This window comes from Anabaena sp. PCC 7938, from assembly GCF_049315035.1.
Taxonomy (GTDB): Bacteria; Cyanobacteriota; Cyanobacteriia; order Cyanobacteriales; family Nostocaceae; genus Anabaena; species Anabaena cylindrica.
The window spans coordinates 984,559-1,907,304 of the sequence record NZ_CP186034.1 but is presented as its reverse complement, the minus strand read 5'-3'; the positions used below and the strand labels follow the sequence as shown (position 1 = coordinate 1,907,304).

General features: G+C 39.2%; 795 protein-coding genes, 8 tRNA genes, 25 pseudogenes, 1 CRISPR repeat array and 1 other annotated feature (1 of these 830 only partly in view). Of the genes and pseudogenes, 390 read left to right on the top strand and 438 right to left on the bottom strand.

Annotation, left to right across the window (positions count from 1 at the left end; translation table 11 throughout):
• Positions 1-1,279 carry the 5' portion of a D-alanyl-D-alanine carboxypeptidase/D-alanyl-D-alanine endopeptidase gene (gene dacB, locus ACOWPH_RS08905; RefSeq protein WP_015215039.1) on the bottom strand. Its footprint begins 191 nt before the window's first position, so 1,279 of the gene's 1,470 nt are visible here — the first part of the coding sequence; it begins with the start codon at positions 1,277-1,279; its stop codon lies off the left edge, out of view.
• A gap of 703 nt (positions 1,280-1,982) precedes the next feature.
• A complete protein-coding gene (locus ACOWPH_RS08900) occupies positions 1,983-2,144 on the bottom strand; it encodes a hypothetical protein (RefSeq protein WP_015215038.1) in 162 nt (53 codons plus the stop codon).
• A gap of 2 nt (positions 2,145-2,146) precedes the next feature.
• Between ACOWPH_RS08900 and ACOWPH_RS08895 the strand changes: the two are divergent.
• Positions 2,147-2,454, top strand: a pseudogene (locus tag ACOWPH_RS08895) (RNA recognition motif domain-containing protein).
• A 129-nt stretch (positions 2,455-2,583) separates the two neighbouring features.
• Positions 2,584-2,778, top strand: coding sequence for a 30S ribosomal protein S21 (gene rpsU, locus ACOWPH_RS08890; RefSeq protein ID WP_013192888.1), 195 nt, complete (start codon positions 2,584-2,586; stop codon positions 2,776-2,778).
• A gap of 195 nt (positions 2,779-2,973) precedes the next feature.
• Here the strand turns inward: rpsU (ACOWPH_RS08890) and ACOWPH_RS08885 are convergent, their stop codons facing one another.
• From ACOWPH_RS08885 to ACOWPH_RS08875, 3 genes are all read right to left on the bottom strand, one after another.
• The gene (locus tag ACOWPH_RS08885; protein ID WP_015215036.1) at positions 2,974-3,861 is read right to left on the bottom strand and encodes a hypothetical protein; all 888 of its coding nucleotides are present in this window, start codon (positions 3,859-3,861) and stop codon (positions 2,974-2,976) included.
• Positions 3,862-3,970: 109 nt separating this feature from the next.
• Positions 3,971-4,480: a hypothetical protein gene (locus tag ACOWPH_RS08880; RefSeq protein ID WP_015215035.1), complete on the bottom strand. Its 510-nt coding sequence runs from the start codon at positions 4,478-4,480 to the stop codon at positions 3,971-3,973.
• 196 nt (positions 4,481-4,676) lie between these two features.
• Complete coding sequence (locus ACOWPH_RS08875) at positions 4,677-5,330, bottom strand: class I SAM-dependent methyltransferase (RefSeq protein WP_015215034.1); 654 nt, start codon at positions 5,328-5,330, stop codon at positions 4,677-4,679.
• Between the two features lie 146 nt (positions 5,331-5,476).
• Here ACOWPH_RS08875 and ACOWPH_RS08870 point away from each other — a divergent pair, with 146 nt between their 5' ends.
• Positions 5,477-7,096 carry an ArnT family glycosyltransferase gene (locus tag ACOWPH_RS08870; RefSeq protein WP_015215033.1) on the top strand — a complete coding sequence of 540 codons (1,620 nt, stop codon included), beginning with the start codon at positions 5,477-5,479 and terminating at the stop codon, positions 7,094-7,096.
• Between the two features lie 138 nt (positions 7,097-7,234).
• Here ACOWPH_RS08870 and ACOWPH_RS08865 read toward each other — a convergent pair whose 3' ends face one another.
• Positions 7,235-8,029: a hypothetical protein gene (locus tag ACOWPH_RS08865; protein WP_015215032.1), complete on the bottom strand. Its 795-nt coding sequence runs from the start codon at positions 8,027-8,029 to the stop codon at positions 7,235-7,237.
• Positions 8,030-8,217: 188 nt separating this feature from the next.
• Between ACOWPH_RS08865 and ACOWPH_RS08860 the strand changes: the two genes are divergently transcribed.
• Genes ACOWPH_RS08860 through ACOWPH_RS08850 form a run of 3 tightly spaced genes read left to right on the top strand, consistent with a single transcriptional unit; the run spans position 8,218 to position 9,864 of the window.
• Complete coding sequence (locus tag ACOWPH_RS08860) at positions 8,218-8,442, top strand: hypothetical protein (RefSeq protein ID WP_015215031.1); 225 nt, start codon at positions 8,218-8,220, stop codon at positions 8,440-8,442.
• A gap of 56 nt (positions 8,443-8,498) precedes the next feature.
• Positions 8,499-8,834, top strand: a complete 336-nt coding sequence (gene petJ, locus ACOWPH_RS08855; RefSeq protein ID WP_015215030.1) for a cytochrome c6 PetJ — start codon at positions 8,499-8,501, stop codon at positions 8,832-8,834.
• 10 nt (positions 8,835-8,844) lie between these two features.
• Entirely contained in the window at positions 8,845-9,864 is a 1,020-nt protein-coding gene (locus ACOWPH_RS08850) for an aldo/keto reductase (RefSeq protein WP_015215029.1), read from the top strand.
• Between the two features lie 79 nt (positions 9,865-9,943).
• Here ACOWPH_RS08850 and ACOWPH_RS08845 read toward each other — a convergent pair whose 3' ends face one another.
• Both ACOWPH_RS08845 and ACOWPH_RS08840 read right to left on the bottom strand, forming a co-directional pair.
• Entirely contained in the window at positions 9,944-12,157 is a 2,214-nt protein-coding gene (locus ACOWPH_RS08845; RefSeq protein WP_015215028.1) for a Z1 domain-containing protein, read from the bottom strand.
• 10 nt (positions 12,158-12,167) lie between these two features.
• Entirely contained in the window at positions 12,168-12,629 is a 462-nt protein-coding gene (locus ACOWPH_RS08840; RefSeq protein WP_015215027.1) for a hypothetical protein, read from the bottom strand.
• A gap of 117 nt (positions 12,630-12,746) precedes the next feature.
• On the opposite strand from ACOWPH_RS08840, the gene ACOWPH_RS08835 reads away from it, so the two are divergent.
• Positions 12,747-13,193 (top strand): VOC family protein, encoded by a 447-nt coding sequence (locus tag ACOWPH_RS08835; protein ID WP_015215026.1) that lies wholly within the window; start codon positions 12,747-12,749, stop codon positions 13,191-13,193.
• Positions 13,194-13,201: 8 nt separating this feature from the next.
• Entirely contained in the window at positions 13,202-13,495 is a 294-nt protein-coding gene (locus ACOWPH_RS08830; protein WP_015215025.1) for a hypothetical protein, read from the top strand.
• Positions 13,496-13,523: 28 nt separating this feature from the next.
• On the opposite strand, the gene ACOWPH_RS08825 is transcribed toward ACOWPH_RS08830, so the two are convergent.
• From ACOWPH_RS08825 to acs, 4 genes are all read right to left on the bottom strand, one after another.
• Positions 13,524-13,721, bottom strand: coding sequence for a hypothetical protein (locus tag ACOWPH_RS08825; protein WP_015215024.1), 198 nt, complete (start codon positions 13,719-13,721; stop codon positions 13,524-13,526).
• Positions 13,718-14,308 carry a DUF4365 domain-containing protein gene (locus tag ACOWPH_RS08820; RefSeq protein WP_015215023.1) on the bottom strand — a complete coding sequence of 197 codons (591 nt, stop codon included), beginning with the start codon at positions 14,306-14,308 and terminating at the stop codon, positions 13,718-13,720. Before ACOWPH_RS08820 ends, ACOWPH_RS08825 begins: the two co-directional genes overlap by 4 nt.
• A 4-nt stretch (positions 14,309-14,312) precedes the next feature.
• Positions 14,313-14,798 carry a DUF4365 domain-containing protein gene (locus tag ACOWPH_RS08815; protein WP_015215022.1) on the bottom strand — a complete coding sequence of 162 codons (486 nt, stop codon included), beginning with the start codon at positions 14,796-14,798 and terminating at the stop codon, positions 14,313-14,315.
• 115 nt (positions 14,799-14,913) lie between these two features.
• Complete coding sequence (gene acs / locus ACOWPH_RS08810; RefSeq protein ID WP_015215021.1) at positions 14,914-16,884, bottom strand: acetate--CoA ligase; 1,971 nt, start codon at positions 16,882-16,884, stop codon at positions 14,914-14,916.
• A gap of 22 nt (positions 16,885-16,906) precedes the next feature.
• Between acs and ACOWPH_RS08805 the strand changes: the two genes are divergently transcribed.
• Both ACOWPH_RS08805 and ACOWPH_RS08800 read left to right on the top strand, forming a co-directional pair.
• Positions 16,907-17,038 (top strand): hypothetical protein, encoded by a 132-nt coding sequence (locus ACOWPH_RS08805; protein WP_277882366.1) that lies wholly within the window; start codon positions 16,907-16,909, stop codon positions 17,036-17,038.
• Between the two features lie 237 nt (positions 17,039-17,275).
• Positions 17,276-17,818, top strand: a complete 543-nt coding sequence (locus ACOWPH_RS08800) for an REP-associated tyrosine transposase (RefSeq protein WP_015215019.1) — start codon at positions 17,276-17,278, stop codon at positions 17,816-17,818.
• A gap of 374 nt (positions 17,819-18,192) precedes the next feature.
• On the opposite strand, the gene ACOWPH_RS08795 is transcribed toward ACOWPH_RS08800, so the two are convergent.
• A complete protein-coding gene (locus ACOWPH_RS08795) occupies positions 18,193-18,492 on the bottom strand; it encodes a pentapeptide repeat-containing protein (protein ID WP_368082233.1) in 300 nt (99 codons plus the stop codon).
• 694 nt (positions 18,493-19,186) lie between these two features.
• The gene (locus ACOWPH_RS08790; protein WP_171815794.1) at positions 19,187-19,336 is read right to left on the bottom strand and encodes a hypothetical protein; all 150 of its coding nucleotides are present in this window, start codon (positions 19,334-19,336) and stop codon (positions 19,187-19,189) included.
• 37 nt (positions 19,337-19,373) lie between these two features.
• Between ACOWPH_RS08790 and ACOWPH_RS08785 the strand changes: the two genes are divergently transcribed.
• Together ACOWPH_RS08785 and ACOWPH_RS08780 are read left to right on the top strand one after the other, a co-directional pair.
• Positions 19,374-19,688 carry a type II toxin-antitoxin system Phd/YefM family antitoxin gene (locus ACOWPH_RS08785; protein ID WP_015215018.1) on the top strand — a complete coding sequence of 105 codons (315 nt, stop codon included), beginning with the start codon at positions 19,374-19,376 and terminating at the stop codon, positions 19,686-19,688.
• 97 nt (positions 19,689-19,785) lie between these two features.
• Positions 19,786-20,007: pseudogene (locus ACOWPH_RS08780) on the top strand (type II toxin-antitoxin system RelE/ParE family toxin); the annotation flags it as partial.
• Positions 20,008-20,373: 366 nt separating this feature from the next.
• On the opposite strand, the gene ACOWPH_RS08775 reads toward ACOWPH_RS08780, so the two are convergent.
• Complete coding sequence (locus ACOWPH_RS08775; protein WP_242043074.1) at positions 20,374-20,817, bottom strand: pentapeptide repeat-containing protein; 444 nt, start codon at positions 20,815-20,817, stop codon at positions 20,374-20,376.
• Between the two features lie 639 nt (positions 20,818-21,456).
• Between ACOWPH_RS08775 and ACOWPH_RS08770 the strand changes: the two genes are divergently transcribed.
• The 3 genes from ACOWPH_RS08770 to ACOWPH_RS08760 all read left to right on the top strand — a co-directional run bounded on the left by ACOWPH_RS08770 (position 21,457) and on the right by ACOWPH_RS08760 (position 24,302).
• The gene (locus ACOWPH_RS08770; protein WP_042465029.1) at positions 21,457-22,884 is read left to right on the top strand and encodes a PKD domain-containing protein; all 1,428 of its coding nucleotides are present in this window, start codon (positions 21,457-21,459) and stop codon (positions 22,882-22,884) included.
• Between the two features lie 229 nt (positions 22,885-23,113).
• Positions 23,114-23,806, top strand: a complete 693-nt coding sequence (locus ACOWPH_RS08765) for a hypothetical protein (protein WP_015215016.1) — start codon at positions 23,114-23,116, stop codon at positions 23,804-23,806.
• A 67-nt stretch (positions 23,807-23,873) separates the two neighbouring features.
• On the top strand, positions 23,874-24,302 hold the full coding sequence (locus ACOWPH_RS08760) for a hypothetical protein (protein ID WP_015215015.1): 429 nt from the start codon (positions 23,874-23,876) through the stop codon (positions 24,300-24,302).
• A 440-nt stretch (positions 24,303-24,742) separates the two neighbouring features.
• Here the strand turns inward: ACOWPH_RS08760 and ACOWPH_RS08755 are convergent, their stop codons facing one another.
• A complete protein-coding gene (locus tag ACOWPH_RS08755) occupies positions 24,743-25,177 on the bottom strand; it encodes a hypothetical protein (protein ID WP_015215014.1) in 435 nt (144 codons plus the stop codon).
• 358 nt (positions 25,178-25,535) lie between these two features.
• Here ACOWPH_RS08755 and ACOWPH_RS08750 point away from each other — a divergent pair, with 358 nt between their 5' ends.
• Positions 25,536-26,258, top strand: a complete 723-nt coding sequence (locus tag ACOWPH_RS08750; RefSeq protein WP_015215013.1) for a TerC family protein — start codon at positions 25,536-25,538, stop codon at positions 26,256-26,258.
• 83 nt (positions 26,259-26,341) lie between these two features.
• Here the strand turns inward: ACOWPH_RS08750 and ndk are convergent, their stop codons facing one another.
• Positions 26,342-26,791 carry a nucleoside-diphosphate kinase gene (gene ndk, locus ACOWPH_RS08745; protein ID WP_015215012.1) on the bottom strand — a complete coding sequence of 150 codons (450 nt, stop codon included), beginning with the start codon at positions 26,789-26,791 and terminating at the stop codon, positions 26,342-26,344.
• A gap of 204 nt (positions 26,792-26,995) precedes the next feature.
• Positions 26,996-27,319, bottom strand: a complete 324-nt coding sequence (locus ACOWPH_RS08740) for a hypothetical protein (RefSeq protein ID WP_422665712.1) — start codon at positions 27,317-27,319, stop codon at positions 26,996-26,998.
• A gap of 83 nt (positions 27,320-27,402) precedes the next feature.
• On the opposite strand from ACOWPH_RS08740, the gene speA reads away from it, so the two are divergent.
• Positions 27,403-29,415 (top strand): biosynthetic arginine decarboxylase, encoded by a 2,013-nt coding sequence (speA, locus tag ACOWPH_RS08735; protein WP_015215011.1) that lies wholly within the window; start codon positions 27,403-27,405, stop codon positions 29,413-29,415.
• A 92-nt stretch (positions 29,416-29,507) separates the two neighbouring features.
• Here speA and ACOWPH_RS08730 read toward each other — a convergent pair whose 3' ends face one another.
• The 3 genes from ACOWPH_RS08730 to ACOWPH_RS08720 all read right to left on the bottom strand — a co-directional run bounded on the left by ACOWPH_RS08730 (position 29,508) and on the right by ACOWPH_RS08720 (position 32,796).
• Positions 29,508-30,677: a sugar phosphate nucleotidyltransferase gene (locus ACOWPH_RS08730; RefSeq protein ID WP_015215010.1), complete on the bottom strand. Its 1,170-nt coding sequence runs from the start codon at positions 30,675-30,677 to the stop codon at positions 29,508-29,510.
• 156 nt (positions 30,678-30,833) lie between these two features.
• A complete protein-coding gene (locus tag ACOWPH_RS08725; RefSeq protein WP_015215009.1) occupies positions 30,834-31,649 on the bottom strand; it encodes a segregation/condensation protein A in 816 nt (271 codons plus the stop codon).
• 49 nt (positions 31,650-31,698) lie between these two features.
• A complete protein-coding gene (locus ACOWPH_RS08720) occupies positions 31,699-32,796 on the bottom strand; it encodes an AI-2E family transporter (protein WP_015215008.1) in 1,098 nt (365 codons plus the stop codon).
• A gap of 177 nt (positions 32,797-32,973) precedes the next feature.
• On the opposite strand from ACOWPH_RS08720, the gene pdxH reads away from it, so the two are divergent.
• Complete coding sequence (pdxH, locus tag ACOWPH_RS08715; protein WP_015215007.1) at positions 32,974-33,618, top strand: pyridoxamine 5'-phosphate oxidase; 645 nt, start codon at positions 32,974-32,976, stop codon at positions 33,616-33,618.
• Between the two features lie 36 nt (positions 33,619-33,654).
• On the opposite strand, the gene ACOWPH_RS08710 is transcribed toward pdxH, so the two are convergent.
• The 7 genes from ACOWPH_RS08710 to ACOWPH_RS08680 form a co-directional block, all read right to left on the bottom strand.
• A complete protein-coding gene (locus tag ACOWPH_RS08710) occupies positions 33,655-34,419 on the bottom strand; it encodes a Uma2 family endonuclease (RefSeq protein WP_015215006.1) in 765 nt (254 codons plus the stop codon).
• Positions 34,420-34,787: 368 nt separating this feature from the next.
• Positions 34,788-35,549, bottom strand: coding sequence for a DUF3153 domain-containing protein (locus ACOWPH_RS08705; RefSeq protein ID WP_015215005.1), 762 nt, complete (start codon positions 35,547-35,549; stop codon positions 34,788-34,790).
• 43 nt (positions 35,550-35,592) lie between these two features.
• Positions 35,593-36,111 (bottom strand): tetratricopeptide repeat protein, encoded by a 519-nt coding sequence (locus ACOWPH_RS08700; protein ID WP_015215004.1) that lies wholly within the window; start codon positions 36,109-36,111, stop codon positions 35,593-35,595.
• 112 nt (positions 36,112-36,223) lie between these two features.
• On the bottom strand, positions 36,224-37,114 hold the full coding sequence (argB, locus tag ACOWPH_RS08695; RefSeq protein ID WP_015215003.1) for an acetylglutamate kinase: 891 nt from the start codon (positions 37,112-37,114) through the stop codon (positions 36,224-36,226).
• A gap of 135 nt (positions 37,115-37,249) precedes the next feature.
• Positions 37,250-37,804 carry a shikimate kinase gene (locus ACOWPH_RS08690; RefSeq protein WP_015215002.1) on the bottom strand — a complete coding sequence of 185 codons (555 nt, stop codon included), beginning with the start codon at positions 37,802-37,804 and terminating at the stop codon, positions 37,250-37,252.
• A 47-nt stretch (positions 37,805-37,851) separates the two neighbouring features.
• Positions 37,852-38,175, bottom strand: a complete 324-nt coding sequence (locus tag ACOWPH_RS08685) for a hypothetical protein (protein ID WP_422665711.1) — start codon at positions 38,173-38,175, stop codon at positions 37,852-37,854.
• Positions 38,147-39,373: an NB-ARC domain-containing protein gene (locus tag ACOWPH_RS08680; RefSeq protein WP_422665710.1), complete on the bottom strand. Its 1,227-nt coding sequence runs from the start codon at positions 39,371-39,373 to the stop codon at positions 38,147-38,149. The genes ACOWPH_RS08685 and ACOWPH_RS08680 overlap by 29 nt, the downstream gene beginning before the upstream one ends.
• 395 nt (positions 39,374-39,768) lie before the next feature.
• Between ACOWPH_RS08680 and ACOWPH_RS08675 the strand changes: the two genes are divergently transcribed.
• On the top strand, positions 39,769-39,972 hold the full coding sequence (locus ACOWPH_RS08675) for a hypothetical protein (protein WP_015215000.1): 204 nt from the start codon (positions 39,769-39,771) through the stop codon (positions 39,970-39,972).
• Between the two features lie 7 nt (positions 39,973-39,979).
• On the opposite strand, the gene ACOWPH_RS08670 is transcribed toward ACOWPH_RS08675, so the two are convergent.
• The 3 genes from ACOWPH_RS08670 to ACOWPH_RS08660 all read right to left on the bottom strand — a co-directional run bounded on the left by ACOWPH_RS08670 (position 39,980) and on the right by ACOWPH_RS08660 (position 43,713).
• Complete coding sequence (locus tag ACOWPH_RS08670; protein WP_015214999.1) at positions 39,980-40,648, bottom strand: hypothetical protein; 669 nt, start codon at positions 40,646-40,648, stop codon at positions 39,980-39,982.
• A 78-nt stretch (positions 40,649-40,726) separates the two neighbouring features.
• Positions 40,727-41,347 (bottom strand): flavin prenyltransferase UbiX, encoded by a 621-nt coding sequence (locus ACOWPH_RS08665; RefSeq protein ID WP_015214998.1) that lies wholly within the window; start codon positions 41,345-41,347, stop codon positions 40,727-40,729.
• A gap of 17 nt (positions 41,348-41,364) precedes the next feature.
• Positions 41,365-43,713 carry a ribonuclease R family protein gene (locus tag ACOWPH_RS08660; RefSeq protein ID WP_015214997.1) on the bottom strand — a complete coding sequence of 783 codons (2,349 nt, stop codon included), beginning with the start codon at positions 43,711-43,713 and terminating at the stop codon, positions 41,365-41,367.
• 869 nt (positions 43,714-44,582) lie between these two features.
• Here ACOWPH_RS08660 and ACOWPH_RS08655 point away from each other — a divergent pair.
• The gene (locus ACOWPH_RS08655) at positions 44,583-45,413 is read left to right on the top strand and encodes a hypothetical protein (RefSeq protein WP_042466003.1); all 831 of its coding nucleotides are present in this window, start codon (positions 44,583-44,585) and stop codon (positions 45,411-45,413) included.
• Positions 45,414-45,689: 276 nt separating this feature from the next.
• Here ACOWPH_RS08655 and clpP read toward each other — a convergent pair whose 3' ends face one another.
• Entirely contained in the window at positions 45,690-46,295 is a 606-nt protein-coding gene (gene clpP, locus ACOWPH_RS08650) for an ATP-dependent Clp endopeptidase proteolytic subunit ClpP (RefSeq protein WP_015214995.1), read from the bottom strand.
• Positions 46,296-46,806: 511 nt separating this feature from the next.
• Here clpP and ACOWPH_RS08645 point away from each other — a divergent pair.
• Complete coding sequence (locus tag ACOWPH_RS08645; RefSeq protein WP_015214994.1) at positions 46,807-46,962, top strand: hypothetical protein; 156 nt, start codon at positions 46,807-46,809, stop codon at positions 46,960-46,962.
• Positions 46,963-47,084: 122 nt separating this feature from the next.
• A complete protein-coding gene (locus ACOWPH_RS08640; protein WP_015214993.1) occupies positions 47,085-49,166 on the top strand; it encodes a thioredoxin domain-containing protein in 2,082 nt (693 codons plus the stop codon).
• A 57-nt stretch (positions 49,167-49,223) separates the two neighbouring features.
• On the opposite strand, the gene ACOWPH_RS08635 is transcribed toward ACOWPH_RS08640, so the two are convergent.
• On the bottom strand, positions 49,224-49,745 hold the full coding sequence (locus ACOWPH_RS08635; protein WP_015214992.1) for a DUF29 family protein: 522 nt from the start codon (positions 49,743-49,745) through the stop codon (positions 49,224-49,226).
• Between the two features lie 105 nt (positions 49,746-49,850).
• On the opposite strand from ACOWPH_RS08635, the gene ACOWPH_RS08630 reads away from it, so the two are divergent.
• A complete protein-coding gene (locus ACOWPH_RS08630) occupies positions 49,851-50,435 on the top strand; it encodes a molybdenum cofactor guanylyltransferase (protein WP_015214991.1) in 585 nt (194 codons plus the stop codon).
• Between the two features lie 100 nt (positions 50,436-50,535).
• Positions 50,536-51,420, top strand: a complete 885-nt coding sequence (locus ACOWPH_RS08625; protein WP_015214990.1) for an ABC transporter substrate-binding protein — start codon at positions 50,536-50,538, stop codon at positions 51,418-51,420.
• A 104-nt stretch (positions 51,421-51,524) separates the two neighbouring features.
• On the opposite strand, the gene ACOWPH_RS08620 is transcribed toward ACOWPH_RS08625, so the two are convergent.
• From ACOWPH_RS08620 to ACOWPH_RS08590, 7 genes are all read right to left on the bottom strand, one after another.
• Positions 51,525-52,487 carry an FTR1 family iron permease gene (locus ACOWPH_RS08620; protein ID WP_015214989.1) on the bottom strand — a complete coding sequence of 321 codons (963 nt, stop codon included), beginning with the start codon at positions 52,485-52,487 and terminating at the stop codon, positions 51,525-51,527.
• 65 nt (positions 52,488-52,552) lie between these two features.
• Complete coding sequence (locus tag ACOWPH_RS08615; protein WP_015214988.1) at positions 52,553-52,987, bottom strand: ferritin-like domain-containing protein; 435 nt, start codon at positions 52,985-52,987, stop codon at positions 52,553-52,555.
• A 180-nt stretch (positions 52,988-53,167) separates the two neighbouring features.
• Positions 53,168-54,196, bottom strand: coding sequence for a helix-hairpin-helix domain-containing protein (locus tag ACOWPH_RS08610; RefSeq protein ID WP_015214987.1), 1,029 nt, complete (start codon positions 54,194-54,196; stop codon positions 53,168-53,170).
• 191 nt (positions 54,197-54,387) lie between these two features.
• Positions 54,388-54,714 (bottom strand): WD40 repeat domain-containing protein, encoded by a 327-nt coding sequence (locus ACOWPH_RS08605; RefSeq protein WP_085930379.1) that lies wholly within the window; start codon positions 54,712-54,714, stop codon positions 54,388-54,390.
• A gap of 3 nt (positions 54,715-54,717) precedes the next feature.
• Entirely contained in the window at positions 54,718-55,380 is a 663-nt protein-coding gene (locus ACOWPH_RS08600) for a WD40 repeat domain-containing protein (RefSeq protein ID WP_052334523.1), read from the bottom strand.
• Between the two features lie 50 nt (positions 55,381-55,430).
• On the bottom strand, positions 55,431-55,961 hold the full coding sequence (locus ACOWPH_RS08595) for a ferric reductase-like transmembrane domain-containing protein (protein WP_015214986.1): 531 nt from the start codon (positions 55,959-55,961) through the stop codon (positions 55,431-55,433).
• A 246-nt stretch (positions 55,962-56,207) separates the two neighbouring features.
• The gene (locus tag ACOWPH_RS08590) at positions 56,208-57,233 is read right to left on the bottom strand and encodes a multicopper oxidase domain-containing protein (RefSeq protein WP_015214985.1); all 1,026 of its coding nucleotides are present in this window, start codon (positions 57,231-57,233) and stop codon (positions 56,208-56,210) included.
• A gap of 290 nt (positions 57,234-57,523) precedes the next feature.
• Here ACOWPH_RS08590 and ACOWPH_RS08585 point away from each other — a divergent pair, with 290 nt between their 5' ends.
• From ACOWPH_RS08585 to ACOWPH_RS08535, 11 genes are all read left to right on the top strand, one after another.
• Positions 57,524-57,715 carry a CbtB domain-containing protein gene (locus ACOWPH_RS08585; RefSeq protein ID WP_015214984.1) on the top strand — a complete coding sequence of 64 codons (192 nt, stop codon included), beginning with the start codon at positions 57,524-57,526 and terminating at the stop codon, positions 57,713-57,715.
• A 517-nt stretch (positions 57,716-58,232) separates the two neighbouring features.
• Positions 58,233-59,399, top strand: a complete 1,167-nt coding sequence (locus ACOWPH_RS08580) for a hypothetical protein (RefSeq protein ID WP_015214983.1) — start codon at positions 58,233-58,235, stop codon at positions 59,397-59,399.
• A 116-nt stretch (positions 59,400-59,515) separates the two neighbouring features.
• Positions 59,516-59,878, top strand: coding sequence for a hypothetical protein (locus tag ACOWPH_RS08575; RefSeq protein ID WP_015214982.1), 363 nt, complete (start codon positions 59,516-59,518; stop codon positions 59,876-59,878).
• Between the two features lie 5 nt (positions 59,879-59,883).
• Complete coding sequence (locus ACOWPH_RS08570; RefSeq protein WP_015214981.1) at positions 59,884-60,297, top strand: HNH endonuclease; 414 nt, start codon at positions 59,884-59,886, stop codon at positions 60,295-60,297.
• A 49-nt stretch (positions 60,298-60,346) separates the two neighbouring features.
• Entirely contained in the window at positions 60,347-60,484 is a 138-nt protein-coding gene (locus tag ACOWPH_RS08565; RefSeq protein WP_311381424.1) for a Txe/YoeB family addiction module toxin, read from the top strand.
• A gap of 451 nt (positions 60,485-60,935) precedes the next feature.
• Positions 60,936-61,859: an energy-coupling factor ABC transporter permease gene (locus ACOWPH_RS08560; protein ID WP_015214980.1), complete on the top strand. Its 924-nt coding sequence runs from the start codon at positions 60,936-60,938 to the stop codon at positions 61,857-61,859.
• Complete coding sequence (locus ACOWPH_RS08555; protein ID WP_015214979.1) at positions 61,852-62,520, top strand: energy-coupling factor transporter transmembrane component T family protein; 669 nt, start codon at positions 61,852-61,854, stop codon at positions 62,518-62,520. The genes ACOWPH_RS08560 and ACOWPH_RS08555 overlap by 8 nt, the downstream gene beginning before the upstream one ends.
• 42 nt (positions 62,521-62,562) lie before the next feature.
• Positions 62,563-63,327: an energy-coupling factor ABC transporter ATP-binding protein gene (locus ACOWPH_RS08550; RefSeq protein ID WP_015214978.1), complete on the top strand. Its 765-nt coding sequence runs from the start codon at positions 62,563-62,565 to the stop codon at positions 63,325-63,327.
• Positions 63,328-63,749: 422 nt separating this feature from the next.
• Positions 63,750-64,223: a hypothetical protein gene (locus tag ACOWPH_RS08545; RefSeq protein ID WP_015214977.1), complete on the top strand. Its 474-nt coding sequence runs from the start codon at positions 63,750-63,752 to the stop codon at positions 64,221-64,223.
• 137 nt (positions 64,224-64,360) lie between these two features.
• On the top strand, positions 64,361-65,017 hold the full coding sequence (locus ACOWPH_RS08540) for a DUF1361 domain-containing protein (protein WP_015214976.1): 657 nt from the start codon (positions 64,361-64,363) through the stop codon (positions 65,015-65,017).
• A 152-nt stretch (positions 65,018-65,169) separates the two neighbouring features.
• Complete coding sequence (locus tag ACOWPH_RS08535; RefSeq protein ID WP_015214975.1) at positions 65,170-66,333, top strand: hypothetical protein; 1,164 nt, start codon at positions 65,170-65,172, stop codon at positions 66,331-66,333.
• A 157-nt stretch (positions 66,334-66,490) separates the two neighbouring features.
• On the opposite strand, the gene ACOWPH_RS08530 is transcribed toward ACOWPH_RS08535, so the two are convergent.
• The 4 genes from ACOWPH_RS08530 to ACOWPH_RS08515 all read right to left on the bottom strand — a co-directional run bounded on the left by ACOWPH_RS08530 (position 66,491) and on the right by ACOWPH_RS08515 (position 67,770).
• A complete protein-coding gene (locus ACOWPH_RS08530) occupies positions 66,491-66,823 on the bottom strand; it encodes a DUF5615 family PIN-like protein (RefSeq protein ID WP_015214974.1) in 333 nt (110 codons plus the stop codon).
• Positions 66,820-67,044, bottom strand: a complete 225-nt coding sequence (locus tag ACOWPH_RS08525; protein WP_015214973.1) for a DUF433 domain-containing protein — start codon at positions 67,042-67,044, stop codon at positions 66,820-66,822. Before ACOWPH_RS08525 ends, ACOWPH_RS08530 begins: the two co-directional genes overlap by 4 nt.
• A 121-nt stretch (positions 67,045-67,165) precedes the next feature.
• On the bottom strand, positions 67,166-67,462 hold the full coding sequence (locus ACOWPH_RS08520; RefSeq protein ID WP_015214972.1) for a helix-turn-helix domain-containing protein: 297 nt from the start codon (positions 67,460-67,462) through the stop codon (positions 67,166-67,168).
• 14 nt (positions 67,463-67,476) lie between these two features.
• Positions 67,477-67,770: a type II toxin-antitoxin system HigB family toxin gene (locus tag ACOWPH_RS08515; protein WP_015214971.1), complete on the bottom strand. Its 294-nt coding sequence runs from the start codon at positions 67,768-67,770 to the stop codon at positions 67,477-67,479.
• A gap of 200 nt (positions 67,771-67,970) precedes the next feature.
• Between ACOWPH_RS08515 and ACOWPH_RS08510 the strand changes: the two genes are divergently transcribed.
• The gene (locus ACOWPH_RS08510) at positions 67,971-68,222 is read left to right on the top strand and encodes a hypothetical protein (RefSeq protein WP_015214970.1); all 252 of its coding nucleotides are present in this window, start codon (positions 67,971-67,973) and stop codon (positions 68,220-68,222) included.
• A gap of 35 nt (positions 68,223-68,257) precedes the next feature.
• On the opposite strand, the gene ACOWPH_RS08505 is transcribed toward ACOWPH_RS08510, so the two are convergent.
• The 5 genes from ACOWPH_RS08505 to ACOWPH_RS08485 form a co-directional block, all read right to left on the bottom strand.
• Positions 68,258-70,804: an NACHT domain-containing protein gene (locus ACOWPH_RS08505; RefSeq protein WP_015214969.1), complete on the bottom strand. Its 2,547-nt coding sequence runs from the start codon at positions 70,802-70,804 to the stop codon at positions 68,258-68,260.
• A 3-nt stretch (positions 70,805-70,807) separates the two neighbouring features.
• Positions 70,808-71,005, bottom strand: coding sequence for a hypothetical protein (locus ACOWPH_RS08500; RefSeq protein ID WP_015214968.1), 198 nt, complete (start codon positions 71,003-71,005; stop codon positions 70,808-70,810).
• Positions 71,006-71,011: 6 nt separating this feature from the next.
• Positions 71,012-71,200 carry a hypothetical protein gene (locus ACOWPH_RS08495; protein ID WP_015214967.1) on the bottom strand — a complete coding sequence of 63 codons (189 nt, stop codon included), beginning with the start codon at positions 71,198-71,200 and terminating at the stop codon, positions 71,012-71,014.
• Between the two features lie 108 nt (positions 71,201-71,308).
• Positions 71,309-71,584, bottom strand: coding sequence for a lipopolysaccharide assembly protein LapA domain-containing protein (locus ACOWPH_RS08490; RefSeq protein ID WP_015214966.1), 276 nt, complete (start codon positions 71,582-71,584; stop codon positions 71,309-71,311).
• A gap of 75 nt (positions 71,585-71,659) precedes the next feature.
• Positions 71,660-73,087 carry a phosphoglucomutase/phosphomannomutase family protein gene (locus ACOWPH_RS08485; RefSeq protein WP_015214965.1) on the bottom strand — a complete coding sequence of 476 codons (1,428 nt, stop codon included), beginning with the start codon at positions 73,085-73,087 and terminating at the stop codon, positions 71,660-71,662.
• A 104-nt stretch (positions 73,088-73,191) separates the two neighbouring features.
• Here ACOWPH_RS08485 and ACOWPH_RS08480 point away from each other — a divergent pair, with 104 nt between their 5' ends.
• Positions 73,192-74,046: a PD-(D/E)XK nuclease family protein gene (locus ACOWPH_RS08480; RefSeq protein WP_015214964.1), complete on the top strand. Its 855-nt coding sequence runs from the start codon at positions 73,192-73,194 to the stop codon at positions 74,044-74,046.
• 24 nt (positions 74,047-74,070) lie between these two features.
• Here the strand turns inward: ACOWPH_RS08480 and ACOWPH_RS08475 are convergent, their stop codons facing one another.
• Together ACOWPH_RS08475 and ACOWPH_RS08470 are read right to left on the bottom strand one after the other, a co-directional pair.
• A complete protein-coding gene (locus ACOWPH_RS08475) occupies positions 74,071-75,432 on the bottom strand; it encodes a hypothetical protein (protein WP_015214963.1) in 1,362 nt (453 codons plus the stop codon).
• Between the two features lie 334 nt (positions 75,433-75,766).
• On the bottom strand, positions 75,767-77,437 hold the full coding sequence (locus ACOWPH_RS08470) for a transglutaminase domain-containing protein (protein WP_015214962.1): 1,671 nt from the start codon (positions 77,435-77,437) through the stop codon (positions 75,767-75,769).
• 204 nt (positions 77,438-77,641) lie between these two features.
• On the opposite strand from ACOWPH_RS08470, the gene ACOWPH_RS08465 reads away from it, so the two are divergent.
• The 3 genes from ACOWPH_RS08465 to ACOWPH_RS08455 all read left to right on the top strand — a co-directional run bounded on the left by ACOWPH_RS08465 (position 77,642) and on the right by ACOWPH_RS08455 (position 82,451).
• Positions 77,642-80,500, top strand: coding sequence for a cation-translocating P-type ATPase (locus tag ACOWPH_RS08465; RefSeq protein ID WP_015214961.1), 2,859 nt, complete (start codon positions 77,642-77,644; stop codon positions 80,498-80,500).
• A gap of 85 nt (positions 80,501-80,585) precedes the next feature.
• The gene (gene recF, locus ACOWPH_RS08460; RefSeq protein WP_015214960.1) at positions 80,586-81,707 is read left to right on the top strand and encodes a DNA replication/repair protein RecF; all 1,122 of its coding nucleotides are present in this window, start codon (positions 80,586-80,588) and stop codon (positions 81,705-81,707) included.
• Positions 81,708-81,815: 108 nt separating this feature from the next.
• Positions 81,816-82,451 (top strand): hypothetical protein, encoded by a 636-nt coding sequence (locus ACOWPH_RS08455; RefSeq protein ID WP_015214959.1) that lies wholly within the window; start codon positions 81,816-81,818, stop codon positions 82,449-82,451.
• Between the two features lie 229 nt (positions 82,452-82,680).
• On the opposite strand, the gene ACOWPH_RS08450 is transcribed toward ACOWPH_RS08455, so the two are convergent.
• Positions 82,681-83,166 carry an MgtC/SapB family protein gene (locus ACOWPH_RS08450; RefSeq protein WP_015214958.1) on the bottom strand — a complete coding sequence of 162 codons (486 nt, stop codon included), beginning with the start codon at positions 83,164-83,166 and terminating at the stop codon, positions 82,681-82,683.
• A gap of 143 nt (positions 83,167-83,309) precedes the next feature.
• Between ACOWPH_RS08450 and ACOWPH_RS08445 the strand changes: the two genes are divergently transcribed.
• Positions 83,310-85,700 (top strand): putative PEP-binding protein, encoded by a 2,391-nt coding sequence (locus ACOWPH_RS08445; RefSeq protein ID WP_015214957.1) that lies wholly within the window; start codon positions 83,310-83,312, stop codon positions 85,698-85,700.
• A 52-nt stretch (positions 85,701-85,752) separates the two neighbouring features.
• Here ACOWPH_RS08445 and ACOWPH_RS08440 read toward each other — a convergent pair whose 3' ends face one another.
• The 3 genes from ACOWPH_RS08440 to ACOWPH_RS08430 are packed head-to-tail and all read right to left on the bottom strand — an operon-like array spanning position 85,753 to position 87,889.
• A complete protein-coding gene (locus ACOWPH_RS08440) occupies positions 85,753-86,919 on the bottom strand; it encodes a pyridoxal phosphate-dependent aminotransferase (RefSeq protein WP_015214956.1) in 1,167 nt (388 codons plus the stop codon).
• Between the two features lie 5 nt (positions 86,920-86,924).
• Positions 86,925-87,263: a carbon dioxide-concentrating mechanism protein CcmK gene (locus ACOWPH_RS08435; protein ID WP_015214955.1), complete on the bottom strand. Its 339-nt coding sequence runs from the start codon at positions 87,261-87,263 to the stop codon at positions 86,925-86,927.
• A gap of 23 nt (positions 87,264-87,286) precedes the next feature.
• Entirely contained in the window at positions 87,287-87,889 is a 603-nt protein-coding gene (locus ACOWPH_RS08430) for a DUF3318 domain-containing protein (RefSeq protein ID WP_042465020.1), read from the bottom strand.
• A 75-nt stretch (positions 87,890-87,964) separates the two neighbouring features.
• Here ACOWPH_RS08430 and ACOWPH_RS08425 point away from each other — a divergent pair, with 75 nt between their 5' ends.
• Entirely contained in the window at positions 87,965-88,201 is a 237-nt protein-coding gene (locus ACOWPH_RS08425; protein WP_015214953.1) for a hypothetical protein, read from the top strand.
• Between the two features lie 88 nt (positions 88,202-88,289).
• Here the strand turns inward: ACOWPH_RS08425 and ACOWPH_RS08420 are convergent.
• Both ACOWPH_RS08420 and ACOWPH_RS08415 read right to left on the bottom strand, forming a co-directional pair.
• A tRNA-Pro gene (locus ACOWPH_RS08420) sits at positions 88,290-88,363 on the bottom strand.
• 93 nt (positions 88,364-88,456) lie between these two features.
• Entirely contained in the window at positions 88,457-92,794 is a 4,338-nt protein-coding gene (locus ACOWPH_RS08415; RefSeq protein WP_015214952.1) for a PAS domain S-box protein, read from the bottom strand.
• Between the two features lie 214 nt (positions 92,795-93,008).
• On the opposite strand from ACOWPH_RS08415, the gene lipA reads away from it, so the two are divergent.
• The 5 genes and pseudogenes from lipA to ACOWPH_RS08390 all read left to right on the top strand — a co-directional run bounded on the left by lipA (position 93,009) and on the right by ACOWPH_RS08390 (position 97,338).
• Positions 93,009-93,878 carry a lipoyl synthase gene (gene lipA, locus ACOWPH_RS08410; RefSeq protein WP_015214951.1) on the top strand — a complete coding sequence of 290 codons (870 nt, stop codon included), beginning with the start codon at positions 93,009-93,011 and terminating at the stop codon, positions 93,876-93,878.
• Positions 93,879-93,934: 56 nt separating this feature from the next.
• Positions 93,935-94,900, top strand: coding sequence for an NAD(P)H-dependent glycerol-3-phosphate dehydrogenase (locus ACOWPH_RS08405; RefSeq protein ID WP_015214950.1), 966 nt, complete (start codon positions 93,935-93,937; stop codon positions 94,898-94,900).
• 471 nt (positions 94,901-95,371) lie between these two features.
• Positions 95,372-96,623 (top strand): annotated as a pseudogene (gene sigC, locus ACOWPH_RS08400) (RNA polymerase sigma factor SigC).
• A gap of 24 nt (positions 96,624-96,647) precedes the next feature.
• The gene (locus tag ACOWPH_RS08395) at positions 96,648-96,809 is read left to right on the top strand and encodes an alpha/beta hydrolase (protein ID WP_096713141.1); all 162 of its coding nucleotides are present in this window, start codon (positions 96,648-96,650) and stop codon (positions 96,807-96,809) included.
• A 73-nt stretch (positions 96,810-96,882) separates the two neighbouring features.
• Positions 96,883-97,338, top strand: coding sequence for a Fur family transcriptional regulator (locus ACOWPH_RS08390; RefSeq protein WP_015214948.1), 456 nt, complete (start codon positions 96,883-96,885; stop codon positions 97,336-97,338).
• Between the two features lie 111 nt (positions 97,339-97,449).
• On the opposite strand, the gene ACOWPH_RS08385 is transcribed toward ACOWPH_RS08390, so the two are convergent.
• Both ACOWPH_RS08385 and cobN read right to left on the bottom strand, forming a co-directional pair.
• Complete coding sequence (locus ACOWPH_RS08385; RefSeq protein WP_015214947.1) at positions 97,450-98,550, bottom strand: peptidoglycan-binding domain-containing protein; 1,101 nt, start codon at positions 98,548-98,550, stop codon at positions 97,450-97,452.
• Between the two features lie 21 nt (positions 98,551-98,571).
• Positions 98,572-102,561: a cobaltochelatase subunit CobN gene (cobN, locus tag ACOWPH_RS08380; RefSeq protein ID WP_015214946.1), complete on the bottom strand. Its 3,990-nt coding sequence runs from the start codon at positions 102,559-102,561 to the stop codon at positions 98,572-98,574.
• A gap of 116 nt (positions 102,562-102,677) precedes the next feature.
• On the opposite strand from cobN, the gene ACOWPH_RS08375 reads away from it, so the two are divergent.
• The 4 genes from ACOWPH_RS08375 to ACOWPH_RS08360 all read left to right on the top strand — a co-directional run bounded on the left by ACOWPH_RS08375 (position 102,678) and on the right by ACOWPH_RS08360 (position 108,037).
• Positions 102,678-104,606, top strand: coding sequence for a GAF domain-containing sensor histidine kinase (locus tag ACOWPH_RS08375; protein WP_015214945.1), 1,929 nt, complete (start codon positions 102,678-102,680; stop codon positions 104,604-104,606).
• Between the two features lie 230 nt (positions 104,607-104,836).
• Positions 104,837-105,511, top strand: coding sequence for an N-acetylmannosamine-6-phosphate 2-epimerase (locus ACOWPH_RS08370; protein WP_015214944.1), 675 nt, complete (start codon positions 104,837-104,839; stop codon positions 105,509-105,511).
• A gap of 136 nt (positions 105,512-105,647) precedes the next feature.
• A complete protein-coding gene (locus tag ACOWPH_RS08365; RefSeq protein WP_015214943.1) occupies positions 105,648-106,739 on the top strand; it encodes a cysteine synthase family protein in 1,092 nt (363 codons plus the stop codon).
• Complete coding sequence (locus ACOWPH_RS08360) at positions 106,736-108,037, top strand: hypothetical protein (RefSeq protein ID WP_015214942.1); 1,302 nt, start codon at positions 106,736-106,738, stop codon at positions 108,035-108,037. Before ACOWPH_RS08365 ends, ACOWPH_RS08360 begins: the two co-directional genes overlap by 4 nt.
• On the opposite strand, the gene rppB is transcribed toward ACOWPH_RS08360, so the two are convergent.
• From rppB to ACOWPH_RS08345, 3 genes are read right to left on the bottom strand one after another with little or no spacing between them, the layout of a single operon-like run.
• Positions 107,997-109,316, bottom strand: coding sequence for a two-component system sensor histidine kinase RppB (gene rppB, locus ACOWPH_RS08355; RefSeq protein WP_015214941.1), 1,320 nt, complete (start codon positions 109,314-109,316; stop codon positions 107,997-107,999). The two genes, ACOWPH_RS08360 and rppB, sit on opposite strands and share 41 nt — an antisense overlap.
• On the bottom strand, positions 109,316-110,002 hold the full coding sequence (gene rppA, locus ACOWPH_RS08350; protein WP_015214940.1) for a two-component system response regulator RppA: 687 nt from the start codon (positions 110,000-110,002) through the stop codon (positions 109,316-109,318). Before rppA ends, rppB begins: the two co-directional genes overlap by 1 nt.
• A gap of 44 nt (positions 110,003-110,046) precedes the next feature.
• A complete protein-coding gene (locus ACOWPH_RS08345) occupies positions 110,047-110,973 on the bottom strand; it encodes a hypothetical protein (RefSeq protein WP_015214939.1) in 927 nt (308 codons plus the stop codon).
• Between the two features lie 91 nt (positions 110,974-111,064).
• On the opposite strand from ACOWPH_RS08345, the gene ACOWPH_RS08340 reads away from it, so the two are divergent.
• From ACOWPH_RS08340 to ACOWPH_RS08310, 7 genes are all read left to right on the top strand, one after another.
• A complete protein-coding gene (locus ACOWPH_RS08340; protein WP_015214938.1) occupies positions 111,065-111,973 on the top strand; it encodes a metallophosphoesterase in 909 nt (302 codons plus the stop codon).
• A gap of 173 nt (positions 111,974-112,146) precedes the next feature.
• Positions 112,147-113,487, top strand: coding sequence for an AAA family ATPase (locus tag ACOWPH_RS08335; RefSeq protein WP_015214937.1), 1,341 nt, complete (start codon positions 112,147-112,149; stop codon positions 113,485-113,487).
• The gene (locus ACOWPH_RS08330; RefSeq protein ID WP_015214936.1) at positions 113,484-114,125 is read left to right on the top strand and encodes a retron system putative HNH endonuclease; all 642 of its coding nucleotides are present in this window, start codon (positions 113,484-113,486) and stop codon (positions 114,123-114,125) included. Before ACOWPH_RS08335 ends, ACOWPH_RS08330 begins: the two co-directional genes overlap by 4 nt.
• 18 nt (positions 114,126-114,143) lie before the next feature.
• A complete protein-coding gene (locus ACOWPH_RS08325; protein ID WP_015214935.1) occupies positions 114,144-114,431 on the top strand; it encodes an antibiotic biosynthesis monooxygenase family protein in 288 nt (95 codons plus the stop codon).
• Between the two features lie 189 nt (positions 114,432-114,620).
• On the top strand, positions 114,621-115,196 hold the full coding sequence (locus ACOWPH_RS08320; protein ID WP_015214934.1) for a hypothetical protein: 576 nt from the start codon (positions 114,621-114,623) through the stop codon (positions 115,194-115,196).
• Between the two features lie 134 nt (positions 115,197-115,330).
• Positions 115,331-117,112 (top strand): SWIM zinc finger family protein, encoded by a 1,782-nt coding sequence (locus ACOWPH_RS08315; protein ID WP_015214933.1) that lies wholly within the window; start codon positions 115,331-115,333, stop codon positions 117,110-117,112.
• A 159-nt stretch (positions 117,113-117,271) separates the two neighbouring features.
• The gene (locus tag ACOWPH_RS08310) at positions 117,272-118,861 is read left to right on the top strand and encodes a B12-binding domain-containing radical SAM protein (RefSeq protein ID WP_015214932.1); all 1,590 of its coding nucleotides are present in this window, start codon (positions 117,272-117,274) and stop codon (positions 118,859-118,861) included.
• Between the two features lie 55 nt (positions 118,862-118,916).
• Here the strand turns inward: ACOWPH_RS08310 and ACOWPH_RS08305 are convergent, their stop codons facing one another.
• From ACOWPH_RS08305 to ACOWPH_RS08280, 6 genes and pseudogenes are all read right to left on the bottom strand, one after another.
• Positions 118,917-123,083, bottom strand: coding sequence for an ExeM/NucH family extracellular endonuclease (locus ACOWPH_RS08305; RefSeq protein ID WP_015214931.1), 4,167 nt, complete (start codon positions 123,081-123,083; stop codon positions 118,917-118,919).
• A gap of 621 nt (positions 123,084-123,704) precedes the next feature.
• The gene (locus ACOWPH_RS08300) at positions 123,705-124,184 is read right to left on the bottom strand and encodes a Uma2 family endonuclease (protein ID WP_015214930.1); all 480 of its coding nucleotides are present in this window, start codon (positions 124,182-124,184) and stop codon (positions 123,705-123,707) included.
• 115 nt (positions 124,185-124,299) lie between these two features.
• A complete protein-coding gene (locus tag ACOWPH_RS08295; protein WP_015214929.1) occupies positions 124,300-126,816 on the bottom strand; it encodes a DUF3769 domain-containing protein in 2,517 nt (838 codons plus the stop codon).
• A 206-nt stretch (positions 126,817-127,022) separates the two neighbouring features.
• A complete protein-coding gene (locus tag ACOWPH_RS08290) occupies positions 127,023-127,139 on the bottom strand; it encodes a photosystem II reaction center protein I (RefSeq protein ID WP_015209277.1) in 117 nt (38 codons plus the stop codon).
• A gap of 322 nt (positions 127,140-127,461) precedes the next feature.
• Positions 127,462-127,713 (bottom strand): annotated as a pseudogene (locus ACOWPH_RS08285) (acyltransferase); the annotation flags it as partial.
• A 432-nt stretch (positions 127,714-128,145) separates the two neighbouring features.
• Positions 128,146-128,469 (bottom strand): hypothetical protein, encoded by a 324-nt coding sequence (locus ACOWPH_RS08280; protein WP_015214928.1) that lies wholly within the window; start codon positions 128,467-128,469, stop codon positions 128,146-128,148.
• A 254-nt stretch (positions 128,470-128,723) separates the two neighbouring features.
• Between ACOWPH_RS08280 and ACOWPH_RS08275 the strand changes: the two genes are divergently transcribed.
• From ACOWPH_RS08275 to ACOWPH_RS08245, 7 genes and pseudogenes are all read left to right on the top strand, one after another.
• On the top strand, positions 128,724-128,978 hold the full coding sequence (locus tag ACOWPH_RS08275) for a TIGR03643 family protein (RefSeq protein WP_015214927.1): 255 nt from the start codon (positions 128,724-128,726) through the stop codon (positions 128,976-128,978).
• An 807-nt stretch (positions 128,979-129,785) separates the two neighbouring features.
• Complete coding sequence (locus ACOWPH_RS08270) at positions 129,786-131,489, top strand: Mu transposase C-terminal domain-containing protein (RefSeq protein ID WP_150111014.1); 1,704 nt, start codon at positions 129,786-129,788, stop codon at positions 131,487-131,489.
• Positions 131,490-131,492: 3 nt separating this feature from the next.
• Entirely contained in the window at positions 131,493-131,837 is a 345-nt protein-coding gene (locus tag ACOWPH_RS08265) for a hypothetical protein (RefSeq protein ID WP_242043068.1), read from the top strand.
• On the top strand, positions 131,762-132,187 hold the full coding sequence (locus tag ACOWPH_RS08260; RefSeq protein WP_244887703.1) for a TniB family NTP-binding protein: 426 nt from the start codon (positions 131,762-131,764) through the stop codon (positions 132,185-132,187). Before ACOWPH_RS08265 ends, ACOWPH_RS08260 begins: the two co-directional genes overlap by 76 nt.
• Before the next feature lie 60 nt (positions 132,188-132,247).
• Positions 132,248-133,915, top strand: a pseudogene (locus tag ACOWPH_RS08255) (IS1634 family transposase).
• Positions 133,916-134,207: 292 nt separating this feature from the next.
• Complete coding sequence (locus ACOWPH_RS08250) at positions 134,208-134,435, top strand: hypothetical protein (RefSeq protein WP_042465017.1); 228 nt, start codon at positions 134,208-134,210, stop codon at positions 134,433-134,435.
• Positions 134,435-134,938, top strand: a complete 504-nt coding sequence (locus tag ACOWPH_RS08245) for a TniQ family protein (protein ID WP_015214925.1) — start codon at positions 134,435-134,437, stop codon at positions 134,936-134,938. The genes ACOWPH_RS08250 and ACOWPH_RS08245 overlap by 1 nt, the downstream gene beginning before the upstream one ends.
• Before the next feature lie 177 nt (positions 134,939-135,115).
• Here ACOWPH_RS08245 and ACOWPH_RS08240 read toward each other — a convergent pair.
• From ACOWPH_RS08240 to ACOWPH_RS08190, 11 genes and pseudogenes are all read right to left on the bottom strand, one after another.
• Positions 135,116-135,424, bottom strand: a pseudogene (locus tag ACOWPH_RS08240) (M48 family metallopeptidase); the annotation flags it as partial.
• 307 nt (positions 135,425-135,731) lie between these two features.
• Entirely contained in the window at positions 135,732-136,034 is a 303-nt protein-coding gene (locus tag ACOWPH_RS08235) for a hypothetical protein (RefSeq protein ID WP_422665679.1), read from the bottom strand.
• A gap of 198 nt (positions 136,035-136,232) precedes the next feature.
• Entirely contained in the window at positions 136,233-136,550 is a 318-nt protein-coding gene (locus tag ACOWPH_RS08230; RefSeq protein ID WP_422665709.1) for a hypothetical protein, read from the bottom strand.
• 189 nt (positions 136,551-136,739) lie between these two features.
• Positions 136,740-137,168: a YgjP-like metallopeptidase domain-containing protein gene (locus tag ACOWPH_RS08225; RefSeq protein ID WP_052334522.1), complete on the bottom strand. Its 429-nt coding sequence runs from the start codon at positions 137,166-137,168 to the stop codon at positions 136,740-136,742.
• The gene (locus tag ACOWPH_RS08220) at positions 137,165-140,464 is read right to left on the bottom strand and encodes a type I restriction endonuclease subunit R (protein WP_015214924.1); all 3,300 of its coding nucleotides are present in this window, start codon (positions 140,462-140,464) and stop codon (positions 137,165-137,167) included. Before ACOWPH_RS08220 ends, ACOWPH_RS08225 begins: the two co-directional genes overlap by 4 nt.
• Positions 140,465-140,487: 23 nt before the next feature.
• Positions 140,488-141,546, bottom strand: a complete 1,059-nt coding sequence (darG, locus tag ACOWPH_RS08215) for a type II toxin-antitoxin system antitoxin DNA ADP-ribosyl glycohydrolase DarG (protein WP_042465015.1) — start codon at positions 141,544-141,546, stop codon at positions 140,488-140,490.
• Between the two features lie 54 nt (positions 141,547-141,600).
• Positions 141,601-142,236, bottom strand: a complete 636-nt coding sequence (darT, locus tag ACOWPH_RS08210) for a type II toxin-antitoxin system toxin DNA ADP-ribosyl transferase DarT (protein WP_015214922.1) — start codon at positions 142,234-142,236, stop codon at positions 141,601-141,603.
• A 4-nt stretch (positions 142,237-142,240) separates the two neighbouring features.
• Positions 142,241-143,131, bottom strand: a complete 891-nt coding sequence (locus ACOWPH_RS08205; RefSeq protein ID WP_422665708.1) for a restriction endonuclease subunit S — start codon at positions 143,129-143,131, stop codon at positions 142,241-142,243.
• Between the two features lie 40 nt (positions 143,132-143,171).
• On the bottom strand, positions 143,172-143,570 hold the full coding sequence (locus tag ACOWPH_RS08200) for a hypothetical protein (protein WP_422665707.1): 399 nt from the start codon (positions 143,568-143,570) through the stop codon (positions 143,172-143,174).
• Positions 143,560-146,157 (bottom strand): annotated as a pseudogene (locus ACOWPH_RS08195) (N-6 DNA methylase). Before ACOWPH_RS08195 ends, ACOWPH_RS08200 begins: the two are co-directional and overlap by 11 nt.
• A 96-nt stretch (positions 146,158-146,253) precedes the next feature.
• Positions 146,254-146,682 carry a MerR family transcriptional regulator gene (locus ACOWPH_RS08190; protein ID WP_015214920.1) on the bottom strand — a complete coding sequence of 143 codons (429 nt, stop codon included), beginning with the start codon at positions 146,680-146,682 and terminating at the stop codon, positions 146,254-146,256.
• Between the two features lie 67 nt (positions 146,683-146,749).
• Between ACOWPH_RS08190 and cas12k the strand changes: the two genes are divergently transcribed.
• Positions 146,750-148,657, top strand: coding sequence for a type V CRISPR-associated protein Cas12k (gene cas12k, locus ACOWPH_RS08185; protein ID WP_015214919.1), 1,908 nt, complete (start codon positions 146,750-146,752; stop codon positions 148,655-148,657).
• 464 nt (positions 148,658-149,121) lie between these two features.
• Positions 149,122-149,966: direct repeats of the CRISPR family, unit length 37 nt; unit sequence GTTTCAACACCCCTCCCGGAGTGGGGCGGGTTGAAAG.
• Between the two features lie 231 nt (positions 149,967-150,197).
• Here the strand turns inward: cas12k and ACOWPH_RS08180 are convergent.
• Positions 150,198-150,269: transfer RNA gene (locus tag ACOWPH_RS08180), tRNA-Thr, on the bottom strand.
• Between the two features lie 33 nt (positions 150,270-150,302).
• Here ACOWPH_RS08180 and ACOWPH_RS08175 point away from each other — a divergent pair.
• A complete protein-coding gene (locus ACOWPH_RS08175) occupies positions 150,303-150,572 on the top strand; it encodes a DUF3493 domain-containing protein (protein ID WP_015214918.1) in 270 nt (89 codons plus the stop codon).
• Positions 150,573-150,650: 78 nt separating this feature from the next.
• On the opposite strand, the gene ACOWPH_RS08170 is transcribed toward ACOWPH_RS08175, so the two are convergent.
• From ACOWPH_RS08170 to ACOWPH_RS08135, 8 genes are all read right to left on the bottom strand, one after another.
• A complete protein-coding gene (locus tag ACOWPH_RS08170) occupies positions 150,651-152,279 on the bottom strand; it encodes a DUF1565 domain-containing protein (protein WP_015214917.1) in 1,629 nt (542 codons plus the stop codon).
• A gap of 318 nt (positions 152,280-152,597) precedes the next feature.
• Positions 152,598-152,795 (bottom strand): hypothetical protein, encoded by a 198-nt coding sequence (locus ACOWPH_RS08165; protein WP_015214916.1) that lies wholly within the window; start codon positions 152,793-152,795, stop codon positions 152,598-152,600.
• 575 nt (positions 152,796-153,370) lie between these two features.
• Positions 153,371-156,505, bottom strand: a complete 3,135-nt coding sequence (gene infB, locus ACOWPH_RS08160; protein WP_015214915.1) for a translation initiation factor IF-2 — start codon at positions 156,503-156,505, stop codon at positions 153,371-153,373.
• A gap of 138 nt (positions 156,506-156,643) precedes the next feature.
• A complete protein-coding gene (locus tag ACOWPH_RS08155) occupies positions 156,644-156,844 on the bottom strand; it encodes a hypothetical protein (RefSeq protein ID WP_171815790.1) in 201 nt (66 codons plus the stop codon).
• 151 nt (positions 156,845-156,995) lie between these two features.
• On the bottom strand, positions 156,996-157,268 hold the full coding sequence (locus ACOWPH_RS08150; protein WP_015214913.1) for a YlxR family protein: 273 nt from the start codon (positions 157,266-157,268) through the stop codon (positions 156,996-156,998).
• 90 nt (positions 157,269-157,358) lie between these two features.
• A complete protein-coding gene (gene nusA, locus ACOWPH_RS08145) occupies positions 157,359-158,636 on the bottom strand; it encodes a transcription termination factor NusA (RefSeq protein ID WP_015214912.1) in 1,278 nt (425 codons plus the stop codon).
• Between the two features lie 119 nt (positions 158,637-158,755).
• The gene (gene rimP / locus ACOWPH_RS08140; RefSeq protein ID WP_015214911.1) at positions 158,756-159,217 is read right to left on the bottom strand and encodes a ribosome maturation factor RimP; all 462 of its coding nucleotides are present in this window, start codon (positions 159,215-159,217) and stop codon (positions 158,756-158,758) included.
• Between the two features lie 184 nt (positions 159,218-159,401).
• On the bottom strand, positions 159,402-160,847 hold the full coding sequence (locus ACOWPH_RS08135) for a hypothetical protein (protein WP_015214910.1): 1,446 nt from the start codon (positions 160,845-160,847) through the stop codon (positions 159,402-159,404).
• Positions 160,848-161,102: 255 nt separating this feature from the next.
• Between ACOWPH_RS08135 and ACOWPH_RS08130 the strand changes: the two are divergent.
• From ACOWPH_RS08130 to ACOWPH_RS08120, 3 genes and pseudogenes are all read left to right on the top strand, one after another.
• Positions 161,103-161,678 (top strand): annotated as a pseudogene (locus ACOWPH_RS08130) (peptidoglycan-binding protein); the annotation flags it as partial.
• 403 nt (positions 161,679-162,081) lie between these two features.
• The gene (rfbB, locus tag ACOWPH_RS08125) at positions 162,082-163,170 is read left to right on the top strand and encodes a dTDP-glucose 4,6-dehydratase (RefSeq protein WP_015214908.1); all 1,089 of its coding nucleotides are present in this window, start codon (positions 162,082-162,084) and stop codon (positions 163,168-163,170) included.
• Between the two features lie 12 nt (positions 163,171-163,182).
• Positions 163,183-163,359 (top strand): annotated as a pseudogene (locus ACOWPH_RS08120) (dTDP-4-dehydrorhamnose 3,5-epimerase family protein); the annotation flags it as partial.
• 319 nt (positions 163,360-163,678) lie between these two features.
• On the opposite strand, the gene radA reads toward ACOWPH_RS08120, so the two are convergent.
• Positions 163,679-165,253, bottom strand: a complete 1,575-nt coding sequence (gene radA / locus ACOWPH_RS08115; RefSeq protein WP_015214907.1) for a DNA repair protein RadA — start codon at positions 165,251-165,253, stop codon at positions 163,679-163,681.
• 169 nt (positions 165,254-165,422) lie between these two features.
• Between radA and rpaB the strand changes: the two genes are divergently transcribed.
• The 3 genes from rpaB (at position 165,423) to ACOWPH_RS08100 (ending at position 167,449) form a co-directional block, all read left to right on the top strand.
• Complete coding sequence (rpaB, locus tag ACOWPH_RS08110; RefSeq protein WP_015214906.1) at positions 165,423-166,151, top strand: response regulator transcription factor RpaB; 729 nt, start codon at positions 165,423-165,425, stop codon at positions 166,149-166,151.
• Positions 166,152-166,250: 99 nt separating this feature from the next.
• On the top strand, positions 166,251-166,892 hold the full coding sequence (locus ACOWPH_RS08105; protein ID WP_015214905.1) for a cofactor assembly of complex C subunit B: 642 nt from the start codon (positions 166,251-166,253) through the stop codon (positions 166,890-166,892).
• A gap of 35 nt (positions 166,893-166,927) precedes the next feature.
• Complete coding sequence (locus ACOWPH_RS08100; protein WP_015214904.1) at positions 166,928-167,449, top strand: DUF456 domain-containing protein; 522 nt, start codon at positions 166,928-166,930, stop codon at positions 167,447-167,449.
• Between the two features lie 275 nt (positions 167,450-167,724).
• Here ACOWPH_RS08100 and ACOWPH_RS08095 read toward each other — a convergent pair whose 3' ends face one another.
• A complete protein-coding gene (locus ACOWPH_RS08095; protein WP_244887765.1) occupies positions 167,725-168,294 on the bottom strand; it encodes a Uma2 family endonuclease in 570 nt (189 codons plus the stop codon).
• Positions 168,295-168,650: 356 nt separating this feature from the next.
• Between ACOWPH_RS08095 and sbcC the strand changes: the two genes are divergently transcribed.
• On the top strand, positions 168,651-171,674 hold the full coding sequence (gene sbcC / locus ACOWPH_RS08090; protein WP_015214902.1) for an exonuclease subunit SbcC: 3,024 nt from the start codon (positions 168,651-168,653) through the stop codon (positions 171,672-171,674).
• 328 nt (positions 171,675-172,002) lie between these two features.
• Entirely contained in the window at positions 172,003-173,922 is a 1,920-nt protein-coding gene (locus ACOWPH_RS08085; RefSeq protein ID WP_015214901.1) for a putative bifunctional diguanylate cyclase/phosphodiesterase, read from the top strand.
• A gap of 34 nt (positions 173,923-173,956) precedes the next feature.
• On the opposite strand, the gene ACOWPH_RS08080 is transcribed toward ACOWPH_RS08085, so the two are convergent.
• Both ACOWPH_RS08080 and ACOWPH_RS08075 read right to left on the bottom strand, forming a co-directional pair.
• Complete coding sequence (locus tag ACOWPH_RS08080) at positions 173,957-174,427, bottom strand: SH3 domain-containing protein (RefSeq protein WP_015214900.1); 471 nt, start codon at positions 174,425-174,427, stop codon at positions 173,957-173,959.
• A 97-nt stretch (positions 174,428-174,524) separates the two neighbouring features.
• Complete coding sequence (locus ACOWPH_RS08075; protein WP_015214899.1) at positions 174,525-176,036, bottom strand: AAA family ATPase; 1,512 nt, start codon at positions 176,034-176,036, stop codon at positions 174,525-174,527.
• 346 nt (positions 176,037-176,382) lie between these two features.
• On the opposite strand from ACOWPH_RS08075, the gene ACOWPH_RS08070 reads away from it, so the two are divergent.
• The gene (locus tag ACOWPH_RS08070; RefSeq protein ID WP_015214898.1) at positions 176,383-178,092 is read left to right on the top strand and encodes a calcium-binding protein; all 1,710 of its coding nucleotides are present in this window, start codon (positions 176,383-176,385) and stop codon (positions 178,090-178,092) included.
• A gap of 218 nt (positions 178,093-178,310) precedes the next feature.
• Here ACOWPH_RS08070 and ACOWPH_RS08065 read toward each other — a convergent pair whose 3' ends face one another.
• The 3 genes from ACOWPH_RS08065 to ACOWPH_RS08055 form a co-directional block, all read right to left on the bottom strand.
• Entirely contained in the window at positions 178,311-178,556 is a 246-nt protein-coding gene (locus tag ACOWPH_RS08065; RefSeq protein WP_015214897.1) for an AbrB/MazE/SpoVT family DNA-binding domain-containing protein, read from the bottom strand.
• Positions 178,557-178,721: 165 nt separating this feature from the next.
• Positions 178,722-179,699, bottom strand: a complete 978-nt coding sequence (locus ACOWPH_RS08060) for a Bpu10I family restriction endonuclease (RefSeq protein WP_015214896.1) — start codon at positions 179,697-179,699, stop codon at positions 178,722-178,724.
• The gene (locus ACOWPH_RS08055) at positions 179,672-180,910 is read right to left on the bottom strand and encodes a DNA cytosine methyltransferase (RefSeq protein WP_015214895.1); all 1,239 of its coding nucleotides are present in this window, start codon (positions 180,908-180,910) and stop codon (positions 179,672-179,674) included. Before ACOWPH_RS08055 ends, ACOWPH_RS08060 begins: the two co-directional genes overlap by 28 nt.
• Before the next feature lie 121 nt (positions 180,911-181,031).
• On the opposite strand from ACOWPH_RS08055, the gene ACOWPH_RS08050 reads away from it, so the two are divergent.
• From ACOWPH_RS08050 to ACOWPH_RS08035, 4 genes are all read left to right on the top strand, one after another.
• Complete coding sequence (locus ACOWPH_RS08050) at positions 181,032-181,196, top strand: hypothetical protein (RefSeq protein WP_015214894.1); 165 nt, start codon at positions 181,032-181,034, stop codon at positions 181,194-181,196.
• Positions 181,197-181,232: 36 nt separating this feature from the next.
• Positions 181,233-181,472: a hypothetical protein gene (locus tag ACOWPH_RS08045; protein ID WP_015214893.1), complete on the top strand. Its 240-nt coding sequence runs from the start codon at positions 181,233-181,235 to the stop codon at positions 181,470-181,472.
• Positions 181,459-181,803 carry a type II toxin-antitoxin system PemK/MazF family toxin gene (locus ACOWPH_RS08040; protein ID WP_015214892.1) on the top strand — a complete coding sequence of 115 codons (345 nt, stop codon included), beginning with the start codon at positions 181,459-181,461 and terminating at the stop codon, positions 181,801-181,803. Before ACOWPH_RS08045 ends, ACOWPH_RS08040 begins: the two co-directional genes overlap by 14 nt.
• Before the next feature lie 62 nt (positions 181,804-181,865).
• Positions 181,866-182,048: a hypothetical protein gene (locus tag ACOWPH_RS08035; RefSeq protein ID WP_015214891.1), complete on the top strand. Its 183-nt coding sequence runs from the start codon at positions 181,866-181,868 to the stop codon at positions 182,046-182,048.
• 92 nt (positions 182,049-182,140) lie between these two features.
• Here the strand turns inward: ACOWPH_RS08035 and ACOWPH_RS08030 are convergent, their stop codons facing one another.
• The 7 genes from ACOWPH_RS08030 to ACOWPH_RS08000 form a co-directional block, all read right to left on the bottom strand.
• Entirely contained in the window at positions 182,141-182,644 is a 504-nt protein-coding gene (locus ACOWPH_RS08030) for a YceD family protein (RefSeq protein WP_015214890.1), read from the bottom strand.
• 73 nt (positions 182,645-182,717) lie between these two features.
• Positions 182,718-183,257, bottom strand: coding sequence for a protein jag (locus ACOWPH_RS08025; protein ID WP_015214889.1), 540 nt, complete (start codon positions 183,255-183,257; stop codon positions 182,718-182,720).
• Between the two features lie 2 nt (positions 183,258-183,259).
• Positions 183,260-184,417 carry a membrane protein insertase YidC gene (gene yidC, locus ACOWPH_RS08020; protein ID WP_015214888.1) on the bottom strand — a complete coding sequence of 386 codons (1,158 nt, stop codon included), beginning with the start codon at positions 184,415-184,417 and terminating at the stop codon, positions 183,260-183,262.
• 185 nt (positions 184,418-184,602) lie between these two features.
• Positions 184,603-184,989, bottom strand: a complete 387-nt coding sequence (locus tag ACOWPH_RS08015) for a PH domain-containing protein (protein ID WP_015214887.1) — start codon at positions 184,987-184,989, stop codon at positions 184,603-184,605.
• Positions 184,976-185,398, bottom strand: a complete 423-nt coding sequence (gene rnpA, locus ACOWPH_RS08010) for a ribonuclease P protein component (protein ID WP_015214886.1) — start codon at positions 185,396-185,398, stop codon at positions 184,976-184,978. Before rnpA ends, ACOWPH_RS08015 begins: the two co-directional genes overlap by 14 nt.
• Before the next feature lie 26 nt (positions 185,399-185,424).
• Positions 185,425-185,559 carry a 50S ribosomal protein L34 gene (rpmH, locus tag ACOWPH_RS08005; RefSeq protein ID WP_015209090.1) on the bottom strand — a complete coding sequence of 45 codons (135 nt, stop codon included), beginning with the start codon at positions 185,557-185,559 and terminating at the stop codon, positions 185,425-185,427.
• 152 nt (positions 185,560-185,711) lie between these two features.
• A complete protein-coding gene (locus ACOWPH_RS08000; protein WP_015214885.1) occupies positions 185,712-186,224 on the bottom strand; it encodes a DUF2808 domain-containing protein in 513 nt (170 codons plus the stop codon).
• Between the two features lie 728 nt (positions 186,225-186,952).
• On the opposite strand from ACOWPH_RS08000, the gene ACOWPH_RS07995 reads away from it, so the two are divergent.
• The 3 genes from ACOWPH_RS07995 to ACOWPH_RS07985 are packed head-to-tail and all read left to right on the top strand — an operon-like array spanning position 186,953 to position 189,860.
• Positions 186,953-188,107 (top strand): Re/Si-specific NAD(P)(+) transhydrogenase subunit alpha, encoded by a 1,155-nt coding sequence (locus ACOWPH_RS07995; protein WP_015214884.1) that lies wholly within the window; start codon positions 186,953-186,955, stop codon positions 188,105-188,107.
• Positions 188,108-188,166: 59 nt separating this feature from the next.
• On the top strand, positions 188,167-188,460 hold the full coding sequence (locus ACOWPH_RS07990) for an NAD(P) transhydrogenase subunit alpha (protein WP_015214883.1): 294 nt from the start codon (positions 188,167-188,169) through the stop codon (positions 188,458-188,460).
• Positions 188,457-189,860 (top strand): NAD(P)(+) transhydrogenase (Re/Si-specific) subunit beta, encoded by a 1,404-nt coding sequence (locus ACOWPH_RS07985; RefSeq protein ID WP_015214882.1) that lies wholly within the window; start codon positions 188,457-188,459, stop codon positions 189,858-189,860. The genes ACOWPH_RS07990 and ACOWPH_RS07985 overlap by 4 nt, the downstream gene beginning before the upstream one ends.
• Positions 189,861-189,968: 108 nt before the next feature.
• Here ACOWPH_RS07985 and ACOWPH_RS07980 read toward each other — a convergent pair whose 3' ends face one another.
• On the bottom strand, positions 189,969-190,886 hold the full coding sequence (locus tag ACOWPH_RS07980; RefSeq protein WP_015214881.1) for an endonuclease NucS domain-containing protein: 918 nt from the start codon (positions 190,884-190,886) through the stop codon (positions 189,969-189,971).
• A gap of 119 nt (positions 190,887-191,005) precedes the next feature.
• Between ACOWPH_RS07980 and ACOWPH_RS07975 the strand changes: the two genes are divergently transcribed.
• Positions 191,006-191,752 (top strand): hypothetical protein, encoded by a 747-nt coding sequence (locus ACOWPH_RS07975; protein ID WP_015214880.1) that lies wholly within the window; start codon positions 191,006-191,008, stop codon positions 191,750-191,752.
• Between the two features lie 359 nt (positions 191,753-192,111).
• Here ACOWPH_RS07975 and ACOWPH_RS07970 read toward each other — a convergent pair whose 3' ends face one another.
• The 6 genes from ACOWPH_RS07970 to ACOWPH_RS07945 form a co-directional block, all read right to left on the bottom strand.
• The gene (locus tag ACOWPH_RS07970) at positions 192,112-192,462 is read right to left on the bottom strand and encodes a type II toxin-antitoxin system PemK/MazF family toxin (RefSeq protein WP_015214879.1); all 351 of its coding nucleotides are present in this window, start codon (positions 192,460-192,462) and stop codon (positions 192,112-192,114) included.
• Between the two features lie 17 nt (positions 192,463-192,479).
• Complete coding sequence (locus ACOWPH_RS07965) at positions 192,480-192,722, bottom strand: hypothetical protein (RefSeq protein ID WP_015214878.1); 243 nt, start codon at positions 192,720-192,722, stop codon at positions 192,480-192,482.
• Between the two features lie 176 nt (positions 192,723-192,898).
• Positions 192,899-193,300, bottom strand: a complete 402-nt coding sequence (gene vapC, locus ACOWPH_RS07960; protein ID WP_015214877.1) for a type II toxin-antitoxin system tRNA(fMet)-specific endonuclease VapC — start codon at positions 193,298-193,300, stop codon at positions 192,899-192,901.
• 12 nt (positions 193,301-193,312) lie between these two features.
• Positions 193,313-193,612, bottom strand: coding sequence for a hypothetical protein (locus ACOWPH_RS07955; RefSeq protein ID WP_015214876.1), 300 nt, complete (start codon positions 193,610-193,612; stop codon positions 193,313-193,315).
• A gap of 20 nt (positions 193,613-193,632) precedes the next feature.
• On the bottom strand, positions 193,633-193,872 hold the full coding sequence (locus ACOWPH_RS07950; RefSeq protein ID WP_015214875.1) for a hypothetical protein: 240 nt from the start codon (positions 193,870-193,872) through the stop codon (positions 193,633-193,635).
• Between the two features lie 6 nt (positions 193,873-193,878).
• Positions 193,879-194,190 carry a hypothetical protein gene (locus ACOWPH_RS07945; protein ID WP_015214874.1) on the bottom strand — a complete coding sequence of 104 codons (312 nt, stop codon included), beginning with the start codon at positions 194,188-194,190 and terminating at the stop codon, positions 193,879-193,881.
• A gap of 149 nt (positions 194,191-194,339) precedes the next feature.
• On the opposite strand from ACOWPH_RS07945, the gene ACOWPH_RS07940 reads away from it, so the two are divergent.
• Entirely contained in the window at positions 194,340-194,591 is a 252-nt protein-coding gene (locus ACOWPH_RS07940) for a type II toxin-antitoxin system Phd/YefM family antitoxin (RefSeq protein ID WP_015214873.1), read from the top strand.
• Positions 194,584-194,859 (top strand): type II toxin-antitoxin system RelE family toxin, encoded by a 276-nt coding sequence (locus ACOWPH_RS07935; RefSeq protein ID WP_015214872.1) that lies wholly within the window; start codon positions 194,584-194,586, stop codon positions 194,857-194,859. Before ACOWPH_RS07940 ends, ACOWPH_RS07935 begins: the two co-directional genes overlap by 8 nt.
• Positions 194,860-195,235: 376 nt before the next feature.
• Here ACOWPH_RS07935 and ACOWPH_RS07930 read toward each other — a convergent pair whose 3' ends face one another.
• Positions 195,236-195,598 carry a DUF5615 family PIN-like protein gene (locus tag ACOWPH_RS07930; RefSeq protein WP_015214871.1) on the bottom strand — a complete coding sequence of 121 codons (363 nt, stop codon included), beginning with the start codon at positions 195,596-195,598 and terminating at the stop codon, positions 195,236-195,238.
• A gap of 29 nt (positions 195,599-195,627) precedes the next feature.
• Entirely contained in the window at positions 195,628-195,858 is a 231-nt protein-coding gene (locus ACOWPH_RS07925) for a DUF433 domain-containing protein (protein WP_015214870.1), read from the bottom strand.
• A gap of 53 nt (positions 195,859-195,911) precedes the next feature.
• Between ACOWPH_RS07925 and ACOWPH_RS07920 the strand changes: the two are divergent.
• Positions 195,912-196,118, top strand: a pseudogene (locus ACOWPH_RS07920) (type II toxin-antitoxin system RelE family toxin); the annotation flags it as partial.
• A gap of 39 nt (positions 196,119-196,157) precedes the next feature.
• On the opposite strand, the gene ACOWPH_RS07915 reads toward ACOWPH_RS07920, so the two are convergent.
• The 5 genes from ACOWPH_RS07915 to ACOWPH_RS07895 form a co-directional block, all read right to left on the bottom strand.
• Positions 196,158-196,313: a hypothetical protein gene (locus ACOWPH_RS07915; RefSeq protein ID WP_015214869.1), complete on the bottom strand. Its 156-nt coding sequence runs from the start codon at positions 196,311-196,313 to the stop codon at positions 196,158-196,160.
• A gap of 144 nt (positions 196,314-196,457) precedes the next feature.
• Entirely contained in the window at positions 196,458-198,251 is a 1,794-nt protein-coding gene (locus ACOWPH_RS07910) for a WD40 repeat domain-containing protein (protein WP_015214868.1), read from the bottom strand.
• 531 nt (positions 198,252-198,782) lie between these two features.
• Positions 198,783-200,351: an NAD(P)H-quinone oxidoreductase subunit 4 gene (locus ACOWPH_RS07905; RefSeq protein WP_171815825.1), complete on the bottom strand. Its 1,569-nt coding sequence runs from the start codon at positions 200,349-200,351 to the stop codon at positions 198,783-198,785.
• Positions 200,352-200,674: 323 nt separating this feature from the next.
• Positions 200,675-202,381, bottom strand: coding sequence for a glycosyltransferase family 39 protein (locus ACOWPH_RS07900; protein ID WP_015214866.1), 1,707 nt, complete (start codon positions 202,379-202,381; stop codon positions 200,675-200,677).
• A 26-nt stretch (positions 202,382-202,407) separates the two neighbouring features.
• Positions 202,408-204,099, bottom strand: a complete 1,692-nt coding sequence (locus ACOWPH_RS07895; protein WP_015214865.1) for an LA_3751/LA_3752 family putative glycosyltransferase — start codon at positions 204,097-204,099, stop codon at positions 202,408-202,410.
• Between the two features lie 278 nt (positions 204,100-204,377).
• Here ACOWPH_RS07895 and cofH point away from each other — a divergent pair, with 278 nt between their 5' ends.
• The 3 genes from cofH (at position 204,378) to ACOWPH_RS07880 (ending at position 207,930) form a co-directional block, all read left to right on the top strand.
• A complete protein-coding gene (gene cofH / locus ACOWPH_RS07890) occupies positions 204,378-205,520 on the top strand; it encodes a 7,8-didemethyl-8-hydroxy-5-deazariboflavin synthase subunit CofH (RefSeq protein ID WP_015214864.1) in 1,143 nt (380 codons plus the stop codon).
• Positions 205,521-205,755: 235 nt separating this feature from the next.
• On the top strand, positions 205,756-206,157 hold the full coding sequence (psb27, locus tag ACOWPH_RS07885; protein ID WP_042465993.1) for a photosystem II protein Psb27: 402 nt from the start codon (positions 205,756-205,758) through the stop codon (positions 206,155-206,157).
• Between the two features lie 267 nt (positions 206,158-206,424).
• Entirely contained in the window at positions 206,425-207,930 is a 1,506-nt protein-coding gene (locus ACOWPH_RS07880; protein ID WP_042464999.1) for a family 10 glycosylhydrolase, read from the top strand.
• 1 nt (position 207,931) lies between these two features.
• On the opposite strand, the gene ACOWPH_RS07875 is transcribed toward ACOWPH_RS07880, so the two are convergent.
• Positions 207,932-208,684, bottom strand: a complete 753-nt coding sequence (locus ACOWPH_RS07875) for an alpha/beta hydrolase (RefSeq protein WP_422665706.1) — start codon at positions 208,682-208,684, stop codon at positions 207,932-207,934.
• Complete coding sequence (locus tag ACOWPH_RS07870) at positions 208,629-208,895, bottom strand: hypothetical protein (RefSeq protein WP_422665705.1); 267 nt, start codon at positions 208,893-208,895, stop codon at positions 208,629-208,631. The genes ACOWPH_RS07875 and ACOWPH_RS07870 overlap by 56 nt, the downstream gene beginning before the upstream one ends.
• 225 nt (positions 208,896-209,120) lie before the next feature.
• Between ACOWPH_RS07870 and ACOWPH_RS07865 the strand changes: the two genes are divergently transcribed.
• The 4 genes from ACOWPH_RS07865 to ACOWPH_RS07850 all read left to right on the top strand — a co-directional run bounded on the left by ACOWPH_RS07865 (position 209,121) and on the right by ACOWPH_RS07850 (position 213,061).
• Positions 209,121-210,131 (top strand): AAA family ATPase, encoded by a 1,011-nt coding sequence (locus ACOWPH_RS07865; RefSeq protein ID WP_015214860.1) that lies wholly within the window; start codon positions 209,121-209,123, stop codon positions 210,129-210,131.
• Between the two features lie 19 nt (positions 210,132-210,150).
• Complete coding sequence (locus ACOWPH_RS07860; RefSeq protein WP_242043163.1) at positions 210,151-211,533, top strand: S8 family peptidase; 1,383 nt, start codon at positions 210,151-210,153, stop codon at positions 211,531-211,533.
• A gap of 25 nt (positions 211,534-211,558) precedes the next feature.
• The gene (locus tag ACOWPH_RS07855) at positions 211,559-212,377 is read left to right on the top strand and encodes a hypothetical protein (RefSeq protein ID WP_244887746.1); all 819 of its coding nucleotides are present in this window, start codon (positions 211,559-211,561) and stop codon (positions 212,375-212,377) included.
• Between the two features lie 120 nt (positions 212,378-212,497).
• Positions 212,498-213,061 carry a hypothetical protein gene (locus ACOWPH_RS07850; protein WP_015214859.1) on the top strand — a complete coding sequence of 188 codons (564 nt, stop codon included), beginning with the start codon at positions 212,498-212,500 and terminating at the stop codon, positions 213,059-213,061.
• 20 nt (positions 213,062-213,081) lie between these two features.
• On the opposite strand, the gene ACOWPH_RS07845 is transcribed toward ACOWPH_RS07850, so the two are convergent.
• A complete protein-coding gene (locus tag ACOWPH_RS07845; protein ID WP_015214858.1) occupies positions 213,082-214,209 on the bottom strand; it encodes a sensor domain-containing diguanylate cyclase in 1,128 nt (375 codons plus the stop codon).
• A gap of 478 nt (positions 214,210-214,687) precedes the next feature.
• Positions 214,688-217,609 carry a DNA polymerase I gene (gene polA, locus ACOWPH_RS07840; RefSeq protein ID WP_015214857.1) on the bottom strand — a complete coding sequence of 974 codons (2,922 nt, stop codon included), beginning with the start codon at positions 217,607-217,609 and terminating at the stop codon, positions 214,688-214,690.
• Between the two features lie 63 nt (positions 217,610-217,672).
• On the opposite strand from polA, the gene ACOWPH_RS07835 reads away from it, so the two are divergent.
• Complete coding sequence (locus ACOWPH_RS07835; protein ID WP_015214856.1) at positions 217,673-218,548, top strand: Cof-type HAD-IIB family hydrolase; 876 nt, start codon at positions 217,673-217,675, stop codon at positions 218,546-218,548.
• Positions 218,549-218,717: 169 nt separating this feature from the next.
• Here ACOWPH_RS07835 and ACOWPH_RS07830 read toward each other — a convergent pair whose 3' ends face one another.
• Positions 218,718-219,635, bottom strand: coding sequence for a DALR anticodon-binding domain-containing protein (locus ACOWPH_RS07830; protein ID WP_015214855.1), 918 nt, complete (start codon positions 219,633-219,635; stop codon positions 218,718-218,720).
• Positions 219,636-219,945: 310 nt separating this feature from the next.
• On the opposite strand from ACOWPH_RS07830, the gene ACOWPH_RS07825 reads away from it, so the two are divergent.
• Complete coding sequence (locus ACOWPH_RS07825) at positions 219,946-220,665, top strand: Crp/Fnr family transcriptional regulator (protein ID WP_013189801.1); 720 nt, start codon at positions 219,946-219,948, stop codon at positions 220,663-220,665.
• A gap of 73 nt (positions 220,666-220,738) precedes the next feature.
• On the opposite strand, the gene ACOWPH_RS07820 is transcribed toward ACOWPH_RS07825, so the two are convergent.
• The 7 genes from ACOWPH_RS07820 to ACOWPH_RS07790 all read right to left on the bottom strand — a co-directional run bounded on the left by ACOWPH_RS07820 (position 220,739) and on the right by ACOWPH_RS07790 (position 227,409).
• Complete coding sequence (locus ACOWPH_RS07820; protein WP_015214854.1) at positions 220,739-221,809, bottom strand: PstS family phosphate ABC transporter substrate-binding protein; 1,071 nt, start codon at positions 221,807-221,809, stop codon at positions 220,739-220,741.
• Between the two features lie 103 nt (positions 221,810-221,912).
• On the bottom strand, positions 221,913-222,500 hold the full coding sequence (locus ACOWPH_RS07815) for a nitroreductase family protein (RefSeq protein ID WP_015214853.1): 588 nt from the start codon (positions 222,498-222,500) through the stop codon (positions 221,913-221,915).
• A gap of 112 nt (positions 222,501-222,612) precedes the next feature.
• The gene (locus tag ACOWPH_RS07810; RefSeq protein WP_311381496.1) at positions 222,613-223,086 is read right to left on the bottom strand and encodes an ABC transporter substrate-binding protein; all 474 of its coding nucleotides are present in this window, start codon (positions 223,084-223,086) and stop codon (positions 222,613-222,615) included.
• Positions 223,073-223,663, bottom strand: a complete 591-nt coding sequence (locus tag ACOWPH_RS07805; RefSeq protein WP_311381497.1) for an ABC transporter substrate-binding protein — start codon at positions 223,661-223,663, stop codon at positions 223,073-223,075. The genes ACOWPH_RS07810 and ACOWPH_RS07805 overlap by 14 nt, the downstream gene beginning before the upstream one ends.
• A gap of 84 nt (positions 223,664-223,747) precedes the next feature.
• Entirely contained in the window at positions 223,748-224,803 is a 1,056-nt protein-coding gene (locus tag ACOWPH_RS07800) for a PstS family phosphate ABC transporter substrate-binding protein (RefSeq protein WP_015214852.1), read from the bottom strand.
• 35 nt (positions 224,804-224,838) lie between these two features.
• Positions 224,839-226,218 carry a serine/threonine-protein kinase gene (locus tag ACOWPH_RS07795; RefSeq protein WP_015214851.1) on the bottom strand — a complete coding sequence of 460 codons (1,380 nt, stop codon included), beginning with the start codon at positions 226,216-226,218 and terminating at the stop codon, positions 224,839-224,841.
• Between the two features lie 177 nt (positions 226,219-226,395).
• Positions 226,396-227,409, bottom strand: a complete 1,014-nt coding sequence (locus ACOWPH_RS07790; RefSeq protein WP_015214850.1) for a LysR family transcriptional regulator — start codon at positions 227,407-227,409, stop codon at positions 226,396-226,398.
• Between the two features lie 313 nt (positions 227,410-227,722).
• On the opposite strand from ACOWPH_RS07790, the gene ACOWPH_RS07785 reads away from it, so the two are divergent.
• The 3 genes from ACOWPH_RS07785 to ACOWPH_RS07775 all read left to right on the top strand — a co-directional run bounded on the left by ACOWPH_RS07785 (position 227,723) and on the right by ACOWPH_RS07775 (position 231,541).
• Positions 227,723-228,439 carry an NnrU family protein gene (locus ACOWPH_RS07785; RefSeq protein ID WP_015214849.1) on the top strand — a complete coding sequence of 239 codons (717 nt, stop codon included), beginning with the start codon at positions 227,723-227,725 and terminating at the stop codon, positions 228,437-228,439.
• 372 nt (positions 228,440-228,811) lie between these two features.
• The gene (locus ACOWPH_RS07780) at positions 228,812-229,198 is read left to right on the top strand and encodes a thioredoxin family protein (protein WP_015214848.1); all 387 of its coding nucleotides are present in this window, start codon (positions 228,812-228,814) and stop codon (positions 229,196-229,198) included.
• A 261-nt stretch (positions 229,199-229,459) separates the two neighbouring features.
• Positions 229,460-231,541 (top strand): NAD(P)H-quinone oxidoreductase subunit 5, encoded by a 2,082-nt coding sequence (locus ACOWPH_RS07775; protein ID WP_015214847.1) that lies wholly within the window; start codon positions 229,460-229,462, stop codon positions 231,539-231,541.
• 87 nt (positions 231,542-231,628) lie between these two features.
• On the opposite strand, the gene ACOWPH_RS07770 is transcribed toward ACOWPH_RS07775, so the two are convergent.
• Positions 231,629-233,233, bottom strand: a complete 1,605-nt coding sequence (locus tag ACOWPH_RS07770; RefSeq protein WP_015214846.1) for a glycosyltransferase family 39 protein — start codon at positions 233,231-233,233, stop codon at positions 231,629-231,631.
• Positions 233,234-233,547: 314 nt separating this feature from the next.
• On the opposite strand from ACOWPH_RS07770, the gene ACOWPH_RS07765 reads away from it, so the two are divergent.
• Positions 233,548-234,789, top strand: a complete 1,242-nt coding sequence (locus ACOWPH_RS07765) for a glycosyltransferase (RefSeq protein ID WP_015214845.1) — start codon at positions 233,548-233,550, stop codon at positions 234,787-234,789.
• A 5-nt stretch (positions 234,790-234,794) separates the two neighbouring features.
• On the opposite strand, the gene ACOWPH_RS07760 is transcribed toward ACOWPH_RS07765, so the two are convergent.
• Positions 234,795-235,349 (bottom strand): 3'-5' exonuclease, encoded by a 555-nt coding sequence (locus ACOWPH_RS07760; RefSeq protein WP_015214844.1) that lies wholly within the window; start codon positions 235,347-235,349, stop codon positions 234,795-234,797.
• A gap of 3 nt (positions 235,350-235,352) precedes the next feature.
• On the bottom strand, positions 235,353-235,784 hold the full coding sequence (locus ACOWPH_RS07755; RefSeq protein ID WP_015214843.1) for a hypothetical protein: 432 nt from the start codon (positions 235,782-235,784) through the stop codon (positions 235,353-235,355).
• A gap of 101 nt (positions 235,785-235,885) precedes the next feature.
• Here ACOWPH_RS07755 and petN point away from each other — a divergent pair, with 101 nt between their 5' ends.
• The 4 genes from petN to ACOWPH_RS07735 all read left to right on the top strand — a co-directional run bounded on the left by petN (position 235,886) and on the right by ACOWPH_RS07735 (position 239,112).
• Positions 235,886-235,972, top strand: a complete 87-nt coding sequence (gene petN / locus ACOWPH_RS07750; RefSeq protein WP_013189847.1) for a cytochrome b6-f complex subunit PetN — start codon at positions 235,886-235,888, stop codon at positions 235,970-235,972.
• A 7-nt stretch (positions 235,973-235,979) separates the two neighbouring features.
• The gene (locus ACOWPH_RS07745; protein ID WP_085930368.1) at positions 235,980-236,141 is read left to right on the top strand and encodes a hypothetical protein; all 162 of its coding nucleotides are present in this window, start codon (positions 235,980-235,982) and stop codon (positions 236,139-236,141) included.
• A 380-nt stretch (positions 236,142-236,521) separates the two neighbouring features.
• On the top strand, positions 236,522-238,609 hold the full coding sequence (locus ACOWPH_RS07740; RefSeq protein ID WP_015214842.1) for a GAF domain-containing sensor histidine kinase: 2,088 nt from the start codon (positions 236,522-236,524) through the stop codon (positions 238,607-238,609).
• 293 nt (positions 238,610-238,902) lie between these two features.
• Positions 238,903-239,112 (top strand): hypothetical protein, encoded by a 210-nt coding sequence (locus ACOWPH_RS07735; RefSeq protein ID WP_015214841.1) that lies wholly within the window; start codon positions 238,903-238,905, stop codon positions 239,110-239,112.
• 114 nt (positions 239,113-239,226) lie between these two features.
• On the opposite strand, the gene ftsH is transcribed toward ACOWPH_RS07735, so the two are convergent.
• Both ftsH and ACOWPH_RS07725 read right to left on the bottom strand, forming a co-directional pair.
• The gene (gene ftsH, locus ACOWPH_RS07730; protein ID WP_015214840.1) at positions 239,227-241,161 is read right to left on the bottom strand and encodes an ATP-dependent zinc metalloprotease FtsH; all 1,935 of its coding nucleotides are present in this window, start codon (positions 241,159-241,161) and stop codon (positions 239,227-239,229) included.
• Positions 241,162-241,240: 79 nt separating this feature from the next.
• A complete protein-coding gene (locus ACOWPH_RS07725) occupies positions 241,241-241,909 on the bottom strand; it encodes a DUF1614 domain-containing protein (RefSeq protein ID WP_015214839.1) in 669 nt (222 codons plus the stop codon).
• Between the two features lie 797 nt (positions 241,910-242,706).
• On the opposite strand from ACOWPH_RS07725, the gene ACOWPH_RS07720 reads away from it, so the two are divergent.
• Positions 242,707-243,822, top strand: coding sequence for an AI-2E family transporter (locus tag ACOWPH_RS07720; protein ID WP_015214838.1), 1,116 nt, complete (start codon positions 242,707-242,709; stop codon positions 243,820-243,822).
• 387 nt (positions 243,823-244,209) lie between these two features.
• Here the strand turns inward: ACOWPH_RS07720 and ACOWPH_RS07715 are convergent, their stop codons facing one another.
• The 3 genes from ACOWPH_RS07715 to ACOWPH_RS07705 form a co-directional block, all read right to left on the bottom strand.
• On the bottom strand, positions 244,210-244,926 hold the full coding sequence (locus ACOWPH_RS07715) for a DevA family ABC transporter ATP-binding protein (protein ID WP_015214837.1): 717 nt from the start codon (positions 244,924-244,926) through the stop codon (positions 244,210-244,212).
• A gap of 96 nt (positions 244,927-245,022) precedes the next feature.
• Positions 245,023-246,204 (bottom strand): ABC transporter permease DevC, encoded by a 1,182-nt coding sequence (gene devC, locus ACOWPH_RS07710; RefSeq protein WP_015214836.1) that lies wholly within the window; start codon positions 246,202-246,204, stop codon positions 245,023-245,025.
• On the bottom strand, positions 246,201-247,490 hold the full coding sequence (locus ACOWPH_RS07705; protein ID WP_015214835.1) for an ABC exporter membrane fusion protein: 1,290 nt from the start codon (positions 247,488-247,490) through the stop codon (positions 246,201-246,203). The genes devC and ACOWPH_RS07705 overlap by 4 nt, the downstream gene beginning before the upstream one ends.
• A gap of 123 nt (positions 247,491-247,613) precedes the next feature.
• On the opposite strand from ACOWPH_RS07705, the gene ACOWPH_RS07700 reads away from it, so the two are divergent.
• From ACOWPH_RS07700 to ACOWPH_RS07680, 5 genes are all read left to right on the top strand, one after another.
• Positions 247,614-248,510 (top strand): TetR/AcrR family transcriptional regulator, encoded by an 897-nt coding sequence (locus ACOWPH_RS07700; protein WP_015214834.1) that lies wholly within the window; start codon positions 247,614-247,616, stop codon positions 248,508-248,510.
• Between the two features lie 192 nt (positions 248,511-248,702).
• The gene (locus ACOWPH_RS07695) at positions 248,703-249,164 is read left to right on the top strand and encodes a DUF29 domain-containing protein (RefSeq protein WP_015214833.1); all 462 of its coding nucleotides are present in this window, start codon (positions 248,703-248,705) and stop codon (positions 249,162-249,164) included.
• Between the two features lie 291 nt (positions 249,165-249,455).
• Positions 249,456-249,890 (top strand): lactoylglutathione lyase, encoded by a 435-nt coding sequence (gene gloA, locus ACOWPH_RS07690; protein WP_015214832.1) that lies wholly within the window; start codon positions 249,456-249,458, stop codon positions 249,888-249,890.
• Positions 249,891-250,204: 314 nt separating this feature from the next.
• Positions 250,205-252,889: an ATP-dependent chaperone ClpB gene (gene clpB / locus ACOWPH_RS07685; RefSeq protein WP_015214831.1), complete on the top strand. Its 2,685-nt coding sequence runs from the start codon at positions 250,205-250,207 to the stop codon at positions 252,887-252,889.
• An 81-nt stretch (positions 252,890-252,970) separates the two neighbouring features.
• A complete protein-coding gene (locus ACOWPH_RS07680) occupies positions 252,971-253,546 on the top strand; it encodes a Uma2 family endonuclease (protein ID WP_015214830.1) in 576 nt (191 codons plus the stop codon).
• Positions 253,547-253,599: 53 nt separating this feature from the next.
• Here the strand turns inward: ACOWPH_RS07680 and ACOWPH_RS07675 are convergent, their stop codons facing one another.
• The 6 genes from ACOWPH_RS07675 to ACOWPH_RS07650 all read right to left on the bottom strand — a co-directional run bounded on the left by ACOWPH_RS07675 (position 253,600) and on the right by ACOWPH_RS07650 (position 259,287).
• Entirely contained in the window at positions 253,600-253,848 is a 249-nt protein-coding gene (locus tag ACOWPH_RS07675; protein WP_015214829.1) for a hypothetical protein, read from the bottom strand.
• Positions 253,849-255,042: 1,194 nt separating this feature from the next.
• The gene (locus ACOWPH_RS07670) at positions 255,043-257,820 is read right to left on the bottom strand and encodes a tetratricopeptide repeat protein (RefSeq protein WP_015214828.1); all 2,778 of its coding nucleotides are present in this window, start codon (positions 257,818-257,820) and stop codon (positions 255,043-255,045) included.
• Positions 257,821-257,989: 169 nt separating this feature from the next.
• The gene (locus ACOWPH_RS07665; protein WP_015214827.1) at positions 257,990-258,421 is read right to left on the bottom strand and encodes a DUF29 family protein; all 432 of its coding nucleotides are present in this window, start codon (positions 258,419-258,421) and stop codon (positions 257,990-257,992) included.
• A 26-nt stretch (positions 258,422-258,447) separates the two neighbouring features.
• A complete protein-coding gene (locus ACOWPH_RS07660) occupies positions 258,448-258,708 on the bottom strand; it encodes a type II toxin-antitoxin system HicB family antitoxin (RefSeq protein ID WP_015214826.1) in 261 nt (86 codons plus the stop codon).
• Positions 258,705-258,890, bottom strand: a complete 186-nt coding sequence (locus ACOWPH_RS07655) for a type II toxin-antitoxin system HicA family toxin (RefSeq protein WP_042464992.1) — start codon at positions 258,888-258,890, stop codon at positions 258,705-258,707. Before ACOWPH_RS07655 ends, ACOWPH_RS07660 begins: the two co-directional genes overlap by 4 nt.
• Positions 258,891-258,897: 7 nt before the next feature.
• Entirely contained in the window at positions 258,898-259,287 is a 390-nt protein-coding gene (locus ACOWPH_RS07650; protein ID WP_015214824.1) for a hypothetical protein, read from the bottom strand.
• A 231-nt stretch (positions 259,288-259,518) separates the two neighbouring features.
• On the opposite strand from ACOWPH_RS07650, the gene htpG reads away from it, so the two are divergent.
• On the top strand, positions 259,519-261,489 hold the full coding sequence (gene htpG, locus ACOWPH_RS07645) for a molecular chaperone HtpG (protein WP_015214823.1): 1,971 nt from the start codon (positions 259,519-259,521) through the stop codon (positions 261,487-261,489).
• 201 nt (positions 261,490-261,690) lie between these two features.
• Here the strand turns inward: htpG and ACOWPH_RS07640 are convergent, their stop codons facing one another.
• Positions 261,691-262,545 carry a M48 family metallopeptidase gene (locus ACOWPH_RS07640; RefSeq protein WP_015214822.1) on the bottom strand — a complete coding sequence of 285 codons (855 nt, stop codon included), beginning with the start codon at positions 262,543-262,545 and terminating at the stop codon, positions 261,691-261,693.
• Positions 262,546-262,843: 298 nt separating this feature from the next.
• Between ACOWPH_RS07640 and ACOWPH_RS07635 the strand changes: the two genes are divergently transcribed.
• On the top strand, positions 262,844-263,377 hold the full coding sequence (locus ACOWPH_RS07635) for a DUF4330 domain-containing protein (RefSeq protein ID WP_015214821.1): 534 nt from the start codon (positions 262,844-262,846) through the stop codon (positions 263,375-263,377).
• A gap of 150 nt (positions 263,378-263,527) precedes the next feature.
• Here ACOWPH_RS07635 and ACOWPH_RS07630 read toward each other — a convergent pair whose 3' ends face one another.
• Entirely contained in the window at positions 263,528-264,466 is a 939-nt protein-coding gene (locus ACOWPH_RS07630; RefSeq protein ID WP_015214820.1) for an alpha/beta fold hydrolase, read from the bottom strand.
• 505 nt (positions 264,467-264,971) lie between these two features.
• On the opposite strand from ACOWPH_RS07630, the gene ACOWPH_RS07625 reads away from it, so the two are divergent.
• Together ACOWPH_RS07625 and ACOWPH_RS07620 are read left to right on the top strand one after the other, a co-directional pair.
• Positions 264,972-265,574: a hypothetical protein gene (locus ACOWPH_RS07625; RefSeq protein WP_150111012.1), complete on the top strand. Its 603-nt coding sequence runs from the start codon at positions 264,972-264,974 to the stop codon at positions 265,572-265,574.
• A gap of 271 nt (positions 265,575-265,845) precedes the next feature.
• Entirely contained in the window at positions 265,846-266,601 is a 756-nt protein-coding gene (locus tag ACOWPH_RS07620; protein WP_015214818.1) for a hypothetical protein, read from the top strand.
• Between the two features lie 140 nt (positions 266,602-266,741).
• Here the strand turns inward: ACOWPH_RS07620 and ACOWPH_RS07615 are convergent, their stop codons facing one another.
• From ACOWPH_RS07615 to ACOWPH_RS07580, 8 genes are all read right to left on the bottom strand, one after another.
• Entirely contained in the window at positions 266,742-267,359 is a 618-nt protein-coding gene (locus ACOWPH_RS07615) for a hypothetical protein (RefSeq protein WP_015214817.1), read from the bottom strand.
• 1,120 nt (positions 267,360-268,479) lie between these two features.
• Positions 268,480-268,860, bottom strand: coding sequence for an HNH endonuclease (locus tag ACOWPH_RS07610; protein WP_422665704.1), 381 nt, complete (start codon positions 268,858-268,860; stop codon positions 268,480-268,482).
• Between the two features lie 79 nt (positions 268,861-268,939).
• Positions 268,940-269,134 (bottom strand): group II intron maturase-specific domain-containing protein, encoded by a 195-nt coding sequence (locus ACOWPH_RS07605; protein ID WP_422665703.1) that lies wholly within the window; start codon positions 269,132-269,134, stop codon positions 268,940-268,942.
• Positions 269,070-270,164: a reverse transcriptase domain-containing protein gene (locus ACOWPH_RS07600; RefSeq protein WP_422665702.1), complete on the bottom strand. Its 1,095-nt coding sequence runs from the start codon at positions 270,162-270,164 to the stop codon at positions 269,070-269,072. The genes ACOWPH_RS07605 and ACOWPH_RS07600 overlap by 65 nt, the downstream gene beginning before the upstream one ends.
• A gap of 680 nt (positions 270,165-270,844) precedes the next feature.
• Complete coding sequence (locus ACOWPH_RS07595; protein ID WP_015214815.1) at positions 270,845-271,522, bottom strand: hypothetical protein; 678 nt, start codon at positions 271,520-271,522, stop codon at positions 270,845-270,847.
• Positions 271,523-271,685: 163 nt separating this feature from the next.
• Positions 271,686-272,432 (bottom strand): cell division ATP-binding protein FtsE, encoded by a 747-nt coding sequence (gene ftsE, locus ACOWPH_RS07590; RefSeq protein WP_015214814.1) that lies wholly within the window; start codon positions 272,430-272,432, stop codon positions 271,686-271,688.
• Between the two features lie 94 nt (positions 272,433-272,526).
• On the bottom strand, positions 272,527-273,291 hold the full coding sequence (locus tag ACOWPH_RS07585) for a WecB/TagA/CpsF family glycosyltransferase (RefSeq protein WP_015214813.1): 765 nt from the start codon (positions 273,289-273,291) through the stop codon (positions 272,527-272,529).
• A 241-nt stretch (positions 273,292-273,532) separates the two neighbouring features.
• Positions 273,533-273,712 (bottom strand): DUF2237 family protein, encoded by a 180-nt coding sequence (locus ACOWPH_RS07580; protein ID WP_242043139.1) that lies wholly within the window; start codon positions 273,710-273,712, stop codon positions 273,533-273,535.
• Positions 273,713-273,805: 93 nt separating this feature from the next.
• Between ACOWPH_RS07580 and arfB the strand changes: the two genes are divergently transcribed.
• Positions 273,806-274,219 (top strand): alternative ribosome rescue aminoacyl-tRNA hydrolase ArfB, encoded by a 414-nt coding sequence (arfB, locus tag ACOWPH_RS07575; RefSeq protein ID WP_015214812.1) that lies wholly within the window; start codon positions 273,806-273,808, stop codon positions 274,217-274,219.
• Positions 274,220-274,459: 240 nt separating this feature from the next.
• Here the strand turns inward: arfB and ACOWPH_RS07570 are convergent, their stop codons facing one another.
• Positions 274,460-274,993: an orange carotenoid protein N-terminal domain-containing protein gene (locus ACOWPH_RS07570; RefSeq protein WP_015214811.1), complete on the bottom strand. Its 534-nt coding sequence runs from the start codon at positions 274,991-274,993 to the stop codon at positions 274,460-274,462.
• 216 nt (positions 274,994-275,209) lie between these two features.
• Here ACOWPH_RS07570 and ACOWPH_RS07565 point away from each other — a divergent pair, with 216 nt between their 5' ends.
• A complete protein-coding gene (locus ACOWPH_RS07565) occupies positions 275,210-275,587 on the top strand; it encodes a hypothetical protein (RefSeq protein ID WP_015214810.1) in 378 nt (125 codons plus the stop codon).
• A gap of 358 nt (positions 275,588-275,945) precedes the next feature.
• Here the strand turns inward: ACOWPH_RS07565 and ACOWPH_RS07560 are convergent, their stop codons facing one another.
• Positions 275,946-276,584 (bottom strand): HAD-IA family hydrolase, encoded by a 639-nt coding sequence (locus ACOWPH_RS07560; protein ID WP_015214809.1) that lies wholly within the window; start codon positions 276,582-276,584, stop codon positions 275,946-275,948.
• Entirely contained in the window at positions 276,559-277,530 is a 972-nt protein-coding gene (gene queG, locus ACOWPH_RS07555; protein WP_015214808.1) for a tRNA epoxyqueuosine(34) reductase QueG, read from the bottom strand. The genes ACOWPH_RS07560 and queG overlap by 26 nt, the downstream gene beginning before the upstream one ends.
• Positions 277,531-278,036: 506 nt before the next feature.
• Between queG and ACOWPH_RS07550 the strand changes: the two genes are divergently transcribed.
• A complete protein-coding gene (locus ACOWPH_RS07550; protein ID WP_015214807.1) occupies positions 278,037-278,459 on the top strand; it encodes a nuclear transport factor 2 family protein in 423 nt (140 codons plus the stop codon).
• Between the two features lie 176 nt (positions 278,460-278,635).
• Here ACOWPH_RS07550 and ACOWPH_RS07545 read toward each other — a convergent pair whose 3' ends face one another.
• The 3 genes from ACOWPH_RS07545 to ACOWPH_RS07535 are packed head-to-tail and all read right to left on the bottom strand — an operon-like array spanning position 278,636 to position 281,501.
• The gene (locus ACOWPH_RS07545) at positions 278,636-279,055 is read right to left on the bottom strand and encodes an ATP-binding protein (RefSeq protein ID WP_015214806.1); all 420 of its coding nucleotides are present in this window, start codon (positions 279,053-279,055) and stop codon (positions 278,636-278,638) included.
• Between the two features lie 3 nt (positions 279,056-279,058).
• Positions 279,059-280,732: a SpoIIE family protein phosphatase gene (locus ACOWPH_RS07540; protein ID WP_042464988.1), complete on the bottom strand. Its 1,674-nt coding sequence runs from the start codon at positions 280,730-280,732 to the stop codon at positions 279,059-279,061.
• A gap of 49 nt (positions 280,733-280,781) precedes the next feature.
• Positions 280,782-281,501: a response regulator gene (locus ACOWPH_RS07535; protein ID WP_015214804.1), complete on the bottom strand. Its 720-nt coding sequence runs from the start codon at positions 281,499-281,501 to the stop codon at positions 280,782-280,784.
• A gap of 972 nt (positions 281,502-282,473) precedes the next feature.
• Here ACOWPH_RS07535 and ACOWPH_RS07530 point away from each other — a divergent pair.
• Complete coding sequence (locus tag ACOWPH_RS07530; protein ID WP_015214803.1) at positions 282,474-284,627, top strand: hybrid sensor histidine kinase/response regulator; 2,154 nt, start codon at positions 282,474-282,476, stop codon at positions 284,625-284,627.
• Between the two features lie 76 nt (positions 284,628-284,703).
• On the opposite strand, the gene ACOWPH_RS07525 is transcribed toward ACOWPH_RS07530, so the two are convergent.
• The 9 genes from ACOWPH_RS07525 to ACOWPH_RS07485 all read right to left on the bottom strand — a co-directional run bounded on the left by ACOWPH_RS07525 (position 284,704) and on the right by ACOWPH_RS07485 (position 295,506).
• A complete protein-coding gene (locus ACOWPH_RS07525) occupies positions 284,704-285,471 on the bottom strand; it encodes an ABC transporter ATP-binding protein (RefSeq protein ID WP_015214802.1) in 768 nt (255 codons plus the stop codon).
• A 62-nt stretch (positions 285,472-285,533) separates the two neighbouring features.
• On the bottom strand, positions 285,534-286,751 hold the full coding sequence (locus ACOWPH_RS07520) for an ABC transporter permease (protein WP_015214801.1): 1,218 nt from the start codon (positions 286,749-286,751) through the stop codon (positions 285,534-285,536).
• Positions 286,748-288,220, bottom strand: coding sequence for an efflux RND transporter periplasmic adaptor subunit (locus tag ACOWPH_RS07515; RefSeq protein ID WP_015214800.1), 1,473 nt, complete (start codon positions 288,218-288,220; stop codon positions 286,748-286,750). Before ACOWPH_RS07515 ends, ACOWPH_RS07520 begins: the two co-directional genes overlap by 4 nt.
• Positions 288,221-288,392: 172 nt before the next feature.
• Entirely contained in the window at positions 288,393-289,349 is a 957-nt protein-coding gene (locus ACOWPH_RS07510) for a CPBP family intramembrane glutamic endopeptidase (RefSeq protein ID WP_015214799.1), read from the bottom strand.
• Positions 289,350-289,514: 165 nt separating this feature from the next.
• A complete protein-coding gene (locus ACOWPH_RS07505) occupies positions 289,515-290,108 on the bottom strand; it encodes a TetR/AcrR family transcriptional regulator (protein ID WP_015214798.1) in 594 nt (197 codons plus the stop codon).
• Between the two features lie 332 nt (positions 290,109-290,440).
• Entirely contained in the window at positions 290,441-291,793 is a 1,353-nt protein-coding gene (locus tag ACOWPH_RS07500; protein WP_015214797.1) for a TolC family protein, read from the bottom strand.
• 12 nt (positions 291,794-291,805) lie between these two features.
• The gene (locus ACOWPH_RS07495; RefSeq protein WP_015214796.1) at positions 291,806-292,477 is read right to left on the bottom strand and encodes an ABC transporter ATP-binding protein; all 672 of its coding nucleotides are present in this window, start codon (positions 292,475-292,477) and stop codon (positions 291,806-291,808) included.
• A gap of 102 nt (positions 292,478-292,579) precedes the next feature.
• Positions 292,580-293,857: an ABC transporter permease gene (locus tag ACOWPH_RS07490; RefSeq protein WP_015214795.1), complete on the bottom strand. Its 1,278-nt coding sequence runs from the start codon at positions 293,855-293,857 to the stop codon at positions 292,580-292,582.
• Positions 293,858-293,937: 80 nt separating this feature from the next.
• Positions 293,938-295,506, bottom strand: a complete 1,569-nt coding sequence (locus tag ACOWPH_RS07485; protein WP_015214794.1) for an efflux RND transporter periplasmic adaptor subunit — start codon at positions 295,504-295,506, stop codon at positions 293,938-293,940.
• Between the two features lie 486 nt (positions 295,507-295,992).
• Between ACOWPH_RS07485 and ACOWPH_RS07480 the strand changes: the two genes are divergently transcribed.
• A complete protein-coding gene (locus ACOWPH_RS07480) occupies positions 295,993-296,874 on the top strand; it encodes a tetratricopeptide repeat protein (protein ID WP_042465989.1) in 882 nt (293 codons plus the stop codon).
• Between the two features lie 600 nt (positions 296,875-297,474).
• Here the strand turns inward: ACOWPH_RS07480 and ACOWPH_RS07475 are convergent.
• The gene (locus ACOWPH_RS07475) at positions 297,475-297,879 is read right to left on the bottom strand and encodes a response regulator (RefSeq protein ID WP_015214792.1); all 405 of its coding nucleotides are present in this window, start codon (positions 297,877-297,879) and stop codon (positions 297,475-297,477) included.
• Positions 297,880-298,108: 229 nt separating this feature from the next.
• Here ACOWPH_RS07475 and gyrA point away from each other — a divergent pair, with 229 nt between their 5' ends.
• Positions 298,109-300,628 carry a DNA gyrase subunit A gene (gene gyrA / locus ACOWPH_RS07470; RefSeq protein ID WP_015214791.1) on the top strand — a complete coding sequence of 840 codons (2,520 nt, stop codon included), beginning with the start codon at positions 298,109-298,111 and terminating at the stop codon, positions 300,626-300,628.
• Between the two features lie 233 nt (positions 300,629-300,861).
• On the top strand, positions 300,862-301,041 hold the full coding sequence (locus tag ACOWPH_RS07465; RefSeq protein ID WP_015214790.1) for a chlorophyll a/b-binding protein: 180 nt from the start codon (positions 300,862-300,864) through the stop codon (positions 301,039-301,041).
• Between the two features lie 121 nt (positions 301,042-301,162).
• Here ACOWPH_RS07465 and rpoD read toward each other — a convergent pair whose 3' ends face one another.
• The 4 genes and pseudogenes from rpoD to ACOWPH_RS07445 all read right to left on the bottom strand — a co-directional run.
• Positions 301,163-302,341 carry an RNA polymerase sigma factor RpoD gene (gene rpoD, locus ACOWPH_RS07460; protein WP_015214789.1) on the bottom strand — a complete coding sequence of 393 codons (1,179 nt, stop codon included), beginning with the start codon at positions 302,339-302,341 and terminating at the stop codon, positions 301,163-301,165.
• Between the two features lie 200 nt (positions 302,342-302,541).
• Positions 302,542-302,691: a hypothetical protein gene (locus ACOWPH_RS07455; RefSeq protein WP_250855250.1), complete on the bottom strand. Its 150-nt coding sequence runs from the start codon at positions 302,689-302,691 to the stop codon at positions 302,542-302,544.
• A gap of 1,010 nt (positions 302,692-303,701) precedes the next feature.
• On the bottom strand, positions 303,702-305,753 hold the full coding sequence (locus ACOWPH_RS07450; RefSeq protein WP_422665739.1) for an LAGLIDADG family homing endonuclease: 2,052 nt from the start codon (positions 305,751-305,753) through the stop codon (positions 303,702-303,704).
• A 21-nt stretch (positions 305,754-305,774) separates the two neighbouring features.
• A pseudogene (locus tag ACOWPH_RS07445) lies at positions 305,775-307,295 on the bottom strand (DNA gyrase subunit B); the annotation flags it as partial.
• A gap of 178 nt (positions 307,296-307,473) precedes the next feature.
• Here ACOWPH_RS07445 and miaA point away from each other — a divergent pair.
• Positions 307,474-308,364, top strand: a complete 891-nt coding sequence (gene miaA / locus ACOWPH_RS07440; RefSeq protein ID WP_015214787.1) for a tRNA (adenosine(37)-N6)-dimethylallyltransferase MiaA — start codon at positions 307,474-307,476, stop codon at positions 308,362-308,364.
• 88 nt (positions 308,365-308,452) lie between these two features.
• On the opposite strand, the gene ACOWPH_RS07435 is transcribed toward miaA, so the two are convergent.
• Together ACOWPH_RS07435 and ACOWPH_RS07430 are read right to left on the bottom strand one after the other, a co-directional pair.
• Positions 308,453-308,854 (bottom strand): helix-turn-helix domain-containing protein, encoded by a 402-nt coding sequence (locus tag ACOWPH_RS07435; RefSeq protein ID WP_015214786.1) that lies wholly within the window; start codon positions 308,852-308,854, stop codon positions 308,453-308,455.
• Positions 308,838-309,137, bottom strand: coding sequence for a type II toxin-antitoxin system HigB family toxin (locus tag ACOWPH_RS07430; protein ID WP_015214785.1), 300 nt, complete (start codon positions 309,135-309,137; stop codon positions 308,838-308,840). Before ACOWPH_RS07430 ends, ACOWPH_RS07435 begins: the two co-directional genes overlap by 17 nt.
• Positions 309,138-309,683: 546 nt before the next feature.
• Between ACOWPH_RS07430 and ACOWPH_RS07425 the strand changes: the two genes are divergently transcribed.
• Positions 309,684-310,307 (top strand): TMEM165/GDT1 family protein, encoded by a 624-nt coding sequence (locus tag ACOWPH_RS07425; protein WP_015214784.1) that lies wholly within the window; start codon positions 309,684-309,686, stop codon positions 310,305-310,307.
• Positions 310,308-310,417: 110 nt separating this feature from the next.
• Here ACOWPH_RS07425 and ACOWPH_RS07420 read toward each other — a convergent pair whose 3' ends face one another.
• Complete coding sequence (locus ACOWPH_RS07420; protein ID WP_042465988.1) at positions 310,418-311,329, bottom strand: tetratricopeptide repeat protein; 912 nt, start codon at positions 311,327-311,329, stop codon at positions 310,418-310,420.
• Between the two features lie 380 nt (positions 311,330-311,709).
• Between ACOWPH_RS07420 and ACOWPH_RS07415 the strand changes: the two genes are divergently transcribed.
• The gene (locus ACOWPH_RS07415) at positions 311,710-312,750 is read left to right on the top strand and encodes a hypothetical protein (RefSeq protein WP_015214782.1); all 1,041 of its coding nucleotides are present in this window, start codon (positions 311,710-311,712) and stop codon (positions 312,748-312,750) included.
• A gap of 58 nt (positions 312,751-312,808) precedes the next feature.
• On the opposite strand, the gene ACOWPH_RS07410 is transcribed toward ACOWPH_RS07415, so the two are convergent.
• The 3 genes from ACOWPH_RS07410 to ACOWPH_RS07400 form a co-directional block, all read right to left on the bottom strand.
• Entirely contained in the window at positions 312,809-313,978 is a 1,170-nt protein-coding gene (locus ACOWPH_RS07410) for a homocysteine biosynthesis protein (protein WP_015214781.1), read from the bottom strand.
• Between the two features lie 276 nt (positions 313,979-314,254).
• Positions 314,255-315,787 (bottom strand): bifunctional ADP-dependent NAD(P)H-hydrate dehydratase/NAD(P)H-hydrate epimerase, encoded by a 1,533-nt coding sequence (locus ACOWPH_RS07405; RefSeq protein WP_015214780.1) that lies wholly within the window; start codon positions 315,785-315,787, stop codon positions 314,255-314,257.
• A gap of 62 nt (positions 315,788-315,849) precedes the next feature.
• The gene (locus ACOWPH_RS07400) at positions 315,850-316,659 is read right to left on the bottom strand and encodes a hypothetical protein (RefSeq protein WP_015214779.1); all 810 of its coding nucleotides are present in this window, start codon (positions 316,657-316,659) and stop codon (positions 315,850-315,852) included.
• 272 nt (positions 316,660-316,931) lie between these two features.
• On the opposite strand from ACOWPH_RS07400, the gene mnmA reads away from it, so the two are divergent.
• Both mnmA and ACOWPH_RS07390 read left to right on the top strand, forming a co-directional pair.
• Complete coding sequence (gene mnmA / locus ACOWPH_RS07395) at positions 316,932-317,984, top strand: tRNA 2-thiouridine(34) synthase MnmA (RefSeq protein ID WP_015214778.1); 1,053 nt, start codon at positions 316,932-316,934, stop codon at positions 317,982-317,984.
• A 148-nt stretch (positions 317,985-318,132) separates the two neighbouring features.
• Positions 318,133-318,735, top strand: a complete 603-nt coding sequence (locus tag ACOWPH_RS07390; RefSeq protein ID WP_015214777.1) for a Uma2 family endonuclease — start codon at positions 318,133-318,135, stop codon at positions 318,733-318,735.
• A gap of 137 nt (positions 318,736-318,872) precedes the next feature.
• Here the strand turns inward: ACOWPH_RS07390 and ACOWPH_RS07385 are convergent, their stop codons facing one another.
• Genes ACOWPH_RS07385 through ACOWPH_RS07375 form a run of 3 tightly spaced genes read right to left on the bottom strand, consistent with a single transcriptional unit; the run spans position 318,873 to position 320,640 of the window.
• On the bottom strand, positions 318,873-319,964 hold the full coding sequence (locus tag ACOWPH_RS07385; RefSeq protein ID WP_042464980.1) for an HNH endonuclease: 1,092 nt from the start codon (positions 319,962-319,964) through the stop codon (positions 318,873-318,875).
• Positions 319,965-319,980: 16 nt separating this feature from the next.
• On the bottom strand, positions 319,981-320,172 hold the full coding sequence (locus ACOWPH_RS07380; protein ID WP_042464978.1) for a type II toxin-antitoxin system RelE/ParE family toxin: 192 nt from the start codon (positions 320,170-320,172) through the stop codon (positions 319,981-319,983).
• 18 nt (positions 320,173-320,190) lie between these two features.
• Entirely contained in the window at positions 320,191-320,640 is a 450-nt protein-coding gene (locus ACOWPH_RS07375) for a Panacea domain-containing protein (protein WP_015214775.1), read from the bottom strand.
• Positions 320,641-320,769: 129 nt separating this feature from the next.
• Between ACOWPH_RS07375 and ACOWPH_RS07370 the strand changes: the two genes are divergently transcribed.
• The 3 genes from ACOWPH_RS07370 (at position 320,770) to ACOWPH_RS07360 (ending at position 324,807) form a co-directional block, all read left to right on the top strand.
• Positions 320,770-321,162, top strand: a complete 393-nt coding sequence (locus ACOWPH_RS07370; protein ID WP_015214774.1) for a hypothetical protein — start codon at positions 320,770-320,772, stop codon at positions 321,160-321,162.
• A 178-nt stretch (positions 321,163-321,340) separates the two neighbouring features.
• Positions 321,341-322,522: a sulfate adenylyltransferase gene (sat, locus tag ACOWPH_RS07365; protein WP_015214773.1), complete on the top strand. Its 1,182-nt coding sequence runs from the start codon at positions 321,341-321,343 to the stop codon at positions 322,520-322,522.
• A gap of 101 nt (positions 322,523-322,623) precedes the next feature.
• Positions 322,624-324,807: a caspase family protein gene (locus ACOWPH_RS07360; RefSeq protein WP_015214772.1), complete on the top strand. Its 2,184-nt coding sequence runs from the start codon at positions 322,624-322,626 to the stop codon at positions 324,805-324,807.
• Positions 324,808-325,057: 250 nt separating this feature from the next.
• Here ACOWPH_RS07360 and ACOWPH_RS07355 read toward each other — a convergent pair whose 3' ends face one another.
• On the bottom strand, positions 325,058-325,930 hold the full coding sequence (locus ACOWPH_RS07355) for an S-methyl-5'-thioadenosine phosphorylase (RefSeq protein WP_015214771.1): 873 nt from the start codon (positions 325,928-325,930) through the stop codon (positions 325,058-325,060).
• 354 nt (positions 325,931-326,284) lie between these two features.
• Here ACOWPH_RS07355 and ACOWPH_RS07350 point away from each other — a divergent pair, with 354 nt between their 5' ends.
• The gene (locus ACOWPH_RS07350) at positions 326,285-326,488 is read left to right on the top strand and encodes a hypothetical protein (protein WP_015214770.1); all 204 of its coding nucleotides are present in this window, start codon (positions 326,285-326,287) and stop codon (positions 326,486-326,488) included.
• A 229-nt stretch (positions 326,489-326,717) separates the two neighbouring features.
• Here ACOWPH_RS07350 and ACOWPH_RS07345 read toward each other — a convergent pair whose 3' ends face one another.
• The 9 genes from ACOWPH_RS07345 to ACOWPH_RS07305 form a co-directional block, all read right to left on the bottom strand.
• Positions 326,718-327,470, bottom strand: coding sequence for an LEVG family PEP-CTERM protein (locus ACOWPH_RS07345; protein ID WP_015214769.1), 753 nt, complete (start codon positions 327,468-327,470; stop codon positions 326,718-326,720).
• 450 nt (positions 327,471-327,920) lie between these two features.
• Positions 327,921-328,583, bottom strand: a complete 663-nt coding sequence (gene nblB, locus ACOWPH_RS07340; RefSeq protein ID WP_015214768.1) for a phycobilisome degradation protein NblB — start codon at positions 328,581-328,583, stop codon at positions 327,921-327,923.
• A 73-nt stretch (positions 328,584-328,656) separates the two neighbouring features.
• Positions 328,657-329,115 (bottom strand): CBS domain-containing protein, encoded by a 459-nt coding sequence (locus ACOWPH_RS07335; RefSeq protein WP_015214767.1) that lies wholly within the window; start codon positions 329,113-329,115, stop codon positions 328,657-328,659.
• A gap of 866 nt (positions 329,116-329,981) precedes the next feature.
• Entirely contained in the window at positions 329,982-330,713 is a 732-nt protein-coding gene (locus ACOWPH_RS07330) for a Uma2 family endonuclease (protein WP_015214766.1), read from the bottom strand.
• Between the two features lie 257 nt (positions 330,714-330,970).
• On the bottom strand, positions 330,971-331,384 hold the full coding sequence (gene mutT / locus ACOWPH_RS07325; RefSeq protein ID WP_015214765.1) for an 8-oxo-dGTP diphosphatase MutT: 414 nt from the start codon (positions 331,382-331,384) through the stop codon (positions 330,971-330,973).
• A 212-nt stretch (positions 331,385-331,596) separates the two neighbouring features.
• Positions 331,597-331,938, bottom strand: a complete 342-nt coding sequence (locus ACOWPH_RS07320; RefSeq protein ID WP_015214764.1) for a DUF760 domain-containing protein — start codon at positions 331,936-331,938, stop codon at positions 331,597-331,599.
• Positions 331,939-332,182: 244 nt separating this feature from the next.
• On the bottom strand, positions 332,183-333,139 hold the full coding sequence (locus ACOWPH_RS07315; protein WP_015214763.1) for an RNA polymerase sigma factor, RpoD/SigA family: 957 nt from the start codon (positions 333,137-333,139) through the stop codon (positions 332,183-332,185).
• Positions 333,140-333,711: 572 nt separating this feature from the next.
• Positions 333,712-337,008, bottom strand: coding sequence for a carbamoyl-phosphate synthase large subunit (gene carB, locus ACOWPH_RS07310; protein WP_015214762.1), 3,297 nt, complete (start codon positions 337,006-337,008; stop codon positions 333,712-333,714).
• 473 nt (positions 337,009-337,481) lie between these two features.
• Positions 337,482-338,036 carry a Dps family protein gene (locus tag ACOWPH_RS07305; protein WP_015214761.1) on the bottom strand — a complete coding sequence of 185 codons (555 nt, stop codon included), beginning with the start codon at positions 338,034-338,036 and terminating at the stop codon, positions 337,482-337,484.
• A 385-nt stretch (positions 338,037-338,421) separates the two neighbouring features.
• On the opposite strand from ACOWPH_RS07305, the gene ACOWPH_RS07300 reads away from it, so the two are divergent.
• Complete coding sequence (locus ACOWPH_RS07300; RefSeq protein ID WP_042465986.1) at positions 338,422-338,679, top strand: Asr1405/Asl0597 family protein; 258 nt, start codon at positions 338,422-338,424, stop codon at positions 338,677-338,679.
• Between the two features lie 40 nt (positions 338,680-338,719).
• Positions 338,720-339,385 (top strand): (2Fe-2S) ferredoxin domain-containing protein, encoded by a 666-nt coding sequence (locus ACOWPH_RS07295; RefSeq protein WP_015214759.1) that lies wholly within the window; start codon positions 338,720-338,722, stop codon positions 339,383-339,385.
• 219 nt (positions 339,386-339,604) lie between these two features.
• Here the strand turns inward: ACOWPH_RS07295 and phnE are convergent, their stop codons facing one another.
• From phnE to metH, 4 genes are all read right to left on the bottom strand, one after another.
• Positions 339,605-340,399: a phosphonate ABC transporter, permease protein PhnE gene (gene phnE / locus ACOWPH_RS07290; RefSeq protein ID WP_015214758.1), complete on the bottom strand. Its 795-nt coding sequence runs from the start codon at positions 340,397-340,399 to the stop codon at positions 339,605-339,607.
• Between the two features lie 19 nt (positions 340,400-340,418).
• On the bottom strand, positions 340,419-341,150 hold the full coding sequence (locus ACOWPH_RS07285) for a phosphonate ABC transporter ATP-binding protein (protein WP_015214757.1): 732 nt from the start codon (positions 341,148-341,150) through the stop codon (positions 340,419-340,421).
• 87 nt (positions 341,151-341,237) lie between these two features.
• Positions 341,238-342,227 (bottom strand): phosphate/phosphite/phosphonate ABC transporter substrate-binding protein, encoded by a 990-nt coding sequence (locus ACOWPH_RS07280; protein WP_015214756.1) that lies wholly within the window; start codon positions 342,225-342,227, stop codon positions 341,238-341,240.
• A 532-nt stretch (positions 342,228-342,759) separates the two neighbouring features.
• Positions 342,760-346,290 (bottom strand): methionine synthase, encoded by a 3,531-nt coding sequence (gene metH / locus ACOWPH_RS07275; protein ID WP_015214755.1) that lies wholly within the window; start codon positions 346,288-346,290, stop codon positions 342,760-342,762.
• Between the two features lie 383 nt (positions 346,291-346,673).
• Here metH and ACOWPH_RS07270 point away from each other — a divergent pair, with 383 nt between their 5' ends.
• Both ACOWPH_RS07270 and ACOWPH_RS07265 read left to right on the top strand, forming a co-directional pair.
• Positions 346,674-347,561, top strand: coding sequence for a peptidoglycan recognition protein family protein (locus tag ACOWPH_RS07270; RefSeq protein ID WP_015214754.1), 888 nt, complete (start codon positions 346,674-346,676; stop codon positions 347,559-347,561).
• A gap of 381 nt (positions 347,562-347,942) precedes the next feature.
• Entirely contained in the window at positions 347,943-348,959 is a 1,017-nt protein-coding gene (locus ACOWPH_RS07265) for a choice-of-anchor A family protein (RefSeq protein ID WP_015214753.1), read from the top strand.
• Between the two features lie 222 nt (positions 348,960-349,181).
• Here ACOWPH_RS07265 and ACOWPH_RS07260 read toward each other — a convergent pair whose 3' ends face one another.
• The 3 genes from ACOWPH_RS07260 to ribBA form a co-directional block, all read right to left on the bottom strand.
• Positions 349,182-349,850 (bottom strand): RloB family protein, encoded by a 669-nt coding sequence (locus ACOWPH_RS07260; RefSeq protein ID WP_015214752.1) that lies wholly within the window; start codon positions 349,848-349,850, stop codon positions 349,182-349,184.
• 4 nt (positions 349,851-349,854) lie between these two features.
• The gene (locus ACOWPH_RS07255; RefSeq protein ID WP_015214751.1) at positions 349,855-351,171 is read right to left on the bottom strand and encodes an AAA family ATPase; all 1,317 of its coding nucleotides are present in this window, start codon (positions 351,169-351,171) and stop codon (positions 349,855-349,857) included.
• Between the two features lie 245 nt (positions 351,172-351,416).
• Positions 351,417-353,090: a bifunctional 3,4-dihydroxy-2-butanone-4-phosphate synthase/GTP cyclohydrolase II gene (ribBA, locus tag ACOWPH_RS07250; protein ID WP_015214750.1), complete on the bottom strand. Its 1,674-nt coding sequence runs from the start codon at positions 353,088-353,090 to the stop codon at positions 351,417-351,419.
• 257 nt (positions 353,091-353,347) lie between these two features.
• Here ribBA and argC point away from each other — a divergent pair, with 257 nt between their 5' ends.
• Positions 353,348-354,406, top strand: a complete 1,059-nt coding sequence (argC, locus tag ACOWPH_RS07245) for an N-acetyl-gamma-glutamyl-phosphate reductase (protein WP_015214749.1) — start codon at positions 353,348-353,350, stop codon at positions 354,404-354,406.
• Between the two features lie 99 nt (positions 354,407-354,505).
• On the opposite strand, the gene eno is transcribed toward argC, so the two are convergent.
• The gene (gene eno / locus ACOWPH_RS07240; RefSeq protein WP_015214748.1) at positions 354,506-355,795 is read right to left on the bottom strand and encodes a phosphopyruvate hydratase; all 1,290 of its coding nucleotides are present in this window, start codon (positions 355,793-355,795) and stop codon (positions 354,506-354,508) included.
• Between the two features lie 586 nt (positions 355,796-356,381).
• On the opposite strand from eno, the gene ACOWPH_RS07235 reads away from it, so the two are divergent.
• The 3 genes from ACOWPH_RS07235 to ACOWPH_RS07225 all read left to right on the top strand — a co-directional run bounded on the left by ACOWPH_RS07235 (position 356,382) and on the right by ACOWPH_RS07225 (position 360,584).
• Positions 356,382-359,489 carry a tetratricopeptide repeat protein gene (locus ACOWPH_RS07235; protein ID WP_015214747.1) on the top strand — a complete coding sequence of 1,036 codons (3,108 nt, stop codon included), beginning with the start codon at positions 356,382-356,384 and terminating at the stop codon, positions 359,487-359,489.
• A gap of 176 nt (positions 359,490-359,665) precedes the next feature.
• Positions 359,666-359,980: a hypothetical protein gene (locus ACOWPH_RS07230; protein ID WP_015214746.1), complete on the top strand. Its 315-nt coding sequence runs from the start codon at positions 359,666-359,668 to the stop codon at positions 359,978-359,980.
• 142 nt (positions 359,981-360,122) lie between these two features.
• Positions 360,123-360,584: a DUF29 domain-containing protein gene (locus tag ACOWPH_RS07225; RefSeq protein WP_015214745.1), complete on the top strand. Its 462-nt coding sequence runs from the start codon at positions 360,123-360,125 to the stop codon at positions 360,582-360,584.
• 276 nt (positions 360,585-360,860) lie between these two features.
• Here ACOWPH_RS07225 and ACOWPH_RS07220 read toward each other — a convergent pair.
• From ACOWPH_RS07220 to ACOWPH_RS07170, 11 genes and pseudogenes are all read right to left on the bottom strand, one after another.
• Positions 360,861-360,932: transfer RNA gene (locus ACOWPH_RS07220), tRNA-Lys, on the bottom strand.
• Positions 360,933-360,994: 62 nt separating this feature from the next.
• Complete coding sequence (locus ACOWPH_RS07215; RefSeq protein ID WP_042465984.1) at positions 360,995-363,244, bottom strand: GAF domain-containing protein; 2,250 nt, start codon at positions 363,242-363,244, stop codon at positions 360,995-360,997.
• Between the two features lie 482 nt (positions 363,245-363,726).
• Positions 363,727-364,323, bottom strand: a complete 597-nt coding sequence (locus ACOWPH_RS07210) for a hypothetical protein (protein ID WP_015214743.1) — start codon at positions 364,321-364,323, stop codon at positions 363,727-363,729.
• Complete coding sequence (locus tag ACOWPH_RS07205) at positions 364,323-365,561, bottom strand: glycoside hydrolase family 10 protein (protein WP_015214742.1); 1,239 nt, start codon at positions 365,559-365,561, stop codon at positions 364,323-364,325. The genes ACOWPH_RS07210 and ACOWPH_RS07205 overlap by 1 nt, the downstream gene beginning before the upstream one ends.
• Positions 365,562-365,805: 244 nt before the next feature.
• Entirely contained in the window at positions 365,806-367,275 is a 1,470-nt protein-coding gene (glcD, locus tag ACOWPH_RS07200; protein WP_015214741.1) for a glycolate oxidase subunit GlcD, read from the bottom strand.
• A gap of 140 nt (positions 367,276-367,415) precedes the next feature.
• Complete coding sequence (locus ACOWPH_RS07195) at positions 367,416-367,721, bottom strand: XisI protein (protein WP_042464971.1); 306 nt, start codon at positions 367,719-367,721, stop codon at positions 367,416-367,418.
• 253 nt (positions 367,722-367,974) lie between these two features.
• Complete coding sequence (locus tag ACOWPH_RS07190; RefSeq protein ID WP_015214740.1) at positions 367,975-368,316, bottom strand: XisI protein; 342 nt, start codon at positions 368,314-368,316, stop codon at positions 367,975-367,977.
• Positions 368,304-368,718 (bottom strand): annotated as a pseudogene (locus ACOWPH_RS07185) (XisH family protein). Before ACOWPH_RS07185 ends, ACOWPH_RS07190 begins: the two are co-directional and overlap by 13 nt.
• A gap of 167 nt (positions 368,719-368,885) precedes the next feature.
• A complete protein-coding gene (locus tag ACOWPH_RS07180; protein WP_015214739.1) occupies positions 368,886-370,613 on the bottom strand; it encodes a succinate dehydrogenase/fumarate reductase flavoprotein subunit in 1,728 nt (575 codons plus the stop codon).
• 94 nt (positions 370,614-370,707) lie between these two features.
• Positions 370,708-371,025 carry a hypothetical protein gene (locus tag ACOWPH_RS07175; RefSeq protein ID WP_015214738.1) on the bottom strand — a complete coding sequence of 106 codons (318 nt, stop codon included), beginning with the start codon at positions 371,023-371,025 and terminating at the stop codon, positions 370,708-370,710.
• Positions 371,026-371,248: 223 nt separating this feature from the next.
• The gene (locus tag ACOWPH_RS07170) at positions 371,249-371,527 is read right to left on the bottom strand and encodes a DUF2470 domain-containing protein (protein WP_015214737.1); all 279 of its coding nucleotides are present in this window, start codon (positions 371,525-371,527) and stop codon (positions 371,249-371,251) included.
• Between the two features lie 283 nt (positions 371,528-371,810).
• On the opposite strand from ACOWPH_RS07170, the gene ACOWPH_RS07165 reads away from it, so the two are divergent.
• Entirely contained in the window at positions 371,811-372,575 is a 765-nt protein-coding gene (locus ACOWPH_RS07165) for a metallophosphoesterase family protein (protein ID WP_015214736.1), read from the top strand.
• 275 nt (positions 372,576-372,850) lie between these two features.
• Here ACOWPH_RS07165 and ACOWPH_RS07160 read toward each other — a convergent pair whose 3' ends face one another.
• Entirely contained in the window at positions 372,851-374,173 is a 1,323-nt protein-coding gene (locus tag ACOWPH_RS07160; protein ID WP_015214735.1) for a Rid family detoxifying hydrolase, read from the bottom strand.
• A 121-nt stretch (positions 374,174-374,294) separates the two neighbouring features.
• A complete protein-coding gene (locus tag ACOWPH_RS07155; protein ID WP_015214733.1) occupies positions 374,295-374,726 on the bottom strand; it encodes an NUDIX domain-containing protein in 432 nt (143 codons plus the stop codon).
• 140 nt (positions 374,727-374,866) lie between these two features.
• Between ACOWPH_RS07155 and malQ the strand changes: the two genes are divergently transcribed.
• A complete protein-coding gene (gene malQ, locus ACOWPH_RS07150) occupies positions 374,867-376,375 on the top strand; it encodes a 4-alpha-glucanotransferase (RefSeq protein WP_015214732.1) in 1,509 nt (502 codons plus the stop codon).
• 273 nt (positions 376,376-376,648) lie between these two features.
• On the opposite strand, the gene ACOWPH_RS07145 is transcribed toward malQ, so the two are convergent.
• Together ACOWPH_RS07145 and ACOWPH_RS07140 are read right to left on the bottom strand one after the other, a co-directional pair.
• Positions 376,649-377,446 (bottom strand): helix-turn-helix domain-containing protein, encoded by a 798-nt coding sequence (locus ACOWPH_RS07145; RefSeq protein ID WP_015214731.1) that lies wholly within the window; start codon positions 377,444-377,446, stop codon positions 376,649-376,651.
• A gap of 26 nt (positions 377,447-377,472) precedes the next feature.
• Positions 377,473-378,237, bottom strand: a complete 765-nt coding sequence (locus ACOWPH_RS07140; protein WP_015214730.1) for a pseudouridine synthase — start codon at positions 378,235-378,237, stop codon at positions 377,473-377,475.
• Positions 378,238-378,370: 133 nt separating this feature from the next.
• Here ACOWPH_RS07140 and ACOWPH_RS07135 point away from each other — a divergent pair, with 133 nt between their 5' ends.
• Complete coding sequence (locus ACOWPH_RS07135; RefSeq protein ID WP_015214729.1) at positions 378,371-379,084, top strand: DUF2993 domain-containing protein; 714 nt, start codon at positions 378,371-378,373, stop codon at positions 379,082-379,084.
• Positions 379,085-379,249: 165 nt separating this feature from the next.
• On the opposite strand, the gene ACOWPH_RS07130 is transcribed toward ACOWPH_RS07135, so the two are convergent.
• Together ACOWPH_RS07130 and cbiT are read right to left on the bottom strand one after the other, a co-directional pair.
• Complete coding sequence (locus ACOWPH_RS07130; RefSeq protein WP_015214728.1) at positions 379,250-380,128, bottom strand: phosphatidate cytidylyltransferase; 879 nt, start codon at positions 380,126-380,128, stop codon at positions 379,250-379,252.
• Between the two features lie 144 nt (positions 380,129-380,272).
• A complete protein-coding gene (gene cbiT / locus ACOWPH_RS07125; protein WP_015214727.1) occupies positions 380,273-380,875 on the bottom strand; it encodes a precorrin-6Y C5,15-methyltransferase subunit CbiT in 603 nt (200 codons plus the stop codon).
• Between the two features lie 296 nt (positions 380,876-381,171).
• On the opposite strand from cbiT, the gene ACOWPH_RS07120 reads away from it, so the two are divergent.
• The 3 genes from ACOWPH_RS07120 (at position 381,172) to tatA (ending at position 384,277) form a co-directional block, all read left to right on the top strand.
• Positions 381,172-382,563 carry a serine/threonine protein kinase gene (locus ACOWPH_RS07120; protein ID WP_042464968.1) on the top strand — a complete coding sequence of 464 codons (1,392 nt, stop codon included), beginning with the start codon at positions 381,172-381,174 and terminating at the stop codon, positions 382,561-382,563.
• Positions 382,564-382,666: 103 nt separating this feature from the next.
• The gene (locus ACOWPH_RS07115; RefSeq protein ID WP_015214725.1) at positions 382,667-384,064 is read left to right on the top strand and encodes a serine/threonine protein kinase; all 1,398 of its coding nucleotides are present in this window, start codon (positions 382,667-382,669) and stop codon (positions 384,062-384,064) included.
• Positions 384,065-384,103: 39 nt separating this feature from the next.
• Complete coding sequence (tatA, locus tag ACOWPH_RS07110) at positions 384,104-384,277, top strand: twin-arginine translocase TatA/TatE family subunit (protein WP_015214724.1); 174 nt, start codon at positions 384,104-384,106, stop codon at positions 384,275-384,277.
• A gap of 40 nt (positions 384,278-384,317) precedes the next feature.
• On the opposite strand, the gene cphA is transcribed toward tatA, so the two are convergent.
• Positions 384,318-387,017, bottom strand: coding sequence for a cyanophycin synthetase (gene cphA / locus ACOWPH_RS07105; protein WP_015214723.1), 2,700 nt, complete (start codon positions 387,015-387,017; stop codon positions 384,318-384,320).
• A 172-nt stretch (positions 387,018-387,189) separates the two neighbouring features.
• Positions 387,190-388,053: a cyanophycinase gene (locus ACOWPH_RS07100; RefSeq protein WP_015214722.1), complete on the bottom strand. Its 864-nt coding sequence runs from the start codon at positions 388,051-388,053 to the stop codon at positions 387,190-387,192.
• A gap of 743 nt (positions 388,054-388,796) precedes the next feature.
• Here ACOWPH_RS07100 and trmD point away from each other — a divergent pair.
• From trmD to argH, 8 genes are all read left to right on the top strand, one after another.
• The gene (gene trmD / locus ACOWPH_RS07095; RefSeq protein ID WP_015214721.1) at positions 388,797-389,528 is read left to right on the top strand and encodes a tRNA (guanosine(37)-N1)-methyltransferase TrmD; all 732 of its coding nucleotides are present in this window, start codon (positions 388,797-388,799) and stop codon (positions 389,526-389,528) included.
• An 88-nt stretch (positions 389,529-389,616) separates the two neighbouring features.
• On the top strand, positions 389,617-390,099 hold the full coding sequence (gene ispF, locus ACOWPH_RS07090) for a 2-C-methyl-D-erythritol 2,4-cyclodiphosphate synthase (protein ID WP_015214720.1): 483 nt from the start codon (positions 389,617-389,619) through the stop codon (positions 390,097-390,099).
• Between the two features lie 105 nt (positions 390,100-390,204).
• Positions 390,205-390,687, top strand: coding sequence for a hypothetical protein (locus tag ACOWPH_RS07085; RefSeq protein ID WP_015214719.1), 483 nt, complete (start codon positions 390,205-390,207; stop codon positions 390,685-390,687).
• A gap of 62 nt (positions 390,688-390,749) precedes the next feature.
• The gene (locus ACOWPH_RS07080) at positions 390,750-390,944 is read left to right on the top strand and encodes a hypothetical protein (RefSeq protein ID WP_052334521.1); all 195 of its coding nucleotides are present in this window, start codon (positions 390,750-390,752) and stop codon (positions 390,942-390,944) included.
• Between the two features lie 19 nt (positions 390,945-390,963).
• Positions 390,964-392,748, top strand: coding sequence for an ABC transporter substrate-binding protein (locus tag ACOWPH_RS07075; protein WP_015214718.1), 1,785 nt, complete (start codon positions 390,964-390,966; stop codon positions 392,746-392,748).
• Between the two features lie 143 nt (positions 392,749-392,891).
• Entirely contained in the window at positions 392,892-393,686 is a 795-nt protein-coding gene (gene larB, locus ACOWPH_RS07070; protein WP_015214717.1) for a nickel pincer cofactor biosynthesis protein LarB, read from the top strand.
• A gap of 99 nt (positions 393,687-393,785) precedes the next feature.
• Positions 393,786-393,998, top strand: coding sequence for a hypothetical protein (locus ACOWPH_RS07065; RefSeq protein WP_015214716.1), 213 nt, complete (start codon positions 393,786-393,788; stop codon positions 393,996-393,998).
• A 90-nt stretch (positions 393,999-394,088) separates the two neighbouring features.
• Positions 394,089-395,474, top strand: coding sequence for an argininosuccinate lyase (gene argH, locus ACOWPH_RS07060; protein WP_015214715.1), 1,386 nt, complete (start codon positions 394,089-394,091; stop codon positions 395,472-395,474).
• Positions 395,475-395,664: 190 nt separating this feature from the next.
• On the opposite strand, the gene ACOWPH_RS07055 is transcribed toward argH, so the two are convergent.
• On the bottom strand, positions 395,665-395,844 hold the full coding sequence (locus ACOWPH_RS07055) for a hypothetical protein (RefSeq protein WP_015214714.1): 180 nt from the start codon (positions 395,842-395,844) through the stop codon (positions 395,665-395,667).
• Positions 395,845-396,320: 476 nt separating this feature from the next.
• Here ACOWPH_RS07055 and ACOWPH_RS07050 point away from each other — a divergent pair, with 476 nt between their 5' ends.
• Together ACOWPH_RS07050 and ACOWPH_RS07045 are read left to right on the top strand one after the other, a co-directional pair.
• Complete coding sequence (locus tag ACOWPH_RS07050) at positions 396,321-396,788, top strand: NUDIX hydrolase (RefSeq protein ID WP_015214713.1); 468 nt, start codon at positions 396,321-396,323, stop codon at positions 396,786-396,788.
• 95 nt (positions 396,789-396,883) lie between these two features.
• The gene (locus tag ACOWPH_RS07045) at positions 396,884-397,699 is read left to right on the top strand and encodes an alpha/beta fold hydrolase (RefSeq protein WP_015214712.1); all 816 of its coding nucleotides are present in this window, start codon (positions 396,884-396,886) and stop codon (positions 397,697-397,699) included.
• Positions 397,700-397,739: 40 nt separating this feature from the next.
• Here the strand turns inward: ACOWPH_RS07045 and ACOWPH_RS07040 are convergent, their stop codons facing one another.
• The 3 genes from ACOWPH_RS07040 to ACOWPH_RS07030 form a co-directional block, all read right to left on the bottom strand.
• Positions 397,740-398,225 carry a type II toxin-antitoxin system VapC family toxin gene (locus ACOWPH_RS07040; RefSeq protein ID WP_015214711.1) on the bottom strand — a complete coding sequence of 162 codons (486 nt, stop codon included), beginning with the start codon at positions 398,223-398,225 and terminating at the stop codon, positions 397,740-397,742.
• 12 nt (positions 398,226-398,237) lie between these two features.
• Complete coding sequence (locus ACOWPH_RS07035) at positions 398,238-398,663, bottom strand: hypothetical protein (protein ID WP_015214710.1); 426 nt, start codon at positions 398,661-398,663, stop codon at positions 398,238-398,240.
• A gap of 85 nt (positions 398,664-398,748) precedes the next feature.
• Positions 398,749-399,537: a pantothenate kinase gene (locus ACOWPH_RS07030; RefSeq protein ID WP_085930367.1), complete on the bottom strand. Its 789-nt coding sequence runs from the start codon at positions 399,535-399,537 to the stop codon at positions 398,749-398,751.
• Positions 399,538-399,647: 110 nt separating this feature from the next.
• Between ACOWPH_RS07030 and ACOWPH_RS07025 the strand changes: the two genes are divergently transcribed.
• From ACOWPH_RS07025 to ACOWPH_RS07010, 4 genes are all read left to right on the top strand, one after another.
• On the top strand, positions 399,648-401,396 hold the full coding sequence (locus tag ACOWPH_RS07025; RefSeq protein WP_015214708.1) for a diflavin flavoprotein: 1,749 nt from the start codon (positions 399,648-399,650) through the stop codon (positions 401,394-401,396).
• 190 nt (positions 401,397-401,586) lie between these two features.
• Positions 401,587-403,296, top strand: coding sequence for a diflavin flavoprotein (locus ACOWPH_RS07020; protein ID WP_015214707.1), 1,710 nt, complete (start codon positions 401,587-401,589; stop codon positions 403,294-403,296).
• Positions 403,297-403,401: 105 nt separating this feature from the next.
• Entirely contained in the window at positions 403,402-404,010 is a 609-nt protein-coding gene (locus tag ACOWPH_RS07015; RefSeq protein ID WP_250855144.1) for a hypothetical protein, read from the top strand.
• Positions 403,988-404,398, top strand: coding sequence for a type II toxin-antitoxin system death-on-curing family toxin (locus tag ACOWPH_RS07010; protein ID WP_015214704.1), 411 nt, complete (start codon positions 403,988-403,990; stop codon positions 404,396-404,398). Before ACOWPH_RS07015 ends, ACOWPH_RS07010 begins: the two co-directional genes overlap by 23 nt.
• A gap of 204 nt (positions 404,399-404,602) precedes the next feature.
• On the opposite strand, the gene ACOWPH_RS07005 is transcribed toward ACOWPH_RS07010, so the two are convergent.
• Positions 404,603-404,764, bottom strand: a complete 162-nt coding sequence (locus tag ACOWPH_RS07005) for a BrnA antitoxin family protein (protein ID WP_242043141.1) — start codon at positions 404,762-404,764, stop codon at positions 404,603-404,605.
• 711 nt (positions 404,765-405,475) lie between these two features.
• On the opposite strand from ACOWPH_RS07005, the gene ACOWPH_RS07000 reads away from it, so the two are divergent.
• Entirely contained in the window at positions 405,476-406,039 is a 564-nt protein-coding gene (locus tag ACOWPH_RS07000) for a Uma2 family endonuclease (protein WP_015214703.1), read from the top strand.
• Positions 406,040-406,150: 111 nt separating this feature from the next.
• Here the strand turns inward: ACOWPH_RS07000 and ACOWPH_RS06995 are convergent, their stop codons facing one another.
• Positions 406,151-406,495, bottom strand: a complete 345-nt coding sequence (locus ACOWPH_RS06995) for an RNA recognition motif domain-containing protein (protein ID WP_015214702.1) — start codon at positions 406,493-406,495, stop codon at positions 406,151-406,153.
• A 3-nt stretch (positions 406,496-406,498) separates the two neighbouring features.
• On the opposite strand from ACOWPH_RS06995, the gene ACOWPH_RS06990 reads away from it, so the two are divergent.
• Positions 406,499-406,729, top strand: a complete 231-nt coding sequence (locus ACOWPH_RS06990; protein WP_042464962.1) for a hypothetical protein — start codon at positions 406,499-406,501, stop codon at positions 406,727-406,729.
• Between the two features lie 165 nt (positions 406,730-406,894).
• Here ACOWPH_RS06990 and ACOWPH_RS06985 read toward each other — a convergent pair whose 3' ends face one another.
• Complete coding sequence (locus ACOWPH_RS06985) at positions 406,895-407,437, bottom strand: phycobiliprotein lyase (RefSeq protein ID WP_015214701.1); 543 nt, start codon at positions 407,435-407,437, stop codon at positions 406,895-406,897.
• Between the two features lie 586 nt (positions 407,438-408,023).
• Between ACOWPH_RS06985 and ACOWPH_RS06980 the strand changes: the two genes are divergently transcribed.
• Positions 408,024-409,364, top strand: coding sequence for an efflux RND transporter periplasmic adaptor subunit (locus ACOWPH_RS06980; RefSeq protein WP_015214700.1), 1,341 nt, complete (start codon positions 408,024-408,026; stop codon positions 409,362-409,364).
• Between the two features lie 15 nt (positions 409,365-409,379).
• Positions 409,380-412,595, top strand: coding sequence for an efflux RND transporter permease subunit (locus ACOWPH_RS06975; protein ID WP_015214699.1), 3,216 nt, complete (start codon positions 409,380-409,382; stop codon positions 412,593-412,595).
• A gap of 26 nt (positions 412,596-412,621) precedes the next feature.
• On the opposite strand, the gene ACOWPH_RS06970 is transcribed toward ACOWPH_RS06975, so the two are convergent.
• Both ACOWPH_RS06970 and ACOWPH_RS06965 read right to left on the bottom strand, forming a co-directional pair.
• Positions 412,622-413,677, bottom strand: a complete 1,056-nt coding sequence (locus ACOWPH_RS06970) for a glycosyltransferase family 4 protein (RefSeq protein ID WP_015214698.1) — start codon at positions 413,675-413,677, stop codon at positions 412,622-412,624.
• A 516-nt stretch (positions 413,678-414,193) separates the two neighbouring features.
• The gene (locus tag ACOWPH_RS06965; RefSeq protein WP_015214697.1) at positions 414,194-415,132 is read right to left on the bottom strand and encodes a glycosyltransferase family 2 protein; all 939 of its coding nucleotides are present in this window, start codon (positions 415,130-415,132) and stop codon (positions 414,194-414,196) included.
• Positions 415,133-415,481: 349 nt separating this feature from the next.
• Here ACOWPH_RS06965 and rplS point away from each other — a divergent pair, with 349 nt between their 5' ends.
• From rplS to rplL, 8 genes are all read left to right on the top strand, one after another.
• Positions 415,482-415,844: a 50S ribosomal protein L19 gene (gene rplS / locus ACOWPH_RS06960; protein WP_015214696.1), complete on the top strand. Its 363-nt coding sequence runs from the start codon at positions 415,482-415,484 to the stop codon at positions 415,842-415,844.
• Between the two features lie 151 nt (positions 415,845-415,995).
• A tRNA-Trp gene (locus tag ACOWPH_RS06955) sits at positions 415,996-416,068 on the top strand.
• Between the two features lie 189 nt (positions 416,069-416,257).
• On the top strand, positions 416,258-416,479 hold the full coding sequence (gene secE, locus ACOWPH_RS06950; protein WP_015214695.1) for a preprotein translocase subunit SecE: 222 nt from the start codon (positions 416,258-416,260) through the stop codon (positions 416,477-416,479).
• Positions 416,479-417,108, top strand: a complete 630-nt coding sequence (gene nusG / locus ACOWPH_RS06945) for a transcription termination/antitermination protein NusG (RefSeq protein WP_015214694.1) — start codon at positions 416,479-416,481, stop codon at positions 417,106-417,108. The genes secE and nusG overlap by 1 nt, the downstream gene beginning before the upstream one ends.
• A 6-nt stretch (positions 417,109-417,114) precedes the next feature.
• Positions 417,115-417,540 (top strand): 50S ribosomal protein L11, encoded by a 426-nt coding sequence (gene rplK, locus ACOWPH_RS06940; protein WP_015214693.1) that lies wholly within the window; start codon positions 417,115-417,117, stop codon positions 417,538-417,540.
• Positions 417,541-417,668: 128 nt separating this feature from the next.
• Positions 417,669-418,385: a 50S ribosomal protein L1 gene (gene rplA / locus ACOWPH_RS06935; RefSeq protein ID WP_015214692.1), complete on the top strand. Its 717-nt coding sequence runs from the start codon at positions 417,669-417,671 to the stop codon at positions 418,383-418,385.
• Positions 418,386-418,419: 34 nt separating this feature from the next.
• Positions 418,420-418,586: a sequence feature (ribosomal protein L10 leader region), on the top strand.
• A 109-nt stretch (positions 418,587-418,695) separates the two neighbouring features.
• The gene (gene rplJ, locus ACOWPH_RS06930; protein WP_015214691.1) at positions 418,696-419,274 is read left to right on the top strand and encodes a 50S ribosomal protein L10; all 579 of its coding nucleotides are present in this window, start codon (positions 418,696-418,698) and stop codon (positions 419,272-419,274) included.
• 81 nt (positions 419,275-419,355) lie between these two features.
• Positions 419,356-419,745: a 50S ribosomal protein L7/L12 gene (rplL, locus tag ACOWPH_RS06925; protein ID WP_015214690.1), complete on the top strand. Its 390-nt coding sequence runs from the start codon at positions 419,356-419,358 to the stop codon at positions 419,743-419,745.
• Positions 419,746-419,861: 116 nt separating this feature from the next.
• On the opposite strand, the gene ACOWPH_RS06920 is transcribed toward rplL, so the two are convergent.
• The 4 genes from ACOWPH_RS06920 to ACOWPH_RS06905 all read right to left on the bottom strand — a co-directional run bounded on the left by ACOWPH_RS06920 (position 419,862) and on the right by ACOWPH_RS06905 (position 424,836).
• A complete protein-coding gene (locus ACOWPH_RS06920; RefSeq protein WP_015214689.1) occupies positions 419,862-421,706 on the bottom strand; it encodes a serine/threonine-protein kinase in 1,845 nt (614 codons plus the stop codon).
• A gap of 83 nt (positions 421,707-421,789) precedes the next feature.
• A complete protein-coding gene (locus ACOWPH_RS06915) occupies positions 421,790-422,410 on the bottom strand; it encodes a 2OG-Fe(II) oxygenase (protein WP_015214688.1) in 621 nt (206 codons plus the stop codon).
• 181 nt (positions 422,411-422,591) lie between these two features.
• Positions 422,592-423,464, bottom strand: a complete 873-nt coding sequence (locus ACOWPH_RS06910) for a fructosamine kinase family protein (protein WP_015214687.1) — start codon at positions 423,462-423,464, stop codon at positions 422,592-422,594.
• Between the two features lie 94 nt (positions 423,465-423,558).
• Complete coding sequence (locus tag ACOWPH_RS06905; protein ID WP_015214686.1) at positions 423,559-424,836, bottom strand: M16 family metallopeptidase; 1,278 nt, start codon at positions 424,834-424,836, stop codon at positions 423,559-423,561.
• 214 nt (positions 424,837-425,050) lie between these two features.
• Between ACOWPH_RS06905 and ACOWPH_RS06900 the strand changes: the two genes are divergently transcribed.
• The 3 genes from ACOWPH_RS06900 to ACOWPH_RS06890 all read left to right on the top strand — a co-directional run bounded on the left by ACOWPH_RS06900 (position 425,051) and on the right by ACOWPH_RS06890 (position 427,663).
• Positions 425,051-425,914: a DUF4388 domain-containing protein gene (locus ACOWPH_RS06900; RefSeq protein ID WP_015214685.1), complete on the top strand. Its 864-nt coding sequence runs from the start codon at positions 425,051-425,053 to the stop codon at positions 425,912-425,914.
• 242 nt (positions 425,915-426,156) lie between these two features.
• Complete coding sequence (locus ACOWPH_RS06895) at positions 426,157-426,624, top strand: hypothetical protein (RefSeq protein WP_015214684.1); 468 nt, start codon at positions 426,157-426,159, stop codon at positions 426,622-426,624.
• A gap of 496 nt (positions 426,625-427,120) precedes the next feature.
• Entirely contained in the window at positions 427,121-427,663 is a 543-nt protein-coding gene (locus ACOWPH_RS06890) for a GTP-binding protein (protein WP_015214683.1), read from the top strand.
• 273 nt (positions 427,664-427,936) lie between these two features.
• Here ACOWPH_RS06890 and ACOWPH_RS06885 read toward each other — a convergent pair whose 3' ends face one another.
• A complete protein-coding gene (locus ACOWPH_RS06885) occupies positions 427,937-428,656 on the bottom strand; it encodes a hypothetical protein (RefSeq protein WP_015214682.1) in 720 nt (239 codons plus the stop codon).
• A gap of 159 nt (positions 428,657-428,815) precedes the next feature.
• Between ACOWPH_RS06885 and crtD the strand changes: the two genes are divergently transcribed.
• On the top strand, positions 428,816-430,330 hold the full coding sequence (crtD, locus tag ACOWPH_RS06880) for a C-3',4' desaturase CrtD (RefSeq protein ID WP_015214681.1): 1,515 nt from the start codon (positions 428,816-428,818) through the stop codon (positions 430,328-430,330).
• A 26-nt stretch (positions 430,331-430,356) separates the two neighbouring features.
• Here the strand turns inward: crtD and ACOWPH_RS06875 are convergent, their stop codons facing one another.
• Positions 430,357-432,102, bottom strand: a complete 1,746-nt coding sequence (locus ACOWPH_RS06875) for a hypothetical protein (protein ID WP_015214680.1) — start codon at positions 432,100-432,102, stop codon at positions 430,357-430,359.
• A gap of 207 nt (positions 432,103-432,309) precedes the next feature.
• On the opposite strand from ACOWPH_RS06875, the gene ACOWPH_RS06870 reads away from it, so the two are divergent.
• Positions 432,310-432,945: a Uma2 family endonuclease gene (locus tag ACOWPH_RS06870; RefSeq protein ID WP_015214679.1), complete on the top strand. Its 636-nt coding sequence runs from the start codon at positions 432,310-432,312 to the stop codon at positions 432,943-432,945.
• 89 nt (positions 432,946-433,034) lie between these two features.
• Here the strand turns inward: ACOWPH_RS06870 and ACOWPH_RS06865 are convergent, their stop codons facing one another.
• Positions 433,035-435,119 carry a hypothetical protein gene (locus tag ACOWPH_RS06865; protein ID WP_015214678.1) on the bottom strand — a complete coding sequence of 695 codons (2,085 nt, stop codon included), beginning with the start codon at positions 435,117-435,119 and terminating at the stop codon, positions 433,035-433,037.
• Positions 435,120-435,275: 156 nt separating this feature from the next.
• The gene (hslO, locus tag ACOWPH_RS06860) at positions 435,276-436,181 is read right to left on the bottom strand and encodes an Hsp33 family molecular chaperone HslO (protein WP_015214677.1); all 906 of its coding nucleotides are present in this window, start codon (positions 436,179-436,181) and stop codon (positions 435,276-435,278) included.
• A gap of 172 nt (positions 436,182-436,353) precedes the next feature.
• Here hslO and ACOWPH_RS06855 point away from each other — a divergent pair, with 172 nt between their 5' ends.
• Entirely contained in the window at positions 436,354-436,740 is a 387-nt protein-coding gene (locus ACOWPH_RS06855) for a hypothetical protein (protein ID WP_015214676.1), read from the top strand.
• Between the two features lie 160 nt (positions 436,741-436,900).
• On the opposite strand, the gene ACOWPH_RS06850 is transcribed toward ACOWPH_RS06855, so the two are convergent.
• Both ACOWPH_RS06850 and hisD read right to left on the bottom strand, forming a co-directional pair.
• Positions 436,901-437,329 carry a universal stress protein gene (locus ACOWPH_RS06850; RefSeq protein WP_015214675.1) on the bottom strand — a complete coding sequence of 143 codons (429 nt, stop codon included), beginning with the start codon at positions 437,327-437,329 and terminating at the stop codon, positions 436,901-436,903.
• A 176-nt stretch (positions 437,330-437,505) separates the two neighbouring features.
• On the bottom strand, positions 437,506-438,831 hold the full coding sequence (gene hisD, locus ACOWPH_RS06845; protein ID WP_015214674.1) for a histidinol dehydrogenase: 1,326 nt from the start codon (positions 438,829-438,831) through the stop codon (positions 437,506-437,508).
• A gap of 398 nt (positions 438,832-439,229) precedes the next feature.
• On the opposite strand from hisD, the gene rpsT reads away from it, so the two are divergent.
• From rpsT to ACOWPH_RS06820, 5 genes are all read left to right on the top strand, one after another.
• Positions 439,230-439,526, top strand: a complete 297-nt coding sequence (rpsT, locus tag ACOWPH_RS06840; protein ID WP_015214673.1) for a 30S ribosomal protein S20 — start codon at positions 439,230-439,232, stop codon at positions 439,524-439,526.
• A gap of 80 nt (positions 439,527-439,606) precedes the next feature.
• A complete protein-coding gene (locus tag ACOWPH_RS06835) occupies positions 439,607-440,392 on the top strand; it encodes a TatD family hydrolase (RefSeq protein ID WP_042465980.1) in 786 nt (261 codons plus the stop codon).
• A gap of 868 nt (positions 440,393-441,260) precedes the next feature.
• A complete protein-coding gene (gene rpoB / locus ACOWPH_RS06830; protein WP_015214671.1) occupies positions 441,261-444,617 on the top strand; it encodes a DNA-directed RNA polymerase subunit beta in 3,357 nt (1,118 codons plus the stop codon).
• A gap of 228 nt (positions 444,618-444,845) precedes the next feature.
• Positions 444,846-446,723 (top strand): DNA-directed RNA polymerase subunit gamma, encoded by a 1,878-nt coding sequence (locus ACOWPH_RS06825; protein WP_015214670.1) that lies wholly within the window; start codon positions 444,846-444,848, stop codon positions 446,721-446,723.
• A 242-nt stretch (positions 446,724-446,965) separates the two neighbouring features.
• Entirely contained in the window at positions 446,966-451,126 is a 4,161-nt protein-coding gene (locus ACOWPH_RS06820) for a DNA-directed RNA polymerase subunit beta' (RefSeq protein WP_015214669.1), read from the top strand.
• Between the two features lie 119 nt (positions 451,127-451,245).
• Here the strand turns inward: ACOWPH_RS06820 and ACOWPH_RS06815 are convergent, their stop codons facing one another.
• The gene (locus ACOWPH_RS06815) at positions 451,246-451,626 is read right to left on the bottom strand and encodes a hypothetical protein (RefSeq protein ID WP_015214668.1); all 381 of its coding nucleotides are present in this window, start codon (positions 451,624-451,626) and stop codon (positions 451,246-451,248) included.
• A 390-nt stretch (positions 451,627-452,016) separates the two neighbouring features.
• Here ACOWPH_RS06815 and ACOWPH_RS06810 point away from each other — a divergent pair, with 390 nt between their 5' ends.
• The 5 genes from ACOWPH_RS06810 (at position 452,017) to ACOWPH_RS06790 (ending at position 456,227) form a co-directional block, all read left to right on the top strand.
• Positions 452,017-452,340: a hypothetical protein gene (locus ACOWPH_RS06810; RefSeq protein WP_015214667.1), complete on the top strand. Its 324-nt coding sequence runs from the start codon at positions 452,017-452,019 to the stop codon at positions 452,338-452,340.
• 81 nt (positions 452,341-452,421) lie between these two features.
• Positions 452,422-452,967 (top strand): GIY-YIG nuclease family protein, encoded by a 546-nt coding sequence (locus ACOWPH_RS06805; protein ID WP_015214666.1) that lies wholly within the window; start codon positions 452,422-452,424, stop codon positions 452,965-452,967.
• A 330-nt stretch (positions 452,968-453,297) separates the two neighbouring features.
• Positions 453,298-454,788 carry a protein kinase domain-containing protein gene (locus ACOWPH_RS06800; RefSeq protein ID WP_015214665.1) on the top strand — a complete coding sequence of 497 codons (1,491 nt, stop codon included), beginning with the start codon at positions 453,298-453,300 and terminating at the stop codon, positions 454,786-454,788.
• A 98-nt stretch (positions 454,789-454,886) separates the two neighbouring features.
• Positions 454,887-455,264, top strand: a complete 378-nt coding sequence (locus tag ACOWPH_RS06795) for a hypothetical protein (RefSeq protein WP_015214664.1) — start codon at positions 454,887-454,889, stop codon at positions 455,262-455,264.
• Between the two features lie 72 nt (positions 455,265-455,336).
• Positions 455,337-456,227, top strand: a complete 891-nt coding sequence (locus tag ACOWPH_RS06790; RefSeq protein WP_015214663.1) for a hypothetical protein — start codon at positions 455,337-455,339, stop codon at positions 456,225-456,227.
• Between the two features lie 219 nt (positions 456,228-456,446).
• Here ACOWPH_RS06790 and ACOWPH_RS06785 read toward each other — a convergent pair whose 3' ends face one another.
• From ACOWPH_RS06785 to ACOWPH_RS06755, 7 genes are all read right to left on the bottom strand, one after another.
• Entirely contained in the window at positions 456,447-457,058 is a 612-nt protein-coding gene (locus tag ACOWPH_RS06785) for a hypothetical protein (protein WP_015214662.1), read from the bottom strand.
• Positions 457,059-457,419: 361 nt separating this feature from the next.
• Positions 457,420-458,451 (bottom strand): zinc-dependent alcohol dehydrogenase, encoded by a 1,032-nt coding sequence (locus tag ACOWPH_RS06780; protein WP_015214661.1) that lies wholly within the window; start codon positions 458,449-458,451, stop codon positions 457,420-457,422.
• Positions 458,452-458,677: 226 nt separating this feature from the next.
• A complete protein-coding gene (locus ACOWPH_RS06775) occupies positions 458,678-460,891 on the bottom strand; it encodes a CHASE2 domain-containing protein (protein ID WP_015214660.1) in 2,214 nt (737 codons plus the stop codon).
• A 12-nt stretch (positions 460,892-460,903) separates the two neighbouring features.
• Positions 460,904-461,650: a DUF928 domain-containing protein gene (locus ACOWPH_RS06770; RefSeq protein WP_015214659.1), complete on the bottom strand. Its 747-nt coding sequence runs from the start codon at positions 461,648-461,650 to the stop codon at positions 460,904-460,906.
• A 309-nt stretch (positions 461,651-461,959) separates the two neighbouring features.
• The gene (locus tag ACOWPH_RS06765; RefSeq protein WP_015214658.1) at positions 461,960-463,102 is read right to left on the bottom strand and encodes a beta-ketoacyl-ACP synthase; all 1,143 of its coding nucleotides are present in this window, start codon (positions 463,100-463,102) and stop codon (positions 461,960-461,962) included.
• Positions 463,103-463,157: 55 nt separating this feature from the next.
• Positions 463,158-463,940, bottom strand: a complete 783-nt coding sequence (locus ACOWPH_RS06760) for a peptidylprolyl isomerase (protein ID WP_015214657.1) — start codon at positions 463,938-463,940, stop codon at positions 463,158-463,160.
• 195 nt (positions 463,941-464,135) lie between these two features.
• Complete coding sequence (locus ACOWPH_RS06755) at positions 464,136-464,705, bottom strand: photosystem I assembly protein Ycf4 (protein WP_015214656.1); 570 nt, start codon at positions 464,703-464,705, stop codon at positions 464,136-464,138.
• A 680-nt stretch (positions 464,706-465,385) separates the two neighbouring features.
• Between ACOWPH_RS06755 and psbD the strand changes: the two are divergent.
• Positions 465,386-466,443: pseudogene (psbD, locus tag ACOWPH_RS06750) on the top strand (photosystem II D2 protein (photosystem q(a) protein)).
• Positions 466,427-467,815: a photosystem II reaction center protein CP43 gene (psbC, locus tag ACOWPH_RS06745; protein WP_015214654.1), complete on the top strand. Its 1,389-nt coding sequence runs from the start codon at positions 466,427-466,429 to the stop codon at positions 467,813-467,815. The pseudogene psbD and the gene psbC overlap by 17 nt, the downstream one beginning before the upstream one ends.
• Before the next feature lie 222 nt (positions 467,816-468,037).
• On the opposite strand, the gene ACOWPH_RS06740 is transcribed toward psbC, so the two are convergent.
• The 4 genes from ACOWPH_RS06740 to fabI all read right to left on the bottom strand — a co-directional run bounded on the left by ACOWPH_RS06740 (position 468,038) and on the right by fabI (position 472,913).
• Positions 468,038-469,468, bottom strand: coding sequence for an SLBB domain-containing protein (locus tag ACOWPH_RS06740; RefSeq protein WP_015214653.1), 1,431 nt, complete (start codon positions 469,466-469,468; stop codon positions 468,038-468,040).
• Between the two features lie 832 nt (positions 469,469-470,300).
• Positions 470,301-471,275 (bottom strand): ABC transporter ATP-binding protein, encoded by a 975-nt coding sequence (locus tag ACOWPH_RS06735; RefSeq protein ID WP_015214652.1) that lies wholly within the window; start codon positions 471,273-471,275, stop codon positions 470,301-470,303.
• A 136-nt stretch (positions 471,276-471,411) separates the two neighbouring features.
• The gene (hisB, locus tag ACOWPH_RS06730) at positions 471,412-472,008 is read right to left on the bottom strand and encodes an imidazoleglycerol-phosphate dehydratase HisB (RefSeq protein WP_015214651.1); all 597 of its coding nucleotides are present in this window, start codon (positions 472,006-472,008) and stop codon (positions 471,412-471,414) included.
• A gap of 128 nt (positions 472,009-472,136) precedes the next feature.
• Positions 472,137-472,913, bottom strand: coding sequence for an enoyl-ACP reductase FabI (gene fabI, locus ACOWPH_RS06725; RefSeq protein ID WP_015214650.1), 777 nt, complete (start codon positions 472,911-472,913; stop codon positions 472,137-472,139).
• A gap of 379 nt (positions 472,914-473,292) precedes the next feature.
• On the opposite strand from fabI, the gene ntcA reads away from it, so the two are divergent.
• From ntcA to ACOWPH_RS06710, 3 genes are all read left to right on the top strand, one after another.
• The gene (ntcA, locus tag ACOWPH_RS06720) at positions 473,293-473,964 is read left to right on the top strand and encodes a global nitrogen regulator NtcA (RefSeq protein ID WP_015214649.1); all 672 of its coding nucleotides are present in this window, start codon (positions 473,293-473,295) and stop codon (positions 473,962-473,964) included.
• 256 nt (positions 473,965-474,220) lie between these two features.
• The gene (locus ACOWPH_RS06715; RefSeq protein ID WP_015214648.1) at positions 474,221-475,711 is read left to right on the top strand and encodes a DUF3084 domain-containing protein; all 1,491 of its coding nucleotides are present in this window, start codon (positions 474,221-474,223) and stop codon (positions 475,709-475,711) included.
• Positions 475,712-475,792: 81 nt separating this feature from the next.
• On the top strand, positions 475,793-476,236 hold the full coding sequence (locus tag ACOWPH_RS06710; RefSeq protein ID WP_015214647.1) for a pre-16S rRNA-processing nuclease YqgF: 444 nt from the start codon (positions 475,793-475,795) through the stop codon (positions 476,234-476,236).
• Between the two features lie 21 nt (positions 476,237-476,257).
• Here the strand turns inward: ACOWPH_RS06710 and ACOWPH_RS06705 are convergent, their stop codons facing one another.
• Positions 476,258-476,521 carry a DUF3146 family protein gene (locus ACOWPH_RS06705; protein ID WP_015214646.1) on the bottom strand — a complete coding sequence of 88 codons (264 nt, stop codon included), beginning with the start codon at positions 476,519-476,521 and terminating at the stop codon, positions 476,258-476,260.
• A 218-nt stretch (positions 476,522-476,739) separates the two neighbouring features.
• On the opposite strand from ACOWPH_RS06705, the gene ACOWPH_RS06700 reads away from it, so the two are divergent.
• On the top strand, positions 476,740-477,369 hold the full coding sequence (locus ACOWPH_RS06700) for a hypothetical protein (protein WP_015214645.1): 630 nt from the start codon (positions 476,740-476,742) through the stop codon (positions 477,367-477,369).
• Between the two features lie 18 nt (positions 477,370-477,387).
• On the opposite strand, the pseudogene ACOWPH_RS06695 reads toward ACOWPH_RS06700, so the two are convergent.
• The 3 genes and pseudogenes from ACOWPH_RS06695 to ACOWPH_RS06685 all read right to left on the bottom strand — a co-directional run.
• A pseudogene (locus tag ACOWPH_RS06695) lies at positions 477,388-477,633 on the bottom strand (putative toxin-antitoxin system toxin component, PIN family); the annotation flags it as partial.
• A 15-nt stretch (positions 477,634-477,648) separates the two neighbouring features.
• Positions 477,649-477,804, bottom strand: a complete 156-nt coding sequence (locus ACOWPH_RS06690) for a PIN domain-containing protein (protein WP_242043195.1) — start codon at positions 477,802-477,804, stop codon at positions 477,649-477,651.
• Positions 477,797-478,045 (bottom strand): hypothetical protein, encoded by a 249-nt coding sequence (locus tag ACOWPH_RS06685; protein ID WP_015214644.1) that lies wholly within the window; start codon positions 478,043-478,045, stop codon positions 477,797-477,799. Before ACOWPH_RS06685 ends, ACOWPH_RS06690 begins: the two co-directional genes overlap by 8 nt.
• An 82-nt stretch (positions 478,046-478,127) precedes the next feature.
• Here ACOWPH_RS06685 and ACOWPH_RS06680 point away from each other — a divergent pair, with 82 nt between their 5' ends.
• Complete coding sequence (locus ACOWPH_RS06680) at positions 478,128-478,580, top strand: pentapeptide repeat-containing protein (RefSeq protein WP_015214643.1); 453 nt, start codon at positions 478,128-478,130, stop codon at positions 478,578-478,580.
• Positions 478,581-478,862: 282 nt separating this feature from the next.
• On the opposite strand, the gene ACOWPH_RS06675 is transcribed toward ACOWPH_RS06680, so the two are convergent.
• The gene (locus ACOWPH_RS06675; RefSeq protein ID WP_015214642.1) at positions 478,863-481,019 is read right to left on the bottom strand and encodes a polyribonucleotide nucleotidyltransferase; all 2,157 of its coding nucleotides are present in this window, start codon (positions 481,017-481,019) and stop codon (positions 478,863-478,865) included.
• 355 nt (positions 481,020-481,374) lie between these two features.
• Here ACOWPH_RS06675 and ACOWPH_RS06670 point away from each other — a divergent pair, with 355 nt between their 5' ends.
• The 10 genes and pseudogenes from ACOWPH_RS06670 to ACOWPH_RS06625 all read left to right on the top strand — a co-directional run bounded on the left by ACOWPH_RS06670 (position 481,375) and on the right by ACOWPH_RS06625 (position 492,418).
• Entirely contained in the window at positions 481,375-481,782 is a 408-nt protein-coding gene (locus ACOWPH_RS06670) for a hypothetical protein (protein ID WP_015214641.1), read from the top strand.
• Positions 481,733-481,846: a hypothetical protein gene (locus ACOWPH_RS06665; RefSeq protein WP_368082236.1), complete on the top strand. Its 114-nt coding sequence runs from the start codon at positions 481,733-481,735 to the stop codon at positions 481,844-481,846. The genes ACOWPH_RS06670 and ACOWPH_RS06665 overlap by 50 nt, the downstream gene beginning before the upstream one ends.
• A 120-nt stretch (positions 481,847-481,966) precedes the next feature.
• A pseudogene (locus ACOWPH_RS06660) lies at positions 481,967-482,389 on the top strand (element excision factor XisH family protein).
• Between the two features lie 31 nt (positions 482,390-482,420).
• Positions 482,421-482,756 carry an element excision factor XisI family protein gene (locus ACOWPH_RS06655; protein WP_015214640.1) on the top strand — a complete coding sequence of 112 codons (336 nt, stop codon included), beginning with the start codon at positions 482,421-482,423 and terminating at the stop codon, positions 482,754-482,756.
• Positions 482,757-482,902: 146 nt separating this feature from the next.
• Positions 482,903-483,709, top strand: coding sequence for an endonuclease domain-containing protein (locus ACOWPH_RS06650; protein WP_015214639.1), 807 nt, complete (start codon positions 482,903-482,905; stop codon positions 483,707-483,709).
• A gap of 34 nt (positions 483,710-483,743) precedes the next feature.
• Complete coding sequence (locus ACOWPH_RS06645) at positions 483,744-484,310, top strand: patatin-like phospholipase family protein (RefSeq protein ID WP_015214638.1); 567 nt, start codon at positions 483,744-483,746, stop codon at positions 484,308-484,310.
• Between the two features lie 83 nt (positions 484,311-484,393).
• Positions 484,394-489,010, top strand: coding sequence for an SNF2-related protein (locus ACOWPH_RS06640; RefSeq protein ID WP_015214637.1), 4,617 nt, complete (start codon positions 484,394-484,396; stop codon positions 489,008-489,010).
• A 45-nt stretch (positions 489,011-489,055) separates the two neighbouring features.
• Positions 489,056-490,006, top strand: coding sequence for a DUF4351 domain-containing protein (locus tag ACOWPH_RS06635; RefSeq protein ID WP_015214636.1), 951 nt, complete (start codon positions 489,056-489,058; stop codon positions 490,004-490,006).
• 109 nt (positions 490,007-490,115) lie between these two features.
• On the top strand, positions 490,116-490,967 hold the full coding sequence (locus ACOWPH_RS06630; RefSeq protein WP_015214635.1) for an SWIM zinc finger family protein: 852 nt from the start codon (positions 490,116-490,118) through the stop codon (positions 490,965-490,967).
• A gap of 602 nt (positions 490,968-491,569) precedes the next feature.
• Positions 491,570-492,418, top strand: a complete 849-nt coding sequence (locus ACOWPH_RS06625; protein WP_015214634.1) for an SPFH domain-containing protein — start codon at positions 491,570-491,572, stop codon at positions 492,416-492,418.
• 130 nt (positions 492,419-492,548) lie between these two features.
• Here the strand turns inward: ACOWPH_RS06625 and folP are convergent, their stop codons facing one another.
• From folP to ACOWPH_RS06610, 3 genes are all read right to left on the bottom strand, one after another.
• Complete coding sequence (gene folP / locus ACOWPH_RS06620; protein ID WP_042464950.1) at positions 492,549-493,397, bottom strand: dihydropteroate synthase; 849 nt, start codon at positions 493,395-493,397, stop codon at positions 492,549-492,551.
• A gap of 95 nt (positions 493,398-493,492) precedes the next feature.
• Positions 493,493-494,218: a triose-phosphate isomerase gene (gene tpiA, locus ACOWPH_RS06615; protein ID WP_042465976.1), complete on the bottom strand. Its 726-nt coding sequence runs from the start codon at positions 494,216-494,218 to the stop codon at positions 493,493-493,495.
• A gap of 337 nt (positions 494,219-494,555) precedes the next feature.
• The gene (locus ACOWPH_RS06610) at positions 494,556-495,377 is read right to left on the bottom strand and encodes a class I SAM-dependent methyltransferase (RefSeq protein WP_015214631.1); all 822 of its coding nucleotides are present in this window, start codon (positions 495,375-495,377) and stop codon (positions 494,556-494,558) included.
• A 357-nt stretch (positions 495,378-495,734) separates the two neighbouring features.
• Here ACOWPH_RS06610 and ACOWPH_RS06605 point away from each other — a divergent pair, with 357 nt between their 5' ends.
• Positions 495,735-499,565 (top strand): GAF domain-containing protein, encoded by a 3,831-nt coding sequence (locus tag ACOWPH_RS06605; protein ID WP_015214630.1) that lies wholly within the window; start codon positions 495,735-495,737, stop codon positions 499,563-499,565.
• Positions 499,566-499,664: 99 nt separating this feature from the next.
• Here the strand turns inward: ACOWPH_RS06605 and ACOWPH_RS06600 are convergent, their stop codons facing one another.
• Positions 499,665-501,386, bottom strand: coding sequence for an EAL domain-containing response regulator (locus ACOWPH_RS06600; protein WP_015214629.1), 1,722 nt, complete (start codon positions 501,384-501,386; stop codon positions 499,665-499,667).
• 433 nt (positions 501,387-501,819) lie between these two features.
• On the opposite strand from ACOWPH_RS06600, the gene ACOWPH_RS06595 reads away from it, so the two are divergent.
• Positions 501,820-503,277 carry a GTP-binding protein gene (locus ACOWPH_RS06595; protein WP_015214628.1) on the top strand — a complete coding sequence of 486 codons (1,458 nt, stop codon included), beginning with the start codon at positions 501,820-501,822 and terminating at the stop codon, positions 503,275-503,277.
• Between the two features lie 79 nt (positions 503,278-503,356).
• Here the strand turns inward: ACOWPH_RS06595 and ACOWPH_RS06590 are convergent, their stop codons facing one another.
• From ACOWPH_RS06590 to ACOWPH_RS06575, 4 genes are all read right to left on the bottom strand, one after another.
• Positions 503,357-503,572 (bottom strand): hypothetical protein, encoded by a 216-nt coding sequence (locus ACOWPH_RS06590; protein WP_242043196.1) that lies wholly within the window; start codon positions 503,570-503,572, stop codon positions 503,357-503,359.
• 90 nt (positions 503,573-503,662) lie between these two features.
• Entirely contained in the window at positions 503,663-504,421 is a 759-nt protein-coding gene (locus ACOWPH_RS06585; protein WP_015214627.1) for a hypothetical protein, read from the bottom strand.
• A 143-nt stretch (positions 504,422-504,564) separates the two neighbouring features.
• Entirely contained in the window at positions 504,565-505,647 is a 1,083-nt protein-coding gene (locus ACOWPH_RS06580) for an iron-containing redox enzyme family protein (protein ID WP_015214626.1), read from the bottom strand.
• A gap of 776 nt (positions 505,648-506,423) precedes the next feature.
• The gene (locus ACOWPH_RS06575) at positions 506,424-508,076 is read right to left on the bottom strand and encodes a mechanosensitive ion channel (RefSeq protein ID WP_015214625.1); all 1,653 of its coding nucleotides are present in this window, start codon (positions 508,074-508,076) and stop codon (positions 506,424-506,426) included.
• Positions 508,077-508,548: 472 nt separating this feature from the next.
• Between ACOWPH_RS06575 and ACOWPH_RS06570 the strand changes: the two genes are divergently transcribed.
• Positions 508,549-509,292, top strand: coding sequence for a DUF429 domain-containing protein (locus tag ACOWPH_RS06570; protein ID WP_015214624.1), 744 nt, complete (start codon positions 508,549-508,551; stop codon positions 509,290-509,292).
• 486 nt (positions 509,293-509,778) lie between these two features.
• On the opposite strand, the gene ACOWPH_RS06565 is transcribed toward ACOWPH_RS06570, so the two are convergent.
• From ACOWPH_RS06565 to glgP, 4 genes and pseudogenes are all read right to left on the bottom strand, one after another.
• Entirely contained in the window at positions 509,779-511,164 is a 1,386-nt protein-coding gene (locus ACOWPH_RS06565) for a hypothetical protein (RefSeq protein WP_015214623.1), read from the bottom strand.
• The gene (locus tag ACOWPH_RS06560) at positions 511,161-511,526 is read right to left on the bottom strand and encodes a hypothetical protein (protein ID WP_015214622.1); all 366 of its coding nucleotides are present in this window, start codon (positions 511,524-511,526) and stop codon (positions 511,161-511,163) included. The genes ACOWPH_RS06565 and ACOWPH_RS06560 overlap by 4 nt, the downstream gene beginning before the upstream one ends.
• Positions 511,527-511,532: 6 nt before the next feature.
• Entirely contained in the window at positions 511,533-514,832 is a 3,300-nt protein-coding gene (locus ACOWPH_RS06555) for a CHAT domain-containing protein (RefSeq protein ID WP_015214621.1), read from the bottom strand.
• A 583-nt stretch (positions 514,833-515,415) separates the two neighbouring features.
• Positions 515,416-517,981: pseudogene (gene glgP, locus ACOWPH_RS06550) on the bottom strand (alpha-glucan family phosphorylase).
• Between the two features lie 651 nt (positions 517,982-518,632).
• On the opposite strand from glgP, the gene ACOWPH_RS06545 reads away from it, so the two are divergent.
• The 3 genes from ACOWPH_RS06545 (at position 518,633) to ACOWPH_RS06535 (ending at position 521,923) form a co-directional block, all read left to right on the top strand.
• Complete coding sequence (locus ACOWPH_RS06545; RefSeq protein WP_015214619.1) at positions 518,633-519,523, top strand: hypothetical protein; 891 nt, start codon at positions 518,633-518,635, stop codon at positions 519,521-519,523.
• A gap of 66 nt (positions 519,524-519,589) precedes the next feature.
• The gene (locus ACOWPH_RS06540; RefSeq protein ID WP_015214618.1) at positions 519,590-520,582 is read left to right on the top strand and encodes a pentapeptide repeat-containing protein; all 993 of its coding nucleotides are present in this window, start codon (positions 519,590-519,592) and stop codon (positions 520,580-520,582) included.
• A 594-nt stretch (positions 520,583-521,176) separates the two neighbouring features.
• Positions 521,177-521,923, top strand: a complete 747-nt coding sequence (locus tag ACOWPH_RS06535; RefSeq protein WP_015214617.1) for a class II aldolase/adducin family protein — start codon at positions 521,177-521,179, stop codon at positions 521,921-521,923.
• On the opposite strand, the gene ACOWPH_RS06530 is transcribed toward ACOWPH_RS06535, so the two are convergent.
• From ACOWPH_RS06530 to ACOWPH_RS06520, 3 genes are all read right to left on the bottom strand, one after another.
• On the bottom strand, positions 521,865-522,899 hold the full coding sequence (locus tag ACOWPH_RS06530; RefSeq protein WP_015214616.1) for an SGNH/GDSL hydrolase family protein: 1,035 nt from the start codon (positions 522,897-522,899) through the stop codon (positions 521,865-521,867). The genes ACOWPH_RS06535 and ACOWPH_RS06530 overlap by 59 nt on opposite strands.
• A gap of 493 nt (positions 522,900-523,392) precedes the next feature.
• Positions 523,393-524,769, bottom strand: a complete 1,377-nt coding sequence (locus ACOWPH_RS06525; protein WP_015214615.1) for an S-layer homology domain-containing protein — start codon at positions 524,767-524,769, stop codon at positions 523,393-523,395.
• A 102-nt stretch (positions 524,770-524,871) separates the two neighbouring features.
• A complete protein-coding gene (locus ACOWPH_RS06520; protein WP_015214614.1) occupies positions 524,872-526,413 on the bottom strand; it encodes a hypothetical protein in 1,542 nt (513 codons plus the stop codon).
• 127 nt (positions 526,414-526,540) lie between these two features.
• Between ACOWPH_RS06520 and ACOWPH_RS06515 the strand changes: the two genes are divergently transcribed.
• Complete coding sequence (locus ACOWPH_RS06515) at positions 526,541-527,746, top strand: histidine kinase (RefSeq protein WP_015214613.1); 1,206 nt, start codon at positions 526,541-526,543, stop codon at positions 527,744-527,746.
• 54 nt (positions 527,747-527,800) lie between these two features.
• Positions 527,801-528,061, top strand: coding sequence for a chlororespiratory reduction protein 7 (locus ACOWPH_RS06510; protein WP_015214612.1), 261 nt, complete (start codon positions 527,801-527,803; stop codon positions 528,059-528,061).
• A gap of 95 nt (positions 528,062-528,156) precedes the next feature.
• Here ACOWPH_RS06510 and ACOWPH_RS06505 read toward each other — a convergent pair whose 3' ends face one another.
• On the bottom strand, positions 528,157-528,705 hold the full coding sequence (locus ACOWPH_RS06505; protein ID WP_015214611.1) for a DUF2854 domain-containing protein: 549 nt from the start codon (positions 528,703-528,705) through the stop codon (positions 528,157-528,159).
• A 166-nt stretch (positions 528,706-528,871) separates the two neighbouring features.
• Between ACOWPH_RS06505 and ACOWPH_RS06500 the strand changes: the two genes are divergently transcribed.
• Positions 528,872-529,054: a hypothetical protein gene (locus ACOWPH_RS06500; protein WP_015214610.1), complete on the top strand. Its 183-nt coding sequence runs from the start codon at positions 528,872-528,874 to the stop codon at positions 529,052-529,054.
• A gap of 110 nt (positions 529,055-529,164) precedes the next feature.
• Here the strand turns inward: ACOWPH_RS06500 and ACOWPH_RS06495 are convergent, their stop codons facing one another.
• Both ACOWPH_RS06495 and ppk1 read right to left on the bottom strand, forming a co-directional pair.
• Positions 529,165-529,581, bottom strand: a complete 417-nt coding sequence (locus tag ACOWPH_RS06495) for a response regulator (RefSeq protein ID WP_042464941.1) — start codon at positions 529,579-529,581, stop codon at positions 529,165-529,167.
• A gap of 217 nt (positions 529,582-529,798) precedes the next feature.
• Positions 529,799-531,964 carry a polyphosphate kinase 1 gene (gene ppk1, locus ACOWPH_RS06490; protein WP_015214608.1) on the bottom strand — a complete coding sequence of 722 codons (2,166 nt, stop codon included), beginning with the start codon at positions 531,962-531,964 and terminating at the stop codon, positions 529,799-529,801.
• A gap of 161 nt (positions 531,965-532,125) precedes the next feature.
• Between ppk1 and ACOWPH_RS06485 the strand changes: the two genes are divergently transcribed.
• Positions 532,126-533,556 carry a sensor histidine kinase gene (locus ACOWPH_RS06485; protein ID WP_015214607.1) on the top strand — a complete coding sequence of 477 codons (1,431 nt, stop codon included), beginning with the start codon at positions 532,126-532,128 and terminating at the stop codon, positions 533,554-533,556.
• Between the two features lie 53 nt (positions 533,557-533,609).
• Here ACOWPH_RS06485 and ACOWPH_RS06480 read toward each other — a convergent pair whose 3' ends face one another.
• From ACOWPH_RS06480 to ACOWPH_RS06470, 3 genes are all read right to left on the bottom strand, one after another.
• Complete coding sequence (locus tag ACOWPH_RS06480) at positions 533,610-533,879, bottom strand: type II toxin-antitoxin system RelE family toxin (protein ID WP_015214606.1); 270 nt, start codon at positions 533,877-533,879, stop codon at positions 533,610-533,612.
• Positions 533,876-534,094 carry a hypothetical protein gene (locus ACOWPH_RS06475; protein WP_015214605.1) on the bottom strand — a complete coding sequence of 73 codons (219 nt, stop codon included), beginning with the start codon at positions 534,092-534,094 and terminating at the stop codon, positions 533,876-533,878. The genes ACOWPH_RS06480 and ACOWPH_RS06475 overlap by 4 nt, the downstream gene beginning before the upstream one ends.
• 170 nt (positions 534,095-534,264) lie before the next feature.
• A complete protein-coding gene (locus ACOWPH_RS06470; RefSeq protein ID WP_015214604.1) occupies positions 534,265-534,426 on the bottom strand; it encodes a hypothetical protein in 162 nt (53 codons plus the stop codon).
• A 442-nt stretch (positions 534,427-534,868) separates the two neighbouring features.
• Between ACOWPH_RS06470 and ACOWPH_RS06465 the strand changes: the two genes are divergently transcribed.
• Positions 534,869-535,609 carry a hypothetical protein gene (locus ACOWPH_RS06465; protein ID WP_015214603.1) on the top strand — a complete coding sequence of 247 codons (741 nt, stop codon included), beginning with the start codon at positions 534,869-534,871 and terminating at the stop codon, positions 535,607-535,609.
• Between the two features lie 172 nt (positions 535,610-535,781).
• Here ACOWPH_RS06465 and ACOWPH_RS06460 read toward each other — a convergent pair whose 3' ends face one another.
• Together ACOWPH_RS06460 and ACOWPH_RS06455 are read right to left on the bottom strand one after the other, a co-directional pair.
• Positions 535,782-536,867, bottom strand: a complete 1,086-nt coding sequence (locus ACOWPH_RS06460; RefSeq protein ID WP_015214602.1) for a tetratricopeptide repeat protein — start codon at positions 536,865-536,867, stop codon at positions 535,782-535,784.
• 89 nt (positions 536,868-536,956) lie between these two features.
• Positions 536,957-537,586: a hypothetical protein gene (locus tag ACOWPH_RS06455; protein WP_015214601.1), complete on the bottom strand. Its 630-nt coding sequence runs from the start codon at positions 537,584-537,586 to the stop codon at positions 536,957-536,959.
• A 200-nt stretch (positions 537,587-537,786) separates the two neighbouring features.
• Here ACOWPH_RS06455 and ACOWPH_RS06450 point away from each other — a divergent pair, with 200 nt between their 5' ends.
• A complete protein-coding gene (locus ACOWPH_RS06450; protein ID WP_015214599.1) occupies positions 537,787-538,383 on the top strand; it encodes a hypothetical protein in 597 nt (198 codons plus the stop codon).
• Between the two features lie 148 nt (positions 538,384-538,531).
• Here the strand turns inward: ACOWPH_RS06450 and ACOWPH_RS06445 are convergent, their stop codons facing one another.
• The 3 genes from ACOWPH_RS06445 to ACOWPH_RS06435 all read right to left on the bottom strand — a co-directional run bounded on the left by ACOWPH_RS06445 (position 538,532) and on the right by ACOWPH_RS06435 (position 542,273).
• Complete coding sequence (locus ACOWPH_RS06445; protein WP_015214598.1) at positions 538,532-541,357, bottom strand: CHAT domain-containing protein; 2,826 nt, start codon at positions 541,355-541,357, stop codon at positions 538,532-538,534.
• A 27-nt stretch (positions 541,358-541,384) separates the two neighbouring features.
• Positions 541,385-541,852, bottom strand: coding sequence for a hypothetical protein (locus ACOWPH_RS06440; protein WP_015214597.1), 468 nt, complete (start codon positions 541,850-541,852; stop codon positions 541,385-541,387).
• Positions 541,853-541,913: 61 nt separating this feature from the next.
• Positions 541,914-542,273: a hypothetical protein gene (locus tag ACOWPH_RS06435; protein WP_190645497.1), complete on the bottom strand. Its 360-nt coding sequence runs from the start codon at positions 542,271-542,273 to the stop codon at positions 541,914-541,916.
• Between the two features lie 379 nt (positions 542,274-542,652).
• Between ACOWPH_RS06435 and ACOWPH_RS06430 the strand changes: the two genes are divergently transcribed.
• Positions 542,653-543,492: an IS982 family transposase gene (locus tag ACOWPH_RS06430; RefSeq protein WP_422665701.1), complete on the top strand. Its 840-nt coding sequence runs from the start codon at positions 542,653-542,655 to the stop codon at positions 543,490-543,492.
• 192 nt (positions 543,493-543,684) lie between these two features.
• Here ACOWPH_RS06430 and ACOWPH_RS06425 read toward each other — a convergent pair whose 3' ends face one another.
• From ACOWPH_RS06425 to ACOWPH_RS06415, 3 genes are all read right to left on the bottom strand, one after another.
• Positions 543,685-543,915, bottom strand: coding sequence for a hypothetical protein (locus tag ACOWPH_RS06425; RefSeq protein WP_042464938.1), 231 nt, complete (start codon positions 543,913-543,915; stop codon positions 543,685-543,687).
• A 99-nt stretch (positions 543,916-544,014) separates the two neighbouring features.
• Positions 544,015-544,221, bottom strand: a complete 207-nt coding sequence (locus ACOWPH_RS06420; RefSeq protein ID WP_042464937.1) for a hypothetical protein — start codon at positions 544,219-544,221, stop codon at positions 544,015-544,017.
• A 249-nt stretch (positions 544,222-544,470) separates the two neighbouring features.
• Positions 544,471-544,899 (bottom strand): hypothetical protein, encoded by a 429-nt coding sequence (locus tag ACOWPH_RS06415; protein ID WP_015214595.1) that lies wholly within the window; start codon positions 544,897-544,899, stop codon positions 544,471-544,473.
• Between the two features lie 391 nt (positions 544,900-545,290).
• Between ACOWPH_RS06415 and ACOWPH_RS06410 the strand changes: the two genes are divergently transcribed.
• Complete coding sequence (locus ACOWPH_RS06410) at positions 545,291-546,229, top strand: AAA family ATPase (RefSeq protein WP_015214594.1); 939 nt, start codon at positions 545,291-545,293, stop codon at positions 546,227-546,229.
• A 54-nt stretch (positions 546,230-546,283) separates the two neighbouring features.
• Here the strand turns inward: ACOWPH_RS06410 and ACOWPH_RS06405 are convergent, their stop codons facing one another.
• The gene (locus ACOWPH_RS06405; RefSeq protein ID WP_015214593.1) at positions 546,284-547,240 is read right to left on the bottom strand and encodes a M48 family metalloprotease; all 957 of its coding nucleotides are present in this window, start codon (positions 547,238-547,240) and stop codon (positions 546,284-546,286) included.
• Positions 547,241-547,404: 164 nt separating this feature from the next.
• On the opposite strand from ACOWPH_RS06405, the gene ACOWPH_RS06400 reads away from it, so the two are divergent.
• The 4 genes from ACOWPH_RS06400 (at position 547,405) to ACOWPH_RS06385 (ending at position 551,277) form a co-directional block, all read left to right on the top strand.
• Positions 547,405-548,955 carry a helicase C-terminal domain-containing protein gene (locus ACOWPH_RS06400; protein ID WP_052334547.1) on the top strand — a complete coding sequence of 517 codons (1,551 nt, stop codon included), beginning with the start codon at positions 547,405-547,407 and terminating at the stop codon, positions 548,953-548,955.
• Between the two features lie 140 nt (positions 548,956-549,095).
• Entirely contained in the window at positions 549,096-549,311 is a 216-nt protein-coding gene (locus ACOWPH_RS06395; RefSeq protein ID WP_015214591.1) for a DUF2839 domain-containing protein, read from the top strand.
• Between the two features lie 921 nt (positions 549,312-550,232).
• The gene (locus ACOWPH_RS06390) at positions 550,233-550,577 is read left to right on the top strand and encodes a DUF1815 family protein (protein WP_015214590.1); all 345 of its coding nucleotides are present in this window, start codon (positions 550,233-550,235) and stop codon (positions 550,575-550,577) included.
• Between the two features lie 202 nt (positions 550,578-550,779).
• A complete protein-coding gene (locus ACOWPH_RS06385) occupies positions 550,780-551,277 on the top strand; it encodes an acyl-CoA thioesterase (protein ID WP_015214589.1) in 498 nt (165 codons plus the stop codon).
• Between the two features lie 220 nt (positions 551,278-551,497).
• Here ACOWPH_RS06385 and ACOWPH_RS06380 read toward each other — a convergent pair whose 3' ends face one another.
• Positions 551,498-551,695: a hypothetical protein gene (locus ACOWPH_RS06380; RefSeq protein WP_015214588.1), complete on the bottom strand. Its 198-nt coding sequence runs from the start codon at positions 551,693-551,695 to the stop codon at positions 551,498-551,500.
• Positions 551,696-551,837: 142 nt separating this feature from the next.
• Between ACOWPH_RS06380 and ACOWPH_RS06375 the strand changes: the two genes are divergently transcribed.
• Together ACOWPH_RS06375 and ACOWPH_RS06370 are read left to right on the top strand one after the other, a co-directional pair.
• Positions 551,838-552,977, top strand: a complete 1,140-nt coding sequence (locus ACOWPH_RS06375) for an AAA family ATPase (protein ID WP_015214587.1) — start codon at positions 551,838-551,840, stop codon at positions 552,975-552,977.
• A 1-nt stretch (position 552,978) separates the two neighbouring features.
• Positions 552,979-553,716, top strand: a complete 738-nt coding sequence (locus ACOWPH_RS06370) for a hypothetical protein (protein WP_015214586.1) — start codon at positions 552,979-552,981, stop codon at positions 553,714-553,716.
• A 53-nt stretch (positions 553,717-553,769) separates the two neighbouring features.
• On the opposite strand, the gene ACOWPH_RS06365 is transcribed toward ACOWPH_RS06370, so the two are convergent.
• The 4 genes from ACOWPH_RS06365 to ACOWPH_RS06350 form a co-directional block, all read right to left on the bottom strand.
• On the bottom strand, positions 553,770-554,966 hold the full coding sequence (locus ACOWPH_RS06365) for a 1-deoxy-D-xylulose-5-phosphate reductoisomerase (protein ID WP_015214585.1): 1,197 nt from the start codon (positions 554,964-554,966) through the stop codon (positions 553,770-553,772).
• A 49-nt stretch (positions 554,967-555,015) separates the two neighbouring features.
• Complete coding sequence (locus ACOWPH_RS06360; protein ID WP_015214584.1) at positions 555,016-556,509, bottom strand: mannosyltransferase; 1,494 nt, start codon at positions 556,507-556,509, stop codon at positions 555,016-555,018.
• A 202-nt stretch (positions 556,510-556,711) separates the two neighbouring features.
• Positions 556,712-558,247 (bottom strand): ArnT family glycosyltransferase, encoded by a 1,536-nt coding sequence (locus ACOWPH_RS06355; RefSeq protein WP_015214583.1) that lies wholly within the window; start codon positions 558,245-558,247, stop codon positions 556,712-556,714.
• A gap of 2 nt (positions 558,248-558,249) precedes the next feature.
• Positions 558,250-560,688: a hypothetical protein gene (locus ACOWPH_RS06350; protein WP_015214582.1), complete on the bottom strand. Its 2,439-nt coding sequence runs from the start codon at positions 560,686-560,688 to the stop codon at positions 558,250-558,252.
• A 230-nt stretch (positions 560,689-560,918) separates the two neighbouring features.
• Here ACOWPH_RS06350 and ACOWPH_RS06345 point away from each other — a divergent pair.
• From ACOWPH_RS06345 to ACOWPH_RS06335, 3 genes and pseudogenes are all read left to right on the top strand, one after another.
• Positions 560,919-561,864, top strand: a pseudogene (locus tag ACOWPH_RS06345) (glycosyltransferase family 2 protein).
• 285 nt (positions 561,865-562,149) lie between these two features.
• Positions 562,150-562,518, top strand: a complete 369-nt coding sequence (locus ACOWPH_RS06340; protein ID WP_096713146.1) for an EamA family transporter — start codon at positions 562,150-562,152, stop codon at positions 562,516-562,518.
• 578 nt (positions 562,519-563,096) lie between these two features.
• Positions 563,097-564,005 carry a polysaccharide deacetylase family protein gene (locus tag ACOWPH_RS06335; protein ID WP_015214579.1) on the top strand — a complete coding sequence of 303 codons (909 nt, stop codon included), beginning with the start codon at positions 563,097-563,099 and terminating at the stop codon, positions 564,003-564,005.
• A 41-nt stretch (positions 564,006-564,046) separates the two neighbouring features.
• On the opposite strand, the gene ACOWPH_RS06330 is transcribed toward ACOWPH_RS06335, so the two are convergent.
• Entirely contained in the window at positions 564,047-568,750 is a 4,704-nt protein-coding gene (locus ACOWPH_RS06330; RefSeq protein WP_015214578.1) for a glutamate synthase-related protein, read from the bottom strand.
• Positions 568,751-569,536: 786 nt separating this feature from the next.
• Between ACOWPH_RS06330 and ACOWPH_RS06325 the strand changes: the two genes are divergently transcribed.
• From ACOWPH_RS06325 to ACOWPH_RS06280, 10 genes are all read left to right on the top strand, one after another.
• Entirely contained in the window at positions 569,537-571,495 is a 1,959-nt protein-coding gene (locus tag ACOWPH_RS06325; RefSeq protein WP_015214576.1) for a phosphodiester glycosidase family protein, read from the top strand.
• Positions 571,496-571,899: 404 nt separating this feature from the next.
• Positions 571,900-572,319, top strand: a complete 420-nt coding sequence (locus ACOWPH_RS06320) for a phosphomannose isomerase type II C-terminal cupin domain (protein ID WP_015214575.1) — start codon at positions 571,900-571,902, stop codon at positions 572,317-572,319.
• Between the two features lie 286 nt (positions 572,320-572,605).
• Entirely contained in the window at positions 572,606-572,932 is a 327-nt protein-coding gene (locus tag ACOWPH_RS06315; protein WP_042465974.1) for a HesB/IscA family protein, read from the top strand.
• A gap of 118 nt (positions 572,933-573,050) precedes the next feature.
• Positions 573,051-573,434 carry a 30S ribosomal protein S12 gene (rpsL, locus tag ACOWPH_RS06310; RefSeq protein ID WP_015214573.1) on the top strand — a complete coding sequence of 128 codons (384 nt, stop codon included), beginning with the start codon at positions 573,051-573,053 and terminating at the stop codon, positions 573,432-573,434.
• A gap of 73 nt (positions 573,435-573,507) precedes the next feature.
• Positions 573,508-573,651 carry a hypothetical protein gene (locus ACOWPH_RS06305; protein ID WP_250973261.1) on the top strand — a complete coding sequence of 48 codons (144 nt, stop codon included), beginning with the start codon at positions 573,508-573,510 and terminating at the stop codon, positions 573,649-573,651.
• A gap of 144 nt (positions 573,652-573,795) precedes the next feature.
• Positions 573,796-574,266 (top strand): 30S ribosomal protein S7, encoded by a 471-nt coding sequence (gene rpsG, locus ACOWPH_RS06300; RefSeq protein WP_015214572.1) that lies wholly within the window; start codon positions 573,796-573,798, stop codon positions 574,264-574,266.
• Between the two features lie 134 nt (positions 574,267-574,400).
• Entirely contained in the window at positions 574,401-576,479 is a 2,079-nt protein-coding gene (fusA, locus tag ACOWPH_RS06295) for an elongation factor G (protein WP_015214571.1), read from the top strand.
• 22 nt (positions 576,480-576,501) lie between these two features.
• On the top strand, positions 576,502-577,731 hold the full coding sequence (tuf, locus tag ACOWPH_RS06290) for an elongation factor Tu (RefSeq protein WP_015214570.1): 1,230 nt from the start codon (positions 576,502-576,504) through the stop codon (positions 577,729-577,731).
• Between the two features lie 155 nt (positions 577,732-577,886).
• Positions 577,887-578,204, top strand: coding sequence for a 30S ribosomal protein S10 (gene rpsJ, locus ACOWPH_RS06285; RefSeq protein WP_008232935.1), 318 nt, complete (start codon positions 577,887-577,889; stop codon positions 578,202-578,204).
• Between the two features lie 203 nt (positions 578,205-578,407).
• Positions 578,408-579,055: an LON peptidase substrate-binding domain-containing protein gene (locus tag ACOWPH_RS06280; RefSeq protein ID WP_015214569.1), complete on the top strand. Its 648-nt coding sequence runs from the start codon at positions 578,408-578,410 to the stop codon at positions 579,053-579,055.
• 271 nt (positions 579,056-579,326) lie between these two features.
• On the opposite strand, the gene pheA is transcribed toward ACOWPH_RS06280, so the two are convergent.
• The gene (gene pheA, locus ACOWPH_RS06275; protein WP_015214568.1) at positions 579,327-580,199 is read right to left on the bottom strand and encodes a prephenate dehydratase; all 873 of its coding nucleotides are present in this window, start codon (positions 580,197-580,199) and stop codon (positions 579,327-579,329) included.
• Between the two features lie 116 nt (positions 580,200-580,315).
• On the opposite strand from pheA, the gene ACOWPH_RS06270 reads away from it, so the two are divergent.
• Complete coding sequence (locus ACOWPH_RS06270; RefSeq protein ID WP_015214567.1) at positions 580,316-580,903, top strand: DUF1997 domain-containing protein; 588 nt, start codon at positions 580,316-580,318, stop codon at positions 580,901-580,903.
• Between the two features lie 22 nt (positions 580,904-580,925).
• Here ACOWPH_RS06270 and ACOWPH_RS06265 read toward each other — a convergent pair whose 3' ends face one another.
• The 3 genes from ACOWPH_RS06265 to ACOWPH_RS06255 form a co-directional block, all read right to left on the bottom strand.
• Positions 580,926-581,603 carry a ribonuclease HII gene (locus tag ACOWPH_RS06265; protein ID WP_015214566.1) on the bottom strand — a complete coding sequence of 226 codons (678 nt, stop codon included), beginning with the start codon at positions 581,601-581,603 and terminating at the stop codon, positions 580,926-580,928.
• Between the two features lie 8 nt (positions 581,604-581,611).
• Complete coding sequence (locus tag ACOWPH_RS06260) at positions 581,612-583,780, bottom strand: Rne/Rng family ribonuclease (protein ID WP_015214565.1); 2,169 nt, start codon at positions 583,778-583,780, stop codon at positions 581,612-581,614.
• A 776-nt stretch (positions 583,781-584,556) separates the two neighbouring features.
• Positions 584,557-587,289 (bottom strand): TIGR03936 family radical SAM-associated protein, encoded by a 2,733-nt coding sequence (locus tag ACOWPH_RS06255; RefSeq protein ID WP_015214564.1) that lies wholly within the window; start codon positions 587,287-587,289, stop codon positions 584,557-584,559.
• Between the two features lie 553 nt (positions 587,290-587,842).
• Between ACOWPH_RS06255 and ACOWPH_RS06250 the strand changes: the two genes are divergently transcribed.
• Entirely contained in the window at positions 587,843-588,040 is a 198-nt protein-coding gene (locus ACOWPH_RS06250; RefSeq protein WP_015214563.1) for a hypothetical protein, read from the top strand.
• Positions 588,041-588,055: 15 nt separating this feature from the next.
• Here the strand turns inward: ACOWPH_RS06250 and ACOWPH_RS06245 are convergent, their stop codons facing one another.
• Complete coding sequence (locus ACOWPH_RS06245; protein ID WP_015214562.1) at positions 588,056-588,412, bottom strand: hypothetical protein; 357 nt, start codon at positions 588,410-588,412, stop codon at positions 588,056-588,058.
• A 203-nt stretch (positions 588,413-588,615) separates the two neighbouring features.
• On the opposite strand from ACOWPH_RS06245, the gene clpS reads away from it, so the two are divergent.
• The gene (clpS, locus tag ACOWPH_RS06240) at positions 588,616-588,897 is read left to right on the top strand and encodes an ATP-dependent Clp protease adapter ClpS (RefSeq protein WP_015214561.1); all 282 of its coding nucleotides are present in this window, start codon (positions 588,616-588,618) and stop codon (positions 588,895-588,897) included.
• Positions 588,898-588,959: 62 nt separating this feature from the next.
• The gene (locus tag ACOWPH_RS06235) at positions 588,960-589,793 is read left to right on the top strand and encodes a CPBP family intramembrane glutamic endopeptidase (RefSeq protein WP_042465972.1); all 834 of its coding nucleotides are present in this window, start codon (positions 588,960-588,962) and stop codon (positions 589,791-589,793) included.
• A 367-nt stretch (positions 589,794-590,160) separates the two neighbouring features.
• On the opposite strand, the gene ACOWPH_RS06230 is transcribed toward ACOWPH_RS06235, so the two are convergent.
• From ACOWPH_RS06230 to ACOWPH_RS06220, 3 genes are all read right to left on the bottom strand, one after another.
• On the bottom strand, positions 590,161-590,799 hold the full coding sequence (locus ACOWPH_RS06230; protein ID WP_015214559.1) for a pentapeptide repeat-containing protein: 639 nt from the start codon (positions 590,797-590,799) through the stop codon (positions 590,161-590,163).
• A complete protein-coding gene (locus ACOWPH_RS06225; RefSeq protein WP_015214558.1) occupies positions 590,796-592,193 on the bottom strand; it encodes a DICT sensory domain-containing protein in 1,398 nt (465 codons plus the stop codon). Before ACOWPH_RS06225 ends, ACOWPH_RS06230 begins: the two co-directional genes overlap by 4 nt.
• A 78-nt stretch (positions 592,194-592,271) precedes the next feature.
• Positions 592,272-593,846: a photosystem II high light acclimation radical SAM protein gene (locus ACOWPH_RS06220; RefSeq protein WP_015214557.1), complete on the bottom strand. Its 1,575-nt coding sequence runs from the start codon at positions 593,844-593,846 to the stop codon at positions 592,272-592,274.
• 540 nt (positions 593,847-594,386) lie between these two features.
• Between ACOWPH_RS06220 and ACOWPH_RS06215 the strand changes: the two genes are divergently transcribed.
• From ACOWPH_RS06215 to ACOWPH_RS06195, 5 genes are all read left to right on the top strand, one after another.
• Positions 594,387-594,785: a DUF1830 domain-containing protein gene (locus ACOWPH_RS06215; protein WP_015214556.1), complete on the top strand. Its 399-nt coding sequence runs from the start codon at positions 594,387-594,389 to the stop codon at positions 594,783-594,785.
• Positions 594,786-594,997: 212 nt separating this feature from the next.
• Positions 594,998-595,168, top strand: coding sequence for a diguanylate cyclase domain-containing protein (locus tag ACOWPH_RS06210; RefSeq protein WP_081593744.1), 171 nt, complete (start codon positions 594,998-595,000; stop codon positions 595,166-595,168).
• 65 nt (positions 595,169-595,233) lie between these two features.
• A complete protein-coding gene (locus ACOWPH_RS06205; protein WP_015214555.1) occupies positions 595,234-595,695 on the top strand; it encodes a DUF4079 domain-containing protein in 462 nt (153 codons plus the stop codon).
• Between the two features lie 61 nt (positions 595,696-595,756).
• Positions 595,757-596,317, top strand: a complete 561-nt coding sequence (locus ACOWPH_RS06200; RefSeq protein WP_015214554.1) for a hypothetical protein — start codon at positions 595,757-595,759, stop codon at positions 596,315-596,317.
• 145 nt (positions 596,318-596,462) lie between these two features.
• Positions 596,463-597,245, top strand: a complete 783-nt coding sequence (locus ACOWPH_RS06195; RefSeq protein WP_015214553.1) for an ABC transporter ATP-binding protein — start codon at positions 596,463-596,465, stop codon at positions 597,243-597,245.
• Positions 597,246-597,315: 70 nt separating this feature from the next.
• On the opposite strand, the gene ACOWPH_RS06190 is transcribed toward ACOWPH_RS06195, so the two are convergent.
• The gene (locus ACOWPH_RS06190; RefSeq protein ID WP_015214552.1) at positions 597,316-598,086 is read right to left on the bottom strand and encodes a response regulator transcription factor; all 771 of its coding nucleotides are present in this window, start codon (positions 598,084-598,086) and stop codon (positions 597,316-597,318) included.
• A gap of 528 nt (positions 598,087-598,614) precedes the next feature.
• Here ACOWPH_RS06190 and ACOWPH_RS06185 point away from each other — a divergent pair.
• From ACOWPH_RS06185 to ACOWPH_RS06175, 3 genes are all read left to right on the top strand, one after another.
• Entirely contained in the window at positions 598,615-598,869 is a 255-nt protein-coding gene (locus tag ACOWPH_RS06185) for a DUF6761 family protein (protein ID WP_015214551.1), read from the top strand.
• A 230-nt stretch (positions 598,870-599,099) separates the two neighbouring features.
• Positions 599,100-600,275 (top strand): LeuA family protein, encoded by a 1,176-nt coding sequence (locus tag ACOWPH_RS06180; protein WP_015214550.1) that lies wholly within the window; start codon positions 599,100-599,102, stop codon positions 600,273-600,275.
• 70 nt (positions 600,276-600,345) lie between these two features.
• Positions 600,346-601,845: an MFS transporter gene (locus tag ACOWPH_RS06175; protein WP_015214549.1), complete on the top strand. Its 1,500-nt coding sequence runs from the start codon at positions 600,346-600,348 to the stop codon at positions 601,843-601,845.
• Positions 601,846-601,902: 57 nt separating this feature from the next.
• Here ACOWPH_RS06175 and grxD read toward each other — a convergent pair whose 3' ends face one another.
• The 3 genes from grxD to ACOWPH_RS06160 all read right to left on the bottom strand — a co-directional run bounded on the left by grxD (position 601,903) and on the right by ACOWPH_RS06160 (position 603,284).
• Complete coding sequence (gene grxD / locus ACOWPH_RS06170) at positions 601,903-602,226, bottom strand: Grx4 family monothiol glutaredoxin (protein ID WP_015214548.1); 324 nt, start codon at positions 602,224-602,226, stop codon at positions 601,903-601,905.
• Positions 602,227-602,329: 103 nt separating this feature from the next.
• Positions 602,330-602,566: a BolA family protein gene (locus ACOWPH_RS06165; RefSeq protein ID WP_015214547.1), complete on the bottom strand. Its 237-nt coding sequence runs from the start codon at positions 602,564-602,566 to the stop codon at positions 602,330-602,332.
• A 136-nt stretch (positions 602,567-602,702) separates the two neighbouring features.
• Positions 602,703-603,284, bottom strand: a complete 582-nt coding sequence (locus ACOWPH_RS06160; protein ID WP_015214546.1) for a hypothetical protein — start codon at positions 603,282-603,284, stop codon at positions 602,703-602,705.
• A gap of 170 nt (positions 603,285-603,454) precedes the next feature.
• Here ACOWPH_RS06160 and ACOWPH_RS06155 point away from each other — a divergent pair, with 170 nt between their 5' ends.
• From ACOWPH_RS06155 to ACOWPH_RS06140, 4 genes are all read left to right on the top strand, one after another.
• Entirely contained in the window at positions 603,455-605,605 is a 2,151-nt protein-coding gene (locus ACOWPH_RS06155; protein ID WP_015214545.1) for a S8 family serine peptidase, read from the top strand.
• A gap of 365 nt (positions 605,606-605,970) precedes the next feature.
• Positions 605,971-607,341, top strand: a complete 1,371-nt coding sequence (locus tag ACOWPH_RS06150) for a hypothetical protein (RefSeq protein WP_015214544.1) — start codon at positions 605,971-605,973, stop codon at positions 607,339-607,341.
• Positions 607,342-607,485: 144 nt separating this feature from the next.
• On the top strand, positions 607,486-609,177 hold the full coding sequence (locus tag ACOWPH_RS06145) for a C25 family cysteine peptidase (protein ID WP_015214543.1): 1,692 nt from the start codon (positions 607,486-607,488) through the stop codon (positions 609,175-609,177).
• Between the two features lie 67 nt (positions 609,178-609,244).
• On the top strand, positions 609,245-614,107 hold the full coding sequence (locus ACOWPH_RS06140) for a CHAT domain-containing protein (RefSeq protein WP_242043154.1): 4,863 nt from the start codon (positions 609,245-609,247) through the stop codon (positions 614,105-614,107).
• Positions 614,108-614,191: 84 nt separating this feature from the next.
• On the opposite strand, the gene ACOWPH_RS06135 is transcribed toward ACOWPH_RS06140, so the two are convergent.
• The 3 genes from ACOWPH_RS06135 to grxC form a co-directional block, all read right to left on the bottom strand.
• On the bottom strand, positions 614,192-614,959 hold the full coding sequence (locus ACOWPH_RS06135) for a lysophospholipid acyltransferase family protein (protein WP_015214541.1): 768 nt from the start codon (positions 614,957-614,959) through the stop codon (positions 614,192-614,194).
• Positions 614,960-615,072: 113 nt separating this feature from the next.
• Complete coding sequence (gene tadA, locus ACOWPH_RS06130) at positions 615,073-615,558, bottom strand: tRNA adenosine(34) deaminase TadA (protein WP_015214540.1); 486 nt, start codon at positions 615,556-615,558, stop codon at positions 615,073-615,075.
• A 41-nt stretch (positions 615,559-615,599) separates the two neighbouring features.
• Positions 615,600-615,914 (bottom strand): glutaredoxin 3, encoded by a 315-nt coding sequence (grxC, locus tag ACOWPH_RS06125; RefSeq protein ID WP_015214539.1) that lies wholly within the window; start codon positions 615,912-615,914, stop codon positions 615,600-615,602.
• Between the two features lie 215 nt (positions 615,915-616,129).
• Here grxC and glpX point away from each other — a divergent pair, with 215 nt between their 5' ends.
• Together glpX and ACOWPH_RS06115 are read left to right on the top strand one after the other, a co-directional pair.
• Positions 616,130-617,167, top strand: a complete 1,038-nt coding sequence (glpX, locus tag ACOWPH_RS06120) for a class II fructose-bisphosphatase (protein ID WP_042465971.1) — start codon at positions 616,130-616,132, stop codon at positions 617,165-617,167.
• A 122-nt stretch (positions 617,168-617,289) separates the two neighbouring features.
• Positions 617,290-618,576 carry a glutamyl-tRNA reductase gene (locus ACOWPH_RS06115; protein WP_015214537.1) on the top strand — a complete coding sequence of 429 codons (1,287 nt, stop codon included), beginning with the start codon at positions 617,290-617,292 and terminating at the stop codon, positions 618,574-618,576.
• 146 nt (positions 618,577-618,722) lie between these two features.
• Here ACOWPH_RS06115 and ACOWPH_RS06110 read toward each other — a convergent pair whose 3' ends face one another.
• Complete coding sequence (locus ACOWPH_RS06110; RefSeq protein ID WP_015214536.1) at positions 618,723-619,055, bottom strand: ArsR/SmtB family transcription factor; 333 nt, start codon at positions 619,053-619,055, stop codon at positions 618,723-618,725.
• Between the two features lie 88 nt (positions 619,056-619,143).
• Here ACOWPH_RS06110 and ACOWPH_RS06105 point away from each other — a divergent pair, with 88 nt between their 5' ends.
• From ACOWPH_RS06105 to ACOWPH_RS06095, 3 genes are all read left to right on the top strand, one after another.
• Entirely contained in the window at positions 619,144-619,833 is a 690-nt protein-coding gene (locus tag ACOWPH_RS06105; RefSeq protein WP_015214535.1) for an MBL fold metallo-hydrolase, read from the top strand.
• Positions 619,834-619,873: 40 nt separating this feature from the next.
• Positions 619,874-620,413 (top strand): rhodanese-like domain-containing protein, encoded by a 540-nt coding sequence (locus ACOWPH_RS06100; protein ID WP_015214534.1) that lies wholly within the window; start codon positions 619,874-619,876, stop codon positions 620,411-620,413.
• Positions 620,414-620,744: 331 nt separating this feature from the next.
• Positions 620,745-621,620: a sulfite exporter TauE/SafE family protein gene (locus ACOWPH_RS06095; RefSeq protein WP_199327479.1), complete on the top strand. Its 876-nt coding sequence runs from the start codon at positions 620,745-620,747 to the stop codon at positions 621,618-621,620.
• A 114-nt stretch (positions 621,621-621,734) separates the two neighbouring features.
• On the opposite strand, the gene ACOWPH_RS06090 is transcribed toward ACOWPH_RS06095, so the two are convergent.
• The 5 genes from ACOWPH_RS06090 to ACOWPH_RS06070 are packed head-to-tail and all read right to left on the bottom strand — an operon-like array spanning position 621,735 to position 624,307.
• Complete coding sequence (locus tag ACOWPH_RS06090; protein ID WP_015214532.1) at positions 621,735-621,959, bottom strand: type II toxin-antitoxin system HicB family antitoxin; 225 nt, start codon at positions 621,957-621,959, stop codon at positions 621,735-621,737.
• A complete protein-coding gene (locus tag ACOWPH_RS06085) occupies positions 621,956-622,186 on the bottom strand; it encodes a type II toxin-antitoxin system HicA family toxin (RefSeq protein WP_015214531.1) in 231 nt (76 codons plus the stop codon). The genes ACOWPH_RS06090 and ACOWPH_RS06085 overlap by 4 nt, the downstream gene beginning before the upstream one ends.
• 13 nt (positions 622,187-622,199) lie before the next feature.
• Positions 622,200-622,973 carry an ABC transporter ATP-binding protein gene (locus ACOWPH_RS06080; protein ID WP_015214530.1) on the bottom strand — a complete coding sequence of 258 codons (774 nt, stop codon included), beginning with the start codon at positions 622,971-622,973 and terminating at the stop codon, positions 622,200-622,202.
• A gap of 54 nt (positions 622,974-623,027) precedes the next feature.
• Complete coding sequence (locus ACOWPH_RS06075) at positions 623,028-624,161, bottom strand: branched-chain amino acid ABC transporter permease (RefSeq protein ID WP_015214529.1); 1,134 nt, start codon at positions 624,159-624,161, stop codon at positions 623,028-623,030.
• On the bottom strand, positions 624,158-624,307 hold the full coding sequence (locus ACOWPH_RS06070; RefSeq protein WP_250855152.1) for a hypothetical protein: 150 nt from the start codon (positions 624,305-624,307) through the stop codon (positions 624,158-624,160). Before ACOWPH_RS06070 ends, ACOWPH_RS06075 begins: the two co-directional genes overlap by 4 nt.
• 8 nt (positions 624,308-624,315) lie before the next feature.
• Here ACOWPH_RS06070 and ACOWPH_RS06065 point away from each other — a divergent pair, with 8 nt between their 5' ends.
• Together ACOWPH_RS06065 and ACOWPH_RS06060 are read left to right on the top strand one after the other, a co-directional pair.
• A complete protein-coding gene (locus tag ACOWPH_RS06065) occupies positions 624,316-624,513 on the top strand; it encodes a hypothetical protein (protein ID WP_015214528.1) in 198 nt (65 codons plus the stop codon).
• 351 nt (positions 624,514-624,864) lie between these two features.
• Positions 624,865-625,125 carry a hypothetical protein gene (locus ACOWPH_RS06060; RefSeq protein ID WP_015214527.1) on the top strand — a complete coding sequence of 87 codons (261 nt, stop codon included), beginning with the start codon at positions 624,865-624,867 and terminating at the stop codon, positions 625,123-625,125.
• 150 nt (positions 625,126-625,275) lie between these two features.
• Here ACOWPH_RS06060 and ACOWPH_RS06055 read toward each other — a convergent pair whose 3' ends face one another.
• Positions 625,276-627,525, bottom strand: coding sequence for a PAS domain-containing protein (locus ACOWPH_RS06055; RefSeq protein ID WP_015214526.1), 2,250 nt, complete (start codon positions 627,523-627,525; stop codon positions 625,276-625,278).
• 223 nt (positions 627,526-627,748) lie between these two features.
• On the opposite strand from ACOWPH_RS06055, the pseudogene ACOWPH_RS06050 reads away from it, so the two are divergent.
• From ACOWPH_RS06050 to ACOWPH_RS06030, 5 genes and pseudogenes are all read left to right on the top strand, one after another.
• Positions 627,749-629,336 (top strand): annotated as a pseudogene (locus ACOWPH_RS06050) (glucose-6-phosphate isomerase).
• A gap of 368 nt (positions 629,337-629,704) precedes the next feature.
• Positions 629,705-630,016, top strand: coding sequence for a hypothetical protein (locus ACOWPH_RS06045; protein WP_015214524.1), 312 nt, complete (start codon positions 629,705-629,707; stop codon positions 630,014-630,016).
• Positions 630,013-630,375 (top strand): annotated as a pseudogene (locus ACOWPH_RS06040) (aspartyl protease). Before ACOWPH_RS06045 ends, ACOWPH_RS06040 begins: the two are co-directional and overlap by 4 nt.
• 34 nt (positions 630,376-630,409) lie before the next feature.
• Positions 630,410-630,675: pseudogene (locus ACOWPH_RS06035) on the top strand (ribbon-helix-helix domain-containing protein).
• A gap of 224 nt (positions 630,676-630,899) precedes the next feature.
• Positions 630,900-631,112: a type II toxin-antitoxin system RelE/ParE family toxin gene (locus ACOWPH_RS06030; protein WP_081593685.1), complete on the top strand. Its 213-nt coding sequence runs from the start codon at positions 630,900-630,902 to the stop codon at positions 631,110-631,112.
• Between the two features lie 10 nt (positions 631,113-631,122).
• Here the strand turns inward: ACOWPH_RS06030 and ACOWPH_RS06025 are convergent, their stop codons facing one another.
• The 4 genes from ACOWPH_RS06025 to ACOWPH_RS06010 all read right to left on the bottom strand — a co-directional run bounded on the left by ACOWPH_RS06025 (position 631,123) and on the right by ACOWPH_RS06010 (position 636,651).
• Positions 631,123-632,613: a DUF1802 family protein gene (locus ACOWPH_RS06025; RefSeq protein WP_015214522.1), complete on the bottom strand. Its 1,491-nt coding sequence runs from the start codon at positions 632,611-632,613 to the stop codon at positions 631,123-631,125.
• Positions 632,614-632,615: 2 nt separating this feature from the next.
• Complete coding sequence (locus ACOWPH_RS06020) at positions 632,616-634,499, bottom strand: hypothetical protein (protein ID WP_015214521.1); 1,884 nt, start codon at positions 634,497-634,499, stop codon at positions 632,616-632,618.
• A 38-nt stretch (positions 634,500-634,537) separates the two neighbouring features.
• Positions 634,538-635,224 (bottom strand): hypothetical protein, encoded by a 687-nt coding sequence (locus ACOWPH_RS06015; protein WP_015214520.1) that lies wholly within the window; start codon positions 635,222-635,224, stop codon positions 634,538-634,540.
• A 530-nt stretch (positions 635,225-635,754) separates the two neighbouring features.
• The gene (locus ACOWPH_RS06010; RefSeq protein WP_015214519.1) at positions 635,755-636,651 is read right to left on the bottom strand and encodes a DNA adenine methylase; all 897 of its coding nucleotides are present in this window, start codon (positions 636,649-636,651) and stop codon (positions 635,755-635,757) included.
• Between the two features lie 318 nt (positions 636,652-636,969).
• Between ACOWPH_RS06010 and ACOWPH_RS06005 the strand changes: the two genes are divergently transcribed.
• On the top strand, positions 636,970-637,677 hold the full coding sequence (locus tag ACOWPH_RS06005) for a cytochrome b/b6 domain-containing protein (protein WP_096713147.1): 708 nt from the start codon (positions 636,970-636,972) through the stop codon (positions 637,675-637,677).
• Between the two features lie 188 nt (positions 637,678-637,865).
• On the top strand, positions 637,866-638,081 hold the full coding sequence (locus ACOWPH_RS06000; RefSeq protein ID WP_015214518.1) for a hypothetical protein: 216 nt from the start codon (positions 637,866-637,868) through the stop codon (positions 638,079-638,081).
• 411 nt (positions 638,082-638,492) lie between these two features.
• Here ACOWPH_RS06000 and ACOWPH_RS05995 read toward each other — a convergent pair whose 3' ends face one another.
• From ACOWPH_RS05995 to ACOWPH_RS05980, 4 genes are all read right to left on the bottom strand, one after another.
• Positions 638,493-639,581: a hypothetical protein gene (locus tag ACOWPH_RS05995; RefSeq protein WP_042464926.1), complete on the bottom strand. Its 1,089-nt coding sequence runs from the start codon at positions 639,579-639,581 to the stop codon at positions 638,493-638,495.
• Between the two features lie 185 nt (positions 639,582-639,766).
• Positions 639,767-643,168 carry a virulence factor SrfB gene (locus ACOWPH_RS05990; RefSeq protein ID WP_015214516.1) on the bottom strand — a complete coding sequence of 1,134 codons (3,402 nt, stop codon included), beginning with the start codon at positions 643,166-643,168 and terminating at the stop codon, positions 639,767-639,769.
• Between the two features lie 184 nt (positions 643,169-643,352).
• Positions 643,353-645,911, bottom strand: a complete 2,559-nt coding sequence (locus ACOWPH_RS05985; protein ID WP_015214515.1) for a dynamin family protein — start codon at positions 645,909-645,911, stop codon at positions 643,353-643,355.
• A gap of 285 nt (positions 645,912-646,196) precedes the next feature.
• On the bottom strand, positions 646,197-646,838 hold the full coding sequence (locus tag ACOWPH_RS05980) for a TetR/AcrR family transcriptional regulator (RefSeq protein WP_015214514.1): 642 nt from the start codon (positions 646,836-646,838) through the stop codon (positions 646,197-646,199).
• Positions 646,839-646,945: 107 nt separating this feature from the next.
• Here ACOWPH_RS05980 and ACOWPH_RS05975 point away from each other — a divergent pair, with 107 nt between their 5' ends.
• The gene (locus ACOWPH_RS05975; RefSeq protein WP_015214513.1) at positions 646,946-647,935 is read left to right on the top strand and encodes a Rieske 2Fe-2S domain-containing protein; all 990 of its coding nucleotides are present in this window, start codon (positions 646,946-646,948) and stop codon (positions 647,933-647,935) included.
• A 196-nt stretch (positions 647,936-648,131) separates the two neighbouring features.
• Positions 648,132-648,848 carry a cyclase family protein gene (locus tag ACOWPH_RS05970; RefSeq protein WP_015214512.1) on the top strand — a complete coding sequence of 239 codons (717 nt, stop codon included), beginning with the start codon at positions 648,132-648,134 and terminating at the stop codon, positions 648,846-648,848.
• A gap of 304 nt (positions 648,849-649,152) precedes the next feature.
• Here ACOWPH_RS05970 and ACOWPH_RS05965 read toward each other — a convergent pair whose 3' ends face one another.
• The 3 genes from ACOWPH_RS05965 to ACOWPH_RS05955 all read right to left on the bottom strand — a co-directional run bounded on the left by ACOWPH_RS05965 (position 649,153) and on the right by ACOWPH_RS05955 (position 653,547).
• A complete protein-coding gene (locus ACOWPH_RS05965; protein WP_042464923.1) occupies positions 649,153-650,031 on the bottom strand; it encodes a 3'(2'),5'-bisphosphate nucleotidase CysQ family protein in 879 nt (292 codons plus the stop codon).
• Between the two features lie 259 nt (positions 650,032-650,290).
• On the bottom strand, positions 650,291-652,561 hold the full coding sequence (locus ACOWPH_RS05960; RefSeq protein WP_015214510.1) for an MASE1 domain-containing protein: 2,271 nt from the start codon (positions 652,559-652,561) through the stop codon (positions 650,291-650,293).
• Between the two features lie 104 nt (positions 652,562-652,665).
• On the bottom strand, positions 652,666-653,547 hold the full coding sequence (locus tag ACOWPH_RS05955) for a sugar kinase (protein WP_015214509.1): 882 nt from the start codon (positions 653,545-653,547) through the stop codon (positions 652,666-652,668).
• 49 nt (positions 653,548-653,596) lie between these two features.
• Here ACOWPH_RS05955 and ACOWPH_RS05950 point away from each other — a divergent pair, with 49 nt between their 5' ends.
• From ACOWPH_RS05950 to rpsU (ACOWPH_RS05935), 4 genes are all read left to right on the top strand, one after another.
• Complete coding sequence (locus tag ACOWPH_RS05950) at positions 653,597-654,031, top strand: DUF29 domain-containing protein (RefSeq protein ID WP_015214508.1); 435 nt, start codon at positions 653,597-653,599, stop codon at positions 654,029-654,031.
• Between the two features lie 49 nt (positions 654,032-654,080).
• Positions 654,081-654,692: a PH domain-containing protein gene (locus ACOWPH_RS05945; protein ID WP_015214507.1), complete on the top strand. Its 612-nt coding sequence runs from the start codon at positions 654,081-654,083 to the stop codon at positions 654,690-654,692.
• Between the two features lie 484 nt (positions 654,693-655,176).
• Positions 655,177-656,052 (top strand): 16S rRNA (cytidine(1402)-2'-O)-methyltransferase, encoded by an 876-nt coding sequence (gene rsmI / locus ACOWPH_RS05940; protein WP_015214506.1) that lies wholly within the window; start codon positions 655,177-655,179, stop codon positions 656,050-656,052.
• Positions 656,053-656,135: 83 nt separating this feature from the next.
• Positions 656,136-656,312, top strand: a complete 177-nt coding sequence (rpsU, locus tag ACOWPH_RS05935) for a 30S ribosomal protein S21 (RefSeq protein WP_015214505.1) — start codon at positions 656,136-656,138, stop codon at positions 656,310-656,312.
• Positions 656,313-656,499: 187 nt separating this feature from the next.
• Here rpsU (ACOWPH_RS05935) and pth read toward each other — a convergent pair whose 3' ends face one another.
• From pth to psbH, 3 genes are all read right to left on the bottom strand, one after another.
• The gene (gene pth / locus ACOWPH_RS05930; protein WP_015214504.1) at positions 656,500-657,144 is read right to left on the bottom strand and encodes an aminoacyl-tRNA hydrolase; all 645 of its coding nucleotides are present in this window, start codon (positions 657,142-657,144) and stop codon (positions 656,500-656,502) included.
• 20 nt (positions 657,145-657,164) lie between these two features.
• Positions 657,165-657,437 (bottom strand): TatA/E family twin arginine-targeting protein translocase, encoded by a 273-nt coding sequence (locus ACOWPH_RS05925; RefSeq protein WP_015214503.1) that lies wholly within the window; start codon positions 657,435-657,437, stop codon positions 657,165-657,167.
• A 162-nt stretch (positions 657,438-657,599) separates the two neighbouring features.
• Positions 657,600-657,803, bottom strand: coding sequence for a photosystem II reaction center phosphoprotein PsbH (gene psbH, locus ACOWPH_RS05920; protein ID WP_015214502.1), 204 nt, complete (start codon positions 657,801-657,803; stop codon positions 657,600-657,602).
• A gap of 236 nt (positions 657,804-658,039) precedes the next feature.
• On the opposite strand from psbH, the gene psbN reads away from it, so the two are divergent.
• Complete coding sequence (gene psbN, locus ACOWPH_RS05915; RefSeq protein ID WP_042464920.1) at positions 658,040-658,177, top strand: photosystem II reaction center protein PsbN; 138 nt, start codon at positions 658,040-658,042, stop codon at positions 658,175-658,177.
• Between the two features lie 246 nt (positions 658,178-658,423).
• Here the strand turns inward: psbN and ACOWPH_RS05910 are convergent, their stop codons facing one another.
• Positions 658,424-661,549, bottom strand: coding sequence for an alpha-mannosidase (locus ACOWPH_RS05910; RefSeq protein ID WP_015214500.1), 3,126 nt, complete (start codon positions 661,547-661,549; stop codon positions 658,424-658,426).
• A 92-nt stretch (positions 661,550-661,641) separates the two neighbouring features.
• On the opposite strand from ACOWPH_RS05910, the gene ACOWPH_RS05905 reads away from it, so the two are divergent.
• Complete coding sequence (locus ACOWPH_RS05905) at positions 661,642-663,084, top strand: hypothetical protein (RefSeq protein WP_015214499.1); 1,443 nt, start codon at positions 661,642-661,644, stop codon at positions 663,082-663,084.
• Between the two features lie 227 nt (positions 663,085-663,311).
• Here the strand turns inward: ACOWPH_RS05905 and ACOWPH_RS05900 are convergent, their stop codons facing one another.
• From ACOWPH_RS05900 to topA, 3 genes are all read right to left on the bottom strand, one after another.
• A complete protein-coding gene (locus ACOWPH_RS05900) occupies positions 663,312-664,376 on the bottom strand; it encodes a DUF6765 family protein (protein WP_015214498.1) in 1,065 nt (354 codons plus the stop codon).
• A 162-nt stretch (positions 664,377-664,538) separates the two neighbouring features.
• Positions 664,539-665,519, bottom strand: a complete 981-nt coding sequence (locus ACOWPH_RS05895) for a lysophospholipid acyltransferase family protein (protein WP_015214497.1) — start codon at positions 665,517-665,519, stop codon at positions 664,539-664,541.
• 126 nt (positions 665,520-665,645) lie between these two features.
• A complete protein-coding gene (gene topA, locus ACOWPH_RS05890) occupies positions 665,646-667,814 on the bottom strand; it encodes a type I DNA topoisomerase (protein ID WP_015214496.1) in 2,169 nt (722 codons plus the stop codon).
• A 613-nt stretch (positions 667,815-668,427) separates the two neighbouring features.
• On the opposite strand from topA, the gene ACOWPH_RS05885 reads away from it, so the two are divergent.
• The 7 genes and pseudogenes from ACOWPH_RS05885 (at position 668,428) to ACOWPH_RS05855 (ending at position 692,855) form a co-directional block, all read left to right on the top strand.
• Positions 668,428-669,312: an alpha/beta hydrolase gene (locus ACOWPH_RS05885; protein ID WP_015214495.1), complete on the top strand. Its 885-nt coding sequence runs from the start codon at positions 668,428-668,430 to the stop codon at positions 669,310-669,312.
• 372 nt (positions 669,313-669,684) lie between these two features.
• Positions 669,685-676,727 (top strand): annotated as a pseudogene (locus tag ACOWPH_RS05880) (SdrD B-like domain-containing protein).
• Between the two features lie 322 nt (positions 676,728-677,049).
• Positions 677,050-686,925, top strand: coding sequence for a non-ribosomal peptide synthetase (locus ACOWPH_RS05875; RefSeq protein ID WP_190645420.1), 9,876 nt, complete (start codon positions 677,050-677,052; stop codon positions 686,923-686,925).
• 47 nt (positions 686,926-686,972) lie between these two features.
• Complete coding sequence (locus ACOWPH_RS05870; protein ID WP_015214491.1) at positions 686,973-687,836, top strand: Tab2/Atab2 family RNA-binding protein; 864 nt, start codon at positions 686,973-686,975, stop codon at positions 687,834-687,836.
• A gap of 132 nt (positions 687,837-687,968) precedes the next feature.
• Positions 687,969-689,285 (top strand): TldD/PmbA family protein, encoded by a 1,317-nt coding sequence (locus tag ACOWPH_RS05865; RefSeq protein WP_015214490.1) that lies wholly within the window; start codon positions 687,969-687,971, stop codon positions 689,283-689,285.
• Positions 689,286-689,657: 372 nt separating this feature from the next.
• Positions 689,658-690,131, top strand: a complete 474-nt coding sequence (locus ACOWPH_RS05860) for a DUF29 domain-containing protein (RefSeq protein ID WP_015214489.1) — start codon at positions 689,658-689,660, stop codon at positions 690,129-690,131.
• Positions 690,132-690,257: 126 nt separating this feature from the next.
• Entirely contained in the window at positions 690,258-692,855 is a 2,598-nt protein-coding gene (locus ACOWPH_RS05855; RefSeq protein ID WP_042464916.1) for a chloride channel protein, read from the top strand.
• Positions 692,856-693,052: 197 nt separating this feature from the next.
• On the opposite strand, the gene ACOWPH_RS05850 is transcribed toward ACOWPH_RS05855, so the two are convergent.
• Entirely contained in the window at positions 693,053-693,259 is a 207-nt protein-coding gene (locus ACOWPH_RS05850; RefSeq protein ID WP_015214487.1) for a hypothetical protein, read from the bottom strand.
• A 247-nt stretch (positions 693,260-693,506) separates the two neighbouring features.
• Between ACOWPH_RS05850 and ACOWPH_RS05845 the strand changes: the two genes are divergently transcribed.
• The 4 genes from ACOWPH_RS05845 (at position 693,507) to ACOWPH_RS05830 (ending at position 696,990) form a co-directional block, all read left to right on the top strand.
• Complete coding sequence (locus ACOWPH_RS05845) at positions 693,507-695,666, top strand: Tex family protein (protein ID WP_015214486.1); 2,160 nt, start codon at positions 693,507-693,509, stop codon at positions 695,664-695,666.
• A gap of 204 nt (positions 695,667-695,870) precedes the next feature.
• A complete protein-coding gene (locus ACOWPH_RS05840; RefSeq protein WP_015214485.1) occupies positions 695,871-696,197 on the top strand; it encodes a 2Fe-2S iron-sulfur cluster-binding protein in 327 nt (108 codons plus the stop codon).
• A gap of 125 nt (positions 696,198-696,322) precedes the next feature.
• On the top strand, positions 696,323-696,700 hold the full coding sequence (locus ACOWPH_RS05835; RefSeq protein WP_015214484.1) for a phage holin family protein: 378 nt from the start codon (positions 696,323-696,325) through the stop codon (positions 696,698-696,700).
• 98 nt (positions 696,701-696,798) lie between these two features.
• Positions 696,799-696,990 (top strand): YqaE/Pmp3 family membrane protein, encoded by a 192-nt coding sequence (locus tag ACOWPH_RS05830; protein WP_015214483.1) that lies wholly within the window; start codon positions 696,799-696,801, stop codon positions 696,988-696,990.
• A gap of 147 nt (positions 696,991-697,137) precedes the next feature.
• Here the strand turns inward: ACOWPH_RS05830 and ACOWPH_RS05825 are convergent, their stop codons facing one another.
• From ACOWPH_RS05825 to ACOWPH_RS05815, 3 genes are all read right to left on the bottom strand, one after another.
• Positions 697,138-698,706: a metallophosphoesterase family protein gene (locus tag ACOWPH_RS05825; protein WP_015214482.1), complete on the bottom strand. Its 1,569-nt coding sequence runs from the start codon at positions 698,704-698,706 to the stop codon at positions 697,138-697,140.
• A gap of 451 nt (positions 698,707-699,157) precedes the next feature.
• Positions 699,158-700,387: a damage-control phosphatase ARMT1 family protein gene (locus ACOWPH_RS05820; protein WP_015214481.1), complete on the bottom strand. Its 1,230-nt coding sequence runs from the start codon at positions 700,385-700,387 to the stop codon at positions 699,158-699,160.
• 336 nt (positions 700,388-700,723) lie between these two features.
• Entirely contained in the window at positions 700,724-701,308 is a 585-nt protein-coding gene (locus ACOWPH_RS05815) for a Uma2 family endonuclease (RefSeq protein WP_015214480.1), read from the bottom strand.
• A gap of 204 nt (positions 701,309-701,512) precedes the next feature.
• Here ACOWPH_RS05815 and ACOWPH_RS05810 point away from each other — a divergent pair, with 204 nt between their 5' ends.
• The 3 genes from ACOWPH_RS05810 (at position 701,513) to ACOWPH_RS05800 (ending at position 702,842) form a co-directional block, all read left to right on the top strand.
• Positions 701,513-701,695, top strand: coding sequence for an antitoxin (locus tag ACOWPH_RS05810; protein ID WP_244887761.1), 183 nt, complete (start codon positions 701,513-701,515; stop codon positions 701,693-701,695).
• A gap of 455 nt (positions 701,696-702,150) precedes the next feature.
• Entirely contained in the window at positions 702,151-702,450 is a 300-nt protein-coding gene (locus ACOWPH_RS05805; protein ID WP_015214479.1) for a hypothetical protein, read from the top strand.
• Positions 702,447-702,842 (top strand): toxin-antitoxin system TumE family protein, encoded by a 396-nt coding sequence (locus ACOWPH_RS05800; protein ID WP_015214478.1) that lies wholly within the window; start codon positions 702,447-702,449, stop codon positions 702,840-702,842. Before ACOWPH_RS05805 ends, ACOWPH_RS05800 begins: the two co-directional genes overlap by 4 nt.
• Before the next feature lie 175 nt (positions 702,843-703,017).
• Here the strand turns inward: ACOWPH_RS05800 and murJ are convergent, their stop codons facing one another.
• The 4 genes from murJ to ACOWPH_RS05780 form a co-directional block, all read right to left on the bottom strand.
• The gene (gene murJ / locus ACOWPH_RS05795; protein ID WP_015214477.1) at positions 703,018-704,622 is read right to left on the bottom strand and encodes a murein biosynthesis integral membrane protein MurJ; all 1,605 of its coding nucleotides are present in this window, start codon (positions 704,620-704,622) and stop codon (positions 703,018-703,020) included.
• Between the two features lie 164 nt (positions 704,623-704,786).
• Positions 704,787-705,722 (bottom strand): hypothetical protein, encoded by a 936-nt coding sequence (locus ACOWPH_RS05790; protein WP_015214476.1) that lies wholly within the window; start codon positions 705,720-705,722, stop codon positions 704,787-704,789.
• 88 nt (positions 705,723-705,810) lie between these two features.
• Positions 705,811-706,317 (bottom strand): pentapeptide repeat-containing protein, encoded by a 507-nt coding sequence (locus ACOWPH_RS05785; protein WP_015214475.1) that lies wholly within the window; start codon positions 706,315-706,317, stop codon positions 705,811-705,813.
• 87 nt (positions 706,318-706,404) lie between these two features.
• Positions 706,405-707,910 (bottom strand): LCP family protein, encoded by a 1,506-nt coding sequence (locus ACOWPH_RS05780; RefSeq protein WP_015214474.1) that lies wholly within the window; start codon positions 707,908-707,910, stop codon positions 706,405-706,407.
• Between the two features lie 115 nt (positions 707,911-708,025).
• Between ACOWPH_RS05780 and ACOWPH_RS05775 the strand changes: the two genes are divergently transcribed.
• The 5 genes from ACOWPH_RS05775 to ACOWPH_RS05755 all read left to right on the top strand — a co-directional run bounded on the left by ACOWPH_RS05775 (position 708,026) and on the right by ACOWPH_RS05755 (position 715,034).
• Complete coding sequence (locus ACOWPH_RS05775; RefSeq protein ID WP_015214473.1) at positions 708,026-709,090, top strand: mannose-1-phosphate guanylyltransferase; 1,065 nt, start codon at positions 708,026-708,028, stop codon at positions 709,088-709,090.
• A 433-nt stretch (positions 709,091-709,523) separates the two neighbouring features.
• A complete protein-coding gene (locus ACOWPH_RS05770) occupies positions 709,524-711,170 on the top strand; it encodes an ABC1 kinase family protein (RefSeq protein ID WP_015214472.1) in 1,647 nt (548 codons plus the stop codon).
• Positions 711,171-711,368: 198 nt separating this feature from the next.
• The gene (locus ACOWPH_RS05765) at positions 711,369-713,015 is read left to right on the top strand and encodes an AAA-like domain-containing protein (RefSeq protein ID WP_015214471.1); all 1,647 of its coding nucleotides are present in this window, start codon (positions 711,369-711,371) and stop codon (positions 713,013-713,015) included.
• 203 nt (positions 713,016-713,218) lie between these two features.
• On the top strand, positions 713,219-714,199 hold the full coding sequence (locus ACOWPH_RS05760; RefSeq protein WP_015214470.1) for an ABC transporter ATP-binding protein: 981 nt from the start codon (positions 713,219-713,221) through the stop codon (positions 714,197-714,199).
• Between the two features lie 46 nt (positions 714,200-714,245).
• The gene (locus tag ACOWPH_RS05755; RefSeq protein WP_015214469.1) at positions 714,246-715,034 is read left to right on the top strand and encodes an ABC transporter permease; all 789 of its coding nucleotides are present in this window, start codon (positions 714,246-714,248) and stop codon (positions 715,032-715,034) included.
• Positions 715,035-715,061: 27 nt separating this feature from the next.
• Here the strand turns inward: ACOWPH_RS05755 and ACOWPH_RS05750 are convergent, their stop codons facing one another.
• From ACOWPH_RS05750 to ACOWPH_RS05735, 4 genes are all read right to left on the bottom strand, one after another.
• The gene (locus ACOWPH_RS05750; protein ID WP_042464913.1) at positions 715,062-715,322 is read right to left on the bottom strand and encodes a hypothetical protein; all 261 of its coding nucleotides are present in this window, start codon (positions 715,320-715,322) and stop codon (positions 715,062-715,064) included.
• A 217-nt stretch (positions 715,323-715,539) separates the two neighbouring features.
• A complete protein-coding gene (locus ACOWPH_RS05745; RefSeq protein WP_015214468.1) occupies positions 715,540-716,394 on the bottom strand; it encodes a hypothetical protein in 855 nt (284 codons plus the stop codon).
• 105 nt (positions 716,395-716,499) lie between these two features.
• The gene (locus ACOWPH_RS05740; protein WP_015214467.1) at positions 716,500-718,203 is read right to left on the bottom strand and encodes a serine/threonine-protein kinase; all 1,704 of its coding nucleotides are present in this window, start codon (positions 718,201-718,203) and stop codon (positions 716,500-716,502) included.
• A 60-nt stretch (positions 718,204-718,263) separates the two neighbouring features.
• A complete protein-coding gene (locus tag ACOWPH_RS05735) occupies positions 718,264-719,103 on the bottom strand; it encodes an alpha/beta fold hydrolase (RefSeq protein WP_015214466.1) in 840 nt (279 codons plus the stop codon).
• Between the two features lie 152 nt (positions 719,104-719,255).
• On the opposite strand from ACOWPH_RS05735, the gene ACOWPH_RS05730 reads away from it, so the two are divergent.
• The gene (locus ACOWPH_RS05730) at positions 719,256-720,788 is read left to right on the top strand and encodes a SagB/ThcOx family dehydrogenase (RefSeq protein ID WP_015214465.1); all 1,533 of its coding nucleotides are present in this window, start codon (positions 719,256-719,258) and stop codon (positions 720,786-720,788) included.
• Positions 720,789-720,858: 70 nt separating this feature from the next.
• Here the strand turns inward: ACOWPH_RS05730 and ACOWPH_RS05725 are convergent, their stop codons facing one another.
• The 4 genes from ACOWPH_RS05725 to ACOWPH_RS05710 all read right to left on the bottom strand — a co-directional run bounded on the left by ACOWPH_RS05725 (position 720,859) and on the right by ACOWPH_RS05710 (position 727,730).
• The gene (locus ACOWPH_RS05725; protein WP_015214464.1) at positions 720,859-721,623 is read right to left on the bottom strand and encodes a Uma2 family endonuclease; all 765 of its coding nucleotides are present in this window, start codon (positions 721,621-721,623) and stop codon (positions 720,859-720,861) included.
• Positions 721,624-721,804: 181 nt separating this feature from the next.
• Positions 721,805-723,397 carry an alkaline phosphatase D family protein gene (locus ACOWPH_RS05720; RefSeq protein ID WP_015214463.1) on the bottom strand — a complete coding sequence of 531 codons (1,593 nt, stop codon included), beginning with the start codon at positions 723,395-723,397 and terminating at the stop codon, positions 721,805-721,807.
• A 149-nt stretch (positions 723,398-723,546) separates the two neighbouring features.
• Entirely contained in the window at positions 723,547-725,877 is a 2,331-nt protein-coding gene (pcrA, locus tag ACOWPH_RS05715) for a DNA helicase PcrA (RefSeq protein ID WP_015214462.1), read from the bottom strand.
• A 128-nt stretch (positions 725,878-726,005) separates the two neighbouring features.
• The gene (locus ACOWPH_RS05710) at positions 726,006-727,730 is read right to left on the bottom strand and encodes a sensor histidine kinase (RefSeq protein WP_015214461.1); all 1,725 of its coding nucleotides are present in this window, start codon (positions 727,728-727,730) and stop codon (positions 726,006-726,008) included.
• Positions 727,731-728,418: 688 nt separating this feature from the next.
• Here ACOWPH_RS05710 and ACOWPH_RS05705 point away from each other — a divergent pair.
• Positions 728,419-728,859: a CAAD domain-containing protein gene (locus tag ACOWPH_RS05705; RefSeq protein WP_015214460.1), complete on the top strand. Its 441-nt coding sequence runs from the start codon at positions 728,419-728,421 to the stop codon at positions 728,857-728,859.
• A 112-nt stretch (positions 728,860-728,971) separates the two neighbouring features.
• Here the strand turns inward: ACOWPH_RS05705 and ACOWPH_RS05700 are convergent, their stop codons facing one another.
• Complete coding sequence (locus tag ACOWPH_RS05700; RefSeq protein WP_015214459.1) at positions 728,972-730,261, bottom strand: homoserine dehydrogenase; 1,290 nt, start codon at positions 730,259-730,261, stop codon at positions 728,972-728,974.
• 186 nt (positions 730,262-730,447) lie between these two features.
• On the bottom strand, positions 730,448-731,767 hold the full coding sequence (gene petH / locus ACOWPH_RS05695; protein WP_042464910.1) for a ferredoxin--NADP reductase: 1,320 nt from the start codon (positions 731,765-731,767) through the stop codon (positions 730,448-730,450).
• An 835-nt stretch (positions 731,768-732,602) separates the two neighbouring features.
• On the opposite strand from petH, the gene ACOWPH_RS05690 reads away from it, so the two are divergent.
• Together ACOWPH_RS05690 and metK are read left to right on the top strand one after the other, a co-directional pair.
• Positions 732,603-733,604 (top strand): phosphoribulokinase, encoded by a 1,002-nt coding sequence (locus ACOWPH_RS05690; protein ID WP_015214457.1) that lies wholly within the window; start codon positions 732,603-732,605, stop codon positions 733,602-733,604.
• Between the two features lie 218 nt (positions 733,605-733,822).
• Positions 733,823-735,097, top strand: a complete 1,275-nt coding sequence (gene metK, locus ACOWPH_RS05685) for a methionine adenosyltransferase (RefSeq protein ID WP_015214456.1) — start codon at positions 733,823-733,825, stop codon at positions 735,095-735,097.
• A gap of 135 nt (positions 735,098-735,232) precedes the next feature.
• Here the strand turns inward: metK and ACOWPH_RS05680 are convergent, their stop codons facing one another.
• Complete coding sequence (locus tag ACOWPH_RS05680) at positions 735,233-735,688, bottom strand: pentapeptide repeat-containing protein (protein ID WP_015214455.1); 456 nt, start codon at positions 735,686-735,688, stop codon at positions 735,233-735,235.
• 305 nt (positions 735,689-735,993) lie between these two features.
• The gene (locus ACOWPH_RS05675; protein WP_015214454.1) at positions 735,994-736,863 is read right to left on the bottom strand and encodes an alpha/beta fold hydrolase; all 870 of its coding nucleotides are present in this window, start codon (positions 736,861-736,863) and stop codon (positions 735,994-735,996) included.
• Positions 736,864-736,957: 94 nt separating this feature from the next.
• Here ACOWPH_RS05675 and ACOWPH_RS05670 point away from each other — a divergent pair, with 94 nt between their 5' ends.
• From ACOWPH_RS05670 to ACOWPH_RS05655, 4 genes are all read left to right on the top strand, one after another.
• Positions 736,958-738,118 (top strand): glycoside hydrolase family 10 protein, encoded by a 1,161-nt coding sequence (locus ACOWPH_RS05670; protein ID WP_015214453.1) that lies wholly within the window; start codon positions 736,958-736,960, stop codon positions 738,116-738,118.
• A 5-nt stretch (positions 738,119-738,123) separates the two neighbouring features.
• Positions 738,124-738,540, top strand: coding sequence for a DUF2358 domain-containing protein (locus ACOWPH_RS05665; protein WP_015214452.1), 417 nt, complete (start codon positions 738,124-738,126; stop codon positions 738,538-738,540).
• Between the two features lie 65 nt (positions 738,541-738,605).
• A complete protein-coding gene (locus ACOWPH_RS05660) occupies positions 738,606-739,037 on the top strand; it encodes a DUF29 domain-containing protein (RefSeq protein ID WP_015214451.1) in 432 nt (143 codons plus the stop codon).
• A gap of 569 nt (positions 739,038-739,606) precedes the next feature.
• Positions 739,607-740,467, top strand: a complete 861-nt coding sequence (locus ACOWPH_RS05655) for an Rpn family recombination-promoting nuclease/putative transposase (RefSeq protein ID WP_015214450.1) — start codon at positions 739,607-739,609, stop codon at positions 740,465-740,467.
• A gap of 92 nt (positions 740,468-740,559) precedes the next feature.
• Here the strand turns inward: ACOWPH_RS05655 and ACOWPH_RS05650 are convergent, their stop codons facing one another.
• Both ACOWPH_RS05650 and uvrA read right to left on the bottom strand, forming a co-directional pair.
• The gene (locus tag ACOWPH_RS05650; protein ID WP_015214449.1) at positions 740,560-740,997 is read right to left on the bottom strand and encodes a DUF29 family protein; all 438 of its coding nucleotides are present in this window, start codon (positions 740,995-740,997) and stop codon (positions 740,560-740,562) included.
• 301 nt (positions 740,998-741,298) lie between these two features.
• Entirely contained in the window at positions 741,299-744,268 is a 2,970-nt protein-coding gene (gene uvrA / locus ACOWPH_RS05645; RefSeq protein WP_015214448.1) for an excinuclease ABC subunit UvrA, read from the bottom strand.
• 400 nt (positions 744,269-744,668) lie between these two features.
• On the opposite strand from uvrA, the gene ACOWPH_RS05640 reads away from it, so the two are divergent.
• Positions 744,669-745,151, top strand: a complete 483-nt coding sequence (locus tag ACOWPH_RS05640; RefSeq protein ID WP_015214447.1) for a hypothetical protein — start codon at positions 744,669-744,671, stop codon at positions 745,149-745,151.
• 371 nt (positions 745,152-745,522) lie between these two features.
• A complete protein-coding gene (locus tag ACOWPH_RS05635) occupies positions 745,523-746,689 on the top strand; it encodes a pyridoxal phosphate-dependent aminotransferase (RefSeq protein ID WP_015214446.1) in 1,167 nt (388 codons plus the stop codon).
• A gap of 271 nt (positions 746,690-746,960) precedes the next feature.
• Here the strand turns inward: ACOWPH_RS05635 and ACOWPH_RS05630 are convergent, their stop codons facing one another.
• The 4 genes from ACOWPH_RS05630 to bchI form a co-directional block, all read right to left on the bottom strand.
• Entirely contained in the window at positions 746,961-747,233 is a 273-nt protein-coding gene (locus ACOWPH_RS05630) for a hypothetical protein (RefSeq protein ID WP_015214445.1), read from the bottom strand.
• 211 nt (positions 747,234-747,444) lie between these two features.
• Positions 747,445-748,737, bottom strand: a complete 1,293-nt coding sequence (locus tag ACOWPH_RS05625; RefSeq protein ID WP_081593683.1) for a tetratricopeptide repeat protein — start codon at positions 748,735-748,737, stop codon at positions 747,445-747,447.
• Between the two features lie 179 nt (positions 748,738-748,916).
• Complete coding sequence (locus ACOWPH_RS05620; protein WP_042464908.1) at positions 748,917-749,234, bottom strand: hypothetical protein; 318 nt, start codon at positions 749,232-749,234, stop codon at positions 748,917-748,919.
• 123 nt (positions 749,235-749,357) lie between these two features.
• Positions 749,358-750,476, bottom strand: a complete 1,119-nt coding sequence (gene bchI / locus ACOWPH_RS05615) for a magnesium chelatase ATPase subunit I (RefSeq protein ID WP_015214442.1) — start codon at positions 750,474-750,476, stop codon at positions 749,358-749,360.
• Between the two features lie 200 nt (positions 750,477-750,676).
• Between bchI and ACOWPH_RS05610 the strand changes: the two genes are divergently transcribed.
• The 3 genes from ACOWPH_RS05610 (at position 750,677) to ACOWPH_RS05600 (ending at position 753,436) form a co-directional block, all read left to right on the top strand.
• Positions 750,677-751,315 (top strand): microcompartments protein, encoded by a 639-nt coding sequence (locus tag ACOWPH_RS05610; RefSeq protein ID WP_015214441.1) that lies wholly within the window; start codon positions 750,677-750,679, stop codon positions 751,313-751,315.
• Positions 751,316-751,325: 10 nt separating this feature from the next.
• Positions 751,326-752,135, top strand: coding sequence for a pentapeptide repeat-containing protein (locus tag ACOWPH_RS05605; RefSeq protein ID WP_015214440.1), 810 nt, complete (start codon positions 751,326-751,328; stop codon positions 752,133-752,135).
• 281 nt (positions 752,136-752,416) lie between these two features.
• Entirely contained in the window at positions 752,417-753,436 is a 1,020-nt protein-coding gene (locus ACOWPH_RS05600) for an ABC transporter ATP-binding protein (RefSeq protein WP_015214439.1), read from the top strand.
• A gap of 80 nt (positions 753,437-753,516) precedes the next feature.
• Here ACOWPH_RS05600 and ACOWPH_RS05595 read toward each other — a convergent pair whose 3' ends face one another.
• Complete coding sequence (locus ACOWPH_RS05595) at positions 753,517-754,452, bottom strand: hypothetical protein (protein WP_015214438.1); 936 nt, start codon at positions 754,450-754,452, stop codon at positions 753,517-753,519.
• Positions 754,453-754,778: 326 nt separating this feature from the next.
• Here ACOWPH_RS05595 and ACOWPH_RS05590 point away from each other — a divergent pair, with 326 nt between their 5' ends.
• On the top strand, positions 754,779-755,654 hold the full coding sequence (locus ACOWPH_RS05590; protein ID WP_015214437.1) for an ABC transporter permease: 876 nt from the start codon (positions 754,779-754,781) through the stop codon (positions 755,652-755,654).
• Positions 755,655-755,697: 43 nt separating this feature from the next.
• Entirely contained in the window at positions 755,698-756,075 is a 378-nt protein-coding gene (locus ACOWPH_RS05585) for a hypothetical protein (protein ID WP_015214436.1), read from the top strand.
• Between the two features lie 125 nt (positions 756,076-756,200).
• Here ACOWPH_RS05585 and ACOWPH_RS05580 read toward each other — a convergent pair whose 3' ends face one another.
• A complete protein-coding gene (locus ACOWPH_RS05580) occupies positions 756,201-756,638 on the bottom strand; it encodes a peroxiredoxin (protein ID WP_015214435.1) in 438 nt (145 codons plus the stop codon).
• Positions 756,639-756,833: 195 nt separating this feature from the next.
• Here ACOWPH_RS05580 and ACOWPH_RS05575 point away from each other — a divergent pair, with 195 nt between their 5' ends.
• The 3 genes from ACOWPH_RS05575 (at position 756,834) to ACOWPH_RS05565 (ending at position 759,146) form a co-directional block, all read left to right on the top strand.
• On the top strand, positions 756,834-757,238 hold the full coding sequence (locus ACOWPH_RS05575; protein ID WP_015214434.1) for an Npun_F0494 family protein: 405 nt from the start codon (positions 756,834-756,836) through the stop codon (positions 757,236-757,238).
• Positions 757,239-757,412: 174 nt separating this feature from the next.
• Entirely contained in the window at positions 757,413-758,891 is a 1,479-nt protein-coding gene (gene cobQ, locus ACOWPH_RS05570; protein ID WP_015214433.1) for a cobyric acid synthase CobQ, read from the top strand.
• Between the two features lie 15 nt (positions 758,892-758,906).
• Positions 758,907-759,146: a 2Fe-2S iron-sulfur cluster-binding protein gene (locus ACOWPH_RS05565; RefSeq protein WP_015214432.1), complete on the top strand. Its 240-nt coding sequence runs from the start codon at positions 758,907-758,909 to the stop codon at positions 759,144-759,146.
• A gap of 213 nt (positions 759,147-759,359) precedes the next feature.
• Here ACOWPH_RS05565 and ACOWPH_RS05560 read toward each other — a convergent pair whose 3' ends face one another.
• The 5 genes from ACOWPH_RS05560 to ACOWPH_RS05540 form a co-directional block, all read right to left on the bottom strand.
• The gene (locus ACOWPH_RS05560) at positions 759,360-761,468 is read right to left on the bottom strand and encodes a lipoxygenase family protein (protein ID WP_015214431.1); all 2,109 of its coding nucleotides are present in this window, start codon (positions 761,466-761,468) and stop codon (positions 759,360-759,362) included.
• Positions 761,469-761,820: 352 nt separating this feature from the next.
• Positions 761,821-762,258 (bottom strand): SRPBCC family protein, encoded by a 438-nt coding sequence (locus tag ACOWPH_RS05555; protein ID WP_015214430.1) that lies wholly within the window; start codon positions 762,256-762,258, stop codon positions 761,821-761,823.
• 96 nt (positions 762,259-762,354) lie between these two features.
• Positions 762,355-763,806: a 9,9'-di-cis-zeta-carotene desaturase gene (gene zds, locus ACOWPH_RS05550; RefSeq protein ID WP_015214429.1), complete on the bottom strand. Its 1,452-nt coding sequence runs from the start codon at positions 763,804-763,806 to the stop codon at positions 762,355-762,357.
• A gap of 306 nt (positions 763,807-764,112) precedes the next feature.
• On the bottom strand, positions 764,113-764,286 hold the full coding sequence (locus ACOWPH_RS05545; RefSeq protein WP_015214428.1) for a ribbon-helix-helix protein, CopG family: 174 nt from the start codon (positions 764,284-764,286) through the stop codon (positions 764,113-764,115).
• A gap of 290 nt (positions 764,287-764,576) precedes the next feature.
• Positions 764,577-766,208, bottom strand: coding sequence for a DUF6930 domain-containing protein (locus ACOWPH_RS05540; protein ID WP_015214427.1), 1,632 nt, complete (start codon positions 766,206-766,208; stop codon positions 764,577-764,579).
• A 452-nt stretch (positions 766,209-766,660) separates the two neighbouring features.
• Here ACOWPH_RS05540 and ACOWPH_RS05535 point away from each other — a divergent pair, with 452 nt between their 5' ends.
• From ACOWPH_RS05535 to ACOWPH_RS05525, 3 genes are all read left to right on the top strand, one after another.
• Complete coding sequence (locus ACOWPH_RS05535; RefSeq protein ID WP_015214426.1) at positions 766,661-767,017, top strand: iron-sulfur cluster assembly accessory protein; 357 nt, start codon at positions 766,661-766,663, stop codon at positions 767,015-767,017.
• A gap of 166 nt (positions 767,018-767,183) precedes the next feature.
• Positions 767,184-767,603 (top strand): tetratricopeptide repeat protein, encoded by a 420-nt coding sequence (locus tag ACOWPH_RS05530; RefSeq protein ID WP_015214425.1) that lies wholly within the window; start codon positions 767,184-767,186, stop codon positions 767,601-767,603.
• A gap of 85 nt (positions 767,604-767,688) precedes the next feature.
• Positions 767,689-767,937 carry a hypothetical protein gene (locus ACOWPH_RS05525; RefSeq protein ID WP_015214424.1) on the top strand — a complete coding sequence of 83 codons (249 nt, stop codon included), beginning with the start codon at positions 767,689-767,691 and terminating at the stop codon, positions 767,935-767,937.
• A 148-nt stretch (positions 767,938-768,085) separates the two neighbouring features.
• Here the strand turns inward: ACOWPH_RS05525 and ACOWPH_RS05520 are convergent, their stop codons facing one another.
• The 3 genes from ACOWPH_RS05520 to ACOWPH_RS05510 all read right to left on the bottom strand — a co-directional run bounded on the left by ACOWPH_RS05520 (position 768,086) and on the right by ACOWPH_RS05510 (position 771,900).
• Complete coding sequence (locus ACOWPH_RS05520) at positions 768,086-769,006, bottom strand: TIGR01777 family oxidoreductase (RefSeq protein ID WP_015214423.1); 921 nt, start codon at positions 769,004-769,006, stop codon at positions 768,086-768,088.
• A 160-nt stretch (positions 769,007-769,166) separates the two neighbouring features.
• The gene (locus tag ACOWPH_RS05515; RefSeq protein WP_015214422.1) at positions 769,167-769,319 is read right to left on the bottom strand and encodes a hypothetical protein; all 153 of its coding nucleotides are present in this window, start codon (positions 769,317-769,319) and stop codon (positions 769,167-769,169) included.
• Positions 769,320-769,416: 97 nt separating this feature from the next.
• A complete protein-coding gene (locus tag ACOWPH_RS05510; RefSeq protein WP_015214421.1) occupies positions 769,417-771,900 on the bottom strand; it encodes a penicillin-binding protein 1C in 2,484 nt (827 codons plus the stop codon).
• A 292-nt stretch (positions 771,901-772,192) separates the two neighbouring features.
• Between ACOWPH_RS05510 and ACOWPH_RS05505 the strand changes: the two genes are divergently transcribed.
• From ACOWPH_RS05505 to ACOWPH_RS05475, 7 genes are all read left to right on the top strand, one after another.
• Positions 772,193-777,889: an alpha-2-macroglobulin family protein gene (locus tag ACOWPH_RS05505; protein ID WP_015214420.1), complete on the top strand. Its 5,697-nt coding sequence runs from the start codon at positions 772,193-772,195 to the stop codon at positions 777,887-777,889.
• 9 nt (positions 777,890-777,898) lie between these two features.
• On the top strand, positions 777,899-779,173 hold the full coding sequence (locus ACOWPH_RS05500) for a WGR domain-containing protein (protein ID WP_015214419.1): 1,275 nt from the start codon (positions 777,899-777,901) through the stop codon (positions 779,171-779,173).
• Positions 779,174-779,630: 457 nt separating this feature from the next.
• Complete coding sequence (locus ACOWPH_RS05495) at positions 779,631-782,717, top strand: plasmid replication protein, CyRepA1 family (protein WP_015214418.1); 3,087 nt, start codon at positions 779,631-779,633, stop codon at positions 782,715-782,717.
• Positions 782,718-783,060: 343 nt separating this feature from the next.
• Entirely contained in the window at positions 783,061-784,176 is a 1,116-nt protein-coding gene (locus ACOWPH_RS05490) for a tetratricopeptide repeat protein (protein ID WP_015214417.1), read from the top strand.
• 93 nt (positions 784,177-784,269) lie between these two features.
• On the top strand, positions 784,270-785,019 hold the full coding sequence (locus ACOWPH_RS05485; protein ID WP_015214416.1) for a DUF928 domain-containing protein: 750 nt from the start codon (positions 784,270-784,272) through the stop codon (positions 785,017-785,019).
• 5 nt (positions 785,020-785,024) lie between these two features.
• A complete protein-coding gene (locus ACOWPH_RS05480) occupies positions 785,025-787,259 on the top strand; it encodes a CHASE2 domain-containing protein (RefSeq protein ID WP_042464899.1) in 2,235 nt (744 codons plus the stop codon).
• Positions 787,260-787,387: 128 nt separating this feature from the next.
• Positions 787,388-788,194, top strand: a complete 807-nt coding sequence (locus tag ACOWPH_RS05475) for an MBL fold metallo-hydrolase (RefSeq protein WP_015214414.1) — start codon at positions 787,388-787,390, stop codon at positions 788,192-788,194.
• Positions 788,195-788,260: 66 nt separating this feature from the next.
• Here the strand turns inward: ACOWPH_RS05475 and ACOWPH_RS05470 are convergent, their stop codons facing one another.
• Positions 788,261-789,439, bottom strand: coding sequence for a low temperature requirement protein A (locus ACOWPH_RS05470; RefSeq protein ID WP_015214413.1), 1,179 nt, complete (start codon positions 789,437-789,439; stop codon positions 788,261-788,263).
• 842 nt (positions 789,440-790,281) lie between these two features.
• Between ACOWPH_RS05470 and ACOWPH_RS05465 the strand changes: the two genes are divergently transcribed.
• Both ACOWPH_RS05465 and ACOWPH_RS05460 read left to right on the top strand, forming a co-directional pair.
• Complete coding sequence (locus tag ACOWPH_RS05465; protein WP_422665693.1) at positions 790,282-792,528, top strand: DUF4114 domain-containing protein; 2,247 nt, start codon at positions 790,282-790,284, stop codon at positions 792,526-792,528.
• A gap of 223 nt (positions 792,529-792,751) precedes the next feature.
• Complete coding sequence (locus ACOWPH_RS05460; RefSeq protein WP_015214411.1) at positions 792,752-794,479, top strand: iron uptake porin; 1,728 nt, start codon at positions 792,752-792,754, stop codon at positions 794,477-794,479.
• Between the two features lie 421 nt (positions 794,480-794,900).
• On the opposite strand, the gene ACOWPH_RS05455 is transcribed toward ACOWPH_RS05460, so the two are convergent.
• Positions 794,901-795,836 (bottom strand): cation diffusion facilitator family transporter, encoded by a 936-nt coding sequence (locus tag ACOWPH_RS05455; RefSeq protein WP_015214410.1) that lies wholly within the window; start codon positions 795,834-795,836, stop codon positions 794,901-794,903.
• Positions 795,837-796,329: 493 nt separating this feature from the next.
• Here ACOWPH_RS05455 and ACOWPH_RS05450 point away from each other — a divergent pair, with 493 nt between their 5' ends.
• From ACOWPH_RS05450 to ACOWPH_RS05400, 11 genes are all read left to right on the top strand, one after another.
• Positions 796,330-796,671, top strand: coding sequence for a carboxymuconolactone decarboxylase family protein (locus ACOWPH_RS05450; protein WP_015214409.1), 342 nt, complete (start codon positions 796,330-796,332; stop codon positions 796,669-796,671).
• A 363-nt stretch (positions 796,672-797,034) separates the two neighbouring features.
• Positions 797,035-798,639, top strand: a complete 1,605-nt coding sequence (locus tag ACOWPH_RS05445) for an EthD domain-containing protein (RefSeq protein WP_422665692.1) — start codon at positions 797,035-797,037, stop codon at positions 798,637-798,639.
• A gap of 3 nt (positions 798,640-798,642) precedes the next feature.
• The gene (locus tag ACOWPH_RS05440; protein WP_015214407.1) at positions 798,643-801,924 is read left to right on the top strand and encodes a nuclear transport factor 2 family protein; all 3,282 of its coding nucleotides are present in this window, start codon (positions 798,643-798,645) and stop codon (positions 801,922-801,924) included.
• Between the two features lie 207 nt (positions 801,925-802,131).
• Positions 802,132-802,734 (top strand): DJ-1/PfpI family protein, encoded by a 603-nt coding sequence (locus ACOWPH_RS05435; protein WP_015214406.1) that lies wholly within the window; start codon positions 802,132-802,134, stop codon positions 802,732-802,734.
• A gap of 68 nt (positions 802,735-802,802) precedes the next feature.
• Complete coding sequence (locus ACOWPH_RS05430; protein ID WP_015214405.1) at positions 802,803-804,623, top strand: AGE family epimerase/isomerase; 1,821 nt, start codon at positions 802,803-802,805, stop codon at positions 804,621-804,623.
• Positions 804,624-804,701: 78 nt separating this feature from the next.
• The gene (locus tag ACOWPH_RS05425) at positions 804,702-805,040 is read left to right on the top strand and encodes an anti-sigma factor antagonist (RefSeq protein WP_015214404.1); all 339 of its coding nucleotides are present in this window, start codon (positions 804,702-804,704) and stop codon (positions 805,038-805,040) included.
• A gap of 100 nt (positions 805,041-805,140) precedes the next feature.
• On the top strand, positions 805,141-807,261 hold the full coding sequence (glgX, locus tag ACOWPH_RS05420) for a glycogen debranching protein GlgX (RefSeq protein ID WP_015214403.1): 2,121 nt from the start codon (positions 805,141-805,143) through the stop codon (positions 807,259-807,261).
• An 87-nt stretch (positions 807,262-807,348) separates the two neighbouring features.
• Positions 807,349-807,687: an anti-sigma factor antagonist gene (locus ACOWPH_RS05415; protein ID WP_015214402.1), complete on the top strand. Its 339-nt coding sequence runs from the start codon at positions 807,349-807,351 to the stop codon at positions 807,685-807,687.
• 177 nt (positions 807,688-807,864) lie between these two features.
• Positions 807,865-808,281 (top strand): ATP-binding protein, encoded by a 417-nt coding sequence (locus tag ACOWPH_RS05410; RefSeq protein WP_015214401.1) that lies wholly within the window; start codon positions 807,865-807,867, stop codon positions 808,279-808,281.
• A gap of 175 nt (positions 808,282-808,456) precedes the next feature.
• Entirely contained in the window at positions 808,457-809,893 is a 1,437-nt protein-coding gene (locus ACOWPH_RS05405) for a PP2C family protein-serine/threonine phosphatase (protein WP_015214400.1), read from the top strand.
• 77 nt (positions 809,894-809,970) lie between these two features.
• Positions 809,971-810,969, top strand: coding sequence for a 2-hydroxyacid dehydrogenase (locus tag ACOWPH_RS05400; protein WP_015214399.1), 999 nt, complete (start codon positions 809,971-809,973; stop codon positions 810,967-810,969).
• On the opposite strand, the gene ACOWPH_RS05395 is transcribed toward ACOWPH_RS05400, so the two are convergent.
• From ACOWPH_RS05395 to ACOWPH_RS05360, 8 genes are all read right to left on the bottom strand, one after another.
• Complete coding sequence (locus ACOWPH_RS05395) at positions 810,960-811,241, bottom strand: hypothetical protein (protein WP_015214398.1); 282 nt, start codon at positions 811,239-811,241, stop codon at positions 810,960-810,962. The two genes, ACOWPH_RS05400 and ACOWPH_RS05395, sit on opposite strands and share 10 nt — an antisense overlap.
• Positions 811,242-811,243: 2 nt before the next feature.
• The gene (locus tag ACOWPH_RS05390; protein ID WP_015214397.1) at positions 811,244-811,429 is read right to left on the bottom strand and encodes a hypothetical protein; all 186 of its coding nucleotides are present in this window, start codon (positions 811,427-811,429) and stop codon (positions 811,244-811,246) included.
• Positions 811,429-812,169 carry a M50 family metallopeptidase gene (locus ACOWPH_RS05385; RefSeq protein ID WP_015214396.1) on the bottom strand — a complete coding sequence of 247 codons (741 nt, stop codon included), beginning with the start codon at positions 812,167-812,169 and terminating at the stop codon, positions 811,429-811,431. Before ACOWPH_RS05385 ends, ACOWPH_RS05390 begins: the two co-directional genes overlap by 1 nt.
• Before the next feature lie 322 nt (positions 812,170-812,491).
• Complete coding sequence (locus ACOWPH_RS05380; protein WP_015214395.1) at positions 812,492-813,382, bottom strand: FHA domain-containing protein; 891 nt, start codon at positions 813,380-813,382, stop codon at positions 812,492-812,494.
• Positions 813,383-813,628: 246 nt separating this feature from the next.
• The gene (gene pgl, locus ACOWPH_RS05375) at positions 813,629-814,351 is read right to left on the bottom strand and encodes a 6-phosphogluconolactonase (RefSeq protein WP_015214394.1); all 723 of its coding nucleotides are present in this window, start codon (positions 814,349-814,351) and stop codon (positions 813,629-813,631) included.
• A gap of 230 nt (positions 814,352-814,581) precedes the next feature.
• Positions 814,582-815,367 (bottom strand): MlaE family lipid ABC transporter permease subunit, encoded by a 786-nt coding sequence (locus tag ACOWPH_RS05370; protein WP_015214393.1) that lies wholly within the window; start codon positions 815,365-815,367, stop codon positions 814,582-814,584.
• Positions 815,368-815,432: 65 nt separating this feature from the next.
• Positions 815,433-816,176: a ribonuclease PH gene (rph, locus tag ACOWPH_RS05365; protein WP_015214392.1), complete on the bottom strand. Its 744-nt coding sequence runs from the start codon at positions 816,174-816,176 to the stop codon at positions 815,433-815,435.
• 292 nt (positions 816,177-816,468) lie between these two features.
• On the bottom strand, positions 816,469-817,044 hold the full coding sequence (locus tag ACOWPH_RS05360; RefSeq protein ID WP_042465961.1) for an adenylate kinase family protein: 576 nt from the start codon (positions 817,042-817,044) through the stop codon (positions 816,469-816,471).
• 350 nt (positions 817,045-817,394) lie between these two features.
• Between ACOWPH_RS05360 and ACOWPH_RS05355 the strand changes: the two genes are divergently transcribed.
• Positions 817,395-817,931, top strand: a complete 537-nt coding sequence (locus ACOWPH_RS05355) for a P-loop NTPase family protein (RefSeq protein ID WP_015214390.1) — start codon at positions 817,395-817,397, stop codon at positions 817,929-817,931.
• 476 nt (positions 817,932-818,407) lie between these two features.
• Here ACOWPH_RS05355 and ACOWPH_RS05350 read toward each other — a convergent pair.
• The 10 genes and pseudogenes from ACOWPH_RS05350 to ffh form a co-directional block, all read right to left on the bottom strand.
• A tRNA-Thr gene (locus ACOWPH_RS05350) sits at positions 818,408-818,479 on the bottom strand.
• Between the two features lie 96 nt (positions 818,480-818,575).
• A tRNA-Tyr gene (locus ACOWPH_RS05345) sits at positions 818,576-818,661 on the bottom strand.
• A 112-nt stretch (positions 818,662-818,773) separates the two neighbouring features.
• The gene (locus ACOWPH_RS05340; protein ID WP_015214389.1) at positions 818,774-820,594 is read right to left on the bottom strand and encodes an ABC transporter ATP-binding protein; all 1,821 of its coding nucleotides are present in this window, start codon (positions 820,592-820,594) and stop codon (positions 818,774-818,776) included.
• An 88-nt stretch (positions 820,595-820,682) separates the two neighbouring features.
• A complete protein-coding gene (locus ACOWPH_RS05335; protein ID WP_015214388.1) occupies positions 820,683-821,483 on the bottom strand; it encodes a DUF6816 family protein in 801 nt (266 codons plus the stop codon).
• A gap of 48 nt (positions 821,484-821,531) precedes the next feature.
• Positions 821,532-822,095 (bottom strand): hypothetical protein, encoded by a 564-nt coding sequence (locus ACOWPH_RS05330; RefSeq protein WP_015214387.1) that lies wholly within the window; start codon positions 822,093-822,095, stop codon positions 821,532-821,534.
• A 208-nt stretch (positions 822,096-822,303) separates the two neighbouring features.
• Positions 822,304-822,711 carry a ChuX/HutX family heme-like substrate-binding protein gene (locus tag ACOWPH_RS05325; RefSeq protein ID WP_015214386.1) on the bottom strand — a complete coding sequence of 136 codons (408 nt, stop codon included), beginning with the start codon at positions 822,709-822,711 and terminating at the stop codon, positions 822,304-822,306.
• A gap of 39 nt (positions 822,712-822,750) precedes the next feature.
• Complete coding sequence (locus ACOWPH_RS05320; protein ID WP_015214385.1) at positions 822,751-823,704, bottom strand: PhoH family protein; 954 nt, start codon at positions 823,702-823,704, stop codon at positions 822,751-822,753.
• A gap of 385 nt (positions 823,705-824,089) precedes the next feature.
• A pseudogene (locus tag ACOWPH_RS05315) lies at positions 824,090-824,477 on the bottom strand (KH domain-containing protein).
• 7 nt (positions 824,478-824,484) lie between these two features.
• Positions 824,485-824,745: a 30S ribosomal protein S16 gene (rpsP, locus tag ACOWPH_RS05310; RefSeq protein WP_015214383.1), complete on the bottom strand. Its 261-nt coding sequence runs from the start codon at positions 824,743-824,745 to the stop codon at positions 824,485-824,487.
• Between the two features lie 228 nt (positions 824,746-824,973).
• Positions 824,974-826,422 carry a signal recognition particle protein gene (gene ffh, locus ACOWPH_RS05305; RefSeq protein WP_015214382.1) on the bottom strand — a complete coding sequence of 483 codons (1,449 nt, stop codon included), beginning with the start codon at positions 826,420-826,422 and terminating at the stop codon, positions 824,974-824,976.
• Between the two features lie 286 nt (positions 826,423-826,708).
• On the opposite strand from ffh, the gene ACOWPH_RS05300 reads away from it, so the two are divergent.
• A complete protein-coding gene (locus ACOWPH_RS05300) occupies positions 826,709-827,464 on the top strand; it encodes a YebC/PmpR family DNA-binding transcriptional regulator (RefSeq protein WP_015214381.1) in 756 nt (251 codons plus the stop codon).
• 29 nt (positions 827,465-827,493) lie between these two features.
• On the opposite strand, the gene ACOWPH_RS05295 is transcribed toward ACOWPH_RS05300, so the two are convergent.
• A complete protein-coding gene (locus tag ACOWPH_RS05295) occupies positions 827,494-828,114 on the bottom strand; it encodes a hypothetical protein (protein ID WP_015214380.1) in 621 nt (206 codons plus the stop codon).
• A 93-nt stretch (positions 828,115-828,207) separates the two neighbouring features.
• Between ACOWPH_RS05295 and ACOWPH_RS05290 the strand changes: the two genes are divergently transcribed.
• The 4 genes from ACOWPH_RS05290 to ACOWPH_RS05275 all read left to right on the top strand — a co-directional run bounded on the left by ACOWPH_RS05290 (position 828,208) and on the right by ACOWPH_RS05275 (position 833,392).
• Positions 828,208-829,467, top strand: coding sequence for an FAD-dependent hydroxylase (locus ACOWPH_RS05290; protein WP_015214379.1), 1,260 nt, complete (start codon positions 828,208-828,210; stop codon positions 829,465-829,467).
• A gap of 187 nt (positions 829,468-829,654) precedes the next feature.
• On the top strand, positions 829,655-830,239 hold the full coding sequence (locus tag ACOWPH_RS05285) for a hypothetical protein (protein WP_015214378.1): 585 nt from the start codon (positions 829,655-829,657) through the stop codon (positions 830,237-830,239).
• 269 nt (positions 830,240-830,508) lie between these two features.
• Complete coding sequence (locus ACOWPH_RS05280) at positions 830,509-831,000, top strand: hypothetical protein (RefSeq protein WP_015214377.1); 492 nt, start codon at positions 830,509-830,511, stop codon at positions 830,998-831,000.
• Positions 831,001-831,202: 202 nt separating this feature from the next.
• The gene (locus tag ACOWPH_RS05275) at positions 831,203-833,392 is read left to right on the top strand and encodes a transglycosylase SLT domain-containing protein (protein WP_042464889.1); all 2,190 of its coding nucleotides are present in this window, start codon (positions 831,203-831,205) and stop codon (positions 833,390-833,392) included.
• Positions 833,393-833,463: 71 nt separating this feature from the next.
• Here ACOWPH_RS05275 and ACOWPH_RS05270 read toward each other — a convergent pair whose 3' ends face one another.
• Together ACOWPH_RS05270 and ACOWPH_RS05265 are read right to left on the bottom strand one after the other, a co-directional pair.
• Complete coding sequence (locus ACOWPH_RS05270) at positions 833,464-835,215, bottom strand: ABC transporter ATP-binding protein (RefSeq protein WP_015214375.1); 1,752 nt, start codon at positions 835,213-835,215, stop codon at positions 833,464-833,466.
• Between the two features lie 340 nt (positions 835,216-835,555).
• The gene (locus ACOWPH_RS05265) at positions 835,556-836,188 is read right to left on the bottom strand and encodes a hypothetical protein (RefSeq protein WP_015214374.1); all 633 of its coding nucleotides are present in this window, start codon (positions 836,186-836,188) and stop codon (positions 835,556-835,558) included.
• A gap of 252 nt (positions 836,189-836,440) precedes the next feature.
• Here ACOWPH_RS05265 and galE point away from each other — a divergent pair, with 252 nt between their 5' ends.
• Positions 836,441-837,439 (top strand): UDP-glucose 4-epimerase GalE, encoded by a 999-nt coding sequence (gene galE / locus ACOWPH_RS05260; RefSeq protein WP_015214373.1) that lies wholly within the window; start codon positions 836,441-836,443, stop codon positions 837,437-837,439.
• 183 nt (positions 837,440-837,622) lie between these two features.
• On the opposite strand, the gene ACOWPH_RS05255 is transcribed toward galE, so the two are convergent.
• Positions 837,623-838,204 carry a hypothetical protein gene (locus ACOWPH_RS05255; protein WP_015214372.1) on the bottom strand — a complete coding sequence of 194 codons (582 nt, stop codon included), beginning with the start codon at positions 838,202-838,204 and terminating at the stop codon, positions 837,623-837,625.
• 37 nt (positions 838,205-838,241) lie between these two features.
• Entirely contained in the window at positions 838,242-839,474 is a 1,233-nt protein-coding gene (locus ACOWPH_RS05250; protein ID WP_015214371.1) for a sulfite exporter TauE/SafE family protein, read from the bottom strand.
• A gap of 142 nt (positions 839,475-839,616) precedes the next feature.
• Here ACOWPH_RS05250 and ACOWPH_RS05245 point away from each other — a divergent pair, with 142 nt between their 5' ends.
• Positions 839,617-840,633 (top strand): M20/M25/M40 family metallo-hydrolase, encoded by a 1,017-nt coding sequence (locus ACOWPH_RS05245; RefSeq protein WP_015214370.1) that lies wholly within the window; start codon positions 839,617-839,619, stop codon positions 840,631-840,633.
• On the opposite strand, the gene ACOWPH_RS05240 is transcribed toward ACOWPH_RS05245, so the two are convergent.
• The gene (locus ACOWPH_RS05240) at positions 840,630-841,067 is read right to left on the bottom strand and encodes a hypothetical protein (protein WP_015214369.1); all 438 of its coding nucleotides are present in this window, start codon (positions 841,065-841,067) and stop codon (positions 840,630-840,632) included. The genes ACOWPH_RS05245 and ACOWPH_RS05240 overlap by 4 nt on opposite strands.
• Before the next feature lie 255 nt (positions 841,068-841,322).
• Here ACOWPH_RS05240 and ACOWPH_RS05235 point away from each other — a divergent pair, with 255 nt between their 5' ends.
• Complete coding sequence (locus tag ACOWPH_RS05235; protein WP_015214368.1) at positions 841,323-842,981, top strand: alpha/beta hydrolase; 1,659 nt, start codon at positions 841,323-841,325, stop codon at positions 842,979-842,981.
• A gap of 704 nt (positions 842,982-843,685) precedes the next feature.
• Here ACOWPH_RS05235 and murD read toward each other — a convergent pair.
• The 3 genes from murD to ACOWPH_RS05220 form a co-directional block, all read right to left on the bottom strand.
• Complete coding sequence (gene murD / locus ACOWPH_RS05230; protein WP_015214367.1) at positions 843,686-845,080, bottom strand: UDP-N-acetylmuramoyl-L-alanine--D-glutamate ligase; 1,395 nt, start codon at positions 845,078-845,080, stop codon at positions 843,686-843,688.
• Between the two features lie 80 nt (positions 845,081-845,160).
• On the bottom strand, positions 845,161-847,311 hold the full coding sequence (glyS, locus tag ACOWPH_RS05225; RefSeq protein WP_015214366.1) for a glycine--tRNA ligase subunit beta: 2,151 nt from the start codon (positions 847,309-847,311) through the stop codon (positions 845,161-845,163).
• 170 nt (positions 847,312-847,481) lie between these two features.
• Complete coding sequence (locus ACOWPH_RS05220) at positions 847,482-847,910, bottom strand: hypothetical protein (RefSeq protein ID WP_015214365.1); 429 nt, start codon at positions 847,908-847,910, stop codon at positions 847,482-847,484.
• A 480-nt stretch (positions 847,911-848,390) separates the two neighbouring features.
• Between ACOWPH_RS05220 and ACOWPH_RS05215 the strand changes: the two genes are divergently transcribed.
• A complete protein-coding gene (locus ACOWPH_RS05215; protein ID WP_015214364.1) occupies positions 848,391-848,615 on the top strand; it encodes a hypothetical protein in 225 nt (74 codons plus the stop codon).
• 143 nt (positions 848,616-848,758) lie between these two features.
• Here the strand turns inward: ACOWPH_RS05215 and ACOWPH_RS05210 are convergent, their stop codons facing one another.
• Both ACOWPH_RS05210 and ACOWPH_RS05205 read right to left on the bottom strand, forming a co-directional pair.
• Positions 848,759-849,106, bottom strand: coding sequence for a hypothetical protein (locus tag ACOWPH_RS05210; RefSeq protein ID WP_015214363.1), 348 nt, complete (start codon positions 849,104-849,106; stop codon positions 848,759-848,761).
• 312 nt (positions 849,107-849,418) lie between these two features.
• Positions 849,419-849,820, bottom strand: a complete 402-nt coding sequence (locus tag ACOWPH_RS05205) for a fasciclin domain-containing protein (protein WP_015214362.1) — start codon at positions 849,818-849,820, stop codon at positions 849,419-849,421.
• 120 nt (positions 849,821-849,940) lie between these two features.
• Here ACOWPH_RS05205 and ACOWPH_RS05200 point away from each other — a divergent pair, with 120 nt between their 5' ends.
• Positions 849,941-850,891 (top strand): putative 2-dehydropantoate 2-reductase, encoded by a 951-nt coding sequence (locus ACOWPH_RS05200; protein WP_015214361.1) that lies wholly within the window; start codon positions 849,941-849,943, stop codon positions 850,889-850,891.
• Positions 850,892-850,898: 7 nt separating this feature from the next.
• Here the strand turns inward: ACOWPH_RS05200 and ACOWPH_RS05195 are convergent, their stop codons facing one another.
• The 3 genes from ACOWPH_RS05195 to ACOWPH_RS05185 are packed head-to-tail and all read right to left on the bottom strand — an operon-like array spanning position 850,899 to position 853,880.
• Positions 850,899-851,600, bottom strand: a complete 702-nt coding sequence (locus ACOWPH_RS05195; RefSeq protein ID WP_015214360.1) for a hypothetical protein — start codon at positions 851,598-851,600, stop codon at positions 850,899-850,901.
• A gap of 19 nt (positions 851,601-851,619) precedes the next feature.
• On the bottom strand, positions 851,620-852,324 hold the full coding sequence (locus ACOWPH_RS05190) for a hypothetical protein (RefSeq protein ID WP_015214359.1): 705 nt from the start codon (positions 852,322-852,324) through the stop codon (positions 851,620-851,622).
• Between the two features lie 14 nt (positions 852,325-852,338).
• Positions 852,339-853,880: an FAD-dependent oxidoreductase gene (locus ACOWPH_RS05185; protein WP_015214358.1), complete on the bottom strand. Its 1,542-nt coding sequence runs from the start codon at positions 853,878-853,880 to the stop codon at positions 852,339-852,341.
• A 210-nt stretch (positions 853,881-854,090) separates the two neighbouring features.
• Between ACOWPH_RS05185 and ACOWPH_RS05180 the strand changes: the two genes are divergently transcribed.
• From ACOWPH_RS05180 to ACOWPH_RS05150, 7 genes are all read left to right on the top strand, one after another.
• Positions 854,091-854,696: a DUF2254 domain-containing protein gene (locus tag ACOWPH_RS05180; protein WP_096713150.1), complete on the top strand. Its 606-nt coding sequence runs from the start codon at positions 854,091-854,093 to the stop codon at positions 854,694-854,696.
• Positions 854,697-854,770: 74 nt separating this feature from the next.
• On the top strand, positions 854,771-855,040 hold the full coding sequence (locus tag ACOWPH_RS05175) for a hypothetical protein (RefSeq protein ID WP_015214357.1): 270 nt from the start codon (positions 854,771-854,773) through the stop codon (positions 855,038-855,040).
• Positions 855,041-855,187: 147 nt separating this feature from the next.
• Positions 855,188-857,422 (top strand): CHASE2 domain-containing serine/threonine-protein kinase, encoded by a 2,235-nt coding sequence (locus ACOWPH_RS05170; RefSeq protein WP_042465959.1) that lies wholly within the window; start codon positions 855,188-855,190, stop codon positions 857,420-857,422.
• A 295-nt stretch (positions 857,423-857,717) separates the two neighbouring features.
• On the top strand, positions 857,718-859,040 hold the full coding sequence (locus tag ACOWPH_RS05165) for an ammonium transporter (protein ID WP_015214355.1): 1,323 nt from the start codon (positions 857,718-857,720) through the stop codon (positions 859,038-859,040).
• A gap of 216 nt (positions 859,041-859,256) precedes the next feature.
• Positions 859,257-860,126, top strand: a complete 870-nt coding sequence (locus ACOWPH_RS05160; protein WP_081593681.1) for an SGNH/GDSL hydrolase family protein — start codon at positions 859,257-859,259, stop codon at positions 860,124-860,126.
• A 72-nt stretch (positions 860,127-860,198) separates the two neighbouring features.
• Positions 860,199-861,398: a 4-hydroxy-3-methylbut-2-enyl diphosphate reductase gene (locus ACOWPH_RS05155; protein WP_042465958.1), complete on the top strand. Its 1,200-nt coding sequence runs from the start codon at positions 860,199-860,201 to the stop codon at positions 861,396-861,398.
• A 765-nt stretch (positions 861,399-862,163) separates the two neighbouring features.
• Complete coding sequence (locus tag ACOWPH_RS05150) at positions 862,164-863,267, top strand: alkene reductase (protein WP_322112160.1); 1,104 nt, start codon at positions 862,164-862,166, stop codon at positions 863,265-863,267.
• Between the two features lie 52 nt (positions 863,268-863,319).
• Here ACOWPH_RS05150 and ACOWPH_RS05145 read toward each other — a convergent pair whose 3' ends face one another.
• Together ACOWPH_RS05145 and ACOWPH_RS05140 are read right to left on the bottom strand one after the other, a co-directional pair.
• Positions 863,320-863,592: a hypothetical protein gene (locus tag ACOWPH_RS05145; RefSeq protein ID WP_042464871.1), complete on the bottom strand. Its 273-nt coding sequence runs from the start codon at positions 863,590-863,592 to the stop codon at positions 863,320-863,322.
• Positions 863,593-863,677: 85 nt separating this feature from the next.
• A pseudogene (locus ACOWPH_RS05140) lies at positions 863,678-863,821 on the bottom strand (transposase); the annotation flags it as partial.
• A gap of 141 nt (positions 863,822-863,962) precedes the next feature.
• Between ACOWPH_RS05140 and ACOWPH_RS05135 the strand changes: the two are divergent.
• A complete protein-coding gene (locus ACOWPH_RS05135) occupies positions 863,963-866,317 on the top strand; it encodes a hypothetical protein (protein ID WP_015214349.1) in 2,355 nt (784 codons plus the stop codon).
• A gap of 20 nt (positions 866,318-866,337) precedes the next feature.
• Here ACOWPH_RS05135 and ACOWPH_RS05130 read toward each other — a convergent pair whose 3' ends face one another.
• A complete protein-coding gene (locus ACOWPH_RS05130; RefSeq protein WP_015214348.1) occupies positions 866,338-866,526 on the bottom strand; it encodes a hypothetical protein in 189 nt (62 codons plus the stop codon).
• A 319-nt stretch (positions 866,527-866,845) separates the two neighbouring features.
• On the opposite strand from ACOWPH_RS05130, the gene thrC reads away from it, so the two are divergent.
• Entirely contained in the window at positions 866,846-867,940 is a 1,095-nt protein-coding gene (gene thrC, locus ACOWPH_RS05125) for a threonine synthase (protein ID WP_015214347.1), read from the top strand.
• A 402-nt stretch (positions 867,941-868,342) separates the two neighbouring features.
• Here the strand turns inward: thrC and ACOWPH_RS05120 are convergent, their stop codons facing one another.
• The 3 genes from ACOWPH_RS05120 to ACOWPH_RS05110 all read right to left on the bottom strand — a co-directional run bounded on the left by ACOWPH_RS05120 (position 868,343) and on the right by ACOWPH_RS05110 (position 870,360).
• Positions 868,343-868,927 carry a Uma2 family endonuclease gene (locus tag ACOWPH_RS05120; protein WP_015214346.1) on the bottom strand — a complete coding sequence of 195 codons (585 nt, stop codon included), beginning with the start codon at positions 868,925-868,927 and terminating at the stop codon, positions 868,343-868,345.
• A gap of 103 nt (positions 868,928-869,030) precedes the next feature.
• Entirely contained in the window at positions 869,031-869,516 is a 486-nt protein-coding gene (locus ACOWPH_RS05115; RefSeq protein ID WP_015214345.1) for a hypothetical protein, read from the bottom strand.
• A 385-nt stretch (positions 869,517-869,901) separates the two neighbouring features.
• Complete coding sequence (locus ACOWPH_RS05110; RefSeq protein ID WP_015214344.1) at positions 869,902-870,360, bottom strand: hypothetical protein; 459 nt, start codon at positions 870,358-870,360, stop codon at positions 869,902-869,904.
• Positions 870,361-870,800: 440 nt separating this feature from the next.
• Here ACOWPH_RS05110 and ACOWPH_RS05105 point away from each other — a divergent pair, with 440 nt between their 5' ends.
• From ACOWPH_RS05105 to ACOWPH_RS05090, 4 genes are all read left to right on the top strand, one after another.
• Positions 870,801-872,561 (top strand): DUF389 domain-containing protein, encoded by a 1,761-nt coding sequence (locus tag ACOWPH_RS05105; RefSeq protein ID WP_015214343.1) that lies wholly within the window; start codon positions 870,801-870,803, stop codon positions 872,559-872,561.
• A gap of 1 nt (position 872,562) precedes the next feature.
• Positions 872,563-873,477 (top strand): YihY/virulence factor BrkB family protein, encoded by a 915-nt coding sequence (locus ACOWPH_RS05100; RefSeq protein WP_015214342.1) that lies wholly within the window; start codon positions 872,563-872,565, stop codon positions 873,475-873,477.
• 227 nt (positions 873,478-873,704) lie between these two features.
• Positions 873,705-874,208, top strand: coding sequence for a DUF4112 domain-containing protein (locus ACOWPH_RS05095; RefSeq protein ID WP_015214341.1), 504 nt, complete (start codon positions 873,705-873,707; stop codon positions 874,206-874,208).
• A 19-nt stretch (positions 874,209-874,227) separates the two neighbouring features.
• Positions 874,228-875,163, top strand: a complete 936-nt coding sequence (locus ACOWPH_RS05090; protein WP_015214340.1) for an alpha/beta fold hydrolase — start codon at positions 874,228-874,230, stop codon at positions 875,161-875,163.
• A gap of 635 nt (positions 875,164-875,798) precedes the next feature.
• Here the strand turns inward: ACOWPH_RS05090 and ACOWPH_RS05085 are convergent.
• From ACOWPH_RS05085 to ACOWPH_RS05075, 3 genes are all read right to left on the bottom strand, one after another.
• On the bottom strand, positions 875,799-876,152 hold the full coding sequence (locus tag ACOWPH_RS05085) for a hypothetical protein (protein ID WP_015214339.1): 354 nt from the start codon (positions 876,150-876,152) through the stop codon (positions 875,799-875,801).
• Positions 876,153-876,504: 352 nt separating this feature from the next.
• Positions 876,505-877,569 carry a D-alanine--D-alanine ligase family protein gene (locus ACOWPH_RS05080; RefSeq protein ID WP_015214338.1) on the bottom strand — a complete coding sequence of 355 codons (1,065 nt, stop codon included), beginning with the start codon at positions 877,567-877,569 and terminating at the stop codon, positions 876,505-876,507.
• Between the two features lie 151 nt (positions 877,570-877,720).
• The gene (locus ACOWPH_RS05075) at positions 877,721-879,082 is read right to left on the bottom strand and encodes an NAD(P)/FAD-dependent oxidoreductase (protein ID WP_015214337.1); all 1,362 of its coding nucleotides are present in this window, start codon (positions 879,080-879,082) and stop codon (positions 877,721-877,723) included.
• Between the two features lie 432 nt (positions 879,083-879,514).
• Here ACOWPH_RS05075 and ACOWPH_RS05070 point away from each other — a divergent pair, with 432 nt between their 5' ends.
• Genes ACOWPH_RS05070 through ACOWPH_RS05060 form a run of 3 tightly spaced genes read left to right on the top strand, consistent with a single transcriptional unit; the run spans position 879,515 to position 880,507 of the window.
• Positions 879,515-879,796 carry a DUF2281 domain-containing protein gene (locus tag ACOWPH_RS05070; protein ID WP_015214336.1) on the top strand — a complete coding sequence of 94 codons (282 nt, stop codon included), beginning with the start codon at positions 879,515-879,517 and terminating at the stop codon, positions 879,794-879,796.
• 44 nt (positions 879,797-879,840) lie between these two features.
• Positions 879,841-880,092 carry a type II toxin-antitoxin system Phd/YefM family antitoxin gene (locus tag ACOWPH_RS05065; RefSeq protein WP_015214335.1) on the top strand — a complete coding sequence of 84 codons (252 nt, stop codon included), beginning with the start codon at positions 879,841-879,843 and terminating at the stop codon, positions 880,090-880,092.
• Positions 880,085-880,507: a putative toxin-antitoxin system toxin component, PIN family gene (locus ACOWPH_RS05060; protein ID WP_015214334.1), complete on the top strand. Its 423-nt coding sequence runs from the start codon at positions 880,085-880,087 to the stop codon at positions 880,505-880,507. Before ACOWPH_RS05065 ends, ACOWPH_RS05060 begins: the two co-directional genes overlap by 8 nt.
• A 46-nt stretch (positions 880,508-880,553) precedes the next feature.
• Here ACOWPH_RS05060 and ACOWPH_RS05055 read toward each other — a convergent pair whose 3' ends face one another.
• Positions 880,554-880,922: an SET domain-containing protein gene (locus tag ACOWPH_RS05055; RefSeq protein ID WP_015214333.1), complete on the bottom strand. Its 369-nt coding sequence runs from the start codon at positions 880,920-880,922 to the stop codon at positions 880,554-880,556.
• A 197-nt stretch (positions 880,923-881,119) separates the two neighbouring features.
• On the opposite strand from ACOWPH_RS05055, the gene ACOWPH_RS05050 reads away from it, so the two are divergent.
• Entirely contained in the window at positions 881,120-881,593 is a 474-nt protein-coding gene (locus tag ACOWPH_RS05050) for a hydrogenase maturation protease (protein WP_015214332.1), read from the top strand.
• A 27-nt stretch (positions 881,594-881,620) separates the two neighbouring features.
• Here ACOWPH_RS05050 and ACOWPH_RS05045 read toward each other — a convergent pair whose 3' ends face one another.
• From ACOWPH_RS05045 to ACOWPH_RS05030, 4 genes are all read right to left on the bottom strand, one after another.
• Positions 881,621-881,995: a hypothetical protein gene (locus ACOWPH_RS05045; RefSeq protein WP_015214331.1), complete on the bottom strand. Its 375-nt coding sequence runs from the start codon at positions 881,993-881,995 to the stop codon at positions 881,621-881,623.
• A 19-nt stretch (positions 881,996-882,014) separates the two neighbouring features.
• Entirely contained in the window at positions 882,015-883,301 is a 1,287-nt protein-coding gene (locus tag ACOWPH_RS05040; protein ID WP_015214330.1) for a SagB/ThcOx family dehydrogenase, read from the bottom strand.
• The gene (locus ACOWPH_RS05035) at positions 883,288-883,752 is read right to left on the bottom strand and encodes an ankyrin repeat domain-containing protein (protein ID WP_042464862.1); all 465 of its coding nucleotides are present in this window, start codon (positions 883,750-883,752) and stop codon (positions 883,288-883,290) included. Before ACOWPH_RS05035 ends, ACOWPH_RS05040 begins: the two co-directional genes overlap by 14 nt.
• Positions 883,753-883,905: 153 nt before the next feature.
• Positions 883,906-886,038 (bottom strand): acyltransferase family protein, encoded by a 2,133-nt coding sequence (locus ACOWPH_RS05030; protein WP_015214328.1) that lies wholly within the window; start codon positions 886,036-886,038, stop codon positions 883,906-883,908.
• 414 nt (positions 886,039-886,452) lie between these two features.
• Here ACOWPH_RS05030 and ACOWPH_RS05025 point away from each other — a divergent pair, with 414 nt between their 5' ends.
• The 3 genes from ACOWPH_RS05025 (at position 886,453) to ACOWPH_RS05015 (ending at position 888,047) form a co-directional block, all read left to right on the top strand.
• The gene (locus ACOWPH_RS05025) at positions 886,453-886,662 is read left to right on the top strand and encodes a TOBE domain-containing protein (RefSeq protein ID WP_015214326.1); all 210 of its coding nucleotides are present in this window, start codon (positions 886,453-886,455) and stop codon (positions 886,660-886,662) included.
• Positions 886,663-886,864: 202 nt separating this feature from the next.
• Positions 886,865-887,443: a Uma2 family endonuclease gene (locus ACOWPH_RS05020; RefSeq protein ID WP_015214325.1), complete on the top strand. Its 579-nt coding sequence runs from the start codon at positions 886,865-886,867 to the stop codon at positions 887,441-887,443.
• A gap of 31 nt (positions 887,444-887,474) precedes the next feature.
• A complete protein-coding gene (locus ACOWPH_RS05015; RefSeq protein ID WP_015214324.1) occupies positions 887,475-888,047 on the top strand; it encodes a hypothetical protein in 573 nt (190 codons plus the stop codon).
• Here the strand turns inward: ACOWPH_RS05015 and ACOWPH_RS05010 are convergent.
• From ACOWPH_RS05010 to nifK, 12 genes are all read right to left on the bottom strand, one after another.
• On the bottom strand, positions 888,019-888,270 hold the full coding sequence (locus tag ACOWPH_RS05010; RefSeq protein ID WP_015214323.1) for a FeoA family protein: 252 nt from the start codon (positions 888,268-888,270) through the stop codon (positions 888,019-888,021). The genes ACOWPH_RS05015 and ACOWPH_RS05010 overlap by 29 nt on opposite strands.
• Positions 888,271-888,356: 86 nt before the next feature.
• Positions 888,357-888,653 (bottom strand): 2Fe-2S iron-sulfur cluster-binding protein, encoded by a 297-nt coding sequence (locus ACOWPH_RS05005; RefSeq protein ID WP_015214322.1) that lies wholly within the window; start codon positions 888,651-888,653, stop codon positions 888,357-888,359.
• 110 nt (positions 888,654-888,763) lie between these two features.
• A complete protein-coding gene (locus ACOWPH_RS05000; RefSeq protein WP_015214321.1) occupies positions 888,764-889,138 on the bottom strand; it encodes a HesB/IscA family protein in 375 nt (124 codons plus the stop codon).
• A gap of 72 nt (positions 889,139-889,210) precedes the next feature.
• On the bottom strand, positions 889,211-889,993 hold the full coding sequence (locus tag ACOWPH_RS04995) for a HesA/MoeB/ThiF family protein (RefSeq protein ID WP_015214320.1): 783 nt from the start codon (positions 889,991-889,993) through the stop codon (positions 889,211-889,213).
• Positions 889,994-890,003: 10 nt separating this feature from the next.
• Positions 890,004-890,321: a nitrogenase-stabilizing/protective protein NifW gene (gene nifW, locus ACOWPH_RS04990; RefSeq protein ID WP_015214319.1), complete on the bottom strand. Its 318-nt coding sequence runs from the start codon at positions 890,319-890,321 to the stop codon at positions 890,004-890,006.
• Complete coding sequence (locus tag ACOWPH_RS04985) at positions 890,318-890,518, bottom strand: CCE_0567 family metalloprotein (RefSeq protein WP_015214318.1); 201 nt, start codon at positions 890,516-890,518, stop codon at positions 890,318-890,320. Before ACOWPH_RS04985 ends, nifW begins: the two co-directional genes overlap by 4 nt.
• 197 nt (positions 890,519-890,715) lie before the next feature.
• On the bottom strand, positions 890,716-891,192 hold the full coding sequence (locus ACOWPH_RS04980) for a NifX-associated nitrogen fixation protein (protein WP_015214317.1): 477 nt from the start codon (positions 891,190-891,192) through the stop codon (positions 890,716-890,718).
• Positions 891,189-891,608, bottom strand: a complete 420-nt coding sequence (gene nifX / locus ACOWPH_RS04975; RefSeq protein ID WP_015214316.1) for a nitrogen fixation protein NifX — start codon at positions 891,606-891,608, stop codon at positions 891,189-891,191. The genes ACOWPH_RS04980 and nifX overlap by 4 nt, the downstream gene beginning before the upstream one ends.
• A gap of 108 nt (positions 891,609-891,716) precedes the next feature.
• Positions 891,717-893,048, bottom strand: a complete 1,332-nt coding sequence (gene nifN, locus ACOWPH_RS04970) for a nitrogenase iron-molybdenum cofactor biosynthesis protein NifN (protein WP_015214315.1) — start codon at positions 893,046-893,048, stop codon at positions 891,717-891,719.
• A gap of 106 nt (positions 893,049-893,154) precedes the next feature.
• Entirely contained in the window at positions 893,155-894,543 is a 1,389-nt protein-coding gene (gene nifE / locus ACOWPH_RS04965; protein WP_015214314.1) for a nitrogenase iron-molybdenum cofactor biosynthesis protein NifE, read from the bottom strand.
• A gap of 414 nt (positions 894,544-894,957) precedes the next feature.
• A complete protein-coding gene (locus ACOWPH_RS04960) occupies positions 894,958-895,293 on the bottom strand; it encodes a Mo-dependent nitrogenase C-terminal domain-containing protein (RefSeq protein ID WP_015214313.1) in 336 nt (111 codons plus the stop codon).
• Positions 895,294-895,488: 195 nt separating this feature from the next.
• A complete protein-coding gene (nifK, locus tag ACOWPH_RS04955) occupies positions 895,489-897,024 on the bottom strand; it encodes a nitrogenase molybdenum-iron protein subunit beta (protein ID WP_015214312.1) in 1,536 nt (511 codons plus the stop codon).
• 605 nt (positions 897,025-897,629) lie between these two features.
• Between nifK and ACOWPH_RS04950 the strand changes: the two genes are divergently transcribed.
• On the top strand, positions 897,630-898,931 hold the full coding sequence (locus tag ACOWPH_RS04950; protein ID WP_015214311.1) for a site-specific integrase: 1,302 nt from the start codon (positions 897,630-897,632) through the stop codon (positions 898,929-898,931).
• 100 nt (positions 898,932-899,031) lie between these two features.
• Positions 899,032-899,598 carry a hypothetical protein gene (locus ACOWPH_RS04945; RefSeq protein ID WP_015214310.1) on the top strand — a complete coding sequence of 189 codons (567 nt, stop codon included), beginning with the start codon at positions 899,032-899,034 and terminating at the stop codon, positions 899,596-899,598.
• Here the strand turns inward: ACOWPH_RS04945 and ACOWPH_RS04940 are convergent.
• Positions 899,595-900,836 carry an ISL3 family transposase gene (locus tag ACOWPH_RS04940; protein WP_042465813.1) on the bottom strand — a complete coding sequence of 414 codons (1,242 nt, stop codon included), beginning with the start codon at positions 900,834-900,836 and terminating at the stop codon, positions 899,595-899,597. The genes ACOWPH_RS04945 and ACOWPH_RS04940 overlap by 4 nt on opposite strands.
• Before the next feature lie 397 nt (positions 900,837-901,233).
• On the opposite strand from ACOWPH_RS04940, the gene ACOWPH_RS04935 reads away from it, so the two are divergent.
• The 6 genes from ACOWPH_RS04935 (at position 901,234) to ACOWPH_RS04910 (ending at position 904,615) form a co-directional block, all read left to right on the top strand.
• Positions 901,234-902,463, top strand: coding sequence for a PIN domain-containing protein (locus tag ACOWPH_RS04935; protein WP_015214309.1), 1,230 nt, complete (start codon positions 901,234-901,236; stop codon positions 902,461-902,463).
• A 114-nt stretch (positions 902,464-902,577) separates the two neighbouring features.
• Positions 902,578-902,802 (top strand): hypothetical protein, encoded by a 225-nt coding sequence (locus tag ACOWPH_RS04930; protein ID WP_015214308.1) that lies wholly within the window; start codon positions 902,578-902,580, stop codon positions 902,800-902,802.
• Positions 902,795-903,214, top strand: a complete 420-nt coding sequence (locus ACOWPH_RS04925; protein ID WP_015214307.1) for a hypothetical protein — start codon at positions 902,795-902,797, stop codon at positions 903,212-903,214. The genes ACOWPH_RS04930 and ACOWPH_RS04925 overlap by 8 nt, the downstream gene beginning before the upstream one ends.
• A complete protein-coding gene (locus tag ACOWPH_RS04920) occupies positions 903,214-903,438 on the top strand; it encodes a hypothetical protein (protein ID WP_015214306.1) in 225 nt (74 codons plus the stop codon). The genes ACOWPH_RS04925 and ACOWPH_RS04920 overlap by 1 nt, the downstream gene beginning before the upstream one ends.
• A 12-nt stretch (positions 903,439-903,450) precedes the next feature.
• Positions 903,451-904,053 (top strand): AAA family ATPase, encoded by a 603-nt coding sequence (locus ACOWPH_RS04915; RefSeq protein ID WP_015214305.1) that lies wholly within the window; start codon positions 903,451-903,453, stop codon positions 904,051-904,053.
• Between the two features lie 79 nt (positions 904,054-904,132).
• A complete protein-coding gene (locus ACOWPH_RS04910) occupies positions 904,133-904,615 on the top strand; it encodes a hypothetical protein (protein WP_015214304.1) in 483 nt (160 codons plus the stop codon).
• A gap of 63 nt (positions 904,616-904,678) precedes the next feature.
• Here ACOWPH_RS04910 and ACOWPH_RS04905 read toward each other — a convergent pair whose 3' ends face one another.
• Complete coding sequence (locus tag ACOWPH_RS04905) at positions 904,679-905,083, bottom strand: type II toxin-antitoxin system VapC family toxin (protein WP_015214303.1); 405 nt, start codon at positions 905,081-905,083, stop codon at positions 904,679-904,681.
• Positions 905,080-905,325 carry a type II toxin-antitoxin system Phd/YefM family antitoxin gene (locus tag ACOWPH_RS04900; RefSeq protein ID WP_015214302.1) on the bottom strand — a complete coding sequence of 82 codons (246 nt, stop codon included), beginning with the start codon at positions 905,323-905,325 and terminating at the stop codon, positions 905,080-905,082. The genes ACOWPH_RS04905 and ACOWPH_RS04900 overlap by 4 nt, the downstream gene beginning before the upstream one ends.
• 210 nt (positions 905,326-905,535) lie before the next feature.
• Here ACOWPH_RS04900 and ACOWPH_RS04895 point away from each other — a divergent pair.
• From ACOWPH_RS04895 to ACOWPH_RS04885, 3 genes are all read left to right on the top strand, one after another.
• Positions 905,536-905,608: transfer RNA gene (locus ACOWPH_RS04895), tRNA-Ile, on the top strand.
• A gap of 2 nt (positions 905,609-905,610) precedes the next feature.
• Positions 905,611-905,686 (top strand) — tRNA-Lys (locus tag ACOWPH_RS04890).
• 429 nt (positions 905,687-906,115) lie between these two features.
• Positions 906,116-907,648: a slipin family protein gene (locus ACOWPH_RS04885; RefSeq protein ID WP_171815787.1), complete on the top strand. Its 1,533-nt coding sequence runs from the start codon at positions 906,116-906,118 to the stop codon at positions 907,646-907,648.
• Positions 907,649-907,774: 126 nt separating this feature from the next.
• Here the strand turns inward: ACOWPH_RS04885 and ACOWPH_RS04880 are convergent, their stop codons facing one another.
• Positions 907,775-908,245: an ISAs1 family transposase gene (locus ACOWPH_RS04880; protein ID WP_242043211.1), complete on the bottom strand. Its 471-nt coding sequence runs from the start codon at positions 908,243-908,245 to the stop codon at positions 907,775-907,777.
• A gap of 123 nt (positions 908,246-908,368) precedes the next feature.
• Between ACOWPH_RS04880 and ACOWPH_RS04875 the strand changes: the two are divergent.
• From ACOWPH_RS04875 to ACOWPH_RS04865, 3 genes and pseudogenes are all read left to right on the top strand, one after another.
• Positions 908,369-908,500, top strand: a pseudogene (locus tag ACOWPH_RS04875) (Uma2 family endonuclease); the annotation flags it as partial.
• Between the two features lie 77 nt (positions 908,501-908,577).
• The gene (locus ACOWPH_RS04870; protein ID WP_015214300.1) at positions 908,578-909,156 is read left to right on the top strand and encodes a hypothetical protein; all 579 of its coding nucleotides are present in this window, start codon (positions 908,578-908,580) and stop codon (positions 909,154-909,156) included.
• Positions 909,157-909,311: 155 nt separating this feature from the next.
• Positions 909,312-909,827 (top strand): peptidylprolyl isomerase, encoded by a 516-nt coding sequence (locus ACOWPH_RS04865; RefSeq protein ID WP_015214299.1) that lies wholly within the window; start codon positions 909,312-909,314, stop codon positions 909,825-909,827.
• 105 nt (positions 909,828-909,932) lie between these two features.
• Here ACOWPH_RS04865 and ACOWPH_RS04860 read toward each other — a convergent pair whose 3' ends face one another.
• From ACOWPH_RS04860 to ACOWPH_RS04845, 4 genes and pseudogenes are all read right to left on the bottom strand, one after another.
• On the bottom strand, positions 909,933-910,508 hold the full coding sequence (locus ACOWPH_RS04860; RefSeq protein ID WP_015214298.1) for a Uma2 family endonuclease: 576 nt from the start codon (positions 910,506-910,508) through the stop codon (positions 909,933-909,935).
• Positions 910,509-910,573: 65 nt separating this feature from the next.
• On the bottom strand, positions 910,574-911,308 hold the full coding sequence (locus ACOWPH_RS04855; RefSeq protein WP_015214297.1) for a Uma2 family endonuclease: 735 nt from the start codon (positions 911,306-911,308) through the stop codon (positions 910,574-910,576).
• A gap of 175 nt (positions 911,309-911,483) precedes the next feature.
• On the bottom strand, positions 911,484-912,107 hold the full coding sequence (locus ACOWPH_RS04850) for a RusA family crossover junction endodeoxyribonuclease (RefSeq protein WP_015214296.1): 624 nt from the start codon (positions 912,105-912,107) through the stop codon (positions 911,484-911,486).
• Positions 912,108-912,543: 436 nt separating this feature from the next.
• A pseudogene (locus ACOWPH_RS04845) lies at positions 912,544-913,056 on the bottom strand (nitrogenase component 1); the annotation flags it as partial.
• A gap of 299 nt (positions 913,057-913,355) precedes the next feature.
• On the opposite strand from ACOWPH_RS04845, the gene ACOWPH_RS04840 reads away from it, so the two are divergent.
• The 11 genes from ACOWPH_RS04840 (at position 913,356) to ACOWPH_RS04790 (ending at position 920,715) form a co-directional block, all read left to right on the top strand.
• Positions 913,356-913,670: a hypothetical protein gene (locus ACOWPH_RS04840; RefSeq protein WP_015214295.1), complete on the top strand. Its 315-nt coding sequence runs from the start codon at positions 913,356-913,358 to the stop codon at positions 913,668-913,670.
• The gene (locus tag ACOWPH_RS04835) at positions 913,670-914,218 is read left to right on the top strand and encodes a hypothetical protein (RefSeq protein ID WP_015214294.1); all 549 of its coding nucleotides are present in this window, start codon (positions 913,670-913,672) and stop codon (positions 914,216-914,218) included. Before ACOWPH_RS04840 ends, ACOWPH_RS04835 begins: the two co-directional genes overlap by 1 nt.
• Complete coding sequence (locus ACOWPH_RS04830) at positions 914,215-915,735, top strand: hypothetical protein (protein ID WP_422665686.1); 1,521 nt, start codon at positions 914,215-914,217, stop codon at positions 915,733-915,735. Before ACOWPH_RS04835 ends, ACOWPH_RS04830 begins: the two co-directional genes overlap by 4 nt.
• Before the next feature lie 50 nt (positions 915,736-915,785).
• Positions 915,786-917,135, top strand: coding sequence for a collagen-like triple helix repeat-containing protein (locus ACOWPH_RS04825; protein ID WP_422665685.1), 1,350 nt, complete (start codon positions 915,786-915,788; stop codon positions 917,133-917,135).
• A complete protein-coding gene (locus ACOWPH_RS04820) occupies positions 917,136-918,017 on the top strand; it encodes a hypothetical protein (protein WP_015214292.1) in 882 nt (293 codons plus the stop codon).
• Between the two features lies 1 nt (position 918,018).
• Complete coding sequence (locus ACOWPH_RS04815; RefSeq protein WP_015214291.1) at positions 918,019-918,663, top strand: hypothetical protein; 645 nt, start codon at positions 918,019-918,021, stop codon at positions 918,661-918,663.
• Between the two features lie 185 nt (positions 918,664-918,848).
• Complete coding sequence (locus ACOWPH_RS04810; protein WP_015214290.1) at positions 918,849-919,214, top strand: hypothetical protein; 366 nt, start codon at positions 918,849-918,851, stop codon at positions 919,212-919,214.
• A 40-nt stretch (positions 919,215-919,254) separates the two neighbouring features.
• The gene (locus ACOWPH_RS04805) at positions 919,255-919,845 is read left to right on the top strand and encodes a hypothetical protein (protein WP_015214289.1); all 591 of its coding nucleotides are present in this window, start codon (positions 919,255-919,257) and stop codon (positions 919,843-919,845) included.
• Positions 919,823-920,095 carry a hypothetical protein gene (locus ACOWPH_RS04800; protein WP_015214288.1) on the top strand — a complete coding sequence of 91 codons (273 nt, stop codon included), beginning with the start codon at positions 919,823-919,825 and terminating at the stop codon, positions 920,093-920,095. Before ACOWPH_RS04805 ends, ACOWPH_RS04800 begins: the two co-directional genes overlap by 23 nt.
• On the top strand, positions 920,095-920,412 hold the full coding sequence (locus ACOWPH_RS04795) for a hypothetical protein (RefSeq protein ID WP_015214287.1): 318 nt from the start codon (positions 920,095-920,097) through the stop codon (positions 920,410-920,412). The genes ACOWPH_RS04800 and ACOWPH_RS04795 overlap by 1 nt, the downstream gene beginning before the upstream one ends.
• Positions 920,413-920,415: 3 nt before the next feature.
• On the top strand, positions 920,416-920,715 hold the full coding sequence (locus tag ACOWPH_RS04790) for a hypothetical protein (protein WP_015214286.1): 300 nt from the start codon (positions 920,416-920,418) through the stop codon (positions 920,713-920,715).
• A 306-nt stretch (positions 920,716-921,021) separates the two neighbouring features.
• Here ACOWPH_RS04790 and ACOWPH_RS04785 read toward each other — a convergent pair whose 3' ends face one another.
• From ACOWPH_RS04785 to ACOWPH_RS04770, 4 genes are all read right to left on the bottom strand, one after another.
• Positions 921,022-921,426 (bottom strand): hypothetical protein, encoded by a 405-nt coding sequence (locus ACOWPH_RS04785; RefSeq protein ID WP_015214284.1) that lies wholly within the window; start codon positions 921,424-921,426, stop codon positions 921,022-921,024.
• Between the two features lie 259 nt (positions 921,427-921,685).
• The gene (locus ACOWPH_RS04780; RefSeq protein ID WP_042464852.1) at positions 921,686-922,012 is read right to left on the bottom strand and encodes a hypothetical protein; all 327 of its coding nucleotides are present in this window, start codon (positions 922,010-922,012) and stop codon (positions 921,686-921,688) included.
• Positions 922,013-922,093: 81 nt separating this feature from the next.
• Entirely contained in the window at positions 922,094-922,363 is a 270-nt protein-coding gene (locus ACOWPH_RS04775; protein WP_015214283.1) for a hypothetical protein, read from the bottom strand.
• A gap of 47 nt (positions 922,364-922,410) precedes the next feature.
• Positions 922,411-922,680, bottom strand: a complete 270-nt coding sequence (locus ACOWPH_RS04770; protein WP_015214282.1) for a hypothetical protein — start codon at positions 922,678-922,680, stop codon at positions 922,411-922,413.
• Positions 922,681-922,746 lie beyond the last annotated feature (66 nt).

Here is a 922,746-nt window from a genome sequence, read left to right as displayed (position 1 = left end):
CAGATGTGTTAAGAAAGCGATTTTTTAAAGTCCCACTCATACTAGCAATGGGTAAGGAGGTACGAAATACTTCGGATTGGGGAGATTTACCCATAATTTGTAGAAGTTCTACTAAAGCTTCTGGAGTAATTAAGTTTTTGCGAGACAATCCAGAACCATCTACTAAAATGTAACTTGTTGGTGCGATTCCCAATTCAGTGAAAGTAGTTTTTAAAACTTGCAAACCTAAATCAGCAGTAGTTTGATTTTTTGCTAATGGTTGTTTATTAGCTAAAGTTCTGAGTAAAGATTCCGCATATAAATTATTACTATTTACGTTTGTTTCTACCAATAATTCAGACAAAGGTGGAGATTCAATAGCTGCGATTTCTTGTTCATTTTTACTAAGATTGTTGCTAGAAGATGTTTGTTTAACAGCAATTCCTTCTGATGCTAAACTCTGACGAAAATGTCTTAAAAAATTGTCGATGGGATTAAAAACAGCCAAAGCTGTGATATCAGGTTTTGAATTGACAGCTAACTGTCCATTAATTCGTAATATTTGCCCTTTTAAATCACGGGTAACTTCAACATAACCTGGTTCATCTTTTTGAGTAGTTACAGAATTATTTTCAACTTGCCACCAATATCCTTCTATTGGTTCAGACCAATTAATTTTTAGAGGTTGTCCAATATTTTGAGGTAATAATGTTAATACAGAAGCGTTTTCATTTAAAATCAAGCTGTTGACTGGTGCGCCATAATAAGCCTGTACATCTTCCCATTGCCAACTAGGATGAACAAGTTCACCTTGAAAATAACTATCATCAGCAATTAATTGATTTACTTCACGAATACCTTGTTGATATAGTTGTTTTGCCAACATTGTCAATTGGGTATTTTTTAAACTTGGATCTCCTCTACCCACAACACGTAAAACACCATCATGATCTTGATAAATGGAGGTACGAATGCGAAAATCTGCTCCCAATTTTTGTAATGCAGCAGCGGTGGTAAATAACTTGGTATTAGAAGCAGGAATAAAATATTTATTTGCATCTAAACTGTAAAGAGTTTTTGTAGATACCAGAGGTTTGACTAAAATTCCCCAACGCATTCGACTAAATTGAGAACGATTGACAACAGCATCTATATATGATTGTAATTGATAGGGACAGGTGTATTTTTTATTAGTTATTGATACAGTTGGAGTTTGTGATTGAGCTATTTGCTGGTTAACACCAATTTGGATACCAAGAAATAGCAGCGTCAAGCTAATAGAAATTTTTTTGTAAATCATTTTTGTAGATAATTTTAAGTTCGGATAACTACGTATATAGCCTTTCCCACTCTAGTTAGATACAAAATTACCCCTCCCCAACCCTCCCCTTGGTAAGGCTACGGTGTACACACAAGTCCTAAAAACCTAGCTTGATAAGACTTTCCTCGTTCCCAGTCTCCGACTGGGAATGCATTCTTTGAGTCTCTGACTCAATGCCAGATTGGAGGCAGAGCCTCAATGAGCAGCATTCCCATGCAGAGCATGGGAACGAGATAAAATTCTTCAAAGTCCCCCTTAAAAAGGGGGATTTAGGGGGATCGGATCACGTTTAGCATCCTGTCTAGAGATGTGTACACCGTAGCCTTGGTAAGGGGAGGGTGCGCGACAGCGCGGGTGGGGTGTATTTCATGAGCTTGGGAATTGCTATACTAAATCTAGCAGTCTGTCAAGTCAAAAATGACGGATTCAGTTATCAGGTGCGCCAGATGTCAATCAATTTTGGATTGACTGCACACTAAAAAGTATGTAGCTTGAAGATTTTGGATTATAATCTGCCCTGAAGGGACGGGGCTTGTACTGAAAATTCCCAATCCAAAATCTAAAATTTTTCGGTCAAGCGCATTATTTGGATTTAACTGCTACCTGTTTGCACATAGATTATGTCAAATAGCGGCATCAGTATATCTCTCTGTAATGCATCTGTAAAAAGTCTATAGGTTGTTTAGAAAATGTTACTTGTCATGAGTTCATATTTAAAGGCTGTGCTATACTCGCGGATACAAGGATTATTTTCGGTTGAGTTAGTCGTTTTGATTTCTTTTAAATGAGTCTCTCCGACATCTAACTCTCTACGATCGCTGGTTTGGTTTGGGAGACTACCCATTTATGTCGATTGAGGTTGGCAATTCGTCCTATCATGTTATGGAAGAGGGACTGAAAGCCGCTGTTTCTGATCAAGGAAAAATTAGCCGTGTGCAGTTTGTTTACCCACTGATACAGAAACAGGTCAACCGCGTGGCTTTGGTTTCGTGGAAATGGAATCTGAAGGCCAAGGAACAACAGCCACATAATCGCTTGATGGTTCTGATTGGATGGGGCGAGATTTCAAAGTGAACAAAGCTAAAACCAGTGAAGAAAAAATTTCTCCTCGTGGTTGCAGTTGGGGTAATAACAATCGTGACAATCGCTGTTAATAATCCTGGTTTCTGAAAAATTTTCAAATCTAGAGTCTTTAGCAGATAACCCCAAAAGTTCGACCCTGCTGAGACATTTTTTTGATTCTAGTATAGTATATATTCACCCACAATTCAGGAGTAATGAAAATGACGCAAGTGGTTTTAGGAGAAAATGAAGGTATTGAATCGGCTTTGCGGAGATTTAAGCGAGAAGTTTCCAAAGCTGGAATTTTCCAAGATATGCGTAAAAATCGCCATTTTGAAACACCTTTAGAAAAAGAGAAGCGCAAAGCAATAGCTAGACATAAGCAACGTCGTCAACAACGTTCTCGCTTCAAGTAATAAATCAGGGTAATGTTCACTGCGACTGGAAATCCGGTCAGAGTCTCTTCATTATTCCGCATGACTTCTGTTGTGTGTGGCAATGTATTTTAACAGCCGCAACTAACTAGCAGAAATTAATAAAAAAAACCTGTTTGTAGTAGCGCTGTATAAGCATTCGGCGCTACTACAAGTTGTATTAAGCCTAGAAAGTGTCTAAATTTCCGCCACGGCTCTTTCGATCAAACGTCGGGCTAAAGTCTGTGTTCCGGTGTGTTCATAGTAATTTGTAGCCACATCCAGGAACGCTGCCATATAGTCTAATTTGTCATCAGCAAGTTCCATAAAACCTTGTAAATTACCAACAACCTTTTGTGGCGTTAAATTATTGGCTGTCACAATACCATTCATCCAACCTTTAACTGAATCAAAGCTTTCACCAATAAAGTTGAGTTTACCAGCATCATTGCTGCCCGGAATTGAATCTTTGATATTTTGGAAAGTCGAGTTTTGTGCTAACTCCTGTGGGTTTGTCTGACTAGTTAGAGATAAAGCTTTGTTGATGAAGTCAGGCCCCAGGGGTATTAAACCATCAACACAAATTAAGGCTACCATGCGAATGAGTGACTCACCGCTATACTCACCTAAAGCGCCGACGAAATCGCCAATGCTGTCTCCGGGAATACCGTTAATTTGGCAAAAGGCTACTAATTCAGTGACTACTTTTAAAGTTAAGTCAATGGTTTGGGCTTTGTCTGGTTTGGGGGTGATGGAGTTTAAAAAGCCCAACATGGGGATTGTTTCACCGACTTTGTTAGCCAAAGCTGCTGCACCAAGAGCCTTGTCAGTACCGTCAACGGTTTGATAAAGCCACATGGCTCTTTGATATCCTTGGGATTTATCGTTATATAGATAAATTGCTCGTTCACCAATTTGCTGAATTAGCTCTTCATCATCTTCACCAGTGACTCTTTTAATCGTATTGACAAAGCCAATGGTATTTTGCCACTCACCGGGAGCGACAAAATCTAAAGCGTTTAACATGGAAACCGTCAAGTTGCTGCTTGGTAGCTGATCAACTAATTCAAAGATAGATTTACTCACAAAAAAATCTCCTGATTTTAGGTTTAGCGTAATTTAGACATTTAAATTAGTGCTGAGTGCAATTATGACTATAATTACTCAGCACTTAGGAATATTGTGATAATTCAACTCATTTTAATTCAGCCAAGTCGTCGAGATTAAATTTTTCTATCCATTCAGAGCGATCGCTTGCAGTAAATAATGGATCTTTAGAAATCACCTTCACCTGGTACTTACCAACCAAAACAGAAGTTTGGGTTTTGCCCTGTTCCACAGCGGGATAGCCGTCAATTTTCTTAGTGCTATTAGCATATTTTGACGCTGTTGCTGGTGTGCTGCTAGTGTCAGAAATCGCTAATTGAGCAACAACTTTACCGTCTTTTTTCAAGTTCGCTTCCGAAAAGCCTTTTTTCTCTTGGGTATAAACTCGGTCATAGCCATCTTCCCCTGTTGGGAAAAATTTATTTAATTTACTACCTTGAGTTGCATCCTTGACAACAGCCTGTCCGCTTTTTTGCCTAGTACTTTCTTGTTGTACTTGATCAAAGCGATTAGGTGCTGCTGTAGAACAAGCTGTAGTTAGTAGTAACACAGACAGCAATAAACTGACTAAAATCCTGCGTCCACGGAATAAACTCACCTTTGTTCTCCTTAAAAATGCTTGAGAGTTGAAGCAATTATCTGCTCTGTGATAGTCTTTCCAGCAGAAAATTTACTTTTTGATCATTATTCGTATTGAAGATTACTAATTTTCTGGCAACTTTGTAGAGGCGAAGCATTCGGGCTATAACCTGTCGTCCAAGCCGTTGATTTTCTGTCCGAATGCTTCGCCCAGTCTATTCTGCTTCACGGCGAGAAGCTATCACCGCATAGAATGGATCTCCTCCAGCTACACCCAACCACTGTAAAAAATTTGGTGCTGTTGATTGATTAACAATCACTTCAGGAGTAGTAAATCCCGGTACAGAAAAAAAGTAACGCTTCACTAATTCAACTCTAGACGCTTCAGAAGCATCTCGCCAGGCTTGAATAGCCTTTTGAGCAAACATCCGGTTAGAAAAGCTGATAATTGCCACACCACCAGGTTTGAGGATGCGGTGAATTTCTGAAAATATCGCCTCTGGATATTGTACATACTGCACAGAAACACAGTTAATAACAGCATCAAAATCTTGATCTGGAAACGGTAACTCAGGCTTTTGATTGAGGTTCTGCACCAGATAATGGTTCAAGCGAGGATTACGCGCCAGTTCCTCAGCATTGAGTCCATGTCCTTCAACATGATCAAACTCTATTTCTTCTGGTAGATGAGACACCCAGCTGCTCATCATATCAAATATCCGTGTATTGGGCTTAAGTCGCTGACGATATAAATCTGTCAACTGTTGAATAAAGCCTTCATCCACATGAGTAACAAAACGCGGATAGTCATAAAATAACTTGTCATCACTATCATCTAACTTAAGGCGTTGATTTGGTCGCAATATCATACAAATTTGTTTGGAAAAATTTTTTTGCCTGATTTGGATCAATTTAGTTAGTATTTTGATTTTAAATTGTGTATACTAACCGAAATAATTTTAGAATAAAACCGTCACCCTATTTAAAAAATTAGCTTTTTATCAGCATTAATTAAATGTTTTATAAATTACCTTTATTTACCTTTATTTGGAATCAAATTCGTTTATTATTAAAATCTCATTTTACTAACTTATTAATTTGGCTATTACCTTTATTACTATTTAGCTCTGGTGAAAATAGCCTCATGGCACACGATGAAGCGCTCTATGCTAGGCGAGCGCGGCTAATGTTTGAATCTGATGATTGGATAGCTCCTTGGGGTAATGCCCATCATAAAACACCTGGTTTTTATTGGTTAATTGCTATTTTTTATAAATTATTTGGTGTCAGTGATATTAGTGCGCGAATACCTAGCATGATTGCTGGAATATTGAGTATATTCTTAATATATGAAATAACTAAAATAGTCCTTCATCAAAAATTAGCATACCTAACATCAGCTATTTTAAGTGTAACATTTCTCTGGCTGCAATATTGTCGCCTAGCCACACCTGATATACCCATGATTTTATTAGTACTAATAGCTATTTATTCTTTACTACAAGCTGAATTATATCCCAAATTTCGACCCGTTTACGGTTTTATTGTCGGTGCAAGTCTTGCTTTATGCTTCTTGATGAGAAGCTTTATGATTGTATTACCAATAATAGCATTATTACCTTATTTAATTTGGGAAAATCCCCGCCATCGTCATCTTACCAACCCAATGTTGTTTGTAGGGGCTTTAGTCGGATTAATTCCTACTATAGTTTGGTTGTGGTTTAACTGGCTACGTTATAGTGGTGATAGTTGGGGACAGCTATTAGGGTTTGTAGTACAACTGGGTAGCCGCGAACAAAATGGCAACAACATACTTTTCTATTTCTGGAATTTGCCTTTAAAATCTTTTCCTTGGTCTGGTTTCGCTATTTTAGGGTTAATTTTGGTAATTCGTAACCCAATTCCCCACTACCAATTGCTATTAATAGGTTTTCCCTTAATTCTATTTACAGAAATTAGTCTATTTTCCACTCGTTTGTCTCACTATAGTCTTTGTCTTTATCCCTTTATCGCCATATTTGCTGCTGTGGGTTTAGACTGGTTAACAGAGATTTACCAACCCAGAAAATCGACCAAAATAAAAGCACTTCTTCGTCGTCATATTAGTTATGCCATTGGCATTTTAGGAGTGATCTGTGCTTTAGCTGGTGTAGCGGTTTTAGTTGCAGGTATTGTTGATATTCAAAAGTACGCAATTCTCGCTTTAATTTCGGGTTTAGGTTGTTTAATCATACCTTTAATCTGGATTGGAAATTACAATTTTCATTACAAATATCTTACTGCTAGTCACTGGGTAAATAGTTGGTTAATTGCAAGTTGGCTATCTATAGCTACCGCTGGTAGTTTAGGCTTGCTAGGAGATTTTAACCCTGCATTTAGAATTTTCTTTCAGCAAAAACCTATCGCTGCAATTCTGCAAAATCATCCTGTCTCTTTTGTTAAATCAGATGATAAAAATTCTGTGTTAATTAATTTCTATACTCCTATTCATGGTCAGCAAGTAGACTCAATTTCTCAATTGTCAGCTTTGAGTTATGCTTGGATTTATACACCTGAAGCTGTTGATATATCTAAAAAATATCGTGTTATTGGTACTGTTAAAAATTATCAGTTAATTCAAGTTTTATCTTTTTAAGCAACCGCAGAGGCACAGAGAACACAGAGACAGGAAAAAATAGGAATTAGATAATTTTGTGCTTAGAAAGAAGTAGTTTGTAGTTCTAAGCTGGTGATAATAAAAAAGAACTACAAACTAACTAGAAAAATGCAAAATTTACTTAACATTAGTCTCTTCTTTACTGGCTTCTTTGTCTTTAAATAAGTCAGCAGTTGTTAATAGCAAATCTCTTAAAGTTTGCTTTAATTGACGTTCTTTTTTTGCTATTGATGCACCTGCTTCACCCAACTTATTATCTAACTGAGAATGCTTTTCTCCTACCTGTGTAATCACAGACTCAGCTTGGGGACGTGCTTGATCATACCAGGTTTTTGCTTCGTCTAAATAGTCTTTGACTTCCCCAGAACGTCCGCCATAACGTGCTGCTAAATTGGCGCGAATAATTGCTAATTGTGCTTGGAGTTGTGCGTAACGTTTCTTTAACAGTCCGACTTCTTCACTATCTTGGATAGCATGAATAGCTGATGCGATCGCACTTTTAGTATTAGCAGATGTTTCTTGACCAGTTTCTACTATCTCTGCTAACATTCCATCCACTTCATGCTGGAGTTGTTCTTCTTCATTATCTAATCTAGCCTGTAGCGTCTTCAGTTCAGTTTGGGTTTGTGCGATCGCTTCATGTCTTTTGCTATTCACACCTTCTAATGCACCTTCAATAGAAGCTGTCACCTCTTCCTTGATTTCACTACCTTTATCTTGTAAATTTTCAATTACTGCTGAAACCGCATCTTTAACTAAAGTGCGTAACTCGCTAGAACCTTCTTTCAATTCAGCAGCTACCTGAGAAACTGCGGATTTGACAATTTCTCGAATGTTTTCTGTTCTTAACTGTCCAGTAGCTTTAGCTTCCTGTAAATCTGCTTGGATTTTTTCTTTGATGTTGTTAGTCATGTTTACCCTTGGAAATTTAGCTAATTTGCATAGCAATCGGACATGATGCTACATCTCCATTATGGTGTGGTATTTTTTATCCATACACCTCCTTTAGATAGAAAAACACAGAATCAAATAGATGATTTTTACTGCGTTACCTCTTTGTGAGATGATTAATAGGTACTGGTAATAACCGCAAATTAATTATGTGGAAAGTAAATATCACCTGTGATGAAGAAGCTTGGAAGCTTTATGGCGTTGAGTTTAAAGCACTAGCAGGTAAATATAATGGCGACTTGATTGGTTCTAAAAAAATGCCAAATGGTATACGTATCATGGGTTATAAAATCGAGGATGTCAGCGAAGCTGAAGCTTTTCAAGAGGAATGTGCAAAATTTGCAGGATTTACATCTGATTTTGAATCTCTGTGAATTTTTTTTCGCTACTTATTGCTGTCAAAATTCAGAACAAAATTAGGAGAGGTGGGGTGATAAGACTACTAACATTAATATTAGTTACTATGTCATTGTGGACAAGTATTTTAATTTTACCTGCTAGTGCAGTAGATACCACAAATGGCACGGGAATATTTAGCGTGCATTGTGCAGGTTGTCATATTAATGGTGGTAACATTATTAGAAGGGGAAAAAACCTCAAAAAGAATGCACTTAAGAAATATGGTATGGATTCCCTAGAGGCGATTACAAACATCGTCACTAATGGGAAAAATAATATGTCAGCTTATCAAGACCGTTTGACAACCGAAGAAATTCAAACCGTTGCAGCTTATGTTTTGGAACAAGCAGAAAAAGATTGGAAATAATACAAAAAATATGGCTTTACCGCAAGAAAGCTATCTTCAATTTACCCCTGACTTAAAGATTTGCCGGATTTTAAATGGAATGTGGCAAGTTTCTGGTGGACATGGACGCATTAACCATAAAACTGCTGTTGAGTCGATGTTCCAATATGTCGATGCTGGTTTTACAACTTGGGACTTAGCAGACCACTATGGCCCAGCAGAAGATTTAATTGGTGAATTTTGTCGTCAATTAATTGCGACTCGTGGTGAAGAAGCTGTAAATAATATTCAAGCTTTCACAAAATGGGTTCCTCGTCCTGGAAAAATGACGAAAGAGATTGTCGAGAAAAATATTGATATATCTCTGGGTCGAATGGATGTGGAATCCTTAGATTTAATGCAGTTCCATTGGTGGGAATATCGAGATTCTGGCTATTTAGATGCTCTCAAATATATGGCAGAATTGCAAACTGAGGGCAAAATTAAGAATTTAGCTTTAACTAATTTTGATACGGAACATTTGCAAATTATTACCGAAGTCGGAATCAAAATTGTTTCTAATCAAGTGCAATTTTCATTAGTTGACAGAAGACCACAGGTAAATATGGTTAAATTCTGCCAAGAGAATGACATTAAAATATTTACTTATGGTAGTGTTTGCGGTGGTTTGTTATCAGAAAAATACTTGGGTAAACCAGAACCAAAAGGGTTTGATCTCAACACCACTAGCTTGAAAAAATACAAAACCATGATTGATAACTGGGGTGGTTGGGTATTATTTCAAGAATTACTTTCTACCATGAAACAAATAGCTGACAAGCATCAGGTGAGTATTGCTAATGTGGCTGTGAATTACATTTTAAATCAGCCAGCAGTGGGGGGTGTAATTGTCGGTGCTAGGCTTGGTATTGCGGAACATTTAGAAGATAATGCTAAGGTGTTTGGTTTTAGTTTAGATGCTGAGGATATAGGGAAAATAGATGCAGTTTCTCAACAATCAAAAGATTTATATAAATTAATTGGTGATTGTGGGGATGAGTATCGGCGTTAAATGTAGGGTGGGTTAGCGACAGTGTAACCCACCATTCTGACCAATTGCTGTTTTTAGCTTTTCAATTACTTGCTCAATATTACTCTAATTGGGTATCGTCTATTTTTTCAGATTTGTCAGAGTAATTGAACATAAAGACAAACTTGCTTTTAGGCAAAATTAATGTTGGCAGGTAGAACGGTAGACCTTCCCAATAATCTTCCTTTCTACCTTCTTCCAAAATGACAATAAGTGTTGGAACATCTGGATAGTCTTTTTTTGCCTTATTTACCCAATCAGGACTAGTAAAACCAGAAGTTCCTCGCCATGTACCTAACCCATCTTTTGCTGGTCTATTAACTAATCTAAGTCCCTTGCCTTTTGTTTCTTTTCCTCGACGAACATTTAACCGTCCCCGCTGAATACCTGCCATATTCTTCATTGCTTTAAGTACTTCTTGAACTCGTTTATCTTCCCAGGGATAATTACCAGCAGGACGACTGGGCATATGTGAAAGGATTTGTATTAGAAGGTCAATATCTACTTCATGCAGCGTATCATCATCAGTATAAGGCTCTAAAAACTTGTTTAAAACTTCTGTATGCTCCTTAATTTCCGAAGCTTTCCAGAGTGGGTCAGGGGGAAAAATAGCTTTCCCAGGAGTAAAAGCGTTAATTGCTGCTGGATTCAGAACATTAGAACGAGTTGCTTCTAGTTTAGATCCTACCCAAACAGGTTGAATGTTAATATTGTTAGGGTCGTCACCTATGGCTTGACGCATACCCTCATCGGCTTCATGAATTGCTCGAAAATCTTCTAAAATATGTTGAGGAATGAAAAGACGGGTAACATCTAATAATTCTTGGCGATAACCAAACATTCGTGCGTGCTGATGTACTGTATCCATCGTTTTTTGCTTCGCATCACGAAGATAGTAAGTCACCATCAATCCCTCAATAGTTACACCACGTCCAAGCCTATTACCCCCTACAAGAATGTTCATTCCTGGGCTATACTTTAGTTCTTTGTCTGGGTTATTAGCATTAATAATTTTTGGTCTTACACTTTGTAATTCAGGTTTTAAATCTTCAATAAGTTGATTGAGAGATGGTAGATTGAGTGCTGTTTTACTTAATTCTTTATAGGCTTGCTCAAGATATTTGAATGCCTCTTTCTGTTTCGTGATAGAAGATTCTCCGCAAATAGCTTGATCAACATCTAAAATAAAACTACTAATAATCTCTTCTAAATTTTTGTGATTGTCTTTCTTGTAACATATATGAGCTAGAAAAGAATATTTATCATTTTCACTTCCTGATTGCATCTTGTAAATTGATCCTAAAAAGAAGCAGCACAAAGCTAACTTAAGTCCACTAGGAATATCCCAGTTATTACTAGGATTCTCTCCTTCTTGTTTTTTTAAGCGATCTAATTCTTCAGCTTGAACCGTGCAGGAATATTGGCTATTTTCTTCAAAGAATAAGTCCCCTCCTATATAGCTATTACCTGGTTGAGGGAGAGCAGCACAGAAAACTGGTTTGCAGGGATGATCAAGATTTTGCAGCAGAAGGCTTTGAGGAGTTGCAGTAATTTGTATATATATATGATTAGCTACCTCTCTCCGAATGTCACCAATTTTGACAAAAATTGAGCTATCTGGAACTGTAGCTTTACCTTTCTTACTCTGTTTTACTTCGTTTGTATTCAAACTAGCATTGTCAGCTTCATCATCAAATATGAGAGTGGGTACACTACTGGCTTTAGCAAACTTGAGAACCTGAAGAAGGTTATCTAAGTGACGCACATTCTTTGTAGATACTAGGACAACCCCTCTTGTTTTGATATAGGGAAGCAATTTACTTTCAGCAAAGTCTTTTGGTCTGTCATTTCTCCATTCTTCCCAATTAAAAACAACAGGTCCACCTTTAAGTTGATTGACAAAACGATCAGCAGTTTGTTTGCCAAGCCAAGTATTATCTGAAGTCAACACAATAAAACAACGGAAATGATTAGCATGAGCAAGTGCTAATGTAGCAATGGTAGTATTAGTTTTACCGCTTTGAACTTTGCCGTAGATTAGTCCAGTAGTACCATCAGCTATTTGTCCTCTATGAGACTTGGTAACAATATTTATACCTGTAGCACCAACATCACCAAAACCGAAAGTGTTGGAGTAGACATCAACACAATTCTGGACTACTTCAACAGCAGTTTGTTTTAATTGTTCTCCTGCTATATCGCCAATTTTATTTTTAACTCTCTCAATAAACTTATCTATACAATATCCATCGGTTGTAATATCTGTCTTACTCATTGCTGTTATCCTATTTGGAAAAAAGTACACGAGGCCAGTCATTTTGAGGTACTGTTTGATCCATCTTCTGTCTACCGGGTCCACTGACATGATAACTACCATGTGGCTTGCGAGACACAGATATATGCTGACCAGCAAGACCCATATCTGTGTCTAATACACTCCAAAGACGTATTTGGGGTATGCAGCAGATACCATCTTTATGACAGATGAGGGCGAAAAAAAGTGAAATCTCATCATATTTATTAGGTAGAATATTTAATGCTGATTCTTCTTGGCTGCTTAGGGTGAAAGACCATGCAGATTTCGGTTTCTTAGAAACTTTAAAAAGAATTGCTGACTTACTGCTTTCAGTATCAACCAAATAAATTGATGGATGTATCCAGGATGCGTGAGTGATTGTTATCTTTTCTCCATGATCAATAAGCCGTAAAAATGCAGCACCATGAAGGAATTCCTGATCATTGATCATTATCAAATCTAGTCATAGTAAAAAATTTCCCCCTCTAGTGTCATATTAACGCAAAAATACTGAGATTTAGACATTTGCTGGCGTTACAGTATATTAAAAAATACTCAATAATCAAAAATGATTGCTAACAATACTATTCCCACAGGATATTTACGCAAAGTTCATCATATCGCTTTAAATGTCCGTGATATGCAAGCTTCCCGCCATTTTTATGGTCATATTTTGGGTTTACACGAACTCACAGGAGAAGAAGTACCCGCAACTTTAATAGAACTTGTCGCATCTGGAAAAGTGGCTAATTTTATCACTCCTGACGGGACGATTATTGATTTATTTGGAGAACCAGAATTATCACCACCAGATTCTGACCCAGAAAAGGCTTTTACTAGAGCATATCATTTGGCGTTTGATATAAATCCAGAATTATTTGATCAAGCTGTGGCCGTTATCAGGGAAAATAATTTAGTTATTGCACATGGCCCAGTTATTCGTCCTACCGGTAGAGGTGTGTACTTTTATGACCCTGATGGGTTTATGATTGAAATTCGTTGTGATCCTCTTTAAATGCAAAAATGGAAAAAATATTAAAAGTCATTGAAGACGTAATTACTAACCCACCAATTCCCCACGAACCCTATAAGCAATCATTGAAAAATTGGGCTATGTATTGCTTACGTGATAGAGGTTTTATTGTAGTTTACGCCCAAAAAGCTGATTTTGCGGTGGAATTTAAAAGCGGAGAAAAGTTTTATTTTAAGGTTTCAAATACTGCTGATGATTTAGATAATAAATTTAATTGGATTGTTTGGGATGGTATTGCTAAAAAAGTTAGTTTGATTAAGCAAGTTGTTGAGGCTGGTAATTAGTAATTGGGACGCAAAATTATCACATGGACTAGTAGGATATAGAGGGTGGGGAAACCCCGCCCCTACAGGTTTGGTCATGATAAATTATTGGTAACATCTCCGTTGGATTTTCGGAATTTTTTTGCTTAAACCTGTTTTTGATGAAGAGTAGTAAATTTAATACTTCTGCGATTAAAAAGTCCGGTGCTTGAGCAATTTCTTTAATGAGTTCTTCTTTTGTTGTCATGATTTCACATCATTTACTTCTTGATTTATATCATCTTTAGCTGCACGCTTTTGTGTAATTTGTTTTAGAGCATCACGTACATGATAACGTTCACGTCGTGATATTACATAATTAGTTGTTTGATTCTCGTACCATTGATTCACTAAAGAAACAATATCATTTATTGCTTCGTTTGTTAATTTTCTAAATTCTGGACTTCCATTAGATTTTAATTTGTTACTATTTTCGTTATCAAGAATTGGTTCGTTAATCCATTTATAGTAGCCATTATCATTATCGAGGGTAAAGAAAAATAGACATATTGGGAAATTACACTTTATGAATCGTGATTGCAGAACATTTATATCTGCTCCTTCTATATTGAAAATATGATTATTCTGAATGATCTTAGGGCTAGATTTTATTGCTTTTACCTCAACGCCAAAAATCCTATTAATATTTTTACCATTTTGCCTAATTGAAACTAAAATATCTAAATCATGCTCTTTTTTTTCGGTATCAACAATCAAGTCATCACGACGAGTTAAGTACACAACTGTCAAAGCTTTTGAACGTAAACCAATATACCAAGCTTGCTCTGTTTGCATAGTTTTATCTCCATTGTTGATCAGAAAATTGTGAAGCTAAATTCTTATTCTTATATTGACTCCAAAAATTATTGACTTCATCCCAAAGGATTTGTCTATTTTCTTTATTAATAGGAAATTTAGTAGATAGACTTGAGAGAGATTTTAAATTTTCTCCATTAGCAGAAACTAAATAACCAACTTCTTGAATTTCATCAATTCCAACTATATAAGTTGGTGCTGGATAGGATGCTATACCAATTACAGATTCTTCTTCTACTTTCACCTTGAGGCGATTCTCTTTTTTAGTATAACCTTGCCTCGTAGTTTTGACTTGAACAAAGAAATAGGGAATATAAGAATCAGCACCTACTAATTCAACAATAAAATCAAGATACTGCCATTTATCTCCTAAAAACTGCGGCTTAAAAATGGGACTACCACCCAAGGGAAACGGTGTCATTAAAAGGTGAAATAGCGATTCTCCTCTCGCTCCCAATGCATCTCTCATTTTCTTACATATACTCCTATTATAATTCAAGTTATAATTTTCTTCCCACAATAAAGGGTAGGCAATTTTGCCCACCCCATACAGATTTTACACAGTTGTGAAAAACTAGCCTAAATTAATTCCCTTCTCGTAACTTATCTAAAACACTGCGATCTTCTAAAGTTGAAGTGTCTCCCGATACTTCCTCACCCGCAGCCAGATTCCGCAGCAAACGCCGCATAATTTTACCCGATCGCGTTTTTGGTAAAGCGTCTGTAAACCTGATTTCACCTGGACGTGCGATCGCACCAATTTCACTGACAACGTGCTTCTTCAGTTCCTTACTCAACTCTTCACTGGCTTGATAAGTCCCCTCTAAAGTCACAAAAGCCACTACTTCCTCACCCTTCAAATCATCCGGTTTACCCACCACCGCAGCTTCCGCAACCGCAGGATGAGACACCAATGCAGACTCTACTTCCATCGTTCCCAGGCGGTGTCCTGACACATTCAGCACATCATCGACACGCCCCATGACCCAGAAATAACCGTCCTCATCTTTTCTGGCACCATCACCAGCAAAATACGTATAATTACCATCTTTGGGGGGAATATGTTCCCAATAAGTCCGACGGAAACGGTCTGGATCACCGTAAACATTCCGCATCATTCCCGGCCACGGATGCCGAACAGCTAAATAACCACCTTCATTTTCAGGGACAGTATTACCTTCTAAATCGACAACATCGGCAACAATTCCAGGGAAAGGACGAGTTGCAGAACCGGGTTTAGTGGGAATTGCACCAGGTAAGGGTGTAATCATAATCCCACCTGTTTCCGTTTGCCACCAAGTATCAACGATGGGACAACGTTCACCACCAATGATTTTGTGATACCACATCCAAGCTTCTGGGTTAATTGGTTCACCGACGGTTCCCAGTAAACGCAAAGAAGACAGATTCCGCGTATTGGGTAAATGTTCACCCATTTTAATAAATGCCCGAATCGCTGTCGGTGCTGTATAAAATGTAGTTACGCCGTATTTTTCAATGACATCCCAGAAGCAACCAGGATTAGAAGCACGGGGCGCACCTTCATACATGACAGTGGTTGCACCGTTGGAAAGCGGGCCATAGACAATATAGCTATGTCCAGTAATCCAACCTACATCAGCGGTACACCAATATACATCTGTTTCTTGGAGGTCAAAAATCCATTTGGTGGTGATATGGGTGTATAAGTTATATCCTCCTGTGGTATGCACAACCCCTTTCGGTTTGCCAGTACTTCCAGAAGTGTAGAGGACAAACAGCATATCTTCGCTGTCCATTGGTTCAGCAGGACAATCAGCGGAAACACCTTTTTGTAAATCATGCCACCAATGGTCGCGCCCTAATTCCATGTGTGTTTTTTGACCTGTGCGTTTTACCACTAACACATCTGTCACGCTGGGAACAAGACCATGATCTAAGGCTTTGTCTACTTGTTCTTTGAGGGGAACGATCGCATCTTTACGCCAACCACCATCGGCTGTAATCACTAGTTTAGCCTCAGCATCGTTCAAGCGATCGCGCAAAGCCTCGGCACTAAAACCCCCAAAAACCACGCTGTGGGGTGCGCCAATTCTGGCACAGGCTAACATGGCTATAGCCGCTTCTGGTATCATGGGCATATAAATCCCAATGCGATCGCCTTTTTTCACCCCTAACTGCTTCAAGACATTGGCAAATTGACAAACTTCCCGATGTAATTGAGCATAAGTAAGAGTGCGGGAATCTCCCGGTTCTCCTTCCCAAATCAACGCCGCTTTATTTTTCCGCCAAGTAGTGAGATGTCTGTCAAGACAGTTGTAAGAAATATTAATCTTACCGTCAACAAACCACTTCGCAAACGGAGGTTGCCAGTCTAGTACTTTGTTCCATTTTTGGAACCAATGCAACTCGGTTTCTGCCAATTCCGCCCAAAATTGTTGAGGATCAGCTTTAGCTTTATCATATAGACGTTCATAATCTTCTAAACTTTTGATATTCGCTTGTTGCGAAAAAACACTTGGAGGATGAAACAGACGCTTCTCTTGTAAAATGGACTCTATAGTCGGTTGAGACATAATGATGTATGCAAAGAATATTGTGACTAAAAACTATGGTAGTAGTAAATTATGTAGTGATAATAAAATTATGCGGTACAACAAGGGAGCATCCCAAATATGTAAGTTTAGTGTCATGCTGAATGAAGCGAAGCGCAATGAAGCATCTCGCTAGATTCTTTCCTTCAGAACGCTACGCGAATGCTTCACTCCGTTCCGCTCAGAATGACAATTTGCAATGTTTTTGCAAAATTGGGATGCTCCCTACAACAAGAATTTTAATGATGAATAAAATGCCAAGTAGCACAAATTATGATTATCTAGCCTTTTAGAAAAGGATAAAGTATATTTAACAGTGCGTTACACTTCGTTAACTCACGCTACAAAATCAGCGATTCCTACGGATCGCACTATGGAATACCGCAGAGCTAAGGTAGAAGGAGGGACTTTCTTTTTTACTCAAGTCACCTACAATCGTCTTCAATTTTTGTGTGAGCAAGAAAATATTTTCCTGTTACGCAAAGTGTTTAGAGAAGTTATCCAGAAGCATTTATTTACTGTAGATGCGATTGTTGTTTTACCAAACCATTTACATTGTATTTGGACATTGCCACCAGGAGATGATGATTTTTCTCGGCGGTGGCGGTTAATTAAGAGCAATTTTACTCGTCTTTGTCATCCACAATATAAGGGGAAAACCTCTGCATCACGTCAACTCAAAAAAGAGCAAGCTGTTTGGCAACGCCGTTTTTGGGAACATCAAATTCGTGATGAGTTTGATTTTCAGCAACACGTTGATTACATTCATTATAATCCAGTGCGACATGGTTATGTAATGGCACCCAAGGATTGGCAATATTCGAGTTTTCATCGTTATGTTACCCAGGGTATATATACAATTGATTGGGGTGCTGGTATGAAGTTAGAATTTCCAGATGATGTAGGAAGTGAGTGAACAATATCAAAATATTGTGTTGGTTTAAAGCAATATCTTGTCCATTTTTCGTATGTTGGGTTAAGCGACAGCGCAACCCAACAAATGCGTTAGGTTTTATTTTATTGCTCCGCAACGCTAACGCGAACAAACCAACCTATAAATTAAGACTTTTTTCGATCTGGACAAGGTATTGTTTTAAAGTGAATATATATGATGTAGAAATATTTGTACAGTTCATTTATAGTTATTAATTCTTTTAGATTAGATTAGATTAGATATCATTAATGTTGGGTTTCGTTCCTCAACCCAACCTACGAGGAATTGCGATTCCACTCACTTCCGGTACAAATCCTATAAGTGCATTTTTACTAGCAGATTCTGAAGAATCTGAGTCAGTCAGTGCGGATACTACCATCAGGCAAAATAGTGTTTTGATGGATATTACCCTCGAACCAACTACCTTCAATGTCAGCCCCAGTCAAATTGGCATTGGTCAAGTTGCAGTTAACAATATCAGCATATCCCAAACTAGCATCGGTTATATTGGCTCCAGTCATGTCAACTCTATACAAACTAGCTCTAACCAAGATAGCCCTACTCAAGTTAGCCCCACTCAAATTAGCTCCATCCAAACAAACAGAATTGAGAATAGTTCCACTCAAATTAGCTCCACTCAAGTTAATATTTTCCATGTAGGAGTCGGACAAATCCAACCCACTGAGATTTACCCCGCTCAAATTAGCTCCGATAATTCCGTCACTAATGTACAAGTTAAACATAGTGAAATCTCTAACACCAGTAGTGTAGAGTTCGAGAATTTCCCTATTCTTGAGCAATAGTTTGCTTTTACTCATAATGCCTTTTCTGTTGAAATTTCCGACATCCAAGCTAGTATATCGAGTCTCTTAGGTTTATATACCCAAACTCTTTTTAACCTCTACATCACTGTAACCGACCTCCCCACAGGACAACTCGCCGAAGCTGTTATCACCAACTACGACTCCCTTGGTCGCCCCAACAGAGGCACAATCCTCATCGACGAGGACGCTAACGGAATCGGTTGGTTCATAGACCCCACCCCCAACGACAACAGCGAATACACCACCACCCTTACCGACACAGCCTACCGCGCTACCACAGGCGAAGCATTCGGTAAATACGACCTGCTAACCACCATCCTCCACGAAATGGGACACCTAGCAGGCATCATCAACGGCTACAGCGAATTTGACCGCCACATCCAAACCATCGACGGTACCAAACACCTCATCACCAACAACATCAACGCCACCATCACCAACGACAGTAGCCACCTAGACCCCAAAGCACACCCCTACGACCTCATGAACACCACCCTCACCCCAGGTGTCCGTAAACTCCCCTCCCTCATAGTTGGTTTAAAGCAATATCTTGTCCATTTTTCGTAGGTTGGGTTAAGCGATCGCGATCGCATTGCGTCCCGGAGGGAACTAGCGCTCCGCAGGAATCGCGCAACCAAACAACAGCTTTAATAACCAACCCACTCAAAAAAATCATTGACAAACACTACCAATCACAAATAACATTGAATTAGATGCTAATTAAACTTGCAGCCATGATAAACCTTACTAAAGATATACATTCCCTCACCGAATTTAAGCGTAACACCACTGAATTTCTACAACAGATTAAAAAAACAAAACACCCCTTAGTTCTCACTGTCAACGGAAAAGCCGAGTTAGTTGTTCAAGATGCAGAATCTTATCAAGAACTATTAGATGCTGCTGAGTTAGTAGAAACTTTAAAAGGCATTAAACTAGGCTTAGAACAAATGCAGCAGGGTGAAGGAAAAAAAGCCGAAGATTTCTTTAATGAACTATTTAATAAATTAGATAGTTCCAATGAATGATAAATATCAAATCATCATCCAACCAGAAGCGCAGAAAGCAATAGAAGATGCTTATTTCTGGTTTAGTAATATTTCTCACTAAAAGGCTAGAACATGGTTAGACGGATTATATAAATCTATTTTATCACTAGAAATAATGCCTTCTCGTTGTTCTCTAGCATTTGAAAATGAATTTTTTGATCAAGAAATACGACAATTTATATATGGAAAAGGAAGAAACGCCTATCGAATTATTTTTACAATTGTTGACGATAATGTTCAAATTATTTTTGTGCGACACACGGCTCAAAAACCAATGAGAGAGGAAGAATCAGAATAACTAATGTAGGTTGAGTTAAGCGACAGATCAACCCAAAAAATGCGTTGGGTTTCATTCCTCTACCTACAAATTAAGACTTTTTTCTATTTGGACAAGGTATTGTTAAAGTGAATATATATTATGTGGGAATATTTGTACAGTTAATTTATATTTATCAATTCTTTTAGATATCGTTAATTTTGGGTTTCGTTCCTCAACCCAACCTACAAGATCAGCGATCGCACTACAGCCACTCAAGCTGTTATCGAAGCCAATAAAGACAAGCGTGAACCTACAGATATGCCTGATGGTGTTCCTCTTCTTGCAGACGAATTTTTGGGTTCCCAAAAGAATGAAATATATACTAACAGCAATATTGTATCGTCTTCAATACCCAATACTGTCGTACCAAATACTTCCATCAGGCATGATGGTATTACAGAAAATAGCCTTACGAATGTTATAGAAGCCCTCGACCGAACGCAAATCGGCATTGGTGAAGTTAGCACCATCGAAAGAGGAGTGGTTCACGAAAGCATCCCTGAGAATAGCATGGCTGAAATTAGCGCCATTAAAACCGCATTGGTACATTTCGGCTCCGCTCAGATTGGTGTTGACAAAGGAAGCATTTATGAAGTTGGCTTGACCACCTCTGGCCCCACTCAAATTAGCTCCATTAAGGATGGCGTCATTCAACTCAGTTCCTTCCATATAAGCTCCCCTGAGATTAGCCCCACTGAGATTGGTATTGTCCAGGTTAGCAGCTTCCAAAAAGGCTCCTTCCAAGTTGATCCCACTCAGGTCAGCCCCACTCAGGTCAGCCCCTATCATGAACAAACCAGTTCTGCTGCAATTAACACTCCAAGCAAAGTTTCTTTCTCCCGCTTCATACCTATCCAACATTTCTTCAATATCCATAACTCAAACCCTGCAACAACCAACACGTATAAAGATAACCTACAAAATCTCTGGAACACTCTCTTTGACCCCACCAACCCCTTCAACTTAAACTTACAAATCACCGACCTCCCCGTCGGACAACTAGCCGAAGCCCAAATCACCAACTACGACTCCTTTGGTCGCCCCAACGGAGGCACAATCCTCATCGACGACGACGCTAACGGAATCGGCTGGTTCATAGACCCCACCCCCAACAACAACAGCGAATACACCACCACCCTCACCGACACAGCCTTCCGCGCCACCACAGGCGACGCTTATGGCAAATACGACCTCCTCACCACCATCCTCCACGAAACAGGACACTTATTAGGCATCATCAACGGCTACAGCGAATTTGACCGCCACATCCAAACCATCAACGGCACAAAAACCTTCATCACCAACAACATCACCGCCACCCTCACCCCAGACGGTAGTCACCTAGACTCCAAAGCACACCCCTACGACCTGATAAACAACTCCCTCGCCCCTGGTGTACGTAAACTACCATCATGGCTCAACCTGCAAATGCTCAACGCCATCCGTACTACCACGGTAGCACCAAGCAGTACAACACAACTAACAGCACCACTAACAGCAATACTACTAGCAGACATCACCAACGGCAACTTCAACGAAACCGACCCAACAAAACCCGAATTTGGTTGGACAACCCGTGGAGCAACCACCATCCTCAACTCCCACGCCGTCCTCACAGAAGACTCCCCCCTCCTCAGCAACCTCACCCAAACCTTCATCATCCCCGACAACGCCAAATACCTACAATTCACCATCCTAGACACCCAACTAGGAACCAACACCTTCGCCCCCAACGATGCCTTTGAAGTCGCCCTCCTAGACACTCAAACCCTCACCCCCCTAATCGGCACAGCCACCGGACTCACCCACACCGACTCCCTCCTCAACCTCCAACAAACCGGCAACACCTACTTCAGTAACAACGTCAAAATCGCAGGAGCAAACACCTCCGGCGACAAAATAGCCCTGAACACACCCCGCACCGTCAACATCGACATCAGCAACATCGCCCCTGGAACCGCCGCCACCTTATACTTCGACCTCCTCGGCTTCGGTGCCAAAGATGCTCAAGTCATCATTGATAACGTCATCCTCCTCAACGACGACCTCATCACCCCCATAGCCAACAACGACACCGCCACCACCGACCAAGGACAACCCATACTTATCAACGTCCTAACCAACGACAGCACCCCCAACGGCACAGTCCAACTGGGTACAGCAGCAAATGGCAACATCATCATCAACTCCGACAACAGCCTCACCTACACACCCAACAACAACTTCGTTGGTACAGACACCTTCACCTACATCATTCTAGACAACAACGCCATCTCCAACGAAGCCACAGTAACAGTAACAGTCACCGTCAACAACATCGCCCCCACGATCAACAACGTTTCGGTAGAATCAAACATTCAAGAAGGAATAACCAGCACCTTCAGCGCCACAGCCACTGACCCTGGTAATGACCTCACCTACAGTTGGAACTTTGGCGATGGCACAGATGCAGTAATTGGAGAAAACGTCAATCACATCTTTGCTGATAACGGCATCTACACTGTTACCCTCACAGTCAGCGATACAAACGGTGCAAACACATCCCAAACAATCACCACCAACGTCAGTAACATTGCTCCAGTTGTGCAAGCAGGTGTAGACATCACCACAGATGAAGGCACAGCCATTACCTTCAACGGCAACTTTAACGACCCCGGTATATTAGATACCCATACAATTACATGGGACTTTGGCGACAACAGCACAGCTACAGGCATCCTTAACCCCATTCACACTTACACTTTACATAGTCGGTCTTTACTCAAAACCCTCCAGAATTTGGTTAAACCTAAAGGAATTGTTAAGTGTGATTTAGGAAAATACAAATTACACCTCTTGTCCCTTCTTAAAGGGTAAAATAACAATACATCCATAAATTAATAGGTATATTGCACCCATTAGCCTGAGAAAAGCCTGTGTTGTTACATACTCAAAAGATTGTTAATTAAAATACTTTAGAACAATGAGCTTTCTAGAGAATCTTCTTTTAAAACCAGATTTTAACACTAAACCATGTTTTGGACACTGCTTTGGCAATGTATAAAATTTCAACAAAATTATTAGTCACTGAAGAGTAGGACGTAGTTTGCAAGCAAAAGAGATTAAGGAGAAACTAAAGTCACTGATCGATAAAGCCTCAACGATAGATCCTCAGTTAGCAAAAAGGCTAAATGAGATTAATCGCTGGGTGAGACTTATTCGACCTGGTTCTCTGACTGCTAAACCATTTGTACTTGCCTTCCTCCTAGAGGTAATTACGGACTCTACAATTTGGCTGATCATTCAATCATTACCTTCTGAAGCAGCACGAGAAGCAAAATTTGCTCAAATGACACCAAATGAGAGATATTGGTATAGTTATCTCTTTCCCCGATGGATAAACTCAACAGATGCCAAATTTTATATTTGGAAGAAAAAAATAATGGCAGGAGAGTTTAATCATTTGGATGGTGATATTATTAAATTAATAGCTCAAGATGTTGTCCGTCGTGAAGGTAGTTTTTGGCAGCGCTATATTGCCGACCTTTCTATGGCAACAGATTTAATTATTAGTAATCATCAACAAAAACCACTTTGTATTCAAGTTACCAGTGTTAGTGAAGAGTTTCATGGACGAAAGTATGAGAAGTGGCAAAATGCACTGCAATTGTGGGAAATAGAAAGAGGATTGTTCTTAAGTTACAATCCCGGTTCAAGTGATTTTATCAATCAGTTAGTCAATGTGGCACTGTATAACAGTGATCATCTTGCTGAAGGGAAGTATGTCAATTTTTCCTGATGTCAATTTTTTGATGTCGAATATCTGAGTCCTAGCCCTACATTGTTACCTGCTTACAACAGCATTTATGGTTAACCAACAAGAAATGAACAGCATTACTCAAGTAGATGAATTTGCTGAAATTTTAGCAGCAGCCCGCAGGATGCAGCAAGACTGGCTAGAAAACGGGCTAAATTTTGTTCATCTTTATGTTGAAGATGTAGATGGAGACTGGCTAGAAACTTGGGGAGATGATGAAGTCTCTAATTCTTTATTTGATGCTATTAAGGAATTTCTAGTTAGTGATGATGATGTCGCTGTGAAAATTAGGTATTATTTGAGAAATGAATCACTGTTTGATTTAGCCGTAAATTTGGAAGAATCTTTGCGGATTTATAGAGGAGATGAAAAATTATTTGCTGTGCGGGATATTTTAATTGGTAATGGTGATATTTGTCATCAAGAATTATTAGAGTTAGCAAATAATCTAGTTGATAGGTTTTCTAGGTTTTCATAAATCGAGAAATTAAATCTTTAGTGCAATTTATTTGCTAAAAAATAAGCATTACTTAGCAATACCTCTTCCAAATCGAAAAAAGCCTTGATTTGTGGGTTGGGTTGAGGGACGTTCACGTAGTGTGCCGGAGGCATAACCCAACAAATGCGTCGGGTTGCGCTATCGCTTAACCCAACCTACAAAAAATGGACAAGGTATTGACTTAGATTAGGTAATGCTTAAATCTTTCTTGATCTAGTCATAAGCAATTTTGTGAAATTACCCTCTCCCATGGCCGTGCCAGAAGGTTAGGTACTTGCGAATAAAAAAATAAATGTACAAAAATTCCTTGTTGTGCGGGACGAAAAGCCCGCTAATCAATAAAGGACGGGCAGGATGCCCATCCCACAAGATTGGATAAATTTTCCACAGTATGACATTTTAGACTTTGAAAACAACCACTAAGGAACAAGAACTGTTCTTAGTTCTTGTACGTGTTGTTTATAGACAAACCAGGTGGGATTATTGTCCGTATCCTGCTGACATGGGAGTGGTTGTTCAAATGTAACTTCCCAATAATCACTCAATTTTTCGGTGTTACCTTGAGGGCGTGCTGGTGCATTCTGAATTTGTCTTCTGATGGCAGAAACAAAAAATTTCGTACCTTGTCTCACTGAGCATTTTTCTTCATTACTGGTTATATCTTTCGATTGTTTATACCAGTTTTCTCGCCGCTTAAAAGTAGTACTTAAATTAGGTCTAACCCTTAAAATGCGGTCTCCAGAAGTAGTTTGAGAAGATACAGTTTCAGTATTTATTATACCCAAAATACCACATACCACCGTCAGAGATAAGAGTAATTGCTGAGGACGTAATCTAATGTTACTAATTTTCATCTTGTAGTGTTTAGTTTTACCTTAGATGTTAATAACGCCATTTTTGCATAAATTCTGTTTGTAGTTAAGTACCCACGCAATATTAATTTCATACTAACGAATATTAATAAATCCTATCGTGTATAAAAGTGTAAGTTAATGACCATAAGTACTTGTATCTCTGCCATCTTTTTAGGATTGTTGACCTCGTAAATATACTGCTATGATAAAATTTTTTGGGGTTTATTTCTCAAGAAGGTCGTCATTAAAGGCGCTAACTACACGTTAAACTGGACTAAAGTAGCAATTTCTTGCACTCTTGATCATAAAAAATATCTAAATCCTCTTAATTGAGATTTTCACTGTCTGAGAAATTGGAATGCTAGACCAAATTTTTAATTCCTTAAACTTTCATTTCAGCATAGAAGCCTTTATAGTTCTCTCAATCTTAGTGTTTTTAGAGGCTGTGCTATCGGCGGATAATGCGATCGCACTGGCTGCGATCGCACAAGGACTAGAAGACAAAAAGCTGGAAAATCAAGCGCTAAACATAGGTTTAGTCTTTGCCTATGTGCTACGAATTACCCTACTACTTACTGCCACTTGGGTACAAAAATTCTGGCAATTTGAACTGTTGGGTGCTGCTTACCTGCTATGGCTAGTATTCCAACACTTTACCTCACAGGAAGATGAGGACAATCACCATCACGGGCCACGTTTTACATCTTTGTGGCAAGCTATACCCGTGATTGCTTTTACCGATTTGGCATTTTCCTTGGATAGTGTGACAACAGCGATCGCAGTTTCTCAAGAAAAATGGTTGGTAATTACAGGAACCACAATCGGGATTATCACACTTCGATTCATGGCTGGGTTATTTATTCGCTGGTTAGATGAATATGAAAATTTAGAAGATGCCGGCTATATCACCGTAGCATTTGTGGGTTTACGCCTGCTATTGAGAGTCATCAATGATGATTTAGTACCACCCCAATGGATCATGATTAGTGCGATCGCCATCATCTTAGCCTGGGGATTTTCCAAACGCACCATCATTGAATTAGTCCCAGAAGAACCAGAAAAAAGCGAAGTATCGAAATGAGGCAGGGAGCAGGGAGCAGGGAGCAGGGGTAGAATTATCTATAACCTCTTCCCAATCACCAGTCCCCAATCCCCAGTACCTAATTACTCATGTAACCAAGGTGTTGAGTGTGGTTGCCAAGTTACTAATTCTTCATCCTTAAACCAGAGTGCAATTTCCTTTTGTGCAGTTTCTGGAGCATCAGAACCGTGGATCAGATTACGGCCAACATTAATGCCAAAATCGCCGCGAATCGTTCCTGGTTCTGAGTTTAAGGGATTAGTTGCACCAATAATTTTTCTGGCAGAAGCGATAACGCCATCACCTTCCCAGACCATCGCTACAACAGGACCGGAAGTGATAAATTCGACTAAACCGGGAAAAAATGGTCTTTCCCGGTGGACATCATAGTGTTGTTCAGCTAATTCCCGGCTGACTTTCTGGAACTTCAAGCCAACGAGAGTAAAGCCTTTAGTTTCAAAGCGACGGATAATTTCACCCACTAGTCCGCGCTGGACTCCATCAGGCTTAATTGCTAAAAATGTGCGTTCCAAAGCTATCTCCCAAAACTTAATAAAGCTTTTATGCGTTAATTGTCAGTCGTCTTTGATTTTTTGTCCAGTAGTCCCAGAATATTCTCTGAGAAACCCTTGTAGAGACGTTCCACCGGAACGTCTCTACTACAATCATTTTCACTCCTATGTCTTTTGTATTAGCTTCTGATTCCTAACTCCTGACTCCTGACTACTGACTCCTGACTACTGACTACTGACTCCTGACTCCTGACTCCTGACTCCTGACTTCTGACTACTGACTCCTGACTTCTGAACTCCTGACTCCTGAACTCCTGACTCCTGACTCCTGACTCCTGACTCCTGACTCCTGACTCCTGACTCCTGACTCCTGACTCCTGAACTCCTGAACTCCTGACTTCTGAACTCCTGACTCCTGAACTCCTGACTCCTGACTCCTGACTCCTGACTTCTGACTACTGACTCCTGACTCCTGACTCCTGACTCCTGAACTCCTGAACTCCTGACTTCTGAACTCCTGACTCCTCCCTCCTCCCTTTTACCAATCAAAAATTCTTGCTGGGTGCATATCGCTTCCCTGTCTAATTTGTTAAATTGTTATCTCGTGGGCGAAAAATAGAGGTCAGAAATCAATGGGTGTCGAGTCAACCGCTGATGAGATTGTCAAAATGCCTGCCAACGGGCATAAATCTGAATTGAAAAACCACAAGCACAAGAAGCTACTACCACCTATTACCACGACAAGCGATTTACCTCGTACATGGAAAATTGAGGATAGCGAAGACCTTTATCGAATTGAAGGTTGGGGAAAGCCTTATTTTTCCATTAATGCGGCTGGACACGTTACAGTTTCCCCCAAGGGCGATCGCGGTGGTTCGCTAGATTTGTTTGAATTAGTTAATTCATTAAAGCAACGTAATTTGGGGCTGCCCATGTTAATTCGCTTTTCCGATATTTTGGAAGATCGAATTGAACGATTAAACGCTTGTTTTGCTAAAGCGATCGCTCGTTATAACTATCCCGGTGTTTATCGTGGTGTGTTTCCCGTCAAATGCAACCAGGAAAGGCACTTGATTGAAGACTTGGTACGTTTTGGCAAACCCCATCAATTCGGGCTAGAAGCGGGTTCTAAGCCAGAATTAATGATTGCACTGGCTGTACTGAATACACCAGGCGCATTGTTAGTTTGCAATGGCTACAAAGACCGAGAATATATTGAAACAGCAATGTTATCCCAAAGGCTGGGACAAACACCAATTATCGTCATAGAACAGATTGAAGAAGTTGATTTGGTGATTGCTGCTAACAAGCAATTGGGAATTAAGCCAATTTTGGGAGTACGGGCTAAGTTAAGCACCCAAGGCATGGGACGTTGGGGAACATCCACAGGCGATCGCGCTAAATTTGGATTAACCATTCCCGAAATTATGGAAGCAGTAGATAAGTTACGGGAAGCTAATCTACTCGATTCTTTGCAGTTGTTACACTTTCATATCGGTTCACAAATCTCCGCCATCAATGTCATTAAAGATGCCATCCAAGAAGCCAGTCGCATTTATGTAGAATTGGCGATGTTAGGCGCAGATATGAAATATTTGGATGTTGGTGGTGGTTTGGGTGTCGATTACGATGGCTCTCAAACCAACTTCTACGCTTCCAAAAACTACAATATGCAAAATTATGCAAATGATATTGTAGCCGAATTAAAAGATACCTGTTCGGAAAGTCAAATACCCGTACCTACACTGATTAGTGAAAGTGGAAGAGCGATCGCTTCCCATCAATCAGTTCTCATCTTTGACGTTCTCAGCACCAGCGATGTCCCCCTTGAACTTCCAGATCCCCCACAAGAGGGAGAATCACCAATTATTAATTACCTTTGGGAAACCTACCAATCCATCAACCAAGAGAACTATCAGGAGTTTTACCACGACGCTGCTCAATTCAAAGAAGAAGCCATCAGCCGCTTTAACTTAGGAATTTTGCGCCTAAAAGAACGTGCAAAAGCCGAGCGTCTCTACTGGGCTTGTTGTCAAAAAATTCTGGAAATTACCAGACAGCAAGAATACGTACCTGATGAATTGGAAGACCTAGAGAAAATCATGGCTTCCATTTACTACATCAATCTTTCCGTATTTCAATCAGCACCGGATTGTTGGGCAATTGATCAACTATTTCCCATCATGCCCATACATCAGCTAGATCAAGAACCCACACAACGAGGAATTTTAGCAGACCTCACCTGTGATAGTGACGGTAAAATTGACCGTTTTATTGACCTGCGCGATGTCAAATCAGTTTTAGAATTGCATAAATTCAAACCTGAACAACCCTATTATTTGGGAATGTTCCTGAATGGAGCATACCAAGAAATTATGGGCAACTTACATAATCTTTTTGGGGACACTAACGCTGTTCATATCCAATTAACACCCAAAGGCTACCAAATTGAACACGTTGTCAAGGGTGATACCATGAGTGAAGTAGTTAGCTACGTGCAGTACGACTCTGAGGATATGGTGGAAAACATCCGCCAGCGTTGTGAAAAAGCCTTAGAAGAAAATCGCATTACCCTAGCTGAATCTCAGCGACTGCTACAAACCTATGAGCAAAGTCTCAGAAGATACACTTACTTGAATAGTTAGGACTGGGGACTGGGGGATTGGGGACTGGGAAGAAGTTATAGATAATTCCCCCTGCTCCCTGCTCCCTGCTCCCTGCTCCCTGCTCCCTGCCCCTAATTAATATTTGTTCCCAACAATTCTGCGATCGCTTGGTGTTCCAAAGGAGTTTCCGCAGGTGGGGTTTGACGAGCATCCGTAATCAGCCAGTCTAAAGCAGCCGCTTGCACATCAATCGCTGCCCCAGTCTTATCTACGCAATAACGTCCAAACACCAGCTTATCTACCAAACGCACTCCTGGAGCTAAACGCGACCATTCAAAAATTACGCTGTTGTCTACAGTTGCACCGCTACAAATCCAACAATTAGGGCCAATCATCGCTGGACCAACAATCTTCGCTCCATCTTCAATTCTGGTCATACCACCAATGTAAACTGGCCCTGTAATATCGACCTTATCCCAATTTACCGCTACATTTAAGCCAGTGTATATACCCGGTGCTACTTCATGACCAGGAATTTGCACATTTTTAATTTCTCCTAACAACACACCACGAATAGCCCGCCAATAATCTGGAACTTTCCCAATATCTACCCATTCAAAATCCATCGGTATAGCATAAAAAGGCGCATTAATTTCCACCAATTTGGGAAACAACTCGCCACCAATGTCATATTCCACACCAGACGGAATATAGTTAAATACTTCTGGTTCAAAAATGTAAATACCTGTATTGATATTAGTGCTAAGAGCTTCTTCAGTAGAAGGTTTTTCTTGGAAAGCTTTGACGCGATTGTCCTCGTCCGTAACCACTACCCCATAACTAGAAACCTCTTCCTGTGGAACAGATTTAGTAATGATAGTTGCAATCGCCCCCTTAGATTTATGCCATTTCACCGCCGCAGTTAAATCTAAGTCAATTAAAGCATCACCGCACAATACCACAAAAGTATCATCAAAAAATGGCGAAAAGTCTTGGATACGGCGCATCCCCCCAGCAGAACCAATTGCTTCCCCTACTAATTTACCGTCATCATCAATTTTGCCTTCAAAGGAATAGGCAATCTGCACCCCAAACCGTTGACCATCACGGAAATAATTTTCTATTTCCTCAGCCAAATGGCTGACATTAACCATAATCTCGTCAAATCCGTGCTGACGCAGCAGTTCTAGCAAAAATTCCATCACTGGCTTTTGCAGAATAGGAATCATCGGCTTGGGAATAGTATAAGTTATCGGACGGACACGAGTACCCTTACCCGCTGCGAGAATCATTGCTTTCATAAAATTTTATTCCTCCACCACGAGCCAGTTTACTTTCATCGAGAGCTTCTTAATCATCAGTTTTTATTCTGTTCTCAGCTAAAGGTATAACTAGATGATCATTAGTCAGTTATCTTTTCAATTTACTAGGATTCTGGGTTTTGCTGAAGCAAAAATTTAGTTGATCGAGTTGGAACTGTTGGCTAAACTAGGCAAGCGGATTTTTATCTCCTGGTAAAATTCTTCTTGAAATAGCTCTACCTTAGATTGAGCAGACAGCAGTAGTAAGGCCCAAAAAACACTGACTAAGTTACCATGTTCCGACTCATGGGAATCCCGATTTTTATCTGCTTGCTTTGTTTGTGTCCACAACTGTACTAGTTGTTCTAAATTCAAACATTGTCCCTCTAAATTTAGATCTTTGGCCGAAAGATGCAATACCTGTTCTAGTTCTAAAGCTACTTCTGTCAGATTTTCTTGGTGAGCTAATTCTAGTGCTTCCCGCATCGTTTGCATACTAGGCTGACGCTTAGGACGGTGAGGCTTGCTGGCCTTATCTACCCGTTTTAGCTGGTTAGCCATAACTTGCAATTGCTCAATTAGCTCTTGCAAAGTCACGCGACGTTTTGCTGGGGGCATTGCGGCTGGACGGCGACGCAACTGGCGCTCTAATTGCAACCGCTGAATGGGATACAACTCACCATCTTCACCATCCAAAAGTGAATCATCTGACACATTTTCTATATTATTATCTACTGTTGACAATTGTACCAAGGTATTAGCTTTGAATAATACAAGCATTGATGCTGATAAAAAAGCTTGCCCAGATTGAGACAAGTCAGCCTCATAGCCTCTTGCTGTTGACTCTGGTGCCATTAACTCCAAGTAGCGGTCTATTACCTCAATTACCTGCACATCCCAAGGATCAATTTCCCCCTGTTCAGCTTGGTGGATTAAATGTGTAATTGTTTCTAATAGCTCGGCAGCGTCCATCAATTTTAGATTTTAGATGTATTTACACAACTTAAAGTTACGAATTATTTTAACGTTGGTCTGTATCCGACTGAGAATCATAGTTTATTGTAAAATTTGATGCAAAATTACTATGTTTACTGTTTTTGATAGCATCGAAAGTGCCTTTGATAGTACCAGCTATTGGCACTGCAACCAGTGTTCCCAACAAACCAGCAATTTCAAATCCCATCAAAATAGATACAAAAATCCAGATGGGATTGAGTCCAATAAATTCGCCCATCAACTTAGGAGCTAAGAGATTATCTTTAATTTGCTGCAAGATTGTTGCTACCATTGCCACTGGAAATGCTAACCACGAATTTTGCAATAAAACTAACAATGTTACTAAGCCTATACCTAAAGCTGCCCCCACAAAGGGTATAAGTTCAGAAATACCAATAATGATCGCAAATAGCAGAGCAAATGGTACTTTCATAAATAAGAAAATTGGTGTTAGCGCTATTACCATAAACAGTCCCAGTAGTAATTGGCTCAGGAAAAAGTTCTGGAAATTTAGTTGTAAGGATTTTGTTAAAGGGACTGCAATATTAGATGGTAAGAGATTAACCAGACCAGACCAGACGCGATCGCCATATAACAGCATATAAAACGCCAGTACAACCACTAACACTATGTTCAATAATCCTGATAATAGCGTCCCAGCGAATCCCACCGCCCCAGAAGCTATCTGTTGTACCAAATTTTGAATATTAGCATTGATTTGATTGGTCACTAAGCTCAAATCAATATTTATACGTCGCTGACGCGCCAATAACTGTAATTTACTTAGGTTATCTTGACTAGAGGCCAACCAATCAGGAAGCTTATTTAAAAGTTGGATTGCTTGGTCAACTACCATTGGTACAAGCGTAACACCCAAAATAATTAACAAAGTTAAAGTCAAGAGTAAAACTATAATCACCGATTGAGTATGAGTGATTTTAGCCTTCTCAAATAATTTCACCGGATAATTGAGTAAAAATGCCAAAATAGCCGCAATACTCAAGATCGTAATTGGGTGCTGGAAATAGCGAAACAGTACCGACAGTAGCCAAACATTGAGAGCAATAATCGGGCCACTCAAACCGTAAATTAGTAGACTTTGAAGGGAGGTTGAACGGCGCATCTTGAGCAAACTAAAGAAATTTTATCAACTAAACCCGACATGAGTCCCCCACAATAAACTTTCTCTTGATAGTGTAGGTAGTTGACTCTGTGTTGCTACTGATTCCTATGATAGATATTTTTCTTCAACAATCCCACAATCGTATCAGCGTAGCTGATGATAAGGAAGCAAAAACCTATGGATAAAAACATAGCAGACCTACGCAAAGACTACACTTTGCAAGATTTGAATGAAAATCAAATTGACCCTAATCCTTTTATACAATTTAAAACTTGGTTTGATCAGGCAACAACAGCACAATTACCCGAACCCAATGCAATGACGCTGGCTACCTGCACACCAGATGGTAAACCCTCAGCGAGAATGGTACTACTCAAAGATTTTGACGAGCGAGGTTTTGTTTTATTCACTAACTACAATAGTCACAAAGGACAAGAACTAACAGCAAATCCCCATGCGGCTTTGGTTTTCTGGTGGGCTGAACTAGAACGCCAAGTCAGAATTGTGGGGACTGTAGAAAAGATTTCCAAAGAGCAGTCTGATGGGTATTTTGAGATGCGTTCAGCGAATAGCCGCTTAGGTGCTTGGGCTTCTAATCAAAGTGAAGTAATTGCTGGCAGAGAAGTTTTGGAGCGACAATTACAAGAATTCCAACGCAAATATGAAAATCAAGAAGTTCCCAGACCACCTCATTGGGGAGGATTTCGGGTAATTCCCCAAGAAATTGAATTTTGGCAAGGACGTTCTAGCCGTTTACACGATCGCTTGCTTTATACTCACTTAGATCATGGCAGTTGGAAAATAGAGCGTTTATCACCTTAATTTTTTGTAGCGGGCTAAGATGCCCGCATCACAAATTTACAACAATTCCGGATCAACACCTAGCTCACGTAACTTAGCGGCTAATAAATCAGCCCGTTGCCGTTCTTGTTCAGCCCGTTGCCGTTCCTGTTCAGCCCGTTGATGTTCCTGTTCAGCTTGTTCACTACTCCACAGCAGCAAATTTCCTTCCCTATCCCACCACCGCAACCAGTTTATGGTTTGACATAATCTTTCACCAGGCCAAATTCCTAAAAATAGCTCTAACTCAGGAATCCAAAAACGCCCATTAGTATCTGCTTGTTGTTTGGTGTATTCTCCATTTTGCAAACAGCGTACTTCTAAACTGGGTTCGTAGGGGTCGTAGGTGACGTAAGTGGGTACTTTGAGTATGTGTTCGTAAAAATACAGCTTTCCATAAGGTGGTGTGGAACGCACAGACAATTCTCCACCTTCTGTATCTGAGAGAAATTCCATCACCACAGCTACAGGTTCCCCTTCTAGATTGGGGGTATAACTGCGACGTACCACATCAACTGCTACGGGATGCACCACAGATACATAAAACCAGTCGGGGGCTTTGACGATAATTTTTTTGTTTAAGGTGGCTACAAGCCCAAAATTAGAGCCAATCAGCATCTGTGGTAGAATACGCCCTGTTGCACCTAAAGCATCAGTTAATGCAGCAGCCAGAGGAGGTTGTTGAATGTTTTCCACTGGGTCATCAGGTAAAATAAAATCTGCTGGGAGTGCTTCCCAGGTGACAGTCGGTGTTTTTTGAATTGGGTAAGTTTGTAGAATCATAGATTTATTTATAGATTGTCAGAATCAGGATGTCCAGGATTTATCTGGTTCCCAGTCTCTGAGTGGGAATACCATCATAGAGTCTCTGACTCTAATATAAAGGAAGGCAGAACCTTCAATAATTCATTCCCATACAGAGTATGGGAACGAGAAATCCTGCGTCAGACAATAAAAATCTCCTAATTCTGTAAATTCTTTAATCCTGTAAATTCTGGCATGGCTACACTATAGCGGTATGCACTTGAATGAAATACATCATAGCCCCCTCATCGCTTGCGGTGAACCAGTGCTGTAGGCGGGTTTCCCACCGTAGGCGACTGGTGAATCCGAAGGAGGAGGGGGTTGGGGGTGGGGTTCTTGTATCTCACTCAACCGAGAACCGCTATATCAGCCAATAATGTATATCTGAGATAAAAACCACCCCAAACAAATAGGATAATTATCAAAGTCCCGATACCCAACATATTGGGAAGCCAAAAAACTACTTCTATATGGTTTAATTCACCGGGTTTGAGTTTCCATATCAGTTGTTGACCATTTTTTTCTGGTTGGATTTCATCTTCAGTTTGCTGAATATTTTTAACTCCCCAAGGTGTCTGTAAGCTAAAGTCTAAGTTGATAATTGAAGCTGTACCAGTTAAAGCATTTCCTTTACTGGTTAGAACTGAAAGAGAACGCAAATCTAAATCATAAATCAAACGATTTCTAGATAATAGTAAAAAATTGTTATTTTGGACGAGTAAGTTGGAGGTAATATTCGGCAATTCTGAATCACTGGAAACGGTTTCAGGCTTTTGGGAAGTGCTATAGTTGAAGAATCCGCTAAATTTTTCTTGTAATTCTCTTCCATTACTAAAGGGAATTTTGAGAAGAATTTCTTCTGGAGAAATTCGCCTTGCTGATCCTTCTAATTTTCGGGCGCGACGCTCTAGACTATTTAACCATTCGGAAATATAATCACTGCTAAAACTGGTTAGTTGGTCAGATAATTGAATGTGCTGTATTATTTCACCGTTATTGGCATTATTAAAGTTTATGCCTAAATCATATTGAACACAACCAGACAATATAAAAGAGGCGCATATTAACAACCACAAAATAGGTTTTATTCGGAAATTAGATATATTCATAAAAATTAGACATCTCCACAAAGTTGAAATTTTGATTCCCTGTTTACATACTTAACCAAACTAAATAAGAAATGGTGATACCAACAGCAATAAAGGCTACCCAGATAAAACGATTATCTTTTGTATTAACTGTACTGAGATCAACATATTCTGGCTCTGCTGACTTCTGTTTTGGGGTAGATTTGGTGGGCTTGACGGTGACGAGCCTTTTGGTGTCGTTGTCAGAAATTGCACCTAAATCGGGAATTTCGCTCATCCACTCTTTTGGTCTTGTGAGTTTGGGAGCTTGTAAAATATAAATTAGTTGTCGTGCTTGTTTTTTGGTTTCGGCGTGGGGATGGCGACGAAGTTGTTGACAAAGTGCGATCGCATCCTCAGTTCTTTCAGCCGCTTCATAAGCTGTCACTAACCATATATCAACTTCACCAGCAAAGCGTGTATTCCGGGCTAATAAAGCACTGGCTTTTTCTAAATTTTCTACAGCCTCTCGATATTGTCCATTTTCAAAGGCAATTTTTCCCGTTTCGTAACGAGATTTAGCAATTTCTAAACTTTCTGTCATTAGTCATTGGTTATTAGTCAGTTGTCATTGGTGGTGATTTGTAATAGGGAATAAGAAGAGCAGACAGATTACAGTTTTTCCAATCACCAATCACCAATCACCAGTCCCCAAATTATTTAAACTGAGAACCGAGAATCATTGTTCCAATCCCGACATCTGTAAAGATTTCTAACAGGAGGGCGTGGGGAATGCGTCCATCAATGATGTGTGAAGCTTTGACTCCTTGGGCGAGCGATCGCACACAACAAGTTACTTTAGGTATCATACCCCCACTGACAACACCATCGTTAATCAGTTGGCGAGCTTCCCGAATATCTACTTTAGGAATCAAGGTAGATGGGTCTTTGTAATCTGTTAAAATACCCCGCGTATCGGTCAACAAAATCAGCTTTTCCGCCCCTAAAGCAGCAGCTATTTCCCCCGCTACAGTATCAGCATTAATATTGTAAGCTTGTCCGCTATCATCAGCAGCGACGCTAGACACCACGGGAATATATCCATTCTTAGATAGGGTATCTAAAATCTTAATATTCACATTACTTACTTCCCCAACAAAACCAATACCTTCATCACCTTGAGGACGCGCCGTAATTAAGTTACCATCTTTACCACAAAGTCCCACCGCCATACCGCCAGCTTGGTTAATCAGAGAGACAATTTCTTTATTGACTCTACCCACTAACACCATTTCCACCACATCCATTGTCGCCGCATCGGTGACGCGCAAACCATTTTTAAATTGAGCCTCAATTCCCAGTTTATCTAACCAACTGTTAATTTCTGGTCCACCACCATGTACTAAAATTGGTCGCAACCCGACACAGGATAAAAATACAATATCGCGGATAACTTTATCTTTGAGGACGCTGTCTTTCATAGCCGCACCTCCGTATTTGACAACAACGGTGCGACCTGCAAATTTTTGAATGTAAGGTAATGCTTCGCTGAGAATTTCAACGCGATTAGCTTCAGTCTGCCTGATATACTCTGTATCGTTTACCATTCTGAGGATCTTCCAATTTTGGATTTTAGATTTTGGATTTTAGATTGTACAGGATACAAGAAAAGACAATGGCGAATCTGCTTCACCCTTCTCAGAGATCCTCTTAGCAACTTAGTATCACAAAATTTCCTCAGATCAATTTTGCTGTTGAAAATCTTGATTTTTGAGAACGCTAGGAATTGCGTCTAGGACACAGGTGACAATTTGTTCTGGTGTTTGCGTTGCAGCGATGGTAATATGTAAATCTGCTTGGGAGTAAAGTGATTGACGTTGTTCGAGAAGCGATCTTAATTTACCTTCAGGGTCAGAATCCTGTAAAAGCGGTCTTGTATCATCTTCTGCTAACCGATTTAATAATATTTCCACTGGTGCATCAAGCCATACAATCAACCCATGACGCAGATAACCCCAGTTTTCCCGCCGCAACACAATACCCCCACCGGTAGCTATAGTTAATTTGGTATAAGCACAAACTTGAGCCAAAACATCACTTTCTAACTGACGAAACTCTGCTTCACCCTCATCAACAAATATCTCATTGATAGATTTCCCAGCCGCTTTAACGATTACATCATCAGTATCTAAAAATCCATAGCCCAGTTCTTTTGCTAGTAAGCGCCCTACAGTTGTCTTACCAACGCCCATCATCCCAATTAAATACAGATTGACTCCTCTTAATAAGTTACTCACAAATACCCTTAACTCCAGTTAAAAATTCTGATTTTTCTTATTTTTACTCAGAACTCAGGCCAATATTGAAAATCTTTTTCCATTAACCGCTCAATTAGATAATTCCTCCACACTGTGCTGAGGGATAAATTGGCTGCTTCTATATCCAGTAAAGATCTCCGTCGGAGCAATTCTATAGTTTCCAGGATTAATCTTTGTCCTAATCGCACCGGCCATCCCGGTATCATATTGGTTTTTAAAGTCATCACAGAAGTACAATCTGGATTGAGTACCAGATAATACATCATATACTTCTCTAACTCAGACAAGCGGTTAAACTGCTGCTCTAGACTTCTGCGAATTTCACCAAAAACTAGAGTACCCTGTTCCAAAATACTGATAAACACTACCGCCAAATAAATCTTGAATAGTAGTAGCAACTAATTTCAAAAATAACGGATTACCAGCATACCAGTCAATCAATACAGTGCATTCTGTATATTCTAATTCGGCTAACCCTTTAGTTTTGAGAATAGCCAGGCCTTCTGTTTTGCTCAAACCAGTCAAGTTTAAAGACCGCACAGGTAGCTTTTCTCCTTCAATCGCAGCAATTTCTGGTGGTTTTTCCCGACTAGTTAATAACAAACAGCTTTGATGTTGAGAATCTCCTATCCTTCTAATTAATTCACCGTAACCTTCATAACCAGGACGATATTGGATTTGTGAACCTAGATCAAGTTTACTAGCTTCTACGGAAGATTGAGCTTGTGTCTCATCTCTATCATTGCTAGATAAAATTGAGTCAACGTTATCCAAGACCAAAAGACAACGCACCTTACGTAAACAACTAATCAATTGGGAAATTTTAGTATTCAAAGTTGCAGTCTGGTCTATCTCGATAGTTGGTAATAATATCTGCACAATATTATTTAACATCGCATCTATCGAAGGACATAGATGTAGCGATCGCCAAATCACATATTCAAACTGCTCTTGAATCTCCTCAGTTAACTTAATCGAAAAAGCCGTTTTACCAATTCCACCCATCCCTAACAGTACAACTAACCGACAGTGATTTTGTAAAATCCATTTTGAAGCGGTGGTTAGTTCTTTTATCCTTCCAGAGAAGCTACTAATATCAATTGCTTCACCCCAATCTTGAATATTTGAGGATTTAATTTTCAGTAACTCAATTTCTTGCTCTCTAGTATTTTTAATAAAAGTAGTTATTGGTTTAACTTGGAACCAATTTTTTTTATACCCAGCTTTTTCTAATAGATGAGTCACATGACTCCAATTTTTTACCTTCACTGAGTAACCTAATTGATTACCCAGCATATCTTCTATGTATTTATATAACCCATTTGATAGATAAACTCTTACAGTACTGCTACTGCGACTTTGATACAGTTTATTCGCTATTTCCGCAGGGCTACAACCACAAAGCAAACCCCTCAAAAGCTTCTTTTCGACAGGTGTCAAGGCTTTTCTTTTGACAGAAGCTAAATCTATATATAATTTTTCTAACTCCCAATTTTTTTGAGCTTCTATAAATTCTTCTTCTGTAACTTGGGAATTGACTACCACCATTGTTATTAGTGTATTTACAGTTACGTTAGATATATACTAACGTTTATACCGTAAAATCCGAGTGAAGTAACAGTAAATTTATAACGAATTTCATAACAAGTGTTAGGTGCATTTTCATTTATTACTTAGGTATGCTTATGCTTAATGGAAATTTCACATAACTTGTTTGAAACTTTAAGGAAATAAACTCTGTCAACATAAAAAGGCGAAATTAGTTGTAAGTAACAATGATGTTGTTGACAACACAGTACTATGCTGCTCAAATTTACTGTTAAATCAAATGCCTATTGTTTACTAAGTGCTAAAAACAACCAGAATTTCTGTCTTTTACAAAAAAGCTTCTCTCCTTTGAGTAAGCTCTCATCAAATAATGTGGTATGCATGGGGTGTCAGCTATGACTCGAATTAGAGACGTTGTGCAAACGGCTTTAGCAACTGGATATTTAACGTTGCAAGCAGAAAACCAACTCAGAGAACTTTTAACTAGTCAGTATGACTTTGAAGATTTGAATGCCTTTATGGCTTTACAGGAAGCTGCGATGACGGGTCAAATCAAGCAAGAGTCACGAGAATCAAGAAAACAGTGTGTCATAAAATAAACTCAAGTTACTGACGGGGGGGTTTATTTTCATCATCTAAATCCTCGTCTTCAAAAAAATCCCAATCATCATCATCTGTTTGATTAGTAGTTGATGGTTGATAAGGAGGGATAATTACCCGGTAATCAGCGTCGTAAATAGATTCAGTTTTTCCCACACCAGTGTTTTTAGGTTCTTGGGAACTGTAGGAGTAAACCGAGTCAGATGGGGAAGCATTTTTAGGTACTTGTTGATTTTCGTAGGTTTTCGGGCTTGAAGTGCGTCGTGATTCTTGATAATCCCAATCATCACCTTGATTAGGGTCTGTCTCCCAATCATCAAAGTCGTTACTGGTAGTGTACTCGGTTGGATTCACTGGCATCTTTGGACTGCTAGTAGGCTGTGTAGTTTTCTTACTAGTAGTTGTCTTCACACGGGGTGGTGCTGCATTTGATGTAAATGAAGTTTTTGGTGCCTGTTGAGCCGATACATAATTAGCAATTTTAAACAAGGCAGCAATTAACAAAGATGTAAAAGCACCAGCGGCTATACTCAATAAAACCCATAAAGCCAGTGGTAATGGTTGAGTCCGCATACCTAAAAATACTAGCGGGAGGGTAGGAGACAAGTTTTGAACTAACAACAGTGTTAGTCCTCCCAGCACCACCACCAACAAAATTAAGCGAATTACAGCCATTTTAATTCAGTTATTAATTATCAGTTATCAGTGGTTATACTTATCATCTCCCATCTCCTCAGTCCTCAGTCTCCTAATTTAAAGATGACCTTGCCAACGCTGAATGGGAATGCAGTCGATATCTAGTTGATCTAAGGCACGAGCTACGACAAAATCAACTAAGTCTTCAATGGTTTGAGGGTTGTGATACCAAGCTGGAATAGCGGGAACAACTCTAACTCCTGTTTCTGCTAAGGTTGTTAAGTTCCGTAGATGAATCAGGCTAAAGGGAGTTTCCCTGGGGACAATAACCAACTTACGTCCTTCTTTAATTTGCACATCCGCTGCCCGTTCGAGTAGGTCTGAACTCAGACCTACTGCTAGTTTAGCTACTGTACTCATGCTACATGGCATGATGAGCATTCCCAGAGTTTTAAAGGAACCACTAGCGATACCAGCACCAACATCACTCCAAGGATGACAACGGAGTTGGCCAGATAGGGGATTTCCGGCTTGCTTTCGCCAGAATTGCTCTTGTGCTTCAGGGTCTGCCGGCATTCGGATATCTTGCTCTGCTTGCCAAACCATGTAAGTTGATTTTGAAGCAACTAGTTCAATTTTATACTCTGCTTCCAGAAGAAATTTAAGAGCGCGAACGGCGTAAATCAGGCCGGATGCGCCTGATACGCCTAAAATAAGTGGTTTTATGTTATTGGACACGAATTTATACGGGGAATTTACTCATCCTCACTATAGGGATCTAAGTCAAAAGATTCCATGTTGTTTGGTGAGTAAATATCTGATGTATCTTCATTGCTGATTCCCAAGCCTTTGACTACACCATCGGGGCCAACGGTGACTAAATCAATTTGCTGGCGGTAGTAATCAACACTTTTAACTTGTACGGCTACACGATCGCCTAATCTATAGGAAGCGCGATTTTTGCGGCCAAATAGAGCTTGTTGTCTAGCTCGGTATTCATACCAATCATCTTTGAGTGAACTGACGTGTACTAGTCCTTCTACTCGTAAGGGTGTACTTAGCTGGGAGCCGATTTCTGACTCTGTAGCGGGAACTTCGATTTCGACAAAGAAGCCGTAGGATTGCACCCCAGTAATTACACCGGGAAATACTTGACCAATGCGCTGTTTCATCAGTTGGGCTTTTTGTAGTCCTGCTAAATCAGCTTCGGCTTCTTGGACTTCTTTTTCTCTGTCGTTAATCTGGACGAGTACTCTAGTTAAGTCGCTTTGGAGTTCTTGTTGTAACTCTGGGGGGAGAACGTTCCAGTTAATTTCTTCATGGGAGGAAGAATGGCGCAGGTTGACACGCTCTTTGACACGGGTGTTGCGGCGATCGCGCCCGTATTCTAATAAGGCATGATATACCCGTTGCATCAGTAAATCTGGGTAACGCCGTAGGGGGGCGCTAAAGTGGACGTACTGTGGTAGAGCCAAACCAAAGTGTAATCCTCTAGTTGTGTTGTATACAGATGGCTTGAGGGTATCCTGTAACAGGTAGGTGAGAACTTGCTCAGATGGTGACTCAGCGAAAGCTCTAGTTAAATGTTGATAATCGAGGGGTTGAATGTCTAACTCTGGATCAAGTGTTAATTCCACACCCAAATTCATCGCTAGTTTGAGCATTTCCTGAACATCTTCAGGATCAGGTGTGCCTTGGACTCGCCAAATGGCAGGAACTCCCAAAGCGTTGAGATGTTCTGCTATTAGTTCATTCACCAACAGTACTAACTCTGAGAGGAGCGATCGCACGGGTACTTCATTAACTACCACAGCGCCCATTAAGCCTTCATCATAGTAAGGATTTTGGCTTGGTGGCAGATTTAATTGCAAGCTCCCGCGAGATAATCGAGCTTGTTTAGCTGCTTTGGCTAGGGTTGCTAGGTCATGTAACATCTGGATAGTCTCAGCAGACATTTTGGGTGCATCACCGCTGAGTATTGCTTCTGCTTGTTGTTTGCTTACAGATGTGTCTACTTTGATTACGCTGGGTTGAATTTCCCACTCCAGCACTTTTCCCGATTGGGGATCAATTGTGATCACAAAAGAGAGAGCTAGGCGATCGCTACCCGATACCAAAGAACAGCGTTCAGCCACTGCTTCTGGCAACATCGGCAAAATTAATTCTCCCAGATAAACTGACCGTCCCCGCTTGAGTGCCTCCCTATCTAGGGCTTCATCAGCTTGAATGTAGTGAGATAAATCAGTTATATGAACCATCAATCGCCAAGGTTCGCTTGGGGTTTTTTCCAAGCTAAAGGCATTTTCTACTACTTTATCGTCACCATTTACCCCCGCAATCGTGATGGTGAACAAACTACGTAAATCTACGCGGTTTTTTAAATCTGCTTTCAGTAACTTTTTGGGCAACTTAGCTGCTGCATCCAGGATATTATCCGAGAAAGTACGTGATAAATCATGCTTACAAGTTACCAAATCTATATCAGCAGCAGCTTCCGCATCACTACCAAGGATTTGTACAACCCGACCCAAAGGTGGATACTGAGCCAGAGGATAACGCAAGACTTCTACATGGGCTAGGTGGTCTATAGCTTCAGCCAATTTCAAGCCGTTTGTAAGCAGTTTCAATTCAAACAGCAAGCGATCGTCTAAAGGAACAGCACGGAACCCCCCTTCTACTTGTTTAATCCGTGCTAGTAAAGTGTGATTGGAACGCTCCAGAATCAGCTTTACCTCACCTTCAGGAGAACGTCGGCGACTACCTTCCTTGAGAACTCTGACCAAAACGCGATCGCCATTCCAGGCATTACTCAGATAGCTTTCACGGATATAAATATCCTCAGAGCCTTCCACATCTTGAATAGCAAAGCAAAAGCCTTTACTAGAGCAACGGAGTTTAGCTTCAATTAGCCCCTCTTCCGATACACGACGATACTTACCCCGTTCCTTGACCAACAACCCAATTTTTTCTAGCACCTCCAAAGCAATGTGAAGTTTTTCTAAACTGTCTTCATCCTCACAACCCAGTTTCTTTTCCAAAACCTTACGAGCTACCAATTTATCATCCGTGAAATTGGCAAGAAGTGTAGCGATTGAAAATTCCATGCAGTGAACCGACCTTTGGTCAAAACATCATTTTTTGAGGACACCTGCGTGCAGGGGTTCCCCCCCGTTCAGGAACCAGCACTATGGGAGAGTTTCCCAACTTGAGGAGCCGCTACATTTCAGGAGTTTCCCCCCGTTGTAGCAACTGTCCTGTGATTGGCGTTAAAGTGTCCGGTGTTTAATCTGGTTCTTCCCTGTATACCCTCACGGCTTACAGACACTTGCTACAAACGAATTGCCCGTACTCCTGCAAAGAAGTAAGCTAAGGCTGCCAAAGTTCCTGTCAGAGTAAGACTCTGCTCGGACTTCTCACTGCACGATACTCTCAGAATTCACCTGGGTGAAACTTTCTTCAACTAACCAATCTTAACAAGGCACTCCTGATATTCGACTTGGCCTCACCAGGTAAATTACACCATGGGTTGTTGAGAGGTTTGATTTACACAACTCTCGATGTTACCCAAAAGCAGGTATCCAGGGAAGGCACAGGTGTTTGATTGTCTAGATTAAAGGTAATTTCACGCCATGATCATCTGAAATTTAACTGAGAGAAACTGCCTATTAACCCAACTTTACCATCTGTAGAATCGGTAACAATCAGGTAAGCAGTTGTGAATTGCAATGAGGGCGAACCTTATCTTTATTATTGTAGATTTAGAGCGCACTTCCACAAAATACTTCTAGATATCGAATTGGGTAATTAGTATAGCATTGAAAGGAAGAACACCCTGATTTAGTCAACAGTAGCTAAAAATTTTTGCAAAAAACAGCTACTGCTACAATCGTGACAAACGATCATAGCGTGAAAAGTACCTGGAAATCTTACAAGTACAACTAAAGTTAAACATATTTAGATGGGTGGCATGATTATGTTGGCTCAATTTCAGAGCTTGTATCCCAATGGCAGCATTATTTCGGAATTAGTACAAATTTTCCAAGGAAAATATATCGTCCGAGTTAGCCTACAAATTGAAGGCGTTACCCGCGCCACTGGAATGGCAGCAGCAGAAACCGTAGAAGCCGCTGAAGACCAGGCCAGAAATAGGGCATTCATGGTTTTAGGAATCACAAATGAGACAGAGGGAGAGGGAAGAGTAGCGTTTTCCCCAAAACCTATTTCCCCAATTCCAGTCAAAACAACTGTAAATACTACAAATACCACAACTGCTTTACGTGAGTCTGTCCCCACCTCCCAGGAGGTTGCCAGTAATCAATGGCCAATGACTAAAAATACAGAAATATCTTCACCTCCTGCGATCGAATACAACAACACAAGTGATATTTACGACCAACTCTTAACTCAAGAAACTTCGGGAAGTGTCACCAAAGGAGAACAACTGGATACCGCAGCAGAAAAACTGGAGATGTCATTTAGTCCAGAACCTGAATATCAATCTTTACCAAAAATCACTGCTAGTAACGTCACACCCTTTACACCACGCAATTATTCTTCCCCAGAAGATATTGGTTTTCCATCAGGGATAGGAACCAGGAAGAAGAAAAATGAACCAGTTAATTTATCTGATGTTATTGCTCAAACAGATGTACAAATAGAACGATTAGCCTGGACGAAAGAACAAGGGCGAGAATATCTCAAAAAAACCTACGGTAAGTTAGGACGTTCTTTACTCAGTGAAGAAGAGTTACTAGATTTTCTCAACTACCTTAAATCTCAGCCAGATCCTATTGCGGGGTTTTAAAAGGAGTCAGGAGTCAGGAGTCAGGAGTTCAGGAGTTCAGGATTTCAGGATTTCAGGATTTCAGGAGTTCAGGAGTCAGAAGTCAGGAGTCAGAAGTCAGAAGTCAGAAGAAGAGTTTTCCCCCTTGCTACCTACTCCCTTTCCTCCTCACTGTCACCTGTCACCTGTCCCCTGTCACCTGTCACCTGTCACCTGTCCCCTGTCACCTGTCACCTGTCACCTGTCACCTGTCACCTGTCACCTGTCACCTGTCACCTGTTACCTGTCACCTGTCACCTACACCACAGCCATTGGACGAATACCGACGGCGTGACGGTCAATCACTTGGTCAATTAAACCGTATTCCTGGGCTTCCTCTGGAGACATGAAAAAGTCACGTTCAGTATCCTCAGCAATGCGTTCAATCGGCTGACCTGTGTGTTCAGCTAAATAATCATTCAACCGTTTTTTGTGGTATAAAATTTCCCGCGCCTGAATTTCAATATCAGTCGCTTGTCCTTGAGCGCCACCTAGAGGTTGATGAATCATAATTCGTGAATGGGGTAAACTCATCCGTTTACCCTTAGCACCAGCACTGAGAAGAAAAGCACCCATACTTGCGGCAAGTCCGGTACAAATAGTACAAACATCAGGGCGGATGTGCTTCATGGTGTCAAAAATCCCCATCCCTGCCGTTACCGAACCACCGGGAGAATTTATGTACATATAAATGTCTTTCTCCGGGTCTTCAGAATCTAAGAACAACAATTGGGCAACAATCAAGTTAGCAAGACTGCTATCAACCTGTTGACCTAAAAAGATAATGCGCTCACGTAACAGCCGTGAGTAGATATCAAAGGCGCGTTCGCCGCGACCCGATTGTTCAATAACGATTGGAATCATTGAGCGTATTTGTAGCTATTTGTCATTTATTCTATCGACGACAAAGGCTATTTGTGTTGATACGGCTAAATTAACCTTTGGCAAAATCTTCATAAATCAAAAATTTTTACTTCCTAATCGGTTCTCAGCAAGCGGATTCGGCTGAAAGGTCAGTCTACAATCAGATATCTCAAATCAAAAATTTCTCAGGCACTTTTTGATGGTGATAGGTGTCTAAGTGGGTATGGTGAGTTGAAAAGAAGCCAGATGAAAGGAAAATTAGGTCCTGTTCTGCCCTTTGTACACTGCACCTTAACTATGTAACTTATTCCACTGCTTTGTTTTCATTTGGCGATCGCAGATTAGTTGAAATTATTTTTCAGGTGTTAGTAACTTTTTTCACATTTTTTCACATTTTTTTTGGTTAATTATCCGGACATATTTAGCAAATCCGGTAAACCGGGAGTAAGAGGTGTATTTAGAATAACCAATCTTACTTGAAATGCTATTCATCAAGAGAGAGAGAAGTACTATGCTAGAAAGATTTATACAAGCTGCTTTAATCACCTTTTTACTGCATCTGATTGCTGGACTAAACGCTAGTACTCAAATTCCTCGAAAGACTATATCACCTGTCACAGAAATACCACCGGCTGTTATCGGTTCAACGATTCACTTTTTCAAGTAAAGAGCTAGGACGGAGGCAGGGCGCAGAAGAAACATAAATGCAGTCTCTCCAATCTCCAATCCCCAGTCCCCAATCACCAGTCCCTAGGCTAGACTGGTGATAAAAGTGCAGATGCTTTGATCATGACTAATCGCCTTGCTGAAGAGAAAAGCCTTTATCTCCGCAAACACGCCGAAAACCCGATTGATTGGTGGCCTTGGTGTGATGAAGCACTGGAAACTGCAAGGGTGCAAAATAAACCGATTTTTCTCTCCATTGGTTATTCTAGTTGCCACTGGTGTACTGTGATGGAAGGGGAAGCGTTTTCTGATTTAGAAATTGCTCAATATATGAATACCAACTTTCTACCTATCAAAGTAGATAGGGAAGAAAGACCTGACCTTGATAGTATCTATATGCAGACGTTGCAATTCATGAGTGGTCAGGGGGGTTGGCCGTTAAATGTTTTTCTGGCGGCAGATGATTTAGTCCCGTTTTACGCTGGAACTTACTTTCCTGTAGATCCCCGTTATGGTCGTCCTGGATTTTTACAGGTTTTGGAAGCTCTGCGCCGTTACTACGATACAGAAAAAGAAGAGTTACGCCAACGCAAAGCGTTAATTGTTGAGGCTTTGCTGACATCTGCGGTAATGCAAAAGGTTACTAATCAGGAAGTTGCAGATAATCAATTATTGCAGAAAGGTTGGGAAACTTGCACGGGGATCATCACTTCTAAGCAGGTTGGTAATAGTTTTCCAATGATCCCCTATGCTGAATTTGCATTGCGCGGAACTCGGTTTAATTATCAATTTCAATATGATGGACAGCAAGTTTGTACTCAGCGGGGACTAGATTTAGCTTTGGGTGGTATTTATGATCATGTGGGTGGTGGTTTTCATCGTTACACTGTTGACCCCACTTGGACTGTCCCCCATTTTGAAAAGATGCTCTATGATAATGGTCAAATTATCGAATATCTAGCGAATTTGTGGAGTGGAGGAATACAGGAACCGGCTTTTGAGAGGGCTGTGGCTGGAACTGTAAAATGGTTACAACGGGAAATGACTGCACAGGGTGGGTACTTTTATGCGGCTCAAGATGCTGATAGCTTCATTAATTCCACAGCTATAGAACCGGAAGAAGGTGCTTTTTATGTCTGGAGTTACAGGGAATTGCAACAACTGTTAACGACTGAAGAGCTAAACGAATTACAACAACAGTTTGCTGTTACTGCTAACGGGAATTTTGAAGGACAGATTGTTTTACAAAGGTCACACCCAGGGGAATTAAGCCAAACGCTGGAAATTGCTTTGAGTAAGTTGTTTACGGCTCGTTATGGTGCTACACCTGAGTCACTGTCAAATTTTCCGCCGGCACGAGATAATCAGGAAGCGAAAAAGACTAACTGGCCTGGTCGGATTCCGGCGGTGACTGATACTAAGATGATTGTAGCCTGGAATAGCTTGATGATTTCTGGTTTGGCTAGGGCTGCTGAGGTTTTCCAACAACCAAATTATCTGGAATTAGCGGCACAAGCTGCTAGGTTTATCTTAGATCATCAGTTTGTCGATGGACGTTTTCACCGACTCAATTATGAAGGTGAAGCGACGGTTTTGGCTCAATCTGAAGATTATGCTTTTTTTATTAAGGCATTGCTGGATTTACACCAAGCTACTTTGGGACAACTTGATCATGTTTCCAGTCAGAACTCTGATTGGTTGGAAAAAGCTGTTTCTCTCCAAGATGAATTTGACGAATTTTTGTGGAGTATTGAACTAGGTGGTTACTTCAACACATCTAGTGATAATAGTCAAGATTTAATTGTCCGAGAGCGTAGTTATATAGATAATGCTACACCTTCAGCCAATGGGATTGCGATCGCTAATTTAGTGCGTCTAGCTTTATTGACTGATAATTTGCATTATCTCGATTTAGCTGAACAAGGTTTAACAGCCTTTAAGGGTGTAATGAGTAATTCTCCTCAAGCTTGTCCTAGTTTATTTACTGCTTTAGATTGGTATCATAACTCAACCTTAATTCGGACGAGTACTGAACAAATAACATCATTAATCAACAAATATCTACCAACTGTTGCTTTTGCCATGGTATCAGATTTACCAGAGAGAAGTGTTGGTTTAGTCTGTCAAGGTTTAAAATGTCTTCCCGCACCAGCGAATGTTGAGCAGTTGTTAGAACAAGTGCAGCGCAGTCAAAATAGAGGTTAGTGGTAGTATATACTACACATGGTGGGCAATGCCCACCCTACAAAATATAGAAAGTATTCACCTTTTCCCTGCTTTCCAATCTTCACCACCTGGTAGCTGAGTTAATGTTTCTGCTACAATTGTCGGTAATTCTTTAGCTGAATAGGAATAAGTTAACGCCAAAAACTTCAAAGCTGTTGCAATTAGCTGTGTTCTATTGATGAGATCAGCAAGTTGAAATTGGCTATAGATACCATTCATTACTTCCAAACTGGCATCAGCTATGGCATCTTCAATTACTTCCTCTTCTATGAAATTTTCCCATTCATCTTGATTGATATAGTAAGATTTTTTATTATCGCTAATATTTACTTTTTTAATTTCTCTAATTGAATTACGAATAGAAGCGGACCAAGAATTTGTTAATCTCTGTTCTATTTGATTAAAAATCAAATGAATCAGTAAAATCTTTAAGTAAGATTGGATGTTACCCAGAATTGCTTGTTTACTCATTCCTTCTAATTCATCCACAATTGCTAAAGCATCTGCATAATGTCCTTGCAAAATGCTATTTCTAAGATCAATTAATTCCTGTGTCATTTGTATTAACCTCAATCCATAAATAAGTTAATTTCAATTCAACTGGTAGAACACGGATATCTTGCTATATCATAATTATATATGACCCTAAATTATAATCTATCCATGACTGATTTAAGCGTCATAATATTAGCCGGTGGTAAAAGTTCACGTATGGGTGAGGATAAAGCCTTGATTCCCATTCAGAGAATAGCCTTATTAGAAAGGGTTTATAAAGTTGCTAAAAGTTGCACTGATACCATATATATAGTCACACCTTGGCCAGAACGTTATCAAAGCTTGCACTTACCTGAATGTAAATTCATTCCAGAAATCTCCACAGAAACACAAGGACCCCTAGTAGGTTTTGTTCAAGGACTAGAAAAAGTAAAAACAGAATGGGTATTATTATTAGCCTGTGACTTACCAAACTTGCAAATTGAGGTCTTGCAAAATTGGGTAAAAATAGTTGATACTGTAGAATCAGAAAATATTGCTATTTTAGTAAAAAATCCTAAAGGTTGGGAACCTCTATGCGGCTTTTATCGCTGTAACTGTTTACCCCTACTTCAGGATTTTATTAACCAAGGAGGACGCTCATTTCAAGAATGGCTAAAACCATATCCAGTAGCGGTTTTACCATTATCATCACCAGAGATGCTATTTAACTGTAACACCCCAGAAGATGTACAAAAATTTTTATTGAATTGAGCCATAATAAAAATCTAAACATCTATATCTTCTTAACCTCAAAAAACTCTGTGTTCCTCTGCGCTAACTCCACGTACCTCTGCGTTAAAAAACAATAATCATGCGTTGGAAATCATCTGCAATAGCACTCATATTAACTCTATTTCTATTCTCCTGTACCACAGCAACAACTCAAACTCAATCTAACGTCGTACCAGTACAACAACTACCAAAAACTTCAGCTAAAAGAGTTGTAGCACTTTCCTCTCTTTCTGCTGATATTATTTCTCAACTTGACCAAACTAAACTTGTAGGAATAACTGGTAGTACCTTATTTAAAAATAACCCTAAACTGCAAGATATTCCCCGTGTTAGCGAAGGTCGGAGTGTCCCAAATTTAGAAAAAATTGTTTCTTTAAAACCAGATTTAGTTATTGGTGCAGCAGGATTTTCTGATGTAACTATTCAGAAAATTAAACAGCTAGGAATAGCTACTTTATCAACTAAAGTAAATAATTGGCAATCTCTAGAAGAACTAACTAAATCACTTGCTGAATCAATTGATGTAGATCCCCAGCCTTTATTAAATCGCTACAAAACCTTTTTACCTGCCAACGCAACTCAAAATATTTCTGCTTTAGTATTGGTTAGTCGTCAACCAATCTTAACACCTAATAAAAATAGTTGGGCAGGTGATTTAATTTCTAGATTTGGCGCGAAAAATATAGCCGCAGAATTACAAGGTAATAGTCCCATAGGTGGATATGTGACACTCTCGGCTGAAAAAGTTTTGGAAGCTAACCCAGAAGTTTTAATTGTAGTTAATGCTGAACCAACGCTGTTAGATTCATTAAAAAAAGAACCGTTTTGGCAGCAGTTACAAGCGACTAAAAACAATCGAGTTTATGTTTTTGATTATTACGGACTTGTCAATCCAGGTAGTCTAGAAACAATTGAAAAAGCTTCTCTGGAGTTAAAGAAAATCTTTGTAGCAAAAGAAATATAGCACATTTCATCTGATTGAGGTACACAAGGCCGGGCAAGATGCCCACCCCACAAGAATAGGAAAATTAGATGTGTTGTAGCATATTACAAATTATTTTAATCTTTTCAAGGACTAATTGATTTTTGGTCATCAACTCTAATATTCTTTTTTGCTTGAGAAGAACTACCTGTAATGCTGCGTAAATACAAACCGCCAATGCTGAGTAGAAACACAAAATAGCCTACGGCTTGAACGATATAGATTTTATCTCTGTAGCCAAACAAAGATTTAAAAATAATACCGGGAAAATTGTCATCAGGTAAAATGTTGGCAGTATTCCAAACCATTGGCCCTAAAATACAAGAATGGACTTTGGTAAAGCGTTCGTAATAGAAACAAAGATTTTCGGAAGCGCGACTGCTGAGTGCAAGACTAGACATTGCAGTATCAAAATGTTGTAAAGCTGAAACTACTAATCCAGCCACAATCAAAACTAATAAAATGCCCATTACCTGGAAAAACTGGCGAATATTAATTTTGACACCCCATTTAAATAACAGTATACCAATTACTGATGCTGCTGCTAAACCACTAAGTGCGCCTAAAGTTGGTATTAATCCCTGTTGAAAATTTGCGGCTACAAAGAGAACAGTTTCAAAACCTTCACGAACAACAGCGACTAAAATTAAACTAAAAACTCCCCAACCTGCATTTGAATTTTGTGTTAGTGCTTCTGTAACTGCGCCCTCAACTTGTGCTTTCATAAATCTGGCTTGTTTTGTCATCCAGATAAGCATCCAACTAAGCATGACTATTGCTAATACACTAAATACACCTTCTAACATCGGTTCAATGACAGGGGTATATTGAGGGTTAATTGCTCCTAATATTTTAATCAGCCAACTAAATAAAACGCCTATTAATGCACTAACAACAAGCCCGACGGCAACACCTGCATATACCCAAGGGTTGAGTCGAGATTGTTTTGCTTTTTTTAATAAAGCCAGGACAATACCCACCACTAGGGCAGCTTCTACGCCTTCTCGGAGGGTAATTACAAAGGTAGGTATAGCAGTACTAAAATTCATAGTTATTTAGTTATGAGTTATTGAGTCATTAGTCCAATAAGTTTTGGACTAATGAGTATTAATTATTAGCTGAAATCGCGTAACATTTTTTTCAATTCGAGATTATGCATCTCTTCTTGTCCAATCATGCCACGAGCGAATTCTTCTAAATAGATGCTGGCATTAGTTACAGTTTCTAGGAGATTTTTGTACAAATCTAGTGCTGTTTTTTCGTGAGTTAAGCTTTCTGCCAAAATATCCTTGACGTTGTGCTTATAAGTCTCCTCCATCTGGGCGATTTTTAGGGAGGGATGCCCATCTAAACCTGTGAGAATTTCGCCTACTTGTTGAGCGTGGAGTAGAGATTCAGCGGCTTGGGCTTTGAAAAAAGCTACAATGGGAATGCGGTTTGGCCCTGTCACCATTAAGGAATAATGGGTGTAGCGGACTACCCCAGCTAGTTCAAATTCCATGATGGCATTTAGTAGGTCTATGGCCTTTTTTTGATCAAGTTCTTGCATCAGTTGTTAAGATAAGCAAAATTACCGTTGGAGAATATTTAGTTAGAAGTTGTGAGTTAGAAGTTATGCTTTTTTCAGGTGTTGAAAAACCAAACTATCCTCTCTCTTCACTGCTAACTCTTTTTTCTCTTCTTATTCATTTTAAACTTGTTATTCTGTACTTCCAATGGTATGGAAATACTAACTTTGTGCTTTAGTGTTAGTTTTTTCTAATACTTTTTGGGTGTTTTCCTCTATGGTTTTCACTAGTTTGGTAACATCTTCAGGAGTTTTGATAGCTTGAGTTGGTGGGATAGCAGTCGGCCAAACTTTCACCAGTTCAGCCAAAGCTGTATCTATTGCTTTATGTGCTTCAGGATTGCTTTGTGCTATTTGGCTAGAAATGCCTTGATATAGTTCATTAGAGTAGACTACAAAGCCACGGGAGTCTTGATATTCGATTGGGGCGCTAATTTTACCATTTGCGATGGCAGCACCGTATTCTGAGTTAGCTGCATCTAGCAACCCGTTGATGACTTGGAGGACAAATTGTGGTTGATTGCGTTGATCTACTGGTAAGGCTGCGATCGCACCATCTACTGATTGTACTGAAGCCACAAAGTCTGTTTTGAGTTTGGTATTTTTGGGGTTAGATTTGACTAAATCTTGCAAACTTACCAAGGTTGTTTTGAATTCTTTAACTTTGCGTTCATTTAGCTGTTCTTCTACATCCACATAAATCTCCTCAACTGGATGTCCAATATGAGGTTCAGCTTGTTTTGGCTGATTTTGGTCTAGGAGTTCTTTTGCTACTAAAAGATGTCCTTTCATCAATCCCAACTTGGTCATGTAGTCAACATCTTTAGCCTCACCTGTCAGCACCACTTCCTGAACAGTCACCATCTCTTTAATTTGGTTAAACTGATCTTGAGTAATTACTTTTTTGCTGACTAAATCTTCTGGAGAACCATAGGGACGGCTGGCTTGAATTTTGTTCGACAATGCCGGCACGCCTAGTTTAGCCTCAAACTTATCTAACTCGGACAAGATAGCAGTATTAATATTAATTTGCGCTTTACCACCGTGACCGCTGTGACTGTTTGTTTCCGTAACTGGGTTAGTACTTGGGTTGGATGGACTTTCAGCTATTGGTGCGTTGTTAGTGCAAGAACTTAGAGAAATTATGGCACAAGTAGCGATCGACAAAAATATGTAGCGAGATTTGATCATTTTTGTTCCTGATTAAGTAAATTTATTATTTATAACGTTAGATAAGTATCTAGCATAAATGAGATTTATTATCAACTATTTTAGAAAAATATAGTTTGTATTATTTACTACCAAAATCAGCATAATAATACGCATATTGTAAATTACGTTGATACTCAAGAATCTTTTTTTGAGCGATCGCATAATCCATACTAGAAATTCCAAATTCTGATAGTTGCATCTGCACTCCCACTTACCAGAGTATGAGTATTAGGGATAAAAGCTAAAGACAAAACAGGTTTAGTATGACCGATAAAAGTATTAATTAATATACCATTTTCCACATTCCACAGTTTAACTGTTTTATCATAACTCCCACTAGCTAAAGTTTTGCTGTCAGAACCAAACACTACAGAATAAACTGCTTTATTATGTCCTTTTAAAACAGCCAATAATTCTCCATTTTCAATATTCCATAATTTAATAGTATGGTCAGAACTAGCGCTGGCTATATAGTTACCATCTGGACTAAAAGCTATAGACTAAATTGGTTTTCTATGTGCAGCTAATGAGGTTTTTAATTTCCCTGTTGTTAGATACCAAAGCATTATTTTTCCACCTTCTCCACCACCAGCTAAAATTTTACCATCTGGACTAAAAGCAACGGTTCTCACTCCGTCGGATTGTGGTAGATTGATGAGAGTATCTCCAGTTTTTAGACTCCAAATTTTAATAGTTTTATCCCAACTACCACTAGCAATAATTTGATTATTTGGGCTAATGGCAACTGCTTTCACATCATCTGTATGTCCAGATAATGTCTGAATTAATTTGCCAGTTTTTAGACTCCAAATTTTAATAGTTTTATCCCAACTACCACTAGCAATAATTTGATTATTTGGGCTAATAGCGACAGAATTAACGGAATTTTTATGTCCGCATAGTTGATGAATAATTTTACCAGTTTGTAAATTCCAGACATCAATATCTTTATTGAGATTACCATTAACTATGGTTTTTCCATCTGGACTAATAGCTAAAGAATAAACGTACAACCCTTTACTATTAATAGTTTTATTATTGAAATTTATACTATAAATACTTTTATTGAAATTGAACTTTATCAATACCAAAATAAGCAAAGTGAAGAAAATACATCCTTCTGTACTCAGAATTATTTTATAAATATGCGATATTTTTAGCATAATTATTTATCCTCTCAAAAATTCCCAGTTTACAATCCAAGTTCAATATTTTAACTTATTTGTTTTTGATTATATTCCTTTGTATATTCTAACCATCTTCGTCTACAAAATAAACCAATAGTTACTGTTATTAGAATCAGTTCTATAGGGGTGAGAATATTCCATTGCCCAGACATTTTTTCTTGAATGTGCCACAATAATAAAAACATGGCTATATAAGTTAATTTATGTAATCTTCGCCAGTTTTGTTTCATCTTTTTTACACTCCAGTCATTAGATGTAAATGCTAAAAGTACAAAAATAATTAATGTCAATGTTCCTTCTAAAGAAATTTCATAAGTTTGGATATCAAATAGATCTAAATTCCTTTTATTCACTATTAATACTGTATGAACTAGTGCAAATACAAAAGTAACAACACCTAATTGGCGACGATATTTCCATAAACAAATGGTAATTTTTGCTTTTTTAATTTGTGGAAAAACTGCTCTGATAGAACTAGGTAATAAGGTTAATATATAACTTAATAATGAAATAAAGCCTAGTAGATTAGCTGAAGAAATTGAAGCATTTATCAACATAATATTTGAGCTTTTTTATCTAAAAAATGACTTAGGCTTTAAATTCAGGACTTACGCAAAATCATGAAGAAACGTGCGCGAAGCGCATACCACAGAGGACGCAGAGGACACGGAGAAATAAGAGCTTCAGAGAGTTATTGCGTAAGTCCTAAAATTGAAATTAGAGGATAAAAACTTACATTTTGCTTATTTATAAAAATATAAAATCTTCTGAAAAGTGACATATGACTAAACTGAAAAACTAGGTCAGGTATTCTTTTCAGGCGTTTTAACGTCCTTTGCAGCTATGACTTCAAATTGACCCATACATCCATTTTCAGCCACAACATCTTGATGAGGATGAAACATATACTTACCGGGATAACGAAACGCAAATTCTAAGATATGCCTTTCCGCAACACCCATCGTTAAAACATCGGTTTTTTCACTGGGAATCATCGTCATCCCTGAACGATAAACATTAAAAAAATTGGCGTGGAGATGAAAAGTCACAGCCGGGTCAAATTCAATAATATTCAGCACATAGATTCTGATTAACTGATTTTGATAAATTGGAATTGGATGGTGCATATAGTGATGTGGTACACCATTAAATGCATAATATTCATTGCGGTTATCATCATTCACATCATACCCAGACATGATTAACACAATTTCATCAGCCGGGGGACGGGGTTGAGGAGGATCAATAATAAACATCCCATACAAACCCTTAGCAATGTGACGAGTTACTGGTGCTACATGACAGTGATACAAGTGAACGCCATAGGGTTCAGCATCAAATTCGTATATTGTCGCCTTATTATTACTTATTGGGCGCACACCATCCATTTCTGAGGGATGAACACCATGAAAATGGAGAGAATGGGAATGTCCGGCTTGATTAAGAAACAATACCCGCACCCGTTCCCCTTGTTTAGCCCGTAAGGTTGGCCCTGGAATGCGACCATTTAAATCCCAAATATTGTATGAGACAGCACTATTAAGCTGAATTGTGGAAGTACCTGCTGTTAATTGAAATTCTCGGATTGTGCGACCATTTTCTTGTTTAAGTGTCCCATAATCGAAATTACGTAGTACCTGCATGGGATTGGTAGCGCCTTTAGATGCCTCCATTTCCATTGGTGGTATTCTGACATTGGCATAATTGCTTCTATTTAGCATTTGCCAAATTGTAGCTGCACCAGTCACACCAGCACCTGCTAAACCTAGTTTTAGCAGTTGACGGCGACTCCAAAGTTTATCTTTACTCAAAGTAAAGTTGTCAAACATGGGATTAATTAGGGTAAGCACAGGAATTAAATTGCAAATAATTTGCAATTACTACTGCGTATGATAGAGGGCTTAGAAATCATTGTCAATAATTTTCCAAGTCAACTCAAGTAAGGGACTGTAAATAAAAAATCTCCAATTTGTAGGGTATGTTAGTACGGTAATTCGTAACCGACTATTAACTTAAGCGATAATAGTGGCGTGCTTTTTGCCCTTACCCACCATATAATTCTTGGGTAATTTATTTTTTGGAAATCCCTAAACTCAAACTAATTTATGCGAGGTCAAAAATGACTACTTTTTCTTTTACTTCCGTATTGCAAAAAACCGCAGGTGCTACCCTATCCAAGCCTGTACAGGTAACACTTTATATGATGTTATCTTCTTTGATCATCTGGACTGTGCTTTTCTCCAACTATCCTCCGGCACATAATACTGCACACTCACTGCGTCACCATGCATTAGGTGTGTCTTGTCACTAAATAATCATAATTCCCAGATTTTCTGACAATAACGCTGTTTTCGCGTCTAAGTTGTTACTTGGAAGTTATCTGAGAGGATGTAAAGATAGAAACAGGACTTACGCCGCTCACATATTAATAAGGTGCGTCAGATGCCAAAAATCTGTTGACTGTTGCTGAATTATGAAGTCTGACGCACCCTACAATTGATTGTGCATCAAGTATGAAAAGTGGCTTTAGTTCTAAGAAAATTAAGTATCTTTGCATCCTCCTTACTATAGCGGTTCTCGGTTGAGTGAGATACAAGAACCCAACCCCCAACCCCCTCCCCCTTCGGGTGATGCCTCCGGCTCCCGTAAGGGATACACCAGTCGCCTACGGTGGGAAACCCGCCTACAGCGCTGGTTCACCGCAAGCGATGAAGGGGCTATGATGTATTTCCTCCAAATGCATACCGCTATAAGTTGAAAGTTGACATTTGATTTATTACTGTTTTATTGCCTGTGTAATTCATGTTTTTTATTTACTATAAAGTTTGATGAAAAAATATCGCCTGTTTGGATTTATCAGTGCTGTTTGCATTACCTTGTCTATTCTTTATTCTGTTGTCGGAGTTTCCCAAACGACTAAGCCCCATGTGCAACTTTCTACTAATCCTTCTTTGGAAAGAATCTTACCTTTTGAAGCGGGAACAGAAAAAGAACAATCTCCTGTTAAAATGACATTTCAAGCGATGGATGCTGCTAGTAAACCGATAGGAAATGCTTTAATTAATTTACAAATTCTGACACCACAACGTAATCCTTTATTAACAACAGACTTCCCTATTGTTGAAGGTACAAAATTGTTGGAAATTGAAGCAGAAGTACCTGATGGTAAATTGGAATTTCAGCAAATTTTCCCGATTCGTGGTCATTATCAATTAAAGGTAAATGTTTCCCCTTTAGTTGCAAATGCTTTTGTTCCCTATCAGGAAAATTTAGATTTAAATGTGAGGGAAAATCCAGTTAAATATAAATATTTTGCTGTGACTGTAGCTATTTTATTATCACTGGGATTGCTAGGTGGTTGGGTGATTGGTGGACAACAAGAACTGCAAGAAGGAGAAATTGCACCGCAGTCAGTGCGTTTGTTGTTAAGTGCGTTGACTGTGGTGGCTATAGTTACTTTATTGTTTATTAATATAACTGCGGAAGTGGCTGAAGCTCATGGTAGCGGACATTCTCATAATAAGGAGACTATTGCACCTTCAGTTGAAAAATCTCAGGGTATGGAAGTTAGTCTGGAGGGAGATAAAACCGCGACTGTGGGAAAACTGGCTAATTTAGGAGTACAGGTGAAGGATAGCACCACAGGAAAACCTATCCAGGATGCCAGATTGCTAGTTAAAGCGATCGCTCTCGAAGATAATTTAACAGTTTTTGCCTACAATGGCGTTACCAACAAAGAAGGTAAATTAAGATGGATGTCACAACTTTTTGATGGCGCACCTCATAAAATTGAGGTAGAAGTAATGCCTTCAGCAGACTCTCAACAACAGTCTCCACCGATAAAAGTAGCGCAGGAAGTCGAAGTGGAAGCGATCGCACCACCAATATACATCCGATTGATTGGTTTATTCTACTTTACGGCTATTGTGGGGATTGGAATGGCGATTGGGTTGTTAATACAGCAACGTAAAGGATTGCAAGTTAGGGAAAATTAAGTAGATGAAAAAGATTTGAATTTCCAGCAATATCTAGCTATAAATTCAAATCTTTTTCACGAACGATATGGACTCTATAGAGTTAGAATAAGAAGTAAAAGTTTCATTTTGTAAAAATGTCCGAAACTGTTACCCTCAAACTACCGGAAAGGCTGGTGCAAAAAGCTAAAGAAATCGCTGCTTTTAGCCATCGTCACCTTGAAGACGTATTACTAGAATGGATTGACCGCGCCAGCAATGAATTACCTGTAGAATCACTACCAGATGAGCAGATTTTGTCATTATGCGATTTGCAAATGGAAACTCAACAACAAGAAGTTTTTAGTGACCTTTTAGCACGTCAGCAAGAAGGACAACTAACTGATATAGAAAATAGCCAACTAGACGAACTTATGCAAGTTTACAGACATGGTTTAGTACGTAAAGCTAAAGCTTTAAAAGTGGCTGTTGAACGTGGTTTAATAGCTACAATTACTTAACAGTCATGGCTCGTTTTTACATTCCTGTTGAAATAGAACGTCGTGTTCGTAAAGATGCTCAAAACCGTTGTGGCTATTGTTTGAGTCCTCAACGTTTAGTAATGGCACGTTTGGAAATTGAACATATTATTCCTATAGCCAAAAGTGGTAGTCATCATGAATCAAATTTATGGTTAGTTTGTCCTATTTGTAATAGATATAAAAGTGATAAAGTTATAGGTATTGATCCAGAAACAGGTGAGATAGTTAAATTATTTAACCCACGTACTCAAGTTTGGTGTGAGCATTTTTTCTGGACAGAAGATGGATTACAAATTGTGGGTAAAACACCAACTGGTAGAGCCACTGTTAAAGCTTTACATTTAAGTGATGATGCAGATGCTTTGGAAGTCCGTAGTTATTGGGTACTTGCTGGTTAGCATCCTCCACAAGAATAGATAGAATTATAATAAAATAAGTATTGCTAACTTGATTCAAAGTTTTAAAAAAATCTTGGAATTAATTAAAGATATCCAAAGAGAACCTTTTTCTGGAATAGGTAACCCAGCACAACTAAAATATGAATTGCAAGGTTACTGGTCAAGACGAATTACAAATGAACAATAGATTAGTCTACAAGATAGAAGAAGATTTATTAATTATTCTATCTTGTAACTATCATTATGATTCATAAAATCAGGCTTTAATTACCAAAAACTGAGATTCTTAATTTATTTAGGACTTACGCAAGATTGAACTCAAAACCTGATTCTTGCGTAGGGGTAATTCATGAATTACCCCTACTTCCATTCTGTTTTGTGTAAGTCCTGTTATTGAAGCAGTTAGAAATCTGAGATTATGTCATAAAGATTTATGAATGTTAACGATTCAAAAAACAAATATATTACAAATATATTATCTATAGTATTATTTTTAATATAAATCCACCCTCCGTAATACCAAAATATCCCCCAATAGGGCATTGTAAAAGAAGGAAAAATATTGTTCTCTTATTAAATTGATACCGTAGTTATATTGCTTAAGTTAGTGTAAAGAAAACACGAAAACAGGGATTTTCATGCATATACCAGATGGATTTATTTCAGTTCCAGTAGCAGGGGCTACCAGTTTAGCAAGTGCGGCAGCTTTATTTGTGGCCTTTGGGCGATCGGAAGAAGCTTATGGAATTCGTCGCGCTCCCATACTAGGGTTAACCACAGCCTTTATTTTTGCAGCCCAAATGATTAATTTCCCCGTAGCGGGAGGAACCAGTGGACACTTGTGCGGAGGTGCTTTAGCGGCGATTATTTTGGGTAGTCCCTGGGCGGGAATGTTATGTATAGCAACAGTTTTAATTATTCAAGCAGTGCTATTCGCTGATGGCGGTATTACTGCCTTGGGTGCAAATATTTTTAACCTCGGAGTAATAGGTGTTTGGGTAGCTTGGGGATTAACTCAAACCTTACAACGACTACTTGGTGGTTCTAAAGGACGTTTACCCCTAGCAGCTGGGATTGCCGCTGGTGTGAGTGTAGTGGTTTCGGCGATCGCTTGTGCCATTCAATTAGCCCTTTCTGGAACAGCATCAGCCAACGTAGTTTTACCCACCATGACGGGTGTACATATTTTGATTGGTATTGGTGAAGGATTGATTACAGGAGGTGTGCTGACTTATCTAGCCACTGCCAGACCAGATTTATTACCAGGGGAGGAAGAAAAATTTAAAGGCTGGTTAGTACCCGTTGTCAGCATTATTCTGGTTGCAGGCGTGCTGTCGCTGTTTGCTTCAGCTTGGCCGGATGGTTTAGAAAGTGTAGCGGAAAATTTAGGCTTTATTAATTTAGCAGAGGAAGTCAGAGTAGAAGTACCAACACCCTTTGCTGATTATGGTATTGCAGGTTTGGAGCAAATCGGGACTAGTATTGCAGGTTTGATAGGTGCTGCGGTTTGCTTTGCGGTAGCCTTTGGAATTGCCAAAGTTATGAAACCGAAGAATGCTTAAACTTTCTTTGCCTTTACGGTTACAACTATCTCTAGTAATAGTGATTGGGGCAGCTTTATTAAAGTATCATGCTTGGTCTAATTTACTTGTGTATGGTGCGATCGCTCTTTTGTGGATGTGGCTACTACGTGTCCCCATACGCAAATTAGGCGGTTTACTGGGTACAGAATTAATCTTTCTGTCATTGATGGCTTTACCCCTGGGATGGGAACGAGCTAGTTTTCTACTCATGCGATCGCTAATTTGTCTAATTACCATGAATAGCTTTTTACTCACCCTACCACCCCACAGCTTTGGCATCGCCCTCAAAGGCTTACCCATACCAGCGCCATTAAAGGAAAACTTACTTTTATCTGGGCAATATTTAGAAATATTGCTCTCAGAAGTAGGGAGAATGCAACGTAGCGCCCAATTACGAGGACTAAATGGTGCAGCCGGATGGTTACGTTATGCTAGTACTGCTATGATTGGAGCTTTATATCTCCGTACCCTCGACAGAGCAGAGCGAGTTTACGCCGCAATGGTTACTCGTGGTTATAATGGGCAACTACCCATAGATTCCACCCTCAGACCAAAAGAACGTCTTACAATATTAACAGCTGGAGCGATCGCTAGTTGTATAACTCTCAGTTCTTATTTTCAGAGTTTTGCTCATAATTAAAATATGAGTAAAAGAGCAGTTGTGAATCTTGAATTGTGAATTTTGACATCTTTAACATCTCATCCCCAAACTTCTATCTCTCATCCTCATACCGCTGTAGTTGAGGTGAAAAACCTGGTCTATGCCTATTCCCACCAGCAGCCAGTATTACGAGAAATTTCCTTTAAACTAAATTCAAGCGATCGCGTCGCCTTAATGGGTGCAACCGGCTCAGGCAAAAGCACCCTCCTAGAAAACCTCATCGGCTTAAAACATCCTCAAAGTGGCTCAATTTTCATCAACGGCATTCCCGTAGAACCGAAAACCCTACCCCAAATCAGGAAGCAAATCGGCTTTACCTTCCAAGATGCCAACGACCAACTATTTATGCCCACCATCTTAGAAGATGTCACCTTTGGCCCACGCAACTACGGTGTCTCACCAGCAACAGCAATTGATAAAGCACTGCAATTATTAGCTGACTTTGGACTCGAAGAATACGCCCACCGTTCAGCCCATGAACTATCAGGAGGACAAAGACGTTTAGCAGCCCTAGCATCAATATTAGCCCTAGACCCAGCAATTCTCATTCTAGATGAGCCAACCACCGGACTTGATCCCTCATGGCGACGGCATTTAGCCCAAGTATTATTAAAATTGCCAGTTCAGGTCATGTTAATTGCCTCCCATGACCTACATTGGTTAGGAAAAGTAACCCAACGTGCTTTAGTCCTCTCTGCTGGTCAAATTCAAATAGACAGCCATATTCAGCCACTTTTGCAAGATGGAAAAACCTTAGATCAGTTAGGTTTACCAGTAGATTGGTAATTCGTAATTAGTAAAATAAGTAGTCGGACAAAATCAAATTAATTGGTGAACAGTATAATCTCGTTCCTAGTCTCTGACTAGGAATGTTACCACAGAGGCTCTGCCTCTACTATCATTGATAGCACTTCGTTGTAAGTACCATTATCTCGTTCCTAGTCTCTGACCAGGAATGCTACCACAGAGGCTCTGCCTCTAATCTCATTGATAGCGCAGCAAGCAGAGCCTTCTAGAATTTCCAAATAAAACCCAGTTGTTACAAGGCTTTTACATTAAGTTAACACCAATGGGTTTTCCCTCCCTCGATTGTATTGCATCCGACCAAAAACTCTTCTTTACTGAAATTACGAATTGATGATTTAATTGCACCAAAACTACTAAATTATTCGGTACTATTAATAAGATTTTATTGCCGTTGGATATTAATGTTTTTTGTGCGTAAAAATACCGTTATCACTTCCCTGAGTCTGAGTATTGCTTTATTTCTAACTAGTTGTAACGAAACTAAAGTTTCCCAGTGTCAACGATTGATTAAAGTCGTTAATCAAGGAACATCTCTAATTGATAACAATAAAGGAAAACAGGTAACAACCAGCTTGCAACTATCCAGAGATTTGCAAACCGTTACCAAGTCGATTCAAGAACTAAAATTAGCAGACCCCAAACTCCAGGAATTTCAAAGCAATTTTGCCAAAGTTTTTGATAATCTCAGTCAAGGATTTTCCACAGCAGCTAAGGCTCTGAGTACCGCTAAGACATCAGAAGCCTCCTCAGATGGTAGACAAAAAATCCAAAAAGCCCGAACTGATATTGACTCCACACTCACAGTAGCAGCCACAACCGCTGGTAAACAATCAGATACCTTCGGGAATCAACTCAATGAGTACTGTAGTCAATAGAAATAGACATCACTGATAAAGTAGAGATATTCCATAGAATGTCTCTACAAAGATGCCAAAACAAGCATATTTAACTTTTGGAGATGTCTAAAAAAAGCACAGATTAACCGATTATAGATTAATCAAACTTATTGCGTATGAAATCAGAATTAATTGAATTAATAGCCATTGTAATCCAAGTATTACAAAGCAATATGCGTTGGATGACTTGGAACTTATTTCTGGCTTTTATCCCCTTGGCTTTGAGTATTTGGTTGTTTCGCACTAAAATTGGACGCTCTTGGGTTTGGTGGCTAGGATTTCTAGCTTTTTATGCTTTTTTACCAAATGCGCCTTATTTATTGACTGATGTGATTCACTTAATAGATGATATCCGTCGGATTCCATCAGTGTGGATAATTACATTAATATTAATACCCGTTTATCTAGTAGTAATTCTCGGTGGATTTGAAGCTTATGTAATTTCCCTCATCAACTTAGGTCACTATTTGCACCGCATTGGTAAAAGTAAATGGATATTTGGTGTTGAATTAATTACTCATGCTTTGTCTGCTATTGGTATTTATTGGGGCAGATTTTTGCGTTTTAACAGTTGGGATTTTATTACTCAACCAGATGCCATACTCACCAAAGGTGTGGAAGAACTCTTTGGTAAACAGCCCTTGGTGATTATTACTGTTACCTTTGTCATTCTTTTCGGGCTGTATTGGATTATGAAACGAGTAACTTTGGGTTTGGTGAATAAAGATGTCAACTCACCACCAGCTAATCCTCACATCTCCAAAGCAGGATAATTAACAGGTTGACTGACAACTCATGCCAATTCTATCTAAAGAAAGGAATAAGAAAATGTAATTTCTCGTCAAAAGAAAGATGCAGCGATACCACGATAGAGGTTGAATAAATTTAGATTATTCAAATTTATCGACGTGGAATAAATCATAATATGACACTATTGTCTATTGATGAACTCAAAACTTTAGTTGCAAATCCTGAAACCCCATGTGTATCTCTGTATATGCCTATGCAAAAAGCCGGGCCAGAGATTCGACAAAACCCCATTCGCTTCAAAAATTTAATTAGAGAAGCCGAGGAACGTTTAGATACTGGGATACGCCACACAGAAGCATTAAATCTGCTCAAACCAGCTATGGAACTGGATAGAGTTGATTTCTGGGAACACCAAGATCAGGGATTGGTAATTTTGATTTCCCCAAATTTATTTCGGTACTATTGTTTACCAATTGAGTTTCCTGAATTAGTAGTTGTTGGTGAGCAATTTCACCTCAAGCCCTTGCTGCATTTAATTAACAATGATGGTAGTTTCTACGTCTTGGCTTTGAGTCAAAAAGACGTGAAATTATTTGCAGGAACAGCCCATAGTTTCCATGAAGTTCAAATAAACACTATACCACATCGTTTAGCAGAAACTCTTCTGGAAGACGAGTTACAAAAAGGGGTACAGCACGGAATTGGTACACCAAGAGGGGCAACTGCTTCTGCTCAACATCCCGGTTCAGTTCATGGACAAGGTAGCTCTGATAGAGAAAAGCACGAAGAAGATATTCTCCAATTTTTTTATGCTATTGATACGGCATTGCATGAGAAATTAAGAGAAGAAAAAGCGCCTTTAGTATTAGCAGGTGTAGAGTATCTATTCCCAATTTATCAAGAAGCAAATACCTATCCTCATTTAGTAGAAGAAAGTATTAATGGTAATCCAGAAGTTATCAATTTAGAACAATTACATGATGAAGCTTGGCGAATTGTCGCACCTTCTTTTCAAGAAGAAAAAAAAGCAGCAATAGAACTTTATCAACAATTTGCTGGTGAAGATAATGGCAAGGCAACTAGTGATATCAAAGAAATTATCCCAGCAGCTTACTATCAAAGAGTTGATTCTTTGTTTGTCTCGGTAGATGATCAGACATGGGGAAAATTTGATTCAGAAACATCAACTGTAGATTTACACGCAGAACCAGAACCAGATGATGAAGATATGTTAGATTGTGCTGCCGTTCACACGCTGTTAAATGGTGGCAGAGTTTATACTCTTGAATCTGGAGAAATGCCACATGGGGCAACGGCAGCGGCAATTTTTAGATATTGATTGTTAATGGTGTGTTGCTCCCCTGGGACAACGCACCTGTTTCTAATTTAATTTGCGATCGCTTGTTCAATTAATTGAGTCATTGCTGTAAAGCTGCTGTAAATAAGGCTTATTAACTATTGTACTAATTTTCTATTCTATATAATGCTTTGTTACTTTAATAAAGTGTCAAAACTCCTAAATCCGAATTTTTAGCAAAGGCTTGGATATCCGCTAAATGTACTCGCAAAATTTCTTCAATCTGGTTGGTTGAACAATTACCACGTCTAACCCAAATAACTTTTGGCGGATATCCTCGCAGGATGCTTAATTCATTAAAATCTGCATCTCTAGTGACAACTATAAATTCATTTTGTTTTGCATACTCCCACAAAATTCGATCATCTGCTTGATCTAAACCTAAGAGAAAAACGTGCTGAGAGTTGGGGTAAATAGCAGCGAGTTTATCTACTAAACGAGGTGAGAGGTTATGGTCAAATAGTAACTTCATGCTTGCACCATCAGCATTTGTCTTTCTCTATCGGCTGCATAGCTAAGACAAGCTAAGATATCTTCTTGTGTTAAATAAGGAAAATCATTAAGTATTTCCTCGTAAGTCATGCCGGAAGCAAGATATGATAAAACATCATATACGGTAATTCGCATCCCACGAATACAAGGTTTACCTCCTCGTTTTCCTGGTTCGATGGTAATTATATTTTGATATTGCATAGTGTTTAAAAATTAAAGGTAGGTTTTGTTCTCTATTTTAATGGTATCGAATTTTTACGGCAGGAATCGCTTTTTTTGTTTTAGAGAAAGTTGCAAAGGTACAAAGACGAAAAATCAATAATCAGTGACTCATTTCATTTAAAGCTATATTAATTATTTCTTCACTAACTCCATGATGTTTTAAATTTTCAATAAAGTTATAAATTCCTTGATTACGACTTTCTAAATAATATAATATTGCTGCAATTGGGGATGGAGTATCAATAGGATAATTTTGTTGTTCATAGACTTCTACTAAAGTCGTTAAAATATCTAATTTTTCATATTCTGGTGTATGAGGTTCAGCATCAAAAATTTGTTCGATTTCTTTTAATGCCTGTTGATAATCTGATTCTGTTCTAATTGGTTTTAAGTTCATAACATCAAACCTCCTTAAACAATTGTAGCATCTATTTTATCATATTCTTGATGAGTACCAATAAAGCGAATAAAAATAATGCCAATTTCATAACGAATATGGATAATTAAACGATAATTATTACCTTTAATATTAAAAACTACTCGATTATTAGCAATAATACTGGCATTAGCATAAACTTCTTTAATATCTGATGGACTTTGCCAACTTGCACGGGAAGCATCATCAAACCATGCTTTTAAAGGCTGTTCTGTATCAGGATGTTTTTGCCAATATTCTCTGAGGGTACTCCGAGCAATAATTCTCATTATAATAGGTTTTATTAAAAGGATATTTTTTGAGCAGTAGATTTATTAATTTTAAATAAAGGTTCAATTCCGAGGCAGTCCGCTTTATCACTTTTTTATGTCCTCACTCTCTGGAAATATCGAAGCCGCATATTGTAAAGAAAAAGATTTCTAAATTAGAATAATATGATATCTTCGATTTTTCAATAGGAGTAAATTGTATGTCAAATCATAGCGGAAGTTATATGTTAAATGAAGTTATTACCATCTTGAGACGTGAAAATTGTTTTGATCATTTGGATCAAGAAAAGAAGCAAAATTTAATTGAAGAAATTGTCAGATTAGCTCGTTATGAAGATGATTGTAATTCCGGAGAAATTTTAGAAGGACACACAGACTATTTTCAGATATGTTATTGTTGTTTAGCGAAAACTAATGATCTAGAATCAGGTCTTTGTGTAAAATGTAGATGATGAGTTATGGTCAAATAATAACCACTCATCTTGATTTACAGGGTTGGCTTTAACATTCGTTCCTCTATTTCTTGCCACCAAGGAGGGGAAGCTTCGTCGATTGCTGCTCTTTTACAATCAATTATGAGTTTATTAACATAGAGATATTTATGGTTTAGTGTTTCGAGTTCTGCCATAAATGAATAAATCATTTCTCTTGGCAGATTGAAAGCATTTAACAAAGTTGTTGGGAGTTCTTCTGCAAATTTATTAAATTTTTCCTGTTGTTTTTCATCATTGGGGATTTCAGATTTAAGTTTCTCTAGGTTTACGGCTAGTTTAGTAAATTCTTCATTATTAAATATTTTTAATTTTTCAATTTCATACATGGTCTCAATATCTTTATTGATGGTGTTGACATTAGGGCTATAGTAAGCAATTCCGATGGCGTTGGTATAAGCATAAATAGGGATATTGGTAATTCCAATAGCGTTGGCAATTCCAATGGCGTTAGCTGCGTGAGCGATGATGTTAGCTTCAGCGTAACCAATTGCAACTGCGATCGCAATTGCAATTGCACGTTTACCTACAGGCTTAATATTTCCTGCTGTTCCTGATGTTATCTCATCTGCCCAGTGTAATAAATTTTGCAATTTAGGCGTATTAATATACTTTTGGGATTCTGCTTGCATCAACGATAAGAAATTACCTGCATTATCACCCATCAATTCTGCTGTTAATAAAAACACTTCTCGCCAGCGAGTATCTGTCAAATGTTCTTTAACTAATTGCTCAATTTGGTTATTTTCAACAATGTACTTAGCTGTAAAATATTCTTGAAAAGTCAGATGAGAAAACGAGTAAATACCCTCAGAGTCAATATCCTGCGCTCGTTGAATTAATAAGCCATGTTGAGCCTCAATAGTTTTTACAACTGATTGAATATCGTTATTTGAAATATCTTTGAGATATTCAGAAATATATTTTTGAATTTCACTTTCTTTAAATAAAGCATATTGTTCTTGATTAAACTTAAGATAAGCTATATAACTCAGAAGTTTTTGTTTATCTCCTAGCGATAAATTACGGTAACGTTCACTCCCTAAATCTCGCTGAATATCTCTTTTCTTATCCCATTCTTTTAAAAGTAGATTTATTCCTCTTTGATATAATTGCGAACGCTTAGGAGGTAAATCTTTAGACTCACCAAAAATCCAGCAAGTCAAACTTAGCAGGATAGGAGTTACAGCTAATTCAGCGATTTGCTTATTTTCTGGCAATCTGAGTTTTTCTAAGAATTTTGCTGTAATTTCTTCACCTTCCTGATGTGTGTTAGCTAACGTTGTAAACCAATTTCTAGAAAATTTTTCAACCTGCGCTGGGTGAAAATCAGCAACTTCAACATAATCGAAATTTTGTAAAGTATATTCTGTCGTTTGTGTCCGACAAGTGATGATCAAATGGTTTTTGTAATAAAGCGAGTTTCGAGAAAATTCATCAATCTGTTTTTGAACATCTCGCCGTGATTCAGTAGAAACTTCATCCAGTCCATCTAAAAAAATCAAGACTTTACCTTGCTTAAGAATTTGCTTTGTTTGTTCCTGATTTGTTAAATCAAATTCTTTATGTATTTCGTCAAATAGATTGAAATGACTAGCATTTGTGATGGATCTAAGTTCAATAAAAACTGGAATATTCTCAGATTTAAACTCACCCTGACAACAAGCAACAGCTAAGTGTCTTAAAAATGTAGTTTTACCTGAACCTGGTTTACCCAAAATCATTAATTTGCTGCGTTTCTTTGCTACTTCAAATCCATCAATTCTACCTCGGCGCTGACCCAATCCAAAGCGGTCAAAGTCATCTTGCAAATTTGAGTTTTTAACTAGACCATCAATTGTTGCCAAAGTCTCGCTAGAAATCTTTTTCAATAAGTAGACATCTACATAAAGTTGGTCAACATCAATACTCTGAAGATTCAATAATTTTATTTTGCTATATAGATGTTGAATTTTATCACAACACTTATTTCTTACTTCCTCAACTAAACAATCAATAGAAATAATAGAATTTAAGGAAGTAATATTTTTCTTTTCCTTGCGAAGAATGTCTTTCTCGTGATCATCAGCTTCATATATCTCCTCTCCATCTTTACGTCTAATAAGAACTGTATTTGGTGAATATCCTTTTTTGGGTGTTTGTAAATATTTTGTCAGGGTGTACAAATATGGAGTTGGTGGAATAGAAATAATAAATAACCTTTTACCATCTAGTGATACTACGTCACATTTGATTTCTGGAAGACGTGGTTCACAGGCTGATTTAAGTTTATCAAGAATTTGTTTTTCCTGAATTGTTACTACACCAACATCCTTTAAATCTCTTGTTCCGTCAAGCTTTAATTTATCTCCAGCACCAATAATGAGATATCCTGTCTCTGTGGCTGTTCCAATATTTCCATTAGCAATTGATATGATATCTTTGAGAAATTCATCCCATTCTTTATCATCTTTAATACCATTTATTACTTTTGACTCGATTTTAAAATCAAGTTTTGCATCTTCTTTTCTTGCAATCAAGCCACGCAGTTCTTCACTATCCATAATTTAAATTAATTGTAAAGAGAAAGATGTAATATCAAGTTTATCTTCTTCCGTCCAAGTATCACTTTCATCAATAATAGATAAATTTTCCTCAACTAAATTAGTTTCTAATGCTTTGAGGATGAGTCTAGCAATTATATCTTGTTCAGTTTCAGGAAGTTGCTTTATTTGTGCGATCGCTTGTTCAAGTAACTTAGTCATAAGTGTTCACCATAAATCGTTATCTATTTTACTGGATCTAATATGTTCAATCATAATTTTTACAGGTGATTTAGGCATTCGTAACTGTGCCTTTTCAAAAAACTCATCTGACAAAGGAGGAATATCTGAAGTATCAATTTCCTCATCACTCATAGCATCAATTCTAGCCCAATCGGTTTTTGAGGTATTGTTCATAGCGTTTTCGTTCGTGAGAGAATGCCTTTCTTAATGAAATAATTCTACACACCAACTTCTAATTCTCTCCTCCTCTCTGTGCCTCTGCGCCTCTGCGTGAGAAAACTCCTAAAAATCCTCATCATCAATAAAAAACTCCGCTTCCTCATCAACCCTAGATTTCGACGCACCTAACCCCCAAAGAGGCTGCAAAACCGCCACACCTAATAAACCCACAGCCACAGAAAAAGCCAACACCAACCCAAAAGGAATTTGTATTGATTGAAAAACCAAAAACCGTAAAGAGACAGGTGTAGCATTCTGCACCGAAATAAGTGCGATCGCAATTACCCAAACAGCTATAACTACAGATATAAATAAATTCGCCAAGATTTTGAAAATCATAACTTCAAATATAATTTCCTAAGCAATTGTAGAGACGTTTCATGAAACGTCTCTACATAATCATCAGGTAATGGATTAACCTAACTTAGCAATTTCACTCTCCATAAATTGAGCAATCTGACTAAGTTTTTCTGGTGAGTTAGTTTCCATATACACCCTCACCAAAGGTTCTGTACCAGAAGGACGCAGCAACACCCAGCTACCCTCTTCTAAATACAATTTAATCCCATCCTTCCTCCCGACTTCCTTCACCTTAATTCCTGCCACTACTGAAGGCGGATTTTTGGTGTAAGCATCAATCACAGCATTTTTGTGAGACTCGGTCAGGTGTAAATCCAAGCGATTATTATACAAAGGTCCATCAGCTTCTGCGATCGCTTCCTGAACCAATTGACTTAGAGGCTTACCCTCATAAGCGATCGCCTCAGCCACCAGCATATCGGCAAGAACGCCATCCTTTTCAGGAATATGGCCAATGATACTCAAACCACCCGACTCTTCCCCACCAATCAAAACAGCGGTTTCCCGCATTTTCTCACCGATGTATTTAAAACCCACAGCAGTTTCATAAATTTGCAGACCATACTTAGCCGCAAAATTATCTAACAAGTGGGTAGTTGCCACAGTCCGCACAATCGCGCCGCTTTTACCCTTGTTTTTTATTAAATGCCGTGCTAGAACTAACAGCACTGTATTGGGAGTGAGGACATTACCTTGTTCATCGACAATACCAAAGCGATCGCTATCGCCATCTGTCGCCAGACCTAAATCCGCGTTATCAGCGCGGACAGCATCCACCAATTCAACTAATTGTTCCCCTTTTGGTTCCGGCATCCCGCCACCAAAGAGTACATCCCGCCAATCGTGGAAACTTTCTAACTGGCAACCACATTGTTGCAAAACTTCATCTAAATAACCGCGAGAGGTAGAATAAAGGGCATCATATTTGACCTTTAAATTCGCGCTTTTGATTTTTTCTACATCCAGTAAAGTGTAGATAAAATTCAAATAATCGGGCTTCGGATCAAAAGTAGAAATTGAACCTGATGGATTGCTTCCGGGCAACTCATCAGATGCACTCTCTATATTTGCCACAATAGTATCAGTAATTTCTGGTGTGGCAGGCCCCGCATAATCGGGTATATATTTAATCCCACAATAAGGTGCAGGATTATGACTAGCAGTAAACATCAAAGCCCCTGCGGAATTCAAATGACGGGCGTTGTAGGCAATTACAGGAGTCGGACAATCCCGATCTGTAATTTTCACATTCCACCCTAAATCAGCCAGAACTGCGGCAGATGTCCGGGCAAACTCGTCAGCTAAAAACCGCGTATCGTAGGCGATCAGGACTGGTCTGTCTTTACTGTAGGCAGTTTCCAGGTAACTAGCTATTGCTCTGGTTACTTTCCGCACATTGGGAAAAGTAAAATCATCAGCAATAATGCCGCGCCAACCATCAGTACCAAATTTTATCTTGCTGGAATTGCTACTGTTGCTCATTTTGCCACTCTCTCCCCTGCATCATTATCACTATTAGGAAGCTTCCCGCAAAGCGTGCGTAGCCGCAAGTATCCCACCGTATTTTCTCTCACTCTACCTGAGCAATGTCAACCCCCGATAGACCTTTTGCCAGTTATCACCTTTGGTCTTTAGTTGCCCCAGCCACAGGGCAAGAACGTTTGCATTGCCAAATGAGGCGAGGATTTATTAAGGCACGACAACATGAACCACAAGTAAAAGCTTTGTTAGCCCAAGCCACACCACCCCAGCGGATTGGCATACTTGCCCAAAAAGGTGTTTATGAGTTTCATCATCATCACCATTTGTTAAATCAGTCTGATGGCGTAGAAAAAGTTGCCCAGTTGCTGAAATTAAGTAACTTCACTTGTCAAGTTAAGCAAAGGGTACTACAAATTTTACGAAAATATCACAAATCGCCTTTGTTGTTGGGTAAACGGATTATCCAATTAACCCCAGGTGATGAAGGATTTCCCAAACCAATTGTGATTGAACAAGAAAACTATTGTTTTCGTTTGTATGCAGCGATGGATTGTGTATTTATCGAGTCTGATAGCACCTTACATATTTTAGATTTTAAAACTGGCAAATCTGCCTTTGATAAACGACAAGCTTTAGTTTATTTATTAGCAGCCCGCTATCTTTATCCTGGCAAAACCGCTGTCGCCTCATTTTATAATTTGGAAATTTGTCAAAAGTCTGATTTAATTACTATTAATAATCATGAATTAGCAACCCTGGAATTTGAGTTATCTAATATAGCGAAACAACATCAACTAGATTTACAAAAATATCAATCAAGAAGCAGTAATTTTAGTAAAATATTTCCACCAAATCCCGGCTATCATTGTCGGTTTTGCCCATTTAACTCAATTTGCGAATTTGCTGATTTTAAAACTGGTGAATCTCAATCAATGCCAATTACTAAGAATCGCGGCTAATCTTGGCAAAACTCGATTTTATTTTTAACAAAACTGCTTAAAAAATGATAAGTCAATTTCCCCAAAATTAATACTCATAGCAATATTTAATTGTTCTAATGTTTTCACTAACCAAATAATGCTCTCAGTCGTAGCCGATTCATAGTGGTTAAACAGAATTGCAAATCTTTTTTCTAAATATGGTTTGACTTTATGACAAATTAATACAACTTTTAACAACAACCCAATGGTTGTTAATGAACCTTGGTTACTAATCAAATCCAAAAATGTTGAGTGTTGAGGTGACGCTTGGCTGTTGACAACTAAGAAGTTTAGTAGCTGGCTGCAAGTTCTCACCAGCAAGAAATCATTGGGTTTCTGGTAATCCGCTTGGGGTAATGTATTTTGTAAATGAGTGTATAGGCGCTGACTAAATTGATTTTTGACATATTGTCCATCAACAGATGATATCAAATATTCATATAAATCATCTTTGAAATCATGAAATTTGACAGTTTGACTGCTGTATTTTAAGAACTTTTGCGCTCCTTCTTGATAGGTATGGCCATTTTCGGCATTACCAATAAATTGTTTGAGAGTGCTGTAAAGATCGCGATCGCTTAATAAAGTAGGATTATTAACATGGCGCAACATCCGATTTGCCTCAGATGGAGAAACTTTGCTTAAAATCTGAACTCGACGGACTTTATAAGTTACGTATTGTGATAGATCGATTTCAAATTTTCTCTGCACCTTTGTTTGAAAGTGTCTAACTGTTTCCTGTTGTTCAAAAGTAGAGTCTTCACTAATTAAACAATGTTCATATAAATAAGGATAGCGACTAATCAAATTGATCAAAGGTTGATTATCTTGACTTTGATTTAATTTAGAAGTTTGACTAACTATTTGACTAAATCGTCGCAAGATCAAATACTGCTCACTGTCAGAGAAAATCTGCACTAGCTCACGCAAGCGTCTAATTTCTCTTACACGGAAGCTATTTATGCCTAATCTATTAGATGGAGTTTCAAATAAGTTGATTAACTCAGCAATAGCATGATGCAACCCCAATTGCATATACCAGCGGTTAATTAAAATGTGGCAACAACGGTTTAGAAAGAATTTAAAATCTTCTGTTGCGTTCTTGCATGATGTAATTTTATCTAAAATCGTGATAATTTCAGGCTCAGGATAATTAGCCCGTTCAATAAATAAACACCGAAAACGCTCAATCATTTGGCCAGGGGATTCCATTTGCACCAAATGCAGAAAATGTTGATATATCAACTGTTCTTCTTGAAAACAGTGATGATAATTGTGTAGGTATTCTAGCCTACCACTGGCTATCTTGGCGGAGGGTGTTTGTTCCACAGTTTTTTCAGATTCAGAACTAATGCAATTATTCACCTGTTATTACCGTTTACAAACTTACTTATATGTTATTTCTCATATTTAAAGTTGGGTATGTCAACCGCAGAAATTCGGGTTTTCAAATATTTTGACTATTTTTAACTCCATATTTCTATTGAATATTGACATATTAACAGCTTACTACCGATTCCGAAAAATTACTGAGTTTTTTATTAAAGGGAACATAAATTTTCGCTGTACAAGGGTAAACTTTTGATTAAGTAAGGCAAGAAACTTGCAGCAAAGGGCAAATTTCGGGTAAATGCACTAAAAAATGCTTCTACCTAATACCCCATTGCTAACTACAAGTTCCCAGTTGCTAATTTCCGAATTAGAAAGGCGGCAATTCTTTAAGAATTGTAAACCGAATATGGTTAATAGCCAAATCGCCAATGGATGTCTCTTCTTTAGTTAACCGCTGACCGTTACTGATCAAAGTTTCAAAAGTAACACCTTTGCCAATTTCAATATGATACCAGCATAATCCCATAAAAAAGCGTGTAGGATAAGGCCCACCTTCGCCTGTATCATCAGGATTGGATTCCATTGGCACCCAACCAAAATTAGGGATGTAGAATTCTAGCCAGACATGATTAAAATCAGGTTGCAGTGGAACTCCCTGTTGTTCACCATAAGGGGGGCATTTATATCTACCTACAGTTCGGCAGGGAACGCCATTCAAACGGCACAAAGCTAATAGCACACCTACATATTCGCCACAGGAGCCAATACCCCGTTCTAAAACTATATCTGGCGTGTCGATGTGTGGTTTAATGCCATAAGATAACTCATCATATACATAATTACGGATATTGTACATTTTCCGTAACACATTGGTTTCTGAACCGACTGCTTCACGGGCTGCACGGCGAACAATAGCCGTATCCATTGCTAAATCATCATCATCAACCAAATAGCGACTTTGTAATTCTGATGTCAATTCAGACACTTCTTCTACATCTTTTGGTGTGATGCGATATTTAATTCCTCGAACTTCCAAAAGTGCTTTCCAGCCAAATATGTGACGTTCACCAGGGGTAAGGGAATCAAACTTAAAGACTGCGACCCGTTGACCATCAATAATTTCTTCTGTGAAGGGTAAACCAACTGCTTCAACTTGTTTGACTTTTTGACGTTCAGTTTCTGATGGTAGGGCAATACGCCATTCTACATTGGGTAAATAAACTTCATCTAGGGGAGAAATTTCTTCCACGTAGGACATTTCTATGAGATAACCATTGGAAAGGGCGTAACGCTGATTGGGTTCGTAATGATAATGGAGGGGGTGAATGAAGGTAACATCCCGATAGGTTAGCTCGTGATTGGGTTCGGCGTTGGGGTTATCTCGAATATAAGGCTCTTCATTGGCATAAGCGATGTAAATCTTTTCCTGATTTGTATCGGAATTTTTATGAACTGCTATGCCTGTAGGAGATGCAAAGGGAGTGAGAACACTGAATTGAATTTCTCCAGTTGCCCTGTCTATGAAGTAAACTGTTTGTTCTGTGCGATCGCAAACCCAAAGCGTTTCCTGGGTAACTGCCAAATTTTCTATACCAACACCAGGGGCATAAAATCTGGTAATTTCTTTGCGTGTATCGAGGTCAAAAACCAGAATATAGCCAAGTCGATGACAGCTGACATAAACTGTTGATTCCCACACAGCAACACCGTCAGCAGAATAAGGTAAAGTAACAAAATGCTCCAAACCTAAAGAAGAGAGTTTACATAAATAAACACTATTACCACGGCTGACCCATAGCGTATCTTCCCACACTGCTAAACCAGTGACTTCGTTAAATTCTTTGACTTGGTGGGGATTAATAATGGTGCTGTTATCGGAGTTAAGGTCAATCTCCAGTAGATGCCCTTTGATGGTGTCGATAGCGATAAGTCTATCTTTGATGAAAGCAATACCACATAGGCTGGCAGCAGTAAGCGGTCGGATTGTTCTTTGCCCAAACATCTGGCTAACAGTAAAACTAGGGAGTGCAGAACTCATATTATTTTATTGGTAATTGGTAATTGGTAATTGGCAATTAGTAATTAGTAATTGGGTTGTTAACCTCCCCAGTCCCCATCTCCCAGTCCCCAGTTCCCAGTCCCTAGTTTCCAAACCCCAGTCCCAAAGTAACTTGAGTTGATGGTTTTCCTGCCACCACTCAATTATGATCGAATTTTGTAACCATTTCCTGTGACTTACACGATGTCTGCTCATTCTTTACCTGAAGGTGCCGTAGTTTGGCATAGTTTGGAGGTTGATAAAGCTTTAGACCTGCTTGATAGTAACGCAGACCGTGGCTTAACACCTCAAGAAGTTGAACAACGTTTGCAAAAATACGGAACCAATGAACTAGAAGAACATGGTGGCCGTAGCCCTTGGCAGATTCTACTAGATCAGTTTACAAACATCATGTTGTTAATGCTGATTGGTGTAGCTCTCATTTCTGGTTTTTTAGATTTCTGGGCGTTGCGACAAGGGACATTAAAAGTTGGTGAGGTGCCATTCAAAGACACAATTGCGATTATGGCGATTGTTGTCCTCAATGGTATTTTGGGTTATGTGCAAGAAAGCCGTGCTGAAAAAGCCTTAGCAGCCCTGAAAAAACTGTCCTCTCCCTCAGTCCGCATTATCCGTAACGGTAAGCTGGCTGATGTAGCAGGGAAAGAATTAGTACCTGGGGATGTGATGTTGCTAGAAGCTGGTGTGCAAATATCCGCTGATGGACGCTTAATAGAACAGTCAAACTTACAAGTGCGGGAGTCGGCACTGACGGGTGAAGCTGAAGCTGTAAATAAGCAGGCAGTTCTCACATTACCAGAAGATGCGGCTTTAGGCGATCGCATTAATTTAGTTTTTCAAGGAACCGAAGTAGTCCAAGGACGGGCTAAAGTTCTTGTTACCAACACTGGCATGACAACGGAACTGGGCAAAATTGCCACTATGTTGCAGTCGGTGGACAGTGAACCCACGCCCCTACAGCAGCGCATGACTCAATTGGGTAATGTGCTGGTATCAGGTTCTTTGATCCTCGTAGCAATTGTCGTAGTCGGTGGTATTATCCAAGCCAGAGGTTTTAGCAACTTACAAGATTTGCTAGAAGTTTCCCTGAGTATGGCTGTGGCTGTAGTTCCTGAAGGTTTACCTGCCGTAATTACCGTTACCTTAGCCCTGGGAACTCAGCGCATGGTACGCCACCATGCCTTGATTCGCAAACTCCCAGCGGTAGAAACATTAGGTTCTGTCACTACCATTTGTTCCGATAAAACCGGGACTTTGACTCAAAACAAAATGGTGGTGCAGTCAGTTTATACCAATCAAAAAGCTTTCCGGGTAACGGGAGAAGGTTATACTCCTGAAGGAGATTTTCAGTTAGATGGACAAAAAATTGATCTAGATGAAAATCCAGAAATATCGGCTTTGCTTGTTGCTTGTGCTGTGTGTAATGACTCGGTGCTGCAAAAAGAAGCCGGCGTATGGGCTATTTTGGGCGACCCCACAGAAGGCGCTTTGGTAACATTGGCAGGAAAAGCTGGCATTGAAAAAGACCAGTGGCAAAGTAAATTACCCCGTGTATCTGAGTTTCCCTTTTCTTCAGAACGGAAACGTATGAGTGTAATTTGTCAAGCAGAAGCAGTTGCCACAGGCGAACCGGCGATGAATGGGGTTGACCCAGTAATTGCTGGATTCTTAGAATCTGAACAATATTTAATGTTTACTAAGGGTTCCCCAGAATTAACCTTGGCACGTTGTACGGAAATTTATGTGGGCGATACCTCAACTCCCATTAACGAAGAACAACGCACTCAAATTTTGGCAGCAAATGACCAAATGGCGAGTCAAGGTTTAAGAGTATTAGGTTTTGCCTACAAACCTCTGTCAGAAGTGCCTCCAGAAGCCTCAGAGGACACATCTGAAAACGGTTTGGTATGGTTGGGCTTAGTGGGAATGTTAGACGCGCCACGCCCGGAAGTAAGGGCATCTGTGGCAGAGTGTCGCCAAGCGGGGATTCGCCCCATTATGATTACCGGCGACCACCAATTAACAGCACGAGCGATCGCTTTAGATTTAGGAATAGCTGATGCCGATGCTAGAGTTCTCACCGGTCAAGAATTGCAACGCATGACTGACCAAGAACTAGAAGAACAAGTTGATTTAGTCAGTATTTACGCCAGAGTTTCTCCAGAACACAAACTGAGAATCGTCCAAGCACTGCAACGGCGTGGTCGATTTGTGGCTATGACAGGAGATGGTGTCAACGATGCCCCCGCCCTCAAACAAGCCGATATCGGCATCGCCATGGGTATTACAGGTACAGATGTCAGCAAAGAAGCCAGTGATATGGTATTACTAGATGACAACTTTGCCACCATAGTTGCCGCTACCAAAGAAGGTAGAGTTGTTTACACCAACATTCGCCGTTTTATTAAATACATTTTGGGTAGTAATATTGGCGAAGTTCTCACCATTGCGGCTGCACCTCTAATGGGCTTAGGAGGTGTTCCTCTCACACCGTTGCAAATTCTCTGGATGAACTTGGTAACGGATGGTTTACCTGCTTTGGCATTAGCTGTAGAACCCCCAGAACCAGATGTCATGCAGCGCCCACCTTTTAGTCCCCGCGAAAGTATTTTCGCTAGAGGGTTAGGTGCTTATATGGTTCGGATTGGGATTGTATTTGCGATCATTTCTATTGCTTTGATGTCGTGGGCTTATAATTACACCCATGCAGCAGGGTATCCGGGTAATCCTGATACTTGGAAGACAATGGTATTTACTACTCTGTGTATTGCCCAAATGGGTCATGCGATCGCAATTCGTTCTAACAACCAACTCACAATTGAAATGAATCCCTTTTCTAATCTCTTTGTACTGGGATCTGTAATTGTGACAACGATTTTGCAATTGATGTTAATTTACGTTCCACCCCTGCGAGCTTTCTTTGGTACTCATGAATTAAGTCTCTCGGAATTAGGAATTTGTATCGGTTTCAGTGCCTTAATGTTTGTCTGGATTGAAGGAGAAAAAATATTTTTCCGCTTGATAGGTAAAAAGACTGTTTGATGAAGTGTTCAGGAGTTGGGGAAGACAAAGATTTATATTTCCCCTACCCCCTGCCCTCCGCACCCTGCACCCTGCCTCCAATTCCATGTACCTCAAAACCCTACACCTCCGACAGTTTCGCAATTATCAAGACCAAAAAGTTGAGTTTAATGCTGCCAAAACAATTTTGGTGGGTAATAATGCTCAGGGAAAATCGAATTTGTTGGAGGCAGTGGAGTTGTTAGCCACATTGCGATCGCATCGGATGGCACGCGATCGTGATTTAATTAGGGATGGGGAAGCTGTAGCCCAAATCAACGCCACCCTAGAACGAGCCGCAGGTATCAGTGAATTAACCCTCACCCTCCGCCGTCATGCTCGTCGCAGTGTCGCTATTAATGGCGAAATATTCCGCCGACAAATGGACTTTCTTGGTGTTATCAATGCAGTTGAGTTTTCCAGCTTAGATTTAGAACTAGTACGCGGTAGCCCCGAAAGTCGCCGTAATTGGTTAGATACACTCTTAATTCAACTCGAACCAGTTTATGCTCACATTTTGCAGCAATATAATCAGGTCTTACGTCAACGCAATGCTTTTTTAAAACGTCAGATAGACAAACCTGTTAAATCGCTACAATCAGAATTAGCAATTTGGGATGCACAGTTAGTTACCACAGGAACAAGGGTAATTATCAGAAGGGAAAGAGCTATCCAAAAATTAGCACCCATCGCGGCTGCATGGCACACTAGTATTAGCGGAAGCACAGAATTTTTGCAAATCAACTATGCGCCTAATGTCCCTCTCGAAAACAATCATGCCGAAGCAGTCCAACAAGCTTTTTTAGCCAAAATTCAACAGCGTTCTGTGGTTGAATTGCACCGAGGTACTACTTTAGTCGGACCGCACCGTGATGAAGTAGAATTAATTATTAACCAAACACCTGCTCGCCAATATGGCTCCCAAGGTCAGCAACGAACACTGGTTCTGGCTTTAAAATTAGCAGAATTACAATTAATTGAAGAAGTCGTCCAAGAGCCTCCTTTACTTTTACTAGATGATGTCTTAGCAGAATTAGACCCATCACGCCAAAATCAATTGCTTGATGCCATTCAAGACCGTTTTCAAACATTAATTACTACTACTCATTTGGGTTCTTTTGACTCTCAGTGGTTAAAATATTCGCAAATTCTCTTCGTGCAAGCAGGAGAGATAAGTGAGTCGGCGTAAATATTTATGTAAGAATTTAGGAGTTCGGAGTTCGGAGTCAGGAGTCAGGAGTCAGGAGTCAGGAGTCAGAAAGAATATTTTTCTCTTCTGTTCCCTATTACCTATTCCTTGCCATATCAAACATTCCGTATCCTGAATCCTTACATATTTATAGTAATTAATACTCATCCATTAGTAAAACCATTTGATAGAAGATATTTATCATTTATTGATGTCTTCACTACCCTGTTCGTTGCTATAAATAAAGAATTTAAGGTTTCTCTCTCTCAACTTTTGGTAATTGTATTCTTGAATTATCCGGTAACTAATTTAGAAATGAATCACAGAAATTATAATGTAGATAAAAACGAAATTGCATCATTAGGTGCATCATTGAGAGCTATTGAACCAAAGCTACTGAAACCATGTCAACAAGAAAATACAGTAAAAATTTGGTTACAAGGAGGAGAACCTTATTTTGATATTTTTTTGGAGTTAAAAAATGAGCAAATTATCTGGTTTCAATTTACATTACGTGGTAAATCGCTTTCCTGGCATATTGATAATACTAAATTACAAACAGGTATTACCAATGAATTATCTGTTGATGATGTTAATTTCTATGCGGCTAGTAAAACTATAAACAACGATGATGTATCTGATATTGAATTTATTAATATAGTAAAATCAATTCTTCAGACAAGAGCAGATGAAGAAATTTTTGCCAAGGCACTGACATTGTTTACTTTTACAAATAACCAATAGTTCATTAATTATCTAATCTTCCATATTTATCTTTTGGATCGATTCAAAACCTAAAATTGTTTTACTGTCAGTATTCAGGATAGAAAATACAAAAGTCAGGAGAATAAAGCTTTTTTAGTCAACTTTGATGATTTTGATAAAATCTCACTTCTCTCGATTCTTCATGTCATAAGCATTCTGAACCGCAGGTCTGCGTAGCGTCTCCTGACTCCTGAATTATTACATTTGACTAATGAGATTTTTCTACTTTTTTAACAAGATTGAGAACCACAACTGTCAACACAGTACCAATTAATCCTAGCTGCCATAAACCACACCCAGAAGCAATGCCTAAAGATGCTGAAACCCATATAGCTGCCGCAGAAGTAAGTCCATGAATTTCTGCTAATTTAGGTTGTTGAGAAGATGAACGCAAAATTTCTCCCGTACCGAGAAAGCCCACTCCAGCTGCAATACCTTGAATAACACGACTGAGAGCATCAGGATTTATTTCTTTTCCACCTATTTGGATAGCAATAATAGTAAATATAGCTGAACCCAAAGTCACTAACATATGAGTTCGTAAACCGGCTGGTTTGTCTCTCCGTTGACGTTCCAAGCCAATCATTCCACCCATCAACAATGCAAAACATAGCCGAAAGGAGATATTTACCCAATCATTGCTGGCAATGTAGTAAGAGGTTGTCAATAATGTCTGTTGTATAAATAATACCATAACTACTTTAAACTAAATTGAGTACTTGACAACGTAATTAAAGGAGTAAGAAATTTTTGCGATCGCTTATTTGGTGGGTGAAACGGCTACTCATCGGTGGATAATAATAATTGCAACTCCACAACTGATACCTAAATAATTGAGTGGAACAACTCTACTGGCTTGACCAAATTAAATTACAAGACCGCGCCAAAGTTGGTGATAAAGCGTTTTATTTGAGCAGAATTATGCAACGGGGCTATCCAGTAATGCCTGGTTTTGTGGTTTCGGCAGATGTTTGGCGGCAATTTCTAGAAACCCTCAATAGTTCAGAGTCTTTAGTGGCTGATTTGCCCTATTCTTCCCTGCATTTGGATGTAGCTAATTGGCAACAACTTCAACAGGTGGCTGGCCGCTTGCGGGAGGAAATTATTTCGGCTCATGTGCCACAGCATTGGGTGAGTAAGATTTTTGAGGCTGCGAGAATGTGGGAAAAAAAATGTTTAATTTTGCGTCCAACATTAGCAGTATCATCTGTTACCCAAACGGTGGGCAATATTTCTGGCTTGCTGGATTCGGTGTTTTGTTTATGTGATGAAGAAGCGATCGCTCAAGCATTAAAGGCTGTGTGGAGTCAGTTGTTTCGTGCCAGAAGCCTACTATATTGGCAGAGTGTAGGTATTAATTTACAAAAAATTAATTTAGCGGTGTTGGTACAACCAGTTGAAAATGCGATCGCTTCCGGTTTATTCAACGCTAACGCCTTAAGCTCAGAAATTGAGGCCACTTGTGGATTAGGAGTAGCAATTACCAATGGTGAAGTATTACCAGATGTTCACTATATCCACGAAAAAACAGGAGTTGTCAAAGAACAACAATTGGGAAATAAAATTCTCGCTTATCATCTTCATGATCCTACATCTGTAACTACTGAGGAATCCCTATCTAGATCGACATCAATAACAGATAACAATTGTTTGCTTGTCTCCCTACTGAGTGAGTATCAACAAAAACAGTATGCTTTATCAGAAAATCACTTACAACAAGTAATTATTTTAGGCAATCAACTAGTGAGTGAACTAGGTGCAAAGTTAACAATGAAGTGGACAATTACCGACGCAACTTCAGACCCCAAACTCTACATCACTCAAGTTAGTAACCCTCCATCTGTAATTCCCAGCTTACACTTCCTCAAAGGCATAGGGGCTGCGAGGGGACGTGTGAAGGCTAATGCTTATGTGATTGTGAGTTCCCAACCCAAACCAGCACAAATCCCCAAGGGCGTGATTGTAATTGCACCAGCAATCACTCCTGATTGGTTGCCTTTATTACATGAAGTGGTGGGAATTATTACAGAAAGAGGGGGATTAACCAGTCATGGGGCGATTTTGTCTAGAGAATTGGGTATTCCGGCTGTAGTTAACGCCACCAATGCTACCAACCTGATTCAAACTGGTGAACTAATATTACTTGATGGTGAGAGAGGAGAGGTTTATCGTAGCAGAGCAGAAGGTGATAAAGTTTTTGATGGTGAGGTGGGGATATGGGGAGATGGCGAGAAAATTTCATTATACAAAAACACCACCGCACCACAGAATGATAAGTCAGAACAGTCTCAGTACGGATTTAGCAATGCTAAACACTTACCCATGATTGCTACCCAACTATTAGTTAATCTCAGTCAGCCTAGCCTGATTGAAAAAGTCCAAAATTTACCTGTAGATGGTGTGGGATTGTTACGTTCAGAATTGATGGTGTTGAATATTTTGGAGGGGCAAAATCCTCATGCTTGGCTTTTGGGTGGCAGACAAACAGAATTATTAGAAACTTTATCTGAGCAGATTAAAAAATTTGCGCGGGCTTTTGCACCACGTCCGATTTTATATCGGTCTTTGGATTGGAGAACCCAAGATTTACCTTCATTAAGTGATAATAAACAATCTTCATCACAATCAATGTTGGGTGAACATGGGACTTTAAGTTATGTACGCAATCCCGCAATTTTTGAATTAGAATTAAAGGCTTTGACGGCTGTACAAAAAAGTGGTTATAGTAATATAAATTTGATGTTGCCTTTTGTGCGGACTGTGGAAGAATTTGTATTTTGTCGGCATAAAGTTGAGCAAGCTGGGTTAACGCAGAATTCCTCTTTTCAATTATGGATAATGGCAGAAGTACCAAGTGTGCTGTTTTTATTGCCAGAATATATTAAAGCGGGTGCGGCAGGTATTTCTATTGGCACAAATGACCTCACGCAATTAATTTTAGGGGTGGATAGAGAGCAAGGAGAACTAGCAAACATATTCGATGAGCGTCATCCTGCTGTTATGGGTGCGATCGCTCAATTAATTAAAACAGCCAAAGCTGGGGGGATTCCTTGTTCAATCTGCGGACAAGCACCAGCACTGTATCCAGAGATTATTGATAAGTTGGTGGAATGGGGAATTACTTCTATTTCAGTGGAACCAGAAGCGGTGGAAAGGACATATAATGCGATCGCTCGTGCAGAACATCGGTTAATTTTAGCAGCAGCACGCAGGCAACTGGGCAATTAAACATTATAGGACAGACTTATTCAAATTTGGTTACTGAAATATAGCTACTCATTCAAGATATAATTGATTTTATGCCTTTAACTAATCTTTCTATCCCTACTTTTGCTGTTTCTTGTCGCAATGCACCATAAGCAACGCGTAAATAACAACCGTCTTTCATGCCAAATGTAGTACCAGGGATAACTGCTACTTGATGTTCTTGAATCAATCTTTTAACTAATTCAAAAGCATCCATTTGGGTATGCACTTTCAAGAAAAAGTAGAAAGCACCGTCTGCGGGGGTAACAGTACATAAACCTTGGAGTTGCCTGAGTGTGTTTAGAACTAATTGTCTAACTTGTGCGATCGCACTGATATTATCTCTTAAGTAGTCATCCTTTGCCTGTAACGCCCCTACAGCAGCATATTGGGAAACCACAGGGGGACAAATCAAAATCGTATCTTGCACTTTTTTGACTGCATTTAGCAGGTGTTGGGGAATCACCATATAGCCAATACGCCAACTAGCGAAACCATAAGCTTTGGAAAGACTATACAGCGAAATTGTATATTCACTGCTTCCCGGAAATGCACCAGGGGAAAGATGCTTTACTCCGTCATAAGTAAAATATTCATAAGCTTCATCACTAATGTGGTAAATACCTCGTTCCCGACAAATTTCATTAACTTGATATAATAATTTTTTTGGATAAACTATCCCCGTGGGATTATTTGGCGAAATTGTAACGACAGCACGGGTTTTAGATGTAATTGCTTGGGCTATTCCTTCAGGAACTAATTGATAATTTTCATCCGTTTCTACTAATACCGGATGACAACCAGCCATTTTAATCGCCATTTCATGATTGAAATAGTATGGTGTATTTAATATAATTTCGTCACCTGGGGAAGTAATTGCTAAAACGGCATTCATAAAACCCATATTGCTGCCGGCTGTGACAACAATACAATTTTCTCCGTTAATATCAATGCCGTTAAACTTTGATAATTTGGCTGTTAATACTGTTAATAATTCGGGGATACCTACAACAGCTTTATAAAGGTGATTTTTCGGTTCAGCTAAGAATTTTGGTAATAGTTCTATTGCTTCCGGTGGTGGGCTATAGTGAACTACACCTTGTCCGAGAGAAATTGTACCAGGAGAGTTTTTGATAAGTTCTCCAACAACGGGAATAATTGGCGATTGGATCGCATTCATACGAGAAAATGGGGAATTCATAAATTTTAATTACTCAGGGATGAGGGAAAACGAATATCGGCATTAAATTGGGCAATATTTGCACTTTGATGAATTGGCAAAACATATTCTAAATTTTCATGAGGACGAGGAATAATGTGATGAGAAAGTATTTCACCACCATTAACTTTTAAAACAGATTCTAGTCCCTGATTTACTGCCATATTTACTTCACCGATATCACCGCGAATTAAAATCGTAATTCTTCCTAAATCTGTATTTTCATAACCAACAAAAGTGATACGGGCAGCTTTACACATTGCGTCTGCTGCTTCCACTGCTGTGGGAACACCGTATACTTCTATCATGCCCAATGCTAATGTCAATTTCGTTTTGCTCCAATTCAAATCTATTGATAATTTTCTGGAATACCTGCGGGGGATAAACCTGAAATAGCTCTCAAGTTTTGACAACGAATTAATTCGTTAAAATCTAAACCAGAACGCCCTTCTATCTTGGCTACCGTCTCGATGGCGGTTAACAAATGCTGTGCGGCTTCTGTTTCTGAATAATTGCGTCTTTGGGCAATGCGAAGGGCGGTTATATCGGCGGTTATTTCTGACTCTTGTGATTGATTCATGCGCCATATCCGCACACCAGCAAAAGCACTTAATCCCCCAGCGATAACCACACCAACCACATCAGATTGAGCAACTTCTACTACTCCACCTAATAACCCCGCTAAAACCACACCCTGATAAATATCTGGTTTTATCCACTTCACCCCAGTCAACCAGCTAACCTGATGTAGGAGTAGCAAATCTCGTTGCGGCTTAGTTAAACGTCGCCACAAATCAAAATTAATATATATAGGACGTTCTCGATTCCAGGGTAAGGGAAAAGCCGCATATATGACCTTTTTTTGCTCTGGTTTACTGACGATTTTGGTCATCATGCGTCCAGAAGCCGGCATCACATCTAATAAACGGCGAATTTCAATATTTGGCTCCATCGTGTCCATTATTAGGCATAATAATATTCGTATATTAAATTACTACCAAGACTTCACTGCAAAGATTTTAATTATATGGATGCTTTTGCTCCCACTCCACCAGAATGGACAGATCAGGCTATTCACGCTTATGAATTTTTCTGTCCCAAATGTCACTCCAGCAGTCGAGAAGCGGTAGAAGTTTGGCTAAATAGGCGATCGCCTGTCAGCACCGCAGATCATCGTCGTAAGTGGCAAGAATTCTACCATTGTCATTGTGGTCATGTTTGGTGGGCTTGGAGTAATGACAGGCCACCGATAGATTTAAAGTAGGTGGTTATTGAAATTCGTGCAAGTGGGTTTGGACTGGGTGGCTCAGACCCCAAAAACAGGGAGGAAATAACGTACAACAACAGTAAAATCGGGATGACTGGATTCGAACCAGCGGCCCCTTCGTCCCGAACGAAGTGCGCTACCAAGCTGCGCCACATCCCGTCATAAAAATTCCAATTATTAGGCCATGATATCACAAAAATCCCTAAAATAATAAAAATAACTTGCTTCCCACAAAACGAAATCTATCTCTGCTTATGGTTTCTGTCCATAAAGATAGGTTTGTGCTAGTTTCATAATCTGCTCAAAGGCAAAGTTTTGGGTGAGTTGGTCTAAACTGAGAGCCAGAGATGAGTGTTCGGGGGGAATTTGCGTAATCAACTGCTCGACTGCTGTTTGTTCACAAGATACCGAAGCTTGACGGAGTTCAACTACCCAAGCTTGAGGCATAACCGCCAAATCCTCAGCAGTCAATGCTTGCTTGAGGGCTAATGAGGGTGGCGCTGGGTTGTCGTAGGTGTAGCATATATCCAAATGTTCAGCCATTTTGCTAAACAAGGTTTCGGCTCGAAAGGGTTTACTGATATAGTCATTACAGCCTGCTTCTATAGCAAGGCGGCGATGGCTTCGCTCTTCGCTATCATCGTTAGAAGCTTGAGCCGTAAGGGCAATAATGATAGTAGATTGATCTGGTTGCTCAATAGAGCGAATTTGTTTTGTCACTTCATACCCATCTAATCCTGGCATCCGAATATCCATGTAGATAAGGTGGGGTTGCCATTTTTGCCATAGGGAAATAGCTTCTTCTCCATTTACGGCTTCTCGTACCTCCAATTTCAATTTACCGAGCAGTTTTACCAGAAATAGCCGATTTAAAGCCTGGTCATCCACGACTAAAATCCGATAATTAGGTTGGTTGGTGGCTAGTCCGGTAACTCTTTGAGTCGGTTTTTTAGGTTTTATATGGGTTCCTGTGACCACCACAACTGGAATTGTAAACTGAAATGTACTACCTTTTCCGAAAGTACTGTTGAGTATAATTTCTCCACCCATTAACTGCACTAACCGACGACTAATGGCGAGTCCAAGTCCTGTCCCTTCATGGAGGCTGTGCTGACCGGCTGGCGCTTGGGTAAAGGCATCAAAAATTATATCTAAATCTTGAGGAGCGATGCCGATTCCGGTGTCAATAACCTGGAATTGTATATAAGAGAGGTTATTAAATTCAGAACTGGATTTTGTGGGCTGATTTACTAAGGAAACAGATAGATAAATGCTGCCTTTTTGAGTAAATTTAATGGCGTTACCAACTAAATTAATCAATATCTGTTGCAACTTTTGAGCATCAACAATGATGTATTGAGGAACTTGGGGCAAAATTTCCTGGTGTAACTGCAATCTCTTTTTTCTTATTTGCTGACTAAACATACTGTTTAATGAGTTAAGTAGTTCAAATAAATCAATCTCTTGCTTATCCAAAGTCATGATTCCAGCTTCAATTTTGGATAGTTCAAGAATTTCATTGATCAGCTTAAGTAAATGCTCTCCACTGCTATAAATGAGTTTGATCTGTTCTTGATGTTCTGGGAGTAGTTTAGAGTCCCAATTCATGAGTTGAGCGAACCCCAGAATAGCGTTGAGGGGAGTCCGAAGTTCGTGGCTCATATTTGCCAGAAAAGCGCTTTTAGCTTGGTTTGCAGCTTCTGCGGCTTCTTTTGCTTGTTGGAGTTCTAATTCAGCTTGAACGCGATCACTCACATCTTGGACGAAAGATAGAATAGAAATCAGATTACCAAATTCGTCTAGAAGAGTTGAGTTGAACCATTGACAGTGAATTACAGAACCGTTTTTTCGATAATTGCGATTATTACAAATACTACTTTCTTTACTTATTAATCTTTCTGCTTCAGATTTTACTTGCTCTAAATCTTCCTCAAAAATAAATTGCCAATCGAACATATTTTTATTCAATACTTCTGCTACGCTCCAGCCAAATATTTTTTCAGCTTGTTTTGACCACTCTTGAACTTGAAATTGATCATTCCAGATAATAGTGGCTAATGGAGTATTTTCAATATGAAAGGTAATCTGATTGTGGGCTTGTTGTAGAGCGGCTTCTATCTGTTTACGTTGGGTGATATCACGACAAATACAGAACTGTATTATTTCGTTATCCCAATTTACGCTGTTGGCACTAATTTCTACATCGTAGATCAAACCGTCTTGACGACGATAGCGAGTTTCAAATAAGACTCTTTTTTTGAGATTAACTTCCTCAATTAACTTTTGAATTTCTGCTTTTGTCCATTTAGCATCCCAATCAGAAACATACAAAGTTTTGACTTCTTCTAAGGTATAACCGAGCATCTTTGCAAAGCTCAAATTAGAGTCTAATACTTTACCTTTACTGTCTAAAATAACAATGCCATCAAAGGAAGTATTGAAAAGTATTCTAGTGCGAATTAATTCTTTTTCTAGAGCAGCTTCAACTTGTTTGCTTTCACTGATATCTTGGGCAGTACCGAGGATTTTGATGACTTGATGATTTTCATCTCTAGCAAAAACTACATCACGCGATCGCAACCAACACCAAGAACCATTCTTATGCCGCATCCGATATTCAGTAGTTAAAATTTCACCATCGCGGGCAATTTTCCAGTGAGCTATATTTCGGGACAGCAAAGGTAAATCTTCAGGATGCAAGATGTCTAAGAAAAACTGAGAACCCCCTTGCAAAAACTCTTCAGGTGTATATCCTAAAATCTCTATGGACTGACGATTAACATATAGATTAGCCCAAGTATTTGGGTTTAAAATATATAAAATTTGCGGTGAATAATCTGCAACTTGTTGGATAAAGTGATTGCTTTCGCGTAACTCTGCTTCAGCTTTTTGGCGTAAACGAAGCTCATTGTAAACATTGCTAATGTCTTTAAAAACTGAAAGCACAAATATATCATCCTCTAGCTCGATCAATTCTGAAGAGAGCAATCCAGTTTTGATTTCTCCTGATTTGCTGCGCCACTCCATTTCATAATTGTGAATTGTCTGCTGAGTTTGTAACTGATGGTAAATTTCTTGTGCTTGTTGGGCATGAACTAACAAATTTAATTCATCCATTGTATGACCGATTACTTCCTCATTGGTATAGCCTGTGAGGGTAAGAAATTCGTCATTTACAGCCAGATAACTTCCATCTGTAAGATTGATAAGAGTAATGGGATCGGGGCTAGCACAAAGTACTTTGGCAAATTTTTCTTCTGATTTTTGAATAGCTTTTTGGAGTTGCTCACCCATGCGATTAAAGGATGCTGCTAAAATTTGCAACTCTGCGATCGCTGCATTTTCTGGTAAAGGCTGCTGCCATTCTCCCGCTGCTAATGCCTGACTAGCTCGACTTAGCTGAATAATTGGTCGAGTAATCCAACCTGCTGTAAGTATTCCCATGCTGGTGACGATAAATAATGTCAGCCCACATAACAAAATCGTGGAATTGGTATTTGCCTGAATTTCTCCCATAAAGTCAGACGCAGGAATAACTGTCACCACCAACCAATCGAGACCGTATTCATCTCCGTAAGGATCAACGTGAGCAAACAGTATTTCTTCTCTCAACGCTACTTTAAAAGTATGACTAGCTCGAATTTGCTGGAAATCACCATATTGCTGCTGCATTTGGGTCGCAACTGCCTTTGTTCGGGCATCTTGACTATGAATCGCTGGCAACCGTATCGGTGGTTTCTTGTCGTGCTTGATAAAGGGTATTTCTAAGGTTGATGTGGCAACCAAATCACCAGAACGCTCTAGGATAAACGTTTGTCCTGAAGGTGAGAATTTCAGTTGGCTCAAAAATGTACTGATATCTGACAACACAGTACCAGAACCAAAAATACCTTGAAATTTTCCATTAGCATCATAGACAGGAGCCACAGCATAGAGACCCAATGTGGAAAAAGCTCGGTAAACAAAAATTGGAGCCCAAGTTTGTTTCTTGGCTGCTTTGGCATGAAGATACCAGGACATTTTGCTGTTATCCATTGTTAGGGTATGCAGCATTTTTCTGGATTTACCCTGTTCATTTACCAAATAATAGTTTCGGTTTTTTGGCTGTGCTGTCCTGATTTGGCTTGAGTAAAGCGTACCAATCTTTAACTTTTCCCCGGTTAGCTTTTTGCCTTGTGCGATCGCTTCCTGACTAACCAAACGTCCGTAGCCTATTTCATCTCCCGCTTCGGTGACAAAATAGGTATATATCAATGAAGGAAATGAATTAATTTGCTGCCACAAATGATTTTGTACTTGCTCAATGTTATTGATGTTGAGCAAACCTTGCCGGGTATTGCGGTGATTGACTGCAACTGCTTGTTGTTGAGTTTGCAGGGAGGTGTTGAGGCGATCACTAATCCGTTTCGCTGTTTGATCCATCAACTTATCTGCCAAGTTTTCTACTGCCACCTTTCCGCTGCGGTAGGACAAATAACCTACTAAGGCAACAACTCCCACCGTTTGCAGTACAAATGGCACAATCAACAAGGTTTGTAGCGACACCTTGCCGAATCTCTTGGCAATCCAGTTGACAGAGAGATAATTCATCTTTCCCAAGTAAATATGCTGAACTTTAACATTATTTTTAGACTTTAAACATAGATTAACTCATCAGGGCGCAGTGGGGTCGAATACCCATGTTTCGCTCCGCTTCACGGCAGAAGGAAGAAGTCATTTCCCCCTGCACAAAAGTCTCTTTTTCACACCCTGGTCTTTGCTTGCTACCATTATATTTGTATAACTTCAGTGGTAAAAGTGGATTGTGACTGTAAAACCAGACTGGTTGCGGGTAAAAGCGCCTCAGTGGGAGCGCGTTGGTAACGTTAAAGAAATTTTGCGGGATTTATCGCTCAATACGGTTTGCGAAGAAGCGTCCTGTCCCAATATTGGCGAGTGTTTCAATGCTGGCACTGCCACATTCTTGATTATGGGGCCGGCTTGCACCAGGGCTTGTCCTTATTGCGATATTGATTTTGAAAAAAAACCTCAACCTCTAGATCCGAGCGAACCTGCACGACTAGCAGAAGCTGTCCGACGGATGCAACTTAATCATGTTGTGATTACTTCTGTGAATCGAGATGATTTACCAGATGGTGGTGCATCTCAGTTTATACAGTGTATTAACGCAGTTCGTACCATATCACCTAACACGACAATTGAGGTATTAATTCCTGATTTATGCGGTAATTGGAATGCCCTGGAAATCATTCTTCAAGCTGCTCCAGAGGTTCTGAACCATAATACAGAAACGATATCACGCTTATATCGTCGAGTACGTCCCCAAGGTAATTATGAGCGGACGATGGAATTATTACAACGATCGCGCCAAATTTCTCCCAGCACATACACCAAATCCGGCGTTATGGTGGGCTTAGGTGAAACTGATGCTGAAGTTCGCCAAGTCATGGAAGATTTACGAGCGGTGGATTGTGATATCTTGACAATTGGGCAATACCTCCAACCCAGTCAAAAACACTTGCAGGTAGCTGATTTTATTACTCCAGAACAATTTGCAGCGTGGAAAGTTTATGGAGAAGAACTAGGTTTCCTTCAGATTGTTGCTTCTCCATTGACAAGAAGTTCATACCATGCAGAGCAAGTTAGGGAGTTAATGAAACTCTACCCGCGATAGAAGGCAGGGGAAGAAATTTCTTGACCAATCACCAATGACCAATGACCAATCACCATATGCCTAACGGCAGGCTACCGCCAACACCAATTCCAATTCCAATTCCAAAATCTGTTGTTATTCTGGGTGCTGGTGCTTGGGGTACAGCCTTAGCAAATTTGGCGCGGGCGAAGGGTCATCAAGTGCGTTTGTGGTCGCGTCAAAGCTCGCAAACATTGGCAGCAGTTTTACAAGGTGCTGATATAGCCCTGTCTGCTATTTCCATGAAAGGGGTGAGAGATGTAGCTTCTGTAGTAAAATCTTGCCCCTTATCTCCACAGACAATTTTTATCACCGCGACAAAAGGTTTAGATCCGCAAACCACACTCACACCGTCGCAAATTTGGCAATCAGAATTTCCTGATCATGCAGTAGTGGTTTTATCGGGGCCTAATTTATCAAAAGAAATTGAACAGGAATTACCAGCTGCAACGGTAGTAGCCAGCAAAAATTCTGCTGCTGCTGAAATGGTGCAACTGGTATTTTCTTCTAGTCGTTTTCGTGTTTATACCAATCCTGACCCGGTGGGTGTTGAATTGGGTGGTACACTCAAAAACGTAATAGCGATCGCAGCCGGTGTCTGTGATGGTTTACATCTAGGAACTAATGCCAAAGCGGCTTTAGTCACTCGCGGCTTGACAGAAATGGTTCGCATTGGTAAAGTCTTGGGTGCAAAGACGGAAACATTTTACGGTTTAGCTGGTCTAGGGGATTTGTTAGCAACCTGCAACAGCCCCTTAAGTCGCAATTACCAAGTGGGTTATCAGTTGGCTAATGGTAAAACGCTGACAGAAATTCTTACCAATTTACCAGGAACGGCTGAAGGAGTGAACACTTGTCGAGTTTTGATGCAAATATCCCAGCAACAACATATTACTATCCCTATTACAGAGCAAGTTTATCGGTTACTGGAGACTGAGGTTACACCTGAACAGGCACTAGATGAACTAATGTTAAGGGAGATCAAGCCAGAGTATAACCAATAAGTTATGGCTTATGCCACATGGTGCTATCAGCATTATTTCGTAATTCACAGCAACTAATTACCAAATAATCACTAAAAAAATTATTAAATCGTCAGGAAATTACCACCATAGTCATGTAAATATAACTATGTGGTTTATCAACAGCAAAATTACTAGGAATATCTTTATACCCTGTTATAAAAATAACGGTTAATGTTCCTAAAAAATGCCATATTAACTAGTGCGGCATGGCGAAAATAACTATCCAGTTAAAAAAGGTCAAAAAGCTGATAAAACTTGCTTTATTCTCTCCTGCTTTCTGCCTTCCGCCTTCTACTTTTTTGCACTCGTACAACTTTTTGCAAAGAATTGTACTATAAATCTCAATTTTGTTAGTTCATCGTGAATTACGGGAACAATAGCAACAGTTGATTAGCTGACCGTAATTTTAGCTGACCGTAATTTATTTTTACCTGGAGTAATTAAGACTTTATGCCAGCAACATCCTTTTATACAGATGCAGCCTACGATTCCCAAAAATCTAGACCAACTTTAGACTCTGATCTAAACGTCAATGACGGCGATTTGTCGCTAGACGATTTGCAAGATTTGGAAATAGCTGCTGTTGATCCTCATAATTTAGCTGCTAACAACAACCGACGCAGTACAGATTTAGTACGTCTATACCTGCAAGAAATTGGTCGGGTGCGGTTGTTAGGAAGAGATGAAGAAGTTTCCGAAGCTCAAAAAGTACAGCGATATTTGCGGTTGCGGATAGTACTGGCTAACGCCGCCAAGCAAGGTGACGAGGTGATTGTACCTTATCAGCGATTAATTGAAGTTCAAGAGCGTTTATCCTCTGAATTAGGACATCGTCCATCTTTGGAAAGATGGGCTACTACTGCGGGTATTGAATTATCGAATCTCAAGCCTACTTTGTCAGAAGGTAAACGTCGCTGGGCGGAAATTGCCGAATTGACAGTGCTAGAACTAGAGAAAATTCAGTCACAAGGACTACAAGCTAAAGAACACATGATTAAAGCGAATCTTCGCTTAGTGGTTTCTGTAGCTAAAAAATATCAAAATCGTGGTTTGGAATTGTTAGATTTAGTCCAAGAAGGGACTCTTGGCTTAGAGCGAGCCGTGGAGAAATTTGACCCCACAAAGGGTTATCGCTTTAGTACTTATGCGTATTGGTGGATTCGTCAGGGAATTACCAGAGCGATCGCTACTTCTAGTCGCACAATTCGCCTCCCTGTACATATTACAGAAAAACTCAACAAAATTAAAAAGGCACAACCGTAAAATTGCCCAAGAAAAAGGTCGCACTCCCACCCTAGAAGACCTAGCAATTGAATTAGATATGACACCTACTCAAGTCAGGGAAGTGTTGTTAAGAGTACCTCGTTCTGTTTCTTTGGAAACAAAGGTAGGTAAGGATAAAGATACAGAATTAGGGGAATTGCTAGAAACTGATAGCGTCACCCCAGAAGAAATGTTAATGCGAGAATCTTTACAAAAAGATTTGCATAATCTTCTCGACGATTTAACTAGCCGTGAGCGTGATGTTATCCTGATGCGGTTTGGTTTGTCAGATGGTCATGCTTACTCATTAGCCGAAATTGGCCGCGCCCTTGATTTATCACGGGAACGAGTAAGACAAATTGAATCTAAAGCTTTGCAAAAACTACGTCAACCCAAGCGCCGTAATCTTATCAGAGACTATTTGGAGTCTTTAACTTAGTAAAGGGAATAGGGAATAGGGAATATGGGAATAGGGTGCAGGGAGCAGGGAGCAGGGGAAGATGATTTTTCCCAATCACCAATCACCAATTACCAATTACCAATTACCAATTACCAATTACCAATTACCAATTACCAATTACCAATTACCAATTACCAATTACCAATTACCAAATATTCTCAATAAGATATGGTTGTTGCAAATCGGGGTAAAAATTTGTTATATTCTCAATTAACGGGCTTTGTTGAGAAAATTTAGTATGACTGTCTACACAACTGGTTCACTCAAGGCAGAACTAAACGACCGAGGCTGGCGTTTAACTCCCCAGCGTGAAATAATCCTACACATTTTTCAGGAACTTCCGCAAGGTGAACATTTAAGCGCTGAGGATCTTTATCATCGGTTAGAAACTGACGGTGAAGGCATCAGTCTATCAACTATCTATCGGACTTTGAAGTTGATGGCGAGAATGGGCATTTTGCGGGAACTAGAATTGGGTGAAGGACATAAACATTATGAACTTAACCAACCTTATCCCCATCACCACCATCACCTAATTTGTGTGAAGTGCAACACCACGATTGAGTTCAAGAACGAATCCATTTTGAAAATTGGCGCTAAAACAGCCCAAAAAGAAGGTTTTCACCTCCTTGACTGTCAACTGACAATTCATGCTGTCTGTCCCAAGTGCCAAAGGGCGCTCATGCCGCTTTAACACCTGGGTAGAATACAAGGCAAGAAACTCAAATTCACCCTACAATAATTTACTGTGAGCGGATGGTATCAATTGGTGAGGGGATCTGGCTACAAAATCTCAGCGGATGGTTTAAAAGCCTCCGCTTTTGATATCCCTGAAACTGATACCGTAAAATTCCTGCGCTCGCTTGATTGCTTTTTTGGTGTCATCTGCCATCATGCCGTTGAGTTGACCTTTATAGAAACCTCGTTCTTGGAGTCGCATTTGGATTTCTAAGATACTAAAATCACTCTTGGGTGAAGTTTTAGCCAGGCTATGTAACTTCATGCGGGTAGTTGTGTCGGCAATACTGTTTATATTGAGACGATGCGCTTTCTGAAAGCGGTTGATAGCATCTGCTGTGTATGAACCATAGTAACCATTGGGGGGACCCTGTAAATATCCAGCTTTGATGAGATGTTCTTGGAGAATTCTGACAGCTTCACCGCGATCGCCTAAACTGAGTTGATGATTAACTGTTTTCTTGGGAGTCGCTTCACTAGCTGTATCAATGGTTGGTAATTTGGCAAGTGTCGCTGCACCAACAACACCATCAGCACTTAATTTATAAGCCTGTTGAAATCTTTTTACACCTTCTTCGGTAATTGGCCCAAATATGCCAGTAGCATTCCCATAATAAAAGCCAGCGATTCGCAAGCGTTCTTGCAAAATTCTGACATCTTCACCTTCATCCCCTTTAGTAAGTAAATGAGGATTTTGGCGTTTGTGAGTTACCGGGTAAATGATAGGGATTTTGGTATTTGTTGCCGTTGCAGTAGTGACTGAGTTACTTGCAGGTGATTTTTTACCAGTTTCTACGTTTTGTGAAGTGTCAATTTCGATAATGTCATTGACTGTGACATTAGCCACATTTTGAAACTGCCAGTCAGTGTTTTCTGTGGGAACTGCATATATTTGTGTGATTTTAGTTTGGTGAAAATCTGCTGTTGTCAACTGTTGTTTGAGATTCCTCACAGAACCATCTTGATCACCTTTTTGTAACGCAAAGACGCTGCTGACAGAACTGAGGATAGACAGCATTAACACGAGGGGAAGCATATACTTCCAAGCCTTACCAGAAAGCCTTTTCCAGTTTGGTGCGGCGGCTTTGTTGAATACAAAAGGAACTAGTTGAATAGATTCGCTATCTTCGTAGGCAAAAGCCAAGTGTAAATACGCAAGATTTTCCATAATATATGTTTCCTACACCAGTTATTTTTCTTCGATAGCTGCTTCCGCTTGATGTACTAAATTTCGTAAATTATCTAAAGTCTGTATATTTGCATCCTGCCATAAACCGCGCTGATGGGCTTCTAGTAGTCTTTCGGAAATATCACGCAACGCCCACGGGTTCTTGTCTTGAATGAATTCACAGACAATAGGATCTTCTAAGTATGCCTGCACAACACCCTGATACATATAATCTTCGACACATTGGGCTGTAGCATCGTAGGCGAATAAAAAATCTACTGTCGCGGCCATTTCAAATGCACCTTTATAGCCGTGACGCATCACTCCTGCAATCCATTTGGGATTAACGACACGAGAACGATAAACTCGCGCAATTTCTGTTTTGAGTTGGCGAACTTTTGGCTGGCTGGGAATAGAATTATCACCAAAATAGGTTTCGGGATTTTTACCCTGAAGAGAACGCACCGCTGCTGTTAAACCACCCTGAAATTGATAATAATCATCGGAATCGAGTAAATCGTGTTCACGGTTATCTTGATTGTGCAACACAATTTGCATTTGCTTCAAGCGTTGCTCAAAAGCTTCGGAATTGGGGACTGGTGATTGGGGACTGGGGACTGGGGACTGGTGATTGGTATTTTCTCCTCTGCTCCCCTGCTCCCTTGCTCCCCTGCTCCCTGTTCCCTGTTCCCCAGAATAAGCGTAAGAACTCCAGTTCATGTAAGCGCGGGCTAAGTCTTGATCATTTTGCCAGTTTTGGGATGCGATTAAGCCTTGAAGTCCTGCACCATAAGCACCTGGTTGAGAACCAAAGACACGGTAGAGCGATCGCTCTTGTGCTGCTTCTAAACTTAAACCTTCTCTAGTCCATAAGTCCGTATCTTCACAAACTGCAACGGCTAGGGGGTTTTCTGCGGCTGGTTCATCTAATTTAGCGACTGCGGCAACTGCTTGGGAAAATAAATCGATTAAATTAGGGAAAGCATCGCGGAAAAATCCCGAAATCCTTAAGGTGACATCAACACGAGGACGACCCAAAATAGATAAAGGCAAGATTTCAAAATCTACTACTCTCCTAGCTGCACCATCCCAAACAGGTTGAACACCGAGTAAAGCTAACGCTTCAGCCATATCATCACCTCCAGTCCGCATGGTGGCAGTTCCCCATAATGATAGACCAAGGGTTTTGGGATATTCACCATGTTCTTGAGTGTAGGTTTCAATTAGGGTTTCAGCGGCTTTTCTGCCGATATCCCAGGCGGTTTCTGTGGGTATGGCGCGAATATCAACGGCGTAAAAGTTTTTACCTGTGGGGAGGACTTCTGGGCGGCCGCGTGTGGGTGCGCCGGAAGCTGCACTGGGAATATATTTTCCATCTAGTCCGCGTAAGAAGTTGGTGATTTCTTCGTTGGTTTTTTGTAGGGCGGGGAGGAGTTTGAATTTTATCCAGTCAAGGGTTTGGGTAATTGGTAATTCGTAATTGGTAATTTTATTCTTTCTTCCTTCTCCTGACTCCTGACTCCTGACTTCTGACTCCTCAACTGCAATAATTTCTTCAACTAAAAAAGCGGCTTCTTCTTCTAGGAGTTCTACTACGTCGCCGATGATGTGGGAAGAATTAAGTCTCACGCAAAGGCGCAAAGGCGCAAAGTGGGTTGTGGGTGGGGTAAAGGACGTGCTGAAGTGGTCGGTGAGGGGGTCTATGTCTAAGCCCCATTCTTGGGCTATGGCACGGGTAATGCCGATAGAATGGCGGTTGGGGAGACGAGCGATCGCTATTATTAAGTCTCGCAGTTGTGTACCTTGGGGACATTGACCAAAAATGTGCAAGCCATCGCGGATTTGGGCTTCTTTTAGTTCACACAAGTAGCCATCTAGGGAATTTAAGATTAAGGTTTCAAAATTTTCTATGTCTTTTTCGTCGGTAATTCCTAAGTCTTTGTAGAGATTTTCTTTGATGACTAGTTCTTGAATGCGATCGCGTATTGTTGGTAAACGGGTAGGATCTAAACTTTCGGCTTCGTAATATTCATCTATTAAATTTTCTACTTGTTGCAAGGGTCCATATAATTCAGCGCGAGTCATCGGCGGTGTGAGATGGTCAATAATTACCGCTTGGGCGCGTCGTTTGGCTTGGGAACCTTCACCAGGATCATTGACAATAAAGGGGTACAGGTGAGGCATTGCCCCAAATGCAACTTCAGGATAACAAGTATTAGATAAAGCGATACTTTTACCAGGTAGCCATTCTAAGTTTCCATGTTTGCCGACATGAGCGATTGCATCAGCCCCAAAACAACTGGAATTTTTTTCACGCACCCAATAATAAAAAGCTAAATAAGCATGAGTTGGTTCTAAATCCGGCGCATGATAATTCAAACTAGGGTCAAGATCATAACCCCGTGAAGGCTGAACACCTACAAATACATTGCCAAATTGAATACCGGGAATAGGAAAGGCAGGAGTGCAGGAGTGCAGGGGTGCAGGGGAGAAAGAATTATCTATCTGTTTATCTGTATTTTCATCAGTGTGTGCGCCCCAACGTGCAATCATTTCTTGCTGCACAGATTCTGGTAAAGTTGCAAAATATTTTTGATATTCTTCGGCTGAAAGACTTTGTTGTACAGGTTTCCAGTCTTTTCCTTCTGGATCATTAGTAACGCCAGATGTGAGAAGTTGAATTAATTCATCTCCAGTATCGGGAATATTTCCAACTTCATAACCAGCTAACTGTAAAGCTTTGAGAATTTCCACACAACTAGCGGGAGTGTCAAGTCCTACGCCATTAGCGAGGCGACCATTGGTGTTGGGGTAATTTGCCAAAATTAGAGCTATGCGGCGTTCTTGGGGTAGTTTTTGGCGTAATCGTACCCAATTAGCTGCCAGCTGCACAACAAACTCAATGCGATCGCTCTTAGGTTCATAAACTACCACATCTGTTTCTAAATCATGATTGCGAGTTTGCAGAGTTTTAAAAGACACAGCCCGACTAATAATCCTGCCGTCAACCTCTGGTAATGCCACATTCATAGCAATATCACGAGGAGTCAAACCTTGTAACTGTGACTCCCATTGTTCAACTGAACTAGCACAAAGAATTACCTGCAAAACAGGTACATCTAATTTTTCCCAAAGTTCAATTTGCGGCGTTTCTGTTTCCAATCGCGCTAGAGAAAAACTGGTAGTATTCAGTAACAGGTCAATATGTTCAGAATCTTGTGGCTGGAAAAGCTCTTTTAACTGTTCACTTACACCAGGTTCACGTAAAGAAGAAACAAAAACTGGTACAGGTTGTAAATTTTTCTTTACCAAAGCCGCACATAAAGCATCAATAACCTGAGTATTTCCCGCCAAATAATGAGCGCGGTAAAACAAAATACCTACTTTGGGTAATGGGTAATTGGTAATGGGTAATTGGTTATTATTCTCCCCTGCTACCCTGCTACCCTGCTCCCCTGCTCCCCTGCCTCCATACACTCCCACACGTGGAACAGACTGCGGTGGTGGGGGATTAAAGCCTGTGGAGAGAGACGTATCAGCGATAAATTGGAGGGCATTAACGAAGTTTTCTACCCCACCTTCTTTAAAATACTGCCATATTTGGTTAACAATTTCCAAGGAAACGGTAGAGTGAGAAAGTAGGTCAGGATCAAGAGCGTCGTCTCCTGGCATTACAATTAAAGTTGTACCTTGACGTTGTGCGATCTCCTGCACCACTTCTAGGCCGTAAGCCCAATAGGAACGCCCTCCTAGTAGACGCAAAACAATTACTTGAGCAAGTTCTAATACTTGTTCTCCATAAGTATCTATACTTATTTGTTGCTGTAATTGTAAGAGGCTGGCGACTCTGAAGGCTGGAAATTGTGCAGGTAAATTTGGAACTGCTGCGGCTAGGGTTTGAATGTCGGTATCAGCCGCAGTAATCAACACTAAAGGAGCCGGAGTTTGTTCTAGAAAAATTAAACCTTCTGACTGATTCCATCCACCTGATGTGGCACTTATACGATGCATAATCCTGTTTTACCGCTTTAAAATGTTGGTTAGTAAATAATCACAAAAACTAGGGAACAGGATTTTAAATTACCTTTGCTCATTACCTATTAGCCCATCTCACTAGATTTTTGAAAATGCTTAGTTCTCCCGATTTGAGCTTTTCTCGCACCTTGCCTTTGAGTTTATTTAATCGGCTTGGGGAATTATTGCAGCAGATGGTTCAATCTGTAGAAAGTACTGCTTTGATACTAACAGAAGCTGTGCTGGCTCGATTTCGCATACCAGTGGAATGGCAAGAACAACGGTTTACACTGCTGATTTCTGAGGAATTTAGTGCGCTGTTGCTGGGGAACATAGAGGATAGAGATGAGGGAAGTAAAGGAGCAGAAAAACCAAGCGTTAACTTAATACTAAATGCTAGTTTGACATTTAATTCCGAAGTAATCACTTCATTTGTCTCGAAATTAAGAAATTTGCTGGAGCGTGATTCTGATACATATCAAAGGCTCGAAGGTTATCAGCAAATAATTGTCCCTAATAATGTTACACTTCAAAGTAAATTCACGCTATTGTTATTAGACTATCTTGTTGAGCAGCAAAAAGTAGAAGTCACAAAACCACAAAATGCTACTCAACATTATATTTGTCAGGCGGTAGAAGATGCTCTCACAAAACAAATTGCCCAGGAACGGCTGTTAAATCAGGTAACAACCCAAATTCGTAAAAGCCTAGATTTACAAGTAATTATGACAACGGTAATTACACAAGTACGTGATTTTCTGGAGTTAGACAGATTAGTAATTTATAAATTTGAACCTACTAAAGTTAAGAATCAACCAACATTATTCAATGTTCAAGATTCACTTAGCTTTCAATCTGTACAAGAAGCAAATAGTCAATATTGTCAGGGTTCTGTTGTTCATGAAACTCTGGGGAAAAATACTATTTCTTCGTTATTAAATTATCAGGAAGAAAGATGTATAAAGCAAAATTCTCAATGTTGGGAAAAGTATCGTCAAGGATTTACTTTAGCTGTTGATGATGTGGAAAAGACTTATGTTCTAGAAGAGTGTTTGTTGAAATTTTTAAAGAAAAGTCAAATTCGGGCGAAATTTGTAGCTCCGATTATGTTTGAAGATCAACTTTGGGGACTGTTGATTGCTCATCAATGTTATGCTCCCCATGAGTGGACTCAAAGCGAAAAAAAATTGCTAACATCAATTGCAGAGCAATTAGCGATCGCAATTCATCAAACAGAGTTAATGCGATGTCTCACTAAAGAAAAGCAAACACTGGAACAACGAGTAATTGAACGCACAATGGCACTACGGGAGGCATTACTAGCTGCTGAAGCTGCAAGTCGCCTCAGAAGCGAATTTCTGGCTACAATCAGCCATGAACTACTTACGCCTTTAACCTATGTGATTGGGATGTCTTCTACACTATTGCGCTGGCCTTTGGGTGAATTGAGCCAACGACAACGGAATTATTTACAAACTATCCATGATAGTGGTGAACATTTATTAGCAATGATTAAGGACATCCTCGATTTATCACAAATTGAGGCTGGTAAAACCGTATTAAATATTGCTGAATTTTCTTTGGTAAAGACAGCGCAAAATACCCTAGAATCCCTGCAAGAAAAGGCTACTAGCGAAAAAATTAATCTGAAATTAGACTTGCAAATAAACCCTTTGCGCGATCGCTTTACAGCCGATTCTAGTAGAATAGAACAAATTCTCTGGAATCTATTAACTAATGCCATCAAATTCACCCCAGAAGGTGGTAGCGTCACCTTGCGTCTGTGGGTAGAAGAAAACACAGCCATCTTTCAAGTAGAAGATACTGGTATCGGCATCCCAGAAGAAAAATTACCACTACTATTTGAAAAATTTCAACAACTTGATACACCCTATCGTCGTCACTACGAAGGTACTGGCGTTGGTTTAGCTCTAACTAAACAAATTGTAGAACTCCATCGTGGTCGAATTGAAGTAGAATCTACTGTAGGTATGGGTTCAATTTTCACAGTCTGGATACCAGTCCATGCAAATGCCAATTAATACCATATACATTTGTATACTTATCAAATTGTTTACCAATAACATTGAGTGAGGTATATCATAATCATAGCCCCCTCCTCGCTTGCGGTGAACCAGCGCTGTAGGCGGGTTTCCCACCGTAGGCGACTGGTGAATCCGAAGGAGGAGGGGGTTGGGGGTGGGGTTATTCTACTATTTGGCTTGGTAATTGGTAATTAGTAAAATTATCCAAACTTAATATCAAATAACTAATGAATAATTTAATTGCAAGCCTCAATAAAAGCTTAATTGTCTCCTGTCAAGCACCTACAGATTCACCATTACATGATGCTTATATAATAGCCGCAATGGCTCAAGCGGCAGTTAATAATGGTGCTATTGGCGTGAGAATTGATACGCCAAATCATATCAAATCTGTTAGAGAAAAAGTACAAGTACCAATAATTGGACTTTGGAAACAAATAATAACTGGTTCGGATGTTTACATCACACCACAGTTTCATCATGCTGTTGCTGTCGCCCAAGCAGGTGCAGATATTATTGCGATAGATGCAACTACTAGAAATCGTCCCGGTGATGAAAAATTAATTGATATTATTAAACGTATTCATCAAGAATTGGGTAAACCAGTTATGGCAGATGTGGATACATTTGCGGCAGCCAAATTAGCTGTTGATGCTGGTGCTGATATAGTAGGAACTACTCTTTTCGGTTACACAGCGGAAACAAAAACTTTGGCACCTCCTGGTTGGGAATTACTCACACAAATAGTAGAAAACTTAGATACATTCATAATTTGTGAAGGTGGTATTTCTTCACCAGAAATGGCAAAAAAAGCTTTAAATTTAGGTGCTAATGCTGTAGTAGTTGGTGGTGCAATCACTGGCATTGATTTATTAGTGAAAGCCTATAAATCAGCATTATAGACTATTCCTATAAAAGAGAATAAAACCCATATTTGACATGAGAATAACTAAAAAATTAGATTAAGCTGACCTATTTCATCTCTATTTCATCTAGGCTTGGCATCTTTGGAGATGAACAGTATTTGGCTATTTAACTATGGTTATTTACTCTCCAGAACTAAGGCAGAGAAGCTACTTACCAACATCACCCCTATTTGAAACGGTGACAGAAGCGTTAGGTAAAGTTCCAATTGTTCGGTTAAATAAAATTCACCCAAGTTGTCAACATCATCATTTCTATTTAAAACTAGAATCTTGTAATCCTGGTGGCAGTATTAAAGAAAAAAATGCCGCTTATCTGGTGAATGAAGCCGAAAAACAAGGTTTATTGCTGCCGGGAGGTACAATTGTTGAGTCTAGTTCTGGTAACTTTGGCATTGGTTTAGCAATTGTCGGCGCAACTAAGGGTTACAGGGTGATGATTGTCATTGATGCTAAAACCCCTGTAACCATGCGAAGAATGCTCAATGCCTATGGCGCAGAACTTGTTGAAGTGCCTTTAAGTGCTGCTGACGCTCAAGGTTCGATGCAGGTAGCAAGAATGGCAAAAGCTCAGGAATTAGCTACAAATATTGCTGGTGCATGGTATCCTTGTCAACATAAAAATCCTAGTAATACTGATGCCCATGAACTTTGGACGGCGCGGGAAATTGAAGCTGCTTTTGGTGGTGCGCCAGATGCGATCGCTATTGGAGTCAGTACAGCCGGACAATTAGGCGGTATCAGTCGCTATTTTAAAAGGTATTATCCCCAAACTAGAATTATTGGTGTTGATGTAGCTGGATCAGCAATTTTTGGTACACCCAGACACCCCTATAAGATGACTGGGCTGGGTTTATCTTTCGTTCCCCCCAATTTTGACCCGCAAGTGTTAAATGCGGCTTATAGCGTGGATGATGGTTTGGCATTTTCTGTTTGTCATGCTTTGGCTAAACAGGAAGGTATGCTTTTAGGTGCTTCCACTGGTGCAATTGTGGCCGCAGCTTTAGCGGATGCTCGAAGATTTACTCAACCTCAAACTATGTTACTACTTAATCCTGATCGGGGCGATCGCTATTTAGAAACAGTTTACAATGCCGATTGGCTAACAGAGCAAGAAATTAACATCCTCCAAAATACCAATTTGACGACAGCAATTGCGAATCTTCTACCTGTAGCATTGGATATTGTCGGTAGGAGTCAAGAGTGAAATTACAAGAACCTCAATCTCTACCAGTTAGTTTAGGGACTTTATGGCGGGAGTTTTTGCCTTTATCCCTCAGTGATGTGACTATGGCTTGCGGTGATCCGATGATGACTACTACTTTAGCTCATCTTCCTGATGCTCAAACTAACCTAGCGGCTGTAGGTATTGCTAAATCTTTGGCGATATTTTTTGAAAGTCCGATTATTATGATTCTGCACGCTGCTAACGCTTTGGCTGGTTCTCAAGATTCACGCAAAGCATTGTGGCGGTTTACATTATTAGTAGGTGGTGGACTAACTTTTTTATTAAGTTTATTGGGACTACCGATCATTTTTAATTTTGTGGGTGTGAGTCTGTTGGGGATTCCATCAGCAATGTTAGTTACAGTTAGTCAAGTATTATTAATAATGGGTGGTTGGCCGTTTGCGATCGCTTGGCGGCGTTATTTTCAGGGATTATTAATTTATCATGGTCAGTCTCACGCTGTTGCTAAAGCCAGTATTTTCAGGTTATTTACATTAGCATTAGTCCTCACAGTGGGGTTTTTACTGCAAATATCTGGGGGTATACTTGCCGGATTTGCCTTGATTAGTGGGGTGATAGTGGAAGCCATTGCTGTAACAATTTTTGCTCGTCGTAGTGGGGCAACTTTACCACCACAAATAGAACAACCCAATTTACCCCGCAATTTAGCACAGGTGTGGAAATTCTATTTACCCCTAGCTAATTCTATGATGGTTGTTTGGGGTGGAAGGGCGATACTTATTAGCATTCTTGCCCGCTCTAAAGATGCTACAATTGCCATTGCTGCTTGGTCTGCGGCTTGGGGGTTAGTTCTGGTAATTGCCAATTCTACCCGTATGGTACAGCAAATGGTGATTAAATATCGTCATCAAGTGAGCGATCGCCAACTGCTGACTTTTGCTATCAGTGTTGGTGGTGCTTGTTCTAGCTTACTATTACTGATGAGTTTAACACCGATAGGCGATCGCATTGTTCAAAGTTTTATCGGTAATGATCTCACCCTTGCTAACAGCATTAAACCTGTACTTTTAATCTGTACAATTGTGCCATTATTGGTATCTTTACAAAATGCAACTCAGGGTTTTTTAGTCAGCGAAAATCGCACAGGACAAGTCAATATATCTACTTGGTTAGGAACAGGAACTTTATTAATAATTGCCAGTTTTGCTATTAATAAAGGTCTAAATGGTGCAACAGCCGCCGCTATTGCCATGATTACATCTATGTTAGTTGAAGTTACCTGTTTACTTTGGAAACGAGTGGCAAAATCACGGTAAATGTACTCCCATTATCTACATGACTTTCTACTTCTAATTTACCTTGGTGAGTTTGGACAATAGCCAAAGCGATCGCTAAACCTAGTCCCGAACCACCAGTATTTCGAGAACGATCTGCATTGACTCGATAAAAGCGATCAAAAATGTAGGGAATATCAGCAGCAGGAATACCAATACCTGTATCTTTAATGGTAATTAAACTTTGATTATCATTGGCTATGAGATAAATTTTTACTTCCTTCCCAACTGGGGTATATTTAATAGCATTACTCACTAAATTTAGTAACATTCGATAAATCTGAGTTTCAATACCTTGAATATAAAAATAAACTTCATCAGGGATATCACTAGATAATAAAACTTCTGCATTCATAGCCATTGGCATTAACTCTTCTTCTACATCTGCCACTAAATCATTTAAACAAATTTGTTGCCATTTGGCTTCGTTTAGTCCACTTTCTAATCTAGATAGTAGTAATAAATCCTGTGTTAATGTTACTAATCTTTTAATTTGTCTCTCAAGTGCTTTTTGAGTTTCTTGGTTAATTGAATTTGTTTCGACAATTGTTTTTAAAGATGTAATTGGAGTTCTTAATTCATGGGCTGCATCAGCAGTAAATTTTTGTAATTGTTGATATGATGTTTGAATTGGCCGCATAGCTAAACCTGCTAACCACCAACCCGCACCACCAATAATCATCATAGAAGAGGGAATACCCAATCCTAATAACCAATGTAAACTATTCATATAATCATTTAATCGCTGTACAGATCGCCCAACTTGTAAATATCCCCATAATTGATTATTATTGATTTTTAAAGGCATTAAATGTAAATGATATAGTTCACCATGACGATTTTTGATATCATAAGAATGATTGAGGTTAATATTAGGAGGAAATTCATCAGAATTATTATCAATAGCAGCAATTGCTTCTCCTTTTAATGTTAACAACCTCACATAATAGCTTTCTGATAATAGATTCATTACCTCTGATTCTGATTTTATTGGTAAACAAGTTTGTTGTTTAAAACAAATCCCTGGCAAGGATTTTTGAGTGGTAATAGATAATTCTCCAGGAATTTTTAGCTCCTTCTTTAATTTGTCCTCAAATACCTTTCCCAAAATTTGTAATTCTCGATCAACTGTACGAGTAAAAGCTTGTATCATCACAATGTGAGCAACATAGCCACATAATAGTAAAGTTGATCCCATGACACCAGCATAGGTAATGGCTAATTTAAACCGAAAATTATTGAAGATTGAATGATTATTCATTATCTGCAAAAACGATAACCAAAGCCTCGTATAGTTTCAATAGCTTTAGGAAAACCACATTCTGATAATTTGCGTCGGAGTAATCTTACCTGTGCAGCAACAACATTACTTACTGTATCACTTTCAAAATCCCAAAGTCTGGCGCGAATTTGCTCATGAGTTAGTATTTGTTCAGGATGCTGCATGAAATATTCTAGTAATTGAAATTCTTTGGCTGTAAGGATAATTGGTGGAGAATTTTCATCTTCAAAATTCACAACTGAAAAATTGCCGTAGTCTAACATTAAAGAACCTATTTGTAATTGCGGTGGCTGGAAATTTGGTAATCTTCTTTGTAATGCTCTTACCCGTGCCAATAATTCTTCCATACCAAAGGGTTTAACAAGATAATCATCTGCCCCCGCATCTAAACCAGTTACACGATCACTCATGCTATCTCTAGCTGTTAATAGCATTATTGGTAATTGATTTTTCTGCGCTCTTAATCGTTGACACAATTCCAATCCTGACAACTTCGGTAACATCCAATCTAAAATTGCAATTTCATATCTTGGCGGTACTTTATTCAAATAATCCCAAGCTGTTTCTCCGTCTTCTATCCAATCTACTATATAATGAAGGAGTTTAAGAGAATTATAAATACTAATACCTAAGTCTTTTTCATCTTCTACTAATAACAACCGCATAATTAAAAATTGTTTGTTTGATATAGTCCGTAGTTTACAAGTTATTAATTTATCAAAGTTTGGCGTTTAAAAATCACCATTTCATTACCAACAACTGGACTACGCGCTACTAGCCTATCTTGCAAATCAATAATTTCTAAATGACTGAAATCTAGTTCTTGAGAACGCTGGAAGATATCCGCTGCTAATTGATTCTGTTGAGATGCTTCTAATGTATACCAATCATCACTAATTTTGATAGTCAAATCACTAGTACGGAAATTAGCTTGAATAGACTTTATCAGTTGAGAAGAAACTATTTCAGATTGAGTACTTTTTATAGGAATACTAATTTCTGCTAATTGATTTTCAATAGCCACAATTAAAGTTTGTTCCGGTGTTAATTCTATAACTGGTGTCGGTTCAGGTTCTATAACTGGTATCAGTTCAGGTTTTTTAATTGGTTGCGCTTCAGGTTCTATAACTGGTGTTGGTGTCGGTTCAACTTCTTGTATTGGTTCTGGAATTGTTTCAGGTTTCTGTGTTGGAGTTGGTGACGGTTCTGGTTCAATTACAGTTGACGTGGGTGTGGCAACTTCCTCAACCGGAGGAAGTGTTGCTATTTCAGCAGGTTTAGAACTAAAAATAGTTACAGAAGTTGTCAAAACTATCACCACAGTTATTACCGCAAAAATTCCCGTCAGAACTGTATCTGATACATTGTTAGAAACATTTGATGGTAAAAACAAGCGGAATGTTCTTAAAAATCCATCCCAACTCGACAAAACCCGTTGTAAGATATTAGGCTTTATCTCAGTACTAGAAGGCTGTTGTGTCTCCAGTTTGACTAATGTATTTTCTAAAATCCCAATTGTTCCTCTCAGAAATTGGATAATTGTCACCTTCCAAATTGGCTGGTTTTTCTGATAAGGTTTTTGAGAAGGTTGAATTTCTTGCTCACCTCTTGGTTTTGGTTGCTTATCTTGTGACATGGAACTTTCACCCAGATTAAAGAATCAAAGATACAGAAAATAGATTCTGACTATTTCTGTCTATTGTGCCATTTATTGAATTTAGTGATTTATGCAACTCAAACGTCGTCAATTTTTATTTTTAGGCAGTTTTAGTGCTATTGGGACAGGATTTCTAGGTTGGAAATTATTTGGTCAAAATGTAGGAAATTCTCTTTTAGAGCCAGCAATAGCCGCTAACCCAGCCAAAAAAGACTTGTTATTGCGTTTTGTGTCTGTAGCTGACACAGGTACTGGTGCTAGAGGTCAGTATTCTGTAGCTAAAGCAATGAATTTTTATCACCAGAAAAATCCATATAATGTAGTAGTTTTAGCTGGTGATAACATTTATAATAACGGCGAAATTGAGAAAATAAACGCAGTTTTTGAGCGTCCTTATCAGCCTTTGCTGAAAAAAGGTGTGAAGTTTCATGCTTGTTTAGGTAATCACGATATCCGTACTGATAATGGTGTCCCCCAAGTCAAATATGCTGGCTTTAATATGAAGGGACGTTATTATACATTTGGTCAAGATAAAATTCAGTTTTTTGCGTTAGATACTAATGGTAATGCAGATTGGAAAAATCAGCTAGTTTGGTTAGAGAAAGAATTAAGTTTAAGTAAAGCTGACTGGAAAGTTGTTTTTGGTCATCATCCGATTTATTCTTCTGGTCACTATGGGAGTAATTCAAAGTTTATTAAAACTTTTACTCCTTTGTTTCAAAAATACAATGTTCAACTTTATATCAATGGTCATGAACATAATTATGAACGCACTCGTTCTATTAATGGGACGAGTTATTTAACTTGTGGTGCTGGTGCGGGTAATCGTCCTGTTGGTCGTTCTGAGTGGACTGAATATTCGACTAGTAATTTGAGTTTTGCAACTCATGATGTGTATGCAGATAGAATTGAGGTAAATGGTATTGGTGTTGATAATCGTGTTTTTGATCAGGGTGTGATTAAGTTGAGGAGTGTTTAAACGCAGAGGTACGCGGAGGTTAGCGCGGAGGGACACAGAGGGTTTTTCTGTTTGTTTACTGCGCTATGAGAGGTCATTTTTTTTCACGCAGAGGCGCAGAGACGCGGAGAGTAATAAGAGTTTGGAAAGAGGAATGATTGAGAAGTGTTTAGTAAATTAATTGGGTTAAAGTTATGAGAGTTAAGCAGCTTAAAATGCAGTCTTTTCGCGGTATTGGCGATTTGACTTTGGATTTTGATGAAAAAGAGCCGACGGTGCTTGTTGGGATTAATGGAGTGGGTAAATCTAGTATTCTTGATTGTCTTGCTATTTTGTTGTCACAGATGATGATGCGGATTATTAGTCCTGAAATAGGGGGATTCGGTATCCCTTTCCCTTTTATCCCTTCTACACATATAGGACCCAGAGAAAATGCACGAGCTATTCCTGGAAACCCTGATATTAAACTTCGTTCTTTTGGCGAACAGGATATTAAGAATGGAAGTAATGAGACATACCAAGAGATTGGAATTTTATTGGAATCAAAATTATTAAACTGGTCTATTAAAAAAAATAAAATTAGTGGTAGTGAAGATAGTAAATATAAGCAATTAAATACTTTTACAGAAAATCTTTATCTAAAATGGGTAGAAAATCCTCGATTCAACTTACCTCTAGCAGTTTATTATTCGGTCAAACGTTCTGTTGTTGATATTGATTTAGAAATCATTGATATTAGTTCATTTAAACAAATAGATGCTTATGATCAAGCACTAAATGGTATCAAAATAAGTTTTGAGAGATTTTTTCAATGGTTTAGGTCTATCGAGGATTTAGAAAGCGAAATGTTGAGAGATAATCGTGACTATAAAGACAAGCAATTAGAAGCTGTTAAAAGAGCTATATCTTTATTAATTCCCGAATTTTATAATTTGCGTGTGCGTCGTTATCCAACTCTCAGAATGACTTTACAGAAAAATGGTGAAGAACTAATTATTAATCAGCTATCTGATGGTGAAAAATGCTTATTAGCAATGGTGGGAGATTTAGCCAGACGTTTAGCAATTGCTAATCCAGGTTTAGAAGATCCACTTCAAGGTTATGGTGTTGTTTTAATTGATGAAATCGAATTGCATTTACACCCAAAATGGCAAAGAATGATTATTCCTTCTTTAACAAGAACATTTCCAAATTGTCAATTTATTGTTACCACCCATTCACCCCAGGTAATTAGTGAAGTAAAACCTGAAGGAATTTATGTTTTAAAAAAAACAGATAATGGTATTATTGCTGTGCATCCTCAAAGTTCTTATGGTAGAGATAGTAATCAAATTCTAGAAGACGTAATGGATGATTTCAAACGTCAAAAAGAACTTCAAGATAGTCTACATTATTTATTTCAATTAATTGAAAAAGGAAATCTGGATGGTGCTAGGCAATTATCTCAACAAATTGCTGATATCATCGGAGAAGATGAGCCAGAATTAGTAAAAGCGCGTGTATCTATTAAAAGAAAAGAGATTTTAAAACGGTGAAATATATCAATAAAAATGAGGAACCAAAAAGTTTTACTGCTTGGAAAAAACTAGAAAACGACGACTGGAAACCAACCTGGGGTAACTTCAGTAAACCACAGAAAACTGATGTACATAATTCCTTATTACAAGAACAAGGTCATATTTGCTGTTACTGTGGAAGGTTGATTAATATTGACAATAGTCATATTGAACATTTACAACCAAGAGGAGGCTATGGTCAATTATCTTTAGATTACACAAATTTACTTGCATCATGCCAAAAAGATACTGTACCCAAAGAACCTTTACATTGTGGTAAGAAAAAAGATAAATGGTATGATAAAAAGTTAATGGTTTCACCATTAGATATTAACTGTGCTGAGTTTTTTAGATATACAGAAGATGGACAAATTTTATCAACAGAAAACCCAGATAAAGCACTTGCTGCTCAAACAACTATTAATAAACTTGACCTCAATATTGATAAGCTTAAAAAAATGCGTGTTGGTGCAATAGAAGCAATTTTAGAAGGTTTAGAAGATTTGACAGATGATGAGAGAGAAATACTACTTCAACGCTTTAGTCAATCTGATGGAAATGGTCAAAATCAAGAGTTTTGTGCTGCAATAGTATATATCCTTAAACAATATATTTAATTATTAACTGATAATTTTATGATTCTTGAAGCTGTAATGCTTAATGTTAAATCGGGAATGGAGTCTGATTTTGAATCTACTTTCAAAAAGGCTGCCGCTATTATCTCATCAATGAATGGATATTTATCCCATGAACTTCATAAATGTATAGAAGTCAAAGGCAAATATTTATTACTCGTTAAATGGGAAAATTTAGAAGCTCATACTGTGGGATTTAGAGGTTCTGTTGAGTATCAAGAATGGAAGAGACTTCTCCATCATTTTTATGAACCATTTCCCAATGTTGAACATTTTGAGAAAATTTAGACTAAATATAATGATCAGTTTGATGATATTATTCTAGTTATAAAAATAATCTATCTATTGAGATTGAATATTTTAAACGTAAAGTACGGTAATATATAGGATACAAAAATAAAGTACTGACCGTTCAATTAGGTCATTGGAATTTCGAGGATATCTTGCTCAACAAAACATATCTAGAGGTGCAATTAAATGGCTGTAGAACATATTAATAGAAAAGGTAAGAAATATTATCTCCATCAAGGTACTACTAAAACAGGGAAACCAAAATATTTCTTTTCTATGAAAAATGAAGGTACTCTGGTTACAAGCATACCAGATGGCTTTGAAATATATGAAAATCCTAATGCTCAGGTTTTTTTACAAAGAATCCAACCCAAACTTATTACCGATGATGAAGTAGCCACTGTAGAGTCAGGAATGAAGAAATTCTCCAGTTTACAGTATTATCAAATAAACGTAAAGAAAAACACGATTTATGTTTATACTCCCGACCAGAATGTAACTAATCTAACAAGACTATTCTCGTCTCATCCATTAGCAGAAGCTAAATATATACAGAATAGTATTGCTCAATCAATATCTTATTCATCAATGCTGCGATTTGTTCTCTGTGATGAAAATAAGCGAATATTTCAAACTGAAAGATTTTGTTTTTTAGGTTCAATTGATGACTGGATAGACATAGGATCTCCAGATACTCTTCAGAAACTTATCGAGAAATATGTGAAGCATTTAGACAAAGAATCTTTTTATGAATTACATTAAATGATCTATTTTCGTTGATCGTAAATGTAAGGATAAAAAATCTGTATCAGATTCTTGGATGTTTTAAATTTGCAATTCTTCGGATTCTCAAATTGTTTTATACTGAACAATACAAGCGGTTTTATGAGGATGTAATGCTAAGTATAAATATTAGCGAACTTGTAATTCGCAATAACGCAAACGCCAAGTCATTTCAACGAGGTGAGGCTTGCTATCAGATGGATTCGGTGCTGTCTGTCACCCAACGCGGAGACGAAATACAAGGCGAAGTGCAAGGAAGTGAAGAACAACCTTACCGTGTAACGATCGCATCTCATAGTAATGAAGTAACTGCTATTTGTACCTGTCCCTACAATTATGATGGATGGTGTAAACACATTGTCGCCGTCGCTTTGACTTGCGATCGCCAACCCAATATAATAGAAAATCGTCCTTCACTGGCACAACTATTAGATAAACTTAACCATATCCAAACCCAATATTTGGTACAAGAACTAGTAGAAGAACATCCTGAATTGATTGATGAAATTGATGGTTATGTAACTGCTATTGCATCACCAGCACCCACAGCAAAAACGACTAAATCACCACGTAAACAAACTGTTAATACTGCACAAATTAAAGCCAAGGTACACCAAACTTTTCGGGATGCTGTTAATTCTTGGGAAAGCGGTTACGATTATGCAGATGAAACCGTCAATGAAGAATTGCAAAGTCTGATTGCAGATGCGGTTGAATGTTGTGAACAAGATGATGGAAACAATGCCTTAGCAATTCTAGAAGCAATTACCGATGCTTGCGTTTCCGATTGGAATTATGTCGATGACTACGGTATGGATAAAGATGAAATTCTCCCAGCATTAAATGCGGCTTGGTGTGAAGCAATTCTGAGTACCGAACTGACTCCAGAGGAATGCACTGATATGCAGATTAATTTGGAAACTTGGCAAGATGAATGGAGTGCAGACTTTAGTTTAGCGATCGCTTCACTACAACAGGGTTGGGATTACCCACCATTGTTACAAATACTTGCTGGTAATACTACTCAATCTGGAATGTGGGAAAACCAAGAAATTCCTTACTATGCTGATGATTTAGCCTTAATTCGTTTGAAACTTCTCGAACGCCAAGAACGTTATCAAGAATACCTATATTTAGCCTCATCTGAAGGACAAACTAAGCAATATTTAACCATGTTAGGGCATTTAGGGCGAGTGGAAGAAGCTGTTGCAACTGCTCAAACCCAAATGTCAACTATGGAAGAAGCCTTTGCCTTAGCACAAACTTTACAGCAACAAAAGGCATTACAACAAGCTTTAAATATTGCCCTACAAGGCTTAAGTTTACCTGGAAAATGTCAGCATCAGTTGGGAATTTGGGCTGCTGAATTGGCTGAAAATTTAGATGATATCAATGCAGCTATAATTGCTAGAAAAATTGCATTTCAAGGAAATCCAACTTATGATGATTACCGAATTATTGAAAATTTAGCTAAAGAGAATTGGGTAAATATAAAATCCGATTTACTACAAATACTGCGGACTGTGACGATGTATGGAATCACTGAAGCAAAAGTCAATATTTTCCTCCATGAAGGATTAATTATAGATGCAATTTCTTGTGTCAACGAACTTCACTCCTACAATTCTGAATTAATTTATCGCGTTATGGATGCAGCAATTTCTGTCAATCCTGAATGGGTAATTGAAAATTCTCGTCGTCGTGCTGAAAAAATTATGGATGCAGGAAAATCAGAATATTATCGTGATGCAGTTGAGTGGTTGAAAAAAGCTCGTGCTGCCTATTTAGCATCGAATCAGCAAGCTGAATGGAAAAGATATTATCACCAGTTGATGGAAATCCACGGTCGTAAGCGTAAATTGATGGAATTGTTGAGGCAAAAAGTTATGGGGTAAAATGATGCAGTTTCACAACAAAGACACCAGTAATTATCCTATAATTCAGATAAACAAATTTTCACTGCATTGTTATACAAGTGCGAACAATATTCCCCTATTTTCAGTCTTTGTTAGAAATAAACCTACAAGCAAAATTCAGGGTTTGCAATTAAGATAATGAATGTTTTACTTATATATCCTCTGTTTCCAAAAAGTTTTTGGTCTTTTGAAAAAACACTGGCTCTGCTAGACCGTAAGGCAATGTTACCACCTTTGGGCTTGGTGACAGTAGCTGCGATTTTACCCCAAGAATGGAATTTTAAGCTGGTAGACCGGAATATTCGCCAAATCACGGAAGCAGAATGGGCTTGGGCTGATTTGGTGATTTTGTCGGCGATGATTGTCCAAAAAGAGGATTTGCTGGCACAGATTCAGGAAGCGAAGCGTCGAGGTAAGCGTGTGGCTGTGGGTGGCCCTTATCCGACAGCGTTACCCAACGAAGTCACAGATGTGGGTGCAGATTATATGATTTTGGATGAGGGCGAAATTACCTTACCATTATTTGTAGATGCGATCGCACGCGGTGAGTCTTCAGGGATGTTTCGTTCTGGTGGTGAAAAGCCAGATGTCAGCACTACTCCCATTCCTCGCTTTGACTTACTGGAATTTGATGCTTATGCGGAAATGTCGGTGCAGTTTTCCCGTGGTTGTCCCTTCCAGTGTGAATTCTGTGATATTATCGTTCTCTACGGTCGCAAACCCCGTACCAAAACACCAGCCCAACTCCTCGCAGAACTTGATTATCTCTATGAATTGGGTTGGCGACGCAGTATTTTTATGGTAGATGATAACTTCATCGGCAATAAGCGCAACGTCAAATTATTCTTAAAAGAATTAGAACCTTGGATGGTTGCACATCACTATCCTTTCTCCTTTGCGACAGAGGCTTCCGTCGATTTAGCCCAAGATCAAGAATTGATGGATGCAATGGTAAGGTGTAATTTCGGTTCTGTGTTCCTCGGTATTGAAACCCCCGACGAAGAAAGCCTCGCTTTTACTCAAAAATTCCAAAATACGCGAGATTCCCTCAGCGAAGCGGTACACAAAATTACACGCTCTGGGTTACGAGTCATGGCAGGTTTTATTATCGGATTTGATGGCGAAAAAACAGGTGCTGGGGGCAGAATCGTTAAATTTGTCGAACAGACATCAATCCCCACAGCTTTATTTAGTATGCTCCAAGCCCTGCCTGATACAGCATTGTGGCATAGATTAGCAAAGGAAAACCGACTCCGCAGTAAATCTGCAAATATCAATCAAACCACATTGATGAATTTTGTCCCCACCCGGCCTTTACCAGAAATCGCCAGCGAATATGTAGAGGCATTCTGGGAACTATACGAACCATCTCGGTTTTTAGATCGTGCTTATCGACACTTCCGCATTTTGGGAGAAGCAACATACCCGAAAAAAGGCAAAGGTGCTAAAAAGCCATTGAATTGGAAAGTATTACGGGCGCTGTTGACTATTTGCTGGCGACAAGGTGCTTTACGTAATACCCGTTGGCAATTCTGGCGCAATCTGTGGAATATGTACAAACATAATCCTGGTGGTATCAGTAGTTATTTAGCCGTTTGCGCTCAAATTGAGCATTTCCTGGAATATCGTCAGATTGTCCGCGATGAAATTGAGGCTCAAGTAGCTGAGTTTCTGAAAGCAGAAGCTGAGGTCAAGCTGGAAGAGGAAAAAGCAGAAGTTTTAGTTTAGTTTCAATTACAAAACTCCACACACTCGCTTTGAGGTGTGGAGTTATAGTCAGAAATTAAACAGTAAAGTAATTATTGGATGTTAATGTTTCAGTAGTCACGGTATCCAGTTTTCCTAACAGCTGAATTACAAGGTCACTATTAGCATTAAAACCTGTTAAACCATCATTCACCGACAAATAAGTAAGCTGATTCCAGCCTAAGAATACTGCTTGATTGACACCTAATGCTTGATTTCCCACAGTATTGGGGTCAACATCAGTATAAGCCGCATTGATGGCTGCACCCAAGGTAGAATAATTACGTTTAGACAAAATGCCAGCATTGAATACGGCTGTGGGTAGATTATTTAGGAGAAAGCGATCGCCTTCTTCCGGGTTAAAATCAAGAATTAGGTCAGTTTTTCCTAAAGTTGAATCGCTAAAGTCCTGATAGATAAAGAAATCTGCACCATGACCACCCGTGAGAATATCTTTCCCTTGACCACCATTGATGCGATCGCTACCATTGAGTCCCAAAATAATATCATTACCATTAAGTCCTGAAATCCTATCATCATCATTTCGACCGATGAGAATATCAAAACGATTAGAACCAATGATAGTTAAACCTGAAGGCGTATCATCAACATCGTTAATGCTAACAGTCAATTCCTGTTCGTAACTCAAATTACTTTGGTCAGTAGTCCGCACGCGAATACTGTAACTAGACTGAGACTCAAAATCTGGAGAAACATTGAGCAAAAGTTGGTTATTGCTAATCGTAAATGCACCATTATCAGTGCTTCCGTTTCCAGTCACTAAACTGTAAATATGGGAATCATTCAAATTAGGATCAATAGTTGTGAAAGTCCCTACTAAAGTACCAACAGGAACATTTTCACTGACACTACTTTCACTGAGGTTAATGTTAGTGGGATTTTGAGCAGTGTAGAGATTCAATCCTACAATAACCGGGTCATGGTCAGAAGCACGGAATTGATCAGGATTATATAAACTGGTTTGTTGTCCTACGGATTTAAACTCAGCGTTATAGTCTAAAACATTAGGTTCATCGGCGTTAATATGCCATTTTTCTGCCCCTGTCACCTGTGCTGCTAAACTGCCATTAGCTAAAGCATGATCCAAAGAACCCCACTGTCCATCAAAAACGTAAGAATAAGAAGTATCAGCAAGCAGATTGGTATATCCTGCATTTGCCAGAGTTGTAATCGGATCTTCCTGAGCATAAGCATTGAGATCACCTAAAATCAAGTAATCAGAGTCAGATGTACCTGTGGGATTTGTCGCCAACCATGCAGCTAAATCTTCAGATGCACGGGTACGAGTACCATTAGATAAACCTTGACCATCTCCTGCGTCAGCATCTCCCAAACCTCCAGCACTTGAACCTTTAGACTTGAAGTGATTAACAACGGCTGTAAATTGTTCACCAGTGGAGTTTTGTTGGAAAGTCTGCGCTAGGGGTTTGCGATTATTATTATCAAATGCACCTTGTCCGAAACCATTAGCTACTGTCACTGCTGAACCAATGGGAGTAACTTGTCCAGGTTTGTAAATCATCCCCACCGCAATTTCATCAGTTCCCAATTGGGAAATACCCGGATTGATAAAAGCATAAGTTCCCGCACCAGCAATGTCATTTAGTCCATTAACTAAATCTTGAATTGCACTGGTAGAACCATAACCATCATTTTCTATTTCCATTAATCCGAGAACATCAGTCCCAGAGTTGATAATAGCTTGGATAATTTTGTCCCGTTGACGTATAAATTCTGTGGAAGTATCTGCACCCCGTGAAGTGGGGAAACCACCACCAGTACCATTCCCATTGAAGAAATTGAGAACGTTGAAACTCGCAACTTTCAGTGTACCACCTACATCCGGTGCTGTTTCTGGACGAGAATTAGCTGGTGTAAAGTTAACACCTGTGGAAGTTTGAATGCGATAACCTTCAAAACGCTGGTCTAAAACTCCAGTGATGCTAGATACTGTGTCACCACCACGCAATGTATTGGTAGCACTGAGAGGATTTCCACCACGACCGAATAAAATCGGGTCAGGGTTTTGTATAGAACGACCATCATCAAGGATAATGCGACGGTTAGCAATCTCTTCTAAATAAGCAGCATATCCACTGACACTAGGGGCATTAAATTGAGTATATTGTTCAAGTCTGCCATCAGTACCAGCTTGGTTACTAGCACCTGTTGCAGAGAGAACAACTTGACCAAAACGACTTAGTTGGAAATGTTCGGTAACAGTTAAATCACCATTTCCCGCACTGACATTAACTAACATCCCTTCATAACGTTCTAAATCTGCAACGCTAGTGACAGGAAACTGAATGTTAGTAATTGCAGGTAAGTTGTCAGCACCTAAATTAACAACGTTTGTCAAACTAGACAGTTGAGTTAAGCTGCTGCTAATACCGCTGCTGGTGCTGGTGAATTCTCCTACTGTTCCAGTAATACGGACTTTATCACCAACGTTACCAGAAAATAAGCCTGTAGGATCATAAACAAAGATTGCTTCTGAGGTTGTAGAGTCACCATCAGCATCAGCATCTTCTTCTTGGACATAAAAGCCGTTGAGTTGAGAAGCACCAAGGAAAGCACTAACAACAATACCTTCTATGATTTGATTTCCACCAAAAGCAGCATTGAAAGTTGCACCATTACCTTGAATATTATGGATTTTGGTAATAGCAAATTCATCATCTGTAACTGTAACATCAGCAGTAACATTAATAAAACCAGTTGCCGTTGCTGTAATGGTCACATTTTGAGAACCATCTACTAAAGCATCATCTATAGCATTTACCGCAAAGGTGGCGTTATGTTGTCCAGCAGCGATAATTACTGTGGTCGGAACTGTTGCTTCTGTGGTGTCGTTACTATTTAAAGTGACAGTCAAGGCGTTATTTGTATCACCTGTGCGAGTTACTGTAGCAATGGCTGCATTAACTCCGGCACTTTCTGAGAAATTATTAGGAGTAACGGTTAAAGTCAGGGTTGGTGTAGATTGTCCACCCCCTTCAATACTGTGGCTACCCAATCCATCAAAGGTATTTTGAGCAAAGCCATCCCATTCTATGGCAGGATCAAAAGCATCATTAGAAATAATATCCCCAGCAATAACAGTTGATTTGCGGCGTATTGTATTATCTGCTGTGCTGGTTAATCCGCTTCCCCATTCACTACCGGGATCAAATCCAACTTGACCAATTACATCAACTAAAGCACCGTTTTTCCGCAATACAACTGCATCGTCACCATTGAAATTTATTACTGCGCCATTGGTAATATCAGACACTGCTAAAATAGCTGCATTGGCACTAGGATGGGCTAGAACAAATACATCTCCGTTGGCAATAAGTCCATTCAGAGTAAGTGTATTACTGGCTGTAGAACTGCCATTGGAGTAAAGTTCAAGAGTATAACCACCTGCTGCTAAATCTATCGCTGCACCTGTACCATTGAAAATTTCTATGGCCTTGTTAAAACTGCTACCTTCAACATATTCGGAAATGAAAAGATCCGTTGCAACTGGGTTAATTACACCACTAGAAACGCTAATACTATCAGTTGGCAAAACAGTTTCAGAATTATTAAAAGTCCAATTTGCAGAATTATTAATTGCAGCTATCCATTCCTCTTTTGTTCCACTGCTTAAAGTGTTGAGATTAAAAGCAGCGTAAGTGGCAGAACTATTGAATAAAACTGCGGTGTTACTATCTTGAGATAATCCTGTAATCACACTCCCGCTTGTGGAACTGGTCGCATCTTCAAAAGTACCAGTGTTATCAATTTGATAGATAGCAGTGATTCCCAAATTCATCGGGTTAGATGTATTGGTAGATTGAAATGCGGCTATTTGTTCACCAGATTGACTAAAAGACAGGTCATTATAGCTACCTGCGGTAGTAGTACCGATTTGCCCTGTTTTTGTCCAAGTAAAATCAGCAGAAATATTAATGCTACTAATAACTGTACCAGCAGCAATATCACTGTTAGCCGTAAATTTAATTAGATTTTCATTACCATCACCATCCGTTGCAGATGAACCTCTAAAACCTGTACCAGTCCAACCGTTATCAGTGAAATAAATTACTGTATCTGCACTAATGGGTACGAGGTTCACGAATGAAAATACATCAGGAATGCCATTAGTGATGTAACCAATAATCGCAATATCACCGGGATTAAGAATTGTCGGAGCCATGAATATCCTTAAATATTGTGTTTTATGTACAGCAATTTTAGTGCGCGCTAAAAAAACAACCGCATTTATACTTATTTGCTGTAAATTTTTGTATCAATAACCAAGTTATCTCAGCAATATTAAGAAATAGCTAGGAAATAGTTAAAATAATGGTTAATATCAATACCTTAGCCAAATTACGAGGGTTCAACGGCTTTCGTCCTGATAGCTCATTTTTTTTGAAGTGCTGCCATTCCAAATCAATTAGATTCATTTCCGAGCAATATTAGGACTTACGCACAACACAAAGAAAGTAGCGGTAATACCCTTCGGGAAGCAAGCTACATGAATTACCGCTATAGAAGAATCAGGTTTTCGATCACATTTTGCGTAAGTCCTGAATATTTTGGACAAAATGAAGATATATAGTGATCCGATTTGATTCATGAATTTTTCGTTGAGGCAGGGAACAGGGAATAGGGAATAGGAAAGAAGGCTTTCAGTATGTACTGATTTCTGTATGGCTACGCCACGCAAGCTATCAAAAATCAAATAGGAGTCCTATATAACCCACATTCCGCAGATATTAAAGCAGATTAAAAAATTATAAATTATAAGAAAATAATAAACTTAATATCAAAATTACCGTTTAATTTGCTTAGGAAAATCGGGAACTAATAGAGATTGGGGCAATTCACCATGTTGTTCATTATAAAACTTTATTTCACCTTGTTCATTACATAACCATACTTCGATAGCTTGAGCTTCAAAATATAATTTTTTCTTGAATTCCATTTGATCTACAGTGTTACCAATAGATTTAACTTCTATACAAATTTCTGGTGCAATTGAAGCTGATACTTCATCTTGAATAATATCAAATCGTTCTTCAGAACACCAAACAACATCGGCAACCTTGACTCCATCTGATGTGTTAATTGCACATTCTGGCATTACTTCTCCAGTATCCAATAAAGATTCTAATAGACGTTGAATTCTTCCTTGATAAAAAGAATGTTTAATCTTTACTGGACTCATTACGATTTGTCCCCATTTATTTAATTCAATTTTGAATGGTAAATCCTGCAAATGTCTATTTTCGCAAACTTCTTGCCATTTCATAGTCAATTACCAAGAACGATTAATATAATTTTAATTCATTTATCAATTTGATCGCAGATAGGGGCAATATAATCGCCCCTGACGATTTGATTACTTACTTAAAACTAATATTTAGTTAATTATCCTGACTTACACCACCCACAACTGGCTTAATGTCTCCTCCAGAAAATGGATCAGTACCACCTGTCCAGTTAAAGTCACTAATGCGAATACTAAAGCCACCTAACTCTAGCACTGAGTTGTAACGCAATGTGATGCCATAGGTGCGGCGGCTATATTCCATGATGTAATCTGTGCTACTTGCCTCACCTGTATCCAGATTAACTGATGTTTGTAAACCTAAGCGAAATGGGCCGTATATTTGCTGAGAAATGCCCGCACTTAAGACTCGGTTATCAACTGAACGGTCAAACAAAAATGGTGATAAGCCGCTATTGAAACCTTGAGAATAACTAACATTAAAAGCAGTGTAGTCTAAAAATGGTCGAGAAAAATGACCAATTTGCCCGACTAAACCGATTGTTCCAATTAAGGTGCTTTGATTATCGCCACTGGTGTAATAACTTGTAGTGCCTGTTACACCTGCGATCGCTTGTAAGTAAGGGACAACAGGATTCGCTGTATATTTCAATCCTTCTGTAGCAGTCGGTGGTAATGGTTTTCCTTGCCACAGTAAGAAACCCTTATTGAGAGATGCGCTACCTTGTAAACGACCTAGAGAAATACGGTCATTTTTGCGTTGTGGTTCTAGTAAGTCTTGGCGGTCAGTGTTAGCATTAATATACTGAGCACCTCCTTGATAACTAAGATTAACCCCACTTTTTCCTAAAGGAATATTCGGGGAAATAATCACTCCACCCAAGCTACTCTGCACGGTTTGGAAACCGAGTGTACCATTGTAAAGGCGATCGCGGTAGCTATATTCTAGATTCAATGTATGTGGATTTACATCACCTAATATCTGACGTAACCGCAAACTACCCCGCAAATTATCTTCTACTTGATTGAGATCAAGACTGGTTAATTCTCCCTTGCCTTCAACTATCGTTCTGGGGCTTAAAACACTATTCAGCTTAGTTTTTACACCAAATAAATCGGCAATATTACTACTGTCCTCAAAAGTCTTTTGGACAAAAAACTGTGGCGTAATACTCCAGCGTGTCTGATCATTATTAATAACTGAAAAATTGCGCTCAACAAACAAACCACCCCGTTTACCACCATCAAAGCCTGGAGAGACGATAAATGGATTCACATCCCTTTCCCGACGGTCAATTGTTTGGTTATCAATGGGGATAGGTAATGTCACTTTTTGGTCAAATACCAAACGTTGCTTCTGAGTAGTAACACGGTCTACTAAAGGTGTCTCTCGCGTCAACGTCACCTTAGAAGCTCGTAATTCTAATTCTGGTGGTGAAAAAGGATCATTAGTAATCCGCACATCCTCAGCTTGCCAACCGCGCGGATAGAAATCAATGCGTTGGGCTTCAAATCGCAACCGTTTAACAACACCACCTGTTTTTGGAGGGGGAATATTTCTGGCATCTGCTTGACCACCAACAGTAACATCAATGCCTCCAGGACTACTGATCCCAGAAACTGGCTGATTAGCGCGAATGCGATCGCTCAATGGGCGAGCAGGTACACCACCGGCTGTAATATCTGTAGTAGCAGGCGAAAAAGCCAAATCTGTTTGAGTTGTAGGGACATAAATTTCTCCCCTACCATTTTCCAAATCCCCACTGTCTTGGATAAAGTTATAAGTAAAGCGTTGCCCCCGCAATACCTGATTACCCCTAGTTAAAGCAACATTACCTTCCCCCACCGCGATTAAATTATCCAAATTAACCTGCAAGCGATCGGCATCTACAACCGCCCCATCAAATCTCACCACCACATTTCCTTCAGCCGTAACAATTCGCCTTTGCTCATCATATTCTTGACGGTCGGCAATCACCTCCACCACTCTTTGTCTCACTTGTGGAGTATTCCCAGCAGGTTGATCTGGTGGTGAAACAGATTCTGGAGGAGGTGAAAATTCTACCGTAGTAGAAGTTGAAGGTTGGTTATTGGGATTACGTGGTTTAAACTCAATAATATTTTGAACCGGGAGAGAACTTGGTATATTCTGTGCTGTAGATGTTCCCGAAATATTAATCTTACCTTCTGATTCTTGTAAAGTAACAGCATTTGGCTGTTGTGGTAGGACTAATTTTTTGATCACAACTGGAGAATCAGACAACCATAAACTATTTTTCTTACCAACTTCATCAACAAATTGTGGAGATGTAGTGGCTGGTTTGTCGTCACCATCAGAACTTTCGATCTTGGGATCACCAACTCCCAAGGATGTTCCTAAATCCGAAGCCTTCCCAGAAGCATCACCAGGGGAAAGTTCAGGAGGTAAAATTTCTGGCTGAGGGGATGAAGATAACTTATTAGCAACTACTAAGTCATCTTGATTTGCCTGCTCAGGAGTTGGCAGATCATGAGAAATCTCAATGTTTCCTGGAGTTGCCAGTTGCTGCACATCAGTCTTAGCCTCTACAACTAAAGCTGAAGAGACAGAATTGGCCGGCCGTAAATATTCGATAATGGGAGGTGAATCAGGTGGCAAAACTGGATGAAGCATATCTCAGGACAATCAGGCTAACAAAAAGGCAGATATTTAAGCCGGAAGGATTCAGTACACATTATGCCTTCCGACTTTCGCCTTCTGCTGACTTGCAGTAAGCCGTCAATGAGGATGACACAGTATCATTTTTCCAGACTTTTCGCCAGGTTTCGGGCGTTCAGTGTCTTCCACCTTCCAGCAGTTGCGGATAATTGATTGCGTTTTTACTCTGAATCCCGACGACCGGGGTTACGAGCAGGATCATTCGACAAAAACCCAAACACAAAAATTCCGACGAAGAAGGCTACAACAATATAAACAGCGATTTTTAAAGTCACCATAAAAATATCTCCCAGGGGTATGACAAAAAAGTTCTCAGCAATCTACTACGCTGAAAATATAGCTCCTCTATCTTACCCATAATCTGGTTCCTTTTTGGAGGTATCTCTTGACCTTGCCAATTTTGGATTTTGGATTTTGAATTGAGGTTGTTGGCTAATCCAACTAATACTGACGTTCCTTGATACTAAAGGTTTCCCGACCGAACATTTTGACACTCTACTCCCCCCACCATTCTGTCAATGCTCAGAAGATTTTACTAATTCCTTGGCGATTCGACTTTTGATAACTCGTGCAGGAATACCCACAGCAACGGAATAAAGCATTAGCAAAATTATGATTGTTGGCATATATGCCAGAATCAGATGCTATCATACAATGCTTGCCAATCTTGATATCTCCTGCCCCAGCAATACAAACATTAGACGCAATGAAAGTATCCTCATTAATGTGTATGTAAGTTTCTTCCAGACAGCCCATTTCTACATTACGCTCAATTGCTACTCAATTTCCTAGATGAATTCTATTATTTTGGTGTCCTTGAGCGTCTAAACGGACATTTTTAAATATGTGTACCTCTTCACGAGGTTTGTCAGGCAACGAATTTATCAAGTATGCTGCTTGCGTTATGTTGCACACAAATGTAAGGGCTAAAGAAATCGCGCTTTTAAGGAAATTAGCGACTTTGAATAACAATTAACAATAACATACTTTATTTTTAATAGACTATTTTTAATCAAAAATACGTTAATTTTCTATGGTTTGCATCTGTAACAATTGGGATATGGCATATTTTATTACAGCCATAATTTATCATATATTTTTTAGCATTTGGGCTAAAATATTTAATCATAGATCTGGGAAAGTATTCGATTTATCATACAGTTTATTTCATTGTTAAAATAATACCCAAATTTATACTTGCAAAGTATTTATTTTGACAGACTAGTTTGATCCTTACATTTTGGGTGCAACCTGATAAAAAATCTTATAACCTCTTACAAATAGTTATTTGGCACTATTTTCAAAATCTGTTAATGCAGAACCAAACTCACTAAAAGCTGTTTTGAGAATTATCTCTTTCATCCCCCTCTCAATTGCAGAATTACGGATAATATCTGCTAATTCTATAAACAGTAAAGAAAACATAAATCGATCTTGGCGGTCAACCTGTTTCACGCAACACAATATAAATTCATAAAGCTCGGTTTTTCTAGGTTTAGTTTGTTCCTCCCAGAGTTGGAATCCCAGTCGGAAGGTTTTCAAACGAATTTCATGAATGTTGTATGCAGAATCTTTGTAACGAATTGATATACGTTGCGGCATTTCCATGAGTTTTGACATGAAGATTGAAGATAGCAATATAATTTTCTCTTCAGTTATGTTCTGATTTATCCGGATTAAACGGGATTAAAATTTCCTCTACTCTAGAAAGTATGGAATGATAGAGATTCAAAAACAGTAACGATATTTTTACCACTCTTTCTTGAAAATCTTATTTCTCAAGCTTAATTCTATGATATTATTAGAATTAACCGCAATTATTTTTATTTCAAAAAATATTAGAAAATCATTTAAATAAAGCAATGAAGCTACCTAACTTAGATTCTGCCACTATAGATCGGATCATAGAAATGGCATGGGAGGATAGAACAACTTTTGATGCTATTGAAGCTCAGTTTGGTCTTCTTGAAAAACAGGTAATTGCTTTAATGAAACGGGAAATGAAGCAATCTAGTTTCCGGATGTGGAGAGAGAGAGTTAGCAAACGTCAGACAAAGCATTTACACAAGCGAAAGTTTATTGCAGGTAGATTTAAGTCTCAGAATCAAAAAACGTAAGGATTCAGGCCTAGTGGTGCAGAAGAGTCCTGAACGATTGAAATATATACGGTGTACACATAAGTAGGAGTTGCTAAAAAAGTCTTTCCGTTAGGGTTAGGAGTCAGGAGTCAGGAGTCAGAAAGAAGAATTAGAAGGAGATCAGAATATTCTCAAATCTGGGTAAATGAACTATTTTTGATGCTTTCATCGCTTATTTCTTGCACCTTCTCCAACTTTTTCAGCCTGAGACTGTTGATATATCTATGTTTTTGGTTTATTAAGCAAACCCTAAGTACTATCTGCAAGGGTTTCAGGCATGATAGACCCCTTAAATTGTCATTACGAGCGGAGCGAAGTAATCACATAATGCGATCGCACCACCTCAAGCTAGATGATGAAACCAAGTACTAGTAGGAATTTTAAGACTTGTGTGTACACCGTAGATTATTGAGTAGGGGCATCTAACGATAACGAATAATGATAAATACCGTAGTGCAATATTATGCTACAGGAAACTTAATCAGTGTTTACATAATTTGTGTACATTAACTAATTATTTGACAATTTAACAAAATATTGTCAAAAATCATAAAAATACCTTAAAACCTTCTACAGCAAAGATTGTAGGAGGTTTTTATTTATCTAATTTGTGAACATCCTCCAGACATATATTTAACAAATTAAGTGTCAAAAGCCAGATAATTATCAATTTATTTGTCAATTTGCCAAATACAGGTAAATTACTATATTTCTGAAAATTTCACACATTAAATGTCACTTTTACTCTATACTATACAAATATGTTGTAATTAAACATTAATGTATATGAGGAATGAAACACCTCTAACTCCGGGCAATTTGGGAGATGAAAGTAGCATCGGCAAAGAAACTCAAGTTCTTGTGTCGGAACTTTCTGGCGAGGCAAAACTAAAAATGGAGGTTATTCAAAGTCTGTTAGAAGCAGGCGATCGCACTACTTATGCTCAAAGACTCAAGGAAGCAGCGGTAAAACTGGGTAAATCAGTGCGAACAGTAAGACGACTGATTGATAAATGGGAAGAGGAAGGCTTAGTTGGTCTAACGCAAACTGAACGGGTTGATAAGGGTAAGCACCGAGTTGATGAAAATTGGCAGGAGTTTATTCTTAAGACTTACAAAGAAGGAAATAAGGGCGGCAAACGCATGAGTCGCCAACAAGTAGCAGTCAGAGTCAAAGTTAGAGCAGATGATCTAGGTGTTAAACCTCCTTCACACATGACTGTTTACCGTATTCTCGAACCTGTGATTGAAAAGCAAGAAAAGGCAAAAAGCATTCGCAGTCCTGGTTGGCGAGGTTCACGTTTATCAGTAAAAACCCGTGATGGAAAAGATTTACAAGTAGAATACAGCAACCAAGTTTGGCAGTGTGATCATACTCGTGCGGATGTGTTGCTGGTAGATAAACATGGCGAAATTCTTGGTCGTCCTTGGCTAACAACAGTTATTGATAGCTATTCTCGCTGCATTGTAGGTATTAATCTTGGTTACGATGCTCCCAGTTCTCAGGTAGTGGCTTTAGCTTTGCGCCATGCAATCTTGCCAAAGCAATATGGACAAGAATATGAGCTTTATGAAGAATGGGGAACTTACGGCAAACCAGAGCATTTTTATACTGATGGGGGTAAAGACTTTCGTTCCAACCATTTGCAGCAAATAGGTGTGCAGTTGGGATTTGCTTGCCATTTACGCGATCGCCCCAGTGAAGGCGGCATTGTTGAGCGTCCTTTCAAGACATTTAACACCCAGTTATTTTCAACTCTCCAAGGCTACACAGGATCAAATGTACAAGAGCGACCAGAAGAAGCGGAAAAAGAAGCTTGTTTGACTTTGCGAGAGCTAGAGCAGCGTTTGGTAGCCTACATCGTCAATACCTATAACCAACGAGAAGATGCTCGGATGGGTGATCAAACTAGATTTCAGCGTTGGGACTCTGGATTGATAGTAGCCCCTGAAGTAATTTCAGAAAGAGATCTGGATATCTGTTTAATGAAGCAATCACGCAGAATGATTCAAAGGGGAGGCTACTTACAATTTGAAAACTTGATGTATAAAGGTGAACATTTAGCAGGTTACGCAGGTGAAAGCGTGGTACTGCGATATGACCCTAGAGATATTACTACTATTTTGGTTTATAGCCACAAGGGTCATAAAGAGGAGTTTTTAGCTCGTGCCTATGCCCAAGATTTGGAAACTGAGGAACTGTCTCTAGATGAAGCAAAAGCTATGATTCGTAGGATTCGAGAGGCAGGTAAGACTATTAGCAATCGTTCTATGTTGGCAGAGGTAAGAGACAGAGAAACTTTCGTTAAGCAAAAGAAAACGAAAAAGGAACGGCAAAAAGAAGAACAAGCTGTAGTTCAAAAGACTAAAAAACCTGTGCCTGTTGAACCGGTAGAAGAAATAGAAGTGGCATTTGTCGAAAGCTCCCAAGAAACAGATATGCCAGAAGTTTTTGATTATGAACAAATGCGCGAAGATTACGGGTGGTAAATCATGACTTCACAACAAGCCCAAAGTGTTGCTCAAGAATTAGGTGATATTCCTCAAAATGATGAGAAATTACAAGCAGAAATTCAACGATTGAATAGCAAGAATTTTATTGCTTTGGAACAGGTGAAAATGCTCCATGATTGGTTAGATGGCAAGCGACAATCACGGCAGTCTGGGAGGGTGCTAGGAGAGTCAAGAACGGGTAAAACTATGGGTTGTGATCCTACAGACTCAGGCATAAACCCAAACAAGAGCCGGGAAAACCGCCAACTGTGCCTGTTGCTTATATCCAAATACCTCAAGAATGTAGTGCTAAGGAGTTATTTGCAGCAATTATTGAGCATTTGAAATATCAAATGACTAAGGGAACGGTTGCAGAGATTAGAGATAGAACGCTGCGGGTTCTCAAAGGTTGTGGGGTGGAAATGCTGATTATTGATGAGGCTGATCGTTTTAAACCCAAGACTTTTGCAGAAGTGCGGGATATTTTTGATAAGTTGGAAATTGCGGTGATTTTGGTGGGTACTGACAGATTAGACGCTGTAATCAAGCGAGATGAGCAGGTTTATAACCGTTTTCGTGCCTGTCATCGGTTTGGTAAGTTTTCTGGGGAAGATTTTAACCCACATTCCGCAGATGTTAAAGCAAATTTAGGAATTAAAAATTTAGAGAAAGAAAAGCCTGAAAAGATTGTCTAGCAAGGATTTCAGGCTTTTATTTGTTAAAATAAAAAGCGTCAAATAGAGAAGGGAAAAACCGTGAAAGAGTCTCAAGTTGCCATACAAACCCTAGATATAGACCATTTAGGAATAGTAGCAGGAATAATAGACGAGATGGAATTGGTAGAAGAAGTGAATAAAATAGTGGGAATAAAAACAAAAGAAACCCTAACACCAGGACAAGTAGTAAAAGCGATGATATTGAATGGATTAGGGTTTTTAAGCGCCCCATTATATCTATTTGGGGAATTTTTTTTGTAGGAAAAGCAACAGAACATTTAATAGGAGAAGGAGTATTACCAGAGCATTTAAATGACGACAAACTAGGAAGAGAACTAGACAAATATCATCAAATAGGAACAACCAAGATATTTACAGCAGTAGCCATAAAAGCAGCCCATAAATTCCAAGTAGAAATGGATAGTATTCATTTAGATGGGACATCAATGAGTGTAGAAGGAGAGTACAAAAAGAAATCAAAGAAATAGACGAAATAAAGCAAGAAACAGAAGAGAATAAATTAGAAATAGAACCGGAGATGAAAGCAATAGAAATAGTCCACGGATATTCAAGAGATAAAAGACCAGACTTGAAACAATTTATCATAGACATGATAGTAACAGGAGATGGAGACATCCCATTATATTTAAAAGTAGACTCAGGAAACGTAGATGATAAAAGTGTATTTGTAGAAAGATTAAAAGAATTTAAAAACAATGGACATTTGAGGGCATAAGTGTAGCAGACAGTGCCTTATATACAGCAGAAAACTTAGCAGCAATGAGAGAACTGAAATGGATAACAAGAGTACCACTAAGTATCAAAGAAGCAAAAAATAAAATTGTAGATATAAAAGAAGCAGAATGGAAAGATAGTCAAATATCAGGCTATAAAATAGCAGCCAAAGAATCAGAATATGCAGGCATAAAACAAAGATGGATAATCGTAGAAAGTGAAATCAGAAAAAAATCAAGTATCCAACAAGTAGAAAAACAAGTCAAAAAACAGGAAGCAAAAGCAAAAGCCGCACTCAGCAAACTATCCAGACAAGAGTTCGCCTGTCAGCCAGATGCAAAAATAGTAATAGAAAAGCTATCAAAATCCTGGAAATATCACCAAATAAAAGAAATTGAATACATAGAGAAACTAGAATATAAAACAGCAGGTAGACCAAGTAAATTGACCGAACCAAGTCAAATAAAATATCAAATAAAAGGTCAAATAGAAACAAGAGAAGAAGTAATAGAAACTGAAAAAATTAACGCAGGGAGATTTATATTAGCAACGAATGTATTAGATAGAAATGAATTGAGTGATGAGAAAGTATTAGAAGAATACAAAGCTCAACAATCTAACGAAAGAGGATTTAGATTTTTAAAAGACCCATTGTTTTTTACATCAAGCGTATTTGTCAAAACCCCGGAAAGAGTAGAAGCAATAGCAATGATAATGGGATTGTGTTTGTTAGTCTATAACCTTGCCCAAAGAAAATTAAGGCAAGAATTAGCTAAATTTGATGATGGGATTAGAAATCAAGTTAAGAAAATCACAAATAAACCGACAATGAGGTGGGTATTTCAGATGTTTCAGGCTGTACATTTGGTAATCATAAATGGACAGAAACAAATGAGCAATTTAACGGAGGAACGTGAAAAGATTGTCAGATATTTAGGAAAGAGTTGTAGTAAATATTATCTAATTACTTGATGTGGTTTATTTGACCTAAAAGATGTAGAAAGTTCAAGGGTAAAAGTAGTAAATAGAAGTTTTTAGCGAAGACGGAAATATTCTTGGCTTTAATTGTCATGTTTATTTTACCGAAAATGACTACTTTAATTGAGAGAGAGAATCTATTTTAAAAACTTGTGAAATTAACTTACTTAATAAGCTCTATCTTTTGGCAAATAAAGTTAAATTCAGCCAGAAAAATTAGGTAGATAAAATTTTCCTGGCTGGAATTTTTCAAAAATATCAATAATCTGAGTCACATCTGCGGAATGTGGGTTTTAAGCGCACTGTGGAGATTTGGGAAAAACAGGTTTTAAAACTGCCTGTTGCTTCTAATCTTTCTAGTAAGGCAATGCTGAAGACTTTGGGTGAGGCAACTGGGGGTTATATTGGGTTGCTGGATATGATTCTCAGGGAGTCGGCTATTCGGGCTTTAAAGAAGGGATTAGCAAAGATTGATTTGGAAACTCTGAAGGAAGTAACGGCGGAGTATAAGTAATGGAAGTTGGGGAAATTAATCCTTGGTTGTTTCAGGTAGAACCATATCTTGGGGAAAGTCTGAGTCACTTTTTGGGGCGGTTTCGACGGGCAAATGATTTAACAACTACTGGTTTGGGTAAAGCTGCTGGGGTTGGGGGTGCGATATCCAGATGGGAAAAGTTTCGTTTTAATCCCCCTCCTTCTCGGCAACAGTTGGAGGCTTTGGCTAAGGTTGTAGGGGTTGATGCTGATAGGTTAGAGCAGATGTTACCACCTGCTGGGGTGGGAATGAATCTTGAACCTATTCGACTTTGTGCTGCTTGTTATGTGGAGTCACCTTGTCATCGGATTGAGTGGCAGTTTAAGGTGACTCAGGGGTGTCAGCATCATCATTTAAGTTTGTTGTCTGAATGTCCTAATTGTGGGGCTAGGTTTAAAGTTCCGGCTTTATGGGTTGATGGTTGGTGTCAAAGGTGTTTTTTGCCGTTTGGGGAGATGATAGAACATCAGAAGAGAATTTAAGATATCTACTAACTGTGAGGTAGAAATTTATCCATCCAAAGATGTGATCGCTAACTTGGTAACTTATTTACTAACCTCTAAGCTCATGGGAATAGCCGGCTTACCTTCATCTAGGGATGCGTAGACGCGAAGCCGCTTGTCTTCAGATATCGCTACCCTGGTAACTTATTTTATCTTTCATAATACGAAGCGACTACCATTTTCAGCTAACCACTGCTTCCTGAATTCAAAATCCGGCAAAACACGCTCTATATACTTCCAGAACTGTTCATTGTGGTGCGATTCGTGCAGATGCACTAATTCATGAACGATTATATATTCTATAATTCGGGGTGCTAGGAGGACTGTTAGCCAGTGGAAATAAAGATTTCCGCTACTACCACATGACCCCCAACGAAAACCCAAATCTCGGATTTTTATGATGCTGGGAGCTACACCTAGCCTGGGTGAGAATAAATTTACCCAACGTTGTAACCAAAGTTCTGCGTGTTGTGTATACTCATATCTTGCACCTTAAAATAGTAATGTCAATTCCATGACTAAGTGCTAAGGGTCGAAGTCGTTCAATGTCAAGTAATAACAAAGACAGGACTAAATGAGGAAGAAAAGTAGAGAGTGCAAGAAAAGCAGCTTTACCCCAGTCCAAAGAATCAGATAAGGAAGATGAAATATATGCCCAATATGCTAATAAATAGGCAGTCATAGACAAGATTAACCAACGATAAACCCCTAAAAGAGTGCCTTGTCCAAACTTGTCTAAACCAAAGCGATGTTTAGCAGTTTTGAACCAACCTCAAGAAAGCCAACGGCGTTTACCCCACCAAGAAATAGTGCTAGCTTTAATGGGTTTTGTAGAGATAACATATCTTTTGACAAACTGACCATTCTCGCGTTTAAAATAATACCAAGAAAGGGTAACAGGAAAATCTAATCCAACGAGTTGAACTTGTCTTCCTCGACGATGTAAAAGTTTAACAGGAGTGCCATTAATTAATTTACGATTACAACCAATACCAAGGACAGCATGATATTTAAGTTTACGAATACCGTTGATAAAATCTTTAGTGCCAAAGGCTGTATCAGCTAGAATTTTCACCTCGAATTTTTGGTAAAATCTTTTGGTAAATTACGTACCATTCGTAGTGCCATCTGAGCAGGACTGGCTGTACCTTTACCTCTCCAGACGCGAAAATTCCAGGGTATACGCCATTTTCCAACTACCAAATATAAGATTACTATATGGAAACCTCGCCTACCATTGTAGACACTTATTAAGTTATTTAAACCTTTGAATTTACCACATTTTTAAAGTTGTGAGGTCAATAATCACTTGTAAAAATGCTTTTCGCCCTAATGGACAGTGACTATTAATTTGTTCAAGCGCCTGCTGGCGGAGATGATAAATGAGTTTACGAGTAGACCAATTACTAATATTCAAAAATCGACTTAATGCACTTTCGGATTTGGCTTTACTGTAATGTGGTAAAGGTTTTCCATCTGCGGCTAGAAATAATCCTAGCATTGCTTCCAAATTATCTCTTTGATAACGAGTAGGCATCAATGCTAGAATGGTGTACATTAGGTTATGGGCGTGGGCAAGAATGATTTCCATATTTCTTGCTGATTAATGTTTTCTACGCCCTTTTCTCTCATTTTTCATAAAAAAATACAAGTGTTTCTGTGCAGATGACATTATTTCTCTTTTCATATATGTCATTTGTAAATATACTGGGAGTAAATGTAGTTTATTATTTCAGTATATAAATTGTAGGTATGATTTTTAGATGTTTCTTTTGTTCTCTTATTTTCGGTTAATACTGAGGTTTTCGGTCAGGTGCAAGATGTGAGTATACCAATGAATGAAATGCTCTCTAGCATGGCTCTGTTCATTAGACCTAAGCATAAATCTACCTTGGTAAAGGCGTAGAGGAGTGGGGGATTTTGCTGATACTAATAACAGGCGATAGCTGCGACCTAGATAATAAAATCCTTCACCGTTGATAAATTCTTTCTCTGAGTGATTTTGGGAAAGTAATTCTTTTTCTGCTAATTTCGTGTAAATCCAAAACCGTTTCTCTAAGGCAATTTGCTCAATTATTTCCAAAGGACAATCATAAGGAGCATTGACGATTAATTCTCCACCTCGGTCAATGGTAATACCTACTGTTTTTCGTTTGTTACTCCGATTTAATATAAAGTACAAATCATCAATTACCAGGGATTCACTCATATTATGGTTAATTTCCCATGAAGGTGTTTGGCTAATTCTAGGATGCGATCGCTCACTGCCTGTTGTCGAGAAAAGGGTATCACATCTTCGTCATCTAAGAATCGGACAATCCACCCCCGCAATAGGTTTTGAGCATGGGCATTTCTCCAGAAATCAACTATTCTAATCTCTTGACGGATGTGTTCTATCATTTCTATTGTGATCGCTGCCAGTTTGTTAAGTTCTATATCTAGTAATTCCTGTCCTGGATGGATTTCTTCTACCAAAATGCCTAAAAATGGCGCTTGGGTTCTGGGGTCAAGGCCAGTTTCATCTGCGGGACGACCTTGGCGCAAATCTTCAGTAAATTGGCGTAATGCTTCTACTAATTCTGCCCATTTATCCTGAAACCTTTCTAAAATTTCTTCTAGTCTTTCGCTTAATTTTTTGTAATAAGCTGGGTCTTCCTGAAAGTTCTTGCTGATATGGTAACGGGCAGCGTGTTCCATCTCCGATGCTTTGGCACGATCTGAGGTTCGAGAGTTGACAGCACTCTCAAAATCGGCATCCATAATCGAGATTGGGGGGACTTGAGGATCTATGCCACTAGCTATGATGTATTCGTCTATGAGTTGCCGGACTTTATTTCCTGCACCATAAATATTCAGTTGGAAGTCCCGGTAAAGATTGGCAGCAGCCTTATTGATATAGCCGAGGATTTTGGCATCTTTTATGTAAGGTAATGCTTCTGGGCGGGGCATGACAATATCTAAACTTTCCAAAAATTGCTTTAACTTGACTACAAATTCAGCCCGGATTTTGATATCTCGTAGTAAGTCAATGCAACTATTAACATCGGTAATGTCGGGAATACTCCGACTTTGAAAAACTGCAAGTACACGCTGATAGCGATCGCTCAATTTGGGTAACTCGTCTGTCAGGCTAATTAAAGCCCCTTGGATATCTTCAGCACTATAAACTGCCAAAGCTGTTTTCAAATGCCGAGCCACGCCATAGTAGTCTACAACCAAGCCACAGGATTTACGGGAATAGGTGCGGTTCACACGAGCGATCGCTTGCAGTAATTCATGTCCCTGCATTGAGCGATCTAAATACAATACTTGCTCAATAGGGGCATCAAAACCAGTCAGCAACATACTTTTGACGATGATGAAAGCCAAACCATCTTGTTTGTTGAGATCAGGATGCACCAGTGGTTTTTTAAATCGGTTGATGTAGTCTTCTACTTTGGATTTATCACTCCACTGCTTCCAAGCTGGATCGTCATTGTTGCCACTGGAAATTACCGATGCAAACTCTAAACCTTTGATTTGCGCTAATTGCGGATAAATCCGGGTTAAAAACTCAGTTTCGGGATTTGAAGATGGTTGAGAAGGGTCAAAACTTTCCAACTGGGCTACTAATTTTTCATGAGCAGCAACAAAAGCCTGTTGATAGCGTACTGCTGCGAGGCGACTACTAGCCACAACTTGGGCTTTAAAGCCATTGGGTAGAACTGTTTCTACATAATGGCGCAGCATATCCTCTGCCTTAGCTGCTATGAGTTTTGGAGCTTCCAAGACATTGCCTTCTGTGGCGTATTTAGCGCGAATTGCGGCTAATTCTTCAGGAGTGCGATCGCAAAACATATCCTCGAAAAGTTGATCTAGCGATCGCCCATCTGCTACTTCTGCCTCAGCAGTACGTCCTTCATAGAGAATTGGTACAGTTGCCCCATCTGCCTCTGATTCTTTAATGGTGTAGCGATCAATAAACTCCCCAAAAATTTCGTAGGTACGCTTGCGTTTTCCCTCCAAAATCGGAGTCCCTGTAAAACCAATCCTGGCACAATTGGGTAAGGCTGCCATCAAGTTAGCGTGTAATTGACTAGCTTGGGTGCGGTGGGCTTCATCTACTAAAACTAGGATATCTTCTGAATCATTCAAAATCGGAAATTCCTCAGTTTCCGTCACCAGACGAACCACTTTTGGATTGAGGTTATAGCTAGAGGATTTTTCTGCTGCTTTGCGAACTGTAGTATTTCCCTGACTAGATGGGTATTTCAAGATGCCGCTAGTGTCTTCTGTAATATCCTCATCTCGCTGTTGATATTTCTGAATTGTGGCAAAGATTAAATCTGGACTAGATTGACGCAACAGTGTTTTGAGTTCTTCGGTATTTGTTGCTTTCAGGACTGTTTCGTTAGTGAGACTGGCAGTATTGCTAAGTTGTTTTTGTAAATCTACTCTGTCTGTCACCACAACAACTTTAAAACGCCGTAATTTTGGTAAAGTTCTCAGCTTTCGCACTAAGAAAACCATTGTTAAACTTTTACCAGATCCTTGAGTATGCCAAATAATTCCACCTCTTTGATCACTTTCGCCATGCTGACTACGAGTTTTACCATTCTGCAAGCGGCGCACTGCTTCCTGTACGGCTCTAAACTGTTGGTAACGAGCCACTATTTTGATATTCTTGCCACCTGATTGTTGAAATAGAGTGAAATTTCTAACTATATCCATTAGGAGGGCTGGACGCAGCATTCCCGCTACTAAAATTTGCTGACTGCTGAGTTGTGTTTCTCCTAATTCTGCTGCTACTTCAGCCATTGAGACGGGACTGGTATCTTTCCATTCTAGATAATGTTGATATGATGCGCCAATTGTGCCTACTCTGGCTACATGGAAAAAGGTAGAAATCAAAAATTGATTGTAATGAAATAGTTTTTCTACACCTTCATCGTCTGCGATTTCTTCTCGTTGATTTGAATAACGTCGTAACTGGGTAATGCCTTCTGCCATTGGTTCTGTGCTAGAAGGACTTTTGCATTCTATTACTACTAAAGGAATGCCATTTATAAATAAAACAATATCAGGAATTATATAATTTTTACCACCAGGAATATCAACACGAAATTGATTAATAATTAGGAAATCATTGCGTTCAGGATGGTCAAAATCAATGAAGCGAACTGTCTGATCTCTGCCTCCATCCCTTTGTGGATCACCTTCGGCTACAGTTCCTTGAAGTAACAAATCAGTGGCTATTTGATTCGCTTCCATGAGTTTGGCAGTTCCCAACCTTTCTAAAACACCAATGGCAGTATTGATGCGACTATCATCTAGCCAAGGTAGTCCGTTGTCATCAAGGTTAATTCTGCCGATGGCTTTGTGAAGTCTTGCCGTCAGCAGAATTTCCCGGAAGTTTTGTCTTTCAGTTAGGTAAGGAACATCAATATCACCCTCGATATATTGCCAACCCATGAGTTTAAGTTGGTTAATTAGAGGGAGTTCAACCTGGCTATACTCGTTGAACATGAGAGGTGAATCCGAGGTATATTTTATTCCATCATATTAGTTGAATTCATGGTTAGCCAGTTTTGTTCACCTAGACGCTGCCAAGCTTTGCGAATATGTTCTGGTTTGAATAGCTTGCGTTTTCTCTCGCTCCATTCATGTACCAGATTTATTGCTTCTTCACTATCTTTCGCTGGGTTAGGGTGTTTGGTAGCTACCCAGTGAACTGTCGCTAATAATTCCATGCCGTAGGGCGTTTCAAAGCCATAAATAAGTTTGCTAACTTGCTCTAAACGCTCTTGGGCTTCTAATTCAGTTGCTAAAAAAGTCTCTGCTGCTTCTCTACCTTGTGGTAATACAGAAATACTTGCTCTCCCAGTCCCATCACCATAACCACGAATATAATGCCCTTCTATATGTTTTAGAACTTGGTTCAGGTTATCTGCGTAGGGACCATATAAACTCTTTTGATAGGGTAACTTGAGAAATTCCCCTGCTTCTTGGAGAAAATAAGCCAGTTTTTGGATTTCTAGCTTGGTTAACTCATAGCCAGGAATACCGTAAGCTTCCAGTAGGCGAATGATTAAGGCACGTCCACGGGTCATGTTAGGCTTTTTGGTGGCTACCTGCATTTTTTCGGCTGCTGGTGCGCCCGATGGCTCAAATATAATTACTTGCACATTTGGCAGTTGGGCAAAGCTTGATTCTATTAGAGGCTTAACTTCTCGCCAATTTAAGCCACCGTTGCCGCATCCTAATGGGGGAATGGCAATTGAGGTAATTCCTAATTTTTGCACCTCTGCAACTAAAGCCACCAATCCACTTTTAATATCTTCTATTTTGGATTTGCTTTTCCAGTGGCGTTTGGTGGGGAAGTTAATGATGTATCTGGGATTAAATAGGCTACCTGTGGAGACGGTAAACATCTGACCTGGTTGCACTTCTCCAGCACGACAGGCTTTTTCATATTGGCGGAAGTTTTCAGGGTAAGCTTGCTTAAATTGCAAGGCAATACCTTTACCCATGACACCGACATTATTCACGGTGTTAACTAGGGCTTCGGCATTTTCTTCTAGTAGGTTGCCTTGCTTAAATTCCATCATCTCCCTTAACTGGCTATATATATCTAGTATAATTGTGAGTTTATCTCAAAACTCTTAATAGTACCATTTAGAGTAAACCCTAACAGGGGTCTGAACGTTAATTTTTTGTAATATTTCTTTAACTTGTGTTTGAATTGTGGTGTTAAAGACACCAATTTCTTCAATGAGTCGCCAGGGAAAAAACTGATGCACTAAAAACTCGGCTTGTCGTCGGCGTTTTCTGTCCCCGTCTTCTTCTGTATCAGCCCAGTAGTTAGTTTCCATAATTTCCCAGTCAATCACGCCATCTGCATACAAATATTCAATTTCATCAAAAAAAGCTGTATATTCCATAGCTGCGTGTCCGTCTGCACCTACAAAGGATAGTCCCGCAGTTTCAACCGCTTCTGCACTGGAAACTAAATGAAGAATTGGTGTTTGTCCATTGCTATATTGACCTACATTTTTTCTATGAATGGCGTAGAGCATGGGAGAACGTGGAGCAAAATAGAATGGTACATAATTATGTAAAGTTCCACCAGCACCACAAGGAACACGAGTTATTGATCGTCTATCTTGGATGTGTCCATGAGCAATATCAAGATATTTAATTGTTTCTTGCCTTAGCCTACTGTTTGCCATCAATCCACCTGATTTGAGAATGGAGGGTAAGTTGTTGATGTGGGTGATGTGGTAGATAGGGATGGGCATTAGATTATGCTGTTGTAGGTATGGCTATATTATTTTTAACCTGATTGATTCGGACTTTTCCAGTTAATAAGTCGTGCATTAGTCCTTTTTTCTGGAGTTTGAGTTTTTCCAGGTATGCTTCTTCTGTGCGGATGCGGGTATCTTGAGTTTCGATAATCTCTGATATTTTTTTCTGTTCTTCTAATTTTGGTTTTGCAACAATGTTTCTAGTAATTCGATCAGGTGAGGTATGCCGTACTGTTGTACCTGTTGCATTACTAATAATATTTTGCCTAACTCTATCGCTATTCATAACAAGGATCAAAAACTGCTTATCCCATCTATTAGTAGATTTGACAACTATTTTGCCAATTCGTTGATTATGTAAAAGTTTAAATGGTAGATCCAGTAATACTACTCTACCTAAAATAAGTGTTTTTGGAGAAAGGTCAGTCATTACAGTTAACAAATCACCATTTTGTAAAATAGTGCTTTCTGGAATTTCCCCTTGATAATACTTAATATTGTTTTTCTCAAAATAAAGTCCACCTTCTCTATGAAAGTTTCCCGGAACTAAAAGCACTTCTCCTGGAGGATCATCAGAAAAATACTCACCTTTAAAAGCATAGCCATGACGTATATCAATTTCTTGAGCAAGAACAGTAACTTCCCAATCTTTCGGAATTTTCCCCAGTGGTGAATCTTTGAACTCTTGAGGATGTGCGATCGCATCCCGTAATTCTCCATTCTCATCAAGTCCGCGAGTCAGTAAGTCGTGAAGCAGTCCGGCTTTGATTTGCTTGAGTTTGGCGATAATAGAAGATGTGTGTGCGATCGCTTCTTCTATGGTGTCGAGTATTTCAGCAATACATTGTTGTTCAGACTTCGACGGGAAAGGTATGGTTAGTTCTACCATGTCCCGCTGAAAGATATGAGGGATTGAGCTACCTGAAACTTTATCTGTAAACGAGCTTCTGAAAGCTGTCACCAGTTAAATAGTGATACACATATCGTGGTACTAAAGGTGAGCGTACCCGAATAAGCATCATTGTAGAGTTAATAGTTGCCAAGCCAGGTAAATTATCAATAATGGCAACACGACCAATAGTTCCATCTTTAGTAAGAATAATATCGCCTTCTTCAAGAGCAATTTCCCTAGACTCAAGGTAGCGAGGCATTGAGACATGATCGCAAGCAGACCATTTGACTTGTCCTGCTGCAATGTGATGACCAGCAATCAAGTATGGTCCATCTTCAGTATATTCAGATGCTTTCAGACCTCGCCAACCAATACGGCCTTTTATATACGCATATTTACCCAATTTTTCCTCGTACCAAATTGGTTTATTCAACATACCCCAACCCCCTCAAAAAACCATCTAACCGCTTCGCTGCATTATCTCTTTTTGCCTCAATATCGCGCAAAGTTACCCGATATTTATCCCACCAATTCTCAAGACTAGAAATCACCTGCTGACGATGAGCATTAACATAACGATTTAATTGATTTTCTAAATCATCCTTAGCAATATCTAACACTAATCGCTGACATTGTTCCATCATCAACTGCTTTCTGGCATTATCCAACTGCTTAATTAAATCTTCCTTCAAGTTAGTCAAAATCTTCTTAACCTGTAACAATTCCTGCTTGAGTTTCTTAATTTCAGCCTCACTCAATTGCTCCTCATCTTCTAATTCCCCTTCCTCGCTTTCCTCATCACTCTTTTTAGTGGCTGCTAATTGACTTTCTAAATCTGCTTTTTTAGCTTCATAATCTGCCAACTGTTGTAAATATTTTGGCAATAAACGCACTACCAATTTATGACTTAACGGGTCAGAACCATTACCATTTTTATTATCACTATCCAAATCCGCCCGAATTGTTTCTACCCAACCTTCTATCAAACCATCAAAATTTTGAGCAGCAACAGTTTTCAAATCATACTGAATTTCATTCCACCAACTAGCAATTACCCCATTTACCTGAAATTCATCTAAAAACAGCAGCATTTGTTCTTGAATTGCTTGTTTTCTTAAACTCTCAGCTTTCGCTTCTATTTCATTTTCTACCAACCCTTTAAAATTTTGATTAATAGCAGAAGCCAAAGTATTTTCATTATTCTCTAACCATTGAGTCATTGTTCCCGCTACTTGGTAAGGTTCGAGAATTTTAATCGGACGCATTGCTTCAGTAAAAGATGTCAGAAAATCAGCACGAACTTTCATTAAATCCTTAGTTTCTGGTAACTGCAACAATTGGTTTTCGTGAATTTCCCACCAATTCAAAAAAGCATCTTTTAGCCTTTTTTCCTGCTGCGCTATACCTGGATATGATTCTACAAAATCTTTAATTTGACTACGTTCTGTGAGAATTGGTAAAAAATCGAAATAATCTTGACTTCTTTCCACAAAGAAAGCACTGGGTTCAAAACCATGAGCAATAAAAGGTTCTTGTTTAGCTGCCACTTCCGCTTTAGGCACACCTCCTAAAAGATGCGCTCTCACATCATGGGGTTCTGGATGTGGTGCATTATCAGCATAACGGCGAATATTGCAGTTGTAATCATTATCAGATAACTGTTGTTTAGTAACTACTGCTGCATAACCAGGAACATCTACAAAAGCCTCAAAAGAAGAAACAATTTTTTCAATATTCTCAGGTTTCAGGAAATTTTGCGCTCTACCAGATTGAAATTCGGCATCAGCATTAATAAATAAAACCTTACCTTGACGTTCTTGAGGTTTCGCTGCTTTTGAACCTCTGATTACCAAAATACAAGCAGGAATACCAGTTCCATAAAATAAATTTGGTGGTAAACCAATCACAGCTTCTAACAAATCATCTTCAATAAATTTCTGGCGGATTTCCTTTTCTACACCACCCCGAAACAACACACCATGAGGCATTACCGTTGCCATCATTCCCGTACTTCGCAACACCGCTACCATGTGCTGCACAAACATCAAATCTGCCTTTTTACCATTTTCTGGACAGAAGCCATAACGCTCAAAACGCCACGGAAATTGTAACCCTGTTCGAGAATAATTTTGACTAAATGGGGGATTACTAATTACCCGATCAAAACGCATTAGTTCCCCACCTTATATATGCAGTGGGTTAGCAATAGTATCATCATTTTGAATAGCTTTCTCATCAGTAACTATGCCATGCAAAATCATATTCATTTTGCAAATTGCCCAAACTCCACCATTAGCTTCTTGTCCATAAAGACTAAGATTTTTGGCATTTCCTTGATGTTCTTCTACATATTCCTTAGAGAGAATCAGCATACCTCCTGAACCTACACAGGGGTCATAAATCCGCATTCCCTGCTGTGGTTTGAGTAATCGCACCATTAACCGCGCTACATCACGGGGGGTATAAAATTCGCCGCCTTTTTTACCTGCGGAATCAGCAAAATGTTTAATCAAATACTCATAAGCTGCACCCAGCAAATCAGGAAATTCAAAATCCTCATTGCGGAGACGATTTTTACTAAAATGCCGAATTAAGTCCCGCAATTTTTGGTCAGGAACTCTGGTTTTACCTACAGTCTTATTAAAATCAATGTGGCTAACAACGCCCTCTAAAATCGGGTTTTCATTTTCCAACGCACCCAAAGCTTTATTTAAGCCGTTACCAACATCACTATGTAATTCTTTTTCGATATAACTCCAACGCGCTCTTTCTGGAACAAAGAAAGTCTTGTCATAGTAAACAGATGATTCAGCACGTTGTTTTGCTTCTGCTTCAGTTCTACCTTTAAGTGTATTCGCTGCCATAATCTGCTCGTACTGCTCCTCAAAGACATCAGAACAGCGTTTTAAAAAGAGCATTCCAAAGATATACTCCTTATACTCAGAAGCATCCATCTTGCCACGCAGAATGTCAGCAGCAGCAAATAGGTGACGTTCTAACTGAGATAGGGTAATTTTTCTCATAAAGGCAATAGCCTGGATACTTATAAAAATAAACAAAACTTTTGTGCAATTAACAGATTAGCGTAGATGGGAAGCCTTTTGTCATTGACCGGGACTCTATTGAGCTAACCTACTTGCTAACTTCTGATAAATAATATCCAACCACACAGGAATAACAGCCTTACCTTCATCCAGGGATGCGATCGCACTCTTCCTGTCAAATTCTACTAGAGAAAGCGACTCATTCTGTGCTGATAACAACAACATAAACCGCTTACCCTTACCTGAAATAAACAACTCCGGCTCTTGTGCCTTCAGCCTTTTCAGGGTTTCACAGGCAATATCAAAACTTATCCCCGTAGACAGCCAATATACCAAAGCTGCCAGTTCTACCAAATTAGACCTAGAGTAATAAATACTGCGTCCCGTTCCCGTATCACTAATGATAGGTACAACAATCCCCTTCTCTCGCCAATACTGAATCTGGCGGAGAGTACAACCTGTCAATTGAGCCGCTTCCTTACTTGTGAAAAATGTTTCTTGCATAAAAACATTTTACAGAAAGCAGTTATAATACAAATATGTTAGTATTAGACAAATATGTTTATTAGGTATGAGCCAAATCACTATTCAGTGTCGTTTAGTAGCCAGTGAAACTACCCGTCAACAGCTATGGCAGTTGATGGCAGAGAAAAACACGCCACTGATTAACGAACTACTGAGTCAAATTGGTAAACACCCAGAATTTGAAACATGGCGACAAAAAGGTAAACACCCCACAGGTATAGTCAAAGAACTGTGTGAACCTTTGAAAACTGATCCGCGCTTTATAGGACAACCTGCAAGGTTTTACACCAGTGCCACAGCATCAGTGAACTATATTTATGAATCCTGGTTTGCGCTGATGAAGCGTTATCAGTCCCAACTAGACGGCAAACTTCGCTGGCTGGAAATGTTCAACAGTGATGCTGAATTGGTAGAACACAGTGGAGTTTCATTAGATACTCTTCGTGCTACATCTGCGGAAATATTGGCTCAATTTGCACCACAAGATACCAACAGAGATACATCCAACAAGGGTAAAAAGTCTAAAATGGGTAAAAAATCCCAAAAATCAGATAGCGAAGGTAATTTATCAAAAAAATTATTTGATGCTTACAGCAGCGCAGAAGATAATTTAACTCGTTGTGCTATTAGTCATTTACTTAAAAACGGTTGTAAGGTTAGCAATAAAGAAGAAAATTCCGAAAAGTTCACTCAACGTCGCCGTAAATTAGAAATCCAAATTCAACGCCTCACAGAAAAACTAGCCGCTAGAATCCCCAAAGGGCGGGATTTAACCGATACTCAATGGTTAGAAACTCTTTTCACTGCTACTTATAACGTTCCTGAAGACGAAACAGAGGCGAAATTATGGCAAAACAGTCTTTTAAGAAAATTTAGCTCTCTGCCTTTTCCGGTGGCTTACGAAACCAACGAAGATTTAGTTTGGTCTAAAAATCGGTTTGGACGCATCTGTTTAACATTTCCTACGTTAAGAGAGCATATCTTTCAAATTTATTGTGATTCTCGCCAACTCCACTGGTTTCAACGTTTTCTGGAAGACCAGGAAATTAAGAAAAATAGCAAAAATCAACACTCTAGTGCCTTGTTTACCCTGCGTAGTGGTCGTATTGCTTGGCAAGAAGGAGAAGGTAAAGGAGAACCTTGGGATATTCACCATTTAACCCTTTATTGTTGTGTAGATACTCGTCTATGGACAGAAGAAGGAACAAATTTAGTCAAAGAAGAAAAAGCTGAAGAAATTGCCAAAACCATCACCCAGACAAAAGCCAAAGGTGATCTAAATGATAAACAACAGGCGCATCTCAAACGCAAAAATTCCTCTCTAGCCAGAATTAATAACCCCTTCCCTCGTCCCAGCCAACCTTTATATAAAGGACAATCTCATATTCTACTGGGTGTGAGTTTAGGTTTAGAAAAACCTGCCACTGTTGCCGTTGTAGATGGTACTACAGGGAAGGTTTTAACGTATCGCAATATTAAACAATTACTAGGTGATAATTACAAACTGCTTAACAGACAAAGACAACAAAAACATCTGTTATCCCACCAACGGCATATTGCTCAAAGGATTGCTGCACCAAACAACTTTGGCGATTCGGAGTTAGGAGAGTATATAGACAGATTACTGGCAAAAGAAATTATTGCGATCGCACAAACCTATCAAGCTGGCAGTATCGTCCTACCAAACTTAGGCGATATGCGAGAACAAATTCAGAGTGAGATTAAAGCCAAAGCTGAACAAAAATCAGATTTAGTAGAAGTCCAAAAAAAGTATGCCAAGCAATATCCAAATAGTGTTCATCAATGGAGTTATGGCAGATTGATTACAAATATTCAAAGTCAGTCCAAGAAAGCAGGAATTGTGATTGAAGAAGGAAAACAACAGATTAGAGCGAGTCCACTGGAAAAAGCCAAAGAATTAGCCATAAACGCCTATCAATCTCGAAAAGCCTGATTGACAAAACACTGAACCTTGAGTAATAGAATAGTAATTAACAATAGCGCCGCAGTTCATGTTGTTGATCAACCTCTGAACTGAGATAAATGTGGGTTAGTTTGACTGTTGTGAGACAGTCTTGCTTTCTGACCCTGGTAGCTGCCCACCTTGATGCTGCTGTTTCTTGTAAACAGGAATAAGGTGCGCCCCCAGTAATAGAGGTGCGGGTTTACCGCAGTGGTGGCTACCGAATCACCTCCGAGCAAGGAGGAATCCACCTTAATTATTTATTTTTGGCGAACCATAAGCGAGGTCAATTTCCCTGGGGTTCTGCCAAAAGTCCAAATCCCTTGTCTAGTCTGTTTTTCAGATGTTGAGATGCTTTGAAAATGTTCCCTTTAAAGGGAAATTAAGAGCAAATTTAGGACATCCGCCAAAATTGCTTTTGGAAGTGTCACTAAATAAGGGTTTGGTCGGGCGGAGTTTCAACACCCCTCCCGGAGTGGGGCGGGTTGAAAGCAAAGTACTACTTTGATTTTGCTTTAAAAGTTGGTTTCAACACCCCTCCCGGAGTGGGGCGGGTTGAAAGAGAAACAAGAAAGCCTTTTTATTAACATAAACAGCCGGTTTCAACACCCCTCCCGGAGTGGGGCGGGTTGAAAGTCAAGTCTTGGTTTTGCTGCATCCCAAATAGCACTGTTTCAACACCCCTCCCGGAGTGGGGCGGGTTGAAAGTTCCCATGCGTACAATTGCCTGAAACTCTTACACAGTTTCAACACCCCTCCCGGAGTGGGGCGGGTTGAAAGGTTAAAGACTTAACTTTTGACCCAGAAGCTAACGGTTTCAACACCCCTCCCGGAGTGGGGCGGGTTGAAAGTTGAGCTTTGTAAAATGCAGCGTGTTCTAGCAGTTTGTTTCAACACCCCTCCCGGAGTGGGGCGGGTTGAAAGGTGAATACGATCTGATATGTCTAACAATTCAATGTTAGTTTCAACACCCCTCCCGGAGTGGGGCGGGTTGAAAGCTGGGAATTAGATTAGCTTGGAATCAAGAATTTACGTTTCAACACCCCTCCCGGAGTGGGGCGGGTTGAAAGATTGTAGCAACCAATTCTTGCATGACGTTACACACCTGTGCTGCTGGGTTTCAACACCCCTCCCGGAGTGGGGCGGGTTGAAAGGCTTCTCTCCTTCCAAAAACATTCTTGTCAAAGCTTGGTTTCAACACCCCTCCCGGAGTGGGGCGGGTTGAAAGTTTAGCTTCTACCCACCCTTGATACCTAGTTTTAAGTTTCAACACCCCTCCCGGAGTGGGGCGGGTTGAAAGACATTAATGCAAGTAGAATAAAAAATATCTAGGTGGGTTGAAAGATCAGTAGGTCGTGGGTTTAACTCTGAAAACACTTGAAAACACTATATAAATACAGTGTTGCTTGTGACATTTAGGGACAATTAATTTGTTAACAGTGACACGAATTAGTTAAAAATGACATTAATTTGTTAACAGTGACAAATAAATTGTTAATGTACAGACATATAGTGTGCGAATGTACACCAAAGCCGATGATGGGATTTGAACCCACGACCTACTGATTACGAATCAGTTGCTCTACCCCTGAGCCACATCGGCATACACAGTTTGATATCATAGCATTATTTACCTATGATAGACCCAAATTCCCAAAATCGTCTTAACTCTAAACAATATGCCCACCTGAAAGCTGAAATAGCAGCCCCTTATCGTGGTTTGCGGCAATTTATCTATATAGGTGTTGGTGCTTCTGGTTTTATCGGCGCATTCACCTTCTTTTTTCAACTGCTTGCTGGGAAGAATATCGACAGCACTTTACCCAATTTCGCGCTGCAAGTGGGAATAGTTGCCTTGATGATATTTCTTTGGAAATGGGAACAAAGTCGGCAAAAACGTCTTTAAGAGCTAAAAATCAAAAAACATCAAGCGCCAGATGAAAATTATATTCATAGTCTGACGCTTTCAGTTTCCCAACTTAGCTTACTGTGCTGTCACCAAATAGGGAGAGGGAATTGGTTGCGCCCTGCCAATAGTCACAAGTGACTGATAAACAAAAGCAGCAATTTCTGCTCTAGTTGCCTCACGATTAGGATCAAGTTGTTGCACCATAGGATAATTAATCACTAATTGCCGTACAGTTGCAGCCGCAACAGGCCCAAGTGCATAATTGGGAATTTGAACCGCATCAGTATAAAAACTGAGAATATTGTTATTATTGGCAGTGAAATTCAAACCATTAGCTAGAGCAACTAAGGCCTGTACTCTGGGAATTTGTTGCTGTGGTTTAAAAGTACCATCAGGATACCCAGCTACAAATTGACTCTGGTAAGCCGACTGAATTGCTCCATAAGCCCAAAAATTGCTGTTCACATCCCTAAACTGAATAGCTGTACGTTTAGCTGGGGGTGTTAAAGCTTTGGTGATAATGGTAGCAAATTGAGCGCGAGTTACAGGCTCATTGGGTCTAAAAGTACCATCAGGGAAACCTGCAATTATATTTTGGGCAGCTAAAGCTTCAATATAGGTTTTTGCCCAATAACCTGTAGGCACGTCCCGAAAAACTACAGGCCCACCAGGTTGATTAACAGTTGCAGCCACAAAATCGACTGCACCAAAAATGCGCTTTTGATCGATATCATTACCAATAGCAACTATCCTGTTAACCTTCGTCGAATTATTCAAGTCATAACGGGCATTATCACGGATGAGATTACCACCAGGATTGTCATTAGTACCGAGGTTGGGAAGAGCATCAATAGTAGCGACTATACCATCCCGTTTATTATTCTGAATGACATTGTTACGCAGTACAGGTTGAGCGGATTCTGAAATAAACATACCGTCGTTGTTACCAACGATGTTGTTACCTGCTACTAGAGTTGTGGCTGCACCACCAATAGCCAAACCAAAACCTGTATCCTGAAATAAGTTATTACGAATCTCCCCTTGAGCAGATTTAGTTACTGAAACCCCATTGCCTTGATTTTTCACAAAGACGTTATTTTCAATTTTGGGATTTCCTGTACCTGTAATGAAAACACCATCTCTAGCACTGTTTGTAAAAGTACTGTTTTTGATAGTGGGATTACTTGACTCTACCCATATCCCAGTACCCCGTGAATTGGGGTTAGTAACAGTGACACCTGTAATAGTGGTGTTATTCTCAGCCAAGATTGTAATGTCTTGTCTCGCAAAGGTGCGACTGGTGTAATAACCACCACCTATAATTGCTGTCCCTTGACCTTTGATAGCTTCATTACCCAGAAGTATTACTCCTGGTTTGAGCAACAAGGGAAAAGTTTCTCCAGTATCTTTGGTATAGCTACCAGGCGCTAGTTGAATAACTGTATTTGATTGGGCCCGCGAAATCGCGAAGGTAATAGTTTTGTATGGTGCTTCTGGGGTAGTACCAAAACTGTTACGATCATTACCAGTAACAGGATTAACATAAATCACTGTTGCACTGGCTGGAATTTGTGCAGTTAAAGTTGGTCTGGAACTAGCATTGACCGTACTGGACAGTAGCATAGAAGCGCCAGTAATAACTAACAAAGCTGTTAGGCTGGTTCCTAAGGTTAAGGTGGAGATATGAAGACCTCTATATTTCATTTTTATTTTTCTGATGTACTTGATGACGCGACTTTCAACATAGTCTAAGGTAACAGGGTTTGACTGTAAAACCCATGCGAAACTATACTGGATGATTAACGCTTGTTCAGTGAAAATTATTATTAAAAAACAATACGGCTCAGTTAACCTTAACCACAGTGTTTAGCATGGGGGGTTAATTGAACCGTATGAGATTAAAAAAGGTAATTTTTTTGCTATTGTGAAATTTTGTCATGGAGTTGGCGGTTAAAGCTCTGGGAAATTTTTCCCATACACTCCGCTAGTTGTCAACAGGTCTCAAAAGATTTACTGTTTTTTTTAATAAGCTAAAGTTTCTAAGGTTTCTCGTAAATACTTTTGGACTTGCTGTTCTAGGCGCAGACCTTGTAATTGAGCAGTACATTCTAGTTGCCAGCGCTGGAAACCGGAACTAGTAGAAATTGCATTCTTAAGGTTGTGCCAAAATTGAGCATCACGAGAGAATTGGCCAGTGCTAGAAGCTGAAATTTGAGCCATAGTTCCTCATTCCTCATAAAATCTCGCGGTGAGCGGGAAACTCAGCGGTTTTGGCCCTGAGTTATTGACTTTTGACTTCCAGAGTTGGACTATTTTAGATTTTTGACTTCGGATTGACGATTTGTTTTGTCCACAAGGGGGAAGATATGAACGAAGTCAAACCTAAAATATGTAAACAGGGTCAAGATGTGATTTACCTGTACCCCTCAAATTCTGAAATTTTACTTAAATCTTTTCTAAAGATAACGTTTATGTAGCAACAAGTTCTGTGTTATTGGTCACTAAAATTGGCACTACACTCAAATTTTTGTGTAAAAACAAGTTGTTTTTAATTAAAAAGAGATTTTTTTAAGTAATGAGACTCAGACTAGTGGCAGTTAGCGCTAGCAACAAATGAAACAAAATCTTTTTTCCTTTTGCTTTCTGCTTTCTGCTTTCTGCCTTTGGCTGCGCTCCCCTGCTTCCTGTTTTGTTTTTTGAAAGTGTAAGAGTGCTGAGGTTTCAGGTTTGAATGTTGAACTAAAAGCTACGCCAACCCAACATTCATAAATTAACTCAGCACTCCCTACTCAACATTACTTAGTGAGGGTGAGGGTACGGCGTTTGGTTACCATCTGATAGGCTTCAATGATGTCACCTTCAACCCAGTCATGGAACTTATCAATGTTGATACCGCACTCATAACCGGAGTTGACTTCACGGGCATCTTCTTTCATCCGTTTGAGGGAATCCAGTACGCCTTCATAGACCACCTTACTACCGCGACGCACTCGTACTTTGCAATTGCGAAGTAGTTTGCCTGATTGAACATAACAACCGGCAACCGCACCACGACCAACTGGGAAGACGGCACGGACTTCTGTTTGTCCCAAGGGTTCTTCCACCAATTCTGGTTCGAGAAGACCTTCTAAGGCTCCTTGAATATCTTCCAGAAGTTTGTAGATGATGTTGTATTCCCGCACGTCTACACCTGCTTCATCAGCAGCTTGTCTTGCACCACTGGCAAAAGTGGTATTAAAACCAATGATGACGGCGTTACTAGCAGCAGCCAAGTCGATATCTGTTTCTGTAATTTCTCCAGCAGTAGCCAACAGCATCCGAATTTGGACTTCGTTTTGGGGAATTTGCTTGAGAGATCCGATAATGGCTTCTACTGAACCTTGAACATCTCCTTTGAGGATCAAGTTGAGTTCTTTCAACTCGCCTTCTTGGGCTTGAGCAGAAAGGGTTGTGAGGGTTACACGTCCTTGTAATAGACGGGATAGACGTTGTTTGTCGGCGCGATCGCTTGCTAGAGTTCGTGCTACTTTTTCGTTCTCGAACACCTCGAAGTCATCACCGGCTGCGGGTACATCACTTAAACCCAGTACCTCAACAGCGCAGGAAGGACTAGCAACATCTACTCGTTTGCCTCTGTCATCAACCATTGCCCGGACTTTACCAAAGGCAGAACCAGCTACCAGCATATCTCCGACATGGAGAGTACCGTTTTGAATCAGCAGGGTAGCAACTGCACCCTTAGCTTTATCCAAATGAGCTTCAATTACTGTTCCCTTAGCCACACGATTTGGGTTAGCAGATAGTTCTCCTACCTCAGCTACTAGCAAGATCATTTCTAGTAACGTATCTAGGTTCTCGCCCTTAATAGCGCTGACAGGAACCATGATTGTTTCACCACCCCAATCTTCTGCTGTCAGTCCATAATTGGTTAATTCTTGTTTAACCCGTTCTGGCTGTGCGCCTTCTTTATCAATCTTGTTAATAGCAACAACGATTGGTACACCTGCTGCTTGAGCATGGCTAATAGCTTCTATGGTTTGGGGACGGACACCATCATCGGCAGCTACTACCAAAATAGCAATGTCTGTTACCCGCGCTCCCCTTGCCCGCATAGCTGTAAAAGCTTCGTGACCAGGAGTATCTAGGAAGACAATTTGTTGTTTTTTGCCATCATGTTCCAGATCCACATGGTATGCGCCGATATGCTGGGTAATACCGCCAGCTTCACCAGCAGCCACCTTAGTTTTGCGAATCGAGTCGAGTAGAGTGGTTTTACCGTGGTCTACGTGGCCCATAATCGTCACAACTGGTGGACGACGAATCAGGTGTTCCAAGTCGGTCACGTCGATCATTTCCGTGACTTTCCGGGCTTCTGCTTCTGGTTCAGTGATTTCGACTTCTACTTCTAGCTCTTTGGCTACCAGGGTAATGGTCGGAATATCCAGATTTTGGGTGATACTTACCGCCATGCCTTTCATAAACAGGATTTTCACAATCTCTGTATCGGCAACAGCCAAGCCTTCAGCCAACTCTTGGACTGTCAGCGGACCCGTGACAACCAGTTTTTCTGGACGTTCCTGTTTGACCTCTGCTTCTTGTTGACGACGATTGTTGTCACGGTAAGAAGAACCAGACTTTTTATTATTTCTGGTAGTTGGAGCAGCAGCAACTAATGTTGGTTGTTGTGCAGGTCGAGTCGATTTGGGCTTAGGAGGACGAGCGATAGAAAGACTTACCTGGACGGTTGCTGGAATTTCCAGACCCTCTTCATCCAGCAAATCGTCTTCTTCAAAATCATCATCTAGGATGGGTTTGACTCGTTTGCCTTTCGGGCCAATCTTCGCCTTCTCTTTGATTTCGTCAATTATCTCCTCTTCTTGCCATTTTTTTCCACCCTTGGCTAGACGAGGAGGTGTTGGGCGTTTCAAATCCAGGAGATCAGGTGCGATCGGGGTATTATCATCTAATCCCTCTTTTTTCGCCCCTGCTCCTACCGTATGCCTTGGTGGAGTCGCAGTTGGTGTAGCTGGCGATTCACCAGGACGCGCTGGTCTAGGACGTTGTACATCCGTTGTTCCAGGCGCAGATGGTCTACTCGCTCTGTGTTCAGGTTTGAGCGGTGATGGAGTTGAACGTGCCTTCTGATCTGTGTTTGGTTTGCTTCTGGGCTTGGCCTGGTCGCGTTCGTCTTCACCCCGCGTCGGTCGTTCCCGTTTGAGGACAGGTTTGATTGCCGGAACAAGCTGCTCAGTGGCAGATTCGGTTTCCTCTGGCGGTCTTGAGGGCGGAGAGACTAACTGCGGTTTTTGAGCTTTTTCGGGTTTTGCTCTTGGGGAAACAACTTTTTCAGGTTTTTCCCCTACTGGATTGGCGTTATTAGTTGGCTGATCCGGTTCCGCAATATTAGGTTTCTGCGGAGTCTCCGATTGATTCCGGGGTACAGGTCGAGTTGGTGCCGTCGGCTTCATGGGCGAGACTGGTGTAGCGAAAGGCCGTGGGGGTGAAGGAGAATTAGCCATGGCTGATGCCTCCTGCGCGCTATCGCGAATGTCACTCAGGCTATCAGACGAAGCGACTTGGTTATTAATATCAATTGACGCCTCTGGGGCGTTGGAGGTAGTGTTTCTCAATATTTTGGGTTTGCGAATTTCCAAAATTTGCTGTTTGTGGGATGCAGCAGGTCGGTTACGTCCGCCAGTTTGAGGTGAATTTGGTTTATGGTTATTTGTACCTAATTCCTTTTTGGGCGAGACACTCGTAGCTGCGAGCTTTTCCGCAGCCATACGAATTTGTTCAGCCTCAGATTCTGAGATTGTGCTGCTATGACTTTTGACCGCGATGTTGAGCTGGTCGCAAATTGCTAATAGCTCTTTGTTATCCAAATTCAATTCCTTTGATAATTCGTAGATTCTAACTTTGCCGTTGTTCATCCACTCTTTCCCCTTTAATTTACAGTTTTAGCGGATGGTTGCCTGGTTTGTGACATCTCCATCCTTTGATCACTGTTTTTTAGGTTGCCCTTGGTGATGTTGCCGGTGCCTCCAATTAGGAAAGAGAGATGTTTCGGTTTAATTCTGGCATCCCCATCTGGAATGATGGTTGACTGACTTCCACAAAAATTTTTGATTTAAAAAATTTTTATGGGCAGCCTTGAAGCCGAACTGCGCTAAAGCGCTACCAGGTTGCCATACTTGAGTTTTTTGTTTTGCTGATTCTGAGTCTTCCACAACACAATCGAGTAAAACTTGTTGGGAGTATTGCTTAGTCATTTCTCTCAATAAAAGGAGACAGACTTGCTTTCTACCACCCATTTACTATTTTGGCACTAACCCCAACGATACCAGAGGGAGTGATGAGAGTGCCAATTGTTTGGCTTTCATCACAATTGCTCTAGAGATTACCGTCTTTAAGTTGTTCCAATTAAATGTGATTTTTCTGGGTATTGCTTTGGGCTAGACGCTGATTCAGTTCCTGATAAACTGCTTCAGGCACTGTTCCATGTAGCGATCGCCCTAATCTATTTTTTTTCTGAGCTACTTGTAAGCAGCTAGTTTGTGGACAAATATAGGCAGAACGCCCCATGCCCTGATCTAATTGTACCTTTCCAGATGGAAAGACGCGGACAATCCGCCAAAACTCTTCTTTGAGTTCTATGCGGCGACAACTAATACAACGCCGATAGTTCGGTTTCATCAGTCAGTTTAGAAGTTTATAATCCCCTAAAATTAATTCTGATTTGCCCATTTTGACAGTTAGTAGACAGTTCCCAACCGCAGTTGAGGATTAATCTTCTTCCCCAGTGTCAAAATTATCATGATCTAATTCTAATTCTTCTTGATTTTCATCTTCTAGTTCCTCCATCTCATTTTCATCATCCTCCGGTTGATATTTTGCTCTTACAGCCACAAATTTAGCATCCTCTGCGGCATAGTCATATTTAGCTTTATCTTTAATGTCAATTTTCCAACCGGTCAATCGGGCTGCTAATCGGACATTTTGTCCTTCTTTCCCAATAGCTAAACTTAGTTGATCTTCAGCTACGAGAACGTGGGTTTGCCGAGTTTCCGGGTCCATCAGACGGACTTCATCTACCCGTGCTGGACTCAAGGCGTTAGCGATGTAGGTTGCGGGGTCTGGAGACCAGCGAATTACATCAATTTTTTCACCTCTTAACTCATTAACTACCACTTGAATTCGAGATCCTCTAGCCCCAATACAAGCCCCGACTGGGTCTACATCGCGATCTAGGGTATCTACTGCTATTTTAGTCCGGGGACCTACGTAACGGGAAGGGGGATTGGCTTCTCTGGCTACAGCTACAATTCGCACCACTTCATCTTCAATTTCTGGGACTTCGTTGGCGAATAAATAAACTACTAATCCCGCATCAGCACGAGAAACGAGCAACTGAGGGCCTCGTTGCTGACCTTGAGATACTTTTTTGAGATATACCTTAAAGGTGGCATTAGCTCGATAATTATCGTTGGGTAACTGTTCCCGTTTTGGTAATTCAGCTTCTACTTCTGGTTGACCAAAACCACTGCTAACTGCCAAAATTACAGATTGACGCTCAAACCTTAAAACTCTAGCTTGCAAAACAGTTCCTTCTAAATCTTGGAACTCTTCTTGCACCATCTGCCGTTGTTGATCCCGCAGTTTTTGTGCTAATACTTGCTTGGTTTGCATTGCCGCCATGCGACCAAATTCCCCTTGATCTGGGGTAACATCTAGTACTACTGAGTCCCCTGATTGGGCTTCAGGCGCTACTTGTTGTACTTCTTCTAAGGAAATTTGATGGTCGGTATTACTAACTTCATCAACAATAGTTTTTGTAGAAAGAACGCGAAATCCTTCTCCTTCAATATCAAGTTCTACTTCAAAATTATCAAAATATTCTTCATCAAATTGTCTACGCTCTAAATTTTGGGCGCGACGATAACGTTCGTAACCTTTAAGTAGTGCTTCTCTAATAGATGATTGAACTGCTAAACGAGGTAAATTTCGCTCGCGGCTGATACTTTCAATTAACTCTTTTAATCCAGGTAAAGTAACCATTGACATAAGCAATCTCCTTAAATTTTATGTCAGCATCCAGTAAAATTTTGGATTTTAAACTTTGGGTTTTAGATTTTTATCTAAAACCCCCAATCTAAAATCTAAAATCTAAGATTTAAAATCGATTAGTGGCGCTCATCCAGCTGCACCCTGGTAACTAGGGAACGGGGAATTTCAACTACACGACCTTTCTGATTTAGGTAAACTGTTGTTTCATCCCGGCGAATCAAGTGACCAATCCATTCTTGCTGTCCGTCGTAGGGTGGAGAAGTGGAGATAGTTACAGGAAACCCCTTAAAAGAAATAAATTCCCTGTCGGTAACAAGTTGTCGCGAAATACCAGGACTGGATACTTCCAATACATAAGCATCTGGAATTATCTCTGCCGCATCTAAGGAGGCTTCTAAAGCACGGCTCATCCGTTCACAATCATTCAGGCCAGTGTCCTGTTGGAGATTACGGATGTCCACCCGCAAAACTGGTGGCCGCTGGTTGGTGTGAAAAACTATACCAACAACTTCCAATCCCAGTTCTTCTGCTACTGGTGTGGCTAATTCAATAATTTGTGGGACTAAGGGATGAGTCATGCGAGAATTCAATAAAAAAAGTGGGCATTTACCCACTTCCTGCGATAGGGATATCTTCCAAGAAGTCTTGTGACGAACCGTCGTTGGTTCGCCCCTAACATGAGTGTAGCGTATTTTTTTCGTTAGTCATTAGTCATTACTAAGTTGACAGGGAATAGGGAATTAGTTATTCTCCCCATCTCCTTTACCTATCGCGGATTTCTGGGAGAACGCCTTTATGTACTACTGTCTGAACAGATGCTTTATTTCTCATCTGCCTGGTTTGCTCAATAATTTGGTCAATATCTTCTTGGGATAAACGTTGGACGTAGTTAATTTTGACTTCTTCGAGAAAGTCGTTGAGTAAACTTTGAATTTCTGTAATTACGTGTTTTTCCTGGATTTGGGAACCTAAAACTTTGCTGAACTTTTCGATTAATTCGTTAGTAAGTTTTGCTGCCACTGGATCTTCAATGGCACTAACCAATGCACTATATAGGTTAGTGGTAATTTGGTTGACTAGTTGTTCACTGACTTGGTTTTGTGCTTGTCCCACACCTGGAAGCATCTGTAGATGACGATAGACTGGTATTTGCTGGAAAGCAGTTTCGATGTTGTAGCTCAAAATGGCATTAATTTCTGGCTGGATTTTGGGTAGTACCTGATTAACAATGGTTTGTAATAACAGTCCAGCGATCGCTTCCACTTCATTTATATTATTAATATCTATGTAGGCACGCTCTTTTTCTGGCTGCAAAAGCCACCGAGTAAGATCACCCCGCTGAATTGAACCCTGGACTTGATTTATAACTCGCACCACCACTATTTCTGTGATTTCTTCGGCAAAATTGGCCACTATCCCTTGATGGATTTGTCGCCTCACTAAATGTAGATCAATTAACTGGGCTTGATCTAGACGAATTATTACTGGTAAAACTCGCAACCAGCGCCAAACAGGAATTAGTAAAAATAAATCGTACCAACGCCACAAAATCGCTTCTAACAGGCTTAAATGCGGGTTTTGACGTTTGATATAAAAAGTACGTCCTAGCAATTCCAAGCCAAATATTACTACAAACGGTAAATCAATTAACCAAAAAGCATCTGAAAACTCCCCATTCTCCTCAATTTTGCGGTGATAATTAATAGCCATTGAAGGGCGAATTTGCTGGTTGAAAAAACTAATTTCTTGAATCCAACCATTTTTAGATAAATACCCCGGACTCCAAAAGGTAGCAAAGGCGCGTTTTGCGGATTCTTGGCCAATATGTTCCCGCATCCGGTTTTTAATTTTTTCCAAAGATCCACTCTTACCCGCACCCGCAAAAGGGTTACTATCAATCATTTCACTGCTAAGACGGTTAATTTCTTTTAACTTGGCCATGACCACAGGTGAGTTTAACCCTGTTTGACTCACCTGTTCTTCTAATGCAGCTACTGTTTCCAGATATTTATTCGTGTCTCGATGTGTTTCAATACCTTTAATTGGGTCATATATTTGGGTGATCTGAGGAACTCTTCGGAAGTAGAAATCCCGCCAAGGTACATAACTCAAATCAAACAAAACTAACCCTAAATTAACAGTGGCAGTAATGGCCATTAACCTTTCAAACCATAGGTTGTGTTGCTTGCGGGATTTTATTTTCATCATTACTAGTTATGGAATATACCGAATTTTGATATTTCTTACTCTTAGTGTAAGGTACGGACGGGTGATGACTACTGCTAATAAAAACTAGACCATTGTATAGATATCAATGCTCAACTTATTTATATTAGTTAATAATCCTGAGGATTCCAAATTAATCAAAATTAATGAATAATTAGCAAAAAATAACTTAAAGAAACTTAAGATGCATCTGTTAGCATTTGTATTTTGCTGATTTCATCTCAAGGAGTTTTAATAATGTGGTGTAATTTAGGAAAATTAGGGACGAATATAGCTTTGGTCTGTGTAGTGACAGTTGGTGCAGTAATTTCAGATACTGCTTTTGCAGTCCGTCAGCGTAATTATAACCCAGAAGAATTCCGTGCTGTTTTACGAGGTTTAGGCTATAACGTCAAAGTGACAAAAATTCCACTAACAGATGAAGAAACTAAAAAAGCAATTACTGAGTTTCAAAAAGGCTATAAGTTAAGTGTTGATGGTAAAGTAGGCCCAAAAACTCAAGCTTTTGCTGCCAACATTGTACAAATTCTGCAAGGGAATTTGAATGCTGTACTCAAGCCAAATCCTGTCTTGCCTCGTGATCAATTTTACAGTCCCCGCGTTGAAGAATTAGTGAAGGAGTATCAGAAAAAAAATCAACTTCAGGAAACTGGAATTGCTGATTTGGTACTTCGTCAAAAGTTGAATGAAGAGGCCAAGAAAATAATTAGTCAACCAGTAACAAAGCCGTCACCAACAACTACACCGACAACCAAACCAACGCCAACAACAAAGCCGTCACCAACAGCTACACCCACAACCAAACCAACATCCTAGAGTTGTAATTCATTTACAGTATTTTTCAGGTACATGAATTAGATGCTTAGGGGCGAACGGCCGTTCGCCCTACTATAATTTTGGCTCTTGAGTAAATAATATGCAAAATCTGAACAAAGAAATCTCATAAGGCTTGCTGTGTAAAAGAGATAAGTCATATTTTTGAATATTATGGTAAAAATTTTTCTCTTTGCCCTGTTAAGAATTCCCTCTTATAGCAATTCCCAAGCTCATGAAATACACCCCACCCGCGCTGTCGCGCACCCTCCCCTTACCAAGGGGAGGGTTGGGGAGGGGTAATTTTGTATCTAACTAGAGTGGGAAAGGCTATATCGACTGGTAATTTAGCATAACAAGTACTGTAGAGCCGTAAAAAATAAATTAGGACGAAATAGGTTATATGTCAAACTTTAAAAAAGATGATATGCCTACTTTATTAGTAACAGGTGGAGCGGGCTTTATTGGAGCTAACTTTGTTATCAAAGCTAGAAAAGAAAGATGGGCTAATATCATTAATTTAGATAAACTGACCTATGCAAGTAATTTACAAAATTTAGCAGATGTACAAAATGATCCCTGCCATTGTTTTATCCAAGGAGATATTAATAACTTTGAGTTAGTAAGTTATTTACTCAATCAATACCAGCCAGATGGAGTAATCAATTTTGCTGCTGAGACTCATGTTGATCGTTCAATTATTAGTCCTCAAAATTTTATTCAAACAAATGTAGTAGGCACATTTCAATTATTAGAATCTAGTAAGGTTTATTGGCAAAAATTAACATCGTCAAAACAAGAAAAATTCCGCTTTTTACATATATCTACAGATGAAGTATATGGTTCATTAAACCTCACAGATCCAGCCTTCAGTGAAGATACGCCTTATGCACCGAATAGCCCATATGCAGCTTCTAAGGCGGGTGCAGACCATCTCGTTCGTTCCTACTATCACACATACGGTTTACCTACTTTAACAACCAATTGCTCGAACAATTACGGACCTTGGCAATTTCCTGAAAAACTGATTCCTTTGACCATTCTGAATGCTTTGAATGGTAAACCTTTACCTATATATGGTGATGGACAAAATATTAGAGATTGGCTATATGTAAGTGATCACTGTGAGGCTATTTATCTTGTTCTCCGAGAGGGAAGTATTGGTGAAACGTATAATATTGGGGGTATAAATGAACGAACTAATTTGGTAGTTGTAGAAAAAATTTGTGCGATTCTTGATAAATTAGCACCTAAAGAGTATTTTCAATATTCTTCTCTCATGACCTTTATTAAAGACCGTCCTGGTCATGACCGCCGCTATGCAATTGATTGTAGTAAGATTAACAAAGATTTAGGCTGGCAACCAAAAGAAAATTTCGATAGTGGTCTATTAAAAACAGTTCAATGGTATCTCAATAACTCTGCTTGGGTGGACTCTGTATGTACAGGTACATACCAAAACTGGATTAAACAAAATTATGAGACTCGTTGAATAAAAATTCAGGAATTAGGAATATCATCTCATTTTGTCCAAGACAATCATTCTCGTTCTATCAAAAATGTTTTGCGTGGTTTGCATCATCAGATTAATCAACCGCAAGGAAAACTTGTCAGATTTCTTGTAAATGAAGTTGTTGATATGGCTGTTGATTTGCGAAAAAGCTCTACAACTTTTGGAAAATGAGTTGGGTTTTATTTGACAGATAAAAATAAACATCTGATAAAAACGGTGGATTATATAGCAATTCCCAAGCTCATGAAATACACCCCACCCGCGCTATCGCGCACCCTCCCCTTACCAACTACGGTGTACACACAAGTCTTGAAATCATACCTAACGCTTGGTTTTGCCACTCTAAATCCCAATTTTATAGAGAGATGGAGGTTTGAGTTTCGCAAAATATCAGGCATTTCAGGGGTGGAAACTCTCTCTGGGTCAGGATGTGTGTACACCGTAGCTTTTTAAGGGGGGCTAAATTCCTCAAAGTCCTCTCAGTTTATCAATCATCTTCGTCTTCTGCGTCAGGTTCTAAATCTCCTTCTGTTAGTTCTTGGTGGGGAATGGCGGCGATAATTGCATCTATTACCTTAGATACTGGTAAAATCTCGATATTCAAATCGGGGAATTTTGTCCCTTTGGGAACGATCGCTCTTTTAAAGCCTAATTTCGCTGCTTCTTTTAACCGCAATTCCATTTGGGACACTGATCTCACTTGTCCACCTAAGCCTACTTCCCCAATTAAAACAGTACCGGGATCAACTATTCTGTCACGGAAACTGGCAACAATTGCGATCGCTATTCCTAAATCTACCGCAGGTTCTTCTACACTCAAACCCCCAGCAGATGCAACATAGGAATCTAGTTTTGACATGGGTATGCCTACTCGCTTTTCTAATACTGCGAGAATCTGCACTAAACGGTTATAATCTATCCCAGTTCCTGCCCGTCGGGGTGAAGGGTAACTGGTAGGACTAACTAAAGCTTGTAATTCTACAACTATTGGCCTTGTTCCTTCGCAAGCTACGACAATAGCTGTACCCGGTGCGGGATCATCTCGATTGCCTAAAAACAATTCTGAGGGGTTGTCAACTTCCCGTAATCCTTGGGCTACCATTTCAAATATACCAATTTCGTGTGTTGCTCCGAAACGGTTTTTTACTGTTCTTAATAATCGGTGAGAGGCAAAGCGATCGCCCTCAAAATACAATACTGTATCAACTAAATGTTCTAAAACTTTTGGCCCGGCGATCGCGCCTTCTTTGGTGACGTGGCCGACAATCAACATGGTAATATCTTCGTGTTTTGCTACCTTCATTAAGGCTGCTGTACATTCACGAACTTGGGCTACTGAACCGGGTGCAGATGTCAAAGCTGGAAAAAAGACAGTTTGTATACTATCAATCACTGCCACATTTGGTTTCAGGGAATCTATTTCTCGTAATATTTCTTCTAAATCTGTTTCTGGTAAAACATATAAATCTGCGCCGATACTATCGGGATCTATTTCTATTTCAGTAATTTCTTGTAAATCCTTAGTCTCTTTTATTTCTGATTCATCGGTTGCTTTCTCCTCAGTAATCACAGTTAAGGGTTTTGACATTCCCAAACGAGAGGCGCGTAATTTTACCTGCTGTCCTGATTCTTCCCCAGTGACGTAGAGAATGCGGTATTTTTGCGCCAATTGATTGGATACTTGTAAGAGTAAAGTAGATTTACCAATTCCTGGATCACCGCCAATTAGTACCATTGAACCAGGGACAACTCCACCACCAAGTACCCGATCTAGTTCACCATAACCAGATTCCCAACGAGCAATTTGGCGATCGCTAATTTGATCAAATGTCAGAGAAGCTCTGGCTTTAGCCGGTTTAGTTAATTTAGCACTAGATTTATTGTGAGTTTGAGCAGCGTGCCAATTACCAACTCCCCCCCGACTAGGTACATCCACTCCAAAAGGGCTGGGATTCTGTTCTATCAAAGAATCATAAGTGTCGCAATTTGAACACTTTCCAAACCATTGGGAGAACTCTGCTGCACAATTACTGCAAATGAATATAGTTTTTGGCTTTGCCATGCTTAATATTTATTAAAGAATCTTAATTCTTTCTTAAGTTTTAGAAAAAACAGAAATCTAATCAGAGTAGTATTTACAGGTTTTTTCTAATCAGTTGATGGAATGATATCTTAATATTATGGTATTAAAATTCATCATGTAAAATTTTAGTTAGGGAGCTTAGGGAAACTTGGAAAGTCATAAAGAAAAAATCCTGGTAGTAGACGACGAAGCCAGCATTCGCCGGATTTTGGAAACACGCCTTTCCATGATTGGCTACGATGTAGTAACTGCTGGCGACGGAGAAGAAGCCTTAGAAATTTTTCGCAAAGCTGAACCGGACTTGGTAGTTTTAGACGTAATGATGCCAAAGCTAGATGGCTATGGTGTTTGTCAAGAATTACGTAAAGAATCCGATGTTCCTATTATCATGTTAACAGCCTTAGGGGATGTAGCTGATCGCATCACCGGACTAGAATTAGGTGCTGATGACTATGTAGTTAAACCATTCTCCCCCAAAGAATTAGAAGCTCGCATTCGCTCAGTATTACGAAGAGTAGATAAAACAGGTGCGACTGGTATTCCCAGTTCTGGGGTAATTCATGTCGGGAATATCAAAATTGATACGAATAAGCGCCAAGTCTACAAAGGTGACGAGCGTATTCGCTTAACAGGTATGGAATTCAGCTTATTAGAGTTGTTAGTAAGTCGGTCTGGAGAAGCTTTTTCCCGTTCAGAAATTTTACAAGAAGTTTGGGGATACACACCAGAACGCCACGTAGATACTCGCGTGGTAGATGTGCATATCTCCCGTTTACGGGCAAAATTAGAAGATGATCCTAGTAACCCAGAACTGATTCTCACAGCTAGAGGTACTGGTTATCTTTTTCAACGCATACTGGAAGCGGGAGAGGAATGAAGCAGGGGAGTAGGGGGGCAGGGAGCAGGGGAGAAAAATTTATGATCTCTTGGCTTTTGCATTTGGCCTTTTTCCACTGACAACTGATAACTGAGTCTAATGACTAAATCTGATCCTAATATAGTTTTGCGGCGTTTGCCTTTGGTAGTCGGGGGTTTGGGTGCTTTACTTTTACTGGTTAATCGCTTGTTGACACCGGAACTCACCAATTCTCAAGCACGAGGGGATGTGTTGGGAGTAGTTTTGAGTGCGGTGTTAATTTTAACAGGTTTAATTTGGCAGCAGGTACAACCGCGATCGCCTGATACAGTAGAACTAATTGGGGAAGAAGGTTTTTTCTTAGCGCCAGATTTACCAGAAACCGTGAAAACAGAACTAGCTTGGGCATCTCGTTTATTATTAACTAATACAGTGACGCGATCGCTCGTAGTTTACTATCAAGGCCAAGTTTTGTTACGTCGCGGTATTCTGGCTCCTAAATCTGAAGTCATCCCCGGAACAATCTTAAAACGAGTCTTGGAAACACAAAAACCAATCTATCTAGTTGCTTTATATGTGTATCCAGGCAAAATAGAATTTGATTATTTACCAGAAAATACACAAGGTGTAATTTGTCAACCTATAGGTAAAGAAGGCGTTCTAATTTTAGGAGCAAATGCTCCTCGTAGTTACACCAAACAAGATGAAACATGGATTGAGGGAATCGCTGATAAATTAGCGGTGACAATGGGTAATGGGTAATATTTAAATGACTCCTGAATTATTAGCAATCAATTATGCAAATTATTTACTGGTTATTAATAGCTGTCATGCTCGTGGGTGTAATTGGTTCCGTAGTTCCAGCCATTCCAGGAAGCAGCTTAATTTTAATTGCAATTATTATTTGGGGAATCGTCAGTAGTTCCTTTGCAGCGATTAAAATTCCCCTGATTGTTACAGTTATCGTCCTGCTTCTGAGCATGGGAGTTGATTTCCTAGCTGGCTACTTGGGTGCTAAACAAGCCGGTGCTAGTAAATGGGGACAAATTGGTGCGTTTGTGGGTTTGTTTTTAGGATTCTTTGGCTTATTGCCAGCTTTACCATTTGGTGGCCCACTCTTGGGAATGTTAATCGGTCCACTTTTAGGTGCAATTGTCGGTGAATATCTTTATCAAAAAGATTTAGGAAAGGCAGTTAAAGCTGGTATAGGAATTACTGTAGGAACGTTGGTAGGTAATTTGCTTCAGGGTTTATTAGCAGTTGGTGCAGTCATAATTTTTCTGTGGACAACTTGGCCTCAGGTATATGGAGGTTATTAAGCTTCCCCAGTCTGTTGCTTGCCACCGAAGGCTAGACGCGGGGATTTCTGAAGAGTTCATAACAGAACTTGCGTAGGCTGATTTAAATAACCTCTACCTAAGGCTTGTTGAAAAAGTCTTTCCTTGTTCGCGCAGCGTGACGTAAGTCATGGGTTAGGAAGTCAGGAGGGGAAAAAGAGAACTTTTGAGAATCCTTCAAAACCTGAAAACCTGACAAACTGTTTGACTTTTGCTGGTATCATCCCTTATTCCTTACACCTGATTCAACATAGTCATCAAAGTTGAAAAATCTGCTCAACAGTTAAATTCAATTCTGGAAATGTTGGCGATTTTAAGGTTTCATTTCCCCGGACTTGAGTAACTTGATATTCTCCTTCTACTAATTCATAAATAGAAATAGTCGGTTGTTTAGGATTACCAATGAAATTTCTGCCACCCAAGGCTAAATAATCAAAAATCCAATATTCGGGAATTTCTAACTCTTCATATTCTCCCAGTTTTTTGAAATAATCATCACGCCAATTGGTACTGACAACTTCAATGATTAATTTGACTGAATTTCCTTGTGTGATGATTGATTCTGCTTCCCATCTTGGCTCGTTGACAATGGCTGCTTCATCTAAAACTATCACATCTGGCTCATATCCAGATTTCCCGTCTCTAGATTTGATGATACATTCTCTAGGTATAAAGAAGGGTAATTGCGATCGCTGAATTTCGACAAATAGCTTACCAGAGATAAATCCTGCGAGTTTAGAATGCTTACCTTTTGGTTTCGGTATTTCCACAATTACTCCATCATGCAATTCATAACGGTGATCTGTGTTTTCTGGATACCAGGAAATAAATTCGTCTAATGTGACTTTTTCTGTAGAGTCTGAGTCATTGTTGCTGTTTCTCCCCAGATTGACAATGTTTGCAATGATGCTTGGTGACAGACCTTACTTACTTAAAATAACATTTCTATGCCATTACCCCTTAATTTTATGGTATGTTACGCTGCGCTAACCAGCCCTACAAATTATTTTGATTGCTTTCTCTTCAAACCATAAAATAGTGAAAAAAGAAGTCATCATATTGTAAATTTTTGTAAAATTGATGTCTTTAAGACTAGAAACCTGCTCTTTGAATCGCTAAACTAACAAAGAAGTGCATCTGTACTGTTAATTATTAAAATTTTAGATATGGCGATATAGCCTGAATGATCCCAGTACAACTTATCCTCAAAAATTTTCTTAGTTACCGTGATGCAACTTTAGATTTTGGCGGTTTGCATACGGCTTGTATTTGTGGTTCTAATGGTGCGGGGAAATCTTCTCTACTCGAAGCAATCACTTGGGTGATTTGGGGTGAAAGCCGTGCCACTGTTGAAGATGATGTGATTTATTCTGGTGCCAAAGAAGTTAGAGTTGATTTTACTTTTCACAATAACCAACAAACTTATCGAGTGATTCGTACCCGCGTTAGGGGTGCAACTAGTATACTCGAATTTCAAATTGAAACTCCTGCTGGTTTTCGTCCTCTCACTGGTAAAGGGGTACGAGCAACCCAGGATGTGATTCTACAACATATCAAGCTCGATTACGATACTTTTATTAATTCGGCTTACTTACGTCAAGGTAGAGCAGATGAATTCATGCTCAAGCGTCCCACAGAACGTAAGGAAATTTTAGCGGAGTTATTAAAACTCAATCAATATGATCAATTAGAAGAACGAGCTAAGGACTTTTCTAAACAGTATAAAGGCAGATTGGAAGAGTTAGAGCGTTCTTTGGAAGGAATTAAAACTCAACTTCAACAACGGGAGACGACACAAGCGCAAAAAGTTGAGTTGGAAGTTCAACTGGATAAACTGCAACAGCAGCAAGCTTTTGATAATATTCAATTACAAAGTTTGCAAGTTGTCCAACACCAACGCCAAAGCTGGGAACAGCAATTGAGTTTTGTAAGGCAACAATACCAAAATCTGAGCCAAGATTGCGATCGCTTGCACAAAGAACAATTAACGGTACAATCTCAGTTAGCAGATTTAGAAACTACTCTCAATCAGGAATTAGAAATTACATCTGGATATGCTGAATATCAAAGTCTGCAATCTCAAGAGGAAGCTTTTGCTACAAAATTTGCTCAACATACTCAAGCTACTGGCTTACGACAACAACAGCAACAACAACTGAATAAACAAATTCAAACCCTTGAACGTCAACTACAACAATCTCAAGCTCAATTAGAAGCTTTAGAGCAACAAGAGCGAGAAATTCAACAAACTCTCACCAAATCCCCAGAAGTAGAAACAGCTTTAGCTCAATTAGCTACCGCACGCAATCATTTATCTCATTTAGATCAATTGCAAATGCAAGTGAATCCTTTGTTACAACAAAGAGCCACTTTACAAACTCAATTAGATCGTACTCATGCTGGATTAATAGCACGACTAGAACAACTACAAAATACAGAAAACCAACTCCAAAGCCAAAATCGCCGTCAACCGCAACTACAGCAAGCTGTGATGGATGTAGGTGTGCAAATTGAAGAACTGGAGAAAAAGCGGGTTTATTTGCAACGGGTACAGGAAAAAGGACAGGAACGCAGACACTTTATCGAACGGTTACAAACTACACAGAAAGACTACGAGAAAGTACTGGCAGAACTAGAGCAGAAATTGCAAATGCTCCAAAATCCAGATGCGTTATGTCCTTTGTGCGAACGTCCTCTAGATGAACATCACTGGAGTCGAGTTATCCAAAAAACTCAACTTGAATATGAAGATACTCAAGGGCAATTTTGGGTAGTGCGGGAACAAATGGCGGTTTCAGATAAAGAAATTCAAATACTCAGGCAAGAATATCGGGAAATATCGCAACAATTAGCGGTTTATGATACTTTACGGGAAAAAAGAGGACAATTAGCAGCACAGTTACAAGCAACTACGGATATTCAAGAACAGTTACGACAACTTGGTTTAGAACGAGAACATTTAGAGCGTTCTTTGCAAGGTAATTATGCTCCTGATAAACAAGCTGAACTTCAGCAGTTAGATGAATATTTGCAGCAACTCAGTTATAGTGAACAAGACCACGCCTTAGCAAGAAGTGAAGTAGAGCGTTGGCGTTGGGCAGAAATTAAACAAGGGCAAATTAAGGAAGCAAATAAGCGTCAAACTCAATTAGCAGCGAGAAAGCCAGAATTGCAAGCTACTATTGAGCAGTTGAAGGTGAGAATTCAGTTTGAACAAACAGATTCTGATATTGCTAAACAAATAGAAGCTTTAACTGTACAACTTGCGGAACTTAATTATAGTTCTGAACAGCACAATCATCTCCGTCAAGCTGTGCGTGAGTCTCAATCTTGGCAGTTGCGTTATCAACAATTTTTGTCTGCACAGCAACAGTATCCTCAATTACAAACCAGATTGCAAGATTTGACAAGTTCTCAAAATACTAGATTAGCAGATCAGCAAAATCTAGCTAGTCAAATTGATAGTATTGTTGAGCAGTTAAAATTAACAGCTAATCCTGTTGATCAAATTAATGCTTTAGAACGGCAAATAGCAATTCGCAGACGAGAACTTGATGAAAAAATCGCTAATTTAGGGCGTTTGGAACAATTAATACATCAATTGGAAACGCTGCAAATTCAGTATGAGCAGGAACAGGAACAATTGCAATCTTGCAAGCAGCAGCAGCGAGTTTATCAGGAATTAGCGCAAGCTTTTGGTAAAAATGGTATCCAAGCTTTGATGATTGAAAATGTGTTACCGCAATTAGAAGCTGAGACGAATCAATTGCTTTCACGGTTGAGTGCGAATCAATTACACGTACAGTTTGTGACGCAGAAGGTGGGAAGGAGTGGGAAGTCAAGTAAGAAAAATGCCAAATTGATAGATACTTTAGATATTTTAATTGCTGATGCCAGGGGGACGCGAGCTTATGAAACTTATTCCGGGGGGGAAGCGTTTAGAATCAATTTTGCAATTCGATTAGCTTTAGCGAAGTTATTAGCGCAACGTGCAGGTGCGGCTCTGCAATTACTGATTATAGATGAAGGGTTTGGTACTCAGGATGCGGAAGGATGCGATCGCTTGATTGCCTCTATTAATGCGATCGCTGCTGATTTCGCCTGTATCCTCACCGTAACTCATATGCCCCACCTCAAAGAAGCCTTTCAAGCCCGGATCGAAGTTAATAAAACTCAGCAAGGATCACAGTTATCTTTATTAATTTAGCACTTTAATATTTTCCCTAAAATTAATATCTAAGTAATCAATACTTACACAGCATATATATATTGCTTATTGATAGCATCAAAAATAAGTGTTTTCGGCTAATTATCTTGACATTTTAGTTATCTGTTAGTAATAATACGTATGCTAGTGTCAAGAGATAGGAGGTAAGAAAGCAAGATTTATTGATCAGCTTTTTAAACTTTTTTTCACTGGATATTTATTTCTACCAAGCGATACTAGGGTATAAATAAAAGAGATTAACTATGCAACATCAAAAATATAAAAATCATAAAATCAGAAGCACTCTACTAGAGAAAAGGCTAATATAATGACTTTGATGTTTGGGGTAATCACTTATATAGGAATTCAATTTGTTGCTTTATTAGTTTCAAAATTTCTAGTTTCAAAATTCATTAATCAACAAGAAAAAAAATATCGGACTCACAATATACATATAACAAAATCCTCTTTGGCGGAAAAATTACAAAGAGAAATTTATGAAACCCAAAATATACAAATTGCATTAAAAGAATCACTAGCTTTACAAAAAGTAACTCTAGAATCTACGACCGATGGTATTTTAATTTTAGATAATCTAAATAAAATTGTCAGCTTTAATCAAAATTTTCTGCGGATGTGGTACATTCCTGAGTTATTAATTAAATCAGGTAATCATAGACAAATATTGAGATTTGCACTCAAACAGCTAGAAAATCCTAGATATTATCTAACAATAATCAGAGAATTAAATATTCATCCAGATCAACAAATTCATAATCTCCTTTTTTTTAAGGATGGAAGAGTATTTAATCCTCATTTTCAACTACATCATCTCGGTGAAAAAAATATTGGGAGAGTTTGGAGTTTTCGTGATATCACGGCTGAGAAATTAGCATCAGCAACAATTAACTATCAAGCTTTACATGATATTTTGACTAATTTACCGAACAGAGTATTATTTAATGATTTACTCATTGCAGCTTTGGAAAAAGTTAATCACAATCATCACCTAGCAGTGTGTCTTTTGAATTTAGATCGCTTCAAAAAAGTTAATGATAGTCTAGGTCACGAAATTGGTGATAAATTATTACAACTGGTTGCTCAACGATTAAAACAATGTCTGCGTGCAGATGATATCATCAGTCGTTGGGGTGGTGATGAGTTCATTATTTTGTTACAAAAAATCAGCGACATTAACGATATTGAAGCCATCCAAAAGCGGATCTTTGCTGCTTTCAAACAAGGATTCAAAATAGAGAATTACCATTTAAATATTAGTCCCAGTATTGGAGTTTCGCTCTATCCCCAACACGGAGAAGATGCAAATACCCTAATTAAAAATGCTGATGCAGCTTTATCTCGTGTAAAATCCCAGGGACGTAATCACTACAAATTATATCATGCAGCTATCAATTCCCAAGCCCCAGAATTATTCATTTTAGAAAATAGCCTACACTATGCTTTAGAGCGAGAAGAATTTAAATTGTTCTACCAACCGCAGGTAAATAGCTCTACGGGTGAAATCACTAAAATGGAAGCTCTCTTACGTTGGCAACATCCCAACTTAGGTTTAATTCCCCCAGCAACTTTTATCCCTATTGCTGAAGAAAATGGATTGATTTTACCAATTTCTGAATGGGTTTTAAGAACTGCTTGTTTACAAAACAAAGCTTGGCAAGAGAATATTAATTTACCACATTTATCAATAGCTGTCAACCTCTCAGCTAGACAGTTTCAGCAACCGAACTTAGTTAACATGATTGAACAGGTACTATCGGCAACAAAATTAGAACACAAGTATTTAGAATTAGAGATTACTGAAACTGTGGCTATGCAAGATGTAAAATTGACTCAAAATATTCTCAGGGAATTAGATAATATAGGAGTCTTTATATCTATAGATGATTTTGGTACGGGATATAGCTCTCTCAGTTATTTAAAGGACTTTCCTGTCCATTCTTTAAAAATTGATCAGTCCTTTGTGCGTGATTTGGCCAATGGTGATAATCAAACAGCAATTACAACAGCCATAATTGCCTTAGCACATAGACTGAATTTATCAGTAGTTGCAGAAGGAGTAGAAACTCAAGAACAATTGAGCATATTGAGACTTCTTGAATGTGAAGTTATGCAAGGGTATCTGTTTAGTCATCCTTTATCAGCTGATGACGCGACAATCATGCTGACAAAATATCAACAACAACGGGTGAGTAACTCTTATGTAGTTGCATCTAATTATGTCAATTAATAAACCCTTGCATGGTGAGTATGCTGCCCTTTTGCTATTCTACCTTTTTAGTGTTACCTGCTTTTACCCAACCTTCTTGATCACTACCTTCAACACGAATTTTTTGCCAGTTTTTATCCTGGCTTTCTTCTAAAATGATCACTTTTTGATTAGCGGAAACTCCACCCACACTCTTTGCATCCATAGTGGGTTGTTCTCGCATACTCAAGCCTTGAGGCCAAGTTACTAAACCTTGGTAAGCTCCTGGTGGTAATGACTTGGGTGATTCTGTGGGAGTAGGGGTAGGAGTAGGAGTGGATTCAGGGCTAGATTTAGGATTAGCTTTGACCTGAATTGCTTTTGGTTTATCCGGTTTCGGCTTGGGATTATCATTAGCAAATTTGGGTCTTTCTGGCGGTATGGCGGTACGATTGACAAAATAAAGGGCCACTGTCAGTCCACTACCTAATAAAACAGCGATCGCTAATAAAAAACCAAGTATATATTTAAATACACCAACAATCATAGTGAGAACCTCAAAACCACTAAATCAATAGTCCATATTAATTCATGATGTCAGGATGAACTATTGATTAAGTATTATCGACTAAATTATTATCTGGTTAGCACAGTTTACCAAAGGTATCGCTCAATGGATTCTGCTTGGAAGCTAGACGCGCTCTCCCAGAAGCAGCCCATTCTTGCAATTTTTGAATCTGCTCTACCGCAGTTCGGGCCAAAGGTATGATTTGACTGGCTGATTCTAAAACATCATCGGTGGTAAAGTCACGATTTTGACTAAATCCGATGTGCATCGCTTCAATTAAGGTTTGCTCAATCTCTGCGCCCGAAAAATCAGGAGTTTCGTAGGCTAACCTATCAATGTCATAGGCTTTCAAGTTATAGGAACGCAATCGGGATAAATGGACATTAAAAATTGCTTTTCTCTCCTCTTGGCTGGGTAAACCGACAAAGAAAATTTCATCAAATCGCCCTTTCCGTAACATTTCTGGGGGTAAGGCTTGGATATCGTTAGCCGTACAGACGACAAACACGGGGGATGTTTTTTCTGCTAACCAACTGATAAATGTTCCAAATACGCGGCTAGTTGTTCCTGCATCACCTTTACTACCTAAACCAGAAAAGGCTTTATCAATTTCATCAATCCATAAAATACAAGGTGCGAGGGCTTCTGCGACTTGAATCATTTGGCGAGTGCGGGATTCTGATTCACCGACTAAACCGCCAAATAAACGCCCTACATCTAAGCGTAACAGGGGTAAATGCCAATTATGTGCGATCGCTTTAGCTGTTAATGATTTTCCAGTTCCTTGAATCCCCACCAACATTAACCCACGGGGGTGTGGTAATCCGTACTGTCGTGCTTTTTCTGTAAATGCGCCACCACGACGAATTAACCAGTCTTTAAGGTTATCAAGTCCTCCTATATCAGAAATCTGCTCAGTGGCTGGGTAAAAGTCCAGGATTTGGGTTTGGCGGATAGTTTGGCGTTTTTCCTCCAAAACTAAATCAACGTCTTCTGGTTGTAATTGTCCGTGGGATGCTACAGCCCTAGCTAAAACTCGGCGTATCCGTTCCATAGATAAACCTTGACAAGAACGCACCAAGTCATCAAGAAATTTACCAGAAGGTGAGTTACCAGTGGCTTGTAATAACCGTTCTACCTCGGCTTTAATTTCTGGTGCTGCGGGTAAGGGAAATTCAACCACCGTCAACACTTCCATTAAATCGTCAGGAATAGCAATACGTGGGGATAATAAAACAATATTTTTCGGTTGGGATTTGAGGAGTCGGGCTAAGTTGCGGAGTTTGCGAGAAATAGCCACATCATCTAAAAAGCGGTGATAATCCCGGAGAATTAAGACTGCTGGGGCGGAAGCTGGTAATTTTTCAATAAATTCTAAAGCTTGTAACGGGTTGCGTTTTCCAAACCCGACATCATTGGGGTTTCCTTGATAACCATCGACAAAATCCCATGTATAAACGGGGCGATTTCCTTGGTTTGTGGCTTCTTCGCGGATAGCGGCTTCTACCCGTTCTTCTTCGTAGGTGGGTATATAAATCAGCGGGTAGCGGGCGCGGAGGAGGAGTTTAAATTCGTCTCGGAAGTTCATAAGGTATTTGTTTGGTGATTTGTTATTCTCCTATTGTTAAGGCTTGTATCGTGTCTAACAACTAGACAGTCATTTTATATTGATATAGGAATCCGGTTTGATTATTGAAAATATACAAGGGTGTGGTTCGGCAAACTCACCAACCACATCAGACTGCATAAATCTACTAAATAAACAGATTTTTGATATCTGAGACACCTTATCAATGTACCAGATGCGTAAGTCCTGATTTAATTGTTCCCAGCTGCTTATCTCCGTTCTTTCATTTTTAATTTTTAATCCAGTCCGAAATCAGGAAAGTGCAAAGTGTAGGTACTAACACGGTGCAAAAAATTAAAAAAAAATTATGCCTAACCCAATTTTTACTGACATTTTTGATGGCAACCTGGCCGACAATAATACTACTACTGGGACTAATTTAGACGATCTTATCCTTGGTGATAATGGGAATGATATTCTTATAGGTTTGTTGGGAAACGATCTCCTATTCGGCAATAACGGCAACGACACGATTAACGGTGGAGACGGTAACGACACCATTGACGGTGGAGATGGCAACGACACGATTAACGGTGGATTTGGCTTAGATGTGATGGATGGGGGTGCAGGTATAGACACCCTTGATGTTACTTTCTTTGCAGGTGCTTACGTACTGAATATGACTACCGGAGTCACCAACTTTGTGGGTGAGACGGCAATTAATTTTGAAAACGTGAATACAGGTGCAGGAAACGACAGCATCATTGGTACTGCGGGTAATAACGTTATCAACACTGGTGCTGGTAACGACTCGATCAAGGGTGGAGATGGCAACGACACAATTGATGGTGGTGCTGGCAACGACACAATTGATGGTGGATTTGGCGTAGATGTGATGAATGGGGGTGCAGGTATAGACACCCTTGATGTTACTTTCTTTGCAGGTGCTTACGTACTGAATATGACTACCGGAGTCACCAACTTTGTGGGTGAGACGGCAATTAATTTTGAAAACGTGAACACAGGTGCAGGAAACGACAGCATTATCGGCACTGCGGGTAATAACATCATCAATACTGGTGCTGGTAACGATACAATTAACGGTGGTGCTGGCAACGACACGATTAACGGTGGTTTAGGCAACGACATAATTGACGGTGGATCTGGATTGGATGTGATGGATGGGGGTGCAGGTATAGACACCCTTGATGTTACTTTCTTTGCAGGTGCTTACGTACTGAATATGACTACCGGAGTCACCAACTTTGTGGGTGAGACGGCGATCAATTTCGAGAATGTGAATACAGGTGCAGGTAACGACAGCATCATTGGTACTGTGGGTAATAACATCATCAACACTGGTGCTGGTAACGACATCATTAACGGTGGTGCAGGCAACGATACGATTAATGGTGGTTTGGGTAACGACACGGTTGACGGTGGACTTGGACTGGATGTAATGGATGGAGGTGCAGGTATAGACACCCTTGATGTCACTTTCTTTGCAGGTACTTACGTACTGAATATGACTACCGGAGTCACCAACTTTGTGGGTGAGACGGCGATCAATTTCGAGAATGTGAATACAGGTGCAGGAAACGACAGCATCATTGGTACTGTGGGTAATAACGTTATCAACACTGGTGCAGGTAACGACACCATTAATGGTGGAGATGGCAACGACACAATAAACGGTGGTGCAGGTAACGACACTCTCATAGGTGGCTTGGGTACTGACACCATAACTGACGGCACAGGCAACGACATCTATAAGTATTTTGCTACAGCTGAAAGTCAGGTAGGTGTGACGCGAGATATTTTCACAGATTTTACATCAGGGGTTGACAAAATTGATTTTTCGTCCATAGATGCCGATATCTTACTTGCTGGTAATCAAGCCTTCACATTTATCGGTAGTGCAGCATTTAATGGAAGTGGGCCTCAAGTACGCTTCTCTACTAGTGGTGGGAACCTATTCTTACAGGCAGAAATCAATGGTGACGGTAACTTCACTGCGGATATGGAAATTCAACTTACTGGATTGACAACAATTTTAGCGTCTGACATTATCCTGTAAGTGACTTCCGAAAAATAAATTACTAGGACTAGCCCTTTCAAGGTGGTGAAATTTGGAACGAAGATTGGTTGTTTCAACCTTCAAAAACCCAAAATTTGATAGGAAGATTTAAAATTGAATCAATGAAACAACGTATATTCGTTAGTCACCTTGAAAGTGCTACTTTTTCCCACTGCTCTTCATCATCTTTTGTCAGGTAGCGCACTAAAATATTTGTATCAACTCCAATCACTTGATTCTTCTCTAATTGCTGCTTCCATTTCCTCTAAAGTCGAGGGAGTCATACCCGGATGATGTAAAATACCGGATAAGCTTTGAACAGTAACATTCAAAGGAATAAGTTTGACTATCCTATTTTCATCAATGACAAAATCAACCTTGCTACCTGCGTCAAGGTTGAGATAATCTCTAATTTCTTTTGGGATAGTTACTTGTCCTTGAGTCGTGATAGTTTCACCAGCTATAACTCAAATTCCTTACTTGAGTTGATTGTACTATTCTGGAAGTTGCTTTTTCAAGCTTTGCAAAGAAGCCCAACGGCTATCAACAATCTCCTCAGAACTAGCAACAGTATCTAAAATACATGAACAATTACAATTGCACAACTTTATATTGAAATACTTACATAACTATTCTTCAATCAACCAACCGCGCTGTATCCCATATTCAATTCCTCCAGTCCAGTCCATTGTTAAATGCTTCCGTACTTTATGGAATAAATGTTGAACTACAGTTGGATTAATTGGATTTTTAATATATTTTTCTTCATACCTAAATTCTCTATCAGTGTTTTTCTGCTGACGTAGTACATAAATCTGATCAACCTTATACTTGCGAAGATTGACATCACTTGTCAACTTTATCCACTCCATTAGTACAATATACAAACTATTTGGATTTCTTGCTTTTAAGTCCTCTGCGGCTCGTGATGAACCTTCCAGCATAGTTTTATCAAGATAAGTTTTACATTCAATGACAATAACTGGAATATCAAAAATATGAGTTTCTGTATTACCTGTAACTGTAACTTCTGAGTAGTTTTCAGGTTCTTCTTTAACAATTGTCAGCATTTCACCAGGATTTTCTTCTTCTTCTGGTGGTGTAACTGCTTCAAATGATGCTTCAATAGTTGCACCAATCACAAAATCATGGTCTTTTTTTTCAATACGTGCATAGGGACGTTTCAACATCTCAGCATATTTTGGAGGAACAAAGAAAATATCTTTGAAAGTATGAGATTTTCCAATGAGAGCATTTTCTCCAAAATCTTTTGCTAAATCTCGAAATAAATAATAAAGAAATTCTTCCAACACACTAGAGTGAAGATTGGAGCGAGAGTCAAACTTCTCAGCATAATGTTGTTGATCTAAAAAATCCTTATATGTTGATAAAAGTTCTAACCTTTTAGAAATAATTGCATCATCATTATCAGATGGTGTTGATGTCGGACCCACTAATTTAACATTAGCTAAGTGCCATTTATCATACTCCATTCTAATCTCTCGGAGATATTTTTTACTATCAGCATCCCTGTATTTTGTGCGGTGTTTCTCCTTTTGTTCCAGATTTGAACCATGAACTAAAGGGTTTCTATCAGTTGTGGGCATAGTTTTAATGTTTCTTGAAGATGAAGTGCAATTGCTTTAGCAAGAAGAGGTGGTACAGCATTACCTACTTGATTGTACTGACAAAGAAACTTTTCATTAAATCTATTTTCCCGTTGTAGTAACTTATGAGATACAACTGTTTTTTTTCCTAGAAAACGATAAGTATCAGGGAAAGATTGAACACGCGCACCTTCACGGGCTGTCAAATTACGATGCTGGAAAGGATGGATAAAATTTGCATAAAAGGAAGCAGCTATGGTATGTGCTGGTTTAGAGGGATTTAAACGTCGGTTATTTTGATCATAAGTTTTATTAGATAATTCACCATTTCCACTACGACGTTTAGCGCCATATTCTTTTGGGACATCTGAACTACATTCACCCCATTTGATTTGTTTAAAACGTTCTACTAACCTCTGAGAATGTTCCATAGCTACATGATTATAGAGTATTTTGCCCCTATTTCTGATCCAGTTCTGATAGTGATTTTGAGATTCTAATATATAAGATTGTTCTTCTTTACCTTCACGCGCCTTAAGTGGTGGTAAATCTGATATTGCATCCCATAAGTTAATAGCAGGGATTAAATTTATTTCCTCAAACGATAATTGATAACTATTAATATTTAATAAATTAAGGGAATGTGTTTTTTTCGGTATACCTAATTTCTGACCTAGTTTGTTTCCGACAATAAAAACACGCTCTCTAATTTGTGGTACACCATATTCAGCAGAATTGAGTAACCATACTTCTACAAAATAGCCGAGTTCTTCAAAAGTTTTCTTAATGATATCTATTACCTTGACACCTTCAGCATTTTTACGTGATAGTAAACCTTTCACATTCTCCATAACAAATGCTTTAGGTTCCAGAAAACTTATCCACTTAGCAAAATTAATGAATAAAGTATTTCTAGGATCATGCGGGTCTTTTTCGGCTGGACCAGCAATACTAAAACCTTGACATGGAGGACCACCAATAATAATATCTGGCTTGTAGAGACAGATATCTTTAACACTATTTAGGGTGTTAAAATTACGAATATCATTTTGAATAACTGTCATTTCAGGCTGGTTATAACGCAGTGTATCACAAGCCCAAGCATCAATTTCAACAGAGATAGGAATAGAAAAACCTGCCATCTTAAAACCTAAACCAAAGCCTCCAGCACCCGCAAATAAATCAATAGCAACAGGTTGGTTTTTTATCATAGTTCAGTTACTGTAGTTGTTTATCGCATTTAACCTCTGAATAACTTATCATAGTACAAGAGCAAGGAGATAAAATTATGTCAGAAACAGGGCTTATAGAAATAGAAATGCTAAATATTATATGCTCAATAAAAACAAACACTCTACCAAATTATCACAACCTCATCCACCTCATCGTCAAGGCTCAGGTAAATCAATTCTACGCCATGCTGGAAAGTGGGTTGGTGCTGATCTTAAAGAATGTTTAAAAATAGTACAATCTTACCGTGGGTTGGCTGAATTTTAATGGTGCTAAAATACAGAAAAACAAGGATCTAACACAATGATATCAGGACATTTAGCAATTGTTAAAAATGGGAAAATAGAATTAGTAGATCCCATATCTATTCCAGAAGGAACAAAAGTATTTATTATTCCTATTGTTTTAGAACCCGATACAGAAGAAAGAGAAGATTGGGAAAATTTTTCTTTAAATAACTTAAATCAATGTTATGCAGACAATGAACCAGAATATACTCTAGAATCAATAAAAGAATATAACCCTAATTATGAAAGAAGGTAATATTATACTAACTCCTATTCCACAAGCAAATGGAGAAATAAAAAACCGTCCTGCGCTGATTTTGAAAGAAATGCCAAAATATCAAGCCTTTTTGGTTTGTGGAATCAGTACCCAATTAAAACAATATATTTCTAATTTTGATGAAATAGTTTCACCTAATAATGATGATTTTGAATCCAGTGGGTTAGTTAGTCAATCTGTGATTAGATTAAGTTTTTTAACTGTCATCACTCGTAACAGTATAATTGGCTCAATTGGCGCAATTTCAACAGAAAGGCATCAAAGATTATTAAATAATCTAAGTCAATATTTAGTTCAATCAAGAAAATAATCTGTAAAAAAAACTGAATATATAATTTGTCACCCTGAAGAATTGATAGAGAGGTAAGATTTATGTGGGAAGATCCGATTATACAAGAAATCTATCAATTTAGAGAAGCCCATTCTAGTCGATTCAACAATGACTTACAGGCAATTTATCAAGATTTAAAAGAACAAGAAAAAAGGAGCAATAGAAAATTTGTTTCCTATGCTCCAAAGTTATTAAAGGATGTTTATTCGCCAGATACAATTTAGTGAGAGCGCTCTAATTTCTTTAGGGACAGTTGTCCTTGAGTCGTAATAGTTTCACTGGCTATAACTCAAATGCCTTACTTGAGTTTATTTTCCTATTCAGGAAGTTGTTTTTTCAAGCTTTGTAAAGAAGCCCAACGGCTATCGACAATCTCCTCAGAACTAGCAACAGTCTCTAAAATACCTGGACAATTGCGATCGCACAACTGACGCTGCGGAATCGCTAAACACATCTGCTCATACAACCATTCACTAGGATAAAAATAACCATTAGGTGATACTGTTTCCACTAAATCTTCTACAGCCACTTCCATTTCTAAAGGCAAGTGTTCCGCTTGATTAGCATTTTCCTCTAACCAAATAATTTCTTTAGTATTAACAGCCAACCGTTGATTATATTGCTGCAAGCAGCGATTACAGGTACAAGTGATAATTGTTTCTGCCTTACTGGATACCTCTAAATAAGTACCCTGATGCTGTACGTGGATAGTTCCACGCACCGGGGTTAGAGTTTCCAGACCAGGCAGAGATTCATTAACTTGAATTTCCTCTGTTCGCTCCGGGGCTTTAGTTAGCTGCGGAATAAAAATAGCGTCCATAGGATTTGTGAGAAATCCTCACGAAAAATTACAGTTGATCACCAGCAAAATTGCTGACACTACATCTCTTATTTTAGCTCTCATAACCAGGATCTGTTGGTGGTTCAGTCGCAGGACGAACGACCAAATGGCGATGAGGTTCCTTGCCACGGCTGAAGGTTTCCAAATCAGGAAAATCCTTCAAAAAGTTGTGAATTTGTCGTCTTTCAGCCGAACTGAGAGATTTAATTTCCACCTCTCGACCAGAAAAGCGGACTTCTTGAACAGCTATTTCCGCCAAGTTGTTAATTTCTGCTTGTCGTCTGACACGGTAGCCATTTAATTCAATGGTATAAGATGCTTGCTCATCCTCTGGTTCGTTCAAATTCAGCACCGAATTTGCTAAATACTGCATCGCATCTAGCACAGAACCACCAGCACCTATTAACATCCTTATTTGTTCCGGCATCAAATTGGTTTGCTCAATTGTCAACCAGTGGCTATCCGGTTCATGAGCATCTGCTCCGATAGCTGGAGCAGACCCTAAATTACCTTTAACATTAGTAGAAACACCAATGAGTTGCAGCAGTTGCTTTAACCATTCTTCACCACGCTGCATAGAAATATCACTCATAATCAGCCTGTAGCCTTTTTCTTAGAACTTTTTGGCTCAAAGGGCAATGTCTTTTGATCTCCGCTTGCAGCTTCTTTTTCTTTTTCCTTCTCCTGAACTGCTACCATCTTTTGCAATTCCTCAGATAGAGGTTCGCGGGAAAGAATGTAAGTTTGCAGGGTTTGGAAAACGTTACCAATTACCATGTACATCAGTACACCAGCTGGCAGAGGGAAAAACAGAAACATCCCCGAAAAGATAACAGGGGTAATTTTGTTAACTGTGTCCTGCTGGGGATTACCACCACTGGAATTTTGCCCAGAAAGCAATTGGCTAACATAAAGACTGATACCAAAGAAGACAATCATCGCCACAATATCCCAGTGGATTGTACCATCTGGATCTTGTGCGCCTACCCTACCTAGAGCATCAATAAACAGAAATCCTTTATCTGCTGCTAGTCCGGGAATTGTACCTTGGATGGTAACATCTCCTGGCTGTAAGGCTTCTATATTGCCATCAGCATCAATTTTGACCCTTTCTTCCCCTTTGGTAATTTTCCATTCTGGGGTTAACTTGGTTTCTGGATGTTCTGCTAAGAGCGAATTAAAGGGTTTACCTTCTACTGTCTGATATTGAATTTTAGTTTTTTCTCCCACAGCCAACTTGTTACCACTGGGAAGAATAGCAGTGATTTTTGTGTGATCTCCATCAGCAATATAAATATTTTGCGGGGGAGTAGCAAAAGCTTGGGGTTGAATTTGTTCGATTTGTTCGGCAGGAAAGACTTGCAAGTTAACGGAGTAACTAACTCCCGCAAATGGTGAACCTCGCAAAGTGGCAAACAGTGCTAGTAATACTGGCATCTGTAACAGCAGCGGCAAACATCCGGCTAATGGGTTGCCAAATTCTTTTTGGACATTTACCATTTCCTCTTGCTGCTTTTGAGCATCATCTTTATAACGCTCTTTGACTTCTGCCATCCGCTTTTGCATCAAGGGCTGCACAATCCGCATTCGTCGCATACTACGAATGGAGCCAGCACTCAGGGGATAGAGCGCAAAGCGGATTATCAATGTCAAGGCAACTATAGCCAATCCATAGCTAGGCACAATACCATAGAAAAAATCTATGATTGGCAGCATCACGTTGTTCGAGAGGAACCCGATACCAAAATCCATTATTCTGAATCCAACCTGAGGTACTGTTAACTGAACTTAATCTAATTTATCTAAATCGTGATTTGTTAGCGACTACCCTGGGCTACGGATAGCCGCACATGATATGAAAAGAGAATGCTAAATGTGGTAGTGGAGTTAGTAAATCATCAAGTGAAAATGAAAAAGGATCTAACTCGGAACTGTGACTATTTAGAACTGCTATATTCGGGGTTTTTAGCAGCAATTCTGGCATTAATGTAGTCATAAACTTCTAGGAAGTTGGGAACAGCCCGCATTTCTAAACGAGTACCGTTTTTGAGAGTTAGTACCATATCTCCCCAGATGCCAATGCCACGAGGGACTTTGACGATTTTGACTATTTCTGAGTAAATCACGTCAGTGCGATCGCGTCCTAGCCAACCACCCGTTACACCAACTCTTCGATCAGTAATGCGGAAACGTAGCCATAACGCTCTCACAATTGCCCCAACAGTTAATGGTAAACCAATCACAGTTAGCCCAATCAGCAAATTGAGAATTAAATCCCCGATATGGGGGCCACCCTCATAATAAATTTCTTCACGAATGCCCATTTATTACCTCAGCTTTTGCCAACAACTGCTCTAATTCTTGCAGAAATTGTTGGCTTACGCACTCAGATTCTGCTGACTTTGGCTTCACAATCACTACTAATCGCCATCCTGGGGATAACCTAGGCAATAGTTGATACAAAGCACCTGTAATTTGGCGTTTGATTCGGTTGCGAACTACTGCCCTTTTACTGACTTTGGTACTAATGGAAATGCCAATTTGCGTACTGGCTAAATTTTCATTGCCATTTGCTTGTGTTGTTGCAGGGGCAGTATCCAAAGAAGGTTCTTTTGAACGCGACGGCTTTAAAGCTCTCAAAGTGAAATGAGAGCTATGACACCGAATTCCTTCTCGGAAAACTGCCTGAAAATCCCTGCGGGATTTTAGTCTATATGCTTTGGGCAAAGCCACAGTTGCTCTATTGACCGAATGTACCCCTAAACGCTCAGACGATGACGACCTTTTCTTCTTCTGGCGCTAATCACGTTTCTGCCATCTGGTGTCCGCATTCTAGCGCGAAAACCAGAGGTTCTTTTTCTCTTACGGCAAGTACCGCCCAACGTTCTTTGCATACCGTTCTCCTCTTAGACGATTTTTATAAAAAGTCACAATCTGCTATCATACCACTTTACAGGCAATCTCAACATATTTCTGGATAGAGTCGCAGGGGAATGGATTGAGTATTCATCTTCCTCCTGCCTGTTAAGAGTTAAGAATTCCCTGGTTAGGAAATACTAATAATCCAAGAGCCAAGATAACGTAGTAGTGGCACATCTCCAGGGGAGAGAACCTGACAGTTAAAATAGTAAATCCCCCCAAAGGTTGGATTCTGCACGTTATTTAAAACTAACTCAACGTTACTACCTGCTGGTACTGGTTCTACAGGAAATATTTCCAGCACCCGTCCTTCTTTGTCCCATTTCACTTCAGATAGGGGAAGGCTTTTTCCTTTGACTATGACTTCAACTTTTTTGGTGTCAAAGCTACCTTTGTAATATTTGGGGTAAGTGATAGCAAATTGAGCCACAGCCAACTTCATTTTTTCGGCAGGAAGTCTGAGTATGTATCTATCCCAGGCATTAGTTTGACCGCCAAAATCTAACCGGAAGGGCAACTGATTTTCTCTTTTGACACCGCTAAATAGCGTTAAACCAGGTAGGCTCTGCGCCCAAGTCATAGCCGGAAGACTCGTCAATAAACAGCCAGTCACAGCCAAGGCAGAAAGTACACGTCGCATAGTTACGCTTCCTCTAGGAAATGGTAAATTATAATCTTAAGTAACAGGGAGTTAGTATTCTTAACTAAACTTTACTACTGTATTCATCACAATAGACGATAAATAAAAGTCAAAGTGCCTTTTTAGGTAAAAAATTCATCCTACTTAGATATACGCAGTTACTTATTTAACAATCTTAATTCGGTTAATAAATTTCATAGCATTTCATGATCATTAACTTCGTAGCAAATTCTCTCCGTACCTCTGCGCTTACCTCTGCGCCACGTTGCGTTTAAACTTCTCCCCTCAATTCGCCATAATGTAAATTGTCAGTTTTTGTGGACTTTGTAAAGTTTTCAACAACAGCAACGAAAGTTTAAATAATTAAGAATTAATTGGAAAAATATCAATCCGACGAAATTTGATGAATACTTCAAGATGCCAACTAGAAAGACCGTACATTATCAATCCCGAAAATAATCTGAAGACATAGATATAACATCAGAAAATCACCATAAGATGTCCAATAAGTAAATTAGTTTGCGTGCAAATATCTGGAATTGTGACTTATGTAAGCGGCAGAGTGAAGCTTTGCTTGGAGAAAATAAGAGTGGGAAAGACAAAGTTAAAGGTGAAATCTACTAGAAAAACTCAGGACTGAGATTACTCACCTATGCTTTATAAGTGCGACAAATCCTTCATCAACAGAGAAATTCCATAGTTAGTAGTATTTATCTTCAGGAGATTGCATGAGAATAGCAGTTGCTAAAGAAATTGAAGTTTGTGAACGTCGTGTAGCATTAATTCCCGACACCGTGTCCAGATTAGTCAAACAAGGCTTAGAGGTTTTTGTAGAAACAGGTGCGGGAGAAAAAGCATTTTTCAGTGATTCTGACTATGAAGCAGCAGGAGCGACAGTTGTAGCTGATACTGCTAAATTATGGGGAGAAGCGGATATTTTGCTCAAAGTCAGCCCTCCACAGGAAAGAGAAGATGGACGATCAGAAATTGAATTACTCAAGTCAGGATCTGTATTAATTAGCTTCCTCAATCCCTTGGGTAATCCCGTAATAGCGCAACAATTGGCAAATCGGCAAATTACAGCTTTGAGTATGGAATTAATTCCTCGTACTACAAGGGCGCAAAGCATGGATGCTTTATCTTCCCAAGCTTCACTAGCGGGTTATAAAGCCGTATTAATTGCTGCTGCGGCCTTACCGAAATATTTTCCAATGTTGACGACTGCGGCAGGTACGATCGCACCAGCTAAAGTATTTATTATGGGAGCAGGTGTAGCCGGATTGCAAGCGATCGCCACAGCCAGAAGACTAGGCGCAGTAGTAGAAGCCTTTGACATTCGCCCAGCAGTTAAAGAAGAAGTACAAAGCTTAGGTGCGAAATTCGTCGAAGTCAAACTAGAAGAAGAAACCGTAGCCGCAGGTGGTTACGCCAAAGAAATCTCCGAAGATAGCAAAAAACGCACCCAGGAACTAGTAGCCGAACACGTCAAAAACTCTGATGTTGTCATTACCACAGCCCAAGTACCAGGAAGAAAAGCACCACAACTTGTTACCCAAGAAATGGTAGCTCAGATGAAACCAGGTTCAGTCATAGTAGACTTAGCCGCAGAACAGGGTGGTAACTGCGCTTGTACAGAAGCAGGTAAAGACATTGTTTGGAACGGTGTCACAATCATTGGCCCCATCAATTTACCCTCATCAATGCCAGTACACGCCAGCCAACTGTATGCAAAGAACGTCACCTCATTAATGCAACTGCTAATTAAAGACAAAGCTTTGCAAATCAACTTTAGTGACGACATCGTTGACGCAGCTTGCGTTACCCACGCTGGAGAAATCAGAAACCAACGAGTAAAAGATGCTTTGCAAGCTGTAGCAGTTTAACCTTCTTACCTTTCTTTGCGCCTTTGCGTGAGACATAATTCCTCAACCTAAAATTCATCATGACAGAAGCATTACTTGCTGCCTTATTTGTACTGGTGTTGGCATCTTTCATTGGCTTTGAAGTTATTAACAAAGTGCCACCAACCTTACACACCCCCTTAATGTCCGGTTCCAACGCCATTTCCGGTATTTCTGTAATTGGCGCAATCCTCGCTGCTGGGGAGAGAAACACCAATTTATCAGTAATTCTCGGTTTAATCGCCGTGATATTGGCAATGGTTAACGTTGTCGGTGGTTTCCTCGTCACAGACAGAATGCTGCAAATGTTCAAGAAAAAGGAAGTTAAAGCATGAGCGACTTTTTACCAACTGGGATTCAGCTGACGTACTTAGTCGCTGCATCATTATTTATCCTCGGTTTGAAAAAACTAGGTTCTCCAGCTACAGCAAGAAACGGTAATCTTGTGGCTGCGGTGGGAATGCTGTTAGCAGTTGTCGCCACAATGCTAGATCAGCAAGTCTTAAATTACGAGATGATATTGATAGGCTTGGCGATTGGTTCTGTTATTGGTGCGATCGCAGCTTACAAAGTGCAAATGACCGAAATGCCCCAAATGGTGGGCTTACTCAACGGTTTGGGTGGTGCATCTTCCGCACTTATCGCTGTGGCTGAATTTTGGCGGTTATTAGGAAGTTCTCAACCTATCCCCCTCGATGTCAACATTTCCATGCTATTGGATGTGTTAATCGGTGGTGTCACCTTAACAGGTAGTTTTCTGGCTTTTGCTAAATTGCAAGGTTTAGTAAGTGGTACACCAATTACCTTCCCCTTACAGCAACCATTTAACCTCTTGCTGTTGGGTTCATATCTAGCCGGAAGTGCATATTTAATCATCTCACCGGATAGCCTCCCCATCTTTTTAGCAGTGGTAGCTGTTTCCTTGGTGTTGGGTGTAATGTTTGTACTGCCTATTGGTGGCGGTGATATGCCCGTGGTCATCTCCCTGTTGAACTCCCTCTCAGGTGTAGCTGCGGCTGCGGCTGGGTTTGTGGTGATGAACAATATGTTGATCATCGCCGGTGCTTTGGTGGGCGCTTCTGGTTTAATCCTTACCGAAATTATGTGTAAGGCGATGAACCGTTCTTTATTCAGCGTCTTATTTAGTGCCTTTGGTTCAGTTTCTACTGCTACTGGTGGTGCTGCTGCTGGTGCAAGTAATCAAACTGTTCGCAGTATCGATCCTGAAGAAGGGGCGATGATGTTGGGATATGCCCGTTCTGTGGTGATTGTCCCAGGATACGGTATGGCGGTTGCTCAAGCACAGCATAGCGTCCGCGAGTTGGCTGATCAACTAGAACGCATGGGTGTAGATGTGAAATATGCGATTCACCCTGTTGCGGGTAGAATGCCAGGACATATGAACGTATTATTGGCAGAAGCTAATGTGGCTTATACCCAGTTGTACGATATGGAGGATATTAATCCCCAGTTTGAACAGGCTGATGTGGCGTTAGTGATTGGTGCTAATGATGTGGTCAATCCAGCAGCGCGTAGTGATGTGAATAGTCCTATTTATGGGATGCCGATTTTAGAAGTTGATCGGGCAAAGCAGACTATTGTGATTAAGCGCGGTATGAGTGCCGGTTTTGCCGGTGTGGATAATGAGTTGTTTTATAAGGATAAGACAACAATGTTGTTTGGTAGTGCTAAGGATATGGTGGCTAAGTTGGTGAGTGAGGTGAAGCAACTTTAGGTTAATTTTAGGGGTGTAGTTTTTGACTATGCCCTTTTTTTTCACGCAGAGACGCAGAGGCACGGAGAGTTTCGCGCAAAGGCGCTAATGAGCAAAGAAGAAGTAAGATTAAATTCTTTGAAACCATTTATTTAAAGCATGATAAAGAAAAGTATCTAAACTCTGATTTTTAGAATTTTGTTTTGCAAATTCAATATCAGTTGCAGTTATTTTACCTAGTCCTTTAGAGGCTGGTCTAACTATAGCTGCATTATTCCAATCTGTCCAAATTCTGAATCTGTAAATATTGTCTTGTGTACCCCATAGAAAATTACGAGGTAGCCACAAAAATAACACAAGCTCTTTTTTACTGTTTAATCTTAACTCTGCACAATGTTTAGTTTTACCGTTACCATAATAAATACCTCCATCTTGAGCTATTTCTTGCATACGAGCATCAAATTGTAAAATTGTTTCTCGAAATGTTAGTAGTTTAAACCGTTGTTGAGGTGTACATTTTTCCATTAATTGATAAAATCTTTTATGAGGAGTAGGAATATCTTTTTTAATATGATTTTCTAGGGAATAATCAAAATCAAATTTCCAGTTGAGCGTGGTATCTACATTAATAAGATTTAGACTAAATTTTTGTTCTTGATAAATAATTTTAAACTGCAAAAAATTAAATTTTAGCTGATGATATTTTCGATCAGTATAGTTATCTCTATGAAAATTAGGAGTAACAGCAATTAAAATTATAGGAACTTGGAAATTTATATATTCAGGAAAAGGTTTTTCATCTAAAAGAGCATCATAATAACGAGTAAGTTGTTGTACAATATATCTATCTTCAGAATTTTTTAATTCTATAATTACAAGTTCCTTGTTTTTACCAAAAGCTAAAATATCACAATATTGTCCACTGACTTGATACTGTTGCTTTAAAGGTTTATATCCAAACAGCTTTTCTAAATTGTTCCAAACTAAATCTTCTAAATCTTTTTCACTTTCAAATTCCCATCCGCTTGCCACTTGTCTTAATTTCATTGGGATAAACCTGTAATAATCCTACTGTAAAAATTTTCATATATTTGATTCATTAGAAAATTTGTACTAAAATTAGTGCTACTTGTCAAGTAGTATTATTTCAGCATAATCACATAATTATGGACAGTCAGCAATTTTTCAATGATGAGCTTTTAGAAAAAAGAATTGAGACATTTTATGGATATGGTAATTATGAAGGAAAATATTGGTTTATTGGTATGGAAGAAGCAGGAGGAAAAGATTTTGAAGACATTAATTGTAGAATCAATATATGGGAAAAAAGAGGTAAAAATGAAATAGATGATGTTGCAGAATATCATCAAGATATGGGATGGTGGGATGAGAAAATACAGAATACATGGAAGGGATTAATTCGTATTACATTAAGTGCTAACGGAAAAGATAATATTGATGTAGAAGATATTCGTAAATATCAATTAGACGAATTAGGTAGGAGAGATAAGGAAACTTGTTTATTAGAATTATTGCCTTTACCTTCACCGTCTATTGATGATTGGATATATGCTAGACATTCTAAACTCCCTTTTTTATCTGATAGAGAAACTTATAAAAATTATTGTATTGAGAAACGAATTAATCATATTAGTCAAAGAATCAAAGAACATAAACCTAAAGCCGTTGTTTTCTACGGTATGGGATATGAATGTTATTGGCGAAAAATAGCAGACATTGAGTTTACAAAAATTGAAGTTGCAAAAACAGAAGATTCAAAAAAACACTATTTCTTTATTGGTAAAAATAATCAAACTGTATTTGTGATGGTTAAACATTCTGTAGCTTTTGGTGTAACCAGTGACTACTTTCATGATATTGGTAAATCAATTACTGCTAAACTAGCGGAATAATATTTTTAGATCTTCTCTTCTTTCTTACCTTCGCGCTCTTCGCGTCTTCGTGGTTCGTTAAAAAAGGATGTCGGGAAGTTGAGGGGGTGCGATCTCTAACTTCTTCCTTTGCGTCTTTGCGGCTTTGCGTGAGGTAAAAAAAGATGTTTTGGAGTTGAGGGAGTGCGATACTTGGGGGTAGGTGTGCGATAGCGCAAGCGCTGACTTGTCAGTTCGCTATTTGGGAATTTGAAGGGATGCGATCACTGTTTGGGAGTTGAGGGGATGCGATCTCTCTTCTCTTCTTTCTTACCTTCGCGTTCTTCGCGTCTTCGTGGTTCGTTAAAAAGAGATGTTTGGGAAGTTGAGTAGGTGCGATCTCAATTTGACAGAGAAAGACTTAACACCACAGCTAATGCTTGAGAAATAAGCTGCATTTCTGATTCAGAAAGTTGACCTAACTTTCTAACTAATCGTGTTTCTGAAACAGAACGTATTTGAAAAGTATCAACACCAGAAACTTTTGCTAAACTATTCTCTGTAGTTGGTTCTAATTTTACCATCCAAGGTCTAATAGAATAACGTTCTTTCCAATCTGTAACTGGAACAATTACCTTCAAAGGTAAAATACCAATAGAATTATCATTAACTATAATACAAGGACGTTTTTTACTAATTTCCGTGCCTACAGTTGGATCTAAATTAACTAACCAGACTTCACCTCTATACATAAGTTTTACAAGTTATGTTAATCTTCATCTGGATAGTCATAAAAATCTTCTGAGTCTAAATCAGAGAAAACAGTTAATTCACCATTAGGTGTATAATCTGCAATAGCTGTAATTGCTGATAATGCTAATTGGTACTTTTGCTGTTCTTTTGTTAAAAATTCTTGTTGTTCATTAACTAATTGTAAAGCAAATTCAGCTATTTTTAAGCGTTCATTTATACTGAGTTTTGGCAAAGATTCAAGAATTGCTTGCGTTTCCATATTAACTCAACCTCTCAATTTATTAAGTATATCACAATTTAAGTAAGATATGTGTTCGCGTAACTCATCTATCGCTTTTCTATTTGAGAAGTTGGAGGGAGTGTGATAGCAAAGCGCGACCTAGGAATCGCTATTTGGGAAGTTGAGGAAGTGCGATCGCTATTTATATGTATTTATTAAATTTCCCAATCTTCCAATTTTAAATTATCAACCCTACTAAATTCTCTAGTATTGTGAGTAATTAAAGTTAAATTATTAGCCATTGCAATAGCAGCAATATGTAAATCATTATTACCTATAGGAGTACCTTTAGCAGCCAATTTACTACGAATTTCGCCATAAATCAAAGCACATTTATCATCAAAATGCAAAGAAACAAATCTGTCTAAAAATTCCTGCTGCTTTTGCAGAGTTTTCGCAGGATTATTAGTTCTCATCGCACCATAAAATAATTCAGCTTTCACTATTGAACAAACTACTATATTTATATCGGATAAATCTTGAAGACGCTGAATAATATTTTCTGATCTTTGATTAAGATATTGAATACAAACATTACTATCTAATAAATATTTCATCAGTTTGTATTCCTAACAATTAATCATTTCTTCTAAACTATCATCTAATCTATCATCAATACCTAAATCATCCAGAATAATTGGATCGTCAGCACAACTTCCCGCTGTTTGATTAATAAATTCTTGCCAGTCTAATTTATGTTTTTCTATAGTTATCAAAGTTGCTGTTTTTTTGCTCAAATTTTGACGAAATAAACGGACAATTTCCAATATTTCTGGTATATATTCTTCTGGAGTTTGGGCAATTTCTAATAATAAATCATTCCAGGGTGTAGTTGAGGATATTTCTGTAATAGATTGATGATTGTTCATAGTTGCATTGTTACTAAATTTCAGTATGTTGATTTAGCTTTGTTGATGCTATGTTCTATACTACCAGAGATTGATGAAATATCGCTCTCTCTTCTCTTCTTCCTTCTAATTTCATAATCTATAATTTCTGGTAAAATTACTTCATAACCTCTTTCAAAAAGACTATAAAACCATTCTTGACATTGCACAGCTAAAGGATTCGCTTTAGGATTAGTAATTAATCCCACAGGTGCAGAATCTAAAACAATAACCTTACTCATTTTATTTTAAATTGAAATACCATTCATAGATTCAATAATTTCTAAAGTTTCTTGTTGTTCATCTGATTCATTCCATGATTCAAACAATCTTTTAATATTAGTTTTTCTATGTTCTTTTTTAATTGCATCAATTTCATTAATGGCATTTTCCCAGTTTTTCAAAGATGTCTGTTTCATCGTCACACTTTGACGAAATAACCGGACAATTTGTAGTAATTCGGGTATATATTCTTCTGGAGTATGTTCAATCTCTAGTAATAAATCATTGCGGGGTTTTGCTGATGATTTAGCTGTAATGTATTGGTGATTATTAATCATAAAATCCTAGATTTGATTATTTTGGTATATTATCAGTATATCAAAATTTGGGAAGTGCGATCGCTCAAAAACTTAAATTTTGTACAATTTGCTAAAAACATACAAATAATCTATAATCTTATGTAACCCTATAAATTTTATGAGGCGCTATGTCTGTCATCAGTGCAAGTGAAGCGCGTGCTAACTTTCCAGATATTATGAACCGTGCAGAATATGGTGGAGAAAGAATATTAATTCAGCGTCATGGTAAACCTGCTGTAGCGATGATTAGTATTGAAGATTTAAAACTACTAGAAGCAATAGAAGATGCAATAGATTCTGCTAAATTGCGACGTGCAATAGAAGAAAACACAGGATTTACCACCATAGAAGAAATAATAGCAAAACGCCCCAATGAGTGAACGATATACATTGAGGATTGCGAAAACTGCGGAAAAAGACTTATTAGATTTACAACCAAAACAATATAAACAAGTTGTTTCTAAAATACTATCACTTCAGGGTAATCCTCGCCCTCAAGACTATGCAGCTTTAAAAGGTTATCAAGGCGGTTATCGTATTGATCAAGGTGAATACAGAATTTTGTACACCATTGATGATGATACTAAATTAGTCGATGTTTTTCGAGTTGGTAAACGCAATGATGATGAAGTTTATAAAAATTTGTAACTTGATCGCTGTTTGGGAAGTTGAGGGGATGCGATCACTGTTTGGGGAGTTGAGGGGGTGCGATAGCGAAGCTGACCGAAGGTATCGCTGTTTTGGAAGTTGGAAGGTGTGCGATCGCTCGACTAACGCTCAAAAACTTAAATTTTGTACAATTTGCTAAAAACAGACAAATAATCTATAATCTTATGTAACCCTATAAATTTTGTGAGGCGCTATGTCTGTCATCAGTGCAAGTGAAGCGCGGGCTAACTTTCCAGATATGTTGAGGGAGTGCGATCTCTAACTTCTTCCTTTGCGTCTTTGCATGAGGTAAAAAAAAGATCGTGGGGAAATTGAGGGAGTGCGATAGTATAGGTTATTTTAGGCGATCGCTTTTTTATATAGGTAATCTTCTAACTCTAAAAGTTTCATTATTTACAGAAATAATGGCTCCCGCTTCTAAATCTTCCTGACATTGACTCAAAATTACGGTTAAACATTGATTAATGAGATGATAATTTTCATTACCCAACCGAAATAAAATCACACTTGGTAAACTATCCCCACTCACAGCTAAAAGTTGAGCAAAATCTAAATCTATAGTTAATATAATTCGCTCTTCTGCACAAGCTTTAATTAAAATCTCATGATCTGGTAATTTTTGCAAACCTTGTTCACTCAAATGCGCCACATCATAACCAACACTACGCAACCAAGATACAGTACGTAGTGAAATTCCCATATCAGCTAAAAACTTCATTTTAATTATGATTATTTATTATTTAATTGTTAAGCAGTTTTAATAGAATAAATCTTGTCTTGAGTCAACCAAGCTGCATAAAGTAAAGATTGACGAATATCCTCAGCTTCTAAATCAGGATATTCTTCTAAAATTTCCTCTATAGGTTTGCCATTAGCTACTAAATTTACCACTAAAGAAACAGGTATTCGCATTCCTCGAATACAAGCCTGTCCTGCCATAATTTGTCTATCAAATGTAATTCTTTCTAAATTTAACATGACTTTATTTTTTTACTGAAAATTTTATTTATTATATCATAAGTTGAGTCATAGAAGTTGTATCAAAAATTCTCTCCCTTCAGGGTAATCCTCGTCCTCAAGACTATGCAGCTTTGAAAGGTTATCAAGGAGGTTGTCGTATTGATCAGGGTGAATACAGAATTTTATACACCATTGATGACGATAATAAATTAGTTGATGTTTTTCGAGTTGGTAAACGTAATTTGGATCATCAGCACAACTTCCCGCCGTTTGATTAATAAATGCTTGCCAGTCTAATTTATGTTTTTATGTAATTATCAAAGTTGCTGTTTCTTGCTCAAATTTTGACGAAATAAACGGACAATTTGTAGTAATTCGGGTATATATTCTTCTGGAGTTTGGGCAATTTCTAATAATAAATCATTCCAGGGTGTTGTTGAGGATGTTTTTGTAATGGATTGATGATTGTTCATAGTTTCATTTTTATTAAATTTTAGTATATTGATGCTATGTTCTATAGTATCAGAAACTGATGGAATATCGCTGTTCTCTGTGTTATCTGCGTGAGGTAAAAAGCGATACTTGGGGGAAAGTGCAATCCTCCTCCGCCTTTAAATTTAACTTCTCTGCCAAATTTTAATCGTCTTATCTAAACTCCCACTGACCAACATTTCTCCAGAAGCTGTGAAAGTTAAAGCTGTAACTGTATTAGCGTGACCAGTAAAAGTGCCTAATAATTCACCCGTTTCTAAATGCCACAATTTGATAGTTTTATCAGAACTACCACTAGCTATAATTTGTTCATTGGGACTGAGGGCTACAGCATACACTCCATCTCTATGACTTTTGAGAGTGTGAATTAATTTCCCTGTCTCCAAATTCCAGACTTTGATAGTTTTATCGCGGCTACCACTCACCAAAAATTTAGCATCAGCACTAATTGCTAAAGAACTAACAATGTGAGAATGACCCATCAGAATATGTAGAGGTTGGGTATCCTCAACATTTTTATTACTAACTGTAGAAGATGTATGCCAAATTTTAATCTTACGGTAACTACCTGTAACCAAAATTTGTCCATCTTGACTTAACACCATTGAATGAGCAGCTGTATCATCTAAAGATAGGGATTTTTTAACTTGGCGATGGCACAAATCCCAAAACAAGATTCTTCTGTCATCACCACCAGTTGCTATCATATTGCCATCAGGAGTAAAAGCAACACAACGCACACTCCCATTATGTTTATGCAAAATATCAATTAAATCTAGTGCGCCAGTATGCCAAATTTTAATAGTAGAATCTGCACCTACACTAACTAAATTTTGTCCATCTGCACTAAAAGTCAAGGAATTTATTTCATCTACTAACCCCGATATTACCCAAGGATATTCTGACAAAGTTTCTATTAATTCACCCTTGGTTAGATCCCATAATTTCGTTTCTCCCCGACTACCACTAGCTAATATAGGCACAGTTTTACCATACTGATATCCAGAACTTTCTATTGGCACGGTTTTAACAGTGTAGGCTAAACAGTTAATACCTCTAGTGTGTCCTTTCAAAGTCTGCCAAAATTCCCATTCACCAATAATACTCTTTTGCGGATGGTCTGATGGTAAAGTTTGAATAGTCTCTGTGATGATGATTTCATCTTCTATGGGCAGATCATTTTTTTTGCCATTTAGGGATTCTAAATACCAATTTAATCCTCCTGCATACAATAAATTACTAGGATTTAGAGACAATTTTGGTTCAGTAAATTGAAGTTGATGTGTTGGTAAAAAACCAGCCATGACTGTTTGCTTTTCGTAGCCTAATTTAGTCGTTGCTGGATACAACAAGCAAAGAAAAATTAAAACTTGGTAATTTTTTACATCTTCTTGAGTAACTGACCAGCGAATTTTATCTTTTTTAATTCCGTTGAAACTTTCTCCATCTGCTACATAAACTTGAATACTAATTTTTGGATTACTAGTTAACCAATAAGTAAATTTACTTTCACCACGTAAATTTCCTTCATCATCTAAGACCATATTTTTCAAAGTGTCTTGCGGCACTTTTTTAACCAATTTACCTAACCTTTCTGTCATCAATTGATCGACAATTTGTTCTCGAACCAGATAATCCTCTGCTTGCAGTTGAAAATATTTAGGAAAGGGAATTATCCAGTCAGGTGGTTCAGGATATTCTGGTGGTATTGGTGGCGGATTTTTAGCGAGAATTTCTGCTTGTTGGCGCGAACATTCTACTATTTTGGCCAATGGCTCACCGCAAAATGCTACAATTTCACTATGACAACCTTTTACTTGCCCTTCTAGAAGAGAAAGATCAGCAGTTTTAGGTTTTTTCACACGTTGTAGAAAGTCAGTTTGTTGAGCTTTGAGTAAGCTAATCCAATCCATCTGCATGATAGCGGCACAGTATTGCATACTTAAGGTAAATTATACCAGGAAAACTAGTTGGTTTCATAACTTTTACTTAAATAAACATCCAGTAATTATCTCGGTTTTATAGAACACAAATATAGGTTTGTGTTAATGGTAAAGAGACATCTGAATATTCATCATATATTTCTAAAATTTTCCTAGGGATATTTAGATGGTTTCCATAGATTCTAACTAACTTAGAAAACAAGTTACTGTTTCTAGAGAAACAGTTATGGCAACAATACAGGTGTATGTCAGTAAATTCAAATTTTTGATTAGATAATTTTAAAATTTCAAAAATTATGCAAAGCAATATATATCAATTATTTGTGTAACTAACACATCTATCTGGAAAAATATTTATGTTAAACACGTCATACATTAGGAGTCTTAAACCCTTACAGTTAGCAAAAAGTCCTTGATTCCGTGAAATCCTTAAATCTGTTAAATCAGTGATAAAAAAGGGCAGGTATTAAACCCACCCTCAATATCAATCGTAGTTGTAATTACGAATTAATTACCAATTATTGGCGCATTAAAAGAAACCGTTTCTACTGTTTTTTCTGCCGTCAAAGTTGGCACAGAATCACGCAATCTTGCTGTCAATTGTACAGTTGTAGCGTCGTACATTTGTGTTAGCAATTTGGGATAAAAACCAATGCCGATAATTGGTATCAACAAACAAGCGATGATAAATACTTCACGGGGTTCGGCATCTATCAAAGCTTGGTGAGAAACTAATTCTTCGTTTTCTTGACCATAGAAAATCTCTCGCAACATTGATAACAGATAAATTGGCGTTAAAATTACACCAACTGCCATCAAGAAAATAACGATAACTTTGAATGTCGGGTTATAAGCATCGCTAGTAGCAAAACCAACGAATATCATTAATTCTGCTACAAAGCCACTCATTCCTGGCAATGCTAAAGATGCCATTGAACAAGTTGTAAACATGGCGAAAATCTTCCGCATTCTTTTACCAACACCACCCATTTCATCTAGCATTAGGGTGTGTGTGCGGTCGTAAGTTGCACCGACTAAGAAGAACAAACTTGCCCCAATTAGTCCGTGAGAAACCATTTGTAAAACTGCCCCACTTAAACCTAAATCGGTGAAGGAGGCAATACCAATGAGAACAAATCCCATATGGGAAATTGAAGAATAGGCAATTTTTCGCTTGAGGTTACGCTGGGCAAAGGATGTTAAGGCAGCGTAGATGATATTTACTACCCCCAAAACCACTAACACTGGTGCAACGTAAGCGTGGGCATCGGGGAGCATTTGGGCATTCATGCGAATTAAGGCATAACCACCCATTTTGAGCAAAATACCTGCTAGTAACATATGCACGGGTGCTGTAGCTTCACCGTGGGCATCTGGTAGCCAGGTATGGAGGGGTATGATAGGCAACTTGACAGCGTAGGCAATCAGGAAGCCAGCGTAGAGTAAAAGTTGTAAATTGAGGCCGTAGTCTTTGAGGGCGAGCGATCGCATATCGAAGGTCACTGTATCGCCATAAAATCCCATTGTCAAGGAAGACAGCAGAATAAATAGCGACCCACCAGCAGTGTATAAAATAAACTTGGTCGCTGCATATTGGCGCTTTTTACCTCCCCAAATCGACAGCAGGAAGTATATCGGTACAAGTTCCAATTCCCACACCAGGAAAAATAACAGCATATCCTGGACAGCGAATACAGCAATTTGACCGCCATACATAGCCAGAATCAAGAAGAAAAATAATTTCGGCTTGAAGGTGACAGGCCAGGCTGCTAAAACTGCCAAGGTGGTAATGAATCCAGTCAAGAGAACTAGGGGCATAGACAAGCCATCTACCCCTACTGACCAGTTCAAACCTAGCTGTGGAACCCAGGGGTAACTCTCCACCAGTTGCAAATCGGGATTGGAGAAATCGTACCCAGTACAAAAAACGTAAACAATCAGTGCGAAATCTATCAACCCGACAACCAGGGAATACCAGCGCACTGTTTTGCCGTCTTTATCTGGGATGATAGGAAGTAGTAGTGACGCGGCGATTGGGAACAAAATAATCGTCGTCAGCCACGGAAAATTAGCTATATTCATCACAATCAGTCTACAATTAAAATCTTGTTTGGCAAAAAGTCACTAGTTATTAACTAACAGCTTTTTGGCAATTTTCTCTTCATTGTTAGGTTGATTTAATTAAATTGGCAATCCCCAATTTTTCTGCGGAGGAGTCTTTTTTGACATATGAGGGTGCAGAATGTAGGTTGGAATACTCCCAGTCCAGTCAAAAATTTACCCAAAAAAAGCCGCTAAACTGGCATTTACGCACAGGATAAGTTCGCGTTACACCTGCCAACGTCGTCTAAATACTCTGACTCAATGCGATCGCCAAATTAAAGCCAAATTCAAATTGCCTAATATTTTTTAGCTTCTTGACTCAGGGAACGAGTGTAAAGCTTGGCAGTAAATCCGTCAAGGGTCATCGTACCTAATAGATTTTGAGTATTTTTTAACTGAAATTGAGATGACAAAACTTGTTGAATTTTTTGTTGTTCCCTTTCTACTTCCGCTGGTGTTTTTAAACGTGACCATAAAGGATTAGCACTGTCTAACCAAATGATCCGAGAATATTTCGTTGGTTCTTCCCTCAGCACTTTTTCTAAAGAAGTAGCTAGTTCTGACGGCTTTTGAGAAAGAAACATGACAGGATACTCGGTGGGAACATAATAAGCCACACGCATAACATGACCCCAAGCTTTAGAATTCATAGCAATTAATGTCGGCTGATTTGCGTCTTGGGCAATTAATTCGGCAACTGGACGAAAAACGGAACGATGTCGCAAACTCAAGTCACCAACGCTAATAGTCAGATACACTAACAACACACCAGCAGCTACCAAGGCACGCCATTGTTTAGCAACTGCTTTTTCTACCCACAAAGCTATTAATAATAAACAGCCTGGGACAATAATGATCATTGTCCTGCCAAACCCAAAACCCAAGGTAAACTTTTTCGTAGTGATATCTACTAACAAAGCTAGTAATAACGGCAAAATTCCTAATATTAAAACTGTACCTAAGTTTTTCTGTTCACCTTTTCGCCAGAGATGAATACTAAAGGCTAAAAATAGCAAGATTACCAAACTACCAGCTACAGTAATAATCATAGGATCTAAACTACTTGCCCAATCTCCTATAAGTACGTCAGTACCCAAGGTGTTAGTAAAATCCTGTAAGTGTCTTAACAAGGGAGGTAATGTAGACTTGGCTTTACCAAAACGATCTAAATCAGCATTACGAAGTTGCTTGATTGTACCCCACAACACCCAAGGCATGGTTAATAAAACTCCAGAACCTAAGCGCAAACCGTGCTGTAACCAATGTCTTCTATCTAAATAGAGTACCAATACTCCTAAAACTATTAGCCAATAGGCATATAAATAGAAAGTCATCAAACCAGCAGCACTAGAGATAATTAAAAGTCCATTCCAGAAGATTTGACTACGACGACTTTGGGGATTTTGAGAATTTTGTTGTTCAATAAGATGCAGTAGTGACCATGCACTTAATACTGCCCACAATACCAGGGGGGCATACATCCTGAAATTGAGAGAATGAAATAAGTAAAAAGGACTAATTCCTAACAGTGCTGCCAAAAACAATCCGCCCCGATGTCCTAAAATAAACTTTCCTAAACCATAAGCACCACCCATAGCGGCAATGCTAATTAAGGTGTTTAAACTCCTCATTGCTGCTTCACTGTTGCCAAAAAGACGCAGCCAAAAATGCTGACTTAAAAAGAATATTGGTGGATGAGGTTCTCCTCCTAATAGATTTTTAATTAAATCCCTGATAGTTAAAAAAAAGTCACGGACCCCGGACTCAACAGGTAAACGTAATAAGGATGTATATTCTGCCAATACTACTGGTGCATCTCCAGGCATTTTGTAGGCATTGTTTTTACTAGTAGAAAGCAATAATGATAAAACCTCGTCATACCAAAATTCTCTAGTTCCCAGATTGATAATTCGCAGCAAAACTGCTAAAGCAATAACAATCAGAGATATCTTTTCTACAGATAAAAGATTTTTTAGGTGATTAACTGGTGAGTTTGTTTTCATTTTTTTAATTTACTTATTTTCATAAATCAGGCTTTTTGTTGATTTTCAATAATTGCGGCTTCTTCTATTCTGTATCTGTTATTTTGGATGATCTTTTTGAGTTGAATAGTTAAATTTTTATTGTTTGCAGACAGTTCTAATTTATCAGGTATTTGTGGGGAAGAAAAACATTTATCATAAACAGGACATATATAAATAAATTTTTCATAGCTTTGTTCATGCAATGCCAAACCTAATTTACTCACATCATCAGGTTGTTTAGTCAGAAAAAAGGTTTTTTGCTTGAAAGTGGTTTCAAAACTTTGACCAACATACTGGTTAGCAACAGCTACAATTTTATTACTATCTTTCCGTAAAAAATTAAGTACAGCCAGATTTTCCATTTTGCCTTTCTGGTAACAATTTATAGTACCTTGAATTGTATTGAGGTGAAATCCAAGTATAAATAAAGTTACAAAAATACCACTGCTAATATATCTTATTCCAAATTTTTTAATCTTCCATGTTCTATCCAAACAAGATATAGCGATGAAATTAAGTAATGGGATGAGGATTAATAAAAATCTCGATCCCCATTGTTTACCTCCGTCACTAGGAATGAGTACAGGTACTAAACAAAGGAATAAAATGGATATTAATAATATTTGTTTAATTGCTGGAGTAAAATTGATATTTTTCCTAAATAAAGAAATCACCAAGACTGGAATGGCAAAATATATAATAGGGAAATATGCGGGCAAATCGTTTTTAAGTTCATTAAAAAATTTCACAGATTTTAATAGTCTTGCTTGCAATGAAAAATTTTCTACTACTTGGAAAGCATGAGCGCCTAATGGATGGTTATAAATAAGCTTATTTAAAGCAAAGAAACACAATACAGTTAATATTAGACTAGTAAGAAATATTATTTGTTTGCTTTTGATAATAGTTATTAAATCGAGTTGAATTATATATAGCGATCCTAAATAAGATGTAAACACCCCTTTTTTATCTTCCTCTGCGTCTCTGCGGTTCGGTTTCAAAATTCCGTTCATCAATCCAATAGAATTGCCATATGATGTAATAACTAACATAATTACAATAGCCACTAATGCCAGAAATTCGGGTCTAAACCAGACTGATAAACCAATTAATATGCCACTGAAGACTGAATTTTTTGTAGAAAAATCTTTTGCACCTTTAGTTAACATAATCTGCAACCCATTGAAAGCTAAACATACTGCGAGTGTATGTTCCCAATACATGGCGCTATACATAGTTAGTGGAGAAGCGAAGATTAGAGTGAGTAATCCTATGGCTGTTATTAGTTGATCTAGTTTATAAAATTGGCAAAGTCGATAAAAACTCAACCAGATGAACCATGTAGAAATGAGAGGAATTATATAAAAACCTCTAAAACCGAAAAGGGCATAAAATGGTGCGGTGACGAGGGGAAATGTAAACGGAAATGTTATATAGTAAAGATTAGAAATTTTATAACTAAATGGTGCTTCAAAAGGATATAGTCCATGATTCCAGAGATCATGTACCCATTGCGGTGCAGGCAGATCTAAATTAAATTGCAGCTTACCAGAACTAATTTGTTTAGCTAATAATGCTTTGAGTCCACCATCACCGCTATAGTAAATTTCATCTGGGATTTGAGATAGCAAGTATAGAGAAAAAATCACACCGGATAAGATTATTAATAATGGTGCATTTACTTTTAATTTATACATACGCTAATAAAAGGATGATTATTGTCAATATCAAGTGAATTCAATCATTTTCAGTCTTGATTACAAAGATCTAAATTTATACACAAAAAGCCAAAGAGGCAGATAAATTGCTGCTGATATGTCAAGATAGTAAAGTTATTGGATTATGATTAGACTTAGAATAGTCAATTTTGTACAAGACTTAGCATAATCAAAAGGTTAGTGTCTAATATAACATTACAAGTTGAATTTTTTAATTTATTGCAAAAATTAAATAAGTAGTTTACGCTTGATGAACTGTGCCTACTATAACTATTGATGAAATTCTGAATTTAGCTTTATTGGGGTATAATATATCACCGTCAGATGGTGTTATGCTATTGAAACAAAAAGACCCAGAAGCGATCGCAGCTATTCGAGCTACTGCTGACCAACTTCGTCGCACTCAAGCTGGTGATGCAGTCACTTATGTAATTAATCGCAACATTAATTTTACCAACATCTGTGAACAGCATTGTAGTTTTTGTGCTTTTCGGCGGGATGATGGTGATACTGATGCATACTGGTTAAGTTGGGCGCAAATTCTGGAGAAATCTACAGATGCGGTGCGTCGGGGAGCAACGGAAATTTGTATGCAAGGGGGATTACACCCGCAAGCACAAATCCACGGTAAATCTTTGCCTTATTACCTCAAATTAGTAGAAACCATCAAGCAAGAGTTTCCCCAGCTACATCTACACGCATTTTCTCCCCAAGAAGTCCAATTTATTGCCAGATTAGACGGAATTACCTATGCTGAGGTGATTACAGCTTTGCGTGATGCTGGCGTTGGTTCCATGCCAGGAACAGCCGCTGAGGTGTTGGATGATGAGGTACGCAGGGTGCTATGTCCAGAAAAAATTGACACGGCTACGTGGCTAGAAATCGTTAGTACAGCGCATAAATTAGGTGTACCTACCACTAGCACCATGTTATCTGGGCATATTGAAACCCCCGAACAACAAATTGGACATTTAGAAAAATTGCGATCGCTCCAACAAAATGCGATCGAGCAAGAATACCCAGCCAGAATTACAGAATTTATTGTCTTACCATTTGTGGGACAAGAAGCGCCTAAATCCTTACGTCGTCGTGTGGGACGAGATCAACCAGTTTTAAAGGATGCATTATTACTAACTGCTGTAGCGAGAATTTATTTAGGAAATTGCATCCCTAACCATCAACCGAGTTGGGTAAAATTAGGGCTAGACGGAGCGATAGAAGCATTAACTTGGGGTTGCAACGATATCGGTGGCACATTGATGGAAGAACATATCACCACCATGGCCGGGGCTATAGGTGGCACTTGTATGGAGGTTGAAACCTTACAAAAAGCGATCGCTTCGCTAAAAAAACCTTACCAAGAACGGAATACTTTATATCAGAAAAGTGGTAATAGGTAATGGGTCATTGGTAATTGGTAATTGGTAAAACTCTTCCCCTGCTCCCTGCTCCCTGCTCCCTGCTCCCTGCTCCCTGCTCCCTGCTCCCTGCTCCCTGCCCCTGCTCCCTGCTCCCTGCTCCCTGCTCCCTGCTCCCTGCCCCCTGCTCCCTGCTCCCTTTCTTCTCACCCTATCCCCAGGATACCAATCCGAGATAGGATGGACGTTAATTTACGTATTGTTTTAATTAATGCATATGAAGCGTTATTGGTCGCGTCTACTTGCCCTAGTTTTGGTTCTAAGCATCGGCTTAATGGGTTGTTCAGGTACTCCTGATGGTTTGACTGGGGATTATCGTCAAGATACCTTGACTCTAGTTAATACAATGAGACAGGCTCTAGATGTATCACAAGAATCTCCCAATAAAGCAGAACTTCAAGCAGTCGCACGTCAACAAATTAATGACTTTTCTGCTCGCTACCAACGAGCTAATTCTTCTGTTTCCGCCCTTAGCTCCTTTACAACCATGCGAACAGCCCTCAACGCTTTAGCTGGACACTACAGTTCTTACCCAAATCGTCCCGTCCCAGAAAAGCTCAAAACTCGTCTAGAGAAGGAGTTAAACCTCGTAGAAATAGCACTAAAGCGTGGTAGTTAACGATCACCTATCTTATTGTCAAGAGCTAAAAATTCAAAGTTCCAAGTTTTGACTTTGCATTTTTGACTCTTGGCTACTCCATAACAAATTTAGTTAAACATAGGGTTGAAACTGTATTTTTATCAATAATTTTGGCAACGAAAATAAGAATTTATAAGTCTATAAAAGTTAGCTTTTATCCTGATTACTCAAAGAGAAAGTTTGAGAAATATGGCTCTTAATTCATTATTTAGAGTCGATAATTGTTTCGTCAATTTACTGTTGTATATGTCTGAACGTCCCTTGAAATTTACAAAACCAATATTATTTTGGCGAAGTCTGTTCACTCTCATTTTTAGCAGTAGTTTATTAATCCCCAGCGTGGGGATTCAACCAGCAGGAGCGCAAATAAGCCAATATTGTCAGTTATCTGCCAAAGCAATCCAAGAAAAAGAAAACCTCCGGTTGTCAGCACTTAAAGGCAAGAAAGATCACCAACGCCGCTATCAAAAACTTGTCAAACAACACGCACAAGAATTACAAAATTGCCGCACACGTAATTGGCCGCAAACTCAAGCTATTTGGTTGCGTTTGTATCCCTGTGACACTCAGCCGGGAGCAATTGATCAGATTATGGATCGAATTGTCAGCCGTGGTTATAACCAAGTTTATTTAGAAGCATTTTATGACGGACAGGTGTTATTACCAGCAGCAGCTAATCCGACAGTTTGGCCGGCGGTAATTCGGACTGTTGGTACAGAAAGGATTGATTTGCTAGATGTAGCGATCAAAAAAGGGCAAGAACGCGGTTTGAAGGTTTATGCTTGGATGTTTACCATGAATTTTGGCTATACTTACAGCCAGATTCCTAGTAGACAAGACGCGATCGCTCGCAATGGTAAAGGCCAAAACAGTATAGAGGTTGTAGATAACCGTTCTCAAATATTTATTGACCCCTACAACACCCAAGCAAAAACCGATTATTACCGCATGGTACAAGAAATCCTGCGTCGTCGGCCAGATGGGATGTTATTTGACTATGTGCGCTATCCCCGACAAGCTGGAAGCGATTCCATAGCCACTAAAGTTTCCGATTTATGGTTATTTACTCCAGCAACTCAAGAAGCTTTATTTCGCCGCGCTAAAAATGCTAAAGGATTGGAATTAATTCGTCGCTTTTTAAGTAGGGGATACATCACCGCAGGAGATATAGGTCAAGTCGATAAACTTTATCCTCAAGAAGGTGAACCGCTTTGGGAAGGACGCAATATTCCACCAGCGCAAAAGTCTCTATTATCAGCAACCGACAGACAAAAAATTCTGCAATTGGAGTTGTGGCAATTGGCTGTAGCCCATGCTATGCAAGGAATAATAGATTTTGTCGCTTTAGCTAGTTACCCAGCACAGCAGCAAGGTATTCCTGCCGGGGCAGTGTTTTTCTCTGATGGTAATCAAGCTGTAGGACAAGGTTATGATTCCCGTTTACAACCTTGGGATCGTTTTCCTAGTTCTTTGGAATGGCATCCTATGGCCTATGCAACCTGTGGAGATAATAATGCTAGTTGTATTGCGACACAAGTACAACGGGTTTTAAGTGCAGCACAACCAGGTACAAATGTGATTCCAGCTTTAGCTGGTAAATGGGGAGAATCAATTAGTAATCGTCCATCCTTAGAAGCGCAAATGCAAGCACTACGCCAATTTTCGCCTCAACTGAAGGGAGTGAGTCATTTTGCTTATTCTTGGCAATATCCTGAACATGATGGCGATCGCAAATTCTGCCGCAATCCATAAACTACCAATCACCCAATTGCGTCCCCAAAAAGTAACGGACATGATCAACAAATGTCGGACCCGATTTTCTGTTTCCATGTCCTAAACCCGGCACTACATAACAATCACCATCAGGGAAACATCGAGCGCAAGCTTGAGCATTTTTAACACTCACAATCGGGTCATTAGCACCTACTAAAAATCTCACCCGTCGCGGTGCTTTAACTTGCTCAATATAAGTCATCGGATTGCAGATTTGAGCATATTTATCAGGGTATTTCAAATCTTTAGCTAATTTGAGCATCTGCACCACAGGTTTTAATTGTGGTTGCACTTTTGCCAAAATATTTTCTGCTAATGTTCCCAAACCAGAAGCAGCTAAATCTGGCAAAATCGAATAACCCCAACTACTAGCAAAAGTTTGGAGATTTGCATGGCCAATTGTACCTAATAACCTTTCCCCAATCCCATGAGCAGTAAAAGCATAGGAACTAAATAAAACTCCCATACTCACCCCAAACAAACCCAAACGGCTATTAAGACCATATCTTTCACAGCAAAATTGATGAATTTTGGTAATATCTACGGCTGTCTGTTGAAATATTTTCGATAAAAGTTCTGTATTAAATGGAATCCCTCTGTCAACTAAAGGCTTAATTTCGTTTTCCACCACCGCAGTAGATGTCCGCACCAAACTACGTTCACCTGCAAAGGGTGTATCAAATAAAGCCACAGCTATGCCCATCTGTGTCAGCGTTGGGACAATAAAATTCATTCCAGCTATATGGCGCACACATTCCCTGTAAGCCAATTATTAAGGGTGTATTCTGTACAGGTCGATGGCTAGGAAGAAAAACAGCCACGGGAAACCCACTTAATCGTTCATCAATATCAGCTACACCAGTGTAAGAGTGTGGTTCATGGAACCAGTATCTTTCCCCATTCACACCCTCAACATTAATCGCATCAGCACCGTAAATAGGCATATTTATCTGTATTACTACTAAGTAGCGGATTTTAACGAATATCCTAACAATTCAAGAACTGTTTTATCAAAAAATTAGTCAGGCAATCTAAGCTTGAGAAATCATTGCTCTCAAGTGTAATATTTCAGTGCTACTATAAGCTGTTTGCCCGGATATCTTTATTAGTACAAAAGTCCTATACTAGATTAGGTACATAGGGTATCTAATGCATACTGATTCTAAACTATGGCACGTGGCGAAACCCTCCGAAAGCTCTTCAGAAGCTTCTCCCGCAATGAGAGAGAGGAGTTTTTGGCTGCGGCTATGGAACTTATTGAAGAAGAAAAAAATAAAAACCATATCCTGCTGGCTAGAGATTTGGAAAAACTGCTTCACAATGGGAATGGATACACCAAACCTCTAGCCGCTAACATAACTCCCTGGAATCAGTTTCCTGAACCGCCTAAAGATAAGGATACTGGACTGGCCTTACTTGAGGTAAAGAAGTTCGATCTGACATGGGATCACATTGTCCTCAGTGAGAAAATTTTCGATATTTTGCAAGAAATAGTCCTCGAAAACCGTAAACAGGACATCCTTGCAGCCTATAACCTCAAGCCCAAAAACAAATTGCTCTTTTGTGGACCACCTGGTTGTGGTAAAACCCAAACAGCAAAAATCCTTTCCAGTGCTTTGGGGCTACCACTGGTTTACGTGAATTTAACAGCCGTATTTTCTTCTTACTTGGGTGAAACTGCAACCAATCTTCAGAAAATTTTTACATATATTGAAAAAGGTGAATGGCTAGTTTTGTTTGATGAGTTTGATGCGATCGCTCGTGATCGAGATAACTTAAATGAACATGGTGAAGTCAAACGCTTAGTGAATAGCCTGTTACAACTCATTGATAATGCAACTAATCAAAGTATATTTGTTGCAGCAACTAATCATGAGAAACTATTGGACAGTGCAGTTTGGCGACGATTTGATGAGGTAATTTTCTTCGATAACCCAACGGTTGAACTAAGAACGGCTCTTTTGAGTCGCTATCTGTCTGGTATCCGTTATACTGCTATAGATCTATCTGTCTTTGCTACTCGGCTTGAGAATGCTACTGGTGCAGATATAGAACGTATCTGTTCTGATGCAATTAAATCCGTGATTCTGCGGAGTGAGCGTACCTTAACTGCTGATGATTTAGACGTTGCGATAGGGCGTTTTTTAGAAAGGCAAAGTATAATAGCAAACTCAAAATAATTATTTACGTCGAGTCCTAATGGTAAGTCAATTTGAACACCTAAAATTACCGAGAAGAATTAACATCGAATTACCACGACGACGATCTCGTGGTGGTGGGGGTGGTGAAAAACGCACTGATTTCATTGAACACGGTAAGAATTTATTAGATCAAATTTATAGCCTGACTGAACCTATCAAGCAAAAGAGCAACCCTTTCCGTCTTGACCCAAAATTGATTTTTAAGATCAAAGTTGCTAAAGAAGGATCTTTTTCAGACGATAATTTGACTAAAACAGGACTAAATATTCTAGCACGTGAACCCAACAAAGCGATTGTCGTTTTCTCTTCTGACAGTGAGCTAAAAGAATTTAGGAAACGTTTAGAAAATTACAGTCAAATTACGGCAGGACCTGAATATTCATATTTAGGGGCAATTGATGAGTTAGTTCCCCTCGAACGCGAAGATCGCATTGGTCGTCTGTTAGAAATAAAGCCTGTAGAAGCAGATGAACTTGTTGCTTTAGATTTGGAACTCTGGCACACAGGGGATCGCAAGGAAATGCAAAAGTATTTAGATGATATTGCCGAGGTGCTAGAGAGTTTACCCAGCGATACTGCTCCTATGAGAATGAGTGATAGATACGTTGGTGATTATCTATGTATAGCTCGAATTAAAGTCACTCAGGAAGCTTTAGAGCTTTTGTTAGAAGTAGAAATCGTCAAAGAAATTGATCGTCCTTCTCAACCTGCATTTGAAAGAAATGCTGATTATAATTTACCAATTTCTAGTTTCCCTGAAGTTGTTTCTCCACCTCAAGAGAATTGCGGCATTCTTGTTATAGACTCAGGTGTACAGAGTGGTCATCCATTAATTGCTCCAGTGCTGGGTGAAGCTGATGTATTTCCAGATCCAGGACAGCAATTAATAAAAAGTGGTGCAAATGATGTACATGGACATGGTACAAGTGTTGCTGGCATTGCCATTTATGGAAATATTGAAAGCTGCATTAAACAACTTTCATTTGAGCCAACTGCTTGGTTATTTTCTGCTCGTGTGACAGATGAAAACTGCAAATACTATGAAGATATTCTCTTAGAAAATCAACTGGATCAAGCAATTAAGGCTTTTGTGGATAATTACCATAACTGTAAAGTTATCAATATATCTCTGGGTGATGATGATCAATTTTATATAGATGGAATGAAGCAGTTTCGATTAGCGGCAAAGATAGATGAAATTGCTTATCAATACCAAAACAAAAACATTATTTTTGTAATTTCAGCGGGAAATACTAACCCACCTCATGAAGAAGCAAGATCAGATGAGCAACTACTGACTGACTACCCAAATTATTTACTGAATAAAACTGCTCGAATTATTGATCCAGCAACTTCTGCGATCGCACTAACTGTTCTGTAGTGGTACAAGTTTTGCTGCACCTCGTGTGGCTAACATTGCTGCTCAACTTTTTACAAAATATCCAAATGCCAGTTCTAACCTCATTCGAGCATTGATTGTCAACTCTGCGGTTCTTCCTAAAGAAATACCAGACCAATTTCAATGGAACAGTAAACAATCTCAGGGTGAAAAGACAAAACAAATTGAAAAGCAGTTAGCAATTTATGGCTATGGACAAACTGATTTAGAACGTGCAATGTATTCTGCTGAGAACTACGTTGTTCTATCAGAAGATAATATCTTGATTCCAGTAGGCAAGTTTCATATTTATGAAATTCCCCAATTACCACCTGAATTTTTTGATGTAAAAGGTACTCGCACACTATCAATCACCTTGGCTTTTGACCCTCCAACTCGTCCAACTCGTGGAGACTCATATTTAGGAGTCACAATGGAATTTAATCTTTTCAAAGGAATTGATTATGAAAAAATCGTGAGTGCTTATGTAGATGCTAGTAAAACAAGCTCACCTGATAAGTTTACGGAAATTTCACTGGACAACTTAAAGGAAAAACATGGTTTTGGCATCTTGGTCGATTTATCCCCAGGGTCTACTATTCGTAAGAAAGGAACAGTGCAAAGGGGGCAAGTACAAATATTTCCCAACTCCACAAAATATAAAGACGGAAACATGACTCTAGTGGTGAGTTGTAACCGTAAATGGGCAAATCCAGATGAAATTGAAATGCAACGTTATGCTTTAGTTGCTTGCATTAGCCATTCTGATCCTCAAGTTAATTTATATAATCGCCTTCAACTCCAGATTAACCAGAGAGAGCAAGAGCGACAACGAGGAAGAGTTTAACTGATGATGATTATAGCCCTATTTTCCTTTGGTGTGGCTACAGTTGCCAATCTTCTTTCCTGGTTATTTAGTAATACCAATTCCAGCAAATAATGATATCTTTTTGAGAGGAATTTTACTATGTTTGACAACCTATTTAACAATTTAAAAGATTTTGTTGAATCTAAAGTTAAGGAAGGAGTTGGTGAATTAGAAAAACTTCTTGCTATTCCCGAACCCGCAGCACCTTTTACAACGATTTATAAATTTCCGATTACAGAACCTACAATTACAAAAGGAGGTATTGCTGTAGCAGGAGAAAATTTGCAAATAGAAGCCTATAAAGATGAAAATCAACCTTTTTTCAATACAACAGAAACTCTACGGAATGTGATCTTGTTTGAAGTCCCAGAACCCAATCTTAAAGAATGTGTTCTTGCTTGTCAGTTTTCTGCTAAAGCTGTAAATGCGGCACAATCAATTAATGTAAGTTTAGGGTTCAGCAAAAAAGGAGAGTGGACAACAACAAAAGGCTGGTTTAAAGGCGTTTCAGTGAGTGATGATTTCTGCTTTTATGAAGTACGTGCTTATTTTAAGAAAGAAACAGATCCTATGAACATTCAGATCAGTGTTAAATTTGAAAGTCCAGGGATACTGTTAATTCGAGATATTGAACTATTACAAGCACCTGTAAAGGCAGGGTAAAAATAATTAAATAATTGAAATCACGTTGTTATACAACCTTTTTTCTTGGCACGTTTATGTTTATACATCAGTTCATCAGCCAAAGTAATTAAATGACTTAAAGGAACTGGTTCATTAGGGTTATAATCCACCACCCCTACACTCATTGACAAAACAAACGGCTTATCGCCGGACTGATTATACTTATCAATAGAAGATTGTAGTCGCTGGATCATTACCTCAACATTAAGGTCGTTATTTTGCAGAAGTAGTACAAATTCATCACCCCCTAATCTGCCCAAGGTATCGGAGCTACGAAAAGTTTGGTTGATTAAATTTGCAAATGCCAATATAGCAAAATCACCAAATTCGTGTCCTAATTGATCATTGATTTGTTTGAGTCCATCTAAATCAATGAACATTAAACAAGTAGGAATTTGAGTTCGTTGGGCTAATTTTAACTGTTGTTCCCCTAATACGAAAAATCCTCTCCGATTGTATAATCCTGTCAACTCATCAGTTAGAGATAGATGCAGCACTTCAGCTTGAGCAGCTTTTCGTTCCTCAATTTCTTGTTCTAGAGCAATAGTACGGTCTTTTACTCGCTGTTCTAATTGTGAATAAACTTCTACATTCTCAATCGCTATGGATGTAATATCTGCCAATGCCTGCAACACCTTGATTTCTTCTAAAGTAGGCTGATGGAAAGTTGCCCAATAAGTTCCAATAGCTCCTATTGGTTCTTGAGTGCGGATTGGAACCATAACCATACTTTTGACAAATGTAGGTTGATAGGCAACATAAGGAACACGCTCATCAACACTTACATCTTCAATAATTGCAGGTTGATGGTTCAACATTACCCAACCACCAATACAAATATCCATAGGAAATCGCTGACCTTTCCAGAGTGGTGCGATCGCATTCTCATCAGCATAGTAACAAAAACCATTGTCTCGAAGTACAAAACTAGCTCCATCTGATGCCGTTAATTCTCGTGCAGCTACCCGCACAATTTCCATGATCCTGTCTAAATTACGGGCAAGAGAAAGGTCTTGAACTACTAATAATAAACGTTCCATTGCCTGTAAGTATTGCCTAGTCGCATTACTTTCTGTATCAAACAGTATTGGACTAGACAATGGTGAAAAAACATTGGTTTTTTTCATGTACACCTCGTTTATGTTGTCCCAAAAGTCTGCAATAACCAATTATCTTGGATTCATAATCATGTCTAATTTCTATAGTCTTTTGTAGGGTGTGGTTCGGCAAGCTCGCCAACCACGTCAGACTCGATAATTTGGCACAATTAACGGATTTTCTCAATCTGACGCACCCTGTTAATATGGTGTCCCCAAAGCCTGCAATAATCAATTATCTTTGATTCATAATTATGTCCAATTTCTATAGTGCATAAGTCCTAGACACATTAACAAACAGCTTTTATTGCTACTAGCTCACCTCATACCCATTAGGCTAGTTTAAAGTAAATTTTTTAAAATGGTATAAAAAATGTGTAATCTTCTGTGTAATATTTATGTAGTTTTTCTGCTATCATAAAATTCATCTCAAAGATACGATTAATGAATATGCTCTAGCGCCGCTACATATTTATTTTTGCTTATACAATGTAACTACGCGATTGTATTACTTTGTTTCCATCCAGTTATCACCTGCATGCACATCAACTACCAAAGGCACACTTAAAGAAACAGCATTTTCCATCAGCGATTTAATTTGTGGTTGCAATTCTTCCCACTCTTGTGGAGGAACTTCAAACACTAATTCATCGTGAACTTGTAACAACAACCGTGCTTGATATTGTTTTAAAACTTTATGTAATTGTGCCATGGCAATTTTGATAATATCAGCACTAGAACCTTGAATTGGTGCATTAGCAGCAGAGCGTAATAACCCCGCATCATAAGCGCCTAAATTCTTTAATTTACTCAAATCAATATCTTCTATATTCCTATTTTTCAACTCACGTAAACTATTACTAGTAAAATCAAAATAACGCCGTCTCCCCAAAATTGTTTCTACATAACCTTGAGAAATAGCTTGTTTTTTAACTTGCTCTAAATATGCAAACACCTTAGGATATCTTTCATTAAATCGCTTAATAAATTCATTGGCAACATTCTTATCTACACCTGTTGAACGTGCAAATTTTAGAGAACCCATTCCATAAATTACACCGAAATTAATTGTTTTAGCAAAACGCCGTTCTTCTGATGTTATTTCTTCTTTTTCAAAAACTAATTTTGCTGTGACAGTGTGAATATCTTCATTTTGTTGATATGCTTTTACTAAAATTTCTTCTTGACTCAAATGAGCCAAAATTCTTAATTCAATTTGTGAATAATCAGCAGCTACCATCAACCAACCTGATTCAGGTAAAAACGCCTTGCGAATTTGACGACTAAAAGCGGTACGAATAGGAATATTTTGCAAATTTGGATTAGAAGAAGATAACCTACCCGTTGAAGTTGCAGCTTGGTTAAAATCTGTATGTAAGCGTTGACTCTTGGGATGAACTAATACTGGTAAAGCATCCACATAGGTAGATTTTAATTTTGATAAAGTCCGATATTCCTGAATCGCATCCACAAAACCAGTTTCATCAACTTCTTGGAGTTTTTCTAAAGTCGCTGCGTCTGTAGAATAACCTGTTTGAATCTTGCGGGAATATTTGGTACTTAATCCCAATTTTTCAAATAAAATGTGGCTCATTTGTTTGGGAGAACCTAAATTAAATTTTTCTCCGGCAATTTCAGTTGCTGTTATTTCTAATTTTGCTAATTCTGTTTCTAACTGCTGAGAAAGTTCTTGCAGATAATCTGAATTAATTTTCACTCCTGTATATTCCATTTCCGCTAAAACTTCTTCTAGCGGTTGTTCTACTTCTTGCAATAGTTTATTTAAAGCCGGAGTTTTTTCTAATTCTTCTCGCAGTTTTGGTACTAACCCAAATGTTCCATAAACATCCATTCCGCAATAATCAGCAACAGCCGGAATATCTATATCAGCAATTGTTTTACCTTTGGGAACTAAATCTGAATAACTTGTTGCAGTTAATCCTAAATATCGTTGTGATAAGTCAGTTAAATTATGACTACTATCTGGATTGATCAAATAACTAGCCAGCATGGTATCAAACACCACTCCTGCTAAATTAATTCCCTGACACCGCAGAATTAAACGGTCAAATTTAGCATTTTGTAAAGATTTAGGATAATCAGCACTTTCCAAAATTGGACGCAATGTGTCTAATACCAAATCTTGATTTAAATTATTACCAATTTTATGATTTAAAGGAATATAAGCTACTGCATCAGGTTCTGTTGCCCAACAACAACCAATTCCCACTAAATCTGCGTCTCTTGGTTCTAATGCAGTGGTTTCTGTATCCCAACTGACGGGTATTTCTGGATTAGTGAATGTTTTTAATAGGTTTACTAATTCAATTAATTTAGCTTCTGTATTAATGATTTGTGGTTGAATTGGCGAAGCAGATTGTTTTTTAGCCTCTGCTGTTTCCGCAGCACTGAAGAAAGACAAATCATCATCTTCATTATTAATTGATTCAGATGTCTTTTTTTCTACAACTTTACCACCAAATTTAAGTTGCAATTCGTTGATTTTATCTAAAAAATTATTAAATTCTAATTTTTCTAAAATAGGGGTGATGATGCTGCTATCAAATCCTGTTAATTTACAATCTTCTAAGTCAACTTCTATGGGGACATCAACAACTATTTGCGCTAAAAATCGTGATTTTTCTGCATTCTCTTTTCCTGCAATTAATTTTTGTTTAATTGTACCTTGAAGTTGTTCTAATGCTGCATAAACATTATCAAGGGAATTATAAGTATTTAGAAGTTTTACCGCAGTTTTTTCGCCAATTCCTTTGACCCCAGGAATATTATCTGATGGATCACCGCAAAGTGCTTTGTAATCAACAATTTGTGTGGGTAATATGCCTAATTTTTCTTTAACTTGTTCTGCTCTAAATTCAGTGATGCTATTTGCAGAACGTTTTAATGCATCTGGACTAAAATTTAAAACTGTAATCCCTTTGTCAGCATCAATCAGTTGAAATAAATCCTTATCACCCGAAAGAATTTGCACCCGATATCCAGCCACAGCAGCTTTTTGTGCTAAGGTTCCCAAAACGTCATCTGCTTCGTAACCGGGGGCAGTTAAAACTGGTAAATTTAAGCTATTTAGCAATTCTTTTAGGTTTGCTAAGTCAGGAATAAAGTCTTCTGGTGTTTCTGCACGTCCGGCTTTATAAGTTTCGTCAGCTTCATGGCGGAAGGTTGGTAAACTTAAGTCAAAAGCTACGGCCATTGCTTGTGGCTGTTGTGTTGTCATTACTTCCAGCAAGCATTTAAGAAAGCCAAAACAAATGCTGGTAGGAATTCCCGCTTTTGTGCGTAGTCCTCCATTTTTACCTTTAGCAAAAGCGAAATAGGAACGATAAGCTAATGAATGTCCATCTACGAGGATGATGGTGGGACTGGTTGGGGAATCTGAAATCAACTGATTAACCGAATGTTGGGACATACCTATTTTAACTAGTGCGATCGCCTGTTAATCTCTAACTGGAAGTTCAATGCTGGGGAATTTATGCATAAAGCATCTACTACTGATTTATCATCAACTAGCAATCTAGCTCAAGTTGGAAAAGATATTAAACTACTGGTATTAGATATAGATGGTACGATCGCAGGTCACGATAACCAGGTGAGTGAAACTGTCAAGGATGCGATCGCAAAAGTACAAGCAAAAGGTATTCATGTAGCCATAGCCACTGGTAGGATGTACTGTTCAGCTTTGCGGTTTCATCAAGACATTAAATCTACTTTACCGCTTGTAGCGTATCAAGGAGCTTGGATTCAAGACCCAAAGAACAAAAAAATTCATCGTCATTTAGCTGTTCCCAGAGAAATTACCCAGCAATTACTAGACTACTTTGAACAGCCGCAATTACGCTCACTTCTTTCTGTCCATTTTTATATCAATGACCAACTCTATGTGAGGGAAATGACTACAGAGACTGAACTTTATGCGGAACGTTGCGGTGTCAATCCTATTCCTGTAGGTGATTTGCGTCAAGTTTTGAGTGATGAACCTACCAAAGTTTTAGCTTTGTGTGACGACGAAAATTTAATTCAAGAACTTTTGGGTAATTTACGTCTTCAATACACACCCGCAGAACTATATATGACTACATCTGTGGCTACTTTCTTAGAAGCAGCTAATCCATTTGTGAATAAAGGAACAGCTGTCCGTTACCTCGCAGAAGAACTGCTAGGACTAGAAAGAGACAATGTGATGACGATTGGGGATAATTTTAATGATGTGGAAATGCTTGAATATGCAGGTATTGGTGTAGCTATGGGTAGCGCTCCAGATCCAGTGCAAGCGATCGCTAATTGGGTAGCACCAAGCGTAGAAAATCACGGAAGTGCGATCGCTATAGAAAAGTTTTTGCTTTCCTAGCAAAATTTGCTCCATCACTACTCATAAACATCAGAAAAGACACCGACGACTGGCCGTGTTTCGTCTCGGTGTCTTTGCTGGTTCGCTCCTCACACACCTGATAATATAGCGGAGGAGAAGCATTGAGTCAATAGCTGTAACTAAAATTTATGAAGTAGAAAAGGCAAAATCATAACTCTAGAGGTGCAAAAACCCTCAATTTTGTTTCTAACACAGACCTTAAAACCAACTGAGTAGCTATCAACAATCCCAGTCTAGCTTGAGCTAACTCCAAGGAATTAATTTTCACATCACCCCAAATCCGACAATTACACCAGAAATTTTCAAAAGCTTGGCTCAATTTTAGTGCTGCTTTTTCCCAGTTAACAGAACTTTGAGAATCAGGGAATACCAAATCGTCTACTACTTTTATCAAATTATGAATAAGATAAACCTCATCTGGTTGATGAAGACATAGTTTTTGATCAGAATTTAACCAGGGTATAGCCTGTGCAGACAAGACACCCCCAACATCAACCCGATTATCTACAAGTTGAATCAATCCTTCTCGGTGAGCTAATCGTAATAACGAACAACACCGTGCATGAGCATATTGAATTGGAAATAATAGTTTACTTCTATTTCCCAGAAGGGAGGAGGCAGAAGAAGCAGAGAGGCAGAGTGCGGGGTGCAGGGGAGAGGTATTTTCACCCTTGCTCCCTGCTCCCTGCTCCCTTTCCTCTTCCCAGTCCCCAGTCGTCAGACTATGTAACCAAGCAGCTAAAGTAGGATAAGTTAGTTCTATATGAATTAAACCAGGGGGAATGATTTTAACGCTAAAAATTTTACTGCAATTTGCCGACAAATAACTAGCAAGTTGCTGGGCAATAAGCATCGCTTTTAAATTATCAGATAGAGAAAATTTTATAGCTACGCTAGAAATATATAAAAATTTTTCACTATCTCCACCTTGATATAGAGGAAATTTTCCCTTTCCTCTGCCTAGAATTTCTTCATGCTTAGTATAAACACTTAGAAATTTCACTAAATGGATATATACTAAATGTTTAATTGAGGTATACTTCTTAAAAAGTAGCCAATGATGCACGTAGTTGTTTGGGGAACTTTTTCAGTTATCACCATTTTATCCTGTTCCATCCACCTTTAGATAGAAGTTTAGTCTAGGTAAAGAAAAATGAGAATAGGATAAAATTTGATGAATAATTGATGAATGATTAGTAAACTTTACTACCCTCATTGTACAGTAAGAAGTATAACAAAAGAGTAGAGAGTAAATTGACTTTCTACACTTTGGATAGCTGACGCTGTTAGGCGTTAAGCCTACCCTGTTAACACAAAGACACTCCTTGCACCTTTTTATTTAGTCTTTGTCTTCAGCCGAACGCTCTTTGTTACCTATGCAATCTCAATCCTCCTTTTCCGAGGCATCACGGCCTTTCTTAACTTGGCAACGAATTCTTGATTGGGCTCAAGAACACTACCGCTGCCGCACTTTCAGCAAAGATGAGCGCATTCCAGCCAGACCCGGATTGCTATATTTAGTCCAGAGAGGTGCGATCCGAATGGTAGGAACCGCCCAAGTTAGTGCCACTGCCAGTCAGCTAACATCACGACGCATCAATAGAACTCCAGAAGAAGCTTTTTTGGGTTTTGTGGGAGCAGGGCAACCTTTTGAAATTGTTGCTCAGTCACCATTCACACTCCAGTCTTACGCCCACGTTGACCAAACTGCGGTGCTATGGATGTACTGGCATGATTTAGATAACTGGCCTCATTTCCGTCGTGAAGTCATGGATGCCTTTAGGTATCAACACCAGCGTAAGCTTTTGTGGTTAAGTGCCTTGGGACAAAGGCGCACAATTGACCGGCTTCTAGGATTTCTCACCTTGTTAATTGAGGAATATGGAGAACCGGCGATGAGCGAAACCGATCCCGATGTAATTCGCGGTTATTGCCTACCTTTCCCACTCACCCATGCTCAAATTGGCAGCGCTATTGGTTCAACGCGCGTCACTGTCACCCGCTTAATGGGTAAATTGCGTCAACGCGGACTAATCCTCACCCAAGGGGATAATTTGATTTGCCTACCAGCAGAGTCGATTAACAGAACCAACTAAGGCGCACTTAGAAGCCACTTTGGAAGCGTGTAAGTTTGGTATTTGCCATTGTTGAAGCCATCAAAAGCAGGAGTCAGCGGATTTTAACAAACCCAGCTTGGGTAATTAGTTCCTGTCCCTGCTCTGTTAGCAGTAAGTTAGCATAAGCAACACCTGCTTGCTCCTCAGTTTGACCAGTCTGTTTGACCACCACAAACAGATTTCGGGTAATCGGGTATTTTCCTGATTGAAAAGCCTTGATGTTCAATTGGTTCCGTTTATCAGGACACTCATTAGGGAGAACAAATGGTTCTTGATAGGGAGCAATATATTGCCCTGGCATTAGCCCCAAAGGCAAGGGTTTAATGGAACATTGAGGAACAACCTCTGGGGCAGAAGCGTAATAGATGCCACCAGGACTATCAGCCACCTTTTTTAGGGCTTGGGTGGTCGTAGAGATAAACTCTACTTGGGGACTGAAAGCTTGACCACCCAAAATGTCTTGGACAAAAAGTTCAACTGTACCGCCATCACTGATACGACGAGAATACGGCTTGATTGACAAATTGGGACCACCGACCTGGTTCCAATTATTGATCTTGCCTGTGTAGATAGATTTAAGTTGGTCTATAGTCAATCCTGAGATATTCAGATTAGGGTTCACGGCTACAGCTAACCCATCAATAGCTACAGGAATTTGACTGAGTTTGAATCCACGCTGCTGGGCGCGATTTAACTCTTGGTCTAAAATCGGTCGTGAGGACTGAGCAAAAGTTAGTTGACCATCAATTAATGACTGTATCCCTGTACCAGAACCTGGGGTCGCGTTACTGGGTTGTACATAACGTAGCCGGAACTCTGGTCTTGCTGCTTGAAGTACTGGATCTATTGCCAGTCGAATTGGGGCCCAAGAAGTACTACCACCGTAGTTGAATAATCCTGTAGGGACATTCTGGACGGCAGTAAATGTTGCACCTTGAGAGTCTTCTGATGTATTCTGGGTTTGATTTTGATTACTAGAGCTAGAATTGCTTGACTGAGAGCTAATAATTTGATCTAGATCAACATTTGACTTTCTGGTAAACCACCAAAAACCGCCACCTATGAGCGATATTGTCGTTAACAGAGATAAGGCGAGAATAAGCGTTTCATTTTTTTGAGTCATACAAAGCCAGATTCATTAAAAGTATTAATTTATCTTTCAACATTCTCATAAAACTTTGTTCAGATTGGTAGATCCAATCTGAATTCTATCTAGAACATAGGTTTTAATTTTTACCCCAAGTATTTGTGAATACAAATTCCTGTTGGGGTTTGCGTTGTCGCGGAGCAAATTCACGCTGTTGGTATTGTTCAGGTAAAGTTTGGGGATCGCCTGGATAACCAATTGCGATCGCACTTACTGCTTCATATCCCTCTGGAATGCTATATAAATCCTGCGCTTTAGATGCATCAAATCCTGCCATCTGGTGAACAAACAAGCCTAAGGAAGTTGCTTGAATAACAAGACTGCAAACTGCTCCTCCTAGATCATAAAAAGCATGACGGTTCGGTTGTCCATTCTTCTCAAAATTAAGTTTGGCTACCGAGATCATGAGAACAGGAACATTCTTTGCCCATACTTGATTTGGTTCTACTAGACAACTCAGCAGCTTGCTAAATTCTTCTGGATTTTCCTGAGTGGCAACAATAAAATACCAAGGTTGCTCATTATAGGAAGAAGCAGACCAACGCGCCGCTTCTAACAAACTATAAAGTGTTTCTGCTTCTATCTGTTTTTCTGCAAAGGCTAAGGGACTCCAGCGTTGTTGCAGCAACTGATGAATTGGATATTGGGGATTAGCTAGTTTTTCCATGATTTTTTCTCTTGAACAACAGTTTGGTGATTTAATTCCCAGTAACTTATGTGTCAAAGTATCAAGCCCCAACACATAACTTAATTACAAATTATGAATTACAAATTACGAATTATTTTAAATTGTCTCGTATAGGCTCAAAATCATACCCAGTGCGGGAACGATTACCGGGAACAATTTTCACAAGTTGGACAGGGGCATTGCGATCGCCTGATTGCAAAAAGCGAATTGCGCCAGAAGCACCCGTAGCAGAAAAATCTGACGAAAGTAAAGCTTGTTGAATTCCAGACCGAGTAGGATTAATTTCTAGTGCTGCAATAAAGGCTTTTGTAGCATCATATGCTAGGGCAGTACGCCAACTCACATCACCACCCCATAACTGCCGGGATTTTTGGGGAAAATCTGACTTAGAATCACCATCAATATGCCAGGGAACTGCTACTACCATTCCTGTTGCTTGTTCTCTACCAACTTCTAAAGTTATCACAGTATAAACATCATCACCTCCCAGAACACTCAGACGTTTCTGATTCACCTGAACTACTTGCAGTGCTTTGTCTAAAGTGTCGGTATTAGTGGCTAACATTAACACTTTTACCCCTTCCTGAATTGTCAGAATTTTTGACTAAAGTGGCTGCAATTTGTTTGGATATTTCTGGATTATCTTCATCGTTGGCGATTCCTATTTTTAAAGGTATTCCTTTAATTCCTCCAGCAGTATTAATTTCACTTTGGGATTGAGCCATACCCCGTAAAATCTCTAATGCCGCATTGGGGTTATTACCAATCGGTAAAGATGTAACTATAGTATAGTTTTTGCCGTTGCCAATGCGGGCATTATTCTGATATATCAGTGCTTCTGGGTCGTTACGATTGTTTTTTAGCGAGGCTGTGAAATCTGCAATTGCTTTTTCATAGTTTTTATTAGCTATTGCTTGTATCCCATCTTTTTTCGCTGGAAAAATATTGCCAATAGTTAAACTTTTTTCTCCAAAGCTAATCCGTTCATTAATTGGTTGGTTGTTATTTGTTTGATTAGGAGTATTGGCATTGTCAAATTTAACTCCAGCTTTATTCACAAAAAACCAAATACCACCACCCAGTATACCAATTGTTAATAGCAGAGATATAACTAAAACTTTAGTTTCATTTTTTTGGGACATAACCGATTTGTAGTGGATTAAATTTGCTATTTAGCTATTCTGATAAATATGGCTATCACTTATAATATAATAGCTTAATCGAGATTATTTAATTCTGATAAATCCAGCTTTTTCAATTAGTTCTTGACCTTGAGGTGTTACTAACCAATTGGCATAAGCTTCTCCCGCTTGTTGATCAGTTTGGTTATTCTGTTTTACAATTACAAATAAATTCCGAGTTATTGGGTAAGCTCCACTACGGAAATCCTGAATATTTAACTGATTACGCTTACCAGGACATTGAGAACTGGGTATATATGGTTGTTGATATGGCGGTATTAATTGGCTAATTGTACGACCCATTGGTAGGGTTTTAATGGTACATTGGGGGACAACTTCAGGAGCAGAAGCGTAGTAAATTCCGCCTGGAATAGAGGCTATTTTCCTGATAGCTTCTGTGGTTGTAGGACTGTAAATCACGTTTGTACCAAAGTTTTCTTTATTGAGAACATTGTCAACGAAAAATTCTACAGTTCCACCGGCCTCCTTGGTGCGAGATACGGGTTGAATTAGCAAATTTGGTCCACCAACATTTTTCCAGTTAGTAATTTTGCCTGTATAAATGTCTTTAAGTTGAGCAACGGTTAAGCCAGAAACATTAAGTTGGGGATTAACTGCGATTGCAATTCCATCCAGTGCAATAGGAATTTCTTTGAGACTAAATCCTTTTTTCTGAGCTTCTGTATTTTCTTCTGCTTTAATTGAACGAGAAGATTGAGAAAAAGCCAGTTGATTATCTATTAACATTTTAATTCCTGTACCTGAACCCGGTTTTTCATTAGTGGGTTGGGTGTAGCGCAAGGTAAATTGAGGACAAATGCTTAACAAGACAGAATCTACATCTCTACGGATGGGAGCCCAGGTTGTACTTCCACCGTAATTAAATATTCCTTGTGGTGAGTTGGATAAGGTACAATTAGTTGGTACATTATTAGGGGTAATTAAGTTATAACTGGAATTACTAGAAGTAGAAGTGTTATTATTCTGAACTGGGTTTATTTTTGCCCAACGTTCCATTAAAAACCACATTCCTCCAAAAATTAGAGTAATAGTAGTAATTAGCGATAATACAATTACCTGAGTTTCTTTTTTTTGAGACATGAGTTAATTTCTTAATGTTGTTAAATAATCTTCATTTAAAGTATTGAAGATAATAATTTATAAATTAGTCGAAATATGGCTGTCATCGCAATGCTTATTAAAGCAGCAGCAACCGCTAAAATAACTACTTGTTGAAGGACAATACCTCCCCGTAAATAAGGGAAGAAAAATATAATTGCAAAACTTATGCCCGCAATAATTAACAAGTCATATTTTTCTAGCCAGCGTTTAGTTTGGCTAAAAATGAGGATGCCCAAAACCACAAAAGCAATAGCTAAAGTGATGATTGGATTTTTGACTAAACTCAAAAGTGCGATCGCTATTAATGCCCCTTCAAAACCGCTAAAAGCCGCTCCTGCCAATAATTCCCAGATAGCAAAGGCTGGTTGAACTGGTACTGGTTTTTGTGGTGGCTGTGGTATTAATGGGGGTGGTTGTATTTGTGGTGGTGCAGTTGGGGGAACGGAGGGAGGAGAAAGGGCTTCTAGTACTTCCTGGGCTGACTGAAAGCGTTGACTAGCAGCAGGTAGCAGCATTTTGTCTAAAATATCAGCAAGTCTGGGGTTGACTTTAATTTGAGAACGCCATTTCCATTGGTTGCTGTAGGCATCAAAAAGTTTATTTGCTTCTTGACCAGTCATTAAAGTGATGAGGGTAACAGCTAAAGCATATAAATCTGTAGATGGAAATACTTGACTTCCTGACATTTGTTCTGGTGGTGCAAACCCCATAGAATAAATTCCTGTGGAACCAGCAGCACCAGAAGGAGCATTAGCGACTAACTTAACTGCACCAAAATCTAGTAAAAATAGTGTGCCATCTCGACGACGCATAATATTAGAGGGTTTAATGTCTCTGTGGATAATGCCTCTATCGTGGATAAATGTCAGCACTGGGAGAATTTCTCTGAGTATTTCTAGTACTTGGACTTCAGAAAAATTGCCATTTTGAGCCAATTCTTCTTCTAAGTTTTGCCCATCAATATATTCTTGGACTAAATAAAAAAACTGGTCTTGAGTTCCTGGTTGTAAACCCTGAATTACTACAGGAAAGAAAGCAAATAAGTCAGGAATTTGTTTGTGTTCATTACCTATTTGTGCTAAAACTTCTGCTTCTCTTTCAAATAAATTTTGTGCTAATTGTAGTTGATCTGATGTTAAATTACCTGCCGGTTGGAATTGTTTAACTACACATAAACGCATTCCTGGAATTCGACGATCACTTGCTAAAAAGGCGGCTCCAAAGCCTCCTCTGCCTAGTAAACTAGTTGGAACATAGCGACCATCTAACAAAAGTGGCATACCACAGCTAGTACAATATTTCTGCTGTGTTGTTTTTAGGGTTGTCAGATTATCTAAATCGGCAAAGTAGTTTTTTGGGCGCGGGCAGCGTGGACGAGTGCAGTAAACTTCCATGTTAGTTTTTATTCATTGGCCATTAGTCATTAGTCATTAGTCATTAGCCACAGCAATGGACAGGGTGATTAGGATATCAATGAATGATGAAACTCATGCTAAGACAGGTTTGATCCTGAATTCTGACTCCTGCTATATTTACTTTTGACTACTGACTATTGACTTTTGACAAAATGTTTATTCTGCGTCGGATGAGTTGGGTGTTAGTGTATCTAATGTAGCTAATGCTAAATCCTTGTGTGATAATTTTAACGTATCTCCATCCCATCCAGGAGTAGCAAATTGGGGTAAGATTTCCTGACTAAAGGCTTCTGCGGCTTTAGAACGATAGCGATTGGGATTAACGATCAACCACAAAGTGCGTTTGACGATAACTCCTTCAATAGGAACACGATGCAGCACACCCATTTGTAATTCTTTAGCGATCGCAGCAGTAGAGACAAAAGCTGCCCCCAATCCAGATTGCACAGCGTTTTTAATAGCTTCAATGGAATTTAGTTCCATTTCAAATTTAAAACGTCTGGTATCAATTTCACAGCGTGCTAATACCTGATCAATGACTTTGCGGATAGTGGATTGGGAGTCTAGAGCAATGAATTGTAGTTTATATAGGTCTTCTCTTTGAATGGTTTCGAGTTTAGCAAAGGGATGGGATGTAGGTAAAATCAGCGCCAGTTCATCTTCAGCGTAAGGAACGATTTCCAAAGATTCTGCCAGTTCACCGGGAATCTCGCCACCAATGATCGCTAAATCAACTTGTCCATTAGCCACACTCCAAGCCGTGCGACGGGTAGAGTGGACGTGTAATTGTACAGCCACATCTGGATATTTTTGTCGAAACATTCCAATCATGCGCGGTAAAAGATAAGTGCCGGTAGTTTGAGAAGCTCCGACAATTAAAGTACCGCCTTGGAGATTTTGTAAATCCTCAATAGCGCGACAAGTTTCTTGACACAGACTGAGGATTTTTTCACCGTAGCTCAGGAGTAGATGCCCTGCTTCGGTTAATTGGGCGCGTCGTCCTCCCCGATCAAATAAGGGGACATCCAGTTGGCGTTCCAGGTTTTGTACTTGCAAACTGACTGCTGGTTGGGAGACGTAAAGACTGTCAGCGGCGCGTTTGAAGCTCCCTTCTGCGGCGATCGCTTTGAGAATGCGTAACTGATCTAAAGTGAAAGGAAGGTCAGACATAAGGCTCAACCCACAAACTTTGAAAGGAGCGGATTTGGCAATAAATCAAATTTCACAGCTATAAGCTGGGTATAATTTATTGCATTTTCGAGGTAGAGGCTTTATTCAAACAAGACATTATCACAACATCTTGAATAAAGTTCTTTTTTAAACACTAAGTGGTATTAGTTGTATTGCACTTTCAACTTCGAGGTTTGACACCAAGAAGACGTTACCACAACATCTTGACTCTTGACTAAAGTCTCCTTGTGCATACTTTGTGGTATTGGTGGTACTGAATTTAGTTTTCTTTAAGATTACTTCACTTGTGTCTATGATGCCGAATCCTTGGTTCACCTCCAGTTATTTTGTCATGCTGGGGCTACAATTAGCTTTTGCGATCGCTCACAGCGGAGGCGCAGCCCTTCGTCCTTGGGCAGAAAAATACATCGGACCAAGACTGTATCGCATTTTATTTGCATTAGTTAGCTTACCCTTAGCAGGAATATTAATTGTTTACTTTTTTAACCACCGTTATGATGGCTTGCAGCTGTGGCAAGTGCAAGGTATACCGGGAGTGAAAGCAGTAGTTTGGGTGCTATCAGCGATTTCGTTTTTATTTTTATACCCTGCCACCTTCAATTTACTAGAAATTGCGGCTATTCAAAAGCCAGAAGTTCGTCTCTACGAAACAGGAATTATGCGGATTACTCGCCATCCGCAAATGATAGGACAAGTGATTTGGTGCGTTGCCCATACCCTGTGGTTAGGGACTACTTTTACCCTAGTCACATCACTAGGTTTAGTGCTACATCACCTCTTTGGGGTTTGGCATGGAGATCGTCGTTTGCGCGATCGCTATGGAGAAGCTTTTGAAGTGGTTAAACAGCGAACTTCAATTATTCCCTTTCAAGCAATTTTTGATGGTCGTCAATCTCTCAAATGGGAAGAATTTCTGCGTCCTGCTTACTTGGGAGTTGCCATTTTTGTCGCTTTGCTTTGGTGGTCACACCCCTTGTTAGTCGTAGCAACTAGTAGGATAGCGTGGTAGTTTCTAGTGATCCCCAAGATCACAATAAACACTAATCTAATAAAAATTCCCGGTTATCAAATACCACCAAATCAATGTAGGATAAATTCAAATAGCTTTCAGTGGGATTTTCCTCCGTTAGTTTGAGATTTTATATTTGGTAGTTGCTGATCAAGTTAATTTCCTGGGGAGGAAACGGCAATCAGGAGTTAAACATCAACAAAAGCCAGCGCGACATTGACGGTGGCTTTTTTGTCAGCACAACCATAAAAGCGCTGAATTATTACATATTCATACTGTAATTATAAGCGCTACTATTCCTAAAGACTGACTTGCCAATCCCTGCTAATGCTAGTTACTTTGATATAAAAACCCTATAAATCAAGAGGCGTCATGGTGTTGTCGGTCAGTGAGCGGACATTTACTCAAGAAGTTTTAGAATCTCCAATTCCAGTGTTAGTTAATTTTGAGGCTCCTTGGTGTGGCTTGTGTCGCATCATCCACCCTTTGTTACTACAATTTCAAGCTCAATGCGACGGCGAAATCAAACTTGTGGGGGTTAACGCCGACCAAAATTTCAAGCTATCTACCACTTATAGACTTAAATCACTACCAACTTTACTGTTGATTGAAAAAGGTATAGTCCGCCAGCGCTTAGAAGGTTTTCGCAGTAGAGACGATTTACGTCTGGCCTTAGAAGAAATAAAACTCAGTTACATTACTAACAATAAAACATACAGTACGTCTAAAACAGCGGACTTAGAATGCCGCACAGTTTGATTGGAGGTAGAAGAAGCAGGGTGGCAAAGCTGATTTTCTCAATCACCAGTTACCTAGTAAAAAGTCCCCAATCCCTAGCAAAAAGTCCCCAAATCTAAAACCATGCTTAACACCCCACCAAGAGCTTCATAGGTGGGGTATTTTATCCTCTAGGGTGTGTGTCACAATTATTAACAGTTCCGACCTGGACAGTTGCCTGCAAAGGAAACTTCCGCAGCACTATCCTAACTTAGTCAAGAATTATAAAAGTAGGCGTCAGTGATGGAAGTAATCTATCAGTATGCCTGGCTGATTCCAGCATTACCTCTTTTAGGAGCAATGCTGGTCGGTCTAGGGTTAATCTCGTTAAATCAGGTGACAAATCGCCTGCGGCAGCTTAACGCTGTGGTAATCATCTCCCTGATGGGAGCAGCTATGGGGCTGTCGCTGGCCTTGCTGTGGAGTCAATTTCAAGGACATGAGCCTTATCTCCGTACCTTTGAGTGGGCAGCAGCAGGTAGTTTTCACCTGACAATGGGCTACACTATTGACCACCTGACAGCCTTAATGCTGGTGATTGTGACAACAGTAGCCTTCTTAGTCATGATTTACACTGATGGCTACATGGCGCATGACCCAGGTTACGTGCGGTTTTATGCCTATCTCAGCTTATTTGGTTCCTCAATGTTGGGTCTGGTGGTCAGCCCCAACCTGGTACAAGTTTATATTTTCTGGGAATTGGTAGGGATGTGTTCCTACCTCCTAGTCGGGTTTTGGTACGATCGCAAAGCAGCAGCAGATGCTTGTCAAAAGGCATTTGTCACTAACCGGGTGGGTGACTTCGGTCTACTCCTGGGAATTCTGGGGCTGTTTTGGGCAACAGGCAGCTTTGATTTCATGATTATGGGCGATCGCTTATCTGAACTAGTAGAAACCGGTTCTGTGAGCAATTTCCTCGCCATCGTGTTAGCAATTCTCGTCTTTCTCGGCCCAGTTGCTAAATCTGCTCAATTTCCCCTCCACGTCTGGCTACCAGATGCGATGGAAGGCCCCACCCCCATTTCTGCCCTCATCCATGCGGCAACAATGGTGGCAGCGGGTGTGTTTCTGATTGCCCGGATGTACCCAGTATTTGAAAACGTTCCCGCAGCTATGAACGTGATTGCCTTCACTGGGGCATTTACCGCGTTTTTAGGTGCGACTATCGCTATTACCCAAAACGACATCAAAAAGGGACTGGCTTATTCCACCATTTCCCAACTCGGTTACATGGTAATGGCGATGGGATTAGGCGCTTACTCTGCTGGATTATTTCACCTGATGACCCACGCCTATTTCAAGGCGATGCTATTCCTGGGTTCAGGTTCGGTAATTCATGGCATGGAAGGCGTTGTTGGTCATGATGCCGTTTTGGCGCAGGATATGCGCTTAATGGGCGGACTACGGAAGTATATGCCCGCAACTAGTATCACTTTCTTTATTGGTTGCGTGGCAATTTCCGGGCTTCCTCCTTTTGCTGGTTTTTGGTCAAAAGATGAAATTCTTGGTGCGGCTTTTGCTGCTAACCCCTTCTTGTGGTTGATTGGTTGGCTAACTGCCGGGATTACCGCTTTTTATATGTTCAGAATGTATTTCTCGACATTTGAAGGGCAATTCCGGGGTAATGACGAAAAAATCAAAACCCAACTCAAAAATGCTGCGGCTGCGGCTGCTGGAAAATTAGGTGTAGCAGAATTAGCGCCTAACTTTGGCCCAGGGGCAATGAAAAAAGGAGAATTGGCTGCACATGACTCCCACGGACACCACAGCACCTCTCCCCATGAGTCCCCTTGGACAATGACTTTACCGTTGTTGGTGTTGGCAATTCCTTCGATGTTGATTGGTTTGGTGGGTACTCCCTACGCCAATTATTTTGAGCAGTTCATCTATTCTCCTAACGAAAGTTTGGCTGAGGTGATGGAAAAAGCGGCTGAATTTGACCCCCATGAGTTTTACATCATGGCGGGTAGTTCAATTGCTATTTCTGTAGTGGGTATTACTTTGGCGGTGCTGATGTATTTAGCCCGGAAAATTGACCCCGCTGCGATCGCATCTAAAATCAAGCCTCTTTACGAACTATCCTTGAACAAGTGGTACTTTGATGACATTTATCATCGTGTCTTTGTCCTTGGTTTACGTCGTGTTGCTAGACAAGTGATGGAAGTTGATTTCCGCGTTGTTGACGGTGCTGTTAACTTGACAGGCTTCTTTACTCTTGTCAGTGGAGAAGGGTTGAAATACCTGGAAAGCGGTCGGGTTCAATTCTATGCCTTGATTGTATTTGGGGCTGTTTTGGGCTTGGTAATTGTTTTTGGTGTTACCTGATTTTTATAGGGGTGGGCGTTTGTCCGCCCCTAGATTATTTTTTGCACGCAGAGTCGCAGAGAGGCTATTTGGGTATTTCATATTAATCTAAGCAGTTTTACTAAATTTTTTCTTCAGGTGCGACAGCTTACCATCTTTGTAAACAGTATCTAATTTATATGTTTTCTCTAGTTCAGCTTGAAATTCCGGTGAGGGACTATATAAAAATATGTCACTAAACCCATTAGGAATCTCAGGCACAACAGGTTTTGAATTTAATACTAGTTGTATTTGCACTTTTTCATTTAGTAAATGACTCAGGGACATCAAGTTACCAATATTTAGGGAATAGGTACTGCTGATTAAAAGTGGATTTGCTGATTGATTGATAATACGAGCTATTTCCGAATGAGTATTTCTACCTTTAGTCCACCATCCATCTGCCTGAGAACTAACTGCACAGGATAAAATACCAACAGAAATTAAAACAACTAATACTGATTTCCAAAATTTGCGAACTATGTCTTTAGAAGTAATTATTTGAGTTGCCAACAAATAAGCAACAGATAATTGAATACCTATATAAGAGGGAATTACGTATCTAGGACGAATGCTTAACTTACCTCCAATTATCACATCAGGTAAGATGAGAGCTAAGGCAAATACACCACTCAAAATTAAAACAAATAACCATACTTGTAGTGAGGTTCGACGGCAAAGAAATATGAATGAATATATGGTTAAAATTAAAAATAGAGGAACTAAAAATCTCCCCAATCGCAAAATTGGTAAATCTAAATCTGGAATAAATTGTTCATATATCCAAAAGTCACCAAACAAATAGCTGATATTTCTAATACAGGTAGAAACTAAAACTGATAAAGATTGTCTTATTTGTGCAGTAGCTGTAGAACTTTCAATTACAGTTAGGTTATTAATAATATTTAAAATCCAAGGCAGAAAAGAGATGAAAGCAATAATAGCTGCGACTAGATAGGCTCTAAATTGTTTGGTAAACCTAAATTTTTCTATGAATAATAGATAAATGCCGTGGGAAATTACTACCAGTCCAGAAAACAAAAATGTATACAATCCTAATGCTACTGTTAAGGCATAAAATCCCCAATTCTTTTTACTACCAATCCTGATCGCTCGCAAGAAAACTGCACTACTTAATAATGTGGTTAAAATCCATAAAGCAAACTGTCGTGCTTCTTGGGCATATAAAACATGAAAGGGTGATACTGTTATCAGGGCAACGCTTATCCATGCAGTTATCGGTGATTTAAATAATTCTAAACATAACCAATAAATGCAAGGTAAAGACAATAAACTAATGAGAATTGATAGGCTTCTAGCGCTGGTAATTGAATTACCAAAAATTTGCATCCATAATCTCAACATCCCATAATAAAGTGGGGGATGTTGAGCATCATCTACAGCTAAAGAGTTAATTGTATCTGTTAATCCAGTTTCAGAATTTAGGCGCTGAAATTTTTTTAATGCTTCAATAGGTAAAACTTTTCCATTAAATACTTCATTGATTAATTCTGATTTAGTATATCCAGAAATTCTTAGTGATGTGTATGCTTCATCATGCCAGTAAACTTTTCTATCAACATTAACACAACGAAAAAATATGGCTAGTATTAATAATACGCTCATTAAAGCTCCTAGCCAATTAGGAGGAAGAATTCTAGAGATTTTGTTCATGCTTTCTAGAATCAAATATAGGTTTTTAAGATGAATTTATTAGCGGTTGTTGTTAACTGCGAATGATTTAATGTGCTGGGAATGAATGCTTAATAAGTATTATTACATAAATAGCAGTATTTAAATATAAAGTTACGATAAACTAAATGAAAATACTGAAGCAAAAAACTTTTCCAATACTTCACATTAGAACTGCACAATTGCTAAGAGGATAAAAAAGATGTATAAAAAAGTATAGTGTATCCAATGGGGAAAGACTGTTTCAGTTAAAAGTAGATTTTTACACTTACACTTAAGTATCAAAGTTTTAATTTATGAATACCAACTCGTCGAACTCTCTGTTAGCAGTTCCCACTGGCGTATTAAAGATTTCTGAATATCCACCCGTTGATGTGGCTGTAGATCATCCAATTTTTCTATCTCTAGTTATTCCTACGTATAAAGAGCGTGACAATATCGAAAATGTAGTCAATATTTTAAGTCACTTACTGGATGAGGCTATCCCTGGTAATTATGAACTGATTGTCGTGGATGATGATAGCCCAGATCGGACTTGGGAAGTAGCACAATCACTGATACCAGATTACCCCCAATTGCGGGTGATGCGACGAGAAGAGGAACGGGGACTGTCTTCGGCAGTAATTCGTGGGTGGCAAGCCGCTACAGGGCGTGTTTTAGGTGTAATTGATGGGGATTTACAGCATCCACCAGAGGTGTTGACGCAACTTTTAGGGAAGATAGAAGATGGAGCAGATTTAGCTTTAGCCAGTCGTCACGTAGATGGTGGTGGTGTGAGTAGTTGGAGTGTGATTAGGCGCTTTTTGTCTCGTGGGGCGCAAGTGTTGGGATTGATTATATTACCAGGGGTGCTGGGAAGAGTGTCTGATCCGATGAGTGGTTATTTTATGGTTAGGCGGAGTGCGATCGCTAATGCCACACTTAATCCTGTAGGTTATAAAATTCTTCTAGAGGTGATCGGCCGGGGAAAAGTGGGTGAAATTGCTGAAGCTGGTTATGTCTTCCGCGAACGGACAGAAGGCGAAAGCAAGGTGACATGGAAGCAATATTTAGAGTATATCCATCACCTAGTCCGGTTACGGGTATCTACTGGACGCATAGGAAAAATTAGGAGAAAAGTTAATTTCCCTGTGGGTCGATTTCTCCGCTTTGGTGCAGTGGGGCTAAGTGGGGTATTTGTAGATATGGTGATGCTTTACTTATTAAGTGATCCAACCACCCTCGCTTTACCCTTAACACGCAGTAAAATTATTGCTGGTGAAATTGCTATTTTCAATAATTTCTTATGGAATGATGCTTGGACGTTTGCGGATGTCTCCATGCTACAAAAAGGTTGGAAGCCAAGATTGAAGCGGTTTTTGAAGTTTAATGTGATTTGCTTGGCCGGATTGTTTTTAAACGTGATGGTATTGAATATAGTGTTTAATTTCCTCATTCCTAATCGCTATATTGCTAACTTGATAGCGATCGCAGTTGCCACAATCTGGAATTTCTGGGTAAACCTCAAACTAAGCTGGCGGGTAACTGATGTGAAATAATCAATTTAACTTATTTTTGTAGTTTGCATATATCTGTAAATAGCCGCAATATTACGGGCATCATCAATTCCTCTATGATGTGTACCTTGTAATTCCATGCCTAAATGCTTAAGGGCTTGCGCCATACCAAACTTATGAGATACACCCAAATATTCAGAAAATTCATTTTTGATATTTCTGTGTTCAGAACCGAAAGGATAGGAAATATTATGAAACTTACAATCTTGGAGAAATTGCGTTTTGTCATAATTTCCCCAAGAGCAGAATATATTATTAGGAAATGAATCAATCCATTCTTTAAACTGGGGAATCACCTCTGTAAATAGAGGTGCTGACTCAACTTGTTGCTGAGTAATACTTGTTAACTCAGTACAGAAAGCTGTAAGTTGGGGATGTCGAACAGGTTGGATAAATTGTTGAAACTCAGAATCAATCTCCCAGGTTTTTCTATTCAGCATTACCGCACCAATTTCGATAATCTCCATTTCGTGACGCGGTATAGTCCGTTGATTACAACAAGTAGCTTCAAGATCGACTATCAGAAAATAATTATTACTCATAAGTTATGAAAAGGGTTTGAGCCAACCTAGTAAAATAGCTGTGTCGAGAATAATAGCGGCAAAGGTAAACCATAATATACTTTCCCCTGCAAATATCAAAAAAGGCAAAATGGTATCAGTATAATTCCAGCCCACTTCTATTTGAGTTAATCCTCGCACCAAACCAAAAGCCCAAATTCCACCAGTTTTCAAGTGGGGATTTGTATCGGTACGGATGATATAGCGGTAGGTGACACCAAATAGAAATCCAGAAAACCCTGCAATCGCACCACTAGCTAATACCTCTAAATTAAATTCCTTAGTAACAAGTATCGGAAGATACTCAGTTAGCACAAACCCATTGAAAAGACTAGTGATCAGGAAAGCTGAACCCAGAGATATACTGCCCATGATTCCCGCTTTTACCGATTCTAAGCGTTCTGCCATTAGTTCCATAATTTTGCCAAATCTGCTATCAAGTCCATTAACGAATCAACTGCCTTTTCCCGGTATGATAAATATTAGAGCCGTTTTGTAATTATTTGAAAAGTGGAACTATGATTTTGACACTGGGTTGGGTATCACTTTTGGTTGTGTTCACTTGGTCGATTTCAATGGTAGTTTGGGGACGCAACGGACTATAGAGGAATCGTGGAAAGTCCATTTTTGAGTATTTTAGCTTTGGTTGCCGTAGTGCTGTTAGTGTCAGTTACAGGCGGTGTCGTTTATTTGACATTAGCAGATTGGCGCGATCGCCGTCGTCGAGAAGACGAAGCCCGCGAACTTAGACGCAGCACTGTCAAGCGGCGATGATCCTATTTCAGCACATATAGTGCTGTTTTCTGCGGTAATAAATCTTGTTGTAGGGATACGATCAGAATCGTGTCCCTACAATATTTATATGTATATACCCCACATATACTCATATTTATTGTTACCTTAGAGAAGACTGAGCAATAATTCCTTAGAAGTTGTTTTGAACGTGGTTAACTGTAACTTTAGACACATACTGACTTTCTGGAGAAGGAAACAGGAATTAAAGTCCCTCTTGGAAAGGGGATGTAGGGGTATCCTATCCATAGCAGGAGTAGAAGGAAAGAAGGTTTTAAAGAGATTTTGCGTCATTCCTGTCTAAAATCTAAAATTGTTTGATGATATAGAAATTTCTTTAGGGGATAGAAAAATATTTGATCATGAAACTGACACCACGAAAGTCCAAAAAAAAATATCAGTTAGATATGGCATTTTCTCATAATGTGGGTGGAAAACAAAAAGCTCTGTCTAGAGTCATTGCCCACATTCGTGAGTCTTTAGACATAAACACTATCTTCAAAATTACAGTTACAGAAGTTCGTCAGTTGCTTAACACAGATAGGGTTGGGGTGTTTCGCTTTTATCCTGATCCTGAGTTGGAATGGGAAGGCGAATTTATCTATGAAGATGTAGGAGCAGAATCAGCTTCCATCTTAGCCACTAAAATGCATGACCACTGCTTTGTACAGGAGTTTACAAAACTTTATCGGGAAGGGAGAATTACGGCAATATCGGATATTTATCAAGATGTTGCTAGTGATTGCCATGTGAAAATGTTAGAAAAATTCCAAGTCCGTGCCAATATAGCTGTCCCCCTGATGAAATGTCAGGATTTATGGGGTTTGCTGTGTATTCATCAGTGTAGTGGACCTCGGCAATGGGAAGCATCAGAAATTGAATTTGTGCAATTAATTGCTGAACATCTGGGAGTTGCCTTACAGCAAGCAGATTACATAGAACAAATGAAACTGCAATCTGCACAACTCGCACAAGCTAAAGCCAGAGAAAAAGCAGCAGAATGGCAAAAAACCATAGCTAGAACCATCGAAAAAATTCGCCAGTCTCTGGACTTAGAAAACATTTTCCGCACCACTACCGAAGAACTCAGAAAGTTACTGAATAGCGATCGCGTTGCTATTTATCGTTTCAATCCAGATTGGAGTGGTGAATTCGTATTCGAGGCTGTCACTGAGGGTTGGGTTACTCTCATGGAAGAACAGTTACAACGACCAGAATTAGGAGACAACATCAGCGAATGCAAATTAAAAGATTTAATTGAACCTTCTACTGATACATACCTACAAGATACAGGAGGTGGTCGGTTTGCTAAAGGTGAAGTATATCGTGTTTGTAATGATATTTATCAAGCCGGATTTAGTGACTGTTACATCAAGGTTTTAGAAAGCTATCAAGCGAAGGCTTATGTAATTATTGCTATCCTTTATAAGCACAAAATTTGGGGCTTATTAGCAGTTTATCAAAACACAGAAACCCGCGATTGGCAAGAAGATGAAGTCTACCTACTCACCCAAGTTAGTTCTCAATTGGGTGTAGCTTTACAGCAAGCAGAATTGTTGAAACACACACAACATCAAAAAGAAGAAATTACCAAAACTCTGAAAGAATTACAGGCAACTCAAAGCCAGTTAATTCAAAGTGAAAAAATGGCTGGTTTAGGACAGTTAGTAGCTGGGGTAGCTCATGAAATTAATAACCCAATTAGTTTTATTTATGGTAATATACCTTATGTTAATAATTATGCTCAAGATTTACTAAAATTCATACGTGTTTACCAAGAAAGCTATCCTCAACTAACAGCAGAATTTAAACAGCAAGTAGCATCTCTAGATTTAGATTTTATTGCTGATGATTTACCAAAAATGCTCAATTCTATGATGAGTGGGGCTACCCGTATTCGTGAACTGGTTCTTTCATTAAGGATTTTTGCTCGCCTTGATCAAGCAGAAAAGAAGCCTATTAATTTACATGAAGGCATCGACAGTACACTTTTAATTCTTCAAAATCGACTACTGCAAACAGAGACGAATTTTTCGGACATTCAAGTCATTAAAGAATATAGTAATTTACCGAACATCTTCTGCTATGCAGCCCAGATAAATCAGGTGTTTCTGAATATTATCAATAACGCAATTTGGGCATTAGAAAAATCAATGGCAGATGGCAAATTAACTGACCAACCGAAAATTTGGATTAGGACAAAACTTACAGGAAATAATTCTGTTTTGATTTGTATTGCTGATAATGGTTGTGGTATTGATGAAGGGATGGAATCACGGATTTTTGAACCTTTCTTTACTACTAAAGAACCAGGAGAAGGTACTGGGCTGGGTTTATCTGTGAGCTATCAAATTATTGTAGAAAAACATGGTGGTCAAATTAAGTGTGTTTCTGAAGCTGGTAAAGGTTGTGAGTTTTTGATTGAAATTCCCCTAAAAATTTCAAGTTAATAATATTGGTGTCATATCGAAAATTTAAAACAGTCTAGTTTGATATTCTCATTAAAGACAATATACGCAAATAACTCAATATAACTGCATAGATACTAATTTTAACATCAAAGAGGAGTTGTCATTTAGCTAAACCCTTGGGCATACTGGTGAGATAGTTATTTATTAGACAATAGCGTTAAAATTAAATGTGCGTTTCCTAGAACCGTTGTAAAGACGTTCCATGGAACGTCTCTACTTTTTCACTTTTTGTCTATTAATTGCGATAGTGCCGTCTGTGAGGTAATTTAGACATGAAACGATGTATGCCTTTGATACTCATTGGCTTTCTACTATTTGTGGCGGGAGGAGATCAGGTGTTACCTGGTGCTTTAGGAAAAGCCAGTACTCAGACTCGTACAGCCATGAACAACTTTGCTCTTAACCTGTTTCCCTCTTGGCGACCAAAAACAAAACCCTACGAACGGACAGAGAAAGAAATACAGAAATTAGAAAAAAAATAGAACTAAGAGTTAAAGAAGTTTTTAGCTCGTTGAGTTTTGATGAGAAAAGAAACACAGAAGAAAATCTCCGCAAACTTTGCGCTACTTCTGTGTTACTCTGCGTTTAAAAAAACTCTAAACCAACAGTGTTTGCAGCAAAGGTTTATCACTATCTAATTTACCAGTCCGCAACCATTCATCCATGTCAGCAGGTGCTTTCGCTTGGGTGATTCGTTCCCGTAGATAGACACCTTCCAGGATTTCTTTTTGCAATAATTCCTGGGCAATCTCTTCTAGTAAGTCACGGTTACATCGGAGAATACTGAGGGCAATATGATGGGCATTATCCAATATTTGCTTAACTTCTCGGTCAATTTCTTCTGTCATTTGGGGACTAATTGAACGTCGAGGATTGCCGTAACCTTCAATAAATTGCTGTTGAACTTTTTCAAAGGCAACTGGTCCGAGTTTATCGCTCATTCCATAAATTGTAATCACTCGCTCTGCTAAATCAGTGGCTTTTTGAATATCGTCAGCAGCACCAGTAGAGACTTTACCAAAGACAATTTCTTCGGAAGAACGTCCACCTAATAATGTGGCAATGCGTCCGCGAATTTCGTCTTCTATCATTAAAAAACGGTCTTCTTCTGGCATTTGAATTGTATAACCTAAAGCACCGACACCACGAGGAACAACAGAAATTTTCTCAACTTTACCAGCACCGGGCATTAATGCACCAACAATCGCATGACCAACTTCGTGATAAGCGACAGTTTTTTTCTCGATTTCATTCAAGACACGAGAACGTTTTTCTAAACCTGCAACTAAACGTTCAATGGCTTCGTTGAAATCTGCCATGAGTACTGCTTGACGATTATTTCTCGCTGCTAATAATGCAGCTTCATTAACTAAGTTGGCTAAATCTGCACCAGCAAAACCAGGTGTGCGAGTGGCAATAATCCCTAAATCCACATCTTCTGCCAGTTTGACATTTCTAGCGTGGACTTTGAGGATTGCTTCTCGACCAATTTTATCAGGTCTATCTACCACAATTTGACGGTCAAAACGACCAGGACGACGTAAAGCGGGGTCAAGTACTTCGGGACGGTTGGTAGCAGCGATGATAATTACACCGGTGTTAGCGTCAAAACCATCCATTTCGGTGAGTAATTGGTTGAGGGTTTGTTCTCGTTCATCGTTACCACCGACAAAACCACCAGGGCCACCGCGAGATTTACCTAAAGCGTCTAATTCATCGATAAAGACGATACAGGGGGCTTGTTGTTTGGCTTGTTCAAATAAATCGCGGACTCGCGCAGCACCGACACCAACGAATAATTCGATAAATTCAGAACCGGAGATGCTGAAGAAGGGAACACTGGCTTCACCTGCGATCGCTTTTGCTAGTAATGTTTTACCAGTACCAGGGGGTCCGACTAACAATACACCCTTGGGAATTTTTGCCCCTAAGTTGGTGTATTTGGTCGCATTTTTGAGAAAATCAACGATTTCTTCGAGTTCAGCTTTAGCTTCATCTACACCCGCTACATCCAGGAATTTTACCCCAGTACTACCTTCAGAATAAATGCGGGCTTTGCTTTTACCTACTGTCAACGCTGCGGGTCCCCCAGCTTGACGATTCATTAAAAAAGCCCAAATCCCAAAGAAAATTAATGGGGGAGCCACCCAACTCAATACCGTGCCAATCCAGGCGTTTTCGGCTGGTGGTGATGCGGCAAATTCGACCTTATTCTCCCGGAGAATTTTCGGTAAATCTAAATCAATGGCTACAGGTGTGGTTGTGAATACCTTTTCAGCGATTTTACCTTCAGGGGTTGGGGTTTTGATAGAATATTCGATGCGATCGCTCCCCACAACCGCCTTATCTACCTTACCAGCTTCTACTTGAGCAATAAAATCACTATAAGGAACTTGTTGCCATCGAGTTCCAAACAAACTCGGAACTATCAAATTCAGCAACAACAACAGAGTCAATAAAATTAGAAAGCTACCACCAACCTGCCGGATTTTCGGCGTTTTCATCTGCTTATTATTAGTCTCAACAGGCATAATGTCACCTCAATGAAATTTGTTTATTTGTCATTAATCATTACAAATGACCAATAACTAATGACTAATGACTAATTTTTCAACTTAATAACAAAGCAAATAATCCACATAAAGCAATACCATCAAATACACCAGCACCACCAATACTCAACACACCAGAACTCATAGTTTGAATGTCTTTTAGATGCAACAAATCAGCACCAATGAGCGTACCCAGAACACCACCAGCAAAAGCTACAGGTGCAGCATGAGGTGAGGCTATTAGCATGGCAGACACAGCCGCACTCAAAGGAGCAAGCAATGGATTCATTTGAATGCCAATTCCCGGTACTACCTGGGCTGCAAAGTAGCTGATAACAGTGACAATGGCTGTAACTATCAGAATTGCCAGAGTATTTCCCTGATAAAATTGGTATAATGCCAACGCTACAGGTATTAATCCACCGCCCACATTTAGAGCTACCACCGTAGAACTTTGTATTTTCCTTAATGGAATGCCCCAAAATTCCCTTAACCACAGTGCAGCAAATTCATCCGCTACTTGAAAGGGAGATTCTAAGCGATAGATGGGAATATTGATTGTACTGGTAACAATTACTAACAGCAATAATAAAAAGGCAACATTAGGAGAAAAACCCAACTTGGCTACTGCAATTTCTACTACGTCTATTGCTACAGCAAACCAGATAAATGGCAGCAACAGCAACAAAGCGATAAATAACAGTAATGAAACTGGTAGATAAATCATAGGTGTGAGAAAATAGAATTAATTTGGAAGTTACAGCATCCAATCCAGCCTTTTGGCAATTTACCAGCAACTAGAGATTGTGATTATTCCCATATTTTCGAGAATTTAATTTTGGTAAGGATTCAGGATACAGAATGTTTGATATAGCAGGGAACAGAAAAGAAAAATATTCTTCTTCCTTCCTCCTGACTCCTTCCTCCTGACTCCTTCCTCCTGACTCCTTAGTAATTTTGTTGTGTATGTTTACAGCTACAAAAACAAGATAAGTAAATTTTTGTATCTGATACCTATTGTAGAAACTGAATCGTGCAGTTTAAATTCGTGTATACCCCACCAAAAAAATGTGTATTGCCGTACTTGGATGAAAAATCAACTAGGTTTCTTGCTAAAACTACTTCTACTCTCAACTGTAATATCGTTGGCGATTAAGTATGTCGGTCCGATGTTTTTGATTCCACAAACATCAACAAACGCGCTAATTCTAATTTTATTGCCTACTATAACTATGATAACTATCCTACTTTGGCGAATTCCAGCACAAAAGCAAAATTAACTGCAATTTTCTAGGGGGAAACCCTTAGAGGATGTTTGAAAAGTATTCTGTTGTATCAAGATCCCCCCTAACCCCCCTTAAAAAGGGGGGAATAACCTAATCAAAGTCCTCCTTAAAAAGGAGGATTTAGGAGGATCTGAGTTTTGGATACCTCAGCCACCACTTTTCAAACACTCTCTTAAAATCAGCTAACCTAGCTACATAGCTAGAAAATTTTATCAAAGTAAGTTTTGGGAGTTAGTGTGTGAAACTTGGTCAATGGATTGGTTTAATTGCCTTAGTAATATCGTTATATATATTGTGGCAACTACGAGAAGTACTGTTACTGATATTTGCTGCCGTTGTTTTAGCAACTGCCTTAAATAGGTTAGCTCAACGTTTGGAAAGCTTAGGGATGAAACGTGTCCTTGCTGTTGTTCTATCAGTAGCTCTCTTTTTCGCTGGTGTAATTGGGTTTTTCTGGCTGATTGTCCCACCCTTTGCCCAGCAATTTCAAGAACTCACTTTACGAGTTCCTCAAGGGTTTGAACGCATTAATGATTGGATTGACGAACAGAGAACTCACATTCCTGATCAATTAGTACCTTATATCCCCGATCTTAACGGATTAATTTCCGAAGCACAGCCCTTATTTAATCGAGTATTGGGAAACTCTTTTGCCTTTGTTTCTGGTTCTTTGGTAATTGTCCTAAATATTCTCTTAGTGCTAGTTTTAACAGGAATGTTTTTAGCCGATCCTAATGCTTATCGAAAAGTATTCATACGGCTGTTTCCTTCATTTTATCGGCGACGAGTTGAGGGAATTTTAGCTAAGTGTGAAACTTCATTAGAAGGATGGGTGACAGGGGCTTTTATTGCTATATTTGTGGTGGGATTGATGAGCTTGGTGGGTTTATCAGTTTTGAGTGTAAAGGCAGCTTTAGCACTAGCAGTTTTAGCGGGATTTATGAATTTAATTCCTAATTTGGGGCCAACTATGAGCGTTGTTCCAGCAATGGCGATCGCTCTTTTGGATTCTCCTTGGAAACCTGTTGCTGTCTTAATTCTCTACTTTTTTATTCAACAAGCTGAGAGTAATTTTATCACCCCTGTAGTCATGGCACATCAGGTATCTTTGTTGCCAGCAGTAACCTTAATTTCTCAGTTATTTTTTGTTACTTTCTTTGGCTTTTTAGGATTATTGTTAGCACTGCCTTTAACTGTTGTCGCTAAAATTTGGATACAAGAAGTATTAGTTAAAGATGTTTTGGATGAATGGCGGCATAATCATCAGCTAGATAATGAATTAGTGATGGTTTCTGAATCTGCTGATATCAACAATATTCAGGAAGTGGAAGTTACAGGAAATGATCAAGAGTAATTAGGGCTTGCTGTAAAGCCCTGCGGGCATAGCTTCGCTTACCGCGTAGCGTGCCGTTAGGCATAAAAGTCTTTCTGTTAGGGCTAGGAGTCAGGAGTCAGGAGTCAGGAGTCAGGAGTCAGGAGGAAGAATTAAAAGGAGATCAGAATATTCTCAAATCTGGGTAAATGAACGGTTTTTGATGATTTCATCGCTTATTTCTTGCACCTTCTCCTACTTTTTTCAGCCTAAAACTGTTGATATATCTAGGTTTTTAGTTTATTCAGCAAGCCCTAGATATAGGAGTGAAAAGGATTGTAGATAATTAGCGGGCTTTTCAGCCCGCACCACAAGCAATATTTGTATATTTTTGATGTGGAAATCCCGGAGGCAATAATAATTTCGCTTTTACGCAGTCACCGCGACTACACCATCCCTAACTAGATGACCATCTTCCATATAAACAATGCGATCTGCTATATCTAAAATGCGGTTATCGTGGGTAACGAGCAAAATTGTACAACCATTCTCTTTTGCTAATTTCTGCATTAATTCTACCACATCCCGTCCAGATTGCTTATCCAGTGCGGCTGTCGGTTCATCTGCTAAAACAATTTTAGGTTGACTGACTAATGCTCGTGCGATCGCAACTCGTTGTTTTTGTCCACCGGATAAACTATCTGGGTAGTAATCAATTCTCTTTCCTAATCCTACCTCCTCTAACATTGCTTTTGAACGATTGAGCATTTCTTGAGTTGATATTTTTGGTTGTAATTCTAAACCCATCCGCACGTTTTGCAGTGCTGTTAAACTACCATGTAAGTTATGAGCTTGGAAGATATAACCGTTATTGCGTCGCGCTTGGGTGAGTTGTTTGGGATTAGCTTTGCATAATTCTTCACCTAATATTTTCAAGCTTCCTGATTGAGCAGAACGTAACCCACCAGCTAAGGTCAATAATGTGGTTTTTCCTGAACCTGACGGCCCTGTCATGATGACTATTTCACCTGCATTAATGGTAAGGTTGATATTAAACAGAACTTGTTTTTTGAGTTGTCCAGTTCCGAAGTAATGATCAAGGTTTTGGACATTAATTACTGGTTTGGAAGAGTTAATGATTTCCATATTTAATGTTTTTTCTCACACAAAGACGCAAAGTAAGTAATGTAGGTTAGATTTTATTTTTTTCTGTCACCTGTCACCTGTTCCCTGTTCCCTAATTTAAAACATATCCGCCGGGTCTGCTGATTGTAATTTCCTCGTAGCTATTGTGCCAGAGATTGCACACATGATAATTGTTAGGGATAGAACTATTAAGGCTCTAGCTAATGTCATATATAAGGGTAGATTTGTGGCGTTTCTGGCTAGTTTATATATTCCTAAAGGGACTATAAATCCAGGAATGAATCCTAAGACCGCTAAAATTATTGCTTCTTCAAAAATAACTCCTAATAAATACGAGTTTTGATATCCCATGGCTTTAAATGTAGCATATTCTTTAATATGGGCATTAACATCTGTGGAAAGAACTTGATAAACAATAATGATACCCACAATAAATCCCATGGATACACCCAAGCCAAAAATAAAACCGATAGGGCTTTCTTTTCTCCAATGATCTTCTTCAAATTGGATATATTCTGCATGAGTCAGAACTTTCACATCTTCATTATTTTTAAGGTGTGATTTTAATGCGGCTGCTACCTGTTCTACGTCATATCCTGGTTGAATAGAAATTAAACCGAGATTGATACTTCCTACTTGTCTTCTGGGAAAGATACGTAAAAAGTTTTCATCACTAGAAATTAACGTCCCATCTGCGCCAAATGATGCTCCTAATTTAAATAATCCACTAATGTTAATTGTCCGTTTTTCTATTTCTGTGCTGACAGTTTTACCACCATCTATTTGACTAAAAACTTGATCGTAATCTCCTCTTGCACCGCGATCAAAAAGAAAATTATCGGGTAATTTAATTTTATCTAATTGAGTATTGACTTCTGGAATATTTAATGCTGGTTGTTCAGGATTAAACCCAATTGCTTGCACTGATGTCTTGCGGCGTGTTTGGGGATTTTTCCAGGTTACTAAACCGATATACATGGCTTCGGCTGATTTAACACCGGGTACATCAGCGGCTTGAAACAGTCGTCTTCGGGAAAAAGTGGACATATTTTGCATATTTCGGCTTTGCGGACTGATTAAAATGATGTCTGCAACCACAGCGCGGTTTAAGGTGGTATTGCTGTCATACAAGGCGTTCTGAAAGCCAAGCTGCATAAAAATTAGCACATCTGCAAAAGCAATACCTGATATCGCAACTAACAACCGACTTCTATGATGGCTGAGTTGCAACCATCCCAAAGGTGTACGTCTTTGCAGTTCTTGAATAAATCCTATCATAATGAAATTACCGCCTGTACTTGTAAATTAGTAAATTTTGCTGCTTTATCACTTGATTCCTGATCTAGCTGGACATGAACTTCAACAACTCTAGAATCAATATTTTCACTGGGGTCAGAATTAATCACATTTTGCCGCTGTACCTTCCAACCTAACCAATCTACTGTTCCCTGTAGTTCTCCTGACAAGGAATTACTAGATATTCTTACTTTTTGTTGGGGTCGGATTTTACTAATATCACTTTGGTAAACTTCTACCACTGCATACATCTGCTTAGTTTGTCCAATTTCCACTATCCCGTCATTAGACACTACTTCACCGGCACGGGTATGAACATCAAAGATTACACCGTTTTCTGGGGACTTCACATAGGTTTGATCTAAATTTGCCTTTGCTTGTTGCGCTGCGGCTATGGTACGGTTAACTTCGGCTTTGGCTGCTGTGACATCGACTGGACGCACTTCGGCTATTTGGTTTAATGTGGCTTGGGCAGAAATGACTTGTTCGCTACCTGTGGCATTAATTCTACTGAGAGCAGTTTTAGCTTCGCTAATTTGCTTTCTTCCCGTGCTATCAATACGATTGAGGTTGGCTCTAGCTTCACTCAATTGTTGGGTAATGGTATCAAAGCTTAGGCGTTTACTGTCGAATAATGACTGAGAAATTGCCCCATCTTGGTAAAGTTGCTGATATCTTTGCAGTTCTACTTCGGCGTTTTTCAGTTCTGCTTGTAGTTTGTTGATGGTTGCGCGTTGTGCTGTTGTTTCGCCTTGCCATTGTGCTTCTAATCTCCCTACTGTTTCTCTCTGTCCTGTTTCATCTCCTAGCTTTTGGGCTTGTATTCTGGCAATTTCAGCTTTTTGGGCTTTTATTTCTCCTATTTTTGCCCCTGCTTGGACTTTTTCTAAGTTTACCTGAGCAATTTTCACTGCTGCTTGTGCTTCTTGGTAAGCTGCTTGGAGTTGAGAACGGTTATCTAAAATGGCTATGACTTGTCCAGCTTTAACTTGATCGCCTTCTTTGACCAAAAGTTGCTCTACTCGGCTGCTTTGACCAGATGTAGGTGCAGAAAGTGTAATTACTGTACCTTTGGGTTCGAGTCTCCCTAATGCTGTCACAGTCTTAATTTGAGGTATGCTAACTTGAGAAACTTGAGTTATCTGGGCTGTTTTAGATGAATTTTGTAAAATTCTGTACCCTTGTAAGCCTCCAATGCCGACAATTATCGCTGTTCCCAGCATAATTATTGGTCGCTGACTGGGTTTAAATGCTAGTTCACGCATCATATAGTTTCCTTCTCACATTGAAGATGCTAACTAAACTAATTAGTTTAGTGATATAAATAAACTAAACTGTCCATTACAATAAGTCAAGAGTTATCACCGAAATTATTCATTTGGGTTGCTTATATGCGAAAAAAGAGTAAAGAAGTAGAAAAAAGTACTGGAGAGCGATCGCTCTCAGCAGATAAAGTAGATGCGATCCTGGCTGGTGCTTTGCAGGAATTTTTGGCAAATGGTTATGCTGCGACAACAATGGATAAAGTGACAGCAGCCGCAGGGGTGTCGAAAACAACGGTATACAGCTATTTTCAGGATAAGGAAGGATTATTCACTGCATTGATTGAAGGATTAACACAGCAAAAATATTTGGCTGTTTTTAACCCTGAACCCGGATTTCTGCAAGGTGAACCGGAGATTGTGCTGCGTCGCTTGGCAAAAAATATTTTAGATAGTAGCAATTCTTCGCAGGAGTTACGGGATCTTGTGAGGCTGATTATTGCCGAATCTGGACGATTTCCCTCACTAGCGCAAGTATTTGTCCGCAATGCAGATAAACCTGCGTTGGAGGTGATTACCCAATATTTTCAAGCCCATCCAGAACTACAATTACCTGATCTAGAGGTAGCTGCACGGATTTTTATGAGTACATTAATCCATTTCACAATTCTTCAGAATATGCTGCATGGTAAAGATATTTTACCAATGGAGAGCGATCGCTTGATTGATAATCTAGTGAATTTAATAACCAGCAATAAAATAGATATACATGGCGACAAGTATTCAGGAACAAGGCATAAATCACCCAGACGCAAGCGCACACTAGGAGGTAAATTTCAGGCTGATTATGGTTCTGAGACTAAAAAGTTGCGGTCTATCAGGCTTACAGATACTGCTTGGGCAAAGCTAGACGAATTAGCCGCAGCAAATAATTTGACCCGCAGCGAGATGATTGAAATCTTTGCTCGTCAAGGATTTGGAGATAATCAGGAATCAAGAGAGTCATTCTTGTATATACATGGATAGAGCTACAGGAATTGAACTAAAGCACCATAACGCAGTCTACAGAGCAACTTCATCTAAATCTAAATTTATTTGTTATATAGCAATGGACAGGGTGATTAAGACATCAATTAATCATAAAACTCATGCTACACAAGGGTTTTAATACTGAATTCTGACTCCTGCTATATTAGAATAATAGGAGGTTAAAAATATATGAAAGCACCCCAAACAAAAGTAACTGCAAACGCTAATCTTTACGACCAAGATTTTTATCTGTGGATAGACACAACAGCTAAACAATTAAAAGCAGGAAAATTTGCAGAAATTGATTTAGAAAATCTGATTGAAGAAATCGAAAGCATGGGTAGAAGTGAAAAACGGGAGTTAAAAAGCCGTTTAATTGTGTTATTAATGCACTTGCTAAAATGGCAATATCAACCAGAAAAACGCAGTGAAAGTTGGCGCAGTACCATTACAGAACAACGTATTTGTATTGAAACACTATTAGAAGATAGTCCCAGTTTGCAACCTCTACTTGCAGAAATCTTTACAGATTGTTACGAAAAGGCACGTCTTAAAGCCTCTAATGAAACAGGAATTAAGTTAAATCTATTTCCTAATAAATCTCCTTTTACTTTAGAAGAAAGTCTGAATAATTGTCTTCTCAATTATTGAATTTTTATTATATAAACAGCAAAGCTACATTGTAAGAATTCAGGAGTCAGGAGTCAGGAGTCAGGAGAAAGAAGGAAGAAGGAAGAAGGAAGAAGGAAGAAGGAAGAAGGAAGAAGAATATTTTTCTCTTCTGTTAAGAGTTCCCTGCCATATCAAACATTCTGAATCCTTACGCTACATTGTTACAAATACAATTATCAATTATTGAGCAATTAAAAGCAGAGTTAGACGCGGTTTCTGTAGAAATTGCTGAGGAGAGATAAAATATAAGAATTGAACAAAGGTATCAATATGCGATTACTACACACAATGCTGCGAGTCGGCAACCTAGAAGAGTCATTAAAATTTTACTGTGAACTACTAGGAATGAAATTACTGCGACGCAAAGATTATCCAGGTGGAGAATTTACCCTCGCTTTTGTTGGCTATGGTGAAGAAAGCGACCATACCGTACTAGAATTAACTTATAACTGGGGCGTGGAAAAGTACGAATTGGGTAATGCTTACGGTCATATTGCCTTGGGAGTAGATGATATTTACGCTACCTGTGAGGGAATTAAAAATCGTGGTGGTAAGGTAGTCCGGGAACCAGGGCCTATGAAACATGGTTCTACTGTCATTGCTTTTGTGGAAGATCCAGATGGGTATAAAGTCGAGTTGATTCAATTGGCTACTCACGGAACAACTGAAAAAGCAGAATCAGAAAACCAGATGGTGAAACAGTAGTTTGTTCATCAAAAAATTTAGGTAAAGCACAAAAAGGCCAATTCACTCAGGCTTCAGCTAAATTAGGGAAGAGGGGATTACTAAATTACCAATCTCAAATTGCCACCGAAGATATAAGCGGATATACGCTAATTATGTTTGGATCGTTATTTGGGCGGAGTGGGATACTAGGAAAAAACTGGATATGTAGTATGAAGCAACACTATGTTTTCTGCTGTTTCCCTGTTTGTAGGCACAGCGAAAGGTCTTGCTAGTCTATATACTTAAAATCTCCCCATTCCCCAATTTCTAAACTAAAATCCAAAATTCTACAGATGCAGCCTACAGATCCTAATAAATTTACTGATACGGCCTGGGAAGCGATTACTAAATCTCAGGATATAGTCCGTGCTTATCAACAACAGCAATTAGAAGTCGAACATTTAATTATTGCTCTTTTAGAAGAACCTACAAGTTTAGCTACAGGTATTTTAGCCCGTGGGGATGTTGATTCTAACCGTTTAAAACAGCAGTTAGAAGCTTATACCCAACGTCAGCCGAAAGTTGGTAAAAGTGATCAGCTTTACTTAGGACGCAATTTAGATTTGCTACTTGATCGCGCTGAAGTAATTCGAGCGAGAATGAGAGAAGAGGAAATTGGGGAGGGACATATACTCCTGGCTTTAGCTGAAGACGATCGCATTGGCAGAAAAATATTTAAAGGCTTAAATGTAGATATAGTTAAGTTAGAAGCTGCTGTTAAAACTGTTCGCACTACCCAAAAGGTGACTCAAAAGGTGGGAGAACCAGAATCTACAGATGCACCTTACGAAGCATTAAAACGATTTGGAATAGATTTGACAGAACGGGCAAAAGCCGGAAAATTAGATCCTGTGATTGGCCGAGATGATGAAATTCGCCGAGTAATTCAGGTTTTATCGCGTCGTAGTAAAAATAACCCTGTTTTGATTGGTGAACCTGGCGTTGGTAAAACTGCGATCGCAGAAGCTTTAGCTCAAAGAATGGTCAACGGCGACGTTCCCGAATCTTTGAAGAATCGTCAATTGATATCTTTAGACATCGGTAGTTTAATCGCTGGCGCAAAATACCGAGGTGAGTTTGAAGACCGTTTAAAAAATGTCCTCCGTGAAGTTATTGAATCTAACGGGCAAATTGTTCTCTTCATTGACGAACTTCATACCGTAGTTGGTGCTGGTGCTAACCAACAAGGCTCAATGGATGCTGGTAATTTGCTAAAACCCATGTTAGCGCGGGGTGAGTTGCGGTGTATTGGTGCGACAACTTTAGATGAATATCGCAAACACATAGAAAAAGATGCTGCACTTGAACGCCGTTTTCAACAAGTATATGTAGACCAACCAAGCGTAGAAAATACAATTTCGATTTTGCGGGGTTTAAAAGAACGTTATGAAGTGCATCACAATGTGAAAATTTCTGACTCTGCTTTAGTCGCAGCCGCAACTTTATCAGCGCGTTACATTGCTGACAGGTTTCTCCCCGATAAAGCCATTGACTTAGTAGACGAAGCCGCAGCGAAGTTGAAAATGGAGATTACCTCCAAACCAGCCGAATTGGAAACCATTGACAGACGTTTAATGCAGCTGAAAATGGAAAAAGTTTCATTAACTAGAGAAGAAAATGGTACTGCTCAAACAAAAGAGCGTTTAGACCGGATTGAAGAAGAAATTAGCACATTAACGGTTAAACAGCAAAAATTTAATGAGCAATGGCAAGGAGAAAAGCAGCTATTAGAAGCTATTAGTGCTTTAAAAAAAGAAGAAGAAGTTTTAAGAGTACAAATTGAACAAGCAGAACGCGCCTATGACCACGAAAAAACTGCCATACTGAGGTACGGTAAATTGGAGGGAGTACAGCATGATCTTGAAACCAAAGAAGCGGAACTTTCAGCAATTAAAAATCAAGGTTCAACCCTACTCCGGGAACAAGTCACAGAAGCAGATATTGCCGAAATCGTTGCCAAATGGACAGGAATACCCGTAAATCGGCTTTTGGAATCAGAACGGCAAAAATTACTCCAACTAGAAAGCCATTTACATGAACGGGTCATCGGTCAAGAAGAAGCCGTTTCCGCCGTCTCTGCGGCTATTCGTCGCGCCCGTGCAGGGATGAAAGACCCCTCGCGCCCCATTGGTTCATTTCTGTTTATGGGGCCAACTGGCGTGGGTAAAACCGAACTCGCCCGCGCTTTAGCTCAATTTCTCTTTGATTCTGATGATGCTTTAGTCCGGTTAGATATGTCCGAGTATATGGAAAAACACTCGGTTTCTCGCCTCGTGGGTGCGCCTCCTGGTTACATCGGCTACGAAGAAGGTGGACAACTTTCCGAATCAATTCGCCGTCATCCTTATTCTGTAGTGCTTTTAGATGAAGTAGAAAAAGCCCATCCCGATGTATTTAATATTTTGCTGCAAGTATTAGATGATGGTAGAGTTACTGATTCCCAAGGACGGGCTGTAGATTTTCGCAATACCGTCATAGTCATGACTAGCAACATCGGTAGTGAACATATTCTCGATGTCGCTGGTGATGATAGCAAGTATGATATGATGCGAAACCGAGTTATGGAAGGTTTAAGAAGTCACTTCCGTCCCGAATTCCTGAACCGCGTTGATGACTTGATTCTCTTCCACACCCTCAACCGTTCAGAAATGCGGCATATTATCCGTATTCAACTCAAACGGGTGGAAAATCTCTTAAAAGAGCAAAAAATATCCTTTGAAATCTCCCAAGCTGCCTGTGACCATCTTGTAGAAGCAGGTTATGATCCAGTTTATGGCGCACGTCCGTTAAAAAGGTCAATTCAGCGCGAAGTTGAAAACCCCCTTGCTACCAAGTTATTAGAAAATACTTTTATTTCTGGTGACACAATTATGATTGATAAAGGTGAACATGGTCTGACATTCTCAAAAAAACAATCAGTTACAGTATCAGTGGAGAAAAAGACGGTGAAATTAATAGAAGCATCTTCTGAAGTGTAAGTTTATATATCTTGTGGGGCGGATAATTACCCCCACGAGATTATATTGCATGATCTAATATATTTACCCAGGGTATTTTTTATGATTGCAAATCCCAATTATCAATATATTTCCACCACCGAATATCTCCAAGGGGAAGAAACCAGCCCTATCAAACATGAATATAGACAGGGAGAAGTTTACGCAATGGCTGGTGCTAGTAATACTCATGTAGTTATTAGTGGCAATATGTTTGCTATGTTAAGAAATCATCTGCGCGGAAGTGGATGTCAAGCTTATATTTCCGACACAAAAGCGCATATTGAAACAATGGATATCTATTATTATCCTGATGTAATTGTTAGTTGTGATCAAAGAGATAAAGCCTTTAATAACTTTTTACGTTATCCCTGTTTAATTATCGAAGTTTTATCACCAACTACAGAAGCTTTTGATAGAGGTGATAAATTTGCTGACTATCGTAATTTAGAATCACTTCAGGAATATGTTTTAGTCAGTCAAAATAAAATCAATGTAGAAGTTTTCCGTCGTAATTCAGAAGGTCAATGGTTATTTTATAGTTATGGAAAGGGGGAAAATTTACATTTAGCAAGTGTAGATTTTCACTGTCCTATAAATGATGTTTATGAAGATGTAAGTTTTGAATCTCCCTCTTAATTTGGCAAAACTTCTAATTGTCTGAATCAGGATATTTGTGTCGAATAGTGCTTTCATTGTGATGTAATATCGTTGATTCTTTCTTCACGGACAAAAGAAACCCAATCAATATCCGGTAAAGAACCTTGTGCTTTAATCACCATGAAGCCGTTAATGCAATTCAAAAGGCTTTCATCTGTCTCAGTGACTGAGGATGATAGTTGTGGTTGAAATTGGAGAAGATGTAAAAAATCAAGTAATTGTGAAACTATATTTTCTGGTGCTTGTTCAATTTCATGAATCAATTGCTCTTTTATAGTCATATACTTTCCTCCTGTTATTTTCAGATTAACATTTTTTATAAACAATAAGCTGATTAGAAATTAAACAGCTTTTATGTATTGTTGTCGGATATTTCAAGAATAATTGTCTGATATGGCTAACGCCACGCTACGCGAACAGGATGTCCAGGATTTAAGGATTTACAGGATGAGATGTATAAGAGTCATTATTGTGGATGATTCATAGGCTTAACTTTGATTATTGCGTCATTTTCTATCTAAGCAGTTTTCTATCTATGGTTTTGGTAGTTGTTCTCAATGGTTTTTGGTAAGTTAATTATAAATTACGGGAATCCGAATTAGTTTTGTGAGAGTTTCCCACAAAATCGCACTATATTTAGTTAACTCAAACATGATTCTATTCAGGATTTGAGTAATTTATCAAGTATTTTGACACTTGTAATCCTGTAAATCCTATAATCCTGGACATCCTGATTCAGACAGTTATTTTTGTGAGAATTTACCACAAAATCGCACTATATTTATTTGACTCAAACATGATATTATTCAGAATTTGAGTAATTTATCAAGTATTTTGGAACTTATAATCCTGTAAATCCTATAATCCCGGATATCCTGATTCAGACAATTAGTTTTATGATAATTTACCACAAAATCGCACTATATTTAGTTAACTCAAACATGACTTATTCAGAATTTGAGTAATTTATCAAGTAATTTGACACTCATAATCCTGTAAATCCTATAATCCTGAACATCCTGATTCAGACAGTTATTTTAGTGAGAATTTATCACAAAATCGCACTATATTTATTTGACTCAAACATGATATTATTCAGAATTTGAGTAATTTATCAAGTAATTTGACACTCATAATCCTGTAAATCCTATAATCCTAGACATCCTGATTCAGACAGTTATTTTTGTGAGAATTTATCACAAAATCGCACTATATTTATTTGACTCAAACATGATATTATTCAGAATTTGAGTAATTTATCAAGTAATTTGACACTCATAATCCTGTAAATCCTATAATCCTAGACATCCTGATTCAGACAGTTATTTTTGTGAGAATTTACCACAAAATCGCACTATATTTATTTGACTCAAACATGATATTATTCAGAATTTGAGTAATTTATCAAGTAATTTGACACTCATAATCCTGTAAATCCTATAATCCTGGACATCCTGATTCAGACAATTTTATTATTACGTATCGCTATCAGATGCTTCTGTTTGCTGTTGCAAATACTCTCGAATAGATGACAAGTGTTCAGGATTGCTTTCTATCATTTCTAGTAAGGTTAAGGCTGTTTCTGTATTAAGTGCGGGAAAGTTTGCTTGTTGTGCAAGTGCTTGGAGAATACTAATCAATGTTTCTTTATTGCAATGTAAAAGTCCCATTACATACAATAACTTTACTGTAACTGCTGCGTTTTGCGTATTAGGATGTTGATTACCTAATCTGTTTTGATATATTGCCAATGCTTGTTGAGCTAAATCTTCAGCTTCTGAGTATTTACCTTGTGATTCATACAATAATGCCAAATTATTCAGACTGGTAGCTACAGAGGGATGGTCAGCACCTAATTGGCGTTTTCTGATTTCTAAAGATTGTAAATAAAGAGGTTCAGCATCGTTATAACGTCCTTGTGAATGGTAAAGTAATGCCAGATTATTAAGACTTTGCGCGACATCAGGATGGTCAGTACCTAATTGACGTTTCCAGATTTCTAAAGATTGTAAATATAGAGTTTCAGCATCGTTGTAACGTCCTTGATTTCTATATAATTCTGCTAAATTATTGAGACTGTCAGCAACATCAGGATGTTCAGCACCTAATTGGCGTTTTCTGATATCTAAAGATTGCAAAAAAAGAGGTTCAGCTTCGTTGTAGCGTCCTTGCACTTCATATAACACTGCTAAATTATTGAGACCGGTAGCAACATTGGGATGCTCAGCATCTAATTGGCGTTTCCAGATTTCTAAAGATTGTAAATAAAGAGGTTCAGCTTCGTTGTAATTTCCTTGTAAATAATAAAGTAATGCCAAATTATTGAGACTTTGTGCAATATCGGGATGATCAGCACCTAATTGGCATTTTCTGATTTCTGAAGATTGCAAATAAAGAGGTTCAGCATCGTTGTAGCGTCCTTGTAACCTGTACAGTTCTGCCAAATTATTGAGACTGGTAGCAACATTGGGATGGTCATTACCTAATTGATGTTTACTGATATCTAAAGATTGTAAATAAAGAGGTTCAGCTTCGTTGTAATTTCCTTGTAAAGTGTAGAGTTCTGCTAAATTATTGAGACTTTGTGCAACATCTGAATAATCAGCAACAAATTGGCGTTTTCTGATATCTAAAGATTGCAAAAAAAGAGATTCAGCATCGTTGTAACGTCCTTGTAACTTATATAGTAATGCCAAATTATTGAGACTGGTAGCAATATCGGGATGATCATTATCTAATTGGCATTTTCTGATATCTAAAGATTGCAAATAAAGAAGTTCAGCATCATTGTACCGTCCTTGTGATTCATATATTCCTGCCAAATTGTTGAGACTGGAAGCCACAAGGGGATGGTCAGCACCTCGTTGGCGTTTGCTGATATCCAAAGATTGCAAATAAAGAAGTTCAGCATCATTGTACCGTCCCTGTGATTCATACAGTAGTGCTAATTGATTTAAACTGTAAGCAAGTTGAGTATTTTCATTACTTTTACGCCAAGCAATCATCTTTTTGAGATGTGGTTCAATTAAATTGAATGTTTCTAAATTGCTTGATTGTTCAACATCACCAGCAATATCAACAAACACATTACAATATACTTGTTTAATTTGGCTGTAATCAGAGTGCTGTTTAAACTGTTGACTAAAATAGTCGTGAATAAGCAAATGTAAATTATAAATATTTTCTTCAACAGTTATCACCAAATGCAGTTTTCTTAAAGATTTTAACCAACGGTCTTTTAAATTATCCTCATTAAATGATTCACCTTGCAACTGTTGATAAATTCTTGTCACAAAACCCCAATAAACAGGAGAAGCTGCAAAAGCACCTAACACACAAGCGAGATGTTTAGCTTCCGGTTTTAATTCATCCCAACTCAAATCAAATGCAGCTTGTAAACCTCTTTGTGCTTGCATTCCTCCCGGTACTTGTTCCGGTGACAGTGAAGGATGTTTAACTTTTTCTTGCAACTTACCACGCATTGCTAACAGTGATAAATCTTGATAGTCTTCATCATCTAAATAATATGCCACCAATTCTAAAGCTAAAGGCAAATATCCCAACTCATAACAAAGTAGTTTAGCCTGTTCTGGTTCTTGATCAACTCGTGATTGTCCAATTATTGAAGCTAATAAATCTACTGCTGCTGCTTCTGACAATACCTGTAATTCTAATTTTTCCGCAATGCGTTTATCTGGTGTTTCCCGCGAAGTCATCAACAACCGCATGGAAACTAAATCTGTTGGTGGTAAATAGGTTTTGATATTCTCCGCTAACCCAGATACATCATCAAGAATCAATAATACATTTTCTGTTTGCCCTTTCCATGCTTGCCAACAAGCCTTTACCATTTGTTGAGTAGATAAATCTGCTGGTAACTCGGCTTTAAATCTCCATTTAGTCAAAGCGATAATTTCCGCAGCCATATTTTGCCTATCTCTGGCATCAATATAATAGACTCCACCAGTAAAAAATGATGTGCATTCTGTTAAATTGGCATATTCTCGCACGAGTCCAGTTTTACCAACTCCTCCCATACCGGAGACAACGCAGACGTTTTTACCACTTTGCAATAATTGATGTAGTTTTTCTAATTCCTCTTCGCGTCCAAACAGTCCACCTTTACGGGGTTGGGGTGGTGTGAAAGGGTTTGTTTGTAGTTGTGGTGGAAGAGAGGGAAAGTTATTAATTTGGGTATTACCTTCGCCGGCTTGTGTGATAATTATTTGTTTGTCAATGTTGTTAAAGTTCATAGGAAAATTGTAGTTAAAAAGTGTTTATCTCGTTCCCAGTCTCAGACTGGGAATGCTATCATCGAGGCTCTGCCTCTGCTATTATTGAAGTCAGAGACTTCTAGAATTCATTCCCATACAGAGTATGGGAACGAGAAACATAGTATAAGAACGAGAAAATTATTGTTGTCTATATGACATTTTCTAAGATTAAAGCAATAGCCTGTTGTAATATCATTTCTTTATCTACCATTGCTGCTAATTCTTCAGTTTCATATCTACCTTCAAATGCTTCTTTGGCTGCACAATTTAATGACAAATCATAGGCATCTTCTAAAGTTTCTCGCAATTCTTCAGTTGTAAAGTATATTCCCCCAGATTTACGACGTTTGTTTGTGCGTTGGATTTCTTTCACTGCATTAGCAATAGACAAATTCCATGATCTAGTTGTCCGTTTTTCCGCAGCTTGCTGAATTAGATGCAGAAGAATAATTTTGCCAAAACTAAAAATTTTATTCAGTTTGTCATCTTTGCTCATTTCGGTCATTTCTTCAACTAGCAGCAATGCACCAGAAATATTGCCATTAATCAGTAATTGTTGAAGTTCTAGTAATTCTTCCATAACTCAAACCTCCTGAATTAAATTTCTCACTTCAAAACTTCTACCCCAATATGTGTGAGATAAAATTCCTCACCCTCTGATTCGCGCAACGCATCCAAATAAGCATCAATACCACGAGGTTGAGGAATTGATTCGTTATCTTGAAGATGGAAAACTAGGGCTGAACGCATATTTTCTAAAGTTGTTTCCAGTGTCTCACCTGTAGCAACACAACCCCACACATCAGGGGAGTATGCGGAAAATCCTGTTTCGGTTTTTTCCAGAACGATCAGATACTTATCCATCATTTGAGTCCTGCTTGTCTGAGAATGCTTCCTAACGTTCCTTTTCTGACATCATCACTCATTTTGCCCGATACAGTTACTTTACCTGGCTTTGTTGGATGTTTAAACTGACGATGACTACCTTCTGTTGTTACCAAATACCAGCCATCTGATTCAAGCAAGTTGATGACTTCTCGTACTTTCATCATAGATTCAGAAATTACTGAAGTTGTTTGTTTGAGTACCACCTGTACCAGCTTGTGAAATGTTAATCTGTTTACCAATAATGTTAATTGTGCCACCTGATTTCAGGGCTTGATATTTGTCCGCAAATGTGGCATTTTCTTCTACATCAGCAGTAGTCACCAACTCGGCAAAAATCGGATCATCAGGAATTTGGTTAAGGACTTCTGGATTGAGATTTAATGCTTCTGGATTACCTGCTACTAATGCTGTGGCTGTTTCTGGGGAATGGTTGCGGATTTTAGCCAGTGCTTCACCAACCTTTTTTGTTAAACTCTCGCTAAATGTCTCACCAGATTTTTCTAAGGCTTTGGTTAGAAATATAGTAGCAATAGCGATCGCTAAAGTTGTAGGTTCCATAGAGTTATTACTAATCGAATATCCTTATTTCAACATAACTACTTAAAACCAGCAACTAAATTTGCTACAACTTGTCACTTAAAATTCTCTTTCCAGTCCCCAGTCGCTATTCCCGGTGATGGTAGTGTAATCCGAATCATTATTAAGAGGTATTCCTTACCTCCAAAAAGACATATATCGTCGAAAATTAGTATTCAGAATGATATCTGCAAGTAAAACAGACGGATAACTATGCTAGAACAAGGCACTATCAGTATACATACTGAGAATATTTTCCCAATTATCAAGAAGTCTCTATATTCAGATCATCAAATCTTCTTGCGGGAACTCGTATCCAACGCAGTAGATGCTATCCAAAAATTAAAAATGGTAGCCCGCGCTGGAGAGTATAGTGGAGATATCGGCGAAGACGAAATTGCGATCGCTATTGACAAAGATAACAAAACTCTCTCCATCAGCGATACTGGTATCGGTATGACGGCTGAGGAAGTAAAAAAATACATTAACCAAGTTGCTTTCTCTAGTGCGGAAGAATTTATCCACAAGTATGAAGGTAAATCAGACCAACCAATTATCGGTCACTTTGGTTTAGGTTTTTATTCTTCCTTCATGGTGGCAAAAAAAGTAGAAATTGATACTCTCTCTTACAAAGAAGGTTCTCAAGCGGTTCATTGGACTTGTGACGGTTCTCCAGCCTTTACTTTATCAGAGTCAAACCGCACCACTCGCGGGACTACGATTACCCTCACTCTCGAAGGTGAAGAAGAGGAATTTTTAGAAGCAGCCAGAATTAGAAATCTGGTGAAAACTTACTGCGACTTCATGCCAGTTCCCATTAAATTGGAAGGTGAAGTATTAAATAAACAAAAAGCAGCTTGGCGAGAATCTCCCAGTAATCTCACGGATGAAGATTATTTAGAATTTTACCGCTATCTCTATCCTTTCCAAGAAGAACCTCTGTTATGGGTGCATTTGAATACTGATTATCCGTTTATGATGAACGGGATTATGTATTTCCCAAAAATGCGTCCTGATGTGGATGTGACAAAGGGACAAATCAAGTTATTCTGCAATCAGGTGTTTGTTAGTGATAATTGTGAAGAGATTATTCCCCAGTTTTTAATGCCGATGCGGGGTGTAATTGATAGCACTGACATACCTTTGAACGTTTCTCGTAGTGCTTTGCAGGGCGATCGCACTGTGAAGAGAATTGGTGACTACATAGCCAAGAAAGTAGGCGATCGTCTCAAAGAATTATACCGCGATAACAGAGAACAATATATCAGTGCCTGGAAAGATTTAGGAACCTTCGTTAAATTTGGCGTTCTCAACGACGATAAATTTAAAAAACAAGTCGAAGACATCCTCATCTTCCGCAGCACCGCCACATTAGCAACCAAAACTGCCGAAACTCCCACAGTTGAAGTACAATCTTCAGATAGTGATGTGTGGCAAGATATCAACCCATCTCACACTAACAGCAGCACACCTTACACCACCATCAAGGAATATCTAGAACGCAACAAAGAACGCAACGAAAACCGCGTTTTTTACAGCACAGATGAAGCGAGTCAAGCTACATACATCGCACTACACAAAAATCAAGGTTTAGAAGTCCTATTTATGGACTCCTTCATTGATACCCATTTTATTAACTTCCTAGAAAGAGAATATCAAGATGTCAAATTTACACGGGTAGATTCTGACTTAGACAATACTTTGTTGGATGATAAATCAGGGGAAATAGTTGATCCCACCACTAACAAAACTAAGAGTGAGTCAATCAAAGAATTATTTGAGAAAGCACTCAATAAACCCAAACTTAATATCCGCACCGAAGCTTTAAAATCAGATAATCCTCAAGGAACACCACCCGCAATGGTGTTGTTACCAGAGATTCTCCGTCGTATGCGGGAAATGACCGCAATGATGCAACAGCAAAATGCTGATTTTCCTGAAGATCATATTTTGTTAGTAAATACTGCACATCCCTTGATTCAAAACCTGACACATCTCAGCCAAGGTAGTATTATTCAAGGTGATGGTGAGTCACCTACAGATCAATTGGTGAAAATGATTTGTCAACACGTTTATGATTTAGCGTTGATGTCTCAAAAAGGCTTTGATGCTGAAGGAATGAAATCCTTTGTTGAACGTTCAAATGACGTACTCACCAAACTAACCGAACAAGCTAGTAAGTAGAAAATATCCCAATTTAGTAGAGACGTTCTCTGGAATGTCTCTATTGATGGCGTGGTGAAAAAGTTTTTTAGTTAGAGACTTCCAAATAAAAAATTCTCTAATTTGTAGGCTGGGTAATCCGTAACCCACAACATAAACTGAAGGAATAATGGTGGGTTACGCTACGCTAACCCACCCTACAATTTTTCACTACTTTATTTTTTATCGTAAAAAAGCTCGGATATTAGCCTTATAACCTGTACTGTCTAAGCCATAATTTCCATTGCTAGGTCGGCTATTAATTTGATTTTGGAGAGCCTTAACGCGATCGCTTGCTCCAGGGTGTGTACTCAAAAATGTGGGAACCGAACTTCTTCCCTGTAGCTTTTTCATAAACGAAACCATCGCTAACTGAGAATAACCAGCCCGCGTTAAACTTGCTAGTCCTCTTTTATCAGCATCATATTCATCTTGACGACTACGAGGACGATTGAGAGCTAAATCCACACCTATACCTACTGCTTGACTGCGACTTAAGCCGGCGGCTGTAGCCACACCACTAGCGATCGCTCTTTGTCGCATCTGCTTAACTAGGTGTTGACCTTCAATATGACCCATCTCATGACCGATAACACTCGCTAGTTCTGCTTCATTGTCCGCAGCTTCTAGCAACCCTGTATTCACATAAACGAAACCACCCACAGTGGCAAAAGCATTTACTGCTTTATCCTCAACCACTTGAAAAGTATAAGGGATATTAGGGCGATCGCTATTAGCGGCTAAACGTCTACCAATCTGGTCTACATAGCTATTAAGCTGTTGATTACGAGAAATTATGACTTCTTGGCGCAATTGATCATTCATCTGCTTACCAAGCTCAACTTCCTGACGAGCAGACATATTCGACAACTGAAATACCTGTACACCTTGCAATAACAGCGGTAAAAAATCGAAAGCTTTACTTGGTAGAGGTGTACTCAAGCACAGGCTCAAAGCCACACTTAAGGAAATCAACGGGTAAAACCAAGGTCGTCTGCCTAAACGGTATTTTACCAAAAATCCATTCCAGTTAATCATAATCCTGTGAAAATAGAGTTGTGTGAGAACTTACAAATAGAGGACGTATTTACAGATAGCTAAGTTGCATTCTCAACTCAATATCCCTAATCTAAACAACCGCATAGACATCAGCATAGCAAGCCGGAAAACTCTCAAAGTCTAAGCTATGATTAAGAATCAGAAATTCTCAAGTGCTTTCTTAGTCAGCTTTCTACTCCCACTGCTCGGAACTGTCTCAGTCATGATAGACTGTCGCATAACTCCACCTTGCGGACGCTTTGATTTATTACTTCACTTTAATTTCAGAAAACTTGTTATGCCTATTTTAGATTCCAAAGGTCGCTTATTCGGCAAAATCAACTTACTTGATTTAGGTGCTGGGCTGGTAATATTACTAGTTATAATTGGCATCTTTATATATCCCGGAACTTCCGGTTCCGTTGCTCAAGTCGGTACAAAAACACTACCTATTGAAGTAGATTTAGTAGTCCGTGGTTTAAATGTCCGTGATCCTGAGCAGTTATTTAAACAAGGATTTAACAAGGGTGGTAAAACCAATGTAATTATTCGTAATCAACCCCACGGTGAAATTGGCATTAAATCCATTCAAGAACTACCAAGAACAATCACTGTTCCCCAACCAGATGGTTCTGTTAAAGAATTACCAGATCCAAGAGCCAATAATTTTAGTAGAGATTTTCTTTTGACCTTAGAAGGTAAAGCTCAAGTTACCAATGGTGGTCCAGTTTTAGGTAATAGTAAAGTTAAAATTGGGATGCCTTTTGAATTAGAAGGTTTTAACTACAACTTTAACGCTTCCGTTATTGATATTCGCTTAAATAATAAATAGCATTTTGGTGATGGGTAATGGGTAATGGGTAATGGGTAAATAAATTTCTTCCTCTGCTTCCTAATCTCCCCAGTCCCCAGTCCCCAGTCCCCAGTCCCCAGTCCCCAGTCCCCAATCCCCAATCCCCAATCCCCAATCCCCAATCCCCATTCACCCATTCAGCAAAGTTAAAAATTTACGAATTAATCCTATCGTCACCGCAGGTAATTCTAATTGCGGTGTTAACCCTACATTTTCTAAAGCTTGAAAATATTGGATAGCTTGGGGATTCATTTCTGCAAAGCGACGACCAATTTCTGGACCGGTAAATTGTGATTTTTGTCCCCAAATAATAGCAGTGGGAGTTTTTAGCTGTTGAATATAAAGAGACAAATCAAAGCACAAGTCTCCACGCACAAAAGATAGTGCTGCATATTCAGCATTTGGTTGTTGTGCAGATTGTAAATAAGCATCTACAATCTCTTGATAAACTCGATTACTTTCGGCAAATTGTCTTTGCTCTAAAAAGCTGCGAATACCTGCATCTGTGGCAATTCCAGTGCTATACAGCAAACGGTCAACTAAAGGAACGCTGGCTAATTGGGCAAAAAAGCTGCGGGAGTAATCTTGGCCAAAATCCGAAATTCCAGAGGGTGTGACCAAAATCAACGACTTAAATAGATCAGGATATGCGATGCCTGCGGCGTTCGCGGAGCGTCTCGAAGAGAGCGAAGCTATCGCTACTCGAATTATAAACGCTGCCGTCAAAGAAGATGCGATCGCTGTGACTGGAGTGGTACAAGTCTGTTCAATAAACTCTCGAATCGTCGTCAAATAATCCTCAATTTTGTAACTGCGTTGCGGATGTTCAGACCGACCCCAACCGATTAAATCCGGTGCAATCACCCGATATTCAGACGCAAAAGCCGGAAACACCTTCGACCACTCATAAGCAGAAGACCCACCACCAAAGCCATGCAGAAATAACAAAGTTTCCTTGTCAGATTTTTCACTTTTATCCTGCCAAGGTGATCCAGTTGCTGTATAGTACACCATCCTACCTAGTGAGGTATTTATGGAGTATTGTTCAAAACCTAGTGGTTCTAACATAAGTATTAAGTGTTTATTGTTGTATCTAATGAACATTCACAGCACTAAGATAACTCCAAAGTGCTAACTAATTTCGGCAAACTCCCCACTCCTCTTTATTATCAGCCAACTCTGAACACCATAACTTCTGACTATCGTTAGATTAAGCAAATGTAAAATCCGACAATGGCTTATAAAGATTTAGTATTGTTTTTTTGATAATTTTACAAAAAATTATGCTAAAACCACTATGCAATAACGCTTTTCGATGGCATTTAGCATGACGACTAAATCAATACCTACGTGAATTTCCATGGTAATCTATCGGATAAATCACAAATAGTTGCAAAACTCAACTACATCACTTTCAGTAGTACTGAGTACTGAGTAACCTCATATCACGAAACAGGGGGATGGTTACTAATCTGGTCGCAGTTATTGAAATATTGACTTTGGTTGTGTATGTAGAAATAATAACTTTTTTATTGACGTGATTAATTTCTAGGCAATGTTAAAGCGGGGTGTCATGTTAAACCAAGCTACTTTTCAATCAGATCAAATACAAACAATTGAAAACACACAATTTCAACCTAGTCGATACGGTATAAAAAATGAAATTGTAACTTTAGTTTGGCAGGATATAGTTGAAGAAGAGCAAGATGAATATATCTATTCTGAAAAGGTAACTCTACCTAAATGTATACGTTTGGATTTGGATGAGTTAAATTTTTTTGAAATAATAGATAATCAATTTAAGCAACACGGACTCATTTTTCATAATTCCTTAGCCGTACATCCGTCGAATCCAGCCTTTCCCAGCCAATCAGGCTTGAAAGTTTTAATGGGATCTCCCAAAAGCGGATTTTTAGAAGTTAATTTCTTAAATCCTGTAACCTGGGTTAGTGCCTTAGTTACTAGCTCACAAAGATTAGTTCTTGAAGCATATGACCAGAATGATCAATTGCTCACCAAATCAGTTCTGCCCACAGCTAATCTGATCAATTCCGGCTCGGAGATACCCCCAAACACTATGCTATCTGTAACAGCAACCGATATAAAGACAGTTAAATTTTGCTCCTTTGATGGTCACTTCACCCTGGATGAATTTAGGTTTTGTTTTGCAACCTGACTCAGGGGCTACTCATTTTTTAAATGTCTCTTGCTTGGGAACGCTATCAGAAAGTACAGCAATACTTGGACTGAAGAATGGTAAATTAATAACTATCGTTCTTAGACACTCTATAAATTGGGGATAATTTATTTTTTGTATTCCCTTAATTCAGGTAAAAAGAGATAACTTCTAATTTGCACACATTAATCAAATATAATTTTTGTGGGGGTTTTGTCTAGGACGTAAATTACCCAAATTAAGTAATTTTATAATCAACAAGGTAAAAACTGTGGCACAGGCTTCGTCTTTTTGGCGGCAATTCATAAATCAGCTTCCAGAAATCAAGACAGGAAGCCAAAAGCAACGAAATTTAAAACGTTTCTCTGAACCTGGAAGCATACTGGGGTTCTTGACAATCATCGTTGCTATGCTGTTTTGGAACTGGAAATTACTGTTAGCACTTGTATCTGGTATTGCGGTAATGAGTTTGGTTTACTCAATACCGAAATGGAACTGGCAACTAAGTTGGTTAGAAATACGCAGGTTTTTGAACACTGCCAACAGTCGGTTAGCTTTAGCAGTCGCTAGTGGTGGTATTGCTACTGTCATTACTTACATGACTGCGGTAATCTGGGTTGATTCTCCAAGTCATTGGATAGCTGCTAGTGTTATTGTTCAAGGTTTTGGGACACTACTAACTCTAATTTTGTTAGTGTGGCAAATCTTCAGCCTTCAAGGAAATCAGGAGAAAGAATATCTTGATCAATTGTTGAATAACTTAACAGAGCCTAATCCATTGAAGCGGTTAATTGCCGTGCATCAACTAACTAAATTCATCAATCGTAAACAAGTTGATGCTTCTATCAAGCAAAATGTTATCCAATGTTTACGACTTTTATTGAGTAAGGAAGAAGAAGCAGGAATTCAAGAAGCTGCTTTGAATAGTTTACAAACTATAGATGGGTTACAAGTTCTACTACCTAGTAGTGCTAAACCTCTTGCACCTGTATCTGTAAAAATTAAACAAGAGGTAATTCATAATTAGGGTTTGCTGATAGCGTGGCTTATTACTTCTAGTAAGCGGGTAAAGCTTTTGGAAGATTTTTCGGTCTACTTGTGCAAAGGCGGCACTGTTTTTTTCAAGCGCCGCCCGCAATCTGTCAGCTACGATTGATTCCTTAACATCTAAATGTCGATAGTGCTGTTATTGTCCTTTGTAGGGAGATTTTGACCGTTTTGATCTTGAGATCCAGTATCTTGAGTGGGCGCACCTGAAGATATAACTGGGAACTTGAGACTGCTATCAGTCTTCGATGACACTTGAAAAGCTAGGATGTATGCTGATGCAGAGACTGGAACGTTAGGATATATTCCAGTGACGTAAAGGTCAATGTTAATTGTTCCATTGGTTTCGCTCGATTGGCTTAACTCGTTAAACGCTTGTGTTAACTCTTCCTTGTGGTAGGAAGCATTTGTCCCAAGACCAATCCAACTCCAGAAACTGCTGATACCAGCAGAAAAACCATAGGATGTTTTCATCTCTTGATAGGTTCTCGACGTTTCAAGTGTTCTAGTCGAGAATTTCATTGATCCAGTGACACGTGCATATGCACCAAGCCCGGATACACTTGCGCCAACGCCCTGAATTCTACCCCTTGCTTCCTGGACACTCCATGACGTTCCTTCTGGTGCTGCTGTTAGTAGTTCTGCTCCAGGAACTCTTTCAAGGTATAGCGTTGGAGCAAAAATGAGAGTTGTTAGCTCTAACTGCCTTGCGGTTTCATGCCTAAGTTGTGTTGTCATAAAATTCATCCAAATGTTTCCAATTGTTGCTAGTCTTAGGGGCTGTAGTTTTTTCTGTCCACAGCTTTATTTGGGGGCCAGCGGAGATACATGGATTTTGGGACTTTTTATTAAGTTATATTACACAAATTTCCCAAACCCTTGATACGAGGTTATTTGAGCCTCAAACATAATTATCCACTTTAGTTGAGGACGTTGCCAAAAATGGCCATTTTTGGGCAAGTTAGTAAATCAATAAAGTAGGTATCGCAATATTTGTTTAGACACATATTTCCTGATGAATAATTGGTTGAAATCTGTAATAATTTTTGCCAATTATTTGAATGTATATCTAAACAATAGAGCTAACATAACCATAGCCACTTTACTTAAAAACTTTATTGGAACAAAATTTATTTTAAGTAAACAGCTTTAATTATTGTTAGCAAAAAAGCAGATTAGCAAAAAAATGTTTTCAATCTGACTCCTCTTCAATAAGAAAGTTATTGAACTTTATTGAGCCAATATATTGAGCCAATAAATTTATCTTTATTGAAAAAAATTATTCTGCTAAATCCACCTCTCTTACGAAAGAGAGTTTATCTAAAAACATACCTCTTAGGAGTGAGATGGTAATCTGGGATTTTTGCATAAACCCTCAACGGAGGGACTAGGAGTTTTATGACTGACAAGCAGCAGATTTTTTAAAATTATGTCTTAATTATTCTTTAGACTATTAAAAACCTACATATGTAAAATAGTGACTTTAACCTAAACATACGACTGTTTAATCTATCCCTCTTCTGTCACTTTCCCTAAATGAAACGATGTAACCCTTTTCATACAAGAGTTTTAGTCTAAAGCAATGATGACATCTATCTAATTAGAAAACAAAGCCACAAACCTAGTCCTAGTAAGAATTTGAAAAGTTACCTTTGATGTTTGTTTTCGGAGAGTGACAAAAGCGGGCTATTGTATCAACCTTTGAGGACGCAACAAATAATTCGTTCTGGTATTGTTTTTGTCATGTGTGGGGATAAATAAATCGATTGTCGGGTAAGGAGGCACACGTCGCCGTGTCCCCCTCCCCAAAGAACGGCTCGTGATAGTTTCCCCTCAAGCCGCTCAAGCATCCAGTTATTCAGAGAGTTTTTCGATGATGCAGATGACGGTGGCAAGATGTATGTAGATGAACAAGATTATCTACGGTATCCGTACCTCCCTCTGCAACACTCAGAAGATGATGTGTATTCAGTGTTTCTCCATTGAACAGGTGTTCGTGGCAGACTGGACAACGCCAATTTTGGTTCACTGCTACTTTGTAGAGCTTAGATCCCTTTTCCCAATAGGTCTTGCCATACCGGGTTTGACGTTGTTCCCAGTAGTGTTTTAACTCTGGGTCATCAGGAGATGCAGCGCCTTTGACCTTAACGTGCCGTTCAATATTGATACCCGGCAGATATACTAGAGAAATGGTAGTCCATTCTCCCCGTCGGTCTTTACCGTTGCTGCAAAGTTCCATTTTCTACCATTGATAGTTTTGAAGTATCGATTGGCGACCCATCGCTTACCTTTATTCGGATGTCTACGCAGTGACCACTTCAGAGAGCTTTCCAGATTTCGTGGTCTACGTAACTGAATACTTGTGTACTGACACTATGTTTGTAGTAGTTGCCCCAGCCTCTAAGAATAGGGTTGAGGTGGTAGATAACCATTTCAGGAGTGGCTTGCTTATTGGCTTTTAGCCAATCCCGTATGCCTTTGAGAAAGTCTTTGACTTTTTCTTTCTGTGGCATAATGTAGCAACTGCCGTGGAACTTTCGGACATGGAAACCCAAAATAATTAAACCCTTGTTCCACAGGAACAATGTTGGTTTTGTCAGAATTTAGTTCCAAGCCTCTAACATGAAGGAAATCTACAACCTTGGGAACAATTGCTTCAATATCTTCCTTAGTTTCAGCCGTAATTAGGAAATCATCGGCGTAGCGTATATAACCATAACGCTGAGATTTATATGTACCGCTTTTATATGGCTTTGTTTTGCGATATCCTGCCAATAATTCTTCTAGACCATCTAAAGCTATATTGGCAAGTACGGGGCTAATAATTCCCCCCTGCGGTACTCCTTGCTGACTAGGATGAAATATCTCTGCTTCTACATATCCTGCTTTCAACCACTGTTTAATTAGTTCTCGACCAGGGACTAATCCGATGGTGTTGAGAATATAATCGTGACTGATATTATCAAATGCCCCTTTGATATCGGCATCTAAAACCCAGCTATCTCGTCCGGCTCTGAGTCTTAGCCATGTCTGCTCTATAGCATCATGACAACCTCTACCACAGCGAAAGCCATAGGAATTTGACTCAAAGCGGGCTTCCCAACTTGGTTCTAAGGCATTTTTGATAACTGCTTGTGCCACTCGGTCTACCAGACAGGGAATTCCTAATGGTCTAAGTTTTCCCCCTGACTTGGGAATGTAAACCCGTTTAACCGGGTGTGTTTGCCATATTCTGTATTCTTGCATCTGGTTGACCAGTGCTACCCTAGCTTCTGAGGTGAGGGCTATCTGACCATCTATGCCAGCAGTCCGTTTGCCGTCATTTTCTTGGGTAACTCGTCGCACCGCTAGTAGCAGGTTTGAATAGCTCCTTAACATCAGTTTCATCAGGCTTCTGACCCGATTCCATTGGCATCTCTGAGTAGCCCGATAAATCCTTTGTCTCAGGTTTGTTACCCGTCGTTTGATTTGTCGCCAATTAATGGTTGACCAATCTAACAACGTTTCCGAAGTTCCGATGTCATTGCTGACTCTATCTTTCACCTTGGTTTATTCCGTTACTTTGGTTTATCGGTGGATACCTGTTGGAAGTCTGCTGCCTTTCGGCATAGAGTAATCTTGACTCTTATCTCCCGCATTACCAGGAGCATTTGCTTTCTCCAACTTCCTTTACCCTCTGGATATTGATGTCTTCCTCGCGGTTGACCTACTCAGGTTATCGACTCCCCTGAGAATCCATAGGGCTTACCGTGTTCTGTGTATTTGACATTCGACCGTTTTGGGTTCTATCTATGACTCCGATGAGCGTTTGTTCCTTCGTTGCTGTCTAGGACACTCCAGCAACCTGCTCATTTACCTTTTGGTTGAAGTGTATCAGCCTGATTTCACTTCTCTGTCATCACGAAGTTTAAGATAGTTCACTAGCGTTAACCCTTGACGGTCTTCCCCTTGCTTGCTTTACCAATTTAGGCTCTCAGTAAGTAAGCTTTCATACCTTGCATTCCACTGATTTCATTACTTACTATCAGTGTAGGTGGGGTCAATGACCCTTTTACGTGGGGACAGAGAGAAGGACTTCTCTGGAGAGGACAGCCTCTCGGTCTTATAGCGCGGATGCGCCTAATACACAACTTTCACGTCGCACGCCCCTAGTGACAACTTCGCTAGATACCCCCAATTACAGGCGATTTTAGCCGAAAAATTTGTTGAAGTCCCACTAATATCTAAATATCGATAGTGCTGTTATTGTCCTTTGTCGGGAGATTCTGACCGTTTTGATCTTGAGACCCAGTATCTTGAGTGGGCGCACCTGAAGATATAACTGGGAACTTGAGACTGCTATCAGTCTTCGATGACACCTCTAAAGCTAGAATGTATGGTGAGGCAGATACTGTAACGTTAGGATACAATCCAGTGACGTAAAGGTCAATGTTAATTGTTCCATTGGTTTTGGTCGATTGGCTTAACTCGTTAAACACTTGCGTTAACTCTTCCTTGTGGTAGGAGGCATTTGCCCCAAGACCAATCCAACTCCAGAAACCGCTGATACCAGCAGAAAAACCATAGGATGTTTTCATCTCTTGATAGGTTCTCGACGTTTCAAGTGTTCTAGTCGAGAAGGTCATTAATCCAGTGACACGTGCATATGCACCAAGCCCGGATACACTTGCGCCAACGCCCTGAATTTTACCCTTTGCTTCCCGGACACTCCATGACGTTCCTCCTGCTTGAAGGTCTAGTACTGGAACTACACCGAAGGTGGACAGGTCGCTGCTTTGGGAAGTATTGATTCGGTCAACATCAATGCTCAAGCTCAGGTCACGAGAATCGTTAACATTATTAATGCTCAAGTGTAGGTCAAAGAAACTGCTAACATCGAGTCTCCAGATAGCAATAGCCATTGTTATTTATTGTTTTGCTAAAAACAACTTTCTCGAAATTAATTTGAACTGTCTGACAAAAAACGAACGCAGATAGAGCAACACATTGAGTTCTCCAGTGTCACTGTCTTCTCAACTTGAGACTTCGGAAAGTTTTCTGCACCACTAAGCTTCTGACTCCTGATTACTTTCTAAACAGTCTGCCATTTTTGACCTGTACCACTGGATGATTACACCGTCTAACCAGTTGTTCATCATGGGTAGTCACAATTACTGTTGCCCCAAAGGTATTTAACTTCTGAAGAATCTTGATAACTTGCCAGGAATTATCAGGATCAAGGTTTCCCGTTGGTTCATCTGCCAGCAACAGTGGTGGAGTAGCAATAATGGCCCGCGCAATACTCACTCGCTGCTGTTCTCCTCCAGAAAGTTGGTCAGGAAAGCGGTCAGCTTTGGACAATAAACCTACTAATTTTAAAGTAGGTTCTAAACGCCGTTGAATTTCTTTACGAGTATAGCCTTGAGCTTGCAGCACAAAAGTTATATTCTCTGAAACTGTGCGCTGAGGAATTAATTTGTAGTCTTGAAAGACAATTCCAATCCGACGACGGAAGAATGATAAGCGATCGCCCCGCAAGTTTGCTACATTCAAATCATCAACGATTACCTCTCCCTGCGTGGGTAATTCTTGACCATAAAGCAATTTCAAAAAAGTCGATTTACCAGAACCACTAGGCCCTGTAACAAACAAAAATTCCCCCTTTTTAATATTTATACTCACATCCAGCAGGGCATGATAGCCGTTTGTATAAGTCTTGGAAACAGAGCGCAATTCCACCATTGTCTCAGCTTGACTACCCTGCGATTGCCCCTCTTTACCTTCCCTGTCAACAGACGCATCCGTTTTTTCTGGAGTTCTTAATATTGACATCCCTCACTCTTCCTCACACAGTTATCAGTTATCAGCCTCATAGAGATAGAGTGGATTACTAATTGTCTAAAATTAGCTCTACTCCAATCACCAATTAACACTCAGCACCATTGATACTCCTGACCGTCAAACGATAAACACAGGCTTTCAGCGCAAACTCAGGTAAAGCCAACATTCGTCGCCAACGCCAAGGCTCTTGATACAATCGGTACAGCCATTCTAAATTGTTATTTGCCAACCAACGGGGAGCGCGGGTTTTTGTTCCTGCCCAGATATCAAAACTACCACCCACTCCTATCCAAATTGCTTGGGGACACCAATGACGATTTTTAGCAATCCATAATTCTTGACGTGGTACTCCCAAACCAACAAAAATAACTTGTGGTTCTAATTGAGTTAAAGTGTGTTGTAATATTTCTTCTTCTTCTGGTGAATGATAGCCAGAGTGAGTCCCTGCTATATTCAAGCCTGGAACTTGCTGCTGCCAAAACTCTGCTGCTGTGGCCGCTACCCCTGGCGCTCCTCCATAGAAAAACACCTTAGGGGCTGTTTCTAGCTGACCCAGTTCTTGTAACAGGTTTTCTGATAATTCAATTCCTGGACAGCGTTGTACTTCTTGCCTTAAGAAACACTGTAAATAGAGAACAACTCCTGCTCCATCTGGAATAACTAGATCAGCATTTTGAATTACCCCTGCTAGGGATGAATTCCGCTCTGCCTGCATAGTCATTTCTGCATTGAGCGTTACCACATGAGTCCCTTTGCCTTGTTCTAGGCATTCTAGCAACCAGTTGGGATAATTGTTCATTACATGAACTGGTAAACCCAATACTGAAAATTTTAGAGGCGATTTATACATAGTCTATTCTTAATTAGACTCAAATAAAATTATGTTGAAGCTTAGTCTAGCAAATTTTTTCCCAGGCGGATTATAGATATCAGCTTACTTTTGCCCCCATCTCTGGGTTAATTATTGAGGGGAATGAGAAAATCTATTTTACATCTACGCTACTGATACTATATTTTACAGTTATCTTGATGTCGTCTCTAAATCAATAAGAACTAATCACCAATTTTGACGGCATATTCTTGTAATTCTTCTATTCTAAAGCTCTGACATGGGTGGCTACTATGACTACAGATTGTGCTGCAACGCCCGCTGCTAGGTCTTCTTGCCAACTTGCAGGACATAAGCACTTGCGATCGCCTCCCTTCAATCCTGGAAAGTTAAAATAAGGAATAAATGTATTTAAGTTCCTATGATTTTTAGTTGGGCGCAAACAACCGACATCCCAAAATCCTGACTTCCTCTACTACTACAACCCTCCCGATCATGGGGTGAAAATTCTCCCAAACCATCTTTAAACAAGACTATGCTCCAAATCACCAACAAAACCACCATCCCTCTCAGCGAAATCAGCATTAGTGCAATTCGTTCTCAAGGTGCAGGTGGTCAAAATGTAAATAAAGTAGCTACAGCGATTCATCTGCGCTTTGACATTAACGCGTCCTCCCTATCACCACTTTACAAAGAACGGTTACTCAACTTGGGAGATCAGCGCATCACCAAAGATGGAATCATCATCATTAAAGCCCAGCAACATCGTACTCAAGAACAGAATAAAGAAGACGCACTCAAACGCCTCCAAACCTTAATCAAAAGCGTCACCGTCATCGCCCCAAAACGCAAGCCCACGAAACCCTCACGCAGCGCTAAAAATAAACGCATTGATAACAAAACTAAGCGTGGTGAAATTAAAGCTTTACGAGGCAATATTACAGAATGAGCAATACAACTCATACATCCAAGTTTTAAAAGTGCTGAGTACAAATTAGTGCTGCTTTTTTACTCAGCACCGTCCGGGTGAAGTAATAGATTCGTAAGAATTCAGGAGTCAGGAGCCAGAATTCAAAATGCTTATGAAATCAAGAATAAAAAGAAGCAAGATTTTATCGAAATCATCCAATTTGACTGACTCTTCCGTAAGTCCTAAATTCCTAACTCAAAATTCAGAATTTCGGTTTATTTACAAACTTGCTGTTTTACCTGTTTCTGCCTGCGTCGCAATCGGCTTGACATCGCTATAACCCATCTGACCAGCAATTGTCCGCAAAACAGAAATTTGCGCTTCAAACTCTATTTCTTCAATTTGAGCAAGTAAATCATGAATTGTCTCATCTGACTCATAATTGTCTGGCATTCCCACCACTGTATCTCCCATAGCTTCTGCCCAAACATACCAAACGAACAATTGATTATTTTCTTTTAATGCCCCATAAGCACGAGAATAGACTGTATCTGTACAGTTAATTATATCCCGCATGATTTCTAGTTGTTCTTCATCTGATAACTGCAAATAGTCTCCTACCAACATGGGAGCTAATTCTGGTTCTGCGGCTGAAGGAGCGGCTGGAGTAATGGTTTCACCCATTTTTTCATAAACAAAATATAGCCAAGCTAATTTAGCATCGGTATCTAAGGCGTTAAACCTTTCCACTAAATTTTGAGTTTTCTGGCTCTGAGCTTGATGAGAAATCGTTTGATTGTAACTCGCAGTCATAATTGATGTCCAGCATAATTTAACAGTTAAGACCTATAGAATTATCAAATTTGTGTACTTATAATCTACTTCCAAAAGTAGGGTATTTAGTAATCAGCTAATTCGGTTTTATCTACCTTTTTATAGAGGGTATTATCTCTCTTAAGTAACAAGATTTTATTGGATTATTTCGATAACATAGCTCCAGCAATGCAAATATTAATTAAGGTTTGATTTATGTCTGATAAAGTGCAGCCTAATCCCGACCAAGCTCCCACTCATGATGCACAATTAGCAGCTGAACAAATAGCTAATGGTGAAGAAAAAGCACCGAAGGTAGATTTTGAAGCTGATTACGCGGCTGCACAGCAATTCAGCGTCAGTGAAATTGACCGCACAGGTGAAGGAAAAATTGCTGCTGAAGCTGCCACTGCGCCTAAATATGAAGTTTCTGAATCAGAAGAAACAAAAACTGAAGCACAGCCAACAGGTAATCCTGATGATTATGTGGAAATGGCTAAGGAAATTGGTGCTTCTAGGACTGAGGCAGTTACTAGTGTTAGTGATGACTTAATACAACAAGCTTTCAAAAAAGGTGAAGCCGCTAGAAAGTAATTCCATTAACATCAAAAACTTATTTTTTGCTAATGCTCAATCTTTATTAGGTTGAGTTATTAGTTAATTCTGAGAGTTTAATTCCTCTGTTCCTAAGAGGTTGCTTGAACAATACCTTGTCCATTTTTTGTAGGTTGGGTTAAGCGACAGCGTAACCCGACGCATTTGTTGGGTTATGCCTCCGGCACACTACGTGTTCACGCAGTGTCCCGCAGGGATACGTTCCATTGATCCGCAACGCTGATGCGAACAACCCAACCTATAAATCAAGACTTTTTTCGATTTGGACTATTAAGCTACTTTAATTAAATATACAAATTATGTAAAGCCCTTGCGGTATAGCTGGAAGGCGGCTCTATTAAGCATTATTTTTGATCACCTGTAATAATTCACTGGGATGATCAATTAAATAATTTGGATGTTCTTTGGCTAATGCTTCTGCGGAATTAAAACCCCATGTGACTGCAATCACTTTGATATTCGCTTTTTTTGAAGCTTCGATATCTCTAGTTTCATCACCGACGTAAATAACTGATTGTGTTTTAATTTGCCTCTGTCTTAAAACATTATTAATTATTGTGGTTTTCCCAAAAATTGTTACTCCTGAATGGATAAAATCAAACAAATAATCTAAATCATTATATTTGAGAAACTCAGTTACATTTTCTTGAGAATTAGAAGTAATAACTCCAAGTTGATATCCTTCATTTTTGAGTTCTATTAAGGCTTCTGGAATTCCGGGTATAGGATGAAATTCTTTGATTTTGGTTTTTAATTCTCCTTTGACTTTTTTGAGTAGAAAAGGAATTTTGAATACGGAAATACCTGAGTAGCTAATAATTTCTCTAGAAGTTAAATTTCTCAATAGAGCTAGTTCATCGGGGGTTATTTGTATATAACCAAACTCTAAAGCTAAACGATTGGCAATAGTTACAAGAGCATCTACTGTATCCGCAATCGTTCCATCAAAGTCAAATATTATTACTTTCTGGGTCATTCTTTAGCCTAAATGCGTCAAGATTAGCACGAGCGTTCCGTCGTAACATTTCTGGTTTAATCCGTCGTAAGGCTGATGCTGGAAATTGTTTATCCCACTCCTCTTCTGAGATTTGCGCTAATTCTACCAGCTTGGGTGCTAAATTCCCAGGATAAGGTTGAAAATCTGTTACATCTGTTTCCTGAGCAAAACGCTGATTCCAAGGACATACATCTTGACAAATATCGCAACCGGCAACCCAGCCATGTAAGTGAGGTGTAAGTGTTTCTGGCAAGTTATCGGCGCGGTTTTCAATGGTATGATAGGCTATGCAACGATTGGCATCTACTATAAATGGCTCAGTAATTGCCCCGGTGGGACAAGCCTGTAAACAACGGGTACAAGTTCCACAATGTTCTGTAGCTGGGCGATCGCTCTCAAGTTCTAGATTAGTTAAGATTTCTCCCAAAAAAACCCAAGATCCATAGTCTCGCGTGATCACGTTCCCATTCTTGGCAATCCAACCAATACCCGCTTTTTGCGCCCAAACTTTATCTTGCACTGGGCCTGTATCTGCGTAATATCTGGCTTTTACACCTTCACTCCATGATTCTAATCCGGTCGCTAGTTGTTTGAGCTTTTTGTGCAGAATTTTATGATAGTCCCGTCCCCAGCCATAACGGGAAATTTTTCCATATTCTTCACCTTCTGGGCGTTGATCTGGTGTGTAATAATTTAGCGCCACACAAACAAGCGATCGCACTTCTGGCATCACTAAACGAATATCCTCCCGCTTAGGATTAGCCATCCATTGCATATCAGCGTGATAACCCAATTCCATCCATGCCTGCAACCGCTGCGTCACTATGGCATCTAGCCCATCTACCGATGAAATCCCAACTTTATGAAAACCCAACTCCCTGGCTTTCTCTTTTACCATGCTGCTGGTGAGTAGAGGCTGATTCATTTTTCTGATTAGAAATTTTGCCAGTTGGTTGCATGGCGATTATACACTATTTCGTACATATGTTCATTTGATCTTACTATCCATACTATTTGTAAACATTGTTGTCACATTATTAAGAAATAATGCAGAATAGTTAGCAAGAGGTCAAGCAACTCAGAGTGATGCAAACCTTCTACCGATTAACAAAATCACTTGAAGAAGTCCTTAATAAAAAATACCAAATCCATTTTTCAAACATTATCGGTGTACGCAGTTCACGAACACTACTTAGTTAGGAGACTGGCTTTCGATATCTTTTCAACCTCAATGTTTTTTTATTGTTGTTCCCAGGTAATTGCTTGGGACAACTTTTTTTTAGACAGTGATTTATACAACACTTCCCGGTGTTATGAGTTACAAGAAACCCACACCTAACCCCCTCCCTGTAAGCGATGAGGGGGCTAAGATGTACCTTATATCATGGGAAACAGTGTAACAATTTGCCAATCACCAAATGAGATAAATTTATGACAGCTAGTGAATTTATAAGAGAAATTCAGATTTCGGGAATTACAGAACCGACTATCTTGCTTTATTTTACAACTTTAAACGCTGGAGAGTTTACAGCGACGGCTGGGTTATTTGCGGAAGATGGTGTAATGCACCCACCATTAGAGTCTGCTATTGTGGGAAGAGATGCGATCGCTACCTACCTGCATCAAGAAGCGCAAAACATTAAAGCCGAACCCTATCAAGGAATTACTGAAAATTTGGTAACTAATCAAATCCAAATCCAAATTCAAGTCACAGGAAAAGTACAAACATCTTGGTGTAGTGTTAACGCTCTCTGGCTATTTATCCTTAATCACCAAAAACAAATTGTCGATGCCAGAATCAAACTTTTAGCCTCTAGGCAAGAGTTAATTGCTTTGCGTCCACCAGAGAATTAACAAAAAAATCATTTTATTCAGACTTTCATCCAATCTGACTTTGGTTAGCTACACTTCTTTCTAGAGAATGCAGTAACGATCTTCTACCTAGCTCAATATCCGAGGGAGAACAACTAAATAAATCAAATAAATTTAGCAAAAGTTATAGCTTAATTAATATCTCTTAACTAATTGCTTCAATCTTTGGGCAGAGTAGCTTCTAGCTTGAGACAGTTAGCACCATTAATCTGCAACTGATACTCTACCTTGTCCATGAGACGATTCATAATCAGCCACCCATAACCACCTTCTTTTTTTTCCGTCGGATCAGGAGGAAAATAGGTAGACATATCAAAGCCTTGGCCGTAATCCCAAATTTCCAGCAACAATTTGTGATCTTTTAGTTCCAAACGTAGCAAAATTGGCAGATGAGGCTGATTTTTGTGAGCATGACGGACAGTGTTAGTATACGCTTCCACCAACGCCAAGCGTAAACGACTGGATTGGGCTGACCAATCCACAGATTCTCCCATCTGGATTTTTAAGCATCCTAGCAACCAAGCTTCAACGATATTTACAAAAATTAAGTCACTTGGTACGTGAAGCTCACTTTTCATTACTTACATAACCTCCAGAGAGAGGATTGTTTGGTCATCTTCTTGCACATGGTTATCTGCTTGAATACGAGCGATTAAATGTTTGAGAGACAGTGATTGAGGTTGCTCTTGGATCAGTTGCCAAAGACCTTCCTGATTTAGCATGGTAGGCTGAATAGATCGACTACTACCATCAGTATTTTTGAGTGACTTTGAATATAGTGATACTTTAGCTTCCGTAATACCATCACTAGCTAACAGTAATGTGTCTCCAGAAGTAAGTTTCAATCGCTCAGACTGTGATTGCCACTTTGGTAGGATACCCAAGGGGACACTGCGGATTTTGAGGTAATTTGGTTGAGTCACCACATTTTCCGACTGTGACCACAATAGTGGATAAATATGGCCGGCGTTAGCATAGACAAGTTCCTGAGTAGCCGGGGTGTAAGATGCAATGACAAGGGTAATAAAGTAATTATTGCTGATTAAGTCATCAGATAAAGCAAAGTTAAGATTCTGCATAACAACATTCGGCTCGGCTGGTGATTCTTGGGATAATTCCCGACGTAATAAAGAAATAGCACTAGCCATAAATAGAGCCGCTGGGACACCTTTACCAGAAACATCACCGACTGCTAACCACAATTCACCTTTAGGATGAACAAACACTTCAAAAAAATCACCTCCTACTTCCCGTGCTGGATAACAGCAGGCTTGTACTTTGAGACCGTCAAGATCAGGTAAAGTTTGACGGAGCAGATTATTTTGAATTTGGCGAGCAACTTCCAATTCCAGGTGGATTTGCTGTTGTTTTTCTTGCAGGCTTTGGTAGAGTTTGGCTTGGGAGAGAGCTAAAGCTGCTTGTTCTGCTACACCTGTAAGGAGTTGAATGTCTTCCTCTGGCCAAGGATGCTCACTGCCCCATTGATAGAGAGTCATCACAGCTAGTAAGTGCTGTTGGTAGGTAAATGGGACAACTAAGCAGTGATAAGGATTGTCATGATGTATATCTTGAATTATTTGATAGTGTTGAGTTTGGAGAACTTCTTCAATTAAGGGGATAGGGTTGAAGGGTAAACTGAACTCTGGGTCTTTGGAATCTTGATAGGAAAACTGGGTTTGTATTAGGCGATCTTCTTCTACTAGTCTGAGTACACAACTAGTTGCAGCAAAGGTTTTGCCAATAGTACAGACAATTTTTTGTAAGATGCTGTCATAGTCAAAGGATTGTCGAATTGCGGTGGTGACGGCGTTAAATAAAGATTCTCGTCTTAGGGCATGACGTAATTCTTTTGTACGCTTTTTTACTAATTTATATGTATCACAGCCTTGCTCGACTAATGCTTTTAGTTGTTCAGGCTTCCAAGGTTTAGTGATGTATTTAAATACTTGACCAGAGTTAATTGCATCGACTAAATCTTCGACATCAGTAAAACCGGTCAACAAAATCCGAATTGTATCGGGAAAGCGTTCCACGGTGCGACTGAACAATTCCGTGCCGTTCATATCTGGCATTCTTTGATCAGAGATAATCACAGCCATCTCTCCTACTTGATCTAAAATTGCCAAAGCATCATGGGCATTATTTGCTTTATATACTTTAAAATTTCGCCAAAAAGTACGGTAGAGTAAGTCCAAGTTATCTGGTTCATCATCTACCACCATTAGCTTGAGTTTTTCTTGATCTTTCTCGGTCATTTTATCCAACAAGCTATCCTTCCTCCACCAAGACTGCCTTCTTGCACTATTAGCCCACGATTCCAGAACGCAAGGCACGTACTGCTGCTTGGGTACGGTCATCAGCACATAGTTTGTTAAGAATATTGCGGACGTGAGTTTTTACAGTTCCAATTGTGATGTAAAGTCTCTCCGCAATTATCGCATTACTACAGCCTTCGACTATTAATTGTAATACTTCTAATTCCCTTTCTGTGAGGGAGTAGTCTTCAATAGACTGCTGAGTTTCTAATGATTCTGAAGAATTGACAGAAATTTTGGGATCTGAGGAGATGGATGTCAGTCTCTGTGGACTTTGTTGTGCTTGTTGCAATACTATTCGAGCGATCGCTGGATCAATCCAAGCATTGCCATTGTAAGTTACTCGTACTGCTTCCAGTAAATTATCGAACTTGATATCTTTCATGCAGTAGGAGTCTGCACCAGCCGCAAAAGCTGCCAATACCGCCTCTTTATTATCCCGTAGGGTCAAAATTAGCACTTTGGTGTCCAACTCTTCACCTTCAGCGACGGCTTTTAACTCTTTTGTTAGCTCAATACCATCCTTATCTGGTAAACCAATATCGACAATGGCAATATCTGGTTGTAGTTTTTTTAACATTTTTAGTCCCTCATCCGCATTGCCAGCTTCCCCTACAATTTCAATCTCTTCCTTTTGCATTAGTGCTGTCCGAATACCCACACGGGTGAGATCATGATCTTCAATTAGCGCAATCCGAATTTTACTCATATTCAACTTCTGTCTGTTAACACTCAGTTTTACACTTAATCATGTCCAAAAGGCATGAGAATCTTAATTTATGATTATTTCCAAAATTTGCTTAACCTCTCTTTCCGTAGTGTAACGGTAATTTTCGTTATCATGAACACGAGATTACAGGTCTTTATTTATCGAGATGATCCCAAATGTGTAAATTCAGCAGAATTTGTAACTGTATTTTGACAGTAATTTATCAAGCTAGTGTAAAAGACTGAAATTTTGCGCTTTCTCTAGATTCAGAGACTTTAAAAAAGACTATGGACATATTTGTCTCAACTTTATCGCTGCAATTTCAATAAATTTATCTTATAATCAATAATCTATAGGTATAGGCAGGAATCAGGTAAACAGAATACAATTTATGTTGTACTATAGTGATCGGATTTGAATTTTGAAAATATCCTGTGACTGAAATCTATATCCAATCAGGGTTTGCAGATAAAACCCGTTCAAAAATCAGAAATCCCAGATCTTATTCTAAGAAGAATTACATAGGGATCTTAACTATTACAAAAATCTAACTTTTTATAGATTTTTTTTTGATTGATGCGACATAAGTTGTCACCAATCGAACCAGGTTGCCATAGCAATCCTAAATCATTTATCAACGATGATACCCCAAATTTTTGCAGAAATTGAAGATCTGACTTTTATAGTTTCAAAATTAAATAAGATTGCTACACATACAACATATTGCAGATAAATGATGTAAAGAATCCAAATTGAAAGTCAAAAACCAAGCTAGTTCTATTCATAACTCCGTTCGGACGTTCGGCAAAACCTCAGTCGAGTCCCCAACGCGGTAGTTAAGCAGTTAGACCCTTCAGCAAGCTCAAAGCATCGCAAGATCACTGTAAGACTTGTCACAACTCACGACGAAGCCTTATTCCTGCTGTCTTTAGTAATTAATCGCAATCAAATAAAATATATTTATTAGAAACAATGCCAGAATTATGGAATATTTTTTTTAATTCAGATCAGTTCATACCACATGGACATTGCTATCTTTGGAAAACTGATTTAGTTTCCCTACATTTAGTATCTGATGGACTGATTGCCCTTGCTTATTACTCAATTCCTATTACATTATTTTACTTTGTTAATAAGCGTAAAGATCTACCATTTTCTTGGATATTTCTGTTATTTAGCGCCTTTATTATTGCTTGTGGCACTACTCACTTACTAGCAATTTGGACTCTTTGGTATCCAATTTACTGGTTGTCAGGTTTGATTAAAGCTGTAACCGCTCTCGTATCCGTAATTACAGCAGTGGAACTTGTGCCTTTAATTCCACAAGCAATAGCTCTTCCCAGCCCGATGCAACTACAACAAATAAATCAAGAATTGCAAACAGAAATATCTGATAGGTTACGTATAGATAAGGAACTCAGAAAATATCAAAATCATTTAGAAGATTTGGTCACTCTCCGCACTCAAGAGATTACTAATACCAACGAACAATTAAAACAGGAAATAGCTGAACGTCAACGTATTCTCGAAGTTTTAAGACAAAGTGAGGAACGCTACCGTTATTTAGTAGAAGCAATACCGCAACTGGTATGGACAAGTAATGCCAAAGGAGAGTGCGATTATTTTAATCAAAATTGGAGCGAATACACAGGATTAACATTTGAGGAATCATTGGATGATGGTTGGTTGGCAGCATTACATCCAGATGATATGGAAAGTTCTTATACAGTTTGGTTAAATGCTATTGAAAGTGGTACTAAATACGAGAATGAATATCGCTTTAAACGTGCTGATGGTTGTTATCGTTGGCAATTAGCACGAGGATTACCACTTAAAGATGAGCAAGGTTGTATTGTTAAGTGGTTTGGTACTTGTACAGATATCCATGAAAACAAAGAAATTCAACAAGAACGCGCCCATTTACTAGAGTTAGAACAAGCAGCACGCACACAAGCTGAAACAGCTAATCGAATTAAAGATGAATTTTTAGCTGTACTCTCACATGAGTTACGCACACCTCTAAATTCAATTTTAGGGTGGTCACAGTTGCTGCAAACCCATAAATTAGATGACATCAAAATATCTCAAGCCTTAGCAACTATTGAGCGCAATGCCAAATTACAGGTTCAACTGATTGAAGATTTACTTGATGTTTCTAGAATTTTACAGGGTAAACTGGTGCTAAATACGGCAGAAGTTAACCTAGAATCAACAATTTTGTCAACTATAGAGACAATCCGGTTAGCCGCAAACACTAAATCTATTCAGATAAAGACAGTATTGCCAGAGAATCTTGGCAAAGTGTTAGGTGATCCTACTCGCTTGCAACAGGTTATTTGGAATTTGCTTTCTAATGCTGTTAAATTTACGCCCAGGGGAGGAATGGTAGAAGTGCAATTAGGGCAGGTTGATGACTATGCTCAAATTACTGTTAGTGATACGGGTAAGGGAATTAGTGATGAGTTTTTGCCCTATGTATTTGATTACTTCCGGCAAGCAGATAGCAGTTCTACTAGAAAATTTGGTGGATTAGGTTTAGGTCTGGCAATTGTGCGGAATATAGTGGAAATGCATGGTGGGATTGTTTCGGCAGAAAGCCCGGGTATAGGTCAGGGGGCAAGGTTTACTGTCAGATTACCGTTGATTAAAGATGATAGTTCTAGGGTCATGGATGAAGAGTGTAATTCTTCAATTATAACTTTAAATTATTTGTCGCTAAATGGTGTAAAGGTTTTAGTTGTTGATGATGATGTTGATTCTCTCGATTTTGTGGCGTTTGTTTTAGAAGAGGATGGGGCTGAAGTGATGGCGGTATCTTCAGGATTGCAAGCAATAGAAGTGCTATCACAATCACAGGTAGATGTGTTAATCAGTGATATTAGTATGCCGGAAATAGATGGTTATATGCTGATACGTGAAGTGAGAAGTTGGAGGTCCAAACAAGGCGAAAAAACTCCAATAGCAAGCGAACTTGTGCCAAAGGCGATCGCATTGACGGCTTATGCTGGAGAATATGACCAACGCCAAGCTTTAGCCGCAGGATTTCAGTTGCATCTGTCAAAGCCGATAATTCGAGAAGATTTAGTGCGTGCGATCGCTCAAGTCATGAATTTATCGCCGAGTTAACAGTTGTTTTTTTGACTTATGAAGACATATTTTTATGGCAGAAGGGCAAAATAGGAACAACCTGGAAATTTTGCCGTTATCCAGATACTACAAGCTGATTCACTTCTGCTGGCGTAATGTGAGAATGGACAACTTCACCATCACGAAACCAAACAATACGCTTGGTTTGACGCGCAACTTCAGGTTCATGTGTCACCATGACAACTGTAATTCCACTGCTATTTAATTCACCAAAAATATCTAAAACTTCTTGAGTGGTGCGGGAATCAAGTGCGCCGGTGGGTTCGTCAGCAAGGAGAACAACGGGACGGTTGACAATAGCGCGGGCGATCGCTACTCTTTGTTGTTGTCCTCCTGATAATTGGGTAGGTTTATTATTGAGACGTTTTTCTAAACCTACTTTGATCAATGCTTCAATTGCCCGTTCTTTTCTTTCCCCAGGCTTAACATCAGCATACACCATTGGCAGCATGACATTTTCCATTGCTGTCAATTGGTTTAATAAATGGAATTGTTGAAATACAAATCCTAGCTTTTTATTCCGAATATGAGCCAATGGTGTATCACCAATTTGGGCTACATCAAGATTGTCTAAATAATAATGTCCAGAACTGGGACGATCTAAACAGCCGATAATATTCATGGCTGTAGATTTACCCGAACCAGAAGGCCCCATAATTGCACAATATTCACCTTCTTCTATAATTAAGTTGATATCATTTAGTGCTTTTACTTCTGTTTCCCCACTACCATATATTTTAAAAATATTTTCTAAACGAATAATTCCGGATTTTGGTGCAGGATTAGGAGAAATAGAATCAGTTATAGTAAGAGTATTTGCCACTGAATTTGATTCCTTTTTTAAAATTACGAATTACGAATTACGAATTACGAATTATGAATTATTTACGCACTTCTCAACGCCACAATTGGGTCAAGTTGGGCAGCACGACGGGCAGGAACTACGCCAAAGAATAAACCAATGCCACCAGAAATACCAACTGCCATTGTAATAGAAACGATGGAAATACTTGCTTCTAAAGGAGTTAATACTGATACTAAAATTATGCCACCAACTCCAACTGTAGTTCCTATTAAACCGCCAATTACAGAAACAATTACTGCTTCAATAATGAACTGAAGTAAAATGTCTTGCTCGGTAGCACCAATTGCTTTTCTTAAGCCAATTTCTTGGGTGCGTTCGGTGACAGAAACGAGCATAATATTCATAATACCAATGCCACCGACAAATAAAGAAATTCCAGCGATCGCAGCCAGCATGGTTGTCAAAGCACTGGAAATTTGACCTACTGTTTGCAAAGCATCCTTTTGGGTACGGATAGTAAAGTCATCTTCACCGACGAGTTTATGTCGTTGTCGGAGTAAATTAGTAATTTGAAACTCTGCTGCATCCACGCTATCGGCATCTTTTGCAGAAGTGACAATGTAGGTTACTTCTAGTCCATAGGGAGAAGTTCTTCCCACTAGCCGGTTTGCTGATGTGAGAATCGGAACTAATGCTGACTCATCATAATCGACACCCAAATTTGAACCTTTGTCAGTTAGCACTCCAATTACTTGAAAGCTGGCATTTTTAATTCTGATCTGCTGACTAACAGGGTTATTATTACCAAAAAGTTTTGCTTTCAACTTTGCACCTAGCACCACAACTTGGTTGCTGCGCTTCATGTCTATGTCGGTGAAAAACCTGCCTGTGGCTACTTCAAAATCCCGCACTTTTAAAAAGCTGGGAGTTGTCCCAATAATATTGACATCGGTATTTCTGTTTTTATATGTCACCACCTGTCTACTATTCAATTCCGCTGTGGTAGCTGCTACTGTAGGTACTTGAGTTGCGATCGCATTTGCATCTTCTAAAACCAGAGTTCTGGTAACATCTCTAGCCACCCGTTGAGTTTCCTCGTTACCGGGAATCACAAACAAAACGTTTGGCCCCAAGGAATTTAATTGATTAGCTACAAACTTTTGTCCCCCTTCCCCAATCCCAATCATCGCAATTACTGAACCATTACCAATCACAATACCCAACATAGTCAGGGCGCTACGCAACTTATTAGAGAGTAAGGTTTTACCCGCCATTTGAACGCTTTCTAGGAAGTTCATGAATTGTTCTTTTCTTTAGATTTTTCAATTTTGTAGTCTTTGGGTGGGTTCACAAATATCAAATCACCCTTGTTTACTCCCTCCACAACCTGAGTTTCGTCTTTGATTTGCGCTCCAATTGTAATTTCTCGAAACTGGGGTTTATTATTCGTATCTGGTATCAGTACGCCAGTTTTGCCATTTTCGGTGAGAATTGCTACAGTTGGTAGGGTTAAAGCATCGTTAATGCGATCGCCCAAAAACGTCACATCCACATTCAAGCCAGAACGCAATTTATCTGCACCACTATCAATCACCACCCGCACCTGAAAAGAAGTCACACCTTGCTCTATCACCGCTTCAGGAGCAATCAAACGTACACGGCCTTTAAATACTTGATCTGGATAAGCATCAGCGATAATTTCTACCTGTTGTCCCTGCTTAATCCTACCAATATCAGCTTCGGGAACCTGAGCTAAAACTTCCAAACCCGTCGCTAAAGCCACAATTGAACTAGAAGTTGCGGAAGTACTTGTAGAAGCCGAAGTTGTTGGTGTCACAAAAGCGCCTATATTGGCGTATTTTTGAGTCACAATCCCCGCAAAAGGAGCGCGAATAATGGTATCTTCTAACTGCACTTGCTGCTGTTTTAACTGAGCTACAGCCGACGCTACAGAGGCTTTAAGTCGGGCAATTTCTTCGGGACGGTTGCCATTTTCCAGCTTTCGCAGTGCTTCCCGTTCTTGAGCAACTACAGCTTCCTGACTTTTAATATCTTCATCACGGTTCCCCACTTTTTGTAGTGATAATCGGCGTTGAGCTTCTTCTAAACTGGCTTTTGCTCTTTTATCTTCACTGATATATTGGTCTAGAGAATCCTGAGCAATTGCTCCTTCTTTTGCTAAACCCTGATAACGTCTTACCCTCGATTGGGTTAGTTCTACCTGCGCTCTAGCTGAGTCTACAGCGGCTCTAGCTTGATCAATTTCCTGAGAACGATTCCCCGCCCGAATAATAGCTAACTGGGATACTGCTTGAGCTACACGCGCTTTAGCTTGGGCAATTTCTTCAGGACGACTCCCCGCTTGACTCTCCGCTAATTGTGCTTTGGCTTGCTCTAAGTTGGCTTGAAATTGAAGGATACGCATTTTAATTTCGGAGTTATCCATACGAGCAATAATTTGCCCTTTCTGGACTGTTTCCCCCTGTTCAATATCTAAATCGGTGATAATTCCCGGATTTTTGGGACTAATATTCACGCTTTGAACTGGTTGCACTTTTCCACTAGCAGTAATCCGCACTGTGACACTTTTTGCGGCAACTGGAACAGTGAGTTTAGTAATGTCTTCTTTACTATTTGCTTGATTTGTTACTTTTAAGGCTGTGGTTGTACCAACTATCAAAATACCAGATGCCATCAACCCCATTAACCAGCGAAATGGGTACTTAATTTTTTTGCCTATTAGCGGAATTTCGATGTGAGTTGTCATATGATTTTGCGGTAATTACCAAAATTTAAAGTTGTGATTTTTTTGAACTAAATACTAAAGAATACTGTTGATGGAAAGCATCAATAAAATCAATACATTGTTGATTTGTAGTTTCCATCTGATACTAGCAATTAAATATAGAGTAATCACATGATTTTGTGACTTTTGCTAGTCAGCTGAAATTTAATGGAATCAGACCTAGTTTACCTTGAGTTTTTTGAATTAAAAACATACTCACTACAATCATGGGTAGCACTAAATTTATTTCAGTGACTTGTTGAGCAATAAAACTTTCTGATAAAACTTTACCTCCCAGTCTAACTGAATCATTTGATAAACCGTGCATGACAATAGCTATTATGGTAGTCTGCCCAACCTGATTAAAAAAATAAGTCATGATTATGGAAATCAAGATAAATTTGCAGGTAAGAATGAAAAACATAGATAAAAAATTTATTATTCCATAATCGAATAATAAATTTATTTTCACGGGTATATGCCACATAGACCATAAAAATCCTAGTATTATCGAAGCTTGTAGAGGTAGAAAGCGTTTTTGTAATAAAGGTAGAGCAAACCCTCGCCAGCCATTTTCTTCAAATAAACCTCCAGCATCTAGAAACATGGCAATAATCAAGCCACTCCAAAAATTAATAGATAAAAAGTTGATATCCCAGATGAAATATTTTTCAGGAAGTAGCCACTTATTTAATCCAGCAGAAGCCAGATTCATCAAAATAAAAACTAATATACAAATTCCCCAAATTCTCAAGGCATACTGCCAGTCCATGCCTTGTTGCCAAAAACAAAATCGGTTTTTTAGTTCTAATAAACCTTTTTTTCCGTATGCAATACTAGCAACTATAAATGCTGCAATATCTGGTGCGGCTACTTGTAATATTGCTAAGAAAACTCCAAAAAATGCTTCTGGTTCTGCTGATACTACCCGAAATGCAGTTACTAAATCAGTATTAAATTGAATACCAGTTTTTTGGAGTGCTTGGTCTACGGCAACATCAGCACCAGTTAATAAAAAAACTGGAATAATCAGAATTACAATTAAAACTGAAATGATGTAGTACCATGTTAGTGGATACTTTTTTACATAAGCTGTAAACTGTCTTAGCATAGTTATCAATATTCCAAGATTGTAAACGCTGTCATACTTAAGTATTTTTTCTACTGACAGGACAATGTTAAGTAGAATTTCTCAGATAAGCTCCTAATAAGTAAAAATAAAATGTAAGTAATCACTTATTAATTTCCTAAAAAAAGTTTTACTTAAATTATGCAATTAATCTTGAATGGGAGCAATTCCTTGCCAGACAATATCCACGAGATTTTCAACGAATATTTTTTCATCTGTTTTTATAACTTCTCCAGGGTGCATTTGTTCTAAGAAAACATAGTTCATTAGTGATCCTAGCAATATCATAGCAATAGTCTGAGGATCGCTCGGACGCAGCCGTCCCTGTTCTATTTCTTCCGCTAGAAATTTAGTAAATACTTTGACCTCACGGATAGGTTTCGACTTAATTATATGTGCCGTTTCTGGAAGTAGATTACCACGCGATCGCAACATCATTAATCGTGGCATTACTTGACGATGAAATTCTAAAGTTTGCAGACACAGATGAATGAGGTTTTGTTTGAGATTTCCTTTCCCAGATAAAGAATCCAATTCTTGCACCCAAGGGGGTCTTTCAGGAATTCCCATTGACGCAAAGAAAAGTTCTTCTTTGGTTGAGAAGCGTTTAAAAATCGACGCTTCAGAAATTCCTGCTTTTTGAGCAATTTCTAAAGTTGAAGCCCCAAATCCTTGTTGAAGAAAGATTTCACGGGCTGCATCTAAAATTTGCTCATTAGTTATTTTGGGTGTGCGTGCCATAAATAAGTGTGTAGTCACTTATTAATTTACTCGTTATTAAATGCGATGTCAAGAACAGGGAAATTTCTCGTTCCCATACAGAGTATGGGAATGAATTATAGAAGGCTCTGCCTTCCTTGTAGAGAGAAGAGTCAGAGCCTCTATAGCATTCCCAGTCTCCGACTGGGAACGAGATATATTGAACTGTAGTTTCAGATTTATGGAAACAAGCCTAGACGAATCCATAATTGCCTTGCTATTACTTGTGATTGACTATTTAGTTCTAAAGTCTTTACAGTTACTCGTCCAATAGGCGTTATGCCCAGCGATCGCTAGAACTCGGTACTCAATACTCATTTCTGATTACTAGATCTTTGCAAATTAGCTAAAGCGCGATTGTAATTTAAAATAGCTGTGATTCGATTACCTTCAGCTATGGTGAGGTCATTTTCGGCAGAAATCACTTCAGTTTGAGTACCAACACCAGCTTGAAACCTAAGTCTAGCTATACTTAAAGCCTCTTTAGCTTGATTTATAGCCACGCTAGAAGTTTGCACATTATCCAAATTGGACTGTAACTGCAAATAATATTGTTCAACATCAAAGCGGATTTGGTTGCGCTGGCTAGAAAATTGAGTTTCTGCGATCGCAATATTAGCTTTTGACTGAGCCGCACGCGCTCTTGCTGCACCCCCATCAAACAAATTTAGACTTGCTTGCAGTCCCAAGGAATAGCCGTCACTAACGCTAACACTGTCGTTATAACGATCTAATAAATTGTAGCTGGCATTTAAACTAATTTGTGGCCCTAGTTGTGAAAGTGCCTGTCGTCGCTGTTGCTCACTAATATTGCGTTGTGCCAAAACTTGTTGTAATTCTGGACGGTTTTGAAAAGCTTGGATAATGCTTTCTTCTATTGGTTGTTGCCAAAGACCAGCTAATTCTACAGGATCTGCCGCACTGATATTAATTGACTGTGGCAAACTCAATCGAGTTGCTAATCGACGACGAGCAATTTGTTGTTGTGAAAGAGAATTAGTAAGATTTTGGAGAGAATTTGCTAAATTAACTTGAGTTTGTAAAACATCAAATCTTGTACCTACTCCAGCCTGTTGTCGAGCTTCAGCATCTCGCAAACTAGCTTGGGAATTTTCCACAGATGAGCGATTAATTCTGACTTGTTCATCTGCTTGTTGCAAATCATAATATTCAGTTGTGACATTTAACCGAATTTCTAATAATCGGTTTTCCAAATCTAATTCATCTATTCTTAATTGTTCCTCAGCCGCTCGAATACTAGCTTCCCGATTGCCGGAGGTATAAAGATTATAATTTAGTTGTGCTTGACTATTGAAAGACGTACTAGGTGAAGATGAATTGTTAAGAAAACCATCACCATTATTAGTTACACTTCCATTAACACCAAGGTTAGGAAACAAGGCTGATTGAGCTTCTCGTAATGCAGAACGGCTGCGTTCTAATTCTAATTTTACTACCTGCAAGTCGTTATTATTCCGTTGTGCTAATTCCAAGGCTTGTGTTAAGGTAATTGGCACATTTTCCTGAATTTTAACTTCTTCTGGACGGGTAGGAAATAGTAAAGGATTGGGATTAGAGTTAGGGATGGGGAGCGTTTCTGCACTTGCAAAATTTGGGATGAGGGCTATAAATATTCCAATCCAGGTAGAATGCACTTTAAATAACATAATATTCCAGTATTAATTAACTATTAAACCATCTTGAACTCGGATGATTCTTTGCGTTTGAGCAGCGATATCTGGTTCGTGAGTAACAATCACAATTGTGATTCCTTGCTGATTAAGTTCTGTGAGTAAATTCATCACTTCGTAGGAAGTCTCAGTATCTAAAGCTCCTGTGGGTTCATCTGCTAGAACTAAAGCAGGTTTGTTGACTAAAGCCCGTGCGATCGCAACTCGTTGTTGTTGACCTCCTGAGAGTTGACTAGGACGGTTTGCAATGCGATCGCCTAATCCCACCTTTTCTAGGGCGGCCAATGCCCTTTGGCGGCGTTTTTGCTTGGGTAAATTGGCATAAACCATCGGTAACATGACATTTTCTAAAGCTGTTGAACGTGCCAAAAGGTTAAACTGTTGGAAAACAAAACCTATTCTTTGGTTGCGAATGTATGCCAATTCATCATCATCAAAAGTAGTTAGATTTCTACCTTCAAAGATATAATTTCCTCCAGTGGGACGATCTAAACATCCTAAAATGTTCATGAGCGTTGATTTACCTGAACCGGATGCACCCATAATTGAGACATATTCCCCTTCTTCAATAGATAGTTCAATTCCTTTAAGTATGGGAACATCAACCTCCCCTAAATGGTAGGTTTTGGTAATGGATTCTAGCCAAATCATGGTTGTCATAATAGTAGTAATTAAAAATTATATCTCTCAAAATCTTCCTCTCTGAGCCTCTGCGTCTCTGCGTGAAATAAATATTTTCACTTAGCAACGCCGAATCTTTATTTAATCGCTTCTTAGGGCATTGATTGGATCTAATTTGGCAGCGTTTCTCGCGGGAATTACACCAGCAATTAAGCCAACGCTCAGTGAGAGTGCAAACCCGACTATGATTGATAAGAAAGAAATGACAAATGGAAATTTAAAAGTAGTTGCTGCTACAAAAGCAATGATAATTCCACTGCCAATACCTATGCTTCCACCAGCGATAGAAATGACAATGGCTTCGGCTAAAAATTGATTGAGGATGGCTGAATTAGTCGCTCCTACGGCTTTTCTAATGCCAATTTCTCGCGTTCGTTCGACAACGGAAACCAGCATAATATTAGCAATACCAATTCCACCCACAACTAAAGAAATCCCTGCGATCGCTACTATCATGACTGTAAATAACCCCACAACACTAGTGAAGGTGTTAACGATATCAGCTTGGTTAGTTAGTCGGAAATCATCGGCTTGCGGTGGATAAATATTATGACGCAGACGTAAAAGATTAGTAACTTGAAATTGTGCAGCTTCTAACTGTTCTTGATTAGCAGATTTGACTAAAATTCCATTGACAGAAACGCCTACTAAAGCATTATTACCAACTAGTCTTTTTGACATACTAGTTAGAGGAATGAAAATTTGGTCATCTCGGTCTGTTGGCCCTTGAGAACCTTTAGCTTCCATCACCCCAATCACTTCATAAGCCTCTCCCTGAATCCGAATCCTTTCACCAATGACATTACTACTTTGAGTAAATAGTGTTCTTTGGACTGTCGGACCAATAATGGCAAACTGTGCAGCAGTATCTAGTTCTTCTTGAGTAAAATATCTGCCCTGTTGGGGACGGGTATTTCTGACTTCTGGATAGTTCAAATCTGTTCCTATAACTGTTGTTGAGGTATTCTGTCCCTCATAAACAACCTGTATATTCCGCTGTAGATAAGCAGACACAAGTTGGGCTGATGGTGCTTGGGTAGCGATCGCTTTGGCATCTTCCCAAGTCAATGTGCTGCTAGAACCTACTCCTTGGCGAATATTACCACTTCTAGCCGCACCAGCTAAGATTTGTAGCACATCCGTACCCAAGGCTTGAATCTGTTGCTCGACTCCCTTTTGCACCCCCTGACCAACAGAGGTAATGGCAATAACTGAAGAAATCCCAATAATTACCCCCAGCATTGTTAATCCTGTGCGTAATTTGTTACTCCACAGCGTCTCTACCGCCATTAACAATATTTCTAGTAATGGCACTGTGCGGGTGTTCTTAGCTTTGTTTGCATAATAAGCTTTGGCCATAACCAAGTACTGAGTAGTGAGTATTGAGTTGAAAAACCATCCAACAGGAGTGGGTTTGTTTAGAGATTAACCGCTAATTGCTACTGAGAACCACCACGACGACCGCCACCACCACGGCCACCACCTCCACCGCCTTCACCACTTAGACCAGGAAATACTCCTCCTCGTGGTGTTGATTGTGGTCGTGACCCTGGTGGGAAACTGAGCAGTACTCTCTCGTCTCCTGTCAATCCAGACTTGACTTCAGTAAAGTTATTCACAGTCACACCAGTCTCAATGCGAGTAAAAACAGGTTTACCATCTCTCCCTGCTACATACACACCTGTTGCACGTTCTTGGCGCACTACCGAAGCTGTTGGTACTACTAAGACATCTTCCAATTTACCGACTTGAAAATCAGCAGCCACATTCATCCCCGAACGCAGCAGCCTTTCAGGATCTGAAAGTGCTACTCTGACCTCAAAACTGGTAACATTTTGCTCAACTATGGCCTGGGCTGCAATTTGACTTACTTTACCTATAAAGGTTTTTCCTGGGTAAGCATCTGCTTTAATTGTGACTTCTTGGCCAATGCGGATTTTAGAAATATTCGTTTCAGCTAAATTGGAGACAACTTCATTCGTAGAAGCTAGAGACAAGATAGAAGAAGAAGTAGCAGAAGATACGGCACTACTGGCAGTTGTGGGAGTCACGAAAGCGCCAGGATCAGCATACTTTTTCGTTACCACGCCATCAAAGGGAGCGCGAATTATTGTGTCATTGATTTGGGCCTGAACGTTTTGCAGGGAGCCACGGGCAGACATCATCTGAGCTTGTGCTTGGTCAATATCTTCCGGGCGCGTTCCCGCTTTGAGAAGTGATAAAGATTGCTGTCTCTGTTGGACTACAGCCCGTGCTTGTTGAATATCTTCTGGACGTGATCCTGCTTTTTGTAATGCTAGTGCTTGTTGAGCTTCATTTACCTGAGCCTGAGCGCTATCACGATCTGCTAATTTTTGATTAACAGTTTGCAGGGAAATTCCTCCTGAATTGAAAAGTTGCTGATTCCGTCGGAAATCATCTTCTGCTTTGCTGAAATTAGCTTGGGCGCTTTTTAAACGTGCCTCAGCTTGGGCAATATCTTGGGAACGATTACCTGCTTCTACCTTTCGCAAATTTGCCAAGGACTCTTCCAGTTGTGCCTGTGATTGAGCAATATCTTGGGGACGATTACCTGCAATCAATTTTTGTAGATTAGCCTCAGCTTGTGCTATTTGTCCTTTAGCAGAGGTGAGTTGCCCTTGCAGGTTGGAATCATCCATGTAAGCCACAATCTGTCCTGTTTCGACCAAATCTCCTTCTTTTACTAACAGTTTTTTCAGGATGCCTGAATTTTTAGGGCTGAGGTTGATTGATCTTTCGGGCTTTACTGTTCCATTTGCGGCAACTGTGATTGATAAGCTCTGCCTTTGTACAGGCCGGGTGACTACACGACGTTGTGCTTGTTGACCGGGAATAACCATAAACTGGAAATAAGCTAGGTAGCTAACTCCACCCATCAGTCCAAGGAGTAAGACCCAAGGCAGCCAATGATTTCTACCTTTTTTCTTCTGCTTGACTTCGGGTACTGATAAAGATGAATCTACAGAGTTTGATGTATCAATTGCCATTTTGACTTTATGTATAAAAGAAACGGCTACTGAGCTGGTTCTTAATGGCTGGAACTCTAGCCTGGTAGCACTTTACTGAGAAAGTATCCACTTCATTTTCAGATTGCTATTTTTTTATGAATTTTTGCTCTGTGCTACGCCAGTAGCGCAACTTTTACTGTTTAACAAACTTATCTTATGTGAGTAATTATCGAACAAGTAGTCCATATCTCCTATATGACCAAAGTCACTAGTAAGGGTAAAGTTATGGATGACTAAAGTCACCAAAACAGTAACGAGTACTAAGTACTGAGTATTGAGTAATTGGATAATTACCTTTGGTCCGCATTTTCGCATTTTTCCAACCACTGAAATCTCAAAATTGAGAGCATAATCACTCGGTACTCGGTACTCAATACTGTTTTGATAAAATTTTCCTTTTTTCTAGAGCAGATATCGTTTAAGCTATTTGAGAGATTCTTTGATTTGTGGTTTAGAGGCGGTAGTGTGCCAAAACACATTCGTTTGATTTTTCTTTTGTTTGTCTGTAGTTTGTGGAGTATGCCAAAAGCAGTTCACGCACAGGCACTAATACCTCATACAGTACAACTTGATACAACTAAGTTGGAAAATCAGGGGTTGAGCTTGGCTCAAGAAGCAGCTCAATTAGCACAGTTTCAGCAGATTGATTTGGCTTTGCCACGAGCGCGGTTGGCTACTCAATTGGCTCCTGGAAATGATAAAGTATGGTTGCTTTTAGGTGGTTTGCATTTGCAAGCTAAAGAGTTTGATACGGCGATCGCGGCGTTACAAAAAGCGCAAACGCTTAATCCCAAAAATGCGGATATTCTCTTTGCTTTGGGTTCAGCTAATTTTCAGAACCAAAATTATCAGGCATCTGTAGCCCATTACCAAAAAGGTTTGCAGTTAAAGCCCAATGACCCAGAAGGTTTATTCGATTTGGGTAATGCTTACTATATGTTAGGTCGCTTACCCGATGCGATCGCTCAATTCAATCAAGCTGTCTCTCAAGATAAAAAATTCTGGCCGGCAATTAACAACATCGGCTTAATCAAATACGAACAAGGTGATGTTCAAGGGGCAATTAAACAATGGCAGGCAGCTGTTGCTATTGATAAGCAAGCCGCAGAACCTTTATTAGCTTTAGCTGTAGCATTTTATAATAAAGGTGATACTCAGCAAGGATTATCTATGGGTGAAGCAGCAATTCGCATAGATCAACGATATGCTGATTTAGATTTTCTCAAGCAAAATCTCTGGGGTACACGTCTGCTGCTAGATACGCAAAAGTTCTTGGAATTGCCTCGGATGCAATCAGCCCTAGAACCCCAAGAAACGCCAGAAACCGAACAACAGCCTAGACAGTAGGAGATAGGAGGATAGGGAGCAGGGAGAGGAAAAAGTCGTTTTGATTCAGTGAAATTGGGTAATTTATTTTGTGAAGTTATACTCAAAACGACTAGAAATTTGACTTTTTAACAATATAAAAAACAAGTTCAAAGCCTCTCCCCGTGAACGGAGAGGTTTGGAGAGGGGTTCCATATTTAGTTAAACTATGAACCGTTTGCAGTATATCTAAATACTCTCTCCATCTCCCCATTTCCCGCCTTCCTTCAAACACAATAAGTAATAATTCAGGTTAATAGTTGCTGACCTTTACCATTTATAGTACATATATTCTATATAAGTGCGGCAGTTGCCAGGTAGCAATAAACATAAAACCAATGCCTTCTGGGGCGATACCAAACAGGCATAGTCTAGGGGCAGGACTGACGGTGATAGCTGCGATCCTTCTGGGGAGGCTTCGCCAACGGCGAGTACAGCTATCACAACACACGGAGACTAACAGACTTTCACGCCTGTTAAGATTTCCCTGTCCCTTGCTCACTGTTTCCTGCTATGTGAAAGTAGCCCAAAATCAAGTTATTTAATTTATGGGTGAACCTTGCTGACATCAGCCATCAATTCTCAAAGTTCTGTTTTGGGTAGAAGTGCCATGATCTGATCAACAAACTGTTGATGGTCAACAACTGGTTTAGAGATGTAGCCGTCAGCACCGCTTTGTTTGAGAAAGTTTTCGCGATCGCCTTCCATGGCGTGTGCTGTCACTAAAATTACAGGTAAATTAGTTGTTTTTGGATCAGCTTTTAACATTTGCGTAATTTTGATACCATCAACAGACTTACCTTGATACATACTACGTGATAGAGAAACATCCATTAAAATCAAATCAGCTTCTCCAGCTTGGGCAATTTTCATTACTTCTTCCACATCTTCCGTGTGTTTTACACCCAAACCACCGCGTTTGGTCAAAATCTTGGAAAAAACTCGAGCATTTATCAGATCATCTTCGACAATTAATACAGTTTTCATGAGAATTTAACTTATAAGGGCGAGAGGTTTGACCAACTGATCAAAACAGTGGTCTACCACCTTTTTAATAATCAATGTGTATCTCCAACATCAAGGATAATACTACTGCTTTTTATCCTATGAGGATCAAGCAAGTGTTAAAAATCCTATTTCATCCGTTATGCTGTGGTTTCTACAGTGTTAAGTTTCAGTGACTTTTGTGTAGTTAAAATTCAGGGAAAAGAGCTTCATGGCAAAACAGTTAAACCTGCTCTCAACAGGACAGGTCATCACAACAGCCCTGCACACCGAGATGCAACGGTCTTACCTAGAATATGCCATGAGTGTGATAGTCGGGCGAGCGTTACCGGATGTGCGTGATGGCTTAAAGCCAGTGCATCGGCGAATTTTGTATGCGATGCACGAACTCGGTTTAACACCAGATAGACCTTACCGGAAATGCGCCCGTGTAGTTGGAGATGTACTAGGTAAGTACCATCCCCACGGTGATCAAGCGGTTTATGATGCCTTAGTGAGGTTAGTGCAGGATTTTTCCAGCCGCTATCCCTTACTGGGAGGACATGGTAATTTTGGTAGTGTCGATAATGACCCCCCCGCAGCGATGCGTTATACAGAAACGCGTCTGGCACCCATTGGTCATGAGGGAATGCTGACGGAAATTGGCGAGGAAACTGTAGAATTTATTGGCAACTTTGATAATTCTCAGCAAGAACCCACTGTATTACCTGCTCAGTTACCGTTTTTGTTGCTCAATGGTTGTTCAGGTATTGCGGTGGGAATGGCGACGAATATTCCACCACACAACTTGGGGGAAATAGTTGATGGGTTGATTGCTTTAATTGACAACCCAGATTTGACAGATGAAAAGTTATTTGACATCATTCCCGGCCCAGATTTTCCTACTGGTGGAGAAATTGTTGGTAATTCAGGAATTAGAGAAGCATACACCGCAGGTAAAGGTGGGATTTTGCTGCGCGGTGTGGCCACATTAGAGGAAATTCCGGCTACTAGGGGCAGTAAGCGGCGGACGGCAATTATCATTACAGAGTTGCCTTATCAGGTAAATAAGGCTGGCTGGATCGAGAAAGTAGCAGATTTGGTCAATCAAGGACGCTTACACGGAATTTCTGATTTGCGGGATGAGAGCGATCGCGAAGGTATGCGAGTTGTCATTGAACTCAAACGCGATACCAACCCCCAAGAAGTTCTTCAGCATTTGTATCACCAAACCGCCTTACAAACCACCTTTGGGGCGATTCTGTTAGCGATCGTGGATGGGCAACCACGCCAGTTAAGCTTGCGCCAAATGTTGCAGGAATTTTTGAGTTTCCGAGAACATACCCTTAATCGTCGCTACAGTTATGAGTTAAGCAAAGCCGAAAACCGGATCAATCTGGTTGCAGGTTTACGTAAAGCTCTGTCTAATTTAGATGAGGTGATTGCCATTTTACGGCAAGCTGCTGATGGTAGTACAGCCAAAATGAACCTTTGTAGCCGTCTGGATTTGAGCGAAGTCCAAGCGGATGCCATTCTAGCCATGCCATTACGCCGTCTCACCAGTTTAGAACAGCAAAATTTGCAACAGGAATTTGACCAACTCAACGAGCAAATTACCTCATTGCGAAAATTACTTGACGATAGACGGGAATTGCTGAAAGTCCTGAAAAAAGATTTGCGAAGTCTCAAACGTAAATACAGCGATTCCCGACGAACTAAGTTAATATTTACCAGCGAAATAGCCGTTAAAGCAGATAAAGACATTAGCCAACAATTAACCACAGATGAGGAAAATCCAAAATCCAAAATCCAAAATCCAAAATCGGAACAGCCAGCAGAACCAGCAATTCTAGAATTTACCCAGCGGGGTTACGTGCGTCGTCTTTCCTCAACAGGCAAAAAACCGAAAGCAGAAAACGGTTTGCATGAACACGATTTTATTATTCAAACCGAGTCAACTGATACTGAGAAAGATTTATTGATTCTTAATACTGGGGGCAAAGTCTACCCGGTGAAGGTGGGAGAAATTCCTGCCACAACTGGACGTTCTTCACGGGGAACTCCATTAATCACTATGCTCACTAGTACTGCCCAGGGCAATCTAGAAGGTGTTGTTAGCCGCTTTGTATTACCCGAAACACCCGACACTACTCAAATCGTTCTTCTGACTAAACAAGGGCGAATTAAGCGTCTGTCTATGGAAGAATTCACCAATCTAGGTCGGCGCGGAATTACGATTTTGAAACTCAAAGATGATGATGAATTGTCTTTTACCCAATTCACTACTACAGGCCAACATCTGATTTTAGCTAGTTCAGGTGGTCGCCTGTTACGATTTATCGTTAATGATGAACAATTACCTGTAATGGGTCGTGCAGCTATGGGATTACAAGCATTTCGCCTGGTAAAAAATCAGCAAATGGTTGGTTGTGTCACTGTTAGCAAAGATGACCATTTATTCCTGGTTACTGAAGAAGGGTACGCCAAGCGAATGCCTGCAAGTAACTTAAGGGCTGCTAATCGTGGCGATTTAGGCATCCAAATGCTGAAATTCCACAACAAAACAGACAACCTAGCTGGTATGGTACGTGCTACCCCAGGTGTGGAAGTAGCGCTAGTTACCAATAGAGAGCGAGTAGTGCGAATTTCTATAGACACAGTACCAATTTTAGATAGAGATGCTAAAGGTGAGAGTATCTTGCAACTTAATCGTGATGAGAAAATTATTACTCTTGTGGGAGTAGGGCTGTAAATAATTAAAACGCATCTAAATTTGCAGATTGTAATTTCATCAAACCCTTGTGGGGTAGGTATTCTGCCTGCCCAATTTGAAGTTTCATTTACTTAGCTAATTTATGGGATTTGTCAATGGATGTTAATAAATCTCTACAAAAATCCAAATTAACCTTGCATTATTGAAAATATTTGTTATATTAGTTTACATAAGGCAATAAAGCTTAGTAAACCCAGCTTGGAGTGCGAACCATGACTAACGCAACAAAAACTATTACTTCTATACCTGAAGACCGCAATGGCTGGCGTTGGGGATTTACCCCACAAGCAGAAATTTGGAATGGTCGCTTGGCGATGATCGGCTTTTTATCAGCCGCTTTAATTGAAATTTTCTCTGGTCAAGGTTTCCTGCATTTCTGGGGTATCCTGTAAGCCTCGAGATTCAAAATTATTTGTAAAATCAAAAAACCTGGTAGTTTTAATTAACTACCAGGCTATTTATTTTTTGCGTTCTTGGTTATTTGTCTCCAGTTAAAAAGCCAGTGACCAATGACTACCGAATATATTCCTTGAGAACGCTGTTACGGTTGGGGTGACGTAACTTGCGGAGTGCCTTCGCTTCAATCTGGCGAATTCGTTCGCGGGTAACGTTGAAAATCTGGCCGATTTCTTCCAGGGTTTTCATCCGTCCGTCATCCAAGCCGTAACGTAGTCTCAAAACATCGCGTTCACGGGGGCTGAGACTATCGAGGACTTTTTCTAAGTCTTCACGAAGAAGATTTTTAGAAACTTGATCTTCTGGTGTTTCTCCGTCAGATTCAATAAAATCCCCCAAACGAGAGTCTTCTTCTTTCCCAATAGGTGTTTCTAAAGAAATCGGTAACTGGGCTGATTTGGCGATAAACCGCAGTTTCTCGATGGTCATTTCCATGCGAGTTGCAATTTCTTCTTCGGTGGGTTTGCGACCCATTTCTTGAGATAGTAGCTTGGTTGTTTTCTTGATCCGTGATATGGTTTCATAGAGATGAACCGGTAGACGGATAGTGCGAGATTGATCAGCGATCGCTCTAGTAATTGCCTGACGAATCCACCATGTAGCGTAGGTAGAAAACTTATAACCTTTTTCGTGGTCGAACTTTTCTGCTGCGCGAATCAAACCAAGACTACCTTCCTGAATCAAGTCTTGGAAAGACAAGCCACGATTCATGTATTTTTTGGCGATTGAGACGACAAGGCGCAAGTTTGATTGCACCATTTTATCTTTAGCCCTACGACCAACGTGTAGTCGATAACGGAAAGTTGGTAGAGGTAATTCTACGGCTTCAGCCCATTCTTTAAATTGCGGTTCACGCTCTAGCTGATCTTGCAGGCGATCGCGCACTCTTTCCAATTCTAGGAGATCCGCGATTTTCCGTGCTAGTTCAATTTCTTCGTCTGCCCGTAATAGACGAATACGACCGATCTCTTGCAGGTAAAGGCGAATCGAATCTTCGGTGTAATGCTTTTTCTTAGCTGTTGGTGTCCGACGACGCGATTTAGCGGCTTTTCCAGACTTTGCGTCGTCCTCATCAGACTGAGGCTCTAAAAAATCATCAATTTCGCCGTCATCGGTAATGAGTAAGTCCTCTTCTTCATCCTCTATCAATAAGAGTTCCTCTTCGATCTCAGGCGGATTTATCATTTCTAGGTCAGGCCGATATATGCTATCGAGTACGTTGTTAGCCTGGTTCATGCCGCGTTCCTCATGCTCCTTGCAGAATCAATTACTCAAGATGTGGTTACTGCTCTTTTGATCGAGCTAATTGCTTACCAAAAATAGGTTTTTGAGTGATTTCCCTATATTTCGGGTATTATTGCCTCTTTGGGAGGCAGGCTTCTTACTTTCAGTAGCAACTATCACTTTTAGGCGATTGGCTTTTTTGAAAGTAAAATTTATCGCTGTCGCCGTTGTACACAACTTCTGGTTGACTGGTCTAAAACCAGAGGCACCTTAATCAAGAAATTCACCACTTCAGACATACTATAGATATGACTGCTGGCAGATCCACCTGTCAAGACTGTTCCGATTGTAGCCTGTTTCACAGAAATTGCACTCTTTTTGTGTATTAATCATGAACTCATTGAGCAAGGGGAAGCCACTTTTATCAAAAAGACATTAAAAACGGTAGTCACACCATTAAATCTTGTCTAAAACTTTTTGGTTTTGCAGTGGCATTCTCATTAGATTAAAAGGTAGGCACTCTTGCTCCTGGAAGATTCTAGATTTTAAGCACAACAATAGTTTTATAGCAACAGGACATTGCGTATGAACTCAAATTAGTAGTATTAATGCACCCATGTTGACAAGTCATTCATAAATTACTTATTTGAGAAAGCGAAGCTGGACTGATCTAGTATTCGTGAAGTGGTTGTGCTTGCTTCCAAACACTGAACCTTGTATATGCTATGCCAATAACCTGGACTAAGGAGTTAGGTTTGTAGCAGAATAAGCCGATTGAGAGATGAATTTAGATTTTACTCATTTCGGTCTTATTAACACATTAGCGCAATGCTGAGATTTCAGCCCTATGCAACTTGACAAACTGTTCTTATTGTATCCAAGGATATTTTAATCAGTCGAGAAATAATTTGTCATCGAAAATACTAAATCGTCTTTCTGACTTGAAAATGGGCTATGGCCTAAACCATGCGGCCATATCAGGAGTACTACTTCGTGATGGCTTTATGCCTAGAGTAGTGCCTTCTGGGGAGGATGGTCGCTTATATTAAGAAAGGGAATAGGAAATTTGCTGTTATTCCTGCAACTCCTAAATAAATCCTTTTTTCAGGCGCTATTGGTGTATGCAGTTAATGATCGATCACGTATGAAAAAGTGCATCAAAAACAGGTAAGACATTATTTTTTACCATAACCTTAATATGACGATATTGGCAAATAAATATGCATTTGGCTCGTAGTTGTCCAATTTTGCGAAGAATTAAGTGGGAATTATAGAGAGAATTTTCGGCTCGACCTCTGTTGTAAAAAAGTCATGGGTAATAGGTTTGCACCTAATTACCCATGATAAATGTTCAACTGATCTCGATTGTCTGTTAGATATCTAAATCGGTGAGGTTAAGTTTAGAACCATAGGTTTCAATGAATTCCCGACGTGGTGCGACTCTATCGCCCATTAAAATGGTGAAGATCCGATCAGCTTCGGCTGCGTCTTCAATTTCAACTTGCTTGAGGGTGCGACTTTCTGGGTTCATAGTGGTTTCCCATAGTTGTTGGGGCATCATTTCTCCCAAACCTTTGAACCGTTGGATGTTATAGTTGGCGTTGGCTGGGAAAGTGGCGATATGCTGTTGTAATTCGCGATCGCTATAACAATATCTTGGCTCACTACGTCCCCGTTCTAATTTATACAGTGGGGGACAGGCAATGTAGATGAAACCATTTTCAATCAGCGCCCGTTGATAACGATAGAAAAAAGTCAACAGCAATGTGCGGATGTGCGCTCCATCTACATCAGCATCAGTATTGTGGGCGCATAAGCCACCAGTGCCACAGACAAAGTTTTCGTCATCCTCAACAGAGAAATCATAAACATAGTCGCCGACTAATTCTATCTCCTCTGCACGAATCACCCGCAACCCCATTAAATCATCACTGATCTGTATGTAATCTTGGGCTTTGCGAATTGGACTTGCTAATAATGCTTCCAGTTTATGAGCATTACCATGACGCTGCCAAATTTGGCGACATTGAGATATTTGCTCTTTGCCACATATCCTAATGCTGTAATAGGGGTGGCGTGTTTGAATTGAGGCATCAGGATGAGTTGAGGGCTGATGTTCGCTACTAGCAGCAATCAAACCCATTTGTCCTAACAGGTATAGTAATCCGTCTTTTAACTCTGGTGAGTTAGTTGTAAATGACAAATGACTACCACCTGTTGTCCCATCACCGAGGAAATAACCCTCAACAAAAGCCATTTGCAGGTGTTCAGGGAGACTGAAGAGTAGATCAGGCAGTTGTTTCTGATGTGCTAATTTAGCTAAACCATAAGCTTGTAGCAATCTAGCAGCAGCAACACTGTGGAAGTAGAGTTTAATGCCATCACTCTCAGGATCATGATATTGGCGTGGTGTTTCGCCAAAAACTGACTCGATAGCTGCTATCAGTTCTGGGATAAAACGCTGATCTTTTGTGCCTAAATTGAGGCTAACTTGATGCTGACTCAGTGTGCCTTCGGCAACATACCAACCCAAGAACCACATTAACTCACGGGTAATTGGCAGATAACGTCCAAAAGCCTTATTACTATGTGCTTGGGGAACAAGTTGGACATCATCACCTAATTGGGCAATTTCTAGGGATGTAAACTCATCCAAAGGCTTGTAGTTGCTAATTTCCCGCCATTTAGCATTTTTACTGCTGTCGTCTTGAGTCAGCAATTCATCTATTTTGGATGGTAACTGCTCATAGGTAATGTTGTCATTCCAGCCAATAGCTTCAACGTAACTGAGGAATTGGGACAAAATTGGGCGATTAATTCCTCTCTCCCAATGACTGATAGTAATAGGTTGTTTTACCCCACAGACGCTGGCTACCTTTTTCTGGCTAACTCCGGCTGTTTGTCGGGCTTTGATCAGTTGTTTCCATGCTTGTGAGTCAAGCAAAATCCGGGGTTCACTCAATAAGTCTGGACGTTCTACTTTGGCTAACAAACGCTGACTAGCAACCCGACGCACATCTTCACCTTGGAGGTAAAGTGACTTCGTTAACTCAGCATTATAGAAAGTCTCTAGTAAGTCTATGCGTGTGGGGCTGGTAGAGGGACGAGGAAGACGACGACTAGCGACTAATGTATCTCCTGGTTTGACTTCGTTACCTTTTTTGAGAATCACCTGTCCGTTTTCCCAAACAAAGACACTGTGAGAAGATGTGACTTTGACAGAGCGATTGTAACGGGTGGTTAGCTTGTACATCGCTTCCTCATGTCCGTGACGAATGACGGCTTTGAGGGGACGGAAGCGGGTGGCGTGGGTTTTTTGGTCAAAACAGATGACTTGGTATTCTTTGACGTTACGTCGCCCTTCTGCACAGTCATCAATAAACCGCCCAATGTGGACAAATTCTGTTTTTCCCGAATTGTCCATGACTAAAGTTGGTTCATCACCAGCAACACTCATGATCACGATGCGGTGATAACGCAGTTGGGAAGCGTCGAATTCATCACCTTTAACGCCTAAACCCAAGGCGGTAATCAGTGCTTGAATTTCGTTGTTTTTATAAATTTTGGCATCGTCAGTTTTTTCAATGTTAAGAATTTTACCACGTAGAGGCAGGATTGCTTGGGTACGGCGATCGCGTCCTTGTTTGGCGCTTCCACCCGCTGAATCGCCTTCTACGATGTAAATTTCCGATTCTGAAGGGTCACGACTACTGCAATCTGCTAATTTACCAGGTAGTGGTGAAGATTCTAGCACCGATTTCCGCCGCACCAACTCCCGCGCATGACGGGCTGCTTCTGCGGCTTTAAATGCTTGAATAGCTTTATCTAAAATAGAATCGGCAATAGCGGGGTGAAATTCTAGATACTCTGTCAGGACTTCTCCCACAAAAGAATCGACGATACCGCGAACTTCGGTGTTACCAAGTTTAGTTTTAGTTTGTCCTTCAAATTCGGGATCTGGGACTTTAACAGAAATGACTGCGGTCAAACCTTCGCGGACGTGTTCACCACTAAGATTAGATTCATGTTCTTTAATTTTATTCCGCTTGCGAGCGATCGCATTTAAAGTCCGAGTTAGAACTGCTTTTAAACCTTCTAGGTGCGTACCACCATCAATAGTGCGAATATTATTAGCAAAACCTAGAACATTATCTGTGTAAGCATCAGTACACCATTGTAATGAAACTTCTACTTGAACATTATTCCGTTCCCCTTGTACATAGATAATTTCTTCATGTAAGGGCTGCTTTTCCCGGTTCATGTAGGCGATATACTCTTTAATACCACCTTTGTATTCGTAAACCTCTATCTTTGGTGTATCGCTTTTGAGGAGTTCGAGACGATGATCGGTGAAAATAATTTTGACACCAGCATTCAAATACGCCAACTCGCGCAAGCGACCTGATAAAGTAATGTAATCAAATTCAATGCTAGTAGTAAAGATTTGTGTATCTGGCTTGAAAGTGATCGAAGTTCCAGTTCTGGCTTCTTTGTAAGGCTTTACTTGCAGTTCAGTAACCGGAAAACTCCGTTCATATCGCTGAAGATGCTCCTTATTATCTCGCCAAACCGTAACTTCCACAAATTCAGACAGGGCGTTAACAACCGAAATACCAACCCCGTGTAAACCTCCAGAAACCTTGTAGCCACCACCGCCAAACTTACCTCCAGCGTGGAGTACAGTTAATACTGTTTCTAAAGCCGATTTCCCGGTTTTTGGGTGAATATCGACGGGAATACCCCGACCATCATCTGTTACAGTCACGGAACCATCAGCGTTGATATCTACCTCAACATGGGTACAGTGACCTGCTAAAGCTTCGTCAACAGAGTTGTCCACCACCTCGTAAACTAGATGATGGAGTCCTCGCGGCCCTGTAGTACCGATGTACATCCCTGGTCGTTTGCGGACGGCTTCCAGACCTTCCAGAACTTGAATCTGATCGGCACTGTAACTGCTCGTCATGAAAATTCTCCTGATACTTGGGGTTGAACTTAGCCTTTAGGCCAAAAAAGTCAAATCACCCCAAAATTATAACACAAAAGCCTTGCTGCCGTCTGTAGCGCAATTTAATGAGAAGTTTATATAAGGATAGCAACCCTTTATCAATTAAAAATTTAAAAATAAAAATAATCACTGCATAATGACTAAATTAATTGTAATTTGTGGCGCTACAGCAACGGGTAAATCTGGTTTGGCTTTAAGTTTAGCTCGGCGGTTGGGTTCAGTAATTGTGAGCGCCGATTCCCGTCAAGTATACCGCGAGTTTGACATTGGTACAGCTAAACCGACTGTAGAGGAACAGAAGTTAGTACCACATTATCTGGTTGATATCTGTGAGCCAACTGAAATTATGACATTAGCAGATTATCAGGAACAAGTACAAAATTTAATTGCTAATTTGGGTGTTTCCCCATTGTTGTTGGTTGGTGGAACTGGTTTGTACATACGTTCTATTGTCCAGGGGATGAAAATTCCCAGGGTATCACCACAACCAGAATTGCGATCGCAATTAGAATCACTTGGACAATATCAACTTTACCCGATGTTGCAACAAGTTGATGCGATTGCCGCCCAAAAAATTCACGCTAACGACTTGGTGAGGACTTTGAGAGCATTGGAAGTATATTATGTTACTGGGATTCCCATTTCAGAACAGCAGGGGAAAAACCCACCCAAATATCCGATTTTGCAAATTTGTTTAGATTGTGATGCGGAACGTTTAGATTTAAGAATTAGTAGACGTACTGAACAAATGATCGTAGATGGTTTAGTTTCTGAAGTTGAATATTTATCTCAAAAATATGGTGCTGATTTACCTTTGTTGAATACTTTGGGATATCAAGAAATCAAGCAATATTTAGCTGGGGAAGTTACTTTAGATGAAGCTACAGAATTAATTGCTTTACATACAAGACAATTCGCAAAGCGTCAACGAACTTGGTTTAGACAATCTTCTAATTTGGAATATTTTGATATGGATAATCCTGATTTATTAGAACTGGTTTGGGAGAGAATCAAGGAGTTTGTCTGAATCAGGATATCCTGATTCAGACAAATGATATTTTGGGATGATTGAATAATCAATCATTAGAAATCCTGAAAATCCTGAAAAATCAAGTTCAAATAAACAAACTAGGAGAAACCTTAAAATATTCTCCCAATGCTTTAGCTTGCGCTTTACTAATAGAACGTTTACCATTTACAACTTCAGAAACCACACCGCTACTAGAACCAAGAATACGTACTAAGTCAGCTTGACGAATTCCGCTGGATTCCATGAGATGTTGTAATATTTCATGAGGTGTAGATTCATCCATTGGATAATTTTCTTCCTCATAATCTTCAATTAGTTTGACAAGCAATTTGTCCAAAGCTCGCTCCTCTGGAGTAAGATTCTTTTTAAAAGTTAGAAATTCTGCAACTTTTAAAAGACGTTCATACTCTTCCTCTGTTTCAATTACTTGAGGAGCGATTTCTGCTAGTAATTGACTATAACTTTTATTATCAAAAGTAATCGTCATTTTTCCATTTCTCTTTATTGTATTCCGCGTGAGTTAGCAAGTATTTGTAATAAACCTTTTTAGTTTCATAATTAATCCCAACAATTAAACGGTAATCATTACCTTTGATATTAAAAACAGTAAAATTACCAACAGCTTCAGCATCTCGGTAAATTTTACGCACATCCTCTAAATTTTGCCATTCTGCCTTTTTAACAATTTCATACCAGCTATCAATTTGTTTTTTGATATTGGGATACTTAGCTGTTTCTTCGCGGAGGTTGCGAATGGAAATAAGGTGCATAGATTTTGGGGATACTTTTTGGCTGACATCTTGCACCTTCTCAAGAAGCAGGTGGTGGGTAATGCCCACCCTACGAAATCATAAGGGTTTCGGTCTTCAATTTTTGCAATAAGAGCGTGGTGCAAGATATAAGTTGCGTGATTTATTGACATACCAGTTTTTGCCGTTTGTTTTGATTACTTTATTCTCTCAAAATGAGAGTAAAATGTCAAGAGTGAATTTAGGACTTATGCAAAATCTCTCTAAACCCTCTTACCTTCGCGCCCTTCGCGTCTTCGCGGTTCAATTCTCTTTTATTTCTTGACAACCAACCGATATCAAGGTATAATCCATATCGAATAGAAGGGGAGTAGCTGCTGGCAAAAAAGCTAGTACATCTGAGTCAACATACTGGCGATGAGCCTGGTTCGGATGGCGAATAATAAAATATTTGAAAGCGAGACCTTCACTGAGTTCACAACAAACAGTTGTGTGAGCTTCAGTGAGGTCATTAAACACTCATTAGAAGCTCCACACAGGTAAAAAATCCTTCAGGAGCATGAGAGAGTGTTAACAGCATTTACGGCAGGTTTAGTTTTAATTACCATTTCCGAATTAGGTGATAAAACATTTTTTATAGCTGTGATTTTATCAATGCAGCACTCACGACGATTGGTGTTCGTTGGTGTGACAGCAGCTTTAGCAGCCATGACTGTTTTATCAGTGATATTTGGACAATTGCTGTCTGCTTTAACACAAGGCTCAAAAATTTATGTTCATTATGCGGGAATAGTTTTATTTATTGCCTTTGGCTTAAAACTGCTTTACGATGCTTGGAAAATGCCTGCTAAAGCTGAAGAAGAAGTCATAGAAGAAGCAAAAGAAGCAGTAGAAAATGCACATTTAGACGTTCAGCAAAAAAGCATTTGGACAATTTTATTGAAGTCGTTCGTATTGACATTTATAGCAGAGTGGGGCGATCGCACACAATTTGCCACAATTGCCCTAGCTGCTAGTAACAACGCCATTGGTGTGACAGCGGGAGCAATATTAGGACACGCCATTTGTGCAGTGATCGCAGTTATCGGTGGTAAATTAATTGCAGGTAAAATTTCCGAACGACAAATAACCTTCATAGGCGGCTTTCTGTTTATTATCTTCGGTATCGTCGCCGCCATAGAAGGAAGTTGAAGTGATAGGAGTCAGGAGTCAGGAGTCAGAAGTCAGAAGTCAGGAGTCAGGAGTCAGGAGTCAGGAGTTAGAAGAAAGATAAATACTTTCTTTCATCTTCTCCACCTCCTTTATGGACTGGGTGTGGTTTCTGGTGATGGTGTAGTTTCTGGTGATGGTGTAGGAGAAACGGCCGGAGTCGGAGTAGGTATTGCAGCTGCCTTATTGATTTCATCTTTATACTCAGCAGGTGCTAAAGCAGTGGCATTTTCAAACAAAGGTTTGGCCTCATCAACCTTACCCTGATCCTTTAGCAACATAGCCTTAGCCAACACAGGACGAAAATCCTTGGGATCTTTTTTGATTGCTTGATCGTATACAGAAATAGCTTGAGATTCATTTTTCTGGAAAGCATACACACTACCCAAAAGCACCTGTACAGCAACCACATCAACACTTTCCGGCTGAATTGTATTTGCTTGGGCAGCATTAGATAGAGTTTCTTGTAGCAAGCCAATAGCTGCTTCAGGACGTTTCTCACTAATTTGCAAATTTACCATTCCTTGCAAAGCTTTGAGATCACCTGGTTTTGTTGCTAAGATTGAGCGATAACTTTGGGCGGCTCCTTCCTTATCACCGATTTGTTGCTTTGCTTGCGCCAGCAATACCCCGTACTCTGACTGTTGTGGATTCAATTTAGCCAACTTCTCTAAAGGGTCAATTACCGCTTGAATATCAGCTGGTTTAACCTCACCTTTACCTTTTTGACTGAGCAATTGTAGCCTTGCTTCTACAAGCCCTTTCAGTGCAGTTTGATTTTCTGGTTCCTTTTGCAAAACTAGTTCATAACCCCGAACTGCATCTGCTAATTGTGACTTTTGGTCAGATAAAGGAGAACTGGTGGGGTTGCTAGTAGTATTTTGGCCTGTCTGCTGGGGATCATTCAAGGCTCCAATTATGGGTAAGAGGGAAACCCCAACAAAAGCTACAACTGCTATAACTAAAACAACCTGAACTATCCACCGATTACGTGGTTGAGACACAATATTTTCCTTCTGGTGAATTTTAACGACATTAACATTTACACAAATCGCAAAGTTAAATTTTTCCAAAACTTTGCGGAATACGGTCATTTGACTGTGAATTTTATAACAAATAACTATCTACACTGCTAAAGTAAGTGATGACTTTAGGAGGAGCATTCAGAATTGTAGCTATGCTATGCTTCCGAAACTAGTGTAAAGGCGCTAAATTACACATTTAGTCTCTAAATGCCAAATTTCGCGCCTTTCTGTTCGCACAGGGCGCTCTAGAATGGCTAGATTAAAAGGAAATATACTTTATATCAGCCATACAAACGCTCTTTCCAGCTACTTTTGTAAAATCCCATAATTGGGATGTGTCTCCGCCGCAAGGAGTTTTTATGAATTCCGACCTGATGCCGTCTCCTGAATCTTCCAATTCTACCGCCTCCAAAGAGGCTCCGACTAAAATTGACGCAACTGCTAATGTTCAAACAACAGAAGCTAATGCGTCAAAACCTGATCATGGGCCCGTTAACTCTAGTGAAACTGATGGAAATGGGCATTTAGCCAATCGGCTACAACCAATTCCACCTCCTAGTGAGCCAATGCAGTATCGAGCAATTGGCTTAGTCCGAGGTCGTTACCATGCCAGTAGTGAACAATTTACTCAAGGAACATTGCTAACTGCTGATGGTGTAGAACTCAATGCCGTCCTCTTAGGTCGGATTATGAGTTTAGTCAAAAATCACTTAGACCTAGAAAAAGAGCATTTGTGGGTAGTTTATCCCCGCACTAGACAAGAAAACGACTCTCTGCACATCCAAATTGTGGGGGTTTGGGAGCCAGAAAATCTGGCTAAAAATTCCTCAGACGAGGATGGGCAAGATTTGAGTTCGCACGTCTTAGAGAGGCCAGAAAATGGTTTAGGAAAGAAATCTGCCCGCCCTACTTCTGGTAAAGGAGAAATTTCTGAACCACCAAAAGCCTCATCAGAACTTCCTGATGGTGATTTTTCCGTGCGTGGTGAGGTAGTTTTCCAATCTTTTGACGATAGGAGTTTGGTCGTCAAGATTAAGCAGGCTCCACGGAAACCAACTGACAAAGCTAAGTATTTTAAGTTGAAATTACGGGGTGTGCTGACTACCAAAGCTGTGGGTAAGTTTTGGGATTTCAAAGTCAAACGAGAAGCTGATGTATTAGTAATTGACAATGCGGAAGCGATCGCTGATTTACCCAAAAAACGTAAACCACCATTTAGAGGAGGCCCTCGTGGTAGTGGTGGCCCTGGTAGAAGACCATTCCCTCCCAGACGTAATGGAGAAACTCCACGTCCTATCAAGAAAACAGGCGGTGATCCCGCAGCTGTATCTAAACCTGTACCAAAACCCCCTGCTCCTAAGCCAGTCAAAAAGGCTAAACCAACTGAGGATAATTCGTAATTCGTAATTCGTAATTCGTAATTAAAAATTCAATTACGAATTACGAATTAGTAATTATTTAAAAGTCAGTCCAACGGTCTTGGGGTAAAAAAGCTCGATCCATTGGTATGGGGGAAACTGGCTCTGTGAGGGTAAATGTGCCGGCTTCTATCCACTGTTTCAACTCTAGAGCAACTTGTCGTGAGAGAAACATACTGGCTAGAGGTGCAACTCGCACCGCTTTACCCTCAATGGTGATTTTTCCCGATTTGAGTTGAGCGTAACTGACTAAACCAAAAGTGGGACGGACGCGACGGGGAATAGAAAAATCTACTATTGGTGCTACTAAATCTTTATCTCTGACAGCGCAGTGTTCAATTACTGTTTCGTTCAAAACTGGAAGTGGTACACCTACTCCCAACATTAAAGAAGGCCCGTAACTTTTGAAGTAACAGCCCCGCACCCAACGCGCATCCATTTGTTTAGCATCACCAATTAAGGCTAAGGTTGCCGATGGGCCAATGGGTGTGTGATTGGCTAAACGTTTTTGCAAAGGGAAGTGTTGTGTACCTTCCCAAGCCACATAACCAATACCACCACCTAAGAATATTCTTGTCCCAATCCCCACCAGTTGTAAATCGGGATCATTGAGTAGGGGGGAAATTGCACCAGGGTTTGAGTACACCGCATTCCCTAAACGTGGTTGGAGGGGACCCAAATAAGTGTGAAGTGGGCGATCGCCTCCATTGACTCCCACGATAAAATTTTGATAAAGATTGCGCGGATTAAATAAATAAAACTGATTGATAGTGTCACGGGTAACACTGGTTTCAAATGTTGCTCTAGGGTAACAATCAGTAACTTGACCTAATGCTCTTACTTGTACGGGTTTACCTGCTATTAAGTCTTCGATTACATGACCACCACCACGTTCTCGAAGTTCTTCCCCGTCAATGGTTTCCACACCACAACTAGCACCCAAGTATAAATCTACTGCGCCAAAACCAGAATATGCTGGTACTCCATCTAACCAGCAACGCCGAATTTTGATTGGTGGATCAGTGTGTCCCAGGTTAATAATTGCACCGCTTGACTCCATTGGTTCAAAGGTGCCGGTGGTAATTACATCAACTTCTTTAGCAGCTTTGGTGACACCGATTTCTGCTACTCGTGTTTTTAATTCTTCAACCGTCCACACTACGGCGCATTTCCGGTTGATTTTTTCGTTAATTTCCGCAATCGTTCGCATTTTTAATCAAGCGGATTGACATTTTAATTATCGGCTGATATTGCAGTATATGTTCTTCTGGGATTCCTTGGAGAGCGATCGCATCGCAACCACCGTTATTCCTCTGAATGCGTAAGTTCGGATCTCGTACGTATTCAGGATAGAGAATACAAAAGTCAGGAGAATAAAGCTTTTTTAATCAACATTGATGATTTTGAGAAAATCTCACTTCTATCTATTCTTCATTTCATGAGCATTCTGACTCCTGACTCCTGACTCCTTACCGGATCTCTAAAATTATGGCTGATTCCAAACAAGCAGAACTTTGATTAAATACTGTGTCAAAGTAAAAGCATCAACACCTAATTCTGTCCTTTCTGCTGCTGCTAAAATTCCCGCTTGAGAATGCCACCAAGCCGCAGTTGCAACAACATCTTCAATAGTAGTTTGTTGATTTGCGATTTGTGCCAATAGTCCACCCATTAACCCAGTCAAGACATCACCGCTACCACCACGGGCTAAAGCTGGTGTACTTTCAGAATTGATCCAAACGACACCTTGGGGATTAGATATAGCTGTTCTTGCCCCTTTTAATAGTATTACAGCCCCAGTTTGCTCGGCTGATGTCTGCACTGCATTCACTCTGTTGGTGTAGGGAAGATCGGGAAATAAGCGATGAAATTCACCTGTATGGGGTGTGAGTACGGTTGCGGCTTGACGTTGTTGTAAAGTGGGGATGGTTCCTAATTGTGCCAAGATGTTTAAAGCATCAGCATCGAGAATTAAAGGAACTGGACTAGCAATTACTTGTTGTACTATCGGCATGGCATCTTTAGTTAAGCCAGGGCCGCAAGCGATCGCACTAAATGAACTCAAATCAGTATTGTCTGGTAATTGTAACTGAGCGATCGCACCCGTTTCCGTTTCTGGACAACCGATGATTAAAGCTTCGGGCAAATGGGAAACCAACAAAGGTTTAATAGATTCAGGTACAGCAATAGATAACATCCCTACACCAGAAGCACGCGCACCCAAACCAGTTAAAATTGCTCCCCCCGCGTACCGTCTTGAACCACAAATTAATAATAAATGTCCTTCTTTATATTTGTGTGTAACTGGGGGACGGGGTAAAGGTAAAGTTGCAAGTGCCGTTTTTGCAGTAATGCGTTTTACTTTAATTACATCTCCCAAAACAGCATGGATATCGGCTAGGGGAATATCAAAATCTATTAATTCAGCTTTGCCAATATGTGCTAATGCTTGGTCTTGCAACAAACCTTGTTTCCATAAACCCAAGCAAAAGGTATGATTTGCCCGAATTGCAGTTCCTAAAATTTCACCTGTATCTGTATGTAAACCTGAAGGTAAATCAATACTAAAAATCGGCTGATTCCATTCATTAAAATGATTAATTGCCGAAGCGATGGGTTCGGTAATTTCTCTTTCTAAACCAAAACCAAATAACCCATCAATTAAAAAATCACAACTTGGTAATTCTTCAAGTTTTTGATAACAAGGAATTCCCAAACTTTGAGCATATTGAAAATGTTGAGAAGTTAATTCTTTGAGTTTAGTAAAAGGCTGATAAATCCAAACTTGATCACCACGGAAATGTAATTCACGAGCTACAACTAAAGCATCACAACCATTATGACCAGGCCCGACTAAAATTCCTACACGCTGTCCTTGGGGAATCATAGCCTGTAAGCGATCGCTAATCAATCTCGCTACTTTTTCCATTAAAGCTGCCACAGGCATACCAGCGGCAAATATCCGCCCTTCAATATCCCGCATTTGGGCAGCAGTAACGATAACTTGTTCTTTAGTCATTGGAACAGGGAATAGGGAATAGAGAACAGGAAAAGCCCTGATTTTTAATTACGAATTACGAATTATTTTCCATAGTAAACTCTGGTATTACCGTAACCTAAATTTCGCAGATAATTATTCCATTGTTCTGCTTCTGAACGTTCTGCAAAAGGACCAACAGCTATATGCGCTCCTCGTGGCTGAGTTCTCATGAAAACACTGCTGTTTTTACCTATTCTCTGCTGAATTTGGTCTTTAAGGTAGCGCAGATTATTATAGCTGCTGGGAACGATCGCATAATAAAAATTAGACTGTCGCCGATTAACACTAGAACTAGTAGTGTTAGAATCGTTTACTGTAGAAGAATAGGGAACTTCGCTGCCAGAATAGTAGGAAACGGCCTCCGTGTTTGAGAAGTTAACAATACGAGCGCCATTTATACCGTTTACTTCTAGTTCTCTGACTCGTTGTTGAGCATTCAACGGTTTGCTAAAAACACCTGCTTGGATAATATTACGCCCATTATACTGTCGAATATAAGCGCTATTCTCAATCTGACGAACTCGTTGCAATGTTTGGGAGTTGTCACCATCAACATAAACAAAATACCGCTCAAAATTTTCACTATATTGACTAATTTGTGTATTTGAAGAAGGCTGAAATTTTGGGTTTTTTTGATAAAACTCCACCGGTTCAGTCGGTTGTAACTGCGGTAATGATGTCTGACTAGTGAGAATTTCGGCAGAAGGCGATGCTGTCTGTGCTATTGAAAAACCATTGTTGGGGATTTTGGCCTGTGCTGGGCTATATTGGTAAGTTAGCACTAAGCATCCACCCACAAATAAGGAAAGTATGGGTACAGAAGTAAATTGACTTGTTTTTAAAGTAGGCATATTTTTTAACTAGCGATCGCAAAATAAAAATTTCTACCAGCCATTTTAATCAAGCAATTGCCGATTCTGGAAATTTAAATGTCATCAAAACCGAAGTGCTTTCCTATCAGGGCTTTTCAGGGATGTGTGCTACAATTGAACAGTCTTACTACTCCAGTGTTGTCCTGGTCAGAAAAACCTCTAGCAGTACCAGGAGTCAACTTTTGAAAAAATGTAATTTACCATGGGGCTGCAAACTTAGCAGTTACTGAACCTAAAAAGATTTTAGGATTATGAAAAAAGTCGTCGTTGGTCTTTCAGGTGGCGTTGATAGTTCTGTCGCTGCTGCTATTTTACACAATCAGGGCTATGATGTAATCGGTTTGACTCTTTGGCTCATGAAAGGCAAAGGGCAATGTTGCTCTGAAGGAATGATCGACGCGGCTCAAATTTGTGAACAATTGGGCGTTCCCCATGAAGTTGTCGATATTCGGGATGTCTTTCAAACAGAAATTGTTGATTTTCTTGTCACTGGTTACAGTGTAGGAATTACGCCGTTGCCTTGTTCCCAATGTAACAAGACGGTGAAATTTGGGCCAATGGTAAAATATGCCCGTGAACAATTGGAATGTGATAGCATTGCTACCGGTCATTATGCCCAAATTCGCTACGATGATATTACCGGGCGTTACCAATTGTTACGCGCAGTTGACCGCAATAAAGACCAATCTTACTTTCTTTATGATTTGTCTCAAGATTTACTAAGTTGTTCTATCTTTCCTTTGGGTGAACTGAACAAAACCGACACCCGACGCATGGCGGCCGAATACAATTTAAAAACCGCCGATAAACCAGAAAGTCAAGATTTATGCTTAGTGGAAAGCAATGGTTCCATGCGGGCATTTTTAGATAAATATCTAGCGCCTAAACCAGGAAATATTGTCGATACTACTGGTAAAATTTTAGGACAGCATGATGGAGTGCATCATTACACAATCGGACAGCGTAAGGGTTTGGGGATTGCTGCACCGGAAGCGTTGTATGTAATCGAACTAGATGCTGTAAATAATCGTGTTGTTGTAGGCGATCGCTCTAAAGGAACTGAGGCAGAATGTACAGTAAACCGAGTAAATTGGGTTTCCATTGCTAAACCAGCAACCCCCATTCGTGCAGAAGTGCAAATTCGTTATCGTTCCGCACCTGTCCCCGTGACAGTGATTCCTTTAGAATGCGATCGTGTGCGTTTGGTATTTGATGAACCGCAATTCAGTATTACCCCTGGACAAGCTGCGGTTTGGTATGAAGGAGATAAAGTTTTAGGTGGGGGAATAATTGAACAGTTTTAGTTACAGCGGTTTTCAGGTAAATAAACTACTTTTTTAAATCTCACGCAAAGGCGCAAAGGCGCAAAGGAAGAGAAAAGAAGAGTGTGGTAAAAATACATGAAAACTGATGTAATTCCCAAGATTGAGCTAATAGTGAGGAAAAATCATAATGGTACAATCAGCCGTAAAACTGATCACAGTTAATGAATTTATTACTCAGTACGGTGATCATGATAATTATGAACTCATTGATGGGGAATTAATCGAGATGGAACCGACAGGACCCCATGAGCAAGTATCATCTTTGATTGGGCGAAAACTGAATGTAGAAATTGATCGTCAAGACTTACCATATTTTATTCCCCATCGTTGCTTAATCAAACTATTAGGAACAGACACAGCCTTTCGTCCCGATGTGATTGTGTTAGACCAAACACAACTAATTAATGAACCATTATGGCAACAAGAACCTGTAATTACATCAGGAAAATCAATTAAACTAATTGCAGAAGTTGTAAGTACAAATTGGCAAAACGACTATGCCCGTAAAGTTGAAGATTATGCTTTATTAGGTGTACATGAATATTGGATTGTAGATTATTTAGGCATTGGTGGTAGAGAATATATTGGTAAACCCAAGCAGCCAACTATTACAATTTGTACTTTGATAGAGGATGAATATCAAAAGCGATTATTTCAAAATAATTATCAACTCGTTTCCTCAATCTTTCCTAACTTGCAATTAACAGCAAAACAAGTTTTTATAGTGTAAATAACAGTAAATATGAAGTAGGGTGTGTTACGGCTGTGAAAAGATTAGGGAGTTTGAGATAGTAAGGATTAGCCGTAACGCACCAAATTTTTAGAGGCGTGAGTAATTTCTATAACGCATTTGCGGGGAAGGATTTTTTATTTATCACATTTTTGTAAAAAAGTTTGATAATGCTGTTCCAACGCAATTAAATTAGGTTTAAATCTGTCTTTGTCAGGAAGTAGTAATTTTTTTCCACTAAGTCCTTGATAATCAGTACCGTGTAAGCTAGGAGAGATAACCACTTCATAACTTTTTGGATCAATAGATAGTAGGTGTTGATCAAAAATTATATGTATATCTACCCGAAGTAAAATTCCATTAGAAGGATGATTTGTTTCATAACCAAGATAGGGAATAATATGAGCAGCTTGTAAAACCCTTTTTGTATCAAATCCTGTAATTGCACACTTTCCTTGATAGGCTTTTAGTAGATCACTACGAAACTTAGCTTGTCCTTTGCGTTGAACAACTACAGATATAACTCGCTCTCTATCATCTGTAATATTCTGCGGCTCAAATTCATTTTCAAGAGCATGAAGTAATTCTCTAGAAAGGTCGTCTTTTGGCTCTCCTCCAGCCATCAGTTGCATCAACTTTAAGTAAATATCATCCTCTTCGTTTGAATTTAAATCCCGTTGCTTTAAACATTTCTGATAAACAAAAGCTAATTTTATAAAATCTATTTTATCCCAAGGATTAATATTTTTTAATCTTTGGTTAGTACCTTCTTCTACTACTAAATTTGTATCCTGAGAACGTTTTTCTAGTATTTCCTTTTCTAGGTTTTCCTGAAATACAAATAACTCTTTTGATAACTTATCCTTTGGTCTTTCCCCGGATGAAAGAATAATAAGCTTCAGTAGAACATCTTTTTTCTGCTTAAAGTTTAATGTATGCTGCTCTACATATTTTACAAAAACAAAAGTGATGGTTTCCCAAACTTTAATTTCTGTTTCTGGAAAAACATCTAGTGTAAAACATTTTAACCAGTTTTCAAAACTGTCAGTTACAAAAACACCTACAAATGAATAAATTCTTTTAATTCGATCAAGCTGTTCGGATGTAAGTTGGCTAACTGGTCGATTACGAGGAATAAGTTTTTCCAAAGACTGGCTTTTAACTGTAACTTTTCCAGTTTTACGGTTTAAAATTCTTGTTTTTAATTTCAAATTTTCGTTATTTGACATTTTTACCTTATTAATACTATTCACTATCGCTTTCTCCCAAATTTTCATTCAAGATTGCTTCAATATCCCGTCCACCATAAATGACTCTGAGAATATCTACACCTGAATCTGAAGAAATATAAAAAACAAGATATTTTTTAAATCCTTTTATTGCTTGCTGTCGAATACCTACTAAATTAGGATGAGAAAATTGACATAGTTTTCCCATTTTACTGCCATGATACTATCAATTAACCACCATATTCACAAGCTGAGTCTTAAAGTGTTTCGTGAGAGCTTGATGACTGATAATTATATTATCTTGACGTGCATCTTGCCAAGGTTCTTCTTCATGAATTAAGCTTAATAATTTCCATGCAGAAAACTGACCATAAACAGAATACACTTCATCTAGTAGTTCACGAGTTTGCTGATCATATTTTGAAAAATCAATATCTTCAGGAATAGGAATAGCATTAGAACCATAGTCTTTATATATATGATAAGCTTCCGGTACTACAGGCCCATGTGTCCAAGCTTCAATAGATTCTGAAAATAAAGGTTGCTCATACAATGCTAAATGAAAACCTTGAGCATAATAAAGTAACTTTTGCAGCTTGAGATTAGACATTAAATCCCCAGCATCTTCATCTATCTGTGACAGAAAGTACTTAGCAACATCATGACAATTAAGCATACCTAATTCCTTTTTAGCAAGATTTTAACAAAATCACGATTTTTAAGTATAAATACTATATTAAATAATTAATACGCAATGATATTTTAAATACAAGCACCTGTATAAAGTACAATCAAATTGAAATGTATGCTAAAATATTCTCAAGCATTAGTATTCGTTACATCTTTAATAGCAATACCCGCAATTAACTTAGTTATACATCCATCGGCATCAGCTTCTATTGTCTGTGAACCAGGAACTGTGAGTAATTATAGTAATGGTTCGTTAGCAAGTTGCATTTTAGGGCAGGATACAACTTTGCAAATTTCTACTAATATGGGAGGATTATTAAATCTTCCCTGTAAAGCTAAGAATTATATTAGCTTTGACGATAAAGGGCAGTTTACAAGCTGTAGACTATCAGAAGAAATCCAAATCAGAAAAGGTGACTCTGTTCAAATATGCCTTCAAGATTACTTAGTACAAGTTTCATCATCAAAAGGTAGTGGCATATCTATTACTTGTAGACCTCAATATTAACCTATTTAATTCCTTATAATACTTCTATCTTGCTCGCTAAAACAATACCAGCTTCATTATTTCAGCAATTCCTCTCATTCCGACCGGCAATTGACAAAAAGTTTTAAGAATTTGTACTATATGTACCAACAATTTGATAACTTAGTACATAGTTCGCAACACATAGGAAAAAATTACGTTGAGTTACCATCTAGATGCCATTGCCCCCCACGGTGGAGAGTTGGTTAACCGGGTTGCTACACCCGCACAAAAGGAAACATTCCTTTCCAAGGCTGACTTCTTGCCACGAGTGACACTTGATGAGCGAGCCGTTTCTGATTTAGAAATGATTGCGATCGGTGGTTTTAGTCCGCTTACAGGTTTTATGAACCAAGAAGACTACGATCGCACAGTAGCAGAAATGCGCCTTGCTAACGGTGTTGTCTGGTCAATCCCAATTACACTATCTGTTACAGAAGAAGTTGCTGCACCTTTGCAAGTAGGTGGTGTAGTGCGTCTGGATAACCCTAACGGTGAGTTTATTGGGGTTTTGGAACTAAGCGAAAAGTATACCTACGACAAAAAACGCGAAGCTATCAATGTTTATCGCACCGATGATGCCAAACATCCAGGTGTGCAGGTAGTCTATAACCAAGGTTCTGTGAATCTGGCTGGCGATATCTGGTTATTACAACGTGATTCCCATCCCCATTTTCCTAGCTACCAAATTGATCCTGCTGCTTCACGGCAAATGTTTAGAGATAAGGGTTGGAAAACTATTGTTGGTTTCCAAACTCGTAACCCTATCCACCGCGCCCATGAATATATTCAAAAGTGCGCTTTAGAAACTGTGGATGGTTTATTTTTACACCCATTGGTAGGGGCAACCAAAGAAGACGATATCGCCGCAGATGTGCGAATGCGTTGCTATGAAATATTGATGGAACACTATTACCCTATAGATAGAGTAATATTAGCTATTAATCCAGCGGCGATGCGTTATGCTGGGCCAAGAGAAGCCATTTTCCATGCTTTAGTTCGCAAGAATTACGGCTGTACACATTTTATAGTTGGCCGAGATCATGCCGGTGTGGGTGACTACTACGGTACTTATGATGCTCAGTATATATTTGATGAGTTTGCGCCTGGTGAATTGGGCATTGTGCCAATGATGTTTGAACACGCTTTCTACTGCAAACGTACCAAACAAATGGCAACAACCAAAACCAGTCCTAGTAAACCAGAGGAACGGGTTCACCTATCGGGGACAAAAGTCCGGGAAATGCTACGTCGAGGTGAGTTACCCCCACCAGAATTCTCTCGTCCAGAAGTGGCAGCAGAATTAGCACGGGCAATGAGTATCCCCACAGTATTAGCTTAGAATTAATGGGAAACTAACAAAAAAGTATAGTCAGAAACTTTACTCTACAGACTTCAGCCCTTTAAGCTGTTAACTAATGGGCTGAGGGCTAACTGCTAATTATGAAACGGCGTGCGTTTTTAGAACGGATTGGCTCAATATTGGCGGTGTTGGGGCTGACTGAAGCTGAGTGGTTGACTTTGGGTAATCGCTATTACCAAGCTTTAGCAGCACCTAATCCCCGGAAGTTGGCTTTATTAATAGGCATTAATCAATATCCACAAAGTCCTGCACTTGGTGGTTGTCTGACTGATGTGGAATTGCAAAGGGAAGTCTTAATTCACCGCTGTGGCTTTGCTGCTGCGGATATTCTGACTTTAACTGAGGAACAAGCCAGCCGGGAATTCATTGAGGCGGCTTTTGTCGATCATTTGGGTAAGCAAGCCCAGGCTGGGGATGTGGTTGTCTTCCACTTTAGTGGTTATGGCAGTCGTGTCAAATTGGGGACTTTTCCAGAAACTGTGCAGAATGCTCTGATTCCGGTTGACGAAAAGGAACCACAGGATAGAAGATTCGTCAATTATTTATTAGAAGAAACTCTATTACTGTTATTGCGATCGCTTCCCACCGACCGAGTAACCGCAGTTTTAGATACAAGTTACTATACTCCAACTACATTACAACCATCAGGCCTGCAAATTCGCGCCCGTCCAGAATTACCAGCAACACAGTTAGCGCTTCCAGAACTGGAGTTTCTTAAACAACTGCAAACCCAGAAATCCGCTATTAATCAAGCAATGGTGTTGAAAGCCACCTCAGACCCAAATCAGCAAGCAGGAGAATTACTATTTTCTGGTTGGAGTGCGGGGTTATTTACCTATGCTTTAACCCAATATCTATGGGAAGCTACACCAGCAACAACAATTCAAATTCTCTTTTCTCATCTCAGTAGTTCTATGCACAGACTGGGAAGTGAACAGCAGCCAGAGTTAATGAGTGGGCTAAAAAATACTCAAAGTAGTTCCATTGTTGATAGTTTTCCTCTCGACGATATTGGCGCTGAAGGAGTAGTCAACGCTATTGATGAAGACGGCAAGACAGTTGAGGTATGGTTAGGAGGATTACTTCCCCAAGTTCTAGAATACTACGGTGTTGGCTCTAGATTCACTCTACCGACTGGAGAACAGCTAATATTGCGATCATCCCTCAAAACAGGTGTTACACCTTCACGGACTGGGCTAATTGCAAAAGCAGAAATTTCTAACCCAAAAACTAGCAACCCACCCCAAGTTGGGCAACTAGTACAAGAAGAGGTGCGTGTATTACCCCCAAATATTAATTTAACAGTTGCCTTAGATTCTGGGTTAGAAAGAATTGAGCGAGTAGATGCAACTAGTGCTTTTGCCTCAATTACCCGTATGGTTAACATCGCGTTAGCAGAACAAAGCGCTGATTATGTTTTTGGTAAATTACCACAGATTCCTAGCCGTTATGGTCTTTTTTCTCTTGGTGGTGAGCAAATTCTCAATACTGCTGGGGAAATGGGGGAAGCGGTGAAAGTAGCTGTGCAGAGATTAACACCAAAATTTTCTACCCTTTTAGCAGCAAAACTATGGCGATTGACAGAAAATGAAGGTTCTTCTCGCTTGGCTGTGAAAGGAACTTTAGAAATTATTAGTACAATATCACCCCGGACAATTATACAAAAGCAAACATGGCGCAGTCAGGTTCAGGAATCTGGGAAGGATAAAGCAATCATTAATTCAGGAACAACAGTTCCTAGCATTCCCGTTGGTAGTCGGATGCAATACAAAGTCAAAAATTTGAGCGATCGCCCGATATATTTAATCTTATTGGGTTTAAATAATGCTAGAAGTGCCTTTGGCTATGGTTCACCGGAAGCGATCGCATTATACCCCTGGCAAGTTAGCCCAGAAACAGATAGTTCTGACACAAAACCCCACCTGCGAGAAATAGTCATTCCCCCAAGAGAAACCCTGAAGCTACCACAAAGTGATGCTACCACTGGCTGGATGTTACCCATGCGAGCTTTCTTTTGTGAACACCAACTAATTATCAGTACTTCTCCCTTCACACAAACTCAGAAAGCATTAGAAACCCCTAAATATGCCACCGCAGATCAACAATCAATCAGCCCCTTAGTTAACCCCTTAGAAGTTGCCCAAGCCTTACTGCAAGATTTGCATAACGCTAACGAAACTGAAATGAATGGAACTGCGACAGACTCATACATTTTGGATGTGAATAATTGGGCAAGTCTTAATTTTAGTTTTCAGGTAGTTTGACTTTTCCACAGCTTTAAACGCTGGAATTTTTGTTTGAGATTAAAACCCACCTAGGTGGGTTTTGCTTATATAGCCTTAATTTCCAATTGCTTTAACGTCAGTTCGATGGGTAGCATATCAACGCCTGTCTGACACGAAGAGAGGTAGAAATACACTTAGTTTCCACGTAAAAATTAGGCTTTCAAAGCCTCTCCTCGTGAACGGGGAGAGGTGTGGAGAGGGGTTTTCAATTTATCGAACTCACGTTGCTTTACAAATATTTTTGCAACAACAATCCTAACTTCTCCTTAGTTGCTGCTGGTGCATTTGCCAAATTTGTCAGAATCGCATACTTCAAAGCCGAATGGGCTTCACTAGCAGGGGGATTTTCACTTAACCGCTTTACAGTTTCTTGAATTACCTTTTGGGCGTTTACCGCATTTCGTTGTAAATTACCAATCACCATCTCTACTGTCACACTATCGTGATCTGGATGCCAACAATCATAATCTGTCACTAGTGCTAAAGTTGCGTAGGCGATTTCCGCTTCTCTAGCTAACTTGGCTTCTGGTAAATTTGTCATCCCAATGACTGTAGCCCCCCAACTACGGTAAAGATTTGATTCGGACTTAGTAGAAAATGCAGGGCCTTCCATACAGATGTAAGTACCACCACGGTGTAGATTGACATCAGGTAAATTCAAGGAAGCTATCGCATCAGCCAAAACCCCAGCCAAGTTTTTACAAATAGGCTCACCAAAGGCAATATGTGCTACAATTCCCTCACCAAAAAACGTGGAAATGCGATTTTTTGTTCTGTCAATAAACTGATCTGGAACCACCATATCTAGTGGTTTTGCCTCTGCTTTTAAAGAACCCACCGCACTTGCGGAAATTAAGTATTTCACACCTAATTGCTTCATCGCATAAATATTTGCCCGAAATGGTAATTCACTAGGCAATAGTGTATGATTACGACCATGACGTGCTAAAAAAGCAACTCTAGTACCTGCTAGTGTTCCTAGAATGACAGCATCAGATGGTGAGCCAAAAGGTGTCTGTACCTCTAATTCCTCAATATCTGTCAGGGCTTCCATTTTGTATAAACCACTGCCGCCAATAATTCCAATTTGCGCTACTGCCATAATTTTAAACTTGTTATTTTTTCAACACTAAGTTATTTTACCGAAAATATTATTAGTCCAAAGCTACACAGCAGTAATTAGTCTGGCTGTTCTAGTTTCCGTAAAGCTACTATTGGAAATTTGATCAAATTTTGTTATTTTGAAATCAGGTGAAATTAGCTAGTATCACTTCTCCAGGCAGGGGTACGAATTCTTAATAGAGCCTACTAATCCCGCTATGGATACATAATAATGCCTCCGGCAGCCTATGCTAATGTAATTATCCTTCAGTAAATATTTTAGGCTTTTCAAATAGGTGGCTTATTTACGCGGTATTGTACTAGTATAAAAACTACATAAATAAGTGAAAAAAATATGCAAGTCACTGTAAATTCTCATCCAAATAATTTAGAAGAAATTTTGCAACGCATATTTAGTAATCGCAGAATTACACGTCAAGATCAACACATAATGATGTCCAGCCTTCTCTCGGCAGAAGGTTTAAGTGAGCAAAATATGCAGGAAATTAATAAAGTATTTGATGCTTTAAAAAAAGGATTGATTAAAGTCGTAGATTAGAAACATAAAGAAGAGATTTTAATTACTAATTCAAAATTGAGCAATTATTATTTGATGCTAAAAACCCCCAGATTTATCCAGGGGGTTAATCTAAAATATAAAATTGTCTAACGACAAATAACAAAAATTGAGTAGATTTTCAGATATAGCATATTTAATCAACAAGTTGCTGCTTCTGATTCTACTCAATTCCATTTATGCTCATTTTATTTTCGGCGCTCAAATAATCTTAAGCTACTGATGAAGCTTTCTTGCTTTTGCGTAAACCAAATGCACCAGCCATACCTAAAGCACCTAAGCCTAGAATTGTTGTAGGTTCAGGTACAGGTACAGTTTCTATTTCCAGACGAGCGCCATCGCCAGTGGTAGGGAATTTTGTACCACCGATTAAACCCAATTTAATGTCGAATGATTTGACGTTTTTTAATATTACTGACTGGATGTTGCTATTAGCACCTGGAACAATTGCTATGCTGGCTGGGTTAACACCACCAACTATATTGTCAATTAAAGTGCCTATGTCTTCTACGTCAAAGATATTGAGCTTTATTGTTTTACCGATCGCACCGAAGTTAAAGTTAAATTTACCAACTTCCAATTGACCTTTTTCAAGGGGAGTACCGTCACCTGCGACAGCTACGGGACGGAACCAGAAACCATCGGGGTTAGTTCCTCCATCGGTCTTCTTAAAATTAATAGGACCGGGATATGTATCGACGGTTAATCTATTATCTATAAACAAACGGCTTGCTAGGTTGCCACCTGCCCCGTCATAGTCGATGCTTGTTATTGTGTAACCAAAGGAATTTGGAACACCAAAAGTAACTTCTTCTTCGGACTGTGGAACCAATGAAGCAGCTTGAGCTTCTGATAAACCACCCAATAAGCTTAAGCCCAGGGTTGATACTGCAACTGTTGTTACTAAGGATTTGAATGATTTCATTTGTTTAATTGCTGGTTGAAGTGTGATATTTGAGGCCATTGTTATTTGCCTCGTTTGATTACTATTACAGTATCACTGAGATACCTACTTAAGTAAATATAACTCATCTGTAGTTTACACAATCTTTAAGAAAAGGATGCTTCTCTTTATACTAAATTTATACGCTAAGTATGCTGATACCAAAAAAAACGCACATTTTTAAACCTCTCAAATCCTTGTCCTGTAAGGAATTAAAGATAAAATATGTAGCTCTACTCAGATAAACAAAAGTGGGTGAATTTAGTAGTTATTGTTTGAGGGTAAGATAAAAAAGAGATACAGCTAGGCCGTATCCCTATAGTATACACTGTCATTTAGCTACTTTCCTGAAAACTAATATGAACAAGCAATTTGTACTAGTTAGTATTGTTTTTGCTGGGCATTTTCAGTAAACACCGAACGGAAGTAAGTACCATAAAGACAAGTCGAACAGATGATCTGTGATATCAATTAAGCTAACTGCAAAGCTTTTTTCGCTTCATTAGCGATCGCTTCCACTTCATCATTCACCAGAGTTGCTAAAATTGATTTGGCTTCCGCACCACCTAAATTACCTAAAGCTTGCACCACTCTATAACGCACTTGCCAATCTGGATTAGTTGTATAGGGAACCAAAAGAGGAACTGCTTCTACATCTCCCAACTCACCCAGGGAACTAATCGCAGCAGTTTGAATCAAGCCATTATTTGAAGAAAGTGCTTGTTTGAGCAGTTCCAAACCTCTTGGATCACCCAACTCTCCCAATGTAGCGATGATGCTAAACTGCACCAGCCATTCCGGGGTGGTATGATAAAGCTGTTGCAAATCTTCAAAGGCCGCGTGTAGTTTCAACGCACCTAAACAATCTGCGGCGGCTGCTTGCACATCAGCTTCAGGATCATTAAGTAAATCCCGCAAGAGACGCAAAGATAACTCTAAATCCTGCTCTCCCAGTGTATCCATCTGACTCACAGCAGAGTAACGGACACGGGAATTACCATCACCAATCGCAATTTGTAGTAATTCCAAACCAACTTTCGGTTCTAGTTCTCGGATTTGATTTACAGCACGTAAGCGATCGCCTAAATTCTCAGAATTCAGTAATTCTTTCACAGACTCAGCAGAAACACTCATTGAATTATCCTAAATTGTCAAATTGGTAATTGGTTTATTAATTTCCCCATCTTTCCCCCATCCTTCCCAGTTCCTACTCTGTAGCCATAGTGCGAATAATATCCCCACGAGTGAGAATACCAATAACTTGACCTGCATTGTCAAGCACAGGTAGACGATGAACTTTATGTTCTTGGATAATTTTTGCAGCTTCTTTGAGAGATTTATCAGGAGTAATAGTTAAAGGATTTTTACTCATGACTTCACCTACTGTTTGCCCCAAAGCCTTATGTAAATCCCGGTCATAAGTAGCAGGATTTTGTAAATAAATTACACTATCCAAAAACATAATGTATGCAGGAGGAGTGACACCAGTTTCTTGCCACATCAAATCTGTTTCTGAAATAATTCCCACCAATTTACCCGCATTGTTAATTACAGGTAAACCGCTAATTCGCTTTTCTGCCAAAATTTGGATAGCTTCTTTTAAAGGAGTTTCAAGACTAACCACAATAGGGTTAATAGTCATCACGTCAGCAACGGTTTTAGACATTTTTTTACTTACGCCTTTTAGAAAAGTCTTTTTAATTATTGTAGAAAATTATAGGGAATAAAAAAATACTGTTAATAGATTGTTACTTTTAAAAATAATCTATTCTTGTTTGGAACAGCTTTATAAAATAATCCAATTTTAACATAAAATATCTAACCATTTAGGAGATGATCAACAAAATACCCCACATGATATCAAACGTAATCAATACGAAAACCAGCCTAGATTTGATTTTTTACGGGTTATTTTGAATGAGCAAAAGTCCTATACTAAGATTGAAACTTATTTTTTAGATATTTTCGATGCAATTAGGTTATGGTATAAATCACCCCAAAACCTTGCACAATAAGAACTGTAGAGATTTTGGTTAATATTCTACCCCCCCTGAACGGTTACTCCTAAGCCAATACTTGTCAGTTAAGGTTAAAAAACGGAAATATGTAGGTTGAGTTGTTCGCATTAGCGTTGCGAAGCAATGGAACGTTCACGTAGTGTGCCGGAGGTATAACCAAACATTTACAGGCATTTGTTGGGTTTCACTTTGTTCAACCCAACCTACAAAAATTCTTAACCGAGCAGTATTGACTCCTAAGCCTTCTATTATATTTGGGCTAATAACAACAGTTTTAATTTTTAGGTTTAATTTTGAAAACGAGTGAATTTGGTAAAATTCCTAAATTTGAATTGAGCAAATAAATTCCTTCATTAAACCTCGTCCAAGTTGAGAAATGGAGTTTTTCAAAAGAGAACTCTTAACAGGGAAGAGTATAGGATTTAGGAACAAAACCCGATTAAGAAAAAACTATTGGTTTCAAAATAGAAATGGTTTAATTGGTGGATTATGCTGTTTCTAACCCACCCTACTTTTAGTCTTCAGGATTTATACCTAATAGTCGTAATTGTGCAGCTAATTTTTCGGCTCTTTGTCTTTCTTTTTCGGTTTGTTGTCTTTCTTGTTCTACTAATTCTAAACCCCACAATAACAGGTTTTTCTGTTCATCCCACCACCTTAACCACTTTCCTGCGCGGTTTTCTCTGAAACCTTCCCACACACTGAGATAAAGATTCATTTCCTCTATCCAATAAAATTGGTTTTCGTGAGGATCTTGCAAAGCATACAAACCTGTATTTGTATTCAAGCGATAGACTTCTAAATTACCAGTATCAGGTTCAAAAATAATGTAATTTGGCACTTTCAGAATACGTTCATAAAAAAACCATTTACCAGGAGGATAAGTTGGTTTAGTAGAGTACTCTGTTCCTTCTGTGTCAGAAATAAATTCCATGACTATACAAGGAATATCACCCTGTAGTTGAGGAGTGTAACTACGAATAACTTCTTCCCTATCTACTTTGATTTTAGGAATATAAGCCCAATCAGGTGCTTTAATCACAATTTTGCCATTCAAAGTAGCACAGATACCGTAATTTGTTGATGATAAGGCATTGCTTGGCAATTTTCCCGCTAACTCTAGAATTTCTGTAAGTGCTGCGGCCAGGCTTGGTTGATTGATATTGTCCACTGGTTCATCTGGAAGAATATAATCTTTGGGTAGTTTTTCCCAAGTGATTTTATAGTCTTGGGTAGTGGTGATCATGGTGAGTTTTCCTATATTCAGGTGAATCAATTTTTACCTGTTGGGAATATATTTATTTTAAGCCCTAGATTAGTAAATACATGACTTACGCAAACTTTTTGTTGTCATCTTGAAAGAAACGTAGTGTAGTGAAGTATATTGGAGATTCTTCACTTTGCTGAAGCTGTTTATCTTCAGGAATTTTGCTACAGAATGACATAATGACGTTGGTTTTACGTAAGTTCTGAAATATTCTCAAATTATAACTTTGGCGATGATTATTTTTTACTATTTTGCAAAGCTGTAATAATTTCTATATTGGCTTCAGGAAAAGTAAATTGATCTAACTCATTCAAATCCACCCAACGGATTTCAGCACATTCTATTGCTTGGGGAATACCTTGTACATGATGACAATGATGCACCGTCAACGTAACCTGCAAGTGTGTGTAAGTATGGTTAATGGTAATCAGATGTTCTCCTACTACAATTTCTATTCCTAGTTCTTCATGAATTTCTCTTTTAATACATTCTTGGATAGTTTCATCATGCTCAATTTTGCCCCCAGGAAATTCCCATAAACCACCCATTGTCCCTTGGGGAAGACGACGGTCAATTAAAATTTGTTTTTGGTGATTCCAAATAACGGCAACACCAATAATTTTATGGGGTACGGGACTAGTTACACTCATAGTTTAGGGTAGATGGATAAATTCAGTATTAATTCATAATAAAACTCGACAGGCTAATTTGATGCCTGCCGAGTTAAGGTTTATTTTCAAATCTTCTAATTATCAAGTTTTTACCCAAAATCTGTTAACCATTAGGCTGGCAAATAATACTGGATTTTGCAGAGGGGTGTTTTGTCCAGCCATGCTATGATTGTGACAAAAATTTCGTACTACTATTCAATATCGTGATTAGCTTCGTTTCCTTGCAAAACCATGTCAAAGTCCATTCTCTGTTCGGCGTTACGTAAGAAATAACCACTAATCATAGCGGAGGCCAGTAGCCTGCCTAAACTTTCTCGGCTGGTAGTAATGGTAACGCCAAAATGTTCTGGAGGCAGATTTCCCAAAAGTCCAAAGATATTACGTTCCATGACTTGAAATACTTCAGCAGAGCTAGGTTTAGATAGCTGGGTGACTGTTTCTGGACTTAAGGATTTAACGTATTGCCATAGTAAATTGCTAGTTTCAGATTCACTATCAAAAAATTCTGAGACTCGATTGGATTGGTTGCTCACTTTTTATCTCCTTTACTACAACTACTGACTGAGGTAATTGTGACTGAAATAATCAATAACCTATTATGTATTGGATGTAGCTGACACTTGTATATTCATATCAACTAATGTAACAGGTTATCTTTTTCCAGGGAGTCGTTTTAACCGTACCAAAATCAGGGTAGTTTTGCGAAAGCAGGGTGAAAAGGAGAACTATTTTTCCCCTTGCTCCCTGCTCCCTTTCCTCTTCTCAGTACCCAATCCCCTAACTAGCAAGATACTCATTGATGTTGGTTTTGGATTTGCGGAGTTTTGTTAAGGCTTCTCTCTCAATTTGTCGGACTCTTTCCCGACTGATATTGAGGATTTCACCGATTTTAGCAAGGGTTAAAGATTGCCCGTCTAATAAACCAAATCGCAGCTTAATTACTTCTTTTTGTTGTGGGGTGAGTTCTGCCATCATCCGCTCAAGGTCGTAAGATAATGAGGATTGCATCACGAAATCTTCTGGTGATGCACCTGTATCTTCCAAGAGTTCTCCTAGTTCAGTGTCGTAGTTATCTCCTAACCGTAAATCGAGAGATAAGGGCAGACGAGCTTTTTCTAGGCACTCTTGTACTTGTTTGGGTGTTAATTCTAACTCTTGAGCTAATTCTGTGGCTGTGGGCGCACGTCCTAACTTTTGGGATAGTTGGCGTTGTGCTTTTTTTATTTTGTTTAGTTTTTCTGTAATATGAATAGGTAGGCGAATTGTGCGAGCTTTTTCGGCGATCGCACGAGTGATGGCTTGACGTATCCACCAGTAGGCATATGTAGAAAATCTATAACCTTTGGTAGGGTCAAATTTTTCTACCCCTCGCTGCATTCCAATGCTGCCTTCTTGGATCAAGTCGAGTAAATCGACGTTACGCTTAATATACTTTTTAGCGACAGAAACCACTAACCGCAGGTTGGCTTCTACCATTTTGCGTTTAGCTGTTTCACCTTCTGCGATCGCTTCGTTCAATTCTACTAGTTCTATCTGTGCTGCTGCTGCCCATTCTTCTAAATTAGGTTGACGATCTAATTGGGTAGCAAGATTTTCCCTCACTTCATATAAGGCGGTACATCTTTGTACCTGTTTTCCATAACGAATCTCTTCTTCGTGGGTGAGGAGTGGCACACGGCCAATCTCACGCAGGTAAGTCCGCACGAGGTCGGTGGCTGTCTGAGCGGTCTTCATGGCGCTACTCTTTGGTGATGATGGGTTTGCTGGTAGTGTCATTAGCTAATAAGTGCCTTGTAAGGGTGCTACCCAGGTGAGATATGAAACCATGCTAAGGTTTGCAACTTACACGCCCGATAAACTCGGTTACTCATATTTAGTCAATTTATGCTTCTTAACTGCTAGACGTTACAGTGACTTTTTGATAATCACAAGTACCTAGAGTTAGATATAAGGTAATAAGTCGAACATTTTCGGTTGTATTTAGATTATTAATAATTGTAACATTTATGAGAATAATTTGACTACCGAGAAACCCGAAAATTCGTGGTCGCTTGGGGCCATCTAATGCCGTAATTTTACTCAGAAACCTATACCTGAACCTGTTCACGCAAATTCTTTTAAGGAAAAAAGACGTTCCTCATATTTGTTAAAATATCTCAATGTTAACCATAATGTTTCTTCTATAATGATTGCTTAACCTTTTTGGAATAGGGGCTGGGGACTGGGGACTGGGGACTGGGGACTGGGGACTGGGAAGAGGTTATAGATAATTCTCCCCTGCACCCTGCCCCTGCCCCTGCTTCCGACTAACTTATCGGGCAGTAATCTTGAATGGTTTTGACATCCAAGGTGGTGTTTTGCAGAGAACGGATAGCGGCCACTGTGGCTTTAGCTCCGGCAATGGTGGTAATAATGGGTATTTTGTAAGCTAAGGCTGTGCGACGGATTAACCTGGCATCAGTATGGGCTTCTTCTCCAGAAGGTGTGTTGATAATTAGTTGAATTTGTTGGTTTTTGATGGCATCGAGGACGTGGGGACGACCTTCATGAAGTTTGAGTATTGGCTCAATTTTTAACCCTTTTTCCTGAAGGACTTGACGTGTACCTTGGGTAGCTATGACGTTAAAGCCTAAGGCAATAAATTCTTTGACTACATCTACTGCAAGTGCTTTATCGCGATCGCTCATAGAAACAAATACACTACCCTTAAGAGGTAGCATTTCCCCAGCACCTAACTCAGCTTTAGCAAAAGCACGGCCAAAATCGCTATCAATTCCCATCACTTCCCCTGTTGAGCGCATTTCTGGACCCAATATGGTATCCGTACCGGGGAACTTACTAAAAGGTAATACTGCTTCTTTGACAGCAATATGAGAAGGAATAACTTCTTGAGTAAAGTTCAATTCCTCCAAAGTTTTACCCGACATAATTAAAGATGCGAGTTTTGCCAGTTGTATCCCTGTAGCTTTAGAAACAAAAGGTACTGTACGAGATGCTCTGGGGTTAGCTTCCAAAATGTAAACTTGGGGAGAATAACTATTTGCCCCGACTACGGCAAATTGAATATTCATCAAACCGACAACAGATAAAGCTTGCGCTAGTTGGACTGTCCAAGTGCGAATTTGATTTAAAACGGCTGGAGATAGGGAAATGGAAGGTAAAGAACAAGCCGAATCTCCTGAGTGAATACCCGCTTGTTCGATGTGTTCCATAATGCCGCCAATTACGACTCTACCAGTATGGTCAGCGATCGCATCGACATCAACTTCAATGGCATTTTCTAAGAACTTATCAATTAAAATCGGGTGGTCTGGTTCTACCAACACGGCAAAAGTCATGTAGCGTTCTAACTCTGCATCAGAATAGACGATTTCCATCGCCCTTCCCCCCAACACATAGCTAGGACGCACAACCACGGGATAACCAATGCGTTTAGCAACTATTAAAGCATCTTCATAACTTCTGGCCATGCCATTAGGCGGTTGGGCAATATTCAATTTATTGAGAATCTTTTCAAATCGCTCCCGGTTTTCTGCCATGTCGATAGAATCGGGCGATGTACCCCAAATTTTGGGAATGGGGAAATCAGGATGAGGAACAGGACATTGGTAAATATCACCACTCTCTAGTTGTTCTAAATATTGCTGTAAGGGAACTGCTAATTTTAACGGTGTTTGTCCGCCAAACTGGACAATTATGCCCACAGGGTTCTCCGTGTCGATGATGTTGAGAACATCTTCTTTGGTTAACGGCTCAAAATACAAGCGATCGCTCGTATCATAATCTGTAGAAACTGTCTCAGGATTAGAATTGACCATAATTGTTTCATACCCTGCACCATGTAAAGCATAGGCAGCGTGACAACAACAATAATCAAACTCAATTCCCTGTCCAATGCGGTTTGGCCCCCCGCCCAAAATCATTACCTTGGGTTTGGTGGTGGGTAAAACTTCCGTTTCTTCTTCGTAGGTAGAATAGTAATAAGGAGTCAGAGCTTCAAACTCAGCCGCGCAAGTATCTACAGTTTTGTAAACTGGAATCACTCCTAAACTCTTGCGGTAAGCCCTAACTTCATCTTCATTGGTTTTAGTAGCATAGGCGATTTGGCGATCGCTATAACCATCCCTTTTCACCGCGTACATTTGCTCTTTTGTCAACTGCTTTAAGGGTGTGCGTTTCAGGAATTTCTCCACTTCTAGCAGTTGTTGTAATTTATCTAAAAACCATGGGTCAATAGCCGTCAGTTCATAGATTTCATCATTACTCATCCCTAATTGCATTGCATGACGCACAGAAAAGATTCGTTCTGGGTTTGGTGTCCGCAATTGAGCGCGAATTTGTTCCCCACTGGGTAATTTTTCGGCTTTGTCACAACCCCAACCAGCGCGGCCAGTTTCTAAAGAACGCAATGCTTTTTGGAAAGATTCGTTAAATGTTCTGCCAATAGCCATTGCTTCCCCGACAGACTTCATTTGTGTAGTGAGAACCGGTTCAGAACCAGGGAATTTTTCAAAAGCGAAGCGGGGGATTTTGGTGACAACATAATCAATTGTCGGTTCAAAGGAAGCGGGGGTTTTCTTGGTGATGTCGTTTTGCAGTTCATTCAAGGTGTAACCCACAGCTAACTTAGCCGCTATTTTGGCAATGGGGAATCCTGTGGCTTTGGAAGATAAGGCAGAACTGCGGGATACACGGGGGTTCATTTCAATCACCACCACATCCCCATTTTCAGGATTGACGGCAAACTGGATATTAGAACCGCCTGTTTCTACACCTATTTCGCGGATAATTTTAATTGCCATATCCCGCAACCGTTGATATTCTTTATCAGTGAGGGTTTGGGCAGGGGCGACGGTGATAGAATCGCCTGTATGAATACCCATGGGGTCGAGGTTTTCGATGGAACAGATAATGACTACGTTATCTGCTAAGTCACGCATGACTTCTAGTTCATATTCTTTCCAACCTAGTAAAGATTGGTCTATGAGAATTTGCGACACGGGACTGGCATCAATTCCTACTTGTGCCATTTCTTCAAATTCTTCTTTGTTGTAGGCAATACCTCCGCCTGTACCTCCCATTGTAAAGGCTGGACGGATAATTAGGGGATATGTACCAATTTGGCGTGCGATCGCTTTTGACTCTTCCAAAGTCGAGGCTGTACCACTGGGACACACCGCCACCCCAATTTTAGCCATTGCTTCATTAAACAGTTTTCTGTCTTCGGCCTTTTCAATCGCTGGTAACTTCGCACCAATTAACTCGACGTTGTATTTTTCCAAAACACCATTTTTCGCCAAAGCCACAGCCAAGTTAAGGGCGGTTTGTCCTCCCATTGTTGGTAATAGAGCATCTGGACGTTCTTTTGCAATAACTTTTTCTACTATTTCCGGTGTCAGCGGTTCAATATAGGTGCGGTCTGCTGTTTCCGGGTCAGTCATAATCGTAGCTGGGTTAGAATTGACCAACACCACCTCATAGCCTTCTTCACGCAAGGCTTTACAGGCTTGAGTTCCAGAGTAGTCAAACTCACAGGCTTGGCCAATCACAATCGGACCAGAACCTAACAGTAGAATTTTGCGGAGGTCTTCACGACGCGGCATAGCTTTGTTACCTTGAAGTATAAAAATACAAATCTTGATTATTGTAAGGGTCTTTACCCCTCCTCATGCTATTTATTATCCAGTTTTCCGGTTTCTGTTGAGCCAGAGCCGAAAAAGAATAGGATGTTGGGCAAAAAATGCCTTTGTTTTCTTACAGTTACTTTTCAATTTTTATAGCTTAGATGGCAAAGATATTGATAAAAACTTTTATTTATGTATTTAATTCTAATAAAATTAATTGTCAATAAATTTAGAAATATCTGCTGTGGTTTTTATTTAAACAACAGTGCATATTAAATACGAACAGCAATTATTTTATATTCTGGTTAAAGAAAAATTTATTACCCAAATTTTTTGTTAAAAATAGCAGAGAGGGACAATGTCACCTTTCTGCTCAAAAATATTATTTTTTAATAGCTTGTACAACTAATTTACACTATTGCTAGATGAGATTAATTGCCATGATGTGAAGTCTAGTTTGCCGCAGGTTGAACATAACCTAATGTTAAACTATCCTTAGCCAAGAAGTGAGCTAAATGATAGGCTCTTTCTTCTGTTTTTAACAAGATTTTTTCATACAGATAGCGTGTGGCTCTATCTCCTAAACTCTCAGCCTGAGAAGCTTGACGACGAATTACGCTAATCATAGCTTGTTCTGCTACCAGGTCATTTTCGACCATCTTGCGGGCAGCATATGCGCCATCACTTTCCGGTTCAAAGCAGCATAATTCAGCTAATTTACTAAAGCTTGCCGCAGGTACACCACCCAAACCATTTAATCTTTCGCCAATTTCATGGATATGATCTTGGACTTCGGTGTAGCTGTCGTTAAAGAATTCATGCAGAGAATAAAATTCTGCACCTTCAACTACAAAATGGTGTTTTTGGTACTGCAAGTACAAAGCTTGGAAACTCGCTAAGACTACATTAAATCCTTCAACTACTGGAGTAGTTACACTGCGATCTAGCAAGACATGATTGTCGTATACTTGACCAAAATTTTGCAACAAAGTTTGTGTGTCAGACATAGTTCTCCTCGCTGTTTAGCAGTTTTATTTTTTTACTGCTTAGTTTTTATATATTAACATTGAAAAAACTGAAAGCAAGTCTATCAAATATTACAGAATTTTTAATTTTAACTGCTAGGAGAATTAAATTAATTCCCAAGCTAGATACTCAAAGTTGAATTTTTATGTAAATATCTAGATACTATACTTAGCGTTACAACAAATCGTGATTAAGCTCGAATAATAATTTATAAATATAAAAATGCAAAAAGTTTGCAAAATTAATGACAATATTTTGCACTTACGCTATTCTAATTAAAGAGGCTTAACTCTAACCAACTCCCTGTTTTGGGGAGTATATATCTTGTGTTTACTGCAAGTTTGTTGCACTTTGAGGGCAATTCGCTTGAAATCTTTTAGCTCAGAAACAGGAATAAAGCACGTTGTTGAGGTGAATTGGGCAGACCGTTGGCAAGTCTATCAGCGTTTAAGAGAGTTAGAAATTCCTTCTCGCTGCGAGACTAACCAACCATTACAAGTGCAAATTACCAGTCCCCAGGTAGTTGTTCAACTTTGGAGTGTGGTGCGACAATTCACCGCATCTCGTCAAGAGTTAATTTGTACTCTTGAACAATGTTGGCATAGTCGCTACCAAAAGTCTTAGTTGATTGACAGCTTATCTTCGTTGAAAAGAGGTGACAAAAATGAGTGTATCTCCCAGTGTAGAAGTAGCAGAATTTTGCCTTGAAGGAAGATTTTTAGAGTTTGTGATTAAAGACGGTTACAAGCTCAAAGGCTTATTGTTAGCAACTGTTGAAGGTCAATGCTATGTGAAGTTAGCGAAACATTTACGGGTAGCCTTTGATTTACGTCTACCTAAAGGTACTTGGCTGCAAGTTGTGGGGACAAAAAAGTACGACTCTAAAAAGGGACAAGAAACCCTCAAAGCAGAACGGGTAATGGCTGCAAGTTCGGAAATGGGAAGATTTACAGATCAAATTAGTCACACTATGAAGCAGTTAGAAGAAACTTCTGCGAAAAATTGCACCAAACAAAAATCGACTCAGACTAAAGCAACAATTTTGGTCTGCCAAAAGTCTGATTGTATGAAACGTGGTGGTAAGGCTTTGTGTCAGGCTTTAGAAAGAGAGTTGGAAAATAATGGTTTAGATAATGTAATTATTAAAGGCACTGGCTGTATGAAGAACTGTAAAGCAGGGCCAAATTTAGTCATGCCAGACAAAACTCGTTATAGTCGCATACAAGCTACACAAGTGCCAATGTTGATAGATAAGCATATTAATGGGGAAAGTCGGGAAGAAGCAAGAGATGTGGTGGTGAATATACCCAGTTATGCTGGAGTTTATTGAAAAGATTTTAAACCAATCAAAATACTTGTTGATACTCCATCAAAATTCAAAAGCCACGAGTAAAAGGCGCTTGATATTTGATAGCCCAGTGTGGCGTATGCCTGCGGTAGCTACGTCATATAAGCTATCAGAGTTCGGCGTTCGTGTAGCGTCCCGTTCCGCATGGAAGGCTCGCGGAAGCCTCATTCATTCATCAATCTGCTGTAATTAAATTTTTACTTACATCGAGTCAAGGTGACGGCGCAATTTACTACTAAAAATATCAATCACAGTCACTACTACCAATAACACCAACATCATAGTTGTGGCTTTGTTATATTCAAACCCGTCAATATAACTTTTCAACTGAAAACCTATCCCACCCGCACCAACTACACCCAACACAGAAGCAGCGCGGATGTTATATTCAAACATCCACAATGTATAGCCTAATCCCAAGGGTAATACTTGCGGTAGAATTCCATAGTGGGCCATTTGCATTCTTGATGCACCGATAACTTGTAATGATTCAAGAGAACGGGAATCTACGGATTCTATTGCTTGTTGGTAAAACTTGGCAAGATAGCCAATTGTATAGATTGATAAGGCTAATGTGCCAGCGGGTGCGCCTAAACCGGTTGCGGCAACAAATATCAAGCCCAGAATAATTGAGGGAACTGAACGAACGGAGTTTTGTAGTAAATTTGCTAACCAGCGCAACCATAAAGGTGCAACATTATTAGAACTAGCAACAGCTATTGGTAGAGAAAGAATAGCACCGATAGAAGTTCCCCAAAGGGACATCTGTATAGTTTCAATTAATGCCTTAATCGCTATATCTACAACCTTCCAATCTGGGGGGAATAACCTGACAATGAAATCGGTAATGTAAGGCCAGCTATTTTGTAATAGTTCAAAATCTACTTTTAAACCTTGTAAAGCCCAAGTATAAACCCCCAGCATTATTAAGATAATAAGCAGGGGCATTACCCAAGGGTGACGGTGTAGGAATGGGGAATTAAAAGATTTACTCATAAAATTTTTATGTATATTCCTACAAACTCAAAACTTGGGAAAATTGGGCTTGTAAGTTGTCACATTCTCCGTCATAAACTATGCGTCCTGCATCTAACACTATCGCTCTTTGGGCGTATTCTGCGGCTATGCCCAAATCATGTAACACTGTAACAATGGTTAAGCCGTGCTGGGCGTTGAGTTCTGATAAAATCTGCATCACTTGTTGGGATGCAACAACATCCAAGCCTGTGATAGGTTCATCAGCTAAGAGTATTTGGGGTGATTGTATTAAAGCACGAGCGATCGCAACTCGTTGTTGTTGTCCGCCACTAAGCTGACTAGTTTTTTGATATATTTGCTCTTTTAAACCCAGTTGCTCTAATAATTCTATGGCTAAAGTGCGATCGTGTTTGGGAAAACCAAATAAAGTTTGTCTTGTTTTTCTCACACCCAAACGACCACATAAAACATTGTCAATGGCTGATAATTGGCGAATTAGTCCACCACCTTGAAATAACATCCCAATTTCACGGCGGATTTTCGGCAATGATTGGGGAGTCATTTCCAGACCATTAATGTGAATTTCTCCCTTTACCAATGGGACTAATCCTACCAGCGATCGCAATAATGTAGACTTACCCGCACCATTGAGTCCTAACAAAGCAACAAACTCACCCTCATTAATATGACAATTAATGCCGTTGAGGATGGGACGATTCAGTGATGCCGCATAAGCCGTCTCTAGATTATGACATTCAATCAGTTTCACGCTGGTAATCAATAAATTAGTAATTGGTCATTCGACGTGGGGAGTAATTATTGTAGGGGTTGAGGATTGCCCTTTCCCCCTACTTTATTATGGTTCCATGCCAACGTTTTTTAATGCTTCCCGGACAGGTTTAAGATGACGATTGTGATCAACTCTGACCAATTCTGTAGAGTTATATAAACTTTTGAAAAGTGCGTTATTTTCAGGCTTGTTTAACTTCAGTAGAGCATTAATAATTTTTTCCCGCATTAGTACTGGAACATCATTATCTATGGCGATACCATGAGCAGGAACACCAGAAATTTTATGTAGCACCCGTAACTTGCTTTTGTCTTCAGCGGAGATATATGGGGGGAAAAGAGCATATTCTGATACTACCGCCACATCTGCTTGACCGCGCACTACTGCTTCTAAAGCTTTACCGTAACTACCACCATAGGCAATTTGACCGAAGAAACCATCCAAGCGGTCTTTATCAGGGACAAATCCCTGTTTAACTAACTCACTCACAGGGAAAATAAATCCAGAACCCGATGTAGGGGAAGTAAAGGCCATTTTTTTACCCCGCAGTTGTTCTAAAGTTGCTTTTGGAGTACTTTTGCTTTTCAGTTGGCTATTTGCGGGGACAACAAATATGGAGTTATAAGTAAATCTCCCCGAATAATTGGCGCGAACTTCAGCTAAGTACAAACGAGCATTTGCCAATTGTTCAGCCTTCAATGCGGGACGACTACTTAAAAAAGCCACATCAGCGCGATTTGCCCTCAATGCTTCCACTGCTGCTGTATCATCACCGATTTGCGCTTTTACGGGGATTCCCAATTCTTTGGATAAAAAGCTACCTACAGCGTTGGCTTTAGTTTGCAAATCTGTAGAATCAGAACGACTAGGAAAAACTATTGTTAGAGTTTTTAGTTTTTGAGCAAGTAAGCGTGGTACTGGCTGATTGAGATTGGGATTAGCCACTGTTGCTTGCATTCCCGCTAAGGTGCTGACAACTAACCCAGTTAGGGCGGCAAATGCCCCACTAGCAACCAATAAGCCCTTTTTGCTCACACCAACTTTATTAATATTCATTAGCAACAATTCTCAGTATTTTTGCAAATAAGTTTCAACTAGTTCGATAAATGAATTTAGAGCTTATAGGAACAAAAGTCAATAAGCAACTGTAAAAACTCGTGTATAAAATATATTAAATTAAATCAAATCAAGGACTGATATAGTCTTTCCTCAAACTTAGGCACTGTAAAAATTTACCGTGAAGCGGACGGAACGAAATTAGGTTATTTCGGGCTTTGTGAGGATGAAATTCACATCAATAGCACTCTCTAAAAAATTGTCAAAAACCCAGGTTTAAATCCTTGAAATCCTTACCCCTCTTCATCTCACAACCTATCCATTACCCGAATCTTTCTTAACATTTGCGAGAGCGATCTTAAATCCCCAACCCTTGATCCTCCGTTGTTGATTCTCAATAAAATGAGGTTTTTATCGAGAATAACAAGGTAAATTCTGTCAAGAGTGGTGTAATTTTTAAACATCAAAACCTTTATATTATAAGGGTTTCAAGAATGTTAAGAAAGATGTGGGTAAGGCATATATCTCACAACTAAGCAGTGAAATACTTCGCAGCAGGGTGATAAGTAATAATCGCCGTTGTAGACTGTTCAGGATACAATTGCTCACTTTCATCCATGTGCATCTTCATCCTGTCAACCCCCAACAACTCCAACTGCTTATACTGATCCTGAATATTCGGACAAGCAGGATAGCCGAAACTATACCGAGAACCTTGATAACGCTGCGCCAAAATATCCCGAATATTATCAGGTTCAGAATCACCAAAACCCAACTCCCGACGAATCCTAGCATGAGTCCATTCCGCTAAAGCTTCTGCCACCTGTACCGCCATACCATGAAAATACAGATAATCAGTGTATTGATGATTGGCAAATAACTTTTGTCCAAACTCCGTTGCAACTTCCCCCACGGTCACCGCTTGCATGGGGAAAACATCAATCAGTCCTGACTCCTTCGGTGCAAAGAAATCGGCAATACATAACCTGTTGAAAGATTTCTGACGAGGAAATTCAAAACTCGTAATTTGTTTTGATTGATTTTCTACATCATATATATGTAGAGAATTACCATCAGACTGACAAGGAAAATACCCATAAATTACATGAGGATGTAACAAATTTTCTTCAATAATTCTCTGTTTCCAACTTTCTAAAACTGGATAAACCTTCTCAGCCAAAAACGCTTGATATTCTTCCTTAGATTGTTCTTTTGGTTTACGGAATTGCCATTGTCCAGCCACCAAAGCTTGCAAATCTAAATACCAGAAGATCTCCTCCAAAGAAATATCATCAGGTTGTAAAAACTGAGTTCCCCAAAAAGGTGGTTTCGGACGTTCAATATCTATTATTACAACTTCCGAACGCCGAGTATCCACATCTTTTATAACACCAACATCTTCTCTTGTGGGATGGGTATCTTGCCCGTCATTTTCTGCAAAAGAGTGATGTCTATTTTCCTCAAATTCATCCAAAAAGCCCTGTGAATCATCCCAATTGCCCCCCACTTTTGCAGGCATTAATTTATCCATAAAATGCAAATCAGAAAATGCATCTTTGCCATAAACTACTTTACCTTTGTAGGTATTTTGGCAATCTTGATACACAAACTTAGGCGTTAACGCTGCACCACCTAAAATTACAGGTACCGTAATACCATTTTCGTTGAAAGTTTGCAAATTCTCTTTCATAAAAGCGGTAGATTTCACCAGCAAACCACTCATGGCAATACAATCAGGTTTATGCTGTTGATAAGCCTGAATAATATTTTCCACTGATTGCTTAATTCCCAGGTTTATCACTTTGTAACCGTTGTTAGATAAAATGATATCTACCAGGTTTTTGCCAATGTCATGAACATCACCTTTGACAGTTGCAATTACAAAAGTTCCCTTGGAATTATTCCCAGATTCCGACTTTTCCATGAACGGTTCTAAATACGCAACTGCCGATTTCATCGTTTCCGCAGATTGCAAAACAAAAGGCAATTGCATTTGTCCTGAACCGAACAACTCACCCACAACTTTCATCCCATCTAACAAAAATGTATTGATAATTTCTAATGGAGGAAATTGTTCTAAAGCCTTTGTCAATTGCGCTTCTAAACCAATGCGTTCACCGTCAATAATATGACGTTTCAAACGTTCTTGAATGGGGAGATTTTCATCAATTCCCGTGTTACGTTTTGTTTTAACCCCTGCAAAAATTGTTGTTAGTTCTCCTAAAGGATCATAAATGCAGACATCACCATCAAATTTCCGTTCATCGTAAATTAACTGACGACAAACTTCTTGATGCTGAGGTTCAATTTTAGCTAGTGGTAAAATTTTACTCGCGCTGACAATTGCTGCATCCATTCCCGCATTCATTGCTTCATGCAAAAACATCGAATTCAGAACCATCCGCGATGCGGGATTTAAACCAAAGGAAATATTAGAAACACCCAAAATTACATGACTTCCGGGCAATTCTCGGCGAATACGGCGAATTGACTCAATGGTGGCTTTACCATTTTCTCTATCTTCCTCAATTCCCGTAGAAATAGGTAAAGCTAAAGTATCAAAAAATATTTCTGTGGGGGCAAGCCCATATTCTACAGCTTGACGGTAAGCACGTTGGGCAATTTGAAACTTTTTCTCTGCTGTCCGCGCCATGCCATCTTCGTCGATTGTACCAATGACGACACCTGCACCGTACTTTTTGGCTAACTCCAACACTTTCAAAAATCGTGGTTCGCCGTCTTCATAGTTAGTGGAATTGAGCAAACACTTACCACCAGCTACCTTTAGCCCTGCTTCCATTTTTTCCCATTCGGTGGAATCGAGCATTAAGGGTAAAGTAACATTATTAACAATGCGAGAAACTAGCTCGTGCATATCACGCACGCCGTCACGTCCTACATAATCAACGTTAATATCTAGGATGTGTGCGCCTTCTTTAACTTGACTCCTCGCCATTGACACCAAACCATCCCAATCTTCCGCATTTAGTAAGTCACGGCATTTCTTAGAACCGCTGGCGTTGAGACGTTCACCAATAATCAAGAAAGAGTTATCTTGCTCATAAGGCTGAGTAGAATAAATTGACGCTGCTGCTGGTTCTAAACTCGGTTTTCTAACTTTCGGTTTTAACTCCTTGGCAATTTCTGCCAATTGTTGAATGTGTGCTGGACGTGTCCCACAGCAACCCCCAATCACTTGGACACCCAAATCTTCGATAAAGTGCATTAAAGACATTCTTAATTCAACAGGCGTTAGTCTGTAATGCGCTTGACCACCAACGTTTTCCGGTAAACCCGCGTTAGGAATACAGGAAACTACGAAAGGCGAATGTTCTGATAAATACTTGATGTGTGGTTTCATCAAGTCTGGGCCAGTGGCACAGTTTAAACCGAGAATATCTATGGGGTAAGGTTCTAGAATTGTCAGTACGGCGCTGATTTCTGTACCTACCAGCATTGTACCCATGCTTTCCATAGTTACAGACACCATTAGGGGTCTTCTTTCGCCTTTTTTAGCAAAAACTTCCTCAATTCCATTTAATGCGGCTTTAATTTGCAGTACATCTTGGCAAGTTTCGACGAGAAATAAATCGACACCACCATCAAACAAGGCTTCTGCTTGTTCAGCGAAGGAGGCTTTCATGGTGTCAAAATCAATATGTCCCAAGGTGGGGAGTTTGGTTGTCGGACCAATTGAACCGGCTACAAACCGGGGTTTTTCTGGTGTAGAAAATTCCGCAGCGACACTTTTGGCAAGTTCTGCGGCAGTTTTGGTGAGATAGTAAGCTTGGTCGGCTAAGTCATATTCTGCTAAAACTATGGACATAGCGCCGAAGGTGTCGGTTTCAATGACATCAGCACCAGCAGCGAGAAAGTCACGGTGAACTTTGGCGACGGCTTCGGGTTTGGTGTGGACTAGGTATTCATTACAACCTTCATACTGTGTGCCTCCAAAATCTTCCGCTGTGAGGTTTTGGGTTTGCAGGTTAGTTCCCATTGCGCCGTCAAAGACGATAACAGGACGTTTTGGACTATGCAGGTGTTCTAAGAAAGGATGTTTCATATTCTCTGAAATCAAGTTTGGTTAGTTTTGTGATTCTAGACTTAGTTTATTATTTTCCAAAATTTAGGCGTATTTTTTAGACAACAAGTATTTTAAATCTATGGATTGTTTATGATACTGATGATATATTTACGTTTAAACAAGATATAAAGCTTTTTATAATGAAAAAATAATGTACAATGAAGCTCAAACCCTTTCCCCACCTTCTTTTTGCCTTATCTGATCATAAATATTTACGCCCACCTACTCAGTAAAGTTAGACTTATAGACAGATGAATAAGTAAAAAATTTTATTTACCTTATATTTTAGTATAATAGATGTCTTTATTTTGCGAAATCAAGGTATTAATATTAACGTTAGCAATATTACCAGTATTAGATATATGAGATTTAGAGACTGGGCAACTAGAGTAATGCTAATCTTTTTTATGTTCGCTGCTCTGGTTTTAGCATTGTTTGTGGGTGGTTCCAGACAGACACAAAGTAATAAAATTACTTCAACTCCAGAAACTACAGCGTGGAGTCAATATCCACAGGCACAATTACAGTCGGTAATAACGACAGAAAATAAGGAGCCAAATTTACCTAAATCTCCAGTAAATACGAATAATATTCCTAAACTTAGTAAAGTTAATACTAGATATGCTACTACTGCGGCTTTTGCTAAATATAAACCTAATTTTGCTAAGGCTGATGTGCATCCTAGTAATTATGGAGAACGATATACCAGAGATGCTAATGGTGTACTTATAAATAATCAGGCAATTATTGTACTTCACGAAACTAGTAATTCTGCTTCTAGTGCGATTAATTTTTTTCAAACACCCCATGATGATGAAAATGTACAAGCTAGTTATCACGCTTTAGTTACTTTAAATGGGACAGTAGTTTATCTTGTTCCACCAGATAAACGGGCTTTTGGTGCGGGTAATTCTGTGTTTGAGGATGTTAATGGCCTGGAAACTGTGCAAACTAATCAAACTTTACCTCCATCTGTAAATAATTTTGCTTATCATGTGTCTTTAGAAACGCCTTCAGATGCTTGGGGTAAGAACAATCTTCAAGGTCATAGTGGTTACACAGATGCTCAGTACAATTCCTTGGCTTGGTTAATTGCTCAAAGCCAAGTTCCAGATGATAGAATTACCACTCATCGAGCTGTAGACCGTTCTGGACAAAGAGCAGATCCTAAAAGTTTTGATTTTGAGAAGTTTTTTAATGTACTTCATAGCTATCGGCAGCTAAGAACGTTTAATACTGCTAATAAGTAATATATGCACTTATAGCAATTACCATTCAAGTTAGGTACAAGCAGTAATAATTAAACGCAGATAATTTTGTACTTCATTAGACTAGGAAATGCTACATCATATTTGTTTGGGCTGGGAATAGGTAATTGGGAAGAGCAATTATCACATTAATTATCATTTCAGGCAATGTAAGTGTCAGCAAATTTTCTGAGTTTCATACATCAAAATAAGCTTTCACTCCAATAGTTTGTTAATTAAGTCAGTAAAAATAAGGTAGTAGAAATACAGAGATGAAATTAACTTAAACGATAAATATTTTACAAAAAAATTATCGTATCTTTTTCTGTTGTTAATTTAATAAACAGTAAATTGGTATTGTAGCTATCTAAAATCATAATCTTAATGTTTAAAAGATTTAAAACGACATTTGCATTGGTTCCTCTATCCTTGGCAGCAGTTGCCATAACAGGTTTAATAAAACCAGCTATGGCTGTTAATTTAGGAATCGCGCAAAACTATAATGTTTTTGTCTTTGGAGATATGAATCAAAGCTCAGATTCTGAAGGTCGTGTAGCTGTTGGTGGTAATGCAACATTGACTAATTTTGGAATTGCTGACCGTCTCAGTAATTCTAATGGCACAGATACTCGACTGGTAGTAGGTGGCAATTTAACCTACAATAATGGTCAGGTTTTTGGTGGTAATGCTGTTGTTGGTGGTACTGTTAACACCCCTGTATATTTTAACTGCTCTCCTAATTGTGGTGTTAGTTCAGGTAAGCCGATTGATTTTAATGCTGCACGCTCAGAGTTAACCAATCTTTCTAATTACTTGGGTGGATTAGTTTCTACAAATACTACAGAGTATAAATGGGGCGGAATTTACCTTCAGGGAAGCAATAGTGATTTGAATGTTTTTACGATTGATGGTTCCAAATTTTCTAGCAGCAGTTACTTCAATTTGCAAGGCGTAGGTAGTAATTCTACTGTAGTGCTGAATATTTTAGGAAACAGCGTTGATATCAAGGGTTTTGGCGATTTGACAGGTGTTAATAAGGAAAATGTTTTGTTCAACTTTGTGGACGCAACTCAAGTAACAACAACTGGGTTCTCATTCCAAGGTAGTGTACTTGCTACCAAAGCTAACGTTAATTTTTCTAATGGTAATGTGGAAGGTACTTTAGTTGCTTCTTCATTGTCTGGTAGCGGCGAATTTCACAATGTACCATTTACAGGAATTCTTCCTAATTTACCAGATCCAGAACCTCCTCACTATTGGAATCCTCCTGCGGAAGAACCTGTTGTTAACAAAGTTCCAGAACCAGGTAACACTTTAGGGCTATTGATTTTAGGAACTTTATTCATATTTTTGCGCCGTTCTCAAATTTTTTCCAAGTTGGCAAGTATGGTTAATTATTAGACATCTTTGAGAGTTAAATGTGCATGAATTAAAACCCTTGTACAGATGTTCCATGGAACGTCTTTACAATCTTTTTCACCAGATTTCTAATAGGAATGAATTGTAGAAAGCTCTGCTATCTTTCACTAAAGGAAGGCAGAGCCTTTTAATAGCATTCCCAGTCGGAGAATGGGAACGAGATAAACAGTTAATACTGCTAATAAATAACTGCTAAATAACTGCTTATTCAAAGTTTTTTTGTTTTTGCAGTTTATCAACTAGAATATGTACTTTTGTAGATGGGTTTGTACATCCATCTTCATTAGGATGTTTTTGTTCTAGTTGAATAGCATGATCAATTGCTTTTTCTTGATTTAGTTTGAGCTTTTGATATAAAAATTTATCACTTTTATTATAAGTTTCTCCTTTTTTAAGGATAGCTGCTTTTCTCATTTCAGTTTCTAGCTTTGGAGATAATTCTTTGTAACTACTAAATGGACTGGTAGTGTAACAATAATGTAGTAAAAACCAAAATTCAAAACAGGGTATTGATGTTATAGATGTAAAATTATATTCTTTTGCAGCCTTGAGAGCCTTTTTATATTTCTCTGGTTTATTATCATCATCAAATACACAAAAAACTTGATCAAATTTGATAGTATTACCTGTTTTGCTTTTTTCCTGGTTTTCTTGATATAATTTATAGGCTTCAGTGACTATCACAAGAGGATCACCACCAGAAGCTGGAGCTATTTTAATTGTAGTTGTTGGTGGTAATTTTAATTCTTCTTTCAGAGACTTAAAATAGTTATATTCTGTTTCTTGACCTTCAACTACAATCAAAAAATAGCTTCTAGATTCTTGATTTTTTGAACTTCGTCTTAAATTATTAGTAGACTTTCCCCTTTGCATAGATTTAGATACTTAACCCATTAATAAAAGGAATAGCACCATAGCGACCTAGTAGATAACCTTTTTGTAAAGATTCATCTTCACGAGGTCGAAAATCTAGTAATGGATATAGTTTAGTCATACTTTTATCTTTTTCTATAAACCAGACTTGATCAGGTCTAAATATTTCGTCATTCAAAAGCGTAGTATCGTGAGTTGTAAATATTAATTGAGCATTGTTTTTATTTATTTCTGGATCATTAAACATTTTTATTAATGCTTTAGAAAGCATTGAATGAAGACTTGTTTCTAGTTCATCTATTATTAATATTTCTCCATTTTGCAATACATATAACCAATATACTGCTATTTCAAATAAGCGTTGTGTTCCTGTAGATTCGTCTGCTATGTCAAATTCTATTTCTTGATCAGAATCATTCATTCTGTGAATTGTTACAATATCAGATTGTTCAAGAGTATCAATGGTTTCTTCAGCCATATATTGGAGATCAGCTTTTCGGCTAATAAATTGAAGATGAGCAGGATGCATTTTACTTAAGTCTTCGGATGTCAATCTAGGATCAATCTGAATCTTGACATCTGAAATACCAGTATCTGCCTCTGTTATTAATTTAGCAACTTTCTCCTTTAAAAAACTATCTTTATTTAAAATGCCAAGGGAAAAACCTATATCGGTATATCTAGGTTTAAGAATATTTATTTTTTCACTAAAATATTTAAATATTTCTCTTAATTGAGGATGATTATTTTGTGCAGCATGAGATAAAAATAAAGAATTAGATCGGACAAATCTTCTAATAATTTTTTTCTCTCCCTTCAGCCCTCTACCAAAAGACCATTCATAACCTTCATCTGATTGTAATTCTAGATTGTCTGGCAGATATTTTCGAGAAAACCAATTTTGTTGTCGTTCATTTGGATATGCAATTAACCATTCTTCATAAATTCTTTCTTGATTTAAAGAAATTCCATATTCATAACGCATACCTTTATGAATAAAAATTACTTCAAATGTGGTAAGTTGTTTGGCAGATTCACTGTTGAGTATAAATGGTTCAACAGGTAATGGTTCACCAGTTTGCATCTTACTAGCTGAGTTGACAATCAAATTTATTAGCGTTTGTATGGCGAGTAATAAATTACTTTTACCTGAAGCGTTAGCACCATAAATTACAGCACTCTTAACTAAGCGTAAATCCTCATTATTCGGCATAGGAAAAGTGTGACTATCCAAGAGGTGTTCATCTTCAGAAGCTACCATACTCAATGTTTGCTTTTCCTGTATTGAACGATAATTTTCTACGCTGAATTCTACAATCATGACTCTATTCTTAGTTGATTATTTATACATAACCCGCAAATTCTTATAAATAGTAAAAACTGTACTAGTTTTTGACTTGCTAATGTTTAGCTTATGGTAATTTAGCTTAACAATAAACTTCTATTTGCGGTATTACCAAGCTTACAGAAGTAGTAATTACATAACTCTGTTTGCCTAAAATACAATGGAGGGCGGGGTTTCCCCGCCCCTACAGGCTTGATAAATGTGTTGAAATTAAGGAAGTATTATTTACTGAAGCTGTAAATTTGCTGTGTTTCCAAGCGATCGCTCAACGATGATGGTGGTGTATCATGGGAGAAATGCTGCCGATCTAGTTGTACTTGCAAATTACTCAAGGGATCACTACCGGCAGAAATGAGAAATTCTAGCTTGTGGATGTAGGGTAAGTTGACTAGTTCATCGAGTATTTGGCAGATTGCTTGCAGGTAAGGATGACCATTTTGCTGATACCAATTTGATTCAGCCACATTGGCTTGGTCAAAACCCAAGTGTACAGTTAAAGATGGTTTATCAAATAGTGCGATCGCTAATGGACGAGCTTCTTCCTGTAATAATAAATCATTCGTTTTCGCTAAATGGCGCAGTTTTTCTAACCTTTCATAGCGTTTGATCACTAATTGCGGGTCATCTTCCCAATGCAAAGCTACTGTCACCAGATAACTTTGTAACAACATATGCCCCAATTTTTTTGCTTTCGTCGCTAGGTAATAGGAATTGTAATCATTAGCCTCAATTAACAAAGGTAAACGATCCACCACTTCCAAACCATAACCCTTGACACCAGCAATTTTACGGGGGTTATTTGTGATTAGGCGAATTTTTTTAATGCCTAAATCCATCAGCATTTGCGCTCCCATACCGTAGTCCCGCAAGTCAGCTGGAAAGCCCAAACGCTCATTTGCTTCGACTGTATCCAGTCCCATATCTTGTAAAGAGTAGGCTTTGAGTTTATTAACTAAACCAATACCCCGCCCTTCTTGTCGCAGGTAGACAACAACACCTTGACCGGCAGATTCAATCATTTTCAATGCTGCTTGCAATTGCATTCGACAATCGCAACGCAGAGAACCCAAAGCATCACCTGTTAGACATTCTGAGTGCATTCGCACCATGACGGCATCATCGTGGAAAGTTGCAGGATCTCCTTTGACAATTGCGACGTGTTCCGTATTATCTAGGGTGTGACGATAGCCGTAAATATCAAATTGACCAAATTGACTCGGTAGCTTGGTAACAATTTCTCGATATACCAAGCGATCGTTTTGGAGACGATAACTGATTAAATCGGCAATGCTAATAATTTTTAGCTTATGATTTTGGGCATATTGTACTAACTGCGTTAACCGCGCCATTGAACCATCAGGGTTTTGAATTTCACAAATGACCCCGGCGGGATACAATCCAGCTAATCGAGCTAAATCCACTGCTGCTTCCGTATGTCCTGCCCGTTTCAGGACACCTCCTGCCCTAGCTCGCAGTGGGAAAATATGACCAGGACGGCGTAACTCTTCCGGTTTTGTGGCTGGGTTAAGAGTCACTTGAATAGTACGGGCGCGGTCTTCCGCTGAAATGCCGGTGGAGACACCTAAATGGGGGCCAGCGTCAATGCTGACCGTGAAGGCAGTTTGGTTAGTATCTGTCAGAGTACTTACCATTAATGGTAAGTCTAGTTCATCCAAGCGATCGCCTGTCATGGCTAGACAAATTAGCCCTCTAGCTTCCACTGCCATAAAATTGATCATGTCAGGTGTGGCAAATTGGGCGGCACAAATTAAATCGCCTTCATTTTCTCTATTTTCGTCATCTACTACCACAATGACACGACCTGCTTTGAGGTCGGCCAAAGCGGCATCTATCGAATCAAATTCAAAAGCTTGGCTAGTCTTAGGCTGTGACACAGAAAATTTCCAGCTACCAACGTAAATTTTTTTTACAATTTCTTATTATAAATTGTAGCCTCTTTATTGGACACGGAACTAGACGAGCAACTATTCAATAAAAATGACGAAGATTTTTAATGCTGAAAATGGGGATTGGGAAAATGGGAGAATATTTATTTTGATGGTGATAGGGTGGCGTAAGCCATACTCCTAAACTCCTGATATTGTGGATAGCTAAGAACGATTTAACATTCATCGGATAAGGATTTCAGATCATGGGTAATTTAAGACGCGTACCAGTTGGGATTGTTGGCGCGTCAGGTTATGGCGGAGTCCAACTAGTCCGACTCCTGATGGATCATCCAGAAGTTGAACTGGTTTATTTAGGTGGTGAAAGCAGCGCCGGCAAATCATTTGCTGACCTTTACCCCCATTTCGGTAATATAGTTGACTTAAAAATTGAAGCAGTAGACCCAGAAATAATTGCTAGTCGTTGTGAAGTCGTGTTTCTTTCCTTACCCAACGGACTAGCTTGCGAAATTGCTCCTCAACTGATAGAAAAAGGATGCAAAGTACTGGATCTAAGTGCAGATTATAGATTCAGTGACTTGACAACTTATACAAATTGGTATGGAACTCAAAGGAGCGATCGCACTGTTGCCGCTACAGCAGTTTATGGTTTACCAGAATTGTACCGCGATCGCATCGCCGAAGCTCAACTTATAGGTTGTCCCGGTTGCTATCCCACAGCCAGCTTACTGGCACTTTCACCACTGCTCAAACAAGGCTTAATAGTCCCGGAAACAGCGATTATTGACGCTAAATCAGGCACATCTGGCGGTGGACGACAAGCTAAAGTTAACCTCTTATTAGCCGAAGCAGATAACTCTCTCGGCGCTTATAACGTCGGCAGACATCGCCACACACCAGAAATTGAGCAAATTTGCAGCGATTTAGCCGGACACGAAGTAACAGTCCAATTTACACCCCATTTAATTCCTATGGTGCGGGGAATTTTGGCAACTGTATATGCCTCACTGCGCGATCCTGGATTAGTCCGTGATGACTTGATTACAATTTACACAGCCTTTTACCGTAATTCCCCTTGGGTGAAAATTTGTAATAGCGGCACTTACCCCCAAACAAAATGGGCGTGCGGTAGTAACGTTTGCTATATAGGCATAGAAGTTGACCCCCGCACAGGTCGCGTTATCGTCATGTCAGCCATCGACAACCTGATTAAAGGTCAAGCAGGACAAGCAATTCAATGTATGAACCTGATGCTAGGCTGGGATGAAACCTTGGGGTTGCCAAAAGTCGGATTTTATCCTTAACAGGGAACAGGGAACAGGGAACAGGGAACAGGGGGAAGACTATTTATCTTCCTTCTACCTTCTGCCTCTTTCTGTCACCTGTCACCTGTCACCTGTCACCTACTTCGGTCCTAAACCCACAGTACCAGCATAGATAGCGCGATCGCCCAATTCATGCTCAATTCGGAGTAAGCGGTTGTATTTTGCTACCCGTTCACTACGACATAGAGAACCGGTTTTAATTTGACCGGCACGAGTAGCCACAGCCAAATCAGCGATCGTGGTATCTTCAGTTTCACCAGAACGATGGCTAATAACTGACCGGAAACCGTTGCGATTTCCCAAATCAATGGTTTCCAAAGTTTCAGTCAGTGAACCAATTTGATTCAACTTAATCAAAATCGAGTTAGCTGCTTTTTGCTCAATGCCCTTTTGTAAGCGAGTAGCATTAGTTACAAATAAATCATCACCAACCAACTGCACTTTTGAGCCTAACTTCTGAGTTAGTAATTGCCAATTTTGCCAATCTTCCTCATGTAACCCATCTTCAATAGACACAATTGGATATTCATCCACCAATTGTCCTAAATAATCAACAAACTCACTTGGTGCATGGGGTTTGCCATCATAGACATACTGGCCATTTTTGTAAAACTCACTTGCAGCCACATCCAAAGCCAAAGCCACCTCTTCCCCAGGCTTATAACCAGCTTTTTTAATCGCCGCTACCAGCAATTCTAAAGCAACTTGATTAGATTCCAAATTAGGCGCAAAACCACCTTCATCACCTACACCAGTCAGCAAACCTTTTTCATCCAATACCTTGCTGAGAGTTGCAAACACTTCCGCACCCCAGCGCAAAGCTTCTTTGAAAGAAGGAGCGCCAATAGGTACAATCATAAACTCTTGAAAATCAACGTTATTAGAAGCGTGCGCTCCACCGTTGATCACATTCATCAAAGGGACAGGTAGCAAATTTGATAAAGGACTGCCCAAATAGCGATATAAGGGAACATTCAAAGACTCAGCACTAGCTTTTGCAGCAGCCAGAGAAACCGCCAAAATTGCATTTGCACCCAAATTCGCTTTGTTAGGTGAACCATCCAAAGCAATCATCGTTCTATCTAAGGCTTCTTGATTGAGAGCATCCAAACCCAACAATTTTGGTGCTAACACCTCATTGACGTTCTGTACCGCCTTGAGTACCCCTTTACCTCCATAACGGCTTTTATCATCATCCCGCAGTTCGTGGGCTTCAAATGTGCCTGTAGAAGCACCACTGGGAACCTGTGCTAGTCCGACAACACCATTAGCCAAATGTACTTCCGCTTCCACTGTTGGTTTACCCCGTGAGTCGAGGATTTCGCGGGATACAATTGCTTCAATAGCGGTATCTAGAAATGCAGTCATTCGTGTTTTGTCCTTCGTTTCTATGGTGTTTAAGGGATAAGACTTTACAGTTTAGTCCTAACCCAATCGTTAGCATAGGCGTTTCCGAGGCAAAATCGCCTGACATTAAAGAAGATTTCCAATAGCGAAGGCTTGGAGTTGCTTTACTGGGTAAGAAACAAAACACAGATTACTACTACATCTACAATCACAGCTAATTACGTTACGATTTGCTTAAAATTTCAGAGATTATTTATGGATACAGTAGAAATTCGTCAACAAATTTGTCTGAATCAGGATTTACAAGATTAAAGGATGTACAGGATAATTTATTGATAATTCACTTATCTTGAATACATCAATGGCTATTTTTAATATTTATATATAAAATCTTGAAAATCCTCAAATCCTGAAAATCCTGATTCAGACTAATGTTTGTTATTATTGCACATCGAAGTAGAGTTTATGATTAGGAAATTTCAGTGCATAAGAAATGCCATTCCTAGGTCGCGCTTCGCTATCGCTCTTGTGAAGTTAACGTGACTAGAGAGCGATCGCATCATAAAAAAGGGAATAATATAAATAACTCCATCATAAAAGTCCTGTTATGACCGATACACCTGGCAAAATCCAAGAATTCATCAATTTTGCTCGTTCCCTCAAAGGCTATGAAAAAGGTGAAGGACAGGAATTTTGCGTTAAACTTTTCCAAGCATTTGGACACCGGGGTTGTATTGAAGCAGGTGCAAAACTAGAGTATCGAATTAAGCCAGACGGACAACATACAAAATTCGCAGATTTGGTATGGCGACCACGACTACTATTAGAAATGAAAAGCCGTGGTGAAAAGCTAGAAAAACATCATCAACAGGTTTTTGAATATTGGAATGAATTAAAACCAAAACCTCGATATGTTATTCTCTGCAATTTTGATGAATTTTGGATTTATGACACCCAGTTTCAAATTGAAGAACCTGTAAACTTTGTCAAACTGGAAGAACTACCAAAGCGATATGAGGCTTTAAATTTTCTGTTTTCTGGAAACCAGGGATTTAATACTAATAGTGCAGAAATTTTAGCTTATGAAAATATTCCTCCTAACGGGGTTTTACAATTTGTTGGACGTGAAGACGAAGTTAAAAAGCTGGATGAACTTTTACAGCAACAACATGGACGCAAAATTGCTGTAATTGTGGGAATTGGTGGAGTAGGTAAAACAGAATTTGCTAAACAATACGCATTAAGACATTTACAAAATTGTCGAGAGAATAAATCAAATATCTCTACAGGTGGTGTTTGTTGGTTAGATAGTAGAGAGGGAGATATAGCCAGACCAATAGTTAGTTTTGCCCGAAGTTTTTTAAATTTGAATCCGCCAGAAGATTGGGATATACCAACACAGTTAAATTACTGTTGGCGAAATTGGCAAACTGGTGAATGGCTGATAGTAATAGATGATGTCACCGACTATGGAAAAATTAAACCTTATCTACCACCAGAATCATCACAATTTACAATACTTCTTACCAGACGACAAAAGTTAGGAAGTTCATTTGCAGATTTGCAACTTGAAACACTCCAACCACAGCCAGCACTAGATTTATTAAAGTCGTTGGTTGGTGCTGAACGCATTGAACAAGAATTAGAAATTGCTGAAAAAATATGTAGTTGGTTGGGTTATTTACCTTTGGGTTTAGAATTAGTTGGACGTTATTTAGATCGTGATCCAGATTTGTCATTAAAGACAATGTTCTCTTTACTAGAGAAAAAGCGGCTGAGGCACAAATCAATTACTGAAGCCGACGCTACAATGACAGCAAAACTAGGGCTAAATGATGCCATTGAGTTAAGTTGGGAACGTTTAGATGAAAACGCCCAAGAATTAGGCTGTATGTTGAGTTTATTTGCGTTGGCTGATATTCCTTGGGAGTTGGTAAAACAGGCTTATCAAAATTTACCAGTTTCAGAAAATGAAGAAATTGATTTAGATATTGTGGAAGAAGCTAGAGGAGATTTATTAGATTTTAATTTATTGGAACGTACAGGTCAAGGAAGTTATAGAGTACATCCATTAATTCGGGAATTTTTGCGGGATAAACTTGAATATTTAGAGAAAGTAGATGATTTTAAACAAGGATTTGTGCATACGATTGTTGATATAGCAAAACAGTTTAATAAATTACTGACTATTCAGCAAGTTAATAAATTTTCTCCTATTATACCTCATATAGCTGAAGTAGAGAATCATCAATATTGTAAAAAATTTGATGATAATTTATCGTTTAGGACTTTGAGAGGATTAGCTAAATTTTATATATCTCAAGGATTATATAAACAGGCTGAATTATATTATCACAAGTGCTTATTTTTAACAAAACAATACTATGGTTTAGATCATCCATCTCTATCAATTAGTATTCACGATTTAGCAGAAACATCATGTAAACAGGGACGATACAGCGAAGCAGAAGATTTATGCAAAGAAGCGTTAAAAATAATTAAATATCCGCAAGAACAACAAATAAATAGTTTCTATGTATCTGAGTTTATTAGAACATTAGCAGTAATTTATTACTATTTAGGTAAATATAGTGAAGCTGAAATGGTATGTAAAGAGTCTTTAGCATTGCTTGTACAATATTCTCAGGAAAGGAAAAAAGACGAATTCACTACTATTTTAAGTAGCTTAGAGGATTTGTGGAGTAAATTAGCACTTATTTATGAAGCACAGAATCGCTATAGTGAAGCAGAAGATTTATATATCAAAGCTATCAAAATATTAGAAGGCTTTCGAGCAGAAGGAGAAAATGAAGTAGCAATTAAAATGATATATATAATGGGCAATCTAGGCTTACTATACAAAAGTCAAAGTCGCTACAGTGAGGCTGAATGTATATATTTACAAGTCATTGATTCTCATAAATATTTTCAAGGAGAAAACCACCCAGACTTAGCATCTTATTTGAATAATTTAGCAGAGCTTTATCATCAACAAGGTAGATATAAAGAATCTGAAAAGCTACATAAAGAGGCGTTAGACATCAGGCAAAAATTATTAGGTGATGAACATCCATTGTTTGCTCAATCACTAAATAATTTAGCATTACTATATCATTCTATTAACCGCCATAAAAAAGCTGAAACTTTATGTGAGAGAGCATTAAAAATTTACAAAGCTTCATTAGGGAAAGAACATCCTGATGTTGCACTTACTATCAACAATTTAGCAATGATATATGAAGCACAAGGCAGATATGATGAGGCTGAAAAATTTTATTATGAATCTTTGGAAATGAACATAAAATTGCTAGGTGAACATCATCGAGATGTAGCTACCAATATCAATAATTTAGGAGGAATTTATTTAACAACTGGACGTTATAATGATGCTGAAAGACTCTTTATGCAAGCCTTAGAAATAGATAAGAGAATTCTGGGAGATAAACATCATGAAATAGGCATTGATTTAAATAATTTAGCTATGCTTTATTTTATGCAGCAAGACTTCAAGAAGGCAGAAAATTTTTTAAAGCAGTCTCTAGATATTTATCAGGAACAGTTAGGTTCAAAACATACAACTACTATTGAGTCTATAAAAAAGTTAGAAATGATTCGCACTTATCTGAAATCTGCCAAAAGCGAATTACCCAATTTTAAACACAAATCTAAAAAAGGCAATTCTCAAAACAAACCTAAAGGCTTTGGCAAAAAATAACCCTCTCTTCCTTTGCGTCTTTGCTCCTTTGCACCTTTGCGCGAAACAAAACCTAAATCTTCTTATGATATGAATAGAAGATTGGAAAGTACCCACAGGAAATAAATAAAAAATTGCTATAATTATACAAATATCCCGAATACCTGCTTTATCCGCATTATGAGGAATAAATAACTATGTCTCAACCAAATTTAATCAATAAACCTGAAGTCACTAATACCACCAAAGAAAATTATTTGACAGAAATTTTACACGAAATTCAAACCACACCTAAAGAATATTGGCCGAACTTACTACAGATAATGCGAGTATTTCGAGAAAGCGTTACTTTTAAAACAGATTTATTAAACCATAATCAACAAGAAATAGATGCAAAACAGCAACAACTCTTAAATCAACAACATCAAGCACTTAAACAATTAACAAAAGAATGGCTAGAAGAAGGAGAACAACAAGAACAAACAGAAACTTGGGAATATTTGCGTCAATAAATTGATGAAAATCCCTTTTAGACTTGCTCTAAATTACCATGAATAAATTAGTTGCTACTACTAATGTTAAACATCTATCCTTATTTATAGATGCTCGTGAATGGCAAATGATTAATTAATCATCAAGAGTTTAAACAATTATATGACAACACATCAACCAACAGTAACTACAAACGCTAATCTTTACGAACAAGATTTTTACCTGTGGATAGAAACAACAGCCAAACAATTAAAAGCAGGGAAATTGGCAGAAGTTGATTTAGAAAATCTGATTGAAGAAATCGAAAGCATGGGAAGAAGTGAAAAAAGAGCATTAGAAAGTAATTTAGTAGTGCTTTTAATGCACCTGCTGAAATATAAATATCAGCCAGAAAAACGTACTAATAGTTGGCTTTCTACTATCTTGGAACATCGACGGAGATTAAATAAAAATTTACAAGATAGTCCTAGTTTGAAAAAATATTTTTTAGAAACATTCTCTGAATGCTATCAAGATGCACGTCAACAAGCAGCTATAGAAACAGGTTTGTTAATTGATAACTTTCCAGTAGAGTCTCCTTTTAGTGCAGATGAATGTTTAAATAAAGATTTTTTACCTGATTAAATGTATTCTAATACCAATTTTATGTGAGGTTGCACATAATTCTGAAATCCATTGATTTATCTGTCTTTATCCGCGTTTAATTATTTTATGCAGCTTCATATTAATCTGGTAATAACCTAGAAAGATCAAATCCCCCTAAATTACCAGAGTCACCACTAGATGATCTTCGTACACAACTAAATATTGATTAATTACCAAATAATATTAATGGTGCGTTAGCGACAGCATAACGCACCCTACATGAGAGAATATTCTTAATGACTTGATAGCGTTTAGTGGGTGAGGAGGGAATCGAACCCGCAACCAATTGATTAAGAGTCAACTGCTCTACCGTTGAGCTACTCACCCACACTAGGACTCATGATATCAGACTTTTGACGCTGGCGCTAGTGTTGCAGTTAAAAAACTGGTTACAGCGGGAATCTAATTGTGAAAGTGATTTGCATATTACTGCTTTCAACATGAATTGAGCCGTTTAAACGTTTGATCATTGCTTTCACTAAAGCCAGTTCTAATCCCGTGTTGGTGGATTTCCAGGGAGAATTGTTAGGAAAGCGGTAAAATGGCTGAAAAACCTGTGTGAGTTCATGACTGGGAATCTCTACACCAGAATGAGTGACTTTTAATTCAACTGTGTCTGCATTCAAGTCAGCGGAGACTTTGATTGATTCACCTGCGGGGGTGCATTTACAAGCATAATTGAGCAATTCTGTGATAATGCGCTCAAAATCGGTGATGTCGGTTTCTAAAAGCGGAAGTTTGTCCTCAATACTCAGGTTTAAGTTTTGTTTCTGACAATCGGTAACATCCCGAAAAGACTCGACAATGGGAGTTAGCCAGGTTTGTAAGTCAATGGCGATTAATGTCGGGGGTTCGGGTTCAATTTTGAGATAGGTGAGGGTGAGCAAATCGTTAATTAATTTGCTTTCGCGTCCACATTCGTTATGTAAAATCTGCAACAGTTGCGGGACTAATTCTAGATCGATAATACCGTTTGGGGTAAGCAGACTTTCTAAAGTTTGAGCAGCGAGGCTAATACTGGTAACAGGTGTGCGGAGTTCTTGAGAAAGGGTTTTGAGAAATTCGTTTTTGTGACGTTCGCGGTTTTCTAGTTCTTTTACCTGTGCTTTGTTTTTTTCTTGCAGTTGAGATTGACGAATTGCGATCGCACATTCATTAGCAACTTCCTGTACTAAGGATATCTCTAATTCCTCAAATATCGCCTCTGTTGGCTTAATTAACCAAATATTGCCCAAAATTCCCTGAGCATCAAAAATGGGACAAGCTAATTGGGAAACAACCTGTACTTGGAGATAGTTTCCCGGTAGAATTTCCACAGTTTGCAATGGTTGTTTTTGCAATAATGGCTGATATACTTCAGGAAAGTCTGCAATCTTCCTCATTAATCCCTGACAATGGGGTGAACTAGAACTATATTCACAAATAACTGTAGCTGAAGTTTGGCAAGGGTTATACAGTTCGATTTGACATCGTTCTAGTTGCAATAATTGCGCTAATTCCTGGGTTGCAGTTTGTAGCACTTGATTAACATCTACACTATCGCGGATTTGCTCAGTAATCCGTCGTAGCAGTGCTTGAAAACTCTGCACCTGATGAAACTTAAATGCGTGCTGTTGCTTTTGTAATTCTAGTTGCTCTTGCAGATTTTTTACCTGTTGTTGCAGTTCTGCTTGTTGAGCCGCAATACCAAGTTGAACGGCTATTTGTTTGAATAAATCAATTTCTCCCTGTTGCCATTGTCGCTTTTCTCGGCAATGTTGAGCAATCAAAAGTCCCCACAACTTTTGTTGGAATAAAATTGGTACAACTAAATTAGATTGTACCTGCATGGCAGCCAAGAAATCCCGTTGACAAGGATGCAAACCGGTGGCATAAATATCTTCAACCACATGAATACAACCGCGTCTGTAACGTTCTCGATGTTTGGTATCAAAACAGGGATCTTTGATTTTTTTGCCTAGTAGGGGATCACCAGCCGTAATTGTTGATTCAGCAATAATCACACCACCATTATCCGGCTCAAAGTGATAAATTAAAATGCGATCGCTCTCTAATAAATGGCGTAGTTCTTTAACTGTCTGCTGGAGAATCGTTTCTAAATCTTGAAATTGGCGAATTCTCAGGGTAATAGCTTCTAGCAAACGTTCCCTTTCAGCTTGTTTTATTCCTGTTTGTTCTGCTAGTTTGGAGGGGGTAATATTGCTACTAGTGCCAATCAGTCTATAAATCCTAGAGTCTGCATCTCGCAACGGTGTTAAAGTTGTACTCCACCAAGTATCTATACCCTGAAATTGCAAACATTGCTCATAGGAAATTGTTTTGCCAAAGCGCACACAATCACTATAACGCTGACGGACTCTAGCCGCATCAATGGCAGAGAGAATATCCTCCGGTTTTTTACCCCGCAGTTCCTCTGAGCGAATTCCTAGCCACCTTTCATGGGTAGGATTAAGTGCTAGATAGCGAAAATCCCCATCTTCTAGAACATCGACGATAAATATAGATGTCTGCACAGAATCGTACATACTGAGTAGAAATTGCTCGCTACTACTTTTTTTATCTATTTCTGTACCGAAAAAAACCTGCTGAAGTACTGAGTTTGTCAAATTGGAAATTGATTCAACTGGATTTATTTTCATGCGAGAGTCCATATTAGGTGTTGCTGACTCTTCTAGGCGCTTCTTTGGTATTAATTTTGGTGACAAATAATCCCTAGCGCCTAAAGCTAAAGTATTTTTCAGATTTTATTCATGGATTTTTATATCTTTCTCTAGTTATGAATCGAAAATATCAGCCAGTTAATAGGAGTAGACTTCACCAATATTCCTAGTAACAGCCTAAAATACGTCTATAATGCTGTTAATGGGCTGATACTGAAGTTATTGTTAATAATGTTCTAAGATTCTTGCATATACTTAATTATAAACTAGTATGATCCTTCATATTTGTTACAATTCTTCATATTTTTATAAATTCATCCCCACTCTATGAATACATTGAGACAGGACTCACGCACTGAAACGAAAAACTGTCATTCTGAGCGCAGCGAAGAATCTCTTCAGAAGTTGAAACGCCTATTCTACCGTTCTCAACTTGGCTGAGTGCGTAAGTCCTATGAGAGTTAGGACTTAGGTGTGATTTTAAACAATTTGTAGGCGCTGATTCCTGTCAAAATTCCCACTACCAGCCAGGTAAGAACTAAACCGACAACTTCCCCGAAAAACAAGCGTGTGAAGCGGCGCAAAGATAGCCCTAAAATTGAACCAAGAGGTACAGCCACTGCCCAACTTGCCGAACTTACGAACATCCAACACCATGTCCAGGGAACTGATTGGGGGATCGCTAACCACCATTGTGTCAGTCCAATGACAAAACCGCCAGTACCTCCCGAAATAATTCCTAAGAAGATTCTCATAGGTAACAATTCTGTTGACGGTACACACCAACCCACAGCACCTATACCAATAGCGACAATTAGCGCCCAACCTAAGAGGGTGGATAAGATCCAGCCTAAAGGAAAAATCTTCTGTTTGAGTATATAGCTTTGTGGGAGTGCGATCGCTAATCCACCTATCGTAGCCTCCATCACACCAATATATTCTTTTTCCCCAATCTCAATCAAAAATAAACTTAACAAAAAACCAATCAAAGTCGCAAAAGTCCACAGGAAGGTAAATGAAAAAAAACTATATTTAGTATGTTTAAATGCTAATTGCATCACGGTTTTTTTATATTTAAAGGTTTAAAAGCTTTAGTAGGAAACATCTCAGAAAAAACCTTACGCCGTCTTTGAGGTGATTCGGGTGTCATGTAACTCCATAAACTTTCCCAATAAAAAAAAGAAAAGCCAAAGAAATTATGATCACGGACAATTTGCACCTTTTCTTTAATGCTATCAATATCCACAGGACTTGCTAAAGTTCCCGTTGATATACCAATACTCACAGGAATCTTAGACAGAGCTAATTTTATAGCAGGTTTTTCTATTTCAGCAATAAATGATTTTTTGTCATTTCGATATACCTGTAAAATCAACTCATCTACTAAATCTTTTTTGACCCAATTTTCCCAATCCTGCAAATAATATTTATATGCAAAATACTGGGAATTAGGAGAAAGAGATATTTTAGCATAAGGCTTAATTGCCTTTACCTCCTGATTAATTTTGGTCATAAAATTAGTAATTTTATCTGCCCTCCAGCGCATCCACTTAGCATCAAAAGGATCACTCGGTGGACTTTTACCTAAATGTTCTTTTTGATAAAGTTCAATGGTAAAATCATCGTAACCAAATTGTACTGGCATTCCAAAATGATCATCAATTTGAATACCATCTACATTGTAGTTTTGCACAACTTCCAAAATTAAACTTTTGAGAAATTCCTGTACTTGCGGGTGCAAAGGATTTAGCCAAGCTTGGCGATTAAACACACCATTATCAATTTCTTCCGGTAGATTTTCATCAACAGAGTTTAACCCTTCCTGTCCAATTGTCAACCATTCTGGATATAACTTTGCTAATGCAGAATCAGGTGGAGTCATTAAACCATATTCAAACCAAGGAATAACACTTAAATTTTTATTTTTTGCCAGTTTTACCAACTTTGCTAAAACATCTTCATTTCCATGTAATAAATTCATCAAAGGTTGAACTTTTTCTCCTGTAATATTTTTAGCAATATCACTTTTGTAGAAAGTGTAACCTCTATTCCAGACTACCGGATAAATTGTATTAAAATTGAGTGCTGCTAATTGATTTATTGCTCGTTCAACACCCCAAGGAACAAAAAGCACACCACTAGCAACATTAGTCAGCCAAACACCTCGAATTTCTGTAGTTACCAAACTACTTTTTTGAGAAGAAATCAAACTTGAATAAATTGGCAATCCTGTTAAACTGAATACAAATCCTAAACACAAAAATAACAAAAAACAACGGCGTAACACCCTATTCATTTGGCAACTAGACTTAATTTGATCATATAAATATAACTACAAAATTAAATTATATTTATCAGGATTATGTAATGATATCAATATTTTTTCATAAACAATAAAAACTGTAGGTTGGGTTGACGCAAGGAAACCCAACACCCAACTTTATCAAAACTTTTGTTGGGTTGCGCTGTCGCTTAACCCAACCTACGTAAATATTGATTTTGGTTTTTCACATAAACTGTATGAGCGTATACTTTATTAATTAAAATCTCTCCACTCCTGGAAACTGCTGAATTGAAGCCTTTGCTGCTTCTCCACAAGTGCGCGGAGTAGGGAAAATCTTACCAGGATTTGCTAAACCTTGAGGATTAAAAACCTGTCTTACCCATTGCATAGTTTCTAAATCAGCTTCACTAAACATATCTGGCATATAACATTTTTTATCAGCACCAATTCCATGTTCACCAGAAATGCTACCACCGACTTTCACACACAGTCTCAGAATTTCTCCACCTAATTCTTCAACTTTTTCTAATGCCCCATGCACGGAATTATCAAATAAAATTAAAGGATGTAAATTACCATCTCCAGCATGAAATACATTAGCAATTGGATAACCATATTTTTGACTTAAAGCCTCAATTTCATTTAATACATAAGGTAATTGAGTCCGAGGAATTACACCATCTTGCACATAATAATCAGGGCTTAAATGTCCAGCAGCGGCAAAAGCTGCTTTTCGTCCTTTCCACAATTTTAATCTCGTTTCGGGATCATTCGCAGTCGTGATATTTCGCGCCCCATTTTTTTGACAAATTTCAGCTACTCGCTTTTTATTAACCGCAACTTCTACTTCTAAACCATCAATTTCTACTAATAAAATTGCCGTTGCATCACGAGGATAACAATTAGTAGCGACAACATCTTCAACGGCGTTAATACTAATATTATCCATCATTTCCATCCCACCGGGAATAATTCCGGCGCTGATGATATCGGAAACAGTTGCTGCTGCATCTTCAACACTGGTAAAATCTGCTAAAAGCACACAAATAGATTCTGCACTTTTGAGAATTCGCAAAGTGATTTCTGTCGCAATTCCTAAAGTTCCTTCTGAACCGACAAATACACCTGTTAAATCATAACCTGGCATTTCAGGAATTTGTCCCCCGACATCAACAATTGAACCGTCAGGAAGCACAAGTTTTAAACCCAAAACATGGTTAGTAGTGACACCATATTTTAAACAATGTACTCCACCTGAATTTTCCGCGATATTCCCACCAATTGAGCAGATTATTTGACTAGAAGGATCTGGTGCATAGTAAAAACCAGCACCACTAACGGCTTGTGTCACCCAGCTATTTATGACTCCAGGTTGAACAACTGCAAGCTGATTTTCTAAATCAATTTTGATGATTTGCCGCATTAAAGATGTGACAATTAAAACCGAATCTTCTGATGGTAAAGCGCCACCAGATAAACCGGTTCCAGAACCCCTGGCAATGAAGGGGACGGAGTATTGATTACAAATTTTGACAACTTCAGCTACTTGTTCTGTGGTGCGCGGTAAAACTGCAACTGGGGGAGTTTGGCGATAGCTGGTTAAGCCGTCGCATTCATAAGTGAGGAGTTCTTCCCGGCGTTTTACTACTCCTTTTTCTCCAAGAACTGCAATAAATTTTTTGATGATGGGTTTCCAGTCGATTTGTTTTTTATCTTGGGTAAGCATAGTCAATAGTAGATGTTTATTTTTACTTTAAGGCTATTTGTGTGGTTATGGAAGTTGGTTTTTTATCACGCAGAGACGCGGAGGCGCGGAGAGGAACAGGAGTGTTTTTGATACGTGATCAATCACTTTTAAAACATTTTCTAAGCAACTCCATAATCTGTATACGGACGTTTATAAGGAGGATGTAATCCCAGGATGATATCTTCTCTGGGAACACCCATTTTTACTAAATCTTCTGCGGGATTTTCTTCTGTTAAGTTCTGTTGTAACCAAATTTTGCCGTTTTTAATATCGAAGTGAATCACAGTCATATAAACGCGATTTAAATCTTCCCAACCAACATTTATCCACTGGTAATGGTCACGTGTTGTATCAAAGATGAGTTCCACATCTACTTCGTCGGTGGAAATATCATCTTTGGCGTAATTTGTGAGTAGGGTTTGAATGTATTCTCGATATTTATAGCGGTATGCACTTGAATGAAATACATCATAGCCCCCTCATCGCTTGCGGGGAGGGGGTTGGGGGTGGGGTTCTTGTATCTCACTCAACCGAGAACCGCTATAGCAATGAACCATCAAATTGATATTTTTTATTATATCGCTTACTAAAACCTTTTCCACTCATGCGTTTAGTCATGAATTATTCCTCTCTCTATAGTGGAATGATGTAATTTTGGCTTGACATTATCACCCAAAATCAAGCTACTGCAAAATCTGTATACTGCCTAATTTTAGGCTCATGAAACGCTAAAACTATATCTTCTTTAGGAACACCAGCCTCGACTAAATCTGTCGCAATACCATTTTCTGTCCAATCTTCCTCAATCCAGAATTTACCATCTCGCAAGCGAACATATACAGTCATTCCTGTAATTCTTTCACCATTTTGCCAACCAAGATTCATCCAGATGTAATTACGTTTTTCTTCATCTACAATCAAGAATGTTTCAATATCTTTTTGGGGATGTCGCTGACACAATTCTACATATTCAGTTAAAATTCTCTTGATTAATTGGGAATACTCAGTTAATTTATCCATTGTCTAATCTCCTCTACTTCTGTATCTACAACAATTAGCGGAAGTTGATGTTTACTGAGGATGAGTTGAATCACATCTTGAGTGAAGAAAGTTGTATAGGCTATCGCACTAACAGCAATATATAATTTACGCTCAGGTGCAGTTTCTTCTAAAAGGTATCTATATATCATACTGACCTAGAGCTTCTTTTAAATCTTGGATTTTTGAAGCACCAATGAAGCTTTTCACTTCAATAACTAGCTTTTGTCCTGAACGTTCTACCGCTATCGGGCGTTCAGCACCAAGATCCGCGTAAAGCGTTGTTCTCCGATACTGAATAAGGTAAGGATCATCTGTAATTATCCACCCATCTTTTATAATTGCATTTTTGACAGCGTTGTGAATGATGTCTAACTTGGGCATAATCTAAGTATAAATCAAAATTGAGCAGGATAAAGGGAAGAGGTAATTATAAAACTTCAGTATTTAGACCACACTCTTGATTCCTCTCTGTGCCTCTGTGTCTCTGCGTGAGACAAAGAAATGTAGTTCACTTACCTGAAAATAGTTGTAATACCACTTCCCATTATCTAATACTTCCTCTCCTTCGGCTCAAACATATCAATCATTACCGGACGATATTGAATATCAATTCCCGCAGGTGAATAATAAGCCATTGTGTGTTGCAGAAATTGACTATCATCTCTATTGGGAAAATCTTCGCGGAAATGTGCGCCGCGACTTTCTTGACGATTTAAGGCTGATGCTAAAATTGTCTGTCCTACTACCATTAAACTCTGCAATTCTAAAGCTTCTACTAATTCCGTATTCCAACAACTGCCTTTATCATCTAAATAAATCTGTGGATATTGTTGTTGTAATTTTTCAAGTTTCTCCAAACCTTCTTGCATTAATTCTTCTGTTCTGAACACTCCACAATATTGCGTCATTGTGTCTTGAAATTCTTGGCGAATTTGGTTAATGCGATATTTTCCAGGTTGTTCTAGTAAAGATTGAATTTGTTGTTTTGCTTCGGTAATATAAGGTTGCTCATTTACATTTGGAAATTTGCGGTTCTGCACATATCTGGCTATACTTGCCCCTGTCCGCTTGCCATAAACTACACATTCTAATAGGGAATTACTACCGAGACGATTTGCACCATGAACGGAAACACAAGAGGTTTCCCCAGCAGCATAGAAGCCATCAACTAAGCTGTCTCCACTGCTGCGGACTTGTCCATCGGTGTTAACTGGTATACCACCCATGCAATAATGGATTGTGGGACGGACTGGCATCGGTTGAGTGACAGCATCAACACCTACTAAACGGTGTGCTTCTTCCCAACAGAAGGGAACGCGACTCATGATTTTTTCTTTACCCATGTGGCGCAAATCTAGGTAAACAAAGGGGCCTCCTGGGCTACCATCAAGATTGACACCACGACCGGCACGAATTTCATATGTAATGGCTCTTGAGGTAATATCACGAGGAGCTAATTCCATCCTACTAGGCGCATAATTGGCCATAAAGCGATCGCCCTCAGCATTAATCAAATACGCCCCTTCCCCCCGCACAGCCTCAGAAATCAGCACTCCTACAGGATATAAACCGGTGGGATGAAACTGCACAAATTCCATATCTTCTAAAGGCAAACCTGCGATCGCAGTCATTGCCAAACCATCACCCGTCGAAGCATAATCGTTAGAAGTAGTGTTATAAACGCGACCATAACCCCCCGTCGCAAACATCACCGCCTTAGCCCGCACCACCTCAATTTGCCCATCCAACAGGTGAAACATCACCAAACCTTTAGCCTGACCATCTTCTAAAATCAGGCGCATTACATACCATTCTTCGTAAATCTGCACACCATAACGCCGTAAATTATTCACCAACTCGTGCAGAATTGCATGGCCAGTTTTATCAGCAGCGTAACAAGTGCGGTTGTGGGAATGTCCACCAAAAGCCCGTTGAGCAATCCTACCATCAGCAAGACGGGAGAACAAAACCCCCATGTGTTCTAAATCAATGACCACATTTGGCGCTTCTTGGGTGAGAATAGCCACAGCGTCCTGATCTGCCAAATAATCAGAACCCTTAACAGTATCAAAAGCGTGTGCTTCCCAACTATCCTCATCATCAACATTTTTCAGAGATGCTGCCATACCACCTTGAGCAGCAACAGAGTGAGAACGAATCGGATGGGTTTTGGCAACTACCGCCACATTTAAACTAGGGTCAGTGCGGGCGATTTCTAGCGCAGCCCGACATCCTGCCAAACCACCACCAACAATAATAACATCATGCTCTAACATAGATTTAACTCACATTGCAAAAAAAATACCCCGCCTCTAGACAGGGATGTTATCTTAAGTTCTTAGTTTATTGCCATTACCAATTAATCATTTATCAACTACTTGTCTGTACAGGTTGTTGCTGAGAAATGTTACCAGGTATAGGTTCAGTCTTTGTCCCTGGTTCTATAGCAGTTAATTCAATATGATTTAACAATGTCGTCACAAAAGCAAACAGCAAGAAAGGCAGTGTGAGAAAAACGACTAGTCCCACCGTGGCTAAAGCGTATACTGGTCTTTTCGCACCCATTAACGCCAAAGCTGATGCCAAACTAATGGTAATTGTGATTAACCAAACAATGATTTGACCGTAGATATCACCAAATGCCAAGGTGCAGACAAACCGATAGTTTTGAATATTATTCTTATTCATCTTATTACCTCAATTTTATCCTATAGGTTCTACCTTAGAGCCATGTTTGGCTGACGGGTATTTTCTCAATATTTTTCCAAAGTTCGTAATATCACTTAACAATTTAGTTGTTAATGATCCAAAAAAGCCAGAAAATTATTATTTGAGGCTGTTTCTACTCTCTTCTTACTTTTTATCCCTTAGTTTTAACTATGGGCTAATACTCAGTACTCGGTACTCGGTACTACTTAACCCGCGCTTGCTTCACCATTGCAATTAAAGTTTGATGAGCATCTTCCGCATCTGTAAGAACATGATCAAACTGAATGCGAACTGGCACTGTTTCTCCGTTCACCTGTGCAGTTAAATCCATGCCTTCGGCATCTATTGAGAGCATTTGGGCTGTTGTGGCATTTTTGGCACTACCAAAAGCCTGGGCGTAGATAACAACAGCGTTGGCATGATCTTCGTTCATGTGTTTGCAGATGCGATCGCTAATTTCTGGAGAAAACTGATCAGACATTGTGCGGTTTCCACTGAGATAAACAACTATTGTCTATATTTTAAGCTATAATCCCACTCTGAAAAACTTACCCAAAACAAGGTTTCAATTAAATTTTTATAAAACTTGGCTAATTTTCACACAAGTTATGTTATATCTGATAGAATTTAAACTAAAGTCACTTAATATTTTTGTTAAAAATAAATCATGTAATTAATCAAGTATTTAGTGATCCTTCCATACGGTAATCAAAAAATAAAACCGTAATAAAACTTGCTAGTAAATTTATTCAGAGCTAGAGCCGATGAACGAAATTAGTCCACGCAGAATTGTTATCGGGGATGTACATGGTTACTACCAAGGTTTAATGATCCTGTTGGAGAAAATTGCACCTACATCAGCAGAAAAAGTCTATTTTTTGGGAGATTTGATAGATCGTGGACCTCAAAGCGCACAAGTAGTAGATTTTGTCAAACGAAATAACTATGATTGTTTGCTAGGTAATCATGAGCAGATGTTATTAAATGCGATTAATAACAACAAATTTAATTCTAATCAAACAATACAAGCATGGCTATATAGTGGTGGACAAGCAACTATCACCAGTTATCAAACAGCCCAAATTCCCCAAGAGCATCTAGATTGGTTTGAGAATTTACCCACCTATATGGACTTGGGAGATGTGTGGTTAACCCATGCAGGTGTAGACCCCAATAAATCAGTTTCAGAACAAACCGCTGAGGAACTTTGCTGGATACGTGAAGAGTTTCATAGCATGGAACAGCCATATTTTAGCGATAAGTTAATTATCGTCGGTCATACCATCACCTTTACTCTACCTGGCGTTGCTCCTGGTCAATTGGCACAAGGACAAGGGTGGTTAGACATTGATACAGGTGCTTATCATCTGCGTAGCGGTTGGTTAACAGGATTAGACATTACCAATAACTTGGTTTATCAAGTCAATGTTTTTAACAACTCTGTTCGGACTTTACCTTTAGAAGATGCAGTTACTATAGTTGAGCCAAAGGAAATTAAAAATAGTCGTCGTCATAGACAAAGAGTCTAATTGAGAAGGTGTTTGAGTTTTAATGAAATTAAGGCTAATTTATAGAACTAGCCCTTTCAATATCATTTGAAAAATCTTTTTCTCTCTCTGTGTCTCTACGGTTTAAAAATAATCTATAGCCTTTCCCACTCTAGTTAGATACAAAATTACCCCTCCCCAACCCTCCCCTTGGTAAGGGCAGGATGCGTGACAGCGGAGGTAGGGTGTATTTCATAAGCTTGAGAATTGCTATATCTAACTACAGAGGCATAGAAAACACAAAGGAAAGAGGTTGATTAACCACCAATTACAGCAATACACTCAATTTCTACCAATACATTTTTAGGTAAACGCGACACCTCCACACAAGCGCGTGCGGGGGCTGTATCTTCAGGAAAATATTTTGCATAAACCGCATTCACAGCGGCAAAATCATTCATATCCGCTAAAAATACACCCGTTTTAACTACATCTTTAAAAGTTGCACCGGCTTCTGTCAGAATAGCTTCAAGATTCCTCATTACCTGTTCAGTTTGCTTGACTACATCTTCGGTGTAGACAACATCACCCAAACGAGGATCAATAGCGATTTGTCCAGCAACAAACAACATTTGTCCAGAAGCGAGAATTGCTTGATTATAAGGGCCAACTGGTGCAGGTGCTTTATCAGTACGGATAACTTTACGAGTCATAATATAAATCTCTTTTGGATCTTTTGGTAATGGTGCATCTGGTTTATCGAAGTCTAAATCAACAGATGTCGTATAAACTTCTCCATCTGGCATTATCGCACCTGTGAGGTCAGCATTTTTAAAGGTTGCACCATAAATATTCGCACCGGTTAAATCTGCTTTTTTGAGATTTGCATTGTCCAGATTTGCTCTCATCAAGTTTACTTTTTGCAGTTCGGCTTTCCCTAAATTTATACCTTTCAGAGAAGCTTTTTGGAAATTTACACCATTGAGGTTTGCCGCACCCAAATCAGCTTCAGCAAAATTCATACCTGATAAATCTTTCTGTGATAAATTAACACCTCGAATTTTAGCTCTTTGGAAATTGGTATTTTTGAGTGTGATCTTAGTGAGATTTATTGCTTGACTCAAATCGCAATCTGTCAAGTTAGCTTCACTAAAATTAGCAGAATTGAGGTTAGTTCTAGCCAAGTTTGCATCTATCAAAGAGGCTTCAGTGAAATTTGTATATTGTAGAGTAGCATCTCTCAAGTTGGCATTATCCAGGTGAGCGTTACTAAAATTAGTACTATCTAAGTTTGCTTTGCTCAAATTGGCATTATCCAAGTTAGCATTACTAAAATTGGCACTACTTATATTTGCTTCCCTCAAATTGGCACCACTCAGGTCTGCCCAAGTCAGATTTATACTCGAACTATTCACCAACTCACTCAAATTAGCATTTGTCAGAGATGCCCTAGTGAGATTTGTACTGTTAAGATTTGCTTTACTCAAATTTGCATCATTCAAATCTACCCCTGTTAAATCTGCACTTGTGAAGTCTATTCCACTTAGATTTGCACCTGTAAGATTCACCCCTCTCAGATTTACAGAATGAAACTTCAGTTCCCCAGCAGCATATTTTTCTAAAAGTTCCTCAGCGTCCATAAAGCACCATTAAATACCCTGACCTAAGTATAACCGCCAAAATTTGTATCAATACTCTTCCCTTCTTTCTCCCTTCTCCCCTCTTCCTTCGCGCTCTTCGCACCTTCGCGGTTCATTACTCTTATCCTAATCTTGGACGAATCCCATAATTTCTATACCGCCAATAATCGCGCAAAATCCGGTCATGATCAAAACACAAATTACCAGGAATAGACCAAGGCTCAAAAATCCCCACACCCTTAGCATCATCACCCGCTAAAGGCTTACCCGTCGCAGTAGCCAAAAACACAATGCTGATTGTATGCTGACGAGGATCACGACTGGGGTCAGAATATACCAATAACTGCTCGACCAACTCCACCTTTAATCCTATTTCTTCCTCAGCCTCGCGCCGCGCTGCTACCTCCACCGGCTCACCATAATCGACAAAGCCACCTGGTAAAGCCCATCCTAAAGGCTGATTATGTCGCTCAATTAATACAATCGGTCGATGCGGTCTATCAATTAATTCGATAATAATATCAACTGTTGGCGCAGGATTTTTGTAACTCATATTTGTGAATCGTTATTTTTACTAATCTTGCCATTTCTTTACTGTTGTTCCTATTTCTTCATGAACAACAACTGTTAACGCTGATCATGCCATGATAAATTCGATGCGTGTTTTACAGATCCCTATATTTCAGGTTAATTATGCCTTTTCCTAGATCAAGCGGTATTTTGTTACATCCAAGTTCCTTTCCCAGCCGTTTTGGTATTGGGGATTTAGGTTTAGAAGCTTATCGTTTTATTGATTTTCTCAAAAATAGTTATCAGCAATATTGGCAAGTTTTACCTCTTGGCCCCACTGGGTACGGTAATTCTCCTTATATGTGCTACTCAGCAATGGCAGGAAATTACTTTTTGATTAGTCTAGAAAAACTGGTAGATGAGGGTTTTTTAGCTGAAGCTGATTTTGCTAATTTACCAGAATTTCCGACAGATAAGGTAGATTTTGAGCAAGCTATCCCTATTAAAGTTAATCTGCTCAAAAAAGCTTGCGAGAATTTTAAAACTCAAGCAACTGCTATCCAACGCAAAGCATTTCATCATTTCTGTAACACCAAAGGCTATTGGCTCGATAATTATGCCTTATTTATGGCGCTTAAAGATGCCCGAAATGGTGCAAGTTGGCATACTTGGGAACCACAACTGGCAAGAAGAGAACCAGCAGCATTATCCCAAATAGAACGAGAACTCACAGATGAAATATTTTATTACAAATTCGTTGAATATGAGTTTTTCCGTCAGTGGTCAGAATTGAAGAATTATGCCAATCAAAATGGCATAGATATTATTGGTGATATCCCCATTTATGTAGCTCATGATAGTGCTGATGTGTGGGCAAATCCCGATAATTTTGCTCTAGATGAAGAAACAGGTGAAGCGGCTTTAATGGCGGGTGTACCACCTGATTATTTTAGCGCTACGGGTCAATTATGGGGCAACCCGGTTTACAACTGGGAGGAGTTGCAAAAGCAAGACTTTAAGTGGTGGGTGCAACGCTTTGAAGCAATGCTAGATTATGTAGATATAATTCGCATTGACCATTTCCGGGGTTTTGAGGCTTATTGGGCTGTACCTCAAGGGGAAGAAACTGCTGTTAATGGTGAATGGATTGAAGCTCCTGGAGTTGCTTTTTTTGAAGTTATTAAACAGAAGTTGGGTAAGTTGCCCATTTTGGCAGAAGATTTGGGGATTATTACACCGGAAGTGGAAGCACTGCGAGATCAGTTTGAGTTTCCTGGGATGAAGGTGTTACATTTTGCTTTTGGTTCTGACCCTGGTAATCCGTTTTTACCTTTTAATTACCCCAGAAATGCTGTAGTTTATACTGGTACTCATGATAATGATACGACTGTAGGCTGGTTTAATAGTGCCAATGATTACGAAAAGCAAAATTTGTTGCTTTATTTGGGATCTATTAGTCCTGATGGGATAAACTGGGATTTAATTCGATTAGCTCTGAGTTCCATCGCTAATCAAGCGATTATTCCTTTACAGGATGTTTTAGGACTAGGGACTCAAGCCAGAATGAATTATCCTAGTACTGCTGAGGGTAATTGGGGTTGGCGCTATCAGGCTGGGGTTTTGAGTGGGGAATTGTGCGATCGCTTGCAAAATCTTACCAAACTCTATGGCCGCGCTCCGAGTAATTCCTAATCATTTAATCATAATTGCCTACTCTAAATAAGAGTAACCTTTCATTTCTCAAAATTCATTACTTGTGTCAGGGGCTGGCTTAACTTAATTGGTAATCAACAGTCAAAATCATTATTCGTAATCACAATCAGTATTAGCTCGCTCACGGATTACTACACTGATTACAATCATCTTAATTCGTGATTATGGTAATTGCTTGTACCCTATTCTAATTACGAATTACGAATTACGAATTATTACTTAAACCAGCCCTTTTACTAAATTCAGCACTTTTTACGACCTGAGTTTAGCCGCAATCCTGATTTCTTCCACTTTCCCTGTTTTTCCCATTTGTTTGGGTTTTTGCTGATTAACACTCATCAAAACACCACCAGCATTATTAGTTTTCACTGTAAGTTCCTCAGAGGCTTTCCAATTGCGGTGAGATCCTTCCGGTAAAACTCCCTCAAACTCGGTTTTACCATCAGCGACAACACGAAGCCAAGATGATGACTTCAACGTCACACCAATCTCTACTGCTTTATCTTCTGAAGTACTGCTACTAAATTGGGTTTTCTGCAACTCATTGGCTTGGAGTATTTCTGGTGTTGCATCAGATTTACTTTCTGTCTTTTGTTGATTTTGGTTATTTGCTTGCAAAGCGGCCTTGTTCAATAATTGAGATAAGCCGTTAACAGAGCAGATAATCAGAAAAATGTAAAGTAAGTAAAGATGAAGAGGACGTAATTGAGCAACAGGTTTAGGTTTCCAGCTGCTTTGTAAACTCATCTGTTGAGAACCAAGGGGAAAATTGCTAGCTAACTCTGCTCCCTTTAGCCCTAGTGCATCAGCAAATTGCCTAATTAACCCCTGTATATAAACTGGTTCTGGCAAATCGTTTAAATCACCTGTTTCAATTGCGTGCAGCAGTCTTCGAGGAATTCTGGTCATTGCCACAATTTCGTCTAGGGATAAACCCTGTTCTTGACGCAATGATCCCAGTTTATTGCCCAATTGGGTCAATTTTTCTACTTGTAATTGCTCTATTGACGGTTTGCTCGAATTTTCATCTTTCCTTCTCAGCCATTTCATGATTTCCCTACACTCCTTAACTCAACTTAATTGTTAATAGGTATCCGCTTTATCTGCTTGTTTAAAAAAATAATCTCTTCTGGTGTGAGATGCCGATAGTCACCTAAACCGAGAAAACCGCTTTTTGATGTTCGTAATTGAATTGAACCTATGGCGGTTCGATGTAGTTGGATAACAGGATATCCTAATTGTTCAGCCACACGACGAATCTGGCGATTTCTTCCCTCCTGTAAAATAATTTCTAATTTGCTTTGGTTAGCCAAACTTTCAATTAAGCGTACTTTAGCAGGTCGTGTTTTTCTATTTTCCAGAATTACACCTTTACGCCATATCCCTAGAACTGTTTCTGGGGGATTTCCGTTCACCACAACATGATATGTCTTAGAAATATTATGACTAGGATGAGTTAGCGCAAATGTCAAGTCCCCATCATTTGTTAATATTAATGCTCCTGTAGAGTCTGCATCTAAACGCCCAACCGGGTGAATACCTAAACCTTTTTGTAATTTTGGCGGTAATAGCTCCAAAACAGTAGGTCTTCCTTGGGGATCATCGCAAGTAGAAACCACACCAGCTGGTTTGTGTATCAACAAATAAATTAAAGACGGACGCTGGCTTTCAGAGACGGGTTTACCATCAATGCAGATTGTGTCTCGTTGGGGATCGACTTTTTGACCTAAATGTGCCAAAATCCCATTTATCTGCACTCGTGATTGTTTAATCATTTCTTCGGCCTCCCGACGTGAGGCTATCCCCAATTGAGAAATAATTTTTTGTACCCGTGCCTCCATGTGAAAATTGCTTCTTCCTTTAATACTTAAACTTAAATATTGGCATTTTGTAGTTAATAGTCATAAGTGCTACAGTTAAGAACTGTTTAAGGTTTGTGAATTTTTAAGCAAATACAGGCAATAAAGTTGTCAAATGACAGATAAAAGTTTCCCCGTTACAAATGGGAAGAAAATACGATTCATCACTCAAGTTCTGACTACAGCGATCAAGCTATGGCTGAGAACCCAATTAACTCAAGTATCTCAGATTGAGGTCGAGATTGGATCAAGCGATCGCCAACTCCTTTCTGGCTGTATCCCCTCGGTATCTATTTTTGCAACTAATGCAGTTTATCAAGGCGTTCATGTGACAAGGGTTCGACTTGGAGCAGAGAATATACGATTAAATATTGGAGCAATACTTAAAGGTAAGCCACTAAAGTTGTTGGAAGTAGTACCAGTAGTCGCTGAACTACTGGTGGAAGAACAGGATCTTAATAACTCCCTCCCATCTGAATTATTATCGACTGCTTTAAATGATGTACTGGTTAAATTATTACCAGAAGAATGCCAAAAATCCAAGCCTATTACTTGGCAGGAAATTACCATTGACAATCAGCGCTTGATACTCTGTGGTGTTTTATTACTTGAGAGTGAACCTACTGTCATAGAGATTTCTGTGGGTTTAGAACTACTTAATGGGCAAGAGCTACAATTATCACCAATTCAAATTAAATCAAATCAGGAAATTGTCGGTGACAGTAATTCTAAGTACCATTTAGATTTAGGATCAGATGTCGATATCAAAGAAATAACTTTGACATCTAGTCAATTAATATGTCATGGACGAATTAACGTCAACCCTTAAATTACGGAACTCTTAACAGGGAACAGAGGGAGATGGGGAGTTTCTTCTTGTTTTATCTACTAATCTCCTAATTCCTAATTCCTAATTCCTAATTCCTAATTCCTAACTCCTAACTCCTAACTCCTAATTCCTAATTCCTAACTCCGAACTCCGAACTCCGAACTCCTAACTCCTCAACAGCAGCGTTACGAAATAGTAAACTAAAGGAGCTGTAAAAATATAACTATCAGTGCGGTCTAATATCCCACCGTGACCGGGAATCAATTGTCCTGAATCTTTGACTCCGGCATCTCGCTTCAACATAGATTCGGTCAAATCACCTAAAAGACTAGCAATACCAATCAATAAACCCAATGCTGAACCAGTAATCAGGCAGTGAGGTAAATTGAGAAAATAAGCTCCTACTAGGGCTACTATAACGCTGCCTGTGATTCCAAATACGGCTCCCTCTACAGTTTTTTTAGGGCTGATATCCGACAAACGGGTTTTACCGAAAAATTTGCCAATCACGTAAGCACCGATATCAGCTGCCCAAATACATAAGAAAGTCAGAATTGTAAACGTTAAACCTTGTGGTAGAGCGGTTAAATTTCCCTGGGTTAAAACATCGTTCCAGTTGCTGGGCCAGTAACCACCAAAGGGGAGATTGCTAATAGATAGACTATCAAGATTTCGCAACCTGACCCAGTAACTAGGTAAATAACCTACATAAAACAGCCCCATAATAGAAGCGGAAATATCAGCTATGGTGGCTAATTGGGGCTGAAACAGTAGGTAAAAACAAATGAGTGTACCTGCTATTGGCATGACAGCGTCAGCTAAACTGCTATCGAGAGTGCAAATTGCTAATAAAATTTGGCTGACAAATATTGTGGTTTTAGCAGCAGGAGCTATACCTCTAGCGCGGACTAAATTAAAATATTCTTGTTGACCTAAAAAGACAACGATCGCTATTGCCACCGTAAAATACCAACCACCTAATAGGGTTGCAGACAAAGCAAGAGCGATCGCAATAATTCCACTAATAATTCGAGACCAAGGCATAATATTATTTTGGATTTGAGATTTTGGATTTTGGATTTAGTCCAAACACCGACCCTGGGAGGGAATATCAGACCCATAGAACTACGAAGTTCTAGCGGCTATTCCCGATGAATTGGGAAGCCCCATCCTATACGGTGGGGTAGTTCACTCTAGTTTCTCACCACTGAGAATAAAAATGGGATCAGCCGCTACAAAGGTTTGAGAATAGCCCCGTGTTTCTAAGCGGTTAACAGCCGACTGCACAACTTCGATATTTCTGGCTCTTAACTGAGAAAAGCTTTGGGAAATAGCATACAGACTTTCTAGATTAGCAGCTGTAGCCACGACTCGACCGGATGAAGGTAAATAACGCCACACAGCTTGTAAAATATCCTGAATAGTGCGCCCTCCTTCAATGCAGACGCGGTGAGGAGCGAGCTTGATATCATGTAAACATTCAGGGGCGCTACCTTCAATTACCTCTACATTTTTGACCTCAAAGCGATCGCAGTTGCGTTTAATTAAATTAGCCACTTCTTCATCTCTTTCCACCGCAATTACCCGTCCCTGTGGACACAGCAACCCCACCTCAACAGGAATCGTACCCGTACCCGCACCAATATCCCATAACACCGAATCTGGTTTTAGTCGCAGTTGGGAAATCAACAGCAATCTTAATTCTCGTTGACTGAGAGGAATACCTGGTAAATTCTCAAATAATTCATCAGGAATACCTGGACTAATGTAAGGCCAAAGTTGGGAAGGCATAAAAGATTCAAAATAATAAAAGGAGTCAGGAGTAGGGGCGAAGCATTCGGGCGATCAATTATCAGTTTTTGGCAAAGACTATTTTCCGAATGCTTCGCCCGTACAGGAATCAGAAGTCAGGAATCAGAAGTCAGGAGTCAGGAATCAGAAGTCAGGAGTCAGGATTCAGGAGTCGGGAGTCAGGAAAGAGAAAAAAGCTAAAATATTCCCCATTACCCATTACCCATTACCCATTCCCTATTTCTTCGCTTAAACCAAATCAATTTATTTTGCAAAACTACTTATAAACAATCATGATGAATAGCGAAATATTGGGAAATCGCTACGAGATTCAACAGCAGTTAGGCAAAAAAGCCGGACGACGGACTTTATTAGCCCGTGATTTCACAACTGATGAATTAGTAATTATCAAATTACTCTCTTTCAGTAGCGACTTTGAATGGGATGATCTCAAGCTGTTTGAGCGAGAAGCAGAAACCTTAAAATCTTTATCACATCCCTGCATACCTTGCTATCTCGACTATTTTGAGGTAAATTCACCCACTTATAAAGGATTTGCTCTCATCCAGACGTATATTTCAGCCTCAACTCTAGAGCAATACTTACAAACCGGGCGGACTTTTACAGAAATTGAAGTCAAAGCGATCGCTTCATCAGTTTTAGAGATTCTCATTTATCTACATGGGTTATATCCGCCTGTTATCCACCGTGATATTAAGCCTAGCAATATTCTGTTAGGAGAGCGATCGGGCAATAGTGTCGGTCAAGTTTATTTAGTGGATTTTGGTTCAGTCCAAACCGTTTTAGCCACAGAAGGCTCAACCTGCACAGTCGTTGGTACTTACGGCTATATGCCACAAGAGCAATTTGGTGGGCGGACTGTTCCAGCTTCTGACCTTTATAGTTTAGGCGCAACTCTCATTTATTTAGCAACAGGTACTCAGCCAGCAGATTTACCCCAAAAAGATTTTCGCATTCAATTTCAGCAACTTACTAACCTCAGTCCCACCTTAACTAACTGGTTAAAGCAAATAACAGAACCAACTTTAGAAAAGCGTTTTGCGTCTGCAACTGAAGCACTCACAGCTTTAGAACAACCACAAATTCATAACACCACCGCTTTAACCATTGGCAAACCAGCGGGTAGTAAAATTCAATTAATTAAAAATGAAGAATTTCTAGAAATTACCATTCCCGCAGTTGGCTTTCAATCATCAATGATGTTCTTAGGTTTCTTTGCAGTAGCCTGGAATTCATTTATCTTAATTTGGACTATTGGCGCTCTTTCTGCACCCTTTCCTGCCAACATTCCCTTTGCTTTGTTCTCCCTACCTTTTTGGGGCGTAGGCTTTTCTATGATCTACGGTATATTGTACGGCTTATTTGGCAGTATCAAACTACGTATAGATCACCAACAAATATTTCTTAATCATCAGTTGGGAAAATGGAAAATCCCTCGTCGTCGTTCAGCTTCTAGAGAAAGTATTAACAAACTGGTTTATACACCAAAATATTTTACTAAAGACTCTGACGGCGATAAAACTCAAATACCTGCAAAATTCGTACTTTGGGCAGGAGTAGAAAAATTTGAGCTTGATGTTAATAACGCCACTATCAAATCTGAAGCAGAATTAGAATGGTTAGCCCATGAATTGAGCAATTGGTTAAATATAGAAATCACCACTTAGACAAAAATATGATACTTCTTAGACATTTTTTAAACAGACTACTTGGCTTTTACCAGTTCTTTAAGCCATGATTGATTTGTGACAACAACAGGGGTGTAAACTCATGGAAAATATCTTAGTCAATCGCTACCAAGTTCAACAGCAGTTAGGCAAAAAAGCTGGACGACAGACCTTGTTAGCAAAAGACTTGAATACTGAACAACTAGTAATTGTCAAGTTACTTTCTTTTAGCAGTGATTTTCAATGGGATGATTTGAAATTATTTGAACGAGAAGCAGAAACCTTAAAATCTTTATCTCATCCCTGCATACCCCGCTATTTAGATTATTTTGAAATCAACTCACCCGAATTTAAAGGATTTGCCCTCATCCAAACTTATATCCCAGCCAAAACCCTAGAACAATACTTACAAATTGGACGCAAATTTACAGAATCAGAAGTTAAACAAATTGCTAAAGATATACTCAATATTCTCGTTTATTTACATAGCTTAAATCCGCCAGTAATTCATCGTGATATTAAGCCGAGTAATATTTTATTAGGAGACAGAACTGGTAATAATTTTGGTGAAGTTTATTTAATAGATTTTGGCTCAGTGCAAACAGTTTTAGCTACAGAAGGAACAGGAACAAGAACTATTGTCGGTACTTATGGTTATATGCCACAAGAACAATTTGGAGGTAGAACAGTTCCCGCTTCCGATCTTTATAGTTTAGGTGCAACATTAATTTATTTAGTGACTGGTTCCCATCCCGCAGATTTACCAGAAAAAGATTTTCGTATCCAATTTGAAGAAATCACTAATCTCAGTCCAAATTTTACTAACTGGTTAAAATTAATGATTGAACCCAGTTTAGGAAAACGGTTACGTTTTGCAAATGAAGCAATCATAGCTTTGGATCAACCAAAGTCTTTAACACCAAGCAATACTCATTTAACTTTCAAGAAACCAACTGATAGTAAAATTCAATTGACAAAAAATCAGGATTTAATAGAAATTATTATTCCACCAGTTGGTTTAAAGGTATCTACATTAACATGGTTTTCAAGTAGCATTATCCTAGCTTTTATTAATTGGGCATATCTTGCTTTATGGATTCAATATTCAGTAATTAATCCATTTATTTTAACAATATTATTGATATTTTTAACGGCGGGATTTATATCAATATATAAGTTACTTTTTCGCTTATTTGGCAGGATAAAATTAGTGATTAATCAACATCAAATTACATTAATTCGTGAATTATTTGGCACAAAAATAAAAGTTCCTAAACCAGCAACAAAAGAGGATATTTGTCTAATACAAAGAATTAGGAAACCTGTTTATAAAGATCTTCGTGTTAGTACATTAGAAATTAAAGCCCAAATTATAATTTGGGCAGGTAAAAGGAAAAAATTTATTATTGGTAATGATAATGATTTAATATCTGAGCCGGAACTTGATTGGTTGGTACATGAACTTAGTGAGTGGTTAGATATACCAATTAGGACAGAATAAATCTTATAGTTAGTTACAGTGGCTTAAAAGGAAACTTATATGTTTGGACTAGGATGGCCAGAAGTAGCGATTATTACCATAGTTGCAATTTTGATTTTTGGACCCAAGAAAATTCCCGAACTTGGTAGCGTATTGGGGAAAAGCCTCCGGGGTTTTAAGGAAGAAATGAAAAATTCCGATGACGAAACAAAACTGGAACAAGAGGACAAATAATCACAAGTAGAGACGGGTTAATTCGCGTCTCTACTGTGGACTACAGTAGCGTATTTACTACAGAAGAAGGTGCTACTCCATTTTGGGAATCGTTAATTGTTGTTGAGTTTTGTGGTTGTATTTCTTCCTGTACACCCCGCACCTTAATTAACTTAATCGCCCGGTTAACACTTTCTGGTAATATGACCACCAGACTACCATCAGGAGCCATATCTAAGGCTTTGTTAATAGCTTGGGTTTCATCGAGAATTGATTCAAAGCGGTAATTAGGCTTGGCTTGAGTAATGCCTTGAGTAATCAAATCAGCGGCTGAACCGCGCAACCTACCTCTGGTGTCATCATCCTCTTTGATAATGATGTAATCAAAGATATTTGCTGATAATTTACCCAGAGTCACAAAATCTTCGTCACGGCGATCGCCAGGACCACCAACGACACCAATCCTCTGTCCAGTCGTCCAATTACGCACAAATGATCCCAAAGCTTCATAACTAGCAGGATTATGGGCATAGTCTACCAAAGCGTGGTACTTACCCAAATTGAACAAATTCATCCGTCCTGGTGTTTGACTAACTGAAGCGCGGAAAGTCTTTAAGCCAGCTCGAATTTGCTCTATAGTCACATTTTGTACAAATGCTGCCAAACCTGCGGCTAAAGCATTGGCAATCATAAATGGCGCTTTCCCGCCCATTGTCAAGGGGATATTTTCGGCTCTTTCTATACGGTGTGTCCAATCTCCTTTGGCAATTGACAGATAGCCATTTTCATATACTGCTGCTACTCCTCCCTTTTGGATATGCTTTCGCACCAATTCCGAGTCTGGGTTCATAGTGAAGTAAGCAATATTGGCTTTAGTTTTTTCTGCCATAGCGGCAACGCGGAGATCATCAGCATTGAGAACTGCATAGCCATCAGGGTATACAGCTTCTGCAACTACGCTTTTCAGGTTAGCTAACTGCTCAATGGTATCAATATCACCAATACCTAAATGATCCGCAGCTACGTTCAACACCACACCCACATTAGCAGACTCAAAACCCAAGCCAGAGCGAAGAATACCGCCACGAGCCGATTCTAGTACCGCTACCTCAACAGTTGGGTCTTGGAGGATCACATGGGCGCTTTGGGGTCCAGTATTATCTCCAGCTTCTACTAAATAATCACCGATATATGTACCATCAGTGGTTGTGTAACCTACTACTTTGCCTGTCTGCTTATAAATATGTGCTAGTAGGCGGGTTGTGGTAGTTTTGCCATTAGTGCCTGTGATGCTGAGGATGGGAATTCGGCTGGGTTTTTCGTTGGGGAACAGCATATCCATGACTGCACCAGCAACGTTACGGGGAGTGCCTTGACTGGGAGCGACGTGCATTCGGAAGCCAGGTGCAGCGTTAACTTCCACAATTACAGCATCTACTTCCCTGAGCGGGCGGCTAATATCCGAGGTAACAATATCCAAGCCTGCAATATCTAAACCGATAATTCTCACTACCCGTTGGGCTAACCAAACATTTTCCGGGTGGATTTCGTCAGTGCGGTCTACAGCACTACCACCTGTACTGAGGTTAGCAGTTGCCCGTAGATAACAAATTGTTCCTTTGGGTGGCACACTGTTGAGGGTGTAGCCTTGCCTTTCTAATAATTGGTAACTGGTACGGTCTAGCTCAATTTTGGTGAGGACGTTATCGTGACCTTCTCCGCGATTGGGATCTTGGTTAGTTTCTTCAATCAAATCACTAATGGAAGATCGGCCATTGCCAATTACGTGAGCGGGTACCCGTTCAGCTACGGCGACAACTTTGCCATTTACTACTAGTACCCTGTGGTCGCGTCCGACATAATATCGCTCAACAATAATGGAACGGGAAACTTGTCTGGCTGCTTCATAGGCTGCTTCAGCTTCATCCCAACTGCGAATATCAATGGTGATACCGCGTCCGTGATTGCCGTCTAGAGGCTTGATCACAATGGGATAACCGCCAACATAATCGATAGATTCTTCCAAGTCGTCTAGGAAGTTGATGACTGTACCTCTGGGAACAGGTACGCCGTTAGCAGCAAGAATGCGTTTAGTGGCTTCTTTATCACAGGCTAGTTCTACACCGAGAATGCCTGTATTATCGGTCATTGTTGCCTGCATTCGCTTCTGGTTGACACCGTAGCCCAACTGAATTAGAAAGCGTGCGGCTAAGGGCATCCAAGGAATACCTCTTTTTTCTGCTTCTTTGACAATGGCTTCTGTAGAGGGGCCTAAAGAAGCTTCACGCAAGAAGTCTTTCAGGTCTTGGATATCCTGATCTAGTTCTGCCTTGGGATAACGACCCCGATCAATAATGCTTTGACATAGCCGTACTGCTGCACGTCCGGCATAACGTCCCGCTTCCTCATTTATGTACTCAATCACTACCTGATAAACTCCAGGTGTGGCAGTCTCACGGGTGCGGCCAAAACCTACGTGCATTCCAGCTAATTCTTGGAGTTCTAAAGCTACGTGTTCTACGATATGACCCATCATTGTGCCTTCTCGTACCCGCATCAGAAAACCACCACGACAGCCAGGAGAGCAATAATGACCCTCTAGACTTGGCAGCGCCTCAACTAATCCTTCATAAAAGCCGGAGATTTCATTTGAGGGCATCTCAGCCAGGTTTTCGAGATCTAGGCGCATGACGATCAGTTTATGGCGTCGAATGCTCCAGTAGTTTGGGCCGCGTAAGGTCTGGATCTTGAGGATTCTCATGGGAATAGGTAGATGGAGATTCGGAACCAAAATTCTAGTTTCTTACTGGAATTGACCGCTAAACTGTTCATTACAAACAGTTTTTTCTCTTCAGATAGTAATTGTTCAAATCTGGTGGGAGTAAGAAATAAAGACGCGGTCAAGTCAGTGTAACCTCAGATACTCTATACCGTCAGCTGGAGATCCGATGCACAGCAGGTAAAACAGTCCGTTGGTAAAGATGGAAACGATCTCCGTAACTGAGGATATGTAAGCGTAAATTGTGAACGGTTAAGGGTTCATTGGCACTGACATGAGGTTCGTTGGTATGGGTAAGTTCCGTGGGATCAACAATTGTGACGCTGCCTTTGCCCATGACTTGCAACCAACCGTCACGTTCAAATACAGCACAAGTGTCTTCATCAATGCCAATGCCTAGACGATCGGGGTGTGCTGCGATCGCACTAATTAAACGTCCCATACGATTTCGGTTGTGAAAGTGCTGATCAACAACAACTTCAGGAATGAATCCCAAACCTGTTGCCATATCAACTAGGGAACGATTGGGTGCTTCACCACTCCCACCACCAGCAATCATGTGATGTCCCATCACTGCTGCTCCTGCACTTGTACCGGCTAAAGTCAATTGTCCAGCCCTTACCCGCTGCCGGATAATTTCCATAGCTGGTGTGTCTGACAGGACACCACAGAGACGTAATTGATCTCCCCCTGTTAAAAACACCCCTGTACAGGCTTCTAAGGATGCTTTAATCTGTGGGTTTTCGCATTGTTCCCGTTCTCGAATGTCTAAAATCTCAACTTTTTCAGCACCCATTTCTTCAAATATGCGAATATACCGACCACCGATAATGGCCGGTTCACGGGAGGCTGATGGAATAATTGTAATATACGCCTTGCTAGCACCGGCACGAGCAACAAAAGTCCGCAGGATTTCGCGTCCGTGAACTTTGTCTTCTGCGCCTCCGATAACTAGAACAGCGGTTTTAGTTGCTTGGGGTGTCCTCATTTCCAGCGATTTAGCTTTTAATTGCTGCATTGTGTTTCTCCGGTCAACAACTTCAGAAGCCATCGCCTTGGATGGGTTTCCAAGGCACTCCGTTGGGTGGGCAATGCCCGACTTGATGGAAGTGCCGCCGGCTTGTGGCGAATGGCGGGTGAATTTAACAAGGTTTACTAGCCTGTTGATTTTCGCCCTTTGCTTCTTTGAGAGGACACTTTTGATAAGTGTGGAGTGGCTAAAGCCTTTTCGATACTTTTCTCCTATTGGAGATTCTACCAAGTGGCTTGCTTCCCTGGAAGGGTGCGGGTAAGGCTGTCACCTGAAACGGGCTAACCGTACTTTAGTGCTTTCTCACCTTCTCTCCAACTTCTCACTTAACGCACACGATGCCTCAGTTTTCATGTGTCCGTTGCTGTTCCTCATCGCCAGAACCTTGTTTTTTGCCTATCCACTTGTTCCAGATTGGCAAAATAGTACTAGGGGCTAGATTTATCCTCTGGATTTGGGGCAAGCAGGTCTTGACACTCTTATTTCTGAGGCTGGCTCGATGCATCCTGGAAGTTGTTAACTTTGGTTGGATTATTAATTTAAATTTAGTTGTGACAATATTTAAACATAAATTAAGTAATTAGAAAAACTTTTGATCGCACCAAAAAATATATAGTTCTGGTACTTTTAGATACTATTGATTAAGTTTCTCTATGGTCTTACCTCTCTTTGGCTGCTTTTGTTGGCTAGATATTTAAATCTTAGTTTAGTGTCCTTGAATACGAATTACTGTGCGTTTTGATATAGTTACGCTTTTTCCTGACTGTTTTAGCTCGGTTCTGAGTTCCGGTCTTTTGAGTAAAGCCCTCACCAAACAGATTGCCCAAGTGCATTTGGTTAATCCTAGGGATTTTACAACTGATAAGCATCGGAAGGTCGATGATGAACCCTACGGTGGGGGTGTAGGGATGCTGATGAAGCCTGATCCCATTTTTGCGGCTGTGGAGTCACTGCCGACTTTACCCCGCCGAGAAGTGATTTTAATGAGTCCTCAAGGTCAAACCATAAATCAACCTCTGTTGCGCGAATTGGCGACCAATTACGACCAATTGATAGTGATTTGTGGACATTATGAAGGGGTGGACGACAGGGTACTAAATTTAGTCACTCGTGAGGTGTCTTTGGGTGATTTTATTCTGACTGGTGGAGAAATTCCGGCTATGGCTTTGATTAATGGGGTGGTGCGTCTGCTACCGGGAACGGTTGGTAAGGTGGAATCTCTCAAAGCCGAAAGTTTTGAGGAGGGGTTGTTAGATTTTCCCCAGTACACTCGTCCAGCCAATTTTCGGGGTTGGAAAGTCCCAGATGTGCTGTTGAGTGGAAATCATGCGGAAATTGCTAAGTGGCGTTTCCAACAACAAATTCAACGTACCGCTTCCCGTCGTCCCGATTTGCTGGAACAATGGCAACAGGAGAAGCAAGGGAGCAGGGAGCAGGGAGCAGGGGAGCAGGGTGAACATTAATTCTTTATCCTGATAGTGGTGCGTGGGTAAGCCATACTCCTGAACTCCTGAACTTCTGAACTCCTGAACTTCTGAACTCTTATTCCCTATGAACATCAGAATTGGTAACGGGTACGATATTCACAGATTGGTGAGCGATCGCAATTTAATTTTAGGCGGTATTCACATTCCCCACGAACTCGGTTTGTTAGGACACAGTGACGCTGATGTGCTAACTCATGCCATCATGGACGCAATGCTAGGCGCTTTATCTTTGGGGGATATTGGTCATTATTTCCCCCCCACAGATCCTCAATGGGCTGGGGCTGATAGTCTTGTACTATTAACCCAAGTACACCAGCTAATTCGTGACCAAGGTTGGAAAATCGGCAATATTGATTCTGTCATTGTTGCAGAACGTCCTAAATTAAAACCCCATATTTCTAAAATGCGGGATAAGTTAGCAGCAGTTTTAGAAGTAGAACCAAATCAAATCGGTGTGAAAGCTACCACTAATGAAAAATTGGGACCAACAGGCAGAGAAGAAGGTATTTGTGCTTATGCTGTGGTTTTGTTGGTAGCGGGTGATTAAATTTTAGGTATTTATCAAACAAAACCATTCACTAATCACTTTCATTAAAATCAATACTTGAATGCTAAAGATATATACTTAGTTAATTGAGGAGAAAATCATTCTATGCTAAATCAAAACTTAGGAGATGTAGATATTCCCGATTTAATCGCTTTAGATAAACATGGAAACAGTATTCTGGTTGGTAAAATTAGAGGTTTTCCTTTTAAGTACCCACATAACCATATAGGAAATGATCTTTGGCGAATGATTGAGAACTGGCAACCGTCAGTCAGAGAAAGAGTTAAATTTGCTATGTTTGTTGATTTAGAAGATATTCTCATCTTTAAATGGAATGGTCATGAATTTTCAGAACCTATCAATTTTAAGACAAATGAGGTTTTTAATCATTACGATTCAAGCTTCAGTGAGAAAAGAATATTTAGTCTGTATCTTACAGGACTTACGGAAGGTTGGATTCGTGATTTAGCTTATCATTGGAAATCAGAAATACCACCGAAATTTAAAGAAATTGATGAAATTGGTTTGTTGCAACTTTTAGAAGATGGAGATACTACAACCCTTAGTAAAGGGATGCTTTCAATTTAATTCAGAATATTGCAGAAACAACTATTTTTCAACCAGAAGCATGGTTAATTAAAAATGATATCATGGATAATTTAATATTAGAATGTATCCTAGATCATGCCCAATTACATCCTCAAGAAGATAAAGCATTTATTAGTAATAATAGTAAGGACCTTGGTAAACCTGAAGTACAAATTTCTTTACGCAATGCTGGAATTAAATATTTTACAATCACGCAGGATTTTCTCAATTGGTTTAATTCTCGTTCATCAAGCTAAATAATTAATTATTAAAAATATGTCAACTACTAAAAAAATATCCAATTCCATAAAACGCTTTTTTTTACTCATAACTATCCTGTCATTTACAGCAATTTCAATTACTGCTTGCAACCCAACTAAACTGAAAAGTGACGCTGCTCAAGTTCCCCAATTAGTAACTAGCATTCTCAGTGACCCAAAAACATTTAACTATGCTCTTAATTCAGATGCTAACAATATTTTCGGATACACTTACGAGGGATTAATTAGCCAAAATCCACTCACGGGTAAACTTGAACCAAATTTAGCAGAATCCTGGCAGGTTTCTGAGGACAAATTAAAGATTACTTTTACGCTGCGCGATAATTTAAAATGGTCTGATGGACAACCACTCACCGCTGATGACGTTGTATTTTCTTATAACGACATTTATTTGAATGAAGCCATACCAACAAATGTTAGAGATATTTTGAGAATTGGTAAAGATGGCAAATTTCCCACTATTAAAAAAATTGATAAAAGACGGGTTGAATTTAGCATACCAGAACCTTTTAGACCTTTTCTGCAAAACTCTGGTGTACCTATTTTACCTGCTCATGCCTTACGAGAATCTATACAAACTAAAGACCAAGACGGAAAACCTAAATTTCTCACAAAATGGGGTGTTGATACTCCTCCAGAAGAATTAATTGTTAATGGCCCTTATAAACTGGAGCGCTACGATACAAGTCAACGTGTAATTTTCCGACGTAATCCTTATTATTGGCGTAAAGATGCTCAAGGTAATCCCCAACCTTATATTCAACGTATTATCTGGCAAATTGTCGAATCAACAGATACTTCATTACTGCAATTTCGTTCTGGAGGATTAGATGCTGTAGGGGTGACACCTGATTACTTTTCTTTACTAAAAGTCCAAGAAAAACAAGGTAATTTCTCCATTGAAAATGGTGGTCCATCTACTAGTACTAGTTTTGTGCTTTTTAATTTGAACAAAGGTAAAAGAGCAGGTAAGCCACTTATCGACCCTATAAAGTCACGTTGGTTTAATAGTGTAGAATTTCGGCAAGCTATAGCCTATGCTATTGACCGAAAAACCATGATCAATAATACGTTTCGTGGTTTGGGTAAAACACAAGATTCTCCAATCTCTGTCCAAAGTCCCTATTATCTTTCTCCAGAAAAAGGGCTAAAAGTTTACAATTACAATCTAGAAAAAGCGAAGCAATTATTACTTAAAGCCGGCTTTAAATATAATGCTCAAAATCAACTGGAAGATGCTGAAGGAAACCGTGTGAGGTTTGCTTTGCTTACTAATGCAGGTAACAAAATTAGGGAAGCAATGGGTTCGCAAATTAAACAAGACTTGAGCAAAATAGGTATCCAAGTTGATTTTACACCTTTGGCATGGAATACTTTTGTAGATAAACTTTCTAATACTTTAGATTGGGAAGCATCTTTGCTAGGTTTGACTGGAGGTTTAGAACCAAATGATGGTGCTAATGTTTGGTCTCCTGAAGGTGGATTACATATGTTTAATCAGAAACCACAACCAGGACAAAAACCGATAGAAGGTTGGGAAGTTTCACCTTGGGAAGAAAAAATTCATGCACTTTATATTCAAGGCGCACAGGAGTTTGATGAAGCCAAAGTTAAAGAAATTTATGCCGAAAGTCAACGATTAACACAGGAGAATTTACCATTTATTTACTTAGTGAATTCCTATTCTATGACAGCTATCAGGAATCGCTTTGAAGGTTTACAATATTCTGCGCTTGGTGGTGCATTCTGGAACATTCATGAGATTAAAATTACTGAATAGGTGACAGGTGACAGGTGACAGGTGACAGTTAAGAGGGTTAAGAGTTTTAAGAGTAAATAGCGAACAGCAAGTGAGAATTTTACCAATCACCAATCACCAATCACCAATTACCAATCACCAATTACCAATTACCAAAAATTGCTGTGACTCAACCTGAAGCTTTGCGATCGCTCTTAGCAGCCGTCGCCAATGGTAAAATCAGCCCAGATAGGGCATTCGACTCACTTAAGGACTTACACTATGAATCCGTAGGTGACTTTGCCAAAATTGACCACCACCGTCAATTAAGAACCGGATTTCCAGAAGTGATTTGGGGACAGGGTAAAACACCTGATCAAATTGCTCAAATTATGGAAGTCATGCGTCAACGCGGTTCTGTAGTCATGGCAACCCGAATTGAACCAGCCATTTATGCCACGCTGCAACAGCAAGTAAAAGAACTGCAATACTATGAGATGGCGAGAATTTGTGCCATTAGTCCTGCCAATATTGAACCAAAATTCACCGGCACAATTACTATACTTTCAGCGGGTACAGCCGATTTACCCGTAGCCGAAGAAGCCGCAGTTACAGCCGAACTTTCGGGTTTCCGTGTCCAGCGTCTCTGGGATGTCGGTGTAGCCGGAATTCACCGTTTATTAAATAACCGTCACGTAATTGATTCCGCATCAGTATTAATTGTGGTAGCAGGAATGGAAGGGGCTTTACCTAGTGTGGTTGCAGGTTTGGCTGATTGTCCCGTAATTGCTGTTCCCACCAGTATCGGTTATGGTGCAAGTTTTTCGGGTTTAGCACCTCTACTAACAATGCTCAACTCTTGTGCAGCTGGTATAGGTGTAGTTAACATTGATAATGGCTTTGGTGCAGCAGTTCTCGCAGGGCAAATCCTCCGAACTGCTGAAAAATTGAGCTTGGCATCACAGAAATGTGAAAGTTGACAAAATCAAATAGGAACCGAGAGTCAATAATGCGTAATGTCGCTTAAACTTTAGATGTCATCGGCTACTGTAAATTGTCACAACCAGACCATAGAAAATATGAACTACTTAAGTGTAAGTGATTCAATCTCTCAGTTACTTTGGCATTTGCCTGTAGATATCACTTTCCTAGCGCAACAAGTTCGTGATGCTGATCTTATGGGTCAGGTACAACGAAATTGGAACCACTTTGTCCAGACAGGACAAATTTGGGCTTTATTGATTGGGTTGGTTATTGGCTATATGCTCAAAAGTCTGACAAGTTACGGTTAAGGTAATTTTAGATTTTAGATTTTAGATTTTGGATTGATACTGATTCAAAGTCTAAAATCGCCAATTGTTATTTCCTCTCCCTTCTAATTTATGACAGAAAAACAAACTTGGAGCCAGCGGTTTGAATCCGCGCTACATCCGGCAATCGCTCGTTTTAATGCCAGTATAAGTTTTGATATTCAACTTATAGAATATGACATCACTGGTTCCCAAGCTCATGCTAAAATGCTGGCTCATACAGGGATTATTTCTCCAGAAGAAGGAGAAGAATTAGTTACAGGTTTAGAACAAGTCCGCCAAGAATACCAACAAGGCAAATTTCAGCCGGGTATTGATGCTGAAGATGTGCATTTTGCCGTAGAAAAACGACTGACTGAAATTGTTGGCGATGTTGGTAAAAAGCTACATACTGCCCGTTCTCGTAATGACCAAGTAGGTACTGATACCAGACTCTACCTCCGCGACCAAATTACCCAAATTCGTCAGTATTTACGGGAATTTCAAACTGTATTACTGGAAATAGCCGAAAAAAATGTTGAAACTCTGATTCCTGGCTATACTCACCTGCAACGCGCTCAACCAGTGAGTTTAGCCCACCATCTGTTGGCGTACTTTCAAATGGCACAACGTGATGGGGAACGCTTGGGAGACGTTTATAAACGAGTGAATATCTCTCCTTTGGGTTGCGGTGCTTTAGCGGGAACTACTTTTCCCATTGACAGACACTACACAGCAAAACTATTAGATTTTGATAGTGTTTATGCTAACAGTTTGGATGGAGTGAGCGATCGCGATTTTGCGATCGAATTTCTTTGTGCAGCAAGTTTGATCATGGTTCACCTCAGCCGTCTCTCAGAAGAAGTGATCCTCTGGTCATCAGAAGAATTTCGCTTTGTCACCCTCAAAGATAGCTGTGCCACAGGTTCCAGCATCATGCCCCAAAAGAAAAATCCCGACGTTCCCGAATTAGTGCGCGGGAAAACAGGACGTGTATTTGGTCATCTCCAAGCCATGTTGGTGATTATGAAAGGGCTACCCCTGGCATATAATAAAGACCTACAAGAAGACAAAGAAGGCATATTTGACAGCGTTAACACAGTTAAAGCCTGTTTAGAAGCCATGACAATTTTACTGCGGGAAGGTTTAGAATTTCGCACCCAACGCCTTGCACAAGCAGTCACAGAAGACTTTTCTAATGCCACCGATGTTGCAGATTATTTAGCTGCAAGGGGAGTACCTTTCCGGGAGGCGTACAACATGGTGGGCAAAGTTGTGAAAACCAGTATCGCCGCAGGTAAATTACTCAAAGACTTGACATTGGCAGAATGGCAACAAATACACCCAGCATTTGCAGCCGATATTTATGATGCAATATCCCCTCGTCAAGTAGTTGCAGCCCGCAACAGCTACGGTGGTACTGGTTTTGCCCAAGTCAAGCAAGCTATCATCGCAGCCCGTACTCAAGTCAATACTTAGTGAGTACCGAGTGGTGAGTGCTGAGTTGTATTCATTTTCTGCCTTCTGCCTCCTGACTCCTAGCCCTAACGAAAAGACTTATATGGCTTACGCCACGCTATCAGCAACCCCTAAATAAGTAAGGGCGTACAAATAAAATAAATGTACGCCCGAAGATAAAAAATTAATTCAAGAGTAGTTATTTAAACAGTTAATTCATTTCAGCTCCATCAACTGCTGCTGCTCCTGTTCCTTCTTCTTCTTCACTCTTAGGTGGTCTTTGTTGGAACCTTCTTTGCATTCTTCCTGTAGTCGTCCGTTTACGAAACTTTCTGGCATACGCCTGGTTCCGTAGCGCCTTTTCTTTTTTCGGATTACGGCGCTTGGCCATATTCACCTCATGAATAAACAACAAAAAAATCGGCATCTAGGCAATATCAGCTACCGATGTTATTGATATACTTTTAGCCTAGTGCAGAAAATCAATATACTTGAAACAGTATACTAGTCTACCGTATTACAGGAGTCTATGTCAAGCTAAATTTAGAATTATTTCTGCAAAAGTGAAAATTTAGATGTAATTCATCTATCCGTGAGATTACAAGTAGTTCCTTGATTTCCACAACAATATAGATGCAATACAAACATCAGTTTAGTTAGAGAATTAGTCAATAATTCAAACCAGCAATACATTTGAGAAATTCAGATTTTTAGGCAAATTTTCCTGAATTTATTTTGCTAACATATAGCAATCCTAAATCATAAACCCTAGTTATTCCACTGCAACGACATCGGTCTATATTCAGTACTAGGAAACTAGAAAGTACAAAAATTTGCAGTTTAAACATCCTTGCTATTTTTACACCAGTGATCCAGTCAACACGTTCTTTATGGCACTTTGGACAAACAGTATTGGGTATTATATTTCGACATCCCATTACTGGTACTAGTGTTATCCCGATTTTACCTGATGGTCGAATTGTGCTAATTCGACGGCGAGATGATGGTTGCTGGTCTTTACCTGGTGGTATGGTGGATTGGGGAGAGGATATTCCTAACGCAGTCCGTCGGGAGTTAATGGAGGAAACCGGACTTGAGTTGTTGAAAATTCGGCGTTTGGTTGGTGTTTACTCTGCACCAGATCGAGATCCTAGAATTCATTCAATTTGTATTGCAGTTGAAGCAGAAGTACAAGGAGAAATGAAGGTTAATGACTCCTTAGAAGTATTGCAAATTCAAGCTTTTTCTCCTAGTTCCCTACCTCAACCACAGATGTCTCATGACCATGCTCGCCAGTTACAAGACTATTTAAATGGTTTAACAACATTGGCATAATAAAAGTTAGAGATTTTAGATTTTGAATTTTAGATTTAATCGGGACTCTATCATTTAAAATCTAGAATCTGTTAATAGTTGGTGCATAAGTTAATATGGATATACTATTTCGTAACTCCCGGAGAAAACTTTCTCAAGGGCTATTGTTCTGGCTCGAAGTTGGTGAAGGAACTCCAGTAATTTTTTTGCATGGTGCTTGGAATGATAGTAATCAATGGGTAACAGTCATGCGATTACTTTCTCAAGATATCCATTGCTTAACACCTGATTTATTAGGTTTTGGTGAATCAGAAAATCCTAATATTCACCATTCAATAGATTTACAAGTAGATTGTTTAGCTGAATTACTCCAAGCTGTGAAATTAGAAAAAGTCTATTTAGTAGGAGATTCCATTGGGGCTTGGATTGCAGCTAGTTATGCTTTAAAATATCCAGAACAAGTATCTGGTTTGGTACTGTTAGAACCAGAGGGTGTAGGGGTAGCAGGACAAGAACAGCATTGGCAAAAAATGCAGCAATTGTTTAATTGTTCACCAATGGTAGTTAAAATTTTACGCTTACTAAAGCCTTTAATTAAATTAATTGGTTGGGAACAAAAAATTACTGAAGACTTACAACTAAGACAAAAATTGTTGCAATATCCTACAGCTTGTCAGTTATTATTTAACCGAAAGCAAGTAGAAATTGAGGCAGAATTATTACAAAATCGTTTGTACTCTCTAGAAGTACCTTGTTTAATTTTGCAAGGTGGTCAAGATACAGCAAATGCTTTAGCTAAAAGTAATACTTATGGGCGACTAATTTCTAAAGCTGAGTTAAAGATAATTGCCCATGCAGAAAATAATTTACCTGAATCTTGTGCTGGGGTTGTGGCTGGATATATTCGGGATTTTGTCAAGGAAAACTTGTAATTGCTAATTTATATAGTGGCTCGTTAAAACAAGGCTCAAATTAAACAACATTATCTAAAGTTTGCTGCCAATCTTCGACAGATATTCCTTCGCTTGCAAATCGTGATATGTGTTTTAAATTTGTTGTCACAACAATGACTTCATCAAAACTCTTTAGTTGCATAATTGCCTGAGCAGCAAGAATAACATCACCGTCTAAACTGTCATTACTTGCTGTGGGTTTTCCCTGGTTTCTTACCCATGCCCATAACTCTGCTGCTTTTCGCATTGTTTCAGGAGTTATGGGAATAAGAAAAGTTTGGCTGAGTGCATCAAGACGATCTAAACTCTTTTTCTTATCTTCTCTGATTAGTTCACGTCGAAGCTCGTAGTCAGCTATTTCTGGCACACGTATTACAGTTTTATTATCTCCTAAAGATTTCAACCACTGCTGTACTTTTGGATCTATTTTAGGATGGGTTACTTTGCTCAGTGGATGAGTATCTAACAAGATAACTCTACTCTTTGGTTCTGTAATTTCACTCATTCATTTTTGCTGCTAAAATACAAGCCGATTTTGGTTTAAAGCAGCTTCGATTTGAGGATAGGTTTTTTGGTCATAATCGGATTCATCAGCCATCCATTCATCTACCAGTTCTATGAATTTTTCTAAAGAATTAAAAGAATTATCTGTATGGATTGTATTGACTTCTAATTCAACCACTGGGGCGAAACTTTCTCGAATTTTGAGGATCAGCCATTTATCTGGACATTCGTTACTAGTCACTAATTTTGACACCTCTAATAAGAGAGCAGATCTTTCGAGTGCTTCATTAAAATGGCTTTTAGCATTCTCAATATTTGCTAACCGAGATGATTTAACTGGAATCAAAGCATTGACTTTGGCTCTCACTTCTAGTAGCTCCTCTACAGAAAGAGCGTCTAACTGCTGCATAATAACATCAATCATTAATGTTTTAGGCATAATTTCATGAGGTGTAAACTGCTATCTCTATTCTATGTCATCTGTAACTTGTTATGTTTACTTACGTTAAAAATTCATATTTCTCTTAACTATTCCCAAATAAGATTTTTGCCATTCCTAAAAAAATCAAATTTGTCTCGGCAATTAACCTTGCTGCTATGTCTGGAAATCTGGCTTTTAAATAGGTTGTTAACAAATTACTATCTCCTCCGGTAATTACGATTTTGCTGTCAGGAAATAAAGACAACCAAGATTCAACAAAATCTTTAATTCCTGCTAATAATGTGTAAATTACTCCACTTTGAATTGCTTCTGGTGTGTTCATGGCAAACCGTGGTGGTAATTCTATGATTTCACTGGTTTTTAATAATGGTAATTGTCCGGTTTTTTGACCGAGTGTTGTTAATTGTAAACCTAAACCTGGCAAAATCGCGCCTCCAATTAAACGCTGATTAGCATCTGCACCTGTAAAAGTCAGTGCTGTGCCGGCATCAATCACTAATATGGGAAAACCCCATTTTTTGCCGGCTCCATATAAAGCCAGGGCGCGGTCAATTCCTAGAGTGGGATACATACCCTGGAGGGGGATGTTGTTTAAGCTAATTAAACGGACATTGGGGTAAGTTTGCCAAAGTTGTGTTTGACTAGGAACTACGGAGGCTAAAACGAGAGTGATGGTGAGATGGGGAGAGAGGAAGATGGGGATAGAAGAAGATGGTGAGAGAGGAAAAGTATTTGTTTGAGCTAACTGTTGTATATCAGACTCTGATATATGAGGTGTATGCCAGGTTGAGTGGAGAGTTTGGTTGATAAATAAAGCCCAATGCAAGCGGGAATTACCAATCATCAATGCTAACCAACGGTTTTCGTTCACAGTTTTAAGTTTCTTAAGTCAGCCATAGGTTTTTTAAGAAAAACTAATATTCAACCCGTGTCACAATAAAGCAAGAGGAATAAATACTCATTTTGTCAAGGAGGGGAGTTATGGTGTTACTCACCGATAAACATGAAGGGCAGGGAAATCCAGCCCCAGAAAAACGTCTCACCATACAGACTGTTGAAATTGCTGAAGATACGACGGCGATTAGGTCTTTGGATTGGGATCGCGATCGCTTTGATATTGAGTTTGGTCTACAAAACGGTACAACATACAACTCTTTTCTGATTCGTGGTGAGCAAATTGCTTTAGTCGATACGTCTCACGAAAAGTTTCGTCAGCTCTATTTTGATACACTCACGGGTTTAATCAATCCTGAAGACATAAATTTTTTAATAATCAGCCATACAGAACCAGACCACAGCGGCTTGGTTAAAGATTTGCTGCAAATGGCTCCTGATATTACTGTAGTCGGTTCTAAGGTGGCGATTCAGTTTTTAGAAGATTTGGTACATCGACCTTTTAAACGGCGAATTGTCAAAAATGGAGATCGCTTGGATTTAGGAAATGGTCATGAATTTGAATTCGTCATTGCCCCTAATTTACACTGGCCTGACACCATTTTCAGCTTTGACCACAAAACCCAAACTCTCTTCACTTGCGATGCTTTTGGCTTGCATTACTGCACAGAAAGCACCTTTGATGATGACTTGGCTGCAATTGAAGAAGATTTTAAATATTACTACGATTGCTTGATGGGGCCAAATTCCCGTTCCGTGTTGTCGGCGATGAAGCGGATGGCAGAATTGAAAACTATCAAGATGATTGCTACTGGACACGGGCCGTTACTCTACCACAATGTCGAGGAACTAACGGGACGTTATCGCAGTTGGAGTCAAGGGCAAACCAAGGCCGAAACACCAGTAGGGATATTTTACGTTTCCGAGTATGGCTATAGCGATCGCTTGGCGCAATCAATCGCCAATGGTATCACTAAAACTGGCGTAGCGGTGGAAATGATAGATTTGGGTGGAGCAGTTGATTTACAAGAGTTGCGGGAACTGGTAGGACGCTGTACAGGTATAGTTGTGGGAATGCCCCCAGCCACTGAAAACCCTACAATTCAAGCTGCACTAAGCACCGTTTTAGGTTCTGCCAAAGAAAAACAAGCGATCGGTATTTTTGAAACCGGTGGTGGAAATGATGAACCCACTTACCCAATTTTAAATAAATTCCGATCTGCGGGTTTAAATGTTGCTTTCCCCGTAATTGAAATTCGGGAAACACCAACAGAAAACACTTTCAAAAAATGCGAAGAAGCCGGAACCGACTTAGGACAGTGGGTAACAAGAGATAAAAGCATCAAAGCCATGAAATCTCTTGGTGCTGACTTAGATAAAGCCTTGGGGAGAATTAGCGGCGGTTTATATATCATCACAGCCAAAAAAGGCGATGTATCTAGCGCCATGTTAGCTTCTTGGGTAAGTCAAGCCAGCTTTAAACCATTAGGGTTTTCCATCGCTGTAGCCAAAGACCGAGCAATTGAATCACTTATGCAAGTAGGCGATCGCTTCGTTCTCAACGTATTAGAAGAAGGTAACTATCAACCATTAATGAAACACTTCTTAAAACGATTCGCCCCCGGTGCAGATCGTTTTGAAGGAGTCAAAACCCAACCAGCAGAAAACGGTGCGCCCATTTTAGGTGATGCCCTAGCATACATGGAATGTGAAGTAGTCAGCAGAATGGACTGCGGCGATCATTGGGCAGTATTCAGCACAGTTTACGCTGGAAGAGTATCAAATCCTGACGCACTTACAGCAGTACACCATCGCAAAGTCGGAAACCACTATTAATTCGTAATTTGTAATTCGTAATTCGTAATTGAAGAGAACTTAAAAATTGCGAATTATGAATTATTAATTACCTTGTGGGGTGGGCAATGTTCACCATTGCTATAATTATGACCACGAAAAAATAGATTCTTGACAAATCATTGAAGATAGCTAGAAAAATTACAAATTATCAATCACATATCAGCAAATTATGGAAAATACTAAACCCCGTGATGTACAAATTCTGCCAATTGGGACAGATACAACAATATTAAGATCGCGCAGTTGGACAAGGTTACGATTTGAAATAGAATACGCTCTAGCTAAAGGCACAACAGCGAATTCTTTTTTAATTCAAGGTGATAAAATTGCCTTAATTGACCCACCAGGGGAAACTTTCACCGAAATTTATCTCCAAGCTTTACAACAACGGATTGATATTAAAGCCGTTGACTATGTAATTCTTGGTCACGTCAATCCTAACCGGGCTGCGACATTAAAAACGTTACGAGAAATTGCCCCACAAATTACTTTTGTTTGTTCAAATCCCGGAGCTATAAATTTAAAAGCAGCATTGGAAAATCAGGATTTACCAATTCTAGTAATGCGGGGAGACGAAACCCTAGATTTAGGTAAAGGACATGATCTGCAATTTATTCCTACACCTAATCCCCGTTATGCAGATGAACTTTGTACTTATGATCCCCAAACAGAAATATTATTTTCTGATAAGTTATTTGGGGCGCATATTTGCGGCGACCAAGTATTTGATGAAGGTTGGGAAGTCTTTAACGAAGATAGGCGTTATTATTTCGATTGTCTCATGGCTCCCCACGCCAGACAAGTAGAAACAGCTTTAGATAAATTGGCAGATTTACCAATTAGATTATACGCCACTGGTCATGGACCTTTGGTAAGATATGCCTTACAAGGATTAACCCACTCTTATCGGGAATGGACTCAACAGCAAACCAACGCTGATATGAGGGTGGCTTTGATTTATGCTTCTGCTTATGGGAATACTGCAACTGTAGCTCAAGCGATCGCACGTGGTATAACCAAAGCAGGTGTTAGTGTCGAGTCAATTAACTGCGAATTTACCGAACCCGAAGAAATCAAAGCCGCAGTTGAAAAGTGCGCCGGTTTTGTCATTGGTTCTCCCACATTAGGTGGACACGCACCTACACCAGTCCAAACAGCTTTAGGAATTGTTCTTTCTACCGCTACAAATAATAAATTAGCTGGGGTTTTTGGTTCTTTTGGTTGGAGTGGAGAAGCCGTTGATTTAATTGAAGGAAAACTCAAAGACGCAGGTTACAGATTTGGTTTTGACACCATTCGCGTCAAGTTCAAACCCAACGAAGTCACCCTACAAACCTGTGAAGAAGCCGGAACCGATTTCGCCCAAGCACTAAAACGCGCCGCGAAAAGAGCAGTTGTGGCTAAACAACCCGCTACTAATGTAGAACAAGCAGTTGGACGGATAGTTGGTTCTCTGTGTGTTGTCACCGCAACTCAAGGAGAAGTGAAAACAGGAATGTTAGCATCTTGGGTAACACAAGCCAGCTTTAACCCTCCTGGTTTAACCATTGCGGTAGCTAAAGAACGGGCTATGGAAACTCTAACCTACACTGGTAATCAATTTGTCGTCAATATCTTAGCTGAAGGCAGGGAAATACGCAAGCAGTTCATGAAGGTTTACGCCCCCGGACAAGATAGATTTGCGGGTTTGGAAACAGAAGAAGCTAGTAATGGTGGTATTATTCTCAACGGTGCTTTAGCTTACCTCGAATGTTCTGTCCAAAGTCGTATGGAAGCCGGTGATCATTGGTTGGTTTATGCAACTGTTAATGATGGGAAAGTGTTAAATCAAGATGCTGTGACTGCTGTACATCATCGCAAATCGGCGAGTTATTATTAAATAATACTCCTGATCTCGTTCCCAGGTAAAATCTAGGAACGAGCAAATTCCCTAAATCTGAATTACAGATAAAATATGCTGCACACCTTTACATTCCCACAGGAGATGATTGACAGCATTCAGGAAAGGATACAAGTCCTGAACAGATGCTTAAATAATGCTAACCCGCAAGATGAAGCAATTGCGGAAATGATCGAGTTGGCTAATAGTCGGCAAATATCTCTTAGTCAGCTTAAAGAGGAATTAGAAAAGTTACTTGAAAAGTTGATTAAGAGAAAAAAACTATATCAGGTAATTTATGAAAAAGAAATCCAGGGTGAATTACCTCTGTTACTATATGTAAAACATTATTTTATAATGAAAGAAATTATAGATATGGAATTTATAGACTTTGATTTATACTTAATTACAAAAAATCAAGAAATATTAAAAAAAATGACTATAAGTTTTGTGGAACTATTTAATAAAAATCAATCTAAAATAGAAATTGTACCTATTGTAGATAAAAATTTTTATAAATTATACATTCTTACAGAATCTTTCAAGCACTTTCTACAATCACTTATCAAAGCTTCTTTAAAGGCAAATGCCTTTACGGAAGAAGAGATTAGTGCTTTTAACTTAGGAGATATTACACCCAAAGAATCAGAAGCTATGTTGATTTCTTTAGCATCTACAGAAAAATGGGATTATGTGTATAGAAAACTTGCATAATCCTAAATTTATTGAAGAAGAAGATGTTTTAAATATACATAATAAACAGATTAACCTATATGGTGGCTTATTAGGTATCCGAGATAAAGATTTATTAAGTTCCGCAATTTGCGTCCCTCAAGCAAGTTTTGCAGGAAAGTTTTTACATCCTACAATTGTTGAACAAGCAGCAGCATATTTGTTTCATATTATTAAAAACCATGCTTTTATAGATGGAAATAAACGAACTGCTTTTGATGTCATGATAACATTTTTAAATTTAAATGATTATGACCTAAACATGACACCAAAGGAAGCAGAGCAATTAACAATACAGGTTGCTGATAATAAAGTCAGTAAAGAAGAATTGATTGAAATATTGAGAGATTGTGTTATGGAACTATTTTAAACTTTGTCAATGTTTAGAGTAAATCATGTTTTTATGAGACTGGCTTGACGAGCCTCTCTTTATAGACAAAATTTTAGCGATATCTACGATGATCTAGGCTAAAGCTCTCATTTTCCCATTTTTTCTAATTCTTCTCGCAATACTCTTCTTAAAGTTGCTTCTAAGGGTTCACGGCGTTGTTGAATATACTCAAGCAAGGCATCATTAATCAATGTTTGGTAATTCCCCCCCACCCGCTTGGTGTACTTGCTCACGAAACCATATCAGTATTTCATCATCTAGGCGAATTGTAATCCGAGTTTTTCCCGGTGGTGTGGGTTCAATCGCACCCCGTTTACCTTGACTAAAATTATACTCAGTTTCCATAATTTATTCATCCTCATCTTATATGCACATTCGTACATCCTATCAAAGGAGAAATGCTAAGTTAATAAAATAGTAGGTTGGGTAGAACGAAGTGAAACCCAACAAATTCAAGGAAATGTTGGGTTTCGTTCCTCAGCCCAACCTACGTAGAATAAAAAATGATAGTACATTTTTGAAGTTTACCATCCACAAGCGATCGCTTTCCTCCCCCCAAGCATCACATTTTTGGAGTTTTGACAAAGGTGATGTAAATGCAATATGCAGGAAAATAAAAAATATATTCCTCGTTCCCAGACTCCGGCTGGGAATGCCTACCAGGAGGCTCTGCCTCCAATCCCAGAATACAGCCATTTTACCCGATTTTGTGCTGGTAATTGAGGCAGAGCCTCATCAACTGCATTCCTAGTCAGAGACTAGGAACGAGAAAAATAAAATCATTAAACCGTGTATAATCCCTCGTTCCCAGACTCCGGCTGGGAATGCCTATCAAGAGGCTCTGCCTCCAATCCCAGAATACAAGCCATTTTACCAGCTTTTGTAGTAGTGGTTGAGGCAGAGCCTCATCAACTGCATTCCTAGTCAGAGACTAGGAACGAGAAAAATTTCTCTTAATCCCTATTAATCCCTATTAGGGATTGAAACATATAATATTTTTATAGGTCTGTTGATTCTGAAAATTTTAACACAGAACAATTGCACTAATAACCTGAAATGAATACTGTCACCTTAAACCTAGATACAGTTATTCGCCTGACAGATGATCAGTTTTACCAACTCTGCATGGCCAATAAAGATGTAAGCTTAGAACTCAATGCACAAGGAGAATTAATTATTGTGCCACCAGTAGGAGGAGAAAGCGGACGTAGTGAATCTGATTTAAATTTTAAAGTCAGTCTTTGGAATCACCAAACCAAATTAGGAATTGTATTTAGTTCCTCAACCATCTTCCGACTTCCCAATGGTGCGAAACGTTCACCTGATGTTGCTTGGATAAAACTAGAACGTTGGGAAGCATTAACAGCAGAAGAACGGGAAAAATTTCCCCCACTCACACCAGATTTTATTATTGAACTGAGATCAAAATCAGACAGACTCAAAACCCTGCAAGAAAAAATGCAGGAATATATAGATAATGGTTTGCGTTTGGGTTGGTTAATTAATCCCCAAGACAAACAAACAGAAATTTACCGACTAGGAAAACTTGTAGAAATCGTTCAACTTCCTGCTGTACTTTTTGGAGAAGATGTTTTACCAGGATTTGAATTACAGCTTTAAAATTAAATTGAAAATTAAAAACCAAAAAAGTAACCCACCCCGCAGCCGGAATGGGTCACTTTTATCTAACAAAACTTAATGGTTTAGCAGATTGAACGTCGTAGTTGCTACTTAGTAGCGACCACCGCCGCCACCGCCGCCACGGCCACCGCCGCCGCCACCGTATCCACCGCGACCACCGCCGCCGCCACCGCCGAAGGAACCACCACGGTCTTCTTTGGGCTTGGCTTTATTAACTTTTAAGTCACGACCCATCCATTCAGCACCATCAAGTGCTTCGATAGCCGCTGTTTCTTCTGCTTCTGTACCCATCTCTACGAAAGCAAAACCGCGTACACGGCCTGTTTCACGGTCAGTGGGGATCTGAACACGCTTTACAGAACCATATTCTGCAAAGACCTGTGTTAAAGCATCCTGTGTAACTTCGTAAGAAAGATTACCTACGTAAACCGACATATTATGTCTCCAAAATCACGGGTTTGTAGAGATTTAGATTTCGGAGAGCAGTCTGTAAATACCACAAGTGGAAAGCCTGTCAATACTAACAACAAAACACTAATCGCCGAATTAATTCTCTCCACAATCATTACATATAAATCGGCTTTTTGGGTAAAAATTTCACAAAATTTTTATAAACTTTTTTATCAGTCCTTGCAAACTGCTTATTGGCTGGTATCTCAACCCACTTGATGGGTGGTGAAGACAAGCCTAGCCAGGATAGATAAGTGGAACTTTTCTGCTCAATTATCCATTGATTCTCCCATATGTTCCAATTTTAGCGGAGGCCAAGGATTTTATGCTTGGTTGCAGAATGAGGTTATTGAATTGCCACCACTTGGCTAGAACTGACAATACCTAACTGCTAATCCGCTTTTCCAAGTATTGACCAATCATTAACTGTTCACCAGCACGGGAAATTATACTCTGTCTGGTGCGGTATTTATTACCAATGAGTTTGATTTCTTCTTCAAAGACTGAGTTGTTGTACTCGGTTCGCAAACACATGGTTTGGGGATTGGGGAAATAAAATTGGGCGGTGACTGGTTTAGTTGTAGCAAAACCGCGATCGCGGTACAAAATCTTTCCCAGCACACCAAACACTGTCATACCAGTCGATTCTTTTCTAGCTTTGTGTATATCAGTGCTTTCCCAAGTGACTTTAGCACCACAAGTCAAAATCTCTAAATTTGGCAAATCATGTAATTGAGCCAGTTTTTGCAATTCATCTTCCCCCTGTTCTAAAAACTGGATGGTAATCATACTGACCATCTCTTGAGTTTCTCCTTGGGGTAGGGTGTAATAGCGCCGTTCAGATCGCCAATCACCTACTGATGCTAGGAAAAACTCTGCAATCTCCTGTTGATCAGCAGTTTGGATAATTTTAAGCGGTGATGTCACTTATTACCTTCCTCATCTAAACAGTGAATAAGTTGCTGCCGTGTCTGTATTTTTATGCTCAGTAAGTCCATCGCCTTGTCATCAATCTGGACTTATACTATGATGGCGACTAAAGCAATAATTGTTTACTATTCGTAATACTTACACAAAAAAGTCAAAAATACTAGTCCTTGAGATACATTTCCGATCAGGAGCTAGAAATGGTAAAACCGCTGACCAATTAAGTAGAAAGAACTGCGTAAGCCTTACTGCTGTCAGCACAGGGTGGCAAAAACGATGGTTTGATATTCTTGTTTGTTGATTTCACCTACTCAAACCATGACTAATTACCTATTACATTTTGCTGACAAAATCTTTATACTTATTTTATAGTTTCTGGGATCATTAGAAATTATATACATCTATATCCTCTGGATATAGTAAAAATTCTGTCAGTTTTATTTAGTAAAAAAAGTAATTGGGGATACATAAATAGCATGAAAAAGCTAAATTTTTATCGCTATTTTTGTCATTTGTATCTATTGAAAATTACTTGCTAATAAACTGCGATTTGAGTGCAAAGACTCCCTCAATTGGAGAAATATTCATGATTTTGGACGGAAATAAGTCAGAAAAACAGGTTAAAAACCCCACTTCTCTAGTTGCCAACCCAGTCATGAATGGCTATAGTTTATTCACATTCTGTTTACTGGGATTATTGACAGCAAGTTGTGGTTCATTGCCAAAAGAATCAGCTGAAGCGCAGTCTAGGCAACCGGGTGGTAGAGAAAGAGGTAATAATGAAACTGCTGTAGATATAGCGATCGCACAGACCAACTTATTAAGCCCCTCAGCAGAATATATAGGTAACACCACAGCATTTCGGATAGTTTCAGTGCGATCGCAAGTAGAAGGGCGACTACTAGCATTAAATCTAGACGTTGGAGATACAGTCCAGCGAGGACAAATCATCAGCCAATTAGATGATGTTCTCCTCAAAACAGGATTACAGCAGGCAGAGGCAGAACTAGCAGCCCGTCAATCAGAAGTAGCCAGGGCCATGACCCAGGTAAGTAATGCAAACGCCGAAGTAGAAAAAGCCCGGTTAGAAGTAGTACAAGCCAAAGCAGATTCTCAAAGACAACAAAAATTATTGAAAGAGGGCGCAATTTCCGAACAAGTCGCCCAACAAGCTCAAACCAAAGCTCAAACAGCAGCCCAAGCCCTTCAAGCCACAATTGCACAAGTCAGAACCGAAAAGCAAGCCGTCGCTGCTGCCCAAGGTATAGTATTTGCCCAACAAGCAGCAGTTTCTGCGGCCAAAGAACGCCGTTCATACTCCCGCTTAATCTCCCCCATTACTGGCATCGTCACAGAAAAAGTCACAGAACCAGGTAATCTCCTCCAACCAGGTAACGAAGTCTTAAAAATAGGTGACTTCAGTCGGATTAAAGTCGTAGTCCAAGTATCTGAATTAGAACTAGGAAAAATTCAGGTTGGACAATCGGTAAAAGTGCGACTAGATGCTTTCCCGGAGACAAATATCATGGGTAGAGTTACTCGCATTTCTCCAACTGCTGATAGTACAGCCCGTTTAGTACCGGTAGAAGTAGTGATTCCTAATAGCGGTGGAAAAATTGGTAGTGGACTACTAGCGCGAGTCAATTTTACTTCTGGGACACCACAGCGAGTCGTAGTGTCACAAACAGCAATTACTGATTCCCAAAGACAAACACGACAAGAAGAAAACAATGGCAAATTATTTGTCTTGGATGAAAAAGACGGTCAACCCAAGGTCAAAGAAAGAACGGTAACTTTAGGGAAAACAGCAAACGGTAAAGTAGAAATTCTTTCTGGCTTACAACCAGGAGAAAGTTATGTTGTTCGCAGTAGTCAGCCATTAAAAGATGGTGCAGTTGTGAAATTATCAATTTTGTCAGAAAAATAACAACAAGCTGGAAAAATGCAGACAACAAACACTAACAACGGATTTAGTATCAGTGCTATTTCTATCCGCCAGCATATTGGTACACTCATGCTCACCTTGGCTGTGATTGTCATGGGCGTATTTTTCATTATTCGTTTACCTGTAGATTTACTTCCATCTATTACCTATCCCCGGATTGGGGTGCGGATAGAAGCCCCAGGAATTTCTCCAGAGGTAGCAGTTGATGAAGTCACAAAACGTTTAGAAGAAGCCTTTTCCGCGACTGAAGGTGTAATTCAGGTTTTTTCCCAAACCCGTGAAGGTCAAATTAGTTTAGATTTATACTTTCGACCGGGAGGAAATATTGACCAAGCCCTCAATGATGCCACAGCATCCTTTAACCGGTCTAGAAACCAATTACCAGATAATATTCAAGAAGCACGGGTATTTAAAATTGATCCTTCCCAATTACCTGTTTATGAATTTGCGATCACTTCACCTTCTCTTAAAGGTGTTGATTTACGAGTTTTTGCCGAAGAAGAATTAGCCCGTGAATTGGGCGTAGTAGAAGGAGTTGCTGGGGTCAGTGTATCGGGAGGAGTGAAGGAAGAAGTCAGGGTAAATATTGATTTAGAACGTCTCCAAGCCGTTGGTGTGGGTTTGACAGATGTACTCAATGAACTCCAAAACCGCAACCAAGATATTTCCGGTGGTCGGATTTTAGGAACAAATTCAGAAGCTTTAACCCGGACTGTGGGACGCTTCCAAAGTGCCGATGAACTTAATAATCTTTCCTTTGAAGTATCCGCGCCAAATTCTGCTATCAAAAACCGTGTTTACTTGCGAGACTTTGCTGAAGTTATTGATGGATCAGAAAAACAGCGAGTCTATGTTTTTCTCAATGGCGAAGAAGCAGTAAAAGTCAGCGTTCAAAAACAGCCAGATGCTAACACCATCAATGTTGTCGATGGCGTGAAAAAACGTCTAGCAGAATTGCAAAAAGGGGGTGTGATTCCTCAAGAAGCAACTCTCACAGCTACCTTAGATGAATCAAAATTTATCCGTGATTCCATAGCGAATGTGACTACTTCTGGGTTAATTGGCTCAGGTTTAGCTGCGATCGCAGTTTTACTCTTTTTGGGTTCTCTACGCCAAACCTTTATTATTGTCGTTTCCATTCCCCTAGCATCTTTAACAGCGATTATCTTAATGGGTTTATTTGGCTTGTCACTTAACGTTTTTAGCTTAGGTGGTTTAGCATTAGGCGTGGGAATTGTGGTTGATAATTCCATCGTCATGTTAGAAAACATAGCTGAGGGAATTAGTCAAGTAAAAATTCGCAATCAAGAATCAAAATTATCAGTTTCGTCAATTATTCAACAATCTGAAGATAGCAGCCGAGAAGTAGAATCAGCTTTAGTTGCTTCCACTAGTACTAATTTAGTTGCAGTATTGCCATTTTTATTAATTGGTGGTTTTATCTCATTACTCTTCAACGAGTTAATTCTCACCATCAGTTTTTCTGTAGCGGCTTCAATTTTAATTGCCGTTACCGTTGTTCCCATGCTGACATCGCGTTTATTAAGTTTACCTGTTTCTAGTTCCCTCAATAATTTTTGGCCATTGCGGGTATTTAATAGCCGTTTTGAGGCAGCAACAAGAGCTTATAGTAGCTTTTTAGGTGGTATATTGCGCTGGAGATTATTGACAATTGCGCTCACAATTATCTTATTAGGTGGTGGCAGCTTGTGGATAGCTCCTCAAATTCCCCAAGAAATTCTCCCTCGCATCAATACCGGACAAGTTAACTTAATTGCTCAGTTTCCCCCCGGTATACCCTTAGAAACTAACCAAAAAGTCATGAAAGCTGTAGATGGCATTCTCCGTCAACAGCCAGAAACAGAATATGTATTTTCTACAGTTGGCGGTTTTCTCTTTGGTAACAACAGCACTGCTAACCCTCTGCGAAGTTCCAGCACTATTACCCTTAAACCAGGCTCAAACGTAGAGACTTATGTTGAACGTGTCACCAAAGAATTTAGCAAGCTTAACTTAGTAGATATTCGTCTCCGTCTCACCCCTGGTCAAGTGCGGGGTTTAATTCTCAACAACTCCCCTGTTCGCAACGCTGATGTTGACATCATTCTCCAAGGAAATGACTCCGACACTTTGGAACAAGCCGGTCGGGAATTATTAGCAAATTTAGAACAAAAAGCCACCGCAGTCAGATTCCGTCCTGAGGCAGATGCGCGTCAACCAGAAATTCAGATATTACCCGACTGGGAACGAGTTGCAAAAGTTGGTTTAAATACCAAAGATATCGGAGACACAATCCAGACCGCAATTGAAGGTAGTATACCCACCCAACTGCAACGGGATAACCGTTTAGTTGATGTCCGGGTACAGTTAGACGAAACTTCTGTACAATCAACTTCTCAGTTAGAGAGATTACCTCTATTTGTGGAAGGTAATCAACAAATCCGCTTGAGTGATGTAGCAAAAATTGCCGAAGCGCAAGCACCAGGAGAAATTCAACGGATTAATCAGCGTCAAGTCTTCCTCATAGCGGGTAATTTGGCAGAAGGAGCAAGTCTAACTCAAGCGCTAGAACAGGTAGATCAAGTCCTCAACAATGCAAATTTCCCCCAAGGGGTGAGTCTTTTACCCAGTGCGACAGCGGAATCTAATAAAGAACTACAAAACTCGCTGCAAGTGTTAGGAGGATTAGCCATCTTCTTAGTCTTTGTCGTCATGGCTGTACAATATAATTCCCTCGTAGACCCTTTTGTAATTTTGTTTACTATTCCTCTAGCATTAGCTGGGGGTATTTTTGGGCTTTATATTACTGAAACTGCCATTGGCGCAACAGTAGTTGTCGGTGCGGTCTTGTTAGTAGGTATCGTGGTTAACAACGCCATTATTATGGTGGAACTAGCTAATCAACTTCGGGAACGAGAACACATTGACCGCAAAACCGCAATTTTAAAAGCCGCACCCCAACGTTTACGCCCTATTTTGATGACAACCATTACGACTGTTTTAGGTATGTTCCCTCTCGCGTTGGGAATTGGAGATGGTTCAGAATTTCTCCAACCATTGGGTGTAGTCGTATTTTCTGGTTTGTCTTTAGCAACAGTGCTAACGCTGTTTATTATTCCCTGTTTTTATACTTTGTTACACGATTTAATTGGTGGACGTTGGGCTAAACCTATATTTATCAGGTTGCGGATTTGGAAAAGGAAGTATCAGTAAGATATAGGGTGTATTGCAATACGCCCCTACACCAATTCCCTATAAACTGCCAATGTTTCCTGATTTACACGAGCAATACTGAGCGATTCTAAATTTTCCTGTGACCGATGTTTCCAATCTTGGAGGATATCTGGGTTACTTAATAGCTTAACTAAGGCTTCAGCTAAAGCTTGACTATTTTTAGCTGGTACTAAAACGCCAGCTTGACCATGATCTAAGGCTTCGGGTATGCCATCTACCTCTGTAGCAATAATGGCAACCCCAGCTTCCCTGGCTTCTGAAAGTACAAGGGGGCATGGGTCACGGTGAGAAGCAAGAACAAAAATATCGCAAGAAAGTAAGTAGCCTTGTGGTTCTGATTGGAACCCTTCAAAATGGATACGACTGCTGACAGAGGTTGCTTGTGCTTGGGTTTCAAATATTTCTCTATCGGGCCCATTTCCCACTAGATAAAGATGCGCTGTGGGGAAATCCTGGGCAATTTGCTCAAAAGCAGCAATTAATTCAGTGATACCTTTACGTTTATACATTCCCGCTACAGTTGCGATCGCAGGATGTTGTAAATTTAAAGGTTGATAATCCGATATTTGTCGAGTACGAGGACTACCTAAAGTCCCATTGCGAACTACCCTCAACTTATTTTCTGGTACACCACGTTGCACCATCGAAATTTGTACAGAATTACTGACAGCAATTACTCTTTCAGCTAAACCCATCAGTAAACTAGCACGCTGGAATTCATTATGTACTGTAGAAACTAAAGCATACTTGTTTTTGAATTTCAAAAAATGTGCTAAAACTAAGCCCGTCATCATATGGGCATGCACAATATCCGGCTTAAATTCTTGTACAATTGCTCGATAAGCCACCGCTGCTTTTATTATATTTACAGGCTGGCGATTTTGGTCTATTTGGTAGTGTCTAACACCAAATCTATGCAATAGTTTTTCATACTCTCCCCCACCTGAGATTATTGCTACTTCATTACCATGTTTTGCCTGCAAACACGCAAGATCAACAGCTACATTAACAATACCATTACCTATTTCTTGAATATGATTCAATATATGTATGATTCGCATAACCTTGAAAAGGCTTATTTTAATTGTGAAGTTATTTAAATAAAATAGAAGGAAATTAAAACTTCTTCTCGGAGGATATTTGAGAAGTTTATTCCCAGGATTTTTTGTCATTTTGACGCTTTGTAAAATGAAAGCAAAAATCTCAATCTTTTCGGTCGAACGCTCACAGAAGCCTCATTGATCTGCAATCCTCTGTATCTACCTAAACTAAAGGAAGTAACCTAAAGCATGATATTTTACACTTCTCAGATATCCTCTAAGTTTCCTTATATCTTATTCCTCATAAGTTTTATGTTATTGTAGTTCCTATTTCTGCTCTATCATATACAAGATTATTGTATTGTCTCTATTCCTATATGGATATTTTTTGTGAGCTTTAATTGTCACCTGTAAATAAAGAAAACTTTTATTGACGGCATCAGTAATCAGCAATCAAATTAAAAGAAGTATGTTTTGATCCACAGTATATTAAACTCAAAAAAAATACATCAATAATTGAATTACCAAAATTATTAACTAAATCAAAGGTATTCGGCGAACTGGAGAATTTCGCAATTTAAAGCGACGTATAAACCTAACTGATAGCAAAATTCTCCAAGCCTGAAAAGACAAGATGCTTAAATCTAGTATTGGTAATAAACTTCTAAACTTTCTTTGCTTGATTGCTACCAAAATCCAATGCAATTTTAAGTATTTCTGTATATCTTGAAAATCAGGTATTTTAGAGCGATGCTGTGCATCCACTAAGGTGTAAATCTTCTTCTTCATCAAAATATTTGTAGCTAATCGTTGAGATAAAGAAATTTTTTGATTATAAGCACCATTCCAAATAGTACGATAGGCAAGGCATTGATTTAGGAAAATAGCATCGCCAAACTGGGCAATATGAATCCATGAATCAATATCATCACAATTAGTATTAAGTGTAGAGTCCCAACCTTCCGTTTTCATAAAAGCATCACGACGGCAAGCTACCTGGGCAGGTGTACCAAAAGGTACAAGTTCTAAGAGCATACCGTAGTGAAGATCTGCTTGCGGAATATAGCAAGCTAAACCATTTCCAGACGGTCGAGTGCGACTGAGTTCTACTTCTTTGCTATCCACTTGAGCCGCAATACAAGAACAGATGACAGCATGGGGATGGATAGAAATAGCCTTTTCCATTTCTTCTAGACAATTCGGTGCTAAGTAGTCGTCATCATCCAAAAACTTAACCCATTCGCCGTTAGCTTTTGCCATACCAGTATTTACAGATGCAGCATGACCTTGATTAACTGGGTTACGATGATAAACTATGCTATCTCCCAAGCTTTTAACAAAAATATCTGTGTTATCAGATGAGCAGTCGTCCACAACAACTATCTCACAATCAATCGTCTGGTTCAGCGCTGAGTAAATTGCTCTTTTCAGCAGATATAACCGATTGTAAGTGCTGATGAGAATGGTAAATTTCATAAATAATTCTAAACTGAATGCAAAAATACAACAGATATTGTGATGTCAATAGGATAAATTAGCCCGGCCTTATATTTTAGTGTTCCCAATTAAAAAGCTAAAATTGACCTTTATTTTCTAAAATTTAGCTACCACAGCAGATTGTAGATTAATGAGACTTTGCCCTCAACTTCAGCCATACGGTACAGAATCAAAATTGAAACCTAGACACCAAGATAGTTTTACTCCTGACTCCTGCTGTAAGTCCTGTTTAATACAAAAAATCAACAATCTCAAATATCTGGACTGTCAGGCGGTTATAGATTTATGATTGATGATTGTGGGTTTTTTTCAGAAATATAGATAAATTATGAACGCTCAAGAGATTATCCGCTCTATTGAAGCGGAACACCTAAAATCAGATATCCCCATTATTTATGTGGGTGATACAGTTCGGGTGGGAGTCAAAATTAAAGAAGGCGATAAATATCGCGTCCAACCCTATGAAGGAGTGGTAATTGGGAAACGTAACGGTGGCATCAACGAAACAATCACCGTCCGTCGAGTTTTTCAAGGTGTGGGAGTTGAACGCGTATTTTTGCTGCATTCTCCCAGAATTGACAACATCAAAGTCCTACGCCGTGGTAGAGTACGACGCGCTAAACTGTATTACCTGCGCGATCGCGTCGGTAAAGCAACCCGAATTAAGCAACGGTTTGACCGCGCCTTGTGATCTATTCTCATCGAACTTAGGAGCGCAATCGCAAGCCACAAGCGGCATCCGCCGCTAATTTGCATTTTCAACAAAAACAAGTTATAATCAGAGTCGAAATTGCGTTAAACTAAAAAAGTTCAGCGCAATGACTGAAACAAAGACAGCTTGTGCGCTCTTAGTTCAGTTGGTAGAACGCAGGTCTCCAAAACCTGATGTCGGGGGTTCAAGTCCTCCAGGGCGCGCTCAAAAGCAAAAAATATTGCCCGAAGCAAAAACGCATCTGTTGAACAAACAGCAAGCGTTGATTATTTCGGGTATAATTATTTTTTACTTGCAGCTTTCTTGTTTCCATATCAAATGGGGTCAAAGCTGTAAACCTTGATGAAAAATAGCAAGGTGTAGCTATGTAAGAAACGGGGGGGATAACGACCATGGCCAAAAAAAATGAAGCAGAAATGCCAGAAACCGGAAATGGGTTTAGCTTAAACAAGTTCTTCCAAGGAACAAAAGAAGAACTTGAGAAAGTAGTTTGGCCTAGTCGGAAGCAGTTGGTGAGCGAATCAGCAGCTGTGTTGTTAATGGTGACACTCTCCGCATCTTTGATATATTTGGTCGATGGATTGTTTGCTTGGGCAGCAAAACAGGTATTCTGATGACTTCTGCAACAGATGAACCACGCAACAGTTTGCAGTCGGAGGAAGCGCTAGAAACAGCGCATAAGGAAGCACGCTGGTATGCAGTGCAAGTAGCCTCAGGCTGTGAAAAGCGCGTGAAGACAAACTTAGAACAGCGCATCCAAACTTTTGATGTAGCTGATAAAATCATCCAAGTGGAGATTCCTCACACGCCAACGGTGAAAATCCGTAAGGATGGTAAACGCCAGCCAGCAGAGGAAAAAGTATTCCCTGGTTATGTGTTGGTGCGGATGTTGATGAATGATGATACTTGGCAGGTGGTACGTAACACCTCCCACGTAATTAATTTCGTGGGAGCAGAACAAAAACGTGGCACAGGTAAAGGTCGCGGTCACGTCAAACCATTACCCCTGAGTCATTTAGAAGTTGAACGCATCTTCAAACAAACCAGTGAACAAGAACCGATAGTCAAAATTGATATGGCTACAGGTGATAAGATAATGGTTCTTTCTGGTCCATTTAAGGACTTTGAAGGAGAGGTGATTGAAGTTTCGCCAGAACGGAGTAAGCTAAAAGCTTTACTCTCGATTTTCGGAAGGGATACACCAGTAGAATTGGAATTTAATCAGGTAGAAAAACAGAGCTAAATCCAAATGGCGAAGAAAGTAGTAGCGGTCATTAAACTGGCCCTGAATGCTGGAAAAGCCAACCCAGCACCGCCAGTAGGCCCAGCATTGGGTCAACATGGCGTTAACATCATGATGTTTTGCAAAGAGTACAATGCCAAAACAGCAGACCAAGCTGGAATGGTAATACCTGTAGAAATTTCGGTTTTTGAAGACCGGAGCTTTACATTTGTACTCAAAACACCACCAGCATCAGTATTGATTCGCAAGGCAGCGAAAATAGAAAGAGGGTCTAATGAACCCAACAAAAAGAAAGTTGGGAGCATCACTAGAGTGCAATTGCGGGAAATTGCTCAAACCAAACTTCCTGACCTCAATGCCAATGATATTGATGCGGCAATGAATATTGTGGAAGGAACAGCCAAAAACATGGGTGTTACCATCACAGACTAAAAACTTAATAAATTTTGAGTTTTGAACACTGGGTTAAAAATTAGACTCAATCCAAAATCCAAAATTTAAAATCCAAAAGTGTATCGGGGGAGAGGCTAAAAACTTCGGAATTACCCCAGGAGAAAAAAATGGGAAAGAAATTATCACGGCGCTTGCAGGCTTTGCAAGAAAAAGTTGAAGATAGAGACTACACACCAGTAGAAGCGTTAGCTCTGTTGAAAGAAACAGCAACAGCTAAATTCGCAGAAGCCGTAGAAGCTCATATCAGACTAGGAATTGACCCGAAGTATACAGATCAACAGTTGCGGACAACTGTGGCACTGCCTAAAGGAACAGGACAAATTGTCCGAGTGGCAGTTATTGCTAGAGGTGAAAAAGTTACAGAAGCAACCAACGCTGGTGCTGACATAGCTGGTTCAGAAGAACTGATTGAAGATATTCAAAAAGGGATGATGGACTTCGACAAGCTAATTGCTACACCCGATGTAATGCCAATGGTGGCAAAACTGGGTAAGTTGCTGGGTCCTCGCGGTTTAATGCCATCACCTAAAGGTGGAACAGTCACATTTGACGTAGCAAGTGCGATCGCTGAATTCAAAGCTGGTAAATTAGAATTCCGTGCTGATCGGACTGGAATTGTCCATGTTATGTTTGGTAAGGCATCCTTCGCACCTGAAGATTTGTTAGTCAATCTCAAAGCTCTGCAAGAGACTATTGACCGTAACCGTCCTTCAGGGGCCAAAGGTCGTTACTGGCGTACATTGTATGTGTCCGCTACCATGGGTCCATCCATTAAAATAGATATCAGCGCCCTACGAGATTTAAAACTGACTGACGCTGCATAATTTGGTAATGGGTAATTGGTAATAACCAAGAACCACAATTTAATAAGCAAAGCCGGAGACAGCAGGTGCTAATAACTTAATATCCTGCCGAGGTTACTACTTTCATGGCCTAAAGTTTGACAAAAACAGTTTAACAACTGTGCCATTAAAAGTAATAATGTGAAACCCCGGCAAATGTAGCTGGGGTTTGTTGTTTTCGGCTGGTCAGGATAGAAAGTTACAGATTACAGGTGACAGTGAAAAGTGAACAGCAATAAGTAACTAAATCACCAGTCACTAATAAGATTTTGCCCTTGGAGGTGAAACGAGTATGGGTAGAACGTTAGAAAACAAAAAAGAGATTGTAGCTGACCTCAAAGTTTCTTTGAGTGAGTCAACTTTAGCACTGGTAATTGATTATCAGGGTTTAACAGTTGCCGAAATCACTGACTTAAGAAGGCGGTTACGTCCTAGTGGCACTGTTTGTAAGGTGACAAAAAACACCTTTATGGGCATTGCCATTCAAGACGAAGAAAAATGGCAGCCTTTGTCAGAATTGCTCAATGGCGCTTCTGCCTTTTTGCTAGTCAAAGAAGATTTTTCATCAGCAATTAAGAGTTATCAAGAGTTCCAAAAAGTTACCAAGAAGACAGCACTTCGCGGTGGCGTTATGGACGGTCGCTTGCTGAAAGAAACAGATGTCAAGGCTTTAGGAGACTTGCCATCTAAAGAACAACTTATGGCACAAATTGCCGGCGCTATCAACGCCTTGGCTACTAAAGTTGCTGTGGGTATCAACGAAGTTCCCAGTTCTTTGGCTCGCGCTTTACAGGCTGTTGCTGAGAAAGAAGAAGGTAGTAGCGCTGAAAGTTCTGAAAGCGCTGAAAGTGCTGAAAGTGCTAGTGAGTAATCGGTAATAGGTAATAGTTTTTTCCAATTACAAATTACCAATCATCAACAAAAAATTCAAAATTATTTAGGAGTCATATCCATGTCTGCTGCAACCGAACAAATTTTAGAACAATTGAAAACCTTGACTTTGCTGGAAGCTTCTGAACTAGTTAAGCAAATTGAAGAAGCTTTTGGTGTGAGTGCTGCTCCAGCCGCTGGTGGCATGATGATGATGGCTGCTCCTGGTGCTGCTGCTGCTGAAGTAGTAGAAGAAAAAACCGAATTTGATGCAGTTCTGGAATCAGTTCCAGCTGATAAGAAGATTGCTGTCCTGAAGATTGTCCGTGAAATCACAGGTTTAGGTCTGAAAGAAGCTAAGGACTTAGTAGAAGCTGCTCCTAAGGCAATTAAGGAAGCTGTAGCTAAGGAAGCTGCTGAGGATATCAAGAAGCGTGTCGAAGAAGCTGGCGGTAAGGTAGTAATCAAGTAATTTGTAATTCGTAATTCGTAATTCGTAATTGAATTATGAGTTAGTAATTATAAATTACGTTGCCTTTTTATATGATGAGCCTCTATGAGGCTCTTTTTTTATGAAAATTGCAGTTGTTAACACTGTTTAGCTGATGAGGGATTGACAAAATCGTGTAAGTCTTGATCCCAAATACTAATGTAAATAAAATCGCAGTTTTGCCGCACTATTTGACCCTTAACAGAACCTTGAGTAAACTGAAAATTATCTTTTTGGCGCTGTTGTATTTGTTGTAGTCCTTGCTGAATTTCTCCCGTCGCTTGTCCGCCTAGCATTCCATTCAATGTGGTTTGCATGACTTGAGGGTCTACAGATTGGGCAAAAGCTGCCTCCGTTTGGCGCAGTTTGCCAGAATTACGGTCAAATAAGTAGCCGAGATCAATTTGGTTAGGTACTACCTTATAAGTTACAGCACGGGTATTAGGCCACAAGCCTCTTACATCTTTATTCTTACCAAGAGTTGCTTCTACGGTGCTTCTTGATGTGCCTGTAGGAAAAGCTGGTACATTTTGCCCGATATTAGTAGTACTTAATTGCTCGCGTGACTTCTGTTTTTTCTGATCTGGCTGTTTCTGAGAATCTGTGAATACTTCCGCTGTGGAAACTATATCCGGTTGCTGCTGTTGATTTTCTATTTCTACTTGTGGTGTTGATGGGATTGGGGGTGCTGGAGTGTTTTCAATAATAGGCTCTTGATCTGGTGGTGGTGTAAATGCTGTAGAAGGATTGGCTTCTGGTAAAGGCTGAGAAGTGATTCGTTGCTCAGTTGAGGGAGTGGGTGTCAGCGGAGTTGGGGAAATTGACTCTACAACGGGGGAGTTTGTTGGTAAGGTATTGGGAGTTTGTGTTTCTGTAGCAACAGTAGTTGTGGGTGGCTGCTGACGGTTAATGTTAGAAATTGCTACTGCACCAATTAAACTTCCTACTAGCACACTACCAAAAATCACAGCAGGTTTCTGCCAGTTTGTGGGATTGTTAGTTTCTCTGATAAAGGGAGTTTTTGCAGGTGAAGATATTGACTGGGTTGGTTTAAGAGTAGTAGGGGGTGGACTCAGGCTAATTGTGGCGCTGGTAGCGGGAGATGGACGAGAAATATTCTGGGCTGAGTTTAAAGCATAGAGCATTTTATTAGCTGTGGTGAAGCGATCGCTCGTTCGTGGTTCAATTGCTTGTGTAAGTGCGATCGCTAATTCTGAAGACATCCCAGCAGCGTATTGCTGCCAGAGTATTTGCCCCGTCTGCGGGTGAGTTTCTAATTCTTGGGGTTGTTTGCCAGTCAGCAAATAAATCGCCGTCAAGCCTAAACTATAGATATCTGTGGCGTAAACTGGACGGCCGATAGCTTGTTCACTCGGCATATATCCAGGTGTGCCTATAACGATTGATTGTATGGGATTTCCCGAAGGATTGATGACAGTACGGATAGTTTCTTTAACAGCACCAAAATCAATTAAAACTGGTTTGTTATCTTGAGCGCGAAGAATAATATTATCTGGTTTTATATCTCGGTGAATAATGCCTTTGCTGTGGACATAATCCAATACTGACAGCAAACTTAACAGAATTTCCCGAACAATAGTTTCAGCTATATATCCTTTAGCTTCCACCATCTGGCTGAGAGTTTGTCCATGAATCCATTCTTGAACGAGGTAAAACTGCCCATTTTCAGAAAAATAAGCGTAAAGTTTAGGAATTTGATCACTACTTTCACCCAGATATTCTAAGGTAGCTGCTTCTCTTTCAAACCGTTGTTGAATAATTTGATAGGTTTGTGGATCATTACTAATCGGTTTGAGTTGCTTGATTACACAGCGACGACGAGAAGGCATATGGGTATCTTCTGCGAGAAAAGTTTCCCCAAACCCACCAGCACCAAGTATCTGGATAACTTGATAGCGATTGTTTAGCAGTATTTGTTTCATGAAAGGATTAGATGCGATAGCCTTCCCAAATGTATATCAGATACTTTGACGATGTAGCGATGGGATGTTTCCCACTTTTGGCGCTAAGATGTTGACTTCCGTTTCTTCGTTGTAGGCTGACTAGCTCTTGATTCTAAGGTAAATATGGGAATTTCCTCCAGTTCAGCCTCACTTAAATTATACTGTTCACAAACCAAACTTAAGCGATTTCCCGGTGTTTTGACTGCATTAACAGAATGGGTTAAATCGCCTTGAAAGTAAACTAGGGTATTAGTTTGGGGTTTGACTTTCCCAACTTGGCGTTTAGTTGATTTCAGCACCAATTCTCCTCCCTCCATGTTTTCTGGTACTCGCACATAGAGAACACTAACAATGTTAGGTGGTTCAATAGTTTTGCAATAGGAACGCAAAGAACGATCTATGTGTGGATCAACACGAGAACCTTCTTTTAGCAATAAGGGATTGAGGTAAAAAGCATTACAATTTGACTGAAGAGCTAAATCCAAATAAGGCTTAAAAAAGGGAAATTTCTGTTCAACTGTTTTTATTCCCCCACGCTGAAACACTACAGAAAATCCTTTAGTATTGATAAAATCCCGGTTGAGATTGTTGATAGAAAAGTAAGGACTAGCTTGAATTTCTCCCCACAAGTCATTAAGGTAATTATTAGGTAAAACGTTGGTTTGTAGTTGATAGTATTTCACATTCCGTAAATCACAAATTTATCTATAGAATTACTATTTGATTTTTGTTGGCGTAGCCTGCGCTTGCGCTTACAGGATTAAGTATTGTAGGGTGCGTTACGGATGTCACGAGCATTCTGACTCCTGATTCCTGACTCCTGACTCCTGACTCCTGACTCCTGACTTCTTACATTTTTTAACTTCATAAACTCCGCAAAATTCGCTCAATCATCTGATTTGCTTGAGAAGCATAACCACCACCAAATAAATTAAAATGATTTAAAACGTGATAGAGATTATAAAGTGTTTTCCGTTTTTCATAACCTTCATCTAAAGGAAACACTTCCTCATATCCTTGATAAAATGCCGCCGGAAAACCGCCAAAAAGCTCTGTCATGGCAATATCAACTTCTCTATCGCCGAAATAAGTGGCTGGATCAAAAATCACGGGTTCACCGTCAATAGTACACCCCGCATTTCCTCCCCATAAATCACCATGTACTAAAGAGGGTTGGATGTGATGATCTGCTAATAATTCTGGAATGGCAGCTAATAATTTATCTTCTAGGGGAAAACTCCCACCTCGTCGTCTTGCTAACTGAAATTGATAACTTAAACGATGCTGAGTATAAAATTCTGCCCAATTATCTATCCAAGTATTGATTTGCAGTGTAGAACCAATAGTATTATTGATGTCCCAACCGAAACCCTTTTGACTGGTAAATTTGTGCATTGCTGCTAATTTGCGTCCTGTTTCTTGCCATGATTTGCTATTAGCACCTGTCATTTCTAACCATTCCAGCACAATGTAACTAGAATTACCAGATATGCCCCAGCATACAGGTTGAGGAACACGGATAGTTTTTGTGTTATGCATCTGCTGTAAACCCAGCATTTCAGCTTCAAACATCGCCACTTGGGATGCTTGGTTAATTTTGACGAAATAGGTGAGTTTACTATCACTAACTGCATAACCTTGGTTAATACAGCCGCCACTTACAGATAAATGTTGTGAAGTGTGAAATTTTTGGCCAGTTACTTGGCTAATATGAGTATCAATTTCTTGCCAAATCATAGTTTTTTATGGGGGCGAATTGTGATTCGCCCTTATTTTTCAGTTGTTAAGAAGAGATTACTAATAGATGATCAAGGGCGGGGTTTACCTTTCCCTACGCTGGTTTGATGACAACTACACCATAAGCATCTGGGGAAAGAAAGTCTGTTGCGGCTTGCATCAAGTCTGTTGCATTCTGGGCTTGTATATAATCTGGATAATTAAATGCTGGTTCTAAATCGCCAATTAAAGATTGATAATAACCATATAATCCTGCACGATCGCTTGGAGTTTCATTTCCAAACACAAATCTATTCGCCACACGTCGCCGTACACGGTCAATTTCCGACTCTTTCACCAATTCTGTTTGTAATTTTCGCAGATGTTGTGCGATCGCATCTTCTACTGCTGCTAAATCTTCAACTTCACACTTAGCCGAAACCGAAAACGCACCTTGTAACAAATGGCTCATATTGCTCACAGAAATTGTACTCACCAATCCCCGTTCTTCCCGTAAATCATAAACCAACCTTGATGTCCGTCCATGTCCTAAAATTCCCGCTAAAACATCCAGCGCATAAGTTTGATTTAGTTCCATTAACCCAGGAACTCGCCAAATCATCACCAACCTTGCTTGCTGGAGAGTTTCATCAATAAATTCTTGTCTGACAATTTTTGTAAATGCTGGTTCAGGAATAACTTTTGACTGCTGACTGTTAACTGTTGACTGCGGGTTATTTTTGATGAAGCCTTCAGCCACAATTTCTACTAATTCCTCCACAGGTAAATTACCCACAGCTACAGCAGTAACTGACTGTGGTTGATACCAATGAGCATGAAAGTCCCGCATTTGCTGTGGTTTCAGTTGAGAAATCACATCTTCTGGCCCCAGTACCGGACGACGGTAAGGTAAAGAATCAAAAGCAGTTTCCATAATCCGACGAAAAATCCGCCGCCGGGGATTATCCTCCGAACGTCTAATTTCTTCCAGAACTACCAAACGTTCCCTCTCAAAGGCATCATCAGGAATACTGGCATTAAAAACAACATCCATTTGCAGTGGTGCTAATTCTGCAAAGTCTTGAGGCGCACTATTTATATAGTAATGAGTATAGTCTTGACTTGTGGCTGCATTCGTCACCGCGCCCCGTTCTTCAATTCGTCTTTCAAACTCGCCACTTACCAATTGCTCTGTTCCCTTAAAAATCATATGCTCTAAAAAATGAGCCATACCGTTAATAGGATCTGATTCTACAGCAGAACCAATTTTTACCCATAAGCTGAGATTAACGGCTTCCACCGGCATTTGTTCGGCGATGATTGTTAAACCATTAGGTAAATGGTGTAGCTTTGGCGCATTCAGGCGAGGAAATTTCAGCAAAGTTGATGTCATTGGTAGTGGCAAGTGAAAGGCTAGGTTACTTCTTATATCTTACAACCCTCTTAATGGTGTAAACCTTGTAAAAACAATCCAATTTCAATTACCGACTGCTTTAATATCCATTGGATGGCAATACTAAATATTCACACCTGCCTAATTCTTTTGCACAAGTTTTCCACAGTTTGGCTCTATATATTTAAATATGCTACCCAACAAACTGTAAACTATGGCTATTTCAGGATTACTTTCTGAACTTCCCCTCCCAGAAATCTTTCGACTACTTCAGCAAGGAAATAAAACAGGACGACTAGCAATTAAAGCACAAGCACCTAATTCGTCTCAGCCAGAGCAAAATTTTTACATTTGGTTTCAGCAGGGATTGATTATTGCCGCTGCTAATAGGTTAGATGGGAAGGGATTGTTATCCATTATCCAACAAAAGGGTTGGATGAATGCGCGTTCGGTGACTCGAATTACAGATGTCTGTGCAATTAATCAACCCACAGGTTTGTGTCTCAAATCCCAAGGAATATTGGAACCAGAACAATTAAAAATGTTATTTAATTATCAAGTTTTAAAACAAATTTGTAAACTATTTGAATTACAAAATGGTTCATTTGAGTTTGAGACTAAAACGCCTGTACCTCATATGGAAATGACTGGTTTGACTGCTATACCCAAAGAAGTTATACTCAAAGGCTTAAGGGTTTTGCGTAACTGGAAAACCCTTGAAGATAAATTACCAGAGCCAACTTATGCTTTAGTTAGCAAAATCAATGATAAGCCTCAATTGGGATTAAATCAACTGGAATGGCAAATTTGGGAATTCACCAAAGGAACAGTTTCAATTATAGCGATTGCAGAACAGTTAGGGTTGCCTTTAGAAACAATCCAACAAGCCGCATTTCGACTTATAGTTGTAGGTTTAGTAGAAGAAGTACCTGTGTTTTTAGAAGCGCCACCTCAGCAACTACATGAACTAGAATCCGCAATGATTGAAGTAGAATTGGACGAGCAAAGTAAACAAGAAGGTACAGTTAGTCAGTCTTTTCTTAAAAGCCTAGTTGGTTTTCTCAAAAACAGGCTTTAAGTTAGCTTTAAATCAAAAAGATCTTGGCTCTAACCCTGAGTTTAAACTATTAAGACTCAGATTAAATTTTTGTAAAATTTTCCTGTGCTTTGCCCTTATGAATTATATATATATCTACTTTTTTATCCCAATTTAACTTTATTTACACAAGTTTTGCATAATCATCATGTATTTTTGATAATAACAACATTATGATTACGTCAATATAACTGTCCATCATCTTCTACCTGGAAATTGAAATTATGTCAGTTTTACGAAAAGAATTAGGCAATTTTAACAGTATTATCTGCTTTAAAGCAGCTATTACAGGCATGGAAGAAGCTCTAGGAGAAAAGGCTACAGCTATTGCACTCACCACAGCTGGTCGTGCTAGGGGCAAAAAGTTAGCAGAGGAATTAGGTTTAGCAGGATCTTCACTTTCATTAGATGATGTAACAGATAAATTAAGCCAGGCGTTAGGTAAAGAAGGAACTCGTTTGTGCATAATTGAAAAAATTGTTGCTGAAGGTGAAATCATTAAAGTTTATACTTCTGAAACCTTCTGCTCTGCTGGTGAACCAATCAATTCACCTCGTAAATGTACTTTTACTATGGGCGCAGTTTGGGGTGCTATTGAACAACTAATTGGTAAGCGTTTGAGAGGAGTACATACTGAATCAATACTCCGAGGTGGCACTCATGATGTGTTTGAATTCACGCCTTTAGGATAACAGGTATATCGTAACTGAATTCAGGTTTAAAATTCAGGATTTTATTCAAATCTTCAACGGTATTTTGATGGGTTTTGGTGAAGATGCCGTTCTACAAATTTTAGCTAGTGAAACCGCTAAACAAGGAATTTTAATATTTAGAAATTAAGCGTGTCATCAATGAAGTACAGTTGGTTTTAAGCTGTTAAGCACCTAAATTTGATAATCCTAAAATGTTTAAATCTTGTGGGGTGGGCATCTTGCCCGCCAGACTTATACAAATTAAATGCACAACAGCTTACTCTAATTGATAGCCGAGTTAATTTAAACATCAAATGCTCATAAAAAATTCCCGATCTAGCATCTTGCCATCATTTATAGAAAAATATTTTTCTATTCTCTGCGTTGGCAATTACATTTCTCAATCAAATGTAATTGCTTAAAGATAATGCGAGTTGAGGGGGAATTTTTTCGGTAAGTATCTTAACTTTATATCAACTAATTTTGAGAAAAATATATGGAGATTATGCGCTTGGTTGTTACGGGAACAGTAGCTGCGGGAAAATCTACTTTCATACGTTCTGTCAGTGAAATTGAAGTTGTAGATACAGATACCCGTGCAACTGACGAAACAGCATTACTGAAACAAAGAACCACTGTTGCATTTGATTTTGGTCGGTTGCAATTTGGTCAGGAAATGGCATTGCATCTTTATGGAACACCAGGTCAATCGCGCTTTGACTTTATGTGGGATATTTTAATTCGCAAGGCTCATGCTTATATTTTATTGGTAGCAGCCCACCGTCCTGGTGAATTTCGTCAAGCACGTAAAATTATTACTTTTATGACTCAGCGGATGCAGATTCCTATGATTATTGGTCTTACCCATACTGACTGCCCAGGTGCTTGGAGTCAGGAAGATGTTTTCTTTGCTCTTGGGTATATGGATGATAAAAATCGCCCTCCTATAGTAAATGTAAATGCCACTCAAACAGCATCTGTAGCTGAAGCTGTTATTGCTCTAGTAGAACAATTAATGCAAAAAAATTATTGTATGTAATTTAGCAACCTACAGCAGTTTGCGTAGTTAAGAGGTATAAAATCTAAATTGTAACCTATACATGAAGCCAGTTTTACTCCTGACTCCTGACTCCTGAATTCTGCTGTAAAACAAAACCTAATGAATCTCTTTCCCTTTCCCTGTTTCCTATTTCCACTAATAAATTGAATTGAATTTTATTCAACTACTTGCTATTGATATGGGGCAGGCAAGACTTGGACAAACTCAGTCAAAGGATGCCCACCCTACAAGAATTACAAATCTACATTTTTATCAACTTTTTGCCATTGGTGGAAAAACAGAAATACTTCTTGGTGTTTCAGATGAGGGTAGAAATTTCTCGGTCAATAATTGTTGGAAAGTTTTTAGTGAATCTTGCCAATTCTGAATTATATTTTGCAAGTCTTGCAGTTTTTCTGTGGGAATATCTCCTAACAAGGGATAATTAAAGTTACCTGAAAATAAAATCGCTGACGCTTGTTTATCAGGAAATTGAACATTTACCTGATTGATGCCTAAGTTTAGTGTTCCCCGTTTCAAAGGATAAGTTAACTGTAAGGCAGCATTTACTTTTCCTCCTCCAAACTCTTGCCATGAGCCGGGTGATAAAAGTTTACTGCATATGTATTCATAGGCATCGGCATCTGAGTTAAAGGTGACAAATCCTCTGGGGTTAATTCCTACTCGCTGATACTCTACTTGGGATAGTTTTTCTATTAAGTTTAAAGTAATTTTTGGTACTTGTATTTCTGCGATTGGTTTTGTGATTATGCTCTCTAATATGCTCACACTATTGGGCTGGGCAACGATTCCTAAACCACTGTTAAAAAAAAGCTGAACTACACCATTTGCATAAACTGGTTGTTTGGCTAACTCCCAATCTGCGGGGATAATCCCTGTGTATTTCAAGAAGTCGGGGGTGAGAACGGTGGGATTAAGATTTTTGGCGGTAATAGCGATCGCAAATTCTTGAATTTCAAAATCTTTGCTCATAAACCTAGGTATTTTTTGACAGTGCCAATACTGTATAACAAAACATAAGTACAAATATAGCGTTTCCTAAAATTGATTTTCCTCACTTCCCCCTTTTCCACGCCCAATTTAATTTAAAATTATGAGTAGTAATATTAAGAATTGTAAAATTAAGTATCAATGCCTAGTCTTTCCCTTAACAAAAATAAATCCCGCGTCATCGTTATCGGTGCGGGTATAGGTGGACTTACAGCCGGTGCATTATTAGCACATAGAGGTTACAACGTCTTAATTCTCGACCAGGCTTTAGTTCCCGGTGGTTGTGCTTCTACTTTTAAACGTCAAGGCTTTACCTTTGATGTCGGTGCAACTCAAGTTGCAGGGTTAGAACCAGGGGGAATTCATCACCGTATTTTCTCAGAATTGGGAATTGAGTTACCAGAAGCAACGCCTTGTGACCCTGCTTGTGCGGTTTATCTCCCTGGGGAGTCTACACCGATTAATGTCTGGCGTGATTCTCAAAAATGGCAGGAAGAACGCCAAAAACAGTTTCCTGGTAGTGAACCTTTTTGGCAATTATTAGCAACTTTATTTCATGCTAGTTGGGAATTTCAAGGACGTGATCCGGTTTTACCACCGCGTAATTTATGGGATTTAGGACAATTAATCCAAGCGGTGCGTCCGAGTACTTTTATAACTGCACCTTTTACTTTGTTTACTGTGGGGGATGCTTTACGGTTATGTGGTTTGGGGAATGATTACCGACTGAGGACGTTTTTGGATTTGCAACTCAAGTTGTATTCTCAGGTTAGCGCGGAAGAAACTGCTTTGCTTTATGCAGCAACAGCGTTGAGTGTTTCCCAACTACCGCAGGGATTGTTTCATCTCCAGGGTAGTATGCAAGTTTTGAGCGATCGCTTACTATTTGCCTTAGAACGAGACGGTGGTAAGTTATTAATGCGCCACACCATCGAAACAATCAACGTTGAAAATGGCAAAGCTAACGCTGTAGTTATCAGAAACCAGAAAACCGGGGAAACTTGGACAGAAACCGCAGATCATGTAGTTGCTAACGTTACAGTCCAGAATTTAGTAGAGTTATTGGCAGAAAATGCCCCATCTGGATATAAACAAAGAGTAGAAAAACTCCCCCCAGCTTCCGGTGCATTTGTGGTGTATTTAGGTGTAGAGAAGAGTGCAATTCCTGCTGATTGTCCACCTCATTTACAATTTTTATATGATGCTAATAAACCGATTGGCGAAAATAATTCTTTATTTGTATCTGTGAGTCATGAAGGAGATGGCCGCGCACCAGAGGGAAAAGCCACAATTATTGCTTCTTCTTTTGTTGATTTTACTCCTTGGTGGGAAACTCAAAATTATGAAGAGTTAAAACAAAAATTTACCCAAGATGCAATTTCCAAACTTTCCCAATATTTCTATCTAAAACCTGAAACTATAATTCATATAGAAGCTGCCACACCCCGCACCTTTGCTCATTATACCGGCAGAGAAAGCGGTATTGTTGGTGGAATTGGTCAAAGAATTCCTACTTTTGGCCCCTTTGGTTTTGCCAATCGTACTCCTATTAATAATTTATGGTTAGTTGGTGATTCAACTCATCCAGGTGAAGGAACTGCGGGGGTGAGTTATTCAGCTTTGACAGTAGTTAGGCAAATTCAAGCTCAAAATTGATGATTAAGTAAATTGTATAACATCGTTTATTTAATATTACTTGATCTTAGCCATTCAAAGAATGAAGCACAATTGATTTCGAGATTATCAGATTTATTTTTTTGAATATAAGACTGAAGAGATTGATTTCCACATGACTCTAAAAGCGCAGTTTGCATCCATTTGTAATATTCATCTTTACTACCTATTCTCAAATAAGAATTTGCAATTTCAAAAATTACACATAGTTCTAGAATAAAAGGTAAATTAAGTGCATTTTCGGTAAACTTCCTTTTAATATATTTGTTGGAATATTGAAAAACACAATCATGAATATCCCAATTCCATTGCTTCCCACATAGAATATTAACTAGCATCGTTTCAATGCAACATTCATTTAATATATCTATATGTTTTTTAATAAAAGTAACATGATTTTTCATTTGTAGTTCAGGAATAAGTGATTGATTATAAATAAGGTACATTGACAACATCGCTATTTTTTGTTGCCTTTTAGCATTAGCAATTGAAGTTTCATATAACTCTAATAATTCATGCAAATCAATCAAATCTGTATTTTTGCTATCTAGTATAGCTTCTATAAAATGTGATAAAAAGCCAGAAAATCTATCAAAAACTTGATCAGGAGAGAATCCTAAAGAATTCCATATCCAATACTGAGCAGCCATCTTCATTTGTACGATTGCCGTAGGAACAATGTTGTGAATATCACCATTCCAGTCATATTCTTCTGTTTCCAGATATGGCTGTTTCTGCACAAAATTATTAATAACATGGTAAGCAAGACGAGTTAATCCGTTAAAGGTAAGGTAAGGACTATTCTGCCAAGGAAATACGTCTCCTTCTGCAAGTTGAGGCGATTTCAATTGATTCAGTATTGGTATTAACTGATGAGCGTACTTAGAACGCATACTATAAGCATTTTTGAGAGCAATTTCAATTTCTGATGGTCTTATTGGTCTTGTTGTTGTTATTGTAGTATCTAGAGCTTCATCAAGATAATAAGTATCAGAAATATTATTAGTAATAAATTTAATAAATCGTTGTTGTAGTTTCAGATGACTAGATTTCAATAATATTTCACGTATTTCAGTCGCTACATCCTGGTCTATTATTAATAATTGTTTATCTAAATTATTTTTTATTTTCTGATCATAATCATCCCAAGTTGCTTCAAAATCATCAAAATTTTGACTAAGTGATTCTAATGAATAAACAAGCATAGAGTATGCTAGGTCTAGATTATAATTTAATATCTGTAATGCATCTGAGAAGTTGCCGAGGAATCTAATAACAGCAGTATATTCCTTCCTTGGTAAACCAATGACTTTATCTACAAATTGAACAAATGTACTTATATCAATTTCATTGCCACGTATGCTAGTGTCAAAGAAACGCTTGACAAATTTAGATGGTAAATAGTAATCTCCAGAATTTTTGCGTCTTTCTCTGCAATTTATTTCAACATTTCGCTTATCAGTATGGAAAAAAGCCCTCAAGCCAAAAATGCAAAGTAATTGAAACTGCTGAACGATTTCAGGATCACCAATTCGACTGATTACTCCAGGTCTTATTTCATCATATTCAATTTGATTAGTATAATTTATTATGTAAGGCACGGCTGATTCATGGAATATATCTGCGGGTTCTAGAGTTGCAATACACGTTTTTATTGGTTGAGAGTAGGAAAAATTTGAGTAGGTAACTGCTTTTGCATCATGAGTAAACCGATTAGGTTTTGTGAAAAACTTACCAGATATAACTTGTAGCATTTGATTACTCTTTTTTTATAGATTGTCTACACAGTAAATTTTTTAACAGTATTAGTGCTTGTAATAATTTTGATGTATTATACTTGTATTTGTCAAGTAAAAAAGCTTAATTTGTCATTATTGCTGTTTTAAAAGTTTTGTGAAAATTTATCTTTGTACATCTTCTACTAACATCCGACATATAAAAATTTTAGGAATAAATAAACTATGGTAACGACAGCAACACCGGCAGAAAACAGAGTTTTACTTGAAAACATCACTTGGCAAACATTTAAAACCATGCTGGCTGAGATGGGTTCAAACCGCACAAACAGAATGACTTATGATCATGGAAAGATAGAAATAATGACTCCACAAAAACCTCATGAAAGCTCAAATCGTCTAATTGAGGTTTTTGTTGGTGTATTATGTGAAGAATTGGGATTAGAAGTTAACCGAGTTGGTTCACTAACATTAACAAGAGATGATTTAGAATATGGTGCAGAACCAGATAGCAGTTATTACATCCAAAATGAGTTATTAGTTAGAGAAAAAGAGAATATTGATTTAGCATTTGATCCACCACCAGACTTAGTATTAGAAGTAGAATATTCCCGACCAAAAATAGACAAATTAAAACTTTACGCTGCAATGGGAATTCCCGAATTTTGGCGTTTTAATGGAACTACATTAAAAATCTACATCCTTGCAAACAAGCAATATTTAGAAACTCAAATTAGCCCCACTTTTACACCTATACCAATTAAAGAAATTCCCCGATTTATCGAAGAAAGTAAAAAGATTGGACAAATTGCCGCAACTCGTGCTTTCCGCACTTGGGTTAAAGTGGCACTCAATAACTAATTTTAAATAAAAAAGGGGCTGATTTCACACAGTCCCCCAATTACCAATTACCAATTACCAATTACCAATTACCAATTACCAATTACCGATTACAACCCATCACTAATCGGTGATGGCAGTGACTCTTCAGATCCAGGCAATAAAGGATCAGGTGATGGCTGAGGTGATGACTTAGGAAGAATAAATTGTCGCCAAGTCCTAATTTGTTGTTGGGCATCTCTGTAAGCAGAACTACCCTGTGGAATCAACCTGGCTGTCTCAATACTTCTAGCAACATCAAACTCGCTTTGAGAACGCGCCATTTGTAATAACTGTTGACTCCATTGATCAATAGCCAGGTTCGCGTCCATACGTAAGACGTTACGATTTGATACCCGATTAGCTAACTTGATCGCCTCGGCTAAAGCTTCTGGTGTGCCAGTAATAGCGACTTCTCTGGCTTTCTTCCAGTTTTCTTTGGCACGGATTTGCTCTTGCCAACTATCAACAGCTGTTTGTGCTTCTCCTGCCAGCGCTCGTCCTGATGAGGCAATTTTTTGAGCTTCCCTGACAGCAGTAGTTAAATCACCACTATCAGCAATGATGCGTGCTTGATCTAGATAAGGTTGATCTTGAATTCGCTGAATTTTAGCTGTCCAAGTGCTGATTTTTTTTCGTGCGTCTGGATATAAGGAACGACCAGATCGAATTTGACCTGCCTCTGCGATCGCAGCTTGTAATGAGTTAATATCCTCCAATAGAGCTATCTGTTCAGCGCGATCTAAATAAGGTTGGTCTTCAATAGACTCTACTTTGCTGCGCCACCGTCCCATTTCTTGCCGCGCTTCTTGAGAACGGGGGTTATTATCGGGAATCAGCTGTACTTCGGAGATTGCTGCCGTTAAATCGTTAATTGTGCCTTGACTAGCTAAATTTCGCGCTTTTTCCAAACGAGCAACATCTTCAATCTCTAATTGCCATCGAGCAATCAGTTGTTGGGCTTTACCATATACTTCCCTAGAAGCATCAATTTGTTGGGCTTGGTAAATAGCTGCCTCTAAACCAGCAACAGTACCCACCCAAGCATTCCTTTGTGCTTCACCCAAAACCACAAAATCATCTATTTCTGTCTGTAATGAGGAAATTGGCGGAATTTGTCTGACAATTTCTAATGCTGTATCGGCATCCCGTCTGTCCATTCTTGCTTGTGCCAATTCCAACATCTTGCGCCCAAATTCAGGAATCAACTCTTGAGCTTTTTGATACAAATAGCTGTCTGACTGAATCGACTCAGCCAGCTTAATAGCCTCAAGTAGTTGATCGACTGAGCGACGTTTTGCTATGCTTTCAGCTTTATAAAGCTTGTCGCCATCTTCTCTCGCTGTTACAATGATGCGATTTAATTGGTCATATTTGGTAGTAGACCAATATTTATTGTTGACGCGTAGGAGCTTAGATGACAGCATAAAAGCTGATTGCCAATTCCTTTGTCGCAGTTCCTTTTCCGATTCTTGGTAAATTTCTTCTGCCCTTGACCAGATAGACTGCCATTTACCAATTTGTTCTTCTACTAGTTTCCGTACTTCTAAGTCTTCAGGAATTTGGCGAGCAGTTGCGATCGCTTCTTCTAAATTTCCAGCTTGAAAACTTTGATCTGCTAACTGTAAAATATCCCGTGACCACTCCTCTAGCAAACCATTAATTTGCCCTCTGAGGGGGTGATTTTTTGGCAGTTCCTTTACCAGTGCGATCGCTTGCAATAAATCATTTATAGTCTGCTTAGAAGCTGCCAACTGAGCGCAGTGCAACCTTACCGAAGCACTAGCCAAAGGCCAAAAAATTTCTGGGCAATTCGGTGCTGATGGTAATTTAAGCAGCATCGACATTGATATAAATCCTATAGTGCTGGGAATCAACGTTAATAATATTGACCACAGCACCCAATTTTTCATCCAGCGTGGTATTCTCTCAGTAATATAACCGAGCTTAAAATTTCGCTCTGAATGATTATCTATAGGTAATCCTTCTGTATTGTTCTCTTGTTGCTGCTTCACTGATTTATAGTTAGAACCAGTAGCTGGGACACCAGATACTTGAGTAGTCCCGACTTCTGTAGTTCGGGATAATCTTGTTGTTTGATCTGGTTTTTCTGCTCTGGCTGGAGACCAACTGTCTGAAATATCCCGTTCTGTCATCTCTCACACCAAAGTAATTGAACAGCAGTCTAAGTCAGACTGATAATTCCATTTTGGCCATAGTAACTTTCTTTCTCATCATTAAAAAGCTATTTTTTTCCTGTTCTATCTCCACAGATACCATTTACAATTATTGAGATTAGTATCTTTTTATACTCATTCTGAAATAGAAGCTTCCGTCTGCAAATCAACAATTAGTTTCGCCAGATTATCACTACTAGCTTGATAAACTCTGCCACAAAAATCACAAGTTGCTTCCGCACCATTATCTTTAATAATCATATCTTGCAATTCTGCCTCTCCAAGCATTTTTAATGCTCCTAGCACCCGATCAAAGGAACAACGACAATGGAAGCGCAACATCTGACTTTCAGGAAAAATTGTCAGCCCCATATCTCCTAGCAAATCATCAAAAATTTCAGTCAGCGTCTTTCCTGCTTGCAATAATGGCGTAAACCCTGATAATGCAGATACTCTTGATTCCAAAGTAGAAACCAAGGCTTCATCTCTGGCAGCTTTAGGCAACACTTGTAATAGTATCCCTCCAGAGGCTGTAACGCCACCTGAACCCACAAATACACCTAAAACCAAAGCCGAAGGTGTTTGTTCAGAATTTACTAGGTAATGGGCGACATCATCACCAATTTCACCAGAAACAAGTTCAACCGTACTAGAGTATGGATAACCATAGCCAATATCCCGCACAACATACAAGTAGCCACTACCTACTGCGCCACCAACATCTAGCTTACCTTTAGAATTAGGAGGCAATTCCACCGATGGGTTCTGCACATAGCCCCGTACCGTGCCATCCAAGCCCGCATCTACCAATATACCACCTAAAGGCCCATCGCCCTTGACTCGCACATTGACCCTAGACCCAACACGCTTCATACTAGAAGCCATTAACAAGCCTGCTGACATAGTTCTTCCTAGTGCGGCTGTAGCTACGTAAGAAAGTTTATGACGCACTCGTGCTTCCTCAGTTAAGCGTGTGGTAATCACACCAACCGCCCGAATACCCCCATCGGCCGCTGTAGCCCTAATTAATTGATCCGCCATGAAAACCCTTACAATTCTTAACAAAATTACTTTTCTATTGTAAGTTCTCTGGGGACTGGGGACTAGTGACTGGCAACTAGGAAAAATAGAGGAATATTTATCTTTCTCCTACCACCAATCACCAATCACCAATCACCAATCACCAATCACCAATCACCAATCACCAATCACCATGCTAGGAACTTTTCAACAAAGCCAACTGCGAATTGAAATCGAAGCATCAGCTACTGCCATTCACGATAGTCTATTGCGTCCAGCACAGCTAGAAAAATGGCTATTAGGACAAAGTTTTTCACCCGGAATGCCAGAAGAACTAAAAACCGGATTTCAGTTTACTACTTCCACAGGGCCAGTCCAAATACATCATCAAGTCGATGTCGTCAAATCCAATTGTCTGCGCTTGCTACTCAGTAATGGTATTGATGGCTTTCACGAATGGTATTGGGGAGAAGGTTGGGTACAGTCCCGCTTGGAAGGTATATCAATTTTACCTGTTAAGTTGGCTCAAACTCTAAGCTTGTTGAGTTTACGTCAGTTTTTGGTAACTCAGAAAGTGTAAATCTATAAATATTCCACCCAATAAGGGACTTCCAAATAAAAAAATATATAAATATTTTCTGGAAGTCCCTAATAGGAATTTAGTTTTCTCATTCTCATACAGAGTACGTGAATGAATTCTAAAAGGCTCTGCCTAGATGTGACAATATACAAATTACGAATTATTTACCCGGTTTTACCACCAAGACTGAACAATTAGCTTCTTCCATGACTTGAGTGCTAACAGAACCCTGGACAATTCTCTTCATCCCCGTTAATCCACGACTACCAATAACCACTAAGTCAGCGTTGTAAATATTGGCTAGTCGCACAATTTCTTCAGCAGGATCACCAGTTACCAGTTCTAATTCACTTTCAGATGACAATTTTTCTTGATAGAATTGCATCTGCTTTTCAATCTGGAAATAAGAAAACTTGGGTGACTCAGGGTGAGGACGATCAGCGGGTAATTCTATTTCTGACTCCGGTGTAGGAAATACATGACAAAGAATTACTTTGGTGTTTGATGACAAGACCAAATCACCTAAAGCTTGAATTACTCGTTCGGCAGTTTCCGAGCCATCCAGAGCTACTAAAATAGTTTTTAACACCGCTTTTGTTTCCTCAAAGGTAGACCCCTTAAATCGTCACATAGGGATCTTTATTGGTGTTAACACCAATAATTTCCCAAATGTAAGCTTTAGTTTATTAAAATCACAAACTTACTATCTTTAACTAAGGAGTAGCTTGTGTCAACCGTATTCAGTAAAGGTTATGCATTACTAAATTACTCATTTTCCTCAACTCGCCGTCGTACTGAATCAGCGTGGGAAGGTAAACCTTCAGCGTTTGCTAGTGCGTCAATTGCACCAGCTACTTTGTGTAGTGCAGTTGGTGAGTATTGAATAATACTAGAGTGTTTGAGAAAAGTTTCTACACCTAAGGCAGAAGCATAACGGGCTGCACCGGAGGTTGGTAAGGTATGGTTTGGCCCCGCTAAATAGTCACCTACAGCTTCTGGTGTTGAATAACCCAGGAAAATAGCCCCAGCATGGCGAATCTGAGAAATCAAAGCCCAGGGATCTTTAATTTCTAATTCCAGGTGTTCAGGAGCAAATTCATTTGAGAGTTCTGCTGCTGCGGTGAGAGATTCGACAACGACAATTAAGCCGTAATGAGCGATCGCTTTTTCTGTGTCTATCCGTCGTGGGTGATCTATTAATTGTCGTTCTACAGCTACTTGGACTTTTTTTGCTAAACCAGCATCTGTTGTTAACAGAATTGCCGCCGCCATTGGATCATGTTCCGCTTGGGCTAACATATCCGCCGCAACGTGTGCAGGATTAGCTGTTTCATCAGCAATAATCAGCACTTCGCTGGGGCCTGCTAATGAATCAATACCCACTGTTCCATAAACTAATTTTTTGGCTAAGGTGACATAGATGTTGCCTGGTCCAGTAATCACATTCACTTTCGGAATCGTTTCTGTACCGTAAGCTAAAGCTGCGATCGCTTGAGCGCCCCCAATGCGATAAATTTCTTGTACCCCCGCCTCTTGTGCAGCTACTAAAACTGCGGAACTAATCGTTTTTTCTCCTCGTGTTGGTGTTACCATCACTACACGGGGGACACCTGCCACTTTGGCTGGAATAGCATTCATCAGCACCGTACTGGGATAGGAGGCGCGACCACCTGGAACGTATAAACCTGCCCGATCTACAGGGGTATAGCGTTTACCAAGTACTATTTCATCCTCGCCAAAGTGTACCCAGCTTTTTGGTACTCGCTGTCGGTGAAACTCTTCAATTTGGCGACAAGCCAGTTGAATAGCTGCCAACAAATCCTTTGATACCTGTTGGTAAGCTGCATCCAGTTCTGAACCTGTCACCCTTAGTTCTTCTGGCTGCAAGGTTTGGTGGTCAAATTCTGAAGTATAATGCAATACAGCTTTATCGCCTTGGCGCTTGACTGCTTGCAAAATTTCCCTCACTGTTGCTTCTTTGTGAAGCAATTGTTCATCCTGGGTGCGTTCGCCTTCGGCGCGTTGGAGACGTTCGCAGATACGTTGTAGTTCGGCTCTAACGTCTGCCTGCTGAGTAATAATTCGCAGCATGGAATAAGGACAATGCCAAAATTAGAATGTTCCCGCTTGAGAATTAGTTTTGCTCTTACTCACTAGGAGATCAAGCTTTCCCTAACTCTCTTCTCTAGCTTAACCTGGATTTTTTTGATACTCCCAGGATTGCCGTTTCCTTTTTTCCCAGGGGTTATTAATTTTAGTACTCTATCTTAACCTATTTCCCCATGTGAAAACATATCCTGAGCATAGGGATTTCCCCATATCACAGGGGGTAATAGCAGATGACTGGGTAGTAATTATTTTTTTCCTGTTGCCTATTACCTTCTGTAACTTATTTTTTGCAGAAATTATAACATTGGCAATTTGGATGCTATATTAGTAAGTCTAGTAGTGTGTGTACATATTAATTAATAGTTTTTTTGGAATTGACTGTGGCGAATACAAAATCTGCTCTCAAGCGTGCCCAAATTGGAGAACGCAACCGACTGCGTAACAAAGCATATAAATCGGCTGTAAAAACGCTGATGAAGAAGTACATTAGTGCTGTTGAAGCCTATAAAGCTGCTCCTACTCCAGAATTGAAACAAGCAGTAGATACTCAGATGTCAGAGGTTTACAGCAAAATTGATAAAGCCGTGAAGCGTGGGGTGTTGCATCCCAACAACGGAGCTAGGAAAAAATCAAGATTAGCGCATAAACTCAAACCGCTGACTCAAACTGCACAGTAGTCATTAGTCATTAGTCATTAGTTTTCAAGCTAATAGATTAATGACCTAATAAATTCCCATCAATGACTCCTGAGCAACCCATGCAGCTAATAGATACTCATGTCCATCTCAACTTTGACCTATTTCAGCCAGATTTAGCAACAGTACGATCGCACTGGCGAAAATCAGGAGTAGTGCGTTTGGTACATTCCTGCGTTCACCCAGAGGAATTTGCCAGCATTCAAGCCCTAGCCCAGGAAATTACTGAACTCAGTTTTGCAGTGGGCTTACACCCCCTAGATGCTGCCAAATGGAATCACGAAACAGCCGAGAAAATAAAAACTCTAGCCAGTTCTGATGCCAAGGTAGTAGCGATTGGGGAAATGGGGTTGGATTTTTATAAAGCCCAAGACTATGACCACCAGCACATAGTATTTGAGTCTCAGTTAGCGATCGCATCTGAACTGAATCTACCAGTGATTATCCACTGTCGAGATGCTGCCCCACAGGTAAGAACAGTCTTGCAAAGGTGGCAAGAAAGTCAAGGAGAAAAAGCACGGGGTGTCATGCATTGTTGGGGTGGAACACCAGAAGAAACCCAATGGTTTTTGGATTTAGGTTTCTACATTAGTTTTAGTGGGACAGTCACCTTTAAAAACGCGCAAACTATACAAGCATCAGCTGCTATAGTAAATAGCGATCGCCTACTAATTGAAACAGATTGCCCCTTCCTAGCCCCCGTACCCAAACGAGGAGAAAAACGCAACGAACCTGCCTACGTCTTTTATGTAGCAGAAAAATTAGCCCAGTTGCGCGGGGAAACTATAGAAGCCATAGCCCATCAAACCACCCAAAATGCTTGTAAATTATTTGGACTGGCATTATAAAAAGCGAACCATAAAGGTGAATTACCATGATCTGGCTAACCATCAAAGTAAAGCACTTTTTTGTACCTGCTTTTATGAGCATTTCCTTGATCAATCGGATTAATTTAAAAAAATAAGACTCTAGGAGGACAAAAGTGTGCTAATATTATTCCCTCCAAAACATTTTACTTGCGCCATAATAATGATAAGGGAAAGGATTTATAACTGCTGAAAGCCACTTAATTGCAGGCGGGTATAAAACCTGCACCGGGCTGATTAGGGATTTGTAAATATAAAAACCAAAATTTCACGGACATCTAAAACTATCTCTACAAGCAGATGCTCTCAATAGATAACAAATCCTGGCAGACTAGGTTGACATGGACTTTTGCACAACAGCGGATCTGGTGTGAATTGAACCTATAGAAAATTGTTAAACATAAAGTGCCTTGTGACTAAAATTCAGCAACATAAATCCATCCTGATTCAGAGCCGGCTCTCGCGGATTCTTCAATTTTGGGATCTCACTGTGAGTATAGATAAATTCTTTTAAAGATACAACAGTGTGGATGTGCATAGATTAATGAAGGCACTGTTCTGGAGGCGACGTGAGGAAAAATAAACCTCAGCAAGATATCAACAATCTGTTCTGGTTGATTAAATCCCCTAAATGGATTTTAGCAAACCTTGCTTCTCCACAAGGGAGATTACCCCCTTGTCAAAAGCCCCCATTCCAGATTTAATTGCTGCGGACAGCTTTTTTACCTGTTAACAGCAGGTAATTTAAGAAGGAGTTTCCCAGCAGCTTGCATACAAGGGTGCTTGAGTCGGGAAGATAATCACAGCAGCGTTCAAGGGAAAGTTTAACCAGGTTGACAAAGGTAGAGGCATGACGAACGAAACATATATGGAACCCGCCTTTCTGTTACCCGACTTAATTGAAATCCAGCGTTCAAGCTTTCGCTGGTTTTTAGAAGAAGGGCTAATAGAAGAGTTGAACTCCTTTAGTCCAATTACAGACTACACCGGGAAACTAGAACTGCACTTTTTAGGTAATAACTACAAACTTAAAGAACCTAAGTACAGCGTCGAAGAATCTAAACGGCGGGATAGCACTTATGCAGTACAAATGTACGTACCCACACGTCTTTTAAATAAAGAAACAGGGGATATTAAAGAACAAGAAGTATTTATAGGTGATCTGCCGTTGATGACGGATCGCGGTACGTTTATTATTAACGGAGCCGAACGGGTCATCGTCAACCAAATAGTGCGATCGCCTGGAGTTTACTACAAATCAGAAATTGATAAAAACGGAAGAAGGACTTATTCTGCCAGCTTAATCCCTAACCGGGGGGCATGGCTAAAATTTGAAACAGACCGTAACGACTTAGTGTGGGTACGCATCGACAAGACCCGCAAACTGTCAGCCCAGGTACTTCTCAAAGCATTAGGATTATCAGACAACGAAATCTTTGATGCCCTACGCCACCCAGAGTACTTCCAAAAAACTATCGAAAAAGAAGGGCAATTTTCCGAAGAAGAAGCCCTAATGGAGTTATACCGCAAACTACGTCCAGGTGAACCACCCACAGTTTTAGGCGGACAACAACTTTTAGACTCCCGCTTCTTCGACCCCAAACGTTATGATTTGGGTCGTGTAGGACGTTATAAACTCAACAAAAAATTACGCCTCTCAGTCCCCGACACCATGCGTGTCCTCACTCCAGGAGACATCCTCGCCGCAGTAGATTACCTCATCAATCTAGAATATGATATCGGCAGCATTGATGACATCGACCACCTCGGAAATCGCCGAGTTAGAAGTGTGGGTGAATTACTGCAAAACCAAGTCAGAGTCGGATTAAATCGCCTAGAGCGAATCATTCGGGAACGGATGACCGTATCCGATGCCGAAGTTTTGACACCAGCATCCTTGGTTAACCCCAAACCACTAGTAGCAGCAATCAAAGAATTCTTTGGTTCCAGCCAACTTAGTCAGTTCATGGATCAAACCAATCCCCTGGCCGAACTGACCCATAAACGCCGTCTGAGCGCCTTAGGTCCAGGTGGTCTGACAAGAGAACGGGCAGGATTCGCCGTGCGAGATATCCACCCCAGCCACTACGGACGGATCTGCCCCATCGAAACCCCAGAAGGCCCCAACGCTGGGTTAATTGGCTCTTTAGCTACCCATGCCCGTGTTAACTTATACGGCTTTTTAGAAACCCCCTTTAGACCAGTAGAAAATGGCAAAGTGCGGTTTGATGTCCAACCAGTGTACATGACCGCCGATGAAGAAGACGATTTGCGGACGGCAACCGGTGACATTCCCGTAGACGAAAATGGCTACATCAAAGGACCACAAGTTCCAGTCCGCTATCGCCAAGACTGGGCAACCACCACACCGGAACAAGTGGACTATGTAGCAGTATCACCAGTGCAGATTGTCTCTGTAGCTACAAGCATGATTCCCTTCTTGGAACATGACGACGCGAACCGGGCGCTGATGGGTTCCAATATGCAACGCCAAGCAGTCCCCCTCCTCAAGCCAGAACGTCCCCTAGTTGGCACAGGCTTAGAAGCTCAAGGCGCTAGAGACTCCGGGATGGTGATTGTTTCTCGGACTGATGGGGATGTTGTGTATGTAGATGCGGCAGAAATTCGCGTCAGAGTCAGAGAACAAACAACAGACAAAAACCTAACCCAGTTACCAGCTTCTCTCAAAGAGTCGCCAACGGGCAAACCCCCAGAAGTTACATATTATCTTTCCAAATATCAACGCTCTAACCAAGATACCTGTCTCAACCAAAAGCCCCTAGTCCGCATTGGGGAAAAAGTTGTAGCTGGACAAGTGTTAGCAGATGGTTCTTCCACCGAAGGGGGAGAGTTAGCACTAGGACAAAACATCGTCGTCGCTTATATGCCTTGGGAAGGCTACAACTATGAAGACGCGATTTTGATTTCTGAGCGGTTGGTACAGGATGATGTCTACACCTCAATTCACATTGAAAAATATGAAATTGAAGCCAGACAAACCAAACTCGGACCAGAAGAAATCACCAGAGAAATTCCCAACGTGGGGGAAGATGCCCTCAGACAACTAGATGAACAGGGCATTATCCGCATTGGGGCTTGGGTAGAAGCTGGGGATATATTGGTGGGTAAAGTTACGCCCAAGGGAGAATCTGACCAACCCCCAGAAGAAAAACTGCTGCGGGCGATTTTCGGGGAAAAAGCGCGAGATGTGCGCGATAACTCCCTGAGAGTTCCCAACGGTGAAAAAGGGCGCGTGGTTGATGTGCGGCTGTTCACCAGAGAACAAGGTGACGAACTGCCACCAGGGGCAAACATGGTGGTGCGGGTGTATGTAGCCCAAAAACGCAAAATCCAAGTCGGCGACAAAATGGCAGGTAGACACGGCAACAAAGGGATTATTTCCCGGATTTTGCCAGCTGAAGATATGCCCTATTTACCTGATGGATCTCCAGTCGATATCGTTCTCAACCCCTTGGGTGTACCCAGCCGGATGAATGTCGGTCAGGTGTTTGAGTGTTTGTTAGGTTGGGCAGGTCAAAACTTAGGAGTGAGATTCAAAATTACTCCCTTTGACGAAATGTATGGCGAAGAATCTTCCCGCCGCATTGTTCATGGCAAACTCCAAGAAGCCAGAGACGAAACCGGGAAAAACTGGGTCTATAACCCCGATGATCCTGGCAAAATTATGGTCTATGACGGACGCACAGGGGAACCCTTTGACCGCCCAATTACCATTGGTGTGGCTTATATGTTGAAACTGGTGCATTTAGTCGATGACAAAATTCACGCCCGTTCGACTGGACCTTATTCTTTGGTGACTCAGCAACCTCTGGGTGGTAAAGCTCAACAAGGTGGTCAAAGATTCGGAGAAATGGAAGTGTGGGCGCTGGAGGCATTTGGGGCTGCTTACACCTTGCAGGAATTGTTAACAGTCAAATCCGACGATATGCAAGGTAGAAATGAAGCCCTGAATGCGATCGTTAAAGGCAAAGCCATTCCTCGTCCGGGAACTCCAGAATCCTTTAAGGTATTGATGCGCGAGTTGCAATCTTTGGGATTAGATATTGCTGTCCACAAAGTAGAAACCCAAGCAGACGGCAGCTCCTTAGATGTAGAAGTCGATTTAATGGCAGACCAAGCCACCCGTCGCACGCCACCACGACCCACCTATGAGTCCCTTTCTCGTGAGTCGTTGGAAGAAGAATAGTAATTAGTAATTGATAATTCGTAATTCGTAATTGAATGAAAGTTACGAATTGCGAATTACAAACTACAAATTACTAATTGTTAAGTAATCAAACAAAATTAATTACACAAAAATTTGGGCTGAAATCCCTGACTGGCAAAGAATTGGTAAATCACCAATATGTAATTAATTCTGTCGAGGTACTTAATTACGAATTACGAATTACGAATTACGAATTACGAATTAATTATGAGACCTGCCCAGACTAATCAGTTTGACTACGTAAAAATCGGACTCGCTTCTCCTGAACGTATTCGTCAGTGGGGAGAGCGGACTTTGCCTAATGGCCAGGTAGTTGGTGAAGTCACCAAGCCGGAGACTATCAACTACCGGACTCTGAAGCCTGAGATGGATGGTTTATTTTGCGAACGCATTTTTGGCCCAGCTAAGGACTGGGAATGCCATTGTGGCAAATATAAAAGAGTGCGTCATAGAGGCATTGTCTGCGAACGCTGCGGTGTGGAGGTAACAGAGTCACGGGTGCGACGACACCGCATGGGCTTTATTAAGTTAGCTGCCCCTGTTGCCCACGTTTGGTATCTTAAGGGCATCCCCAGCTATATTGCTATTTTGTTAGATATGCCGCTGCGGGATGTAGAACAAATTGTTTATTTCAACTCTTATGTTGTTTTAGCTCCTGGTAATGCCGACACCCTCACCTACAAACAACTGTTGAGTGAAGACCAGTGGCTAGAAATTGAAGACGCTATCTATAGCGAAGATTCCCAACTGGTGGGGGTAGAGGTAGGTATTGGGGCAGAGGCGCTCCTACGGTTGCTCGCAGATATTAATTTAGAGCAAGAAGCGGAAAATCTCCGGGAAGAAATCGGCAACGCTAAGGGACAAAAACGAGCCAAGCTGATTAAACGGCTGCGGGTGATTGATAACTTTATTGCCACTGGTTCTAAACCAGAATGGATGGTGATGGCTGTGATTCCGGTCATTCCTCCAGATTTGCGCCCTATGGTACAGCTAGATGGGGGTAGATTTGCTACCAGCGATTTAAACGATTTATACCGTCGGGTCATTAATCGCAATAACCGTTTAGCCAGACTCCAAGAAATATTAGCACCAGAAATTATTGTCCGTAACGAAAAACGGATGCTGCAAGAAGCAGTGGATGCTTTGATTGATAATGGTCGCCGAGGACGGACTGTGGTAGGGGCTAATAACCGCCCGCTCAAGTCTTTGTCAGACATTATTGAAGGTAAGCAAGGACGCTTCCGTCAAAACCTGTTAGGTAAACGGGTTGACTATTCAGGACGTTCGGTAATTGTGGTGGGGCCAAAGCTGAAAATTCACCAGTGCGGTTTGCCTAGAGAAATGGCAATTGAGTTGTTTCAACCTTTTGTGATTAACCGCTTGATTCGTTCCGGTATGGTGAATAACATCAAGGCAGCGAAAAAGCTGATTTCTCGCAATGACCCCAGTGTGTGGGATGTGTTGGAAGAAGTGATTGAAGGGCATCCGGTGATGTTAAACCGCGCTCCCACATTGCACCGCTTGGGGATTCAGGCTTTTGAACCTATTTTAGTAGAAGGTAGGGCAATTCAACTCCATCCTCTGGTATGTCCGGCTTTTAACGCTGACTTTGACGGCGACCAAATGGCGGTACACGTACCTCTATCCTTAGAAAGTCAAGCAGAAGCACGGCTGTTGATGTTGGCTTCTAACAACATTCTTTCACCAGCAACAGGTAAACCAATTGTTACCCCTAGCCAAGACATGGTATTAGGGGCGTATTACCTAACAGCAGAAAATCCTAATGCAACCAAAGGGGCTGGTGGATTTTTTGCCTCCCTCGATGATGTGATTATGGCTTATCAGCAAGATCAGGTTGACCTGCATTCCTATATTTATGTGCGGTTTGACGGAGAAATGGAAACAAGCGTTCCAGACACCGAGCCATTAGAAATCGTAGTCAACGAAGATGGGACTCGGACATTGCTGTATAAATACCGTCGTGTCCGCCAAGATGCCGAAGGAAATTTACTTTCTCAGTATATCTACACCACCGCTGGTCGGGTGATTTATAACAACGCAATTCAGGAAGCTTTAGCAAGCTAATTAAAGAAGGAGTCAGGAGTCAGGAGTCAGGAGTCAGGAGTCAGGAGTCAGGAGTCAGGAGTCAGGAGTCAGTAGTTATTCTGCTCCTCTGCCCCTCTGCTCCCCTGCCCCTCTGCTCCCCTGCCCCTCTGCTCCCCTGCCCCTCTGCTCCCCTGCCCCTCTGCCCCCTGCCCCTGCCCCCTGCCCCTCTGCCCCCTACCTCCTGAACTTGCCGAAGTCCAAAATCCAAAATGGAGAGACTAATGACTGAAAAAATGATTTTTCGCAACGTTGTCGTTAACAAAGGCCAACTGAGAAACTTGATATCTTGGGCATTTACCCACCATGGGACAGCGCGGACAGCGGTAATGGCGGATAAATTAAAAGAGCTAGGATTCCGCTATGCCACCAAAGCCGGGGTATCTATTAGCGTTGATGATTTGATGGTTCCACCTTCCAAGCGATCGCTCTTAGAAGCAGCAGAAGAAGAAATTCTCAGCACCGAAGCCCGATTCAAACGGGGAGAAATCACTGAAGTGGAACGGTTCCAAAAGGTAATTGATACCTGGAACAGCACCAGCGAAAGCCTCAAAGACGAAGTGGTGACACACTTCAAAAAAACCAACCCCCTCAACTCCGTCTATATGATGGCCTTTTCGGGAGCGCGGGGCAACATCTCCCAAGTCCGGCAGCTAGTAGGTATGCGGGGACTAATGGCAGATCCCCAAGGGGAAATTATTGACTTGCCCATCAAAACCAACTTCCGAGAAGGGCTAACAGTTACAGAATATATTATTTCTTCTTATGGAGCCAGAAAAGGGTTAGTAGATACAGCCCTCCGCACCGCCGACTCTGGTTATCTCACCCGACGATTAGTAGATGTATCTCAAGATGTAATTATTCGGGAATTTGACTGCGGCACTACCAGGGGTGTCCCTGTCCGGGATATGACCGAAGGCGCTAAAATTCTAATTCCCATCGGCAACCGATTAATGGGCAGGGTAGTAGGAGAAGACGTAATTCACCCCACCACAGGAGAAATTATTGCTACCCGCAACACCCCCATCTCCGATGACTTAGCCATAGCAATTCAAAAAGCTGATGTCAAAGAAGTGATAGTGCGATCGCCCCTCACCTGCGAAGCCGCCCGTTCCGTGTGTCAACATTGTTATGGCTGGAGTTTAGCCCATGCCAAAATGGTAGACCTGGGAGAAGCCGTGGGGATTATTGCCGCCCAGAGTATCGGTGAACCAGGAACCCAGTTGACCATGCGGACTTTCCACACCGGGGGTGTATTCACCGGGGAAGTAGCCCAACAGGTGAGATCCAAAATTGACGGCACAGTCAAAATATCCCGCAAGCTCAAAACCCGTCCCTATCGCACCCGTCACGGTGAAGACGCACTCTATGCCGAAACCAACGGCACTTTAACCTTAGAAGCCAAGGGTGAAGCCGAAAACCAAGAAATTCAGATCACCCAAGGTTCAACTCTGTATATTGTGCCTGGTCAACAGGTTAAAGCTGCCCAACTGTTGGCAGAAGTAGCCCTGGGAGGCAGAACCACCCGTACCAATACAGAAAAAGCCGTTAAAGATGTAGCCTCTGACCTAGCCGGAGAGGTGCAGTTTGCCGATGTTGTTTCTGAACAAAAAACCGATAGACAAGGCAACACCACCACCACAGCATCAAGAGGGGGATTAATTTGGATTCTTTCTGGTGAAGTTTATAACTTGCCACCAGGAGCAGAACTAGTAGTTAACAACGGTGATGCGATCGCTTCCAATGGTGTATTAGCAGAAACCAAATTAACCTCCGTGCATGGTGGGGTAGTGCGGTTGCCAGAAGCAATTCCCGGCAAAGCCACCAGAGAAATCGAAATCATCACTGCCTCTGTGGTATTAGACCAAGCCACGGTGACAGTCCAGAGTTTCCAAGGACGCAACAACTACCTAGTGCATACCGGAAAAGAGTCAGGAGTCAGGAGTCAGGAGTCAGGAGGAGAAGAGGATAATTCTCCCCTGCTCCCTGCTTCCCGCCCCCCTGCCTCTTCTGCTCAAGTCTTTAACCTCCGAGCTACACCAGGCACAAAAGTCCAAAATGGGCAAGTAGTTGCTGAGTTAATAGATGATCGTTATCGCACCACCACCGGAGGCTTTTTGAAGTTTGCTGGTGTGGAAGTGCAGAAAAAAGGCAAAGCCAAATTAGGTTATGAAGTAGTCACCGGTGGCACACTGCTGTGGATTCCTGAAGAAACCCACGAAGTCAACAAAGATATATCCTTGTTGTTAGTCGAAGATGGGCAATTTGTCGAAGCCGGCACCGAAGTCGTCAAAGACATCTTTTGTCAAACCAGCGGTGTCATCGAAGTCACCCAGAAAAACGACATCTTGCGCGAAGTGGTGATTAAACCAGGTGAACTGCTGATGGTCGATGACCCCGAAGCAGTATTAGGGCGAGATAACACCCTAATTCAACCAGGTGAAGAGTTCCAAGGCACTGTAGCCACAGAACTGCGCTACATTCAGTATGTAGAGTCACCAGAAGGCCCGGCTCTTTTGAGTCGTCCGGTAGTAGAGTTTGCCGTTCCTAGCAACCCAGACCTGCCTTCTACCACCTCAGTTAGTCAGCAAACAAGCCGCTCAATTCAGCTGCGAGCGGTACAAAGACTGCCCTATAAAGATTCCGAGCGAGTCAAATCTGTAGAAGGGGTAGAACTACTACGGACTCAACTAGTGTTAGAAATTGAGCAAGAGGGTGAACAAGACCACACAGCCTCACCTCTGGCAGCAGACATTGAATTAGTCACTGATGTAGAAAACCCAGAAATTCAGCGATTGCAATTGGTAATTCTGGAATCCTTGGTAATTCGCCGTGATATTGCTGCTGATGCCACTCAAGGCAGCACTCAAACCACTTTGGAAGTAGAAGATGGTTTAAGTATTGCTCCTGGTGCTGTGGTCGCACGAACACAGATTTTGTGTAAAGAAGGCGGTATAGTCCGTGGCGTGAGAAAAGGCACAGAAGCTGTGCGTCGCTGCTTGGTCTTGCGCGACAGTGACATGATCACCATGACTACCAAAACTGCCCCCAAAGTCAAGAAAGGTACTTTGTTGGTTGAAGGTACAGAAATTGCGTCTGGTGTGTTTGCAGCCGAATCTGGACAAGTGGTAGAGGTAAAAGCAGGTGACAAGGAACTCTTAACAGGTGACAGAGACTCTTCTTCATTATCACCATCTGCTTATACTCTTACCCTGCGGGTTGGTCGTCCCTATCGCGTCAGTCCTGGTGCGGTGTTGCAAATAGAGGATGGGGATTTAGTGCAACGGGGTGACAACTTGGTGTTATTGGTGTTTGAAAGAGCCAAAACTGGAGACATTATCCAAGGTTTGCCCAGAATTGAAGAACTGCTAGAAGCTCGCAAACCCAAAGAAGCCTGTATTTTGTGCCGTCGTCCGGGAGAAGTGAAGGTGGTCTATGGAGATGGGGATGAAAGCATAACCACATCTCGTGAAGCTTACGCTATCAAGGTTGTTGAATCTAATGGCGTTATTACCGACTATCCCCTGGGGCCTGGGCAAAACTTAATGGTTTCTGATGGTGTTCAGGTATTAGCAGGTCAACCCCTGACTGATGGCCCTTCTAATCCCCATGAGATTTTAGAAATTTTCTTTAGTCTTGGTTCTGATGATGGTATCTATGCCTGTGCTAGTCATGCACTGCAAAAAGTACAGAGCTTTTTGGTTAACGAAGTGCAGATGGTGTACCAGTCTCAAGGCATTGAGATTGCTGACAAACACATTGAGGTGATTGTCCGCCAAATGACTAATAAGGTGCGGATTGATGATGGTGGGGATACTACTATGTTGCCTGGTGAGTTGGTCGAGTTGCGCCAAGTTGAGCAGGTAAATGAAGCTATGTCAATTACAGGTGGTGCAAAGGCGCAATATACCCCCGTGTTGTTAGGTATCACCAAGGCATCTCTTAACACTGATAGCTTTATTTCTGCTGCTTCTTTCCAAGAAACAACCAGAGTCTTAACTGAAGCTGCTATTGAAGGTAAGTCTGATTGGCTGCGGGGATTGAAGGAAAACGTTATTATCGGGCGATTGATACCTGCTGGTACTGGTTACAACACCTATGAAGAAACTACCATCGTTGAAGACTATGGAACTGATTTGGGTAACAGCGTCTTAGATGAAGTCGATGACCCGTTGGATATGGTGTTAGATGACCGCACGGCCAAGCTCTATAGTTTAGATACTCCTGCTTTGGGAGATGGTAGCTATGGGGGAAGAAAGGCAGAAAAGTCAATTTTGGATGATGATGATGATCTGATTGCTGATGAAGTCAGCGACCTTGTAGAAGAGGAAGAAGAAGACGACGACTACGAGGAAGAAGAGGATGATGATTACGATGAAGACTAAAACTGTTTACTTACGTTAGTAACGTTCGTAGCGTACCAAAAGTAAAAGGTAATAGTTGGAAAGGGCAAAAGATTAATTTCTTTTGCCTTTTTGCATGATTTTTAATTATAAGGATCTAATCAAAAGTTAGTAACGGTAACACTTAAACCAGAATCAAGCTTGGGAACCTTTAAATACTCGATTGGCTCATAACTTTGACGATTTGCGTTATTTGTTGCGGAGCATGGTTGAAAGAAAGTCTCTGGATTGTTGATATACTCCAGTGGGTTCATTTTTTTGCATTCTGGGTCGCTTACTCTCAAGCTGCCATCAGTATTATGAGTCTGATCGCTCACAATATTATTCCATTTACTAGTAATTGTGGCTGCTTCCGTTACCAAATTAGCTGACTGATCACGTTTACCTGTAATATCAGAAGTTTGTTTTGGGTTAGCATAAGCACTAGGAGTGATAGCTACTGCACTAATAGAAACGGCTAAAGTTAAAAGATATAATTTCATAATTAACGGAATTAAGATTTAGAACTAGTGAAAAAATTACCATCAACTCAGGACAAACACTAGATACTGTAGAACTAGTTATAAAGTACATTTCCTGTTTATTCTAGAACTAGTAGGTGTTTTCGCTGTTTTTCTTCTTAAAAGTCTGTCAAACTTCAAAATTCTTAATTTTAATATCGTCTTCCGATGGCTGACATAAGCCCCAAAATCCCATAGGCTAATTTAAAGTGTGCAGTTCACAGGTTCACACAAAAGTCATCCACAATGTATACTTAACCTTGTTGTAGGTGTTACCAACCTTTTTCAAGTAGCGGTAAAAATGCCTCTCAATCTGCAAAATCTTGCTATCCTCAATCATTACTCATTTGTCAATCACAATTTGTAACCAAAATGTCTTTAAAAATTGTTCAGAATTTTGATAGTAGTTTTACACTCGCACCAGAAGCTCAAGAAACTCTGTTTAAATTATTGACGAGTGAATCATTTTTAAGCCAAATTTGTCAAAATTGGCAATGTGAAAAAATTGAATTTACCGAAATGCTTTTTCAACCAGTTCCCTACAGTCCAGCGACTCCCAAAGGGATGCCAGCAGAATTTGAACAATATCATAAATCTGAAGATTACACCATCATTAACGTACCGCCAAATTTCATGTTTAATGCTAAAATTTTCAGACCTAGTCGCCTTTGTGCAATTTACAGGAAAAAGCTTTAAGCAGTAGTGAAGAAAATATGTTTTGCTGCCATTACAAACTATCCGAGCAAATAGTAAATTATTAATTTATAAAGTTCTATCATGACTACTGAAACTAATATTCCTTCTTTAGCTAATCTAGAATATATTGCTTACATTGATGATAATGGTGAATTCCCAGAACAATTTCAAGGTAAAATAGGAGTTTATGCTATTTTTAATCAAGAAAAAATTCTCCAATTTGTGGGTTATTCCCGCGATATTTATCTCAGTCTTAAACAGCATTTAGTTCGTCAACCTGAACAATGTTATTGGGTGAAAGCACAAACTATTGAACGACCTAACCGCACGATTTTAGAAAATATTGAAAATGCTTGGATAACTGAAAATGGCAGTCTTGATTTAGGTAATTTGGAAAATAAGCAAAAATGGACTAATCCTATTGATGCTAAGGCACTCATGACAGATGAAGAAAAGGCTAAATATCAAAATCCATTAATTGATGATTTAGTAAAAATGAAACTTATTAAAAATGTAGCGCGGCGAGTCGAAGAAGAAATTTTAGCAGTATTATTAGCACGAGGGTTACAAACTCAAATTCGCTTTAATCCTAAATTAAAAGAAGATGGATTACTGGATTTAAAATAAGAGGATGTTTGAAAACTTTTTCCTGTGGTATTTGACACCTGTAAATCCTCCTTACAAAGAAGGACTTTGAAAAGGTTATTCCCCCTTTTTTTTAAGCGGCTTAGGGAGGATATGGATACGACGCTAGACTTGTCCATTCATCCTCTAAGAATAAATTCCAATTTGGGTTACAAGCACAAGTCAGGTAATAAATTAATTTAGGTGGGCATAGGCATCGTTCTTTTGGTAGAGTTGCATTAAGTTCTTGGAGAAGATTGCTATATCCTGGGAAAATAATTAGCCATCATCCAGCACTCAACACTTTTCCAAGTCAGTTGCTTGTAACCTGTTATGACATTACAACTACTAAACGATCGCTATCAAGTTCTCCAAGTCCTTGGCGCTGGCGGGTTTGGGGAAACATTTCTAGCAGAAGATACTTATTTACCATCAAAGCGTCGCTGTGTAGTCAAACAGCTACGACCAATACAAAATAATCCCCAGATTTACCAACTGGTACAAGAGAGATTTCAACGGGAAGCAGTCATGTTAGAAGCACTTGGTGGTGCAACTGAGCAAATTCCTGGCTTGTATGCTTACTTCTCCTCTGAGGGACAATTTTACTTGGTACAAGAGTGGGTTGAAGGGGATACTTTAACAGCAAAAATCCAACAACAAGGATTATTTACTGAAAGCGGTATTCAAGAATTATTAGTAAATTTATTACCCGTTCTTGATTATATTCACTCGCAACATATTGTTCACCGCGATATCAAACCAGATAATATTATTTTGCGTCATCGTGATGGTAAACCTGTGCTGATTGACTTTGGTGCCGTGAGAGAATCAATGGGGACGGTGTTGAATTCTCAGGGAAATCCTACTAGTTCAATTGTAATTGGTACGCCGGGATTTATGCCCAGCGAACAAGCAGCAGGTAGACCAGTTTATTCAAGTGATTTGTATAGTTTAGGGTTGACAGCAATTTATTTGCTCACTGGTAGACAACCACAACAATTAGAGACAGATTCTCAAACAGGTGAGATTGTATGGCGAGAGTATGCTGGTCATCTTAGTACAATGATGGCAGAGATTCTTGATAAAGCGATCGCCTATCATCCACGCGATCGCTATTCTACAGCTAAAGCAATGTTAGATGCTTTGCAAAGCCTAGTCAAACCTATTCCGGCTACGCTACCACCAACCATTCTCACGCCTATAGTACCGATATCACCAACTATTCCCGCTCACCCCCAACTAGTTGCTAAAACTAATAATCAGAATGGTATCCTCATTGGTAGTTTAATTGCAGGTGGGTTAATCGGTGCATCTGTAATTATTGGTCAGGTGTTAACAAAATCTCTCGAATCTGGCACAGATACGGAGGTGTCAGTTTCCACAAAGAGATCAAATACAACACCCCAAGTGCAGGATACTCCCAGTATTTTACCAACTTCAGAAACTGCACCAAATCCTACACCCCAAGTTATTGCAACTCCTGAAATTACGACCACTGTTATAGACAAAAGGCTAAAAATAGAAAGCACTAATAAAAATATTGATAATTATGCTTGGCTTTCAGAAAGACAAGTTACAAATACAGATTTAGAAGGTAAAAATGGCTTTGAACTAGATATAATGAGGAATACAATTTTTGCTGTTCATGGTCGCCGTTTTGATACTCCTGGTTTACAAGATTACTTTGATCAACAGCCTTGGTATAATCCCCAATATTCACCCAAGGAGTTTCCGGTTAAATTATTATCAAAATTAGAGCAAAGCAATGTAGATTATATTGCTAAATATCAAGACAGTTATAATATCAGATACTTTAAAAAATGAATAATTTCAGTGAGATTTAAATTTTGATAAGTGTCTTTTCTTCTATCCCCAATGTCAGCAAGAGCAAATATTTAGAGAAACTACGGTAAGCTGGATGCATGAACTACGAAATAGCCCGCAAATTACTCATAGACCAAACAATAAACGACGAAAATCCAGATACTTTCTTAAATCGTCTCAAACAAGGAAAACCTCCAGTACCAGGTCAAATAACTTCAGTTTTGTTAGCCTTGAAGGTAGTATTTGAAGCCTTGAAAGAAACCACTAATGTAGATAAAGAACTGGCTTATGCTTTATATAAATTAGGTATTAGAGCCTTGCAGTTATTTGCTACAGGACGCAAAGCGGGTATTGACTGGCCACCGCTGTTGAAAGAAGATTTGCAACGCATTTCCCTCGCAGCAGAAAGTATATTTTCTGGTACATGGCAAACTCTAAGCATTGGAGGCTATCTGAAGGACGAAAGCTTGAAGTAGCCAGACAAAATTTTACTGCAAACAGGTAAAATTATGATATAAGTCCAGATTTTACCCGTTCACAGTATAACAATGAAGGTAAATAGCGCAAATATTATTGCTCAACTCAAAATAGCTACTGAAAATTTAAACTACTCATGTGCAGGAGACTCTTCAGTGGGAACTCGTATTTGGGAGTTAACTGCCAAGGGTGAATTAAGTCTAGAAAATATGTTTAAATTGTTACCAATAGACGTAGATTGGATGGAGGGGATATATACAAGATGTGAGTATTTAGTGAAAGCAGAATCAAATTATCAAACTGTTATATTAGATGAAGAAATTTGTATTTCAGGATTATATCAAATTTATCTACAATTTTTCGAGTCTTTATTATCTAATTTGTCAGATTTACAGATATATGAAATAACGATTGATAAAACTCTTCTTCATTATGACTATAATCATACCGAAGGGAGCTATCGCCGTGCTGGAGGGTGCTATATAGGAAGAACAACGGACGGGTATTGGATTGGTATAGCTAACAAGTATCCTTGTGATTTTCTATCAAGTAGCGATGAAGAGTTTTTACCAAAAAGCAACAATTTATTTAGAGAAACAACACACAAGTTTTTGCAAGAGATACCAAGTTTCATGGAAATACTATATCAATCATCCCGTTCTCATTACCTTGCCTCTATACAAGGTCAGGAATCAGGTCATCCTAATCCCTTTTACATATTCAATTACTATTTTTGCGAAGTTGCAGAGACCAAAGACTTGCTCTTTAAAAAATTGCTATATTCCATAGGTATTATTGCTACTCGAAGATTTTGCGGTACTAGCTTTCCGTCGGTTGATGAAATTCTACGACTACATTTAAGAAATTTGAGAGAATATATTTTTTTAGGTACAAATTACTGCTGGATAGGTGAAGCTCAAGAAGGTGATTGGATTGGTGTGACAGCATACTGCTACCCTTAAGGCTAGGGGTAAATGTATTCAAAAGAAGCAGTGTAGAAGCTTTTTGGAACCTCGTAAACTGAAAGTCAGTCAGAGTAAGACTGTCAATCTATCTTGTCCCTGATAAGTTCCTCAACGTTTAAATTCTATAATTAGGGCGGGCAAGATGCCCACCCCACAAGAATTTCATCAAATTTAGATATGCAAAAATTAAGTATGTAGGTGTGTTTGAGCTTACTTTTAACGTGTTCTCAGTTCTGCCTCTAATTTGTCGAGATCGGCTTTAAGTAAAACTGTTATTTGACCGACCAAAGCATTACCCTGTCTGGGTTGAGCGATTTCTACCCAATATGCATAGCGATCGCCTAACCGCAATTCTCCCTTCAATGCTTCCCGAATTGGAGTTTTTGCCAAACGTGCCTGATTAATTGCACTCTCGTTAGGATAATCGTAAACTACCTGAGCGCGATTATAGTCTTGGTAGATATCCAACCCATAAATTACCCGTAAAGACTCCTCAAGACGCTGAACTGTAACGCCATTCACACCATCATACATAGTCATCCGCTCAGTACGAATTGTACTGCGGTCTTTAGTAAAAGTTACCTTACCTGGAGGCAATACTGACGCTTGAAAGGTGAATCTTTGGGCAGCTGTATCACTCTTACTCACAAACAATCGCTCCCCACTTCTAGGTTTAAGCGTTGGATGGGCTTTAATCCATGTGGTTACTTCCTCAGTGCTTTCTCCTGGTAAGGCCTGGGCTGGAGAATTCAGTATAATTTCCCCAGATAAACAAGGTATAAGGGAACAAGACAAAATTAAAAAATTACGCAGAGATTTTTTTAGCATTTTTCTATTGAGATCGCAATTACCCCTAAAAAGGGAACAAAAAGGATAAGTATTCAGCTATCAGTGGTCAGCTTTTTAACGGTTAGGACTTACGCACGAGTTACAGAATAAACGAACCACAGAGGCACAGAGTTCACAGAGAAATGAGGTTGTGAGAGATATTTTGCGTAAGTCCTGACGGTTACAGAAAAGCTCACTATCCGATCATCTACCGATTTATCAAACATTCTGACTCCTGACTCCTGACTCCTGAATTGTTACAAAAAAGGGATGAACATAGTTTTCCCAATTTTTCCATAGCAATGAGCTTTATCCCCAGATTGATCTATTATTCAGTACTGCAAAGCTAAAATAATTACTATTAACACGGTAACATTGCCACTTTAATTACCTTCCGCGCTTTCATGTCAGCAAACACCTGTTCTAAATCTTTTAATGGGCGATGTTCACTAATTAGCAATTCAAAAGGGATTTTTCTACTAGCTATCAGTGATAACGCTGATCGTACATATTCGGGTGTATTATGAAACACGCCTTTGAGAGTCAATTCACTATAATGTAGCTGTTCTGTATTCACAGTAATTGTCGTATCTTTAGGACAACCACCAAATAGATTTACAGTTGCACCAGGACGGGCGCAAGCGATCGCTTTTTCCCAAACACTCGGAACACCAGTAGCCTCTATAACTACATCTGCACCCCAGCCCGCCGTCAATTCCTTCACTACACTAGGAATATCAGCAACTTGATGATAATTAAAAATCTTTGCTGCCCCTAATTTTTTGCCAATTTCTAACCGTTGGTCATTTCCTCCCCATAACAACACCTCAGCTTTTGTTTGTGCCGCTAAAACCCCCACAAACATCAACCCAATTGCCCCATCTCCCAGCACAACTACCCGGTCTTGAGGTTTGACATGAGAACGCCCCACCCCATGTAAAACACAGGCTAAAGGTTCAGTCATTGCTGCCAATTCAAAGGGTAACTCATCGGGAATCCGCAACATATTCTGCTGGACAATCGCTGCGGGAATTTTTAGATATTCCGCAAAAGTACCATTATTCCATATCAAATTTGGACAGAGGGAATATTCTTGAAGTTGACAAAAAAAGCATTTCATGCAGGGTGCAGAATTATTAGCGACAATGCGATTTCCCACCTGCCAATTATGCACACCAGCACCCACAGCGACAATTGTTCCCGCCGCTTCATGACCAAACAGTGTGGGGAGAGTCAACATTTTTGCATGGCTACCACGCCGCCAAACCTTCAAATCCGTACCGCAAGTAGTTGCAGCCCCCACCTTAATCACCACTTCCCCATCTGCTGGAGTGGGTTCAGGGACTGTTTCTAGGCGTAAATCTTCCTGTCCATAAAGTAACGCTGCTAACAAAGCTTTTCACCTAAGAATGAAGCTGCTAAATGATTTTACAGGATATAGTGGAAACTCTGAGAAATCAATTAAGCCTAAATCAGGATTTACAGGATTTGAGGATTTTCAAGATGAAACTCATATTCAAACTTTGTAGTTGTTTCAGGGAGTTTAAGGTTGTTAGTAACGTTAAAATTGAACCCAGCAAAAATGCCTTGGTTGAAAAATCTGCCTGATTAAGTGAATATTAATCTAAACTTTGTCTTACTCTTTTGAGTCTTTGGATTCCCTTGGGAGGAATTCCTGTAAATCGAATCAAGAAATGATGATCAATAGCAGATTTTTTTATAACCTTGGCATATATATCTGGTTCTTCTGTAAACAATGCTGTTTCTGTTAATAACTTGAGTTTGATATTAGTTAATTTTTCTAAATCATATTCACACCGAATTTGTGCGCCATTTTGTGAAAGTCCAATTAATGACCCTGGCAAAAATTTTCCATCTACGTGTTTACCATGTAAAACAATAAATTCAATCGGTAACTCTTCACTTAACATTTCTACATTTTCGTCAATAGGAGGCAAAAATAGATTATATTTGCCACCGATACCACCAATTTCGTAAAGAGTAACGAGATGTTTTATCCCTTTTGGTTCTACCTGTAATTGACTATCAATTCTCAAATCAATCTTGGCATCTTCCCAAGTATGTTCAGAAATAAAAATTTGTCCTCCTACAGAATAAGATTCAATTCGTGCAGCTAAATTTACATGACTACCAATGACTGTATATTCGGCACGTTTTTGAGAACCAATATTGCCAGCGATAACTTCACCTGTATTGATACCAATTCCCATTTCTAAAATTGGTAAATTCATTTCCTGATTTTTGGCATTTACCTGTTGCATAGCTAACTGCATTGCCACAGCACAAGCGATCGCTCTTTGAGAGTCATCATCTCGATGAATAGGCGCACCAAACATCACCAAAATGCCATCACCCATAAAATCATTAATCGTACCTTTGTACTGATTAATTACATCTGTCATCACTTCCAGATAAAGATTGAGAATTTCTACCACAGTTTCCGGGGGATATTCTTCAGAAATAGCCGAAAAACCCCTCACATCAGATACTAGAACTGTGACCTTTCTCCTTTCTCCTCCTAGCTTTAAACCAGTAGGTGTTTCTATTAAACTAGTCACAACTTCATCTGTTAGATAACGTCCAAAAGTTTTTTGCATATTGGCCGCACTACGAGCCATATACTGGGTAATAGCGATAGTTGATCCTGCTAATGCCAACATTGGCGGCACGACAGGAATCCACCAGCCAGCTAAGAATGCTAGAAAAGAACAGACAATCAAAGCGCTGCCAGCCAGCAAAATATTAACAGTAATTAAAGATATATTATGACGTTGCTGCCAACACAATAGGGCGCTAATAGTTGACCATAGCAAAATCCACAGCCATTCTATAGTGTCACTCCAAGACTGAATTAAGGGACGACCATCTAAAGCTGAACTCAAAATTTGACTAGTTAAATTAGCATGAATTGTTACACCGGCCATCCTTTCTGGGGCAGCGAAAACTTGACTGGTGTAAGGTGTCAAAAAGCTATCTCTCAAACTCTCAGCAGTTGAACCAATTAGTACCACCTTTCCTTGCATTAAATTTGGTGAAATTTGGTTTTTTAAAACTGCTGTCAGAGAAACTGTGGTAAATTGCCGTTGACGACCCCGGTAATTTAATAATATTTGGTAGCTTCCAGCTTTTGCTCTCACATAAGCACCATCATTAGCCTGAAATCTAGGAAAAACACTCCCACCTAATTGGAGATAATTGGGATTATTGGTTGCTGCTTTTTCAGTAATCCCTTCAAGTTGCAAGTACAATAAAGCCAGTTTGAGACTAAAACTTTCTAAAATATCACCATTACTTAAATAAAGATACAACATTCCTCGGCGAATTTTACCATCCCCATCTGGAGGTAAATCATTTCCTCCCACTTGTTGACGTTGCTTCAATATGGGTGATGGCTCAACCAAAGAACTATCTACACTTTCAAAACCTTTTTGGATGCCAATTAAATTGGGGGTAGACTCAAATAATTTAACCAGGTCTTCATAACCAGGATTTACTGCTAAGTTACGATAAATATCTAAACCGATAGCTCTAGGTTGTTGCTGCTTAATCTTCTCTAATAAATCAGTCAACACTGCATCAGAAATAGGCCAACTTCCCTGATTACTGATATCTTTTTCATTAATTTCAACTATAACTATGCGATTATCAATTGGTTCTTGTGGGCGAAGAATAAAAAATTGATCCAAAGCTGTTAATTCTAAAGATTGAAGCCATCCAGTCAAACGTAGTGCTATGACAATAAATGTGACATTGGGAACGGCAATTAAAACACCCCGCCATTCCCAAATTACTTTTTTCAGCTTTTCCCACATAAGAATTATTGTTTAATTCTTGGTTGTGCAAGCATCAATTAATGGCTCAGATGCGATGTTAATCAATTCTACTGAGTCCAAAAATTTGCGCCAATTGCGCTTGACTGTTAAATCATTTGGCTGAGTGCAACGTAATTGAACTAAAGAAGTCAGTGCTTCATGCCAAATTCCAGCTTCTGCATAGATTGTTGGTATCTGGTGTAAGTCTGATTTGGCTAGAGAATTTGATAAAGTTAAATCTGGTTGGGTACGTTTTACAAAACCTTCTACATAAGGATTGTTGCTAGATTCTTCAGCATCGCAAATCAGGGTTAGATACCAGCGGTAAGTAGTATTTATTTGCAGTGCAGGAGCATTTGTTGGCAGAGTAAAACTGGTAATTCCTGGTTGGTCGGGAAGGGTTAAAGTTGTTTTATAAATTATTTGTTCGTCTCCAGGAGCCAAAATTGTGAACTCAGCAGTTTTAACTGGAGTTGGAGGCACAGACCAATAAAACGTAGGATGTTGATTGAAAGTCAACCCTAATTGATTGGTAGGGAGTAAGGGCGTTATTACTCGTTTGTCCTTGATACATGAGGAGGTACGAGTTGCAGCACCAATGGTGGGAGGATTAGGTTGATTATCTACTGGAGGTTTAAATTTTTGACTTATTTGCCAAGTTCTTTGTGTTGGGTATGACTGAGCTAGTACGGATGATGCTTGAGAATATACGGTGAAAGAAAATGCTAAAAAACATAGAGATGCCTGGAGCCATTTCATGGTTCAATAATCTCCTTGATTAATTATTTTATACTTTACTACGGTATTTTTATTTGATTTTTGTTGGCGTGTGCGCTTTGCAATTAAAAACTGAGTACAGCTTTAATTCCTCTCTTTCCTGCCAGGAGTTGCCTTTGACAATGACTTGAATGAGTGAATATTATGTAATACAAGGCGTTGATCGCTATTTACGAACTGCCTTTATGAATTGATATTTTTTATACAGGGATTAAAGTATTTATGGACGTAATATTCAACAGCAGTGTTCCCACTATCAGGGTTAAATATAGCACTCTATAAATATAAATTTTAATGACTTAAAGCGATCGCTGCATTTTGTCCACCAAAACCAAAACTCAAACAGAGTATCCGCTGGATTTCACTATCTCTGGCTGCTGTGATGAAATTTAAATCAAATTCTGGTTGCTGCAATCCCACACAAGGGGGTAATTTTCTATGTTTTAAAGCCATGAGCGAAAAAGCCACACCCAAGGCTCCTGAGGCTCCTAGTGTATGACCTGAACTGCCTTTAGTGGAGCTAATTGCTACTTTTGCAGGAAATAAATGCTGGATAATTTTGCCTTCGATACGGTCATTGAGGAGCGTGGCTGTACCATGAGCATGGATGTAGTCTATATCGGCAGGGGTGAGGTAACTACGTTGTAAACATTGCTTGATGGCTGCGATCGCACTTTTTCCTTCATGTTCTGGTTGATTGCTATGAAATGCGTCTGCTGTCAAACCAAAACCCAGAATTTCACCATAAATATTTGCTTGACGTTGGTTTGCTAATTCTGCTGATTCCAGAACAAACACAGCACCACCTTCTCCCAAAACTAAACCTTCACGGTGTATATCAAAGGGATAAGCGCCTGTTTTTGCTAAAGCCCCCATTTGCTGAAAACCACAGATAGTTAAAGGGGTAATTGGTGCTTCCACTGCACCTGCGATCGCTCTTTGACATTGCCCTGTTTGAATTAACATAGCAGCTTGGGAAATTGCCCAAAGCCCTGTAGCACAGGCCGCCATTGGTGCTAAAACAGTACCTGATGCGCCGATTTTTCGAGCTACAGCGATCGCATTCATGTGTGGTAAAGTATCCAACCAATTTTCTAAATTTAAGGCTGCTAGAAGGCAATTTTGCCCATATATTTTCTGTGCTAATTTCTCCCAATCTGCTTGATAACCACGACTAGAACCAACTACCACTGCACAATCTGGTAGAGGTGTTAATAATTCAGCATCTTGCAGAGCAGAATTAACAACCATCTGAGTTAGGGTCGTTAAATCAGATGGTTGTTCAGCAATTAAACCTAGAGGAATTTTTAAAAGTTCTGGAAATGGCTGATGTAATTTAATACCCGTTTTACTTAGCAGCAAATTTTGCCAGCTATCCTCTAAGCTTTTACCTAAAGCAGAAACTAAACCAATACCAGTGACAACAACTTTCACATAATTCGTAATTCGTAATTTGTAGGGGCGTATTGCAATACGCCCTTACTGACTACTAAGGGGTTTTCAGATTTTCAGCACCTTGAGTGACTTTCGCAGAATTAATGCGATCGCCTTGCTGAATTTTATTAACTACATCAAAGCCATCTGTGACATAGCCAAACACAGCATAATTACCATCCAAGAAGCCCAAATCTGCCAATGCAAAGTAAAACTGAGAAGAAGCAGAATCAGGTGGTTCCGATCGCGCCATTGCTACTGCACCTAATTTGTGTGTCAACGCAGGCTTATTAGTAATCGTTTTACTATAAACAGGCTGTTCTGCACCTTCTGGCTTAATTTCTAGTGGTATACGGCGTTCAGTCCCGATTTTTGGGTCTATATAGCCGCCAGTTCCCCACCTTTCTGGTGAACTCTTGGGATCTTTACTTTGGGGATCACCACCTTGAACCACAAACGGCTGAGGTTCCCGCACAACCCGATGGAAAACTAAACCGTCATAAATACCTTTTTGAACTAAATCAACGAAGTTGCCAGCAGTAATAGGAGCATTAGTACCATCTACTTCGATGGTAATTGGTGCGCCATTAACTGTCATCACAACAGTAGCCTTACCTTCGAGGCGTGGTAAATTTTTGATTCCCGGAATACTCTCGCGACTAATTTCTGAGATCGTTGTCGCTTCAGTATTTGACTTGGAGCTTTCCTCAGTTGCATTTGAGGTCGCTGTGGAAGTGGGAGATGTATTAGAAGTTACTTTTTCTGTTGAACATCCTCCCAACATCAAACCACCAATCATCAACAGAGAAACTAAAAAGTGTGAAAATTTTAACCGCATTGCCAGTTACTGACTCAACCAGAGTATCTTAGCCTCTCTTCGCAATTTTAGATTTTAGATTTTAGATTGAGAATTTTCGTAGTCAGGCGATTGCATAGGGTTAAACCAATAGATACTATCGGGATTTTGTAATCTGAGACAGTGGATTTTTGATTTACCACCAATTCAAAATCCAAAATCCAAAATCCAAAATTCTTAGAGTCCTTCTAAAGGCACTGCCAAAAAGCGGGCTAAATTAGCACCTTGAGTTTCTAAATCAGCTAAAGATAACGGTTGACCTATCCTTGTCAAAGGAATATCCCGTCGTCCTTTAACCCTTAGATAAAGTGCGCGTTGGGGATTCAGACCTTCCTTAATAGAGATGCGTACAGATTGTACGTCTTGGATGCGGTTTTCAATCTCAATTTGGCGGTTTTTTCCAGGAAAACCCCATCTAAAGATTTTGAATTTACCAGTTTCCTGATTGAATTCGTTATAGCCACCACCAACATCCCATAAAATAACTAGCCATAGGTATAAAGCTAAGAGCAACCCAGCTAGTCCATACAAGCCCATAACCAACCCTTGGGGTACAAATATCAGTTGAGTTGGATCGGTGACAATGAGTAAATTAACTTTGAGATAGCTAGAGATACCAGCCAATAAAAAGCCAGATGCTCCCAAGCTAACGATAGTTGCCCACCAGTAGTTACTAAACCGACGAGAACCGAGGACATTTTGATGCAAAAGGCCATCGCCTTTATTAATTGTTGTTGATGCCGTCATGGAACTACCTTGGCCTGTGAGATATTCTGCTATATAAAACCTAGACGAATCTAGAAACTTACTTCTTACTTCAACGGGAGTATGGGAGCGGTGATTCCACCCTTCGAGAAGCAAGCTACAGTAAGCTTACACGCTTTAGCCAAACGCGAAAAATTAATTGCTCTCTAGACGTAAGTGTGCCACTTGAGCAGTCAGTATTGCAAGTTTTGACCACATAAAGATAGAGGGAGGGTAGGAAGGAGAAGGTTTTATCCCAAAAAAAATTTGTAAGATTTATGAGAAAATGTATGTCAGATTGTTAAAATTTTGGTATTCATAATTAATATCAAACCCAAACAAGACAAGAATCCTTAACTACAATTACCACAGATAAGTTGTAGCACGCCAAATACCCCATTGATTTGCGTGTCTCCACCGCAAACCCTGATTAATGTGATAAGTTAAGAATCATTAAGTTACCACAATCTAGAGATTTAGTTAGTGGTACGCATAATGGCATAATTCTGAGAAATGCCTAGCTAGTAAAGCATTAGGTTCTCAGAATTTCAGCCACTTAGCAGTGGCGAAAAGTCTCAAAAAAACGTTTAATTCCTCGCGGTAGTAGCCCCAACTCAGTAAATCTGACCAAGGTAAAAACCTAAAAACGTGGCAATTTTAGTAAAAAAGAGGATTTTAGTTCAATGACCATCGCAGTTGGACGCGCCCCGAGTAGAGGGTGGTTTGACGTATTAGACGACTGGTTAAAGCGCGATCGCTTCGTATTCGTAGGTTGGTCAGGAATATTATTATTTCCCTGCGCCTTCCTCGCACTAGGCGGTTGGCTGACTTAAGTACAACCTTCGTCACCTCCTGGTACACCCACGGATTAGCATCCTCCTATTTAGAAGGAGCTAACTTCCTCACAGTAGCAGTATCCACACCAGCCAACAGCATGGGACATTCCCTGTTGTTACTCTGGGGACCTGAAGCTCAAGGAGACCTAACCCGTTGGTTTCAACTAGGTGGCCTATGGCCATTCGTAGCATTACACGGAGCCTTTGGTCTAATTGGCTTCATGTTGCGTCAATTTGAAATCGCCAGACTAGTAGGAATTCGTCCTTACAACGCACTAGCATTCTCAGGACCAATTGCCGTTTTCGTCAGCGTCTTCTTGATGTACCCCTTGGGACAATCAAGCTGGTTCTTTGCACCCAGCTTTGGTGTAGCAGCAATCTTCCGGTTCTTACTATTCCTGCAAGGGTTCCACAACTGGACACTCAACCCCTTTCACATGATGGGTGTAGCGGGAATCTTAGGTGGAGCATTACTGTCGGCGATTCACGGAGCCACAGTAGAAAACACCCTGTTTGATGACGGCGAAGGTTCCAACACCTTCCCTGCATTCAACCCCACCCAAGCTGAAGAAACCTACTCAATGGTGACAGCAAACCGTTTCTGGTCACAGATTTTCGGTATTGCTTTCTCTAACAAACGTTGGTTGCACTTCTTCATGTTGTTCGTACCAGTCACAGGCTTATGGATGGCATCTGTAGGCATCGTTGGCTTGGCACTCAACCTGCGGGCTTATGACTTCGTTTCCCAAGAATTACGGGCAGCAGAAGACCCAGAGTTTGAAACTTTCTATACCAAAAATATTTTGCTGAACGAGGGTATCCGCGCTTGGATGGCTCCTCAAGATCAACCCCACGAACAATTTGTATTCCCTGAGGAGGTATTACCTCGTGGTAACGCTCTCTAATAGATCATCAGTTATTGGCGGTGGCCGGGACCTAGAATCAAGCGGTTTTGCTTGGTGGTCTGGTAACGCTCGTTTAATTAACCTATCTGGTAAACTGCTTGGCGCTCACGTAGCCCATGCTGGTTTAATCGTCTTCTGGGCTGGAGCAATGACTTTATTTGAAGTTGCTCACTTTATCCCAGAAAAGCCCATGTACGAACAGGGCTTGATTCTTCTACCTCACATCGCCACTTTAGGTTGGGGCGTTGCCGCAGGTGGTGAAGTTATCGACACCTTTCCCTACTTTGTTGCTGGTGTACTGCACTTAATTTCCTCTGCCGTACTGGGTTTCGGCGGTATCTATCATGCCGTTCGGGGCCCAGAAACCTTAGAAGAGTACTCCTCTTTCTTTGGTTACGACTGGAAAGACAAGAACAAGATGACCAACATCATCGGCTTCCACCTGATCATCTTGGGATGTGGTGCGCTGCTGTTAGTGCTGAAGGCTATGTTCTTCGGTGGTGTATACGACACTTGGGCTCCCGGTGGTGGTGATGTTCGTGTCATTACCAACCCTACACTCAACCCAGCGGTGATATTTGGTTATTTAATCAAATCTCCCTTCGGTGGAGAAGGCTGGATTGTTAGCGTCGATAACATGGAAGATGTTATCGGTGGTCACATCTGGATTGCCTTAATTTGTATTTCTGGCGGTATTTGGCACATCTTTACCAAGCCTTTCGCTTGGGCGCGTCGTGCTTTTATCTGGTCTGGTGAAGCTTACCTGTCTTATAGCTTAGGCGCTTTATCCTTGATGGGATTTATTGCCTCAACTATGGTTTGGTACAACAACACCGTTTACCCTAGTGAATTCTTTGGTCCTACTGGTCCTGAAGCTTCTCAAGCTCAAGCTTTAACCTTCTTGATTCGTGACCAACGCTTAGGTGCTAACGTCGGTTCTGCTCAAGGCCCCACAGGTCTAGGTAAATACCTAATGCGCTCACCTACCGGTGAAATTATCTTCGGTGGTGAAACCATGCGCTTCTGGGATTTCCGTGGCCCTTGGTTAGAGCCTCTGCGTGGTCCTAACGGTCTTGATCTAGAAAAAGTCAAGAACGATATTCAGCCTTGGCAAGCTCGTCGTGCTGCTGAATACATGACTCATGCTCCTCTGGGTTCTTTGAACTCTGTAGGTGGTGTGGCTACTGAAATCAACTCTTTTAACTATGTATCTCCCCGTGCGTGGTTAGCTACCTCTCACTTTGTGTTAGGTTTCTTTTTCCTCATCGGTCACTTGTGGCACGCAGGACGCGCTCGTGCGGCTGCTGGTGGTTTTGAAAAAGGTATTGACCGCGAGACTGAGCCAGTTATGTTTATGAATGACCTTGACTAACGACTAAGTTGTGATCAGGTTTTTTCATCACTGATAATTAATTTTTCTGCTCTTGCTCATAGCAAGAGCTTTTTTTATCACTGATTTAAAAGATTTAAGGATTTCACGGAATGAACGCTTTTTTGATAGCTGCTATCAAAAACTAAGCCTGCTCATGCAGGCTGAAATCTTATATTCTCAATAAGGGGAATTGAAAAATTTTCCCCAATTGTCAAACTTAATCTAGAATCCAAAAAACAACCTAACAATACCCAAAATAGTACCGAAAGGACCAGCTACAGTATTGACTGTATCACTGGTTTTAGCAATACCAGAACGGCTGACTACAACAACATCATTATTGCGAAGTATGGGATTGGTTTCCTCATTAATTTCTTTTGAGAAATCTATTTTGACTATGCGTTTGGATACAGTCCCATTAGGATTGAGGCGAATTAAATCTACCGCAGCACTACTAGCTCTAGCATCATTAAACCCACCAGCGGCAAGTAATGCCTGATTTAAAGAGCTATTGGGTTGTAAATCTGTTAATCCAGGTTTTTTAACTTCTCCTACTACCCCAACTTGAATTTTTGCCGGTGACAAAGTAGTGGTAGCTAATTGAGTGGCTTCGGCTGTGTTGATATCTGTGGCCGTGGGAACAACGATTGTGTCTCCATCTTGCAATACTACATCTTGATTCAGATCCCCGGTCTGCAATAACTCCCAGAGATTAACATTTAAGCTTTGTTCTGAGCCAATTCTTGTAGGACGACGGATTTTAATACTACGAACATCTGCTTGTGATGTAATTCCCCCAGCTAGTTGAATTGCTCGCATGACAGTCGGTAAACCAGTTCCCGGCGCTCCACCATCATTACCACCAGTAGTTCCTGAAGTGACAAGATAGGAACCGGGACGGTAAACTTGACCTGTAATGGCTACAGTGCGGGGTGAGCTTTGACTAGCTGCATAGTTAGTGGCGAATAAATTGCGGGCTTCAGCAACATTGAAATCCGTAGCAGTGGGGACAACGATAGTGTCTCCATCTCGTAGGGTAATATCTTGCGATATCCTGCCCGTTTGAGTGAGTTCTTTCAAGTTAAAACTGACAACTTGCTCACCGGAACGTCCTATTTTACGGCGTAATTGTACTTTGGTTACATCTGCTGCTAGTGTTACCCCTTGGGCTGTAGTCAGGGCAGCTAATACCGTCGGATATTGTACACCTGGACTGTCTCCCCCACTTCCTTCTAAGCTGAGAGTGTAAGATCCTGGTCTTGTTACTTCTCCGGCTACAAAAACATTGATGGGACGAGATGATAACAAATTCACAGATATCAGGGGACGTTTAAGAAAACGAGCATATCTTCTGGCTATTTCGTCAGATGCCTGTTCTGTTGTTAATCCCAGAACGGAGATGCTGCCAATTAAGGGCATATTAATCGCACCACCTGGGGGAACTTGGTATTCACCTGTATATTCTGGTACTTCAAATACATTGACGCGAATGCGATCGCCACCCCCTAATAAGTAATCTGTAGATATACTCGAAGATGATACTGGTTGTTGCTGCGCTAGACTAACAGATGGTAAAGCGATATTGACAGTCGTTAATAAAACTACAGCCGTAGTTGAATGGGTGAAAATTTTCCACAAATGTATATTAAGCATATTTACCTGAGACTCAGAGACTACGATCTGTAAAGTATTGTCTAGACATTTTAACGTTGACTATACTTATTTATTGAAGTTCCTCAACACTGCTATTTTCCTAAGTAATCTTGATTTTCCGGATATAATTTAACGGGGAATTCTGAATTTTTAGTTAAGTTAATTTAAAGCAGAACTCAGTGAGCAAAATTTAATTGATAACGATTAGAGCAATTTTTATGCAAATAGTCAATAGTCAAGAATCAAAATTTATATTTGAAGTTGAAATACTTTGGTAATTTATGCAAACAGTAAATAATCACCTGTGTTCGGTGTTCGGAGTTTCTCCTATGCCTACGGTACGGCTTCGCCGAACGGAGACGCTACGCGAACGGTGTTCGGAGTTATGATTTTTAAGGGCGAGATAATAAGGGTTTGAGACTCCTAGCGGGGGCGAGTTTTCCACAAATTATCTTATGTCGAACTCAGGTATAATCAAATTAATTAAGGGTCATTAACACTACATTTTCAATTATTTTTTTAACTTAGATGTAGTCGCTAAAATAACTATTGGAATTTATCAGTCAGTTTCACAATAGCAGTATTCGACGCAATAGAATTCTTACTTAAGCTGTTTTACTACCTCTAAAAGAAAATTCATTATACATTTTGGCAATATTTATTGAGGCGATCAGTAGGTGGGCATGAATATTTATCGTTAGGGCAAGCCAGAAGACAGGAAGGAAGGGGGTTTGGAGCAACTTTACTTTTAGTTACATACTTAAAATTCTGCTTACGCCTAAAAAGAAGCAAGGTACACGTAGCTTCTCGTATAAAAGCAGTACTAGCGGGGTTAATGATTTTGTTTTTGGATCTGCTGGATAAAGAATTCCTCTAGAGATTGACGAGATAAGTTCATGGTAATGATTTCGCCTCCCATTAACCGGAGACTGGCCAGAAAATCATAGTAATCATCTTGTAATATGCCGTGCCAAGAACCATCAGGCTTAAATTCTAGATCGGGTATCCTTTTTTTGAGAGTTGCTCCATCGCCCCCTAGACCTTTAACATGATATGAGTTTTCTGTGCCTAAGAGTTCATTGAGAGAACCAGAGCAAATTAATTCTCCTTGATTTAGGATAGCTACGCGATCGCATATTTGTTCCACTTCACTCAAAACATGACTGTTGAAAAATATTGTTTTTCCAGCAGCTTTCAAAGAAAGAATAATTTCTCGCATTTGGTAACGTCCTAAAGGATCAAGTCCAGACATGGGTTCATCCAGAAATACCAAATCGGGATCATTAATTAATGCCTGAGCCATGCCAACACGCTGAAGCATACCCTTAGAATAACGGCGCATCAGCTTTTTACGAGCATCAACTTGAGATAAACCAACTAATTCCAGCAGTTGGGGAATGCGTTGACGTTGTAACTGACGGGGAATTTGGAATAACCCCGCTGCTAACTGCAAAAATTCCCACCCAGTCAGATAGTCGTATAAATAGGGATTCTCTGGCAAATAACCAATCTTTTGCTTCACAGAGCGATCGCCAATTGGCTTACCTAATAATAAACCCCTCCCAGAAGAAGGACGGATAATTCCCAGCAACAGTTTTAACAGCGTAGTTTTACCAGCACCATTAGGGCCTAGTAAACCAAAGGTTTGCCCTGGATAAACTTGTAAAGAACAACTTTTGAGGGATACAACTTTTTGATTCAGCCAAAACCCAGTACGATAGACTTTTCGCAACTCAGAAGTTAGGACTACTGGTGGTTGTTCTAAAGGATTAAGTTGAGGTTCAGGGGTGTCGGCAACAGAATTCATTGCGGTTAAATGATCAATTCCCGGCTAGATGTGATTAATTACAGAATATCTGGTAGGACGATAATAAATAGCACTCATTATTTTAATGTGTCATTTATCGCCAACCAATGAGCTTCATAACACTTTTTCTAGCAACTTATAAAACACCTTTAGAACTAGGAATAGTCTCCGCACGTCGGGGATCTATTTCTACTGCCATTCGCATGGCTCTAGCAAAAGCTTTAAAAGTTGCTTCAATAATATGATGTGAATTTATACCATCTAACTGGCGAATATGCAAGGTCATTTGGCTATGATTTACCAATGCCACAAAAAACTCACGTACCAATTGAGTATCATAAGTTCCTACCCGTTGAGTAGGAATTTCTAAACTATAGCTAAGATGAGGTCTTCCAGAAAAGTCTAAAGCCACCTGAATTAAAGCTTCATCTAAGGGTGCAAGAAAATTACCAAAGCGGACAATACCTTTTTTGTTACCTAGTGCTTGATATAAAGCTTGACCTAAAGTAATACCCACATCTTCATTAGTGTGGTGATCATCAATTTCCCAGTCACCTTGAGCTTGAATATCTAAATCAAACAGCCCATGAGAAGCTATTTGATGCAACATATGATCCAAAAAAGGAATACCCGTAGCAGCCTTACAGATGCCTGTACCATCAAGATTGATAGTAACTTGAATATCTGTTTCCCCAGTAGTGCGGTGAACTGTAGCAATGCGGTTGTTAGTCATTAGTCATTGGTCATTGGTCATTGGTCATTGGTCATTGGTCATTAGAAATAGGGAGATGAGGCAGAGAGTATTGAGCTTTCTTCCCCCTGCTCCCTGCTCCCTGCCCCCCCTGCTTCTTCTGCTTCCTATCACATTCCCATAATTTCATATCCTGCATCTACATACAGGATTTGTCCAGTAATGCCGCTTGCCAAATCACTACATAAAAAAGCTGCTGTATTACCCACTTCTAGCTGAGTAACAGTCCGACGTAAAGGAGCAACTTCTTCAACGTGATGAATCATATCCAAAATACCACCCACAGCTGAAGATGCCAAAGTGCGGATAGGGCCTGCGGAAATACCATTAACGCGAATATTTTGGGGGCCTAATTCAGCTGCCAAGTAACGTACACTTGCTTCTAATCCAGCTTTAGCTACACCCATGATGTTATAGTTAGGGATTGCCCGGACTGCGCCCAAGTATGTAAGAGTAACAATACTGCCACCATCTGTCATCAGAGGTTTAGCAGCACCACTTAACTGCACTAGTGAATAAGTGCTAACTTCCAAAGCTTTATTAAAACCAGATCGAGAAGTCTGGCTAAAATCTCCAGTTAAATCGTCTCTATTTGCAAAAGCTAGGCAATGAATGAGGATGTCTATCTTGCCCCATTGCTGGCGGACTGTTTCAAAAGTAGATTGAATTTGCTCTTCATTTTCTACGTTACAGGGAAGGAACAAGCTGGGATTGAGGGGTTCTACTAATTCTGATATTTTTTTCTCGAATTTGCCTTTTTCATCGGGCAAATAGGTAATACCCAAGTTAGCACCTGCTTTGTGGAGTTGTTGGGCAATACCCCAGGCAATGGAGCGATTATTGGCAATACCTGTTACTAGGGCGTTTTTTCCGGACAGATTCAGCATAGAAATTGTTAATTTGATCAATCAATAGGAGCATACTAGAATCTGAGCCTATTTTGACTTTGTTGGCGACGTGATTTTCAATAGATCTAATTAATTAGGGTGTTGAGTGCAACAAAATTTTTGCTGATTGTTTAAGAAGTTATAAAGATATCGGAAATTTTTATAGAAAAAAACCTTTTAACTTGAGGTTTTGAAACTACTTATCAACAATTGATGGCTAAAAATCACAAGAATTATGTATCATGATAAACAAATGGCTATAAAGCAGCAAATTTGAGTATAGGAAAAAACAAAAAGGTTGACGGTGCTTTCTTGATTTTTCAGGTGTATTCTTAGGTAATCAGTTTTTGTTTTTCCGGCATTGGGTAGGGGAAGGGAGATGATCGTGACACAAGATAAAGCCCTAGCAAATGTTTTTCGTCAGATGGCGACCGGAGCGTTTCCTCCGGTTGTGGAAACGTTTGAACGCAACAAAACGATCTTTTTTCCCGGCGATCCTGCCGAACGAGTTTATTTTCTTCTCAAGGGTGCTGTAAAACTTTCCAGGGTATATGAGGCAGGAGAAGAAATAACGGTAGCGCTGCTGCGGGAAAATAGCGTTTTCGGTGTGTTGTCGTTGCTAACGGGCAATAAATCAGATAGATTTTACCATGCGGTGGCATTTACCGCTGTAGAATTGCTTTCGGCACCAATTGAACAAGTGGAGCAAGCGCTCAAGGAAAATCCAGAATTATCTATGTTAATGCTGCGGGGTCTTTCTTCGCGGATTCTTCAGACAGAGATGATGATTGAAACGCTTGCTCACCGAGATATGGGTTCTAGATTGGTGAGTTTTTTATTAATTCTTTGTCGAGATTTTGGTGTACCTTGCGCTGATGGCATCACAATTGATTTGAAGTTATCTCATCAAGCGATCGCTGAAGCAATTGGTTCTACTCGCGTTACTGTCACCAGGTTACTGGGAGATTTACGTGAGAAAAAAATGATTTCGATCCACAAAAAGAAGATTACTGTGCATAAACCTGTAACTTTAAGTAGGCAATTTACATAAAGTTAGGGGAAAGGAGGCAGGGAGCAGGGAGCAGGGAGCAGGGAGCAGGGGAAATTTATTTATAATCTCTTTTCCAATCCTCAATCCCCAGTCCCCAGTCCCCGATCCCCATTCCCCAAAAAATTAGAGGTAAATCTAAAAATTGAGTAATTCATGCTTTTGTCAATCTTCTTTTCCCCACAGACTATGGTTGAAAGTAGTAGGCTGTATCTGGAAAGATTATGCCTCCGGCACGCTCCGTGAACGGTAGTTAAAGATGGCCACTGGGTACATCCTCATTGCAGCAATTCTAATTTTGGGAGGCGTAATTGCCACCGTGGGCGATCGCATCGGCACACGAGTTGGCAAAGCACGTCTCTCACTTTTCAACCTACGTCCCAAAAAAACGGCGGTACTAGTCACTATTTTTACTGGTGGTTTGATTTCTGCATCAACTCTAGCGGTTTTATTTGCTGCTGATGAAGGATTGCGGAAGGGAGTATTTGAATTAGAGGACATTCAAAATGACCTCAGAAATAAGCGAGAACAACTCAAAACCGCAGAAACGGAAAAAAGTCAGGTAGAAGACAAGCTCAATCAAGCCAGGAAAGCACAAACCCAGGCACAACAAGATTTACAGAAAATTAATCAGTCCTTGCAAGCAGCAAATGCCAAACAACAGATAACACAAGCTCAACTTAACCGCACCATTAGTCAACAAGCTAAAACACAAGCTCAACTCCAAGGTACTCAAAGCCAACTGGGGGAAGTGGTGAGTCAGTACCAAAAAGCCACAGGGGAATTAGAAACCCTTTATAATCAGCGTAAGACATTACAGGCAGCAGTTGAACAATTAAAGACAGAACGCCAGCGATTATATGTGGAAGCGAAAAAAGCCATTGACGAAGCGAAGACAGCTATTGAAAAACGCGATCGCGAACTTGCTAATCGTCAAGAAGCGATTGAAAAGCGTGATCAGAAAATTACTCAGTTAGATAAACTTATTCAAAATCGCAATCTAGAAATTAAAAATCGAGAGCAAGTCATTGCTACTAGAGAATCTCGTCTCAAAGAATTAGAAAAACAGCAAAAATATTTAGAGCAGGAAGTAGCACGGCTAGAAAAATATTACCAGTCATACCGTGACTTGCGTCTGGGTAAATTGGCTATAGTGCGCGGTCAAGTTCTAGCAGCTGGGGTGGTGCGTGTAGCTCAACCTACTGCGGCTCGTCAGGTGGTAATACAAATTTTGCGGGAAGCCAATCGCAATGCCAACCTAGAATTAAGTGAACCTGGCACAAATCCGGCAAATGCAGAGTTATTGCGTGTTACTCAAGATAGGGTTGATCAACTGATCAAACAAATTAATGATGGTCGAGAATATGTAGTGCGAATTTTCTCAGCGGGTAATTACGTTAGGGGAGAAAATCAGATAGAATTCTTTGCTGATGCCACGCGGAATCAATTAGTGTTTTCCACAGGTGAGATACTGGCGACAACTTCTGGCGATATGAAAAATATGACATCATATCAACTAAGGCAACGCCTAGATTTATTAATTTCTGCTTCCCAATTCCGCGCTCGAAATGCGGGAATTATTGAAACTGTGCAGATAGATGGTACATTCCTCCGCTTTTTTGCCCAATTGCAACAGTCTGACCAACCTCTGGAAATTAAAGCTATAGCCGCTGAGGATACTTATACAGCAGGTCCCTTGAGAGTCAAGTTGGTTGCTCTGCTCAACGGACAAATTTTATTTAGTACTTAGAGCGATGGGAGGATGAGGAGGAATAATATTTATCTTTCTGCCTCCTGTTCCCTGTTCCCTGTTAAGAGTTCCCTGTTTCTAATGACTAATACACAACCTGCAATTTTAGGCTTTGATCCCGGTCGAGATAAATGTGGTGTAGCTGTGATGGGACTAGATCGGCAATTGTATTATCATCAAGTTGTTCCTGCTGGTGATGCGATCGCTCACATTGAGACACTACGACAAAGATTTCCTATTTCCTTAATTGTGATGGGCGACCAAACAACGGCGAAAAAGTGGAAACTGCGGCTAAATCAGGAATTAACAGATTCACTGAATATTATTTTAATAGATGAGCGATATAGCACCTTAGAAGCACGCGATCGCTATTGGCAAATGTTTCCACCCAGAGGACTCACCAAACTCTTACCAAAGGGAATGCGTCAACCTCCACGACCAATAGATGACATTGTGGCCATTCTCTTAATTGAAAGATACTTAAATCGTCTGACTGCTAGTATTTCCAATGCCAATCACAGCTGATGACTGTAGCGATCGCATAACCTACAACTCAGCCCGAATAGTAAAAGCATAATCGCCTCCTGGTTCTAACTGGTAATCTTGTGTTTCCAGAAAGCGGCCGAGAGGTTCTTTGATTAAAGCCCGACCTTGAGAAGGCTTGACAGACAGTTCTCCCCGACGGAAATGCCACTGAAAATGCCATTCAAAATCACCGGCGCTGACTTCACCTTCAAGAAAGCCATGTTGCCAAGATTGACGGGTAATTCTGACATTGGCGGTTGTTTCTGGTAGACGTTTAGCACTCACTATGCTTGATGTCAAGTATGGGATAAAAGTAAACCATGTAGGCTACTTAATCTTTATGTACCAAAAATACCTGAAATTGACAAATTGGCAAAGAACCTGAAACTCTCGTTTTTCAGGATGTCGCTAATGATTTACACTAGTGTTTGATTAGACCAAGCATTATATAACGATCGCTGTATAATTCAGAAATTGGGCTGCATTTTAGCTAGGGTTGTAGTATGAGTGGCTATCTGATTTACCATCCACGCCGTGCTGTAGCAAAATTTGATGCTACTACCGTTTATCACGACCATACCAGTGGAAATCAAGATCCATACGTTTGGAACAAGCAATTTTTACATACGTATTGCCACATTACGCAAATGTCACCCGCTGTCGGAGATGTCAATTTTTGGGTTAGTGGCGATACCTTCCCAAATTTTTCTCACCTTTATTGCGACCTAGTGTTTGTAGTTGCAGAGAAATTGTATTGGAAAAATGCTAATACTATTGATTACAATGATACCATTGTTGATAGTGATGAAGCATATATTGATCACTACCGTTGGGTTGAAGAGCATCATTTTAAACGTCGCCGTAGGTACACTCTCAAAGCAAATCCAGAACGCAGTTTCCAACCACAAGATATTGAGCAGAAATTAATTGATATTCTACCTTTTGTGATTAATCAGGGACTAACTATTGATGAAGTACGTCAAGGTCTACGTTCAGGTTTTAACTCTAAGCCGTTGCGATTAGATTCTCCAATGCTGCTTTACGATTGCCTTAAAAAATATGCAACAGTTAAATTGGATGGAATACAGTTACAAAATCTTCGCAAAAATAACCCACATCTTGCGAGTTTGTGAGTGTAACACACCTCCTCATCAGACATTAATTTTATCCAAGAAATTCTGAACTGTTAAAATATCAATCTGTCGAAAGGGATGGAGGACAAGCAAATCTTCATCACCTGTAATAATGCATTCAGCTTTTCCACTTAGAGCTAATTCCAAGTATTTATTATCTTTGGGATCTCGACATTCATTCACCTGTTCAGTGATGTTAATGAACTCAGCGGTTTCTACTAAAATTTCTAGAAATTCCTTACGTTTTGCCAAAGTGATGTAACGATCAAATTTGGGGCGTTATAATACTTCTTGTAACTCTGTCAAAACAGAATCAGTTAACAAAATAATGCCTATATCTTGAGATTTGTCTAGTGCCTGTCTTGGCTTACTTTGACTAAACAAAAATGCACTCACCAACACATTTGCGTCAAAAACAAATCGCCGCTCATTCATCGTCTTGCAAAATTGATTCCAAAATCTCAGGCGTTAAACCTTTTGCTTGGGCTTCTTTACTAACTTCATCCATAGTATTCCTAAGTTTTTGAATCGCTTCTTTTCTAGAGTTGAAAAAGTTTAACTGCATAATTGATGCAAACTTTAACTGAATTTGTTCCTGTTCTTCCTTTGTCGCTCTGCGATAGGCTTCTGCAATATCTGAAGGTACTTTGATGGTGATTTCTTCTATAGTAGCCATATTTTGCTAATCTTTAATACTTCTATTTTATGATCATATCTAAATTTTTGAATTATGTGTAATGTAATTTGGAGGTTTGATTGTGACTTGGATTAGCACTGATGATCTGTTGGCTCGATACAACGCTGGAGAGCGTAACTTTGCTGGAATTTTTTTGGAGGGTAGTGAAATGGCTAGGGTTGATTTGAGTGAAATCGATCTGAGTGATTCTGACTTGGGGGAAATTTATATGGAAGATGTTAACTTCACTGGAGCTAATTTCCGTAGCAGTCGCATTGGTCAAGCTGGTTTGATCCGGTGCATCTTCAGAGATGCTAACTTGAGTAGGGCTAATATGGGTTTTGCTCATTTATCCAGAACTGATTTGGCTAATGCCAAGCTTGTTGATGCCTATCTCTCCGGTGCTGACATGGTTGAGACTAACTTGACCGGATCTGACTTGACTAGAGCTGACTTGGAAGGTGCCAACATAAAGCGGAGTATCTATTACAATACCATTATGCCAGACGGCAGCATCCGCACAACTAATACCTAAATCAGGAGTCCGATAGCGCAAGCTCTGACTTGTCAGTTCGCTGATCTTGTAGGTTGAGTTGAGGAACGATACCCAACATTAATCAACTATCATTAAACTTATAAATATTTTGAGATTGCTAACGCACTATTGAAAGCCAAAAACCAAGCCAGCTTTACTCCTGACTTCTGCGGTATATTCAAAAATAATTTAAAGATCGTACAGCGATGCCTACTGTACAGGCATCGCGGATTTTAGATTTGCGATTCATCCCTAATCCAAAATCTAAAATCCTCAATCAATTTAATGATTTACTGCCGCAGCTTCCCGCGCCGCAGCTGCTTGATCTGGGTGGATACCCAAGCGTGTCAGGTTAATTCTACCTTTATTGTCAATTTCGCGCACTTTGACAATCACTTCATCACCAACTGCTACTTCATCTTCAACTTTGCCAACACGATAGTCAGCTAATTGAGAAATGTGAATCATGCCTTCTTTTCCTGGCAAAAATTCCACAAACGCACCAATGGGTATAATCCGTGTTACACGTCCTACGTAAACATCTCCCTCATGCAACTTGCGAGTCATGCCTTGGACAATGTTACGCGCTCTTTTCGCCTTGCTTTCATCAACTGCGGAAATGGTAACTGTGCCATCGTCTTCGATGTCAATTTTTGCACCAGTTTCTTCAGTGATACCTTTAATCGTTTTCCCACCGGGTCCAATGACTAGACCAATCATGTCGGGATCAATCTTGATGGTCAACAAACGTGGGGCATAAGCTGAAGTTTCCGCCCGTGGGGTGTCGATAGTCTGGAGCATTTTATCCAGAATATGCAACCGAGCAGATTTGGCTTGATGAACAGCTTGAGCAATAACTTCCAAAGACAAACCAGATATTTTCATATCCATTTGCAAAGCTGTGATACCAGTATCTGTACCAGCAACCTTAAAGTCCATGTCACCCAAAAAGTCTTCAATCCCCTGAATATCGGTGAGGATTCGCACGTCGTCCCCTTCCTTAATCAGACCCATTGCTGCACCGCTAACGGGTTTAAGAATGGGTACACCAGCATCCATAAGAGAAAGGGTGGAACCACAAACTGAACCCATTGAGGTGGAACCGTTGGAAGAAAGTACTTCCGAAACTATGCGGATCACATATGGGAATTGTTCTTTTGTCGGTAGCACAGGTAAAATTGCTCTTTCTGCTAATGCACCGTGACCGATTTCTCTTCTTCCTGGCGCACGCATCGGTTTGGTTTCCCCAACCGAGAAGGGGGGGAAGTTGTAATGATGCAGGTAACGCTTGTGTTGGTCTGCTTGCAAGTCATCATTGAGGTTTTGAGCATCTCCTGGTGTGCCGAGAGTGCAACAGCTTAAGACTTGGGTTAGACCCCGGTTAAATAAACCGCTACCGTGAACCCGTTTGGGTAAAACGTCAACTTGGCAAGATATAGGCCGGACTTCATCTAGTTTGCGACCATCAACGCGAACGTTGTCTTCAACGATTTGACGGCGCATAAAGTATTTGGTAATGTCCTTGAAGGTATTCCCAAGGGCTTTACTATTTGCAGATGCGGCAGTGCGAATGGGATCTTCTTCTGGAAGAGCTTGAATTTCGGCTTTTATGCCATCTTTGACAACATCTAAAGCGGCATCACGTTGTGGTTTAGTTAACTCAAATTGCGCCAAGATTTTTTTAATTTCAGCACTTGCGCGATCGCGGATATAGTTTTCTAGTGTTTGGTCTACTTCCGGTGGTTCTTCCTTGACTACTTTTAAACCTAGTTCATCCAACAAATCTAACTGTGCTTGGATTAAATCCCGCACTGCTTCGTAACCAAAATCAATTGCCTCGATAATATCTTGTTCTGGTAACTGATTGGCTCCCGCTTCCACCATGATCACACCATCTGGTGAACCGGCAACAATTAGATCCAAATCGCTGGCTTCAATTTCTGCGTAGGTGGGGTTAATAATGAAATCATCACCCACTAAACCTACACGCACTGCTGCCATTGGCCCATTAAAGGGAATTTGGGCAATTAGGGTAGCAATTGAAGCACCAGTTACAGCTAATACATCAGGGGGTACTTGCTCATCCATTGACAAGGTGAAAGCAATAACTTGCAAATCATCCCGCAACCATGAAGGGAACAAGGGACGTAAAGGACGGTCGATGAGACGGCTGGTAAGAATCGTTCTTTCTGGTGGACGACCTTCTCGGCGCATGATCCCACCGGGAATTCTTCCCGCTGCATACAATCTTTCTTCGTAATCTACAGTCAGGGGAAGAAAATCAATGCCTTCTCTGGCTTGCGATCGCGTAGCTGTCACCAAAACAGCGGTATCTCCCGATTGTATCAACACCGACCCGCCAGCTTGGGGGGCTAATAGTCCAACCTTCAGCCGAATATCCCGTCCATCAAAGGATATTGACTTATCAACTTCTGCCATTCAGTTTTTTTTCCTTCTATGCACGCTATTCTCTTTCTGTGGCAATCCTAACATTTATGCACTATAGACGGCTTCTGTAACAAACAAACATAAAACAAAATTCTCTGCTCTTGGATAAGTTCTTCCTAGCTTGTCATCACACTCTTACTTATTGCCTTTTACCTACATTGTTTTTCTGTCGCCTATCCCCTGACTAATTACTTAAAATTTCGGCGGCTCGTCAAGACAATAAATTGAGAGGCGATCGCTCTATAAACTCTACAATACGGTAGTTAAAATATTAACTAAGTCCGTTTAGCTTCACCCTGTGCAATGTTAAAATTGTTATTGGTAGTGGCTTCATAACATCTTGTGTATGTCTAACAACTCTTTACAGCCTGATTCAGATGCGCTACACCAGTCTGCTATTGATGTGATTACCCACGTCAGTAATGTGATGTCAGAAGGTTGTGCAATATTGAGAGATCATGATCGGTTGCTGGCGGAAAATCAGGGTGGGAATCGGTTGGGGGCTGAGATTAAGGCTATTGAAGAAGATATCAGCCACGTCAATGAGAAGTTAGAAAGGGTGAAGCGTAAAGAATTGACGATGACGATTGTTGCACCAACCAGTGCGGGTAAGTCTACTATTATTAATGCGATCGCAGGACAAGAAATGATACTTACAATCCAGGGATTTTTGTATTTTTCCTGCTTTTATAATTTTCTTACCAATACCGCTTGTCCAAAAGACTGGGGATGCAATTTTAAACAACATTGTTAAGTCAGTGTCAGACAACTTTTCTGAGAAAATTTCCCGTAATTTTATCGAATTTCTAAAAGTATAATTCAACACCCAAATAGTTTTTATCAAAAATGCATACAAGCTAAAATATGTCTAGAAGAGATGATTTACATTTTCCCTTACGCCGTACCCTTGAAAAAGATGGATAATTACCAGCGATCCGTTGATCTTGGTACTTGGAGAGACACTTTTAAAAGCTGATTTAGGAGCAGAAAAGCTTTTCACCGCCGAAAAAGAAGGGCATAAAATAGCCGTTGAGATCAAAGATTTTGATGCTTCTTCGGTAATCAGTGAACTGGAGAAAACAATGGGTCAACTTCAACTTTACCAATGGGCATTAGAAGAACAATAACCAGAGCGTCAATTGTTTTTAGCTATAAGTCAATCTGTGTATATTTCACAATTTCAAAGACCAATTTTTCAGATTGCTATCCAGCGCAATAAAATAAATTTATTAAGAGAACTCCATAAAAAAGATGATCCAATCTTGTGGAATGGGCATCCTGCCCGTCCTTGTATTATTAGCAGGCTTTTCGGCCTGCACCACAAGAAATTTTGGGATATTTTTTTATTTGGAAGTCTCTAATCTATTCCCCAGATCAGGAGGTAATTGTCAAATGGATAACTCACTAAAGTATGTAGACATCCTCAAAAAAACAGTACAAGATGCCACAATTGATCAACCTAGTCTGCAAGCAATCAAACTTTATCCAGTTTGTGATGCTGAGTCTGGACATTTTGTAGTTCTTGCCACAGGTCGGGATAAACATCGTTGGATGGATAATGTCATATTTCATGCGCGACTCATCGAAGAAGATAACGGCAATTCTCAAATCATCATTGAAGAAGACAACTTTGAAGAAGGATTAGTTGATACACTCATCGAAGCAGGAATCAAAAAAGAAGATATCGTCACCAGTTGGCAACAAGCGATCGCAGGATCTCTAAAGTAGTGTAAATCTTCTCCAAGATAGAACGCAACAACTTACTAATAATAGCGAACTGCTTGCAGCAGTGCTTACGCGATCGCCTATAATACCAACTAGATAGACAACTAAATAGCTAGAATACTTTCGAGGTTATTAGGAATAGGTTAAAAATGGCAAAGCGTGGGGAAGTACTTGTAGCAATTATGCCAGCAAAATCGGACATGAAAATTGCCTGTGAGCAAAACTGGTATCGGATTCCTGCTGATCAAGTAGAACGTCTTAAACAACGTAATGTTTGGGAACCAAAATGGTTAGCCTTTTATCAGCCAAAAGTTTTTCGTGATGAGGCATTTGCCGTTAATTACTATGCTTCTATAAAGTCTATTAGTCAGACTTTCAGACATGAGCTTTTTCCTGATGAATCACCAAACTCTAAAAGTCAGAAACGTTATTACAAAATAAACATACACCCTATGGAAAAACTACCGCAGCCAATTTATAGCCGTAGGCTCAGACGTATATTGTTCATTCCTACAACTTGGGAAAAGCTAATAAATGCAGCCGAAATTAACGATCTATGGGACGAAAGCCCATTAGAAGATAAGCTTTGGGCTGAATTCAAGCGTTATTCTATAGATGCCGAGCGTCAACAGGAAGAAAAAATTAAAGATAAAACTTATCTCCTTGACTTTGCCATTTACTGTGAAAAAGGAAAAATAGATGCAGAGACAGATGGCGATACTTGGCATTCAGCCAAAGACCGTATTGCTGAGGATAATCTCAGGGATAACGATCTTGAGACTGTTGGTTGGCGAACTATTCGTTTCAATTCTAAAAAGATCCGAGAAGAAATGACTGAATATTGCATTCCTACAATTCTAGAAAACATCAAAAACCTAGGCGGATTGAAAGATGACCAAAAAAGGATGCCTCGCAAAATTGGCTTAGATGGTTCAGAACAGTTGACTCTATTTTAGAAGCATATATTATTTTCATAATATTGCTATAGATATGCGAAATCCTATCAGAACTAATTGCATTTCATTATTGATTATTGAATTGGCTGTCCCCACCATAGGCAATGCGATCGCTTCCAATCTGGGACAATCCGCCGAATATATCCATGTCCAATCAGCCAAAACCGATGAAGAAATTTATCAAACACTACTCGCCAGTGCTGCTATTCCTTTAGCCTTTAAGTCCCGTAAGGTTGATGGAAAGGATGATGTTGATGGTTGGCTGGGTGATAATGTCCCCCTCCAAGCCCTAGCAAATCGCGGCTGTACCCATGCGATCGTCATTCATTTAGGCAATGGTGAAGTTTGGAATCGTCATGATTTCCCTAACCAAACAATAATTGAAATTCGTCCAACAGAAGATATCGGTGGTAATCTGAGAGAATTACTAGATTTCAGCCCCCAACGGATTCAACTCTTGCAAAAACGGGGCTATCAAGATGCCAAACCCATTATCGATCCAATTTTACAAACACTCATGATCGAGCGATCGCGCCAAGAAAGTTTCGCGCGGCTTCAGGAAACATCACAGAGATTAAGAGACGATCCACCAATCTATTAGTTAAAACTGAATGATAAAATATTAGTACGAACCCATCATTGCTACATAGCAATTTATACAATGAATAGTTAGTGTATTAAAAAATGGCAATTTTACACGGAAATTGGGTAATAAATAATCAAAATAGCTATTTCTTTATTTGGGGAGAAATTTGGCGTTCTTCACAGGTGCAGACTGAAGTATCTGCCGAAATTCCTTTACATCCATTGGCGATGACATCCGACGAATTAAATGAATGTTTAGAACTATCTAATTTATCAATTGCTAATTTAATTCAGCCATCTCCCAATACTAAACAAAAACTTAAGAGTCAAGCAATAGCAAAAACAAAATCACCAAGTTATTCACAAATAGTTTCTTTACCAACTGATTTTTTAGCAACCAATAAATCAAAACTTACAGCAATTTCTCCGATCTATTCTGTTGGTGTGGGCATAGATTTTTTGTCTTCACAACATTTACAACCTTGGCAAATTAATGGTTTCTGTCTCAATTCTACTACAGCAATTAAATTCCTCACCTCCCTACCCTTAAGTTCCAGCGATGACAAATATGCCTTTTTGGGCGGAGATTTACGTTTTTGGGTACAAATAGCTCGTTGGAGTTTAGATTTAATCTCGCGCTGTAAGTTTTTACCCACTATTCAAAAACAATCAGATGGTTCTTTAATTGCTAAATGGCAAGTACTTTTAGATAGTGCTGTAGATGCAACTCGGTTAGAAAAATTTGCCGCTAAAATGCCCTTAGCTTGTCGCACATATCAACAAGAAGCAAGAGATATTAACTCTCACTTAGCTGTTGATATACCTATAGAACCACAAACATTAATTCTGGGATTTCTCAACAGTATAATAGATGCCCAAATCCGCGATATGGTTGGTTCTCAATCTCCCGTTGAAAATAGAGTCATGATATCTTTACCATCTGCGGTACAGCAGTGGCTACAAGCTTTAAACGGTACATCTAACATCATTAATGCTGATGCAATAGGACTAGAAAGGCTAGAATCTGCCCTGAAAGCTTGGACTCTGCCATTGCAATATCAATTAACAGGAAAAGCTTTATTTCATACTTGTTTTCAACTACTTCCCCCAGAGACAGGAGAAACAGATTGGATCTTGGCTTATTTTCTGCAAGCAGCCGACGATTCTGAATTTTTAGTCAATGCAGCAACTATCTGGGCTAACCCAATTGAGAAATTAGTTGATCAAAATCGCACAATTGAACAACCCCAAGAAACATTTCTGCGGGGTTTAGGTTTAGCTTCTCGATTATATCCAGTTATAGCCCCTAGTTTAGAAACCGAATCTCCTCAATTTTGCCACCTCACACCCATGCAAGCTTATGAGTTTATCAAATCTGTAGCTTGGAGATTAGAAGATAGCGGTTTAGGAGTAATTTTACCACCAAGTTTAGCCAACCGTGAAGGATGGGCTAACCGTTTAGGTTTAAAAATTAATGCCGAAACACCAAAACAAAAACAAGGACGTTTAGGTTTACAAAGTCTGCTAAATTTTCAGTGGCAATTAGCAATTGGTGGACAGACAATTTCTAAAGCTGAATTTGATAAATTAGTAGCCCTAAAAAGTCCTTTAGTAGAAATTAATGGTGAATGGGTGGAATTGCGTCCCCAAGATATTAAAACAGCCCAAACCTTTTTCGCTTCTCGCAAAGACCAAATGGCACTTTCTTTAGAAGATGCTTTACGGATTAGTAATGGAGATACTCAAGTAATTGAAAAATTACCTGTTGTGAGTTTTGAAGCTTCTGGTGCATTACATGAATTGATTGGGGCATTAACCAATAATCAAGAGATAGAACCTTTACCCACACCTGCAAATTTCCGGGGACAATTACGCCCTTATCAAGAAAGAGGTGCAGCTTGGTTAGCCTTTCTGGAACGTTGGGGTTTAGGTGCTTGTTTAGCAGACGATATGGGACTGGGTAAATGCGTAGTCCCAGATACATTGGTAAATATCAATGGTCAATTGTTGACAGCAGAAAAAATTTGGAATTCTTTTGCTGGCAACACAGTTTTTGACGGTGATGGTTTTTGGTCAGAACCCAATCAAAAATTACTAGTCAATTGCATTCATGAAAAAACAGGTAAGATTATTCAAGCCTCAATCAATAAATTATATCGGCAACAAGTTCGAGAGAAATTAAAAAAAATTACATTAGAAGATGGTAGTAGTATCACTATTACTTGTCAGCATAAGTTATTGACTAATCAAGGTTGGAATAATCTTTTAAATGTGGGTGATTATGTATGTGTACCTAGTAAAATAATTTGGAATGCTAAAGAAGAGAAATATCAAAATCATAATTTAGCAATATTTATAGCTTGGCAAATTGCTGAGGGTTATGAAAATAAAAATTTGGGTAGGGTGACAATCACACAAAAAGATCCAATATTATTAGAATATTTACAAGAAATTTTTCAAGATATTGGTAGACAATTTAATTTAAAAATTAACAACCCAGCAATTTCTCAACATCGGGCAGTTTATGTCCTCAGAATTGATAGTCAAGCATATAGAAAATTTTTAGAGTCTTACGGATATAACTGGGGTAAATTATCTGCTAAAAAATCTATTCCAGATTTTATCATGCAAGCAGATTTAAAGACGGTGAGGATATTTTTACAAAATTATTTTGATGCTGAGTCTGCTGTTATTGATATTACGCGGAGTATTGAAATATCTACAGCATCATCTTTATTAATTCAGCAAATTTCTACTCTGCTGCGAAGGTTTGGAATTTGGTTAAGGATATCGTCTAAACAAAAATGTGCTACTAATGGTACTCGTATTCTACGAACCTATTTTAATGGTGTTATTGGTGGTAATTCTGCGCGTAGATTTTGGGAAGAAATTGGTTTTGGTAATTCTCAAAAACAACATAAATTAGATGTAATTTGTCAAAAAGTTAGTAATACAAATATAGAAAGTATTCCTGCCTCTGAAATTGTAGCGCAAGTTTTGAAAACAAGTGGTTTACCATTACGTCATTTGGGAATGCACAATACTGTTTATGTTAATGGTTCACAGCAATTTTCTAGAGAGAGTTTATCCCAAGTTTTAATGAGTATAAACCGGATAATTAGCAGTGAAACTCAACAACAATACCAATTATTAAAACCTTCTAAATGGACAACTAAAACTCTAGAAGCATATAGAAGCCTAGATATAGAACAACTAAAGCTAACACAGCAATACTTACAAAGATTACTTGACCAAGAAGTATATTATTGTCCAATCAAGAGTATAGAAGATGTGGAGTATGAAGGCTGGGTTTATGACTTTGAAGTGAGTGAACATCATAATTTTGTTGCTAATAATATTATCTGTCATAATACTGTCCAATTCATCGCTTTTTTACTTCACCTCAAAGAAGAAGATGCACTAGAAAATCCCACGTTGTTAGTTTGTCCCACCTCTGTTTTAGGTAATTGGGAAAAAGAAGTAAACAAATTTGCCCCCACACTTAAAGTTTTGCAATATCATGGTGATAAACGCCCCAAAGGTAAGGCATTTACAGAAATAACTAAAAAACATGATTTAGTGATTACCAGTTACGCACTTATTCAACGAGATATTAAGCAATTTCAGAGCGTTTCTTGGCAGATAATTGTTTTAGATGAAGCCCAAAATGTTAAAAATTCAGATTCCAAGCAATCCCAAGCAGTACGGCAATTAGAAACTACATTTCGTGTCGCTTTAACAGGAACACCAGTTGAAAATAGATTGCAAGAGTTATGGTCTATTTTAGATTTTCTCAATCCTGGGTATTTAGGTAATAAACAATTTTTTCAACGACGGTTTGCCATGCCAATTGAAAAGTATGGTGATACATCATCTTTAATGCAATTACGTTCATTAGTACAACCGTTTATTTTACGACGATTGAAAACTGATAAAGATATAATTCAAGACTTACCAGAAAAACAAGAAATGACGGTGTTTTGTGGACTCAGTGCTGAACAAGCGCAATTATATCAAAAATTGGTAGATGAATCGTTAGTAGAAATTGAATCTGCTGAAGGAGTACAGCGACGAGGGATGATTTTAGCTTTGTTAGTTAAACTCAAACAAATTTGTAATCATCCATCGCAATATTTGAAATTAGCAACTTTAGCAGAACATCATTCGGTTAAATTACAACGTTTGGAGGAAATGTTAGAAGAGGTTTTAGCAGAAGGAAATCGGGCATTAATTTTTACTCAATTTGCCGAATGGGGAAAATTACTAAAACCCTACTTAGAAAAACAGCTAGGTCGAGAAATATTTTTTTTATATGGTAGTACAAGTAAAAAGCAGCGGGAGGAAATGATTGACCGTTTCCAACACGATCCCCAAGGTCCACCAATTATGATTCTTTCCTTGAAAGCCGGTGGTGTGGGCTTGAATTTAACGAGAGCAAATCATGTATTTCACTTTGACAGATGGTGGAATCCAGCTGTAGAAAACCAAGCCACAGATAGAGTATTTAGAATTGGACAAACTCGGAATGTACAGGTACATAAATTTGTGTGTACTGGCACATTAGAAGAAAAAATAAATGACATGATTGAAAGTAAAAAACAACTAGCAGAACAAGTTGTTGGTGCGGGTGAAGAATGGTTAACAGAGATGGATACAGACCAACTCCGCAATTTATTGTTACTTGACCGTAATGCAGTAATTGATGAGGATGAATAATAAAGAACAATAGGGTAGTGAAAATTACTAGAATTAGATAAAAATATGAGAGAAAATATAGACCATGACCGATTGTTCAAAGAACTAATATCAACCTTTTTTATAGAATTTATAGAATTGTTCTTTCCTAAGGTTCTGGAATATATAGACCACGGATCAATTACATTCTTAGACAAAGAAATATTTACTGATGTCACCGCAGGAGACAAATATGAAACTGATCTGATAGCCAAAGTTAAATTTCTAGGTCAACCTTCTTATTTTGTGATTCACATTGAAGCCGAATCAGGTGCAAGAGCAAAATTTAATCAAAGAATGTTTCGTTATTTTGCGAGATTAGATGAAAAATTGGACTTGCCAATATATCCGATAGTTATATTTTCCTACGACTCACCCAAAACCGTAGCTGTGAATAATTATCAAATTAAATTTCCTGATTTTGAAGTGCTAAAATTTAATTATCGAGTAGTGCAACTCAATCAACTCAACTGGCGAGATTTTTTAATTCGTTCAAACCCAGTTGCATCGGCTTTGATGTCAAAAATGAAGATAGCACCAGAAGATAGGCCAAAAGTCAAAGCAGAATGTTTAAGGTTATTAGTCACTTTAAAATTAAATCCAGCCAAAATGCAGTTGATATCTGGGTTCATTGACACATATTTGAGATTGAATAAAATAGAAGAAGAAAAATTTAAAGCAGAAATAGGTACATTAATCAAAGAAGAGAAGGAGGAAGTTATGCAAATTGTCACCAGTTGGATGGAAGAAGGAATTGAAAGGGGAATTGAAAGAGGAATTGAAAGAGGAATTGAAAGAGGAATTGAAAGAGAGAAAAAATTAATTATTCGTTTAATTAATAGGAAGCTTGGACAAATTGATCTAGAGTTAGAAACCAAAATTAGAAGTTTAAATATAGAAATCATTGAAGCTTTGGGAGAAGCAATATTTGATTTAGATAATTTAGAAGATTTGCAAAATTGGTTAGACAACGTTTGATACAGGAATCTTAAATAATATGTGATACGTAGAAAATTGTAACTAGGGTGGGTATTGCCCGGAATAATACTTTTTTATAAGCCAAAATCATGATATTTGTGCATTAGTTATGACTAACGATACCCTACAAGCAAGTAGAGAATGGTGGTCACAAAGGTGGCTTGATTTACTAGATTCCTATCGCTTTAAAAAGCGTTTAGAACGGGCGAGAAACTATTCTAGACAAGGCAATGTTTTAAGTATTGAGTTTAAAGGAGCAAAGGTATTAGCCAAAGTACAAGGTAGTGAAATTGAACCTTATAAAGTTTCTCTTTCTCTTGACTCTTTCACTGATGAAGAATGGGGTTATGTGATTGAAACTATGTCCCAAAAAGCTAGTTATGCGGCTAAGTTACTAGCGGGAGAAATGCCACAAAATATAGAAGATGTGTTTACCGGTAATGGGCTGTCATTATTTCCTTTTACTCTAGGAGACGTTCATGGTAAATGTTCTTGTCCTGATAAAGCAGTACCTTGCAAACATATAGGTGCTGTATATTATCAGTTGGGCGATCGCTTTAGTGAAGATCCTTTTGTTTTATTTCAGCTACGAGGACGTACTAAAGAACAAATTATTAGCGATTTACGACAGTTACGGAGTAAGAAATCTGGACTCAAATTGGAGGAAGCATCGTTAAAACAGGAAAAATCTACATCTAAACAGGCAAATATTAATTCTCAATCTTCCATCAATCTAGATAGTTGTTGGCAATATAATGAACCATTAGAATCTTCTTTAGTAGTCATTGTGCCTTCAGTTAATGAGACAATATTAGATGTTTTAGGTACAATTCCCCTAGCTAAAAATGAGGAAGGTTTAGTAAATTCATCAGCCGGTGATGTCGCTATGAATTATTTGCAAACAGTTTACAAAGATGTTAGTCAGAAGGCTGTTTTAGTAGCGATGAATGTAGGTGGGTGAATTACCGCAGCAGTTAGCAGTCAGGAGGTCAGTATTGCAATACGCCAATACACCAGCAAAAACCTACTGGTGAATGTATTGTTCACGGTTATTTTTTACCTCATTTAGCTGCAATAAGCTAAGTAGAGTAATGTAAATAATTAAAGGTTTGTAGTGAGGTCTTTAGACCTCAACGTAGAGCTGTAGCCCTCACTAAGAGTGAATTTCAAACCTTGTTACTTTACTTAACATAGTTTGATTTATTTTTGTCTACCTACTTGTATTTCAACGTTGCTAAGTGCAAAGTGTCCATCGCGTTGATTTACTGAGAATAAGAGTTTGAAAGCTGATAATTCACAATGGAGTTTTTTTTGGTAAAGTTAATAACAAGATTACTACTTGCCAGCCTGTAATCAAGGTGCTTTAATAGCTAGGCGCTGCGTAGGAATAGCATCCCGCTAAAGTTTCCAATCTGTACAATATTTATAAAATATACTTTATAAAATTTACAGTTACTCATGTTCATAAAGTTACAAACTCAAAACATTTAGACTGACAGGTAAGAAAAGCCATTACCATACTCCTGACACTAAGATTATATCAACCGCTGAAGAGGAATATATATGGAACCAATCATTGCTATAGTTTTAGCGCTTATAGGTTACGCCTTAGGATCTGCAAAAATAATTAATGAAGGGAATGAAGCCCTTGTAGAACGGATGGGGCGGTATCATCGGAAACTTACACCTGGACTTAACTTCATAGTTCCCTTCCTTGACCAAATTGTCATGGAGGATACAACACGGGAACAGGTTTTAGATATTAAACCTCAAAATGTGATCACCAGAGATAACATTTACTTAGAAATTGATGCAGTTGTTTACTGGCGCATTACTGAGATAGAAAAAAGCTTTTATGAAATTGATGATCTCCAACAGGCACTGTCAAACTTGACTACAACTACGCTGAGAGAAATCATTGCCCAGAATAGCTTAGATGCAGCCAATATGTCTAGAGCTGATATGGACAGAAGCATATTAGATCTATTGAACCCAATTACAAAAGATTGGGGAGTTAATATTATTCGTTTAGACATTCAAAGAATTACGCCGCCAGAAAGTGTAAGAAAGTCAATGGAAGATGAACGGGCTGCGGAAATAAAAAAACGGGCGGTGATTACCGAAGCGGAAGGGGAACGACAAGCAGCGGTTAAAAAAGCAGAAGGAACTAAGACTTCGATTGAGATCATTTCTGAAGTTTTACGTTCCCATCCTGAAAGCAGGGATATTTTACGGTATCTTGTAGCTCAAGATTATGTACAAGCCAGCCAAAAACTTAGTGAAAGCAATAACGCTAAAATTGTTTTTGTAGATCCAGCTAACTCCACAGATATGTTTCAGGAATTGATTGCTGAATCAGTTACTAAAGAAGAACCGAAAACAACTTCCGGTAACGGTAATGGTGCTGGTTAATATAGCGGATTTCGCTGTTAGGAAATACATATCGTGCGGGCAAGATGCCCGCACCACAAGAGTTTTACTGTTTTTTGACTGAGCTTTAAACTCAGAACTAAAGTTTCTTATCTGTTCCCTTTTTTGTAACTTATGCTGACTGTCGATAGATAGCATCAGCAACTAGGGAGACATCGCGCATTTCTGAAACATCATGAATGCGGAGGATGTCAGCACCATTAAAAATAGCGGCACAACAAGCTGCTGCTGTTCCCCAAACTCTGGCTTTTGGATCTGCTTGGTTTAAAATGTTGCCTATAAAACTTTTACGGGAAGCTCCTACCAGTATTGGACAATTCAGCATTTTTAATGATGGTAAACGGCGAAAAATTTCTAAATTTTGTTCATAGTTTTTAGCAAAGCCAATACCAGGATCAATAATGATTTTATTTTCTTTAATCCCCGCAGCCATTGCGGCTTTTTTTTGCTGAGATAAAAAACTATAAATATCCTGTATTAAATTCTGATAATTAGTTTGTTGTTGCATTGTTTGAGGAGTTCCCTGGATGTGCATTAAGATTATTGGCACATCTAAATTAGATGCTGTTTCTAGCATTTCTGGGTCAAATGTACCGCCAGAAATATCATTGACGATATCAGCCCCGGCTTTTACAGCAGCTTTAGCTACTTCGGATCTAGTTGTATCTACAGAAATTGGAATTGGAATTTCTGGTCGGATGACTTGTAAAACTGATAATACCCGGTCAAGTTCTTCTGTGAGGGTGATTTGTTCTGCACCTGGACGAGTTGATTGACCGCCGATATCAATCATATCAGCGCCAGCAGTTACCATTGCTTGGGCTTGGGTTAAAGCGGCTGAAGTTGTGTTAAATAGACCACCATCACTAAAGCTATCAGGGGTGACATTTAAAATTCCCATTAAATAAGTGCGCTGTCCCCAGGTGAAACAGCGTTCTCGAATAGTTAATTGCTTTGACATAAGTTCCATACCGCCCCGGAATGAATTCCGAGGCTAATAGCAAAAATCCGTTTTAGAGGACTCAATTGATTTGTCAACAAGTTGTAAATGGCGTTCTACTGATAATTAACAATCCTGGCAAAACTATCAGCTTCTAGACTCGCACCTCCGACGAGAGCGCCGTCAATTTCTGGTTGAGCCATGATCTCATCAATATTATTGGGCTTCACTGAGCCACCATATTGAATTGAGACGTTGGGATTAGTTAATTGAGAGCGAATTAAGCCAATTACCCGATTCGCTTCTTTGGTTTCACAGGTGTCACCGGTTCCTATCGCCCAAATTGGTTCATAAGCAATAACCAAATTATTTTGGTCAACATTGACTAAGTCTTTTTCTAGCTGGGAGATAATCAGGTTTTCGGTTTCTCCTGCATCTCGTTGTTGTTTGGTTTCACCAACACAGAGAATGGGGATGAGTCCATGCTTTTGGGCTGTTTGGAGACGGAGGTTAACGGTTGCGTCTGTTTCGCCAAAATATTGCCGTCTTTCGCTATGACCAACGATGACATAGCGGACACCAATTTCTGTGAGCATGGGAGCAGCAATTTCACCTGTGTAGGCTCCATTTTCTTCCCAATGGACGTTTTGTGCGCCCAGTTGGATCAGGCTACCGTGCAAATATTTGGACATGACGCTTAGGTCAGTGAAGGGAGGACACAGTACTACTTCTCGTTCTGAGGGTGTTTCCTCCAGGTGGGGCAGAAATCCGCGTAAAAATTCTTCGGACTCTGACCGGGTTTTGAACATTTTCCAGTTACCGGCTATGACGATTTTTCGCACAGGTGATTTTGTCAAGATGCTAACGCTACTAGATGCATTTTTCACTGTACTACTTTTTCGGACATTCCTTGCTTACAGGGAGGGGAAAGTGCTGTGGTTTGGCGATCGCTTAACCTTAAAAATGCGTTAATGCTTGACCTACTGGAGGTGATTGCGCTTCTTGGCCTTAATTCTCAACGTGATCGCATAAGTCCTGTCTAAAATTAGCTAAGTTATATTGTGGAACAAATTGATTTCGCTTAAGATCAACAAAATAAGGTGGGGTACATTTCATTAACCCACCCTACAGGATCTGATTTTTTAGAAAAATTGGGGATCTAATAGCGAGCAACCTCACCTAAACCTTGCTCATTACCTGAAAAGCCGAAATATATGTGATCTCAATACTTTCCCCATAAAGCTCATTCATCTTTTCTCGTAAACCAGTAAATAAAGCATCCCGAATTGTAGCTTCTAACTTTAAATATGGTGAAAGAGTACCTAACAGCAGTAAATAATCATCAACACTATAAGTTACTTGACAGATAAAATGATCAGATACTAAATCTTTAAATTTACCGGAAGCTAGGGCTTTTTCTCCGAAAGATTTAACTATTTTTTCTTGCGTTGTTATATCTTCATATCTTGCTGAAGATGGAGCATGAATTTTATAAACTTGATACAAAGTTTGGTATACTTCATAATTAGGTTGAGGTGTCATATTCCACAACAAAATTAAAGCACCGTCATCTTCTAAGGCATCGGCAGTTTTTGTATAAGCTGTTTCAGGGTTCATCCAATGAAAAGAAGTTCCTGCTAAAACAGCATTAAATTTCTTTGGTGCTAATTTCCATTCTTCAAAAGTTGTCTGCTGAATCTCTATATTTGGATATTCTGCACAATTTTTTCTAGCAAACTGACAAGCTGCTGGGCTTGGTTCTAAACAAACCATTGGAAATCCTAGTTGAGCAAAAGATATAGTTGCATTCCCCGGACCACATCCTAGCTCAAGAATCTTGCTATCAGAAGTAAGTTTAGCAATTTCAACAGCACTTTTAATGATTGCTTGGGGATAGCGTGGTCTGACTTTATTATATGCTTCTGCGACAGGAGAATACCAGTTTTTTCTCAGTTCTAAGTCTTGGGAATATAACTTTTTAAGTTGATCTAATTTTTGCATAAATACTTAAGTAGTACTACTACAGAAGAAATTATCTATTTGAGGGAAGAAACTCTTAGAGGTGAACTATGGGAGAATAAAGGGATTTCACACACATTAAAGAATAGCTAAATATTTTGCCATGGGCGCTGATGATATGATAAGGTTTATTCTCTTTTATAGTAGTAAAATATGTATTTAGGACAATTAAACTTACACAGCACGCAGAAATAAAGATTTCTGGTTTTATAGGTTTATAAGAACGCTCCGTCTTGACTTAATTCAGCTATAAGATGCTGTATATATTCTATAGTCATTATATTGAACTCAATTGTAAGAGTAATTATCCAAAAAGCAATAAACATACCTATCTAAACAATGTTTGTACCTGCAAAAGCACACACTCAAGCTGAACTCAGATTAGCTATAGTTCGTGACCCGCTATTAGTAACGCCAGAAACAACGGTAGTGGAAGCGATCGCTCAAATGAGTGGTGTCAGATCAGTGTGTTCAGTTTCCCAAAACACTGACAGCAAACAAGAAAGCTTACTAGCAGAGGCACGTTCAAGCTGTGTTGTGGTTGTAGAAAATAATCAACCGATAGGGATTTTTACAGAAAGAGATGTGGTGCGACTCAGCGCCCAAAGACGAAAATTAAACAACCTAGCCATCCGCGATGTTATGGCTTATCCTCTTGTCACCTTGTACGAGTCGGAGTTTACTGACCTCTTTTTTGCCATTAATCTGCTTCAACACCATAAAATTCGTCATTTACCAGTGATTGATGAGCAAAATCAACTGGTGGGACTGCTAACTCATGAAAGTTTGCGGCAAAAATCACGGCCTGTGGACTTGTTGCGGCTGCGTCTTGTTAGTGAAGTGATGACAACAAAGGTGATTTGTGCTGCTCCTCATATTTCCATACTAATGATCGCTCGCTTAATGGCAGAAAACCGCATCAGTTCTGTCGTCATCGTACAAACACAGGCATCCCTAATTATTCCTATCGGTATTGTCACTGAGCGTGATATTGTCCAGTTTCAAGCCTTAGACCTGAATTTTGAAACTTGTCTCGCAGAGGCTGTCATGAGTACGCCGATTTTCTGTGTCAATGCCGATGAATCTCTGTGGAACGTACAGCAGATCATGGAGCAGCGATTGATTCAGCGTTTAGCGGTGACAGGAACAAACGGAGAATTGTTAGGCATCGTTACCCAAAGCAGTATATTACAAGTTCTTAATCCCTTAGAGTTATATAAATTAACAGAACTTTTAGAAAAAAAAGTATCGCAATTAGAAGCCGAGAAAATAGAACTGCTAGAAAATCGCACCGTTGAACTAGAAGAGGAAGTAGGTGAGCGCACCATTGCACTCAGAAAAAAAATAGTGCGCGAACAGTTAATTACTAAAATTGCTGCTCAAATTCGGTCATCTTTAAATTTACAAGATATTCTCAATACCACAGTTGCAGAAATGCGATCGCTCTTGCAATGCGATCGCGTCATTATTTACCAGTTCCGTCCTGACTTTAGCGGTACAGTTATCGCCGAATCCATAGTTGCAAATGGAGTGTCTATCCTCCATGATGAGCCTCAAGATCCCTGTATTACCCCAGAATGGCTTGAACCTTACCGTCAAGGTCAGATTCGGGTTATTAATGATATCCATTCCGAATCCATGAGTGATTGCTATCAGGATATGCTCATTGAGTTGGATATTCGGGCCAAATTAATGGTTCCTATCGTCATAGCAGAACAGCTTTGGGGATTGATATTAACAAGTTACCGCGATCAGTCCCACAATTGGGAACTTGAGGAAATCGAACTGGTGCGGCAACTGTCGATTCAACTTTCAGTTGCCATTCAACAGGCACAGACCCACCAACAGTTATATCAACTCAATCAAGAATTAGAAAATCAAATTCAAGAGCGTACTAAAGCTTTACAAGCCAGTGAAGCCAAATACCGCAATTTGGTAGAAGCAGCTACTCATGTGACTTGGTTATGCAACACAAAGGGAGAATTGATCTACCTTTCACCGCAATTTCAAGAGCTATTTGGCTGGGAAGTAGAAAAATTTTATGGACAATCGTTCATATCATTAATCCATCCAGATGACCGCCCATACATGATTAGCACTTCTGAAGAGTTGGGCAAATCTGATAAGAATTTAGTAAGTGCAGAATTCCGTCATCTCCATCAAAATGGTAGCTATATTTGGGTGGAATCCAAAGCTTCAAACCTCAAAGATGCAAGTGGTGTAATCATAGGATGTCAAGGCGTACTTCTTGATATTAGCGATCGCAAGCAAGCAGAAAAAATAATTAAGCAGCAAGCAGAAAGAGAACATTTGCTCTACCAGACTACCCAACGCATTCGTCAATCCCTGGATTTGGCTACTATTTTTAATACTGCGACTCAAGAAATCCGACAATTCATGAATGCAGATCGGGTAGTAATTTTTCAATTAGATCCTGTCAGCAATTTTAATGATAGTAAATTTGTCTCTGAATCTGTAGTTGAAGGCTTTACATCTGCTCTAGCGACTAAAATTAATAACAAATGTTTTGGTGAGCAATATGCTGCTCACTATCAGCAAGGACGAATTCAAGTAGTAGACGATCTTGACAATGCTGGACTAACAGATTGTCATCGAGATGTTTTGGCACAATTTCAGGTTCGAGCTAACTTAGTTGTGCCATTGCTACAGGGAGAAAATTTGTGGGGTTTGTTGTGTATTCATCAATGTTCTGTCCCCCGTCACTGGCAAGAGTTTGAAGTTGAGCTTGTCCAACAAATAGCGCATCAATTAGCGATCGCCATTCAACAGTCTATTTTATATGAGCAAGTACAATCTGAACTGATTATTAGAAAGCAAGCTGAAGATGCGATATCACTGCAACTACAACGGCAGAAAATTATTCAAGATATCACCCAACAAATTCGTTCTACGCTAAATGTAAACCATATTCTCGCCACCGTTACCCAACAAGTTAAAGAATTAATGCAGGTAGAACGGGTGATTATCTTCCGTCTGTTTCCTAATGGCAGAAGTCAAATTGTGGAAGAAGTCGTTTCTAGCGAGTATGCAGCCCTCAAAAATTATCATTGGGAAGATGAAAAATGGTCACAAGAGATTTTAGACTGCTACTGGCAGGGAAAACCCCGGATTGTTCCTGATGTGATCAACGATATCTGGACATCTTGCTTGGTAGAATACACCACTCAAGGAAATATCCAGTCTAAAATTGTCGCTCCCATTTTGCAGGAACTTGGAGAAAACGAAACCGGACGTTGGGTAAGTTCTGAGCATAAACAGAAATTGTGGGGTGTGTTGGTTGTCCATGCTTGTAGCACAAAACGTGTTTGGGAAGAAGATGAAGCCCAATTGTTGCAACAAATAGCCAACCAATTAGCGATCGCAATTCAACAAGCGGCTCTCTTCGAGCAATTGCAACTGTCTCTAGTGCAAGAAAAAGAAGTCAGCAAAATGCGATCGCGCTTCATTACTATGGCATCCCATGAATTTCGCACACCCTTAGCCATTATTGCCTCATCTACAGGCATTTTACAAAAATTTAGAGAGCGTCTGAGCGCAGAAAAACAACAAGAACATCTGGGAACCATCCAAAAAACCATTAAGCATATCATCCAACTTCTTGACGATGTTCTCATGATTAATCGTACTGAAGCCGAGAAGATGGAATTCAAACCAGAAGCATCAGATATCATTGCTTTTTGTCATCAGATCACGCAGCAAATAGAAGCCACTAGTAACAAACACGTAATAGAATTTTCATTTACAGCCAGCAAGCCAATATTAGATAATTCTTTTATAGTACAGTTGGACAAAAAAATCCTCCAACAAATTCTCGCAAATATATTGACAAATGCTATTAAATATTCTCCTCAAACAAGTTTAATTAAATTTGATTTGACCATAGAAGATGACAAATTAATCTTTAAAATCAAAGATTCTGGTATCGGTATTCCAGAAGAATACAAAATTAATTTATTTGCACCTTTTCATCGAGCTTCTAACGTTGGCACTATTTCTGGTACAGGCTTAGGATTGTCCATAGTTAAAAAGTGTGTTGATCTGCACAAAGGGGAAATTTCCTTTGATAGTAAACTAGGACAAGGAACAACATTTACAATCATTATTCCTTACAGCAGAATTCAGGAGTCGGGAGTCAGGAGTCAGGAGTAAAACTGTCTTGGTGTCTGGCTTTTACTTTAGGTTCTGTACCTCATTGATCTGCAATCCGCTGTATTTACAGCAATGAAAAAGCTTAGTTTTATTTCTATTTTATTTTTTAAACAATAAAAATTTTTTCAATTCTTCTATTGATAAAGGGGGACTAAAAAAATATCCTTGAATTACATCACAATTATTTTGCATTAGCCAATCCAACTCATTTTTTGTTTCTACACCTTCCGCGACAATATTAAGATTAAGATTATTAGCTGTCTGAATTATACTCTTCACAAGAGCTTGTTTATTTTTAAATTGGTCAATATTAGTAATAAAATAACGATCTATTTTCAGGCTATGAAAAGAAAAATCTTGCAGATATTTAAATGATGAGTAACCTGTACCAAAATCATCAATGGAGATTTTTAGACCCTGATTGCTTAAATTATCTAACTTCTGTTTTACTAATTCAGCATTTTGAATAAATACCGATTCAGTCAGTTCTAACTCGATAGATTCAGGAGCAATTCCTATTTTTTTGATAATGCCAATGATTTTTTCACTAAAATTTTCTGTTCTGAACTGACAAGCTGATATATTGATAGCCATATTAAAATTATTAAATAATTCAGATTGCAAAATTTTAAATTCTCTACAAGCTCTTTCAATTACCCATTCTCCCAAGGGAATAATAAAACCAGATTTCTCAGCAATGGGAATAAATTCTGCTGGAGAAATTGTTCCATATTCTGGATGTTGCCAACGAATTAGTGCTTCTACACCAACAACTTCCCCTGTGGTAATATTTATTTGAGGTTGATAATAAAGCTGAAATTCATTTCTTTCTAGAGCAGGTATTAAATCAGCTTCTAAAATAACTTTTTGGCGGAAGTTATCTAGTATCTCTCGGCTATAAAAATGATATAAATTTGTGTCTTGAGGTTGATAATATTCAAGAGCAAATTCTGCATGAGTTAATAATTCACTGAGTTGTAGTCCATCATTTGGATAACAAGAAATGCCAATTTTTGCTTGAAGAAATACTTTCTGATTACTAATAAATAATGGTTCTAATAGATTATCTAAAAATTGTTGAGCGATATCAGTGATAGTCTTAATTTCTTGAATTGGTTTTAATAAAATTACTAGTTGATTGGTTTTTAACTGAGCTATTAAGTCAATCAAGTTATTCTGCAAATTTAAATCTTTTAATCTTCCAGACAATATTTTTATGAGAAAATATTGCATACTGGATTCAAAAAATAATTTATGAGGATAAATAATATCGATATCAATAAGTAGAAACGGCAGCATTTGTTGCTGGCTATAAACTTGTAAACGGTTTTTATTAAATTTATCTTCCAAACAAAGTTGATTAGGCAAACCTGTTAAGCTATCATGACGAGCTAAATATACTAGTTCAGTTTCCATCTGCTGAACCTGATTTATATAGTGTTGGGTAACAGCTTGACGTTTTTTGAGTTGCGTCTTAATTGCTTGAAGAAGTTCAGAGGCTTCAAATGGCTTGGTTAAGTAATCATCAGCACCAAGTTCCATGGCTTGACGCAGATCACATCGCTCGGCTTTAGCCGTCAAAAATATTAAAGGAATTGTGGAATTAACTGGATTTTGGCGCAATGTTTGAATTAAAGAATAGCCATCTAATTTAGGCATCATCACATCACAAATAATCAGATCAGGCTGATGCTGTTCAACCATCTGTAAACCTAGCCATCCATCCTCTGCGGTGATAGTAGAGAATCCTTCCAGGTCGAGAATTTGCTGAATAAGCTCTCGCATGAGGGGATCATCTTCAACGATCAAAATCTTGTTCATTTGCTAAAGTTTAATTAAAAGTGTCAATTTTGATTGTTTATTTAATGTTGATGATTGTTTCCTTAATAAAAAATTCTCTTTTCTATATTCGGTGAAAATGGAGAGATAGTCAACTGCTGTAATGCAGGAATTACACAGAATTATTTTTATTAAGTTTAATGAAAATTCAGTAAAATTGCAGATAAAAGGAAAAATAGAGATTATCAGTGATTAGCTAAGAATTATAGGAGTTATGCAATCAATACTCTTGTAAGGTGCGTCAGGCTTGATAATTCGGTAAAAATCTACATATTATCAACATCTGATGTACCCTACTAATAAGTCAGTTACGTAAATTATGGATTATAGTAATTTTCTCTGTTCTATGTTCTCAAACTTTTGCTAAAAGTTACTAAAATCAGAAGCGAGGTCAATCTAAAATTCATAAATTAACATGACATCAACATTACCAGAACCCCCTGCGAACGAATTACCCAACTGGGAAGAAGAATTGGACAGTGCCATTTTTACCTTTGAAGATATTCAGTCTGAACTCAACTATAAACAAGCGAAAACGGCACTGAGAAATTTAGTTAATAATCTCGACCTCACTGTCCAAGAAAAATCTGGATTGGAGGCAGAAATTGCCGACCTAGAAACCATGCTTGTAAAATTAGAAAGTATGGTGGTGCAAATTGCTGCTTTTGGGATGGTGGGACGTGGTAAGTCTTCTTTGCTTAATGCTTTAGTTGGTGAATCAGTTTTTGAAACTGGCCCTTTGCATGGTGTTACCCGTACCGAACAAAAGGTGAATTGGAGGATTACAGAAGAAACAATTGGTAAAAAGGAAAAAGCTTTGCGAGTGACTTTAGGTACTAGTAGTCAGTCCCAAGTTGAATTAATTGATACTCCTGGATTAGATGAAGTTGATGGGGAAACCCGTGCGGTTTTGGCTGAACAGATAGCAAAACAAGCAGATTTAATTTTGTTTGTGATTACTGCTGATATCACAAAAATGGAACATGAGGCACTTTCTCAATTGCGGGAAGCTGGTAAACCGATTATTTTGGTGTTTAATAAAGTTGACCAATACCCAGAAGCTGACCGGATGGCAATTTACCACAAAATCCGGGATGAGAGGGTGCGTGAATTGGTTTCACCGGATGAGATTGTGATGTCTGCGGCTTCACCTTTGGTAAAAACAGCGGTGCGTCGTGCTGATGGGACTAGGGGTGTACAGTTGCGTTCAGGTGATGCTCAAGTTGATGAATTAAAGCTGAAAATTTTAGAGATTTTACAACGTGAGGGTAAAGCTTTAGTGGCTTTAAATTCGATGCTTTATGCTGATACGGTGAATGAGCAGCTTGTGCAGCGGAAATTGATGATTCGGGAAGAGAATGCGAATCAGTTGATTTGGAAAGCGGTGATGACTAAGGCTGTTGCGATCGCTCTCAATCCTGTGACTGTAGTTGATATACTTAGTGGTGTAGTCATTGATATTGCTTTAATTCTCGGTTTATCTCAACTCTACGGCATCCCCATGACAGAAAGCGGTGCTGTACAGTTGCTACAAAAAATTGCCCTGAGTATGGGCGGTATCGGTGCCAGTGAACTACTAGCAAATTTAGGTTTGAGTGGTCTAAAAAGTTTACTGGGTATCTCTACATCAGCTACAGCCGGAATTGCCCTAGCCCCCTATATATCCGTAGCCATAACTCAAGGAGGAGTAGCTGGAGTGTCTTCCTATGGCATTGGACAAGTTACTAAAGCTTATTTAGCTAACGGGGCAACTTGGGGGGCAGAGGGACCCAAAGCAGTTGTTAGTAAAATTTTGGCAACGCTGGATGAAACTTCAATTCTCAACCGCATTAAAGATGAGTTGTTGACAAAGGTGAAAGTTAGGAGAAGCTAGATAACCCGCATTGTATTAGATTTGGAGATGCGATCGCTTCAATTAATTATGGCGTTGAAGAACTTTTTGGCTGAGTCGTTCACTTTTCATCCAAAAGATTTCTGGAAAGCTTCTGGTTTAACACGAGGCGATTCTTGTATTTCGTATAAGCAAAGTAACTAGCAATAATCATCAAAAATCCTGGAGCCGCAAGCCATAACCAGAAACCAGGAAGTAGCTTAGTTAATAGAAGATGACTATCGGGATTACTACCATTGGGTAACGCCAGCCAGTATGCTGATATTGTATTTTCCATTGAATCACTCTTTTTTTTAGCGTTTATACAAGCACCGAGATGACGAGCGAACTTAGCCAAGTGAAGAAAATATGAATTTTAGAACTCACTTTATAATGCGGTCATTGTCTTAATCAATTCTTTAGATAAATCTGCTTTCAATCTGTGGCGCTTTTTAAAAAGAATACCTGCAAGAACATAGATATTTGAAGAATAGAAAGCTTTGCGATACTTTCTTAATTCGGCTATTCTCTGTTTTACCTTGGGTTCGGAACTATAGTATCCAAAATTCATGGGTGAAGTAATAAAGTCATCAACTTGATAACCTTGAGTGATCGCATACTCAATTGTTCCGACTGGGTCAGAATAGGCGGAAATCATTAACATTGCGCTTTGGTAATTCATGGATAGGAGTCGCTTGGTTATAGATGATCCATCTGTTCCACCATGCAAAGAAGGCATATACAAATCATTACTAATCGCTGGCAAATAAGGAGGGTTAGCGATTAAAAAGTTTTCCTGGGGTTGCCAATTTCTATTAAAAAAGCAAGAGTTATGGACAATGTATTTATGCCTAAGATCATAGCTTTCAATTCGTAAATTTGCAATTTCGCAAGCGTGAACATTTAACTCATAGCCATTAATTAAGCCATTAAATTGAGTCTTTAGTAAGCTATTGATAACCGGACTACCATCCCCGGCTCCAAATTCCATAATGGAATTGAAATCATCACAGCCGTTCAAAACCATTCTCTCTAGACATTGAGAATAAAACAGTGATTCTTCAGGACAAACAAATATTTCTTTGGGTATAGAATCTGCTGGATAGGTGTTAACTACTTTTTGAGAATGTAATAAAGACTTATTCATCTAAACCTCGGTTATTACTGTTTAGTAAATGTCCATTCCAGAATCGCGACCTTTCAAAATGACGGAGATCGTAACGCTGCTGATCAATACAGTGGGTAATCTGGTACAGGAATCAAACCGGATTCCTATAGATTGCTTTATGTTTAAATTTGGATTGATTTGGCATTTTGAATGAAACCCATGACCGCAGATGCAGCGCGATCGCTAATCAGTTTCTCTTGGTCATAACCAAGTATTAATTCCCAAGCATCATAGGGGTACTTGTCTGCTAAAGGTAGAGCAACATCAGTTAACATCCACTGGCCATGTCGTTCATCTTCACGAATGTGTAACTCCCAATAACCCATAGCTGCATCGGAAAGTTGCAATCGTTTCGCTGCTTGCATATAATCTGCATAAGTTGCGGGTCCAGCTATTTCAAAATAGGTCAGCCCGCCGTTATAGCGGAGAAAATGTCGTTTTCGCTCTGTTAGTAAAAAGTTGTGATTGATACTTGCTAAAACTTGCCAAGGTACAATATCAAAATAAGCTTCTGGTTCAGTCTTTAGTCCCAATTCAGCCATCATTTGGGCAAAAAAAGTAGAGTGTTTTCGTGATAGACGACCGTTGCCATATTCTTCTAAAAGTACCCGAATTAAGGTAGCCTGAATTTCGTTACTTGCGCCTCCCAAAATACGAGAAAGACGACTAGCTTCTACTAATCCATCCAAGGAGGCAATCGCTAATAATAACCGATAGCCCTCTAAGTTCATGTCTTCTTGTAGATAACGTTTTGCTGCTGACAAGGGAGGATTTAAGTCTACATTTGCTCGTTCCTGCAAAGATTGCTTAATGTTTAAGGATTGTATTTTTTCAACATCTAATTGGGTTAATTCCCATGCTTGCCAGACTGACTCAATGCGATCGCGCACTTCTTCTACATAACTAGAACGCTCATTTGTGTACGACTGCAAATCATCATACCAAAATAATTTGAGGCGATTGATTTGATAAAGTAAGCGTTGTAAAAACCCATTTGCTAATTCAGCTTTCGAGTTTTCTGTGTATGCCTGTGTTAAGGCTAAAGAGAAAAAGTCTTCAAAATTTTTAATTAGATCAGGTTGTCTTTTCACCTGTTCGTCTAAGTTTTCTAGCATCAGCAGCCGATTAAAATGTTGCTCTGCCTCTTCATAGCTACATATTTTAACAATTGGCAATAGCATATTTACTCTGGTCTTAATTAGCATTTTTGATGGTCTCCAAGTCCTTTACAGCAGTCCCCTGAATCACTTTGCCGAAACTTTTATTTCTTAATCAGGAGCCTTTTTTCAAGGTTTTTCAGTCTTTACTTTTCATGTTAGAATAAAAAAAATACATATCATCTATAGATGGAAACAGTCTTGATTAAAATATTATCTATAATTGGACATATATTAGACATCGACCGAATTTAAATATGCTTATCCTAGAACCTTTGTAGTAGAGAATTTCCATAGAACTTCTCTACAATGTTTTCTGGAAATGTCTATTTAATTTATTTTGTAATTGCGTCAGTCCTAATCATTATTTTTTAGGAGATATTTTATTTTTTGGAAGTGGCAAAGGATCGTGAATTAAATAACCTGTAGGGAGATAGTATTGCTATGTCCCTAAGAAAAAAAATTGCACTTTAATAAATTATCTCGTTCCCAGTCAGAGACTGGGAATACCATTACAGAGGCTCTGCCTCTGCTTTAATAGAAGGCAGAGCCTTCTACAATTCATTCCCATACTCTGTATGGGAACGAGAAGGCGAGAAAAGTGAAATCCTTTTTTTACAAGTCTTTCACGTTAAGTTGACACCAATGAGTATTGCTATGTCCCTAAGAAAGAAAATTGTACTTTAATAAATTCATGATCCTAAGTAGATGAACAGAAAAATTTAAAGGTACGTGAAGAAAAGTAAAATCGCCCAAAACTCTCTTCCTGTTCCCTTGCCTCAACGACAATTTTTAACGCCCATCTACTTAAGTGAGTATGTTGCCTATTCCTTATTTCCTGTTTCCTTGAAAGAGGTTAACCATTCTCTCATTTGTTCTTGGGCTACATCACGGCCACCTAAACCAAATGCTAAGGCAATAGCGACTGCGATCGCACCAAATAACAACCCAAAGGCTAAATTCACGATATCAGGAGCAACCCCAATCTGTTGCAGTGCCATTGCGGAAACTAAGGCAATGATAGAAATCCGCGCTACTTGAGCCAAAACTCTGGCTTGGGAATTTCCAGAACTGCTAATAATGCTAAAAGCCAGATTTGCCAAAAATAACCCAATCGCAAATACTATCAATCCCGCTAAAATTCGTCCCAAGATAATGACAATACCTGTCACTAATGATGTTAATGCGGGAATATTTAAAATATTCACTGCTGCCACAGTTGCAAACAGCATGATCCCAACTAAAACGATAATCCCAGCTACTTCTGATGGAGTGCGGGTTGGTGCTGTAGGTTGTTCGGAATAAACTGCTTGCTGGTTGAGTGATGGTAAACCCAAAACTGTGAAAATGTTGTTAAAGCCTAAGCTGGTGAGGATAGTTGTCACTAATTCTGAGACAAACCTACCCAGAAAATAGGAAACAATTAAAATTCCTGCTGCGGTAAAAATGCTGGGTAAAGTATTGAGAACCTGTTGCAGCATCACAATTGCTGGTGCAGAAATCGCCTCAATTTTTAGAGCATTGAGTGATGCGATCGCTACAGGAATCAAAATCAAAATATAGACAATCGTGCCGATAATCTTTGATAAAGATTGCACCCCCGCCGCTGGAGATAGTCCAAACCGACTGCCTACATGATCAATTCCCGTTGTATGTAGCAAGTTTGTGACAATCCGCTGCACGATATTGGCGATAAACCAACCAACTGTACCAATGAGAATTGCCGCTAAAATATTGGGTACAACAGAAAGAATCTCCGTGGTTAAAGCTTGTACTGGTAGTAATGCCTCCTGAAGTCCCAAAGTCTCCAGAAGTAGCCCCAGAAACAATAAAAAGATGAACCAATACAAAGCATTGCCAATAGTCTCACTGAGAGACAATTGATTCGTGCTGGGTGTACCATCTTGGTTTTCTTGACTTAGACGCTCATCAAATCGTAACGTCCGTAATGTCCGAACAGTCAATAGCCTGACGATAGTGGCTAAGAACCAAGCCACACCCAAAATTATGCCCGCACCAACCACCTGGGGCAAAAAGCCAATCAGTTGATTGAGAAAATTATTCAGTGGTCGAGAGGCTACTTCTAGACCCAGGTTCTGTAAAACAGCCACTACTGTCAACAGAAATATACTCCAAAAGACTAGCCCAGAGATTAGTTTCTCAATCTGGGGAGCATCTTGACTACCAGTGATTCCAGCAGCAATTCGGTTATCTATGTTTGTGCGATTGAGGATTTTTTCTATAGCCTTGGATGCGATCGCTGCAATCAGCCAACCAACTAACAAAATCACAGCCGATCCCAGTAACCGGGGAGTAAACAGAATTAGTTGTTCGACAACTCCTTGAACATCCGCAACTCCTCTACTGATTGGTGATGTCTCAGTTTGCAAGCTTGACGATTGTGCTAAAAATTGCTGCACCTGATTCGACAAACCAACACCTGTCAACTGGGTTAATCCTTGCCAAGTTGTATTCATGGTTTTTCGATATTTTCGATATTTTAGGTCTTCGTCGCATACACTGGAAACGCTTACAGAAGCGATAAGCTGTTAAGCACCTAAATTTGATAATCCTAAAATGTTTAAATCTTGTGGGGTGGGCATCTTGCCCGCCAGACTTATACAAATTAAATGCACAACAGCTTATCTAATCGCAATCGTAAACTTCCATAAGTTCATTAGTGTTTACCTACTTCATTTACCAGTAAGCGCATACATTGGAAATTATATCAAGTGTATTTGCTGAGTTTCGTTTAAATTAGTATCTGAATTTGGTCAAGATATTGATTGTAAAAAATGAATCATCCTTGTGAATTACACAGTAAATATTCTGAACCTATGAAACCATACAAGAACCAGGGTCTAAAACGAAACTTCTGAAAGATAGATTTATTTCCTCCAGGTATTCCTGGCAAATGTGATAATAAATGCACATTTAAGCTAAAAAATCATGAAATTCGTCGGCATTGATTTTGGCTGGAAATCCCAACCCAGTGGACTATGCTGCTTAGAACTGATAGATGAAAAACTGCAACTACTAAATTTAGATCGCCAAGAAGCGATTGCAGACATCCTCACTTGGATAGATAAAAATGTACAAGCAGATGAAAATGCAATTATCGCTGTAGATGCACCCACCCTGATCCCCAATTTTACAGGGAGTCGTTTACCAGATAAACTTAGTCATAAATACTTTGGCAAATATCACGCCGGTTGTTATCCCGCCAACCAAAACTTACCATTTGCCGAACGAACAATCAACTTTGGCTTAGAATTAGAAACCCGTGGTTTTGCACACGCACCAAGCATCGAACCGCAAAAACCCAACAGATATCAAATCGAAGTTTTCCCCCACCCAGCCATAGTAAATCTATTTAAATTAGAACGCATCCTCAAATACAAAAAAGGACGAATTAGCGATCGCCGTTCAGAACTAATCAAACTATATAATTACATCATAGAAATACTTCCCAGCATCCCACCTTATCTGTGTTCATCTGCGTTCATCTGCGGTTCGTTTCCTTCCGAAATCCCCCATACAGGTGCAGCACTCAAAGCCACAGAAGATAAACTAGATAGCCTAATTTGTGCTTATGTAGCTGCTTACTGGTGGTATTGGGGAGAAGAACGCAACCTAGTTTTAGGAGATTTAACCACAGGTTATATTGTTATACCAGAGAGAATTGGTAACTAAATTTTTTAGATATTCAAAATATTAATAGTGTCAGCTGCTAGTTAGGGAATTTGTCTGAATCAGGATATCCAGGATTTAAGGATGAACAGGATGAAGTCTGGGATTTTATCACCAATTACTAATTACCCATTACCAACAGGACTTACTCAAAATATCTCTCAAACCCTCTTTCCTTCGTGTCCTTTGCTTCGCAACGCAACCGCGAACGTTCCTTCGTGGTTCATTCTTCCGTAAGAGGTTGTTTGAAAAGTTTTAGGTTGTGATTTTAGGCATTTACAGATCCCCCCTAACCCCCCTTAGCAAGGGGGGATCTAAAAATATTTGATACACCATGAGGGACTTTTCAAACACTCTCTAACTTGTGCGTAAGTCCTAAACAATTATCAGCCTTAACTAGATAACTAACAACTTGGGTTATTAAATAAAATAATGCCAAAACAGAATGACAAAATGAGTTTTTAATTCAAAGTAACGCCACAATTCATGTTATTTACGTTTGGTAATTAACCAGCCGACAATGATAAATAAGCAGGTGGCAATGATACTTAAAAATAAGGATGCGTAAAAAGGATGAGGTGGATTATGGGGAGAGATAAAAGCAATGGGACGGTTAATTTTTTCAATATTTGAAGTAACTACACCAGAAACTATTCCACCACCACCGAAGCCGATTCCTAATATTTGAATGGTTTTTTCTAAAGAGCGATCGCTCTCAGTTTGCTCTGTTTCTACAATACCACGAATTGTATCAATAAATTGCCCAAATAATTCTTGACCTGGTGTAAGATAGTTAATATCTGTTTGAATTTGTTCTTGCCATTTTTGACAATCTTTATCTACAAAATCTTGCCAAAATTGAGGACTTATTTGATTATTGATTATTGTAATTTTATTTAAACAAATTTGGTAATTTCTAATATTTGTCTGAATTGCTGTATTATGAGTTTGTAAATCTTGTAAACATCGGGTATAATCAAATCCTTTTTGCGGAATTTCTGATAATAGTTTCTTCAAATCAGATATCTGTGTTTTGGGTTTAGATATCAAAGTTTGAAATTCTTGAATTTTATTCTCTAAATAACTATAAATTGTTCTTGCGTTGCTGTAACTTTGGCTTGCTTGGTAGTTAAGAAACAAGATTTTATGGTAACAACATAATAAATTTAGTAACCACTCATAAGCATCTACAATAAGTTGTACAGTATTAGATTGTTGATTATTTAAAAGTATCAAAATCTGACATTGTTTAACAGGATTATTTGGTTCATTTGGCTCATTTGCTTGGTAGATAAGTAATTCACTATCAAATAATTTTCCTGAGTGAATAAAAACAGGATTTAAGTTTGTATTAGCAACTAAAGCATTAGCTAATTTATTCGCTAAATCTTGACAATTTTCATTTGCTTCAACTTCTCCATAAATCCATAAAGTTTGTCCTAGAGATGCTTGAATTTGGGAAGGTAAAAAACAACTAGGTTTAAAATGTTGGATTTGCGGTACATTAATATCAATATTTGCTGATTCTGGAATCAGAGTTAAATCAACTGCATAGGTATCATTAAGTAAAAATGGTTGTAAATTGCCATTAATTTTAAATCCGTCTGTAGTTGGGAAACTTCCTAAATCTAAATCTCTGGAATGAGTTAACCATTCGTTTTTTCTTCCTACTTCTTGTTGAGGTTCGTATTCACCATTTTTATAACAAATTAATTGAGATTTTAAATCTTTTAAACCGGTGGCAGGAAATGAAGATACACCTAACTTAGAGAGATTATCCCACAAAATAAAGGCATTTTCTAAAACTTGATCAGGTGTATGTGCGAGAGTATGTCGCAAATGAAAAGCATATAGGGTAAGACTAAAATTCTTCACGGTTTTGGTTGGGATTTTTTATCATCAGATAAAGGTGAATTTTCTTTGATAGCGTTTTGAATCAGTTCTTTAGAAGATTCGCTAGGTTGGTTTGGTGGTGTAGGAGATTTAGCACCACCTGGACCTATATCACCATCTTCTGTGAGAGATAAATCCATTGATTGTAAATTTTGTTTGTATGTTTGCAAAAGTAATGGATAAGATTGTAACCAATTTTCTATTTTTTCTACTATGTCTTCATCATCTTCTGGCAATTGATCACTTAATTGATCTAAGTCTTGTCGAATTTGATCAGTAATCAAATCAGATTGATTTTCAATTACTTCAATAAAAGCGATAGCAGCTTTTTTATTAACTGACATGATTAATTAAACTCCTTTACCAATACAACAAAATGCAGACCAATAAACAGGTAATGAAAAAGGTTGATAATTTTCACCATTTTTCTGTTCGATTATATCAAAATATTTGCTTATTTCTGATTGATAAGCAAAAGTTAATGATGATTTCTGTAACCATTGTTTAAAATCTGTAATACTTGTATCTCTTAACCATTTTTGGGCGGTTTGTAAAGCCAAGACAATATTATTTTGATGTTTTAATTCCTCATAAAATTTCACCATTAATAAAGCCGTAGCTGTCGCACTCACAGTCCATAAACTGCTAACCACATTGGTGCTACCAGCCAACAAAAAACCACTAGGTAAACCAATATATTCATCACTAATATTGTCACCATCTATCATGCCAGTTTCACAAGCAGCGAGGGTGACTAAACGACAATTTTCTAGTTTAATGTGAGCGATGATATCAGCTAAAGTTAAAACTTCATCAGCTAATTGTAAACCCGATTCCAGGGGAGAATTAGCATTAAAACCACCATGACAGAAGAAAAACAGGTTGTTAGCTTGAATCAGGTTTTCAGTAACTGGAATAATTGCTGATTCTTTTGCTTTGTCTTTTTTCAAAACATAACTTTGATTAAATTGTCTTTTAATCGCTGCAACTGCACCTAAATCTTTTTCATATAAATCTTCTGTGGGTGTTTGCATAGCAAATAAAGATTGGAAATCATTATATTGACGCAGTTGTAACTGTTGTAATAATTGACAACTGGGAACATAACCCACACCTTGAGGAAATAAATCCATTAAATAAGAATTTTTTACAGGTAACGCATGGAGAGGGAAAAGGTGTAAGAAAAGATGGGGAATTAAAATCAGTTTTTCACATTCTGATGGAACTAGATTTAATATTTCTTCAAGATGTAATATTTCCGCTAGATTCTGTAAATTTTGATCTAACTGATCTTTCCATGCTGCTTTTTTTTGTTTATAATCATTTACATATTTATTATCCCAATCAAATAGGGCATCAAAATCTGCTGATGAAGATCGCCAAATTCTCATTTCTTTACCTCCTGGTTGAATCACAAAAGCAAAAATTTTATTAGTTGCAATATACCATTCAATAATTGTCGTCTCCTGATCAACTATTTTCTCTAATGATGTAAATTTAAAACTAGAACCAATCGGTAAATATTCATCTTGAAATTTTTGGCGTTGTTGTCGTAATTTCTGGAGATGTTGCGCTAAAGATATAGCATTTTCAGCTTTACCGGTTTGCAATAAATTCTGTCCACTCGCTATTTCATCTCGCAGTTGTTCTAGTTGGATGACAACATTTGAAGGAAAAATAGTTTTTAAGTCACGGTTGAAAATTTGTTCTACTAAATTGCGGGTTTTACTGCGTTCAATATAGGTGATGGCTTCTGTTTCTCTACCCAGTGCTAAACAAACTTCCACCATGCGTCTAAAAAGTTTATTCCATTTCTCTGCTTGTTTGCGTTTACTTTCTTCCCCAGAAATAATTTCCCCGCGTAAATCTTCAATTGTGGCAATGGCAGATTTAAAAGTATCGTAAGCTAAATTGAACTGTTGTGATTCTTGATAAAGCCTACCCAAATTTAATAAAATTTCGGCATTATTCTGCGGAAAATCGGTGCGGGTTCTCACTTCTAAAGCTTGAGTATAAGCAGCGATCGCATTTTCCAGATTCTCCGCTTTGTCTCCCCTGATTCTGTCCCAGTAGGCAATCCCCAGATTATTTTGCGTATCTGCCCAATCTACAGGAAAATCGCTGCGGGTTCTTACTTCTAAAGCCTTTTTATAAGCATTAATCGCATTTTCCAGATTTTCGGCTTTATCTCCCCTGATTCTGTCAGCGTAGGCAGCCCCCAGATTATTTTGCGTATCTGCCCAATCTACAGGAAAATCGCTGCGGGTTCTCACTTCTAAAGCCTTTTTATAAGCATTAATCGCATTTTCCAGATTTTTGGCTTTATCTCCTCTGATTCTGTCAGCGTAGGCAGCCCCCAGATTATTTTGCGTCATTGCCCATTTTTTAGGAAAATCGCTGCGTGTTCTCACTTCTAAAGCCTTTTTATAAGCATTAATCGCATTTTCCAGATTTTCGGCTTTATCTCCCTTGATTCTTTCAGAGTAGGCATTCCCCAGATTATTTTGCGTCATTGCCCATTTTTCAGGAAAATCGCTACGGGTTCTCACTTCTAAAGCCTTTTTATAAGCATTAATCGCATTTTCCAGATTTTCAGCTTTATCTCCCCTGATTCTATTAAAGTAGGCATTCCCCAGATGATTTTGCGTCATTGCCCAATCTACAGGAAAATCGGTGCGGGTTCTCACTTCTAAAGCTTGAGTAAAAGCAGCGATCGCATTTTCCAGATTTTCGGCTTTATCTCCCTTAATTCTGTCAAAGTAGGCAATCCCCAGATTATTTTGTGTATCTGCCCAATCTACAGGAAAATCGTTGCGGGTTCTCACTTCTAAAGCCTTTTTATAAGCATTAATCGCATTTTCCAGATTTTCGGCTTTATCTCCCCTGATTCTGTATAAGTAGGCAGTCCCCAGATTATTTTGCGTCATTGCCCAATCTACAGGAACATCGGTGCGGGTTCTCACTTCTAAAGCTTGAGTAAAAGCAGCGATCGCATTTTCCAGATTTTCGGCTTTATCTCCCCTGATTCTGTATAAGTAGGCAATCCCCAGATTATTTTGCGTAATTGCCCAATTTTTTGCGGAAGTTTGACGGGTATAAATAGTTAAAGCTATTTCATGGCCAGTAATACCAATTTCCATATTATTGGCTTTGTTACCCAAAGGAAATTGCTGAATTAAACTACTAAATCGAAAAATTATTTCAGCAATATTTTCTGCCATGTCTGGTTTTTCTTCTAGTGCTTTTGTTGCCCAGGCACGCAATAATTGAGCAAAAGTCAGATTGAGTTTATCTGTATTCGCTGCCAGTAAGGAGTAAACTACCTGCGGATTACCTTGACTTTCTGCGGTTGCTTGTAATACTTCTAATAAACATTGTGAATGAGTTTCTATTTCTGCTTCTGGGGTATTTGTATCTAGGGGTATATTTAACGCTTGACTCAGTTGAGATGCTAAAGCAATAAACCAATTAGCCGTATTTTCCTTTCCTTGTTGGGTAAACATCCCTGCTACCCCTACCACCACCTGTAAAAAGCCAGCATCGAGTAATTCGGTGTTAGCTGCTAATATTATTTCCGCTTCTTCCTGACTAGGGCAACTAAGCAGTTGTTGAATTAGCTGTTGATATGCCTGGAGACGCTTTTCATCCATGAGTTAGGGGTGGTATGGGGTAGCATTTAGATGATGCTTCAATAGTATTTTCCCCCATTTCTGACAATTTTGTACTTCGACTTCGCTCAGTAACCTTATATCCTGATTCAGACAAAAAATCATCAGTCGGTGCGTCAGATGTCAAATTTCTGTTATTTTGATAAATTATCGAATCTGACACACCCTACAAAATCTGTAAATCCTTATCCTGTAAATCCTTAAATCCTGGACATCCTGATTCAGACAAAAGGAGAATCATAAATTATGCAAAGTATGTATTTGTGATATTGTCAAATTTGAGCTTTATTATGGTGCATATAATTGTCATTTTGAGTGTAACAGAGTGGAAAGTTCGCGTAGCGTTCCGAAGGAAAGAATCTAGGGTTTCAGGCACATACCGAGATGCTTCACTTCGTTCAGCATGACATTAAAAGACCCTTTTAAAATATCCTCTTAAACCCTTTCATTTACTGTCGTATCCTTCATGCCGTGAAATCCTCAAATCAGTTAAATCAGTGATCAAAAAAGCGTTGCCAATTTCCATCAGCAACGCCTAATTTTCAAGATTTAAAAAATTGAAAAACTATTCAGCCCAAGCGATTAGCCTGGGTTCATAAGGACTAGAAAGGTATGGATTTTGTGGTAATACACGCAAAGATAAGCCTTGTAAACCAGATGTGGTGTAGGTGATATCTACTGTGTAAATACTCAACCCTTGATTATCTTCTCCTTGATAATCCATTACCACTGGTACAGCGTTAACAATATCGCCGTTTGCATCAATGGAACCTTGGTATAATTCCACACGCACGTCATCTTTTTTCAAAGTTGCTAAATTCAACTTTGGCTTTAACAGCAACGGTTTGATTAACTTCAATATCCGATGCTGCGGATACATCAATATCTTTGATTTTGATGTTAAACCACTGTTGACCTAGTTTTGCTTTCCAGGCTGCTAATTCTTTCGCTGGGGCGTAGTTATCAACGGTGAGGGTGTGATAGCGATCGCTTGCTGGAAAATAAGCTCGTTGTGCATACTCCCGCACCATGCGGGCTGTATTAAAGAAAGGACAATTCAAACGAATTGCATCTTTCATTTTAGCTACCCAAGGACGGGGTAAACCATCTTCATCACGATGGTCATAGAATAGAGGTACAACTTCTTTCTCTAATAACTCATAGAGAGCGTTGGCTTCTACCTCATCCTGATAATTAGGATCTTCGTAATTTTCACCATGTCCAATTGCCCAACCGGTGCGGACATAATCAGCCTCATCCCACCAGCCATCGAGTACGCTTAAATTTGGCAAGCCATTCATAGCTGCCTTCATGCCGCTAGTACCAGAAGCTTCACGGGGACGACGGGGGGTATTTAACCAGATATCACAACCTGCAACCATCAAGCGGGCAATGTGAATATCGTAGTTAGGAACAAACACCACCTGTTTTTCTAAGTTTTGTTCGTGGATGAAGTGATTGATATCCCGAATCAATTCTTTACCGGGGATATCTTTGGGGTGTGCTTTCCCAGCAATCACAAACTGCACTTTCCGGTGTTTGTTACTCAACAAAATCCGTTTGATTCTGTCCAAATCACGCATCCATAAAGTAGCGCGTTTGTAGGTAGCAAAGCGACGGGCAAAGCCAATAGTTAAAACGTTAGGATCAAGTACTTCTTGAGCTTGGGCGATTTCTGAAGCTGAAGCACCGCGATCGCGTAAATGCTTCACCAAATGCTCCCGCACATAGAGAACCATGTCCAAACGGCAGCGTTCGTGATTGCGCCATAACTCCTCATCGGGAATAGAATCCATCCGTTCCCACAACTGATTATCTGGTGGTGCCGATGACCAATTTGGGCCAAGATAGCGATCGTACAACTCCTGAGTAGACTTCGCAACACAACTGCGAGCATGAACCCCATTAGTTATTGCTGCGATCGGCACTTCCTCCACAGGAACTTTTTTCCACAAACCTTGGAACATTTGCCGCGATACCACACCATGTAGCTGTGCCACACCATTAGAAAATGTTGCCATCTTCAGTGCCAACACCGCCATACTGAAAGGCCCAGATAAATCTCCAGTATTTTCCCTTCCCAATCCTAAAAATTGCTCTTTAGGTAAACCAAAGATATCTGCGTAGTAACCCAAATAATACAAAACTTTGTCGGGCGCAAATAAATCAATGCCCGCTGGTACAGGAGTGTGGGTAGTAAAAATATTACTAGAAGACACCACTTGTTTAGCTTGAGCATAACTTAAGCCTTCTTCTTGAATCAAAACGCGAATACGTTCTAAGGCAGAAAAAGCTGCATGACCTTCATTCATGTGGTAAGCGGTGACATCATAGCCCAAAGCTTTCAACATTTGCACACCACCAATCCCCAGCATAATTTCCTGGTGGATACGCATATCTATATCACCACCATACAGCTGATCTGTAATGTCGTGGTCATAGGCCTTGTTCGGTTCAATATTGGTATCCAGCATATACAGTGGCACTGTTCCCACTTGTACACGCCACACCCTAGCGTATACCTTGCGTCCTGGATAATCTACCTCAATCCGTAGCTCTGAGCCATCAGGATTACGTTCCAAATGCAAAGGCATATTATAAAAATCATTGATGGGGTAGCGTTCTTGCTGCCAACCATCAGCATTGAGATACTGGGCAAAGTAACCTTGTTGGTAGAGTAAACCCACACCAACGAGAGGTAATCCCAAATCACTAGCAGACTTGAGGTGATCTCCTGCCAGTACACCCAAACCGCCAGAATAGACGGGTAGACAATCTACTAGTCCAAACTCAGCCGAAAAATAAGCGTAGCATTCTTTTGGGTTCTGACCGCGCTGTTTGTGATACCAAGTCCGTTCTTGCAAATAATCTTCTAATTGACGCGCAGCCCGATCCATTTGCGCTAAGAAGCCTTCATCTTCTACGACTTCTAATAGCCGTGCTTGGCTAATAGTACCCAGCATCAACACTGGGTTATGCCGACTTGATTCCCACAAGTCAGTATCTAAGCGACGAAATAAGTCTTTACTCTCAACATTCCAATCAAAGTGCAGATTGTATGCCAGTTTCCGCAAGGGTTCTAGTCGCTGCGGTAGTGAAGGTGAAACGTTAAACGTGCGAATTGGCTGCATAATTTAGCAAAATTTTAAATTTCAGATATGGTTATTGTTGACCGTCTTTACGCAATGTTGCCAATTCTTTATACTATGTTTGTGGATTTTTGATGACTTTGTTAAGTATTGAGAATAATTCTCTCATACTTGGTTAGACTCTACAGTAAAACAAGTTTGCGGTCTATAGACTTATTTTGTATGTTACCTGAGATTAGTAAAATTTAATTATTTACTAAGTACTTGTATACAAAATGTCTTTCCACAAACTTATATGTACCATTGAATCTATCAATAATCTAGTCTAGGAGGGTGTTTGAAAAGTTTTGAGGGGTCAAAATTTATGCCAGTTGCCGCACCATGATCCGGATCATGGCAAGGTAAATAAACGTCTCTGACTTTCCGGCAGAAGTTCATAGTCTCTGACCATATGACTCCTACGTCGTCACGCTTCGCTATCGCACCCCCCCAATCACCCCAGCCCTTTCAAATTACCAAGAAAGTTGACAAGTTCTGTTTCAATTCAGGTATTTTCCCATGCAAGACCGTAACTTTTTGCGGAAATTGGCGTAAATCCTTGCGTTGTATTACAGAGATAGTAAGAAAACCCCAGTACCGCTATAATTTATCTCTATCGGATACCCATAACTTTTACCAACCAGAGATTCACCAATGCAGACTCTATTTAGCCTTGACAAAGTAGCTAAAAATTTAGAACAACACGAAAATTCAAAACGGATTAAAAAATTAATCTTTTGTGCTTGTAAAAATGTTTGGGAGAATGATCAAGACACTCTAGATCAGTTTAAATTACAAGAATTAATCGAAGAATTATGCAGCTTGAATCCCACCATAGAACAGTGGAATTACACTTTGGCGGAAGTTGTTAAAACTTTGAATAAAAAATCCGAATATATTCTTGTCGCTAGTGTAATTTTAAATGAAATAGAGAAAATATATATAGTACCAGAAGAAGTAACAGGAATAGTATTAAAACAACCTAATCAAAATGAAATATCATCCAAAAACTTCCCAGAAAAATCTCCCAGCAAGGCAAGTAAATCTCAATATAACCAATTTGATTTACGGCAAAATCTTATGAAATATACTAACCCGCTTAGGGCTAAAATAGTTTTATTTTCTGCACTTGATAATAAATTCACTTTCAAGGAAGAAGACTGGTTAAAATTGAAGACAAAAGAACTTGATGTTTTGTTGCGAAAATTATTTGATTCTTGTGCAACTATCAAAGAGCTTGAATCTAAACTAAACAATACTATTATACATCTAGGTAACTCGGATGAAAATACTCAAGCATCCAGTGCAATCATCCGCGCTATGCAAGATTTTTATGGCGATATTGTATCTACACAACAAGAAAAAGAGTTGAATAACTATTCAATTCCAGAAGTTAAAACTATAGTCAGTACCAATTATCAACCTACGCCAATTGATGAATATGAATATGATGAAAACGAGGAAAAAGATGAATATGAAGAAGATAATAACACTTGTCAAATTGTCATGTCACCTCTAACAAATACACCCGACAAAAAAGAATAATAGCAATTTTCGACTATTTTAAATCTTGTAAAAATTGAAAACTTGTAATAACTGAAACTGAAAAATATGAATGCTAATGAACTTCTTAAGCAATATGCAAATGGAGAAACAAAATTTATCGAGGCTGACTTAAATGGGGTCAATTTATTTGGAGCAGACTTGATTGGTATACGTTTAAGTCGGGCAGATTTATGTAATACCATCCTAATTTTTAGCTATCTCAATAGGGCAATTCTAGATAGGGCAAATCTCATTTGTGCAAAACTAAGTGGTGCGAACCTAAATCAGGCAAGTTTAATCAGTACGAACTTACATGATGCGGATTTGCATGGTGCAAGTTTACAGGGTGCTGATTTGCGTAATGCGAATTTAACTTTAGCGGATTTGCGGGATGTTAACTTAATGGATGCAGATCTGCGTGGTGCAGATCTAAGTGGTGCTAACCTAAAAGGTGCTTGTTTACGTGGTGCGAACTTGCGAGAAGAAAAAAGAACTTACAGCGCTATTCTTCGAGGTGCTAACCTCAGTAAAGCTGATCTGCGAGGAACCAATTTAACTGGTGCAGACTTAGCTAAAGTTGATCTTAGTGGTGCGAACTTGAGTGAGGCAATGCTGCGTAATGCCGATTTGAGTGATGCTAACTTGAGTGAAGCTATTTTGAATCAGACAGGTTTGAGTGATACTAACCTGGAGCGTGCTAATTTGAAAGGTGCCAACATGATCAATGCCAGATTGGAACGGTCAAACCTGAATGAAGCCGAACTTACAGGTGTTAATTTGTATGGTGCAATTATGCCAGATGCTAAACTAACTAGAGCCAAGTTGAGTCGAGCAAATTTGAGTTTTGCCAGGTTGAGTAGAGTTGATTTAAGTCGAGCTATCCTGCGTGAGGCTAACCTAACGGAAACTGACTTAGTTGATGCCTATCTTGCTAAAACAGACTTAACAGGTGCTAATTTAAGTCAAGCGAATTTGATCAGAGCAGAAATTAGCAGTACAAATTTGACCGGTGCCGATTTAACTGGCGCAGTAATGCCTGATGGTAAAATTAATTACTAAATATTGGATTTTAGCTTTTGTAAATACAGCGTATTTATAGAAAACTCGATAAGAGGGTGTTTGAAAAGTTGCGGGTGGTGATTTTAGACACTCTATAATCCCCCCTAACTCCCCTTAACAAGGCTACGGTATACACACAAGTGGTTACCTCATAAGTTTCAGGTTTTTTAGCCCATGAAGTACCCGATATTTTGCGAAACTTAAACCTCCATCTCTCTATTAAATTGGGATTTGGAGTAGCAAAACCAAGTGTTAAATATGATTTCAAGACTTCTGTGTACACTGTAGCCTTAACAAGGGGGGAACTAGAGTCAAAATCCTCCTTAAAAAGGAGGATTTAGGAGGATCTAAAGTTTTTAATACATCAGCAACCACTTTTCAAACATCCTCTAAGTTTAAAACTCAGCCTCTTTCAGGTTGAGATATAAGCGATTCGTTGAGTTTGGTAGGCTCAGGACTTACGCAAAACATCACGAAAGTAGGGGTAATTCATGAATTACCCCTACGAAAGAATCAGATTTTTGATTACTTCGTGCGTAAGTCATAAGGCTCTCTTGATGGTATGAAAATTACATTTCAGAAAAAATTAATAATATGATCCAAATACCAACTTTTAATTCTGTTGTAGAACAACGGCTATATCTTCAGCAGCGCCTAGCTGCTGGATTTCGCTTATTTTCTCGGTTTGGTTTTGATGAGGGTGTTGCTGGTCATATTACCGCGCGCGACCCCGAAAATCCTCAAAATTTTTGGGTTAATCCCTTTGGAATGCACTTTGGTTTAATTCGAGTGAGCGACCTCATTTTAGTTAATCATCAAGGTGAGGTAATTTATGGTAATAGTCCAGTAAATCAGGCAGCTTTCGCTATTCATTCCCAAGTTCATGCAGCCCGTCCTGATGTCATTGCAGCGGCTCATGCCCATTCTATCTACGGTAAAAGCTGGTCAAGTCTTGGCCGTCTGCTTGACCCCATTACCCAAGATGCTTGCGCTTTTTACCAAGACCATAGCCTGTTTGATGACTACACAGGTGTTGTTCTCGACCCTAAAGAAGGTCAACGTATTGCTCAAACTCTAGGTCAAAATAAAGCTCTCATTCTCAAAAATCATGGACTACTGACGGTTGGTCACACAGTTGATGAGGCTGTTTGGTGGTTCATCACAATGGAGCGTTCTTGCCAAGCTCAATTATTAGCGGAAGCGGCTGGGAAACCTAGCTTTATCAAACCAGAGTATGCTAGTTTGACTCAGAGCCAGGTTGGTTCCCATGAATTAGGCTGGTTTAGCTTTCAATCGTTGTACGAGATGATTGTCCGGCAAGAACCCGATTTATTGAATTAAGCGCCTTTTGTTTGCGCTTCATAACTCCTGTCGCACCCAAAGCCCCCAGTGCCAACATTCCCAAAGTTGCTGAAGGTTCAGGAATCTCTTTCAGTGATTCTTCCGCTCCTCTTGCTACTATGCTGTGCATATAGGTTGTAGGATGCAATTGATCCCAAAATAAATACTCGTCTGGGTTGTTACAAAGTGTTTTAGCATCGCTGTTAAAACAAGCGTCAGTCACATTTTGTAAACCAAATTCTCCTGGTAATGCGATAGCACTATTTACTAAAGAATTAACATCAAAAAGAGTGATATTCAGGCTTGGTTGCTGCTGATTCAAACCATTGAGAGCCTCGCTTAAAGTCGAATTATGCAATCCAGTTAAAAAGTTGAGTCCATCAGAATTAGCACTCCCATTAGTCAAAGGAACATCACCCAAATTAGGTAAATTAGCTACTAAGAAATTTTTAGCACCAATAGAAGCAAGTGAAGTAATAGCACTCGTCAAATTATTAACTATTTGAGTAAAATCTGTGTTTCCTTCACCAAGATAATCATTAGCACCTGCCGATATTATGTATAAGGCGTTTTTATCAGCTTGCGAATTAGTTCCCTTAAAAGCCTCAATTTGTTGTGTCAAACCTGGTAAATTTAAGGGATTCTCAATAACTGGGGTTAAAGGATTATCAAACTGGGTGTTAATGGTGTTAACAGTACTAGTAGTAGCGCCACCAAATGCATAGTTAGTTTCTGTTAAACCTAGATTCCCTGCCAGGTATTCTACCCAGACTGGCCCATTAGAAAAACGCCCTTGAAAGTAGGGCAACGGGGGTATTCCAAATCCTATAGCTGCTTCGGTGAATTTGAATGTATTGCCATTATCAACAGTGCTGTCTCCAAAAGCAATAATTTGACTAAAAGATGCTGCTGAAGCTTTCAGTGGCAACATGAAAGAGAAAATAACAAACCCGGCCGCTACAACTTGTTTTTTCATTTTTATTAGATTGTTGGTATTTTTTGTGAATCTTGCACATCAATAAATCTGTAGGGATTAGTAAACCTACGGTTATTTATGGAGTTGGTAAAAAATGGAAAAATTATGATGCTTGTAATCTAAGTATTTTTACAAAATTTTAGATCTGTTTTTTCTGCCAGCTTGACTCAGCGCAAACTGCTGTAAGTTAATTTACGTAAGTATATTTAGTTTATGTCAAGATATAGGATCTTCTTTCAATAAAAACCCTGAGATTTACTCTAACTTTATAATTAATGGCGTATTATAAAGAACTTATTAAGTTATAGATGTTAAAAACCCATAACCCAAATCTTGTGTCCGGCGATAGGAAGTTATAGCTACAAAGCTAAAAACGCCTATTCTAGTTTTTAAACTAGTTCCGTGGGGTTAAGTCCCCCGGTTCTATAATCGGCAAGTTTTGTGTTGGGGTTAAATCCCCATTACAAAACTTAATTACGAATTACGAATTATTTTAACCCTTTAACTTCAAAGCCTCAGTTGCTGTCATTCCCTCGGTCTGAATACCGAAATACCACAAAGCTGCACCAGCTTCAGCACGAGTGACGGCTTTCTTGGGTTGAAACAGCGTCGTATAGCCAAACACTCGCCGAATATTTGATTGTTCAGCATTTTGGAAATCTGCCAAAACTGCTTTTAATGCTTTAGGCTCAATTTTTTCTGTATCTTGGAAACCCCAGGTTTGCTTGACTGCTTCTAAATTGGCGGATGGTAAAGCTTGACGAGTATCTAAAGGTACTTTCCACAATAGTAATTGTTCTCGTGTTAGAGGTGCATCAGGACGAAACAAAACTGCTGTAGCATCTCCAGATAAAGAACTGGGAATTAAACCAGCTTCGGCTAAACCCTGAATTGACGGAAAATATGGATCTTTAGCTAAAACATCTCTAAAAGCGGGTTGATTGCTTTCTGATGCCAAACGCACCTTTTTTGCTGGATTATTACTATACATGGCATTATTAGCAGCCACTAACCAACGAGCATATTCTCTGCGGGTAATGATTTTATTGGGTTCAAAAAGCTTAGTTTGAGTTGTAGAGTTGCTTTTTGTTGTTTTTGGGTCTATGGACAATACACCCAAGGTTGCTAAATCTTGAATGTGTTGTCGCCATTCTGGTGGGACTTTATTTAAATCGGTGAACTCTTGAGATTCAGTTGTTTCAGATTGGTTTGTTGGCAGTTTGACTACATTTGTAGTTGGGGGAACTGTAGCGGGTGAAACAGGGCCAATAAATGTTGGATCACTTGACTGGGGAACTTCGCTAGAATTGGTATTTGGTTGAGCTTGGGTAGTTGTATTATTAGTTACGTATTCAATTAGTAATTCAGTTGCTGTTTGGGGTTGATTGGGTGCAGCGTTGGTAACTGATTTTGGTTGAATTGTTACGTTTAACAGTAAATTATTCCGTTTTACCTCAAAAGCACCTTCGACATCATCTTTTGGCTGTTGCAAAATTTGCCAGTTGTTCTCTTGGAACTGACTACTGTAAAAACTGGCAATTAAATTGCTGGGGTCAGAACTTTGCCAACGAGTACTTGTTTTATTTTCTAATTTATTTTCTGAACTACTCCCAGGTGTAACTTTTTCAAGTTTGGCATTGGGATATATGGGTATATCTGTGGGAAAGTCAGGGGGTAACTGTACTGTAGATGCGGTTGCTACTTCCTTACTCTTAGTTTCGTCAAAAACCGCAGGATTACTTTGCAGCCTGGGGTCTGCCGCCAAAGACTGCTCCAAATTTTTAGCGGCTGGGCCATTAGTGCAGGCTGTTAAGGAACAAAGTAAAACAGCCAAACCGAGAAAGATAATTGGACGTTTATAGAGCAGCACAGGAAATTACAAATCGAGTTTCCGTTTCTAGCCTAGCATTTTCAACGAAACTGGTAATTGGTAATTGGGAAAAACTCTTCTCTCCCTGTCACCTGTCACCTGTCACCTATTCACATAATTCTCTACATCTTCAATTTCCGGTGTGGGTAAATGTTTGAGAACTCGCCAGAGAATGGTGTAACTGCCATCAAGGCGGCGGCGCACGGCGCGGAAGGCGATAATAGTATCACTACTAGGTATTTGTCCTATTTGCTGGGTAATGCGGCTATTTTGGGGGGAAATTGGTTGACGACTTAAGATAATTTCTGGAAGTTGGAATTGGAGCGATCGCACTAAATAAGTATGATTTAATTTGGCTGTAGCACCAGATAAAAAGATTTGCTGCTTCTGCCAGTTCTGATCTTTACCTGTTAAAAACCTCCGTCTGTCTATTTGTAAGGCTTCCAACTGCTTTGGAGGCTGGTAATTAAGCAAAAATTCACCCGTAGAGGCAGAAACAGCTTGTAGTTTTTCATCCAATTTTGCTAATGGCACATCACCCACATCTATGATGAAGCCATAATCTATTCCTTGATGGACTAACTGAAAGTTATCACCCCTCATCTTCAGTGCTAAACTAGGATTAAAATCTCCCTTCACCTCACCCACCGAGGGAAAAGGATAACGCTCACTAACACTCGCTTGCAATCTATTCTGGAGAAGATTCAGCGGACGACGGTAAGCTGAATCAGGTAAAACTCGGAAAATGCCCGTGTTAGGCAGTTTCAAAAACTGAGCGTAGGTTTGTTTTTCTTGGGAATCAATGTCGTAAGCAAAACGGTCAAGTGTCGCCACATCTTCCTGAGGATTTATAAATTTAATATTTGCGGGAAATGCTTTTTGAACTGCTGTCAAAATTTGATTAGCAGTTTTAAGAGTACTCACAGCTTCCTCTGGTACAGAAATAGCAGGTTGCATGGGCGCTACATAGTTAGCTAGTGCTGTTTTCGCAGTGCTGCCAACTACAGGTAATGGGGATGAAGTTAAATTTGGTTCCCTACTAGCAAAAGGTGTGGCTGGTTTGCCAAGATCAGGACGCTGCACTGGTGCAATGGTAAGTACCGGATCTGATTGTCGTTCTCCGGAAACTAAAGGTAGCGGTTTAACTAAAGCTAACTCTCCCCGTCGGGATAATAACCGATCTATAACTGGGTACAACTTCCACAATTCTTGGTTAGAAGCGTACAAAGAGCAGTAAATTTGTGATTGGGACTCAGTTAACTGGACAGGTAAAGAAGACTGTGGGGAAAATTCTCCTCGTGAGTTACACAATGTTTTCGGACTTGGGTATTGACGGGTAAGAAAACTTTCCACAACATAAGTACGAACAGTTAATTGTCCCCGCACGGATCTCATTTTATTGGGGTCTGGATCAATAAATGCTTGCTCAAGACGGGCTACTAAATAAATTTGCTGCTGTACTAGTTGCACTGCTGTAGTATAAAATTTTTCAGTAGCTTCTTCTGAGGCCAGATTTTGACTCAGGTCAAATCTCGCTTTATTTTGACTCAGGTCAAATCCCGCTTTATATTCCATAGCTAAGGTGAAGCTGGGAGTAGAAACTAGTGAAAAAGGAAGCAAAAGTCCCAAAAAGATTTTACTCATGTCAAAAATGTAGATTCAGATAAGAGTATGAAAAATCTAAAATAGATATTAAATTGGAAGAAAACAACGACCATCAACAACCGTCAATCTAGTTTACTTTCTGTAAAGCGTCGCCAGGTTGTTACCAGTGCTGAAACACGATTACATGCAAGTTTCCCAGGATCAGCCTATCTATTCTGAGGCTCCACTCCAGCTGTTGCTGTTTGTCGATGGGCGACCAAAGTCCCGACAACAGGTACAGCGAATACGCGCCTATTTAAAAGAACTAGAAGCTGAGTATAGTTTTGAACTTCAAATCATTGATGTCGGGCAACAACCCTATTTGGCGGAACACTTCAAATTGGTAGCTACGCCTGCCTTAATCAAAATCCACCCTGAACCCCAGCAGAGTCTGGCTGGCAGTAATATCATAGCCGAATTGAAAAACTGGTGGCCCCGCTGGCAATCTGCTGTAGACGCATTTTTAAAGTTACAGGAAGATCTACATGAATGTATGGATGAGAATGTCTTGGTAATTTCACCTAAATCTACAATCCGTTCTGTGGCTGTTTCTGCTGAGTTAATCAAGCTTTCAGATGAAATTTTTCACTTGAAGCAAGAAAAGGAAAAGCTGCAAGAACAGCTACAGTTTAAAGATCGAGTGATGGCGATGTTGGCACATGACCTCCGCAATCCTTTAACTGCGGCTGCTATAGCTATAGAAACTCTTCAATCTAACTACAATGCTGATAAGGGAGAATTCCAACGTCTAAAACCGGGCATGATTGTCCATTTATTAAAACAAGCCCGCAGTCAAACGCGAATAATTGATCGGATGATAGCTGATTTGTTAGAAGTTGGCCGTGGTAATGATACAGAATTTCCGATTATACCGCAAAAGCTGGAATTGGGTAAACTTAGTTTAGATGTTTTGGAGGAATTGCGCGATCGCTATATTGCCAAATCTCAGAAAATAGAAACAGATATCCCCAGCGATTTACCCCGTGTATATGCAGATCCAGAACGTATCCGCCAAGTGCTGGTTAACCTTTTGGATAATGCCATTAAATACACACCTGAAGGCGGGATTATTAGTGTCGCTGGACTGCACCGCACCACCCAAAAAGTCCAATTCAGTATTGGTGATACTGGCCCTGGTATTCCTCTAGAAAACCGCGATCGCATTTTTGAAAATCATTTCCGTCTGCAACGTGATGAAGGTAAAGATGGTTATGGAATTGGTCTTTCTTTATGCCAACGCATTATCCAGGCGCACTATGGTCAAATTTGGGTAGATTCATCAGCCAATGGGGGTGCATGGTTCCACTTTACTTTACCAGTTTATCCATCTTAGACATTGGTCATTAAAGCTCTGACAGTTGACAAATTTTAATAAGCAATTTAATAAATGCCAAATCCATTAATGTATCAACAGGATAATTTTGTTGTTCTGGAAACCAACCAACCAGAACAATTTTTGACGACATCAGAGTTATTAGAAAAGTTGGCAAATACTTTGCAGCAACTTCCATTTGATGACTTACCTCCTGATGTGCAGAAATTTAAGCTGGTATCAGATCAAGCACAATACTTAATAGATACCAGTTGTGAATTAGATATTGGCCCTGGAAAATATTTACAGTGGTATGCAGTGCGACTAGAAAAGTAAATATTTGGTAATTCGTAATTCGTAATTCGTAATTCGTAATTCGTAATTAATGATTCTTCTCTGGTTACCAATTATCAATTACCCATTACCAGCAATTATTGTTGAGTGCTAATTAACTCCAATTCAATTTTATCTTCACTAGGTTGTGTAATTTTCACTTCAACATTAGGAGCAAAATATTTGGTCATTTTTTCGTGTTTTTCTTGCCAAATATCCAGCGGAATTAGGGGTGAATCAAATTCTAAAATAATACAATAAGCCCCATTAACTTCTGTTTCTCGCAAACCAGTAACTATTGGTCGTTCTTCGTTGCTAGGACTCAAACCCAGGTAAGTCAGCGCCCTATCAAAATGACCTTCTTGACCATAGCAAAATCGGGTGATGTCAGTACGAACTCTGTTTTGAGTCACAGTTGCTTGCTGTTTTCTTAGCTCTAACACAGACGGTGTGGTAGATTGACTAAAAGGGATGGGCTTGAGTTCATTGGCTTTGAGTGCTAAACCTCCCAAGAAGAGAGGAAACCCATAGAAAAATCCTACAAGATTAAGAGAAGCATTATCAGCAGCGTAGGCGACAAAGCCAACTATGATTAATATGCTACCCACGGTTAAACCGAGTGTTCCCAAAGAAATGTTGCCTAGCATGATTTGAGGTTAATATAATTACGTCACATCTTAGTTTCATAATCATAAAACCTCGCGGTAGTTTGGCAACATGATTAAAAATACGTTAGGAATATAAGCAGAAGCTTTCATCCTATTTTGCGTTAAGTTAAAAACTGAGAATACTTATTAAGACTGGAAGAAAACAATGGATTTGCAAACTGTTAAAGAACGAATTGCTGTAGTACAGAATAAACGTGACTACCTGCTGAGTCTACTAGAACAACCCAATCTAGGAACTTTGAGAGTTGATGTCAATCAAGCTTTAGAAGAATTAGATGACCTAATTGATGAATTTCGCCGCACCGTTCCAGAAGCAGGAACTAATTAAGCTGGACTGGAGCTTAAGATAGAATAGAACGTCGGTAAACCGTAAATTTACGGTTAAACCGACACTTATAAACTTAAAAATAATTTTTTCTGAACCAGAATTTAGATAATTCAGCCTCTAATTGAATTTTGGATAGCACGCTCGCCCATCTGTCTAACCAAAGCAATGAGCTGAGTTGTAGGTGCATCTTTGTTGCAAACTTCATCGAAGTTAGGCATTGCCTTTGTCTGCTGCAAATGTGCATCGTCAATTGACGAGTAAGCCAGAATTTGAGTATTTGGAGATATGGATTTAATATAACCAGATGCTCGCCAGCCATCCATGATTGGCATATGTAAATCTAAAACAATCACATCAGGTTGAGAAAGTTTGACCATTTCTATAGCTTCATTACCATTACTGGCTAAACCTACTACCAGCATATTTTCTTGGCAAGAAAAAGCTAATTGTAGGCTTAAACGAGTCAATTCATGATCATCAACCAATAAGACACGCAAAACAGAAGACTTACAGGACAACATTAACATTTCCGACCACAGACAACTACATACAAGAGTCTCTTATAGTTTATGGGAACTAGTGACATTCTTGACTCTATCTTATGGTGGAATAAATGGGGTTTATATATGAAGTAATCATGAAGTCATAATTAGAGTTTTAAGAAAAATTTATTTTTTCTTAAAACTCCTAAATTAGTACACCTTTTAAGATATTATTATGTACCTTTTTTAAGGTGTTAGATTTTTAAGTCATGCCTACAGAGCGTAATGCCATAGACATGAGATTTTTTTGAGAATTAGTTTCTGTGCAATCATCACCGGGAACTCTTTGGATATAACTACCATCAGGTTGTAATTCCCAAGCTTGACGATTATCTGCTAACATAATTCCCAATATTTCTTGCAAATCTTTAGCAATATCTTGGTCTCTAATTGGAGTAATTACTTCTACTCGACGGTCTAGATTGCGACGCATCCAGTCAGCACTGCCAATATATATTTCTTCTTGGCTATTGTTGTAAAAGTAGAAAATGCGAGAATGTTCTAAAAATCTGCCGACGATGCTGATGATGCGGATATTGTCGCTGATTTCTTTGAGTCCTGGACGTAAACAGCAAATACCCCTGATAATTAAGTCAATTTGGACTCCAGCACGGGAGGCTTCGTATAAAGCTGCGATGATTTTGGGATCAACGAGGGCATTCATTTTAGCGACGATGCGGCCAGAAAATCCATTTTGGACATTTTCGATTTCTCGCTGAATAAGTTCAAAAAAGCGATCGCGCATATTCACTGGTGCAACTAATATTTCTCGATAAGATTTCTGGAGAGAATAACCGGTTAAAAAGTTAAACACATCTGCTAAATCAGCACCCAATTCTTCACGACAACTAAACAACCCTAAATCTGTATATAGTCGTGCTGTTTTCGGGTTATAATTTCCGGTTCCAATATGCACATAACGACGCATCCGGTCTTTTTCCCGCCGCACCACCATGACGATTTTGCTATGGGTTTTTAGACCTACCAAACCATAAACAACGTGGACACCAACTCTTTCTAAACGTCTAGCCCAGTAAATATTATTTTCTTCATCAAATCTGGCTTTTAATTCCACCAACACAGAAACTTGTTTACCATTTTCCGCAGCAGCAATTAAAGCATTAACTATGGGTGAGTCTCCAGAGGTGCGGTAAAGTGTCATTTTGATTGCTAACACATTCGGGTCATGGGCTGCCTGGGTAATAAAGCGTTCCACTGTCCCAGAAAAAGATTGATAGGGATGATGCACTAGCAAATCTTTTTCTCGAATAATGGCAAAGAAGTCTTTTCCTTCTTCTAGTTCTAATAAATCTGGATTGACACTTGGTTCTCTAAGACGTTGTAAGCGGGAAGGGACGACTGATTGACGGGGAGGTTCTTTTAGTTCTGGTAATGGTAAAGCCATAAAATACATTAAATCTCGCAGTCCCAGCAAACCATCTACCTCATAGATATCGTTGTCGGTTAATTCCAAATCTTGCAATAACCTGCAACGTACTGATTCTGGAGTTTGAGATTTAATTTCTAAGCGGACTGGAGTTCCACCCATGCGGCGTTTGCGAAGTTCCTGTTCAATGGCTAATAACAGGTCATCGGCTTCGTCTTCTTCTAGTTCTAGGTCAGCATCACGAGTAATGCGGAAAGGGTGATATTCCTGAATATTCATCCCTGGAAACAAGTCTTGGAGATTATGAGCGATCGCTTGTTCTAAAGGTACACCTGACCAATAAACAGGTTTTCCCTGATTTTGAATTGCTAAATCTGCGGGTAAAGGTAAAAAACGCGGTAAAACTTTAGGAACTTTGACTCGTGCAAAAAATTCTTCTTCCGTATCTGGGTTTTTTACCACCACAGCCAAATTTAAGCTGAGATTGGAAATATAAGGAAAAGGATGACTAGGATCAACAGCTAAAGGAGTCAGAACGGGAAAAATTTGTTCTTTAAAATAATTATCCAGATAATTCCGCTGTTTTTGATTTAGTTCTATGTAGTCAAGGATGTAAATTCCCTGATTTACCAACAGGGGTTGTAAAATCTGCTCAAACTGCTCATTTTGTTTTTTGATTTGGGGACTGAGTTTTGAGCGAATATCATCTAGTTGTTGTTGTGGTGTCCGTCCATCGGGAGTTAATAAGTTAACTTTGGCTTCTACCTGTTGCTTTAGTGCTGCAACTCGCACCATAAAAAATTCATCTAAATTAGAACTAAAAATAGCTAAAAATTTGAGGCGTTCTAGTAGTGGTGTACGCTCATCACAAGCTTCATGCAACACTCTACTATTAAACTCCAACCAGCTTAACTCGCGGTTTATATAGTATTGTGATTCATTCAGATTAATGGTAGGGTTAATTTTTTTTGGTTTTGCCATGATTACTTAGGAGTGAGTAGCTGTCTCGCAGCCGACGTGAGAAGTCTTAATCAATATAGTCAGTTTTGGTTAAGTAAAATTTAACAACATCAAAATAAGTAAATAAAAGGAAATCTTAACAGTAAAACAATCTGTGTAATTTATGCTATTGGGGTATATAAATGTTTCAAGCTACTCGTCGCCGTCTTGCCCTTTGGTACACTGCTGTTACTGCTATTTTACTACTCTTATTTGCAACTGGTGTGTATTTATATGTTCGCAGTACGCTAGTTGAACGAGTTGATGATACTTTGAATCATGTAGTAGAAGTAGTAGAGCGATCGCTCGTCATTGAACCAGTTAACTTCCAAACTAATCAAATTCGCGTCAATATAGAAGCCAGCTTTCGCAACAATGCTGATAACGCAGAAGATGATCACATTGATCTAGAATGGTTTAGCCCCACCGGAAAATTACTTTGGTCAACATTCTCCGAACCTTTAGATATTCCCATTCATAACAATCCCACTGGGGAAACTGTGCGCGTAGTCGGGATGGGGCGATGGGGTGATAGTGATCCTCACTCAGAACTCAGTAAGGACTCAGCACTTTTATTAAGACAAGTCACACAAAGAGTAGAAATGGGAAGACAGGTATTAGGATACCTACGCGTGAGTCATCCCTGGTTTGAAGTTACTAAACCCAGTCGTCAGTTGATATTTGATTTAGCTTTGGGTACTGGGTTAATGGTAATTTCTGTAGCAGCTAGTGGTTGGTTTCTTTCTGGTAAAGCAATGGAACCAGTAAGGGAATCTTACCAACGTCTAAAACAATTTACTGCTGATGCTTCCCATGAACTGAGAAGTCCCATAGCTTTAATTCAAACCAATGTCCAAGTAGCCCTTGCTGATTTAGAGTTAGGAGAAGTAAAAGCGAATAATGTTGTACAGTATCGACAGCAATTAAAAATTGTAGAACGCCTAACCCAGCGTTTAGGTAAATTAGTCAATGATTTACTGTTTCTCGCACGACAGGATAGTGGTATTAGTACAGAGGTTTTTTCATCTTGTCCTCTTGATGCTTTATTAATAGAAGTTGTGGAAGAACAGCAACTTTTAGCTACAGAAAGAGAAATTACTCTGATTCTCAATTTAATTGATCCGCCGTCAGAACTCAATCCCGAATTGCTAGAAAATTGGTTTACTTTAATGGGGAATTGGGATCAAATAGTGCGGTTATGTACAAATTTGATTAGTAATGCTTTGCAATATACTCCAATTAAAGGAGAAGTGAAAATCGAATTAGCGAGATTAGAGGGAATAAATCGGGTTTCGGGAATGCGTTACACCAGTTCCCAGTTACAACTAAAAGTTAGTGATACCGGAGTTGGGATTCCTCCAGAGGCTATACCACGCTTATTTGACCGATTTTATCGAGTTGATCCAGCGCGTACTCATCAGACACCAAAGATAGCTAATACTACAGGTTCAGGATTAGGATTAGCGATCGCACAAGCTATAGTCGAACATCATCAAGGTCAAATTCAAATTGATAGTATTGTTGGTGAAGGTACTACTTTCACTGTTATTTTACCAATTACTGTAGGGGTTTAGAGAGAAAAAAAGTGCGATCGCTCTACAGATAACGGTTTTATTAAGCTTTCCCGCTATAATTGCCCCAGCAGCTTGTCATACTCGGCGTGTGAACCAACCCAAAACCAGATTATAGTGTCTCCATCTAACTGACCAACGGCTCGATAGTTTTTGCTAATTCGGGCAGAATAAATTGGTAAATCTGGATGCACCTTCTTGAAACGCAGGCTTGGATGGGTTGGATCTTTCGTAAACTGACGATATGCACTACGTGTCTGCTCTTGAACTTGTTCAGGTAAATCAGCAAATAATTTACGAAACTGGATTGTAGTGCGTGAATTCACAATGTTTCTGGATCAAGTTCTTGGGTTTTATCGGCGTGATATTCAGCCATTGCTGTAGCAGCAAGTTTAGCAAGAGTATCTGGAGAACGTGAGAATGCTTCATCCCAGCGTAGATCGTCTTCAAGTTCTTCCAGAATCATCGCAGCGATCGCATCTTGCTCATTTGTAGTCAAGGTTTTCAATTTAGCGATCGCACGTTCAAGTAACTCAGTCATAGCTACCACACTCTTACAGTAAAAATTTCATCTTATCCATTATCGCTTCTTGCAGGCAAGTTAAGTTCAGTCTGAAGGCACCGCTCAAGCGATTGTCGAACGTCATCAAGGTCAAATTCAAGTTGATAGTATCGTTGGTCAAGGTACTACTTTCACCGTTACTTTAGCAATCACTGTAGGGGTATAGGGAGAAAAAAGTGCGATCTTTTATTGGTATGATATTCAGCCATTGCTGTAGCAGCAAGTTTAGCAAGAGTATCTGGAGAACTTGAGAATGCTTCATCCCAGCGTAGATCGTCTTCAAGTTCTTCCAGAATCTGCATCTTGCTCATTTGTAGACAAGGTTTTCAATTTAGCGATCGCATAGATCCTCACAGAATAGTAAGTCCTCTTTGTATTTTAGCAAAATCTAGAGGTACTACCTCCATTGTCACAGTACCAATCTTTCTTGAGAATTAACTCTTTATGTAAGATTTATTTCGTGTGATAGATGAAAACAAATGTAATAGTAGATTAATCTAAAGCGAGTGATTAAAACTGAAGAATATCAAGTCCAGCGGAATTAAAAGTTTAAAAATCAGACTATACAAGCTTTTAATTAATTTTAAATTATTAGTTAACTCACGCCGTTGTGTACTATTCATCTAGTTTTGGCAGGGAAAAAGATAACTCGTAAAATTCTTAATTAAATTCTGTTTTTTTTATCTCTGTCAACTGTCACTTTTGTTCTACATTTTGCTGCCAATAAACAATATTTTTACAGGAGTAAAAACAATGGATATTTACAAGTACGCTCAATCAATTGGGACTGTCTGTAGTGGACTACTGATTAGTTTACCAATCATTTCCCACACGGTAATGGCACAAGAAATTACTCCTAATGTTAACCCATGCCCCAAAATTTTCTACGAAGAACCACATAACAATCGGGTATTAGTTCCCCAAGGGTGTCCGCCTAATACTTTAACATCAAGATTCATGGAACAAGGACTAATGCCTGCTACTCCACCAAATGAAAGAAGCTTAGGTGTTGGTGGTGAATCACCCTCAGTACTTAATCCCAATCCTAGTATTTTTAATGAAAGTCCTTCTCGACGCAGCGTTCAGCCAGGAAGTACACTACCCGAACAACCAGCAGTACAGACCCCTCCCCCTGACAGCCGATTACAACCACCAGCAGCAGAACAAAGACAAGAACCCAGTGCGAGAATTGCGCTGGTGAATGATAAAGCAAATATCGTGTTGATTAATGATACAGGAGCAAACGTTACTTATCAGGTAATTGGCGATACAGAACCACGTAGATTAGCAGGTAAATCAAGGACGAATTTGAGAGGTTTAAGCACACCGATAACGGTAACATTTCAACGAGAAGATAGAGGACTACTAATGGTGACTCCTAAAACTACTCAGGAAACAGGAACCTTAGAAGTGACATTGAAAGAAACAACTGATGTCAACCAAGATAAAAGCGCAATGAGAATTCAAGCCAATGGTTCAGTTTTCTTGAATTAGCTTTTTATTCAGTTTGAATAGTTCCTAACTAATTTATGACTTACGTAAGATGTGGCTGAAAACCTTATGATTACGCAGCGGTAATTCATGTAGCTTGCTTGCCCGTTGCGGTATTACCGCTACCGTCGTTCTGTTTTGCGTAAGTCCTATAATTTATCAATCACAAAGAAAATTAACGTTTTGGCAAATTATTAAAACTATCAAGCAACTTTGCTTCTTGTTTGACATCTTCTAATTTTCGCGCTAGTGAAATTGCCTGCTGGTAAAAATTACGTGCTTTAGCATAATTCCCTAATTTTTCATTAATTTGTCCAGAAGATGTTAAATATTTCAATTCTTCGGCGGGATTTTGTAGGAATTTAACAACCTCAAACCGTTGTTCTAGTAAATCTAAAGCCCGTTCATAGCGACCAACAGCAGAATGAGCCGTAACTAAACCATCAATTGCTCGTAATTGGTTAGGACGATTAAAATTGATTTTAGCTAACCGCATTGCTGCCCCATAAGTACCTATGGTATTTTGATAGTCTCCGGCTTTGAGGTAGGCATCACCTAAATTATTGAGAGTGTTTATTTCACCAATAACATTACCAGTTTGCCGGCGGAATATTAAAGCAGTTTCAGCTAATTTAATTGCTTGGTTATAATCACCCAATCTTGTATATACCAGACTCAAGTTACTAAGAGAAAGTCCTTGTCCTGCTATATTTTCCAAATTGCGAGACATTACTAGCGCATCTTGAATAGTTGCTCCTGCGGCTTTTGGTTCGCCTTTTTGCAGCAAGAGTGTACCAAGATTATTGAGGGCAAAAATCTGATTTTCAAAGTCTTGATTATCACGGGAAATCCCTACCCGACGACGAAGAGCATCTTCTGCATCTTTGAGATTACCTAATTGAATATAGGCACTGGCTAGTAAATCATAAGTTAAACCTTGTGCTTTCATCTCACCAAGAGAGTGATAAATCTCCAGTGCTTTTAATCCTGATTCAATCGTTTTAGCAATAGATCCTGATGTATATTGTTGCTGACCTAAACGTAGTAATCTATCAGCTTCTTCTCTTTGTGGTCTAATATTTAATTGTCTGCCAATAGGATGATTTAAAGGATTATGGATTTGTTTGGTAATATCAATAGCATTTGCGGCTGTGGGACTCAGAAAACAAGCAGCTATTACAATGTGAAAAATACCAACTTTGAATTTTTCAACATCTAAATTTAAAATCGTCTGCCTTGGAAATAAATGACCCTGTTTCATAATGCTTACCGGTGAAATTATAGTAGAAGGTCTAAGAAAAAGGTTTAATTTTTAATACTAGAAGAACTACTGTCGCATTTATACCTAAATTAGAATTGACTTATTTCTTCGCCTAAGTAAATAGCGCGAATATCAGGAGGTAATTTGTCTTCTAGTATACGATAACCTTCTTCCAAAAAATTGGCTACTTCCATCGGAGAAAAATTTTCTCCTTCAGCTTGAAGATAGGCCGCGATTCTAGTTTCACTCCAGTGGAAAGTTTGCGCCATCAAAACAATCAAACGAATTACTGGTGGTATTTGGTCTAATGCTTGTGCTACATAGCACCATAATGGTGGAGAGGTGTCTTTGAGTGAATAATGAATAGCCTCCGTTGGGGGTAGTTTAATTTCATTAATGCAGACAGCGGTGATGTTGATTAACCAGTTTTGCAGGGTTAACGTTTCCTGGCCTGTTTGCTGGCTAGTTAAATCGAGTCCACCGAGTTCATAATAGATATATCGCCAGGTGAGAGCAAAGAGATAATCAGCTTGAACAGGCGATCGCGCCGAATGTTGAATCAAGGTGTAGACTATAGGACTATAGCGGCAAAAAATCACCGTAAAGTACTTGCCATAATCTGGATAACGCTGAAACAGACTCAGCAATTCTTGGTCACTGTGATGAAACAGCGACTTCACCAGGGGATGATTAGATTCGGGAAAGTGAGGAATTTGCACAAGCCTTTAAATAGTAGTGGTTAAAATATACAGGTTAATTGGTAATGGGTGATTGGTAATGGGTAATTGGTAAACTTCTTCCTGTTCCCTATTCCCTACTCCCTGTCTCAAAGTATGAGATAAACTAGAAAAAGAGGACTTATTGTTAGTCTTAATCGACATTACTAAAAGCGGCTCCCTCATATAATATTCGTTTGTTCATGGTTATAGCAGCTAGTTTGATACCATTCTTGGTTAGTCATTTTACTGTAGGCTCTTTTTTACCTTCTTTGCCCTTGGATAGCCTCTTCTCTACCCAAGGGATTATGATCATGCTGCTGGCGGCCTATGCTGGCGCAATGTGGATGTTCCTGACCAGCGCCCCCAAGGTACATACTGTGATGGTGTCGGATTTGGAAATTGCCCGACAGTTGTATGAAGGGTTACTAGATTTGCCAGCAGCAGAAGTACCTTTGCACTATTACTACAACTACGAACAAACCATTGGTGCAACAGGGATAGACCCGCTTTATATGTCCGCAAGTCCCAGTTGGTCAAATAAAATGATGAATAATGCCAATGATGGGTTGTGGTATCAATTAAAGAAAAATACCCAACTACACATCATTACTGGTGCAAGTTTGGGACTTAAAAATCAGCAACGTCACGTTTGTTTTGACCGCGACTGCTTGGAATTGATTTTAATGCGTGTGGAAACACGGGGTTTGAAGTTTAAGATTCGCAATCAAAAGCCTTTGAATTTTTTGGTGAAAGATTACGAAGGGCGTGTAATTGAATTGGCTGAAGTCGCAGCGTAGGGGTCTCCCCGCCCTCATAAATCAATTACCATAAGGGTGTGTTGGGTTTTTCCCTGATACACCCTTAAATTTTGGCTGCTTGCTTCAGGATATAAAAAGCTCACGCAAAGGCGCAAAGACGCAAAGGTAGAAAGGAGAAGTTTTGTTATTATCGTAATCCGTGACAAATGAAAGCAGCCCAGTAGCGAGGATGTGAAAAGGGAAATTCTGGCTCAGATATTTGAAGTTTTTGTTTGATAAGTCTATTTATTTTGGCATGAGTATTATATTGATCTTCCCATTTTGAATATTCAACTGAATTACGATTATATTGTTGTCTATTTCCTATTAGTTCTTTTTCTTTTTCTTTTTCGTTTATTTGATTTGATATTTCTGCTAAATCTGCTTTTCTTAGTTCCCGTAGTTTAATTTGCGCTTGTTTTAAAGATTCTGGTCGATTTTTACCCTGTTGTCGCTGTTGATAGTAAAAAATGGAAAACAGCGATGTTGCTAAATCATCAACTGACCATAAAGAACTAACTACACTTCTAGCACCAGCACATAAAAAGCCTGTGGAAAGTGTGAGAATATCATCAGTTAACGGAGTTGTACCTAAATTGGTTTCACAGCAAGAGAGAAACACATCTACAAGATTAGGTAAACGCCAACCTGGTGACATTAATTGCCCTAAAGTAATAGTACCATCAGCTAATTTTAATTGTGATTCTAAAGGATTATATAAACAAGATTCTGCGTGATGACACGAGTGGAGAATTTGCACTTGTTCAGCTAATTGTCGGTAATTCTCACGAGTGGCTTGACTACTACCTATTAATCTTTTTTCTACTGGAATATTATACATTTTGGCGATTTGCTCACCTTCCCATCTAGCACAATATAAATCATCTGTTGCGTCTTCTACAGTCCCATATTCTAAAGATTGAATATCTATATTTGGGCGTTGGTGACAAAAATCTAAAATCTGACAACTGGGAGTATAACGAATCAGAAATTTATCTACTAAAGATTCCTGATATTCTCCTGTAGGTAAAGCTGCAAAAGGAATTTGATGTAGTAATAAATGAGGTTCTATAATTAATTCCTCTATTCCTTTAAGATGTTGGTTAATTATTTCTGATAATTGCAATCTTTGAGAAATTTCATGCAAAATAGTTTCGATTTGACTTTCCCATTTTTTAGACTTTTTTTCTATATATTCTTTATAAGGTAATAACCAATTATGAACAATCCAATTTTGGAACGTCTCTAAACCTTCTCCGGTGCAAGTATGAAGAGTTATTCTGTCTTTTCTGACTATAAAAATATGGGTGTCAGTGTTCGTAGTATAGAAACCGAGAATTGCTGTATTTGGATGATCAATTAGTTGCTGAATCTCTGACAAGCTAAGGGGGTTAACTTGAATTTCACCAGCTAATACAGGATCTTCTCGTCTAAGGTTTTCCCAAATTTGTTGTTTATCAACTTCTAGAGAGGCTATTTTTTCGTTGTATGCTTGCCAAACAGCGCGTGTTTCACTGCGATTATTTTCTGATTTATGATTTTGTCTTTCTGCGTCAATTAATTGTTGTAATTCTTCGTATTGTTGTAATAACTCTTGGACTTTTGGCGGTATATTCGCACTTTGAGAGAAGTTATTACTTGCCATTAAGTCTACCAGACGTTTGGAACGGGAGCGTTCAGAGTATTCAAAGGCTTTATCTATTTGTCCAATATTAATACAGGCTTGTACTATGTTTTGGTAAATATCAATTGATTCTTCTATAATCTCTTGACGACGTGATTCTGATTTTATCCAACTGCGGCTAGTTTCTAATGCTTCGATAGCAATACTATAACCTTCTATGGCCTCTGTCCAACGCTTCAGTTTAAATGCAGTCTTACCAAGGTTATCTCCTATTTTCAAACACCCTAAGTAGTCGTTTGATATCTTTTTAATTTTTATTGCATTTTGAAATACTTTTATGGACTCTGGAAATCTATCTAGATTATAGTAAACTAAACCCAAATTATTTTGAGTTTCTGCCCATTGTTTTTGACAAGCTTCCATAGTAAGTACTTCTAAAGCTTTATCAAAGTAATTAATAGCTAATTGAAGATCATCTTTTTGCCTTTCTTGTGAACGATACAAGTAAGCCAATCCCAAATTATTTTGAGTTTCAGCCCAATCTTGCTCGTTAGATTCGTACTTATCAATTTGCAGAGCTATTTTTAATGAATTAATTGCCGCTTCTATGTTTTTTGATTCTATATAGGCAGCGCCTAAATTATGATGAATTGATGCCTCTATGTTAGTTTTATCTATGTCTATATAGGCAATATCTAGATTATTTAAAGTAGAAACACTGCCTTTTATATACATTTCAGAACTAAATATTTCCAATGCTTTTTCTAATGACTTAATTGCTAAATTTATGCTTCTTAGTTTTATATAGGCAACGCCTAAATTATTATGAATAGCTGCACATAACTCTGGAGAACATTCACTTTTTAATACTGCCAATGCCGATTTATAGCGATTAACTGCTTGTTCTAAATTCTCTTTGCAATCTCCTATTATTTTATTCCGGTATATTTCACCAATATTATTTTGGATGCTTGCCCATTTTTCTGGAAAATCGTCATGATTCAATACTAAAAGTGCAACTTCATAACCAACGGTAGCAATTTCAATATATATGGCATTTTTGATTGGATTTATTTCTGGAATATCATGTATTTTTTTGCTAAAATTACTAATATCTATAGCTCTTTTATAAGCTTTATCTGTTTCTAGATTAGACAGGGTTTCAGTTGCCCAATCTCTGAGTATAGATGGAAAATTGTGATCAAGTTTGTCTAAATTATCCTCTAGAATTTTCCTTGTTATATCAGGTTTATTCTCTCTTATTGCCCATAATATCTTCCGCAAAAAATCTAGATAATCTCTACGTTTTAATTCGCTCTTTTTTTGTTTATTACCAAATCCCTTAGCCATATATATTTCTGCACCCCTCAATAATACTTACCCCAAAATCTCCCTCAACTTATTCAACAACTCTTCCGCCAAATCTAACATTTCAATCTCATCAATTCCTTCATCTCTAGAACCACGATTACTTCCTACAACTGCAACACCACCAACTAACAAATCCTTCGCAGCAAAAATTCTCTCAATCTCTGTTAATTGACTCAAACAATATTCCAAACCTTCAATAATTTCTGAAACAGATTTATTCTGTAACTTTTCCCTTACCTTCACCGCAACTGCATCATCACTTTCTAAAAAAGTTGTCAATAACTCTATATAAGTTGGTTCATCCTCATCATCCCCCCAAGTTTCTAACCAATCACCATCAACATCATCACAATACAAATAGGCTGCATTTAGCCCATATTTCATGATATCATCTTGCAATTGTTGGGCAGCTTCTACGGATTCTAAAAAGTTTTCCAATCTCTGTTGACGGTCAGTTATTTTTTGATTAACCATAATTACTCACCCCGTTGACAAATATTCTTATACAAAACCTATCAATCCAACTTATTCAAAACTATAAATTCAATTTGCGATAAATACCTATATTCAGATTATCGCTATTATCTAGGGCTGTATTGACTATCTGATTTATAAAATCATTTGCACCGGGATTATAACTTAATAACAATCCTCTCTCTATTTCCCAAAACAACAGAGTATTTTCCCAATTATTAAATTTATCTTGTAAAAACTCTTCAGATATGCTAGTGATTTGAACACAAAGCGGTTTATTCTGACTACTACTAACAATTATATCAGTTGCCATTGACAAGTCGGCAATATAGCGTTGGACAACGGTACTACCTCCTAGCTTAATAACATCAGCAATAGATTCAATTAGTTTTCCATCTTCCTGACTGAACTCACCTGCCATTAGTTTTTGTCTCCAAATATAAAATTTGGAGTCATTTTTACTCAACCACTTAGGAAATAAATAACCATACCAATACTTCAATGTGGGTGGTAGTGCATCCAAAGCTAACTGTTGTTCTTCCTCAGAAACCTGAGTTCGATGTAAAAAAAATCAGCTAAAAATGAGTATTCAAAAGGGTTAGAGGCTTTTCTGGAGAGATCCCATATTCTCAATAAACCTTAATTATTGAGAATTAATAGGAAACCAGCCTAGATTTAAGTAAATTTTCATAACAAAATCTAAATTTATATTACGAATACTATTTGAATACAAACTCAAAGTACCTCAAATTAGGGACAATAGAATAGGTTTAATTAAAGAACATTAATGATTATAACTCATGGAATTAGAAACTATTTTCTGTGAAATTGATGATTTTTGTACCTATTTTGAGCCAATATTTCAAGCTCAACTTATCCCATCCCAAATAAAAAAAAGAATTAGACCCAGCCGATTATGTCTAAGTGAAATTATGGCAATAATTGTGTATTTTCATCGCTCTAGTTACCGCAATTTTAAAGATTATTACCTGAAGCATATCTTCAAATATTGCCAAGGTGAATTTCCCAATTTAGTGAGTTATCAAAGATTTGTTGAATTAATGCCAAATGCTTTAATTCCGTTGATGTATTATCTGAATACACGAAAAGGACTCAATACAGGTATAAGTTTTATTGATAGTACCTCTATTCCCATTTGTCATTCTAAAAGAGCCAAGACAAATAAGGTCTTTAAAGATTTAGCTGGCTGGGGGAAAAGTTCTATTTGTTGGTATTTTGGGTTTAAACTTCATTTGATTATTAATGATCAAGGAGAGTTACTTGCGTTTCAAATTACTCCTGGAAATACAGATGACCGAAAACCTGTTCCCACTTTGACTAAGAACTTATTTGGGAAAATATTTGGAGACAAAGGATATATTTCTCAAAAACTCTGGATTGAACTTTGGTCTAATGGACTCAAACTAATCACTCCTTTTAAGAAAAATATGCGGAATAAGCTATTGTCCCTTGAGGAGAAATTAATGCTCCGAAAACGCTCTTTAATTGAAACTGTTAATGACCAACTCAAGAATATTTCACAACTTGCTCATTCTCGACATCGAAGTGTTACTAATTTCATGGTTAATGTTGTTGCTGCTTTAATTGCTTATACTTGGCAACCCAAAAACCTTCTTTAAGATTTGATGAAAATGAAATTGAAAACTTACCAGTTTTATTAGCTTAATTACCAATTAAATATCAATATTACCTAATAGTAAATACATTTCAAAAAATTAATTTTTTGAGAACTTTTTGGCGTAACCTTTAATTCTCAATAGCCAATATTTATTGACAGAACCATTGCTGTTACCCACTTTTAGACTTTTTATTTACATCGAACTCAGGTCAGAAGATAGGGATTTGAGTTTCAGCCAAGCGTCAGCATCCCTGATTATTTGTTGCAAAAATAACATTACAAATGGTTTAGCCATCAGTGAACCAGGTTTTACACCTTTAATCCATAAGTTTATCTGGTTTAATCTGATTGCTAAATTGGGATCTATGGTAAATGCTTTCTCAATGAGTAACTTGAGTATTTCCTTAATCTCTTGTGGCTGCAAAAAATTTACACCTAAAAAATCGAGTTGATTTTATATAGATTACTAGTATTTAATAGTTTTTTCAAGTAAAAAGATGTAAAATTGCAATATTTCACTCTTCTATATAGTCTTTTCTGACTCTATAGAAATCTTTTCATTATCATCCTCCCAAGTTTCTAACCAATCACCATCTATATTTTCAAAATATAAATTAGCTGCATCCAAACCATATTTAATAAAATCATCTTGTAGTTGACGACCTTCTTCTAAATGTTGTAAAAAATTTTCTAATCTTTGTTGACGATTAATTGATTTTTGGTTAACCATAATTACTGATGTTACTAAATAACAATTTCTAGAAATATAGGACTTATGCAAGTGTCACACCAAACATCTATTTTATGGTGCGTCAGATATCAAATATCTGTTTATTTACAGAATTTATGAAGTCTGACGCACCCTACAAAACAAGCCAGTTAAATATGTCCTGAAATAATCTTGCTGTTATTATTGCCAGTTGTACTGAATGCACGAACTCCTACAACTGGCATAATTTATCATTTCCAATGGCTGACTTTATTTATGACCATCAAGTAACGCATGGCGAGAAAAAATTCCCTTCAGTTTCAAATTAGTAAATTCAATAACAGAATTGATTAATTCCTGTTGTTCTGAGTTTAAATCTAGTGTTTCTAAAGCTTGATTAAGGTTACTACCAATATGTAATTCATGAGCAAGTTGTGTCCGTTGTAAAGAATCTAAAACTGCCAGAATTTCTTTATTTCTTCGTTGACGTACAGCTTGAAGTTTTTGGCGTTCCTGGGGAGTCAAATCATCTACAGAAAATGCAATAATGTCGCTCGTATCTTCACCGAATGAGGTAAATATTACTTGAGGGGAAGTAAAAAAATTATTTGCTGATGCCACAGTAATCCCAGGTGATAAGAAATTACAAGCAACCACAAGCAATAACACAAACAACCGTTTTGTCAATTTAATCATCATGTTGAGATAAACCTAAATCAGATTCAAGGCTGGGGTATAGTTAAACCCTTATCATTTTCCTACTTATTAGGTAATACCATTTTTCTAAAAAATTGATACATATCATTTCTTTCAGCCCTTCTATTTCAGGGCTTTGGGTGGCTCTTATATGTTTCAAATTTAAAGTAAATAGGTATAAACCAATCAGTGGCTGAACAAATTTTACCAGTGACCAATGGCCAGCCCTCAGACTGTCTCTATATTGGAGGTGTGGTGAAGGAGATAATGTTTTCTCTATGACTAAACTCAGGAATTGATAATAAAGAAAAATATATAAGACACATTAATATTATGTTCTTTTATATTTCCCGACTCAACGCTATCATCAATGTCATTGCCAGAGGTGATAGTCATGAGTGAACAGATTTTGGAAACAGCAACAGTTACTACAGTTACCCAAAATGGCGAAATTGATTTAGAGGCGGCTTTTCAAGAATCTCACATCCAAGACATTCTGGATAAGTTAGACGAGGAGTTAGTCGGTTTAAAGTCTGTCAAGAACAAAATTAAGGAAATGGCAGCTTTGTTGCTGGTTGACCGTATCCGTAAAAGTCTGGGTTTAACTGCCGGTGCGCCTAGTTTACACATGACTTTTTTAGGCAACCCAGGCATGGGTAAAACTACTGTAGCAATGCGAATGGCAGAAATTCTCTATCGCTTAGAATATATCCGCAAAGAAAATGTCATGTTGGTAACGAGAGATGATTTAGTTGGGCAGGGAATGGGGCAAACAGGACCGAAAACTAGAGAAGTTTTAAACAATGCCATGGGCGGAGTTTTATTAGTTGATGAAGCTTATACTTTATACCGCCCAGATCATCCAGGGGATTTTGGTTTAGAAGCAATTGAAATTCTCATGCAGGTAATGGAAAATCAGCGAGATGATTTAGTTGTCATTCTGGCTGGTTATAAAGACCACATGGAGAGATTTTTTCACAGTAATCCGGGGATGAATTCTCGCATTGGTATACACATTGAATTTAATGATTATGGTGTTGATAGTTTAATGATTATTGCCCAATCAATAGTCAAATCACAGAATTATTGTTTTAGCCTAGATGCAGAAAAGGCTTTCCGTGAATATTTAATTAAACGGAAGACCATGCCTCATTTTGCAAATGCTCGCAGTGTCCGCAATGCTATAGATAGAGCGCGGTTACGTCAAGCTAATCGTTTATTGAGTAGTGGTAAAAAATTAAATAAGCAAGATTTAATTACTATCGAAGCGGTAGATATTCTTGCTAGTCGAGTATTTAGAGAAGGGGTTCCTGATTGCGAACCAGAAAGTTGATTAAGAATCAGATCTCCGACTTATTGAAGAAGTCGGGGATCTTGGAGTTTACTCTTATCTTTTCATTCGGTCAATTTCTTTTTGCAATTCTTCAATTTGTTTCCGCAGTTTTTCAGCCTCATTTTTTGGGGTTTCAACTTTGACGTTGACTGCTCCGGTAGCAGGTGTTTGTTGATAGTTACCACGCTTGATTTCTTGATATTCTGCTGATACTGCCCAAGACCGTAAATAATGCAGGCGTTCAACTGGGAAAGGGTGAGTCAGCATGGTTCCTTGAGCGCCATTGTACATCAGAAATTTATATACTTGATTCAACCCGTCATCATCTAGCGCCTGATACTTTTCAGACTGGGCGATAAATTCTTGTAAACTACATTCGTTGGCATATTTGTTACTACCTCCAGAGATTTTCATCATTGAAGACATGACTGTATTGAGGTCATCTGTTACCAACAAGGCTGCGCGATCTGCGGTTAGTTCGGCTTTGCGTCGCCATTCAAAAAAGGCATAAATCAAGGCTTGACTAACGAAATTTCCTAAACCGAAGGTTAATTCACCAATGACGGAAGCGGCACTCATCGCCCACATGGCCATTTGAATTAAAATAGTATGACCACATTTAATATGCCCCAGTTCATGGGCTAACACTGCCCGAATCTCGGCTTCATTCAGTAAGTCTAGTATGCCTGTGTTGACTACTATGTAAGGATTTTCTTGTCCGAGAGCATGGCTATTAGCTTGAGGATTTTGTGAAATAAACAGTGCAGGTTCGGGGTAAATGTCCAAATCCCGTACACATTCCCGAAATATCTGGTAAATAGTGGAATATTGGCGCGGGCCGACTTGGATGGCGTTACCCATTAGATAGACTAACTGAGGGCGTTCATAAATAAATTCTACAAATTTACGAGCGATTAAATCAAATCCCGGTAGGCTTCGTAAGGCTTGCTCTGCTTGGCTATCCAGTGGATGTCTGAAGGCTTCGCTGGAAATTCCTTTGTAAGTTGGCATAATTTAGGGGATAGGGGACAAGGTGACAGGGAAGATTGGTAGAAGAGGCAGGGAGCAGGGAAAAATTTTTCCCAATTACCCATTACCAATCACCACTGACTAATGACAACATAATAGAAATGAGGCAGTTCGGAAAAAGTCACTTGTTATGGGATGAAAAGCGTGTGATTGAGGCAGAAGTTCATATATCACTACATAACTTCCTGCGATCGCAGGCGGGGTTCCCTTCCTGGCCCCATCACTTAACGATGGCCAGATTGGTGGCACGGGCTTTACGCTTAGGGCGTAGTGCCTTAATTCAAGTAGGGGCAGTTTGTGGTTATCAAGGGCGATATCGCACTAGTTTTATCGCTTCTGCCTTGATGTGGCCCGGCCCTGTAATTATTGTCGCCCCGGAAACTGTGCAGCAACGTTTGCTGAAAATAGAAATTCCCCGGTTACAGCAATGGTTGTCGGCTAATAAACCAATTAGAACAGGTGATACTTGGCCTGGTTCTGATTTCCAAGGTTTGTTATTAACATCACCGGAGGCTTGGTTAAAAGCGCAGTTGGCCAGCACTAATCAATTTCCCCCCAATATTCCCACAATTATTGATGGAGTTGATGATTTAGAAGATTGGGTGCGTGATCAGCTAACTCACAATATTCAATCCCATGATTGGGATCAACTCATGCTGGCTTGTCCCCACCATGTGGAAGTAATTCGGGAAGCGAGGGTACAACTGACACATGAACTGTTTCAGCATCCAGAAAATCCCTATGAATGTTATCTAATTTCCCAGCCTGAAAGGGAAATTTTACAAGGTCTATTTTTGGCCTTAGATAAAAAAGATAGTCTCCCAGTTGTTTGGAAAATTTTCTGGCAGCAATTCCAAAACCTTGAGGATAATTCTTCCTATCCTGCTCTCTTTTGGTCTACTATTAACCGTCGTCAAGGGTTATTTTCTTTACACTATGCACCAATTGAATTAGACAAAATCCTTTTTCCTATTTGGCAACGCCAACCTGTTGTATTAGTTGGTAGCGCCTTAGAACCAGATACTGAGGCTCCCCTATTCCGTCAGCGTTTGGGGTTGGATGATGTAACTTGTTTGAAGTTTTCTGCGGATAGTCAAGGGGATGCAATTCAACTTTATGTACCCTATAAGTTGCCTCTACCGAATACACCGGAATTTCAAGCAGCTTTTATTCATAAAGTCCGTACTTTGGTTTGTTTGAGTGCTACTGCACCAGGGATGACGGTGGTGTTGGTGGGTGATGTGCCACTCAAAGCAAGAGTGGGAGCAATTTTGGCTTCGGAGTTTGGTTCACGGGTACAGGTGGAAAAAACTTGTTTGGATGAAAATGGGATTTTGGTGACAGGTTGGGAATATTGGCGATCGCATCAAGGTGTTTTACCCGCACCGAGATTATTAATTATTGCCACTTTACCTTTGCCATCTTTAGAAAATCCTTTGGTAGCTGGTAGAGTAGCTCATTACAAGCGATCACACCAAGATTGGTTTCGGTTATACTTATTGCCCACTGCTTTGAATGAATTGCAAAGAGCGATCGCACCCGTGCGCGAAAATCAAGGTATCGTGGCTTTACTAGATAGTCGTGTCGTTAACCGCAGTTACGGATCTCAAATCCTCACCGCCCTCAGCCCTCTAGCACGCTTGAATTATCTTGATCCCAGCTTGTTTTCCGCACCTGATCAAGAAAATTCTGCTTAGGGAAAAATAAATTTTTCACATCAGATTTAGGATTGCTATATCATCAATTTATGTTGAGATGTAAAACCTCATCTCTCCACAAAGTCCATGATTCCTGCGAATATATACTAAGAATCTAAGTTGAATTTAGAATTACTATTATGGGTGAAGCAAAACGTCGTAAAACTACACTGGGAGAACAATACGGTCAAGATACTCGCATTCTACCGTGGGTTCCCATCACTAAATCTCAAGCAGAACAATTTGTAAGTTTGACTACTCGCGGTGCGTGGATAGGCATTTTTCTGATGGTTGCAGCCTGGATCACCATCCGCTTTATCGGACCAGCTTTTGGTTGGTGGCAAGTAGAATTTTAGTCAGGAGTCAGGAGTCAGAATGCTTATAAAATGAAGAATAGAGAGAGGTGAGATTTTACCAAAATCATCAATGTAGACTAAAAAGCCTTTATTCTCCTGACTTGGAGTATTCTCTATCCTGAATACTTACAAAAAAACAGTGTCATTATTTCAAACTCATGTTTTTAGACATGAGTTTTTCCTGTTAAGAGTTCCCTCTGAAGAATTTTAAGCCAGTTCAGAGAAACAGAAAAAATGGGAATAATGGATAGATTACCCCCCTTTTTATCTAGTCTCTGAACTTGGATATCTATAACTCTTGCCAGAGTCGCCAAGTCGTATGAGCTAATATGATTAGTGTAAGTAGGCTTTTCTGATCTTAAGACATTCGGTAGATTGGGTATGTTTACCACCCTAAAGCCTACACTGAAGCTTATGTTAAGATATTTTAACAAACCCGTGAGAGCGATGCACCCAAGCACAATTTACACTTATCACAGCCCTAAATCTGGATAAGATCCATAATAAACTCATTAAAATAGAAAAGACCATAAAAAGACGAGAAGTAGCGATAGAGTAAATAAATACCCCTAATTCGGCTATATAGTGTTAATAAAAGTGTAATTTACGACTTTTCGCTAGTTGACTAGCACCAGATTTGAGTTAGGCTGAAAGCTGACTCATTAAAACGCAAAGTCAAGTTGAGCTAAACATCTAAAGACAATGCTAATTTTAGTAGTCATATCTGAGATATATATCTTGCAAATTGAATAGTTTGATACGACATACAAAATCGTTATCTACTACCCTAAGCAAGGTAGCCAATTACCGAATTAACTATTTTTGAGGAATTGTAATGAATAGCTTACAATACCAAAGGATAGAAAAATCTAAAGAAAATATAAAAGTGACACAAATTACCGTGGTGTCTGGAGGAAAAAAGTGTTTTTGAGACTGGCACATCAACATAGACAATTTGTCCAAGACTTGGTAATGAACCTACAAGCCTTGGCAACAGTACTAGAAAGAAGCGGCTATCCTGCTTCCTGCTATACCTGTGGCGACCAAATGAACAGCGCGTCGTTTATGGTTAGCTTAGGGGACAACCACCTGATTCGCTTTCTAGTATCAGATTACGGAATTACTTGGACTGAAATGCGAGATGACCGCGAATTAATGAAATTAGAAGGCGCTGAAGCAATTAGCCAATTGCAGGAATTAGCTAATCTGATCAAGCAATCTATCCCCACTTCTACAGGTCATAAAACCCTTGCCAAGAAAAGCTAAATCGCCCAAGATGATCCCAAATATGACCTTGCTTTTCGGTAACTGGGAAAACGGTAATAGCGAGTTAGTCTTTTGTGAACGCCTATTACCTATTCACCATTACCGTCAATAGACCTTCTTTTTAACGTTTTATCAAGTGTTTTTCAGCGTCTGTTAAAATCTGATGGGTAAGACTTAAAACCTTTACTCAAAAGATTCTAAGATGACTGAAGAAAAACCAACCCAACCACAACTGCCACCAACTAGCGCCATTGACAGGCTGACGAAAGCAGAATTTGATAATTGGTTTGAATATCCTGTCAGAGTGCAACCTCACCACACCGATTATGCAGGCATAGTTTGGCATGGTAATTACTTAACTTGGATGGAAGAAGCGCGAGTAGAATGTTTGCGCTCCATAGGTATCGAATTCGCTGATTTAGTAGCTCTGGGTTGTGACTTGCCAGTTGTAGAATTGTCAATTCGCTATCATCGATCACTTCAATTAGGGATGATGGCGCTGATCAAAACCCGTATGGCTGAAGTAACTGGTGTCCGCATGAATTGGGATTATAGAATTGTTTCCACTGATGAGCAGCAACTATATATTACTGCCCAAGTGACGCTAGTTGCACTAGATCGTCAAAAAGGTAAAATTATGCGTCAGCTACCTCCTGCGTTCCAAGATGCTTTAGCTAAAATTTCCACATCCTATAAGTAATCAATTAAAAATCCATTCTTCTAAACAGGTCTTAGAGGATGTTCAATAATTCTATGAAAGGTATAATTTGTCAAGTTATAAGATGCTTCATTTTGCGAAGGTATAAGTTGTCATTCTGACCGGAACACAGTGGAGGGAAGAATCTCTTTCATCAAGCTATAAAATGCTTCATGCGGGAAGCAAGCCACAACATGACATTTTATACTTTTTGAACATCCTCTCAATTACGTACAGAGGTTTGGGAAATATTTTGCATAAAATCAGATATTTTAGACAAAATATCTTGGGGTGTAATTCCAAAACCAAAGTATAATAAAACCACTATCGCTGCAAAAGTAACAGCAGTTTTGATAGTGGTTTTTACTAACTTCCAAAGTATAACAAATACTATCCAAGCAACTAATAAAGTAATGATCATAATATTACATCCTTGAAAATCAATACTGTTAAATTAAGCTATTTATTATAGGCGAAAATGTCGAAATAATGTAGTTGATTCATAAAAATTTCATTAAAATTATATTTTAAGTTAAACACAAAAATCAAAACTTTTGAAAAGCATGAAAATTATTTCACTGAGACTCAAGAATAACTTTTTAGGCTGGGATTTTGATGAAGTTGATTTTGCATCAAATTTAACTCTTTTAGTAGGTGTTTCTGGTGCAGGTAAAACCCAAATCCTGCGTGCAATTCTGGATTTAAAACGTATTGCAAATGGAAAAGCTATCAATGGTTTGGAATGGAAAATAAAATTTTCTACTGTAAATAGCAATGAATTTATTTGGGAAGGTAGTTTTGATAATAGTGAAACAAAAGAATTTATTTTAGATTACCCTGACTATCCAGAGGGAAATAAAAAACAATTATTACTGTATGAAAAGTTGACTTTTAAAAATGATATTTTAGTTGAACGTAATCAAGAAAAAATAAAGTTTAAAACTCAAGAAATGCCTAAACTTTCTTCACATCAATCAATTATATATATATTGAAAGAAGACAGCATTATCAAAGAAATTTATGATGCTTTAAATAAAATAGAATATCATGATCACACAAGAAATAGTTTAAATAATATTAGATTATTAAATCAACCTTTACAGTCTCTTGCCAGTAAATACACAACATTAGATACTATAGTAAATAGTGATGAAAATATTAGGACTAAACTATATCTAATTTATGAAAATAAATTAGATATTTTCAATAAAATTAAATTAAGCTTTATTGATGTTTTTCAACAAATTGAAGATATAAAACTTGAACCTCTCGGATCAGATGAATTGCCCACCTTAATTGCTAAAGATGCTCCTGCTTTTATATTTATAAAAGAAAAATATGTATCAAAATGGATTAGAGAGGATAGGATATCTTCAGGTATGTTGCGAACACTTATTCATATTAGTGAAATTTACCTTTCAAACCCAGGAACTGTAATATTAATTGATGAATTTGAAAATGGGTTAGGAATCAATTGTATTGATATATTGACTGATGACTTGATTCATGAAAATAAGACTTTACAATTTATTGCTACCAGTCATCACCCTTATATTATCAATAATATTCCCTATGAATATTGGAAAATAGTTACTCGGAAAGGTGGACACATTAGCATTCGTAATGCGTCAGATTACAACTTAGGTAAATCTAAACAAGAAGCATTTCTTCAATTAACCAAAATTCTCGAAAAACAATCGTAATATGAATTTCTATTTTGTATTTGAAGGAAAAACAGAAGCGATTGTTTATAAAAAGTGGTTATCTGTACTTCTCCCACATTTAACAGAAGTGGATAGTTTTGATGCTGTAAGTCAGAATAACTATTATTACGAAAGTGATATGGGTGTTCCTGATTGTTATAGAGTTGCTGCTAATGCTATTCAAGAAATTAACGAAGTCCCAAAATATGATTATTTGGTACTATTCACAGACGCAGATAGATTGACGATTTCTGAGAAAAAAGCGGAAGCATTCGATAAAATTAAACTCAATTTACAAAATAAACCTTTTCAAACTTTACCCGAAAATTGTAAACTAGAAATTATTATCCAAAAAGTTTGTATTGAAACTTGGTTTTTAGGAAATAGAAATTTCTTTGTCAGAAATCCACAAAATAATGAACTCTTGAAGCAATACATCAAATATTTTGATGTCAGTCAAAGTGATCCTGAAGATTTAGCTAGTGAGTTTGAGCAAGACGAAGAAAACAAAAAAGAAATTTTTGGATATAAAACCAAAGCTTTATTTCATGAAGGTTATCTAAGAGAAATTTTCAAAGAACGTAATTTATCTTATAGTAAATCTAGACCAAAAGAAGTACAAGAAAAATTTTATCTTGACCAATTATTAGCCAGAACTAAGGCAAATTTAGATCACTTGCATAGCTTTCAAGAATTCATTGAATTTTGTACAAAAATCAACATCCAAGATAATACATGAAATTTACAAATTCACCAGATCCCCGATTTCTTCAAGAAGTCGGGGATATATTTTTACCCTACAGAAATTATCTGGGGTTGAGTTGCTAACTTTTCCGTTGCTGTGAAAACTTCTTGTCTAGCCCATTTATCGGCTGCTAAAATATCATCTAAAGAGGGATTTTGTTTGTTATCATGTTGATGGCGATCGCACACAAATTCAATACACTTAGGAATATCTAGAAATTGAATTTTCTCTTCTAAAAATAACGCCACAACTTGCTCATTAGCCGCATTTAATACCGCAGGCATAGAACCACCAGCCCTGCCAGCAGCATAAGCCAACTGCATACAAGGATACTTTTGATGATCTGGTTCACGGAAAGTTAAATCACCAGATTTTACTAAATTCAATCTTTCCCAATTCGTGTAAATTCGCTCAGGCCAAGATAAAGCATAAAGCAGAGGTAAACGCATATCTGGCCAACCAAGTTGAGCTAAAACCGAAGTATCTTGTAACTCAATCAAAGAGTGAATAATACTTTGAGGATGAATGACAATTTCGATGTTGTCATAATCTACTCCAAACAAATAATGAGCCTCAATTACCTCCAAACCCTTATTCATCAAAGTTGCCGAGTCTACAGTGATTTTTCTCCCCATAGACCAGTTAGGATGTTTAAGAGCATCAGCAACTTTTACCTCTGCTAACTTTTCCACAGGCCAATCTCGAAAAGCACCACCAGAAGCAGTGAGCAATATCTTTCTTAAACCATCTTTAGGAACACCTTGCAGACATTGAAAAATAGCAGAATGCTCAGAATCCGCCGGTAATAGTTTCACACCGTGTTTTTTCACCAAAGGTAAAACCACAGGAGCGCCAGCAATGAGTGTTTCTTTGTTCGCTAGAGCAATATCCTTACCCGCTTCAATAGCCGCAATAGTCGGTAATAATCCAGCACAACCAACAATACCAGTAACCACCGTTTGGGCATCACCATAGCGAGCAACTTCTATCACTCCCGCTTCCCCAGCAAGTAAAATGGGTTGGGGATTTAAGTCTTTGATAGCTTCTTTGAGTTCCGGTAATTTCTCAGCAGCGGAAATTGCAGCGATTTGGGGGCGAAATTGGCGAATTTGCGCCGCGAATAAGTCCACATTCCGCCCAGCAGCCAGTCCAACTATGCGAAATTTATCTGGGTGTTCAGAGACGATATCTAAGGTTTGAGTACCAATGGAACCAGTAGAACCGAGGAGAGTAATAGCTTTCACAATTTTTTAAGAATTAACAGATAATTTTAAATATAAATTGCTTAGGCTACTAATTGCCCGATTTTTTCAGAACATAATTGATATCACGATCTATAATCTGGCGACAAGAACCTGGCCGCTTATAAACACAAGTTCCTTGCCAACATTTCTGCAAAGTATAGTTTTGATATTGAGATGGTACAGAAATATTGGCAACAATGTAATTAAAACCAGGTTTTAGCTTTTCAAAATCTGCTGCTTTATCAACTGGATATATAGGAACATCCCGATGAAAATAGGTATACCCTCCTGATAAAGCCCAATGAATACCCCAAAGACCAAGACCACACACAGTATTTTCTGTACTTAAGCTTTGTAAGGCTAGTAAATTATTAGTTGTAGCAAACAAGTGTGTATTTTCTAAATTAGTACCAAAAGTAGAAAATTTCAAAGGACTATAAATATTAAATCGGCTGAGGAGAGCGATAGAAATAGAAGTCCAAAGCAAAAGACAGAGTAATATTGCGATTAATGTTTTTTTATGTGAAACCCATCTGCGGGACAAATTTAAAACTAATTCACCTGTTCCTATTCCTGCTAATATCATTACCATTGGCAATACTGGATAAATAAAGCGATATTCTTTATGAGCCAACAAACTATGAGACAAGATAATAATTAATACTAACCACACCAAAATAGGACTATGGCGTGAACCTATAAGAGCAAGAATAATAATGGGTAGGGATAACCAAGACCAACTTTTAAGTAAGAAAATCAAATATTCATACCAAGGAGAAACTCCATAAAGTTTACTTCTACCTTCGACGATATTTACCCAAATATTTAACCAAAAAGATTGAAAAGGATAAGACCAAGTAAAAGCATCTATAGTTCCAAAAATGAGTATGGGAGCGATGATACCTAACATTATCGGCAACCATTTTTCTCTCCAATCTTTTCTACAAATGTAGACTACAGCAAATACTATAGCTGGAATAAAATGAATTCTGAATGCTAGAGATATTCCTAATAAACATCCAGATAAAAATAAGCTATTTCTAGTCGGAGATATTTGTTTTTCAACTCCTAAATAAACGCCAGGTAATAGAAAATGAGTAGCTACAACTTCCGTAAAAGCTTTAGGTGAAAAGTAGATAAGTTCAAACCAGATAGTACAAATAGCAGCACAAATAAAAGCTGTAATTGTTCCTCCTATTTTTTTCCCCCATAAATATGCGATTAAGATATTACTCAGCGAAAGTAGAGACAAAAAGATATTAATTCCTATTAGGTATCCAGTAGAACCTTTTCCCATCCACGCAGTCAAACGCATAATACCGGCTAAAATCCCTGGTAGTACCCATGAACGAATACCGTCTCTGAATTCCCAAGTGACAATACCATTACCGAAAGCTAATCTGTGTGCAGGTTCTAGGGATTGGAAAATTTCATCCGCCCAAAAAATATTGGGGAATTTTAAAGCCATACCAACGCGCAGTATTAATGCAAATATAATTAGAATAATTAATAATGAGTGATCTAGTTTAAATCGGTGATTCATCTGTTATTCTAATAGGATTATATTAATAATAATCTGACGAGATTTAACTATTGTTTTTTGCTTCAGATTCTACAACTTCAAATTTTACTTTTTACTCATGGGATGAAAATAACAGCTACAGCATTTTTTTGGATTGCGACACCTCTAGTATTTGGGGTATTTCAAAAAGCTTTTGAAAATCAGTATTTGGCATTAATAATTATTATTGCTTCCACTTTAATCTAAAGCCATTAGATTCACCTATAACTTTACTTTGATTTAAATTTATTTTTTCTAAAGTCTCATTATCCATCAGCAAATAAAATTTATTAGCCCACATTTCCCGTAACACGGAGTTAGGAACAGCAATTACTTTACAATCACAATAAAAATCTAAACTGGGACGATTATAAGCAAAAGAAGTATAAATAGTTGTTCCCGCTGGAATATGTTGACGAATTAATGCAGCTACTGGTTTAACTGGGAACGCTTCGTTTAACTCCCAAATCCATGAATGGGAACTCATTAAAAGCAATAAAACTAAATACATTCCCGAAAATAAAACTGGAATAAAATTACGATTTTGCTTAATAACTAACCATGCAACAATTCCCATACTGATTGCTAAAATAATACTCATAATAATTAATACAGGTTGTGGGTCAGCAAAACTAAAATAAACACAACCTCCCAAACCTGCAACACTTATAAAAGTAAAAAATCCTCCCAAAAATTTGACATTAAACTTCCCTTTCTGCCAAATTTCGCTCAAATTAATACCAATAGCTAAAGCTAAAAATGGATATATAGGTATTACATACCATGGCAGTTTTGTACTCATAACCGAGATAGTTCCAAAATAAATCACTGTGCTAAGAATAATCAAACAACCCCAAGCACTATCACGGTTTTTCCAAGCTAAATATAACCCACCCGGCAAAAATAACACCCAGGGAAACCCATATTTAAGTATTTCTATTAAATAGAACCAAACAGGCCCACTATGACCTTCTACAGATTCCACTAGTCGCGCGAAAGTTTGTGATTGAAAATTTATTTGTAAAAAATTCTCACCATAATGTCGCCATTGGGCAATATACCAAGCAATAGGTAAAGCATTACCGAATAATATTCCTATCCATAAATATAAACTTTTAAATAAATAAAACTGTTTATTCGCAAGGATAAATAAACCTGCAATTCCCCCCAATAGCAAAACTATCATGCCTTTAGTAAGAGTAATTAATCCTAAACTCAAGCCAATTCCTAAAGCATAAATTCGCTGCTGACGTGATTTTAAAATACAAAATAATAACAATAAAAAAAATGTTACAATCGCACCGTCCAACATTGCTAATCTGCCATGACGTACTACAGGTAACATGGTCATATAAACTAAAGCAGTAAATAATGCTGGTAAACTTTGGTTAAAAACTAAATTTCCTACTGAGTAAAGTAAAGGCACACCCAACGCAGTTAATATCGCACTTGGTAAGCGAGTTGTCCATTCATTTACACCTCCTAAAGAATAAGAAATAGCAATTAACCAGTGTATTAAAGGCGGTTTATTATGATATGGTTCACCTCCTAAAGTTGGATACAGCCAAACCATTTTATCCACGGGGTTACGCCAAATTTCACGGGCAACTTGGGCTATAGTACCTTCATCCCAATCTCTTAAAGGTGAGTTTCCTAAAAATATTAGCCACAGACATAAAGATGTAAATAATAAACCTAACAACCAGCGGTTATTCCTCATATTTAAAAATTGATTAATGGTAAAAATTTCATGATATTAGTGACGGTTTTTAATGTTTTTAATTCAGGTATATCTGGTTTAATTTTTTCGGCTATAGTTAATGGTTTTTCAGCTAGTCTTGGTTGAAAGCTATATAAATGAACAACGGCTAAATAAGTCCATAGGTAAGGATTTTGAGCATCATATTTAGTTAACTCTGTTAAGTTCTGGATTAATTCTGGTGCTTTGCGCTGTAAAAGTTGTGATAAAGCTAGAGTGTAACGCCAATTAAGGTTATTTGGTTGATTTGGCAGGTAATAATTAGCTATAAATTCAGTTTGTTTTAAATAATCGTGGGTGGGATCATATTGATTAAAATTATCTATCTGTTTAAATATATTTTCTAATTTACCATTTTGTAATTCTGGTGCTAATTGTGAGAGGCGAGAAACTAAATCTAAAGGTGGAGATTTTTCAATGTTTCCTTTATCTATCACAGTTACCGTTATATCTTGAATATTTAAAGGAGTGACTTGGCTATTTCTTCTATCTAAATATAAAGCAGAAAGTTGATATTGACCTACAGGTAGTGTTTTGGGGATAAATGTAGATAAATTCTCAATTACTCGAAATTCTCCTTGGGGATGACACTTCAAACCACAGTATAAATGTCCCAAACCGATGGCATGATCATGATACCATGACCCTTGCTGATTTTGCCATTTTAAAAGTAACAAACCATTTTGTAATTTATCCCATTCGCCTTTAACTTGATAGGTTACAGGGTTATTTTTTTCTTTAATTAATTGATCAGAAATTTTAACTTGTTCTAGAGTAACTGGTTCAGAACTGGAATTTAACTTTTCAATGACTACAACTGGATTTTTACGATGGTATAATCGTAATTTATCATTATTTGGTAATTCCCAATCAGCCTGTAATTTTAAATCAGGAGAAGATTCAACTAAAGATGTTAATTTGCGTTTAACTTGTCCTTTTTCATCTGCTGAATATGGTTCATTTTCTCTGGTAATATACCAAGAAAAATACTGTAAATCTTGGTTGACATCAACTAATTTGGTAGTTAATTTTCTCCCATGTACACGAAAGTCTGCTAATTTACCAAAATAATCTAAGGTAAACTCGTTTATTTGCGATGATGAAACTGGAATTATTCCTAAAGTTGAGCGTAAATAAGGAGTTGTTTGGTTAATTTCATTTATTAGTTGGGAAAGGGGATATTTTTTAGCATCATCATTGGGTAAATGCTTTCCTCCCCATGCTTGTATTAGGGGTAAAGGAAACAAGTTGTTCAGTAAAACTATGAGGCTTAATCCTAAGGTTACTAACCTCAGTTTATCAAACCTGCTATTTTCTATCAGATGGAAGAAGTGAGCTAAAATTAAACTAATAATAGGAAAACAGGGGAGAATAAATCTAATATCTTTATTTGTACCCAGGGAACAAAGTATATAACTGCTGACTAGGAAAATTAATAACCAATTTAAGCCAGAATTTCCTAAGCTATTTTTAATCGCATTTTGAGAAAATTTACTTTTAATTAGATAAACTAATAAAATCCCTAAACTCACACATAATATTGGTAAACCAACAGTTTCGGGTAAAAGTTGGGGATAAAATAACCATCCAGCAATAGTGTTAGCAGCAGGATCACCTTCCCTTTTTCCTACACTGTTAGCGTGTAAGGCAGAAGTGATAATTGTTAACCAATTTACACTATACCAAGAACCACAAATTAGCCACGCAAAAATTAGAGATAAGGCTGATTGAAATATTTTAATAAATTTGCGATTTTTAATGAAGATAATTAATGTCCATATACCAGGGAGGAAGATAAAAAGAAATCCTGTGGGTTTTGCTAACATGATTAACCCTATTCCTAATCCTAAGCTAATAGTTAATAACCATGAGCAAAACCCAGTATAAGTATCTTTCCAAATGGTTAAAATGGTAAATGTGAAGATGACAACTGCTGTTAAACCATAATCTAATAAATAATCTGTTCTCACAATTCCCAAAATCGGAAATAGTAAACAAAAGATGCTGGCAGTGATTCCAATTTGGTAATTATTAAATAAATATTTCCCTAGATGATATACTGACAGAATAATTATAGCTGTATATAATAAGTTCACTGAACTAGATTGGTCGTATCCCTTGCCAAAGAGAAACAAAAAGGGTACTGTGCAAATATATACAAATGGAGCGCGATAACTAGGAGTTAATTTCCATAGAGATAACCACCAATCACCTGAGAAGAGATTAAAATTTTCAAAGATGCGATAATGACTTAATGCTCCTGTTAAATGTGCGCTTTGGTCGTGGGCAGGAATAGAATTATCTAAGAAAAACCAAGCTCTATCTATAACTAATGCTAATAACCAAATTATGAATAGGATTAAATAATGTTTTTTTAATTTAAAGTCATGAAAATAATTCATATTTATAAAAACGATAAATTTGCCGAATTTCAATTATTTGCTGAAAATAATTTATTCTTTAATAACAAAGTATTTACTTGATACAGAAGTTTGGTTAATTAGGAGATACGAAATCTAAATTGAAACCTATACACAAAGCCAGTTTTACTCCTGACTCCTGACTCCTGAATTCTGCTGTATCTTTGTTGTGAATTCAAGATTAACAAGTTTATACCAAATAATCAATAACTGTGAATCAACCTGTCTATTCTTTAATTATCCCCATTTACAACGAAGAAGAAAATATCACAGAAATGTATAACCGTCTAATTAATGTCATGGCACAGTTAGATGGTGAAGCTGAACTGATTTTAATTGATGATGGTAGCTGCGATCGCTCTTTGAGTATGATCCGCGAACTTCACCACCATAATAGTCGAGTGCGTTACCTGAGTCTAGCTAGGAATTTTGGTCATCAAATTGCCGTCACAGCAGGGTTAACACTTTGTCCAGGGCAAAAGCATTATTGTCATGGATGCTGACTTACAAGATCCACCAGAGTTAATCATCACGATGATTGATAAATGGCATCAAGGATACCAAGTAGTTTATGCCCAGCGCATATCACGTCAAAAAGAAAGCTGGCTAAAACGCTTAATGGCGTATCTGTTTTATCGCCTTCTCAAGCGCTTGGCTAAAGTTGACATTCCTGTGGATACAGGCGACTTTTGTTTAATGGATAGACAGGTAGTAGATATCCTCAATGCAATGCCAGAACGTCACCGCTATATTCGTGGTTTACGCGCTTGGGTAGGTTTCCGACAAACATCCGTACTTTTTGAAAGAAGCCCCCGTTATGCTGGAGATGTAAAATATACTTTTGGTAAGTCTTTATCCTTGGCAGTTGATGGTATTATCTCATTTTCCATAGTTCCCCTGAGACTTGCCACCTATTTAGGGCTGTTATCTGCTGCTATTGCGTTAATTATGATATTTCTCGTGCTTTATTGGCGGATATTTGCACCAGTATCTCCCTTGATAGGCTACACATTAATTACAATTGCCATGTTTTTCTTAGGGTCAGTTCAGTTAATTTGTATTGGCATTTTAGGTGAATATATTGGCCGAATTTACGAAGAAGTCAAAGGTCGTCCTCTTTATACACTTAAAGAAATCGGAGGTTTGACAAAAACTTGATCTGCTTATACAGAACTTCCCGATATTCTGAGGTACAAGAACCCCAACCCCTTCGGGTGATGCCTCCGGCACGCTACGCGGTAAGCGCAGCCATTGCCCACAGGACTTTACACCAGTCGTCTACGTTGGGAAACCTGCCTACAGCGATGGTTCACCGCAAGCGATGAGGGGGCTAAGATGTGCCTCATATAATTGGAAACCGCTTTATATTCGGACTTCTCTCAGCAGTCACTGTTCTTGTTGTTTATCTAAAAAATCAGAATTACAGAGATTTAGGTAAAATTTGTGTCTTCACCAGAATTTAGTTTATTACTAGTATCAGTTCTTATCAGCGTTGCTGGGCAATTTTTATTAAAAATGGGGGCAATCAAATTAGGTAAGGTTGATGCTGGGAACATTTTTAGCCTGATTGTCAACATGATCACCATACCAGAACTTTTATTAGGACTAAGCTGTTATGGTATTGGTGCGATCGCTTACATTTTACTACTAACAAGAGTAAATCTTAGTGTTGCTGCTCCTGCGGTATCAGTTGGTTATATATTTTCGGTATTATTAGGGTTCTTTTTTTTAAAAGAACCTATACCTTTCATCCGTATTGTGGGATTAAGTTTAATAGTCACAGGAGTAATATTAGTGGTTTGGAAAAAATAATACAGCAACAGTTACTAATAAAATCCTCTTAGTGCATAAGCTTCTTCACTCTTGGGAATATCCAGAATTTTGACTGCTCAAAAAATTTGGGTATTTACATTTTGAAAGTTTTATCGAACAGAATTCTTCTTCAAGATTCATGATTGTTACCCAGTAAGCAGTATTCTGACTAACACTCGGAATAATTATTTCCTAATTTTTTATTAAGAAAATACTTTTTTTTGTATGTTTGAAGAGTATCTATGTTAACAAATAACTCAGCCTTGATTATGGGAAACTAGCATCAGTTCTTTTCGTTTATCTATTTCATAGCTTCTCAAAAAAACTTAATGCCGTAAAAATTGAATTTTTTCTTTCAATACAAGGTAGAAACTTGAGCAGTAAAATATACATTTACAGTAATGTTACTGATAGTTTGTGCCGTTATTTAATGGTAGATCGTTTATTCCTAAAGTCTGGATTATATGGAATAATTATTGATTTATGATCCGGCGATATTGACAAATATCTAGACAAAGTGTGTTATAACCTACCGTCAGAAGCATGACTGATGGTTCAACTTTTGAAGGAGCTATGCGGTGGAAAACAATAAGTCATTTTTTTGGACTCAGGGAATATTAATTGCGTTGGTTGGTTTAGCTGGTACGTTGGGTATTGGCTTTATGATGCTTGTTAGACCTAATACATCTGAGGCTCAAATTAGCCAAGATACTAGTATTAATTATATCCATACTAAAGTAGGAACTCAGGAGCGTATTGAAGAATTTAAGGAGACAATGCTCTCCAGTTGGCAGCAAGAAGCGCAAGCGAAAGGGATTACTACCGATGTACCATTAAGGTTTCAAGGGGAAACTATTAAGGAAGTTAAGCTCTCTCCAGAACAAAAAGTTATTGCTCTAACGTTTGATGATGGGCCTTGGCCTAATAGTACAATCCAAGTATTGGATATTCTCAAGAAGAATAAGATCAAAGGAACATTTTTTGTTGTTGGGCAAAATGTCAAGAATTATCCCGACTTAACCAAGCGGGTAGTTACCGATGGTCACACCATTGCTAATCATACCTGGCATCATTGGTATCACCACATGAACCCGCAAATGGCAGCCTATGAAGTTGCTAATACTACAGATATTATTTATAAAACTACAGGTGTAAAAACTAGTTTGTTTCGTCCACCTGGAGGCAATATGAAGAATGGAGTAGTAGCTTATGCTAAAAGCAACAAGTATGCAACTATTATGTGGTCTACAGATTCAATAGATTATTCTCGTCCTGGCGTACCAAGGTTGATTAACAATGTATTCAGGGGAGCAAAACCTGGTGGGATTGTGTTAATGCATGATGGTGGTGGCGATCGCACTCACACCGTCAAAGCTTTACCAGAAATTATCAGTAGATTCCGCAAGCAGGGTTATGACTTTGTTACTATTCCAGAACTTTTAGAAATGCAAGATAAAAACCTAGAGTTAATGGCTAAGAAGAAGTAACTAGGGAAACCTTGAAGGGCGGGTTCTCCCCGCCCCTAGAATTAAACAGAACTTAGCTGTTTTTGTTCTGAAGTTGCTTCAGGATTGGCTTCAGGACTGTCAGATTCAGAAGGTGGAACTAACTGCCAAAACTTGGGTAGAAATTCTTCCCAGTTTTGTAAAATTAGTTGTGCTTTGGGTGAATTGGTGCGATCACTATGAGCTTTAATTAATTCATAAAGTTGTTTCGCACCAGTTTCTGTAACTACGCGCTGAGTTTTAACAATAGCTTTGTTAACTAACTCAGGGAAAGCACCATCTTCATCTAAGAAGTATCCCAGTCCTCCAGTCATCCCCGCACCTACGTTGCGGCCGACTTTACCCAAAACCACAATCACACCACCAGTCATATACTCACAGCAGTGATCACCAGCCCCTTCAATTACTGCTGTACCTTTAGAATTACGCACAGCAAACCGTTCTCCGGCTAAACCGTTGGCAAATAATACGCCACCAGTCGCACCATAAAGACAGGTATTGCCAACAATCACGTTTTGTGACGGGTCATAGTTAGCATTTGCTGGGGGTTTGATGATAATCTCCCCACCGTGCATCCCCTTACCTACATAGTCGTTAGCTTCCCCTGTCAAAGTCAGAGTTAAGCCAGGTAGGTTAAATGCGCCAAAGCTTTGCCCGATGCTACCTTGAAAATTGAGGTTAATTTGCCCTTCAAAGCCGCTATCACCATACTGGGATGCGATCGCTCCTGCTAATCTTGATCCTACGGTTCTATCGGTGTTGACAACGTTAAAAGTCTTACTGATTGTCGATTGATTGCTAATTGCGGCTTGAATATCCGTATCAGCTAAAATTTGGTCATCTAAAACAGATCCATTGCTGTGGACTTTTTCATGCTCCAACCAGCTACGGTTTTGTTTTGCATCTGGTAGCTTAGTTAAGCAGTCTAGGTTTAGGGCTTGAGTTTTATTCAATTTCACATCAGAACGGACAGTGAACAAATCCGCCCTACCAGTCAATTCTGTCAAGGAACGATAACCCAGTTTAGCTAATAGACTGCGTACTTCTTCAGCGACAAAATAGAAGAAATTAACCACGTTTTCGGGGATACCTGTAAAGCGTTGGCGTAATTCTTCTTTTTGAGTAGCCACGCCTTTGGGACAGGTATTTAAATGACATACCCGCGCCATAATACAACCTTCAGCAATCATGGCGATAGAGCCGAAACCGAACTCTTCAGCGCCCATTAAAGCCCCAACGAGGACATCCCAACCACTCTTAAGACCACCATCAACTCTTAAGGTGACGCGATCGCGCAATCCATTTTCCATCAACACCCGATGCACTTCACTTAATCCGAGTTCCCACGGACTACCAGCGTGTTTAATAGAACTCAAAGGAGATGCGCCAGTACCACCATCATGACCGGAAATTTGGATAATATCGGCGTTGGCTTTGGCTACACCAGCCGCAATTGTGCCAATCCCGATTTCAGCCACTAATTTTACTGAAACCTGTGCTTTTGGGTTAATTTGATGCAGGTCAAAAATCAACTGCGCTAGGTCTTCAATTGAGTAAATATCATGGTGGGGTGGTGGCGAAATCAGAGTTACACCAGGTTTAGAACGGCGCAACATAGCGATATAGGGGCTGACTTTTGGCCCCGGTAGTTGTCCACCTTCACCTGGTTTTGCGCCCTGGGCGATTTTGATTTCAATTTGTTTGGCACTGGCTAGGTATCCTGGGGTGACACCAAAACGACCGGAAGCAACTTGTTTGATGGCGCTAGAAGCTGTGTCACCATTTCTCAAACCATTCAAATGGGGGAGAGTGGGTGAATGTCCCGTTGCGTCAACATCATTTAATACTTTGTAACGAACTGGATCTTCGCCACCTTCACCAGAATTAGATTTACCACCAATGCGATTCATAGCGATCGCTAAAGTTTCATGGGCTTCCCGTGACAGCGCACCTAAAGACATTCCTCCAGTACAGAAGCGTTGAGCAATCTCACTGACTGATTCTACTTCTTCGATGGGGATAGATGAGCGGTCGCTTGTAAAATCTAATAAATCTCGCAAAGCCGTTGCTGGTCTACTTTGCAAATGCTGTTTATAAACTTCGTAATGGTCATAATTCTTCCCATCTACAGCCTTATGCAGCGCCTTCACCAGTTCCGGGCTATTGCTATGATATTCACCACCGGGACGATACTGGACAAACCCCAGATTTTCTAACTTCTTGGCTGACAGTTCTGGGAAACCCTTGCTGTGGAAAGAAAGCACCTCTTGAGCTAGTTCCGAACAACTCAGCCCACCAATACGGGAAGTTGTCCCCCAGAAACCCAAAGCTAACAAATCTCCACCAATACCAATAGCTTCAAAGATTTGTGCTGCTTGATAGCTAGAAAGCAGAGAAATTCCCATTTTGGAGAGAATTTTCAACAAACCTGATTCTACAGCTTGGCGATAATTTGCGATCGCTTGTTCCAGAGTCAGATTATTAATTTTCCCCCTTTGCATAAACTGTTGCGTTTTCGGGTCAGACCACCAATCACGCACAGTATCCAAAGCCATATATGGGCAAACCGCGCCAGCACCGTATCCCAAAAGACAAGCAAAGTGATGGGTACTCCAACATTGGGCAGTATGAACAACCAAAGATGTTTTCATCCGCACACCTTCGCGGATTAAGTAATGGTGAACCGCACCCACAGCCAACAAAGGTGGAATATAAGTATATTCGGCACTTATCCCCTCTTTTTCACCCTGATTAAGAGTGGGGTGAATCTTATCACTCAATATCAAAATCTTCGCACCAGCCCGCACTGATTCCGCCGCTTGTTGTTGTAAAGCTTCCACAGCGGCTTTTAAACTATTTGGGCCAGCAGCAATAGAGAACAAAGTTGACAACTCAGCAGTCGCAAAACCAGACAGCTTAATTGCGGTTAACTCACTTTCCGTCAGCACAGGTGATTCTAGCTTCAGTCTGCGGGCGTGTTCTGGTTGAGGATCTAATAAATTACCTCTTTCTCCCAATTCCACAGTCAAGGACATCACCAGCTTTTCCCGTAATGGGTCAATAGGTGGGTTTGTCACCTGAGCAAAACGCTGTTTGAAATAGTCATACAGCAAGTGTGGTTTTTCTGACAGCACCGCTAAAGGAATATCATCCCCCATGCAGAAAGTCGGTTCTGCACCAGTGTTAGCCATAGGCTGAATCACCATTTCTACATCTTCTGTGGTGTAGCCAAAAGCAATTTGCTGTTGCAGTAAAGTTTGTTTATCCAGTTTCTCAGCAGTTAGATGTCCATCGTCAGTTGGATGATGACCGTTACCATTACCATTAGCAACTGATGGTTTTACCAACTGTTTCAACTCTTGACGGTGTTGTTGCAACCAATCGCCATAGGGATGTAAGTTAGCAATACGCTGTTTAATTTCCCAGTTCTTCAAAATCTCATTGCTGCTTAAATCCACAGCAATCATTTGTCCTGGTCCCAATCTGCCTTTTTCCAAAATGTCAGCTTCTGGGAATTCAATCACACCAGCTTCGGAAGCAACCACAATATAGTCATCTTTAGTAATCACATAGCGAGCCGGTCTTAAACCATTGCGGTCTAAAGTAGCACCAACTCTTTTCCCATCACTAAATACCAAAAGTGCAGGGCCGTCCCAGGCTTCTTGCAAACCGCTGTAATATTCATAGAAATCAACAATTTCTGGATAATTTTGTAAAGAAGGTTGATTTTTATAAGCCTCTGGAACCATCATCATTAAGGCTTCCAAGGGGCTGCGGCCAGAACGGACGAGCAACTCCAGCACGTTGTCAAGGGTGGCTGAATCGCTGCTGTCAATATTTACCAGTGGCTTAAATTCATCTTCTCGACCATTCCATACAGGGTGATCTAAGGTGGCTTCCCGTGCCATCATCCAGTTAATGTTGCCCAACAGTGTATTGATTTCACCATTGTGACCCAATAGCCGCATTGGTTGTGCCAAAGGCCATTTCGGCATCGTGTTGGTACTAAAGCGGCGATGATAAACAGCAAAAGCGATTTTAAAAGCTGGATTTTTTAAATCTTCGTAAAATTCTCCCAATACAGATGAACGCACCATCCCTTTGTAGACGATTGTGCGGACAGATAAGGAGCAAACATAAAATTCTTCTGAGATATTTTTGGCAGCTTTGACAATGCGACGGCGGGTAATATACAATTCCCGTTCTAATTCGTCACCGCTTTTATCAGCCGAAGCTAAAAAAACTTGTTCTATTTGGGGTTGATTTTCTTTTGCTTGCAACCCTAAGACATCTGAACGCACAGGGACTACTCGCCAGCCCAGTACAGTGAATTTTTCTTCAGCCGCTACTTGCTCAAATACAGCTTTTGCTTGTTGGGCTGCTTTCTGGTCTTGGGGTAAGAATATCATTCCTACTGCCATTTTGCCAGTGTTGGCAACATCAATTCCTTCTTGTTGAAACAATTCCCAAGGAATCGCTGTCAAGATGCCTGCACCATCACCAGAATCTTGGTCAGCACTACAACCGCCTCTGTGTTCTAGGCAAGTAAGGGCAGTTAAAGCTTTTGCCAAAATTTCATGGCTGGAACTATTTTGACGATGGGCAATAAAGCCCACACCACAGGCATCTCTTTCTTCTACTAACCACTTTTGCCCTTGGAAGGTATCTTTATTTTCCATCTCCGACAATGTGTTTTTGTGACCCTGATTTAACTGTTGATGATTCATACTCTATTCCTGAAATGTTGAGTTACAGATTTTGCCACTGTTGCTACTGCTGGGAAAAAATTTCTAAGATTGAGCGTTGGAGAAATAAATAGTCACGAAAATTTAGGGAAAAAAAATTTTAACTTCGAGTTAACTTTTTAGCTCACTCGTGTTAAAATCACCGCGTTATTTTTTTATTTGCTTATGCACTGCTGGAAAAACTAACTTTGCGCGAATAATTTGGTTTCCCTGACATTACTTCTATTTAGTGTGGTAAAGCTAAGTATTTTTCAATCCTTTTTGACCAGATAAAGGATAACTGTCAGATATTACCTATCTCGGCATACCTGAAATCAAATTTCAACTGAACAGTCTAATGTCCTGAAAGCCGCAATTATCCTGATGCAGCAACGAAGTCAGCGTATTACACTATATGCCCATTTGACAATTCCTAAAATAGCTTCTGTTGTCGTCTATATTTTTACTGCTTACTTATTGCCACTTGTCTTGTCATCAACTAGACCTCACTTAAAGTCGCAACAGTGGCAGCTATCGGTGAGCAGGGAATTTTTTCATCTAGGTTTGAATATCAAGACTACTATTATAGCTTGTTTAAGGATGGTGTCCTTAAGAACATTGTGCGTTGGTAATTTTGGCGTAAAATTTGCTTGCCAGTTTTTACAAGATAGAAAAATCCAACCTACATAATATCACGATTGTTGAAAAGCAAAAACATATTTTTTTAATATTTCCCCATACTAGCTTAAGCTGGTAACGTTCAAAAATACTTAGGTCAGGATGGTCAAAATGCCGAATCGTTACCAACAAGCACAGCTAAATACCCTTGTCCTCATTAGCAATAGCAGATTTTTCCGCTACTCTGTGTCCTCAATTCTTTCGACTGTACTGTGCTTAACTGCTGGTGCGACTAAAGCCCAAGAGTCGGCTGCAAATACTCAATCTTTACCAACCTATATTTCCCAATTACCAACACCTGCTTCATCACAAGTGATACCATCCGGTAATCAAATTTCTCTCAATGGTCGCACAGTGCAAGGAGCCTGGTTACAGCAACGGGAAAGTAATGGTACGGTGACAATTCATCTTAGTGATGGGGCGCTGAGGCAATTGATGGGGGTAGATTTATTAAGTAGCAGCAATCCTGAACAACAACCAGTGGAGTGGTTTTCGTCAGGTATACCAGCACTTAAGGCTAAGTTGTGGGGAGGATATCGCTATTTAGATATTTCGAGTTTTGCTCAAACAGCAGGCTGGCAAATGCAAGCCAATGGTAATATTTTGTTAATTTCTACCCCGCCAGCACAAGTTAACAATATTCGTCAAGGTAAACAAACTTGGGGTGACAGACTTGTTGTTGATTTAGATCGTCCCACTCCGTGGAAAGTTGTACAAGGACAACCTATAAAAAGACCTGTTAATGCCAACGCGCCAACTAACAAACCAGCTACACCATTGAATAGGGAGTGGATAGTTACCCTGGATAGTAAGGCTGATAACGCCTTAATTCAACGTTATGCACCCCAACCGACAACACCGCCAGACCAGTTAAAACAATTACCGATTTCTGAACCACTGATTCAAAAAGTGGAGATGGTTAGTAACCAAACAAATATTCATCTTAGCGTTCCCTTTGGATTATCTCCGCGAATTAGTGCTGTTACTAACCCCAATCGTTTAGTGATTGATATTCGACCTGATGCTTTGGTAGCAAGGGATATCACCTGGGCTAAGGGATTACGCTGGCAACAAAGGTTTATTAATTTAGGTACAGCAAGCTTTCCCGTGGTTTGGTTAGAAGTTAATCCCCGTGAAGTTGGTATCACACTAAAACCAATATGGGCAAGTTCTGATATCTTAGCGGGTACTGCCCCTTTGATTCAAATTGCACAACGTTATTTAGCTGTAGCAGGGATTAATGGGGGTTATTTTAACCGCAATAATAGATTTCCTTTGGGGGCAATTCGTCAGAATAATCAGTGGATATCAGGGCCAATTTTAAACCGAGGAGCGATCGCTTGGAATGATTCAGGACAATTTTATTTTGGTCGTCTCACTTTAAATGAAACTTTAATCAGTACCAATAACCAGCCTTTCCCAATTCTTTTTCTTAACAGCGGCTACGTACAAAGCGGCATTGCCCGTTACACCTCAGCCTGGGGAGCTAGTTATACACCCATCATTGATAATGAAATTCTTCTATTCGTCCAAAATAACCAAATTACCAATCAGTTATCTGGTGGAAAAGCTGGAACAACTAATATTCCTATTCCCCAAAACGGCTATATACTAACTCTACGCGGCACTGCTACCAGTAACGCCTCTCAATTACCTATTGGCACAAAAGTCAGTCTTAACAGCACCACTACACCCAATGAGTTTAGCAATTACCCTTACATTATCGGTGCAGGCCCATTATTATTACAGAATCGGCAAATTGTTCTCGATGCCAAAGCCGAAAAATTCAGCACCGCCTTCATAGCCGAAAAAGCTATTCGTAGCGGTATTTGTACCACCACAACAGGTAATCTGCTCATTACTGCCGTACATACTCGCGCTGGCGGACATGGCCCCACCTTAGCCGAACACGCCCAATTAATGCAAGTTATGGGCTGTGTGAATGCCCTCAACTTGGACGGTGGTAGTTCTACGAGTTTATACCTGGGAGGGCAACTACTAGACCGTTCCCCCAATACAGCCGCCCGTGTCCATAATGGTATCGGTATTTTTCTGAAACCACAGCCATAAACCTACTCAAAACTAAATAAAACTTACACAAAAAACCGCTGAAACTCTTATTTCTCCGTGTCCTCTGCGTCCTCTGTGGTTCGTTTTTCCTAACTTGTCCGTAACTTCTGCTAAAAATGTCAAACTATCAAAGACAGGTTCTAATTTTGCATCTAAGATTTTCCCCAAATGTTTATTCTGCAATACTTTTTTAAAGCTGCCAACAAGCTGGGTTTTGTATTGATGAAGAATTAGTGTAGACCCAAGACTTTCACTAGGAATAGGTTACGCCATAACATCTGATTTTGCTATGGTTATCAAAGTGAAATTAATTTGCTAATTCTCGCACTGGCAATATCAGCCACAATTCTCTCCTCAATTATTAAGAATCATAAAATTTTTGTATGTCTCCAAATGAGGTAACTATGGCTCAATTGACAGAAACCACACCAGCTAACACTCTACCCTTTAGCGCAGCAGTAAATTCTAAAAGTATTGCTGCAAGTGAACTACGTCCTTGGGGTTCTTTTACAGTTTTAGAAGAAGGGCGCGGATATAAAATTAAACGCATTGAAGTTAAGCCTGGACATCGCCTCAGTCTACAAATGCACCACCACCGCAGCGAACATTGGATTGTTGTCTCAGGTACAGCTAAGGTAGTTTGTGGTGAGAAAGAAATTTTACTGAGTAATAATCAGTCAACCTATGTACCTCAATGTACCGTTCATCGTTTAGAGAATCCTGGTGTGATTCCCTTAATTTTGATTGAAGTGCAGAATGGTGAATACTTGGGCGAAGATGATATTATTCGCTACCAAGATGACTATGCTCGCAGTGAAAGATAGAGATGGAACTGGGAAGATGGACAAAGCCAATTTTCCAGGCTCGATACTATTCTTACCTGCTTCCAACTCCTCCTGATAGCGTGGCGTTAGCCATACTCCTGAACTAGAGATAACCTTTATGCCTAACGGCACGCTACGCGGTAAGCGAAGCTATGCCCGCAGGGCTTTACAGCAAACCCTACTTAATAGTGCAGGGTGGACTATGAGACTCCTGCGTCGTCGTGCAAGCTATAGCCATACTCCTGCTAATATTGAATATGGAGTTTCGGATCGCTATAAAAATTCCATGATTCAATTGAGTCTCGCGGCTGTTAATGAGATCGAGCGATTAAAATCCAAACAACAGCCAAACATATTTTTTCGCTTACAAGTCAAGCCCGGTGGCTGTTCTGGCTTGTTTTATGATATTGCTTTCGATGCAGTCGTTAAGGTCGAAGATCAGGTTTTTTACTTGGATAATATTCAAGTCATCATAGATACTCAAACCCTTAATTACATCAAAGGGTTGAAATTAGATTATTCAGAGGATCTTATGGGTGGAGGTTTTCAGTTCCATAACCCATTAGCAATCTCTACCTGTAGCTGTGGTAATTCTTTCTCTATTATTCAGTAAGTGATGAGGAATGCACAACTGAATAATTAACAAAATAATAATTGACATAAAAACACAAAAAACGCTATAATCAGGATTTGTTAAAATAGAACATAAGCAGCTTTACGCGCTGTAACTCATGCCAACAATACAGCAGCTAATACGCACAGAACGCGAACAAGCGCGTCAGAAAACCAAGTCCCCTGCTCTGAAACAATGCCCTCAACGCCGAGGCGTTTGTACCAGAGTATACACAACTACCCCTAAAAAACCTAACTCAGCTCTCCGCAAAGTAGCAAGAGTCAGACTAACTTCTGGATTTGAAGTCACTGCTTACATTCCAGGCATTGGTCATAACTTGCAAGAACACTCTGTTGTGATGATTCGTGGTGGTCGGGTAAAGGACTTACCGGGCGTGAGATACCACATTATTCGTGGCACGTTAGATACAGCCGGAGTTAAAGACCGTAAGCAAGGACGTTCCAAATATGGAACTAAGCGCCCTAAAGAAGCTAAAAAATAGGAACTAGGCGATTAATCACCTCAAAAATGATTAATCGCCTCACCTCAAGCCCCATAAAACACAAAATATAGCGGTGTCTTCTTGTTTAAGAAATCAAGCTGTAACTTGCACTAAGCGAGCAAGTGTAAGGGTTTTAAAGCCGAATACTGTAATGCGATCGCAGCACTTTAATGTAAATATTAAAGTTGATGATGTAGTCGCCTTGTGTGTCTGGTAGAGGGTTAGGAAAAAATCAGTTTAGCCTGGTTGTGACTAAAGCTAAAACTCAAGGAAATTTGAGCAGCTACTTACACATCTTTTAGGCTCCTATGTTCTGATAGCATATAATTTCGTTGCCAAATTCCGAATTTAAGGATGAAGTATGTCTCGTCGTGGTGTTAGTCAAAGGCGCCCAGTTCCGTCTGACTCAGTGTACAACAGTCGCCTTGTGAGCATGATTATCAGGCGGATCATGCGTCATGGCAAGAAATCACTTGCCGCCAGAATTGTGTATGATGCCTTAAAAACTATTGAAGAACGCACTGGTGCCGGTGCTTTGGAAACATTTGAAAGAGCAGTGCGAAACGCAACGCCCTTAGTGGAAGTAAAAGCTCGGCGAGTAGGTGGAGCGACTTATCAAGTACCAATGGAAGTGCGTTCAGATCGGGGTACTACCCTGGCATTGCGTTGGTTAGTGCAGTTCTCTAGGTCTAGACCTGGACGTACCATGGCCAGTAGACTAGCAAATGAGTTAATGGACGCTGCTAACGAAACAGGAAGCTCCATTCGCAAGCGGGAAGAAACGCACCGGATGGCTGAAGCGAATAAAGCATTTGCACATTATCGCTACTAATTAGAGAAACGATATATCGCCTCAAAACGGTATATCTTCAAATTTCTCGAACAGACGGTTTTCCGTAAAAGTATAGAATCTTAACAAAGAGTAATATACAAGATATCATGAGGCGAAAACTATAGGAGGTAATTGTGGCACGTACACACCCGCTAGAGAAAGTACGCAATATCGGTATTGCGGCGCATATAGATGCGGGAAAAACAACGACAACAGAGAGAATATTATTTTACTCTGGGATAATTCATAAAATTGGTGAAGTTCACGAAGGAACTGCCGTAACAGACTGGATGGAGCAGGAGCGGGAACGGGGAATTACCATTACTGCCGCTGCTATCAGCACCAGCTGGAAAGATCATCAAATTAACATTATCGATACTCCTGGCCACGTTGACTTCACCATTGAAGTGGAACGTTCCATGCGCGTGTTAGATGGTGTAATCGCCGTCTTTTGTTCCGTCGGTGGTGTCCAACCACAATCTGAGACAGTGTGGCGGCAAGCAGACCGTTATAGCGTGCCTCGGATTGCTTTTATTAACAAAATGGATCGCACGGGTGCGAACTTTTATAGAGTTCATGAGCAAATGCGCGATCGCTTGCGGGCAAATGCGATCGCCATTCAGCTACCCATCGGTAGTGAAAATGACTTTAAGGGCATCATTGACTTGGTACGGATGTGTGCTTACATATACAACAATGACCAAGGAACTGATATTGAAGAAGCAGCAATTCCAGCAGAATTGCTAGAACAAGCGAACGAATACCGCACCAAGCTAGTTGAAGCAGTATCAGAAACGGATGATGCTCTGATGAATAAGTACTTCGAGGGCGAAGAACTGACAGAAGCAGAAATCCGTTTAGCCCTACGTAAAGGCACAACTGCGGGAACTATTGTGCCAGTACTTTGCGGTTCAGCCTTCAAAAACAAAGGCGTGCAGTTGATGTTAGATGCAGTCGTAGATTATCTACCTGCACCAACAGAAGTGCCACCAATTCAAGGCTTATTACCCAATGGTGAGACTGTCGAGCGTCGGGCAGATGACAACGAACCCCTAGCCGCCCTGGCATTCAAAATCATGGCTGACCCCTACGGTCGCCTTACCTTCGTTCGTGTTTATTCTGGTGTGTTGAAAAAAGGTAGCTACGTCCTCAACGCCAGCAAAGACAAGAAAGAACGGATTTCCCGCCTAGTACTGATGAAAGCGGATGACCGACAAGACGTGGAAGAACTGCGAGCAGGTGATTTAGGCGCAGCATTAGGATTAAAAGACACCTTAACAGGTGACACTTTATGCGATGAAGGATCACCAGTCATTCTGGAATCCCTATTCATTCCTGAGCCTGTCATCTCGGTAGCGGTTGAACCCAAAACCAAGAATGACATGGACAAATTGTCCAAGGCCTTGCAATCCCTGTCAGAAGAAGATCCCACCTTCCGTGTCCGCGTCGATCCAGAAACCAACCAAACTGTAATTGCGGGGATGGGTGAACTGCACCTAGAAATTTTGGTAGACCGGATGTTACGAGAATTTAAAGTGGAAGCAAATGTGGGTGCGCCACAGGTAGCTTACCGCGAAACAATTCGTAAAGCCGTTAACAAAATTGAAGGTAAATTCATCCGTCAAAGTGGTGGTAAAGGACAGTACGGTCACGTTGTCATCAATTTAGAGCCAGGAGAACCAGGCACAGGTTTTGAGTTCGTCTCCAAGATTGTTGGTGGTACTGTACCCAAAGAGTACGTTAGCCCGGCAGAACAGGGAATGAAAGAATGTTGTGAATCCGGCGTTGTCGCTGGATATCCACTCATTGATGTCAAAGCTACTTTGATAGATGGTTCTTACCACGATGTAGACTCTTCGGAAATGGCTTTCAAAATTGCCGGCTCAATGGCAATGAAAGAGGCAGTATCAAAAGCTTCTCCAGTGCTGTTAGAGCCTATGATGAAAGTTGAAGTGGAAGTTCCCGAAGACTTTATCGGCAACGTTATTGGCGACCTCATCGCCCGTCGGGGACAGATTGAAAGCCAAAGCACTGAACAAGGACTCGCTAAGGTGACATCCAAAGTTCCACTAGCGACTATGTTTGGCTACGCTACAGATATTCGGTCTAAGACCCAAGGCCGGGGTATCTTTACAATGGAGTTCAGCCACTATGAAGAGGTGCCTCGCAGCGTGGCTGAAACTATCATTGCAAAAAGCAAAGGGAACGCTTAATTAAAAAAGGAAACGAGCATTCATGGCACGCGCAAAGTTTGAAAGGAATAAACCCCACGTTAATATCGGTACTGTTGGCCACGTTGACCACGGCAAAACGACCTTAACAGCAGCTATTACAATGACCTTGGCAGCTATGGGTCAGGCTGTAGGTAAGGGATATGATCAAATTGATAATGCACCCGAAGAAAAAGCACGGGGTATTACCATCAATACCGCTCACGTTGAGTATGAAACTGGCGATCGCCACTATGCTCACGTAGACTGTCCTGGACACGCTGATTATGTCAAAAACATGATCACTGGCGCAGCCCAAATGGATGGCGGGATCTTAGTAGTTTCTGCGGCAGATGGCCCTATGCCCCAAACTCGTGAACACATCCTCCTCGCCAAGCAGGTAGGTGTACCCAGTCTAGTTGTCTTCTTAAACAAAGAAGATATGGTGGACGACGCGGAATTACTGGAGTTGGTAGAACTGGAAGTTAGAGAACTGCTATCCAGTTATGATTTCCCCGGTGATGACATCCCCATTGTCACAGGTTCTGGTCTGCAAGCTCTCGAAGTAATGACCAAGAATCCTAAGACCCAACGTGGTGAAAATGAGTGGGTAGATAAAATCTACAAGCTGATGGATGCGGTAGATTCCTATATCCCGACTCCAGAACGGGCTGTTGACTTGCCCTTCCTCATGGCTGTAGAAGACGTATTCTCCATCACAGGTCGTGGTACTGTAGCTACTGGTCGGATTGAACGCGGTATCGTCAAAGTCGGCGATAACGTCGAGTTAGTAGGTATCAGAGATACTCGCGCCACCACCGTAACTGGAATCGAGATGTTCAAGAAGAGTCTTGATCAAGGTATGGCTGGAGATAACGCAGGTGTACTACTCCGTGGTATTCAAAAGGCTGATATTGAACGGGGTATGGTAATTGCCAAGCCAGGTTCAATTAAACCTCACACTCAATTTGAAGGTGAAGTTTACGTTCTTACAGAAAAAGAAGGTGGTCGGAAAACACCATTCTTCGCTGGTTATCGTCCTCAATTCTATGTACGGACAACTGATGTAACTGGCACGATTACAGGCTACACATCAGATGAAGGTAAAGAAGTAGAAATGGTGATGCCCGGAGATCGCATCAAAATGAGCGTAGAACTAATCAACCCGATTGCGATTGAGCAAGGTATGCGCTTCGCTATTCGCGAAGGTGGTCGCACTATTGGTGCTGGTGTAGTTTCTAAAATCATCAAATAGTACCTTTTTGTTTTGGTAAATATTGGAGCAGAGATGCTAAAGTTCGTCTCTGCTCCTTTCTATTCCTTCTATATAAGGATTGGCTATTGGGAATAATCTAGTCCTCAGTAACCAGTTTTTAGTCACTTAATTAATCAGAACCTGGAAAACTCAAGATGGCAACTTTACAGCAGCAAAAGATTAGAATTCGCTTACAGGCTTTTGACCGACGTTTATTGGATACATCTTGCGAGAAGATTGTAGACACTGCTAATCGTACTAACGCTACAGCTATAGGTCCAATTCCTTTACCAACAAAACGTAGGATATATTGCGTATTGCGATCGCCTCACGTCGATAAGGATTCCCGCGAACATTTTGAAACCCGCACCCATCGTCGCATTATTGACATTTATCAACCTTCTTCTAAAACTATTGATGCGCTGATGAAGTTGGATTTACCATCTGGTGTAGATATTGAAGTAAAACTGTAACTAGTTATTGGTCATTAGCACTAGGAACAATGACCAATCACAAATGCTTAGAGACTCAATTAGTATTAATTATAACTTAGCCCTGAAGAAATTTATCTCAGGGCTTTTTATTTAGCTGTAAAACAAATGATAAAATATAAAAAAGCACGGGAAAAATAGGGAAAAATAAATTTTTTAAGCATGAAATTTATACTTTACTAACAATGACATCCTCTTCTAAAATTGCAGTTCGTGAATTACCTCTGTTCCCTTTACCCGAAGTGGTTCTATTCCCAACTAGACCATTACCCCTACATATCTTTGAATTTCGCTACAGAATCATGATGAACACGATTTTGGAGAGCGATCGCAGGTTTGGAGTATTGATGGTCGATCCAGTCAAAGGTACAATTGCCAATGTCGGCTGCTGCGCGGAAATTATTCATTACCAACGAATGCCTGATGACCGCATGGAAATGTTAACTTTGGGGCAGCAACGGTTTCGTGTTTTAGAGTATGTACGTGAAAAGCCCTATCGTGTCGGTTTGGTAGAATGGATTGAAGACCATCCGCCATCTAAGGATTTGCGACCTTTAGCTACTGAAGTAGAACAGCTACTTGCAGATGTTGTTCGTCTTTCAGCCAAGTTAACCGAAAAAGATATCGAATTGCCCGAAGATTTGCCAGATTTACCAACAGAGCTATCTTACTGGGTGGCAAGTAACCTTTATGGTGTAGCTCCAGAACAGCAAGCATTATTAGAAATACAGGACACCGTTGCCCGCTTAGAACGGGAAGCAGAAATTTTGACTTCTACTCGTAATCATCTAGCAGCCCGTTCTGTACTGAAAGACACTTTTAATAATTCGTAATTAACAGATTTGGGCGGGCAGGGATGCCCACCCCACAGTATTTAGAGACTTCTAAATAAAAAGTATCCCATTATTTGGAACGCAGGGAGCAGGGAGAGTAAAAAGTCGTTTTGACTCAGTGAAATTGGATAATCTACAGCAGAATTCAGGAGTCAGGAGTAAAACTGGCTTTGTGTATAGGTTTTAATTTGGATTGTGTACCTCCTAACTACGCAAACTGCTGTATTTTGTGGAGTTCTCTTGGACTGATTTGAGTCATACATTTTCAGTGTTAAGGGCTAATTGCTAAGACATCATAACTGCCAAAAATCTTTAAAATTTCTGTATAATTCCTTAATTCAGCCAAAGCAACTTGCATTAATGCGATATCGGCATTTGCTTCTATATCAATGAAAAATAAGTATTCTCCTAAAGAACGTTTTGTGGGACGTGACTCAATTCGACTGAGATTAATATCTAGTTGAGCAAATATCTGCAAAGCTTTAACTAGAGCGCCTGGTCTATTAGCCGGTACGCTGAAAGCTAGGGATGTATGACTTTTTTTGGTAGAGAATGTCTGGTAATCAGCATCGCTTTGAGCCTTACTTACCACCCAAAAGCGGGTACTGTTATCTGCGTAGTCGTTAATACCACTGGCTAGAATGGGCAGATTGTAAAGTTGTGCTGCTCTACTAGATGATATTGTTGCAGTTGTGATATCCTGTTTGATTCGCTCCAATGCATCAGTTGTGGAGTTAGTAGGAATTAAATTCACATTTGGTAGGCACTGCGCTAACCATCCTTGACATTGCGCTAAAGCTTGAGGATGAGAATAAACAGTTTGAACGCTTTCTAAGCTGGTTGCACAGGAGATTAAAGTATGGGAGATAGGCAGAATTAAAGCCAATTGAATTTTTAAACTTTCCAATTGCCACAGTTGATCTAATGTCATACTCACACTACCTTCAATGGAATTCTCCACAGGGACAACAGCTAATTGAGATGCTCCTGTAGCAACGGCTTGTAGCGATTGGGCAATAGTAGCATAAGGGGATAAGTTGGCTTCAATTCCCTGATTTTTTTGCAGCCAGTTAAGATAAAAAAAAGCGGCTTGTTCGGAATAAGTTCCAGGAGGCCCCAAATGTGCGATCATCGCTAAATTCATACTTTTAGCCTTTAGTTACAAATTTGATTGATAATTAAACAAGGTTATAGTTTTTTTTAAACAAATTAAGTTTATTAAAAAATATTAAAATTAGAAAACAATGCTTTAATTTGCTTATGGCAACCAAGTTTACTGCCTCCCAATCGGTCGAAATTGCTGTCCCTAAGCAGCCTATTCCTATTCAGCATTACTTGCGTCAGCCTCAACGTCTTGTCAACAGCTTGGCTGACAATACCAGGATTCAGCAGATTTCCGAGGAAGTATTTCGCTTAAAAATGCGTCCTCTAGCTTTTATGTCATTGAGTATTCAACCTACTGTAGATATGAGAGTTTGGGCTGATTCCCAAGGAACGATTTATTTGCGATCGCTCGGTTGTGAAATCCTGGGTTTTGAGTATGTTAACCAACGCTTTGCACTTAATTTAAAAGGTTATTTATCACCTTACCAGCTAAGTGGTGAGACTCGTCTGCAAGGGAAAGCTGACCTAGAAGTACTAGTGGATATTCCTCAACCATTTTCCCTAACTCCAAAGCCAATTTTAGAGACTACAGGTAATGGATTACTCAAAAGTGTATTGTTGACAATTAAGCAAAGATTATTACACCATCTTTTAGCTGATTATCGTAATTGGGTAATATCACAAACAGAAATAACTAAAATTAGCGGTGATAATCCTGAGCTATCAATCCTGAATTTCGATTAACTTTCTATTCACTCATTACTCATTACTTAATTTGGCAAGGACGGAAAGATAGACGATGTAGGGGTGATGGTCCGTATTGTTGCAGAGCCAGCAAATGTCGCTGGCTACCATAACCTTTGTTATGCTCTAAGTCATACATGGGATACTTAGATGCTAAACGTAGCACCAAATCATCACGCCAAACCTTGGCCATGATACTAGCAGCTGCAATGTTAAGCGATCGCTCATCTCCCTTAACGATAGTTTGTTGTGGTATCAATAAATCCTTTACCAACTGATTGCCATCAACCAAGCAAATTGTAGGCTGTACTTTTAGCTTCAGTACAGCCCGTTTCATTGCTAACAGCGTTGCTTGCAAAATATTTAGCTTGTCAATTTCTGCTGTGGAAGCGTAACCAATTTTCCAGTCTAAAGTCAGCACACCAATTTGCTGCGCCAGCTGCGTTCTTCGGGAAGCAGACAACTTTTTGCTGTCTTTAATTTTAGCTGCCATTAGTTTTGGCAAAGCATTAGCGGGTAATATCACTGTTGCCGCTACTACAGGCCCAAATAACGCGCCTCGTCCCACTTCATCTACACCTGCAACCAACCCATGAGCATCTAAGTAGGTGGAGAACTCCAGCCAGCTTGATTCGTCTAAGGGTGCGGTTGAGTCAAAAGATGGAGATGTTGGCGCAGATGTTGGCTCTGTGTCTAACATAAAAGCCGTTAACTTTCCTCCTGGCTAGAAATACCTCCATCTAATGCTGAAGAACGACGGCGACGACGGCGATTGGAAATAGAAGCATTATTTATTTCTTCTTCTGTGAAAGACTCAAATCCCGTTTCTTTATAATCTTCCAGCAGTGGTTCAATTGTTGGTTTAGGAAAATATGGTTCTTCTAGCTCAATTTTTGGTGTAGGCATTTTGACTTTAGTAACTTCAGAATTCGTTCTTTCAGAAAAGGTTGATTCTGATGTTGATTCAGTCGATTCAGTTGTTGGTATTGGTGTTTGTCCAGGTTGAATAATGTTAAAAATCACAGATTTGGGATTCCTAACCTCTTGCTCTAACTTCACACCAGGAGAAATTCCCATCAAAGCAAACATATCTTGTTCCTGGAGGGTCATTTCTACAGAAACAATCTGTGGAGGTTCTACCACAGGTTTAACTGGATCTATTTTAACTTTGGTGCGTTCTGTTCTTTCATTCCAACCAGATTTGCCCAGAGTGGGTGTTCGTAGTCCATCTCGTGCATCTTTAAGAGGAGCTTCGCTAACGCGTCGTGTCTCGGATAGAAGAGATGGCATTTCTGGTGTGTGGGTTAGTTCACCCTCAGTATCCAAGTCTAAATCTGCCTCATTGACAAAAGCCAATGGAGTGCCTAACCGGGATTCATCTTTGCCGTTAATCCCATTCATCCCAATTCGACTACGACGGGTGCGGGTACGACGTTTATTATCACCCATTTCTTGATAACTGGGGTGGTTAATCAGATGGGTAGGACTCAATTCAGAGTCACCTTCAAATCCTTCCCCAAATCCATCATAGCTTTCCCGTGGTTCTTGTATCCGGGCAGATGGCATACGTGGTTCTCTTTGAGGCAGGGGTGCAAATCGGTCTTGTATGTCTGCTGCTGGAATTGGTAATCGGTTTTCTATTTCTCCTGGTAAGCGGAGGGTATGTCCTAAACCGCCACAGGTGGGACAAGTTTCTCCAAACAATTCATAAATATTTTGACCTTGGCGTTTGCGGGTTAGTTCTACTAAGCCTAGTTCGGTCAATTGGGCAATCTGCGGACGGGCTTTATCAGCTTTGAGGGCTTTGTTAAAGTGTTCCAAGACTTGTAGTTGATCGCGCCGTGATTCCATATCAATGAAGTCAACAACGATGACACCTGCAATATTCCGCAACCGTAACTGACGAGCAATTTCTGTTGCTGCTTCGCAGTTTGTCCACAAAACGGTTTCTCTAGCTGTTGCTGATCGTGTGAAGGAACCTGAGTTAACATCTATTACTGTTAATGCCTCTGTCGGCTCAATAATGATATAGCCTCCAGAGGGTAAGTCTACTCTAGGTTTGAGTGCTTCACGAATGGCAGCGCTGATGCGGAAGTATTCTAAGATGGGAGAGCGATCTCGATGGTGATCAATTAGCACACCTTGTGGTGTTTGACCTCCACTCCAGTTTTGTAAATATTGCTTGACTCGTCGCAATCCAGTACTGGAATCAACGACAATTCGATTCACATCAGCGCCATACATATCCCGCAATACGCGCTGGATAAAGTCATCATCTCGATTCAATAATGCTGGAGGACGGGTAGATTGTGCTTCTTGCTGGATTACTTCCCATTGCCTTTGTAGCAATTCTAAGTCTTCAATAATTGCTTCTTCTGGCTTGCCTTCGGCTTCTGTTCGTACCAGTACACCCATACCAGCAGGTTTGATTAAAATTGCCAGGGCGCGGAGGCGGTTACGCTCACTTTCACTCTTAATTCGCCGAGATAAATTTACACCTCTACCATAGGGCATTAGGACTACGTAACGTCCAGGTAGGGTAATGTTACCTGTGAGCCTTGGGCCTTTTGTTCCCGTTGGCTCTTTCATCACTTGCACTAAAACTTTTTGCTGTGGTGTGAGCAGTTCGGTAATGGCTGCGGCACTACGCTTGAGTTTTAGTGGGCCTAAATCGGTGACGTGAATAAAACCGTTGCGTTCTGGATCACCAATATTTACAAAAGCTGCGTCTATCCCCGGTAACACATTTTCTACTACGCCTAAGTAGATATCACCAATTTGATGATGACCAGTGGCAACAACAAGTTCTTGGATTTGATCTTCTGAAAATACGGCAGCAATTTGATGCTGCTCTGCGATAATAATTTGTTTTGGCATTCAAGTTCCTCAAAAATTGGCAGCACCAAGGTGGGGATGAGAAGGAGGCTCTCTGTTATACCTCTAGCCCCTACTGGCAGCCCTACAAGGTGCTACTGGTGATAAAAATTCCGTTCTCTGAGAGAGCTTCCCATAATTGGAAGCTATTAACAATGTAATTGCGTTTACACGCCTGATTATTCCAGAACGAGTGCATATGTTTTAAGTAATTAAATCAACCGTCCGTGGTTGATTTCTGATGCAATACCTTTACCATCTAGGGTATTAGTATTCAGCAGGTGTTGTAAAAAGCATAGAGTTAGAGATCAGGCACAGGGGTATTGTTAGTAACTGATTCACTTTCTTAGCTATAGAGAGTGTTCTTTAATCTGCCTTGGTTTGTCTGGGATACGATCCTAGAATTGGCACTCTACTAATATCTTGGCTTTCGCTCCCTGGGTATTAGGGTAGTGAATCAGGTCATTCAATAATGCAGCGCCGGAAAATTTCTCTTCACTTGATTTTAACGCAACCTTGGTGACATACTCCACAAACTAACTTTTAGTTTAGTGTGGGCTTCTCAGCGACTCTTCTTTGAAGACATTGACTGAGCTTTAAGGCCGTGTGTCTCACGGTTCTTTCATTGATCAAAGTAAGTGCTATTTAATTTCAAACGAGCATTTACGGCTTTGTCTGAAGTTATTTGCTAGTATACGCTGATTTGTACCGCAGCGGGTAAGCAACCTAAGTTTCCTCCATGCTGTCTTCTCTCGCCTATGGCGTTGGTTAGAGGGCTATCATATTGCTAAAACTAGACGATTGCGGTGGATATGCAGGAGGTGAAATTCTGCACCAGCCACTGTCTCTAGTATAGTCAAGATTTGCTCAGGACGCAAGATGACACCATCAGGGCGACAGCTACCCAAATAACGTAATACAGCTTTTGACTCAGATTCTGAGTTGTGGGCTGATACTAACTCTATCTCAAATAAGCGATCGCGCAGATTTATGATTTGATGTTTGCCTGATTTGGTTGTGTGGTCTGACAAAATCTCGTCTTGGGCTTGAATTGCCGAAATCCATTTTTGCCATTGCGTTGCGGTTACTTCCCCTACAGTAGACACAGTCAGCAAATATTCTGCTGATTCTAGCACTTGGTTAGCTGCTGGAGATTTTAAATCTATCTCTTCCACATTATATATGGGTATGTCTGTGGGCAGTTGCTGTACCAGTTGCTCACGAAAACTTTCCACGTCCATTGGTTCAGTTAATTCAAAATCTACAATTTCACCGCTGCTGGTAGCCCCCAATGCTAAGGCACTTGTCAGGGAAATGCGGGGGCCTGGATGAAAACCACCGGTAAAAGCCACGGGTAAACCTGCTCTTCGCATCACTCTATCAAACAAACGCATTAAATCGAGGTGACTGACTAAAGCCATATCACCTTGTTTACCAAACCAAGCCCGCAGACGTTGTGCTTTTGTGGTATTTGGGACAAACTCTCCAGCAAATGCCGGCATTTCCGGGGGGTTAATAACGATATTGTGACCGAAATCAGTGCCGCAGACACCACAATGAGAACAACCTTCAAAAGAACAATCAGGAACAATTACCGCTTCTAGAGCGCGTTGTAAGTCTTCTTGCAGCCACTTTTTATCAATCCCTGTATCAATATGATCCCAAGGTAAAGGAGTATTGAGTACCGAGTATCGAGTACCGAGTGGAGAGTCCTGAGTGAGGATTTTTTCTCTTACTCCCTGCTCCCTGCTCCCTGCTTCCTCGTTCCCTACAGCAAACAGATTCCATTCGCCATTTTCAACTAGGCGGTATTTCCAGTCTAGGCCAGCTTCAGCAATCGCATTTTCCCAAGCTTTAAAAGCCTGTTCTACGTTCTCATACCAAGAATCCATCCCTGCACCCAATTCCCAAGCCCGACGCAATACTTTAGCTAAAGAGCGATCGCCCCGACCTATAAAATCTTCCATTGCAGAAAGGCGGAAATCAGTGAAATTCACTTTCACTCCCCGCATTCGTCGGAATTCTTGTCGCAGTAAACTTTGTTTGCGTTTAAACTCAGAGGTAGAAACCGAATGCCATTGAAATGGGGTGTGCGGCTTGGGAGTAAAATTAGAAATCGTCAAATTAAAATTAATTGATCTTCTGCCTTTAGCCCAACATTCTTGCTGTAACCATCTGACCGTTTCGGCAATACCCAAAACATCAGTATCTGTTTCGCCGGGTAAACCAATCATAAAATACAACTTGATTTTATCCCAGCCTTGCTCCCAAGCTGTTTTTATTCCTCGTAATAATTCTTCATTTGTCAAGCCCTTATTCACGATGTCCCGCATCCGTTGGGTTCCGGCTTCAGGAGCAAAAGTCAAGCTGCCTTGTCGCGTACCTCCAAGAATATTAGCAATATTCTCATCAAATCTGTCTACTCTCTGACTGGGTAATGTCAGGGAAATATTTTCATTTTTTAATCTATTTTTGATTTCCATCCCCACTGCTGGGAGGGCTAAATAATCGGAACAACTGAGGGAAAGCAGGGAAAATTCATTGTAACCTGTCGCCCGCATTCCTGCTTCAATTGCTTCTACAACCTGATCTGGTTCTACATCTCGTGCAGGACGAGTCAACATTCCTGGTTGACAAAAGCGACAGCCACGAGTACAACCGCGTCGAATTTCTATTGTCAATCGATCATGTACTGTCTCAACATAGGGAACTAAACCAATAGAATAAGCAGGTATCGGCGTAGCTACTCTGCGGAGAATACGTTTTGGTACATCTGGACGCAGCGGATATACTGCACCACCCTCTCCCATTTCATAAAACCGAGGCACATACACACCAGGAATTTGCGCTAAGTCTAGCAACAGTTCTTCTCGACTCAAAAGAGCCTTTTTCCCTTCTGCTAATACCAAGCCAATTTCTGGTAACAGTTCCTCACCATCCCCCAAAGCAATAAAGTCAAAGAAATCAGCGTAAGGTTCCGGGTTAGATGTTGCCGTTTGTCCACCAGCGAAAATTAGGGGAAATGAGAATTGGTGATGGGTGATGGGTGATTGGTGATTGGGAAGAATTTCTTCCCCTGCTCCCTGCTCCCTGCTCCCTGCCTCTTCCCTCTCTTTCCAAGTTAAAGGAATTCCTGCTAAGTCCAACATTTCTAGGATGTTGGTTGCACCTAATTCATAACTGAGGCTAAAGCCTAAAACGTCAAATTCCGTCAGCCAGCGTTTTGACTCTACCGCAAACAAAGGTGTTTGGGTGGTACGAAGTTTTACAGCTAAATCTGGACCTGGTAAATAAGCGCGATCGCACAACTGATTTGGTTGGGCATTCAAAATATTATAAAGAATGATATGCCCCAAATTAGAAGCACCGACCTCATATACTTCTGGGTAAGTTAACACCCAGCGTATAGTTGCCGTATCCCAAGGCTTGTGTACTGCTAAACGCTCATTACCAAGGTAACGGGCAGGTTTTAAAATATCCGATGTTATTAATTGCTCAACTAAAACAGCCACTTTGCTATCTTCTAGCTACCTTAAACTACAGCTAACCACCCCTAACTTAGCATTGATTTCGTCTTTCAACGTAATTTATCATCGCGACTGAGAACTGTTTCACTATCACCTGTGTTTTTCAGGACAGAGTTTTATTGGAACATAAACTGTTTTCGCTCAATTGACTATATGCTTGGAGTCTCTTTGCTGAATCTTTATTGGTTAACTCTTTTTGTTTAAAGATTGTCATATCTACACTATAATTTGTATTTATATATACATTTTTTTTGTTTGAGTTAAAAAACAATCAACATAGACAGCCAAAAAACAGATTAACTATCTGTAGTTATGATGATAGATCTTGCTATAGCTATAAATTACAGGATTCAAGCAAAAATACACTCAACTGTTCTCCTCAATCTTGATCTTCACTAACGGCAAAAATCAGGGTAAAAAAACTGTGTATCTAAAACTTTCCAGTGATCTAAATCACTCAGCCCTGGATGTTTGGATCACTTTTTATACCAAGCTTTATCTTAGATAATAGATAACAATTACAGTTGGTTTATTCTTTATGAGCACACAATACGCAATTCGTCAATTAGTAGAGAGAGCGTTGCACATAAAAAAATTAACGCCCGAAATAGAAAATGAGATCAACTCAGAACTTACGCAACTGGGTTACATCTCTGACGTTGATTATGAAGCCCTAGAATTATTAATGGCAGAGATGGATGCTGGTCGAGTTCAGTTAGTCCCCCATTGGGGATAATCAATCTGGATAAATTCATAATTCTTTATCATTATGGGAGGCTTGCCAAAGTTGGTAAATAAAATGATTGAGTTGCTGTTGAGCAACTGTATTAACGTCAGCTTTTGCTTCCTTGGGTAAAAGTTGACTCAATAGACCAATGACTTCTGTATCCATTGCCGCCTGAAATAACTTGATAGGCCACAATAAGTCAGATGCATCTCGCAAATCGGTGATTAGTGGTGTTTCGTGGCTAAAGTTAGCCAAAAGCAAAGGACGCACCCAGCACAAATTACGAGAAATTATAACTTGAACGACTTCAGCATAAAGATTTCTGTCGCTATAATTTAAACGAACAATCTGTCCCGGTTGAAAGTTAGGGCTAATATCCATTTTCTTAATTTTAAAAGTAATACTAGTGTAGTATTATGATAAAGCTTGAATTTGTATAGTTTTTAGCGTCAGCAACAGCCAGACAGCAAAATTTTTTGCCTGGAATTAAAACAGAAATGTTATAAGATTAAGTAAACAACTGTTAAGCAGAAGCTCAACAGAGACCGTATTGCAGTAAATCAAGTATAAAAGAGCAAAGAGTAGTGTCAGTCGAAACCATTGAGAAGCGTTCCACATCCCGCAAGCTCGCGCCTCAGTATCGCGTTTTGCTCCATAACGACGACTACAACTCCATGGAGTATGTGGTTCAAGTACTAATGACAACTGTGCCGAGCATTACCCAACCTCAAGCTGTGAGCATCATGATGGAAGCTCATAGTAATGGGTTAGCCTTAGTTATTACTTGCGCTCAAGAACCAGCAGAGTTCTATTGCGAAACATTAAAAAGTCATGGATTGAGCAGCACCATTGAACCTGATGAATAGTAATTGATCATTGGTCATTAGCAGTATAGTGTTGACTGATGATAATTGACTAATCTTCCATGATGAAAATTAATTTAGAACAACTAGCCCAGTACCCCGTCCTTGTCAGACTGGGTTGTTTTATACTGGCTTTGTTGTTATTATGGCTACCTTTTGCAGCACCGATATATTTACTCGTGGAAGATACTAATTTAGAAAGTATCTTGACAATGGTACTACTTTATGTACAGTTTATTTTTTTGGTCAAGCTATGGGGTAAGCGAGTCTATCAACAGCCTCAGATATTAACTCACTATGGTTTAGAGTTTTCACGGCAAAACGGCGTAAATTTTGTTCAAGGTTTGGCTATTGGATTAATTAATATTTTAATTGTATTTGGTGTACAGGGCTTATTCGGTTGGTTGGTATGGCAACAACCCAAAGTTTTTTTATTGAAAATAGTTGTAGAAGGTTTACTAGTTGGGTTTGGTGTTGGTTTTGCTGAGGAATTATTATTTCGCGGTTGGTTATTCGATGAGCTAAAAAGAGACTATAGTCTAATTTTAGCAACTTGGACAGATGCTATTTTATTTGCTGTCGCCCATTTTATTAAACCCTTAGAAGCTATTATTCATACTTTGCCACAATTTCCCGCTTTGGTATTATTAGGGTTAACGCAGGTATGGGCAAAAAGTTGGTGTCGAGGGCGTTTGGGTTTACCTATTGGTTTACATAGTGGTTTAGTTTGGGGTTATTACATTATTAATGTGGGAGAATTAACAAAGCATTCGGGGGTAGTTCCTGACTGGGTGACAGGTGTGAATAATAATCCTTTACAGGGAGTAATGGGGGTGTTATTTATGGGTGTAATGGCTTGGTGGATGCGAGGGAGAAGTATTAAATTTCATGATGATTAGATATCTTGATTATTTTATTCAATACCTTGACCATTTTTTGTAGGTTAGGTTAAGCAACAGCGCAACCCGACGCATTTGTTGGGTTATGTCTCCGGCACACTACGTGTTCACGCAGTGTCCCGCAGGGATACGTTCCATTGCTCCGCAACGCTGACGCGAACAACCCAACCTACAAATCAAAACTTAAAAAAGGTGGCGAAGATAAGTTACAATCATCGTTTTTTTAGTGAAATGGTATCACCAGATTTTTCTATTTATTGGGTGTTGCAAAAACACGCCAAATAATAAATACAGTAATCCCTATATATGAGAATACAGTCAGCCATTCTTGCCAACGTGATATATCATCCATAAGCAAAAAGAAGGATCAAGAAACAGCTTCCAGAATTGTACCTACCAAACACGCCCGATCTAAATTAACTCCGTTCAAATTTGCAGCTTCTAACTCTGCACAAAGTAAGTTAGCCCCTGTTAAATTCGCCCCGGCTAGGTTTGCACCCCGCAAGTCTGCTTCTTCGAGGTTAGCTTCACTCAATAATGCTCCTTGTAAATCAGCCCGGCTTAAATCTGCACCTTTAAGATTTGCCCCTGTGAGGTTTGCACCGCGTAATTCAGCACTTCGTAAGTCAACACCTTGCAAGTTGACACTCATTAAATTAGCACCACTTAAGAAAGCACCAGCCAAAGTAACATCGCTGAGTGTTGCACCCATCAAGTTAGCACCCCGCAAATTACTACCCCGCATATCAGCATTGCTTAAGTCTGCTTGCATCAAATTTGCTCCCATGAGGTTAGCCCGCAAGTCAGTTTCTTGGAGGTTAGCGCCCATTAAATTCGCACCTTCAAAATGTGCGCCTTCGAGTTTAGAACCATTAAAGTTAGTGCCAACTAGGGTTGCACCGGCTAAGTTGACGCGGCTTAAATCTATTTGGGATAGTTCCTCGTCTTCTAAATCTGCTCCTGGGAGTTGTTTGATTTTTCCTAATCTAATGGCTTCAATATTCATTTGCTGTAATTACTTATCTGCTCACTACTTTTGCTATGGCTGTCCCATCGTGAATCAAGTAACCACATACCACTACTGACTTTAGCTATCATTAGGGGTAAGTCGAGTCCCTGTTGTAAACCCATGACTAATAAAGTTAGGGTATCTACAAGTTTAGGGTCGAAGCGGGTAGATTGTTGCAGTCTGCACTCATCTAAAGCTTGAGCAAATATATCTTCTCCGCTTTTATCTGAGTATTTTTGCTGATTGACTCGCAACTGAAAATCTGATGCTAACGCTAAGATTCTCGATTCTAGGGGAATTTCATCTCCAACTAAACCGGCTGGTTCTCCTGTGCCGTTCCACCACTCAGTTTGGTGAGTGATAATTTGGGCAACTGCTCGTAATCGTGGCATTGTCCGTAATACTTGTACTCCTGGGATTAAGGGACAGGTGAGGGGACAACTGGGGGCATTTTCTTGGTAGCTGGTGGATGTGCTGCGAACGAGAATGCTTTCAGCATTTTGTAGTGGATCTATGCGGTGTAATAACCCTGCTAGACGCAATCTCTTAATTTGCCATGCTGGTAAGTCTAACAACTGACCGATTGTTTCTGAAAGTGCCACGACTTCTGCTGCGGCTTGGGGGTTGCTGATATTTGCTAAATCCATTAGTTGCGCCATCCGCAAAAATGCCTGGATTTCGTTAGAAACCAAGTTGCGATCTAGGGCTTTTTGTTGTAGGGCTGCGGGGAGGGTTAATTTTTCTTGTCCTGCTTGTAGGTAATCGACGACGCGGGAAACAACTGCACTTAGATCTTTTGGTGGGGTGATAGAAGCTTGAATTGCTTGTTTATGGGTGCTGAGTTTGGTTGCTAATTCTGGGTTGTATTTTTGAATGTGAGCGATCGCTATTTCTGCTGTCTCACTCACTAACTCTGGTTCAAATGTCCACAAACCATAAAATTTACGTTCTAAATCTGATCCTGGTAAACCACCAATTCCATAATCAGCCTCAGATAATTCTTGACAAATTACCATTGCTGTGTATTCAGGTGATAAAATAATTAAATGCCATTCCTGCTCTACAGGATCACCTGCGGCGATAGCTACTAAATCAACATTGGGTAACTGACTAGTAGTGTGTTCTGCGAAGCCTGCATCAGCAGATGCCATAATCGCAATTCCACGGCTACGCTTGGCAATATCTGCGTATCTATTAGCTTCCTGCAAATACCATTTACCCTTTTGAAATGCTGTTATTACTAAAGGCGCACCATCATCAGTTAAAATATGGTCTTCCAGGGCATGACACAGCGAGACGAGGGTATTTTTGTAGTACACACCAAAATGAACCGGTCTGTTACTATGACGATGCGCTACTTCTAGTTTTTGGAGAATTGAACCTTCTAGCATGAATTTTGGTGAAAATAATCGCAGAGGATGGGAGAGGGACAATTAAAAGTTCAAAATGTCTCCATACTCCCTGGTTTTCTATGATACGCCTGCCAGATGTTTCTCTTTGGTTTCAATGGGCGCAGAAAGTGCTGTTTCTAACTCAGCACACCCTAATTTTTCTTCTAAGATGTTCATAACTTCGCGTCCGAAGTCGTTGGGGTTACGTTGCCAAGCTTGTAAACAGACTTCTCCGAAAAATGAACCTAGTGGTTCAGGGTTCCACAGAAGTTTTTTAGCTGTCCAGGGCATCAAACTCATTGGATCATACCCTGGTTTGAGGATACCTTCTTTAAAGGCATATTCTTCTAAATGGGTATGAGGTTGTAGTCCAATAAAGAAAATGGCAGGTTCTACTTTATCAGCACCGAAAATCCGTTCTAATTCTCGGTGATAAGCGATCGTTTGGCGAATGGTTTCGTGACGTTCATCAATGACATTAAAAGAGTAATTGACGGAAACCAAGTCATTGAAACCTGCGGCTTTTAAATCACGACAGTTTTGTAAAACAGTTCGCAGATTATACCCCATCCGCATTTTTCGCACCAATTCTTGAGAACCGCTAGTAATACCGATTTCAAAGTAGTTCATCCCTGTTTTTGCCATCAAGTCACACAACTCTGGAGTTAAGTTGTCTGCTCTGATGTATGCTGCCCAGTTTATATCTGTCATGCCAGAATCGACAATCTTTTGTAATAGTTCTATAGCATCGTCGATATATTTGCGTGCAGGAATAAATTGAGCATCAGTAAACCAGAAGTTGCGAATGCCGCGATTATATAATTGGCGCATCTCAGCCACAACTTCATCGGCTGGGTTGATGCGTACCTGTTTACCTTCAACAACAGTATAAACGCAATAACAGCAGTTATGAGGACAACCACGCTTGGTTTGAACACCAACATAGAAATCTTGATCTTGCAGGTAATAATTAAATTCCGGCCAGATATTTTCTATGTAGTCATAGTTACAAGCCGTTTTTTCTAAGGGTGTGGGTTGTTCGTGGATCAAACGTTCTCGTGGTTGATTTTCTCCCACTACATAACAACGTTCATCTCGAAACTCTTGTCCACCTAAGAATTTTGTTAGTAAGGTTTCTCCTTCACCGACAGAGATGATTGTCCCTGGCGGTAAGCTTTTGCCCAACTGTTGATAAAATACGCTGACTGCACCACCACCCAAAACTACACGTGCTTGAGAGTGATATTTTTGGGCGCGAGCTAAACCACGTTTAACTAAGCCCAAATTGCGCCACAACTCTACATAATAGGCAATGAAGATGCGTAAACCGCCTAATGCTCCACGCAATTTGATGAGTGGGTTTTTGGCATAGTAAAATTCAAAGGCGTTTTGCAGAGGGTTTCCACCGCGTCCACCGACTGGAGCATATATTTGAATATCGCGCCAAGAAAAGACTAGGAGTGTGGGTTTAAATTCATCAATACAGGTATCTAGGGCAGTAGCATAATCTAAAGGTGGTACTGTGCCTAAATCAAAAATCCGCTGTTCAATATTGGGAAACAGCTTGTGGACGTGATCAGAAAGATAAACAACCCCAATGGGAAAGATAGGGTTACAGGGAAGGCGAACGTAAAGAATGCGGTTTTCCGTCATAATGTTTTAACTTCCATCTTGCCGATTTTTGAGGTGGAACCTACGGAAAAATCTGTTTTAAACTGTGGTTTTTTTAGTTTACTGAAATTACCCATATTTTGCTTGACATTTAAGCAAATTCTTGGTATCGAAACATTTGATGTTAGTAAAATTGCAAAAGTCTAAATCTACTGTGCATAAAATTATGAAAAATTATACATAGAGATAGACTATATGAGGAAAAATTTCATATAGCTTTACCATAACATTGAGTTTATTTATTAAGCGATTTTTTTCGTTTGTAATTCTCTGAGATAGATGATATGGGAGGGAACAGGAAGTAAGGGTTAGGGAGTAGTGAGCAGGTTGGCAAGTCCTGGGATGATAAATTTGAAAAAAATGGGATATGGTCAGGAAATTTTTATAAATAAAGACATAACTTTAGATAGAAATAATGCAGAAAATTTCAGTTGGTAGTCGGAGTTACAGCAACTGGGGATCGGGCGATGTTAGTTTTGCCTATGTAATGTAGAATTGTGGCGTAAAAGCTCCTCAGCAGTTATGGCTCAAATATTAGATCCTCTACCACCGGAGCAATCGGGGAAGTTTCTCTGCTGCTACGTCAATGCCACGAGTAAAATGCAGGTGGCTCGCATCTCCAATATTCCTAACTGGTACTTTGAAAGGGTTGTGTTTCCTGGACAACGGCTAGTTTTTGAAGCCCCGAAAGAAGCTCAGATGGAGATTCATACGGGAATGATGGCAAGTTCAATTTTATCGGATACAATACCGTGTGATCGCCTGGCTATCAGTGAACTTACTAGCGATGGATGTGATGATACAGATTCTTTAGAAGAAAAAAAACCGATAAATACCACTTCTATGGGTTCTTCCATAAATACAAAAATTGGAGATACTACAAAACCCCTACAAATCATAGGATTAGCATCGGTTGATTGAAAAAAATTTTTCTCAATTTTTAGGGTTGCTGAGTTCAGCAGCCTTTTTTATTTAGAGTAGTCCAAATACAGCAGAATTCAGGAGTCAGGAGTCATGAGTAAAACTGGCTTTATGTATAGGTTTCAATTTAGATTTTGTACCTCCTAACTACGCAAGCTGCTGTAAAAAAATGCCCAATTGTCATTGCGTAGGCGTAGCCTTCCCGTAGGGTAATTACAAGTTATGGATCTGCAATTAAAGATTTAGCAATTCCTCACCAAGCCTCGGAAGTCAGCAATACAGTTACAATTAGCCAGGGCATTACTACCCAAATACCTACCTCTGACACATTATCAGCCAACTTGGTCGAACAAGCAGATCAAGCACTCTACCGCGCCAAGTAAATGGGGCGTAATCAGTCTATAATTTTTTCCCTTTAAAGGAAAGTATTCCTTTATTAAACTCTGTTATGAATCTACCTTCTTTTCTCTGGTTGTGGAAAATAGCCGCATGGTCTATGGGACTGTCACTATTAGCATATCTATTTTTAGCAATTACTGGTATTTGGATGTTTAGAGTGAGAAACACAGGACAATCTCCTTTCAGCATCCCGGTGATAGATGGAAGTAGCAGTATCAGATTACTACACTACATCATTGGCATCACAATGGTTAGTCTAGTGCTGCTACTTCTAGCCGTTGGTATTGTCGGCACTTTAGGTCATTTCGGTTCTTTGGGACACTCATCACACTTAATCGCTGGATTAATAGTCGTAGGATTGGTGTTAATATCAGCTTTTAGTGCCACCCAAATTAGCACGACAAAGCCTTGGGCTAGACCTTTACATATTGGTTTAAATATCTTGTTATTTATAGGTTTTGCTTGGGTTTCTTTAACTGGTTGGACTGTAGTCCAAAAATATTTACCATAGTTGGGTAATTGGTAATTAGTAATTGTTTAGAATAAAAAAGAAAAACTATGAAAATCGAGCCGTGACAGCAAACTTAACCGATACTTCAACTTCTGTTTTTCGTCTGTCTCCCTTGATTAGAATCACTCTGTTGAGTTTATATCTGGTACTCACAGTTCCCTTACCTTTTTTAGCTCAAGCGACAGATGCACCCACACCACCAGCATTATTGTGGTTAGGAATTATCATCGGTTTTGTAGGACTATATGCGGTCTTAACTGAAAGAGTGATAGTAGACGATCAGGAAATTCAAGTAACTTATCCCATTTGGGTTCCGCGCTTCTTTCGCAAAGGTTGGTCTTTACCTTGGTCAGATATTAAAAGTTTAAAACCCCGCACCACTGGTCAAGGGGGTATAATTTATTATTTTCTCAGCCAAGATGGAAAAGCTTATCTGCTGCCAATGCGTGTGGCTGGATTTGCCCGTTTAGTCAAAATTGTACAAACTAAAACAGGCATTGATACCACAGATGTTCGTCCTCTAGCACAACCTTGGATGTATCTCATTTTATTTGGTTGTACTCTACTGCTGTTATTCGTAGATGTTTGGACTATCAATACAGCAATTCTTGGTAATTCGTAATTCGTAATTCGTAATTCGTAATTCGTAATTCGTAATTCGTAATTCGTAATTCGTAATTCGTAATTCGTAATTCGTAATTCGTAATTCGTAATTCGTAATTCGTAATTCGTAATTTTCTCCTCTGCCCCTCTGCCCCCTATTCCCCTTGGATAATTTGACTGCAAAAACCGTACTCAGACTTGAGCAAGTTAATTTATCTGCAAACCTCAAAAGTCAGACTCAGAGAAATTTACCGGGATATTCCATTTTACAGGATATTTCATTTGAGGTCTTTGCAGGCGATCGCATTGCCATTGTCGGTACTGCTGGTGCTGGTAAAACTTCCTTATTGCGTCTTCTCAACCGTCTCACTGAACCCACTAGCGGTAAAATTCACCTTGAAAATCAGGAATATCGGCAAATTCCCATTATTCAAATCCGTCAACAGGTAACACTTGTACAGCAAGAAATTAAGTTGTTGGGGATGACAGTTAGGGAAGCCTTGGCTTATCCTTTAGTTTTGCGTGGTTTGTCTAAGCAGAAAATTCAGGAACAAGTCGGTTATTGGCAAGAACAACTGCAAATTCCTGAAGAATGGTTAGGACGCACTGAAGTACAACTTTCAGCCGGACAGAGACAATTAGTAGCGATCGCTCGTGCCTTAGTCATCCAACCTAAAATCTTACTACTAGACGAGCCTACCAGCGCCTTAGATACTGGCAAAGCTTCCCTTTTGATGGACATCCTCACCCAACTAACTCAAACCCCTACAACTTCAATTTTGATGGTAAATCACCAGCTTGACCTAGCCCAAGAATTTTGCACCCGTTTATTACATCTCCAGCAAGGTCAACTATTGGCAAACCAATCAACCTCTGAGCTAGACTGGGAGAACTTAAAAGCCCGTTTAATAGAAGCTGAAAATCAAGCATCTCAGGAATGGATTTGAATCGAAAAAAGGAGATAGGGTAATGGGCATAAAATCACCAATCACCGATTACCCAGGACCAATTACCCATTTAAGAGATTTGAGTCGCAAGTGTTGAACGTGGATTACTGAATCTCTCTTTAGCTAACTTTGTTTGTGATTGCGGAACATTAGCATTCAAAGTTTCCATGTTAAATCGGTATCCCACATTGCGGATAGTTTGGATTAAGCTGGGTTGTCTCGGATCAAGTTCCACTTTTTTCCGCAGTGATAAAACGTGAGTATCAATGGTACGCGGATTATCAATAGCGTCAGGCCAAGCACGACGCAGTAATTCCGACCTACTCAAAGGTACTCCCCCAGCTTGCGCCAAAACATACAGCAAACTAAATTCTTGGGGTGTTAAGTCGATAAACTCCCCTTGAAAACGGACTCGGCGCTGTACCAAATCTATTTGCAAAGTGCCATAATCCAAGTAAGCTGGTGCAGTGGGTGTGCGGTTACGTCGAATCAACGCCTCTACCCTAGCCAAAAACTCTTGCATTCCAAAAGGTTTGCTCAAGTAATCATCTGCTCCTGCCTTTAAGCCAGCGACAATATCAGCTTCATTGTTTCGGGCAGATAGCATGAGAATTAGAGGCTGTTGCTGACGATTCAACCAATGGCAAAATTCAATACCGTCGCCATCAGGCAAATCCGCATCTAGAATCACTAGCGTCGGTTGATGGCTTAGAAACACTTCCCTTGCTTGATAAATGCTGGCGGCTTGATGTACTCGGTATTCCAGTTGTTGCAAGTGCCAACCAAGCAACGACCTCAGATGGGGATTCCCCTCAACGATTTCAATACAAACCGAACCCACAGTGGCAAGACCCCTTAGCGTCGATGACTCTCAAATTAACAATCTCAAGCCTAAGGTTTTGTAGCCTTTGTTACTTCAACTGATATAATCTTCACATTCATCCATACAAAACCTTGCAATAAATTTAATTTTCCCTTTATCTACCGCCAAATTAGCAATATTCTTAATTTTTATGTGAAACTTATCAAAGTTTTTTTAATGGTAAGTTTGGAAAACTATTTTTAGGCTAGTCAAAAGCTATCTGAAATGTCTATCAGCCGCAGGGTACAGATTATACTTTGTACTGATTATAAACTTTAATCACAAGCATAAATCAAGCTATTAACAACCAAAATCATAAAAATAAGTTACCAACTAATCATATTTTAGCTTTTTTGGCATAGGATGTAATTAAGTTTTTAGCAAATGAGGGGTCAGACCCAACGTTAAAATCTTAACTTTGGGTTAATACTTAAGGAGGAAGTCATACTTCATTTTCGAGCGTGAATCATTTACAATTCTCATTCCCACGAGATTAATACAGCAGTTATGCTCCAAGACACACAAACCATCCGCTATTACCAAAGACTTACCGACGCCTTCGTCGAGTTATGGAATCGCGGTTATCGTATGGATGATATGCGGATGTATTTGGATGGGTATCTAGCCGCACTAAGACAGGGTAACGCTATAGATGCCTACTTGATTCATCGCTTAGAGGAGGAAGCAAGCCGCTACCTGTACGATGCTTCAAACTTTGCCATGACCCAACCAGAGCCAGAACGACAACATGGATACTACTGAACAAAGGTAGATTGATCGGTAACAATCCTGTATTGCCGCAGATGATCATAGCATATTTTTTGTATTGGTCAACTGTATCCAGAGGTATGGAATTTTGTAAATACTGTAGTTTATAAAGAACATCCCCTCAGTTTCATAACTATAGAGGGGATTTTTGATGGTTTTCAGGTTGGGGACTTCAGTTATCACATGAGATAATTGGCACAAAGTTCTTGCATTCCACAGATTAAATGGTGAAAATTCTAGACTCTACGTTGAGAGAAGGAGAACAAACTCCTGGAATTTATTTTTCTCCAGATGAAAAATTACTAATAGCCCAGTTTTTAGATCAGATAGGAATTGATATTATAGAAGTAGGAAATCCAGTTGTAGATGGCGAAATCACGTTAGCCATAACTAAAATTGCTAAAGCTGGACTCAATGCCAAAATAGGCGCTCATTCACTTTGTCGCATAGATAATGTGCAGAAAGCAATAGACTGTGGTGTAGATTTTTTAGGTGTATTTTTTAGTGTTTCACCACAAAGATTGTATCGTGACTATAACATCAGTTTAGAAAAAGCTATAGATAGAATTGTTGAAGTCATAACTTATGCTAGAAAACAAAAAAATGATTTATTAATTCGATATACACCAGAAGATACAGTGCGCTCACCTATAGAAAATGTGATTTCAGCAGCGAGTGAAGCAGTAAAAGCAGGAGCTAATATCATCAGCATAGCTGATACAACTGGATACACAAATCCATTTCATCCTCAACGAAATATTTATAATTATGTGAAAACTTTGAAAGACGAGCTAGAAAAACGCGATTTATATCCACAAATAGCAGTACATTGTCACAATGATAAAGGTTTAGCTTTGGCAAATGCACTAGATGCCTATAGAGCAGGTGCTGACATTATTGATGTTTCTGTAATGGGTTTAGGCGAAAGAGCAGGAATTGTTGATTTAGCAGAATTATTAATAAATTTGATAGATATGAATGACGAAGTAAATAGTTGGCAACTCAACTATTTAAAGGATTTATATGATTTTGTGAGTGAACATTCTCATATTTCAATTCCTCCTCATCAAGCAATAACAGGTAAAAATGCCTTTACCCACTATGCAGGTGTTCATGTTAAAGCTGTAGCCAAAGATGAGCGTTTATATCAAAGTTTAAGTCCAGATATTCTGGGGATAAAAAGTAGCTTGGCATTAGGGATGCAATCAGGAATTACTGCTGTGGAACTCGCTATTAAGCAGATAGGTAGAGAAGACTTGGCTAAAAATAAAGATTTGGTGGCTAAAATTCTCCAAGAAATTAAAGTAATTTCTAAAAGAGGTACACCTATTGATATTGATAAAGAACTGCCAGAAATTATAGAACGCTGTACTATTAAGCCAATGATGACTTCAAGTTAATGAGCGTAAATTTAATATTTTAATTAGAAAAATTCGATAATAATGCAGGTAATTTGGTTAACTAGATGACATGATAGTAATTTCAAAACCCAAGGAAGAACAATCTCAAGACATAGGAAAAGAAATAAAAAAATCTGGAAAATGGTGGGCAATAGTAGGTATTGGAATTGGTGTATTTATCTTTGCTTTAGATGTTTACATAATTAATCTAGCCCTACCGATTATGGTAGAGTCGCTCCACACTAGCTTTGCAACTATTCAATGGGTGGTTTTGAGTTATCTACTAGCGATCGCAATTTTTGTCCTCAGCGCCGCAAAATTAGGGGATATGTGGAGCAAAAAACAACTCTACATTATGGGATTAATCGTATTTACCCTCAGTTCTCTATTATGTGGAATTGCACCAAATGTAAGCTTTTTAATAGCCTTTCGCGCCCTTCAAGGAATAGGTGCTGCTTTTATTTCAGGACTGGGAACAGCAATGATTGTAGAAGTGTTTCCACCTGAGGAGAGAGGACTGGCTTTAGGTATTAGAGCCGGAATTTTCGGACTGGGAATTATGTTAGGGCCTACAGTCGGAGGAATACTAATTAATTTATGTGGTTGGCCTTTAATCTTTTTAATCAATGTGCCAATTGGGATTATCGCCTGTTTAATAGTAGCCTATCTTGTACCTCCTTCTGTTGTCGGTGCAATTAAACAAAGCTTTGATGTCATTGGCACATTAATTCTTACCCTAACTTTAACTAGTTTTACACTTGCTATCACCTTATTACAAAATGAAGGATTTGGCTCTAATACAGCTTTTAATTTGCTGGTTTTATCTGCTATTAGTTTTACCTGTTTTTTATTGACAGAAGCCAATTTACCAGAACCAATGCTAGATTTGAATATTTTTAAATCTCTAGATTTTAGTCTTGGCTTAGGGCTGCGTTTTCTGGGTAATTTCGTGATGGCAGGAGTTATCTTTCTGCTACCTTTTTTTCTGAAATTGGTTAAGCAATATCCCACTGAGCAAGCAGGTTTACTATTAGCAGTACCGCCGATTATTATTGTATTGACAGCACCAATTGCGGGGATTTTATCAGACAATTATGGCTCTCGAATAATTAGCTTAATTGGATTAGTCTTAATGGCGATAGGATGCTTGATCATCAGCACATTTGATACTGAATTAACTATACTTAACTACATTATTGAGATTATTCCCTATGGATTAGGAGTGGGAATGTTTCAATCTCCTAACAACAGCGCCATTATGGGGGCTGCACCACAAGAACGGTTAGGCATTGCTTCGGGTTTGTTATCCTTATCACGGATATTGGGACAGACAGCAGGTGTGCCATTAGTAGGGGCTGTCTTCTCTTTTGTGATTATTACCAATGCTAAACTGACATCAAATATAGATATTACTAATGCACCTATTGACTCATTAGTATTTGCCACCCAAATTACCTTTCGGGTTGTGGCTGCTCTGTTGTTGATTTCGACAATATTTGCAGTTTTGTTATGGTGGCTAGAAAAAAAGAATTGGATATTTTCATACCCTAACCCACGAAAAAGCCCCTGAAAAAGGGAAAATTCCTAATTTTCAAGGGCAGTAAAAGTGAATGAATTGAAAAAAATATTAGGAAGCTAATGCAACTTCCACCATTTGCTGTAATTCACCTTTTTGATATATTTCAATCAAAATATCAGAACCGCCAATAAATTGACCATTAATATATACTTGGGGAATTGTGGGCCAGTTGGAATATTCTTTAATACCTTGACGAATATCTTGGTCTGAAAGAACATCAATTGTCTCAAAGGGAACGCCTAATGTATTCAGAATCTGCACCACATTATTGGAAAAACCACATTGAGGCATTAACTTATTTCCCTTCATGAAAACCATAATCTTGTTTTCTTGTAACAAGTTATCAATTCTCTCTTTAACTTCTGGGGTCATGGTTTTTTGTTTCCTTTGTTGTTGCGGTTCTCAAATCAAAAATCAATGGCATTTAGCCGTCAGCTATTAGCTGAATGATTAACTAAAATCAGTCTATTAGTAGTTAAGCTTGGGGAGTAGATGTCTTGAGAGCCAAGGCATGAATCGCTTCGGTTGACATAGCTTGCTGCAATGCACCATAAACTAACTGGTGTTGTTGCACCAGTCCCTTACCTGCAAACTGCGATGAAACTACTGTCACCTGGTAGTGGTCTCCACCACCAGTCAAGTCCTGCACCTCAACCTGGGCATCTGGCAGTCCTGCCTTGATCATTGCCTCAACCTGCTGCGGAGTAATCATCGCCATTCCTGAAAAAACTTACTTCTCTATTATGAACAGATATGGAGCAAATGACTGGGGATTGGGGATTGGGGATTGGGTATAGTATTTATTTTTACTTCTGTCACCTGTCACCCTGCCCCCCTGCCTCATGGAATTATTTTGCGCCTTGTCGGGGGTAAGCTGTATCAACAAAACCCAATTCAAACAACTGTTGATAAGCTTTTTTACCTAGTTCTCGTGTGGGGTTTTGACTTTTAATAATTTGAACTAACAAAGGTACTGCTAATTCTGGCTGATTTAAAGCCCGATGTACCAAGGCCAAACGATAGGTAGCATCATCTCGAAGTTGGGCGCTTTCTAAGGCTTTCTTGCGCTGGGAATCGGATACTCTAATATCTATGCCCGAAAAGCTGGAGTTGAGATCCTGATAAAAATTAGATAGCTGATTAAAAACTTGACGTGCTTCCTGAAGTTTTTTAGCAGCAACGTCATATCTTTGAGCAGAAACAGCATCATCTGACTCTTTGAGAAGTCGCTGGCCTCCTTCTATACTCAATACGCTGTTACTTTGACTGGTAGGACGGAGAGTGTTAGATTCGTTGGCATCAATAGGTTGTGCTTGATTATTGGAGCCGGGTAACTGTATGACCTGAGCTTGAACAGGCGATAGTAGACTCAGGAAGGTGATGAATGATAAAGAAGTGAAGGGAATTAAGAAAGCAGCAGCAAGGTTCATGGGATTAATTTAGTGCAACAAGTCTATAAAAAATTTATGGAAACTTCGGGTATCTTAACTCTGATTGTGTCTCAGATACAGGAAAACTATAGAACAAGTTTCTCTGATTTAGACTGGAAATTGGTTGAAGAGAGTTCCCTGCCCCCTGTATATCCACGAAAATATTCTTTATGAGCGATACCTACGGTAGGCTACCCCAACGCATCAGTTCTTCTGATTCTCAACCCACAGGTGTACCCGCCAGCAGTCTGGGTGTGGTTTTACAACGCGGTGGTGAAGAGTTAATTCTAGAAAAAGTTCTATCTCGCTTCACCATTCGTCCAAATGCGGACTTTCTTCCTGAGCAATTATCTCAGTTTTCTTGGGGTGTTTGGCGGCACACTATTCCTAGAGCAAAACTGGAATTATTTGCTGTTGAACCTGGTCAGCTAGAGGTGGCCATGTCTCAAGCACGGGCTGATGAAAATGTTGCTTTTGCCAGTCATGTTTATAAATTTAAAGATAATCCAGGCACTTACGTTTATCTAAGTGACCAAATTACAATTCAATTTGCTACTTGGGTAGACTTTGCCAAGATTAATACTATAGCTAATACTTTCAGTTTAATTGAATATCAACAAGTATTAGGATTACCTAACGCGTTTGTATTTCTCATTAGCAAACAAGCTACAGAAAATCCGATCAAGATTACTAACCAGTTGCAAGCACTCCCAGAAGTTTTAGCAGCGGAACCGAATATTTTCATCCAGCAAGAACCAAATTATAAACCCGATGATTCTCTCTATTCTCAACAGTGGTATCTCAATCACAATAGTGGTAATCAGTTGGGTGTGGGTTCTCATATTTCTGTAGAACAAGCTTGGGATATTACGCGTGGTGTGCGTTCTGTGGTTGTGGCGGTGGTGGATGATTCTTTTGATTTGAATCACCCAGATTTTCAAGGAATGGGTAAAGTTATTGCTCCTAAAGATTTGAAAGAAAATGACTTTATACCTTTACCGGATGATCAGGAAACTAGTCACGGTACTGCTTGTGCAGGAATAGCTGTGGCTGAAGAAAATGGTACGGGAATTGTGGGGGTTGCGCCTGGTTGTGCATTAATGCCAATTCGCACGACTGGGTTTTTGGATGATGAATCAATTGAGGATATATTTAATTGGGCAATTGATCAGGGTGCGAGTGTAATTTCTTGTAGCTGGGGAGCTTCTGCTGTTTATTTCCCTTTGTCTTTGCGCCAAAAGGCGGCTATCACACGCGCTGCGACTAAGGGACGTAATGGTAAAGGATGTGTAATTTTGTTTGCGGCGGGTAATGCTAACCGCCCAATTAGTGGGACTGTAAATGAGCAGAATTGGCCGAAAAATATACTAGCTGGTAAGACGAATTGGTTGAGTGGTTTTGCTATTCATCCCGATGTAATTGCTGTATCGGCTTCTACGAGTTTGAATAAAAAAGCTGCTTATAGTAATTGGGGCGCTAATATTTCTGTATGTGCGCCTAGTAATAATGCGCCACCGGGGATGTGGTTTCAGGAAACGGGCTTTGTCTATACACAACCGACAATCACTTCTTCTCTTTCGGGGTTGGGAATTTTCACAACTGATCAGTTGGGAAGTGCTGGCTATAACCAAGGTAACTTTACCAATAATTTTGGTGGTACTTCTAGTGCGACTCCGGTAGTGGCTGGGGTTACGGCGTTGATTTTGTCAGCTAATGCTGATTTGACAGCTCAACAAGTCCACCGCATTTTGCAAGAAACTACTGATAAGATTGTTGATCCTGAGGCTGACCCGCAATTGGGTTTGCGTGGGGGTACTTATGACAGTAATGGTCATTGTCTATGGTTTGGTTATGGGAAGGTGAATGCCGCTAAGGCTGTACGGGTAGCACAGCAGTTGCGTACAGTGGTATTAAGTCCGAGTAAAGAAGTCCGGGTGGAGAATAAAAGCCAAGTTTGGATTCCTGATGATGATAAACGAGGAGTTAGGAGTGCGATCGCTGTGTTCGCCGAAGGCATCGCTTTGAATGAAAATGTTACTGTTGCAGATATTCAGGTGAAGGTGAATATCACTCACGATTTTTTAGGGGATTTAGAAGTTTATTTAATTGCACCCAATAATCAGCAAGTTTTGTTACAAAATCGGACTTTGGGTAGACAGACTCTGTTGAATAGGACTTATGCAGTGCGATCGCATCCCGTTCTTAAACAATTACTTTCTCTACCAGCTAAAGGAAGTTGGCAATTGCAAGTTATTGACTATTCACCTCAAGATGTTGGTAAGCTCAATAGTTGGGAATTAGTGATCGGATATGGGGGTTGATGTCGCTAATTTTACAATAGCAATCAGCAGTAAAATCCTATTCTTGTAAGGCTTTTTCACTAAATTCTGTACTTCGTTTACCTACTTACACTGTCAGCTTTCTTCCAGATCCCTCTTAAAAAAGGGGGTTGAAGGGAGCTAATATCGTCAAGCCAAAGGCTGACCTGAAAAACAGAATTCAATATTACAAAACATAAATTTAGTATTGACAGAAAAACAACTTAATATTTTCAAGCAATTATCAATATCTATGGCTTAGGGTTGGTAAAAAATCGCTATATTCTTATTAACAGCATATTGACAATACACTAGTAGGCTGCAATATTACTTAGATATAACCCTTGTAAGAGTAACAAGATTAACTTATGCCAATTGAAAAAGTAGTCGGAACTTCTTTAGAATACTATCTCATTTGCATTGATGAAAAAGGTAAAGAAAGTTCTGAAGATGGGGAGTTGCTGAGTCAGAAACTCTTAGATGTCTTAGGTAAAGAGCCGATTACAGATGTATTTGTGATGAGTCACGGATGGCAGGGTGATGTTCCGGCTGCGAAAAAACAATACCAACACTGGATTGCAGCCATGGCTGCTGCCACAGATGATATTCAAAACCTAAAACAAAAAAGACATGGTTTCCTTCCTTTACTGATTGGGTTGCATTGGCCGAGTAAACCCTGGGGTAACGAAAACCTAGATGCTCCACCGGCTTTTGACACAGAGGATGATTCATTAAATCAGTTAATTGAAGAGTATGCTCATCAAGTTTCAGATACCGAAGCGACAAGAGAAGCATTACGAGTTATTTTTGCTGCTGGCTTTGAATACGATACACCTCCAGAACAGTTGCCGCCTGAAGTTAGGGCTGCCTATCAAGTGTTGATCCACGAAGCATCTTCTAGCAATGTAGGTGAAGAAAATAGCGAATGGGAAGAGAGCGAACCTTTAAATATAGACCCTGACAGCGTATATGAAGCGAGTTTGACCGAAGTCGAAGAAAGTTCGGAAATCAGCTTTGGGATTGGTGATAGCATTGCCAAAGGGTGGGATAAGTTCTTGAACGTACCCAGATTGTTATCTTTCTGGAAGATGAAAGACCTCGCACGTCAAATAGGACAAACGAGCGGGTTTGACTTATTGACCAAAATGCAACAAGTGGCAGATAGTAATGTGCGGTTTCATCTGATGGGGCATAGTTTTGGAACTATCGTTGTTTCTGCGATTATTGCCGGTACGAACGAAAATAACCAGTTAGTGAGGCCTATAGATTCTCTGGCATTAATACAAGGGGCTGTATCACTGTGGTCTTATAGCGCCAAAGTTCCCTTCAGAAATAATTTGCAAGGTTATTTTTATCCAATTGTGCGCGATCGCAAAGTCAAAGGTCCAATTATTACCACCCAATCCAGCGAAGATACAGCCGTCAAAAACGCCTATCCAGCGGCAGGAACTCTGGGAATGGCAGGGGGACAAGATATAGACTTTGACGTAACTACCCCGAAATATCCAGGCGTTGGGGGCATTGGTGTCTATGGCATCCAAGGCGAAGGATTAGATATCACCAACATAGATATGTTGAGCAAAACAGAAGTTTACGATTTTCAACCAGGTAAAATCTACAACCTAGAAAGCAGCAAATATATTACTGTACCTAACCCAGACCTATTTACTGGCGCACATAACGCCATTGATAAATCAGAAGTTGCCCATGCTGTCTGGTCAGCAGCCTTAGTTAGCTGAGTCCAGTCCGGGGATTTGGGATTTTAGATTTTGAATATGGAATTTACCGCAAAGATACATCCGAGGGCTTGTACCATTGAGGATTTATTGGTAAATTCCTTAACCCTAATGATCATGATTGAAGCACAAGAATAAGGAGCAGAAATGAGTCTAGAAGAACTGACTAAAGAAATGTATTTCAATGGCATTGATGGCGCTTCAGGAGATTATTTACTACCGCCACTAACACCAGAACAAATAGCAAAAATTGCTCAAGGTGAAGAGTTCGATCCGACAGAAATCAGCGAACTCAGAAAAAAAGATATGCACGTCAAGGGTCTAGAACCTGACTTTGCACCGATAGAAGGAGTAGACCCCAAAAACCTAGCCGAAACCGGTTGGGGTGTGATCTTTGCCTATAATGCCGATCCTGCGATCATAGATGCACTCAAAGAATTATTAGAACACCGTAAAGAGCAAGCAACAAAAAATCAAGAAAATTACTATCAGGAATACACAGGACCCAGAGGTTATCGTCCCGGCGAGTCCAAAAACCAATTTTTATCCCGTCATGGAGTCGGACCAGGGCCTGCCGACCCAGACAAAATGCCCTATTATTTGTTGATTGTTGGTGATCCGCAAACCATTCCTTATCGCTTTCAGTTCCAAATAGATGTGCAGTATGCGGTAGGTCGAATTTACTTCGACACCGTAGAAGAATATGCCCAATATGCTCGCAGTGTAGTCAAAGCGGAAACAGAAGGTTTTTCTTTACCTCGTAGCGCCAGCTTTTTTGGAGTCCAAACCAATGCTGATCAAGCAACTCAACTCAGTGCTAAACACTTGATTCAGCCTCTGGCAGAATGGATGGCTAAAGACCAAAAAGATTGGAATGTACAAACCGTACTCGCAGAAGAAGCCACTAAAGCCAGACTTGGAAAATTGTTGGGAGGAGAAGAAACACCCGCCCTCCTCTTCACTGGTAGCCACGGTATGGGCTTTCCCAATGGCGATAAACGACAATTAAGACATCAAGGCGCACTCCTGTGTCAAGACTGGCCAGGTCCCCTACAGTGGCGTAGTAAGCCTATCCCAGAAGACTTTTACTTTTCGGCGGATGATGTAGGAGCAGATGCTCGTTTGTTAGGGTTAATAGCCTTTCATTTTGCCTGTTACGGTGCTGGTACACCCCAATTTGATGAATTTGCCCACAGCAAAGATAAAAATCAAAGGGACGCAATTGCTCCCTATGCGTTTATTGCACCTTTACCCCGACGGCTATTGAGTCATCCTAACGGTGGCGCTTTGGCTGTAATTGGTCACGTTGAACGCGCTTGGGGTTGTTCTTTCGTATGGGAGAAAACTGGTAGGCAGTTGGCAGTGTTTGAAAGTACTCTCAAACGCCTATTAGAAGGTCATCCCGTCGGATCTGCGGTTGAATATTTCAATGAACGCTATGCAGAGTTATCTTCTGATTTAAGTGTTCAATTAGAAGATATTAAATACGGTGCAACAGCCGATCCTATAGCTTTATCCACTATGTGGACTGCAAATAACGACGCTCGCAGTTATGCCATTATCGGTGATCCAGCAGTGAAGTTAGTTGTCAGTGATGTTAATGGTGCTTCTGCGCGACCAACTATAGAAAAAGTAAATTTGCCCACAGCCCCAACAACATCAGATACCTCTACATCTGGTGATGCTTCGACCATCAAACAAGCCCAGACAAACTTAAACCAAGTACTAGATGAGTTTGTCCAGACTGTGGAGAAAGCTTCTAATAACCGGACTGAAAAACTTGAGGCGGCAATTTCAGCCGTTATCAATCTATTAGAAACTTTGAAAAAACTGAATTAGTGGATTGGGTAAATTAACCTTCTACTTCTTGCCTCTTCCCACTGACAACTAACAACTGACAAATAAAATGAACATCTTTGAGATTACCATCCAACGCAAATCTGGGGATAACTGGCCGATTGTAGTAGAACACAGCCGACCAGGGGAACTGTTACCATTACGCTCGGAAGGTAGTCTCAAACTAACCTCTGAAAATTTGCAGCAGCTAACGAGTCTGTTAGGACAAACCCAGGACTACGGTACATTGTTGGGAAAAGCTCTATTTAAAGATGAAATACGTGATGCTTTTGTGGGCGCAGTCCGGGAGTCTCAGGAAGCACTGAGAATGTTACTTTTTATTGAAGCATCAGATAAAGAATTAAGAAACTTGCGCTGGGAAAAGCTGTGCGCCCCTATAGATGGTGACTGGCAATTATTAGCACTAAACCAGAGAGTACCATTTTCATTCTACATCCCCGCCATTACTGACCGCCGCTTTCCCCCCATTGGCAGGCGAGACTTGAAGGCGTTGGTGTTAGTAGCCAGTCCCAGTGATTCTAAAAAGTATAAATTAGCCGATTTCGATGTAGTAGCCAACGTCAATAGCGTCAAGACAGCTTTAGGGGAAATACCTTGTGACGTACTTGCAACCGTTGATGGAGCCATTGGTCTACCAACCTTAGATGAACTGTGTTCTCAACTAACTGATCGTACAAAACAATACACATTGCTGCATTTTGTCAGTCACGGTAGAGTTATGGATGATGGTGAAACCTTGCTCTACTGGTCAAAAGCTGATAATACAGTGGAGGTAGTAACAGCGACACGGTTAGTTGAAAGGTTGAAACCGTTACGAGGAGCTAAAGGGCTACCACATTTTACCTTTCTATGTACTTGCGAGAGTGCCAGCCCCGATGCCGAAGGGGCGTTAGGAGGATTAGGACAGCGATTAGTGCGGGATTTAGGGATGCCTGCGGTAATAGCAATGACAGAGAAAGTCACCGTTAAAACTGCCCAAGCTTTCATAGAAAAGTTTTATTTTCAACTCAGAGCATCTGGAGAGGTAGATTCAGCATTACATGAAGCTACAGCCGCTTTAGCAGAACGGGGTGATGTGACTGTACCGGCATTGTTTAGCCGTTTAGGAGGTAGACCCCTATTTAGTGACCAACTGGACAGAAAACTGACAAATGCGGAAATTGCAGATGGTTTAGAACGGTTGCAAAAGTTATTACCAGAAAGAGCGCCAACACGACAAAAAATATTAGAGACAGCAGCCCAGAAGCTAGGAAACAGCTTAGGCGCAGATATTACAGCCTTGAGTAAACAAGCTCTGGAAGAACGAGAACAAGCATTAGCAGAAGTAAATAACCTTTGTGAGCAAGTAATTGACCTGAGTTTCAATGCTTTGGCATTAAGTCAGCAACCACCTACTTATGATTCTCGTTGTCCGTTCTTGGGTTTGTATCCGTTTCGGGAAAAAAACCGCGAATTTTTCTTTGGGCGTGAGCAACTAATTGCTCAATTACAAGAAAAGCTGACTGAGCATAACTTTTTAGCCGTTTTAGGAGCATCTGGCAGTGGTAAATCATCGGTAGTATTGGCAGGTTTGATCCCCTTACTTCAGGAAAAACAGCCTGGTTTAGTCATGGCATACATGACACCAAGTAATCAGCCCACTGAAAAACTGCAAATCACTCTTTCTCAGGTAAAAGATCAATCTTCAATATTGGTGATAGACCAGTTTGAAGAACTATTTACCCTCTGCACTGATGAAAGTGTGAGGGTTGCATTCATTCAGCAGTTGTTAAAGCTGACTCAGCAACAGAAAGTTGTCATGACCATGCGGGCTGACTTTTGGGGCGAATGTGCGCCTTACCGTCAACTCAAAGAACTGATGGAAACTAGGCAGAAGTTAATTGGCCCTATGGATACATCAGAACTGCGGAAAGCAATGGAAATGCAAGCGGCTCAGGTAGGGTTACGATTTGAGGCTGGCTTGAGTAATACCATTCTCGATGATGTCCAAGGTGAACCGGGTGCAATGCCACTGCTACAACACGCAATGCTGGAAATGTGGAAGCGGCGACATGGTAGATGGTTGCGGGCTGAGGAATATGCAGCCATTGGTGGTGTAAATATGGCGATCGCACAAACTGCGGATGATGTTTATCATACTTTGTCGCTTCCCGAACAAGACCAAGTTAAGAATATATTTATCCGTTTAACTCGCTTAGATGAAAATGCTCTCCAGGGAGAGAACCGTCGGGATACACGCAGACGGGTTTGGTTAGATGAACTAGTTCCTGCTGGTGGGGACTTGATACTGATTAAAGAATTGGTGAATCGGTTAGCAGGTGAAGGGGCGCGATTGGTAGTTACCAGTGTAGACGGTTCTAGCAATCGAGAAGAGGTAGAGGTAGCCCATGAAGCATTAATTCGCCACTGGCCAAGATTACTAAATTGGTTAGATGAAAATCGTATCAGTTTACAGCTACGAGAAACTATCCGTCAGGCAGCTTTGGAATGGGAACAGGAGCAAAAGGATGAGAATTATTTGGTGCATCGGGGGGGAAGATTGGAAGATGCCCAGGTGTTATCAAAGCACGCAGGTTTTCTGAATCAACTTGAGGCTGACTATGTAAACGCTTGTGTAGAATTGCGCCAGCGTCAAGAACAAGAAAAAGAAGCACATCGCCGCCGGGAAGTGAGAACTGCTTGGGGAGTAGCTGGTGGCGCAGTGGTGGCTTTGATTGTTAGTGCTGGCTTGGGGTTGTGGGCTTTGAGAGAAAAACAAACAGCGAAAATCTCTCAAGCTGAGGTCAACAGTCAATATTCCTTATCACTGCTAGAGGATAATCAAGATTTAGATGCACTTGTCGAAGTAATTAAGGCAGGAAATATCTTAAAAGCAAACAACCAAACCCAGCCGGTAGTAATGAAAGCGTTGCAGAAGGTAGTTTATGGGGTCAGAGAACGCAACGTTTTTAAACATGAAGGTGCTATCAAGAGCGTAATTTTTAGTCCTGATGGTAAAACCCTGGTGAGTGCTGGTGATGACAAAACCTTTAAACTCTGGGATTTAAAGGGCAATGTCCTGCAAACCTTCAGTGGCCACGAGGATGCGGTAACAAGTGTGGTTTTTAGTCCTCAAGGTAATACTTTGGCTAGTGTTGGTAATGACAAAACCGTCAAACTCTGGGATTTAAAGGGTAATTTACTGCTAACCTTAAGTGAAGATAAACATCAGATAGAAACTGTTGTATTTAGTCCTGATGGTGAAATCCTGGCTACTGTAAGTGATCACAAAATCGTCAAACTCTGGGATTTAAAAGGTAAGTTACTAGAAACCTTGAGTTGGCCTGATGATCCGGTAAAAATGGTCGTTTTCAGTCCCAAAGCTGATACTTTGGCTACTGTGAGTAATCAAAATATAGTTAAATTTTGGGATTTAAAGCGTAACTTACTGCAAACCTTCAAAGACAGTGACGAGCAGGTAACAAATGTCGTCTTTAGTCCTGACGGTCAGACCTTAGCTACTGCTAGTGAAGGCAAAACTGTCAAACTCTGGGATTTAAACGGTAAAAAACTACGAACTTTTAAAGGACATGAAGATCAGGTAACAACTATCGTCTTCAGTCCCGATGGTCAAACTTTGGCTACTGGTAGTGAAGACACAACTATCAAACTTTGGAATGTCAAAACTGCCAAAAAACTGCAAAGTTTTAACAGGCATCAGGCGCTGATTAAAAACGTGATTTTCAGTCCTGATGGTAAAACTCTGGCTTCTGTCAGTGATGATAAAACTGTTAAACTCTGGGATTTACAGGGTAATGAACTGCAAACTTTGAAAGATCAGGAGTTTGGTTTTAGTAGTGTTGTCTTCAGCCCCGATGGGCATTATCTCGCTACTGGTAGTTATGACAAAACTGTCAAACTCTGGGATTTAAAGGGTAAACAACTACAAACCTTGAAAGGACATCAGCAAGGGGTAAGAAGTGCGGTCTTTAGTCCTGATGGTCAATCTCTAGCTACTGCTAGTGATGACAAAACTATTAAACTCTGGGATGTCAATAATGGTAAGTTACGGCAAACTCTCAAGGGACATCAGAATAAGGTAACAAGTGTCGTTTTCAGCCCTGACGGGCAGCGTTTGGCTAGTGCTAGTGATGACAAAACAGTTAAACTCTGGGATTTAAAAAACGGCAAGGAACCGCAAATTTTCAAAGGGCATAAGAATAGGGTAACAAGTGTCGTCTTCAGCCCCAATGGTAAAACCCTAGCCACTGCTAGTAATGACAAAACCGTCATACTCTGGGATTTAAAAAACGGCAAGGAACCGCAAATTTTCAAAGGGCATACGAATAAGGTAACAAGTGTCGTTTTCAGTCCCAATGGTGAAACCCTAGCCACTGCTAGTAATGACAAAACCGCCATACTCTGGGATTTAAAAAACGGCAAGGAACCGCAAATTTTCAAAGGGCATACGAATAAGGTAACAAGTGTCGTTTTCAGTCCCAATGGTGAAACCCTAGCTTCTGCAAGTGATGACAAAACCGTCATACTCTGGGATTTAAAAAACGGCAAGGAACCGCAAATTTTCAAAGGGCATAAGAAACAGGTTATAAGTGTTGTCTTTAGCCCCGATGGCCAGCACCTAGCTAGTGCTAGTTATGATCAAACTGTTAAAATCTGGGATTTAAATGGCAATGAGATCCAAACCTTGAGTGGGCATCGGGAAAGCCTAACAAGTGTCATCTTCAGCCCGAATGGCAAAATCATCGCTTCTGCTAGTTATGACAACACTGTGATTCTGTGGAAATTAGACGAGTTAACTCTTGATTCACTGCTCACAAGTGCTTGCGGTTGGACGCGGGATTATTTCAACAATAGCGTGGTTGTAGACAACTCTGATAAGCATCTGTGCGATCGCATTGTTAATTCCCGTTAATTAACTACTTTAATAAACGACAAAATCAATTATTTTCAGCTTCTCTCCCACCTTCAAGTCTCCCTAAAAAGTGGAGAAGTTTAATTAAGAATTGGTCATTTCTGCAAAAGCGTGAGAAGTTATTTCTGATTCTTGATGGCTGAATTGTTGTAATTTATTTGCTAAATCTGCTGTGAGACGTTTAGCATTTCGTTTTGAACAACCATTGATATAATCTGCAACTTTTATGGCTTCCCCAATGTGAATGTTCACATCTGTACCCCAGTTGGGATAAGGTTGGCTGTAATTAATGCCAACGGGGAGAATTTTTACTTCTAAGCCTGGGTGATTAGATTCAGCAGTCAAAGCTAAACGCGCAATTCCCGGTTTTAATGTGTGAACTTTGCCATCACGGTAAATTCCACCTTCGGGATAAATTACTAACATTTCTCTGTGTGCCATTAACTCTACTGCATGACGCAAAGTAGCGATCGCAGGACGTTGGGTATCGACAGGAAAACCTCCCATACGGCGGACAAACCAGCCTTGCATTCCTTGACACTCACTACTTGTGACCATAAACCGCAAATCTCGCCCAGTGACACTACGACCAACCGCGTAGGGTAATAGTATTGAATCCCAACGAGAACGGTGGGTAGGGGCAAAAATTACTGGAGAATTTGCGGGGATATTTTCTTGTCCAGTGATATTAATGTTACCAAAAAACAAGGGTAAAACAAAGTTGCGTCCCAAAAAATACGCCAGGGGAGTTAACCAAGGCGAAATCCTGGAGGTACTAGAAGCCACCTGAGGATTTACGGGTTGATTTGTTAATTGAGATTGAGAGTTAGTAGAAGCAGAGTGAAGTTCCATGATGACGGTGGCTGCTAGTTAGCGGGTAAAATGTGATGCAAATTTGATTATGTCCACCGTAGATTTTCTTGGTAACTTGTGGATTGTGATCTGGACAGTTTTACCTCTGTCTGTTAATTTTGGGTTTGTCGCTTAGTAGCAAACCAAGTCTGCAATTGCTGACGACAAGCTGATTCTAGAATGCCTCCAACTACTTGTAGGCGGTGATTAGAAGCTGGGCTGTCGGGTATGTTGATAACAGTACGAATTGCGCCAGTTTTGGTATCGTCTACTCCATAGACAAGTGTCGCTAAACGTGCATGAGCGATCGCACCAGCACACATGGGACACGGTTCTAGAGTTACATAAAGAGTACATTGAAGCAAGCGCCAACTTTGCAAGTTTTTTGCAGCTGCGCGAATAGCAATAATTTCTGCGTGTGCTGTGGGGTCTTGGTCGCGTTCTTTCCTATTTTCTCCTTCGGCTATTAATTTGCCTTCTGGGTCAATAATTACCGCACCTACGGGAACTTCACCAGCATCACCTGCCACCTGTGCTAATGCTAGGGCGTGATTCATCCATTTTTGATGTTTTAGATATTCTGGATGTTCAGGAAACATGAATTTATATCACGCAGAGGCGCAGAGTCTCAGAGAGTATGTCAAGTAGCGGCTTGATTTAGCAATGGGTCAAGTTGACCTTTTGTATCCATTGCATACAGGTCATCACAACCGCCTATGTGTTGGTTATTAATGAAAATCTGGGGGACGCTGCGGCGACTGTTGGCGCGTTCTGCCATGTTTGCTCTTGCTGTTTCGTCACCGTCAATTTTGTATTCGGTGAATTTAACGCCTTTCCACCATAACAGCAGCTTGGCGCGGATGCAGTAAGGGCAGGTTTGCCAGGTATATATTTCCACGTTGGCTTGAACACGTTCTGGATGGCGACCAAGGAAGGAATTGAGGAAGTCGAGCATATTCTGAATCTTAGAAATATTTGTTAATTATCTCTAGCCTAGAACATTCTCACGGAAATACAAAATTACGCATATTGTCTTTCATCTTGGACACATTCGAGATTAATAGCAGTAAAACTTAACTTTTTTCTATATGTATCCGCACTTTGGTAGACTTGAAAACTGAAATAGCCGATAAAACGACGCTAAAACAAGCAATTGAAAGGGTAGACTTTGTGGAAAATACACTTGGGCTAGAGATTATTGAAGTAGTTGAGCAAGCAGCGATCGCTTCCTCGAAGTGGATGGGTAAGGGCGAAAAGAACACTGCTGATGAAGTAGCTGTGGAAGCCATGCGCGAACGGATGAACAAAATCCATATGCGCGGACGCATTGTTATCGGTGAAGGCGAACGTGACGAAGCTCCTATGCTCTACATTGGGGAAGAAGTTGGTATCTGTACTCAACCAGATGCTAAAAATTTCTGTAACCCTGATGAACTAGTTGAAATTGACATTGCTGTTGACCCTTGCGAAGGTACTAACCTCGTTGCTTACGGTCAAAATGGCTCAATGGCAGTTTTGGCAATTTCCGAAAAAGGCGGTTTGTTTGCAGCGCCTGATTTCTATATGCGTAAACTCGCAGCACCAGCAGCGGCTAAAGGTCATGTTGATATCAACAAATCTGCTACAGAAAACCTGAAAATCCTTTCTGAGTGCTTAAACCGCGCTGTTGAGGAATTGGTCGTAGTAGTGATGGATCGTCCCCGTCACAAAGAACTTATTCAAGAAATTCGCACCGCTGGTGCCAGAGTTAGACTCATCAGTGATGGTGACGTTTCTGCTGCTATCTCTTGTGCTTTCGCTGGTACTAATATTCATGCTTTGATGGGTATCGGTGCAGCACCTGAAGGTGTAATTTCCGCCGCTGCTTTACGTTGCTTGGGTGGACACTTCCAAGGACAACTGATTTATGATCCAGAAGTAGTGCAAACAGGTTTAATTGGCGAAAGCAGAGAAGGTAATCTGGCTCGTTTGAAGGAAATGGGTATTACTGATGGAGACCGTGTTTATGATGCCCATGAATTAGCTTCTGGTAATACAGTGCTATTTGCAGCTTGCGGTATCACACCCGGAACTCTGATGGATGGTGTCCGTTTCTTCCACGGTGGTGCTAGAACCCAAAGCTTGGTTATTTCTAGCCAATCTAAAACCGCTCGATTTGTGGATACAGTTCACTTGTTTGAAGAACCCAAGGTTATTCAACTGCGGTAGTAACTTTCACTGGTGATTGGTGATTGGTGATTGGTGATTGGGAATAATGTCTTACCCATCACCTGTTACCCATTACCCATCACCCATTACAAATTACCCATTACCAATTACCAATTTAAGAAATGAATATTGCAGTGGTAGGGTTAAGCCATAAAACAGCCCCAGTAGAAGTTAGAGAAAAGCTAAGTATTCCTGAACCTCAAACCGAAAGTGCGATCGCTCATCTTCTCAGCTATCCTCATATTGATGAAGTCGCCATCCTTAGCACCTGTAACCGCCTAGAAATTTACATTGTTAGCAGTGAAATCACCCAAGGTCTTCAGGAAGTTACTCAGTTTCTTTCTGAGCATAGCAAGTTACCTGTTGTGTCTCTGCGACAACACCTGTTTATGTTGCTGCATAACGACGCTGTAATGCATATAATGCGGGTATCCGCTGGTTTAGATAGTCTCGTCCTTGGTGAAGGTCAAATTCTGGCTCAGGTGAAAAATACTCACAAACTGGGACAGCAATACAATGGTATAAAAACAATTTTAAATCGCCTATTTAAACAAGCTTTAACAGCGGGTAAACGGGTTCGCACTGAAACTAGTATCGGTACTGGTGCAGTCTCCATTAGTTCGGCGGCTGTGGAATTAGCCCAGATGAAATTAGAAAATTTATCTCCCTACCGTGTAGCAATTTTGGGCGCTGGTAAGATGTCCCGGTTGCTCGTTCAACACCTAATTTCTAAAGGTGCAACTCAGATTAGTATTGTTAATCGTTCCCGTGAACGGGCTGAAGAATTAGCGAAGTTGTTTCCAGAACAACCAATCCAAATCCATCTGCTTCCAGAAATGATGGCAGTAATTGCCGCAAGTGATATTGTATTTACAAGTACTTCAGCAACAGAACCAATTCTTGATCGTGCTAAGTTGGAAATGGTTTTAGAACCAAACCATTCACTGATGTTATTTGATATTTCTGTACCTCGTAACGTTGATGCAGATGTGAACGACTTGGCAAATGTGCAAGCCTTTAACGTGGACGATTTAAAGGCGGTTGTAGCGCAAAATTACGAAAGCCGTCGGAAAATGGCACAGGAAGCCGAAAAACTTTTAGATGAAGAAGTAGAAGCTTTTGATGTGTGGTGGCGTAGTTTGGAAACTGTATCTACAATTAGTTCTCTGCGGAATAAAGTTGAAACTATCCGCGAACAGGAACTAGAAAAGGCTTTATCTCGCTTAGGTTCAGAATTTGGGGAAAAACACCAAGAAGTGATTGAGGCTTTAACAAGAGGTATTGTTAATAAAATATTACATGATCCAATGGTGCAATTACGAGCGCAACAAGATGTTGAAGCTAGGCGTAACTGTATGCAAACTCTGCAAATGTTATTTAACCTAGACGCAGGGAAGCAGTTTAGCTGAAATCAAGAGGAGGCAGGGGGCAGGAGTTCGGAGTTCGGAGGGCAAGAGTCAGAAGAAAAAGAGAATAAAAAAACTACCTATTCCCTTCTTCTCTTACTGTCACCTGTAACCTGTAACCTGTCACCTATTCCCTATTCCCTATTCCCTTACATTTTGAACTGTTCTAGCTGCTTGGTTTGTTCTTCGAGTCTCACGGCCAAGCGATCGCATACTAAATCACATAATTGGAATAAAATTGGATCAGCTATTTCATAAATTACGCTAACTCCCTCCGGCGTTCTTTTGACAATCCCCGCTTGAGTTAAAATTTTTAGATGCTTTGACACGTTTGCTTGTCCTAATCCAGTCTGTGTAATAATCTCGGTTACACTCTTCTCTCCAGTTTTCAAACAACATAACACCTGTAACCGGCTGACTTCAGACAGGACTTTGAAATAATCTGCAACTTGACTCAGGGCTTTTGGAAATATATCTGACATAAAAAACTAAAAATATTTGATGACATCTATTTACTATACTACTATATGGTAATATAATAAGAAGGTAAGCAAGAGACGATTACAAAAAATGTTATTCCGCCAACTTTTTGACAACGAATCTAGCACATATACTTACCTAATCGCTGACGAGACAACAGCAGCAGCGATTTTAGTAGATCCAGTTTTAGAACAGGTAGAACGGGATTTACAACTAATTGAGGAATTAGGTTTGACGTTGCGATACTGCTTAGAAACTCATATTCATGCAGATCATATTACTGGTACTGGTAAATTACGTCAATTAACCGGATGTTTGGGAATTGTTCCAGCAAACGCCCCTGTTACCTGTGCTGATAGACAGATTAGGGACCAAGAAATTATACAACTAGATGGAATAACCATTCAAGCGATCGCAACACCAGGACATACAGACAGTCATGCAGCTTATTTAGTCAATGGAGAAAAATTATTAACTGGAGATTCCTTATTAATTCGTGGTTGCGGAAGAACAGATTTTCAAAGCGGAAATGCAGGAACTTTATTTGATGTCATCACTCAAAAATTATTTACACTTCCCGACGAAACCTTAATTTATCCAGGACATGATTACAAAGGTTTTACAGTTTCCACAATTGGAGAAGAAAAGAAATATAATCTCCGATTTCAAGGACATAACCGGGACACTTATATTAACCTTATGTCCAATTTAAACTTACCAAATCCGCAAAAAATCATGGCAGCAGTACCAGCAAATCAACATTGCGGTAGTGCAGTTTGAATTAACAATTAATTTCAGCAATTACATCAAAATTAAAACAATGACAACATCCATCAATTCTCAATTGCAATTAGTTGATGCTGCTACTGTTCAAAAATTGATTGAACAACAAAAAATCCAACTAATAGATGTACGCGAACCTTCAGAATATGCAGCAGAACATATTCCCAACGCTCAACTTTTACCACTTTCTAAATTTCAGATAGAACAAGTATCTTTAACTCAAGGTAAAGAAATTGTAATTTACTGCTTATCAGGAAATCGCTCAAATCAAGCAGCAAAAAAACTCCTCAATGCTGGATTTACAGAATTTAAGCAATTAGAGGGAGGAATCACAGCTTGGAAACAGTCAGGATATCCAACCCAACTCAATAAAAATGCTCCCATTAGTTTAATGCGTCAAATGCAAATTGTCGCTGGAACCTTAGTATTTACAGGAACGGTATTAGGTGCATTTATTTCTCCTTGGTTTTTAATTCTGAGTGGTTTTGTAGGAACAGGTTTAGTATTTGCAGGAGTCACTAATACCTGTGCAATGGGAATGCTATTAGCAAAATTGCCTTACAACCAGCAGGGATAGAATTTTAGAGACATTCAAATTATACAATCTTGTCAGATGGACATTGAAAACTGGACGGACTAGAAGTCCATCCCACAAGAATTCATTGGATATTTTTTGATTTGTAAATCCCTTAATAGACGTTTTATATATCCTAAACTTCCCGCATTGTAAGGTATTCAAGACTTACGCAACTGGCTTGCTTTGTAGGGTGCATCAGACCTATAAATTGATTATTATCAACAGATTTACGATATCTGACGCACCTGCAAAAGATATTAAATGTGACACTTATGTAAGTCCTAGTATCTACATTTAACGAATAGATTTCAATTACGAATTACGAATTATGATGACATGGATATTAGGGCATATTTTAGCATCTGGTATTGGTATTAGTTTAGGATTAATAGGTGGAGGTGGTTCTGTTTTAGCATTACCAATTTTAGTTTATGTAATGGGAGTACCAACTAAATCTGCCATTGCCATGACTTTAGTAATTGTCGGAACAGTGAGTTTTATTGGTGTGATTCCTCACTGGAGAAAAGGAAATATCAATTATCAAAAAGCATACATTTTTGGTTCTGCTACCATGTTGGGTGCTTTTATGGGTGCAAAAATTGCAGCTTTGCCATTTATTACTGGCAGTTTACAAATGTTGCTATTTGCAATTATGATGTTGTTGGCAGCAGGTTTAATGATTCAGAAAGGTTCCAAAAAAGCTGCTAATAAATCTCCAGAAGAACCTGATTTAGAACTTTATCCCCCACCAATTTGTAAGTACTGCTGGTTATGGTTATTAACTGAAGGGTTAGGAGTAGGAATTCTAACAGGATTAGTAGGAGTTGGGGGAGGTTTTGCGATTGTTCCGGCTTTAGTGATTTTAGGTAAAATGCCGATGAAAGAAGCAATTGGGACTTCTTTATTGATTTTAGTTGCTAATTCTGTAGCTGGATTTTTAGGGTATTTGGGACAAGTTGAATTAGATTGGAAATTAATAGTAACGTTTATTGTTGCTGCCAGTTTAGGCAGCTTTTTAGGTGCTTATTTATCTCAGTTTATTGATGGTAAAAAGTTGCAAAAATATTTTGGTTATTTTTTAATAGCTGTAGCCACTTTTGTTTTATTTCAAAATCAAAGTGCATTCCAGAGAAAGAGATCGTCAGTCAGTTGGCAACATAGAAGTTATACAGTAGGAATAATAGAAAGTAAAAATATTAAATTATAGCAAATTGTATTTCTGTCTTTGTTAGAAGGATATTTTAAAATGTTGGGTTTCCTAACGTCAACCCAACCTACAGAAATATAAACAATTAAGCACAAATATGAAAAATATAACGAATTAAGCTGCTTTTAATGACTTTCCTACAGTTTCCGGTTCTGGTAAAGGTTGTCCATCTTCCAAATAAGATGAAATCAGCATTTCTAACACTTCCTGAGCATTCTTTAAAGCCTCCTCATAAGTGTCTCCATGAGTACATGGCTGCATCACATCTGTAAAATCTGGTAATGAAGCTACATAACATTCATCTTCATTTGACCATTGAATAATTATTGTATATTTCATTCCTCTAATTCCTCCTTTTCCTCTGCTTCTATTTTATTTAATTCTGCTATTGCTTCATTAAATTGCTTCTCTAAATATTGTTTAGCATCACTACTATCTTTACCTGCAATTATAATAGCTTTAGATAATTTTGGATGTATCCATTTGCTATGACTTCCCTTTGCAGGTTTATATGTAAACCCTGATTGGAGTAATAAACTTTTCAGTTCTCTAATTTTCTTGGGCATATCTAATATAACTTTATTGTCCCAAATATGCTTCTAAAACCTTGGGATCTTTTTGGATTTCTGCGGGAGTACCGACGGCTAAATTTTGTCCTTCTGCTAATACCCACACGCGATCGCACAAAGACATAATGACATCCATATTATGCTCAATAATTAAAAACGTTAGACCGTCTTCACGGTTCCAGGTGAGAATGCGATCGCAAATATCGTCAATCAATCGCGGATTCACTCCCGCTGCTGGCTCATCTAATAAGATTAACTTAGGATTAGTCATCAATGCCCTTCCCATTTCCAGGAGTTTGCGCTGTCCCCCAGACAAACCACCAGCGTAATCATCGGCTTTTTTTTCCAACCCCACAGACTCTAACAAAAACATCGCTTGTTCTTTTAGCTGCTTTTCTTCTTTAGCGACAATATGCGCTTGAAATTGGGTTTGCCAGAAATTCTCACCAGTTTGTTTTTGCGCTGCTAACAGCATATTTTCTAATACCGACAACCGCGAAAGAGTTCGCGCTACTTGAAACGTGCGGATTAGTCCTTGCTGGGCAATTTGGTATGGTTGCAAATTGTGAATGGGTTCACCATCAAAAATCACTCTACCTTGATCGGGATGGATGAAATTGGAGAGTAAATTAAATAAAGTAGTTTTACCAGCACCATTGGGGCCTATTAAGCCGGTAATGCTGCCCTTTGTAACTTCGATATTGGCATCTTTGACAGCTTGGATACCACCAAAACTTTTACAAAGTCCACTAGCTGCTAAGAGGGGAAGTTGGTTATTTACCATAATAAATTCATTTTCAATTTTTGCGTTTTTCCTTAACCAATTAAAAATTACCAATTACTTACCAAGAGTGAGTTCTTCCTTTTTCCCTAAGATACCTTGAGGCCGCCAAATCATCAGTACCATAAGAATTAGACCAATGAACATAACCCGAAAAGCACCGATACGTTCTACATCTAAAGGGACGATTTTTGGTAAAAATTCCCGTGTTAGGGCATCGTAAGCAAAATAAATCACTGCGCCTAAGATTGTGCCAATATTATTCCCAGAACCGCCTAAAATCACCATAATCCAAGCATCAAAAGTGAGTTGGGGTTGAAAATTATCAGGATAAATGGCGCTAAGTTGCCAAGCGAAGAAAGCACCAGCAATACCTGCGATCGCACCGCCTAGCATTAATGATTGTAATTTATACCAAAAAACGTTTTTACCTAAAGCTTTGGGAATTTCTTCATCTTCGCGGATAGCTTTGAGAATTCTACCCCAGGGCGATCGCACTAAAAATTCTAAACGCCAAAATACAAACGCCAATACCGACAACGCTAACAACATCAAACCCGCTTTGGGGTTGTAGTTATATAGTCCAATTACACCAGCAACATAAATCGCTAATGTCAACAGTCCTAATATCGTACCCACTCCCAAACGCGAAGCAAATTCTTGTTTACTGCTATTATTTTTAGCTACATTATTAGTCCGCGATATTCTGGCAGATTTTACCCAACGCCACAACGAAAAGAAAGTCACAATTGCCAAGAAAGTCAGCACACCAATCATGAGTAATCGCAAAAATAAATTTGGCGTTGCATCCAATGGTATAGTATAAGTTTGTACACCAAAGGCCCCAGATACCCAGGCATCACCCACCGGTAACTCCTGGTTATTTACCACCAAACGAATCAACTCCCCCGTGCCAATAGTGACAATAGACAAATAATCAGCCCGTAACCGCAAAGTTGCAAAACCAATTACCAAACCCAACAAAGCGGCAACAATCGCCCCCGCTATAGCTGAAAATAGTAGAGGGACACCCTTTAAACTTAACAAAACGGTGGTGTATGCTCCCAAGGTCATAAAAGCAATATGACCAAAGTTAATTAACCCCGTAAAGCCCCACTGTAAATTCAATCCCAGTGCAAACAGTGCAAAGGTAGCCGTAGAAATAGCTAGAAAAATCAGATATTCAATCATAATGGGTCATTGGTCGTTGGTTGTTGGTCGTTATTTCGCCCCACCTTCCCATTCCCCGATGCAGGTGGAATAGATTGTAGTGTACCTTGGGTATTGTCAAGATTAACTTGAAATATTTCTATTTTCGTTAGGGTGTATTTGAGCAATTCAGATTATGAACTTACTACGGATTAGAATGCATCATCTGATTGAGCAATTAGCAGATGAAGACCTGCAAAATTCTTGGGAGTTTCTCCAAGCCTTGCATTTTGATTGTTATATGCTTAAATCCATAGAACAAGTTAAGCCATCACAGCATCCGTGGGACATACTAACCCATGACGAGGCCATGCGGCTATTGATGTTCCTCTAAGAGGATGTTTGAAAAGTGGTTGCTGATGTATTAAAAACTTTAGATCCTCCTAAATCCACGCCACTTGCTACAAGTCGGGAAACCCGCCCAAAGCAGTGGCTCTCCTTAAAAAGGAGGACTTTGACTCTAGTTCCCCCCTTGTTAAGGGGGGTTAGGGGGGATCATTGAGTGTCTAAAATCACCATCCGAAACTTTTCAAACACCCTCTAAGTCAGATATGAAGAAAGAGTCAATACAATCTGCCGGTTGCATAAAATTCCTTCTGTAGCTTGCTTTCCTGAAAGGGTATTCTGACTCCTGACTTCCGTATTCTGTTTGATAAAAGTTAGCAAACAAAAATTTGGTGAGCAAGTGAATCTGGAAGTGCGCTATGCTAGGTCTTTTTTAATAGACCTCAAAAGTTTAGAACCTGTAGCTTATGTACGGGTTTATGATTTTGTCTTTGTTGAGTGTGCTGGCCAAAAATGGCAATTGCATGGACTCCCAGAATTGAGAAAGCTTGATGATGATGGGGTTTTTTATCGCTTCACTATAGATAATTATCTTATAGGCATAGAAATTAGGGGTGAAATAGTCAAATTTTTGCGTGTCATTCCTATGCCAGATGTGTAAGGAAGAGTTCGGAGTTCGGAAGTTTAGGAGTAAAACCTTTTTATAGCGAAATTTTTATCATTTTATGAATTAAAAATTAACAGGCTATCTAAAGTTATACGAATTACGAATTATTTTAATTTTCTTAGTAACTTACGTAAGCTGAAAAAGCTATCTGATTTTAGTAGGAATTTGAATTATAAACTGCGTTCCCTTTCCTTCGGCAGAAAAGCACTCTAGCAAGCCATTATGTTTTTCTGTGATGATTTGATAGCTAATCGAAAGCCCTAGACCAGTTCCTTTACCCACAGATTTAGTTGTGTAGAAAGGGTCAAAGATACGGTGTTTGAGGGATTTTGGTATTCCCATTCCATTATCAGCAATAATAATTTTAATTATGTTTTGATTAATCAGTTTTGTAGAAATTGTAATGCAATTGGGTTCGTTGACAACTTGTTGATTATGGCAATTAATATTTTTTTGTTCTATAGCATCAATAGCATTACTAATGATATTCATAAACACCTGATTCAATTGCCCTGCATAACATTCTACTAAAGGTAAATCACCATAATTTTTAATCAGTTGAATTTTTGCACGTTCCGGGGTGGCTTTCATGCGGTTATGTAAAATGGTAATGGTACTATCAATTCCTTCATGCAGATTTACATTCTTAACTTCGGATTCATCTAAGCGTGAGAAGTTGCGTAAAGAAAGAACAATTTCCCGAATCCTTTTAGTACCTATTAGCATAGATTGGAGGACTTTTTTAATATCTTCAGTCAGAAATTCTAGATCAATGGCTGCGATTTCTTCCTGAATTTCTAGTGATGGTTCGGGATAGTTTTGCTGATATAGATTTAGCAGACGTAATAAATCTTGAGTATATTCCTCAATATGACTGAGATTACCGTGAATAAAGTTAACGGGATTATTAATTTCGTGAGCTACACCTGCTACCATTTGCCCCAAACTAGACATTTTTTCACTCTGAATCATTTGGAGTTGGGTTTGTTGTAGTTCTATTAAAGCTTGCTCTAGTTGATTTGTCTTTTGTTTTAATGCTGCATCTGCTTGTTTGCGGTCAGTGATATCCCGCGAGATACCTACGGTTTGAGTTACAGAGCCTTCGGTATCAAAAATGGCGTTTTTGATGGTGCTGAAAGTATGAACTACTCCATCATAACGAGTGATTTTTTCTTCTATGATCAGGGTTTTGCCTGTATTGAAAACATAAGCATCATCTTGAATATATTGCTGTGTATAATCGGGATTATTAAATGGAGCATCTATAATTGTCTGGAGTTGTTCCAGGGTCATGCCGTAATAATCACGAAAGGCTTTGTTAGCATAAACAATGCGTGATTCTGCACCTTTACAAAGGACAAAATCTGGCATGGAATCGAGGATTTGTTGATAGAGATTTTTGGTTTCTAGTAATTCTTTCTCTGCGTGCTTACGGTCTGTTATTTCCAGGTTAGTGCCAATAATCCGATAAATTTTACCTTGGGTATTTTTCAAAGGAGAAAGTGTTGTAAAAAACCATTGTGTTTCTTGGCCAAAGTGGACTGATTCTTCGTAGGAGATGGAAGTTCCTGCTTTGATACACCGCCGATAGTTCTGTTCAAAGCTGACACTGACGACTTCTCCAAATGCTTCAACTAGAGTTTTTCCCTGAATTTGTTCAGTGGTCAGGCCGATCATTTGTTCAATTAATGGATTGAAACCAACGAGGCGAAATTCGTCAGTTTCTGTGACATCTACTACAAAAATACCCAGTTCTACTGTTGCATAAATGGTTTGCAGGAAGTCTTCTCGTTGACGCAACTTTTCTTCTACCTGTTTGCGTTCTGTGACGTTGCGGCAAACAACGACACCTCCTTTAATTTCGCCATTGTCATCTTTGATGGGTCTGCCACTAATATTTGTCCAGATTCCCTCTGGTGCTTGCTGGTGTCGGCTAAACAATTCAACATTTTCAAAAGTTTCGCCTTTTAAGCTGCGTACTAGGGGAATTTCTGCTGCTGGAAGTGGGGTAATCTGATCTGGGAGAAAGAGTCCATAATGCTGTGACCATTCCTCTGGTTGGATATCTGTAGAACCGCTACCATACATTTGTACAGCAGCTGAGTTAAAGAGAAATTTTCCGTTTATATCGGTGACGACCACTGCATCGCTCATACTATTGAGAATGAGTTCTAGGAGATTGGTTTTTTCGGGGAGTTCTGTTTCAACAAGTTGATCGCTTTTTCGATCTGTGTCTTGATATTGGCTGGCTGGGCTGTGATTTGACTCAGAGTTTCGTAAATGTGCTAACTCCTGTTCTAATTGAGCGACCCGTTGCTGTAAGGTGCTTATTTCTTGTTTGAGGGCATTGACTTCATTTGTGGGCATTTCAGGAGTTTCAGAAAACTGAGTCATATCAAATCCAATAGCGTTTGCATGATGGAACAATCACTTTAGACACTGAGACGAATAATAGAAATTATAAGTCAGAGATAAATTAAAGACGGCAAAATTCCAGTTATGCTGAAAAACTCCGTCTTTCCCTTGCCGATTAGAAACTGTATAAGACAAAGCAGGGATCGCCAGAACCATACATTAAACTGGAGTTTGACAACAATATATTTGAGATTTCCCTCTTATGGATGCTAAGGCACTTTGGCAACGATACCAAGATTGGTTATATTTCCACGAGGGATTAGGACTGTATCTAGATATTAGCCGGATGCGGTTCGATGATGCCTTTGTGAAATCGTTGCAGCCGAGGTTTGATAAAGCGTTTGCCGATATGGTAGAACTGGAAAAAGGTGCGATCGCAAATCCAGATGAAAACCGCATGGTAGGACATTACTGGTTGCGGAATCCAGATTTAGCACCGACACCAGAACTGACTCAAGAAATAGTCCAAACCTTAGAACAAATCGAAGCTTTTGCAGATCAGGTACACACTGGTGCGATTCATCCCCCCAAGGAAAGCCGCTTCACAGATATTATTTCCATCGGTATTGGTGGTTCAGCTTTGGGTCCCCAATTTGTAGCAGAAGCCCTTTCCCCTGATTATTCCCCCACTAAATATTCACTTTATCGACAATTCCGATCCTGCCGGAATCGATCGCACTCTCACTCAACTCAAAGATCGCCTTGCCAGCACTCTGGTATTGGTAATTTCCAAATCTGGGGGAACTCCTGAACCCCGTAACGGCATGATTGAGGTGAAAAAAGCCTATACTGCCCAAAATTTAGATTTTTCTAAATATGCGATCGCTATTACCGGCGTAGATAGCAACTTAGATAAAGTCGCAAAATCAGAAAATTGGTTAGCCCGGTTCACCATGTATGACTGGGTAGGTGGACGTACCTCAGAAATGTCTGCTGTAGGGCTAGTACCTGCCGCATTACAGGGCATTGATGTCCGTGCCATGCTAGATGGTGCCAAAGAAATGGATGATGCCACCCGCGTCCCTAATCTCAAGAATAACCCAGCCGCTTTATTAGCGATCGCTTGGTATTTCTCTGGAAATGGCAAAGGTGAAAAGGATATGGTTGTCCTCCCTTACAAAGACAGCTTGTTGCTATTTAGTCGCTATTTGCAACAACTGGTAATGGAATCTTTGGGTAAAGAAAAAGACTTAGACGGTAAAACCGTTTATCAAGGTATCGCCGTTTATGGTAACAAAGGTTCAACCGACCAACACGCTTATGTACAGCAATTGCGGGAAGGTGTACCCAATTTCTTTGCAACCTTGATTGAAGTCTTAGAAGATCGTCAAGGAAAATCCACAGAAGTTGATCCTGGTGTCACTTCTGGTGATTATCTCTCTGGTTTTCTGTTAGGAACACGTCAAGCACTGTATGAGAATAACCGCGATTCCATTACAGTCAGCATTCCTCAAGTTAATGCTCGCACAGTTGGCGCGTTAATTGCATTGTATGAACGGGCTGTAGGTTTATATGCCAGTTTAGTTAATGTCAACGCTTATCACCAACCAGGAGTAGAAGCTGGTAAAAAAGCTGCCGCTGTCATTCTCGATTTACAAAAACGAGTTTTGGAAGTTTTGGCAAAAGAAAAGAAAGCACTTTCTATTACTGAAGTTGCTGATAAAGCCGGCGTTGCTAATGAAGTTGAAGCAATTTACAAAATTCTCCGTCATTTACACGCTAATAATCGCGGTGTGGTGTTAACTGGTGATTTAGCTAAACCAGGAAGTTTAACTGTTTCTCTCGGTTAATAATATTCTCTTCGTTAATTAATTAGATCCTCGATTTCTTTAGGAAGTCGGGGATTTCGTTTTTGGATAATTTTGATATTGAGATGATTATAGTCTTTCCCCAACCCTCCCCTTGGTAAGGGGAGGGTGCGCGACAGCGCGGGTGGGGTGTATTTCATGAGCTTGGGAATTGCTATATACTAAAACCGGGTTAAAAGTGTCATTCTGATAGCGCAGCGTGGCGTTAGCCATACGAAGTGTATAGGCTCTAGAATCTCCGAGATACTTCTCTACGAGACGTTACGCTCAGTATGAAATCAGTTCAGGTTTTACCCTTTTGCAGTATATTTGTTACTATTAACATAGTTGTAAAAAGCAAGGTTACAAATATGTTAACGTCAGAACCACAAAGAAGAAGAGGAAGAATTTTTCCTGAACTGACTTTATCACCAGAAGAATTAGCTAGACGTAAAGCAGAAGATGAAGTATTCTACCAACGTTGCTGGGCAATTTTTGAGCGTTTGCGTCCTGAGTTGATCAAAGAACATTACGGTTGGTATATTGCTATAGAGCCAGAGAGTGGTGATTATTTCGTTGATCAGAATAAGGAAGTTGCTAGTAAACAAGCACGGGATAAACACCCTAATATGATACATTTTTTATTTGGCATCAATGAAACTGGAGTAACTGGCAGAATATGATACAGGGTTATTTTGGTGATGGGGGACGGTTATATTTTGAAGTTGAATTAATTACTGCTGATGCTTTAAATCTGCCTGTGGATGCTTTATTTGATACAGGCTTTACAGGCTTTATGGCTATTAACAAACAAGATTTAGACGGGTTAAATTGGTCATTTATATCCAAGGAAAAGTTACGCACTGCACAGGGAGAATCACGATTTGATCTTTATTAAGGTAAGGTAATATTGAATAATCAAGAGTATGAAATTCCTGTTTATGCTGGAGATGAATTGACGGAGATTTTATTGGGTTCTCAGTGGTTGGAGTTTTTGCCTTTGGTGGTGAATTTTCAAGCTGGTGTTTTGACTTTGGGATGACTAAGTTTATGATTAGTAATAGGATATATATATTATGAATATTCAAATTCAACCAGAATTAGAGCAAATTATCCAAGCGCAAATTGCTACAGGTAGATATGCAAATCCTGAAGAGGTTATTAGTAAAGCTTTAAAGTTGCTTTTGGAGTGGGAAAAAGTTATCAGCTTTGGGTTGAAGAAACACGAGAAAAGGTTGAGATTGCTATTGAACAATTAGACAGAGGGGAAGGTATTGACGGGGAAGTTGTGATTGAAAAGTTGCGGGATAAGTTGCGTAAAGCCAGAGAAATGCAAGGATGAAATAGCATATTATTTCTCCAGAATCAATTTGGGATTTATCAGAAATTATTGATTATTTTGTGAGTAGGAATATTGATGCTGGAGATCGTTTTGTTGATGAGTTTGACAAGAAATGTATACTAAAAACGGGTTAAAAGTGTCATTCTGAACGAAGTGAAGAATCTCCGAGATACTTCTCTACGAGACGCTCCGCGAACGCTGCACTACGTTACGCTCAGTATGACATAAGTCCAGATTTCACCCGTTTACAGTATAAATATTTAGCTAATTTTCCCAATATGGGACGTAGCTATGCAAATGTTAAAGCTGATTTGCGAGGTGTTCTTTTAGATAGTTATATTATTTTTTATCGAGTTATTGACAATGGAATTGAAATTGTCCGTGTAGTTAGTGGTTATCGAAATTTAGAATCTTTATTTGCGGAATTGGATGAGTAAAAAATAAAGTTTAATTAATTGGTAAGTCGCGTAAGTAGTAAAATTTATCGGTTTTCCGATCATTTGATTTAATTCTTCCTAAATATCCCGTTAGGGGTGATGATAGTTCTATCAGTAAATCATGAGCTATTTCATCTGTTAGTTTTGGGTTATGAGTCACGTTGTAATGAACACGAATTTCTGTAACTGTAACCTGTTGATGTACTGATGATGAAATTTCAGTTTCTTGCTTAGAGAGTTCTCGAACGGTTTTGATAATATTTGAACGCAATTTAATACCTTGCCAGATATTATCAATATAACGATTTACTTTATCATCGGCTGCTTCTCCAAAAGGTTCGTTTTCTAAGTGTGGTTTTAAATTTAATAAATCTATTGAACCTGGGTGTTTTGCTTTTAATTCAACTAATTTTTGTAAAGTTTCTGGACGAATCACGTTCATTTGATTTCCTTTTGCAGTTAATTCAGCAGGTTTTGTTAATTCACCAGCAGCCATAATAATTTTGATGCAACTATTATATTCTTGTTGTAAATGCTTATATCCCAGTTTTACAAGTTGTGCTGCTGTACCATCAGGTACTCTTTCTGTTTTAGTAGCTTTACATTCTCCTACGACTCTATAAGGATACTCACAATAAAAATCTAACCCACCAGCACCACCTAATTTATCAGGATCTAGGTTAGCTTGAGAATTGGTATTAGAACAAGAAAAGCCTAATTTGACGAAGCTTTTGCGGACTAGTTTTTCAAACTCATTACCATCACTAGAATTGCCAACTTTAGCGATTGTTTTTATCCAAGATAAGTCTTTCTCAGTGGATTTAATCAGCGTGTCAGTACTCCAACCTAAAAATACTTGAATGTCATTTTCTAATTGCTGTGCTGCTTGGTTGATGTTAGCTATTTGTGATAATTCACTTTGTAATTCTTCTAATTCACGATTTTGAAAAGGTTTTAGATTTTCTAATTGACGTTTACGTTTAGAAAATATTTGATCACTTAATACAGGTTTATCTTCAGAACCAGAAATGTTAGGTAAAGCCACAAATCTACCTAGTTTATCTTGAAGATTTGGATTAACTGGAACTTCAGCAAACTGAGGTAAATGATAAACGCGCAAATAAGCCAGAAAAATATTTTCATGTTTCTGTATTATTACCTCAAATGCTTCTGGTGTCCAGATTGTTAATTGAGATAAAACATCTAAAGGTTTAGTTTTATCTAGAATTTGGCAAAGTTCGCATCTAACCCAAGCTTTAATTAAGACTTTATCAGAATTAATTTGCTTGATAGCAGTTTGAGCAGTGGGTAAAAAATTTGTACGGTAGTATTGCTGAATTGAGAGGGGAATTGTTGAAGTATCAACAGGATAAAGAGAAAATCTCTGCCCAGGACGAAGAAACATTCTGGGTAAAGCTGCAATTGTTCGTCCCTCTATTAAAGCTTTAATATCAGGAACAGGTAAACACAATGCTGTTGGAAGTGAAAACGACTGATTCATTTTTATTTAGCGTTTATGTTTATATTCTCAGTATTTCCAGCACTTTGAGGAATACTAATAGGTAATCCATCATCTGTTAAGTTAGTGGGTTCTTGTCCAGAAGGATCACTCAAAATTTCTCGAATTAGAGGATTTTTGATAGCAATTTGTTTCTGTTTGATAAATTCAAAAATCTGCTCCTCTGTTAATTCGTAGCTGTCACGATTTTCCCAAACATAAAATATAGCCAAAAGAGGTTTAATGTCGTGACTTTGCAAACTTACCCACTCTCCACCTTGTTCTTGCAAAAGTTTTCTCAAGTTTTCTCTAGCTGCTGATGCATTAGTACCAATTTTCTTAGAACGCACTAAGCAACCACGAGTTAAATCAAATCTTTTGTAGTCAATTAGTTTACCCAAAGCTGCTGTAACACCAACACCTCCTGATGTTTGTAAAACATCTACTCCAATTTTGATTTTTTGTTGATTTCCAACAATTTTAAAATCAAGATGACCGTCATAGGGTATATCTTCAATTTTTTCAATTGTTACTCCTTCTACGGTTTCTCCTATCAATCTTTCAAAAGAAAATTTAAGAGCTTTAGAAATTTCTAATTCATCATCTAGCAGCAAATTTATAGAATTTTTCAAATGTACTAATTCACTCTGAAAGTACGGTTTAACAGGATTGGAATCTATTGGAGTAACTGGATCTGGATCAATAATCGTCTCATTAGGCTTAGGAACAAAATTATCTGCACACCATTTCAAAACTGCTCTGATAGTAGGTTTTCCTTTGCCAAGTGCTTTAAGTTTAATTTCGTCAAATGGGTAAAGAGGATGAGGTGGTGTTTGTTTATGTTTATGATAAAAATCTTGTAACCATGTTTGAACTAGAGCTAAAATATCATCAGAATTGAGATATTTTAACGCTATTGGTTGTCTATCAGTTTGTTCACTAACTAATCTATCAATTACTGCTTCTGCTTGTGGTAATGTCCTGATTTGTTGATTCCATGTATCAGGATACATTGCCAGTAGTAAAACACTTTTTTGAAGGTTGTTATATAAATCCTTCGTTAAATTAGCGATAACTTGTGCCGCTGTAAATCCATTATCAGCAATGTCAGCAATATCTAATTCATCAAAGCAAATAACTGGAATTCTATAATCGCTAATGATATCTAGAATTTGACGAACATTACTTAATGCTTCAGATTCTCTATCTTCATATTTAGGATTTGGTAGTCCCATTACTTGAGCGTGTTCTTCTGGTAATTTTTGTCCTGATAGCCAGTAGTTGGCATAATTAACATAGGGTTTAGAAAGTGTCCATAATATTGCTTGAATCATATAAGGGTTACTAATGTTAGGTTTTTTTTGCTCAATAGTTATTCGCAATTTATCAACGGCTTTAGGTGAATGTTGTTTTAACCAATTTGGAAATACACTACTAATATATTGTTCTGGAGTATAGTTTTTTTGTGCAACTTCATTAATTAATGCTGCTGCTATTTCTTGCCACTGCATTACATCAGGTCTAGCAAATGCTCTCAGACTAGATGTAACACTTTGCAAAAATTGATTTTGAATTTGATTCAGGTTATCATATCTACTCATGTAGATAAATAGGCTGTCTTGTCTTGTTTGTAATTGATGACGAATTCTACTAATAATGTGACTTTTTCCTAGTCCTTTTTCGGCTACAATCGTTATACTAGTTGTTTGAAGATGACCTTGATTTACTTTAGCAATTGCATCAAATACAGCATTAGAAGCATGAGCATTAATTGAAGGAACATCAGGAAAACTTTTACCCCATATTTGCTGAGGTCTAACTACAATATGTCCTGCAAATGGGTTTTGAGTTTTAATTAATTCATCAATGCTAGATGTGTCAGAAGTCATAATAGTATGAGGTTAGTGTGTGAAAAGTCAAATGATATTTAAGCTTTCAAAAGTTTGGCGTAACAACGTAATCCATCTAGTTCTGTAGTGACAGAATCTTCTATTTTGTCAGGTGCGCTATCTTCTACACTCCCTCCTTGAAGTTGGAAAATATCATCAGCTTGCATTTCTAGCAAAAAATCATTAAATTCTGTACGATTAACTCGTTCTCCTATTACTCTTCTAATACGATAAATAGGTACTAAATTATTAAAGTTGTGTTCATAATTTAATTTGTCATAAACATCCAACGCTACAGACTTAAACTCCTCATAAGAACCAATTAACCCAGCTTTAACCCCATTACCTGACGCAACCGACTTGCTTACCACAACATCAATTTGAGCTATCCACCGCAACAACGCATTAGCAGCCCAAGTACCAATAATATTCCCCTCAAACTTAAAATCACCACTACGCAAACCCTCACCCAGCACTTCTAAACCGGTTGGTGATGTGAGAGTATAAGTAGCTGAAGATCCTTTTTTGGAGATAGCGATCGCACTCTGTGCTTCCAAATCCTCTAAAATACCCTGATAGTCGGTCATCTTTTGACCCTTAGACACTATCCGCTTGCTTAATTGACCCCTAGCCACTTTCTGCTGATTTGCTCCCAAATCCCACAACGCAAGTAGCAAGCGTGTTTGAGCGTAACCTGCCTGTAAATCCTTTGTCTTTGGACTCATGATAGTGTGTGTTAAATAACTAACATTATTATAATAATGATTGTATTTTTTATTGCGTCAAAGTAAAAACATTGTTTATTTTCTAGATATTGCTCACAAATAGCTGAATTTATCAACCTAAAAAGCAACCGAGAATTTACGTGATTTATAAATCAACCCATCACATAATACAGAAAAAAGTGTGATATTAGTTATTTAATTAAGATGTTTTTAAAGTCTAGTTTTGTATCAAGATTCACCTTAATTATCCGGTGGATAACTTGATCAAAGTCCTCCTTAAAAAGGAGGATCTCAAGTTTGTTATCCCTCAGCCATAACTTTTAAAACATCCTCTTATAAAAGCAAAAATCTAAACTCAATTCATAATGAAGATAACAACCCAATAAAAATAATATAGCGGTATGCATTTGAATGAAATACATCATAGCCCCCTCCTCGCTTGTCTACGGTGTACACACAAGTCAAAAAAAGTTTGATTTTTCATTGTTCTCTCGTTTATCTCGTTCCCATGCTCTGCATGGGAATGCTGCTCATTGAGGCTCTGCCTCCAATCTGGCATTGAGTCTCTGACTCAAAGAATGCATTCCCAGTCGGAGACTGGGAACGAGGAAATCGTGTTGAATTTCATAATTACTAATGAATAGTTCTTTGCCCTTAGCAGCACCACTTTGTTTATAATTATTCATCCCATACTGTAATTCCCATTCGTGAATATTTGCCCATTGAAAATTATCTCGAATTTGTGGTGAATCATCGTAAGTAATCAACCAACTGTGAGGACATGATTTTAAATCATCAGCAAATCTTTCATGATTAAATCCAGTATGTAAACTTCCTTTTTTTCCATATAACTTAGATTTTTCAGCTTTGAAATATGGCGGATCTAAAAATATGAAAATATCTTTGCCTTCTATATTTAAGATTTGACTATAATCTAAATTAGTAATTTTTATATCTGCTGTTAAAATATCTGCTAATTTCTCTAAACGATCTATAGACGAATCAGTAAACCTGGTATGAAAAGCTTCCATAGAAAAACCACCAGATTCTACAGTCCCTGAAAAGGTAATTCTATTAAGAACAAAGAAACGTACTGCTCTTTCTAAATCTGATAAACTCTCAACATCTACTGTAGTTAAATCTGAAAACAATAATTTTCCATCTTGATATTTTTCTTTGATATAACGAATTTCTGCAACTAATTTAGATAAATCAGATTGAGCTAAATGCCAAAAAAGAAATAATTCTTCGTTTAAATCATTAATCCAAATCTTTAATTGAGGATATTTTTGTTTTAAGTAAATAAAAACAGAACCACCCCCAACAAAAGGTTCTCTAAATTCTGAAAAGCTTTCTGGTAAATATTCAGATATTTGTTTAATTGCTCTTGATTTACCACCAGGATAACGGAGAGGACTTTTAATCATCACGAAATAATATTATATAATTTTTAGATTTTGATAAATTCTGTAAAATGTATAACTTCAACAGTTAATGTAAAATCTTTTGAAGTAATGTCTAAGAGGATGTTTGAAAAGTATCAGAATTGATTTAGATCCCCTCTACCCCCTTTCCAAGGCAGGCTAAATTTCTTAAAGTCCTCCTTAAAAAGGGGGATTTAGGGGGATCTACAGGTGTTAGATACCACGCGACAAAGTTTTTAAACATCGTCTAAAATATTATATATTTTTAATGGCATATCTACAGTAAAATTAGCCCATTAAAAAATTTACCTGCATTAGCTTATGACTCGTTCAACACCTTATCAACCTTTATTATTGCGAATTCTGCATGGTGTCAGTGGAATTTTAGCAATTGCGGCAATAATTAGCGGATTCTTAGTTTACAACGCCTTCGACAAACGGTTTGGTAAAATTCCTATTCCCAAAATTGATCCAATACAGGATATCCATGGAACTGTAGGGTTATTTTTTTTAATTTTATTACCAGCTTTCGCACTCTATAGTTTTCATGCTGGACAAAAACGCCTGATACAACCAGACTCTATCCAAAAACTCACTCAAGTTGGTAAACCAATTTGGTGGGTAAGTCTGCAACGGATTGTTAATACTCTAATGCTGATAGCTTCGGTTTTAGCGGTGACATCTGGCAGAATGATGAAAGAAGAATGGCTACCAATAGGTGAACTTGATCATATTTGGTATTCTTTTCACCTCATAGCTTGGGTGATTATGGTTTGCTGTTTAGCAATTCATATTTTGATGTCTACTAAAGTTGGTGGTGCGCCATTATTACTGTCAATGATGTCATGGAAGTTCCGCCCAGAAGAAAGTCCTAAAAATTGGTATAGTCGTTTCCGTATTTGGTTGGGTAATTTTCCCAATAATTTTCGTGTTGAAAATAATTTATCTCTGAGAATTATTGAAGCGATTGTGTTCCTTGGCATCATAGCTGCATTTGTGTCACCGTTATTTTTTTACGGTAAATCATAAATTTCAACATCATGTAAATGCAAATATAATTTTTGGCATCTTACTAAAACAACAAATTTAGACAAATATCTAAATACATTTTTATCCCTAAAGTGACACAAGTAAGGACACCTATAGCGAGATATCTGGAGTTTAAAAATTTATCAAAATAGGATGACATAAGTCTTGATTGTGACAAGGATAAAAATATGAAACGTTTAGCATCAGTAACTCTATTAGCATTTTTGGGAACTGCGGCTGTAGCGGCAATACCCAAACATTCTCAAGCCCTGAAAACACAAGAAAATTTATTTGCTCAACAAAGACCTACTACACCTTCACCTAGACCTACTACTACACCCTCCCCTAGACCTACTACTACACCTTCACCTAGACCTACTACTACACCTTCCACACCTAATTAATAGATTGTTCACATTTAGTAGGTAAAAGTAATTAAATTCAAGATGCCTGCTGAGGAACTTCCAATTAAAAAAATACCCAAAAATTTCTTGTGGTGCGGGCATCTTGCCCGCTAATTATCAAGGACGGGCAGGATGTCAATACCACAAAATTGGGGAATTTATTTTTTGGTGATCCTTGAACATAGGACTGAAAAAGTAGGGATGTTCCATGGAATGTCTCTACACAGTTTCTGGTTCATGAATATTAAAATTTGTTCGATGTTTTCTAAGAGACTTTTAAATAAAAAAATATCCCAAAATTTCTTGTGGTGTAGGCATCCTCACCTGCTAAGAATAGAAGGACGGGCAGGATGCCCATCCCACAAGATAGGATCATCTATTTTGTGGAGTTCTCTAAGTTAAATTGTTTATTTAGCGTAAAGATCGAAATAGAACTCGTCCTGGATTCTCTTCTTGATTAATTCGCGTATACAACCGCAGACAAGTTAAAACTTCTCCTGGTGTACCTCCACAGTCTAGTTGTAGATCATCTTTAGAATAAGCACAAACATCTGCATACAGCCCTGATAATTGCTTAATTCGCACGTCATGTCCTGCTTTGATGGCTTTATTAGCAACCTTTTTGAGGATACGCCGTGATTCTTGTTGTAGCTTTCCCCACCATGAATAACGCTCGGCTGGGGGGACAAATACTAAGGAATGTATAGCTTCATCCATGTCAATCCAAGCACGTAGATTGTGGATTAAGTCAGTATTTTCCCCAGTTTTTTGGATACGTTGCAAGCGATCGCTCAAAGCCTCAATATATAGATGGTGATGTTCTGGCTTTTCATGTAAAGAAACAACATCAAAGCTAAATACACTCTTTAAAGCATGATGTAAGTCAGGTTCTATCTCAATCAACTTCATATACAGAAGTACAAACCCTGCTAGTAAATGCAAATCTTCAGAATTATATATTTGGGCAAGTTCTGACTTTAAAAATACTTTTTTTGACAAACATAAGCCTCTAGCTTTAACAGCGCCATTTAACCCTGGATAGATGATTTCATCACGAATAAAAGGCAAATGGTAAAGATTGACATAATCTTCAGAAGCACCTAGTTTTTGAGCAATTTCTAAAGCCCGATGTCGCCAAGTAGTAGCTAAATCTTCTGGAACTCGCAATAAATAGCGGTGCATTTCATTCCATAAATCAGCGTCATTTTGACTTTGTAGGGGAGAATTTCCTAGATAGAAATTAATTTCCAAATCAGAATTAAAAATCTCACGTAAGTAAATTAATTTGAATTCACTACTAACCTCAATCTCCGCAACAGGTGCAGGTTCTAAAAGGTTGTTAAGTTCTTGCAATATTTGCTCACATACCTTATTTCCTGGGTCTTGTGGGTATTCTATCTGCGCTTTATTTAAAGCTGCTTCTAGTCCAAACAAACTAAACCGTAATATTTGGGCTAATTGTGAGTTTTCTGTTGCTAATAGTTGATATAAATGCTGCATGATGGCATTAAGAGGGAGGGTAAAACGCAGAGGTACGAGGAGGTTAGCGCAGAGGAACACAGAGTTAGAGAGATTTTCAGGCAAATGAACCACATTCTTTCCTCACGCTGAGGTACTAAGAATCAAGAATGTGGTTTAAATACATTAAAACTGCTGTAATTACGAATTACGAATTACAAATTATTTTAATGTATTCCGCAAAAAGGATCGCGTTCTTTATCAACTTCGTTGGGTTGTAATTCTAGTTCTGCACTATAAACACATCCTGCTTGCTGGAGACATTCTTGATGGTGTGATGTCCAATAAGGTACAACGCCTGCGTGCATTCTTAATATACCTTGATTATCAAGTGTCACATGATATTGACAAGGGTAGTCTGTGGTGATATCTGGTTTGCTAAGTGAACCAATGCGTATCCATTTTTTACTGTTGGTTTCACTATCTGTTTGATAAATATAGAAAGTGTGTTGTCCACTTTGAGGGAAGGGAGGTAAAGGATTACTAATTACGCCACTTCCTAGTTCATTTACACCATCTTGCAAATAGTGAAATGTTTGCAGAGATTTACTTTCATTTCCATCAACAGCAAATACTAAATGATAGGCATCTGGTTGATCAACTGTTGCTGATTCTAAAACGTTGATGGCAATATCACCATCATTTAAGTCTTTATAGGGATGTTCAATGGCGATATTCCATTTCAATTTACTATCAGTAAATGGGTCTGATGATTCAGAATCATCAGATATTGCTGACTTGATGTCAATACCATTAACATCTATTAAATAATGGGGATTGCCTTGACAGAGTAAAACATTAAATTGCAGGGTTTGATCTATTTCAAATTGAACTTTAATTTTTTTGAGAAACTCTGGTTCTACCATTGCTAATTTCTCCATTAAAGTTTTACCATCAAAGCTGCCCCACAGGCGTAAATCTCCATCTTCATAGTCTTGTCGATAGATGATATTTGTTAATTGGATGCCTTGCCAATGGGTACGAACTTTAGCGATACTTTCCCAAGCTGAAAGTTGATAAAGTTCTTGTCCAGCATTGAATATGGGTAAGAGTTCGTTACTTTGGGTTTTGCGTCTGAAGTTGCAAGGTAGATAATAAAATAGGTTTTTAACATCTATTTCTAGCTGGTTTGCACCTTTTCGCAACAGACTTTTAGATTCTTCAGGATCAAATCTTAATCGACGCAGTTTTTCAGCATAACAAGCACCGGCAGATGTAGCAAGTTTGGTAAATTCCAAAACAAAAGTAATTCTTTCGGGATTCCAAACAAAATAGGGAGATTTGCTAAATTCTAGGTAAATTTGTTGTTGTACTAAATCGAGATTGCAAGTTTTACCAGAAAGAATTAACCAATCTACTTTTTGATTAGCTTGAGTATTTAAGCGACTTTCCATCAGTCCTTTAGCAATACCAATGGCTTCTTTAATTGCCGAAATTGCAGTGCGGTCAAATTGCTGACTGTCTAGGGTGAGAGAAATCGCATCAGGAATGATAATTTGGCATTTAACTGCACTTTGGGTTAGTAATTCACTAATTTGTTGTTCGGAAAGCGTGAAGGTTAATAAAGAACCATCTCCTGGTGATTTTTGACCCAATTTCAATTTAGCTGCTTCGGCATGATCCCAAAGAGTGTAAAATGTTTGTAGGCGTTGTGGTGCTTGTTGCCAACGTGTAGGTAATACTTTTTCTGCTGTATCTAAGGCATCTTTAAAAGCGACATCACCTTCGGGGTTTTCTTTATCTAGACATTTCAATAAACTACCACTTTTAAATTTTCCATCTTCTAAAAAGCGTTCATTTAATTCTGAGTTAATTAAATCTTCTAATTTGTCGCTTTCAATGTCACCTGTGGTTATGCCTGTGAGTAGAAAATCGGCAATTGCTACTTTTAATAACCGGAATATTCTCAATGTAATTAACTCACCGCCTAATTGTAAATGACCAGAAGAACCTAATAATTTAGGGGTGAGTTTATAGTAACGTCCACCTAAACCTCTATCTTCATTATCAGCAAAAAATGGTGTTTTATCTTCTAATGTCAGTTCAATTAAAGCTAAGTCGGTAGTTCCACCACCAATATCTAAAACTAAAACATTTTGTGACCATTTATTTCTGTCTTGGCGACAACGAGTTTTAAAAGATTCAATTCCTAAATTGAGATTTCCACCAAATTCTCGCCATAAAAAGAATATAGCTACAGATACCGCTTCATCATAAGCAGTTTGGACATCATCAATTCCCAATTCTTGAACTAGTGCTTTTACTTCTTTACGCACTACTGGAGGTGCTACTGTGGGATAGGTGACAACTGCTGTTAATAAATCACCTTCAGAAAATCTCCTTTTAGACCGTTGGCGATAATCTTCAGTTAAGTCGATTAAATGCGCCCAAGCTGCTTGAATTAATTGGTTAACTTGGATATTTTGTTCTTCGCCATTTAAGATCACTGGGAAAGTTCGATTTTGACCAAAGTAGCGTTTGGGTGAGTGGTGAAATCTACTAATAATGTCTTTAACGGAACTAATTGTACCTTGGGCTATGGCTTTTTTTCTATTGTCCCTAGCTTCCCTACCCATTTGCAATTTCAAGGGTTCTATTTGCGATATTTCCATTTCGCTGGGAATTTCTGTATCTCTTCTATCTATATCTAAGATTACAGGAATCAAATTTTGTGATTCTAATGTTGGGACGCGAAAAACTTCGTGATATATCTGATAAAGTTTTTTGCTAACAGCACGGCGGAATCTATCGCTATTTCCTAAACATAATTCAATTTGGCGAATAGCTTCTAAAAAGAGTTCCTTATTATCACTTTCAAAAATTTCGCTTAATTGTTCTGGTTCAATTTCTAAGTTTTTGCTAATATTAGCAATGAATTTTTCCCACTCACTCGCACCGATATCAGGTAAAGCAGAAGCAGCGGGAGAATTTAACCATTCTGCTAAACGTTGGCGTAGTCTTAATTCTTGTTCTCTGGGTAAAATTTCTGCAATTGGTACTTCAATAGGGTCAAATAGTGTGACTGTGGAGTTAGAAGTACCAAAGTCTAAAGCGAACCAGCCGGGAAATCTCTTTTGTGATTTTTCATTGAGTTTTTCACTTAATTGTTGACTCAATTTATTTAAATATGTGTCTAATTCAAAAGGGTTCATGGGTTTATCTGTTACTGTTGTTTCAAAATCTGGAGAAAACCAAAGATCACAGGAAGCACCTATATTTTTGCGTATAGATAATATGGGGTTTCCTGTAGCATCAGAATCAAAATATTCAACGATAACCTGTAAGGTACAGTTTACTGTTTGGTTTAAAGGTTTCTCTAACTGATAAGAACATTGACCTAGTTGACATAAGTTAGAGATTTTTTGTGGTGTGGCAGAATCAAAGTGTTTGTAGGTGTTTTGGATTTCTGCTGCTAGTTCTGGGGGACTTCCTCTAACGGTACAAGTAATGCGAGAAATATGAGGAATGTTGCTGTTGGTAGCGACTATTTGAATGGCAGGTAAGTCCAGATTTTGGTTTTCTTTAATTCGTAGTTGAAAACGAGGTGGAAGGTTAATTTCCACGGGCATAATTAATTGGTGATTGGTAGTTGGTAATTGATACTTATTTTCTAGTAGAAGAATATGGATTAAATGAACCGCGAAGGCGCGAAGGACGCGAAGGGAAGAGGGAAGAAGGAAGAAGGAAGAAGAAGAAGGAGAAAGGAGGAAGAAGAAGATAGGTGATTGATGATTAATCGGTTGTCACACAGTTTTACAGATATTCATAAGCAACATTTTCATTAATTGTGGCAATATCAGCGAGAATCTGTAACCAGGTGGGAATTGCTAATTCTGGGGGTGAGTCTCCGGCGGCTATATATCTGAGTAGTTCTTCTTTTTTAGATAGGTTTTGTAAACTAGGAATAATTTGGTCTAAGATGCCATCTAATTCGGAATTAACTTGTTGATTAACTTCGCTGACATACTGGACAAGATGAAGACTGGCACTAGCGGTAATTTCATCTCGCAGACGCAAGACAAAAAGTTGATGATTAGCAGAACGAGATGGGTTTTGGTTTTTCTCTGGAGACCAATCAAAGATTTGTCCAATGTTGTGTTTTTCATCTCGTCGCGCTAGGGGAAATATATTTTCTGGAGATATGGCTTTATCTTGGTTACTGATTTCTACGATAATTGCTTCTTTCCATTGATTAGGGTCACATCCTAAGAGGAGTTTGTAAAATAAATCGGCTGCTTCTAATCCAAATTTTTCTTCAATTATTTGTTCCATTTCTGGGTTGATAATTGATTGTAATTTTTCTCTTTCTAGGACTAATTGATGAGCTAATTTATTCAACAGGTCTACTACTGCTTGACGGATTCTTTCGCGGGCAAAGTTTTCTAGTTCTTTAACTGTTTTTTCAAATTCTGGATAAAAGTCATCACTCTTGGTAGGTAAGGAATTATTAACTTTATTTCCTCGGTCAAATAATTTTCCGGCTGCACCTTTAGTTTCTGCTAAGGCAATTGTGCCATGATGAGCTTTATTAAATAATAAAGTCCATTGACTCCAATTCAAGATTCTAAAAGTTAGTTCGTCTTTGATGACATCACTAACAACAACTCCCCGTCGATCTTTGAGTGGTTCTTTTCCTAAATCTTTTTGAAAGCTTCTGTAGGTTTTATCTAAGCTTTCAATTCCTAAACGCAATTCAACTAAGGCGGGACTATCGGCTGTGGGTATGCCTTGTTCGTGAATTTCGGCAATGATATCTTTGAGTTGTTCTTGTTGTTGACGGACAACATCAGCAGCCCTGCGAGTATCTTCATATAATTGCTTTAAACCATGAGTGGTTACATGATTTTGAATCAATTCCCGCAGTTTACTAATACCTCCATCTTGGGCGAAATAATTTAACTGTCTACCTAGCGGATTACGGGGTTCTGTTGTTAATAACCGTTCGCTTAATTTACCCCATTTTTGTTGTAGTCGTTTAGAACGATCTAAGTAGTCGGGATAATCTAAATTAGCGAGAAATTCTTCTGAACCTGCTTTAACTGTGGTTGAACGTTTTGCTAATTCGGCTAAACCTAATAGTGGTGATAATAAAATGATGCGGTCTTTTTGGGTGGTAAATGCATCTGCACCATCAATGATGGTTTGTAAAACTTTCAGTTTTTGGAATACTATATCTGTGTGTAAAGGTTGAGAATTGGGGTGATCTTCGATTAAAAAATCGAGTATTCTTTCGCCACCTTCACTGTCTAATGGTAATTGGTCAAAGCGGCCGACACCGACGAGAATTAAGTCTTTTAAGTCTTGCCCTGGTCGTTGCTGCTGCATCATGGTAAAAATTTTGTTGGCGCGATCGCTTCCAGGTGATTTACCATTGAGCAATACCAGGATTGTCTGCACTTGCGCCAATTCTCGCAGAGATAAAAAGGTATCCCTAGCCCCAGAGTTGGCTGCACCTAAACCGGGAAAATCTAACAGTACAAACTCTTCCGCCCCACTGACATCCCAAATTTCCCGCGATATTTTCACTTCAATATCAACACGCCGAATTAAGGGAAAGCTATTTTGCAGTAGTTGGGTTTGTAGTCTTTGGGGCGCACTGGGTAAGCGAACGTGTGCCGGTGGTATATCCTCAAATTTGAGAGTTTGTATAGCCATTGGCATTTCTGTGAGTTGTAACCCTTCATGGGCTGTTGCTGCATCAATGTGATAATGGCTACCACATAAAGCCTCACCATAAGCTTGATAAGCCCGCAAAAATAATACTAACTCCCGCAATAGATAGCGTAATTCTAAATTATTTGAACTTTTCCAAGCTTCTTCACACCAACTAGAAATATCTTTTCCTGTCTTGATTTTAGATACTTGTAACGGTGGGAGTCCGGCTGCTGTAGCGCGTCTATTTGCCTCACTTAACATGAAGTGTAAGCACTCATTTACCCCTTCATTAGACAAATATTCTACAGTATATTCACTAACTTGAGTTGTCGCAAAACCATCTTGAGGCTTAATATGAATAGCAGTGACGTTTCCAGTTGTCGGGTTTTCGCTGACTGGTAAAGCATCTGCATAACCGATTAAACTACCCAGTAGCAAACTTTTACCGCTACTGAATTCACCCATTACGCCGATTTTTACTGGTGAAGCGGCCAGTTCGACAGTCTTCTGTGCAGCCTCTCGCAAGCCCATGAGACAATCATCAAGGCTAGTAGGAATCCAATCTTCTTGTTGGGAAGGACGTTGGGGTACAGAGTCGATTTTACGGAGGATAAATTCACCGTACTCTTTAAACCTGGCCAGTTTATCTGGTTCCATAGAGTCGTTGCTGCCTGAATTCATTTTCTGTGAGCGTTATAACACAAAAAATGCCAATAACTACTCTTGATGCAACCGGGAAGGAATTAAAAATTAAGCTAGGAGTCAGAAGTCAGGAGTCAGAATGTTTGATAAATCGTTAAATTATCAAATAACGTAAGTTGCTAGTTAGGGAAACTGTCTGAATCAGGATGTCCAGGATTAAAGGATTTACAGGATTAAAACAGAAAATTACTCACCAATGACCAATTACCCATTACCAGCCTCAACACCAACAACACCAAGCTATTTATTTGACAGTCCCTTTAAAATGAGAGCGATCGCACTTTCAGTATGTTTCTCTACCATTTCTGGACTGAGGCGATCTATATCTGGTGTCAAATGTTTCCAGTTTTCCTGCACTGTAAAGTAGAAAATACACACACTAATAATGTGAGTTAAGGTTAAAAATGGATCTACAGGACGGAAATACTCTTCCTTGATCCCTCGTTCTAAAACTTGCAGCAGCGGTGCGTATAAACTTCCAGGGTTAACTTGCTTAAAATATAAACCTTGATTTTGACTCGCTTCTTGAAACCACAACATTTGACGATGGGGATAAGCGGCTTCGTAAGCGATCGCACTGCGGATAATTTGTTCTAATGCTACTTCTGGATGTAAATGGTCAAGGTTCATTTGACCAACCATTGACTCTAACTCACTAATCGGACGCTGCAAAACTGCCTTATACAAACCTTCTTTATTCTCAAAGTAATAATGAATCATCGCTGTTGTAATTTTCGCACGATTAGCGATCGCACTCAACCTCGCCCCCTTTAACCCATCCCTAGCAAACTCTATCTCCGCTGCATCCAAAATTTGCTGCTGTGTCACCTCCGCATCACGCACCGATTTAGCACCTCCCTGATTCCTAACAGACTTAACCACAGTATCTCTAGACAGACTTTGCTTGTTCAGTCTAACAAGAGTTGACAGCCATCTTACTCACTCGTTAAACTAATTAAAAAATTAGTTAATTAAATAAGAGGTTTATTATGACAATGTTACAAGGCGCACCTTGGTTATTAGCTCATCGCTCCATACTCAAGCCAAATCAGCCTTTCAAAGTCTCCCTTTACGGGCAAGATTACGTACTTTGGCAAGATAAAACAGGTAAAATTAGCTGCTTACCTAACGCCTGTCCCCATTTAGGTGCAATGCTTTCCGAAGGTTGGTGTATGACACAAGCAGATGGTAGCAGCACCATGGTTTGTCCATTTCACGCTTTAGAATTTGATAGCCACGGTTGTACAGTTTTACCCAATAGCAATAAACAAACAAAACCCTTACTCCAACCATTAGACTTAATTATTCAAGGTGATTTTATTTGGACTTATGGTGGGTATGAACCAAAAATTACTATCCCCACAATTTTAAAAGATTTTGCTACCGAGTATGAATTTATCGGACACACAAAAAACTTCAGCGTCAAAACCGAATTGCTGACTATGCTATTAAATATGCATGACTATGATCACCAAAATGGCACACATCGACCATTATTTGAAATCGAAAAAGTAGACTTCAAAGAATTTATTGATCATGGATATCACTCCCATGCTTACTTTGATTTAATCAGAAAGCAGCCTAAATTAAATGACATATTCAAAAATCTGGGACTGTTAGCCATTCCCAAAACAATTAACGCCCATTTAGAAAATTTCTTTCCCTGTTTTATAGTTGTACATGGTGAAAGTCCTGTTGCTAGTGCTAAACAAATTCATTTCTTTGTTCCCGAATCAGAAACATATACACGCACCTATGTTTTAATTTACGGCAAAGCTAAACATCCTCTTGCTAATTTAATTAAGAAAAATTTTGTCCGTCTAGCAGAAATAATTATTGAGCAAGATATTGATATTTTGGGTAAGCTATATCCTAATGTTCCTCAGCATATAAGATTAAATAACGAAATTGGGATGGATTGGGTAAAACGGAATTTTGAAAACTTTTCTCTCGCAGAGACTCAGAGACTCAGAGAGTAAGAGTTTTTGCTCAACTTGCATATATTTTACCTAATCTTAATCCCTTGTTTTTCAAAAATTAACTTTTTAGCTGTTCACTTGTATTGATATCACTTTTTGCTGCAACATTGGAGACCCCCAACTGACCTTGAATATAAAGGAATTGGGGGATTCTTTATGCTAAAATTTAGCTGCAATATAATAGAGGAATGCTACCATACACCCCCAGAAGCCACACTGCATATCCTATTCCCGCGTTATCCACCTGAGTCATTTGATTGACATAGGTATACCGCAATGGCCTGGTGATCCGGTTGTAAAATTTACCACCGTTGCAGAACTCCAAGATGATGGTTATTATTTACGGCGTTTTTCTTTAGGGGAACACAGTGCTACTCATATCAATGCCCCTAGTAGTTTTCACGGTCACGGTATAGGCGTTGACGAATATTCTGCCCAGTCGTTGGTAGTACCTGCGGTGGTGATAGATATTTGTAAACAAGCCACAATTAATCCTGACTATCTCCTCACTGTTGCAGATATCCTGACTTGGGAAGCGGAATTTGGGACTATTGGTGCTGATAATATCGTGCTACTTTATACGGGCTGGCAAGCTAAATGGCTGGATAAAAACGCGTTTTTGAATCAAGATGCAGCAGGAAATATGCACTTTCCAGGGTTTGGAAGTGATACAACGGAGTTCTTAATTACTGAAAGGCAAATTGCTGGAGTCGGAATTGATACACATGGTGTAGATTCAGGGCAAGATACTAATTTTACTATTAATCGTCTGGTCTTAGCAAAATCACGTATTGTTTTGGAAAATCTCACGAATTTAGATCAACTGCCACCCCAAGGTACTACTTTGATAATTGGTATTCTTCAACTGCGGGGTGGTTCCGGTTCACCCGCTGCGGTAATGGCGTTATTTTAAAAAGACGGTATTAACGTAAGTTGCTAGTTACAAATATTCAGGTTTATTTTCCGACTAGATCCCCCTTTTTAAAGGTGGCTAAATTCTTTAAAGTCCCCCTTTTTAAGGGGATTTAGGGGGATCGGATAACTTTTAGCATCCTGTCTAGAGATGTGTGTACACCGTAGCCTTATACTCAAAACGGTTTAACAATGTCATTCTAAATAAAGTGTTCGCGTAGCGTGCCGTAGACTCTAGAATCTCCGAGATACTTCTCTACGAGACGCTGCATTACGTTACGCTCAGTATGACATAAGTTCAGATTTTACCCTTTTACAGTATAATCGCCATCTTGACTAGCAAACTTTGTTAAGGTTTGTTCTGCTTTCTGGCACAGAATTTCATGATGTTGAGAATTGCTGGCCAGTAAACCACCCCATTGATTAATATCACCAGTGTTATACTCTAACGGCTGACCATTAAAGTGCGTAAATTTACCTCCAGCTTCTGTAAGAATTAATTCAGGTGCAGCCATATCCCAATCTTTGGGTGCTGATTTACCAGAAAGGGAAATGTAAATATCTGCCTGTTGTTCGACAATAGCTGTAATTTTACAACCTACGCTACCAATGGCTTTTTGATTTTGACAAGGTAGATTTTGCAGTAAATATTCTAACGCTTCATTGCGATGAGAACGACTGACTACCAAAGTTAAATCTTCAATAGGTTTATTAGCTGTGACTTTTAAGGGATAAGAACCATTCACGCTTTCCACAAAAGTACCACCGCCCTTGGTAGCATAATATAATTTTTTTGTCTCTGGTATAACCACCACTGCTAAAACTGGACGCGTTCCTTGAACTAAGGCAATATGAATGGCATATTCCCCAGTTTTAGTAATAAAGTCGCGTGTCCCGTCTAAAGGATCAATTATCCATACCCATTCATGGGAATTTTGCCCATGTTGAGATTTATAGGTTTCTTCGCTGATATAGCCAAATTCTTCATTACCTAAAGCTGCTTGTAATTTAGTCAAGATATATTGACTAACAGCCAAATCTGCAAGGGTAACGGGTTCATTGTCCTTATACTTGATATCTAAATTTGGTTCTTCGGCAGTACCGTGATAATAAGAACTGAGTAGACTAGCAGCACCCCAACCAACTTCCCGTGCAATTGTTAATATTTCTGATAAGTCTTTCATAAATTCATCTGAAAATAAATTTGAGTGGATAGGAAAATATTCAACAGTCAGTATATCTTTGCATAGCATAAAAATCACGATTCAGATTAAATGCTATAGATTTGGGACAGAATTTGATACCTAGATAGAGAGATCATATAGGACTCCTATTTGATTTTTGATAGCTTCCGTGGCGTAGCCATACAGGACTCGGTACACACTGAAATCCTTCTTCCTTGTTCCCTAACTCAACGGAAAATTCATACATCATTTAGGATTACTATATTACTGATTTTTTGATGGCTGCGGTGAGTTCTCCTGGCAGAATCGGCTTAGTAATAAAGTCATTCATCCCTGCATTGAAGCAAGCATTACGGTCTTCCTCTAAGGCGTTGGCAGTGATGGCAATAATCCAAGGTTGAGGTTTTGAAGATTGGCGAATTATCCGAGTTGCAGTAATGCCATCCATTTCTGGCATCTGCATATCCATTAAAATCACATCATAGAATTGTTTTTCTAATATTTCTAATACCTCTATACCATTATTAGCAATATCAGCGTTATAACCAATTTTTTTGAGATACAACAGTGCTACTCTTTGGTTAACTTTGTTATCTTCTGCCAAGAGAATTTTTATGTGATCTTTTGTAGTGATTAAGGTTGCGGATTGAGCTAAAGACTCTTCTTGTATAAAGTCATTAGCTAAGATTTCTTTAGCAATAAATGTAAAATAAAAGATTGAACCTTGAGAATACTCATTTTGAATTTTTGCCGTCCAATTTAAAGGAGGATCTCCACCGATATGTCCGCAACTTTCTACCCAAATTTTACCTCCCATTAAAGCTACCAAACTCTTACTAATTGCCAAGCCTAAACCTGTACCACCATATCTGCGACTAATAGAAGCATCAGCTTGGGTAAAGGGTTGAAATAGTTTATTTAAGCGATCGCTATCAATGCCAATTCCTGTATCTTCAATGGAAAAAATTAATTCTAATACTTCATTCTCCCGCTTTTTATTCTCGACAACTGAAAGCAAAATATGTCCTTGATGGGTAAATTTAATGGCATTCCCTATAAGATTGAGCAAAATTTGACGGAGGCGAGAAGCATCTCCTACAATATTAGTAGGAATATCAGCTTGAATGGAATATTCAAGATTAATATTTTTGTTTAAAGCTTGTTCAGAGAGAAGAATACACACGGATTTGATGAGATCACGTAATACGAAATAACGTTCTTCTAATTCCAAATTTCGTGACTCAATTTTCGAGAAGTCTAGAATATCATTAATTATGGCTAAAAGGGCATTACCGCTATCTCTAATTGTATGAACTAAGTCCTGTTGTTCCTCTGAAAGATTTGTCATAGAAAGCAGTTGAGTCATACCAATCACGCCATTCATAGGTGTGCGAATTTCGTGACTCATATTTGCTAAAAATTCACTTTTAGCTTGAGTTGCGGTTTCTGCTGCTTCTTTAGCTTGAGATAATGCAAGCTGTTTTTCTAAAGCTTTATTGTAATCAATAAGAACTTTTTCTGTTTGTTTGCGTTCGGCATCTTTTTGTTGATCAAGTTCTTGTAATTTCAGATTTTGCTTTATTAACTTATTATTAGCTATACATAAATCACTTTTAACTTGATTATTTTCATTTAAAACGCCATTCAACATTAAAGTTGTCATACCGATGCAAGCAATAAAAGATTGTAATAATAGTAGAGAAATTGGGATGGAAGTGTGAGTAAATGAACTATGACCTTGAACTGTAATAGTGGCCATAATAACAGCAATAATAACCATTAGAATGGTTGCACCTAGCTCTTTAAATCTAAAAGCTGTCCACACCAATAAAGGAACTAGTAAATATTCTGCGTTGTAACCTCTAGAAATGATATTGCTAACAACTAAAGTTAAAAATAAAATGATATTAGCTTCTAGCCAACTACGCTTGAGCAAGCGAGCAAATGAGATAATATTTTTGTGCCAAGCAACAATTAAGGAAGCAAAAATTAGAATTCCAAAAGCATCACTTAGCCACCAGGTAATGGCAACATCGAAATAAAGTTTCCAGGGTACTTTACCAAATATACATAATAGTAATGGACATAAAATGCCTACAGGTAGATGACTGATAAAACAGCCATAGATCATAAATTGAAGCGTATCTTTGGCTCGGTTTAAAAAGTAGTGATTGCCGATTAAATATTCAATCAAATAAGTAGCAAAAACTTTGCCTACCGTAGCAACAAATACAATACAAAGGGTTAAAATGAGAGTGGAAAGATTAGACCATGCCTTATAAATGACAAACTCCGCGCTTAATATACCTATTAAAACCCCCAACCATAGGGGATAGCCCCAAATAGCGATTAACCCCACAGCAATACCCCCTGGAATCCAAATAGGGGTCGATCCTGTTTCAGGGTAGGTAGTGAAGCTATGGGATAGTTGGGCTGTGATATAGTAAGCGATCGCAGCTATTACCTGTTTCCACCAAGCAACCCGACGAAAGTTAAATAGATCTAGTTGAAGATGAGCATAAATTGACATGATCGATCATTACTAAGTTAGGTTGTGAATTTTGTATTACTGCTAGGTTTAGCAATTTAGGCTGAATTTGCTATCAGTTAATTTGGAAATTCTCATAATTTTAATCAATACAAACATTCATGATTTTCTGTTGAATTCATCCAATGGCGTGTACCAAAATGCTGACAAGCTACAGCTGCAATTTTACTTGCCAGTGCTAATGCTTCTGTAAAACTTGTTTGCAAAATATAATGGCAGAAAGCACCGTGAAATATATCTCCTGCGCCTAGTGTATCAACGGGCTGTATTTGTGGTACATTGATAACACCATTATTATAACCGCTTAAGTATTGAATAGGTTTTTCCCCTTGAGTAATGGCGATGTGAGGAATGTTAAATTTCTGAAGATAGGTAAAAACATCTTCTTGATTTTGGCAATTTGGGGGGTAAAAATTTGCAGAACAAATGGCATAGTCAACAAAAGGTAAAATTTCTTCAAAGCCTGGTTTCCAGCTACCTCCATCAATCACAACTGGGATATTGTGGATTTTAGCAGTTTGGGCAATAATTTTACTAACTGCCATTTGATGCCCGTCTATAAGTACAATATCAATATTTTCTAAAATATTTGCTGGCATAGAGGTGCTATTTGCTTGGGTTTTGACAGCATTAATGGAGATTACTGCCCTTTCACCAGTATTTTGGGTGATAATAATTGAGGAAACTGGTGGTGATGTACTTTTATTAGTGTCTAAGTCGAGAATTGCAACTTGGTGATTGATCAAATCTGTTTGAATTAGCTGTGTCATGGGGTGAGAACCCAGCACACTTAAGAGTTTAGCTTGATTACCTAAATAGCTGAAAGTGACAGCCGCATTTGTTGCCGGGCCACCTGCTGCCACTGTATAGTCAATAGCAACTAGCTTTTGATTATTTTGTGGAGATGAGTCTGCAAGGTAAATTAAATCTAGGGTAATTAAACCTACAAATAAGGCAGAATTGGTCATTGGTAAATTTGCAATTTTATCAATTATTAAGTGAATTATAGGAGAATCTATGAATTCAACCACCCATGATCATGATTTTTATGCTTGGACACAAGAACAAGCACATTTGCTGCGAACTGGACAATTTAATCAAATTGATTTTCATCATATCGCTGAAGAAATTGAAGATATGGGACGTTCTGAAAAACGGGAATTAGAAAGTCGATTAGAGGTATTACTTATGCACTTACTCAAATGGCAATTTCAGCCTAATTTGCGTTCTCGGAGTTGGCAATTAACCATAAAAGAGCAACGCTTACGCTTAGAAAAACTCCTCGCAGAAAACCCAAGTCTTAAATCATTTTTAGCCGATTCTCTGGATAAAGCTTATCAACTTGCTACTATTAGCGCTGAAAGAGAAACTGGATTGTCTTTATTTCCTGATAGTTGTCCTTACAGCTTAACAGAAATTTTTACAATTGAATTTTTACCCACTGATATATAATAAGTATTATAAAAGCATAAGTCGTTTTCTTACTGGAGAGTTATAAATTATGTTCAAAAATATGGCGATGGATGCACTAGGTTTGAGTGATATTGGTGCTGTGATCAAACCGGAAGATTATAACAAGGTTGATAGTGATGACTATGTGATTCATGAAGAAGGTGAAAAAATTTATTTTCTGATTAAATCAAAAACAGATGAATACTGTTTTACTAATCTAGCTTTGATTCATCTGGATGGATCTTCTGCGGTAAGTAAAAAACGTTTACTCAAGCGTTTTAATTATAGTCAACACATTATTAAAGATGTGAAGTTAGAAACCGCAGGAACAATAGATATGGATATCGAAATCAAGTTAACAATGGGTGATCAATCCTATTCTATTGATGTTGCTAAAGTTTATATTGCACCCTTAAAAGATTTGTACAAAGCTTTACTGAAAATTGCATCAATTCAACGTGAAAATGCTCTTTATCATCAATATGCTCAAACTAGTTTAAATACAGCAGCGACCACAGTTAGTCGTTCTACAAGTGCATCTACTTCTGAAGAGCAATTTAAGGCAATTAACTGGTATGCCTTTAATTGGTTAAAGTATGCCCATGAGACCTATGTGCGTAAGGATTTTGGTGAGATTTTTGAGAAGTTTATTAACAATTAATTTCTAATTGTATATACTCAAAATGGCTTAATCATTTGATTCTATAGGTAGGGGTAAAGCAGAAGCTCATTGGTGTCAACTTAACGTGAAAGCCTTGTAAAATATCAGTTTCACCCTTTTTCGTTCCCATACTCTGTATGGGAATGAATTCTAGAAGGCTCTGCCTTCTATGAAAACAGAGGCAGAGCCTCTGTAATAGCATTCCCAGTCAGAGACTGGGAACGAGATATCATCAGGATTTGAGCTTAAGTTGACACCATTAAGCTTTTGCTTTATTCCTACACATCTGAGTTTTTCGTGATTTTGCAAAAGTCCATTTCCCAACCGTGTTTAGTTGAGGATGTAATACATAGAGGGCAGGGTTTTTCTGCCCCTATAAGATTGGCTATAAAAGCTAATTTTATTGAGGAGTTGTTGAATATTCTTCAGATCAACTCAATTTATAAATTAGAATTTTTGTTTTTTTTATCATGTAAAATATTTTATGCAAACTGACCCAAAACCATCAACACTCTATATTGTCGGTACGCCCATTGGCAATTTAGAAGATATAACTTTTCGGGCGGTGCGAATTTTGCAAACAGTGGATTTAATTGCGGCAGAAGATACACGCCACACGGGGAAATTACTGCAACATTTTCAGGTAAAAACTCCCCAGATGAGTTACCATGAGCATAATCAGAATAGTCGGATTCCTGAGTTATTAGAGCATTTGACTAATGGTAAAGCGATCGCACTAGTTAGTGATGCAGGAATGCCGGGAATATCTGATCCTGGTTATGAATTGGTAAAAGCTTGTATTGACGCAGGAATCACAGTTGTACCTATTCCCGGTGCTAGTGCGGCAATTACGGCTTTAAGTGCAGCAGGATTACCCACAGACAGGTTTATTTTTGAAGGCTTTTTACCAGCTAAAAGTCAGCAACGACGACAACAGTTAGAATATTTGCAAGCTGAACCCCGGACTTTGATTTTCTACGAGTCACCTCACCGCTTACGGGATAGTTTACAAGATTTAGCTACAGTTTTGGGGATCGATCGCACTATTGTTATAGCACGAGAGCTAACTAAATTATACGAAGAATTTTGGCGGGGGACAATTGCCGATGCGATCGCACATTACACCCAAAAAGAACCCCAAGGTGAATATACCCTGTTAGTTGCCGGCACGCCACCGAGTCAACCCCAACTCACAGAAGCAGAACTCAAAGCCGAATTATTACAGATTATGAAACAAGGCGTATCGCGATCGCAAGCCAGCCGACAATTAGCCAAAGATACAGCAGTATCCCGTCGTCAACTCTATCAACTAGCCTTGGCTATAGACATCACTTCTGAATTGGAAACAACCATTGAATAAGTCCTCTCTAGACTAGATGGTTTTGCTAAGTTTGAGGCTAATATTACAATGGAAAATATTGAAAAATTGAGGATAGACTGAGAATGACCCAGGTGGTTTTAGGAGAAAACGAAGGAATAGATTCAGCCCTCCGTCGGTTTAAACGCCAAGTCTCCAAAGCTGGTATATTAGCCGACGTAAAGTATCATAAGCACTTTGAAACTCCCCAAGAAAAACGCAAACGTAAGGCAGTCTCAGCTAGACGCAAACGTCGTTTTTAAACATTCATTTATTTGGCTTGGTAATGGTGTGATAGCAGGTGACAGGTGACAGAGAAAAAGCAGGGAGCAGGGAGCAGGGAGCAGGGGGAAAGATAAATATTCTTCCCCAATTACCTATTACCCATTACCCATTACCCATTACCCATTACCCATTACCCATTACCCATTACCAGCCTAAACTAGATAACTAGCCACCTGGGTTAATCTCAACAGTTCGGCTATTACAACGATTCATAGCCTTTTCGACACCTTGTTTAAAGCTGAGTTCTACACACTCAACCACAAAATCCAGCACCAGAGACATCAATTTATTTTCCGCAGCCGAAAACCGCCCCAACACATGAGAGACAGTCTCAGAATTATCATCATCACCCACACCCTTGGGTTTACCAATACCAATTCGTAACCTGGGAAAATTTTGGCTACTTAAATGTGAAATAGTACTTTTCATCCCGTTGTGTCCACCAGCAGAACCAGACAAACGCAGACGAGTTTTTCCCAAAGGTAAATCCATATCATCATAAATTATTAGAACCGACTCAGGCGGTAATTTATACCAACTTGTTACCGCTTGAATAGACTGTCCTGAACGATTCATATAAGTTAGAGGTTTCAGGAGACGAACTTTACCACCACCAGGTGCAATACCTTCGCCAAAACTTCCCTGAAACTTGCGATTTTCCGCCAGTGGAATTTGCCAAGCACGCGCCAAAGCATCCACAGCCGCAAAGCCAATATTATGGCGAGTTTGGTCATATTTAGGTTCTGGATTCCCCAAACCGACAATTAGCTGGGGAATTACCAAAGCAGGTTGCTTCTCAACTTCTGTCATTTTTGCTATGCAGTATTTTCCTAGCTGCTGGGAGAGGAACCAGCATTTTCTGGCTGTGGTGTAGCAGCTTCAATGTGTTTGGTTTCCAATTCAGCAGTTGTTTTCACAACTTGTTCTAACTGTTCAGCTTCCCGTTTGAACTCATTTTGAAATTCATTAGAAGCTTCTTGGAAACTACGAATTGTTTTACCCACACTCCGACCGATTTCTGGTAGCTTCTTGGGGCCAAAGATTAACAGCGCCACTACCATAATTAGAGCCATTTCTGGTAGACCAATACCAAATATATTCATTTCAACCTGCCACAAAACCTGACATTACATCTGTAGTTTAATCAATAGTTAGGATTAATTGAGCAGTCAAGTCTGAACAAATAACCACCCCAGAAATATAAGACACCCGGACAAGCCGGGTGGACGCAAACTTGTTATCCAAGTCTGAGGGCTGTATAGCAGTTAACCGCCTAAACTCCGCCAATCAACAAGTACATCCTGAATCAACAGTGACTTATTGTAAACTTGCAGGATAATTAGCAGAAATACGAAAAATAAACCCATAAAAACAGCCATTAAAGGTGTCGTACCCCAACCTGGAGCCACCTTACCATACTCAGCATTTAAGGGTCTGAGGATATCTCCCAACCTAGTCCGTTGTGCCATAGTTCACCTAAGATCAGTTGCCAAAGCTTTATTAATTTTCTTATTGCTGCCCATTGTAAAGTGCTGCAATATTTCAGCAGGATTTTCACCTTACAAACTGGGGCTATTCTGACTATGACGATAATACCACTATGAGGGTAGGGTCGTTTACCTGAGTTCGGTGAATAGTTTAATGGTATTTGCATTAATTTTTGTAATATTCTATAACATAGTTCTCATAATATATGCCTAACCTTATGGACTTAGAACCTGGTTTAGTTATTGGTATTTCTGTCGGTGTAGCACTACTGGTAATTACTGGTATGGCAATTTACACCTCATTTGGGCCTCCTAGCACTCAGTTAGATGATCCTTTTGATGACCACGAAGATTAGTTTATGGTGGGCATTGCCCATCCTCATGGTTAAAATTTTACTTGTCTGAATCAGGATTTACAGGATTTGAGGATTTACAGGATGTTATACCATTTCTTTATGAGGATGCGCTTTATTTGCGGATGTAGAGCCGAGAATCCCTACCCATGGAACGTCTCTACGGTATTTATTTGGCGCAACTTTATACAGAATTGGTATTAGTTGACAGTATGATTTTTTGAATCCTGATTCAGACAGCAACTCAGCCTATGTTTTTGGTATAACTACAAAAGTAGCAATTTTCCAAGGTGCAATTTTATCAACTTCTTGATTTATCGGCTTTTCTAATAAATCAACGGCTTCATCTAATGTGAATAAATCACTTTCTAGAGATAAATTCCCTGTTTTTCCGTGACATTCATAAAAGCGCATAATAAATTTGTGCAGATTATCTTCACTGGGTTTCAAAGCGATTAAAATTAAATTCTCACCTGATAAATTGAGAAAACTTTGGTTTTGAGAAAAGTTCAAGGCAGATTGTATATTTTCTGGATTTACTAACACCTGTAATGGGATATTTAACTCATAACCGTGTTTGACAGTATCTGCTTCTTCCCAACTTTCAAGATGAGGGTATAAAGAGTAAGTAAATTCATGTGTTCCTCTATCAGCTTGAGAGTCTGGCCAGTTAGAACTTCTGAGAAGTGTGAGACGGAGTTGACTGGTTTTGGTATCGTATCCATATTTACAATCATTCAATAAACTCACACCGTATTTATCTGTAGATGAACTTGTGGTTAAATCTGCCCAACGTAAAGCCGGAACTTCCCATTTTGCTTTTTCTGCGGGGGTTTGGGGATTTGTAGAACGACGAATTGCACCGCAGGGGATTTCATAAGTGGCAAAATCGGCTTCGAGGTTGAGAGGAAAAGCTGTTTTAACTAACACTTGATTTTCTTGCCAATTTACAGTATTGGAAATTTTCAGCAGTGGTGAAGCGACTTGGAGAATGTAATCTTGACAAAATTCCGATTTTCCGAGTTGACGAACTACACGCAGACGTTGTTGTATTTCTCCATTTTCTAACCATTGAATAGATTTGAGTTGAGTTGGAGGTAAGGGATGTTCTCTATAATTGGGGTCAATGTTCCAAGCGTCCCAATATTGGCCACCGTCTTGAAAGGCTTGGAGTTGATTTCCCGCACCGCTGAGAAATTCACGGTTTTGGATTTTGTTAAATACGCTTGCTAAATCTCCTGTTTCCGGGTTTACTTCAACGCGCAGATATTGATTTTCTAATATCCATTCGGGGTTATGGGGTGGTGAAGTGGGAAAATGGGAAGAGGGAGAAAGCCAATAGATGTTATAACCTACAGATGGGACAGTAGCGAGAAACAACAAAGAGTTTTCACTTTCTTGGGAAGCAAGTTGGTTTCCGTCAATGTCATAAATTTTCCATGTTTGGTCAGCTGCTATGGTAGGTAAGGTAACGCTGACGACCTCGGAACGTTGCCAATTGAGAGAGTTAAAAATTATGATGGGTATGCTATTCGGTTGTGGTGGTTGTGATAAATTGATGTGAGATGCGATCGCTCTCAAAGATTGATCTAATATTTTTTTTCCCACCTGTTCCACCTGTTGCCATTCCGGTAAAGCATCCTCATAAACCTGAGTAATAGAAGAACCGGGTAAAATATCGTGAAACTGATTAAATAAAACTTGCTTCCAAGCAGTTTCTATATCGGATTTCGGATATGTCACCCCACAGACAACATTTGCTAAAGTTGCAAATAACTCAGCTTCATATAAAAGATTTTCAGATTTGCGATTCCAGCGCTTTTGGTCTGCATGGGTAGTATAACATCCGCGATGAAATTCCAAATAAAGCTCATCTTCCCAAACAGGTAAATTTTGACTTTGGGATTTTATTAATTGCAGATAGTTTTCCGCGCTTGTAAATTCTAATTGCGGGAAAACAGGGGAATATTGCCAACGTCGGGCTATTTCCAACATATCACGAGTCGGCCCACCACCATGATCACCCACACCAGGAAGCCACAGAGAATCATGTAAACCCGTTTGAGATTCCCATTCACAGGCGTATTGAGCCATTTTAACAGGGTCGATGGTTTCGCCTATCGGTGCAGACATAAAACTAAATATTTGACTACCATCAAGCGATCGCCACCAGAAAGCGCCATAATCAAACTTAGTAGTATCATTCCAGCGTAACTTCTGAGTCACAAAAAACTCAACTCCCGCATTGGCGAAAAACTGAGGTAAAGTTGCACAGAAACCAAAAGTATCAGGAACCCAAACCACAGGGGAAACCTTCCCGAACTTTTCCTGAAAATAACGCTGTCCATATAACAACTGACGGACAATAGACTCACCAGAAATCAAATTCAATTCCGGTTCCACCCAAAACCCACCTAAAACTTCCCACTTCCCCGCTTTAACCTGAACTTGAATCTTCGCAAACAAATCAGGACGATGTTCCTCAACCCAAGCATATAAAGCCGGAGTCGAATGACAAAAAACCAACTCAGGAAAATCAGCCTGTAAACTTAAAGCCGACTCAAAAGTACTTACCGCAGCATTCCAAGTTTCCGAAACAGGCCATAACCATGCTAAATCTAAATGAGCATGACCCAACAAATGAATTTTAGATTTTAGACTTTGGATTTTAGATTTAATAAGCTGCTGACGCAAAGACAAAAGAACCCTTTCCCATTCTTCCTTCTTCTCTTCTTCCTTCGCGTCCTTCGCGTCTTCGTGGTTCAATACCTCTTCAACCGCTTCAACCAAAACAGATAACCTATCAGGTGCGAACCCTTCCAGAAAAACTTCAACAACAGCCAACTCATCAGCCAGAAAACCCGGATCTAGCCTATCATAATTGATAGACTCATAAACGAAAAGCGATCGCACCAAAGCCCCATCACAATGTCCCGGACTCACCAACCGCAAAGCAATAAAAAACTCATCCCCAACCTTTACCCCTTGACTTAAAAGCACTCTAGGTGAACAATCAAACAAATCACCCGCCAATACCAACTTACCATTAACATAAATCTCCGCCGCATCAGCCCACCAAACCAAAGCCAACCGCAAAGACAAACCCGCTAAATCATAACCCTGTAAATCTTGGGGAACAACCAACTTTTGCACCAGCCACAGCACCTGCTTCCCCCCTGTCCAAGCAACATAGGCCTTATCATTTAGCTTAACAGGTTGCCAAACAGACCAATCTGAATTCATAACCTCGTCAATTCCCCAGTCAACCTGCTGATAAAACCAACAGGACTGGATATTAACTTGACAGCAAGCGCGTAACTTCTCAATCGCTTCTGATATAGATTTAGTATCGAATGGATAAACAGGAAGAGTCATATTTCGCTAAGATGATGGCACTGACTGACGATAACTAACAGTTTTGTGGGAGTCTCAAAACTTAATCACACTCACACTAACAAATCTCTACCATGTCCTCTAGTTCCTCAGGTCGTTATCAAAGTAAACTATTTAACTTTTTCAACCAGCAATCTCAGCGGTTGACACAGCAGTGGGAAAACTCCTTCCGACATTTGCAAGTTGCTACCAAATGGAGTGTCGAAGCCTTACTTTACCCACTTTACCAACTGTTTCAACCAGATGAACTAGCAGGAAAAAGGCTACAATCACAAACTCCTCCACCTGTTGATGCACCCATTCAGCACGTACTAGAGTTAGTTCAAAATCTACCATCTGCCGCAGCTTCTGATACACAAAACTTACAAAAAGTCAACCCATTGGCCTTCTTAGGTGATACCCTGCGGGAAGCAGCCACCCGTTTAGGATGGTGGAAAACTGTCAAAAATCAGCCTGAATCTAATATTACTAAATCTCTATCACCAGAAAATACACTCCAGAAGCATATACCCAAAGTGCTAGGAATTGCAGTACATTTAGAAAATCGTAATTTGGTACTTGTTACCAACGATAACAAAATTCTCGATGTTTTGACAATTCAACAACAGACAAAAATAGCAGATAAAATCAATAGTGAAATCGCTGAATATAGTTATTCTTTAAAGTTAACTGAGTCTAAAAAAGGACAGGAATTATTACCAGAAATTGACCGCTTATTAACAAAATTAACTGGTCAAAATAACTCAGATATCACGAATTTATCTGAAAACAACATTATCGTAAATCTTCCATCTTATCCTGGAAAAATTCTAGCATTACTAGATAACGTTATTGCCAACTTAGAAATTACATCTTTATCACCTGTAAAACAACGTAGTCAAGAAATTATTCAAAGTGCTAAAAATCAACTTGACATATTTATATATGGTAGAGAACAGATAGAAGCCAGAGAAAAAAATTCATTTAATGCCAATAATTTAGAAAATCAAACTCCGACTATTCCAGCCTTAATTGAAGCTGCAATAAATTATTTTTTTGGTGGTAGAAATATTCACCAACTTGATAATCAATCAAATTCAGAAAAACCACCAATTAAACCTGCAAAACAGGTTAACCAAAATCATCAATTGCCGCAATCTGACTTAATCACAGATACTTGGTTGAATTATGGTGATTTGTTTGGTGATGTAGAAATAAAAGCTGATGATGTAAATTCTGATTTAACTGCTAATTCATTTACACAAGATACTCAGCCAGACTTTTTACCAAAATCAAAAAAAGGTGTATTTAGAAATAACAAACCATCAAAAGTATGTGCTAATCCCCAAGTTGAGACTGAGAAAAAAAATCAACGTCAAATACAACCAGATTGGATAGAAACCACAGCCACATTTTTAGGATATGAAATCCATCCATTAGAGCAAATTTTAGCATGGTTAGATCATGTCATGTTGTGGCTAGAAATGATATTTATGAATATGATTTATTTCTTTAAAGGGTTATTACAGGTAAGGTGAAACGTCAGAATCAGGATTTACAGGATTAGCAGGATTAAAGATGAGGATTCTTATTTGATGTTTGGATTTTTAAAAAACCGTTAATATCTCGACCTTATGAGGATAACAAAATTCAAAGGAAAAACTTCAATAAAAACTCTGCGTTACTTTGCGTTTACCTCAGCGAACCTCTGCGTTTAAAAGTAAAACTTCCAATCGTTTTTAACATATATCCTCTTACCTTCTGATCAAGCAACACAAATTCCATATTGGGGTAGCAAATCGTGAATAACGTAAAATTGATGTGCTTGTAAAGCATCGTGAAATAATTTCCAATTGCTGACTAGGAAACTGGGATGATAGGGAAAAATCTCATTATCTTTGTCAACAGGGCTTTCAGTTCCCAAAGCGAGGTATTTCCAGGAACTTTGACCCTTGGCAATATAGTTGATAATTGCTGGGCCAAAACTAAATTTACCTTGTGCGATCGCATCTAGCCATTTTTGATGGCGAACATGACCTTTGATATCCTGAATATTCTCAAACATGAAAGCAATTAAACTTTTATCAGCTTCTGGTAATCCTGGGACAATAGCATCTGGATCACCTTTTAAATAACGCTGCATAGCCTTACACATATGATCAGCCGCTTCCAGAAAATCTTCAGGATTGTTACGCCTAATTTTTTCACCCCTACCGTTGATATAACCCCAACGTAAAAACGGCTTATCAGGATGACTCAAAACCGCACCATGCCCTAAAGGTAAAGCCTCACTGACAAAATAATTCTTCAACCTATCCATCAAATTACGATCTGGTTGGTCATTTTCATCAAGTAATTTTTTCGCCTCATTGACTCGATGATTAACACCAGCAAAACCTTGATGCGCCCAGGTATCAACATAAACGTGCATAGTAATACCTAGACGATGTAAACCATAAGCACTTTCACGACGTTGGATACATTCCCTCACCATTTGCTGCGCGACATCACTATTAGGACGACAAATCAACTTTTCAATAAACTTCCCTTCAGGATCTTCACCTGCTGGTTTTCCGCCATTTCCAGGTAAAAAATGAAAAGGAATCCAAACATGATGAATTGCTAACGCCTTAAAATTGCGATAATCTAACATCTTGTGTGCAGAACTGATGCGGGTAAACATCGCCCCATTATCGAATCGAATTAAACCGCTATTAATAGCATCATCTACATATTGGGCGCAGTAAGCGACAATACCAGCATCTTCATGCTCAAAACCCGCTAGTCGCGCTACAACGTAGGTGACACCATGGTGAAAGTCTATTTGCATCTTGAGTCATTTATGAGGGAATTTACGTATAGACTATAACGATTTGGGCGCTATTGCCTAACTTTTTACCTGATAGCAGTTCTCAAACTGTGACATCTGTTCCTCTTATTTCCTCTCCGTGCCTCTGCGCCTCTGCGTGAGAAAAAATCTTGTTACTTCCTTTCACCACAACATCCGATTTAGAAAATGCCGTAACAACTTTATCCCCGTTGGTTCTTGATAATTTGTAGGTAACAAAGCCTGAATCGCCTTTTCCAACGCTTCCAAAGCTGCATCTATTTCTTGACGCTTCGGCCTTGTAGTTGGGGGAAAATATAAAGGTTCACCCACCCGAATCATTAACTCTTTTCTCAAAAACAAATCATGAGTACCAATTAATGCAATTGGTATAATTGGTAATCCAGCCCGCAAAGCATAAATTACCGTCCCGCGTTTGAAAGGATGCAAATGACCCTCAGCAGTTCCCAATCTCCCTTCAGGAAAGAGAATCAACCCATCTCCACGATTAAAAATTGCCGCAACAATCCGATCTATGCGGCGTAACGTTTGGATATCTCCACCGGGATTGACATTTTCTTGAATAGCTGTAGCTAATTCCTTCACCTCCTCCTGTCCAGCTTTCGCCGCAGCCATGACAGCGAGTTCTTCACCCCAAATTCGCTCTAAGGGAATTACACCACCTGCAAAACCTAAAATAAAGCGTTTCCAGCATTTGTTGTAGAGAGTGCGGGCATCACCGAGAATGTAATAGTGGGGTTGGGTGGGAATTTCTGCGAGTAATACTAATGGGTCGATGTGGTGAAGATGGTTAGCAGCTAAGATAGCTGGTGTGGGCGGGATATTTTCAATGTTTTCGACGTGGATAGAAAAAAGAGCATGAATGAGCGATCGCACTACCCAACGTCTGATATTAGCATTAACTCGTGGTTCCGTATATTCCTGACTAATCGCAGATAACTGATTGAGAGTAGTTTCTATAGTATGACGAATAGAGCGATCGCTTGCCGCAGCCACGCCTTCCCTTACCCGTTTGATAGTTGCATCAGTCAAAAGCGGTAGGGTTTCTGATTCTGGCTGATGATTTGATCTCAATTCCCCATCAGCTTGAACTTCAGGAGAAGATTCGCTCGAAGAACTATTCATGAACCAATCATAATGCGTGATGGTCTACATTAAAACATCCCCCTGCAAGAAGTCTATACAATCCATTTGGGATCTTGGTCAAAGAGTATAGGAGCAAAAGCCCAAATTACTCAGTATATAAAACAATCACTCAATTTTTAAATTCCCAAATTTAGGACTCCACCATCCCTTAGCTGTATGAAAATAAGCCACATCCTTATGTTTCTTATCCTTCCAAGACTCCTGACCAGAACACCGCAGCATAGTTTTACTCTGTCCATCTTTAATATAGCTGTATTCCTCCAAAGGTTTTTTACATACTGGACAGGGATATGAAGTCAGCTTTGCTAAAGACTTGGGAGCATTTTCATCTGGAGATGTTTTAGTTTTGGGTGCTTCCCAAGCTTTGTTAAAATCACTCCAAAACAAAACAATATTTTCACACCCACTCACACATTTGAGAAAGTATTTCTTTTTAACTTTGCTGCTAGGAATTTTAGCTAAACAATTCTTACACTCAGGACAACGAGTTTTAGAAGTTTCATATTTGCGCTCAACTAAATTATTTGTTTTAACTGTAGATGATGAATTAACAACCACAGTTTTAGCCTTAGAAAGCGCAGGTACAAAATAATTTTTATTCCAACTAGTCAGATAATGTTGCCAGGAGTTTTTTCCCTCAGAAATTGCATCTAGGGCATCTTCCATCTTGGCAGTGAATTCTGCTTCTAATAAATCCGGTAAAGCCTTTTGCAAAAACTCATCAACTTCTAGCCCCAAAGCTGTAGGTTGAAGATTGTCTTTTTTCAACTCCACATAATTGCGTTTCTTTAAAGTCGCAACTGTGGGAGCATAGGTACTAGGACGACCGATTCCTTTGCGTTCCATTAGTTGTACTAGTTTTGGTTCGCTGTAACGTGGTGGTGGTTGGGTCTGTTTTTGGTCATGTCCGGCATTTTCTAAAGTCAGTATTTGTCCCTGTTGCAATACAGGTAAAACTGCATCTTTGCTAAGATTCGGCCAATATTTTGCATAACCGTAGAATTCTATTACTTGCCCTCTAGCTTGCCATAAAATATTACCTGATTTCGTAATTATCAAAGTTTTGCGAACTTGTGCAGGACGACATTGAGAAGCGATCGCTCTTTTCCAAATCATCACATATAAGTTAAACTCATCTTCAGGTAATTCTGCCCGCAATTGCACTGAAGGACGAAAGACATCTGTGGGACGAATAGCTTCATGTGCTTCCTGCGCTGTTTTACTACTGCGATGCTTGGCTACCTGCTGGGGGACATTTTGGGGATCATTTTGTTCCAACCACTGACGCGCACTGGCACAGAAATCAGGACTCAACATGACTGAATCTGTTCGCATATATGTAATTAACCCTGCCTCATATAGCTTTTGGGCAACCTGCATGGTTTTGTCAGGGGCAAATTTCAACTTTGAACCGGCTGCTTGTTGGAGGGTGGAGGTGGTAAATGGTGGAGGGGGTTGACGATTAACAAGTTTCCCTTCAACTTGAATAATTTGATGTGAGTGACGCTTTGCATCCTCAACTAATCTTGTGGCTTCTGCTTCTGAGAGAACGCGCTTAGATTCAGGTTTTTCTGGGTTATTACTAGCTGCATCATCGTGAGTTTCAGTCTCTTGTTCTGGTATTTCTGTGGGAGTATTGGCTGTACTTTTGTAAAAAGCCCGAAATCCTTCTTTGTAATCTACCCAGACACTCCAGTAATCTTGGGGGACAAAAACTTGAATTTCTCTTTCTCGCTGACAAATGAGGTGTAATGTGGCGCTTTGGACTCTACCTACGCTTTTCGCGCCATTATTTAATGCCCAAACTAGAGGACTGCCTTTATAACCTACTAGCTTGTCAAGGCAATCTCGACATAATCCTGCACCTATTAAGTTGGTGTCAAGTTTTCTTGGATGTGCGATCGCTGTTTGTACAGCTGATGCTGTAATCTCTGTATAAATTACTCTTTTTGGTTCTCTCAAACCTAACGTTTCTTTGAGATGCCAAGCAATGGTTTCTCCTTCTCGGTCTGGGTCTGTTGCTAAAACCACTTCATCAACTTGTCTGACAGCGGCTTTTAGTTGTTGAATTGTTTCCTTTGCCCGTTGGTCACGAGGGATATAATTGCAGTTGACACTATTGCCTTCCATTGTAAATCCTAGTGAATCATCCCCCTCATTGCTGAGTTCGCGGATATGTCCACAACTTGCGCGAACAATCCAATCTGAACCGAGAATTTGACTCAGCTTTTTGACTTTACCAGGGGATTCGACGACTAGGAGGCGTTTGGGCATAGCACCTATTTTCTAAATGCTCTATGTTGAGTGATTTGTAACAGTAAGCAATTTTATAATGCATTTTAGTAAAAATATACTATGATTGTACTTTTATTTAGAGTTCTCCAATTAAAAAAATATCCCAAAATTTCTTGTGGTGCGGGCCGAAAAGCCCGCTAATAATACAAGGACGGGCAAGATGCCCATCCCACAAGATTGGATCATCTTTTTTGTGGAGTTCTCTTATTACTTTAAAAATACAACTTTGTGACGACTGCACTTGGCATCAATTGAGCGCATAATGTCCACTGTACCAAACCCTGCTCCCAAAAAAACGCTCCAAAATTTTGGTTAAGAACTTTGAACGAACCCTAGTTCGTGCCGCTGCCAAACTCAATCTCTGCTTCATGAGGCTAATGATTAAGAGACTAGCACCACCTTCTTAGATGTCAAATGGGTTCTATATATTATATTTCTCTTTTGTCAAATCCAAGACATGACAATATTTAAACAAATTTGTCACAAAAACCCAAAATTTCTGTAATTCCTCCTACAGTTAGAAGCTATTTTCCCTACAATGTACGTTGATAGGCTAATAGCTTGCTGGGAAAGAACGTAAAAAATTAACCCTATGATTTACCACAGCGTAGGCACATTTAAAGGTGTTGGGGGACTTGACCTGTATTACCAAAGCTGGAATCCAGGGGATAAGGTACAGGCAATATTAGTACTGGTACATGGACTCGGAGGACACAGCGGACTTTACAAAAATGTAATTGAGCATTTGCTACCCCAGCAATATGCCATCTATGGCTTAGATTTACGTGGACATGGGCGCTCACCAGGTCAAAGAGGTTACATAAATACTTGGGCTGAGTTTCGTGATGACGTGCGAGCCTTCTTGCAAATGATTCAGCAGCAGCAGCCAGGATGCCCACTTTTTCTATTTGGTCATAGCATGGGCGGAATGATAGTTTTAGACTACACTCTGCACTATCCTCAAGATAAATCTGCATTGCAAGGTGTAATTGCCTTTGCACCAAGCATTGGAGAAGTCGGAGTATCACCTATTCGCATACTGTTAGGAAAAATGCTCTCCCAGGTGTGGCCGCGTTTTTCCTTAAATACGGGACTAGACACAACTGCTGGTTCACGAAATGAGAAAATTATAACTAGCTACAATCAAGACAATTTGCGGCATACCCGCGCCACAGCCCGTTTCTCTACAGAATTCTTCGCTACAATTGCCTGGATTCATGCCCATGCTGCCGAATGGCAAGTACCTCTATTAATTTTACATGGTGGTGCTGACAGAGTTGCGTTACCTAAAGGCAGTGAACTTTTCTACCAGCAAGTCACTTACCCAGATAAACTACGCATAGAGTATCCAGAAGCCTATCATGATTTACATTGTGACATTAATTATCCTCAAGTAATGGCAGATTTGAGTAGTTGGATGAATCAACACTTACCGAAAGAATTAGGGCAGTTAGAGCCAGTGATGAGTAATGAGTGATTGGTAACAATTAGTGATCAATTGTTTAGACACCTCCGCAAAAAAAGTAGCGCCGTTCCCGGAAAAATCATTTTTATCAATGAGTTCAGAAAACTAAACTTCCTACCCACACAGGGAAGTTTAGTTTAAGAAAGCTAGGGGTAGCTCCAATACCCTCGGTTGTGCTAATAGTCATAATTTTACCGTAACTTTACGGGTCTAAGTGTAACTTTATCGAAGCTTTAAAGATTGCTACAGTTATATAATTTACTCTAAATTTAAGTAAAAAATTTGAACACTTCAAAAACAAATAGCTTTATCCTAGAGCCGAGGTGAATCCTTATTTGAATTTGATAGCAGTCAGATTGATTAGTTTACCGAGTGTAAAAAAATATGTCGCAACCTCAAGTAAAAATCACAGTTACCCCTGCCGGCGGACCACTAAATACACCTAGCTATAAGGATATAGTATCAGTGACTGGTGCTGGCACTGATAATACTTATACTTATTTCAACCAACTGGGTGTTATTGATGCTTGGTGTCTTGACAGTTCTACTCCGATTGACGCTAATGCCACCTATACAGCTAATGTCTATTCCAGCTATGAACTAGCTCCATTGGCAACATTGGGAACGCCTGCGAGGATAGGCAACCTGTATAATTTAGATTTGGTTAACTGGATCATTAACCAAAACTTTACGGCTAATCCTCAATATAACTATGGTGAAATTCAGGCAGCCATTTGGACATTACTGGGGGACACCTATAATGCCAGCGGTTCAGATTTAACAAAAAACGGGACTGTAGTTGCTAGTGATGTTAATTCCATCGTCAATCTGGCTAAGGCAAACGGCGAAAACTTTGTTCCCGACACCAATCAATTTATTGGAGTCATTTTTGACCCCTTTGTAGTTAATAGTAATGGCTCGGTGACACCCAGACAGCCACTGATAGCTCAAATAAAAGCAGCAAAACTGGGCGACTTAGTATGGAATGACCTCAACGCCAATGGCATCCAAGATACCGGGGAATCAGGAATTGCAGGAGTCACGGTCAATTTGGCACGGGACAGCAATAGCAATGGAATCATCGAAAGTAGTGAAATTTTAGCAACCACCACTACTGATGTAAGTGGTTTTTATGAATTCAAAGGCTTGACCCCAGGCTTAAGCTATCAGGTACAATTCGCTACTCCAACTGGCTTTGATGCGGTAAGTCCTCGGCAAGAGGGAGGCAATCAGACAACGGATTCCGACGGTTTAGTGTCCAATGTGGTCATTTTAAACCCTGGAGAATTCAACCAAACCATTGATGCTGGTTTCTATAAGTATGCCTCATTAGGAGACTTCGTATTCAACGATGGCAACAACAACGGCATTCAAGATGCAGGTGAAGCAGGAATTGGTGGAGTCACAGTTGAATTAATCAACCCCGCAAATGGTAATGTCATCGCTACAACCACAACAGATGGGGCTGGTGCTTACACCTTCATAGGCTTAACCCTGGAGACTACCAAGTTAAATTCACATCACCAACAGGTTATGTCTTCAGCACAGCAAACCAAGGTGGAGACGATACTGTAGATTCTGATGCCAACACCAGCACAGGCTTGACTCAAACAGTCACCCTGACATCAGGTGAATTCAACGGCACATTAGACGCAGGTTTAGTCCAACTAGCCAGCTTGGGAGACAAAGTTTTCCATGATCTAGATGCAGATGGCATTCAAGATGCAGGGGAACAAGGCATTGCTAACGCTAGTGTCAACCTGTTAGATACAGCAGGTAATGTCATTGCTACCACTACTACAGATGGTAACGGACTCTATTCATTCACAAACCTGCAACCAGGAGACTACAAAGTCCAGTTTGTTCAGCCCACCGGCTTTAACGCTGTAAGTCTCGCTAATGTTGGTGGTGATGATAGTGTTGATAGCGATGGACTCATCTCCGATGTCGTCAACTTGTCTCCTGGAGAAAATGACACCACAGTTGATTCAGGCTTCTACAAGACAGCCTCATTAGGAGACTTCGTATTCAACGATGGCAACAACAACGGCATTCAAGATGCAGGTGAAGCAGGAATTGGTGGAGTCACAGTTGAATTAATCAACCCCGCAAATGGTAATGTCATCGCTACAACCACAACAGATGGGGCTGGTGCTTACACCTTCATAGGCTTAACCCCTGGAGACTACCAAGTTAAATTCACATCACCAACAGGTTATGTCTTCAGCACAGCAAACCAAGGTGGAGACGATACTGTAGATTCTGATGCCAACACCAGCACAGGCTTGACTCAAACAGTCACCCTGACATCAGGTGAATTCAACGGCACATTAGACGCAGGTTTAGTCCAACTAGCCAGCTTGGGAGACAAAGTTTTCCATGATCTAGATGCAGATGGCATTCAAGATGCAGGGAACAAGGCATTGCTAACGCTAGTGTCAACCTGTTAGATACAGCAGGTAATGTCATTGCTACCACTACTACAGATGGTAACGGACTCTATTCATTCACAAACCTGCAACCAGGAGACTACAAAGTCCAGTTTGTTCAGCCCACCGGCTTATAACGCTGTAAGTCTCGCTAATGTTGGTGGTGATGATAGTGTTGATAGCGATGGACTCATCTCCGATGTCGTCAACTTGTCTCCTGGAGAAAATGACACCACAGTTGATTCAGGCTTCTACAAGACAGCCTCATTAGGAGACTTCGTATTTAACGATGGCAACAACAACGGCATTCAAGATACAGGTGAAGCAGGAATTGGTGGAGTCACAGTTGAGTTAATCAACCCCGCAAATGGCAGTGTCATTGGTACAACCACAACAGATGGGGCTGGTGCTTACACCTTCATAGGCTTAACCCCTGGAGGCTACCAAGTTAAATTCACATCACCAACAGGTTATGTCTTCAGCACAGCAAACCAAGGTGGAGACGATACTGTAGATTCTGATGCCAACACCAGCACAGGCTTGACTCAAACAGTCACCCTGACATCAGGTGAATTCAACGGCACATTAGACGCAGGTTTAGTCCAACTAGCCAGCTTGGGAGACAAAGTTTTCCATGATCTAGATGCAGATGGCATTCAAGATGGGGAACAAGGCATTGCTAACGCTAGTGTCAACCTGTTAGATACAGCAGGTAATGTCATTGCTACCACTACTACAGATGGTAACGGACTCTATTCATTCACAAACCTGCAACCAGGAGACTACAAAGTCCAGTTTGTTCAGCCCACCGGCTTTAACGCTGTAAGTCTCGCTAATGTTGGTGGTGATGATAGTGTTGATAGCGATGGACTCATCTCCGATGTCGTCAACTTGTCTCCTGGAGAAAATGACACCACAGTTGATTCAGGCTTCTACAAGACAGCCTCATTAGGAGACTTCGTATTTAACGATGGCAACAACAACGGCATTCAAGATACAGGTGAAGCAGGAATTGGTGGAGTCACAGTTGAGTTAATCAACCCCACAAATGGTAATGTCATCGCTACAACCACAACAGATGGGGCTGGTGCTTACACCTTCATAGGCTTAACCCCTGGAGACTACCAAGTTAAATTCACATCACCAACAGGTTATGTCTTCAGCACAGCAAACCAAGGTGGAGACGATACTGTAGATTCTGATGCCAACACCAGCACAGGCTTGACTCAAACAGTCACCCTGACATCAGGTGAATTCAACGGCACATTAGACGCAGGTTTAGTCCAACTAGCCAGCTTGGGAGACAAAGTTTTCCATGATCTAGATGCAGATGGCATTCAAGATGCAGGGGAACAAGGCATTGCTAACGCTAGTGTCAACCTGTTAGATACAGCAGGTAATGTCATTGCTACCACTACTACAGATGGTGACGGACTCTATTCATTCACAAACCTGCAACCAGGAGACTACAAAGTCCAGTTTGTTCAGCCCACCGGCTTTAACGCTGTAAGTCTCGCTAATGTTGGTGGTGATGATAGTGTTGATAGCGATGGACTCATCTCCGATGTCGTCAACTTGTCTCCTGGAGAAAATGACACCACAGTTGATTCAGGCTTCTACAAGACAGCCTCATTAGGAGACTTCGTATTTAACGATGGCAACAACAACGGCATTCAAGATGCAGGTGAAGCGGGAGTAGCAGGTGTAACCGTTACCCTGACTGGTGGGGGAGCAGATGGACTGATTAGTACCACTGCGGACAACACTACTATCACCACAACTACCAATGCTAGTGGCAATTACAACTTCGCTGAACTAACACCTGGTCAAGAATATCAAGTTGGATTCTCTAATTTGCCTGCGGGATATCAGTTTACTCAAGCTGATGCAGGTACTGATGATGCTTTAGATTCCGATGCTAATACCAGCACTGGCAAAACCCAGATTGTCACTCTCGCTTCTGGCGAAAACAACACCACTTTGGATGCAGGGATTTATCAAAATGCCGGTGATTTGTCGATTACCAAAACCAACGGTTTGACGACAGTAAGCCCCGGACAGCAGATAACCTACACCATTGTGGCTCAAAACAATGGTCTGATAACTGCTACCAATGCTCTGGTGAGCGATATCATACCCAGCAATCTGACCAATGTCACTTGGACAAGCGTCGCATCTGGGGGAGCTACTGATAATCAAACCAGTGGCACAGGCAACATTAACGATTTTGTCACCCTGACAGCAGGTAGCAGCATCACTTATACAGTGACAGGTACGGTAGCTACTAATGCTTTGACTCCGGTCTACAACACACCTACCACCATCAACTTGACTAGTAACTCTAGTAGTTCACTCAATGGTACTCCTGGCAACATCCGTAACTTCTCTGCTAATGGTATTTCCGTCAATGCCAGTGCTTTTAGTAGCACCAGTACAGGAACTTGGAATACAGCCTATTTAGGTCTTTACGGTAGCTACGGTTTAGGGATAACAGATGGCAGTGAAAATGGTAGTAATGGCACCCACCACATTGATAATGATGGTCGCAACAACTACGTTCTGCTGGAATTCTCTGAATCAGTGGTGATTGACAAGGCGGCATTATCTTATGTGGTTGGAGATAGTGATATCTCTGTATGGATTGGCAACTTCAACAATCCTTATACCAATCACCTGACGTTAAATAGTTCGGTTCTGAGTAGCTTCGGTTTTACTGAAATCAACTTAGGTGGTAGTAGCGATCGCACTGCGGATATCAATGCAAGTAACTTTGTGGGTAACGCTGTGGTCATCGCTGCTAAAGTTGGCGATACGAACGATGAGTTTAAGCTCAAGTCTCTTAATATTCTCAAAGCAACGACTCCAACCAGTGGCTCTATTGTTAACACTGCAACGATCGCAGGTTCAACTGGTTTTACCGATACCAACCCCAACAACAACAGTGCTACCGATACTGACACGATTGTCGCTGCTTCTACTGTGAAAATAGGCGATCGCGTTTGGTACGATACTAATGCCAATGGTATCCAAGAGACGGGTGAAGCTGGTGTTGCAGGTGTAGCTGTTAATCTCTTTAACCAAGCAGGTACTCAAGTCGGGACAACAACCACCAATAACGATGGTTTCTATCAATTCACAGCTAACGCCAATAGTAACTACAGCGTTCAATTCGTCCAACCCACTGGCTTCAATGGATTCACCACCGCCAATGTAGGTAATGATGGGGCTGATAGTGATGTTGTTAATGCCAATGGCACAACGGCTCAATTCGCTGTCGGCACAACTGATAACCTCACCATTGATGCTGGACTAATCAAAAATATCGGCGACTTGTCGATTACCAAAACCAACGGTTTGACGACGGTAACTGCCGGACAGCAGCTAACCTACACCATCGTTGTCAGCAACACTGGTTTCATCACCGCTACCAACGCCCTAGTTACCGATGTCATCCCCTCTCTGCTGACAAACGTCACTTGGACTAGCGTCGCCAGCGGAGGAGCTACAGGCAACGAAACCAGTGGTACAGGCAGCATCAACGATTATGTAAACCTGACAGGCGGTAGTAGCATCACTTACACAGTTAACGGTACAGTAGCTGCCAACGCTGTGTCCTCTAGCTCCACTTATACAGACACCACGTTTGACTTCAATGGCAATAGTTCGTCCGATGGCACAGATGGAAATACTCGAACCTTTACGAAGGATGGCATTACCGTTACAGCAAGTGCCTTTAGCCGTGTAGATGGCACAAATGGAGCTTGGAGTAAGGCTTATCTGGGTAGCTACACTGGTGGCTTAGGCGTTACCGATAGTAGCGAAAGCAGTAGTTATCATCGTGTTGATAACGGCGGTGGCAGAGATAACTACGTCCTATTCCAATTCTCTGAAGCGGTTGTTGTTGATAGCGCTTACCTACAATATGTCGTTAATGACAGTGATACATCTGTCTGGATTGGTAACTTTAACAATACCATCACGACTTTAAGCGACTCTGTTCTTAACAGCTTTGGGTTCACTGAAGTTAACTTAGGTAGTGGCAGCGATCGCTGGGCAGATATCAATGCCAATAAAATCCTGGGTAACACTCTAGTTATCGCCGCTAAAACAGATGATACAAGCGATCAATTCAAGATTCGCTATTTAGATATTCAAAAACCCGTTGCACCAGCAACCGTTTCTCTGACTAACACTGCCACAGTAACGGCTCCTAATGGTTTCACCGACACCAACACCAGCAATAACAGCGCTACCGATACCGACACTGTAACCGCTGCACCATCTGTCCCATCAGCCCCTGGTGTGCGTACTCCCGGATTCTGGGCAAATAGTAACTGGGATAATTTCTGGGATGGTATCCAAGGCAACGAACCATCACAAAAAACACAATCCAATTTCGCCGACAGCGATCTTCTATTCGCACCTTATACCAACTCCGCACAAGCTGGAAAAGTTCTTGATCCAGTGAGCGGACAGTATGACATAGGGTTACTCATCGGTGACTACAACCGGAATGGCAAGACAGATGCAGGTGAAGATACTCTCTTCTACACCCGCGCCCAAGCACTCGAAATTGTTGATTCCTCGGAACACCCCAACTCAGATAAGCGCTACGATCTTGGTCGCTCTCTAGTTGCTGGTTGGTTGAATTATCTCGCTGGCAATCCTATTGACACTGCCAATGCGACTGATAAGGATGCTCGATACTACATCAACGAAGGCATTAATTGGCTGCAAGCCATAACTCCAGACGAAAATGGCGATAAGAAAGGTGATGGTGCAATTTATCAAATGACTGGCAGCAGTGTCAGTAGCCCATCAGCTAATACTTACTGGAATCTGGGTATTTCCAGTGCCTCCAGTTTACCAAATCCCTACAACACCAACACCAACGTTCTCTATCCATTAGAGGCTGGTAGTGTAATTAATACCAACCTGGATAATTACAACAATGGTTGGGGTCTTGCAGACAATGTTTACTACGGAGGAAACGCATAAATCACTAGCAATAGCAATTTCGGTGATAGTGCTTTCTGCTTAAACTAAAGATTCCCCCGTTAAACCCGGAGTTTAGCGGGGGAATCAACTACTTTTCAGACAATAAACTACATCTTGATAGAAATTTTGTATCAAGATCAATCAGGACTGATGGTAATTCCCATTCAAGTGAGGTACAAGCAGTAATAATTAAACGCAGATGGACGCAGATATAGCTTGCTTCCCGCAGGGTACGCAGATAATTTTGTACTTCTTTAGACTAGGAAATGCTATAAGTTAGACAATTTAGTTAAAATGATTTAGAAAAAAATTGAGATTGATTATGAAAAATATAGAAGATACTTCTCTAAATTACGGCTCAAATATTGAAAGATTCTGGCGTGATTTTTTTCGGGGTTTTACAGCCCCTGTTATATTACCTTCGTTAACTTCTTCGGACTCCTTACATCTATCTCGTCAAACTCAAGAAATTCGCCTGTCAAACAGTAAAACTTCAGATTTGACTAAGTTTTTAAAGAACAATAAATTAAGCCTTTATACTCTCATTCAAGGTGTGATGGCTTTACTTTTGAGTCACTATACCAGAGAAACAGATATTCTGTTTGGTTCAACTACCGAAAAACCTGATTTTAATATTGTACCTGTGCGAGTTTCCGTTGACCCTGATGCTTCAGTTTTATCATGGTTGAGAGAACTACAAAGACAATGGTCTACTTTGACAGAGTGTGAGTTTACTCCTCTAGAACAAATCCAACAATGGAGTGAAATTCCTCTAGAATTACCATTATTTGAGATGCTGGTAATATTGGGAAATTATGAAAAATTAGAATGTTTTGAATATCCTTTGATATTATCTGTTGATGCAGAATCAGATTTATTACTAAAAATTGACTATAAACAAACTAAGTTTGCCGATGATACCATAGCTCGAATGTTAGGACATCTAGAAACTCTATTAACAAATATAATTAATCTTCCTGAACAAACTCTCGCTGATATACCTCTACTTACAGAAACAGAAAGACATCAATTATTGGTTGAATGGAATCAAACTGAGGTAGATTATCTCCAGGATAAATGCATACATTTGTTATTTGAGGAACAGGTAGAGAACACACCAGATGCTATTGCAGTAGTGTTTGAAAATCAACAAATTACTTATCAAGAACTCAATGAAAGTGCTAATCAATTAGCAAATTATCTGCAAAAATTAGGAGTCAATGCCGATAAATTAGTAGGATTGTGTTTAGAAACATCCTTAGCTAGAATTGTTGGGTTATTAGGAATCCTCAAAGCTGGGGGTGTCTATTTACCGCTAGATCCGGTTTATCCTCAAGAACGCCTCAGATTTATGATCGAGGATTCGCAGGTTTCCATTCTTGTAACTCAAGCATCTTTAGCTGCTAAGTTATCAGAAAATTCGCTGCAAGTTGTGAGCTTAGATGCAGATTGGGAGAAGATTGCCACAGAATCTACAAATAATCTACAAAGTTGTGTAACTGGGGAAAATCTGGCTTATGTTATTTATACATCTGGTTCAACAGGAACACCAAAAGGGGTTTTAATTTCTCATCAAGCGATCGCACATCATTCTCAGAATATCATTGAACATTATCAACTCAATTCGAGCGATGGTGGAACATCCACCTCCGGTGATCGCATTTTACAATTTGCATCTCTGAGTTTCGATGTTTCTTTAGAGCAAATTTTACCAACTTTAGCAGTTGGAGCAACCTTAATATTAATTGATACAAAATTATTAACTCTTGGGGAATTTCATCAAAAATTAATTGATTATGGTTTAACAGTTGTTAATATCCCTCCAGCCTATTTCACTCAATGGTTACTATTTTTAACAGAAAATGCTTTTACTAATGTTCCCAATCAACTCAGATTAGTTATTTGCGGTGGTGAAGCATTACCAGTAGAAAGTTTGAAAATCTGGCAAAATAGTCCACTCAAAAGAATACGTTTAATCAATGCTTATGGACCAACTGAAACAACCATAACAGCAATCACTTTTACAATTAATCAAGAAAATACATCAATAGAATCTTACACAAATATTCCCATTGGCCGTCCATTACCGAACCGCAAGGTATATATTCTGAATCAACAAAAAAATCTCGTTCCTATCGGTATAGCTGGAGAGTTACATATTGGTGGCGAAGGTTTAGCACAGGGTTATTTAAACCAACCGAAATTAACAGAAGATAAATTCATTTTCGACCCTTTTGATAATACATTTTGCTCCCTTTGGGAGAGCTTCGCTAACAGAGGAACTTCGCTAACAAGATTGTATAAAACTGGGGATTTAGCTCGCTATTTACCTAATGGTGATATTGAATATCTAGGTCGTATTGACAACCAAGTAAAAATTCGCGGATTTAGAATAGAATTAGGAGAAATCGAAGCAGTATTAAACCAACATTCTATTGTGAGGGAAGCTAAAGCTATTACTAGAGAAGATATTCCTGGTGATCAAAGATTAGTTGCTTATATTATTTCTAAATCAAACCAAAACTCTCCATTAGAAATATCTCATAAACTACGTGAATACCTCAAACAGAAGTTACCAGATTATATGATTCCTTCTGCCTTTGTGGTGTTAGAGTCTTTCCCCTTAACTACTAATGGTAAAATTGACTATCGTTCTCTTACTGCGCCTGATTTTTCATCTGCTGCAAAGAATTATGTTGCACCTCGCACACCCACAGAAGAAATTATCACTAATATTTGGAGTCAGGTACTCAAGGTAGCAGAAATCGGCATTGATGATAACTTCTTTGAATTAGGTGGACATTCATTACTAGCGACCCAAATCATCTCTCGTATTAGACAAACCTTAAATGGAGAAATACCACTTAGGATATTATTTGAATTTCCCACAATATCCCAATTATCCTCACAAATCAGCACAACCAATAACCTATCTATAACAGCAATAGAACCGAGAAAACAACAAAAGAATATACCACTTTCCTTTGCCCAACAACGACTTTGGTTTCTAGATCAATTAGAACCAAATAGCACTGCCTATAATATTCCTTATCGATTACAAATTCAGGGTTTGCTGAACATCAGCATCCTAGAAAAAAGCATTAGTAAAATCATTCAACGTCATGAAATACTCCACACGAATTTTATTTCTATAGACGGACAACCAAAACAGGTAATTACTGCTAAAAATACCTTCAGTTTACCCCTCATTGATTTACAATCCTTGACTGAGGATCAACAAAAACTAGAAGTAGAAAAAATAGCTAAACAAGAAGCAAAGCAGCCTTTTAATTTAGTTACAGATGATCTATTTCACATTAAAATATTGCAATTGAATGCCGAATCGCATATATTGTTAATTAATCTTCACCACATTATATTTGATGGTTGGTCATTTGGAGTCTTATTTGATGAATTAAAAGCAATTTACACAGCTTATTATGAGGGTGTAAATTTTCCATTACCACAACTACCTATTCAGTATGCAGACTTTACATTGTGGCAGAGACAGTGGCTTTCTGGAGAAGTTTTAGAATCACAGTTAAATTACTGGGAAAAACAATTAGGGGGGGCTTTACCCATATTAGAATTACCAACAGACCGTCCTCGTCCCAGAATAAAAACCTACGCAGGAGCCACAAAAACCTTCATTTTATCACCAGAATTAACAGCCAATATCAAATCACTTTCACAAAAAGAGGGCATGACTTTATTCATGACCCTAGTAACAGCATTTAAAGTATTACTTTGTCGCTACAGTGGTCAAGAAGATGTGATAGTAGGAACTCCCATTGCGGGACGTAACCGTAGAGAAATTGAGGGGTTGATAGGCTTTTTTGTGAATACTTTGGCTTTACGGACTAATGTAAGTCATAATCCTATCTTTCGAGAATTACTAAATCAAGTTAAACAAGTATGTTTAGAAGCCTACACTAATCAAGATGTCCCCTTTGAGCAGTTAGTTGAGGTACTGCAACCAGAAAGAAATTTAAGTCATACTCCGATATTTCAGGTGATGTTTGTTTTACAAAATGCACCACTAGAAGAATTAGAATTACCAAATTTGCATTTAACAGCTTTAGAGCCACCAAAACAAACTGCTAAATTTGATCTCACTCTGTCAATGGCAGAAAAAAATGGACAATTAATAGGTGAATGGGAATATAATACAGATTTATTTGATAGTTCAACGATAGAAAGAATGATAGAGCATTTCCAGGTGTTATTATCTGGGATATTGGCTACACCTGAGCAAAATATTTGGCAATTACCTTTACTAACAGAAAGAGAAAGACATCAGTTATTAGTTGAATGGAATCAAACAGAGTTAGATTATCCCCAAGATAAATGTATTCATCAGTTGTTTGAAGAACAGGTAAAGAGAACACCTGATGCTGTTGCAGTGATGTTTGAAAATGAACAACTGACTTATCGAGAACTTAATCAACGGGCAAATCAATTAGCACACTACTTGAAGTCTTTGGGTGTAGGTGCAAATGTGCTGGTGGGCTTGTGTATGGAGCGAGACTCTATAGAAGAAGTTTCCTTAACGCTGGACATAATTGTGGGAATACTGGGCATTCTCAAGGCAGGTGGTGCTTATTTACCCCTTGACCCACGGTATCCAACTGAACGTTTGCTATTGATGCTCCAAGATGGGCAAGTTCCAGTGTTGCTGACCCAAAAACATCTAAGTGCAAGGCTTCCACAACACCAAGTAGAACTGATTTGCTTAGATACTGACTGGCTTTTGATCTCTCAATCAATAGAATCAAATCCTGTCTGTGAAATTCAACCTAAAAACTTGGCTTATGCAATCTACACTTCAGGTTCAACGGGAGAGCCAAAAGGAGTAATGATTCAGCATTCCTCCGTTGTGAATCTTGCCAATGGCCTACATCAAGCCATCTATTCTGATCACCAGAATTTCCCCTTGCGAGTCAGTTTGAATGGGTCTTTAACTTTTGATACTTCCGTTAAACAGATTATTCAACTTATATATGGTCATAGTCTGAACATAGTGCCAGAAAAGGTACGATTTGATGGAAATGCGATGTTGTCCTACTTGCAGCAGCAAAAAATAGATGTGTTGGACTGCACTCCATCGCATCTGAGACTGTTGATTGCAGCAGGATTACTGGAAAGTGATGCTGCTCCTCAATATGTACTCGTAGGGGGAGAACCGATTGATGAATCTATGTGGACAACTTTAGCACAGGCTCAAAATATTAAGTTTTATAATGTCTACGGTCCAACAGAATGCACTGTAGATACCACACTGTGTTTGATACAAATAGCTAACATCAAGCCAGTTATTGGTCGTCCCATAGCTAACGTCAAAACCTACATCTTAGACGAATATCTGCAACCAGTTCCCATCAATATACCAGGGGAATTGCACATTGGGGGTGCGGGATTGGCAAGAGGTTATGTCAATGCCAAAGAGTTAACACAAAAGAAATTCATCTCTAATCCGTTTGATCAGGCAGCAGAGAGTAGATTGTATAAAACTGGTGATTTAGCTCGCTATTTACCTAATGGTGAGATTGAGTATCTAGGAAGAATTGATAATCAAGTAAAAATTCGCGGATTTAGAATAGAATTAGGAGAAATCGAAGCAGTATTAAATCAACATCCAAATCTGAAAGCAGCGAAAGTTATCACGAGAGAAGATATTCCTGGTGATAAAAGATTAGTTGCTTATATTATTTCTAAATCAAACCAAAACTCTCCATCAGAAATATCTCATCAACTACGTGAATACCTCAAACAGAAGTTACCAGATTACATGATTCCTTCTGCATTTGTGGTGTTAGAGTCTTTCCCCTTAACTACTAATGGTAAGATTGACTGTCGTTCTCTTCCTGCGCCTAATTTTGCAGATTCTGGAAGTAATTATGTTGCACCACGCACACCTACAGAAGAAATTATCGCTCATATTTGGAGTCAGGTACTCAAAATAGAAACCATAGGCATAGATGATAACTTCTTTGAATTAGGAGGACACTCATTACTAGCCACCCAGGTTATATCCCGCATCAGACAAAGCTTTAACTTAGAAATCCCGCTATATTTATTATTTGAATTTCCTACTATTGCTCAAATTTCTGAGCAGATTGGCATTACAAAACAAACCGATGATGTATTAGTAGCGGCAATTACACCCAGACAGCAGCAAGAAAATCTGCCACTTTCTTTTGCTCAACAGCGTCTCTGGTTTTTAGACAAATTAAAACCAAATAGTAGTGCATATAATATCGCCTATAGGTTAAAAATTCTGGGTTCACTTAACATCAATATACTGGAACAAAGCTTATACGAAATTATACAGCGGCATGAAATATTGCAAACGAATTTTGTGGTTGTAAACGGACAACCAACTCAGGTAATTACTCATAATTTTGACTTCAATTTACCTATCATCGACTTACAATCACTACCTGATTTTCAACGGGAAACAGAAGCAGAAAAAATAGCTAAACAAGAAGCAGAAAAATCTTTAAATCTAGCTGAAGATACTCTATTTCGTATCCAATTATTGCGATTGAGTCCAGAAGATAATCTCCTATTAATCAACATTCACCACATTATTTTTGATGGCTGGTCTTTTCGGGTGTTGTTTGAGGAATTAAAAGCACTTTACACGGCTTATTGCCAGGATTTAACTTCTCCGTTACGACAACTACCTATTCAATATGCAGACTTTACACTTTGGCAAAGGCAGTGGCTGACTGGGGAAGTTTTAGAATCTCAATTGAATTATTGGAAACGGCAATTAGGTGGGACTTTACCAGTATTAGAATTGCCCACAGATCGTCCCCGTCCCCAAGTGCAAACTTATGCTGGGGCAACAAAATTCTTCATCTTCTCAAAAGAATTAACTGCAAGTCTCAAATCTCTGTGCCAAGAAGAGGGAGTGACTTTATTCATGACTTTACTGACAGCGTTTAAAATATTACTTTGCCGTTACAGTGGTCAAAAAGATGTGATTGTCGGAACTCCCATTGCGGGACGTAACCGCAGAGAAATTGAGGTATTAATCGGCTTTTTTGTAAATACTTTAGCTTTAAGAACTGATTTAGGTGAGCATCGCAGTTTTAGAGAATTACTCAGTCGAGTCCGAAGGGTATGTTTAGAAGCATACACTCATCAGGATGTACCATTTGAGCAGTTAGTGGAGGTGTTGCAACCAGAAAGAAATTTAAGTCATACTCCTATATTTCAGGTGATGTTTGCTTTGCAGAATGCACTGATGGGAGAATTACAATTACCAAATTTGACTGTTACAGCTTTAGAAGCATTAGTACAAACTGCAAAATTTGACCTCACTTTATCAATGTCAGAACGAAATGGACAATTAATAGGTGAGTGGGAATATAATACGGATCTGTTTGATGGTTCTACAATAGAGCGAATGATACAACATTTCCAGATGTTATTGTCTGGGATATTGGCTGCTCCCCATCAATGTATTTGGGAATTGCCTCTGATTACAGAAAAAGAAAAACATCAGTTATTAATTGAATGGAATCAAACTCAGACAGATTATCACCAAGATCAATGTATCCATCAATTATTTGAAGAACAAGTAGAAAGAACACCAGATGCAGTGGCAGTGGTGTTTGAGCAGGTACAACTTACTTATCGGGAACTCAATAAACGTGCTAATCAATTAGCAAATTATCTGCAAACATTGGGAGTGAAAGCAGAGGTTTTAGTTGGTATTTGCACAGAACGTTCACTTGAAATGATTGTCGGCATATTAGGCATTCTCAAAGCCGGAGGAGCTTACGTACCTTTAGATATTGTCTATCCCCAAGAGCGATTAGCATTCATGTTATCAGATTCCCAAGTATCAATACTATTAACACAACAGCATCTAGTAGAAAAACTGCCAGAACATCAAGCCACAGTTATTTGTTTAGATACTGATAGCAAAGCCATTGAATTAGAAAACCAGGAAAAAGTGAGCAATGGTGCAAACCCGGAAAACCTAGCCTATGTCATGTACACATCAGGTTCTACAGGACAACCGAAAGGAGTTTGTGTTCTCCATCTTGGTGTAGTGCGATTAGTCAAAGAAACTAATTATGCGAATTTGAGCAGCGAAGAAGTATTTTTGCAACTTGCACCGCTAGCTTTTGACGCTTCGACATTTGAGATTTGGGGTAGTTTACTCAATGGGGGAAGGTTAGTTATTTTTCCTGCACCCATTCCGACTCTGGAAGATTTAGCTGCATCTATCCACCGTTACAAGATTACAACTTTATGGCTGACAGCGGGACTATTTCATCTCATGGTAGACCAAAGACTAGAGGATTTAAAACCTTTGCGTCAGTTGTTAGCCGGTGGGGATGTGTTATCACTTGCGACTGTGCAACGAGTTGTGGAAGCTCTAGACAATTGTCAGGTAATCAATGGTTATGGACCTACGGAAAACACGACTTTTACTTGCTACTATTCGATGATGCGGGGAATGCAGTTTGGTAGTTCTGTTCCCATTGGAAGACCTATTGCTAATACGCAAGTTTATATTTTAGATCAATTTTTGCAACCAGTACCTATTAGTGTGACTGGGGAAATATATGTAGGAGGAGCAGGTTTAGCACGAGGTTATTTAAATCGACCAGAATTAACTGCTGAAAGGTTTATTTCTCATCCTTTTAATAATCAAGCAAAAGCGCGTCTTTATAAAACAGGAGATTTAGGAAGGTATTTACCTAATGGTGAGATTGAGTATCTAGGAAGAATTGATAATCAAGTAAAAATTCGCGGATTTAGAATAGAATTAGGAGAAATCGAAGCAGTATTAAATCAACATCCAAATCTGAAAGCAGCGAAAGTTATCACGAGAGAAGATATTCCTGGTGATAAAAGATTAGTTGCTTATATTATTTCTAAATCAAACCAAAACTCTCCATCAGAAATATCTCATCAACTACGTGAATACCTCAAACAGAAGTTACCAGATTACATGATTCCTTCTGCATTTGTGGCGTTAGAGTCTTTCCCCTTAACTACTAACGGCAAAATTGACCATCGCGCTCTTCCTACTGTTGATTTTATCAATTTTGAATCAAAAAAAAATATACAACCATCCGATAATTTAGAACTGCAACTCATAAAGATTTGGGAGAATGTTTTACGCATTCAACCCATAGGATTAAGTGATAACTTTTTCGATTTGGGAGGTTATTCATTACTAGCTTTACGCCTATTTGCTCAAATTAACGAGATATTTGGCAAAAATATTCCTCTTGCTTATCTTTTCCAATCTCCCACAATTAAGCAACTAGCTCATGTGCTTCGGCAAGAAGGATGCTCAACTTCGTGGTTCTCATTAGTTCCTATTCAAACCAAAGGTTCAAAACCACCTTTTTACTATATTCATACCGCATCAGGAGGTTTGATACACAGCCTGAATTTGTTATCTAAACTGGATGCTGATCAACCAGTTTATGGTTTACAAGCACAAGGCTTAGATGGGAAAAAGTCTCCTCATACTTGTATTGAAGATATGGCTTCTCACTATATTAAAGAAATTCAAACTGTTCAACCTCATGGACCATATTTACTGGGAGGATGGTGTGCAGGAGGTGTGATAGCCTATGAAATGGCACAACAACTTTATGCCCAGGGAGAAACTGTTGAATTATTAACTATTTTCGATGCTTTTCCTCCGAAAATGATACTTCCATCTTCTGAAGGGGTGAATTTTTTATCTCTAGTGAAAACAAAGTCTCGTGTCACTAAATATACATTGTATTTAATGGATATGATTCAGCGCAATCGTCGCAATTTTAATAATTTGACATTTCAACAGCAGATGATCGCAATTTGGGAAAAAATTAATCGGCGAATTCAAGATAGAATCACGGAAACTGTGTATCAATTCTATGTGAAGAGAAATCTGCCTTTACCCCACACACTCCGCCACTTAGCTGTTAGAGATGCCATCGTTCATGCTTACAAAAATTATTGTCCTACGGTTTATCCAGGTCAAGTAATCTTTTTTAGAGCAGTTGATCAATCTCAAGAATACGCTCGTTATCTCAAGAGATGGGAAGAATTAGCTGCTGGTGGCTTAGAAATTCATGATGTTCCTGGTAATCACGATAGTATTATGGCTGAACCTCATGTTTCAGTTTTGGCTGAAAAATTAAGATGCTTTTTACAGACTTCAGCAGCGAACTGGTAGAGTAAAAACATAGCAAAATATAAACTCGCCAGATTTCACCGCAAAACATGGGCAGTATTTGGGAACTCGATTTTTACTCCCGTCCGATTTTGGACGAAAATCAAAAAAAAGTTTGGGAAGTCTTAGTTTGCGAAAGTCCTTCGGATGTTCGCACGAAAACAGACTCTTTATTTCGCTATGCTCAATATTGCCCTAGTACCCAGGTAAATTCGGGTTGGTTGCGGACTGCGTTACAGGAAGCTATTGAGAAAGCGGGGGAAGCTCCAATCAAAATTCGCTTTTTCCGCCGCCAAATGAATAATATGATTACTAAAGCTTGTGAAGGTGTGGGTATTCCCGCTATATCTAGCCGCCGCACTTTGTTTCTTAATCAGTGGCTACAGCAGCGCATGGAGGAAGTTTATCCCCAGGAACCAGGGTACCAAGGGATCGCAAATCCATCAGTACGTTTAGATAAACCTTTACCCCAACGTTTACCTGATGCTTTGGAAGGAAAACAGTGGGCATTTGTGACTTTAGATGCGGGGGATTTTGCAGAAATGCCAGAGTGGGAAATTGGCTTTGGTGAAGCTTTCCCCCTAGAATTGGCAAAATTGTCACCAGAAGCGCGGATTCCAGGAATTTTGATTTTTTCACCAAGAGCTTTACCTTTAGCTGGTTGGATGTCTGGTTTGGAAATGGCTTACTTGCACTTTGACACCAAGCAAGGAGATAGATTGATTTTGGAAACCGGTGCAACTGAAAGCTGGATTGTTGCAAATATTAAAACTCCTCAACTTCTAGCTGAGGCTCAAGGTTTTGCACAAGCGAAGGAAAAAGCTAATGGAGTTCATTTTATTGGTGTGCAGTCAGATCCCCAAGCTCAATCTTTTGCTGGGTTTTGGCTGTTACAAGAGGTAAATTTGCCTTAAACGCTGGGAATTGGGAACTGGGGAGAATTACCAAGTACCAATTCTAATTACAACGGTTCCGACACGCTGATGGGATAATAAACTGCGTCTATCTGGGGTTTACAATCCAAAGTCCACAATTAATCAAGGGAAATGGCTTCTGCAAATTTGTCACAAGATACACTAGCGGAACATCTGCTAGAACTTGCCTTAAAATCTGGCGCAGAGGCTGCGGAGGTGTATCAGTCGCGATCGCTTTCTCGTCCTGTGTTTTTTGAGGCTAACCGCCTGAAACAACTAGAAACCAGTCAATCGGAAGGGACAGCACTGCGGCTATGGCTCAATGGTCGTCCCGGACTAACGGTGGCTTATGGTTCTGTAGATCCACAAGTCATGGTAGAGCGATCGCTGGCTTTGAGCCAACTCAATCAACCGGAATTATTGGAATTAGTGGGTAAATCTCCTACGTCCTACCCTGATGTTGGGGAAGCTGTACCAGTAGAAAAGTTGATTAAATGGGGCAAGGAAGCGATCGCTCTGATTCGTGATGTTTATCCAGATGTTCTCTGTCATAGTGACTGGGAATGTGATGTTGAAAACACTAGATTAATCAATAGCAAAGGTTTAGATTGTCACTATACTGACACCACTCTTAGCTGTTATATTTCAGCAGAATGGGTAAGAGGTGATGATTTTTTGAGTGTTGCGGATGGACAAACCCAACGGGGTGAACTCAACCCTGATAAAGTCGCTTACCAAATTTTACAGCGATTAGCTTGGTCAGAAGAGAATAATGTTACTACCCCTAGCGGTCGGGTTCCGGTTTTGTTCACTTCCAAAGCTGCGGATATGTTATGGGGAACTGTTCAGGCGGCTTTAAATGGAAAACGCATCCTAGAAAAATCTTCCCCTTGGGGAGAAAAATTAGGTAAATCCATTGTTTCACCGAGTTTAACCCTTTATCAAGACCCAGAAGCAGGGCCTTATAGTTGTCCTTTTGATGATGAAGGTCAGCCTACACAGTCTTTGATATTTATTGAAAACGGCATTTTACAAAATTTTTATAGCGATCGCACAACTGGACGACAATTAAATATTGGTAGTACCGGCAATGGTTTTCGTCCTGGTTTGGGTAGCTATCCCACCCCCGGTTTATTTAACTTCCTCATTGAACCCGGTACGGCATCCCTACAACAATTGATTCAAGACATGGATGAGGGTTTAATCGTAGACCAAATACTAGGAGGAGGAGACGGTATTTCTGGTGATTTTTCTATCAATATTGATTTGGGATATTGGGTGAAAAAAGGCCAGGTAATTGGCCGCGTTAAAGATACGATGGTCGCTGGTAACGTCTACACAGCCCTCAAACAATTAGTTAAAATCGGTGGTGATGCTGATTGGAATGGTGCTTGTTACACGCCTTCACTGATAGTAGAAGGACTCTCAATCACTGGGAGAAATCGTTAAAATAATTTGGAATCCAGAATTGTGTTTACTATTTCAAGCGATCGCAGAAAGTCAGGAGTTAGGAGGAAGAAGGAAGAAGAATATTTTTCTCTTCTGTTCCCTGCTATATCAAACATTCTGTATCCTGAATCCTTATCAAGGGACTTCCAAATAAAAAAATCCGCAATTTGTAGGGTGGGTTACGCTGCGCTAACCCACCATTATCCTCATCTTAATCCTGAAAATCCTTAAATCCTGAAAATCCTGATTCTGACAATTAATCATGTTAAAATGTTGATAAATATAAGTGCAAATATAGTTTACCAATCCTAAACCTCTACCAACTAAATAACATCTGACCACTGCTGTAAATTAAATTGAAGAGTTACCACCATGACCTCAATTGAAACTACTACAAATCAACTACCCACAAACTCACTGTACGAACAAGATTTTTATATCTGGATAGAAACTACGATCAAAATTTTACGCGATCGCCAATTTAACCAATTAGATATTGATAACTTGATTGAAGAAATAGAAACGATGGGTAGGAGTGAAAAACGGGAATTAATCAATCGTCTAAGAGTATTGATAGAACATCTATTAAAACTAATATATTGGGAACAAGTAAGAGTAGAAAATCAACGCGGTTGGTTAGATACAATTGTAGAACAACGACGACAAATTCAGGAATTATTAAAAGATAGTCCGAGCTTAAAACCTTTATTATCAGAAATATTCACAGAATGTTATACAAATGCCAGGAAGGATGTTTTGATAAAAACAAATTTTCCTAGTAATAAAATTCCTACTGACTTATCATTTACCCTTGAGCAAACCTTAGACATTAATTATCTACCTTAGAGGATAATATTAGAGGCTCTGCCTCTATAATGGCATTCCCAGGCGGAGACTGGGAACGAGATCATCATCTTGCAAATATCATTTAGGATTGCTATATCAATTCAATATTAAAAATTAAAATTTATGATGTTGCTTCAGATGCTGACTCAACGCTTTCGCCTTTTGTGGCAGCCGAGAAGAGGTTTAGCAATAGCAGAAGCTTGTATTATTGGTATTGTTGCTGCTTTATCTGCTGTATTACTCAAACAGGGTTCGGGATGGTTAGGAACATGGCGAGTTCATAGTACCCAGGTGTTACCAGCTTGGCTGACTTTGCCAATCATAGGTATGGTTTTCGGGTTTTTGGCTGGTTGGTTAGTGCAACGGTTAGCACCAGAAGCCGCTGGTAGTGGTATTCCTCAAGTCAAGGCTACCCTGGCAAATATACCCATGAAGCTATCCTGGCGGGTAGCATTGATTAAGTTACTCAGCACAATCATTTCCTTGGGTTCAGGTATCACTTTAGGAAGACAAGGCCCCACTGTTCAAATCGGTGCGGGTTTAGCTGCGGGAATGAGTCGTTGGGTTCCCACCTCCCCAGAACATCGGCGACAAATGATTGCAGCGGGGGCGGGGGCTGGGTTAGCGGCGGCTTTTAACGCACCCATTGCCGGGGTATTATTTATTATTGAAGAGTTACTACAAGATTTATCAGGACTAACTTTAGGAACTGCGATTATCGCCTCTTTTATCGGTGGGGTAATTTCCCGATTATTAGGCGGTGGAAGTCTGCAACTTAACTTGCAATTAATGGAGTATTCTAGCAGTTTCTCTTTACTAGAAATTCCGGTTTTCTTAATTTTGGGTGTTTTGGCTGGGTTGCTAGGGGCGTTATTTAATCAGGGATTAGTTTTTAGTATTAAAGTCTACCGCAGACTACACGTCAGCTTACCGCTACGAGTAGCTTTGGCTGGCTTTGTTTCTGGTTTAATCGTGGCTTTATTGCCTGAGTCTTATCGAGATAATACTGGGTTAAGGGAGTATATGATTACGAGTGAAGCTAATCTTCCCTTTGCTGCGATCGCTTTCATTGCTCAATTTATTTTAACCTTAATTGCTTTTGGTTCCGGCGCACCAGGGGGTTTATTTGCGCCCAGCCTCATTTTAGGTTCTTGTTTAGGACATTTAGTTGGGGTATGTGAGTTTCATCTTTGGGGGTTAGGTTCTCTGACTACCTATGCTTTAGCGGGTATGGGGGGATTTTTTAGTGCTGTTTCCAAAGTCCCCATGACAGCAATTGTAATTGTGTTTGAGATGACGACAGATTTTAATTTGGTTTTACCGTTAATGATTGTCTCTGTCACGTCTTATTTAGTAGCAGATAAGGTAGTACCTGGTTCACTGTATGACAAACTTTTACTATTAAAAGGCATCACTATTCAAAAAGATGCACCCATAGAAGGAATATTAACTCAGTTAACAGCCAAAAACGTGATGCAACAACGGGTGGAAACTCTAGAAACAGATATGGCTGTAGAAGAAGTTATCCAGGCTTTTTCTCGTTCTCATCATCGGGGTTTTCCGGTGGTAGAAAATTGTAAATTGGTAGGAATTGTTACTCAATCAGATTTACAGAATCGCTATTTATCTCATGGTATTTCTTTGAGAGAAATCATGACACCCCAACCTGTCACAGTTAAACCCACGCAAACACTGAGTGATGTACTCTATTTATTAGACCGCTATCAAATCAGTCGTTTACCAGTGGTAGAACGACAAAAACTAATTGGGATTATTACTCGTGCGGATATTATCCGGGCGGAAGCAGACCATATCAATGGGGAAAATAGAGTTAATGGACCCCAACCAGAACCATCTTATGTAGTTTACCAGACGCGATCGCCTAGTATTGGGAGAGGGAGATTATTAGTAACTCTGGCTAACCCAGACACAGCAGAGACTTTATTACAAATGGCAGCAACTATTGCCCGCGATCGCCATTATGAATTAGAGTGTTTACAAATTATCCTCGTCTCCCGTCACAGTTCCCCCTCTGAAACACAAGTCAGTACTACAAAAAGTCGTCGCTTACTCAGACAAGCAGAAGCTTTAGCCAAAAAATGGCACATTCCCATACATACTCAAATTCGAGTCGCCCATGATGTCGCCCAAGCAGTTTTAGAGACAATTAAGGAACGACATATCGACCTGATTTTTATGGGTTGGAAAGGTAACACTTCAACCCCCGGCCGTATTTTTGGTACTGTTGTTGATACTGTAATTCGCCAAGCTTCCTGTGATGTTGTCTTGGTAAAATTAGGCAATATTTCCGACTGTTCTCATTTCAATCGTTGGCTAGTACCAATGGCTGGAGGCCCAAATGCACGGGCTGCAATTAAATTATTACCGGCTTTGGTGACATTAGGAAATGATGCTCAAATTCGTCTCATGCAAGTGTTTAAACCATCAGAATTAAAGCCAGACATGATAGTTTTAGAAGAATCAACTCGTCAACTAATGCGTCACCGCAATTTACACAGTACTGTTGTGGCTTCACCAATACAAGCAGATTCCGTGGCCGAAGGGGTAATTGATTTAGTGAAAACGGAAAGTTACGATGTTGTAGTTTTGGGCGCTTCTCGTGAGGGATTATTACAACAAGCAATTCAAGGTAATATTCCTGAAACTATTGCTTCCGGTGTAGAAAGCACAGTAATTTTGGTGAGAGGGGCAAATAATTCGTAATTCGTAATTCGTAATTCGTAATTCGTAATTCGTAATTCGTAATTCGTAATTCGTAATTCGTAATTCGTAATTCGTAATTCGTAATTCGTAATTCGTAATTCGTAATTCGTAATTCGTAATTCGTAATTCGTAATTATTATCCAGTTCCCAATTCCCAGTGACGTATTGCAATACGCCTTTTATCGAAGCCGTTGTTATTAATAAATTTTTTGTAAAAGTTTTTTACTAACAAAAAGGACAATCATTAACAAACCAAGCTGAATTTGCCAAGGTGCTAGAATAAGACTCAAAATCAAACTCACAGCTGTAAACACACCAGCTATGTAAGCAATTTCATCTTTTTGGTTTAAAAAATAGCCAGTTACTAAACCAGTACAAATTGGAATTAGAAAAAACAAGGGCATTTTACTAAAATCCTACAATGACAACAGACATAGTGGTTGATCTTCATAGATTCAACCTACTATTTGCGAACAACTTCTGATTATACACTTAAGTATGCTTTATTTACAATATTTTACAAAAACTGGGAATCTGAATTTTAATCAAAATTATATAATCATCCAGTAGATTATTAACAGTTTTTCCTATTTTCTGTTCCTCGTTCCCTGTTCCCTCTTTAAAAGTAATATTTTCCACTTAAACACCCAAATGTTAAACATTCCGCAACTACTAGCAACTGAACTAGAACTTAACCCCAATCAGGTGCAAAATGCACTGGAACTTTTAGCCGAGGGTGCGACAATTCCTTTTATTGCGCGTTACCGCAAAGAACGCACGAATGAGATGAATGAAGTGCAATTGCGGGATTTATTTGATAGGTATACATACTTAACAGAATTGGCAGAAAGGAAAAAAGTGATTTTAAATGCGATCGCGGAACAAGGTAAACTCAGCGATGAACTTAAAGCTAAAATCACTACCTGTTTACAAAAAACAGAACTTGAGGATTTATACCTACCATATAAACCAAAACGCCGCACTCGCGCCACCATCGCCAGAGAGAAAGGACTAGAAACCCTGGCTGCGTATATCAAATCTCTCAATGTAAAAAATTGTGTAGCAGCCCCATTAGAAGAAGAAGCTGCGAAATATATTTCTGAAACTCTAGGAGTGAAAACCGCAGGAGAAGCATTAAAAGGTGCTGCTGATATTCTCGCCGAAGAAGTTGCTGAAAAAGCCGAGTTACGGTCATATGTGCGTGATTATCTCTTAGAAACCGGGGTATTTATCTCTCGGATTAAAAACGATCATCCTGAAGGTACAACCAAATTTGAAATGTACCGTAACTACCAAATCAAAGTTAAAAATATTGCCCCCCATAATATGCTGGCTTTGTGTCGGGGAGAAGCAGAAAAAATATTAAGCTTTGAAATTGCTTTTGACGAAGATTTTGTACTTTCTTATTTAGAATCACAAGAAATTAAAGCCAAAATTCGCGCAATCAGAGACTTTTATCAAACGATGTTAAAAGATGCATTTAACAGATTGATGAAAACCTCTCTCATTGGCGAAGTAATTTCCGAAAAGAAAACCTATTCTGATGTTGAATCAATCAAAACCTTTGAAGCAAATTTACGAGAATTGCTATTATCTGCACCAGCAGGAATGAAACCAACCTTAGCAATAGATCCAGGTTTTAGAACAGGATGTAAAGTTGCAGTACTCGAACAAACCGGCAAATTCTTAGAATATCAAGCCGTGTTTCCTCACCAAGCGGCCGAACAACGTAAAAAAGCCGCGCAAACCATCAAAAGCTTAATTGAAAAATACAAAATTGAATTAATCGCCATTGGAAACGGCACAGCTTCCCGTGAAACTGATGAATTTGTTTCCGAAGTCCTAGAAATCTGCGAACGCAAACCAGTTAAAGTCATGGTGAACGAATCTGGTGCATCTATATATTCTGCCAGCAAAGTTGCACTAGAAGAATTTCCTGATTTAGATATTACCGTGCGCGGTGCAATTAGTATAGGACGAAGATTACAAGATCCCTTAGCGGAATTAGTCAAAATTGATCCCAAATCAATTGGTGTCGGACAATATCAACACGACGTTGACCAAAAATTACTGAAAAAAAAATTAGATGAAACCGTCGAAAGTTGCGTTAACTACGTTGGAGTTGACTTAAATACCGCTTCCAAAGAACTTCTCACCTTTGTTTCTGGAATTACACCAGCAGTAGCTAACAATATTATCGCCTATCGCAACCAAAACGGAGCCTTTAAAAATCGTCGTCAACTATTAAAAGTAGCCAAACTAGGGCCAAAAGCCTTTGAACAAGCAGCCGGTTTTTTGAGAATTCGCAGTGGAGAAAACCCCTTAGATAGCACAGCAGTACATCCAGAAAGTTACTCACTGATAGAATCCATAGCCAAAGATTTAAACGTATCATTAAATCAAGTCACAGAAATAGCTGAAAAACTCAAAAAAACCAACATCAAAAAATATGTCACCGACACCATTGGTGAACCAACACTGCGCGACATTCTCAGCGAATTAGAAAAACCAGGAAGAGATCCTCGTGCAGAATTCAAATATGCCACCTTCAAAGCCGGAATTAAAGAAATTAGAGATTTACAAGTAGGAATGGAACTAGAAGGAATAATTACCAACGTTGCTAACTTCGGTGCATTTGTGGATATCGGTGTACACCAAGACGGATTAGTGCATATTTCCCAACTGGCTGATAGATTCGTAGATGATCCGCAAAAAATAGTCAAAGTTGGACAAGTTGTCAAAGTCCAAATCTTAGAAGTCAACGAAAAATTAAAACGCATTGGCTTATCAATGAAAGCAGTCAAACAATAGAAGCGTAAGAATTCAGGAGTCAGGAGTCAGAAAGAAGGAGAAGGATAAGAATATTTTTCTCTTCTGTTCCCTCTTCCCTTCTATATCAAACATTCTGTATCCTGAATCCTTACATAAAATCTCACGCTAAAAAAACTCTCTCTGTGCCTCTGCGTCTCTGCGTGCAAAAAAATCATATCTTCACCTAACAACACCAAAATTGATATGACTATCTATCAAGTGAGATTAATCAACGAAAAGCTAGGATTAGATCGCACAATTCAAGTACCCGAAGATCAATATATAATTGACATAGCAGAAGAAAAAGGTATTCGTATACCATCTGGCTGTAAACAAGGAGAATGTTCAGCTTGTATAGCTAAACTAATTAGCGGTGAAATTGATCAAAGCGAGCAAAAATTTCTCCGTCCCCAGGAAATCCAAGCTGGTTATGTCATCACCTGCGTCACATATCCCCTATCTGATTGCGTATTAGAAACACACCAAGAACAAACCTTATATAAATCTTCCCTCTACTACAAACCAGAATAATTGAAAAACCCTCTGCGTTAAAAAAATCCTCCTTTCGGTATAACCCAATCTATCTAAAACAGGATGTAAAAACTTGAATTTTACGCCAAAATAGATTCAATTGTCTGTCAAAGAGGTAAAAATCAATGTGGGGAATATTCATAACCACACTCGCTACAGCGTTAAGTTTGTTAATTGTCGATATCATTTTCCCAGGAGTGGATATTGCTAATTTTCCCGCAGCTTTAATTGCAGGTTTAGTCATTGGTTTGATTAATGGTTCAGTGAAACCAATTCTCACAACACTATCTTTACCATTGACATTCTTAACTTTAGGTGGATTTTCCTTAGTCGTAAATGGAATCTGCTTTTGGTTGGCATCAGTTTTAGTTCCTGGGTTTAGAGTTCAAGGACTAATTGCTTTTATTCTTGCGCCAGTAATCCTATCTTTGGCTAATACATTCCTCAGTAAATATTTTGCGGAAAGGAATGTGGAATTACAAAGCAAAACTACTGAATCTTAATCTAGAAATAAGCTGGAGATAAATCTCTCAATAGAGTTTATTGTTAGATTCTGTCTCCGCAATAAATGTCAATAAAGTTAAAAAATAGCAGAAATCCCATGAAATTAACTCGTTTGCTTCTTGGTTTATTCTTACCTCCAGTAGGTGTATTCATGACAGTTGGTGTTAGTCCAACGTTGGGAATTAACATTTTACTCACTCTTCTCGGTTGGCTTCCTGGTAGTATTCATGCACTTTGGGTAATTACCAAGCATGATGAAAGACTCAATAGAGAGGAAGGTACTTTCTAAATCTAATACAGCATAATTCAGGAGGCGTATCGCAATACGCCCCTACAATAATAATATTCAAGCCTGTTTTTCAAATACCATGAAATGCTGCTGTTGGGGGGTTGGAGAAAGTTAGTAAGATTCCCCAACTGAGAAAAATGATGATGATTAGATTATAAATGGTTCTAAAGAGCGATCGCACCATTCTCCCTCAATCCGTTCCGTCACTAGTGGTGTAACAACAAACTTAGCAGGAAACCCCGCTTTTACATCCACCCGCACGCAGGAATAAGGTTTTCTCCTTTCGGAACCGTAACCACTCCGTCCCACATAAAGTAACGAATCTGCAACTTTACGAGTCGAAACACCAGCAGCATCATTAAAAGTTTCCATCAATTGAGTGCCTTCTTGACGTTGACGACGGGGACGACGGCCACTCCCACCACAAACAATATAGTTAATGTGAGAATCAGCATATCCTGTATTCCCAGTCCGCAGATGTTCCAAACAGTGCGCGTGACCGTTGAAAATCACATCCACAACAGGTCTACCTTGAGTCATCTTATCCAAAGTTGCCCCTACTTGCTCAAATACTCCACGCAAACGATGACGTACAGCTAAAGTTTGTCCTTGCTGCCACTTGGTCGCTTCTGTAACATAAGGTGGATGATGAAAAAATATTACCCGTCCCCGCACATTTGAACTATGCCAAGATTCAATCAACCGACTTCGCAACCAATCAAGTTGTTCAAAATCCACATCAGCACTCGTGTGAGGTTCTAATTGCTTATCAATATCAATTTTGACCTCGTTAAGTTGGTCTACCTTCGCAACCAAATCTGCCAGTTGTTCAGCTTCTACAGTATTTTCAGAATTAAGTTTGTCGCACTCAGCCAAAATTTGCAACTCTTCTCGTTCTAATTCTTGACGACGTTGTAGCAACTCTCGACGGAAAACATCTCCCGCTTCATTTCCCGGTAAAGGTGCTGGTGTATTAAAAGTATTAGAATCAAGAGCAAAAAAATCAATTCCCCCATAACGAAACGTATAATACCGATTAGGTAACCGGGTAAAATTTCCCGGTTGATAACGCAAACAACGTCCTGTATCAGTTTTTGCCGTATAATATTCATCCAAATGAAGTTTTAAATCATTTGGAGACATCCTTGCCAAATAATCAATAAATGCTCTTGTATAAGCATCACCTTGATTTGAACCATGCCAACCAACCTCAATATCTTTGTAACGCAACATCCGACGCAGAGATAAGGTAGAACCAGTTACTAATCTATATAACAAAGGCACATCATAGTAATCATGATTACCCAAAACTGGCAAAATGGGTAATTTAAATACCATTTGGTCATAAGCAATACTTTTGGGATTTTCACCACCTACAATAAATTCGCGGTAAGGTTCAATAAAATTAGCCGGATAATATTCACGAGAACCTACCAAATAAACTACATCACCAGTATGTAAAACAAAACGACAATCATCGTTATTACTCAGCAGCATTTCCATAACTTGACGTTGTGGATGTTGTCCATAATCGGATTTCGTACCACTATCACCAATTACCATAAACGAAAAATCTGGACTTTCCTCCTTGCCATCATCTAGTATCAGGGAGGTTTGGTCAATTCCCCGTTCTTTAATACTAGGATGCATCCATCGCACCCTTTGCTTCATCTTTTGAATTTTGACAGGAACCGATGGTTCAGAAATCAATTTCATAGCTGAAATTAGCTAACATCTAAGCTGATTCTAACGAGTTAATCAATTTTTGATAATCACACATCCTATGTGATGTCGCTTAGTAGCGTAACATAAACTAGAGTCTAATACTAATTCTACTTATATCTTAAGGATGATATAGCCTTTCCCACTCTAGTTAGATACAAAATTACCCCTCCCCAACCCTCCCCTTGGTAAGGGGAGGGTGCGCGACAGCGCGGGTGGGGTGTATTTCATGAGCTTGGGAATTGCTATATTCAAGTATTTAAATACTTTTCTTAATAAATATATCCAGTTTCCTCTCATCCGTTTGGTACAGTCCCCACATATATAGAAACTACGAGAAAGTTTTTCAGCTTTATCAACTGGGAATACTTACTTATTCCCGAAATCTTGTAGCCGCAACTCCTTTAACCAAAAGTTATAAGGACAATTTAACTTTGTAAATACCTTAGTTAACCAACTGAATTACACCCCATTGTCCATTTGTCAACCAATTAGGGTCAACTATTGCTAATTCTTCCATAACATCTGACTTCAAACCTGCTGCTACTTCTGACTTGAGAGTACGTAAAGCTACCATTGGTGCAGGTAAATAAGAAACTATCTCTGCAAAATTTGTAGTAAAATCCCAGTTTAAATCTCCTAACAAGCGTCGATAATTAGTATCACCTTTGACAATCATTAAATTAGACTTTCCTAACTCATCTTTGAGTGATTTTGGTATTTCCCAAAATGCTAACGGTGAAGTCCAAAAATAATCTTCAGTTAAAACCAATCTACCTGAAGCCAGATTTTTTGTTAATCTCTGTCCCAAAGATTTAACTTGAATATTGCTACTTTGGATCAAAAAATTCTTAGTATAATGCACATCCTTGATCATTGCATCAGATACAAAAGTTGGATGCGGTTTTAAATGCAGATAAACCTGACTAGCAAAACCACTACCCAATAAAAAATCAACCAAACATAAATCACAAATTAACTCAAAGCCAGCATTATCAACAACCAAATCAATACAGTTATTCTCCGATTTTGTTAATAACTTAGTAATAGCAAATGTATCATCTACTAAGATATTACTTAATTGCGTCTGAATATTGAAACGACTCCTATCATCTTCAAAAGCTGACCATAAACTTAAGTCAACACGATTTCCCCACAATGCAAAATACAACAAAGCAATGAGAGAAGATTTACTAGGTTTGTCTTCTTGCTGTGATGCATTCAACCATTCTTGCGTTTGAGTACACAGAGAAATAATGGAATCAATTGATGTTTCTAAACCTTGAATTTTTTGTAACCCAAATGGGTCAACACTTTGCCATTCTCCTGGTTGAAAGTAATTAGTTATATTGAGAATAAGACGATAAAAATAAGTTTCTGCAACAAACCAAGGTATATCTACCCAACGTTGACCTTTATATGGTTCTATATATTTATTCCAATCGTTAAAATCTACACCAGTGTCATCTATTAAAGATTGTAAATAACCGCTTGGTAATTCCGCTGCTAGTTTTTCCAAGCCTTGATTTATTTCCGTAGGGAATTTATTTTCTATAATCACACGGCGAGCAATATCCGGCATCCGTTGAGTAACTGTATACTCAGTAAAAGATCCAGCATCTGCACCTATAAGTGACGCTGGTAGTGGTAAATTGGGAATTTGAGGTTTATTCACTAAAAACTACTATCTCCCATTAATTTTTAGTTATTCTAACCTGATTTTATTACTTATGCTAAGTTGTTAGTTAGAAGATGTTTGAAAACTAGAAGATGAATATAATTTGTCATGCTGACCGGAACGCAGTGGAGGGAAGAAGCTCAATTTTTTTTCAAGTTATGAGATCCTAGATCCTCCGGTGCGCTAACGCTCTGCAAACAGCATGACAAAACAGGATAATGTATTTTGTGGCTTACTTTTAGAGAAATTATTTGAACCATATTTTCCAGGATTAAGATTAGGATTTTATCACCTATTACTAGTCTAAACTACATAACTAACAACGTGGAATCATCATTCCTCAATGCTTTGGGTAAAATTAACTTGTTCATATAAGTCAGTAAAAGCAATCTGAAAATCAACTGTTTGCAGTTTTAAAATATCTGATTCAGATTCATATTCTGTGAATATCCATTTACCATCATCTGTTTTTACATACTGCATAACATGATGTTGATATTGATTAATTAAGATATATTCTTTAAATTCTGGTATTGAGCGATAATAAAGAAACTTATCACTTTGGTCATAATTGCTAGTTGATTTAGATGAAACTTCAGCAATTAATAATGGATTCATCACTGTAGTTGTATTTGATCCCGTGTAAATAGGTTCTCCTTGAATTACCATCACATCCGGGTAAGTATGCTGACGATAACGCGGTATCCACAACCGCACATCACCAATATAAACATCATAATTTTTCTTTTTTAAAGCAAATTTCAGATAAGCATAAAAATTACCTGCAATTTTATTATGATTTGTTGTTCCTCCAGTCATGGGTATAATTTCTCCGTCGCGGTATTCACTTTTATATTCTGCTTTCTCTTCTAGTTCTAGATATTCTTCTGGGGTATAGTGCCGGGTTTGTGTTTGCATAATATCAACAGGGAGTTAATTATTGTGATATTAGTAATATTGTATCATATTTAAATGTTATGGTTATGTAAAGTCAATTTAGTTTCCGATTTGCAGCACAATAATAAGTGATTTACAAAGCAAGTAATTTAGAAATTAAAAAGCAAGGATATCAACACTATGAACACTGCCAAACTCAGCACTGACGGCATTCACTAAGTCGTAATTTTACCAGAAGGCTTTCAACTCACAGGTACTGAAGTTTATATCAAAAAGATTGGTAATGCTATTGTTCTCATTGCCAAAGATAACCCCTGGCAATCTCTAATTGATAGTTTAGATAACTTCTCTGATGACTTTCAAGAAGTTATAAGCTGCTTGTTAAATAATAACACTGTAAAATCATGAACAAGGTACACCAAAACTCAGTTTTAGTGCGACGCTGCTTAGGAATCGCTCATCTTCTAGCTTAGGTTAAGGAACGCAACCCAACATAATAAAAATATCTGATTCATATTTTTTGTCTGAATCTGAATGTCCAGGATTTGAGGATTTACAAGATTGTGATTTGTAAGTTGTTGGTGGGATGCGGAAATTTTAATTGTCTGAATCAGGATGTCCAGGATTTGAGGATTTACAGGATTATGATTGATTAATTTTCTGTGAATATTGAAAGATAAAAATGATAATTACAATCACAGTATATTATCTATCATCCAAAAATCGCCCTTTTTCCTAAACAATAAAAAATCACATCCTGTACATCCTCTAATCCTGGGTATCCTGATTCAGACAAGATTGTGGTATTTATCGCCTTGAATAAATTATAATAAAAATAAACATCGCCAAAGGTGTATATAATTATGAATACGTTAGAAAAATTAGAATTGCTGAGTGAAAACTGTACCGATAACACAGAATTAGAGCGAATTATTGGGCAACTTCTAAATGTGATTTTGACTCGTCATCGTCAAAAACTCGCTATCTATAACTTGGATATAGATAAATTTGAGAAAAAATATAATCTTACTTCTGAACAATTTGAGCAACAATTTAATTCGGGAAATTTAGGAGATGAAATGGATTTTTTTGAGTGGTTTAGCTTGTGTGAACTACGCAAAGATATTTTACAAAAAATCAAGAAATTAAAACAAGCTTTATGAAAAATGCCGATGACTATTTGGCATGGGTAAAATCTGTGATTGCACTTTGTCCAGAAGTAGTGATTTTAAAGATTATTCGAGAAGAATCACAACTGGATAAAGGATTATGGCGTTATCGTCTGACATTAAAAGATGGTAGCTTTTTAGAAATGTTTGAATTTTTTAAAAGAGCATCAGGACAAATAGAAATAATTAAATATAGTTTCCATTGGCAAACTGAGAATGGACAACTAATAAAACGTTGGGACAACGCACCCCATCATCCTGAAATTTCAACCTATCCTCATCATATACATGATGGTTCTGAAGACTCTGTTTTTCCCTATTTACCTGTTGATATTGAAGAGATTGTAAAAAAAGTTTCTGAACAAATCAAATCTGAATCAAGTTAGATTTTGAAACTTATTGCTGAAAACGATCTAAAATTTGACTAACAAATGTTTCTGCATGAATATGTGGTGTATGTTCAGAAATAGAAATTGATGCTGCAATTTCTTCTCGCGCTTCCTTAACCCATCAAAGGTTTATAGATATTATTTTAGCTCACAAGTTGTATTGTCTCGCTACCTACCTCTTCAAAAATTTCTGCCGCATCTTCACCACAAAACTATTCACTTCCGGTATTCTCAACCAAGCAGCAACAACCGCAAATACCCCAATTCCCACCAAACCAGAAATAGACAACTCAACTAACAAAATAACTAAACCCTTATTTCCCAAAACCTGCTGACAAGCAACCAAAGTTCCATAACTTGCAACTCCAGCAACCATACTACCCGCTGTTAAACCCAGAATTGGTAAACTCCATTCCCGCAAAGGTAAACCGTTTAATTTACGATTTAACAACCACAACAACATTAATATTGAACTGCAATTTACACTAACTGTAGCTAATACCAAACCAGGCGCACCAAAAGGTTTAACCAAAACAAAATCTAAACCAGCATTGAGTAAAATATTAAAAATGCTAATTTTAAAAGGTGTTTGTCCATCACCTAAAGCATAAAATACTCTAACTAAAACATCACGCGCTAAATAGACAAACATCCCAATACCATAGGCAACTAATAGAGAAGAAACTAACTCTGTAGCTTCTTGTTTAAATGCTCCTCGTTGATAAATTACCTGCACAATTGGCTCGGATAAAGCTATCATTAAAGCACCCAAAGGTAGCATAGTGACAGCAGTTAATAAAAGTCCTTGACGAATGCGTAATTTTAAATCTGACCAGTTTTCTGGTTCTGCTAATTTTGCAAATATGGGTAATAATGGCAGTAAAATAATATTAGAAATAATCCCCAAGGGGGTTTGTACTAATAAATTAGCATAGTTAAAACCTGCTGCTGCACCTTTAATTGGACTGGCAAAATATAAATCTGTGGCGACATTAATCGGCATCATTCCTGAAGAAATTGTTGCCGGAGTCATGATTTTAATTACTTCTTGAACTGCGGGAGATTTAAAATCAAATCTCAGTTTTAATGTTCCTAAACCTAACCGCCACTGCACAATTAATTGTACTATCCATTGGAGAATTGCTCCGGCTAAGGTTCCCCAAGCTAGAACCATACCACCGATTAAAGCGAATTCTGGCTTGATGATATCTTTGCCATATTGCAAAGTTAAAATACCAATGCCTGCAATTACGGTAATGCTCGATAATAAAGGACTTATGGAAAGTAACCAATATTGATTTGCGGCGTTGAGAGTACCAAACCCAATCCCTATTAAACCGGAAAATAAGGCCATGGGAGCCATTATTTGCAGTTGACGAATTGCGATCGCTCTTGTGGTAGGCTCTAACCCATACCCAACTATATCAATGATTGGTTCTGCCAAGAAAATCTGAGCAACTGTCACCACCAACAACAACCCACCAACTATGGTTGTGACTGTTTCTACTAGAGGTGCAGCTTCTTCTCGTTTGCGCTTGGCTAAAACGCTAACAATGGCACTATGCAGGGGACCATTGACACCACCTAGTAAAATTAATAAAAAACCGGGGATAATGTAGGCATAACTGTAAGCAGTAGCAGCAGCACCAACACCAAAAGCAGCAGCTATGGCTTGTTGTCTTACTAAACCAAAGATTTTACTAATTAACGTCGCTGCGGCAACAATACCAGCAATGCCAGCGAAAGAACGAGCAGGTTTTTGTTCTGATTGTGTCACTAATAATACCCGAAAACTCTTGCAGAGTGTATATCTAAGAATATTTAACCTGAAATCCTAACATCTGTCAGGTAAATTTTGATAAGTTAAGTTAGTAATTTAGCATCTGATGAGCAATGCTGACTACTGCGGCTGTCCTATTTTGGTTATAGGGAAAACAGCTACTATTTTTGACTTAGAAAAGTTTTGACAATATTAACTATTTGTTGTTTCTCTTCAAACCCAGAACTATAGACATGACTTAAAGGTACAATTTCTCCTGACTCTAAAATTAAAATCACTCGATAAGTAAATCCACCTTCATCAGAATCACGACTTTCAACTTTAATATTAACAATTTCATTTAATGAGTACTGAGAAAACCCCTTGCCAAATATTCCAAACCATCGGTAGCGGCTCAGAATTAGGCTATTTGCTTCTTTATTGAAATTGCAGCTAATAAATAAACCTGCTCCTATTATTATTAGAGGCAATAAACTAAAAAATATTGTTATTGCAACTAAAATTGATCTATCATCTTCCTGAACTAGTAATTTTTTTTCTAATGGCTGCGCCAAAAAATTATTAATTTGTGATATTATTGACTCTAACTCTTCATGAATAAATCTACTAGCTCTGTATGCTTGTCTAAAAGGAAAACTTTCTGTATTGGTGATTAACTGAATTCGATATTTATAGTAAATTTTTTTTCCATCGCTATCAGTCTCACTTTGTTTTTCCAAACTAGCTCCAATTAATTCAGAAATATGTTTCTGGCTTTTTTCATGACTAAACCAATCTAATTCTACCAATTTACATATCACTAGTGATGTCTTCTGCTCAGTGCTTTTAGCAATAATTGAACTATCTATATTTTGTGGAACACGGTTACAATTAAGCTGTGTGATAGGTGTAGCTATCAAGGTAGAATATAAGCAAATTATTGCTATTTGTCCAATAAACAAACCAATAAACCGAAGTAACTTGGGTTGAATAGTAAAGTCCAATTTAGCTTGTGTTTGCTCATCAACTTTTATCGTCTTACCCTTTATAAAATACCAAAATAACCACAAATTGGTAATCAATAATACAGCTTGTAAGAGAGGATCTTTACTATCCATAATTATATTTTCAATGTTGCACCGCCAGCTACTTATTCACAAATTGACGCTTAACACTACTTTGAGTAAATTATAGTGTTAGTATCCACTACCGACACCCCAAACTATCTCGTGTCGAAATACCAGTTACAGAGTTAACACCATTTGCCCGTTCACATAATAGGGATACTTGATAACGGTCAATCAAAGCATCTGTAAAATCAGCACCAGTAATATCAGCATCATAAAAACGACTACGGGTTAAGGTCGCTTCTGTGAAAATGGCATTTTTTAGATTAGCACTATCTAAGGTCACTCTATCAACCAAAGCACCTGTTAAATTTGCATCTTCCAAATTTGCTTTTAACAAAACACCTTTAGTTAAAATTGCGTTGCTTAAATTTGCCCCTTGAAAATTTGCCCCTCGCATTTCGGCTGCTACAAAAGTCCCACCTACTAAATCAGTGTGAGAAAAGTCACTATTTTCTAAAGAGGCATTGTTATAGTTAATTGTGTTGACTTGAGCAAAAGCTGGTTTAGGATTGATAATTACCCAGAAGAAAGCCAACATCAAAATCAATAGTAAAGTTAAAAATCTCAACAAAATCTTTTTCATATACTTAATTGATTGTCACTCTTGATTAATCAATGGTCAATAGTCAGTTGTTTTTTTCACTAATGACCAATGACCAATGACTAATTACTATTTCCAATCTTTCCCAATCCGAATGGTGAGGTCAGATTCTAAATCTCCATTTGCAGAAACCTCGATTTGACCCAAGCCTAAAACTTCTTGTAGGTCAACTCCTGGTTGTGGATTTCCTTTCTGGACAATTATCTGTGTTTGGCGTTGGGTATCAGGCCAATCAGGAACTGCGTAAATATTTGTAAAACCTTTTGATTTGAGATAGGTAATAACTTTTTCAGTTAATTGAGGTTGATTGGAAGCATTTTGAATAGCAATTTTGAGGCGAGAAACTGGGCGATCATCAGATTTTAGACCAGGTACATTCACCCCAACATAATCATTCATTAAGCTTTGTTGCCCAGTCATATTCAACCAATAACTATTGGGGTCTTTGCTGAATTTGCTGAACGTACCAGGCAACATGGCCATTTGAAAATTATCCCGTTCTACATTCACGGAAAAATTCGCCAATGCCATCATTTCTTCCATTTTTAAGTTGGTGTCGAAATACTTTCGCATTATGCGAGTTAGTTGGGGCAACCTGGGTAAAACTGTGGGACTATTGAGGCGTTGTAGCAAAGCTGTGATCAGTGCTTGTTGCCGCTGTACTCTTGGTATATCCCCGACATTTGAGTCACGGAAACGAGCAAACTGTTCTGCTTGTTCACCATTGAGACTTTGCCAACCACTAGCTAAATTCACTGATAGACCACCAGATTTATCTTGATAATTCATCGCTTGGGGTACAAATACATCTACCCCACCCAGCTGTTCAACTAATTGCCGCAAGCCACTGGTAGAAATGCGAATATAGCGATCTATGGGGGCATTGCTTAAAGTCCGACTTACCACCCTTGCGGCTAGTACTGGCCCACCTTTGGCATTAGCTTCAGATACTTTAGTTAATCCCTGTTCGGGGATTGAGATCATCGTCCCTCTCGGAATCGAAAGTATACGAATAGATTTATCGCTGGGATTGAGTCGAATCAGCAACATGGTATCGCTGCTACCAGCAAAACTTTCTGGTGAACCATCAACAGTACCCTTAACTGGTTCAATTCCCATCACTAAAATATTCATGGGTTTTGATAGCTGGTACTGGGAAAGTTTTCTCCATAAATCCCCAGGTACTTTTACCTGATCTTTATTGGTAGTAGATCCAAAATCATCATCTTTGGCTTGATCTAAATTACTCCACAGAGGAGTCCACAGTGCCAATGTTGATACTAGTAATCCAGATAAGATGATGCCAACAACAAAAGTTAGTATCCACAATAGCCAGCGTGGCATTGTCAACCCTAAGCGATCATAGAGTTCATGAGGGATAGCGCCCACTGAATCGACGACGTTAAGGGGATTAACTGGCTGTTTTGCTCTGACTTCTTGCCCGGTGCTGCCGGGTATTGGGTCAGGTCTCTGAGGTTCAGTTCTTTGAAATTGTTGCGGTCTTACCTCTTGACCTGAAGCTGGTACTTGCTGAGGTATGACTTGATTATCTGACCATTGAACTTGTTTAATCACAATTCTCTCCCCACTCAACCACTCCCTAAAGGTATGTTAATGCAAGTTGCAAATCTTGCCAGAGTAGAAGCTCACTGTACACTTGTATTGTTCTGCAATAGGTGTATATGACCCTATGAATAATTCACTGATTCCTGTAATTCTTGCTGGCGGTAAAGGTGAGCGTTTTTGGCCTCTCAGTCGCCAAGACAGACCCAAGCAATTTTTAAGTCTCGATGGTAGTTCTAGAAGCCTACTGCAAGCAACTGCTGATAGATTGCTAACTCTCGCAGGTGGTTGGAATAACCTGTGGGTGATAACTTCTAGTCAAATAGCTGAAGGAGTACGACAACAATTACCCGATCTGCCTAAGCAAAATTTGCTGATCGAATTAGAAGGAAGAGACACCGCCGCCGCAGTTGCTTGGACAAGTTTGGAAATTAAAAAGCGTTACGGTGAAGACGCTGTAATTGGCTTTTTCCCGGCAGACCACTGGATTGCTGATCAAGAGGCGTTTGCACACACCTTAAATGCTGCAATCCAACTGGCGACTAGCACAGCAGCGATTGTCACTTTGGGGATCAAGCCTACTTTCCCGTCAACTGGTTACGGCTACATTGAACAAGGTGAAAAGATTGGTAGCTTTAATGATTTGCCAGCTTATCACGTCAACCGCTTTACTGAAAAGCCCAACCGGGAAACGGCGGAGACTTTTTTATCTACGGGACAGTTTAGCTGGAATAGCGGTATGTTCGTGTTTCGGGCTGGTGTGGTTCTAGAAGAACTGCGTATCCATGCTCCAGAAATTCTCGAACCTTTAGAACAAAAAGGGCCTGATATTTATCCCCAGTTGCCTAAAAAAAGTATAGATTATGCGCTGATGGAAAAAACAAGTCTAGCATATGTTTTACCGGTGGACTTTGGTTGGGATGATTTAGGGGACTGGAATGCGATCGCTCGCTTACATCAAAAAGCAGATAATCCTAATGTGGAATTGGCTACCCATGTTGGGCTAGATACCCAAGGTTCTGTTGTTTATGCCTCCAATCCAGATGATGTAGTTGTTACTATTGGTTTAGAGGATGTGGTGATTGTGCGCGATCGCAATGTTACCCTGATAGTTAAGAAGGAACGCACTCAAGATATCAAGCAGATTCTCAAAACCCTACAAAGCGATCCCCGATTTACTGACCTACTATGATGTAAAAGTTACAACCCTTGGTAGAGGCTCAAAAGTTTTATTTTCAATTATAACTAAACTGTCCATTGTATTCTGTGGCATTTAAGTTAATCAACCATTTTGAGCCTTTATCCAAGGGTATCATCATGAAATTTTTGTTTTATTTAACAAAAAAATATATATAGCAGGAGTTCGGAGTCAGGAGTCAGGAGTCAGGAGTCAGGAGTTCAGGAGTCAGGAGTCAGGAGTCAGGAGTCAGGAGTCAGGAGTCAGGAGTCAGGAGTCAGGAGTTCAGGAGTTAGGAGTTCAGAAGGCAGGAGTCGGGAGTTCAGAAGAAGAAAGAAAGAAAGAAAGAATTAATCACCCATTACCCATTACCCATTACCCATTACCCATTACCAATTACCAATTACCCATTACCAATTACCAATTACCAATTACCAATCACTAAAAAATGTTTTTAACCCAAACAGTACCCCGACAACGAGAAATTATTGAAGTAGTCCTTCGCAACGGCTGGGACTATATGCGAAGCTTGCTGACTGGTGGCAAAACGGATGAGCCCCAACTACCTACACCTGCGGTATTAAAAAATATTTTGGTGGATTTGGGGCCAGTTTATGTCAAACTCGGTCAGCTGCTTTCCACCCGTCCAGATTTACTCAGCGCTGGCTACATCGAAGAACTGTCAACGCTACAAGATGAAGTACCACCAGTTCCTTGGTCTGAAGTAGAAATAGTAATCCGCAAACAACTCAAACGTCCACTAGAAGAAACTTTCCGCATAATTAATCATTTTCCTGTAGCTGCGGGATCAATTGCCCAAACCCATCGCGCTACTTTAGCAGATGGTAAAGAAGTAGCTCTAAAGGTGCAAAGACCTGGGATCGATATCACCATTGCCCAAGATATTGCCTTAATTCAAGGTATCGCGGATTTGGTAGCTCGGACTGATTTTGGGCAAAATTACGATATCAAATCTATTGCGGAAGAATTTACTAAAGCTCTAGAAGCTGAGTTAGATTTTAAACGAGAAGCAGGTTTTACAGATCAACTGCGGCGTAATTTATCTGCAAGTCGTTGGTATGATCCCACACAAATAGTAGTAGCGGAAATTAACTGGCATTTAACTACAGAAAAGTTACTGGTGATGGAATGGCTAGATGGAGTTCCCATACTATCAGCAGATTTAAGTATCAATCACAATGAGCAAGACTTAATTCCTGCACGGAAAGCGATCACTACTTTACTGTTTCGGGTATTTTTTCAACAAATATATATTGATGGTTTCTTTCATGCTGATCCCCATCCAGGCAATTTGTTTTATCTCATAGATGGGCGTGTTGCGCTTTTAGATTGTGGCATGGTGGGCAGACTTGATCCCCGCACTCAGCAGATTTTAACAGAAATGTTGTTAGCAATTGTGGACTTAGATGCTCAGAGATGCGCTCAGTTAACTTTGCAACTATCAGATTCTGCCCAACCGGTAATTTTAGCAAAGTTAGAAAATGACTATGACCGGATGTTGCGGAAGTATTACAATGCCAGCTTGACTGATATAAATTTCAGTCGGGTGATTTATGAAATTTTGCAAATTGCCCGCAATAATAAAATTCGCTTACCCAGCAATATGGGTTTGTATGCCAAAACCTTAGCTAATTTAGAAGGGGTAGCGCGTACCTTCAACCCAGAGGTAAATTTATTTGATGAAATCAAGCCATTAATCACAGACTTGTTTAGTCGTCAGTTATTAGGAGAGAGTCCAGTGCGATCGCTTTTACGCACCGCTTTAGACATCAAAAGTCTCTCTCTGCAATCTCCCAGACAAATTGAACTCTTATTAGATCGTGTCACATCAGAAACCCTACAGTGGAACTTATCACTACAAGGGCTAGACGGTGTACGGCGGACAATGGACGACGCAGCTAACCGTCTTTCTTTTAGCATTTTAGTCGGTTCTCTCATCATGGGTGCAGCCATGATTTCTAGCCGAGCCACAACATCTCAGTTATCTTACGTCAGTAGCATCCTATTTGCTGCCGCCAGTCTATTAGGACTGTGGTTAATTATCAGTATTTTACGCTCAGGCCGTTTAAGGTAACTTAATTAACTTCACTACAGTGAGCAGTACAGATGGCAAATGTTAACTTTTATATATAATTTCCACAAGGGACTTATGTAAGCTCAGATTACTTACATAATTATACTTAAAGCATTATTTCGAGTTAATATACATAACATTACATTAGTTTAAGTTGAAAAATAAAAATTCATGTTAAATCAAAAAGGTATGTTCTAGATGGAGGAAAATATCCTTTTACCTGGTGATCCTCTGCCATTCAATTCCCGATTTTATATTGAACGTCCGCCAATTGAAAGAGATGCTTATACAGAATTGACCAAACCAGGAGCATTACTACGCATTAGAGCATCTTACAATATGGGTAAAAGCTCCTTGATGTTGCGGTTAATTCACCAAGCCATGAATCAAGGATACATAATAGCGAGCATAGATTTTCAACAGGCAGATAGCCAAATTTTTACTAGTCTTAACAAATTTTTACGCTGGTTTTGTATGAATATTGCTCGTCAGTTGTCCCTAACACCAAATCTAAATGATTATTGGGATGAGGACATCGGCAGTAAAGTTAGTGCTTCAATTTATTTTGAGGGCTATTTATTAAAACAAATTCAAAGTCCATTAGTTTTAGTTCTGAATGAAGTCAATTATATTTTTGAACATCTGCACATTGCCAAGGATTTTTTGCCTTTGTTAAGAAGTTGGCATGAAAAAGCTAAACAAACCAAAATTTGGCAAAAATTGCGTCTAGTAGTAATTCACGCTACAGAAGTTTATATTCCATTAAATGTAAATCAATCTCCATTTAATGTGGGGTTATGCTTAAAAATACCAGAATTTAATGCAGAGCAAGTAACAGAATTCGCTAGACGACATGACCTGAATTGGTTTGATACTAGTGCTGTAAAACAATTAATGGATCTTATTGGTGGACATCCTTATTTAATTCATCTAGCTTTCTATCATATCCAGCAACAAAAAATTTCTTTTCCCGAACTACTAGCAACGGCTATCAGCCACAACGGAATTTATAGTCATCATTTAAGGTATTTATTGACTATATTACAAAGTAATGAAGAACTATCCGTAGCTTTTTATAAAATCATAAATTCTCAAAAACCTACCCGTATATCTGCAAATTTAATTTATAAATTAGATAGTTTAGGACTTATTAAACAATTAGGAAGTGATAATTTTCAACCTGCTTGTGAAATGTATCGTTTATTTTTTCAAAAAGAAACATTAATAGCAGAAAATAATACCTCTATTCGTTTAGAAAAACTAGAAGAAGAAAATGAAAAATTAAAATTTTTATTGAATATTGATAAACTGACTCAAATTGCTAACCGGAGATATTTTGATAATCGCTTCCAATTAGAATGGGAAAGGATGAAACGTACCCAAGAACCCATAGCTTTAATATTAGCAGATATAGATAAATTTAAACTTTTTAATGATACCTATGGACATCAAGCTGGAGATGATTGTTTAAGTCAAGTTGCTCAAGCAATTAATTCAGTAATCAAACGAGCAGATGATTTAGTTGCTCGTTATGGTGGTGAAGAATTTGTCGTAATCTTACCACAGACTGACTCTAAAGGAGCGATAATAATTGCAGAAGAAATTAGAAAAAAAGTAAAATTATGGGAAATTAAAATTCCTAACTTCACTCAATATAGTCAAGAAACAAATGTAACTAAAGTAACAATTAGTTTAGGAGTTGCCTGTATTATCCCACAAGCCTCTCTGGGTTTAAAGGAATTATTTGAAGCAGCTGATCAAGCACTATATCAAGCCAAGCAAGTGGGGCGCGATCGCACCATTTTGAGTTCACAATTTTGTTATTGCAACTTAAGTTATAAATGATACTTCTATATTACTTTCTCTTACTAATGGCGATACCCCAGCCTCCTTCATAAGTCATTAATTAAATTATGCTTATTAGGTGAGGAATTATTTACAGTATAATCAGAAATTAGTAAAAAAGGATTCCCTTAGAGTGAAGCTTACTGAACACCATCTGTGCAATCCTTAGCAGAAGGCACAAAAGTAAAAGGAAATAATTTTTTATGTCAATCATCATAGCAGAAAATCTAAGTAAATACTACCCAGTAGCTATTAAAGAGCCTGGTATTCGCGGAACCCTTACCCATTTTTTTCGGCGGACTTATCGTTCAATCAAAGCCGTTCAAGATGTTTCTTTTGAAATCGCTTCCGGTGAAGTGGTTGGTTTTTTAGGCCCCAACGGTGCGGGCAAAACTACCACTTTGAAAATGCTCACCGGCTTAATTCATCCTTCTAGCGGTACAGTCAGAGTTGCCGGACATATTCCTTTTCGTCGTCAAGAAGCATTTTTGCAAAAAATCACCCTAGTAATGGGGCAGAAACAACAATTAATTTGGGACTTACCAGCATTAGATTCCTTAAGAATTAACGCCGCAGTTTATAACATTTCTGACAGAGAATTTCAGCATCGAGTTGGTGAATTAACAGAAATGCTTTCTTTAGAAGGTAAACTGAACCAACCAGTCCGCAAGCTATCACTCGGTGAACGCATGAAAGCCGAACTGTTAGCCGCACTTTTACACCGTCCCCAAGTTTTATTTTTAGATGAACCAACTTTAGGACTAGATGTAAATGCTCAAGTGAGTGTACGTGACTTTTTAAGAGATTACAATCAGCTTTATCAAGCAACAGTATTATTGACAAGTCATTACATGGCAGATATCACAGCTTTATGCAAACGTGTACTATTAATTCACCAAGGAAAACTGATGTATGACGGTAGCTTAGATGGGTTATTAGAAAACTTTGCACCTTACCGAGAAATTTATGTTGAATTAGCCCACCCTCTACCAGCTGAAAAACTTATGTCTTATGGAGATATCCAACTTTTAGAAGGAAGAGCCGTGCGTTTTATCGTCCAGAGAGCCGCACTTACCAGCACCGTATCACAAATTTTAGCTGATTTGGAAGTTATTGATTTAACAGTAACAGAACCACCTGTAGAAGAAGTAATTGGAAGAGTTTTTCAGAATGGTTTTGTCTAGTTTTGAGTAAAAAATGTAGTAGAGGCATAGCTGTAAATAACAAATTATGAAACATCCTCTTAAAAAAGCCCTAACTTTGCTTTCAGTCTACTATGCCTATATGCTTGAGTATCGGTCAGAATTAGTATTATGGATTTTATCTGGTTCTTTACCAATTATTCTCATGGGTGTATGGATAAAAGCGGCTCAAGGAGGGCAGTTTAGTCTCACCTCTATAGATTTTGCCCGTTACTTTTTTGCTGTTTTTTTAGTCAGACAAATGACAGTTGTTTGGGTAATTTTTGACTTTGAAAGAGAGGTAATAGAAGGTAAACTTTCTCCACGATTATTACAACCTATAGATCCAGGATTTCATCATCTTGCTAACCATGTTTCTGAAAGATTTGCTAGAATGCCTTTTGTATTTCTATTAATAGGATTCTTTTTTTTATTATATCCTCAAGCTTTTTGGTTGCCGAGTTTACCTAATTTATTCCTGTTTAGTTTAGCTTCGCTACTAGCTTTTGCCCTACGATTTTTAATTCAGTATACTTTTGCTATGTTCTCTTTTTGGACAGAAAGAGCTACAGCTTTAGAAAGTTTCTGGTTTTTATTTTTTCTGTTTTTATCAGGTATGATTGCACCTTTAGAAGTTTTTCCTGAAGCTGTGCGAAACGTAGTCATGTTTACACCTTTTCCCTATTTGATTCATTTTCCTGCAAGTATTCTCGTAGGTTTACCTGTTGACTTAACAAGAGGATTTTTGTCAATTTTGGGTTGGTTGCTAGTATTTATGGGTGCAAATCGCTTGTTATGGCGTGCAGGATTAAAGAGGTATTCAGGAATGGGAGCGTGAATAATTCCTAAGTTATGAATTGTCAGGTTAAATCATTTCATTTGGTATCTGAATACTTTGAAGAATTTCGTGTAACTCATCTAAAGTATTTACCTCCAGAACACCTTTCTGAATATTTCTTAATAGGTCTAAATCAGAAATTTGTGATATTTCTGGCATTAGTTCTAAACCTTCAGCACCGAATTTAACATCTAAAGCTAACTCAATACCTGACAGCCTCTCTTTTAGCCGTCCTTCTTCTCTACCTTTATGCAGAATTTCTTGATAGAAGAAAGATTTTTCTAACATCGTTATCCTCCACCTCAATAATTTATCTAAATCTAACTTGAGTAAGTTCAAATTTCATCCATAAATTACCGAATTTAATCGAAAGTATTTATAGTTAGGATACCCCTTTTAAGGCTCTACATTTTGATAAAAATAAAATTTCTTGATTCCCGAAAAAGTTGGGAATCTCACCATTTCCATTTTCACAAATCAAATAGGATACATAAATTGCAGAAGTTTAATTTCTCTGTATAAATTCCCGCAATTCATCGAGAGTATTTATAGTCATAATGCCCCTTTGAATAGTTTTTAATTGTTCTAAAGCGGCAATTTGGCAGATTATAGGCATTAGTTGTAAACCTTCAGTACCAAATTTTACTTCTAAACTTAGTTCAATTGCTGACACTATACCCCGTTTTTCACCTCTTTGTTCACCTTCTTTCAAAATCTGCTGATACCAAGGAGACTCGCGTAATACTGTCATATCCCACCTCATAATTTGCTGTACTAAGTCACTATCTAATACGAAGGTAGCAAAAAAAGCCATGACTGTTTCTAATTGGCTTAATTGCTCATCTGCACGCAGCATTTTTAATGCTTGTCTAACCGTCGATTCTTCTGCACCACCTTTGAGAATTGGTACAAAGGGAAGCAATGAAGGAATGGGTTGACTCAAAGCGATTTCCACATCAACTTCCCAAAGATTGATTACCCGGTAGTCTTGACGCGCTTGCAAACCAGCAAATTCTGATTCGTAGCGGGTAGGAATTTCTGTTTCGCTTTCTTTGAGAATGTTGATTAATACTGGGTAGGTGGGAAGATTATATTTTTCCTCCGCTAGTGCCGCATAAGCCCGCACCCGCTTGGGCATTTCTGGCTTATATCGTAATTGTAACTCGTTAAGTACGAGAAATTCACCGTATTGGGGACTGGTGGCTTTAACTAAGACATCGCTTTCCCGGCTTATCCATTGGAATTCTGAATTGAGAATTTCTCCTGTGGTAATATCGACGATTTGTGTCACCCATTTTACCCAGTTTTCGGGTGCGAGGCTGATTAGTTTTTTGGTGCTAATGTCTGCTTTTTTGACCATAAGGAGGATAAGATTTATTTCACGCAGAGGAGGATACTTGTGTGGGCGGGTTTCCCGACTTGTGCAAAGTGTCCGTCACGCAGAGAACGCGGAGGAGGAGAGATGTTACAAGTTACTGGGTATGGTTTGAAATTTCTCAACTGAACCTAATGAGTAATCTTCTAATTTAAAATCAGCAAATGGTTTTTTATCTAATCTGTTTCTTAAGGCTTCATCTAAAATTACTCCTTCGGCTTGTTTTTTAACGCCAATAATGATTATGCTACGTTGATAAGCTGTTGAATCTTGATTTGCTTGACAATCTTTTCTTTGAAATTGTCCCAGGTTTAATAAGCGATAACCTTTAACGCTAGGTGTGTTACTAAATAGCTTTTTCCCTAACAGTTGGATTTGTTTAGCACGTTCTAATGCCCGACTTTGTTCTACTGTGACATCACCCTCACAGGAAGCTGTACCTACGGAAATAATTTCGCTAGGGTTTTCCATTATTTTTTGTATACCTTCTTGTTCTAAATTCATTTTTAGAAGTTCAAGGCTAATAACTTGATCATTATATTTAATTTGGAAATTGCTGCCTAATAACCATTTATATTCAACAGATAGGACTGCAATATTAAATTCAGCTATTCTGCCTTGACTATCTTTTCCTTCTTCGTAGGGAAAATAATCTACTTTGCCTTTTTTCTCTGGGGCTTGTCCATAATTAGCTGTTATAACCAATTTGGATGAACGTGTTGCTAAAGCTACTATGCCAAGTAAGCCTAATGATAATAGCATAGCTAATAATAGTGCTAATAAAGGCAATTTTTCTGGCTGATTTGGTTGGGAAATTATATTTTGATGAGGAGTATTTTTGGGTATTTGGGCGGTTTTTAGACCACCTACGACATTAACGGTTGCAAGATTACTTCCTGTGATTTGATTTTCATGTTCTACTAAACGCTGTAAAATTTCTTGAGCATTTCTAGGACGTTTATCTAATTCTGGGGATATTAACCAATCAATAAAATTTAATAATAGAGGTGAAACGTGAGTGGCATGATTTCGCCATTGCAATGTATTTAGGTGAGGATCATAAAAGTTTAAAGGATGAGATCCAGTCAGTAAAAATACAAATGTGCGTCCTAATGCAAAAAAATCTGATTGCGGTATGGCTTGACCATTCATTTGTTCTGGAGGGCTATAACCAGATGATGTAATTGCTGTGATTCCTCCACCATTAGTCAAATAGGTTTTGGTAAGTTCTCTGGCTGTACCAAAGTCAATTAATACTAATTGTCCATCAGGACGAATCATGATATTAGCTGGTTTAATATCTCGATGAAGATATTGTTTGTCATGAACTAATGATAAGATTTCGGCTAATTGTTTTAACCAAGCTATTGCTTGTGCTTCAGAAATAGGGCGGTTTTGTTGTTGCTTGAGCCATTGTTCTAAGTTGAGACTATCAATTTTTTCCATAACCATGCAATGCAAAGTTAAACCAACTCTGGTCTGATATTGAAAGTAACCTTCGGCTTGGGGAATACCAGGATGATTTAACTGTGCTAAAACATTTACTTCTTGTTGAAATAGTGATATTGCTTTGGTATCCTTGGCTAATTCTTCTTTGAGGATTTTGAGGATTTTTGGGATGTTTTTTTCATAAGCTTCATAGACTTTGCTAAACCCAGTTTTGTCACTTATTAAGCGCATAACTCGATAACTTCCTAATAGTTCTAATTGGGAACCACAGGTTTGACAAAAGCGGTTTTCGTCGTTGTCGGGGTGGTTGGGTTGAGGACAAACTGGGTTGATACAAAGGCTCATAATTTGGGGAGGTTTAAAATGCAGAGGGACGCTGAGGTTAACGCTGAGTAACGCGGAGTTTTAGTTTTGTTGGGCTAAGAATGTGGCTACTGTTTGGTTAAATTCTTCTGGTTGGGTTAAAAATGGCCAATGATTGCCAGGAACTTTTTTTAGGGTGAGATTTTTGAGGTTGTCTTTATAGGGTTTAATTTGCCAATTTTGGCGGTTTACACCTTTTTCTGGTTGTATAAAGAGGGCAGGAGTATCTACTGGGTTGATAAAACCTGGTATTTCCATGACTGCTGCAAAAATTCCGTCACGGGCAGCGATTGTAAATTTGCTACCCCAAGTTCCATCAGGTTTTTGTTCTATTCCAGCTTGGAAGATTTGCTGTTGTATGGAAGTCCAGTTTTGATATTGGCTGAGTTGTTTGATTTTTTGTTCGGCTTCTTCATAACTGGCGAAGGGTCCCATGCTTTTTAGGAAAGGTAAAACGCTGTACAAGAGAGGAAAAGTTAATTTGAGGAAACTGGGCATTTTCCAAATGAAAATTGGATCTATGAGGGTGATACTCCGTAGGCGTTCTGGGTTTTGTCTAGCCCAAATAGCGGCTAATTTACCTGTCCAGGAGTGACTGACGATATGGGCAGCAGACCATCCCAGTTTATCCATTAATGTTTCCAAATCAGCGATCGCACTCTCAAAACTATAATCCTTCTCTGGCTTGCTACTCTCACCATGACCACGCATATCCGGTGCAACTATATGGTAATCATCTGCTAAATAATCTCCTAAGCTAGACCACACCAAGGCATTATCCGCCATACCATGTAATAACAGTAATGGTTTTTCACCTTGGTTCCATTCCAGGTAAGACAGTTGAATATCGCTCTTTGACAAAGTTTGACGTACAGGTATCATTTGATAATTCGTAATTGGTCATTGGGTTATTAACCTCCCGATCTTTCCAGTCCTTCAATCTTCAAAAGATTGTACTCATTAACACGAAATAATGAGGCTGATGAATGTCAAGATCAAGAAACAGAACTCCCCTCTAGGGTATTAAAATTAATATGCCAGAAATACACCAATCAATTGCCCAGCACTACCATGAGCGAACTAAATACGACCCGGAAACGCTTGCTTCTAAAGGTCAGACTTTAGACTGGTCTAAGCAGCCAGTACCGTTTAAAGAATACAAAATTGGCTCAGATTTTGACCTTAAACCCTATTTGCAAGAAGAACCAGAGACTTTTGCCCATAACCCAGATGCTAAATGGTGGCGGCGACTTTCGCAACTGCTATTTCACAGCTACGGACTAACGGCAAAAATGCCTTCTATGGGTAGTGCGGTATATTTACGCTCTGCTCCCAGTGCTGGGGGTTTATATCCAGCAGAAGTATATTTGGTGTCTCGTGGTACACCGTTGCTACCACCTGGACTGTACAACTATCAATGCCGGACTCATTCTTTGATGCAATATTGGGAAAATGATGTTTGGCAATCATTACAAACAGCTTGTTTATGGCATCCCACTCTAGAACATACTCAACTAGCTATTATCACGACTGCGGTTTTTTATCGTTCAGCTTGGCGTTATGAAGATAGGGCTTACCGTCGGATTTTCCTGGATACAGGACATCTTTTAAGCAATATTGAATTGGCTTGTGGAATTAGTGATTATCGTCCTCATTTAATCGGCGGTTTTATAGATGAAGCTGTTAATGATCTCCTTTATATTGATCCTCAACAAGAAGGTGCAACTGCTGTCATTGCCTTGGCAGATTTGTTAGATGTCCAACAAAATTTACCTTTGGGAAAAACGGCTTTACCTTCAAGTACCGAAATCAATTATCCTGTAATTCCTGATGGTGAACTATTGAAATATTTTCATCTCAGTACCCAAATTCAATCTAATACAACTGGCAAGATGAATTTACCAACGGTACAATCAGAAAGGTCATTAGAGGATAAATATAATTTTCCTTTTTGTGAAAAAGTTTCTACTGTCACCACACCAATTAACTGGGGAGAAAATCTGTCAGAATTAGAAAATACTATCTATAAGCGACGTTCTACTCGTGCTTATAGTGGAGATAATTTAAATTTTGATGAACTCAAAGCTTTACTCGATTTTACCTACCAGGCGCAAAATTATCTTGACCAAGGTTTAGATACTGCTCCCGATTACTTTGATTTAAATTTAATTGAAACATTTATTGCAGTTTCAGGAGTAACAGGATTAGATTCTGGCTGTTATTATTATGCACCCAAAGCGCAGGAATTAAGGCAAATTCGCTTTAAAAATTTTCGGCGTGAGTTACATTTTCTGTGTTTAGGACAGGAATTAGGACGGGATGCGGCAGCGGTGTTATTTCATACTGCTGATTTGAAATCAGCGATCGCTCAATATGGCGACCGCGTTTACCGTTATTTACATATGGATGCCGGGCATTTGGGACAAAAGCTCAATTTAGCAGCAATTCGCCTTAATCTAGGTGTCAGCGGTATTGGTGGCTTTTTTGATGAACAAGTTAATGATGTTCTAGGTATTCCTAGTGATGAAGCTGTTCTATATATCACAACCCTGGGAAAAACAAGATAAAAAAATCTCTCCAGGTGCAGATATTTTCTGTGCTTGGAGTGGTGAGTAGTAAGATAGATATTAGACTTGATCAGGCTTCTGGTTCAATACCGAGCGATCGCAATTGGGCAATTAAGCGATCGTTCTTCTGACGTTCCTGTTCAGCCCTTTGGTGTTCCTGTTCAGCTCTTTGGTATTCCTGTTCAGCCCGTTCTTCTCCACTCAACAACAAATTACCTTCTAAATCCCACCAACGCAACCAAGGTAATTCTACATTCTGATACTCACCTTGCCAAATTCCTAACTCAACTCCCAATGCTGTAACAGGATAATGTCCCCGTTCATTTGCTGGTAATAATTGATATTGCCCTTCAATTAAATGATAAAATTCCACACTGGCTTTATTCACTTCATAAATACCGTAGAAAGCTGGATGAATCACCTGTTCATATATCCAAAATTTTCCTTTCCAAGGAGTTTTATCTCGTTCTTGTGAACCGTCTCCAGAAACAAATTCTAAAACAATTAATGGAGAGATATACTCTTGCCAAAGCACATAAGACCGTCTCATTTGCCCATTTAGACTTGGTGGGACGTTGGCAACGTAAAACCAGTCGGGAGCTTCTGCACCGCGCTCTGGAGGGTCGGTAGCACGCCAGTAAATACCACTATCTTGACCTATACAATATTGTCCGTCAGGATGAAGTTTCTGCAATACAGGTTTAATGGAATCAGTTAGTAGAATGCTTTGCGGATGTTCCTGAAAATTTTTTACAAAAGTTCCGTCCGATTCTGGAAGCTGAGTATGGTCTGGAAGAGTGATTCCAGAAGTGGTAAAGTCTTTAGTGGAGGTCATAATACCCTCGCGCTTGTGGTTTTTTTAAGTATAGCAATAGAAGATACAGCAGAATTCAGGAGTCAGGATTAAAACTGGCTTGGTGTCTAGCTTTGAATTTAGATTCTGTCCCTCATTGATCTGCAATCTGCTGTAAGCTTGTATCCAGAAAATAAATTACCTTAACATCTCGGACGCTTTGCTAAACCTCTGGAGGCAAATCTAAACTATAAATTTTTTGACCTTCCAAATTATGCAAACTAACAGTTAAAACTTCAGTTTTGCCATCAATTTTTACAGCTCCAAAAAATTGCAAACCTGAACTTGGTGCTTGATTAAGCTTAATATCTGGAGATGCAGTTTGAAATTTCACTTCTGGTCCAAATGTATTATCTAATTCAGCCGGGCCAAAATTTCCAGCATTGAGAGGTCCAGCGACAAACTCCCAAAAAGGTTTAAAGTCGGTAAATTGAGCTTTATTAGGATCATAATAGTGGGCTGCGGCATAATGTACATCAGCAGTTAACCAAATAATATTTTGGATATTGCTGTTTTTTATGAAACTTAATAAATCAGCTAATTCTAACTCTCTTCCTAATGCTTTTCCATCTCCATTTGCAGCATTTTCAAAGTCAGTTTTACCATCACGAACTATTAACCCAATAGGCATATCACTGGCAATTACTTTCCAAGTTGCTTTTGAGTTCTTTAACTGATTCTTTAACCAGCGTATTTGATTACTACCCAAAAATGCTGTTTCTGTACTTGCTACTGTTTGGTTATTAGGAGAATTTTTACCTCTATAACTACGTTTATCTAGCATAAAAACATCTAGTGATTGTCCATAATTAAAAGAGCGATAAATGCGTTTTGGATCTTGAGGATTAAACCGGATAGGAGTATATTCTAAAAATGCTTGTTTTGCCCTTGAGGCTAATAAAGAAATATCCTTAACTTTGTATCTCCCATCATCTAATATTTGCCCTGGATACCAGTTATTTCTCACTTCATGATCGTCCCATTGTACAAGTTGCGAAACTTGAGCGTTAAAACGACGCACATTTTCATCTAACAAGTTATAAATATAGTTGCCGCGAAATTCCTTTAAGGTTTCGGCAACTTTTGATTTTTCTTCAGTAGTGATATTTTTCCAAATGCTGCCGTCGTCTAAGCTTACTTCCGATTTAATCGGATTATCAGCGTAAATATAATCACCTGAATGGATAAAAAAATCAGGGTTGAGTTTCCGAATAGATTCGTAAATTTTCATCCCACCCCACTCGGAATTAATTCCCCAGCCTTGACCTGCGGTGTCTCCAGACCAAGCAAAAAATATATCTTTTCCTCTTCCTTGGGGAGCAGTTTTCAAATGTCCAATTACTGGAGCGCTGTAAATGTTAGTATCTTTTAAATCTTGAAAAGTGACGCGGTAAAATATATCTTGTCCTGGTGGTAGATTCCCCAAATAAGTCCGGGTGGTAAAGTCAGTATTAGCCGCAGCTACTTGTCCCCATATCCGACGACTATTGCGGAAGTTCTCATCGGCAGCATACTCTATAATCATTCGTGCAGTGCAATCGCACCGACTCCAAATGACAGCACTATTGCCGTTAATATCCCCACTAGCAACACCATAGGGTATAGACGGGCGATTTTTATCTAATGTGATGAATGCAGGTGTCTGTGCTAAACCTGATTTTGACCCCAGGTTTGTCGCTACAATGCTACTGCTGGTCATTGCAGCTTGTAATAAAAATTGCCGACGTTTCAGTTTTTGCGAAATATTTAAGTTCATGGATTTACTAGTGATACCAAATTGATATGAAGTTGCATAGAGTTAAGATATCAAGAATAATTGACCGCACATAAACGCACATAATTCAATTGATGTGATTATTTTGTGCAGCCTCCTATAAAATTGGTATTATTTATCTATACATATTTCTACTCCACTCTTTGCAATTTTGCGACTCTGGGGTCAATAATTTTCTGTCCTAAACTAGCGAATTTAATCGCTACAGTCACTTTATTTCCTTCCCCAAAAATGTGGGTTATTTCCCCAATTCCAAAAGATTTGTGTAGTACTTTTTCTCCTACCTGCCAGCTTTCGATGGTTTCTTGTTGACCAGTTTTTGCAGGTGTGGTTTTAGTAAAAGAGCGACTAACTTTATTTCTGGTAGTTAATAATTCTGTGGGTAATTCGTCTAGAAATTGCGATCGCATTGCGGGTTCTCTAGAACCATACAAACGGCGTTCTCTCGCATGGGATAAAAACAAACGTTCTTGAGCGCGAGTAATACCCACATAACACAGACGGCGTTCTTCTTCCAAGGCTGAGGGGTCATTTAAGGAACGGTAACCAGGAAAAAGCCCCTGTTCTAACCCTACTAAAAATACTACCGGAAATTCTAACCCTTTAGAAGCGTGTAATGTCATTAAAGAAACTGCTGTTTGTCCTTCTTTTAAGTTATCTAAATCTGAACTAAGTGCAGCACTTTGTAAAAATGCTTGTAAGGAAATATCTTCACCTTCGTTTTCTTCTTGAAATTGTAAAATGGCATTATACAATTCATTAACGTTGCTGATTCTGTTATCCGCTTCATCTGTACCTTGATTTTGCAAATCTTCAATATAACCAGAGTCTTCTAAAATTCCTTGCAAAATTTCTGAACCAGGCACTTTTGTAATTTGTTCTTGACCTTTTTTAATCATCGCTGCAAAGCTATTCACAGCTTTTGCAGAACGTCCAGCTAAGGTGTGAACTGATGTTTCATCACTTAATATTTCCCACAAAGTTGTACTTAATTGCTGGGAAGCATTCACTAAAGCGTCAATAGTAGCTTTGCCAATTCCCCGACGAGGTGTGTTAATAACTCTTAATAAACTAACTGTATCGGCTGGATTATTAATTGCTCTTAAATAAGCTACAGAATCTTTAATTTCTTTACGGTCATAAAATTTCATTCCTCCTACAACTGTATAAGGAATTTGATATTTAACTAATAATTCTTCAAAAGGTCGAGATTGAGCATTAGTCCGATAAAGAATGGCAAAATTACCCCAGTTTAATTCCGGGTTTTGATGTTCTAAAGTGCGAATTTGATTAATAACAAAAGCTGCTTCATCCATTTCGTCATCAGCTTTATGACAATAAATTTCTTCACCTGGATCTCGTGTAGCTTTGAGAATTTTATCAATGCGTTGGGTGTTATTTTCAATTAATTCATTAGCAGCTTGGAGAATATTTTCACAAGAGCGATAGTTTTCTTCTAACTTCACCATTGAGCGAGTATCATCATCGGGTAAACCATCACCAAAGTTTTCCTGAAATTCTAACAAAATGGTGAAATCTGCCATTCTAAAGCTGTAAATTGACTGGTCAGCATCACCGACTACAAAGACTGAGCGATTTTCCCAGTTCCATTCATGTTTGCGTTCTTCACCGTTTGTCACCAAAAGCTGAATTAAATCATACTGGGTGCGGTTTGTATCTTGATATTCATCAACGAGAACATGACAAAATTTGCGATGCCAATAAGCTAATACTTGCTCATTTTGCTGAAATAATCTAGTGGGAACGAGGATTAAGTCATCAAAATCAAGGGCGTTATTTTGTGATAATTTATCTTGATAACGATTGTAAACGTCCGCTATTACCCGGCCGCGATAATTAGGTTGTTCACGCTCAAATTCTTGAGGTGAAAAGCCTTGGTTTTTGGCGTTGCTAATGGCGTAACGAACTGATTTAGGTTCAAATTTTTTATTATCTAGATTTAAATCTTTAGTAACTATTTCTTTGATTAAACTCTGGACATCAGATTCATCAAAAATAGAAAAGTTTTTATTCCAAGTTCGTCTTTTTTCATCTTGATATTTTTCAATATCAAAGCGCAGAATCCGAGAAAATAAACTGTGGAAAGTGCCACACCACATATCTTTGATGATGGTGCGGTAAACTTTTGATTTTAATTGGGTTTGTTCATATTCTGGTAATAAATCCAATTTTTTACCATGCTGAGTAATTGCCAGATTTTCAGCAAATAGTCTTTGAATTCTATCCTTCATCTCCCGTGCAGCTTTATTAGTGAATGTCACTGCGAGGATATTTTCAGGATTGACACGATGTTTAAGAATCAAGTTTGCAATCCGGTAGGTAAGCGCACGGGTTTTACCGGAACCAGCACCAGCAACGACTAGCAACGGGCCGCAGTAATGTTCTACGGCTTGACGTTGGCTAGGGTTAAGGTGGCTAAGGAAATCAATGTTTGTCGTCATGGATATGGGAGGAAGATGCGTTAACATCTATAAATTGTAGCTATTGGTTCAGAGTACAATAGGTAGGTTGGCGTTAAAAATTGTCGTTGGGATAAGACAGCCCTATGGCTAAGGCGACGCTAAGAGTTTCAATGTTGCACGGTTAATGGTAAACTTACCTTAAAAGTAGAGCCAACGCCAAGCTGACTACTGACCATAATCTCTCCTCCCATCATCTGGCAAAAATGACGGCTAATGGCTAATCCCAAGCCTGTACCACCATATTTCTTGGTAGTTGAAGCATCACCTTGTGTAAAGGGTTTAAATAACTGCTGCTGCTGACTGGGTGACATTCCAATACCTGTATCAATCACAGTAAAAGTAATCACACCTAAAGGAGCTTCTTTTAATAGGTTTGTGTTCTCATTCTTGATAACCAGCGTTACTTTGCCGTTTGTGGTAAATTTGGCTGCATTGCTGAGTATATTTAATAATACTTGTCGCATTCTAGTTTGGTCTGCATACATTGTTCCCAATGGAACATCACAATCTAAAACTAATATATTGCCATTTTTTTCAATTGCTGGTTTAACAGTGAGAACTACATTATTAATCAAATTTATAATTTCAAATGTCTCTGGGTAGAGAGTCATTTTTCCAGCTTCGATTTTTGACAAGTCGAGGATGTCGTTAATCAGTTCTAGCAAATGTCTACCGGCAGAATTGATAGTTTCTAAATCAGCGATAAAATCTGGGGTGACACCGACATCTATCGCATCATCTTGTAATAGTTGACTTAAACCAATTACTGCATTTAACGGTGTGCGTAACTCGTGGCTAACGTTTGCCAAAAATTGGCTTTTAGCTTTACTGGCTGCTTCCGCTAATTCTTTAGCTTGTTGTAGCTGTTTCGTTCGCTCAGATACTCGCTCAATTAAGCGATTTAAAGATTTAGCAAGTAAGCCGATTTCATCATCGGTGGTGACAGGAGCGCGTAAATCAAAATTAGATTTTCTGGCTACCTGTTCAGCTACTTGAGTTACAGTAATGACTGGTTCTGCGATCGCTCGACTAGTCCGCCATGCCATAATAGCAGCGATCGCTACAGATAAGAGCATACTGGCCATAACAATAAATCTCTCAACAAATCTAGCTTGCTCTACATCTCCCCGTCTCTCCCGCTCTTGTGATTGAGCAGTTTGTAAAATCTTCGTCAATTGATCTGATAAACTATTCAAATCATCGACTGTTTGACTATCCATAACAGCCAGCAGCCTCTCTCGCGCTATGTCCAATTGTTGTGGCTGTGCGCTTTGAAGATCAAGTTGCAGTAAAATATCCTCTATTTGCCGAATATAGTCTTCTAAATAATTTGAATAATTGAATAATAAAGTCTGTAAAGTAGTTCTATTTGCCGCTAATATCTGAGGATTACTATCTATATATAGAGAGATGTTTTTCTCTATCTTCTGTGCTTGAGCAACAGACTCAATAAATTCACCTTTTTTATTGTTGAGCTTTCGTGCATCTCCCAATACAGCCACTAAGTTAGAACTATGTAATTGTGCTTCAATTACTGCATCTTTATAATTGTTTAATAACTGTTCTTGTTGATAAGCCTGGTTAAATTGCCTAACCTCTCTTCCCCGGTAATAGTTAGCCAGCACCAGTCCAGTTAGGGAACCAAAAAAGCCAATTGCAATAGCCAAAAAGTAACCATAACCGATTTTCTGATGGATACGCCAAGAACTAGCCTTAAGCTTACCACGGGAGGGAAATTCTATAGTTGGGAGTTCTTCTATTTTTGGCTCTTCAGTTGACACTTTTTTGATTTGTAAATTTTTGCCAACAAGGGTTGGGTTTTCATCTGGCATCCCTACAATTTTTTTACCCTCTCACCAATATTACCAACCCAGTCTAGCTTTTATAATCAGTGGGAATATGATTAACATTAACATTATCCTCTGTAATAATAGGAATAAATCATTTTTTACAAAATACATAGCTTAGAGTTATAGTAAGACTGATAATTCATGCTTATCCTCTTATCGGGATAAATGCATATCATAAAATGCCTTTAATGTCTAGTCTATCTGAACAGACCAAATAATTGTTACATATTAATATCAATCTGAATAAGTTAATTGACGAACGCGGCTGAAGATAGCTTTAATATTCAGATAAAATCAGCGTTTAAACTTGTATGCTTCAGAGGTAGACTAATTTTTGCATGATTTGTACTTCAATGAGTACGATGATGAGTAACTGACATGGCCTGGGATCATCACAACCTGAGAATTACAGTTAATTTACAAGACAGAACTCAGAAAGTTGATTTTAATATATCCTGTCACCTTTTGACTTCTATCTCCCCACTGATTTTCTACCTTGTAGTTGATGCAGTATCTGTAACAGGAAAATTATGGTTATTGAGGACACTAAAAATCTTTTGTAATCTCAATCCCATCTTGCTGATCCAGGAGTCCTTTGTCTACTCAACATCCTTGTGGTTGAAATTGTGCGGATTAAGAAAACTTGACTATCAAAACTATAGGAGTGAAAATGCAAGAACCAGAATATACAACAGAAACCAAGTTAAAAGAGACAACAATTCCAGATATTAACAACCAAACAGGAAGCATTACCAAACTCCAGCCTCCTGTACAGTCTCAAGAACAATGGATGAAATATGGGCAACAAATTTCTGGCTTTCTAGGTACATTGCCTGACTATCTAGGTAACTTCTTTAATCAATACAAGCAGCCTATAGTTAGCTTGGGATTAGTGATTACAACAATTGTTGCCGTTAAGGTATTATTGGCTGTACTAGATTCTCTCAATGATATTCCTTTGGTAGCACCTACCTTTGAGTTAATTGGGATCGGTTATTCTGCCTGGTTTGTTTATCGTTATTTACTCAAAGCTTCAACTCGGCAAGAGTTAACTGGTGAAATTACCACCCTCAAGTCGCAAGTTATTGGCAAAGACACTTCAGAATCTTAAGTATTAAGGAGTTCAGGAGTAGGGGCGTATTGCAATATGCCCCTACTTACGCCACGCTATCAGGAGAAAGAATTAATTTTTCTCCCCACCCTGCACCCTGCTCCTTTTCTCCTCAAAGCACTCGCAAGATGCTAGGAATACTGTCTATTGCTTCTAGGGTTTGGATTTCGGCTAAAGCTTGTCTAAAGTCTCCTTCTCGGACATCGTGGGTGACAACGACAATCTCTGCGAGTTTTTCCTGAAAGCCTGTTTGTACTACTGACTCTAAGCTCACGCCATATTTACCAAAGCAAGTACCCAATTTGCCAATTACACCTGGTTGGTCTTTTGTTAAAAAACGGGCATAAAATCGGGTTACTAATTGGGAAATTGGGGAAATTTGACAGTAATCTTGATGTCTACAAGCGAGTAAGGGATTGGTTTTGGGCGTATTAGTTTTGAGAGTAGCGACAAGATTCAAGATATCAGAACAGACAGCACTAGCAGTAGCACCCGCACCCGCACCTGGACCAAAAAACATCACCTGGCCAATGGGTTCTCCTTCGACAAGAATGGCGTTATAAACACCGTTAATACTAGCTAAAGGATGAGTTTGGGGAACTAGGGTAGGATGAACTCTAACTGATAATTGAGAGTTATCACTAGTTTGAACTTTGGCTATGGCTAATAATTTAATCACAAATCCCAACTTGGCAGCGTAGGCAATATCTGTCTTTGTAACTTGACGAATGCCTTCACAATAGACATCTGGTAAATTAATCCTGCCACCAAAGCCTAATGAAGCCAAGATGGCAATTTTATCTGCTGCATCTAAGCCATCGACATCAGCAGTTGGGTCAGCTTCCGCATAGCCTAGTTGTTGGGCATCAGCTAAGACATCATTGAAATCGCTACCTTCTGTTTGCATCCTTGTGAGGATGTAGTTGGTTGTACCATTTACAATCCCAGTGACGGCACGAATTCGGTTGACACTTAAAGACTGTTTGAGGGGTTGAATGACAGGGATACCACCGCCAACGGTAGCTTCTAGCATCACATATACCCCTGATTCATTGGCAGCAGTGAATATTTCTGCACCAAATCGGGAGATTGCGGCTTTGTTTGCGGTGACTACGTGTTTACCATTTTTAATAGCAGTGAGGATGAGTGTTCTGGCTGGTTCTAATCCTCCCATTACTTCAACAATTATATCTATCTCTGGATCATTGACGATCGCTTCTAAATCCGTAGTCACTATCCCTGTAGATAATTCTACTTGACGCGGTTTGGAGAGCGATCGCACTCCCACCCGATATAATTCTATCTCTTTTAATAGTGGGTGACGACCTGCCGTATCTTGCAACAGTTGTACAGTACCCGTTCCCACAGTCCCTAAACCTAATATTCCTAGTTTTACACCCACAGATTTTGCATCCAATTCATTTTTAAGTGCTTCAGCTTAGAGTGCTGAGTGCTGAACAGTCAAAAGTATCTAAGTACTTTACCCCCCAGAACTGAGACCTCTTTCCTCAGCCATCTATATAAAACAATTGTAGGGTAGGCACTGCCCACCCTACTCACTTATAACTCAGCACTCGGTACTCAGCACTTAGTATGTTTCTACGTGCCAACGATGTGCTTTCTTAAGATCCTTCTGGTAACTACTCCAAGTCACACCTTCCTTAGCAGCAGCAGCAGTCAAAGCTGCATCAATACCATCTTCCATACCGCGTAACCCGCAAATGTAAGTGTGGGTTTTTTCCTTTTTAATCAATTGCCACAGTTCATCAGCGTGTTCTGCCACACGATCTTGGATGTACATTCTGCCACCTTCGGGGTTTTTCTGTTCCCGGCTGATAGCATAGGTAAGGCGGAAGTTATCTGGATACTTTTGTTGCATTTCTTCCAGTTCTTCCTTGTAAAGAACGTTAGGAGTTGTGGGTACTCCAAACAACAACCAAGAGAATCCCTTAAATTGGTATTCTGGATTAGCTGCTCTTTCATTATCCTTAAACATCCGCCACAGATAAGCCCGCATAGGAGCGATACCTGTTCCTGTTGCTAACATGATGACATTAGCTTCAGGATCTTCAGGTAACAACATTTCTTTACCTACAGGCCCTGTGATTTTGACATCATCACCTGGTTTTAGCTGAGTCAAATAAGTAGAGCAAACACCGTAGATTGTCTCGCCACTTTCTGGGTGTTTGTACTCTAATTGGCGAACACATAATGAGATTGTCTTATCATCTACATCATCGCCGTGACGAGTTGAAGCAATCGAGTACAGTCTGAGCTTTTCAGGCTTACCGTTTTTGTCAACACCTGGAGGAATAATACCAATACTTTGACCTTCGATATACTTCAAATTGCCAGTAGAAAGGTCAAACTTTAAGTGCTGAACAATACCAATACCGCCTTCCTTAACTAACGGTTCATTCGAGATACACTTACCAATAAACGGAGCGTTAGGACGGTAAGTGTTTACAGGAACATCAGCGTGTTTAGCTTTCCCTTGAGTCATGGTGTTGCCTTTTTTATCCTTAGCAGGTGATTTAGCGAAGCCTTTGACTTCACTATTAGCATTCACAGGTGTGGCTTTACCATTTTCCTCACTGTCAGCATTCACTGGTGTAACTAACTCGCTGACTTCACTGTTAGAGAACTCCACAGCAGCTTTACCATTGACTGGTTCTAGAACTGTTATAGGGTGAATACTAACAATTTTGCCGCCTAGCCGAGTGATCCGTCGCATTTCTTGATTCATGCGGTTGTAAGGCACTCTGATGAACACACTGCCACTTTTACGAATTGGGTAGTCCGTTTGATCAGTTTCCTCGCTCTGACGCAAACCAACCACTTCGTAAACGAAGACGCGGCTACCTGATTCTATATTGGCAGCACCCTCAACAGCACCTTGATTGTACATTCTTTCTACCACTCCGATATTTACTTAACCGTTTATCAAAAAAACATTCCCATCCTATGCCAGCTTTAGTTTACCGGATTTTAGTTGCACAAAACTGGCCGTCTGGGAAAACGGCATCATTAAATGATGCCTTGCTAAGTACACTCGGCCAAGACATATGGGTATGGTAAAAAACACACCTGTTCACCTTCTAAAGTAGAGGATAAGTCTTGGACAGAATGTTAATAGTGAATCAATTTAATCTTTTTTTCGTGAACTATCTTTTCTAGAGGAATATCCAGCCAATCAGCTTTATCCGCTTCTAGCCATAATCTATTGGGAAGTTAGTTCACAGTAATACATAGATTTTATACCCCATTAATATAACAGGTTTTACCACAAAATTATGCCCCGCCAGACCTAGGACTATGTCCAAAGCGATACCTAGTATTTATTGCCCTACAAACTTGTCTTTTTACGCGCTTAACATAATACTGTACAGTATTATTACTTATTGACAAAAATTGCACAATCTTAATCAGTTAAAAATAGAACCAGAAAAAATTATTCATTTTGAATTGGTACACCAATAGATTATTTTTAACAGCAAATCTTGTTACAGAATGCATCTTTCTGTTAAAATCTAATATATCACTAGGATTAAATACTTACCAGCCAAGAGTCAGGATAGTTCTAATAAGTAACAAATATAACCTTATTGCCAACTAGCCTAATATACTAATTTCGTGCTGGATAGCAAGAACACAGGAAATTATCATTGAGGTAAACACCTGGCTTCAAAAATCTGCCGTGTGAAAAAAAATATTGATTGACATTTAGTATTTAGAGGAGATTTATGACTAAGCCGGAACGCGTGGTACTAATTGGAGTAGCTGGAGACTCTGGATGCGGTAAATCTACATTTTTGCGTCGATTGATAGATTTGTTTGGTGAAGATCTGATGACAGTCATCTGCTTGGATGATTATCATTGCTTAGACCGCAAACAACGCAAAGAAACAGGGATAACTGCACTCGACCCCAGGGCTAACAATTTTGACCTCATGTATGAGCAAATTAAAGCACTAAAAGAAGGTCAAGCAATTGATAAGCCGATTTACAACCACGAAACCGGCCTACTCGATCCAGCAGAACGGATTGAGCCTAACCACATTATAGTAGTTGAGGGGCTGCATCCTTTATATGATGAACGAGTTAGAGCCTTAATTGATTTCAGTGTTTACTTTGATATCAGCGATGAAGTCAAAATCGCCTGGAAAATTCAGCGAGATATGGCAGAACGAGGACATCGTTACGAAGATGTCTTAGCACAAATCAATTCTCGTAAACCCGATTTTGAAAAGTTTATCGAACCACAAAGAGAATTTGCAGATGTAGTTCTACAAGTATTACCCACAAACTTAATCAAAAACGACACAGAGCGCAAAGTTTTACGGGTACGTATGCTGCAACGGGAAGGGAAAGAAGGCTTTGAGCCAACCTACCTCTTTGATGAGGGTTCAACTATTCAATGGACTCCCTGCGGACGTAAGCTCACTTGTTCCTACCCTGGAATGCAACTATACTACGGTTCCGATGTTTACTACGGTCGTTACGTCTCTGTATTAGAAGTAGACGGTCAATTTGATAACTTGGAAGAAGTAATTTACATCGAAACTCATTTGAGCAATACATCTACCACGTATCAAGGTGAGATGACACACTTATTGCTTCAACACCGTGAGTATCCAGGTTCCAACAATGGTACTGGTTTATTCCAAGTGCTGACAGGGTTGAAAATGCGTGCTGCTTATGAGCGATTGACAGCTAAAGAAGCAAAGTTAGCAGTTCAAGTCTAAAGCGAGCAATGTTTGTGAACACAAAAGGGGGACATCTATGGGTGTACCCCCTTTTTTTGTATATGTAAAATTAATCTCTTGCTTGGCAGCTTTCTACTAACCCATTTTTTTTTGTAAATGTGTAAATCTTGTTATGATTTCATAAATTAGTATGAGTAGCTGAACTAAATACTCTTTTTTTTAGTCAGTGATCAAAATTCTTCAAGGAGGAATTTCCATTGTCTCGTCGCTATTTATTTACCTCTGAGTCCGTTACTGAAGGTCATCCAGATAAAATCTGTGATCAAATTTCAGATACCATTCTGGATGCTCTACTGACACAAGACCCTGCTAGCCGAGTTGCAGCTGAAGTAGTAGTTAATACGGGATTAGTATTAATTACTGGTGAAATTACCACCAAAGCCAATGTGAATTTTGTCAATTTGGCACGGAAGAAAATTGCTGAAATTGGCTATACTGATTCAATTAACGGCTTTTCTGCTGATAGTGCCAGCGTCTTGGTAGCTTTGGATGAACAATCACCTGATATTGCTCAAGGTGTCAATACTGCCCAAGAAACTCGCGCTGAGGATAGTGAAGAACTATTCGATCAAATTGGTGCTGGTGATCAAGGTATCATGTTCGGTTTTGCTTGCAACGAAACACCAGAACTGATGCCTTTGCCTATTAGTTTAGCTCACCGTATTGCCCGGAGACTGGCAGCAGTCAGGAAAACAGGTGATTTAGCTTACCTGCGTCCTGATGGAAAAACCCAAGTCACCGTCGTCTATGAGGATGGAAAACCAGTAGGTATTGATACGATTTTAATTTCCACCCAGCATACACCTAATATTGGGGATATTACTGATGATGCTGCGGTGCAAGCTAAGATTAAAGAAGACTTGTGGGATGCAGTGGTAGTACCTGTTTTTGGCGATATTGAGATTAAGCCAAATCAGGATACACGCTTTTTAGTTAATCCTACTGGTAAGTTTGTTATTGGTGGACCTCAAGGCGACTCTGGTTTAACTGGACGGAAAATCATTGTTGATACCTACGGTGGTTATTCACGACATGGTGGTGGTGCTTTTTCCGGTAAAGATCCCACTAAAGTAGATCGTTCTGCTGCTTATGCTGCCCGTTATGCAGCAAAGAATATTGTGGCAGCTGGGTTAGCGGAAAAATGTGAAGTCCAGTTAAGTTATGCCATTGGTGTAGCCCGACCGGTGAGCATTTTTGTGGATACCTTTGGGACTGCTAAAGTAGATGATGAAATTTTACTGGAATTAGTCAAAGACAACTTTGAACTACGTCCAGCAGGAATTATCCACGCTTTCAATTTACGCAACCTACCTAGTGAACGAGGCGGACGTTTTTATCAGGACATCGCGGCTTACGGTCATTTGGGACGTAGTGATTTAGATTTACCTTGGGAACGTACTGACAAGGTAGATGTGTTGAAAAAAGCTGCTAACAAGTCTCTTTCAGAAGTTGTTGCTCACGTATTAAATTAAAATTTGGTGATTTTAGATCTTCACTAAAACCAGAAAACCTCTGCTTAATAGTTACAAAAGCAGAGGTTTTCTAATTTGATTATTGCTTTTTTAAGTAGTAGTCATTCCTAAAATATTCAGGAGTTCAAGCCAAACTTAATCCCAATCAGGTATTTCTGCGTCTTCACCACCAATACCGATACCAGTGTTATATATTTCTGCATCAGTAATAGTTAAGTCATTCATTGATGCTTGATACACGTTGGAATCGTTAATAGTTGCGCTGGTAAGGTTTGCACCATTGAGATTGGCTTGTTTCAAATTCACGTTGGTGACAAAAGCTGATGTTAAATTAGCACCTGCTAAATTTGCTCCAGTTAGGTCAGCACCTTCAAGGTTAGCATCTTTGAGGTTAGCTCCTTGGAGATTTGCTCCTCGTAAGTCTGCACCAATTAAATGAGTACCACTGAGGTTAGCTCCTGATAGCTGACAATTTCTACATTCCCCAGTTGACAATAGCTTTTGTAGGTCTTGTGTATTCCCAGCTTGAACTGAGTTAGCTAAAAATAGGGGAGTGACTAAGGCTATAACTGCTAATAGCTGACGTTTCATAAAATTTCCCCCTTAATAATGGAGTAGCGTCCGTTCTTTCCCTCACGATTTCATTATCTCACTAAATGGCTAAAAAAAGTTGATTTATCTCACAAGCTAGATGTGATGTTTTAGCAATTGGCTAGTCAGGCTATAACTATTACTAGGGTTAGATTTGAACTATGTCTGGGTACTGAAATTAGGTAAATTAATGCTGTTAAATTTAGTGTTAAATATTCTTAAGTTGCAACATACAGCATAGTTTAGCTTGAGTAGTAAATGAGTATTTTATCCTAGTGAAAAGCTTGTAGATTTAAGAGTTGTTGCTATTGTTTTGGCAGAAGAAATTCTTGCATATACTCTGTAACTAATTCTGGCTGTTCTTGCTGGACCCAATGACCAGAATTAGGAATATATTTGATTTGTAAATTCCTGACATATTCTTGAGTGCCATAGGTAAGTTCTTTACCCAGTGCGGTGTCTTGTTCTCCCCAAATCATCAAGGTGGGAACTTCGAGAATACTCCAATTTTTGTCGAGGATGCGCTGTTGAAAAATATTGCGATAATAGTTCAACATGGCTGTGAGTGCGCCCCGTTTAGCGGCAGCATTTTTATAAGCTTCAAGGTCTGCTGTGGTAAAGGCGTTTTTATTGAAGGCTGTACCTTGAATAACTTTGGCTATGGCTTCATAGTCTGAGGCTTGGAGGAATAGTTCGGGAATCAAAGGGAATTGAAATAAGAAAATGTAGTAGCTGCGTAGGAGTTGCTGGGGAGTGGTTAAGCCTTGGGAAAATTTGGCGGGATGGGGGAGGTTGAGTATAATTAGTTTTTCTACCATATCTGGGTGAGCATAGGCAAAATTCCAAGCGATCGCACCACCCCAATCATGACCAACTAAAATACAACTCTCATATCCTAATCCCCGCACTACCCCTTCAACATCTTTGACAAATTCATCCATAACATAAGCCGATTGTGCTTGGGGTTTATCGCTATCGTTATAACCACGTAAATCAACAGCAACGACCTTAAAATTTTGAGCAAATTCAGGAATTTGATATCGCCAAGAATACCAAAATTCAGGAAAACCATGCAGCATTAACATTAAAGGGCCTTCCCCTTGGGTGACATAGTGCAGTTTAATATCATTGGTGGTTATATAAGCGTGTGTCCAAGAATTTTCCATAATAGACATAGAATTAAATTGGGTTAAAATTACTAAAATTGTTACCAATGGCGATTATACAAAGTATTTTTTAGGAAAACATCTATTAAAAGTTAGGGTGTAAATGAGTAAAGTAGAAATACGAGGTATCTGGTTAACCACAACTGATAGCCGGGTTCTCCAGTCCAGACAAAGCATTGCTGAAGCCATGGAATTCCTAGCTGAAACGGGATTTAATGTTGTGTTTCCCGTCGTTTGGAACAAAGGTGTCACCCTTTATCCTAGTGCCACGATGTGGAAGATGTTTGGTATAGAAATTAACTCAAATTTCCTGGGACGTGATCCTTTAGCAGAATTAGTAGCAGAAGCACAACGAGTAGGTTTAAAAGTTATACCCTGGTTTGAATATGGTTTTGCCAGTTCTTACAATTCAAATGGCGGGATGTTATTAAAGCAAAAACCAGAATGGGGAGCCTACGATTACAAGGGTAATTTATTAAAAAAAAATGGCTTTGAATGGTTGAACGCTTTTGATTTTCATGTACAAGAATTTTTGTTAAATTTAGTATTAGAAGTAGTCAGAAATTATGATATTGATGGTATTCAAGGAGATGATCGTTTTCCGGCGTTACCATCTGAAGGTGGTTATGATCAAGGAACTATGAACCGCTACCACCAAGAATTTCAAAAATATCCACCACAGAACTACAAGGATAAACATTGGCTACAGTGGCGGGCAAATATTTTAACCGATGTTTTGGCACTGCTTTATCAAGAAGTGAAAGCGATAAATCCTGATTTATTAGTTTCAATATCTCCTAATATTTATGATTGGGGATTGCAGGAATATTTGCAAGACTCACCAACTTGGTTAAAGCGAGGAATTGTTGATATTATCCACCCTCAAATTTATCGTCGTGATTTTCTCAGTTATAAATGTATTCTTAATAGGTTGGTAAATGAGCAGTTTACAGATGCTATGTTACCAAAACTAGCACCAGGAATTTTAATTAAATTGGGAAAATATAGAATTACTCCAGATTATTTTTTACAAGTGATTGAATATCATCGTCAATTGGGAATTAATGGAGAAGTATGCTTTTTTTATGAAGGTTTGCGGGAAAATAATGATCAGTTAGCGAAGGTTTTAAAAAATGGACCTTATGCTCAGTGGGCTGCGTTTCCTAAATTGGCAGATTTACAGGAGGTTGGTGTGAGTTATCACAGGTCTACTTCTATTTTACAGAGATTAGAAAAGCGGTTGAGAAAAATTTTTAAGGGATAAAATCAATGAAATTCCAAATGGAACAGATTATTGAAACTCTCAAACAGGATTTACCGACATTATTTGAGAAAGATATTTCTTATGATATCTATACCCAGGATATATTTTTTCGTGACCCGGTGAGTAAATTTAAGGGTAAGTTTAATTATCGGATTATTTTTTGGACTCTGCGTTTTCATGCTCAATTATTTTTTACAGAAATTGCTTTTGATTTACATGATGTATCTGAGTCAGGGGAAAAGACAATTTTAGCGAAGTGGACTGTGCGGGGTATTTTGCGTGTTCCTTGGAAAGCGCAGTTATTTTTTAATGGTTATTCGACTTATCAGCTGAATGATCAGGGTTTGATTTATGAGCATATTGATACTTGGGATAGGGAACCTGGGGCGATTTTAAAACAGTTTTGGCAGAAGGGGAAGTGATTTCGCGCATGGACGATAAGGTGCAAATATTGCAAAATTGATGAATAACGATGAGGATAAAACCAATGAATACACTTTACGATTCTGATTTTTATGGGTGGACAAAAGAACAAGCACAATTACTGCGAGAGGAAAAATGGGAAACAGTAGATAAGCTTAATTTAATTGAGGAGATTGAAACTTTGGGAAGACAAGAACGAAGGGAGTTAGTAAACCGTTTAGGATTATTGTTAGCGCATTTACTTAAATGGCAGTATCAACCAGACAAACGCAGTAATAGTTGGTTAGCAACTATCCGAGAACAACGCAGTCAAGTAATGCGACTATTAGCAGAAAGTCCAAGTTTAAAATCTTATTTAGAAGAAGCTTTTCAATTAAGTTATAAAGATGGGATTAACTTAGCTGTTAAAGAGACTAATTTACCTTATGAAACCTTTCCAGAAAGTTGTATTTATTCAATTACACAAACATTAGATGCTGAGTTTTTACCAGAATGAGTGCGACGATGATTTATGGTGAGGTAGAAGTGACAAGAGAATAATAAGGGTTTGATTTATGAGCATATTGATACTTGGGATAGGGAACCTGGGGAGATTTTAAGGCAGTTTTGGCAGAAGGGGGAGTGATTTCGCGTTGGTGTTGGGAGGTGAGTGGTGATTGAACCACTTTCGCGCAGCATCTCGAAGAGGAGACACGAAGAACACGAAAGAAGAAGTCAATTTAGGGTTGGTTTTGGGGATGGGTAAGGTTTGAACTGCCTTCTCTACAAGAGGTTCCACCAACGCTGTGTGTTGCAGATTTGATGAGAATAGGAATTTGAATTATTTAATTTTTCAAATTCATATCTAAATTTAGCAATACCAGATATTCAATATGTAAAGTTTTATTACGCTATTCAACATTTCTGCTAATGACACAACTGGTTTTCTCTCTCAAGGAATGAATTTAATTTTGTTCGACTACTTACCAACTCTTTTTTATGCTATATAGGAAATATTAGATAAAGGTTTCTAAACACATAGTTATTCAGCGAATATTTCATTAAAATTATCGTGAAGGAGTAGTTATGGCTGCAAAATACTTTAATCCTTATACAGATTTCGGTTTTAAGAAACTGTTCGGTGAGGAAGGCAGTAAAGACTTACTCATTGATTTTCTCAACCAACTTCTACCAATACATCATCAAATTCAACAATTAACTTTTAAAAATCCTGAAAATCTAGCTGATACCATAGCAGAACGTAAAGCCATATTTGATATTTACTGCGAAAGTAAAATTGGTGATAAGTTTATTGTGGAAATGCAAAAAGCAAAAATCAAGTATTTCAAAGATAGAGCCTTATTTTATTCCACATTCCCCATTCGTGAACAATCGGAGAGAGGCGATTGGAATTTCTTTTTACTACCTGTCTATTTTATAGCCATTTTAGATTTTGAGTATGACGAAAATACAACATCTAAATTTAGGCGTGATGTATGTCTAAAAGATCAAGATGGTGATATTTTCTTTGATAAGTTAAACTTTAAGTTTCTACAAATGCCGTTATTCAATAAACAGGAGAATGAATTAATAACGCATTTTGATAAATGGTTGTATTTTTTGAAGAATCTAGAAAGTTTTAATCATATACCCGCAATACTAAATGAACCAATATTTCAGAAAGGGTTTGAAATAGCGGAAATATCTCACTTAAATGTGGAGCAGTATGAACAATATAAGAAGAGTTTAGTACAGTATTTAGAAGTAAAAAATGTATTTGATACAGCCTTTGAAGAAGGTGAGAAGGTCGGGATTGAAAAGGGGATTGAGCAGGGCATCGAGAAGGGTATTGAGAAGGTTGCTAAAGCGTTGAAAGAGCAAAATATAGCTATAGAAATTATTGCAGAATCGACTGGCTTATCACAGGAAGCTATTAAAAGAATTTGAGCGAATAATGCCAATTGATAGACTTCTCAAACACAACGTTAAGACCTTTAAGCCGATTTACTTGACCAAAAGGACTACCAGGATTTTGAATTTCAATCCTGATATTTTATTTCTAAAATCAAATTCATCGCTTCCCAAATCACCTCATTTCGATTTATTAAATTTCCCAACTCATTTGCTGCATACCTCCCTTCAAAAGCCTCCAACGCTGCCTTTCTTAAAGCTGACTCATAAGCATCTTGCAAAGTTTCCAATAACTCATCTTCCGTTAAATAATAACCCTTACCCTTGGGGCGTTGATTAGTGCGTTGAATTTGCTTAACAGAATTAAAAATAGAAGTTTCCCAAGACCTAGTAGAGCGTTTTTCTGCTGCTTGTTTAATCAAATGCAACAACACAATCATCCCATAACTAAAAATCTTATTTAACTTATCCGACTTACTCATTTCCTCCAACTCTTCCACCAATTCCAAAGCTTCTGAAATTTTACCCTCATGCAATAATTCCTTTAAAATTAATAATTCTTCCATAGTTTTTTATGACTCCTGTTTCTACGCAAAAACTAGTACATCAATATTTATAAATTCCCACTCTTTTACCGGACATTAATATTATAAACTAACTTCTTATTTGCTTTCTTTCTTCCTTTGCGTCTTCCCTGCGGGACGCTACGCGAATGCGCCTTTGCGTGAGACGTAAAAATCTGCAACATTATCTGAAATTTACTCGTTCCCATGCTCTGCGTGGGAATGCATATTTAGAGGTAGAACCTCTAAGACGGCATTCCCAGTCTGGAGACTGGGAACGAGATCAAATTCTGAAAATTTTGATTTAGGCAACTACAGGGTATTGCTTCAACACCTGCTGTAAATACTGCCCAGTATAAGAACGGTCATTTTTCGCCACATCTTCCGGCGTTCCGGCAGCAATAATTTCTCCTCCCTTATCTCCTCCTTCTGGACCCAAATCTATTACCCAGTCAGAACAACGAATCACATCTAAATTATGCTCAATTACTAAAATTGAATTTCCCTTATCGACTAATCTTTGTAAAACATCTAACAATTTGTGGACATCATAAAAAGATAAACCTGTAGTTGGTTCATCTATTAAATAAAGAGTCTTCCCTGTGGCACGTCGAGATAATTCTGTGGCTAACTTAACTCGTTGTGCTTCCCCACCGGATAAAGTTGTGGCTGGTTGTCCTAACTGCACATAACCCAAACCGACATCTACTAAAGTTTGTAATCTGGTCACAGCTTTGGGAATATTTTGACAGAAATCTAATGCTTCCTCAACTGTCATGTTGAGAACATCAGAAATTGATTTATCCTTATATTTAACTTGTAATGTTTCCCGGTTATATCTCGCACCTTTGCAAATTTCACATTGGACATAAACGTCAGGAAGAAAATTCATTTCAATCACGTTTACACCCTGTCCACTACAAGCTTCACAACGTCCACCTTTGACGTTGAAAGAAAATTGTCCGGGTTTATAACCTCTGGTTTTGGCTTCGATGGTTTGGGAAAAGACATCACGAATAATGTCGAAGACTCCTGTGTATGTTGCGGGGTTAGAACGGGGAGTCCTGCCAATAGGTGATTGGTCGATAACGATCGCTTTATCAACGGAATTTAATCCCTTGATTTCATCTATATCCTTTGGTAAAGGCGCTTTTTTGAGTAAATGGTGTTGTAATGCTGGATAAAGTAATTCGTTAATTAGGGTAGATTTTCCAGAACCTGAGACACCAGTGACTGAGACGAGTTTTCCTAAGGGAATTTCGACATCAATATTTTGTAAGTTGTTACGACTAGCATTTTTAATGGTTAAACTGCGTCCATTACCTTCTCTTCTTTTGGCTGGGGTGTTAATTACCCTTCTGCCTGATAAATAAGCACCGGTTAAGGAATCTTCTGCTGTTAATAATGCCTCTAAATCGCCTTGGGCAACTATATGACCACCGTGAATTCCTGCACCGGGACCAATATCAACTATATAGTTAGCGGCACGAATGGTTTCTTCGTCATGTTCAACGACAATTAAGGTGTTTCCTAAATCGCGTAATTTGGTTAAGGTTTTGAGTAATCTGCCGTTATCTCTTTGATGTAAACCAATGCTGGGTTCGTCTAAAACGTAAAGAACTCCTGTTAGTCCTGAACCGATTTGCGTAGCTAACCGAATGCGTTGGGCTTCACCACCTGATAAAGTCATGGCAGGACGATCTAAGGTGAGATAATCTAAACCAACATCTAATAAAAATTGCAATCTGGCTTTAATTTCTCTGAGAACTAAATCACCAATTTGGGTTTGTCTGTCGCTCAATTTTAAATTTTCTATTCTTTCCCGACAATCCCGAATTGATACGCCCGTTAAATCTAAAATTCCAAATTGTCCCAACTTCACTGCTAAAGCTTCTGGTTTTAATCGCTTGCCACCACAAACTTCACAAGGTTGATCAATTAAATATTCTTCCAATTTTTGCTTAACTAGTTCGGAACCGCCTTCATATTGGCGTTGCAAAATCGGAATTACGCCTTTAAAATTTGGTGCTTTTTGCTTCTCTGCGGTAGCCTCTGGTGAACTGTTGGCACGTTTAGGTTTTTCTTCCCCATACAAAACTATCTGTTGTTGTTCTGGGGTTAACTTACTCCACTGGGTCTGCAATTCAAATCCATAGGTCTGTCCCAGACTATAAAGTAACTCTAAATAATAGGAATTTTCTTTTTCTGACCAGGGGGCAATTGCCGCATACATGGGCGAATCTGGGTTCGGTATCACTAAGTCGGAGGAAAATCTTTTTAGAGTTCCGATACCGTGACAATGGGGACAAGCACCATAGGGTGAATTAAAAGAAAACAAACGTGGTGATAATTCTTCCATTACTGCACCATGTTCTGGACAAGCAAAGTTTTCTGAAAACACCATTTCTAGTGATGATTCTTGTGCGGAAATATCTTGATTTTCTCCTGGGGTTGCTATATACTTACTATCAGGTCGCTCCAGCGCTACCTTATTAGATGTGTCATCTAATACCTCAATTATAGCAATTCCGTTAGATTGCTTAAGGCAAGTAGAAAGAGAATCTACTAAACGCTCTTGAATACCGTCTTTTTTAACTAAGCGGTCGATAACCAGTTCTATAGTATGTGTAATATTTTTATCTAATTCGATGAAATCTGATAGCTCTCGCACCTCTCCATTTACCCTCACGCGTACAAATCCTTGCGCGGCTAAACCAGATAAAAGTTTGCGGTGAGTTCCCTTTTTACCCCGGACGACAGGTGCAAGAATTTGGAAACGGGTACGATCGCTCAATTCCATAATCCGATCGCACATCTGGTCAATAGTTTGGGGAGCAATACAGCGATCGCAGATGGGACAATGGGGTTCACCAGCGCGACCATATAACAAGCGCAGATAATCATAAATTTCCGTCACCGTCCCCACCGTCGAACGGGGATTATGGGAAGTTGATTTTTGGTCAATAGAAATTGCTGGACTTAAACCTTCAATTGCTTCCACATCCGGTTTATCCAACTGACCCAAAAATTGCCGTGCATAGGCGCTGAGAGATTCCACATAACGCCGCTGCCCTTCGGCGAAAATGGTATCAAAAGCCAAAGACGATTTACCCGAACCAGAAACACCAGTAAAGACAATCAAGCGATCGCGCGGCAAGACCAAATCAATATTTTTCAGATTATGCTGCCTAGCACCGCGAATGCGAATAGTATTCTGGCTGTTATGGTGGTACGGAAGACTACCGTTTAAAGATGCTGCTAGGTTTTCTGACATATTGACAGCCTGAAAGAATGTTGCATAGTGAAACAGTTCTTCATAATACTATCTTTACTCAGGATATGCTAGAACTATACGTCTCACATATTTTCTGAATTTGCTAGACAACATCAGTAGAACGACTTGAAAAACCGAGGTATGTAACCAGGACTTACGCAAAACATACCCAAAGTAGCTGCCATTATTGAAGAAGGAGTCAGTAGCAAGACGCTCGTTCCTCGCTAACGCTGCGCTATCAGTCGAGGATACCCTCCACTGATTACATTCCGACAGATGTATTCTTCTTCAATTACATTACTTTTTATATAAATTTAACCAGCCCAGGGGAAGACGTTATTTAAATAACATTTTTTTAAAATCTAGGCATTTGTAAAAAAGTTACGAGGATATTTGCCTAATGATGGAAATCAAGAGATTATTTTATCAAATGCATCGTCAACTTGCTCTCATTATCTTAGCTAGTTTCATCTGGTTGAGTGGCTTACCGATGCTTTCAGCGCAAGCTGCTGGTTATTTCTCGGAAAAAACCCACAAAGTAGAAATAACTCATCCATATTATTCCAATCAAGACCGTAAAGTAGCTGTCAATGAGCCTTTTCGACCTTTTTATTCAAATCAAAATCGGAGGAAAGAAAAAGTTTATACAACACCAGAAATTGGTGATGATTATATCGAAAGTGGGAAACGAGCAGGTGAAGTAATTCCTAAAGATTTGGGAACAGGAAGTAGACAAAAAAATCCTCTAAGTATGCTCAAACGTGCGGGAGAAGAATTGGGTAATGAACCCCAAAAACGGACTTTTGGTGCTAGGGATTATGAACGTAGTGAAATTGAAAAAGAACTGATGCGGAATAAATCAGCAAGAGGCGATTTTGATTGATGATATAGCATTTCCCAAGCTCATGAAATACACCCCACCCGCGCTGTCGCGCACCCTCCCCTTGCTAAGGGGAGGGTTGGGGAGGGTTAATTTTGTATCTAACTAGAGTGGGAAAGGCTATATAGCATTTCCCAGTCTAATGAAGTACAAAAATATCTGCGTTTAATTATTACTGCTTGTACCTCACTTGAATGGGAATTACTATAAACCAGTGTCAATAGATACTAAAGCTTCACCAGCTAGAGGTACGCCAAAATGTGCTTCTAGCATTTATTGATAAATTCTGTGATGACGAAAATCTCAAAAGGCAAATCGTGGATGGGATTCTGGGATATCCTTAGATAGGATAGAGATTTGTCGAATAAAGTAGAATGAAGCTGGCAGCAAGAGTAAGTCAGGTGACACCTTCCATAACCTTAGCCATCGCAGCTAAAGCTAAGGCTATGAAAGCAGAGGGTATAGATGTTTGTAGTTTTAGTGCCGGAGAACCGGATTTTGACACCCCAGTGCATATCAAAGCCGCAGCAGCGAAAGCTTTGGATGAAGGGAAAACCAAATATGGCCCCGCAGCTGGAGAACCAAAATTAAGGGAAGCGATCGCCCAAAATCTCAAAAATCATCACGGTTTTGATTATAAATCAGAAAATGTCATCGTCACTAATGGCGGTAAACATTCTCTGTATAACTTGATGATGGCGCTAATTGAAACTGGTGATGAGGTGATTATCCCTGCACCTTATTGGCTGAGTTATCCCGAAATGGTAATTTTGGCAGGAGGTAAACCTGTAATTGTACATACAGATGCTTCCACAGAGTACAAAATTACCCCAGAACAACTCAAAAACGCCATTACCCCAAAAACTAAGTTATTTATCCTCAACTCCCCATCTAACCCCACCGGGATGGTGTACACGCCAGCAGAAATTAAAGCTTTGGCGCAAGTAATAGTTGATGCAGACATCTTAGTTGTTTCTGATGAGATTTACGAAAAGATTCTCTACGACGGTGCAGAACATATCAGCATCGGTTCTCTAGGAAAAGAAATTTTTGCTCGCACCTTAATTAGTAACGGGTTTGCGAAAGCTTACTCAATGACTGGGTGGAGACTAGGATATTTAGCCGGTCCGGTGGAAATTATTAAAGCTGCAAGTAGTATTCAAGGGCATAGTACATCAAATGTGTGTACCTTTGCTCAATATGGTGCGATCGCAGCTTTGGAAGGTTCTCAAGACTGTGTAGAAGAAATGCGTCAAGCTTTCGCTAAACGCCGTCAGGTGATGCTAGATAGACTTAACGCCATTCCCGGCTTGAGTACTGCTAAACCAGATGGTGCTTTTTACCTATTCCCAGATATCAGTAAAACCGGTTTAAAGTCCCTGGAATTTTGCAACGCTTTATTAGAAGCACATCAAGTTGCAGTTATTCCCGGTGTAGCTTTCGGTGCTGATGACAACATTCGTCTTTCTTACGCTACTGATATGGCGACTATAGAAAAGGGAATGGATAGATTAGAGAAATTTGTGCGTTCTCGAATTTAATCATCAATTTGTCTCATCATGGACAAATAAGATCCCCCTAACACATCTGATTACAGAGAGTTAGGAGGATCAACGATTTTCAAGGAACTACCTGAGTTCGGAGTTCGGAGACGCTACGCGAACGGAGTTATGATTTTTCAACGAGAGAATAAGGGTTTGAAACTCCTACTGGGGGCGAGTTTTCCACAAATTATCTTATGTCGAACTCAGGTTAACTGGGTGTATACTTAAAACTCAGCATGGGGTAAATGCACCAACCTTCTGGCTATGATTATCTCCACACATAGCGACCAGGAACCCGAAATCTCCGTCCATTTTGTTGCGTCCAATAAGGAGCAACCCAGACTCTACGTCTTGTTTGAACTTGTACAGGTCTACGGTTAACAACTCGACGTTGAATAACTTTTACAGGTCCACGATTAACAACTCGACGTTGAACAACCTGTACTTGTCTATATTGTGCTGATGCTGATTCTGGTAGAATAGTCATGCCTAAAGGTATAGCAAGCATGACACCAGTGATAGCAGTAATAATTTTTTTCATCGAAATTTTCCTGTCAACAACTTATTTCAGGTTGTAAATCAAACCTTGTTATTGTTTGACTTGTCACACCAGTTATCCTATAAGTTTAATTTTGAATTTACTAGTTACTAAAGTCACTAATGCAACCATGACTTTAGTCCGTATTAAAATATGACAGAAGTCATGAGGTAAAGGGGAACAGGGAAAATAGGAGATAATTACGAATTACGAATTACGAATTACGAATTAATCCCATTTGTTGTAATCCTTGACACAGACGTTGTGCTTCTTGGGGATTGTGTTGCTCATGGAGAGCGATCGCATATTCAAAAGCCGCTAAACTATTTTCAACATCGCCGACTTTCAACAGCACTACCCCTAAATTTTGATAAGCTTCTGCATAATCAGGATTTAATTGTATAGCTTGGTCATAACAATCAATAGCCTCAGCAAATAAATTCATAGCTTTACATACCATCCCTAAATTGTAATAACCAGTTATAAAACTAGAGTCAATTTTTATAGCCGTTTCATAAGCAATTTTTGCTCCTGGCAAATCTCCCGTAGCTTTGAGTAAATTTCCTAAATTGTTATATCCTCCCAACTTCAACAGAGGATAAATCGGCAATTTCACAGCAGCTTGATAATGGGAAATTGCTTGAGGTACATTCTTTAAATGTGTATGAGCAATTCCTAAATGATAATTTAACTCATACAAAATATCATAATTAGTTTCATTTATATCTTGATTAATAGCATTTTCGACTTTATTTAATTGAGAATCTTTCAGCCAGTGCAAGGGTGTTTTTTTTGTAGAACTGCGTTTTCCCATTGCCTGATTTAAACCATAATTTAATAATTCCATTCCCTCATTAATTTTACCCATTTCCACATACAAAGCTCCCAACTTACTACAAACATAAGCATCATGGGGATTAGCTGCAAAAAATTCCTCCATAGCGGCTGCGGCTTTCGCATATTTATTTTGTTGATTAATTACAGCTTTTTGATAGCCAGCATGGAGAATAGCCACCTCTGGTAAATAGCCAATTTGCCAATAGGTTTCCTTAGTTAAAATTGACGTAATACTATCATCAACTAGCGCATGATAAGGGCGTTCAAAGCGAATATCTGGATGATTGCGAAAGAGTCGAGAAACCAAAGAATAAGGTGATTGAGTCGCACCAACTTCTTGACGGACAAGATTAATTAATAAATAATCTTCTATATTAATTGCTGCTTGCAAATAAGGCGCTATTTCTGGTGTCAGACTTTCATCAGCATCTAATACTAAAATCCAGTCTCCCGTCACATATTTTAAAGCTTCATTACGAGCAGCACTAAAGTCATTACACCATTGAAAATAATGTACTTTTGCGCCAAACTGTGCAGCAATTTGGGGAGTTTTATCAGTTGAACCTGTATCGAGAACTACAATTTCGTCTGCCACATTTTTGACACTTTGCAAACATTTTGGTAGGTTAATTTCCTCATTTTTGACAATCATGCACAAGCTGAGTTTCATAAATTAATCGTTTTTTCTTTAGTAATAACTTATGTACACTTTCTTGGCAAGCCGGTCTAAAAAAACATCAACATCAAATAGACATCTGGTGGTAATTAAATGTGCGTGGCTTGAAACCCTTGTAGAGACGTTCCACCGGAACGTCTCTAAAATCATTTTCACTCCTATGTCTAATCCGTTTATAGAGTCCGAATTAAATCCGCAAAACCATAAATACTGATACCCAGTAACAGCAATGCTGTTAATTGCGTAATAAATCTTTGAGGCGAGGGTGGGTTAGCGTGGGCTATTGTAGATATCCATTCCCGCACTAAAATAGAAATAGATGCACCGACGACGAAACTCAAGCCCAGCACTAGATAAGCCAGATCTGGGACTATGGTTGTAATTCCCAGCATTGCGATCGCTAGAGAAAGCATCAATAATTCAATAAATCGCGGGGGATTATATTGACTAGATAAAATAACAGTGTTGATACACATATTTAAAAATCTCATAATATTATATAAAGTAATTGTGCAGAATCAATTATGTAGTTGTGGGAGGGAATAGGGAATAGGGAATAGGTAAAATTAGTTTTATCAATTACCCATCACCAATCACCCATCACCCATCACCCATTACCTAACCCCAGTTTTCATACCTGTGCCGTTTTTCTGTGCTGAGTCTTCTGGTAATTCCACACCAAAAACGCGACAAAACACTTTTTCAACTTTATAGCCAGTATCAATGGATTCCAAGGGGTCTTTCCGCAAACGGTGACGCAGACATAATGTAATTACCCGTCGAATATCATCAACTGTAACTTCTGTCCGTCCTTCAAATGAGGTTAAAGCCTTAGCAGCGCGGTTGGTAACAATGTCACCCCGCAAACCGTCTACATCTAATTCTGAACAAACTTCCGAAATTTTTACCCTCAAGTCATAGTCAAGGTTAACTTTTGGTAATAATTCCTGAGCATTGACAATTTGCTGTTGTAATGCTTCCTGGGGAGTTTTATGTTGTTCTAAATATACGGCAGGATTTTGGTCAAATTCTCCCCGTTCTTCCACAATTTGCACCCGCAAAGCCGGCTCTTTCACCGTGTGAATTTCTGCGTGCATTCCAAAACGGTCGAGTAACTGGGGACGCAATTCCCCTTCTTCTGGATTTCCCGAACCAACCAGAACAAACCGCGCTGGGTGACGGATAGAAATACCTTCCCGTTCCACAGTGTTCCAACCACTAGCAGCAGAATCGAGAAGTACATCTACTAAGTGGTCATCTAATAAGTTGACTTCATCAACATAAAGAATCCCTCTGTTAGCTTTGGCTAGTAGCCCTGGTTCAAAAGCTTTCACACCTTCAGATAAAGCTTTTTCAATGTCGATAGTACCGCAAACCCGGTCTTCAGTTGCGCCTAATGGTAAATCTACCATTTGCACCTTTTTATGATCTATGGGAATTTCTCCCCCTTCTGCTAGTAATTGACGGACTTCATCACTCATCAAATCCGGGTCATTGGGGTCACTATTGAAGGGGTCGTTAGCGACTACGGGGATTTCTGGCAGCAGGTCTGCCAAAGCACGGATGGTTGTAGATTTGCCGGTGCCGCGATCGCCCATAATCATTACACCACCAATTTTGGGATCAATCACATTTAACAACAATGCCAGTTTCATTTCTTCCTGGCCGACAATTGCTGTAAATGGAAAGACCGCGCGACGCGCACTTACTTTAGTTTGAGCAGTTGAAGTCACTAAATTACCTTAACAATACTTTTGTGATTACAATTCTTTATTTTGCCACATCTGGGGAGGCTAAGGGGCAGGGAAGCAGAGCAGCAAAATAATTAATCAGTACCTTCAACCTCAGATTCTATTTTGCTCATGTAGCTTTTATCGTAAACTCATATATTGCATATAGAGAACATTTACCCTCATGACTGGAGAGCGAAACCTTGGGCATAGAACTACGCAGTTTTGTATTTCTAGACAATCTGCAACCTCAACACGCCGCATATATGGGAACAGTAGCCCAAGGATTCTTACCATTACCAGGGGATACATCCCTGTGGATTGAAATTTCACCAGGTATCGAAATTAATAAAATTACAGATGTTGCCCTTAAGTCGGCTTCTGTCCGTCCAGGAGTACAGGTAGTAGAAAGATTGTATGGACTCTTAGAAATTCATTCTGGTTCTCAAGGGGAAACACGAGCCGCAGGCCAAGCTATTTTAGCAATGCTGGGAGTCAAAAAAGAAGACTGTCTCAAACCCCGTGTAGTTTCTAGCCAGATTATTCGCAATATTGATGCTTACCAAACCCAACTGATTAACCGCACACGCAGAGGACAACTGCTACTCGCAGGACAAACACTGTATGTATTAGAAGTTGAACCAGCTGCTTACGCTGCCCTAGCTGCCAATGAAGCCGAGAAAGCAGCCGCAATTAACATTTTAGAAGTACAAGCCGTAGGTAGCTTTGGCCGGCTTTATTTAGGTGGACATGAAAGAGATATTTTAGCCGGTGCAGCAGGAGCTTTAACAGCAATTGAAAATGTACCTGGTCGTACACCCCAGAGTCAGCGTCAGGAATAAAGGAGCAAAAATGGTAAATCAAAAGCATTTAGCCTTACTTCAAGCAGGTGCAGTTACATGGATAGAGTGGAGAAAGCAAAATCCCCAAATTGAAATAGACCTCAGCACCGCTAATTTGCAAGGGGAAAACCTCCGGGGTGCAAATCTCCAAGGAGTTAATTTCACCAAAGTAGATTTAAGTCACGCTTTACTAGTACGCACAAATTTGATGTTTGCGAATTTAACCAATGCTAACCTTTCTCAAGCCAAGCTAATTGAAGCTAACCTGAGTCAAGCTAACTTGAGTATTGCTAATTTCAGCGGTGCAGACTTGACACAGGCCGATTTAAGCCAGGTAAATTTAATCGGTGCTAATTTGAGTGATGCCAATCTCAGAAATGCTGTGATCACAGATGCTAATTTGATTGGTACTGATTTTAGCAACGCTATATTAAATGATGCAGATTTAGCAGCGGCCAAGCTCATCCGCAGTAATCTGAGTTTTGCTAACTTAATTGGTGCTAATTTAATTGCTGCTGACCTGAGTGAAGCTAATTTATATGACGCAGAAGTAATGACAGCTTACCTTTACAAAGCGAATTTGTCTAAAGCTAATTTAACTAGAGTGCATTTGGGGAGTTCATACTTATTCAAAGCTAATTTGAGTGAGGCTAATTTGACGAATGCTGATTTAAGTTGGAGTAATTTAAGATATGCAAATTTAGCAGGTGCAAATCTTCAGCGTGCTAACCTCAGAGGTGCAAATCTTCAAGGTGCTAACCTCAAGGGTGCAAATTTGCAAGATACAATTATGCCTGATTCATCAAGAAACCACTGCTAGAAAAATAAATAAAGTCGGAAAAGTTTAATAACTCCTATGGGAGAATATCTAAAAAGTCCCAAATTATACTAGAAAATCCTTTCCGTAGATAAGCACATCCCCATACAGGGTTGTTCCTCTTTGATTCTGGGTAAGCATAAAATTCAGCGGTTTTAGCCCTAAGATTGGCAAAATCTAAATTTTCTCAAGAATAGTAGAACAGAACTCATCACAGCTAACGCCCAACTCGTACAATAGAAGATAGATTGTTGAGAATTGTATAGTTAGGGATTATAGCTGTCATGGCTCCCGCCGTTTTAATTGAAAATCTACAAAAATGCTACGGTACTGTTGAGGCTGTCAAAGATGTCTCCTTTCAGGTACAACCTGGGGAAATCTTTGGCTTACTCGGGCCCAATGGTGCAGGGAAAACTACCACTCTCCGGGCTTTGTGTACGCTGACAACCCCTGATGCTGGCAAAATCGAGGTTTCGGGAATTTCGGCGTTAGCTAATCCCAAACTAGCACGGCAAAAGCTGGGTTATGTGGCTCAAGAAGTGGCTTTAGATAAGATGCTGACGGGTAAGGAGTTGCTGCAATTGCAAGCGGCACTTTATCATCTTCCTCGTGCAGTTATCAAACAGCGGATTAACAATGTATTAGATTTACTGGGTTTACAAGAATACGCTGATAAAAAAACCGGCACCTATTCTGGTGGTTTACGCAAACGCTTAGATTTGGCTGCTGGTTTACTTCATTCTCCAGATGTGTTGGTGTTGGATGAACCAACGGTAGGGCTTGACATTGAAAGCCGTTTCGTAGTATGGGAATTTCTGCGGAAGTTACGCGCTGCGGGAACAACGGTTGTGATTACCAGCCATTATTTAGAAGAAGTTGATGCTTTAGCTGATAGGGTAGCAATCATAGATCGCGGTCTAGTTATTGCTAATGGTACACCTTCGCAGTTAAAAGACCAAGTTGGGGGCGATCGCATTACTCTCCGTATCCGCGAATTTTCACCCAGCGACGAGGCAGACAAAGCTAAAAATCTGTTGGAGGCGTTACCTTTTGTTCACGAAATCATCATCAATAACGCCCAAGGTAACTCCTTAAATTTGGTAGTCACACCCCAAAATGATGCTTTAATTACTATTCAGCAAGCCTTAAATAATGTCGGTTTACCGATTTTTGGTATTGCTCAATCTCGTCCTAGTTTAGATGATGTTTATCTGGCTGCAACTGGAAAAACTTTGATGGATGCGGAATTAGCTGCTGTTGCTAACCGTGATCCTAAAGCGGAGAAAAAGCAAAATATGAGATAGTTTAATTGGGAATTAGGAATTGAGAGATGGAAAGAAGATTTTTTTCTCCTAATTCCTAAATCCTCGCAATTTTAGTGCAATCAACTTCCAAACCTAGCTAATAATTCCTCACGCGAAATATTCGACAAATTGAGTAGTAAGTCAGTCCTTTCCGGTAGAGAAAGCTCCATGATAGGAGTAATAATTGCAGATAATTTCTCATCTATAGCGCCAAAACGACCTGTTAGTAAACTCACTACCATCAAACGCTGTCCGTCTAAACTACCTTCCTGTCTACCTTCTTGTCGTCCTGCTTGCAGTCCTTCTTGTCGCCATTCTTCCCGTTGTTTGAGATACGCTGGTGATAAGTTCATAATTAATTCTCTCTCTTCATCATTTACATTATCTGTCACTTCTATATTTTTGCGCCAAGACGCTAAAATCTCTAGTAGGTGATCCCATTTTTCAGTATCTTCTGATAGTTTAACCAATTCTTCTACAGCTTGTTTTTGGGTTTTTCCTTTTCCCAACACTCTTAACCATAGAGTATCTGGACTAGTCGGTAACTGATTAATAGCAACAATAGCTGTTTTTAAGAATTCTGGCAAAAAATAAACCCCTTCACCCCAACTAGGTGAGTTTTGCAGTTGTGCGCTAAATCCGTTCAGCATTCTCACAGAACATGAAGGGGTTAAAATCCATAAATATGGTAATTGTCCTTCAGATATAGACCGTTTTTCTCGTTTAGCTTGTCGCAATAAATCGCTATGAACGGTATATAATTTTAGCAAACAACTCCTAATCTCTATTTCACTTGGAGCATTACGAAACGGTTCAAATAGACAGCTTGTGACTGCCATTTTTGCTAATAATTCTAATTCCAACTTATCAGACGGATTTGAATTATTGGGAACAAACCAAACATCTATTTCCCGAACTTCGCTTTTAACATCTTTGCCGGTTTCTGCATTACCTAAAGAAGTTAATAACTCCTGTAAATATTCTTTTGCAAATTGATCATGTGGCTGTCGAGTCATAAAACTTTAACTGTTGATTACTCTAATCAGAGAGTTTATCGAAACACAAAAAACACTAATTGACTTACAGCGGATTTCGCGGTTATAAGGTACATATCTAGCGGGCAAGATGCCCGCACCACAAAAGTTTCATTGTTCAAGTTTGTATCTCATTTAAATGAAATCCGCTGTAGGTGATTAATTTGTGAATAGTCTATCAATGATTTTTTGTTATAATATGGTGTTAAGAATTATAAATATTCTTTGCTTATTAAAAATTGCAGAATATTTATAATCTTTACTGATTAATTTTATCACTGTGTATTTGAACTTTGGACAAAATCGCTATGAAGACTGATATGAATTGGCAACAATTAGCCGCACCTACGGTTGTTACTGAAACCACTCCCAGTTTCTTTGGTGAATTAGTTCAAGAAACTCTGGCTTTAACTCGTCGTCTATTTATCCAATTACAACGCCGTCCTTCTAGTCTGGTAGCAGGAATTATTCAACCGGTGATGTGGTTGGTTTTATTTGGTGCATTATTTCAAAATGCCCCTAAAGGTTTATTTGGAAGTACGACAAATTACGGTCAATTTTTGGCAGCTGGTGTAATTGTTTTTACCGCTTTTGCTGGGGCTTTGAATGCCGGTTTACCTGTGATGTTCGACAGGGAATTTGGTTTTTTAAATCGGTTACTGGTTGCACCTTTAGCTTCTCGCTTCTCGATTGTCTTTGCCTCTGCTATCTTTATTATTAGCCAAAGTTTACTGCAAGCGGCTGTAATTGTGGCAGCAGCGGCGTTTTTAGGGGCTGGTTTACCGGATGCGGCTGGGTTAAGTGCGATCGCTCTCATTGTCTTACTTCTGGCTTTGGGTGTCACCGCTATTTCTCTCGGTTTGGCTTTTGCTTTACCCGGTCACATTGAACTGATCGCAGTAATTTTTGTTACTAACCTGCCTTTACTCTTCGCCAGCACAGCTTTAGCACCATTATCCTTTATGCCTAGTTGGTTGCAGGTCATCGCTACCCTCAATCCTCTTAGCTATGCAATTGAACCAATTCGCTATTTATACCTTCATAGCACTTGGGGATTAAATGATATCGTCATGCACGCTTTTTGGGGTGATGTTACCTTTGGGGGAGCATTGTTAGTCTTAGTAGGTTTTGCGTTGGTGGCTTTACTCGCCATTCAACCCCAATTACGCAAAACTCTTGCTTAAGATAGAAGCATCATTAACTCAGTCAAATACGAGGGGAAATTTCATGAAAAGACCATTTTTACCAGTTCACAAAATTTTAGTTGCGACTTTTGCGGGAATTAGCTTTGCTTCCCTGCTAGTAGCACAACCTAGTTTAGCTGATCTTAATCAACCTCTTGGTGGTTTGGAGAGCGAACGCAATACCAATTTCTCCGGTAATGGTTCAGATTTCAATATGTTTAACCTGATTCATCAGGCCAATTTTGGAACACTCAACTGGAATCCTGATCAACAGAATCAAAAGTTGGATGACGCAGCAGCAGCATTTAAAGCTAGACAAGAAAAACTAATTCAAGGTCAGCAACGGCAAAATCCATCTTCAACCTTGACTACATCTGGAGAAAATACACCATCGAGGCTATTATTACCGTCAGATAAATGAAAACTCAAAACCTCAACTCCTAACCTTGATTTGGTGGGAGTTGAGGTCAAACAATCTTGGATTTTGGATTTGTTTAGATTGAAAATCTAAAATTCGGTCAGTTAGCTGAGTGCTGTTATGAAAAACTACAAGCCCAGTACTGCTAAAACATCACTAGCGTGGGTACTAGTGTTCACAGCACTGTCAACATGAATGATTTTACCATTGGGGTCAATTACGAAAGTGACGCGCTTGGCATAACCGCCACCATCAACATCAAAAGCGCTGATGAGGGCTTTGTCGGTGTCAACTAGTAAGGGAAAATTCAGATTATATTTAGCGGTGAATGCTTGATGGGCAGCCTCATCATCAGCACTAACTCCCAATACCACAACATTTTTACCTTGATATTCAGGTTGGGCATCCCGGAAACTACAAGCTTGTTTGGTGCAGCCTGGCGTATCATCTTTGGGGTAGAAATACACAACTACCGTCTTACCAGCAAAATCAGATAATGAAACTGTGTTGCCGTTTGTATCTTTAGCGGTAAATGCAGGCGCATCTGTACCAACTGCTAGTGGCATAATTAACCTTTCCTGTTTCAGATTGTTGATGCACTTGAAATTTTACAGTAATTTACAATATTTATAGAAATTGTTATGGGAATCTGCTTTGATTCCTGATACAGCAGGTGACTGGGAACAGACAACAGAAAATAACCTTTTCTAGCTCTTACCTCTTCCTTTCACCTGTCACCTGTCACCTGTCACCTGTTACCTATGCCTACTATTGATTTTTCCAACCCTAAACCCTTTGTTTATACCCCAAAAACACTCTTAAGAGCCGAGCGATCGCTCATTTGTTCACCCTTTGATCTCAGTTTATTTACAGCCATGCGGACTCAGAGTGTTTCCGTGAGTGCGATCGCTATGGAAAAAGGTGTTAAACAAGGTTACACCAAACGCCCTTTATCAGAATTGAACTGTGATAACGCTTTCGATTGGTTGATTGAAGTCGGAGTCCTACGGCGAGAAGTCGATGGACAAGGCATTACAGACGGTTTTCGCCTCACTCCCCTTGGTCATCAGTTGCTAGAAAAAATTACCGAACATAATTGGCGTACACCGTCATGGTGCGATCGCTTAGATGATGCCCTAACTCGTTGGTTTCGACTACCATTCTAGATTAAAAATTAACCGGTTAAGATAAGCAAGGAAAAGTAAAAACTGGGGTAAAGAAGTAGCAAACTTAACCCTATGTATTGATCTGCTCTTTTTAAAGTTTGATCAGCAAATTGCTATAACAGGGTTCAATCCTCCAATTGCCGCACCATCGCCAAAAATACTAATAGTCAAATTATGAAAGCAATTATGGTAGTGGGGACAACATCCCACGCAGGGAAATCACTGTTAACTACAGCTATTTGCCGCATTTTATCCCGTCGTGGCTGGCGAGTAGCTCCCTTTAAAGGTCAAAATATGGCTTTAAATGCTTATGTTACTCCCACCGGAGGAGAAATAGGCTACGCTCAAGCGGTGCAAGCTTGGGCTGCGGGAGTCATTCCTTCAGTAGAAATGAACCCAATTTTACTTAAACCCCAAGGAGATATGACATCTCAAGTCATCCTCAAGGGCAGACCTATAGGTAAAGTTAGTGCTACAGATTATTACGAGCAATATTTTGACCTGGGTTGGCGGACAATTGAAGAATGTCTACAACACCTAGCCACAGAATTTGATATGTTAGTTTGTGAAGGTGCAGGTAGTCCAGCAGAAATTAACCTCAAGCACCGCGACTTAACTAATATGCGGGTAGCAAAACATTTAAATGCACCCACACTTTTAGTAGTTGATATTGACCGAGGAGGCGCTTTTGCTCATGTAGTCGGAACTCTAGAATTACTTGACCCCGACGAACGCGCTTTAATTAAAGGCGTAGTTATTAACAAATTCCGAGGACAACGTTCAATTCTCGAACCGGGAATCAAATGGTTAGAAGAGCGCACTGGTATTCCTGTAGTTGGCGTTATCCCCTATTTAGAAGAAGTTTTTCCTGCTGAAGACTCCCTAGATTTATTGGAACGCAAACCTTATAAAGCCCAAGCTGAACTGAATATAGCCGTTATTCGTTTACCGAGAATAGCCAATTTTACCGACTTTGATCCACTGGAATCAGAATCTTCAGTCTCAGTAAAATACTTGAGTCCCAAGCAAGATTTAGGGCATCCTGACGCAGTAATTCTACCAGGAACAAAAACTACAATTGCCGACTTGATAGTTTTGCAAAAAAGCGGCATGGCGGAAGCCATTCAACATTATGCTGCTTCTGGGGGAACAGTTTTAGGTATCTGTGGCGGTTATCAAATGCTAGGTCAGATGATAGCAGATCCAGAAGGAGTAGAGGGACAAGCTGGTAGGTTTCAAGGGTTAAATTTATTACCCATCAAAACAGTAATGACAGGACAAAAAATTGCTCGTCAGCGTCAAGTTACTTCCAATTATCCGCAAATGGGCTTACCTGTAAATGGATTTGAAATTCATCAAGGGCGATCGCGCATAGAACAGCCAGAAATAGATTCTAAAGCCTACCAACCCCTATTTGATGATATTAATTTAGGACTAGTGGATAGTTGTCAATCTGTTTGGGGCAGTTATTTACACGGTTTGTTTGATAATGGCCCTTGGCGACGTGCTTGGCTTAACCGTCTCCGTCAACAGCGCGGCTTGAAATCTTTACCCACAGGAGTTGCTAATTATCGAGAACAGCGAGAGCAAATTTTGGACTCTTTAGCCACTCAAATTGAAAGCCATTTAAACCTAACTCCATTTTTGTCTTAGATAAACACTTATCTCATGAGTATTAGCATCCACTTCTTACCAGATGATGTCACCGTTAATGCTGAAGTAGGAGAATCCCTGTTAGATGTAGCAGATCGGGCAGGAGTCTCCATTCCCACTGGTTGTCTAATGGGGACTTGTCATGCTTGCACAGTCGAACTAGATGATGGGGAAGTCATTCGTGCTTGCATTACTCCAGTTCCACCAGAAAAGGAGAAATTGACCATTAATTTGTTTAGCGATCCAACTTGGTAATTAATGGCTAGTACAGCACAGCGTAAATAAACCAACAGTTCGCAATCGCTAAAAAGCTTACTCCATATTATTTTTGATAGGACTTACGCACCAGTCACGGAAAATCGTATCGCTAAAGCGAAGCGTGTCGAAGACATACCGCAGAGGACGCAGAGAAATAAGAGTTTGAGAGGTTTTATTGCGTAAGTTCTATTTGACTCCTGACTCCTAGCCCTAAATGTTGATACTTTGCGGAATTCTGGAAGGCAATAAATACTTGTAAGCTATCATCCTTTCACTATTTCGTTGATTAATTCTCTGCTCAATTTCTTGTAAATCTTGATGAAAATCCTGCAAAGCAACTTTCAATTTTTGGTTGCCTTGAGAAATTGATGTGGGATACTCACCCAGCTTAGTGTAGTATAAAGAACCGAGCAAATAGAGGATATTTATCTGTTCTTGTGCTTTTTCTAGCGATGGTAGACCATTGATAAAATCTTCCGATTCTTGGGAATTTGTTGGTGCTGGAGTATAGCGAGCGAAAGGAAATGCTGGCGTATATATCATCATTCCACGTTGCGGAAAATTCACAGCAGCGTGTTGAGCGCTGGCTGTAAAAATAATCGTCGAGATTGTTTTAACTAAATAATCTAGTGTTTTAATTTTTCCTTCTGCATCCTCACCAAAATTTTTCAACCGTCCCCCTTTGGGACTAGCTAATTTACCAGACCAACGCTGTAAATTTTTATCAGCAAAAATTAACCCATCATTCGTATAAAAATAACTTAAATAGGCATAAACCCATTTATAAATAGCATTCCAAATTAATGTTCCGTCATCTCGGTAAGGATAAATTGGTAGCTGGTCAGCATTATTAACGCCCCGACTATTTAAAGTATCAGGAAATGCTACCTCATGAAAATTAAACAAATAACTTTGTGCTGCTTTAATTGCTAATTTTTGTTCAGATTCAATAGTACCAACTAAGAGTGAATCTATAATCCCTTTTGGTGCTATTAAAGATTTATGAGCGCCATAATTTATGAGGACAGTACCCTGAAGATGAGGTTTCAGGAGTTGTTTGATTAAGTGATTATTGGGTAAATGATTAGTTGCAACAATAAAAGGCTCAATAACTAAATGTGTCCGGCCTAGATGACTTACCAACTCGTGATAGTTGCTATCAGCCATCTGCACAATGTTCTTAGCAGTCATCCAAGTTCCTGTTTCCAGGGGTGTAAATATAGACTGCTGACAACTAATTGCTATAGGTAATAGATAACGAGATGAACTACTCAGCGGCGGTACAGCAAATAGCGCAATGGGAGCAGCAACATATTTTTGTGCTTGAGGAAAACTACCATCTACTAAGTTATTTAATAAATCATAGTCTGCTAAATAAAGCCGACCTTCTTGTATTGCTGCTTCCAGAGAATCGGCAATACCTGCGATTTGGGTAATAATTTCTTGGTATTTTTCGTCAGTAATTGGTAAGCGCGGATCTATTTGTTTGATTTGCTTGAGCATGACTGGGTTAGGTCCAGCTACCTGCATATAAGCAAAAACTAAATCTTCTTGGAATTTATTAGCAATTTCTGGTTTAGATATCACTCTAAATTGTTTGTCGAAATCCTCAAGACCATTTTCAGAGTTTTTAGATATTTCTACAGAAGTTTCTGCAATTGGAGTTTGATGTTCAGCTAATTCTAATAATTTGGCATTGTATTTGATAATTTCTTTAAAAAATGCTTTGGTAGATTCTTTATTCGATTTGGCTACTACTGGTTGAGGATTTTTATTTAATAAATCTGTAAATTGTTTTTCTACTTTTACTACTTTTATATCTTTATTGGCTTGTTCAAAAAGTCTTTGCTGGAGATACGGATGAATTTGCTCATCAAGGTTTAAATTATCATCAATTTGTTTTAATGTTAATAATAAATCTGAAATATAGCTGTTTAAATAATCATCAGAATCTTCTTGATCTCTAATCGTACTGATGTTGTTGTTGATGTTTTTTAAAGAACTAAGCTTGTTATCTAAAAATGATTGATCAGTTTGGCTGTCACTATTAGGAATATTTTTTGCATTGCCATGAGTAGATTTAGAGGTATTGTTGAGATTAAGAATGGTGATGACAGTTAATAATAAACCCAGCCATTGAGCGCTGGGAAGTTCATCTTTAGGTAATAAAGGAAAATTGATTATTGGTAATTCAGGAATATCCGTCATAGCCAAAGGCTCTAGATAATTGTAGTTATATTGATATCTGTTACATTGTGTAGGGATAAAACGATTTAAGATTTTATAGAGAAATACAAGTGTATTCTTAAAAGTAAACATATTGACTCCTTTTCTCAAGTGATAATCATTATTTTTTAGACAATCACCTAATTTATCAAGAGTTTCTTAATTTTTGTAAATCAGGACTAGATTGCCTGTCAGTATGTTTAGCATATATAATTTTAATTACCATTTTATTTATGATGTTTTAATAATTACAAAAAAGGGAACAGGGAATAGGGGACAGATAAGAAACTTTAGTTCTGAGTTTAAAGCTCAGTCAAAAAAAACAGTGTCATTATTTCAATCTCATGTTTCTAAACATGAGTTTTTTCTGTTCCCTCTGAACCCCTACGGTAGATCACGACTTTCACCACCTTTTTGGGTAAGTCCTAGAGAAAATATATTTGTCTCAGACTTTATTCAAAGCGTATTCCTTAAACCGCTCCAAATCTGCTTGAATAGTGGACTCTACCACCTTTCCCAAAAACAAATTATCCATGAGTTTGCCCAAAAATCCAGGAATAGCGTAGGAAACAGTCATTTTGACAACGCTGCTAGTATGGCGATCATAAAAGCGAATTGCACCCTGATTTGGTAAACCATCAACTGATTCCCATTGGATAATTTGATTAGGAATAATTTTGAGCATGCGAGATTTCCAGGTAAAATCCCAACCACCAGTACTCAATTTCCACAGGGATATCTCTGGATCATCTGGTAAAATTTTCACCGAATCAATCCACTTCATCCAACGAGGCATTTGCTCTAAATCAGACCAGAGGCTCCATACTAATTCTATAGGAACCTCAACTTCTACCTGCACACTATGCTCTAACCATTCAGCCATTAGATTTTAGATTGATAATTGATAATTGGTAATTGGTGATTGATAATTGGTAATTGGTGATTGGTAATTAAATCCCTATTCCCTATTCCCCATTCCCTATTTCTTCACATTTTCCAGAATCACCTTAGCTGCACGTCCTCCAGAAATAGTTGCGCCTTCCATGCTGTCAATATAATCTTGCTGAGTATAACTACCTGCTAGAAAAAAATTAGGTATAGGTGTTTTTTGGTCTGGACGGTAAGCGTCCATTCCTGGTGCTTCCCGATAGAGAGACTGAGCCAGTTTTACTACACTGTACCAAGTCATGTTTAAATCTCTGGATGAAGGGAACAGTTCATGGACTTGTTTAAGGACGTGTTGTGCGATCGCATCATTACTTTGTTTAATAAAGGGATCTCCCGGTGTCAATACCAGTTGCAACAACGAACCTTCTCCAGGACGATAATAATCTGCGGGGCTAGTCAAAGCTAAATCAGCAAAACAGGAAAAATCTGCATCTGCGGTATATAACAAATTATCTATACCAGCCGCATGATTTAATTGTTTCCGCTTTTGGTCATCTTCTAGTTCCGTCACCCAACCATCAAAGCGTAGCTGTACTGTAGCGACTGGGACAGCATCAAGTTTATAAATATTATCAAATTCTGACCATTTGCGCCATGCTTGGGGTAAAACGCGCTGAATTCCCGGTACATCGCAAGCACAGAGATAAGCATCAGCGGTGATAACTTCTTCTGTATCACCTTGGGCAACTAATATACCTGTAACGTGGGTTTCTTCTCCCCCAAGAACATTAGATTCGGCAAACTGAATTTCCCGCACTTGACGACGGGTATATATTTTAGTGCCTCTAGCTTCTAAGTATTCAACAATCGGTTTATGTAAATATTCCTGTGGTGAACCTTCCAGCATCCGCAGAATTGAAGCCTCAGTTCTGACTGCGAAAAACTGGAAAATTGTCAACATACAACGGGCAGAAATATTATCACAATCTATAAAACCAAGGGCGTAAGCGATGGGGTTCCATAGACGTTTGATGCTGCCTTTACTACCCCCATGACTATAAAACCAGTCTGAAAAGCTGATTTTATCTAATTTGCGGATAGTTTTCATTGCCCCATCAAAGTCTATTAAACCTTGGACGATGGGGCTAGTTCCGAGTGCGATCGCATTTTGGAATTTATCCTGGAGTGAAAGTTGGGAAGTTGTAAAAAACGCCTTTAACCCATTAAAGGGCGCACCTGTGATAAAACGGAAATCTAAAGCCCCTGTGCGCCCACCTTTATTGATAAAAGTATGACTATGTTCTTTTAGGCGTAAATTATCACCAGATCCCACCTTCTCCATTAACCTAAATAGATTGTAGTAGCAGCCAAAAAATACGTGTAACCCCATTTCAACATGGTTGCCATCACCATCTACCCAACTGCCAACTTTTCCACCTATAAACGGGCGAGATTCAAAAATTTGCACCTCACAACCCGCATCAGCTAAATCTACCGCAGCTGCCAGTCCAGCTAGTCCTGCACCTACAATTGCAACACGCATTCCCTTATTCCTTTATGGCTTACGCCACACGGCGCTATCAGTTTCTTTACAAATTGTAACTGCCTTGGTGTCGGAATTTCCTATTTAGCTGGAAACAAGAGGCAGGAGGCAGGAGGCAGAAGACAGGAGACAGGAGAATTTTAGATTTTGGATTGAACAATCTAAAATTAAAATAGTCGCTACCCTGCGTCCGCTTCGCTAATCAAAACCCGAAATCAAACGGGCAGGAGCCAGAAGAAAGATCAATACCTTCTCCATTTTCTCCATTTTCTCCATCTTCCCTATCTACCCATCTCTCCTATTTCCTCAGCTTTTCTCCTTAGAGTCTTCAGAAAGAGGTAAACTTCTAATCAGTTCTCGAATGATATCAGTAGCTGGTCTACCTGTTTGTTGACAATATTTTTCTAGCTTTTCTGCTTCCTGTGTTGCTAGGTTAACAGTTATACGTTTAACGGCCCATTTTTTATTTGTCATTATCATGCAGGTTGCTGTTTATTAATGGATGGATAAAGAATTCGATTGCAAAAGTAAAAAACGATAGTATCAGAATTTGCTTCCAGGAAATAGCAAAGTTCCTAATATCATTAAGAATTTTCGATAAAGAATTTTCGCTTCTTCAAGGTATAGATAATGCACTACTAATTATTTTCAACTCTCCATTAATTATGCAGCAATAAACATCTTCGGTAATTGTAGATAACCACAGATTAAACCTGGACTCGTGAACTCAGTGCTAATGAGGTATTTACCTGTGGTAACTACATCAAGTATTATTCAAATTCCAGTTCCGGCATCAGTTGGAGAGTACCGATCCCCAAATCTTCGGGACGGAGCGATCGCGCTTCAAATAGAGCCATCATATCTTTTAACTGAGGATTCCCACGGGAAGCGCCTGTCAGTCCTTTAGAAATAATCAAACCGCAATAGCCTTGAGTATTTTTGCAGCGTTGATTCCATTTTTTCCTGGCTTCAACATGAATGGGATCGTTATCTAAAAATTCGCCAAATAGGAATAATTCTTGATTATTGGTTTGTAACAAACCCAAATCATAGCGATCGCCATCAAAAGGATCAGCTCCTGGATTAAAGCAAATAGCTTTCAGTCCCTCAGATGCCTCAATCTTTTCAATCACGGTTTTTGCCTTAGGACGAGAAGTTTGAATCAAAATCACGGGTAATCCATCCCCAACTTGATTGATTACATCTGCTGGATGATAATCTACTTCCCGACGCAAGGACTCTAAAACCTCCCAAGAAATCACACCCAAACTGAGGAAAGAGTCTTCTGGAATTAAATCATCTCGCAAGGAATGGAAGGCTGTGGAATCAATATCATCTTCATCTGAGATATCAAAACCGGCCATTTCCTCTAACTCTGCTGCCAACTCTGGCATGGTAGAGACAGTGACAGAAACTGATTTAGTATCTTCATCTGAATGAGGCAAAGAAATGCGATAACGCCGATTAAGAGGAGGGAAGTCATCTTCATATAACTGATGACGGTAATCACGAATAAAACGGAGTAAGCTTTCTAGAGCCACAAAAACTACAAGTGCTTCATCGTCGTATAAAACAGATCGTAATCCTTCTAAAGGATGAATATTACCAAAAGTGGGTTCAATTTCCGATAGGGGTAATTCTGCTAAATCTTCGTCCTCATCTTCATCTTCGTCGGTTTGCTCAAAGGTGAGAAACAAACAATCTTGCTTCAGAAAAGCTTCTTCTAAACCTTGTCCAGACTCTTCATCTCTTAAAACATCTGCACGAAACCGTTTGAGAGAATCTTCTGAGCGATAAAACAAAATTCCATATTCCATCCCCAGCATTCCCATCACTGAGGCATAAACTTTTCCTACATCCCATTTATTAATCTCTATGGATAAGATTTGTTGTTCTTCTATAAATTCCCAAGGTGCTGCTTCCCAAGTTGCAAAAGCCTTCTTTCTCAATATTTGTGCATACTGGGGAGGTAAATCGGGGATTTGGCTATCGAGAATATCCGCAAAGGAGCGAAATAGTTCATCAATTAAAGGCAATTCTGGTGTGTAGTCAATGGCAATATCCAAATCTTGCAATACCCCACGCAGATAAAATTGAATTTCCCGATCTTTCACCACAATTCTTTGCGGTCTAGCGGGTTTAGCTGGACTGTGTGGATGTTCCATCGCTCGCATTAAGGTACGAACTATAGCTTCTGGGCCTAGTTCTGGAGATACCACATCCATACCTCTAACAATACCTTGAGAGCCATCTACCCAGAGAATGCATTCTCCCTTAGATTCGTTTGCTTCACTGGGTTGGGTTTGTGATGACGATAACGGACGGCGATCGCCCTCCCATATAGAAGGAATTTGGGTTAATTTCTTCAACCGACGACTGGTAGAGCGATTAAAACTTGTCATAGAGTAAAGTTAATCAAAAAAGCTATTTAAGAAGAAGTAAATTGTGGGTAGTGGTGAGTAAATAAATGCTGAGTAACGAGTACTGAGTAACGAGTCACTCCATAGTTAAAACTAAGGGAATAATTTTTTCTTTTTCCATACCTGAAGGTAGGGACTTCACAGCCAGAGGATGAGGACAATTAATTTTCCTTTTTTACTCAGGACTCAGCACTCCTGAAAAGTGGTTGTTACTCAGACGGCTCCAAAACTGAAAAGATAAAAATACTCCAAATACACCGAATCTCTCAATTCTAGAATAAAAACCTTTATCTGCTGTTGACGAAGTGTTGAGAATTTAACGTCTGTACTTGTTAATGCAGTTAGAATGGAATAATACTTGCAAGAGCAACCCAGGGGCTATTAACAGCATATACCTGGTAATCGTTATAATAATTAAGGAGTGACAATAGCAAATGACACAAGCAACTGATATTCAACAACGCGGCATTCTGTTGAGCGAGTCAGCATTGCGCCAGGTAAAATCGCTCCAAGGTAAGCAGGGGCAGGATTTATGTTTACGGGTAGGAGTCCGTCAAGGTGGTTGCTCTGGGATGTCTTACATGATGGATTTTGAAGACACTAGTAAGATCACTGCCCAGGATGATGTTTTTGATTATGATGGCTTCAAGATTGTGTGCGATCGCAAAAGCCTATTATATCTTTACGGGTTAATGCTCGATTATAGTGATGCCATGATTGGCGGTGGCTTCCAATTCACTAACCCCAACGCTTCCCAAACCTGTGGTTGCGGGAAATCTTTCGGGGTGTAATATAGTCAATGGTCAGGTGTTAGAGGACAAAGGCAATAGGCAATAGGTAGAAACTTTTGAATGTTGTGCAAGTGGGTTTCATTCGGCACTATTTTGAATTAATTTTTCCCTGTTCCCTGTTCCCTGTTCCCTGTCCCCATGACCAATAACCAATGACCAATGACCAATGACTATCAAAATTGAAGAACTGTTTGATACAGGTTTAGAACGTTATAAAGCAGGAGAATCGGTAGAATCGCTCATCCCTGTATTTAAAGAGGTGTGCGATCGCTCTCCCAAAGCTAGTTCCGCTTGGATTTGTCTTTCCTGGCTATACCTACTCGATAACAAAGCCAACTTAGCTTACAAAGCTGCAAATAAAGCAGTAAAATTAAATCCCCAAGACCCACAAGCCAGAATTAATCTCGCTTTAGCCATGCTGGAAACAGGACAAAAAGGTCTGCGCGAACACATTGACTTTGCACAACAGTTGATTTTTGTCAATGAAGAATGGCAAACGGAAGTTAAAAATAGCATTGAAGATGGCTTAACTAGAAAACCAGATTGGCAGAGTTTGGTAAAAGTCAAAAAATGGCTATTTGAATAATTCGTAATTCGTAATTCGTAATTCGTAATTCGTAATTAAATAGGAATTGCGAATTATAATAATTAATTCTCGAAGCTTATAGAAAATGAAAGACAAACTCTTAAATTGGCTCAACTTAGTTTTAGTTGCAGATGTATTCCTGGTGATTTTAGGTTTTATCTGGTTTGCTGTGGCAGTTGTTGGTAATGCATCTGGAATCAACCTCGGTTTAGATTTATGGCATAAACTGTGGATACCACTATTTAACCCCGCTATTGGCATCCTTATGGGTGGTGCAATTCTCAGCGGAATTACCAGTTGGGTTTCTAAGAAATTCATGAAAAATGAGTCATAGCAGGGAATAGGGAATAGGGAATAGGGAATAGGGAATAGGGAATAGGGAATATGATTTAATTACCAATCACCAATCACCAATCACCAATCACCAATCACCAATTACCCATTACCAATCTAAAATTCAAAATCCAAAATTGAATTACGAATTATTTAAGGATTTGCGTTAATGCTGATGGCAAATCTTGATATTGATACTCAAAACCGGCTGCTTGAGTGCGTCTAGGCAAGACTTTTTGACCCTCTAAAACCACAATTGCCCCATCTCCCAACATCGCTTCTAAAGCAAAAGAAGGAACAGGCAACCATGAGGGACGATTCATCACCTGTCCCATAGTTGCACTTAAATCTGTCATCCGCACAGGATTGGGAGCGGTTGCATTATATACACCATCTATATTTGGCTTAGTTAAAGCTTGCAGAATTAAGTTAACTATATCGTCTATGTGAATCCATGAAAACCACTGCCGACCACTACCAATAGGGCCACCTGCAAAGAGTTTGAAGGGAGTAATCATTTTCCCCAAAGCACCACCATGACCTAAAACAATACCAAAACGCAAAATTACCAAGCGCACATCAGTATCTGTTACCTTTTGTGCTTCTGCTTCCCACTCTTGGCAGACTTGTGCTAGAAAATCTTGACCTGAAGGGCTGTTTTCGTCAAAAGTAGTGGTTTCACTAGTGCCATAGTAGCCAATAGCCGAAGCATTCACTAACACACTTGGTTTGGGGTTAGCCTTAGCTATAGCTTCAACAATTTTTTGTGTACCCAGTTTGCGGCTGTTGAGGATTTCCTGCTTACGTTGTGGTGTCCAACGTTCCTCAGCAATGGGTTCTCCTGCCAGATTAACCACACCATCACAACCAGCAATAGCATCTTGCCAAGCACCAGATACACCTGGTGTATAGCCCATAATTTCGAGATTTGGGAAAGCCTGAGAAGGAAAAACTTTGTGGGCAGAGTTAGTATTCCGACTTAACACTAGTATTCTATGACCTTCATTATGCAGTCGTTCTACTAAACGACTACCGACAAATCCTGTTGCACCAGTAATTGCTACTTTCATGTTTGACTTAAGCTAAAGCACTATTGTACAGTCTTGACTTTTACCTCAATTTAACGCTTTCTCTGCCTGTACTGTCTTCTGTTAAGTTAACCACTTAAATTTTACTCTTCCCTGTCACCTGTCACCTGTCAACTGTCACCTATTACCTGTATTTTGAGAATTAACTCGCGTGTTCCCAGTCGCTGAGTAATTCACGATTTTGCTTTTTCACCGCATTGCTTTTGCGAACTGGCACTTTAGGAGTGCCAATATCAACAGCAGGAAAAGACTGTTTTGTCTTTTTGGCAGATTTATTCTCTTGTGTGTTAGTCATAGCTAGATACAGTTGATAAAAACTTCAGTTCTAATTTATTAGATCAATTTTCACAAACAATTTCCGGAAAAACATTGTGTTTTTGATGAAAAATTAATCAATCTCTAGAATGTGGAAAAACTGTAGGATTGATTACAGAAAAACCTTGACGATTGGGTTTTGTATTTGCCAACTCAACTTGAAAATTTATCCTATCACTCATCTCCCCACTTCTGGCTTCTAGAGTCCAATTGCCGGGTTGTAAATGCCAAAATAACGCATTAGTTGATTGTGTAGATAACTGCCTACCATTTAGCCACCACTCTATAGGCAGATTAGATTTATTAACCAGTTTAAATTCTAGTTTTTGCTGACCTTTCTCATCAGGATAAACCACAAACAAATCCCCATTATGAGGAGATAAAATCCTAAACTTATCAGCATGATAATTTGATTGTGGTTGTCTTGCTAACCATTCATCATACTCAGGTGATAAATGGAAATCAGCAGGATTTTCGTAGGCAATTTTATCTGCTGGCGAGAAATATTCCTGTACTATCGAAGTACAGTCAGGTTTAGGTTTTAACCCAGAATTAGCACAAACAGGCAATTGGATTAACCCATCTGGAGGTGGAAAATCTGTCGGTGTTTGATATTGGTGCAGATGTAACATAATTCTGTTCCACAAAGGTGCAGCACCTGTCACACCTGAAACTTGACGCATCGGTTCGCCGTTGAAATTACCTACCCAAGTAGCAACAGTATAATCAGTGGTAAAGCCAACTGTCCAGGTATCACGATAATTTGATGAAGTGCCAGTTTTCACAGCCGCAGGGAAAGGCAAATTTAACACCGAGTCTACACCAAAAGCTGTAGCACGAGCATAGCGATCGCTCAACATATCAATAATTAACTGCCAATTTGCGGAATTGAGGACTGGGGACTGGGGACTGGGGACTGGGAAATTATTTAAAATAGTCACTAAAGGCGTACTTTTGCCCATTCTGGCCATAGTCACATAAGCCCTAGCGAGTTCCCACAAACTCACTTCTGCACTGCCCAAAGTCAAACCCAAACCGTAATATTCAGCACTTTGATTTAGATGTGCAAACCCCAACTCATGCAACCGATTTAAGAAAGTTTCCACACCAACCTTTTCCAACACCTTTACCGCAGGTACATTTAAAGAATTTGCTAAAGCAACACGTACCCGCACCGGGCCAAGAAAACTGTTAGTATAATCTGTAGGGCTATATAATTTCGCCCCCGGAATTGCGTAATGAGAAGGCACATCTGCCAAAATAGAATTAGGTTTAATGACACCTTTTTCCAAAGCTAATTCATACACAAACGGTTTGAGAGTTGAACCAGGTTGACGCAACGCTTGTACTCCATCATTTCGTCCTAATTTCACATCATTAAAATAATCAGGCGAACCGACGTAAGCTAAAACCTCCCCAGAGTAGTTGTCAATTATCAACGCAGCTGCATCATGGACATTATTAGCAGCAAGGGAATCAATAACCTGTTGTACCTGTGCTTCCACAAACTGCTGCAAAGGACGATTTATCGTAGTTTGAATAGGAGAAGATTCCAGTCTCTCTCCCTCCAGTCCCCCTCCTCGCTTGCGAGAAAATAATTCCATTTCCTTTTCCAGTCCCCCTCCTCGCTTGCGGGGAGGGGTTAGGGGTGGGGTTATTTCCGTTGCTAACCAAAACAAAAAATGCGGTGCTGCAATAATTCCCTGTTCACGAGATTGAAAAACAACCTTTTCCGTATATATGCGTTCAGCTACCTCTTCAGTAATATATTTATTCTGCACCATTTGATTTAAAACATATTTCTGCCTTTTCTTTAAACGTTCCCAATGTTCATAAGGATTAAAATAAGTAGGATTATTAGGAATTGCCGCTAAAAGAGAAGCTTGGGCTAAATTTAAATCACTTGCAGAAATAGAAAAATAAGTCCGTGCTGCTGCTTCCACACCATAAATATTTCCCCCCATAGGTAGACGATTAATATAAGCAGAAAGAATTTCATCTTTATTCATTCCTGCAACTAACCGCCAAGATAGCCAAATTTCAGATAATTTACTTGATAAAGTTCGGGGAGAATTATCCAACATTCGCGCTAATTGCATGGTAATTGTGGAAGCACCGGAAACAATTTTTTTCGCTTGAACAGCTTCCTTGATAGCGCGGATAATTGCTTTCATATCCAACGCCCCATGTTGATAAAAGCTACCATCTTCAGCAGCTAAAATGGCATTGATAAATTGGGGTGAAACATGAGTTAATGGTATAACTGCTGTATGTTCTTGATCATGAGTGAGTAATGTTCCTAAGGGTAAACCATTACGATCTGTAAACTGCATAGCTAATTGCTTTTGGGCAATATCTATACTATGAATTGGCGCAAAATAAGGTAGTAAACGTACTACCAAACACATTAGTATTACAGCTAAAATGATTTTAACAGTTTTATATTTACGCTTTAGCTTTAATTTATATCTATTGAGATCACGAAAATAGGATTTTGTCTCACGCAGAGACGCAGAGACGCAGAGAGTGAGAGTTTTGAGGATACGAGTTTTGAATTTCATAATTTGAGGTTTCAAGTTATGTAAAAGAGATTTCGCAAAAAAATCAATATTTCTTAATCGTTAAGAATTGTATTAATTTTGGGAACTAATAACACTGGACTAGTTATCTATATAAGTAGCGCGGGCATTGTCCACCATTTATATTTCAATATGCTTAGTATTAAGGAAATCGTAGGTTGGGTTAAGCGATAGCGCAACCCAACAAAATTTATTTACAACTATTTCCAAAATGTTGGGTTTCCTTACGTCAACCCAACCTACAAATTTAAAGTTTTTCAAGTTTTTCAAAAATATGATCAGAAATTTACTACAGTTTTTATTTATCATTACCTTTATATTAGGTATAGCTGGCTGTAATTTTGTGGGTATCACACCAGGTCAGGAGAAACTACCAACGGTTGCGTCACTTACACCGCCAAAATTACCCGATTGGATAGAACAAATTAGTCCTTTAGGAGATGCAAATACTCTTAGTCAAATCCGTATTCGTTTCAAAGATGCTTTAATTCCCGTTGAGAGTCTTGATAGTCCAGAACAAGAAAATTTATTAACTAAATTTGCCATTTGGCCTCCTTTACCGGGGAAGTTTCGCTTTTTAACACCGCGCATGGTAGGGTTTCAAGCTGATAAAGCATTACCCAAGGCTATAAGAGTAAAAGTTACTCTCAAAGCAGGTTTAGCAGATTTAAAAAATCATCGTTTAAATCAAGATTTAGCCTGGACTTTCAATACTGAATCAATTAAACTCACCAATTTACCAGGTGTTAACCCCATTGAAAAAGCAGAAATTGAACCAATTGAGTTAAAACCTAAATTACAATTTACATCAAATCTAGAACTAGATTTAGATTCTGTTCAAAAGCATTTACAATTAATTCCTAACGGTAAAACTCAAGGGATAGGGTTAAAGGTAGAATTAGCTAAAGCAGAAAAACCAGAAAATTTAGATCCTTTAGAAAAATTTGACCCTTCAGCTAAAAATTGGGTTTATGATATTACTCCCCAGGGAAATTTAGAAAAAGCCACATCTTACCTTTTAACATTTTCTCTTGGTATTCTTCCAGCTTATGGAAATATTCCCAGTGATAAAGAGTTTGTCAGTAAGTTAGCGACTTATTCACAATTAGCATTTCAGGGAATTAAACCTTACGGACTACCGGACTCAGGAGGAACCTATGGTAGATTTGTTAAAGGTAGTCCTCAGCTAGAATTTAATAATGTTTTATTAGGAGATTCTGCAAAAGAGAATATCAAAATCAATCCAGCACCTAAAGACATTGATAGAGTTTTGCAAATCTATGATGAAGATAGAATTGTTAGTGTTAATCCTTATGCTTTAGAACCAAATACTAATTATACAATTACTATTAATAAAAATGTCAAAGATAAATTTGGGCAAACTTTAGGTAAACCTGTTTCTATTAAATATGATTCTGGTGATTTAGCTGGAGATATTTGGGTTCCCTCCGATTTACATATTTTCCCTAAAGATAAAGATTTACAGTTAAATATTAATACCGTAAATCTTCCAGAATCGAAATATCAAGCAAATTATCGTGTAATTAAACCAACAGATTTAGTTTATACGAATAATGCCAATGATTTATTACCCAAACCTGAAAAATGGGAAAGCTTCAAGGTTTCAGGTAGAAAAAATCAATCGGTTAATGTAACTGTTCCCCTGAAAGCAAGATTAGGTGATAATCAGGGAATGTTAGCTTATGGAGTGCAAGCACGAACTAATAAATATCAAGAAAATAATAAGCAATTATGGAGAGAAGCAACGACTTATGGAATGGTGCAATTAACTAATTTAGGTGTATTTTCTCAATGGTTTCCAGAGTCGGGTTTAATTCGGGTTCATTATCTTAGTAATGGTTCACCAGTTAAAGCTGCAAATATTGAAATTTATCAATCAAAATTATATGAAAAATCTAGTTCTCAACCTGTACCTTGTGCAACAGGTGAAACTGATGATAAGGGAACTTTTAAAGTTGATAATGATGAATTAAAAAATTGTTATTCTCAGGAGGAAAAATTACCGAAATTATTAGTAATTGCCCGTGAAAATAAAGATTGGGCTTTTTCAAGAACTCAGGAGTATAGTGGTAGTTATGGCTATGGTATTGATGCTGGTTGGGAAAATGGTAAACCGACATCACGAGGGGTAATTTTTTCGGATAGACAGTTATATCAACCTGGAGAAAAAGCTGCATTTACTGCTTTTGCAGATTATTTAGAAACAGGCAAAATTCAGCAAGATAAAAATGCTGAGTACAAATTAACTTTGGTAAGTCCCAATGGACAAAAATCAGATTTAGGTACACAAAATACAAATAAATTTGGTACGTTTTCTCTAGAGTTACCTCTCGAAAAAAATAAACCTCTAGGTTATTATAAAATCGAAGCTAAGGGGAAAAATGGACGAGAAATATCTGGTGAATTTCAAGTAGCGGAGTTTAAACCACCTAATTTCAAAGTTGATTTGCAGCTAAATAAAAAATTTGCCCTTATTAATGAAAAAATAGAAGCGAAGGTAGCCAGTAATTATTTGTTTGGTTCACCTGTAGAAGGGGGAGAAGCAAAATATTTTATTACTCGTCAGCAGACTAATTTTATTCCCCAAAGTTGGGAGGAATTTAGTTTTGGGAGACAGTGGTTTTGGCCAGAAGAAAGTCCGACTCTCTCCAGTGATGTTTTACAAACTAATACTCAGTTAGATGCTAATGGTAAAAGTAGTCAAACGATAACTGTGGAGAAAGATTTACCTTACCCAACGACTTACCGGGTAGATGTTCAAATTGCTGATGTTTCTAATTTATCAGTTGCTAATTCCCAAACTTTTACAGCTTTACCTAGTAACAGACTGATTGGTTTAAAAAGTAATTTCGTGGCTGACGCTGGTAAGGCTTTTCCGGTAGAATTTATCGTTACTGACGCGACAGGAAAACCATTAGAAAATGAACGGTTAAGTTTGGAGTTACAACAAATAAAATATAGTAGTGTTACTCAAGTAGTTGAAGGTAGTAGAACTCCGAAAAATCAAGTTGAATATAAAACAGTTTCCAAAACAGAAATTAAATCTGCTAATATTCCACAAGCAGTAAATTTACAACCAACAGAATCAGGTTCATACCGCATTCGGGCTAATTTTAGCGACAGTCGAGATGAAATAACAGCTACAGATTTACAAATTTGGGTGACTGGTGTAAATCCTGTGTTCTGGGGTGAAAGAGAAAAAGATAAATTGGAAGTTAAATTAAATAAGCAAGAGTTTAAAGTTGGGGAAACTGCTACTGCTTTAATTCAATCTCCCTACCCAGAAGGGGAATTATATTTTGCAGTAATTAAAGATAAACCTCTCTATCAGCAAGTTACTAAAATTAAAGGAAGTGCGCCACAAATTCAGTTTACAATTACACCAGAAATGTTACCTAATGCTGCTGTAGAAGCGGTGTTAGTCAGACAAGGTAAACCACTTAATCAGGTGGAACCGGAAAATTTAGAAAATTTAGCTAAAATTGGTTTTGCACCTTTTAAAGTGAACTTGGAAGATAAATATTTAAAAGTAGCAGTTAAGCCAAATCAAACTTCTTTAGAACCTGGAAATGAAGAAACTTTAGAACTGGAATTAAAAGATCATCAAGGAAACGCTACCCAAGGACAATTTACTGTCATGGTGGTGAATGAAGCGGTTTTACAACTTAGTGCTTATCGTCCACCAAATTTGGTAGATACTGTTTATGCAGAACAACCAATTTCTACCCGGTTTAGTGATAATCGTCCAGATGTTGTTTTACAAAATCAAACTTTAGATAAACCTAAAGGTTGGGGTTATGGTGGTGGGTTATCAAGTGCTTTAGCAAATACTCGCATTCGCCAAGATTTTCAAGCTTTAGCTTATTACAATGGTTCTGTAATTACTGATGTTAATGGTACTGCGAAAATCACTTTTAAATTACCAGATGATTTAACTACATGGCGGGTTATGGTTGTGGCTACGGACGGAAATCTGCGTTTTGGTAATGGTGAGGCGACATTGATCACCACAAAGCCATTAATAACTAATGCTATTCTGCCACAATTTGCCCGGTCAGGCGATCGCATTTTTGGAGGTTTATCCGTCACCAATACCACCGGAAACACTGGAAACATCAGCATAAATGGCGAACTTGGCGGTTCTCTCCAATTTGCAGAAAATAACCCTAAAACCAAAACCCTGCAAACACCAGTTGAGTCAGCAACCCAAGCATATCGTTTTCCAATGGTTGCGGGTAGTGTGGGTGATGGGAACGTTACATTTAGAACACAGTTAAATAATCTCACAGATGCTTTTTCAGTTCCTTTGGAGATTAAACCGTTAGAAATTACAGAACAAGTAGTCGAAACTGGTGTTAGTGAAAAACAGGTAAAAATTCCTTTAAATATTGATAAAAATACCCTCTCGGAAACAGGAGGTTTAGATATTCAATTAGCTAGTACCTTAATTCCCGAAATTAAAGCCCCTGCAAAACAGGTTTTAGGTGATAATGATTTACCATTTGCAGAACCCGCAGCGAGTCAGTTATTAATTGCTGCAAATCTGCAAACTCTTACACAACAATATAATCAAATATTTGCAGAATTTAATCCCCAAAAACAAGCCAACCTAGCTATTGAACAACTGCAAAAACTACAAATTGCTGATGGTGGTTTTGCTGCTTTCCCCGGACAAGAAAAATCTGATCCTTGGGTTTCTGCTTATGCTGCGGAATCTCTGACAAAAGCTAATCAAGCTTACCCTGGGTTAGTCGATTCTAAAATCATCTCTCAATTAAAAACTTATTTACAGAAAGTTCTCGTTAACCCTGGACAATATGAGTTTTGTAAACAAAAACTTTGTAAATCTCAACTACAACTTAACTCATTAATTGCTCTATCACAATTAGGAGACAAACGCAATAGTTTCTTGTCAGATATTTATCAACAACGTGATGCTTTTGATGTTGTCACTCAAATCAAATTAGCGCGATATCTATTTCAATTTCCTGAATGGGAAGACGAAGCCCAAATCATCCGAGTTCAGTTACAAAAAAATATCTATGAAACTGGACGTAGTGCAGTTGTGAATTTACCTCCTAGCTGGAGTTGGATGAATTCACAAACTACAACACAAGCCCAAGCTTTACGCTTATTTATTGACCAAAAAGCCAATGTAGAAATCATTGATAAATTATTTCAAAGTCTGCTGAATCTTCGTAGAGAAGGAACATGGCAAACAACTTATAACAATGCCCAAGCCTTAACCGCTTTAGTAGAATATAGCCAGCTACAATCAACACCACCTAACTTTGTCACTACAGTAAAATTAGCAGGTAAAAAATTAGGAGAAACCAGATTTAATGGTTATCAAAATCCTAGCTTACAAGTAAATTTAGCAATGGATACATTACCTCGTGGTCGCCATGATTTACTTTTGCAAAAATCTGGAAAAGGCAAATTACATTATTTAGTCGCTTACAGTTATCGCTTACAAGGAAATCAACCAGGAAGATTTAACGGTTTACGAGTAACGAGAGAAATTAGCAAAGTCAATGAAGAAAAAGTTATTCAAAAAACAGGAATGTATGCTATTGATAAACCCTTGACTTTAAAACCAGGAGAAGTATTTGATATCGGTTTAGAAATAATTACAGATCATCCTGTAGATCATCTAGTCATTAAAGATCCATTACCCGCAGGTTTTGAAGCAGTAGACGAGAGTTTTCAAACTGCGACACCAGCATTACAAGCAAAAGCCGATAATTGGCAATTAGAATATAAAACCATCTATAAAGATAGAATTATTTCCTATGCAGATCATCTCGAAGCAGGAGTTTACAGTTTACATTATTTAGTCCGTTCTGTTACCCCTGGAACATTCATTTGGCCAGGTGCAGAAGCACAACTTCAATATGCACCAGAAGAGTTTGGACGTAGTGCAGATTCGATTTTGATGTTAATGGAGTAGCACAAAAAAATGGTTTTATTCAAACAGAAGTTATTAAAATTTCATACAGGCATAAAATGTCTAATTTCCTTAGAGGGTTGTATAGTCAATCAAATCACATTCATTCCCAACGTGGAACGAGAATATTGTGTAACTGATGATTTGAATGACCAAACGGAAGCTGAGAACTTATACTTGGCAATTCTTCGTAACTATGAACCTACTTGTGTTTCCTCTACAGAGGAAATTTCTCCAATTCCTCCCATAACAGAAGCACTATTAACACAGAAAGTATATTTGGAATTGTCTGACAGTAAATCTCACAAGTTTTATGAAGTCGTCGTCAAGCAAACAGAAGTAGTCATTAACTATGGTCGAATTGGCACAGCAGGACAGTCTTTAACTAGCACTTATCCTACTGTAGAAAAAGCACGGTTAGCAGCATCTAAAAAAATTCATGAGAAACTAAAAAAAGGATATTTGCAAACATCAAAGAATAAACGAAATCTTGCTGAAAATAAAGATTTAGATATATCTCAATTCATACGTCCAGCTTGGAAACCTCTAGTCAAGTCAGGAGATGATTCTCTACTATCCTCTAAATTCGGAGGTCGTCCTTGGTTAGCTGAAAATGAATCTTGGCCGACTTGCCCTTGTTGTGGTCAATCATCATCTATGCAACTTTTACTTCAATTAAACTTGAGTGAATTGCCAGAACCAGTAACAAGGGAATATGGTAATGGATTAATACAAATGTTTCAGTGTACATCTATTGGCTGTCAAGGAATTGTCACCAATGCTCAAGTGTACTATGGTAGAGCCGCCGATCTTGTCTCCAATGTGCTGATTCGGATGATTTCACCAAATTCAGAAGCAGCTATTCCACCTTTGCCACAAGTTTATGACGAATATGAAGATTTTTTTCCCGCTACAACTATTATAGGTTGGCAAGAAGTTGAAGATTATCCTGAGTTGGAAGACCTTGTAGCCTTGATTTATGGTTGGGATCAAGTGGGAAATGAGACACTGGAAGATGAAGTGGTAGAACGATTAGGTTTTGAGGATCGGTATGATTTCCTCGATTCTGTCACGGCTGTAGTTGGATATAAACTAGGGGGTTATCCAGGTTGGGCGCAGAGAATGGAATATCCTGGTTGCCCCATTTGTCAGAAGCCTATGCGTCAGGTTTTTCAACTAGCTACTGAGGATGACTCTAGTATACCTAATGAGTTTGGAGAGGGAGTTGGACATATTCTTCAGTGTGAGTCACACAAGCATGAGCTTGTCTTTGTTTGGGCTTGCTGAATAAAGCTAAAAGCATCACAGGGAGAAGATTTTAGCCTTTTTTATCCTCAAAAAGTGCCAAGTTTTTTGGGGTAAGAACTTCAAAACCGTGCATTTTTTCTCGTTCCTATACTCTGTATGGGAATGACTTTTAGAAGGCTCTGCCTTCTATTAAAGCAGAGGCAGAGCCTCTATAATTGTATTCCCAGTCAGAGACTGGGAACAAGATAATAGTATATTTTTACTATCTTACGAAAAATCTACTGATAAATAAAAATTAATCACACACAAAAATCACAATACAAAATTATTACTTCCACAAGACAACAGGGAAAAAAAGCACTTTCTGTATTAACCGAGGTATTTCTGATAACTATGTAATAAAAGTATCATACAAAAATCACAAAATCTTATATAAAAAATCAGCAGATGCGTGTTAAGGTTTTAGTCTCGTTGTCTTCCCTTAGTGCCTCTCACCATGCATTTGCATTATTTACACCCCCAACATCTTGAAGAATTAGTCAAGAGCAGTAGTATAGATTTACACTTAGCGCGATTAAATTTTAAATCGCTTCAAGGTGTCAATGCTTATGATTACTTACTAATTTCAGAACAACTCCCCCGCACCAATACTGGCATGATAAAAAGCGGCTGGTTACAGCGTTACAACCATATTACAGAAGGTGGTTGGTGGTGTTCTGGACGAGATCCTCTGAACAATTGGCAAATGATGGAATGGGGATGTTTTAAACCCAGTCAACCCCGACAAAATCAAAATGGTAAGTCTATTAAATATGAACATCCCCCCAGTACACCAACGCGGGTGTTTTGTCTGCGGGTAACTTTGCAAATTTGGCAGCAAGTTTCCCAACGTTACAATTTAGCGATGCCCAACAATATCACCATTGCTGCTGATGGTGAAGCGGAAGGTTTTTGGCAATGGGTAATGGAATGTAATATATCTATAATTATTTGTGAAGGTGTGAAAAAAGCAGCAGCTTTGTTAACACAAGGTTATGCAGCTATGGCTATTCCTGGTATTACTAGCGGTTATCGAGTTGTTAAAGATGAATTTGGCAAAGTTACCCGTCGTCAATTAATACCTGACTTAGCAATTTTCGCAACAACAAAACGCAGTTTTTATATATGCTTTGATTTTGAAACACAAGCTAAAAAAATTGCGGCTGTCAATAATGCTATTACCCAACTTGGCGGTTTATTTCAACAACAAGACTGTCCTGTAAAAGTTGTAGAACTGCCAGGTAGGGAAAAAGGTGTGGATGAATTTATTGTTGCGAAAGGTGCAACTAATTTTGAAAAAATTTATCGTCAAAGCGTAGATTTAGAAGTTTATCTTGCTCAAACTAAACCCCACACTGACTTAACCATTCCCGCTGCACTTACTGTCAACCTTCCTTATTTAGGAGAACTACCTTTTCCTACTTCTGGTTTGGTGGGAATAAAATCAGCAAAAGGAACTGGTAAAACGACAGGACTCCAAGCTGTTGTTAATCAAGCTAAAAATCGTAATCAATCTGTTTTATTAATTACACACCGCATTCTTTTAGGGCGGTTTTTATGTGAAAAAATTGGGATTCAATGGGGAATTAGTCATGAAGCATGGAATTTAGAAGAAGAACCAAAATTACCAATTATAAATTATCCTTTACCAGTAAATAAATCTTTTGGCTTATGCGTTGATTCTATTTGGAAACTTAACCCAGATGATTGGCATGGTGCAATAGTAATTTTAGATGAGGTTGAGCAATCTTTATGGCATTTGCTAAATAGTAATACTTGTAAACAAAAACGGGTTAAGATTCTTAGAATATTTCAACAATTAATTTCTACAGTTCTCACAACTGGGGGGTTAGTAATTGCCCAAGATGCAGATTTATCAGATGTTTCTCTAGAATATTTACAAGTTTTATCAGGAACTAAAATCATACCTTGGGTAGTTGTTAATCAGTGGAAACCCCAGAAAGGTTGGGATGTGACTTTTTATGATTCACCGAACCCTACACCCTTAATTCATCAATTGGAATTAGATTTAATTGCTGGACGCAAATGTTATGTAACGACTGATAGCCGCACTGGCCGTTATAGTTGTGAAACGATTGAAAGTTATCTAAAACAGCGATTACAGAAATTAAGAAAGCAATTTCCTGAGACTTTGGTAGTTAGTAGTCATACGACTAATACACCTGGTCATGCAGCAGTCGATTTTATTGGTGCTATTAATAAAAAAATTACTGATTATGGAACTGTTTTTGTTACTCCTAGTCTAGGAACAGGAATTAGTATTGATGTTCAACATTTTGACCGTGTTTATGGGATTTTTCAGGGGGTGATTCCTGACTCGGAAGCACGTCAAGCATTAGCCAGAGTGCGTGATGATGTTCCCCGTGTTGTCTGGTGTGCTAAACGTGGGATTGGTTTAATTGGTAGTGGGAGTACAAATTATCGGTTGCTATCTAATTGGTATCAGGAAAATCAAAAAGAAAATTTAGCTTTGCTGAGTCCTTTACATAAAATTGATGTAGATTTACCTTTGGTTTATGACCCAATTCATTTACGAACTTGGGCTAAGTTATCTGCAAGGGTAAATGCATCTATTCGTCTCTATCGTCAATCTATGCAAGAAGGTTTGATTGATGATGGACATAAGATTATGATGCGGAGTAATGCAGTTCAAAATAATATTCTGCGGGATTTGCGTTTAGCTTTCTTTGCAACTGATTCTAGTGATGTGGAGAATCGGAAGAGATTAATTGTAGAAATTGTGAAGGTGCAGAAAGATTGGTCAAATAGTCGTCAAAAGGCTAAAGATATTAAACGCAAAATTAAGGAAATTAAGCAGCAAAATCAATTATTAGCCGCAAATGCTGTAGCTACAGCGAGGGATATTGATTATGTGGAATATGAGCAGCTATTAACTAAACATTCTCTTAGTAATGAGGAACGACACCAAATCAATAAATATATTCTTAGACATAGATATGGAATTGAAGTGACTTCTTTGTTGAAGTTGCAGGATGATAAAGGGTATTATGGACAGTTGTTAACGCACTATTATTTGACTCATGAAAGTGAATATTTTCATGTGAGAGATGAGCAAGAATGGCATCAACAATTATTTTGGGGTGAGGGAAAGGTTTTTTTACCAGATTTAAGGACTTATACTCTCAAAGTTGAAGCAATGCGTGCTTTAGGTATGCTTCAGTTTCTGGAGGCCGAAAGAGTTTTTGATGAAAATGATGCTGATATTATTTGGTTAAAGACTGTAGCTGTTCAGAATAGTAAACATATTAAGAGGGCGTTGGGTATTGATTTATCAAGTAATCAAAAAATGGTTTCAGGTATCAAAATAATTGGTAAGCTTTTAGGTTTGTTGGGTTTGAAGTTGCAGCAGGTAAAGGATGTTTATAAAATTGATTTAGAAACTCTGAATGATGGGAGGGAAAGAATTTTTGCAGTTTGGCAACAACGAGATGAATTGATGTTAAATCATGTGAAAGGGGTTGATTGTGTTTTAGAATCTAAAGCGTTGGCTTTACAAATATAGCTTTTCTAGCTTGTATGTAATATACTTTTACGTCCTTTAATGTGAAAGCTTTGTAATGACGTTATAGCCTTTCCCACTCTAGTTAGATACAAAATTACCCCTCCCCTTGGTAAGGGGAAGGTGCGCGTCAGCGCGGGTGGGGTGTACTTCATGCGCTTGGGAATTGCCATATATCAAACTTGTTCAATTACCAATCAATTCCAAGGAACCCCACCCCTAACCCCTCCCCGCAAGCGAGGAGAGGGATTGGATTTACGTTTAAATCTTGATTTTTAAGGAGGAATTAGTTAGAGATTATAATGTCTATAAATCGTAAAAAAAAAATAAATAACAAAAAAAATATATGAATGTTGAAGAGTTGATAACAGAGGGAGTAAAGAAAAATTTATCCGGGGATTATCGAGGTGCAATTACATTCTTTAACCAAGCAATACAGCTAAATCCCCACCTGGAGATAGTTTACCATTATCGGGGTCATGCCTATTTGGGGTTAGAAGAGTTTGATTTAGCGATCGCAGATTATCAACAAGCAAGACATAATAGTACTGGGTTAGAAAATCTCAATTTTGATATTGCGAAAGCTTACCATAACCGGGGTTTAGCTCGTTTTCAGCGGGGAGATAATCAAGCTGCTATCGTAGATATCAAGCAAGCTTTAGATTACTATCCTGATTTTGTGGCCGCTTATAGTAATCGGGGTAATATTTTTTATATTCTCGGTCAATACACAGAAGCAATTGCTGATTACAATCAAGCCATACAGCTAAATCCTAACTTGTCCGCAGCTTATCATAACCGAGGTAATAGCCGCTATGCTCTCAAAGACTATCAAGGTGCAATCGCAGATTATAATCAGGCATTAGCAATTAATCCCCAGTTTGGCGAAGCTTACTATAACCGAGGTTTGATTATGTCTCACCTCCAAGACTATCAAAGTGCGATCGCTGATTTCAATCAAGCTATCCAACTCAATCCAGGTGATGACCAAGCGTACCATCAACGCGGTTTAGTCTATAGCAACCTAGAAGACTATGAAAACGCCATTCAAGACTATAACCAAGCACTGCAAGTTAATCCCACATTGCCCATAGTTTACGGCTTGCGGGCTAATGCACTCCACCACCTGGGAGATTACCAAAGCGCAATTGCCGATAGCACTAGATTACTACAACTAAATCCCACTTTAGTAGAAGGATATTGCGATCGCGCTAATTTTCATCGCTTGTTAGGAAACTATCAAGGAGCTATTGAAGACTATAATCGAGCCTTACAACTCCAACCTAATTATGCAACAGCTTACTTCCTGCGGGCAAATATCCATCTACACTTAGGAAATAATCAAGCAGCTATTGACGATTTCCAAAAATCTGCTAATTTCTTTTACCAACAAGGAAACACCACATACTACCAAAACATCATTAATCTGATTACAGTTTTACCCCTGAATCCTGACTCCTGAATTCTTACTTTAATTGTAACGTTTTCCTAAAACCATGTATTAATCAAATACAGTACACTACCTTAGAAAAGTAATAAACTTAACTTTAATATCATGAATCGACAGAAATATATTCAGTATCTAAGAAAACTTGCAATCGGAATTTCTTCAGCCTTGTTAACTGCACATATCTTTCCTTCACAGTTGCTGGCACAACCATCACCAATCAAAATCAGTCTAGAATTTCCATCAGGAGATTCCAGAGGCAAGCCAGAATCAACAATTGGCGGAGGAAGAAGAGGATTTTCCTGTATCCATCTTGAAAAAGGAAAACCCACTCTCACGGCCTTAACACCTAGACGAGATAATCAGATCAAAACAAGCTTAAATAATCCCACACTATATTTTTATGTTCCTAAAACTACCGCAACTACTGGTGAATTTGTACTGAGGTCAGAAGAAGATAATGATATTTATCAGACAAATTTTAAACTACCCAGTACTTCTGGAATAGTCCAACTCAACATTCCCTCCACAGCAGGCATCAAAACAGGCAAAAAATATAAATGGTACTTCACCCTCATTTGCAATTCTGAAGACAGAAGTGGAGATGAATATACCGAAGGGGATATCGAACAAACAACTATCAGTTCATCATTGAATAAAGACCTCCAGCAAGCAACACCTTTAATACAGGCAGAGATTTATGCCAAAAATGATTTGTGGCCAGAAACCTTAAACAATATTGCTCAATTACGCACTCAAACGCCAGATGAATGGCAAGAACTTTTAAAATCAGTAGGTCTAGAGGTTATAGCCGAAGAACCTCTCCTTAAATGTTGTCAACAAAACCCGGAACCTTAGTAAAGATGGATCTGGACAAACTTAAACATCTTCTATGGCAAGGACGCGGTTTGTGGATTACTACCCCTGTAATCGCCATGTTTATTATTCTGATCCGCTTTGCAGGGTTATTACAGTCCTGGGAGTGGGGAGTTTTTGACCAATATATGCGTTGGCGACCTCAAGAAGCCCAGGATCAGCGCATTGTCATAGTTGGTATTGATGAAACAGACTTGGATAATCTCAAACAAGCAACCATTTCTGATCGCATTTTAGCCCAATTACTCAACAAACTCAAAACCAGACAACCAAGGGCGATTGGGCTTGATGTTTACCGAAATTTACCTTTACCACCTGGGACTTCAGAATTAGAACAGGTATTTAGATCTACACCTAATCTGGTAGGTATTCAAAAAGTAGTTGGAAACAGGAAAAACGAAACAGTAGACCCACCCCCAGTACTCAAATCCTTGGGTCAAGTAGGTGCAAATGACCTGATTATTGATGCCGATAACAAAGTACGACGCGGCTTAATGTATGTGAATACCGAAACTGGGGAAACAGTCTACAGTTTCAGCTTGCATTTAGCTTTGCATTATTTAGCAAAGGAAGGAATCACCGCCAGCAAAGATTTCCGACTAGGGAAAACCAAATTTATTCCTTTTGAAAGTTATGATGGTGGCTATATACGTGCTGATGCTCGTGGTTATCAGATATTAATCAACTATCGAGGAAAAAGCGATTTCTTTGAAACCGTTTCCATGACGGATATTCTAAAAGACAAATTACCAGCAAATTGGGGGCGCGATCGCATTATTTTCATTGGTTACATCGGGGAGAGTTTTCGAGATTCATTTTTTAGCCCCCACAGCAGCGGACTTCTCAGCCTGCCAAAACCAATGAGTGGAGTAGAAATTCATGCCAATCTCACCAGTCAAATCATCAGTGCAGCCATCGAAGAGCGATCGCTATTTAGAACTTGGTCAGAACCAGTAGAATGGCTATGGATTTTACTCTGGAGTGGAGTTGGCGCTACCCTAACCTGGAAATTGCGATTACAAAACCTATTCACATTACAGAGGATAATCAGCGTTGTTGTAGCAGGAGGGGCTTTGCTAGGTAGTACATATCTAGCATTTCTTTCCGGCTTGTGGCTTCCTGTCGTCCCCGCATTCTTAGCATTAACAGGATCTGTAATTGCCATCACAGCTTACGTCGCTCGCACCGCTGGAGACATCCGCAAAGTATTTGGGCGTTACCTCACAGATGAAGTCGTAGCCAATTTATTAGAAAGTCCAGAAGGATTGAAACTCGGTGGTGAACGACGAAAAATTACCATCTTCACATCCGATTTAAGAGGATTCACTGCCACATCCGAACGCTTACAACCAGAAGAAGTAGTTAAAATCCTCAACTTCTATCTGGAATGTATGGCAGATGAAATCACCAAATATCAGGGAACCATTGATGAATTCATGGGTGATGGTATTTTAGTACTCTTTGGCGCTCCCACAGCTAGAGAAGACGACGCTAACAGGGCTGTAGCCTGCGGTGTCGCCATGCAGTTGGCAATGGTCAAAGTTAACGCCCAAATGAAAGAATGGGGCTTACCACCTCTAGAAATGGGCATCGGCATTAATACAGGCGTTGTAGTAGTGGGAAATATTGGTTCTGAAAAACGCACTAAATACGGTATCGTCGGTAGTCAAGTCAATTTAACCTACCGTATTGAAGGCTATACAACCGGCGGCGAAATCATTATTTCTGAATCCACTTTTCACGAAGTAGAGTCAGTAGTCATCATCGCTAGTCAAACTCAGGTAACACCAAAAGGTGTTAAAGAACCAATTAACGTTTATAAAATAGCTGGTATCGTCGGCGAATACAATCTTTTTCTCTCTGAACATCAAGAAGAATTATGCACTCTTCCTGAACCTATTCCCATTAAATACGTATTGGTAGATGGGAAAGATATTGGAAATTCATCTTACCAAGGATTTTTAGTCAGACTTTCAATTCATGAAGCAGAAATTTCTTTAGCAAATAAAGAAATTCAATCTCTACCATCTTGCCTTTGTAATATAAAACTTAATTTATTAACACCAAATAACTCAGGAGAAACCGAAGATATGTACGCCAAAGTTTTAGAAAAACCTGCAAAAATAGGTAATTTTTGCATTCGTTTTACAGCCAAACCCCCAGCGATTATCACAAAATTTCACAATCTAGTTGAGCAAATAAATTCGCGGAATATTCCATAATTTATAGTAGATTGCAAGTAGATAGATTAGGTATACAGTTGCAAAATAAAGCTATATACCAACATTTTATCATCACTCCTTTTCCTACGTTATAACATCCAACATCCAATTACTGAAATACTGGCAAAATGACAAGGTTGATATTTTTAGGCTCAGGTTCAGCTTTTACAATCGGTGCTAATAACTTTCAGTCTAATATTCTTTTAGTTACTGAAAAAAATCATAAACTCTTAATTGATTGCGGAACAGATATTAGGTTCTCTCTCCATGCGGCTGGTTTTTCATATCTTGACATCACCGATATTTATATTAGTCATCTCCATTCTGATCACGTTGGAGGACTTGAATATATAGCTTTTAGTAGCTTATTTGACCCCAGATGCAAAAAGCCACACCTTTATTTAAGCAAAGACGTATCCAGCAATCTGTGGGATAGAACTTTATCCGGTGGACTCAGATCTCTTGATGGAGATATCGCCAATCTAGAAACATTTTTTGAAGAACATAAAGTAGACCGACAAGGTTATTTTATGTGGCAAAATATTAGGTTTAATCTAGTCAGAGTTATTCATGTTAATAATGGCTTTTATCTCATGCCCAGCTATGGGTTATTTTTTACCTTAGAAGGGGTAAAAATATTTTTATCCACAGATACTCAATTATGTTTTGACAGAAATGGAGATATATATGAACAGGCTGATATAATTTTTCATGATTGTGAAACCTCACTTTATCAGACTCCTGTTCATGCGAATTATGAGCAATTAGCACAATTGCCAGAAAAAATTAAAAATAAAATGTGGCTCTATGGTTATCAACCGGGATTGCTTCCTGATGCCAAAAAAGATGGATTTTGCGGGTTTGTGAAGTGCGGACAGATTTTTGAATTTTCATCCTTACATAGTCAAGAATTAAAAGTGAGGTTTGGAGAGTAGGATCTCCCTATTAACCAACTAAATTTCGCAGCAGGCATTCACTTCTGAATCGAAATTATGTTGTATTTAAGAACTGACAGAAAACTGACTTTTGGTTAGTAAATCCAGCGCCACTGTCACCATACAACTGCAAGCAACAAGGGCAATTAAAACCACAGGAGACAATTTACTCCCCGCGACTGCTAAGAATAAAACAAAACTTCCTGCTCCCAGACGATAAGCACTCAAAATTCTCCCTTTTTGCATTTTGTCCAAAATACAAGTTGTGAAATTAATGATCGACAATACCATTAAGCAGAGCGCTACCCCACCACAAAAAAGCCAACGTTCATTTCCTGGTAGGATATTAACTCCACTTTTGTCAATTATATGCTCAACTCCTACCCCAATTGCCGCTAAACTTATAGCCAAGAGCAGGTGAGAATAAAGCCAAGTCAGAAAGATTTTGATTTTACCGACCTTCATAGTTTCTAATGGTGAAGTATCTACGCTATCAAAATAAAGCCACCAGAAGCTAAAAGCTATGCTCACACCGGAAATAGCAGTTAATACTGATGAGGTATCCCATTGCTTTTCTGCTACTCCTCTGACTACTGCGGCGACTGATTCACCTAAAACAATGATTGTAAATAGTCCCATTCGTTCGGGAACATGAGACATATTTGGTGGGATTTGAACTGCTAATTGACCTGTACCTAACGGAGTCAGAAATTCGACAATCAAACCTAATGTCCAGAATCCAAAACGCCAGGGAATTGGCAATAACAGCGAAACCAACCAAAATACAGCACCAATGCTACAGCCTTTAACATACCAATTGGTTAAGGGACGGGCTTTTGGTACGTGATGTCCAGCAATCAGATATTGAATAATGAGAATACAGCGAGCAGCTATGTATGAAATTGCAAACCCGTGAGAAGATGTACTCAGCCCATGATGCAAATTTACCGTCAAAGCGATGATAATCGACATTTGTAGCAGAGTCAGCAAGCGATCGCCCAAATCATCAGTATCAAAAAGAGTGGCATAAAAAGTAGCCCCTATCCAGCACCACCAAATTGGTATAAATAGGGCAACAAAGCCAACAAACCCGGCCAGAGAAACATCCTTACTCAAATTGTGAGATAATTCAGCGATCGCAACTACAAACACTAAGTCATAGAAAAGTTCCAGCCAAGTTGCACGTCTTTCTTCATGCTCCTCACCAATGCGTAATCTAGGCGGTTGCCACAAACCTTTTTTCATCCATTTAGGTACTAAAAACTACTAACCGAACACCATTTTAGAGGTTTTAGGAACTGTTTTCACAAAAAATTTATCCTTCATCACTAGGGCTGCTTCTTGCAAAAAGAGTCAGTTCAAAAACATCATAGACTCATCCAGAGATGGTCTCTGCATTACTTCATCTTGTTACCGTAAATCATATTGTTACATTAGTTTAATGTTAAAAAAATGACACACATTTTTACATCAATTGCTGTATCATATTCAAGAGAACCGATATAAGCTACATAAAAAATCAAAAGTTAAATGAATTATACTCATAAACTTCAAAAAATGTTGGCTTAATTTTATAAGGTTCCATCTAAACACATGATATCTAATATCGCTTGATCATGAAAAGATTTTACACGCAAAGTTTGAAACAGTCTTCTCGTATTGATGCGATTGTGAATTGTGATTCAAGCCTCTTATTCAAAAAAATGAGGGGCTGTACAACCAATATCTAGCAGCAAAATAAGTCAGTACAGAAGATTACAGTATGTTTACCTGTAATATAGCGGTATGCATTTGAATGAAATACATCATAGCCCCCTCCCCGCAAGCGATGAGGGGGTTGGGGGTGGGTTTCTTGTATCTCACTCAACCAAGAACCGCTATAGTAGACCAATTCATGGAAACTTTTTTTAAAACAAATGGAGATGCAACCAGTATGACTACGAATGCCCCTTATATTTATGTAAGCAAAAATCTTAAACGACATTATTGATGCTGATTTTCTCCGCAATCCCTTTATCCTAGCTGATGTAGAATCTGGCTCTGATAAACTAAATCCCAATAGTCTTCAGATAGAAACTCCAAGTTTTTTGGCCACAGGGTTTAGTCAAAATGGAGAAGTTTTATTCCAAGAGAAAACCACAGCCACATTTCAACCATCTCAAGGCTTATATTTTGATGTTGTCACAGCAGAGCAAACAAATAATAAGCTTGATGTCTTTGAGTTTTTAATTCCTCCCGAAGCAACTACAGTTTTCCATTCTCACCGCCAAGGTGTTGAATTCTTCTATGTTTTGGGAGGAGACCCAGACAATGATGATAACCCCAATGTTGAAGATAATGATCAGGTTGAATTTGAGCTAAATGCTGATCTTGATGGCGTTTTCACTGCCGATCCTAACAATCCCTTTAGCATACAAAAAGACGATGAGATTGAAGTCAATGGCATCAAATTGACTACGGGATCATTTGTCGGTTTAGCAACTGGGAAAATTCATACCTGGTCAAATACGGGCAAAATTCCAGCTAGAATTATTGCATTATTAACACCTTCAGGAATTGGGGAAGGATTTGCTAGAGTTGGTGCCCCCGCAGGATTATATGATACCTCCCCTGAGCCTCACCCTATTTTGGCCGCTAATGGCACTAATAATCTGGTTCCAACCGGAGTAACCCTGACACAGGTAGAAGGATTAGTTCCTAATGACCCACAATTTTATGACTTTTTTAAGCAAGTAGAAGTCCAGCCCGAAGTCCTTGATTATCTGGGTTTTAATGCTTATCCTATGACCATTGAAGGAGTGGGTTCCCACACTTTATATGGAGTTAAAGCCGATGGTAGTGGTGCTTTTCAACTCAGTCCTCCGGATGAAGGTCCAACGGGTCTAGTGCTTGGAGAAACAGCTGGATCAGCAGTAGTAGGAGATAATTCCCCGACTCTTGATGATATTGTTTCTGCACCCCTAGATCCCTTCTTAGGAACTTCCTATACAAAACCTTTTTCCTTAATGCGGTTTGGACAAAATGATGGTTCTTTTAATCCCACTCCGATGGCAGTAAACTTATTTACTGTCTCTGCTGGGCAAGGAAAATATAGTGATGTTACTGACAATTACGAAGTCTTTGGGGTTTTAAGTGGTCAATTAGTGTTTGAGTTTGGAGAAAATGGTAATTCTCACCGTCAGGAGGTTGCTGAGGGAGATTATATCTACATTGAACCGAACAACCCTTTCGATTTTTGGGCATCGGATCAGTTGTCATCCAGCAGTGCTAATTTAATCCGATTCTCTGGACTGAATCCTACTGATCCCCGTTTAGTGGTAAGCACAACAGAAGATGATGTTTTTAGACTTAGAGGTGGTGATAGTAGTGGCAAAGTCAATTTAAAAGTCACTCTTGCAGAATACAGTTCCAGTTTCGTCAATGAAATAGGTGCATTTGCTGTTGATGGTGATGATGGCAATATTGACGGTATAGCTCCGGGGGAATCTGGTTACACTGAAGCAGCTTTAGCACGAGCTAAAGTCCTGTTCTCAGCTATTTCCAATTCCCCTCAAGGCTTTAATCAAACTGATGTGTCCAGCCTATTAGAATTTAACTCTGGACAGAGAGTGAGATTCTTCTTGATTAACAACAGCACTTTAGACGCTGTATCATCTGGATTTACCTCTAAATCAGAAGTACTGTTTTCCGAAACATACCAAGATATTGAAGCTTTAACTGGCGACGAATTTTCCTTAAAGTGGAACGATAAATCTGGTAACAGTAACTATAAAGTCAAAATCAACGCCACCAATGAAAGTTCATTTCAGGGTACAACTTTGCAAGGTAGCTCGGCAGGAGAAGTCCTTGATTTTACATCTGCTACCACCGATGTCACGGCTGAGTTTAGTATCTACAGAGAAGCAGCATTTAACAACTTTGTCGGTTTTTATCCCATCTTAGATGCAGAGGGTAAAATTGATACTAACAATGATGGTCAGGCCGATTTTTCCCCAGGCGATGCCGGTTATCTCCAAGCCGCTGTTAACTTATACCTGCGAGATATACGCCTTACTGTCAGCAACCAAGGAGAAGCAACCTACCAAGGAAACTTCACCAAAGGCTCAATCTTTGCACCATTTATTATTGCTAATGGCACACCAGAAGCAGTGTTAGGAAATTCTACTAACATTCCCGCAGTTTACTTCCCATTCTTAGGCGCTAACCCCGGTCAAGCGGATCATATTCGTCTACTCGGTAATAACGTCTTCGGCTTTGAAGATTTACCAAATGGTGAAAGTGACAACGATTACAATGACGTGATTGTGACTGTTAATATCTCAGTCAATGTCTAGTTTGTTTAACAGCTTTTTTTAATTTAGTTGGGGCGAACAGGAGGCTCACCCCAACTGATTTCTCAATTTGGGTAGGTATGGCAATTACAGCAGAATTCAGGCTTCGCCGTGAGTTTCGACTTCGCTCCACTACCGCGAAGCCTCATTGATCTGCAATCATCTGTAAGAGATAGAAAGTTTTGATATCTTCGTTGTTTTGAGTACGTGGTGTGAGATTAAGAAAATGTTGGCTTTAATAAAATTACTCGCTAGTCCAATGGTAATAGTGGGGGCGATCGCAACTTCCACATTTATCGGTAATATTGCATCTGCTCAGGTAGTATTAACAGATCATTCATCTCTATCCGAATCAGAGTCCACTACCCCATCAAATTCAGCTGATCATTTCCTGGATAGTTCCTCTATTGTCAACTCTGATCCAGCGCAAATTGACAGCACTGTCGATGAAAGTATGGCTCAGATTAATAGTGTGGCTCAGTTTTCTGATATCCAACCCACAGACTGGGCTTTTCAAGCTTTACAATCTCTAGTTGAACGCTATGGCTGTATAGCAGGTTATCCCAATGGGACATTTCGGGGTAATCGTGCTATGACTCGTTATGAATTTGCCGCAGGTTTAAATGCTTGTTTAGAAAGGATTAACGAACTAATCACCACAGCTACTACTGATTTAGTAAAACAAGAAGACCTGTCTACATTACAGCGATTACAAACAGAATTTACTGGTGAACTGACATCCCTGCGCGATCGCGTAGACACATTAGAAGCACGCGCTACCCAGCTAGAAACAAATCAGTTTTCCACTACTACCAAATTATTAGGGGATATCCGAGTTCAAACCAATGCTTATTTCTCCGGAGATGACAGGACTCAAACCAGCTCTCAATATTTAGCTTTTCTCGGTTTACTGACTAGCTTTACAGGTCGAGATTTATTAGTCACAGGTTTAGCTACAACAAATACTACTTTTCCAGAAATTATCAACACCAACAATGGTAACAATGTGGGTGGAACTAGAGAAGGTGCTAGTGAAGCTTCCTCTGCTGGCGATCTCTTCGGTGATCTCCGCATCATCACCTTGGGCTATCAATTTCCCGTTGGCGAAAAATTAAACGTAGATATCATCGCTATCAACCGTTATCGTTTTAGTCCGGTTTTTCTAACTCAATTTGCTCCTTACTATGTCAGAGGACTTGGCCCTGTCGGTAGCTTTGCGATCGCTCCCCCTATGTATCTCATCGGTGCCGGTTCGGGTATGTCCCTGAGCTATAAATTATTTGATTCGACAGTACTCAAAATGAGCTACTTAGCCAACTTCGCTAACGACTCAAATTTAGGAGGTTTGTTGAATGGTGACTATGTAGCCGCCGGAGAGATCAACTATAATCCCAATCCTCGATTGTTCCTACAATTTGCCTATCAACACGGTTACTTTAGTCCTGGCAACTTTGGCTTTAATAACGGTCAAGGTTTTAGAGGTAATGGTTTTGTTGGTACTGCTTTAGCAAACCGTTTTGATGATGCAGGTGTTTTATTTTCAGACGCATCCGCAGTCACCACCAATGGTTATCTCTTAGGTGGTTACTTTGCACTTAGCCCTAAAGTCGCAATAGGTGGTTGGGCTAACCTGATCAAAGCTCGACTACTAGATAAGGGAGACGCTGATATTTGGAATTACTCATTTCAACTTGCTTTTCCCGATTTGTTTAAAAGTGGCAATCATGGCGGTTTAGTTGTAGGTATGGAACCTACCCTCACAGGTTTAGAAAGTGATGTTCCATATGCACAATTTAAAAATGATACGTCATTACATCTTGAAGCATATTATGTACATCGGATTTCCGACAGAATTTCCATCACACCCTCTCTCACATGGATTACAGCACCAAATCAAGATGCGAACAACAACGATATTGTCATTGGTGGTTTAAGGACTACATTTAGTTTTTAGCATCTTTCAGTACTGAGAAACCAGAAATAGTTATCTCAATTTTATATAAAGCTGCACAAAATGATAACATCAATTGAATTATCCGTCTTTATATGTATTTATTTGCGGTCAATTATTCTTGATATTTTAGTTCTATGCAACTTTATATAAAGCTGGTATTAAAACATTTCTAAATATTAATAGGGCTAAAGTTACGTGTCGCAACAAAAATTGTCTTTGGGATCAGGCAGGGGGCTTTCTAGCAGGAAAAAAAGTCGTAGGGTGCGTCAGACTACATAAATCTAGTAAATAAACAGATTTATCGCATCTGATGCACCTTACCAATGTAGCAGTTGGGTCAGCCCTAATTAAACATCTTTAAAAGCCTTGTTTATTCAAGAAAAGTTTCAGATTTTGCTCTGCCGAAAGTGATTAAAAAAAGCTATACAGGGTTCATTGTGGTAAACCATTCTTCATCTTGGGTAAAGATAATATCCAAGGTAACATTAGGAAATTCTTGTTTCACTATGTCTGTAATCTTGCCGCGCATTTCATCTACTGCTTCCAAACTAGTTAGGGCTTGCTGACTAGGTAATAGCCAGTAAAGATGAAGATATAAAGCCTCTCCTACCTCAGTGATTCTTAAATAATGTTTAGCACAGGGGAATTGATTGGTTGCAACATCAATGATGCCATTGATGCGTTTTTGTAAATCAGCCGCAGGAGCGCCTAAAAGGAGTTGATTGAGACTTTCTAATACTACTTTAACGGGAATTGGAGAGGCAAGCAGCACTAAGACGACAACAATAGTGGGATCGGCGTAATCCACAAACCAATTGAAAGGAGTGTTTTTAATTAATGTAATGACAGTGAAAACAATTCCCACAGAAAGACTAATTCCTCCATTAATAATCCAATTTTTTGCGTCTACACGCACCAATGGAGAGCCTGTTTTATTGGCAATACTATTATGGACTAAGGCAATGCTTAGGCAAGTAAAGGCTGCGATTGCTGTATAAATTACAGCTACACTAGCCTCAACCTTTCTACCACCATGCAACAATGCAGCGATCGCAGAAATAAAAGCAAACATGGATAGTCCCATAATCATTAGTCCCTTACACAGGTTGAGCAAGGGAGCAAAACCTTTATAACCAAATTGGAACTTTCGACCCTCTGGACGTTTCAAAATTCGAGAAATCCACAAGGTAGCTAATGCCATGATCAGACTAATGATGTTAAAAAAACCATCCAGCATCACTGCTGCCGATTCAATCGCTAATCCGAAGGAGATACCTAAAATCGACAGAAACAAAGTACCACCGATAGATAAGTAGATACTGGTCTGTTCAAGACGCTCAAGACGTGAATTATTCATAGAAAATGTACAAGTAAAACATTATGTGTACAATATAGTCGGATTATTCCAGGTTTTTGATAACTGCGTTTATATGAGCGCCCATGGCTCGCTTGCATTCAAAAAAATAAACGTTAACACCTAAGAATTTTTGTCCCATATCTGACTATTCCAGAACTTATGCAAATCTTACTGTATTGAGATCAAGCATTCAAACTTGATTTTTTGAATATGTAAAAAGTTATTAAAATCCCCCTCAGAGGAAATAGGTTCATGCGATTGTATGGTAGAAAATATACATATTTGAGGAAATGCAATTATAATATTCCGGGTTTGTGATGTATATTGGCCAGAGGTTAGTTATACCTGAGTTAAAAATAGAATTAGAAATCCAGAAGTAGAAATTTTGATAGGGGGTTAACAAATCTTGATTTCTGACTACGGAAGACTAATTTTAACTCTCCATCGTTACATAGTTAATAGCTACTAAGTTAATGAGTGAAAAAGACCAGCTATGAAGTATGAAAATGCCGTTTTAGATGATTTAGAACTTCAAGAGAGTTTAAAACAGATAAATCCCAAATTTGGTGATTTTGTCACACGAGTAGCAGGTGAAGCTTGGGGACTACCGTTAATTGACCAAAAAACCAAAGCCCTGATCACAATTGCTGTTGATGTAGTCAACCAAGGGCAGACAGGACCAGGAAGCCCCTTTGGCGCTCACGTAAGTATGGCTCTTAAACAGGGCGCAACTCCTGAAGAAATTGAAGAACTGTTGTTATTCCTTTGTGCTTACGCAGGATTCAATAAAGTCGCAGGTTGTTTTGGCGCTTTAAATGAAATAATGGAAAAATAATCTCAAGCGCGATTCCGGAATCTATCAAGCTCGATTTGTAGTTGAAAGGAGTGAAATTACTGAGGTACAGAGATACAGGTATTTTAGGAAAAATCAACTTCTGTTTTGCCATAAAGATACGTTGTCTGCAACCGTAGGAGTTAATATAGCAATCACAAATATTGACCTCAATAAACAGACACACTAAACTTATTGTAAGTTTGAGACAATTGTATTAAATAAGTTGAACTTTGACGCTGAATAATCTTTTTCAAAACTTCTACATCTATTCAGATAGTAGAAAATAAATTTGTGAAAAGATAGGCGATCTCTTGATTTAAAAACTTTGATTGTCCTCAACTTTGAGCCTTTATTTTCATCAAAGTGACATCAACCCAAAATTTCAGTAGTGGTGGAAAAAGGACAGCAGTAATGCTTTCAGTAATTAATAACGCAACCAAAACCGATTATTCAGCACGGGATCAGAAAGGAAAAGTAGCCTTTTATGTACTCCTGTGGAAAAGACAAGGCATCTCTCTAGAGCTTTTTGATGACTATTGGAGAGACGTACATGGACCAGTTTGTGCCAGATTACCAGGACAGTATCAATACTGGCAATTCCATGTAGCTCATAACGAAGGTGGCCTCTGTCCACAGATTCCCGGTTTAGATTACACTTGGGACTCAGAAGATAACTTCGATGGCATTGCAGAGTTAACATTTGCAAGTGTTGCCGACCGTCAGACATGGTTTACAGCATCTGCCATCCTCATGGATGACGAACATAACTTATTCCGCAAAGCGATCGGTTACAACAGCAACCCCGGCAATTCTATTACATACATAGATAGAATCCCCAACGGCGATCCCAACGGTGAAGTTAGCGCCATCAAATTTCACGTCATGGTGAAAAAAGCTAATGGGGCTAGTACAGAAGCTTTTCGTCGTTATCTAACAGAAACATTTGCCCCCAAAGTGAGCAGTAGTGATTCTGTCCTCAAATTCCGACTGCATCTGTTTGAAGAAGTAGACAACTCCCGTCCAGATGCAGCCGGAGTTAGCCATTATGAACCAGCAGAAAAGCAATATCATGCCGCTTATGAAATTGCCTTTGCTAATCATCTAGAACGGGAGAAGTTTTTCGCATCTTCCGAGTATTTAACAGCAATCAAAGACGCAGCCAAATACATTAAACAAATCCAACCATTTCCAGAAAGAACCGCTTACACCTTCGTTTACGATGGTCAGATGACTCTCGCCGGTCAACGGAGTTCCTCTGTCGCAGAACTGATCACAGAAATTGGTGCAGTGAATCAACTTCAAGAAGACATAGAATCGCTCATGCTAAATCAAAATTCCTACAGTCTACAAACAAACGGCTCGTCTTCTTCCCAAGCCAGCCAAAGCCAGCCAAAAGCAACGAAAAAGCGAACCAATTATTATACTGGCTTATCTGCCGATTATTCTCGCCCCGGTTTAGTTACTCCTTACGTAGCCAAAAAACTGATTGAGGATGCAGAAAGAATTGTCGCCATGAAAGAACCAAAGCTACCAGAAATTGGTCCTTATTATACCCTTGCACAGATAGAGCAAGAAAACAGAGATTGGTGGCCTACACATTGTGAAGCATTAAGACAAGGAAGAGGCGATATCTTAACTGGAGAATATCGCGACGATCTAGTCTATTTTTGTCAGGATGGACCATACCAAGGGTTAGAACAACAAAAAGAAAGAGAAAAACATTGGTGGGCATTAATTGCTCAACCAGGAGTGACAATGTGCTGGCCTATTGTCATGTTTTTTGGTGAACATACTTACTTTGAATGGAAGTGTGTAGATGATGAAACCAACGAAACTCTAGCCAAAGGTAATGTAACTTGGGTGCGTCGTGGTCATAGAGGTGCTTGTTACTTGAAAACTGAACAACTAACTTTTTATCGTGATGTTTTTGCAGATCAGGAATTATTGACCTTGATTACCACCGCTTAAATAATGGAACAGGAGCGAGTGTACAAAAACGCGGTTTTGGATGACCCTGAACTGCAACAGGGTTTAAAACAAATTAATCCTAAGTTTGGTGATTTTGTCATTCGGGTAGCAGGTGAAGCTTGGGGTTTGCCGTTAATTAACCAAAAAGCTAAGGCTCTGATTGCGATCGCTATTGATGTTGTCAATCAGGATCATAGAGGTCCTGGCAACCCTTTCACTGCTCATGTAAAGATGGCTCTACAGCAAGGCTCAACCCGCGCAGAAATTGAAGAACTACTCTTGTTTCTCTGTGTTTATGCGGGGTTCAATAAAGTAGCAGCTTGCTTTGCTACCCTGAATTGGATTTTTGATCATGCCAATAGCACAACACCAAGGATAGCAGAAATGCTTGCAACGAGTAAACAGGCAGCCACAGACGATTATTCAGCACGGGATCAGAAAGGAAAAGTAGCCTTTTATGTACTCCTGTGGAAAAGACAAGGCATCTCTCTAGAGCTTTTTGATGACTATTGGAGAGACGTACATGGACCAGTTTGTGCCAGATTACCAGGACAGTATCAATACTGGCAATTCCATGTAGCTCATAACGAAGGTGGCCTCTGTCCACAGATTCCCGGTTTAGATTACACTTGGGACTCAGAAGATAACTTCGATGGCATTGCAGAGTTAACATTTGCAAGTGTTGCCGACCGTCAGACATGGTTTACAGCATCTGCCATCCTCATGGATGACGAACATAACTTATTCCGCAAAGCGATCGGTTACAACAGCAACCCCGGCAATTCTATTACATACATAGATAGAATCCCCAACGGCGATCCCAACGGTGAAGTTAGCGCCATCAAATTTCACGTCATGGTGAAAAAAGCTAATGGGGCTAGTACAGAAGCTTTTCGTCATTATCTAACAGAAACATTTGCCCCCAAAGTGAGCAGTAGTGATTCTGTCCTCAAATTCCGACTGCATCTGTTTGAAGAAGTAGACAACTCCCGTCCAGATGCAGCCGGAGTTAGCCATTATGAACCAGCAGAAAAGCAATATCATGCCGCTTATGAAATTGCCTTTGCTAATCATCTAGAACGGGAGAAGTTTTTCGCATCTTCCGAGTATTTAACAGCAATCAAAGACGCAGCCAAATACATTAAACAAATCCAACCATTTCCAGAAAGAACAGCTTACACCTTTGTTTACGATGGTCAGATGACTCTCGCCGGTCAGCGTAGTGCCAAAGTAGCATCTCTTATCCAAAGGGTAGGAGCAAATAATCAACTTCAAGAAGGCATAGTATCTCTTATGTCTAATTATGCAAGTGAAAAAACGGGTAGTTTAGGTCATTACCTGCAAGGACTACAACACGTTGGCATAACTGTCAGTGATATGACAAAAGCCCTAGAATTTTACATTGAAGTCTTGGGTGGAAAACTAGCAATAGGGGGAGATGGATTTATTGGTGATGAGTTGCACAATCTCCTTTTCCAGAAAGAAGACTTAGAAGCATGGAAGCAAGGTATTAACCCTAAATCATTAGGTGTACCTGATATTAGAGATGGCTCCCAAGAAGCATTGGATGTAAGATTTATTTCCTTTGGTAATACTTGCGTAGAACTTATCCATTTTCGAGATGCTCAGTTAACACCTAAAGCACCTGGTATTTTTGACAAAATTCCTTCTGGCATTGGTCATGTCAACGCGCCACACCTTTCTTTTCATGTAAAAGATGATGTGGATCTTGATCAGTTTGCCAAGATGTTAGAAGATGAATGTAAAAAGCGAGGAATTGATAACGTTGTTGCTAACCGAATTATTCATATTGATTCGGAAAGTGCCAGAAAGAACGCACCATTGAAATATGCCAAATTGGATTTGATTGGTGATTTTGATGGTTGGTTATTATTCTACTGTAAAGGGCCTAATGGGGAACAGTTAGAATTTAACCAAGTTAAAAGAAGAGCCAAAGAAATGTTTGGCAAAGCCCAAAAAGAATATAACTTAAGCAACGGCACAAATTACTGGTTTTATGATAACGTTGCACCTGTAGAAAATAACAACGGCAAAAATCGAATTTTTAACACATTTAGTGCTAATGTTAATGCCCCAGTTGAAAAGATTTGGGAAGCATGGCTAAATCAAGCTTACAGCGATAAATTTCCCATTTTGGAACATTATCACAATGGTGTTTTACGGGAAGCCAAAATGCCCGGAATGGATATGAAACAAAAGGTGAGCCTTGATAAAGAAGCCGGAACTTTGACAATTGAAATTCTAGATCACCCTTTATTTACCGGACGGTTTATTAACCACTTGCATCCATCTTCTGGAGAACCTGGTTCTTTACCAATAGTCACATATACCTTAGATTTACAAGCTAAAAGTGATCTTGCTTTCACACACCAAGATGGTAAGGGATTTTTGGAAGCAGCCAAACTAGAAAATGTAAAACAGGCTGTGTATCAGTTAAAAGGAATTGTTGAAGCTTCGACAACAAATGAGGAAAAAACTATGACTCAATCATTAGTACGTTCTAGCTCTAAGTCTGACATCGTGAGACGGATGTTTGAAGCAGGGGAGTCAATGAATGTAGAAAATTTTGTCAAATTCTACACTGAAGATGCTCACTACCAATTTAGTAACTTCCCAGTGGCTTATGGACCTCAAGGTATTAAAGATACTTCTGTTGGATTCCTGCAAACAGTAGCTAAAGTCTACCACCACATTACTAATATCTGGGAGCAGGGAGACACAGTTATCTGTGAAATGGAAGTTACCTACATCCGTCATGATGGTAAAGTATTTAAGCTTCCTTGCTGTGACACAATTGTCTTCAAAGGCGATAAAGTTCAAGAACTGAGAATTTACATGGACATCAGTCCTGTATTTGAAACAGAAGCAGTCAAACCTCAAGCATCAGTTTCTAGCGATTTCCTCTTACAAAGAATCGGTAAAATGTATGAGGCTTTACACGCTGAAAATTGGGAAGAATTTAAGACATTCTTTACCCCTGACTTACTCTACAAAGTTGGTGCTAACGAGCCTGTAATTGGTCCAGATGCTTGTTGTAACTTGTTGCAGCATATCTATAAAGTATTAAAACTAACAACCCACAATTCTAGAGGTACTTGGGTTGTAGATAATACTGTAATTTTGGAAATGGATGCTAACTATGTCAACAAAATGGACAAGCGGTTTGTGCAGGTTCCCTGTACAGATATATATCGGTTTGACGGCGATCGCATTTATGAATGGCGTGTATATCCCGATCCTTCTCAGCTAAATATCCAACTTTAACTGAACTGGCAAATCACATCTAAATTAAGCAGAGCCGAGTTTAAACTAGCTAATTGATTATTAACTCACTCTGCTTTGATTACAAAAGTCAACACCATTGACAAAAACAATAATGTCATCGTAGTTATTTTTGTATTGACCATAGAACCATCAAAACAGCAGGAATTGCTGGTTAAATAATATTTAGGCTTAAGGATTCGAGACAATATGGCAACTGAGTCAAAAGGCAAAATAGGTGTACTCATTGAAGAACATTTTGACGGCACAGAATTCCGTCGGTTCAATGAGTATTTCCCTGAACAAGGCTATGAAGTAGAGTACATTTCTCACCTTTGGGGTAATAAAGAACTACACTTTGGCTCTAATCCCGAAAATGATCAAGTAGAATATCATGTCACTGTAAGTACAGAAGTAAAAGATATTGATCCTGCTGATTATAAAGGTATTATTTGCATTGGAGCTTATGCAATGGATAGGCTTAGATATGAAGTCAATGTGAAAAAGGGTCAAAAAAATCAAGCTCCCGCAGTTGTTTTTCTCCGAAAAGCAGCAAATACAGATAATGTAAAATTAGGTACTATTTGTCATAGTTTGTGGTTGTTTTGTGCAGACCCAGACTTAATAAAAGGCAAAAAAGTAACCTGCGCTCATAACATTATCTGTGATGTAGAAAATGCCGGAGCAGACGTTATCTATGAAGGCGATGTAACTACAGATTTAGTCATTGATGGTAATCTAATTACAGGTAAACATCCCGGTATGGTAGACCAATTTATGGAAACTTTTGTCAAAGAAATAGAGAAAAATTAGTAATTTCCATACATCTTTAGCTCAGGGAATCTGAATTAATCAATTCTTAACAAAACGAGGAAATATTTATGACGACAAAGGTAGATTTTACCTTTTCAGACCTAATCGCTGGCTATGTGACCGAATATGACGGTAACAGCGACACCTTTGGATTGAAAACTTCTGATGGTAGAGAGTTCCAAGTTAAGATTAGTCCGATGGCCTTTGCCAAACTAATTCAGAACTTTGACGAAGGCTATCCTGATGCTACTGGTAACATGAGATCCATGCTGTTACCCGGACGGTATTTATTTACTTATGGGGTATTTTATCCAGATAGCAATCTATTCGATGCTAAACAGATAGTTTTTGCTGGTCGGCAAAAAAATGATTACGTTTTCGAGAAACAAGATTGGTGGGTGAAGCAAATTAATGCTTTGGGGAAATTTTATCTCAAAGCCCAATTTGGAGAAGGTGAATACGACTATCGCAACTATCGCACCACCCTCAATCTGAGTGGTATACAATCAACTACCAATTTCCGTCAAGAAACTGATACTATTTCCCGTCTAGTATATGGTTTCGCCACAGCTTTTCTCATGACAGGTAATGATAGTTTTCTCAAAGCCGCTGAAAGAGGTACTGAGTATCTACGGGAACATATGCGGTTTGTAGACCTAGATGAAGGCATAGTCTATTGGTATCACGGTATTGACGTTAAGGGAGAAAAGGAAGATAAAATATTTGCTTCCGAATTTGGGGATGATTATTACGCCATTCCTGCCTACGAGCAAATTTACGCCTTAGCAGGTCCCATCCAAACCTATCGTTGTACTGGTGATCCACGGATTATGGATGACACCGAGAAAACCATTAAGCTATTTAACGAGTTTTTGCTCGATAAAAGCGAAGATGGGGGATATTTCTCTCACCTCGATCCCTTGACATTAGATCCCTTGAGCGACACCTTGGGACAAAATAAAGGAACAAAGAACTGGAATTCTGTCGGTGATCATGCCCCAGCTTACTTGATTAACCTCTGGTTGGCTACAGGTAAACAAGAATATGCGGATATGTTGGAGTATACCTTCGACACCATTGAAAAGCGTTTTCCTGACTACGAAAATAGCCCATTTGTACAAGAACGCTTTTTCCAAGATTGGTCTAAAGATACAACTTGGGGGTGGCAACAAAACCGCGCTGTGGTTGGTCACAACCTCAAAATTGCATGGAATCTAATGCGGATGCAAAGCCTTAAAGCTAAGGATGGCTATCTCAATCTAGCCAAAAAAATTGCTGACATAATGCCAGATGTGGGTAGTGATCAGCAACGTGGCGGTTGGTACGACGTTGTAGAACGAACCCTAGCGGCAGGAGAAGAGCATTACCGCTTTGTTTGGCACGATCGCAAAGCTTGGTGGCAACAAGAACAAGCAATCCTAGCGTACCAGATTCTTGCAGGCATTCTCGACAACAAAGAATATCATCGTTTAGCTCGTGAATCCGCAGCATTTTATAATGCTTGGTTCCTAGATTTAGAAGAAGGTGGCGTTTACTTTAACGTTCTCGCTAATGGTATCCCCTACCTAGCCGGAGGTAACGAACGGGGTAAAGGTTCCCACTCCATGAGCGGTTATCACTCCTTTGAACTATGCTATTTAGCAGCAGTTTATACCAACCTGCTCCTTACCAAACAGCCAATGGACTTTTACTTTAAGCCCATCCCCGGAGGATTCCCCGACAATATTCTGAGAGTATCGCCAGATATTCTGCCCCCTGGAAGTATCAAAATTGGCAAGTGTGAAATCGACGGAGAGCCTTATACTAACTTCGATGCAGAGGCTTTAACTGTTACCTTACCCAAAACCACTGAGCGGGTCAAAGTTAAGGTGCAGATTGTGCCTGTATAACTTATAGATCGAACAATGCGGTGAGGGGTATTTTCCCCTCATCCCCAATTACGAATTCAATCAAACTTACCAATAAATATGGAAATTAGCATCACGACAATTAAAGACGTAAAGGTAGCAGGACTTGTGGGCGATATAGATGCCAACACAGCATCATCTGTCACCAAAGAAGTTTTGCCTTTAGCAGAACCAGGTAGTAAAATTATCCTCGACATGACTAAAGTCCCTTATATGTCCAGTGCTGGCTTGCGAATGCTGCTGTCTTTGTATCGGCAAACAATGGCCAAAGAAGGGCAGTTATTATTGGTCGGTTTAACTGAAGAAATTATAGACACCATGACTGTGACTGGATTCCTAGACTTTTTTGCAACTAGTGCCACTCTTGAAAAAGGCATAGAAGCACTGGCTTCTAAGTAACGAATAACGAGTATCAACTCAATTGCTTGAAGGTTTGAGCAATATACTTGTCCTCACCTATGTAACTATAGCTATAACCGGGAAATAAGGACTAGTAACAATGGAAAGAATTGATATTCATCCAACGCATACTTACGAAGGTTTTAAATTACGCAACGGAAAACCATTTCCCTTCGGTGCAACTCTAGTACCAGGGGGGGTTAACTTCTCTATTTTTTCGAGTCAAGCCAAATCCTGTACTTTGGTCTTGTTTAAGAAACACGCCAAGGAACCTTTAGTAGAAATTCCTGTTCCTGAAGAGTTTCGGATTGGTAATGTTTATTGCATAACCGTCTTTGACCTTGATTATGAAAATCTAGAATATGGCTATCGCATGGATGGGCCAAATAATTTCCAGGAAGGCCATTGGTTTGATACCAGTAAAATCTTGATGGACCCCTATGCCAAAATTATTGGTGGTCGGGATGTTTGGGGTGTCACCCCAGACTGGAATGATATCTATCACCATCGGGCCAGAATAGGTTTTGATGATTTTGACTGGGAAAATGACCGTCCTTTGGAAATTCCTCCAGAGGATCAGATCATCTATGAAATGCACGTCCGCAGTTTTACCCGTCATCCATCCTCTGGTGTTAAAGAAAGACATCAGGGGACATTTGCAGGTATCAGGGATAAAATTCCTTACCTGAAAGAGTTGGGTGTCAATGCTGTGGAGTTGATGCCCATTTATGAATTTGATGAATTTGAAAACAGTCGCCCTAACCCGCAAACTGGGGAAACCCTTTATAATTACTGGGGTTACAGCACCGTTGGCTTCTTTGCTCCCAAAGCTGGCTATGCAGCTACAGGCAAATTTGGGATGCAGGTTGATGAATTGAAGACGCTGGTGAAAGAATTACATAAAAACGGAATTGAGGTAATTCTAGATGTAGTTTTCAATCACACAGCGGAAGGTAATGAACATGGCCCAACAATTTCCTTCCGAGGCATTGACAATAAGACATACTATATGCTGACCCCGGAAGGGTATTATTACAACTTTAGCGGTACTGGTAATACTCTCAATTGCAATAACCCAGTTGTGCGGGGGATAGTGCTAGATTGTCTGCGTTACTGGGCATCAGAATATCATATTGATGGGTTTCGGTTTGACTTGGCGGCAATTTTAGGACGAGATCCTTGGGGCGCACCTTTAGCAAATCCACCGTTGCTAGAATCTTTGGCCTTTGACCCAATTCTGGCTAAGTGTAAACTGATTGCTGAAGCTTGGGATGCAGGTGGTTTATACCAAGTGGGTTCTTTCCCTGCCTATGGACGTTGGGCAGAATGGAATGGTAAGTACCGTGATGGCATTCGTAAATTCTTGAAGGGAGATGGTACTGTTGGGGATGCTGCCCAACGTTTGCAAGGTTCTCCTGATCTCTATGCTTGGTCTGGTCGTGCGCCGGCAACATCAATTAATTTCATTACTGCCCACGATGGTTTCACCATGATGGATTTGGTTTCCTATGATGGGAAACATAATGAAGCTAATGGCGAAAATAATAATGATGGCACTAATGATAATGATAGCTGGAACTGTGGCTGGGAAGGGCCAACAGATGATCCAGGCATTAATGCTTTGCGCCGTCGTCAGATTAAAAATGCTTTGGCAATGCTGATGGTGAGTCAGGGCGTGCCGATGATTCTCATGGGTGATGAGTTGGGACGGACTCAATATGGTAATAATAATACTTATTGCCACGATAATGATTTGAACTGGTTAGACTGGAATTTGTTAAAAACTAATGCAGATTTGTTTAAGTTTGTTAGACATTGCATTGTTTTCCGCAACGTTCATCCAGTTTTGAGAAATCAATGGCACTTCCAAAATCGTGATTATGTTGGCAGTGGCTATGCAGATATTACATGGCATGGCACACAGGCATGGAATGCTGATTGGTCGGATTCCTGTCGGACTCTGGCTTTTATGCTCTGCGGCAAACACGCAAAGCAAGGAACCGTTGAAGATAATTATATCTATGTGGCGATGAATATGCACTGGCAAGCTCAGTGGTTTGAGATTCCCAGTTTGCCAGTAGGAATGAATTGGCATATCTTTGCTAATACTGGTGCTATGTCACCGCATGATAGCTGGGAACCTGGTACAGAACCTAGACTAGAAGATCAATCAGGATTGCTCATGGGCGATCGCTCTGTGGCAATCTTAGTAGGTAAATAAATTCTAATTTGGCTTGCTGATAATTTGCTTCCTAGCAATTGTCAACTTTAAAATTGTTACTCACAATTCAACTACTCACAGGAAATTATGGCTTTCAACGCAACTCTAGAAACAAGTGATGACATCGCTAAAATTACCTTATCTGGGGAATTAGATGCGAGTACAGCATCAGAGTTAAAGGCAAAGGTGGAAGAGGCTGCTGCCCAAAATCCCAAAAGTTTGGTTTTGATGATGGCAGACCTGGAATATATGGCCAGTGCTGGACTACGGGTGCTGATCTTCGCTAAACAAAAGATGGGTGCAGTGGATATTTACATAGTAGGCGCTCAAAAAGATACAGTTTTGGAGACAATTATCAAAACTGGCTTCCACCACAGTGTCATTTTGCTAGACGAGTATGACGAGAACAAAATAGGAAAGGCGTAGAAATTTCAATAGACATCTGGTGAAAAAGTAGAGACGTTGTATGCAACGTCTCTAGAAAGGTTGTAGAAAACGATATTTAAATTCGGTCGATGTCTATATAGATCCCAATCTGCGTTTTTGAGCCGAGCGCAGAGATTCAATCTCAATTATCCCAAGATACCAACACCACCTTATGTTATGGAAACTTTAACCGTATCGGGAACACTAGACTCTTTGGGAGCGATCGCTAAATATGTGATGACAGCAGCCGAGTCAGCTGGCTTGGATAAAAAAGCCACCTATAAACTGCGTCTGGCAGTTGATGAAATTGCCACCAATATCATTATGCATGGCTATGAAGAAGCAGGATTGACTGGTAAATTAGATATATCTAGCGATCGCCAAGAATCAACCTTAACTATCTGCATAGAAGATACTGGTGCTAGATACGACCCTTACGAAATGGTGACTGTCGAATCTGAAGAATTAAATAAACGCTTGGAAGAACGCCGAATGGGTGGACTAGGAGTATATTTGGCAATTCAGGGTGTAGATCAATATTTTTATGAACGAGTGGGAGAAAAGAATCGTAATATCTTTGTAGTCAATTGCTAATAGTCAAGTTATGGATGTTTGTTTAAGCTATGATATTGAGGTAATTCAGCCCCCATTAATCTAAGTTAACGCCGGTTAAGCAATTGAAAAATACGCACACATACAGGTTTTCAGCATCTATCTTTTCAGAAAAGTCACTTTAAATTGACAGCTTGAATCATTTGCTTAGGGGAATATGAATTCTAACCATCAATCTCAACAACAAGTAGATTACCAAGAACTAGAAGCACTACGTCGAGAAGTAGCAGAACTCAGAAATGAAGAAGCCGCTTTTAATGCCCAAAGTAAGTTGCTAGAAAAATTAGTATCAATGGCACGCTCCTCCACAGAAGGAGAGGTATTAAAAGCAGCATTACAAACTACATTAGATGTTGCTACCGATCAAACCAAATCTGAAAAAGGTAGTCTATTTTTACTTGAACCTTCTGGAAAGGTAGCTGATGCAATCCTCTCACGCACAGAAGTAACAGCAGAAAAGCGAAAAAACTTGATTGGTAGTGTCTTAGATCAGGGACTTGCTGGTTGGGTGATCCGTAACCGTCAAATCGGATTAATTGCAGATACTGAGCATGATGACCGCTGGTTCACATTTTCCGATCAGCCCTACATTGTCCGTTCTGCCCTAGCTGTTCCCATTATCAGAGGTGAAGAGTTACTAGGAATTATCACACTATTGCACTCTCAGCCAGGACATTTTAGCCAAGAAACAGCCAATCTCATGCTACTCACAGCTGACCAAATGGCTTTAGTCTTGGAAAATGCTCGTCTCTATTCAAAACTTGATAAATATTCCAAAGCTCTTGACGCTGAATTAGAAAAGGGACGGCAAATTCAAATTGATTTTCTCCCCTATGAACTGGTTAAACTTCCCAATTGGGAAATTGCATCCTGCTTTCACCCAGCCCGTCAGGTAGCTGGAGACTTCTACGACACTTTTGAACTTCCTAATAACCAGGTAGGATTGGTAATTGCGGATGTATGTGATAAAGGGGTGGGAGCCGCATTATTTATGGCTCTGATGCGAAGCTTAATCCGGGTTTTTTCTTCAGAAACTCAATTGCGCGGCATTGCCAATCAAGTTCTGCAAGAAAATCAGCCTAGTGGTGGTTGGATTGGGAAGTCTATTGCTACAAACTTAGCTCATGTCAAGGCGCTGCAAGCAGTTTCTAGAACTAATGAATATGTTGCTAAAAATCATTGGCAAATGAGTATGTTTGCTACCATGTTTTTTGGGATTCTCGAAGCAGAAACAGGTATATTGACTTATATTAATGGTGGACATGAATCGCTGTTTGTTATTGATGAATCCGGCATTAAAAACACTCTAAAATCTACCGGCCCGGCAGTGGGAATGATGCCGGGAATGAAATTTAAAATCGAGCAAATTCAGCTTGAACCTAATGATATATTGATTGGCTATACTGATGGAGTAACTGAAGGTAAAAACCCTGAAGGTAAGTTATTCACTGACAAGCGACTGCGAGATATTCTAGAGCAACCATCCGCTTCTGCTATTGATTTGCTGAATGCGATTAAAACTGATTTATTTAATTTTATTGCTGATGCACCACAGTTTGATGATATTACAATGCTCTGTGTCCGAAGGAAATGATTAAGAAGGTTGTGGAGTATGGAGTTTAGGGTATAGGCTATAAGGGTATCATACAGAAATATAACCTGAAATTTTGGATGAAAGTAGCAGTTTTCAGTACAAAAACTTACGATAGGCAGTTTTTAGAAGCTGCAAATTCTCCGATTCAACATGAGTTGGTATTTTTTGAACCACTTCTGAATCGAGATACCGCCATCTTAGCCGCAGGATTTCCCTGTATTTGTGTATTTGTTCATGATCAGGTTGATGCTGCCACTTTAGAAATTCTCGCGGCTGGGGGAACTCATTTAATTGCTCTACGTTGTGCAGGGTTCAATAATGTAGATTTAGCAACCGCAGCCAAGTTAGGAATTACTGTTGTCCGTGTACCAGCTTATTCACCCTATGGGGTAGCTGAACACGCGGTAGGCTTAATTTTAAGCCTAAATCGCAAAATTCACCGTGCTTATAACCGTGTGCGGGAAGGTAATTTTTCTTTGAATGGGTTGTTAGGATTTAACTTGAATGAGCGCACAGTGGGAATTATTGGTACAGGTAAAATCGGTCTGATTTTGGGACAAATTATGAAAGGGTTTGGTTGTCATCTACTAGCTTATGATGTTTATCACAACCCAGAATTAGAGGAATTAGGTGGGAAGTATGTAGAGTTGTCAGAAATCTTCGCCAATTCTGATATTATCTCTTTGCATTGTCCCCTGATGCCGGAAACTCACCACTTGATTAATAGTGAAGCGATCGCTCAAATGAAACCGGGTATGATGATTATTAACACTAGTCGCGGTGCGTTGATTGATACCCAAGCAGTAATTGAGGGGTTGAAATCAGGTCAAATTGGTTATCTCGGTGTGGATGTTTACGAACAAGAATCGGAATTATTTTTTGAAGATTTATCTGGAGAAATCATTCAAGATGATGTTTTCCAACATTTGACGACGTTTCCCAATGTCTTGATTACAGGACATCAAGCTTTCTTCACAGCAGAGGCTTTGCGGAATATTGCCGATACCACTTTTGCTAATATAGCTGACGTTGAACAAGGGCGTTCTTGTGCTAATGAAATCCGTCATCAACAGTAAAAAGCTTTTATATTCTGCTTTTGTTCATCATCAGGTAACTCTTCTAGTTCATTAGAAATTAGCTCCTGAAAATCATCATCACAATGAGTATGCAGATGAACTACACTTACTAGCATTTCTGCTATAATGTCACCTTTTTGATCAGAGGTTAAACCCGGTAACTGTAGCTGATTAATTAGCGTTTGTACCTTCTGGCATTCTTCACCCAATTCAGTAATTAAGGTACTGAGAGTAGAATTAGTGATGGGAAGATTTTGTTCAGTAATCTGCATATTCATTGTCCTAATCTTTTCAGCTTTTTCTGAATGTTCTCTTCAAAAGTCCTAACCTCTTTTTCCCAATGCTTAATTAAACCCAAATCAGGAAAATCCTTTTCTAGTTCCAGTTTAATCTTTTCTTGATGTTTGGCAATTTGCTTTAAGAAAGATTCTATAGCCTTGTTATGATTTTTATTACCCATTATTGCGAACGATAGGCAACCTGTAAACTGCGGACTAAAATCACCAAAGAAGCTACAGCCATTAACCCACCCCAAAACCAATACGGTAACAACAAATACCTCTGCATTTGTGCTGTATCGGAAAGACCCAAGGGGCCAGCAGTATAACTAAATAGATAATTTAATTGATGGTATGTACTTACACAAGCTTGCACACCCAAAAACTGAATTGTAAAACCCTGTACCCAGGGAGGAGTTTTTAAACCTACTCCCAAAATAATTAAACCTAATACAGGAATTGCTATTAACCCAAACCACGAACGTACCCAAACTAATGTAGAAAATAATAAGAATCCTCCTAAAATCTTTAAACTCAAAGAAGCTGTTTTAAAATGGCGGGAAGCGAGAATTAACGCTGCACCAGCGATAGGTGGCCCCATTGGCCCTGCGGCTGCAACCAAACCAGGGCCAATTGGCCCCAATGCTGAACTGATAGAGTAACTTGCTACACCAGAACCATTGCTGAAAATTTGTAATTTCTGAAAATTACCCCCCAACATTAGAGCCATCAAGCCATGACCCATTTCGTGAAACCATGTTGCGAGGATGGTGAAGGGGTATAAAATATAATCCCCTCCAGGAAATTGCCATAAAATAGCAGTAGCGATCGCAGCCCCCACAAGCCAAGTTAACCCCATCCGTTCTATTTCTGAAGGAGCTTCTTGACTCAGGAAAGGCGGAAAGTCTTTTGGTTGTCGCATAAATTATCAATTTGTATTCGTAATTCGTAATTTGTAACTACGTATTATAGCAATTTCCCAGCTCATGAAATACACCCCACCCGCGCTGTCGCGCACCCTCCCCTTGGTAAGGGGAGGGGTAATTTTGTATCTAACTAGAGTGGGAAAGGCTATATTCATTACAAATTACGAATTATCAATTACCCATGATGCTGCTAAGAGAACTCTACAAAAAAGATGATCCAATCTTGTGGGATGGGCATCCTGCCCGTCCTTGTATTATTAGCGGGCTTTTCGGCCTGCACCACAAGAAATTTTGGGATATTTTTTTATTTGGAAGTCTCTAAGAGAGTTGAAATAAGAAAGTCACCAAATCTCCCTTACCCAAGCTGATGCGATCACCTGGACGTAAACGGTGTCTATTCCCTGGTAACAGCGGCAAATTGTTAATATAAGTGCCGTTGGAACTACCCACATCTTCTATATAATGAGCATCTCCCTCAACACGGATATCTGCATGAATCCGGGAGACAATTTCTGAATTAGAAAATCCAGCAACATCAATATCTGGAGGAATCCGGTCATTAGGCTTACCGATATGAACCACAGATAGATTTTGTGGTAATTCAATTTCTTGATTACTTTGAACGTGGAATAGCCGGGCTATCACCTGCTGTAATTGGGTTCTAGAGGCATTTGGCGCGGGTGCTGGTTCCGGTTCTGGCTCAGGTTGAACAACTGGGGCAGGTTCTGGTGCGGGTTCCGGTGCAGGTGGTGCGATTGCTTCTGGTGGTGGAACTGGTGCGGGTGCTTGTATAGGTTCTGGTGCAGGTAGTGCGATAGCTTCCGGTGGTGGAACTGGCGCGGGTGCTTGTACGGGTTCTGGTGCTACTGCGACTACCGTTGGTGGTAGGTTAGAAAGGGCAGGAGGTTGAGCAGGAACATTGAGTCCTAGAGCATCTGGTTGTAAAAGTTCTAACATTGGGTCAGGTGACACCAATGGTGGTAATTCCACAGGCATATCAGGGGCTATAGTTGATCCTACTATTGTTGGCTCCGGTACAGCAGTATTGGAGTGCAGGTTATAGCCACACTGACCGCAAAAAGCAGCATCTGCCTGTACAGTTGCCCCACAACTGGGACAGTTAGTAGTTGCTGGTAAAGGAGTGTAGCAAGCTTCACACTGAACAGCGCCGTCTGGGTTGGGATGATTGCAATTCGGGCAGACGATCATGAATTTAAGCCTTTGTCAAGGTCATAGTAAAATATAGTACTGGCAAGCAGTTATTAGTTGTCAGTGGAAGAAGGCAATAGGCAATAAGGTTATCGAACAGAATTCAGGAGTCAGGAGTCAGAATTCAGAATGAATTTTGTCCGACTGGCGGATGAATAATCCCGGCCACTGATTGCATTCTGACGGATGTATTCTTCTTCAATTTTCCTCGTTTCCCTGTTCCCTGTTGCCTGTCATCTACTAAATTTAAGGTTTGATTTCCAAACCTGCTGCTGCATCTAGCAGCCATAATAATTCCCCTTGGGGTTTAATTAAGCGAGATGGATAGGCAAAATCATCGGCTACAGGAGCAAAAATTTGGGCTAAAGCTGGTCGTTTATTAGCACCAGCCACCGCAAAAAGCACGCACCGAGCCGCGTTGATAAATGGGTATGTGAAGGTGATCCGGGGATTACCGTCTTTGTTGCCCACAGTAATCAAGCGATCGCTGACATTCAGAGCTTCTGTATGTGGAAACAAAGATGCAGTGTGAGCATCATCACCCATTCCTAATAAAACTACATCCAATGCGGGAAAATTTCCTGGCGCAGAATTAAAAAATTCTTGCAGGTGCTTTTCATACTTAGCCGCATCCACCGCTGGATCAGCCGATAGGGTTGGCATAGCGTGAATATTAGCTGCTGGGATAGCAACCTGATTTAACCAGGCACGACGTGCCATCAATTCATTGCTATCAGAGTGATCTGGTGGTACATAACGCTCATCTCCCCAGAATACATGAATTTTATCCCAAGGTAGGTTTTGCTTACTTATTGCTTCGTACAATGGCTTAGGTGTACTACCACCAGATAAGGCAATAGTAAATTGCCCCCGTTCCTTAATGGCAGCTTCCAGTTTGGACAAGATTAAATCTAGCGCCCGTGCTACCAGCGCTGGCAGATCCGGTAAAACTTCAACCGTTTTGTTCATGGCTTTATCATTACATAGCCGGCTTCCAGCAATACAATACCTAACTTATGACAGTTTCCCATTTTAACTTTTGAAACTTTTAACATCATCAAGTCAGGTCAGAAATAATTAACCTAGAGGTTCTTTATCACTATTTATGATAATTTATCAGTAGTCAGTGGTACTAACCATCAATTAGCTTCCGCTCTGAAAAACGTGGAAGGTCTGACTTACAGATTACCGAGAATTTTTTAAAATGTTGGCTTCTCAAACAGTAGCAACGCCAAAACAAAATCCATCATAAAAATTGCTACCCAAGTAGTCACAACTGCCGTTGTCGCCGATTCTCCTACTTCTTTAGCGCCTCCTTTGGTAGTCAGTCCCCAACTACAGCCATTGACTGCAACTATCAGCCCGAAAATAAACCCCTTGAGCAAAACAATCAACATATCAGAAGGTTCTAAAAAATCTCGCACTGATTCTAAAAATGTCTCTGGCTCAACGCGATAAAACTGGAATGCAGCAAAAGTTCCCCCGCTAATACCCATCACTAAAGCAAAAATCATCATTAAAGGCATCATCAAACAGCAAGCAATGACTCTCGGTATGACGAGATAATCAATGGGGTCAGTTTTGAGCATATACAAGGCATCAATCTGTTCTGTGACTCGCATTGCCCCTATTTCTGCTGCAAATGCTGAACCTACTTGTCCGGCAATAATACTAGCAGTTAAAATTGGCGCTAATTCTCTGCAAAAGGCTAAAGCAAAAGCACCTCCCACAGACTCAACAGCACCAAATCTGACTAATTCTCTGGCTGTTTGAATGGTGAAAATCATGCCAGCAAATCCACTGACTAGCAGAACTGGTGCGAGGGCAGCAGGCCCGGCAGTCACCATATGCTCCAAAATTTTCCGGTGGTAAGTTTTTCCTTGAATTATATGTAACGAGATTTGACCAAAAAGCAGCACTGTAGCAAAACAGCGGATAACCCACCATTGCTTTTGATTTCTTGTTGGTTGCAACTTTACCGCCATAAGTATTAACTTTTAATATTAGTCAGTATTCACCAAAACTGACCATTGACGGGAAATATTGCATCTCAATTTCCTATAAACAGCGTGTTCCAGTCAGGTATTGCATTCCGTTGGGCAATTAATAATTCCTGAATTCCTTTTTCTGAAACATCCAGCAACTGGTTTAACTGCTGACGGTTAAAGCTGCCTTCCTCTGCTGTTCCCTGGATTTCAATAATTTCCAGGTTTTGATTCATGACTACATTAAAATCTACAGATGCGGCTACGTCTTCAATATAATTAAGATCCAAAAACGCTTCTTTCTCCAATAAGCCGACAGAAACAGCTGCTATTTGTCCGCAAAAAGGCGATCGCTCTAACACCCCCTGCTGCAATAATTGAGAAATGGCATGAGCTAAAGCTATAAAACCCCCTGTAATCGCTGTTGTCCTTGTCCCCGCATCTGCTTGTAACACATCAGCATCTACAGTCAGCGTCCGTTCTCCCAACACCTCAAAATCTAAAGCAGCCCTTAAACTCCTGCCAATTAAACGTTGTATTTCTTGTGTCCGTCCGGATAATTTCAACAATTCCCTTTCATGTCGTTGCTGTGTAGCAGATGGCAACATCCGGTACTCAGCCGTTAACCAACCTTTACCAGTCCCATTTAAAAATCTAGGCACGCCCTCAGCAACGCTAACAGTACAAAGTACCTGAGTATCACCGCATTTTGCCAGAACCGAACCAGCAGCAAAGCGGGTAAAATTAGGATAAAAACTCAGTGGGCGGAGTTCGTAGGGATTTCGAGCATCTGGACGCTGCCAAGTCATTCAAGTTGCCTCAAAAATTTTCCATTCTGCCTTTTACATTACCGCAGAATCACGGGTGATTGGTGATTGGTGATTGGTGATTGGTGATTGGTGATTGGTGAGATAAGAAAGTATTTATCTTCTGCCCCTGCTCCCCTTGCTCCCTGCCTCCCTGCCCCCTGCTCCCCTGCCCCTGCTCCCTGCTCCCCTGCCCCCTGCCCCCTGCCCCTGCTCCCTGCCCCTGCTCCCCTGCTCCCCTGCTCCCTGCCCCTGCTCCCTGCTCCCCTGCTCCCCTGCTCCCTGCCTCCTCCTATCATCCTAGTAAAGTTAGAATATTATGCTGTACCTGTTCTGGGGAATCGTCACCATTAATAGTTAATAAACGACGACGACGGTCATAATATTCTAAGATAGGAATTGTGCGATCGTAGAATAGCTCTACACGCCGCTGTACAATCTCTGGTTGATCATCTGGGAGCGATCGCCCTAATGAACGGCTAACCATCACCACCTGTGGTACTTGCAGATATATTGCCCAATTTAGCTTTTCTCCCAAATTGTCCAATAAAAAATCCAATTCTTCCGCTTGAAAAGCCGTGCGAGGATAGCCCTCTAATACCCAACCACAATTAGCATCCTGTTGACTCAGACGCACCTTGATAAATTCAATCATCATTTCATCTGGGACTAATTCCCCTCTGATCACGTAAGGCTGGGCATTACGTCCTAAATCATTAAGTTCACCATAGCCATTGCCTGTTGTATCACCAGAGATAGCGTCTCGTAAAATCTCACCTGTAGAAATCAGCGGAACACCAAAGTATTTGCACAGCCTTTGTGCTTGAGTACTTTTTCCAGATCCCGAACCTCCTAAAATCACCAATCTCACAATCATTCACTCCTCATCATCTTAAATTCACTGCCACCTAACTCTGTTTTGCCCAAATAAAATGATAAATCTACTTTTTTAATGATTTTCAGCCCCTAGCCCAGAGTTTTAATTGATAAATACTGCCAATTATTTGTTTTTATTTTTACAACTACCTTCAGGCAAGAAAAACAAAAATGTAAATCAAAATAGCTCTTGACTTCAGAATAAATCTAGTGTTTGACTAAAATAATGGCAATCATGAAATACACTAGACCTGTACAAAACAGATTGATTATACAGCTTAGGTTTACGATTACTACTCTCCACAAAAACTATTTAATTTATTGTGACTTTCTAAACTTAAAATTATGGTTGCACAACTAGAAACCCCAAGTATCAATTCGACTCTCAGCTTACCATATTCAGTTGAGGGACTATTACAAGTTTTCACTAGTCCCCATCGTAACTTTTTCACAAGCGTTATGGCACAAGCGCTGAGAATAGCAGGTCAAGGTACACCAGTATTAATAGTGCAGTTTCTCAAAGGTGGTATTCGTCAAGGACATGATAAGCCTATTCAAATGGTTCAAAATTTAGATTGGATTCGCTGTGACTTACCCCGTTGTATTGATACCCCTCACTTGGACGAAACGGAATGCCAAGCTTTACAACATTTGTGGCAGTATACACAAAAAGTCGTATCTGAAGGCAAGTATTCTCTCTTTGTTTTAGATGAGTTAAGTTTAGCTATCAACTTCGGCTTAATTTCAGAAGTAGAGGTTTTAGAGTTTCTCGCCAAACGCCCTCCTCATGTTGATATCATTCTCACTGGGACAGAAATATCGAAATCTCTACTAGATGTAGCAGATCAAATTACAGAAATTCGCCGTAGTCATCAGCCATAAAAAATGTATGACTTAGGAAATACAAAAAATAAATTACAGCGGATTTGTAGGGTGTGTTAGGACGATAAGCTTTTGAGTTCAATCTTGCGTAAGTCCTAATTTAAACTAACAGAATAACTTCAAACGCATATTTCAGCCCTCGGTCTTGTCTTTTTAGTCCAATGTAGACCTTGATGTAGACTTCTAACCCTTATTTCGTTCCATCCAGTTAAGTCTTTACGAATACAAGTAACCAAGTACCTGAAACTCAAAACAGAGGCATTACAGGTCAATATGGCGTGAGTAGTTAGCTGATATACGTGATGAAGTTACAAAACGACAGTTAATTTATAAGACGATTTTATAGATAAGCTTATTTTAATAAGTAATCCAGTTATACAAGTTCTATGCAAGTTACCATCAGTAATGAGATACTGGTAGATTACAGCCAACTTATGCAACTGGCTAAGACCCTTAATACTTCGTAGCTTACCAAAAGCCCGTGACGAGGATTGAACTCGTGACCTCACCCTTACCAAGGGTGTGCTCTACCACTGAGCCACACGGGCAAAAAAAACTGAAACTTGACTTAAATTGCGAGTTACAAGTTACAAAGCTGAGAAGTTTACTCGACACTCAGCTATTGTAACTCACATCTCTAAAAGTGGTGGGCCGAGCTGGATTTGAACCAGCGTAGGCGTAAACCAACGGATTTACAGTCCGTCTCCATTAACCACTCGGACATCGACCCGTTATGTCCCACGATTAACAACAATAGCACCAGTTTTTAAATCTGGCAAGGGGTTGGAGAAAAGATTTTTCTATAAACCCCAAATTGCTCGCTCCAAAAGGGTTTTAGGAAATTAATCAATAAAGTCTCCTGTTTCTTGCAGGGAGTGTAAGCGGTGGTAAATGCCCTCTTGAAGCAATAGTTCAGCGTGGCTACCGATTTCGGCAATTTTTCCCTGATCAAGAACTACGATTTTATCGGCTTCCCTGACTGTACTGAGGCGGTGGGCGATAATAATTGTGGTGCGAGTTCCCTGAATTGAGCGCATAGCGAGTTGAATTGAACGCTCAGATTCATAATCTAGGCTAGAGGTCGCCTCGTCAAAAATTAAAACGTCTGGTTCCACCAACAACGCCCTAGCAATTCCTAACCGCTGTCTTTGTCCCCCCGATAACCGTACCCCTCTTTCCCCCACAAGGGTGTAATAACCCTGGGGTAGGTATTGAACGACTTCATCAAGTCTGGCGATTCTACAGGCTTCCTGCACCTGCTCAAAGGTCGCTTCTGGTCTACCATATTTGAGGTTATCCAAAATTGTACCGTTGAAAATGTCTACTTCTTGGTGGACGATCGCTAATCTGCGTCTATACTTACCTACATTTAAGCTGCGAATATCTTCACCATCAATCAAAATTTGCCCTGTTTGTGGTTCAAAATAGCGCAATAGCAATTTGATTAAAGTAGACTTACCAGAACCTGACTTTCCCACTAATGCCACTGTTTGATATGGCTCAATTAACAAGTTAATTTCTTGCAAAACTTGATGATTGCTATCATATCCAAAACTGATTTGAGTAAATTCAACTTTGCCAGTAAATTTATATGGCGCATTTATCTGATTTACCTCTGTTAAAAGTCCATCTGAATCTATTCCTGATGGTGTTTGCAGAAATTCGTGAAATCGAACCATAGCAGAATAGCGACGTGCGAAAGATTCTGCTAAGTTGCTAATAGGTTCTAACTCAGAATAAGCCATACTAGAAAGAGTCAAAGTCATAATAAAATGACCTAGAGAAATTTTACCATTTACCGTGGCTGCTAGAGTCAAACCAAGAATCATAAATATGCAAAACTGGATAACAGTTCTTTGCCAAGTGCCGAGTTTAACATAACCTTTATGGAGTCGATAATCGACTGATATGAGTTCTCGATGCAACCGCTGTTTTTGTCTTTCTAGTTCCTGCGATTCTGTGGCAAAAGCTTTTACGGTTTTGATGTTGGTGATAATTTCAGAAGTGCGGCTTTCGGTATTCTCCATATATTTATCTAAATTTGATTCATACCGAACTAGCCTCTTTAATTGTTTTAAAGTAAAGCTAAGAATGACAACAAAGGAAATTACAAATAAACCAGCAATTTGCCAATCAATAAAAGCGATAAATACAAATATTCCCATCACACGGAAAAGTTTAGGAATCAATTGTCCTGCAATTTCAGGATAACCCCAAGTGTGGTTAAAAATTCCTCTAGATACTCTTCCAGCAATGCGTCCAGGATTATTTTCATCATAAAATTCCAGTGGAAGTGCCAGAATTTTGCTGATAGCTGTTTGGCTTTTATCTCGACGTGATCTTAAAGCTATATCCCAATGAAACCAACTAGTTAACCAAGGTTGCGTAGGCGCTCTGACTACGGTAACAATAAATATTAGTCCCAGTAATACAGTCAATGATAAAGTCTGACTAACTGGATAATTCGTGATATCTGAAAAACTAGTTATCGCGCTTTGTATTGGTTTATCCAAAGGTTGATTAGACAAAACATTTAAAATTTGTCCAATTGCATAAGGTACAATTAAATCAATAATTTCGTAAAGACTAGATGCAGTAATGCTGAAAATACTCAGCTTCCAATAGGGAGAAAAATAATTAATAATGTCTCGAAAGTTCGCCATAATACACACTATCCCAAGGCATGAGTTCTAGCTGGGAATACTCATGCTACATTTGTAATACAAATCTGTCAATAGTGAAACAATGAAATCATTCTTGAGAAGTATTTGGTTGTACTAAGGGGAAAAAGTCGAGATGATAACGATAAAGTGCTACTGGTCGAGAACCTGCGGTAAAATAATCAGGATCTTGGGGAGAAAGGTAAACAGCAGTAACTTGATCTGCTTCAATTGCTGGGTTAGATGTCGAAAGTTGACGGTAAGCGGTTGTAGATTCTACGATATTGAAATAGGGACGAGAACTACCTTTAAATAATTGTTGAAATACTTCCGTGGTAATAAATTTATGATCAGGTGTATTTTCGGTGGCGCGGGCGGTAACAATAGAAACTAATTGACGTTTACCACGTAAAAATGTAATTTGACGATTAGGAGATTCTGGATCTATTCTAATTGATAAAATTGCATCATTTCCTAAATAAGCTCTGGATAAATTCAAGCTGTTAAATACTCTATCAGCTACTAATATTTGTGATTGATTATCTACTTTGGGGATAAGTTTTAAACCTGAGATTTGCGGTTTAATTTTTACAAATCTGACTAAAAAAGTAATAGGTTGATTTAGTTGACGAAGATTTCCTTCAAAACCTGGTGTAATGATATCTGGTGCTAAAGGTGCGGCTAAATCTACTAAGGTACTGGTAACTTGCCAAGTTCCAGACATCCAATTAGGATATACTAAATCACCTTTGGCTGTTTTGACTGATGTTAATTTTTCCCATTGCGGAAAGTTTGCTAATCGGGTTGCTAATTCGCCAGCTTGTGCTTCCCCATTTCCTAGTAAAAGAAAAAGTGTTAAGCAAAAACTCCAAAGCACTCTGATAAAAAACATAAAATTACTTTTTTAATCTGTCCACAAAACAAATTGTGACAAATAGTCTTATTGTACAGCAGGAAATTTGGTAAACTGACGTAAGCGATCGCTCACTTGGTTAGCCCTAATTTTTGCATAACTGGTGTTAGTTGCATCTAAGTCTTCACTAATAAACTCGGAAACGGGTAATCTTTTTCCATTAATTGTAACTAAGTTGACTCGATAACGGCAGATATTATTGGCATTCTTGCCTTCTTCCAGAGTTTCTATTTCCACCCCAGCAATATCTTTAAACGTGTATTCTGCAAAGCATTTACCTAACTTATGGGTGGTGATTTTACCGTTTGATTCAAACTTCCAAATGCTAGGCTTGGGCTTTGATGCTGGTTGGGTATACGATTGGCTTTGAATGGGAATTCCCAAAAATTCTTGCTTTTTTTTACACTGGAGTGAACTTATGCCTACAGGTTGGCAAAAAAGCGTTGCAGGTAAAATTGGTATCCCCAACCAAATTGGCACTAAACCAGGAAGCACCAGAAGCAAGGGAGCTATCCAACTTCCTTTGATGCGTGAATCTTCCTGAGTGACAATTTTGCCAGGCAGAGATTCAATAATTTTCCATTCATTCATAAAGAACCTGTTTAGTTATGTACTGAGTACTTTACTTAACTTAAGTTACCACAGGTCACTGTCTAATCACCAGTACTAAATTTCTTTAGAAGTAAAAGAAAAAATTGAAACTTACGTTTTTGAACATATATTATTTGGTTAAGGGAGGTGGAGCCTCTAATGAGCATTCCCAGTCAGAGACTGGGAACGAGGGGATTTAGATATTAAATTACAAGGTTTCGATGGGTAAAGGTTGCCAAACTTCTCCATATTTCTCTCGTAAAGTTTGCCAATTTTCTACTTGACCTGGTTCATATTCTCCGGGTTTACCCCATTGTAGGAATATGCTTAATGCAGGTTCTTGTTTTTCATCTAAAAGCCGAATTGCGTAAGTTGTAAAGTTGCCTCTTTTTGCTTCACCTGTTTCAAATTTCACTTGAGTAATTTTGTCCATGTTCAAGTGAAATTCAAAGTCATCAGTGTGCATATTTGCATATTTGCCTTTGAGCAATTCAGCATAAAATAGTTTTTCTATTTTACATCTTGCTTCTAAGACAGTGGCGCTGCTGGTGACAATGAGCCTAACATTTCCTAAGTTTTGACAAGCTTCTATAAATTCTCTCAAGGTTGTACTCATAAGCTGGTTTTTTATTTCTAATAACTGATGACTAATTGACTATTTTTCATGTTGTTCGTAAGCGGCAACAATACGCTGTACTAGAGGATGACGAACTACATCTTTTTGGGTAAATTCACAAAAGGCGATGCCTTCAACGTGTTTCAGAATTTGTAAAGCTATGGTTAATCCTGATTGTTGGTGAATTGGCAAATCTGTTTGTGTAATATCGCCTGTAATTACCATGCGTGAACCAAAACCCAAGCGGGTTAAAACCATTTTCATTTGTGCGGGTGTGGTATTTTGAGCTTCATCGACAATTACAAAGGCGTTGTTTAATGTACGTCCCCGCATATAGGCAAGTGGTGCTACTTCAATTACACCACGTTCTATTAAGTTGGGGACTTTTTCGGGGTCGATGAATTCGTGAATAGCATCATAAAGAGGACGGAGATAGGGATCTACTTTTTGTTGTAAGTCCCCAGGTAAAAATCCTAGTCTTTCACCGGCTTCTACTGCGGGACGAGTTAAGATTATGCGTTCAAATTGATTGGCGAGGAGTTCTTGAACGGCTACAACAACGGCGAGATAAGTTTTACCAGTTCCCGCAGGGCCAATGCCAAAGGTGAGGTCACGCTTGCGGATGGATTCGATGTATTGTCTTTGACGAAAGGTTTTGGCGCGGATTTCTTGACCACGGCGAGTTTTGGAGAGGATGTCTCGCTGTAGGTCTTGGAGTTCACCTTGCCGATCGCTCTCTAGGGCTTGACGGGCTGTTAAAATATCCGCAGTTGAGATATTATTGCCTTTACTCCACAGACTTTCGAGCGATCGCACTAATTGCGCCGTGAGTTCAACTTGTTTGTCTGTTCCAGTAATCAGCAGTTCCTGTCCCCGTAAAACTAAACTAGCTCCTGTTTGTTGAGAGAGGAATTTGAGATTTGCTTCCCCATATCCCGCGAGAGCGATCGCACTGGGAATGTTAGGCAGTTGAATTGTTAAAGCACCTGCCATAGTTTTTTTACAATTAGTTGAGGAGCAGTTCTTGACAAATGACGATATTTCTCTGAAGAAAGCAACAAAATAATTTTTTTAAATCTTTACAAGAATTCATACTATCTTAACTTAAAATATGCTTAAAAAATCAGTCACGTTAAAACAGTTCTGGCAAAGTGCTAAGTGCTGAGTGTAAACCCAGTCGTTTCGGCAATTTCTAATTTCTAATTACGAATTACGAATTATTCTGAGAGTAGGCTGGCAACAGATGTCTATACTTTACTAACAACTCCGTCATAGCAACGAGAGATTCCGAAAATATTTGACAATCTTGTTGCCACCTGTCTACATTTTTCCCAGAATTGATCACTGATTGACTCTGTGTAAAATTCCCCGTTTAAACCTAGCGAAACCGAGGTTTAGCAACAGGCATGGGAACATTTCCACTTCTTTCTCTCGATTTTGGTGGCGGTATCCTTTGCTTCCTGCTCTTCATCAAAAGACATACCCTCCCGACTTTGGGAGTTACTGCCGTAAATATCCAGGTGTACTGATTGCCCCGCCAATTCTGCTGCTGCTGCAATTACCGTGCGAATCGCCTGAATATTGCGTCCACCCCGACCAAAGACTTTTCCTTTGTCTGTGGCTTCAAAGGCGATGCGAATCCAAGCCCTTTTGAGGGTGGGAGAAATTTCACAATCGACGCTTAAAGACTCTGGAGATTCTAAAAACGGTTGCACAAGAAACTGAACCAGTCCCACATAGTCAGGACTGGCTATTGGTGATTTCATTTCAAGCTTATGATGCGGCTGTTGCACGGACCTGTTCAAAAACATTAGCTTTTACGAGGATGCGACGAACGGTGTCGGTGGGTTGGGCCCCTTGTTGTAGTCGCTTGACAATACCGGGAACGTCTAGTCGTACTTCATCTGTTCTGGGGTTATAAAAACCTAGTTCTTCTAGGGGACGACCATCACGGCGAGAAAGGTCGTTAATAGCAATAATGCGGTAACTTGCTTCCCGCTTTTTACCGAATCGCTTCAAGCGCAGTTTGATCATGTTGAGAAATTTTTCTCCTGTTTATAGTTATTTTGTGACTGGTTAAGGAAGAAGTGACTAGCCTAGACGGCCTCTATTCAAAACTTCTGATGCTGAAATGACAATTTTAGCACTTGCTAGGCATTAATGGGGAAGGGAATAGGGAACAGGGAATAGGGAATAGGCAGAAGAAAGATAAATACTCTCCCAATCACCAATTACCCATTACCCATTACCCATCACCTATTTTCACAGAGTGCCAAAGCCTTTTTTCTTTTTCTCTTTCTTTTTCTTTTTCGCGGGTGCTGCGCCGCCGGGATAACCGCGCCAGCCTGCACCGGGACTATTACCGGCCGCTAAGGGGTTGCCACCGCCAAACATTCCTGGCATACCGGGGAAGTTACCTTGACCCATTTGTTGCATGAGCGATCGCATTTTTTGGAAATCTGCCACCAATTTACTGACATCTGCCTCTCTATAACCAGCACCAGAAGCAATGCGCCGCCGCCGACTAGGAGAACTAGACAACAAATCTGGGTCAAGGCGTTCTTGGCGTGTCATAGAATTAATCATCGCCTCACACCGTTTTAGCTGGGTTTCGCCCTGCTTCAATTGGTCATCGGAAAGCTTGTTCATACCCGGAATCATCTTCATGATCCCACCCAGAGAACCCATATTTTTCAGCAACCGCATCTGCTTGAGAAAGTCGGTAAAATCGAACTTCGCCGACAAAATTTTCGCTTGCATTTGCTCGGCATCTGCCAAGTCAATTTCTTCTTGGGCTTTTTCTACCAAGGTCAGAACATCGCCCATACCCAGAATCCGCGAAGCCATCCGTTCTGGATAAAAAGGTTGTAGCGCCTCTACCTTTTCACCCACACCAACAAACTTAATCGGCGCACCGGAAATTTGCCGTACTGACAGCGCCGCACCACCACGGCTATCACCGTCTAATTTGGTCAGAATTGCCCCAGTAATGCCGATTTGATCGTGAAAGGTACGAGTCAGATTTGCAGCTTCTTGACCAGTCATCGAGTCCACAACTAACAGAGTTTCGTCAGGTTCGATAGTTGACTTAATGCGGGCTAATTCCGCCATCATCTCTTGGTCGATTTGTAAGCGTCCAGCCGTATCCACAATAACTGTATTAATGCCTTCTGCTCTGGCGCGTTCCACACCTTGACGGGCAATTTCCACAGGATCAGCATCGCTGCCTAATTCAAACACAGGTACGTCAATTTGCTTACCCAGTGTCAACAGCTGATCAATAGCTGCGGGACGATATACATCTGTTGCTACTAATAAACAACTACGATTTAATTTCCGTAAATGTAAGGCTAACTTAGCTGTAGCAGTGGTTTTACCAGTACCCTGTAACCCAGCCATGAGAACGACTGTAGTTTTACCCTCAACTTCTGCTAGGGGAACATTTTCTTCCCCCATTACCTGTACCAGTTCATCGTAGACAATTTTGATAAACTGTTGGTCAGGACGCACACCGGAAATTACTTCAGATCCCTGTGCTTTGGTTTCGACTTCAGCAATAAAATCTTTGACTACTTGGAGGTTCACATCTGCTTCTAACAAGGCGCGGCGCACTTCCCGCAAAGCGTCTTGAATGTTAGATTGGGATATTTTATCTTGTCCCCGCAGTTTTTTCCAGGCAGACTCTAAACGGTCAGATAGTGCATCAAACATAATGTATTTACAACGTAGTTAGACAGAGAAAAAATCTGAACCGCTGGTCTTGCGCTTCAGGTTTTTCGGGAAAGTTTTAATTTGCTGTATTACCAGCTTAGTAGTTTTTGCTCCAACTGTCGCAATAGGTGAGTAATTGCTACGCGGAAGTCAAAAGTATAAAATGGTGTTGGGGATCTGCATCAATAAGTTTATTTTCTCTGCATTCTTGATCCTGAGATTTGCATCTAAGTCAAAGCTAGATATATCCTATGTTTGAAGAGAGTGTTAATATTTTTCTTTGTTTATGTCAGGACATAGTAAATGGGCAACTATTAAGCGCCAGAAAGCAGTAGTAGATGCTAAAAGGGGAAATATCTTTACTCAGCTATCGCGGGCGATTATTGTGGCTGCTAGAAATGGTGTACCAGATCCGGCAGGTAACTTTCAACTGCGGACGGCGATTGATAAAGCTAAGGCGGCGGGGATTCCCAATGATAATATCGAAAGAGCGATCGCTAAAGGTGCAGGTACTCTTGGCGGCGATAACTCCAGTTTAGAAGATATTCGCTATGAAGGTTACGGCCCCGGTGGTGTAGCGATTTTAATTGAAGCTTTAACAGATAATCGCAATCGTACCGCTGCTGATTTACGGGTAGCTTTTAGTAAAAACGGTGGAAATCTGGGAGAAATAGGTTGTGTTAGTTGGATGTTTTCCCAAAAAGGGGTTTGTGTAGTTGAAGGAATTGAGGATGAAGAACAGCTTTTAGAAGCTTCTTTTGAAGGTGATGCTGAATCTTATGAGATGATTGCAGATGAAACGGCTGAGGTGTTGACCGAGATAGGAAACTTAGAGAAACTTAGTCAAACACTCAAAGAAAAAGGCTTTAAAGTTACAGATGTAGAGTTGCGTTGGATTCCGGGAAATCAGGTAGAAGTCACAGATTCTGATCAGGCTAAATCTCTTCTTAAATTAATTGATATTCTAGAAGGGTTAGACGATGTGCAGAATGTCACAGCTAACTTTGAAATGGCTGAGAATCTTATGGCTTTAAGCTTTTAAGCAAATGTAATTTTTCACTCTGTACCCAGTCACCTGTCACCTTCATCTGTATCTTGAGAAATGCTACTCGCTAAAATACCGAGAATTTTATTCACATCTTTGAGATAATACTCGCTCAAATCAATGCTTAATATTTGTTTTTCTAGTTTGAGGAATTGCCAAATGCTACCTGTTGTTACTGCACCATAAATTGTTTTAATATCAGTTTTAGCTTGCTCATTAAAAACTTGGGCTGCTACCATTTCGGCTGCACACTGACCCAAACCGACATTGATATTCTCTTTTTTAGCTTCTACAACTATAATTACTGGGGCTGTAATAATGAGAATTTCTGGGGATTTAGTAATAATAAAATCACAAGTACCATTTAATCCTTTGCTATCGTCAACAGTAAAATCTACCCCAGAGAATAAACTGACTTGCTCTTGTAATTGCCGGCGTAAGTCAACTAAAATTGGAGAAATAATTAATTCCGAGCGGGCTTTTTCACTATTATTACCTAAAGCAATTGTGAGATTATAGTTGAGAATTTCTGTTAGTAAGTTACTAGCTGCTAATTCGGGAACAGCAGCGAAAATATCGCGTTTTTCTAAAGTAGTCAGTCCGAACTCTTGTTTGGCTTTAGCTAAACTAAACTCACTGTAAGACATAAACTCATTTTTAGGGGAATTTTGCTACTGAACTTGCTCTCTGAGGGGACTTGCGTAAAAATAATAGGTAAAATGCTGTCATCTATCTTAACAATGCCACTTACCCAACTTTCTCAAACCCTTGCTCCTCCCCACACTCCCGCAGATAATCGTGGATATGATTACGATTTGGTGATTGTCGGTGGTGGGATTGTTGGCTTAACCACCGCTGCTGCTTTAAAAGACTCTGGCTTAAGTGTACTGCTAATTGAGGCTAAGGTGACATCAGCCGCAGTTGCTAAAGGCCAGGCTTATGCTGTACATATGCTTTCGGCACAAATTTTCCAAGGAATTGGCATTTGGGAGAAAATTCTGCCTAATATCGCCAGATACAGCCAGGTGCGTTTGTCTGACGCTGACTATCCTGATGTAGTGAAGTTCCAAACTTCTGATTTAGGGACACCAGAATTAGGTTATGTGGCTGAACATTATGCACTTTTACAACCGTTACAGGAATTTGTGCAAGGTTGTGCAAATGTAACTTATTTGTGTCCAGCAGAAGTGGTAAATACGCAAAATGAGCAAGATATAGTTACTATTAATCTTAAAGTTGATGGTGAGAATCGGACAATTTGTACTCGGTTGCTAGTAGCAGCAGATGGTTCTCGTTCACCAATTCGTCAAGCTGCGGGAATTAAAACTAAGGGTTGGAAATATTGGCAATCATGTATTGTGGCTTTTGTCAAGCCGGAAAAATGCCATAACTATACAGCTTATGAGAAATTTTGGTCTAGTGGCCCTTTTGCAATTTTACCTTTACCTGGGAACCGTTGTCGGATTGTTTGGACTGCACCTCATGAAGAAGCAAAGGCTTTGTGTGCTTTAAATGATGAGGAATTTTTGGCTGAACTGACCAAGCGGTATGGTGATCAGATGGGTAAATTGGAATTATTAGGCGATCGCTTTATTTTTCAGGTACAGTTGATGCAGAGCGATCGCTATGTTCTCCCCCGTTTGGCTTTAGTCGGTGACGCAGCACACAACTGTCACCCCGTCGGTGGACAAGGTTTAAACTTAGGTATTCGTGACGCAGCAGCTTTAGCCGAAGTCATTCAAACAGCACACCAAGCAGGTGAAGATATTGGGAATATCCAAATTCTTAAAAAATATGAACGTTGGAGAAAAAACGAAAATCTCGCAATTTTAGGTTTCACTGATTTATTAGATCGAGTATTTTCTAATAACTTCTTACCAGTGGTAATCATCCGACGTTTCGGTTTATGGTTAATGCAGCGAGTCCCCATGCTGAGAATATTTGCACTCAAATTAATGATTGGATTAAAAGGGAAAACTCCAGAATTAGCAAAACGGTGAATATTACTAAATATAGCGAATTGCAGATCAATGAGGCTTCCGTGAGCGCTCAGTCGAAAGCTTGCGTGGCGTAGCCATACGGTACATAATCTAAATTCAAAGCCATATACCAAGGCAGTTTTACTCCTGACTTCTGATTTCTGCTGTAAATAGCATTGGCATTCCATACAATGAATCATTAAGTCTTATGAAATCCCGATTCTTACCTTACTCTCTTGCAGCATTTGTTTTATTCAGTGGATACACAATCACACAAACTGTATTAGCTAATGAGCCGTTAATAATAGCTCAGTCCATATGGAAGATATTTTCTTCCCCAGAAGGTAACTTTAGTATTTTAATGCCTGGTAAACCCACAGAAACTAAACAAAAAATCAATACTAAAAATGGCATAGTGGAAGTAAATGTATTTACTGTAGAGCGTCCACAAGACGATGTTAAATATACAGTTGCTTATATTGACTATCCAGATGATTATATCGAACTATTGAAGCGGAATAATCTTGTAGAAGAAGCTATAAATACGGGCAAAAAGACAGCCTTACAGAATTCAAAAAGTACCTTAATCAGTGAAGAAAAAATTAGTTTGGGTAGATATTCAGGCAGAGAAGTTAACTATACTAAACCTGGTGATTTGATAGTTAAACAAAGAATATTTTTAGTTGATAAGAGATTATATCAAGTCAGTGTAGAAACTAGCAAAAACAAGCAAAAATATTTAGTTAAGAGTATTAGCGGTTTTTGTGATTCGTTTAATTTATTACCAAAGTAAAAAATATCTTAGCTTCTGGTTATTATTGCGTATAATTACAATTTAAAATCATTTTCTGCATTTTTTGATGTTGTATATAGTCTTGACATCTTTTGAATTTGGAATTAATTATATTTGATAACACAAGATATTTTTGGCATAGTACTAGATAGCTTTGCTGGATATCAAGCATATTATTTGATAACTTACAAATTATTGCTGTTAATGTATAGCTTAACAACCTAAAATACCTGCTAATTAACCAAACTAAAACAAATTGTCATCTCTCTATGGACAAACTTATTCCTCCTTCACAAATTTGGATAGATTTATCAGTCAAAAAAATGCTAGGTTGTATCAGCAAAGAACGTGTAAAAATAGGAGGTAGGCTGATACACATACATGATGATTTACTTTGTTACCATGATTTATATCATCTTGAAGTTTCCTGTTTACCAAGAATTAAAATGGGACAACATCATGTAAGTGGAATTCATGGTATTAATTCACCAATGTTCCATGATACAGAAATCATAGGAGAGTATGATGCTTTTTTAGATGAGGCTCGTGTTGCATTTCACGAATGGTTGACTCGCACATCATTTTTCAATACTCTAAAACTGATTGGTTGGTCAATTTGGTTAATGAATCGGGGGATAAACCCTATAGAAGTGTTAATTAGTCATCTACGAGTTTTGAACCGTGATATTATTTTTTATCCTGCCCGCAGCCAAAGCAAGAAAGCTATATTCAATATAGATATTTTCAGTACCAATTGTTAAATTAAGAATGAATTAATTCTTGATTTGATAATTATCCTGATTTCTAACTCCTGAACCGATAGCGTAGCGTCTTCTGAGGTTTTCTCTCAAAAAAGCTCAAATTTGTAACTCAAAAGTGATAACATTTCGCGCTAGTAGTGTTAAAGTTGCAGAAAATTGATCGGAAACTTTCTCTTTGAGACGCTACGAACAGCGGGTATCCATGCTGAAAAAACTACAAAACAAGCAAATTTATCTGATTGCTGGTGCAGGATTATGTGCCTTTTTAGTCGGGGGTATGGTATCAGCCCCACAAGCTGGAAAAACCCTGAGTCAATGGTTGAAATTAAGTCAGAGTCAGCCTGAGAAACTATTTGAGGGTAATCAAGCTAAGTCACAAGTATTTAGCTTGGTGTCTCAATTGTTGCCAGAACGGGCGGTTAAACTAGAGGAAATTGCTCAAACGGGAAGTTCACCAGATAGGGAACGGGCCCGTTATCTTTTGGCAAGTGATTACATTGAAACTGACCAAGGGAAAAAAGCTCTAAGTTTACTGACAGGGCTGGAAAAAGAATATCCTGCTTTAGCACCCTATATTTTGCTCAAACAAGCCCAGGCACAGGATATGCTGGGGGAGAAAGGCAAGGCTTCGGATCTGCGACAAAAAGTGCTGAAAGATTATCCCCAAGAAGCAGCCGCAGTTAAAGCTATCTATTTAATTGGACTGCCAAAACTCCATGATACAGCGATCGCACAATTTCCTTCCCATCCCCTCACCTGGGAAATTATCCGCAAACGCTTACAAGATAATCCCAATCAGCCTAAATTCAGATTAATCTTAGCCAAATATGCCTCTGACAAACCGGGAATTGTCGGTATTTTAGATCCGCTACTTAAACAGTCTCAACTTACACCCACAGATTGGGAACTAATTGGTTCAGTCTACTGGGAGAATAATCAATTTACCAAAGCATCTACCGCTTATACTAAAGCACCCAAAACAGCCCGTAACCTCTATCGCATCGCCAGAGGTGTACAGTTAAATAAAGAACGAGACAAAGCTGTTTCTCTCTATAAACAACAGGTACAACAATTTCCCACAGCTACAGAAACAGGAACCGCTCTACTCAGACTAGCAGAAATAGCCCCAGGGAAAGCCGCAATACCCTATTTTGATCAAATCATTAATAAATTTCCTGAACAAGCACCGACAGCACTGGTACAAAAAGCTAAATTACAGGAAACTCTCAAAGATAACCAATCAGCTAATGCAACTTGGAAATTACTATTAGGTAAATACAGCACTTCTAACGAAGCAGCAGAATATCGCTGGAAAATCGCCTTAAGTAAAGCTAAAGCTCAGGATTATACAGGTGCATGGCAATGGGCGCAACCAATTACCACTGAAAATCCTACCAGTATTTTGGCTCCTAGGGCCGGTTTTTGGGTAGGCAAATGGGCAACTATACTAGGAAAACAGCAAGAAGCTCGCGCTGCATATGAGTATGTACTCAGTCAATTTCCTCAATCTTATTATGCATGGCGTTCTGCAAGCATTTTGGGTTTGGATGTAGGTGATTTTAATAACCTGCGACTAATGAAACCAGAAATTATCCCACCACAGCGTCCTGTACCCCCAGCAGGTTCGGAAACCTTCAAAGAATTGTATTTACTCGGTCAAGATCGTGATGCTTGGTTGCAGTGGGAGACAGAATTTCTGAATAAATCTGAACCTAGCATAGCCGAACAATTTACTGAAGGGTTAATGCGGTTGGCAGAGGGAGAAAATCTGATTGGTATTGCCAAAATTTCTAAATTAGAGGACTGGAAAACACCAGCCCAAAAAGCCGAATATGAGGCTTTAAGCCAGCAGAAAATATACTGGCAAGCTCGTTATCCTTTTCCCTATTTCCAGGAAATTGAAAAATGGTCAAATACACGGCAACTTAATCCTCTGCTAGTTACGGCTTTAATGCGGCAAGAGTCGATGTTTCAGCCGAAAATTAAGTCTGTAGTGGGTGCGACTGGTTTAATGCAGGTAATGCCCAGTACAGCGGCATGGATAGCACCACAAATCAATATGGATATGAAAACGATTGATTTGGAAAACCCAAATGATAACGTGATGTTGGGTACGTGGTATTTAGATCATACTCATCAGCAATATGGTAATAACTCCATGTTAGCGATCGCTAGTTACAATGCTGGCCCCGGTAATGTGGCTAAATGGCTGCGAACTATACCCAAACAAGATCCAGATGAATTTGTCGAAGAAATTCCTTTTGACGAAACCAAAAATTACGTCCGCCAAGTATTTGGTAATTACTGGAATTATCTACGACTGTATAACCCCTCTATTTCTGCTTTAGTTTCTAAATATTCAGCCACACATCCGAAATTACCAACTCAGTAAGGGCAGGGGAGCAGGGGGCAGGGGGCAGGGGGCAGGGGGCAGTTTTTCCTAACTACCAATTACCCATTACCCTAATGCAACAACTCCTCCACTTGATGCTGACTCCACAATTTTTGGTATAGCCCTGGTTGTTCTAAAAGTTCCATGTGATTACCTACTTGGACAATTTTGCCCTTGTCCATGACTAAAATTCTGTCAGATGTAGCAGCGGCTGAAAGTTGATGGGTAATGAAAATTACTGTTTTTTGTTGAGTACCGCTAGATAGATTTTTGAGAATTTGTGTAGCAGTTTGATTATCAACGCTGGAAAGGGCATCATCTAATATCAAGACTGGGGCATCAATCAACATGGCTCTAGCTAGGGCTGTACGTTGCCGCTGACCGCCTGAAAGAGTGATTCCTCTTTCACCGACGATTGTTTCATATTGCTGGGGAAAATTGCTAATTTCTGCCTCGATTTGAGCAAGATTTGCTACTGTTTCCACATCTTTATATTCACTGAGGGGGTCGCCATAGCGGATATTATTTTGAATGGTGGTGCTGAACAAAAAACTATCTTGAGGTACATAAGCGATCGCACCCCGTAAATCATTTAAAGTTATTTTAGTAATATCCAAACCATCCAAAAACAACTGCCCCGCTTCAATATCTAACAACCGAGGCAAAGCATTAGCCAAAGTTGTTTTCCCAGAGCCAATTGCACCGACAATGGCCACAATTTCCCCAGGAGCAATAGTGAAGTTGAGATGATCTAAAGCTGGGATTTTAGCACCTGGGTAGGTATAAGTGAGATTTTTGGCTGTCACTTCCCCTTTAACTTGACTTGCTGAAAGATTTACAGCATCTGGTGGATCTTGAATTTTTGGTGTCACACTCAGAATCGACTCCAGTCGGTCAATACTCACCTCACCTCGTTGGTAGGTTGTAAGTGTAAATCCTAGTAAAGCGGTGGGGAAAACCAGACGTTCTACATAAATTAATAGCGCCAAAAAATCACCCACAGCCAGAGTTCCAGCAGATATCCGCATCGTTCCCAACCAAATGATGATGAGGGAACTGATATTAGCCAACCCACCAATGAGAGGAAAAAGAGTATTTCTGGTTTTTGCCAATGTGAGGTTAGCAGTCAATAGCGCCTGATTTTTCCTTTGGAAAGCACGACGCTCGTTTTCTTCTTGAGCGTAGATTTTAATCAAAGAAATGCCGCTAATATCTTCTTGGATTAACTCACTAATTTCTGAAAGTTGCTCCTGTACAGCCGCTTGTTGTTTGCGTAAGCGATCGCTAAACAGATGCACTAAGAAGAACATAAACGGGTAAACTGCCAGAGAAGCTAATGTCAGATCCACGCTAATTGACAGCATCACTGGCAGCGTTAGAGTATAAGCAAAAAAAGTATTTGCTAAACTCAATACTGCAAAACCCAACAACCGCCTGATATTGTCCACATCACTCGTAGCTCGATTAATTAAATCACCAGGAGTATTAATGGCAAAATAAGCCGGTTCGAGTTTGAGCAAATGTTCAAAAATTCGCTGTTTCAGTTCAAATTCTACCTGACGACCCACACCAAAAATCCAGATGCGGGAAGCCATACGCATCAGCCACATTGCTGAACTAAGCAAGATGATTATAACTACATAACGTAGTATTTGATCCAAGCTAAAGGTTGTTGAAAGTTGGTCAACCCCAGAGCGAATCAGCAAAGGGATATAAACACCCAGCCCATTCACAGACAATAAAGCAATAATACCTAATGTAGTGTCCTGCCAATGGGGACGTAGGTAAGTAGCGAGTTTAGCAAGCCGTCGAGATTTTGACATTCAAGCAATTTTGCAACTTTATAAAGAATATGCCAAAAACCTTTGAGGGAAAGCAATGTAGTTCCGTATCTCGGACTTTACTCGTTGAACGAAGAATCTTCCTAGCTTTAGCCCGGAGAATATCAAAGGAATCTTAACTACTAGCTTAAGTTGCAAGTTATCTAGTTTAGGCTGGTAATTGGTAATTGGTAAGAATCTTACCTGTTTCCTGTTCATCATTTTCCGTTCAGAGTCACTATTGATAAACCTCGCTGACTTTTTAATGAGGACTTTTGGATTAAAGGAAATCTGGAGATAGTTCCAGCCAAAACCCAAAATCCAAAATTTTTCTCCCACCTGCTTAAGAACGACCACGTAAGAAAATGTATACCTGATTCAGATAACTTTCCCAAACTTGAGTTGTGAGTTGCAAGGTTTCCGCCTGGGGTACAAAATCTTCTACGAGCAACCCCCGTCTTTCGATAGCAGCTGGATTTTGTAGTAGATAGGCAGGGATTTTCATATTTCCCACAGGTATAATGCCATTTCCCATCACATCGGAGATGTTATTGGCAACATTAGCTGCTGGCCCCATAGCTACTAATGCGCTAGGAGGAGCCATGGCCGCAATTGGAGACCGCAATAAAAAGTAAGCAATAGCTGGTGTACTAGATAACAGCAAAATTGTCAGCGCCCAACCCACCAAGAGTCCTCCTGGTTTGTCTATGCCACCACCTTTGATTTTTTGGGCAGCGAAAATCAACATTAACACCGAAGCTCCCAGAGGCTTGAGTGGAAAAGATATAAAGCGCCACAAGGAAGCTACAGGCCCTGATTCATTGGGATTTAAAAATGCCACAATTAAAACCACCACTACAACCAATAAAACAAATCGTCCAAAATAGTCTACTGTTGGGTAAAATTTTTGGAACAAAGAAAAGACAACAGCGGCAATGAGCATCCATAGCAAGACCCGGCTTAGTAATTGAAACATAGATTAACTCTCTAATTTTCTGGTGCGGCAGGTCTAGGGGACGCGGGAAGTAGGTTGATTTTATCGTCAAACTGTAATTACTAAGTGACTGAAAAATAACTTAACCCTCACACACACAAACTGCCGTCGTAGTGATTTTAGTGCAATTTTTCGACACTGAGTGTATTATTTAGAATTTTTCGTAAGAGTAAGGTAGCACCAGTAAACTAAATTGATTGGGTAGTCGTTGTCAACTCGTTGAAAGGAAAAATTATGCCGCCGGGAAAACCTACCATTTTGGTGACGGGGGGAGCAGGTTATATTGGTTCTCATGCAGTGCTGGCTCTGGTGCAAGCTGGCTATCAAGTAGTCATTCTTGATAATCTGGTGTATGGGCATCGGGATTTAGTAGAAAAGGTTTTACAGGTAAAACTGATTGAAGGTGATACAGAAGATCGCCCTCTGTTAGATAACCTTTTTAAAACTCATGATATTGAAGCAGTGATGCATTTTTCTGCCTATACTTATGTGGGCGAATCAGTGACAAATCCTGTTAAATACTACCGAAATAATGTTTTAGGTACTTTGACACTCTTAGAGGCGATGCTGGCAGCCTCTGTTAAAAAATTTGTCTTTTCCTCCACCTGTGCTACCTACGGTGTACCAACATTTATCCCCCTTACTGAGGATCATCCTCAAAATCCCATTAATCCCTATGGAACTACCAAGTTGATGGTGGAGCAGATTCTTTCTGATTTTGATGTGGCTTATGGGCTAAAATCGGTGCGTTTCCGCTACTTTAATGCAGCTGGTGCTGACCCTAATGGATTATTAGGTGAGGATCATAATCCAGAATCTCATTTGATTCCCTTGGTGCTGTTGACAGCATTAGGACACAGAGAATCAGTTTCGATTTTTGGAACTGATTACGCTACCCCTGATGGTACTGCGGTTCGAGATTATATTCATGTTACCGATTTAGCCAATGCCCATATTTTAGGTTTGGAATATCTACTCCAAAGTGGAGATAGTGAAGTTTTCAATTTGGGTAATGGTAATGGCTTCTCAGTTAGAGAGGTAATTGCTGCTGCTAAGAATGTTACAGGAAAGGTTATACCTGTGCAAGAATGCGATCGCCGTCCAGGTGATTCTCCTGTTCTGATTGGCACAAGCGAGAAAGCCAAAAACATCTTAGGCTGGCAACCCCAGTATCCTGATATTAAAGATATTGTCACTCATGCCTGGAATTGGCATCAAAAAAGGCATAAGTAGGGGACTGGGGATTGGGGATTGGGGACTGGGGATTGGGGACTGGGGATTGGGGATTGGGGATTGGGGATTGGGGATTGGGGATTGGGGATTGGGGATTGGGGATTGGGGATTGGGGACTGGGGACTGGGGATTGGGGATTGGATAGTAATTGATAATTACGAATTACGAATTACGAATTACGAATTACTGTCTTCTTAATGCTTTAACTAAGAAAATTACAATACCTAAAGATAGCAGCGTAATTGCCAAGATAATTATAGGCTGTATGAATCCTATCGCCGTACTTTGCTGTTGATTAGTCTCAGTGATATTTTGTACAGATTCTGGTGCTGCTACAGCCTTACCTGCGGCCACGGTGACTTGAAACTTTAACTCAAAAGGTCGAAAATTCCCTTCTGTGATTGGTTTACCTTGCAGTTGCAATTCATAAACCCCCGGTTTGGGAAAAGTAATTTCTGCTCCTGGTATGCCTTGATATCGTTCAGCTTGTATAGGTATCAAATCAGGTTCAAGCAGTGCAGGTTCTCCTGGTGTATGGGGTTCGGCATAAATAGCCAACTGACAATTACACTCTTTCAGCGGAAGCACTTTACCACCTTTGCGGGTGAGAGCAAACCATGTTTGAGCCGGTTCACCAGCACGGGGGTTATCATTGGGTTCAATGTGGATAGTACCACCAACATCACCTGCTATTTTTACCGTATGGGCAGCAGCAATGGGCAGAAATAATAATTCGTAATTCGTAATTCGTAATTCGTAATTCATAATTCATAATTCATAATTGGGAAAAACTATTACCCTGTCACCTGTCACCTATATTCTTTGGGGGGACATATAACTTTTCTATACTGGACTTTGACCAAAAATAATGCGATCGCACTAACAACACACAAAGAGTAATAATTCCTAGTAGCAAAGCCGCTAATTTATTCTCCCAAGTCAATCTTAAAGCACCCAGGTAATGAGAACCAATCAATACTGCATGAATGGCACTTAATAACAAAGCGGGAACGCTCAAAAGATGAATTTGTCGCCAATGCTTACCTAACGACTTTTGCAGAAAATCAAAACTTGTACAAGCCGCAGGCATCATTAATACCAACGCCACCGCACCTGCACCCATTCCCCATTGAAATTCTGGCGGCAAAAACCAGAAAGCTGCAAAATTCCATTCTAGGGAGTGTTCTATCATGTGGATGGTATGTACTCCCGACAACACAAACGCCCCCACTCCTAAAGCACGACGATAGCGCATAGGCGATGTCCAAAGGTTGCTGATAGGACGAGCAATTAGCGCCAGAATTAAACATATCAGGGCGGCGTGTCCACTGTAGTCTACCATTGTGTCACCAGTTCGCAATAAGGTAATTGCACCGATGATTAATGTCACCCAACCGCCCAAACGGAACAACTGACTACGGCGATCTTTACTCATTAAAGAAGTGGAAACACCTACTCCTAACATTGTCGGTAGAGTTCCTAAGCCAAAAGCTAACATGGTAATTGCACCATGCCATAAATTACCCGTTGCAGCAGCTTTAATTTGAGCAGCGTATAAAAAACCGCAAGGCATTAAACCCCATGTCATCCCTAGTAATGCTGGTGTCCACCATTTTGTGTGTAAAGATAGCTTCACCATACCTGCACTCAAACGGTTATGTAAACTACCTTTTAATAGAGGGTGTAATAAGGGAATACTCGGTAATAAGTCTGGCTTGACTTGTCCTAAACCAAACCAAATCAACATTACACCTGTAATAATTGCTATCCAGCGGCGGAAATCGCTACCAATACCTACTAATTGTCCACCTTCGACTAATACAGAACCTAATGCGCCAATACCCGCACCTACTAGAGCATAACTCAACATTCGTCCTAAGTTGAGCAAGGTATGAAATTTTAATTGCTGTTGCCAACCCTGAGTTTCTTCTTGATGGGAAAGGGAAAATGCAACTGCTAAGGGGCCACACATCCCAAAGCAATGTCCAAAACTCCCCAGGAATCCCAAGATTGTGATCAACAGCAAATCTAACATAAATAAAGTCCTGAGTTCTAAGCTCTGAAAAATCAGAACTTTTCTAGAGTGGGAATATAGATTAAATTTTTGATTTTGTCAAAAGACACGCTGTCAAATTAGGTGTTGCGTTATCTTAGTTTGGAAGACAGGAAAAATTATCATGAAAAAATGGCTTTGGCTACTTTTGGTGATATCGGGTGCAATAGTTGTGATGGGCATTAGTGGTTTTTTCCAGCAACCTGAGACTTTACCTGTCGTTGAAAATACACCTATAGAAAAGCCCCAAGCACAGCCAGAACAACAAAATAATACTTCTATTCCATTGGTGTCTGCTGATCAACTTTTGGCACATATTCAGAAATTAAATTTTCAGCGTTTTACTCCAAAAGAGCGATCGCACTCCCGCACTTATATTACAACTCAATTGCGAAAATTTGGCTGGAAACCCCAAATAGAAAAATTTCCCACTGGTGTAAATATTTTTGCCCAAAAACAAGGAACTGACAAAGCCGCTGGTGCAATTCTTATCGCTGCTCATTATGATACAGTTGAATTTTCTCCCGGTGCAGATGATAATTCCACTGGTGTAGCTGTAGTATTAGAAGTTGCTAGACTTTTTGCTACCCATCCCACATCTAGAACATTGCAGTTAGCTTTTTTTGACAAAGAAGAAACAGGACTTTTAGGTAGTCAGGCTTTTGTGAAAAAAGCAGCACGGTTAAAAAATATCCAAGGTGTAATTGTTATGGATATGGTAGGTTATGCTTGTTACACTTCTGGGTGTCAGCAATATCCGACTGGATTACCTGTAACTCCACCTAGTGATAAAGGTGATTTTTTAGCCGTAGTCGGTGATATGGAACATTTACCTTTATTAAATGCTTTTAACAGCACTAATCAAAATCTACCCGCAGTGCTAACATTACCCATACCCTTTAAAGGCTTATTAACACCAGATACCCTTCGCAGTGATCATGCACCCTTTTGGTATCAAGGTGTAGGTGCTGTTTTAGTGACAGATACTGCTAATTTGCGTAGTCCTAATTACCACCAGCCAAGTGATTTACCAAAAAATATTGATCGCGCTTTCTTCACAGGTTCAGCACAAATTATAGTCAATGCTACTAATACTTTATTAGAAAAATCCGGTGTTTTAACAACTCAACCTGCAACTTAATTAACCTTGTTTTTAGGAAATGTCAAAGTCCAATTTTGAGGATTATTAAGCTCAGAATACAAACCTTGAAAAATCATTTTGACAGCAGTGCGAGTTCTAATATAGTGCCTAATTAAATGGGTTCCTGGTTCTGCAAAAACATCATCATAATTTTGGCTATGTCCAAAAGGTTTAGAACAATATTGACGATTGCCTGGAACAGTTAGCAAAAATTTGCTTTCTTTGTACTTATCAGGAACCTTAAATATTGCGTATATATGATGTTTACCTAGCCAAGGTTTAACAACAACCTGAGTCGCTTGAACTTGAAAATTTGCTTTTTTAAATTTCAGCATATCGACAAGGCTACAAGGAGAATCATTTATAGGCCACCAAATAACAATAATTAAGCAAGAAAGCAGAAAAATAGAACCATATATAAAGGGACTACGCATAAATTTAAATTAGTTTTGGCAACGAAAGTTGTGTTGAAATAAATCAGAATAATGGCATAGTATATCAATCCTAAATGATTTATGAACGCTTTCTTTTCCCTGCTCCCTATTCCCTATTCCCTGCCCCCACCAATCAGTTCTGAACTCAAATAGGATCGCTATATATCAATTATTTTATTCCATGTTTTTCACAAGTACAGTAGTCAAACACACTAAAACCAGCTACAATCCTCTAAGTAGAAGTGCAGTTTAAAAATGTTGACAGGAAACAGTTGGAAAAATAGCAAGCTAGTTGCAAGTGTATTTAGCGCGATACCTGCGGTAGCGATCGCATTCATGCCATTATTAGGAGCAAACACTTCAGCGCAAGCAGCAGATACAGTTGTTGTCCGGTATGGAGCATTAGAAGAATCTGCTTCTTTAGCTGACTTAAAAAAATCGGTAGAAATTGGAGAATTACCCGCTAGTTTAGGAACTTATACCAAAAGGCTATCAGAACAACAACGCCGCTTTTTGGTAGGAGGATTGAGAGCAAGAATACCGCTAAATGTCGTCACCCTGACTAGATTACTTAATACTCAAATTGCTAGCACCGTTCTCAATGACATTTCTGCTGGTATCAGCCGCAAAGATAAAGCTGGTGTTCAAGCACTAAGATCAGGATTAATTTTAGGTGCTAATTCGCCTCAAGGTTTATCTGTACTCAGTTTTATTGCTGCTTATCCCAGTAAAAGCCTAGAAATTGATGTACCTAAGGCTTTAAATGTGGCAAAAAGCTTAAATATGGCTTTTTTGCGGACTCAAATGTTTATGCTGGCTATGGCTCCCCCAAATGCCCCCAGTAATCTAAAATCATCTTATCCCCTTGACCCTCAACAAACTGGAAATAGCCAAGTTCAAGTTCTTAATTTAAATTTAAATGACGAAAAGCGCAATCGTAATATTACCGTAGATACTTACTGGTCAAATTCCGCAAATACCGATAAACCTGTAATTGTCTTTTCTCACGGTTTTGGCTCAAACCGCGCTGATTTGCGTTATTTAGCACAACACCTCGCATCCCACGGTTATGTAGTCGCAGCCTTAGAACATCCAGGTAGTAATCAAACTAGCAGTGAATTAGCAACTAAAAATAAAACCCAGTTGCTAAAACCTCAAGAATTTTTAGACAGACCTCGCGATATTAGTTTTGTTGTTGATGAATTAGAAAAAATCAACAAAACTGCCAATAACCCACTCCAAGGAAAACTTGCAACTGATAAAGTCATGGTTGTTGGTTATTCTTTTGGTGGAACTACAGCTTTAGCACTAGCTGGTGGTGAATTCCAAATTGAAAGCCTCAAACAAAGCTGTGAAGAGAAATCGGCTAAATTGAGTATAGTGGAAGGCTTTCTGTGTGTAGCTAAAGAATTACCAGAGAAAAGCTATCAATTGCAAGATCCCAGAATTAAACAAATAGTTGCACTTAATCCTGCTACTTCTTTGTTATTTGGTGAAACTGGTTTAACAAAAGTACAAATTCCCACCCTCGTTTTAGCAAGTTCCGCAGATAGAATTACTCCACCTTTAACCGAACAGGTAATAGGCTTTGCTAAAATTCAGACTCCTAAATGGTTTGCTGGTGCTGTTGGTGCTACACATTTGAGTGTTATTGATCCTGATACCAATTCAAATCAGCCAGTAGATCCAAATACACCATTTTCTAGTCGAGAAATCAAGGGTGAGCAAGCAACTGATGTGCGGAAATTTGTGAAAATTGTAACTCTAGCAATGGCAGCACAGTTAACACCAGAAGCTAGTAAATATGCGGCTTTTTTGACTCCAGAATATGCTCAAATTTCCTCAACTAATCTGTTTCCATTTAGTATAGTCAGACAAATTCCTATGGAAGCAATGGGGTTGATGAAAAGATAGTTAGAAAAATAAAAAGGCTTGGAAGGGAAACCAAGCCAAGACTTCACTCAGGGTAAAATATATCCTAGTTTATAAAGTCTCAGTAATTTAAGCATCCTCCTTAAGGAGTACAATCAAGGCTAATTTTGAACGAAAGCACTGCTAAATTTACTTTATGGTGTGATATAGTAAAAGTATAAAAAAAGGCTTGGTGTTGCGCCAAACCTTAATCACAGAAGTGAAAGACTCTGGCAAATTTAATCATTTATAAGATGGATAATTCATCTATCTTTCTATATAGCTGTGGGATTTAAAAGGGAATGGGGAATAAACTCGGTAATTAATTTTCTCTGATTACTTAGAATAGTGTTGATAGTTCTACTAAGAGAACAGCAAAAAATAAATTCCCTAAAAATTGTAGGGTGAGTTATGCTACGCTAACCCACCACTATTCCTTCAATTTATAGCGGGTTACAAACTACCGTCCTAACCCTTCCGTCAGGCAATACTTGTCGGTTAAGCTAAAAACATTAAATTAGGTAGGTTGGGTTGTTCGCGTTAGCGTTGCGAAGCAATGGAACGTTCACGAAGTGTGCCGGAGGCATAACCCAACATTTACACGCATTTGTTGGGTTTCACTATCGTTCAACCCAACCTACAAAAATTCTTAACCGAACAGTATTGTCCAGTCAGGGATACAGTATGACATACAGCACTTCCCGATATTATTCTGAATTCTGACTCCTGACTCCTGAATTCTGTTCCATAAGACACAATTGCCGAAAATGATCGCCGCGTATTTCAAAATTTGGATATTGGTCAAAACTTGCACAAGCGGGAGATAACAAGACGACAGATGCTTGATGGAGTTTAGCTAATTCTGCTGACTTGGGTACAGCTTTTTCCATTGTTTCCACAATTTCAAAGTTAGTATATTCTACCTCTTGCAGACGTTCAGCAAATGCTGGTGCAGCATTACCAATGAGTAAAACAGCAGCCGCTTTATCCTGGATTTTGGCTAACCAACCAGTATCATCACCTGCTTTAGCTTCACCACCAGCAATTAAAATTGCGGGAGTTTTTACAGATGATAAACCAACTTCTGCGGCATCATAATTAGTCGCTTTGCTATCATTAATAAAATCAATACCTTCCCAGGTACAGATATGTTCTAAACGATGGGGAACACCGGGAAATTCACGCACAGCATGGGAAATCGCATCAATATTAATTCCTGCTAACCGCGCTGCTGCTACTGACATAAGGAGATTTTGTTGGTTATGTTCTCCTACCATTCGCAAAGCCGAAACTTCTATAATTGGTGTGGGTGTAGAGGTTGCAGATAATTTTTCTATTACCCAACCATTTTCTATATAAAAGCCTTTTTCAGCAATTAAAAAATCCTTACCTTTAACACTTGTCCAATAAGCATTTGGCCAATCACTTAATCCTCTTTTACTTAAATAGGCATCATCCCCGTTGAATATTTGCAACTGAGAATTATTTAATAGCTTGGCTTTAATATTGTAGTAATTTTCTAGAGTTTTATGACGCGCTAAATGATCTGGTGTGAAGGTTGTCCAGATACCAATGCGGGGAGAAAGAGTTACGGAAGACTCAATTTGATAACTGCTAAGTTCACCAATTATCCAATCTGGTTTTTCTACAGCTAAAGCTACTTCGCAAGCAGCCAAACCGATGTTACCACAGGCAGGAGCGTTAAATCCAGCAGCTTGAAAAATGGCAGCAGTTAAGGCTGTGGTGGTAGTTTTACCGTTTGTACCAGTAATTCCCACCCAAGGAATATTTTGTAAATTTCGCCAAGCTAATTCCATTTCCCCAATGGTTTCAATCCCTAAGTCTCGTGCTTTGACTAAGATAGGAATATCCCAAGGGACACCGGGACTAACGACTATTAATTTGGGTAAATGAGTATTATTTAGATCTGGAATGTGACCTAATTTAACGGGAATTTTTTCAGTGGCAAGTTCTTGTTGTTGTTTGAGGAGGGTCGGGGAGGTGCTACTATCATTTAACTCCACCTCCCAGCCTTCCTGTTTCAACAATCTTGCCGCAGCAACGCCGGACTTTCCCAATCCAATAACTATAGCTTCTGGCATAGACTGTGTAGCATCCCTGGTTAAGCTACCCTATGGTAGCGTTAATTAGCAAAAATTACACCTGTTTTTGTTGACTTTTGCTACAGATTTTTCACGATCGCACCAAAGTCAGCTATAACACGAGCATGATTGCGAAGTAATCCCAGTAAATTTAACCGATTTCGCTTAATATCGAGATTGGAGTCCATGACTAATACGCTATCTTCACCATCAAAGAATTTACTCACGGTGGGAGCAATTTTTTCTAGTGCGGCTACTAATCGTAGGTAATCACGGTTTTGTTGCGCTGCTTGGGTTTCGGGTACTAACTCAATCAAGGCGTTGTAGAATGCAGATTCAGAGGATTTTTGGAATAATTCGGGGTTAATTAAAGATTGCGGTTCTAGCTGCTGGAAGTCTAAATCGCCTTGTGCTGCTAGACGGGTGGAACGGTTGACGGTTTCGTAGATTTTATCTAAAGTACCGTCTTTGCGGATTTGTTGCAAGTAGAGAGCGCGATCGCGTACATCTAATAAATCCTGTAATGCTCTTTCTGTATATTCTGGGTCATTTTCTCCCAAAACAGCATTTACCAAATCATAATCAATCTGCTTTTCTTCTTGTAGTAAGGTGCGAATCCGTTGCAGGAAAAATTCTTGCAAAGTTTTAATTAATGATTTCGCATCTTTGTTAAAAGCAGTTGCAAAATCTGTGGCTATTTGTTCTAATAGCTTTTCTAAATTAATCTGTAGATTCGCAAACCATGTAATATTAACTATGGCATTGGCAGCGCGACGCAGTGCAAAAGGATCGGATGAACCTGTGGGAATTAAACCTAAGCCAAAGATACTGATTAAGGTATCTAATCTATCAGCTAAACCAACAATTTGACCTGTGAGAGTTTGGGGTAAAATATCATCAGCATTTTTGGGTAAATAATGCTCAATTATTGCTGTGGCAACTTCTGCATCTTCCCCACTAGCTAAAGCATATTTTTCTCCCATAATTCCCTGTAATTCTGGGAATTCATACACCATTTGTGAGACTAAATCAGCTTTACACAATAATGCTGCTCTTTTAATTTTCTTGCTTTCACTTTCTCCTAATCGCAATTGTTGAGAAATGAGATTAGCAATATTAACAACTCTGTCAATTTTCGCCCGAACTGAACCTAAATCTTCTTGGAAAGTGACTTTTTCCAATTGAGGTAAAAAGCTTTCTAATGGTTTAGCTAAATCAGCTTCATAGAAAAATCTACCATCAGCTAAACGCGCTCGAATTACCCTTTCGTTACCTACAGCAATAATATCTGATTTGGCAGGATCACCGTTAGAAGTAGTGATGAAATTGGGTAATAACTCTTTGCTATCAGCAGTTTTAAAAATAGGGAAATAACGCTGATGATTTACCATGACTGTAGTAATTACTTCAGTTGGTAATTGGAGAAATTCATCTTCAAATTTACCGATAACTGCGCTAGGAGATTCAACAAGATTGATGACTTCTGCTAATAAATCTGGGTAAATTGGTGTATATCCGCCTAACTTTTGTGCTGCTGTTGTCACTTGTTCTTTGATCATGTTTTCCCGTTCTTCTGGGACAACATTCACAAAACCAGAACGCAGGGTATTTACATATTCTGTAGCGTGGGGAATACTTACAGGTTCTGGATGTAAAACGCGATGTGCTTGAGATATTCTATTACTCTTGACAGTTTTACCGCCATTTTCCAATTCTAACGGCAAAACATCCCCATCTAATAAAGTCACCAACCAGCGAATCGGACGGGAAAATTTAGCATCTCCATGTCCCCAACGCATTAACCGCTTTCCTTCTAAATTCCAAATCCATTGGGGAACAAGTTCTGTCAAAATTTCCGCAACTGGACGGCCGGGAGTCTTTTTTTGGATAAAGATGAAATCACCTTTTTCAGTGGGACGAATTTCAAAAGCTGCGACTTCCACACCTTGTTTTTTAGCAAAACCGACTGCTGCGGGTGTGGGTTGACCATCTTTAAAAGCTGCTTGCGCGGGTGGCCCTTTGATTTCTTCTTCTTTATCTGGTTGTTGAGATGGTAAACCGGTGATTAAAACTGCTAATCTGCGAGGAGTTCCATAAACTTCAAAAGCTTGATATGTAAGGCTGTGAGCTTCCAGAGTTTGGGGAATGCGCGATCGCCATTGTACAATAGCATTACTAAGAAAGCTTGCAGGTAATTCTTCTGTTCCAACTTCTAATAAAAACGCAGGCATAGGTCACTCTTAACTTTATCAGTCAATTCCAACAGTGTACCTTGCCATCAGGCTGAAGTATCCAATGTACAACTGATTCGGCAGAATTTTCTTTTTTCCAATGTAGAGACGTGACCTGGTTAGGGATTCTCCGCTCTACATTGTTTTTCACACCTATGTCTAAATATCTTCTAACATTTAGTGGCATTGGGATCTTCAAATTCACCAGGCTGACGGATCAGAAGTTCATTTAAAATCATCTGACCGGCAGGATTTATTACCTGTAATCGTACCAAATCGGATTGGACAGTTTGCCAGGCAACTTGATATTTAAATTTGCCATTAGTCCAGGTGAAGACAGGACGAGCTTTAGTACCAGATGCTCTAGCACCAACTAAACAAAGTTTTTTGCCTGTTTTCAGGTTTAAATTTTTGTAGTAATAATTACCTTTTTCTTCCCAAAGAGTTAAATGCCAAGTGTGTGATTGACCCTTCTCTGCAAAAAATTCTCCATCTGGAAAAGCGAGACCAGCCACAGCTTGATTATGGACAGCAATATCTGTGGCTATGGGCAAAGAAAGACCCAGAACTAAAGCAATGCTTATTCCTTTAATTTGCATAATTGATTACCAGTCTAGAAGTAGTATAACTTTAGATACATTATTATATAGCAATTCCCAAGCTCATGAAATACACCCCACCCGCGCTGTCGCGCACCCTCCCCTTACCAAGGGGAGGGTTGGGGAGGGGTAATTTTGTATCTAACTAGAGTGGGAAAGGCTATATAATCATTTTTCGCTCATCTTGTCAGACATAACTAAAGTCATTACGTCTGCCACCCTTCATCTTATTTTCCGCTGATTCAAACATTTTAGCCTCCTACCAAATGCAATAAAATTATACTGACCAATTTTGCCTAAAAATTAATTGCTAAATTCAGAATATTGCTAGACATAATTAATCTATTTATGTCCAGATAATTGAAGTAAAACCCTTGATTTAATATGGTTTTTTTGAAACCATGATAAATAAGATTAGTTGCAATCAAGTCTAATCTATAAATTGCAGAAAACTTACATTGAGATAAAGGAGAAATTCTCATGGCTAATATCCATATTTCCAAACTACTTCCTACTGGTTATGAACTATTCAATGATTCCGCCAGCTTTCTCAACGAACTAGCTACTCAGGAAACTCTATTTGTTGCAGGCGGTGGTCATTCTTGTCATGGTAAATACCACGGACACAACCATTCTTACAAAGACTACTCCTACAAAGACCACTCTTACAGAAACAACTCTGGCTACTCTGGCGGCTGGTGGTAATTAACTAAATCAATCCAGAGTATTAGCTATTAGTAAAAAGCTAATTAAATAATACGGGAGAGTAATATGATTACCCTCCCACTTTATTGATATATATTTAATCTGGTTAATGTGGCAAATTGATATGAACCAATCTTTTGAACTTATTCAGATTGTCTATTATACTTCCAGTGAGCGAGCAATGGTAGCGCATTAAACCGCCAGAGAACAGCAGCTAAATTAGTTAGTAAACAAGTCATTGCTAGACCCAATAAAATATAAGTTGGTAGCATCACCACACCGATCATTAACCAAGTATAAACGTGTAGCATCATCACACAAGCGAAAACACTAGCAAAACCAGCAGATTGCCATACTTGAATTGTGGGGCGGTTTAGTGCTGTGAGGGCAATTGTTAACAATGTGGACAGAATGTTTGCTGGTATGAGAAATGCACAAATACCTGCACAGTTGGCACGAGATAATTCAGCTAAAGTGTTGAAATCGAGCATTAAATTATGGTAATTAAGAATTGACTTATTATAAGGTTAACATTTATTTATTTACCTACACTCATGATAGCATGAGAGTGAGTACTCGTGTAGATTATTTTACATTGTTTAAAGAATTAAGCCAACCAAAATCCTTAACCTAGATATTGAGATATGGTGGAAAATGGCCGCCATTACCAACAGGACTTATTCAACTGGAATATTTAGTAGAGTGCATCAGACCCGAAAATCTGTGATTGTTGCCAAATTATGGAGTCTGACGCAACCCACAAGAAATATTGGTTGTGAAATTCAGCTTTAGCCCTAACTAAATTAACCCATTAAAATCACAGTATCAATAACATGAATTACACCATTATCTGCATCAATATCTGCTGCTAAAACCTGGGCATTTTTCACTTCAAAACCATCTTCACAATTAATTTTTATAGGGGAACCTTCCACAGAAATCACCGTACCCAGTTTACTTAAATCAGCTTGAGTCAGTTTTCCGGGAACAACATGATATGTTAAAATTCGTGCTAACTGGGGAATATTTTGTAATAAAGTTGTAATTGTACCTGGGGGTAACTTAGCAAACGCCTCATCAGTTGGTGCAAAAACTGTGAATGGCCCGGGACTTTTCAACGTTTCCACTAAACCAGCCGCTTGCACAGCTGCTACCAAAGTTTGAAACGAATCATTACCAACTGCAATATCAACAATATCAGCCATTTATGTCACCTTATCTCTGCCAAAAGTTCTAAAGAATAGTAAATCATATTTAAATTTTATTAACTCACATCTTGCTACAATATCCTTCTATGATTTTCCTAAGATTTCTCTATAGATGAAATGGGTAAACGCACATACGCAATTATCGGGACTGGTGCATTAGGCGGTTTTTATGGCGCTAAACTACAAAAAGCTGGCAATAATGTCCACTTTTTACTCAAAAGTGATTATCTACAAGTCAAGCAACATGGTTTATTGATTGAATCTAAAGACGGCGATTTTATCCTCCCCCAAGTCAACGCCTACAACGACGCAGAGAAAATGCCTCGGTGTGATGTGGTGGTAGTAGCGCTAAAAACTACCCAAAACCACTTGCTACCGCAAATATTACCATCTGTCGTCAAACATGATGGGGTAGTCTTAGTATTACAAAATGGAATTGGCATAGAAGCAGAAATTTCCCAAATTGTCAGCAACACTTATATTTTAGGTGGTTTATGTTTTCTTTGTTCCAACAAAGTAAGTCCTGGACATATTCATCATTTAGACTATGGACAAATCGCCCTTGGTGAATATGCTTCTAACTATCTCCCCACTGGAATTACAGACAGAATGAGGGAAATTGCAGGAGACTTTCAAAATGCGGGGATATCAATAGAACTAGCAGAAGATTTACTATTAGGACGTTGGAAAAAATTGGTCTGGAATATTCCTTACAACGGATTATCTGTGATTCTCAATGCTACAACTGATGAATTAATGGCAGATATTCACACCTGTCAGTTAGTTAAACAATTAATGTTTGAAGTAGCCGCAGGTGCAAAAAGTACAGGAAGAATTATTCCCGATAGTTTTATTCAAACAATGCTTGATTATACAGTAAAAATGACACCATACCGCACCAGCATGAAAATTGATTTTGATGAATGTCGTCCTTTGGAAGTAGAAGCAATTTTTGGCAACTCATTAAATAAAGCAGAATCAGCAGGTGTAAATTTACCGCAGATTCGTTGTTTATATCAACAGTTGCAGTTCTTAAATGCCAGAATACAAAATTCTGTCTTAACTTAAACTAATTCTACTTAAAAATTGTTGATATCGCATTCATAATATCTAGATAAAAGTTACCTTTTACCGCCCGAAATAACTCAAATTTAGTACCTGGCGCACCAAAAAAGGGACGAAGAAACCATCCTAATTGGATACCCACAAAACCATACAGCAATAACCATGATTTTAAAATTGTAGTCCGAGTTTTTTGTCCAACTTCATCTTGTTGAGAAAGTAACTGCATTCCTTCATAAAGAAACTTCACACCAAAAACACCTGTGATTGCAAAAATCAAGACATTTAATAGTTTGAAAAACTGATATGAATCAGGTGCTGTAATCATAAAGAACAGCGTCACTGGTGCTAAACTAAATAACAGTACACTAATTACTGATACTGCTGTGAGTAAGATGACAAAATGCTGTTTAAAGCTACTGCGAGAACCAAATAAAACATTAAAAAAGAACAATGTCGGGAAACAGATAATCAGTGTTAATAAATAGAAAACTGGAAGTTTAATTGCACCGGATAATGATTGCGCCCAACTGTGAGATGCACCGATAATTGCCCCATAAATTGCGAAAAATATAGAACTGGTAACAAACAAAGAACTGATTTTATGTGGTAATCTGATTTCTTGGCTAATTTCTTCTAAAAAACCTTGGCGATTTCTTAATAAACTTAGTAAAACACCAAAGTGTTTTTTTACATAAGCTTGTTGTTCTATCATTTTAATTTCCCCTGAGTAATTAACGAATTCCTAAAATATGACCGAGAGATTGCAGCACACTCAAATAAAAGTTGCCTTCTCTTTCACGGAACAATTGAAATATAGAATCTGGTGTACCAAAAAAAGGTCTGAGAGTCCATCCTAACTGACTACCTACAAAAGCATAAAGAAATAACCAACCTTGGATAATCTTTTTGCGTGTTTGACTACCTTCATCTTCTTGTTCTAAGACTACATTAGTAGCATTATATAAAGAAGAAATACCAATAAATCCTGTTAGGGAAAAAATAATGACATTTAACAAAATCAAAAATTGATAATTATTGGTAGTCATTAAAAAAAACAAGGCAATTGGTGCAAAACTAAATAGTAGAACACTAGTAACTGCAACCGCTGTTAACACCAAGGCAAAATATTGACCAAAGGTACGCTTTGAACCAAAAATAATATTAGAAAAAAACAAAGTTGGCAGACAAATCAACAGAGTTATTAAGTAGAGTGCTGGTAATTTTACTGCTGAAGATAAAGCTTGCATCCAGCTATGATATGCACCAATAATTCCACCATACATTGCTATAAATAGGGAACTACAAACCAAGAGAGAAATAATTTTACTTGGTAATCTTACACCTTGACGAATTTCTTCAAGAAATACTTGACGTTCTCGCAGTAATTGAATTAAGACTGCAAAGTATTTTACTCTAATAGATTTACGTTCAATCATCTTATCCTCAGATATTATTCAGAATAATCACCACCGGAACCAAATTTCCAAGCATCAACCAAACGATGCCAATAATATTGTTGTTTTTCTGGCAACATATTAACTAATGATTCTAAGAGGGGATTTATAGAAAACAAGCCAGTATACACACCTAAATTAATATAATGTAACATCCAATCTAGTAAACTATATAAGCCAACTTGCGGAATTATTTTAGCAACTAATACAGGATGGGATAAACCAGTTTTTAATAAAGTTTGTGTTAATGCCCCATACTGGACTATATCTTGTAAAAATGGTTTTAAAACGGGTGTACCTAGCTGTTGCATTTCTTGAAAAACGGCAGCGAGTAATTGATTAATTTGATTGGGGGCAATTTTTTGATTTATACCCACACTCATTGCTTTTTGAAACAACCAAGTGACACTCAAACTAGGTTGATATGGTTGCAGAAGTGATAAAGATAGGGCAGATAATTGATCAGTTTTTAGTGCTTCATCAATACCATAAGTTAATCTTTGTAAATGCCGCACCATAGCGCCAAAACCACCAAAACTTAAAGGTGATTGATTTCCGCTACTATCTCCCACTGGTAAAATGCGATGCCAAGGAGTTTTGAGAGGACTTTGACGATAACTAGGAAAAAAACCAAACAACGCTCTTTTAAAGTTGAGTTGACTAATTTCTACACCTTGATATTCTGGTAAAAGACGGAGATATTCATCAAACAAAGTTTCTAAATTCAAACGTTGGGGATTTGCATCCATATAGGTAAATAAATAGGTTGTTCTCCCATCTTTAGCGGGAAATGCTTCCCAAAAGTATTGGCATTGATTTTGCAAAGCCGTGAAAGATAACAACAAATCACCTGCATCATTTTCCGGAAATCCTTCAGCACAACTTCCCACAACTAAACATAGTGCATCTGGTTTTTTCCCTTGACGCGCTTGTTGACATATTGGTGAAAGATTTCCCATTGCGTCAAGTAATAATCTGGCTGTGAATTTATTGTTTACAGTTATTCCGTTGGGGTGAACTACCGCTGCGGTGAAGGGTGTATTTTCAAATAACTGACCTCCGGCAGCGAGAAAGCGGGTTTTTAAGGTTTCTAATAAATAAACAGGATCTACACCGATGTTGAGGACATCTTCTACCCAAACCTCTGTGCCACCTTGAAAGCTAACTCGTGCTGGGTTATATTGAGTTGCGATCGCTCTTTCTAATTCCACCTCTGTCAGCAAGTCCAATTCTCGAAACACTTCCAACTCTTTGCGGGAAATATTCCATTCCTGTTCCCTCCCTCGCAAAAAACCTCTTTCTAGCAATGCTACACGCACACCCCGCACTGCTAAAGTGCAACCAATCAAAATTCCCAAAGTACCACCGCAAATAATTACATCCCAGTCTACAGAGTCTAAAGGCTGCTGGTTTTCTTTAACTACATTTGGGATAGTTGCATTGTCTGCTCTTAGGGATGTTAATATGCGGTCAGTACGACGTAAACCACCTAAAACATCACCAGGTAGTGGGGAAAGAATCTCTTCAGTTAAAGACATACAATTTAATTCCAGTCAATTGCATATTATTGATCCTATCGTTTCCCTAAGTAGAAAATTTCACAAAGTTGTCACATTTTACCAAAGTTGACCCAAAAATTAGCTTTGTCTACCTATTAGTCAACTAATCTTTCACCCTTAGTAAGATTTGAATGGCATAACTTTTTGACTATCATCAGTAACGACTAACGAGTAAGGCGTGAATATAATATCTTAATCCATCTTAAATATCGACCAGGTAATTTTATTATCAAGGGTCATCAATTGGCAATGTTTTATCCTGGTGAGAAAGTAAATCATAAACTCATAAAAAAAATTAAACAGGTTTTTATTCTAGGGAAAAACCGGACTGAACAACAAGATATAGAATTTCCCATTTTGCAATTAGTTGAAATTGCTTTGCGTGCTATTTCTCCATCTGTGAACGATCCATTTACAGCCATTTATTCTATTGATAGACTTTGTGCGGGACTGTGCCAGTTAGTGCAGAGAGAAATTCCCTCAGCTTACCGCTACGATGAGGATCATAAATTGCGAGTCATTGCCAAACCTGTAACTTTTGAGGAGGTGATTAATGATGCTTTTGACCAAATTCGTCAAAATTCCCGTTCTGAAAAAGCGGTGACGATGCATTTACTAGAAGCGATCGCTATTATTGCCAATTTTACCCAAAATCCCCAATACCATGCAGTTCTGCGTCATCATGCTGATATGATTGAGCGTGGCAGCCTAGAAACCTTGCCAGAACTAAAAGATCGTCAAGACGTGCAGGAAGTTTACCATCAGGTGATACAGGATTTAAGCAAAAATTTGTGATTGTGGCGTACATCCAGTATCATGCAAGCTGTTTAACCTATAGATAGAGTTGCTTCCATACAGGGGAAAAAAAGATGAGGGTTTGGCTTGCCTGTTTTTTTGTATTATTTGCCTTAGCAGAATTTTTTGACTGGGTGAAAGAATTATCGCTACCCTTACCGATATATATTTTAGGAGGAGCATTTTTAGCGGTTGCTTCCAACTACGATAAGATTGTCGGTTCCTATTTCAGTAATGTTATGGCTGAATTATTACCTGAACCACCTAAATTAGATTCATCAACACCAATTTCTTTATCAATGCTAAATTCCATTGAAGAGGTTCAAAAAACCCAACAGGAATAAAAAGCAGTTACAGCACAATTCTAAAATCAAGAGTCAAACTGGCTTTGTGTTTGGCTGGAAATTTAGATTCTGTATTTCATGTATCTGCAATCTGCTGTATATTGCAAATATTATCATCTACCACATCCAGGCTACTGCCGCAATACAGTGATTAATGGAATTTTAGCAAGGTTTCGTGCAGTTTTCGTCACAGATCAGGTTTCACGTCCAGTTTTTACTTCCTATAATTGGCTATCAATTATTCTCCTGACTAGCGTGGGAGTGACGGTTTCAGTTTGGGGAATGCGGGGGCTGAAATGGTTACAAGCTGGGGAGTTAAGCATTTATGATCAGATGCTGCGAGATACTTCACAATCGCAAAAATCTCCTCTTCCAGAACCACTTGAGAGGCGAATTTTATTAGTTACAATTACGCAAGAAGATCTGACACGAGAAAAATGGCCTTTGTCAGATCAAACTATCAACAAATTATTAGAAAAGTTAGAATCTTATCAACCCCGTGTAATTGGATTAAATATTTACCGCAACGAACAAACAAATTTAGGCACTGATCTCCAAAAGCAAGATAACATTATTGGTACTTGTTTATTAAGTAATCTTGGTAGATCGGAAATACCACCACCACCTCACTTTCCTATTGAAAATATTGGCTTTGACGATGTAGTCACTGACAACTTTAACGACCAAGTTATTCGACGCAGTTTATTATTTACTGAATCTACAAATACAGATTATAAATGTCAAACGCAGTTTTCTTTTCCGGCTCTATTAGCGATTAAATACCTGGAAAAAGAAGGAATTACATATAATTTTAATAAAAATAAAGAACTGCAAATAGGTAAAACTTTATTTCCGCGTTTAGATCAAAATGCCGGCAGTTATCAGCATACAGATGCAGATGGCTATCAAATTTTATTGAATTATCGTCATCCAAATAATCTTGTTCAACAAGTTACTCTCACACAAGTTCTTGCAAATCAAATCAACCCTAATTGGGTAAAAGATCGTTTGGTAATTATTGGGACTACTGCTGCTAGTGTGCATCCTGGTTACTATACGCCTTATAGCGGTTTACCAGACCAACCCGCGAGAATGCCTCGTGTTTTTATTCATGCTCAAGTAGCTAGTCAAATTCTCAGTACAGTTTTAGATGGAAGACCTCTAATTTATTATTGGACTGATTGGGCTGAATTTTTGTGGATTTGGGTTTGTGCCTTGGTGGGTGCTGTTTTGGCATGGCAATGGCGACATCCTTTGTTGTTATTATTAGTAGCAAGTTTTATTCTTTTCAGTTTGTTGGGAATTGCTGCTGGTCTTTATCTGCAAGGAATATGGATACCATTATTTGCACCTTCCTTAGCGGTGGTTATAAGTAGTATTACTATGATGCTTTACACGAGTTACCGAACTCAGCAGGAAAATCAGGCGATTTTGTTGCAAGTAGAAAAACAACAAGAAGCGATCGCACAATTAAGCTTATTATTTGATCAAGATACAGCATTCCCATCCCAGTTTAATTACCTGACTATCTCGGATATATCCATACCTAGAAACGAAGCTGCACTTTTGGCTGGACGCTACAAAATCTCTAGATCTCTCGGTTCTGGTGGTTTCGGTCGCACTTATTTAGCAGCAGATACCCAACGACAGGGTAATCCTATTTGTGTGGTTAAGCAGTTAATGCCTGCCCGTCAGGATACCAGATTTTTACAGGTTGCCCGGAGATTATTTAATACTGAAGCTGAAATTTTAGCTGTTTTGGGTAAACATCCTCAGATTCCTGAATTATTTGCTTATTTTGAAGATAATCAAGAGTTTTATTTGGTGCAAGAATATATTTCCGGTCAAACTTTGAGTGAAGAATTAATACCCGAAAAAGGTGTTAAAAGTGAAGTTTTTGTGGTTGATATGCTCAAAGAAATTTTAGAAATTTTAGTATTTATACATCAATATCATGTCATTCATCGGGATATTAAACCAACAAATATTATGAGATGTGCTGAAAATAATAAACTGGTGTTGATAGATTTTGGTGCGGTTAAATTAATCCAACCCAGAATAAGTGGAGAAACGGAATTAGCCACAATAGCTATTGGGACAAGAGGCTATTCACCACCAGAACAATTTGCAGGTCATCCCCGCTTATCTAGTGATATTTACGCTTTGGGTATGATTGCTATTCAAGCTATCACTGGCATTTCACCGCAGGAATTACAACCAAATCCAGAGACTGGTAACATCATGTGGCAACACACAACTACCGTCAGCACTGAGTTAGCGGCAATTTTAGAGAAGATGGTTTGCTACCATTTTAGCGATCGCTATCAATCAGCTAGTGCTGTTCTTCAAGATTTAAAATCATTCGTAATTCGTAATTCGTAATTCGTAATTAAAAATTACTTCTTTGCCATGATTATGTAATTTATGAAAATAAATTATGCGAATTTTGCATAAATAAATAGTAAGTTATGCCATTAGCAGTTAGAATCAGGATTATTTTTTTGTTAAGGTTTTCCGCAAACTTAAAGTTGAGTAACTTTAAAGACAGAAATAGTATCAAGGACTACGGAAACTACTTAAATAACGTCAAGCAATTGGTGCATAGGAACAAAAACAAGTGCTGAAGAAATTTTTCATGATTGGGGTTTTTACCCTTTTGCTGTTGGGAGTTCCACCGATGGGTAATGCTTTGGCCCAAGCAGCAACTCCACCACCTGATACTGGAGATACGGCATTTATGCTGATTTCCTCAGCGTTGGTATTGTTGATGACACCAGGGTTAGCTTTTTTTTATGGTGGATTTGTGCGATCGCGCAATATCCTCAACACCTTAATGATGAGTTTCGTGTTGATGGCGATTGTGGGAGTCACCTGGATTCTGTGGGGTTATAGTCTATCTTTTGCCCCTGGTTTACCCTTCATCGGTGGCTTACAGTGGTTAGGGTTGAATGGTGTCGGTTTAGAAACAACCGATTATCTGGTAGGTTCAGCCCCTGAAGATGTTGTTTCCTATGCAGGGACAATTCCGCACCAAGCATTCATGATCTACCAAGCCATGTTTGCAATTATCACCCCAGCTTTAATTTCTGGTGCGATCGCCGAACGGATGAGTTTCCGCGCTTATTGCCTATTTGTGCTGCTGTGGTCAACCTTTATCTACACACCCTTAGCGCACATGGTTTGGGCAAAAGGTGGATTTTTGGGTTTATACGGTGGTATAGGCGCTCTTGACTTTGCTGGAGGTACAGTAGTACATATTAGTTCTGGGGTTTCTGCCCTGGTAGCAGCGATCGTCCTTGGTCCCCGGAAAAACCATCCAGATCGCCTCAGTCCTCCCCACAATGTACCCTTCATATTGCTAGGTGCAGGTTTACTCTGGTTCGGCTGGTTCGGTTTTAATGCTGGTAGCGCCTTATCTGCTGGCAGCGTTGCTACAGTAGCATTCGTAGCTACTAATACCTCAGCCGCCGCAGGTGCTTTAATGTGGCTAATTCTAGAAGCACGTTTACGGGGCAAACCTACTGCCGTCGGTGCGGCTACAGGTGCAGTAGCTGGTTTGGTAGGTATCACCCCAGCAGCAGGATTTGTCACTCCCTTAGCGGCGATTTTCATTGGTTTTATCACCGCAGTTGTTTGCTTCTATGCTGTGAGTTTCAAGCACAAGCTTAATGTTGATGATGCCTTAGATACCTATCCAGTACATGGTGTAGGAGGAACATTAGGGGCAATTTTAACCGCCATATTTGCCACTACAGAAGTCAACTCAGGTGGGAAAGATGGGGTATTGCGTGGTAATTTCGGGGAATTATTCATAGAACTAGCCGCGATCGCAATAGCTTATATCATTGCCGCTGCTGGTACATGGCTGATCCTCAAATTTATTGATGCCACAATCGGACTACGGGTGAAAGAGGAAACCGAAAACCAAGGTTTGGATATCAACGAACACGGAGAAGAAGGTTATAACTCCGAATTTGGCGATCGCATTAACGTTTCCTAAAAGCATCTGATTCTTTCCACTTCCCTACTCTTAACTCGATACTCAGTACTCGGTACTCGTTACTACAACCCAAGCAACAGCGGAACAGCTTTCACTCCCGCTGTTTTTTTTATATTGCTAAAATTTGTGGGACTGATGTACATTTAATTTACTCGCCATGAGATTAACTATAAAATTCATTTAAATTTTTAATGTAGGACTTTTAATTTTTTAGTTGTGTCCACTCCAACCAAAACATTTCCAATCTGGGGATTTTTCTTGCTTGTCACCAACGGTATCCTGATGTTAGCCGTCATCCTGCTGATTTGGCGACAGCAGAAACTGACTACCGCATTTGCCACCACAACTCCCCCAGAACAAGTTAACCTCGTCCCACAAACCCAATCTTTAGCACCAGATTTAGGCCCTCGCCATAAACTTAGTTACCGACAATGGGTAGACGTCCTCAAACAAGAAGCCGAAGCATCAGCAGAACAACAACCCCAGAAATTAACTGTCCTCGTCGGAGATTCTCTGAGTTTGTGGTTTCCACCTGATTTATTACCCGAAGACAGAAATTGGCTGAATCAGGGAATATCTGGGGAAACTAGCGATGGATTATTGAAAAGATTAGATTTATTTGACCGTACCCAGCCAGAAATAATTTTTGTGATGATTGGGATTAATGATCTCATTCGTGGGGTCAGTGATGAAGAAATTTTAGCCAATCAACGCCAAATTATCCGTTATTTACGTAGAAAGCACCCCCAAGCAAAAATTGTAGCGCAATCAATTTTACCTCACGGGGGAGAGGAAGCAACTTGGGAAGGACGGGAGAAACTGCTGGCTATTCCCAATAGTCGCATTCGCAATTTGAATGATGAACTACAAGGGATAGCCACTCAACAAGGTATCAGATACCTCAACTTACATCCCCTGTTTACCGACAAACAAGGTAATCTCCGCCGAGAATTTACTACCGATGGTTTACATCTCAATCCTCAAGGCTACATAATTTGGCGGACTGCATTGCAGATTTATAGCAACAGAGAATTAGCAGCCCAGTTTCAGGAAAGGCAAAACAAACCAAGTCTAGATCGGATTTAATTAAAGTTAGCCATCGAAATCGTGTCTTCACACGAGAAAATGATCAATAGTGATTTTAGCCGCAAAACCAAAATGGATACGAAAGCATTTAAACGCAGCCTCCAACATTCAGAAAACTACAACCGTAAAGGGTTTGGACATAAAGCAGAAGTCGCTACCCAGTTGCAGTCTGAGTATCAGAGTAACTTAATTCAACAAATACGCGATCGCAATTACACCCTCCAAAGAGGCAATGTTACCATCCGACTAGCACAAGCGTTTGGTTTTTGCTGGGGTGTAGAACGTGCAGTAGCCATGGCCTACGAAACCCGTCAGCACTTCCCCACAGAACGCATCTGGATTACCAACGAAATTATTCACAATCCCTCTGTGAATCAACGAATGCAAGACATGGAAGTCAAATTTATTCCTGTAGAAGCGAATAAAAAAGACTTCTCTATTGTTGATACCGGAGATGTAGTCATCCTACCTGCCTTTGGTGCCAGCATCCAAGAAATGCAGATTTTAAATGATAAAGGCTGCCAAATTGTTGATACAACTTGTCCTTGGGTTTCTAAAGTCTGGAACACAGTTGAAAAACACAAAAAAGGCGAATACACCTCCATAATTCACGGTAAATATAAACACGAAGAAACCGTCGCCACCAGTTCCTTTGCAGGTAAATATTTGATTGTCTTAAATTTACAAGAAGCAGAATATGTAACAGACTACATCCTCAATGGTGGCAACCGTGAAGAATTTTTAGCGAAGTTTGCTAAAGCTTGTTCCGCTGGATTTGACCCTGACAAAGATTTAGAACGAGTAGGTATCGCTAACCAAACAACCATGCTCAAAGATGACACCGAGAAAATTGGTAAAATGTTTGAGCGAACTATGATGCAAAAATATAGTCCCACAGAATTAAATCAGCATTTCCAAAACTTCAATACCATCTGTGATGCTACTCAAGAACGTCAAGATGCTATGTTAGAATTAGTAGAACAAAATCTAGATTTAATGGTAGTAATAGGTGGTTTTAATTCATCAAATACTACCCAACTACAACAAATAGCATTTGACCGTACTATTCCTTCTTATCACATAGATTGTGTTGAGCGTATTCAATCTACTAATGCCATTGAACACAGGCAACTAACAGGAGATTTGGTAATTACCGAAAACTGGTTACCAGCAGGAGAAATTGTTGTAGGCATCACCTCCGGTGCTTCTACCCCCGATAAAGTAGTAGAAGATATCATTGAGAAAATTTTTGCATTAAAAGCAACTGCATAATTGTTCGCTCAACTTGATGCAGATTAGGCTTTTCTGTGCGTGTGCTAAGACGAGGGTTAAATAGATATTTGGCATTTTGGCACTCGTTTACAATAGCGGCTTGATATATTGCAGGGATTACCAAGATGTTTTTACTAATTATACCGCAGACGGGTTGAACCCCGTCTTTTTTGTTATTTACCATTTGGCATTTTGGCAGAAAATGAAAAAATATCTATGTTAGATTATTATCAATGGCAGGAATTAATAATGATGAAAATAAATAGCATGGGCTGAATTCCCATTCTTATTGTTTTTTTCATTTGCAATCCTGAAAACCTATTGAATTTTATTTGTACTATTTTTTTTCATATTCCAAGGTGTATTGCCACTTTCAAGCTATTAGTGTGGACGGAATAACCCCCCGTCCTTTATTTTTGGTATGGTGTTTAAATAATCATTTAATTAACAACTAGTACAATAGCGCAATCGCCGATTTGTCAACCGATGATTTATCTCCCCCACTTCTGTTATTAAAAATAATATCCTCTCTTATCAGTTTTTAGCCTATTTGCATACATCCTCTAGGAAGATGCCTTAACAAAACATGACAGGCTAAATTGATTTGGGATGTTGTTATGCACTGGATTTATAGCAAGGTTTGGCTAATCACCAAACCTTTTTTATATTTATATTTATATTTAAATATTTATTTTATATTTATATCTTAATTCATATAGCGTAGTTTACCACCGCAGGCATCACACTAGTTCTAAAAGAGGAAAAATGCCAATGCTAGAAAAACCAGGACTGTTCACGCCAGTTAGACTAGGTTCGCTTGACCTTCCCAACCGCATCATCATGTCTCCAATGACACGTCTGAGGGCTACCACTGACTGTGTACCAACCCCCCTAATGGTCGAATACTACACCCAGCGAGCTTCGGCGGGACTCATCATTAGTGAAGGAACACATCCTTCTCCGATGGGACGGGGTTACACAACCTGTCCTGGGCTGCACAACGAGGAGCAGGTTAGAGGCTGGCGGAAAGTAACAGATGCAGTTCATGCTGCTGGAGGTCGGATATTTGTGCAACTGATGCACGCAGGACGGGTGTCGCACTCCTCCCTATTACCTAATCATGCCCGACCGATCGCACCTTCGGCTGTCCCAGTGGTGTCCGAAGAAGTTCACGTTTGGGACAGCAAAGTCCCTTTCGAGACACCCCGTCCGTTAGAGTTGGACGAAATACCTGAAATAGTAGAGGAGTACCGCTCCTCAGCGGAACTCTCTATAGAAGCAGGTTTCGATGGTGTAGAACTTCATGCAGCAACTGGATACCTACCCAACCAGTTCCAAGTCAGCAGTTCCAATCAACGCACGGATGCCTATGGTGGCACATTGGAGAATCGAACCCGCTTCACGCTCGAAGTAGTCAATGCTCTCTGTAGCGTCCGGGGCGCGGGGCGGATAGGGGTCAAGATCGCCCCCGGCTTCACAGTCAACGACACATTCGATGACGATCCTGCCGCAACTTATACTTATGTCGCCAAAGCACTCAATCCACTGGGTTTGGCATACTTGCACGTCGGGTATGACCGAGGTTACGCCAGAGGGACTGCACCGAACTTCAACCCCATTGATCTCCTACGTCCCGTTTACCAAGGAACACTGCTGGCAGTGGGTGGGTTTGATCGACAACGAGGTGATGAAGCAATTACAAGCGGGCGGGCTGATGCCATAGTTTTCGGGCGACTGTTCATCTCTAATCCTGACTTAGTGGCTCGGCTACGGCTCAATGCCTCCCTGAGCGAAGCTGATGTGAGGGCGTTCTATGGTGGTAGTGAACATGGCTACACAGACTATCAAACCCTGTCGCCACTCAATTGAGCATTCATACAGATAGCTTTCATCTGTATGGATGCTACTCAAACGCCTTAAACTACATGATTTTTGATGCGATAATACCCATAAATACCGCAAGACCTAGCGATCTGCGAAAATAATTAACGCCTTGAAATAATTCCATCCATGCCCAAGTAAACAATGAGCCATTTGCCAGTACGCCTAACACTGTATTGATTTTGCCATTTGTAAAAATTAGAGCTAGTAAACTAGCTACTGCCCAAACAATAAGCGGTAGGTTTGGCATCTGAGCTAAAACAATTTTGCCATTGCTGTCACGGAAGGTTTTATCTAAAAATGTATTTTCCATCATTTATAATTGCAATTCTTTAATATATTGAAACATTCAAGTAAATCTCTTTCCAAGCACCTAATTGCTGAGATTAGAGATTTTAAGGTATATATAATGCCGAATCGTGGCGTAACTTGGAAATTATATGCAACTTTACCTGCCGAGCCATTTGTAAAGCATTATTGTTTCCCAAATAACCATCCAAAACTAAGTAATCGAGGGGAATAAAGTTAGATAGTAACTTGAAATTGCTTCCTGACCGTCGTTATGACGAAAATACGTTAATCTAGCGTAAGTCCTCATAAATTATGGGCAATTACCCAAAGCACGAGTATTAAAGTAAAAATACTCAGCCTGAAAAGACTCTCCGCATTGACTGAAAACTAAAATGGCACACAACAGGCGTAAGCTGAAGCCAAAGGCTGCTCAAACTAATCAGCACCGTGCAGATGATACATTGGAAAAGATGAATCAAACATCTCATAAACAGCCTCGATGGCGCAGTTGGCTAATGTCAACTTTAGCGCTGACTATCTTGTTAAGCAGTACTGGTATGATTGTGGGTGTTGGCTGGATTAGCATTCTCTACATACTGAATCCAGAACAGATTAGCTGGCTAAATGAAGTTTTACCAAAATGGGCGCAAATCCCTTTGGGTAAGAAAGATGTCTCCTACACACTTCCAGAAATTCAACTCACCTTAAGTAAACAAAAGCGTATAGCTGGGGAAAGTCTATCTTTAGATAATCAGCAAAAAAAGTTATTTCTACTACCAGTCTTTCAAAAACGGAACAATTGTCAGTCTGATTGTCAAGAAATTGTGGAACTGAGGGTTTATGCGCTATCGAAAGACTTGGAGTTTCAATTTCAACAACAAAAATACTACCATCTAGTCACGCAACTTTCTGTGACTGGGCTGACGAAGACTTTTGTGGAGTCTGCGTTGGGTGAAAATGTTTCAGAGTCAGAAACTCAGGAGGGAAGTATTAACTTGCCTTTAACTGAGATCAAAGCTTTAGAAAATTCGACATCACCAGGTTTCTGGTTTTATTTGCGGGGCGATATCACACAAGACAATGATAATAAAACTGCTTATGGTCGAATTGTTCACTACAATCCACAAAATCGTAGTTTACAGCAAATCATATCGTGGAAAAACCCTAATGGAAAACTACCTAAATGGCAGGAAGTGACTGGTGGTGGTGCTAAAGAGTTAGTGATAGATCAGACAGTAGGTTTAGAACCGCATTTGCAAGTTTATCAAGTTAAACCTAGCAAATTAGTGAGTAATTCCTTGTTACTGGAAGCAATTAACCTCAAAAAACCAGAAAGTGAAGATTTTGGTTATAAAAACTCTCTGTTACTAGCCCGCAATGGACTGTGGACTCCTGCTGATGCTTGGTTGACATCTTTGGTAAAAGAGCGCAAAAAGCTTTATCCAGAAGCTGCACAGGCGCAGATAGATTTCATTCGCCTGCATTCTCAATTTACCAAAATTCAAGCTGATCAAAGTTGGGCTAGCCCTAGTCAACAAGTGTTGACATATTTACTTGATGGTCGCTGGGAGCAAGCTTTACAGATATTGATAGAATCGCCTGAAAAAGGTAGAGAAATTTATACCCTACTTAAAACAGATAAGGGTAAGTTATGGCATCGGACAACGGTGGCGTTGCGGCTCAATCCTACTAGACGTGCTGTGTTAGCTTGGGCATATCTGATCTTCGCTGTGCAAAGGGGAGAAGATCGTGCTGATTCGTGGATAGAAGGACAAGCAAATATTTCTCAGGAAACTCTACCCTATCTTCAAGGTCTGTTCGCTAAACTCGACGAGCAGGTAAATAATCCTCATGTTAGTCAGATTATTGGTGGGGTAAAAAAAATCACCCAGGTTAATAATGCTGATTGGCGATCAATAGATCCTCAAGCCGATTTTAAAATTACGGATAACCAAGTATGGTATCAGGTGGAAGTGAGCGCATTTCATAATGGTACAAGTTGGTTAAGTTACCCGTTTTCTGATTTGCGATTACCAAAAACTCAGACTAGCCAATTTTGGACGAGAGTTTTAGGAATGAGGACTGATAATTCTATTCAGATAGTTGTTTGGGGGAGCAATGGAGAACAACAAATCAACACGGCTACTATTAAAGCCGTACAAATGCGGGGCGGGGTGTTGCGACTTTTAGCGGTTGGTGATTCTATTACCCAAAATGAAAATAGTTCTATTCAACCCAAACCTCTAGCTTTGACTTCGGCAGCATTAGAATGGGTGCAACCTGCGCCGATCGCTATTCAAGAACTGAATCGACAGAATCCTCAAGGTGTTCAAGCCATTTTACCGAATGTATGGCGTACTTTACAGCAGTCTGGGGATATTCCTTCTGGTCAGGTTCCTAGCTTGGAGAAGATGAAAGCACAAATGGGTAGTTGGCCTGTGCAGATGGTTGATGTCACTAATGACGGTAATCTTGATGTGGTGTTGACTATTTCTGGTTCTGCGATCGCTTCTTTGACTCAGCCAAAAAATGAAAACTTGGGGAATGAGGATGATAAAATTCGTCCCCGGACTCTGATTTTTAGAGCTAATGGCAAGATCATATATAACGATTTTATCTTCAAGTCAGAACAAAATCTGACTGCAATCGCTAAACTGTCTAGTGATCAATCTCTAGCTTTATTGGTGGAAAGTGCTAATACATATAACTTAAAGCGCTGGTCAGAAACTAATCAGCGCTTTGAGTAGTAAGCAAATTTTGGGGTTTATTATTCGTGGCTGGAAGATTCTGTCTTTTGGCTCTTCAGGTTCTGTAACTGTTCGAGCAGGGAATCTACTTCGGCTTGCAAATCCATAAATTTCTCTTGCTGATCGTCTCTATAGTAAGCTTTGGTAAGCTTTTTGACTAGTTCGCTATGGGATTCGCAACTGGCAACACTGGATGACAAAGTGGACATAGTTATACTCATTTGCAAACTTAACTCACACCATTGGATATATTATAATAATGTCATCTTAATCTTTCTTAAAACATTGTATACTTTCCATCACATAGTCTGATAGGTTTACCCTTTAGTCATAAGAGACTACGATGATAGCGATTTTAGCAGGAGTCAGAAGTGAAAGCTTTGTAGTGCTGGTATTGTGATTTAAACCTGTACTTCATTTACCTGCAATATGCTGTAACATCGCTCTTAGCGTGGTAAAGTTGTTGACACCATAAACAGAATCCCAATTTTCCGATCCCAAATCCTTAGTTAAGAAGTTTAGAATCCTGTGACTTTGAGCTTGTCTGTTGCTAAATCTCATTGCCAACCTTGGCCCGGACTGATAGAAGCCTATCGTGAATATTTGCCTGTCAGTGAAAGCACGCCAGTTGTTACTCTATTGGAAGGTAACACACCTTTAATCCCAGTGCCAGCGATCGCAGAACGCATTGGAAAACAGGTCAAGGTATTTGTTAAATATGATGGTCTTAACCCCACCGGCAGCTTCAAAGACCGGGGGATGACAATGGCAATTTCTAAAGCCAAGGAAGCAGGGGCTAAGGCGGTAATTTGTGCTAGTACAGGTAACACCTCCGCTGCGGCGGCTGCTTATGCCCGACGTGGGGGAATGAAACCCTTTGTGTTGATTCCTGATGGTTATGTGGCTTTAGGTAAGTTAGCCCAAGCCTTACTTTATGGCGCAGAGGTATTAGCTATTAAAGGGAATTTTGACCGAGCGCTAGAAATTGTCCGGGAAATGGCAGATAGTTATCCCATCACTTTGGTGAATTCTGTCAACCCCTACCGTTTGGAAGGTCAGAAAACAGGAGCTTTTGAAGTTGTCGATGCCTTGGGTAATGCTCCCGATTGGTTATGTATTCCGGTGGGGAATGCGGGAAATATCACGGCATATTGGATGGGTTTTTGTCAATATCATCAAGATGGGAAGTGCGATCGCTTACCGAAAATGATGGGTTTCCAAGCTGCTGGTGCTGCACCTTTGGTAAATGGTAAACCTGTAGCGAATCCTGAAACCCTAGCCACAGCAATTAGAATTGGTAATCCTGCTAGTTGGGATAAAGCGATCGCTGCTCAATCTGCCAGTCAAGGTAGCTTCAACGCCGTCACAGATGAGGAAATCCTCGACGCTTATCGACTTTTAGCATCATCTGAAGGGATTTTCTGTGAACCTGCTAGTGCGGCTTCTGTCGCCGGGTTGTTAAAGGTAAAAGACCAAGTTCCCACAGGTGCAACAGTGGTTTGTGTCCTCACTGGTAATGGCTTGAAAGACCCAGATACAGCAATTAAACACAGTCATGCTCAATTTAAACAGGGTATTCCCGCAGACATTAAAGCTGTTGCTGAGGCAATGGGATTTGAATAAAATTTAGGGTTTTAATGGCTGGGATAAGCGATCGCTGACTCTATTTTAAGAAATCAAGGGCGATCGCTCAATTCAAATCCTGTGCGAACATATTGTATTTGATTAGGATTGATACCCATTGGCTTTAATGCCAAAAACTAAATTATTACGCGATCACTAAACCATAATATTCTTCTCGTTCCCATACTCTGTATGGGAATGAATTGTAGAAGGCTCTGCCTTCTATTAAAGCAGAGGCAGAGCCTCTGTAATGGCATTCCCAGTCAGAGACTGGGAACGAGATAACGAGATAAACGATATAAAAACTCTGTATACCTTGATTCATTCTTCTCTGTTCCCTGTTCCCTACCTCTACGAGTAAATTCAGAAACCAAACCTAATTCCTATATTTTTAATTGCTATCTATTGAACGAGAATATCACTTACCTTAATCTCAATTTCTGGAAATACTTCACTTTTAATCAAATCATCACCTGTATAGATAAATTCTTCATAAAAACCTTCTACTAAAGATAAAACCGTAATTTTGTTCTGCAAAGGATCGACAATCCAATATTCAGCAATTCCCCTGGCTGCATACTCAGAACGCTTGAAACGATAGTCTCTGACTTCATTTTCAGTACCAGGTGATACCACCTCTATGGCTATTAATGGTGGTGGCATCTCATGGGTAATTGTTCCTCTTTCCGTAGTTTCTAAAGCAGAGCGACATTCTTCACCTAAGATTAATAAATCAGGTATTCTTACCTTAGCTCTACGTCCACTTACCTCAATCATAATTTCTTTATATCGTAATAAATGAAGAGGAATTATTTTACCTAATTCCAACAATAATCTCATTGATATATCAGAGTTAAAAATTGATTCTGGTGGCATTAAAACTAATTCTCCATCCACTAATTCATAGCGATTTCCAGTGCCATCATCATAGGCATAGTAATCTTCAAAGGAAAAATAATTGACTGGTGCTTGAGGAGTTTGAACCATAAATATAATTCCATTCGCTTAGTACATATTACTACAAAATTTGAGACATTTATATTAATAAATGTTTGCTGAGTTTCATCTCTTTGACTACGTAAATCGCCTATTAATTTTTGATTTGTTGAAAAATTTTATAATCTTTGCACACAACCTCTAAACTAATATCGCCTTGTAAATGAAAATAAATAAGTGATTGTAAATTGGTGTTAACTGGTTCATTTTGATCGATAAATGGATTGGATTTTAAGGACTTACGAAAAATATTTCTAACAATCTCTTTAAACGGTTTTTTCTTCCGTGAATTGTGAGTAAGTCCTAATTTAGATAAAAATCCATGAATATCGTCTTCAATTTTTTTGAGTTCAACTTCTCCTACCCAAAAACAAATATCTTCATCATCTGGATTTAGAGACTGGGAAAAAACAAAGTGAATAATTTGGTAAAGTTCAATAGCGACATCATCAGCCTCAGGACCAAAGGTAAAGTCTAGACGTAATCCCAGGTTGTGAGGATTTAAAGAAATACCAACTAAATCAGCACTTTTTAAATCTTCGAGAAAAGTAGTGAGGTTTGGTGTAATTGTTGTTGTCATAAATTTAGAATTTCTCCAGTGTTATGGGTATTAGCTCCAGAAACAAATTCTATTTGATTCCCATATTGATTGTAGCGACGACGGTAAGGTCTGCCATCCACTGCTTTAATTTTAGGACCTGTGCGGACAATTTCTCCATTGGGTCTAATATGAATTTGGCTACCATCTGGATGCTGAAATGTTTCATATCCTCCTTGGGTTTGCGTTTTAAATTCAAATCTTCGGTTGACAAGAATTATTAAGGCTTCTGAGCGAGTTTTTCCTGTTAAGTTAGGTAGTTCGCTGTATTCATTTATTAGAGATTGTTCATTATTTGCATTTCGCTCTCTATTTTGTAGAGTGAGTCAGCAAAAGCTAAACGACTGTTGCTGTAACTAATAACCGTTCACTGATTTACTACCCCTGCTCCTCTCAGCTTTGTCAAACTGTCAATAGCATCACCCAAGGCTGTGGTGAGGCTGTTGCGTGTTTGAGCGTGGTTGTCTTGCTCAATTTTCAAAGCTTGAATTAAGCGATCGCGCTCTTTAGTAATAGCGATGAATTTGGCTTGTAATTCCTCTACAGATTTTGGTTCTGCCAATTCTGACTCAATCGTCGTTGTCGCACTTTCAGCCATGGTATCGGCGTTTATACCTTGCAATTTCTGAAGTTCAGCTTTGACAGATGTTATGGCTTGTTGGTGCATTTTGGCATCTGCACGACGCTGTTCTGACTCAGTATTATATAGTTGTCGCCATTTTTGTGAACTCTCCCAAGCTTCATCACGTTTTTGTTGAAGTTCAGCCATTTGCTGTTTCAGGGCTTGAATTTCCGCTAACCATTTTTGTGTTAAATCTTGAGTCATAGAAGGTTTTTGTAGTAATTGTATTTAATCTTTTTAATACAACCAATAGTAAGAATTTAGGAGTCAGGAGTCAGGAGTCAGGAGTCAGGAGTCAGGAGTTTGGAGTCAGGAGTTCGGAGTCAGGAGTCAGAAGAATATTTTTCTCTTCTGTTCCCTGTTCCTTGTTAAGAGTTCCGTGCTATATCAAATATTCTGTATCCTGAATCCTTACAACCAATAGATTAGTAGACTAGAGAAAAAATTGCTACTGCTATTACAGCACATTGTAGGTAAATGAGATCCAAAGTTGAAATCAAAATATCGCATACGCCATGCTGAACTATCATGCATCAAGCAGCTTTCATTCCTGTGGGGTAAAACGCATTGCTAAACCCCTACTCCTGACTTCTGCTGTATATTGTTATTGTTACTGATACTCAAATCTAGTTAGCAGTTAAATTATGTTTAGACAGTGGTTTGCTGATAACTTGGGAATTAATCAAGCTCGGAAGGAACAAGTATACCTGGATCTATGTAGATCAGTAACTCTGGAAGATGTTAGCTATTGGATTCAGGTTTTATTTGCTGCGGGCATTGCTACACTAGGATTGGTCTTAAACAGCGCCGCCGTAATTATTGGTGCAATGCTAATTTCTCCATTGATGGGGAGTATTCTCGCTAATGGATTAGCATTGGCTGCGGGTGATGTCATCCTCGCTATGCGATCGCTTTCTAATCTTATCCTCAGTTGTATAGTTGCCATTTCCTTTGCTGTCTTCCTGGTGTCAGTATTACCATTTAAGGAAATGACTACTGAGATTGCAGCTAGAATTCGCCCGAATATCTTAGATTTAGTAGTCGCTTTATTTTCCGGTGCAGTTGGTTCAGTGGCAATTTGCAAAGAAGCAAAAGGAGTAGCAACTTCTGTTCCTGGTGTGGCTATTGCAGTGGCCTTAATGCCCCCCTTATGCGTTGTTGGTTATGGTATTGGTGTCGCAATTAGCGTGGATTCTGTCAAAGGGCTACAGGTAGCTAGTGGTGGGGGATTACTATTTTTGACCAACTTAGTAGCAATTACGTTCAGCGCCATGCTGGTTTTTTTAAGTTTACATATTGATAGTTATCAGGTAAAAGAAACAGTAAAAGTATGGCGGTCAACTGATAAAGAAAGTTTGTGGATGCAAAGTATTTTAGAAAAATTACCTGCATACAATAAACTCAAAAAAGTTGGAGGTCTTCCTGGCAGATTTTTGTTGATTTTTAGTACCATTGGCATCATTAGTTTCCCACTCAATCAATCTCTGAGCCAACTCAGACGCGAAATTTCTTTGCAGCAACAGGAAAATAAAATTCGGAGAACAGCGACGGAAGTATGGCAACAGGAATTTGAAAATTTTCCTAATGGTGAAACACGTTCTTATATTAGTAATATTTCAACTTCAGAAAAAAATAAGCGACTAACAATTCAACTTCAGGTATTTAGTAGTAAAGAATACACAAATGCAGAAAAAAATAATTATATCCAAATCTTGGCTTCTCGTTTGCAGAAATCACCAGAATTATTAGCATTGCAACTGGTTGAAATTCCGACAGCATCAAATGAACTTGTCCGCCAATTACCTGTAGAAAAACCTGCTGAACAAGTTGTTAATATTACTCAGTTGCAAGCTAACTTTTTTCAAGAAGTGCAATCTTCCTTAAGTGGTATACAACTTCCCCAGCCAGCAAAATTAATTAATTACGAACTAATCAGTAGTCCTCTGCAACCGTTAAGTATCCGCTTAATTTATCTGAGTGAAAGAGATATTGATAGAGATGCTCAAATGCTTATGGCAGATAATATTAGAAGTAAGCTTAATTACCAGTCTGCAAAAGTGACAATGCAGAGAATAGGAACTAATTTAGGAATTATTTCTTTTGAAAAAGATCAATCGGTAGTGACACCAGCTAATGCTAAGTTGTTAGATCGTGCTGGTGAAATTTTACAGCAACAGCCTAATTTAAGCTTAGAGGTGATAGTTAACCAGGAACTAACCGAACCACAAGATATCATTCAAGCGCGATCGCAAGCCATTCTAGAATACCTACAATTAAAATGGCAAATCAGTGACTACAGGATAGATACGCAAATAGGTACAGAACCTAAACCAAATGCCAAACTGCAAATTACAGTAGAATCACAGAAGAAGCCACCATTGGAGACTCTGCCAGAACCGCGCTAATATGCTTAACCCTCGTTTTATCAGATTTTTTCGCCACCTCAATGGCCGAACACTGAAGAAAACCTTTGCCAAGACTATGGAAAGAAGGCTTTTAGGACTAGCTTCAGAAATTGCCTTTAACGCCATGTTATCGCTATTTCCGGCTGTTCTTGCCGTGATCACAGCTATTGGATTAGTAGCAGAATCCTTGCAAAACACCTTTATTCAACTAACAGCGCAACTAAGTCAGATTGTACCCGAAGACGCGTGGATTTTAATTAGCGACTTTGCGACTACAGAGATTGCTGATTCTAAAAATAGGGGTTTGTTTTCTGCCAGTTTTGCGATCGCTATTTGGACAGCTTCTGGTGCCGTTAGTACCGCTATGACTGCTTTTGATCAAATTGAGCAAATTTCCCCAGAAGATATACGCCCTTTTTGGAAAGCTAAACTCATTTCTCTGGGATTAACAATTGGTACAATATTACTTTTAATTTTGGCTTCTTTTTTAGTATTTATTAGTGATTTCCTTTTAGGAATAGTGGTAAATAGCAATTCTTATTTAGCATTCTTATTACTTCTTTGGAAACTGTTCCAGTGGCCTTTAGCCTTAGTTATTGTTTCTGCCACTTTTAGTTTAGTCTATCGTTATGGACCGAGCGTGTGGAAACCAGGCATACCATTAATGCCAGGAGCAGTTTTAGCCGCTATATTTTGGGCGCTAGTTTCTGCACTATTCCGGCTTTATGTTAGCAATTTCGGAAATTATAATAAAGTTTATGGTACAGTAGGAACTTTTATAGTATTAATGTTGTGGTTGTGGATGAGTGCCTTTGTTCTCCTGGTCGGCAACCAATTAAATGTAACTGTTGGTGAATTTATACAGACAAAAAGGGAGCAATTTGACAAAACAAATAATATAAATCAGTCAATATAAGTATTAGGAGTTCGGAGTTCGGAGTTCGGAGTTCGGAGTTAGGTGCGTCAGATATTAAATGTCTATTGATTGTTGGTAAATTATCAAGTCTGACGCACCCTACAAAGCTGAAAAAGTGTTTACCAAGTACCAATTACCAATTACCAATTACCAATTACCAATTACCAATTACCAATTACCAATTACCAATTACCAATTACCAATTACCAATTACCAATTACCAAAAAATGTCTAATCCTCCTAATCGCTTTTCCATTGAACCTGATGGATATGCACCTAGATTAAAGCGTATACGTCAAATTAGTAGACTCTTAGATAATGCTATTACAATTCCTGGAACTCAGGTTGGTATTGGGTTAGATCCAATTCTCGGATTAATACCTGTTGGTGGTGATGTTTTGTCATTGATAGTTTCTATCTACATTATCATTGAATCAGCACAAATGGGTGTGCCTAGAGCTACATTGATCCGAATGGTTGCAAATATCATCATTGATGGTTTAGTAGGTGCTATCCCCATGTTGGGAGACTTATTTGATTTTGCCTGGAAAGCAAATATTTATAACATCAAGTTATTAGAAGATTACTTACAATCTCCTGGTGAAAAAAAGAAAGTTGACCAGCTATTTATTATTACCCTTTTTGCTGGGTTGTTTTTGCTTGCCATTGTCTTAATAGCATTACCCGTGATATTAATAAGAATGCTATGGAATGCCTTAACTGGCGGTTAAATTATTAATTAATTACACAATGCAAGACTGGTGGCAAGTTAACTTTCCCAAAGGGCAACAAAGTCTGATTATTCACGATGCTAATGGATATACCGCACAAATCGCTTATGGCGAAAAAGGTACAGGTAAGCCGCTAATTTTATTACATGGTCTGGGCAGTTGGAGTTATAATTGGCGGCATAGTATTAAACCATTATCTAAAGATTTTCGGGTAATTTGTTTTGATGCTAAAGGCTATGGTTTTTCTGAAAAAAATCTGTTTCGCCGAGAAGAAACTGGTCATCAAGTAATTGAATTAGAAAGAATTATTCAGGCTTTATGCGATGAACCACCTGTCATCGTCGCAGAATCTTTAGGTGGACTAGTTGCTTTAGCGTTAGCTGCAAAAAATTCCCTATTAATTGGGCGTTTAGTAGTCATTAACGCGCCTATCTTTGTTGAACATTTACCCCATTGGGCTATGGGATTACTTGCCCAAACACCGCTGGAAGTTATACATACAATCGACTTTTTACGTCTAGCATATTGGTTTGCACCTATAATTAGAGAAGTTATGGGTATAGAAAGACGCAAAGTGTTATTCGATCCTTCTATTCTCACAGAAGAAGATGTTTATTGGATAACTTATCCGTTTATTGAAATTCCGGGAACTTTGGTAAAGGTGGCTGAAGAATTGCAAATAGCAGTACGAGAAATTGAAAATTTCCAAGCTAAAAAGCCAAATATGCTCAGTCAGATTCAAAGTAATCTTAGCAATATTGAATGTCCTACACTAATTTTATGGGGTGATCAAGATAGTTGGTTTCCTCTTAGTCATGGAGAGAAATTACATCAACATATCCCTAATTCGCGCTTTAAAATTCTGCATAACTGCTATCATGATGCCTCAACTGGTGCTTCTCAGGTAGTGAATTCAGAGATTATTAAATTTTTGCATGATACAGATTTTTGTTAGAGGATGTTTGAAAACTTTTTTGTGTGGGATCTAATACTTGTATATCCCCCTAAATCCCCATTTTTAAAAGGGACTTTGAGGGATTTCAATTAATTCTGATACTTTTAAAATATCCTTTTATCCCTACTCTGACAGAAGAGGGATAACTCCGAACTCAGGTGATCCCAATTATCCATAAAAGAAGAGTGGGAGAAGGCATACCAATCGCCTTTAATCTCCCACTCTGCATTTGCTGCTGGAGCGTTCAGGAATATGTATAGACGCTGCCCGTTATTTAGGGGGGCTAAATTGTACGTCAACGACAGCGCCTGTATGCTGTGAATATTCCTTTGCAGCAAATGTTAAACTTGATTATTATTTTTTTGCTGAACTCATAGCCCAGAAAATTGTAAGTAGATTGCTTTTTCTCCCTAAGAAAGACTTTTTTAAAAAGCCTTTATAAGACTGATTTATTAATAGTAGTTGCCCCTGATAACAACACCCTTTAAGTCGTTTATCTTTTATTTAATTTAACTGGGTTCTTTACAGATTGGTTGCCAAGTTGGCACTTTTATCGGTTATCAATTTGAGGGGATGTTGTTTAAGTATTCTGATTATTCTCAAAACCTTACACCCTATACTTTTCTGCAAACCCGTTATGGAAGTTTAAGTAAGCGGAAGATTACCCAGCAACCAGTAGCACAAGTCAGAGCGATCGCTATTATTAACCATGAAGGTGTAGCATTACTAGTATCAGCGAATCTTGTGATTAGTTCCGCACTGACTAATTTTAAGGGGTTTTCTGCTTCCTTTTTTGGCACATCCCCAATATAACTTAGTTGATAATAACCAAAAATTGAGACTCCTACAGAAATCCCGAACAACCCTACAAACAAAAGCCAAGAATGCTTTACCAACAGGTTTTTAGCTGAGGGTGTATTTTTTGATGCTTCTAGACTAGTTTCTGTTGATTGGTTTGGCTTTTGCTTTACACCGTCACTATTGTCCATAATTAAGATCACGCTTGTATGCTCTAGTAGATTATTGTACTAGAAGACACAAGTATTATGGCAGAAGTCAGATTTACTCAGCACTTAATACTCTTTAGTTGTCCGTTGCCATTATTTTAGTTCGTAATTCAGTTTTGTATTGGCAAAAATAGTTTTTACCCAAACTTGACAGAAATAGGACTTACGCAAAACAGAACAAAAGTAGCGATAATACCGCAACGGGCAAGCAAGCTACATGAATTACCGCTACGTAATAATAAGGTTTTCAGCCATATCTTGCATAAGTCCTAAGAAAATTGAATATCATACTAATTTTTGCCAAATATCTTGCAGGAGTGCGATTATTGCTTTTTTACTCAGCACTCTTTAAATGTCTTTCAATAGCTAATTGAATTAATTCGTCTACTAATTTGGGAAAAGAAATACCAGTATTTGCCCAAAGTTGAGGATACATACTTGTGGCTGTGAACCCTGGTAAAGTATTAATTTCGTTAATTAAAATTTCTCCGGTAGCTTCGATATAGAAAAAGTCTACCCGTGCTAAACCAGCAGCGTCAACAGTTAAAAAGGCTTTTAATGCCATTTCTTGAATTTGCTGAACTACTGAATCTGTTAGATGTGCGGGAATAAATAAATCGGCTTTACCTTGGGTATATTTAGTTTCGTAATCGTAAAAATCACTATCAAACGTAATCTCACCAATAACAGATGCTTTGGGATTATCGTTACCTAAAACGGCACATTCTACTTCTCTAGCGACAACTCCGGCTTCGACAATAATGCGTCTATCATAGGTTGCGGCATTATCTAAAGCTAATTCTAACTCTTGGCGCGATCGCACTTTCGCAATTCCTACCGACGAACCCAAATTAGCCGGTTTAACGAAACAGGGATAGCCTAAAGTTAGTTCAATTTCATCACATAATTTCGGAAAAATACAAGGATTTGACCAAACTTGCGCCCTAGTTATCGCTTTATATTTTACCTGGGGTAGTCCAGCTTGAGCAAAAGCGGTTTTCATACCGATTTTATCCATTCCCGTAGCCGAACCTAACACCCCAGAACCCACATAAGGGACTTGCATTAAAGTGAGTAAACCTTGAATCGTACCATCTTCACCATTGGGGCCGTGGAGAATAGGAAACCACAAATCAATTTCTGCTGTTTGTGGTGGAAACTCCCATAAATTAGGGGTTACGGCTAGATTTTCTCTAGCCACACCAGATGATAAAACTTGCTGTGCAACTTCCCCAGCTTGCCAAAAACCATCCTTTTGGATGTAGAAAGGCACTATTTCGTACTTGTGACTATTTTCCTCTGCATTTAAAGCATTAGCGATCGCTCGTGCAGAAATTATTGAAACTTCATGTTCTCCAGAACGTCCACCAAACAGCAATCCCACCCGCAGCTTAGACATCTTCTGTACCTCGACACTATCTAAAGCAGATAGCGTACCACAGGGAATGCAATCTTAACCGATTAGATTTTCAAGAAATATACAGTAGGAGTTAGGAGTTTGGAGTTAGGAGTTAGGAGTTAGGCTTCAGGAGTACAACTGGCCAAAAATCTTACAGCTTAACGGGCTGCTTCTGTTCTTTAGTGGGGGAATGACTGCTATTGTTAACAGGAGGTGTTGCTGCTAGAAAAGCCTCTTTGCCTGTAATCAATCTAGAGCGTCGATTACGAGTAATATAATTCCATGCCCACTGAAATACTACTACCAATTTAGTGTCAAACTCAATTAAGAAGTAGATGTGAATTATTAGCCAAAATACCCAAGCTAGGAAACCGGTGAGTTTGATGAAACCTAAATCTACAACAGCTAAATTTTGCCCAATCATTGCCAAACTACCTACATCGGTGTAATGAAATTGTGGCAAAGTATGACCATGAAGCCGTAGTTGAATCAGTCCACCGACATATTCTCCTTGTTGTTTAGCTACGGGGGCAACACCAGGTAAGGGTTTACCATTTTGATGGGAGAAATTGGCTAAATCTCCAATTACGAAAATATTTTTATAACCCTTGATAGTCAAATCTGGTTCGACAATTACTCTGCCAGAGAAATCGCATTCTACATCTGTTCGTTCTGCGAGGACTTTGCCCAATGCCGAACCTTGAACACCTGCTGCCCACAATATAGTTTTTGAGGCAATATCTGTCAATTCATCGTTTTGCTTGAAAGTAACTATGTCATTTTCAATATTTGTCACCCTAGTGAGAGTGTGAATAACCACTCCCAATTTTTGCAGAGATTCTGCTGCTACTTTGGATAATTCTGGCGCAATGTGTGGGAGAATGCGATCGCCCCCTTGCAAGAGCAAAATTTTCGCTTCTGAGGTGTTGATGTTGCGGAAATCTTCTTTGAGAGTTTTGTATGCCAACTCTGCGATCGCACCTGCCAATTCTACACCGGTAGGACCACCCCCCACAATCACAAAAGTCAAAAAAGCACGACGTTTTACAGGATCAGTTTCTTGTTCTGCCGCTTCAAATGCCGAAAATATCCGCCGACGCATTTCTATGGCATCTTCCACAGTTTTCAAGCCAGGAGCAGTTTCTTTCCAGCTATCTTTACCGAAATAGGAATGGTTAGCACCTGTGGCAACAATTAATGTATCATAAGGTACTATTTGATCACCCAAAATAACTTGTTGCGCTTTTGGATCAATAACACTTACTTCTCCTAGCAATACTTTTGTATTCTTGCTTTTGCTGAATACAGATCGCAATGGTGCAGAAATATCAGCAGGTGATAACGTACCTGTCGCAACTTGATATAAAAGCGGCTGAAATAGGTGAAAATTCCGTTTATCAATGAGAGTAACATCTACATTTGCGTTAGCAAGAGTCTTTGCTGTATACAGTCCACCAAAGCCACCACCAACAATGACAACTTGATGTAATGGCTTTTTCTCAAGTGCTACCATAAGAAATATTTCCTTTTGTTAAGATTCCTGTAACCTTTCTTAACAAGAATGTAACAAAATCATAATATATTTTGCCGTTTATTTAGAACACTTGAAAAAATAATGAAAGTAGTCAAAGTTACTAATAAATCATTATTAAAAGAGAACTTATAAGCCAGTTCTAGGATACCTCTAAGATACTATTTTTCTCCGCACTTCAAACTTTAGCGATCGCACCCGCAGACATTATTGAAACTTCATGTTCTCCAGAACCTCCACCAAACAGCAACCCTACCCGCAGCTTAAACATCTTCTGTACCTCGACACTATCTAAAGCAGCGTACCCCAGGGAATGCAATCTTAGGGAATGGAAAATAGGGAAACGCTCAATTCAACCTACAGACGGGTTAAAATAAGAACTAAAGACTCAAGCAACCCAGCTTAAATATTAGTATGAATCTACAAGAGAAAACCATTGCTCAAATTCAGCAAATGCCACCTTCTTTATTTCAGGAAGTCAGTGATTTTATAGACTTTCTATTTATCAAACATAGCAGTAATAAGGGAATATTAAATGATTTTCCAGAGTTGACAGAGGAAGATATCAAGGCTTGTGAGGAATTATGGCTTCAGTTTAGCGAATCTCTAGATATAGCTGAATCGGATTTTTCTGACTATTTATCTAATTTAGGAGATTATGAAAAATGCTTGGCGCGTGGAGATATTCAGTGGTAGATATCAACCAAATTGAGTTAGGATAAAGAGAAAAGAGGTATATTATGATTTACCTATCTGCATCGGAAGCAAAACAAAATTTTACAGAATTTTTAGATAAAGCCCAAAAAGAACCAATAACCATTCAACGCCAGGATAAAGATTCAGTTGTAGTTCTGTCAGTCTTAGAGTATCAAAGATTGACTACATTGTTAAAAGAGGAGTTTCAGCAATTTTGTGATCAAGTTGGTAAAAATGCTGAAGCTAAAGGCATGACAGAAGAAAAACTCAAAGAAATTCTTGACAGTGATGATTAAGCAAAGAATCGTCATTGATACTAATTGTTTTGTGAGTCGTTTACTAACTCCCAAATCTATTACTTCTCAAGCCGTTCGTTACGCTTTTGATCACCATCATATTCTTGTCTCCTCTGAAACACTAACAGAATTAGAAAGGGTTCTTTCCAGGAAAAAGTTTGATAATTATGTCAGTTTGGAAAATAGACAAAAATTGATTTTGTATTTAAAAAGTATCGCTGAGATGGTTGATGTTTTAAATCCTGTACAAGTCTGTCGAGATGCAAAAGATGATAAATTTATCTCACTTGCTATTGATGGCAGTGCTAATTTGATTATTACAGGAGATGAGGATTTGTTAGTCCTGAACTCCTATCAAAATATCCATATTGTATCACCAAATAATTTTTTAGCACAGATAAAACTTGAACAATAACTCACTCCTGTTTTACTCTCTGCGACTCTGTGCCTCTGCGTGAGACTCATTCCACCACATCAAACCAAACAGGCGATAAATCATCAACTTGCCCATTATAATTAACAGTAATTTCCTCACCTGCTCGAATATCTTTATGAGCAATAATTTCAATTACATTTTTAGAAAAATTCTTAACATAAAGCGCATTGGGATGATAAGAATGATTAAAAAGTGAAGCAAAGCCCAAAGCTATAGCGCCACTTTCCCCATGCCAACCAAAATAATAATTTAATAAAACCGTTTTGACAATTAATTTAACTTGTTGCTTAGGGATAACAATCACTGCTGCTTTTTCAATTACCTCTCCTTTAGCAAAACTCTTCTGAGCAAATATACCTCTACCTTTAGAGTCTGTATCACGAAATACTAGCATATACAATTCTGTCTGATGGGTGAGAAATATTGTGTAGGACTAATCACGCCAAACGCAGAGAGAATAAAGATTTTAGTGCATGACTTACGGCTGCTATAGCCACTATAAAGTTAATAATCAAAGATATAGTCAAAATTTCCGTAAATATTAATTTTTCCCCGCCGATATAATAAAAATCATGTTATTATAAATATCCCATGCTAACAATCATTGGATGTGGAAATCTCAATCGTAATGACGATGCTGTAGGCGTAATCATCGCCCAACGTTTACAGCAATATCTCGCCCAAAACCCTCACCCCAACATCCGCGTTTTTGATTGTGGTACTGCGGGAATGGAAGTGATGTTTCAAGCGAGAGGAAGTGAAAAATTAATTATTTTGGATGCCAGTTGCACAGGTTCCGAACCAGGTGCTATATTTAAAGTCCCAGGCAAAGAACTAGAAGCACTGCCAGAACCTAGTTACAACCTCCATGATTTTCGTTGGGATCATGCTTTAGCAGCCGGGAGAAAAATCTTTGCAGATGATTTTCCTCAACAGGTGACAGTTTATTTAATTGAAGCAGCTAACCTTGATTTAGGCTTAGAATTAAGTCCAGTTGTCCAACATTCAGCCGATTTAGTTTTTGCAGAACTAATCACAATTTTCAGCCAGAATGTTATGGCTTAATTAATAGTCCAAAATCCCGAATTTAGCTTATGCCCAATCACGATAAACTGATAGTTCATCTACCCTCATTTCAAATGGTATGCCATTAGTTTGTGGGGGACATACGCGAATTTTAGCACTGCTGACAATGCTGTAGAGTAAACTTCCCATTGGCACGATTTTTTGCAAGACTCGCCAGTTAGTAACTTGATCAGTGCATTCGATTACCAATGTTAAAGCACTAGCATGGGTTGTCACATACCAACGACAATCGGATAATAGACCTTGAATAGTGCGATCGCACCCATCATAAAAGTACCTACTAATAGAATACTCTAATTGTTGCCGCAAAATAATATCAGCTGATGTTGGCTGCATAGGGTGCTTATCATCAGCATGAGAATCAAATTGTCTTCTAGCCATTTCTCTTGATTTTCCTATTTTATTTACCAATTGCCATTACATAAAGCACATCCTTATTGGTTCCTAGAAACTCTTGGGCTTCGTCATCATAAAAAGCACCAATCCCGCTACAATCTATGCCCCAATAATTGCTAAATAGATACACTCTTTGTCCGATAAAACCAGCTAATTGCATCGCAGTTTGATAGCTGAGATAATCGGACACAAAAAACAAAGTTACAGCGCAGTCTTTAGCCAGCGCCTGATTAATGCACAAGTAACCTGTTTTTTCGCTAAAATCACCCGAATTTATGAGATTCCTACCGTTATATAAACCGGGTGTCATTCCCTCGACACGATGCACCACCGAGTAAATTTCTATTTCCTCAAAATTCTCACTTGGTATTGGTTGTTGAACATCTTGCAAAATTTGCCAATAGGTTTGTTGGGAAATAGACTGCTTTTGAAAACGTCGAATAGAACGCCTGTTCAAAACGTTCTCAAAAAACCTTTCTCGGTGAAAATTAAATTGAGGATGTTCTAGATGTTGCTGGTGACTAAGTTGCCATGATGTTGCTTGATAGGCATCTTCAATGAATTCATTAGCTTGAAAATAATCAGTACCACAAACAAAAGGAACTGGTAGTCTTAAGCGTCTGACTGACTTTTCTTGCGTTTCTCCCGATATCACACAACTAGTAATAAACTCCTTATTCTCAAATCCTAAATCAGCATTGAGAGAGAGTTTATCAAAGTCAAAGATTAATTGGATGTTTTTTTCGTGAAGATATGCTGAAGATGCGATCGCACCTAAATGGTGTCCGCTATCCAAAAAGCAATACCTCATGCTCCTGTCTTGATATTTCCAGCTAGACCTATAATAAACACAACTAACTAAAAAAATGAATCCATTGATACGGTTATTTGGTATAACATAACTCTCCAACCCATCATCAATTAATTCATAGATCAGTGTTAGACAATGATTCTCAATTTCCAGATGATAGATAGCATCTATAAATCCCTCAACACCACGTATTTGAACATAAACCTCCGTCGGGTATAACGCGCCTGCTGAGGGATTTACCCGGAGTTTATAAGGGCCATCCTTATAAATCTTTTCAAAAGTAATGGCGCTTGTTAACCTGATAAAAGCATGAATTGGATTATCGAGATTTAATCTCACTCGCCGATAAAATTTTGGATAAACTTTAAAGGTGCGAGGTTGAGTTGATGCATCCACATAATTGGGATTCATCTGCACTGATAAGTAAGAATGCTTGGTAGACTCGTGACAGGCTTCTTTAGAAAGCTTACTGTGTGGCATTTTTCAGTAACCTTAAAACTTCTACATTGCTGGCAAAGTCAATTGCTTTATAGTCGTCCAAATTTTGTAAATTCATGTTAGGATTATGTTGTAATAGCAACCTCACTACTTCTGTCTTTCCAGCCGATGCACCATACATCAGGACAGTTGCGCCATTATCATTTTGATTGTTAATATCAATGTTGACTGACAGCAACAAATTCATTAAATCGTAGTGATTGCCAAAACAAGCGAACCATAAAGCATTATTGCGATCATTGTTTCTAGCGTTGATATCTGCACCCGCATCTATCAGTTCTTTGACAACTGGGTAGACTCCCTCTCTAGTAGCTTTCATTAAAGCTGTATCACCATTTTCACCACGCTGATTTAAATCTTCAGCATTGTAGCTATTTGCTATTAGCCAATAGCTAGTTTGTGTACTTAATTTGGGCTGATTTTTTTGACTCATAATTATGACTATGAACACAACTAAAAACGTAATGATGAGCATTACTCACCATATTTAAAAACACTATTTCAATTTTCACAAACTATTAGTAGCTGACGAACAATTTATAAATCAGCATAAAATAATTTGTCAAAAATAATTTATTGAGAATGACTATTTACGTAGTTTATCTATATTTTTATCTAACAAATTTTGACTTAGAAGCCGATGTTTACGCAAAAAATCCTCAAAATAGGGACTTAATAATTGACTGCCATAGGCAGAAAGGTGATTGTCATCACTAAAAATTAATTGGCTATCTAAGTAATGAGAACATTTTTCAATTGGACATAATTGCTCAATGGTATCCCAAACAAACAAATTTGAAGATACTTTGGCGGCATTATTCATGGCATTTATCGTATTTTTTCTATACTCTAGAACTGTTTGTTTGTCGGTTAAACATTCTGGATTTGAAAATTGACATTGAGCGGGATGCAATTGATGTTCTGGTATTGGTGCAAGTAAAAGTATAGATATATTTTTGGACTTCAATCGGTTACTTAATTGAATAAAGTCTTTTTCTAACTGTAAAGCGGCTTCTTTGATAGACAATAATTTATGCCCTTGGGTTAAAAAAAGTTGAAAGATGCCATTTTTATAATTTTCTGATAAAGTATTGCCGATAACAAAATTGGCAAAAAACGGACTGTATCTAGAATGAATAATCAGTAGACTATTATTATTAGCCTTCTGTTCAATATATTTAAGTATCTTATCAGTATTTAGACGACAAAGATTTGAAGATATACTACGAGTCATGTTTATGTTTATTGGGCAAAATTGATTGCCAAAGAAGAAAAGATCATGATTAATTAATGTATTATTTACTTCTAACATAGGTAATAGAGAGTGGGCATGACTATCACCTATTAAAAAAATTTGTGGTGATGATGAAATGGATTTTATGCCTCTTCGACGACAATGTTCAAAATCAATATTTGGATGATTTTCATTTGCTAAACAATTACTAAAAATTGCTTTTAAATTTAAATTTTTATTCACTTTATCAGCAACAAGATATCTTTCGAGCGATGTTGTCTTTATGTATGACTCTCTTTTTAGATAAAAATTATCATGAAACACTTCTTGAAGAGAACCTACAGTGATTATTACTGAAACTATCGCAATTAAAACGGAACCAAAAATAACTTTAGATTGGTTGATTTTAGATTTTCGGATTGGTTGTTCTAGGCAATAGTAAGAAATTAGTGAGAATAATATTGTCAGAGAAGTCGCCGCAAAATATGTTAAGATTGAATTCAAACCAACTGTCCAATTAAATAAAACAAAAATTGGCCAATGCCACAAGTATAAAGAATAAGAAGTCTTGCCAACGTAAGTAAGATATGATTTGCCAATAGCTTTATTTATGTTGGCATACATAGAACTGCCACAAGTTATAAATAACAATGTTCCGACAATAACAGGAATAGCCAAAGGAAAAGGGAATAAACTATTATTTGGAGTAACAAAGAAAGTAACTATAATAAGAAAGATAGAAAATAATTGTATAATTATATTTGTTTTTTTATTATGTGTAATAATTTTTAAGTGATTATTTGACTGCAAAATAAATAGAATAGAACCGATTTCCATCTCCCAAATTCGGCTTCCTAAAGAATAGTAATTCCATTCTGGTTTATAGGCAGTAATTAATCCGGCAATTATTATGAATAATGCAAAAGATAAGAATAATATAATTGTTCTTTTTTTATTTGTAATTTGTTTTTCTTTGCCGTAAATTGCAAATAATAAAAATGGGAAAATCAAGTAGAATTGTTCTTCAACTCCTAAAGACCAAGTGTGAGTAAAAGGGTTTAAGCTAGAATCAATATCGAAGTATCCTTTCGTAATATCCATTAAATAAATATTGGATAAACCCACTAATGCATGAAGACCTGTCAGATAAAATTTTCCTGTCTCTATCGGCCAAACTAACAAAGAAATAAATAATGAAGTGATGAGGATACAAGCTACTAAAGCAGGAAAAAGTCTTTTAATTCGCCTTTTATAAAATTCAAAAGTATCTCTTATTAATCCCTTAGATTCTCTTCGTAAAATAGAAGCAGACACTACATAACCAGATATTGCAAAAAATATATCTACACCGACAAAACCTCCAGGTAACCAATCGTTATTTAAGTGATAGATTAGTACTGCAATAACAGCAAGACCTCTAAGAGCATCTATATCTGGACGATATGAAAATAAATTAGTATTTGCTTCTGATTTTTGAAGTTGCATAGAAAGCTTTGTATAGATTAATCCGCATCATATCATAATAGAACCGTAAAATAATTACAAGAAGATAATAACCTGGATTTGTCAAAAATCTTACAATAGCTGCACTTTCTACGAGACGCTGCGCGATCTCCCAAGGCATCACATCCTTCATAATTGCCAGCCAACTAAGTAGATTTGTGTTAAAAATAGTCATTGAGACAAGGCAGAGCAGAAACCATTTTCCGCCCTATTTACTTTTGTTCACACATTTTTGTTATCTCATGTCCACCTACTTAGATATTTTCAATATTTCAGTAATTCTGTTGGGTTAATTATCTCTTATATAAACTTGTTAAAAAAATCTAAAAATTTACCATTAATATATAAAATTTGTTAGTTTATTCAGTATAAATAACTAAAAGGAAAATAAAAATAATGGAAATCAGCGCCAGAAATACCTTTAAAGCAACTGTGAAAAAAGTTACCCCTGGTTCAATTAATACAGAGGTAACTTTAGAATTAGCACCTGGTGTAGAAGTAGTATCTGTCATCACTAAATCATCAGCAGAAAAGCTAGGTTTAGTTGAAGGTAAAGAGGCTTATGCTGTGATTAAATCATCAGATGTACTTATTGCTGTTGACTAAAAATTCAGCAATTTTTAAAGTCTAGGACGGGTAATGCGATCGCGTAGTTCACCGCAGGTATTGCTTTTCCTGTATATAGTTTTTGGAGAGCGATACCTTTAGTAAGCTACATGATCGCATGGCGCGAAATTTTCATCAAGATGTAGATAACTTGATTTTATCCTTGTTGCTATAATCAAAACAAACTTGCAAAAATTTGGATATGATAGCTATTCCCCAACAACCGCCAAAAATGACCATTGAGGAATATCTCACTTGGGAACTTAACCAAGATATTCGTTATGAATACATCAATGGCGAAGTTTTCGCTATGACAGGTGGTACAATTCCCCACAATGATATTGCTCTAAATCTTTACAGACCTCTATATTCTCATCTCCGTTCTAGAGCTTGTCGAGTCAATGTCTCAGATGTGAAAGTGCAGGTTAGTCCTCAAAGCCCATACTTTTATCCTGATCTTATCGTTAGTTGCGACCCTCAAGACCTCAATGCCCTTAAATTCATTCAAAATCCCAAATTGATTGTTGAAGTTCTTTCTCCTGGGACAAGTAGTAAAGATAGAGGAGAGAAATTCAGATATTATTTAACAATTCCCAGTTTACAAGAATACATATTAATTGATTCGGAAAAAATCTCCGTTGAACGTTACTGTCGAGGAGAAGGAAGAATGTGGCTTTACTATCCTTACACTACTGGAGATATCATCACTTTATCAAGTATTGAATTTGAATTTCCGATTGAAATGCTTTATGAAGGCGTTGGATTTGAAACTGAAGAATAAAAACACATTTCACAAATTAGGATATCTATAAATGAGCAATAAAAAGAATAATATGGATGAGGAAAACTTAAGCCCAGAACAATCCATTATAAAAACAATATCTGAAGCTGGTATGAGAGATACTGGTTTTGATATAGCTGAAGTGTTCTTAGATGATAAGCTACTAGAAAATCTTCAAGATGAAACCTTGAGTAACATTCCAATTATTAAATCAATTTATTCTCTAGTAAAGTCTGGTATTGCAGTACGTGATTACCTATTTCTGAAAAAAATACTATATTTTATATCGGGTTTTAAGGAAGTTGATGACGAATTCAGAAAATCTCTAGAAGATAAATATACAGATCCAAAATATAGGCAAAATATGGGACAGGAACTATTTAATGCTCTGTCTAGGTTCGACCAACTTCGCAAAGCCGATGCCCTATTTAAAGTTTTTGCAGCTTATATAAGAGATGAAATCAATTATCAGCAATTTAGCCAATATTCCTATATATTGCAAAATATTGATTTGAATAACTTAAGAATTTTAACAGACTTTTATTATTCAGAAAAATATTTGATGATTTATTTTATCAACCATCAACCACACGGACATAAATAGCGCGGGCTGTTTGCCGATCTATCGTCATAGAAATATTATTAAATTTAACGATTAAAGAGGGAAATTGCTGTTCTAAAATTATACTATTTCCGGTTGTTATTCCCATAGAAATGAGTTTTTTACGAATGCTTTCATCCTGAGTTTTACAGGAAATTATAATTCCTTTTTCTCCTGGCTTGAGCAATTCTAAAGAGCAACCTGTAAAACTAAAAGGAGTAAACATTGCGGAATAAAAATGAAAGGTTAAAATTAAAAGAATGAAGGATGATTAACATCCTTCATCTTTGTACAAGCTAAGACATTAAAATTTTAGACTAGATAAGGCTCTTGATGGGTTTTAATTGTGCAGTTAGAGCGAGGGTATGTAACGCACAATAGAGCGAAGCCTTTGGCCATTTGATCATCATCTAAGAAGATTTGATCATCTTGGTTGATTTCACCTTCTACAACCTTACCTACACAGCTAGAGCAAGAACCGGAATGACAAGAGAAGGGCAATTCAATACCGGCTTCTTCTGCTGCATCTAGAATTGTAGTTTCTTCGTCACATTCAATTGTGGTGTCAAGGTTGTCTTTTTTGTTCAACAATCTTACTTGATAAGCCATTTTGCGTTCTCCTCAAACATTAATAAGGTTAGCTTTTCTGAAGTGCTTCAGACTCTCTGGTGCAATTCAAAATTCAAAATAAAGAATCGAATTTTTGAACTTTGAATTTCTTAGCTGCAAGGTACACCTTCAGGTGAACAATCACCTGCTTTAAAAGACTTTCCACAACCGCAGGTATCAGTTGCATTGGGATTGGTGAACTTGAAACCGCTGTCCATTACTCCCTCAACAAAATCAATTACTACACCTTCTAATAAGGGCGCACTTTTAGCGTCCACGTAAAGCAACACATTTCCTTGTTGGGTTACGATATCATCTGGTTGAGGCTGACTTGTAATGTCGATTCCATATTCATAGCCACTACAACCACCATCTTTGACAGAGATGCGGACACCTTTTGTGGCTTTATTAGATTCGTCGGTTGCGGAACCTCTTAAAAATGCCCACAGACGAAATTCTGCTTTTTCTGTTAAAGTAACAGCCATTTTATTTCCTGTTCTGTAGCGATTATTCTGATTTTGAGATGTGGGAAATTGCTTTTTTGGCGGAACGGAATTTTACACCGTTAACGGTTGAGATTGGGAGTATCTCCAAGGTGCAGTATTGCCGCAGACGGGACAATTGCGATCGCGGTGAGAACGACGTTTAGCAAATTCCATTCTGTTTAAGTCAATCGTCAGCAGTTCTGACAATAGCGGTTGACTAAAACCAGTAATTAGCTTTACGGCTTCTAAGGCTGTTAAACAAGCCAAAGTCCCAGACACAGCCCCTAGAACGGAAAAACCGCGCCGATCCCAATCAGGCTTTTCTGGAAACAGACAGGATAAACAAGGGGTGACACCAGGAATAATCGTGGTGAGGTAAGCCTCCATCCCGTCCATAGCTGCCTCTACCATTGGCTTACGCGATCGCACACAGGCTTCATTTAACAAGTTGCGTTCGGTGAAATTGTGAGCGCAATCCAAAGCCATATCCGCCGATTGCACCAATGAGTCCACATTTTCTGCGGTGATGTAATCGTGAACTACGTCTACTTCCACATCAGGATTGATGGCTTTTAGTGTTTCTTGGGCTTTGAATACTCTAGGTTTACCCACCCAGTCGTCAGTCATTAAAATCTGACGATTCATATCATCCAGCCGCAAATCACCACCCCGGACTAAGATTAGCCGCCCAACGCCTGCTACTGCTAAGTAAAGCGCCGCCGTACCGCCTAATCCCCCCACACCCGACACCAGAACAGTCGCTGATTTGAGGCGCTTTTGAGCCGCTTCGCCAAAGTTCGGAAGCATCATTTGGCGACTATAGCGTTCTAATTCGGTAGGCGTTAGGTTGATCAATTTATACCTCCTAATCAGAAGTGATTTCTGTCAGCGTGACTACATTCTTTGGCTTATCGTTAAACACTTTGAACAGCTTTTGTTCATGGGGTGTTGATTCAATAAAAACTTCATAAGCTTTTTGCAAAGCTAAGGAATATTGAGTTAATTTTTCTGTATCACTCAAGTTAGGAGAAGTATTATCAATCTCTTGCATATATTGAGAGAATTTTTTCAATATATGGAGACGATTTATGTTTACAAATTGTTGGTCGTAGGGCAGTTGAAAGAAGATAAAATATTCTTCTGCATCTGCGAGTTTATTGAATTCTTGAATAGTTCCAGTCATTTTGCACTCTCCAGTTGTTTGAGTTGCTGCTTGAGTTCATCTAATTGTCGGTAGATTTCATAGGTTTCGGCGGCAACATCCATCAGTGTTTTGTAATCTGCTGGTAGTCCTTCTGCTAAATCGTGCAGATCCATTTTCATTTGACCTGCTTTGCTATTTAGCTTTCTAATCTTTGTTGTGAGTTCCTCGATGGTCATTGGGAATTGGATTTTATTGAACCGCAAAGGCGCGAAGGACGCGAAGACAAGAAGGAAGAAGGTAGGATAATTCGTAAGAATTCAGGATATAGAATGTTTGATATAGCAGGGAACTCTTAACAGAAGAGAAAAATATTCTTCTTTCTTCTCCTGACTCCTGACTCCTGACTCCTGACTCCTGAATTCTTACCAATTTGTTAAATATTTCCTACTTCGGGGAAACGTTTGGCTAAATCAATGCCTTTGTTGACGAATGATGCTCCTTCTTCTTCCAGTTTTTCTAGGGAATCAAAGCCGTAGCGATGGGCATCACGTAAGGTTTTTACAGTTAACAATAAACGACCTGAAAAGACTAATGCCCAACCGAATCCTTCATGACCTAAATCAACTACAACATGAGAAATTAATCCGGTTTCTTTCTCGATGCTGGAGGCTACAGCCCTGAAGAAGGCGTTAATTCGTGATATTGTTGCTAGGTCAACTTCACCTTCGATGGAAATTTCTCGTTTCTTTTGTTTGGTGACAACAAAAGGTTTTAAGATTAATTCGTCAGCCCAATTCCGGTAAGTTCCATAAGTATCTTGTGCCCGGATTTGTTGAACTAATGCTTTGAGAAATGGTGAAGTTATTGGTGTGCTTGTAGCGGTTCCGTTGACACTGTTATTTTCACTCATACGGCTGCTTCGTTTTCTACTTCTTCTGCAAAGTTTGTATTGGTTTTGTTCAAGGCTTTACGCAACCAAGGTGGGGGGTTGCCTTTGAGTGTTGTGACTAATTTGTTCAGAATTTCTTCGATTTTTTCTTCTTCTGATTTAGCCTTAACTGGTGTTACACCTTTTTTGATTAAACGAGCGGCGGCGCTACCACCTATGGCGACTACATAAACGATTGTACAATCATTTAATGCCTCAAGTTTAGGTGTGATTTTATCTTCGTTACCGTCTTCTTTGAGGTCGCCTTCAAATTTCAGAGTTTCGAGGAATTCATATCCATTGTCTGAAATTTCATAAACATCTATTTCTTTAGCCCAACCGAAGTGAGCATTAACATGAATTCTGTCTGTTGTGGTGAAGGCAATTTTCACGTTCATTTGTCCTTTGTCGGTAAAAAGAGGGAATGGGGAATGAGGAATGGGGAATAGGGAATAGGTAAGAGTTGATTAATTTATTTCTGTCACCTGTCACCTGTTCCCTGTCACCTATTCCCTATTAATTACTGATGACCAATGATTTATCATTAATGTCTCTTCGTGTTCTAAAAAGAGGTTTCCCATCCCAAATAAAACTTCCATTGTGCCGCGATAGCCTACTTTGGTAAATAAGCCATTTCCTAATCGGTCGTAGATGGGAATTCCGAGACGGTAGAAGGGGATTTTGAGACGTTTGGCGATTGCATTCACGTTGGAGTTACCAATCAGCAAATCCGAACCTACAGCCAATTCTTCTAAATCTTCTAAGTCGCCGATAGTAACGCTTTTGACGGGAAGATGTTCTAATAAATGCGATCGCGTGGTTGTCACAGCAGCATGAATAGATGCCCCCATTGACTGCAAAAAATGCACCATAGACCAAAGTAAATCTGGTTCTAGCGCTAAAGATACCCGTTTTGCACCGAAGTAAAAGTGAGTATCCAACATTGCATCTTGCAACTGACGACGTTGACGGCGATATTTTTCGGGTACGGGATTACCGCTCAAAACCGCTAACGCTTGCAGGAACTCATCCACAGGTTCTAAACCTGTCAAATCCTTAAATACTTCGTAATCTGTGCCAAAACGCTCTTGCAGAATCTTGGCAGCACCCCGCATACTTTCACCCAAAGCCAAAGTGAAAGCCGAACTACCCAAGGAACGCAATTGTTTAAGAGTTGTCCCGCTAACCGTCACCGCACTATATTCATCCTCCAGATGTCCATCTAGAGAAGCACCCAAATCGGGTACAAAAATTGCTTCAAATCCAAAAGCGGTGACAATTTCCCGAACTTCCTGCACATCTCCGGGAGTGAAAGCAGAACCAGCCAAAATGGTGATTTGTTCCGGTTTAATTCCGCCGGTTTTGGGAATCTCTCTAACAATGCTTTCTACAGCTGCTGCAAAACCATCTTGTAACGCACCTTTAAAATCAGGAGTCGGGGCAAATGCGATCGCTAAATAGTCAAGTTCAGGATGACGTTTGCGGATTTCCTTCAAAAAACCCTCAATATCATCCCCCCTAGTTTCCGTTAACCCAGTTGTACACAAACCGATAATTTCCGGTTTCGCCTTTTCCACCAAAGTCAAAATAGCTTGCTCAACATTTTCCTCACCACCCAAAATAGTAGTGACTTCCGTCATAGCTGTAGTAGCAAGAGGAATTGCCTCCCGAAAATGCCGCACCAAAACCACCTTAGCAAAAGCAGTACAACCTTGAGAACCGTGAAACAAAGGCATAGCACCCTTCAACCCCAAAAAAGCCAAAGATGCACCCAAAGCCTGACTTTGTTTCAGCGGATTAACCGTAAGAGACTTGTTTGGAGTATTAACAATTGCCATAAATTAATCTTTCATAAATTTTAAACTTTGTAGGGGCGAAGCATTCGGGCGATAACCTATCGTTGAAACCATTGATTTTCTGTCCGAATGCTTCGCCCTTCCCCTCCTACTTTGAAAGCACTTCCTCTTCATCCCAAGGAGCCGGCTTACGTATTTGTTCCCAGACAGGACTGTATAAAGCCTCATACAACTCCCGCGCCATTTCCACCATCCCCACATAACCCGCATAAGGATGGTGACGTTCTTGGTTAATATCCAGAAAAGGAATCCGCGCCTTCAAAGCCGTATATTGATTCCGTCCCCCAGCAATAAGCATATCTGCGTTAGTATCTCGCACCAACTTCAATAATTCTTGGGCATTCCCCTTCTCCAACATAATGCCATCATTGCCCAACAACTTCTTAATTTTGGCCTTATCTTCCTCTGTACTTTTGCGAGTACTAGTTGCAACAACTTCAATTCCTAAATCATTAGCTGCCGAAATAATTGACCAACTTTTCACACCGCCAGTATATAAAACCACCCGCTTACCTTTCAGGCGTTCTCTATAGGGAGCAAGTGCAATATCTAAAGCCGCAGTTTCATCAGCAATTAACTTTTCAGTCCGTGCCATTAAATCAGCATCACCTAATTTTTTAGCAACAGTTCGCAGACAACGGTTAATATCATCAATACCATAAAAAGACTCTTCAATGAAAGGAATGTTATAACGTTCCTCCATTTTTCGTGCCATATTTAACAGCGCCCGTGAGCAAATCATTACATTTAATTTAGCCCGGTGAGCATAACGAATCTCTTCATAACGAGCATCACCAGTAATTTTCGATAAAACGCGAATACCTAGCTTTTCAAATAAAGGCAAAACGCCCCACATTTCTCCAGCAATATTGTACTCACCAATTAAATTAATATCATAAGGCGTGGTATATTCTGGTTCAGCAGTTCCCACTACATATTCTAGTAAAGCTTCACCACCAAAGCGATTACCCAGATTTTTACTACCAATAAAACCCGGAGCAATAACAGGAATTACAGGAATACCAATCTTCTCAGCCGCAACCTTACAAACTGCATCAACATCATCACCAATCAGAGCAGTTACGCAAGTAGCATAAACAAATATCGCTGCTGGTGTATAGCGTTCCTTTAATTCCAAAATTGCTTTATAGAGCTTTTTCTCACCACCAAAAATGACATCATTTTCACCAATATCAGTGGTAAAACCAGTCTTATAAAGCATAGGGCCAGAAGAGAGACTACCACGACTACCCCAAGAATTACCAGCACAAGCGATCGGCCCGTGAACCAAATGAGCAGCATCAGTAATAGGTACTAAAGCAATCATCGCCCCATCAAAAGCACAACCCCCTTGAGCCGCACCTGGTTGAGCTTGTTGTGTACAAGACTTGTTTTTCTTTTCTCCTTGTTTCTTTTGATTATGTTCGCATCCTGACTCACTAAGTAACTCGTTAATTTTGCCTTGGGTAATTTTCATCTCTCGTCTCGCGTTGGATGGAAGTTGTTAATTGAAATGTGAGCAAACCTGAATAGACTTCCCGCAAAATTCCTCTTCACACAATATTTACACAGATAAAGTTTCAGAAAAGATATCTATTTAGCTGTCGCTGAATTTTTCTGGCATTGAATATTGCCAATAAACATATAAACTTAAATTCACAAGAAATCATGAAGTACAATTTCCTATATCATTATTGGCATTGCTGAACTTACAGCATTTCATGTATTTAAACTACACTCTAAATTAATTTATTTCTGCCTTGGTGCGAAATATTCATTAAGATGTGGCGCATTTTCATGAAAATTGCTGTAAGTACAAAAACTCCATATTTCTCTTTGCACCTCTGCGCCTCTGCGTGAAGTTTCTCTTAGATGAAATAAGTAACCAGTACTAGCAAATGTACCTTGTGACATCTTCCCCACAAACATCAGCAAGGTAAGATAAAGCCCGAAATCTTAAATAAACAAACTCATCATATAACGGATTGAGTTTGCACAATGGCGGAATATGTAAAATCCACCCAAATAAATTAACATCTCGCTCAAAAGGACAACAGCAGGGAATTACCTGACAAAATACATGAGCAAGACGAACATTTTTTACTTCAATTCCATCCACCCATCTTCGCAAGGGCTTGAGAATATCAAAAGAACCAGAATCTTTAGAATTAGGTGGATGGTAATTAGGCTGAGGATGTGGATGAGTGTGAGAGTGAGTTGTTTCCATAATACATAATGAAGGTAAATGCAATGAAAAAAAGAAAAGGGAAAAGGAAAAGTTGGAATTAATTCAATTTGCAAAACTCATAACTTTGAATTTTGATATTTGAATTTATTTGTCTTTTCCTGACCCTTAATTGACAAGTGAGTAATACTACAATTCTTTGCAGGGGTGGGGGAAACCTCATCCCCAAGGACATTTCTAACGAATCAAGTCGTAGGAAATATCTGTCTTAGAAGGAATATTGGTATGTTGGTCGATATCTTCAAAGATTGTGTTAACAATCCAGTTGAGGAGGTTGATAATACCTTTATAACCAACAGTAGCGTAACGGTGGTAGTGGTGACGATCCATAATAGGATAACCAATTCTTACCAAGGGAACCTTACAATCACGCCACAGGTACTTACCGTAGGAATTACCAATTAACAAATCTACGGGTTCTGTGAACAAGAGTGATCTCATGTGCCACAAGTCCTTACCACCCCAGATTTTAGCACCCTTACCGAAGACGCTAGAATCTAACAATGCTTGCAGTTCTTTCTCAAATACTTCGTTGGTGTTGTGAACCAAGATATGTACAGGTTCAGCACCCATTTCCAACATGAAACCAACTACGCTGTAAACTAAGTCAGGATCACCGTAGATAGCGAAGCGCTTACCATGCAACCAAGAGTGGGAATCGGTCATTGCGTCAACAGCACGACCACGTTCAATTTCCAACTCTTCAGGAATAGCCTTGCCAGTCAATTCGCTGAGTTTCATCAAGAACTCATCAGTTCCCTTGATACCCCAAGGACGAGAAACACAAACGTCTTGCTTCCATTCCTTAGCAATGTACTCACGGGTTTTAGTGGTAGAGTAAGCCTGCAGAGCAACAGTAGCCTTGGCGTTGATAGAATCTGCTGCATCTTCCAGCTTAGTACCACCTGGGTACATATCGAATTCACCAGTGTTGGGTGAATCAACATAGTCACTGTTATCAGATAAAACAGTGTAGTCAATACCCATCAAGTTAGCCATCCGCTTGATTTCGCGGTTGTTTTCTACGTAGGTGTCAAAACCTGGGATAAAGTTGATTTTACCATTGCTCTTGGCTTTCTTCTTACCTTCGGTCAAGGTAGAAAGAATTCCCTTCATCATGTTGTCGTAACCAGTGATGTGGGAACCAACGAAACTAGGTGTGTGAGCAAAAGGTACTGGGAAATCTTGAGGAACTGAACCAGCTTCCTTCGCGTTACCAATGAATGACTGTAAGTCATCACCGATAACTTCTGCCATACAGGTGGTGCAGACAGCAATCATTTTGGGCTTGTAAAGGCTGTATGAGTTAGCCAAGCCGTCAATCATGTTTTGCAGACCACCGAACACAGCAGCGTCTTCTGTCATGGAAGAAGAAACGCCGGAGAATGGTTCTTTGTAGTGACGGGTTAAGTGGGTACGGAAGTAAGCTACGCAACCTTGAGAACCTTGAACGAAGGGAAGAGTACCTTCAAAACCTACAGCAGCAAACATTGCTCCTAAAGGTTGACAACCCTTCGCTGGGTTAACTGTTAAAGCTGTACGTTCAAAGTTCTTTTCACGATATTCCCAGCTTTTTGTCCATTCTGCAACTCGTGTTACTTCTGCGGGGTCGTGACCGTTTTCAAACTGTCTCTTGTTTTCAAACAGTTGTTGGTATTCTGGCTGGTGGAATAACTCAACGTGATCCTTAATATTTTCTGGATTCTGAGGCATTTTGTGTATCTCCAAGCTTGCTGTGTGTTGTTTTTGCTTTTGGGGCGGGGTTTCTCCACCTTTGGGGGAAGTCGGGAATGTGGCTCAAAATTCAGAATGCAAAATCCAAAATCCGAAACTTTGAATTTTTAATTTTGAATTTTGAATTTCCAACTCCCCCCTGGGGTGTTCACCCCAGGCTATCCCTGTACGGGCAGGGTTGCCCCTACTCTCTGGTGTTTCTAGACGGAAGCTTTAGCCTTAGCTTTAGCTTGAGCTTTCTTGTTCCAGGGAGCGCCGATTAATCCCCAGGTTGGGCTGTTTAGCGCCAAATCCATGTCACGAGCAAAGATTGCGAATCCGTCGTAACCGTGATAAGGACCGGAGTAGTTCTTCTAATGGTTTAATAGCTTTTGACTTCGCTATGTTTGCAGTGAGCAATGTCAGCGATAAACAATGTATGCAGATAACACATTTATTTTTAGTCTAAATATAGGCTAATACCAACCTCTCGTTCCCAAACTCTGATTGGATTGGGAACGAGAAAATTCTCAACTCTTACTCTCTGTGACTCTGCGTCTCTGCGTGCAATAAATCTATATTCTTAATCTGCAACACCAAGGATGATGAAAGAAAAAATTCTACTGGAATTAGAACAAGTAAATCTGCGTTTGAAGTCTGCGAAGACGAGAGTAACAATTCGAGAATCAAATGGATCTCTGCAATTACGGGCAACGTTACCAATTAAACCGGGAGATCAGGACACAAGGAAAACGGGAAGAAAACAATACAATATCACTCTGAATATTCCCGCAAACTTGGATGGACTAAAAACAGCAGAAGAGGAAGCTTATGAATTAGGAAAATTAATTGCTAGAAAAACATTTACCTGGACTGATAAATATTTAGGAAATGAGTCCATTAAAAAGGATTTAACAACTATAGGAGAATTACTCGAACAGTTTGAAGAGGAATATTTTAAAACCCATCAACGCACTACTAAAAGCGAGCATACTTTTTTCTATTATTTTTCCCGAACAAAACGCTACACTAATCCTCAATATTTAGCAACTGCGGAAAATTTGATTGCTTCACTTGAAAAACTAGATAAAGAATGGGCAAAATATAATGCCGCTAGAGCTATTTCTGCTTTTTGTCAGACCTTTAAAATTGAAATTGATTTATCTAAGTATTCCAAAATGCCTGAGAGTAATTCTCGGAATGTTCCCACAGATCAGGAAATAGTTACAGGATTCTACAAGTTTGATGAATATCTAAATAACAGAGGTAAGCAAGTTAATCAAGATGTGAAAGATAGCTGGCAATTATGGCGCTGGATTTATGGAATGTTAGCGGTTTTTGGTTTACGTCCCCGTGAGCTTTTTATTAATCCTCATATTGCTTGGTGGTTAAGTGATGAAAATATAGATTTAACATGGAAAGTTGATAAAGATTGTAAAACTGGTGAAAGAGAAGCTTTGCCTTTATATAAAGAATGGATTGATGAATTTGATTTAAGAAATCCGAAGTATTTAGAAATGTTGGCAATAGCAATTAGTAAAAAAGATAAAAATAATCATGCAGAAATCACGGCTTTAATTCAAAGAGTGAGTTGGTGGTTTAGAAAAATAGGTTTAGATTTTAAACCTTATGATTTACGTCATGGTTGGGCAATTCGAGCGCATATTTTGGGGATTCCTATTAAAGCTGCGGCGGATAATTTGGGTCATAGTGTGCAGATTCATACGAAAACATATCAACGTTGGTTCTCTTTAGATATGCGGAAGTTGGCAATTAATCAGGCTTTGAGTAAACGGAATGAGGTGGAGTTGATTAAGGATGAAAATACAGGGTTGAAAATGGAGAATGAACGGTTGAAGATTGAGATGGAGAAGTTGAGAATGGAAGTGGTTTATAAAAGGAGTTAATTTTTGTTAATCAATAATATCATTTGTGTAAAAGGTGATATACTTCATTTGTTTAAAGTTGACAGATATCTGCATTCCACAACTTATGCTCCCACATTTTATGAAAGAAAATATTATGGAAAATTTGTTGATTGGTTTTATGTTCCTTATTATTTGGCTTAATTGGAGGCAGGGCTATATTAAAGATATTATTGCTCATACTGAAAAAAATGAGAATTTGAAGTTATCAATTATAAGTCTATCTCTTATTTCTTTACCGCTTGGAATAAATTACCTACATGATTTAGATCATCTTGTATATTTACTGCCTCCGGCAACTTTAATATCTTTAATTGTTAAAGAATCAGTTGATTTGTTCAAAGAAAAAAACAAGGAGTATGAAATTAAATCGGCAATTTGGGGAGAACTTTATAGCAACTATGATTCTCTAGTGTCTTTTGTTAAAACTTATAGAATACTGAAATCAATGACTGAGAAAGAATTTAACTCAAAATTCTATAAAAGTATTGCTTCAAAATGGAGTAATGATGTCTATAAAAGCAATAAATACAAGATTTTTTCTTGGAATCTCTATAACATAGATGTTATTAACGATATCAAAGAAATACATGAAAGAATGGAAGTTACAATTTCTGGCTCTTCGGTACTTTTTATGCTAAACTATTAAACATAATGCCAACTTAATAAGCATCTAATTCGGAAATTTTCAAAGTTTTTAAATCCATATCCCGAACGTTTTATTAGTTTAAGCTTGTTATTAATTCCTTCCACAGTACCACTGGTTGTCCTATTATCAAAGTAGGCTATAATTTCCTGATACCAACGAATAATAGTATTGTTGCTATTTGGGAAGTATTTTTTAGCTCTCGATAACCACATACCTAATTTGAAAACTCCCGTATACCAATCTTGTGTAGTATTAAAAATTTGCCTAATCTTTTCTTTAAATTCGTGCATTTCCTTCAAAATAGGCGAGACATTTTTAACTTGAATCAGTTTCTCTAATTGCTCTTGGGTTAACTTATCTTCATTTTTAAGTAAGGGATATTTACTATTCTTCAATCCAGCTAATATTTCTTCATATTTAGATTTTTCTGTTGTATTTGCTTTCTTGATTAAATCTTCAACTTTCCGTTTTTCCCTTTTTCTTTGTGTATCTAATTCTTTGTTAATCTGTGTCATTACATGAAATCTATCAGCTACTACTTGAGCATTTGGCATTAATTCTGTTACTAAAGTTTTATAGCCACTCCACAAATCTATACTGACTTCTTCTATATTTTCTAGAATCTCTGTCCCCCATCCCATAAGGGTTTTCCTGATTATTTCTTGTGTTCGTCCGCTTAAAATCGCAATTAGTTTGCTCTGATCTAAATCTACTAATACTGCACAGTAATTCCCATGTCCTTTCTTCAAAGCTATTTCATCAATTCCCAGTCTTTTTAGATTTATAGGTTTTAAATCTGGTAATTCTGATGATGCGTCTTTTAACATTCTTTCTATTTCGTCTTTTGTTACTATACCTTTTGCTGCTACACTATGAATGTCGTTTTCTAAAACTTCTTGTATTGTCTTATTTGCAAGGCGATTTGTAAAAGTTCTTTTCTTTTTAACAAAATCTAAATCTTCACTAAATGGTTTTTTACATTGTTCACATTTAAACTGTCGGCGATTAATTTCTAAAAATATTTCTTTTTCTCCAAAAGGGAGGTCTTTAATAATATGTCTATGATTTTGATGTAATTTATGGCTGGTTGTGCCACAATATGGGCAGGTAGCAAATGAATTTTCTTGTTCAATTTGTAAAATCATTCCAATTCCGGTATGAAGGCGATGTGATACAACTTTTACACCGCTTAAATCCAGAATTTCTGTTAGAATTTTAATACCTTTTTTGCCAGTCATAACTTTAAGTTTATCTAAAAATAATTTGGATTGCATTTATAGTTAATAATAAATGCTCTTTGTATGTCAACCCCTACAATACCTTTAGTCATTTATTGATACATTTTTTAATATTATTTAGTGAGTGTAGCTAATAGTTTGGCATAACAACTACCGAAGAACCCAATTTCTCAAGCTGAGGATGAAATTGAACCATTTAATGATGATAGCTTTGTTATTCCTTTCATAGAAAATGCCTTACATGATTTAAGACACTTATTGCTACAAATGGATGAGCAAAAAGCTAAAATCATGTTTCTAAATAATGCTTCCTATGTAAAAGATTAGTCTATTCTAGATAACATCACTATGTACTTTGTGTTCATCTAAAAAATTATGTAAATTGGAGTTTAAAATTATGTCACCAAATCAAGGTAAATCAGAACAAAGTGAAGTTGATATTTTTATTGCTAATCGGATTTTTCCTGATGCAACCTCATTATTCGCTAATGTACTCAAGCCAGTTGAAGATATCAAAGATAATGCAATTATTGTCCTCGATACAAATACTTTACTTGTTCCATATACGACAGGCACAAATAGCCTTAATCAGATTCAAAAGATATACAGAGAGTTAGTACAAAATAATCGTCTAATAATACCAGCGCAAGCTGCTAGAGAATTTGTTAAGAATAGACCTACTAAGATAGCAGAAGTTTACCAACAATTAACTCGAAAGAATTCATCACAACATAAATTTGATATAGGAAAGTACCCACTTCTTGAGTCATTAGAAGCATATAAAGAAACTCTTGAGATTGAAAAAGAAATTAATGAACTTATTAAAAAATACACGAAAGCTATTAGCTCTGTAATAGATCATATTAGTGGGTGGACTTGGAATGATCCAGTTAGTTTAATTTACGCTGAAATTTTTAATAAAAGTGTAATTATAGAGCCAGAAATTGATCAAAATAAAGTCAAAGAAGATTTGAAAAACCTCATATTGCATAAAAATCCACCGGGTTATAAGGATGGAGGTAAGCCAGACTTAGGAATTGGTGATCTTCTAATCTGGCTGACGATATTAGAAATTGGAAAATCGAATAAAAGCCACGTTATCTTTGTTTCAGGCGAAGAGAAGCATGATTGGTTTTATAGATCCGAGAAAAAAGCTTTATATCCGAGATATGAACTTGTAGATGAATTTAGGCGAGAAACAGAGGGATGTTCATTTCATATTATATCCTTCTCGCGCTTACTAGATTTATATGGTGCAGATGAAGATGTAGTAGAAGAAATTCGTATGGAGGAAAATAGGCTTTTCAATTCTGCAACTCATCATCCTCAAGAACGAGACTATTGGTATGAGGAAATTGAACTTGAAACTATTGATGGTCAAAAAGTCACTCAAGAAACATATCTTCTCCGTGTCTATCCCGAAAAATTTAATGGCTATGATGCCTATATGGACATACCTATGTCCTGTAATCTTCATATTATAAAAGTATTCTCACCTCGTTTAAACAAAACATGGAAAGTTGTGTTTGGACCCGTCGAATCTCCCATCACAGGTATCTTTAGAGGTGACTATACCAGTAATAACCCACCTGCCTGGATATTTGGACTAAGTTTGCTTACTGAGTAAACTGTCATTTAGGGTGCATTATCGCAAATTGCGATCGCACCTTTTCAAATCCCAAAGAGCGATCGCACAATCATGAAACTTGTGGAAAAATAGAAATATGAAATTCCCTCTACTATGACAATTATGAACGCCATAGAACTATTTCCTACCCTGCGAAATCTAAATCGTGCAGACAAACTAAAAGTAATGCAGTTTCTAGTCTCCGAATTATCTAGGGATGAAGAACCATCATTAGAACAGGGAGCAACCTATTCTATTTTATCCCCGCTTAATTCCCATGCAGCCGCACATCAACTTGCTCAACTACTAGAAGCGGACGATCAAAAGCACAATGGCTAAAACTCAAAGATTTGCCTTTACAGAGGGATATGATACCTTTGGTGTTCCTGATGCTCTACCAAAGTTACCATTAACACTTACTTATCGTAACTCATCGGTAGATGTTTCCGGTTTATTGGATACTGGCGCAAGTGTTAACGTTCTCCCATACACTGTAGGTATTCAGCTAGGTGCAATTTGGGAAGAACAGACTACTTCTGTGATATTAGCTGGCAATTTAGCACCAGTAGAGGCAAGAGGTTTACTGGTATCTGCCCAGATTGGATCATTTGAGCCTGTTCGCTTAGTTTTTGCGTGGTGCTTATCTGATGATGTACCTTTATTATTAGGGCGTATGAACTTCTTTTTAGAGTTTGATGTGTGTTTTTACCGTGCAGATTTGGCTTTTGAGGTACATTCAAAAAAAGAATAATGCAAAGTTTAAACATCAATCAAACTATCACCGCTTGGTCATCTATTGCCAAAAATGTTTTTGTTCCTCACACAGAAGAGGAATATGAATACTTGGTTAATATACTTGATTCTCTTATTGATCGAGTTGGTGAAGATGAAACTCATCCTCTCGCATCTCTTATGGAAGTAATTGGTGCATTAATTGAAAACTATGAAAATAAATATATTCCTGAATTATTGTGATTTATAAAAAATATGCTAGAAAAACTAATACTTCATAATTTCAAAAGCCATAAATCTACAGAACTCAATTTCGATAACTCCCGATTACATGGAATTGTAGGAAAAAACAGTGCTGGTAAAACAACGGTTTTACAAGCTTTGTATAGTTTAAGTATGCTTACTTATTCATCCTCTACACAAATATTTAAACATGAAAATCTACATCAATTTATTACAACAATGGGTGAAAAAAGGATGTCTATAACTGCGAGTGGTTATTGGCAAGATAATATTAAGAGAAAGTGGAAATTTTTCTACAGTATTGAAGAAGAGAAAATTTATAATCACAATTCCATCATAATATTAAGTATAGATGGACATCAATATGATTGGGATCAAGATCCACGTTTTAGAGATATATCCAAAATTCCTCAATCTTTAAAAAACACTATTTATTTAAAATTAATAGCTTCCAATCTCGCTAAACCAGCTTACAGTGAAGAAATTACGCCAAGAGTTGAATTTGACGGTTCAGGATTAGCACCTACTTTAGATTCTCTTCGTGACGAAGCTCCAGATAAATTTCAATTCATAGAAGAAAAGCTGAGTCGATGCAAAAAAACAACTAAAATATAAGGAACCCAGATATTTAGGTCATTATAGTAAGGGTGTATCTTTAGAAGCTGATGGTGCAGCATCTATTAAAGTTCTTAATTTGGTACGTTTTTTACAAAAAAGACGACATATTAAAGCTGTTATTTTTATCCGTGATTTAGATAATCAACCGGAACGTAAAGAAGGAATTGAGCAAGCACGTTTAAAACATATTAATGGAATACCTAAATTAGAAATTGTCATTGGTGCGGCTGATCCAAAACGTGAAGCATGGGTTTTAAATGGGTTTATTGCATCTAATCAAGAAGAGGAACAAATTCTTGAAGAAATCAAAAATAAATTGAGTTTTCATCCTTGCATAGAGTCGCACAGATTACGTGCTACTTCTGAGAAAGAACCTGAACGAATGAGAAATGTAAAAGTAGTAGTTGAACAGCTAACAGGAAACGATATGGAACGGGAAAAGCAGTGTTGGGAAGATACAAATTTAAAACATCTACGAGAAAGAGGAGTTGATACAGGTTTAACAGATTATATTCAAGAAGTTGAGGAACGATTAGCTACAATTATTTTATCTGAATGAGGAATATTATAGAGTTGAGTGCGATCGCTTCGGTAAGCATTCATTGTAGCCGCACTTCCCAAACTAACCTTTATTCCCAGCCCAAAGAATAGCAGTATCTTGATACTCTTTAAGCATTGAATCCGCAGTCACAAGCGTCATACTTTCCATCTGTGCTTGTGCAATGAGCATTCTGTCGAAAGGATCTCGATGATGCAACGGTAAAGCCACCGTTCTGAGTGCATGAGAAGCTGTAATTTCCAAAGATTTCGCCCCCAATTTCATCATGCGGCTAGAAATGTAACTATCCAGTGGTTCTGGTAATGGTAACTTACCAATTGCAACTTTTATCCCCATTTCCCACACACTAGCTACAGAAAGCCATAGTTCATTGCTTTCATCAGCAATATGTGCGATCGCTTCTTCATGCAAACGCTCAGGTTCAGCAAACCACCATAAAAAACACTGTGTATCCAGTAAAAGTTTCACTCCTCATTAGCCTCAAACGCTGCCAAAATGTCCTCTGGTAAAGGTGCATTAAAGTCTTCTGGAATTACAAATTTTCCTCGATCTTGTCCTAAACTATCTCTGCGGTGAGACGAAACACTAAACGGAACTAACTTAGCGACGGGAACACCCCGGTTAGAAATAATAATCTCTTCCCCATGTTCTACACGGGATAATAGACGTGAGAGATTCGTTTTAGCTTGATGGATATTTACAGTTTCCATAGGTTTTTAGCTAAGTCTACAAACTTAGTTTAGTTTAACCCTCAGATTCTGGCAAGAATTAAAAAAAAATTCATAGCAAATTACAATATGCTACATTTGAAGTGGGATAGCAGTAAAGTTACAAAGCTATAGTTTAGGTTCTGTATACCTAACTGGTGCGCCAAACTCTAGTATGAGCGTATACCGCTGAGTCCTCCAACCTATTCTATCGTTTGATTAGCTCAGTTGGTAGAGCAGTTGACTTATAATCAACCCGTCGCAGGTTCAAATCCTGTATCAAACCCCCGGAAGTTAGCTCATTTGGTAGAGCAATCGACTTTTAATCGATCTGTAACAGGTTCAAATCCTGTACTTTCAACCAACCCTGTCCGGGTTAAAGGACACTACTTTTGGGAAGTAGCAAGTGGTAAAGGAGAAATCCTACGGTTCAAATCCGTGTTATCTTCATTAACTCTGCGGTGCAAGTGTTCTGCTGTTGGTTATTACTCGCAAGGGTGATGCTTAATGGCTACAGTTAATGAGTAAGCGCAACTGCTTTTCTCCCTAACTTGAGTTTGTCCCTTCGGTTTCCATAAGGACAATCGAACGGCATATTTGCAGGATGTTTTCTTGCTCTGGGTTGCTACGGAGCAGCTAGGAAAAAGTTACATTCTTCTTAATCCAGTTTTGGCGAAGTTTTTGCCCACACATAAACTGTGAACACTTGTATTGACAGAGTAAAAAATGTTATGTAGCATGTAATTACAAGTAAATACAATAAATCATTTATCGCCCAAATATGCAAATTACTATGTGGAAAACATTTTACATCAAACCTAATGAAATTGGCATTTTATATCACCGCAGCGACTTTAAGAAAGTTTTGCAGCCTGGTACATATACTTATTTTGGTCGTCATTGGCAAATTAGAACTCATGACCTCAACGAACCAGAAGCAGAAATCGAAAACCTAGAATTATTATTGCGAAATCATGGTACAGAACTGCAAAAATATCTCTTGATTGTGAGAACCGCATTCAACGAAGCTGCTTTAGTTCGTCTGGGTCAGAATTGGATAAGTGTTGCCCCTAATCAATTACGAGCTTTTTGGCGTGGTTTCATAGAAGTAGAATCTCATCTTTTTAACTTAGAAGAAAATTGGGAATTACCTAATTACTTTGTCCAACAATTACGCTCATTTTCGCTAAATGGACTGAAGAAATTCCAAATCTTTGAATCTGAGATTGGTTTACTATATCTTCAAAATAATTTTGTCCGACCTTTAGAACCAGGAGAATATGCTTTTTGGTCAATAGATAAGACTGTAGCAGTGCGGAATATCAGCCGGATCGTCCCTAACCCAGATTTTCCCCTGGAAGATATCCTCATTGAAAAACATCCAAATTTTGTTGCTGCTTACTGTGAAATCGTGGAATTATTGCCTTCACAAGTCGCAATTGTCCGATATAGGGGGAAAGTAATTTCTATTTTACCACCCACAAGCCGTAAATTATTTTGGCAAGGTGTGGAAGTAGAAATTATTGATATTAGCAATAATGCCAAATTACCACCTGCATTAATTTCTGAATTGGTCGAAGGAACAGCAGAAGTAAAAACACTGAGTCGGAACTATTTACATATTTGTCAAGTTCCTCCTCAACATATTGGACTATTATATATTAATCAGGAATTTCAAACACAATTACAACCAGGATTAAATGCTTGGTGGTCATTTGGACGTTCTTGGCAAACGGAAACCATTGACCTACGATTGCAAAACATGGAAATTTCTGGTCAAGAAATCCTCTCTAAAGATAAAGTACCTCTGCGGTTAAATTTGACTGCTGGTTTCCGCATTCAAGACATATTAAAAGCCAAAAATGCGTTATCAGATATTACTGGATTTTTGTACAAAGAATTGCAATTTGCCTTGCGTGGTGCAGTTGGTGAACGAACTTTAGATACTTTATTGGAAGATAAAGGAGCAATTGATAGAAGTATCTCTGAATATATTCGCCAAAAAGCCGCAGCTTATGGAATTGAAGTAGATTCTGTAGGGGTAAAAGATATTATTTTACCTGGGGAAATTAAGGCGATTTTGAGTAAGGTTGTGGAAGCTGAAAAAGCTGCACAAGCTAATGTTGTCAGACGCAGAGAAGAAACTGCTGCTACTCGGAGTATGTTGAATACTGCCAAAGTAATGGAAGATAATCCTGTTGCATTGCGTTTGAAAGAATTGGAGGTTTTAGAACGTATTGCTGAGAAGATTGATCGGATTCAAGTTAATGGTAGTTTGGATAGTATTTTGACGGATTTAATTCGCATGAATCCGCAGCAGGGTTAGCGCATCTCAAACCCTATTGACAGGGGAATTACAGTAGAGGAGACCAGAGTCTCTAATAGTGCTGGAATTGCCGTGATTTCATTTGATTTACAACTGACCTTTGTTTGTCCTAGAATCAACCTATTTTCACTCTTCCCATGCGCTGACTGTATGTAAGGCTTTTAGTTTCGATTCTCGGTCATATGAGCCTCGATGAGTTTTACCATCTATAGCAACTACTTCTACACCTAATTTCTCCACTAATGATTGCACCCAATTCCGAAAACATTGCTCAAATTCTTTGGGGTTTATTCTCTCAAATACTCTTCTGAATGTATCTGGACTGGGTATTCCTTCTGGTAGTTTTAAAAATGTCTCTAACCAGTCTTTTTTACTTAGTCCATATTCCTCAATATCTTCCCAACCCTCTGCGCCTGCTATGACTGCCAACAAGGAAATAGTGATAATATCGGTGAGTAGATGCAGTCGAGTCCTTTCTGCTCTAGGGTCTTTTATTTCCGTAAAGTGTTGGAGAAAGTTACTGGTAATCTCTTTACTGTCTACACTGGGTTTAACAGATGTTCTGGTTTTGCACTTCTTCTTAAATCCTGTTGACATTGCTTAGATACATTGACTAGATGGGTTATGTATTAACTTACCTTGAGTTGTTTCACTTGAACATCCTCCCACATATCAAATAAATCCCCTTGTCAATAGGGTTTGAGATGCGCTAACCCTGACTGTCGAGGAGAAGAAAGAATGTGGCTTTACTATCCCTAAACTACTGGAGACATCATCACTTTTTCAAATATTGAATTTGAATTTCCGATTGAACTACTATATGAAGGTGTTAGATTTGAAACTGAAGAATAAAAGCAAATTTTGCAAATTCTGTAATTTATCACCAATAGTTGGAACTGTAAACTAAAATTTAGGAGCTTATTTTAATTATGGGCAAGCGTAAGAAAAGCAATCTCCAATGGATTAAAGAAACCCTAGACTTAAAACCGGATCATCACTGGGAAGGGCCTGATGGTTATAAGATTTTTGTAGCCGGGAGGGGAGCAGTTCGCTTCAATGTTCCTCAAAATTGGGTGTTTGAGCCACAGGAAAAATCATTCAAGTTCATGGATAAAAAACCACCCAAGGATGATTGTTGTTTAGAATTATCCTACAATCACCTACCACCGAATGACTGGACTCTATTTCCCCTCAAATCAACTTTGAAGAAAATCATGGAAGATGATAGCCGTGATGTGATTGAAAGAGGAGAAGTGATTACCGTTAAGCGACAAACTGCTAGAATTATGTGGTGTGAAATTAAATTTATTGATACTCAAGCCGAACCAAGGGAAGCTTTTTCTCGGACTTGTGTTGGTTTAGGTTCTAATATTCAATGTTTAATTACTTTTGATTATTGGGCAGATCAAGCAGAGCAATTAATACCTGTGTGGGATGAAGTGATGCGGAGTTTGACACTGGGATTATATATTAGAGATCCGAGTACCGGTTTAGCTTTCCCTGATTGAAATGCCGAGAAAATAACCTAATCTTGAGTTTCTTTATCACAAGTAGAAATTATTAGTTTGAAAAGTTGTGGATTTTAGTTAACATTATGTTCAAGATTTTGGGTAAACTAGAAGCGACAAAATAACCCATTGCACAGATTAGTAATTTAATATTCATGACAAATCCCACCGCAACCCTTGAAACGTCCCTTGGTACTATTACTCTTGAGCTATTCACCGATGTTATGCCCATAACGGCTGGAAATTTCATCAAATTGGCTAAAAGTGGCTTTTATGATGGTCTGCATTTCCACCGGGTGATTAATAACTTCATGGTGCAGTTTGGTTGTCCTCACAGTAAAGATCCTAGCTCTCCTCGTGCGGGAACAGGTAATGGTCCTGATGGTTGCATTCAAGATGAGCATCCTGAAGATGGGAAAATTTCCAACGAACCAGGAACTCTATCTATGGCTAATACAGGAGCCCCTAATAGTGGCAGTTGCCAGTTTTTCATCAACACTGGCCACAACTCCTATTTAGATTGGTTTACACCCGGTCAATCCAAGCATCCTGTTTTTGGTCGAGTTACTGAAGGGATGGATGTATTAAAAGCGATTGAAACCACTCCAACGGGACAAGGCGATCGCCCCAAAACTCCAGTTAAAATGATCAAAGTTACTATCCACGAATAAAATTAAGGATTAGTGCGGAGAAACCTCCGCACACCGTTATCTTCAGGACAAATTCCCTATTTCTCATGAAAGAACTCCACAAAAAAACTAATCCAATCAAACAAACTAACCTTGAGTTTCTTCTTCAGTAAAAATAGGAGGCCACAATTCAGAAACAGCTAATTCCCAACCGGGAAAAAGTTCAGGTAAAGTTAAAATATCACCATTATTTAAAATAGTTGGTTCACCTTGATGACGATAAACTGTAACAGTTTCCTCATCAGGATCAATTAAAATTCCAATCACAGCACCTAATGTGATAAAGTTGAGAATTTTAGTAACTAAAGGTTTAATTCTATCACTTTGAGATTTAATTTCTACTACTAAATCTGGTACAAGTTCCCCAAAATAACGGGGACTTTGACGCAGACGTGCAGCCCGAACAAAAGAAACATCTGGTGCGGTGAGATTGCTATCAGGTAAAATAAAACCACCAGCAGAATCAAATACTCTTCCTAAACGACGCGGGTTTACCCAAGCGAAGAGGAAAGCAATTAAACGACTACTAATTTCACTAGATACAATATCCGAAGGACCCACAATAGAAATTCTCCCGTTTGTTAATTCAACATCGTAATCTAAACCTGCTTCACTAAAAGCGGTTTGAACTTGTTCTACATCTTTAATGGTCATTATTGACATAAAATATTCTCCTAATATATAAAGTTGGGGTAATTAAACCAAACAAAATTTGACGTTAGATTTCGTTAAATTGTATCTGGATCAATATTTAACTCTCTCAATTTTGCGGCTAACCTTTGAGATTTTTCGTTTGATATTTTCGCTCTTTCTGCTTCCATTGCTGCTCTTGTTGCTTCCATCTCTGCGCTTTCTTCCGGTGTAGGAACTAAAACTCCTGATGATGTAAAATATCTTAATAAACCCTCATGAATCCCTAAATATAAACCCAATTCTTCACTCCATAAATGTCCTTTTTCGTTAGGTTTTAAGGGTTGATATTTGCCACTGATTAAATTAAATCCTGCAAATTCTAATGTATAAGGATCAAACCAAAAATAATCAGGTGTACGGAAAGTATCTTGATAAAGTAGTTTTTTGGTTTCTCTATCAGTTTTAGCTGTAGTTGGTGAAAGAATTTCCACAATGACATGAGGATATTTGCCATTTTCTTCCCACACTACCCAACTTTTTCTAGTTTTTCGTTCTGTTCCTAAAACTACGAAAAAATATGGACCTCTAACATCTTCTGATTTCTTTTGATGAGGACTATAGTAGATACTTAGGTTTCCTACAGCATAAAAATCTGTTCTCTCCTTCCATAGCCATTTGAGTGATTTTATTAAGAGCATTATCTGTTCGAGATGCAGTTCTGTTTCCACGGGAGGTTCATCACTATATAGGTCACTAGGTGGAAAAATGATATCTGCTGATATATCTTCTAAGGTGTTAGTTTGTAATTCCAGTGCTTGAGTAATCATCATGATATGATACCAAGTAATTATTAATTTATTGTAGCATTAATTGTCTGAATCAGGATATCCAGGATTTTAGGATTTACAGGATGTAATTGATTATTTTTTCAAATTATGTTGGGTTGTGCGGTTGCTTAACCCCACCGACAGACTTTAGACTTCTTTTCGCAAGTTATAGTTATGACTAAAAATCCTTTAAAATCTCACTTTCAGTCAGTAATTGTTTTTTAAGATCATTAAGTTGAATGATATCAAAATCTTGAACTCTTGAAATATGAAAAACTCGCTGAATTGACATCACTCCTTGTGCATGATAATAGCTCATACCTTTAGCCATAAGTTCATCGCGTCTTGCTATTTTACTTTCTAGGTCTTCTAGTATTACTAAAGTATATTTTGGATCTATGTCATTTAATAGAATGGGATAACAGATTCCTTTACCCATATGAGTAAAAATAAGTCCAGACTTTAGCAACCATTCATCGTTAAAAAACATCTGAATCGTTATTATAATCTCCTGATTATCAGATTCCCAGTCTATCCAACGACAAGATATAGCTTGTACTTGACAGTCGTTGATAAGAATACCTTTATGTCCACATAGAGCATCTAATATTGGTTTAATAATATTATCTACATCAGCTGACGAATCTGATTCATAACGATTCTGCTCATGAATATGCCATTTTATATCTATCTGAACATCACCAACTAATATAAAATTGTAAGCACTGGTAATACGATGAATTTGAGAAGTAACTACTTCTTTCTTTATTTCTTCGACTTGCTTGTAAGGAAACTGGCTCAATTGGTAGGTATAAATTTATCAAACCTGATGCAAGAAAATTTCTATTTTTCTCCCATTCCAACGAAGACATAAAGAATAGACCTCTCGGAAAGCAAAATTATTTCTATCTTATCAAAAAAATAGATAATCACCAAGAAAATTGTGTTTTTTTACATTGATTAAAACTATATTTTATATAGTTAATCATGTTGTCATAAGAATTAGTAACCTTTTTTTGCCTAAACGTAGTCTAGTTTAGTCTAAAAAACAAACCCACAAAAAGTTATCCTACATAACCAAATCAGAAACTATCAAAAATTAACAACTCCCTCAAACCCTGAAAAATCAGACTTTTACTACTTGCAGCTACCAACAAACAATGTTATTATAGAACATAATTAAATACATTTAGTCTAAAAATCAAATTCTCTTAATTACCCAACCAAAAAACATCAAATTAACGCACCTTTCCACCAACATAATCAGGTTCGGAGTAATCCCAAGAGTGCATTTGACGGAAAGGAAGACCCATTTTTTGGAATACATACTTCTCTTTCACACCAGAAGCAACTAAGTCTGGCTTCAATGCTTTGATGAATTCTTCAAATTCGTAAGCGGTAACGTCGTCATAAACGATAGTTCCGTTTTCGATGTAGTTGGTAGTACGTTTATAGTCGTCGTTGTGAGCGAACTCATAACCAGTACCAATCATCTTCATTCCTAAATCTTGGAAAGCGGGAACAACGTGACGAGGACGTAGACCACCAACCATCATTGCAACTGTCTTACCTTCCAAACGGGGGCGATATTTAGAAACGATCGCATCCATGGTAGGTTGGTACTTAGCAATTACCTTCTCAGCATTTGCTTGGATTTTCGCGTCAAACTTAGAAGCAATTTCGCGTAAAGATGCAGCAATCTTGGTAGGACCGAAGAAATTATACTCCAACCAGGGTATATAAATCTCTTGTTGCTCAAAGGCTTACCAGACAAGGCTCTTGGGTGCAAAATTAAGGCGTGTCTTATTTTTGGCTTAAATCAGGTTTCTTGCCTGCTAAAAAAGCTGTTTTTATCAATGCTTCACTTTAATCAGCGTGGCTTATTTTTGCTTTTATCCTTAGTGTTTTGTAGCAATAAGCTACAAATTATTTCTATGAGTATATATACATATGTACCTACTCCCTGAAAGTGCGATCGCTCAAACTGCATGACTTAGCAGTTATATGACAATATAATTTATATAGTCATATAAAGATACATCAAATACTAATGCCTCAACCCACCTTTTCGGATTTGTTCGATAACAATACGACTTTGATTAGTAGTGCGGATTTTGATGCTCCAACTAAAACACTGACAGTCGTTTTTTCTGATGCAGTTACGGCCACACAGGCATTTGGGGCGATAGTGCAAAGTGGACAAGAATGGCTGGTACAGAACACAGATCAATCGGTGAACCTTGCTAGTAGCGCCCCTACTAGAAACACATCGTCAAGGAATGGAGTGGCGAAGGATCAAATTAATTTATCCTTCCAGGTCTACGCGCCTGCAAGCGATATCACTTACGATCCATTGCAACTTTAATGGCTTCTTATTGTAATGCGGGTGATATCGCCCGCATAACACTACCGGATAATTCAACAGAAGAATTCACTGACACCCCAATTAATGTAACCACCGAACCCGACACTAGTCCGTGTGGAAGTTTCACCGCTATTTTTAACGCTAGTTACATTCAATCAGGCGTAAACTTCCCAAACAAAACTTTATCTTTTATTGGTAAGTATCCCTACAACGGGTGGAGATTCACCGGATCATCGTTAGAAATAAACAGTGCTTTGTATCATTGCCCGCCGGGAACAATTACCCAGTGGGACGATATCAGCGGTGGAATAAATAGAGTTGTCTATGAAGGGAGCTTAGTTGGCATAACTCCAGCGAATTACAAAATAATTGTCACTGGGGCTAGTGCTGAAATCTTGTACGAAGGACTATTCTCTACAAACAGCTATTCTATTGAGTGTATAGAAGGGTGTCCTGAAGGAAGTTTGGACTGTGGTGATTGTTGTTTGGACTGTGATTCTGTCTCCAGCGGCCTATCAAATATTAGAAATGCAATCATAAATTTATGACATCGACATCTTGTAGCGAAATTGCAGGACAATTATCCGGCATACAATCTGCACTTAATGGACTGGGTGGGACCTTTGCTACTAAAGCAGAATTGCAGGCGATGCGGGAAGATTTAGTAAATAGAATCGCGGCAGTATCTAGCAGCGTATCCGTACTTGATGGCAGGGTTTCTTCGTTAGAATCAAGGGTCACAGCATTAGAATCAAGAGCCGATCAAAATATAGATGAAGAACGAATTATTAATAAAGCCGTTGAACGTGCGGTACAAAGATTAGATCCTCGGTTGGATTTTCTTACTAATTGGAACTTCGATCAAGACAGAAAAATTGGTGCAAACGAGACAGAAATTGAATGGACTAAAGCTAAACTAATTGCACTTACCGCAGGGCTTGCTGGATTAGTTGCCATTGTAGCCGCTCCAATTATCGCATCTGCATTATCAGCAGTATGGGCTGCTATTAGCTCTGCGGCTGCGGCTGCTGCAAGTGCTTTGGGAATTGCCACTAGTGCAGCTTCTGCTGTCGTTGTCATGCAAGCTCAACTAGTTACGGTTGGGGCAACGGCTGGTAGTGCTTTGACTCTGGCAGGTACTGCTCAAGGTACTGCTGGTAGTGCTTTGGTTCTAGCAGGTACTGCTCAAGGTACTGCCGGTAGTGCTTTGGTTCTAGCAGGTACTGCTCAAGGTACTGCCGGTAGTGCTTTGGTTCTAGCAGGTACTGCTCAAGGTACTGCCTTAGCCGCTGGTGCAGCGGCTGGAGTAGCTTTAGCAACAGCTAAAGGTGCAGAACAATCGGCTGGAGCATCCAAAGAAATAGCAGAGTTAGCAAGGCGAATTGCTCAAGGGGCTGAAGCTGAAGCGGGGCTGGCAACAAGTAGAGCCAATACAGCCCTTTCTGAAGTACAACCATTGCGACCACTTCCCCAACGTGTGCAACAGGTTCAAGGTGAAATAGATTTTCTAGAGCCACAAGTAATAGAAATAAAAGGGACTGCAAAAAGAGCGCTAGATATCGGGACAGTGGCACAAGGGGAAGCAGCTTTGGCACAACAGACCGCGAAACGTGCGTTCGATGTTGGAACAGTAGCGCAGGGGGAAGCAGCTTTGGCAAAACGAACTGCTGATTTAGCTTTAAATAAAGCAAGTATTCCAGGCCCTCAAGGTATTCCCGGTACACCTGGTGCGCCTGGTTTGAATGGCGCTCCAGGCCCTCAAGGTATTCCCGGTACACCTGGTACGCCTGGGTTAAATGGCGCTCCAGGCCCTCAAGGTATTCCCGGTACACCTGGTACGCCTGGGTTAAATGGCGCTCCAGGCCCTCAAGGTATTCCCGGTACACCTGGTGCGCCTGGTTTGAATGGCGCTCCAGGCCCTCAAGGTATTCCCGGTACACCTGGTGCGCCTGGTTTGAATGGCGCTCCAGGCCCTCAAGGTATTCCCGGTACACCTGGTACGCCTGGGTTAAATGGCGCTCCAGCCCTCAAGGTATTCCCGGTACACCTGGTACGCCTGGGTTAAATGGCGCTCCAGGCCCTCAAGGTATTCCCGGTACACCTGGTGCGCCTGGTTTGAATGGCGCTCCAGGCCCTCAAGGTATTCCCGGTACACCTGGTACGCCTGGGTTAAATGGCGCTCCAGGCCCTCAAGGTATTCCCGGTACGCCTGGACAAACAACAATCTTGCAAACAACAATCGTTGAAACAGTGGATCAAACTTCTTTAAATACTGCTGTGGGAATTGCGATCGCAGCCAACCTCGCACCTATCTCTGGAACATTGACGGCGCATAATTGTGCGGCTGGTGTAGATGTCCCACTGCCTTACGCTGGAATTGGGCTTTATGGTATCCAAGCTCAAGTACAACAACTTTCATCTCAAATAGAGATTCTTGGTAAAACTTGCTGTAGAACTTATCGTATTTTGGGTGGTAATGATTGGTTTGAGACAGAGAAAGAAAATTACAAATTCAACCCAGAAACATCAATTAAATCAAAAATCAAACAAGCTTATAAAGAATCAACTTCGCTACAAGACACTCAACCACTAACAATCCAGGTAGCAAATTTACCACAGATGTTATTTGGCTTAGACGCTGCCACCTGGAGACGGGCTGGGTTACACAAACTGCCTGTTATCGCTCCTCCTTCGATAATGCCTAAGATTGTCAGAAACCCCGCGTCTGGAGAGATATTATCGACATCGGATTGGGGCAAACATGAATATCAAAACATAACTGATAATGTATCATTTCAGGCTTATCAGTATGCCCAATTTAAATCTGTTGTGGGTGAATTCCCATTAAATATATCTGTTGAGGTTGAAGAGGGTAATAAGATAGTTGAGAAGAATTTACGTATTGACAATATCAGTGATGGTATTTCTGAGTTGATGGGCTTGTCTCTGGTGATTCAGGATGATTTACAACTCAATACTCAATTAGGAATGAAATCCTTAGTAGAAACTGCTGCTACTAAAAATGCAACCATAATCACCCAAGATTTAGCTTTAAGTAATGCCCAATACTTGGGATATCAAATGACTAGAACTCCTAAAGAAATTAAGACTTTATTTACTCCAGGGACTCAAAATATCAAAGAATTTATCAAGGATTCAAAACAGCAAATTATTAGCTATGCTCACAAATCTGGACATCTAGAACACAAATTAAACACCCTGCTAATTTCAGCGGGAATCACTAAAGCTGCACTCACAACGCAATACAAACCAGGCGATACCGTAATGGGAGGAATTATCGCCAAAGATGCTCTAGCTAAGTTAAAAGCAGATGAGGATGATTGGAAATTATTCTTAAAGCTACTACGTGAACCTGTGGGGGACATGAAAATTGATGGTGTCCCACTCATGGAAGTGGAGGACTTGACTGATAAGTTAAAACAATTTTTGAAGGGATTAAAATAAATGAAAATAAACCCTGATGGAACTATTGATCTAGAACCCGGTAAAGATGTAATTAATATTGGTCAACAGACTAATTTTAAAGGTGCTAATCGTTGGCATCGTGTAAGGAAATTCTCTAGCCAATTAGCTGACGCTGCAAATAGTGATGGTAAAGGTATCTTTGGTAAAATCCTTGGAGGGTTGAAGCGGTTAGGGGGTTTTGCTTTATCAGTAGCTAATGCCCTTGGTATTCAAATTAGCTGGTCATCGCTTTGGCAGTTTATGCAAATCGCTAGTTATACGGTTTACAACTTCGATTGGAACCAATCTGACATAGATATAAAAAAACAGATTGAATCAACTAATAATCTGATTTCTAATATGGCTGGGTATATCTTGGGAGATGCCAGTATTAGAGTCGTAACCGTAGCTGTTATCAACGGCATCCCTATCAAATACCCTGTTGTTCCCGCAGGCTTGGCTGTTGATATTGCGCGGGAACGAATAGCTACTTTTCGAGGGAATATATCATCCGAATCAAAAACAAATATTGAAAATCAATTCAAGTTTGGAATTGCATTAATAGGTCAGATGGGATTGCAAAATCTTTTCTATTCATCAATCCTCAGTCTCAGAAGTTTGAGAATGTTTGGGTTATCTCCAGTCACTAAAGAAGGTGAATCATGGTCGTTCGCAAAAGCTGTAGATAAAAAAATCGAGCAAATCAAACCAGAAATATTGAGAGAATTTGTAAAAGGGTATCTTGGAGGCGTGGAAAATGCTTTTTGGGACACTGGCTATATCGTGTCGATGGGCTTAGACGATATCTGGAGAATGGATGATCTTAGAAATGAAATAGAATTAGGAGAGAATAAAGCCGTTCGGATTAATCCTGAACCATAGTATGTCTAAAATTGTTAAATCTTCCCAAGATATTGTTCTGTTTGGCAGACAGAAAGATTTAAAGTTGGCAATACTTCAGTCTGTTGTTACAACGAGGACAGTTTGGAATAAAGATGTTGGGCAAATTCTTGGATTACCATCTGCGGATGTTCAGCGTCCACGGAAGCAAGAAAGAATTTTAAAAATAATTTTCAAATCAAAAGAAAAGCCACCTTGGAAGGAAAATGGCAAAAACCCCACGGTGGCAGACTATACAATTCCTAATTGTAAGAAGGGACTGACCTGGCAACAAATCAAAAAAGCTGCACAGCCTTTTACTTGGGGAGAGTATAGAGCTACTGCCACTATGAGCAGCGGAAGACAAATGGCAGTTTATGGATCGAGTAAAGAAGAAGCTGTAAAAGTTGTTCGCTCATTAGCAACACTATCGGTCGATACGATCGTGAAACTTAGAGTTAGTGATGATGTCCAAGTCGATCCAGATAAAGTGAAATTACCAACCAGGTATTACCCGTGCTATGCAACTTTAATATCAGAACCCACCGACATAGCAGGAAAACCAAAGCAAGGAAATAAGGCTTACAAAAAGACCCGAAGACGGCTTGACTTGTACCGCGAACCCGATGATAAAACCCCATTAGGGTAAGTTAATAATATTTAATATTTTTATTTTTTTGTGTGCTTTAAATAAATCCAAAAAATCAGAACCCTATAGGGTTGCTACTTTTTGCATACACCCTGTAATGCTTTGCCAGTAGGCGATTACAGCCACTACACAATACCCCGCAGCCGTGCCATACTGTGAGCATCACTGTATGACTGCATAACTATATGACTGCTAAAACTGATTTGACTTGGCAAGAAATTCAAACTGAATTAACCGCTATGAACGCAAACTACGCGGGTGCAATTTCAGTCGTTGGTGGACAGGTTGTGATAGATGTAGAAACTATTACTGGCGAAACTTCCACAGCTATGACAGCAGAGGGGGTTGTTGAATTTATTTATAAATTAAGGGACGCAGCGGGACGGGCGCAATTGACTGTTAACGAAAATCAAGCCGTAGGCGAACAGCTAGATTCATTCCCAGCGTTTAGCTACAGCGCTCCTACTGCCGATGGATTTGTCAACGTTACCCAGGTATCTGCATTTACAATTCCCCTGAACACAGACATTATCAAGGGCCCTAACGTTTAGGTTTGATTCTTGATTTTTTTTTACCAAAAAGGGATGAATTATGCCAAGACGTAGAGGTAATAAAGTTGCAGCTTATGTTGTTTTCTCTGGATTGAAATACGGATTCCAGATCAACAAAGCATTTCACGAGCAATACAAAGCGGTTCTCGGTCAGACAACCTTCTCTGGAGCGGCGGGAGTTTTTTTTGGAGCTAACAGCCCAAAACCAAATCGAGCAACATTGGAGATAGAAGGTGGCAGCAAGGTTAGTAGCTTCTGTTCGTCCGCGAAAATCAACGATTTACAAAAAAGTAATTGGATCGTGACCAGTAATGGCAGTGGGATTAGAGGAGTAAAAACCAGCGGTCCAACCAGAACCGTTTACGTTGATATGCCCGGCGACTACAAATACGCATGGAATTTAACCGCAGCAGAAGTAGACAACGCCGCTATTTTGGGAATCGAACAAGCGACCGGTAGTACAGATAATATGGTTTGGGGTTCAACACCCAAGCCCCCCAGAGCATCTAAACGGGTGGGAGGATCAACGGTATCCACATTCATTAAGCCACAACAGTCCGTGATTGAAGCTGCTGTTACCGCAGGCTGGAGCGTGAGAGGTGTAAGTTATGATCTCCTCCCTAACGCATAAGCCTCAATACCCCCATGATGGGAGAGTCATTATTCTCCCTGGTGATCCGGGTTTTGACTTTACGTTGGCTTCACCTCCTCCCGATTGGAGAAAAGCAGCAGCTAAAGACCCAGACGGGTATGCTTTTGTTGTCGAACCTGGTAGTGGAATTGTAAGGGTGGCTACCGCTGATGATCTGGAAGATTATCTGTACGGTGGAGAGTATGACGATCGCTTGGATGAAATTGGTGAATGTGAGGAAGATTGGTAATGGGATGGGTAAATATTGCTGCTATTCCTATCTCTGACAAGTGGCAGTTCACATCATCAATTGATGAGTCTGTTGAATGGATTAGGGTCAGACATACTTTAAACTCTGACCCTCTTTTTATTAATTACGGGTACATTACCCAAGTAGATAGTTATCAGGATTTTGCTAATTTTCAACGCATCTATCCAACAGAAAATAATACTGTTTTGGAAATGAAACCCCCTCCATCATTTACCAATCGACGGATAGGGGTGAAAAAAATAAACCGGGTAAAAAGCCAGTTTCTATGGATAGTTAATATTGATGCGTGGGGTTAAACTATGTTGGAAATTATTAGTCTGTGCTTGGGGCTAGTTGGAACTTTACTAGCTATAGGATCGGGTATTCTCTGGATTATCAATCAAAAATCCACTGCGGAAACTAAAAAGTATGCAGCGGAGAGAGAATTTGGGCATATCAAGAGGAATCAAGATCAGCTTTCCACTAATTTGGCTAATCACTTTCAAGATATCGAGAACAAATTAGACACAATTAAGGATTCACTACAAGAAATAAAATTTTATCAAATGAATAAGGACTGGAATCAATCCGGTGGTGGGAGGGGGTCTAGTGACAGATAAAAATATAAAATCAACAGAGAGAGACGAGAGAGAACGACCGGATCGAATAATCTTTTCTCTAGCTGCATCCTCTGCTGCTAAAAAAAAATATGTGTGATTACCTTTAAGAATAATGAGATGAACTCTAACCCTTTTTCTTACAATGAAATCCTAGCTATTGTTGATCTAGTTGTCGGAATACTAAAGCATACAAGACTAGAGCCTGATGCTGAACACATCAGGCTCTTAGGGATAAATCAAGTCGCTAGAATTTTGGAGATGACTTATCCCGAAAAAATTTCACTTATTAAGGAAGTAGTTGAATTTTTATAAGTCTGGTTGACAGCCTTTGTTTAATGGTATCCCATCACCTACTATCCCAGGTTTACCGCATTCCTTTCCATTCCTAAATATTTTTATGTCTTGTACATTTCCGGCCGCAGCTACAACAGATTGTTTTGGTAGTTGAATTTTAACTATGTGTGGAGACTTGGGAATATTTACAATTTCCATCGGTGCATCTGGTTTCATAATTGTGTAGTTGCCTCCCCAATACTGATTTTTGGGTTTCCCATACCAACGGATTTCATATTTATCGGTTCCTCCTCTACCTGCCTGTTTAGCCGAAAATATTGTTTCTGTGGTGCTAGGTTTAGGCATGAAATAGTAAGTAGCACTACTCCCTACACCAGCACCAATAATTAGTGAGATGATCGTATTTATTATTTTCATTGAGTTGTACAAAGCTACAGGGTAATTTTACCCACAGAGCGATCGCATCCCCAAAAAAATGCGATCGCCTTTTTGTCTGTCTAAGTCTGTCCGATTCTGTCTAAAGTCTGTCTGCTGTCTGTCCATTGATATGCAAGGGTTCTGTCTGATTCTGTCCGTTCTGTCTGTCTGTCTAATTTTCGGACAATTTGATGGTTTGAGCGTCTGTCCAATTGGACAGACAATTCTCAACAATCAGTTAAAAGTACCTTCAGCCAACCTAATTCGTCAGTTTATCTTTGAGCCAAAGGTCAATCTCTTCTTTGAAGTAGCCAGCCAAATAACTACGTAGAGCGTAATCACCTGCGGCACGAAGTAGAAGTTGCTCCCATACGCTGGGATACTTTTCTTTAAGAAAATCGGATAGGGTATCACCGTACTCTTCATGGTTTTTCGGTAGATTTAGGTGAAGAGTTACTGGGGTAAATTGCTTGATTGGAAGCCCTAACCACTTGCTGTAAATAGATATTTCAGATTGAGTTAGTGAATGGCTTGGCACATAATCCCAATCAATACCTTCAATGAAACTGTACGGTTTTTCTGACATAGGTTAAGCTCTTTATGAGAAAAAAGGAAGTAATTTTTAGCCGTCAGTTTTGGTAACTCGACAAATTTTATTTATCTGGTGTTACCCTATCTTCAAATTTTCAGAATTCTCTATTATTTTGTTGATTGCTTTTTCGACACCCTCGTCATCCCAAGATTTGACAATGGATTTGGCTTCCCTTATTGCCCATTCTTTAACCTCTTTTTCGTCACATTTTAACTCTTCAGATAAACGCCATATCAAAATATCTGAAATCACGTTCAAAGAAAGAAATCTCCGATGTTCGACCAACGAATACCCCTTCTTGTTTGACCTCATTATTGGGGTATCTTTTGATTGTTTTCTAGTCATTGAACTTACCTCTTCATAAAATATTTTGACTTGTTATCGCCTATCTCCTACTCATCAGGATTGGCAAGGTGGTTAATTATTTCATTAGCTTGTTCCTCAATCTTATTATCATCTTGTTGGTCAATAAATTCCCAAGATGTCTCCCGTGCTTTATAAATTAACTTTTTTTTATCACCCTTCCACTCTTCAGATAAAAGGTGTGCCAAGTAATCTATTGTCATGTGCAAAGAAAGCATTTCTTTGTTATCAATCAAGGAATATCCTTTCTTACCAGATTTCATTACTGGGGTGTCTTTAGATTGTTTCTTTCTAGTCATTGAACTTACCTCAAAAATGGTGGAACTACTCGCAGTTAAATATATCTGCGTTATAAAAACATAATG

Coding starts and splice junctions, on each gene's coding strand:
- ACOWPH_RS05565 (WP_015214432.1), top strand. CDS start 758,907: ATGAGTATTAGCATCCACTTCTTACCAGATGATGTCACCGTTAATGCT.
- ACOWPH_RS08175 (WP_015214918.1), top strand. CDS start 150,303: ATGATAGACCCAAATTCCCAAAATCGTCTTAACTCTAAACAATATGCC.
- ACOWPH_RS08485 (WP_015214965.1), bottom strand. CDS start 73,087: ATGAGCAACAGTAGCAATTCCAGCAAGATAAAATTTGGTACTGATGGT.
- ACOWPH_RS06435 (WP_190645497.1), bottom strand. CDS start 542,273: ATGGCAGGTGAGTTCAGTCAGGAAGATGGAAAACTAATTGAATCTATT.
- ACOWPH_RS05000 (WP_015214321.1), bottom strand. CDS start 889,138: ATGGCTGTTACTTTAACAGAAAAAGCAGAATTTCGTCTGTGGGCATTT.
- ACOWPH_RS07040 (WP_015214711.1), bottom strand. CDS start 398,225: ATGAGTGAAATTACAGAACCAAAGAGTAGAGTTATCTTGTTAGATACT.
- ACOWPH_RS07210 (WP_015214743.1), bottom strand. CDS start 364,323: ATGCAATTAGCATTTAAACATACTAAATATAGTTTTTTTTCATTTACC.
- ACOWPH_RS06530 (WP_015214616.1), bottom strand. CDS start 522,899: ATGAAAAAACAAGTTGTAGCGGCCGGGTTTGTTATTTTCTCTTTCATG.
- ACOWPH_RS07835 (WP_015214856.1), top strand. CDS start 217,673: ATGCATAAAGCATCTACTACTGATTTATCATCAACTAGCAATCTAGCT.
- recF (WP_015214960.1), top strand. CDS start 80,586: ATGTACCTCAAAACCCTACACCTCCGACAGTTTCGCAATTATCAAGAC.
- ACOWPH_RS07895 (WP_015214865.1), bottom strand. CDS start 204,099: ATGTATAAATTAAAAGTAAATGCACCATTATTAATAATCTTATCCGGT.
- ACOWPH_RS07120 (WP_042464968.1), top strand. CDS start 381,172: ATGAATAGCGAAATATTGGGAAATCGCTACGAGATTCAACAGCAGTTA.
- ACOWPH_RS04790 (WP_015214286.1), top strand. CDS start 920,416: ATGTTGGAAATTATTAGTCTGTGCTTGGGGCTAGTTGGAACTTTACTA.
- ACOWPH_RS06900 (WP_015214685.1), top strand. CDS start 425,051: ATGGCTATTTCAGGATTACTTTCTGAACTTCCCCTCCCAGAAATCTTT.
- ACOWPH_RS05860 (WP_015214489.1), top strand. CDS start 689,658: ATGACCTCAATTGAAACTACTACAAATCAACTACCCACAAACTCACTG.
- vapC (WP_015214877.1), bottom strand. CDS start 193,300: ATGAAATATTTATTAGATAGTAATGTTTGTATTCAATATCTTAATCAA.
- ACOWPH_RS07435 (WP_015214786.1), bottom strand. CDS start 308,854: ATGACGATTACTTTTGATAATAAAAGTTATAGTCAATTACTAGCAGAA.
- ACOWPH_RS05925 (WP_015214503.1), bottom strand. CDS start 657,437: ATGAATATATTTGGTATTGGTCTACCAGAAATGGCTCTAATTATGGTA.
- grxC (WP_015214539.1), bottom strand. CDS start 615,914: ATGCTCGACTTCCTCAATTCCTTCCTTGGTCGCCATCCAGAACGTGTT.
- ACOWPH_RS06755 (WP_015214656.1), bottom strand. CDS start 464,705: ATGACGGCATCAACAACAATTAATAAAGGCGATGGCCTTTTGCATCAA.
- tuf (WP_015214570.1), top strand. CDS start 576,502: ATGGCACGCGCAAAGTTTGAAAGGAATAAACCCCACGTTAATATCGGT.
- ACOWPH_RS08870 (WP_015215033.1), top strand. CDS start 5,477: ATGTTTTATAAATTACCTTTATTTACCTTTATTTGGAATCAAATTCGT.
- ACOWPH_RS07630 (WP_015214820.1), bottom strand. CDS start 264,466: ATGTTAGAACCACTAGGTTTTGAACAATACTCCATAAATACCTCACTA.
- ACOWPH_RS05740 (WP_015214467.1), bottom strand. CDS start 718,203: ATGAGCCTTTGTATCAACCCAGTTTGTCCTCAACCCAACCACCCCGAC.
- ACOWPH_RS04770 (WP_015214282.1), bottom strand. CDS start 922,680: ATGACTAGAAAGAAACAATCTAAAGACACCCCAGTAATGAAATCTGGT.
- ACOWPH_RS07315 (WP_015214763.1), bottom strand. CDS start 333,139: ATGAAGACCGCTCAGACAGCCACCGACCTCGTGCGGACTTACCTGCGT.
- ACOWPH_RS06895 (WP_015214684.1), top strand. CDS start 426,157: ATGTCAGTTTTACGAAAAGAATTAGGCAATTTTAACAGTATTATCTGC.
- ACOWPH_RS05005 (WP_015214322.1), bottom strand. CDS start 888,653: ATGGCTTATCAAGTAAGATTGTTGAACAAAAAAGACAACCTTGACACC.
- ACOWPH_RS08800 (WP_015215019.1), top strand. CDS start 17,276: ATGGAATACCGCAGAGCTAAGGTAGAAGGAGGGACTTTCTTTTTTACT.
- ACOWPH_RS06795 (WP_015214664.1), top strand. CDS start 454,887: ATGAACTACGAAATAGCCCGCAAATTACTCATAGACCAAACAATAAAC.
- ACOWPH_RS05505 (WP_015214420.1), top strand. CDS start 772,193: ATGATCAGAAATTTACTACAGTTTTTATTTATCATTACCTTTATATTA.
- ACOWPH_RS06595 (WP_015214628.1), top strand. CDS start 501,820: ATGACATCAACATTACCAGAACCCCCTGCGAACGAATTACCCAACTGG.
- ACOWPH_RS08045 (WP_015214893.1), top strand. CDS start 181,233: ATGATATCAGGACATTTAGCAATTGTTAAAAATGGGAAAATAGAATTA.
- ACOWPH_RS05385 (WP_015214396.1), bottom strand. CDS start 812,169: ATGCGACAACCAAAAGACTTTCCGCCTTTCCTGAGTCAAGAAGCTCCT.
- ACOWPH_RS06150 (WP_015214544.1), top strand. CDS start 605,971: ATGCCAATTGAAAAAGTAGTCGGAACTTCTTTAGAATACTATCTCATT.
- ACOWPH_RS07975 (WP_015214880.1), top strand. CDS start 191,006: ATGGACAGTCAGCAATTTTTCAATGATGAGCTTTTAGAAAAAAGAATT.
- ACOWPH_RS07810 (WP_311381496.1), bottom strand. CDS start 223,086: ATGTTAGCCACTAATACCGACACTTTAGACAAAGCACTGCAAGTAGTT.
- ACOWPH_RS05745 (WP_015214468.1), bottom strand. CDS start 716,394: ATGGTCAAAAAAGCAGACATTAGCACCAAAAAACTAATCAGCCTCGCA.
- ACOWPH_RS07400 (WP_015214779.1), bottom strand. CDS start 316,659: ATGCCTACTTTAAAAACAAGTCAATTTACTTCTGTACCCATACTTTCC.
- ACOWPH_RS08495 (WP_015214967.1), bottom strand. CDS start 71,200: ATGAACAATACCTCAAAAACCGATTGGGCTAGAATTGATGCTATGAGT.
- ACOWPH_RS08465 (WP_015214961.1), top strand. CDS start 77,642: ATGTCTGCTCATTCTTTACCTGAAGGTGCCGTAGTTTGGCATAGTTTG.
- rpsG (WP_015214572.1), top strand. CDS start 573,796: ATGTCTCGTCGTGGTGTTAGTCAAAGGCGCCCAGTTCCGTCTGACTCA.
- ACOWPH_RS08305 (WP_015214931.1), bottom strand. CDS start 123,083: ATGGCTCCGACAATTCTTAATCCCGGTGATATTGCGATTATTGGTTAC.
- ACOWPH_RS05220 (WP_015214365.1), bottom strand. CDS start 847,910: ATGCAAATTAAAGGAATAAGCATTGCTTTAGTTCTGGGTCTTTCTTTG.
- ACOWPH_RS08900 (WP_015215038.1), bottom strand. CDS start 2,144: ATGGGTAGTCTCCCAAACCAAACCAGCGATCGTAGAGAGTTAGATGTC.
- ACOWPH_RS08335 (WP_015214937.1), top strand. CDS start 112,147: ATGAGAGTTAAGCAGCTTAAAATGCAGTCTTTTCGCGGTATTGGCGAT.
- ACOWPH_RS05965 (WP_042464923.1), bottom strand. CDS start 650,031: ATGAAAGACTTATCAGAAATATTAACAATTGCACGGGAAGTTGGTTGG.
- argB (WP_015215003.1), bottom strand. CDS start 37,114: ATGGTAAACGATACAGAGTATATCAGGCAGACTGAAGCTAATCGCGTT.
- ACOWPH_RS08675 (WP_015215000.1), top strand. CDS start 39,769: ATGACTCGAATTAGAGACGTTGTGCAAACGGCTTTAGCAACTGGATAT.
- pth (WP_015214504.1), bottom strand. CDS start 657,144: ATGACAGAAGTTGAGAAGCAACCTGCTTTGGTAATTCCCCAGCTAATT.
- ACOWPH_RS06885 (WP_015214682.1), bottom strand. CDS start 428,656: ATGAGCAAAGATTTTGAAATTCAAGAATTTGCGATCGCTATTACCGCC.
- ACOWPH_RS08310 (WP_015214932.1), top strand. CDS start 117,272: ATGAATGTTTTACTTATATATCCTCTGTTTCCAAAAAGTTTTTGGTCT.
- ACOWPH_RS07015 (WP_250855144.1), top strand. CDS start 403,402: ATGATTGACAGCATTCAGGAAAGGATACAAGTCCTGAACAGATGCTTA.
- ACOWPH_RS05120 (WP_015214346.1), bottom strand. CDS start 868,927: ATGGTTCAAACTCCTCAAGCACCAGTCAATTATTTTTCCTTTGAAGAT.
- ACOWPH_RS07330 (WP_015214766.1), bottom strand. CDS start 330,713: ATGATCACCACTACCCAAGACTATAAAATCACTTGGGAAAAACTACCC.
- ACOWPH_RS08515 (WP_015214971.1), bottom strand. CDS start 67,770: ATGAGAATTATTGCTCGGAGTACCCTCAGAGAATATTGGCAAAAACAT.
- ACOWPH_RS05320 (WP_015214385.1), bottom strand. CDS start 823,704: ATGGCAGGTGCTTTAACAATTCAACTGCCTAACATTCCCAGTGCGATC.
- ACOWPH_RS05790 (WP_015214476.1), bottom strand. CDS start 705,722: ATGGATAGTAAAGATCCTCTCTTACAAGCTGTATTATTGATTACCAAT.
- ACOWPH_RS05660 (WP_015214451.1), top strand. CDS start 738,606: ATGAATACACTTTACGATTCTGATTTTTATGGGTGGACAAAAGAACAA.
- ACOWPH_RS05250 (WP_015214371.1), bottom strand. CDS start 839,474: ATGTTAGATTTGCTGTTGATCACAATCTTGGGATTCCTGGGGAGTTTT.
- ACOWPH_RS07980 (WP_015214881.1), bottom strand. CDS start 190,886: ATGAAATTAAGACAAGTGGCAAGCGGATGGGAATTTGAAAGTGAAAAA.
- ACOWPH_RS08315 (WP_015214933.1), top strand. CDS start 115,331: ATGCTAAGTATAAATATTAGCGAACTTGTAATTCGCAATAACGCAAAC.
- ACOWPH_RS04940 (WP_042465813.1), bottom strand. CDS start 900,836: ATGACTGGCAAAAAAGGTATTAAAATTCTAACAGAAATTCTGGATTTA.
- gloA (WP_015214832.1), top strand. CDS start 249,456: ATGCGATTACTACACACAATGCTGCGAGTCGGCAACCTAGAAGAGTCA.
- ACOWPH_RS07660 (WP_015214826.1), bottom strand. CDS start 258,708: ATGATGGATAAGTATCTGATCGTTCTGGAAAAAACCGAAACAGGATTT.
- ACOWPH_RS07135 (WP_015214729.1), top strand. CDS start 378,371: ATGACAGATAAAAGTTTCCCCGTTACAAATGGGAAGAAAATACGATTC.
- ACOWPH_RS05770 (WP_015214472.1), top strand. CDS start 709,524: ATGTTTTTAACCCAAACAGTACCCCGACAACGAGAAATTATTGAAGTA.
- ACOWPH_RS07875 (WP_422665706.1), bottom strand. CDS start 208,684: ATGAATTTTATTGTCCCAACGCTGACACAGATGGGCATAGCTGTGGCT.
- ACOWPH_RS07655 (WP_042464992.1), bottom strand. CDS start 258,890: ATGAAAGTACGAGAAGTCATCAACTTGCTTGAATCAGATGGCTGGTAT.
- psb27 (WP_042465993.1), top strand. CDS start 205,756: ATGAAGCGTTATTGGTCGCGTCTACTTGCCCTAGTTTTGGTTCTAAGC.
- ACOWPH_RS05535 (WP_015214426.1), top strand. CDS start 766,661: ATGACACAAGCAACTGATATTCAACAACGCGGCATTCTGTTGAGCGAG.
- ACOWPH_RS07820 (WP_015214854.1), bottom strand. CDS start 221,809: ATGACTCAAAAAAATGAAACGCTTATTCTCGCCTTATCTCTGTTAACG.
- ACOWPH_RS05545 (WP_015214428.1), bottom strand. CDS start 764,286: ATGATAATGACAAATAAAAAATGGGCCGTTAAACGTATAACTGTTAAC.
- darG (WP_042465015.1), bottom strand. CDS start 141,546: ATGATGGAATTTAAGCAAGGCAACCTACTAGAAGAAAATGCCGAAGCC.
- ACOWPH_RS05415 (WP_015214402.1), top strand. CDS start 807,349: ATGGCTTTCAACGCAACTCTAGAAACAAGTGATGACATCGCTAAAATT.
- ACOWPH_RS07515 (WP_015214800.1), bottom strand. CDS start 288,220: ATGACAACTCACATCGAAATTCCGCTAATAGGCAAAAAAATTAAGTAC.
- ACOWPH_RS05895 (WP_015214497.1), bottom strand. CDS start 665,519: ATGAATAGTTCTTCGAGCGAATCTTCTCCTGAAGTTCAAGCTGATGGG.
- ACOWPH_RS06535 (WP_015214617.1), top strand. CDS start 521,177: ATGATCCAAATACCAACTTTTAATTCTGTTGTAGAACAACGGCTATAT.
- ACOWPH_RS06485 (WP_015214607.1), top strand. CDS start 532,126: ATGTTTCAAGCTACTCGTCGCCGTCTTGCCCTTTGGTACACTGCTGTT.
- ACOWPH_RS08555 (WP_015214979.1), top strand. CDS start 61,852: ATGCTTAAACTTTCTTTGCCTTTACGGTTACAACTATCTCTAGTAATA.
- ACOWPH_RS07805 (WP_311381497.1), bottom strand. CDS start 223,663: ATGTCCCAAAAAAATGAAACTAAAGTTTTAGTTATATCTCTGCTATTA.
- ACOWPH_RS06800 (WP_015214665.1), top strand. CDS start 453,298: ATGACATTACAACTACTAAACGATCGCTATCAAGTTCTCCAAGTCCTT.
- malQ (WP_015214732.1), top strand. CDS start 374,867: ATGCCTTTTCCTAGATCAAGCGGTATTTTGTTACATCCAAGTTCCTTT.
- ACOWPH_RS05265 (WP_015214374.1), bottom strand. CDS start 836,188: ATGTTTCAATTACTAAGCCGGGTCTTGCTATGGATGCTCATTGCCGCT.
- ACOWPH_RS05070 (WP_015214336.1), top strand. CDS start 879,515: ATGAATCTACAAGAGAAAACCATTGCTCAAATTCAGCAAATGCCACCT.
- ACOWPH_RS07205 (WP_015214742.1), bottom strand. CDS start 365,561: ATGAATAGGGTGTTACGCCGTTGTTTTTTGTTATTTTTGTGTTTAGGA.
- ACOWPH_RS05245 (WP_015214370.1), top strand. CDS start 839,617: ATGAAAAAATGGCTTTGGCTACTTTTGGTGATATCGGGTGCAATAGTT.
- ACOWPH_RS07995 (WP_015214884.1), top strand. CDS start 186,953: ATGAGAATAGCAGTTGCTAAAGAAATTGAAGTTTGTGAACGTCGTGTA.
- ACOWPH_RS06790 (WP_015214663.1), top strand. CDS start 455,337: ATGAAGGTAAATAGCGCAAATATTATTGCTCAACTCAAAATAGCTACT.
- ACOWPH_RS08720 (WP_015215008.1), bottom strand. CDS start 32,796: ATGCGCCGTTCAACCTCCCTTCAAAGTCTACTAATTTACGGTTTGAGT.
- ACOWPH_RS04785 (WP_015214284.1), bottom strand. CDS start 921,426: ATGAAAATAATAAATACGATCATCTCACTAATTATTGGTGCTGGTGTA.
- ACOWPH_RS05530 (WP_015214425.1), top strand. CDS start 767,184: ATGACTATCAAAATTGAAGAACTGTTTGATACAGGTTTAGAACGTTAT.
- ACOWPH_RS07785 (WP_015214849.1), top strand. CDS start 227,723: ATGATGCCGAATCCTTGGTTCACCTCCAGTTATTTTGTCATGCTGGGG.
- petN (WP_013189847.1), top strand. CDS start 235,886: ATGATTTTGACACTGGGTTGGGTATCACTTTTGGTTGTGTTCACTTGG.
- ACOWPH_RS04930 (WP_015214308.1), top strand. CDS start 902,578: ATGACAATTATGAACGCCATAGAACTATTTCCTACCCTGCGAAATCTA.
- ACOWPH_RS07675 (WP_015214829.1), bottom strand. CDS start 253,848: ATGACTATAAAAGAGCAATTGATTCATGAAATTGAACAAGCACCAGAA.
- ACOWPH_RS05580 (WP_015214435.1), bottom strand. CDS start 756,638: ATGCCACTAGCAGTTGGTACAGATGCGCCTGCATTTACCGCTAAAGAT.
- ACOWPH_RS05090 (WP_015214340.1), top strand. CDS start 874,228: ATGCAAGACTGGTGGCAAGTTAACTTTCCCAAAGGGCAACAAAGTCTG.
- ACOWPH_RS08730 (WP_015215010.1), bottom strand. CDS start 30,677: ATGAAAGCAATGATTCTCGCAGCGGGTAAGGGTACTCGTGTCCGTCCG.
- ACOWPH_RS08775 (WP_242043074.1), bottom strand. CDS start 20,817: ATGATAGGGGCTGACCTGAGTGGGGCTGACCTGAGTGGGATCAACTTG.
- nifN (WP_015214315.1), bottom strand. CDS start 893,048: ATGGCAATTGTTAATACTCCAAACAAGTCTCTTACGGTTAATCCGCTG.
- ACOWPH_RS07355 (WP_015214771.1), bottom strand. CDS start 325,930: ATGGCAGTAGCGCAAATTGGAATTATTGGCGGCAGTGGTTTATACAAA.
- ACOWPH_RS06630 (WP_015214635.1), top strand. CDS start 490,116: ATGACTAACGATACCCTACAAGCAAGTAGAGAATGGTGGTCACAAAGG.
- ACOWPH_RS07550 (WP_015214807.1), top strand. CDS start 278,037: ATGACAGCTAGTGAATTTATAAGAGAAATTCAGATTTCGGGAATTACA.
- ACOWPH_RS05620 (WP_042464908.1), bottom strand. CDS start 749,234: ATGAGATTTTTAAATATGTGTATCAACACTGTTATTTTATCTAGTCAA.
- rpsJ (WP_008232935.1), top strand. CDS start 577,887: ATGGCAACTTTACAGCAGCAAAAGATTAGAATTCGCTTACAGGCTTTT.
- ACOWPH_RS07255 (WP_015214751.1), bottom strand. CDS start 351,171: ATGATTGTAGAATTCAGCGTAGAAAATTATCGTTCAATACAGGAAAAG.
- ACOWPH_RS07695 (WP_015214833.1), top strand. CDS start 248,703: ATGAAAGCACCCCAAACAAAAGTAACTGCAAACGCTAATCTTTACGAC.
- ACOWPH_RS08345 (WP_015214939.1), bottom strand. CDS start 110,973: ATGTCACAAGATAAGCAACCAAAACCAAGAGGTGAGCAAGAAATTCAA.
- ACOWPH_RS08700 (WP_015215004.1), bottom strand. CDS start 36,111: ATGACAGAAAGTTTAGAAATTGCTAAATCTCGTTACGAAACGGGAAAA.
- ACOWPH_RS05540 (WP_015214427.1), bottom strand. CDS start 766,208: ATGACAAGTTTTAATCGCTCTACCAGTCGTCGGTTGAAGAAATTAACC.
- polA (WP_015214857.1), bottom strand. CDS start 217,609: ATGTCCCAACATTCGGTTAATCAGTTGATTTCAGATTCCCCAACCAGT.
- ACOWPH_RS08015 (WP_015214887.1), bottom strand. CDS start 184,989: ATGGGCATTCGTGAAGAAATTTATTATGAGGGTGGCCCCCATATCGGG.
- ACOWPH_RS06000 (WP_015214518.1), top strand. CDS start 637,866: ATGAAACGTTTAGCATCAGTAACTCTATTAGCATTTTTGGGAACTGCG.
- ACOWPH_RS05475 (WP_015214414.1), top strand. CDS start 787,388: ATGACAAGGTTGATATTTTTAGGCTCAGGTTCAGCTTTTACAATCGGT.
- speA (WP_015215011.1), top strand. CDS start 27,403: ATGGGTGTCGAGTCAACCGCTGATGAGATTGTCAAAATGCCTGCCAAC.
- ACOWPH_RS07880 (WP_042464999.1), top strand. CDS start 206,425: ATGTCTGAACGTCCCTTGAAATTTACAAAACCAATATTATTTTGGCGA.
- argH (WP_015214715.1), top strand. CDS start 394,089: ATGACAGAAAAACAAACTTGGAGCCAGCGGTTTGAATCCGCGCTACAT.
- ACOWPH_RS08755 (WP_015215014.1), bottom strand. CDS start 25,177: ATGAAAATTAGTAACATTAGATTACGTCCTCAGCAATTACTCTTATCT.
- ACOWPH_RS06270 (WP_015214567.1), top strand. CDS start 580,316: ATGGCAACCAAGTTTACTGCCTCCCAATCGGTCGAAATTGCTGTCCCT.
- ACOWPH_RS08520 (WP_015214972.1), bottom strand. CDS start 67,462: ATGAACTTAAAACCAATTAGAACAGAATCAGATTATCAACAGGCATTA.
- ACOWPH_RS08660 (WP_015214997.1), bottom strand. CDS start 43,713: ATGGAATTTTCAATCGCTACACTTCTTGCCAATTTCACGGATGATAAA.
- rplJ (WP_015214691.1), top strand. CDS start 418,696: ATGGGTAGAACGTTAGAAAACAAAAAAGAGATTGTAGCTGACCTCAAA.
- ACOWPH_RS05470 (WP_015214413.1), bottom strand. CDS start 789,439: ATGAAAAAAGGTTTGTGGCAACCGCCTAGATTACGCATTGGTGAGGAG.
- ACOWPH_RS05380 (WP_015214395.1), bottom strand. CDS start 813,382: ATGATCGTCTGCCCGAATTGCAATCATCCCAACCCAGACGGCGCTGTT.
- ACOWPH_RS06165 (WP_015214547.1), bottom strand. CDS start 602,566: ATGATTACTCCGCAGCAGGTTGAGGCAATGATCAAGGCAGGACTGCCA.
- ACOWPH_RS06820 (WP_015214669.1), top strand. CDS start 446,966: ATGACTGAAAAAATGATTTTTCGCAACGTTGTCGTTAACAAAGGCCAA.
- ACOWPH_RS05425 (WP_015214404.1), top strand. CDS start 804,702: ATGGAAATTAGCATCACGACAATTAAAGACGTAAAGGTAGCAGGACTT.
- ACOWPH_RS06155 (WP_015214545.1), top strand. CDS start 603,455: ATGAGCGATACCTACGGTAGGCTACCCCAACGCATCAGTTCTTCTGAT.
- ACOWPH_RS06855 (WP_015214676.1), top strand. CDS start 436,354: ATGCTAGGAACTTTTCAACAAAGCCAACTGCGAATTGAAATCGAAGCA.
- ACOWPH_RS05275 (WP_042464889.1), top strand. CDS start 831,203: ATGCTGAAAAAACTACAAAACAAGCAAATTTATCTGATTGCTGGTGCA.
- ACOWPH_RS06700 (WP_015214645.1), top strand. CDS start 476,740: ATGAGTGGCTATCTGATTTACCATCCACGCCGTGCTGTAGCAAAATTT.
- ACOWPH_RS05210 (WP_015214363.1), bottom strand. CDS start 849,106: ATGCTCGATTTCAACACTTTAGCTGAATTATCTCGTGCCAACTGTGCA.
- ACOWPH_RS07765 (WP_015214845.1), top strand. CDS start 233,548: ATGAATACCAACTCGTCGAACTCTCTGTTAGCAGTTCCCACTGGCGTA.
- ACOWPH_RS06005 (WP_096713147.1), top strand. CDS start 636,970: ATGACTCGTTCAACACCTTATCAACCTTTATTATTGCGAATTCTGCAT.
- ACOWPH_RS06205 (WP_015214555.1), top strand. CDS start 595,234: ATGAATCTACCTTCTTTTCTCTGGTTGTGGAAAATAGCCGCATGGTCT.
- ACOWPH_RS04775 (WP_015214283.1), bottom strand. CDS start 922,363: ATGACTAGAAAACAATCAAAAGATACCCCAATAATGAGGTCAAACAAG.
- zds (WP_015214429.1), bottom strand. CDS start 763,806: ATGCGTGTTGCAATTGTAGGTGCAGGACTAGCTGGACTGGCAGCTGCG.
- ACOWPH_RS05255 (WP_015214372.1), bottom strand. CDS start 838,204: ATGAATTACGAATTACGAATTACGAATTACGAATTATTATTTCTGCCC.
- ACOWPH_RS04985 (WP_015214318.1), bottom strand. CDS start 890,518: ATGACCATCGAGGAACTCACAACAAAGATTAGAAAGCTAAATAGCAAA.
- rpsU (WP_013192888.1), top strand. CDS start 2,584: ATGACGCAAGTGGTTTTAGGAGAAAATGAAGGTATTGAATCGGCTTTG.
- ACOWPH_RS08585 (WP_015214984.1), top strand. CDS start 57,524: ATGACTACTTTTTCTTTTACTTCCGTATTGCAAAAAACCGCAGGTGCT.
- ACOWPH_RS05290 (WP_015214379.1), top strand. CDS start 828,208: ATGCCACTTACCCAACTTTCTCAAACCCTTGCTCCTCCCCACACTCCC.
- ACOWPH_RS06095 (WP_199327479.1), top strand. CDS start 620,745: ATGACATGGATATTAGGGCATATTTTAGCATCTGGTATTGGTATTAGT.
- ACOWPH_RS07295 (WP_015214759.1), top strand. CDS start 338,720: ATGAGTGTATCTCCCAGTGTAGAAGTAGCAGAATTTTGCCTTGAAGGA.
- ACOWPH_RS05285 (WP_015214378.1), top strand. CDS start 829,655: ATGAAATCCCGATTCTTACCTTACTCTCTTGCAGCATTTGTTTTATTC.
- ACOWPH_RS06055 (WP_015214526.1), bottom strand. CDS start 627,525: ATGACTCAGTTTTCTGAAACTCCTGAAATGCCCACAAATGAAGTCAAT.
- ACOWPH_RS07265 (WP_015214753.1), top strand. CDS start 347,943: ATGTTTAAAAGATTTAAAACGACATTTGCATTGGTTCCTCTATCCTTG.
- ACOWPH_RS07985 (WP_015214882.1), top strand. CDS start 188,457: ATGAGCGACTTTTTACCAACTGGGATTCAGCTGACGTACTTAGTCGCT.
- ACOWPH_RS06505 (WP_015214611.1), bottom strand. CDS start 528,705: ATGCTAGGCAACATTTCTTTGGGAACACTCGGTTTAACCGTGGGTAGC.
- ACOWPH_RS06675 (WP_015214642.1), bottom strand. CDS start 481,019: ATGGCAGAAGTTGATAAGTCAATATCCTTTGATGGACGGGATATTCGG.
- ACOWPH_RS05240 (WP_015214369.1), bottom strand. CDS start 841,067: ATGCGTAGTCCCTTTATATATGGTTCTATTTTTCTGCTTTCTTGCTTA.
- ACOWPH_RS05975 (WP_015214513.1), top strand. CDS start 646,946: ATGACAATGTTACAAGGCGCACCTTGGTTATTAGCTCATCGCTCCATA.
- ACOWPH_RS07490 (WP_015214795.1), bottom strand. CDS start 293,857: ATGGCCAAAGCTTATTATGCAAACAAAGCTAAGAACACCCGCACAGTG.
- ACOWPH_RS08470 (WP_015214962.1), bottom strand. CDS start 77,437: ATGAGTTCTGCACTCCCTAGTTTTACTGTTAGCCAGATGTTTGGGCAA.
- ACOWPH_RS07165 (WP_015214736.1), top strand. CDS start 371,811: ATGAACGAAATTAGTCCACGCAGAATTGTTATCGGGGATGTACATGGT.
- ACOWPH_RS05455 (WP_015214410.1), bottom strand. CDS start 795,836: ATGAATAATTCACGTCTTGAGCGTCTTGAACAGACCAGTATCTACTTA.
- ACOWPH_RS07700 (WP_015214834.1), top strand. CDS start 247,614: ATGCGAAAAAAGAGTAAAGAAGTAGAAAAAAGTACTGGAGAGCGATCG.
- ACOWPH_RS04810 (WP_015214290.1), top strand. CDS start 918,849: ATGACTGCTAAAACTGATTTGACTTGGCAAGAAATTCAAACTGAATTA.
- ACOWPH_RS07755 (WP_015214843.1), bottom strand. CDS start 235,784: ATGGAACTAATGGCAGAACGCTTAGAATCGGTAAAAGCGGGAATCATG.
- ACOWPH_RS05885 (WP_015214495.1), top strand. CDS start 668,428: ATGATTTACCACAGCGTAGGCACATTTAAAGGTGTTGGGGGACTTGAC.
- ACOWPH_RS07605 (WP_422665703.1), bottom strand. CDS start 269,134: ATGCCACAGAAAGAAAAAGTCAAAGACTTTCTCAAAGGCATACGGGAT.
- ACOWPH_RS07625 (WP_150111012.1), top strand. CDS start 264,972: ATGTTAAACCAAGCTACTTTTCAATCAGATCAAATACAAACAATTGAA.
- ACOWPH_RS04865 (WP_015214299.1), top strand. CDS start 909,312: ATGACAAATCCCACCGCAACCCTTGAAACGTCCCTTGGTACTATTACT.
- miaA (WP_015214787.1), top strand. CDS start 307,474: ATGACTAAATTAATTGTAATTTGTGGCGCTACAGCAACGGGTAAATCT.
- pcrA (WP_015214462.1), bottom strand. CDS start 725,877: ATGACGACAAACATTGATTTCCTTAGCCACCTTAACCCTAGCCAACGT.
- ACOWPH_RS07045 (WP_015214712.1), top strand. CDS start 396,884: ATGGATATACTATTTCGTAACTCCCGGAGAAAACTTTCTCAAGGGCTA.
- ACOWPH_RS07860 (WP_242043163.1), top strand. CDS start 210,151: ATGGTAAGTCAATTTGAACACCTAAAATTACCGAGAAGAATTAACATC.
- ispF (WP_015214720.1), top strand. CDS start 389,617: ATGAACATCAGAATTGGTAACGGGTACGATATTCACAGATTGGTGAGC.
- ACOWPH_RS05510 (WP_015214421.1), bottom strand. CDS start 771,900: ATGAAATTCAAAACTCGTATCCTCAAAACTCTCACTCTCTGCGTCTCT.
- ftsH (WP_015214840.1), bottom strand. CDS start 241,161: ATGCCTGTTGAGACTAATAATAAGCAGATGAAAACGCCGAAAATCCGG.
- ACOWPH_RS07170 (WP_015214737.1), bottom strand. CDS start 371,527: ATGTCTGATCAGTTTTCTCCAGAAATTAGCGATCGCATCTGCAAACAC.
- rfbB (WP_015214908.1), top strand. CDS start 162,082: ATGTCAAACTTTAAAAAAGATGATATGCCTACTTTATTAGTAACAGGT.
- tatA (WP_015214724.1), top strand. CDS start 384,104: ATGTTTGGACTAGGATGGCCAGAAGTAGCGATTATTACCATAGTTGCA.
- nusA (WP_015214912.1), bottom strand. CDS start 158,636: ATGTCAATGGTTACTTTACCTGGATTAAAAGAGTTAATTGAAAGTATC.
- ACOWPH_RS07780 (WP_015214848.1), top strand. CDS start 228,812: ATGGTGTTGTCGGTCAGTGAGCGGACATTTACTCAAGAAGTTTTAGAA.
- ACOWPH_RS06350 (WP_015214582.1), bottom strand. CDS start 560,688: ATGAATTATTTTCATGACTTTAAATTAAAAAAACATTATTTAATCCTA.
- ACOWPH_RS05215 (WP_015214364.1), top strand. CDS start 848,391: ATGGCTAATATCCATATTTCCAAACTACTTCCTACTGGTTATGAACTA.
- ACOWPH_RS05280 (WP_015214377.1), top strand. CDS start 830,509: ATGGACAAACTTATTCCTCCTTCACAAATTTGGATAGATTTATCAGTC.
- ACOWPH_RS05590 (WP_015214437.1), top strand. CDS start 754,779: ATGAAGACTGATATGAATTGGCAACAATTAGCCGCACCTACGGTTGTT.
- ACOWPH_RS07790 (WP_015214850.1), bottom strand. CDS start 227,409: ATGTCTGACCTTCCTTTCACTTTAGATCAGTTACGCATTCTCAAAGCG.
- ACOWPH_RS06835 (WP_042465980.1), top strand. CDS start 439,607: ATGCAGCTAATAGATACTCATGTCCATCTCAACTTTGACCTATTTCAG.
- ACOWPH_RS07865 (WP_015214860.1), top strand. CDS start 209,121: ATGGCACGTGGCGAAACCCTCCGAAAGCTCTTCAGAAGCTTCTCCCGC.
- ACOWPH_RS08620 (WP_015214989.1), bottom strand. CDS start 52,487: ATGAATTTTAGTACTGCTATACCTACCTTTGTAATTACCCTCCGAGAA.
- ACOWPH_RS04780 (WP_042464852.1), bottom strand. CDS start 922,012: ATGTCAGAAAAACCGTACAGTTTCATTGAAGGTATTGATTGGGATTAT.
- ACOWPH_RS07510 (WP_015214799.1), bottom strand. CDS start 289,349: ATGCTAAGACAGTTTACAGCTTATGTAAAAAAGTATCCACTAACATGG.
- ACOWPH_RS05010 (WP_015214323.1), bottom strand. CDS start 888,270: ATGTTTACTCCTTTTAGTTTTACAGGTTGCTCTTTAGAATTGCTCAAG.
- eno (WP_015214748.1), bottom strand. CDS start 355,795: ATGACTGCATTTCTAGATACCGCTATTGAAGCAATTGTATCCCGCGAA.
- ACOWPH_RS05355 (WP_015214390.1), top strand. CDS start 817,395: ATGGTTGCACAACTAGAAACCCCAAGTATCAATTCGACTCTCAGCTTA.
- rppA (WP_015214940.1), bottom strand. CDS start 110,002: ATGCGGTTGTTATTAGTAGAAGATGAAAAAGACTTAGGTATTAGTATT.
- ACOWPH_RS06715 (WP_015214648.1), top strand. CDS start 474,221: ATGGCCACTGGGTACATCCTCATTGCAGCAATTCTAATTTTGGGAGGC.
- ACOWPH_RS04915 (WP_015214305.1), top strand. CDS start 903,451: ATGCTAGAAAAACTAATACTTCATAATTTCAAAAGCCATAAATCTACA.
- nifE (WP_015214314.1), bottom strand. CDS start 894,543: ATGAAAATTACCCAAGGCAAAATTAACGAGTTACTTAGTGAGTCAGGA.
- ACOWPH_RS05995 (WP_042464926.1), bottom strand. CDS start 639,581: ATGCAGCATTTATATCAACTATTAGCAACAGAAAACTCACAATTAGCC.
- ACOWPH_RS07465 (WP_015214790.1), top strand. CDS start 300,862: ATGACTAACGCAACAAAAACTATTACTTCTATACCTGAAGACCGCAAT.
- ACOWPH_RS07705 (WP_015214835.1), bottom strand. CDS start 247,490: ATGATGCGTGAACTAGCATTTAAACCCAGTCAGCGACCAATAATTATG.
- ACOWPH_RS05595 (WP_015214438.1), bottom strand. CDS start 754,452: ATGACTCGACAGCCACATGATCAATTTGCAAAAGAATATTTACAGGAG.
- ACOWPH_RS08230 (WP_422665709.1), bottom strand. CDS start 136,550: ATGGAAATCATTCTTGCCCACGCCCATAACCTAATGTACACCATTCTA.
- ACOWPH_RS05060 (WP_015214334.1), top strand. CDS start 880,085: ATGATTAAGCAAAGAATCGTCATTGATACTAATTGTTTTGTGAGTCGT.
- ACOWPH_RS07925 (WP_015214870.1), bottom strand. CDS start 195,858: ATGTTAAATTTAGAAAGAATTACATTTGATAGACAAATTATGGCAGGA.
- ACOWPH_RS08630 (WP_015214991.1), top strand. CDS start 49,851: ATGACTGATTTAAGCGTCATAATATTAGCCGGTGGTAAAAGTTCACGT.
- ACOWPH_RS06080 (WP_015214530.1), bottom strand. CDS start 622,973: ATGGTAAATAACCAACTTCCCCTCTTAGCAGCTAGTGGACTTTGTAAA.
- ACOWPH_RS05145 (WP_042464871.1), bottom strand. CDS start 863,592: ATGGAAAATACATTTTTAGATAAAACCTTCCGTGACAGCAATGGCAAA.
- ACOWPH_RS05690 (WP_015214457.1), top strand. CDS start 732,603: ATGACTAAGCCGGAACGCGTGGTACTAATTGGAGTAGCTGGAGACTCT.
- ACOWPH_RS07115 (WP_015214725.1), top strand. CDS start 382,667: ATGGAAAATATCTTAGTCAATCGCTACCAAGTTCAACAGCAGTTAGGC.
- ACOWPH_RS06160 (WP_015214546.1), bottom strand. CDS start 603,284: ATGAACCTTGCTGCTGCTTTCTTAATTCCCTTCACTTCTTTATCATTC.
- ACOWPH_RS05575 (WP_015214434.1), top strand. CDS start 756,834: ATGCCTACTATTGATTTTTCCAACCCTAAACCCTTTGTTTATACCCCA.
- ACOWPH_RS05075 (WP_015214337.1), bottom strand. CDS start 879,082: ATGGTAGCACTTGAGAAAAAGCCATTACATCAAGTTGTCATTGTTGGT.
- rpsU (WP_015214505.1), top strand. CDS start 656,136: ATGACCCAGGTGGTTTTAGGAGAAAACGAAGGAATAGATTCAGCCCTC.
- ACOWPH_RS07020 (WP_015214707.1), top strand. CDS start 401,587: ATGGAAAATACTAAACCCCGTGATGTACAAATTCTGCCAATTGGGACA.
- ACOWPH_RS06450 (WP_015214599.1), top strand. CDS start 537,787: ATGGTTATAGCAGCTAGTTTGATACCATTCTTGGTTAGTCATTTTACT.
- ACOWPH_RS06430 (WP_422665701.1), top strand. CDS start 542,653: ATGGAATTAGAAACTATTTTCTGTGAAATTGATGATTTTTGTACCTAT.
- ACOWPH_RS04935 (WP_015214309.1), top strand. CDS start 901,234: ATGTCACCAAATCAAGGTAAATCAGAACAAAGTGAAGTTGATATTTTT.
- ACOWPH_RS05625 (WP_081593683.1), bottom strand. CDS start 748,737: ATGAAACTCAGCTTGTGCATGATTGTCAAAAATGAGGAAATTAACCTA.
- mnmA (WP_015214778.1), top strand. CDS start 316,932: ATGAAAAAAGTCGTCGTTGGTCTTTCAGGTGGCGTTGATAGTTCTGTC.
- ACOWPH_RS06500 (WP_015214610.1), top strand. CDS start 528,872: ATGGATTTGCAAACTGTTAAAGAACGAATTGCTGTAGTACAGAATAAA.
- ACOWPH_RS06100 (WP_015214534.1), top strand. CDS start 619,874: ATGACAACATCCATCAATTCTCAATTGCAATTAGTTGATGCTGCTACT.
- rpoB (WP_015214671.1), top strand. CDS start 441,261: ATGACGAACGAAACATATATGGAACCCGCCTTTCTGTTACCCGACTTA.
- ACOWPH_RS07735 (WP_015214841.1), top strand. CDS start 238,903: ATGAAACGATGTATGCCTTTGATACTCATTGGCTTTCTACTATTTGTG.
- ACOWPH_RS07560 (WP_015214809.1), bottom strand. CDS start 276,584: ATGACCCAGAAAGTAATAATATTTGACTTTGATGGAACGATTGCGGAT.
- ACOWPH_RS08370 (WP_015214944.1), top strand. CDS start 104,837: ATGAATAATTTAATTGCAAGCCTCAATAAAAGCTTAATTGTCTCCTGT.
- ACOWPH_RS06025 (WP_015214522.1), bottom strand. CDS start 632,613: ATGAATCAGTCGTTTTCACTTCCAACAGCATTGTGTTTACCTGTTCCT.
- ACOWPH_RS05450 (WP_015214409.1), top strand. CDS start 796,330: ATGAAGTATGAAAATGCCGTTTTAGATGATTTAGAACTTCAAGAGAGT.
- ACOWPH_RS08680 (WP_422665710.1), bottom strand. CDS start 39,373: ATGGTGGTAGTCAATTCCCAAGTTACAGAAGAAGAATTTATAGAAGCT.
- ACOWPH_RS04860 (WP_015214298.1), bottom strand. CDS start 910,508: ATGTCAATAATGACCATTAAAGATGTAGAACAAGTTCAAACCGCTTTT.
- ACOWPH_RS08000 (WP_015214885.1), bottom strand. CDS start 186,224: ATGCGACGTGTACTTTCTGCCTTGGCTGTGACTGGCTGTTTATTGACG.
- ACOWPH_RS06085 (WP_015214531.1), bottom strand. CDS start 622,186: ATGCCCAAGAAAATTAGAGAACTGAAAAGTTTATTACTCCAATCAGGG.
- ACOWPH_RS05840 (WP_015214485.1), top strand. CDS start 695,871: ATGACTATCTATCAAGTGAGATTAATCAACGAAAAGCTAGGATTAGAT.
- ACOWPH_RS05945 (WP_015214507.1), top strand. CDS start 654,081: ATGTTCAAAAATATGGCGATGGATGCACTAGGTTTGAGTGATATTGGT.
- ACOWPH_RS06315 (WP_042465974.1), top strand. CDS start 572,606: ATGATTCAATTGAGTCTCGCGGCTGTTAATGAGATCGAGCGATTAAAA.
- ACOWPH_RS05775 (WP_015214473.1), top strand. CDS start 708,026: ATGAATAATTCACTGATTCCTGTAATTCTTGCTGGCGGTAAAGGTGAG.
- clpB (WP_015214831.1), top strand. CDS start 250,205: ATGCAGCCTACAGATCCTAATAAATTTACTGATACGGCCTGGGAAGCG.
- ACOWPH_RS08540 (WP_015214976.1), top strand. CDS start 64,361: ATGAAATCAGAATTAATTGAATTAATAGCCATTGTAATCCAAGTATTA.
- ACOWPH_RS06225 (WP_015214558.1), bottom strand. CDS start 592,193: ATGCTAGAAGGTTCAATTCTCCAAAAACTAGAAGTAGCGCATCGTCAT.
- phnE (WP_015214758.1), bottom strand. CDS start 340,399: ATGAGTAAATCTTTTAATTCCCCATTCCTACACCGTCACCCTTGGGTA.
- ACOWPH_RS07990 (WP_015214883.1), top strand. CDS start 188,167: ATGACAGAAGCATTACTTGCTGCCTTATTTGTACTGGTGTTGGCATCT.
- ACOWPH_RS06375 (WP_015214587.1), top strand. CDS start 551,838: ATGAAAATTATTTCACTGAGACTCAAGAATAACTTTTTAGGCTGGGAT.
- ACOWPH_RS05750 (WP_042464913.1), bottom strand. CDS start 715,322: ATGTTAGAAAAATCTTTCTTCTATCAAGAAATTCTGCATAAAGGTAGA.
- ACOWPH_RS07345 (WP_015214769.1), bottom strand. CDS start 327,470: ATGGCCTCAAATATCACACTTCAACCAGCAATTAAACAAATGAAATCA.
- ACOWPH_RS07775 (WP_015214847.1), top strand. CDS start 229,460: ATGGAAGTAATCTATCAGTATGCCTGGCTGATTCCAGCATTACCTCTT.
- ACOWPH_RS07270 (WP_015214754.1), top strand. CDS start 346,674: ATGAGATTTAGAGACTGGGCAACTAGAGTAATGCTAATCTTTTTTATG.
- ACOWPH_RS06250 (WP_015214563.1), top strand. CDS start 587,843: ATGAGCACACAATACGCAATTCGTCAATTAGTAGAGAGAGCGTTGCAC.
- ACOWPH_RS08625 (WP_015214990.1), top strand. CDS start 50,536: ATGCGTTGGAAATCATCTGCAATAGCACTCATATTAACTCTATTTCTA.
- topA (WP_015214496.1), bottom strand. CDS start 667,814: ATGCCCAAACGCCTCCTAGTCGTCGAATCCCCTGGTAAAGTCAAAAAG.
- ACOWPH_RS06910 (WP_015214687.1), bottom strand. CDS start 423,464: ATGATTTGGCAAGAAATTGATACTCATATTAGCCAAGTAACTGGCCAA.
- nifX (WP_015214316.1), bottom strand. CDS start 891,608: ATGAACGTGAAAATTGCCTTCACCACAACAGACAGAATTCATGTTAAT.
- rimP (WP_015214911.1), bottom strand. CDS start 159,217: ATGACTCATCCCTTAGTCCCACAAATTATTGAATTAGCCACACCAGTA.
- ACOWPH_RS06475 (WP_015214605.1), bottom strand. CDS start 534,094: ATGACTGAGTTACTTGAACGTGCGATCGCTAAATTGAAAACCTTGACT.
- ACOWPH_RS08300 (WP_015214930.1), bottom strand. CDS start 124,184: ATGAAATGGCAAGAAGTTTGCGAAAATAGACATTTGCAGGATTTACCA.
- ACOWPH_RS06870 (WP_015214679.1), top strand. CDS start 432,310: ATGGTAACGACAGCAACACCGGCAGAAAACAGAGTTTTACTTGAAAAC.
- ACOWPH_RS04830 (WP_422665686.1), top strand. CDS start 914,215: ATGACATCGACATCTTGTAGCGAAATTGCAGGACAATTATCCGGCATA.
- ACOWPH_RS07965 (WP_015214878.1), bottom strand. CDS start 192,722: ATGGAAACGCAAGCAATTCTTGAATCTTTGCCAAAACTCAGTATAAAT.
- ACOWPH_RS05955 (WP_015214509.1), bottom strand. CDS start 653,547: ATGACCAATTCTGCCTTATTTGTAGGTTTAATTACCCTAGATTTAATT.
- ACOWPH_RS07385 (WP_042464980.1), bottom strand. CDS start 319,964: ATGTCAAATAACGAAAATTTGAAATTAAAAACAAGAATTTTAAACCGT.
- ACOWPH_RS05035 (WP_042464862.1), bottom strand. CDS start 883,752: ATGAGTCAAAAAAATCAGCCCAAATTAAGTACACAAACTAGCTATTGG.
- ACOWPH_RS07380 (WP_042464978.1), bottom strand. CDS start 320,172: ATGGGAAAACTATGTCAATTTTCTCATCCTAATTTAGTAGGTATTCGA.
- ACOWPH_RS08075 (WP_015214899.1), bottom strand. CDS start 176,036: ATGAACTTCCGAGACGAATTTAAACTCCTCCTCCGCGCCCGCTACCCG.
- ACOWPH_RS05835 (WP_015214484.1), top strand. CDS start 696,323: ATGTGGGGAATATTCATAACCACACTCGCTACAGCGTTAAGTTTGTTA.
- ACOWPH_RS08670 (WP_015214999.1), bottom strand. CDS start 40,648: ATGGCTGTAATTCGCTTAATTTTGTTGGTGGTGGTGCTGGGAGGACTA.
- ACOWPH_RS07130 (WP_015214728.1), bottom strand. CDS start 380,128: ATGCCTTGGTCTCGAATTATTAGTGGAATTATTGCGATCGCTCTTGCT.
- ACOWPH_RS08425 (WP_015214953.1), top strand. CDS start 87,965: ATGGATGCTTTTGCTCCCACTCCACCAGAATGGACAGATCAGGCTATT.
- ACOWPH_RS06970 (WP_015214698.1), bottom strand. CDS start 413,677: ATGCGAATCATACATATATTGAATCATATTCAAGAAATAGGTAATGGT.
- hisD (WP_015214674.1), bottom strand. CDS start 438,831: ATGCTGCGAATTATTACTCAGCAGGCAGACGTTAGAGCCGAACTACAA.
- ACOWPH_RS06785 (WP_015214662.1), bottom strand. CDS start 457,058: ATGCTAAAAAAATCTCTGCGTAATTTTTTAATTTTGTCTTGTTCCCTT.
- ACOWPH_RS08290 (WP_015209277.1), bottom strand. CDS start 127,139: ATGGTGACTTTAAAAATCGCTGTTTATATTGTTGTAGCCTTCTTCGTC.
- ACOWPH_RS08265 (WP_242043068.1), top strand. CDS start 131,493: ATGACTTCACAACAAGCCCAAAGTGTTGCTCAAGAATTAGGTGATATT.
- ACOWPH_RS08060 (WP_015214896.1), bottom strand. CDS start 179,699: ATGCCCACAACTGATAGAAACCCTTTAGTTCATGGTTCAAATCTGGAA.
- ACOWPH_RS05600 (WP_015214439.1), top strand. CDS start 752,417: ATGGCTCCCGCCGTTTTAATTGAAAATCTACAAAAATGCTACGGTACT.
- ACOWPH_RS07405 (WP_015214780.1), bottom strand. CDS start 315,787: ATGACTAAAGAACAAGTTATCGTTACTGCTGCCCAAATGCGGGATATT.
- ACOWPH_RS06575 (WP_015214625.1), bottom strand. CDS start 508,076: ATGAATACAACTTGGCAAGGATTAACCCAGTTGACAGGTGTTGGTTTG.
- ACOWPH_RS05720 (WP_015214463.1), bottom strand. CDS start 723,397: ATGAACTTAAATATTTCGCAAAAACTGAAACGTCGGCAATTTTTATTA.
- galE (WP_015214373.1), top strand. CDS start 836,441: ATGCCGCCGGGAAAACCTACCATTTTGGTGACGGGGGGAGCAGGTTAT.
- ACOWPH_RS05065 (WP_015214335.1), top strand. CDS start 879,841: ATGATTTACCTATCTGCATCGGAAGCAAAACAAAATTTTACAGAATTT.
- ACOWPH_RS08795 (WP_368082233.1), bottom strand. CDS start 18,492: ATGGAAAATATTAACTTGAGTGGAGCTAATTTGAGTGGAACTATTCTC.
- devC (WP_015214836.1), bottom strand. CDS start 246,204: ATGATAGGATTTATTCAAGAACTGCAAAGACGTACACCTTTGGGATGG.
- ACOWPH_RS05585 (WP_015214436.1), top strand. CDS start 755,698: ATGAAAAGACCATTTTTACCAGTTCACAAAATTTTAGTTGCGACTTTT.
- ACOWPH_RS08560 (WP_015214980.1), top strand. CDS start 60,936: ATGCATATACCAGATGGATTTATTTCAGTTCCAGTAGCAGGGGCTACC.
- ACOWPH_RS07390 (WP_015214777.1), top strand. CDS start 318,133: ATGGTACAATCAGCCGTAAAACTGATCACAGTTAATGAATTTATTACT.
- ACOWPH_RS05150 (WP_322112160.1), top strand. CDS start 862,164: ATGCCAATGCTAGAAAAACCAGGACTGTTCACGCCAGTTAGACTAGGT.
- folP (WP_042464950.1), bottom strand. CDS start 493,397: ATGTCAAAGCAATTAACTATTCGAGAACGCTGTTTCACCTGGGGACAG.
- ACOWPH_RS06640 (WP_015214637.1), top strand. CDS start 484,394: ATGGCAATTTTACACGGAAATTGGGTAATAAATAATCAAAATAGCTAT.
- ACOWPH_RS06180 (WP_015214550.1), top strand. CDS start 599,100: ATGGTGAAAATTCTAGACTCTACGTTGAGAGAAGGAGAACAAACTCCT.
- rplL (WP_015214690.1), top strand. CDS start 419,356: ATGTCTGCTGCAACCGAACAAATTTTAGAACAATTGAAAACCTTGACT.
- ACOWPH_RS06810 (WP_015214667.1), top strand. CDS start 452,017: ATGTCTTTAAAAATTGTTCAGAATTTTGATAGTAGTTTTACACTCGCA.
- ACOWPH_RS08450 (WP_015214958.1), bottom strand. CDS start 83,166: ATGGTATTATTTATACAACAGACATTATTGACAACCTCTTACTACATT.
- ACOWPH_RS07595 (WP_015214815.1), bottom strand. CDS start 271,522: ATGGCTATTGCTATCTGGAGACTCGATGTTAGCAGTTTCTTTGACCTA.
- secE (WP_015214695.1), top strand. CDS start 416,258: ATGGCCAAAAAAAATGAAGCAGAAATGCCAGAAACCGGAAATGGGTTT.
- ACOWPH_RS05525 (WP_015214424.1), top strand. CDS start 767,689: ATGAAAGACAAACTCTTAAATTGGCTCAACTTAGTTTTAGTTGCAGAT.
- ACOWPH_RS07945 (WP_015214874.1), bottom strand. CDS start 194,190: ATGATTAATAATCACCAATACATTACAGCTAAATCATCAGCAAAACCC.
- ACOWPH_RS06735 (WP_015214652.1), bottom strand. CDS start 471,275: ATGAATTCTGTTGCCGACACCCCTGAACCTCAACTTAATCCTTTAGAA.
- ACOWPH_RS06690 (WP_242043195.1), bottom strand. CDS start 477,804: ATGAATGAGCGGCGATTTGTTTTTGACGCAAATGTGTTGGTGAGTGCA.
- ACOWPH_RS05630 (WP_015214445.1), bottom strand. CDS start 747,233: ATGAAAAAAATTATTACTGCTATCACTGGTGTCATGCTTGCTATACCT.
- ACOWPH_RS08275 (WP_015214927.1), top strand. CDS start 128,724: ATGAAGCTACCTAACTTAGATTCTGCCACTATAGATCGGATCATAGAA.
- rpoD (WP_015214789.1), bottom strand. CDS start 302,341: ATGAACCAGGCTAACAACGTACTCGATAGCATATATCGGCCTGACCTA.
- ACOWPH_RS05045 (WP_015214331.1), bottom strand. CDS start 881,995: ATGGCTAGAAGACAATTTGATTCTCATGCTGATGATAAGCACCCTATG.
- ACOWPH_RS07260 (WP_015214752.1), bottom strand. CDS start 349,850: ATGCAAAGGGGAAAGTCTACTAATAATTTAAGACGAAGTTCAAAAAAT.
- ACOWPH_RS06075 (WP_015214529.1), bottom strand. CDS start 624,161: ATGATTGAATATCTGATTTTTCTAGCTATTTCTACGGCTACCTTTGCA.
- ACOWPH_RS05300 (WP_015214381.1), top strand. CDS start 826,709: ATGTCAGGACATAGTAAATGGGCAACTATTAAGCGCCAGAAAGCAGTA.
- ACOWPH_RS08025 (WP_015214889.1), bottom strand. CDS start 183,257: ATGAGTGATATTTCTATGCAGCGTGGTGAAGAATGGTTAAAGCAACTG.
- ACOWPH_RS06890 (WP_015214683.1), top strand. CDS start 427,121: ATGGAGATTATGCGCTTGGTTGTTACGGGAACAGTAGCTGCGGGAAAA.
- ACOWPH_RS06580 (WP_015214626.1), bottom strand. CDS start 505,647: ATGCTAATTAAGACCAGAGTAAATATGCTATTGCCAATTGTTAAAATA.
- crtD (WP_015214681.1), top strand. CDS start 428,816: ATGCCTAGTCTTTCCCTTAACAAAAATAAATCCCGCGTCATCGTTATC.
- ACOWPH_RS06175 (WP_015214549.1), top strand. CDS start 600,346: ATGATAGTAATTTCAAAACCCAAGGAAGAACAATCTCAAGACATAGGA.
- ACOWPH_RS05440 (WP_015214407.1), top strand. CDS start 798,643: ATGGAACAGGAGCGAGTGTACAAAAACGCGGTTTTGGATGACCCTGAA.
- cobN (WP_015214946.1), bottom strand. CDS start 102,561: ATGCATCGTATAAGTGCCACATCAGGTGGATGGAATCAGTCAGAAGGT.
- ACOWPH_RS07065 (WP_015214716.1), top strand. CDS start 393,786: ATGAACTACTTAAGTGTAAGTGATTCAATCTCTCAGTTACTTTGGCAT.
- ACOWPH_RS07520 (WP_015214801.1), bottom strand. CDS start 286,751: ATGAACTTCCTAGAAAGCGTTCAAATGGCGGGTAAAACCTTACTCTCT.
- ACOWPH_RS07825 (WP_013189801.1), top strand. CDS start 219,946: ATGCAATCTCAATCCTCCTTTTCCGAGGCATCACGGCCTTTCTTAACT.
- sbcC (WP_015214902.1), top strand. CDS start 168,651: ATGATCCCAGTACAACTTATCCTCAAAAATTTTCTTAGTTACCGTGAT.
- htpG (WP_015214823.1), top strand. CDS start 259,519: ATGCTAGAACAAGGCACTATCAGTATACATACTGAGAATATTTTCCCA.
- ACOWPH_RS05100 (WP_015214342.1), top strand. CDS start 872,563: ATGCTTAACCCTCGTTTTATCAGATTTTTTCGCCACCTCAATGGCCGA.
- ACOWPH_RS05020 (WP_015214325.1), top strand. CDS start 886,865: ATGATAGCTATTCCCCAACAACCGCCAAAAATGACCATTGAGGAATAT.
- ACOWPH_RS05200 (WP_015214361.1), top strand. CDS start 849,941: ATGGGTAAACGCACATACGCAATTATCGGGACTGGTGCATTAGGCGGT.
- ACOWPH_RS06320 (WP_015214575.1), top strand. CDS start 571,900: ATGGCTCAATTGACAGAAACCACACCAGCTAACACTCTACCCTTTAGC.
- ACOWPH_RS06380 (WP_015214588.1), bottom strand. CDS start 551,695: ATGATCATTACTTTATTAGTTGCTTGGATAGTATTTGTTATACTTTGG.
- ACOWPH_RS04795 (WP_015214287.1), top strand. CDS start 920,095: ATGGGATGGGTAAATATTGCTGCTATTCCTATCTCTGACAAGTGGCAG.
- ACOWPH_RS07770 (WP_015214846.1), bottom strand. CDS start 233,233: ATGAACAAAATCTCTAGAATTCTTCCTCCTAATTGGCTAGGAGCTTTA.
- ACOWPH_RS05080 (WP_015214338.1), bottom strand. CDS start 877,569: ATGTCTAAGCTGCGGGTGGGATTGCTGTTTGGTGGACGTTCTGGAGAA.
- ACOWPH_RS06585 (WP_015214627.1), bottom strand. CDS start 504,421: ATGAATAAGTCTTTATTACATTCTCAAAAAGTAGTTAACACCTATCCA.
- glgX (WP_015214403.1), top strand. CDS start 805,141: ATGGAAAGAATTGATATTCATCCAACGCATACTTACGAAGGTTTTAAA.
- ACOWPH_RS07615 (WP_015214817.1), bottom strand. CDS start 267,359: ATGACAACACAACTTAGGCATGAAACCGCAAGGCAGTTAGAGCTAACA.
- ACOWPH_RS08770 (WP_042465029.1), top strand. CDS start 21,457: ATGCTCAACGCCATCCGTACTACCACGGTAGCACCAAGCAGTACAACA.
- ACOWPH_RS08840 (WP_015215027.1), bottom strand. CDS start 12,629: ATGATCAATGATCAGGAATTCCTTCATGGTGCTGCATTTTTACGGCTT.
- psbN (WP_042464920.1), top strand. CDS start 658,040: ATGGACTTAGAACCTGGTTTAGTTATTGGTATTTCTGTCGGTGTAGCA.
- psbH (WP_015214502.1), bottom strand. CDS start 657,803: ATGGCACAACGGACTAGGTTGGGAGATATCCTCAGACCCTTAAATGCT.
- ACOWPH_RS08750 (WP_015215013.1), top strand. CDS start 25,536: ATGCTAGACCAAATTTTTAATTCCTTAAACTTTCATTTCAGCATAGAA.
- ACOWPH_RS06325 (WP_015214576.1), top strand. CDS start 569,537: ATGCCGAATCGTTACCAACAAGCACAGCTAAATACCCTTGTCCTCATT.
- ACOWPH_RS06220 (WP_015214557.1), bottom strand. CDS start 593,846: ATGACGGAAAACCGCATTCTTTACGTTCGCCTTCCCTGTAACCCTATC.
- ACOWPH_RS07010 (WP_015214704.1), top strand. CDS start 403,988: ATGTGTATAGAAAACTTGCATAATCCTAAATTTATTGAAGAAGAAGAT.
- ACOWPH_RS06360 (WP_015214584.1), bottom strand. CDS start 556,509: ATGAATCACCGATTTAAACTAGATCACTCATTATTAATTATTCTAATT.
- ACOWPH_RS07415 (WP_015214782.1), top strand. CDS start 311,710: ATGAATTCCGACCTGATGCCGTCTCCTGAATCTTCCAATTCTACCGCC.
- ACOWPH_RS06395 (WP_015214591.1), top strand. CDS start 549,096: ATGGGTGAAGCAAAACGTCGTAAAACTACACTGGGAGAACAATACGGT.
- ACOWPH_RS04945 (WP_015214310.1), top strand. CDS start 899,032: ATGAAAGAAAATATTATGGAAAATTTGTTGATTGGTTTTATGTTCCTT.
- ACOWPH_RS06625 (WP_015214634.1), top strand. CDS start 491,570: ATGGAACCAATCATTGCTATAGTTTTAGCGCTTATAGGTTACGCCTTA.
- yidC (WP_015214888.1), bottom strand. CDS start 184,417: ATGGATTTTGGTATCGGGTTCCTCTCGAACAACGTGATGCTGCCAATC.
- ACOWPH_RS06815 (WP_015214668.1), bottom strand. CDS start 451,626: ATGAAATTATATCTTTTAACTTTAGCCGTTTCTATTAGTGCAGTAGCT.
- ACOWPH_RS06410 (WP_015214594.1), top strand. CDS start 545,291: ATGAGTGAACAGATTTTGGAAACAGCAACAGTTACTACAGTTACCCAA.
- ACOWPH_RS08500 (WP_015214968.1), bottom strand. CDS start 71,005: ATGACTAAGTTACTTGAACAAGCGATCGCACAAATAAAGCAACTTCCT.
- ACOWPH_RS05105 (WP_015214343.1), top strand. CDS start 870,801: ATGTTTAGACAGTGGTTTGCTGATAACTTGGGAATTAATCAAGCTCGG.
- ACOWPH_RS07140 (WP_015214730.1), bottom strand. CDS start 378,237: ATGGAGGCACGGGTACAAAAAATTATTTCTCAATTGGGGATAGCCTCA.
- ACOWPH_RS05680 (WP_015214455.1), bottom strand. CDS start 735,688: ATGAAACGTCAGCTATTAGCAGTTATAGCCTTAGTCACTCCCCTATTT.
- ACOWPH_RS05370 (WP_015214393.1), bottom strand. CDS start 815,367: ATGGCGGTAAAGTTGCAACCAACAAGAAATCAAAAGCAATGGTGGGTT.
- ACOWPH_RS08815 (WP_015215022.1), bottom strand. CDS start 14,798: ATGAGAGATGCATTGGGAGCGAGAGGAGAATCGCTATTTCACCTTTTA.
- ACOWPH_RS04880 (WP_242043211.1), bottom strand. CDS start 908,245: ATGTCAACAGGATTTAAGAAGAAGTGCAAAACCAGAACATCTGTTAAA.
- ACOWPH_RS08590 (WP_015214985.1), bottom strand. CDS start 57,233: ATGTTTGACAACTTTACTTTGAGTAAAGATAAACTTTGGAGTCGCCGT.
- ACOWPH_RS08220 (WP_015214924.1), bottom strand. CDS start 140,464: ATGTTCAACGAGTATAGCCAGGTTGAACTCCCTCTAATTAACCAACTT.
- rplK (WP_015214693.1), top strand. CDS start 417,115: ATGGCGAAGAAAGTAGTAGCGGTCATTAAACTGGCCCTGAATGCTGGA.
- ntcA (WP_015214649.1), top strand. CDS start 473,293: ATGATCGTGACACAAGATAAAGCCCTAGCAAATGTTTTTCGTCAGATG.
- ACOWPH_RS08845 (WP_015215028.1), bottom strand. CDS start 12,157: ATGAGTAAGACAGATATTACAACCGATGGATATTGTATAGATAAGTTT.
- ACOWPH_RS06185 (WP_015214551.1), top strand. CDS start 598,615: ATGCTCCAAGACACACAAACCATCCGCTATTACCAAAGACTTACCGAC.
- ACOWPH_RS07530 (WP_015214803.1), top strand. CDS start 282,474: ATGCCAGAATTATGGAATATTTTTTTTAATTCAGATCAGTTCATACCA.
- ACOWPH_RS05235 (WP_015214368.1), top strand. CDS start 841,323: ATGTTGACAGGAAACAGTTGGAAAAATAGCAAGCTAGTTGCAAGTGTA.
- ACOWPH_RS06710 (WP_015214647.1), top strand. CDS start 475,793: ATGACTAATACACAACCTGCAATTTTAGGCTTTGATCCCGGTCGAGAT.
- uvrA (WP_015214448.1), bottom strand. CDS start 744,268: ATGTCAGAAAACCTAGCAGCATCTTTAAACGGTAGTCTTCCGTACCAC.
- ACOWPH_RS08580 (WP_015214983.1), top strand. CDS start 58,233: ATGAAAAAATATCGCCTGTTTGGATTTATCAGTGCTGTTTGCATTACC.
- ACOWPH_RS08525 (WP_015214973.1), bottom strand. CDS start 67,044: ATGCAATATCAAAATATAATTACCATCGAACCAGGAAAACGAGGAGGT.
- ACOWPH_RS08295 (WP_015214929.1), bottom strand. CDS start 126,816: ATGCTTCATCCAGTTTTGCCACCTGATTCACCTCCCATTATCGAATAT.
- ACOWPH_RS06110 (WP_015214536.1), bottom strand. CDS start 619,055: ATGTCAGATATATTTCCAAAAGCCCTGAGTCAAGTTGCAGATTATTTC.
- ACOWPH_RS06235 (WP_042465972.1), top strand. CDS start 588,960: ATGAAAATTAATTTAGAACAACTAGCCCAGTACCCCGTCCTTGTCAGA.
- ACOWPH_RS07535 (WP_015214804.1), bottom strand. CDS start 281,501: ATGAGTAAAATTCGGATTGCGCTAATTGAAGATCATGATCTCACCCGT.
- ACOWPH_RS07145 (WP_015214731.1), bottom strand. CDS start 377,446: ATGAAATGGCTGAGAAGGAAAGATGAAAATTCGAGCAAACCGTCAATA.
- ACOWPH_RS07000 (WP_015214703.1), top strand. CDS start 405,476: ATGAATACTGTCACCTTAAACCTAGATACAGTTATTCGCCTGACAGAT.
- ACOWPH_RS07230 (WP_015214746.1), top strand. CDS start 359,666: ATGTCTCAACCAAATTTAATCAATAAACCTGAAGTCACTAATACCACC.
- tadA (WP_015214540.1), bottom strand. CDS start 615,558: ATGTTTCCTGAACATCCAGAATATCTAAAACATCAAAAATGGATGAAT.
- ACOWPH_RS08430 (WP_042465020.1), bottom strand. CDS start 87,889: ATGGAGCCAAATATTGAAATTCGCCGTTTATTAGATGTGATGCCGGCT.
- ACOWPH_RS08070 (WP_015214898.1), top strand. CDS start 176,383: ATGCCTAACCCAATTTTTACTGACATTTTTGATGGCAACCTGGCCGAC.
- ACOWPH_RS05405 (WP_015214400.1), top strand. CDS start 808,457: ATGAATTCTAACCATCAATCTCAACAACAAGTAGATTACCAAGAACTA.
- ACOWPH_RS05650 (WP_015214449.1), bottom strand. CDS start 740,997: ATGGAAGAATTATTAATTTTAAAGGAATTATTGCATGAGGGTAAAATT.
- ACOWPH_RS05905 (WP_015214499.1), top strand. CDS start 661,642: ATGTCCTCTAGTTCCTCAGGTCGTTATCAAAGTAAACTATTTAACTTT.
- ACOWPH_RS06355 (WP_015214583.1), bottom strand. CDS start 558,247: ATGAGGAATAACCGCTGGTTGTTAGGTTTATTATTTACATCTTTATGT.
- ACOWPH_RS08200 (WP_422665707.1), bottom strand. CDS start 143,570: ATGTTGAATAAACCAATTTGGTACGAGGAAAAATTGGGTAAATATGCG.
- ACOWPH_RS07335 (WP_015214767.1), bottom strand. CDS start 329,115: ATGTCTAAAACCGTTGCTGACGTGATGACTATTAACCCTATTGTGGTT.
- ACOWPH_RS08270 (WP_150111014.1), top strand. CDS start 129,786: ATGAGGAATGAAACACCTCTAACTCCGGGCAATTTGGGAGATGAAAGT.
- ACOWPH_RS07190 (WP_015214740.1), bottom strand. CDS start 368,316: ATGGATAAATTAACTGAGTATTCCCAATTAATCAAGAGAATTTTAACT.
- rpsL (WP_015214573.1), top strand. CDS start 573,051: ATGCCAACAATACAGCAGCTAATACGCACAGAACGCGAACAAGCGCGT.
- ACOWPH_RS08085 (WP_015214901.1), top strand. CDS start 172,003: ATGACTTTGATGTTTGGGGTAATCACTTATATAGGAATTCAATTTGTT.
- ACOWPH_RS08415 (WP_015214952.1), bottom strand. CDS start 92,794: ATGAATTATCTCTCTGTCAACTGGATTGCCAAGAGATTCGGCAAGGTG.
- infB (WP_015214915.1), bottom strand. CDS start 156,505: ATGAACAACGGCAAAGTTAGAATCTACGAATTATCAAAGGAATTGAAT.
- ACOWPH_RS05825 (WP_015214482.1), bottom strand. CDS start 698,706: ATGAAATTGATTTCTGAACCATCGGTTCCTGTCAAAATTCAAAAGATG.
- nusG (WP_015214694.1), top strand. CDS start 416,479: ATGACTTCTGCAACAGATGAACCACGCAACAGTTTGCAGTCGGAGGAA.
- ACOWPH_RS04800 (WP_015214288.1), top strand. CDS start 919,823: ATGATCTCCTCCCTAACGCATAAGCCTCAATACCCCCATGATGGGAGA.
- ACOWPH_RS05870 (WP_015214491.1), top strand. CDS start 686,973: ATGGGCAGTATTTGGGAACTCGATTTTTACTCCCGTCCGATTTTGGAC.
- ACOWPH_RS06545 (WP_015214619.1), top strand. CDS start 518,633: ATGCAGACTCTATTTAGCCTTGACAAAGTAGCTAAAAATTTAGAACAA.
- ACOWPH_RS07930 (WP_015214871.1), bottom strand. CDS start 195,598: ATGAAGTTTTTAGCTGATATGGGAATTTCACTACGTACTGTATCTTGG.
- ACOWPH_RS08365 (WP_015214943.1), top strand. CDS start 105,648: ATGGTTATTTACTCTCCAGAACTAAGGCAGAGAAGCTACTTACCAACA.
- ACOWPH_RS05115 (WP_015214345.1), bottom strand. CDS start 869,516: ATGACAACAACAATTACACCAAACCTCACTACTTTTCTCGAAGATTTA.
- ACOWPH_RS07175 (WP_015214738.1), bottom strand. CDS start 371,025: ATGAATAAGAATAATATTCAAAACTATCGGTTTGTCTGCACCTTGGCA.
- hisB (WP_015214651.1), bottom strand. CDS start 472,008: ATGACTAACAACCGCATTGCTACAGTTCACCGCACTACTGGGGAAACA.
- ACOWPH_RS08545 (WP_015214977.1), top strand. CDS start 63,750: ATGTTTTTTGTGCGTAAAAATACCGTTATCACTTCCCTGAGTCTGAGT.
- ACOWPH_RS05815 (WP_015214480.1), bottom strand. CDS start 701,308: ATGCAAACACAAACCCGGCACTATACCCCAGAAGAATATCTAGAACTA.
- ACOWPH_RS07970 (WP_015214879.1), bottom strand. CDS start 192,462: ATGTATAGAGGTGAAGTCTGGTTAGTTAATTTAGATCCAACTGTAGGC.
- cobQ (WP_015214433.1), top strand. CDS start 757,413: ATGAAAGCAATTATGGTAGTGGGGACAACATCCCACGCAGGGAAATCA.
- ACOWPH_RS06825 (WP_015214670.1), top strand. CDS start 444,846: ATGAGACCTGCCCAGACTAATCAGTTTGACTACGTAAAAATCGGACTC.
- ACOWPH_RS08655 (WP_042466003.1), top strand. CDS start 44,583: ATGTTGGCTCAATTTCAGAGCTTGTATCCCAATGGCAGCATTATTTCG.
- ACOWPH_RS05665 (WP_015214452.1), top strand. CDS start 738,124: ATGAAATTCCAAATGGAACAGATTATTGAAACTCTCAAACAGGATTTA.
- ACOWPH_RS07360 (WP_015214772.1), top strand. CDS start 322,624: ATGAAACGGCGTGCGTTTTTAGAACGGATTGGCTCAATATTGGCGGTG.
- ACOWPH_RS05830 (WP_015214483.1), top strand. CDS start 696,799: ATGAAATTAACTCGTTTGCTTCTTGGTTTATTCTTACCTCCAGTAGGT.
- ACOWPH_RS06105 (WP_015214535.1), top strand. CDS start 619,144: ATGTTATTCCGCCAACTTTTTGACAACGAATCTAGCACATATACTTAC.
- ACOWPH_RS05730 (WP_015214465.1), top strand. CDS start 719,256: ATGCCAGAAATACACCAATCAATTGCCCAGCACTACCATGAGCGAACT.
- ACOWPH_RS06600 (WP_015214629.1), bottom strand. CDS start 501,386: ATGAACAAGATTTTGATCGTTGAAGATGATCCCCTCATGCGAGAGCTT.
- ACOWPH_RS08505 (WP_015214969.1), bottom strand. CDS start 70,804: ATGGATAGTGAAGAACTGCGTGGCTTGATTGCAAGAAAAGAAGATGCA.
- ACOWPH_RS08165 (WP_015214916.1), bottom strand. CDS start 152,795: ATGGCTCAAATTTCAGCTTCTAGCACTGGCCAATTCTCTCGTGATGCT.
- ACOWPH_RS05755 (WP_015214469.1), top strand. CDS start 714,246: ATGAAACATCCTCTTAAAAAAGCCCTAACTTTGCTTTCAGTCTACTAT.
- ACOWPH_RS05605 (WP_015214440.1), top strand. CDS start 751,326: ATGGTAAATCAAAAGCATTTAGCCTTACTTCAAGCAGGTGCAGTTACA.
- ACOWPH_RS08035 (WP_015214891.1), top strand. CDS start 181,866: ATGTGGGAAGATCCGATTATACAAGAAATCTATCAATTTAGAGAAGCC.
- ACOWPH_RS05330 (WP_015214387.1), bottom strand. CDS start 822,095: ATGAATGAATGGAAAATTATTGAATCTCTGCCTGGCAAAATTGTCACT.
- cbiT (WP_015214727.1), bottom strand. CDS start 380,875: ATGCCTTCCCAACTTTGGCCTTACATTAGTCCAGGTATTCCTGATGAA.
- ACOWPH_RS06865 (WP_015214678.1), bottom strand. CDS start 435,119: ATGACAGAACGGGATATTTCAGACAGTTGGTCTCCAGCCAGAGCAGAA.
- ACOWPH_RS05485 (WP_015214416.1), top strand. CDS start 784,270: ATGAATCGACAGAAATATATTCAGTATCTAAGAAAACTTGCAATCGGA.
- ACOWPH_RS05435 (WP_015214406.1), top strand. CDS start 802,132: ATGGCAACTGAGTCAAAAGGCAAAATAGGTGTACTCATTGAAGAACAT.
- ACOWPH_RS06330 (WP_015214578.1), bottom strand. CDS start 568,750: ATGAATCATCAACAGTTAAATCAGGGTCACAAAAACACATTGTCGGAG.
- ACOWPH_RS07495 (WP_015214796.1), bottom strand. CDS start 292,477: ATGACAACCATGATTTGGCTAGAATCCATTACCAAAACCTACCATTTA.
- ACOWPH_RS08705 (WP_015215005.1), bottom strand. CDS start 35,549: ATGAATATATCTAATTTCCGAATAAAACCTATTTTGTGGTTGTTAATA.
- nblB (WP_015214768.1), bottom strand. CDS start 328,583: ATGAGTGTTTCTGCTGAGTCTGTGAAAGAATTACTGAATTCTGAGAAT.
- ACOWPH_RS05025 (WP_015214326.1), top strand. CDS start 886,453: ATGGAAATCAGCGCCAGAAATACCTTTAAAGCAACTGTGAAAAAAGTT.
- ACOWPH_RS07280 (WP_015214756.1), bottom strand. CDS start 342,227: ATGAATATTAATAAAGTTGGTGTGAGCAAAAAGGGCTTATTGGTTGCT.
- rplS (WP_015214696.1), top strand. CDS start 415,482: ATGAACGCTCAAGAGATTATCCGCTCTATTGAAGCGGAACACCTAAAA.
- ACOWPH_RS07670 (WP_015214828.1), bottom strand. CDS start 257,820: ATGAACTTTAACAACATTGACAAACAAATAATTATCACACAAGCCGGC.
- ACOWPH_RS05295 (WP_015214380.1), bottom strand. CDS start 828,114: ATGTCTTACAGTGAGTTTAGTTTAGCTAAAGCCAAACAAGAGTTCGGA.
- ACOWPH_RS08440 (WP_015214956.1), bottom strand. CDS start 86,919: ATGAATTCCCCATTTTCTCGTATGAATGCGATCCAATCGCCAATTATT.
- ACOWPH_RS05040 (WP_015214330.1), bottom strand. CDS start 883,301: ATGCCACACAGTAAGCTTTCTAAAGAAGCCTGTCACGAGTCTACCAAG.
- ACOWPH_RS08320 (WP_015214934.1), top strand. CDS start 114,621: ATGGCTGTAGAACATATTAATAGAAAAGGTAAGAAATATTATCTCCAT.
- ACOWPH_RS07800 (WP_015214852.1), bottom strand. CDS start 224,803: ATGTCTCAAAAAAAAGAAACTCAGGTAATTGTATTATCGCTAATTACT.
- ACOWPH_RS07565 (WP_015214810.1), top strand. CDS start 275,210: ATGTCTGATAAAGTGCAGCCTAATCCCGACCAAGCTCCCACTCATGAT.
- ACOWPH_RS06645 (WP_015214638.1), top strand. CDS start 483,744: ATGCGAAATCCTATCAGAACTAATTGCATTTCATTATTGATTATTGAA.
- ACOWPH_RS08340 (WP_015214938.1), top strand. CDS start 111,065: ATGCAACTCAAACGTCGTCAATTTTTATTTTTAGGCAGTTTTAGTGCT.
- ACOWPH_RS08055 (WP_015214895.1), bottom strand. CDS start 180,910: ATGATAAAAAACCAACCTGTTGCTATTGATTTATTTGCGGGTGCTGGA.
- rppB (WP_015214941.1), bottom strand. CDS start 109,316: ATGAATAATCATTCAATCTTCAATAATTTTCGGTTTAAATTAGCCATT.
- ACOWPH_RS06540 (WP_015214618.1), top strand. CDS start 519,590: ATGAATGCTAATGAACTTCTTAAGCAATATGCAAATGGAGAAACAAAA.
- ACOWPH_RS05130 (WP_015214348.1), bottom strand. CDS start 866,526: ATGTCCACTTTGTCATCCAGTGTTGCCAGTTGCGAATCCCATAGCGAA.
- ACOWPH_RS05805 (WP_015214479.1), top strand. CDS start 702,151: ATGAATACGTTAGAAAAATTAGAATTGCTGAGTGAAAACTGTACCGAT.
- ACOWPH_RS05480 (WP_042464899.1), top strand. CDS start 785,025: ATGGATCTGGACAAACTTAAACATCTTCTATGGCAAGGACGCGGTTTG.
- ACOWPH_RS06445 (WP_015214598.1), bottom strand. CDS start 541,357: ATGGCTAAGGGATTTGGTAATAAACAAAAAAAGAGCGAATTAAAACGT.
- ACOWPH_RS04925 (WP_015214307.1), top strand. CDS start 902,795: ATGGCTAAAACTCAAAGATTTGCCTTTACAGAGGGATATGATACCTTT.
- ACOWPH_RS05520 (WP_015214423.1), bottom strand. CDS start 769,006: ATGAAAGTAGCAATTACTGGTGCAACAGGATTTGTCGGTAGTCGTTTA.
- arfB (WP_015214812.1), top strand. CDS start 273,806: ATGCTCCAAATCACCAACAAAACCACCATCCCTCTCAGCGAAATCAGC.
- ACOWPH_RS06775 (WP_015214660.1), bottom strand. CDS start 460,891: ATGTGGGAAAAGCTGAAAAAAGTAATTTGGGAATGGCGGGGTGTTTTA.
- ACOWPH_RS07845 (WP_015214858.1), bottom strand. CDS start 214,209: ATGAAAAAAACCAATGTTTTTTCACCATTGTCTAGTCCAATACTGTTT.
- ACOWPH_RS04900 (WP_015214302.1), bottom strand. CDS start 905,325: ATGGAAACTGTAAATATCCATCAAGCTAAAACGAATCTCTCACGTCTA.
- ACOWPH_RS07505 (WP_015214798.1), bottom strand. CDS start 290,108: ATGGCACGCACACCCAAAATAACTAATGAGCAAATTTTAGATGCAGCC.
- grxD (WP_015214548.1), bottom strand. CDS start 602,226: ATGACCCCAGAAGTTAAAGAGAGAATTGATAACTTGTTACAAGAAAAC.
- ACOWPH_RS07585 (WP_015214813.1), bottom strand. CDS start 273,291: ATGTATAAATCGCCTCTAAAATTTTCAGTATTGGGTTTACCAGTTCAT.
- ACOWPH_RS05500 (WP_015214419.1), top strand. CDS start 777,899: ATGGTTTTATTCAAACAGAAGTTATTAAAATTTCATACAGGCATAAAA.
- ACOWPH_RS07910 (WP_015214868.1), bottom strand. CDS start 198,251: ATGCAGATGGATTGGATTAGCTTACTCAAAGCTCAACAAACTGACTTT.
- ACOWPH_RS06420 (WP_042464937.1), bottom strand. CDS start 544,221: ATGGTTAACCAAAAATCAATTAATCGTCAACAAAGATTAGAAAATTTT.
- ACOWPH_RS06650 (WP_015214639.1), top strand. CDS start 482,903: ATGGCAAAGCGTGGGGAAGTACTTGTAGCAATTATGCCAGCAAAATCG.
- ACOWPH_RS06440 (WP_015214597.1), bottom strand. CDS start 541,852: ATGGTTAATCAAAAAATAACTGACCGTCAACAGAGATTGGAAAACTTT.
- ACOWPH_RS05800 (WP_015214478.1), top strand. CDS start 702,447: ATGAAAAATGCCGATGACTATTTGGCATGGGTAAAATCTGTGATTGCA.
- ACOWPH_RS06635 (WP_015214636.1), top strand. CDS start 489,056: ATGAGAGAAAATATAGACCATGACCGATTGTTCAAAGAACTAATATCA.
- ACOWPH_RS08615 (WP_015214988.1), bottom strand. CDS start 52,987: ATGCAAGAACTTGATCAAAAAAAGGCCATAGACCTACTAAATGCCATC.
- ACOWPH_RS08480 (WP_015214964.1), top strand. CDS start 73,192: ATGTCAACCCCCGATAGACCTTTTGCCAGTTATCACCTTTGGTCTTTA.
- rsmI (WP_015214506.1), top strand. CDS start 655,177: ATGCAAACTGACCCAAAACCATCAACACTCTATATTGTCGGTACGCCC.
- ACOWPH_RS08830 (WP_015215025.1), top strand. CDS start 13,202: ATGGAAAAAATATTAAAAGTCATTGAAGACGTAATTACTAACCCACCA.
- ACOWPH_RS05390 (WP_015214397.1), bottom strand. CDS start 811,429: ATGGGTAATAAAAATCATAACAAGGCTATAGAATCTTTCTTAAAGCAA.
- ACOWPH_RS05675 (WP_015214454.1), bottom strand. CDS start 736,863: ATGTCTATTATGGAAAATTCTTGGACACACGCTTATATAACCACCAAT.
- ACOWPH_RS05015 (WP_015214324.1), top strand. CDS start 887,475: ATGAGCAATAAAAAGAATAATATGGATGAGGAAAACTTAAGCCCAGAA.
- rph (WP_015214392.1), bottom strand. CDS start 816,176: ATGACTTGGCAGCGTCCAGATGCTCGAAATCCCTACGAACTCCGCCCA.
- gyrA (WP_015214791.1), top strand. CDS start 298,109: ATGGCAAAACAGTTAAACCTGCTCTCAACAGGACAGGTCATCACAACA.
- ACOWPH_RS04835 (WP_015214294.1), top strand. CDS start 913,670: ATGGCTTCTTATTGTAATGCGGGTGATATCGCCCGCATAACACTACCG.
- ACOWPH_RS08825 (WP_015215024.1), bottom strand. CDS start 13,721: ATGACAACAAAAGAAGAACTCATTAAAGAAATTGCTCAAGCACCGGAC.
- ACOWPH_RS05190 (WP_015214359.1), bottom strand. CDS start 852,324: ATGATTGAACGTAAATCTATTAGAGTAAAATACTTTGCAGTCTTAATT.
- metH (WP_015214755.1), bottom strand. CDS start 346,290: ATGAAACATCCTTTCTTAGAACACCTGCATAGTCCAAAACGTCCTGTT.
- ACOWPH_RS06470 (WP_015214604.1), bottom strand. CDS start 534,426: ATGAGCAAGATGCAGATTCTGGAAGAACTTGAAGACGATCTACGCTGG.
- nifW (WP_015214319.1), bottom strand. CDS start 890,321: ATGACTGGAACTATTCAAGAATTCAATAAACTCGCAGATGCAGAAGAA.
- ACOWPH_RS07935 (WP_015214872.1), top strand. CDS start 194,584: ATGAGTGAACGATATACATTGAGGATTGCGAAAACTGCGGAAAAAGAC.
- ACOWPH_RS08785 (WP_015215018.1), top strand. CDS start 19,374: ATGCTAATTAAACTTGCAGCCATGATAAACCTTACTAAAGATATACAT.
- ACOWPH_RS05735 (WP_015214466.1), bottom strand. CDS start 719,103: ATGATACCTGTACGTCAAACTTTGTCAAAGAGCGATATTCAACTGTCT.
- ACOWPH_RS07370 (WP_015214774.1), top strand. CDS start 320,770: ATGCTAAAATATTCTCAAGCATTAGTATTCGTTACATCTTTAATAGCA.
- ACOWPH_RS08530 (WP_015214974.1), bottom strand. CDS start 66,823: ATGAAGTTACTATTTGACCATAACCTCTCACCTCGTTTAGTAGATAAA.
- ACOWPH_RS05400 (WP_015214399.1), top strand. CDS start 809,971: ATGAAAGTAGCAGTTTTCAGTACAAAAACTTACGATAGGCAGTTTTTA.
- ACOWPH_RS07430 (WP_015214785.1), bottom strand. CDS start 309,137: ATGCACCTTATTTCCATTCGCAACCTCCGCGAAGAAACAGCTAAGTAT.
- ACOWPH_RS06215 (WP_015214556.1), top strand. CDS start 594,387: ATGGCTCAAATATTAGATCCTCTACCACCGGAGCAATCGGGGAAGTTT.
- ACOWPH_RS04840 (WP_015214295.1), top strand. CDS start 913,356: ATGCCTCAACCCACCTTTTCGGATTTGTTCGATAACAATACGACTTTG.
- ACOWPH_RS04920 (WP_015214306.1), top strand. CDS start 903,214: ATGCAAAGTTTAAACATCAATCAAACTATCACCGCTTGGTCATCTATT.
- ACOWPH_RS05340 (WP_015214389.1), bottom strand. CDS start 820,594: ATGGCGAACTTTCGAGACATTATTAATTATTTTTCTCCCTATTGGAAG.
- ACOWPH_RS07680 (WP_015214830.1), top strand. CDS start 252,971: ATGATTGCAAATCCCAATTATCAATATATTTCCACCACCGAATATCTC.
- ACOWPH_RS07485 (WP_015214794.1), bottom strand. CDS start 295,506: ATGGCAATTGATACATCAAACTCTGTAGATTCATCTTTATCAGTACCC.
- ACOWPH_RS06875 (WP_015214680.1), bottom strand. CDS start 432,102: ATGCTACAAGTTATATCTGGTAAGTTTTTCACAAAACCTAATCGGTTT.
- ACOWPH_RS06655 (WP_015214640.1), top strand. CDS start 482,421: ATGGATAACTCACTAAAGTATGTAGACATCCTCAAAAAAACAGTACAA.
- ACOWPH_RS06760 (WP_015214657.1), bottom strand. CDS start 463,940: ATGCGGTTAAAATTTTCACACTTTTTAGTTTCTCTGTTGATGATTGGT.
- ACOWPH_RS07955 (WP_015214876.1), bottom strand. CDS start 193,612: ATGAACAATCATCAATCTATTACAGAAATATCCTCAACTACACCCTGG.
- ACOWPH_RS08865 (WP_015215032.1), bottom strand. CDS start 8,029: ATGACTAACAACATCAAAGAAAAAATCCAAGCAGATTTACAGGAAGCT.
- ACOWPH_RS05875 (WP_190645420.1), top strand. CDS start 677,050: ATGAAAAATATAGAAGATACTTCTCTAAATTACGGCTCAAATATTGAA.
- ACOWPH_RS07155 (WP_015214733.1), bottom strand. CDS start 374,726: ATGAGTTACAAAAATCCTGCGCCAACAGTTGATATTATTATCGAATTA.
- ACOWPH_RS05725 (WP_015214464.1), bottom strand. CDS start 721,623: ATGACCTCCACTAAAGACTTTACCACTTCTGGAATCACTCTTCCAGAC.
- ACOWPH_RS05050 (WP_015214332.1), top strand. CDS start 881,120: ATGCTAACAATCATTGGATGTGGAAATCTCAATCGTAATGACGATGCT.
- ACOWPH_RS07570 (WP_015214811.1), bottom strand. CDS start 274,993: ATGACTGCGAGTTACAATCAAACGATTTCTCATCAAGCTCAGAGCCAG.
- ACOWPH_RS06570 (WP_015214624.1), top strand. CDS start 508,549: ATGAAATTCGTCGGCATTGATTTTGGCTGGAAATCCCAACCCAGTGGA.
- petH (WP_042464910.1), bottom strand. CDS start 731,767: ATGTACAATCAAGGTGCTGTTGAGGGTGCTGCCAATATAGAATCAGGT.
- ACOWPH_RS07725 (WP_015214839.1), bottom strand. CDS start 241,909: ATGATTTATCTACCAGTTTCATTACTGTTATTTATCGCTTTGTTGCTG.
- ACOWPH_RS08640 (WP_015214993.1), top strand. CDS start 47,085: ATGACTAATCGCCTTGCTGAAGAGAAAAGCCTTTATCTCCGCAAACAC.
- ACOWPH_RS07375 (WP_015214775.1), bottom strand. CDS start 320,640: ATGCTTAATTGTCATGATGTTGCTAAGTACTTTCTGTCACAGATAGAT.
- ACOWPH_RS06405 (WP_015214593.1), bottom strand. CDS start 547,240: ATGCCAACTTACAAAGGAATTTCCAGCGAAGCCTTCAGACATCCACTG.
- ACOWPH_RS06280 (WP_015214569.1), top strand. CDS start 578,408: ATGACATCCTCTTCTAAAATTGCAGTTCGTGAATTACCTCTGTTCCCT.
- ACOWPH_RS06115 (WP_015214537.1), top strand. CDS start 617,290: ATGAATATTGCAGTGGTAGGGTTAAGCCATAAAACAGCCCCAGTAGAA.
- ACOWPH_RS05165 (WP_015214355.1), top strand. CDS start 857,718: ATGGGTAATGCTTTGGCCCAAGCAGCAACTCCACCACCTGATACTGGA.
- ACOWPH_RS05990 (WP_015214516.1), bottom strand. CDS start 643,168: ATGCCCGTGGAAATTAACCTTCCACCTCGTTTTCAACTACGAATTAAA.
- ACOWPH_RS06385 (WP_015214589.1), top strand. CDS start 550,780: ATGACTGAAGAAAAACCAACCCAACCACAACTGCCACCAACTAGCGCC.
- ACOWPH_RS05555 (WP_015214430.1), bottom strand. CDS start 762,258: ATGGCTGAATGGTTAGAGCATAGTGTGCAGGTAGAAGTTGAGGTTCCT.
- ACOWPH_RS08875 (WP_015215034.1), bottom strand. CDS start 5,330: ATGATATTGCGACCAAATCAACGCCTTAAGTTAGATGATAGTGATGAC.
- cphA (WP_015214723.1), bottom strand. CDS start 387,017: ATGAGAATCCTCAAGATCCAGACCTTACGCGGCCCAAACTACTGGAGC.
- ACOWPH_RS07815 (WP_015214853.1), bottom strand. CDS start 222,500: ATGGAAAAACTAGCTAATCCCCAATATCCAATTCATCAGTTGCTGCAA.
- ACOWPH_RS07795 (WP_015214851.1), bottom strand. CDS start 226,218: ATGGAAGTTTACTGCACTCGTCCACGCTGCCCGCGCCCAAAAAACTAC.
- ACOWPH_RS08595 (WP_015214986.1), bottom strand. CDS start 55,961: ATGTTGATAAATGCTTCAATTTCTTCAGCTAATCTACTAGGCTTTATT.
- ACOWPH_RS08225 (WP_052334522.1), bottom strand. CDS start 137,168: ATGAGTGAATCCCTGGTAATTGATGATTTGTACTTTATATTAAATCGG.
- cas12k (WP_015214919.1), top strand. CDS start 146,750: ATGAGCCAAATCACTATTCAGTGTCGTTTAGTAGCCAGTGAAACTACC.
- ACOWPH_RS08280 (WP_015214928.1), bottom strand. CDS start 128,469: ATGGAAATGCCGCAACGTATATCAATTCGTTACAAAGATTCTGCATAC.
- ACOWPH_RS07160 (WP_015214735.1), bottom strand. CDS start 374,173: ATGGACGCTGAGGAACTTTTAGAAAAATATGCTGCTGGGGAACTGAAG.
- ACOWPH_RS06230 (WP_015214559.1), bottom strand. CDS start 590,799: ATGAATATTGAAGCCATTAGATTAGGAAAAATCAAACAACTCCCAGGA.
- ACOWPH_RS08405 (WP_015214950.1), top strand. CDS start 93,935: ATGCCTAACGGCAGGCTACCGCCAACACCAATTCCAATTCCAATTCCA.
- ACOWPH_RS05705 (WP_015214460.1), top strand. CDS start 728,419: ATGCAAGAACCAGAATATACAACAGAAACCAAGTTAAAAGAGACAACA.
- ACOWPH_RS05495 (WP_015214418.1), top strand. CDS start 779,631: ATGCATTTGCATTATTTACACCCCCAACATCTTGAAGAATTAGTCAAG.
- ACOWPH_RS05195 (WP_015214360.1), bottom strand. CDS start 851,600: ATGATAGAACAACAAGCTTATGTAAAAAAACACTTTGGTGTTTTACTA.
- ACOWPH_RS05950 (WP_015214508.1), top strand. CDS start 653,597: ATGAATTCAACCACCCATGATCATGATTTTTATGCTTGGACACAAGAA.
- ACOWPH_RS06685 (WP_015214644.1), bottom strand. CDS start 478,045: ATGGCTACTATAGAAGAAATCACCATCAAAGTACCTTCAGATATTGCA.
- ACOWPH_RS07940 (WP_015214873.1), top strand. CDS start 194,340: ATGTCTGTCATCAGTGCAAGTGAAGCGCGTGCTAACTTTCCAGATATT.
- argC (WP_015214749.1), top strand. CDS start 353,348: ATGGGTAATTTAAGACGCGTACCAGTTGGGATTGTTGGCGCGTCAGGT.
- ACOWPH_RS06770 (WP_015214659.1), bottom strand. CDS start 461,650: ATGAAATGGCTCCAGGCATCTCTATGTTTTTTAGCATTTTCTTTCACC.
- ACOWPH_RS08245 (WP_015214925.1), top strand. CDS start 134,435: ATGGAAGTTGGGGAAATTAATCCTTGGTTGTTTCAGGTAGAACCATAT.
- ACOWPH_RS06090 (WP_015214532.1), bottom strand. CDS start 621,959: ATGAAATATACAATAATTATTCAATGGTCAAATGAAGATGAATGTTAT.
- ACOWPH_RS07760 (WP_015214844.1), bottom strand. CDS start 235,349: ATGAGTAATAATTATTTTCTGATAGTCGATCTTGAAGCTACTTGTTGT.
- ACOWPH_RS07350 (WP_015214770.1), top strand. CDS start 326,285: ATGCAAGTCACTGTAAATTCTCATCCAAATAATTTAGAAGAAATTTTG.
- ACOWPH_RS07715 (WP_015214837.1), bottom strand. CDS start 244,926: ATGGAAATCATTAACTCTTCCAAACCAGTAATTAATGTCCAAAACCTT.
- ACOWPH_RS08385 (WP_015214947.1), bottom strand. CDS start 98,550: ATGGAAAATCTTGCGTATTTACACTTGGCTTTTGCCTACGAAGATAGC.
- ACOWPH_RS05670 (WP_015214453.1), top strand. CDS start 736,958: ATGAGTAAAGTAGAAATACGAGGTATCTGGTTAACCACAACTGATAGC.
- ACOWPH_RS07545 (WP_015214806.1), bottom strand. CDS start 279,055: ATGAAAAGTGAGCTTCACGTACCAAGTGACTTAATTTTTGTAAATATC.
- ACOWPH_RS07025 (WP_015214708.1), top strand. CDS start 399,648: ATGGTGTTACTCACCGATAAACATGAAGGGCAGGGAAATCCAGCCCCA.
- pdxH (WP_015215007.1), top strand. CDS start 32,974: ATGGATAAAAACATAGCAGACCTACGCAAAGACTACACTTTGCAAGAT.
- ACOWPH_RS08325 (WP_015214935.1), top strand. CDS start 114,144: ATGATTCTTGAAGCTGTAATGCTTAATGTTAAATCGGGAATGGAGTCT.
- ACOWPH_RS05850 (WP_015214487.1), bottom strand. CDS start 693,259: ATGCCCTTGTTTTTTCTAATTCCAATTTGTACTGGTTTAGTAACTGGC.
- rplA (WP_015214692.1), top strand. CDS start 417,669: ATGGGAAAGAAATTATCACGGCGCTTGCAGGCTTTGCAAGAAAAAGTT.
- ACOWPH_RS07235 (WP_015214747.1), top strand. CDS start 356,382: ATGACCGATACACCTGGCAAAATCCAAGAATTCATCAATTTTGCTCGT.
- ACOWPH_RS07085 (WP_015214719.1), top strand. CDS start 390,205: ATGCTAAATCAAAACTTAGGAGATGTAGATATTCCCGATTTAATCGCT.
- ACOWPH_RS06020 (WP_015214521.1), bottom strand. CDS start 634,499: ATGACTTCTGACACATCTAGCATTGATGAATTAATTAAAACTCAAAAC.
- ACOWPH_RS06560 (WP_015214622.1), bottom strand. CDS start 511,526: ATGTCAGTTAATAAAAAAGCTGCTATCGCTTTTATTGAAGTAATTGAA.
- ACOWPH_RS08575 (WP_015214982.1), top strand. CDS start 59,516: ATGTCCGAAACTGTTACCCTCAAACTACCGGAAAGGCTGGTGCAAAAA.
- queG (WP_015214808.1), bottom strand. CDS start 277,530: ATGAATCAGCCTCTACTCACCAGCAGCATGGTAAAAGAGAAAGCCAGG.
- ACOWPH_RS05845 (WP_015214486.1), top strand. CDS start 693,507: ATGTTAAACATTCCGCAACTACTAGCAACTGAACTAGAACTTAACCCC.
- ACOWPH_RS06555 (WP_015214621.1), bottom strand. CDS start 514,832: ATGGATGAAAAGCGTCTCCAGGCATATCAACAGCTAATTCAACAACTG.
- ACOWPH_RS06245 (WP_015214562.1), bottom strand. CDS start 588,412: ATGGATATTAGCCCTAACTTTCAACCGGGACAGATTGTTCGTTTAAAT.
- ACOWPH_RS05985 (WP_015214515.1), bottom strand. CDS start 645,911: ATGGAACCAGATAAACTGGCCAGGTTTAAAGAGTACGGTGAATTTATC.
- ACOWPH_RS05030 (WP_015214328.1), bottom strand. CDS start 886,038: ATGCAACTTCAAAAATCAGAAGCAAATACTAATTTATTTTCATATCGT.
- ACOWPH_RS04855 (WP_015214297.1), bottom strand. CDS start 911,308: ATGATGATTACTCAAGCACTGGAATTACAAACTAACACCTTAGAAGAT.
- radA (WP_015214907.1), bottom strand. CDS start 165,253: ATGGCAAAGCCAAAAACTATATTCATTTGCAGTAATTGTGCAGCAGAG.
- ACOWPH_RS04950 (WP_015214311.1), top strand. CDS start 897,630: ATGAAAGAAAAAATTCTACTGGAATTAGAACAAGTAAATCTGCGTTTG.
- ACOWPH_RS05900 (WP_015214498.1), bottom strand. CDS start 664,376: ATGCAAATAGACTTTCACCATGGTGTCACCTACGTTGTAGCGCGACTA.
- ppk1 (WP_015214608.1), bottom strand. CDS start 531,964: ATGGCAAAACCAAAAAAAATTAACCCTACCATTAATCTGAATGAATCA.
- ACOWPH_RS06010 (WP_015214519.1), bottom strand. CDS start 636,651: ATGATTAAAAGTCCTCTCCGTTATCCTGGTGGTAAATCAAGAGCAATT.
- ACOWPH_RS06980 (WP_015214700.1), top strand. CDS start 408,024: ATGATTTTGGACGGAAATAAGTCAGAAAAACAGGTTAAAAACCCCACT.
- ACOWPH_RS07850 (WP_015214859.1), top strand. CDS start 212,498: ATGTTTGACAACCTATTTAACAATTTAAAAGATTTTGTTGAATCTAAA.
- ACOWPH_RS08490 (WP_015214966.1), bottom strand. CDS start 71,584: ATGATTTTCAAAATCTTGGCGAATTTATTTATATCTGTAGTTATAGCT.
- ACOWPH_RS06460 (WP_015214602.1), bottom strand. CDS start 536,867: ATGAAACAGGGTCATTTATTTCCAAGGCAGACGATTTTAAATTTAGAT.
- ACOWPH_RS08850 (WP_015215029.1), top strand. CDS start 8,845: ATGGCTTTACCGCAAGAAAGCTATCTTCAATTTACCCCTGACTTAAAG.
- ACOWPH_RS06975 (WP_015214699.1), top strand. CDS start 409,380: ATGCAGACAACAAACACTAACAACGGATTTAGTATCAGTGCTATTTCT.
- ftsE (WP_015214814.1), bottom strand. CDS start 272,432: ATGTCAATATTAAGAACTCCAGAAAAAACGGATGCGTCTGTTGACAGG.
- ACOWPH_RS07035 (WP_015214710.1), bottom strand. CDS start 398,663: ATGCCTAAAACATTAATGATTGATGTTATTATGCAGCAGTTAGACGCT.
- ACOWPH_RS08820 (WP_015215023.1), bottom strand. CDS start 14,308: ATGCAAACAGAGCAAGCTTGGTATATTGGTTTACGTTCAAAAGCTTTG.
- ACOWPH_RS06520 (WP_015214614.1), bottom strand. CDS start 526,413: ATGAGTAAAATCTTTTTGGGACTTTTGCTTCCTTTTTCACTAGTTTCT.
- ACOWPH_RS05865 (WP_015214490.1), top strand. CDS start 687,969: ATGGCTTCTGCAAATTTGTCACAAGATACACTAGCGGAACATCTGCTA.
- ACOWPH_RS06415 (WP_015214595.1), bottom strand. CDS start 544,899: ATGATGATTAAATTGACAAAACGGTTGTTTGTGTTATTGCTTGTGGTT.
- ACOWPH_RS07080 (WP_052334521.1), top strand. CDS start 390,750: ATGGATAATTTAATATTAGAATGTATCCTAGATCATGCCCAATTACAT.
- ACOWPH_RS05110 (WP_015214344.1), bottom strand. CDS start 870,360: ATGACTCAAGATTTAACACAAAAATGGTTAGCGGAAATTCAAGCCCTG.
- ACOWPH_RS07305 (WP_015214761.1), bottom strand. CDS start 338,036: ATGTCTGACACACAAACTTTGTTGCAAAATTTTGGTCAAGTATACGAC.
- ACOWPH_RS06740 (WP_015214653.1), bottom strand. CDS start 469,468: ATGCTTAATATACATTTGTGGAAAATTTTCACCCATTCAACTACGGCT.
- ACOWPH_RS06920 (WP_015214689.1), bottom strand. CDS start 421,706: ATGAAACAAATACTGCTAAACAATCGCTATCAAGTTATCCAGATACTT.
- ACOWPH_RS05335 (WP_015214388.1), bottom strand. CDS start 821,483: ATGTTTTTTATCAGAGTGCTTTGGAGTTTTTGCTTAACACTTTTTCTT.
- ACOWPH_RS06045 (WP_015214524.1), top strand. CDS start 629,705: ATGTTAACGTCAGAACCACAAAGAAGAAGAGGAAGAATTTTTCCTGAA.
- ACOWPH_RS08600 (WP_052334523.1), bottom strand. CDS start 55,380: ATGCTAAAAATATCGCATATTTATAAAATAATTCTGAGTACAGAAGGA.
- ACOWPH_RS06610 (WP_015214631.1), bottom strand. CDS start 495,377: ATGCAAAAATTAGATCAACTTAAAAAGTTATATTCCCAAGACTTAGAA.
- ACOWPH_RS06990 (WP_042464962.1), top strand. CDS start 406,499: ATGTCTCCAAAATCACGGGTTTGTAGAGATTTAGATTTCGGAGAGCAG.
- ACOWPH_RS07900 (WP_015214866.1), bottom strand. CDS start 202,381: ATGAAAACAAACTCACCAGTTAATCACCTAAAAAATCTTTTATCTGTA.
- ACOWPH_RS07055 (WP_015214714.1), bottom strand. CDS start 395,844: ATGGCCAAGCGCCGTAATCCGAAAAAAGAAAAGGCGCTACGGAACCAG.
- ACOWPH_RS05410 (WP_015214401.1), top strand. CDS start 807,865: ATGGAAACTTTAACCGTATCGGGAACACTAGACTCTTTGGGAGCGATC.
- ACOWPH_RS07100 (WP_015214722.1), bottom strand. CDS start 388,053: ATGCAGCAATTAAAAGCTAAATCGCTGGAAATGAGGACACCCCAAGCA.
- ACOWPH_RS05205 (WP_015214362.1), bottom strand. CDS start 849,820: ATGGCTGATATTGTTGATATTGCAGTTGGTAATGATTCGTTTCAAACT.
- ACOWPH_RS05135 (WP_015214349.1), top strand. CDS start 863,963: ATGGCACACAACAGGCGTAAGCTGAAGCCAAAGGCTGCTCAAACTAAT.
- ACOWPH_RS06140 (WP_242043154.1), top strand. CDS start 609,245: ATGAACATCTTTGAGATTACCATCCAACGCAAATCTGGGGATAACTGG.
- ACOWPH_RS08040 (WP_015214892.1), top strand. CDS start 181,459: ATGAAAGAAGGTAATATTATACTAACTCCTATTCCACAAGCAAATGGA.
- ACOWPH_RS06260 (WP_015214565.1), bottom strand. CDS start 583,780: ATGCCAAAACAAATTATTATCGCAGAGCAGCATCAAATTGCTGCCGTA.
- glcD (WP_015214741.1), bottom strand. CDS start 367,275: ATGCTTACCCAAGATAAAAAACAAATCGACTGGAAACCCATCATCAAA.
- ACOWPH_RS04815 (WP_015214291.1), top strand. CDS start 918,019: ATGTCTAAAATTGTTAAATCTTCCCAAGATATTGTTCTGTTTGGCAGA.
- ACOWPH_RS08635 (WP_015214992.1), bottom strand. CDS start 49,745: ATGACACAGGAATTAATTGATCTTAGAAATAGCATTTTGCAAGGACAT.
- ACOWPH_RS05175 (WP_015214357.1), top strand. CDS start 854,771: ATGAGGGTTTGGCTTGCCTGTTTTTTTGTATTATTTGCCTTAGCAGAA.
- ACOWPH_RS04805 (WP_015214289.1), top strand. CDS start 919,255: ATGCCAAGACGTAGAGGTAATAAAGTTGCAGCTTATGTTGTTTTCTCT.
- ACOWPH_RS08610 (WP_015214987.1), bottom strand. CDS start 54,196: ATGATCAAATCTCGCTACATATTTTTGTCGATCGCTACTTGTGCCATA.
- ACOWPH_RS07215 (WP_042465984.1), bottom strand. CDS start 363,244: ATGAAAATAAATCCAGTTGAATCAATTTCCAATTTGACAAACTCAGTA.
- ACOWPH_RS05765 (WP_015214471.1), top strand. CDS start 711,369: ATGGAGGAAAATATCCTTTTACCTGGTGATCCTCTGCCATTCAATTCC.
- ACOWPH_RS05085 (WP_015214339.1), bottom strand. CDS start 876,152: ATGGACAATAGTGACGGTGTAAAGCAAAAGCCAAACCAATCAACAGAA.
- ACOWPH_RS05560 (WP_015214431.1), bottom strand. CDS start 761,468: ATGTTTACTTTTAAGAATACACTTGTATTTCTCTATAAAATCTTAAAT.
- ACOWPH_RS05155 (WP_042465958.1), top strand. CDS start 860,199: ATGGATACGAAAGCATTTAAACGCAGCCTCCAACATTCAGAAAACTAC.
- ACOWPH_RS07500 (WP_015214797.1), bottom strand. CDS start 291,793: ATGTTATTTAAAGTGCATTCTACCTGGATTGGAATATTTATAGCCCTC.
- ACOWPH_RS04820 (WP_015214292.1), top strand. CDS start 917,136: ATGAAAATAAACCCTGATGGAACTATTGATCTAGAACCCGGTAAAGAT.
- ACOWPH_RS07180 (WP_015214739.1), bottom strand. CDS start 370,613: ATGTTAGAGCATGATGTTATTATTGTTGGTGGTGGTTTGGCAGGATGT.
- ACOWPH_RS07950 (WP_015214875.1), bottom strand. CDS start 193,872: ATGAGTAAGGTTATTGTTTTAGATTCTGCACCTGTGGGATTAATTACT.
- ACOWPH_RS05395 (WP_015214398.1), bottom strand. CDS start 811,241: ATGCAGATTACTGAACAAAATCTTCCCATCACTAATTCTACTCTCAGT.
- ACOWPH_RS06495 (WP_042464941.1), bottom strand. CDS start 529,581: ATGTTAATGTTGTCCTGTAAGTCTTCTGTTTTGCGTGTCTTATTGGTT.
- ACOWPH_RS07635 (WP_015214821.1), top strand. CDS start 262,844: ATGCCTATTTTAGATTCCAAAGGTCGCTTATTCGGCAAAATCAACTTA.
- ACOWPH_RS08390 (WP_015214948.1), top strand. CDS start 96,883: ATGACTGTCTACACAACTGGTTCACTCAAGGCAGAACTAAACGACCGA.
- ACOWPH_RS08710 (WP_015215006.1), bottom strand. CDS start 34,419: ATGATTCTACAAACTTACCCAATTCAAAAAACACCGACTGTCACCTGG.
- ACOWPH_RS05270 (WP_015214375.1), bottom strand. CDS start 835,215: ATGTCAAAATCTCGACGGCTTGCTAAACTCGCTACTTACCTACGTCCC.
- nifK (WP_015214312.1), bottom strand. CDS start 897,024: ATGCCTCAGAATCCAGAAAATATTAAGGATCACGTTGAGTTATTCCAC.
- ACOWPH_RS06370 (WP_015214586.1), top strand. CDS start 552,979: ATGAATTTCTATTTTGTATTTGAAGGAAAAACAGAAGCGATTGTTTAT.
- mutT (WP_015214765.1), bottom strand. CDS start 331,384: ATGAGTGTAACTAGTCCCGTACCCCATAAAATTATTGGTGTTGCCGTT.
- ACOWPH_RS08190 (WP_015214920.1), bottom strand. CDS start 146,682: ATGCAAGAAACATTTTTCACAAGTAAGGAAGCGGCTCAATTGACAGGT.
- ACOWPH_RS08150 (WP_015214913.1), bottom strand. CDS start 157,268: ATGAAACCGAACTATCGGCGTTGTATTAGTTGTCGCCGCATAGAACTC.
- ACOWPH_RS05055 (WP_015214333.1), bottom strand. CDS start 880,922: ATGCTAGTATTTCGTGATACAGACTCTAAAGGTAGAGGTATATTTGCT.
- ACOWPH_RS06670 (WP_015214641.1), top strand. CDS start 481,375: ATGTCTAACAACTCTTTACAGCCTGATTCAGATGCGCTACACCAGTCT.
- murD (WP_015214367.1), bottom strand. CDS start 845,080: ATGCCAGAAGCTATAGTTATTGGATTGGGAAAGTCCGGCGTTGCTGCG.
- ACOWPH_RS05430 (WP_015214405.1), top strand. CDS start 802,803: ATGACGACAAAGGTAGATTTTACCTTTTCAGACCTAATCGCTGGCTAT.
- ACOWPH_RS05635 (WP_015214446.1), top strand. CDS start 745,523: ATGAAGCTGGCAGCAAGAGTAAGTCAGGTGACACCTTCCATAACCTTA.
- ACOWPH_RS07075 (WP_015214718.1), top strand. CDS start 390,964: ATGTCAACTACTAAAAAAATATCCAATTCCATAAAACGCTTTTTTTTA.
- fabI (WP_015214650.1), bottom strand. CDS start 472,913: ATGCTGAATCTGTCCGGAAAAAACGCCCTAGTAACAGGTATTGCCAAT.
- ACOWPH_RS05910 (WP_015214500.1), bottom strand. CDS start 661,549: ATGACTCTTCCTGTTTATCCATTCGATACTAAATCTATATCAGAAGCG.
- ACOWPH_RS05655 (WP_015214450.1), top strand. CDS start 739,607: ATGGCTGCAAAATACTTTAATCCTTATACAGATTTCGGTTTTAAGAAA.
- pgl (WP_015214394.1), bottom strand. CDS start 814,351: ATGAACAAAACGGTTGAAGTTTTACCGGATCTGCCAGCGCTGGTAGCA.
- ACOWPH_RS07665 (WP_015214827.1), bottom strand. CDS start 258,421: ATGGAAGAATTACTAGAACTTCAACAATTACTGATTAATGGCAATATT.
- ACOWPH_RS08510 (WP_015214970.1), top strand. CDS start 67,971: ATGTCAAATCATAGCGGAAGTTATATGTTAAATGAAGTTATTACCATC.
- ACOWPH_RS05490 (WP_015214417.1), top strand. CDS start 783,061: ATGAATGTTGAAGAGTTGATAACAGAGGGAGTAAAGAAAAATTTATCC.
- ACOWPH_RS06905 (WP_015214686.1), bottom strand. CDS start 424,836: ATGACATCAACTTTGCTGAAATTTCCTCGCCTGAATGCGCCAAAGCTA.
- ACOWPH_RS07475 (WP_015214792.1), bottom strand. CDS start 297,879: ATGAAAACTGTATTAATTGTCGAAGATGATCTGATAAATGCTCGAGTT.
- ACOWPH_RS07740 (WP_015214842.1), top strand. CDS start 236,522: ATGAAACTGACACCACGAAAGTCCAAAAAAAAATATCAGTTAGATATG.
- ACOWPH_RS08030 (WP_015214890.1), bottom strand. CDS start 182,644: ATGGACGCTATTTTTATTCCGCAGCTAACTAAAGCCCCGGAGCGAACA.
- ACOWPH_RS06145 (WP_015214543.1), top strand. CDS start 607,486: ATGAGTCTAGAAGAACTGACTAAAGAAATGTATTTCAATGGCATTGAT.
- ACOWPH_RS06590 (WP_242043196.1), bottom strand. CDS start 503,572: ATGGAAAATACAATATCAGCATACTGGCTGGCGTTACCCAATGGTAGT.
- ACOWPH_RS06605 (WP_015214630.1), top strand. CDS start 495,735: ATGTTTGTACCTGCAAAAGCACACACTCAAGCTGAACTCAGATTAGCT.
- ACOWPH_RS06965 (WP_015214697.1), bottom strand. CDS start 415,132: ATGAAATTTACCATTCTCATCAGCACTTACAATCGGTTATATCTGCTG.
- ACOWPH_RS06135 (WP_015214541.1), bottom strand. CDS start 614,959: ATGGAACTTCACTCTGCTTCTACTAACTCTCAATCTCAATTAACAAAT.
- ACOWPH_RS08170 (WP_015214917.1), bottom strand. CDS start 152,279: ATGAAATATAGAGGTCTTCATATCTCCACCTTAACCTTAGGAACCAGC.
- ACOWPH_RS06995 (WP_015214702.1), bottom strand. CDS start 406,495: ATGTCGGTTTACGTAGGTAATCTTTCTTACGAAGTTACACAGGATGCT.
- ACOWPH_RS04885 (WP_171815787.1), top strand. CDS start 906,116: ATGTGGAAAACATTTTACATCAAACCTAATGAAATTGGCATTTTATAT.
- pheA (WP_015214568.1), bottom strand. CDS start 580,199: ATGAATTTAGCGATGATCGCACATTTGGGGCCTCCTGGAACTTATTCC.
- ACOWPH_RS04960 (WP_015214313.1), bottom strand. CDS start 895,293: ATGGAAACAACTCACTCTCACACTCATCCACATCCTCAGCCTAATTAC.
- rpsP (WP_015214383.1), bottom strand. CDS start 824,745: ATGATCAAACTGCGCTTGAAGCGATTCGGTAAAAAGCGGGAAGCAAGT.
- ACOWPH_RS07540 (WP_042464988.1), bottom strand. CDS start 280,732: ATGACCGAGAAAGATCAAGAAAAACTCAAGCTAATGGTGGTAGATGAT.
- ACOWPH_RS08375 (WP_015214945.1), top strand. CDS start 102,678: ATGCTTAGTTCTCCCGATTTGAGCTTTTCTCGCACCTTGCCTTTGAGT.
- ACOWPH_RS08645 (WP_015214994.1), top strand. CDS start 46,807: ATGCTAGAAAGATTTATACAAGCTGCTTTAATCACCTTTTTACTGCAT.
- ACOWPH_RS08860 (WP_015215031.1), top strand. CDS start 8,218: ATGTGGAAAGTAAATATCACCTGTGATGAAGAAGCTTGGAAGCTTTAT.
- ACOWPH_RS06465 (WP_015214603.1), top strand. CDS start 534,869: ATGGATATTTACAAGTACGCTCAATCAATTGGGACTGTCTGTAGTGGA.
- ACOWPH_RS05460 (WP_015214411.1), top strand. CDS start 792,752: ATGTTGGCTTTAATAAAATTACTCGCTAGTCCAATGGTAATAGTGGGG.
- ACOWPH_RS08080 (WP_015214900.1), bottom strand. CDS start 174,427: ATGATTGTTGGTGTATTTAAATATATACTTGGTTTTTTATTAGCGATC.
- ACOWPH_RS08570 (WP_015214981.1), top strand. CDS start 59,884: ATGGCTCGTTTTTACATTCCTGTTGAAATAGAACGTCGTGTTCGTAAA.
- ACOWPH_RS06265 (WP_015214566.1), bottom strand. CDS start 581,603: ATGTTAGACACAGAGCCAACATCTGCGCCAACATCTCCATCTTTTGAC.
- ACOWPH_RS08535 (WP_015214975.1), top strand. CDS start 65,170: ATGACACTATTGTCTATTGATGAACTCAAAACTTTAGTTGCAAATCCT.
- ACOWPH_RS07650 (WP_015214824.1), bottom strand. CDS start 259,287: ATGGAACCTACAACTTTAGCGATCGCTATTGCTACTATATTTCTAACC.
- acs (WP_015215021.1), bottom strand. CDS start 16,884: ATGTCTCAACCGACTATAGAGTCCATTTTACAAGAGAAGCGTCTGTTT.
- ACOWPH_RS07610 (WP_422665704.1), bottom strand. CDS start 268,860: ATGGAACTTTGCAGCAACGGTAAAGACCGACGGGGAGAATGGACTACC.
- ACOWPH_RS07640 (WP_015214822.1), bottom strand. CDS start 262,545: ATGATTAACTGGAATGGATTTTTGGTAAAATACCGTTTAGGCAGACGA.
- ACOWPH_RS07410 (WP_015214781.1), bottom strand. CDS start 313,978: ATGCGAACGATTGCGGAAATTAACGAAAAAATCAACCGGAAATGCGCC.
- ACOWPH_RS08395 (WP_096713141.1), top strand. CDS start 96,648: ATGGGAATAGGGTGCAGGGAGCAGGGAGCAGGGGAAGATGATTTTTCC.
- ACOWPH_RS08105 (WP_015214905.1), top strand. CDS start 166,251: ATGACTAAATCTGATCCTAATATAGTTTTGCGGCGTTTGCCTTTGGTA.
- ACOWPH_RS08135 (WP_015214910.1), bottom strand. CDS start 160,847: ATGATGAAAATAAAATCCCGCAAGCAACACAACCTATGGTTTGAAAGG.
- ACOWPH_RS06015 (WP_015214520.1), bottom strand. CDS start 635,224: ATGAGTCCAAAGACAAAGGATTTACAGGCAGGTTACGCTCAAACACGC.
- ACOWPH_RS05325 (WP_015214386.1), bottom strand. CDS start 822,711: ATGAGTACAACCTTGAGAGAATTTATAGAAGCTTGTCAAAACTTAGGA.
- rpmH (WP_015209090.1), bottom strand. CDS start 185,559: ATGCAAAGAACGTTGGGCGGTACTTGCCGTAAGAGAAAAAGAACCTCT.
- ACOWPH_RS04980 (WP_015214317.1), bottom strand. CDS start 891,192: ATGAGTGAAAATAACAGTGTCAACGGAACCGCTACAAGCACACCAATA.
- ACOWPH_RS05640 (WP_015214447.1), top strand. CDS start 744,669: ATGATGGAAATCAAGAGATTATTTTATCAAATGCATCGTCAACTTGCT.
- ACOWPH_RS07225 (WP_015214745.1), top strand. CDS start 360,123: ATGACAACACATCAACCAACAGTAACTACAAACGCTAATCTTTACGAA.
- carB (WP_015214762.1), bottom strand. CDS start 337,008: ATGCCGCGTCGTGAAGACCTCCGCAAAATTCTACTGTTAGGTTCTGGT.
- ACOWPH_RS07870 (WP_422665705.1), bottom strand. CDS start 208,895: ATGCCTATTTACGGTGCTGATGCGATTAATGTTGAGGGTGTGAATGGG.
- ACOWPH_RS06510 (WP_015214612.1), top strand. CDS start 527,801: ATGCCAAATCCATTAATGTATCAACAGGATAATTTTGTTGTTCTGGAA.
- ACOWPH_RS04870 (WP_015214300.1), top strand. CDS start 908,578: ATGGGCAAGCGTAAGAAAAGCAATCTCCAATGGATTAAAGAAACCCTA.
- ACOWPH_RS06805 (WP_015214666.1), top strand. CDS start 452,422: ATGACTACTGAAACTAATATTCCTTCTTTAGCTAATCTAGAATATATT.
- ACOWPH_RS08835 (WP_015215026.1), top strand. CDS start 12,747: ATGATTGCTAACAATACTATTCCCACAGGATATTTACGCAAAGTTCAT.
- glyS (WP_015214366.1), bottom strand. CDS start 847,311: ATGCCTGCGTTTTTATTAGAAGTTGGAACAGAAGAATTACCTGCAAGC.
- ACOWPH_RS05095 (WP_015214341.1), top strand. CDS start 873,705: ATGTCTAATCCTCCTAATCGCTTTTCCATTGAACCTGATGGATATGCA.
- ACOWPH_RS07915 (WP_015214869.1), bottom strand. CDS start 196,313: ATGAACAATCATCAATCCATTACAAAAACATCCTCAACAACACCCTGG.
- ACOWPH_RS05710 (WP_015214461.1), bottom strand. CDS start 727,730: ATGCCAGATGAAAACCCAACCCTTGTTGGCAAAAATTTACAAATCAAA.
- ACOWPH_RS05855 (WP_042464916.1), top strand. CDS start 690,258: ATGTTGCTTCAGATGCTGACTCAACGCTTTCGCCTTTTGTGGCAGCCG.
- darT (WP_015214922.1), bottom strand. CDS start 142,236: ATGCCCATCCCTATCTACCACATCACCCACATCAACAACTTACCCTCC.
- ACOWPH_RS05960 (WP_015214510.1), bottom strand. CDS start 652,561: ATGTCAATTTATGCTCATCTTCAACTAGATCTATTTAACTTTCGTCGG.
- ACOWPH_RS05760 (WP_015214470.1), top strand. CDS start 713,219: ATGTCAATCATCATAGCAGAAAATCTAAGTAAATACTACCCAGTAGCT.
- ACOWPH_RS08760 (WP_015215015.1), top strand. CDS start 23,874: ATGGTTAACCAACAAGAAATGAACAGCATTACTCAAGTAGATGAATTT.
- ACOWPH_RS08205 (WP_422665708.1), bottom strand. CDS start 143,131: ATGGTAGAACTAACCATACCTTTCCCGTCGAAGTCTGAACAACAATGT.
- ACOWPH_RS05185 (WP_015214358.1), bottom strand. CDS start 853,880: ATGTCTTTAACTGAAGAGATTCTTTCCCCACTACCTGGTGATGTTTTA.
- ACOWPH_RS08155 (WP_171815790.1), bottom strand. CDS start 156,844: ATGACTAAGCAATACTCCCAACAAGTTTTACTCGATTGTGTTGTGGAA.
- ACOWPH_RS08100 (WP_015214904.1), top strand. CDS start 166,928: ATGCAAATTATTTACTGGTTATTAATAGCTGTCATGCTCGTGGGTGTA.
- ACOWPH_RS06065 (WP_015214528.1), top strand. CDS start 624,316: ATGAACTTACTACGGATTAGAATGCATCATCTGATTGAGCAATTAGCA.
- ACOWPH_RS08790 (WP_171815794.1), bottom strand. CDS start 19,336: ATGATTTTTTTGAGTGGGTTGGTTATTAAAGCTGTTGTTTGGTTGCGC.
- ACOWPH_RS05785 (WP_015214475.1), bottom strand. CDS start 706,317: ATGAAAAAGATTTTGTTGAGATTTTTAACTTTACTATTGATTTTGATG.
- ACOWPH_RS05515 (WP_015214422.1), bottom strand. CDS start 769,319: ATGACTAACACACAAGAGAATAAATCTGCCAAAAAGACAAAACAGTCT.
- ACOWPH_RS07005 (WP_242043141.1), bottom strand. CDS start 404,764: ATGGAAACTGAGTATAATTTTAGTCAAGGTAAACGGGGTGCGATTGAA.
- ffh (WP_015214382.1), bottom strand. CDS start 826,422: ATGTTTGATGCACTATCTGACCGTTTAGAGTCTGCCTGGAAAAAACTG.
- ACOWPH_RS07450 (WP_422665739.1), bottom strand. CDS start 305,753: ATGGACAATTCGGGAAAAACAGAATTTGTCCACATTGGGCGGTTTATT.
- ACOWPH_RS08050 (WP_015214894.1), top strand. CDS start 181,032: ATGCTCAATAAAAACAAACACTCTACCAAATTATCACAACCTCATCCA.
- ACOWPH_RS08725 (WP_015215009.1), bottom strand. CDS start 31,649: ATGGACGCTGCCGAGCTATTAGAAACAATTACACATTTAATCCACCAA.
- hslO (WP_015214677.1), bottom strand. CDS start 436,181: ATGGCGGATCAATTAATTAGGGCTACAGCGGCCGATGGGGGTATTCGG.
- clpP (WP_015214995.1), bottom strand. CDS start 46,295: ATGATTCCAATCGTTATTGAACAATCGGGTCGCGGCGAACGCGCCTTT.